The 695255-nt window shown below is 30.8% G+C and carries 614 protein-coding genes, 14 tRNA genes, 3 rRNA genes, 1 other RNA gene, 3 pseudogenes and 2 riboswitches (1 of these 637 running past the window's edge); of the genes and pseudogenes, 268 read left to right on the forward strand and 367 right to left on the reverse strand.

Annotation, left to right across the window (positions count from 1 at the left end; translation table 11 throughout):
* The 4 genes from DTL3_RS06225 to DTL3_RS06240 all read right to left on the reverse strand — a co-directional run.
* On the reverse strand, positions 1-523 hold the beginning of the coding sequence (locus DTL3_RS06225) for an ABC transporter permease (RefSeq protein ID WP_045088657.1). Its footprint begins 539 nt before the window's first position; 523 of the gene's 1062 nt are visible here — the first part of the coding sequence; its start codon is at positions 521-523; its stop codon lies off the left edge, out of view.
* Between the two features lie 109 nt (positions 524-632).
* Complete coding sequence (locus DTL3_RS06230) at positions 633-2153, reverse strand: ABC transporter ATP-binding protein (RefSeq protein WP_045088658.1); 1521 nt, start codon at positions 2151-2153, stop codon at positions 633-635.
* Positions 2154-2373: 220 nt separating this feature from the next.
* A complete protein-coding gene (locus DTL3_RS06235; RefSeq protein WP_045087977.1) occupies positions 2374-3474 on the reverse strand; it encodes a BMP family lipoprotein in 1101 nt (366 codons plus the stop codon).
* Between the two features lie 110 nt (positions 3475-3584).
* Positions 3585-5549, reverse strand: a complete 1965-nt coding sequence (locus DTL3_RS06240) for a hypothetical protein (protein ID WP_045087978.1) — start codon at positions 5547-5549, stop codon at positions 3585-3587.
* Between the two features lie 426 nt (positions 5550-5975).
* Between DTL3_RS06240 and DTL3_RS06245 the strand changes: the two genes are divergently transcribed.
* Positions 5976-7028, forward strand: coding sequence for a YncE family protein (locus DTL3_RS06245; RefSeq protein WP_045087979.1), 1053 nt, complete (start codon positions 5976-5978; stop codon positions 7026-7028).
* Here the strand turns inward: DTL3_RS06245 and DTL3_RS06250 are convergent.
* Positions 7009-8034, reverse strand: coding sequence for a polysaccharide pyruvyl transferase family protein (locus DTL3_RS06250; protein ID WP_052670410.1), 1026 nt, complete (start codon positions 8032-8034; stop codon positions 7009-7011). The genes DTL3_RS06245 and DTL3_RS06250 overlap by 20 nt on opposite strands.
* Positions 8035-8141: 107 nt before the next feature.
* Here DTL3_RS06250 and flgB point away from each other — a divergent pair, with 107 nt between their 5' ends.
* From flgB to DTL3_RS06295, 9 genes are all read left to right on the forward strand, one after another.
* Complete coding sequence (gene flgB, locus DTL3_RS06255; protein WP_045087980.1) at positions 8142-8543, forward strand: flagellar basal body rod protein FlgB; 402 nt, start codon at positions 8142-8144, stop codon at positions 8541-8543.
* Entirely contained in the window at positions 8543-8962 is a 420-nt protein-coding gene (gene flgC / locus DTL3_RS06260) for a flagellar basal body rod protein FlgC (RefSeq protein ID WP_045087981.1), read from the forward strand. The genes flgB and flgC overlap by 1 nt, the downstream gene beginning before the upstream one ends.
* 13 nt (positions 8963-8975) lie before the next feature.
* Complete coding sequence (gene fliE, locus DTL3_RS06265) at positions 8976-9275, forward strand: flagellar hook-basal body complex protein FliE (RefSeq protein ID WP_045087982.1); 300 nt, start codon at positions 8976-8978, stop codon at positions 9273-9275.
* 182 nt (positions 9276-9457) lie between these two features.
* Positions 9458-10330, forward strand: coding sequence for an HDOD domain-containing protein (locus DTL3_RS06270; RefSeq protein WP_052670411.1), 873 nt, complete (start codon positions 9458-9460; stop codon positions 10328-10330).
* A gap of 12 nt (positions 10331-10342) precedes the next feature.
* A complete protein-coding gene (gene rbfA, locus DTL3_RS06275; RefSeq protein WP_045087983.1) occupies positions 10343-10702 on the forward strand; it encodes a 30S ribosome-binding factor RbfA in 360 nt (119 codons plus the stop codon).
* Entirely contained in the window at positions 10699-11616 is a 918-nt protein-coding gene (gene truB, locus DTL3_RS06280; protein ID WP_045087984.1) for a tRNA pseudouridine(55) synthase TruB, read from the forward strand. Before rbfA ends, truB begins: the two co-directional genes overlap by 4 nt.
* 2 nt (positions 11617-11618) lie before the next feature.
* Positions 11619-12530 (forward strand): riboflavin biosynthesis protein RibF, encoded by a 912-nt coding sequence (ribF, locus tag DTL3_RS06285; RefSeq protein ID WP_045087985.1) that lies wholly within the window; start codon positions 11619-11621, stop codon positions 12528-12530.
* A 595-nt stretch (positions 12531-13125) separates the two neighbouring features.
* On the forward strand, positions 13126-14115 hold the full coding sequence (locus DTL3_RS06290) for a D-alanine--D-alanine ligase family protein (RefSeq protein WP_045087986.1): 990 nt from the start codon (positions 13126-13128) through the stop codon (positions 14113-14115).
* A 44-nt stretch (positions 14116-14159) separates the two neighbouring features.
* Positions 14160-14234, forward strand: a tRNA-Val gene (locus DTL3_RS06295).
* 5 nt (positions 14235-14239) lie between these two features.
* On the opposite strand, the gene DTL3_RS06300 is transcribed toward DTL3_RS06295, so the two are convergent.
* The 9 genes from DTL3_RS06300 to DTL3_RS06340 all read right to left on the reverse strand — a co-directional run bounded on the left by DTL3_RS06300 (position 14240) and on the right by DTL3_RS06340 (position 23735).
* Positions 14240-15109 (reverse strand): deoxyribonuclease IV, encoded by an 870-nt coding sequence (locus DTL3_RS06300; protein WP_045087987.1) that lies wholly within the window; start codon positions 15107-15109, stop codon positions 14240-14242.
* 14 nt (positions 15110-15123) lie between these two features.
* Positions 15124-16476 carry a GlmL-related ornithine degradation protein gene (locus DTL3_RS06305; RefSeq protein WP_045087988.1) on the reverse strand — a complete coding sequence of 451 codons (1353 nt, stop codon included), beginning with the start codon at positions 16474-16476 and terminating at the stop codon, positions 15124-15126.
* A complete protein-coding gene (aspC, locus tag DTL3_RS06310) occupies positions 16466-17602 on the reverse strand; it encodes an aspartate aminotransferase (protein ID WP_231853956.1) in 1137 nt (378 codons plus the stop codon). The genes DTL3_RS06305 and aspC overlap by 11 nt, the downstream gene beginning before the upstream one ends.
* Before the next feature lie 43 nt (positions 17603-17645).
* The gene (gene rlmD / locus DTL3_RS06315; RefSeq protein WP_045087990.1) at positions 17646-19007 is read right to left on the reverse strand and encodes a 23S rRNA (uracil(1939)-C(5))-methyltransferase RlmD; all 1362 of its coding nucleotides are present in this window, start codon (positions 19005-19007) and stop codon (positions 17646-17648) included.
* A 35-nt stretch (positions 19008-19042) separates the two neighbouring features.
* Positions 19043-20692, reverse strand: coding sequence for an arginine--tRNA ligase (gene argS / locus DTL3_RS06320; RefSeq protein WP_045087991.1), 1650 nt, complete (start codon positions 20690-20692; stop codon positions 19043-19045).
* Between the two features lie 18 nt (positions 20693-20710).
* On the reverse strand, positions 20711-21385 hold the full coding sequence (locus DTL3_RS06325) for an amino acid ABC transporter permease (protein ID WP_171820598.1): 675 nt from the start codon (positions 21383-21385) through the stop codon (positions 20711-20713).
* Positions 21382-22158, reverse strand: coding sequence for an amino acid ABC transporter ATP-binding protein (locus DTL3_RS06330; RefSeq protein WP_045088662.1), 777 nt, complete (start codon positions 22156-22158; stop codon positions 21382-21384). Before DTL3_RS06330 ends, DTL3_RS06325 begins: the two co-directional genes overlap by 4 nt.
* Before the next feature lie 7 nt (positions 22159-22165).
* A complete protein-coding gene (locus DTL3_RS06335; RefSeq protein ID WP_045087992.1) occupies positions 22166-22837 on the reverse strand; it encodes an amino acid ABC transporter permease in 672 nt (223 codons plus the stop codon).
* Between the two features lie 166 nt (positions 22838-23003).
* Positions 23004-23735 carry a basic amino acid ABC transporter substrate-binding protein gene (locus tag DTL3_RS06340; protein ID WP_045087993.1) on the reverse strand — a complete coding sequence of 244 codons (732 nt, stop codon included), beginning with the start codon at positions 23733-23735 and terminating at the stop codon, positions 23004-23006.
* Between the two features lie 670 nt (positions 23736-24405).
* Here DTL3_RS06340 and DTL3_RS06345 point away from each other — a divergent pair.
* From DTL3_RS06345 to DTL3_RS06365, 5 genes are all read left to right on the forward strand, one after another.
* Complete coding sequence (locus DTL3_RS06345; protein ID WP_045087994.1) at positions 24406-24792, forward strand: YbaB/EbfC family nucleoid-associated protein; 387 nt, start codon at positions 24406-24408, stop codon at positions 24790-24792.
* A 103-nt stretch (positions 24793-24895) separates the two neighbouring features.
* Entirely contained in the window at positions 24896-25900 is a 1005-nt protein-coding gene (gene gap, locus DTL3_RS06350) for a type I glyceraldehyde-3-phosphate dehydrogenase (RefSeq protein WP_045087995.1), read from the forward strand.
* Between the two features lie 94 nt (positions 25901-25994).
* Positions 25995-27194 (forward strand): phosphoglycerate kinase, encoded by a 1200-nt coding sequence (locus tag DTL3_RS06355; protein ID WP_045087996.1) that lies wholly within the window; start codon positions 25995-25997, stop codon positions 27192-27194.
* A 35-nt stretch (positions 27195-27229) separates the two neighbouring features.
* Positions 27230-27961 (forward strand): triose-phosphate isomerase, encoded by a 732-nt coding sequence (gene tpiA / locus DTL3_RS06360; protein ID WP_045087997.1) that lies wholly within the window; start codon positions 27230-27232, stop codon positions 27959-27961.
* A 193-nt stretch (positions 27962-28154) separates the two neighbouring features.
* Positions 28155-29009, forward strand: coding sequence for a GNAT family N-acetyltransferase (locus DTL3_RS06365; protein WP_045087998.1), 855 nt, complete (start codon positions 28155-28157; stop codon positions 29007-29009).
* 5 nt (positions 29010-29014) lie between these two features.
* Here DTL3_RS06365 and DTL3_RS06370 read toward each other — a convergent pair whose 3' ends face one another.
* A complete protein-coding gene (locus DTL3_RS06370) occupies positions 29015-29335 on the reverse strand; it encodes a hypothetical protein (protein WP_045087999.1) in 321 nt (106 codons plus the stop codon).
* Between the two features lie 437 nt (positions 29336-29772).
* Here DTL3_RS06370 and DTL3_RS06375 point away from each other — a divergent pair, with 437 nt between their 5' ends.
* From DTL3_RS06375 to DTL3_RS06400, 6 genes are all read left to right on the forward strand, one after another.
* Entirely contained in the window at positions 29773-31053 is a 1281-nt protein-coding gene (locus DTL3_RS06375; protein WP_045088000.1) for a hypothetical protein, read from the forward strand.
* 18 nt (positions 31054-31071) lie between these two features.
* Complete coding sequence (locus DTL3_RS06380; RefSeq protein WP_269446377.1) at positions 31072-31545, forward strand: QueT transporter family protein; 474 nt, start codon at positions 31072-31074, stop codon at positions 31543-31545.
* 54 nt (positions 31546-31599) lie between these two features.
* Complete coding sequence (locus tag DTL3_RS06385; protein ID WP_084217220.1) at positions 31600-32988, forward strand: pyruvate carboxylase subunit B; 1389 nt, start codon at positions 31600-31602, stop codon at positions 32986-32988.
* A 178-nt stretch (positions 32989-33166) separates the two neighbouring features.
* Positions 33167-34372 (forward strand): sugar ABC transporter substrate-binding protein, encoded by a 1206-nt coding sequence (locus DTL3_RS06390; protein WP_045088001.1) that lies wholly within the window; start codon positions 33167-33169, stop codon positions 34370-34372.
* A gap of 215 nt (positions 34373-34587) precedes the next feature.
* Entirely contained in the window at positions 34588-36339 is a 1752-nt protein-coding gene (locus DTL3_RS06395; RefSeq protein WP_045088002.1) for an ABC transporter permease subunit, read from the forward strand.
* A complete protein-coding gene (locus tag DTL3_RS06400; protein ID WP_045088003.1) occupies positions 36339-38951 on the forward strand; it encodes a sugar ABC transporter permease in 2613 nt (870 codons plus the stop codon). Before DTL3_RS06395 ends, DTL3_RS06400 begins: the two co-directional genes overlap by 1 nt.
* Positions 38952-39023: 72 nt before the next feature.
* Here DTL3_RS06400 and DTL3_RS06405 read toward each other — a convergent pair whose 3' ends face one another.
* The 3 genes from DTL3_RS06405 to DTL3_RS06415 form a co-directional block, all read right to left on the reverse strand.
* Complete coding sequence (locus tag DTL3_RS06405) at positions 39024-40685, reverse strand: nucleoside kinase (RefSeq protein WP_052670412.1); 1662 nt, start codon at positions 40683-40685, stop codon at positions 39024-39026.
* A 46-nt stretch (positions 40686-40731) separates the two neighbouring features.
* Positions 40732-40806 (reverse strand) — tRNA-Gly (locus DTL3_RS06410).
* Positions 40807-40842: 36 nt separating this feature from the next.
* Positions 40843-40919, reverse strand: a tRNA-Thr gene (locus tag DTL3_RS06415).
* A 223-nt stretch (positions 40920-41142) separates the two neighbouring features.
* On the opposite strand from DTL3_RS06415, the gene DTL3_RS06420 reads away from it, so the two are divergent.
* The gene (locus DTL3_RS06420; protein WP_045088004.1) at positions 41143-41568 is read left to right on the forward strand and encodes a hypothetical protein; all 426 of its coding nucleotides are present in this window, start codon (positions 41143-41145) and stop codon (positions 41566-41568) included.
* Between the two features lie 108 nt (positions 41569-41676).
* Here DTL3_RS06420 and polX read toward each other — a convergent pair whose 3' ends face one another.
* The 4 genes from polX to DTL3_RS06440 form a co-directional block, all read right to left on the reverse strand.
* Positions 41677-43395: a DNA polymerase/3'-5' exonuclease PolX gene (gene polX / locus DTL3_RS06425; protein ID WP_045088005.1), complete on the reverse strand. Its 1719-nt coding sequence runs from the start codon at positions 43393-43395 to the stop codon at positions 41677-41679.
* Between the two features lie 18 nt (positions 43396-43413).
* Entirely contained in the window at positions 43414-43683 is a 270-nt protein-coding gene (locus DTL3_RS06430) for an acylphosphatase (RefSeq protein WP_045088006.1), read from the reverse strand.
* A gap of 28 nt (positions 43684-43711) precedes the next feature.
* Positions 43712-45160 (reverse strand): IMP dehydrogenase, encoded by a 1449-nt coding sequence (gene guaB, locus DTL3_RS06435; protein WP_045088007.1) that lies wholly within the window; start codon positions 45158-45160, stop codon positions 43712-43714.
* 72 nt (positions 45161-45232) lie between these two features.
* Positions 45233-45308: transfer RNA gene (locus tag DTL3_RS06440), tRNA-Ala, on the reverse strand.
* A 306-nt stretch (positions 45309-45614) separates the two neighbouring features.
* On the opposite strand from DTL3_RS06440, the gene asnS reads away from it, so the two are divergent.
* The 13 genes from asnS (at position 45615) to DTL3_RS06505 (ending at position 61939) form a co-directional block, all read left to right on the forward strand.
* The gene (asnS, locus tag DTL3_RS06445; RefSeq protein ID WP_045088008.1) at positions 45615-46919 is read left to right on the forward strand and encodes an asparagine--tRNA ligase; all 1305 of its coding nucleotides are present in this window, start codon (positions 45615-45617) and stop codon (positions 46917-46919) included.
* Between the two features lie 21 nt (positions 46920-46940).
* Positions 46941-47996 (forward strand): Holliday junction branch migration DNA helicase RuvB, encoded by a 1056-nt coding sequence (gene ruvB / locus DTL3_RS06450; RefSeq protein WP_045088009.1) that lies wholly within the window; start codon positions 46941-46943, stop codon positions 47994-47996.
* Positions 47989-48690, forward strand: a complete 702-nt coding sequence (locus tag DTL3_RS06455) for a YggS family pyridoxal phosphate-dependent enzyme (protein ID WP_045088010.1) — start codon at positions 47989-47991, stop codon at positions 48688-48690. The genes ruvB and DTL3_RS06455 overlap by 8 nt, the downstream gene beginning before the upstream one ends.
* Before the next feature lie 38 nt (positions 48691-48728).
* The gene (locus tag DTL3_RS06460) at positions 48729-49025 is read left to right on the forward strand and encodes a YggT family protein (protein ID WP_045088011.1); all 297 of its coding nucleotides are present in this window, start codon (positions 48729-48731) and stop codon (positions 49023-49025) included.
* A 6-nt stretch (positions 49026-49031) separates the two neighbouring features.
* A complete protein-coding gene (locus DTL3_RS06465) occupies positions 49032-49853 on the forward strand; it encodes an NAD(+)/NADH kinase (protein WP_045088012.1) in 822 nt (273 codons plus the stop codon).
* Positions 49854-49898: 45 nt separating this feature from the next.
* Positions 49899-50651, forward strand: coding sequence for a phosphate signaling complex PhoU family protein (locus tag DTL3_RS06470; protein ID WP_045088013.1), 753 nt, complete (start codon positions 49899-49901; stop codon positions 50649-50651).
* Positions 50652-54098 carry a YjgP/YjgQ family permease gene (locus tag DTL3_RS06475; protein ID WP_052670413.1) on the forward strand — a complete coding sequence of 1149 codons (3447 nt, stop codon included), beginning with the start codon at positions 50652-50654 and terminating at the stop codon, positions 54096-54098. It begins immediately after the preceding gene.
* A gap of 71 nt (positions 54099-54169) precedes the next feature.
* A complete protein-coding gene (locus DTL3_RS06480) occupies positions 54170-54844 on the forward strand; it encodes a uracil-DNA glycosylase (RefSeq protein ID WP_052670414.1) in 675 nt (224 codons plus the stop codon).
* A complete protein-coding gene (gene smc / locus DTL3_RS06485) occupies positions 54845-58369 on the forward strand; it encodes a chromosome segregation protein SMC (RefSeq protein ID WP_045088014.1) in 3525 nt (1174 codons plus the stop codon).
* Positions 58366-58827, forward strand: a complete 462-nt coding sequence (locus DTL3_RS06490; protein ID WP_052670415.1) for a methylated-DNA--[protein]-cysteine S-methyltransferase — start codon at positions 58366-58368, stop codon at positions 58825-58827. Before smc ends, DTL3_RS06490 begins: the two co-directional genes overlap by 4 nt.
* A gap of 7 nt (positions 58828-58834) precedes the next feature.
* Positions 58835-60142: a nicotinate phosphoribosyltransferase gene (locus tag DTL3_RS06495; protein ID WP_045088015.1), complete on the forward strand. Its 1308-nt coding sequence runs from the start codon at positions 58835-58837 to the stop codon at positions 60140-60142.
* A 185-nt stretch (positions 60143-60327) separates the two neighbouring features.
* A complete protein-coding gene (locus DTL3_RS06500) occupies positions 60328-60951 on the forward strand; it encodes a hypothetical protein (RefSeq protein ID WP_045088016.1) in 624 nt (207 codons plus the stop codon).
* Positions 60952-60985: 34 nt separating this feature from the next.
* Positions 60986-61939 carry an enolase C-terminal domain-like protein gene (locus tag DTL3_RS06505; RefSeq protein ID WP_045088017.1) on the forward strand — a complete coding sequence of 318 codons (954 nt, stop codon included), beginning with the start codon at positions 60986-60988 and terminating at the stop codon, positions 61937-61939.
* A gap of 55 nt (positions 61940-61994) precedes the next feature.
* Here DTL3_RS06505 and dnaK read toward each other — a convergent pair whose 3' ends face one another.
* Positions 61995-63797: a molecular chaperone DnaK gene (gene dnaK, locus DTL3_RS06510; protein WP_045088018.1), complete on the reverse strand. Its 1803-nt coding sequence runs from the start codon at positions 63795-63797 to the stop codon at positions 61995-61997.
* A gap of 248 nt (positions 63798-64045) precedes the next feature.
* On the reverse strand, positions 64046-64588 hold the full coding sequence (locus DTL3_RS06515; protein ID WP_045088019.1) for a 5-formyltetrahydrofolate cyclo-ligase: 543 nt from the start codon (positions 64586-64588) through the stop codon (positions 64046-64048).
* A 148-nt stretch (positions 64589-64736) separates the two neighbouring features.
* Between DTL3_RS06515 and lnt the strand changes: the two genes are divergently transcribed.
* Positions 64737-66212 carry an apolipoprotein N-acyltransferase gene (lnt, locus tag DTL3_RS06520; RefSeq protein WP_045088020.1) on the forward strand — a complete coding sequence of 492 codons (1476 nt, stop codon included), beginning with the start codon at positions 64737-64739 and terminating at the stop codon, positions 66210-66212.
* A 401-nt stretch (positions 66213-66613) separates the two neighbouring features.
* A complete protein-coding gene (locus tag DTL3_RS06525; protein ID WP_045088021.1) occupies positions 66614-67102 on the forward strand; it encodes a Dps family protein in 489 nt (162 codons plus the stop codon).
* A 45-nt stretch (positions 67103-67147) separates the two neighbouring features.
* Here DTL3_RS06525 and xylB read toward each other — a convergent pair whose 3' ends face one another.
* The 28 genes and pseudogenes from xylB to DTL3_RS06665 form a co-directional block, all read right to left on the reverse strand.
* Complete coding sequence (xylB, locus tag DTL3_RS06530; RefSeq protein ID WP_045088022.1) at positions 67148-68623, reverse strand: xylulokinase; 1476 nt, start codon at positions 68621-68623, stop codon at positions 67148-67150.
* A 35-nt stretch (positions 68624-68658) separates the two neighbouring features.
* On the reverse strand, positions 68659-69855 hold the full coding sequence (locus DTL3_RS06535; protein WP_045088023.1) for an ROK family transcriptional regulator: 1197 nt from the start codon (positions 69853-69855) through the stop codon (positions 68659-68661).
* A 34-nt stretch (positions 69856-69889) separates the two neighbouring features.
* Positions 69890-71203, reverse strand: coding sequence for a xylose isomerase (xylA, locus tag DTL3_RS06540; protein ID WP_045088024.1), 1314 nt, complete (start codon positions 71201-71203; stop codon positions 69890-69892).
* A gap of 70 nt (positions 71204-71273) precedes the next feature.
* A complete protein-coding gene (locus DTL3_RS06545; RefSeq protein WP_045088025.1) occupies positions 71274-72407 on the reverse strand; it encodes a sugar ABC transporter permease in 1134 nt (377 codons plus the stop codon).
* Complete coding sequence (locus tag DTL3_RS06550; RefSeq protein WP_045088026.1) at positions 72404-73942, reverse strand: sugar ABC transporter ATP-binding protein; 1539 nt, start codon at positions 73940-73942, stop codon at positions 72404-72406. Before DTL3_RS06550 ends, DTL3_RS06545 begins: the two co-directional genes overlap by 4 nt.
* A 118-nt stretch (positions 73943-74060) precedes the next feature.
* Positions 74061-75092, reverse strand: a complete 1032-nt coding sequence (xylF, locus tag DTL3_RS06555) for a D-xylose ABC transporter substrate-binding protein (RefSeq protein WP_045088027.1) — start codon at positions 75090-75092, stop codon at positions 74061-74063.
* Positions 75093-75499: 407 nt separating this feature from the next.
* A complete protein-coding gene (gene xylA / locus DTL3_RS06560; RefSeq protein WP_045088028.1) occupies positions 75500-76813 on the reverse strand; it encodes a xylose isomerase in 1314 nt (437 codons plus the stop codon).
* Positions 76814-76860: 47 nt separating this feature from the next.
* Positions 76861-77409, reverse strand: coding sequence for a methyl-accepting chemotaxis protein (locus DTL3_RS09830; protein WP_331709056.1), 549 nt, complete (start codon positions 77407-77409; stop codon positions 76861-76863).
* Entirely contained in the window at positions 77294-78700 is a 1407-nt protein-coding gene (locus tag DTL3_RS09735) for a methyl-accepting chemotaxis protein (protein ID WP_052670416.1), read from the reverse strand. Before DTL3_RS09735 ends, DTL3_RS09830 begins: the two co-directional genes overlap by 116 nt.
* A gap of 254 nt (positions 78701-78954) precedes the next feature.
* Positions 78955-81282 carry a glycoside hydrolase family 3 N-terminal domain-containing protein gene (locus DTL3_RS06575; protein ID WP_045088029.1) on the reverse strand — a complete coding sequence of 776 codons (2328 nt, stop codon included), beginning with the start codon at positions 81280-81282 and terminating at the stop codon, positions 78955-78957.
* A gap of 44 nt (positions 81283-81326) precedes the next feature.
* Positions 81327-82379, reverse strand: coding sequence for a GDSL-type esterase/lipase family protein (locus DTL3_RS06580; protein WP_052670417.1), 1053 nt, complete (start codon positions 82377-82379; stop codon positions 81327-81329).
* Between the two features lie 349 nt (positions 82380-82728).
* Positions 82729-83526 (reverse strand): polysaccharide deacetylase family protein, encoded by a 798-nt coding sequence (locus DTL3_RS06585; protein WP_045088030.1) that lies wholly within the window; start codon positions 83524-83526, stop codon positions 82729-82731.
* 84 nt (positions 83527-83610) lie between these two features.
* On the reverse strand, positions 83611-85683 hold the full coding sequence (locus tag DTL3_RS06590; RefSeq protein ID WP_045088031.1) for an alpha-glucuronidase family glycosyl hydrolase: 2073 nt from the start codon (positions 85681-85683) through the stop codon (positions 83611-83613).
* A 13-nt stretch (positions 85684-85696) separates the two neighbouring features.
* Positions 85697-86551 (reverse strand): SDR family oxidoreductase, encoded by an 855-nt coding sequence (locus DTL3_RS06595; protein WP_045088670.1) that lies wholly within the window; start codon positions 86549-86551, stop codon positions 85697-85699.
* On the reverse strand, positions 86548-87624 hold the full coding sequence (uxuA, locus tag DTL3_RS06600; RefSeq protein WP_045088032.1) for a mannonate dehydratase: 1077 nt from the start codon (positions 87622-87624) through the stop codon (positions 86548-86550). Before uxuA ends, DTL3_RS06595 begins: the two co-directional genes overlap by 4 nt.
* A gap of 126 nt (positions 87625-87750) precedes the next feature.
* Positions 87751-90879 carry an endo-1,4-beta-xylanase gene (locus DTL3_RS06605; protein ID WP_045088033.1) on the reverse strand — a complete coding sequence of 1043 codons (3129 nt, stop codon included), beginning with the start codon at positions 90877-90879 and terminating at the stop codon, positions 87751-87753.
* Positions 90880-90954: 75 nt separating this feature from the next.
* A complete protein-coding gene (locus DTL3_RS06610; protein ID WP_045088034.1) occupies positions 90955-92928 on the reverse strand; it encodes an ABC transporter substrate-binding protein in 1974 nt (657 codons plus the stop codon).
* 81 nt (positions 92929-93009) lie between these two features.
* Positions 93010-94035: an ABC transporter ATP-binding protein gene (locus tag DTL3_RS06615; protein WP_045088035.1), complete on the reverse strand. Its 1026-nt coding sequence runs from the start codon at positions 94033-94035 to the stop codon at positions 93010-93012.
* Complete coding sequence (locus DTL3_RS06620; protein WP_045088036.1) at positions 94025-95023, reverse strand: ABC transporter ATP-binding protein; 999 nt, start codon at positions 95021-95023, stop codon at positions 94025-94027. Before DTL3_RS06620 ends, DTL3_RS06615 begins: the two co-directional genes overlap by 11 nt.
* A gap of 21 nt (positions 95024-95044) precedes the next feature.
* Entirely contained in the window at positions 95045-96163 is a 1119-nt protein-coding gene (locus tag DTL3_RS06625) for an ABC transporter permease (protein WP_197539513.1), read from the reverse strand.
* Between the two features lie 16 nt (positions 96164-96179).
* Positions 96180-97165: pseudogene (locus DTL3_RS06630) on the reverse strand (ABC transporter permease).
* A 328-nt stretch (positions 97166-97493) separates the two neighbouring features.
* On the reverse strand, positions 97494-99419 hold the full coding sequence (locus DTL3_RS06635) for a right-handed parallel beta-helix repeat-containing protein (protein ID WP_045088037.1): 1926 nt from the start codon (positions 99417-99419) through the stop codon (positions 97494-97496).
* A 139-nt stretch (positions 99420-99558) separates the two neighbouring features.
* A complete protein-coding gene (locus DTL3_RS06640; RefSeq protein WP_045088038.1) occupies positions 99559-100521 on the reverse strand; it encodes an ABC transporter ATP-binding protein in 963 nt (320 codons plus the stop codon).
* Positions 100514-101515: an ABC transporter ATP-binding protein gene (locus DTL3_RS06645; RefSeq protein ID WP_045088039.1), complete on the reverse strand. Its 1002-nt coding sequence runs from the start codon at positions 101513-101515 to the stop codon at positions 100514-100516. Before DTL3_RS06645 ends, DTL3_RS06640 begins: the two co-directional genes overlap by 8 nt.
* A gap of 5 nt (positions 101516-101520) precedes the next feature.
* The gene (locus tag DTL3_RS06650) at positions 101521-102384 is read right to left on the reverse strand and encodes an ABC transporter permease (protein ID WP_045088040.1); all 864 of its coding nucleotides are present in this window, start codon (positions 102382-102384) and stop codon (positions 101521-101523) included.
* 7 nt (positions 102385-102391) lie between these two features.
* Positions 102392-103399, reverse strand: a complete 1008-nt coding sequence (locus DTL3_RS06655) for an ABC transporter permease (protein ID WP_045088041.1) — start codon at positions 103397-103399, stop codon at positions 102392-102394.
* A 61-nt stretch (positions 103400-103460) separates the two neighbouring features.
* Complete coding sequence (locus DTL3_RS06660; RefSeq protein WP_045088042.1) at positions 103461-105344, reverse strand: ABC transporter substrate-binding protein; 1884 nt, start codon at positions 105342-105344, stop codon at positions 103461-103463.
* Positions 105345-105405: 61 nt separating this feature from the next.
* Positions 105406-107580, reverse strand: a complete 2175-nt coding sequence (locus DTL3_RS06665; protein ID WP_045088043.1) for a glycoside hydrolase family 3 C-terminal domain-containing protein — start codon at positions 107578-107580, stop codon at positions 105406-105408.
* An 831-nt stretch (positions 107581-108411) separates the two neighbouring features.
* Here DTL3_RS06665 and hutH point away from each other — a divergent pair.
* The 4 genes from hutH to hutI are packed head-to-tail and all read left to right on the forward strand — an operon-like array spanning position 108412 to position 114205.
* Positions 108412-109938 carry a histidine ammonia-lyase gene (hutH, locus tag DTL3_RS06670; protein WP_045088044.1) on the forward strand — a complete coding sequence of 509 codons (1527 nt, stop codon included), beginning with the start codon at positions 108412-108414 and terminating at the stop codon, positions 109936-109938.
* A 28-nt stretch (positions 109939-109966) separates the two neighbouring features.
* On the forward strand, positions 109967-112000 hold the full coding sequence (locus DTL3_RS06675) for a urocanate hydratase (RefSeq protein ID WP_045088045.1): 2034 nt from the start codon (positions 109967-109969) through the stop codon (positions 111998-112000).
* Positions 112001-112028: 28 nt separating this feature from the next.
* Positions 112029-112928 (forward strand): glutamate formimidoyltransferase, encoded by a 900-nt coding sequence (ftcD, locus tag DTL3_RS06680; protein WP_045088046.1) that lies wholly within the window; start codon positions 112029-112031, stop codon positions 112926-112928.
* 2 nt (positions 112929-112930) lie between these two features.
* Entirely contained in the window at positions 112931-114205 is a 1275-nt protein-coding gene (hutI, locus tag DTL3_RS06685) for an imidazolonepropionase (RefSeq protein WP_045088047.1), read from the forward strand.
* Positions 114206-114216: 11 nt separating this feature from the next.
* Here hutI and DTL3_RS06690 read toward each other — a convergent pair whose 3' ends face one another.
* Entirely contained in the window at positions 114217-115215 is a 999-nt protein-coding gene (locus DTL3_RS06690) for a DUF5700 domain-containing putative Zn-dependent protease (protein WP_045088048.1), read from the reverse strand.
* Positions 115216-115726: 511 nt separating this feature from the next.
* Between DTL3_RS06690 and DTL3_RS06695 the strand changes: the two genes are divergently transcribed.
* From DTL3_RS06695 to DTL3_RS06710, 4 genes are all read left to right on the forward strand, one after another.
* Positions 115727-116845 (forward strand): DUF3798 domain-containing protein, encoded by a 1119-nt coding sequence (locus DTL3_RS06695; RefSeq protein WP_045088049.1) that lies wholly within the window; start codon positions 115727-115729, stop codon positions 116843-116845.
* A gap of 70 nt (positions 116846-116915) precedes the next feature.
* On the forward strand, positions 116916-118514 hold the full coding sequence (locus tag DTL3_RS06700; protein WP_045088050.1) for a sugar ABC transporter ATP-binding protein: 1599 nt from the start codon (positions 116916-116918) through the stop codon (positions 118512-118514).
* Positions 118504-119544, forward strand: a complete 1041-nt coding sequence (locus tag DTL3_RS06705; protein WP_045088051.1) for an ABC transporter permease subunit — start codon at positions 118504-118506, stop codon at positions 119542-119544. The genes DTL3_RS06700 and DTL3_RS06705 overlap by 11 nt, the downstream gene beginning before the upstream one ends.
* Positions 119545-120624 (forward strand): ABC transporter permease subunit, encoded by a 1080-nt coding sequence (locus tag DTL3_RS06710; RefSeq protein WP_045088052.1) that lies wholly within the window; start codon positions 119545-119547, stop codon positions 120622-120624.
* A gap of 289 nt (positions 120625-120913) precedes the next feature.
* On the opposite strand, the gene DTL3_RS06715 is transcribed toward DTL3_RS06710, so the two are convergent.
* The 11 genes from DTL3_RS06715 to aroF all read right to left on the reverse strand — a co-directional run bounded on the left by DTL3_RS06715 (position 120914) and on the right by aroF (position 131530).
* Positions 120914-121687, reverse strand: coding sequence for a glucose 1-dehydrogenase (locus tag DTL3_RS06715; protein ID WP_045088053.1), 774 nt, complete (start codon positions 121685-121687; stop codon positions 120914-120916).
* A 38-nt stretch (positions 121688-121725) separates the two neighbouring features.
* Positions 121726-122472: an undecaprenyl-diphosphate phosphatase gene (locus tag DTL3_RS06720; RefSeq protein WP_045088054.1), complete on the reverse strand. Its 747-nt coding sequence runs from the start codon at positions 122470-122472 to the stop codon at positions 121726-121728.
* 63 nt (positions 122473-122535) lie between these two features.
* Positions 122536-123072, reverse strand: a complete 537-nt coding sequence (locus tag DTL3_RS06725) for a sugar O-acetyltransferase (RefSeq protein ID WP_045088672.1) — start codon at positions 123070-123072, stop codon at positions 122536-122538.
* A gap of 111 nt (positions 123073-123183) precedes the next feature.
* On the reverse strand, positions 123184-123810 hold the full coding sequence (locus tag DTL3_RS06730; protein WP_144403495.1) for a hypothetical protein: 627 nt from the start codon (positions 123808-123810) through the stop codon (positions 123184-123186).
* 230 nt (positions 123811-124040) lie between these two features.
* Positions 124041-124484, reverse strand: coding sequence for a type II 3-dehydroquinate dehydratase (aroQ, locus tag DTL3_RS06735; RefSeq protein ID WP_045088055.1), 444 nt, complete (start codon positions 124482-124484; stop codon positions 124041-124043).
* 58 nt (positions 124485-124542) lie between these two features.
* On the reverse strand, positions 124543-126036 hold the full coding sequence (aroB, locus tag DTL3_RS06740) for a bifunctional shikimate kinase AroK/3-dehydroquinate synthase AroB (protein ID WP_045088056.1): 1494 nt from the start codon (positions 126034-126036) through the stop codon (positions 124543-124545).
* A 78-nt stretch (positions 126037-126114) separates the two neighbouring features.
* On the reverse strand, positions 126115-127242 hold the full coding sequence (gene aroC, locus DTL3_RS06745) for a chorismate synthase (protein WP_045088057.1): 1128 nt from the start codon (positions 127240-127242) through the stop codon (positions 126115-126117).
* A gap of 260 nt (positions 127243-127502) precedes the next feature.
* Positions 127503-128285 carry a shikimate dehydrogenase family protein gene (locus DTL3_RS06750; RefSeq protein WP_045088058.1) on the reverse strand — a complete coding sequence of 261 codons (783 nt, stop codon included), beginning with the start codon at positions 128283-128285 and terminating at the stop codon, positions 127503-127505.
* A 13-nt stretch (positions 128286-128298) separates the two neighbouring features.
* Complete coding sequence (gene aroA, locus DTL3_RS06755) at positions 128299-129588, reverse strand: 3-phosphoshikimate 1-carboxyvinyltransferase (protein WP_045088059.1); 1290 nt, start codon at positions 129586-129588, stop codon at positions 128299-128301.
* A gap of 22 nt (positions 129589-129610) precedes the next feature.
* Positions 129611-130474, reverse strand: coding sequence for a prephenate dehydrogenase (locus DTL3_RS06760; protein ID WP_052670420.1), 864 nt, complete (start codon positions 130472-130474; stop codon positions 129611-129613).
* A gap of 36 nt (positions 130475-130510) precedes the next feature.
* Positions 130511-131530, reverse strand: coding sequence for a 3-deoxy-7-phosphoheptulonate synthase (aroF, locus tag DTL3_RS06765; RefSeq protein WP_045088060.1), 1020 nt, complete (start codon positions 131528-131530; stop codon positions 130511-130513).
* A gap of 449 nt (positions 131531-131979) precedes the next feature.
* Between aroF and DTL3_RS06770 the strand changes: the two genes are divergently transcribed.
* The 11 genes from DTL3_RS06770 to gcvPB all read left to right on the forward strand — a co-directional run bounded on the left by DTL3_RS06770 (position 131980) and on the right by gcvPB (position 142141).
* Positions 131980-132648 carry a zinc metallopeptidase gene (locus DTL3_RS06770; RefSeq protein ID WP_045088061.1) on the forward strand — a complete coding sequence of 223 codons (669 nt, stop codon included), beginning with the start codon at positions 131980-131982 and terminating at the stop codon, positions 132646-132648.
* Positions 132649-132908: 260 nt separating this feature from the next.
* A complete protein-coding gene (gene rlmN / locus DTL3_RS06775) occupies positions 132909-133943 on the forward strand; it encodes a dual-specificity RNA methyltransferase RlmN (RefSeq protein ID WP_045088675.1) in 1035 nt (344 codons plus the stop codon).
* Between the two features lie 11 nt (positions 133944-133954).
* Positions 133955-134455, forward strand: coding sequence for a PASTA domain-containing protein (locus DTL3_RS06780; protein WP_045088062.1), 501 nt, complete (start codon positions 133955-133957; stop codon positions 134453-134455).
* A complete protein-coding gene (gene rsgA / locus DTL3_RS06785) occupies positions 134455-135339 on the forward strand; it encodes a ribosome small subunit-dependent GTPase A (RefSeq protein ID WP_045088063.1) in 885 nt (294 codons plus the stop codon). Before DTL3_RS06780 ends, rsgA begins: the two co-directional genes overlap by 1 nt.
* Before the next feature lie 33 nt (positions 135340-135372).
* The gene (gene rpe / locus DTL3_RS06790; RefSeq protein WP_231853972.1) at positions 135373-136038 is read left to right on the forward strand and encodes a ribulose-phosphate 3-epimerase; all 666 of its coding nucleotides are present in this window, start codon (positions 135373-135375) and stop codon (positions 136036-136038) included.
* Complete coding sequence (gene rdgB, locus DTL3_RS06795; protein ID WP_052670421.1) at positions 136031-136642, forward strand: RdgB/HAM1 family non-canonical purine NTP pyrophosphatase; 612 nt, start codon at positions 136031-136033, stop codon at positions 136640-136642. Before rpe ends, rdgB begins: the two co-directional genes overlap by 8 nt.
* A 126-nt stretch (positions 136643-136768) precedes the next feature.
* Entirely contained in the window at positions 136769-137041 is a 273-nt protein-coding gene (locus DTL3_RS06800) for an HU family DNA-binding protein (protein ID WP_045088065.1), read from the forward strand.
* Between the two features lie 70 nt (positions 137042-137111).
* Positions 137112-137774, forward strand: coding sequence for a metallophosphoesterase family protein (locus DTL3_RS06805; protein WP_045088066.1), 663 nt, complete (start codon positions 137112-137114; stop codon positions 137772-137774).
* 192 nt (positions 137775-137966) lie between these two features.
* Positions 137967-139295: a glycine cleavage system aminomethyltransferase GcvT gene (gene gcvT / locus DTL3_RS06810; protein WP_084217226.1), complete on the forward strand. Its 1329-nt coding sequence runs from the start codon at positions 137967-137969 to the stop codon at positions 139293-139295.
* A 42-nt stretch (positions 139296-139337) separates the two neighbouring features.
* On the forward strand, positions 139338-140684 hold the full coding sequence (gene gcvPA / locus DTL3_RS06815; RefSeq protein ID WP_045088067.1) for an aminomethyl-transferring glycine dehydrogenase subunit GcvPA: 1347 nt from the start codon (positions 139338-139340) through the stop codon (positions 140682-140684).
* Complete coding sequence (gene gcvPB, locus DTL3_RS06820) at positions 140681-142141, forward strand: aminomethyl-transferring glycine dehydrogenase subunit GcvPB (protein ID WP_045088068.1); 1461 nt, start codon at positions 140681-140683, stop codon at positions 142139-142141. The genes gcvPA and gcvPB overlap by 4 nt, the downstream gene beginning before the upstream one ends.
* Here the strand turns inward: gcvPB and DTL3_RS06825 are convergent.
* Positions 142138-142593: a Fur family transcriptional regulator gene (locus DTL3_RS06825; protein WP_045088069.1), complete on the reverse strand. Its 456-nt coding sequence runs from the start codon at positions 142591-142593 to the stop codon at positions 142138-142140. The genes gcvPB and DTL3_RS06825 overlap by 4 nt on opposite strands.
* 266 nt (positions 142594-142859) lie before the next feature.
* On the opposite strand from DTL3_RS06825, the gene pfkA reads away from it, so the two are divergent.
* The 6 genes from pfkA to DTL3_RS06855 all read left to right on the forward strand — a co-directional run bounded on the left by pfkA (position 142860) and on the right by DTL3_RS06855 (position 149589).
* On the forward strand, positions 142860-143819 hold the full coding sequence (gene pfkA, locus DTL3_RS06830; RefSeq protein ID WP_045088678.1) for a 6-phosphofructokinase: 960 nt from the start codon (positions 142860-142862) through the stop codon (positions 143817-143819).
* Positions 143820-143862: 43 nt separating this feature from the next.
* The gene (gene pyk / locus DTL3_RS06835; protein ID WP_045088070.1) at positions 143863-145299 is read left to right on the forward strand and encodes a pyruvate kinase; all 1437 of its coding nucleotides are present in this window, start codon (positions 143863-143865) and stop codon (positions 145297-145299) included.
* A gap of 32 nt (positions 145300-145331) precedes the next feature.
* On the forward strand, positions 145332-146732 hold the full coding sequence (hslU, locus tag DTL3_RS06840) for an ATP-dependent protease ATPase subunit HslU (protein WP_045088679.1): 1401 nt from the start codon (positions 145332-145334) through the stop codon (positions 146730-146732).
* 202 nt (positions 146733-146934) lie between these two features.
* Entirely contained in the window at positions 146935-147360 is a 426-nt protein-coding gene (locus DTL3_RS06845) for an NAD(P)-binding protein (RefSeq protein WP_045088071.1), read from the forward strand.
* The gene (locus tag DTL3_RS06850; RefSeq protein ID WP_045088072.1) at positions 147353-148027 is read left to right on the forward strand and encodes a potassium channel family protein; all 675 of its coding nucleotides are present in this window, start codon (positions 147353-147355) and stop codon (positions 148025-148027) included. The genes DTL3_RS06845 and DTL3_RS06850 overlap by 8 nt, the downstream gene beginning before the upstream one ends.
* An 11-nt stretch (positions 148028-148038) precedes the next feature.
* A complete protein-coding gene (locus DTL3_RS06855) occupies positions 148039-149589 on the forward strand; it encodes a TrkH family potassium uptake protein (protein ID WP_052670422.1) in 1551 nt (516 codons plus the stop codon).
* A gap of 329 nt (positions 149590-149918) precedes the next feature.
* Here DTL3_RS06855 and DTL3_RS06860 read toward each other — a convergent pair whose 3' ends face one another.
* From DTL3_RS06860 to DTL3_RS06900, 9 genes are all read right to left on the reverse strand, one after another.
* On the reverse strand, positions 149919-150749 hold the full coding sequence (locus DTL3_RS06860; RefSeq protein WP_045088073.1) for a carbohydrate ABC transporter permease: 831 nt from the start codon (positions 150747-150749) through the stop codon (positions 149919-149921).
* Complete coding sequence (locus DTL3_RS06865) at positions 150749-151672, reverse strand: carbohydrate ABC transporter permease (protein ID WP_045088074.1); 924 nt, start codon at positions 151670-151672, stop codon at positions 150749-150751. Before DTL3_RS06865 ends, DTL3_RS06860 begins: the two co-directional genes overlap by 1 nt.
* Positions 151673-151749: 77 nt before the next feature.
* Positions 151750-152997 (reverse strand): ABC transporter substrate-binding protein, encoded by a 1248-nt coding sequence (locus DTL3_RS06870; protein WP_045088075.1) that lies wholly within the window; start codon positions 152995-152997, stop codon positions 151750-151752.
* 107 nt (positions 152998-153104) lie between these two features.
* Positions 153105-154241 (reverse strand): ROK family transcriptional regulator, encoded by a 1137-nt coding sequence (locus DTL3_RS06875; RefSeq protein ID WP_045088076.1) that lies wholly within the window; start codon positions 154239-154241, stop codon positions 153105-153107.
* Between the two features lie 306 nt (positions 154242-154547).
* The gene (gene phoU, locus DTL3_RS06880) at positions 154548-155231 is read right to left on the reverse strand and encodes a phosphate signaling complex protein PhoU (RefSeq protein WP_045088077.1); all 684 of its coding nucleotides are present in this window, start codon (positions 155229-155231) and stop codon (positions 154548-154550) included.
* 53 nt (positions 155232-155284) lie between these two features.
* On the reverse strand, positions 155285-156061 hold the full coding sequence (gene pstB / locus DTL3_RS06885) for a phosphate ABC transporter ATP-binding protein PstB (protein ID WP_045088078.1): 777 nt from the start codon (positions 156059-156061) through the stop codon (positions 155285-155287).
* Positions 156054-156893, reverse strand: a complete 840-nt coding sequence (gene pstA / locus DTL3_RS06890) for a phosphate ABC transporter permease PstA (protein ID WP_045088079.1) — start codon at positions 156891-156893, stop codon at positions 156054-156056. Before pstA ends, pstB begins: the two co-directional genes overlap by 8 nt.
* Positions 156890-157756, reverse strand: coding sequence for a PstC family ABC transporter permease (locus tag DTL3_RS06895; RefSeq protein ID WP_045088080.1), 867 nt, complete (start codon positions 157754-157756; stop codon positions 156890-156892). The genes pstA and DTL3_RS06895 overlap by 4 nt, the downstream gene beginning before the upstream one ends.
* 66 nt (positions 157757-157822) lie before the next feature.
* On the reverse strand, positions 157823-158647 hold the full coding sequence (locus DTL3_RS06900) for a phosphate ABC transporter substrate-binding protein PstS family protein (RefSeq protein WP_045088081.1): 825 nt from the start codon (positions 158645-158647) through the stop codon (positions 157823-157825).
* Between the two features lie 473 nt (positions 158648-159120).
* Here DTL3_RS06900 and DTL3_RS06905 point away from each other — a divergent pair, with 473 nt between their 5' ends.
* Genes DTL3_RS06905 through DTL3_RS06915 form a run of 3 tightly spaced genes read left to right on the forward strand, consistent with a single transcriptional unit; the run spans position 159121 to position 161926 of the window.
* Positions 159121-161256, forward strand: coding sequence for a RelA/SpoT family protein (locus DTL3_RS06905; protein ID WP_045088082.1), 2136 nt, complete (start codon positions 159121-159123; stop codon positions 161254-161256).
* A 4-nt stretch (positions 161257-161260) separates the two neighbouring features.
* Positions 161261-161713 (forward strand): D-aminoacyl-tRNA deacylase, encoded by a 453-nt coding sequence (dtd, locus tag DTL3_RS06910; protein ID WP_045088083.1) that lies wholly within the window; start codon positions 161261-161263, stop codon positions 161711-161713.
* A 15-nt stretch (positions 161714-161728) separates the two neighbouring features.
* Complete coding sequence (locus DTL3_RS06915; protein WP_045088084.1) at positions 161729-161926, forward strand: hypothetical protein; 198 nt, start codon at positions 161729-161731, stop codon at positions 161924-161926.
* Here the strand turns inward: DTL3_RS06915 and DTL3_RS06920 are convergent.
* Entirely contained in the window at positions 161913-163001 is a 1089-nt protein-coding gene (locus DTL3_RS06920) for a YfbR-like 5'-deoxynucleotidase (RefSeq protein WP_052670423.1), read from the reverse strand. The two genes, DTL3_RS06915 and DTL3_RS06920, sit on opposite strands and share 14 nt — an antisense overlap.
* Before the next feature lie 133 nt (positions 163002-163134).
* Here DTL3_RS06920 and dxr point away from each other — a divergent pair, with 133 nt between their 5' ends.
* A complete protein-coding gene (gene dxr / locus DTL3_RS06925) occupies positions 163135-164289 on the forward strand; it encodes a 1-deoxy-D-xylulose-5-phosphate reductoisomerase (RefSeq protein WP_045088086.1) in 1155 nt (384 codons plus the stop codon).
* Between the two features lie 67 nt (positions 164290-164356).
* Here dxr and DTL3_RS06930 read toward each other — a convergent pair whose 3' ends face one another.
* The 4 genes from DTL3_RS06930 to DTL3_RS06945 form a co-directional block, all read right to left on the reverse strand.
* Positions 164357-165328 (reverse strand): sensor histidine kinase, encoded by a 972-nt coding sequence (locus DTL3_RS06930; RefSeq protein ID WP_045088087.1) that lies wholly within the window; start codon positions 165326-165328, stop codon positions 164357-164359.
* Positions 165321-166031 carry a response regulator transcription factor gene (locus DTL3_RS06935; protein WP_045088088.1) on the reverse strand — a complete coding sequence of 237 codons (711 nt, stop codon included), beginning with the start codon at positions 166029-166031 and terminating at the stop codon, positions 165321-165323. The genes DTL3_RS06930 and DTL3_RS06935 overlap by 8 nt, the downstream gene beginning before the upstream one ends.
* A gap of 24 nt (positions 166032-166055) precedes the next feature.
* Positions 166056-166718 (reverse strand): phosphate signaling complex protein PhoU, encoded by a 663-nt coding sequence (gene phoU / locus DTL3_RS06940; protein WP_045088089.1) that lies wholly within the window; start codon positions 166716-166718, stop codon positions 166056-166058.
* Positions 166719-166872: 154 nt separating this feature from the next.
* On the reverse strand, positions 166873-167697 hold the full coding sequence (locus DTL3_RS06945) for a phosphate ABC transporter substrate-binding protein PstS family protein (RefSeq protein ID WP_045088090.1): 825 nt from the start codon (positions 167695-167697) through the stop codon (positions 166873-166875).
* Between the two features lie 290 nt (positions 167698-167987).
* Between DTL3_RS06945 and DTL3_RS06950 the strand changes: the two genes are divergently transcribed.
* From DTL3_RS06950 to purD, 23 genes are all read left to right on the forward strand, one after another.
* Complete coding sequence (locus tag DTL3_RS06950; RefSeq protein ID WP_052670424.1) at positions 167988-169511, forward strand: M50 family metallopeptidase; 1524 nt, start codon at positions 167988-167990, stop codon at positions 169509-169511.
* Positions 169512-169524: 13 nt separating this feature from the next.
* The gene (gene ispG / locus DTL3_RS06955) at positions 169525-170565 is read left to right on the forward strand and encodes a flavodoxin-dependent (E)-4-hydroxy-3-methylbut-2-enyl-diphosphate synthase (protein WP_045088091.1); all 1041 of its coding nucleotides are present in this window, start codon (positions 169525-169527) and stop codon (positions 170563-170565) included.
* Between the two features lie 33 nt (positions 170566-170598).
* Positions 170599-171072, forward strand: a complete 474-nt coding sequence (locus DTL3_RS06960; RefSeq protein WP_045088092.1) for a YaaR family protein — start codon at positions 170599-170601, stop codon at positions 171070-171072.
* 31 nt (positions 171073-171103) lie between these two features.
* Positions 171104-172135, forward strand: a complete 1032-nt coding sequence (locus DTL3_RS06965; protein WP_052670425.1) for a hypothetical protein — start codon at positions 171104-171106, stop codon at positions 172133-172135.
* A 26-nt stretch (positions 172136-172161) separates the two neighbouring features.
* Positions 172162-173061, forward strand: a complete 900-nt coding sequence (locus DTL3_RS06970) for a PSP1 domain-containing protein (protein WP_045088093.1) — start codon at positions 172162-172164, stop codon at positions 173059-173061.
* Positions 173042-173194: a hypothetical protein gene (locus DTL3_RS09835; protein WP_231854082.1), complete on the forward strand. Its 153-nt coding sequence runs from the start codon at positions 173042-173044 to the stop codon at positions 173192-173194. The genes DTL3_RS06970 and DTL3_RS09835 overlap by 20 nt, the downstream gene beginning before the upstream one ends.
* A complete protein-coding gene (locus DTL3_RS09480) occupies positions 173136-173282 on the forward strand; it encodes a DUF2905 domain-containing protein (RefSeq protein WP_231854070.1) in 147 nt (48 codons plus the stop codon). The genes DTL3_RS09835 and DTL3_RS09480 overlap by 59 nt, the downstream gene beginning before the upstream one ends.
* 50 nt (positions 173283-173332) lie before the next feature.
* Positions 173333-175228, forward strand: coding sequence for a transketolase (locus DTL3_RS06975; RefSeq protein ID WP_144403497.1), 1896 nt, complete (start codon positions 173333-173335; stop codon positions 175226-175228).
* Positions 175225-176019: a ribonuclease III gene (gene rnc, locus DTL3_RS06980; protein WP_052670426.1), complete on the forward strand. Its 795-nt coding sequence runs from the start codon at positions 175225-175227 to the stop codon at positions 176017-176019. The genes DTL3_RS06975 and rnc overlap by 4 nt, the downstream gene beginning before the upstream one ends.
* 94 nt (positions 176020-176113) lie before the next feature.
* Positions 176114-176839, forward strand: coding sequence for a radical SAM protein (locus DTL3_RS06985; RefSeq protein ID WP_231853990.1), 726 nt, complete (start codon positions 176114-176116; stop codon positions 176837-176839).
* Positions 176840-177112: 273 nt separating this feature from the next.
* On the forward strand, positions 177113-177808 hold the full coding sequence (locus tag DTL3_RS06990; RefSeq protein ID WP_231853992.1) for a radical SAM protein: 696 nt from the start codon (positions 177113-177115) through the stop codon (positions 177806-177808).
* Between the two features lie 21 nt (positions 177809-177829).
* The gene (locus DTL3_RS06995) at positions 177830-179467 is read left to right on the forward strand and encodes a sigma-54 interaction domain-containing protein (RefSeq protein WP_052670427.1); all 1638 of its coding nucleotides are present in this window, start codon (positions 177830-177832) and stop codon (positions 179465-179467) included.
* A 29-nt stretch (positions 179468-179496) separates the two neighbouring features.
* Positions 179497-179943 carry a flagellar export protein FliJ gene (gene fliJ / locus DTL3_RS07000; RefSeq protein WP_045088098.1) on the forward strand — a complete coding sequence of 149 codons (447 nt, stop codon included), beginning with the start codon at positions 179497-179499 and terminating at the stop codon, positions 179941-179943.
* Positions 179944-180038: 95 nt separating this feature from the next.
* Positions 180039-180140: riboswitch (purine riboswitch) on the forward strand.
* Between the two features lie 95 nt (positions 180141-180235).
* On the forward strand, positions 180236-180652 hold the full coding sequence (locus DTL3_RS07005; RefSeq protein ID WP_045088099.1) for a 5-(carboxyamino)imidazole ribonucleotide mutase: 417 nt from the start codon (positions 180236-180238) through the stop codon (positions 180650-180652).
* Positions 180652-181368 carry a phosphoribosylaminoimidazolesuccinocarboxamide synthase gene (gene purC, locus DTL3_RS07010; protein WP_045088100.1) on the forward strand — a complete coding sequence of 239 codons (717 nt, stop codon included), beginning with the start codon at positions 180652-180654 and terminating at the stop codon, positions 181366-181368. The genes DTL3_RS07005 and purC overlap by 1 nt, the downstream gene beginning before the upstream one ends.
* Positions 181365-181637, forward strand: a complete 273-nt coding sequence (gene purS / locus DTL3_RS07015) for a phosphoribosylformylglycinamidine synthase subunit PurS (protein WP_045088101.1) — start codon at positions 181365-181367, stop codon at positions 181635-181637. Before purC ends, purS begins: the two co-directional genes overlap by 4 nt.
* Before the next feature lie 6 nt (positions 181638-181643).
* A complete protein-coding gene (gene purQ / locus DTL3_RS07020; RefSeq protein ID WP_052670428.1) occupies positions 181644-182312 on the forward strand; it encodes a phosphoribosylformylglycinamidine synthase I in 669 nt (222 codons plus the stop codon).
* Positions 182305-184500 carry a phosphoribosylformylglycinamidine synthase subunit PurL gene (gene purL / locus DTL3_RS07025; RefSeq protein ID WP_045088102.1) on the forward strand — a complete coding sequence of 732 codons (2196 nt, stop codon included), beginning with the start codon at positions 182305-182307 and terminating at the stop codon, positions 184498-184500. The genes purQ and purL overlap by 8 nt, the downstream gene beginning before the upstream one ends.
* Positions 184494-185858 (forward strand): amidophosphoribosyltransferase, encoded by a 1365-nt coding sequence (purF, locus tag DTL3_RS07030; protein WP_045088103.1) that lies wholly within the window; start codon positions 184494-184496, stop codon positions 185856-185858. The genes purL and purF overlap by 7 nt, the downstream gene beginning before the upstream one ends.
* A 22-nt stretch (positions 185859-185880) precedes the next feature.
* A complete protein-coding gene (purM, locus tag DTL3_RS07035; protein WP_045088104.1) occupies positions 185881-186858 on the forward strand; it encodes a phosphoribosylformylglycinamidine cyclo-ligase in 978 nt (325 codons plus the stop codon).
* A 51-nt stretch (positions 186859-186909) separates the two neighbouring features.
* The gene (gene purN / locus DTL3_RS07040) at positions 186910-187479 is read left to right on the forward strand and encodes a phosphoribosylglycinamide formyltransferase (RefSeq protein ID WP_045088105.1); all 570 of its coding nucleotides are present in this window, start codon (positions 186910-186912) and stop codon (positions 187477-187479) included.
* 51 nt (positions 187480-187530) lie between these two features.
* Positions 187531-189057, forward strand: a complete 1527-nt coding sequence (purH, locus tag DTL3_RS07045; RefSeq protein ID WP_045088106.1) for a bifunctional phosphoribosylaminoimidazolecarboxamide formyltransferase/IMP cyclohydrolase — start codon at positions 187531-187533, stop codon at positions 189055-189057.
* A gap of 40 nt (positions 189058-189097) precedes the next feature.
* Positions 189098-190336: a phosphoribosylamine--glycine ligase gene (gene purD / locus DTL3_RS07050; protein ID WP_045088107.1), complete on the forward strand. Its 1239-nt coding sequence runs from the start codon at positions 189098-189100 to the stop codon at positions 190334-190336.
* Between the two features lie 21 nt (positions 190337-190357).
* On the opposite strand, the gene DTL3_RS07055 is transcribed toward purD, so the two are convergent.
* Positions 190358-190702: a hypothetical protein gene (locus DTL3_RS07055; RefSeq protein ID WP_045088108.1), complete on the reverse strand. Its 345-nt coding sequence runs from the start codon at positions 190700-190702 to the stop codon at positions 190358-190360.
* 210 nt (positions 190703-190912) lie between these two features.
* Between DTL3_RS07055 and DTL3_RS07060 the strand changes: the two genes are divergently transcribed.
* From DTL3_RS07060 to DTL3_RS07090, 7 genes are all read left to right on the forward strand, one after another.
* A complete protein-coding gene (locus DTL3_RS07060; protein WP_045088109.1) occupies positions 190913-191959 on the forward strand; it encodes an L-threonylcarbamoyladenylate synthase in 1047 nt (348 codons plus the stop codon).
* Positions 191960-191971: 12 nt separating this feature from the next.
* A complete protein-coding gene (locus DTL3_RS07065; protein ID WP_045088110.1) occupies positions 191972-192736 on the forward strand; it encodes a type III pantothenate kinase in 765 nt (254 codons plus the stop codon).
* Between the two features lie 102 nt (positions 192737-192838).
* Positions 192839-194185: a B12-binding domain-containing radical SAM protein gene (locus DTL3_RS07070; RefSeq protein WP_045088111.1), complete on the forward strand. Its 1347-nt coding sequence runs from the start codon at positions 192839-192841 to the stop codon at positions 194183-194185.
* A gap of 118 nt (positions 194186-194303) precedes the next feature.
* Complete coding sequence (locus DTL3_RS07075) at positions 194304-194558, forward strand: type II toxin-antitoxin system Phd/YefM family antitoxin (RefSeq protein ID WP_045088112.1); 255 nt, start codon at positions 194304-194306, stop codon at positions 194556-194558.
* Positions 194559-194576: 18 nt separating this feature from the next.
* Positions 194577-195680 (forward strand): ABC transporter ATP-binding protein, encoded by a 1104-nt coding sequence (locus tag DTL3_RS07080; RefSeq protein ID WP_045088113.1) that lies wholly within the window; start codon positions 194577-194579, stop codon positions 195678-195680.
* Positions 195681-195770: 90 nt separating this feature from the next.
* Positions 195771-196574, forward strand: coding sequence for a CRISPR-associated endoribonuclease Cas6 (gene cas6, locus DTL3_RS07085; RefSeq protein ID WP_045088114.1), 804 nt, complete (start codon positions 195771-195773; stop codon positions 196572-196574).
* 26 nt (positions 196575-196600) lie between these two features.
* Positions 196601-197824, forward strand: coding sequence for a 6-phosphofructokinase (locus tag DTL3_RS07090; protein WP_144403498.1), 1224 nt, complete (start codon positions 196601-196603; stop codon positions 197822-197824).
* 70 nt (positions 197825-197894) lie between these two features.
* On the opposite strand, the gene DTL3_RS07095 is transcribed toward DTL3_RS07090, so the two are convergent.
* Complete coding sequence (locus DTL3_RS07095) at positions 197895-199223, reverse strand: D-alanyl-D-alanine carboxypeptidase/D-alanyl-D-alanine-endopeptidase (protein WP_045088116.1); 1329 nt, start codon at positions 199221-199223, stop codon at positions 197895-197897.
* Positions 199213-199842, reverse strand: coding sequence for a TetR/AcrR family transcriptional regulator (locus DTL3_RS07100; protein ID WP_045088117.1), 630 nt, complete (start codon positions 199840-199842; stop codon positions 199213-199215). Before DTL3_RS07100 ends, DTL3_RS07095 begins: the two co-directional genes overlap by 11 nt.
* A 1223-nt stretch (positions 199843-201065) precedes the next feature.
* On the opposite strand from DTL3_RS07100, the gene DTL3_RS07105 reads away from it, so the two are divergent.
* The 3 genes from DTL3_RS07105 (at position 201066) to DTL3_RS07115 (ending at position 205224) form a co-directional block, all read left to right on the forward strand.
* Positions 201066-202238, forward strand: a complete 1173-nt coding sequence (locus DTL3_RS07105; protein ID WP_045088118.1) for a MalY/PatB family protein — start codon at positions 201066-201068, stop codon at positions 202236-202238.
* A gap of 264 nt (positions 202239-202502) precedes the next feature.
* Positions 202503-204167 (forward strand): formate--tetrahydrofolate ligase, encoded by a 1665-nt coding sequence (locus tag DTL3_RS07110; RefSeq protein ID WP_045088119.1) that lies wholly within the window; start codon positions 202503-202505, stop codon positions 204165-204167.
* 247 nt (positions 204168-204414) lie between these two features.
* Complete coding sequence (locus DTL3_RS07115) at positions 204415-205224, forward strand: bifunctional 5,10-methylenetetrahydrofolate dehydrogenase/5,10-methenyltetrahydrofolate cyclohydrolase (protein ID WP_045088120.1); 810 nt, start codon at positions 204415-204417, stop codon at positions 205222-205224.
* 75 nt (positions 205225-205299) lie between these two features.
* On the opposite strand, the gene DTL3_RS07120 is transcribed toward DTL3_RS07115, so the two are convergent.
* Genes DTL3_RS07120 through DTL3_RS07135 form a run of 4 tightly spaced genes read right to left on the reverse strand, consistent with a single transcriptional unit; the run spans position 205300 to position 211569 of the window.
* Positions 205300-206196, reverse strand: coding sequence for a tyrosine-type recombinase/integrase (locus tag DTL3_RS07120; protein ID WP_045088121.1), 897 nt, complete (start codon positions 206194-206196; stop codon positions 205300-205302).
* A gap of 50 nt (positions 206197-206246) precedes the next feature.
* Positions 206247-207995, reverse strand: a complete 1749-nt coding sequence (locus DTL3_RS07125; protein WP_045088122.1) for a phospho-sugar mutase — start codon at positions 207993-207995, stop codon at positions 206247-206249.
* Between the two features lie 59 nt (positions 207996-208054).
* Positions 208055-210196 (reverse strand): glycogen debranching protein GlgX, encoded by a 2142-nt coding sequence (glgX, locus tag DTL3_RS07130; RefSeq protein WP_045088123.1) that lies wholly within the window; start codon positions 210194-210196, stop codon positions 208055-208057.
* A 50-nt stretch (positions 210197-210246) separates the two neighbouring features.
* Positions 210247-211569, reverse strand: coding sequence for an NCS2 family permease (locus DTL3_RS07135; RefSeq protein WP_045088124.1), 1323 nt, complete (start codon positions 211567-211569; stop codon positions 210247-210249).
* A 215-nt stretch (positions 211570-211784) separates the two neighbouring features.
* On the opposite strand from DTL3_RS07135, the gene DTL3_RS07140 reads away from it, so the two are divergent.
* From DTL3_RS07140 to DTL3_RS07150, 3 genes are all read left to right on the forward strand, one after another.
* Positions 211785-212123, forward strand: coding sequence for a hypothetical protein (locus tag DTL3_RS07140; RefSeq protein WP_045088125.1), 339 nt, complete (start codon positions 211785-211787; stop codon positions 212121-212123).
* Entirely contained in the window at positions 212104-212604 is a 501-nt protein-coding gene (locus DTL3_RS07145; protein WP_045088126.1) for a hypothetical protein, read from the forward strand. The genes DTL3_RS07140 and DTL3_RS07145 overlap by 20 nt, the downstream gene beginning before the upstream one ends.
* A 373-nt stretch (positions 212605-212977) precedes the next feature.
* Positions 212978-214066 (forward strand): hypothetical protein, encoded by a 1089-nt coding sequence (locus DTL3_RS07150; protein WP_045088127.1) that lies wholly within the window; start codon positions 212978-212980, stop codon positions 214064-214066.
* A gap of 120 nt (positions 214067-214186) precedes the next feature.
* Here the strand turns inward: DTL3_RS07150 and eno are convergent, their stop codons facing one another.
* From eno to DTL3_RS07205, 11 genes are all read right to left on the reverse strand, one after another.
* The gene (gene eno / locus DTL3_RS07155; protein ID WP_045088128.1) at positions 214187-215491 is read right to left on the reverse strand and encodes a phosphopyruvate hydratase; all 1305 of its coding nucleotides are present in this window, start codon (positions 215489-215491) and stop codon (positions 214187-214189) included.
* A gap of 56 nt (positions 215492-215547) precedes the next feature.
* A complete protein-coding gene (pyrH, locus tag DTL3_RS07160; RefSeq protein ID WP_045088129.1) occupies positions 215548-216258 on the reverse strand; it encodes a UMP kinase in 711 nt (236 codons plus the stop codon).
* Between the two features lie 97 nt (positions 216259-216355).
* Entirely contained in the window at positions 216356-216949 is a 594-nt protein-coding gene (gene tsf, locus DTL3_RS07165) for a translation elongation factor Ts (protein WP_045088130.1), read from the reverse strand.
* 396 nt (positions 216950-217345) lie between these two features.
* Entirely contained in the window at positions 217346-217831 is a 486-nt protein-coding gene (gene coaD, locus DTL3_RS07170) for a pantetheine-phosphate adenylyltransferase (RefSeq protein ID WP_045088131.1), read from the reverse strand.
* 20 nt (positions 217832-217851) lie between these two features.
* Positions 217852-218943, reverse strand: a complete 1092-nt coding sequence (gene mnmA, locus DTL3_RS07175) for a tRNA 2-thiouridine(34) synthase MnmA (protein ID WP_231853999.1) — start codon at positions 218941-218943, stop codon at positions 217852-217854.
* Entirely contained in the window at positions 218933-219406 is a 474-nt protein-coding gene (locus tag DTL3_RS07180) for an RrF2 family transcriptional regulator (RefSeq protein WP_045088132.1), read from the reverse strand. Before DTL3_RS07180 ends, mnmA begins: the two co-directional genes overlap by 11 nt.
* Before the next feature lie 44 nt (positions 219407-219450).
* Positions 219451-221232 (reverse strand): 3D domain-containing protein, encoded by a 1782-nt coding sequence (locus DTL3_RS07185; RefSeq protein WP_144403499.1) that lies wholly within the window; start codon positions 221230-221232, stop codon positions 219451-219453.
* 14 nt (positions 221233-221246) lie between these two features.
* Positions 221247-221915 (reverse strand): DUF2225 domain-containing protein, encoded by a 669-nt coding sequence (locus tag DTL3_RS07190; protein ID WP_045088134.1) that lies wholly within the window; start codon positions 221913-221915, stop codon positions 221247-221249.
* Positions 221916-221918: 3 nt separating this feature from the next.
* Positions 221919-222830, reverse strand: a complete 912-nt coding sequence (gene ftsY, locus DTL3_RS07195) for a signal recognition particle-docking protein FtsY (protein ID WP_084217233.1) — start codon at positions 222828-222830, stop codon at positions 221919-221921.
* Positions 222831-223103: 273 nt separating this feature from the next.
* The gene (locus DTL3_RS07200; RefSeq protein ID WP_045088135.1) at positions 223104-224384 is read right to left on the reverse strand and encodes an alpha-amylase family glycosyl hydrolase; all 1281 of its coding nucleotides are present in this window, start codon (positions 224382-224384) and stop codon (positions 223104-223106) included.
* 231 nt (positions 224385-224615) lie between these two features.
* Positions 224616-225335: a WecB/TagA/CpsF family glycosyltransferase gene (locus DTL3_RS07205; RefSeq protein ID WP_052670429.1), complete on the reverse strand. Its 720-nt coding sequence runs from the start codon at positions 225333-225335 to the stop codon at positions 224616-224618.
* Between the two features lie 303 nt (positions 225336-225638).
* Between DTL3_RS07205 and DTL3_RS07210 the strand changes: the two genes are divergently transcribed.
* The 3 genes from DTL3_RS07210 (at position 225639) to DTL3_RS07220 (ending at position 227236) form a co-directional block, all read left to right on the forward strand.
* On the forward strand, positions 225639-227018 hold the full coding sequence (locus tag DTL3_RS07210) for a trigger factor (RefSeq protein WP_045088136.1): 1380 nt from the start codon (positions 225639-225641) through the stop codon (positions 227016-227018).
* A gap of 43 nt (positions 227019-227061) precedes the next feature.
* Positions 227062-227138, forward strand: a tRNA-Asp gene (locus tag DTL3_RS07215).
* Positions 227139-227159: 21 nt separating this feature from the next.
* Positions 227160-227236 (forward strand) — tRNA-Cys (locus DTL3_RS07220).
* Positions 227237-227446: 210 nt separating this feature from the next.
* On the opposite strand, the gene proB is transcribed toward DTL3_RS07220, so the two are convergent.
* From proB to argJ, 11 genes are all read right to left on the reverse strand, one after another.
* Positions 227447-228565: a glutamate 5-kinase gene (gene proB / locus DTL3_RS07225; RefSeq protein WP_197539516.1), complete on the reverse strand. Its 1119-nt coding sequence runs from the start codon at positions 228563-228565 to the stop codon at positions 227447-227449.
* A gap of 19 nt (positions 228566-228584) precedes the next feature.
* Positions 228585-229586 (reverse strand): isocitrate/isopropylmalate dehydrogenase family protein, encoded by a 1002-nt coding sequence (locus tag DTL3_RS07230; protein ID WP_045088137.1) that lies wholly within the window; start codon positions 229584-229586, stop codon positions 228585-228587.
* A gap of 32 nt (positions 229587-229618) precedes the next feature.
* Positions 229619-230128, reverse strand: coding sequence for a 3-isopropylmalate dehydratase small subunit (locus DTL3_RS07235; protein WP_045088138.1), 510 nt, complete (start codon positions 230126-230128; stop codon positions 229619-229621).
* Positions 230129-230167: 39 nt separating this feature from the next.
* A complete protein-coding gene (locus DTL3_RS07240; protein ID WP_045088139.1) occupies positions 230168-231427 on the reverse strand; it encodes a 3-isopropylmalate dehydratase large subunit in 1260 nt (419 codons plus the stop codon).
* Complete coding sequence (gene nifV / locus DTL3_RS07245) at positions 231414-232583, reverse strand: homocitrate synthase (RefSeq protein WP_231854000.1); 1170 nt, start codon at positions 232581-232583, stop codon at positions 231414-231416. The genes DTL3_RS07240 and nifV overlap by 14 nt, the downstream gene beginning before the upstream one ends.
* A 109-nt stretch (positions 232584-232692) precedes the next feature.
* Complete coding sequence (gene argC, locus DTL3_RS07250; RefSeq protein WP_045088140.1) at positions 232693-233736, reverse strand: N-acetyl-gamma-glutamyl-phosphate reductase; 1044 nt, start codon at positions 233734-233736, stop codon at positions 232693-232695.
* Positions 233733-235055: an argininosuccinate lyase gene (gene argH, locus DTL3_RS07255; RefSeq protein WP_045088141.1), complete on the reverse strand. Its 1323-nt coding sequence runs from the start codon at positions 235053-235055 to the stop codon at positions 233733-233735. The genes argC and argH overlap by 4 nt, the downstream gene beginning before the upstream one ends.
* Before the next feature lie 321 nt (positions 235056-235376).
* On the reverse strand, positions 235377-236630 hold the full coding sequence (locus DTL3_RS07260) for an argininosuccinate synthase (protein ID WP_045088690.1): 1254 nt from the start codon (positions 236628-236630) through the stop codon (positions 235377-235379).
* Between the two features lie 305 nt (positions 236631-236935).
* A complete protein-coding gene (locus DTL3_RS07265) occupies positions 236936-238120 on the reverse strand; it encodes an acetylornithine transaminase (protein WP_045088142.1) in 1185 nt (394 codons plus the stop codon).
* Positions 238107-239003: an acetylglutamate kinase gene (gene argB, locus DTL3_RS07270; RefSeq protein ID WP_045088143.1), complete on the reverse strand. Its 897-nt coding sequence runs from the start codon at positions 239001-239003 to the stop codon at positions 238107-238109. Before argB ends, DTL3_RS07265 begins: the two co-directional genes overlap by 14 nt.
* Positions 239000-240223 (reverse strand): bifunctional glutamate N-acetyltransferase/amino-acid acetyltransferase ArgJ, encoded by a 1224-nt coding sequence (argJ, locus tag DTL3_RS07275; protein ID WP_045088144.1) that lies wholly within the window; start codon positions 240221-240223, stop codon positions 239000-239002. The genes argB and argJ overlap by 4 nt, the downstream gene beginning before the upstream one ends.
* Positions 240224-240828: 605 nt before the next feature.
* On the opposite strand from argJ, the gene pheA reads away from it, so the two are divergent.
* The 12 genes from pheA to DTL3_RS09880 all read left to right on the forward strand — a co-directional run bounded on the left by pheA (position 240829) and on the right by DTL3_RS09880 (position 254490).
* Entirely contained in the window at positions 240829-241716 is an 888-nt protein-coding gene (pheA, locus tag DTL3_RS07280; RefSeq protein WP_052670430.1) for a prephenate dehydratase, read from the forward strand.
* Positions 241717-242156: 440 nt separating this feature from the next.
* The gene (ilvD, locus tag DTL3_RS07285; protein ID WP_045088145.1) at positions 242157-243812 is read left to right on the forward strand and encodes a dihydroxy-acid dehydratase; all 1656 of its coding nucleotides are present in this window, start codon (positions 242157-242159) and stop codon (positions 243810-243812) included.
* An 18-nt stretch (positions 243813-243830) separates the two neighbouring features.
* Positions 243831-245525, forward strand: a complete 1695-nt coding sequence (gene ilvB / locus DTL3_RS07290; protein ID WP_045088146.1) for a biosynthetic-type acetolactate synthase large subunit — start codon at positions 243831-243833, stop codon at positions 245523-245525.
* Between the two features lie 11 nt (positions 245526-245536).
* A complete protein-coding gene (ilvN, locus tag DTL3_RS07295) occupies positions 245537-246043 on the forward strand; it encodes an acetolactate synthase small subunit (RefSeq protein ID WP_045088147.1) in 507 nt (168 codons plus the stop codon).
* A 46-nt stretch (positions 246044-246089) separates the two neighbouring features.
* Complete coding sequence (ilvC, locus tag DTL3_RS07300) at positions 246090-247082, forward strand: ketol-acid reductoisomerase (RefSeq protein WP_062198236.1); 993 nt, start codon at positions 246090-246092, stop codon at positions 247080-247082.
* A gap of 14 nt (positions 247083-247096) precedes the next feature.
* On the forward strand, positions 247097-248632 hold the full coding sequence (locus DTL3_RS07305; RefSeq protein WP_045088148.1) for a 2-isopropylmalate synthase: 1536 nt from the start codon (positions 247097-247099) through the stop codon (positions 248630-248632).
* Positions 248633-248643: 11 nt separating this feature from the next.
* A complete protein-coding gene (gene leuC, locus DTL3_RS07310) occupies positions 248644-249906 on the forward strand; it encodes a 3-isopropylmalate dehydratase large subunit (protein WP_045088149.1) in 1263 nt (420 codons plus the stop codon).
* Positions 249906-250397: a 3-isopropylmalate dehydratase small subunit gene (leuD, locus tag DTL3_RS07315; protein ID WP_045088150.1), complete on the forward strand. Its 492-nt coding sequence runs from the start codon at positions 249906-249908 to the stop codon at positions 250395-250397. Before leuC ends, leuD begins: the two co-directional genes overlap by 1 nt.
* Position 250398: 1 nt before the next feature.
* On the forward strand, positions 250399-251448 hold the full coding sequence (locus DTL3_RS07320) for a 3-isopropylmalate dehydrogenase (protein ID WP_045088692.1): 1050 nt from the start codon (positions 250399-250401) through the stop codon (positions 251446-251448).
* Positions 251445-253049: a citramalate synthase gene (gene cimA / locus DTL3_RS07325; protein ID WP_231854002.1), complete on the forward strand. Its 1605-nt coding sequence runs from the start codon at positions 251445-251447 to the stop codon at positions 253047-253049. Before DTL3_RS07320 ends, cimA begins: the two co-directional genes overlap by 4 nt.
* Before the next feature lie 29 nt (positions 253050-253078).
* On the forward strand, positions 253079-254266 hold the full coding sequence (locus DTL3_RS07330; RefSeq protein WP_045088151.1) for an aminotransferase-like domain-containing protein: 1188 nt from the start codon (positions 253079-253081) through the stop codon (positions 254264-254266).
* A 92-nt stretch (positions 254267-254358) separates the two neighbouring features.
* Complete coding sequence (locus tag DTL3_RS09880; RefSeq protein ID WP_269446379.1) at positions 254359-254490, forward strand: hypothetical protein; 132 nt, start codon at positions 254359-254361, stop codon at positions 254488-254490.
* 354 nt (positions 254491-254844) lie between these two features.
* Here the strand turns inward: DTL3_RS09880 and DTL3_RS07340 are convergent, their stop codons facing one another.
* The gene (locus DTL3_RS07340) at positions 254845-256140 is read right to left on the reverse strand and encodes a Glu/Leu/Phe/Val family dehydrogenase (protein WP_045088153.1); all 1296 of its coding nucleotides are present in this window, start codon (positions 256138-256140) and stop codon (positions 254845-254847) included.
* A gap of 461 nt (positions 256141-256601) precedes the next feature.
* Between DTL3_RS07340 and DTL3_RS07345 the strand changes: the two genes are divergently transcribed.
* From DTL3_RS07345 to DTL3_RS07355, 3 genes are read left to right on the forward strand one after another with little or no spacing between them, the layout of a single operon-like run.
* Positions 256602-257162 carry an RNA polymerase sigma factor gene (locus tag DTL3_RS07345; RefSeq protein WP_045088154.1) on the forward strand — a complete coding sequence of 187 codons (561 nt, stop codon included), beginning with the start codon at positions 256602-256604 and terminating at the stop codon, positions 257160-257162.
* On the forward strand, positions 257159-257347 hold the full coding sequence (locus tag DTL3_RS07350) for a hypothetical protein (protein ID WP_045088155.1): 189 nt from the start codon (positions 257159-257161) through the stop codon (positions 257345-257347). Before DTL3_RS07345 ends, DTL3_RS07350 begins: the two co-directional genes overlap by 4 nt.
* 5 nt (positions 257348-257352) lie before the next feature.
* Positions 257353-257799: a SoxR reducing system RseC family protein gene (locus tag DTL3_RS07355; RefSeq protein WP_045088156.1), complete on the forward strand. Its 447-nt coding sequence runs from the start codon at positions 257353-257355 to the stop codon at positions 257797-257799.
* A gap of 56 nt (positions 257800-257855) precedes the next feature.
* Here the strand turns inward: DTL3_RS07355 and DTL3_RS07360 are convergent, their stop codons facing one another.
* From DTL3_RS07360 to DTL3_RS07395, 9 genes and pseudogenes are all read right to left on the reverse strand, one after another.
* Positions 257856-259034: an ABC transporter ATP-binding protein gene (locus DTL3_RS07360; RefSeq protein ID WP_144403500.1), complete on the reverse strand. Its 1179-nt coding sequence runs from the start codon at positions 259032-259034 to the stop codon at positions 257856-257858.
* Positions 259034-260050 carry an ABC transporter ATP-binding protein gene (locus DTL3_RS07365; protein ID WP_045088158.1) on the reverse strand — a complete coding sequence of 339 codons (1017 nt, stop codon included), beginning with the start codon at positions 260048-260050 and terminating at the stop codon, positions 259034-259036. The genes DTL3_RS07360 and DTL3_RS07365 overlap by 1 nt, the downstream gene beginning before the upstream one ends.
* Before the next feature lie 19 nt (positions 260051-260069).
* Positions 260070-260813, reverse strand: a pseudogene (locus DTL3_RS09965) (ABC transporter permease); the annotation flags it as partial.
* A 471-nt stretch (positions 260814-261284) separates the two neighbouring features.
* A pseudogene (locus DTL3_RS09970) lies at positions 261285-261398 on the reverse strand (ABC transporter permease); the annotation flags it as partial.
* Between the two features lie 11 nt (positions 261399-261409).
* Positions 261410-262447: an ABC transporter permease gene (locus DTL3_RS07375; RefSeq protein ID WP_045088160.1), complete on the reverse strand. Its 1038-nt coding sequence runs from the start codon at positions 262445-262447 to the stop codon at positions 261410-261412.
* Positions 262448-262596: 149 nt separating this feature from the next.
* Positions 262597-264444, reverse strand: coding sequence for an ABC transporter substrate-binding protein (locus DTL3_RS07380; protein ID WP_045088161.1), 1848 nt, complete (start codon positions 264442-264444; stop codon positions 262597-262599).
* A gap of 341 nt (positions 264445-264785) precedes the next feature.
* Positions 264786-266219 carry an NAD(P)(+) transhydrogenase (Re/Si-specific) subunit beta gene (locus tag DTL3_RS07385; protein WP_045088162.1) on the reverse strand — a complete coding sequence of 478 codons (1434 nt, stop codon included), beginning with the start codon at positions 266217-266219 and terminating at the stop codon, positions 264786-264788.
* A gap of 28 nt (positions 266220-266247) precedes the next feature.
* Positions 266248-266526, reverse strand: a complete 279-nt coding sequence (locus DTL3_RS07390; protein ID WP_045088163.1) for an NAD(P) transhydrogenase subunit alpha part 2 — start codon at positions 266524-266526, stop codon at positions 266248-266250.
* A 15-nt stretch (positions 266527-266541) separates the two neighbouring features.
* A complete protein-coding gene (locus tag DTL3_RS07395; RefSeq protein WP_045088694.1) occupies positions 266542-267708 on the reverse strand; it encodes an NAD(P) transhydrogenase subunit alpha in 1167 nt (388 codons plus the stop codon).
* A gap of 438 nt (positions 267709-268146) precedes the next feature.
* On the opposite strand from DTL3_RS07395, the gene DTL3_RS07400 reads away from it, so the two are divergent.
* Positions 268147-268221, forward strand: a tRNA-Val gene (locus DTL3_RS07400).
* A 46-nt stretch (positions 268222-268267) separates the two neighbouring features.
* On the opposite strand, the gene DTL3_RS07405 is transcribed toward DTL3_RS07400, so the two are convergent.
* The 24 genes from DTL3_RS07405 to DTL3_RS07520 all read right to left on the reverse strand — a co-directional run bounded on the left by DTL3_RS07405 (position 268268) and on the right by DTL3_RS07520 (position 296831).
* Entirely contained in the window at positions 268268-268954 is a 687-nt protein-coding gene (locus tag DTL3_RS07405; protein ID WP_045088164.1) for a hypothetical protein, read from the reverse strand.
* Between the two features lie 231 nt (positions 268955-269185).
* On the reverse strand, positions 269186-270334 hold the full coding sequence (gene anmK, locus DTL3_RS07410; RefSeq protein WP_045088165.1) for an anhydro-N-acetylmuramic acid kinase AnmK: 1149 nt from the start codon (positions 270332-270334) through the stop codon (positions 269186-269188).
* 61 nt (positions 270335-270395) lie between these two features.
* A complete protein-coding gene (locus DTL3_RS07415; RefSeq protein WP_052670431.1) occupies positions 270396-271406 on the reverse strand; it encodes a serine hydrolase domain-containing protein in 1011 nt (336 codons plus the stop codon).
* Positions 271407-271438: 32 nt separating this feature from the next.
* Positions 271439-273121, reverse strand: coding sequence for a glycoside hydrolase family 84 protein (locus DTL3_RS07420; protein ID WP_052670432.1), 1683 nt, complete (start codon positions 273119-273121; stop codon positions 271439-271441).
* 256 nt (positions 273122-273377) lie between these two features.
* Positions 273378-274445 (reverse strand): mandelate racemase/muconate lactonizing enzyme family protein, encoded by a 1068-nt coding sequence (locus DTL3_RS07425; RefSeq protein WP_045088166.1) that lies wholly within the window; start codon positions 274443-274445, stop codon positions 273378-273380.
* Positions 274442-275866, reverse strand: a complete 1425-nt coding sequence (locus DTL3_RS07430; protein WP_045088167.1) for an NlpC/P60 family protein — start codon at positions 275864-275866, stop codon at positions 274442-274444. The genes DTL3_RS07425 and DTL3_RS07430 overlap by 4 nt, the downstream gene beginning before the upstream one ends.
* 37 nt (positions 275867-275903) lie before the next feature.
* Complete coding sequence (lysA, locus tag DTL3_RS07435) at positions 275904-277232, reverse strand: diaminopimelate decarboxylase (RefSeq protein WP_045088168.1); 1329 nt, start codon at positions 277230-277232, stop codon at positions 275904-275906.
* A 115-nt stretch (positions 277233-277347) separates the two neighbouring features.
* The gene (locus DTL3_RS07440) at positions 277348-277731 is read right to left on the reverse strand and encodes an oligopeptide/dipeptide ABC transporter ATP-binding protein (protein WP_045088169.1); all 384 of its coding nucleotides are present in this window, start codon (positions 277729-277731) and stop codon (positions 277348-277350) included.
* Positions 277706-277888 (reverse strand): hypothetical protein, encoded by a 183-nt coding sequence (locus DTL3_RS07445; RefSeq protein WP_045088170.1) that lies wholly within the window; start codon positions 277886-277888, stop codon positions 277706-277708. Before DTL3_RS07445 ends, DTL3_RS07440 begins: the two co-directional genes overlap by 26 nt.
* A 42-nt stretch (positions 277889-277930) precedes the next feature.
* Positions 277931-279349: an FAD-binding oxidoreductase gene (locus DTL3_RS07450; protein ID WP_045088171.1), complete on the reverse strand. Its 1419-nt coding sequence runs from the start codon at positions 279347-279349 to the stop codon at positions 277931-277933.
* Positions 279346-280344: an electron transfer flavoprotein subunit alpha/FixB family protein gene (locus DTL3_RS07455; RefSeq protein WP_045088172.1), complete on the reverse strand. Its 999-nt coding sequence runs from the start codon at positions 280342-280344 to the stop codon at positions 279346-279348. The genes DTL3_RS07450 and DTL3_RS07455 overlap by 4 nt, the downstream gene beginning before the upstream one ends.
* Positions 280344-281132, reverse strand: coding sequence for an electron transfer flavoprotein subunit beta/FixA family protein (locus DTL3_RS07460; protein WP_045088173.1), 789 nt, complete (start codon positions 281130-281132; stop codon positions 280344-280346). Before DTL3_RS07460 ends, DTL3_RS07455 begins: the two co-directional genes overlap by 1 nt.
* A gap of 367 nt (positions 281133-281499) precedes the next feature.
* The gene (locus DTL3_RS07465; protein WP_045088174.1) at positions 281500-282924 is read right to left on the reverse strand and encodes a phosphohexomutase domain-containing protein; all 1425 of its coding nucleotides are present in this window, start codon (positions 282922-282924) and stop codon (positions 281500-281502) included.
* A gap of 33 nt (positions 282925-282957) precedes the next feature.
* A complete protein-coding gene (locus DTL3_RS07470; RefSeq protein WP_045088175.1) occupies positions 282958-283815 on the reverse strand; it encodes a carbohydrate ABC transporter permease in 858 nt (285 codons plus the stop codon).
* 20 nt (positions 283816-283835) lie between these two features.
* On the reverse strand, positions 283836-284738 hold the full coding sequence (locus tag DTL3_RS07475) for a carbohydrate ABC transporter permease (RefSeq protein WP_045088176.1): 903 nt from the start codon (positions 284736-284738) through the stop codon (positions 283836-283838).
* Between the two features lie 65 nt (positions 284739-284803).
* Positions 284804-286084: an ABC transporter substrate-binding protein gene (locus DTL3_RS07480; RefSeq protein WP_052670433.1), complete on the reverse strand. Its 1281-nt coding sequence runs from the start codon at positions 286082-286084 to the stop codon at positions 284804-284806.
* Positions 286085-286789: 705 nt separating this feature from the next.
* On the reverse strand, positions 286790-287662 hold the full coding sequence (locus DTL3_RS07485; protein ID WP_045088177.1) for a PHP domain-containing protein: 873 nt from the start codon (positions 287660-287662) through the stop codon (positions 286790-286792).
* A 215-nt stretch (positions 287663-287877) separates the two neighbouring features.
* The gene (locus tag DTL3_RS07490; protein ID WP_045088178.1) at positions 287878-288846 is read right to left on the reverse strand and encodes an ABC transporter permease; all 969 of its coding nucleotides are present in this window, start codon (positions 288844-288846) and stop codon (positions 287878-287880) included.
* Positions 288847-288939: 93 nt separating this feature from the next.
* Positions 288940-290688: an ABC transporter substrate-binding protein gene (locus tag DTL3_RS07495; RefSeq protein WP_045088179.1), complete on the reverse strand. Its 1749-nt coding sequence runs from the start codon at positions 290686-290688 to the stop codon at positions 288940-288942.
* Positions 290689-290869: 181 nt separating this feature from the next.
* Positions 290870-291850, reverse strand: coding sequence for an ABC transporter ATP-binding protein (locus DTL3_RS07500; RefSeq protein WP_084217239.1), 981 nt, complete (start codon positions 291848-291850; stop codon positions 290870-290872).
* Positions 291837-292835 (reverse strand): ABC transporter ATP-binding protein, encoded by a 999-nt coding sequence (locus DTL3_RS07505; protein WP_045088181.1) that lies wholly within the window; start codon positions 292833-292835, stop codon positions 291837-291839. The genes DTL3_RS07500 and DTL3_RS07505 overlap by 14 nt, the downstream gene beginning before the upstream one ends.
* On the reverse strand, positions 292832-293917 hold the full coding sequence (locus tag DTL3_RS07510; protein ID WP_197539521.1) for an ABC transporter permease: 1086 nt from the start codon (positions 293915-293917) through the stop codon (positions 292832-292834). The genes DTL3_RS07505 and DTL3_RS07510 overlap by 4 nt, the downstream gene beginning before the upstream one ends.
* Positions 293918-293954: 37 nt before the next feature.
* Positions 293955-294923, reverse strand: coding sequence for an ABC transporter permease (locus DTL3_RS07515; RefSeq protein WP_045088182.1), 969 nt, complete (start codon positions 294921-294923; stop codon positions 293955-293957).
* A gap of 168 nt (positions 294924-295091) precedes the next feature.
* On the reverse strand, positions 295092-296831 hold the full coding sequence (locus tag DTL3_RS07520; RefSeq protein WP_045088183.1) for an ABC transporter substrate-binding protein: 1740 nt from the start codon (positions 296829-296831) through the stop codon (positions 295092-295094).
* A 320-nt stretch (positions 296832-297151) separates the two neighbouring features.
* Between DTL3_RS07520 and DTL3_RS07525 the strand changes: the two genes are divergently transcribed.
* From DTL3_RS07525 to mnmG, 8 genes are all read left to right on the forward strand, one after another.
* Positions 297152-298303: an exo-beta-N-acetylmuramidase NamZ family protein gene (locus tag DTL3_RS07525; protein ID WP_045088184.1), complete on the forward strand. Its 1152-nt coding sequence runs from the start codon at positions 297152-297154 to the stop codon at positions 298301-298303.
* Positions 298291-299826, forward strand: coding sequence for a beta-N-acetylhexosaminidase (nagZ, locus tag DTL3_RS07530; protein WP_045088185.1), 1536 nt, complete (start codon positions 298291-298293; stop codon positions 299824-299826). The genes DTL3_RS07525 and nagZ overlap by 13 nt, the downstream gene beginning before the upstream one ends.
* The gene (murQ, locus tag DTL3_RS07535) at positions 299819-300715 is read left to right on the forward strand and encodes an N-acetylmuramic acid 6-phosphate etherase (protein WP_045088186.1); all 897 of its coding nucleotides are present in this window, start codon (positions 299819-299821) and stop codon (positions 300713-300715) included. Before nagZ ends, murQ begins: the two co-directional genes overlap by 8 nt.
* Positions 300716-300722: 7 nt before the next feature.
* Positions 300723-301448 (forward strand): GntR family transcriptional regulator, encoded by a 726-nt coding sequence (locus DTL3_RS07540; RefSeq protein WP_045088187.1) that lies wholly within the window; start codon positions 300723-300725, stop codon positions 301446-301448.
* Between the two features lie 11 nt (positions 301449-301459).
* Positions 301460-302302: a BadF/BadG/BcrA/BcrD ATPase family protein gene (locus DTL3_RS07545; RefSeq protein ID WP_231854003.1), complete on the forward strand. Its 843-nt coding sequence runs from the start codon at positions 301460-301462 to the stop codon at positions 302300-302302.
* 12 nt (positions 302303-302314) lie between these two features.
* Complete coding sequence (locus DTL3_RS07550; RefSeq protein WP_045088188.1) at positions 302315-303238, forward strand: SIS domain-containing protein; 924 nt, start codon at positions 302315-302317, stop codon at positions 303236-303238.
* A 12-nt stretch (positions 303239-303250) separates the two neighbouring features.
* Positions 303251-304336 (forward strand): N-acetylglucosamine-6-phosphate deacetylase, encoded by a 1086-nt coding sequence (nagA, locus tag DTL3_RS07555; RefSeq protein ID WP_045088189.1) that lies wholly within the window; start codon positions 303251-303253, stop codon positions 304334-304336.
* Positions 304337-304458: 122 nt separating this feature from the next.
* Positions 304459-306336, forward strand: coding sequence for a tRNA uridine-5-carboxymethylaminomethyl(34) synthesis enzyme MnmG (gene mnmG, locus DTL3_RS07560; protein ID WP_144403502.1), 1878 nt, complete (start codon positions 304459-304461; stop codon positions 306334-306336).
* Between the two features lie 49 nt (positions 306337-306385).
* Here the strand turns inward: mnmG and DTL3_RS07565 are convergent, their stop codons facing one another.
* The 6 genes from DTL3_RS07565 to DTL3_RS07590 form a co-directional block, all read right to left on the reverse strand.
* On the reverse strand, positions 306386-307540 hold the full coding sequence (locus tag DTL3_RS07565) for a hypothetical protein (RefSeq protein ID WP_045088190.1): 1155 nt from the start codon (positions 307538-307540) through the stop codon (positions 306386-306388).
* A 157-nt stretch (positions 307541-307697) separates the two neighbouring features.
* The gene (locus DTL3_RS07570; protein ID WP_045088191.1) at positions 307698-308879 is read right to left on the reverse strand and encodes a glycine C-acetyltransferase; all 1182 of its coding nucleotides are present in this window, start codon (positions 308877-308879) and stop codon (positions 307698-307700) included.
* Positions 308880-309323: 444 nt separating this feature from the next.
* Positions 309324-310367 (reverse strand): L-threonine 3-dehydrogenase, encoded by a 1044-nt coding sequence (tdh, locus tag DTL3_RS07575; protein WP_045088192.1) that lies wholly within the window; start codon positions 310365-310367, stop codon positions 309324-309326.
* Positions 310368-310536: 169 nt separating this feature from the next.
* A complete protein-coding gene (locus tag DTL3_RS07580; protein ID WP_045088701.1) occupies positions 310537-311694 on the reverse strand; it encodes an amidohydrolase in 1158 nt (385 codons plus the stop codon).
* A 25-nt stretch (positions 311695-311719) separates the two neighbouring features.
* Positions 311720-311971 (reverse strand): hypothetical protein, encoded by a 252-nt coding sequence (locus DTL3_RS09645; RefSeq protein WP_045088193.1) that lies wholly within the window; start codon positions 311969-311971, stop codon positions 311720-311722.
* Between the two features lie 182 nt (positions 311972-312153).
* Complete coding sequence (locus tag DTL3_RS07590; protein WP_045088194.1) at positions 312154-313440, reverse strand: ArsB/NhaD family transporter; 1287 nt, start codon at positions 313438-313440, stop codon at positions 312154-312156.
* A gap of 127 nt (positions 313441-313567) precedes the next feature.
* On the opposite strand from DTL3_RS07590, the gene DTL3_RS07595 reads away from it, so the two are divergent.
* The 6 genes from DTL3_RS07595 (at position 313568) to DTL3_RS07620 (ending at position 318029) form a co-directional block, all read left to right on the forward strand.
* Complete coding sequence (locus DTL3_RS07595) at positions 313568-314260, forward strand: CPBP family intramembrane glutamic endopeptidase (RefSeq protein ID WP_052670435.1); 693 nt, start codon at positions 313568-313570, stop codon at positions 314258-314260.
* Between the two features lie 155 nt (positions 314261-314415).
* The gene (locus DTL3_RS07600; RefSeq protein ID WP_084217241.1) at positions 314416-314859 is read left to right on the forward strand and encodes an Hsp20/alpha crystallin family protein; all 444 of its coding nucleotides are present in this window, start codon (positions 314416-314418) and stop codon (positions 314857-314859) included.
* A gap of 226 nt (positions 314860-315085) precedes the next feature.
* On the forward strand, positions 315086-316168 hold the full coding sequence (locus tag DTL3_RS07605) for a tetratricopeptide repeat protein (RefSeq protein ID WP_045088196.1): 1083 nt from the start codon (positions 315086-315088) through the stop codon (positions 316166-316168).
* Between the two features lie 80 nt (positions 316169-316248).
* Positions 316249-316635, forward strand: a complete 387-nt coding sequence (locus DTL3_RS09975; RefSeq protein WP_171820600.1) for a prepilin peptidase — start codon at positions 316249-316251, stop codon at positions 316633-316635.
* On the forward strand, positions 316625-317401 hold the full coding sequence (locus tag DTL3_RS07615; RefSeq protein WP_052670436.1) for a YdcF family protein: 777 nt from the start codon (positions 316625-316627) through the stop codon (positions 317399-317401). Before DTL3_RS09975 ends, DTL3_RS07615 begins: the two co-directional genes overlap by 11 nt.
* Positions 317402-317429: 28 nt before the next feature.
* A complete protein-coding gene (locus DTL3_RS07620) occupies positions 317430-318029 on the forward strand; it encodes an isochorismatase family protein (protein ID WP_045088198.1) in 600 nt (199 codons plus the stop codon).
* A 36-nt stretch (positions 318030-318065) separates the two neighbouring features.
* Here the strand turns inward: DTL3_RS07620 and DTL3_RS07625 are convergent.
* Positions 318066-318141, reverse strand: a tRNA-Pro gene (locus DTL3_RS07625).
* A 78-nt stretch (positions 318142-318219) separates the two neighbouring features.
* On the opposite strand from DTL3_RS07625, the gene DTL3_RS07630 reads away from it, so the two are divergent.
* Positions 318220-319164 (forward strand): tRNA dihydrouridine synthase, encoded by a 945-nt coding sequence (locus DTL3_RS07630; RefSeq protein WP_045088199.1) that lies wholly within the window; start codon positions 318220-318222, stop codon positions 319162-319164.
* On the opposite strand, the gene DTL3_RS07635 is transcribed toward DTL3_RS07630, so the two are convergent.
* The 8 genes from DTL3_RS07635 to DTL3_RS07670 all read right to left on the reverse strand — a co-directional run bounded on the left by DTL3_RS07635 (position 319132) and on the right by DTL3_RS07670 (position 325370).
* Positions 319132-319515 (reverse strand): flagellar protein FlaG, encoded by a 384-nt coding sequence (locus tag DTL3_RS07635; protein WP_052670437.1) that lies wholly within the window; start codon positions 319513-319515, stop codon positions 319132-319134. The two genes, DTL3_RS07630 and DTL3_RS07635, sit on opposite strands and share 33 nt — an antisense overlap.
* Positions 319516-319600: 85 nt before the next feature.
* The gene (queA, locus tag DTL3_RS07640; RefSeq protein ID WP_045088200.1) at positions 319601-320629 is read right to left on the reverse strand and encodes a tRNA preQ1(34) S-adenosylmethionine ribosyltransferase-isomerase QueA; all 1029 of its coding nucleotides are present in this window, start codon (positions 320627-320629) and stop codon (positions 319601-319603) included.
* Positions 320622-321620 (reverse strand): hypothetical protein, encoded by a 999-nt coding sequence (locus tag DTL3_RS07645; protein WP_045088201.1) that lies wholly within the window; start codon positions 321618-321620, stop codon positions 320622-320624. Before DTL3_RS07645 ends, queA begins: the two co-directional genes overlap by 8 nt.
* A 2-nt stretch (positions 321621-321622) precedes the next feature.
* Positions 321623-322099 (reverse strand): tRNA (adenosine(37)-N6)-threonylcarbamoyltransferase complex ATPase subunit type 1 TsaE, encoded by a 477-nt coding sequence (gene tsaE / locus DTL3_RS07650; RefSeq protein WP_052670438.1) that lies wholly within the window; start codon positions 322097-322099, stop codon positions 321623-321625.
* Between the two features lie 99 nt (positions 322100-322198).
* On the reverse strand, positions 322199-323377 hold the full coding sequence (locus DTL3_RS07655; protein WP_045088202.1) for a cation:proton antiporter: 1179 nt from the start codon (positions 323375-323377) through the stop codon (positions 322199-322201).
* 10 nt (positions 323378-323387) lie between these two features.
* Complete coding sequence (locus tag DTL3_RS07660; protein WP_045088203.1) at positions 323388-323735, reverse strand: hypothetical protein; 348 nt, start codon at positions 323733-323735, stop codon at positions 323388-323390.
* Positions 323736-323739: 4 nt separating this feature from the next.
* Positions 323740-324405, reverse strand: a complete 666-nt coding sequence (locus DTL3_RS07665; protein WP_045088706.1) for an endonuclease III domain-containing protein — start codon at positions 324403-324405, stop codon at positions 323740-323742.
* Entirely contained in the window at positions 324402-325370 is a 969-nt protein-coding gene (locus DTL3_RS07670) for a 2-hydroxyacid dehydrogenase (RefSeq protein WP_045088204.1), read from the reverse strand. Before DTL3_RS07670 ends, DTL3_RS07665 begins: the two co-directional genes overlap by 4 nt.
* Before the next feature lie 651 nt (positions 325371-326021).
* On the opposite strand from DTL3_RS07670, the gene lepA reads away from it, so the two are divergent.
* Complete coding sequence (lepA, locus tag DTL3_RS07675) at positions 326022-327842, forward strand: translation elongation factor 4 (RefSeq protein ID WP_045088205.1); 1821 nt, start codon at positions 326022-326024, stop codon at positions 327840-327842.
* Positions 327843-327872: 30 nt separating this feature from the next.
* Here the strand turns inward: lepA and uvrB are convergent, their stop codons facing one another.
* The 6 genes from uvrB to ffs form a co-directional block, all read right to left on the reverse strand.
* Positions 327873-329849: an excinuclease ABC subunit UvrB gene (gene uvrB / locus DTL3_RS07680; protein WP_045088206.1), complete on the reverse strand. Its 1977-nt coding sequence runs from the start codon at positions 329847-329849 to the stop codon at positions 327873-327875.
* 18 nt (positions 329850-329867) lie between these two features.
* The gene (locus DTL3_RS07685) at positions 329868-331079 is read right to left on the reverse strand and encodes a hypothetical protein (RefSeq protein WP_045088207.1); all 1212 of its coding nucleotides are present in this window, start codon (positions 331077-331079) and stop codon (positions 329868-329870) included.
* Between the two features lie 18 nt (positions 331080-331097).
* Positions 331098-331904 carry an ATP-binding cassette domain-containing protein gene (locus DTL3_RS07690; RefSeq protein ID WP_045088208.1) on the reverse strand — a complete coding sequence of 269 codons (807 nt, stop codon included), beginning with the start codon at positions 331902-331904 and terminating at the stop codon, positions 331098-331100.
* The gene (locus tag DTL3_RS07695) at positions 331895-332647 is read right to left on the reverse strand and encodes an energy-coupling factor ABC transporter ATP-binding protein (RefSeq protein WP_045088209.1); all 753 of its coding nucleotides are present in this window, start codon (positions 332645-332647) and stop codon (positions 331895-331897) included. The genes DTL3_RS07690 and DTL3_RS07695 overlap by 10 nt, the downstream gene beginning before the upstream one ends.
* 1 nt (position 332648) lies before the next feature.
* Positions 332649-333266: a class I SAM-dependent methyltransferase gene (locus DTL3_RS07700; protein ID WP_045088707.1), complete on the reverse strand. Its 618-nt coding sequence runs from the start codon at positions 333264-333266 to the stop codon at positions 332649-332651.
* 163 nt (positions 333267-333429) lie between these two features.
* An RNA gene (ffs, locus tag DTL3_RS09360) (signal recognition particle sRNA small type) lies at positions 333430-333529 on the reverse strand.
* A 398-nt stretch (positions 333530-333927) separates the two neighbouring features.
* Between ffs and DTL3_RS07705 the strand changes: the two genes are divergently transcribed.
* On the forward strand, positions 333928-334437 hold the full coding sequence (locus DTL3_RS07705) for a nitroreductase family protein (RefSeq protein WP_045088210.1): 510 nt from the start codon (positions 333928-333930) through the stop codon (positions 334435-334437).
* 53 nt (positions 334438-334490) lie between these two features.
* Here DTL3_RS07705 and DTL3_RS07710 read toward each other — a convergent pair whose 3' ends face one another.
* The 6 genes from DTL3_RS07710 to DTL3_RS07735 form a co-directional block, all read right to left on the reverse strand.
* A complete protein-coding gene (locus DTL3_RS07710) occupies positions 334491-335309 on the reverse strand; it encodes an aldo/keto reductase (protein ID WP_045088708.1) in 819 nt (272 codons plus the stop codon).
* A gap of 293 nt (positions 335310-335602) precedes the next feature.
* Positions 335603-336163: a thymidine kinase gene (locus DTL3_RS07715; RefSeq protein ID WP_045088211.1), complete on the reverse strand. Its 561-nt coding sequence runs from the start codon at positions 336161-336163 to the stop codon at positions 335603-335605.
* Positions 336164-336222: 59 nt separating this feature from the next.
* Entirely contained in the window at positions 336223-336915 is a 693-nt protein-coding gene (locus tag DTL3_RS07720; RefSeq protein WP_045088212.1) for a hypothetical protein, read from the reverse strand.
* A gap of 91 nt (positions 336916-337006) precedes the next feature.
* A complete protein-coding gene (locus tag DTL3_RS07725) occupies positions 337007-338053 on the reverse strand; it encodes a dipeptidase (RefSeq protein ID WP_045088213.1) in 1047 nt (348 codons plus the stop codon).
* A gap of 109 nt (positions 338054-338162) precedes the next feature.
* A complete protein-coding gene (fliS, locus tag DTL3_RS07730) occupies positions 338163-338597 on the reverse strand; it encodes a flagellar export chaperone FliS (protein WP_045088214.1) in 435 nt (144 codons plus the stop codon).
* 19 nt (positions 338598-338616) lie between these two features.
* Positions 338617-339219 (reverse strand): hypothetical protein, encoded by a 603-nt coding sequence (locus tag DTL3_RS07735; protein ID WP_045088215.1) that lies wholly within the window; start codon positions 339217-339219, stop codon positions 338617-338619.
* Between the two features lie 388 nt (positions 339220-339607).
* On the opposite strand from DTL3_RS07735, the gene DTL3_RS07740 reads away from it, so the two are divergent.
* From DTL3_RS07740 to DTL3_RS07780, 9 genes are all read left to right on the forward strand, one after another.
* Positions 339608-340846, forward strand: a complete 1239-nt coding sequence (locus tag DTL3_RS07740) for an aminopeptidase P family protein (RefSeq protein WP_045088216.1) — start codon at positions 339608-339610, stop codon at positions 340844-340846.
* Positions 340847-340848: 2 nt separating this feature from the next.
* Positions 340849-341331: a crossover junction endodeoxyribonuclease RuvC gene (gene ruvC, locus DTL3_RS07745; protein WP_045088217.1), complete on the forward strand. Its 483-nt coding sequence runs from the start codon at positions 340849-340851 to the stop codon at positions 341329-341331.
* Complete coding sequence (locus DTL3_RS07750; RefSeq protein ID WP_045088218.1) at positions 341328-345470, forward strand: PolC-type DNA polymerase III; 4143 nt, start codon at positions 341328-341330, stop codon at positions 345468-345470. The genes ruvC and DTL3_RS07750 overlap by 4 nt, the downstream gene beginning before the upstream one ends.
* Positions 345471-345475: 5 nt before the next feature.
* Positions 345476-346543 (forward strand): hypothetical protein, encoded by a 1068-nt coding sequence (locus DTL3_RS07755; RefSeq protein ID WP_045088219.1) that lies wholly within the window; start codon positions 345476-345478, stop codon positions 346541-346543.
* Between the two features lie 124 nt (positions 346544-346667).
* Positions 346668-347276 (forward strand): serine O-acetyltransferase EpsC, encoded by a 609-nt coding sequence (gene epsC / locus DTL3_RS07760; protein ID WP_045088220.1) that lies wholly within the window; start codon positions 346668-346670, stop codon positions 347274-347276.
* A 35-nt stretch (positions 347277-347311) separates the two neighbouring features.
* Positions 347312-348202 carry a cysteine synthase A gene (cysK, locus tag DTL3_RS07765; protein ID WP_045088221.1) on the forward strand — a complete coding sequence of 297 codons (891 nt, stop codon included), beginning with the start codon at positions 347312-347314 and terminating at the stop codon, positions 348200-348202.
* Positions 348203-348279: 77 nt separating this feature from the next.
* Positions 348280-349509, forward strand: coding sequence for an ATP-dependent Clp protease ATP-binding subunit ClpX (gene clpX / locus DTL3_RS07770; RefSeq protein ID WP_045088222.1), 1230 nt, complete (start codon positions 348280-348282; stop codon positions 349507-349509).
* Position 349510: 1 nt separating this feature from the next.
* Complete coding sequence (gene tsaD, locus DTL3_RS07775; protein ID WP_084217249.1) at positions 349511-350509, forward strand: tRNA (adenosine(37)-N6)-threonylcarbamoyltransferase complex transferase subunit TsaD; 999 nt, start codon at positions 349511-349513, stop codon at positions 350507-350509.
* Between the two features lie 88 nt (positions 350510-350597).
* Positions 350598-350688, forward strand: a tRNA-Ser gene (locus DTL3_RS07780).
* A gap of 54 nt (positions 350689-350742) precedes the next feature.
* On the opposite strand, the gene DTL3_RS07785 is transcribed toward DTL3_RS07780, so the two are convergent.
* The 14 genes from DTL3_RS07785 to DTL3_RS07850 all read right to left on the reverse strand — a co-directional run bounded on the left by DTL3_RS07785 (position 350743) and on the right by DTL3_RS07850 (position 364473).
* Positions 350743-351840 carry a Glu/Leu/Phe/Val family dehydrogenase gene (locus DTL3_RS07785; RefSeq protein WP_045088224.1) on the reverse strand — a complete coding sequence of 366 codons (1098 nt, stop codon included), beginning with the start codon at positions 351838-351840 and terminating at the stop codon, positions 350743-350745.
* A 319-nt stretch (positions 351841-352159) separates the two neighbouring features.
* Positions 352160-352702, reverse strand: a complete 543-nt coding sequence (locus DTL3_RS07790; protein ID WP_045088225.1) for a 2-oxoacid:acceptor oxidoreductase family protein — start codon at positions 352700-352702, stop codon at positions 352160-352162.
* A gap of 44 nt (positions 352703-352746) precedes the next feature.
* Positions 352747-353493 carry a thiamine pyrophosphate-dependent enzyme gene (locus DTL3_RS07795; RefSeq protein WP_045088226.1) on the reverse strand — a complete coding sequence of 249 codons (747 nt, stop codon included), beginning with the start codon at positions 353491-353493 and terminating at the stop codon, positions 352747-352749.
* Positions 353494-353514: 21 nt separating this feature from the next.
* Positions 353515-354570, reverse strand: coding sequence for a 3-methyl-2-oxobutanoate dehydrogenase subunit VorB (gene vorB, locus DTL3_RS07800; protein ID WP_045088227.1), 1056 nt, complete (start codon positions 354568-354570; stop codon positions 353515-353517).
* Positions 354571-354583: 13 nt separating this feature from the next.
* On the reverse strand, positions 354584-354817 hold the full coding sequence (locus DTL3_RS07805) for a 4Fe-4S dicluster domain-containing protein (RefSeq protein ID WP_045088228.1): 234 nt from the start codon (positions 354815-354817) through the stop codon (positions 354584-354586).
* Between the two features lie 70 nt (positions 354818-354887).
* The gene (locus tag DTL3_RS07810) at positions 354888-355562 is read right to left on the reverse strand and encodes a nucleotide-binding protein (RefSeq protein ID WP_045088229.1); all 675 of its coding nucleotides are present in this window, start codon (positions 355560-355562) and stop codon (positions 354888-354890) included.
* A gap of 35 nt (positions 355563-355597) precedes the next feature.
* Complete coding sequence (gene buk / locus DTL3_RS07815; RefSeq protein ID WP_045088230.1) at positions 355598-356662, reverse strand: butyrate kinase; 1065 nt, start codon at positions 356660-356662, stop codon at positions 355598-355600.
* A 15-nt stretch (positions 356663-356677) separates the two neighbouring features.
* Positions 356678-357574, reverse strand: coding sequence for a bifunctional enoyl-CoA hydratase/phosphate acetyltransferase (locus DTL3_RS07820; protein WP_045088709.1), 897 nt, complete (start codon positions 357572-357574; stop codon positions 356678-356680).
* Complete coding sequence (gene buk / locus DTL3_RS07825) at positions 357574-358662, reverse strand: butyrate kinase (protein ID WP_045088231.1); 1089 nt, start codon at positions 358660-358662, stop codon at positions 357574-357576. Before buk (DTL3_RS07825) ends, DTL3_RS07820 begins: the two co-directional genes overlap by 1 nt.
* A 575-nt stretch (positions 358663-359237) precedes the next feature.
* Complete coding sequence (locus DTL3_RS07830; protein WP_052670439.1) at positions 359238-360449, reverse strand: glycoside hydrolase family 13 protein; 1212 nt, start codon at positions 360447-360449, stop codon at positions 359238-359240.
* A 6-nt stretch (positions 360450-360455) separates the two neighbouring features.
* Complete coding sequence (locus tag DTL3_RS07835; protein ID WP_045088232.1) at positions 360456-361286, reverse strand: carbohydrate ABC transporter permease; 831 nt, start codon at positions 361284-361286, stop codon at positions 360456-360458.
* Positions 361276-362052 (reverse strand): carbohydrate ABC transporter permease, encoded by a 777-nt coding sequence (locus DTL3_RS07840; protein ID WP_231854005.1) that lies wholly within the window; start codon positions 362050-362052, stop codon positions 361276-361278. The genes DTL3_RS07835 and DTL3_RS07840 overlap by 11 nt, the downstream gene beginning before the upstream one ends.
* A 139-nt stretch (positions 362053-362191) precedes the next feature.
* Positions 362192-363427: an ABC transporter substrate-binding protein gene (locus tag DTL3_RS07845; RefSeq protein WP_045088234.1), complete on the reverse strand. Its 1236-nt coding sequence runs from the start codon at positions 363425-363427 to the stop codon at positions 362192-362194.
* A 41-nt stretch (positions 363428-363468) separates the two neighbouring features.
* Positions 363469-364473 carry a LacI family DNA-binding transcriptional regulator gene (locus DTL3_RS07850; protein WP_045088235.1) on the reverse strand — a complete coding sequence of 335 codons (1005 nt, stop codon included), beginning with the start codon at positions 364471-364473 and terminating at the stop codon, positions 363469-363471.
* Positions 364474-364728: 255 nt separating this feature from the next.
* Here DTL3_RS07850 and glyA point away from each other — a divergent pair, with 255 nt between their 5' ends.
* Complete coding sequence (gene glyA, locus DTL3_RS07855) at positions 364729-366000, forward strand: serine hydroxymethyltransferase (RefSeq protein WP_045088236.1); 1272 nt, start codon at positions 364729-364731, stop codon at positions 365998-366000.
* A 9-nt stretch (positions 366001-366009) separates the two neighbouring features.
* Here the strand turns inward: glyA and DTL3_RS07860 are convergent, their stop codons facing one another.
* From DTL3_RS07860 to mreB, 3 genes are all read right to left on the reverse strand, one after another.
* Positions 366010-367713 carry a penicillin-binding transpeptidase domain-containing protein gene (locus DTL3_RS07860; RefSeq protein ID WP_045088237.1) on the reverse strand — a complete coding sequence of 568 codons (1704 nt, stop codon included), beginning with the start codon at positions 367711-367713 and terminating at the stop codon, positions 366010-366012.
* A gap of 419 nt (positions 367714-368132) precedes the next feature.
* On the reverse strand, positions 368133-368813 hold the full coding sequence (locus DTL3_RS07870; RefSeq protein ID WP_144403505.1) for a hypothetical protein: 681 nt from the start codon (positions 368811-368813) through the stop codon (positions 368133-368135).
* Positions 368814-368823: 10 nt separating this feature from the next.
* Positions 368824-369831 (reverse strand): rod shape-determining protein, encoded by a 1008-nt coding sequence (gene mreB / locus DTL3_RS07875; RefSeq protein WP_144403506.1) that lies wholly within the window; start codon positions 369829-369831, stop codon positions 368824-368826.
* Positions 369832-370079: 248 nt separating this feature from the next.
* Here mreB and DTL3_RS07880 point away from each other — a divergent pair, with 248 nt between their 5' ends.
* Genes DTL3_RS07880 through speE (DTL3_RS07890) form a run of 3 tightly spaced genes read left to right on the forward strand, consistent with a single transcriptional unit; the run spans position 370080 to position 371895 of the window.
* Positions 370080-370616, forward strand: a complete 537-nt coding sequence (locus tag DTL3_RS07880) for a helix-turn-helix domain-containing protein (RefSeq protein WP_045088240.1) — start codon at positions 370080-370082, stop codon at positions 370614-370616.
* A gap of 14 nt (positions 370617-370630) precedes the next feature.
* Positions 370631-371029, forward strand: a complete 399-nt coding sequence (speD, locus tag DTL3_RS07885; RefSeq protein WP_045088241.1) for an adenosylmethionine decarboxylase — start codon at positions 370631-370633, stop codon at positions 371027-371029.
* Positions 371029-371895: a polyamine aminopropyltransferase gene (gene speE, locus DTL3_RS07890; protein WP_045088242.1), complete on the forward strand. Its 867-nt coding sequence runs from the start codon at positions 371029-371031 to the stop codon at positions 371893-371895. Before speD ends, speE (DTL3_RS07890) begins: the two co-directional genes overlap by 1 nt.
* A 35-nt stretch (positions 371896-371930) precedes the next feature.
* Here the strand turns inward: speE (DTL3_RS07890) and DTL3_RS07895 are convergent, their stop codons facing one another.
* The 3 genes from DTL3_RS07895 to dnaX are packed head-to-tail and all read right to left on the reverse strand — an operon-like array spanning position 371931 to position 375183.
* Positions 371931-372947, reverse strand: a complete 1017-nt coding sequence (locus DTL3_RS07895) for an SPL family radical SAM protein (RefSeq protein WP_052670440.1) — start codon at positions 372945-372947, stop codon at positions 371931-371933.
* Complete coding sequence (locus DTL3_RS07900; protein WP_045088243.1) at positions 372916-373749, reverse strand: 5'-methylthioadenosine/S-adenosylhomocysteine nucleosidase family protein; 834 nt, start codon at positions 373747-373749, stop codon at positions 372916-372918. Before DTL3_RS07900 ends, DTL3_RS07895 begins: the two co-directional genes overlap by 32 nt.
* A 12-nt stretch (positions 373750-373761) precedes the next feature.
* Positions 373762-375183, reverse strand: coding sequence for a DNA polymerase III subunit gamma/tau (dnaX, locus tag DTL3_RS07905; protein WP_045088244.1), 1422 nt, complete (start codon positions 375181-375183; stop codon positions 373762-373764).
* Positions 375184-375440: 257 nt separating this feature from the next.
* On the opposite strand from dnaX, the gene speE (DTL3_RS07910) reads away from it, so the two are divergent.
* The gene (gene speE / locus DTL3_RS07910; protein WP_231854006.1) at positions 375441-376304 is read left to right on the forward strand and encodes a polyamine aminopropyltransferase; all 864 of its coding nucleotides are present in this window, start codon (positions 375441-375443) and stop codon (positions 376302-376304) included.
* Between the two features lie 27 nt (positions 376305-376331).
* On the opposite strand, the gene DTL3_RS07915 is transcribed toward speE (DTL3_RS07910), so the two are convergent.
* The 24 genes from DTL3_RS07915 to DTL3_RS08030 all read right to left on the reverse strand — a co-directional run bounded on the left by DTL3_RS07915 (position 376332) and on the right by DTL3_RS08030 (position 399028).
* A complete protein-coding gene (locus DTL3_RS07915) occupies positions 376332-376949 on the reverse strand; it encodes an IMPACT family protein (protein ID WP_045088246.1) in 618 nt (205 codons plus the stop codon).
* A gap of 102 nt (positions 376950-377051) precedes the next feature.
* Complete coding sequence (locus tag DTL3_RS07920) at positions 377052-378227, reverse strand: ABC transporter permease (RefSeq protein WP_045088247.1); 1176 nt, start codon at positions 378225-378227, stop codon at positions 377052-377054.
* A gap of 507 nt (positions 378228-378734) precedes the next feature.
* Positions 378735-380090, reverse strand: coding sequence for a tRNA uridine-5-carboxymethylaminomethyl(34) synthesis GTPase MnmE (mnmE, locus tag DTL3_RS07925; protein WP_045088248.1), 1356 nt, complete (start codon positions 380088-380090; stop codon positions 378735-378737).
* 15 nt (positions 380091-380105) lie between these two features.
* Positions 380106-383030: a transcription-repair coupling factor gene (gene mfd / locus DTL3_RS07930; protein WP_045088249.1), complete on the reverse strand. Its 2925-nt coding sequence runs from the start codon at positions 383028-383030 to the stop codon at positions 380106-380108.
* Between the two features lie 451 nt (positions 383031-383481).
* The gene (locus DTL3_RS07935; protein ID WP_045088250.1) at positions 383482-383862 is read right to left on the reverse strand and encodes a hypothetical protein; all 381 of its coding nucleotides are present in this window, start codon (positions 383860-383862) and stop codon (positions 383482-383484) included.
* Complete coding sequence (locus DTL3_RS07940) at positions 383841-384338, reverse strand: hypothetical protein (protein WP_045088251.1); 498 nt, start codon at positions 384336-384338, stop codon at positions 383841-383843. Before DTL3_RS07940 ends, DTL3_RS07935 begins: the two co-directional genes overlap by 22 nt.
* Before the next feature lie 18 nt (positions 384339-384356).
* Entirely contained in the window at positions 384357-384662 is a 306-nt protein-coding gene (locus DTL3_RS07945) for a hypothetical protein (protein WP_045088252.1), read from the reverse strand.
* A 20-nt stretch (positions 384663-384682) separates the two neighbouring features.
* On the reverse strand, positions 384683-385372 hold the full coding sequence (locus tag DTL3_RS07950) for a FliA/WhiG family RNA polymerase sigma factor (RefSeq protein ID WP_045088253.1): 690 nt from the start codon (positions 385370-385372) through the stop codon (positions 384683-384685).
* Between the two features lie 13 nt (positions 385373-385385).
* Entirely contained in the window at positions 385386-385871 is a 486-nt protein-coding gene (cheD, locus tag DTL3_RS07955) for a chemoreceptor glutamine deamidase/glutamate methylesterase CheD (RefSeq protein WP_045088254.1), read from the reverse strand.
* Positions 385872-386495: a CheY-P phosphatase CheC gene (cheC, locus tag DTL3_RS07960; RefSeq protein WP_045088255.1), complete on the reverse strand. Its 624-nt coding sequence runs from the start codon at positions 386493-386495 to the stop codon at positions 385872-385874.
* Positions 386496-386552: 57 nt separating this feature from the next.
* On the reverse strand, positions 386553-387257 hold the full coding sequence (locus DTL3_RS07965) for a flagellar brake protein (protein ID WP_045088256.1): 705 nt from the start codon (positions 387255-387257) through the stop codon (positions 386553-386555).
* A 23-nt stretch (positions 387258-387280) separates the two neighbouring features.
* Entirely contained in the window at positions 387281-388138 is an 858-nt protein-coding gene (locus DTL3_RS07970; protein WP_045088257.1) for a P-loop NTPase, read from the reverse strand.
* The gene (locus DTL3_RS07975; RefSeq protein WP_084217251.1) at positions 388135-388662 is read right to left on the reverse strand and encodes a flagellar biosynthesis protein FlhF; all 528 of its coding nucleotides are present in this window, start codon (positions 388660-388662) and stop codon (positions 388135-388137) included. Before DTL3_RS07975 ends, DTL3_RS07970 begins: the two co-directional genes overlap by 4 nt.
* A gap of 6 nt (positions 388663-388668) precedes the next feature.
* Positions 388669-389478, reverse strand: a complete 810-nt coding sequence (locus DTL3_RS07980) for a hypothetical protein (RefSeq protein ID WP_045088259.1) — start codon at positions 389476-389478, stop codon at positions 388669-388671.
* A gap of 12 nt (positions 389479-389490) precedes the next feature.
* Positions 389491-391578: a flagellar biosynthesis protein FlhA gene (gene flhA / locus DTL3_RS07985; RefSeq protein WP_045088260.1), complete on the reverse strand. Its 2088-nt coding sequence runs from the start codon at positions 391576-391578 to the stop codon at positions 389491-389493.
* Positions 391579-391604: 26 nt separating this feature from the next.
* Positions 391605-392696, reverse strand: coding sequence for a flagellar biosynthesis protein FlhB (gene flhB / locus DTL3_RS07990; protein WP_052670526.1), 1092 nt, complete (start codon positions 392694-392696; stop codon positions 391605-391607).
* Positions 392660-393406 carry a flagellar biosynthetic protein FliR gene (gene fliR, locus DTL3_RS07995; protein ID WP_171820601.1) on the reverse strand — a complete coding sequence of 249 codons (747 nt, stop codon included), beginning with the start codon at positions 393404-393406 and terminating at the stop codon, positions 392660-392662. The genes flhB and fliR overlap by 37 nt, the downstream gene beginning before the upstream one ends.
* A 27-nt stretch (positions 393407-393433) precedes the next feature.
* Entirely contained in the window at positions 393434-393700 is a 267-nt protein-coding gene (gene fliQ, locus DTL3_RS08000; RefSeq protein ID WP_045088262.1) for a flagellar biosynthesis protein FliQ, read from the reverse strand.
* Between the two features lie 7 nt (positions 393701-393707).
* Positions 393708-394499, reverse strand: coding sequence for a flagellar type III secretion system pore protein FliP (fliP, locus tag DTL3_RS08005; protein WP_144403507.1), 792 nt, complete (start codon positions 394497-394499; stop codon positions 393708-393710).
* Positions 394474-394854, reverse strand: coding sequence for a FliO/MopB family protein (locus tag DTL3_RS08010; protein WP_045088263.1), 381 nt, complete (start codon positions 394852-394854; stop codon positions 394474-394476). The genes fliP and DTL3_RS08010 overlap by 26 nt, the downstream gene beginning before the upstream one ends.
* Positions 394855-394860: 6 nt before the next feature.
* Entirely contained in the window at positions 394861-395220 is a 360-nt protein-coding gene (gene cheY, locus DTL3_RS08015) for a chemotaxis protein CheY (RefSeq protein ID WP_045088264.1), read from the reverse strand.
* 45 nt (positions 395221-395265) lie between these two features.
* Positions 395266-395700: a chemotaxis protein CheW gene (locus DTL3_RS08020; protein WP_045088265.1), complete on the reverse strand. Its 435-nt coding sequence runs from the start codon at positions 395698-395700 to the stop codon at positions 395266-395268.
* Between the two features lie 33 nt (positions 395701-395733).
* A complete protein-coding gene (locus tag DTL3_RS08025) occupies positions 395734-397737 on the reverse strand; it encodes a chemotaxis protein CheA (protein WP_045088715.1) in 2004 nt (667 codons plus the stop codon).
* A gap of 28 nt (positions 397738-397765) precedes the next feature.
* A complete protein-coding gene (locus DTL3_RS08030) occupies positions 397766-399028 on the reverse strand; it encodes a CinA family nicotinamide mononucleotide deamidase-related protein (protein ID WP_045088266.1) in 1263 nt (420 codons plus the stop codon).
* A gap of 178 nt (positions 399029-399206) precedes the next feature.
* On the opposite strand from DTL3_RS08030, the gene nth reads away from it, so the two are divergent.
* A complete protein-coding gene (gene nth, locus DTL3_RS08035; RefSeq protein ID WP_144403509.1) occupies positions 399207-399842 on the forward strand; it encodes an endonuclease III in 636 nt (211 codons plus the stop codon).
* Between the two features lie 29 nt (positions 399843-399871).
* On the opposite strand, the gene DTL3_RS08040 is transcribed toward nth, so the two are convergent.
* From DTL3_RS08040 to DTL3_RS08135, 20 genes are all read right to left on the reverse strand, one after another.
* Entirely contained in the window at positions 399872-400306 is a 435-nt protein-coding gene (locus tag DTL3_RS08040; protein ID WP_045088267.1) for a hypothetical protein, read from the reverse strand.
* Positions 400307-400372: 66 nt separating this feature from the next.
* Complete coding sequence (locus DTL3_RS08045; protein ID WP_045088268.1) at positions 400373-401371, reverse strand: NAD(P)H-dependent glycerol-3-phosphate dehydrogenase; 999 nt, start codon at positions 401369-401371, stop codon at positions 400373-400375.
* Positions 401371-402318 carry a tRNA (guanosine(46)-N7)-methyltransferase TrmB gene (trmB, locus tag DTL3_RS08050; protein ID WP_045088269.1) on the reverse strand — a complete coding sequence of 316 codons (948 nt, stop codon included), beginning with the start codon at positions 402316-402318 and terminating at the stop codon, positions 401371-401373. Before trmB ends, DTL3_RS08045 begins: the two co-directional genes overlap by 1 nt.
* 70 nt (positions 402319-402388) lie before the next feature.
* Positions 402389-402706, reverse strand: coding sequence for a 30S ribosomal protein S20 (gene rpsT / locus DTL3_RS08055; protein ID WP_045088270.1), 318 nt, complete (start codon positions 402704-402706; stop codon positions 402389-402391).
* Between the two features lie 317 nt (positions 402707-403023).
* Positions 403024-404232, reverse strand: a complete 1209-nt coding sequence (metK, locus tag DTL3_RS08060; RefSeq protein ID WP_045088271.1) for a methionine adenosyltransferase — start codon at positions 404230-404232, stop codon at positions 403024-403026.
* A gap of 326 nt (positions 404233-404558) precedes the next feature.
* Complete coding sequence (locus DTL3_RS08065) at positions 404559-405548, reverse strand: M23 family metallopeptidase (RefSeq protein ID WP_045088272.1); 990 nt, start codon at positions 405546-405548, stop codon at positions 404559-404561.
* Between the two features lie 96 nt (positions 405549-405644).
* Positions 405645-405890 (reverse strand): RNA chaperone Hfq, encoded by a 246-nt coding sequence (gene hfq, locus DTL3_RS08070; protein ID WP_045088273.1) that lies wholly within the window; start codon positions 405888-405890, stop codon positions 405645-405647.
* A gap of 11 nt (positions 405891-405901) precedes the next feature.
* A complete protein-coding gene (gene miaA, locus DTL3_RS08075; RefSeq protein WP_045088274.1) occupies positions 405902-406831 on the reverse strand; it encodes a tRNA (adenosine(37)-N6)-dimethylallyltransferase MiaA in 930 nt (309 codons plus the stop codon).
* A complete protein-coding gene (locus tag DTL3_RS08080; protein WP_052670441.1) occupies positions 406828-407607 on the reverse strand; it encodes a class I SAM-dependent methyltransferase in 780 nt (259 codons plus the stop codon). The genes miaA and DTL3_RS08080 overlap by 4 nt, the downstream gene beginning before the upstream one ends.
* Positions 407564-407803, reverse strand: a complete 240-nt coding sequence (locus DTL3_RS08085) for a hypothetical protein (RefSeq protein ID WP_144403510.1) — start codon at positions 407801-407803, stop codon at positions 407564-407566. Before DTL3_RS08085 ends, DTL3_RS08080 begins: the two co-directional genes overlap by 44 nt.
* A gap of 123 nt (positions 407804-407926) precedes the next feature.
* Positions 407927-410158 carry a carbohydrate ABC transporter permease gene (locus DTL3_RS09740; protein ID WP_197539524.1) on the reverse strand — a complete coding sequence of 744 codons (2232 nt, stop codon included), beginning with the start codon at positions 410156-410158 and terminating at the stop codon, positions 407927-407929.
* 14 nt (positions 410159-410172) lie between these two features.
* Positions 410173-411447, reverse strand: coding sequence for a carbohydrate ABC transporter permease (locus DTL3_RS08095; protein WP_045088719.1), 1275 nt, complete (start codon positions 411445-411447; stop codon positions 410173-410175).
* Positions 411448-411593: 146 nt separating this feature from the next.
* Positions 411594-412940 (reverse strand): FliI/YscN family ATPase, encoded by a 1347-nt coding sequence (locus tag DTL3_RS08100; protein WP_045088276.1) that lies wholly within the window; start codon positions 412938-412940, stop codon positions 411594-411596.
* Positions 412921-413625 (reverse strand): HrpE/YscL family type III secretion apparatus protein, encoded by a 705-nt coding sequence (locus DTL3_RS08105; protein WP_052670442.1) that lies wholly within the window; start codon positions 413623-413625, stop codon positions 412921-412923. Before DTL3_RS08105 ends, DTL3_RS08100 begins: the two co-directional genes overlap by 20 nt.
* A complete protein-coding gene (gene fliG, locus DTL3_RS08110; RefSeq protein ID WP_045088277.1) occupies positions 413618-414631 on the reverse strand; it encodes a flagellar motor switch protein FliG in 1014 nt (337 codons plus the stop codon). Before fliG ends, DTL3_RS08105 begins: the two co-directional genes overlap by 8 nt.
* Positions 414632-414674: 43 nt before the next feature.
* Positions 414675-416225 (reverse strand): flagellar basal-body MS-ring/collar protein FliF, encoded by a 1551-nt coding sequence (gene fliF / locus DTL3_RS08115; protein WP_045088278.1) that lies wholly within the window; start codon positions 416223-416225, stop codon positions 414675-414677.
* A 12-nt stretch (positions 416226-416237) separates the two neighbouring features.
* Complete coding sequence (locus tag DTL3_RS08120; protein ID WP_231854008.1) at positions 416238-417164, reverse strand: lytic transglycosylase domain-containing protein; 927 nt, start codon at positions 417162-417164, stop codon at positions 416238-416240.
* Positions 417165-417300: 136 nt separating this feature from the next.
* Complete coding sequence (locus DTL3_RS08125) at positions 417301-418128, reverse strand: purine-nucleoside phosphorylase (RefSeq protein ID WP_045088279.1); 828 nt, start codon at positions 418126-418128, stop codon at positions 417301-417303.
* A gap of 14 nt (positions 418129-418142) precedes the next feature.
* Positions 418143-418655, reverse strand: coding sequence for a hypoxanthine phosphoribosyltransferase (gene hpt, locus DTL3_RS08130; protein ID WP_045088280.1), 513 nt, complete (start codon positions 418653-418655; stop codon positions 418143-418145).
* A 27-nt stretch (positions 418656-418682) separates the two neighbouring features.
* A complete protein-coding gene (locus tag DTL3_RS08135; RefSeq protein ID WP_045088281.1) occupies positions 418683-419420 on the reverse strand; it encodes a biotin--[acetyl-CoA-carboxylase] ligase in 738 nt (245 codons plus the stop codon).
* A gap of 349 nt (positions 419421-419769) precedes the next feature.
* On the opposite strand from DTL3_RS08135, the gene DTL3_RS08140 reads away from it, so the two are divergent.
* The 10 genes from DTL3_RS08140 to DTL3_RS08185 all read left to right on the forward strand — a co-directional run bounded on the left by DTL3_RS08140 (position 419770) and on the right by DTL3_RS08185 (position 430749).
* The gene (locus DTL3_RS08140; protein ID WP_052670444.1) at positions 419770-420873 is read left to right on the forward strand and encodes an FtsW/RodA/SpoVE family cell cycle protein; all 1104 of its coding nucleotides are present in this window, start codon (positions 419770-419772) and stop codon (positions 420871-420873) included.
* Between the two features lie 5 nt (positions 420874-420878).
* On the forward strand, positions 420879-421787 hold the full coding sequence (locus DTL3_RS08145; protein WP_052670445.1) for a hypothetical protein: 909 nt from the start codon (positions 420879-420881) through the stop codon (positions 421785-421787).
* A 4-nt stretch (positions 421788-421791) separates the two neighbouring features.
* On the forward strand, positions 421792-422259 hold the full coding sequence (locus DTL3_RS08150) for a 23S rRNA (pseudouridine(1915)-N(3))-methyltransferase RlmH (RefSeq protein WP_045088282.1): 468 nt from the start codon (positions 421792-421794) through the stop codon (positions 422257-422259).
* 53 nt (positions 422260-422312) lie between these two features.
* Complete coding sequence (locus DTL3_RS08155) at positions 422313-423572, forward strand: adenylosuccinate synthase (RefSeq protein ID WP_045088724.1); 1260 nt, start codon at positions 422313-422315, stop codon at positions 423570-423572.
* A 102-nt stretch (positions 423573-423674) separates the two neighbouring features.
* Positions 423675-425147, forward strand: coding sequence for a bifunctional ADP-dependent NAD(P)H-hydrate dehydratase/NAD(P)H-hydrate epimerase (locus DTL3_RS08160; protein ID WP_045088283.1), 1473 nt, complete (start codon positions 423675-423677; stop codon positions 425145-425147).
* A gap of 100 nt (positions 425148-425247) precedes the next feature.
* Entirely contained in the window at positions 425248-425874 is a 627-nt protein-coding gene (locus tag DTL3_RS08165; protein ID WP_269446394.1) for a thiamine diphosphokinase, read from the forward strand.
* Positions 425875-426058: 184 nt separating this feature from the next.
* Positions 426059-426670, forward strand: coding sequence for a ribosome biogenesis GTP-binding protein YihA/YsxC (yihA, locus tag DTL3_RS08170; protein WP_045088285.1), 612 nt, complete (start codon positions 426059-426061; stop codon positions 426668-426670).
* Positions 426671-426709: 39 nt separating this feature from the next.
* Positions 426710-428539 (forward strand): hypothetical protein, encoded by a 1830-nt coding sequence (locus DTL3_RS08175; protein ID WP_045088286.1) that lies wholly within the window; start codon positions 426710-426712, stop codon positions 428537-428539.
* A gap of 231 nt (positions 428540-428770) precedes the next feature.
* Positions 428771-429529 (forward strand): SIR2 family NAD-dependent protein deacylase, encoded by a 759-nt coding sequence (locus DTL3_RS08180; protein ID WP_045088287.1) that lies wholly within the window; start codon positions 428771-428773, stop codon positions 429527-429529.
* Positions 429530-429648: 119 nt separating this feature from the next.
* Entirely contained in the window at positions 429649-430749 is a 1101-nt protein-coding gene (locus tag DTL3_RS08185) for a BMP family lipoprotein (RefSeq protein ID WP_045088288.1), read from the forward strand.
* Between the two features lie 83 nt (positions 430750-430832).
* Here DTL3_RS08185 and DTL3_RS08190 read toward each other — a convergent pair whose 3' ends face one another.
* From DTL3_RS08190 to DTL3_RS08200, 3 genes are all read right to left on the reverse strand, one after another.
* Positions 430833-432146: an MFS transporter gene (locus tag DTL3_RS08190; protein ID WP_052670447.1), complete on the reverse strand. Its 1314-nt coding sequence runs from the start codon at positions 432144-432146 to the stop codon at positions 430833-430835.
* A gap of 248 nt (positions 432147-432394) precedes the next feature.
* The gene (locus tag DTL3_RS08195; RefSeq protein ID WP_045088289.1) at positions 432395-433477 is read right to left on the reverse strand and encodes a hypothetical protein; all 1083 of its coding nucleotides are present in this window, start codon (positions 433475-433477) and stop codon (positions 432395-432397) included.
* A 60-nt stretch (positions 433478-433537) separates the two neighbouring features.
* Complete coding sequence (locus DTL3_RS08200) at positions 433538-434818, reverse strand: MFS transporter (RefSeq protein WP_052670448.1); 1281 nt, start codon at positions 434816-434818, stop codon at positions 433538-433540.
* A gap of 417 nt (positions 434819-435235) precedes the next feature.
* On the opposite strand from DTL3_RS08200, the gene DTL3_RS08205 reads away from it, so the two are divergent.
* Positions 435236-435727, forward strand: coding sequence for a hypothetical protein (locus tag DTL3_RS08205; RefSeq protein WP_045088290.1), 492 nt, complete (start codon positions 435236-435238; stop codon positions 435725-435727).
* Between the two features lie 91 nt (positions 435728-435818).
* Here DTL3_RS08205 and DTL3_RS08210 read toward each other — a convergent pair whose 3' ends face one another.
* The 4 genes from DTL3_RS08210 to DTL3_RS08225 all read right to left on the reverse strand — a co-directional run bounded on the left by DTL3_RS08210 (position 435819) and on the right by DTL3_RS08225 (position 441093).
* Positions 435819-436466 carry a protein-L-isoaspartate(D-aspartate) O-methyltransferase gene (locus tag DTL3_RS08210; RefSeq protein WP_045088291.1) on the reverse strand — a complete coding sequence of 216 codons (648 nt, stop codon included), beginning with the start codon at positions 436464-436466 and terminating at the stop codon, positions 435819-435821.
* Positions 436466-438706 carry a bifunctional dihydroorotate dehydrogenase B NAD binding subunit/NADPH-dependent glutamate synthase gene (locus DTL3_RS08215; RefSeq protein ID WP_045088292.1) on the reverse strand — a complete coding sequence of 747 codons (2241 nt, stop codon included), beginning with the start codon at positions 438704-438706 and terminating at the stop codon, positions 436466-436468. Before DTL3_RS08215 ends, DTL3_RS08210 begins: the two co-directional genes overlap by 1 nt.
* A 28-nt stretch (positions 438707-438734) precedes the next feature.
* Positions 438735-439619, reverse strand: coding sequence for a DUF4438 domain-containing protein (locus DTL3_RS08220; protein WP_171820603.1), 885 nt, complete (start codon positions 439617-439619; stop codon positions 438735-438737).
* A 232-nt stretch (positions 439620-439851) separates the two neighbouring features.
* Complete coding sequence (locus tag DTL3_RS08225; protein ID WP_045088728.1) at positions 439852-441093, reverse strand: metal-dependent hydrolase family protein; 1242 nt, start codon at positions 441091-441093, stop codon at positions 439852-439854.
* Positions 441094-441857: 764 nt separating this feature from the next.
* Here DTL3_RS08225 and DTL3_RS08230 point away from each other — a divergent pair.
* On the forward strand, positions 441858-442478 hold the full coding sequence (locus tag DTL3_RS08230; protein WP_197539526.1) for a class I SAM-dependent methyltransferase: 621 nt from the start codon (positions 441858-441860) through the stop codon (positions 442476-442478).
* 936 nt (positions 442479-443414) lie between these two features.
* Here the strand turns inward: DTL3_RS08230 and DTL3_RS08235 are convergent.
* The 6 genes from DTL3_RS08235 to DTL3_RS08260 form a co-directional block, all read right to left on the reverse strand.
* Positions 443415-447002 (reverse strand): Eco57I restriction-modification methylase domain-containing protein, encoded by a 3588-nt coding sequence (locus DTL3_RS08235; protein WP_045088294.1) that lies wholly within the window; start codon positions 447000-447002, stop codon positions 443415-443417.
* Positions 446992-450657, reverse strand: coding sequence for a helicase-related protein (locus DTL3_RS08240; RefSeq protein WP_045088295.1), 3666 nt, complete (start codon positions 450655-450657; stop codon positions 446992-446994). The genes DTL3_RS08235 and DTL3_RS08240 overlap by 11 nt, the downstream gene beginning before the upstream one ends.
* 186 nt (positions 450658-450843) lie before the next feature.
* Complete coding sequence (gene mcrC / locus DTL3_RS08245) at positions 450844-451878, reverse strand: 5-methylcytosine-specific restriction endonuclease system specificity protein McrC (protein ID WP_045088296.1); 1035 nt, start codon at positions 451876-451878, stop codon at positions 450844-450846.
* Positions 451878-453527: an AAA family ATPase gene (locus DTL3_RS08250; RefSeq protein ID WP_045088729.1), complete on the reverse strand. Its 1650-nt coding sequence runs from the start codon at positions 453525-453527 to the stop codon at positions 451878-451880. Before DTL3_RS08250 ends, mcrC begins: the two co-directional genes overlap by 1 nt.
* A 69-nt stretch (positions 453528-453596) precedes the next feature.
* Positions 453597-455162, reverse strand: coding sequence for a dynamin family protein (locus DTL3_RS08255; protein ID WP_045088297.1), 1566 nt, complete (start codon positions 455160-455162; stop codon positions 453597-453599).
* Between the two features lie 125 nt (positions 455163-455287).
* A tRNA-Ile gene (locus tag DTL3_RS08260) sits at positions 455288-455364 on the reverse strand.
* An 81-nt stretch (positions 455365-455445) separates the two neighbouring features.
* On the opposite strand from DTL3_RS08260, the gene DTL3_RS09650 reads away from it, so the two are divergent.
* Positions 455446-455619: a hypothetical protein gene (locus tag DTL3_RS09650; protein WP_171820604.1), complete on the forward strand. Its 174-nt coding sequence runs from the start codon at positions 455446-455448 to the stop codon at positions 455617-455619.
* Positions 455620-455899: 280 nt separating this feature from the next.
* On the opposite strand, the gene DTL3_RS09655 is transcribed toward DTL3_RS09650, so the two are convergent.
* Together DTL3_RS09655 and DTL3_RS08265 are read right to left on the reverse strand one after the other, a co-directional pair.
* Positions 455900-456115, reverse strand: coding sequence for a hypothetical protein (locus tag DTL3_RS09655; RefSeq protein ID WP_171820605.1), 216 nt, complete (start codon positions 456113-456115; stop codon positions 455900-455902).
* An 88-nt stretch (positions 456116-456203) separates the two neighbouring features.
* The gene (locus DTL3_RS08265) at positions 456204-456440 is read right to left on the reverse strand and encodes a hypothetical protein (RefSeq protein WP_045088298.1); all 237 of its coding nucleotides are present in this window, start codon (positions 456438-456440) and stop codon (positions 456204-456206) included.
* Positions 456441-456598: 158 nt separating this feature from the next.
* Here DTL3_RS08265 and DTL3_RS08270 point away from each other — a divergent pair, with 158 nt between their 5' ends.
* Positions 456599-457111, forward strand: a complete 513-nt coding sequence (locus DTL3_RS08270; protein WP_045088299.1) for a helix-turn-helix domain-containing protein — start codon at positions 456599-456601, stop codon at positions 457109-457111.
* A gap of 62 nt (positions 457112-457173) precedes the next feature.
* On the opposite strand, the gene DTL3_RS09660 is transcribed toward DTL3_RS08270, so the two are convergent.
* Complete coding sequence (locus DTL3_RS09660) at positions 457174-457620, reverse strand: hypothetical protein (protein ID WP_171820606.1); 447 nt, start codon at positions 457618-457620, stop codon at positions 457174-457176.
* 293 nt (positions 457621-457913) lie between these two features.
* Here DTL3_RS09660 and DTL3_RS09555 point away from each other — a divergent pair, with 293 nt between their 5' ends.
* The 4 genes from DTL3_RS09555 to dnaN all read left to right on the forward strand — a co-directional run bounded on the left by DTL3_RS09555 (position 457914) and on the right by dnaN (position 461231).
* Positions 457914-458078, forward strand: coding sequence for a hypothetical protein (locus DTL3_RS09555; RefSeq protein ID WP_171820607.1), 165 nt, complete (start codon positions 457914-457916; stop codon positions 458076-458078).
* Positions 458079-458180: 102 nt separating this feature from the next.
* On the forward strand, positions 458181-459269 hold the full coding sequence (locus tag DTL3_RS08280) for a ComEC/Rec2 family competence protein (protein WP_052670449.1): 1089 nt from the start codon (positions 458181-458183) through the stop codon (positions 459267-459269).
* 9 nt (positions 459270-459278) lie between these two features.
* Positions 459279-459503, forward strand: coding sequence for a DUF3006 domain-containing protein (locus tag DTL3_RS08285; RefSeq protein ID WP_407919241.1), 225 nt, complete (start codon positions 459279-459281; stop codon positions 459501-459503).
* A gap of 744 nt (positions 459504-460247) precedes the next feature.
* Positions 460248-461231, forward strand: a complete 984-nt coding sequence (gene dnaN, locus DTL3_RS08290) for a DNA polymerase III subunit beta (RefSeq protein ID WP_084217265.1) — start codon at positions 460248-460250, stop codon at positions 461229-461231.
* 119 nt (positions 461232-461350) lie between these two features.
* Here dnaN and DTL3_RS08295 read toward each other — a convergent pair whose 3' ends face one another.
* From DTL3_RS08295 to DTL3_RS08315, 5 genes are all read right to left on the reverse strand, one after another.
* Positions 461351-462034 carry a BsaWI family type II restriction enzyme gene (locus DTL3_RS08295; RefSeq protein WP_231854010.1) on the reverse strand — a complete coding sequence of 228 codons (684 nt, stop codon included), beginning with the start codon at positions 462032-462034 and terminating at the stop codon, positions 461351-461353.
* A 20-nt stretch (positions 462035-462054) separates the two neighbouring features.
* Complete coding sequence (locus DTL3_RS08300; RefSeq protein WP_045088304.1) at positions 462055-463413, reverse strand: DNA methyltransferase; 1359 nt, start codon at positions 463411-463413, stop codon at positions 462055-462057.
* A gap of 136 nt (positions 463414-463549) precedes the next feature.
* A complete protein-coding gene (locus DTL3_RS08305) occupies positions 463550-463795 on the reverse strand; it encodes an HU family DNA-binding protein (protein WP_045088305.1) in 246 nt (81 codons plus the stop codon).
* Between the two features lie 9 nt (positions 463796-463804).
* Entirely contained in the window at positions 463805-465214 is a 1410-nt protein-coding gene (locus tag DTL3_RS08310; protein ID WP_045088306.1) for a 3'-5' exonuclease, read from the reverse strand.
* 9 nt (positions 465215-465223) lie between these two features.
* Positions 465224-465478 carry a UvrD-helicase domain-containing protein gene (locus tag DTL3_RS08315; RefSeq protein ID WP_045088307.1) on the reverse strand — a complete coding sequence of 85 codons (255 nt, stop codon included), beginning with the start codon at positions 465476-465478 and terminating at the stop codon, positions 465224-465226.
* Positions 465479-465653: 175 nt separating this feature from the next.
* On the opposite strand from DTL3_RS08315, the gene DTL3_RS08320 reads away from it, so the two are divergent.
* Positions 465654-466220, forward strand: coding sequence for an AAA family ATPase (locus DTL3_RS08320; protein WP_045088308.1), 567 nt, complete (start codon positions 465654-465656; stop codon positions 466218-466220).
* Here the strand turns inward: DTL3_RS08320 and DTL3_RS09665 are convergent.
* On the reverse strand, positions 466213-466374 hold the full coding sequence (locus DTL3_RS09665) for a hypothetical protein (protein ID WP_171820609.1): 162 nt from the start codon (positions 466372-466374) through the stop codon (positions 466213-466215). The two genes, DTL3_RS08320 and DTL3_RS09665, sit on opposite strands and share 8 nt — an antisense overlap.
* Before the next feature lie 106 nt (positions 466375-466480).
* Between DTL3_RS09665 and DTL3_RS09670 the strand changes: the two genes are divergently transcribed.
* The 3 genes from DTL3_RS09670 to DTL3_RS08330 all read left to right on the forward strand — a co-directional run bounded on the left by DTL3_RS09670 (position 466481) and on the right by DTL3_RS08330 (position 469680).
* Entirely contained in the window at positions 466481-466633 is a 153-nt protein-coding gene (locus DTL3_RS09670; RefSeq protein ID WP_171820610.1) for a hypothetical protein, read from the forward strand.
* Positions 466634-466706: 73 nt separating this feature from the next.
* Positions 466707-468386 carry a hydantoinase/oxoprolinase family protein gene (locus DTL3_RS08325; RefSeq protein WP_045088309.1) on the forward strand — a complete coding sequence of 560 codons (1680 nt, stop codon included), beginning with the start codon at positions 466707-466709 and terminating at the stop codon, positions 468384-468386.
* Positions 468373-469680, forward strand: a complete 1308-nt coding sequence (locus tag DTL3_RS08330; RefSeq protein ID WP_045088310.1) for a histone deacetylase family protein — start codon at positions 468373-468375, stop codon at positions 469678-469680. Before DTL3_RS08325 ends, DTL3_RS08330 begins: the two co-directional genes overlap by 14 nt.
* A 49-nt stretch (positions 469681-469729) precedes the next feature.
* Here DTL3_RS08330 and DTL3_RS08335 read toward each other — a convergent pair whose 3' ends face one another.
* Positions 469730-471103, reverse strand: coding sequence for an MATE family efflux transporter (locus DTL3_RS08335; protein WP_045088311.1), 1374 nt, complete (start codon positions 471101-471103; stop codon positions 469730-469732).
* A gap of 574 nt (positions 471104-471677) precedes the next feature.
* A complete protein-coding gene (locus tag DTL3_RS08340; RefSeq protein ID WP_052670450.1) occupies positions 471678-474560 on the reverse strand; it encodes a PolC-type DNA polymerase III in 2883 nt (960 codons plus the stop codon).
* A 343-nt stretch (positions 474561-474903) separates the two neighbouring features.
* Between DTL3_RS08340 and DTL3_RS08345 the strand changes: the two genes are divergently transcribed.
* The 3 genes from DTL3_RS08345 to DTL3_RS08355 are packed head-to-tail and all read left to right on the forward strand — an operon-like array spanning position 474904 to position 479724.
* Positions 474904-475965 (forward strand): metallophosphoesterase family protein, encoded by a 1062-nt coding sequence (locus DTL3_RS08345; protein ID WP_045088312.1) that lies wholly within the window; start codon positions 474904-474906, stop codon positions 475963-475965.
* The gene (locus tag DTL3_RS08350) at positions 475965-478295 is read left to right on the forward strand and encodes an ATP-binding protein (RefSeq protein WP_045088313.1); all 2331 of its coding nucleotides are present in this window, start codon (positions 475965-475967) and stop codon (positions 478293-478295) included. The genes DTL3_RS08345 and DTL3_RS08350 overlap by 1 nt, the downstream gene beginning before the upstream one ends.
* A gap of 43 nt (positions 478296-478338) precedes the next feature.
* The gene (locus DTL3_RS08355) at positions 478339-479724 is read left to right on the forward strand and encodes a tryptophanase (protein WP_045088314.1); all 1386 of its coding nucleotides are present in this window, start codon (positions 478339-478341) and stop codon (positions 479722-479724) included.
* 58 nt (positions 479725-479782) lie between these two features.
* On the opposite strand, the gene DTL3_RS08360 is transcribed toward DTL3_RS08355, so the two are convergent.
* A complete protein-coding gene (locus DTL3_RS08360; protein ID WP_045088315.1) occupies positions 479783-480241 on the reverse strand; it encodes a hypothetical protein in 459 nt (152 codons plus the stop codon).
* A 72-nt stretch (positions 480242-480313) separates the two neighbouring features.
* Positions 480314-480907, reverse strand: coding sequence for a hypothetical protein (locus tag DTL3_RS08365; protein ID WP_045088316.1), 594 nt, complete (start codon positions 480905-480907; stop codon positions 480314-480316).
* Positions 480908-481691: 784 nt separating this feature from the next.
* Between DTL3_RS08365 and DTL3_RS08370 the strand changes: the two genes are divergently transcribed.
* The 6 genes from DTL3_RS08370 to hpf all read left to right on the forward strand — a co-directional run bounded on the left by DTL3_RS08370 (position 481692) and on the right by hpf (position 489336).
* Complete coding sequence (locus tag DTL3_RS08370; RefSeq protein WP_045088317.1) at positions 481692-482666, forward strand: NAD-dependent epimerase/dehydratase family protein; 975 nt, start codon at positions 481692-481694, stop codon at positions 482664-482666.
* A 333-nt stretch (positions 482667-482999) separates the two neighbouring features.
* The gene (locus DTL3_RS08375) at positions 483000-483416 is read left to right on the forward strand and encodes an OsmC family protein (protein ID WP_045088318.1); all 417 of its coding nucleotides are present in this window, start codon (positions 483000-483002) and stop codon (positions 483414-483416) included.
* A 90-nt stretch (positions 483417-483506) separates the two neighbouring features.
* On the forward strand, positions 483507-484310 hold the full coding sequence (locus DTL3_RS08380) for an Mrp/NBP35 family ATP-binding protein (protein ID WP_045088319.1): 804 nt from the start codon (positions 483507-483509) through the stop codon (positions 484308-484310).
* A gap of 40 nt (positions 484311-484350) precedes the next feature.
* Entirely contained in the window at positions 484351-486348 is a 1998-nt protein-coding gene (locus tag DTL3_RS08385; protein ID WP_045088320.1) for an alpha-amylase family glycosyl hydrolase, read from the forward strand.
* Between the two features lie 17 nt (positions 486349-486365).
* Entirely contained in the window at positions 486366-488660 is a 2295-nt protein-coding gene (gene priA, locus DTL3_RS08390; RefSeq protein WP_045088321.1) for a replication restart helicase PriA, read from the forward strand.
* 85 nt (positions 488661-488745) lie between these two features.
* Entirely contained in the window at positions 488746-489336 is a 591-nt protein-coding gene (hpf, locus tag DTL3_RS08395; RefSeq protein ID WP_045088322.1) for a ribosome hibernation-promoting factor, HPF/YfiA family, read from the forward strand.
* Between the two features lie 46 nt (positions 489337-489382).
* Here the strand turns inward: hpf and DTL3_RS08400 are convergent, their stop codons facing one another.
* Entirely contained in the window at positions 489383-489625 is a 243-nt protein-coding gene (locus DTL3_RS08400; RefSeq protein ID WP_045088323.1) for a glutaredoxin family protein, read from the reverse strand.
* 196 nt (positions 489626-489821) lie between these two features.
* Here DTL3_RS08400 and DTL3_RS08405 point away from each other — a divergent pair, with 196 nt between their 5' ends.
* A complete protein-coding gene (locus DTL3_RS08405; RefSeq protein WP_231854011.1) occupies positions 489822-490805 on the forward strand; it encodes an alpha/beta hydrolase in 984 nt (327 codons plus the stop codon).
* Positions 490806-490812: 7 nt separating this feature from the next.
* Here the strand turns inward: DTL3_RS08405 and DTL3_RS08410 are convergent, their stop codons facing one another.
* The 11 genes from DTL3_RS08410 to amrA all read right to left on the reverse strand — a co-directional run bounded on the left by DTL3_RS08410 (position 490813) and on the right by amrA (position 500118).
* Positions 490813-491337, reverse strand: coding sequence for a hypothetical protein (locus tag DTL3_RS08410; RefSeq protein ID WP_045088324.1), 525 nt, complete (start codon positions 491335-491337; stop codon positions 490813-490815).
* Between the two features lie 28 nt (positions 491338-491365).
* Positions 491366-492613 carry a hypothetical protein gene (locus tag DTL3_RS08415; RefSeq protein WP_045088325.1) on the reverse strand — a complete coding sequence of 416 codons (1248 nt, stop codon included), beginning with the start codon at positions 492611-492613 and terminating at the stop codon, positions 491366-491368.
* A 19-nt stretch (positions 492614-492632) separates the two neighbouring features.
* Positions 492633-493856 carry an adenosylhomocysteinase gene (locus DTL3_RS08420; protein ID WP_045088326.1) on the reverse strand — a complete coding sequence of 408 codons (1224 nt, stop codon included), beginning with the start codon at positions 493854-493856 and terminating at the stop codon, positions 492633-492635.
* A gap of 351 nt (positions 493857-494207) precedes the next feature.
* A complete protein-coding gene (locus DTL3_RS08425; RefSeq protein WP_045088327.1) occupies positions 494208-495437 on the reverse strand; it encodes a hypothetical protein in 1230 nt (409 codons plus the stop codon).
* Positions 495430-496101, reverse strand: coding sequence for a RadC family protein (gene radC, locus DTL3_RS08430; RefSeq protein ID WP_045088328.1), 672 nt, complete (start codon positions 496099-496101; stop codon positions 495430-495432). Before radC ends, DTL3_RS08425 begins: the two co-directional genes overlap by 8 nt.
* Before the next feature lie 13 nt (positions 496102-496114).
* Positions 496115-496690: a Maf family nucleotide pyrophosphatase gene (locus DTL3_RS08435; protein WP_052670451.1), complete on the reverse strand. Its 576-nt coding sequence runs from the start codon at positions 496688-496690 to the stop codon at positions 496115-496117.
* Positions 496671-497189, reverse strand: a complete 519-nt coding sequence (locus DTL3_RS08440) for a Gx transporter family protein (RefSeq protein ID WP_045088329.1) — start codon at positions 497187-497189, stop codon at positions 496671-496673. The genes DTL3_RS08435 and DTL3_RS08440 overlap by 20 nt, the downstream gene beginning before the upstream one ends.
* Positions 497183-497560 carry a NusG domain II-containing protein gene (locus DTL3_RS08445; protein WP_045088330.1) on the reverse strand — a complete coding sequence of 126 codons (378 nt, stop codon included), beginning with the start codon at positions 497558-497560 and terminating at the stop codon, positions 497183-497185. Before DTL3_RS08445 ends, DTL3_RS08440 begins: the two co-directional genes overlap by 7 nt.
* Positions 497560-498600 carry an FAD:protein FMN transferase gene (locus DTL3_RS08450; RefSeq protein ID WP_045088331.1) on the reverse strand — a complete coding sequence of 347 codons (1041 nt, stop codon included), beginning with the start codon at positions 498598-498600 and terminating at the stop codon, positions 497560-497562. The genes DTL3_RS08445 and DTL3_RS08450 overlap by 1 nt, the downstream gene beginning before the upstream one ends.
* A complete protein-coding gene (amrS, locus tag DTL3_RS08455; RefSeq protein ID WP_045088332.1) occupies positions 498573-499574 on the reverse strand; it encodes an AmmeMemoRadiSam system radical SAM enzyme in 1002 nt (333 codons plus the stop codon). The genes DTL3_RS08450 and amrS overlap by 28 nt, the downstream gene beginning before the upstream one ends.
* Positions 499575-499596: 22 nt before the next feature.
* Positions 499597-500118 carry an AmmeMemoRadiSam system protein A gene (amrA, locus tag DTL3_RS08460; RefSeq protein ID WP_045088333.1) on the reverse strand — a complete coding sequence of 174 codons (522 nt, stop codon included), beginning with the start codon at positions 500116-500118 and terminating at the stop codon, positions 499597-499599.
* A 184-nt stretch (positions 500119-500302) separates the two neighbouring features.
* On the opposite strand from amrA, the gene DTL3_RS08465 reads away from it, so the two are divergent.
* The 15 genes from DTL3_RS08465 to rrf all read left to right on the forward strand — a co-directional run bounded on the left by DTL3_RS08465 (position 500303) and on the right by rrf (position 520437).
* Entirely contained in the window at positions 500303-501754 is a 1452-nt protein-coding gene (locus tag DTL3_RS08465; RefSeq protein ID WP_052670452.1) for an MFS transporter, read from the forward strand.
* Positions 501755-501978: 224 nt separating this feature from the next.
* A complete protein-coding gene (locus DTL3_RS08470; protein ID WP_045088334.1) occupies positions 501979-504609 on the forward strand; it encodes a valine--tRNA ligase in 2631 nt (876 codons plus the stop codon).
* Positions 504610-505929: a bifunctional folylpolyglutamate synthase/dihydrofolate synthase gene (locus tag DTL3_RS08475; RefSeq protein ID WP_045088335.1), complete on the forward strand. Its 1320-nt coding sequence runs from the start codon at positions 504610-504612 to the stop codon at positions 505927-505929. It begins immediately after the preceding gene.
* A gap of 16 nt (positions 505930-505945) precedes the next feature.
* Entirely contained in the window at positions 505946-506515 is a 570-nt protein-coding gene (ruvA, locus tag DTL3_RS08480; protein WP_045088336.1) for a Holliday junction branch migration protein RuvA, read from the forward strand.
* A gap of 27 nt (positions 506516-506542) precedes the next feature.
* The gene (glmU, locus tag DTL3_RS08485) at positions 506543-507901 is read left to right on the forward strand and encodes a bifunctional UDP-N-acetylglucosamine diphosphorylase/glucosamine-1-phosphate N-acetyltransferase GlmU (protein WP_045088337.1); all 1359 of its coding nucleotides are present in this window, start codon (positions 506543-506545) and stop codon (positions 507899-507901) included.
* A 2-nt stretch (positions 507902-507903) separates the two neighbouring features.
* Positions 507904-508854 carry a ribose-phosphate pyrophosphokinase gene (locus DTL3_RS08490; protein WP_045088338.1) on the forward strand — a complete coding sequence of 317 codons (951 nt, stop codon included), beginning with the start codon at positions 507904-507906 and terminating at the stop codon, positions 508852-508854.
* Positions 508855-508985: 131 nt separating this feature from the next.
* Positions 508986-509666: a 50S ribosomal protein L25 gene (locus tag DTL3_RS08495; RefSeq protein ID WP_045088339.1), complete on the forward strand. Its 681-nt coding sequence runs from the start codon at positions 508986-508988 to the stop codon at positions 509664-509666.
* Positions 509667-509669: 3 nt separating this feature from the next.
* Positions 509670-510260, forward strand: a complete 591-nt coding sequence (gene pth / locus DTL3_RS08500; protein ID WP_045088340.1) for an aminoacyl-tRNA hydrolase — start codon at positions 509670-509672, stop codon at positions 510258-510260.
* Between the two features lie 15 nt (positions 510261-510275).
* Positions 510276-511691 (forward strand): Rne/Rng family ribonuclease, encoded by a 1416-nt coding sequence (locus tag DTL3_RS08505; protein WP_052670454.1) that lies wholly within the window; start codon positions 510276-510278, stop codon positions 511689-511691.
* Positions 511692-511804: 113 nt separating this feature from the next.
* Complete coding sequence (locus DTL3_RS08510) at positions 511805-513061, forward strand: hypothetical protein (protein WP_045088341.1); 1257 nt, start codon at positions 511805-511807, stop codon at positions 513059-513061.
* Between the two features lie 207 nt (positions 513062-513268).
* Complete coding sequence (locus DTL3_RS08515) at positions 513269-514351, forward strand: AAA family ATPase (protein WP_144403514.1); 1083 nt, start codon at positions 513269-513271, stop codon at positions 514349-514351.
* A 1-nt stretch (position 514352) separates the two neighbouring features.
* Positions 514353-515537: a vWA domain-containing protein gene (locus tag DTL3_RS08520; protein WP_045088342.1), complete on the forward strand. Its 1185-nt coding sequence runs from the start codon at positions 514353-514355 to the stop codon at positions 515535-515537.
* Between the two features lie 180 nt (positions 515538-515717).
* A 16S ribosomal RNA gene (locus tag DTL3_RS08525) occupies positions 515718-517229 on the forward strand.
* A gap of 127 nt (positions 517230-517356) precedes the next feature.
* Positions 517357-520282, forward strand: a 23S ribosomal RNA gene (locus DTL3_RS08530).
* A gap of 42 nt (positions 520283-520324) precedes the next feature.
* Positions 520325-520437 (forward strand): 5S ribosomal RNA (gene rrf / locus DTL3_RS08535).
* The 16S, 23S and 5S rRNA genes sit together here, the layout of an rRNA operon.
* A gap of 129 nt (positions 520438-520566) precedes the next feature.
* Here the strand turns inward: rrf and DTL3_RS08540 are convergent.
* The 10 genes from DTL3_RS08540 to DTL3_RS08585 form a co-directional block, all read right to left on the reverse strand.
* Complete coding sequence (locus DTL3_RS08540) at positions 520567-520956, reverse strand: MerR family transcriptional regulator (RefSeq protein WP_045088343.1); 390 nt, start codon at positions 520954-520956, stop codon at positions 520567-520569.
* 31 nt (positions 520957-520987) lie between these two features.
* Positions 520988-521968 (reverse strand): aldo/keto reductase, encoded by a 981-nt coding sequence (locus DTL3_RS08545; protein ID WP_045088344.1) that lies wholly within the window; start codon positions 521966-521968, stop codon positions 520988-520990.
* A gap of 185 nt (positions 521969-522153) precedes the next feature.
* A complete protein-coding gene (locus DTL3_RS08550; protein ID WP_045088345.1) occupies positions 522154-523002 on the reverse strand; it encodes an aldo/keto reductase in 849 nt (282 codons plus the stop codon).
* Between the two features lie 447 nt (positions 523003-523449).
* A complete protein-coding gene (locus tag DTL3_RS08555) occupies positions 523450-524583 on the reverse strand; it encodes an aldo/keto reductase (protein ID WP_045088346.1) in 1134 nt (377 codons plus the stop codon).
* 153 nt (positions 524584-524736) lie between these two features.
* Entirely contained in the window at positions 524737-525225 is a 489-nt protein-coding gene (locus DTL3_RS08560; protein WP_052670455.1) for a flavodoxin, read from the reverse strand.
* Positions 525226-525263: 38 nt separating this feature from the next.
* Complete coding sequence (locus DTL3_RS08565; protein ID WP_045088348.1) at positions 525264-525836, reverse strand: ECF transporter S component; 573 nt, start codon at positions 525834-525836, stop codon at positions 525264-525266.
* A gap of 38 nt (positions 525837-525874) precedes the next feature.
* Positions 525875-527041, reverse strand: a complete 1167-nt coding sequence (locus DTL3_RS08570) for an iron-containing alcohol dehydrogenase (RefSeq protein ID WP_045088349.1) — start codon at positions 527039-527041, stop codon at positions 525875-525877.
* Positions 527042-527220: 179 nt separating this feature from the next.
* A complete protein-coding gene (locus DTL3_RS08575) occupies positions 527221-527619 on the reverse strand; it encodes a (R)-mandelonitrile lyase (protein ID WP_045088350.1) in 399 nt (132 codons plus the stop codon).
* Between the two features lie 236 nt (positions 527620-527855).
* The gene (gene nusA, locus DTL3_RS08580; RefSeq protein WP_045088351.1) at positions 527856-528881 is read right to left on the reverse strand and encodes a transcription termination factor NusA; all 1026 of its coding nucleotides are present in this window, start codon (positions 528879-528881) and stop codon (positions 527856-527858) included.
* A gap of 26 nt (positions 528882-528907) precedes the next feature.
* Positions 528908-529381, reverse strand: a complete 474-nt coding sequence (locus DTL3_RS08585) for a ribosome maturation factor RimP (RefSeq protein WP_052670458.1) — start codon at positions 529379-529381, stop codon at positions 528908-528910.
* Positions 529382-529830: 449 nt separating this feature from the next.
* Between DTL3_RS08585 and DTL3_RS08590 the strand changes: the two genes are divergently transcribed.
* The 6 genes from DTL3_RS08590 (at position 529831) to DTL3_RS08610 (ending at position 533670) form a co-directional block, all read left to right on the forward strand.
* The gene (locus DTL3_RS08590) at positions 529831-530595 is read left to right on the forward strand and encodes a TIGR00266 family protein (protein ID WP_045088352.1); all 765 of its coding nucleotides are present in this window, start codon (positions 529831-529833) and stop codon (positions 530593-530595) included.
* A gap of 15 nt (positions 530596-530610) precedes the next feature.
* Complete coding sequence (locus DTL3_RS08595) at positions 530611-531267, forward strand: class I SAM-dependent methyltransferase (RefSeq protein WP_045088353.1); 657 nt, start codon at positions 530611-530613, stop codon at positions 531265-531267.
* A gap of 449 nt (positions 531268-531716) precedes the next feature.
* The gene (locus DTL3_RS08600) at positions 531717-532094 is read left to right on the forward strand and encodes a hypothetical protein (RefSeq protein WP_144403515.1); all 378 of its coding nucleotides are present in this window, start codon (positions 531717-531719) and stop codon (positions 532092-532094) included.
* A 120-nt stretch (positions 532095-532214) separates the two neighbouring features.
* Positions 532215-532343 carry a hypothetical protein gene (locus DTL3_RS09885; protein WP_269446380.1) on the forward strand — a complete coding sequence of 43 codons (129 nt, stop codon included), beginning with the start codon at positions 532215-532217 and terminating at the stop codon, positions 532341-532343.
* Between the two features lie 40 nt (positions 532344-532383).
* Positions 532384-532761 carry a helix-turn-helix domain-containing protein gene (locus tag DTL3_RS08605; protein ID WP_052670461.1) on the forward strand — a complete coding sequence of 126 codons (378 nt, stop codon included), beginning with the start codon at positions 532384-532386 and terminating at the stop codon, positions 532759-532761.
* 36 nt (positions 532762-532797) lie between these two features.
* On the forward strand, positions 532798-533670 hold the full coding sequence (locus tag DTL3_RS08610) for a KaiC domain-containing protein (protein WP_045088354.1): 873 nt from the start codon (positions 532798-532800) through the stop codon (positions 533668-533670).
* Positions 533671-533723: 53 nt separating this feature from the next.
* On the opposite strand, the gene DTL3_RS08615 is transcribed toward DTL3_RS08610, so the two are convergent.
* From DTL3_RS08615 to DTL3_RS08665, 11 genes are all read right to left on the reverse strand, one after another.
* Positions 533724-535235 carry a DUF4127 family protein gene (locus DTL3_RS08615; RefSeq protein ID WP_045088355.1) on the reverse strand — a complete coding sequence of 504 codons (1512 nt, stop codon included), beginning with the start codon at positions 535233-535235 and terminating at the stop codon, positions 533724-533726.
* 4 nt (positions 535236-535239) lie between these two features.
* Complete coding sequence (locus DTL3_RS08620; RefSeq protein ID WP_197539529.1) at positions 535240-535998, reverse strand: AAC(3) family N-acetyltransferase; 759 nt, start codon at positions 535996-535998, stop codon at positions 535240-535242.
* A 58-nt stretch (positions 535999-536056) separates the two neighbouring features.
* On the reverse strand, positions 536057-537124 hold the full coding sequence (locus DTL3_RS08625) for a DUF4855 domain-containing protein (RefSeq protein WP_045088357.1): 1068 nt from the start codon (positions 537122-537124) through the stop codon (positions 536057-536059).
* Positions 537125-537217: 93 nt separating this feature from the next.
* Positions 537218-539434, reverse strand: a complete 2217-nt coding sequence (locus DTL3_RS08630) for a DUF6259 domain-containing protein (RefSeq protein ID WP_045088358.1) — start codon at positions 539432-539434, stop codon at positions 537218-537220.
* Positions 539435-539527: 93 nt separating this feature from the next.
* Entirely contained in the window at positions 539528-540364 is an 837-nt protein-coding gene (locus DTL3_RS08635; protein ID WP_045088359.1) for a carbohydrate ABC transporter permease, read from the reverse strand.
* Entirely contained in the window at positions 540361-541242 is an 882-nt protein-coding gene (locus DTL3_RS08640) for a carbohydrate ABC transporter permease (RefSeq protein ID WP_045088360.1), read from the reverse strand. The genes DTL3_RS08635 and DTL3_RS08640 overlap by 4 nt, the downstream gene beginning before the upstream one ends.
* An 85-nt stretch (positions 541243-541327) precedes the next feature.
* A complete protein-coding gene (locus tag DTL3_RS08645) occupies positions 541328-542587 on the reverse strand; it encodes an ABC transporter substrate-binding protein (RefSeq protein ID WP_045088361.1) in 1260 nt (419 codons plus the stop codon).
* Positions 542588-542864: 277 nt separating this feature from the next.
* Positions 542865-543722 (reverse strand): MurR/RpiR family transcriptional regulator, encoded by an 858-nt coding sequence (locus tag DTL3_RS08650; protein ID WP_045088362.1) that lies wholly within the window; start codon positions 543720-543722, stop codon positions 542865-542867.
* 1 nt (position 543723) lies between these two features.
* Positions 543724-545235, reverse strand: a complete 1512-nt coding sequence (locus DTL3_RS08655) for a putative N-acetylmannosamine-6-phosphate 2-epimerase (protein WP_052670462.1) — start codon at positions 545233-545235, stop codon at positions 543724-543726.
* Between the two features lie 281 nt (positions 545236-545516).
* The gene (msrA, locus tag DTL3_RS08660; protein ID WP_084217269.1) at positions 545517-546092 is read right to left on the reverse strand and encodes a peptide-methionine (S)-S-oxide reductase MsrA; all 576 of its coding nucleotides are present in this window, start codon (positions 546090-546092) and stop codon (positions 545517-545519) included.
* Positions 546093-546133: 41 nt separating this feature from the next.
* Positions 546134-546958 carry a M55 family metallopeptidase gene (locus tag DTL3_RS08665; protein WP_197539530.1) on the reverse strand — a complete coding sequence of 275 codons (825 nt, stop codon included), beginning with the start codon at positions 546956-546958 and terminating at the stop codon, positions 546134-546136.
* Between the two features lie 163 nt (positions 546959-547121).
* Here DTL3_RS08665 and DTL3_RS08670 point away from each other — a divergent pair, with 163 nt between their 5' ends.
* The 9 genes from DTL3_RS08670 to thrB all read left to right on the forward strand — a co-directional run bounded on the left by DTL3_RS08670 (position 547122) and on the right by thrB (position 555706).
* A complete protein-coding gene (locus DTL3_RS08670; RefSeq protein ID WP_045088363.1) occupies positions 547122-547499 on the forward strand; it encodes a Fur family transcriptional regulator in 378 nt (125 codons plus the stop codon).
* Positions 547496-548401 carry a metal ABC transporter substrate-binding protein gene (locus DTL3_RS08675; protein WP_045088364.1) on the forward strand — a complete coding sequence of 302 codons (906 nt, stop codon included), beginning with the start codon at positions 547496-547498 and terminating at the stop codon, positions 548399-548401. The genes DTL3_RS08670 and DTL3_RS08675 overlap by 4 nt, the downstream gene beginning before the upstream one ends.
* On the forward strand, positions 548391-549149 hold the full coding sequence (locus DTL3_RS08680) for a metal ABC transporter ATP-binding protein (RefSeq protein WP_045088365.1): 759 nt from the start codon (positions 548391-548393) through the stop codon (positions 549147-549149). Before DTL3_RS08675 ends, DTL3_RS08680 begins: the two co-directional genes overlap by 11 nt.
* Positions 549133-549957, forward strand: a complete 825-nt coding sequence (locus DTL3_RS08685; RefSeq protein ID WP_045088366.1) for a metal ABC transporter permease — start codon at positions 549133-549135, stop codon at positions 549955-549957. The genes DTL3_RS08680 and DTL3_RS08685 overlap by 17 nt, the downstream gene beginning before the upstream one ends.
* 188 nt (positions 549958-550145) lie before the next feature.
* Positions 550146-550952 carry an HAD-IIA family hydrolase gene (locus DTL3_RS08690; RefSeq protein WP_045088367.1) on the forward strand — a complete coding sequence of 269 codons (807 nt, stop codon included), beginning with the start codon at positions 550146-550148 and terminating at the stop codon, positions 550950-550952.
* A gap of 29 nt (positions 550953-550981) precedes the next feature.
* Complete coding sequence (locus DTL3_RS08695; RefSeq protein ID WP_045088368.1) at positions 550982-551539, forward strand: hypothetical protein; 558 nt, start codon at positions 550982-550984, stop codon at positions 551537-551539.
* Complete coding sequence (locus DTL3_RS08700) at positions 551532-553871, forward strand: homocysteine S-methyltransferase family protein (RefSeq protein WP_045088369.1); 2340 nt, start codon at positions 551532-551534, stop codon at positions 553869-553871. Before DTL3_RS08695 ends, DTL3_RS08700 begins: the two co-directional genes overlap by 8 nt.
* Positions 553861-554760 (forward strand): aldo/keto reductase, encoded by a 900-nt coding sequence (locus DTL3_RS08705; RefSeq protein ID WP_197539565.1) that lies wholly within the window; start codon positions 553861-553863, stop codon positions 554758-554760. Before DTL3_RS08700 ends, DTL3_RS08705 begins: the two co-directional genes overlap by 11 nt.
* A 49-nt stretch (positions 554761-554809) precedes the next feature.
* Positions 554810-555706, forward strand: coding sequence for a homoserine kinase (gene thrB / locus DTL3_RS08710; RefSeq protein WP_045088371.1), 897 nt, complete (start codon positions 554810-554812; stop codon positions 555704-555706).
* 47 nt (positions 555707-555753) lie between these two features.
* Here thrB and DTL3_RS08715 read toward each other — a convergent pair whose 3' ends face one another.
* Positions 555754-556485, reverse strand: coding sequence for a sulfite exporter TauE/SafE family protein (locus DTL3_RS08715; protein ID WP_045088372.1), 732 nt, complete (start codon positions 556483-556485; stop codon positions 555754-555756).
* A 250-nt stretch (positions 556486-556735) separates the two neighbouring features.
* Here DTL3_RS08715 and ligA point away from each other — a divergent pair, with 250 nt between their 5' ends.
* Genes ligA through DTL3_RS08730 form a run of 3 tightly spaced genes read left to right on the forward strand, consistent with a single transcriptional unit; the run spans position 556736 to position 560776 of the window.
* The gene (gene ligA, locus DTL3_RS08720; RefSeq protein WP_045088373.1) at positions 556736-558730 is read left to right on the forward strand and encodes an NAD-dependent DNA ligase LigA; all 1995 of its coding nucleotides are present in this window, start codon (positions 556736-556738) and stop codon (positions 558728-558730) included.
* 17 nt (positions 558731-558747) lie between these two features.
* Complete coding sequence (locus DTL3_RS08725; protein ID WP_045088374.1) at positions 558748-559611, forward strand: DegV family protein; 864 nt, start codon at positions 558748-558750, stop codon at positions 559609-559611.
* A 46-nt stretch (positions 559612-559657) separates the two neighbouring features.
* Positions 559658-560776 (forward strand): hypothetical protein, encoded by a 1119-nt coding sequence (locus tag DTL3_RS08730; RefSeq protein ID WP_052670464.1) that lies wholly within the window; start codon positions 559658-559660, stop codon positions 560774-560776.
* 30 nt (positions 560777-560806) lie between these two features.
* Here DTL3_RS08730 and DTL3_RS08735 read toward each other — a convergent pair whose 3' ends face one another.
* Together DTL3_RS08735 and DTL3_RS08740 are read right to left on the reverse strand one after the other, a co-directional pair.
* A complete protein-coding gene (locus DTL3_RS08735) occupies positions 560807-561823 on the reverse strand; it encodes a 6-phosphofructokinase (RefSeq protein WP_045088375.1) in 1017 nt (338 codons plus the stop codon).
* An 89-nt stretch (positions 561824-561912) separates the two neighbouring features.
* Positions 561913-563895, reverse strand: a complete 1983-nt coding sequence (locus DTL3_RS08740; RefSeq protein WP_045088376.1) for a sodium-translocating pyrophosphatase — start codon at positions 563893-563895, stop codon at positions 561913-561915.
* A 219-nt stretch (positions 563896-564114) separates the two neighbouring features.
* Between DTL3_RS08740 and DTL3_RS08745 the strand changes: the two genes are divergently transcribed.
* The 10 genes from DTL3_RS08745 to rpmB all read left to right on the forward strand — a co-directional run bounded on the left by DTL3_RS08745 (position 564115) and on the right by rpmB (position 571199).
* Positions 564115-564435, forward strand: coding sequence for a hypothetical protein (locus DTL3_RS08745; RefSeq protein ID WP_045088377.1), 321 nt, complete (start codon positions 564115-564117; stop codon positions 564433-564435).
* A gap of 31 nt (positions 564436-564466) precedes the next feature.
* Positions 564467-564793, forward strand: a complete 327-nt coding sequence (gene zapA, locus DTL3_RS08750) for a cell division protein ZapA (RefSeq protein ID WP_045088378.1) — start codon at positions 564467-564469, stop codon at positions 564791-564793.
* On the forward strand, positions 564790-565605 hold the full coding sequence (gene murI / locus DTL3_RS08755; protein WP_045088379.1) for a glutamate racemase: 816 nt from the start codon (positions 564790-564792) through the stop codon (positions 565603-565605). The genes zapA and murI overlap by 4 nt, the downstream gene beginning before the upstream one ends.
* Before the next feature lie 22 nt (positions 565606-565627).
* A complete protein-coding gene (rapZ, locus tag DTL3_RS08760; RefSeq protein ID WP_045088380.1) occupies positions 565628-566485 on the forward strand; it encodes an RNase adapter RapZ in 858 nt (285 codons plus the stop codon).
* Between the two features lie 40 nt (positions 566486-566525).
* Positions 566526-567461: a gluconeogenesis factor YvcK family protein gene (locus DTL3_RS08765; protein WP_045088381.1), complete on the forward strand. Its 936-nt coding sequence runs from the start codon at positions 566526-566528 to the stop codon at positions 567459-567461.
* Positions 567449-568384, forward strand: coding sequence for a DNA-binding protein WhiA (gene whiA, locus DTL3_RS08770; protein WP_052670466.1), 936 nt, complete (start codon positions 567449-567451; stop codon positions 568382-568384). Before DTL3_RS08765 ends, whiA begins: the two co-directional genes overlap by 13 nt.
* Before the next feature lie 34 nt (positions 568385-568418).
* Complete coding sequence (gene nrdR, locus DTL3_RS08775) at positions 568419-568871, forward strand: transcriptional regulator NrdR (RefSeq protein WP_045088382.1); 453 nt, start codon at positions 568419-568421, stop codon at positions 568869-568871.
* Between the two features lie 15 nt (positions 568872-568886).
* Complete coding sequence (greA, locus tag DTL3_RS08780) at positions 568887-569366, forward strand: transcription elongation factor GreA (protein WP_045088383.1); 480 nt, start codon at positions 568887-568889, stop codon at positions 569364-569366.
* Between the two features lie 33 nt (positions 569367-569399).
* Positions 569400-570911, forward strand: coding sequence for a lysine--tRNA ligase (gene lysS / locus DTL3_RS08785; protein ID WP_045088384.1), 1512 nt, complete (start codon positions 569400-569402; stop codon positions 570909-570911).
* Between the two features lie 93 nt (positions 570912-571004).
* Positions 571005-571199, forward strand: a complete 195-nt coding sequence (gene rpmB, locus DTL3_RS08790) for a 50S ribosomal protein L28 (protein WP_045088385.1) — start codon at positions 571005-571007, stop codon at positions 571197-571199.
* 65 nt (positions 571200-571264) lie between these two features.
* Here the strand turns inward: rpmB and DTL3_RS08795 are convergent.
* The 8 genes from DTL3_RS08795 to DTL3_RS08830 all read right to left on the reverse strand — a co-directional run bounded on the left by DTL3_RS08795 (position 571265) and on the right by DTL3_RS08830 (position 578633).
* Positions 571265-571341, reverse strand: a tRNA-Arg gene (locus tag DTL3_RS08795).
* Positions 571342-571354: 13 nt separating this feature from the next.
* Positions 571355-571444 (reverse strand) — tRNA-Ser (locus DTL3_RS08800).
* A gap of 60 nt (positions 571445-571504) precedes the next feature.
* Positions 571505-573211 carry a diguanylate cyclase gene (locus DTL3_RS08805; protein ID WP_045088386.1) on the reverse strand — a complete coding sequence of 569 codons (1707 nt, stop codon included), beginning with the start codon at positions 573209-573211 and terminating at the stop codon, positions 571505-571507.
* Positions 573212-573245: 34 nt separating this feature from the next.
* A complete protein-coding gene (locus tag DTL3_RS08810) occupies positions 573246-574274 on the reverse strand; it encodes an AfsR/SARP family transcriptional regulator (protein ID WP_045088387.1) in 1029 nt (342 codons plus the stop codon).
* A 41-nt stretch (positions 574275-574315) separates the two neighbouring features.
* Positions 574316-575281 carry a hypothetical protein gene (locus DTL3_RS08815; RefSeq protein ID WP_045088388.1) on the reverse strand — a complete coding sequence of 322 codons (966 nt, stop codon included), beginning with the start codon at positions 575279-575281 and terminating at the stop codon, positions 574316-574318.
* A complete protein-coding gene (locus tag DTL3_RS08820) occupies positions 575278-576447 on the reverse strand; it encodes a type II secretion system protein GspD (protein WP_045088389.1) in 1170 nt (389 codons plus the stop codon). The genes DTL3_RS08815 and DTL3_RS08820 overlap by 4 nt, the downstream gene beginning before the upstream one ends.
* A 54-nt stretch (positions 576448-576501) precedes the next feature.
* Positions 576502-578007: a COG1470 family protein gene (locus DTL3_RS08825; protein ID WP_045088390.1), complete on the reverse strand. Its 1506-nt coding sequence runs from the start codon at positions 578005-578007 to the stop codon at positions 576502-576504.
* Between the two features lie 170 nt (positions 578008-578177).
* Positions 578178-578633, reverse strand: a complete 456-nt coding sequence (locus DTL3_RS08830) for a hypothetical protein (protein ID WP_045088391.1) — start codon at positions 578631-578633, stop codon at positions 578178-578180.
* Between the two features lie 116 nt (positions 578634-578749).
* On the opposite strand from DTL3_RS08830, the gene DTL3_RS08835 reads away from it, so the two are divergent.
* Complete coding sequence (locus DTL3_RS08835) at positions 578750-579961, forward strand: IS256 family transposase (RefSeq protein WP_045088392.1); 1212 nt, start codon at positions 578750-578752, stop codon at positions 579959-579961.
* 497 nt (positions 579962-580458) lie between these two features.
* Here the strand turns inward: DTL3_RS08835 and DTL3_RS08840 are convergent, their stop codons facing one another.
* Together DTL3_RS08840 and DTL3_RS08845 are read right to left on the reverse strand one after the other, a co-directional pair.
* Positions 580459-580962 (reverse strand): hypothetical protein, encoded by a 504-nt coding sequence (locus DTL3_RS08840; protein ID WP_045088393.1) that lies wholly within the window; start codon positions 580960-580962, stop codon positions 580459-580461.
* Positions 580963-581224: 262 nt separating this feature from the next.
* Positions 581225-582448 (reverse strand): hypothetical protein, encoded by a 1224-nt coding sequence (locus tag DTL3_RS08845; protein WP_045088394.1) that lies wholly within the window; start codon positions 582446-582448, stop codon positions 581225-581227.
* 206 nt (positions 582449-582654) lie between these two features.
* Between DTL3_RS08845 and DTL3_RS08850 the strand changes: the two genes are divergently transcribed.
* The 7 genes from DTL3_RS08850 to miaB all read left to right on the forward strand — a co-directional run bounded on the left by DTL3_RS08850 (position 582655) and on the right by miaB (position 587858).
* The gene (locus tag DTL3_RS08850) at positions 582655-583128 is read left to right on the forward strand and encodes a hypothetical protein (RefSeq protein ID WP_045088395.1); all 474 of its coding nucleotides are present in this window, start codon (positions 582655-582657) and stop codon (positions 583126-583128) included.
* Between the two features lie 154 nt (positions 583129-583282).
* Complete coding sequence (locus DTL3_RS08855) at positions 583283-583834, forward strand: YceD family protein (protein WP_052670469.1); 552 nt, start codon at positions 583283-583285, stop codon at positions 583832-583834.
* A gap of 76 nt (positions 583835-583910) precedes the next feature.
* Positions 583911-584093 (forward strand): 50S ribosomal protein L32, encoded by a 183-nt coding sequence (gene rpmF, locus DTL3_RS08860; RefSeq protein ID WP_045088396.1) that lies wholly within the window; start codon positions 583911-583913, stop codon positions 584091-584093.
* Between the two features lie 3 nt (positions 584094-584096).
* The gene (plsX, locus tag DTL3_RS08865; protein WP_084217277.1) at positions 584097-585077 is read left to right on the forward strand and encodes a phosphate acyltransferase PlsX; all 981 of its coding nucleotides are present in this window, start codon (positions 584097-584099) and stop codon (positions 585075-585077) included.
* A 32-nt stretch (positions 585078-585109) separates the two neighbouring features.
* Positions 585110-585463: a ribosome silencing factor gene (rsfS, locus tag DTL3_RS08870; RefSeq protein WP_052670471.1), complete on the forward strand. Its 354-nt coding sequence runs from the start codon at positions 585110-585112 to the stop codon at positions 585461-585463.
* 135 nt (positions 585464-585598) lie between these two features.
* Complete coding sequence (gene rpsB, locus DTL3_RS08875) at positions 585599-586444, forward strand: 30S ribosomal protein S2 (protein WP_045088397.1); 846 nt, start codon at positions 585599-585601, stop codon at positions 586442-586444.
* Between the two features lie 88 nt (positions 586445-586532).
* Positions 586533-587858 (forward strand): tRNA (N6-isopentenyl adenosine(37)-C2)-methylthiotransferase MiaB, encoded by a 1326-nt coding sequence (miaB, locus tag DTL3_RS08880; RefSeq protein ID WP_045088398.1) that lies wholly within the window; start codon positions 586533-586535, stop codon positions 587856-587858.
* 250 nt (positions 587859-588108) lie between these two features.
* Here the strand turns inward: miaB and DTL3_RS08885 are convergent, their stop codons facing one another.
* From DTL3_RS08885 to DTL3_RS08895, 3 genes are read right to left on the reverse strand one after another with little or no spacing between them, the layout of a single operon-like run.
* A complete protein-coding gene (locus tag DTL3_RS08885) occupies positions 588109-590112 on the reverse strand; it encodes an ABC transporter ATP-binding protein (protein ID WP_045088399.1) in 2004 nt (667 codons plus the stop codon).
* Positions 590109-591839, reverse strand: a complete 1731-nt coding sequence (locus DTL3_RS08890) for an ABC transporter ATP-binding protein (protein WP_045088400.1) — start codon at positions 591837-591839, stop codon at positions 590109-590111. Before DTL3_RS08890 ends, DTL3_RS08885 begins: the two co-directional genes overlap by 4 nt.
* Positions 591840-591843: 4 nt before the next feature.
* Complete coding sequence (locus DTL3_RS08895) at positions 591844-592353, reverse strand: MarR family winged helix-turn-helix transcriptional regulator (protein ID WP_045088401.1); 510 nt, start codon at positions 592351-592353, stop codon at positions 591844-591846.
* A gap of 537 nt (positions 592354-592890) precedes the next feature.
* On the opposite strand from DTL3_RS08895, the gene DTL3_RS08900 reads away from it, so the two are divergent.
* The 6 genes from DTL3_RS08900 (at position 592891) to DTL3_RS08925 (ending at position 601173) form a co-directional block, all read left to right on the forward strand.
* On the forward strand, positions 592891-595542 hold the full coding sequence (locus DTL3_RS08900) for an O-antigen ligase family protein (protein WP_045088402.1): 2652 nt from the start codon (positions 592891-592893) through the stop codon (positions 595540-595542).
* Positions 595539-595790, forward strand: coding sequence for a hypothetical protein (locus DTL3_RS08905; RefSeq protein ID WP_045088403.1), 252 nt, complete (start codon positions 595539-595541; stop codon positions 595788-595790). Before DTL3_RS08900 ends, DTL3_RS08905 begins: the two co-directional genes overlap by 4 nt.
* A gap of 14 nt (positions 595791-595804) precedes the next feature.
* The gene (recG, locus tag DTL3_RS08910) at positions 595805-598150 is read left to right on the forward strand and encodes an ATP-dependent DNA helicase RecG (protein WP_045088404.1); all 2346 of its coding nucleotides are present in this window, start codon (positions 595805-595807) and stop codon (positions 598148-598150) included.
* A gap of 21 nt (positions 598151-598171) precedes the next feature.
* A complete protein-coding gene (lgt, locus tag DTL3_RS08915; protein ID WP_045088405.1) occupies positions 598172-599074 on the forward strand; it encodes a prolipoprotein diacylglyceryl transferase in 903 nt (300 codons plus the stop codon).
* An 89-nt stretch (positions 599075-599163) separates the two neighbouring features.
* Positions 599164-599922: a hypothetical protein gene (locus DTL3_RS08920; protein WP_231854012.1), complete on the forward strand. Its 759-nt coding sequence runs from the start codon at positions 599164-599166 to the stop codon at positions 599920-599922.
* A gap of 48 nt (positions 599923-599970) precedes the next feature.
* Entirely contained in the window at positions 599971-601173 is a 1203-nt protein-coding gene (locus DTL3_RS08925; protein ID WP_045088407.1) for an alkaline phosphatase, read from the forward strand.
* Positions 601174-601385: 212 nt separating this feature from the next.
* Here the strand turns inward: DTL3_RS08925 and rsmD are convergent, their stop codons facing one another.
* From rsmD to thiI, 8 genes are all read right to left on the reverse strand, one after another.
* Positions 601386-601943 carry a 16S rRNA (guanine(966)-N(2))-methyltransferase RsmD gene (gene rsmD, locus DTL3_RS08930; protein ID WP_045088408.1) on the reverse strand — a complete coding sequence of 186 codons (558 nt, stop codon included), beginning with the start codon at positions 601941-601943 and terminating at the stop codon, positions 601386-601388.
* Positions 601944-602006: 63 nt separating this feature from the next.
* Positions 602007-602082 (reverse strand) — tRNA-Gly (locus DTL3_RS08935).
* A gap of 32 nt (positions 602083-602114) precedes the next feature.
* Positions 602115-603278, reverse strand: coding sequence for a tetratricopeptide repeat protein (locus tag DTL3_RS08940; RefSeq protein WP_045088409.1), 1164 nt, complete (start codon positions 603276-603278; stop codon positions 602115-602117).
* 58 nt (positions 603279-603336) lie between these two features.
* Complete coding sequence (locus DTL3_RS08945; protein WP_045088410.1) at positions 603337-605730, reverse strand: lipase family alpha/beta hydrolase; 2394 nt, start codon at positions 605728-605730, stop codon at positions 603337-603339.
* A gap of 5 nt (positions 605731-605735) precedes the next feature.
* Positions 605736-606602 carry a polyprenyl synthetase family protein gene (locus DTL3_RS08950; protein WP_052670473.1) on the reverse strand — a complete coding sequence of 289 codons (867 nt, stop codon included), beginning with the start codon at positions 606600-606602 and terminating at the stop codon, positions 605736-605738.
* A 46-nt stretch (positions 606603-606648) separates the two neighbouring features.
* Positions 606649-607185 carry a bifunctional nuclease family protein gene (locus DTL3_RS08955; protein WP_045088411.1) on the reverse strand — a complete coding sequence of 179 codons (537 nt, stop codon included), beginning with the start codon at positions 607183-607185 and terminating at the stop codon, positions 606649-606651.
* 74 nt (positions 607186-607259) lie between these two features.
* On the reverse strand, positions 607260-608024 hold the full coding sequence (locus tag DTL3_RS08960) for a lysophospholipid acyltransferase family protein (protein ID WP_045088412.1): 765 nt from the start codon (positions 608022-608024) through the stop codon (positions 607260-607262).
* A complete protein-coding gene (gene thiI / locus DTL3_RS08965; protein WP_052670475.1) occupies positions 608021-609250 on the reverse strand; it encodes a tRNA uracil 4-sulfurtransferase ThiI in 1230 nt (409 codons plus the stop codon). The genes DTL3_RS08960 and thiI overlap by 4 nt, the downstream gene beginning before the upstream one ends.
* Positions 609251-609766: 516 nt before the next feature.
* On the opposite strand from thiI, the gene DTL3_RS08970 reads away from it, so the two are divergent.
* The 14 genes from DTL3_RS08970 (at position 609767) to DTL3_RS09035 (ending at position 624326) form a co-directional block, all read left to right on the forward strand.
* Positions 609767-610348, forward strand: a complete 582-nt coding sequence (locus tag DTL3_RS08970; RefSeq protein WP_045088413.1) for a TetR/AcrR family transcriptional regulator — start codon at positions 609767-609769, stop codon at positions 610346-610348.
* A gap of 79 nt (positions 610349-610427) precedes the next feature.
* Positions 610428-611873, forward strand: coding sequence for a radical SAM/SPASM domain-containing protein (locus DTL3_RS08975; protein ID WP_045088414.1), 1446 nt, complete (start codon positions 610428-610430; stop codon positions 611871-611873).
* 224 nt (positions 611874-612097) lie between these two features.
* Entirely contained in the window at positions 612098-613408 is a 1311-nt protein-coding gene (mtaB, locus tag DTL3_RS08980; protein WP_045088415.1) for a tRNA (N(6)-L-threonylcarbamoyladenosine(37)-C(2))-methylthiotransferase MtaB, read from the forward strand.
* Positions 613398-614219 carry an aminotransferase class IV gene (locus tag DTL3_RS08985; protein WP_045088416.1) on the forward strand — a complete coding sequence of 274 codons (822 nt, stop codon included), beginning with the start codon at positions 613398-613400 and terminating at the stop codon, positions 614217-614219. Before mtaB ends, DTL3_RS08985 begins: the two co-directional genes overlap by 11 nt.
* Positions 614220-614251: 32 nt before the next feature.
* Entirely contained in the window at positions 614252-614539 is a 288-nt protein-coding gene (locus DTL3_RS08990; protein ID WP_045088417.1) for a DciA family protein, read from the forward strand.
* Between the two features lie 24 nt (positions 614540-614563).
* On the forward strand, positions 614564-616495 hold the full coding sequence (locus DTL3_RS08995; RefSeq protein WP_045088418.1) for a DNA gyrase/topoisomerase IV subunit B: 1932 nt from the start codon (positions 614564-614566) through the stop codon (positions 616493-616495).
* 83 nt (positions 616496-616578) lie between these two features.
* Entirely contained in the window at positions 616579-616992 is a 414-nt protein-coding gene (locus DTL3_RS09000; RefSeq protein WP_171820612.1) for a hypothetical protein, read from the forward strand.
* A gap of 1 nt (position 616993) precedes the next feature.
* Positions 616994-618304: a cell division protein FtsA gene (locus tag DTL3_RS09005; RefSeq protein ID WP_045088420.1), complete on the forward strand. Its 1311-nt coding sequence runs from the start codon at positions 616994-616996 to the stop codon at positions 618302-618304.
* Complete coding sequence (ftsZ, locus tag DTL3_RS09010) at positions 618294-619418, forward strand: cell division protein FtsZ (protein ID WP_045088421.1); 1125 nt, start codon at positions 618294-618296, stop codon at positions 619416-619418. Before DTL3_RS09005 ends, ftsZ begins: the two co-directional genes overlap by 11 nt.
* Before the next feature lie 19 nt (positions 619419-619437).
* Complete coding sequence (locus tag DTL3_RS09015; protein ID WP_045088422.1) at positions 619438-620544, forward strand: ATPase, T2SS/T4P/T4SS family; 1107 nt, start codon at positions 619438-619440, stop codon at positions 620542-620544.
* 36 nt (positions 620545-620580) lie between these two features.
* Positions 620581-621792 carry a hypothetical protein gene (locus DTL3_RS09020; RefSeq protein ID WP_045088423.1) on the forward strand — a complete coding sequence of 404 codons (1212 nt, stop codon included), beginning with the start codon at positions 620581-620583 and terminating at the stop codon, positions 621790-621792.
* 23 nt (positions 621793-621815) lie between these two features.
* The gene (locus DTL3_RS09025) at positions 621816-622712 is read left to right on the forward strand and encodes a DUF5685 family protein (RefSeq protein WP_045088424.1); all 897 of its coding nucleotides are present in this window, start codon (positions 621816-621818) and stop codon (positions 622710-622712) included.
* Positions 622713-622881: 169 nt separating this feature from the next.
* Complete coding sequence (locus tag DTL3_RS09030; RefSeq protein WP_045088425.1) at positions 622882-623373, forward strand: hypothetical protein; 492 nt, start codon at positions 622882-622884, stop codon at positions 623371-623373.
* Positions 623370-624326 (forward strand): P1 family peptidase, encoded by a 957-nt coding sequence (locus DTL3_RS09035; RefSeq protein ID WP_045088426.1) that lies wholly within the window; start codon positions 623370-623372, stop codon positions 624324-624326. The genes DTL3_RS09030 and DTL3_RS09035 overlap by 4 nt, the downstream gene beginning before the upstream one ends.
* 7 nt (positions 624327-624333) lie before the next feature.
* Here the strand turns inward: DTL3_RS09035 and DTL3_RS09040 are convergent, their stop codons facing one another.
* From DTL3_RS09040 to aspS, 15 genes are all read right to left on the reverse strand, one after another.
* Positions 624334-624534: a heavy-metal-associated domain-containing protein gene (locus DTL3_RS09040; RefSeq protein WP_045088427.1), complete on the reverse strand. Its 201-nt coding sequence runs from the start codon at positions 624532-624534 to the stop codon at positions 624334-624336.
* Positions 624535-624536: 2 nt separating this feature from the next.
* Positions 624537-626771 carry a heavy metal translocating P-type ATPase gene (locus DTL3_RS09045; RefSeq protein WP_045088428.1) on the reverse strand — a complete coding sequence of 745 codons (2235 nt, stop codon included), beginning with the start codon at positions 626769-626771 and terminating at the stop codon, positions 624537-624539.
* An 18-nt stretch (positions 626772-626789) separates the two neighbouring features.
* Positions 626790-627062 (reverse strand): metal-sensing transcriptional repressor, encoded by a 273-nt coding sequence (locus DTL3_RS09050; RefSeq protein WP_045088429.1) that lies wholly within the window; start codon positions 627060-627062, stop codon positions 626790-626792.
* 230 nt (positions 627063-627292) lie between these two features.
* Positions 627293-628996, reverse strand: coding sequence for a fibronectin type III domain-containing protein (locus DTL3_RS09055; protein WP_045088430.1), 1704 nt, complete (start codon positions 628994-628996; stop codon positions 627293-627295).
* A gap of 2 nt (positions 628997-628998) precedes the next feature.
* Positions 628999-629802, reverse strand: coding sequence for a 16S rRNA (adenine(1518)-N(6)/adenine(1519)-N(6))-dimethyltransferase RsmA (gene rsmA / locus DTL3_RS09060; RefSeq protein ID WP_045088431.1), 804 nt, complete (start codon positions 629800-629802; stop codon positions 628999-629001).
* Between the two features lie 49 nt (positions 629803-629851).
* The gene (locus tag DTL3_RS09065; RefSeq protein WP_045088432.1) at positions 629852-632359 is read right to left on the reverse strand and encodes a polysaccharide biosynthesis/export family protein; all 2508 of its coding nucleotides are present in this window, start codon (positions 632357-632359) and stop codon (positions 629852-629854) included.
* Positions 632360-632528: 169 nt separating this feature from the next.
* The gene (locus DTL3_RS09070) at positions 632529-632984 is read right to left on the reverse strand and encodes a tetratricopeptide repeat protein (RefSeq protein ID WP_045088433.1); all 456 of its coding nucleotides are present in this window, start codon (positions 632982-632984) and stop codon (positions 632529-632531) included.
* The gene (locus DTL3_RS09075) at positions 632977-634800 is read right to left on the reverse strand and encodes a hypothetical protein (RefSeq protein ID WP_144403518.1); all 1824 of its coding nucleotides are present in this window, start codon (positions 634798-634800) and stop codon (positions 632977-632979) included. The genes DTL3_RS09070 and DTL3_RS09075 overlap by 8 nt, the downstream gene beginning before the upstream one ends.
* A gap of 6 nt (positions 634801-634806) precedes the next feature.
* On the reverse strand, positions 634807-635418 hold the full coding sequence (gene plsY, locus DTL3_RS09080; protein WP_045088435.1) for a glycerol-3-phosphate 1-O-acyltransferase PlsY: 612 nt from the start codon (positions 635416-635418) through the stop codon (positions 634807-634809).
* A gap of 58 nt (positions 635419-635476) precedes the next feature.
* Complete coding sequence (locus tag DTL3_RS09085) at positions 635477-636103, reverse strand: hypothetical protein (RefSeq protein ID WP_144403519.1); 627 nt, start codon at positions 636101-636103, stop codon at positions 635477-635479.
* A gap of 405 nt (positions 636104-636508) precedes the next feature.
* Complete coding sequence (gene der, locus DTL3_RS09090; RefSeq protein ID WP_407919247.1) at positions 636509-637903, reverse strand: ribosome biogenesis GTPase Der; 1395 nt, start codon at positions 637901-637903, stop codon at positions 636509-636511.
* Positions 637904-638052: 149 nt separating this feature from the next.
* Positions 638053-639642, reverse strand: a complete 1590-nt coding sequence (locus DTL3_RS09095; RefSeq protein WP_045088437.1) for a S1 RNA-binding domain-containing protein — start codon at positions 639640-639642, stop codon at positions 638053-638055.
* A gap of 46 nt (positions 639643-639688) precedes the next feature.
* Complete coding sequence (gene ispH, locus DTL3_RS09100; RefSeq protein ID WP_045088438.1) at positions 639689-640528, reverse strand: 4-hydroxy-3-methylbut-2-enyl diphosphate reductase; 840 nt, start codon at positions 640526-640528, stop codon at positions 639689-639691.
* Entirely contained in the window at positions 640509-641198 is a 690-nt protein-coding gene (gene cmk, locus DTL3_RS09105) for a (d)CMP kinase (protein WP_045088439.1), read from the reverse strand. Before cmk ends, ispH begins: the two co-directional genes overlap by 20 nt.
* 21 nt (positions 641199-641219) lie before the next feature.
* A complete protein-coding gene (gene aspS, locus DTL3_RS09110) occupies positions 641220-643007 on the reverse strand; it encodes an aspartate--tRNA ligase (RefSeq protein WP_045088440.1) in 1788 nt (595 codons plus the stop codon).
* A 102-nt stretch (positions 643008-643109) separates the two neighbouring features.
* Here aspS and DTL3_RS09115 point away from each other — a divergent pair, with 102 nt between their 5' ends.
* Positions 643110-644114, forward strand: coding sequence for an S-layer homology domain-containing protein (locus DTL3_RS09115; RefSeq protein WP_045088441.1), 1005 nt, complete (start codon positions 643110-643112; stop codon positions 644112-644114).
* A gap of 60 nt (positions 644115-644174) precedes the next feature.
* Here the strand turns inward: DTL3_RS09115 and DTL3_RS09120 are convergent, their stop codons facing one another.
* The 4 genes from DTL3_RS09120 to DTL3_RS09135 all read right to left on the reverse strand — a co-directional run bounded on the left by DTL3_RS09120 (position 644175) and on the right by DTL3_RS09135 (position 650879).
* A complete protein-coding gene (locus DTL3_RS09120; protein ID WP_045088442.1) occupies positions 644175-644828 on the reverse strand; it encodes a TIGR00153 family protein in 654 nt (217 codons plus the stop codon).
* A 31-nt stretch (positions 644829-644859) separates the two neighbouring features.
* Positions 644860-647619 carry an isoleucine--tRNA ligase gene (gene ileS, locus DTL3_RS09125; protein ID WP_045088443.1) on the reverse strand — a complete coding sequence of 920 codons (2760 nt, stop codon included), beginning with the start codon at positions 647617-647619 and terminating at the stop codon, positions 644860-644862.
* A 20-nt stretch (positions 647620-647639) separates the two neighbouring features.
* Positions 647640-647999: a response regulator gene (locus DTL3_RS09130; protein ID WP_045088444.1), complete on the reverse strand. Its 360-nt coding sequence runs from the start codon at positions 647997-647999 to the stop codon at positions 647640-647642.
* Between the two features lie 111 nt (positions 648000-648110).
* The gene (locus DTL3_RS09135; RefSeq protein WP_084217285.1) at positions 648111-650879 is read right to left on the reverse strand and encodes an ATP-binding protein; all 2769 of its coding nucleotides are present in this window, start codon (positions 650877-650879) and stop codon (positions 648111-648113) included.
* A 281-nt stretch (positions 650880-651160) separates the two neighbouring features.
* Between DTL3_RS09135 and DTL3_RS09140 the strand changes: the two genes are divergently transcribed.
* On the forward strand, positions 651161-653626 hold the full coding sequence (locus DTL3_RS09140) for an ATP-dependent Clp protease ATP-binding subunit (protein WP_045088445.1): 2466 nt from the start codon (positions 651161-651163) through the stop codon (positions 653624-653626).
* Between the two features lie 20 nt (positions 653627-653646).
* Here the strand turns inward: DTL3_RS09140 and rd are convergent, their stop codons facing one another.
* The 3 genes from rd to DTL3_RS09150 are packed head-to-tail and all read right to left on the reverse strand — an operon-like array spanning position 653647 to position 654725.
* Positions 653647-653811 (reverse strand): rubredoxin, encoded by a 165-nt coding sequence (rd, locus tag DTL3_RS09365; protein ID WP_062198239.1) that lies wholly within the window; start codon positions 653809-653811, stop codon positions 653647-653649.
* 34 nt (positions 653812-653845) lie between these two features.
* Positions 653846-654199 (reverse strand): class II SORL domain-containing protein, encoded by a 354-nt coding sequence (locus tag DTL3_RS09145; RefSeq protein ID WP_045088446.1) that lies wholly within the window; start codon positions 654197-654199, stop codon positions 653846-653848.
* 16 nt (positions 654200-654215) lie between these two features.
* Complete coding sequence (locus tag DTL3_RS09150) at positions 654216-654725, reverse strand: rubrerythrin family protein (RefSeq protein WP_171820613.1); 510 nt, start codon at positions 654723-654725, stop codon at positions 654216-654218.
* 453 nt (positions 654726-655178) lie between these two features.
* Between DTL3_RS09150 and DTL3_RS09155 the strand changes: the two genes are divergently transcribed.
* Both DTL3_RS09155 and DTL3_RS09160 read left to right on the forward strand, forming a co-directional pair.
* Entirely contained in the window at positions 655179-655523 is a 345-nt protein-coding gene (locus tag DTL3_RS09155; protein ID WP_045088448.1) for a hypothetical protein, read from the forward strand.
* A gap of 447 nt (positions 655524-655970) precedes the next feature.
* Positions 655971-656525 (forward strand): HD domain-containing protein, encoded by a 555-nt coding sequence (locus DTL3_RS09160; RefSeq protein ID WP_045088449.1) that lies wholly within the window; start codon positions 655971-655973, stop codon positions 656523-656525.
* Here the strand turns inward: DTL3_RS09160 and DTL3_RS09165 are convergent.
* Positions 656522-656776 carry a hypothetical protein gene (locus tag DTL3_RS09165; RefSeq protein WP_045088450.1) on the reverse strand — a complete coding sequence of 85 codons (255 nt, stop codon included), beginning with the start codon at positions 656774-656776 and terminating at the stop codon, positions 656522-656524. The genes DTL3_RS09160 and DTL3_RS09165 overlap by 4 nt on opposite strands.
* Positions 656777-657047: 271 nt before the next feature.
* Here DTL3_RS09165 and DTL3_RS09495 point away from each other — a divergent pair, with 271 nt between their 5' ends.
* On the forward strand, positions 657048-657500 hold the full coding sequence (locus DTL3_RS09495) for a 2'-5' RNA ligase family protein (protein ID WP_269446395.1): 453 nt from the start codon (positions 657048-657050) through the stop codon (positions 657498-657500).
* Between the two features lie 6 nt (positions 657501-657506).
* Here the strand turns inward: DTL3_RS09495 and DTL3_RS09175 are convergent, their stop codons facing one another.
* From DTL3_RS09175 to DTL3_RS09190, 4 genes are all read right to left on the reverse strand, one after another.
* Complete coding sequence (locus tag DTL3_RS09175; RefSeq protein WP_045088452.1) at positions 657507-658343, reverse strand: DUF368 domain-containing protein; 837 nt, start codon at positions 658341-658343, stop codon at positions 657507-657509.
* Between the two features lie 93 nt (positions 658344-658436).
* The gene (locus DTL3_RS09180) at positions 658437-659270 is read right to left on the reverse strand and encodes a PHP domain-containing protein (protein ID WP_045088453.1); all 834 of its coding nucleotides are present in this window, start codon (positions 659268-659270) and stop codon (positions 658437-658439) included.
* 32 nt (positions 659271-659302) lie between these two features.
* On the reverse strand, positions 659303-659581 hold the full coding sequence (locus DTL3_RS09185) for a hypothetical protein (protein ID WP_045088454.1): 279 nt from the start codon (positions 659579-659581) through the stop codon (positions 659303-659305).
* 498 nt (positions 659582-660079) lie between these two features.
* Positions 660080-661027 carry an ROK family protein gene (locus DTL3_RS09190; RefSeq protein ID WP_045088455.1) on the reverse strand — a complete coding sequence of 316 codons (948 nt, stop codon included), beginning with the start codon at positions 661025-661027 and terminating at the stop codon, positions 660080-660082.
* 183 nt (positions 661028-661210) lie between these two features.
* On the opposite strand from DTL3_RS09190, the gene ispD reads away from it, so the two are divergent.
* Positions 661211-661894 carry a 2-C-methyl-D-erythritol 4-phosphate cytidylyltransferase gene (gene ispD / locus DTL3_RS09195; protein ID WP_045088456.1) on the forward strand — a complete coding sequence of 228 codons (684 nt, stop codon included), beginning with the start codon at positions 661211-661213 and terminating at the stop codon, positions 661892-661894.
* A 4-nt stretch (positions 661895-661898) separates the two neighbouring features.
* On the opposite strand, the gene DTL3_RS09200 is transcribed toward ispD, so the two are convergent.
* From DTL3_RS09200 to metG, 20 genes are all read right to left on the reverse strand, one after another.
* A complete protein-coding gene (locus tag DTL3_RS09200; protein ID WP_052670482.1) occupies positions 661899-663014 on the reverse strand; it encodes an amidohydrolase in 1116 nt (371 codons plus the stop codon).
* Complete coding sequence (locus tag DTL3_RS09205; RefSeq protein WP_045088457.1) at positions 663011-664150, reverse strand: aspartate aminotransferase family protein; 1140 nt, start codon at positions 664148-664150, stop codon at positions 663011-663013. Before DTL3_RS09205 ends, DTL3_RS09200 begins: the two co-directional genes overlap by 4 nt.
* Complete coding sequence (locus DTL3_RS09210; RefSeq protein ID WP_045088458.1) at positions 664147-665346, reverse strand: aspartate kinase; 1200 nt, start codon at positions 665344-665346, stop codon at positions 664147-664149. The genes DTL3_RS09205 and DTL3_RS09210 overlap by 4 nt, the downstream gene beginning before the upstream one ends.
* Before the next feature lie 61 nt (positions 665347-665407).
* Positions 665408-666112 carry a 2,3,4,5-tetrahydropyridine-2,6-dicarboxylate N-acetyltransferase gene (gene dapD, locus DTL3_RS09215; protein WP_045088459.1) on the reverse strand — a complete coding sequence of 235 codons (705 nt, stop codon included), beginning with the start codon at positions 666110-666112 and terminating at the stop codon, positions 665408-665410.
* Positions 666113-666129: 17 nt separating this feature from the next.
* The gene (locus tag DTL3_RS09220) at positions 666130-666777 is read right to left on the reverse strand and encodes a 4-hydroxy-tetrahydrodipicolinate reductase (RefSeq protein ID WP_045088460.1); all 648 of its coding nucleotides are present in this window, start codon (positions 666775-666777) and stop codon (positions 666130-666132) included.
* Positions 666774-667652, reverse strand: a complete 879-nt coding sequence (gene dapA, locus DTL3_RS09225) for a 4-hydroxy-tetrahydrodipicolinate synthase (RefSeq protein ID WP_045088461.1) — start codon at positions 667650-667652, stop codon at positions 666774-666776. The genes DTL3_RS09220 and dapA overlap by 4 nt, the downstream gene beginning before the upstream one ends.
* Before the next feature lie 17 nt (positions 667653-667669).
* A complete protein-coding gene (locus DTL3_RS09230; protein WP_045088462.1) occupies positions 667670-668929 on the reverse strand; it encodes a diaminopimelate decarboxylase in 1260 nt (419 codons plus the stop codon).
* A gap of 22 nt (positions 668930-668951) precedes the next feature.
* Positions 668952-669929, reverse strand: a complete 978-nt coding sequence (locus DTL3_RS09235; protein ID WP_045088463.1) for an aspartate-semialdehyde dehydrogenase — start codon at positions 669927-669929, stop codon at positions 668952-668954.
* A 68-nt stretch (positions 669930-669997) separates the two neighbouring features.
* A riboswitch (Lysine riboswitch) is annotated at positions 669998-670177 on the reverse strand.
* A gap of 105 nt (positions 670178-670282) precedes the next feature.
* Entirely contained in the window at positions 670283-672595 is a 2313-nt protein-coding gene (locus tag DTL3_RS09240) for a BamA/TamA family outer membrane protein (RefSeq protein WP_045088464.1), read from the reverse strand.
* Between the two features lie 74 nt (positions 672596-672669).
* Complete coding sequence (gene thyX, locus DTL3_RS09245) at positions 672670-673371, reverse strand: FAD-dependent thymidylate synthase (RefSeq protein WP_045088465.1); 702 nt, start codon at positions 673369-673371, stop codon at positions 672670-672672.
* A complete protein-coding gene (locus DTL3_RS09250; RefSeq protein WP_045088466.1) occupies positions 673358-674509 on the reverse strand; it encodes a tetratricopeptide repeat protein in 1152 nt (383 codons plus the stop codon). The genes thyX and DTL3_RS09250 overlap by 14 nt, the downstream gene beginning before the upstream one ends.
* Entirely contained in the window at positions 674509-675903 is a 1395-nt protein-coding gene (locus DTL3_RS09255; protein ID WP_052670483.1) for a DUF342 domain-containing protein, read from the reverse strand. Before DTL3_RS09255 ends, DTL3_RS09250 begins: the two co-directional genes overlap by 1 nt.
* Positions 675904-675916: 13 nt before the next feature.
* Complete coding sequence (locus tag DTL3_RS09260; RefSeq protein WP_052670485.1) at positions 675917-676735, reverse strand: epoxyqueuosine reductase QueH; 819 nt, start codon at positions 676733-676735, stop codon at positions 675917-675919.
* Entirely contained in the window at positions 676732-677244 is a 513-nt protein-coding gene (locus tag DTL3_RS09265) for a ComEA family DNA-binding protein (protein ID WP_045088467.1), read from the reverse strand. Before DTL3_RS09265 ends, DTL3_RS09260 begins: the two co-directional genes overlap by 4 nt.
* 6 nt (positions 677245-677250) lie before the next feature.
* On the reverse strand, positions 677251-678000 hold the full coding sequence (locus tag DTL3_RS09270; RefSeq protein WP_045088468.1) for a hypothetical protein: 750 nt from the start codon (positions 677998-678000) through the stop codon (positions 677251-677253).
* Between the two features lie 2 nt (positions 678001-678002).
* A complete protein-coding gene (locus tag DTL3_RS09275; RefSeq protein ID WP_045088469.1) occupies positions 678003-678995 on the reverse strand; it encodes a dehydroquinate synthase/iron-containing alcohol dehydrogenase family protein in 993 nt (330 codons plus the stop codon).
* Between the two features lie 17 nt (positions 678996-679012).
* The gene (gene rpiB, locus DTL3_RS09280; RefSeq protein WP_045088470.1) at positions 679013-679456 is read right to left on the reverse strand and encodes a ribose 5-phosphate isomerase B; all 444 of its coding nucleotides are present in this window, start codon (positions 679454-679456) and stop codon (positions 679013-679015) included.
* 19 nt (positions 679457-679475) lie between these two features.
* Positions 679476-680093: a transcriptional repressor LexA gene (lexA, locus tag DTL3_RS09285; RefSeq protein WP_045088471.1), complete on the reverse strand. Its 618-nt coding sequence runs from the start codon at positions 680091-680093 to the stop codon at positions 679476-679478.
* Positions 680094-680115: 22 nt separating this feature from the next.
* Positions 680116-682548 (reverse strand): DNA gyrase subunit A, encoded by a 2433-nt coding sequence (gene gyrA, locus DTL3_RS09290; RefSeq protein WP_045088472.1) that lies wholly within the window; start codon positions 682546-682548, stop codon positions 680116-680118.
* A gap of 16 nt (positions 682549-682564) precedes the next feature.
* Positions 682565-684526 (reverse strand): methionine--tRNA ligase, encoded by a 1962-nt coding sequence (metG, locus tag DTL3_RS09295; RefSeq protein WP_045088473.1) that lies wholly within the window; start codon positions 684524-684526, stop codon positions 682565-682567.
* Between the two features lie 577 nt (positions 684527-685103).
* Between metG and DTL3_RS09300 the strand changes: the two genes are divergently transcribed.
* Complete coding sequence (locus DTL3_RS09300) at positions 685104-685730, forward strand: hypothetical protein (protein ID WP_144403520.1); 627 nt, start codon at positions 685104-685106, stop codon at positions 685728-685730.
* A 20-nt stretch (positions 685731-685750) separates the two neighbouring features.
* Positions 685751-687493 (forward strand): proline--tRNA ligase, encoded by a 1743-nt coding sequence (locus DTL3_RS09305; protein ID WP_045088474.1) that lies wholly within the window; start codon positions 685751-685753, stop codon positions 687491-687493.
* Positions 687494-687576: 83 nt separating this feature from the next.
* On the opposite strand, the gene DTL3_RS09310 is transcribed toward DTL3_RS09305, so the two are convergent.
* Positions 687577-687653 (reverse strand) — tRNA-Ile (locus tag DTL3_RS09310).
* Between the two features lie 83 nt (positions 687654-687736).
* On the opposite strand from DTL3_RS09310, the gene DTL3_RS09675 reads away from it, so the two are divergent.
* Positions 687737-687910: a hypothetical protein gene (locus DTL3_RS09675; protein WP_171820614.1), complete on the forward strand. Its 174-nt coding sequence runs from the start codon at positions 687737-687739 to the stop codon at positions 687908-687910.
* Between the two features lie 277 nt (positions 687911-688187).
* Positions 688188-689768 (forward strand): bifunctional aspartate carbamoyltransferase catalytic subunit/aspartate carbamoyltransferase regulatory subunit, encoded by a 1581-nt coding sequence (locus DTL3_RS09315; RefSeq protein ID WP_045088475.1) that lies wholly within the window; start codon positions 688188-688190, stop codon positions 689766-689768.
* Positions 689769-689887: 119 nt separating this feature from the next.
* On the opposite strand, the gene murB is transcribed toward DTL3_RS09315, so the two are convergent.
* Genes murB through DTL3_RS09330 form a run of 3 tightly spaced genes read right to left on the reverse strand, consistent with a single transcriptional unit; the run spans position 689888 to position 692419 of the window.
* Positions 689888-690811, reverse strand: a complete 924-nt coding sequence (gene murB, locus DTL3_RS09320; RefSeq protein WP_052670490.1) for a UDP-N-acetylmuramate dehydrogenase — start codon at positions 690809-690811, stop codon at positions 689888-689890.
* A gap of 14 nt (positions 690812-690825) precedes the next feature.
* On the reverse strand, positions 690826-691773 hold the full coding sequence (locus tag DTL3_RS09325) for a sulfotransferase (RefSeq protein WP_045088476.1): 948 nt from the start codon (positions 691771-691773) through the stop codon (positions 690826-690828).
* Positions 691774-691828: 55 nt separating this feature from the next.
* The gene (locus tag DTL3_RS09330; protein ID WP_052670492.1) at positions 691829-692419 is read right to left on the reverse strand and encodes an HAD family hydrolase; all 591 of its coding nucleotides are present in this window, start codon (positions 692417-692419) and stop codon (positions 691829-691831) included.
* Between the two features lie 360 nt (positions 692420-692779).
* Between DTL3_RS09330 and upp the strand changes: the two genes are divergently transcribed.
* Both upp and murJ read left to right on the forward strand, forming a co-directional pair.
* Positions 692780-693409, forward strand: a complete 630-nt coding sequence (gene upp, locus DTL3_RS09335) for a uracil phosphoribosyltransferase (protein ID WP_045088478.1) — start codon at positions 692780-692782, stop codon at positions 693407-693409.
* Between the two features lie 34 nt (positions 693410-693443).
* Positions 693444-694937 carry a murein biosynthesis integral membrane protein MurJ gene (murJ, locus tag DTL3_RS09340; protein WP_045088479.1) on the forward strand — a complete coding sequence of 498 codons (1494 nt, stop codon included), beginning with the start codon at positions 693444-693446 and terminating at the stop codon, positions 694935-694937.
* Positions 694938-695255 lie beyond the last annotated feature (318 nt).

The following is a 695255-nucleotide window of genomic DNA, read 5'->3' on the forward strand; positions in this document are numbered from 1 at the left end:
GAGGTAATTGAGCGCTTTTTGCAATTTCAGGAGATTTAGGAATTCCAATTCCTACTGTATAGGGTCCAGAAACCAAATAATTAGTGAGGTGGTAGGCTATCCAGTTAAGCATGATGGTTGTGATAACCTCATGAGCTCCAGTTTGAGCCTTAAGCCAGCCTGCAATAGATGCCCAAAAGGCACCACCAAGCATACCTGCAAGAATGGTCAAAGGTATAGCTATTACGGGAGGTACATTCCCCATATTTAGACCAACTAGCATCGCAAAAATACCGCCCATTGCCATTTGACCCTCAGCACCTATATTAAAAACTCCTGCCCTAAATCCAAATCCTACTGCCAAACCTGTCAATAGCAAACTTGTCATTTTTGTTATGTTATCAGCCCAAGCAATACGGCTTCCAAAAGCTCCTTTTAACATAACGCCATAAGCTTTTATAGGATTTTGGCCAATAAATAAGATAATTATTGCCGCAATTAGTAAAGAAACCAACACTGCTAAGGCAGGAACTAAAAAAGACATCCATTTATTTTTTACATTTGCTACTTCCGTCTTTGAAGCCACTTATTAACGCCCCCTATTCTAGGTATGTTGTTTTCTCCTACCTTATTTATCATTTACAATTTACTTGTTATTTTTTTGTTTCCAATACTTTTATTTCTTCTAATTTTTTTCCAGCCATCATTAAGCCCATTTCTTCAATTGTTAATTCTCCATTTTCAAATTCACCCATCGATCTACCTTCATACATTACAAGAATTCTATCAGATAAAGATAATATTTCTTCTAATTCCATTGAAATCAATAAAATTGTGGCATTTTGTTGACGTAAATTAATGAGTGACTTATGTACATACTCTATGGCACCAACATCTAATCCCCTTGTGGGTTGAGAAACAATTATAAATTTAGGAGAGAATCCAATTTCTCTTGCTAAGATAACTTTTTGTTGATTTCCTCCAGATAGATTGCCGGCTAATATATCAATATCAGGAGGTCTTACGTCAAATTGTTTTACAAGACTGTGAGAATATTTTCTAATTTCATTAAAATCAAGGAAGCCTCTCTTTGCAAAAGGTTCTTTATAATGTTGACTTAATATTAGATTAAAATAAACAGGAAAATCGGCGATTAGTCCTCTTTTTTGTCTATCTTCAGGGATGTGGCTTATTCCAAGTTCTCTTAACTCCCTTACAGACAAATTACTAATTTCTCTTTCTTCAAACAGATAACTTCCTTTTTCTATTTTTCTTAGACCAGACAAAGCTTCAGCTAATTCTGTCTGTCCGTTACCAGCAACTCCTGCAATACCTAAAATTTCTCCTTCCCTTATTTCAAACGAAATACCTTTAACTGCATCTAATTTTCTGTTATCCTTTACCCAAATATTTTCAATTTTTATGGAAGTTTTTCCTGGAGTAAATGTTGGTCTTTCTATACTTAAAACTACGTTTCTTCCTACCATCATATTCGCGAGCTCTTTTTCATTTGTTAAAGATGTTTTTACAGTACCAGTTACTTTTCCTAGTCGCATAACAGTAATAGTGTCGCTTATTTCAAGTACTTCTTTTAATTTATGACTAATGAAAATTATCGTTTTACCGTCATTTTTTAGAGCTCTTAAAATATCAAAGAATTCTTCAGTTTCTTGAGGAGTTAATACGGCAGTTGGTTCATCTAGTATTAAAATATCTGCTCCTCTATAAAGTGTTTTAATTATTTCGACCCTTTGTTGCATTCCAACAGGAATATCTTCAATCTTAGCGTCTATATCGACTTTTAAGCCGTATCTTTCAGATAATTCTTTGACTTTTTTTTGTGCAAATTTTAAATCAAATAAAATCCCTTTTTTCGGTTCTTGCCCCAAAACTACATTCTCTGCAACCGTTAAATTATCTACAAGCATAAAATGCTGGTGAACCATACCTATCCCTGCATCAATAGCATCTGAGGGGCCCTTAAAATCCATCTTTTTACCAAAAACATAAATTTCTCCACCAGTAGGTTTATACAAGCCGTATAATTGGTTCATTAATGTTGATTTACCTGCACCATTTTCACCTATTAAAGCGTGTATTTCACCTTTTTTTACGGCAAAAGTCACATTATCATTTGCAATTACTCGCGGAAATACTTTTGTAATATTCTTCATATAAACAGCGTATTCACCTATATTTTCACTGATATTGCTTTCTGACACAAGTGCAACCTCCCTTCTGAGGATATTTTTAAATCAAAAGTAATTCAATTGTGTGGCCCAAGGATATGGATAGTAACATTTAAAAAAAGAATTCTTTAAAAGTAAAATATATAACTATAGGAAGAAAGCGGGAGAACCCGCTTTCTTCGATTAAAATTTAATTAGATTGAAATTAAAACGGGAATTCAATATAGCTTACATCAATAGTTGAGAGTTCTGCTTCTGTTGAAGGAATATTGATTTTTCCTTCTTTAGCAAGTTTTTGTAAATAGGCTAGTTCTGCTAATATCTCGTTTGAAACTAATCCTTTTGTATATTTCATTTGAGAAATACCAACACCATCATCTGCTATACCCATTAGTTTATGTCCAGATTGAAAATATCTTGGTGATTGAGCATTGCTTATACCTTCAAAAGTTGCTATATCAATTTTCTTTGTTATACTCAATAAAACGTATCCAGGTGCCATATAATCTTGGTCAACGTCAACACCTATTGCAAAATAACCTTTTCCCATTTCAAAATATTTGTCTATAACTTGTTCTAATGGGGCATTAGCAGGTAAATTATAGAAGGACATTCCTGTTTCCTTTGCAGCATCAATTACACCATTCCCTGTTGCTCCGGCACATGCAAAAACTATATCCGCTCCGCTTCCATATTGTGAAAGTGTCATTTGTTTACCCTTTGCAGGCTCTTCAAAAGTTCCAGTGTATCCAACTATTACTTTGACGTTTGCATCATGTAATTGATTGTATGCCTCTACTCCTGCTCTATATCCTATTTCATATCTTCTAACAGGTGGTAGGTCTTGACCTCCAACAAAGCCTATGATGCCTGATTTAGTTACAGAAGCAGCAACGTATCCTCCAAGAAAACCTGCTTCTTGTTCACTGAAAGAATAAAGGGCTAAGTTCTTTGGAATAACCTGATCAGGTGAAGGATCGATATCTATACCGATGAAAAAAACGTCAGGATATTGTGTTGCTAAGTTATATAACGCATCTCCCATCATAAAACCTACTCCAATTACTACGTCTCCTTCTTTAGCAGCCCTAGTTAAGTTTGGTATATAGTCAGTCTGTTCTTTGGATACAAGGATATCTTTTTCAATATTGGGAAGCTCTTTTTCTGCTTTTAATATTCCTTCCCATGCTCCATCATTAAATGATTTATCTCCTAGTCCACCAACGTCAGTAACCATTACAACCTTTAAAGCAAAACTACTAACTACAAATAAAGTTATTAGCACAAAAGATAAGAACTTTTTCATACTTGAATACCTCCTCTTTTAATAGAATTTTTAAATTTTTAAACAAGATAATACAAAATACCGTAATACTTTTCATTAATTAGTTGATAAAATTATAGATAACTATAGAATTAATTACTGTTACTTTGCAAAGTTCTTTTTTTACTGATTAAAAAACTGATAAGCATTAATGTGGATATTGCAAACATAATAAAAACAAATATATAATTTATAGAAATATTTTGAGACATTAAATTAGGATAACCACTTTGACTTAATACCTCTAAAGTAGCTGGTTTAAATAAGCTAATAAAACTTGAGATGTACATTAATAATATAGAAATATACTTCATGATATTTTTGTTAAAGATAACAAACATAGAAATAGCAAGAAAAAACATAGTAATAATCTTAGTTCCAAAAGTAGTATTAGTAGATTTTAATTTGATTTTATCAACTTTATCTACATCGTAAAAGGTTGAAATTTGTGTCATTAAAGGATCTGTTAAATCGGTTTTGCTTAATGAGGATGTTACGGTATTCTTAACAGATTCTTCAAATTCAACATCTGAATATTGAATTATATTTTGAGTCGTTTTTTCTAGATGTTTTAATTCTTTATTAATTTGTTTTTGTTGTCTTTTGGAGAAGTTAACAAGATTATTTATTTCTTTAGCAAAATTTGAGGGTATACTTATGTAGTTTTGTTGGTTATTAATCTTTAAACCTTCTTTGTAAGTTTGAACCTTAACATTTTGTTTATCAGCTTGAATTTGAGTTAATATGTTGGAATTAACCAAACTCTTTAAAAAATCGCTAAAAGTTGATCTATAAAATGAATTTATCTTTGTATATTCACTTCCTAAAAGGGAAACTAATTTTTCAGAAGACCTGTATAGAGGTGAATGTGAATATGCGGCAACATCGTTTAAAAGCTGATTTTCGAAAATAGAGTCATGAAAACTTTGATTTTCTTTCATTAAAAGATCTTGAGAATAGTATAAGGGGGTAAAAAATATTAAAAGAGTAAGTATAAAAATTGTTATACTGCATACTTTTTGAACAAATTTTATCTTTTTTCCAAAACTTTTGAAAACCATAATAAATAAGAATAAGAATACAAATGGTATTATGAAACTTCCGTAGGCAAAAGAAGTAATTACGTCTTTAATCGGATTATAGAATATTAAGATATATGCAAATTCATATAAATAAACACCTAAAACTGAAATCCACCAGTATTTTTTAAAGAAATAGAAAGTAAATAAAATAATTATTCCATATACAATAAATCTAATAAATTCGGTATGTGTTTTTCTTTTTCCAAACTCAACAAAAATTTCAGAAACTTGATTTATTTGTTTTTCAGTTTCTTTTAGTAAAGGAGAGATATAATTGTACGACAAGTTATCAATAGCGATCTGAAGCTGTCTACCACTAAGGTTCGAATCGACTAATTTTTTTATTCCATTCTCCAAACTTTCTTTATTTTCTGAGATTATTTTATTTATCGTTTCGTCTGGTTCTCCAAAAAAAGTGTACAGACTCAAATCATCAATTTTGGCATTTGACTCAAATCTTGTTATGTCGGTATAGGGAGATTCGTCAACGATTCCTAATGAGTAAATTATAACGTTTCCAAAATAAGTTAGAGCATCGTTTTCTAATTCTTTTTTATAATTTTGTACAGTTGTAAAATAGGCTGGTAGTGACCTAATTGTTTCTTGAGTGATTGTGTCACCTGAAAGATCTGATTGGACGTAGGCTAAAAAACCGATAAAAGCTAATTTTTCCTCGATGCTATCAAAGTTTTGTTCAGTAATTGTATATATCTGAGAAAGATAAGTTTGAACGTTTGTAGGTCTATCTACGTATTCAGCACTGCCGATCATTTGTGTTCTATAAAATCTATAAAGACCTAAATTGTACAACTCGTTAAAAAAAAGTTCGAATTCCTTTCCCTCTATCACCTCTCCTTTTTCTTCTTCATAAGTTTTTATTAGAGAAACGTAGATATCTTTAACGACTTCTATTTCAATACTAAAAACGGTAAAAGAGAGCAAAATCAATAGAAAAGTAACGACGAATTTTTTCATGTTTTTCCTCCACTATGTAATTTTTGTAAGTAAGGTAAGGATTCAATTATAATAATTTTTTATTTATAAGCGTAAAATGCTTTCTTAATTTATTATATCATTTTTTAATTCTTAATTCAAATATATAAATAGCCATTAATAAGTAAAAAAGAAGCTTATTTGTTACTAATTTAATTTAAATTTGGTTTATCTCATTTTATGATAAAATATAAGCGTCTATGTTTATTAGTATTAGTTGGAATAGACTTTTCTTACAATATATAATAGGTATTAAGACATTGTTATACCTTTATAAAGTGGTTTTAGGATAGTTTTTATTCACCAGTTAAAGATACAAATAGTTATGAAAAGATATTAAAACAACTGTTAGAAACTTTTTCAACATTATTTTTAAAAAAGCAGATCTTATTCAAATATCAAAAACAAATGACAAAGGGGAGACTAAAAATACATAAAAGACTATATGTTATTTTTTATTTTTTAATTATCGTAACTTCAATAATTGTGGCTGAAGATGTTTTTTTGGAGATATCAAACTTTGATATAGGAAAGAGAGCATTTCACATTGATTTAGGAAGAAATTATGCTATCGTTGCAGATTATGATGGTAAAGTAAGTTTTATAGACGTTTTTACTTTAGAAAAAACAGAATTTACTGATTCAGTTATTCCTATGGGAGGAGTTTATGATGGAGAATTCTTTTATGTTATAGATAATTATAAAAGAGAAGTTTTAAAAATAAAAGGAAATACTATAGTCAGAAAATTACTTCTAGAAGCCAAACCTGTTAACATTAAATTAATAAACAACGATTTGTATGTAGTGACTACTGATCCATATAAGTTTTATTTAATAGACAGAAATATGTTTATAAAAAAGTCAGTTGAATTACCTGTTCATAGTCCATTAATAAGAAATGTAGGAACTCAAGTGTTTATTCCACTATTTGAAAATTATAAAAACAATGTCCGATTAACCGAACTTTTATTTATGATACCTAATCAAAATAGCTATATAATTAATTATAATAATATTACTTATCCAATAGATCTAGTTGGTTATCAAGGAATCATTTATTTTGTTACTTATTTTGAGGGTAATTTATATAAAAATGAGTTCAAAAATCAACCTAAGGTGGCTCAATTCGGAAAGTATACTACTGAAATAGAATTATACAGAAATTACATTGTAGGAAGTTCTTTAATGGGTGGAGTTTATTATTATGATCTTACATCAAATCAAACTACCGTAGTATTGGATGAAATTCCTATAAGTGACATTGCGGTATCTCCAGACAATGAATATTTATATGCAGTTTCTCATATTGAAAATAAGTTATATGTGATAAAAGATAAGGAAGTTTATCAGGAACTAGATACCAAAAAATATCCTATAGATGTTGAAGCACCAGATAATAATATTGTGTTAGTACTTTGCACCGATTCTGAGGAATTAATGGTTATAAGACGTTTTGAATAAGTTTCTTGGTGTCAAAAACTGTTTTTTCAATCTTTTCTTTGTATATTGATGAAAGATTTTTAAAGTCGTATTTTGAATAAACACAATCATAATAACAAAAAGGTATCTCGAAAGTATTCTTATAAAAAAACGAATAATCATCCTTAATATTTTTTATTACTCTACGATTTTTAACGTTATTAAAAGTTATCGTTCTGGCTTCAAAGAAAATACCGGCTAACGAGCTATGTAATCTATCTGAAATTACTATTTTTGATTGAGAAATTTCTTCTGTTATCTTTTGTGGATCCTGAATAGGTAGATCAGCTTTTATTTTGGTTTTTGTTCTGATCTTTTCAACCAAATCATAATTTTTAATTACATCTTGATTTGCGTTTATAGCAAGTGTCGAAAGTGTATAATTACTGAACGTTGATAAAAAATCTGTCAAAAGATCTAAGTCGTGATCTTCTTTTAAGCAAATAGATATTTTGTTGGTTTTTTTGTAATCCATATCAAAAAAAACGTATGGACCAAGATCAACCCCAAGATTGATATTATTATTATATTTTTTTGCGAATTCGTAAGAAGTCCTATCTCTAAGGATTCCGTATAGATTTGGGTAATTGAGGATTTTCTTTAATTTTTTTAAACCTCTATTTTTTTTGAACGAGCCGAATCCTTGGGATAAAAGCAATATTTTTTTATTTTCTTTGGCTGCTATGTTTGCAATGTAAGAATAGTAAAAAAGGCTTCTATAAGAAGTCTCTGACTGAAATAAATTTCCACCACCATAAATTATCAAATCTGAGCTTTTAATAGATTTTTTTAGTTCATAAAAGTTAAATCTGGGGACAACCTGAATATTAAAGTAATGATTACTTTTAAATTCTATTTCATTTTCTAACGGTAAGATAATTGTGCCATCAAATTTTAATTCATTTAATATTTTTAAAAAGCTATTAAGTAAAAGGTCGTCACCATAATTTCCATACCCATAATAACCAATTAACAATATTTTTTTCATATTATAAACTCCTTAACTTATTATATTTAGGAAAAATAAATTATTATATAGAATAATATATCAGAGATGGAACACTTAAAATCAATTTTGTGAAAGGATGTTATAGAATGTTTGATGATATTAATTTTAACCTTATTCCCAAAACTCTAAATGCCTTGTCATTAAGACACACAGTGATTTCACAGAATATATCCAATTATAACACTCCTGGTTATAAAAGAAAGTACGTAGATTTTGAAAGTGAATTACAAAAATGCATTAGCGAAAACAACGTTCTTAATTTAAAGACAAACAATACTAAACATATTAATAATACATCATCTTTAGAAATAATTCAAGCTACTATAAAAGAAGATGATTCTAAATCTTTAAGAGACGATGATAATAACGTTGATCCCGATAAAGAATTCGTTTCTATGATTGAAAATACTTTCAAATACAACACCCTGTCTAGAATGATGACTTATGCAATTCAACGATACGATACTGCTATAAGAGGTGGAAAATAATGGATGGTTTATTTCAGGTATTTGATATCGCATCAACTGGTATGGCAGCAGAGAGATTCAGATTGAATGTAATTTCTCAAAATTTAGCAAATTCTGATGCAACTAGAACCGAAGAAGGTGGTCCATATAGAAGAAAAGCAGTTGTTTTTCAAGAAGCAGTAAATAAGAGTTTAAAAGGCGGAGAAGAGTTTGCGGGGGTTAAGATTGTGTCAATAGAAGATGATCCATCTCCTTTTAGACTGGTTTATGATCCCACTCATCCTGATGCGAATGAGGAAGGTTATGTTAGTTATCCAAATGTTAATGTGTTGAGGGAAATGGTCGATATGATTTCTGCACAAAGGGCTTACGAAATGAACGCAGCAGTTGTAAATTCTGCCAAAAGTATGTACAATGCGGCGTTAAATATTGGTAGATAGGAGGTTAAAAATTATGGTTGATGGAATTAATAATATAAAAGGTATAGGAACTGAAAATATTAATATTGAAAAGCAGAAACAAGAAACCAAGAAATTAGATTTTTCTGAAATGTTAAAAGAGGCTGTTGAAGAAGTGAATTCCTTACAAAAAAATGCTGATAAGGTAGCTGCAGATTATGCTTCGGGCAACATTACAGACATATCTCAAGTAGTTATATCTGCGGAAAAAGCGTCTCTTTCCTTAAAACTTACTGTGGAAGTAACAAATAGGATAGTTGAAGCCTATAAGGAAATAATGCGAATGCAGATATAATTACAATATTCCATTATTACCACAATAAATGTTTAAAAAAATTAGAATATATGTAAATAATAAATGGGTTAAAGGACCCAATTTTCTCTATTATATAATTTGATAAACAATTTTTATAAAATGTTTAATAAAATTTGTTATAATTTTATCAAATATAACAAACCTTATCGAAAGGAATAAACGTGAAGGAAAATAATTTAAGAGAGATAACCAATAAAATTAAAGAGTTACCGACGCCTGATTTTTTAGTACAAAATATTATTTCGATATCTTCAGATAATGAGTCAGATATGAAAGAACTAGTAAATTCTATATCTCAATCACCAACTTTAACGGCAAAAATATTAAGACTCGCCAATTCTGCATATTATTCTTTACCAAAAAGAATAACTAGGCTGACTCAGGCAGTTAATTTGTTAGGTTTAAAGACAGTCAGAAATTTAGCTTTAAGTATTTTTACGGTAGAAAACTTTTTTGATAAAGAGTATCCTTTTTTTAACACCTACAATTTTTGGCAGCATCTTATAACTACAGGAATAGCTTCAGAACTGTTAGCAAAATATCTTAATTTTCCTGAAAAAGAAGAGTCTTTTATGTGTGGTATTTTACATGATTTAGGAAAAATAGTGATGGCTCATATTATGCCAGAAGTGTTTGAAATGGTTATCAAGGTAGCTCAGCATGAAAAAATTTCTTTTTTTGAATCTGAAAATCTTTTGTCGACAATTGGACACCAACAACTTGGAAAAATATTATTTGAAAATTGGAATATGTCTGATATTGTTTTGGATGTGGTTTCACTTCACAATCAACCTTTAAATTTAGAGAATGAAACAAACAAGAAGATTTTATATATTGTACATTTAGCAGACTCAACCATTAATCTTCTTTTTTATGGGTTTTCTGGATGTTATAATATACCTGTTGTTGAATCAGAGGTTTGGAATTTTCTGGGGATTAATTATTCAATGTACGAGAGTTACTTTGAGGATCTAAAAAAAACTATAGAAAGATCTAAAGAACTTATTTACATGAATCAAATACTTAATAGTTAGGAGGCTAGCGAAATGGCAAATTATAAGAAAGAAATGCTTGAATCGGAAATGAAGAAGATTATTACAAGAGGTTTTTCTGAACTTAAAGATCCTCGAATTAAAGATAAAATGATAAATATTAATTTTGTACGGTTGTCTGGAGATAAGTCTTATTTAGACGTTTATGTTTCTTCTTTAGATGAGGATGTTGATACGATAATTGATGTTTTAAATAATGCTAAAGGTATGTTTAGAACATTAATTGCAAAGAATATTGATATATATAAGGCCCCAGAGATTCGATTTCACAAAGATGAGGGCATTGAAGCTAGCATTAGAATTAATCAACTGTTAGAAACCCTAAAAGAAAAACGTTCAGAGGATGATGAATGAAAAGCGGAATAATAGTAATTAACAAACCAAAAGGTATTACTTCTCATAAAGTTGTTGAAAAGTTGAGAACTATTTTAAAAACAAAAAAAGTTGGTCATGCAGGAACACTTGATCCCTTTGCTACAGGTGTACTTGTAATAGGAGTTAATAAAGGTACAAAGGTACTTGAATTTTTTCTAAATGATAAAAAAAGATATTATGTAAAGGCCAAATTAGGAATTATTACCGAAACGTTTGATCTTGATGGTGAAATTAAAGAACAGAACGAAGTTACAAAAGAGCAAATAGAAAGTGTAAAAGATGTTGTTTTTTCATTTGTGGGAGAGTATCTACAAGTTCCACCTGCTTACTCGGCCAAAAAATATAAAGGGAAACATTTATATGAATATGCTAGAGAAGGTAAAATAATCAATTTACCTCCCAAGCTTGTACATATATATAATATTACTAATTTTAAACAAGAAGACATAGAGTTTAGTTTTGAAGTAGAAGTGAGCTCAGGAACTTATATAAGATCTTTGATAATGGATATTGGATATAAAGTTGGATGTGGAGCGGTAACTATAGAATTATGTAGAAGAAAAAGTGGAATTTTTACCTTAGATCATTCAATAAATTTAGAAGATGCATCATATAACAAAATCATACCTATAGATAATTGTATCAATTTTCCATATGTAGTAGTAAATCATGGAGATAAAGTTTTAAAAGGACATCAAATATATAAATCAAATATATTAGAATACTCAGAATTTGAAAAAGGAGAATATGTTAAAATATACAATGAGCAAAAGGAGTTTATTGGAATAGGAATAACTGAAAGAAGTTCGAAATTTTTAGCTACACTTTTAAAGATGCCAGAAAGAGATGATCGAATAGTAAAGATATACAAAAATATATACGAGGTGACTTGAAATTGTATGCTATAACAATCGGGGTATTTGATGGAGTTCATAAAGGCCATCAATACATTTTGAATAATACTTTAGAATTAGCTCAAAGTTTAAATCTTGAACCTTTAGTGTTAATGTTTAGATATCCCGCTGAGAAAATTTTAGGAACTACTTTTGATGGATTAATTTTACCTAGCTGGAGAAGGAAAGAAATTTGTGAAAATCTAGGATTCGAAGTTATTGTGAAAGATATGGAGGAAGTTTGGGATGTTTCGCATGAAGAATACATTAATAATTTGATTGACATGGGTGTGAAGGCCATAGTATGTGGAGAAGATTTTACCTTTGGTAAAGATGCCTTGGGAGATGTGAATTATCTACAGTCAGTAAGTATATCTAATGGATTAAAAATAAAAATATTGAAAGATTTTAAGGAAGATAGTACCAGAATAAGTTCTTCATTGATTAAAAAAGAACTTAAAAACGGGAACATAAAAGTTGCCAATGAAATGTTAAATAGGCCTTGGACTTTAGAAGGTCCTGTTTACGAGGACAAACATGTGGGTTTTAAACTAGGTTTTCCTACTGCGAACATCAATATTCTCTACAAAGAACAAATTATTTTTCCAAAGTTTGGTGTTTATTTAGTAAGAGGTAAAATCCAGGGAAGGAAAGGCAGTTTGTGGGGGTTAATGAATGTAGGCATTAGACCGACAATTCATGAGCCTAATAAAGAACCGAAAGTTGAGGTATATTTTCTTGATTTTTTTGGTAATTTGTATAATGAGTATATTATCTTGGAAGTTTTAGATTTCTTAAGAGAAGAGAAAAAATTTGAAGATAAAAATCAACTTGTAGAAGCTATGGCAAGAGATGAAGACAAAGCCAGAGAGATAATTGTAAAGAGGTATGGAAATATAAAAAGCATTTTATAATTATAAGTAAATTGACTATTAGGAATAGAGTAAGCAAAATAAAATATTTAAATTGATATTTCAAAATATATAAGCATAGTAAACACTTAAGTTAGGGACTTTAACAATAAATATTTTCTAAATAATAAGCATTTGAATTTATAACGGGTCCAGGGCGTAGCCCTTTCCCCTCTTTAGTACAAGTACCAAAATAGTTAAAGAAATAAATATTTTCTAAATAATAAGCATTTGAATTTATAACGGGTCCAGGGCGTAGCCCTTTCCCCTCTTTGGTACAAGTACCAAAATAGTTAAAGAAATAAATATTTTCTAAATAATAAGCATTTGAATTTATAACGGGTCCAGAGCGTAGCCCTTTCCCCTCTTTGGTACAAGTACCAAAATAGTTAAAGAAATAAATATTTTCTAAATAATAAGCATTTGAATTTATAACGGGTCCAGGGCGTAGCCCTTTCCCCTCTTTAGTACAAGTACCAAAATAGTTAAAGAAATAAATATTTTCTAAAAGTAATCAATTCTAAAACATATATATAATAAGAATTTTTAGATTTCTTTAGTAAGTAAAAGAACATTTTAGTTTTAAGGAGGATTTTTTTTGAAAGTAGCTATTGTTACAGATGAACCAAGGTACAAATATTTTCCTAATATAGAAAGTTTAAAAGAGGACGAACAAAAAAAAGTCACAGTAAATAATTTAAGAGAAGCTTTATCTAATGATTTCGAGTGTCTGCAGCTTATTTTTGATGAAAATATACTTTATAATTTAAAGCGGCAAGACATAGAACTAGTTTTTAATTTGTGTAATGGCATACGAGGTGAAGCCAAACTATCACAGTTTCCTGCCATTTTAGAATTTGCTAATATTCCGTATACTGGGTCTTCACCAGAAGGGCATTTGTTAGCTGGAAATAAAATATATTCTAATATTATGCTTGAAAAAGAAGGTGTACCTGTTCCAAAATATGAAAAAATATATAATATAAAAGATCTAAATTATATTAAGTTAAAATATCCCATTTTAATTAAACCAAAAGATGAAGGTTCTAGTAGAGGAATTCACGATGATAATCTAGTGTTTGATAAAGAGGAATTGAAATCGAAGGTCGAGAGGCTGTTGAAAAAATATACTTCTCCCCTTATTGCAAGTGAGTTTATTGATGGAAGAGAATTTACTGTTGGTGTTTTGGGTAATGGTTCTACAATAAAAATACTACCAATACTTGAAATTGATTTTTCGAATTTACCGGAAAATATAAATAGATTTTATAGCTTTGAGGTAAAATTTAAATATGCGAATATGACTGAATATCATATACCTCCAGAAATCGATGAAAAGGCTAAGATTAATATCGAAAATACTGCAATTAATGCTTACAATGCGTTATGTATTCGTGATTACGCTCGAATAGATATTAGAGTAAAAGATGGAGTTGCTTATGTTTTAGATGTAAATTCTTTACCAGGTTTAAGAAAAGGATATAGTGATTTAACAAAAATGGCTGAGGCAGAAGGTTTGAAATATAAGGATCTAATCAGATTAATTGTTCAAAATGCTCTAAAGAGGTATAATCTTCTTGACAAGTGACAAATAAAATAATATAATCTAGTTATAAATGAAAAGCATAGAAAGGGCGCTTAGCTCAGAGGGAGAGCGTCTGCTTCACGCGCAGAAGGTCGTAGGTTCAAGTCCTACAGCGCCCACCAATTCCTTATTCCTCTAGTTTTCCAATCTTTTTAAGAATATTTTTAATTACTTGAATATCTTCAGCATGTTCTTTGTCGTCTCCTGGAGTTTCTAACAATAATGGCAGATTACAAATTTCATCAAAAGAAAGGAAAGTCTCAAATCCTTTAATTCCTATATAACCTTTTCCAATGAATTCATGTCGGTCTTTTCCTGCCCCTAAATCATATTTTGAATCATTCAAATGAATCATTTTTAGTTTTTCTAGACCCATATTTTTCTCAATGTCATCAAGTAATTTTAGGACGCCTGCTTTTGATCGTATATCATAATTTGAATCAAAACCATGACATGTATCGAAAGTTATACCTAGCCTATTTTTAAACCGTGAAGCATTTATAATCGATCCCAAATGTTTCATGCTATATCCGATGTTTCCGCCTTTTTTTGCAACATTTTCTAGTAAAATGGTTACTTGTGTGTCTTTTATCTTCGAAAAAATAATATCCAATGCTTCAACTATTCTGTTGATTCCAAACTCTTCTCCAACACCCAAATGGCTGCCAGGATGAAAATTATAAAAGAATATACCCAGCTTATTAGTTGCTTTTATTTCTTCAATCATAGTATCAATTGATTTTTCCCAAATATCCTCTTTTGGAGACGCTAAATTAATCAGATAACTTGAATGTACAAGAACACTTTCAAAACGTATGTTAAATTTTTTCATATTGAGTTTAAATTCATCAACTTCTTGATCGGTAGGTTGTTTCATACTCCATGTCCTAGGAGAATGAGTAAATATTTGAAAAGTGTTTCCACCAATGTTTACGGTGTCTTGGGGAACTTTTTTAAATCCTTTAGATATCTTCATATGAGCACCAAGTTCAATCACACTATCACTCCTCTTTATATGAATTCAACATCATTTCTTAATAGGCTTAATGCTTCATCTTTATAATATTTTCCAATTATACCAATGTTTGCAAATATGTAATTTTTATCATATGCAAATTTTACTTCTTTGGATGGAATAAGTAAATCTTCAGAGAATTTATGGGTTAAAAAACTTTCCATGATTTTTTTTCGATATTTCGAACGAGATAAGATACCTCCTGTTCCAAATAATACTTTAATAGCTGTTAAATCCTTACCTTGGGCTATTTTTTGTCGACCTAATGGGGTATAAACATAATTGATTTTACCTGCATGCCTCTTGATAGCAGTTAAAAGACAATATTTTGCTAAAAAAGCGCTAAATTCTTCTTCTAAATTGTTTTTAGGAAAAGGCGTGAGATTTTTCAATAATTCATCATAATTGCTAAAAAGATTTTTGATATTTTCTTTTCCAATCAAGTCTATAACATGTGGAGCATTTAGATATATGCCCAAATCACCATCAACAGTTCTTTTTGTTTTAGGTTCGGGTGAGACTAAGATTTTTTGTATTTCGGGTGATCCATCGGTTACCGATACAATATCTGTAGTAGCTCCACCAATATCAATTGTCAGAACGTCGTCATATAAAGTGCTTAATAGCTCTGTAGTATGTACAACTGCAGCAGGAGTTGGAATTATTTCTTCATCAACTATCTCGTAAACTTTTCCCATACCTGGGGCATTTATTATATGTTTAGAGAAAACTTCTTGAATAATTTTTCGTGCAGGTTCCACATTTAATTGATCGACTTTAGGATACACATTTTCAGTTATTATTATTTTTTTGTTTTGCTCGTCAAAAATCTCTTTTATATCATCTTGAATAGCACAATTTCCTGCGTAAACAACCGGAGATTTAAGGGGTAGAGAGGCTAGAAGTTTTGCGTTTTCAATAACAATGTCTTCTTCTCCATAATCAACTCCCCCCGAAAGAATAATTAATTTAGGATTGATATTTTTTATTCGAGTTAATTGACTGTCTCTCAATCTTCCTGCAGTTACATATTTTATAATAGCTCCGGCACCTAAGGAGGCTTCTTGAGCAGCTTTTACGGTCATATCATAAACTAGCCCATGAACAGTAACTGTAAGACCCCCTGCAGCGGAAGATGTAGCTAAAAATTTATTCCATTGAATTTTTTCTCCTAACTTTTTGGAAATAATATCTAAAGCTTTTTCTATCCCGATAGTTACATCACCTTCGGGTATAGTAGTTTTGTATTCACTTTGAACTAATATAGACAAGTCACTACCTATAGTTTGAAAGGCAGTTAGAACAGTTGTAGTGCTACCAATTTCTGCAACAAGTAAATCAATTTTCATTGAATACATGTCTCCTATCTCTAAAAAAAGTTTTTAGAATTTTTGTTGCTTCGACTAATTCATTAAAAGAAGCTGCAAATGAAAGTCTAATAAATCCATCAGCATAAAAAGCAGATCCTGGAACAACGGCTAATCCATATTCCAACAATTTTTCACAAAATTCTATGTCATTTAAACCAAATTCAGAAATGTTAATAAAATAGTAAAATGCTCCCTGAGGTTTGACAAATTTCAAGTTTAATTTCTTAAATTCTTCAAAGAGGTAATCTCTCCTTTTTTTAAATTCTTCTACCATAAATGAATTATCAACACTTAAAGCTTTTAATGCTGCATATTGAGAAGGAGTATTAACATTTGAAGTAGAATGCGATTGAATTTTTGCCATTTGGCTAATAATTTCTTCAGGTGCTAAAGCATATCCAACTCTCCAACCGGTCATCGACCATGCTTTAGAAAAACTGTTTACAACAATTAATTGTTCTTTAATTGCGTCAAAAGAAGTCATGGAAGTGTATGAATGGTCATACAATAAACAATCGTAAACTTCATCACTGATAATTAGTAAATTATGAGTAATTGATAAAGATACAATAAATTCTAAAAGAGATTTTGGATATACAATACCTGTTGGATTATTAGGGGAGTTAATTATAATCGCTTTTGTTTTATTTGTTATGGCTTTTTCTATGTCTTCTCTTAATGGCAAAAAATTATTTTCTTCATAACATTTTATATGAATAGGTATGCCTTCAAGCATTCTAATTTGAGAATCATAGCTTACCCAAGAAGGATCAAAGATGATAATTTCATCACCAGGATTGATGATAGAAAATAAAGCATTGAAAATTGCCTGTTTTCCTCCATTGGTTACTATTACATTATTTTCATTATAATTAGCTAAATATCTATTGTTTACGTATTGCGAAATTTTTCTTCTAAGTTCTAATATCCCTCTATTATCTGTGTACTTAGTTTTACCACTTTTCATAGCTAAATATGCAGCTTCTATGATTGAATCTGGTGTCCTAATATCTGGTTCCCCAGCAGTTAGTCTTATTACTTTTTCTCCTTTGCTTTGTAACTCCATAGCTCGTGAATTTAATTCCATGGTTTTTGATAATTCCAAAGATACAATTCTCCCGGAAAGATACAACTTTTCTCCACCTCTCTCAATATTTTTTCTCCAAAATAACCACATTTTCTATATGATAAGTGTTTGGGAACATATCAAACGGTTGAACAGACATTAAATTAAAGTCTTTTTTAAGAAAAATACTTAAATCTCTTGCTAATGTAGATGGATCGCATGAAACGTAAATAACAGCCTTATTTGTAATATTTGAAATCAAATCAATTTCTTTCTTATATAATCCATTTCGTGGGGGATCTACTATAACAAAATCAAATTTTTTAGTTTTATTCTTAACAAGAAAGTCCTTCACAAGTCCTTGAGTAAATTTTATATTTTTTATAGAATTAATATTAGCATTTGAAAAAGAAGCTTTTACAGAAACTTTTGAGCTTTCAACCGATTCAACAAATTTGAATAAAGGTGCATAGTATACTGAGAAAAGACCTACTCCACTGTAAAGGTCTAAAAGAGTATCAGACCTATTGGAGTTATTTTTAAAATAATCTAAAATATACCTCAAAATTTTTTTTGTAACATTGTAGTTATTCTGGAAAAAAGAGGTTGGAGGAATTTGAAATTTAAAGCCATCAAATTCTTCTTCAATTACACCTTCTCCTAAAAGCGTTCTATAAGGTCCTCTTAAAATAATTTTATCAGAACTGTTCATTACATGAATTAATGAATTTATATGGTAATGTTTTTGAAAATATTCTTTAATTTCATTTTCAGCAGGTAAGTATTCAGTATGAGTAACGATTATAGCCATAAGCTGATTAGTGTAGAATGCTTTTCGTAGCACTAAATGTTTTAAAATTCCTGTTCTGTTTTTTTTATTGTATACTGATAAGCCTAATTTCTCAGCTAAACTTCGTATACCGTTTTTAATGTTATCAAACTCTTTGGGAGAAATAGGACAAGAAAAGATATTGAGCACATTGTTCGAACGTTTTTCTTTTAAACCAAGCTTCAAAACTTGGTTATTTTCAAAAGTATATTCCATTCTATTTCTATACTCCCAAATTATATCACTTTTTATGGTGTTTTTGACAAAAGAATCATCTATTTTACCTATTCTCGATAATTGTTCCTTTACAATATTTGTTTTTGCCTCCAATTGATACTCATATTTACAATCTAACCACTGACAACCTCCACATGCTGGATAATGTTTACAAGATGAAGGTATCCTATAATTAGAAGCAGTAATAATCTCAACTGGTTTAGCGAAAACTAGATTTTTGGTGATCTTAGATGGAATGACCTTTAAGAAATCTCCTGGATAAGAGTTTTCTATTAAATAAATTTTTCCTTCATATCTAGCCATTCCATAACCACCATAAACAAGTTTTTCTACAACTAAATTAACCTCTTCTTGACCTTTTAAATCATTATTTTGCATTATTACACCTCAAATCTTTTTTAGCTAATACACGTTCACATGCTTTCTGGAGCACTAACACCTAAAATAGAAAGCCCTCTATTTAAAACAATTTTTGTCGCTTCACAAAGATTAAGCCTAGCTTGCATTAGATCATAGTTATCTGCATTAAGTACAGATAGAGAGTTATAAAAATGATGGAATCTCGAAGATACTTTTTCTAAATACTGTGTTAATAGATTGGGCTTAAATTGTAAAGAGGCATTTACTAAGGAATTAGGAAATAAAGCTAATTCTCTCAATAAGGCTTTTTCCTCATATTTATCTAGATTACTTAATCCCAAAAATCTTTCATATTTTATTCCTCTTTTTTCAGCTTCTTTAAAAATACTACATATCCTAGCGTGTGCATATTGCACATAGAAAACCGGATTTTCATTAGATTTTTTGATTGCTAAATCTACATCAAAATTCAAGGTTGTATCCGGATCTACCATAGCAAAAAAATACCTTACAGCATCTTTTCCAACTTTGTTGATGAGCTCGTCAAGGGTATAAAACTCACCTCTTCTTGTGGACATTCTGATTAGTTCATCATCTTTTTTAATATTAACAAATTGATGAAGTATAATCTTTAAGAAATCTTCAGGAAGTCCTAATGCTTTAATAGACGCCATCATTCTAGGTATATGGCCATGATGATCTGAACCTAAAATATCAATAACTTGGTCAAAACCTCGTAAATATTTATAATAATGATAGGCAATATCATCGCAAAAGTATGTTGGCATGTTGTCATTTGACCGAATTAATACTTTATCATTTTCTTCTATAAGGTCTGAAACTTTAAACCATAACGCACCATCTTTTTCATAAACAAAACCTTTGGATTTTAGTTGATTTAAAGTTGAGTTTACTATATTGTTTTTGAACAAAAGTTTTTCACTAAATACGATATCGAAATATATATCAAGTTGTTTTAAAGTGTAAAGCATCTTATTAAGCATATCTTCTACAGCTTCTTCCATGAATAAGTTTTCAATCTCGCTGTTCCATTTGTCTTTATACAGATCACCGTACTTGTTTATAAGGGTTCTAGCAGTTTCAATTAAATATTCACCTACATATCCATCTTCAGGTATTTCATAATGAGAACCTAATAACTCATTATATCGAACCCATAATGATCTTGCTAAAAGTTTGATTTGTCTTCCTGCATCATTCAGATACATTTCTTTCTGAACAATATGTCCAGTTTGCTCATATATATTTCCAATTACATCTCCCATTACAGCTTGTCTTCCATGAGCTATGGTTAGTGGTCCTGTTGGATTAACACTGGCGAATTCAAATTGAATAATTTTTCCTTTACCTATATCAATTTTACCGTAGTTTCTTGGGTGACTTATTATATGAGAACATATTCTCTGATAAACTGAAGGAGAAAGAAACAAATTTAAAAAACCATTAACATTTTCTACCTTTGTAAAAAAGTTATTCTTAGAGAGTTTTTCGGAGAGTTCTTGAGAAATAACTTTAGGATTCTTTTTAAACTTTTTAGCTAGTAAAAAAGAGATATTTGAAGAAAAGTCTCCTAGGTCATCTTGAGGAGGAATTTCAACAACATATTCTTCAGAAAAATTAGCTAATCCTAATTCTTTAAGAGCGTTATCAATTTGCTCTTTTATTAAAGAAATAATTTCCATTATTTTTACCTCCAATTCTTATTCTCTTGCTTGAGATAAAGTGCCTGGTATTTTTAGTTTATTTTCAATATATCTAAAAATCTCACTAAAAACAGTAACCAATAGAAAGTAAATAATTCCAGCAAAAAGATAAACCTTGAAAAATTCAAAGTTACGACTAGCAACGAACTTTGCTTGAGCCATTATTTCAGGTGCTCCTACAATGTAGGAAAGCGAGGAGTATTTTAATAAATAAATAAACTCATTAGTCCAAGAAGGAATAAATCTACGAATGGCTTGAGGTAAAATGACAAATCGAATAGATTGCCATTTTGTCATTCCAATCGAAAGTGCTGCTTGCATTTGTCCTGAACTAATTGATTGAATAGCACCCCGTAAATATTCAGCTTGATATGCAGATGAGTTTAAGAAAAAAGAGATTATAGATGCTGTTAGTGGTGATAATCTAATACCTATGACAGGCAAACTATAATATAAAATAAATAGTTGAACTAGCAGAGGAGTACCTCTAATTATTTCTATATAACAATTACTAATAGTATATAAAACCTTATTTCCATACATTTTAGATAAAGAAAGGAATATAGCTATAAAAAAGCCAATTATTACAGATGACATTGTTAAAAATAATGTGATCCATAATCCATCCAACATATATTTCCAGGAACTTTGAACAATTTCAATAAAAGTCATTGATTTTCTTCCTTCCCGTACAATTTTGTTAATTTATTTAAAAACTCTTTTGTCCTTTCTTTTTTAGGGTTGTTAAACATTTCTAAAGGAGAACCCTGTTCAACAATTACCCCACCTTCCATAAAAATAATTTCATCTGCGACAGCTCTAGCAAAACCCAACTCGTGGGTTACACAAAGCATAGTCATTCCACTTTTTGCCAATTCTATCATTACCCCTAAAACCTCACCTATTAATTCTGGGTCTAATGCAGAAGTGGGTTCATCAAACAACATTAATTTTGGATTCATAGCCAAAGCTCGAGCTATTGCAACTCTTTGTTTCTGACCTCCGGAAAGTTGTGCTGGATAGAGTTCAATTTTATTTTTTAAACCAACTCGTTCTAGCTCTTTTAATGCAATATCTGTGGCCTCATCTTTATTTATTTTCTTAACTTTGATCAAACCTAACTTAACATTATCGAGTACATTAAGATGTTCAAATAAATTGAAATGTTGAAATACAAAGCCGATTTCTTGTCTTATTTTATGAACATTTTTTGCAGAAGTTATATCTTTATTTTCTAGATATATTTTTCCCGAATCAACTTCTACTAATCTATTAATACACATTAACAAAGTACTTTTACCAGTGCCACTTGGACCAATAATAACCTTGGTTTCTCCTTTGTTAACATTAAAAGAAATGCCTTTCAAGACTTCATTTCCGTTAAAGCTTTTATGTACATTCTCTACTCTTAATATTACTTGATTAGAATTATTTTTGCTAATCATATTCAAATTACACTCTCCTTACTTCATATCCAGGAATTTCAAGTTTTTTCTCAACATAACCTAGTCCTTTACTCAATGAAAATGTTAGTACAAAATAAATCAACCCACATATTAGGTATATAAGTAAAGGTTTGTTTGTAACAGCTATTATGTAAGTACCTTGTCTTAATAATTCAATAACTCCAAGTGCATAAGCTAAAGATGTATCCTTTAAAACTACGGCAGCTTCGTTAGTCCATCCAGATAAAGATATTCGAAAAGCCTGAGGAAAAATAACATTAAAAAAAGTTTGAAATTTTGTCATTCCTAAGGAGTATGCTGCATCGACTTGTCCTTTAGGTAGTGAAGAAATAGCTCCTCTAAATATCTGAGATTGATAAGCAGAGCTTCTTAACCCCAGCCCAACAATAGAAGCGAACAATGGATTAAGTCTTATTCCTATTAGAGGAAGACCATAAAATATTAAAAATAAAATAACTAATTCAGGAAGACTTCGCAATAATCTTTCGTAAAATAGAAAAAAGGCACGAACAAACTTGTTCCCATAAAGCTGACCTAAAGCAACTATAATAGATACAACAAATCCTAGAACTATGCTAAAAAAAGCTAGTTCTAGAGTAACTAAAGTTCCTTTTAAAAGATGTGGTAGAGAATCAATAATAATTTTTAAATTTTCCAATGTACATCCCTTTCCTGTAATTTTGAATATTATATAAAATAGATAGGAAGTATATATACTACAGTTGAGGGGGCAAAGCCCCCTCATTAATATTTAGATTAAGTTATAGTTTTAATTTAACTTCAATGGCTATAAAGATATTTAATTAATTAAAGGCTATAAGAAACTATTTAAAATACTTTTCAATAAGTTCGTCGAGCTTTCCGTTTTTTTGTAACTCTTGAATACCACTATTTAAAAGATTTAATAATTCTTTGTTTCCTTTCTTGACAGCCATTCCGTAACTTTCCTCAGTTTTTATGATTCCAACAATTTTAACAGGATCTGTTTTAGTAAATCTTTCAGAAACAGGATTATCTAGAACTATAGCATCAATATTTTTATTTACTAGGTCTCTAACCGCAAAATTAAATGTGTCGTATCTAGTAATGTTTTTCTTTGGTATGATATTTTTATCTGAAAGATGTTCAGTAACCCAGAGATCTCCGGTAGTGCCAGTTTGGACTCCTATTTTGTGGTTTCCAAATAGAACAGTAATATCAAAATCCGAATCTTTTCTTACTAAGATGCTTTGATCGCCACTATAATAAGGAATTGTAAAGTCAACAACCTTTTGCCTATCTTCAGTAATAGTCATTCCTGCAGCAATTATATCAATATTGCCTGTTGTCAAAGATGGGATTAAAGAGTCAAAACTGATATCGATAACTTCAACATTGAACCCTTTTAATTTTCCTATTTCTCTAATCAAATCAATATCAAAGCCTACAAACTGTCCGTTTTCTACATATTCAAAAGGTGGAAAAGAAGCTTCTGTCCCAACTTTATAAGTAACCCCAAAAACAAAAAGTAGCGGTGTTAAAACTGCTATGAAAAACAAAAAAGCTCTTTTAAACATTCAAATCCCTCCCTTTCTATGATGATAAAAAGAATAGAATTATATTAAAGAATATTAATAAAAAAATTTAATGAATAAAGAGTTGTAAATTTAAACAACGACAATTTTAGTCTATGTTTTTTACATTTTATTATAACATATTTTATTATATGATTACTAAAATAATTAATTTTTATTATTGCATTCACATATTTTTTTCATAAAAATGATTCCTTTTATTTAAAAAAACAGTGTGATATAATTTAATAAAATATGAGAAGTAACAAAAAATCACTAATTAGTTCTAATTATTCACTTATAATAGATTACATTTTATGTCAGAAATTTTATTTCAATGAATAATTCAAAAAAATGGTTATATGTTTGTTGAATCCATAACTGTTTTGGCAAAGAGACATCTACTTTTTAACTATTATCAAACCCAGTTGAAATTGATTATTTTTTGGTCTTTAGAAACAAATATTTTCTAAATAATAAGCATTTGATTTATAAAGGGTCTAGGGCGAAGCCCTCCCCCCTCCTTGGTACAAGTACCGAAATAGTTAAAAAAATTAAGATATGCTCTTTAGAAATGAGGAGGTATTTTGTAAAAAATCAACTAAAACATATATAATAAGGATTTTGGAATTTCTGAAGACAGCAAAATTGATTATTTTAGAGGAGGATTTGCATGGCAAAAAAAATGAAAAGTTTAGGTGGAAGATCTTTATCAAAAAAAACTTCTAACGCAAACAATATGAACGCGCTACTTCAAGAGGCTCAGAAAGCTCAATTACAAATGCAAAAAGAAATAGAAGAGATGGAAAATTCCCTAAAAGATTTAGAGGTTGAGGCTACAGCTGGAGGTGGCGTTGTAAAGATAATTGCTACCTGTGACTTAAGGATAAAAGACATTATTATTTCTGAAGAATTAGAAGAGGAAGATTTTGATACGATAAAGGATTTAATAATTGCCGCTACAAATGAAGTAGTTCAAAAAGCGATTCAATTAAAAGAGGAGAAAACAAACGAAATTTCAGAAAAGTATTTAGGCCAACTACCTGATTTAGGATTCTAAAAAAATTTTAACTTTATATTTTCAAAAAAGTATAAATAAAATTGTATAATATACTTAGAGAAAAAAATAACAAGCAAGCATATTACTAGGAGGTGTATTATTTATGGCAGTTAAAGTAGGAATAAATGGTTTTGGAAGAATAGGTAGGTTAGTATTTAGACAAATGGTTGAAAACCCAATGTTTGAAGTAGTTGCAATTAACGATTTAACAGATGCAAAAACATTAGCTACGCTTCTTAAATATGATTCTGTTCATGGGAAATTTAAGGGAAATGTTGAATTGGATGAAAATGGATTTAAAGTAAATGGAAAAGAAGTACAAGTGTTTGCTGAAAAGGATCCAAATAACCTTCCATGGAAAGATTTAGGAGTAGAGTTAGTTATAGAATCTACAGGTGTTTTTGTAAATAAAGAAAAAGCTTCTGCGCACTTAAAAGCTGGAGCAAAGAAAGTAATAATTACAGCTCCTGCAAAAGGCGAAGTAGACGCTACGATTGTAATGGGTGTTAATGACGATATTTTAACCCCAGACATGGAAGTTATTTCTAATGCATCTTGTACAACAAATTCTATTGCTCCTGTAATTAAAGTCTTAAATGATCATCTTAAAATTAAAAGAGGACTACTGACTACAGTTCACTCATATACTAATGACCAACGAGTTTTAGATTTACCACATAAAGATTTGAGAAGGGCTAGGGCAGCAGCACTAAATATAATTCCTACAACCACAGGTGCGGCAAAAGCAGTAGGTATTGTTATACCCGAGTTAAAAGGAAAATTAGATGGAATTGCTTTAAGAGTTCCTACGCCTGATGGATCTATCTCTGATTTAACCGCAGAAGTGGAAAAATCTACAACTGTTGAAGAAATTAACGAATTAATGAAGAAAGCAACAGAAGGTAAATTAAAAGGTATTCTTGGCTACAATGATGAACCAATAGTATCTTCAGATATCGTTGGTTCCGTATATGCAGGTATTTTCGATGCTACATTAACTAATGTAATAGATGGTAATTTTATTAAGATATGTTCATGGTATGATAACGAAAATGGATACTCTGCAATGGTTGTTAAATTAGCAGAAAAGTTAGTTAAGATGTTATAAAAGATAGAATTACGAAAAGGGGATTAAGCTCCCCTTTTTGTTTAAGTTTGGATTATTCACTTGATCAATAAACATACTTTAGGGGGTGCAATAAATGAACAAGCTAACTATAAAAGACGTTGATTTAAAAAATAAAAAGGTTATAATGAGAGTAGATTTTAATGTACCAATAAAAAATGGAATGATAACTGACGATACAAGGATTAAAGCGGCTTTACCTACAATTAAATATGCGGTAGATGAAGGCGCCAAAGTTATTTTACTTTCTCACTTAGGAAGACCAGATGGCGAAAAAGATCCACAGTATTCTTTAAAACCGGTCGCAGAAAGGCTTAAAGAATTAATTAATGTTCCTGTATATTTTGTTGATGAGACACGTGGAGAAAAAGTGGAACGAGCAGTTTCTCAACTGAAAAATGGAGAGATTCTTGTAATAGAAAATACACGTTTTGAAAAAGGAGAAACAAAAAATGATCCTGATTTAGCAAAATATTGGGCCGGTCTTGCAGATATTCATGTAAACGACGCATTTGGTACAGCTCATAGAGCACATGCTTCTAATGTGGGTATAGCAAAATATATACCTAGTGTCGCAGGGTTTTTAATGGAGAAGGAAATCAAATTTTTAAGTGCAGCGAATGAAAATCCACAAAAACCATATGTTGTGGTATTAGGTGGTGCCAAAGTTTCAGATAAGATAGATGTCATAAACAATCTTTTAAATAAGGCGGACAGGATTTTGATTGGTGGAGCAATGATGTTTACATTTCTTAAAGCATTAGGAAAAAAGGTTGGTTCATCAAAAGTTGAGGAAGATAAACTAGATGTGGCTAAAACAATTTTAGAAAATGCCAAGGCAAAAAAGGTAGAGATTGTATTACCAATAGATACAGTCGCTGCACAAAAAATTGAAGCTGGAGCTGAAAAGAAAATATTTAAAATTAATGAAGGAATTCCTGAAGGATGGATGGGTTTAGATATTGGACCTGAAACCATTAGGTTATTTAGTGAAAAATTGTCAGATGCAAAAACGGTATTTTGGAATGGACCAATGGGAGTATTTGAAATTGATGATTTTGCTGAAGGAACTAAAAAAATTGCCGAAGCAATAGTAAATGTTACCAAAAAAGGTTGTATAAGCATAGTTGGTGGAGGAGATTCTGCAGCTGCAGCAGAAAAGTTTAGTTTAGCGGAAGAATTTTCTCATGTATCAACTGGTGGTGGAGCTTCACTAGAATTTCTTGAAGGAAAAGAACTTCCAGGAATTGCTTCAATATCTGTAAAAAAAAACTAAATAAAAGAAGATTTATTTTAGCTGGAAACTGGAAAATGAATAAAACCAATACTCAAGCAGCACAATTTACTTCAAAATTGATCGGAACAATCGGTAATAAAAGTAAATTTGATGTTATTCTTTGTCCTCCGTATACTGCTTTAGAAAAAGTTTCTGATATTGTAAGTGGTTCAAAAATTAAAGTTGGCGCTCAAAATGTTTTTTATGAGGATAAAGGTGCGTTTACCGGTGAAATTTCTACTGATATGTTATTAGATTTAAACGTTCAATACGTAATTATAGGTCATTCAGAGAGAAGACATCTTTTTGGTGAAAGTGATGAACTTATCAACAAAAAGTTAAAAAAGGTTCTTAAAACTGAACTAGTACCTATTTTATGTATTGGAGAAAAACTTGAAGAACGAGAAAAAGGTCTCACCTTCAATGTTGTTGAAAGACAGATCAAAGAAGCTTTTTTTGGGTTAACTTACGAAGAAGTTTCACGCATTGTTCTAGCATATGAACCAGTTTGGGCGATTGGTACGGGTAAGGTTGCATCTCCTGAACAAGCTCAAGAGGTACATGAATTCATCAGAACTTTGCTTAAAGATCTATTTGATGAAAGTTTAGCGGAAAGCATGACTATTTTGTATGGTGGAAGTATTAAGGCTAATAACTTTTTGGGTCTTTTCTTAAAGTCAGACATTGATGGTGGATTAGTTGGAGGAGCTTCTTTGAGTGAGGAATTTATTGAGTTAACAAGAGTTATGGAACAAATAATTGAATAAATAAAATCAACCGCGTTAACGCGGTTGATTTTATTTTTAAAGATTTATTTAAGTTTAGTGTGTTATTATAATAATAAATAAAATAAAACTTTTTATATTCATTTAAAATAGATAGTATAATTATTAAATAATATAATTAAACGATTTTTCCAGTTTTTTCAGATATAAATTATTTGAAAAAAGGAGGAACTATATGTATGAATTTAAACCATTAAATGAAGTGTCTATTTCTATCTTGGTTAATCTGGTAAATGAAGTTTTTAAAGATTATGTGGTTCCCGTTAGATGGACTTATGATAGTTTTACTATGGACATAAAAGAAAACTCCATTTCTTTAGGGGATTCTTTTTTAGTTTTCAGTGATGAAAAACCGGTTGGATTTTGCGTTATTTCTATAAGAAATAGGATAGGGAGAATTGATTCTATAGGCGTCTTGGAAGAATTTAGAGGAAAAGGTCTAGCTTCCCAAATGCTTTTTAGAGTTGTAGAAAACCTAAAATGGAAGGATATTGATACTATAATATTAGAAGTTGTAGAATTAGATAAAAGATCGGTAAGGTTCTATGAAAAGCATGGATTCAGATTAAAGAGAAACCTATATTCTTACCTTAAAAGGAAAAATCAAAGAGCACAAAATTCTTTTTCTTTTATATATGAATCTACAACATCAGATAATATTTATGATTTAGCTCAAGTTGCAAAATTAAAATTTAAAAGAGATCCCAATTGGCAGAGAGACCCAATGACATTAAAGCTTAGTGACAATAGGTACATATATGAGGTAATACTAAATGAAGAAGGAAATAGGATAGGATATATTGTTTGGGGTTTAAATGAAGATAATGTTTTTATTGTAGATATTGCTCCAATAGATGACAGTAGCAATTTTTTTGATATTGTAAGAGATGCAACCTCAAAATTATTTCAAATAAAAGATGAAATAATTGTAATTTCAGTTCCAGAAGATGATCCCTTAAATAGTGCGTTGATAGATAATAAATATATCCCCTTTATTAAGCAATTAGAAATGGAAAGAAAATTACATTAATATATTTAAAAAACAAATTCTACAACCTCATGAATTTCAGCTAAATCGTTCATTTCTACATAGAAATAAGATTTAAAGTTATATATTTTTTCTACATTCAACTTATACGTTTTATCATTTTTATGTAAAATAAAATCAATAGAATTATCGTTTTCAATAATATCATATGATGTCGATTCAAACGACTCGTCTGATTTATTTATAAAAACGAAAAATAAAAATTTATCTTTTCCTTTATAAGCTATTTCTGAAAATAGAGAAGGTACCTGATTATTAAATTGTTTATGTAGAGCTTTTAAAATTAGCTTATCCTTTAATGAAATCATGGCTGTCACCTACTTATAGATTTAAAGATGTTTAAATATTCGAACAATAATGTTAATATTTCCTTGAATTATTATAACATATCGACTCATTATGAGTCAAATTTTTATGATTTTTTATTTTAATTATATTTTGTAATAATAAAATTAAAAAATTGAATTAATACATTGATAGTAAAAATCTATTACATAGTAATAAAAATTTTAAGGTCTTTAGAAATGAATATTTTCTAAAAGTAAGCATTTGAATTTATAACTGATCCAGGGTGGAGGCCTCGTCCTGCCTTCTGTACAAGTACAGAAAAAGTCAAAAGAATTAAGAATTAGTAAGGATTAGAATTGAGAAGGTATTTTGTAAAAAAAATCAACTCTAAAACATATATAATAAGGATTTTGGAATTTCTAAAGTGAGTAAATAAAATTTTTTTAGGAGGTTTAATATGAAAAAAAGTATTATTTTGGTGGTTGTATGTGTTTTGTGTGCTGCAACATTTTTTTCTGAGAGTATAGCTTACTTGTCTTCTAATGAACATGAGATTTATGAATCATACTTTTTAGAATATAACGAAGTGATGGGAGAATATTATAACGTATTACTTGAAATTATTCAAACTAATCCACAGTATGAATCATACTTTTATAAACCCTTAGATATTATAACTGTAGCCTCAGCTTTAATGAATTATAAAGCTTTAGAAAAATATTTAAATGAAAATGGAGTATTACTTGATTACGAAAGAATAGTAAATGAAAGCAATGATCTTTTCAATAAATATATGTCAGATGACAGTTTAAAAGAACCTTTCTTACGTTTTTTTGGAACCGAAAGCATTTTTAAAGGTTTTATTAGTAGTATTGTGTATAGAGATGAAGTTGTTAAATCAATAAACAGTTTTTTTACAGATACATATGGAGAAAACATGTCTGAAGTACTTTCTGAGTGGTATGAAGAGTATTTATCTAATTTCGACTTTGTTGTTTCATATGAGCCATTAATCCCCGCATATGAGATTTTTAAAGCTCAATCATTACAAGAATTTGAAGCAATAGAAGAAAAATATAGAAGTATAGTCCTTAGAGAAACTAATATACCAGAAGAATGGTATATTTCATATGTATATCTAGTTGAAAATATACTTTCTGTTCAATATTCAAAGTTAGAAGATTTGCAAAAATATATGGAAATTGCAGGCAATTACCCACAATTATTGGAATATTCAAATGATGAATTATCGAATCAACTATCTTATTACTCACAAATATCCGAAACAGACGAAGCTACTGACTTAAGAGTCGAAGCAACCCAAAAAGTCAATCTTTTACAAGAATATATCTATCTAGCAGGAAATTATGGTACTTACAACGAAGAAAAAATAAAAAATGAATATGAACAAATAAATATGCAAATCGAAGAAATGTATTTGGCCTACGAAAATTCATTAGTTAATCTGAAAAAAATTAATCCGGAATCCATAGAAATAAATTATAAACTTTATGAAATAAAACCACAAGATCCTAATGTTTCATATGATTACTTTGAATTACTTTATTTATCTTTAATAGAGTATTATAAAAACTCAGGTGATTTAGATAGTATAAAAGAAAATTTAAACGTTTTAAAGGGTATTTTTAGTAATCTTATTGAAAACGAAAATTTAGAGAAAGAAAAATCAGATGGTTCTTTAAAGATTATTAATGAGATTAATAATCTTCTAAAATGATTCTATGTTTATTAATAGTTGGAGGCGAAAAAAATATCTAAAAGGATAGTTAGAGCTGCTTTGATATCCGCATTGTACGTGGTTTTATGTCTTGTTTTTCAGCCAATTAGTTTCGGACCTATACAAGTTAGAATTGCAGAAGCTTTCACTTTATTACCCTATTTAGATCCTGCTTTTATTCCTGGATTATATGTGGGAGCGCTACTTGCAAATATAATTGGAGGGTTAGGAGCTTGGGACATATGGTTGGGTAGCCTTTTTACTTTGATAGCAGCTATAATTACGTGGAAAATGCCAAATAAATATTTGACACCTCTTCCTCCTATATTTATTAATGCATTTGGAGTTTCTTTATATGTGGCGCCACTGTATAATTTTCCATATTTGTTATCAGTAATATGGATTGCAATTGGAGAAGCTATAGCTACTTTTGCAATTGGGTTACCTATTTTAAGATTATTTGAAAAAAATATTTATAAAAATGATAATTAAAGCTTATCTATTTATTAATATAAATATTTATATGACAGCTAGAGGTGAATATATTTGAAAAAAAAACCTTTTATAGTTGATACAACATTAAGAGATGGTCAGCAATCTTTGATAGCGACAAGATTAAAATTAGAAGACTTTAAAGATCAATTGGAAGATTTTGATAAAGTAGGTTTTTATTCAATGGAAGTTTGGGGTGGAGCGACATATGATTCTTGTATTAGATATCTAGATGAAGACCCATGGGAAAGATTAAAGATAATAAAAAACAAACTTCAAAATACTCAGATACAAATGCTTTTAAGAGGACAGAATTTAGTTGGATATAAAAATTATGCAGATGATGTTGTAGAGCTGTTTATAAATAAAGTTGCAGATTATGGAATGGATATAATAAGAGTTTTTGATGCGTTGAACGATATCAGAAATTTAGATAAATCTATAGAAGTCGCTAAAAAAAGAAAAATACATGTTCAAGGAGCAATTTGTTATACTGTAAGTCCAGTTCATACATTGGATTTTTATTTAAATTACGCTAAAGAATTAATTGATAGAGGCGTAGATTCTATAGTAATTAAAGATATGGCAGGACTTCTTACTCCAAAAGTATCTTATAACCTAGTTAAAGAACTAAAACAGAGGTTTAATATATCTATTAATATTCATTCACATGCTACTACTGGGCTTGCCTCCATGACTTATTATGCGGCAATAGAGGCAGGGGCGGATATAATAGATTTAGCTCTTAGTCCTTTTGCTAATGGTACGTCAGAACCTGCTGTTGAGCCTTTTCAGCACGCTTTTGATTTAGATTTAAATTGGAAACAAATAATACTGCTTGTAGATTATTTATGGACAGTAAGAGAAAAGTATAAAGAATTTGACGTTAAGATGAATTCTATAGATGCAAAGATATTAGATGCGCAAATTCCAGGAGGTATGTTGTCAAACCTTATGTCACAATTGAAGTCTCAAAAAGCAGAAAACAAAATACAAGAAGTATTAAAAGAAGTACCAATTGTTAGAAAAGATCTAGGCTATCCACCTCTTGTTACACCTACTAGCCAAATAGTAGGTGTTCAAGCAACTTTAAATGTTTTGACTGGAAAAAGGTATTCTATGATAACCAATGAGGTGAAAAATTATTTAAGAGGTTTTTATGGAAAACCACCGGCTCCTGTTAATCAAGAGTTATATGAAAAAGCTTTGGGTACTATTAAACCTATAGATTACAGGCCAGCAGATGAGATTCCTCCAGAGTTAGACAGAGCGAAAAAAGAAATTGGATTGTTAGCTAATACTGATGAAGATTTGTTAACCTATGTTTTATTTAGAGAGGTAGGAAGACAATTTTTAATTAAGAAATATGAAAAAAATCTAAAAGTAGACTTTAACATAGTTAATTCGTTCAAGAACGAAGACGTAGTCATATATCCAATATAATCGATCAGAAGAATTATTTTTGAGATTTTCGTCTCTAATTACTTTTAATCTCTTCTAAATCCTAATAAACAGTTATAATCGCTGTTTATAACAATATGAAAATATTTCCAATTTTGCTATAATATATTTAGTAAAACGTTTCCATTCGGGATACTAAATTTGAAGAGGAGGTATGAAAATGAAAAAAGGGTTAATTTTATCCTTGATTTTGGTATTAGGAATCACGTTTGTATTTTCCGCAACACTAACTGTATGGTGTTCTGAAAAGCAAGTTGACTTTATCAACAGGATTGGTCAGGAATTTACTAGAGATACTGGAGTTAACGTTGTAGTACAAATGGTAACATTTGGTGATATTAAATCTAAATTCCTTACAGCTGCACAAGCCGGAGAAGGACCTGATATAATAGTAGGTGCACATGATTGGGTAGGAGAACTTGTAATAAACGGTTTGCTAGAACCAATTCCATTTTCAGCTATCGAGTTGGATAAATTTGCAGAATCTGCTATCCAAGGATTCACTTACCAAGGAAAATTGTATGGTGTTCCTTATGCAACTGAGGCTGTTGCATTGTTTTATAATCGAGATTATGTTAGTGATGACGAAGTACCAACAAATATCTCTGATTTAAAAGAACTAGCTAAAGAATTTACTACTAGTGAAACATTAGGATTTGCAGTTACTGCAAATGATTTTTATCATGTTTACGGTTTCTTTACAGGATTTGGCGGTTACGTTTTTGGTTATGACCCAAAAACTGGTTATAATGTCTCTGATATTGGATTAAACAATGAAGGATCTATTAAGGCTGGAAATCTTCTAAAGAGCTTTTTTGATGAAGGTATTATGCCACAAGGTATAAATTATAATATTATGGATTCTATGTTCATGGATGGATTAGCTGCAATGATTATAAATGGTCCTTGGGCAGTAAAAGCTTATCTTGATGCTGGTATAGATTTTGGCGTTATTCCTTTAACAAAATTAGAAGTTGAACCAGGTAAAACAATGAAACCTTTTGTAGGAGTTCAAGGGTTGATGATTAATTCTAGATCTGCTAATAAGGCGTTTGCAATGGAGTTTGTTATTAATTATCTTGCTACATCTGAAGGAATATATGAATTTTACATTGCAGATCCTAGATTGCCTTCAAGACAAGATGTTACTCAAATTATTGACGAACAAGGTGGACCTGTTCCTACTGAAATAGTTGCAGCATTTACAGAAAGTGCAGCTGGTGGAGAACCAATGCCGAACATTCCTGAAATGGCTGGGGTATGGCAACCAATGGCTGATGCTTTAAACAATATTATAAATGGAACTCAAACACCTGAAGCTGCGCTTAATGATGCCGTTTCAAAGATAAAAGCGAGCATTAAATAATAAAAAGACATGTCTTCAAATTATGTGATAAAACTGATTATGAAGAGTATAATTGTTATTCAATTTAATGAGATGAAATATTAAGAAAAAAGAGGGAGGGAACTCCTCTCCTTCTTTTTTTTGCAAAAATGGTCCATTTTTTAGTATAATTAGTATAATATATATTTTTTAGTTTATATCTGTAGAAAAAGAAGCCTTTTAGGAGGGAACATGAAATGAAAGTCTTCAAAAATATTTTAATATGGCTTTTTATTGGTGTTTTGAATGCTCTTTTGCTTTGGGCGATAATTCTTTTATTTACGCTTGCTAATTATGGTTTAGGAATTGTTATATCTGTTTTTCTTGTTATTACAGATTGGGCAATATTTTCTTCTAAAGCTTATCCATATAGGTATACCTTACCAGCTTTGTTCTTTTTATTTATACTAACCATTTATCCCATTTATTATACTATTGATACAGCATTTACTAATTATGGGACTGGTCATTTATTTACTAGAACAAATGCAATAGATACACTACTAACAGATTCCAGTTATTATTACGAACCAAGCGATCCTAAGACTCTGGATTTTAAAGTGTTTGTTAGATATGATGAGCAATATAAACCTACAGAAGATTTTATTTTATTGTTATACGATCAAGAAGATATGTATTTAGCAGAAAAACCATTGATAAGGCAATGGGACTCAAAAAATAATTTAATATATGCTGAAAGTGAAATGTTTAAGGTACAGAACGATATGGTTATTAAAGAAGGAGCCACTTATGAAATTATTAGGCCATCTGGAAGTTTATCGACCGCTGGTGGTGATTCTATAATAGCTATTGAAAAGGGAGATATTAGGTATACTTACTTTTATTCACCATTAGATTCTACCACTTCTTCAAATTCATCTTTTTATAATTCTGTTTTGCGTCAAAATTATTTAAAATCCCTAGTTTTAAAGTATGAAAACAAAAATTTTAAACTTTCTAGTTCTTATGTTTTTAGAAAGTTTTCAGAGGCATATAGGGTATATGAAACGATGGTTAAAGTAATAATAGATGGAGAAAGAGAAATATACAAAACTGTGGTAGTAAATACATTAACAAATAAAGAATTGATAGAAAAAGATGCAGCATTTTGGGATTATAACGAAAATGGAAATTTATATAGATTGATTGGTTATAAGGATTATGTTGGGTTGAATAATTTTTCGAAGATAATTAAGGATCCAAGAATTTCTGGACCATTTTTTAAAATATTTGGTTGGACATTTGCTTATGCGGCTTTAAGTGTTTTATTTACGTTTATAATAGGATTAGCTTTTGCATTAATATTAAACGATAATAGATTGAAAGGTAGAATATTATATAGAACCTTGCTTATAATACCATGGGCCATTCCAGCATTTATATCCGTGTTAGTGTGGAGAAATGGTTTTTTTAATGAAACTTATGGTGTTATTAATCGATTTGTTCTTGCGAACTTTGGAATTAATCCTGTTAAATGGTTAAATGATCCTTTTTGGGCTAAAGTCGCTGTATTAATAGTTAATACTTGGCTAGGTTTTCCATATATGATGACTATTACCTTGGGCTCTTTACAGAGTATACCTGAGGATCTGTATGAGGCTGCAGTTATTGATGGAGCATCAAGATGGAAGCAATTTATAAAAATAACCTTTCCTTTGTTAATGGTTTCTGTTGCTCCTTTGTTGGTCATGAGTTTTGCATTTAATTTTAACAATTTTACAAACATATATCTACTTACAGGTGGAGGACCTGCAATGGCCGGTACAAATACACCTGCAGGATCTACAGATATTTTAATATCTTACGTGTATAAACTTGCCTTTGAAGGTTCTCATGGTCAAGACTTTGGATTTGCTTCCGCAATTTCAATTTTAATATTTGGTATTATAGCTATATTTAGTTATTTTAATTTCAAGTTTTCTGGTTCATTTGAAGAGGTGAGCAGATAATGGCCATGATTGAAAAAAAGAACTATTGGTTAAGACATCTAATTTTAATTATTTGTGTTGTAATAATATTGTTTCCTCTAGTTTGGTTAATATCCACATCAATTAGAAGAGATAATGCTGCTTTCTCTCCTAAGTTGTTTTCTAGTAGAATTACACTGAATAATTATAAAGATCTAATAATTCAGAAACAAAATATTCCAGAATTAGTAAATGAATTAACTTCTATAAGTTCGTATATAGGAGACTATAGCAATATTACTATTGAAGAAGCAAAAAAGAAATCAAATAAATTATTAAAGGATTTAGATGCCTACTTTTTAGACACAAATAAAAACTTAGATAGTATAGAGCATCTGTATGGACAAATTTTTTCTCTTTATGAGTCTCAGTATAAAGACCAATTTTATCAAAATATTAATACTATAAGGGTAGAAGATTATAAGAAATTTGAGCAAGAATTTACAAATTTAGTTACTCTTGCAGAAGAGTTGGGAATTAAGGTACAATATTCCAACTTACAAGAATTGATAAAGCAATATTTTTCTCAGAGGGAATCAATAATTTCTACTCTCAGAAATAGCAATTTAAATAAAAATGAAGAATATTATGTAGATACTCTCAATATGCTTTTACAAATACCGCTTAATACTGCTGTATGGAGAGTAAAAACTTACAGAAAATGGGTTAACGAAGAACCAGCAGTAGAACCAATTGCTGAAGAAATATTATCATTAGGAAATATGTGGAAAGATATAGAAACTGAAATGAATCAGTTAATAGAAAGTATTAATGTTCAAGTAAATTATTTGTTTGGAGAAGCCCTTCAAAAAATCTCTGAAACAGAAAGCAAAGTGAATACATTAGATACACATAGTTCTCAAATTGTATCCCAACAAGATACCTTAAAACAAAATAACAAGAAAATATATACAAGATTGGTTGCAATTTCAGATGTCTATATTATGGAGAGAGATAGAATAAAATCCTCTTTTTCTATTTTAGAAAAACATAATCTTGAAAATATTCAAGGTAAAGAACCTGTATTTGGGGAAGATCTGTTGTTTTATGAAACAGTAAAAAAGTTTTCAACCATTATTCCTGATGTATATGATAACTTAAAAACTATAGATGAATTTATTCAAAATGGTTTTGTAGATACTTTATATTTTTACAGTGAAGTCTACAGATTTTTAAATGACAATTTTACCAAAATATATGAGATAAAAGATACTACTGCAATCTCTCCGGTATATAAAGCTATTAAATCATCAACTATTAAAATGTCTGTGTCTCTAGATGAATTACTCCCATTATCCCAAGAGTATAGTAGAAATACAAAAGAATTAGCTAATTTAGGGATTGAGTTATTCAATTTACGAGAGGAAAAGACAATTCTAGAATCTCAATTATCTGAACTCAAAAAAGAATACGAAGAATTGGCTATTAACATCTCAAAAATAGAGTCTTTACCTCAAATATTAGTTTTATTAGAGGCTTCATCTTGCGAAATCACTGATAATTTTGAAGCCACTAATTATTCAACATTAATGCAATCAAAATATTATCCATATTATATACCAGAAAGAAATAGATATGTAGTTATGAATTGGTACAATAGTTTAGTCGAATCAAAGAATAAATTTGATTCTGGTAAAGAAAAGTTAAAAGCGCTTCAAAATAGCTTGCAAACAAACATCGATATATATAAGAATAATTTAGAACATTATCTATCTATAAATTATGGAGGAAACATAGCAACAATAACTCCATTAGCAGAAATGCAAAACTATTACAATACACAATATGGAGTTGCTTCTGCAGACATTTCAAGAGCCGGAAGAATAGTGAGTGATTTATCTGATAAAACTTCTTATAGTGAATTGAAGAAGATGCTAAGAAATGTAGATAAAGATTTATATTTATTGCAACAAGATTGGTCTATTAAAATAAGGAAGCCTTTCATGAGATGGTTACTCAATTCTATCGTTGTTGCTGGAATAGTCTCTGTTTTAACAGTTTTTATGACCTCGGTTGCAGCATACCCATTTTCTAGAATGAGATTTGTAGGTAGAGAACAAGGTTTATATTTCTTACTTATAATTCAAATGTTCCCAGGTGTCATGTTCATGATTGCAATATACGGTATATTAAAGTTCATGGGAGATAGTTTTGGCGTTTTAGGTCTAGACACTATTATGGGATTAATTTTTGCATATATGGGTGGAGTTGCCTATAATATGTGGTTATTTAAGGGATATTATGATACGATACCCGATTCTTTAGAAGAGTCTGCTATGATTGATGGAGCGACTAGATTTCAAACATTTTGGAGAATAGTTATTCCTTTGTCATTACCAGTAATTGCCGTAGTCTTAATTTTGACATTTATGAATACCTTCAACGAGTTTGTAATAGCGAGAATAATTTTACAAAGTGAGTCTAACTATACTTATGCTGTAGGTCTTCAAACTTTTTCAACCGGACCTTATGAAACTGAGTGGGGGCTATTTACAGCAGCGTCACTACTTGGTGCGGTTCCTATGGTAATTTTATTTTTATCAATGCAAAAGTGGATTATAGGCGGTTTGACTCAAGGTTCTGTAAAAGGTTAATTCTAATAAAATTAGGTAATATAATAAAAAATATATCGGTTCGTAAAGAACCGATATATTTTAATTGTGAGCTTAATATTTAAATGTACTATTACCTATAAATTCTCTAATAATTGAAGTACGAGGAATTTCTTCCATTTCAGTTATGGGAAGAAAATAATCAAGGAATCTCAAAAGTCTTTTAGCTTCTGTATATTCGTCAACAGTGTTATCAATATTAAGTAATAAAGGTTCAGCAAACATCTTTAGAACAGCCAGTTCATAAACAAGATGCGAATTGAACATTATATCAGCTTCTTCTTGAAAAGGAAAAATGTTTCGTTGTTCTCCTTTAACAACAGCTGGCCACATTTTAAGAGTGCTTTCGGCAGTATAACCTCTGGAATGATTGTCTCTAACCAATCTTCTAATTAATCTAGTATCAGTGGTAGGAATTCTATTCATACTATCCAAATTCATTTGAGTTAAAGAACTTATATATATTTTAAATTTAGTTTCTCGAGGTATAGACGAAGTTAAAACTTCATTTAATCCATGAATTCCTTCAATAATTATGGGCTGATCTTTTTCTATTTTCAAGGGTTTAGGATACCATGTTCTTCTTCCACTAGTAAAGTCAAATTTTGGCATCATTACTTCTTTTCCAGCTATTAAATCATTCATAGTTTTATTAAACAAATCTAAATCTAAAGCATTTATTGATTCAAAATCATAATTTCCAAATTCATCCCTAGGTGTTTTATCTCTTTCTAAAAAAAAGTCATCTAAAGAGATAGAAATGGGTCTCAACCCATGTACTTTTAAATGTAGCGCGATTCTTTTTGCGCTTGTAGTTTTACCTGAAGAAGATGGACCAGCAATGGTTATAAGACGAATTTTCTTTCTTTTAACTATCTCATCAGCAATCTCAGCATACTTTTTTTCATGTAGTGCTTCTGAAATCCTGATTAATTCTCTAACCTTTTCTGAACCTTGGGAAATCAATAAATTCAATTCGCCGACGGTTTCTATTTCCATAATATTCAACCAGTTTTTGTATTCTTCAAAAGTAAAAAATAATTTGGGAGAATGCTGATAATTTGGAATTTCTTCAGGTTGATTTGCTGTTGGATGAAGTATCACAAATCCATTTTCTACCTTATGCAATTTAAACTTTTGTAAATATCCTGTGGAATAAGGTAAATAACCATAAAAATAATTAAAATATTTGTCAACGTAATAAATATTAACGGTACTTTTTTTGCGGTATTTAAAAAGAAGCGCTTTATCTTCATCACCATTATTTGAAAACATTTCTATAGCATCAAATTTATCAACAGTTTTCTTAACAAACACATAATCTTTTTCAACAATTTCTTTCATTTTATTCTCAATGAGTTGCAAATATTCTTCAGTAGGTATACCGCTTTTAAGTTCACAATATATAGCATCGTTTAGAGTATTATTAACATAAAGCTTATCATCAGGATTAATTTCTTTCAAGGCAATATAAAAAACGAAAAATAAACCTCTTCTATATATTCTTACTCCATCGTTAGTTGTTATGTCACAAAATTGAATGAAACCATCCTTTTCAATTTTTTCAAAAAGTTCTTTTATGTCGTTGTTGAATTTAACATACAAGACTTTCTTATTCTTTTCTTTTTCGTATTGTTTAGCAAGATCAATGAATCTAAATTCTTTAGGAACCTCATATATTTCTCCAGTTTCAGTATCTTGTAAGGTGTAATACATTTTTACAACTCCTTTAACGATAAAAACCCGGCATTTCCCGGGTTCATGGAGCGGATAATGGGATTCGAACCCACGACCCCTTGCTTGGCAAGCAAGTGCTCTACCGCTGAGCTATATCCGCAAACGATGCATAGAAATATAGTATAATCATAACAATTGGAGCAGGCGATGGGGCTCGAACCCATGACCTCCGCCTTACCAAGGCGGCGCTCTACCTGCTGTAGCTACGCCTGCATTTATTCGTATAAATTATACTATATTTAATCGATATCGTCAAGTCATTCTTTAGATTGACTTTTTTTATATAATTTGTTAGAATTAATATACAAATATTTAAAAAAATATGACAAATAATTCATTTTCACAAGATAATATTATATCAGTAACTTATAGTTCGATTCTTTTATTTTGTCAAGCTTCATATAAATTAATCTAGATAGGCGAAGGAGGGGTTATTATGAAAAAAACTGTTGGTGCTATAGCGCTTATATTAATTCTAAGCATTTCTATGTTTTCAGCAGTGGGAGTAGGGTTTAAAGTTGGAGAACCATCGGGATTATACTTGAGAACCTATACTGGAGCAAATAGTTTTGTTGGGGTTACTGCAGCTTGGTCATTCCATCATGATTATTTTCTTGTTAATGCAGATTATAACATGGTGTATCCAAGGCTTTTGGCGGATTTTGATTTTAGTTACGGCGCAGGTGTAGCGATTGGTATGGGAAATGAAATCAATTTTGGTGTAAGATTTCCTTTAGCGCTTAACTACAGATTCCCAGACGTACCTATAATTGTATTTTTAGAAGTTGCTCCTGGTTTTAAATTTTCTCCTGCAACTGATTTCGATTTGAGTGGTGGGTTAGGTTTTTCCTATATGTTTTAAATTATAGTATAAGATAAATAAAATTTAAATAACAATTATTTCTAATGTAGTTTAAGGTTAGTTTTCAAAAAATTTATAGAAAAATGTCACTTCTTACGAAGTGACATTTTATTGTTTTAGGTCTTTTAAAAACTTTGAAATACTTTCAATATCAAGAGTATTTATTACATCTTTAGCTTCAAGCCATCCTTTTTTTGCGATTCCTATTCCATAAGTTATATGGCTCAATCCTTCAATATTGTGTGCATCTGGGCATATTGCGAAAATTACATTTTTTTCTTTAGCATACTTTATATATCTCCAATCTAAATCAAGTCTATATGGATTTGAATTGATTTCAATTATTTTTCCGTGTGATGATGCTATCTCAATTATTTTTTCCATATCAATATCGTAACCGTTACGTGCAAGAAGCAAACGACCAGTAGGATGTCCGAGAATTGTAGTGTATTTGTTTGTTAATGCTTTTATTATTCTCTCTGTCATTTCTTGTTTATTCAAATTAAAATTTGAATGAACAGAGGCTATAACAAAATCAAACTTTTCTAATATTTCATCTTCAAAATCAAGAGATCCGTCTGGTAGAATATCAGATTCTATTCCTTTAAAAATTCTAAAATCATTATAAATTTGGTTTAAATTATCAATTTCTTTCCACTGTTCGAATAATTGTTCTTCATTAAGGCCATTTGCATAATACGCTGATTTACTATGATCTGAAACACCAAGATATGAATATCCTAGGTTTCTGGTCGCCTCAACTAATTCTTTTAGAGAGTTGGTACCATCACTATAACGTGTATGTACATGTAAAATACCCTTAAGGTCGCTGTTGTCAACTAAATTAGGTATAGTTCCTTTTTCAGCTGCTTCAATTTCTCCCATATTTTCCCTTAATTCGGGTGGAATAAACGAGAGACCTAAATTAAAGAAAATTTCTTCTTCGTTTAGGCATTTTATGAGTTCTTCTCCCTTGAAAATACCATATTCATTCATTTTTATTCCCATTTTTTTTGCTCTATGTCTCATAGCTGTATTATGCTCTTTACTTCCAGTAAAATGATGTAAGGCATATGGGAATTGGTACTCTTTTATTACTCTAAGGTCAACTCCTATACCATCTTCTAAAATAACGCTACTTTTTGTATCACCTTTTTCAACAATCTCCTTAACTTTTGGATATTTTATAAAAGTATCAATGACAGTGTTTGGAGAATTTGAGGCAGATAAAATATCTATATCTTTCACTATTTCTTTTTTTCTTCTTAGGCTTCCAGCTATTTCAGTTTTTTTGGCAACATTTGCAGCATCTAGATATTCTTTATAATCTACAGCTTGTGAATACGCTTCTGAATATAAAAAATGGCTGCTGAATTGTTTTATGAATTGTATACCTTTTAAAATGTTATTCTGCATCTTTTTTCCAAATCCTGGAAGATCTAAAAGCCTGTTTTCCAAGCATGCATACTCTAATTCTCTTACCGAGGTAATATTTAATTGTTCGTATATTGTTCTAATTCTTTTTGGGCCTAAACCTGGAATTTTAAGCATATCTATTAATCCTTCAGGAATAGATGCTTTTAGATCTTCATAATACTTTAATTTTCCAGTTAGAACTAATTCAGTAATCTTTTTATTAAGAGCTTCACCGATTCCTTTTATATCTTTTAATCTGTCTTCTTTTACTATAGTTTCAATGTCTTCGTCTAAAAGTTCTATTATTCTAGCTGCATTATAATAAGCTCTAGATTTAAAAGGATTTTCTCCTTTAAGTTCTAGCAATAATCCAATCTCGTTTAAGATTTTAACAATTTCTTTTTTTTCCATATAGATTCCTTCTAAACATTAATATTCTACGTGAAATTCACCATACTCTCCAATAGGGAGATCTTCTTCTTCAATGTATCTAACTATACTAAATCCATTACCTCTTAAGATGAGTGATTTTAACAAATCAACTTTATCCTCTTCACCCTGGACAACAACTTCTACTCTACCGTCACTCAAATTCTTAACATATCCTTCAAGTTTTAATCTTTGGGCGTTGACTTTTATAAAATATCTTAATCCAACACCTTGTACCCTACCACTTAAAAGCCATTTTTTACTTATCATAATGAGATACCTTTAATATTTTAACTGTTTAGGAGAAGAAATAGTTAGGTGCTTCACGGGTTATCTGTACATCATGAGGATGATTTTCTATAACACTGGCATTTGTGATTTTTATAAATTCAGCTCTTCTTTTTAACGCCTCAATATTTTCAGCTCCAATATAACCCATTCCTGCTTTAACACCACCAATTAATTGAACTATTACATCCTTTACCTCCCCTTTATATGGAACCATTGCTTCTACTCCTTCAGGGACTAATTTTTCATTGGGCACATTTTCCTGAAAATATCTATCTTTACTTCCTTTTTCCATTGCGGCAAGAGAACCCATTCCTCTATATGATTTGAATTTTCTGCCTTGATAAATGATAGTTTCTCCAGGAGCTTCTTCAGTACCCGCAAAAATATTACCCATCATTACTGTAGAAGCACCAGCTGCAAGAGCCTTAACTATATCTCCTGAAAATCTGATTCCACCATCAGCAATTATAGGGACATTGTATTTATTTGCAACTTCAGACACTTTCATAATAGCAGAAAGTTGAGGGACACCAACGCCTGAAATTACTCTTGTAGTACAAATAGAACCTGGACCAATTCCAACCTTAAGAGCATCTGCTCCGCATTCGATTAAATCTTTTGCTGCTTGAGCAGTTGCAATGTTTCCAGCAATAACAGGGAGTTCAGGGAATCTTTCTTTTATTGCTTTAAGCATTTGCATAATATTTTTTGAATGTCCATGAGCAGAATCTAAAACTACAAAATCTACACCAGCTTTTACCAGTTCTTCTGTTCTGACTAAGCCATCAGAAACCCCAACAGCAGCTCCAACCACAAGTCTACCTTTATCGTCACGAGTTGCATTAGGATTTTCGATTACTGAAATTATGTCTTTGATAGTAATTAATCCAATTATTTTGCGTTCTCCATCAATAATTGGAAGTTTTTCGATTTTATTATGATGTAAAATTTCCCTTGCTTCTTCCAATGTTATATGAGGACCAGCCACTATTAAATGCTCAAAGGGAGTCATGAGGTCTTTAGCTTTATTATTTGAATTTCTTTCAAACCGTATGTCTCTGTTAGTAAGAATTCCAAGAAGAGTTAAATCTTTATCAACAACCGGTAATCCTCCAATGCCATATTCTTTCATAATGTTTTCTGCTTCTTTAATAGTTGTATTTGGTCCAATAGTAATAGGGTCATAAATTATACCATTTTCTGTCCTTTTAACTTTTGACACTTCATAGGCTTGCTGTTCAATTGATAAGTTTTTATGTATAACCCCAACAGCACCTTCTCTAGCCATAGCCTTTGCCATTTTATATTCAGTTACTGTATCCATTGCAGCGGATAAAAAAGGGATTTTAAGAAAAATGTTTTTAACTAATCTTGAAGTAGTATCAATTTGAGATGGCAAAACGGAACTTTCTTGAGGTAATAATAAAACGTCATCAAAGGTAAGGTATTCTTCCATTGCTTTACCTCCTAATTTTAAAAATTATAATTGATAGTTAACTATAAAAAAAGAGGGAATTACTCCCTCGATTGGTGGAGTCGATGGGACTTGAACCCACGACCTCTACCGTGCCATGGTAGCGCGCTCCCAACTGCGCCACGACCCCATTCTTGATTTAGAATTAATTTAATTATATCATAAAAACAGATGATTTTTCAAGTATATATAAGGTATCAAATTATTCTTTACGATTATTATTAAATGTTCTGTGTGATATAATTATAATTGTATTGATAGATTAACAGACAAACCTATTATTCTTTTCGATACCGAAGGAGATACATGGAGCCCTTCTCTCTTTTGATAAAAAACTCCAAAAAACTCGATAAGGGATCTATTTTAAGAATATAAAACTATTATAAAGGTGCGTTTTAATTTCAAAAACTATATAAAATATATGCGGAGGTGTTTCATGAATACAAACTGGGTTTATATAAAAGACTTAAAAAACCATGTAGATGAATTGGTAGAGTTTAGAGGTTGGGTTTGGAATAAAAGAAGCAGTGGTAAAATAGCTTTTTTACAGTTGAGAGATGGAACAGGTTTTATTCAAGGAGTAGCAGAAAAAAAGGATTTTGATGACGAAACATTCGAAAAAATACGGAAAATAAAAATGGAAACCAGTGTAATATTAAGAGGAATAGTGAAAAAAGATGAAAGGTCTCCATTTGACGTAGAATTGAGTATAAAATATATAGAAATTGTTCATGAACCTGAGGAAGACTATCCAATTTCTAAAAAAGAGCATGGTATCGATTTTTTGATGGAAAATAGGCATCTTTGGATACGCTCGAGACGGCAATTTCATATATTAAAGATAAGAAATGAAGTAATAAAAGCCATTCGAGATTTCTTTAATGAGAATGATTTTGTCTTGATTGACACTCCGATATTTACGGGATCAATTGGGGAATCTGCTGGTAACACTTTTCAATTAGACTATTTTGATTATGGAAAGGTTTATTTAGCTCAAACTGGGCAGCTTTATTTAGAAGCTGCTGCCATGGCTTTTGGAAAGGTTTTTAATTTGGGTCCAACATTTAGAGCTGAGAAATCAAAAACAAGAAGGCATTTAATAGAATTTTGGATGAATGAAGCAGAAGTTGCTTTTTATAGGCACGAAGATAATATTAAACTACAAGAAAGTTTAGTAAATTTTATTGTTAATAGAGTCTTAGCAAATTGTGAAGAAGATTTGATTGAAATTGGAAGGGATGTAGATAAACTGCAAAAAGTATCTCTACCATTTGATAGAATAACTTATAGGGAAGCTGTAACATTTTTAAATAAAAAGGGTTTTGATATTAAATTTGGAGATGATTTTGGTGCAGATGAAGAAACGGTAATCGCTTCACAATTTGAAAAACCAGTTTTTGTCGAAAAGTATCCACGAAAAATTAAGGCATTTTATATGCAACCGTCTGATGAAGATCCAGAAGTTGTGATGTGTGATGATTTACTAGCGCCTGAGGGTTATGGAGAAATTATTGGTGGTTCAGAAAGAATTTGGGATGAAAAATTGTTAATTGAACGATTGAAAGAGTGTAATTTACCTGTTGAAGAATATAAATGGTATATTGATTTAAGAAAATATGGGAGTGTTCCGCACAGTGGATTTGGTTTAGGAGTGGAAAGAACAATTGCTTGGATATGTGGTTTAGAACATATTAGAGAAGCGATTCCATTTGCAAGAACACTTTACAGGGTATATCCATAATGAAGTGAAGGAGTACTAAATATGTTAGAAAGAAACGAAGAATTGGATAAGAGGTTTTTAGATCCTAATGCGAATAGTGAAGATATAGGATCTAAAAATCTAAGACCCAAATATTTAAATGAATTTATCGGTCAAGACAACATTAAGAAAAAATTGTCAGTTACTATTGAAGCAGCAAAGATTAGAGATGATCAAGTTGATCATATAGTGTTGGCAGGTCCGCCAGGTTTAGGAAAAACTACATTAGCACATATTATTGCAAATGAAATAGGTTCTAATTTACATATTACAAGCGGACCCGTTATTGAAAGAGCTGGAGATCTTGCTGCCATGCTTACTAATTTAGAAAAGGGAGATATTTTGTTTATTGACGAAATTCATAGGTTAAATAGATCTATAGAAGAAATATTGTATTCTGCTATGGAGGATTTTCAATTAGATATAGTGATTGGAAAAGGTCCATCTGCTAGATCTATTAGAATAGATTTACAACCATTTACTTTAATTGGTGCTACTACTAGATTGGGTTTAATAGCACCTCCATTAAGAAGTAGGTTTGGAATAGTTTTAGAAATGGATTTCTATCCTCCGAAGGATTTACAGTTGATCATACAAAGGAGTGCTGTTATCCTAAATATAGAAATTACGGAAGATGCTGCATTTCTTTTAGCTCAAAGAGCTAGAGGAACTCCTAGAATAGCGAATAGACTTTTAAAAAGAATTAGAGACTATGTTCAGGTTCAAAATAAAAATTTAATTGAGGTTGAAGATGTAATAAATGCTATGAAATTGTTTGAAATGGATGAAGATGGTTTAGATAAAATGGATAGGAAGATTCTTAAAACTATTATTGAAAATTATGAAGGTGGACCAGTTGGCATAAATGCTTTAGCTTCTTCTCTTGGGATCGAACCAGATTCAATTAGCGAAGTATATGAACCTTATCTTTTGCAATCGGGTTTTATTATAAGAACGCCTAGGGGAAGGGTCGCAACAAAGAAATCTTACAAAAAGTTTAATCTCAATAAAAAGTTATCAGATAAGGATCTCAGCTTGTGGAGTGAAATAGATGAATAACTATTTAATAGATAACTTGTATAGCTTAAAAAATGAAATAAGAGAAATTGCTGTAAAGTGTGGCAGAGATTATGAGAGTATAAATATTGTTGCTGTTTCAAAGAACTTTTCTTCAGAACACATAAGAACATTGTATGAATGTGGCCAAAAGAGTTTTGGAGAAAATAGAGCTCAAGAAATGATAGATAAATATAATGAATTAAAGGAACTTGATATTGATTGGCATTTTATAGGTAGAATTCAAACAAATAAGATAAAGTATATAGTTCAATTAGCGGACTACATACATTCTGTTTGGAGATTAAAGGAGATTGATGAGATTCAAAAGAGGGCCGAATCACTTAATAAGATTCAAAAAATCTTTCTTGAAGTGAATGTGTCAGGTGAAGAAACTAAAGCTGGTCTGAAACCATCTGAAGTTGATGACTTAATAGCTAATATTGTAAAAACTGATACTTATCAAAATATTGAAATAATAGGTTTAATGACTATGGCGCCTTATACAGATGATGAAACTGTTATAAGAAGATCATTTTCTGATCTCAGAAAAATAAGGGATAAATTACAATCAAGTTATAAAACTATTAAAGAACTTTCAATGGGGATGTCCAATGATTATAAGATCGCTATCGAAGAGGGCGCTACATATCTAAGGATAGGTACAAGAATATTTGGTGAACGGCCTTATAAATAGTATATTTATTAAATATATTGAAGAAAAGGAGAGAACAAATGTTTATACTAGGAAATCTTTTTATTGCCATAGGATACGTACTTAGAATAGTTATTATTTTCTTCGAATTTTGTATTATAGTATCTTCTTTATTGAGTTTCTTTATGCCTTATTATAATAAGTTCCGGGGTTTTGTAGATTCTGTATCAAATATAATATTAAATCCCATTAGAAGATTTATTCCTACAATATTAGGAAGTTTTGATTTTTCTCCCATGATTGGTTTATTACTGTTAATATTTTTAGACAGGTTTCTTATTCAGAGTTTGTTAGATTTAGGTTTAAGATTGGGTTGATAAAATATGAAAGTTATAATTTTTTATAATCCTTTAAAATTATTTAAAAAGCAATTAGATGAGATTATTGCATTATTTGAAAAGGAAAATATAAGAGTCACTGGCTGTTTTCCTGCTCAATCAAAAATTACTGAAGAAATGGCTAGTCAGAGTGACTATTTTGTTGTTTTTGGAGGAGATGGGACAGTTTTGAAAGTTGCTGAAAAAGCAGCTATTTTCTCTAAGCCTATTATATGCCTTAATACAGGTAATTTGGGTTTTTTGAGTGCCTATTCAGGTGATGAGATCAAAGAATTAATAAATGATATAAAAAATGGAAATTTACATTTTTCCAAAAGATATCTGTTAGAATGCTCAATAGGAAATAAAACATATTTTGTATTAAATGACGTGGTATTGATTAAAAGCCAACCGCTGGGTACAATTGACATAGAAATAAAAATAGATGGTTCTATGTTGTACTCATTTTTAGCTGATGGGGTAATCATTTCTACCTCAACTGGTTCTACTGCTTACGCGTTATCTGCTGGTGGTCCTATTATTAATCCAAACCTAAATGTAATAGAGATAGTACCTTTGGCTGCTCATGCTTTGAACGTAAAACCATTAATTATCGAACCAACACATAAAATAGAAGTGTTTTTGAAGACTCTTTCTCATGATTTTGCTTATGTTACAGGAGATGGAGATGTGCTATATCAGATAAAAACCAACGAGTCATTCGTTGTAACAGGAAGCGAGAAATATATTAAATTAGCTCAAAAAAATAATGGATATTTTTTTGATGCATTAAAACAGAAATTAGGGTTTGGAAGAAGGTTTGAATGATTTCTGAAACTGCATATTAATTTATTAAGGCAGGAGGAAGGCCTTATGAAAGACGAAGATACTTATAAACAAGTAAATAAGATAGGTTTAAATGAATTGGTAAGATATCTAAATAACGTTTTACGTATGGGAAGAATAGTACAAGGTATGTTATATAAATTTAGCGACACTTATTTAGAGAGAAACATTGAATTGTCCAAACAAATCGTAGAACAAGATGACAGACTTGATTTGATGGAGGCAGAGCTTAGCTATGTTGGTATGCATTTATTGTCTTCTTTTAATTTTACAGGTATTTATTTAAAAGCTTGCTTTATGAGCTTGAATTTAGTTCATATTTTTGAGAATGTAGGAGACTTATTTGAAAAAAATGCAAAAATTAACATAGACATTTTGAATAATCCTTATGTTATCAATTCTGCTAATTTTGAAGATGCAATCAATGTTACAACAGATAATTTTACTAATACATTATCGATGTTATCTGATTTTGTTAACATTGAGGAGAAAAGGCTAAGAACAAAAGAAGTTCTAGATATTTTTTTTAAAAAAGGGAAAAGTGTTTGCATGTTTCACGGAGAGGTATATTCACTAATAAAAGCTTATAAATCTTATCTTTATAAATCAAAAGAGTCTGTAAAAGTTATATCATTACATTTAGAAATACTAAATAATATCTTAATATTTTCTGACTTAACAACAAATATAGCAGAAAATATTATATGGGCGTTGACAGGAGATTTTTATAAATGCAGGAACAATGACTTAGAGCTTTTTTATTGTTTAGGAGAAGAATAAATGAGAAAACTCTTTAAATATGTTTCTAAAGAGTTTATTCCTCCTTTCTTTATGGGAGTGGCAGCATTTATAGTGTTTGTTAGCGTTGAATTGTTATATCAACTATCTGAAATAATTGTCAGAAATCACGTTGGATTTTCTAAGCTACTTATTTTAATATGGTATCATTTACCATACTTTATTTCTATGGGAATACCAGTAGGTGTTTTGTTCGGCGTTTTTTGGGCTATTTCAAAACTATCTGCAGCTAATGAAATTATTGCATTTCAAACTTTAGGTATTCCAACAAAAAAATTTGCAATTCCATTTTTAGTATGGGCGGTCATTTTTTGTTTTTTTACATTCATTCTTTTTGATACTATAGTTCCAAATTCTAATTTTAAGGCTAAAGAAGCTATGGCGTTATATGTTTATCAAAGACCAGAAGCTCAAATTGAAGAAAATCAATTTGTTGATGTTGGAGATGGTAGATATCTTTTTGTAAGGCAAATTGATAGAAATACAGGTATTTTGTATGATGTTCTTTTGTACGAAGTTAATAGGGATTCTACCGTTGTTTTCCATGCTCAAAAAGCTGAAAAAGGCTTAAATGGATGGTATATGGAAAACGGAAGGATGTTTAAAACAAATAAAGATGGTTTTCTAGACCTTGATATCGTATTTCAACAAATTGAATTAGATATACAACAGGATGTTGAAGAATTTTTGAATCTCTCAAAAGGTGCAAATGAGATGACTTCAAAAGAACTCAGAGAAAAAATCAAAACATTTTCTAGGTTGGGTTTGGACGTTTCAGGGCTGATAGTTTCTTATCAGTCAAAATTTGCTAACTCTTTAGCTCCTTTTGTTATCTGTATTTTAGGTATTGCATTATCTTTATTTTTAAATTTGACTAGTAAGTCATGGAGCGTTATTACAACTTTTATTCTGGTAGTTGTATATCAAGGGTCGGGGGCTTGGTTAACTGCATTGGGAAAAGAAAAAATAATTGATCCTTTACTCAGTGCTTGGATACCAAATATAATATTTGGAATAATTGGTATATTTTTGTTTCTAATCTTAGACACAAGATTTTCATACAAACTTTTAGAACCCTTAAAGAGGATTTTGCCTTTATTGTTTGTTATTTTTATTGGTAAAACAATTTTTTCTGCCCCTGTAAATATTACCTGTGATTCTTTTTATTTAAAAGATAATTTATTAATTTTAGAAAATGGGGTATTAGTTGAATATGAGGGTTCTAACATTGTTTCAGATAGAGCTGAGGGAGAGTTAAACGATGATGGAACAATTAAGACAGCTACTTTCTTTGGAGATGTTAAATATTTATATAACAGTGATATTTCTATAGAAGCCTCTGAAATAACGGTAAATTTCGAAAAAAATTCAGTACTTTTTTTAAACTCTTATACTATTCAAAAGTATAAAGGTGAAAATGATATAAACGTTAGAATATGGTCAGAAAAAATAGAAAAACCAGTTGATGAAAATGTAATCCATGCAAGAGATACAAAACTAACCACTTGTGAAGATTGTATAACATATTATTTATCTGCAAAAAAAGTTGATATTTATCCTGGGTATTTTCTCATTGCTAGAGATGTAGTGCTTAGTTTTTTTGGTGTTCCAACTTTATATCTACCTTTTTATTTTCAAAGTTTATCTGAAGATGAGGAAGTGCCTTTTTCTTTGACTTTTGCTTATGGTAATAATAAGATTTCTATTGAAACCAAAATTAATTATAAATTTGAAAATTCATCTAGTTTCCATTTGTCTAATAATATTATTAATGAATTAAATACAGGTGAAGTTTATCAGGATACTTTTTTTAGATATGGATTTCCATTATTTGAAGGTAGGATGTTTATTTTTTCTGAAATCATTTCTTCCACTAACAAGCCTGATAACTTGGGTATTTATTATGAATTTTTTGAGAAATCAAAGTTGGAATTAAAAATTGAACCTACAATTAACAACAAATATTTTTCTTTGAATATACCTAAATTAAAAACTAATTTTGGTGATTTAAAAAATATTCAGTCGCATATTTATTGGGATTCAGAAGGTTTTAAAGATATTCTATTTTTGAATTTAGAAACACAAGCTTTTCAGAAAAGATATGGTAAGTCGTTGATCTCATTGTCCAAAATAAAGCTTAATTCAAAGTCTTATGGAGATTTAACTGATCTTACTTTTGAAGAAATATGGAATACTCGAAAAGATCGAATTGAATTAGCTGGAAAGTATAATTTTTATACAGGCTTTACTAATATGTACGGAAATTTTGATTATACTTTTTCAAGTCAAGGTACTGAAACAGTTCAGAATAGGTTACTTTCAAATAATACATTTTCATATAAAGATACTTTATATGAGTATAAAAAAGATGATTTTAAATTAAAGTTTAATATGGATAGTAAAATTCGATTCAATTATGGAAAAGATTTTGTGCCAGACCAAAAATATTCAGAGGGTAAAACATTATTTGACTATTCTTTAAAACCAGGTATAGACATAAATTTGGGTATTTTTGATGTTGGAAATTCTCTTGAATATATAAAGGTTTTGGAAAACTCTTATTCTCCAAGTACTACTGATGAAATCAATTACCTTGATTACTTGGGTTATAATTTGTCTTTTTTTGAAAACAATTTATTTCATTCTGCAAGATTAACCCGAACATATGATCTGATGGATCCTGAAGATTTATTTGACTTAAAGGGGTTAAAATTGGAGACAAATAATAAAATAAAAGTAGTAGATTCTGAAAATATTATACAGACAAAAACTGATTTTAACATAGAAGATGATAATAATATATTCCCCGAAGTAACCAGTGTAAAAATAACAAATAATTTTTCTAACTATATTCATAGAACTGAATTTGATTATAAACATGAAGAAGATTTAAAAATAGAATATTTTAAGAATAGAGAAACATTTAAATATAACAGGAATCTATTACAATTAGACTATAATTTGTATTTAGGTGAGACAAAATTTTATAAAATCATACCTGAAATATATAGTTATTATGTTTTTTATAATAATGGTAATAAAATTTTTGGTAATTTCAACATCAAAAATGAGTATAATTTATACGAATTACGTTTTAATTTTTTAGAGAAGAATTCAAAATATTCGTTTGGTATTGATTCTAGTTATTTTGTCTCCGATTATTTAAAAACAGGATTTGAAGTTATGAATTGGGATAAAAGTGAGTTTGCTAACATTTCTTTTAATTATGATATTAAAGATAAATACTTAAACTTTACAGAATTTGAGATTCAAAAAAAGATAGTTTGTTGGACTTTCAACTTTAAGGCTGTTTTTTCAATTTTACCTCAACCTCAAATTGAATTTTTTGCCTTAACATTTTTTATTAATTATTTGCCAAGTAAAAATGTTAGCTTTAGTGATAGCGGAGTTAATGTAGGATTAATGTAAGATATTAAAAATATTAAGATAATATAAAGTAATATTTGTGGAATTCAGTTATTAAATAGGGAGAGATTATAATGCTATTATATGGGAACATTGAAAAACAAGAAAAAATGAAAATGATCGCAAAAAATATAGAATTATGTGAAAAATGTCCTCTACATTTAACAAGAAAAAACACAGTACCTGGTTCTGGAAACGTAGATTCTCCTATTATGTTTGTGGGAGAAGGCCCAGGCGCAGATGAAGATGCTTTAGGAGAGCCTTTTGTTGGAAGAGCAGGTCAATTGCTTGAAAAAATGTTGAAAGAACTTGCAAAGTTAGAAAGAAAAGATGTTTTCATTACTAATATTGTAAAATGTAGACCTCCTCAGAATAGAATGCCAACTAAAGAAGAGATTAAAGAATGTCAATCTTATTTAGATGCACAAATTTTAGTAATTAAACCCAAGATAATTGTAACACTTGGGAGTACTCCTTTGAATTATTTTACAGGATTAAATAAAATGACTGAATCAAGAGGTCATTTTTATGATTGGCATGGAAATATTAAAATTTTTGCCACTTTTCATCCAAGTTATTTATTAAGAAATCAAAGTAATGCCAAAGGTTCCCCACGATGGTTTGCTTCCCTTGATATGACATTAGTGGGCTTTATGTATAGAGCTTTTATTCAAGGAAAAAGTACCGAAGAAGTTGTCAAGATTATTGAAGAAAAAGTTAAAAGTTTGGAGCCCTCTGGGGGGATTTAGTTGAGACTTCTTTCTCTAGAGATAGAAGGATTTAAGAGCTTTGGAAGAAGGACAGTTTTTAATCTAGATAAGAATATTATTGCAATAATTGGTCCGAATGGTTCTGGAAAGTCGAACATAGTAGATGCTATTAGATGGCTTTTAGGTGAGCAATCACAAAAGCAAATGCGTATATCCGAGAAAACTGATATACTTTTTTCTGGTAGCAATAACTTAAATTCATCTAACGAAGCTAGAGTATCATTGATATTAGTAAATGATGATAATAAAACTGTAAAAATATCAAAGACTCTAGAAAGAAATTCATATAACAAGTATTATGTTGATTCTAAACAGGTAACATTAAAAGAATTACAAAGTGTGTTTGATACTGGAATAGGGAAAAACTTTTATTCTATCATTGGTCAGGGGCAAATTGGCGAAATAGTTAATGCATCTCCAGAAGATATTCGAAATATTGTACTTGATGCTTCAAATATCGCCAATTATCTCGAGAAAAAAGAAAATTCTCTTAGACTTTTAGAGAAGGCAAATGTTAATTTGGAAAGGATAAATGACGTACTTTTCATAGTAGATAAGAGATTGAAATCTTTATCTATAAGAGCAGGAAGAGCCAAAAAATATTTAGAATATGTTGAAGAGATAAAAAAGATAGGAAAGGTTTATTTTGGGGTATCTAAAGTAAAGTTTATGAATCAAATTAAAACATACGAAGATAAATTAAATGACAATTCTGAAAAGATAAAGGAACTATTAAGTCAGTTGTTTGAGATAGAAAGGAAATATCGAAGTCTTAAGGATGAAATTGAAAGTGTTGACAAACAACTATCAACGAGTGGAGATTTAGTAGAAAATTATCGTCAAAGATTGCAATTAATTGAAAAAGAAAAATTAAGTTTGTCCGATAAATTAAATAGTCTAAATTCTCAATTGTTAAATAAAAAATGGGAAAACAAATCTCTAGAAGAAAAGATTGTAGATCTTGAAGAAAAACTATCTACATTAAATGAACAGGTAAATAAATATAGAATTGAGAAAGAAGAAAAGGAAAAGTTATATAATTTAAGACTAGAAGAGAGGGAACAATCTTTAAAAATATTACAACAGAGAGAAGATAGATTAAAAGAACTAGAAAAAAATCTTTTGAATATTGAACCTATAATTAAAGAATTAACAAATAATATTGAGAAAAATAGAATTCAATTTACAAATAATAACAATAAAATCAGTTTATTATACGAACAAAAAAACTCTTTGGAATTATCATCTACTGAAATAAAAGAAAAGCTACAAGATCTTGAACGTGAATTAAGCAAAACTGAAAATTTTGAATCAAAACTAGAAGAATCCACAAAAAACGAAACTTTAGATTTGAAGGAAACTGAAGATAGATATAATCTAATTCATTCAGAAATTATAAAAATGCAGGAGAAAGAACGAGAAAAAAATTTTAATTACATAAATCTAAAAAGACAAATTAATGAGTATGAAGGTTATTCGGAGGTTACTAAAGAATTTTTTAAAAAGTTTGGAACTGATTCAAATGTTGTAGATGTTGTAGCTAATTTGATTAAAACAGATGAAAAGTATGAAGAGGCGGTTTCTACAATTGCAGGAGCAAGATTACAAAATGTTGTAATAAAAAACTCCGGGAAGGCAAAGGAATATTTAGAATATTTAAAGCAAAACACAAATGGGAAAATTACTTTTTTGCCTATGGATTTATTAAGAACTCGAGTGTCCTTAAAGAAATCTTTTTTGAACGAACCTGGAGTTATTGACTTTGTGCTAGATATTGTAACTTTTGACGATAGTTATAGAACAGTTATGGAATACGTATTTTCTAATGCCTTATTGGTGGATAATCTTGATACTGCAATAAGGATTTCAAAGATGAACTATAATGGAAATATTGTTACATTAAGTGGAGAATTAGTCTCAGGATATGGTGCAATAACTGGTGGAAAATCAAAATATGATTATTCTTCTTTTCTTCTGAAGAGAAAAAGAGAGATGCATGAACTGGAAGAGGAATTAGAGAAGATTAGAGAAGAAATAAACAAAAAATCAAATGTTTTAAATGCTTTAGGAGAAGAAGTTAAAGTAAAGCAAGAAAGATTAGAAAATTTAAGAGATAAGTTAAGAAATCTCTATGCGACTAAGAATATTCATTTGAGTGAATATAAAAGAATGAAAGAGGAAGAAGAGAAGATCAATGTACAGATTAAACAAGTTCAAGAAAAACTATTAAAATGTGAAGAAGAAAACACCTATTATACCAATAGTATGCAAGATTTTAAGATAAAATTAGAAGAATATCAACATCAACAATCTTCATTAAAAGAAGAAAAGAATGCTATCGTAAAACATATTGATAGTTTAAAAGAAGAACTATCTTCAAAAGATAAGAAAATAGTTGAGTATAAAATTGAATTAGAAGCGGCGATAGAAAAATATGAATATTTTAGAAAGGAATATAACGAACTTTCCGAAGACTTAATTAAAACTAAAAGAAGTATGGAAGAATTAGCTCAAGAAACGAGTAAAATAAATCAAGAAATAAATAAAATAAATGATACGTTTGAAAGTTTAGAAAATGATAATAAATTTTTAAATGATGAAATTTCAAGGTTATTTGATATTATGAAAGCTAGTAGAAGTGGTAAACACGATAAATCCAAATCACTAGAAAAATATGAAAATCAAAGGAATGAGCTAAAAGAATCTGTTAATAAGATTCGTGAGGAAAATCAAAAGTTAGAATATGAAATCAAAGATGTAAATAACAATATTAAGTTTTTAGTAGAGAAAGCTAAAAATTTAGGCATACAAGAAGAAGATTTTGAGTTGAAAGATTTACCAGAAAATGATATTAAAGCTTTAGAAAATAGGCTAATAGATTTAGAAGATTCACTAAAAAAACTAGGGTCTGTAGATTTAACGGTACTGGATGAATATGAAGATGTACAAAAAGAATATGAAGAGAATAAGAAAAACAAAGATGATATTTTGAGTTCAATAAATTCTTTGAAAAGTTCTATAAAAAAGTTAGATGAAGAAGCAGAAAGTCAATTTAGTGTTTTCTTTCAGCAGTTAAACAGTGAATTTGGTTCTTTTATATCTAAACTTTTTCCTAATGGATATGGTGAACTTAATCTTTTAGGAGAAGGAAAAACATTTGAAAAAGGGATTCAAATATCTGTAAAAAAGGCTGGAAGAAATTTCCAGAAACTCTCTCTTTTTTCAGGAGGGGAAAAAGCCTTAATAGCAATAGCATTTTTATTTGCATTGATTAATTTAAATCCAAGTCCCTTTTATATTTTAGATGAGATAGATGCTCCATTAGATGATATTAATACTGCAAAAGTAGCAGATTTAATATTAGAAAACTCCCAAAAATCACAATTTTTAATTATTACTCACAATAAACTCATGATGGAAATTGCAGAAATTTTTTATGGCATCACGATGAAAGATGGTGTAACTTATGTTGTACCAGTTGATTTTAAGGAGTTAGAAAGATGAAAACAATACTATCAACCGATCCAGGAGATATAGTTATACATATTGAAGGTGAAAAAATAGTTAAAATTGAATTTGCAAAGATAAAGACTTCTCAAATATATGATGATAAATCGAAAAAATTTTATGATATCATTTATAGTTTTCTTTTTGGAAAATTAGAAAGAGTTCCTATCACGTGTTTTGATATGCCTGGAAAAACACATTTTGCAAAAAAGGTATATAATTATCTTTATATGACTGAAAAAGGTACAGTTATCTCCTACAAAGAATTAGCTCAAAAAGTCGGAAATGAAAAGGCTTACAGAGTAGTAGGTAATTTAATGAAGAATAATCCACTTCCCATAATTATACCTTGTCACAGAGTAATAAAAAGTAATGGAGAACTAGGGAATTTTACTCCAGGAATAGAATGGAAAGAATATCTCTTAAATTTAGAAAAATATTCAATTAGAAGGTGATTATTGAATGAGTGAAGAAGGTAACAAAAAAAGGTTGCATCCAAATCTGTTCAAAGTACCAATAGATAAAGTTAGAATGGGGTATTATAGTGATAAATACTTTACAAGGTATGTTGAGGTTTTAAAGAAAGATAAGAAAAATGTGACGGTAACTTATCAATTTTTTCCTAGGGGAGATTGTATAGTAGTTGGACTAGACGAGGCTCTTGCTATTTTAAGATTTGGTACAGGTTACTATAAAGATGAAGAAAGGGCTAAAGACTTATTCAATGAGATTTTAAAATTAGAGAAATCCATACAAGATGCTTCAACTAGAATGGACAAAGATGAGTTATTACAACTTACTTCTAAAAAATGGGATATAAGAATGATTTTAAATAATTTGTGGGTAGACAAATGGAATGAAATTGAGGTAAGAGCTCTCTATGATGGTGACGAAGCCAAAGACATGGAACCAGTTTTTGTAATTGAAGGTAACCCAGCATACTTTGGTTATTTAGAAACTATTTTATTAGGTGTGATGGCTCGTGCTTCAAGTACAGCCACATCTGTCAAGAAAGTTGTCAAAGCTGCAAGAGGAAAACCTGTAATATTTTTTAGTGCTAGATTTGACCATTTTTGGGTTCAAACAACAGACGGTTATGCTGCTTTAAAAGCGGGTGCTTTTGGTGTATCAACCGATGCTAATGCTGATTATTGGGGGGTCGAATCATTAGGAACAATACCTCATGCTTTAATTGCCGCTTATGATGGAGATACAACTTCTGCGACTATTGCTTTTGATAAGCATATAGATGGACATGTGAATAGAATTGTTTTAGTTGATTGGAATAATGATGTCATAGGAACCTCTATTGATGTTGCAAGAAAGTTTTATAAGTACTTTTATGGGCAAGAACCAAATATTCAAGCTGGAGACTTAGCTAAAGTTATAGGAGAAGGTAAAAATAAAATTTGGGCAGTGAGATTTGATACTTCTGGAAATCTTAGGGATAAATCAGTTGTTCCAAAAGATAGATCCTCATTGGGTGTAAATCCAGAGATAGTGTGGCGTGCAAGAAGAAAATTTGATCAATTAGGAATGGAAGACTTAAAAATTATGGTTTCTGGAGGGTTTGATGCAGAAAAGATAGACCTTTTTGAAACTCTAGATGTAGCCGCTGATTTGTATGGAGTTGGGTCTAAATTGTTGAGGGAAAAATTGGATTTTACTGCCGATGTAGTGGAAGTCAATGGTCGAGAATGTGCAAAGGTAGGAAGGAAAAAAGGAGACTACTCAAGATTATCGAAAGTTGAGAAAAAGTATTGGGAATAAATTAAATTATTGTAGGAAAATGTCATGTTGAAAGAAATGAATTGATATGAAAAATAAGATATATTTAGTATATAAGCATTATTCTCTAAAATGTTCAAAATAAATGGTAGAAATCTTGAGAATGAGATAAGTCAGATAAACACACTATAAGAAATTAATTATTACGAAAATAATGGAGGTAGTCTATGTTCCCTTTAACAGTTTTCATTAGTCATTTTGTATCAGACTTTGCTTTTACAAATGTTTATTCCCCTAAATTTTTTGATATCAATAATTATTATAAACATTTAATATGGGTTGTTCTAGTATTTCTGGCTTTTAATTTTGATATGCTTAAAGGTTGGGGATTGTTAATTGTATTATTTAGCATAGTTATTCATATACTTATTGATATATTTAGAATAAATAGACAAAGAACTGATTTAGTTTTTGAAGTGTCTTCTTTGGTTGTTTTTTTATTTATTTCTTATCTTTTTAGATCCTTTTTTAAAAGTTCATTTATTTCGGAGGTATTTCAGTTTTATATTGTAGGTATGGTTGTATCAACAAGTTTTGGTAGTTATTTATTTAGAACCTTTAATGTTTTAGAAAGGCAGCAAAAAGATACAGTTGGAGCTTCTGAGAGATTAGCTATTTATATTTTTGCATTAGCTAATAATTATTTGTGGGTTGTTATTGCAATTGCTGCTGGATTGGCTTATAAACTTATTTTTGATAAAAAAAAGAATATCAAAGAATTATTTTTTTCACCGATATATGGATTAATTTCTTCTATATTGTGGAATTATCTGATGGTAACATTGTTTTAAAAGGATGGTTTAAATAATTAGGAGTGATTTTATCATGCAGACTAGAGAAAGAGACGTATATTATTGGCAAGAAAGAACTTTATTAAAGAATTTAGATACTGAATGGATAGAACATGTACTTTTTAAGATAGTTGATAAAGATAATATAGAAGGTATAGGTGCAGCTACTCCTGATATATATTTTGGTCAGACTTTTAAATCAACAATGGCAATCCTTGAAGAATTAAGAGAGTTTATTGAAAATGTTCCAGAGATAGAAAATATACAGACTATAGAAAATATAATTGACAAATTAATTAAAAATGAAAATACAGCAAAAACATCAATAATGTTGACAATTTGTGATTACATCAATAATAAGTATAATTTAGATATATCCAAACTTCTCTTTTCTTTTGATAAAGATAAATATCAAGAAAATATTTTTAGGATTTTTTGGAAAAAAAATTTGAATCTTCATGAAGTCTATAACACTTATTCTACAAACCATCAAGAACTTAAGTTAGAATTTTTAGAAAAACCTTCCATGAAAGATTTAAATGAGATTTCAAAAATTTTCCAAGGTAAACATGTATGGTTAGATTTCAGGGGTTTATTAGACTTTTATGAATTAACCAAAGCTTTGGAAATTTTAAAACCTCTTAAAATAGTTGCACTTGAGCAACCTCTTGCTAAAGGCAGGGAGAAGAAGGTTGAATTGATAGAATCGCAATATCCAATATTTTGGGATGAATCAATTGTAACACTAGAAGATTTACTAAGACTTCATGATTTTTCTAACGGGATAGTATTAAGTTTAACGAAAGTCGGGGGATTGATTAATGTAAAAAAAATTCTTGATTTAGCTGAAATATATAATCTTATTACAGTTATTTCTTCGGGCATTGAGCATCCAATTAACACTAGTTGGTCAAATAAGATAAAAGGCTCTTTTGATATTGTAGACCTGACTTTTGATTATTATATAACTGATCAAGACAACATATAAATAATTAGTTGAAAAATAAAAAGAGACAGCTTTGTGCTGTCTCTTTTAAAATAAATTAATTATCTTCTTCAGAATCTGTAGATGATGTTCCTGTTGTTGCTCCAGGGTCTTGATTGGGATAAATATGCTGACCTATCTTAATTATTTCCTGCTGCAATTCATCCATTAATATCTTAATTTTACCGATATTATCTTCTTCAATTGCTTGTTTTAGCTCATTATTTTTTGATTCGATGGTATTTTTGAGATCTTCAGGGATTTTATCACCATGTTCACGTAAAGTCTTTTCAGTTTGATAAACTAGTTCGTCAGCTTGATTCTTAAGTTCAATCTCTTCTCTAATTTTTTTATCTTGTTGTTCATATGCTTGAGCGTCTTTAATCATCTTTTCAATTTGATCTCTACTAAGCTTCTGCCTACCAGTGACAACCATTGATTGTTGTTTTTGGGTTCCTAAATCCTTAGCTGATACACTTACTATGCCATTTGTGTCAATATCAAAAGTTACTTCTATTTGTGGAACACCTCTTGGCGCAGGTGGAATTCCTGTAAGTTTAAAACTTCCCAGGAAAAAGTTATCTCTTGCAAGAGGTCTTTCTCCTTGATAAACTCTAATTTCAACTTCAGTTTGCCCGTCAACGGCAGTTGTAAAGACTTTTGATTTTTTTATAGGTATTTTGGTATTTCTGGGAATAATTACTTCCATCAATCCACCCTTGACCTCAACTCCTAGAGACAAAGGAGTAACATCTACTAATACCAAGTCTCTATCAGTATCTCCAACCATAATGGAAGCCTGAACAGCAGCACCAACTGCAACAGCCTCATCTGGATTAACATTCTTTGAAGGTTCCTTCCCAAAATAAGTGGAAACGAGTCTTTGAACGTATGGAATCCTGGTAGAACCACCAACGAGTAAAACAGCATCGATATCTTGTGGTGTAAGTTTTGCGTCTTTCATGGCATTTTCTATGGGCGTTCTTGTAGATTCTACTAAATCTCTAATTAATTCTTCAAATTTTGCTCTTGTCAATTTTTTCTCTAAATGAACAGGTTGTCCATCAACAACTGTTATGAAAGGTAGATTAATGTCAGTTTCCAATTTAGAAGACAATTCGATTTTCGCATTTTCTGCTGCTTCTTTCAATCTCTGCATAGCTTGTTTATCGTTTCTTAAATTGATTTTATAATCTTTGTTAAATTCATCAACTAACCAATCAATAATTCTTTGGTCAAAGTCGTCACCACCAAGATGGTTTAAACCAGAAGTTGCTATAACTTCTATGATGTCGTCTCCAATGTCTAAAATAGAAACGTCGAAAGTTCCTCCACCTAAATCGTAAACTACTATACGTTTTTCTTCTTCTGATCTATCCAATCCAAACGCAATTGCTGCAGCTGTAGGCTCATTTATTATTCTCAAAACTTCCAATCCTGCAATTTCCCCTGCTTCTTTAGTAGCTTGCCTTTGAGCATCATTAAAGTATGCAGGTACAGTAATTACTGCCTTCTTAATTTTGCCACCTAGATATTCCTCTGCATCTTTAACAAGTTTTTTTAAAATAAAAGCACTTATTTGTTGTGGAGTATAAACTTTATCATCAATTTTAATGGTATAATCACTGCCCATATATCTTTTAATTGATCTGACTGTTCTTTCAGCATTCAAAATTACTTGTCTTTTAGCAGGTTCTCCCACCAAAATTTGACCATCTTTTGTAAATGAAACAATTGAAGGTGTCGTTCTTTTACCCTCTGCATTTGGAATAACTTCAGGATTCCCATCAGGTTTAACCCAGGCAATAGCTGAATTAGTGGTTCCCAGATCGATTCCTACTACGAATTCTTTATTGCTCATTTTAATACCTCCTTTGAAATGACTTATTCAACTTATTTTTTGTATATATAAGGCATTATTTATCTATAACCCTTTACTTATATTATACTTTAAAAGAAAGAAATTTTCAAGTGTAAAAGTCAAAAGGGATATACATGCCAAACCACCTTTATATAAGCATTGCATATATTCTAAATATAATCTTAATAATAACGTATATCACTCTTAATGCAAGAGTGAAAAAATTGATTTCCTAATTTATTATTTTCTTATTGTATAATTCTTTTTTCTGTTATTACTATATCAACTTTAATATCGTTTTCGTTTTCCTCAAAATAATTAACAAGTTGAAAGTCGAAAATGATCCCAATAAGTAATGTTTTTTTGTTTTCTATAAAGTAATTATCGTAATATCCTCCTCCATATCCAATTCTATATTTTCTTAAATCATACGCAATTGCGGGAATAATGTATATATCTATTTGAGATGAAAAGTCGTTATTTATAGGTTCTGGAATTTTGTATTTGTTAGCTTTTAACAAATCTAAAGAATGTAATCTTGACATAAACATCTTCTTTCCGATTAACTTAGGTAAATACACTTCTTTTGATTCTTTTAATAATTTTTCAATTAAGGGTAAAGTATTAACCTCGTTTTTTATAGGATAATATAAAGCAATAGATTTATAATCGAGATCTTGCAATATTAGCAATACTTTCTTGATTATTTCTTTTGAATATTGTTCGTAAAATTGTGGCTTTAAATTTATTCTTTTTTTTAAAATCTCTCTGCGAATTTCTTCTTTTGTCATTTTTATCTCCTTCTGTAAAATATGAAAATTAAAAATCAACTTAATAGTTTATTATTGATTTTTTCACAACTCATTGATTTTATGATATGATAATATTATTATATTAATATTTATTATATTAACTTATTTAATTAGATGGAGGTTATACATGCAATATTTTTTTACTTTAATTTCTGGGATATTAACAGGTTTAGCGATGCCTGGGAATCTTTTTTCTTTTATTATCTGGTTTTCGTTAGTCTTTTTTCTTCGAAATATGGTCAATTCAAAGAATTATTATCAAAGATTTCTTCATACTATTATTTTTTCGGCTTCAATGTTAGTGACAACACTTTGGTGGTTATTTCCCACTTTAACCAAAAATATACCTCAAGTTTTGCAAAACTATCCATCATTTTTAGGATTCTTAGGATTTGTAGGAATGATCATTTTACTTATTCTTCCCTATCTAATAATTTGGCTTTTAGCTGAACTTTTTCATAGAAAAAACAGGACATACAATTTATTGTATCTTTCTTTATTTTATTCTCTTGCTTTTACTAGTGCTGAGATATTAAGGGAGTTTGGAGATTTAGCATTTACTGGAGGAAATTTGGCTTATGCTCTATACGACCACACCGGGTTAATTCAACTAGTATCAATAATAGGTCCTATGGGTATTACTTTTATTATTGTTTTTGTTAACTCATTGATAGCTTTTGATAAAACAAGAAATCGTAGTATTAATATGCTTATTATTTTCTCTTTTATTTACTTATTAAATTTTAGTATAGTTAGATTTTTACCTGATATTAATTATACTAATAATTCAATAAAAATTGGAGCAATACAGACTAATATACCTCAAGAAATTAAATATTCTTCTGATATTTACAAAAATTATTCAGTTTTTTCAAAAAATATATCTGATTTTCAAAGTAAAGATGTTGATTTGATAGTATTTCCCGAATCGTCGTTTCTAGAAGATATTTCTAATTCTGATGTATTAGATTATATGAAAATGGATATTCAAAATTCGTCCAAACCCGTCATTATAGGTTATCCACGTTTTGATGGAGAAAATTATTTTAACTCTGTATGGTTTTATAATGAATATGGTACTGTAATTAATGTTTATGATAAAATTAAATTAACGCCTTTTGCGGAATTTTTGCCTTATGAAGCTTTTTTTAATAATTTTCAGATGTTTAAATTGTTAAGGTATTATAGTCCTGGGGAAAAATTCAATATTTTTGAAATAGATAGTAAAAAATTTGGCGTTCAAATATGTTTTGAAACATATTTTCCTGAAATTTCTGCTTCTCAGGTTAAAAAAGGTGCGGGGTTTTTAATAGCAGTTACTAATGATGGATGGTTTAATTCAAAAACGGCACTTTTGCAGCATTATACTCAAGGAATTTTTAGAGCACTTGAAACAAGAAGAGATTTTGTGCAGATATCTAACACAGGTTTGACAGGATCAATTGATCGATATGGTAGAATAACTAATGTTTTTAAAGATCGACAAGAGAATAATGGCATTCTTTACGTTAATTACAATGATTCTTTTACTATATATTCGCAGATTTCAGCTTTATTAAAAGTTATCATTTTGATTTTAGCTTTATTGATTGCAATTTTTTAGAGAGTATAAAAAATTTATAAATTTAATATTATTATATTCAATTAGATTAGCGTTATCTATCACGAAAGTACAGGTAACACTAATTTTATATAATAAGAATAAATGAAATAGCAAATAATGAAACCAAAACATTACATTTTGTTATAAAATTTAGTTATTAATTTACAATCTTTTGTTATAATCAATTTGAATAAAGATTTGAGTTGTATTAACGTATTAGGTTATTATGGAATAAAGTAAACGAATCCTTTGGTACAAGTACCGGATAGTTAAAAAATTAAGAATTAGTGAGGATTAGAACTGAGGAGTATTTTGTAAAAATAATTGAATATTAAACATATATATAATGCAGATTTTACAATTTCTGAGGACAGCAAAAAAATCATAAGGAGGGATTTATTATGAATAAAGCTGGAAAAATTGAAGTAAACATATATTTGGATGAGAAAGCAAGAGAAACGATTTCTAGAGAATTAAACTTATATTTATCAAATTTACAAGTATTTTATGCAAAATTGCATAATTTACATTGGAATGTAGAAGGTAGGAATTTTTTTAAGGTTCACGAAAAATTAGAAGAGTATTATGACTATGTATCTGACCATATTGATGAAATTGCTGAAAGAATCCTTACTTTAGGATATAGGCCATTAGTGAAATTAAGTGATTATGCTCAAAATGCGACGTTAAAAGAAATTGACAGTAAAAGGTATGATGTGGAAGAATCATTAAATATTGTTTTGAAAGACTTTTCAGAATTAATAGGACAACTTAGAAATATAATCAAGCTTGTTCAAGAGTATGGAGATGAAGGAACTGCAGATATATTAATAGGTTCTCTCAAGGAATTTGAGAAAGACTCATGGATGCTTAGAGCTACATTATCTTAAAAATTTAAACAACAAAAAGCGGCAGAAGCCGCTTTTTTAATTTAATTATAAATTTAAAAATTTTGCCATTTGTATATAATTCTGTTTTAATGAAAAATACAATTTTTTGTATATCTCATAAAGTTCATCGTATATCTCAAACAAGTTATCGTCAGGTTCTATTATTTCTTTTATTTTAACCCAATTTAAGACATGTTCTAGATTTTGTCCATTTCCTAATGCAGCAAGCATAGAAGCTCCATAAGCTCCCCCTTCATCTATTTGAGGTATCTTTATGGGCATTTTAAAATTTGCTGCGACTAATTTAATCCATGTTTTATTTTTAGCTCCTCCACCTACTATTCTCATATCTTTGATTTCTGTCTTTTCTTTTATAAGTTCAAATGAGTCCCTTAATCCAAAAGTAATGCCTTCCATTGTGGCCCTTAGTATATCATTTTCATTATTTATCGAAGATATCCCGAAAATTACTCCGCGAGCGTTGGGGTCCCTATGTGGAGTTCTCTCTCCATTAAGATAAGGAAGAAATATTATTCCATTTGATCCAGGTTTAGAATTGTTTATTCTTTCTTCTATTTCATCCCAGCTTGAATGCGGGAAAAAGTGGTCTCTTACCCAATTTAATGTGTTGGCAGCAGATAGCATCACACCCATATAATAATATTTATTTTCAAGTACATGGTTGAAATAATGTATTTTCCCTTCTAAATCTGGTTTTTTGTTTTCAGTTATTGTTAGAACAGTTCCTGATGTTCCAATACTTACCATGGATTCACCTTTTTTGGAAATGCCTATTCCAAATGCAGCAGCAGCGTTATCTGCTCCACCCGAAACTATTTTACAGTTGTTCCACCCTAACTGACTTTTTAATTCGTTTCTTAGTTCTCCTCTGTCGTCGTAAGATAAATAAATATCAGGCATTATACTAATATCAATTTCAAATTTTTCAAATACTTCACTATCCCATGTATTCTTATTAACATTAAAACAAGCGGTTCCAGATGCGTCAGAATAATCTATTCCTAAATTTCCTGTTAATTTGTAGATTATATAATCTTTTGGAAGCAATATTTTTTTTATCTTGTTAAAATTAGCTCGTTCATTTTCTTTTATCCATAGAATCTTTGGAAAAGTAAAACCTTCAAGAAACGGATTTCCCATTTTTTCAATTACTTTTGTTTCTCCCCCCATAATTTCAGTTGCTTTTTTACATTGTTGAGTAGTTCTTTGGTCACACCACAAAATGGCTGGTCTAATAACTTGAAAATTTTTATCTAAACAAACTAAACTATGCATTTGGCCTGAAAAACCAATAGCAGATATAGTATGTTTTAGAGAAACATTTCTTAATATTTCAAGAACACCTTCCCACCACAAATTGGGGTCTTGTTCTGCCCAACCAGGCTTTGGGATGTCCATCTTTAAAGGCCAAGAATAAGTATCTAAAAGTCGTCCATTCTCATCAACTACTAATCCTTTAATCGAAGTTGTTCCCACATCGATTCCTAGGTATTTTTCCATGACAAATCACCTCAAACAACTATACTGTTTTTTCGTTATTTAACTATTTTTTCAGAAAAATCGTCCATAACTCTTAAATTTGCACCTGTTAGACAAGCTGTTTCTATATCAAAAACTGGTTTACAAGTCTTTGTGAAAGATTTTAAGGCGGGTTTTAAAGCCCTCTGTTTGATTAAGTTTTCTATTTCAATTAAGTATTCATTTGGAAACAAAGAACCATACCCTCCAAAAAGTACAAATTCCGGATTCAATATATTTATAAGATTTACTGCTCCTACAGATAAATAATACAACATTTGTTGTACAATTTCATAAGAATTATTTTCTCTTCTTTGTGATTTATCCAGCAAGTTTTTAAATTTTTCTTCGTAAGTATCTCCTTCAAGTTTTCCATTACTATATTCATATATTTTTGAAATTGTATCTATAGAAGCATAAGTTTCCCAACAGCCTTGGTTATTACAAAAACATTTTTCGCCATCAACATGAATACTCATATGTCCAAATTCCCCAGCAGTATAGTTAGGGCCTAAATATATTTGTCCATCAATTAATAAAGCTCCACCAATACCTTGAGATATGAATATGTAAACACCATTGTTTAGATTTTTTATGCTTTTATTAAAATATAATTCCGCCTGTAACGCCAGCTTTGCCTCATTTGCGATGAAAATCGACTTGTCCCAGTTAGGTAGGTTTCTGAGAAAAGCTTTTTTGAAATTAATGTTATTCCAGTTAAAATGAGGTACGTATTCTATAATCAAATTGTCTCTGTCTACCATTCCTGGAAAAGAAAATGAAATTCCAGCAATATTTTGTTCTTTATTTTCGCTATATATATGCTCAACAATGGATGAGACTTTTTCAAGAAAAGAAGCAAAACTTTTGGGTGTTTCAAATTTACTTATCTTTTCTATCTGGTTATTTAGATAACCCATTCCAACAATAGTGCTTTCTACTCCAACTTTTACAATTATCGACATAACAGCCTCTTTCACTGGCTCTAACTTTATAGGTTTTCTGCCAGGTCCTTGCGAGGACTTTCTTTCTCCTTCTTTAACGAGATTCTTGTCCATTAGATCAAACACAATCTTCGTGACAGTGCTTTTATCTAAACCTGTAAGTTTAGTAATTTCATTTCTTGATATTTGTGGAGAATATCGAATTAAATTAAAGACCATTAATTTGTTTGAATAGCCCATTCTTTCAGCATTTATTTTCTTTAGCTTCAAAATTTAAGTCCTCCTTAAATCAATTTATTAATCATTAAAAAATATATTGATTGATAATATTTTCCAAGTATTCTTGTCTGCCAGATTTAGGTAAAGAAACTTTCTTGTCAATAACATAGTCTTCAAGTTCTTTTAAATTTGTTGTGCCTTCAACTATCTTTTTACCTATTCCTTCTTTGAAACTATTATATCGTTTTTCAATAAAATCTTCCAGTACTTTATCTTCTATTATTTTATGAGCTATTTTTAGACCTAAAGCAAATGCGTCCATTCCTGCAATGTGAGCATAAAATAAATCTATATCTTCGTAAGACGGTCTTCTCACATGAGCATCAAAGTTTAACCCTCCAGGTGCAATACCTCCATTTTTAAGTATTTCGTACATCGCAAAAACATTTTCATACACATTGGTGGGGAATTGATCTGTATCCCATCCAAGTAATAAATCTCCCATATTCGCATCTATGCTTCCTAGGAGATTGTTAATTCTTGCATATCTTAATTCATGCTGGAATGTATGTCCTGCCAGTGTTGCGTGATTTGCTTCAATGTTGAATTTAAAATACTTATCTAAGTTATACTTTTGTAGAAATGCATAGGAATTAGCCACGTCAAAATCATATTGATGTTTTGTAGGTTCTTTTGGTTTTGGTTCTATTAAAAACTGACCTGTGAATCCTATTTCTTTAGCGTATTCTACCGCCATATGCATGAATTTAGCTAAATTGTTTAACTCTAATTCCATGTTTGTATTAAGAAGTGTTTCATATCCTTCTCTTCCACCCCAAAATACATAGTTTTCTCCATTTAATTCTTTGGTAATTTCAAGAGCTTTTTTGACTTGAGCAGATGCGTACGCATAAACATCTGCATCACAAGTTGTAGCTGCTCCTTGCATGAATCTGGGATGAGCAAACAAGTTAGCAGTTCCCCAAAGTAACTTGATACCACTTTCTTTCATTTTTCCTTTAATATGCTCAACAACTTTATCAAGCAATTTGTTAGTCTCTCTGAGAGTTTCTTGTTCATCAACTAAATCTCTATCGTGAAAACAAAAATATTTTACACCAAGTTTACTCATAAATTCGAAAGCGGCATCAGCTCTAGCCAGGGCTTTGTCTAAAGGATCAGTATATTTATTCCATGCTCTTTGAGCACTTTCAACACCAAACATATCTCTTCCTTCTGCGGTAAAGGTGTGCCAGTAAGCAACAGAAAATCTGAGATGATCCTGCATAGACTTTCCCCCAATTATTTCTTTGGGATTGTAATAATGGAAAGCCAATTGCTCTCTAGACTCTTTTCCAACGTATTCAATTTGTTTTATTCCTTTGAAATATTCACTCATTTTGTACCCTCCATCAAATAATTAGTTAAAAAATTTGTATGTAGAACGTTATGGTAAAAAATTAATAGTTTTAGGCTTCTCTTTTTTTGCTTATCACATCGAACCACACAGCAAACAGGAGAACTAAACCTTTAATTATAGATTGCCAAAAAACTTCAACGTTTAATAAGCTCATGCCATTATCTAAACTTGTCATAACTATAGCTCCTACAACCGCTCCGAAGGTAGTTCCAATACCTCCCATTAAACTTGCTCCTCCTATGACGCAAGCGGCGATTGTATCCAATTCGGCACCTTCTCCAGCTGAAACAGCTGCAGCATTTAATCTTGATGTTAAAAAAACGCCTCCTAATGATGCAAGAAGACCATTAATCATAAAAACAATAAGAGTAATCTTTTTTATATTTATTCCCGAAAGTATAGCAGCTTTGCTGTTTCCTCCTATAGCATAAATATATCGACCAAAAACTGTATTTTGTGTGATGTATGCAAACAAAAGTAAGATTATAATCATTATTAAAAGAGGGAATGGAAGTCCATTATAAGAATTGAAAATAATGACAAATAAATTTATGAGAATTATGTATAGAGCAACTTTCACAAACTCAAATCGGGTAGAAGATGAATCAATATTGTAAGACTTCTTTTTTTTCCATGATCGAAATTCTGAGATTATAATCATTATCGATGCAATAATTCCCAATAGAATACCAAATGAATTTGAAAGATAACCTTTTCCTAAAAAAGTAAAAAAATGGCTCATAGGTCCTATAGTAATACCTTTCGTTATCCCCATTAAAATGCCTCTAAAAATAAGCATTCCTCCTAAAGTTACAATAAAAGAAGGTACTCCTTTGTAAGCTATCCAATATCCATTCCATAAACCTAACAATAACCCTATCCCAAGAGTAATAATCATTGATAAAACTGGATTAATACCTTTCCAAACATCAAGAATAGCTAATATACCTCCTGAAAGTCCAACTATAGATCCAACAGAGAGATCTATTTCACCTAGAATGATGACCATAACCATGCCTATAGCTAATAGAGAAATAAAAACTGATTGTCTAAATAAATTGGAGATATTTCGAGCAGATAAAAATGATCCCTTTGTCATTATAGTAAATATAAGCCATATTACAAGAAGAGCGATAATCATCATATATGATCTTAAATCAACTTTCTTTTTGTTAGTCTTCATTCACCTTTACCTCCCCTAATTCCTGTAGCTAAGTACATAATATCTTCTTGATTTGTATCATGATTGTAATTTTCAATTTCACCCATAAATTTACCTTCGTGTAGAACTATTATTCTGTCAGCCATTCCAATAACTTCTGGTAATTCTGAAGAAATCATTATTATAGAAATTCCTTGTTTTGTTAATTTGTTCATAAGTGAATATATTTCTTGTTTTGCTCCTACGTCTATACCTCGAGTAGGTTCATCCATTATCAATATTTTTGGAATGGAAACTAAATTTCGTCCAATTAAAGTTTTCTGTTGATTTCCACCACTTAACGTTGAAATTTTTACTTCTGGAGACTGAGTTTTTATGTTTAATTCTTTAATTATTTCCAAAGCTTTTAAAGTTTCACTTTCTTTGTTAATATGAAAAAAAGTGGCAAATTTTTTTATAAAAGCAATTGTAATGTTTTCTCTAACAGTTAAGTTAGAAATTATTCCAGCACCTTTTCTATCTTCAGATAAATAGGCTATGCCAAGCTCTAACGCTTCTTGTGGAGAATTAATGTTAACTTTCTCAGAGTTTAAAAAAACTTTCCCTTCTTTTTTACCTTGATAAAAACCGATGATACTGCTCATTAATTCAGTTCGTCCTGCTCCTACTAAGCCCGAAAAACCTAGAATCTCACCATACCTCAAATTAAAACTAACATTGTCAACTACCTTTTTTGTGGGATTATACTCTTCAAATACCGTAAAATTTTTTACTTCAAAGATTATTTTTTCAGGAGAAATTTTTCTTTTTGGAAACATTTGACTTATTTCTCGACCTACCATCATTTTTATTAGATCATTTTTTGTGACTTCATTAATCAATTTAGTCCCTATTAGTTTTCCATCTCGGAGGATACTAACCCTATCTGCAACTTCAAATATTTCATCTAATTTATGAGAAATATATATACAAGTGACCCCTTCTTTTTTTAACTCCTTTAATAGTGCTAATAAGTTATTTGTTTCACTTTCTGTTAATGAAGCTGTAGGTTCGTCTAAAATGAGGATATTTGCTTTTTTAACTAATGCTTTAGCTATTTCAATTAACTGTTGTTTTCCAACACCTAGATGTTTTATCTTTGTGAAAATATTTAGGTCATCTAACTTTAATTTTTTTAAGAGAATTTGTGATTCCTCATACATAGAATTCCAATCGATAACAAGTCCTTTAACTTTTTGTGATCCCATATATATATTTTCTATTATGCTTAATTCTTCAAAAAGAGTTAATTCCTGATGAATAACTGCAATACCTGCTTCCTCAGCATCTTTTGGATTTTTAAATTCAATTTTTTTATCTTTGAGATAAATATCTCCTTCATAGCTACCATATGGATATATACCACCTAGTATACTTATCAGAGTAGATTTTCCTGCACCGTTTTCTCCACAAATAGCGTGTATTTCATTCTTCTCTATATCCATTGTAATATTATCCAAAGCTTTGACTCCAGGAAAGTATTTTGAAACATTTTTTATCCTTAATAAAGTAGGCATTAATTTCACCTCTTATATCAAAACTAAAATAGTGAGTAAAAGGGTTTTATATAAAATGGTTAGGGATTGTCCCTAACCATTATTAAACATTTTTATTTTTCCTAAAATGAACTAAGAATTAATTAATTTTAGGCCATTGAGATTTTGGAACATTTTTATATACCTCTTCTAACGAATGAAATCCATCTTTTATTACTGTGTCAACAATATTATTTATATCTACAGGTATTGGTTCCAGATAAAAAGTTGGTACTTCTTTAAATCCATTATCTGCTTTTCCATTTGTAATGATATGTACATCTTTTGCAATAGATACTGCCATAATTGCAGCTTGGGTAGCAATATCTTTTATAGGTTTGTAAACTGTCACAGTTTGTGTGCCTTCAACTATTCTCTGACAAGCAACTAAATCTGCGTCTTGACCTGATACCAAGACTTTTCCAGCTAATCCTTGTTCTTTTAATGCCTCGATTGCCCCTCCAGCAGTACTATCATTTGAAGCTACAATAGCATCAATTTGATTTTTTGTTGCGGTCAGAGCATTTTCTATGATATTCATAGCCTCCTGTGCAGACCAGTTTTTAGCCCATTGATCTCCCACAATTTTTATATCTCCTCTATCTATGTAAGGTTGAAGTACATTCATTTGACCTTGTCTAACAAGGTGAGCATTGTTGTCGGTCGGAGAACCGCCTAATAAGAAATAGTTACCTTTTGGTTTTCTTTCAACGAGATATTTTGCTTGATATTCACCAATTTTTATGGGGTCAAAAGTGATGAAATAATCCAAGTCACAGTCCATAAGTAATCTATCATATGCAATGACTGGAACCCCATTGGCATGGGCTTCCTTAACAACACTACCCATAATGTTTCCATCGTGAGCAATTATTACTAATACATCAACTCCCTGAGTAATCATATTTTCAACTTGTGAAATTTGTAAAAGATCGTCATTGTTGGAAGACTGTACTATCACTTTTGCACCAAACTTTTCTGCAGTATTTACAAAGATGTCTCGATCTTTCTGCCATCTTTCTAGTTGTAATTCACACATAGAAAGACCAATCAATATTTCATCTTTTGCTGCGAAAATAGTTGCACTAAATAATACTAAAGATATCAAAAAAAACGTTAAAACTTTTTTCATACTAGTTCCCTCCTCTTGTTAAGATATAGTTTTTAATGTAATTTAAAAGAGTAAATAAAAATTAAATTTGTTTAACATAAATAAAAATAAGTTTGAGAAATCAACTAAAACCTGTTAAAAAATATCTTAGAATATATCTTGACTAAACCATACCATACAGACTCTATCAACTAGTGTTAAGCATTTTAATATTAAATAGTTTTATTATTAATACTTCTTAGTTGAAGATTTTTATATGCAGAACGTACCAGTCTTAAAATTGGAAGAGGTTTCAATTTTCTTCTAAATAAATTATATGTAAATTAACTTTTTAAGTCAACCATTAATTTATCCAATCAACTAATATTAGTAACGATTAAAAACATTTACTTTCATTTAGGATGAAAAATCTTAATATTTATTAATCATTAAAAAATATATTGATTGATAATATTTTCCAAGTATTCTTGTCTGCCAGATTTAGGTAAAGAAACTTTCTTGTCAATAACATAGTCTTCAAGTTCTTTTAAATTTGTTGTGCCTTCAACTATCTTTTTACCTATTCCTTCTTTGAAACTATTATATCGTTTTTCAATAAAATCTTCCAGTACTTTATCTTCTATTATTTTATGAGCTATTTTTAGACCTAAAGCAAATGCGTCCATTCCTGCAATGTGAGCATAAAATAAATCTATATCTTCGTAAGACGGTCTTCTTACGTGAGCATCAAAGTTTAACCCTCCAGGTGCAATACCTCCATTTTTAAGTATTTCATACATGGCTAAAACATTTTCATACACATTGGTGGGGAATTGATCTGTATCCCATCCAAGTAATAAATCTCCCATATTCGCATCTATGCTTCCTAGGAGATTGTTAATTCTTGCATATCTTAATTCATGCTGGAATGTATGTCCTGCCAGTGTTGCGTGATTTGCTTCAATGTTGAATTTAAAATACTTATCTAAGTTATACTTTTGTAGAAATGCATAGGAATTAGCCACGTCAAAATCATATTGATGTTTTGTAGGTTCTTTTGGTTTTGGTTCTATTAAAAACTGACCTGTGAATCCTATTTCTTTAGCGTATTCTACCGCCATATGCATGAATTTAGCTAAATTGTTTAACTCTAATTCCATGTTTGTATTAAGAAGTGTTTCATATCCTTCTCTTCCACCCCAAAATACATAGTTTTCTCCATTTAATTCTTTGGTAATTTCAAGAGCTTTTTTGACTTGAGCAGATGCGTACGCATAAACATCTGCATCACAAGTTGTAGCTGCTCCTTGCATGAATCTGGGATGAGCAAACAAGTTAGCAGTTCCCCAAAGTAACTTGATACCACTTTCTTTCATTTTTCCTTTAATATGCTCAACAACTTTATCAAGCAATTTGTTAGTCTCTCTGAGAGTTTCTTGTTCATCAACTAAATCTCTATCGTGAAAACAAAAATATTTTACACCAAGTTTACTCATAAATTCAAAAGCAGCATCAGCTCTAGCTAAAGCTTTATCTAAAGGATCAGTGTACTTATTCCATTCTCTGTGAGCACTTTCCACGCCAAACATATCTCTACCTTCTGCAGTGAAAGTATGCCAGTAAGCAACAGAAAATCTTAGATGGTCCTCCATCGACTTTCCACCAATTATCTCTTTAGGATTGTAATAATGAAAAGCTAATTGTTCTTTAGAACCTTTTCCAACGTATTCAATTTGTTTTATTCCTTTGAAATATTCACTCATTTTGTATCCTCCTGTTAATTATGTTTTTATTTTAGAGTTTTTAATAATTATATTTTAAATCTCTTAACTAAAGCCTCTAGTTCAGATGATAATTCACTCAACTCTTTTGCACTTTCGTTTATCTCTACTGATTGATTTAGTTGTCTGTCTATTACTTTTCTTGAGTTTTCTAGTTGTTCACTTATCTCTGAGACTGCCCTGGCTACCCTTTCTATCGCTGAACTCATCTCTTGTGCACTTGCACTTTGTTCTTCTGCACTTGCTGTCATGTTTTCTATCCCTTGATTCATCTTTTCTATTCTTTCTCTTATGTTATTGAAACTCTCTAGTACATTGTCCATTTTTTTGTTCACTTCTTCTATCGTTTCTACTACTTTGTTTGTTGAGTCGTTTACTTTCTTTGTTCCTTGCGTTATGTTTGTTAGTATCTGACTTATTTCGTCTGTCGCGTTTCTTGACTCTTCGGCTAACTTTCTTATTTCATCTGCTACTACTGCAAATCCTCTTCCAGCTTCTCCTGCCCTTGCCGCTTCTATCGCTGCATTTAAGGCTAGTAGATTCGTTTGTTCCGTTATCGAGTTTATCGTTTCTACTATGCTTTGTACATCTTTTGCGATTCGTTGCTAGTTGGGTTACTTCTTCTTGGCTTTCTTTTGTCCTTTCTACTGCTTCTTTTACTATTTCACTTATGCTTAGTATTGTTTGACTTCCTTCTTGGGCTGCTTTGTTTGTGTTTTCTGCTTCTTCACTTAATCTTTGGGCATCTCGCGATACTCCTTGCGCCGCTCTTGCTACTTCATCTACTCCTGAGGTTACTTCTTCTACATTTCCTGCTGTCTCTTCTGCATATGTCTGTATCGTATCCATTTGTCTTTTTAGTTCTTCTGAGTTTTCTCTGCTTTCTTGGGAGGTCTTGGTTAGATTGACTGAGGATTCTTGTACTTTGCCTGAAGCTTGTCTTATCGATCCCATTGAATTTCTTAGTTCTTTACTCATCTCTGATAGAGCTAACGCCATTTGTCCTATTTCATCTTTGCTTTTTACTTGAAAGTCTACTGTTAAGTCTCCTTCTTTGAATTGGTTTATCTTGTTTCTTAGTTCAAGTAATGGTTTGGTTATACTGCGTATTAGATATATGACCATTATTATTGCAACTACAAAGGCTATTACTGTTAATATTATTGTTAGTAGGATGGAGTTGTTGTTCTTTTCTATTAGTTGTGGCCCTAATGTATCTTGTTGTTCTTTTAATTGAGCCCTTTGGTCTTCTAATAGGTTTAGTATTTCTACCCTTAATTGTTCCATTTCTTGGATTATTGGGTCTTGAGATTCGATTGCCTCTACTATTTGATCAAATACGTTTCTAAATTCTGACACAGTGCTTTGAATATTCGTAAACATTTTTTCTAATTCTTCTGAAACTAGTCCATACTCCATAATGGACAATTGTGAAACCAAGTTATTAAAAGCATCTAAGACACTGTTTTTATCCCCAGCTGATTCTGAAACAAAATAGGTTGTAGTAAAAGAGTTAATATTTTCTAATATTTCCAGTGCGCTATCGCAATAAAAAACAATGGTTGAAATATTGTTTTCTTTAGCTTTAGTTTTGAAATCCGAAATTATCTTTTTCAAATTATTTGAGAGGTTAATAAAATCTTGATTTATAAGAGTGTTTTTTAAGTTATTCAGCTCTATAATTTGGTTAAAGTATTTTTCGTAATTCTCAATATAAGTATGTAGATTCGTTAAAGAAGTTGATTCTTTTGTATAGTCCAAGGACATATTTTTAATATTATTAATATTCCTTAATATTAATTCCTTGTCCTGGTCATCGTAACTAACAACAAAATCTTTTAAACTTACAGAAGCTTCAAAAAAGTTCATCTCAATTTCCGAAATTATACCGGTTTCATCTGATAAAAATTTGTAATTTTCTAACCCATTGTTAGAGTTTATTAAAGAGAATATATTAAAAATTATAGAAATGCCAAAAAGAACTAAAATAACCGATACAATTAAAGAAATTTTTTTCTGATAGTATTTTGAGCCAAAAAGTATCCCCCCTTCAAATATCTTCGTTTATAAACTATATTTATAAAATTCTTGCAAATATTTGATTTATTGTTTTGAAACAAGATTTAAAAACAAATCTTAGTAAAAAACTTTTTATTTGTTTCATCTACAAAAATATTGTCTTGAATAAAAAAGTTACCCTTCAATCTTATGTCTTCGGAAGATGATCCAATTAATACTTTAAAATCACCTCTTTCAACAACAAATTTCATGTTTTCATCATAAAAAGCTAATACTTCGATAGGTAATTCAAAAGTAATTTTCTTGGTTTCATTTGGTTTTAAGTTAATTCTCTTAAATCCTTTTAATTCTTTGACTGGTCTAGTTACACTTGCCACTTCATCATTTATGTATAATTGAACTACTTCTTCTCCTTCAAATTGTCCGATATTTTTTACTTCACAACTTATAAAAACATTTGTTTCTTCGACTGTTATTTCTAAGTTGGAATATTCAAATGTTGTGTAACTCAAGCCGTAGCCGAATGGATATAGGGGTTTAGTAGGATAATCTACATAATCGCCCCACCAATGACTTCTTCCACCAGATGGTTTATGATTATAAAAAACAGGGATTTGTCCAGCATGATAAGGAAAAGATATAGGTAATTTCCCACCAGGTATTCGGTTACCAATTATTATGTCAGCAATAGCGTTGCCTCCTTCTTCACCCGGTAACCAGGCTTCTAAAATGGCAGAAACATGTTTATCAGCCCATTCTAATGAATAGGGTCTTCCAGTTACCAAAACAAGGATTATAGGTGTGTTGGTTTTTTTAATTTCTCGAAGAAGCTCGAGTTGAACACCTGGAAGTTTTAACGTTGAACTGTCCCGAGATTCTCCGGTTGTACAATCTTTGGTTAGACCAGATTTATCCCCAAGAACTAGAATTGCTACGTCAGAACTTTTAGCTAAGTTTACTGCTTCAGTAAAATAACTTTTATCTTTATCGTTAATTTCACAACCTTTGGAGTAAGAGACTTCTATTCCCAGAGGGATTAATTTTTCTTTTAATGCTTCATATATTGTAGTGATAGGTAATTCACTCTCTGAAAATTCTATGCCTTTCATTGCAGAGGTGCCAAAAGCGTCTTGTTCTAAAGTTTCTAAGTGTGTAAGATAAGTATAGTCCCCAGTTAAATTTCTAGCACTATTGGCATTCGGACCAATAACAGCAACTTTTTTGATTGGGTGATTATCTCTAATTAGAGGCAATATTCCATCATTCTTTAATAAAACGAGTGACTTTACCGCAATTTCATAAGCTAATTTTCTGTCTTCTGCAAGATCAAGATTTTCAGGGACTTTTTCTAGATCAACAAAAGGATTTTCAAACAATCCCATTTCAAATTTTAATCTAAGAATATTTTTAACAGCGTCGTCAACAAAAGTAATTGGTAACTTTCCTGATTCAACTGCCTTTTTTAAAGGTTCTTTATAACAATCAAAAGTCGGAAGTTCTACATCTATTCCTGCTGTTAAAGCTTTTATTGCAGCTTGTTCTTTATCTGAAGCAACTTTATGATAATCCATTATTGAATTAATTGCAAAATAGTCTGATACAACTATTCCGTCGAAATTCCATTCATCTCTAAGAACGTTTCTCAACAATTTTTTAGAAGCGCCACAGGGAATTCCATCAAGTTCATGATATGCATTCATTACGGATTTTGCTTTACCTTCTTTAATAGCTGCTTCAAAAGGTAGTAAGAATATTTCCCTTAGTTCTCTTTCTCCAATATGAGCTGGGGCCCAATTCATTCCTCCTTCAGAAACGCCATATCCAACAAAATGCTTTAAGGTTGCTACAACCCCATTTTTTATGTTATCTGATTGTAAACCTTTCACGTAGGAAACCCCCATAGATAAAACTAAATAAGGATCTTCCCCGAAAGTTTCTTCAGTTCTTCCCCATCTTGGATCTCTTGTTACATCAACCACAGGGGATAATCCTTGATGAATTCCTAAGGTTTTCATTTGATCTCTTATTCTTGAGGTCATTTGCTCACAAAGTTCTGGTTGCCAAGTACTAGCAATACCGATCATTTGAGGAAAAATTGTAGCTCCTTTTGTCATATATCCGCTTAAGCATTCTTCGTGAATAAAAGCAGGTATTCCTAATCTTGTTTTATTAACCAAAAATTTTTGAATTTCATTCACTAATTTGGCAGTTTGTTTTGGAGAAAAACCTGTTGCACCTCCAGGTCTTGTGATTTGTCCTATTCCAAAATTCAAAAGTTTTGAGGCTTTTTGAGTAGAAAACTCTCCATTTTCTAATATTTCGTAACTCCAATACGAGCCTAATTGTGCGATTTTTTCATCTAATGTCATTTGATTTAAAAGATCTTTTACCCTTTCTTCTATAGGCTGATTATGGTCTTTATAAATTTTCAATGTGATCCCCTCCAATTACATTTTTAGTTTTACTTAACCTAAAATTAATTACAAAGTCCCAAAAGCCATTCGAGATCTACACTATCAGATAGCTTTTGTCCTCCTTTTTTGCTTAAATGAAGATTGTCTCCTTTATCGTATTCATAATATAGTCGTTTAGGATCTTTAGGATCTCTAAGAATTTTATCAAAATCTATGTAACCATCAGGTTCGCTAGAGTTTCGTATCCATTCGTTAATTGTATTTCTTTTCTTTTCTTCGGTTTTTGTCCAACAAGATTGGTAGTTGTAAAAAGGGGTAATGGTTCCCAAGATTATTTTGGTACTGTGGTTATGTGCTTGTTCAATCAGTACTTTAAGACCATCAATTATATTTTGAGAACTAATTTTTTCTGAAAGAGGGGCTGTACCAGTTAGTGGATGAACGATATCGTTAGTTCCTTCTAACACTATTACCAAATCAACTTTGTTGTTATTTTCAAAGACATCTTTTTCAAACCTTTTTATACCAGCATCTCCGAAGAAATAGTTTGGTTCTGAATCAAAGAGCAATCTATTTCCACTTATTCCATAATTAATTAAAGAAACTTTTGCAGGATATTTGGAGTAGAGGTTTTGAGCTAAGGGTGCAGCCCATTTAGAATCATGAGTTATCGAATCTCCGAACGTTACTATTGTTTTTACATCTTCTTTTGTGTTAACTTCAATTTGGAAGATGCCATATAAATATACACTTTCAAGGTCAGATAAAAGTTGTGTCTTAAATTGGTTTTGTGTACTTTCTGATAGTTCGAATATAGAAGTAATAGGTTGATCTTTGAAAAAAAATGTTCCACTTAAGGTAGAAGGTAAATTGCTTGAAGATATTTCTACAATAATAAATTCCCCTTCATTAACTTTAAATTCAACCACATCACTATAAATACTTTCTTGAGGATTTAAAATAAGATCTTGTTTATTATTAAAGAATACAGGTACAAATGAATAAGACACAGAATTAGATGCATTTCTGGATTTAGATATATTTACACGTTCGAAGTGAATTGGTTCTTTTCCATGTAAATTAGAAAATAAAATTCTAATTTGGTCACCGTTCACATTATTTTTAGTAAATACCCGTTGGATTCTAGTTTTTGAATGGGTATTGTTTAATTCAAACCTTAATGGTAGGTACCCCCAACTATTTATCCATTGACTAATAATAACGACTCTCCTTTCAATATAATGTATATATAAAAAGTTTTTATGAAAAACAAATATAATTTAAGTAAAAAAACCCTATTATTCAAATTTTCCTATCTACTTAGTTTATATTATATAATTTTTTAAAAAACAAAACAAATATAAGTTTATCTAATAAACTAAAGATTAGAAGGATTACAAACATTTATATCCTTTTACAATCTATTTTGTTAGTTTTCTAAAATATTCTGCATTTAAAAATACTTTATAGATAAGTGTATTCACCACTATTTATTTTTGTTGGATTTCCGTCTACTCCTATCCATAAATCCAGAGCAGAAGGATTGAATATTATATGTTGATTAGAACTAAATTTTAGATTTTTCAAAGCATTTATGTAATCAATAATTTCAATATTTGTTGCATACCATATTTCGTCTTTATTCCCGATAGTTTTACAAAATTCTTCAATCAAATCCCAATTATTATTTCGTTCGAATTCAAAACTATGCCCCCATACATACAAAAGAAGCATTCTACCGTTAGGGTCTAGCTCGACAAAGTCAGTTGTTCTTTCTAGCAGATGATCATCATGGTGACAAGTTGGATGCCAAGTTAGAAAATTTTCAGGGAGAGTGTAGTTTCTATGAGAATTTACTGTTCTTGAGTATTCAATATCAAGATACGGAAGCATTTTAACTAGTTCCTCATTATAATCTCCATATGGATAAGACATGCCTCGTACTGGAAAATTAACTAGAGATTCTAGGTTTTCTTTGTCTCCTTTTATTTCTTCTATGATTGTTTCTTTGGTTAATGTTGTCAAAAATAGGTGATTTAAAGTGTGTATAGAAACTTCATGTCCTTGGAAAAGATTATTAATTTCAGAAGCATTAAGAAAAGGATATGTATCGAACTTTCCTGAATTCAAGTGGAAAGTTCCTTTAATTCCATATTTGTTGAAAATTTTTACTAATTTTCTATCATATATTTGGCCGTCATCATAACTCATCGTAACAGCTTTTCTTTTTCCTTCAGGATAATAACTAAATGATATTTTCATGTTTTAGGACTCCTTTGCTTTTTTAAGTAATTATTTTTATTATTTCCGTACATTTATTGTTGGTTTATTAAAAGAAAAGTTATGTTAAGGATAGATTTTTCTGCATTTTTCATCATAGATCATAGTCTTTCTATAAAAGTAAGTATTGATAACATCTCTCCATTCTTTTGCATGTTCTTTTTGCTCCAAAAGCCTGGACAAAACATCTTGATATCGTTTATTGTCTATTAGTCCCTCAAGTTCAATCCATTGATTGATTAATTCTTGAACATCTTCTACACCTTCAAAATGTGTATCATAAATATGTTGAATGAGTGTTTTATTATTTTTTAACTTATAAATGTAAGAAACATGGTGGAAGAAAAGTAGTAGTTCTTCTGGACAACTTTCTAAATGTTCAAACATTTCAAAGTTTGGTTGTTGATATAATCTGGTAAAACCTGTGCCAGACTTTAAAGTTCTATCTACACCAATGCCAAAATGATTAGCTCTGTGATACGTTCCCCACCTTGAATATTCATAACCATCTACATTAGGTCCATAATGATGTCCTGGATTTACCATCCAACCTATTCCTAAAGGAGAAGTATATTTTTCGTATATTGTCCAAGAATTTTGCAACATGTTTGATAAATTTTCAAGAAGTTTTGAATTATTTCCAAAAGTACACTTTATCCATTCATCTGTAATTTGTGAACTTTTAAGTTCTGGGTTCCACGTTAGGCGACCGTACCCATAAAGATTTGCTTGAGCTAAAGTATGACCTGTCCAATTGGTATCATCCCCCACATTAGAAACTCCTGCTATTCCAAATTTTTTTGAATTGAATGGAACACCTGATATAATTTCCGATACGGAAGTCCCTTCTCCAAAAAGATAGGTATCAAAATCCAAGACTTCTTTCCATTGTGGTACCAAATAACATAGATGTTTTTGTTGCCCAGTGTATTCCTGGGTGATTTGAAGTTCGAGGATTTGATTAGTTTTTTTGAGGCCACCAAAAAGTGGATTTACTGGTTCTCTAACTTGAAAATCCATAGGTCCATTTTTTATTTGAATAATTACGTTGTCCAAAAATTGACCATCTAACGGTATGAAAGTTTCATAAGCTGCTTTAGCTCTATCAGTATTTTGGTCCCTCCAATCTTGGTAACAATTGTAGACGAAAGCTCTCCAAATTATAAGTCCATTATGTGGAGCAAGTGCTTCTGCAAGCATATTAGCCCCGTCTGCATGGTTTCTATTGTATGAATATGGTCCGGGTTGATCCTCTGAATCAGCTTTGACAAGAAAGCCTCCAAACTCAGGAATGTGATCATAAATAAAGTTAGCTCTCTTTTTCCACCATTCATTCACTTCTTTATTTAGAGGATCCGCTGTTTTTAAACCGCCTATCATTATTGGGCTAGCAAAATTCACACTCAAAAACACTTTTATGCCGTATCTTTTGAAAATTTCATACAAAGTTTCTACTATATAAATCTTGTCATCTATTAGTCGAGCCTCTTCCTTTCCAACATTTACATTATTTAGAGATATTGCATTTATTCCAACGGATGAAAGTAATCTTGCATAATCTCTAATCCTATCAAGGTTGTCCACCAATTCATAGTTTCTGTAGAAAATGGATTTTCCAGCGTATCCTCTTTCTATGTTTCCGTTTAAATTATCCCAATGATTGATCATTCTTAAAGGGGTTTTAGGATTTTCTAAAACATATAAGTCATCAAGGAGTTTCTTTTCTTGTAATGTTCTAATTAAATAAAAAGTTCCATATAGTAATCCATTATCAGATTTAGAGGTTACTATTATAAATTTTTTGTCGTGACTATTCACAGTCTTGATTAAAAATCCTTCTTCATCTATAGCTATAATTTCCTCATCTTTTAAAAATGAATCGACCAAATTGTTTTTTCCAATTTTAGATATAGTTATAAATTTATTGGAGTTGGTATAGTTGTTGATAAGAGGACTTATACCCAATATTTTATTTATAGAATAATAGATTTCATCTTTTATGGAGTCTATTATATAACTGTTTTCATTAATTACTATATTCTTTAAATATTTAGCATATTCATTCAATAATGATTGATCTTTAATATGTTCATAGTTTAACCAGCATTGGTAATCTATTTCATTGGAAAAAGGTTTCATTTAATCCCTCCTTTTACACACCAGAATAAGCCATAAAACCACCATCAATTGGTATAACAGTACCGGTTACAAAACCAGAAGCATTTTCATCACATAGCCAAAGAACCGTACCTAAAAGATCTTCTGGGACACCTAGTCTTCCTAGAGGCGTGTGATCGATTATTTTTTTGTATCGTTCAGTAGGAGTTCCATCATTGTGAATAAGTAGGTTTTTATTTTGTTCTGTTAGAAAAAATCCAGGAGCGATTGCATTAACTCTAATACCAACTTTTGCAAAATGTACTGCTAACCAATAGGTGAAGTTGCTAACAGCAGCTTTTGCAGCACTGTAGGCGGGAACTTTCGTCATAGGAGAAAATGCACTCATGGAAGAAACATTTACTATGGTTGAATTTTCGTGTTTAACCATTTCTTCTAAAAATACTTGAGAAACTATAAATGTGCCTAAAAAATTGAGATTAAAAACAAATTCAAATCCGTCTACTTCTAGATCAAAAAAAGTAATTAACTCTTTATTTTCTTGTTGAAGATCAGATAACTCAAAAATTTCTTTTGTAGTTGTTCCTTTTGGATGGTTTCCACCGGCTCCATTTATTAAAATATCGCATTTACCGTATTTTTCTATTACTTTTTCTTTTGCTGATTTTACTTCTTCCTTATTAAGTACGTCACATTTTATTGCTAAAGCATCTCCCCCTTCTTTCAATATTTCGTCTGTGACGGTTCTAGCTTTATCTAAAGAAATATCTAGTATAGCTATTTTTACACCTTCTTTAGCTAATCCTTTTGCTATGGTCCCACACAATATTCCTCCACCACCTGTTATTACGGCAACTTTCTCTTTCAAATTTGATTTCATGATAATCATCCTCTCTTGTTTTTTTCTAATGATTCCCAAATACCGTATAAATAACTGACTCCTAATGCTCTATCAAACAAACCATAACCTGGTCTTGACTTCTCATTCCATATGAGTCTGCCGTGATCAGGTCTTAAATATCCTTTAAAATCTGTTTCATGCAAAGCTTTCATTATTTCAAAAATATCTAATGAACCTTCTTTTGAGAAATGAGAAACTTCGTGAAATTTTTTGTAATCGGTGATTTTTATGTTTCTAACATGTACAAAACTGATCTTGCCTAGTTTTCCAAATTGCCTTATTATATCAGGCACATTATTTTCTAAATTTGCTCCTAACGAACCACTACAGATTGCTAGAGTATTAGAAGGACTATCGACTACGTTTATAATCTTTTCAAGATGTTCCTTTGAACTAACTATCCTTGGTAATCCGAAAATAGGCCAGGGTGGATCATCAGGATGTATAGCTATCTTAATACCAACCTTTTCACATACAGGAATAATACTTTTGAGAAAATATTCTAGATTAAGAAAAAGTTTTTCTTCATCGATGTCTGAAAAAGCTTCGAAAAGTTGTTGAAGGTTTTTTAATTTTTCTGGTTCCCATCCAGGTAATGAGAAGCCTTTTGCACCGCTATTAACTTCTTGAATTAGTTGTTGAGGAGAGATATTCGTTATTTTTTCATGATCATAAGCCATTGAGTAAGAGCCATCCGGTAGTTGGTGGTATAAGTCAGTTCTTACCCAATCAAAAATAGGCATAAAGTTGTAGCATATTACCTTAATTCCAGCCTTGCTTAAATTTTCAATAGTCTTAATATAATTTTCAATGTAGTAATCCCTTGAAGGAAGTCCTGCTTTTATGTCTTCATGAACATTCACACTTTCAATTACTTCTAGCTTTAAGCCTTCGATATTTGTTTGGTTTTTAAGTTTTTCAATCTTTTCTATAGGCCATACTTCTCCAACGGGGATTTCATTCAATGTGCCAGCAATTCCAGATATTATTGGTATCTGTTTTATTTGAGATAGCGTTACACTGTCATCTTTTACACCAAACCATCTGAGTATAAAATTCACGTGTTTTCCTCCTGTTTTTGTAGTTAGTAGCTAAGAAACGGCCTGCATTCTAGTTAACAAAATGTAGGTTATCTAATGCAGGCCAGAATATGAATCAGTAAAAATAAGTAGAAATACTATTTACTTCTATTTCTCGAGTTTAATGTTTCCAAAGTTTACTGTACTTTGATAGTTGTTACCGGTTGGATCATTCCAAGTGAGTATTCCTGCTCTTCTGCCAGATGCACTTGCATCGTTTACTTGAACGTCAAATCCTATCACTTCTCCGCCAGATGGTGCAATTGTCTTCCAAGAAATAGCGGCTTCAATTATGTATCCACCATCTATTTCTTTGGTTGCTGTTTTGAAGTTTACTGCAGAGGCACCTGTACCAAAGGATTGTTCATTAACAAAGTTAACTCTATATTGTGCATCGTCTAATTCGTAGAATCCTGTTTTGTTGTTATTTTCATCGATGAAAATTTCCACAGAATCTTGTTCCCAAGGATCTGAATGATCTTTGTTTAAAACCGGATCAGATACTGTAGCAAGAACGTAAAGTGCTTTTTCATCCCATAAGACTTTGAAATCTGCTTTAGCGTTTTGAAGGCTTCCAGAAACAACTGTTTGGGTTGAATAGGTTTCTGCTATTTTCCAAATATCATCTATTTCCCCGTCAATAATTGGAGTTCCGTATTTTGCAGTTCCCACAGCAGCTGCTTCTAAAACAAGAGTGCCATAATTTGCTGTAATTTCTTTTTGTTGGTTTGTAGTGTCACTCCAACTGTATATTTTGTTTCCATCTATTATTGCTATATCAAAACCTATTGATGAATCTTTTTCAAATTTTTGAGGGAGAATAATCGAGCATTCAAAATTATATTTTTTATATCCAGGGCTGACAAAATGATTAATTTCGATTTCATCTGGTTTATTTGTTTCGACTGTCCAATCAGTTCTAATAATTGCCCAAACATCGTCATCTTGTAAGTAAGGAGTCTTGGCGTTGTTAGGATCAATGAAAATTGCTATTCCATCTTGTGGATCCTTCGTTTCATCTTGCACATCTCCGTAAATGAATAGTGTATTTTCGTTCCATATCACTCTAGCGTTTAATCTTTCCTTTCCTTGTTCATCGAAGATTTGTATAGGTATTGAAAACAAATAAGAATCATCCAACATTCCAAAAGGTATCGCAGTGCCTTGAGCTATGGAACTTTTTTTTGGGAGAATGGGCAATACTGTTGGTTCTACTATTCCCCAATAGGAATATTTTGCTTGATAGTCTTTGTCAAATAGTAATGGCCAATCATTTCTGTTCTGATTTTTCCATGAATAATCATCTTTTAGGCCCCAGAAAGTTACGCTCGTTATAACGTCATCATACTTTTTTAACAGTGTAAATAGTTCTTTGTACACATATCCTTGTTCCACAAGAGATTCATAAGGAGGAGCATCATAGTTAGAAGATTGATCTTTATAAATGCTCATATCTAATTCAGTTATATGAATTTCTATACCTGGAATTGAACTAAATAACTCGATAGCTTCTTCAACCTGACGTAAATCTGTTCCCACTCCTATATGCATTTGCATGCCAATACCATCAATAGGAATTCCTCTTGCTTTGAAATCAGAAACGAGGTTGTAAATAAAATCTCTCTTTTTTGGTTCATAAGTATTGTAGTCATTATAAAATAATTTTGCATTAGGATCTGCTTCATGTGCAAACTTGAAAGCATATTCAATATATTCAGGTCCGATAATGTCATACCATAATGTTCTTCTTAATCCATCGGGTTGATTTGGATCAATTGCTTCATTGACTACATCCCAAGCTTGAATTTTCCCAGAAAAATGGCCAACAACATCTTTTATATATTTTTCCATGCGTTTAAGAAGAACTTCTCTTGAGACTAAGTTTCCATTAGTATCTTTGAAAAACCAATCTGGTGTCTGATTGTGCCATAGTAATGTATGACCTCTTACGTCAAAATTTTTCGATTGAGCAAAACTAATATACTCATCGGCAACAGAAAACTTATAGCTATTTAGATCAACCAAAAGACTTTCTGGTTTCATTTCGTTTTCTGCGGTAATACTATTAAAATGTTTTTCAACCATTTTCATTTCAAGCGGATTAGAGAGTACTTTGTAAGGAACAGCAACACCTATTTTAAAGTTGTCACCATAAATTTCATATAAATCGGGTATTTCCCATTCTGGTTCAAACAAAGGAATAGTCTTATCAATTAGTACAAAATCATCAAGATAAAATGCTAATGTATTATTTGGTGATTCAACATAAAAGAGCATTTCTTTAATTGTTTCTCCAGACTTTACAGTATAGGATCCTCCAATTTGCGTCCATTTATTAGAAGGTATAGTTCTTTGCCAGACGATTGTATCATAGTGAGATTGATCATCCGAAGCATATTTTCTTTGCATAGTTAAAGTTACTTGCTGATCTTGTCCGGTTTCTTGGTAAACCCAGACTTCAATTTCGTAACTTTTGCCCGGTATTAGCATGTCTTTAAGATCGATCTGAGCTCCGTGCCAGTTACTTTGTCTTTCAGTTACATATAATGAGTATTTTCCACTGTGCGCTATTTTATCAGTTGAAGTTATAGAAACGGGATCTCCTCTAGATTGCCAGTTTTCAATTCCTTTTTCAAATGTTGATTTCAATATAATATCTGTCCTTGGGACTTTGTTAACTCCGAGAACTTTAAAATCATCTAAGTAATATGTAAAATCTGCTTTTAAAGGAGTTATTATTATCAAAGAGAAATTATTAACTGGTTCTTTGAGATCGAATTTGAAGGTTCCTGTTATTTCTTTCCAAAAATTAGGAACTACAACCTTTTCAGATATGTTTACAAAACGTTCCCCCGTTGCATCATTTATACAAGCAACAATCCTAAAGAGTTGTGGAGAATTGGAGGTTTGATAGACGGGAGCATAAACAGTGAATTCAGTTCCATCAAATATTTTCCAATCATTTGTGAAATCTATCTCAGGACCTTCCCAACCAGCTTTTCTGTTTTCTATCTTTAATGAGTAGTTACCTTCAAACGTGAAGTCTTGAGATACATTGAGTAAAATATTTTCTCCTCTTGGATTAATTTTTACGTCAGAATTTTCAAAATCAATAAGAAATTCATAATCTAATGGGGAGATAACTTTATCTCCGGTTTGGACGGATAAACCAGTAGAAAAACCAATTGTCAGTAGTCCTAAACCAATTAACAACAAAGGAATTATTGCATTTTTCATTTTATTACCTCCTTACATAATAGTAAATTGCATAGTATTTCCCCAACCTTTAAAATAAGGTTGGGGAAAACAATATCACTGAATAAAGAATTGCATAGGCATAGCGTTCAAAGGTGATCTTAAAATATCATCCGTTACAAGTTCTTTAGGAACATTCTTAAAATTATTTTTTACTATTGCTGGCGCTATGTCTTCTCCTACAGTTCCTATCATCCATATGTTTTCACTATGAATCTTTGTCACTTCTTTCATAAGTTCTTTTATTTCTTCATCATCTGTTGTTACTTGGATTTGTAACCATAGATCTACCAAATCAATGACCGCCTCTGGAGGCACAATGGCATCTTCTGGAATTTTGTCTCCACTCATATAAGCTTTAATCCAAGTTGTCCAACCTATGTACCAGGATTCAGAAATATTTGAAGCACCTGGAATCAAATTATATGGTTCAGCTAAGGGTTGAGCAGCCCTATCCATTTGCCATACTTGCCCGTCAAATTCATGGGCGTCCTTTCTAGAGTCGAAAAGATCTCTGTTAATTGTGTCTACTTCAATTTGAATACCCAGATCGTTTTTCCAGTATTCGCGTATTATGGTCCAAATATCCGTGTGTGGCTGTCCAGCTACTTGTACAGAGAATTGTAAAGGTTTTCCATCTGGTCTGAGTCTGTTTTGCTTTTTTGAATCCCATTTGAGTTCCATTTCATCAAGAAGTTCGTTAGCTCGTTTTGGATCGTATTCTGCATATGCTCTTTCCCATTCAGGGTCATAATAAGCTGAACCGCTGACTAAAGAAGCTTGTCGAGGTTTAGCCAATCCAGAAAAAATAATTTCGTTGATTTCTTCTCTGTTTATTCCTAGAGATAATGCTTGTCTGAATCTTACATCACTAAATATTTCTTGTAATACAGGATCTTCATGGTCAAAAGTGTTCAACATTAATTGACTAGCAGAACCATTAGCGGCAATCCAATTGTAGATTTGGTAATCAGCTTTATCAGCATTCATTGCTAGTAATGTGTAGTTACCTGCACCTGCTCCTAAGGTCCCAATATGCCTAAATTGCATATCGATTTCTCCAGCAATCGCTTTTAACATAATTATTTCATCATCCATAACATATTCATGACGAACAGTGTCGATATATGGTAATTGGTTGCCTTCTATGTCAACAGCGAAGTAATATGGATTTCGTTCAAGAATATAATAAGAACCTGTTGGATCGGTTACAGGAACCCATGTAAACAAACTTGGTCGTTCTAGATTTCGTACAGGATCATCTTTGTCATTGAAAACATCTACCCACGTGAAGTACATTTTTTCTTTTTCTTTATCGATTATTTTTTGAATTTCCTCCATAGGTGTATAATCTGGGTGGAATTGTTTTAAGTAATGTTTTGGGGCTCCTACAAAACCTTGACTGTAAGCAACTTGGAGCAAAAACAATCCATATGGTTCAGCAAACTCGAATTTAACTGTATAATCGTCTATCTTTTCTATTTTTGCCCTTTTACCTCCTACAATGTACCAAGCTGGTTTGGAAGCAGTCAGTTCATCATTTCCAACTATGTCGTTTGCCCAAAAAATTAAGTCATCCGCTGAATATGGATGTCCATCAGACCATTTCATTCCTTCTCTTAGATGGAAAATGTAAATTTTTCCGTCATCTGAAACATCCCAACTTTTTGCTACACCAGGTAAAAATTTTCCTCCTTCAGAGTCCCAATATACTAAATGGGGTTCATTTATTTTATAAACGCCCCATTGATCTGAAGGACCTTTCCAAACCCTTCTCCATGTACCGCCGAATTTTCCTACTTCATCTTCAGGAACAATTACCAGAGGTTCTTTTGGAAGCCTTTCCTCAATTGGTGGGAGCTCTCCCTTTTTTACTTTTTCAGCAAGAACAGGCGATTCTTTGAATTGAGTGATTTTATTGCCTGTAGCTTTGTAATATTCTTCAGGTGTTCCATATGCGTCCCATCCAAACAGTGTTCCTAGAAAGAGGAAAACCAACAATAAATAAATTACCACTTTCTTACTTTTCATAATACCACCTCCCGTGAAATTGAAACAATCTTAAAATATTTTAAATGTGATTATTCGTTTAGAATATATAATATATATATCTTATACTAGTGTAATTCCATTGAGCTTTAGCTCAGATGAACGATGACAAGCAACTAAATGTTCGCTTTCAACTGAACTATAAATATTCAATTTAGGGTATTCTTTTTTACATATATTTATAGCATAGGGGCATCTTGGATGAAAATAGCATCCTTCCGGAGGATTTGCAGGATCTGGAACTTCTCCTTCTAAAGGTTTTAGTTGATCGGCTCTTATATTTGGATCAGGTTTGGGTACGGCTTCTAGTAATTTTTCTGTATATGGATGCTTAGGTTGTTGAAAAAGTGTTTCAGTATCCGCTATTTCAACAATTTTTCCTAAATACATAACTGCAACTCTATCACTTATGTGTTGAACAACACTTAGGTCATGAGAAATAAATAGATAAGTAAGATTTAATTGTTCTTGAAGATCCATTAAGAGATTTAAAATTTGAGATCTAATGGAAACATCTAAAGCTGCAACTGGTTCATCACAAACAACAAGTTTTGGTTTCAATGCCAATGCTCTTGCAATGACTATTCTTTGCCTTTGACCGCCACTAAAGGCATGAGGATACCTAATCAAATATTCCCTTCTTAAACCGACCATATCCATTAATTCTTCAACTATTGATTCAAGTTCTTTTCCTTTAGCAATTTTATTAACAAATAAAGGTTCTCCAATTATATCTTTAACTTTCATTCGAGGATTTAAAGATGTAAACGGATTTTGAAAGATCATTTGAATATTTTTTCTTAGATTTTTTAACTGGTTTTTCGGTAATTTTGCAATGTTGACAAATTCATCATTAAGATTCATGAAAATATCTCCTTCATCGGGATTTAGAGCACGCAAAATAGTTTTGGCTATTGTTGTTTTTCCACATCCTGATTCTCCAACTAATCCTAATGTCTCGCCTTCATTTATATAAAAACTAACATCATCAACAGCTTTTACATAACCGGAAATTTTTCCGAATACACCCCTTTTAATTGGAAAATATTTTTTTAAATTAGTAACTTCTAAAATTTTTTTATCTTTCATCGTTGGTACCTCCATAAAGGAAACATTTTACTTTATGATTTTCACTAATTTCAACAACTTTAGGTTGTTGCACATCACATAGCCCTTCCATGAATTTATTACATCTAGTATGAAATCTACAACCTTTAGGTAAATTGTACGGATCAGGAACAACTCCGGAAATCGTTTCTAATCTAGTCTTTCTAACTCCATATTTAGGAATAGAATCTAAAAGAGCTTTAGTATATGGGTGAAGTGGATTTTTGAACATTTCAAATACATCGGCTTCTTCGACAATATGTCCTAGATACATGACCGCAATTTTATCTGCCATCTGAGAAATAACAGCCAGATCATGAGTGATAAAAATGATGGAGCTATGAAATTCTTTTTGAAGTTCTTTTATTAGATACAAAATTTGTGCCTGTATTGTAACATCTAAAGCAGTTGTTGGTTCGTCGGCTATAAGTATCTTAGGATTACATAATAAAGCCATGGCAATCATACTTCGTTGTAGCATTCCTCCTGATAGCTCAAAAGGATAAGCATCTATTATTTTTTTTGGATCAGGAATCTTCACTTTCTCTAACATCTCTAAGGCTTTTTCTTTGGCTAATTTTTCTGATATATTTTTATGCAAGGTAATTGCTTCTACCATATGTTCTCCGATAGTGTAAACGGGAGAAAATGAAGCAGCCGGTTCTTGAAAAATCATAGAAATTTCGTTACCTCGTATTTGTCTTATTTCTTCACCTTTCGAATTTAATTCTAAAATGTTTATTATTTTCTTGCCATTGTAAAATAAGACTTTTCCGTTACATTTAGCATTTCTTGGTAGAATTTGAAGTATAGATAAAGCAGTCACACTTTTACCACATCCGGACTCTCCAATAAGACCTAATATTTCATTACTTTTTAATGTAAAATTTATATTATCTAATACTTTAATTGATCCTTCAGTTAATTCAAATGATGTTTCAAGATTTATTACTTCTAAAACATTCTCCATATTAATCCTCCTAAAACTAATTTAGATCTTGTATGGGTCTGCAGCATCTCTTAATCCATCACCAACGAAATTAAAGCAAAGAACGGTAATTATTACAAACATTGCCGGTAGCATTAGCCAAGGTTGTAAAGCTACGGTTCTAACATTTTGTGCTTCTTGCAATAAGACGCCCCAGCTTATTGCTGGTGATTGTAATCCTAATCCTAAAAAACTCAAACCAGTTTCTCCAAGAATCATCCCTGGAATAGAAAGGGTTATTGAAACTATCATATGACTGGTAAGAGAAGGTAACATATGTCTAAAAATAACTCTAGTTTGACGTGCTCCTGCCAATTGAGCAGCCACTACGAAATCTTCATTTTTAAGAATAATAAATTTACTTCTAATAACTCTTGCTAAATCTGTCCATCCAACTAAAGAGAGAATAACGGTTATTGCAAAATATCTTTGAAGTTGAGTCATATATCTCGGGAGAGCTGCCGCAAGTGCCATCCATAAAGGAATTGTAGGAATACTTTTAATAATCTCAATTATTCTTTGAATAACAAAATCGACTGACCCTCCATAATATCCTGAAATTCCTCCGAGTACCGTTCCTATCAATAAACTTATCAATACTCCAACTAAACCTATGGTAGTTGAAATTCTTGTCCCAAAGATTATTCTAGATAAGACATCTCTTCCCATTCGATCAGTTCCAAATGGGAAAAAAACTCCATCTTCTACTCCAACAAAATGAATGTTTGATTCCCATATTCCCCACAATTTATAGGGATCACCTTCTATAAAAAATTTTAAAGGATATATTTTTGATTCATCAGTAGTATAAATTCTTTGAAGAGTTTTAGGATCTCTAGTCATTTTATAACCATAAACATAAGGTTGAACAAGTTTTCCTTCTCTTATTATACGGATTCTTTGTGGAGGAGCATATACATATGCAGAATTCAGTTTGTTAGGATTATACGGAGCAAAAAATTCACAAAAAATTCCTAAAGCATATAAAATTATTAGAATTATCATTCCTATAATTGCTAATTTGTTTTTCTTAAAACGCCACCATATAAGTTTTGCTTCTGAAGCATAATAAATTTTTTCTGCTTTCTCGTCCATTCTTTTATTTAATGAATTATTTTGCATATACAAATTCACCTCGTTATTCAAGTCTAGCTCTTGGGTCAGCCCACGCAAGTAATATATCCGAGACTACTGTCCCAATTACAGTAAATATGCTTAAAATTAGAACCAAACTACCTGCTAAATACATGTCTTGAGCTTTTAGAGAATCTAAAAGAAGGGTTCCAACTGTTGGGAGATTTAGTACAATTCCTGTAACAACAACACCGGATATGATTCCGGGAATTGTCCACCCTGCAGTACTTAAAAAAGGTATCATAGCGACTCTTAAAGGATACTTCCAATAAACCTTCTTTTCGGGAACCCCTCTTGCTTTTGCAGCTGTGACATAAGGTTTATCTATTTCATCAAGTAGATTTCCTCTTAATACTCTGATAAGTCCGGCCATACTATCAGTTCCAGCAACTATGATTGGGATCCACAAATGTTGAAGAAGATTCAAAAATTTTCTTAAACTCCAAGAAGATAAAGCATATTCTGGAGAAAACAATCCGCCTAAGCTTACATTAAAAGCAGAAAACGCTATCCACATCAACACTAAAGCTAGAAGAAAGTTAGGTATAGATACTCCTAAATATCCTACAACAGTAAAAGCATAATCGCCAATTGAATATTGATGTGTTCCAGAATAGACTCCTAATAAAAATCCGAAAGTCCAAGCGAAAACTGTTGAAAGAGTAGATATAAGTACTGTCCACCACAATCGAGCTCCTAATAGATCACTAACAGGTTTTTGATAAAGCATTGAATACCCTAAGTCACCTTTTAGAAGGTTTCCTAACCACATAAAAAATCTAATAACAACAGGCTTGTCTAAACCATATCGAGCTCTTAAAAGTTCTAAAGTTGCTTGATCAATTGTTTCACCACTTTGTTTTAAAGACATTTCATAAGAAGTTATAAAATCGCCTGGGGGTAATTCAATTATTACGAAAGATATAAGACAGATGATAAACAATAAAGGTATAGCAAAAAAAGCAATCTTTTTGTAATGTATTTAATCAAAAGTACCATCTCCAGATTCGGTATTTCATAATAAGAAAATAACTTTCTCTCAATTGGTAAAAAAATTAAATTTATTTTTATAATAATCAAATATAAATATATCAATTTTTACATTAGAAATCAAACTTTAGTTTTTCTAATCAACTAAGTTTAAACTTAAATAAGGAATTTATTTTTATTTATTGGCATTTTTCTAGCATTTTGAAAAGATAGTCTTTTTATACATTTATTATTTAGTGGATTTAATAAACCATTATTGCTTTATAGTTTTCGATTGAATTTTGATAGCGATGCCCCCCATTGGGGGCATCCATTATATAGTAAAAAATTACATTTTTCCCCACACTTTGATGTAATTTTCACCTTTTCTTAAACTCATAATAGGGCCTATTGGATTTTTTTCGTTTTTTTGTTTGTCAAAAAAATCTGTATCTAATATTAGATTTTTTCCATCCGGACTATCAAATTCAGCATCAACGATACGAACTCTCTCTAAGGTTGATGTTGAATGTATTCTTCCAAATAAATTTTCGAAAATATCTGGTAATTTACAAGAAAGGTAAACTTCTTCTCCTTTGTCGATAATCGAGAGCTTTGGATCAAAATCTTTTTCTACCAAGTTGCATTTTTCTCTTTCAAAAGGTAGTGCTCCATTAAAGTATGCATTGTTATCAATATAAACTGGTTGTTCTACGGATGCAAATATTTCTAAATCACCATTTTTTTCATTGACTTTTTCAATGTATTCTTCTAAAGAAGATGTGTAATTATTATAATGAGAAGTTCCGGTATCTTCTAATCCTTTCCTTCCTGCAAATATATTGTTATAGAATCTATCATCTCCTCCATACACACATGCGTAGCCAGCAACTTTTGTGCTATGAGGTAAATGATACGGGGTAAAACGATTCAGCACTTTTCTGTGTTGCATCTTACCGCCTATTAGATTATTAATATAAGCACCACCTTGTGCCATGTTGTCTATTGAGTATTCGGAAGCTAAGATATTATGATCAATAACGTATGGACCGTGACTAACTTCTACAAATAAATCACGATTATTTTGATAAAATAAGTTTTTGCTAACTCTTGTACCTTGTGCTTGCCAATCTAACCACAATCCCAAAGAACAGTTATGAATACGATTATGATAAATTTGTACATCTATTGCAGCATGTAATTTAATTCCTGCGATTTCATGTCCATAAAATTCACGTTTTATACCCACGTTATATATATGATTATTGTAAATTTGACTAAAAACACATCCCAAATGACCTACAATAGCATTTTGACCACAATCATATATTGTATTATTTCGAATAACGTGAGAACCAATGCTTTCTTTACTCCATCCTTTATGTTCGGCTGAAAAAACTGACTCTAACTGATATTGGTAGCCAGGTTTATCTTTTCGAATAGAACGATAAAGATGTCCAGTGGAAGCTTCTTTACCTATACTTATAGCACTGCACTTTGCATCATGAATAATATTGTATTCAATGATCCAACCTTTACTCCAATTAGCACCAATCAATCCTGGTTGATCAGCTGTTGGGGGTGCCCAAGGAGTAGCTGCGTGCGCCATTTCAAAGCCTTTTACAGTGATGTAATCAATACCTGTATCAGTTGGATAGAAACAAGATCTACGTACATTGATTTCAACTAATTCTTCATTTGGATTAGCTCCATGAAAATTTGCATAAATAAGGGTATTTTCGTTATCAACTTCAGCAAACCAAACATATTTTGTCTGTTCTGGATTCAAAACAGGAACCTTTTTTTGTGTCCAATGGTCTATTACTTCTGTTTTTACAGTCGGATTAATTAACTCTTCATAGCTACCAACCTCATAAAAAGACATTCCATTTAAGTATACATCTCCTAAATGTTTAGTTTCTTCGACTGTAACTAGCCAATCTCCAAATATCTCTTCATTGTAAGGATTAAAATCGCCAAAAAAAGAGTTAGGTAGTTTACATTTCCAAATATTACCTTCAACATGTTGCCAGCTTTGAATATGTTCAGATCCTTTGATTACTACTTTTTCACCATCAGCTGCTTGATATATGATTCTTCTTTTATTGCTTAATCCTTTATTTTTAGGTTTGACCCATTCACGATATATTCCTTCATGGACGATTACAATATCGCCAGGCATTGCAATAGATGCCGCTTTGTTTATTGTTAAAAAAGGACTTTGTAGTGTTCCTATATTTTGATCTGAACCAGTTTTAGCTACGTGATATTCCATTTTTTAATGTCTCCTTTTTATAGATTATTTAACTAAAAGTAATTCTGTAGTCTTAAAGATTATTTTTGTTAAAAAATTTATTAACACTGGAAATTCATGTTTTAAAAACAATTAAACAATCTTATTTGATTCTTCTCACTCACTCATACAACCAACAACGAACCATTCTATTCTCAGCTTGTAATTCTGGAGGCATATTATCCTTACACTTATCCATAACGTACGGACATCTACCTGCAAACTTACAACCTTTTCTCATATACTCTTCAGTCTCTAGTTCTTTTATACTTATTCTTTCAGTCCATTTCTTATTTGGATCAGCTTCCGGAATTGACTCTTTCAACATCTGTGTGTATGGATGTTTAGGATTCATCAACACTTGTTCTACATCACCCATTTCTATGATATTACCTCTAAACATTATTCCTATCCTATCGCTTACATAATACGCTGTTGCTAAATCATGCGTTATATACAACACGCTCACATGTCTGTTATCTCTTAACTCTTTAAACAAATTCACTATTGACATCCTTAACGATGCATCTACCATCGAAACAGGTTCATCAGCTATTAACAACGATGGCCTTGTTATCAAAGCTCTTGCTATTGATATCCTCTGTAATTGTCCTCCTGAAAATTCGTTTGGATATCTTCCCTTTACTTCACTTATATCTAATCCCACTGCTTCTAGCGCTTCTTCTACCATCTTATCTTTCTTACTCATACCGTAATGTTTCTGTGTATCGTACAAATAACTGTCTACTTTCCTTAACGGATTGAATGTTTCAAACGGATTTTGAAATATTGATTGTACCTCTTTCATGAACCCTTTCTTTTCTTTCCATTTCTTTAAATTTGCTACATCTTTCCCTTTGTAATATACATTACCTTCACTTGGTTCTAGAAACCCTAACAACATCTTTGAAACTGTTGATTTACCGCAACCACTTTCTCCTGCTAATGTGAAAATTTCATTCTTTTTAACGTGAAAGTTCACATCATCTACCGCTACCAATTTACTCCTTGCAAACCCACCACCTACTACAAAGATTTTCTGTAACTTTTCTGTCCTTATGAGTTCTTCTGTTGAGTTAGTCATTTTGTATCCGCTCCTTTGAATTCAAAAAACAAGACACCTTGTGTGATGGTTTTGTTTCTACTAATGCTGGTCTTTCATTCTTACATATGTCCATTACATACGGACACCTTGGATGAAACGGACATCCTTGCGGTAAATTTGCTAGTGAGGGTGGTGAACCTGGTGCACTCACCTTGTAACTTTTGTCTCCCATCTTTGGAAGTGATCCTATCAAAAACTTTGTGTATGGATGTAGTGGGTTTTCAAATAATTCTTCTGTATCTGCTTCTTCTACAAACACACCTGCATACATTATCAACATCCTATCTGCTATGTTTGCATGTACTGCCATATCGTGAGTTACTAATATTATTGTATTTTTCTGTAAGCTTTGTATATCCTTGAGAAGTTGTATTACTGCCCTTTGAGCTACTACATCTAACGCTGTTGTTGGTTCGTCTGCTAATATTATTCTCGGATTTAATATTGTTGCTAACGCTATTGTTACCCTTTGTCTCATACCCCCAGATAATTGGTGAGGATACGATTTTAACACCCTCATTGGTAGGCCTAACGCATTCAAGTGTTTTCTTAAAGGTTCTTCAAAATCTTTTTGATCATCCTTTATCTTTTTATGTGCTGTTACAAAATCTTTGAACGATTCTTTAACTCGAATTATTGGATTTAATGCACTCATCGATCCTTGAGGTATATAGGAGATATATTCCCACCTTAACTTTCTGTATTCTTCTTGGCTCAGTTTCGTTATATCAACATATTTGCCATTGACTAGATAGTATATCGTTCCACCTACTATCCTCAGTGGTGGTTCTGCCAATCCACATACTGTTTTTAGAAAAGTGCTTTTTCCACATCCGCTTTCTCCTGCAACCCCATATATTTTGTCCTCTTCTATGTCTATACTCACATCGTTTACAGCTTTAACTTCTTTCTTTTCTGTTGGTGTTTCAAATATATAGTATGATTTTAAATTTTCTGTTTTTAGTATATTCAACAATTTCACTCCTTTGCCTTACCAATTCTTTGTATTCTAGTTCGTGGATCAAGATATTCACTCAAACTTGTAGAAAGTAAATATAACGCTACAAACAGGAATACAGAGATAATTACCGGAGTTAGTATCCACCACCAGTATCCTAGTAGTATTGATTGATAGTTAACCGCCCAATGTATCATGGTACCTATTGTTGGTATTTCTGTGTTTGATAGTCCTAGTATGGCTAGGGTTACTTCCATACCCGTTGCCCATATCATGTTGTTAATTAACGTTGCAAATATTATCGGGATTATGAATGGAAAGTATTCTTTTACTACTAGATTGAATGTCTTTGTCCCTGATAGTATAGCTGTGTATGTGAATTCCCTTTCTCTTAGACTGAGTATTTGTGACCTTATTACCCTCGCATCCCATGCCCATCCAAATAGACTCAATATGATTCCTAACGTTACCATGTTTAAATTTTCTCTAATAACAGATGCTATTAATATAAGTATTGGTAACAGAGGCATAACTACAAAACTGTCATTAATCGACATTAATACAGTATCTACAGTCCCTCCTTTGTATCCAGAAACTAGTCCAACTATTATTGCAATAACCCTTGATATACCCGATGCTATTAACGCTATTGTCAACGAGTTTCTTATCGCAAAGGTAGACTGCCAAAATAAGTCTTGACCTTGGGATGTTGTTCCAAATATATGTGGCCAGCTAGGTGGTCTATCTCTAGGTACAACATTCCATCTTAATGGATCGTATGGTGAGAAGAACGAAAGTATCGACATGAATGCAAGTACACATATTACTATAAACGCAAATTTGAATCTTCCATCTTTCATAAGTTCTTTGAAAGCTTCCAACATTATCACCTCATCTATATCTTATTCTAGGATCAAATAGTGGATATATGAGATCAACTAACAACGTAGCACCAGCAATACCTATAACTGAGAGTGAAGTGACTCCCATTATTAGGTTGTAGTCTCCTGAGTTGATTGCTCCATATAGTAGTGTTCCTAATCCTGGATATGAGAATACTATCTCTGTTATAAGTGCCCCTCCAAATATTTGTCCAAGCGATAAGGCTAGACCAGTTATTTGAGGCAATAACCCATTTTTGATTACATATTTAAAGGCTATTGTTGATTCTTTTAATCCTCCAGCTTTTGCATACATAACGTAATCTTCAGCAACTATATTTGAGACTATGAGTTTCATTGTCATGAAATTTGCAGCTATACCTAAAATGACTAGTGACATAGCTGGTAAGAATGAATGAATTAAAAGATCAGATATAAATGCCCAGTTGAATCCTATACGTCTTCCCACAGAGTATCCTCCTGCTGAAGGAAATATTGGGATTAGATATGCAAATAGTATTAAAAGTAGTAACGAAAATATGTAATATGGGATAGGTCTTAAAACCATAGATATGTTGTCTAATGTTTTAGCCCATGCTTTGTTTTTGAAGTATCCTGCAAGTCCTCCAAGTATGTTACCTATAATCCAAGATATGATAGTTGTTGTTATTAGTAATCCTGCAGTCCAAGGTAGAGAAATCATTATTAAATCCATTACAGGTGTAGGAAATTGGAATAGTGAAGGACCAAAATCACCTTTTATTAGTCTTCCCCAAAACGCAAAGTATTGTTGGAACATACCTCCTTCTAGTCCATATAGTTCTGTGAGGGATTGTCGTAATGCATCTACTGCCGCAGGGTCCATGAAGGCGCCTTGAGACGTTATTTGACTTATTACTTGCTGTACAGGATCTACAGGAGTGAGTCTAGGTACAAAGAATACTATGGTTATACCTACAAATACAACTACTAAGAATTGTACTATTCTAGGAAGTAAGTATCGTTTGATGAATAGCAAGTATTACACCTCCGTTTTGATAATAAGCCCCCCGAAGGGGGCCGTTGAGATTAATTACTTATTATTTCCTTCCTGTTGGTTCTAAGTATGGGAGCATGTATTTCAAGTTTGGCCAATGATGATAAGGTTGAGTATAAGGATTTTCGGCGCCAGGATAATTGGTCCAGTAGTATTCATCCCATCCAACAACACCAGGGTATCCAAATGTTGGTATTGTAGGCATTTCTTCAATTAGTAACTTTAAGCCTTCCATACCAAGCTCGAGATTTCTAGGATCATTCCAATCAATTTTTTCCATATTCTCAACTATTTTATCTAACTTTGGATTGGTCCATCTTGAAGTAGGACCATTTTGTACAGCGTATTCACCAATAGGTTTATAAACCCTTGAATGGAAAGGACTTAAAACTCTGTCCAAATCCGGATGACCTCCCCAAGGTTCAGGTGCTGGCCAATTAGTTGATACCTCATAGTTTCCAAAGAAAGTTATATCTTGTATTGATTCACTTGTAACTACATTAACATCAATGCCGAAGTTTCTCCATTGCTGTGCAGCAGCCAAACCATTTCTATTTGAAGGATGAGAAGGAGATGGATGATTAATTATAGTAATCTTCCAAGGAGTACCATCTGGTAGTAACCATTTACCGTTTTTATCTCTCTTGAACCCATTTCTGATTAATAATTGTTCAGCTACGTCTGGTGCATATTTCCACCACCCAGGTCCAAACATTTCTTTAAGTTCATTGATATCATTTGGTACAGTGTATCCTCTTTCTCTTGCGTATTGAGCAGCCCTAAGTGTTGCAGAAGGATCGTATGGTTTAAAAGGTTGTCCGTTAACTTCTATATCTAACGTGAAGTTTTTTAACCATTCTTCCATGGGCTCATAATAAACTTTTAAATAATAAGGAGTTGGAGGTAAGTGTAGCACTCCCATTGGGGCAGCTCCATCAAAAGCTATCCCTATGTAATCAACTATATCTATTGCCAAAGTTAAAGCCCACCTGACATCTTTTATGTTATAGGGATAAACTTCATTATTTAAAGTCAGTCCTGTAATACAAGGATCAACATTAACTATCCATGGATATTCTATTCTGTATGCCCTTGTATATGGGTTCCTTTGTGTAAGTGCTCTAAAAGCTTCAATTGTTAGATCTGTCATATCTAAATTGTGATTTGCTTGAGCGATTACTTTATTTGAAGTTTCTCCATAATAATAGAAAAGGACATATTTAGGTTTTGGCTCTCCATACAACATTCCTGTTGGTGTTCTTTCCCAATCTTCTCTCTTTTCATACAACGTCCAATAACCGGCTTGATCATAATCTTTTAGTACATATGGACCGCTGCTAATTGGAGGATTGAAATCAAAGGTAATAGGATCATCGACCTTTTCAAAAACATGTTTTGGGAAAGGTCTCCATCCTCCCCATCTATCAATGAAATTCGCATGAAACCGTGCGTTGGGTTCCTTTAATTCAAAGACAACAGTGTAATTATCTGTTTTGTAGACTTTTTTTACATTCAAATTGAACGTATCATGGCTACCCATAGCTGTATATTTCATAGCTGTTTCAATTCCATATACAATGTCATCAGCGGTAATTTCTACTCCATCACTCCAATAGCAACCCTTTCTTAATTTTATTGTCATTTGTGTAAAATCTTTGTTATATATTGGCTCTTCTGATGCTAAAGCGTTTATTACTTCTCCTGTAGTAGGGTCAACTATCCATAAAGGTTCTAAAATTAATTGTTGAATGCCTCTATCAGGATTACGCCACGCAGACGTAAAAACGTTAAAATTACCCGGAGACCCGGCTCTTCCTGATAATACATCGACAATCAATGTCTCTTCTCTTGGAATTCCAGCAACTTGGGAAAGTCCTGTTATAAAGAGTAATAAAGCCAATACAATTATACATGCACTTTTTTTCATTTTTTCACACCTCCTGCTTTGTTTTCTTACTTCTTTCCTTACTTTTAAAAAACATACAACTTTAATACTCAACTTCTAATACTTTTTCACCTTTCACATTTAAAACTACTGATAAGACTTCTTTTCCTGTTAGAATTTTGCTTCTTTCATCTGGTTGTTGACCACCTACATATATCTTGAATTCTCCTGGTTCTAATACACACCTCCCCTCTTCATTTATTAGCGATAACTGCCTAGGAGTTATTGTAAATTCTATACTTTTACTTTCTTGTGGTTCAAGATATATCCGTTTAAATCCTTTGAGTTCATATTTGGGTACTTTTACACTACTTTTTATATCTTTTATGTAAAGTTGTACTACTTCTTCTCCTGCTATGTTGCTTATATTTTTTACAGTTATTTTTACTTCAACTTCTTTTAATTCTTCTATATCTACAACTTGTGGATCTAATTTTAAGCCACTGTATTCAAAGTTTGAATAGCTTAATCCGTAACCAAATGGATAGAGTGGTTCTTCTTGCATGTATCTGTACGTTCTTCCTTTCATTGAGTAATCGGTAAATGGGGGTAATTGATCTACTGATTTTACAAAGGTTATCGGTAATCTTCCAGCTGGATTGTATTTTCCAAAGATTACATCAGCTAACGCTGTGCCTCCTTCTTCTCCTGGATACCAGCATTCTACTATTGCTGGTATGTTTTCTTGTGCCCAGTTTATTGTTATAGGGCTTCCGTTGAATAACGCTAAGATAATTGGTTTTCCTGTTTTGTGTATCTCTTTTAGTAATTGTTCTTGCATTCCTGGTAAGTCAAGGTTTGGTCTGTCTCCTTTGTAATCAGTGTTTAAATATGCTGCTCCTTCTTCTCCTTCTATCCTTGGAGATATTCCCAAACACATTATTACTACATCTGATCTTTCTGCATATGATACGGCTTCTGAAAATCCGTGAGTTGCTGGAGTTCCCCAGTAATTGTCTCTTGTTGATACAAGGTCACATCCTTGTGAATAGTATACTTTTACATCTTCTCCTACAGCATTTCTTATTCCTTCTAAAGCAGTTACGTATTTTGAAGGAGTACCATTGTAATTTCCTAACAACACGTCTATATTGTCTGCATTTGGTCCTATAACAGCTATTGTTTTTATCTTGTCTTTGTCCAAAGGAAGAAGGTTATCTTCATTTTTTAATAACACTATCGTTTTATGTGCCATTTCTAAGGCTAATTCTCTATGTTCTTCACAATCATTCTTTTCAAAAGGAATTGATGCGTATTTCACTTCTTCATCCGGGTCAAACATGCCTAGCTTAAATCTTGTTTTGAGTAGCCTTCTTACCGCTGTATTTATTTCTTCTTCTGTTATTAATCCTTTTTCTACAGCTTTTTTTAAACTTTCATACGTTCTTCCACAGTTTAGATCACATCCTCGTTTTACTGCGATTGCTGCTGCTTCTTCTGCTGTTTCAACAAATTTATGATACTCATATATGTCTTGTATTGCACCACAATCTGATACTACATGTCCTTCAAACTTCCATTCTTTTCTTAATATATCTTCTAAAAGCATTTTACTGGCACATGCCGGTTCACCATTAACACTGTTGTATGCACCCATTACTGCTTCTACTTTGCCTTCTTTTACCGCATCTTTGAATGCAGGTAGATAGGTTTCCCTTAAATCTTTCAGGCTTACTTTTGCGTTGAATTGATGTCTCAACATTTCCGGTCCACTATGAACAGCATAATGTTTGGCACATGCTGCAGTTTTTAAATATTTAGGATCGTCACCTTGCATACCTTTTATAAACGCTGCACCAAGTCTGCCAGTTAAATGTGGGTCTTCTCCATACGTTTCTTGGCCTCGTCCCCACCTGGGATCTCTGAATATGTTTATGTTAGGACTCCAGAACGTTAAACCTTTAAAAATAGTTCTATCGTTCTTTCTAATAAACTCATGATACTTTGCTCTTGCTTCATCTGATATAACTGAGGCTACTTGAAACACCATTTCTTGATCAAAAGATGCCCCTATCCCTATGGCTTGTGGAAAAACAGTTGCAATTCCCGCCCTTCCTATCCCATGTAAAGCTTCATTCCACCAGTTGTATGCCGGAACGTCTAATCTTTCAATAGCCTTAGAGCTATAAATCATTTGTGATATTTTCTCTTCCAGAGTCATTTTATTCAATAAGTCTTCTACTCTTTCATCGATAGGTTTGTTGTAATCTTTGTACATTTTTAACCTCCGTTCTTATTTTTAGTACATTTTCTTAAGACATTAAGTTAGAGGAAGACGAAAAAAACAAAAATTTGGAACAAATTAAAAATTACTGAGAAAAAGTTTTTAGCTATAAATTTATGTACTAATATTGTTAAAGCCCATCCCCCTGAAAGACTACCAAATATTTAAGATACGAAGTAATAATATTAAGAAATAAAATTAAAAAATTTAGAATAACTTTTTGTATAACTTTGTATTAGATAGTTAATAGATAGTAAGTTTATATAATCAACTAATATTAATAAAAAAGAAAAATTATTTTGAAGAAATAAAAGTAAAGATACTACATTTCAGAATTAAAATATAGGTGAACAAATGAATTTTGCAATATAAAAAGATTATCTAAAAAATGAAGTACGCGTTTTAATCTAAATATATAGTTCGAAAAAAGTTTTAAAGAAAGTAAATAGAAAAATATGAAATATAATTTGATCATTTTTAAAAATGAAAATTGCTGTTAAGTTAAAATTTAAAGTAAAATGCAATTTATTGTAAATAAATTATATGTAAATTAACTTTTTAAGTCAACCATTAATTTATCCAATCAACTAATATTAGACCTAATTAATAACATTTATTTTCGATTAAGATGAATTTTCTTATTTTTTTAAAATTTTTGCAAACTTTTTAATAAATACATTTTCAGATTATAATTGTTTTTTGCTTTTAATTGCGTTTTATTGCTTTAAATCAATTCTAATTTGAAATATAACGAAGTAAGAAAAAAATTTCATAGTGCTATAATTCAAGTGATATTAGGAAACCGGCTCAATTGGAGGTATAAAATTGAATAAAATTTATATTGATGGAGAGCATTTAAGTTTAGAAAATATAGTAGATGTAGCGAGAAATTATTTTGAAGTGGATATTGACAATTCAGTATTGCCAAAAATAGAAAACTCGAGAAATCTTGTGGATAAATTTGTCGAAGAAGAAAGAGTGATTTATGGAATAACTACAGGTTTTGGAGACTTATGCAAAGTGGTAATTTCAAAAGATAAGTCTGAAACTTTACAAAAAAATTTAATAAGAAGCCATGCATGTGGAATAGGAAAGCCTTTAGATATAGAAATAGTAAGAGCAATAATGTTGCTCAGAGTTAATTCATTGGTAAAAGGCTACTCTGGAATAAGACTCTCCACTTTGAATACCCTTGTTGAAATGATAAACAAGCAAGTTCATCCTGTAATTCCACAAAAAGGTTCTTTAGGTGCAAGTGGCGATCTGGCGCCTCTAGCTCATATGGCTTTGGTAATGATAGGTGAAGGAGAGGCTTTTTATAAAGGTCAAAGATTACCAGGAAACGAAGCGATGAAATTAGCAAACATTCCTATTGTGAATTTAAAATCAAAAGAAGGGTTAGCTTTAATTAATGGAACACAAGTAATGACAGGAATTGGAGCGTTAGTGCTGTATGACAGTATTCAATTAATGAAAATGGCAGATATAATTTCAGCGTTAACTTTTGAAGCCTTAAATGGTATTATTGATGCATTTGATGAAAAAGTTCAAAATCTCAGACCTCATAAAGGGCAGATTGACACTGCAATAAATCTAAGAAAAATAATAGAAGGCAGCAAAATGGTCTCTTCAGAAGGTGAAATAAGGGTTCAAGATGCATATTCGTTAAGATGCATTCCTCAGGTACATGGTGCTTCAAAAGATGCTGTAAACTATGTTCGTAATGTATTAACTACTGAAATAAATTCTGTGACAGATAATCCTTTAATTTTTTACGATGAGGGAAAAACTATTTCCGCTGGGAATTTTCATGGGCAACCTGTGGCATTGGTTATGGATTTTTTATCTATTGCTTTATCAGAAATTGCTGATATCTCTGAAAGAAGAATTGAAAGATTGGTTAATCCTACCTTGAGTGGTTTACCTCCGTTTTTGATAGAAAATAGCGGGTTAAATTCTGGATTAATGCTAGTACAATATTCTGCAGCTTCTTTAGTATCTGAAAATAAAGTACTATCGCATCCTGCAAGCGTAGACTCTATTCCTTCCTCTGCAAATCAAGAAGACCATGTTTCAATGGGAACCATAGCTGCAAGAAAAGCTAAAGTAATTTTAAATAATGTACAAAAAGTTTTGGCTATGGAGATGCTTTGTGCATGTCAAGCTATAGATTTAAGGGGAAATAAAGGGTTGGGAAAAGGGACACGCATAATTTATGATATAGTTAGAACACAAGTTCCGACAATAAAAGAAGACAAAGTTATGTATGAAGAAATTAACAAGTGTGAAAACTTATTAAAATTGGGGATTATTTTAGATGAGGTAGAAAAAAGAATAGGGAAGTTGTGTTAACGAAGTTTAAAAGAAAGGTGGGACAGATATGGTAAATAATTTTGAAATATCTAATGCGATGATTATTAAGTTAGAAAATGAATTACCTCCAATGCCAAAATTTGTAGAAGGAATTAGACGTGCACCTAAAAGACCTTTAAATTTATCAAAAAATGAGATAGAGCTTGCACTTTCAAATGCGTTAAGATACATACCTGAAAGTTTGCATGAAAAACTAGCTCCAGAATTTTTAGAAGAACTCTTTAATAGAGGTCGAATTTATGGGTACAGGTATCGGCCTGAAGGAAACATAAAAGCAAAACCTATAGAAGAATATCAAGGAAAATGTATAGAAGGAAAAGCCTTTCAAGTTATGATTGATAATAACTTGGATTTTGATGTTGCGTTATACCCGTATGAATTAGTAACTTATGGAGAAACTGGGCAAGTTTGTCAAAACTGGATGCAATATAGATTGATAAAAAAGTATTTAGAAGTTTTAACTGAAGAGCAAACATTGGTTGTAATGTCAGGGCATCCATTGGGACTTTTCAGATCTTCAAAAAATAGTCCCAGAGTGGTAATTACAAATGCTCTCATGGTGGGTATGTATGATGATCAAGAGCATTGGATTAAAGCTCAAGCTTTGGGTGTAGCAAATTATGGACAAATGACTGCTGGTGGATGGATGTATATTGGATCACAAGGTATCGTACATGGAACTTACAATACCTTGTTGAATGCAGGAAGATTAAAATTAGGAATTCCACAAGACGGAGATTTACAAGGACATTTATTTGTTAGTTCTGGATTAGGAGGAATGAGTGCGGCTCAAGCCAAGGCAATTGAGATAGCAAATGGAGTTGGAATTATTGCAGAAGTTGATCTTTCTAGAATAAAAACAAGACTAGAACAAGGTTGGCTAAAAACTTACAGTGATGATTTAGATGAAATTTTTAAGATCGCTAACGATTATCTACAAAGAAAAGAAACAATTTCAATAGGATATTATGGAAATATCGTTGATTTACTAGAATACATAGTTGCTCACAATATAAAAGTAGATTTATTGTCTGATCAAACCTCTTGTCATGCTGTTTATGAAGGTGGTTATTGCCCTCAAGGCTTAACTCATGAAGAAAAGAACATACTTTTAGAAACGGATAAAGAAAAGTTTGTAGAAAAGGTGAATAAATCTTTAAGAAGACATTTTGAACTTATTAAGATCCTAGTAGAAAGAGGTACATATTTTTTTGATTATGGTAATAGTTTTATGAAAGCAGTGTTTGATGCGGGAGTTAAAGAAATTGCCAAGAATGGTAGAGACGAAAGTGAAGGATTTATTTTTCCGTCTTATGTTGAAGATATTATAGGGCCATTACTTTTTGACTATGGATATGGACCTTTTAGATGGGTATGTTTAAGTGGAAAAAGAGAGGATCTATTAAAAACAGATAAAGCTGCGATGGAATGTATAGATCCTAACAGAAGAGGTCAAGATAGAGATAATTATATATGGATTAAAAATGCAGATAAGCATAATTTAGTTGTAGGAACTCAAGCAAGAATCCTTTACCAAGACGCATTAGGTAGAGTGAAAATTGCGCTCAAATTCAATGATATGGTGAGAAATGGAGAAGTTGGACCTATAATGTTGGGTAGAGACCATCACGACGCAGGAGGTGCTGATTCTCCTTTTAGAGAAACTGCAAATATAAAAGATGGAAGTAACATTATGGCTGACATGGCAACACAATGTTTTGCTGGAAATGCTGCACGAGGCATGAGTTTGGTTACACTTCATAATGGTGGTGGTGTTGGAATAGGTAAAGCAATAAATGGAGGATTTGGATTAGTATTAGATGGAAGCGAAAGAATAGATGAGATTATAAAAAGTGCAATACCCTGGGACGTTATGATAGGGGTTGCAAGAAGATCGTGGGCTAGGAACGAGCCGTCTATAGAAACATGCATAGAATACAATAAAGAGTATAAGCATTCAGATCATATTACCCTTCCATATATAGCAAATCAAGATATGGTTAAAAATTTAGTAGAAGAGTATTATAAAAAGTTTAATTAAACAAGCTACAAAGGAGAGAAAATAGTAGATGAATAAAATAATTGAATGTATACCAAATTTCAGTGAAGGCCGAGATAAAGAAAAGCTAGAGAAAATTCTCGATGAAATTAGAAAACAAGAAGGAGTAAAACTATTAGATTATTCAATGGACAAAGATCATAATAGAAGTGTCGTAACTTTTGTTGGAGATCTAGAAAGTGTTATTGAAGCAGCGTTTAATAGTTGTAAAAAGGCGACAGAGCTAATAGATTTAAGAAATCACAAAGGTGAACACCCAAGAATGGGGGCGACAGACGTAATTCCGTTAGTACCAATAAAAAACGTTACAATGCAAGAATGCATAGAGTATTCACAAAAACTAGCAAAAAGAATTGGAGAAGAATTAAATATCCCGGTATTTTTATATGAAAAATCAGCAAATTCTCCGCAAAGAGAAGATCTTTCAAACATTAGAAAGGGTGAGTTTGAAGGAATGTTTGAAAAATTAAAACAAGAAGAGTGGAAGCCAGATTTCGGCCCTCAGATTCCGCACGAGACTGCTGGAGTTACAGCAGTGGGTGCTCGAATGCCTTTAATAGCTTTTAATGTTAACCTTGGAACTAATGATATTGAAATTGCAAAAAAGATAGCAAAAGCTGTTAGAGGTAAAAGTGGTGGATTTAAATATTGCAAAGCACTAAGTTTTGAATTGAAAGAAAGAAATATAGTTCAAGTTTCTATGAACATGGTTGATTATACAAAAACTCCTTTGTACAGAGTTTTTCAAGTTATAGAAAACGAGGCTAATAGGTATGGAGTTAATGTAATAGGAAGTGAAATCGTGGGATTGGTTCCAATGAATGCACTAGCTGACGTAGCGGAATATTTTCTCAAGATTGAAAATTTCAGCTATGATCAGATATTAGAAAATAGGATATATGGTGATTAAAAATGCAGTATAAAAAAGCGACGATAGTAATAGAAAATATTTCAAATTTAGTAACTTTAAAAGGTCCTAATAGAGCAAGGAGAAGCGATGAAATGTCAGAGGTTGGATTGATTAAGGATGGGATCGTTGCTGTCGAAGATGACAAAATCATTTTTGTGGGTCAAGATCATTTACCTCAAAATATTAGAATAACCTCAGAGACAATAACTATTGATGCCTCTAATAAATTGGTAACGCCAGGTCTAATAGACTCTCATACTCATTTAGTGTACGGAGGATCCCGGGAGCATGAAATTTATAATAAACTTAAAGGAACAAAATACTTAGACATTATGCAAGCAGGTGGAGGAATTTATTATACAGTTGAAATGACCAAAAAAGCCTCGTTTAAAGAGTTGTATAAAAAGGCTGAAAGAAGTTTAAATAGAATGATGGAATTTGGCGTTACCACTGTTGAAGCAAAAAGTGGATATGGTTTAGATGATTTTGAAACGGAATTAAAACAATTAAAGGTAATTAAAGAGTTGAATGATAATCATCCGGTAGATATTGTGGCTACATTTTTAGCCGCTCATGCCATTCCTGAAAGGTACAAAAATAATAGTGACACTTTTGTTGAAATTATTATAACTGAAATGATTCCATATGTATCTGAAAAGGGATTAGCTAAATTTTGTGATGTTTTCTGTGAAGAGGGTGTATTTTCTGTTGAGCAAAGTAGGAAGATTCTTACAGCTGCAAAAGACTGGGGTCTAATACCAAAGATTCATGTTGATGAATTAGAACCTTTGGGTGGAGCAGAGCTAGCTGCAGAGATTGGCTGTATATCTGCAGACCATCTAGTTGGAGCTAGCGAAAAAGGTTTAAAAATGATGGCTGAAAAGGGAGTTATTGCAACATTGCTGCCAACGACAACATTTTTCCTACAGAGTGAGAAGTATGCAGATGCAAGAAAGATGATCGAGTATGGTATCCCGGTAGCTCTTTCTACGGATTACAATCCTGGAAGTTCTCCAACGGAAAATTTACAATTAGTTATGAGTTTTGGTGTCATCAAATTAAAGATGTCACCTCAAGAAATTATTTCATCTGTCACGATAAATGCGGCAGCAAGTTTAGGATTGGAAAATAAGATAGGAAGTTTAGAAGAAGGGAAAAATGCAGATATAGTTATATTTGATGTACCCAATCTAGAATATTTAATTTATCATTTTGGAGTTAATCATACAGATACCGTAATAAAAAATGGTGTTGTAGTATATTCAAACAATCAATAATCACTAATTTTTTAAGAATTGTAAATAGAAATCAATCTTTCTATGAGATTTTCATCAAAGGCATATATTCCATTTTCTAATTCGTAAGCTTGATTAAATTTTAAAATGAATTCCAAGGGTTTCCCAACGCATCTTTTTAACTCTTCGATGCCAAAATCTCTTTCAATTGTTTTAGCCATTTTGTATCCTAAAGGATGAATAATTTGATTTTGCATAATAAATTCATAGAGATTTATAGAATCATCTTCATTTATTATTTTTCTTTGCATTTTATCATTGAAATCACTTATATATTTTGCTGTATTTTCTAGTATCTCTGTAATCAAACCTTTGTCAGTCCAACCGAACTCTTCATAAATAGCCCATAAACTTTCGAAGCTACACATATCAGCTATTCCTTCATTCTCTAATGCCCATAAAGTAAGTGTCACATCATTGAAAGCGTTTTTAGAGTATTCTGAAAGGTTTAGATAGTCTTTTAAATAATGATGCATTTCATGAGCAAGTAAAGCAGTAAGTTGAACTTCATTTAATTTTTTTGCAAATGGTAAGTCTAAAAGAACTATATTTTCTTCTACACAAGCGTTGTACATGAATATATAGTAATAAAAATTTAATTCAATATTACCTTCAATTTTTGGCAAATATCTAAGAGCCCTGTTGATATATGTTTTTTTGTCAATGAAATGCATTATTTCTTCTGTATAATTTAGTAGTTTGTCTACATTGCTAATAGCCCAGATTACTGGTTCGATTATATTTTTTCTCAAAGTATCTTTCTCAACACAACCTTCTGAATTTAAATTTAGAATATATGCTTCATAGAAAAGATCAATCCATTCTTCTTTTTTCGTAAGGCCAATGTTTTGTCCAAATAAGTTTAATAATTTTTCATAGGATTTTGTATCAAAAAGCCATTTAATATCTGCTTTCTTAAGTATAGTATTTGATTGAAATACTTTAATAAAATCATTAATTCCTTCTATGTTGTGTTTTAGGATTATGTTCACTAATACTCCTCCTCTAGGATTTTTATTTAGAACATCATATTTACTTGTTTTATCAGCGCTAAAATCATAGTTTTTAGTAAAATATTGATTTTAATTATACCATAGAAAAGAAAGAAATATTAGTTTTTTTATAATAAAAGTTTCATAGAACTTGCTTTTAGTTACCTTGTCTTATTATTTTATTAACTTTAGCATTAATAAATTATGCAATTGTAAGTTATTATTAATGAACATATAAGTTAAAACTAGTAATATTAGCTTAGCAAATTAGTGATTTGCTGTAAACTAAAAAAGATAATAAAAAGCTTAATGTAAAAATTATTTTGTATATATGTTATAATATTTAAAATTATCAAAAATAAATGGTGCAAAATATTTTATAACTCTAAAATAATTAACTATTTTGTTATCATTAAATTTTGTGTTAATAGGTTTTTGGGGTTTTTAATCCATATTATTAACAGAGTATTTATAATGTGGATTAAATATTATAAGGGAGGTGTTTCAAAGTATGAAGAAAGTCTTAGTTTTGTTAATGTTGTCTGCTTTATTTGTTTCGCTAGCATATGCTTCTTTAGGATTTAAAATTGGAATTGTAACGGGTACAGTGTCTCAAGGTGAAGATGAATACCGAGGAGCAGAAAATGTAATAAAGAAGTATGGTTCTGATATAGTACATGTTATTTATCCAGACAACTTTATGCAGGAACAAGAAACTACTATTGCTAGGATAGTTGAGCTAGCCTATGATTCTTCAGTTAAAGCTATAGTAGTTTGTCAAGCAGTTCCAGGTACAGTTGCTGCAATTAGAAAAGTAAAAGAATTTAGGCCCGACATAGTTTTTATAGCAGGTACTCCTCATGAAGATCCTCCAATTGTAGAAAGAACAGCGGATGTTTCTTTTAATACTGATGATGAAAGAAGAGGAATAACAATAATAGATCTAGCTTATAAAATGGGAGCTAAAACGTTTATACATTATTCATTCCCAAGGCATTTAAGTATGGAGTTGATAGCGCGTAGAAAGGATTTAATGGAAAAGAGATGTAAAGAACTTGGAATACAATTTGTTTCAGTTTCTGCACCAGATCCAATGGGAGAGCAAGGAATAACAGGTTCTCAACAATTTATCTTGGAGGATGTTCCAAGGCAGCTTGCTAAATATGGAAAAAACACAGCTTTCTTCTCAACAAATTGTGCAATGCAGGAGCCATTAATTACAGCTATTCTAAAGCACGGAGGTTTATTTCCAGAACAATGTTGCCCATCGCCAACTCATGGTTATCCTGGTGCGTTAGGTATAGCCATTCCAGAAGATAAAAAAGGAGACTTCAACTATATATTAAAGGCAATAAATGAAAAAATAGTTGAAGGAGGTGGAGCAGGTAGATTCGCTACTTGGCCTGTACCTACTAATATGCTTTTTGTTGAAGCAGGAGTAGAAATTGCCATAAAACTAGTAAATGGAGAAATTAAATCTTCTGATATGAATGCAATAAAGGCTATATTCGACGAAGTTGCTTCCCAGAAAGTTAAGGGCGTTGGAACAACATTTAACAGATTTTCAGATAAGGGAAACTTTTATTTAGTTATTGCAGATTCAGTTATATTTGGGGTTACTGAGTTTTAATTAACTACTAGTATGATTTATAAAAGGATGTCGGCTGTTTGCCGACATCCTTTTGGTAGGAGGAATCATTATGGAAAAGATCCTTGACATGAGAAACATATGTAAATCTTACTATGGCAACCAGGTCCTAACAAACGTTAATCTAGATTTGTTTCCTGGAGAAATTCATAGTCTAGTTGGGGAAAATGGTTCAGGTAAATCTACTTTGATGAACATTCTTTTTGGAATGCCTGTTATTCAAAATACTGGTGGCTTTGAAGGAGAAATTATTTTTGAAGGGAAACCAGTGATTATAGACTCTCCCAGGAAGGCTATGGAACTAGGCATAGGCATGGTACACCAAGAATTCATGCTTTTGCCGGGATTCACAATAACAGAAAATATTAAACTAAACAGAGAGATCACTAAAAAAAATTTTTTAAGCAAGATTTTTGGAAAGTCACTTGAAACTTTAGATATTCCAAGTATGAGAAAAGATGCCAGAAAAGCTTTGGATTCGGTTGGAATGACTACTCTTGATGAATGGATTCCTGTGGCTGGACTACCCGTAGCTTACAAACAGTTTGTGGAAATAGCAAGAGAAATAGATAAAAAAAATCTGAAAATTTTAGTTTTAGATGAACCTACAGCAGTCTTATCAGAATCTGAAGTGAAAGGCTTTTTAGATGTGATTCGTGTCTTATCAGAAGAAGGAATAGCGATTTTATTTATAACTCATAGACTTTCTGAGGTGTTGGAAGTTTCAGATCGAATAACAATTTTGCGAGATGGAGTTGTGGTAGATCATGGCTCCGTTTCTTCTTTTAATGCTATTACGATTGCAGAAAAAATGGTAGGTCGAAAAGTAGAAAAGTTAGAATTGCCAAAAAGGGAAAAAGAGCTTGATGAGAATGACATCATAATGTCAATAAAACAACTTCATGTCTCAATGCCAGGAGAAATGGTTAAAGGATTTAATATTGATATCATAAGGGGAGAAATATTGGGTATAGGGGGCTTAGCAGGGCAAGGCAAACTTGGAATAGCTAATGGTATTGCTGGTTTATTTCCAGCAAATGGTTTGGTTTATTTTGAGAACGAGCCATTTCAATTAAACAATCCAAGTTTTGCTCTAAATAAAGGCATCGTATATCTTTCTGAAGACAGACGAGGTGTTGGATTGTTACTGGATGAATCTGTAGAGATTAATATAACAGCAACTGCTATCCATGCCTACAAAGAATTTATGAAATGGTTTATATTTTTGAAGATATACGATAAAAAGGCGATAAGACAGCATGCAATAAATATGATTAAAGAACTCGATATACGTTGCAAGAGTCCTTCACAACCAGTAAGAAGATTAAGTGGAGGCAACCAACAAAAAGTTTGTCTGGCAAGAGCATTTACTTTGAAGCCTAAAATTCTTTTTGTTTCCGAACCGACACGTGGGATAGACGTTGGCGCAAAAAAGTTAGTCTTAGATTACCTTGTTAAGATGAATAGAGAAAGTGGAATAACAATTGTCATGACCTCAAGCGAGTTGGCAGAATTAAGAAGTATATGTGATCGTATTGCAATAGTCTCTGAGGGAAAGCTTTCGGCTATTCTAAAACCAACTGATTCAGACGCAGAGTTTGGTATGGCAATGGCTGGAAAATTCCAGGAGGTGATAATGGGTGAACGATAGGACTGCACTTCTTAAAAAAATAGATATTCCAACGTTAATAATAGTATTGTTTTTAGTAGGGTTGTTTGTACTAGCATTCATTACGGGCGTTGCTGTACCTCCTCTGATTGGAGATTCTCTTAGAAGGATAGGTATGAATGGTGTATTGGTGTTAGCGATGGTACCTACTATAAGATCTGGAATAGGCCCAAATTTTGGGTTACCTATAGGAATAATTTGTGGATTATTGGGAGCACTAATTAGTATGCAGTTGGGACTTTTTGGATTTTTAGGTTTTTGGGTTGCTATTTTACTTGCTGTCGTATTTTGTTTACCTCTTGGTTTAGGGTACTCTTGGATTTTAGAAAAAGTTCGTGGACAAGAAATGATGGTTGGAACATATTTAGGATATTCAATAGTTGCTTTTATGAGTATTATGTGGCTTATATTGCCATTTTCGAGCCCTGATATGGTTTGGGCTATTGGTGGAAAAGGATTAAGATATACATTAACATTGAATGAGTACTTTGGTAGCGTATTAAATGATTTTATGAAAATAAAAATAGGTTCTTTTGAGATACCAACAGGACTACTTCTTTTTTTTGCTGGAACATGTTTGTTAGTTTATTTGTTTTTTAAGACACGTATTGGTTTAGCAATTGATTTAACGGGTCAAAATGAAAGATATGCAGTGAGTTCAGGAGTTGATATAAAAAAAGCACGTCGAATTTCCGTAATTTTTTCAACAGTTTTGGGGGGAATTGGAATAATAATTTATGCCCAAAGTTATGGTTTTTTGCAGTTGTATAGAGCTCCGTTATATATGGCATTTCCTGCAGTAGCTTGTATTTTAATTGGAGGAGCTTCATTAACTAGAGCCACTATCACAAACGTTATAGTAGGAACAACTATTTTTCAAACTTTGCTAACCATAGCTCTTCCGGTTTTAAGTCAGGTAGCTCGAGGAGATATAACAGAGGTGTTAAGGATGATTATAAGTAATGGAATGATATTATACGCTCTTTCCAGGGCTTCAAAGGAGGCCTCTTAAATGTCAAAGATTAAGAATATACTTCTTTCAAATATTGTTCCAATAGTGTTTGTTGTTTTATGTATTTCAGCCATAATAATTGCGGACATACCGATTAATTTCTTGTTGGTTGAAATTATTACTCGAATTACTAGGAATTCATTTTTAGTTCTTTCTTTACTCATTCCTGTAGTAGCAGGTTTAGGACTAAATTTTGGGATTGTACTTGGAGCTATGGCGGGACAAGCTGCGATGTTTTTTGCTATAGATTGGGGTATGAAGGGCATACCAGGGATATTAATTTCTAGCATTTTAGCTTCTGGTATAGCAATTATTTTAGGATATTTAAGTGGACTCCTTTTGAATAGAGCTAAAGGAAAGGAAATGATTACTTCTATGATATTGGGATTCTTTGCCAATGGAGTGTATCAATTATTCTTTTTATTTTTTATTGGTTCAATAATTCCTTTCTCAACTAAAACGATGTTATTACCTGATGGTGTAGGATTAAGAAACACTGTTGATTTATGGGGATCATTAGAAGGAGTTTTGAATAATCTATGGGTTATCAGAATCGGACAATATGGTATGATTAGGATTTTTATTGTTCCGTTAATTATCATTGCGATTCTTTGCCTTTTTATATTTTTTCTTTTTAAAACCAAACTTGGACAAGATATGCGAGCAGTTGGACAGGATATGTATGCTTCTGAAGTTTCCGGGATAAGTGTTGATAAGGTTAGAATAATTGCTATCATATTATCTACAGTTCTTGCAGCTATTGGTCAAATAATATACCTTCAAGATATTGGAACGATAAATACGTATAACAGTCATGAGCAAGTAGGATTGTTTTCAATTGCGGCACTTTTAGTAGGTGGCGCTACAACCCGAAAAGCATCTATCTGGAATGCAATTATTGGCGTGATATTATTTCACACATTGTTTATTGTGGCGCCTAGTGCAGGAAATAAACTCTTTGGGCAGCCACAGATTGGAGAATATTTTAGAGAATTTATCGCTTATGCAGTTATTGCATTTGCACTAGCAATGCATGGATTGGAAACCAAAAAAAGCTTGGAGATAAAAGCAGCAAAGTAGGATTATTTAAAAATAATTTAACTTTAATTTAATATTAGACACTTGACATTTAAAAAAAGTTATGTCATAATAATGATGGAGTGAGGAATAGTACTCCAAGAATTTAGTAACAAGTAGTATGATTTTTAGTTCTTGTTGATTTTCTGCAGTGTGGTGGTAAAGAAGCAACAAGTAGTTGAGGAAGGTGCTTTGTGGTAAGTTTCGAGTTTTGTGAAGTACCGGGTTCCTGTACGTAGATTGAAAAGGTTTGTTTTTAACGTACAGGAACCCGTATTTATTTGTGGATAGTTCACTCCGCATATATCATTTTAATAGTCATACCTCCATCAACAATATAATTAACACCTGTAATAAATCCTGCTTTTTCATTATCCGCTAAAAATAAGCAAAGATTAGCAATATCAAGAGGATTTCCCACTCTTCCTGCAGGATGTTGAGAATGATCGATTTCTCGAAGTATTGGTTCAGTTTTTTGACTTTTTTTCTTCCAATTTGAAGTTTCTATCCATCCGGGACTTATACTTACAACTCTTATGCCAAATTGTGCTAAGCTTATGGCTAGTGAGTGTGTTAAAGCTACAACTCCGCCTTTTGATGCCGAATAAGGTTCTGTATCAGGTTCAGACTGAAAAGCTCTTGTACTAGCTATATTGATAATAATTCCTCCGTTTTCTTTCATGTTTTCTGCACAATATTTTGAACATAGGTAAGGTCCCGAAAGATTAACTTGAATTACTCTGTTCCACTCTTCAAACGTTCTGTTAAAAATACTTTTAGTCGAACTGATAGCAGCATTATTAACGAGAATGTCTATCTTTCCATGTACCTTTATTGTTTGATCAACCATCTTTTTTACGGAATTTTCATCAGCTACGTCTGTGTTAATAAATAGAGCTTCAAAGCCTTTTTCTTTAAGTAGTTTTTCTCTTTCTAGTCCTGCTTCTTCATCTATTTCTGCGATAACAACTTTTATACCATTTTGACAAAATAATTCACATATAGCTGCGCCAATTCCTTGACCACTACCTGTCACAATAGCCGCTTTTCCTTGTAGATTATTCATATTTCCACCCCTTTGTTGATTGTTATAAATCTACAGATTCACAGAATAAATATAGCGAGAAAGCCGATTATAAAACAATAAATAGAAAAATATTTTAATTTGCCAGCTATTACAGTTTTTTTGACTAACAACAACCCTATTAAACCAAACCCAAAGGCTGCTATTGAACCAAGAATCATACTTGGATTAAAAGAAACTTTTGTAATTTCAAAAATTCCTGCGCCAAAAGTTACCGGAAGGCTCATTAAGAAGGAATATTTTACAGCATCTTCTCTTTTCATTTTCATTAAAAGCGCAGCAAATATAGTTGAACCACTTCTTGATAATCCAGGGAATATGGCAATTGCTTGCATAATTCCTATTACTAGAGCGTCAAGATAAGTTATTTGTTGTATATTTTTTTCACCATTGAAGTAATCAGAGGAAAAAAGTAAAAAACCTGTTATTAATAAAAAAATTCCAACTAAAGATAAGGATGAAAATGCTGATTCAACAGTCGATTCAAGTGTAAAACCTATGATTGCGGCAGGAATAGATGAAATAATTAATTTCAATATTAGAGAAAGTGACTCCTTTTCCCACTTAAAAAGCCCTTTGATTAATTGTAATACCTCTTGCCAAACGAAAATTAATACAGCAAAAAACGTAGCTAAATGAAGTAAAGCAAAGTATGGTACATTTGTATCAATGTTCATAAAATGGGAAAATATAACTAAATGTCCAGAACTCGAAACAGGAAGAAATTCTGTGAGACCTTGAACAACTCCAAGAATTATATTTTTCATTTTTACCCCCTATTTTATAGATTTCAGACTGATTAGTGGTTGAAATATAATTTTGAATTCTATCTATTTAATTTCTTTAATTATTCTACATGGATTTCCAACAGCAACAACGTTTTCAGGAATATTTTTAGTAACTATACTTCCGGCTCCTATGACAGAATTATCCCCAATTGTAACGCCAGGTCCTATAATTGCACCCCCTCCAATCCAGACATTATTTCCAATAGTTATGGGGAAGGCGAGTTCTAGGAAGTTTTTTCTGCTAGTAGGATCAGTAGAATGAGTAGCAGAGTATATTTGTACATTTGGACCAATTTGTACATAATCTCCGATTATAACTTTGTTACAATCAAGAATGATCCCACCAAAGTTCATAAAAAAATAATTCCCTACAGATATATTATAGCCGTAGTCGCAATGGAAAGAAGGTTCTATAAATATATTTTCTCCGATTTTTCCAAATAGTTCTTTCAATATATTTTTTCTATCAGCAAGTTCATCTGGATGAGAATTATTAAATTTCCACACTAATCGACGTGCTCTTTGTCTGTCGTTAACAAGTTGAGGATCTGAAGCTGTGTAAAATTCCCCGGCTAACATTTTTTCTTTTTCAGTCACTTTATTATTCCTCCTATATTTTGAGAATTGTATAGGCAAATAAATTTGTTTGGCTTTATGAGTTAATGATCTTGCTATTTACTTATCATTTTATCATTTTCCTGCAAGAAGACTCCCACTTCTGTAAGCGTGGGATGAATTGAAGTTATAAAACACACTAAATCCTTTCCTAAACATATAGGGCTTAACTAAATCTGTTTTAACTGGCTTAGACATTTCCATTAGCTTAATATATTTACCTTTGTTCTGTACACCTTGAACTGAATATTTTTTGCTCTCAAAGATAACGATATCTTTAGGCTGATAAGCGTATCTTTGCTTACGAATATTTCTTCTGCCTTTTGATTTTTTAGCTCCACGATACTTATGAAGATTTTCTTCATTTAAGTTTTTGTTCCGTGTCCTTCTACCACAGAAAAGCTCTTGTCCTGTTTTAATAGACTTATCTCTTATATCAACATATTTTGCATCATAGAACTTTTCGAGTGAACGATTGTTTCTCCTAATTTGCTCAAAATAGATAGGTTCTATTCTCTGTTGATTAATTCCACCTGCTATGCAAAATGCATCGTTATAATGTGTCTTTTCCAAACCAAGACTTACTCTTTTGGATTTTGTAATATAACCGTAAGTGTAGTCACACATCAGCGCATTGACCAATTTCCATCTTATAGTAGACATAAATGTTGCGTCCTTTAATGGTTTTTGAACAGGCTTCATTCCATACAATTTACCTCCATCAAGGTAAGTCAGGCCGAAGCCTGTAGGTCCACATCGCCAATGTTATAGCAGGTTTAATGGTAACAGCACTTCTCCTACCCCTCAGAGATGTTTAACCATTACCCTCAGAGCATGGGACTTGTGGAGCATCCCACGGTGACTATATATTCTGCTATAACTAATCATTAGCAAAAGCTAATGACATAGGCTAATCAACCGAGCTTGCATTTCTACAAGACCCCGCCTCTATAGGCGGTGGGTGGTTGACTAATATAGTTCAATGCTAAAATATATCCATCAAAACCAAATCCTGAAATTACTCCATTGCAGCATGCTGCAGTAACAGACCTATGACGAAAATCTTCTCTTGCTAAAATGTTAGTAAGATGAACTTCAATTTTTGGAACAGTTGCTATTTCAAGTGCATCTCTGATAGCATATGAATAATGGGTGTAGGCGCCAGGATTTATGATCAATGCTTTGTAATCTAATCTTTGAATTCTATCAATTATTTCGCCTTCTGAATTGGAATGAAAGATCTCTATCGCTAGTTTATTTTCTTCTGCGAAATTATAGATTTTTTTCTCAAGTTCATCATAGCTTTCAGTACCATATATATCTTTTGGCCTTTTTCCGAGCATGTTTATATTAGGTCCATTAATTATTAAAATCATTTTTCTCTCCTCTTTTTAGAAATCTTCATTTTCAAATTACTTATCCTTTAGAAAACGGTTAAAAAAGTGTATTAACTAACTCATGATAGTCAATCTCTTTAATTATAACTTCACCTGGTTCCTTTAAGAGGGGAAGTTTAATGATATTAGATCCTTCCATTTTCTTGTCGTTACTCAAATAATTCATCAATGCATTTTTTTCAACTTTTATATTTTTAATACTACTGGGAAGAAGTACATCTAGAATGCTAATGATATCATATAATGTCCTATCGTCAATGTGTTTTTTATTTTTTGAGTACATTAATTCTTGATACAACCCCCATCCAACTGACAAGCCATGAGCAATACCTGTTACTGCTTCAAAAGCGTGCCCAAGACTATGTCCTAAATTTAGGTAACTTCTTAAACCAGTATCTTTAAAATCTTGTTGAACAATCCTCAACTTCTCTTCGACAGATCTTTTTATAAACCAAGTTAATGTATCTAAATTTCGATTTAGTAAATCATACAAATGATCTTTAAAAAAAGTATAAAACTCTCCACCTGAGATAAGAGAGATTTTAAAACCTTCTATGAGTCCTTCTCTGAATCTTATATCGTCAAGGGATAAAGTTGTTATAGGATCTATAATGACTTCATTTGGTAAATTTATTGTGCCAATAACATTTTTGTATTTTTTGAAATCTATACCATTTTTTCCACCAATAGCAGCGTCAATTTGTCCTAATAGAGTAGTAGGATAGAAAATGAAATTCATTCCTCTTTTATAAGTCGAACCCACAAAACCTGTAAAATCAGTTATAGTTCCTCCACCAACTCCACAAAGTAGATCCTTTCGTGTGACATTGTTTTCAAGTAAATACTCCCATGCTTTTGTGACATAAACTATATCTTTAACTTCTTCTCCATTTGGGAAAACGAGTTTTTTGTTAGTGAAAAATTCTCCGTATAAACTATCAACTTTTTCACTTGTAAATACTATAGCATTTTTTGGTATGTTTTTTAAACTGCCTGCCTCTATATGGATTTTTTGAAATGAGGAATCAATACATAAATTTTTTTTATAATCAACCTTTTGAAGAATTATAGCAACTGCTTCCCATTCATTTAAGTAAGTAATGTCAACTGATTCAAACAATTCATATAAATTTATTCTTTCATCGTAGATGGTAAATATATTGTCGATATTATTAGACAAAAGGGGTCTGTTATCTGTTGATACTCTCTTTTTTAATTCTTGTGGAGATACTTTTAGGTAAATTGTTGTCTCTTTTTTTAACAATTCTCTATTATCTGGTCTTAAGACTATTCCTCCACCCGTAGCAACAACGACAGAGTCAGGTTGCTTTACTAAAGATTTAAGAAGGGAGCTTTCTAGATCTCTAAAATACGATTCTCCATTTTTTTCAAATATTTCTTTAATTGTTTTATTTTCTCTTGCTTCTATTTCTTCATCCATATCCAAATATGGAATTGATAAAACTTTAGAAATCATTTTAGCCAAAGTGCTTTTTCCAGAGCCCATCATTCCAACTAAAAAAATTTTCATTTATATTGTATGTAAATTCTTTGTATTTTTCAGAAGGATAAAGAATTTACACGCAGACCTCCTTTCAAAATTGGTAAGTTAATTGTTTTTGGAATATTTTGAAAAATATCTTTCTTTAATTAATTCGATATTATCATTTCCGAAACCATCTATAATTTCTTCCATTAAGATTAAGGCTAATGTGCATTCAGTAATAACTGTAGCAGCTGGAAGAATAACGGAATCAGATCTTATGTATGGAGCTTTTACGTTTTCCTTAGTTTCAAGATTAATAGAATCTAAAGGTTTAGCTAAAGTAGAAATTGGTTTAAAATACGTAGTAACTATGATATTTTCTCCGTTAGTAATTCCTGCCTCTATTCCTCCTGCATGATTTGAGGTTCTATTTATTTTACCATTCTGAAGGATGAATGGATCGTGATATTGATTTCCTGGTAAGCTTACATCTTCAAGACCGATAAAAACACCTTTAACAGATGGAATAGACATAAAATATTTTCCAATTTTGGAATCTACTCTGTTAAGAACATTTGCGTAACTTCCAAGTCCTGGTTGAACATTTATAGCAAAAGTTTTTATGCTTCCCCCTAAGGTAGTATCTTGTTTCAAAGCTTTTTCATTTATTTCTTCTATCATTCTTTCTGAAACGTCATCAAAAGGACATTGAACAGGAGATGCATCTCTTTTTTGTATATAAAAATCAAAATTTCTTTGTATCTCCTCAAACATTGAATTTTCAACACAAATGCTTCCGATTGAACTGACAAAACTCATTATTTCAATGCTAAAATGATCTAAAAATTGTTCTGCAATGCTTCCTAATGCAGTAAGAACACATGTCCAACGTGCACTATTTCTTTCAGTATATATGTTTAAATCTGTGAGTCTATATTTACTCCAGCCAGTATAGTCTCCGTGTCCTGGCCTTGGGACATGTCTTTGGTCATTAGTGTTTATTGGATTTCTCGCTTTGTTTTCTATTTCTATAACTACAGGTGCGCCAGTAGTGACTCCGTTCCATGTTCCTGCAATTACTTGGACTTGATCGGTTTCTATTTTCATTCTTTCTCCACGTCCGTATCCTAACTGGCGTCTTCTAAGATTATCATTTATTTTTTGTTCGTCAATTTTTAGACCTGCAGGAATTTCTTCAATCAATCCGATCATTTTTGTTCCATGGGAATCTCCGGCTATCTTTATTTCCATTAAACAACCTCCTCAACAAATTTAACTATATTCTCTTTAGAAATTCCAAAATTCTTATTATATATGTTGTAGGTTTTTAGAGAAGCATTTATTTGTGCTGCAGTAGAGATTTAACCTAAACCTAATCGAGTTTAAAAACTGATTTTGAAAATTTGTTAATTGCTTATCTTTAGCAAATTAGGTTCTTATATCTATTATCTATATGAAAGAACCTCACTAGGGAAGCATAACAAAGATATATATATATATATATATATATACTAATTAAATTTACTATTTACAAAAGTTTCATAAAATTTAACTTCATCGTATACGCCCCAAATTTTTAGATTTTCTACAGCTTGGTAGTACCAGAAGGTTTTTCCGTCTATTAATTTAATACCGTTTTTCAAAGCTTGTTTTTGAAGTGCGGTTGAATTGTAGACTATGTCGTAAATTAAACTAAGATTTGAAAGCTCTTCACTTGAAAAGTTGAAAGATTCACCAAACATACCAATTGAAGTTGCATTGATGAAAGTTTTAGAACTTTTCATAACCTCCTTTAAGTTCTCAAAAGATTCTACGGTGATGTCTATTTTTGTTGTAAAAAAATCTTTTAATTTGAAAGCTTTTTCAATTGTTCTGTTTACTAAGATTAAATGTTTTATGCCTAATTTGTAAAGTCCATATATAATTGCTTTACTTGCTCCACCTGCTCCAACTAAAAGAATAGGTAGCTTTAAGTCGGTATCTAACAACGAATTATAAAAACCTTTCCAATCAGTATTGTAACCTTTATTTTGATATATACAATTAACAGCATTGATTTCACGTGCGTCTTCTACTGGAGATATAAATTTAATAATGTCTTCTTTAAAAGGAACGGTAACATTGAGTCCATCATAGGACTCAAGATATTCAGTAACTTTTGTATCAAATTTTCTAGGCTCGATGACTATATCATCGTATTTTGCATTTATGCTTGATAGCTTAAAATATTGATTAAATATCTTTTTAGACAGACTTTCTTTTTCTGGGTACTGTAGTAACCCAAATCTTCTCATTTTTTCTCCTTCCTTATCTTAATGTATTAAGGGTGTCCAAAAATCGAGGATACGAAATATTTACACAATCAAAATCATTTATGTTTATGGGGTTTTCTGCTATTAAGCCAGCTATGGCTAAAGACATCGCAATCCTATGATCATTATAACTTTCACAAGTACAATTTCCTTTTATTTTTTGTTTTCCACTAATTTCAAATCCATCTTCTCTTTCAAAAATTTCTATCCCCATTTTTGTGAATTCGTTAACTATTGCTTTTATTCTATCGGTTTCCTTGTATCTAAGCTCGTTTGCATCTTTTATCAGGGTTTTCCCATCAGCTTGGGATGCTGCTACAGCGAGGATAGGTATTTCATCTATCAAGGTAGGAATTATATCTCCTTTTATCTCAACACCCTTTAAATTACTGCTTTTTACTAATAAATCACAGACTGGTTCATTGTTTAGGTATCTTAAATTAAGAGTTGTGATTTCTGCACCCATCATTTTTAATATCTTAATGGCACCAGATCTAGTAGGATTAATTCCAACATCTTTTATGAGTAGAGTTGAATTTTCCATTATTAATGCTGCAACTATAAAGAAAGAAGCAGAAGAAATATCGCTAGGTACAAACACTTCTTTTCCCTTTAAATCATCGCCACCATTTATAGTTACAGTAGTACCTTTTTCTTCAATGTTTGCACCAAAATATTTTAACATTCTTTCAGTATGATCTCTTGATTTGTATGGTTCTGTAATTTGTGAGGTTCCTTTGGCATACAATGCATTTAATAGGATAGCAGATTTAACTTGTGCGCTAGCTACAGGAGTTGAGTAAAATATTGGGAAAATATCGTCGGTTCCTAAAATAGTTATAGGTGCATAATTACCTTGCTTTCTTCCAAAAAAAAGACCTCCCATCTTACTTAAAGGATCGATTACGCGTTTCATAGGTCTCTTTTTGAGTGAATCATCTCCGGTGAGAACGCTATAGAAGTTTTGAGCAGCTAAAACTCCCATTATTAAACGCATAGTAGTTCCAGAATTTTTTGCGTCAAGGATGTCTTCTGGTTCTTGAAAACTATGTAATCCATTTCCTTCAATAACTACTTCTTTTGCATTCGTTAACTCTATATTAGCCCCAATAGCTTTTAAAATATTCAGTGTGGCTAATGTATCTTCTGAACGTAAGAAGTTGGTGATTTTAGTTGTACCGTGTGCCAGTGAGCCTATGATAAGCGCACGATGAGATATAGATTTATCACCGGGAATAGCTACTTCACCGTTGATGCTTTTTAAAGGTTTGATCTCTGTTTTCATTTTTCTCTCCTTATCTGATAATCTATTCAATCAATCTATCTATGGAGGATCTAAATTTAGATATATTCTCAAGCTCAATTAATAGTTCATCGTATAAGCCATTTTCTAATTTTATCTTAAATTCTTCAATTCCTTCTTCAAACTTATCTAAGGCATTTATAATGTTATCTTTGTTTAATTTAAAAATAGAAAGCCACATGTTAGGATCACTTTTGGCGATTCTGGTAGTATCTTTAAATCCACTTCCTACGAGTTTTATATAGTCGGAATTGTTTTCTTGAAAGATTTGTAGAGTTTTTACTAGATAGAAGGCAACCACTTGAGGTAAATGGCTTGTTACTGAGACAATCTTATCATGAGTTTTTGCATCCATCTCGATAATATGTGTTCCAATTTTTTCAATCAAATTTTTAAAATTTTCAAAATAAATTGAAGAACAGTACTTGGACTTTATTAATATATATGGTTTGCCCTTGAAAAGGTCTTTTTGTGCATAGAGGGGTCCGGATTTCTCTAAACCAGCCATAGGATGGCCTCCTATGAAGTTGATATTTGAATTTTCAAACGATTCCACAGTTTTTATTATCTCATATTTTGTACTTCCTACATCTGTTATTAGAGTATTTTTGTTGAGGCGTGGGATTATGTTATTTAACAAATTGATTATATCTTCAACAGGTGTGGCTAAAATAATTAAATCATAAAATAACACGTCATCGAGATTAGTTTTTTTATCAATGGCGCCTATTTTTAAGGCCTCATTTAGATTTTTATCACTTTTATCGTATCCATATATTAATTTTACTTCTTTTGTTTCTTTAAGGGCTAACGTAAGAGAACATCCAATTAAGCCACAACCAATTAGTAACACATTTTTAAAAGGCATTTTATATCCTCCAATTAAAGATTTATTTAGATAGTATTAATTAATTATTTTGTGTTCAACCTCTGCTAGTGCCCTTATTTGTTTCATTAGATCGCTAAAGTGTTGTAAATTTAGAGATTGCTCTCCATCAGATAAAGCGTTTTGTGGATTAGGGTGCACTTCAACAATTAGTCCATCTGCTCCTGCGGCGATAGCAGCCTTTGAAAGAGGAATTATGTATCTCCAATTACCACAGGCATGACTAGGATCTACAATAATTGGCAAGTGACTGTATCTTTTTATTACAGGAATGGCACTAATATCTAAGGTATTGCGAGTTTCATCAGTAAAAGTTCTTATTCCTCTTTCACATAAAATAACTTGATAGTTTCCTTCGGACATTATATATTCTGCAGCCATTAAAAATTCTTTGTAAGTAGCGGACAATCCTCGTTTTAACAAAACCGGTTTGTTTGTTCTTCCAACTTCTTTTAAAAGTGAAAAGTTTTGCATATTTCGTGCGCCTATTTGTAATACATCAGCATATTTAGCTACCAATTCAACTTCTTTGGTGTCCATAACCTCTGTGACAATTTTTAGATCGAGTTCTTCTCCTACTTCTTTTAATATTTTTAGGCCATCTTCTTTTAATCCTTGAAATGAGTATGGAGATGTTCTTGGCTTATAAGCTCCGCCTCTTAAGAAATGAATACCTTCTTGTTTTAGAGATTTAGCAGTTTGAAATACTTGTTCCCGACTTTCTACAGCACACGGTCCAGCTATCACTAAGAAATGATCTTTTCCTATTTTTATCCCCCCTATATCAAAATATGAAGGTTCAGGTCTAAAAGTTCTGCTTGCCAATTTAAAAGGTTGAGTGATTTCTACAACCCTTTCTACACCCGGAAAAGTTCCAATGTTATGTAATATATAGTCTCTGTCTCCCTCTCCAACTACTCCGATAATAGTGTGTTTATCTCCAGTATCAGGATGAGCTTTAAATCCAACTTCTTTAACTTTTTGAATTACTCTTTTAATATCTTCTTCTGAAGCATTTTCTTCCATTAAAATGATCATATGAAACACCTCCCAAAAGAATTTGTATATAAAAAAAGGGTGCCTACTATAAAGTAGACACCCACTTTGGAATCCTTGTTGTTACGAGGAACGACACAACAAAGGCACCAAAACGGGTGTCTTTCTAAACCAATAATAATATTCATTTATTGATAATATATAGGTTTTGTAGTCTTTTTTAGAAATCATATTTAATTCTCCTATATTATTAAAATCTTAAATTGCATATATTGTACCAATAAAAAAAATATTTGTCAATAATATTTTTAAATACTTTATTAATATTAAATTATACATCATTGTAAAATTAAATAAATAAATAAATGTTAAAATCACTGTGAAATTTATATAATTTAAGTGTTTGATAAACATTTATAATATAGTTGTCTTCGTAAAACAATGTTGAGAACCAGTTATGAAAAGTATTGAATATTTTGGAGGTGAAGATTATGTATTCTACTATTTGGTTACTTATACCGCCGTTGTTGCTTGCATTATATGCACAGATTAAAGTAAGTAGTACTTTTAATAAGTATTCAAGAGTAAAATCTTCAGTTGGAGAACCTGGTTATCTTTTTGCAAGAAGGTTACTTGACTCGGTTGGATTATATGATGTAAGAATTGAAAGAACAAGAGGAATGTTAACTGATCATTATGATCCAACTCAAAAAATCTTAAGGCTTTCTGATGCCACATATAATAGTTCATCTGTAGCTGCATTAGGAGTTGTCGCACATGAAGCGGGACATGCTATTCAACATGCTAAAGGTTATAAACCATTAATTTTAAGGAATCTTAGTGTTCCGTTAGCAAGTTTTGGTTCAAATCTTTCCTGGATTATTTTTTTCATTGGATTGATTTTTTCTGCACCATTTTTGATTAATGCAGGTATTTTCCTATTCATTTTTGTTGTTTTATTTTCTATTATTACTTTACCTGTTGAATTTAATGCAAGTAAAAGGGCAATCAAATTGTTACCAGTTATGGGAATGTCCAAAAGTGAAGTAGCCGCTGCTCAAAAGGTATTAACTGCAGCTGCATTAACTTATGTTGCATCAGCATTAATGGCTATAGCTCAACTATTGAGAATGATAGTATTAGCTGGAGATAGAAGATAGTATAAAATGTTTAGTATTTTAAATTTCATCCAAGTTATAGTATAATCATATAATCCCTAGTTAAAGTAATTTGTGTGTAGTAAACTAGGGATTATTATTTATATAAATCTTATAATACAAAAAATTTTAGTAATTTGTATTTATATTTGAAATATAGTATAATTATGTACATAAGCCCATTATAATGTTAGTATTATATAATTTACTAATTTTTATTAATAGAATAAAAAAAGAAGCGTAAGCGAGGAAAAGATATGATTATGAAGAACATTTTAGATTTTGACTATGAAGGACTACAAAAATATTTGACAGAAAATTATCAAATAGAAAAGTATAGAACCGATCAAATTTGTGATTGGATATATAAAAAACGTATTTTTAATTTTGATAATATGACTAATTTGTCTAAAGAGATAAGAAAGATATTGAATGAAAATATGTTAATATTATTGCCTAACATCGTACAAAAGCAAATATCTAAAATTGATGGAACTACTAAATATCTTTTTGAATTAGCCGATGGAAATCTAATCGAATCAGTTTTGATCTATTATCCTTCTAGGACGATTGCATGTATTTCCACCCAAGTAGGTTGTCCTTTAAAATGTGCATTTTGTTCTACTGGAAAAAGTGGTTTTGTCAGGAATTTATCAGTAGGAGAGATAGTTGGACAATTGTTAGCTATAGAAAAAGATAATAATATAGATATAAATAATTTGGTATATATGGGAATGGGAGAACCGCTTTTGAATTTTGAAAATGTTATACAAAGCGTGAATATTTTCAACGACCCAAAAATGAAAAAGTTGGGTGCTAGGCATATAACTATTTCTACTGCAGGAATTCCACATAAGATTGAAGAACTTGCTAATTTAAATAAAGAAATTAGATTATCTGTTTCGTTACATGCGACTACCAATTCACAGAGAGATAAAATTATGCCCATTAACCATGCATATCCAATAGAAGAAGTAATTCAATCTTGTAGAATATATCAACATAAGACAAATAAAAGAGTGACGTTTGAATACATATTAATTAAAGGTTTTAATGATTCTCCAGAAGACGCACTAAGATTGGTAGATATTTTTAAAGATATGAAGGTTATGGTTAATCTTATTCCGATAAATGCCAATCCATCGGGTTTTGAAAAACCATCAAAAAGATTTATTGATCAATTTTTAGATGTTCTTTTGAAAAAAGGTATAGATGCGGTAGTAAGAGCTGAAAAAGGTAGCGATATTTCTGCTGCATGTGGACAACTCAGACTAAGAAAATTAAAGGATATTTCATAAGAAGGGAAAATATGGACAAAGCAAAAAAAATAGTAAAAAATATCTTTTTTTTATTTTTGGGATTGATTACTGCAGCTATTTTCGCATTCTTTTTTTTATCTATCTTTGTTAATAGTTCATCTGTTGTTGAGATTCCCTATTTGGTTGGAGAAGATAAAAATGTTGCTTTAGCATCTTTAAAAGAATTAAATCTAATCCCAAATTTAATTGGAAATGGCGATAAGGTTTTATATACAGATCCATCTGCTGGTACTAAGGTTAAAGAAGGACATCATGTTATTGTTCAGCTAAGAAATCTTGAACCTATGAAAGTACCAGATTTAATTGGGCTTCCGCTTCAGGTTGGTGAACAATTTTTATTAGAATATAAAATTGCTTATGAAAAACGATATGTCATCACATATTCTTCTGAAGAAAATGAAGTTGTTCTTGATATGTTTCCGGAACCTGGTAAATCTTATTCTGAAGAAAAACTTATTTTGTATGTTGGTAAATATGGAGGAAATAATTGATGAACTGGAGAAAAGGAATAGTTATAAGATTTCATTCTAATACTCTTACAGTTCGAGATCTAGAAACCAACATAAATATAGAATGTTATTTACCTGGCAAATTTAAGCTTCAAAAAATTCGTCCAATTGTTGGAGACTATGTTGAATATGTTGTCGAAAAAAATCATGAGTTTGGAGTGATAAAAAATATTTTACCAAGAAAAAATGAGCTATATAGACCAAAAGTTGCCAATGTTGATCAAGTTATTTTGGTGACTTCTTTAAAAGAACCCAAAGTTGATTACATAATTGTAGACAAGTTTTTGGTTCTTGTTGAAAAAGAACAATTAGATGTTGTTATAATATTGAATAAAATTGATTTATTAACTTCTTCTGAAGAAAAAAAAGACATGCAAGACTTTTTAAATATTTACAATCCTCTTTATCCTGTTATTCCTACTTCTAAGATTACAAAGGACAATATTCAATTAATAAAAGAAGTATTAAAAGATAGGGTTTCAACTTTGGCTGGATTGTCAGGAGTAGGAAAAACAAGTTTACTTAATATGTTGGATCCTGATTTAAAACTTAGAGAAGGTGACATTTCTCCAAAGCTCGGAAGGGGAAGGCATACAACAACTTTTGCTCAATTATTACCTTTAAAATTTGGAGGATTTGTTGTAGATACACCTGGGTTTGCAGATCTTACATTATTAGGGATAGACAAAGATGAAATAAAATTATATTTTCCTGAATTTTTGCCTTATCAATCATATTGTTCCTTTTCTAACTGCTCTCATGTTTATGAGCCAGAATGTGCTGTGAAAGAAGCTGTTGAAGAAGGTAAAATATCCTATATACGATATAATAATTATTGTGTAATTTATAAAGAAATGGAACAATAAATATTTTTTTGATATTTCTCACGAATAATCGAGGTGATTTTTTTGCCCAAAATATATCCATCAATTTTAGCAGCAAACTTTATTACGTTAGGCACCGAAATAGACAAAGTATTAAAAAACGCCGATGGTATTCATCTTGACATAATGGATGGAGTATTTGTTCCTAATATATCTTTCGGTTTTCCCATTATAGAATCAATTAGAAAATATACGGACGCTTATTTAGATGCTCATTTGATGATAGTTGAACCTGATAGATATTTAGAAAAATTTGCTATGTATGTAAATAGTATTACTGTTCACTATGAAACTGTGATACATTTACACAGGACAGTAACTTGGATTAAAAAGTTAGGGTGTGATGCAGGAGTTTCACTTAACCCCCACACTCCAATTTTTATGCTGGAAGAAATTTTACCTTTTTTGGATAAAGTTCTTATTATGTCTGTAAATCCTGGTTTCACTGGGCAACAATTTATTGAATCGACATTTGAAAAAGTTAAAAAGCTACGTCAATTGGCTAATAAGATTAATCCTAAACTTGATATAATGGTTGATGGTGGAGTAAATAAAGATAATATAGGGAAACTTGCTTTAGCTGGTGCTACTACTTTTATAATCGGAGCAAGTATTTTTCATAAAGAAGATCCATATGTAGAGATAAAAGAATTAAAAGAGGCGGCGAAAAGTATTGATTGATATATATTTAGGTACATCTAATAAAGAAAAGATAAAAGAAGTCGATAAAATCCTAGAAAAATTAAATATTAAACATAAAGTGAAACTTAGAAGCATATTTGATAAAATTGAAAGTAAAAGTATATATATTGAGGAGAATGGAGAAACATTTTTAGAAAATTCGGTAATAAAAGCCTGGAAATATGGTAAAGTAATAAATAAATGTGTGATAACCGATGATTCAGGTTTGAACATTGTAGCACTTGACAATTTTCCTGGTGTTCATTCTTCAAGGTTTATGTCAAATTCGCCTTATGAGGTAAGAATGAAAGCAATTTTGGCCATGATGAAAGACCTAGAAGATAGGAGAGCTTATTTTGCTTGTGCTGCAACGTATTATGACATAGAAAATAATATTTTAGTTTCAATAGAAGAGAGAGTTTATGGTACAATAGCTTATGAGATTAGAGGAAGTAATGGTTTTGGTTATGATCCTTTTTTTATACCTGACGGATACAATCAAACTTTTGGTGAGCTTCCTCCAGAAGTTAAAAACGAGATAAGCCATAGAGCAAAAGCTTTTAGCAGATTATTCAATCATCTTTTAGAGAGTTCATTGATATAATTCATTCAAGTAATTTGAGAAAATTTAGGTTATATATAGATTTTTTGAAAAATATATGATATAATTGCGTTGAAGTTGGCAGCTAAGAGGTTTTAATGATTTTCATCTTTGAAAGGGGGAATGCATGTGAACAAAAAAGAGTTAGTAGATGCTTTAGCAAAGAAGGCTTCTATTACTAAGAAGGATGCAGAAGCTTTTTTAGATGCTTTTGTTGATGTAGTATCTGAAACATTAAGTAAAGGGGAAGAAGTTAAGTTAGTTGGTTTTGGAACATTTAAAGTTCAAGAAAGAGCTGCAAGGAAGGGAGTCAATCCTCAAACTGGTAAACCACTTAAAATTCCAGCTAAGAAAGTACCTAAATTCGTACCTGGTAAAGAATTGAAAGAATTAGTAAAATGATAGAGATTAAGGAATAGGGCAGTCAACTGCCCTATTTTTTTATTAAAAAGCTTAAAAAGGTGATACTTAGATGGTATGGGTAATTTCAGATATTCATGGAATGTATGATCAATTAGTAATGTTATTAAGAAAAATTGATCTTAACGATCAGGTTATATTTTTAGGTGACTACATAGATAGGGGACCGGATTCTAAGAAGGTTCTTGATTTACTAATAGCATTAAAACAGGATCGGAATTATATATTTTTAATGGGCAATCATGAAGATATGATGTTAGATTATTTTGATAAAACGAACAAATATATGGAGGGTATTTGGTTTTACAACGGTTCCTCTTCTACTCTAAAAAGTTTTAATTATAATGTAGGAAAAGAATATCTAGATTTTATTAGGGACCTTTTATTATACTACGAATTGGAAATAAAGGGTCAGAAATATCTTTATGTTCATGCTGGTGTTAAACCAGGGAAATCACTTAATCACCAAGATAAACACGATTTATTATGGATCCGAGATGAATTTCTTTTAATAAAAGAACAATATTATGATTATACGATAATTCATGGTCATACACCCACACAATTTATTAATGGTGAAGATAAAATATTTATTAAAAAAGGAATAAATAATAAGATAATTAGTGTTGATATAGATACAGGATGTGTTTATGGCGGAAAATTAACTGCTTTTGGGATATCTGAAGATAATAAATATATAATTTATCAAGTTTAGATTAATCAGATAAATGTCTATAAACTCTCGTAAACTTATTTAAATTCTTTTTATAGTTAATTAGACTTTTTTTGAAATTAATAAAAAATGATATAATTTTAACGAATGATAAAATAATTATACTTTAATGTTAAACGAAGAATTATTTGAAACAGTTAGTAAACTAATCGATATTACTGAGGTGTTAGAGGAATGTTAAAGAAATTAAGAGAATACGTTGAATATATGAGAACACAATTTATCAAGCAAATATTAGAAGGTGAAGGTATACAGGTGCTTTTGAAATCTTCTTCTGGAATAGGCCAAGAATATTTTGGTTCAGGAGTTATGTATGATATTTATGTTTCAGAAGAAGAGTATGAAATTGCTAATTCGATTGTCGAAAAATTTGAGAAGGGAGGAATTATTTTGGATGAATTAAAGAAGACCCCACTGTATGAAAAACATAAAGAATTAGGGGCTAAGATGGGAGAGTTTGCAGGGTGGGAACTTCCTCTTTGGTACACATCTATAATTGATGAGCATAAAGCAGTTAGAGAAAATGTTGGTATTTTTGATGTCTCTCATATGGGTGAGCTTTTTGTAGAAGGAAGAGAAGCAGAATCTTGCTTAAATTATCTCATAACAAACAATGTTAGTAAATTGGAGGTTGGCGATATCCTATATTCTCCCATGTGTAACGAGCAAGGCGGTATAATTGATGATCTGCTTGTATATAGAATTTCAACAGATTCATTTATGCTTGTAGTTAATGCATCTAATACAGATAAAGATTTCAATTGGGTTGTGAACAATTCAAAAACCTTTGATGTTGAAGTTTCAAATAAAAGCCATGAATATAGTTTGATATCTTTTCAAGGGCCAAAAGTTCAAGAGCAGCTTCAGAAATATTTAAAAGAAATTGATTTAGAAAAATTTAATTATTTTACTTTCAAAGAAATAGAATTAGAGGGAGAAAATGTGCTCATTTCTAGAACAGGTTACACTGGAGAGGATGGATTTGAAATATATCTATCTCCAAAAATTGTTGTTAAAGTTTGGGATAATCTGATAAATTTGACAAGAGAAGTCGATGGGAAACCTTGTGGTTTAGGGAGCAGAGATACTTTAAGATTCGAAGCTAAATTACTTCTTTATGGAAATGATATTGATGAAACTACTACACCTTTAGAAGCAAATATTAAATGGACCATAGATTTTAGTAAGGATTTTATTGGAAAAGGGGCTTTGCTTAGTCAGATGGAAGAAGGAATAAAAAGAAAACTTGTAGGAATAGAAATATTTGATAAAATGCCTGTAAGGCACGGAAATGAAATATATAATAATAATGATGAAAATATTGGATACGTTACAAGTGGATTAAAATCTCCTACTTTAAATAAAAATTTAGCTTTAGGTTACGTAAGTATACCATATTCTTCCATAGGAAGTAAATTAACAATAATTAACAGAAATAAGCGCTTATCTGCCCAAGTTGTTAAAACACCTTTTTATAGAGGAAGTGTCAAAAGCAACAAATAACAAGAAAAATATAATTGAATTTTTGAAGAGGTGACAGAAAACATGAGTGATTTTCCTTATTTGCCACATACTGAAAGAGATATTGATGAAATGATGAATTATTTAAATATTAAAGACATTAATGAGTTATATCAAGATGTTCCTCAACTTTTTAACAAAGATCTTAATCTTCCTTCTTCTTTAAGCGAGTTAGAAGTAAAAGAAAAATTATTTGATTTATCTGATTTCAATAAAAATATACAAGAATTCGGTATTTTTAGGGGTGCAGGCGTATATAATCATTATATTCCAACAGTTGTTTATTCGATAGCTTCTAATCGTAATTTTTTAACTGCTTATACACCGTATCAAGCTGAAGTTTCACAAGGTACTTTGCAAATACTCTTTGAATATCAAACTTTGATTTGTGAGCTCACCGGAATGGAAGTCGCAAACTCTTCAATGTATGATGGAGCTTCTGCTTTAGCTGAAGCAATTTTAATGGCTAAAAGAATAAATGGAAGAAACAAGGTTCTAATTTCAGATTTGATACATCCGGAATATTATGAGGTGACGAAAACCTATATTGAAGCTCAAGATATAGAATTAATAGAAATAATACATAATCATCAAACAGCGCAAATTGATATTCAAGATTTAAAAAACAAGATATCAAAAGAAGTTAGTTGTGTGGTAGTTTCTTACCCTAATTTTTTTGGAGTTATAGAAGATTTACAAGAAATAAGAGAAAATGTTCCTGAAGATATTATATTAATTGTTTCAACTTATCCAATTTCTCTTGGACTATTAGAATCTCCTGGATGTTTTGGGGTAGATATAGTTGTTGGAGAAGGACAATCTTTAGGGAATTTACCTTCGTTTGGTGGACCTGGTTTGGGTTTTTTTGCTTCAAAAGAAAAATATATAAGAAAAATGCCCGGAAGAATAATTGGCGAAACAGTTGATAAAGACGGAAAAAGAGGATTTGTAATGGTTCTTCAAACTAGGGAGCAACACATAAGAAGAGAAAGATCAACTTCTAATATATGCTCTAATCAAGCGCATAATGCTCTTTTAGCTTCAATATATTTAAACGTTATGGGAGAAAAAGGGTTAAAAGAAGTTGCTCTCCAATGTTATCATAAGGCCCATTATTTAGCTAATAAATTATTAGAAACGGATAAATTTGAAATGGTATATCAAGGTCCTTTTTTTAATGAGTTTGTGATGAAATCAAAAATAGATCCTGTTTATATGAACAAGAAACTCATAGAACAACGCTATTTTGGTCCATTACCTTTAAAAAAATTCTTCCCACAAAAAGGAGATCAAATATTATTTAGCGTTACTGAATTAAATAAGAAAAGAGATATCGACTTTTTATGTTCATTTTTGGAGGGATTATCATGAAATTAATTTTTGAGAAATCTTCGAAAGGAAGAACTGCTTATACACTTCCTAAATTAGATGTACCTGAGTCAAATATTGATATTCCAACTCATTTAATTAGAAAAACACATCTTAATTTTCCTGAGGTTTATGAAACAGAAGTGGTGAGACATTATAATGAATTAGCTAGTTTAAACTATTCTGTAGACAGGGGCTTTTATCCATTGGGTTCTTGTACTATGAAATATAATCCAGTATTAAACGAAGAAGCAGCTTCGCTTGAAGGGTTTAAAATGTTGCATCCTTATCAAGAAGAAGAAACCATTCAAGGTGCATTGGAGCTTATGTATGAATTACAAAATTTTCTTGTGGAAATAACTGGCATGGATAATATAACTTTGCAACCTGCTGCTGGAGCACATGGAGAACTGACTGGAATGCTCATTATTAGAAAATATTTGCATGATAACAACTTTAATCACAAAAATGAAGTAATTGTACCTGATTCTGCTCACGGTACTAACCCAGCTTCTGCTGCAATGGCTGGATTTAAGGTCATAGAAGTTAAATCTAATTCTGAAGGAAGAGTTGATCTAAAAAATCTAAAAGAATTGGTTAATGAAAATACTGCAGCGATAATGTTGACTAACCCTAACACTTTAGGAATATTTGAAAAAGATATTTTAGAAATTTCTCAAATTGCTCATCAAAATAATGCATTATTATATTATGATGGGGCAAATTTAAATGCCATTATGGGAAAAAGCAGACCAGGAGATAACGGATTTGATGTAGTTCATTTGAATCTACACAAGACATTTTCTACTCCTCATGGAATGGGAGGACCAGGAAGTGGTCCTGTTGCTGTTAAATCATATTTAAAAGCATATCTTCCAAAACCCATTGTATCAAGAAGAGAAAATGGTATGTATTTCTTTGATTATAATATTCCAAAGAGTATTGGGAGGGTTAGAAGTTTTTATGGAAACTTTTTGGTATTAGTGAAGGCATATACTTATATTCTTTCTATGGGAAAAGAAGGACTTAAAAAAGCTAGTGAATTAGCTACTCTTAATGCTAATTATTTAAAGGAAAAATTATCAAAATCGTTTGAAATAGCTTATTCAAGCCTATGTAAACATGAATTTGTGTTAAAAGGGACTATGCTTAAAAATTATGGTGTAAACACTTTAGATTTTGTAAAAAGGCTATTAGATTATGGTATACATCCCCCTACAATATATTTTCCTTTAATTGTTGATGAAGCTATGATGATAGAACCTACTGAAACTGAAAGTAAAGAAACATTAGATTTTGTAATAGATGTATATGAAAAAGTATTAGATGAAGCTATAAATTCTCCAGAAGTTTTAAAAGAAGCACCACATAGTACTCCTGTAAAAAGACTTGATGAAGTTAAAGCTAATAAAGAATTAAAAGTTAGATATATAAATAATGAAGAACAAGGCTTAGATTAATCCGAGCCTTGTTCTTCATTTTTACAGTTTTCACATATTCCATATAAGTTTAACTCAAAATTGTCGACGTCATATTTTGTATAATGCGAAATAAGATTGTTTATTAGAAGCTGTAGATTCTCATGATCAGTTTCAAAAATGTTCAGATCAGTCACATTTCCACATTCGTTACATATAAAATGAATATGTGGTATAACATTGGGATCATAGTGACTTTTATTACCAACTTTAATTTCTTTTACCAATCCTGTGCTTTCAAATAGTTTAACAATGTTATATATTGAGGTAAAAGAGATTCTTTCACCGTTTTTTAAAAGTCTTTGATGAATTTCTTCAATCGACGGATGATCATCTGAGTTAAAAAGTTCACATGCTATTTTTATTCTATTAGGAGTTAGTTTAATTTTTTTGTTTTTTAGTAATTTAACTATTTCATCTTGATCTAATTTCATTTTTACCACCTATTTAAAAAGTCTATGAACGTAAAGACGCTTATAAGATATTATATCATACTTTAGTTGGTAAGTATTATGATTTTATAAGGTTCTTAACAGTACTTTCATATTATTAGTGATATAATTAAAAAGTATTTTGATTCGTTGAATTTAATCCTAAAATCAAAATAGTTGCATCAAACTACCAAACATCAAAAATGAAAAGATATATATAATTTTTGAATTAATATTTGATAATTTTTAGGAGGGATAAAGTGGCTACCATAAAAAAAATAGGAATACTAACAAGTGGTGGGGATGCCCCTGGAATGAATGCTGTTATTAGATCTGTAACAAGATGTGCAGTCACTGAAGGAATCGAAGTTTATGGATTTTTACGTGGATTTGCTGGTATTTTAGATAAAGATTATAAAAAACTCTCCTATTCAGATGTTGGAGGAATAATGGAGAGAGGTGGCACTATTTTAAGAACATCAAGAGTACCTGAGTTTAAACTACCAGAAGTTAGAAAAGTTGCAGGTGATATCTTAAAAGAGCTGGGTATAGATGCACTTGTTATAATAGGTGGAGAAGGCAGCTTAACAGGCGGAAATCTTTTAGCTCAAGAGCAAGGTATCCCATTCATTGGAATTCCTGGGTCTATAGATAATGATATAGCTCATACTGATATGAGTATAGGTGTAGATACATGTTTAAATACGGTGGTTGATGCTATGCAAAAATTAAAGGATACTGCTTCTTCTCATGAAAGGGCCTTTATAGTAGAAGTTATGGGAAGAACCTCAGGATATATTGCTTTAATGTCAGGTTTAGCTATAGGTGCTGAAGCCATAATAATCCCAGAAGTGCCTGTTGATTATGATTCTTTGGCAGAAAAAATGTGGTCTGAAAGAAAAAGAGGTAAAATTAATTCTATAGTGGTTGTTGCAGAAGGTTCTGCCAGCGCATATACAGTTGCAAGACATCTGGAAAATAGAATTGGTTTTGAAACCAGAATAACAATATTAGGTCATATTCAAAGAGGAGGTTCGCCAACAGCTTTTGATAGAATATTAGCTTCGAGAATGGGCTATGAAGCTGTAAAATCTCTTTTAGATGGCAACTTTAATGTAATGATAGGGTTAAGCAGAAATGATTTAGCGAGGATTTCAATTGATCAAGTGCTTTCTGAAAAAAAATCAATAGATATGAATATTGTAAAGCTAGCGGGGATTCTATCATAGAGCTACGAATCATTTTTAAAAAGTTTTAGGGGGAAATATTATCATGAATGAAAATATAAAAAATAAAAAAACACGTGTTGTTTGTACTATTGGACCTTCAACAGACGACGAAGATATTTTGAGAAAGTTAGTAGAAAATGGGATGAATGTTGCTAGACTCAACACCTCCCATGATACAATGTCTCAACATGAAAAAAGGGTAGAGACATTGGTAAAAATTCGAAAAGAGATGAATATACCTCTTGCAATACTGCTAGATTTAGAAGGTCCTAAAATAAGAACTGGAAATTTTGAGACAGATGAAGTAAGTTTAGTAGAGGGGCAGATTTTTATTCTTACCTCTCAAGAGATTATAGGAAATAATGAAAGAGTTAGCATTAATTACAAGGAGCTTCCAAAAGATGTAAAAAAAGGTGATGTAATACTAATAGATGATGGAAAAATAAAATTAGAAGTCATTAAAACTGATGGCAAAGAAATAACAACTAATGTAATTGTTGGGGGAATTATTACCCATCACAGAGGTATTAATGTACCAGGTGTAGATATTAACCTTCCTCCTTTAACGCAGAAAGATAAAGAATTTCTTACCAAAGCAGTTGATTGGAATATTGAATATGTTGCCCAATCTTTTGTAAGGAAACCAGATGATATAATAAAAACTAAGAGAATTTTGACGGAAATTGGAATTCCTGATTTACCCGTTATTGCAAAAATAGAAACTCTTCAAGCTATTGATAATTTAGAAGCAATAATTGAAGAGGCAGACGGGGTTATGGTTGCAAGAGGAGACTTAGGGGTGGAAGTTGCGGTAGAAAAAATTCCTTTACTACAAAAAAGAATAATAGAAATAGCTAATACAATGGCAAAACCCGTAATTACTGCGACACAAATGTTGGAAAGTATGATCAACAATCCATTTCCAACACGAGCAGAAGCCACAGACATTGCAAACGCAATATTAGACGGAACTGATGCTGTAATGTTGTCTGGTGAAACTGCTGTTGGGAAATATCCTGTACAAGCTGTTAAAGTTATGAGTAGTATTGCTTGTGAAACAGAAAAATATCTTGATGATTATTCTTATAAATTTGATTATTCAACATATGGTGGTGGAGATCAAGATACAAATGCGATTTCTCAGTCTGCAATAAAAGTAGCTGAACAATTAGGAATAAAAGTAATAGTTGCAACAACTTATAGTGGATACACTGCCAGAGCACTATCTCGATTTAGAAGAAATATTAAAATTATAGCAGCATCCCCAAGATATAAAACATATAATAGGTTGGCTTTAGTATGGGGAGTTACTCCTGTAATAATGCATAAATTTGTTGATACGGATAATATGTTAGAAAACGTTTCTAATATAGTTAAATCATTGGACTTAGTTTCACCAGGAGAAAGTATTATTGTCACTGCAGGCATTCCTTATGGTTTTTCAAGTAAAACCAATTTTCTTAAAATTCATGAAATATAAACGAGTAATTTGAGGTGATTTTAGTGAAATTTATTATTGAAAATGAGTTAACTCCAAAAAAAATTGTGTCAGAATTAGATAAATACATAGTTGGTCAAACCGAAGCTAAAAAACTAGTTGCTATAGCTTTAAGAAACAGGATTAGGAGATTATCGTTAGATGAAGAAATTAGAAAGGACGTCATTCCCAAAAATATATTGATGATAGGTCCCACGGGCGTTGGTAAAACCGAAATTGCAAGAAGATTGGCCGAGATTGCTAACGCACCATTTGTGAAAGTTGAAGCAACACGATTCACTGAGGTAGGATATGTAGGAAAAAATGTTGAAAGTATGATACGAGAATTAGTAGATAATTCTATAAACATGGTAAAAAAAGAGATGATGGAAGAAGTTAAAGAAAAGGCACAAAGGGCTGTTGAAGAAAGAATTGTAGAAGCTCTTGTTCCATCTAAAAAGAAAAAAACTCAAACATCTTTTACTGATATGTTTCAAGTGTTCACTCAACCAAATCAATATGAACAAGATAAAAATATTCGGGAAGAAGACGAAGCGATATTAAAGAAAAGAAAAGAAGTTTTAGAAAAACTACGTAATAAAGAATTAGAAGATGTAGAAATTGAAATAGAATTGGAAGAGCAGGCAAGCCCGTTATTTTTGGGAATGGGTCCTGAATTTGAAGATATGGGAATGCAATTTGGAGAGATGTTTGAGAGTTTAATGCCTAAAAAAAAGAAAAAGAGACGGATGAAAGTTTCTGAGGCTAGAAGAGTTTTAGAACCAATTGAAGCAGAACAATTCATAGATCAAGATAGACTTTATCAAGAAGGATTAGACAGAGCACAAAATCAAGGAATAGTATTTATTGATGAAATTGATAAGGTTGTTTCAAAAGGTTCATCTTCTGGTCCGGATGTATCTAGAGAAGGTGTACAAAGAGACCTGCTACCTATTGTAGAAGGAACAACTGTTTTGACAAAATACGGCTCTATCAAAACTGATTACATATTATTTATAGCTGCGGGTGCGTTTAGTGATTCTAAACCATCAGATTTGATCCCTGAGCTGCAGGGAAGATTCCCCATTCGTGCAGAGCTTTCTTCTTTAACCAAAGAAGATTTTGTTAGAATTTTAACTCAGCCGAAAAATGCGCTTTTAATACAATATCAGTTCCTGCTCAAAGCAGATGGAGTAGTTGTTGAATTTACTGACGATGGAATTGATAGAATGGCAGATATAGCTTATGAAGTTAACGAAAAAGTTGAAAACATAGGAGCTAGAAGACTGTATACTATTGTAGAAAAAGTTCTTGAGGAAATATCTTATGAAGCTCCCGCATCTGGAGAATGGGAAGTTAGAGTTGATAAAAATTATGTTGATTTAAGGTTAGGAGATATTGTCCTTAACGAAGACTTACGCGAGTTTATATTATAATTTATTGATTTTTTATTTGAAAAAATAGGAATAATTTGAAAAAATAGAAATACACATTTCTTGAAATACAACATTATAAATTTAGAAGGGACAACAAATTCCCTTCTATTTTTGTGGTAAATATTGACTACTTTTATATTTTTATTATAGACATTTTCCTTAATATTTTGTTATAAAAAATAAAATTTGGAAGTGAGGAAGAATGGCTAATAGAGTAAAGGTTATTATCATAATTGGTTGCGGTCGGATGGGTTCAGAGTTAGCGCTTAAATTATGCAAAGATCATAACGTTATTGTAATAGATAAAGATGAAAAATCTTTTGAAAGGTTAACTAAAAATAATTTTGTAGGTTTTACGAAAATACTAGATACAAATGATATGGCTGCATTAATGGACTTAAATTTAGAAACTGCAGATATGGTATACATAGTAACCCCGGATGATAATTTAAATTTTATGTTGTCATATGGGATAAAAAAAATTAATGATAAAATCAATCTAGTATCAAGAGTTAATGATCCTGAAAAAAAGGCTATTTTTACAAAAGCTAATCTAGACTTCTTTTGTCCAATTGAAGATTCTGTTAACAACCTAGTTAAAGATTTGGAGAGGAATCAATATGAATAGGACATTTTATATAATAGAGGGTTCAGGGTTAGCTTATTCGCTAGCCAAAAAGTTATTGTTATTAGGTAATAAAGTATTCTATGTGAGTAATAAAAAATCTAATTTAGAAATATTAGATGGTTTAAAGGTCAATTTTCCATCTTTAGAGCTTATTAATCAAGATCCTACAGACATCAACTGGATAGAGAATTTAGATTTAGATAGAAAAGTAGAAGCAATGATAATTATATCTGAGGATGATGCCTTTAATTTTGTTGTATCTTGGTTATTAAAACAATTTTTTGAAGAGATAAAGATAATTGCTTTAGTCAATTCACCAGAAGATGAGATTGTGTTTCAATCTATTAAAGTTGAAACTATAGTTCCAATTAAATGGATGGAGAAACTGATTGAATCATCTTTAATTTATGAGGATGTTACAGAATTTTTTAATCCTTATGTTGACAAACTGTCAGTTTTAGAAATTACAATTGATCCTGGAGACAAAGCTGATAGTAAAAAGTTAAAAGAGGTCAAATTACCCCAAAATGCTATCATAGGGGTCTTGATAAGGAAAAATGGTGAAATTATGGTACCAAACGGAGAAACCTCTATTCTTTTGGGTGATAGATTAATAGTGTTAGCACTTAAAGATAAAGTTGATGAAGTGGTAAATGCTTTAAAATAGAAGGTGAAAATGTGTCTTCATATCGTGAATTTCTTATCTTAAGATATAAAGCAATTTTTAGAAACGTAGGAAACATAACTATAGGCTTGTCTCTATTAATACTAGCAATTTCTTTTTTTGCCCTCATAAATGATGGAAATAAGTTATTTTTCTCTTTTTTTATTCCAGCAATCTTAACATTTTTAACTGGATTATTCTTTAGAATAATAAGTAGAGGAGAAAGAAAGAAAGAATTAAGTATACATGATGCTACTGTTACCGTCTTTTTAGTTTGGAGTCTTGCAATATTTTTATCTTCTCTTCCTTTCATTTTTGCAAATTATTTAAATTTTACTCAAGCTATTTTTGAATCTACAAGCGGATGGACCGGTACAGGTCTTTCAATGTTTTTAGATGTTGAAATATTACCTAAATCTATTTTATTGTGGAGATCAGTTACTCAATATGTAGGTGGTGCTGGTTTTGCAATTATTACTGTAATTATAGCAGGATCTGTAGGTGCAGGAATTTATCAAGCTGAAGGGCGAAGCGATAATTTGGTTCCAAATTTAAGGGAGTCTGCAAAAATTATATTGAGAATATATATTATTTGGGCAATTATAGGAACAATTTTATTAATGACAATAGGTAAGCTACCTTTTTTTGATTCATTTAATCACACACTAACTGCTTTGGCAACAGGTGGATTTTCAACAAAGAATTTAAGTATAGGTGCTTATAATAGTTTAAGTGTAGAAATAATTATTATGATACTAATGATAATGGGAGCAACAGGATTTGGAATTCATTATGCTGCGATTTTAATGGTTAAAAATTTTTTTAGATATAGAAAAGAATTGAAAAAAGGAGTACTCACCAAACTCGAATTTAAAGAAAAAATAAGATCTGAACCTTTTCTAAAAAATCCTGAACCCAGACTAATGTTTGTTATACTATTAATATTTTCAACCCTACTTTTTTTGTTTTCTCTTTTACAAATGTATGGCATAAAAGAAGGGATAATCAACTCAATATTTCAAAGTATTTCTTCACTAACGGGAACCGGTTTTTCAACCGTATCATTTATTAATTGGAATTCTTTTGGCTTGCTTATCCTTACATTGTTAATGATTTTTGGCGGTATGATGGATTCCACCTCTAGTGGTTTGAAGTTATACCGTATTTATATAGCTTTTGAACTAGTACTTAATCAAATTAAATCTTTTTTCAAACCTAGTGGAACAACTTTTTATTTGGAAGTTTACAAGGGAATTTCACGTAAAAAGATAGATGTTGATGCTATTAAAAATGTGATAGTTGTGTTTACTGCATATTTTGTAACTTATTTTGTAGGGGTATTCGTTCTGCTAGGCTATGGATATTCTCTACCTAATGTCTTGTTTGAATTGGCTTCAACTGTTTCAAATGTTGGATTATCTGTTGGAATAACAGGCCCTCAAGCCCCACTAGGAGTTTTGTGGACTGAAATAATTGTAATGTATCTAGGAAGATTAGAATTTTTTGTAATTATTAATTCATGCATAAAAATTATTCGAGATTTAAGAGAGGTAACAACATTTTAGTTTATTATATAATACTTGAACGACTAATTAGTTTTCATATAAAAAACTAATTTTAGAAAATTATGTTTACGTACACTTATATCAACCAATATAAGTTAGACATGATCGATTTTTTCTAATTTATAAAAAATATATTAAACACATAAAGTTTGTAGAAGATTTATTTATATAAAAACTTTTGAAATAAAATTATGTTTTCTTTAGTAAAATTAATCATTGTTCACAAAGTCTATAAATTCGTTAGTTAAAATTATTTTTTCATTTCATTGACTTATAGAATCATTTAATTAAAATTTTCGTATATTATCAATTCATAAGTGCTATCGACATTATCCTTTAACTGATCCAGCAAGTAGACCTCTAACAAAATATCTACCTAGGAGTATGTAGACTATCAAAGTAGGAAGTGCAGCTAATAATGCTCCTGCCATTTGTACATTCCATTCGACCACTTGGCTTCCTGCTAAATTAACTAGAGCTACAGTAATAGGTTGTTTAGTAGGATCACTTGTAACTGTTACTGCAAATAAGAATTCATTCCAAATATTAGTGAATTGCCAGATTATAACAACGACAAAACCTGGCATTGAAATTGGAAGAAGAATTTTTGTATATGATTGCCATATATTTGCACCATCTACGGAAGCAGCTTCTATTAGTTCATCTGGTATTTCTTCGTAGTAATTTTTAAACATTAAGGTGGTAATTGGAATTCCATATATAACATGAGCAATTATCAATGCAGGAATAGTACCATACAATCCAGTTTTTTGGAAGAATTGTATAAGAGGGAATAAGACACTTTGATAAGGTATGAACATTCCAAACAATAATAATGCAAAAATTAAATTTGAATATTTAAATTTTAGTTTGGATAATGCAAAACCATTTATTGACCCAATCATTGCCGAAATTAGTGTTGCAGGAATTGTAAGATATAAACTATTTTTAAGATTTGGACTTAGTCTAGCGAAAGCCACTTTAAAACCATCTAAAGATATTTTCTTTGGTAAATTCCACATTGTGGCAATAGATACTTCTTCAAATGGTTTAAAAGAAGTACTTATTGTTACATAGAATGGAATAATATAAAATATTGTAAAAATAATTAAAATGATATAATATACAATTGTTGAAGTTTTACTCGTTCTTTCAGCCATTATTTTGACCCCCTAAAAGAATAGTAAAGATAAGGAATTATTACTACCGCAACCATAACTAACATTATTATTGCTATTGCTGAAGCAATGGCATATCTGTTAGACCTAAACATTTGTTCAAACATATAAATAGCAGGCATATCTGTAACATTATTTGGACCACTTCCTGTCATTGCATATATTAAGTCAAATATCTTCAATGACATGTGTCCTATAACTATCATTGCACTCAAAGTAATAGGTCTTAACATAGGCATTTTTATTCTCCAAAAGACTTGAGTTCCTGTTGCTCCATCGACTTGAGATGCCTCGATCAATTCTTCAGGAATTGCTCTTAACCCTGCTAAATACATTGCCATGACGTAACCAGACATTTGCCAAACAGCAGCAATTATAACCGGGATAAGGGCTAAATTAAACTTACCAATTGATTGGGTGCTTGTATACCACATCCATTGGAATTTTGATAAGCCGATTTTTTGAAGTAAAAGATTAATACCCTGAGGATCTGAAGGAAGATTTCCAGGTGCAAATATCCAACCCCAAACAGTTCCTGTAACCACATAGGAAATCGCCATTGGAAATAAAAATAGATTTTGGAAAAAATTAGAACCTTTTAACTTTTTATCAATTATATTAGCAAGAAATAGTCCAAGTATTACACATCCTGCGAGAAAAAATAATGTAAAAAATAAAGTATTCCACATATCAGTTTGAAATCTAGGATCTTGGAAAAGTCTTTGATAATTTCTTAATCCTACAAAATTATACTCGCCCTTAACTAAAGCAGAAAAACTATTCCAATTTGAGGTAGAAGTCCTTATAGTTAGAAATATGAAATAATAAACAAATATGCCAATAAAAATTAATGATGGTAGAATTATAAAAAATCCTGCTCTGGATTTCTTTTTTTGAACAGACATTATATCACCTCTTCACAGATTTTTAAAAAGACCCGGTTCACATGAACCGAGTCTTTTACTAATTTCTTTGAGCAAGATTAATCTGTTAATAAACCTACATCTTCAGCTGCCCAAAGAATCATTTGTTTCGCCTGAGTAATATTTTTTGTAGTAACAAGAGCATTCACTGCGTCGTTAAAGGAAGTTACAAATGCTTCTGGTGCAGCAGAACCATGTACTATTGAAGGGCTAATCGCTAATGTTCTGAAGTCTTCAGCAGTTTCTATTAGATAGGGATCATCTCCAGGATTTGCATCAACTCTGCCTGGAATAGAACCTTTTATAGGATTAAATATTTCTTGTGCTCTTGGAGAGGCTAAATATTCTAAGAAAATAAGTGCATTATTTCTGTGAGGTGCATTTTTAGGTAATCCAAATGTATCTGATATTAAAACAAATACTGCTTGAGTCCCAGGAAGTTCAAACCAACCAAAGTCTTCGCCAGGGGTCCATCCTAATTCTTTAAAATAACCTTCTGCCCAGTCTCCCATTAAATTGAAAACTGCTTTGTTATCATACAAAAGTCTTGCGGCTTCTTGCCATGCTAAGGCAGCGTGATCAACATTAACATAGTTCATGAGTTGAACCATTTTCTGAAGTGCACTATCAAGTCTATTGTCGTTAAAAGATAATTCTCCATTAAATAGTGCATTGTAATTTGCAGCACCAAATTCTGCAACCATTAGATTTTCTACAATTTGACCAGCTTCCCATTTTTCTTTATCACCCATTGCTAAAGGAATGTATCCAGAAGCTTTTGCCTTATCTAATGCAGCTATAAATTCTTGCCATGTTTCAGGTTCTTTTGTTAAACCAATCTCGTTAAACAATTTCTTGTTGTAGAAAATAACATTGCTTCTATGAATAGTTAATGGAATTGAATATACTTCCCCTTCATAACTAACTATGTCTATTAAACCACTTGGAAATTTATCGTATGCACCCCAAAGTTTGAGGTAATCAGTTAAAGGTTCCATCAGTCCTGGAATAACATACGTGTCTGTTAATTCCCAACCTGCGTGTACTTGGAATGTATCAGGAGGGTTGCCTCCCAGCATTCTTGTTTTCAATACAGCTTTTGCATTGGTACCTGCACCACCAGCTACAGTTGCGTTGATGACTTTAATGTTTGGATATAACTGTTCAAAATCTGCAATCGTTGCTAATAATGCAGCTTCTTCACCTCCACCGGTCCACCAACTGAAAATTTCTATTTCTCCACTTTGAGCAAATACAGTCATCAAAGTTAGAAAACTTAATAAAATTAATACAAACCACTTTTTCATACTTTCTTACCTCCTTTTTAGAATGTTTATTAGTTACTTTCCGCACAGATGAAAAAAAGAACAAATGTAGATATATACATATTAAGAAAAGTATTCTATTGAAAAATTTAACTATTTAATAGAAATTGATAGGGAGAAGATACTATTTGCTCAATAGCAATGGAAGCGGCACCAGCCAAAATTGCACTTTCCTTTTTTGAAGCGACTAAAATCTTTGGAGATTCTAAAGAAAAACTATATTCTTCAACAATTCGTTTTATTTCTCTAATTAGATGATATCCTCCATTTAGTATTCTTCCACCAATTATTACAGCTTCTGGACTAATCGTATTAACTAAATTTACAATACCAATAGCAAAAGCCTGATTTATTTCACAAAGTGTTTCATAAATATCTGCATTATTTTTAGAAAGTTTGAGTAATTCTTCAATAGGAAGTTTATATTTTTCAGTTAGTTTATAAAGACCTCCTTCATTTTCTAATTGAATAAAATCCCTAGAAAATAGAGTATGACCAATTTCACCAGCTGAATTAAAAGCTCCTCTGTATAATTGTCCATTGATAATTATTCCTGCACCAATTCCTGCATCTCCAACAACAAATACATAATTTTGATAATTTTTTCCATGTCCAAACCATTTTTCACCAAGTGCAGCACCATTTGCGTCATTTTCTAGCCATACAGGTATTTTATAGTGTTTTTCGATTTGTTTACATAAAGGATAATTTTTCAATAGTGGAAAAGGATGAACGGATTCTAGTACCTTTTTATCACTATCAATTATTCCAGGCATTACAACCCCTATACCTTTTATTCTATCAACATCAAATTTAAAATTTGAAATTGTTTCATCCACAATATAATATATATTTTCTAAAATATCGTTGGGTTTTGCATAAGAATTAATTTCTTTTTCTGAAAAAGATATATTCTTTCCATTAAGATTATAAACCCCTGTCCGTACAATATTTACTCCAAATTCAATTCCAACAACATAAAAAGCGTCTTCATTAATTTTTATCAATTTTCTTTTTCTACCTACTTTACCGTCTATAGTGCCAACTTCTTCTATTAAGTTTACTTCTAAAAACTCATTAATTATATTTGTAATAGTTGCTCGTGTGAGGCCAGTAATGTTTGCAAGCTCAGTTCGTGTTGTGGTCCCTAGTGAATTTAATATTTCTATTACCATTGTTCTATTTTGTTCTTTAACAAGTTCTAAATTATAAGTATTATTTGGCATTAATATCTACCCTCTATTATTTGTCTTTCAAACTTTTTAACCATTCCTTTCTATAAAATTAAAATATATTTTATAAAGAAAGTCAAATTCTCTTACAGTGAATTAAAGGTGAATAAATCCTTTAGGCGTTAAATATTAGTGAAAAAGTAAAAAAATCATAGTTTTTTAATTTATTTAACAAATAAAAAAAATAAAATAATTGAATACGAAACCAACAATACTTGAACGACTATTTCGTTTATCATAAACAAAATACCTATAACAAATTGAAAAAACTAATCTTATAACTATAATTCTTATATATTGTTATTTGTTTTCTTGTTCCTCTCTAACTATATTGATAATTTCCTTTCCTATTTCTATGTATACAAGTTCTTCGCATAAATTAGTTGCATGGTCTGCAATTCTTTCAATGTCTCTAGCTAATAAGATATAAGGAACGACTAGTTCTTGACTGAAATCCGGATCAGATAGTCTATTTATAGCTTTTTTTCTAACTTCAATTTCTAACTCGTCTACAATGTCATCTTTCTTCCAGATTTTTATTGCGGAATCTACATCACGTTCTTCAAAAGCCTTATAAGCTCCTTTTATCATCTCAATAGCAACTTTTAACATTTGATTAATTTCTTTTGCTTCTAATATTTCATATATATCAAAATTTTGATATTGCTGTGTTTTTTCAGCAATATTACATGATAAATCGCCTATTCTTTCTAAATCGTTGGATAGTTTTATCATAGTAATTGCATACCTTAAATCTTTTCCCATAGGTCTGAATCTGGCAAGAATTTGATAAACAGATTCTTCAATTTGGCGGTTCATTTCGTCAATTTCTTCATCTGAATCAAGAATCATTTGGGCTAAAACTAAATCTTTATTTTTTAATGAAGAGATTGAGTCTTCAAGCATCTTTAATACGTCAGATAATAATTTGGATAATGTTCCTCGTAATAGAGTTAGTTCAGTTTCAAACCTTGTAAAATCCATTATTCCACCTTCTTTTTTATCATAATTTATTAAATTTTTTCAAACAATCAATATTAGCTAATTCTTCCATTCAAGTAATCTTCTGTAAGCTGTTTCTTAGGATTTCTTACCATATTTCTAGTTGGCCCCCATTCAATTAATTCGCCTTGATACATGAAATACATATAATCAGATATTCTTGTAGCTTGTGCTAAATTGTGAGTAACTATTATTATAGAATAATCTTCTGATAAATGTTCAATTAAATTTTCTATTTTTTGTGTAGCAATGGGATCTAATGCTGAAGTAGGTTCATCTAATAATAAAATTTCTGGATCTACAGCTAATGCCCTCGCAATACAAAGTCTTTGCTGTTGACCTCCAGATAAGTTTCTCGCTGGTTTGTTTAATTCATCTTTTACCTCATCCCACAAGGCAGCTCTTTTTAAAGCTAACCTTACAATTTCATCTATCCTTCTTTTATCTTTTAAACCATGTATTTTCAAACCGAAAGCAACATTTTCATATATTGACATTGGAAATGGAACAGGTTTTTGAAATACCATACCTATTTTTTTTCTTAGCATAGTAATGTCAATATCTTTGTCATAGATGTTTTTCCCGTCATAAATAATTTCTCCTGATGCCCTATAATCAGGAATTTCATCATTGATTCTGTTAATACTTCTAAGTAATGTGGTTTTTCCACAACCAGAAGGTCCTATGATAGCGCTAATTTTATTTTTAAACATGTCCATGTTAATATTTTTTAATATTTGTTTTTGGTCGTACCATCCATTAAAGTTTATTATTTTTAATATTGTTTTTTCTGTTGTAATTTGTTCAAACATTTTTTTCCTCCTTCCTTATTTGAAATGCAATTAAATAAATTATTAAGATCAGAATCAATAAAAATGAAGATGTTGCTTTTGCCATCCATTGAGCTTCAACTCCATATGACATTGTTATAAAATAAATATGTGTTGGTAGAGTCATAACAGGGTCTAATAAGGAAGTTGGAAGTTTTGTCGAGTAAAAAACAGCACCTGTTAATAAGACTGGGGCAGTTTCACCTATTACTCTACCTGAACCAATTAATATAGCTGTGATTATTCTTTTCTTCCCCGCTGGTATTAAAATTTTAAAAATAGTTTCAGTTTTTTTTGCTCCTAAGGCGAATGCAGATTCTCTTAATTCTCTAGGCAGTGCTACCAATGCTTCTCTTACTGAAGATGCAATAACTGGTAATGTCATAATAGACAACGTTAAACTTCCACTTAATATTGATGTTCCAAATCCTAAAGTGATTGAAAATAAAGTTAAACCGAATAATCCATAAACTATTGATGGAACACCTGAAAGAGAGGTTACAGCGATATCTATTATTTTACCAATTAATGATTTTGAGCCATATTCAGAAAGAAAAACACCGGTCAATAATCCTAATGGAATGGATATAAGTAAGATGAGGGCAATCATTATTAAGCTTCCCAATATGGCAGGTCCAATTCCCCCTTGCGTCATGGCTTTTTTTGGGTATTCAAAGAAAAAAGACGGTTTAAAAAATCTAGCGCCATCAATTATAACTATTGAGATTATTAATATTATTGAAAAAAAAGTTATATAACTAATTGTTCTAAATATTAAAGAGACTAGAGAGTCTACAGATTGTTTTTTCTTCATTTTGTTTTACCCCCTATAACTGTTTTTGAAATTAAAGTAAGAATAAAAGAAATTGTTAATAAGATTAGACCTGCAGTGAATAAAGCTGAATAATGTAAACTTCCAACAGATACTTCTCCCATTTCACTAGCTATGGCAGCAGTTAAAGGTCTGACTGGATCAAAGATTGATTTAGGTATAATAGCGGCACCACCAGCTACCATTAACACAACTATTGTTTCCCCAATTATTCTATTAACAGTTAAAATGATTGAATTTAGAATTCCAGACGATGCATCTTTAGTAACTATTTTAAATCCAGCTGTGAATTTACTAGCACCTAGGGCTAAAGCGCTTTCTTTTAAGCTTTGATCTACAGAAGACAGGGATTCTTCCATTAATGAAGCTGCATAAGGTAATGATAATATTGTTAAACCAATTGATGCGGTAAGCAAATTGCCAGGAGACCATGCTCCTAACTTCATTACTATTGGTGAAACGTAAAAAAATAAAAATGTACCAATAATAACAGATGGTATTCCAGATAACAAATCAATTGTAGATTTTATTATTTTTCTTTCAAATGTGTTTGCGTAATTGTATAAGAAGAAAGAAATAATATAACCAAGAGGCAGGACAAATAGCGATGATAAACCGGTTAATATTAGTGATCCTATTATCATAGCTAGCATTCCAAATTCTGGTGGGTCATATGTAGGATACCAGTAAATACTAAAAAATATTTCTTTACCGACCTGCGTTAATGCAGGAATAGATTCTTTAATAATGAAAACGAACAAACCAACTACAACCAATATTCCAACAAAAGCGAATAAAAAGATGACAGTTTTATTAACCCCGTCTTTAACATCTCTCCAATTCATTTTTAACACTCCTTGGCTTGAGATTTATTATTAATTTAATGATGTACGTGTTATTGATTAACATAATCAATAACCATAAGCAGCTATATATCCGGCTTCCTCTAAAAGGTCTTGTCCCCTTTGCGATAGAGCAAAGGTTATATACTCTTTTATGGGTCCAGAACTTGGATATCCATGGGTGGCGTCTAAAAACATGAATAAAGGTCTAGAAATTGGATAAGAGCCGTTCAGAATGTTGATTTTATTTGGGATAATTCCGTTAACAGATAGAATTTTAACATCACCAGTTACATAGCCTACCCCCATGTAAGCAATAGCATATTTACTGGTGGCTATTGCTTGAATTTCCGCACTTGTAGACTCAAGCATTAGTACGTTTGGAGACATTCTTTGTCCTTTTAGAACTTTCTCAACAAATGTTTCATAAGTTCCAGAAGCGCTGTTTCTAGAGTAAGCTACTATTCTTTGATTAGGCAAATTCGGATTTATTTGATTCCATCTAGTAATTTTACCGGTATAAATTCCTGCAAGTTGTTCAATTGAAATATCATTTATTCCGAGTTCAGGACTTACGATTATTGCCAAACCATCATATCCAATTACAATTGGAATAAAATACTTTTCTTCTTTATGCATTTGTTTTATTTCTGAATCTTTCAACCATCTACTGGAATTAGCAATATCAGTTGTTCCACTGAATAAAGCAGTAATTCCTGTAGAAGATCCTGCACCTTCTACAGTTATATGTAATTCAGGAGATATTTTGTTTAATTCTTCTACCCACAGTTGTACAATTGGAAAAATAGTGTTTGATCCTTTAATAACTAATGTTTGAGAAAATGAAAGCAAAATACTAGTTACAATAAAAATAATTAAGAAAATTTTTTTCATCTTTCTAACCTCCTCGTATAATAGTACTACCCACTTTAGAAATTCTAAAATCTGCACTACATAAGTTTCGTATTTGTTTTTTATACAAAATACCTTCCAACTTCTAATCCTCACTAATTCTTAATTTTTGACTTTTTTGGTACTTGTACCGAAGGAGGGGAAGGGCTCCTCGCTGGACCTGTTATAAATTCAAATGCTTACTTTTAGAAAATATTCATTTCTATCGTCACTATAATAGTATCGCTTTTTTATAAATTATGATATTTATATCTTAATAAGATGGTGTAGAAATTTTTCATCTTTATTATTTAACCATAAAATTATAAAATAGTAAATAAAGAAAGTTTAACATCTCTAAAAAGTCTTATTATTTAGGCTTTTGAGAATAATAATTATATTATGATTATGATATAATATATATAAGAATGAAATATATAATTTGATTTGTTTGTAACCTAAAAGAGGTGTCTTAAATGTTAGTAGAACCGAAGACATACGAAAAGGAAATAGAAAGATGTTTGAATCGAAAACTTTCTAAAAAGGAACGAGATAAATTAAAGGATGCTTATGAATTTGCCGAAAAGGCTCATGAAGGCCAGAAAAGAGATTCTGGAGAGATTTTTTTTGAGCATCCTAAGGCCGTAGGTTTGATTTTAGCTGAATTGAAGATGGATATCGATACTATAGTAGCTGGACTTCTACATGATGTTGTTGAGGATTGTGGTATTCAGATCGAAGAAATAAATAATAAGTTTGGTGTGGGTGTTGCTAGAATTGTTTCTGGTGTCACAAAAATTAGCAATTTAAAACTTAATGAAAAGTTGAACGAAACAGATACTAAGTCTTTAGAAAAAATAGAGACGATTAGAAAAATGCTTTTTGCTATGTCGGAAGATGTTCGTGTCATAATAGTGAAACTTGCAGATAGGCTGCATAATATGAGAACTTTGGAGTATGTTGATAGAAATAAACAAGTAACTAAATCTGAAGAAACTTTAAAAATATATGCCCCTATTGCCCATCGACTTGGTATGTTCAAAATAAAAGAGGAGCTTGAAGATCTCTCTTTTAAGTATTTATATCCTGATAAATACTTTAGTTTGAAAAGTAAAGTAGAAGAGAAAATTAAGTTCAGTGAGGATAGACTAAATGAATATGCAGAAATTATTAAAAAAGAATTATATAAACATAAGATAAAAGCTGTTGTTGAAGGAAGGACAAAACATCTTTATAGTATATGGCAAAAAATGATAAGAAAAGGAAAGACTCTTGATGAAATTTATGATTATATAGCTTTAAGGATAATTACAGAAGATACTAGCAGTTGTTATGCAACATTAGGTATCATTCATTCTATTTGGTCTCCTATTCCAGGCAGAATTAAAGATTATATAGCTACTCCAAAATTTAATGGTTATAAGTCTTTACACACCACAATAATTACTCATAGAGGTGAACCTCTAGAAATTCAAATTAGGGACTGGGAAATGCATGAAGAAGCGGAATATGGTTTGGCTGCACATTGGATTTACAAAGAAGGAGTTAGTCCTGAAAAATTGAAGTTTTTAAAAAATCTTATGGAATTACATAAAGATATTGCACAAAATGCTTTTGAAATGAAAGATATAGAAACTGATTTACTTTTCCAGGAAATATTTGTTTTTACTCCAAAAGGTGAGATTATTCATTTGCCAAAAGATTCAACACCTATCGATTTTGCATATGCAGTTCATACTGAGATTGGGAATCATTTTGCCGGTGCGAAAGTTAATGGCAAGCTAGTTCCAATATCTTACAAGCTTCAAACAGCTGATATAGTTGAAATTTTAATCAATCGTAATTTTCAAGGTCCAAGCATAGATTGGCTTAAGTATGCAAATTCTCCAAGGACCAAAGCCAAAATCAAAAAATTTTATAGACAAAAAAACGAACAAGAACTTCTTGAAAGAGGAAAAGATAAATTTAGAGAGATTTCTAAAAAAGTAAATATATCTATGGATGAAATGATCGAGACCCTCAAAAATGCAGGGTTTTATATTAAATATAGTATAAAAAGTGAAGATGAATTATTTATAAAACTTGCTTTAGAAGAGATAAGTTCTATTACAATTAAAAATATGTTTACTCCAAGTAAGTCAGAGGATAAAAGTAAGAAAGTTGAGAAAAAGGCACCTAAAAGTAGCAGTATATCACTTTTAATAGATGGAGAAGAAGGTGTAGAAAGCTATTTTGCTAAATGTTGTATGCCTGTTCCGGGAGATGATATTGTTGGTGTCATTAGTAGAAGAGGCATAGGTATTCATAGAACAGATTGTAAAAATATAGAAGAATTAAGTGAATCTAAAAAAGTGTCTGTTCAGTGGAATGAAATTGGCAGAAACGATTTTTCTGCTATGCTCAAGATTGAGGTAGAAGATAAAGATATTATTAATAATATAAGAAATATAATTAATAATGAAGGTGCTCATATTGAAAAGTTCGAGATGCACAGAGATGGAAATTTCTTCACTCTAAAAATATATTTGTTGGTTCATAATTTAAAGCATCTTGAATTAATTAATACTAAATTGAAAAATGCAAATGGGATATATTCTGTAAGGAGGGTGTAATTTTTTGCGCGCTGTTGTTCAAAGAGTTAAACAATCGTCAGTTATTGTAGATGATGAAATTGTAGCAGAGATTGGAAAAGGCTTATTAGTCCTCTTGGGTATAAGTAAAGATGATGGTATTAATGATATTAAATGGCTTGCTGATAAGATTGTTCATCTTCGTATTTTCGAAGATGAACTAGGAAAAATGAATAAATCTGTTCTTGAGGTTGGAGGAGAGTTGTTGGTTGTTTCTCAATTTACTCTTTATGGAGATTGTAGGAAGGGACGAAGGCCTTCTTTTAGTGAATCGGCCACTCCTGATATTGCTCAATCGTTGTATAATAATTTTCTTTCATTTTTGACAGAAAATTATAATATTAATGTAAAAAATGGTATTTTTCAAGCCCAGATGATAGTTAATATTGTTAATGATGGTCCGGTTACTTTACTTTTAGATTCAAAAAAACAATTTTAGAGGAGGGTTTATTTAATGAAAGAAAAAGTAGTTACAGTTTTTGTATATAAAGAAGACCCGTTTGAAGCACATATTTCCGTTGAAGGTGCTGAATGTGGAGTAAATGAAAAAAATGTACGTAAAATATTTTTTGGCTATGAAAAACCAGCCAGGGGAGTAGTTGTAAAATTTAAACTTCCTAATGGCGAAAAAAAATTTGTTAAAGGTGAATAGAAGAACTATCTTCTATCTCTTTTAGAATTTCTGAAACGTCTAGCGGTGAAATATCGTTTATTTCTTCTTTCAATTTTTTGAACGAATTTACAAAATATGAATTTTGATTTCCAGTGCTTATTTCCAAATAGCATTCTATTAATGCAGCAAGTAAATCTGCTGTTCTTACAAATTTACCGTAATTATCATTGAAAGGATAATATATATATTTTTCAAACTTCAAAGTTTTTTCTCTCAAAATTGATTTGCTATTGTACCATTCTTGAACAAATTCTTTTTCTATTTCGCTAATAATTTCTTCTAAACCTTCAACTTTTCTTTTTGTTGGGCTAATAACGTCTCCAGTAAATGCCTCTGGAAGGTCATGTAGTATTGCGCAAGCCATTATTTCATAAATTTCATTTTTATCTAAATTAACTGATAAAGCCAATATGTAGGCTATGAGAAAGACAAGAAAAGAGTGAGAAGAAACTGAACTTTTTATGTTTCTATGATTTTTATTCCAACGGATCATAGTTACAAGTCTACATGATATTTTTAGTAATTCATCTGCAAGCTCTTCAATCATTTCTTTATCTTTGACGTTTATCTTTTGAATCTTTTTTTCATTTTTTAATCTTGGTTCTTCATAATATTCTGGAAATACCCTTTCATTGATTAATGCTTCTTTTTTTGATGCAAGTAAATTAATTAAACGAATAATATTTTGAGTTTCTTCATCAAACTCGTATTTTACTAATAACTTTTCACTTAAATTAATATCTAGAGTATTTTCTAATTCTTTATAAGTTTGGTCTATTGTTTTTTCCCAAATATCTTTTCCTTTTTTTTCTATTTGATTTTTTGTTTCTAACGAAATATCAGATAAAATTATTTTTGGTATAGCTTCATAAATTTTATTGTGTAAAATATTTACCACCTTTGTTTTATCTTCATCAGAAAAAATAAATAATGATAGAAGCAATGTATTATATATGTTGTCGGATTCGGTGAATCTAATAATTGCAGGAGTATTATTCCAGCGAAAAACTGTGAACAAGTTCGCACTTTCAATTAGAAAATTACCATAACTCATAATTAACACCTCATATTATTTAAAATGTTAACATTTTAATTGTATCACAGATTAATTATAATTTTTTAGTTTTTGGTATAATTATTTTGCATTTAATCAATACTATATGAGAAAATATGAAAGGAGTATATAATTGAAAACATTATTTATAGCCGGTATCTCAGGTTCTATAGGAGAACAAGCTCTAGAAGTGTTAAATACGGAATGGTTTAAAGAGAACGTAAAATTAATTGGAGGAAGTGTTTATTCAAATTGGAACAAATTAAAAATAGATATAGATAAATATAAATTAAAAGCAGTTGCCATTGTTAATGCTCAACAAAATTTGCCAAATGATTATAATGATTGTAAAATTTTTCAGGGAGAAGATTCTGTTGAAAAGGCTATTCAATACTGTGATTCGGATATTTCTTTGATAGCCACTTCAGGGTTTTCTGGTTTGAAACATACTATCTCTGCGATCAATTTTTCTGAAAGAATTTGTTTGGCTAATAAAGAGTCTATAGTCTGTGGAGGAAATTATGTTTTGAATTTAGCTAAGAAGTTTAAAAAATTAATTATCCCTGTTGACAGTGAACATAGTGCTATTTATCAATTATTATTGGGTGAGGTTACGATACCTGAAAAAATTATTTTAACTGCAAGCGGTGGATCGGTACGTGATATTCCGATAGATAGCCTTGAGAATGTTACACCAAAAGAAGTATTAAATCATCCTGTTTGGTCTATGGGAGCAAGAATAACAGTTGATTCTGCAACTATGGTTAATAAAGGGCTTGAAGTTTTCGAGGCATACCATCTATTTGGTGTTAAAAATATTGATGTATTGATTAATAGGGATAGTCATGTTCATTCGATAGTTCAATTTAGTGATGGAGTTTTCAAAATGCACTTTGGTCTTCCAAATATGAAGGTTCCTATTGCTTTCTCTATTTCATATCCTGAAAGAAAATTTAATTTTAATAAGCCTTTATTATCCAATACAAAAATTGAATTTCAAAAGGTTGATTATAATAGATACCCATCTCTTCAATTGGCTTTTAATATTTTAGGTAATCCAATCTTACAAAACGCATTTAATGCGGCAGACGAAGTTGCCGTAGAAAGTTTTTTGAGTGGGGGAATAAAGTTTACTGATATTTATTACATTATATATAAAACCATTAACAAAATTCAACAAGAGTTTTCAAATTCAACTGGAAGAGAATTTATTTCTTTAGAGGAAATATTAGAAGTGGATAAAATTAGTAGAACAATTGCAAAACAATTTATTTTACAAAGCAGATAGTTTATGATACCTATTGTATAATACTTGAACGACTTGTATTTTTTCATCTATACACCAAAAAATTTCTCTATTCATCCTTAAACATTATTCTAAACGTTGTTCCTACCATCCATTTTGATTCACATTCGATTCTATAATTTGATAAGTTACAAAGATACTTAACAACGGCTAATCCTAAACCGGAGCCTTTTGCATATTTAATTGCTTCTGGGCTTCTATAAAACCTTTCAAAAATGCGTGGAATTTCTTCTTGTCTTATCCCAATCCCTTCATCTTTAACTTCTATCATCTGTTCGTCAAATTGTATATATATTTTTGAGTTATTGAATGAATATTTTATAGCATTTGATATCAAATTTTTTAATATAGTATACAGAACAAACTTATCTCCTTCTTTTATTTCTAAACAGCTTCTAAAGTCCAGTTCAATTTCCTTTTCTTTTATTTTATCCTCCAAATCTTTTAAAACTTCTTTGTATAAATTATTTATATAGATTATTTCTTTTTTCAACACATAATCACCAAACTCAGCTATTGATAATAGAGTTAATTTAGAAATAATGTCTTCAATTTTGTCCAAAGATTCTTGTATTTTATTTATCTGCGGGATGAATTCCTCATTTTTCATGAAATCATGTAATAGTTGTACATTTCCCTTAGCTACTGTTAAAGGTGTCCTTAATTCATGAGATACAGAAGAAACAAAATCTTCCTTAACTTTTTTTAGTAATTCAAATTGTGTTTTATCCCGAAATAATAAAAGTTTATATTCATTTTTATATATTATTTTACAAAATTTGCTAAACCCCTTAATAAAATAGATTATATCTTCTGTATCATAATCTTTTTCAGATAAGATACATTCTGTTAATTGGTCTATTTTATTGAAACTAATACAACTTAGCAAGTCCTTATTCTCAGTAATGCCCCAATCTTTTGCTTTTAAATTAGCTTTTGATATGGAGGTTTTGTTTGAAAGTAGTACTATTCCATCATCTAAAGTATCAAAAATATTGAATATTACACTGTCATTATTCATTATTATCTTCTTCTTTATTTGGCACAAACATAGCCTCTGCATTTTTATTAAATTTGTAACCAATATTTCTTATTGTTTTAATCCACTCTTTCCCGATTTTTGATCTTAACATACTTATATGTACATCAATAACTCTATCAGTAATATATTCATCACCAAACCATATTTCATCAATTATTTGATCTCTAGAAAATATTTTATCAGGATTTCTAGATAATAAACTCAATATCTCAAATTCTTTAGCTGTTAATTCTATAGGTTCATTTTTATAGATTACAGTATAACTGTCATGATATATTTCCAAAGATCCAAATACCAATTTGTCATTTTCTTCCTTTTTAATTCGTTTTAATAGGGCTCGAACCCTTGCAGTTACTTCGCGAGGATTAAAGGGCTTTGTTATATAGTCGTCTGCCCCAGATTCTATTCCTAAAATTATTTCTCTATCTGCATTTAATGCTGATATTATTATAATTCCTAAGTCTTTATTTGAGGAGCGTATCTTTGGAATTTCGTCTACAGCATTTCCATCCGGAAGCATAAGATCTAATAACAAAATATCTATATTTTTTTCTTGATGTAGGATATTTCTCAAACTTGTTAAGGATTCCGCCTCAACTATTTCAAAATTTTCGATTTTAAGATATGTTTTTAATATTTCACGTATATCTTTATCATCTTCGACTATCAAAATAGTGTACAATGATTTGACCTCCTTTTCCGTTAGTTAGAGAAAATATTTAATTGTTTTTCCTTTTTCTATATATACTATTTCTTCACATAGATTTGTAGCATGATCTGCAATTCTTTCTATATCACGAGCAAGTAATATATAGGGTATTATTAAATCTCGATTAAAATTTGGGTCTTTAATTTTGTTTGTTACATTTTTTCTAACCTGTTGTTCTAAAAAATCTACCTCATCGTCTTTTTTCCATATTTTTATTGCTTCTTCAACATTTTTTTCTGCAAAAGCTTTATATGCTCCTTTAATCATATCTAAAGAAATCCCAAACATTTTTTTTAATTCTTTATTTGTTAAAATCTCCTTAATTTCAATGCTTTCACATGTTTTAGTTTTTTCTGCAATATTACAAGATAAATCTCCGATTCTTTCAAGATTATTTGCAAACTTAATTATAGAAACCATATATCTTAAATCTTTACCTGTAGGCCTAAATTTTGACACTATCTGATATACGCTTTCTTCAATAATATGATTAAGTTCATCAATATTATAGTCGCTTTCCAGGACCTGTTGAGCTAAATTGATGTTTTTGTCTTCTAATGATTTTAATGAATCTTCAAAGGATCTTAAAACAATTGTAAGAAGCTTAGATATTTGACTATTGAGCAAGGTAATTTCATATTCAAAATGTGTATAGCTCATTTTTAAACCTTCTTTTCCCTATCTAGATAATTTAAAGTTCAACTAATTTTACCATTTATGTTTGTTTTTTGTCTTAAAAAATTTCAGCCTTATGTAAACAAGGCTGAAATTAAGTAGTTGAGAATATTTAATGTTATCAAGTTTAATGTATTAATTAAAAACCATAAGCAGCAACATAACCTGCTTCTTCTACAAGTTCTTGCCCTCTCTTTGAAAGTCCAAAAGATATATATTGTTTTACAGGACCTTTTTGGGGATAACCATTTGTAGCATCTATGAACATATAAAGTGGTCTTGAAATTGGATAAATGGAGTTTAAAATGTTAAGTTTAGTTGGCATTATTCCTTCGACACTAAGCACTTTTACATCATTTGTAACATATCCAATACCTGTGTATGCGATCGCATATTTATTTCTTGAGACCGCATTTATTTCTGCCTGTGAGGATTCAAGCATTTGAATATTTGGCGACATTTTTTCTCCTTTGAGGACATTTTCAGAAAAGGTTTCAAAAGTTCCAGATGCTGTATTTCGTGAATAAGCTACAATTCTTTGGTTTGGTAAGTTTGGATTGAGCTGGTTCCATTGTGATATTTTTCCAGTATATATATCTGCTAGTTCTTGTATGGTTATACTATCTAACGGTAGTTCTTTATTTACAATAATTGCTATTCCATCGTATGCTAAAACAATTGGAATGAAATATTTTTCTTCTTTAGCCATTTGAGTTATTTCCTCTTTTTTTAACCATCTACTAGAATTAGCTATGTCTGCAGTCCCATTAAACAAAGATGCAATTCCTGTTGAAGAGCCTGCTCCTTCTAAAGTAATTATTAAATCAGGATATAACGTTTTAATTTCTTCAATCCACAACTGGGAAACTGGGAAAATAGTGTTTGATCCTTTTATGACCAAAGTATCAGAAAAAGCCAATGCGATAATACTCAATATAAATCCTACAATAAGCAATTTTTTCATCTTTGTTCCCTCCTTCAATGATTTTCAATTTGATTATATCAATCATTTTTTTAGTGAATATCAAGAGTTATTAAGAAATATTAAGCATCATACTATTCTTATAAATTGTTTTTATCAACTAATACTTTTTATTAATTTGATTAGTTGTATATTAAACACATAAATTACTTAGAATAAAGGTATTTATGATATAATTTTACACAAAGCACATATAATTTTTTTATGGAGATTTTTATGATAAATTATGTAGAAGCTATATACAGAATACAAAAAATTATTGGAGGTTAAATATGACAGTATTCTTGTCGATAATATGGTTTTTAATTGTTATTTCAGTTATAGTTATTGTTCATGAGTTTGGTCATTTTCTATTTGCAAAATTGTTCAAAACAAAAGTTGAAGAGTTTGCTATAGGATTTGGTCCAGCTATCTTCAAAATCGCTGGTAAAGAGACTTTATTTCGCTTCAATTGTATCCCTTTGGGAGGATATGTTAGATTAGGTGGAGAAGAAATTTTTGATGAAGAAGATAAAAAAGACGATCCTTCATTGTTTTACAATAAAAAACCGTGGCAAAAACTACTTATAACTGCAGCAGGTCCAATTTTTTCTTTCTTACTTGGATATTTTATTTTTATAGGAATTGCTGGATTGTATGGTTTTCCTCAAGTTGTTATTGGAGACGTAAATCCAGGAAGTCCCGCAGAAATTGCAGGATTAATGCCAGGGGATATTATTAGAAAAGTTAATGGTAAATATGTTTTTAATCAAGGAATTTTGAGTATGGAAATAACTTCAGGTGATCCATTAGAATTAACTGTTATCAGAAACAACGAAAAAATAGTCACTAATGTGGTTCCTGTTCTTGTAGGAGAAAGGGCAGTTTTTATGTTGAACAATGTTGCCAATTTGGAACAACTCCATATACAAGAAGAAGAAATTCTATCTATCAATGGAGAGAGAGATATTTTTTCTGTAATGAAGCTTATGGAAGTTGGTGATCCCATTGAAATAGAATTAAAAGGCGGACAGATTTTAAAAGGTAATTTGACCTATTTTTCATATACCCCACCTACCTATATAATTGGTATAACCTATACTTATTTTTCTAATGAAATCAAACAAGATTTAGAGTACTTTAAAAAAGGAGATAAAATAGTAAGCATAAATGGTGTATTGATTGAAAAACCAGTAGATTTGGAAAAATTTATAACTAGTATTCAATTGAATTCAGACGAACTTATTTTTAGTGTAACAGAAAATTTTATTGATAATGCTTATAGACCCATCTTTAATGATATTTTACACGTTGAAATTGAAAGAAACAACGAACTTATAGAAATTCAAATTTCTAAAGCTGATTTCTTAAATGATATATCTAAACCTGGTGCTTTAGTTTCAGCATATCCTAATTGGAAACCAAAAGGCGTTGACTTTTTATCTGTTCCAATTCATTGGGCTAATTATTTAATTAAGCTTACATTCCAATCTTTAGGTCAATTATTTACGGGACAACTTAGCAGCGATGACGTTATGGGTGTTGTTGGATTAACAGTAGTAATAGGCGAAGCCGCTAAATTTGGTCTAGAAGCTATTTTGGAATTAATGGCATTAATAACGATAAGCTTAGGCGCGTTTAATCTTATTCCTATCCCAGGGTTAGATGGAGGAAGAATTATATTTTCAATTTATGAAATGATTGCTAGAAAGCCGGTTAGTCCAAAGGTTGAAGCAATTATAAATACAATAGGATTTTTGTTTTTAATTCTCTTAATTGTTTTTGTAACTTATAATGACATAGTAAGATTTTTTTAAAAGGTGAGAAAAAATGTTTTCAGAAAGAGTAGTGAATGTAGGGAATGTGATTATAGGTGGGAATCATCCTATAGTTATTCAAAGTATGACTAATACTGATACTAAAAATTTTGAAGGAACTTTGCGTCAAATAAATGATTTGGCAGATGCTGGAGCTAAAATTGTTAGAGTATCAGTAAGAGATATGGAAGATATTTCATCATTTTCCAAGATAGTGACCTATTCAAAAGTTCCTGTAGTTGCAGATATTCATTTCGATTATAGACTTGCTATAGAAGCAATAAAAGCTGGGGCTGCTAAGATCAGAATTAATCCTGGAAATATAGGTTCTGAAGAGAAAATAAAAAAAATAGTGGAAGTTGCAAAGGAATACAAAGTTCCTATTAGAATTGGATCAAATTCTGGATCCATAGGTAAAGAATTTAGAAATCTACCTAGATATCAGGCCTTAGCCGAAAGTGTATTAAAAGATGTTAGATTATTGGAAAAAGAGGGTTTCTATGATATAGTGATATCTATGAAGTCTGTAGAAGTTAAAGAAAATTTTCTAGCTAATAAATATCTTTCTGAAATGGTTCCGTATCCTTTTCATATTGGTATTACTGAGGCTGGAGTTTTTGAGGATGCTGCAATATTATCTTCTGTTGGTATAGGTTCTTTACTTATCAATGGAATAGGTGATACTATTAGAGTTTCTATAAGTGGGAACCCACTAAAAGAAATTGAGATTGCAAAAAGTCTTTTGGTATTGTTAGGATTTGAAAATGGTATTAGAGTTGTTGCATGTCCTACATGTGCTAGAACTGAAATAAATGTTGAACGTCTGGCTTATGATGTAAAATCTTGGATAGAAGGAAAAACTGTAAACAGATCTATTACTATTTCAGTGATGGGGTGTATTGTAAATGGACCTGGTGAAGCTAAACATTCTGATCTAGCTATTGTTGGAACAAAGAATTCTTCTGCAGCAGTTTTTTTGAAGGGGAAATTATACGGAACATTTAAAAATTGTGAATTGAAAGATGTTTTATTGAAATTAATAGATACTATTTAAATTCGTTTGTCTAATTTTTTAAGGAGACATTTTATGGAAATTAATCCTTTAGATAATAGAAAAAAAAGTGAAAAAGAAGTAAAACGTAAAAAAGGTAAATCATCAAATGCTCAGAAGCTTGATTCTTCTGAAAAAAAACAAGTAGTAGGATTTTTTGACGTACTTGTGGATACAGAAAATCAAGTATCTGAAAAAGAATTGAAATTATTAATTGATGATATACTTGAAAAAGGGAATAGATTTGTTAAATCACCTACTCTTTCTAATCTAAGAGATTATAAGGAAGCTATAAAAAGTTTTTTAAAGAGATTAGAAAAATCTTGGTATATAATAAAAAGTGAGGTTGATTTTCAAAATTCTATCCCAAAGTTACATATAGTTGCAGAAGTAGTAGACGAAAAAATGAAAGAGTTGACCGATGTATTATTAAAAAAAGAAAAAAGTACTCTTATTTACGCTTCTACTATTGAACAAATCAATGGTTTAATCCTTGATTTGTATAAATAGATTTTTTAATATAATTTTAGAGGTGTAGCTATTGTCTGACATATATTATAATAAATCTTTAGAAATCATTTTGAGGGCTAAAGATAAACTTAAAGGTTCTTCTATTTGTTTTGTATCAGAAAATATTTTTGTATCTCAGATCTTTTTAAAAGAGCTTTTAAAAAGCATTCCTCATTTAAACAAATTAGATATTTTGTATATTAAACCAGAAAGTGGAAATATTAAAATAGATAAAATAAGGGAAATTGAAGATTTTATTTTATATAAGCCGAATTATTCAGAAGAAAGAATTATTGTGATTGAAGAAATTGATAAATTAACTCAAGAAGCTGCTAATGCAGCCTTAAAAATATTCGAGGAACCTCCATATTATTCAATTATTTTTACTACTACAACCAAGTGGAATTATTTATTACCGACAATTAAAAGTAGATTGATTAGATTTGATATACCGTTTATTAGTTCGGTTGTTGATGAAGTAAACAAAAAATTTGAAGATCTTTTTTTTATCCTTGATTTTTTTAAATATAAAGATATGGATGTGTTTTTTTACCTCAATAGCGAACAAAATAATGCAGATGAAATCAACAAAGAAATTTCTAAAATATCCAATTTTGATGAAAATAATTTAGGTGACATTATTAATATTATGAAAATTCCTATAAGTTATCCGGAAAACAAAATAAAGGTTTCTTTCACCTATTTTAAAATGTGGGATATTATTATTAAAATATCTGAAAAAGACTTTTTCGTTTTTTTGAAAAAAATAGCAACGATTAAAAGCGATATTGAAACTTATCCATTTTTAAAATATATTAGTTATCTAGGTACGGTATTAATAAGAGACTTGCTAGTTTCTCAGCTTTCCTCAAAGTGGAAATTCTTTTGGAATAAGCCTTTAGTATATCTATTTGGGTTTAACAACATTGAAGCAAACTATGAAGAATCAGTATTAACTTTAGATTATTTGAATAACATAATGAGTTCAAAGGTATCTAATTTTAATTTTGAAATGGAAATTATTAATCATTTTTTAAGAATTAAAAGATGTTTTATAATCTAAAAATATTAATAATGGGAGTGACATAAATGATAGATTTAGAAGCTCAAGTTTATGGAGTAGAGGTAGAAAGATTAGGAGATATTTATTATTGTACTTCATTGGGCTTAGAGAACATAGCTATAATGGATTATGTATTAGTTCAGACAGAAAATGGAATTGAGGTAGGTAAGATAATATTAGGACCAAAAATGATGAAGTTTGAGGAACTTGGTTATGAACCAAAAGCAATACTTCGAAAATTAAACGAGGAAGATAAAAATGTATGGCTTCAAAATGAAGAAAAAGCTAAAGAAGTTACAGAGTACGCATCTCAAGTAGCTAAAGAGTTAGGACTTAAAATGAGAATTCTCGAATCTCGTTTTACTTTTGATGGAACAAAATTAATAATCTTTTTTGGAGCAGATATAAGGGTAGACTTTAGGGAACTTGTTAAAATATTAGCAAAAAAGTATAAAGTTAGGATAGAACTAAAGCAAGTAGGGATTAGAGACGAGGTAAAAAAAATTGGTTCTTTAGGTTTATGTGGACAGGAAGCATGTTGCTGTAGATTCCTTAGAGATTTTTCTTCTATAAAAATGGAGCTTGCTAAAACTCAACAAATGATGATTAATACTGCAAAAATTTCTGGAAGATGTGGAAAATTAATTTGTTGCTTAAAATACGAAAATGAATTTTATCAAGAAGTACTGAAAAATGTTCCGAATGAAAACTCAATTATTGAATATGAAGGTGGACCTGCAAAGGTTGTAACCGTTAATGTTTTTCTTAAAGAAGTAACTTTACAGGTGATCGAGGAAAATCAGCCTATATTAATTAAAGTTCCTTTTTCATACTTTAATAATTATTCGTTAAAAAAGATTTCTGACGAAGCTGATAATGATGAGTTATATGATGAGAATATTTTCAATGATGATGATTTTAATTAATGGTGAAAGCAGTGAGAAAAGTTGGTTGTTTTTTAATAATAACTGGTATTTTATTGATAATAATAGGTGTCTTCTTGACAACAAAAATAAAGCTTGGGAAATTGCCAGGAGACATTATAATAAAGAAAGATAATTTTGTTATTTATATACCAATCACTACCATGTTGATAATCAGTTGTATTATAAGTTTTATTTTATATCTAATAAATAAATTTTGTTAATTTTCTTTTATGCTGTTGAATTAATGTAAATGAAAGGGAGGTTTTTATTGATGAAAAAAAGTTTAATCGAATTAAAAGACTTAGCTAGAATAGCCAGAGGGGATATACTAAAAATGACAACTGTTGCTGATTCCGGGCATCCTGGTGGTTCGATGTCGTCAATTGATATGTATCTTTCCGTATTAAATAGAGCAAATCTTTTTCCTGACAATCCTTATGATCCGGATAGGGATAGAATTATTGTAAGTCATGGACATACTTCGCCGGGTTATTATGTGGCTTTGGCAAGAATGGGTTTTGTGAATATTGAAGACGTAATTACTGGATTTAGGCATGTTGGAAGTGTTTACGAAGGACATGTTACACGAGGTATACCGGGTGTAGAGTGGTCTACAGGTAATTTAGGCCAAGGTTTATCAGCAGGAGTAGGTATGGCATTAGCTGCCAAATTAACTAATAAAAATTACAAAGTTTATGTTTTTTCTAGTGACGGTGAAAGCGCGAAAGGTCAAATTGCTGAAGCAAGGAGGACAGCTAGAAAAGAAAATCTTAATAACCTTATAGTATTGCTTGATTATAATGATATTCAAATCTCTGGAAGAGCAAGAGATATTTTATATGTAAATATAGCCGCTGAATATCGCGCTGCAGGATGGAATGTAATAGAAATTGATGGTCATGATTTAAAACAGATTAATGATGCCTTGGAAATTGCAGAAAATCAAAAGATAGGACCGTCTGTTATAGTTGCTAAGACCATAATTGGTAAAGGAGTTTCTTTTATGGAGAATACTCCCTCATACCACGGAAAAGCTTTATCTTTAGAAGAACTAGATAAGGCTTTGAAAGAGTTAGGTTTGGAAAATGATGTTCATAAATATATTGAAAAAAGAAAGCAATTATCTCTGAAAAGAGAAGAAAATAACTATCCTAATATTGAATTAGATGTTGAAGTTGGAGAAGGAAAAAATTATAAAAAAGGTGAAAAAGTTGCAAACAGAAATGCTTTTGGAAACGCAATAGCAGATCTTGCAGTTTTAAATAAAGATAAATTTCCGGTTGTTGCAGTTGATTGTGATCTAAAACCTTCTGTTAAACTAGAAAAGTTTGAAAAAGTTAATCCTGACGGTTATATTCAAATAGGTATAGAAGAACACAACGCTGCTACTATTGCCGGGGCTTTATCTATTAGTGGAGTATTAACTTTTTTTGCAGATTTCGGAGTTTTCGGATTAGATGAGGTATTTAATCAACAAAGGTTAAACGATATCAATCGTACTAATCTAAAAACTGTTGTAACTCATTGTGGGACAGATGTTGGAGAAGATGGTAAAACTCACCATGAAATTAATTATATCGGTATTGTACGAAATTATTATCATACCAAATTAATTGTTCCTTGCGATGCAAATCAAACAGATAAAGTAGTTCGATATGCTGCAAAAACCCCAGGTAATATTATAATAGCAGTTGGTAGATCTAATTTACCTGTTTTATTAGATGAAGAGGGTGAGGTTTTTTATGATGAAAATTACGAATTTAGATATGGAGAAGTTGATCTACTAAGAAAAGGTGAAGAATTAACTATTCTGACTTATGGAAGTTTTACTCACATAGCTGTTGAAGCTTCGGATATTCTAAGAAAAGATGGTATAAAAATATCCGTTATTGGTGTTCCTTCTCCTCTATGTTTTGATATAAAATCATTTAGAAAATATATTGAAGGAAAAATTGTTTTAACGTTAGAAGATCATAATGTTAATAGTGGATTAGCAAACGAACTCTCTAGAGCTATGATCGAAAATTCTATATATCCCAAATCTTTTCAACCATTAGGTTTAAAAGATTATGCACCATCTGGTACCAATAAAGATATATTAAAATTGTCTGGGCTTGATGTTGATTCTTTAATTATAAAAATAAAAGATCTTATTGTTAAAAAATGAGTTCTCAAGAAGGTGTTTATATCCAGTTGTTAGTTCAAGAAGAGAAAAATGTTTTGAATGCCATCAGTTTTTTAAAGTTGCCAGGATGTATTGGCAAAGATACTTTATTTGTTGCTCTAGTTCACAAATCTTATGCCTATGAGAATAGTGGTGAAAATAGAAAATTAATTTCTAATGAACGTTTAGAATTTTTGGGTGATGCAGTTTTAGAACTAGTAATTTCTGAATTTTTATTTAATAATTATGATTTGACGGAAGGAGAAATGTCAAAAGCAAGAGCCGTCATTGGGAGTGAAACTATTCTATCTAAAGTAGCTCAAAATATTGGGTTAAACAATTTTTTATTCTTAGGAAAGGGTGAAGAAATGCAAGGGGGTAGAAAAAAAAGCTCAATATTATCGGATGCTTTAGAAGCGTTGTTTGCAGCTATTTATTTATGTTGTGGTTATGAAAAGGTAAAAGAATACATTATAAATAATATGAAAGAATATATAGAAGACGCGGTTGAAGGCAATCTTTTCTTGGATTATAAGACAAAATTGCAAGAAATTACCCAAGATTATGCAAAAAAATTACCAGAATATATATTATTGAATGTTTCAGGCCCACCACATTCTCGAAAATATAAGGTTGCAGTGAAATTGGAAGATAAAATTCTCGGCATTGGAGAGGGTTTTTCAAAGAAATTTGCTGAACAATTAGCGGCCAAGGCTGCGTGTGAAAAGATTATAGAAGATAAAAAAGAGGGCAAAGAAAGGAACTTCAAAAATGGGCAATCAAAGAAAGATTGAATTTGTGAAACTTAGAAAAACTTCGTCAATATCTTTGACTGGTTCCTATTGCTCCTTTAATTGCAATCATTGCAATGGACATTACCTTAAAAGTATGTCAAAATTTCCTGAAATGCATTCTTTGATAAATCAAGGTATAAAATCATTTTTGATTAGTGGTGGATTACTGAACGACGGCGAGATTCCTTTAAGATACTTTCAAGACAATTTATACACATTAAAAAAAACTTATGATCTTAAGTATAATTTTCATACTGGATATATTGATTATGAAGATATTTCTTATTTAAAGAAAATAGCTGATGTAGTTTCTTATGATTTAATTGGAGATAAAGAAACTATGATTAATGTTTATGGTCATGATTTTTTTGATAGAAGTTGGGATACATTTTTCAAATTGTTAGAAAAAGGTCTTATTGTTAAACCACATATTATTATTGGTTTGAATATGGGACAAATCTCACACGAATATAAAGTAATTGAAAGATTATCTATTTTGAATATAAAAAATAGTAACACCAATAAAGTAAACGAGCTTATTTTTTTAGTATTTATTCCAACGAAAGGAACTAAATTTTGTAACGAACAACCACCAAGTGTCGAAGAAGTTAAATCTTTTTTGGCCTATGTTAAAAACAAATTACCAAATAATAAGTTAACTCTTGGTTGTATGCATCCAGGAGGAAATTATAGGGTAAACTTACAAGAAAATTTGCTGGAGATTGTAGACAAAATAGTGCAACCCGTAAATAATGTTGTTAAAATAGCTAAAGATATGGATTTTAATATTGAATATTCATATGAATGTTGTGCATTTTGAAAAAAGAGGTGTTGTAAGATAGTAGATTTTGTTCCTTCTTATATAAATCAATATAGAACAGGTGAACTTCATAAAAAGAGGGATCAATTATTCAAAAAGCTTGAATGCTGTGATTTATGTCCTAGAGAATGTAGAGTTAATAGAAATAAACATGTCGGAAGTTGTAGAGTTGGAAATACTATAAAAGTTTCTGAATATGTTTTATATCCTGGGGAAGAACCTGTTTTACAAGGAAAAAATGGAGCAGGGGCTGTTTTTTTTAGTAATTGCACGATGCGATGTGTCTATTGTCAAAATTTTCAATTTAGTCAACTGGGAAAAGGCAGAGAAATGTCATCAAAAGAATTGGGAGAAGTTTTTCTGGATTTACAATTTAATAAAGATGCTTCAAATTTAGATTTGGTTACAGCCACACCTTATTTGCCATTTATTTTTGAGGCATTAATATACGCAATTGAAAGGGGATTTAATCTTCCAATAATATGGAATACTTCATCATACGAAAAGATTGAAACTTTAACTTTTTTGGAAGGTATAGTTGATATTTATTTACCAGATATAAGATATACAAGTAATATTGTTGGTAAAAAATATTCAGGTGTAAATGATTATTGGTCCAAAGCACGGCTAGCTGTAAAAGAAATGTATCGACAAATTGGAGATACATTTCTTTTGAAAGAAGATAAAGATACAATAGAACTGAAAAGAGGTATAATTATTAGATTATTAGTTCTTCCAAATTATTTAAACCAAGCAAAAGAAGCCCTTAAATTTATTAAATATGAAATTTCTGAAAATGTTCATATTAGTTTAATGGATCAATATGTCCCTGTTTATAAGGCAAAACAATATGAAAAAATATCTCGTTATTTATCTAAATCTGAATATATTGAAGTTATAAATTATATGAACAATCTTGGTTTTAAAAATGGTTGGATACAAACTCATTTGTTAGATAAAAGTTACTAATTAATTGTTGGGGTGATATCAATGACAGAAGTAGAATTGATGAAGTCTATTTTAGACCAGTTACAGGAAGGCATCATGATTATGGATGAAAGAGAAACGATAATATATATCAATGATGCTGCCTGTAGAATTTTCGAAGTAGATAAAGAAGAAATTTTAGGACAGAGTGTAGTTGAAACCGTTCCTAATACAAGACTCCATATAGTCTTGAGAACAGGTGAACCAGAGTATGATAAATTGCAAAATTTGGGTAATAAAGTTATATTAACTTCTAGAATGCCAATAAAGAACAGTAAAAATGAGACTATTGCAGTAGCCGCAGTTTTTAGAGATATAACTACTATACAAAAGTTGGCAGAAGAAATAACTAATTTAAGAGAAATGGAAGCTTTGTTGACTTCCATAATTGATTCTACTTCAGATGCTATATCGGTTGCTGATGAAGAAGGAAGAGTTACAATGGTTAATAGAGCTTATACAAAGATTACCGGATTAACTCCAAGAGAAGTTATAGGAAAACCTGCTACTGTAGATCTAGCAGAAGGAGAAAGCTTACATATTTTATGTGCAAAAGAGAAAAAACCTATTTTTAATGTTCGGAAAAGATTAGCTACGAATAAAAAAGAGGTTGTTGCCAGTGTTACTCCAATATTTGTAAAAAATGAATTTAAGGGTAGTGTTGCAGTAATTCATGACATTTCTGAAATTCAAAGATTAATTAATGAATTAGAAGCAACCAAAAGAATGCTTAAAAAACAAAGTGCCAGATATACTTTTCATGATATAGTTGCTCATTCTGATTCTATGAAAAATGTAATTACCCAGGCAACAAAGGTAGCTTCTGTGGATGTTGATATTCTTTTAGTTGGTGAATTTGGAGTTGGAAAAGAAGTATTGGCACAAGCAATACATAATGCTAGTCAAAGAAAAAACGAACCTTATTTAAGGTTAAACCTATCATTACTTTCTAAAGAGAGACAACATGAATACCTATTCGGAGAAAATAGTTATTTGCTTAAAGGTGAAAAAGGAACCGTTTTTTTGGAAAATGTTCATGCTATGGATTTAGAAGTTCAAGATAAATTTCTTAAATTTTTGATTGAAAGAACTATAGAAAATGATTCTTATAGTTGTAGTTCAGGTGTCAGATTAATTTTTGCCACTACAGAAGATTTAAAAATGTTAGTTGGTTTGGGGAAGTTTTCTAAAGAACTGTATTATAAAATTTCAGTAGTTACTATAGAAGTTCCAGCTCTTAGAGAAAGAAAAGAAGACATACCAGAACTTGCAAAACAATTACTACATGGTTTAAATCAGAAATATGGGAGAATAGTGTATGGTTTTACTGATGATGCTATTGAGAAGTTAATTAATTATTCATGGCCAGGTAACATAAGAGAGCTAGAAAATGTTTTGGATAGAGCTATGCTTACATTAGGTGAAGATGACGTGGTTATCACTTCAGCACATATTCCTGATCTACTTGAGTCAAATGAAAATATTAAAGGTTCTTTAAAAGAAATGACCGAAGAATACGAAAAAAAGATTATTTTAGAGCTTTTAGAAGTTTGTCATGGAAATAAAACTGAGGTTGCAAGAAGATTAGGCTTGACTGTTCGTAATTTATATTACAAACTTGATAGATATGGTATTAAATGAATAGATAATATAGATAGGGGACTAAAAATATGGGGTTCAAATACAGATTGGGTAGATTACAAAACTTAAAAGAAAAGTTTGAAGATTCTGCGAGACTCGAACTTGGGAAAAAAGTTGAAGAAAGAAAAAAAGTTGAAGAAGACATAAGAGATTTAAATAAAAAAATAGAAAGCTTTTCTCTTGAATTTAGAAATGAAATTAAGGGAACTGTTTCAGTGACCAAATTGACTAACATGATAGAATATAAAAAATATCTTAATGATCAGTTAAACAGTCTTTTTAAAAAATTAAACGAGAAAATAAAAGAAGAAGAAGAGGCTTTAGAGAATTATCTACAAGCAAAAAGAGAAAAAGATATATTGCAGAAACTCAAAGATAAAAGATTAGAGGATTACAGAATAGAAGAGAAAAGGCAAGAAATAAAAGATTTAGATGAAGTTGCTAGGATTAATTATATAATAAATAATGAAAAATAAGCAATTTATATATGAAATTTAATATTATCATTATATTAACAATAATAAACCCTTTTCCTGTTAAAATAATATTATAAAACATATAAAACAAGTGAATATTATTTTGGACCTCTTTCTGTATAATGCTGATAATATGGTTCAGCAGTCTCTACCAAACAACCGTAAACTGTTTGGCTACAGTAAGGGGGGTAAACTGATTAAAATCCTACCTCTCTTCTGTAAACATTTTGTATAGAAAGGTAGGATTTTTTCTTTTTATTTCAAAAGTCAAAAGAGATGAAAGGAGATTTGTATGGCTAAAAAAGTTTTAATAATTTCAGGTAGTAAATCAGACGATATTTTTGTGAATCAAGCTATAGATCTTTTTGAAGAATGGGAAATAAATCATGAATATGTTGTATTAAGTGCTCATAGAAACTTAAAGGAACTAGTTAATTTCATAGAAAACCTAGATAATGATCAATATTGTGCGATAATAACTGTTGCTGGCCTTTCCGCCGCCTTACCAGGTGTAGTTGCCTCATTAACAAATCTGCCCGTCATTGGTGTGCCAATAAATGTTGGCCCTTTAAATGGTGTGGACGCTCTCTTATCAATGATCCAAATGCCAACAGGTGTACCTGTAGCTACGATGGGTATTGGAAATTTGGGAGTAAAAAATGCAGCTTATTTTGTCAAAAGATTGATTGAAATGGAAGGTGAAAAATAATGGTAAATAATTACGAACTTGAATTATTATACGAAGGTAAAGCAAAAAAGGTTTATAAATACAATAACTATAAACTTCTTATTGAGTTTAAAGATGATGTTACTGCATTTAACGGATTGAAAAAAAACAATATAATTAACAAAGGTAAAATAAATAAACAAATTTCTTCACATTTCTTTGAATTATTAAACAAAAAAGGAATCAACACTCATTTTGTAAGAGACTATGACGATAAGTCTTTTATAGCTAAATGGACTAACTTAATTCCATTAGAAGTTATAGTAAGAAATTATGCAGCTGGAAGTTTTTGCAAAAGATATGGGGTAAAAAAAGGTTATAAATTTGAATTTCCTTTGGTTGAATTCTCACTAAAAAATGACGAATTAGGAGATCCAATGATTACAAGCGAAGCTATTTTACTTTTAAAGTTGACTTCTGAAGAAATATTAAACGAAATTATTTCTATTTCTAAGAAAGTTAATGAAATTCTTTCTAGATATTTGGCTGAAGTAGGAATTATATTGGTTGATTTTAAACTAGAATTTGGTCTATCTAAAGAAGATAATCAGTTGTTGTTGATTGATGAAATATCACCCGATACTTGTAGATTTTGGGATGCTCATACTATGGAATCTTTTGACAAAGATGTTTATAGAGAAGATAAAGGAGACTTAATTACTGCATACACTGAAATTTTAGGGAGGTTAAAGATATGAAAAAAGACACGCCAAATAAAGAATTTGTTTTTGAGATAAAAATTAAGCTCAGAGATGGTATATTAGATCCACAAGGAAATGTAACTTATAAGATTCTTAAGAAGTTAAATTATCCAATCGAGCAAGTAAATTTTGATAAAAGTATAAGATTAACAATTCAAGAGAGTGATTTTCAAAAAGCCAATACAATTGCAGAAGAGATAGCTTCTAACATATTAGTAAATCCGGTTTTAGAGTATTATCAAATCTCCCAAATACAAGAGGAGTGATTTTTAGTGAAAATAATAAAAACAGCAGTATTAGTTTTCCCGGGAACTAGTGGAGAAAGAGATGCCCATTTTGCACTACAGCGGAACAACTTTTCAGTTGATTATTTATGGCATGATTTTGACCAATCCTTAGAATACGATTTAATTTTTTTGCCAGGAGGTTCTTCTTTTGGAGATTATTTAAGGCCTGGTGCTTTTGCAAAATATTCTAATGTAATAAAAAGCATTGAAAAATACGTTTTACAAAATCGAGGTTTAGTGGTTGGGATAGGAAATGGCTTTCAGATATTAACAGAGGTTGGTTTATTGCCAGGAGGTTTAGCTTTAAATGAATCTAATACTTTTATTTGTAAAGATGTCTTGGTTGAAGCTATAAATCTCGAAACTCCATTTTCTAATTCAATAAATCCTGACAATAATACATTTAGATTTTCGATTGCTAGCAGATATGGTAGATATGTGGTTAATAATAATGAAATTGATGAAAATCAAATTATTTTTAAGTTTCTTCATAATCCTAATGGATCTAGTGAGAATATTGCCGGTATTGTTAATAAAGATATGAACGTATTTGGGACTATGCTTCATATAGAAAGATCTTGTCATCCGTTTTTAGGTTATGATGAATTTAATCCAATTTTTGAATCTATTAGGAGGTATTTAACTCGTGAATAACTCGGTGAATATTCAACAATTAGCCTTAAATTTAGGACTCTCAATATTAGAATATAATTTAATTGTCGATAAATTAGGAAGAGAACCAAACGAATTTGAAACCTATCTTTTTTCTGCTCAATGGTCTGAACATTGTGGTTACAAGCATTCAAAATATTATTTAAAAAAATTAAACAGTAGTTTTGAAAGTGAAAATGCAGGCTATGTTGAAATTGGTGACAATGCTATAGTATTTAAGGTTGAAAGTCATAATCATCCAAGTGCAGTAGAGCCATATCAAGGAGCTGCAACAGGTATTGGGGGAATTGTAAGAGATATTTTAGCTATGGGAGCAAGACCAGTTGCTTTACTTAATTCTTTAAAATTTGGAGATCTTAAAGAATCCAAAGTCAAAAAGATATTTAATGGCGTTGTTTCTGGAATTAGTGGTTATGGAAATACTATAGGGATTCCAACTGTTGCTGGTGAAATATCGTTTCATGAAACTTACAATAATAATCCTTTAGCTAACGTTATGTGTATCGGAGTTTCTAAAAAAGACGAGTTAATGTCATCTCATGCTGATGGTCCTGATAGGTTAATGGCCTATGTTGGTTCTAAAACTGGTCCTGATGGTGTTCATGGTGCTTCTTTTGCTTCTAAGGAATTTGGAAAGGAAGAATCGCCAGAAAGACCTTCTGTACAAGTTGGAGACCCATTTGCAGAAAAAAACTTGATCGAAGCTTCTTTGGAAATAATGAAAATTAAAGGTGTAGAGGCATGTCAAGATATGGGAGCTGCGGGCATCTTAAGTTCTACTTCAGAAATGGCTTATAAAGGTAAATTGGGGTGTGAATTATATTTAGACAAAGTTCCAATTCGACAAAATGATATAAAACCCTGGGAAATAATGCTTTCTGAGTCACAAGAAAGAATGCTTTTTCTAATTGAAAAAGGTTGTGAGGAACAAATAAAAAAAATCTGTGATAAATACATGCTTGAATTTGCAATAATAGGAAAAACAATTCAAACGTCATTATACAGAGTATTTGAAAAAGAACAAGGAAAAATTCTTGCAGAATTAGATATAGATGTGTTGGTTAATGCCCCTGAGTTTTATAAAAATAACGTAGTACCCACATCTTTTTATATAAATAGGGGAAGAAAAATACCATCAATAGAAGAAAGTGCAGATTCTATTTTAAAAAGAATTTTAGCTCATCCAACTTTTGGAAGTAAGAGATGGGTTTATGAACAATTTGATTATCAAGTAGGCACAAATACTTTGATAATTCCAGGCTATGCAGATTCTTCTGCTATATGGTTAAAAGGTACTCAAAATGCAATAGCTCTTACCATTGATAGCAATGAGATTTATACATATTTAGATCCATATGAAGGAACCAAAAATGTTGTTTACGAAGCAGCGAGAAATTTAATTTCTATTGGAGCGAAACCTTTAGCAATTACTGATAATTTAAATTTTGGAAATCCAGAAGAGAATGAAATTTCTTGGCAATTTGAACAAACTATTGAAGGCCTAATTAGTGCAAGCAGAGAATTAAACACACCGGTTGTAAGCGGAAATGTTAGTTTTTATAATTCATATAAAGATAAATCAATATATCCAACGCCTATTATTGGTATGGTAGGAGAAATCGAAGATATTACTAAAATTATCAATAAAAAGTTCAAAGAAACAAACGATGAAATATATCTAATTGGAAAACAGCAGATAAATTTAGAAAAAATAGGAGGTAGTCTTTTTTTATACATATTAAAAGATTTTATTGGCGGAGAAATAGATACTGTGGATCCTTTAAGTGAATTACAACTACATAAATTCATTCTTGAGCTAATTGATAAACGCTTAGTAAAAAGTGTACATGATGTTTCAAAAGGTGGATTATTGTTTTCAATTGTTGAAACTTGTATTTGTAGTAATTTGGGATTTGAAGGCAATGTAGGGTCAACTATCGAGGAGTTATTTGGTGAGAATCAGGGTATGTTTATCGTATCCATTTCACCCACTGATAGTTCGAAGTTGGAAGAATTTGCTACGACTAAAAAAATTGAATTTAAAAAGCTCGGAAAAGTTGTAAGTAAAGAAAAAGGGATAGATATTGGAACACATAAATTTGATTTAGAGGAATTAAATAATATATATTTTAATAGCATTCCAAACATTTTGGAGGATAATAGATGTTAAAAGAAAATTGTGGATTATTCGCTGTATATTCAAAAGACCCATCTTATAACATAACTTCATATATTATTGAAGGTCTAATCGCTTTACAACATAGAGGACAAGAATCAGCTGGTATAGCTGTATCTGATGGAGAAAAGATTCAAACATACAAAGGAATGGGTATAGTAAACGAAGTATTTACAAAAGAAGTAGTTAAAAAAATGGAAGGTTTTTTTGGGATTGGACATGTTAGATATTCCACAAATGGTTTTTCAAATTATACAAACGCTGAACCATTAACTGTTAAATATAAGGGAGAATATTTTAGTGTAGCCCATAACGGGCAAATAGGAAATAGTGATTATTTAAGGAATCAATTTGAGGAAAAAGGAACGATTTTTATTACAACTTCAGACACAGAATTAATCCCTCATCTGTTGGTTACCAATTTAAATGGTTTACCTTCGAGTTGGAATACTGAAGAAATAACTAAATTAATTGATGAAAATATTTCACCTTCTTATTCTTTGCTTTTGTTGTTTAAAAATAAAATTGTTGCATTTAGAGATAGATTTGGCTATAGGCCATTAGCTATTTGCGAAACAAAGAATGGTATATATATAGCCTCAGAAGATAGCGCATTCAAGTTTTTTAATTTAAATGGAGCAAAGATAAGAGAAATAGAACCCGGAGAAATGGTACAAATAGATTCAAATGGAATTAAAAGTTTTATAGTAAACAAAAATAAAGACTATAAATACTGTTTTTTTGAACATATCTATTTTGCAAGGCCCGATTCTAATATTTTTGGAGATAACGTTCATTTAATGAGGGAACAGCTAGGAGAATTAGTAGCAAAAGAACATCCTGTCATGGCAGACATAGTTGTTCCCGTTATGGATAGTGGTTTTTCAGCAGCTTTAGGATATTCTAAGGCCTCGGGAATTCCTATGGAACTAGGTTTAATGAGAAATAAATATATTGGAAGAACATTTATAGACCCTGATGTTAAGGATAGAAAATTAAGTGTAAAAAGAAAGCTTTCACCAGTAAATGCTGTTATTGAAAATAAAAAGATTGTTTTGATTGATGATTCAATGGTTAGGGGAACGACAATGAAACATATAGTTAAGATGTTGAAGGAAAATGGTGCTAAGGAAGTACACATTAGAATAGCTTCTCCTATGGTAGTTAATTCATGTTTTTGGGGAATTGACATTCCCGATAAGTCTGAGATAATTGGTGCTAATAGAACAAAAACTGATATAAAAATACTTTTAGATGCTGATTCTTTAGAGTTTATATCTTTAGAATTTCTCTTAAACTATTTGGGGAAAAAAGGCAAAAACTATTGTTTTCATTGTTTTCAAGTAACATAAATTTCTATAATGGAGGAATAAAATGTTATACAAAGATTCTGGAGTTGACATAAATAAGGCGAATGAAAGCATATCCTCAATAAAGAATATTATAGGAGATAATATTGGCGCATACGCAGGTTTATTTTCATTAAAAGAAATATTATTAGAATATAATGATCCAATATTAGTTGCTAGCACTGATGGAATTGGTACAAAACTCCAGTTACTTAGAGATTATAAAATGTGGAATACAGCTGCAGTAGACCTCGTAGCTATGAATTTAAATGATTTAGTATGTATGACTGCAAAACCATTATTTTTCTTAGATTATTATGCTACATCTTCATTAAATAAAGAAGAATTTGTAAGTTTTATAAAACATTTAAATGAAACGCTGAATGAATTTGATTGCAAATTATTGGGCGGAGAAACTGCAGAATTACCAGGTGTTTTCTACAATAACAATGAGGATGTTGCAGGTTTTGCGGTAGGGATAGCAGAAAAGAATAGGATCTTCGATTATTCAAAGATAGAAGTTGGAGATAAAATAATTGGATTAACTTCTTCAGGGGTTCATTCGAATGGGTTTTCACTTGTAAGAAAATTGTTGAGTGAAAAAAAGATTAAGGTCACTGATGATTTATTGAATCCTACTAAATTATATGTTAATCAAACCTTACAAATAATAGATCTCATCAAAGGTGCTGCACACATTACCGGTGGAGGCTTAATTGATAACTTACCGAGAATAATACCTAATGGTTTGTGTGCTTGTTTAGAATTTAATTGGAAAATCCCAAAAGTTTTTGAAGATATTTTGAATGCCGGTGTAGACATTAAAGAAATGTTTCATGTCTTTAATATGGGTATAGGGATGGTATATATAGTTTCAAAAGATAATTTAAAAATTGTGTCGGATATATTAAACAAAGAGTTTTCAGAAGAAGTCCAAGTTATTGGAGAAGTTTTAGCGGCAGAAAAAAATAATATTGATAAAAAAATATTAATTAAAATATAGAAGTTTTTCAGGAAATAATTAAAATAAAAAAATTGAGGAGTATGTTTCTGAATGAAAGAGATTATTATATTAGCTTCTGGGAACGGATCTAACTTTGAATCTATTTGTGTTTATTTTTCCAAATCGAAATCCATACGAGTTAAACAATTAATTACTGATAATAAAGATGCTTTTGTTATTCAAAGAGCCAAAAAATTAAACGTAGATTATAAGATTATAGACTATCATTGTTTTAATAATAAAAGCGAATATAATCATACTCTTTTTGAACATTTAAAATCGTTCAACTTCGATTTAATAGTTCTGGCTGGATATATGCGTATTTTACCCGATTACATAGTAAATTATTATAAAGGTAAAATAATAAATATACACCCTTCTTTACTTCCAAATTATAAGGGAATTAATGCCATTGCTAGGGCTTTTGAAAACAAAGAAAAATATACTGGTATTACTATTCATTACGTTGATGAGGGTGTAGATACTGGAAAGATTATATTTCAAAAGAAAGTTAGAATAAAGAAGAGCGATACTATCGAATCGTTAGAGAAAAGAATTCACAAAATTGAACACAAAACATATCCTAAAATCATTAAGAGAGTTTTAGCAAAAAATAATTAATGTTTATATACAGATATTTTAAATATAAAAAGTGAAAGGAGTGTAAGTTAATTGTTAAAAAGAGCTTTAATTAGTACATTCAAAAAAGATAAAGTTGTAGGTATTGCCAAAAGTTTAGAAGAACTTGGCTTAGAGATTATTTCAACTGGGGGAACAGCTAGTAAATTAATTGAAAATGGGATAAAAGTTACATCTGTGGAAGAAGTAACAAATTTTCCAGAAATATTAGGAGGTAGAGTTAAAACTTTAAACCCACTTATACATGGAGCCATTTTAGCCAGAAGGGATAACAAAGAAGATATGAAAACATTGGAAAGTTTTAAAATCGAACCAATAGATTTAGTTTATGTTAATTTATACCCCTTTCTTGAGGTAACTCAGAAACCTGAAATAACGTTAGAGGAAATTGTAGAGTATATTGATATAGGTGGCCCCACTATGATTAGGGCTGCAGCAAAAAACTATAAACATGTGTTTGTACTTGTAGATGACGCTGATGCTGAAGAATTAATCAAAAAATTAAAAAATCAAGAAGAAATAACTTTAGATTATCGTTTGTATCTAGCATTAAAAGCCTTTCAACTAACAGCTTTTTATGATTCCTGTATTTGTAGATATTTAGAAGATGTTGTTCCTCAAACACAAGATGTGTTTGGAAAATATATTACTCTTCCTTTAGAACAATTGCAAGAAATGAGATATGGAGAAAATCCTCATCAAAAAGCATCTTTTTATCAGGATCCAGTTAAAAAAGGCAGTATGACAACTTTTAAACAATTAAATGGAAAAGAACTATCTTATAATAACTTAAGAGATGCACAAGCAGCTTGGAGAGCTGTGAATGAATATGAAGAAATAGCTTGTTGTGCTGTAAAACATAATACTCCTTGCGGAATCGCTCTTGGAAATAGCATTGTTGAATCATATAAAAAAGCTTATGAGTGTGATCCCGTATCAATATTTGGAGGTATAGTTGCTTTTAATAGAAAAGTTGATGTTCAAACTGCAAATTTATTGAAAGAAATTTTTATTGAGATAGTAATGGCACCAGATTTTGATGATGAGGCATTAAAAATATTACAAAAAAAGAAAAATTTACGAATTTTAAAAATGATAACTAAACCTTTAGACAAATATGAATATATCTCTGTAGACGGTGGAATGTTAGTTCAAGAAATAGATAGAGGATTTATTAATGATTTTAGAGTTGTTACAGAAGCTCAAGTCCCTGAAGATTTAAAAGAAGAGCTTTTTTTTGCATGGAGAGCAGTGAAACATGTTAAATCTAATGCCATTGTTGTCTCTAAAAACAAGGCAACTACTGGAATAGGAGCAGGTCAAACAAATAGAATATGGGCTGCTATTGATGCATTAGAAAGAAGTAAAGGTAAAGGTGCGGATGTTTTAGCTTCTGACGCTTTTTTTCCATTTAGCGATGTTGTAGAAAAAGCTGCAGAATTTGGAATAAAGGCTATTATTCAGCCTGGTGGTTCAATTAGGGATAATGAGTCAATTGAGGCATGTAATAAGTATGGTATTGCAATGGTGTTTACAGACATGAGACATTTTAAGCATTAATAAATGAAGCTAATAGTTCTTTAGGAGGTTTGTAATTATTATGAAGGTACTAATTGTTGGAAAAGGCGGACGTGAACATGCCCTTGCATGGAAATTTGCACAAAGTGATTTAGTTGAACAAGTATTTGTTGCACCCGGAAATGAAGGAATTTCTTTAGAAAAGAAGTGTATATTAGTAAATGCTATTACTATAGAGCAAATATTCAATTTTGCTAAAGATGAAAAAATTGATTTGACTTTTGTCGGATCAGAAGATTATCTAGCAAATGGAATAGTAGATAAGTTCCAAGAAGCTAACTTAACAATTATTGGACCTGAAAAAAAGTCAGCTCGTCTAGAAAGTAGTAAAATTTTTTCAAAACAGTTTATGAAAAGAAATAATATTCAAACAGCTAATTTTGAGATCTATGAAAATTCAAATGAAGCAATTAATTATGCAAAAACGATTAATTATCCAGTAGTTATAAAAGCTGATGGTTTAGCCTCTGGAAAAGGTGTATTTATATGTAACCATTTCAATGAAGCTTGTGATGCTGTAAAAAGTCTGATGGAAGAGTCTAAATTTCTTGAAGCAGGAAAAAAAATCGTGATAGAAGATTATTTAAACGGGTTTGAAGCATCTTTATTTTTAGTTTTAGATGGAAACAACTATAAAATATTAACTTATTCAAAAGATCATAAAAAATTACTAAACGGAGATAAAGGGCCTAATACAGGCGGGTTAGGTGCTATAACTCCGCATCCAGATATCAATGAAAGAATGAAGAAATTAATCAATGAAAAAATTATTATACCGACAGTTGAAGGTTTAAGGAAGGAAGATTTATTTTATAAAGGAATTCTATATATTGGTTTGCTTATTGAAAATGGAGAACCCTATGTATTGGAGTATAATGTAAGGTTAGGTGATCCTGAAGCTCAATCCATATTATACCTTTTGAAAAGTGATTTAGTAGACTTATGTAAAGGTATAATTGAAACAAAAATTATTAATTCTGAAATAGAATGGCACAATGGATATTCTTTATGTTTAGTTCTTTGTAGCAAAGGCTATCCTTTGTCCTACAAAAAAGGTGAAAAAATTACATTTCAATCCAATATCAATTCGAAAATATTTTTTTCAGGAGTAAAAAAAGAAGGAATGGATCTTTTAACAGACGGAGGAAGAGTATTAAGTATAGTAAATAGATCAGAAACATTAGAAAAAGTAAGAGAAGTAATCTATGAAGATGCCCAAAAGATCGATTTTGAATCAAAATATTACAGATCTGATTTATAATATTTGACTAAAGAAGGAAGTTTAACCACTTTTATTTATATTATGTCTTCTCATTCCTTCTTCAACTTTTAAATAACCATTTTTCATGGCTTTTTTGCTTTTTTGTATTTGTAACTGATTAACCTTTAGTTTATTTATTTGATCTATTATTAAATCATGTCTAGCAGAATCCTTTTTTAAAATACTGTTGACAACCTCTAAAACCCTAGGATCTGTTTTATAGTATTCCAATTGTTTTAATAGCAAGTACCTTTCTTCTAGCGATTTTGAAAATCCTTCAAAATCGCTATTTTTTAATGAATTATCCAAATTATTTTCTATGTTTCCTATTTCTGATAAAAGAAACTCAATTTTTTCTTCACTCATCTTTAATTCTCCTTTTTATTGAATTAAGATAATTATATCAAAAGAACTCATAAATTTCTATGTCGTTATTAACAATTATATCTAATTATAGTAGATTATAGATGAATATAGTCATTTATTTTACTTTTACTCCTTTTTTTTGTATAATATTAGTAGTAAAGATATTTTTTACTATATAAAAATCTTACAAAATTGAGAGGATGATATTTAATGAAAACTTTAGAAACGATTATACTAGAAATAGATCCTTTTAATATTGAGGAAGAAAAAATAAAAGAAGCTGCTAAGGCAATTTGCGAGAATAAAACAGTTGTTTTTCCTACCGAAACTGTATATGGATTGGGTGCCAATGGGCTTTCAGAGCAAGCAGTAAAAAAAATATTTATTGCAAAAGGAAGGCCTTTTGACAATCCTTTAATTCTACATATTGCAAATATAAAATCATTTTTAGAGTATGCATATGTTTCTTATTCTTTATTAGAAAAGATTGAAAAATTAATTCCTGGACCAGTTACTTTTGTACTGAAAAAAAAGAAAATAGTACCCGACATCGTTACCGCTGGAAAAGACACAGTCGCAATTAGAATGCCTGCTCATCCAATTGCGTCAAAACTAATTGAATATTCTGGTGTCCCTATTGCAGCACCCAGTGCAAATATTTCTGGGAAACCTAGTGCTACTTTGGCAGAACATGTTATACAGGATATGAAAGATAAAGTAGATTATATTATTGTTGGAGGAAAAGTTGAATTTGGAATTGAATCTACAGTTATAGATTTAACTACCGGGGAAAAACCAGTTTTACTTAGACCCGGTCCTATTCCTCCACAAAAGATTGCAGAAATTTTTGGTGATATAGAAATTCCAGACTTTGCATACGGACATGTAGAAGCAGATTATATTAAGGCCCCAGGTATGAAGTATAGACATTATTCTCCTGATACACCCGTTGTTTTAATAGAACATCAAGTCAATGAAAAAATGATTTATAAAGTAATAGAAGAATATAAAAAATATTCTAATCCTATAATTCTTTGTTTACGCGAACATTGTAATTTTTATAAAGAAAATAATATGAATTGTGATATCATCGGCAGTGAAGATAATTATTATGAGTTTGCAATAAAATTATTTGAGATGTTGCGTAAGTATGATGGACAGTCAGAGATCATTATAGTAGAAGGTATTGAGGATAAAGGAATAGGAATTGCCGTTATGAATAGATTGAGGAAGGCTGCTCATAAAATAATTCAGTAAGGAGAGACTTTCATGGAGCTTTTATTGGACATAGGAAATTCATACACTACAGTAGGTTTTCATGAAAATGGGAATTTCACTTTATGGAGATTAGGACCTAGTAGCTTTGATTCTGAAGACGTTTTGTTTTCGAATTTGATAACGCTTAGTACTTACGCAAATTTAAACCTATTAGGGATTTCAAAACTTGGTATATCTTCGGTGGTTCCTAAAAATAATTTTATTGTGTCCCAATTTTCTCGTAAATTTCTTAAAATTGAACCAATTTTTGTAAGTTCTGATAAAAAGATTAATAATATTGCCTATCTAGTTGACTATCCTAAACAAGTCGGTGCAGATAGGATATCAAATGTTATTGCTTCAAAAAAAGATTATGGCGATAACGTGATAGCAATTGATTTTGGTACTGCTATTACAGTTGACGTTCTAGAGAGTGGAAATTTTGTCGGAGGAGCAATAGTTCCAGGATTTAATACTGCTATAAATTCTTTATTTTCTAAAACAGCTAATCTTCCTCAAGTTGAAATAGCATTGCTAGATTACAACATAGGAAAAAATACTATTGATAATATACAGATTGGAACAATAAAAACCATATTATTTGGTTTAGATAGATTAATCAAAGAAATTAAAAATGAAAGAAAGAAAAATTTTTATGTGGTCACAACTGGTGGAGATGCAAAATTTATATCAAACAAATTTTTAAATTATGATAAATATGACCCCTATCTTACTTTAAAAGGAATTTTATATTTTTTAGAAGAAATTAATGTATAAATTTTGATAGTAATTTTTATTTAAAAAGCAAATTCTATATTAAACTTTATATTAGAAATAGTATATTTAAAGAGTTTATTTATTGTCTAAGGAGGAGTTTGCTTGAATTTTTTAGTAGTAAATCCATGGATATATGATTCCGCCGCATATGACTTTTGGTTGAAACCATTAGGTTTGCTATACAATGCTGAAATTTTAAAGTTACTAGGACATAACGTTATTTTTTTAGATTTATTAAATAGGTATGACATAGATTTAGTAAAGTTCAAGATACCAAAAAGTAAGAAATATGGTACGGGTAAATTTTATAATGAAATAGTTGATAAGCCCCCGATATTAAAAAAAGTTCCTAGAGCGTTTAAAAGATATGGAATCCCCTTAAAAATAGTAAGAAATAAACTAGAGGCTATAAAAAGTGATCATAAGATTGATGCAATTTTGGTTGGTGTAACGTTAACTTATTGGTATTATGGAGGATTAAAAACAATAGAATTGTTGAGAGAATATTTTCCTTCAGTTCCAATCTTTTTGGGTGGAATATATTCCTCGATATATCCGAAACATGCCCAAGAAACTTTTTCTAAATATGGTGTGGATGTATTTTCTGGAACAGGTATTAAACCATTGGAACAAGTACTTCAAAAACTTGGCTTATCCACAGATGCTTTAGATAATTTTAATTGGTTTGAAGAGATCGACTTGAGTTATGATTTTTATGATTCAGATCTTTCTTATGTAGTGCTAATTAGTTCGATTGGTTGTACCTTTAATTGCTCTTATTGTATTACCCCTAATATGTGGAAGTTTCAAAGTCGAACTATCCCTGCAATTTTAAACAATATAAGTTATATATTAAAAAAAAGACCAAATATTCAAGATATTGTTTTTTTTGATGATGCATTCTTATTAAGAAAAGATATTTATGATCTATTGAAAGAATTGTCTAAATTTAAGGTAAGATATCATCTTCCTAACGGTATACATGCAAGAAGGGTTACTCCCGAGATTGCTTCATTATTGAAGAAGGCTAATTTCAAAACCATTAAACTTGGATATGAGAGTCATGATTTTAATGTACAAAAAGAAACAGGGTTTAAAGTAACTAATGCTGATCTTGCTAGAGCTGTAGCAAATTTAAAAAAACAAGGGTTTACTAAGGATGAAATTTCTGCATATATACTTCTTAATCTTCCTGAACAAAGCAAAACGGATGTAATAGAAGCCATAGATTTTTGTTATGAATTAGAAATTAGTATAAATCTAAATGAATTTACCCCTATACCTGGAACACAAGAATATTTAAAATTAGTGGCTGAAGGGTATATAGAAAAAGATACTGATCCTCTTATTCTAAACAATACTTACTTACCATATTTGTTTGATTTTGGCCTATCAATCGAAGAAATAAAAGAAATTAAACAATATGCTCAATTAAAATATCAACATTAGTTCTAATTATTCATATTTAATTCGATTTAACACCATTTATTGAAGAATTACTTTAATTTACTCAGGTTGACAAAATAATAAAAAATGACTATAATTATAGTCAAGGGGTGTTGAAAAAATGAATCTAAGCGATGCTGAATTTTATAGTATTGCTGAAGCAAAAGCAAAGTTTTCTAAAGTTATTGATGATTCAAAAGACCACGATATTATCATCACAAAAAATGGTATACCAATCAGTGTGGTAATTAATTATGATAAATTTGTAAAGATAATGGAATTTGTTGAAGAAATAAAAGATCTATCTCTTTTTGATGTAGAAGATTTTGATAAATTTAAAGATATACAGAAATTTTTTAAAGATTTTGACTATTAAAGTTGGAGGTGCATTTAAGTGGCAGAAGTTCAATTAGAAAAAGTTAACAAGATATTCCCTAATGGGTTTCATGCAGTAAAAGACGCCGATTTTGTTATTCAAGATAAAGAGTTTTTGGTTTTGTTAGGACCATCAGGTTGTGGAAAAACAACTACACTTAGAATGATAGCAGGATTGGAAGACATAACAAGTGGAGTTGTAAAAATTGATGGAAAAGTAGTCAATGATGTAGAACCAAAAGATAGAGATATAGCCATGGTTTTTCAGAATTATGCTTTATATCCTCATATGACTGTATATGATAATATGGCTTTCGGTTTAAAATTAAGAAAAACTCCCAAAAATGAGATAGAAAAAAGAGTAAGAGAAGCAGCAAAAATTTTGGGGATTGAACACTTATTAGATAGAAAACCAAAGCAGCTTTCTGGAGGTCAAAGGCAAAGGGTTGCAGTAGGAAGAGCGATTGTTAGAAATCCTAAAGTATTCTTATTTGATGAGCCTCTTTCAAACCTAGACGCAAAATTAAGGGTTCAAATGAGATCTGAATTAAAGAAGTTGCACCAAAGATTAGAAGCTACCATTGCTTATGTTACACACGACCAAGTTGAAGCTATGACTATGGCAGATAAAATAGTTATTATGCATGAAGGAATTATTCAGCAAGTGGGAGATCCTTTTGATGTATACGATCATCCTGCAAATCTTTTTGTTGCTGGATTTATCGGTACACCACCTATGAATTTCCTACCTGCTCGTGTTGTTAAGCAGAATGGTTTTTGGCTAAAAGGCGATGGATTTTCTATTAAAGTTCCAGATGATAAAGCGCATCTTTTAGAGAATTATGTTGATAAAGATGTTGTTTTTGGAGTAAGACCTGAAGACTTAACTGAGAAGTCTCAAAGTAAGGTTGCTGACGAAACTAATACAATTATCACTACAGTTGATGTTGTTGAACCATTAGGAAGTGAAACTTTGTTACATGTTACTGTAGGTTCTAATCAATTTATAACAGCAAAAGTAAGTCCACAAACTAGAGCAAAAGTAGGAGAAAAATTTAATATTGTAATAGATTTAGAAATGATACATGTTTTTGATAAAGAAACTGAAAAAGCTATTTTTTAATCATTTTTTTGTAACTTCCCATCGTACAAGCGATGGGAAGTATGTTTATATACAGATTATAATTCAATAAAAGTTGGGGGGATTTTATTGGTGATAGAACTGGTGTTAGGCTCATTGGATGGTAAAGATGTTAACTTGCCTGTTCATTACAACAGGCCTCTTCAAGGACTTTTTTATAGTTTGATGTCTGAATCTATGCCATATTATCACGATAAAGGAACAAAATCTGATGATAAAAAGCTAAAACTTTTCACTTACTCTAGAATTTATCCTCATAACTCATTTAAAGTATACAATAAAAGAATGCAGTTTGAAGGAACGTTCAGTATTTTTTTTGCTTCACCTATGGACGAATTAGTCGAAGCTGTTTTAAAAAGTTTAGATGATCAAAAGATTTTAAGAATCGAAAAAAACTATTTTACTTTGTTAAAGTATGAAAAAATTATAAGCGAGGTAAAAAGTGAGGAATTATTGGTAAAAACATTGTCTCCAATAACAGCTTATTCTACTATTCTTTTGCCCAATGGTAGCAGGTATACACATTATTTTTCTCCTTACTCAAGCGATTTCAAAAAACTTGTAGAAGACAATCTAAAAAGAAAGGCTAAAGCTTTAAAAATAGAAGCTAACAGTAGTAACTTTTCTATAGAACCATATGGTATTACTGAAAAGAACGAGAAGTTATTATTTTACAAAGATATTATTATCAAAGGATGGACTGGATATTTTATTTTAAGAGGTGATGCTTCTTTAATCCAGCTTGCTCTTAATTCTGGATTAGGCGCAAAAAATGCTCAAGGATTTGGTATGGTTTTTCCTGTTAAACACAAAGTAAAAAACAGAGAACTAGAATACACTGATAATCAAAAACATAAAAATGAATTTATACCTTAAACTTTAACATGGTGGGGGTGGATTTTTTGAAAAGTAAGAATATCCTTTACGCTCAATCGGGAGGAGTTACAAGTGTTATAAACGCAAGTGCTTATGGGCTCATTTCGAAAGCTCTAAAATCTGAAGAAATAAATAAAATATATGCTGGAATTTATGGCATTTCTGGTATTCTAGAAGGAAATTTATTAGATATAAAAGAAGAACCAATTGAAAAGATTCATGCGTTAAGCTACACACCTTCAAGTGCTTTTGGTTCATGTAGACGCAGATTAAAGGATGATGATAATGAAGGTTTTAATAGATTATTTCAAATATTTGATGAGTATAACGTAGGTTATTTCTTTTATAACGGCGGAAACGATTCTATGGATACAGCACACAAAATTGACCAATATGCCATAAAAATAGGTTATGATTTAAAAGTAATTGGAATTCCTAAAACTATTGACAACGATCTATACGGAACAGATCATTCACCAGGATACGGTTCTGCAGCTAAATACCTTGCAATATCTATGCTTGAGTCTAGCATAGATACAAGGAGCATGTCAAAAGACTCTACCAAAATATTCATAATGGAAACAATGGGACGACACGCTGGTTGGCTGGCAGCATCTACTTCTTTAGCAAAATTAAATGCAGATTTTGGTCCACATATAATTCTCCTTCCTGAACGAATATTTGATGAAGACAACTTTGTTAATAAAGTTAAATATGAAGTTGAGAAGAATGGATACTGCACCATTGCGGTATCAGAAGGGATAAGATATAAAAGTGGTTCTTTTGTATCAGATATGGGATATACAGACAGCTTTGGAAACAGACAATTAGGAGATGCAGGAAGGGTAGTAGCTAATATTATATTAACAAGGTTGGGTTTAAAAGTACACGTTGCAGTGCCAGATTACCTACAAAGAAGTTCAGGTCATATTGTAAGCAAAACTGATCGTGAGGAAGCTATAAAAGTTGGTGAAGTAGCTTTAGATTTGGCTTTAAGTGGTATTTCAGGATTTATGGTTACTATTAATAGAGTCTCTAACGAACCATATCAAGTTCAATATGGGAAAGTTCCTTTATTTGAGGTAGCAAATAATACTAAGTATATGCCTGAGGAATTTATTGCAGATGATGGGTATGGTGTTAATGATAAATTTATTAAATATGCTAAACCATTGATTTTTGGTGAAAGTTACCCAGATTATAAAGACGGTATTCCTGATTACGTTTATTTTCCTTTAAATGAAAAATAAAAAGATAAGATAATAATAAATGACTCAGATTATATAATCTGAGTCATTTATTATATTCAATCTCAATTACTTAAAGAGCACTATAAATCATATTTATAATAGTATTTTCAAATTCTTTTACACTTTGTCTAGATGAAGAAAAATTATTTTCAATAAGAGTGAGTAAATATAAATTGCCTTTTTTTGTTCTAATAATCGCTGATATAGCAGAATCATAGTATAAAGTGCCAGTTTTTGCATATATTTCAAAATTGAATCTGTTGTTAATAGTACTTTCTTCATTAGGTGCAGCTAGCCAATCGAGTAAACTTGAACTATAATTTTTATATAGATACAACACTGCGTCATTTATCATTTTAGGTGAAAGAAGATTGTACTTTGATAAACCGCAACCATCCTTTAGTACATATTGACTAGGTTTATATCCTAAAATTTCATCAATTTTTTGTTTAAAATATTTTTCAGAATCGGATATTGTTCCTTTTCCATATATTGCTCCTAGATTTCTAAATAGTTGTTCAGCTATTTGATTGTCACTAGTTTCCAACATAGTTTTAATTATTTCTTTTAATGGAACGGAATAATGTGTATAAATTGAAGAAGCGCTGAAGGGAACCACATCATACTCTATAGCCCCTAAAAATGAAACTCCCAATTCCTGCAAATAAACAGTGGTTAGAAAATTCAAATAATCTTTTATTTCACCATTAGTTTTGTATTTTAAAGATTCATGACTACTCATCCAAATGTTAATCGAAGCTATTTGGGGTTGAGGATCATCCCACATCCAGCCTCTGCCAAATCCTTCTTCTGTCAAAAAAGAGTAATCAAATACAATATTTCCATATAATTTTGTAATTCCTTGATCTACGGTAGCTTTTTTTAATATATACTTGTATTCATCAGAAGATAACACAGGATTTCCAAAACCTTTTATATAAATATTTCCGTTATAATTAGATGTAATTGGCGAAGATCTAAATACTTGAGTTTCGAATCGATAATTAGTCCCTAGAGATTCTAAAGAAATTAATGCGGTAATTATTTTTGATAATGAAGCTGGTGTAAATAGTTTGTCTTCATTAAAAGATAGTAAGACTTGGTTTGATGAAAGATTTCTTAATTCCATTCCAACAAATCCTTCAAAGGAATTAAGCAGATTAAGTATCGAATCCATAGTATTTTCAAAGCTTGGTTGTTGTACAGTTGGATATTCAATTGGAGTTTGATAAACTTTAGAAGGATCAATAACTTCGATTCTATCTAAATAATCAGATGATTCTCCGTCTCTAGAAAGTGGTGTTCTACTTGAAAGTGGTACACCAAAAGAAATAGAAATAAATATTAGAAGAATAAAAAAGATCAATAAAGCTTGAGAAATAATTTTGTTATTTTTCACCTAAATTAGCATCTCCTTTTACAATGATAATCTTTTCAATTGGTTTAAGAGCGTTTTCAATTAATTTTCTATAATTTGTTACAACTTCTTTAAAGTTTCGATTTTTTAATAAAAATCCCATACCTTTGGTAACGGAAATTAAGAATTCCAAAATATATATTGCATCAATATCATTTCTAACTTCATTTTGTTTTTGAAATTCGATTATTTTATTTACAATCACCTGCCCATATGTTTGATAAAAATAGTTATTCACAAATGTGGAAATTCTTTTATTAGTAAAAAAATCATCAATAGGATATTCTTTTAAGATTGATTCAATATCAAAGTTTAAATTAGAAATGTATTCTAATATCTCATCAAAATTTTTTAACTCATCCACATATTTTTTAAAGGATATATATAGCTCATCTAAAATAGATTTAATTAGGAAAATTATAAAATCTTCCTTTTTACCATATTTTTCATACACAGTAGATTTACTTAGTCCTGCTGATTTAATTACTTTTTCATAATTAAATCGAGAGATTCCTTTATTTAATAATTCCACTTTTGCTATATCAATTAGTACTTGGATCTTAGAAGAAGTAGTTTTTCGAGTTTTATTTTTTTTAGACATAAACCACCTTAACTATAAATCAATTTATATTATAAAAATAGTATATACATATACATTTATCTTGTGCTTTTATAGTCATTTTAATAGTTTATAAATTGTATTTATTGTATAAATAACTTTGTATTTTATCATATAATATACATTATATAATATTAAAAGGGGAGTTTTTATTTCAAGTGACATTTTATCACATAAATATCAAGTTTGTTTTTATAGCATAATCTTAAAAGATACCTCTTTGTAGAATCGCTTATTTTATGTTTTATTAATAAAGGATATGATTTTATATTCAGAAGAAAAAAGAACGCCTTAAAAACGATTTAAAAGAGAACCATTGATTTTAGGAATATAAAAAAGCAAAAAGTAGAGTGTTTTTACCTTTTGTCGGAAAACTTAGGTTTTCCGACACTAATTTTATATTTTATAAGATTGTTCTTATAGATTGATTAATTGCTAAACCCTCATTAACAAAAGGATATAGAAAAAAATAAGATCTCACACGTAAATAAATATTAATATAAACATAAAAATAGCTCTTCAAAAGTTTGTACAGCGTATATACATTATAAAGTTGCAAATAAAACACCTATTTACATAACAATAAATCAATATGTTTATAACATAAACTTGCACATTGTAAATGCATTAAATACCTATAAGTATATTTTAAATATTATTGATTGAACTCTACTCTTAAATCTCTAAGAACTTTATCTGCCAAAAAGTCAAATAGTTAAATAGTACATTAACTGTTATCACAGTATTTTAAAATTCATCTGAACATAAAATTTTGGTCTGGAGCCATTAAACTTTTTCTCACTAATTAGGATAGGGCTTCTCTAATTTACTAAGAAATATAAGTCAGGTTTGGCGTAATTCTCATCATAAATTGAAAGTAAGTCGATTATATATGTTGTTAATTAGTATTTATTATACCGCATTTTCAAATATTTTCATAAATATTTTTTTGGAATTTTTCGTTCTTATAATTATATATACTGTATATGTAATGATATTTTTTAAAAATAATCTGCAATATGTTTATACTTTATATTTATATAATTAGTAAATAATGTATATACTAATCTGAAATTTATAGAATTTTATACATTTTATATATATTGATAATATTGATTAAAGTTAAAATTAAACGATGTATTATTAAATTTTATGGTAAAATAGTTATATAATAAACTGAATAATAATACTAAAGGAGATCTAAAATGGCATATGATTTTGATGAAATAATTGACAGAAGAAATACTGAATCTGAGAAATGGTGTAATCTTCTTAATATTTATGGAAGAAACGATATAATACCAATGTGGGTTGCAGATATGGATTTCAAATCACCACCTGAAGTTATTGATGTTTTAGAAGATAGGGTTAAGCATGGTGTCTTTGGATATCCTATGTTAAAAGATGAGTATATTGAACCTTTTATTAAATGGGTATTCAAGAAGCACACTTGGAAAATCGATAAAAACTGGGTAATAATGAACAGTTGTGTTGTAGATTCACTTAAAACTGCTGTATTAACTTTTTCAAGACCTGGAGATAGTATTGTAATTCAACCACCAGTTTATCGTCCATTTTTTAATTTAGTTACTTCTAATGGAAGAACTCTTTTAACCAATCCTTTGAAAATTGAAAATGGAAGATATAAAATTGATTTTAACGATCTTGAGAAAAAACTGTCAGAAAAAAGAACAAAATTACTTCTATTTTGTAGTCCTCATAATCCAGTTGGTAGAGTTTGGGAAGAAAACGAACTTAGAATGTTAGGAGAATTGTGTTTAAAATATGATGTTTTGATACTTTCAGATGAAATTCATAGTGACATCATCTATAACAATAAACACTTGCCAATTGCCTCACTTTCAAAAGAACTTCAAGATTCAACTTTATCTTTTTATGCTCCAAGTAAAACATTTAATTTAGCTGGGCTTAGAACTTCATTTGTTGTGATTCCTAATGAAAGAATAAGGACAGAATATGAAACTGTTTTATCTAGTATTTCAAGTATGAGCATTAATATATTTGGGTTATTAGCTGCTTCAGCTGCTTATCAATATGGTGAAAAATGGCTCGATGAATTGATTGATTATTTGAAAGGAAATATTGATTATGTGATCGAATTTTTTAAACATAAACTTCCGAAGGTGACAATAAATCCTCCAGAAGGAACTTTCTTACTTTGGCTAGATTTTAGAAGATATGGAAGCGAATCTTTTGTAAAAAATATTTTAATTAATGAAGCACATGTTGGATTAGAAGAAGGAAGTATTTTTGGGCAAGAAGGCCAAGGATTTTTTAGAATGAATATAGGTTGTCCAAGAAAAATTTTAGTCAAAGCTTGTGACAACATTTATAATGCTTTTAAAAGTTTAATATAAATATCAACTTATTTATCTTTAAGATTTTTTAAAACCCTTATCCAAAACATATTTTAAAAATAGAATTTTGAATTTATAATGGGTCTAGGGTGGAGCCCACTTCCTTTTTTCTTGGTACAAGTACGAAAAATGTAAAAAATTAAGAGTCGGCAAAAATTAGAAGTGGGGAGGTATTTTGTAAAAAATCAAACCTAAAAAATATATATAATGACGTTTTTAGGATTTCTGAAGATATTACTAAATCATAATAGGGAGGTTGGTCAAATGTTGACAGATATAGAAATTGCTCGTTCAGCGAAAATGAGAAAGATCGTCAGCATAGCAAATGAATTAGACATTCCAGAAGAATATTATAATCTTCATGGAAAATATATTGCAAAGGTATCTCATCAATATTTAAATGAGTTAGATTTTAAAAAAGATGGGAAACTAATAATGGTTACAGCTATTACCCCTACACCTGCAGGAGAAGGAAAAACAACTACTAGCATAGGCCTTTCAATGGCAATAAATAAACTACAGAAAAATTCGATAGTTACATTAAGAGAACCTTCTTTAGGACCAGTTATGGGAATTAAGGGAGGAGCTGCAGGTGGAGGCTACGCTCAAGTTCTGCCCATGGAAGATATTAATCTTCATTTTACTGGAGATATTCATGCTGTTACAACTGCTCATAATCTTATTTCAGCTATAGTTGATACATATATAAAATATGATAAGTTAAACATAGATTCTACTAGGGTACTATGGCCTAGAGCTATGGATATGAATGATAGATCTTTAAGAGACATAGTTGTGGGTTTAGGAGGAAAGAATAACGGCTATCCTCGAGAGGATAGTTTTGTCATAACTACTGCTTCAGAAATAATGGCTATTTTATGTTTATCAAAAGACCTAGAAGATCTTAAAGAACGGCTTTCAAGAATTGTTGTTGCAAGAAATAAGGAAGGAGACCCAATTACAGTTAAGGATTTAGAAATATCAGGTGCGCTTGCGGTTCTACTAAAAGACGCGATTAACCCAAACCTTGTTCAAACGATAGAAAATACACCTGCATTCGTTCACGGCGGTCCTTTTGCTAATATTGCACATGGTACAAATGCAATTACGTCAACTAAACTAGCGTTAAAGCTTTCTGATTATGTTGTAACAGAGAGCGGGTTTGGTTCTGATTTAGGTGCTGAAAAATTTTATGATTTTGTATGCCCTACTTTTGGATTACATCCTTCAGCAACTGTTCTAGTTGCTACTATAAGAGCTTTAAAGTACCATGGAGGGCAAAGTAAATCTGCTCTTTCTATTCCTGATTTAGATAGTCTTAAAAAAGGTCTTCCCAATTTACAAGTTCATATAGAAAATTTGAAAAAATTTAATTTACCAGTAATAGTAGCTATTAATAAGTTTGAAACTGATTCACAAGAAGAAATTAAATTGGTTCTTGATTTTGTTAAAGATTTAGGAGTCGAATGTAGTGTAAATGAATCTTACGAAAAAGGTTCTGAAGGAGCCGTCGATTTAGCAGAAAAAGTAATAAAATCATGTGAAAAAGATTCAGAATTAAAAACAATATACAACTTTGAAGACGAATTAGAAATAAAAATTGATAAATTGGTTAAAAATATATATAGAGCTGGAAGAGTTGAGTATACTAGTGAAGCAATTCAATCCATGAAATTTTTGAAAAAGTATGGGTACGATAAGCTTCCAATAATAATGGCTAAAACGCAATATTCCATATCTGACGATCCACACAAACTTGGATTTCCAAAAGATTATACTTTTACTATAAGAGATTTTGAGTTATCAGCTGGAGCCGGTTTTATTGTTGGATTAGCTGGAGACATGCTTAGAATGCCAGGATTGTCAAAGGTTCCAAATGCAGTTAATATTGATATAGATAAAAATGGAAATATAATAGGACTTTATTAATTTAATGTTTACTAATGACTTTAGAAATGAGAATTTCTAAGAGTTAGCATTTGAATTTATAACAAGTCCAGATCAAGCCCTCTACGTTCCTAGAGTTCAAGTACCAAAAAAGTTTAAAAATTCAAAATTAGTGCGGATTAGAACTGAGGAGGTCTTTTGTTAAAAATTGAATTCTAAAACATATATATAATAAGGATTTTGGAATTTCTAAAGACTGTATAATGTCTATCAATAGGAGGATCTAAGTATGTATATTGATGTTAAAAATATATTACATGAGTTAAATGAAGAAATAGAGTTACTCAAGAGTAAAGTTAGTCATGAACCTAAGTTAATAAGTTTAGTAGTTGAACCAGATCCTTCAACTTTATCATATTTAAAAACTCAAAAAAAAACCACTAAGAAATATGGAGTAAATTTAGAAATAATTGAGAGTCATAATTTAGAAGAAGACTTAAATTACTATAACGAAGATAAATCAGTTGATGGTATATTTGTTTCAAGACCTTTACCAAAAAGATATTCGGAATTAGATATAGCAAGAAATATTAATCCTAAAAAAGATGTTGAAGGAGTTAGTTTCTTTAACATAGGATCTATGTATTATGAAGAAGAGTTGTTTGTGCCATGTACAGCCGAAGCAGTTGTAAAAATAATTGAGGAGAACACAAAGATTCAAGGTAAAAATGTGGTGGTTGTTGGACGAAGTACTACTGTTGGTAAACCAGTAGCCATATTGCTACTAAAAAGAGGAAGAGATGCTACCGTCACAGTTGCCCATTCAAAAACCATAGATCTAAACGAAATAACCCAAAAAGCTGATATTCTAGTAGTTGCCATTGGAAGAGCTAATTATATAAAGCAAAACTTTGTTAAAGAAGGAGCAACAATAATAGATGTTGGAATTAATGTTGTAGATGGAAAAATAGTTGGAGATGTGTCAAGTGAGGTAGTAGAAAAGTGTGAAGTCACCCCAGTACCAGGAGGAGTAGGAAGTGTTACTTCCCTAATATTGATAAGAAATGTGTTTAGAGCTGCCATAAATAATAGTATTTAAATACAATATTAATTAGGTAGAGGGCTAATAAACTACTATTTGCCCTCTGCCTAATTTTCTATGATTCGTAAGAAATTATATTTCATCCAGTAAAGAACTGTGATTATCAGCTCGAACATATATTCCAGTTGTGGAAATTGTTGTGTGACCAAGAATATATCTAACTTCTTCTATATTTTTGCCCGAATTTAAAAGTCTTTTAGCACAAGTGTGTCTTAAAGCATGAGGTGTTGCATTAATATAGTTAATATTCATTTTTTTATCTGTGATTAATTTTTCTATTTTTTTATTAGCTTTTATAACATAATTTTTGAATCTTCTCTCCATGGTCCGAGAAGTAAAAGGAAAATCTTCCTTATTTGAAAAAAGATATTCTTTTCCGTTTGCAAATTTCACAAGTTCTTCAGCATATTCTTTGGAGATTTTGAGAATTCTTTGCTTATTACCTTTTCCATAAATAATTAATTCAGCATAATTTTTATTAAAGATTATATCATCTACTCTAAGATGCAAAGCTTCTGAAATTCTAAGACCTACAGTTGCGAGCAAATTAAAAAAGATTTTATCAAATTCATTATCAATAACAGAAAACAAAATTTCTAATTGTTCCTCTGTTAATCCCTTAGGAATTTCACTTGGTACACTCGCATTTGCATCTTTCCAATACCTATTACCTGATATTTCTCCGTTCTCATAGAGATAATTCAAAAAAGATCTTAAAACTACGATTCTTAACTTTATAGTTCTTTGAGATAAATTTGATATATGTTCTAAATATTTTAAAAAACAAGTCCTTGTAAGTCCGTATTTTAATACAAATTTTTTGTATTTATTTAATATTTTTCTATATTCATAGATTGTTGAATCTGCTCTACGTTTAATAAACTTTAGATAAGATAAAAATTCGTCGATATATTCATCAATTTCATTTTCTTGGATATTATTAAGTTTATCTAAACTTGAATCTTTCATCATAAGTCCCCCATTTAATTCACTTCGTACAATATAAAATATTTAATGAATTATATAATTTTTGAAATGATATCATCTATAGTCTTTTTTATTAGATTTTTCTTCATTTCACATTGTTTTTTTTCTTTATCAAATGCATAAACATAAATCTTTAATTTTGGTTCTGTACCAGATGGTCTAATAGCATACCACGAACCATCATTGAACCAAAATCTAAGTACATCAGACTTAGGTAGATCTACAATATCTTCAATTTTAGAGATATTATTATCATCAGTAAAGTAATAAATTTTTTTCTCTAAATAATCGGCATATTTTTGCAATTTTAACTCAGATATATTTTTAGGGAACTCATTTCTAAAATGTTTCATTATTCTCTTAATTCGTTCCTGACCTGAAATGCCTTCTAAAATTAAAGAATAATTGTTTTCTAGTTCATATCCAAATTCCTGATAAATATTCTCTAATACATCTAGTAAATTTTTATTCAAACTTTTGTAGTAAGCATTCATCTCAGTAATTAACATGGAAGAAATTACTCCATCTTTGTCTCGAACAAAATTTCCCATAACATATCCTATACTTTCTTCAAAACCAAATAAAAATTCATATATTCCTTCTTCTTCCAATTCATTTTCTTTACCACATATATTTTTAAAACCAGTTAATGTTTCAAAAACAGTTAATCCATATTTTTGAGCAATTCTACTTGCCAAATCTCCTGTAACTATAGACTTAATAATAACATGATTGTTTTTTAGCGTTCCCTTCTCTTTCATACTTTCTAAAATATAATTAACTAAAAGTGCTCCTGTGATATTTCCTGAGAGCATAATATATTTATTGTTGTTATCTAAAACTTCCATCGAAACTCTGTCACAATCAGGATCCGTAGCCAGTAGAAGTTCTGCATTTTTTTCTGCACCTAGTCTTTTAGCTAATTCAAAGGCTACTTCATACTCAGGGTTTGGATTGGCTACACTCTTAAAATCAGGATCAGGATGTTCTTGTTCTTTAACAACAAATACATTTTTAAATCCTCTATCTTTAAGAACGCGTCTTACAAAATAATTACCTGTTCCATTTAGTGGTGTATAGACTAAACATATACTTTTATCTATTTCTTTGTCCCTCAAAGCTAGACCTTTAACTCGTCTAATATATTCTTCATCTACTTCTTTAGAAATATATTGAAGTAAACCTTTATTTAGGGCTTCATCTTCACTTATTTTTTTAATTTTTTCAAAGTCATAGCCTATCTGTTCAATTTTTTTGACTATTCCATTGGCAATATCATCTTGAATTTGTGAACCTTTATCCCAATAAACTTTATAACCATTATATTCTTTTGGATTATGACTAGCAGTAATTACAATTCCTGCAGTTGTTTTTAGAAATCTTACAGCAAATGATAAAACAGGTGTGGGTCTAATATCTTCAAATAAATAAGCTTTTATACCATTTGCTGCTAAAATTAAAGCAGATAGTTTAGCAAATTCCTTAGACATATGTCTCACATCGTAGGCAATAGCTACGCCCATTTTGCATCTTTCTATACCATAATCTTTTATATAATCTGCTAAGGCTTGTGTAGTTCTGCCTACAGTGTACACATTCATCATATTACTGCCTATACCTATCTTTCCTCTCAATCCTGCAGTTCCAAATTCAAGATCTTTATAAAATCGCTCTTTAATCTCATCTATATTATTTTTTATAGCTTCCAGTTCACTCTTTGCAATTTCATCAATATATGGACTTGATAACCAAGTTTTATAAACTGCTAAATAGTCTCTCAATTGCAATATTCCTCCTTAGAATATCATTATGATGTTAAATAAAATACATCTAAATAAAATTATTTACCTATAAGAACTATAGAACTTTTTGATTGCACCAAATAAGAATCTTCTAAAACTGGGTCAGGTTTATCAAGAAAATCATTCGGAAAATCTTGTGAAGTATCTATAACTCTATACCATTTTTTATTACTAGGCAATATAGGGAGCTTGAAAGTTAAATCATTTATCCAACTATTTAAAGCTACATAAATATCATTATCTCCTTGCTCACAACCTGTGATAACATCTTCTCCACTAATCATAAAGGCAAGACTATGAGAAAAATAACTAAAATCCGGTTGGAAAGGATTGATACCGTGCCAAGTAATATCCGCCATTCCATTTCCAGAGATGTCTCTTCCAGTGAAAAATCTATCTCTTCTCAATGCGCAATGATGTTTCCTGAATTCAATAAGTTTCTTTACAAAAACAAAAATATCTTGAAATTTTTCCTTTCTTTTCCAATCAACCCACGAAATGTAATTATCTTGACAATAGGCGTTATTATTGCCATATTGAGTTCTACAAAACTCATCACCCATTAAAATCATAGGAATACCTTGAGATACCATTAAAATAGTAAAAAAGTTTTTGATTTGCTTTTTCCTTAAGTGTATAATGTTAGGATCTTCAGTTTCTCCCTCAAATCCATAATTATAACTGTAATTTTCGTTAACCCCATCAAGATTATTTTCTCCGTTTGCCTCATTATGTTTTGAGTTATAGGATACTAGATCCCACATAGTAAAACCATCATGAGAGGTTATCAGATTTACACTGTGATAAGGTTTTCTTCCTCTCTTTTCAAAAAGGTCAGGACTTCCAGCAATTCGTGTTGCAAGATCCGCAACAGTTCCTTGGTCACCCCTAACAAATCTTCTTACTGTATCGCGATATTTTCCGTTCCATTCAGCCCATCCTGTTGGAAAATTGCCAACATAATAGCCACCTGCTGCATCCCAGCCTTCAGCGATTAATTTAGTTCCTGCTAGCAAAGGATCGTCAGCTATATCTTTTAACAATGAAAGATCCCCTATCCAATTTCCTTTTGAATCTCTTCCTAAAATAGAAGCTAAATCAAATCTAAAACCATCCACATGCATTTCAGAGACCCAGAACCTTAAACTTTCGATTATCATTTCTTTAACAACATAGTGGCTAGAATTAATGGTATTACCAGTACCAGAAAAATTTTCATAATATCGTTTGTTATCTTTTAACATATAATAGACATCATTTTCTAAACCTTTAAAGTTGAGGGTTGGGCCTAATTCATTTCCTTCTGCAGTATGATTATATACAACATCTAAAATAACCTCCATACCATTTTTATGAAGTTCCTTAACTAGATCTTGAAATTGAATTACTTCTTCTCCAATTTTCAAACCATACCGATAGTTACTAGTCACTGAAAAAAAGCTTATTGGATTATAACCCCAGACATTTTTAAGTTTTTCACCTGTTATAGGATTTATATTACTATTATCTTTCATGCTAAAAGCGAATATAGGCATTAATTCAATAGCATTTACACCGAGTTCTTTCAAATAATTGATTTTATCTATTATTCCATAAAAGGTTCCCCTATGATTAACTTGAGAATTAGGATTTATGGTAAATAATCTTACGTGCATTTCATAGATAATTAAATCGTTTAAAGAATGTCTGGGATGCTCATCATCTCCCCAATTATAGTTACTAGTATCCCAAATTACAGTCTTGCAATTAGAACTAGCAGAATCTATTAAAGAAAAACTGAGGTCTAGTTGAGGATTATTTTTTTCGTATCCATAAATCGAGACATCTAAAGGATCAAATTCTCCTGATAAGACTTTAGCATATGGATCCAATAAAAGTTTGTTGCGATTAAATCTAAATCCTTTATAAGGTTCATATGGTCCATCTACTCTCCATCCATATGTAAATCCCGGTCCAATTCCTTCAATAAAAACATGCCATATATCTCCCGTGCGATTAACTTTCTTATCCAAAATATAGCTAAACGAAGGTTTATCCTCGAAATAATGATCATATAATTCAATTATAACAGACGAACCATTTCTAGTATAGACCCCAAAATTTACTCCTTTTTGATTTATAGTAGCGCCTAATATAGGCTTACCTTTTGAAACTTTGAATTTAGTGGATTTATTTTCCATTATAATGCACCTACTCAAAATAATTATGTAAAATATTAAAAATCACTTATTTATAACCATATAAAATATAGAATAAATAAGACGCATAATAAATAAACCATCCAATGAACTTCTTTTCCTTTTCCAGTAAATAGTTTCAATATTGGATAGGTTATAAAACCAAGTGCTATACCATTTGATACTGAATAAGTTAAAGGCATAGTAATCATTGCTATAAATGCTGGAATTACTTCGGTAAAATCATCCCATTGAATTTTTAGAATATTCGATAACATCATTACTCCTACAATAATTAAAGCAGGTGCAGTAGCAGCAGAGGGAACAGTAGCAATAATAGGCCTGAAAAATAAAGATAGAAAAAATAAAATTGATACAACTACTCCAGTTAGACCTGTTCTTCCTCCAGCAGAAACACCTGAAGCAGATTCTACATAAGTTGTAACAGTGCTAGTTCCAAAAAGGGCTCCTCCAGTAGTTGCTATGGCATCTGCAAGCATAGCTTTGTCTGCTTTTGGAAGCGTTCCGTCTTCTTTTAAATAACCTGCCTGTTGACTAACACCAATTAAAGTACCTGCAGTATCAAAAATGTCTACGAATAAAAAAGAAATCATTACACCAATCATTTCGAAGCTGAATGCAGAATGTAAATCAAGTTTAAATAAAACAGTAGACCAGTCAGACATTTTAGGAAGGGCGATAATACCTTCAGGAATAGGCGTTACACCGTTAAATAAACCAAGAATTGTTGATATGATAATACCCAACAAAAGAGCACCTTTGATTTTAAGAGAAAATAAAATTGCAGTGATAATCAATCCTAAAATCGCAATTAGAGAAGGACCTGAAAATAATTGTCCCATAGTTACTAAGGTAGAAGGATCGGCAACTACAATTTTGGCATTTTGTAAACCAATAAACGCTATAAATAAACCAATACCAGCACTAATTGCCGTTTTTAAAGACATTGGAATTGAATTAACCAAGGTTTTTCTTATTGGAGTTAAACTTAATATAATAAAGATAATACCCTCAATAAAGACTAAACCTAGTGCCGTTTTCCAGCTAACTCCCATTCCAATAACAACAGAATAAGCAAAAAAAGCATTTAGTCCCATGCCAGGAGCTAAAGCAAATGGGTAGTTTGTTAGAAAAGCCATCGATAACGTTCCTAAAATAGACGAAACAATTGTGGCAATAAAAACTCCATTATATGGCATACCTGTTTCGCTCAGTATAGCGGGATTAACAAAAATAATATAAGACATTGTGATAAATGTAGTAATACCTGCCAAAATTTCCGTTTTAACATTAGTTTGGTTTTCTTCTAATTTAAACAGCCTTTCAAAGATGCTTTTTTCTTTATTAGCGCTCATGTAATTCCTCCTTTTAGATTAAAATTAGATAGAATTGATTAATTTTGAAATTAATACAATAACTATTCTATATTTTATCATCTTTTTTGTTTTTTAGTATGATAAAAAAAACTATCGTTCAAGTATTATTCAAATATTAGAGAATATATTTCTTTAAAAATGTATGTTATAATTAAATTAATAATTTCAAAAACAAAGAACAAAGGAGGTTCTCTATGTTTAATTTTTTCAAAAAAAAGGTTCAAAAAAATAATTCAGAACAACGAAATATTTTCTATGAAGAAAAAAATGCACTTATAGTATATTTTAAATGCAATAAATGTGGAGAAACTTTTAAAAGCTATCTTAGAAAAGGATATGATATTATCAATGATTATGACAATGATGGTTTTATAGTAGATAAAGAATATATTGGTTCTAAATGTCCTACTCGTATACATTTGCATGCCTCTTTCGATCGAAATTACAATTTACTTAATTATACATTAGATAACGGAAAGATTATAACCAAAGAAGAATGGGAGAATGAAAAAAATGAATCAAAAAAAAGATAAAAATATTAATGTATTTGAGTATAGACCGGTTAGACCTTTTCTTCAAATACCCGAAAAAGTTTTAATGTATATTTTGCAATTAACACCCTCTTCATTTGCAAAAGTATACTTGTATTTATACAACATAAGTTACGGTATGGGTCATGATTACACAATCACTCATACTAGTGTTAGAGAAATAGCTTCAAATTTAAATATTAGTATTGGAAGAACACAAAACGCCATTACATACTTTAAGAAAATTGGCGCTATAGAAAAAATTGAATCTCGTGCTGTTATAGGTACTAAATTTAGGGTAAATGTTCCTGAATATTCATCAAACAGTGGTAATTGGTTCTTTACTACACCTGATAAGGTAAGATATTTAATGATGAAAGAAAAATTATTGACTTCGGAAAAAATAGTAACTTCCAAAATTAAAAGATATAAATCAGTTAAAAAGTCTTTAGATCAACAACTTTTTGATGAATTTAAGGAGTAATGTCACCACCCACCTCTTAAACTCTGACGAATTTTGAAGTGGGAGCTTCTAAAAAGCACTAGTTGATTAGGCTAAATGCTTAGAGTATTATCTTATCCACGAATGTATAGAAACCTCAGGATGTACAACCAAGTCTCATGCTCTGCCGGTAGTGAACAAACAGTTCTATGGGTAAGAACAATTGTTGCTACCATGAAACCGTGAATAGTGGATATTTTGATTTAAGTAAGTTAGAAGGTACTATAATTCATAGAAATGTCAGTTATAAGAAATTGACATTGATTAGTAAAGTCAAAACACTTTTATTTGAAAGGAGTGAGTAGCACATTCATCTCCACCCTATAAAGGATGGAGTATCCTGTGCTTAAAATGGATGAATCAGCCAACTATCAATTTAGTAATAGATAAATCAAACCAAAATATGGTATTGCCATTTTTATCTAAGGAAACCTCTATAGATAAAATGCTAACAAATGTTGGAGAAATAATATATATAAAAAATGGTATGGCTATAATAGAATATGATGATTCATTTCTATTTTTAAAATATGATGAAAGGCTTCCCCTTCATGAAGGTTCTAAAGTTAAACTAAATTTCACTGATAATTTAAAAAATGCAAAAACAAATATTCAGATGAAGCTTCTTGGCGAATTTTTCAAAAATGAAATCAACATAAATATAAAATTTCTTCAAAATAGTAATTGTAATATTATAAGAATATATGATAGAAACATAACCAACACGCAAAAATTAAGGCTTGTAAATTGGCTGAATGATTTCTTATCTGAATTCGATAAAAAATGTAATGATCTTATGTTTGATAAATTTCAGAAGGATGATATAAATTCGTGTGGACTATTTGTAAAAAAAGTTTTAGAAAAATTAATCAATTCAATATATTTAAATTCTTTTACTTTTCCCTCACCTACTGAAATAGCAAAAAAAATTACTAATTACATTAAATTTTTTCTCTTTAATGAACAAGATTATACATCTGAAAATAATTCTTTTAAAAAATTTATAGAAGATGAAACGCAAGATATTCAAGAAGGAATAATTAGACAGAAAAAAATAAACATTAATAAAGAAAAAATATCTTTTGAAAATATCAAAATTGATAAAAATATAGACTCATACCTTAAAATAAAAAATCTAGTAAATCAAGAACAACATACGGTTATTTTTACTATAATATTTAACCTTCCTATATATTTACATATTGATCAAGACTACAATCAAGATTCATATAAAAAAAACAATGAACATGTATATAAATTCTCAATCGTTTTACTAACTAAAAAATTTGGCGTTGTTGAAAGTAATATCAACTTAATAAATAATACTATCTATATTACTTTTGAACTAGAGAAAAACAAAGAATACTTTTTATCTAAGATACCTGATTTAAAACAAAGTTTATTAGAAAATAAATTTAATATTGAAAATATTAATGTTTTATGATAATTTATTATTAATATGATAAATAACAATTATCGTTCAAGTATTAGCTTAATAATTTACCTACCATATAAAATTTATAAAAAAGTCGGCTAATTTATGCCGACTTTTTTACTGAGAAAATTATTTATTTTTTATAGAATAAAATGCCTTCAAACCTCTAAATTCTCCAACCTCTCCAAGATTTTCTTCAATCCTTAATAATCGGTTATATTTCGCAATTCTATCAGTTCTTGATAAAGAACCAGTTTTGATGAAACCAGCGTTAGTTCCAACTGAAAAATCTGCAATAAATGTATCTTCTGATTCTCCTGACCTATGAGAAACAACTGCGGTCATTCCATTTTTATATGCTAACTCGATAGCGTCTAAAGTTTCAGTAACAGTTCCAATTTGATTTAACTTAATTAGAATAGAATTTGTTGCATTAACTTCAATACCCTTCTGTAATCTTTTTACATTAGTTACATATAAATCATCACCGACTACTTGTATTTTGTTTCTTACCTTTGCTGTAAAGTTAGAATAAGTATCCCAATCTTCTTGGTCAAATGGATCTTCTATAGATTTTATAGGATATTTATTGATTAAATTGATATAATATTCAGAAAGTTCATTTCCACTCATTTCTTTTCCATCTATAGAATACTTTTTGGTTTCTTCATTATAAAACTCAGAAGCAGCAGCATCTAAAGCAATAAACACTTGTTCCCCAGGCTTATATCCGGCAAGTTGAATTGCTTTAATTATGTATTCAATAGCTTCTTCGTTTGAATTAAGATTAGGTGCAAATCCACCTTCATCACCCACGGATGTAATATGACCTTCTTTTTTCAATAACTTTTTTAAATGTTGAAATATTTCAGCTCCTGCTCTAAGTGCATCTTTAAAATTAGAAAAACCAGCAGGCATAATCATGAACTCTTGAATATCTAAGTTATTATCTGCATGCTCTCCACCATTAATTATATTCATCATAGGAACGGGCAGTACCTTAGCATTCACACCCCCTATATATTTATAGAGAGGTATACCTAAAGATTTCGCAGCCGCTCGAGCTACAGCCATTGAAACTGCTAAAATTGCATTTGCCCCTAGATTTTGTTTATTTTCTGTTCCATCCAATTCTAACATTGTTTTGTCAACTTTCACTTGATCAAAAGCATTAAGTCCAACAACTTCCTCAGCTATAATTTCATTAACATTTTTTACTGCTTTGGTTACTCCTTTTCCAAGAAAATAATTGGGATCTCCATCTCTTAATTCTAAAGCTTCAAATTTTCCTGTAGACGCACCTGACGGAACAATGGCTGATGCTTTTGTTCCACTTGACAAAAGAACCATCGCTTCAACCGTTGGATTGCCTCTTGAATCCAAAACTTCTCTAGCTTGAACAGCGAATATTTCGTTATAATAACCACCGAACAATAAAAACACCTCCTGTTTGAAAATAAAAATAAAAAATAATTTTATTCAATAAATATTTAATCTTCTGGATAAACAAGAGTACCTATTTCTTCACCTTTCACCGCTTTTAATAAGCTTCCTTTATCAAAAAAATTGATAATTATTATAGGAAGTTTATTTCTTTGACAAATAGAAAAAGCCTCTGTATCCATTACTTTTATATCTTGACTTATAGCATCACTAAAAGAAATTTTATCAATTTTATATGAATCAGGAAATTCTTTAGGGTCTTTGTTATATATACCATTTACCTTCGTAGCTTTAATTAAAATTTCTGCATCCATTTCAACCGCTCTAAGAGCAGCAGCAGTATCAGTAGTAAAAAGCGGGTTCGAGGTACCTCCAGCAAAAATGACAATATATTCTTGTTCAAAATAGAAATCAACCAAATCATATTTAAATGGCATAACAGAAGGTAAATTAACAGTGTTTGAAAAAACAATACTTTTAAAACCATTTTTATCCAGAAAATGTTTTAAATAAATAGAATTCATAACGGTACCCAGCATGCCTAACTGATCAGCCATCTTTGTTTTAAATCCTTCAAGTTCAAGTTCTTTACCTCTAAAAACATTACCTGCACCTATGACAATACCTATTTTGACATTTAAATCGTAAACCTTTTTTAATTCACTAACTAAATAATTAGAAAAATTTGTGTCAAATCCTTTTTTTCCTTCACCGGATAGAGCTTCTCCACTCAATTTTAACAATATTTTTTTATACATAGATTAGACAAGCTCCTTTCAACAATAGTTTATACACAAAAAGGTGTGTATTAAAAAATCAAAAAGAGTGGAAATTCCGCTCTTTTTGATTTTGATCTTATTCACCCACAGCAAATCTAGCAAATTTTGCTATAGTAATATTTTCTCCAACTTTTGCAACTAATTCAGTAATTAAATCTTTGATTTTTTCCCCTTCTCCAAAAACATATTCTTGTTCTAATAAACATTGTTCTTGAAAAAATTTCTCTAATTTATTTTCAATTATTTTTTCTCTAACATTTTCTGGTTTATTTGAATCTTTAAGTTCCTCAGCATATATTTCTTTTTCTTTATTTATCACTTCTTCTGGTACTTCTTCTCTTGAAATCCATTGAGGGTTCATTGAAGCGATTTGGAAACAAATTTTCTTAGCTAATTCATGAAACTCATCTGTTCTCGCAACAAAATCTGTTTCACATCCCAAAAGGAGCAATACACCTATCTTTTCATTATGGTGGATATAAGAATATACTATACCTTCTTTAGTGGCCCTATCTGCTTTTTTTGCAGCTTTTATTGCACCTCTTTTTCTTAATATCTCTACTGCCTTATCAACATCTCCATCAGCCTCTTCTAAGGCACTTTTACAATCTAGCATTCCTGCTCCAGTAGTACTTCTTAATATTTTAATTTTTTCAATAGATACTTCCATTAACTCAACCTCCTATTTATATTTATTTTTACTGTCTTCAAAAATTCTAAAATCCTCATTATATGTATGTTTCAGATTTAATCATTTATACAAACTATCTCCTTAATTCTAATACTCACTAAATCGTAATTTCATTAACCTTTTAGGTACTTGTAGCAAGAGAAGGAGAAGGATTACAACCTGAACCCATTATAAATTCTTTAAAATATATCTAATATATAACTCTGATTCTGCTTGTTTGCTTTTTCTTTCACTAATTAAGTTTACTTTCATGCTTAAATGTTAATAAATATCTTTTATAGAGCATTCATTTATATATTTATAACATAAATTTTTACTTATTTATTCTAACACAACAAATATTAATTTGCAATAAAAAACTGACTCAGTATATTGTTATTTTAGTAATTTTTCTTTTAATCTATCTTCTACGAACTTGGATACCCATTTACTAACATCACCACCATATTGGGCAATTTCTTTAATCATCGAAGACGATATAAAAGAATATTTAGTATCAGCCATTAAAAAAAATACTTCTAACTGAGGTAATAAAGATTTGTTTGCATGTGCCATCTGTAATTCATATTCAAAATCGCTTACTGCTCTGAGACCTCTTATTAAGTTATAAATTCTGTGGTTTTTTAAGTAATCAACTAATAAACCATCATATACATCTACAACAACATTTTGCATATGCTCAAAATCTCTCTTCACCATTTCTACACGCTCTGAAAGGGAAAAAAGATATTTTTTCTGAGGGTTGTTCATAACAATAACATAAATTTTATCAAATCTATCTCCAACTCTCTCTACAATATTGACATGTCCATTAGTAATAGGATCAAAACTTCCAGGATAAGCTGCATCTTGTTTTGGCATTATTATATCCCCAATCTATATTAATCAGTTATTATTCCAGAAGCTAATATCACTCCGTCTTCATCATAAATAGTTGCAAACTGACCTGGTGTTACTGCAAAAATTGGTTCTTTAAAATTAACTTTAATAACATCATCTGCAATCTTTGTAACAGTTGCAGGTTTTTCTTCACTTTTTTTTCGTACTCTACACAATCCATCAATAGTTTTAAAATCGATTAAAAAATTAACCTTAGTAGCAATAAGTTCATGTGAATATAATTTTTCTGTTGGTGCCATTACTAAAATATTTTTCTCTGGAATAATTTTGTATACATGAAGCTTAATCGGTGGAGATTTATAATATCTTATACCGGATCGTTGCCCTATCGTATAATTTAAATATCCATCATGAATGCCTATTTCATTGCCCTCTAAATCTAAAACCTTTCCTTCCTGAACATTAATCCCATTTTCTCTTAAAAATCTTCTGTAATCATTATCTGGAATAAAACAAAGTTCTTGACTATCCTTTTTGTTAGCTACACTTAGATCTAATTTTTGAGCCATTTGTCTGATTTCAGACTTATACATTTTCCCTAAGGGGAAAAGTAGATAAGGAACTACATCTTTCTTTATATACGATAGAAAATACGATTGATCTTTATAATTATCTACACCTTTCTTTAATACTTCAGAACTATATTTTCTTGAATATTCTCTAATTATATAATGTCCACTAGATATGTAATTTGCACCTATTTTCTTGCATATATCTATAGCTTTTCCAAATTTAAAATATCTATTACATAAAATACAAGGATTAGGAGTTTTACCAAATTTATATGTCTCTATAAAGTAATCGATTATTTTTTCTTTAAACTCATCCTTTATATCAACTATTTGAAAATCATCTAATTTTAATTTTTCGGCAACTTTGATTGCATCTGTTGTATCTGAAGGACTACAACATACTTTTTGTTTTTCAGGATATAAGGAAAACAAAATGTCATTTACAGTTTTAAAATGAAGACCATACACTTTATAATTTTGGGATTTTAATAAATAAGCAGCTATTGAACTATCAACTCCGCCACTCATTAGAATAACTACCTTTTTTATATCAGCTGTCAATCTCTACTTTACTCTCCTTGTCTAAAGTTTTTGCTCTTTCTAAATTTGCTACAGCAGTGCCATAATCTATAATATCCTGTAATGTCAATTTATCCAATTCCAAAATCATCGCATTATGTACTCTTTTCCACACAAACTCTACTGCACAGTTTATTTCTAATTTACATTCACCTGTAATGCAATCATAAGATTGTAATGGATTGTCAAGTACCTTCACTATTTCACTCAATTTGAGATTTTTTGGGTCTTTAGCTAAAACATAACCTCCATATTTTCCTCTTATTGATTTTAATATGCCCGCTTCTCTTAACTCACTAAATATTTTTTCAAGAAAATCTTTGGGAATATTTTGTCTTTCAGACAATTCAGAAATAGTTACACGTTCTTTTCCTTCATCTTTAGTTAGCACTGCCAATTCAAATAAAGCTCTTAATGCATAGCTACTTTTAACTGTAAGAGCCATTTTAAACTCACCTCATTTTTAAACATCTAAATTCTTAACCTTGATTATGATTGTGAATTAACAACATACACTGTTAATTTTTCTTCTGTTTTATTTGCTAATCGAACATCATTAACATAAATATCTATTTTGTTACCAACTATTTGTGAACCAGTATCTTGAACAATAAAATATCCATTGTTTGGCAAAGAGGATAATTCCGGAATATATACAACAGTTCCTAAAGGCAACACCTTAGGATCTGCAGCAATTGTTTGATAAGAAATTGGTTTATCACCAGATCTTGTTAATCTGAAAGTTGGAGAATACACTATTTTATCATCCCATTCAGTATAATATGTGGCTTTGAAATCTCCTATTTTCTTATAAAATAATCTTAAAGGATCTTTTGGTTCACCATTTTTCCATAACTCAATATTAACTATTTCACCATTTTTAGCTGTTCCCAGTGCTTTTGAGTTTTCAACCCAAGAATTTTGTGAGACATATAAAGTTCTAATATTACTCGTGACGGTGATAATACCATTTCCATGATCGATTTTTAAATAATAATTATTGTTAGCTAGTTTTCCAAGCTCAATTACTCTTCCAGGTAGTATAGAATAAATTTGTTCATCTTGAGCCAGAACACCTATACCACTTGATACCCCATTAACGTTTCTTTCACCAAATCTAATCACTATTCTATCATAATTCGAAGGACGGGTCTTTTCAAACGGCCAATTTATTAGTTCTTCAATATTACCAACAGGTATTTTAAGCTCTTGTCCAACTCTTATATTAGTTGATTGCAAATTATTTGCTTGCATAATAATTTGGACACCTTTATTTCCTAAGCTAAAGGCATTAGAAATACTTATTAGTGTATCTCCTGATTTTACTACATATTTAATTTCGTTAGATGAGCCTAGCAATTGAGTTACTTCCTTTTCTCCAAGAGTATAATATAACTCATTTATTTTAGAATTAATATCCTGTATTTGACCTAAATAAATTTCACTTAACGAATTTGGAGGTTGAATAATCGTTTTTTGTAACTCATTATTTAGGTTTTTAATTTGGTTTTCCAAATTTACAACGATATCTTCTAAAGATTTAATTTTTAATATATTTTCCGATTGATTTTGATAATATAATTTAGAAACTGCTTCCTCTGTTTTATAATCAACAATACTTTCAACATAACCTTCAAGATCGGCTTCTGTAATTTGCTTTTCTATCAATTCTTTTATGTTTCCGTTTTGAAGAAAATAAAACTCGGAATCTTGAAAACTTTTCTCCAAATAATTAACTTTTTCATTTAATTCATTAATATTATCAAAAATTAGCTTTTGGTCCATTTTTGGAATATTAACCAAAAGATTTTCTAATTCAGCAATTTGATTTTCTAGATTAATTATTCTCGCTTCTAACCCAGAAGTTTCATTAGTATTATTTGAATTCATTAAATTCAAATTAGAAGCACTTTCAAGTTTTTGTACCCTAAGATCTAAATCTAATAATTTATCGATATCTTCATAACTTCTTCCCTCATACAAATAATCTTCTAGCGTAACTATTCTTTTTTCTATATAATTATATTGATCTTTTACACTTTTTACCATATCATAATCATAACTATAGTTCATTGAATTTTGATAAATTTTGTCGGATAAACTGTTAACTTGACTTTCCATTTGGGTTAATCGATATTCTATTGCATATAATTGATTTTTAATAGCCTCCAATTCACTGTTAGGCAAAGTGGAAGTAGCTTGTTGTGGTTGAAAAAAAGAACATCCTGATAAGAGTAAAACAATTACTACACTCAAAGTCAATAGAATCATTTTCTGGAAACTCTTCACCTTAGCTCACCCCTCAGATTTTTTGCTGCCTTTAAATAAGGATTTGAGGAATTTTTATAATCTTTTAATAAGTAGTCTAAATATCGAGCAGCCTCTTTTTTACGATTAAAACGATAATTAATATATCCTAAATAAAATAAAGCAAAAATAAAATCATCTTCTTTAGAGAAATTTTGATATTCTTTCTCTAATAATTTTTCACAATAATATAAAATCCCCAATTCTTTTTCTTCATCATTTTTTTCGCGATAATACCAGCTTAATTTTATCATAATTTTTATTACTTCAAGCGTTTGGCCTAAAATAGAATATATCTCTGTAGCAATAAAAAGTTGGTCTCTATAAAATTCATCGGATTTTTCAAATGAATTATCAACTTCAGAGTTATAAATCGTTTTAATATATTCAAGAAATTGAGTTATTTTTATAAAATTATCATTTTTATTTACATAATCTACAATATTCTGCTTATCTTTTTCTTGAAAGGTAAATAAACAGTTTGGACAGGTAATTAAACTATACAGCGAAACATTTATCTCTCTATATTCAGGTTTTAAATCAAGGTCATAAGAGCTTACTTTTATAGACGTTGACGAAACTTTATCATAAGTAAATTCATTACCACAAATTGGACATTGAACAAAATCTTTTATAAAATCATCCATAATCTATTCCTCTATTCCTAGCAAAGCATTGCAATATTTAACAGGATCAAAAATTTGTAAATCGTCTTCTTTTTCTCCTAATCCAACTAATTTTATAGGTATATTAAGTTCATGATTAATTGCAAATGCTATACCTCCTTTAGCTGTGCCATCAAGTTTTGTTATTGCAACTCCAGTAATATCTATTGCTTCTTTAAAAGCCTTTGCTTGAATAATCCCATTTTGCCCAGTGGTACCGTCAAGTACCAATAATATTTCTTGCGGTGCGCCCTCTATTTCTCTTTGAACAACTCTTTTTATCTTTTTTAATTCGTCCATTAAATTGCTTTTAGTATGAAGCCTCCCGGCAGTATCAATGATAATGACGTCTTTGCTCTTTGCTTTAGCATGGCTAATTGCATCAAAAACTACTGCAGCAGGGTCTGAACCTTTTTGATGAGCAATAACGGTTGCATTTAATCTATTTCCCCATTCTTTCAGTTGTTCTATTGCAGCAGCGCGAAACGTATCTGCAGCTGCTAATACTACGTCTTTACCATAATTCATATATATTTTAGCTAATTTAGCAGCAGTTGTGGTTTTTCCACTTCCATTAACCCCAACTAATAAAACTACCAAGGGAGCGTTTGAGGTGTCTAAAATTAGTGGACTAGTACTCAAATGGCTGACCATTATATCTCTTAATATAAGTAAAGGATCTTCTTGATCTGTTATTTTATTGTGATATTTATCTTTTAATTCTTCTAAAATTTTTTCTACCACATCAACACCCATATCAGACATTATGAGAATTTCTTCAAGTTCTTCTAATGTATCTTCATCTAAAGTTCTTCCAGAAAAAATAGTCTTGATGTTATGAAATAGAGTTTTTCTTGTTTTAGTAAGTCCTTTCATAAATTTATCTAAGACACTCAATTCTTACATCCTCCTTATACTTTCATTTTACTGTCTTTACAAATTCTAAATCGGTATTATATATATGTTTTGCATTCATTTATTTACAAAATATCTATCAACTTCTAATCCTTACCAATTCTTAATTTCTTTAATCTTTTAATACTTGTACCGAGAAAAAAGGGGAAGGACTACGCCCTGGATCCATTATAAATTCGAAATTCCATTTTTAGAAAATCTTCATTGTTAAAGTCCTACTTTCAACTCTTAGGACTATTCTTAGGAATATTAAAATTATTTTAATTTAAAGATAAGGGGTAACTTTCTAATTTTGAATATTTTTTCAATCTTTACTATTTCATTAGTCAATAGATCAGAAGCATATAACGTAAAATCAACTGGAATTTCACCAAATCTGTCTTCCAAATTCAAAATTGCTAAATATTCGCTACTTTCGCCCTTCCATTTTAGTTCAATTATCCCTTTTGCTAACTCTCGCGCTGAAAATAAATCACACTGTGATTTAATTTCTTTTGAAAGCTTAATAACCTTTTTAAAATAATTAAGGAATTCATAATCTCCTTTATTCCATTTGATAGGATCTTTATCAAAAAGGCTTGGAAGTTTATCTAACATTAATTCCTGCCCAGCATATACAAGCGTAGCTCCAGGAAGCAATGAATAAAACATTGTCCAATTCTTTATTTTATTTTTTCCATTTAATAGAAAAGAAATTCTTGGATTGTCATGATTTTCTAAAAATCTCATCTTAACTGAGTTATTCGGTAACATGGTTTTTTGTAAATAAATTTGATTTAAAAAATAATCTAACCCTTTTTCTCCTCTAAAAAAAGAGTGTAGATACTCATAACCATCATAATCATAGGTTAAATCAAAAACATCATATAACTCAGCATCACAAGATACTTCAAATCCCCTATTTCTTAAACTATTCAAAAAATTAAGATCTAAACTTTCAGCAAGCCATATTAATTCTTTTTTTTGAGATATATATTCTTTAGCTCTTCTCCAGAAATCCAAGGGTATTAATGAAGCTACATCGCATCGAAAACCATCAACTCCAAGTTCTACCCACATTTCAAGAACACTTATTAAATATTCCCATAATTCCTTGTTGTTAAAATCTAAATCATATACATCATTCCACTCACTAACTTTCCTCGTAAAATTTCCTTTTTCATCCTTTAAAAACCATTCTGGATGTTTTTCAATCAAATATGAATCCATGGAAGTATGATTAAATACAATATCTATCATTATTTTCAGATCAATAGAATGAGCTTTATCTATTAGTTTTTTGAAAAAATCTTTATTTCCATATTCTAAAGATATCTCTTCATAATTTTTAATAGAATAAGGACTTCCATGTGTGCCCTTTCTTCCAACTTTACCCACCGGATAAAAAGGCATTAACCAAACAATATCAACTCCTAAGGCTTTTATCCTTTCTAGATCATTATATACATCATTAAAAGTTCCAGCATTTGCAAAATTTCTTGTAAACACTTCATAAATCACACAATTTTTTAACCATTTGGGTGTGTCTTTTGCCATGAAAAAATCCTCCTTCATTTTTTAATCGATTACAGCTGAAGTAGTTGCATATAATAATATAATATAAAAATTATAAATAGCAACCTTCAACAAAATGAATTATTTTTGCTACTGAATAATTATACCATTGATTATATCAAATCTGCTAGTATTTTCTTTTTTACAAAATTATTTATATATTGAATCTATTTTCAAAAAAATCAATTGAGCTTCTAAAAAGTTATAAGAAATTTAATCTTTATTTTGGAACATTCTCAGATAAAATTTAACTAAATCTGGAATCTTTTTTATTCTTCGTGGTTCTTTTATCATTCTATATAACCATTCTAATCCTAGCTTTTGATAGAATTGAGGAGCTCTCTTTACTTCTCCAGCAAGAACATCAAAACTACCCCCCACGCCCATTAGTAACTTTGCATTAATAGATTCTATATTTCTCTTTATAAAAATTTCTTGCTTTGGAATACCCATTCCTACAAAAACAAGATCTGCTTTTTTATTATTAATATCTTCCACAATTTCTGATTCCATGTTCCAATCAAAATATCCATGATGATAACCTACTATTGCTGTTCCGAATTTATTTACAATATTTTCAGAGGCTTTCTTTACAGCTTCTTCTGTTGATCCTAAAAGATATACCTTATAATTTTGTTTTGTAGATAAACGCAACAAAAATTCCATCGTATCATAACCTGGGCATCTTTCCGTTTCAATACCTTTTTTCTTTAATAATTTGACTATCCCTACCCCATCTGGAATAGAAAAGGATGCCTCTTTTAAGGCTACAGAATACTCATTTCCTTTTATATATTCCATGTACATTAAAGCATTTAAAGTTACAATCCATAATTTATCTTCTAAAAATAATTTTTCTGCTATAAAATTATATATTTCTTTTTTTTCCCCACATAGAATAGTTAAACTATTCAATAAATATTCTATTGGCAAAATATTCACCTCATAAATATCTTTTTAATTGCTAGAAAACAATTTTTGGTTTACTATTCTTTTCAGAAAATATTTTAACATAATTACTAATAAATAAAGAATCTTTTTGTTAAATATTTCAAGTTTGCTTTTCTAAATAATAAAAAAGAAATAATTTAACATTTTACAGATGAAAAATAAAATTTGACCTAAAATTAACCAAATTCATTTACTTAAATTGTATAATACTTGAAGGTTGATTTTATAAAAATTGAATTAAATTAATTAGAAATAATTTTTAATCCTAGAAGGAGGAAATTAAACATGGAAAAAAGCCTAATATACCAAGATAAAAACGTTAAGAAATATTTAGTGAAGTTTGATAAAGAAGAAATTGATAAATTAGAAAATCGTATTGCAAAGTATATTAATAGCAATTATACTTTTGAAGGATTTAGAAAAGGTAAAGTTCCAAAAGATATCGTCAAATTACGTTTAGGTAATGAATTTCAAGAAATGCTTTTAGAAGAGGCAGAACATGAATTGGAACATAAAATATCTGAAGAAGAAAAGATTTTATTTCCAATTATCATAGAATCGAGTTCAATAGATAATGACATCATTGAGTTTGAAATAATTTTACATACATACCCAAATATAATTTCAACAAACTTTGAGGATATGGTTGTTAAAGTACCAGACTCAAAAGGTATCGTAGAAGAATACATAAATCAAAGATTAAATGAACTTTTGGAAAGCAATGTTATCTTAGAACCAAAAAATGGACCAATTGAATATGGTGATTTTGTTAGATTAGAATATTATGTTATAGATAGCCAAGGCAATATAATTGAAGAAAAAAATGAACTTGAAGTTGTTGTAAGAGAGCAAGATCCTAGGCCATTAATTAAAGCTCTTATTGGCAAATCTAATGGTGATGAATTTGAAGTAGAAATTCCTCAAAATGAAACCGAGAATGAAGAAAATAAAGAAACATTAATTACAAAAGCTAAAGTTGTCCAAATTTATTCGAGAAAAATGCCAGAACTAAACGACAATTTTGTAAAAGAACTTAATATTGAGGTGGAAACACTTTCTGATTTAAAAGAAAAGATTAGAAAAGAAGGGGAAGAGGCTGTTAAAGATTGGCAAGAACAATTTATCATCAACTATATTTTATCAGAAATACCCAATTATGTTGAAATAGAGATATCGCCAGAAACATTAAATTATTACGTTGAATCATCCATCAATGACCTAAAAACTAAAGGAAATTATGAAAGTCAATTAGAGAAATTTAATAATGACGAAAACAAACTCATCGAAGATATAAAGAATAGCGCATTAAAATGGATAAAAGAAATAATTGTTATAGAAAATATTGCTAATGAGAATAACATTACGGTCACTGAGGAAGAACTTAATCAAGCAATCAAAAATTTTGGTAGTATGTATGGACTTTCGTATGCAAGAGCATTAGAAATTGTTAATTCTAATCATCAAATTTTAGAAGAACTAGCATGGAATGAATTACGAATCAAAGTTGCTAAGTTTATTAAGGAAATGGTTAAGATTGAAGAAATTGAAGACACCGAAAAATCTAATGAAGATAAAGAAGCCGACGAACTAATTAATCAAGATCAGGAAAATCAGATATCAGAAGAAACTAATGAACAAAATATGAAAGACTCTACTCAGGAGTAGACAAAAACCTTTTTTTTTGGTAGAATATACATGTCAGTAAAGTGGGGACGTGGTGAAGCTGGTTATCATGCCGGTCTGTCACACCGGTGGCCGCGGGTTCGAGTCCCGTCGTCCCCGCCAGTATTATATATATATAACAATGGCAACGTAGCCAAGGGGCCTAAGGCGGCGGTCTGCAAAATCGCTATTCGAGGGTTCAAATCCCTCCGTTGCCTCCATATTTATAAATTAATTTCACCTTGAATTTCAAAGAGTTCAAGAAAATGTTAAAAGCGGGTAATAATAATTACCCGCTTTTCTTTCCTAACAATAAGTTTATATGTAAATATAATTAAAATACTGAATAAGCATAGAAACTTCGCTAAAGAAATAATTCTTCTTTTGATTTTTAAAACCTGTAGTTTTTCTTCATTGAATATTCTAACAATTTAAAATTCTTTTTCTATTACCATATTATCTCTATGAATTATCTCTTCAGGTCCAAATTTTTCGTTAAATAAATGTATTTCTTCTGTTTTTTTACCAATTATCAATTTTATTTCTTCAGATGAGTAATTAACTAAACCTTTGCCAATATTTTCTCTTTTTTCATTAAGAATTCTAACCAAATCTCCAGCAATAAAAACACCTTTTACTTCATTAATTCCAACAGCAAGAAGACTTTTACCACTTAAAAGAGCCTTTTGTGCACCTTCATCTACTATTACTTCACCTTTTGGTTTTAAACTGAAGTTTATCCATCTTTTCCTCTTACTTAATTTTTTTCCTTTTGGAATAAACGTTGTTCCAATATTAAACATGTTAGATTCTATACTATCTATAACTCGAATAATTACATCTTTCTCATAGCTTGGGGCAATAACCATGGGGATCCCCGCACTCAACGAGATTTTAGCAGCTTTTATCTTTGAATTCATCCCACCAGTCCCTAACTTTCCAGCTTTTCCATTTGCCAAGTTTTCAATTTCTAAATTGACTTCCTCCACAACTCTAATTATTGAATTAGGATCGTTTAAATTCTTTAATAAACCTGATACATCAGAAAGTATAATAAGCAAATCAGCTTCAATTAAACTTGCTACTTGAGCAGATAAAACATCATTATCGCCAAATTTAATTTCTAAAGTAGCTGTAGTGTCGTTTTCATTTATGATTGGAATTATATTAAACTTTAAAAGCTGATTAATAGTGTTATAAGCATTAAGATATCGTCTCCTATTAGCAAAGTCTTCTCCTGTTATTAATATTTGAGCACATTTTAAATTATTTTCATTAAAATGCTTATTATAGGTAGATATCAAAAGGCCTTGACCTATAGCAGCGCATGCCTGTTTTTCAATTAGTAAACTTGGTTTCTTTTTATAGCCTAATTCTGCCATACCAGCAGCAATTGCCCCGGAAGAAACAATAACGATATCTTTACCAACTTTTTTTAACGTACTAACTTGTTCGACTATGTTTCTGATTTTGTCTTCATCTATTCCATTTTCATTGCTTAAAGAACTACTTCCAACTTTTATTACAATTTCAGAGATATTTTCATTCAAATAGATCACCAACCATTTTTCATAGATCTAACATACTGATAATTTTATTTTTTAATGACTCAGTAGTACCTTTTCCTTTTAGATCTGGTGTGAGAATATTTTTATCTTCTACAGCTTTTTCAATTGCAAATTCCAACTTTTTTGCAAGTTGATACTCTTCCAAATATTCCAAAAGCATAACGGATGAACGTAATAAGGCAATAGGATTAGCAATTCCTTTACCCGCAATATCTGGAGCTGAACCATGAACTGCTTCGAATACTGCTATCTCATCCCCAATATTTGCCCCAGGGGCTAATCCCAAGCCTCCTATAAGTCCAGCGGCAAGATCAGATAAAATGTCTCCATATAAATTTGGACAAACTATCACATCATACTTTTCTGGATTTAAAACAAGTTGCATACTCATATTATCAACTATTTTTTCTTCATATTCTACTTCTGGGTAGTTATTCGAAATATTTCGGATAGATTGTAAAAATAATCCGTCAGTTAATTTTTGAATGTTTGCTTTATGGACAGCTGTTACTTTTTTTCTATCGTGCCTCCGAGCATAATCAAAAGCATATTTTGCTATTTTTTCGCTCGCAGCCCTAGTAATAACTCTTACAGCGCAAGAAGTAGACTCATCAATTGAATATTCAATTCCTTTATAAAGACATTCTGTATTTTCTCTAATTATCACTAAATCAATTTTTTCAAATTTATTATTGATTCCAGGTAAACTTTTAACTGGTCTAAGGTTGGCGTACAAATTTAATTTTTCTCTTAGAGTAACGTTTACACTTCGAAATCCTTCTCCTACCGGTGTTGTAATAGGACCTTTTAAAGCAACTTTGTTTCTCTTTATAGATTCTAAAACAACCTCTGGCAAAGGTGTCCCATATTTCTTTATAGCTTTAGCACCTGCGTCAACCATTTCCCAAGATATTGGTGCTTTTAGTTTATCAAAAACTTCTATAACAACTTGCGTTATTTCTGGACCAATTCCATCACCAGGTATCAACGTTACCTTATGCATTAAATCACCTACTTATTTTAATTAAAAATTTTTTAATCAATCTTTCTGAATTCTAAAGAACCATATTTTTTATAGAAGTTCACAAGTCCACCTGAATTTAAAATTTCTAACATCTCATTAGAAAGAGGGTGTATCTCTAAAATCTTATTTTTTGTAATGTTTTCTACAATTCCTTTTTGTAAATCCACTTTTATGTAATCACCTTCTTCGATATTATCGGTTGAAACTTCTATAACAGGTAAACCTATATTTATAGCATTTCTAAAAAAAATACGAGCAAATGATTTAGCTAAAACCGCACCAATTCCTGCTTGCTTTATCACTAGAGGAGCTTGTTCTCTAGAGGAACCACATCCAAAGTTTTCTCCTGCTACAATAAAATCTCCTTTTTTAATTTCATAATAAAAATTAGGCCTTAAATCCTCCATTAAATGAACTGCCAATTCATTCATATCTATTGTGGCAAATTTATATTTTCCAGATATTATATAATCAGTATTTACATTGTCTCCAAACTTATGTGCATGCCCTGTCAACTGCATAACAGCTAAACCTCCTTTGAATCTATTTAGTTATTTTAGTCATAAGTATTTTCTAGGATCTGTAATTTTTCCCTCAATACAAGATGCCGCAACTGTTGCGGGTGAAGCAAGGTAAATGAAAGCTTTATTATTCCCCATTCGTCCTTTAAAATTTCTATTAGCTGTTGAAATAACATTTTCTCCATCTGACGGGACACCATTATGTGTTCCAACACAAGGTCCACATCCTGGAGCAACAATAGTCGCACCTGCTTTGATCAAAGTTTGAATGACACCTTCGTCTATTGCTTCAAGAAGTATTTTTCTAGATGCCGGAGCTACTATTAGTCGAACTTGCGAACCAATCTTCTTACCTTTTAGTATTTTCGCAGCTATTCTCAAGTCTTCAAGTCTACCGTTTGTACAAGTTCCTAGTAAGCCTTGCTGAATTGGAATACCTTCTACCTCGCTAATAGAACTTACATTGTCAACAGTATGTGGTTTAGCGACTTGAGGCTCCAAATAACTAACATCAAAATTATAAATTTTTTCATATTTGGCTCCATCATCTGATTGGTATGTTTTAAACTCCTTATATGTACGGTTTTTTAGCCATTCTAAAACTTTATCGTCAGCTTTCATTAATCCAACTTTTGCTCCCATTTCTACAGCCATATTAGATAGAGTAAATCTTGCGTCAACTGACAACTCATCTATGACATTTCCTTCAAACTCAATTGCTTTATATGTTGCACCATTAGCAGTCAATTCCTTAATAATATACAAAATAATATCTTTTGAGTAAACACCAAAAGGTAAATCACCATTTATAAATATTTTGATAGTCTCTGGGACTTTAAACCATAGTTTACCACTTGCCATAGCTATCGCCAAATCAGTTGAACCTACACCAGTAGAAAAACAGTTAATTGCCCCATATGTACAAGTATGTGAATCTGCACCAATTACAATTTGACCTGGAAGAGCATGACCTTGTTCTGGCACAAGTTGATGACAAATACCGTCTCCTATATCATAAAAAAATATGTTATTTTGATTTCTAAAGTTTCTCATTAACTTATGCAATGCGGATACTTTTTCTGAAGGACTAGGTGAGTTGTGATCAATAACCATTGCAATTCTTTTTGAATCAAAAACAGAGTTAGCTCCTACTTCCTCAAAAGTCTTGATTGCCAATGGGGAAGTACCATCTTGTCCCATCATAAAATCAACGTCAACTATTACTAACTCTCCTGCTTCTACGTCTCTTTTCAAGTGATCACTAAAAATTTTCTCAGAAATTGTTTTAGCTTTTGGCATTATTCCCTTTTTCCTCCTTCATTTCTTTATATAAATACATTAGTTCTTTATCAAACAAAGATCTTTTTAATTGTACGGAAAGAGCTCTAACTTTCTCTAACATTTTTTCACTTTCTTCAGCTGTTAGCTCAATTCCATACTCTTTAAACTTGGCTATGATTGCATGTTTTCCGGAATGTTTTCCAATTAAAATTTGTCTTTGTAGGCCAACTTCTTCAGGACTAAAAGATTCATATGTATTAGAATCTTTTAAGACTCCATCAGTGTGTATTCCAGATTCATGAGTAAACACATTGTGACCTACGATGGCTTTTGATAACGGAAGCGGCCTTCCAGAAGCAGAAGAAACATACTCACAAATTTCTCTTAGCATCTCTGTTTTTATGCCCAAATCTAATTTATATATATACTTTAATGCCATAATAACTTCTTCTAATGCCGCATTACCTGCCCTTTCACCTAAACCATTAACCGTCACTCCTGCATATTTTGCACCAGCTTTAATACCCGCTAATGTATTTGCTGTAGCCATACCAAAATCATCGTGTGTATGTGTTTCAACATCTATTCCAACTTCTTCTATAATTATTTTTATTCGTTCATAAATAGAAAAAGGATCTTCCATCCCTACCGTATCACAATATCTTAACCTATCTGCACCTGCTTCCTTTGCTTCTTTAGCAAATTTTAGTAGAAATTTCATATCACTTCTTGAAGCATCTTCTGCATTAACCGATACATACAATTTGGATTTTTTAGCATATTGTGTTGCCTTAACCATGCTTTGTAAAACCCATTCTCTATCTTTCTTTAATTTATGTTTAATATGAATATCTGAAGTAGATATAGAAATAGCAACCGCATCAACACCACAGTCAAGCGATTCATCGATATCACTTATAACTGCTCTATTCCATCCCATAACGCTTACTCCAAGGTCCAGACTGCATATCTTTTTTATAGCTTCTTTTTCATCTCCACCCATTGTTGGTATTCCAGCTTCAATTTGGTAAACGCCTAGTTCAGCTAACATTTTTGCAATCTGAACTTTCTCTTCATTAGCAAAAACTACCCCGGCAGTTTGTTCTCCATCTCTTAAAGTGGTATCAACTATAAAAACGTTTTTCATAATTAACGGTACACCTTTTTCAATCATCTAGAGTGTACCCACCCTCCTTTTTGTAAAAAATGAACAACATAAAATTTTTTCTATTATATATTAAAGCGCTAAAATTATCAAGTAGAAGGTAAACACTTTTGTAATATTAAGGATAAACAGGAACAATCTCCAAAGCAGTATTTTCTGGAATACCTAATAAAATATTCATATTTTGTACAGCTTGGCCACTAGCTCCCTTAACCAAATTATCTATAGCAGACATTATTATTAAAGTATTAGTTTTTTTATCAAATTCAAAACCTATCTCGCAAAAATTCGAACCGTAAACATCTTTGGTTGAAGGATATAATCCAGGTTTAAGAATTCTAATAAATTGCTCTTCTTTGTAGTAATTTTTATATATAATGTATAATTCTTCAATTGTTATATTTATATCACATTTACAATAAATAGTACTTAATATTCCTCTAGTCATAGGTACAAGATGAGGCGTAAAAACTATATTGACACTACCTTCTTGCATTTTTGATAATTCCTGCTCCATTTCTGGAACGTGCCTATGCTTTGCTACATTATAAGGTTTCAAATTCTCATTACATTCTGAAAATAGGTTTCCGTATTTTGGTTCATGTCCTGAACCAGAGACACCAGATTTTGAGTCAATAATTATTGTATTATCTTTTATAAGTTTGTTCTTCATTACCGGCATTAATCCTAATAAAACACTTGTTGGATAACATCCCGGATTTCCAACTATTTGCGCATATTGTATCTTATCTCGATATATTTCAGGTAATCCATAAATTCTGTTGAATTTTTCATATAATGTAACTTCTTCTTTTGGGAAATACCATTGCTTATAGATTTCATAATCGTCAAACCTAAAAGACGATCCTAAATCAATTATTTTCTTTTGAGAGCCAGTGATCATTTTTGCCAATTTAAACGCATACTCAGAAGGCAAAGTATTAAATATTAAGTCGCATAATCCTACGGCCTTTTCTAAATTTAATTTTTCAAGAGGTATTTTACAAAAATTTTCTAAACTGGGGTACACATCTGAAATTGTATTTTCATCAAAACTCCTGGAAGTTAAATACACAATATTCACATATGGATGTTTTGATAGTAAACGAATTAGTTCTAAACCTGTATATCCAGTTGCACCAAGAATTCCTACATTCATCATATTTCCTCCCATTTTGCAGACCCTATAGTTTTTCTATTTTTTAAAATATTCTCAAGATCTAAAATTTCGTATACATCCTCGTTTATTAAATTGCTGAATTTCTTGAATTCTTCTAAACTTAATTTTTCTAAAGGACTATTTTTCTCAATTGCATACCTAACAATTTTTCCAACAACTTCATGAGCATCTCTAAATGGCAATCCTTTTTTTACAAGATAATCTGCAAGATCTGTAGCATTCATATATCCACTTTTTGTTGCCTTTTCCATATTTTTATTTTTTATCTTCATGCTTTTTATCATACCAATAAATATTTTCAAACATCCTTTAAGAGTATCGATTGTATCAAACATAGGTTCTTTATCTTCTTGCATATCTTTATTGTATGCAAGAGGTAATCCTTTCATAACGGTAAGTAAAGTTATTAAGTTTCCATATACTCGTCCGGTTTTTCCCCTAATCAGCTCTGCGGAATCAGGGTTTTTCTTTTGGGGCATAATACTACTTCCAGTTGAATAATTTTCATCAAGCTCAATGAAGTTAAATTCCTGTGTTGACCATAGTATGATCTCTTCACAAAATCTACTTAAATGCATCATTATTAATGAAGAAGATGAGAGAAATTCAATTATAAAGTCTCTATCACTGACAGCATCAATACTGTTATTAGAAATTTCCTTGAAACCTAGTAAAGAAGCAACATATGTACGATCTATGTCAAAAGATGTACCTGCCAAGGCACCAGATCCCAAAGGCATAACGTCTATTCTCTTATATAAATCATTCAGTCTAGATATATCTCTATCAAACATTTCTACATAAGCTAATAAATGATGAGAAAAGGTAATGGGTTGCGCTCTTTGCAAATGCGTATAACCTGGAAATAGTGTATTTCTATATTTCTCAGATAAATCATTTAAAACATCGTTGACTTCTTCTAAAAGGCCGATTATTTCTTTAACTTCTTTTTTTAAATATAACCTTTCATCAGTAGCTATGAGATCATTTCTACTTCTTCCTGTATGCAATTTTTTCGCTGTACTTCCTATCTTTTCAAATAAAAGTTCTTCAATTAGAGTATGAACATCTTCTATATCTGGAATATTTTCAAATTTAATTTTCTTAATTTCTTCCAATCCTGTTTTTATAATATTGAATTCTTGATCGTTTAATACGCCTGCTTTGTTTAAACCAGCCGCATGAGCTATTGAAACATCTACTTCATAAGGTAAAAGCCTTATATCGACTGATATAGAAGAATTAAAAATCTCCATTTCCGGATTTGTTCCTTTATCAAACCTACCTCCCCAAAGCTTCATCTTACTCCTCCTAAACATTTTAGTTTATTTCATTCAGAAATTCTAAAATCTGTACTATATATAAGTTTTTGATTTGGTTATTTTTGCAAAATACCTCCCTACTTCTAATCCTCGCTAACTCGTAATTTCTTTGATTTTTTGTTACTTGTACCCAAGCAAGGGAAAAAGCTTTGCCCTGACCCAATTTTATATTCAAAACATCATTCTTAAAAAATAATCTTTTCTAAAGTCGCTAATTTTAGTGTGTATGAACGAATTGAAAAATACGATAATTTACCTTCACATATTCTATAATTAATTTTTTATTAATTAATTAGACACTTAAGTAATAGATTCTTTCTCTTCTTTTTTGTTAATTATTTTATCTTTATTTATTTTAAGTAATTGATAGGCTCTCATTTTTAATGGGAGACCAAACAAATTGATAAATCCTTCTGCATCTTTCTGATCGTACACTGAATCTTTTCCAAAAGTAGCTAATTCTTCATTATACAATGAATAAGGAGATTCAATTCCAGAAGTAATGATATTACCTTTGTACAATTTTAATTTTACTTTTCCAGTTACTACACTTTGAGTTTCTTCAACAAAAGCATCTAAAGCTTCTCTTAATTGTGAAAACCACAATCCATTATAAACTAAATCGGCATATTTTTGTGCAACAATATCTTTAAATCTAGCTGTTTCTTTATCAATAACCAACGATTCAAGCTCTTTATGAGCATAATATAAAATTGTTCCTCCTGGAGTTTCGTAGACACCACGTGATTTCATTCCTACTAGTCTATTTTCTACTATATCTGCAATTCCTATACCGTTTCTGGCTCCAATCGTATTAATTTCTTCTATAAGTTCTACTGGATCAAATTCCTTATCATTCACTTTTACCGGAATTCCCTTCTTGAATTCAATTGTAATATATTCAGGACAATCAGGGGCTTTTTCTGGAGGAACAACCATTTCAAAAAGAGTATCTTTTGGTTCATTTTTTGGATCTTCTAGATCTCCTCCTTCATGACTGATATGCCACAAATTTTTATCAACACTGTAAATTTTTTCTTTAGAAACACTTATAGGTATCCCTTTTTTTATTGCATATTCAATTTCTTCTTCCCTTGACTTAATATTCCAAACTCTCCATGGAGCAATAATTTTAATTGTTGGATCCAAAGCTTTTATAGATACTTCAAATCTTACTTGATCATTTCCTTTTCCTGTACAACCATGCGCTATATATTTCGCATTCTCCTTATGAGCAATTTCAACTAACTTCTTTGCTATCAAAGGTCTTGCAAAAGATGTTCCTAATAAATATTTACCCTCATAAATTGCTCCTGATTTTAATGTAGGATATATATAATTAACAACAAACTCTTCTTTCACATCTTCCAAATATACCTTGCTTGCTCCACTTTTTATAGCTTTCTCTTTTATCATTTGTGTTTCTGAACCCTGCCCAACATCTATGCATGCTGCAATAACTTCACATTTATAATTCTCCTTTAGCCAAGGTACAATAATTGAAGTATCTAATCCTCCCGAATAAGCTAAAATTACCTTTTCTCCTTCTAATATCATTTATATTCCTCCTTTATTAAATTATTAATACCACTTTAGAAATTCCAAAACTTGTACTTTATATAAATTTCGTTTTTGATTTTTTTACAAAATACTTTCCTACTTTTAATCCTCACTAACTCTTAATTTCTTTAAATTTTTCGCTACTTATAGCTAGCAATGCAGAAAGGACTCCTCACTAAACCCATTAAAATTTTAAAATCCAATTTTTAGAAAATCTACATTTCTAAAATCATAATAAATTATTAAAACTTTCTTTAATAACATGCATCTTAAACACATAAAATTACATTTTATTTTTTTCAATAGACTTCTTGAAAAGTCTCATCTAAAATATCAACTGCCACTGAGATATCTTTTTTTGTTACAATGAGAGGAGGAACAAACCTTAATATATTGTTGCTAACGGCATTTATAAGAAGTCCCTTTTCTAGCGCAACTTGAACAACGTTATATGCTTTATCCACATTCAATTCACAACCTATCATTAAACCTTTACCTTTAATTTTTTCAATACAATGGTACTTTTCTTTTAGTCTCAAAAGTTCGGATTTAAAATAATTTCCCTGTATTTGTACGTTTTCTAAAAACGAATCTTCTGAAACTATGTTCATTACTGTTTTCCCCACTGCACAAGCTAACGGATTACCTCCAAAAGTTGATGCATGATCCCCAGGAGAAAAGACATTAGCCTTTTTATTGGCCACTACTGCTCCAATCGGAAACCCTCCTCCTAACCCTTTAGCTAACGTCATAATGTCAGGCTCAACACCATAATGTTCGTATGCAAAAAGTTTTCCAGTTCTTGCTATACCAGTCTGAACTTCATCAAAAATCAAAAGGATATCGTACTCATCACACAACTTTCTCACTTCTGTTAAATATGTTTGGTCTGCTTCATTGATTCCACCTTCCCCCTGAATTACCTCTAAAATTATTGCACAAGTAGAATCGTTGATTGCATTTTTTAAATCATCAATATCGTTATAATTAACATACTTAAATCCTCCAACTAAAGGTTTAAAATATTTTTGATATTTTTCCTGACCTGTTGCAGTAAGCGCTCCATATGTTCTACCATGAAATGAATTGTGCGCAGCAATAACTTCATTCCTTTTTTCTCCATATTTAAGATAACTATACTTTCTAGATAATTTCAATGCTCCTTCATTTGCTTCAGCACCACTATTACAAAAAAACACACAATCTCCAAATGATTTTTCACACAAGATATTTGCTAAATCAATTTGATTTTCATTCCAATATAGATTAGAACAGTGCATTAATTTATTTGCTTGACTAACAATTGTTGAAACGATTTTTGGATGAGCATGACCTAAGCAATTTACTGCAATACCTGCAACAAAATCAAGATATTCTTTTCCTTCATTATCAAATACTTTAATTCCCTCGCCTTTTACTAATTCAATAGGATTTCTTGAATAAGTATTCATCAGATATTTACTACTCTCATTAATTTTCTTCATAACTATTCTCCTTTACAATCATTGTCCCAATACCTTCTTTGGTAAATATCTCCAAAATTAATGAATGGGGTATCCTTCCATCAATTATGTGGGCACTTTCTACCCCTTCTTCAATAGCCTTGACACAACATTTCAATTTGGGTATCATCCCCTCGGTAATAAAATGTGAATTTAAAAGTTCTTTTGATTCTTGATAGTTAATTTTTGAAATAATACTTCTCTCATCATTTCTATCTTTTAAAACACCTGAAACATCTGTTAATAAAACAAACTTTTCTGCTTTCAATATAGATGCAATCTTGCCAGCTGCCGTATCAGCGTTTACATTATAGGTGTTTCCATCCCTTCCAATGGCACATGGAGCAATTACTGGAATGTATCCATTTTCTAAAATCATCATAAGAAAATCTTTGTTAATGTCAATAATTTCCCCCACATAGCCAATATCTCCATTCGATATATCTTTCTCAGCGATTAATAAGTTTGCATCTTTACCACTTAACCCAACAGCATTTCCTCCATGTTTATTTATCAAAGAAGTTATTTCTTTATTTATTTTTCCTACTAAGACCATTTCTACAATTTCCATTGTTTCTCTATCAGTTACCCTTAATCCATTAACAAAATTTGATTCGATATTTACCCTTTTCAACATTTTATTAATTTCTGGCCCCCCACCATGAACAACAACAGGATGTAAACCAACATATTTCATTAATACTATATCTTGCATTATTAAGGTTTTAATTTGTTCATTCTCCATAGCCTTACCTCCATACTTAATGACAACTATTTTTCCAGAAAAATGTTTAATATATGGTAAGGCTTCAACTAAAACATTTGCTTTTTCAATTTCATCATTATACATACGTCCAAAATTCATGTTCTATATCCTCCATTAATCTTGACATAATCATAGGTTAAATCGCATCCCCAAGCAACTGCATTACTTTTTCCCTCATTCAAATCCAAAATTATTGTAATATCCTTACAACTTAATATATCCTTTGCTTTTTCTTCGTTAAAGAAAATATAGCTTCCGTTTTTACAAACTTGCACCTCCCCTTTTAAACTTTTAAACCATATATCAACTTTGCTTTGATCAAATTCTGCACCAGAATAACCTGCTGCTGCCATAATTCTTCCCCAATTAGCATCTTGACCAAATATCGCTGTTTTCACTAAATTTGAACTAGTAATTGATCTAGCAATTAAATTAGCACTTTTTTGAGATATGGCATTTATTACTTGAACCTCTAAGAATTTAGTTGCTCCTTCGCCATCCATTGCTATCATTTTTGCTAAATTTCTATTTACCTCATCTACAGCACTTTGAAAAATATCAAATGTTGCAGTGTCTGTGAGTATTTCTTCATTCTTTGCTTCGCCATTTGCTAAAATTATTGCAGTATCGTTGGTGCTTGTATCTCTATCTACCGAAATCATATTATAAGTTTTACTAACAGATTCTTTCAAAGAAGTACATAAAGCTGATTTTGAAATATTTGCATCAGTTAGTATAAATGAAAGCATTGTAGCCATATTGGGATGTATCATTCCTGAACCTTTTGCAACACCCATCAAAGTTATTATTGATTCACCAATCTGTATTTTTTTTGAATATATTTTAGGAAAAGTATCGGTAGTCATTATTGAATTCGCAAAATCAAATATATCAGAACTATTATTTAGATTTTGGTAAATTTCTTCAATTCCATGTAAGATTTTTTCTAATGGCAAAGGAACTCCTATTACACCTGTTGAACAAATTAACACATTATTAAAATCAATATTTAATAATGATGCAACCTTTTCCACTATTTTCACTGCATGCATATATCCTTCCTCACCCGTACATGCATTAGCGTTTCCACTATTTACGATTACTGCTTGAGCTTCATTGTTTATAATATTATTCATACTCAAAAGAACAGGTGCGGCTTTAACTTTATTTGTAGTGAAAACTGCAGCAGCATTTGCTTTAGATTCAGAATAAATTAATCCCAAATCTTTTTTTGCTTTCTTTACGCCACAATGAATTCCGTGGATTTTAAATCCTAAAGGTAAAGAAACAGAATCATCAATAACTTTAGTTTTTTCCATATTCGTAAATGCCTCCCTTTTTTTGATTAATCTTTAATATCATCTATAACTTTATTACTTAGATAATGGTTTTAATCTTTAAAAAATGCTTATAAAACACCAGCCTCAACTAAAAATACTTTCCCTTTAAACAATTGAATGTTTTGTACAGAAGGATAAGAGAAAACAAAGTTCTATACAAATAAAAAAACGGCCACATCTATAAAGATGCAGCCGCATGGATTACTAAAAGGAATTGTCCTTTTAATTAGTGAGTAAGCACCAAGCTCCGGTGCTTACAATCCACCGGCTGTCTTGGCGCCTCCTATTATTATTTAAATTAGTTAATTGGAAAAAAATATTTTTGCATAAAAAGACCTTTAATAAATTAATAAAAATTTCGTTCATGTAAAGGAAAAACTCCTTTGTTGTAAAATTGAATTTATTATATCAAATAAAAAAATATTTGTCAAATGAAAAATTAAATTAATTTTAATTAATTTTATCAAATCTATCCTAATAATTATTTTTGTAAAATAAATAAAATATATAATATACTTTGAATATGATAATTAATTATAGTATAATCACAAAAAATAATCACAAAAAAGGGGATATGAGAAATTGTGAGTAAAAATAATTCTATTAAGTGCTCATATTTAGGTCCTGCAGGCACATACAGTGAAATAGCTGCAAAAAAGTTTTTTGGAGAGAATAACGTATTTATAGCAAAAAATACCATTGCCGATGTATTTGATAGTGTTACAACTGCCGAAGCCGATTATGGAGTAGTCCCCATTGAAAATTCTATTGAAGGATCAGTAAATATGACTATGGATCTTCTTTTCGAAATACCAAATATACGAGTTGTAGGGGAATGTGTTATTCCTATACGCCATTTTCTTTTATCTTATGAAAAAATCGAATTGGATAAAATACGAACATTATGCTCGCATCAACAAGCTATAGGTCAATGTAGTAAATTTATTAGAAGTTATTTAAAAGATCCTGAAATAATATTTACTGCAAGTACATCTAATGCATGCCATATAATCAAAAGTATTCCAAACAGCGCTGCCATTGCCTCTGAGAATGTAATTCAAATTTATAACTTATATACAATAGCAAAAGATATTCAAGATTCTTTAGTTAACGCTACCAGATTCTTCATAATCTCTAAGATAAATAATAATAATAATAATAATAATAATAATAATATATATAATTTTGATGATTACTATAGTTTTGAGTCCTACAAAACATCTATAATTTGTTGTCCTAAATTTAATAAAGCAGGCGTTTTATATTCTATATTAAAAAACTTTACAAGAAAAAATATTAATTTAACTAGAATAGAATCTCGACCAACAAAAAAACAACTGGGAGAATACTCTTTTTACATAGATTTTGAGGGGTCTATTGCAGATAATAAAGTTAAAAGAGCATTAATAAAAATAGAACAAATGAGCTCTTTTTTTAAAATATTGGGAAGTTATAAAAAATGGATTGAATAACATTGTTAATATGTACTATATAAGATAATTTAATTTATATATTAATCTCCTAACTTTCTTCAAGATTTTGCTTTCATCAAAACAATTTACTCGCAACTTTATGGTAACATTTTTGTTAATAGAGTAAATATTAGTTTACTTATTTATGAATTTTTTATCCAATTCCTCATAGCATAATATTTATACACCTATTAAGCTTAATCATGATTTTTTGTATAAATCTTTGCAAAATTAAAGATTTTGTTGTATAATCACAAATAATTACAATTAATCTCGAATAGTTACCAATAATTTGCCATAATGAAAAATTTTTCAACATTGTCTTAACTATGAAGAATTTTACATTATTTTTGTTTATATTTATTTAATTTCTATTTTATTTGAAATGAATTCTACCGGGGTTTTTTCTATTTATTTTTCTAAATATGGGAGGTGTAAAGTTGAATAGTGATCAAATCAAAAAAGGGGTTGAAAAGGCTCCTCATAGGTCCTTATTATATGCCTTAGGACTAACAAAAAACGATCTGAACAAGCCGATAATAGGAATAGCTCATGCATCAAACGACATTATTCCGGGACATAAACACTTAAATGAATTGTGCGAATTTGTTAAAAAAGGTGTTTCTTCTGCAGGTGGCATTCCACTTGCATTTTCGACTATTGGAATATGTGATGGTATAGCTATGGGACATATCGGAATGAAGTATTCTCTTCCTAGCAGGGACTTAATAGCTGATTCTATCGAATCTGTTGTTAGAGCTTATCAATTCGATGGGCTTGTTTTAATTCCTAATTGTGACAAAATAGTCCCGGGGATGTTGATGGCCGCATTAAGATTAAATCTTCCAACAATTATTATTAGCGGAGGGCCAATGCTTGCAGGAAATTACCAAGGTAAAAAGATTGATTTACATGATATGTTTGAAGCAGTAGGATTAATAAAGGCCAATAAAATCTCTTTGGAAGAATTAGAAGAGTTGGAAAAGTCTGCCTGTCCAGGATATGGTTCGTGTGCTGGCATGTTCACTGCAAATTCCATGAACTGTATTACTGAGGCTTTAGGAATATCTCTACCTGGAAACGGAACTATTCCAGCGGTTTTTTCTGAAAGAAGAAGACTAGCTACAGAAAGTGGAGAAATAATTGTGGAACTTGTAAATAAAAACATTAAAATTTCAGATATTATTTCAAAAGAATCTTTTGAAAATGCTTTAACTTTAGACATGGCTCTAGGTTGTTCAACCAATACAGCTTTACATTTACCTGCTATTGCTCATGAAGCAGGGATAGATTTCAACTTAGACGTAATCAATGAAGTTAGTGAAAGAACTCCACATCTTTGCAGTTTAACTCCTGCTGGAATTAATCATATTGAGGATCTCTACTTTGCAGGGGGCATACCAGCTGTAATGAAAGAATTATCTAAAAATGATTTACTTCATTTAGAGTGTTTAACAGTTACCGGTAAGACACTCAAAGAAACTATTGATTCTGTAAAATACGTGAATCATGATGTAATAAGACCCATTCAAAATCCATATCATAAAGATGGAGGAATAGCTGTCTTAAAGGGAAATATTGCTCCTCAAGGAGCTGTTGTAAAACAAATAGCAGTAGCAGATGAAATGCTAATTCATAAAGGTCCTGCTAAAGTTTTTAAGAAAGAAGAAGAGGCTATTAAAGCTATATTCGAAGGAAAAATCAAAGAAGGAGACGTCATCGTTATTTTATACGAAGGTCCAAAGGGGGGACCAGGTATGAGAGAAATGCTTGCGGCTACTTCAGCTTTAGCTGGAATGGGATTAGATAAAAGTGTAGCCTTGATAACAGACGGAAGATTTTCTGGAGCTACCAGAGGAGCAGCTATTGGTCATGTTTCTCCAGAAGCAGCTGCTGGTGGCCCGATAGGGATAGTAAGAGACGGAGACATTATATGCATAAACATTCCAGAGAAAACTCTTAATTTGGAAATTTCATCAGAAGAATTAGAAGAAAGAATTACAAAGTTTCATCCAACTAATCCAATTGTTGACGGTTATCTAGGACGATATAGTAAAATGGTTCAACCTTCAGATAAGGGAGCTTTTTTAATGTAAATAAGTGGAGGTGTTCTTATGGCTAAACTCTCAGGAGCTAGGATTCTAATTGAATCTTTATTGAGAGAAGATGTTGATATCATATTTGGCTACCCTGGAGGAAAAGTAATTCCTCTATATGATGAGTTGTATGATGCTCCGATTAAACATGTGTTAGTTAGACATGAACAAGCAGCTGTTCACGCAGCTGATGGATATTCCAGAAGCACCGGAAAGGTAGGAGTATGTATAGCTACTTCCGGCCCAGGAGCTACGAATTTAGTTACTGGACTCGCTAATGCCTATATGGATTCAGTTCCAGTTATTGCCTTTACTGGACAAGCTCCTACACATTTAATTGGAACCGATTCATTCCAAGAAATAGACATTAGAGGAATAACTCTTCCTATCACTAAACATAATTATATGGTATCTAGTATAAAAGATTTAGCAAAAGTAATAAAGGAAGCCTTTTATATAGCAAGAACAGGGAGACCAGGCCCCGTACTCATTGATTTACCTGTTGACATTATAAAATCACAATATGACTATAACTATCCAGATAAAGTTAGTTTACCTGGATACCAGCCAACTTATGAAGGAAATTATATGCAAATAAAAACTGCTGCTGAATTTATCAATAATGCTCGTCGACCGTTAATTTTTGCTGGGGGTGGAGTATTAAGTTCAAATGCTTCTAATGAATTAGTTACCCTAGCTAAGAAAGGAAGAATTCCTGTAACTAATTCTTTAATGGGTCTTGGTTCATTCCCATTAACTGATGAGTTTTCTTTAGGAATGGTCGGAATGCATGGTACAAAATATGCAAATTTTGCCATTTCCGAATGCGATTTACTCATTGCCATTGGAGTTCGCTTTGACGATAGGGTAACAGGTAGAGTAGATAAATTTGCACCCAATGCAACAATAATTCACATTGATATTGATCCTGCTGAAATTAACAAAAATATCAAAGTTGATATCCCCATAGTCGGAGATGCAAAAAATATTTTGAATAAATTAATTCCTTTTATAAAAACTGAAGAAAGAACGGAATGGTTAAATACAATTCAAGAGTGGAAAAAAGAATTTCCTTTATCTTATAATCATGGAGAGTCAAATATTAAACCGCAATTCATTCTAGAAAAATTAAACGAAATAGTAAAGAAAAATTCAATAATTGTAACGGATGTAGGACAGCATCAAATGTGGGCTGCTCAATATCTAACTTTTTTAAAGCCCCGATCCTTCATATCTTCTGGTGGCTTGGGAACTATGGGATTTGGTCTACCTGCCAGTATAGGAGCTCAGTTAGGAAATCCTGATTTACCAGTTATCTGTATATCAGGAGATGGCGGTTTTCAAATGAATATACAAGAATTAGCAACTATTAGCAACAACAATCTTCCTATTAAAATTATAATTTTCAACAATGGTACATTAGGAATGGTAAGACAATGGCAAGAACTTTTCTTTAATGAAAGGTATTCACATACTTTAATCCACAACCCCGATTTCGTAAAAATAGCTCAAGCATACGATATTAAAGCAATCAAAATAAATCAAAAAAAAGATGTTGAAAAAGCTATCAAAGAAGCACTAAATTTTCCTGGACCAATGTTACTTGACTTCGCTATTCCTCAAGATGAGAATGTATTTCCTATGGTACCTGAAGGAGCGTCTTTGGAGGAAATGTTAGATTATAAAAATGTTCTTAAAGAAACAGAAATTTGAGGTGATTGAGGATGAAACATATACTATCCGTAACTGTTTCTAATCAACCTGCTGTACTTGCTAGAATTTCCGGACTTTTTAGTCGAAGAAACTTTAATATTCTAAGTTTAAATGTTGGAGAAACTGAAAAACCAGAATTTTCAAGAATGACCATAGTAGTTGAAGGAGATGATCGAACACTTGAGCAAGTTAAAAAGCAACTATATAAATTAATCGACGTTATAAAAGTTACTGAATTAAATCAATCTAATATGGTTGAAAGAGATATGGCGTTAATTAAGGTAAACTGTAATAAAAATATGCGTACACAATTAATTCAAGTCGTAAATGTATTTAGAGGAAAAATAGTGGATCTATCCCCAGAAACTGTAACAATTGAAGTTACAGGTGACGAAAGTAAGATAAATGCACTAATAGAGTTATTAAAAGATTTTGGAATAAAAGAAGTAGTACGTACAGGTATAGTAGCTTTAGATAGAGAACTATCGTCTTCGAGTACTACTAAAGTAAAAAATTAACTTATATGTTCTTATAAAAAAATTACATAAAAAGGAGAGGATAAGAATGTTAGCAATTTTTTATGAAAAAGATGCAGATTTAAGTATTTTAAAAGATAAAACAATTGCTGTACTAGGATATGGAAGTCAAGGTCATGCTCAAGCACAAAATCTTAAAGATAGCGGTTTAAAAGTTATTATTGGCCTAAAAAAAGACAGCAAAAGTAAAATCATTGCGCAAAAAGATGGTTTTGAAGTATATGAAACATCAGAAGCAGTCAAACGGGCAGATATTATTCAAATACTTATTCCCGATGAAGTACAAAGTGAGGTTTACAAAAAAGATATAGAACCCAATCTTAAAGAGGGTGATTCAATTGGCTTTTCGCATGGATTCAATATTCATTTTGGACAAATAGTCCCTCCAACAAATGTAGACGTTTTTATGGTAGCTCCAAAAGGCCCTGGGCATTTAGTTAGAAGAATGTATGTTGAAAATAAGGGTGTTCCCGGATTATTAGCTGTAGAACAAGATTTTAGTGGAAAAGCTAAAGAAATAGGATTAGCCTATGCTAAAGGTATTGGATGTACGAGAGCAGGTGTAATTAAAACGACCTTTAAGGAAGAAACTGAAACTGATTTATTTGGAGAACAGGCAGTATTATGTGGAGGTTTAACTTCACTAATAAAAGCAGGTTTTGAAACCTTAGTGGAAGCAGGTTATCAACCAGAAATAGCTTATTTTGAATGTTTGAATGAAATGAAATTAATTGTTGATTTAATTTACGAAGGTGGACTTAAAAAGATGAGATATTCAATAAGTGATACAGCACAATATGGTGATTTGACAGTAGGACCAAAAGTAATAGATGATAATGTTAAAAAAACAATGAAAGAAGTATTAAAAAACATTCAAAATGGGAATTTTGCAAGAGATTGGATATTAGAAAATCATGCAAATAGGCCTGTATTTAACTCTTTAACAAAAAAAGACAATGAATCTCTTTTAGAACAAGTTGGAGATAAATTACGAGCTATGATGCCTTGGATTGAAAAATAGGAGTGTGATATCTCTTGAGAAAAATAAAGGTTTTTGATACAACATTAAGAGATGGGGAACAATCCCCTGGTGTAAACTTGACTAAAGAAGAAAAATTAGCTATTGCTGAACAACTATCCATGCTTAAAGTAGATGTAATTGAAGCTGGGTTTCCTATATCCTCACAGGGAGATTTCGAAAGTGTTAAAACAATAGCAGAAAAAATTAGGGATGTCGAAATTGCAGCTTTAGCACGTGCAAATTATAAAGATATAGATTGTGCGTGGGAAGCAATTCAAGATGCAGAAAATCCAAGAATTCACGTATTTATTGCTACATCTCCAATTCATATGAAATATAAACTCAATATGACACCGAATCAAGTAATTGAAAGAGCTGTTGATGCAGTTAAATATGCTTCAAAATACACTCAAAACATAGAATTTTCTGCTGAAGACGCTTCAAGAAGCGATTTAGAATTTTTATATCTGATTTTTGAAAAAGTCATCCAAGCTGGTGCCACCGTAATTAATGTTCCAGATACTGTGGGATATGCTATCCCCCAAGAATTTGGTACTTTTATTAAAAAAATCAAAGAAAATACAAAAGGAATAGATAAAGTAGAACTCAGTGTACACTGTCATAATGATCTTGGAATGGCAACTGCAAACACTGTTGCTGCAGTAATAAATGGTGCGGATCAAGTTGAAGTAGCAGTAAATGGTATTGGAGAAAGAGCTGGAAATAGTGCATTAGAAGAAGTTATAATGACTTTTGTCACTAGAAAGGACTTCTTTAAAGACATCATTGTAACTCAAGATACTAGTCAAATTATTAAATTGAGCACTATGGTATCTAATTTTACTGGAATGCCTGTACAACCAAATAAAGCTATTGTAGGTAAGAACGCTTTTGCTCATGAATCAGGAATTCATCAAGATGGACTCATTAAAGAAAGAACAACTTATGAAATTATGGATGCTAAAAGTATAGGTCTAAAAAATAATTCGCTAGTTCTTGGAAAACATTCTGGAAGACATGCTTTTAAAGAATACTTAAATGCTTCGGGATATAAAGTCGACGAGGATACTTTTGAAAAATTGTTTAACAAATTTAAGAATCTTGCAGACAAAAAAAAGAATTTATCAAACGCCGATATAGACGCTTTGATTAGCGATGAAATATATAAAGTTGAAGATTATTATGTTCTAGATTATGTATCTGTTAATACAGGAAATACAGTATTGCCTACCGCAACAATAAAAATTAAAGTTGGAGATCAGGTTATTCAAAAAGCAGCTTGTAGTGGTGACGGACCAATAGATGCTATTTTCAAGACAATCAATGAGGTTGTTGACATCCCAAGCATTTCATTAGTATCTTATAAAATCGAGGCTATTACTGAGGGAACTGATGCTCTTGGTGAAGCCATAGTGAAACTTAAAATTGAGGATGAGATATATACCGGAAGATCAGTCGAATCAGACGTTACTTATGCTAGTAGTTTAGCATATATAAACGCATTAAATAAATATATTTCAAAAAAACAAAAAAAGGTTAGAAATGTTTAGGAAAGAGAGGAATAAAAATGACAATTGTAGAAAAAATTTTAGCCTCACATTCTAATAAAAGTAAACTCAACCCTGGTGAGATAGTTAACGCTAAAGTTGACTTAATATTGGGAAATGATGTTACAGCGCCTGTTGCCATTAACGAATTTAGAAAAATTGGAATTAATAAAGTCTTTGATATAGATAAAATAGCGCTTGTTCCAGACCACTTTACTCCAAATAAAGATATTAAGTCTGCTGAAAATTCTCTTCTTATAAGAAATTTTGCAAAAGAGATGCAAATAACTAATTACTTTGAAGTTGGGAGAGTTGGAATTGAACATTGTTTACTTCCTGAAAAAGGGTTGGTAGCTCCAGGTGAAATTATAATTGGTGCCGACTCTCACACCTGTACTTATGGAGCATTAAACGCCTTAGCTACGGGTGTGGGAAGTACCGACATTGCTGCTGCTATGGCAACAGGATTTTTATGGTTTAGAGTTCCTGAAACAATTAAAATAATATACAAAGGAAAATTAAAACCATGGGTTAGTGGAAAAGACTTGATATTATATACTATTGGACAAATTGGTGTTGATGGTGCTCTATATAAGTCTATAGAATTTAGCGGTGAAACTATTAAAAATCTATCTATAGATTCAAGAATGACAATGGCAAATATGGCAATTGAAGCAGGAGCTAAATGTGGTTTATTTGAATATGACGACAAAACTAAAGAATATTTAGAGGCACGAGTCACTCGAGATTATTCACCTATAGCAAGTGATAAAGATTCAATTTATGACAAGATTCTTGAATTTGATGTTTCAAATATAGAACCTCAAATTGCATTTCCTCATCTTCCTGAAAATACAAGACCTGTACAAGAAGCCAAAAATATTAAAATTGATCAAGCAGTTATAGGATCATGTACAAATGGAAGAATTGAAGATTTAAGAATCGCAGCACAGATATTCAAAGATCATAAAGTACATCCAGATGTAAGATGTATTATTTTTCCAGGAACACAAGAAATTTATATAAATGCACTAAAAGAAGGCCTTATAGAAATTTTCATAAATGCTGGCGCTGCGGTAAGTACTCCAACCTGTGGACCATGTCTAGGTGGTCACATGGGAGTTTTAGCAAAAGGAGAAAAAGCTATTTCCACTACAAATAGAAACTTTGTTGGAAGAATGGGACACCCTCAAAGTGAAGTGTACTTATCAAATCCAGCCGTCGCAGCCGCCTCTGCTATTAAAGGTTATATTGCTCATCCTGAGGAGGTCTTATAATGAAATTAAAAGGAAAAGTTTTTAAATATGGAGACAATGTTGATACAGATGTCATCATACCTGCACGATATTTAAATAATCCAGATCCTGCTGTTTTAGCTCAACATTGTATGGAAGATATCGATAAAAATTTTGTTAAAGAAGTAAAAAATGGTGACATAATTGTAGCAGGCAAAAATTTTGGTTCAGGAAGTTCAAGAGAACATGCTCCACTTGCTATAAAAGCTGCTGGGATATCGTGCGTTATTGCAGAGAGTTTTGCAAGAATTTTTTATAGAAATGCTATAAATATTGGTTTACCAATTTTAATATCTAAAGAAGCTTCACAAAATATTAAAAATGGTTCTATAGTTGAAATAGATTTATCTACAGGTCTCATAAGAGATCTTAACTCCAATAAAGAATACAAAGCTGAGCCATATCCAGCATTTTTACAGGAAATAATAGAAGCTGGAGGTCTAATTGAAAAAATTAAAAGGGAGGTTAATTAATTTGCCATCAATTGCAGTAATACCCGGAGACGGAATTGGACCAGAAGTCGTTAATGAAGGGCTTAAAATATTTAATTATTTCAATAATGAATACAATTTAAACTTTAAATTTGAAGAATTCAATTTGGGAGCAAAAAGATACTTAAAGAACGGGGAATTAATTCCAGAATCTATCTTAAAAAAATTGGAAACATTTGATGCCATATATCTTGGAGCAGTTGGAGATCCTCAAGTACCAGCTGGAATTTTAGAACATGGAATACTTTTGAAACTTCGATTCCATTTTGATCAATATGTCAATCTTAGACCAATTAAATTATTAAATAATCGTTTTTCCCCCTTAAAAAATAAAGGAGTAGAAGAAATTAATTTTACGGTTGTTCGTGAAAATACAGAAGGACTTTATGCAGGAATTGGAGGATTCCTAAAAAAAGGAACTGCTGATGAAGTTGCTATACAAGAAATGGTTTCTACAAGAAAAGGGGTAGAAAGAATTATTAGATACGCATTTGAATATGCAAATAAAACAAATGGGAAAGTTACTTTATGTGACAAGAGTAATGTTTTAACTTATTCTCATAATCTTTGGTTAAGAGTATTCGAAGAAGTAAAAACCGAATATCCAAATATTAAAACAGACCATTATTACGTTGATGCTATAACCATGAAAATGGTTAGAAATCCAGAACTATTTGATGTCATCGTAACTTGTAATATGTTTGGAGACATTATTACCGATTTAGGAGCAGAGCTACAAGGAGGTATGGGATTAGCTGCATCTGCAAACATAAACCCTGACACAGTATCTATGTTCGAACCAATTCATGGTTCTGCACCAGATATTGCTGGTAAAGGAATTGCTAATCCTATAGCGGCTATTTTAGCTGTTTCTATGATGCTTGAATATTTCCATAGAGATGATTTATCTGAAAAAATTGAAAATGCAATAAAAATCATTATTGAAGAAAATAAATTAACGCCTGATATGGGAGGAAAACTCACAACACAAGAAGTTGGGGATGAGATATTAAAAGTTTTAAAAAGAGGGTGATTCATATTTTTGAACCTATACTTTTTGATACAACACTAAGAGATGGGAGTCAAAGCGAAGGAGTTTCATTTTCAATTGGTGATAAAATTAAAATTGCTCAAAGATTAGACGATTACGGAATTCACTATATTGAAGGTGGATGGCCCGGATCTAATCCAAAAGACGAAGAATTTTTTGTAAAAGCTCAAAATTTAAATTTAAAAAACACTGAACTAGTAGCCTTCAGCTCTACAAAAAAGATTGGAATTAATGTTGAAAACGATGTCAACATTAATAAACTTATTACTGCTGGGGTAAAAACTGTAACAATATTTGCAAAAAGCTGGGACTTTCACGTGATTGAAGCTTTAAATATCTCTTGTGAAGAAAATTTAAAACTTATTGAAGACACAATAAAATATTTAAAATATAACGGAATGAATGTTTTTTTTGATGCAGAACATTTTTTTGATGGGTTCAATCATAATGCAAAGTATGCAATGAAAACTCTTCAGGTTGCTCAAGATTCTGGTGCATCTACAATTATACTATGTGACACTAATGGAGGACAAATTCCCTCAAGAGTTCGAGAAATAATTAAAACCGTTAAAAAAGAGATTAATGTTCCATTAGGAATACACGCCCACAACGATTCCGGTTTAGCTGTAGCAAATAGTTTAGTTGCTCTTGAAGAAGGTGTAGAACAAATTCAAGGGACCATCGGTGGGTTAGGAGAAAGGTGTGGAAATACCGATCTTTCAATCCTTATTCCCATTTTAAAGTTCAAATATAATTTACCATTAACTTCTATAAAAATCGATAAAACAACCTCTATTTATAATTTTGTTATGGAAATTGCAAACTTAACTCCAGAAAATAGGAAACCTTTTGTTGGAAGAAGTGCCTTTACACACAAAGGGGGTGTTCATGTTAGTGCAATCATTAAAAATCCACTTACTTATGAACATATACCTCCAGAAGCCGTTGGAAACGAAAGAAGGATACTAGTATCAGAATTGTCTGGAAAAAGTAATTTAAAATCTAAAATAGAAGAATTAGGTTTTGATGCTTCTAAATTTTCCGAAAGCCAAATTAAAAGTTTGACCTCAAAAATAAAAGAATATGAACATCAAGGATACCAATTTGAAGGTGCGGACGCCTCTTTAAAATTGCTAATTATGCGGGAATTTTATGATTATGTTCCAGATTTTCAAGTTGAAAATTTCAAGATTCTTAGCTACAATTTTGGCGAGGAAACAAGCACTGAAGCAGTGATTAAATTAAAAGTTAAGGACAAAGTAGTACATGCGGTTTCTGAAGGAGATGGACCCGTAAATGCTTTGGACTACGCATTAAGAAAAGCATTAGAAGATTTCTTCCCTATTTTAAAAGATATAAAACTTATAGATTATAAAGTACGTGTTTTGGATAGTTCTTCAGGTACCGCTTCAAAAGTACGTGTACTAATTGAAACTAAAGATTCTGAAAGAACTTGGACAACTGTTGGCGTTTCATCAAATATTATTGAAGCAAGTTGGGATGCCTTAATTGATAGTATTGAATATGGTTTATATATTAACAATTGTTCCGAAACAAAAAGTTATTCTAACATTAAAATGTAGATAAAATTAGCTAAGAAGGGCGGATTAAGATGGTAGAAAATATTTTTGCTGATCGAATGAATAATGTCCCTAAATCGTTCATTCGTGAAATTCTTAAGGTAATAGACGATCCAGAAATTATTTCATTTGCTGGAGGATTACCAAATAAAGAACTATTCCCTATTGATGAAATTAGGAATGCATCTAATTATCAATTTGAATTTTACGGAAGTGAAGTCTTGCAATACAGCACGACGGAGGGATATCTTCCTTTAAGAGAGTTTATTGCAGAAAGGTATAACAAAAATAAAGGATTAAATATTTCTGCTGATAATGTATTAATCACCCATGGTTCTCAGCAAGCACTTGATCTTATTGGAAAAGTTTTTCTTAATGATAACGACCCAGTAGCAATAGAAGAACCTGGTTATCTTGGGGCGATCCAATGCTTATCGGTTTTTTCCAAAAAATTTGTTCCTATAACTCTTGACGAGGATGGTCTAAATTGCAACGAACTAAGAACTGCTTGTGAACAATTCTCACCCAAAATAATTTACACCGTACCTAATTTTCAGAATCCAACAGGTATTTCTTACTCTATTGAAAAAAGAGAAACAATTGTTAATATATTGAAAAAACATCGTACCTTTATAATTGAAGATGATCCTTATGGAGAGTTAAGATATGAAGGAAAAGAAGCAGACTCCTTTGGAAAATTATTACCAAATCAAACAATACTTCTTGGTTCATTCTCGAAAATTATTGCTCCGGGATTTAGAATCGGATGGTTAATTGCACCTGATAATATAATGGATAAATTAGTAATTGCCAAACAAGCAGCTGATCTACACTCAAATTATGTTGGTCAAAGAATAATATATCAATATTTGAAAGACACAGATCTAGATAAACACATTTCTGATATAAAGAAAACTTACAACTCCCAAAGAGTGGCAATGATTGAAAGCATTGAAAAATTTTTCCCAAAATCTGTGAAATACACAAAACCTGTAGGCGGTATGTTTTTATGGGTTACTTTACCCAATAATATTGCTGCTACCGAGCTATTAAATCATTCTATAAAACAAAAGGTAGCTTTTGTCCCTGGTGATCCTTTTTATGTAGGAAAATCTAATGTAAATACCCTAAGATTAAATTATTCTTGCTCAGATGAAAAAACTATTAAAGAAGGAATTAAAAGACTATCTGTTTGTATAAAACAATTAACTACAATTTAGATACTGTTCAATTACGCTTATTTACTTTTTTTGTGTAGACATCTTTTAATCCCAGAAAAAATATAATAACTCCAAATATGATTCCTAAGGTTATGTTTCTTAAACTGGATATTAAATACCCAAACGAAAGAGCATTCAGAATCCATGAAATCAATAAAAATATGTCTATACCGTACAGACTTTTTAAAGTAGCAAAAATTGCTGAAAAATTCATTGAAACATAAAAAATAGATGGATTAAATGAATTTAAATAACTAAAAAATGAAAAAATTATAGATATTAACAACAAAACATTACTAAGCTTATTATAATGCTTTTTTATATAACAAAATATTAGCATAAGAACAAGGAAAACTGTTGAAAAAATCCAATAAGAAAGGTTAACAAAAAAATATCCGATAACGATATTTACAAAACAAAAAATTAATAAGGATGTCACTTTTTTCACCTCTTTTTCCTAAAAAACTATCTTATGAATTATATCAAAAATTACTAATTAATTAAATCAAATTATCCCTTTCTTTTTTATGAAGAAAGGGATAATTTGATATCAACTGTACTTTAGTACTTTATCCTTATCAGGGGTAAATACCTCTCAATTTAGTAGCAGTCGCAACTCTATCTATAGCCTTAATATATGCAGCTGTTCTCATATCAATCTCATATTTTTCCATTGTTTTAATAACATCGTAAAAAGCGCTAGTCATCTTCTTATGTAGGGCTTTTCTGACATCTTCTAATTCCCAAAAATCCCACTGCATACCCTGCAGCCATTCAAAATATGAAACAGTGACTCCACCAGAATTAGCTAGAAAATCAGGAACTATAAAAACATTTTTGGATAATAAAATTTCATCAGCTTCAGGAGTTAAAGGACCATTTGCACCTTCTACTATTAATTTTGCTTGAATATCTTTACTGTTATCAATTGTAATTGCGTTTTCCATAGCACAAGGAGAAAGTATATCTACATTCAACATTAGTAATTCTTCATTTGATATTTCTTTATATCCTTCTTCGTTAACTTCTAATAATAATTTTTTTCTATTTTTTGTTCTTTCCATTAAAGCTCTAATTTCAGCAGCTGTAAATCCATGTTCTTTATATAATCCACCACTAACATCTGAAATAGCAATTAACCTCATCTTGGATTCCTCAGTTAATGTCAAAGCTAGATTAGAACCAACATTTCCAAAACCTTGAATAGCAACTGTAATTTCTTCATCTTTCTTATTTAATTTACCTTTATCTCTTAAATAATTCACTGCTTCTTGCAGACAAATATTAATACCCCTTCCAGTGGCTTCTGTTCGTCCAACCGACCCACCTATTTCCACTGGCTTACCAGTAACAATTCCTAAAGAAGTATGCCCTTTACTCATCGAATAGGTATCCATATACCATGACATTACTTGTCCATCTGTATTTACATCAGGAGCAGGAATGTCAATTTCTTCTCCTAAAATTACTTGTATTTCATAAAAAAATCTTCTTGACAATCTCTCAAGTTCTGAAAATGATAACTGACTAGGCTCGACAGTAACTCCACCTTTAGCCCCACCATAAGGAATATTTACAACTGCCGATTTCCAAGTCATCCAAAAAGCTAAAGCCTTTACCTCATCTAACGTAACATTTTGATGATATCTGATTCCCCCTTTGGCGGGTCCCAAAGTCATATTGTGTTGAACCCTATATCCTGTAAAAACCTTAGTAGTTCCATCATCCATACGCACTGGGAAATTGACAATTAACTCCCTTTTAGGTTTTACTAAAACTTCTCTAAGATTTGGATCTAAACCCATAATACTAGCAGCTCTGTCAAATTGCTTAACTGCATTGTCAAACATACTTACTCTTTTTTCTTCCTGCATACTACTACCTCCCTTTTAAAAACCTATTTTATCCACTTTAGAAATTCTAAAACCTACATTTTATAAGTGTTTTTGAATTGAATTTTTTCAAAAACATCCTCACAGTTCTACAGCTCACTAATTCTTAATTTTTTAAATTTTTTGGTACTTGTACCAAAAAAGTGGGAGGGTTCCACCCTGAACCCATTATAAATTCAAAAACCTATTATTGATTACATAAAAATATAATATAAATTCTATTTATATTTTGACTTATAATTTATTTAGATATAAAACTCCAACTCTAAATTTAAAAAAACGAAATAATTCGTTTGTTTTATTTCTAACTGCTACTATTTTATCATTTTTAAACAAAGATTTATTATAATTTTCAATATTTAATTTATTTTTTTGACGAGATTTTTTAATCAAAAAACTATGCTATAATTATTTTAGATCTCATTAATGTGGAGTTGATTATTTTGAACGACGAAAAATTTATTGAAGCTTTAAAAAATAAAGATCAAAAAGCTTTTAAAATCTTATATGATGAATATGCACCAAAAATTTATGGTATATTGAAAAATTACGTAAGGCCTAATGAAATAGAAGATGCTCTTCAAGAGGTTTTTTTAAGAATAATTCGTGGAATTAATAATTTTGAAGGACGTTCAAAATTATCTACCTGGATCTATAGAATAGCTGTAAATGTTGGAAAAAATTATTCTAGGAGTTATAGTAAAGAAGTTGAAAAACCTATGGATTTAGATAGTGATGAACCAGAAAATTTTAGCGTACAACCTATTTCTGAAACAAACGTTAAAAAAGAAGCTTTCAACGACATTAATTATCAAATTATCTTAAATATAATGGAACAACTTGATAAAGACGAAAGGTTACTTATTAAATTACGTGACATAGATGGCTTAAGCTACAATGAAATTGCCGAAATAACTGATCTTCCTCTAGGCACCGTAAAAAGTAAACTTCATTATGCAAGAAAAAAACTTAAAAAACTAATTGAGGAGGCGAATTTAATATGAATGAAAAAAATGAACAGATGTGGCTTGATTATCTTGATGGTCTATTGAAAGAAAATCAAGTAAATGACTATTGCAAAAAATTAGCTAATCTATATTATAGATTAATTAACTGTTATTTTTCATGTGAATCTAATACAGTAGAAAAGGTAAAACATAAACTAGTTTCACAAAAATATGGAAGGTGAATATTGTGAAAGAAATAATGGATGTTATAGATATAGATGATGAATATATTTACTTAAAAACTTTAAGGACAGAGGCGTGTAATAGTTGTTCAGTAAGAAGCGGATGTTATATATTAGGTGGTTCTAATGAACTCAAGTTAAAAGCTAAGAGAATAGAAAATATTGACTTTCAAATTGGTGACAAAGTTATCGTGGAGTTACCAAATGTTCCAGTTGTCAAATTGTCTTTCTTAGCATATGGACTACCTTTAATAACTTTTTTAACCATAGTTATAATTCTATATTTATTAAATTTTTCTGACTTAATGTCTTTTTTAATAGGTTTAGCCGGAACATGCATAACTTATTTATTTGTAAAATTTTATGATAATAAAAAGATACAAAATAAGTATCTTCCCACAATTATTGAAAAATATGACAAAAATCAAAATATAAATAATACTATTTTATAAAAATACTCTGGCAACGATTATAGCCAGAGTATTTTTATAATTAAATAAAACAATAATTAAATTTTAAATTGACCAGGAAAAAAACATGAAACATAATGATTTTCTTCAACTTCATTCAATGGTGGTTCTTCTTTTGAACAAACTTCTTTTGCAATAGGACATCGAGGATGAAATCTACAACCTTTTGGAGGATTTAATGGACTAGGAACATCTCCTTCCAAAACCACTCTTTTCTTCTTAACTTCCGGATCAGGAATAGGTATAGCAGACATTAAAGACACAGTATACGGATGTAATGGATTATCAAAAAGATCCTTCTTAGTTGATAATTCCGCGATTTTCCCTAAATACATTACTGCAATTTTGTCGCTAATATGCTTAACAACAGCCAAGTCATGAGCTATAAATACAAAAGTTAAGCCATATTCTTTCTTTAAATCAACCAATAAATTTATAATTTGTGATTGGATAGACACATCTAATGCAGAAACTGCTTCATCTGAAATTATTAGTTTAGGATTAACTGCAAGGGCTCGAGCAATACCGATTCTTTGTCTTTGACCACCCGAAAACTGATGTGGATAACGATAAATATAATCTTTAGATAAACCCACAATTTCCATTAAATGTGCAACTCGATCACGTATTTCATTGTTTGAACCCATTTTGTTCACTTTCATTCCTTCACCAATAATTTCAATAATTCTAAGTCTAGGATTCAATGAAGAATAGGGATCTTGAAAAATTACTTGGGCATTTTTTCTAAAATATCTTCTTTTTTCAGTAAGATTATTCAACAAATTTTGCCTTATACCAGTTGCTCCCTGCTTAAAATAAATATCGGCATACTTTCTATCGATTTCTTTATCAAGATGATTTATCACTTCTTCACTAGAACCAAACTTTTTTTGCATTTTATCAAATCTTTCTACATACATCTTATTTATGTATCGTTTTGCTTCATTATTGCTCATAAACCAAGGAGTTGTATCTTCTTCTCCTAAAATAATTCTTCCAAAAGTAGGTTCATATAGTCTTAAAATAGTCATCCCTGTTGTGCTTTTCCCACAGCCAGATTCTCCAACCAAGCCTAGAGTCTCACCTTCATGAACTTTGAATGAAATATCATCAACAGCTTGAACCTGAGCAACTATTTTCTTGAAAATACCGGCCCTGACAGGAAAGTATTTCTTCAAGTGTTCTACTTCTAAAATTACTTTCTCATTTTTGGACATCATCTTTCACCTTCTTTTACCTTATGCATCTCTCTCAACATCCTGTCAATATGCCAACATCTAGAAAAATGATTAGCCTCTATTTCTTCTAAATTAGGGTTCTCTTCAATACATTTTTTATCAGCAAAAAAACATCTGTTAGAAAATTTACACCCTTTAGGAAAATTTAAAGGATTTGGTACAACTCCTGGTATTGATAACAATCGTTCTTCGTCTCTATCAATACGTGGAATTGAATTCATAAGACCCCAAGTATAAGGATGTCTAGGTTTCTTAAATATAGTAATAATGTCTGCACTTTCTACAACCTCTCCTCCATACATAACGATAGCTCTATCTGCCATTTCAGCGACAACTCCAAGATCATGTGTAATAAAAATTATTGACATCTGAAATTCTTTTTGTAATTCTTTCATTAATTCTAATATTTGAGCCTGTATTGTAACATCTAAAGCTGTCGTAGGTTCATCTGCAATCAAAATCGAAGGATTGCAGGATAATGCCATAGCAATCATAGCCCTTTGCCTCATTCCACCAGATAATTCATGTGGATATTGATCAATTCTTCTTTCAGGTTCCGGTATTCCAACTTTTGTAAGCAATTCAATAGCACGTTTTCTTGCCTCTTGTTTACCCATATTTAGATGCAATTCTAAGGATTCAACTATTTGATCTCCAATGGTAAAAACTGGATTCAAGGCAGTCATTGGTTCTTGAAATATCATTGAAATTTCTTTACCTCTAATCTTTCTTAATTGATTGTCAGATAAAGCTAAAACATCTATATCTTTATAATGAATTTTACCCTCATCAATCCAGCCATTTTCATCTAATAATCTAATTGTACTTAAAGCGGTAACAGTTTTTCCCGATCCAGATTCTCCAACTATTGCGAGAGTCTCGCCAGAAAATAATTCAAAATTTACTCCATTAACAGCTTTAATTATTCCATCTTCAGTTTTAAAATGAACATGCAGATTTTCAACTTTAAGTAAGGGTTTCTTATTATTGTTCAAAACTTATCCTCCCTTCACGTTAGTGTCTCATTCTAGGATCAAAGATATCTCGTAGGGCGTCACCTAAAAGGTTCCAACCAATAACAAAAAGTATCATAGCTATACCCGGATACAATATAGTAAACCAATATTGAGTCGGATTAGTTCCTCCTATTATCCAATCTCTCGAATATGATAAAATCGATCCCCAGTCTGCATATCCTTGAGGCGCTCCTAAACCCAAAAAACTCAAGGCAGCTGCTGTAATAACCATAGAACCAATCCTCATAGTAGCATTTATCAACACTGGAAAAATTGTATTAGGTAAAATGTGCTTAACTATTACAAAAAAATCACTAACTCCTAAGGCTTTTGCCGCCATAACGTATTGTTCGTTTTTTGCTTGAAGTATATTACCTCTTATAAGTCTTGCAGTAACCATCCATCCAAATACAATAAGAGCTATCATCATATTTTTTACACCTAAGCCTAATATAGTTGTCAATACCATTGCAGCTAACATAAAAGGGATTGACATAAATATATCAGTTATTCTCATTAATACTTCTTCTAACCATCCTCCAAAATATGCGGCAACAGATCCAATAAAGAGACCAATAGCAGTAGAAATAGCTACAACAATTAGACCAATTTCAAAAGCTGTTCTAGTTCCCCAAATAACACCATAAAAAATATCCTTTTGATTAACTATCCCAAAAGGATGCTCTCGTGAAGGCGGAATAGGGGTTCTAGTGGTTGTAACATTAGGCATGATGAAAGGATCAAAATTTATAGATTTTTTAAAATATTTGTTAAACTCATCAACTAAATCATTTGCATACTTGATAAATTTATCATTATCATCCATTATTTCTAGGTTTTTTATCATGTTTGAATAATTAATTGAATCTTTATATTTTTTTTCTGATTTTACAAACTCTTGTTTTAATTGTTTTATAACTTTATTAGTTTCCTCATCAAATTTATTATAATATTGCTCATTTAAAATATAAATGTCTGTTAATTCTTTTATATAAGCTTTTAACTCTTCATCAGTTACTTCTTTTTTTTGATAACTTTTGATCATATCCATCAACGCAGATAGTTCAATATAGTCATCCTCTGCAAATGAATAGGTATCATCCCAAAAATTCTTTAATTCAAGAATTATAAGATCTTTATTATCTTCAGAATAATTATCTAAAAGATCCTGAGCCTTTTCTAAATTCCTATTATGAGGCACTTTGGGAGGTGCTATTAAAGGAGCGAAAATAGCTATTATTATAAAAAATATTAATATAGTAACTCCTATCACAGCAGAGGGATTAGTAAAAAAACGTTTTATAGTTCTCTTAAATTCTTCACTCACAATTTGTCACCTCACCCTAGCCTGATTCTTGGATCAATTATGGCATATGAAATATCTATTATCAAATTCCCTATTATTAACAATAGAGAAGTGAATAAAAGCACTCCCATTATAGAAGCATAATCAAGTTGCTGAGCAGCAGTAGCTGCAAATGAACCTAAACCTGTTCTTACAAAAACCATTTCTACTATAACAACTCCTGTCAATAGGCCTATAACCATTTGTCCCGCAGTAGTTACTACAGGAATTAATGCATTCTTTCTAGCGTGTTTGTTAATAACAACTTTCTCAGAAAGACCTTTAGAACGAGCAGTTCTTACATAATCCTTTCTTAATACCTCTAACATGGAAGATCTTGTTATCCTAAGTAAATTAGCCCACCAAAGCCAAGATATTGCAATAACTGGGCCAATGATATGTCTAAGAGCATCCCAAAATATATCTATTCTTCCGTTTAGTAAAGCATCAATTGTTAATAAATTAGTATAATTATGAAATGAAGGACTTTTAACAATTTGATCTGCCCAAATACTTAAATTTCCAGGTGGAAACCAACCAAGCCCAATATAAAATATTAATAATACAAGAATAGCCCAAACAAAATCAGGAAGGGACCAACCAATTAGAGCAAATATTCTAATAAATTGATCAATAAAAGAATTATGATGAACAGCTGCTGTAACCCCTAACCATATTCCAACTCCTATAATAGGAAATAAGGCGTATAAAGCTAATTCTACAGTAAATGGAAATCTGTGAATTAATGCATTTAAAACAGGTTCTTTTCCTACAACTGACCAACCAAGATCTCCTTTAAATAAACTTTTAAGCCATTTGCCATACCTAATTGGAAGAGGATCAGTTAATCCATACTGTTGCATTAAAATCTGTATATCTCTTTCTGACATTTTTGCATAAGTGTTAGGATCAACATAGGTTGATAACAGTTTTAGAGGGCCAAGCAATTGAGACATTGAAAACACAATCAATGTAACCCCTAAAATTATTAATGGCAATAGTAAAAGTCTTCTGATAATATACGTCGTCAAAACTTAACACCTCCGATATTCTAATGAATCATATAAATATCTATCATACTTAAAAAGTATTTACCTAAAAAGAGAGGGGAAATTCCCCTCTCCATAAAGTTACTACTGAAACATTCCAAATAATTGCATTAAAATATTATTCAAAATATTTATTTAGAATATATATAATAATAATCTCCTGGCCAAATTGGGTTGTACACATATCCTTTTAACCAATCTCTATGAACTCGTATAGCCAATGGTTGATACAACGGCAATGTTAAAGCATAATCAATAACAAACTTCTGAATATCTATATACATTTGCTCTCTCTTAACAGGATCCGTTTCTAAAGATGCATCTTCTATCATTTTATTCAAAGATTTTCCACCAAATTCTGGTATTGGTTGTGTTGCAAATTCTTCAAACTTTGTACCATAATAATGTCCATAATCACCTTGACTGTGATAATAAGTGAAAATAAAGTTATGAGGATCAGGAAAATCTGCTAGCCAACCAATAATATACACAGGAAGAATCATATTTTCTCTTGCATCTAAGTATGTTGGCCACTGAACTCCTCTAACTTCTACCTGAAATTTAGGATTAATCTTTGCTAAATTATCTCTTAAAATTTCTGCTGCAACTCTTCTTTCTTCGTTTCCAATATTATAGAGAACATCCATCTTAAATCCCTGCTGCCATAATCTTCCTCTAAAAGCTCTTCTAAAATAATTTTCGGCCTTCTCAAGATCTAAAGTATATTTTGGAAGAGTACCATCAAATCCTAAAAATCCTTCTGGTAATGCAGTAGGAACATGAATACCTAACCCTTTTAGTATCTCTTTAATCATACCTTCATAATCAAAGGCATAGGCAAAGCCTAATCTAACATTTACATCTTCAAAGAAGTTAGTAGGTATACCATTACCATCTAATTGTCCGCTACCAATATATGGAGATTCTGACTTTATTTCCCAGTTAAATCCCATAGATGTTATTTGAACCGTTGGAAGACCTTCTAGCACTTCAACACCTTGCATAGATTTAACTACATCTAAATATTGTACTGGACAGTCAATTATATCTGCATCTCCTTTTTCAAGCATAGCTCTTCTTGTAGACCATTCATCTATTCCTTGAATAACTACTGTCTTAACAGGTGCTGGACCCTTCCAATATCCATCAAATCTTTCTAGAACAATTCTTTGCTGGGCATGATCCCATTCAACAAGTTTATATGGCCCGCTTCCCATAGCATGATCAAACAATGGTGATTGTTCTTTTGTCCAGCCGTGATATTTCCACCAACCTTCTGCTTTGCCATCCCATAATCCTAATTGTACGGAATATTCTTTATCTAGTATTGCACCCCAACCTCCACCACTAGCAATAATATTAAGGAAAGGCGCATATGGTCTCACCAAATGAATATGAACTTCGTCTCCAACAACCTCTATCGAAGGATCTACTACCTCATGATAAAAGTTAATAAGAGCAGTTTCATATTCCTTTGAAATCGGATTCATATTACTGTCAAATATTTTATCCCAAGAAACTCCTATATATTCTTCCACGAGATCCCTAACAGAAACTGCTCCAAATATTGGTTCTATTATCATCCACATTGGCCCAGCTGCTGGATCATATAAAATTCCTCTTTCAAAAGTGTACTCGACATCTTCTGGGGTTAGATCATTTCCGTTTTGAAACTTTACACCTTTTCTAATTGGAAATACGTAAGTTGTTCCATCATCTCTGAGATAACCATTTTCTACACTTGGAACAACTGTTGAAATCATAGGAACAAAGTCAGTCATGCTTCCACCATCATAAGCTATAAGGTTATCATATACATTAAAAATAACCTCTGCGCTCGCTGTATCATAAGCATGATGTATATCTAATGTGTCTGGTTCCGATAAAGTTGCATCAAAAATCATATCGGGATTCTTTACTTGTGAAAAAGCAAAAACTGACAATAACCCTATTAACAAAATAAAAACAGACTTTTTCATGCCAATACCTCCCTTACAAGTTGAAAAATACAAAATTTTTTCACTTAACTAAATTCACCGGATGTTTGAATTATATCATATTTGTCTGTAATATTCAAGTAATACATTTTATAATTTTAAATCACTTTCAAACAAACGATTTGAAGATATTATATATATAATATGCATGATTTAATCAAGATAAAAGTTAATTCTTTTCATTTTTTTAGTTACATAGTTACTAAAATTGTTATAAGAAAATATTATGTAAATATGAAAAATATTTCAGAAGTATAAAATTATGAATTTTTTTTCATATAAATGTTATTTCAATAAGCTGTGATTTTCTAAAAAACGTTATTTCAGAAACTATTAATAATTATTTTGAGAGAATCTTTGGCATCTCCTAATAATAAAATTACATGTTCATCATTATAAAGAGGATTTTCAACTCCTGCATAACCAGGCTTAGTATCTTTATTACAAATAAATATGTTTTTTGCTTTTTTTACTTCTAAAATAGGCATGCCGTAAATAGGTGTTCCTTCTGCTGTATTTGCCGCAGGATTGATAACATCGTTTGCACCGACTACTATTACTAAATCAGTTTTCGACAATTTAGCGTTTGATTCGTCTAACTCTAATAATTTATCATAAGGAATTCCTACTTCAGCCAATAGTACATTCATGTGACCAGGCATTCTTCCAGCAACTGGATGAATTGCAAAGTTTACTTCCTTACCGACTGAAACAAATTTATCATATAATTCTTTTATTATATATTGAGCCTGGGCTAGGGCCATTCCATATCCTGGTACTATCATTACGCTCTGAGCTTCTTCTAATATTTGACTAATTAAGGATTTTATGATTTTAATTTGCTCGTCATCAGATTCAGATATGTTAAAAGATTTGCTTTTTTTAATAGCAACTTCTTTATTTGCATAGCCTTTTTCAATTATTTTATCAGAATTCAAAGCTATTGTCCTTCCTGTTATTACATCTCTTAAACTCCTATTCATTGCATTACACATAATTTGAGTTAATATTAATCCAGAAGCGCCTACTATTGCTCCAACAACTACAAGAAGAGGATCATATAGGGCAAAACCCGCTACTGAGGCTGCTAATCCTGAAAAAGAGTTAAGTAATGAAATAGTAATAGGCATATCGGCTCCGCCTACTCGAATAGAAAAAGCCACTCCATAAAAAATTGATACTAAAAAAATCATTATTGAAAAAGTAAAATAAACTACTCTAGAAATGTTTGGTAGAGAAACAACTATAATGGAAAAAATGATAAAACATATAGAAATAGTATTTAATAAGGTATGAGCTTTAAAAACTATTGGTTGTTGTTTCATTTTTCCACTAAGCTTTGCAACCGCAATTAAACTTCCACTGAAAGTAATTGCTCCTATCGTTAAAGCTAAACTAGATGATAATCTGCTGACTAAATTCATATCACCATAATTATTGAAAAGAATAATCAATGCGACAATAGCTGAAGAAGCGCCTCCTAAACCGTTTAATAAAGCAACCATTTGAGGCATTTGAACCATAGTTACTTTTATTGCTAAAATAGCTCCTATTATTCCTCCTAGTATTAAAGCTATCCATAATAAAGATACATTTAAAATATTATTATAGGCCAACGTTAATATAATGGCGCAAAGCATCGAGATAGAGCCAATTAAGTTACCTAAAACAGCTGTTTTGGGTGAACTCAGCAATTTAATACCGAAAAGTACTCCTAAAGTTAAAATTAAGCCAACAACAGTATAAATTGTGATCATACTTTCTCAAATCAGCTCCCCTCAAAAGTTATTTGTCTTTCTTAAACATTTTAAGCATTTTATGAGTAACCATGAAACCACCAACAATATTTATAGTTGCTAGTACGATAGCTATAAAACCTAAAATTTTATAACCAGTATTCACAGCTGCAGCAGTTGCAACCAGAGAACCCAAAACAGTGACACCTGATAGAGCATTCATTCCAGACATTAAAGGTGTGTGTAACAAACTTGGGACGTCACTTATAAGTTTATAACCAATAAACATAGATATTACAAACAAAATTAGTAAAAATATGATATTCATTTGGCAATTACCTCCCTACCTTTTATAAATCCCCATAGCTTCTAATGCCCCTGCATGAACTATTTTATTGCCATTGGTGACAATAGTTGCTGATATAATCTCATCATCACTGTTAACATTTATTTTTGAATCTTGAGTTATATAACTCAAGAAATTGTAAATGTTTTTTGAAAACAACCAAGTTGAACTCAATGGAAGCATACCAGGAATATTTTTCGTGCCAATAATTGTTATTACATTCTTTTGAACTATTTTACCAGGCTCGGTTAATTCACAATTTCCCCCTTGATCAATTGATATATCAACGATTACTGAACCACTCTTTAAAGCTTTCACCATGTCTTGTGTAATTAATATTGGAGCAACTCTACCAGGAACAAGAGCTGATAAAATAATAATATCAAAAGTTGATATATGCTCTTTAATTATACTTCTTTCTTTATTTAACCACTCATCTGGTAAGTTGTTTGCATAACCACCACTTCCAACTGCTATTTCTTCGGGTATACCAACATCAATTATTTTTGCTCCTATACTTTGAGCTTGCTCTCTTGCATCAGCTCGAATATCTATTGCATAAACTGCAGCTCCTAATCTTTTCGCAGTGGCCAAAGCTTGTAAGCCTGCGACACCTGTACCAATTACCAAAACATTTGATGGTTTAATTGTTCCCACAGCTGTAGTTATTAATGGAATAAATTTTGGTAAATAATTTGCAGCCATAAGAAATCCTTTATATCCTGCAACTGTACTCATGGATGTTAAAGCATCCATTTGTTGAGCCTTTGAAATTCTAGGAATACTATCTAAAGTAAAACTCACAACACCTTTTTCAGCAAGTTTTTTTATAGTCTCATGATTTTGCGGAGAAGCAGGATGAAGAAAAGTAATTAAATACTGACCATTTTTCATCATATCTACTTCATGCTTACCTACTTCTTCATTAAATAATGGTTCTTTAACTTTTAAAATAATATCTGAACGTTGATATATTTCCTCAACATCTTTTACTATTTCTGCACCAACTTGCTTATAATCATTGTCTTCAATATGTGATCCTTTTCCTGCATTAGATTGAATAAATACCTTTGCTCCTTGCTCAACCATTTTTGCAACTGTTTCAGGTATTGCAGCAACTCTATTTTCACCTTCCATAATTTCTTTGGGTATTCCAATAGTCATATTTTTAAATTTCAAACTTACCACCTCCCTGAATGTTAATATTACTCAATTTATAAATTCTCAAACATTAATTTAGAACTTTGTTTGGTTCCTTATAGCAAAAGAATGAAGAATTTTGCTCAAAACGTAATTTATACATAGATTTTCAGAACTAATTTTTCTGCTTTCTATTCGAAACTTGATTAACAGTAAATTAATAAAATGATTATGTGAAACCCATAAAGGTTTACATTACTATTTTACACTGTTTTTATCAATTTTCAGAACTTGATAAAAATTCTTTCATACAAACTAGAACTGATTAGATGATTTTATTACTGATTATAGATGATTTTCACAATTATGAAAAAAATTTCATAGTTAGTGTAACTAATAAACATATATATCATATTGACACATTGCAGAATATATGTTATACTTAATTTGGTAATTAGAAACGGGTGCGTAGCTCAGTGGGAGAGCGCTTCCTTGACGCGGAAGAGGCCGTAGGTTCAATCCCTACCGCACCCACCATTCATCAATTAAAAAACAGGAGGTTCAAAAACGAACCTCCTGTTTTTTAATTATTAATTATCCGATAGATTTTATCGCGATATTTTTCGTTCACTTTTATATAATCCTCTTCTTTAAATATCAGTTTTTCCTTATCATTTGGAGCATTTCTTGCTACAGCACTAACTAAGGCTGATACAGACTTTTTACTTTTTAACTGAAGATCGTTGATAATAGCCTCCGTTTTTATCTTTCCTTTTTCAGTTATTAATCTTAAGAAATCTTTAGTCAAGGGTGTCAAATTATTTATAAAACTGACTAATTCTTCATCTCTCCATTGCTTTTTTGATCGATCCTTTAATAAACTTTTTAATACAGAGATTCTTTTTATCAAATTGTCAGATAAAAAATAAAATAAGGTTTGTGCATCAATTTCAACTTCATCCAATAGTTCTATCAACGAATCGAAAGTATCACTATCAATATCAAGTTTTATTTTATCCTCTCCATATTGTAAAACGTTACTTTCATACACTAAATTAAATCTATCAAAATAACTCTTTATTAATTTTGAAAATAGAAACTTACGTAAACTATAATTTTCTATAGATTTAAGATATTGATTAATGTAGTAAAAATCATCTTTATTTTCAATTCTACTGAAAATAAGTTCTTCAAGCTTCTCTTGATTATCTTTCTTTAGTAAATTTGTCCCCATAAACTCTACTAACATTTTTAGTTCATCACTGAACATAGCGTTTCGTCAATTTGTTGACAGTCCTCCCTTCTTGTAAAATAGAAGATTTAAGAATTATAGTTTTTTATGCATATTATTAGTTTGATAAATAAAAGCAATTATTTGTATTTATTTCACTCTTTAATATAATTTATATTCAATTGAGACTACTATAAGTATATTTTAACAGAAAATATTCTATTTACAACTCAAATCAAAAGTAACCAATAAAATTATAAATCTTGTCACTTAAGGTGTTATATCCCCTAGTATTACACTATACTTTGCCCCGGTTATTTGAGGAACGTTATTACAACGCCTTTTAAAAGTTTGATAAGCAAGAATAGCAAACGCAACAGCTTCTTTAGCGTCACTAGAATATCCTAATTGTTCTAGGATCATAACAACTACATTTTCTCCTAAAAGCATTTTTACATAAGATTTTATCATCAGAATCAATGTTGGATTATAGCTACCTCCACCTGAAATAATAATCTGATCTATTTTATTTCTAATAAATCTCTGATATGCATCAACAATAGTAAATGCAGTAAAATTTGTAACAGTAGCTATGATATCTTCATTGGACAAATGTAATTCTTTCCCTATATTGACAATTTTCCTTGCATAATTTAACCCGAAAGCCTCTCTTCCCGTAGTTTTAGGGGCTTTTTTACTTATAAATGGATGTTTTTTTAATTCATTAAGTAGTTCTGTCGATACTGTTCCTTTTATTGCCATTTCTCCATCTTTATCAAAAGTTTTCTCCCCATTAGTTAAAATTTGAATAACTCCGTCAATTAACATATTACCAGGCCCAGTATCAGTTCCTTGAATATCTTCTATTTTTCCGTTTTTTGGAATATAAGTATAATTTCCAATACCTCCTATATTTTGCAAAACTCTATTATACTGATTGCTTTTAAATAATATATAGTCTACATATGGCACTAGGGGAGCTCCTTGGCCACCTGCTGCTATATCTCTTGCACGAAAATTACTTATGGTTGTAATCCCTGTACGCTGTGCAATTACCCCAGCTTCTCCTATTTGAAGACTTGAGACGTAATCATTTTCAACATCATGATAAATAGTCTGACCATGTGAACCAATTAACTCTATATTACTTAGTTTTATATTTGTTAAAGAAGCTATTTTTTCTACACTTTTAGCAAATAGCTCTCCAAGTTCAAAATTCAATCGACATATTTTATCAACACTTCCTGTTTTTGGATCACAACATTCTAATATTTTATTTCTAGTTAAATTATCATAAGGTGTATTTATAAAATTAATAACTTTTACGTCGAAATCGTTAGAACTTATTTCACTGATATCTATTAAAGCAGTGTCGATTCCATCAAGAGATGTACCGGACATTAATCCAACAACATACATATTTATAATCTCCTTATTAAAAAGTTGAAAAAATTATTTGATTAACTCCAAATTATTAATTTTAGGCAAATACAATATTATTTATCTTATTTCTTATTACATTCAATTCAGGTTTTTTAAGGTATCTATCATAAAAGACAGCATTTGTTAAAAATATAGAAAACATGCCATCTTTTCTAATCCAGATAGACGTTCCTGTAAAACCATTGTGGCCAAATCCCGAACTATCCAGTGAATATTGGCAACCAGCAACTGGTGGAGCCATCCAAGCTATATGAGTTATATTTTCACCTCTTTTTACAATCGTTGTTGTAAATAAATCAAAAGTTTTCTCAGAAACAATTTTACCACTGAGTAAGTTATAAATAAAAATTCTTAAATCATCTACATTTGAAAATAGACCTGCATTACCACTTACTCCTCCAAGGTAATAGGCTAATTCATCATCAGGATCACCTTTAAGTCTTTTTCCGTCTCTTATAGAAGTGGCGACTGCTCTCTCTTTATCTATAGGATTATAACAAGTATTTTTCATACCTAAATCTATAAAAACTTTTTCTATATAATCTTTAAAATTCACTTGAGTAACTACTTCAACTATCTTCATTAAAGTAATAAAATTTAAGCAAGAGTATTCATAGCATTTATTTGGGCCTTTTTGAGGTTGTATTTCTATAAGTTTTTCAAAAAGTTCTTTGTTTTTATATTCCTTCCAAAGAGTTGAATAAGAAGGCATTAATGAAGTATGAGTTAGTAATTCAAAGATTGTTATTTCTCCTTTTTGCCCTGAAACATTTAAATAATTTCCTATTTTATCTTTTAAATGCAATTGACCGCTATCAATAAGTTTCATAACAGCAGTAGCTGTGGCAACAACTTTAGTAACACTAGCTAAATCAAAAATATCGTTCTCGGTTAATTTCTCAATCCCATCCTTTGTACCAAAAAAATCTCTGTATAAAATATTTTCTTCATCCCCAATTAAAAGAGAAGCTGCTGTATATACGTTATTTAAACCAGATACTATTATTTCATCTAATATTTTGATATCTAAACCTTTCAAATCATTCACCTTTCTTTAACAAAATTATATGATAAAATTATTTATATTTCTTTAATAAATATATCTAAAATATCATCACATACAGAAATATTTTCATATTCTTTGATTCTTATTTCACCTTCCCTTTTTATAAGATCTTTTTCTGATTCAGGAGAGGTAATTAGCTTTATCACTATCCTTGAAAGTTCTGAGAGTTTAGCAACCCATGGCTTAATATCTTCATAAAACCCCTTAAAACCAATTTTACTTAACTCTTCATCAAGATTTGATAATTCTTCTAGATAACTTACAAGTTCTTTGCTAGCATTTAAAGAATCTTCTTTATAATTTTTTAACAGCCTTTTTAATTTGAAAGATGTTCCTTCAAATAAGCGTGATTTAAGAAAATTTTCACTGAATAATTCTAACTCTCTCGAAAAATTTTCGCCCGCGATGTTAAATATTGCTTTCTCCCACGAAGTCCAAGGATTATAAGATTCAGAATTCCAAAGATAATCAGATATAGTCTGCAAAGCAATCATTGAAGCATAAGCCTGATTCATTGGATTAGCTATAACTCCTTCTATCGATTTGTAAAGATCAACTTCTCTGTTCGTTAATGGCCCCAAAAATAATTTTCCTTCATCCGCATCATTAACCGGATAATTATCCCACAATACTAACTTATGTCCAAACTGACTTGAAATCTCATTTGCATTTTTTATAGAAACTCTTTTAGACCAAACTCCATTTCCAGTCCAAATTACTACTATTTCAGAGTGTAAATTTTCTTTTAGAGTTCTTCTATAAGGGGAATCTTCTTTTTGCCAATATTCAGTAGGACAAAAATACAATTTTGCTTTAGAATCCTTCTTCTTTAAAAAATCATACAATTTGTTTGCTATGTATGTCTGGGCCAAACCATAATTATTATTAAACTTTCTAACATCTTCTTCGTATTCTAATTTATGAGGTATATCATCAAACAAAATTGCTACATTTGTAACTCCCCGCCTCAATACTTCATCATACTTATTGCATAACAATGAAAATTCCGTTTCATCGCTAAACTTCATACTTAAACCAGGACTAATACAAAATACAAAATCTACATAATTTTTCTTTGCCTCTTCTATCAAATCATATATTTTTTTCTTTTCTTCAAATGGATATGGTTCCCTCCATTTTTCTCTATGGTATGGATCATCCTTTGGAGCATACCAATATGCATTCATTTTATTTTTTCTACAAAATCTTATTATGTCTTTTCTATTTTCATTACTCCAGGGTTTACCATAAAAACCTTCTATAATCCCTCTTATATTAAAAGAAGAAAAATCAATAATTTCAACTATTGGAAGTATTTTATTTTTGCTATCAATCAATTGTTTTAGGGTCTGCGATGCATAAAAAAATCCTCGTTTTGTGGAAGAGCCTATACTAATTTCCTTTTTATCTTCATGAATTTTCAACAGATACCCTTCTTCGCTTAAATCTTCTAAACTTAATTCAAAATCGTTTTTATTTAAAAAGTCTTCGAGTTCCTTCACTGAAGAAGAAATGATTCCTTTAACTGTTAAATCTGCCTTTTCAGGTTTATCTACTAGAACAAAACAATCATTAGAAAAAAAATCTTCAAAATCATTACAACAGATTTTTATTTTAGAACCATTATATTCTATGTTTTTTCCTTCGTAAAATATTTTCTTTGGCAATGGATTTAAATTTTTTAACACACATTCCATTATTAAAATCCTCCTTTAATCCAGTTTGTATTTTTAAATTATCTCAGAAATCCCAAAATCCTTATTATATATATGTTTTAGAATTGATTTTTTTACAAAATACCTCCTCACTTCTAATCCCCACTAATTCTGATTTTTTTAACTATTCGGTACTTGTACCAAGTCAGGGGGAGGGCTCCGCCCTTGACCCGTTATAAATTCAGATGTTTACTCTTAGAAAATCTTTTTTTCTAAAACCCCTATACAGTTTATATTTTTAAATTCTCTCAGAAATACCAAGACCTGGAGTGATTGGCATATGAATCATCCCTAAATCATAAGCAATCCCATCAGGAATAAAATCAGATTCAAAAAATAAAGGTGAATCCAGATCTGCCTTTGTGATATTTTTAAAAGCAGCTGCAAAATGAGAAGCTGCTGTTACGGAAATCTTTGATTCGATCATACAACCTATCATACATTCAATACCTGCAGCTTCAGCAATTTTATTTATTTTAATCGCATTATATATACCTCCACATTTCATTAGTTTAATATTAATCATATCTGCAGCATTAAGTCTAATAATATTCAATGCATCATGTACGTTAAAAACACTTTCATCTGCGACAATTGGCAATGATAGACAATTTCTTAAATATTTTAACCCTTCAATATTCCAATTTATCACAGGTTGTTCTAATAGTTCTATATCATATTTCTCCAATTTTTTCATAAGAGATAAAGCTTCTTTGATGTTCCATCCCTGGTTAGCATCTAATCTAATCTTAATGTCGGTTCCAATGTTTTCTCTAATCATTTTTACCCTTTGAAAATCTTTGTTAGGATCAACCCCAACTTTTATTTTCAATATCTTGAACCCTTTCTTAACCGCTTCTTTTGCATCATTTACCATCTTCTCTGGCTCGTTTAGACTTATAGTAATATCTGTCTCAAATGAATTTTTATAACCACCTAGGAGCTTATATAAGGGAACATTATAATATTTACCTAAAATATCAAATAAAGCAACATCAACTCCAGCTTTAGCACTTTCATTTCCATATATAGCTTTTAAAATTTTTTCTTCAACTCTTTCTATATCTCTAGGATCTTCACCAATTATAACCGGTTTTATATAATTATTGATAGCACTCATAATGCTTTCTTGAGTTTCGCCTGTAACCCTTGGTTCAAAAGCCGATTCTCCAATTCCAATCAATAAATTATCAGTATGAATTTCAACATAAACGTTTTTTACTTCATTCAATGGACCAGCTGCGGTTATAAAAGGACTTGTTAACTTTAAATTTAACGGTTTAACTTTAATATCAACTATTCTCAAATGAACTTCACTCCTTTAAAAGTTATAGCTGAGCTTAATGATTCAAGATAAGTTAAATTAGAATTCATGGAGTAGAACAATAAATCCATAACAAATGTTTCGTGAATATCATATATCTTAAAAACTCCATTTTCATTTTTTCTTCTAAAATCAGATTCTTGATGAATTACATAATATTTATCTTTTAGTTTTCCCAAATACATAATGACATGACCTTTCATAAAAAGAAGATCTACAGCTAATAATTTATCTAAAATGGTTTTTCTTTCAGAAATGTAAGAGCTAAATGAAAAGCTACTAGGAAAAACCATTGTTCGTTGGTATTTAGAATCTCTCGGAAGATATAAGCCAAAAGTCTTAAATATATCCATTATAAATCGTGAGCAATCCCTGTTATCATTGCTTCCACCCCAACCATATCTTTCTCCAAGCATTTTAAAAGCTTGTTTAATTATATTTTCTCTGGTAAAAGCTAAAAAATCTCTCTTAACTTCCTTAGAACCTGAAAGAGGATAAACTGCAAAACCATCTTCACATTTATAACTTTTATCTACACTCCTATCAAAAAGAATCTTAAGAGGATAGCACCCTTCAGGAAAACAATAACCTAATTTACTATAAAATTGTTGAGTTTCAATCTCAGTCGCTAAAATAATTTTATCGCCCATTTGAAACTTTAACTTACTAAAATGTGCAAGGTCTTCTGTTTCTACTTTGCTTTCAGTTACCACTAAGAATGAATCAGATGAAAGATAATTTATAAACGTTTCTCTTGAGACTGTTATAAAATCATCTACTTTTATCCACCCAGAGTAAAAATAGCTTTGAACAAAATACCATCTTGAATCAAAAGATTTTTGATAAACTAAAATAGGTTCTCCTGGAGAAAGAGTTGTTAGAGCTAACAGATCTTGAAATGGAAAGTTAGGAGAGTTAGATATTTTTTTAGCAATAGGTAACGATTTTACAGAACATTTTTTAGTTGTAAATCCAAAACTTATTTGAATATAAGCTGGTAATTTTTTCTTGTAATTCTCAAAATTTGAAAGGTATTTGTATAGACTTTCTATATTTAATGTACTAATTTTACGTCCCCAACTTGTATAAAGATCTTTAGTGGAGAGTTCCATAAGATTTTGTAAAGTATTAATCTTTTCCATTTCTTTTACAAACAAATCCTTTTCGACTTTTCTCTCTTTCTCTAAAAAGTATGAGGAATTAAAATTAAAATAATAATTTTCTAATTGATGTTCTTGCATTCTGCTTGCAATTTTATGATTTAAATTACCTATTTCTACTGGCTCCATTAAAACACTGGATGCCTCTTCTAATCTATCTATCCAAAATGTAGGATCAAACACTGCTTTATTATCAACATTTAAAATAGAGTAAATACTATTACATATTGAATCCTCGTTCATTTTGTTTTACTCCTTTGTAAATACAGATCTTTTCGAACTAATCAAAAATGTGCCAATCATTCTTAGTAATATCTCTTGATAGTAAATCATCATAAGTTTCTCTTCGTGTAATCAGTTTATTTTTTCCGTTATTAACCAATACAATAGCAGGTCTGAGAAATCCATTATAGTTACTTGACATAGAATAAGTATAATCACCAGTAAAAGGAATTGCTAATAAATCACCTATGGACAATCTTGGAAGGAATATTTCGTCTATTAAAATATCCCCTGATTCACATGCGCGTCCTGCTATTGTAACTTTTTCAAAATCTTCAGTTTCTTTCATTTTATTTGCCACATAAGCTTGATACTTTGCGTTGTATAACGATGGTCTTATATTATCAGCCATACCGCCATCTACTATAGCATACTTTTTACTTGCACTCTTTTTGATCGCACCTACTGTATATAAAGTAGTACCCGCTGTTGAAATTATTGATCTTCCTGGCTCTATACTTATTTTTGGTTTAGGATAATTGTGTTTTTTTGATATAACTTCTACTTGGTTGACAATCTTATTAATTACATCAAAAATATCCATTGATTGCTCGTTTGAAGAGTGTGCAACACCGAATCCTCCACCAATGTCAATCTCACCCAATATGATATTTTCTTTCTTCCTAAGACTTACCAACAACTCAAACAAAGTTTCTATAAGATTTACATAATACATAGGTTCGCTTATTTGAGAACCAATATGTGCATGAATTCCACATAATTCAAGTCCATTAAAGCTTTTAATTTTTTTTACTATACTATCTAAATTTTCTAAATGAATGCCAAATTTAGAATCAACTTGTCCTGTTGATATATATTTATGAGTATTAGGATTAATCCCAGGAACAATTCTTAATAAAATACGTGTCTTTTTTCCAAATCTTTTTGAAATTCTATTTATTTTATACAATTCCTCTTCATTGTCAACTATAATTGTAGATACATCATTTTTTATTGCCATTTCAATTTCTTCATTGAACTTGTTATTTCCATTAAAATAAATCTTTTCAACTGGAAAATTATTTTTAAGTGCAATATATAGCTCTCCACCAGAAACAACCTCTATGCCTATTTTTTCCTCGTTGATAATTTTACACAATTCCGAATTTAAAAAGGATTTAGAAGCATATGCTATAAAAAATGATTCAGATCCGCTTTTGAAAAAAGCTTCCTTAAATTTATTAATATTGTTTTTTATTTCAATTTCATCTAATACTAGAAGAGGCGTGCCATAATTTTTTGCTAAATCAAAACAACTTACTCCACTAATTTTCAAAATTCCTTGTTCGTCAATACTCATATTTTCTGGTAAATCTTGTAGATGCATTTTTGATTTATCCCCCTTTTAAAATAAAGATAATCATTTAAAAACTCTGTAAATAGTCTTTTACATGAAAGCATATGTCGAAGCTTTCCTTCAAAGTATAAGAATACTCATAATTTTAATTCTCATATAAAAAACATCTTATTTTTCTTTCATTAATTTCAAAATATGGTGGGATAATATTCTTACACTTTTCCATTGAATAATTACACCTAGGCTCAAATGGACATCCTTTTGGTGGGGTTATTAAATTTGGAACTTCGCCTGTATTTCCAAGCTTCTCAGAAACTAATCTATCAGGATCTGGTGCCGCCTTTCTAAGAAGTTGTGTATGTGGATGGAGCGGTTCTAAAACTACATCATCAGTTGAACCTACTTCTAAAAACATTCCTGCATACATAACTGCAATCCTATCTGAAATATATCTTGCTGCAGCTAAATCATGCGTCACATGTAAATATGTAGTGTTAAAATCGTCACGAATTTTTAACATAAGTTTCATAAATGAATCCACGAGCTGAATAGTTTGTACCTCCTGAAAAAAATGGATTGAAATTCTGGGAAAATGGTCCTGTCACATCCATGATCATTGATAAAGTACTTGCTAATGAGAAAACATATAATACCATTACACACAGAAGTAATACATTTCTTTTCACCATACATCCCTCCTATGAATTTGTTTGAAAAATCTTTTGTTTTTAAAACAACTTACCAGGATTCATAATATTGTTTGGGTCTAATATCTTCTTTATCTCTTTCATTCTAGTATACTCTTTTTCTTTTGTTTGTTTAAGTAACTCTTTTTTTATGAATCCTATCCCATGCTCCCCACTTATTGCGCCTCCCATTTTCGCTGCTTTTATGGCTATCTTTCCTAATATCTCTTCCGATAACTCTTTCCATTCTTCTGGCGATACTTTTGATGGTTTTAATGGTGCTGGATGTAGGTTACCGTCTCCCGCATGACCTGCTACAGGTATATCTACTTTGTATTCTTTTGATACTTCGTTGATGTACGCCATTATTTCTGGTATCTTTGATGTCGGTACTACTACATCTCCTGTCGGTACATAGGGATCTATTGCTTTCAAACTTTCTAACCAGTTCCTTCTCATTCGCCATATTTTTTCTGAATTCGTCCTGTTATCTGCTATGAATACATCTTTCGCTCCGTTCTTTTGTAATGTTAATCCACTTTTTTCATATATATCTTCTATTTCTCGCAGGTTGTTCCCTTCATATTGAATTATTAAATACGACTCTACTTCATCTTGATACGGCAATTTCATTCCTGTGTACTTTGATGTATACTTTATTGATTCTTTGTCTATGAACTCTATCGCTGAGGGTAAGACTTTCGTTTCTCTCATTAATGGCGCTACATTTTCTATAGCCTTTTCTATACTTTCAAACGGTACTAGTAAATCTACTACTTTCCCAGGTTGGGGAATGAGGTTTACATATATCTTTGTGAAGATACCTAATGTCCCTTCAGATCCTATGAATAAGTGCAGAAGATTGTATCCGCTTGAGTCTTTCCTTCTTTTTCCTCCATATTCTATTATTTCTCCATCTGGCATCACTACCTCTAAGCCTAATATGTGATGCCCTGTATTCCCATATTTTATTACTTTACTTCCTCCTGCGTTTGTCGCTACGTTTCCTCCTATGAAACTCGTCTCTACACTCATAGGGTAACCGGCGTAATATAATCCTTTTTCTGATACTATTCGGCACAGATCGTTGGTTACTACTCCTGGTTCTACTACCGCTACTAGGTTTTTTGCGTCTATTTCTATTATCTTGTTCAACCTTTCAAGGGAGATGACTATCCCTCCATATATTGGTATGTTCGCTCCCGCTAATCCACTTCCTGCTCCTCGTGGCGTGATTGGAATGTTTTCTTCGTTGCATAGTTTTACTATTTCTGAAATTTGTTCTTTTGTTTCTGGTTTTATTACTAATTCAGGCATATGGGCGTAGTATTCTCCACCAGATTCGTCGTTTGAATAGCTTTTTAGATTTTCTTCGTCTTGATATATTAGAAGGTTTTCATTCTTTAATATCTTTTTTATCTTTTCAACTATTTTTGATGTCACTTTATTGTATTCTTTCATTTTTTATCACCTTGTTTTAGCTCTTTTAAAAGTAGCGGTACTATTTCTGTGGCATCGCCTACTATCCCTAAGTCTGATACTTTGAATATCGGTGCTTCTGGGTCTTTGTTTATAGAAATTATGTATTTTGATGTCGACATCCCTGCTATGTGTTGTACTGCGCCTGATATGCCTACTGCTATGTATAGTTTTGGACTGACTGTCTTTCCTGATAGTCCTATTTGGTGTGAGTAATCTATCCAGCCCATATCAACTACCGCTCGTGTCGCTCCTACTGCCCCGTTTAATCTTTCTGCTATTTCTTTTAGATATTTGAAGTTTTCTTGTTTTCTTATCCCTTTTCCTCCTGCTATTATTACGTCTGATTGTTGAAGCGGTTGTTCTATGCTTTCATCTCTTTTGTAGTTTATCCATTCGTATCTGCTTTGGTACATTTCTTCATTAAACTCTTTTTTTATTATTTCTCCTGTTCTGCTTTCGTCTTTTGGTAATGGTAGTTTGGATTTGGGCCTTACTGTCGCCATTTGTGGATTTGTCATTGTTTTTATCTTCGCCATTACATTTCCGCCTATTGCAGGCCTTATTTGTATCAGTCTCCTTGTTTCTTCTTCTATTTCAAAGTCTGTACAATCAGCTGTTAATCCTGTCTTTAAACTCGCTGCTAGACAGGGCATCAGTGTCCTTCCTTTGGTTGTGGCTGATGCTAGTATTATTTCTGGCTTCATTTCTTCTACCATCTGTTGGAGTATATTTGTGTACGTATCTGGATAGAAATGTTCTAGTTTGTCGTTTTCTACATAGTAGACTTTGTCCGCTCCGTAGTGTATCAGACTTTCTATGTCTTTTATTTTGTTTGTGAGTACTATACTTGTTAATTCAACTTTTAATCTTTCTGATAATCCTTTTCCCCAAGCTAATAGTTCATATGACACTGGGTTTATACTTCCATCTTCTATTTCTGCTATCGTCCATACTCCTGTGTGTGTTTGTTTCATTAAATCACACCTTTTTCTTTTATGAAGTTTTTTATCTTTGATACAGCTTCTTGTGGTGTTTTTATTGTTATCTTTTCTCCTTGCCTTGATATCTTTGGATAGAATACTTTTACTACCCTTGTAGGTGATCCTTTTAATCCTATCTTGTCTTCTTCTATCTTTAATTCTTCATTGGTTATTGTGTGTATTTTACTTTTCTTTGCCCTTAGTTTGTTTTCTAGATTTGGTAGTCTGGGGTCGTTTATTTCTTTTACTACAGTTATTAATGAGGGTAATGTCGTTTGTATGACTTCGTTTCCACCTTCTATGGCTCTTTGTACTTTTATGGCGGATTTAGTTATTTCTATTATCTTGTTTACATAGGTTAATACTGGTATCCCAAGTAACGTGGCAACCATTGGTCCTACTTGTCCTGTTTCTCCATCTGTCGCCCTTTCTCCAGCAAAGATTAGATCAAATTCTTTTCCTTTCAAAAACTGTGATAGTGTGTATGCTGTAGCACGTGTATCTGCGCCTGCATATCTCCTGTCTGTTAGTAATACCCCTTCATCGCATCCCATTGAGATCGCTTCTTTTATGGCATATTCTGCGGATAAAGGGCCCATCGATATTACTGTGATTTTTGTGCCGGTTTCCTTTTCTTTTATCCTTACAGCTTCTTCTACCGCATACATGTCTAACGGGTTCATCTCAGATTCTAATTCACTTCTTATCATCGTCCCTGTCTTTTCATCTATCTTGACATTGTCTGTTGATGGCACTTGTTTTACTAATACCACTATGTTCATTCATTAACGCTCCTTTGCCTGTGTAATGTTGAACTTCGTACTCCAAATAATCTATAATACATAATTTTTTAAGCTCGTTATTTAGATAGCTATATTTGGTAAGTAAATATATTATTTATAAAAGCTTTATAGTAATAACAATGTTATTATTTTTCAAATTATCTCATAATGTTTTTATTAAAAGCAAATTGGAAAAATAAAGAAATATGTGAATAAAGAAGTCTAATTTCCTATAATAAGAGAAGAATAATTAATACCAAGATTTTTAAATTAGATATATTGTTATTACCTATATCCAATTACTTTATTATTTAAGATATGAAATGTATTAAAAGAAGCAAATAATAAAGTGTATGGTGTACAATTTTTATTTTCCTATAATCTTTTTAATATAAGTATGCATCGATGATATTACTGATAATGCTTCTTTCTTTGAAGGCATTTCTGTAGAAAGTCTTAAAAGAGGTTCGGTGCCCGAAAATCTAAATACTGCCCATCCATCATTTTGAAAATATATTTTAACTCCATCCAAGTAGCTAATTTTATCAACTATGAATTTAAAAGATGGGAGTTTTTTTTCATGAAATAGTATTTTTGTTAAAATTGATTTATCCTCATGAGTTAGAGGAATATTAAATTCTTCGTAATATAAGGTTCCAAATTTCAAATGTAATTCTTTTCTCAAATCTCCTATCAACTTATTTGTATTACAAATCATCTCAATAATATAACATGATGTCACTGTTGCATCCTTTCCTTTTAAATGTCCCCTAATCGCAACTCCGCCACTACTTTCTCCTCCCATAAGAGCTTTAGTTTCTTCCATTTTTTGACTTATATGTTTAAAACCAACCGGAACTTCGTGACAATCTTGCCCATAATAATTTGCTATCCTGTCTAACAAATGAGTTGTAGTTATATTTCTGACAATTCCCCCATCCAGTTTTTTATATTCTAAAAAGTAGTAATACAAAAGACATAATATTTCGTTTGGATGAATGAACTCTCCCTTTTCATCTATTATTCCTAACCTATCTCCATCCCCATCAGTCCCTAATCCTAAATCATATCCTTTTTCAGGAACTAAATTCATTAGTGTTTTCAAAGTTAAAAAACTAGGGGAAGGGATTCTCCCCCCAAAAAGCGGATCATGTCTAGCGTTTATAAGTTCAACTTGACACCGCAATATATTGAAAACTGTATTTAAAGTTATCGTTGAAGCACCGAACATTGGATCAAAAAGAATTTTCAATCTTTTCTTTTTAATAGAATCTAGATCAATTTTAGAAATAACATTATCTATGTAATTATTAAATGGATCAATAAATTTGATTAATCCATTTTTAATTCCTTTTTCAAAAGGGAATATTTTTATTTGTTCTTTCCTTAAAAATTTTATCTTTTCTTCAATTTTCTGTGTTACATTTTCATTAGCATCTCGACCTTCGTAAGTAATTATCTTAACTCCATTATAATCATATGGATTATGACTAGCTGTAACAGCTGCTCCATAATAAGTTTGATATTGATTTACAGCATGCATAACCATCGGTGTAGGAACATATTGCTCAATAAAATATACATTAATATTATTCCCTGCGAGAACTTCAGCTATCCAGCAAGCTGCTTTATCTGACAAAAACCTCCTATCAAAACCTATAACAATACCAAATTTATCAACTTTTTCCTCTATAATCAAATCTGATAAACCTTGGGCCAAACATATCACATTTTCCTTTATAAAATCTTCCCCAATTATTGCTCTCCAACCACCTGTCCCAAACTTAATCATATTTTTTCCTTCCTTTAAATTGCCTTAGTAAATTTATTCTTTACCACCTGTATATACATTAGAACCCCCTATAAAATATTTAGTTAATGACAGAAATAAAATTAGCATTGGTACACTAGCAATAACTGCAGCTGCCATAAGTGCTCCCTCATTGGTGAATTTTTCCTCTGCAAATTGAACTATATATAGAGGAATAGTTTTCATTTTTGGCGATTGAATAACAAGAAGTGGCCATAGCAAACTATCCCATTGAGATCTAAAAGTTAAAATTGCTAAAGTAGCTATAGGAGGTAGACTGTTTGGTAAAACTACTCTAAAAAATATCCCTATTTCTGAAGCACCATCTATTCTTGCAGCATCTAATAGTTCATCTGGAAAAGTGAGTAAAAATTGTCTCATTAAAAACACGCCAAATGCACTCATCAGGAAAGGTACTATCAATGCCCAATAGGTATCTTGCCATCCAAAATTTGTTACAATTAGGTAAAGTGGAATCATTATCGCTTCAAATGGAATCATCATTGTACTCAATATCATCATTAATATGAAATTTCTTCCTTTGAATCGAAACTTTGCTAACCCATATCCAGTAATTGAACATAATAATATTGTACCTAAAGAAGTAACACTTGCTACTAAAAAAGAATTCAGTATATTTCTTACAAAAATAAAGCTTCCATCGTTTCCTCTTAATGCCTGCCAGTAATTCTCTATGTATAAAGTCTTGGGTATCCAAGGATAAGGTATAGACATTATATCTTTTGCGGGCATGAAAGAAGCAGTAAACATAAAAATAAGAGGAACTAAGACTATGATGGCAAAAACTATAAGAAATATCCAAATTAATATATCAGCTACAGTTGAAAATAAAAAACTTTTTTGTTTTGACATAATATCACCTCAATTTATCCTTAATACTCTACTTCTTCTGATTTTGACACTCTAAACTGAACTATTGTTAATGTTAATATAATAACAAATAAAATGATACTCATAGCACTTGCACGTCCTATTTGATGATCCCTGATTGCTGTATTATAAATATTTAGAGTAATTACGTCAATTGGTTTCAAAGGAGCACCCGACTGCGTAAAAAGATATTGTGTACTAAATGTCTTTAAGCACTGTGTCATTGCCATTATTGAAACTAATAGTGTAGTTGGTTTTATAAGTGGCAGGGTAATACGAGTAAACACTTGCCATCTATTAGCTCCGTCTATTCTTGCGGCTTCATTAATTGATTGAGGAATACTTGCAATTCCTGTAACAAAAATTACTGTAAAATATCCTATATATTTCCAAAAATATACTATTATAGTAGACAATCTAAGCATTCCAGAACTTGTCAACCATTTATAATCTCTTCCTGAAGTATTAAGTATAAAATTAAGAAACTGGTTTGCTAAACCTCTTGGATCAAACATTAATAACCAAATTGTTGCAGCGACAACAGAGGACAAAAGGGCTGGTGAATAATAAGACATTTGAAAAAACTTTTGAAATCTTTTCCTTGAGGAAATAAATACTGCGAGAATCAAACTTACAACAACCAATGGAATAAATGTCCCTGCGGTAAAGATAGCTGTAGCCTTTACAGAATTCCAAAATGATTCTGAATGTAGTAAATATTTGTAATTTCCTAAGCCTATAAACTTGGGTTTGGAAAGCGACAGCAAATCTTTTTTGTAAAAACTTGTTATAAAAGCATTAATAATTGGATAAAAACTAAAAACTGCAAAAAAAATGATAGCTGGTATCGTAAAAATAAAACCCCATAGAGACTTTTTTCTTTCTATTCCTGCTTTCTTCTTCATAAATATCTCACTCCTTAAAAAGTAGGCGAGCATCTGCTCGCCTACATACGCATTCACAAATAATTTTAGTCCTCTTTTAATAATTCATTAGCTTTCTTTTTAAGAGTGGCCAAAGCTTGTTCTGGTGTGGTATTTGTTAGCATCACAGATTCTATTGCTTCCTTTAACAATTGTTCTAGTTGAGGGCCTTTTGGATGCAAAGGAACTGGATGAGATTTTGCCAAATCTGACATAAAAACATTAGCATATGGGTAATTTTTAAATACATCAGAATCTAGCAAAGTTTTCTTAGGCTGTATTAAACCAACCTTTAATAAATAATCCTCTGGATGGGTTAACATAAAATTAATAAACTTCCAGGCATATTCTTGTTTTTCTTTAGAACTTTCTGCATTTACCATATAATAATGACCATAATAATTACATCTTACATCATTTACAGCGTTTTCAAAAACTGGAAAAGGAACAACCATCCATTCTCCACTTTCATAAAATTCGGGATTTTGCGCTTTAATTCTATCTATCTGGTATAATCCTGACATACACATTGTTACAGAATTATTATCTCTATTAAAATCATTCCTTGCAGGTTGATAAGTTGGAGATCCTAAGTTCTTTCCCTGTGGCCCCCAATCTTTCATAAATTGAAGTGCTTTTAACCATGCTCCATCATTTATTATTGCAGTTTTTCCATCTTCACTTAGTAAACTTCCACCCAATTGTTCAACAAGCGGTAACCATTCAGTGAAATAATAAGGATATCTAAAATCAAACCCTCTTCTCAATATTATTTCTCCATCTCTAATGACTAACTTCTCGCTAATTCTCATAACATCTTCCCAAGTTTTTGGATAATCTTTTTCTGGATCCAAACCAACTTCCCTAAAATATTTTTTATTAAGATACATACACCAATTGGTAACTTCTAATGGTAATCCATACACTTTATCATTATAAATAACTGGATCCATAGTTCCTTCAATATATAGAGAAAGTAAATCGTCATAGCTTTTTAATCCTAGGGCTTTTAAATCAACAGGTGCTACTCTTTCATTAACGACATATGGATAAGCGTCTTGTATCTCCATGTTAAAAATATCAGGGCCTTTTCTTGCAGAAAATGCTGTTAACACAACTTCTCTAATTTTTGAAGAAGGATAAGTAACTCTTGTAATTTTTACTTCAGGATACATCTTTTGAAATTCTGCTATATATGCCTCCTCTAAAGGAGTCCTGTTTGGGTCTTCATGTGTCCAAAAAATTAATTCAACTGTTTTTCCAAAAAGTCCAACAATCATACACATAAAAATAATAATAAATATTGTAACTTTCTTGTCTTTTAACATAATACTTAACACCTCCTCATAAAATAAAGAATTTACTCACTTTGAGAATCCCAAAATCCTTATTATACCTATGTTTTGGATTTAATTATTTTTTCAAAATACCTCACTACTTCTAACCTTCACTAACTCATAATTTCTTTAACCTTTTTGGTACTTGTACCGATGAAGGAAGGAGGGTTTTGCACTGAACTCATTATAAATTCAATTATTAAAAAATCTACTTTCTAAAGTCCCTAAAATATTAACATAATCATTTGATTTCAGTTCTTAGAAACTGAATAGTGACTAGAAGAACATAAAATAGTTTTACAATTATGGATAAAAGATTGAATAGAAAATTTATCATTTTGGTAAGAAGTTCTATCTTAGAAAAATAAACAATAGTTATTTTAATAGAAGAAAATCATCTTTGAGAATAAAATTAATTAATACCACTATTAATTTTCAATTAATTATTAAAACATAATGCAAACGTTTTCATACATTGTTATAAATTATAGGCATAAATTACAGAAAGTTACTAAGTTGCATATAATATTACCTTATCTTTTCTATACTATCATAAAACTTTACTATTTTCAAATCTAATAAACGACGATATTTACATCTAATTCGTTGTAATCTCCAACATTTGTTATTAAATTCATTATTTGGTTATTTTTTATATTTAACAAATAAAAAGCTTTCTTAATAATCTGAATTTATTTAAGAAGGTATTATGTACTGGCTCCAGGCTTTTCTGCCCTTATAATCCATACATTCTATTCTTATCCAATTATCTCTTTCGCTAAATTTATAACTTGCGCTGGTAAGGTATTTACCTCGTTTTTTTACTACACGCTTTTCATTATAAAAATCGTCGCTCATAAAAGAAATTCGAACAACTGGAGATGTTTCTACAAAAATTTCATTATCTTCTAAAATGATCTGGCGTATTATAGGACCTTGACTAGCATAGAAATTTCCATTTTTTATATTTTGAATAATATTTGTTCTATCTAAATTAGGACTGTTAACCATAATATAACCTCCAAATAAATCTTCTGAATACTGATGAGTATCATCTACTGCAAAAATAAGTTTAATAAGACCTTTTGAAGCTACCGTATCAATATATTCAACCGAACTTCCTCTATTGGATTTGGTTTCTGAAATTGTGTTAAATATTTCAATACCATGGTAATCATGCAATTTGAGTGCATCTTCATGTGTTAATAAAGACCATGAAGGATGAGCTAAAATAGCTAACCCTTTTCTTTGAGTTATCATGTCTATTAAATCTTGCGCAGTTAAACCTTCTTGATATTCTATATTTCCTTCAAAACCTATTCCAACTATATGAAAAGCTCTTCTTGATACATAATCATTAACGTCTAACTCTATTCCACTTAAAACTAAAAAATCATTGTGTTGCTCTGATTTAGAAGCTCTTCTATGATCTGTTATCGAAATAAAATCATAATGTTCATTTTTGTAAATGAGTACTGCTTCATCAGGAGTTAATAAACCATCAGACAAATGTGTGTGCGTATGAAGATTTCCTTTGTACCATTTGTTTTCTTCGTTAAATAGCTTCACTAAATATCCTCCTTATAAGAAAGTAGTTATACGAGATATAATTTTCTATAAAGTAATATTAAAAAACGTAGGCATTTAATTTGCCTACAATATTTTATCATCTATTGCCATTTATAAAACCAATCTTAACTTACAAATATATTCATTTTTTTATACGAACTGTTATATGTGTTCATTGTTTAATTAATATTAGACTTTTTCCGATATAAAATAGGTTAACTTATTCTAATTCTTGGATCAAGTATCGCAAGTGCTATGTCTGCAAGCAGATTCCCTATTTGAGTCATAAAAGCTATGAACATCAAAAAAGTCATTACTAAGTATTGATCATGATTTAATAATGCATTATAAAAAAAAGGACCCATTGTTGGTAAATTTAATACTATCGATGTAATTATTGTTCCGCTAAATATCTCCGGCAACTGCATACCAGCTATGCTTACCAAAGGATTAATTGCATTTTTTATTACATGGCGTCTAACTACCTGGTCTTCTAAACCTCGGGCTTTTAAAGAAGTTACAAACGGAGCATTAATAACGTCAAGCATGTTACCCCTCATTACTCTCATTAAACCTGCAAGTCCTGAAAATCCTATTACTACTATAGGTAACCAAATATGTTTTAGTAAATCTAACAATTTTGCCCAACTCCATGGAGCTCCCATATATTCAGCGGAAAATAAACCTCCTAATGATGTTGCTCCCATTTGTAAAGCCAACCACATAAAAACTAAAGCAAGAAAGAAAACTGGTACTGAAATTCCTAAAAATCCTATAAAGGTAAGAATGTAATCTCCAGCAGTATATTGATGAAATGATGTATAAATTCCAGCAGGAATTGCTATAATCCATTGAAATATAATAGTTAAAATTGCAATCGAAACTGTCCAACCCATTCTTTCCCAGATTAATTCTCCTACAGGTCTTTTATATGCAAATGAATATCCAAAATCTCCTCTTGTAATTATACCTTTTATCCACATAAAATATCTTTGCACAGGTGGTTTATCAAGTCCTAAAGATTTTTGTAATTCAATCACCTGCTCTGGAGATACGCGAGGATTATTAAGATATTGTGTAGCAAAATCTCCAGGTTGAAGTTCAGTAATTATAAAACATATTACAGAAATTAAAAACATCATTGGAATCATAATGAGTAATCTTCTGATTATGAATGTTGTCATCTTTAATTCCTCCAATGTAAAAAAATATCTTTCTACTTTCTACCTATAATTTGAATATTATCAACAAAGAGAGGGAAAAATCCCTCTCTTCTATTAATTAATATTATTTTTAAATATTGTTTCGTTAGAATAGACAATAACACCTTCATCATTCAAAAAATAATTTGCTATATTTGATTGTTTTGCTGATAATTCCATACCTTTGCAAACAAATATAAAAGGAACATAATAAGCATAGAGAGCTTGCCAATCATCATAATAAATCTTTCTTAATATTTGATCCATAGTAATCTGTGCTTTTTCAAAATCTTCATAAATTCTCAATTCCCATTCCAGCATTTCTTCAAATACAGCCTCACCTGTCTCCTTTTTCATAGTTGAAAGGTGATTGTAATACAAATGATTTCCTGGCTGCCATATGGCTTTTCTTAATTGAGGATCTGGTTGATTACCAAATGCACCTAAGGCTGCTTCAAAATCTCCTGATTGTGTAATTTGAGAGACTAAGGTTGGATCAAGTATTTGTAAATAAACTTTAACCCCTATGTCTTCTAGATCCTGAGAATATATGTAAGCAATATCCTGAAATTCTTGAGCACTTGATGCAGTTAAAACAAATTCGAACCTTTTTCCGTTAGGCAATTCTCTCCAACCGTCACCATCTCGATCTTTTATACCTACTGAGTCGAGCATTTGTCCGGCCATTTCTAAATCGTACTTTCTCCTTATATTTTCTATGTTTGGATTGTAAAAAGACTTATTACTAGGAAGAACTGGTGTTCCACCATAAACTGCTAGTGTATTGTATACTTCTTCAATTATTCTGTCTCTATTTAAAGCATATTCCATCGCAAATCTAAACCTTTCATTCCTGAATACTTCTTTAAGCTCGGGATCTTTGGCATCAAAATTAAAAGTTACATGAACAGGACTTGGTGTTGGTTTTATTGGTTGCCCTTTAAAAACTTGTATCTTTCCTTTAGATAATTCCTCTTGTTTTAAATACGGATAATCTTTCGGGGACACAGACATGTAATCAATTTTACCGGCCAAAAATTGTGCATTGGCAACCTCATCATCTTGAATTATTAAATAAACTAATTCATCAACGTAAGGAAGTTTATTTCCCCATTTATCAACTTTCCAATAGTAAGGATTTTTTTCTAAAACTACTTTTTGCTCAGTTACATATTCTTTTAATATAAATGGACCAGTTCCTGCAAATTCGTTGGGTGGGGTATTTGTTAGCCATAAACGGTTAACAGATCCCATATCGTTTTTGTCTATTTTTGACTCTAGTTTGTGTTGTGGATATATATATGCATGGCTTAACACATTAAAAAATGCACCATAAGGTTCTGGTAGAAAGGCTTTTACAGTTCTCTCATCTACTTTTTCCCATCTAACAAGTTCACCACCAATTGTAAATCTAGCAATTTCATTTCCTTCTGCAAATCTATTCATTATATAATATTTCATTGAAAAAATTACGTCATCTGCAGTAAACGGGTGACCATCACTCCACTTAATATCCCTTAAATGGAAAATTACCTCTTTACCGTCTTCAGATGTTTCCCAAGATTCAGCTAAAGCCGGCTCAATTACATTTGTGATTGGATTAAGATCAACAAGTCCTCTTAAAAATTGACCTGCTATTGTATAAGCTACATTATCCAATGTACCATAATAGTTAAATGATTGAGGTGCACTTGCAATTCTTATCGCAATAGTACCTCCAAACTTAGGTTTTTCAGGTGTAAACATTTCATTAACTACAAAATTTACTGCAAATATACTAAAAGACAGAACAACCACAACTAACAAAGTAAAAAACTTTTTCATACCTAAGAGCCTCCCTTTCATTTTATAAGAAACACTTGTTACAATTTAAATGAAACAAAAGATAAATAAAACTATTTTTTGATGAAATAATTATATTAATAACAAAATATTTATTTCATATTATTTTACTTTTCATAAAAATTCTTCTTTAACCTATTTGAAATAATTTTTAATATGTTATCTATTCATATAAGTGGCATGCTATTTTATGTTCTTTTCCAATTAATTTAGGTTTTATCTTATCACAAACGTCCATTTTATATGGACATCTAGGGTGAAATGGGCATCCAAGGGGCGGATTTATAGGACTAGGCGGCTCTCCTGTAACTGAAACTTTGCCCAATTTTCTATTTGTTGGATCCCAACTTGGCATAGAACTCATTAAAACTTTTGTGTAAGGATGCATAGGATTTTCAAATAATTCTTCAGCAGGTGCTTCTTCTATAGCATTTCCCAAATAAATAACCACAATTCTATCACTTACATGATGAATTAGATCTAAATTATGTGATATGAAAAGGTATGAAATTTTAAACTCATTTTGAATTTCTTTCAATATTTCTATTATTTGATTTTGAACTGAGACATCCAGAGCAGAAGTAGGTTCATCACATATAATTAATCTGGGTCTTAATGTTAAAGCTCTTGCAATCGCTATTCGTTGTCTTTGACCACCACTAAATTCATGTGGATACCTAGTAGTATAGGTAGCACTCAAACCAACTCTTTCTAATAACTCATTAACATAATCATCTTCTTCTTTTTTATTTTTGAAAACTCTATGTATTTGAAGGGGCTCTTTGATTATTTCACCAACCGTTAGCCTAGGATCTAATGAATCATAAGGATTTTGAAAAATCATTTGAATATTTTTTCTAAAAATACCTCTTATCGATTTATCAAGTTTATGTGATATATCAAACTCATTTCCTTTCTCATCATAAAAATATAGTGAACCTTCAGTTGGATCGTATATTTTTGTAATTATTCTCCCCAAAGTTGTTTTCCCACATCCTGATTCTCCAACAACTCCTATACTCTCGAAATCATTGATTTCAATATCTATATTTTCTAGCGCTTTAACATAACCAGTTACTTTTAAAAAAACTCCCCCTCTAATTGGAAAATATTTTTTTATATTATTAGCCTTAATTATTTTCAAGTTGATTACCTCCATTTCCATACAACCAACAGGATACTAAGTGTTCGTTTCCTAATTCATTTTCCTTTGGTTCTTCTTCTTTACAAATGTCTTTAACAAAATTACAACGAGGATTAAATCGACATCCTTTAGGAAAATTTTGTGGGCTAGGAACGGTTCCTGGAATAAATGGTAAGGTTTTTGATTTATACTCCCTTCTTATTTTTGATTCCATTAATCCCTGAGTATATGGATGCAACGGTTTATTAAATATTTCCTCTGTAGTTCCTTTCTCAACAATTTTACCAGCATACATAACATGAACTCTATCAGCGATTTCTGATATTACGCCTAAATCATGAGTGATGAAAATTATTGAATTTCCAAATTCATCTTGAATTGATTTCATTAAATTGAGAACTTGAGCTTGAACAGTTACATCCAGGGCAGTTGTAGGTTCATCAGCAATCAATATTTTGGGGTTTGTAAGAAGATTTAAAGCAATCATAGTTCTTTGAAGCATTCCTCCACTCATTTCATGAGGATATTGATCGTATCTTTTTTCTGGTTCTGGAATTCCAACTCTTCTCATCATATCTATACTTTTATATCTACTTTCACTTTTGGTTAATTTTAAATGTGTTTTACAGACTTCATGCATTTGTTCTCCAATTGTGTACAGTGGATCAAATGAAGACATAGGCTCTTGAAAAATCATTCCAATTTCTTTTCCTCGAACCTTTTTAAATTCTTCTTCTTCAATTTCCAAAATGTTTTTCTTATCATATAATATTTTTCCTGAAAGAATTGTAGATTTAGGATTTAGCAATTTCATTATTGCTAAATTAGTAACTGTCTTTCCACAGCCTGATTCCCCTACCAATCCTAAAGTTTCCTTTTCTTTTAACACAAAACTAATATTGTCAACAGCTTTAGATATACCTTCAAAAGTTTTAAAATATATTTTTAAATTGTTTACTTCTAAAATATTTTCTATATTTTTCATGCTCTTTCACCTACTTTATATGGATCAGCAACATCTCTAAGAGATTCTCCCACAAAATTAAAAGAGAGAACTGCAAGAACAATAAAAACACCTGGTATTAACAGCCAAGGGTAAGAAGAAAGAGCAGAAAGCGATTGTGCTTGGCCAAGCAATAAACCCCAGCTAGTCATTGGCTCTTTAATACCTAGTCCCAAAAAGCTCATAGAACTTTCTCCCAAAATCATTCCAGGAATTGACAGTGTAGAAACAACAATTAAATATGACATAGTATTTGGAATAAGATGTTTAATAATTATCCTAAAACCTGAAGCACCCATTGTTTTAGATGCAATTACAAATTCTTTCTCTCGCAGGCTTAGAACCATTCCCCTAACTACTCTTGCTACACCCATCCAACCTATAAAAGATAAAACCATTACAATAGCAAAGTATACCATTGTGCTTGGCCATTGAGGAGGAATAATCATAGCCAAAGCTAACCAAAGTGGTATTTGTGGAAAAGAACGAAGTAATTCCGTTAATCTTTGTATAACTACATCTATCCATCCCCCAAAGTATCCTGAAATTGCTCCCATTATGGCTCCAATAATAACACTTATGAATGTACCTACAAGTCCAATTGTCATAGATACTCTAGAACCATAAATAATTCGCGATAACAAATCTCTACCAAACTTATCAGTACCAAATAAACATAACAAAGCATCTGAATCTTTTGGAATCCCAAATAAATGTACATCACTTTCAAATACGCCCCATAATTTATAAGTATCACCATGTACAAATAATTTTATTGGAACTATTTTAGTTGTATCTTCTACATAAGTTAATTGAAGAGTAACTGGATGTCTTTCCCTTTTTAATGGATGTATATATGGACCTATAAATTTACCATCATTAATCCACCTAACTTTACTTGGAGGAGCATAAGTATAATTTCTATTAGAAGTCATATAACTATAAGGCGCTATAAATTCTGAAAAAATTACAGTAATATACAATAAAATTAATATTATTAACCCAACTACACCTAATTTATTTTTAAAGAAAGCATTCACCATTCTTTTGGTTTGTTCTTTCACACAAAGTCGCCTCCTAACTTTTCCGATATAAAATAGGTTAACTTATTCTAATTCTTGGATCAAGTATCGCAAGTGCTATGTCTGCAAGCAGATTCCCTATTTGAGTCATAAAAGCTATGAACATCAAAAAAGTCATTACTAAGTATTGATCATGATTTAATAATGCATTATAAAAAAAAGGACCCATTGTTGGTAAATTTAATACTATCGATGTAATTATTGTTCCGCTAAATATCTCCGGCAACTGCATACCAGCTATGCTTACCAAAGGATTAATTGCATTTTTTATTACATGGCGTCTAACTACCTGGTCTTCTAAACCTCGGGCTTTTAAAGAAGTTACAAACGGAGCATTAATAACGTCAAGCATGTTACCCCTCATTACTCTCATTAAACCTGCAAGTCCTGAAAATCCTATTACTACTATAGGTAACCAAATATGTTTTAGTAAATCTAACAATTTTGCCCAACTCCATGGAGCTCCAATAAATTCAACAGAAAATAAACCTCCCACAGAAGTTACTCCCATTTGTAAAGCCAACCACATAAAAACTAAAGCAAGAAAGAAAACTGGTACTGAAATTCCTAAAAATCCTATAAAGGTAAGAATATAATCACTAACAGAATATTGATGAAGCGATGTATAAATTCCAGCAGGAATTGCTATAATCCATTGAAATATAATAGTTAAAAGCGCAATCGAAACTGTCCAACCCATTCTTTCCCAGATTAATTCTCCTACAGGTCTTTTATATGCAAATGAATATCCAAAATCTCCTCTTGTAACTATACCTTTTATCCACATAAAATATCTTTGCACAGGTGGTTTATCAAGTCCTAACATTTCATTAAGTCTTACTAAATGCTCAGGTGAAATATTTGGATTTTCCATAAATTGAGAAGCAAAGCTACCAGGTTGCAATTCAGTAATAATAAAACATAACACAGAAATCAAGAACATCATTGGAATCATAATTAAAACTCTTCTTGTAATGAATGACCACATTTTAACTTCCTCCGATTCAAGAAATTAATATATAACATTTATTATAAGTGGAGTTTCATACAATGATAAAAATACTATTACAAAAAGGGATTTTTAATTAGCTTATATGTACGAAACTCCAAACAATATATTGGAAATATGTTCAGAAAACTATCTTACTAAAATTTATTATTTCACAAAAATAGTTTGATAACTATAAACTACGGGACCATTTCCATTTAATTGATATACATTACCAATTCTTTTATTCCAACCCCATATATCCATAGGTTTACATACAAATATATAAGGAACTTTATCCGCATATATTTCTTGCCATCTGTCGTAATATTTCTTTCTTTCTTGTGGATCCATTGTAGTTTGACCTTTTTCAAAGAGTTCATAAACTTCTAACTCCCAATCTAACATATTTTCAAAGACAGGTTTCCCGGTTTTTGGATCTTTAGTCGATATATGATTGTAATATAATGGACCACTAGGCTGCCATATCTCTTTTCTCAATTGAGGATCAGGCTGATTCCCAAAAGCATACATTGACATTTCAAAATTACCTGCTAACAAAGTTTCCATTATAACAGAAGTATCTAAAAACTGTAAATGAAGTTTTATCCCAATCTTTTTTACATCCTCTGAAAAAATATAGGCTATTTCTTGAGCTTGTTGAGCTGTAGTTGTCAAAAATACTACTTCAAAATTTTTACCACTTGGTAAATTCCTTATTCCATCTTTATCTGTATCTTTTAATCCTAGTTTATCTAATAATTCTGAAGCCTTATCGAGATCATAAGGTCTTCTAATCTCTTCGATTTTTGGGTTATAAAAGAAATTTGAAGGTAAAGTTGGTGTTCCACCATAAACAGCTAATGTATTGTAAACTTCCTCTATGATTCTATCTCTATCTAATGCATATTCTATCGCTCTTCTAAAATCATCTTCTCTAAATAGTTTCCGTAATTCGGGATCTTTTGCATCTAAATTGAAGGTAATATGAAAAGGACTAGGTGTAGGATTAACAGGTTCTGCAGCAAAAATAGTAAACGGAGCACCGGATAATTCCTTACTTTTTAAGGTTGGATAATCTTTTGGATCTAACACTGCAAAATCTACTTCTCCTGTCATAAATTTCGCCATAGTTACTTCTGCATCAGGAATAACTATAAAATTTATCCTCTCAATATATGGTAAACGATTTCCCCATTTATCAACTTTCCAATAATTAGGATTTTTCTTGAGTACAACTTTTTGATCAGTAACATATTGTTCAATCATAAATGGCCCTGTACCTACTATTTGATTTACTGGGGTGTTAGTGGTCCAGATGAAATTTACAGAACTCAAATCATTCTTATCAATTAAAGGTTCGAGTACATGTTCAGGAAATATTTTTACGTGAGAAAGTGTCATAAGGAATGGTCCGAAGGGTTCGGGGAGTATAGCTTTAACAGTCATATCATCAATTTTTTCCCATTTAACTAATTCTCCGCCGATTGTTAATCTAGGAATGGCGTTGTTAATTGCCTTTTCATTCATTGCAAAATATTTCAATGTAAACATGACATCATCTGCACTAAATGGATGTCCATCACTCCATTTAACATCTCTTAAATGAAAAATTACTTCTTTACCGTCTTCAGATATATCCCACGATTCCGCTAATGCTGGTTCTGGCTGTTGATAAACTGCTTGTAAATCAATCAAAGGATTTAAAACATGCACCATTACACTAAACGCAGGCGTAAAAAAAGTTCCATAAAGATTAAAAGAATCTGGCGCTCCACTTAAAGCCAAATTCACTTCTCCACCCATTTTTGGCTTTTCTGGAGTTAGCCAATCCGCTACTACAAAATCTTCAGCAAACATGATAAATGCAAGTATCATAACAAACAATAGCATAAAAAACTTTTTCATTTCTTAAAACCTCCTTTACATAATTAAAAAATACTTAAAAATTCCACACAAGTAAAATTAATAATCTGATATAATAATAATAAAAACATTACATATGTGATAAAGTTATTACATTATGAATAATCTTATAAGTTTATTTTTCTTATTATCCCATAATTTTTATATGATTGCAAATCCAAAAAAACGACTTTTTCTAATTTATTCAATAATAATTTAGTATATTCGTATGAAAAGACCTACTATCAATAAAAATCAATTTGACATATTGTTATTACTTAATGTACAATAATAATAAATAGAAAAAGGTGATGATTATTATTATGATATTTCAAGGAATTGATGTAATAGAAAATAATAGTTTTAACAAGCTTCAAAATAAAAAAATTGCACTAATAACCAACTATTCTTTTGTAAATAAGAAGATGGATGATGGAATTGATTTAATGTTCAAAAATCAAGTTAATGTTGTTAAAATATTTACCCCCGAACATGGATTATATGGCTTACCTGATGGAGAAGAATTTGATGACCAAATTCATCCTATTTACAAAATACCAATTATTAGCTTATATGGAAAAAATAAGAAACCAACGGCTGAACAGCTAAAAGACATTGATGTACTTGTTTATGATATTCAAGATGTTGGATTAAGATTCTACACCTTCATATATACTTTGGCTTATTCTTTAATTGCAGCAAGTGAAAACTATAAGAAATTTATAGTTCTAGATAGAATAAATCCCCTAGGAAGAGTAGTTTTTGGACCAAGAATTAAAAAAGAATTTTCCACATTTGTCGGTAATTATGAACTTCCTTTGAGATATGGTCTCACTCCTGGGGAACTTGCAAGATATTACAAAAAATATCTTAAGTTGGATGTCGACTTAGAAGTTGTTAAAATAGAAGGATGGAAAGGTGAAACTTTTGACAAACTAAAGTTAAAATGGAATATTCCTTCTCCTGCTCTACCTACCTTTGAAAGCACTCTTGCATATACTGGAATGTGTTTAATTGAAGGAACAAATCTAAGCGAAGGTAGAGGAACACCAAAACCTTTTTGTTTTGTAGGTGCGCCATGGGTAAACGAAAACGAATTGTATGATTTCTTATGTAAAAAATTCTCTGATTTGATTTTAAGAAAAAGACACTTTATACCAAATTTTTCTAAATTTCAAGGTCAACTCTGTAATGGAATAGAATTTTTTTCAGAGACAAAAGATAATTTTGTAATAGTAGCGATCGAGATGATTAGATATCTAGCTCAGAAAGAAGATTTTGAATTCAGAAAATATTTAGATAGAGAAAATCATCTTCAAAGAGATCACATTGAAAATTTACTGGGGGTAGAAAAAAAAGTTTTTTTTGAAAACGATCTTTCATACTTAGAAGATTGGAACAATAGTGCTCAAGAATTTATTAATTTTTGTGATGATATTTTATTATATGGAGGAATAAACCTATGGACTATCTAGAAAAAACATTGGGAAAATTATTTTTAATAGGCATACATGGTACTAGTTTAAACAAAGAAAACATGGAAGCATTAAACGTTATTAAACCTGGAGCAATCATCTTCTTTTCAAGAAACATACAAGACAAGTATCAATTAAGTAAATTTATTGATGATATAAAAAATTTTCTTAATTATGAACCTCTTTTTGCCATCGATCAAGAGGGTGGAATGGTGACTCGTTTAGATAAAGGTTTTTCTATTGCTCCAAGCCCTATGGCAATTGCTGCTACATGTAATAGTGAAAATGCGTATATAGTATCCAATATTCTAGCCAAGGAAATGTTATCAGTCGGAATTGATTGGGATTATGCTCCTGTAGTTGATATAAATAACAATCCTTTAAATTCCGCAATTGGTATTAGAAGCTTTTCAGATAATAAAAACATTGTAGTTGAATTTGCATCTAAATTTGTTGAGGGTTTACATGATGGTGGCGTTATTTCATGTTTAAAACATTTTCCTGGAATAGGAAATGTAAATATCGATCCACACATAGATCTCCCCCTATCTAATTTAAGTAAAGAAGACTTAACAATGAACGAATTATACCCGTTTTTAAAAATAAAATCTCCATCTTGGATGCCTACCCACGTTTTTTTGCCAAAGATACAAAGTAAAAAAGAACCAGTAACACTTTCTAAAGAAATTCTCACCGATTTTATTAGAAAAGAATTAGACTTTAAAGAAGTTCTTGTTGCTGATGATTTGCAAATGGGGGGTGTTAACAACTTCTACAATATAGAAGACGCCACAATCAAAGCTATAAATGCTGGTATGGACATAGTAACTATATGTCATTCTTTTGAAGAACAAGTAAAAGCCAAAGAAGCAGTTATTTATGAATATAATAACAATAGAAATTTTAAAAGGAAAGTTTTGGAAGCTTTAGAAAGAATAAACAAATTGTATGATTTTTCCCGTAATATAAAGAAAAAAGTTAATTCCAAAATTACTCTTGAAGAAATTGGGGGCAAAAGACACAACGATATTATGCAAGACGTTTGTGATCGCTCTATAACCTCTACTGTCGAAGAGCAATTCTCACCAATTAAAGAAATCGATAATATTTTTTACTTTTTAAAAAATAAAAACAAGGTTGGGGTTGAAGATAAAGAGAATAAAAACTTATGGTTAATAAATCAAATTTCATCGGATTTTAATATTAATCCCATAGATGTTAATCAATTTCCAAAAGAGAAAATTATCGACTTTTCAAAAAATAAAATTAATATAATTTTTACTGAAAATGCTTATTTAAATCAAGAGATATCAGATCTAATTGTTAAAATGTCTAATTCCTCTAACGAAACATATTTAGTAGCCCTAAGAAATCCGTATGATGCTTTTTTACCTACAATAAAGTATGGATTATGTTCATATGGCTATCAAATTAATTCACAACAATCGTTGTATAAAATTTTAAAAGGTGAAATAAATCCGCTTGGAAAACTACCTATTGATCGGAGGCTTAAATATGCTTGATTATTTAGAAACTGAAAAAAGTAATCAAAAAACAACCAACTTAGATGAACTAAATATATATGATATTTTAAGGGTAATTAATCAAGAAGATGCTACTGTTCCGTTAGCTATTACCGAAAATTTATCAAAAATTGTTTCAATCGTTGATATATGTATTTCCACCATCAAAAAAAATGGAAGAATCATATATGTTGGCGCTGGAACAAGCGGTCGGGTAGCTGTTATAGATGCTGTTGAAACAGTTCCTACTTTTGATGTAGAACCTGGAACATTCTTACCAATAATAGCTGGAGGAGAAAAAGCTTTTTTCAGTGCAACAGAAAATGTAGAAGATTACGAAGAAGGTGGAATGAACGATCTGGAAAAAAACAATATAAAAGAACAAGACTATGTAATAGGTATAACTGCAAGTGGTAGAACTCCATATGTAAAAGGTGCTTTACTAAAAGCTAGAGAAAAAGGTTGTAAAACTGCATTGATTTGTAATGTAAAAGATCCTGAACTTCAAGATTATTGCGATATTGTTATATCTTTAAGAACAGGCCCTGAAGTAATTACTGGAAGTACTAGAATGAAAGCGGGTTCCGCTCAAAAAATGGTTTTGAATATGATAAGCACAACAACTATGATAAAATTAGGTAAGACGTATAAAAACTATATGGTCGATGTTAAAGTTATGAATAAGAAGTTAGAAGAAAGAGCAATAAGAATTATTTCTGAAATTACTGGTTTGGATAGAAATACAAGTAGAAATTATTTATTAAAGGCTAATATGAAACCAAAATTAGCCATTTTAATGATTTTGTCTGGTAAAGATAAAACATCTTGCGAAAATGTACTTAAAGAAACAAATATACTTAATGAAGCTTTGAAAAAACTTGGGGGGTGAGGGAATCATGGAAAAAGTACCAATACCACTTTATTATCAACTGTATTTAGAACTCAAAAATAAACTAATCGAGGAATATAAAAAAGGAGAAAAATTCTTAACTGAACTAGAGATTTGCGAGAAATATGGTGTTTCTAGACCAACTGTAAGAAAAGCCTTAGATGAATTGGAAAGAGAAGGATTAATTGAAAGGAAAAGAGGACAAGGTACTTTTTATACAGGTATTAAACAAGAAGAAGAATTAAGTAAATTAACAGGCTTTACTGAAGAAGCTATGAAACAAGGCCATAAAACTTACTCATTAGTTCTAGAGAATAAGTTAGTAGAAATTCCTACAGACTTAATAAAAGAATTCGGACTTCCAAAAAAAGCTAGAGTAGTCTTATTGAAAAGGGTAAGATACTTAGACAACGAACCATATGCTCTTGAAACAGCTTATCTAAACCCTGGTGCAGATATAAGGGTTTTAAATATAATTGAAAAAGATATGGGAAAAGAATCCTTATACCAAATTTTAACCAGCGAATATGGAATACGGTTTTCAAAAGCAATCGAGACTCTTGAAGTTACTAGACTAACAAAAGAAGAATCAAAATATCTTTCTCAAAAAGAAGGAGAACCTGCAGCTCTCAGAACACGTTACACTTATACAGACACCAATCAATGCATTGAATATGTAATTTCAATCTATCGGGGCGATAAATATAAATTTAGAGTGGTGAGACAAGTTTGAGATTTCTGGGAATGGATGGAGGAGGAACGCATATTGCAGTTTCTCTAGTTGATGAAAATGAAAACCTCAAAATGAAATTTGAAATTAACACTGGAGTGAATCTTACCTCCGTTAACCAAAAAAGATTACAAGAGATTTTTAAAGAAATTTATTCAAAAACAGGTAAGGTTAGAGGGATTGTTGTTAGTTTTTCAGGTGCTGGAACTCAAAGTAGAAAAATAAAGTTACAAAGTATTATAAAAGAAATTTTTTGTAGTAATAATGTCACAGTATATAATGATGGAGAATCAATTCTATTTTCTATATACACTGGGTCAAATTCCGCATTAACAATAGCTGGAACTGGTACTATAGTAATGGGAATAACCTCAGAAAAGCAAATAATAAGAAGTGGAGGATGGGGCCATCTTTTTGATGATATTGGTGGCGGCTTTTGGATCTCCACAAGGATCATTCAAGAAGCTTTCAGATATCGAGATGGTTTAAGAGAATACGATCCAATTTTTGATAATCTTAAATTGTTTTATGGTTATAACACAATTGAAGATCTGACAAGTTTACAAGCAATGGAAGATTTCAAAACAATTATTTCCTCTTTTACAAAAGTCGCTTTAAATGAGCCCACACCTTTGGTTAAAATAATAGTTGAAGAAGGAATACAAGATCTTACTTTTAGGTGTAAAATAGTATTAGACAAACTTGAAATTAAAGAATTATACATGCATGGTGGATTGTTCAATTCTCCATATTATAATTCCCTTTTTAGACAATATCTGCATTCATATTCTTTATTTCCTTTGGAAATAGATGTTAGCCACCAAATGGCCTTACTGGCTAAAAAATTATATTATTAAAGGAGTGATTACGTGTCATATACATTAGATGAAATTATAAGAATACCGGGGATGTTAGAAAATTTAAAGAACGTAAAGTTTAATTTTTTAAAAGATACAAATTATTTATTTGTAGGTTGCGGTTCGTCTTATAATTTGGGTTTTATAACAAAAACATTATTAAATTTGAATGGTTATAAAGCAGATGTTGTAACAAGTGGACATGTGATGTTATTTAACAAAGTCCCAAAAAGTGATATAGCAATTTTAATCACAAGGACAGGAGAAACTACAGAAACAGTAAAAGCTGCTCAAATTATAAAAAACGCAGGAATTAAAACTATTGGAATCACTTGTACAAAAAATTCTACAATTAGCAAGATATGTGATGATAGTATCATATTAGACTTTGCTGAAGAAAAAAGTGTTGTCATGACAGGATCTTTCGTACTTATTCTAGCAATGTTTGTAAATGGTATTAAATATCATGATTTTTCTGAAGAAAGTCAAAAGGTGCTAGATTTATCAGATAAAATTATTAACACGATAAATTTAGGTAAATATGAACATTTTGTTTTCCTTGGTTATGATGAAAATTTAGGTGTCTCAAAAGAGGGAGCTTTAAAATTACAAGAAATGGCTTTACAATATGTTGAATACCATGAACCTCTTGAATATAGACATGGACCAATATCAAGACTAACAGAAAAAACACTCGTTGTTATTAACTCAAAAGATACAGCTGAGGAAAAGAAATTAATAAAAGATATCAAAAAATTAGGTGCCACCACATTAGAAATTTCTTTCGAAGGAGATATCAGTGTTCCAAATCTAAATGGTTTTGAAGTTCCTCTCAGATTAATACCCATTCAATATTTAGGTTATAAAAAAGCTATACAGATGGGATATAACCCAGATACACCAAAAAATTTATCCAAATCTGTAAAGCTAGAATAGGAGGTTCAAATAATGAAATTGGAACGAGTTTTAATAGTCGACCCTATAAAAGGCGAATTCACAGGAGATATAGAAATTAACAATAAAATAATTTCTAAAGTTACCCTAAAAGGCTATAATGACTATAAATATATTGTAATGCCTGGATTTGTCGATGTTCATACTCATGGACAAAAAGGTATTAATGTTATGAATGCCTCAAACAAAGATTTTAAAATATGGGCTGAAAACAATTTTGCTTATGGTGTTACCTCTTTTTTCCCATCGACAGTTTCTGCTTCGAAAGAACAAATTTTAAATGTCTTAATGAATTCAAAAGATGTAGGACTATCTATAGAAGGAATTCATCTGGAAGGTCCATTTATAAATCTTGAAAAAAAAGGTGCACAAAACCCTGAATATATTAGAAATCCAACTATTCAAGAGATTGAAGAAATAATCAATGAACAAGTTAAATTAATAACTATGGCTCCCGAAATTGATAACTTTTATGATGTAATTGATTATTTAAAAGAAAAAAGAGTAGTAATATCATTAGGTCATTCTAGTGGAGGATTTGAACATTTTAAACGTGCTTTTCAATCAGGAGTTAACAGAATTACTCACTTTTCTAACGCATTAACTCCTCTACATCATAGAAATATAGGAGGAACAGGGTCGGCTCTTTATCTCGATTTCTATCTAGAAATGATTTGTGACGGTATACATCTGAGCCCTGAATTTGTAGATTTGACTTATAAAATCAAAGGTCCTGACAAAATAATCTTAATTACTGATTCTTTTGAAGGAGCTGCTCTAGAAGATGGATATTATACATTAGGAGGACTAGAAGTTACTGTAAGAGATAGAAAAGCTTTCTTAGCAGATGGAACAATAGCCAGTAGCACTCTTGTTTTTAATGAAGGAGTCAAAAATTTCAAAAGCTTTACAAATTGCTCTCTTCAAGAACTAGCCAAAGTGTCTTCATATAATGCACTTAGGAATCTTTATATATTTAATAAAGGAAGAATTGAAACAGGATATATAGCTAATCTTGTAGTTTTAAATAATAATTTAGATTTGGTTCAAACAATATTCGAGGGCAAAAGAGTATATTAAAATTATTACAACTTATTAATTTGATTTCAATGATCAAAGATATATGTTATAATTGTTAATGATGAAAATAGGGGGAGGCTGACCGAGCCTCCCACTTGTTTTGTTAATTGGAGGTGTCTCTGTTGATAAAAACTGATAATTACTTTGATGTAATTGTTGTAGGAGCTGGTCATGCTGGTATTGAGGCTTCTTTAGCTTCTTCTAAAATGGGGATGAATACATTAATTCTAAACATAAACTTAGATACCGTTGGTTGGACACCATGTAATCCCGCTATTGGTGGACCAGCTAAAGGTATAGTCACTCGTGAAATTGATGCTTTAGGTGGTGAACAAGCAAAAGTAGCTGATGATACGGTAATTAATATTCGCATGTTAAATACAAGTAAAGGCATAGCAGTAAGAGCCTTAAGGGCACAGGTTGACAAGTATGAATATTCAAGAAATATGAAAGAGATTTTAGAAAATACCAAAAATTTAGTCTTAAGGCATGGAATCGTAAAAAGAATATTAGTAGATGATAAGAAAATCGTTGGTGTAGAAACTGAGTTAGGCATGAAATACTTTGCTAAAACTGTAGTTCTTACTACAGGTACCTTTTTAAGAGGTAAGATTTTCATTGGCAGAGAATCGTTTGAGGCAGGAAGGATAGGTGAATTACCAGCTAACTCTTTAACTTTATCCTTAATTGAAAATGGTTTGAAAGTTGGAAGATTTAAAACTGATACTCCTCCTAGAGTCAGAAGTGATTCAATTGACTTTACGAAATTTGAAGTTCAAAATACTGCCGATGAACCTCTGGCTTTTTCGTACTGGAAAGAACCTAAATTACTTTCAAAAGAATATCCTTGTTATCTTGGTAGAACCAATACTAAAACTCATGAAATTATTATGAAATACATTGATTACTCTCCATGGTACGGAAAAATAAAATTACTATCTGGTAAAGGTCCACGATATTGTCCTTCCATTGAAGATAAGGTAATGAAATTTCACAAGGATTCTCATCAATTTTTCTTAGAACCTGAATCACGGTATTCAAAAGAGATTTATTTAAATGGTTTGAGTACAAGTTTACCTTTTGAGGCTCAATTAGAAATGTTAAGAACTATTCCTGGTCTTGAAAATGCAATAATTGTTAGACCTGCTTATGCTATAGAATATGACTTCGTTTTTCCTAATCAATTGAAACAAAATCTAGAAACAAAAGAAATCGAAGGATTGTTTCTAGCTGGACAAATAAATGGAACTAGTGGTTATGAAGAAGCAGCAGGTCAAGGACTCATGGCAGGGATAAATGCTGCGTTAAAAGTTAGAAATGAAGAGCCTTTTGTCTTAGATCGATCCGAGGCTTATTTAGGAGTATTAATTGATGATTTGATAACAAAAGGTGTTGATGAACCTTATAGACTTCTTACATCACGCGCAGAATATAGATTATTATTAAGACACGATAATGCTCATCTAAGATTATACAAATATGGTTATAAATTTGGTTTGCTTAATCGAGAACAATATGAAAAGGTATCAAAACTTGAAATGCACATAGAAAATCATATTTCAAGATTAAATAAGGTTAATGTTAATCCAGGAGAAGTTAATAATATTTTACTTCAAAAAGGATCTTCAAAAATAAGTAATAGTGTTAAGTTTGGGGATTTATTAAGAAGAACGGAGATCACTTATAACGATATTAAACATTTAGACCCTGAAGAAATAGTTGAAAAAGAAGAGATAGAACAAGTCGATATATTTTTTAAGTACGAAGGCTATTTTAAAAGAATGAACGAAGAAATTGCTAGGATGAAACAACTAGAAAAAGAGATAATTCCTAAAGACATCAACTATGATGAAATACCAAATTTGGCATTTGAAGCTAAGGAAAAACTAAAACAAATAAAGCCAGAAACGCTTGGACAAATGTCCAGAATCCCTGGAATCAATCCTGCAGATTTAATTAACCTAAACATCTATTTAAAACAGAAACACAAGTCAAATTAAAATAACTGCCTGTTTTATGCAGGCAGTTATTTTTATAAATCAAAAATTACTATTTTATAGAATATTTTAAAACAAAAGCATCTCTCATATCATCGGCACCTAAATCAGGTGATTCGGAAAATCCACCAAGATATAGATTCCCGTTTTTATCTATATCTATTGAGAAAGCAACATCATCTCCGTACCCACCGATAATTCTTTCGCTAAGTAAATTCCCATTTACATCATACTCTAAAATAATAATATCTTTATCTTGATAATCTTTATTTGGATTTGTAACATAGCCTGTTACAAAAATATTTCCATTTGGAGCTACAGCTAATGAATATCCGTGGTCACCTTCCACATCTCCATAGGATCTTTCCCATACAATATTGCCATTGTAGTCGACTTTTACAACATATATATCTGACCATTTTGTTTTCCAAGAACCTTCATACCCAACAGCAACATATCCACCTGGAACTTCTTTAACGTCAAAGCCTCTCGCATATTCTCTTGGAGAAAATACTTTAGTCCAAATCTCTTCTCCGTTTTTATCAACTTTAGTTAAATAAAATTTCGTTAAATTATCGAAAATTTGAACTACTGTACCAGCAATAATGAAATTACCATCAGTTGTTTGTTCAATACTTAACGGCTTAGTATCAGAACCCGGAACAAAGTAAGGTAACCATTTTTGATAAACGACATTTCCTGATTTATCCAGTTTTGCAATAATACCTCTCATATTCAATGTGTCTGGATCTGAACCATAACCAATAACTATGAATCCATCATTTACTTCAATGTAATCTGAACCTTTATCTTGTCCTAGTTTGGTTAAATTCTTACTAAATTTGTTTTTTCCAATTTTATTAAAGTATATATCAAAATCGCTACCATAAGAACCTGATGTACCAATAATTACTAAATCACCATCTGAAGCCACACCACCACTGTTCACCCAATCATTATAAATTCCACCTAGTGAATTTTCATAAACCAAATTTCCTTGTAGATCAAACTTTAAAATGAGCATATCTTCATTAATGCCCTTTTCATCGGTGTATCCAAAAGCATATACACCATCTTCAACAGCAGAAACTTTGAATATTTCTTGAGCGCCTGGAAGCGAATAAACCCTTCCCCAATCTAATGTGACAGAAGCCATGGAAATGATAGAAACAGCTAAGAGCAACACTAACAATATTTTGGTCTTCACCACAATCCCTCCTATCTTTTATAATTTTTAAAAATATTAATTACTTACAATTATAATTAATATTACACGCTATTTTAAAGTTAATTAAAATTCAAATTCTAAATAATTATAACATAAATAAACAAAAAAATACAACATATTATTTAAAAATAATAACTTAGATAATATTAAGATTTTTTCCTATTTTTTCAAATATAGAAAGTGCGAAATCCAAATCTTCTTTCGAATGAGCGGCACTTATCATTACTCTTATTCTTGCTTTCCCCCGTGGAACAGTAGGAAATACTATAGCTGATGCAAAAATTCCTTCTTCATATAGTTGAGCGCTAAAATCCCAAGTCTTTTTCTCATCATATATCATAACAGGTGTAATAGGTGTTTCTGTTTTTCCAATATCATAACCAATCTTTCTAATCTTATCTTGAAAATAATGTGTATTATTCCATAATTTAATAACTAACTCTTCCGAACGTGATAGTATTCTAGTTGCCTCTAGCGCAGCAGCTGTTTCTGAAGGTGATAAAGAACTTGAAAATAAGAAAGGCCTAGCCTTCTGTTTTAGATAATCAATTAATACTTTTTTACCAGCAATAAAACCTCCAACCACTCCAAATGCCTTTGAAAGAGTTCCTATTTCAATATCTATCTCTTCGGTTAAATTAAAATGATCCGCAACTCCTCGCCCGTTCTCACCAAGTACTCCTTCACCATGAGCATCATCAACCATAACTAAAGCTTCATATTTTTTTGCTAAATTAACAATTCCTGGAAGCGGTGCAATATCTCCATCCATACTGAATACTCCATCAGTTATTATTAATTTCCTCCTAAAATTCTCATGAGATGCGCTTATCAACTGTTGTTCTAAAGAGTGTAAATTTTTGTGTTCCCAAATATATCTTTTGGCTTTTGATAGTCTAATACCATCTATAATACTAGCATGATTTAATTCATCAGAAAAAATAGCATCATTCTCATTAGTAATCATTGGAATAACTGCTTGATTAGCATTAAAACCTGATTGAACAACTAGAGTAGCTTCTACTTTTTTAAACTCTGCAAGTGTTTGTTCTAATTCTTTATGTATTGCCATTGTTCCAGCAATTGATCTAACTGCTCCTGGACCAACTCCCCATCGTTGAATTGCTTTGATAGCAGCATCTTTTATTCTTTGGTCATTTGCTAAACCCAAATAATTATTAGAGCACAGATTTAACACTTTTTTACCATCTACAACTAGCCAAGGTCCTTGGGGACTTTCAAGAGTCCTAATATTAACAAGTAAACCCGAATCTTTTAATTCTTTCATTTCTTTTTCTAGTTGAAGATAAAAATCCATGATAACCACTCCTTTTGAATAAATAAATACTTGTTACTCACTTACTTTAGAAATTCTAAAATCTCCATTATATATATATCTTTTATATTTATTTATTTTTACAAAAAACCTCCTCAATTTTAATCCACACTGATTCTGAATTTATTTAACTTTTTCAGTACTTGTACAGAAGGAGGAAGGACTCCACCCTTGATCGATTATAAATTGAAAATTTCATTTTTTGAAAATCTTCATTTCTAAAGTCCATAATAAATGCTACATTTAATTACCTAAAATATATATTTAATAAATGTTCTAGAAATTTTTTCAAAATAACATCCCGCTATGATCTTTACAAATTATAAATTTCTTTAACTTCAGTATTATAACCAAATATAAAGTAAGGGTTCTTGCCTGAACCCACTATAAATTAAAACAAAACTTTTCATTTATAAAATTATTTAGTTAATAATCTGATACGTTTAAAACAATTTTGCCGCTTTCCCCACTTTCCATCAATTCAAAAGCCTTTTCAAAATCATACAAATGAAAATTGTGAGTTACAATTTTACTTAAATCTAATTTTTTGTACTTCAGCCAGGAAGATGCTAAATACCAAGTATCAAACATTTTCCTTCCAGTTATTGTATGAATAGTTATGTTTTTGAATACTGCGGCATTCATTTCAAAATTGATTTTATCTTCAGAAAAGACTCCTAAAATTGAAGCTATCCCTGTATTTTTTAGAGAAAGAATTCCATCGTTTAAAGCACTTTCGTTTCCAGACATCTCCAAAAAAACATCTGCACCTAATCCATTGGTAAGTTCCATCATTTTTTCAACAACAGAGGTCTTTAATGGATTAATTACCAAATCAGCCCCTACATCCTTTGCCATTTTGGACCTATACTCAGATATTTCGCTTACAACAATAAAGGATGCTCCTGATATCTTGGATACTGCTAATGCCATTAAACCAATTGGTCCAGCTCCAGCGATCAACACAACACTTCCTCTCAAATCTGCAGCAGTTGTGGTAAATATTGCATTGCCTAAGGGTTCCATAACAGATGCGTACTCCAAGGGAATACTTTCATCTATCTTCAACAAAACAACATCTGGAAGAACAATGAATTCGGAAAAAACTCCGTTCGTATCAACACCTAAAATCTTAAGATTTTGACAGACATGCATGTTTCCATTTCTACAATGATAACAATAACCACAGGGGATATGACTATCCCCTACAACTAAATCACCGGGTTGAACATTTTTTACCTCTTTTCCTATCTCAACAACTTTTCCAACAAATTCATGCCCATCTATTTGAGGTAATGATTTTATTCGATTTTTAGCCCAATTATCCCATCTGTAAATGTGAATATCAGTTCCACATATAGATACCTTTAAAACTTTTATTTTAACATCATGAGAAGATTTTAATTCTGGTTCATCAACATCGATTAACGAAAAACCTTTTTTAGGTGCATCTTTTACTATAGCTTTCATTTTCTTCACTCTCCTAATCTTTCTAAATTATTATATCTATTTCAAGTTTAACGCATTATGAAATTTTTTTCAAATATTAGGAGAGCTATTGATACCTAAAAACTAGCAATAAGAAGTAAATAAAGCAAAATAAATAGTAATAAATGAAAAAATGATCGTATACTTTTTATCATCTCTCATAGACAATTTCGCCATTAATTATTGTCTTGATTACATAACTCCTAAAATCAAATGGATGTTCACTCCAAATAACTAAATCAGCATCTTTACCAACATCTATACTTCCCACCTTATTATATATTTTCAATATTTTAGCTGGATTAATAGTAAGCATTTTTATCAAATCTTCCTCTTTTGCACCATATCTCAATGCTGTTGCTGCCTGAATTGATGCATGTTCTAGAGGTATAACAGAATGATCACAAGTTAATGAAGCTAAAATACCTTTTTCATTTATTATTGAAATTGATTGATAGGTTCTATTTTTAGTTTCTAGTTTGGTTCTAAAACCTAGTAGCGGACCTAATACGAGAGGTATATTTTTATTTTTTATGTAATCTGCAATCATATAAGCTTCTGTACCATGTTCTATCACTAACTCAAATCCGAATTCTTCAGAAAGTCTGACTGCAGTAAGAATATCATCTTTTCTATGAGCGTGAATGCGTGCAGTTATTTCTCCTTTTAATACTTTTTCTCCAATTTCATACTTAATATTAATATCGGTAAAATTTGTTTCGTCTTTTTTTGATAATTCCTTTTTCTCAATATAATTTTGAACTTGAAAAAAATACTCTCTAATTATCGCAGCATTCCCTAATCTTGTAGATGGAGTTCTATTTAAAGTACCATAAGTTCTTTTTGGATTTTCACCCAGAGCCATTTTAAGACCGGCTGGCTCCTTTATGATTGATTCATCAGTAATTTGAGAATTTAGTTTAATAATAGCGCTTTGACCGCCGATAGGGTTAGCACTACCAGGAACAATCATTACTGTAGTTACTCCTCCTGATAAAGCTCTTTTAATCGCAATATCATCAGGATAATAAGCATCTATAGCTCTGACATGTGGAGTTACTGGATCTGTAGCTTCATTTCCATCTTGATAATAATTGCCTACACCTTCTTCAAATAATCCAATATGTGAATGGGGATCTATAAATCCAGGAAAAACATATTTCCCAGTTATGTCAATTTCATCCACATTTTTTTCTTCTATTCGTTCAGATATTCCAACTATTTTTTTATCCTCAATTAAAATATCTCCAACAAACGGTTTTCTGGAAACAGGATATATTGTTCCATGTTTTAAAAGAAACTTTTTCATTTTTAAGCACAAGATACTCCATCCTCTATAGGGTGGAGATCAACGTGCATTCCCTCCTTTCAAATATAAATGTTTTAACTTTGCTAATCAATGTCAATTTCTTATAACCGGAACTTCTATGAATTACAGTACCTTCTAACTTTCTTAAATCAAAATATCCACTTAAATATCTACCAAATATAAAACTTTCTTGTCCTTTGAATATTACCTTGTCAAACAATCTGAATCCTTTTACCAAATATGGAGCCTGATTTAATTTCTTTTTACCACCTTTCAAGATATTCGCTTTGTGTATCTGCCTATTGTGCTTCCTCACCTGTTTGTGGATAACGTAACGCTCTAAGCACTTAGCCTAATCAACTAAAGCTTTTACAAGCTCCCACTTCAAAACTTCGTCAGAATTTAAGTGGTAGATGGTTAACGATATCTCCTCCGTAAACTGATTTCTATATCTTGTGATTAAAAAACAACGACTCTTAAATACACAATAGAAACTATAATATTCACAATCAATATTAGAAATCCATACTTAAATAATTCAGTAAATGATATTTTTTTACCTGTTGATTTAAACATAAGATTTAGGGCTATCATATTTGGTAGGGAAGCTATGGGGGTAGCAATTCCTCCTAAACATGTTCCAAGCGATAAAGCATACCAAACAGGATTTAGGTTAGAGAACACAAGCGGATTTAAAGTTGGTAAATAACTAACTAAAGGAATAAATGCTGCAGTAATAGCAATATTATTCATAAATGCCGAGGTAAATGCAGATATCAATAGAACAGTAATGCTAAGCAATATTAGAGATTCACCGCTTACATTAAATAATAACTGAGCCATATAACTTATGGCGCCTGTTTCAATTAAAGCACCAACAATAACAAAAAGAGCAAAAATAAACAAAATAATATCCCATTCTATTTTAGATAAAATTTCCTCTACTTCCTTTGGACTAATTAAAAGCAAAGAAACAAACCCTGCAGCCAAAGCAACTGTTGAACTTTCAATGTTAAGTTCGTGGTGAAAAATAAAAGCTATTACTACTATTATGAATAAGATAATGGCTACAGACAACTTTTTTTTGTCTTTTGAAGAATCATTACTAAAATTTTTTAACTTTGACCTGTCCAATTTGATTGAAAAATCACTTTTAAAAAAAAGAAGAATTAATAAATTTGATATTACTAAACTTATAATAGCAATAGGGTACATAACTCCGGAAAACTCTGAAAACGAAAACATGGTAGCTGAAGAAATCATTATATTAGGTGGCTGCCCCATCATAGTTGCCATACCACCTATTTGAGATGCAAAAATTACCCCAAGTGTAAATGGCATATGATTTACATTTAAAAATTCTGTAATTGAAAGTGTGATGGGAATAAAAATCAAAATAGTTGCAATAACTTCAATGTACCCAGCGATTATTGCAACAAAAATTGTAAGACCCCAGAACAATGCATAAATGTTACTCCCGAACAATTTCAAAATCAATGCAGCAAACGATTCAAACAATCCAGTTTTTTTTAACACATCTACAAACAACATAATACCTACTAGAAAAAGAAGTGTGTTAAAATCTACATAATTTCTAATAGCTAGCATCGGATGAGAAAAAGTTCCTATTATTAAAAGAAAAACTGCTCCTAACATGGAAATCAAAGTCTTATCAATTTTCTGAGATAAGATTCCAATTACAACAATAACAAATACGATCAACGAAATTATCGCACTTAAACCCATCAATATCACCTCTTTTTTGATTAAAATACAATAAATATTGTATCATTAAAATATTGAAGTACAAATAGTTATTTTGTGTATCTTTTAATAAAGAGTTACTTATTTACTATTATAAGAGGAGATAAACATGTCTTATCTAAAACTGATTTTATTTATTGTATTATACTATGCTTCAATACTTATTATTGGTAAATTGGTCTCTACACAAGGAAAACTAAATATATATAAATCCAACATTTTGATTGGAATATTCAGTATTATAATCTCACTAATATTGATATATTTCTCTGACATTGATTTCAAAGAAGCTGGATTCAAAATTGGAAATATAAAAAACGGTCTAATAATGATAGGAATTTCATTTTTAATAATCCTTATATCAATTTACAGCATGAGAAAAATGAATTATTCTGATCTCGCAAAAATTCCATACACCAGTTTTAAGAAAAATAAATTGCTTTTATTTTATATGTGGGTTTTAGTTGGTCCTATAGAAGAAATATTTTATAGAGGTTTTGTTCAAGGGAACTTGGAAAAATTAATTTTTGGCTCTATTTTTACAATAAGATATTCAACTTTAATTTCGATGCTAATTTTTATACTTGCTCATTTGAATAACGTTTTTTTTGGCAAAGAAAATATAAAGCAATTTCTTAATCTCTTGCCTGGTAGAGTAATTATGTCATTTATTCTTAGCTATACATTTCAAATAAGTGGAAGCATCTTGTATCCAATAATAATTCACAATTTTACAGACGGAATGACTATTAGTTACCTTATTTATTTAAAACAAAAATTCATAAATAATTATCAGTCATAGTTTACAATTGCTAAAATATTAATTTACTTTTATATTTATATAAGTTATTTAACCTTTAAATAAATTATTATAATGGTTTATCCATTTTTCTTGTTACCCTTGATTTTTTATTTTTTTTATAGTATAATAAAAATGGATGAAAAATACAGGGGGTGATGAATATGCTACCAAGAAGAAGAGAAGAACGCGATGATTGGTTAATTCCAAGAGATTTTTTTGAAAGAGAACTTGAAGATTTTTTCAGAACATTTTCATTAGGGTACGATGCCTTTTCTAAAGGCGTAATGGATGTATACGAAACAGACGATGATTTTATTATTGAATGTGACTTACCAGGACTCGACAAAAAAGATATTAGATTAGACCTGGAAAACGATACCCTAAGAATTACCGCCGAAAAGAAAGTATCTGATGAATCGAAAAAAGGGCGATTTTTCAGGCAAGAAAGATATTATGGAAGAATTGAAAGAACCGTTAGATTACCAGATTATGTAGACAAAAATAAAATTCAAGCAAAATATGAAGATGGGGTTCTTAAAATTACAGTTCCCAAAAAGGAAAGTGCTAGAGGCGAAACAAAAAAGATTCCTATCGAATAATCATTTTAGCAAAAGAGCAGGCAATTGCCTGCTCTTTTTCGTTTTTTTTGGTATTATCCTTCTTTAATACAATTTATTCATACATAAACGCGTGTAATTAGGATATTTCTCCTTTTTTTGAAAACTAATAATATGCTATAATCTAAGTTGATTATTAGTAATTATTAATGTTGTTTTTATAAACAGCCATTTACACAAATGCAATAACAAGAGGGAGGAGATTAATATGCAGAAGCTTGTCAGAATCGCCTTTGATGATAATATTATCGACATTACAGATTTAACCCCTTTTCCTTTTCTACTATGTGAATTTTTATATGAAGGCGATTTCGAGCTAATGAAACAAGATTTAAAGTCTAACTCAAAATTTATACAAGAAGCAAATAAGATTGAGGAACTTATAAAATTCTTGCCAGCATTAACTTCTAATTTTGTAGTTTCCCCTTTCATTCTCAGCGAGTTTTTATCTTATCTTGAAGAATTTAAGATCAGTTTTTCAGACTTAGCTCATATATCTTTAAATGGAATATTTGATACTGTATTATTAGAGTGCGAAAATAGAAATTACAAAGTTGCTGAAGATTTGATAGATTTTATTTTAAAAATTGATCCGGGTTTTGCTCCAGCATATGAACTTATGGGATCTATATACATAGAAAAAGGGAATTTAGAGGAAGGAAAACTATATTTAGAAAACGCTTTAAAAATAGATCCTTGGAATGTTGCAGCACTTTCAGAACTAGGTCAATTATATTTTAACCAAGGTAATTTTGAAAAAGCCGCTGAGATGTGGAAAAAAGAACTAGAACTTTCTCCAAACAATTATGTTACTTATTTTATGATTACTAATGCATATATTCAAAATCAAGATTACACAAAAGCAGCCAAAATTTTAGAAAAATTTTTAAATCGATTTCCAAAGAGTATACTTGGAAAGTATCAGTTATCTTCAATATACAAATGCTTAGGTAGATTTATAGAAGCAGAAGGCTTACAAGAAGATATTCTTAGATCAACTCCAGAATATTCAAGCGATATAGAGGTATGGGTAAAAATTATGTTCGAAAATGGAAAATATCAGGATGTTCAAACTTTTTTGGAAAAATTTATTTCTGAAAATCCACAAAGTGAACATTTCAAATTGCTTTTGATTGTTCCATATATAAAATATGGAGAACTAAACAAAGCAAAAGAGATTTATAAACAAATGCAAGAAAAATACAAATGGTATATCTATGGTCTAAAAGAGATGTTGAAGGTGAATTTTACACCTGATGAAATTAAAAGTATCGAAAAGGTGCTTCAATAACTAATAGATATTTAAAATTTGTTTTAGTTACAGTTATTGCTTTTTTCATAAACTATCTTTCGATTAATTTCTATTTAAACTTGAAAATAATTATTTTTTTAAATAGTCTTCTATTAATAGGAATTATTGATTATTTTACTTTTTTGATTCCTGATACTTGTCTAATTATTTTAATTATATTGATAATTTTTAACTTTAATTATTATAATTTGTTTTACTCATTTTTATTATTTATAATTTCTTACAGTTATTGGAAAAAAGATAAAATGGGTTTTGGTGATGTGAAATTATTGTCAATTCTTTCTCTCCTTTTAGGTAAAAGTATATTCTCAATAATTATTTGTTCTTTATTTATTGTAATTTTGGTTAATCTAATAAAAAAAACTGATAAAATCCCTTTAGGTTTCTATTTATCTTTTAGTACTATAGCATTATTTTTTTTGGGGGTACTACAAATTGATTTATGATTTTTTTGTATCTTTTATTCAAATACCAGGTTTATTTATTTCTATTCTTTTTATATTTATAATTATTAGTTTGTTTCGTACTAAAAAAGTTTCTATTCCATTATTTTTAATCACAGTTCTTTTATACATCTTTTCTTGCGGATGGTTTGCAAGATTATTTGTTTCACCTTTAGAAAATAACTATTTACCTCCATCATCTCCAAGTTCAACCTTTCAAGTTGATGACAATGCTGTAATTGTTATACTTGGAGGTGGAATAATTCCAAATACACCAAAAAACTTTAAAGGAGAATTATCAGATAGCGCCTTTAAAAGGGTAATAGAAGGGTATTTAATACATAAACGAACTCAACTTCCTATTATTGTCACAGGTGGAAAACTTCAAGGAACCCAAACGCCAGAAGCAGAAGTTATGAAAGAAGAATTGCAGAAATTAGGTGTATGTAATGAAGATATTTATGTAGAACCTTATGCAAAAAACACCAAACAAAACGCTCAATATGTAAAAGAAATTGTTGAGAATGAAGGTTTCAAAACTATCATATTAGTTACTAGTGCAGTACATATGACAAGATCATTAAATTATTTCAATAAATATTTGAACGATAAAAAAATATGCCCAATTCCAACTGGCTATTTAATCTCACTCGATAAAATAAAAATGTATGATTTTTTACCACAAATCGAATTCCTAAAGGCAAATGCGTCTGCTTTGCATGAATATCTTGGAATAATAAAGATGAGAATTTTTGAAAATTCACCATAAATCTACAAAATTAGGAGGATTTACCAGTATGTACAAAAAAGGTGACCTTACAAAATTATTTAATGCTTTCGAAAATATCAAATTATCTCCTCAGAATACTGCAATAATTTGTGTCGACTGTCAAAATGGATTTACTGAAAGATGTCCTAATGAACTCCCTGTCGAGGGTACTAATGAACTGTGGATTAAGGAAATAAACGAATTTTTACATATTGCAAAAAGTAAAGGTTATAAAATATTTGCAAGTATAGACGATCATCCGGAAAACCATATCTCTTTTAAAATATGGCCACCACATTGCGTACAAGGAAGCTATGGTCATGATTTATTCATATCTACTTACGATATAATCATTAGAAAAGGCTTTAATCATGATGCTGACAGTTATTCAGCCTTTTATTCAGATATTGATAATAAAATTGAATCAGAATTAGATTCATTATTAAAGAAGGATGGGATTAAGAACTTGATTGTTTTAGGACTAGCTGGAGATGTATGTGTTATTTCAACCATACAGGATGCTATAAAGAGGGAATACAGAGTCTTTCCTATTGAAAGATATATTAAATCAGTTAATAAAAAAGGAATTCGAGAAATTATAGTGGATAAATTCGGGAAAGTAATCTAATGAAAAAAGGGGCTATTTCACAGCCCCTTCTTTTTTTGGTCGGAGCGACTGGATTTGAACCAGCGACCTTCAACACCCCATGCTGACGCGCTACCAACTGCGCTACGCTCCGTTTGTCCACAAAAATTATACCACATATTTATATTTACGTCAAATTTTTATAGTAAACTTGAATTTCGAGGTGAGAATTATGGAAGATAAATTAATTCTAGCTCCTATGGCTGATTATACAGATTACCCATTTAGAGAAACATGCAGAAAATTTGGTGCCAAATATACTTTCACTGAGATGATTTCAGTTGATTCCATTGTAATGAATAATCAAAAGATTCACTTAATGCTTCCTCAAAAAGGTGAAAAAAACATAGGAATTCAACTTTTTGGTAATGATCCTATAAAATTTATGGAAGCTGCAAAAATAGTTGAGAATCTAGCAAGTTGGATAGACATAAACGCTGCTTGTCCCGTTAATAAAGTTATAAAAAAAGGTGCTGGCGCTGCTTTGCTTGATACACCAGAGTTATTAGCCGAAATTATTTATTCACTTAAAAATTCAGTAAATGTACCTGTGGGTGTAAAAATGAGATTGGGATTCAATAAAATAAATATCGAAGAAAATGCAACCTTAGCAGAATCTGCTGGTGCAGATTATATTATAATTCATGGGCGAACAAGGAATCAATTCTATTCAGGCAAAACGGATAAATCTATCTTCAAAAAAATTAAAAAGATTGTTAAAATACCAGTTGGAGCTAGTGGAGATGTGTTTACTCTAAAAGATTATGAAGAATATATTAATAATTATTGTGCAGACTTTGTTTTAGTAGCTAGAGGTGCAATAGGTAACCCTTGGATTTTTTTGAAAAGAAATTATATACCTTCTCTTGAAGAACGAATTAAGACTTGTTTAGAACATTTACAACTTTCTATTGAATTTTACAAAAATGAAGTTTATGCTGTAAAAAAATTCAGAAAAATATTGATAAAATACTTTACGGGAATAGCAGGAGTAACAGAAATAAAAAGAAAGATCTTTACCACAATCTCTTACAAAGAGGTAGAAGATCTTTTATATACCAACCTTCTCAACATAAATATTTCTTTAAGCTCTTTCATCAAAAAGAATTCCTTCTAGTTCGTTCAAAGCCCTAGCAAGTTTTAGGGATACTTCAGGAGGAATTTGCCTAATGATCCTTTCGGTTTCACGTTCAATTATTTTAATAATCAAAATGTCTAAATCTCTATCAATTTCAAAATGCGCCTCACCTTTAAAAATTTGTGACAATTTTTCTAATCTTTGTTCTATAATTTTTGAAATTTGATCTAATTCTTCTGAAGAAACTGTTGCTTCTCTAGTTTGTTCGTCCAAATTTTCAACCATCGGATCTTTCGGATAACCTAATAATAGGTCCCTGTTTTTATTAATAATAAAATCTATGTTTTCATTTTTTAAATTAAAACTTCCCCCTACGTTTGGAATTTCCATAGCCATCTCCCCTCCAACTATGAAGATATCAAATCTATAATTTTTATCGACTATATTTTAATAAACTTTAATATTTATTATTTAATCAAATGATAAACATAGCATCTCCAAAAGAAAAAAAACGATATCTTTTTTCAATCGCAACTTTATAAGCGTTCATTATATAATCATAACCTGCAAAAGCTGAAACTAAAAAAAGTAAAGAAGATTTTGGTAAATGAAAATTTGTTATCAATGAATCAACAATTCTAAATTCAAAAGGAGGATAAATATACAGTTTTGTTTTACCAACTAACTTATCAGGTTCTAAAGCTATAGATTCTAGAGTCCTTACTACTGTAGTTCCTACAGCAATAACTTTCTTTCCTTTAGCCTTTGTTCTAGCAATTTTCTCTAATACATCTTTGGAAACGCTATAATATTCTTCATGTATATTATATTGCCTTATATCGTTTTCTTTTACTGGCCTGAAAGTTCCCAAACCTACATGTAAAGTAATTTCTGCTATATTTACTCCATTTTTTCCTTGCAATTCTTCTAATAAATCTTGAGTAAAATGTAATCCGGCTGTCGGTGCAGCTACAGCACCTTCATATTTTGCGTACTCGGTTTGATATTGATTTGGATCATCTAAATGTTTTTTTATGTATGGAGGTAATGGAATCTGACCGATTTTATAAATTTTAGAATAGAAATTAGAATCTTTAAATTCTAAAATCCTTGTTCCATCTTCTAGATGTTCTAATACTTCACATACTATATTGTCTGGAAATAGAAGTATATTCCCTTTCTTGATTTTAGAACCAGGTTTTACAAGGGCTTTCCATATGTTTTGACTACCATTTCTTTCTAACAAAAGAACCTCTACATTAGCTCCAGTTTCTTTTTTACCTAATAATCTTGCTGGTATAACTTTTGTATTATTTATTACCAAAAGATCTCCAGGTTGCAAATAATTTTTAATATCTTTAAATATTTTGTGGTCTATGCTTCTTTTTGCTCTATCTAAAACCATTAACCTACACATATCCCTTGGTTCAACTGGTTCCTGAGCAATTAATTCTTCAGGTAATTGATAATCATATTTCTCTAGATTGAAAATATTTTCACTCATCTATAAACCTCCGCAAATCTAATAGTTTATTTTCATCGAACTCATATTCTTCAAATTTATCATCAGAAATCATGTAATAATCTAATTTATTACTTAAGTAAACAATTAGTTTATCAGCTGGTGACTCAAAATAAACGCGCTTTTTTTGAGATAATTTGCTTAATACATCTCGATCTTCTTGATCTCTCAAAATATATTCAATATTTCTATCAAAAACTATGAAACAGGGAAAAAATGTTGTATCAACCGTATATAAATTGTCTAACAAATTTAATAAAATATCTATCTTATTTATGTTATTATGCCTTATAACATTGCTTCCATCAACAACAACACCTTTTGTTTTTTTTGAGTTCAAAAGTTTATAGTGATAAAATGAAATGTTTTTTAATTGAATCTCAATTAATTGTTTTTCATAAGGGCTTAAGGCTTGAACAATATCAAATATATTATTGAAAAGTGAAATAGAAGTCTCTAAAGGATCTATACTCAAAATTTCATCTAATAAATTTTGTACAAAGGGTGTTTTTGTATCTAAAGGTATATAAGTCATCAAAGAATATAAATCAATATAATCTCTAAAATTTAATCTTTTTAAAATTACTTTTGGGTCATAAAATTCAACCCCATATTTATTCAGTTTTTTATTATACCCTCCTGGAGGATACTTTTTTGGAAACATTAAAAACTTTAAGTTATCAGTAGTTTCTTCATCTAATTTGTAATATTTTCTAAGATCATCAAACCTATTATCTTTAGGTTTCTCTAAAATATGCAGAACTAGAAATTGAAAGTCATTTATATGTTTTCTTGAAATTTTCATTTCTGCATCATTTCCCAACACTCTATATATCCAAAACATTTTTCTTTCATTTAATTCACGTGGAGTTAAAATAATTTTGTTTGCTTTTTCGATTAATTTTCTCGTTTTCAAACTATGTTTTTTATAATCGCTTTCAGAAATTACATTAATTATTCTTTGCAACGACACTGCTAAACCACCCTAAATTTTTTAGTTATTTCTTGCTCAAACAACTGGTACCGTGGTCCTTTTCCCTCAATAGTTATATCACGAAAATTAATATCTTCATTATATGACAAATATATATTTAAACTTTCATCAGGAGTTAAATAACCTAACTTATCTGCCCATTCTATTATATATACTCCTGTGAGGTCAGAAAAAATGTCTAAATATTCAATCTCGCTTACATCATTAAGTCTGTAAAGATCTATGTGATAGACAGTTGGTTTAGTATCATATACTTTTATTAAAGAAAAAGTAGGACTAGTAACTACAATCTCTTTATTAGCTAAACCATTTATTATTAATGATGCAATAGTAGTTTTTCCAGTGCCTAAATCTCCAAAGAGCAATATTTTAGCACCAGGAAATAAATTTTCAGATATGAACTTTCCCATTTTAGTTAACTCTTCAAGACTAACTTTCTGATAATAAACTATACTCAATTCTCCTCTCTTTCATATTATCGGAAACCAATATTTTGAGATATTCTCTTTTTTGATTAACCATTTTTACGGAAGGATTTATAAAAATATATATCATATCTACTCGCTTTGGATTTCTCCTGCTTTTACCAAAGCAAATTTGGCTAGTGGAGGACCTATCAGTTCATAAATAATTACTGCTGCCAAAATAACGGTTCTTATCTCATCTCCATAAGGAGCTGGTAAAATTCTTTGAGCAACCATTGATAATCCTATTGCAACCCCAGCTTGGGGCAAAAGCGCAAAACCTAAATAATTTCTTACTGTTTTTGGACTTTTAGCTGCAGCTGCACCCAAATATCCTCCCAACATTTTTCCTACTGCTCTAAGTACTACATATGCAATTCCAATTAATCCAACTGATTTTAAAATTGATAAATTTAGCTCAACTCCTGATATTGTGAAAAACAGTACTAATAAAGGAGGAGTAAAATGTTCGATAACAGTAAAAACCCGTTTATTGTGAGGCAAAATATTTGTTAATGTAGTTCCTAACATCATACAAGATAATAAGGATGAAAAATTAAATTGTATAGATAAGCCCGTTGTTAAGAAAATAAATGCAATAATTACGGACAATAATTCATCTTCACCCTTCACTTTTTTTGATATCCACGCGAGTATAAAACCCATAAAAAACCCTAAAGCTAATGCACCAATGATTTCAAAAATAGGTGAGAGAATTAATGAAGCCAGCGATACAGATTCAACGCCCTCTAATAATATTTTTGCGATCGCTGAAGCAATTCCAAAGATCATAATACAAACAGCATCGTCCATTGCAACAACTGGCAACAATGTATCAACCAATGGGCCTTTAGCATTGTATTGCTTAACAACCATTAAAGTAGCTGCAGGAGCAGTTGCTGAACCTATTGCCCCCAATACTATACTTAAGTGCACAGGTTGTCTAAAAATGAAAATCATACCTAGGGTTACGCATAGAGTAGCCCCTATAGCCTCCAAAAAGGTTATTAAAACCACACCTTTTCCGATTTTTTTTAAATGTTCTATATTTAATTCACTTCCAATACTATAAGCAATAAAAGCCAATGCTGCCTCGGATATAATAGAAAAACTTCCAACAACATCTCTTGGAATAATGCCTAAGACAGAAGGCCCTATCAACAAACCACCTAGTAAATATCCTGTAACATTAGGCAGTTTGAGCAACCTAATTACTTTTGCCATAACTAATCCAGTCAATAAAATAACTGAGACATAAAATAGCATATGCATAGTTGTTTGATCAACTCCCCTGTATATTCAAACTTTCAAAATGATTTACCGGTATAGTAAACATTACCCCTACGTTTTCTCCGTTAATTTCGCTAGACACTTTTCTAACACATTCCATAGCTAGAGGTACTTTTTCATCTGGCAGTACTATAAAAATAGTTTTATTAAAAGGTCTATTCTCTCCTAAGATTGTCCTTAAAGATCCGAATAATAAAGAATTAGGGTAAAAATCCACCAATGTCTTTGCCATGCCAGAGCTATCAATAATTGTACCGGTAACAATGTTATTATTACTTAATTCGAGTAATAAATCATTTAATTTCTCTATCCTATTTAAAACAATGACAAGCATCTGCATAAAATTACCTCCCAAACCCTTTTATATAAAAATTACATTGTTTCTGTAAAAAACATTCTGTACAAATAGGTTTATTTTTACACAGTTCCTTTGAATGTTTAACAATAAGGGCGTGAAATTCATTATATAGTTTTTCATCTTGTTCTAACATATTTTCGAAAAAATTTTGTATTTCATCGTAATTATCAGATAATTCAAATCCCAATCTATTAAAAAATCTTTTCGTATACGAATCTACAACAAAAACTGGATAATTAAAAGCATACAATAAAATTGAGTCTGCTGTTTCCTTACCTATTCCTTTAATATTTAACAGTTCTCTACGAAGCTCCGTATAACTTTTCTCCCTAATATTTGAATATTCAAAATCATATGCTTTTAACCATTCCAAAAAATTTTTAATTCTTTCACTTTTTAGGTTATAAAAACCAGATGATTTAATTATTTTAGCTAATTCATTTTTCTCTAATTCATATAATTTGTTTGGATTCATTAGATTATTTTGTTTGATATTATGGATAGACTTTTCAACATTCTTCCAGGTTGTATTTTGAGTTAATATAGCTCCTATAGTAACTTCAAACCAATTGTCTGCAGGCCACCAATGTTGGGGACCATAAAAGTGGTACAATTTTTCATATATTAATAACAGCTTTTCTTTTTTTGTCAATTTTTCTCCCAAACCAGATGGTCTGGTTTCTCTCCATTCAATGATTGAATAACATCTTTTGCAACCATTAATGACATTTTACTACGTGTCTCATAACTTGCACTTCCAATATGTGGAGTTAAGATAACATTGTTCAATTTGAACAAATCCTCGCAAATTATTGGCTCATTTTCATAAACGTCAAGAGCAGCTCCAGCAATTTCGTTATTTTTAAGTTTTTGGCATAATGCCTTCTCATCTATTACAGGACCTCTTGCTGTATTAATTAAATATGCAGTTTTCTTTATAAGAGATAACCTTTTATTATCTATTAAATGATAAGTTTCCTTTGTTAATGGAACATGTAAACTAATAAAATCCGATTTTGTTAAAACTTCTTCTAACGATAAATAAGTGGCGTGTAAACTTTTTTCAATTTCTGGTGCAACTTTATGTCTTTGATAGTAATATACTTTCATGTTAAAACCTATCGCTCTTCTTGCAACTGCTTGTCCAATATTTCCAAAACCAATAATTCCTAGAATTTTACCGTAAACATCATTACCTAAAAAGAGTTCAGGTTTCCAACCTTCAAATTTTCCTGACCTAGTAAAAGCATCTGATTCCACTATTCTTCTAGATATGGCTAACATCAAAGCCCAGGCTAAATCAGCAGTAGTTTCTGTTAAAACCCCGGGTGTATTAGTTACATATATACCTAATTCTTTTGCCTTTTCAAAATCAATATTGTTATATCCAACAGCGTAATTGGCAACAATTTTCAACCTATCCTTCCCACTTTCCAATACATCTTTGTCAATAGTATCTGCTAACATTGTAATTAAGGCATCAAAATTAGAAGCAGCTTTTATCAATTCATCTTTAGTTAACAATCTATCGTACGGATTAATAATAACCTCAAATTTTTCTTTCAATAAATTTAAACCCATATCAGGTATTTTATATGTCACAAAAACTTTTGCCATTTAGTGTCCTCCCTTATAATAAAAAATACTCACTTTAAAAATCCCAAAATCTTTATTATATATATGTCTTAGAATTGATTCTTTTTACAAAATACCTCCTCAGTTCTAATCCTTACTAATTCAATTTTTTAACTTTTTTCGGTACTTGTACCGTAGGAAGGAGGAGGGCTTCACCCTGGACCAGTTATTAATTCATAATTCTATTTTTAGAAAATTTTCATTTCTAAAGTCCTTAAATCAGAAAAGATGATTAATATACTGTTCGATAATTCTTAAAACAAAAATTAATTTCAATCAATAAAGTTTTTCGAGAATTTTTTAACTTTTTTGTATTTATCATAGAAGCGATACTACAAATCTTTGAAAAAAACCTCATTAATTCATAAATCGAAAACTCACAAAATACTAATGTAAAATATTTTTTAAATAAAGAACCATGCAGGTATTTGATATAATGTATTATAACAAATATTTTTTATATAATTATTTTATATATTACATTTTAATTTCTTTCTATTTTTATTTTTCTATATATATTGATTGCCCGTTCAGGGTAATTACGCACTCATGTTATTTGTGATATAATTTTTATAACTATAACTTTGTGATAACAAGCATTGTTTTGATAATTAATTGGAGGTGTATTTATTCTTGTATGACCCAAATTTTATTAGAAATGTTGCCATAATTGCACATATAGACCATGGAAAAACTACTCTTATGGATAGAATTTTAGAGCTAACTCATTCTATTGATGAAAGAAATATGAGAGAGCAATTTTTGGATTCGATGGATTTAGAAAGAGAAAAAGGAATTACTATAAAATCCCACCCAGTAAAGGTTTTTTACACATCAAAAAAAGGACAAGATTATGAATTAAATATATTAGATACCCCTGGACATATTGATTTTACTTATGAAGTTTCTAGAAGCTTAGCCGCTTGTGAAGGAGCAATATTGTTAGTAGACGCCACACAAGGAGTGCAAGCTCAAACGGTAACTAATACATATTTAGCTTTGGAAAATGATTTAGAGATTATTGGTGCAATTAATAAGATTGATCTTCCAAGTGCGAATGTTGAAGAAACATTGCTAGAAATAAATGACTTAGTTGGTATTGATTCTGATTCAATAGTAAAAATTAGTGCTAAAACAGGTGAAGGCGTATCTGAACTTTTAGAATTAATAATTGAAAAAGTTCCACCCCCAACATTAAAGGGCTCTATAAATGACAAATTAAAAGCTCTCGTGTTTGATGCAAAATACGATAAATATAGAGGAATCATTGTCTATACCAGAGTATTTGCTGGAACAGTAAAAAAAGAAGATAATATATTGTTCATGGCAAGTGGTAAATCTTACGAAGTAAGTGAAGTTGGTGTATTTCACCCGGAAATGGTTGAAATAGACAATTTATCTGCAGGAGAAATAGGATACATAATAGCAGGAATCAAAGAAATTCAGGAAGCAAAAGTAGGTGACACGATCACAAATGCTCAAGATCCTACTGATAAACCTTTACCTGGATATAAAGAAGTTAAACCTATGGTTTATGCTGGACTTTATCCTGGCTTACCAGAATACTATGAGGACTTAAGAAAAGCCCTTGAAAAATTAAAATTAAACGATGCTTCACTTGTTTTTTTACCTGAGAATTCTCCCGCACTTGGCTATGGTTTTAGGGTAGGATTTTTAGGCCTTTTACATATGGAAATTGTTAAAGAAAGAATTCAAAGGGAGTTTGATCTTGCAGTTATTCTCACAGTTCCAAGCGTTATTTACAATGCTAAATTAAAAAATGGTGAAGTGATTCAAATAACTAATCCTTCGCAATTTCCTGACCAAGAATATATTGAGTCTGTATATGAACCATATTGTAAACTTGATATAATAACTCCTCCTGAATTTATGGGTGACTTAATAAACTTAGCTCAAGTTGAAAAGCGTGGTGAATTTTTATATGTTTCAAATGCTGGGAAGAACAGAGTTGTGCTTCATTTTGAGATTCCGTTAGCAGAAATAATTTTTGATTTTTTTGATAAAATGAAAGCATTAAGTAAAGGATATGCTTCAATGGATTATGAATTAATTGGTTATAGAGAATCAAAATTGGTAAAAATAGAAATTTATATAAATAAAGAAAAAGTCGATGCCTTGTCTTATATTGTACATGAATCAAAGGCATACGAAATTGCAAGAAAATTAGTTGACAAACTTAAAGATTTAATACCTAGACACCAATTTGAAATTCCTATTCAAGCATATTGCAAAGGTAAAATTATTGCAAGATCAACAATAAAAGCCTTAAGAAAAGATGTACTTCAAAAATGTTATGGTGGAGATGTTACAAGAAAGATGAAACTTTTAGAAAAACAAAAAGAAGGCAAAAAACGTATGAGAGAAATTGGAGAAGTAAGCATCCCACAAGAAGCTTTTTTGGCATTGCTTAAAATTGATGAAGACAATAATTAAAAAAAGGTGCTCATGGATCGAGCACCTTTTTTAACTTTGTTGAATATTATACTTTCTTGTTATTCTTTTTATTTCATCCCTATATCTTGCAGCATCTTCATATCTCAGTTCCGAAGCAGCTTCATACATCTTTTCCTCTAAAAGAGCTAAATAGTCCTGAGGAGAAATGTTTTCTTCCACAGCAAAGATGAAGTCATCTTCTTTAATTTCTGATTCTTTAAATGGAGCAAAAATGTCTTCAGGCAATTTTTTTATTATACTTTTTGGAGTAATATTATTATCTTGATTATATTTCATTTGAATTTTTCTTCTTCTATTTGTCTCAGAAATAGCAGTTTTCATTGCTTCTGTTATTCTATCAGCATACAATAGAACCTTTCCATTTATGTTACGTGCAGCCCTTCCAATTGTTTGAATAAGTGTAGTCTCAGAACGTAAAAAACCTTCTCTATCCGCATCCATTACTGCAACTAACGAAACCTCGGGTAAATCTAACCCTTCTCTCAATAAATTAACTCCTACAACCACATCTATTTCGCCGTTTCTTAATTTTTTAACTACCTCGGCTCTTTCTATAGTATCTAACTCAGAATGAAGATATAATGACTTTATACCTAACAAATTTAGATGGTCAGATAAAATTTCTGCATCCTTTTTAGTTAAAACGACAGCAAGAGCCCTCTCCCCTTTTTCTACTACATTATTAACTTCGGAAATAAAATCATCAACTTGACCCTCAGTTGGTTTTACAACAACTTCAGGATCAATCAAACCAGTTGGTCTAATGATTTGTTCAACAACTTGCTCTGATATCTCCATTTCAAACGGTCCTGGAGTTGCTGAAACAAAAATAATTTGATTGGTTTTATCTAAAAACTCATCAAAGCGCAATGGACGATTATCTAAAGCTGCAGGTAATCTAAAACCATAATCTACTAAATTCTTTTTTCTAGCATAATCTCCTCGAAACATAGCTCGTAATTGAGGAACTGCTATATGAGATTCATCTATAAAAGTTACAAAATCATCATCAAAATAATCTAAAAGAGTCCATGGAGAATCCCCAGGCTGTCTTCCATCAAAAAATCTTGAATAATTTTCTATTCCTTTACAATAACCCAAAGTCTGGAGAAATTCAATATCTTGCCTGGTTCGTTGTTCTATTCTTTGAGCCTCAAGAAGCTTTCCTTCCCTCTTAAAATAATCTATCTGTTTAATCAACTCTTTTTCAATCTCACTTATTGCTGATAAAATTTTTTCATCACTAGTTACAAATTCTTTTGCAGGGTATATCACAATTTTGTCGAATTCCTCGATAATTGTTCTATTAAAAACGTCAAAAGCCTCAATACGTTCAACTTCATCGTCAAAAAAAGTAATCCTTATGCCAAAGTCTTCGTAAGGTGGAAAAATCTCTAAAAATTCACCTTTCCATCTAAAAGTTCCGCCAATAAAATCTTTCTCTTGACGTGTGTATTGCATTTTTCCTAACTTTAATAAAATGTTTCTTCGAGGATAACTTTCTCCCACTCTCAAATATAAGTTGATATTAGAAAAATCATCGGGATTCCCAGAAGCATATATAGCTGATACACTAGAAACTACTATTACATCTCTCCGAGTTAAAACAGATTTCAAGGTTGAGAGACGCATTTTTACTAATACATCATTAATATCAGCATTTTTTTCTATGTAGATATCTCTTGAAGGTATGTAAGCCTCTGGCTGATAATAATCGTAGTAACTCACAAAAAATTCAACCTTATTTTCAGGAAAAAACTCTTTAAATTCGTTATATAACTGAACTGCTAATATTTTATTTGGAGACAAAACTAGAGTCGGTCTGTTTATTTTAGCAATAACGTTTGCCATAGTGAATGTCTTTCCTGAGCCCGTAACGCCCAAAAGAGTTTGAAATCTATAACTTTTTTCTATCCCTTGAACCAAATCATCAATTGCTTTCGGTTGGTCTCCCTGAGGATCATATTCAGAAAGTAGTTTAAACATGTCAATACCTCCTAAACTCTAAAATCTTAAGGAAATCCCCAAGTCGATAACGATATTGTTCCCTAAATCTATTTCATGTTCTTTGGGTAAAAGAATATTGTAGCCAAATCTGCAAGTCAATCCTACGCTTTTATTTATATAATGAGAATAACCAATTTTTGGTGTTAACTTGAAATATCCATAGGAATTTCCTTCTTTTGTATTTACACTCTTTAAACCAATAGATGCTCCCAATAAAATGTTTGAATCCATCTCTGCTAGATAGTTCAAATATCCTAAATTAAAATCAATATCTAAAGAGAAAAAATTATTATCAAATAAGAATTGAAAATCAGTACCAATATACAAATGTTCGTAATTATCAATTCCTATCTCAAAACCAAATCCATTCCTTTGAAGACTCTCATTTAAATAATATAGGTTAAAAACATTTCTAACAGAAGATAAGAAGGGATTTTCAATAACATAAACATTTTCATTCTTATAATCGAAACTTCTGGGTTTTTCCAATATTTTTAATTTACTCTCAGCTTCCCAAACTTCGTCAGTTATAAGTTTTCCTCCAAATTCGTCGTATGGTTTTCCATTGATTTCAGTAGAGTTAACAAATTCAAACATCATACCTTTGTGTATCCCTATATTTCTTCCCCCATCAATGAAAATATACTTGTCTTCAATTCGTAAAATATTAGCTTTCAATCTAAAAAGATTGTTTAAAGACTTTACAACATAAGCAGTTAGATTATTGATAGCATTTCTTCTTGCATAAAAATAAGCCTCTACATCGCTTTGATTTCTTCCAAGGTAAGATGTACCTTGAGAAGAAATTATTTGAAAATAGAAATTTTCTCCAGTAGACACTTTTATAACTTCACATTTAACTATAATATTATATTCCCACCATGCTTGATCAGGCATAGTTTCTTTGCTTGGAAAGTTTTCAAGTATTTTTAAATAAACCAGAAAATCTACATCTACAGCACTGTTATAATCTTTTCCTAAAATATCACTTATATTCTTTAAAAAAATATCGTCACGAGTCATTACCTTATATTTGCCTTGTTGCACCATTTTTGTTTTTATGTTGTATTCTAACAAAGAAGATATTTCGGAATCTCCTTCTGAATAGATCAGAAAACTCCTTCTTAAATCAAGTTCAGTATTTGAACGAGAAAATCCAAAGGAAAATATAATTATTAAAGGCAAAATTAATAGAATACACTTCTTCAACACAAATACCTCCAGTTTCTATAAATTGGATATCTTCTCTGCTAGCTCTTTTTGTCCCTTTTTTAAAGCGCATTTATAAAGTTGAAGCTTTTCATCCAATATTATACCAGCATCAAATAATAATTGTTCATCCATCTGAATAAAATCATCAAACTCACCCTTAAACAATTCGCGACCTTCTTTTAATAACAGAACCTTTGGTTTAAAATTGGAAAATTCATTTATCCAATGAGTAGAGACAATTATTGTTTTACCTAAATCTTGTAAATTCCTAATTAAAGAAAATATAGATTGTTTGGTGTTAAAGTCGAGTCCTACAGTAGGTTCATCAAAAATTATATAATCAGGATTGTATGAAAGAATAGAAATAATGGCAACTTTTCTCATCTCTCCGCCAGATAATTCAAAAGGATTTTTATCTAGATAATCTATTGGAAGATTAACTAAATCTAAATAATATTTTATTTGCTCGTCTGTTAATTCGATCCCAAAATTGTTCGGACCAAATAAAATTTCTTCTTTTACGGTCGGTAAAAAAAATTGGGATTCTGCATATTGAAAGACTATCCCTATCTTTTTCCTTACGTCCTTAATATTAACTTTCCTGTTTTTTGTTGACATTCCTTCTACTTTTACATCCCCTTTTTGAGGTAAAAGTAATCCATTTATTAAACTAATAAGGGTAGTTTTACCAGATCCAGTATGACCTACTATTAGCCATATATCACCTTTGTTTATTTCCAAATTAATTTCAAATAAGGCCTCTTTTTCAAAAGGGGTATTCAATCCATATGTATATGAAACATTCTCTAGTTTTATTGACATAATTCATCAACCAACTTCTGAAATCTAAAGTGCAATTCTTTCTCGAGCTTAGTTTTAAAAGGCAATTCTACATCGATTATATTTTTTGAATAAAATTCATCTTTTAATCCATCAAAGATTATTTCACCCTTATCCAAAGCTATAATCCTATTTACTTCTTCTAAATCGGATGGTTGGTGAGAGGCTATTATTATTGTCTCTCCCATCTTTATTAATTTTTTTATCACATTATAAATTTCGTTCCTACCCTTAGGATCAAGCATTGAAGTGGGCTCGTCCATTAAAATCACCTCTGGCTCCATAACTAGAATCGAAGCAATTGCAAGCCTTTGCTTTTGTCCCCCAGAAAGAGTGTTTGGATCAGCATGTTCCAGACCCTTTAAATTTACTATCGATAAAGCCCAATTTATTCTATCAATCATTTCTTCGCGGGGTACTCCAATGTTTTCTAAACCAAATGCCACGTCCTCTTCAACAGTAACTCCTATAATTTGATTTTCAGGATTCTGAAAAATATATCCTATTTTGATCCTATTTTTCTCATCTAGCGTTTTATCTTTAAAATAAACGTTTCCAGAATAAGGTTGCAATATTCCAGACATAACTTTAAGTAAAGTTGACTTTCCACTTCCATTATATCCAACTAACCCTATGAATTCACCTTTTTCTATTTCAAGATTCACATTTTTTAAGACTTCAACGTTCCCATATTTAAAGGATAGATTTTCACAACCAAAAAACATGTTATCCCCTCTTCATAGAAAGATATACTCTAAAACCTCCAGACTTTGTAACTTGAATTACATTCCCAAAAACTTCTTTCATATAATTTTCTAAACTACTTCCACCTTTATTATGGTATGCAACTATATAAAATTTCCCACCTGAAACCAAGAAATTCTTTGCTTGCTTAACTAACTCATGTAACACTGCTTTACCTGCCACAATTGGTGGATTGCAAACAATGACATCAAAAAGTTCTCCTTCCCACGGTTCAAATAAATGTCCTTGTTTTACTATAGCTTGAGCATTATTATCTTTTGCATTTATTTTTGAATATTCTACTGCTCTAGAATTAATGTCACTCATGAAAAGAGTAATATTCGGATACTCTTTTTTCAAAGTTATTCCTATAACTCCATATCCACAACCAATATCTAATACTTTTTCATTTGTTAATTTGACATTTTCGATGAGTAAAATAGATGCTCTATCAATTCTTTTCTTTCCATATACACCAGAAGGAGCTTTAAACTTATACTGATGTGCATTCTTTAATTTTAAAATGTGTTCCTTAACACGCAAATCTGATGTCGGATTTTCACTATAATAATGTTCAAACTGCGAAGTAGAAGCTTTAATTGCAGATGTGCCTTTATTTTCTAATAAATCTATATTAACTTTGGCTATAACTTCTTCAACATTAAGATGAGCTATATCTTCAGGACCATAAATTTGAACATCTTCGTATATTTCCTTATTTTTTTTACGAGTCGCCATTACTTTTACCTCCTCAATCACTAAAGATGGCTGGGTTACTCTGCCGCACCTGAGAATCACCGCTTATGGCTGCTCCCTTCCGGGCCTGACCAGTTTCACGGGTTCCCATTGCGCAGGACCCAGCCACATGTATATTGACATATTCATTATAGCATTTTTTTCATTAAAATTCAACTTCTTAATATTGAATCATAAGTAAACACATTTTATTAAATAAATGGTAAAATTAAACTAATCATATATTTTTAGAAAATTTAGAAATGAACTGTCACAAAGTATATTGTATCTTGTTTATATAGGGTAATGGTACGGAGTCCTTTCCCTACACAAAGGGTATCTTACACCCATTTGAAATGTGGATTTTCAAAATATAATGTTTTGAATTAATGTGTTGTAAGTGTATAACCTAATTCTATTGGCTTAATTTCAGAATAATTTAAAGCAAATCAGAAATAGTTAAGATTATGTTTTAGTTTTTAAAATTCCTAAAGCAAGTAAAAACTTTTTGTGGGAGGTCTTTTTTATGGAAATCTTAAAAGAAATTTTAAATCGAAGAAGTATAAGAAAATTTCAGGACAAACAAGTTGAGGATGATGTAATAAAGAAAATTTTACACGCGGCTATGCAGGCTCCTTCTGCAAATAACGAGCAACCTTGGGAATTCATAGTTGTAAAGAATAAAGACACATTGCTAAAGATGACAGAAATTCATCCTTATGCTAAAATGCTAAAAGAGGCAGCAATAGCCATCATAGTTTGTGGAGACTTAAAAAAAGAAATATCAAAGGGTAGATGGGTACAAGATTGTAGCGCAGCTACTGAAAACCTTTTGCTTGAAGTTGTACATCAGGGTTTGGGAGCAGTATGGGTAGGGGTACATCCTAATAAAGAAAGAGAAGAACCCTTGAAAAGGTTATTCAATTTACCTGATAATATTATACCTTTGTGCATAATTCCAATAGGATATCCAGCTGAAGAAAAAGAATATGAAAATAGGTTCAAGGAAGAAAGAATTCACTTTGAAAAGTGGTAAAAGGCACTTAGCCTTTTTACCACTTTTTATATTTACAATATTTACTTTTTAAACTAAAAATCGTCTGGGTCAGCTCCATACCTTTTGTTTTGATCTAAACCATCTATTATTTTCATATCTATCTCACTTAACTCGAAATCAAAAATATTTGCATTTTCTTTGATTCTTTCTTTATGCACTGACTTTGGTATAGTTACTACTTCATGTTGCAAATCCCAACGGAGCACAATTTGTGCAGGTGTTTTATTATACTTTTTAGCAATATTAACAATTTCAGGAATATCATTAATTCTTCCCCTCATTAAAGGACTCCAAGCCTCAACCTGAATTTTATTAATCTTACAAAAATTTAGTAGATCTTTCTGTACCAAATGAGGGTGAAACTCAATCTGATTGACCATAGGTACTATTTCACACTTATCCATGATATTTTGTAAATGATGGATTAAGAAATTGCTTACCCCTATCGCTCGAACCTTACCATCCCTATATAATTTTTCCAAGGCTTTCCAAGTTTCTATATATTTTCCACTTACTGGCCAATGAATTAAATACAAGTCTAAATAATCTATATTCAATCTTTTTAGAGAATTGTTAAAACTTTTCAGAGTATTTTCATATCCTTGATTTGTATTCCATACCTTAGATGTTATAAAAATTTCATTTCGAGGAATTCCGCTTTTTTTAATAGCCTTACCTATTTCTTCTTCATTATCATACATTTCAGCAGTATCAATTAATCTATAACCTATACTTAACGCAAATTGTACACCTTCAATTAATTCTTTTCCTGAAGCCTTGTAAGTTCCATAACCAAGCCAAGGCATACGTATTTTGTTAGACAATTCTGTAGTATCATTGATGCTTGAAATTTTCATATGTATAGACCTCCTTATCAATTAACTTTTAACTTTTTTAAACTTTTAGGTACTTGTAAGCTAGGAAAGGGGAGAGGGCTCCGTCCTGAACCTATTATAAATTAAAATTACATTTTTAAAAAATTTTCATTTTTATAGGCGATTCATTAACTTTACTTCTAAATAATAATGTTTTTCTTTCTTTTTATGATTATAACGTAGGCTTAAAAATAGTTCAACAATAAACCTATAATTCTAAAAATCTTATATTTAGAAAAGCAAAGAAAAATATCTCATTATATACAAGTTCATTCATTTTTTTGCTTTAATTTTAGATAACAATCTCTACACACAGCAATATATTTATCAAAACCTCCTATATCTATCTCATCACCATTTCCAACAAACTTGTATGTCAACGTTCCTCTGTATTCTCCACATTCATGACAAACTGCCTTCTTTTTTATTATATTGTCTGCATGAGCCATAAGAAGAGCCGTAACAATAAATGGATTAGCCTTAAAACTTAAATCTAATCCCGCACAATAAACATCTATTCCAGATTCTATCATTTGAAGAACTACTTCTCTTAAAGTTTCATCTAAAAATTGAACTTCATCAATAAAAACTGCGTTTTCATTTCCTTGGAGATAAGTTAAAATTTCTTTTGGTTTAGTTATTGCTATAGCATCAACCGCCGATTTTGAATGAGAAACTATTTGAGTATTATTATATCTATAATCTATCTTAGGTTTGAAAACTTTTATTTTTTTCTTTCCCAAAGTATATATTTCAATAAAAGAAATTAATTCGGAAGTTTTTCCTGAATACATAGGTCCTACTATAACAACTAAGCTGCCTGAATTCATAAATATCTTTCACTTCCTTGAAAAATAATTGTATTAACTTTAAAATTACTAACAAGATACTAAAAGAAATCTTTTATCAAAGGTACAACCTCTTTAATAGCTTCTTTCCATAAAACTTCTATTCCATAGTCCTTTAATATATTTACGGAAGGAGTTCGAAAAATATAATAATCTTTATAATTGAAATTACCAAACGTTATAAAATACATCATGTATACTAACAGCGCTTTCAGATAATAAAAATCATATAAAAAGCTAAAGTTTTTTAAAAAAGTATGATATACATCCTTTAAATGGATATCGTCAATCCCGTAACTCTTATATAATTCTTCTTCAAATATTCTAACAAAACCTGCTGGGATTCTCTGAGGGAAAAAATTCTTATCCAATTTAGCAACTGATATATTCCATTCTTTCTTCAATAAAGCAGCATCTATTATAGTTTCAATTTTGGTATGTGACTTGTTAGTGGTTCTTTCCAAGGTTGTTATTCTTGGATGTATTTTTTTATCTAGATAATTATGTAGATAAAATCCCAATGCATACTCTTTGCTTTCTTGTTTAAGTTTCATAATTAAATTAGTTGAATCTATTTCATGTAATGTATCTGCAATTATTTTATATTTCGGATCAGATTTTTCGTAATAAAAAATATCTGGTCCCATTAGACCTAAATTATACATCTTAACATTTTTTAAATTTGCCGGAAGAATCTTATGTCCAAAAATAATGTGAGTTAAATAACCAGGCATTTTATTCTCCTACCCCATTAAATTAAAATAATATGTATATTTACATTAATTTTATCACATATTAACCTGAATCAATATTAAAAAATGAAAATTATTTGTTAAAAACTTTCTTATAAACCCTCAAAAAATTATCTCCCAAAACTTTTTTTATATCTTCTTTACGATATCCTCTTTCTAAAAGTGCTTCTACAAGCAATGGGATATTTGATTGATTTTCCAAAATCTCAAAAGAATTTGATAAACGATTTTCTGTAACTATAGGTGGATCATATTTTTTTAAGTGTCCGCAAAAGTCAAATCCTAAGCCAACATATTCAATTCCTACTAGATTGACTATGTAGTCAATGTTGTTTACCAAATCATTAACGTCGGCTTTTTCTGGTGTAGAGGAAGCAAATTTGTTTAAAGCATTTATACCAATTACACCTTCAGTCCTAGCTATAGCTTTAATTTGTTCATCCGTCAAATTTCTTTCTATGTTAACAATACTTCTGCAATTTGAATGTGAAGCAATAATAGGTTTGGTGGTTAATTTAATAACATCCCAGAATCCTTTATCGTTGAGATGACTAACATCTATAATCATATTCATTTTTTGCGACTTTTTAACTAATTCAACCCCAAAATCTGATAATCCGTTCAAATATCTGTTAGTGTCAGGTTCAGAAAATCTACTTCCATCGCCTGCATAATTTCTCCTACTCCAAGTAAGTCCTACAAATCGAACACCCAATTCATAAAAAATCTCTAGTAAATATAAATCGTTATACAAAGGTTCTACACCCTCAAACGATAAAAATACCCCAATTTTATCTTCTTTTTTTGCCTTATATACATCATCATAAGTTTTACAGAAAATAAAATTATCTTTTGATTCAGAAATCTCTTGGTAAAAAGAACTAATCTGATCTAAAGATTCTCTTAATGATAACTCTGGTATCAAACAGTTTTCAATAAATATAGAAGATACTACACAGGTTAAGCCACCTTTTTTAAAATTCTCCAAATGGTCGCTTTCCATTACCTTACAAAATCCTAATTTTCGTTGACGAGATAAATCCATCAATAAATCAAAATGACCGTCTATTACAATACTTTCGTTAAGAATTTCATTTGTTATATCACTAAAATAATTCATTAAGATAATCTCCTTCATCTTATTATTTTAAATATAGATTAACCTGTAATATAAAAAACATTCGCCTCTTAAAGACGAATGTTTCAAACACTCTACATGCCAATTTATCTTAATATTTAATATCAAATTTAGGGTCTAATGAAGTTGCATTTAATTGTCTTGCGGTTTGAACATCTTGTTTAACAACTTCTCTCCAAGTTTCATAAAGATCTTTGATTAAAGATTTAACTTCAGTTAAAGTATCTATATCCTTTTTTAAATTCGCCTGAATTAATTGTTCGTAAATATAGTTGTATAACAACCTAAGGTTTTTAGCAACTTCTCCCCCTTTTTCAATATTTAAAGAAACATTTAATTCTAAAATAATTTCTTCAACCCTAATAATTTCATGATTTGCTTCGATCAAGTTATTCTTTTCAATAGCTTTTACTGCTTTTTCAAGTCTTTCAATTGAATTTTTGTACAGCAATTCAACAAGTTTAGTAGGACTTGCGGTCTTTACACTATTCTCAAAATAAACATTTGAATTTTGAAAATTGTTCATTAGATAACCCCCTTAAACGTTACTGTAATGTATTATAAGCTTTATCAAGTAAATTTTCAAATATGTCTAAAACCTTATTAAACTCTGAGCCTATAATATCGGAAAGTTCAAAAAAATCCTCATTTCTCTGGGCATCAATTAGCTTTGAGATAATGTTTTGTATTGTTTCAAGATCTGTAGATTCATAGAAATTAATTCCTGTATAGATTTTCGTTTGCTCAACAATATCCAACAAAGCCTGCATACCTTCAGCAATACTATTTAGTAAATTATGACCTTCCGGAGTATTTAACAAAATTTCTTGAGATACATTTTCTAAATTGTCTCTAACTTTTTTAATGTATTCAAATGATTGCTGTATTAGAGTCAGCAAAACAGAGTCTCTTGAACTAAACTCTAATTCAATTTCCTCTCCACCTTCAAAAAAAGCATCTTTGATTTCATCATAATAGGCTAAAGGAATCTCTTTTTCATTAATCTTAATTTTTGTCAAAACACCTTGCGTGATATTTATATAATCTTTCACCATTTCCTCAAAATTACTGTACTTATCAAAATCAACTTTAGAATCTTCGTTTATCAACCCGCTAATTTTAATTCTAACCTTTTCTTCATCTAACACATTCTTCACTTCCTTTGCAATTTAAAATAATTTTAATTAAAAGAATCTCTAAGCCATTTATTTATCGGATAAAAAAATTCTTTCTTTAGCATAATATAATTTTTTAACTTTTGCTATAAGTTATTAGATGATATAATAAAGTTATAGGAAAATAATTAAAATTAAATTAAATCAACTCACGACTCTTAATTCTATAACTAAAAATTTCGACTTAAAGACGCTTTAGAAATTTCGGTTAAAATACTGAATAAGTTAAAGAAATAGACAATCGTCGAGCAACAGAATTGTGGAATTATTTTTACAAAAAGTTGAAATTAAAAACATTGATAAAGGTTTGGTATTAAAATCTCTAAAGTGCTTAATATAACTTAATTTAGGAGGAAAATATATGTCTGTTGTTAAATCAAGAAGAGAAAGTCTAATAAATTCTTTAGAAGACAATTCTATAGCTATTTTTTATTCTTCTAAAAGTCCCATTAAAAGTGGGGATGAACGTTATCCTTTCTCTCCAAATAGAAATTATCTTTATTTTACCAATCTTGCAATCGAACATTCTTTCTTAGTTATATATAAAACTGATGATGAAATCTTTGAAAAATTGTTTATTGAAAGAAACGACCCTGTATTAGCAAGATGGATAGGAGAAAAGCCTAGCAAAGAATTCTGCTTCGAAAAATCAAATATAGACATTAAAAATATTAATTATATGGACGATTTTTTTGGCTTTTTGGGAAGTACTCTTAGCAAATATTGTATTGACAGTGTATACCTTTATCTAAAAAACATTGATTGGGAAAATAACGCTACGGAAAAAAAATTAGCAAGAGAAGTAACCAAACATTTCCCCTACATAAAAATCAAAGATATATCAAAAATAGTAAATAATTTTAGAGTTAAAAAAGATGAAACTGAAATTGAAAATATAAAAAAAGCTATTGCAATAACTAAAGAGGCTATAATGTTTTTAATAAAAAATGCCAAACCAGGAATGTATGAATATGAATTAGAAGCCTACTTTGATTTTATATTAAGAAAAAATGGGGTAACTGATTTTGCTTTTAAACCTATAATCGCCTCCGGAATAAATTCCACTATTTTACATTATTCTTCTAATAACAGCAAAACTAATCCTGGAGATGTTGTGTTATTGGATGTTGGTGCACAATATAATTATTATAGTGCTGATATTTCAAGAACATTTCCTATTTCTGGTAAATTTACAGAAAGGCAAAATGCCATTTATCAAATCGTTTTAAATACGATGAAAAAAGTTCAAAGTGAAGCCAAACCTGGAATAACTCTTTTTGAGTTAAATGAAGTTGCAAAAAAGGCCTTAGCTGAAGGATGCAAAGAAATTAAGCTAATTAACTCAGATGAAGAATTATCTAAATATTATTTTCATTCAATATCTCACTTTTTAGGGCTAGATACTCATGATGTTGGAGGGAAAAAAATCAAACTTGAACCGGGTATGGTAATTACCAATGAACCCGGACTTTATATTCCTGAAGAAAAGATTGGTATAAGAATCGAAGATGATTTATTAATAACTGAAAAAGGATGCGAAAACTTATCTGTAGACATCCCTCGAGAATTATTTGACATTGAAAACATCTGGAGAGCTTAGAAATGGTGATATTAGGAATTGATCCGGGATACGGAAAAATTGGATATGGTATCATTGAGAAACTTGGAAACAATTATAATACCATAGATTATGGAGTAATCTATACTAATAAAGATTTACAATTATCAAGTAGACTTCTACAAATTAAAGAAGAACTTAATAATTTAATTAAACATTATAAACCTGATGAAGCAGCTGTTGAGGAGTTATTCTTTTTTAAAAACGTAGCGACTGCGATTCAAGTAGGTGAAGCTAGAGGAGTAATATTACTAACCCTTGAAGAAGAAAACATTCCTATATATGAATATACACCATACCAAATTAAACAAGCAGTTACTGGTTATGGACACGCGGAAAAAGGTCAGATTCAAAGAGCTTTAAAATTGATCTTAAAATTAGAAAAAAATCCAACTCCCGATGATGCTGCAGATGCCTTAGCAGCAGCTTTTTGTCACGCTAACTTTAGGAGGAATTTGTTAAAATGAAATATTTGAATGATTTTTTTATGGAATATTTAGGTTTTATTCCTTTCAAGATAGAAGGAAACATTAGTTTCCTAAACAACTATGTTGAAGTTATCTTAAATAAACCTTTAACTGATATTTCAGAAGAAGAATTATCCTTCTTTTTAAAAAGGCTTTTAAAAAAAGATGTCTCGATAAATTTCTTAAGCAACAATAGTCCTGATTTTATTGTAAAAAATTGGGAACAAATTATTCATTCTCATCCACTAAGGGATTATTTACGCTTTCTGACGCCAACTATCAATGAAGAACGTTTAATTTTTAAAACACCATACCCTATGGTTAAAGCAAGAATAACTAACTTTCAAAATGAATTTGAAGAGTTGTTATACAAGCATTTGGGTAAAAAATTATCATATGATATTTTGATAGATGAAACATTAAAACCTAATTTAAATATTCCCATGAGCAGTTATGAAGCAGTAACACTTTCTCATTCTACTAGTGTAAATTCAGAAGATTTGGAAATCATCTTAGGAAAAGAGTTTAAAAAAATACCTATGCCTTTAAATATACTTCCTATGAACGAAGGGACATCTGTAGTTGTCAGTGGAAAAATTTTTTATATCGAACACAATGAAAGAGGTCCAATCACCTCAATATATATTTCAGATAAAAAAAGTTCAGCTGTGATAAAAGCATTTTCTGAAACTGCAATAACCCTATTTAAAAATCTTGCTTTAAATGATGTTTTACTTTTAGAAGGAACGATTTTTTACGACAATTATATAAAGGAATTTGCAATTAAGCCTATAAACCTCATTAAATTAAAATCTGATCCTTTTGAAAGGAAAGATACTTATCCACAAAAAAGGGTTGAACTTCATCTACATTCAAAATTAAGTTCGATGGAAGGCCTGCTTGATATAGATGAAATAGTTAATACTGCAAAAAAATGGGGTCATAAAGCTATTGCAATTACAGATGTTGGTGTTGTTCAAAGCATCCCAGAATTTTATGATAAAGCAGTTGCAAAAGGTATCAAACCAATATTCGGAATGGAAGCCTTTGTTGTAGATGAATTTATCAACATAGTTACACTATTAAAAGAAGATAAAAATATTGAAGAGGCTGAATATGTTGTTTTTGACCTAGAAACCACTGGTTTAGAACCTGCATTAAATGAAATTATTGAAATTGGTGCTGTAAAATTAAAAGATATGAAGATTGTTTCAAAATTTCATAGATTAGTAAAACCAAAAAAACCTGTTTCACAATTTACAACTAACCTTACTGGTATAACAAACGAAATGCTTGAAAAAGAAAATCCTATAGAAGTTGTGTTACCAGAGTTTTTAAGTTTTATTGAAGATGCAATTTTAGTAGCTCATAATGCTGACTTTGATTATAGATTTTTAAGAGAATGGGTTGCAAAAGTATATAATGAACATTTTGAGCAAACATATATCGATACATTAGCCTTATCAAAATCTTTATTAAATTTAAAAGGGTATTCCTTAGATAAAGTCGTTGATGAATTAAATTTGGGTAATTTTGAACATCATAGAGCTCATGAAGACGCTAACGTAACAGCTTTAGTTTTCATTAAACTTATTGAAATGGCAAAAAACAAAAATATAAAAAAGCTTTCTGAACTTGAAAAATTGAAAAAATTTATAGATTATAGAAGAATCAGACCCACGCAAATGACTATTTTAGTCAAAAATAAAACAGGTTTAAAAAATTTGTATAAACTCATCTCCAATTCCCATGTGAAATACTTCTATAGAGTTCCTCGAATTTTAAAAAGTGAACTCTCAAAGATGAGGAACGGTCTATTAATTGGAAGTAGTGGTGAAGAAGGAGAAATTATAGATGCTTATTTAAGGGGAGCTTCTCATGACGAAATAATTGAGATTGCTAAATTTTATGATTATTTAGAAATTATGCCTATTAATTCACTTGAAATAAGCTCTAAAATATCTAATAAAGAAATTATAAAAATGTATAAATCTATATATAATTTAGGTAAAGAATTAAATATGCCTGTTGTTATGGTTTCTAATGCACACTATCTTGATAAAGAAGACGTTGTCTTTTTAAACACACTAAAATTCGCAGAAAAAAGAAAACCTACAAATTCGCTCAAATACTTAAGAACAACAGATGAAATGATTGAAGAGGCAATGAAAATATTTGAAGACAAAGAAATAGCAGAAAATGTTGTTATTAATAATCCAAATAACATTGCTGATCAAATTGATTTAATTCAACCACTAAGTAAGAAATTAAATCCACCAACTATTGAAAATGCTGAAGAAGAAGTAAAAGAAACGGCATTAAAAAATGCACATGAAATATACGGAAATCCGTTGCCAAAAATTGTTGAAGATAGATTAAACAAAGAATTAAATTCTATAATTAAACACGGTTATGCAGTCTTATATCTTATAGCCCAAAGAATAGTAAATAAATCAATTGAAGATGGATATTTAGTTGGTTCACGCGGTTCTGTAGGATCTTCATTTGTAGCAACTTTACTTGGAATAACAGAAATAAATCCTTTACCTCCTCATTACGTATGTCCTAACTGTAAAAAAAGTGAATTCATCGAAAAAGGAAATTACGGTTCAGGATACGATCTTCCAAGAAAAAAGTGTGAAGTATGTGGAACAGAAATGACAAAAAATGGACAGAACATTCCTTTTGAAACTTTTATGGGTTTTGAAGGAGATAAGATACCTGATATAGACTTAAATTTCTCAGGAGACTATCAATCAAAAGCACATAAGTACATTGAACAAATGTTTGGAGAAGATCATGTGTATAGAGCCGGAACTATATCTACTATTGCTGAGAGAACCGCCTATGAATTTTCTAGAAAATATTGTGAAAATGTCGGTATCCTAAAAAATTCGGAAATTCAAAGAATAGCAAGTGCCATAACTGGCGTAAAGAGAACTACCGGACAACATCCTGGTGGTTTAATGATTGTTCCAAAAGAACTAGAAATATATGATTTCACCCCCATACAATTTCCTGCAAATGATTCAAAATCTGGGGTTCAAACTACACATTTTGATTATCATGTTATACATGACGATCTAGTTAAATTAGATGCATTAGGACATGATGACCCAACGTTTCTTAAAATGTTAAAAGACCTAACTGGTATTGATCCGATGAAAATTCCAATGGATGATAAAAAAACTCTTAGCATTTTCTCTTCTACTAAAGAATTAAATATAGATTTAAAAAATGAACTGGGTACTACAGTTGGAACCTTAGGAATACCGGAATTTGGAACTACTTTTGTAAGAAGAATGCTCGAAGACACTAGACCAAAAAGTTTTGCTGAATTGGTAAGAATTTCTGGACTCTCTCATGGAACAGATGTATGGTCAGGTATAGCAAAAACTTGGATCGACACAAAAGAAGCTACTTTGGAGGAAGTTATTTCATGTAGGGATGACATCATGAACTATTTACTCTTGAAAGGAGCACCTCCAAAAGAGGCTTTTTCAATTATGGAAAAAGTTCGAAAAGGAAAAGGAATTAATGAAAGTGAAGAAGAATTAATGAGAAACTTAGGTGTTCCTGAGTGGTTTATTACATCATGCAAAAAAATCAAGTATCTTTTTCCTAAAGCTCATGCAGCAGCTTATGTAAGCATGGCTTTTAGAATAGCTTGGTATAAAGTCTATTATCCATTAGCGTTTTATGCAACTTATTTTACAATCAAAGGTGATGAATTTAATCTAAAAGTAATTTTTTCGGGTAAGGAAGCTATTAAAAAAAGAATTTATGAACTACGTATGTCAGATTTAGATGTAAAAAAGAAGAGTGAAATGACGAACTTAGAATTAGTGCTAGAAATGATGTTAAGAGGTTTTTCCTTTAAAATGGTTGACCTATATAAATCTGAATCTAAAGAATTTTTGATTGTTGATAATTCTCTTTTAGTACCATTCACAAAAATACCCAACCTTGGAGAAAAGGCAGCAGAAAAAATTATTCGTTCAAGAAGTGAAGAATTTAAATCAATAGAAGATTTTGTTTCAAAAACTGGATGTAACAAGACCAATGTTCAAACCTTAAAAGAACTCGGCGTTCTCAGAGATTTGCCAGAAACAAACCAGATTTCTTTGTTTGGAGGATAAATTAAGTGGAAGGATGGCTTACTTTTTTTGAATTTAAAAAAATTACTAATTTTCTTGATGCTTTTTGTGGAACTGTTGAACCTTCCTTTAGAAATGCTTATTTTTATTATGACAATTCTCTAAGAATTTTTGCTACGGACGGCTGTGCTGAGCTTTATCTAAATGTTACCAAAGAATTTCTACCCTTCGAGGGAGTTGCAATTGTTCCTGTACAGTACCTAAAAGGTATAATTAAAGGTACAAAACTGAATGACGACTCTTTGGTTAAAATTTCTGTCGAAGATAATGAAATATTCTTTGAACTGGAAGGTATGAAATTAAATAGTAAAATTGAGAAATTAGGAGAGGATGAGATTAAGGATTTAAACAAAAATTTCACCCTTTTAAACAGAAACAAATTGGTTTTTTTTATTGATAGTATGGATTTTGTTTCTGCTTCCGCCAGTGAAGGAGACGTGATAGACCTATTTACTGTGGAAAACAATATCTTTTTTGGCTATATATGTAATTTCTATAAATTAAATGCTTTATTTGCTCCTTCAAAAATCGATTTTCACAAAGAAATACCTTTTATTTCTGCTAGGCATATAGTAAAATCTTTAAATCTTTTGAAAAAAAATGTTATTTTGGATTTTGGTATCGATAAGAACCATATAATATTACATACTTCAGGGGTGTTTATTAGAATATGTTCTTCTCAACCTGATTTTAAAAAAGACATTATCATTCAAAAAGATAATTTTGAAGAAAAAGAAATAAATACCCGAGAATTAAAGAATGCTTTAGGAAAACTCTATGTTACTTTCACTGAAAGTAACATAGCTTATCTAGTATTAAAAGAAAATAATAGTTTTATTTATAAAGAAGAAAAAAATTCAAAGATTTCATTCAAATTACCTTATTCTTTTAAAAATCAGTATATAATACCTATACATATTAGAAAGTTAAGATCAATATTATCCAGAATGTCTGAAAACTTAAAAATAGCTTTAAATGATAAAGAGATGATATTAATCGATGGAAAACAAAATAAGATAGCTAGTTTCTTAGTACAAGAGTATAAAAAAGCTTAGGAATCAAAAATTAACATTTATTAAAATAATTAATGTTAATTTGAAAAGAATAAGGAGTATAATTCTTTTAGTTAAAGTTGATAAATTTTGTTAGGATTAATTTCATTCGGGGAGTGTGAGGAGGATGAAGGTAATTAACTTTTTCAAAGATTTTATAAAAATCTTCAAAGATCTATCAGAAGATTTAGACATGTATATCGAAAAGGACCCCACAGCAAAGAATAAATGGAAGGTCTTTTTTACTTCTGTATCTTTCCATGGGTTGATGGCTTATAGATTCGCTAATTTCTTTTATAGATATAAAATATACCCTATTTCATATATTATTTATGTTTTAAGTAAAATAATTCATTCTATGGATATTCATCCAGCAGCTTTTATAGAGCCAGGAATAGTGATTGATCACGGATTTGGAGTTGTTATTGGTGAAACTGCAAGTGTAGGGAGAGGAACTTTAATTTATCAGGGAGTAACGCTTGGTTCTAAAAAAGTAACTTCTGGAAAAAGACACCCTATTGTAGGCAAAAATGTAATGATAGGTGCAGGAGCTAAAATACTTGGTCATATTTATATTGGTGATGATTCAGTAATAGGTGCCAACGCTGTCGTTTTAATGGACGTTCCACCTAAATCATTAGTAGTAGGGGTCCCTGGGAAAATTAAAAAATTGAATTGCCCATCCTCAAACTATTATGATTTAAATAATACGATTAATTCAGATTATATCCTTTAATCTATAAATATCAAATAAGTTAGGGGGAAATTCTATTGATTTATACTTCTATTGGTAACACTCCTATGATTACTTTATCTCGATTAATTGAACCAGGAAGAGTGTTTGTTAAGCTTGAAAAAAACAATCCTGCAGGTAGTATAAAAGACAGACCTGCTTTTTTTATGATTAAGCACGCCGAAATAAACAATGAACTCAACGAAACTCAAAATATAATCGTCGAACCAACTAGTGGAAATACTGGAATAGCCCTAGCAGCGATTGGAAAAAGCAAAGGGTATAGGGTAATATTAACTATGCCTGAAAGTATGAGCGAAGAAAGAAAAAAAATATTAAAAATATTAGGCGCAGAACTAATTTTAACCCCTGCTGAACAAGGAATGAAGGGCGCTATAAGTAAGGCAATAGAAATAGTTGAAAAAACAAAGGGTTTCATGCCAAATCAATTTGCAAATCCCGCAAATCCATATTCACACGAAGTCACTACAGGACCTGAAATAATCAAACAAATGGATTATTCTATGGATGTTTTTGTATCTGGCGTTGGAACAGGAGGGACCATTACAGGCGTTGCAAAAGCATTGAAAAAAACCTTCTCAGATTGTGTACGAATAGTAGCTGTTGAACCAGCTAATTCATCTGTCTTATCTGGAGGAAATCCAGGACCACATATGATTCAAGGCATTGGAGCTGGATTTATACCCGATAATTTGAATATGGATTTAATAGATGAAGTTATGCAAATTACTGATGAAGAAGCTATCAATATGACAAGAGAATTATCAAAACTTGAAGGATTGTTTGTTGGAATATCTTCAGGAGCAAATATTGCAGCAGCACTAAAATTAGCTACTAGGTTTGGAAAAGGAAGACGAATAGTGACAATAGCCCCTGACAGTGGGGATAAATACATGAGTTTGTTATAAACTAGTTAACATAAATATGGTAGAATTCGAATGAATATATTTTAGAAGTAATTTGTTAAATTTGGGAGGAATATTCAATGGCTGAGAAACATTGTTCTTTCTGCGGTAAACCTTACAGTCAAACAGGCGCTTTAGTAGCAGGACCGAATGGGATATATATATGCGACGAATGTATTGACCTTTTTAGTGAACTCGTAGAAGAAAACAAATCAAAAACGACTGAAAACAAAAAAGAAGCTATAAAATCTACTTTAACACCAAAACAACTAAAAAATTATTTAGATAATTATGTGATTGGCCAAGAAAAAGCCAAAAAGATCATTTCCGTGGCTGTTTATAATCATTATAAGAGAATTTTTTCTGCTAATGATATAGACGATGTAGAAATAGACAAATCTAATGTTCTATTAATTGGTCCTACAGGGACTGGAAAAACGTTAATAGCTCAAACTTTAGCCAAAGTCTTAGATGTTCCTTTTGCTATTGCAGATGCTACTACTTTAACAGAAGCAGGATACGTAGGTGAAGATGTAGAAAACGTTATATTAAGACTTCTACAAGCTGCAGATTATGACGTTCAAAAAGCCCAGAAAGGTATTATTTATATAGACGAGATAGATAAGATTGCAAGAAAGTCTCCAAACCCTTCTATTACTCGAGATGTATCTGGTGAAGGTGTACAACAGGGACTTTTAAAAATAGTTGAAGGAACAATCGCAAATGTACCTCCACAAGGAGGTAGAAAACATCCATATCAGGAATTTATACAAATCGATACCTCTAAAATTCTTTTTATTGCCGGAGGAGCATTTGATGGTTTAACTGATATAATTAAACATAGGATAAAAGATTCTTCCTTAGGTTTTGGTGCAGATATAAAAAGCAACAAGGAACAAAGAGTAGGAGAACTTTTGGATAATATTATCCAAGATGATCTAATTAGATATGGTTTAATACCTGAATTTGTTGGAAGGTTTCCTGTTATTGCAACTCTCAATGACTTAAGTGTTGAGGATTTAATAAAAATAGCAACTGAACCTAAAAACGCTTTGTTAAAGCAATATAAAAAGATGTTAGAATTAGAAGGAATTGAATTAGAAGTCACACCTGAAGCTCTAAATTTAATAGCTAAAGAAGCTTTGAAAAGAGGTACAGGTGCTAGAGCCTTAAAAACAATTTTTGAAGAAGTTATGATTGATATAATGTATGAAGCACCCGAGATGAAAAATAAAATAAACAAAATAATAATTGATGATAATGCTATAATTCATAAAAAGCCTGTTTTTAAAAGAAAGGAGACTGCATAAAATAGAACAAGAACCAATTATTTTTGCTATAGAAACATCATGTGATGAAACAGCAGTTGCCATACTGCAAGGGGCAAATAATTTACTTTCAAATATAGTGGTTTCGCAAATTGATATTCATAAAGTTTTTGGTGGTGTAGTACCTGAAGTTGCTGCTAGAAAACATGTTGAATTTTTATATAAGCTAACTCAATTAGCTTTTGAACAATCTAGGATAGCTCCACATCAAATTAACGCAGTAGCAGTATCTTATGGACCTGGCTTGATTGGTTCCCTATTAGTTGGAACAAGTTTTGCCAAGGGAATGTCACTATCCTTTAATACACCTTTTATAGGTGTAAATCATCTGATAGGACACATATATGCTAATTTTCTTGATTTTCCTGATTTAAAGCCGCCTTTTCTGACACTGTTGGTTTCTGGTGGCCATACCATGCTTCTATTGACAAAAGATTACCTAGAGTTTGAAATTATTGGTCAAACAAGAGATGATGCGGCAGGAGAGGCATTTGATAAAGTAGCACGAATCCTCGGCCTTGGATATCCCGGTGGACCTATAATAGAAGAAACAGCTAAAAATGGAAAACATATTTACGATTTCCCAAAACCTTTGCTTAACGAAGGATACGATTTTTCATTTTCTGGACTAAAAACTTCGGTGTTATACTTTGTTAATGAACATCCAGAGGCTAGAATAGAAGACATAGCAGCATCTTTTCAAGAAGCTATTACTGATACTTTAGTTCACAAGGTAACAAAATATGCTTTAGAAAACAATATACATGATATAGTAATAGCCGGAGGAGTAGCCTCTAATTCAGTATTGAGAACAAAGCTAGACAAATTCAAAAATAAAATAAACATATATTATCCTCGTTTAATATTTTGCACGGACAACGCTGCAATGATAGCAAGAGCAGCTTATGAAAAATATAAACGAGGTTTAATTAATAGTTTAGATTTAGATGTGTCCCCAAATTTAGGTTTATCAGAAATATAAACTAAGTTATGAAAACTTGACCTTATCAGTTGAATATGATATAATATTCTCTAGCAATCTAAGAATGTCAATAAAGAAATAATATTAAGGAGAGGTGGCCGAGCGGCTGAAGGCGCACGCCTGGAGAGCGTGTGACGGTTAAAAGCTGTCCGTGGGTTCAAATCCCACCCTCTCCGCCAGAAGAAGTAAATTTCAAAAGAGTCTAGATTCACAATCTAGACTCTTTTTTATGCCTATTTTCTTCTTGTATATACGTTATGTTCGTTTTTCAAAAAAGATGTGTGTATCTCTTTTATTGCGGCAATTCGTTCTTCTGCCATTCTGTTAGCTGCTTTAGCGGTAGTTATCTTGTCTCTCTTAGCAATTTCAAATACTAAACCAATTTGATTATACAAATTTCCTGCTTTAGACAAAGCTCTTTCTCTATTATAACCACTTAACTCATCTGCAACATTTATTGCTCCACCTGCATTAACTATAAAATCTGGTGCATAAATGATTCCTCTCTCCTCTAGCATTTGTCCGTGCCTCTCTATATCTTCCAACTGGTTATTAGCGCTTCCACATATTGCTTTGACTTTTAATTTGGGTATAGTATTATCATTTAATATACCGCCTAGTGCACAGGGACAAAATATATCAGCTTCTACTTCATATATTTGATCCACATCTACTCTTTCTGCGCCAAATTCATCTACAAATTTTTGTATAGCTTCTTCTAAAATATCAGTTACAATTAGTCTCGCACCTTCTTCTTTTAAATATTTACATAGATAATAAGCAACGTTTCCGCATCCTTGAATAGCTATTGTTTTATCTTTCAAAGATTCTTCACCAAATGCCTCTTTTGCAGTCCTTAACATTGATTTATATACTCCATAAGCTGTTACAGGACTGGGATTTCCAGAAGAGCCATAACTTTCTGAAATTCCGACCACATAGTTGGTTTCTTGATACACAATATCCAAATCTTCGGTTTTTGTACCAACATCTTCTGCAGTAATATACCTTCCATTTAAACTTTCTACAAATCTTCCAAAAGCCCTAAATAAAGCTTCTGATTTATCTTTCCTTGGATCACCTATTATTACAGATTTTCCTCCACCTAAATTTATACCTGCAGCGGCATTTTTGTATGTCATTCCTTTTGCTAATCTCATTACATCTCGCAAAGCCTCTTCTTCTGATTTATAATCCCACATTCTACAACCACCAAGGGCTGGACCAAGAGTTGTGTCATGTATTACTATAATACTTTTTAACCCGGAAGTTTTGTCATAACAATAAACAATTTGTTCATAATCACCGTTTTCCATTCTATCAAAGATCATAATATCCCTCCTATATAGCTTAAAGTACTAATTTTAGAAATTCTAAAATCTGCATTATTTATAAATTTCGTATTTGATTTTTTTACAAAATACCTCCCAACTTCTAATACTCCCTAAATAGCAATTTTTTAACTCTCAGCACTTGTACCGAGAAAATGGGAGGAGTGCTACGTCAAGAACTCATTGTAAATTCAATATTCCATTTTTTAGAAAATCTTCATTTCTAAATCCCTATTTGCAAAAAAAATCTTTATAAATAGTATTTTAATACAAACAGAACTTTTTTCATCTATTTACTATTATAAAACAACTGATATAATTATTTTACTACTTCTTTCATGCCAGCCTTTATCGCTTCTAAATTTATATTAATCATTTCATTCTTCTTTCCTGTTAATCTTTCTTGTAAGGCTTTTTCAACTGATTTAAAGGAAACCGCTTTTGTAGCTTTTAAGTAGGCCCCTAACATTACCATATTTGAAACCTTAATATTTCCCAATTCGTCCGCTATACTATTAGCTGGGATTTTTATTATTTTAATATCTTCTCTATGAGGTCTTTTATCAATAACTGAAGAATTAATAATAAGTATCCCGTTTTCTTTTAAGGTCTTCTCAAATTTTATCATTGATGGAAGATTAAAAGCAACAACTTCACTTGGCTCATCCACAACAGGAGAAGCTATATAATCATCAGAAATTATTATTGTGCAATTCGCAGTTCCTCCTCTCATTTCAGGTCCAAAAGAAGGAAGCCAAGTAGTAAACTTGCCATCAAACATTGCTGCCATTGATAGTATTTGACCAAAAAGCATAACTCCTTGACCTCCAAAACCTGCTGCTATCACACTGTGATACGCCATTTTAAACACCTCCAAGGCTTCTATTTTCCTTCGATTCAATTTACTTATCCAACCTTATCAATAAATACACCAATAGGAAATTCTTTTACCATATTTTCCTCAAGCCATTCCATAGATTCTATGGGGGTTAGTCCCCAATTAGTAGGACAAGTAGATAAGACTTCAACTATTCCATATCCAATCCCTTTTAATTGAGCAATAAAAGCTTTTTTTATCTGTTTCTTTGTTCTTATAACATCTTGTGGAGTACTTACCTTCGTCCTAGACAAAAATGCCACACCCCTAATTTCTTTCAGTATTTCAGACACTCTCAAAGGATAACCTTCGTTTTTTTCGTTTCTTCCATAGGGAGTAGTTGTAGTCTTCATTCCTAATAACGTTGTAGGAGCCATTTGCCCACCCGTCATTCCGTATATAGCGTTATTTATAAAAATGGTTGTGATTTTCTCTCCACGATTAGCCGCATGAATTATTTCTGCAGTTCCTATTGCCGCTAAATCACCATCTCCTTGATAAGTAAAAACTACATTTTCAGGTCTAGCTCGTTTAATACCTGTAGCAACAGCAGGCGCTCTTCCGTGAGCGGCTATAGTTCCGTCTAACTCAAAAAAATCATTCGCAAAAACAGAACATCCAACTGGAGCTACCATAATTGTAATGCCTTGTATGTTAAGTTCATCAATCACCTCTGCTATTATTCTATGAACAAGTCCATGGTGACAACCCGGGCAATATGAGAATTCCTTACCGCTTAAGGATTGAGGAGCTTTGAAGCGTTCAGTGTAAATCATGACTTTTCACCTTCTTATCAGTTAAATAAGTTCCATAAGTTTGGCATAAATTTCGCCAGGAGTAGGAATAATTCCTGCCATTCTTCCATAATATTCCACAGGCTTCCTACCTTCAACAGCAAGCTTTACATCCTCTACAAATTGTCCTGCACTCATTTCAACACAAAAAAAGAAACTAGCCTGGTCTATCCATCTTGCTAATTGAATATAAGGAAAGGGCCATAAACTTATAGGCCTGAATACACCTACTTTAATCCCTTTTTCTCTTGCTTGCTTAACAACAGACTTAACAATTCTTCCCATCGTACCATATGCTACAATAACAACTTCTGCATCATCAAGTTGATATTCCTCATATAATATTTCATTGTTAATAACCTCTTTGTATTTAGCCTGAATGGACATATTCTTTTGTTCTAAACTAACGGGATCCAAGTCAAAAGATGAAACTCTGTGAGCTTTTCGACTCATAGCAGTACCATTAAGCGCCCAATTAGAATGATTGGGTAAAGTATCAAGGTCAACAAATTCTGGAAATCTTACAGGTTCCATCATTTGGCCTAACAGACCATCTGTTAACAATAAAGTTGGATTTCTATATCTATCAGCTACATTGAAAGCATGCATAGTAAGTTCTACCGCTTCTTGAAGAGACTCTGGACTATAAACTATTAATCTGTAATCTCCATGTCCGCCACCTTTTGTTGCTTGAAAGTAATCAGATTGAGCTGGTTGAATATCCCCTAAACCTGGCCCACCTCTAACTACGTTTACAAAAACACAGGGAAGTTCAGCTCCTGCTATATATGAAATACCTTCTTGCATTAATGAGAAACCCGGTGAAGAAGTTGAAGTCATAACCCTTTTTCCTGTAATTGCAGCTCCATAAACCATATTGACAACAGCAACTTCGCTTTCACCTTGTAAAAATACGCCTTCAACTTCTGGCATCCTCTTTGCCATATACTCAGTTAATTCACTTTGGGGCGTAATTGGATATCCAAAATAAAGCCTACAACCAGCTCTAATAGCTGCTTCTGCAATTGCTTCGGCACCTCTAACTAGCACCTTTTCCAATGAAATCAACCCCTTAACTCTTAATTTTCTCTAATACTTTAATACCTATACAAACATCAGGGCACATTTGATAACAAAATCCACAACCAATACAATTTTCTATTTTTGAAACTTTTGCATAATGGTACCCCTTTTCATTATAGTTTCTTGAGAATTCTAAAACTTGCTTTGGACAAAACTCTATGCATAGTCCGCAACCTTTACATCTATTTTCATCTATATTCACTATATACCTCTGTTCAATCATTCTTTTAACCTCCAATCTTACAATTTTATTCACATATTAGATTCAAAATTGAAAAATTTATTTTTGAACTTCAATAATCACCTTCAAAAAAAAGTTTTATAGGTAATTTTTCGAACCTTGTTATAAAATTTTCTGAAATTATTTTTGAGATTGCAGTAAATAAAACAGGAACTCCAGTGTCTTTTGAAACACTTTCTAGAATTCTCTCTCCCTCTTCAATTATTGAATTAGTAGTTTCTTCCTTAAGATGTGTATTACATATCAAAAAATCGATTTTCGTCCGTGTTTTTTTCTCAATTTGAAACATACACTTTTTAATATTATTTTTATCCTGCGTATATGGTCTCCTTGTGTTAACAACAAAATAAACAACTTTTTTTGAATTGTCTAAAAAATTTTTTAATGATCCAAGAACGGTAGCTCCTTTTTCATCTCCACCTACATCTAAAACAGTTTTATAATTCGGATTGACTAGATAACCTCCTACCTCTGCAGGTACTATGGGAAGGTCGACATAAATATATTTTTCTGGCGGAGTAATAACAAAAAGATTCATACTTTTTAGCTCTTCTATTTTATCTCTAACCCTAAAGTATGGAGTTACAACATCTAAATCTACTATAGCAACATTTGGATTTTTCTCCTTCAATTTAATTGCAATATTAATAGCTATTTCAGTCTTTCCAGAACCTCCCATACCTATGAAAATGTGGGATTGATAATCATAAAGAATTTGATCCAGCATTTTCTTTTATCTCCTTAAACCATTATTAAAGGCTATTAATAATCTACAGCCTCTTCTTGCCCTCTTAATACCCTTAAAGCAGCATTTGCCAAAGCTTCTTCCTCTTCTTCCCCTGGAAACACATAAATTGGAGCAATAAAAGCTACTTTTTCTTTTATCCAAGGAATCAAAAATTCATTCTCATTTGCTAAACCACCTGTCAACCCTATTGCATCTACTTCAAAATTCAAAACAGCTGACATTTTTCCTATCCATTTTATAATTTGGTGAGCCATAGCTGAATATATTTTTTTGGCATATTCATCTCCATTTTTAATTTTTTCCACAACTTCTTTGGCATTATTAGTTCCTAGATAAGAAACAAGACCGCCTCTTCCTTTTATTAATTTTCTGATATCTGATTCCGGATATACATAATAACAAAGATCTATGAAACCGGTTAACGGTAAAGTTCCAGAACGTTCAGGAGTAAAAGGTCCTTCCCCTTCTAAAGCGTTATTTACATCTACTACCCTGCCTTTTTTGTGAGCGCCAATAGAAATTCCACCTCCAAGATGAACAATAACCAAATTTAACATTTTGTAATCTTTTCCAATCTTTTGACTGATTTTTCTTGCAATAGCTTTTTGATTTAATGCATGAAAAATGGACTTTCTTTTAAAATCTGGATGCCCGGAAATTCTTGCAATATCTTCCAATTCATCTACAACTACAGGATCAGCAATTAATGCTTGAACACCAATTTTTTCTGCAATACGATACGCTATTAATGCTCCCAAATTAGATTCATGCTCTCCATATTTTGCTGTTCTTAATTCATCTAACATTTTTTCGTTTATTTTAAATATTCCGCTTGGAACAGGTCTTAATAATCCACCTCTTCCAACAACCGCAGAAATACTGTTTAAATTAATATTTTCTTTTTCAAGAAATTCTAAAATAGTATCTTTTCTCATTTCGTACTGATCAACAACATTTCTAAATCTTTTAAGATCAGAAATATCATGAGGAATTACTTCTTTCAATACCTCTTTCTCATCTTCATAAACTGCAATCTTTGTTGAAGTAGAACCAGGATTTATAACTAGTATTTTAAACATAATATTCACTCACCTTTAGGACAATAAAATTGATAATGCTATTGAATTTAACTTTGTTTCACTCGAATCAGCCCTAGAAGTAAGTATTACAGGCTTTTTACCCCCAACAACAGAACAAGCCAATTTTGCCCCAGAAAAATATACCAAAGCTTTATATAAAATATTACCTGCCTCTATATCTGGCACAATTAATATGTCAGCATCGCCTGCAACACTACTTACTAATCCTTTATGTTCAGCTGCCTTTTTAGAAATTGCATTATCAAGCGCAAAAGGACCATCTATTGAACAACCTTTTATTTGACCTCTTCTGTTCATTTGAGTTAATACTGCTGCTTCCATTGTTACTGGCATTTTAGGATTAACCTGCTCTAATGCACCCAATATAGCAACTTTAGGTTCCTTATTTTCCAATATGTGTGCAACAGCTACAGCATTATTTATTGTATCTATCTTTTGCTCAAGTGTTGGGGAAATTACCATTCCTGCGTCTGACAGAATTATAAGTTTAGGATAATTTTGAATTTCAAAAATACAAACTAAATTCATTGTTTTTCCACTCTTTAATCCATATTCTTCTTTTAAATAGGTTGATAAAATCTCAGCTGTTGTTATTCTACCTTTCATTGGAAGATTTGCTTCACCTCTTGCTACACTTTCAATAGCCCCAACAACTGATTCATAATCGTTTTTAGTGTTTCTGATTTCTACTTTACTCAGATCTAATTGATTTTCCTGAGTTATTTGTAGGATTTTATCCTTATTTCCAAACAAAATAAAATCACATAACTCTAACTCTATAGCTTGATGAACAGCTTTTAATACTTCAGAATCCTCTGCTGCTGCTACCGAAACAACTTTTTTATCCTTATACTTTCTTATCATTTCAAAAATTTGATCGATTTTTTTTATCACGTTACTTTCTCTCCTTTCCAAACCAAAAATTCTTCTAACTGGTACAGCACTCTTAATGCACCATAAGCTAATCCCTCTAGTTCATAAGATCCTGGATAAAGCATAACTATACCAAGTTTTGCTATTTTATTTTTAACTAATCTAACAAAACATTCATTATTTATAATTTCACCTGTTAGCAGTACTGCATCTATATCTCCTCCTAACACAGCTGCCATCGCCCCAATCTCTTTAGCTATTTGATATGCCATTGCCTCTACAATCAATTTAGCGTTTTTATCTGTTATTCCTTTTTCAACAGCCTCATCCAGTTCTGATGTACCCAAATAAGCAAGTAAGCCACCATTTTCTATAAATCTTTTTTTTATTTCATTTTCGCTATACTCATTCATATGTTTAAAAATCCAAGTTGTTAAATCAACTAGAGGTAAATCTCCTGTTGTATGAAGGCCGAAAGGTCCTTCGTCAAAAGGATATGTAACATCTATCATTAAACCTTTTCTATGTGCACCTATTGATATATGTTTATCTAAATGTGCAATCACAAAATTACAATCCCAATAATCTTTTTTTAACTTGTTTGATGCATATCGTGCTACTGTTTTCATATTGAGAGCATTGTATCTGCTAATTCTTTCTAATTGAGGTACACCCGCAATTCTGGCCTCTGGAACAAACTCGTCAACAGAGAGAGGATCCGTCATAAAAACTGGGGGTTTTTTATTACTAGTTTCTGAAAGATCAAAAGCTATAAGAGCGCCTAGATTTGCAGGATGTTCTATTGGCGATTTTGTTCTTAAATAATCGACTATAGTTTCATTTACAATATAAGTACCGCTGGGCATTGGTGATAATACACCACCTCTTGCAGCTATAGCATCTAATTCGTTAATTGAAATGCATAATTGATTTAATGAATGTATAACCTGTTTTTTGCGATAATTAAATTGGTCTATAATACTCTCATATGTTAATAAAATTGTTTTATCGTGCGTAATGATTTTTTCAAGAAGCTTGTTTTCGCCTTCAAATAGTGCTATTTTAGTAACATTCCAATCTGGATAAATAACTAATATTTTTTTCATATATGCACCTCCTAAACATATTACACCTTTGGTACTTGTACCGATGCTGGGGAGAGAGCTTCGCCATGGACCTGTTATAAATTCAAATGCTTACTTTTAGAAAATATTCATTTCTAAGTCCTTAATATTACACAAATCTACACCTTATAAATTTTAAATACATACTCATAGGTCATTTTCACAAAGTAAAAAAATTAATAAAAGTTTGTGAATTTTAATTCTTTTGTAATTTTTTCTTATCATTTTAATTATAATTAAATATATCTAAATTGTCAAAGTCATTTATTAGCAATTTGAGGAGATTATGGGCAATTACACACGTTTAAAATCAGTATGAAATAAATTTCATGAAATTTATTTCATACATTTTTTAACTGCTTGATTTAACTTCTTTCTAATAATATTTCGGATTATTCAAAATATCTATCAAACTTTTTAAAATTTTTTGTATCATTTCACAAAGTGACTTTGTTATATTTTAAACATAATATAAAAAGAGCTTGAAAAATTATTCTTCAAGCTCTTAGATTAATAATATACAGATTTCACTAAAAAATTATATTAGATATTACTAGTTATATTTTTTGAATTGATGAAGTGTAATTTTTAAAATCAATCTTTACAATAAACGAATTTTTATCATCTTCTATCAAATATGCTAATTGTTTATCATCGCACTCTAAAAATTCGAAATTTTCTATATCCCCTAAACTTTGTCTAAAATCACATAATTCTTTTACATAATTATAAATAGACATATTCCAACTCTCTTTATTCCAATTAAACGTTCTTCTACAGTCGGGGTCTCTTCCTCCAAACATTCCAATTTCATCACCATAATAGATAACTGGAATTCCAGGAAAAGTAAATTGAAGTGTAAATGCAATTTTGATTTTTTTATCGTTTCTAAGAACGCCCCTGATTCGACTGGTATCATGACTTCCTAACATATTCCAGCATTTATTTAATCTGAGATTTTCCTTATATTTTAGCTGTTTTACAAATGTTTTAGTATCTATTATACCTTTAAGTAAGGTGATCACATTATCCCGAAAAATATAATCCATTGCTCCATCAAACGGGTATTTTTTGAGTAATTCATAAGGTACATCCCAATATTCTCCCACTACAATTATATCTTGGTTTATTCTTTTAGCTTCATTAATTAATTCCGAACAAAAACCAGGTTCAATACACCATGGCATGTCAAATCTCCAACCATCAATTCCTTTAGAAGTCCAAAAATTTACTACCTGTTTTAAATAATTTAATAGATCTTTACTATCATGATTTAATTTTGGTAAATAGTAAATTCCCGCATCTTCGTAATTTGGATGAGGGAATCTTTTTATTGGAAAACCATAGATGTTATACCAATTCCAATATTGTGACTTTTCACCATTAATTTCACAGTCTTTAAAAGCCCAAAAATGGTCCCCTGTATGATTAAAAACTCCATCTAGAAATAATTTAATTTCATTATCGTGTAAAGATTTTAATAGATCCTCAAAATCATACATATTACCAAAGTTTGGGTCAATTTTCATATAATCTTGAGTATCATACTTATGGGGAGATGGAGCTAAAAAAATGGGTGTCAAATAGATGCAATTGACGCCTAATTTTTTCAAATACGGAATTCTATTTTTAATTCCATTCAAGTTACCCCCAAAATGGTCTCTTCTTGTGGGTTTTTCACCCCAATTTTTATATTGTTTGAGATTATTGTTGACTTTATTAAATCGATCAGGAAAAATTTGATAAATTATCATATTATCGTTGTTCAACTCTCTTCACTCCTTTAAACCCGAAGTTGATATTCCCTCTATGAAATATTTTTGAGCTATAATAAAAACAATAAATGAAGGTAAAATAGCAAAAATAGTGGCAGCAGATAATAATTCCCATCTAACACCATATCGCCCTTGAAAGTACGACAAACCTACTTGTATAGTCCTCATTTTTTGAGAATCTGTTATTATTAACGGCCATAGAAAATCATTCCAAGCAAACAAAAACGAAAATAAGATGTTTGTTACCAATACAGGTTTTGATAGTGGTAAAACTATTTGAAAAAATAATCTAAACAAGCCACAGCCTTCCAATCTGGCTGATTCTTCTATACTACTTGGTATCGACAGGAAAAATTGACGAAAAAGAAATATAGCAAAAACACTTGCTGCTCGTGGAACAATCAAAGCTGCGTAGGTATCGTACCATCCTAGATTTTTTATTGTCAGAAAATTAGGAATCATTTTAACAGAATCAGGTATCATCATTGTGATTAAAAAAATTAAAAATAAGGCATCTTTAAACTTAAATTTGATCTTTGCAAATGCATAACCAGCCATCGCTGAAAAGAGAGTCTGACAAATAACTATACCTAAAGACATAATTGTACTATTGATAATGTATCTTGCAAAAGGAACAGAATTCCACGCTTCAATATAATTCTTATAATAAAAATGCGTAGGAATTAACAATGGAGCGGAAAAAATCTTTCCTGGAGGCTTTAAAGAGGTGGTAACGAGCCATAAAAAAGGCATTATAGAGATGAAGGCACCAATTACAAGAAAAATATATATGAATACGTTTTTTACAGAAAAAGATTTCTTATTCAACATTCTTAACCCCTCCACCTGTATATTTCCATTGAACTATCGATAATAAGAAAAGAATAACAAAAATTATTAACGCAACCACAGAAGCATATCCTAAATTGAAATATTTAAAGGCATGCCTATATAGCAAAAATCCCAATACATCAGTCGCTCCTATTGGACCTCCATTAGTCATAGTATATATCAAATCAAAAACTTGAAATGCTTCAATAAAACCTGTGATTATTAAAAACAAAGACGAAGGCAAAAGAAGAGGTAATTTTATATATCTGAAGGCATTCCAACTATTTGCTCCATCAACTTCTGCGGCTTCTAAATAACTTTTTGGAATATCTTGTAAAGCTGCCAAATATATTACCATGCAAAAACCTATCCTCTTCCAAATTCCAACGATAGAAACAGAAAAAAGAGCCCATGAAGTACTATTTAGCCATTGAGGTCCATTAATATTAAAGAAGCCTAATATATTATTTATCACTCCATTATAGGGATCAAATAAATACTTCCAAGTAATCCCTGATGCAACACTGGGTGTCACAACTGGAATAAAGTAAAGTAATCTAAATAAAGACTTTCCTTTAAGGTCCTTATTCAATGCTAATGCAACTAATAAACCAATAAACATTGAAATAAATGTAACTAATAAAGAGTATATTAAAGTTACTATTATCGAGTTTCTCAATTCTGGATCCTTAAAAGCCATAATGTAATTGTTAAATCCTACAAATACTTTACTTTGACTAAACCCATTCCAATCAAAAAAACTCAAAAAAAACGAATAAAACGCAGGAAACAAATTAAAAACAAAAATAATTATAATTGAAGGTAATAAAAAAATTAGCAAAGAGATTCGGTTTCCCTTGAAAAAGTGGTGGGCTTGTGACCCACCAATTTTTTTTGACATCCAATCACTTCTTTCCCAACAATAAATCTACTTGTGAAGCAGCTTCATTGAGCATTTTTTCCGGAGTTCCTTTTTTGTATACTGCACTTATAATAGCTTTTGAAACTATATCAGAAACTTGAGAATATTCTTTGATAGGAGGTCTAGCATGTGCATATTGCTGTACTTCTATAAATGGTAATAACAATCTATTTGTATTTTTTATATAAGCATTATAACCTTCATTTGTTGCCACAGATTTTTTTACTGGAATAAAACCAGTAGCTTTATCCCAATCTATCTGAACTTCTGTACTAGTAAACCATTTTATAAATTCCCAGCAAGCATCTTCTTTTTCTTTAGTAGTTTTAAAAACAAATATCTGTTCTCCACCCATGTTAGTAGCTGGGACTCCATTTTCAGGATAAGGAAAGACAGCACTACCTAATTCAAAATCTACCTGAGCAGGGAAAAATTGTGTCATCCAAGAACCATCCATAACCATAGCGGCTTCTCCACGACCAAATAGTCCCCAAGGAGCTATTGGAGATATTTTATAAGTATTAGTTAAATCAACCCAAAATTGTAGTGCTTGAACTCCAGCTTCTGAGTTGAAAGAAGATTTTCGATAATTAGAATCAGAATCCAAAAATTCTCCCCCAGCTTGCCAAAGAAAAATTTGCCACTGCCAAGTTGTCCCCTCTCCTCCGTCTAAATATAACTCGTAACCAAAATTCCCTGTTTTTTCTTTAATTATTTTCCCATACTCAATGAGTTCATCCCAGGTTTTTGGAGGCTGTTCTGGATCTAGACCTGCTTTTTTAAATAGCTCTTTATTCCAAAACAAACCTAGATTACTAGAACTTACTGGTAAACTAAATAACTTATCTTCAATTTTTCCATAAACTAGTGTGTTTTCATAAAAATCATTTAAATCATAGTTTTCTTTTTTTACATATGGCATTAAATCAATTACTTTTCCAGTATCAAGTATTAAAGGCATCCCAATTATGTCGGAAATTGCAAGTTCTGGTGTTTGTCCCGATAGTACTGAAAGTTGAATCTTTGTTAGCAAATCCGATCCTGGTATAAAAACTGGTTGTACTTCAATGTTAGGATGAGAAGTATTAAATTCTTGTATCAAAGATTCTAGTTTTTTCCCGTTTTCTCCATCCCAATAGTGCCAAAAAACTAACTCTGTTTTAGCGAACATAAACACACTTAAAACTACTATAACTAGACATAAAAAAACTTTTTTCATCTACTTTTTCCTCCTTTTAATTTTTATGTATCTTGCTTCCCTTAAGCTGATGTCCTTCTAATTACCAAAGGATCAAACTTTATGGACTTTCTTGAAGTTAAGGAATATTTTTCATTAATTTTATCCAGAAGGATATTGGTAGCTAGTTGACTCATTTCTTCTATTGGTTGTTTAATGGTTGTTAGCCCTATATTTTCTGTCCAAGGCTGTCCATCAACTCCAACTATGAATATATCTTTCCCAACTTCCAAATTAAGGTTATTAGCTGCCAAAATTAATCCATAACCAAATAAATCTGTAGTTGCGAAAAATCCAACAGGAAATTTTTGAACTTTTTTTAATATCGACATAGCTTCATTTAATGCATAATGCAAATTTAATTCACTATGAAATATTCTTTTTGATGAAATTGAGATATTGTTTTTTATTAATACCTCTTCAAAACCTTTAAACCTCTTTTTAAACACATCTGAGGTAAAAACAGTATCTGGTTCTATAAAAGTCATAACGTATAAATTGTCTGTTTTTTCAAGGAGGATATTCGCTGCAATTCTTCCAATTTGATTGTTATCTATATACACGCAATCATAATTATTAGATTCCATGTCTATCAAAACAACTGGTTTTTCTGTAGGTACAATCCCATCTTTAAATAGTTTCTTAACAGGAAGCGAAGACATTAGAATTCCATCTGAATGGTATAAAATTGAGCTTTTTTCCATAAACTTTTTTAATCTATATTCAGAAAGTAAGGGGAATATAGAGCTTTCATAATTATTTTCTATTAACACACAATCTACCGAATTAATTAACCTATCATAAAAATCGGTTCTTATCATAGGAACTACTATAGAAATAGAATTAGTTTTTCCTGAGACGAGCCCTCTTGCATAAGTATTGGGAACATATCCTAGAGTTTCAATAGCTTTAAGAACTTTTTGCACATTCTCCTTAGAAACATTTTTTTCTCCATTAATTACTCTTGAAACGGTTCCAACTGATACATTAGCCTCTTTTGCTACATCTTTAATGGTAATTCTTGACATAATTGACCTCCTTATTAAAACGTTTCATCGCTCAATTCATTATATCTTTTCTTAATTTTATAGTCAAGCATGAATATTCCTAAATAATAGTCATTATCTTGAAATAAGTTTATTTAGAGTTAAATAAATTTAAATTTCTTTATTTTTGTGCATTTTCTTTAACTTTTTTTAATATTCATACATATTTTTGTGTTAGAATAAATATATTATTATAATCTATTTTCTATAAGACATACATTTAAGAGGTGATTTTTAATGTGGGAAGAAGTAAAAAATATCGATCCAGATGTTTATAACATACTGATTAAAGAACTTAAAAGACAAGAATATGGCTTAGAGCTAATAGCCTCTGAGAATTATGTTTCAAAGGCTGTTTTACAAACTATGGGAAGTATCTTTACTAATAAATATGCTGAAGGATATCCTAGAAAAAGATATTATGGGGGATGCGAATTTGTAGATGAATTAGAAACTTTAGCTATTAATCGAGCAAAAGAGCTTTTCCATGCACAATATGCTAATGTTCAACCGCATTCAGGATCACAAGCAAACATGGCTGTCTACTTTTCTCTTATGAAACCAGGTGACACGTTGATGGGAATGTCTCTAAATCATGGAGGACATTTAACTCATGGGGCCCCTGTAAATTTTTCTGGTGTTTTATACAATGTAGTTACTTATGGTGTAGATGAAGAAACTGAGACAATTAATTACGATGAAGTTGAAAAAATTGCGATTTCTTCAAAACCAAAGGTAATAGTCGCAGGAGGAAGTGCATATTCACGTATTATTGACTTTAAAAGATTTAGAGAAATCGCTGATAAAGTTGGTGCATATCTAGTTGTAGATATGGCCCATTTTGCAGGATTAGTTGCTGCTGGAATTCATCCTAATCCCGTAGAATACGCTCACGCTGTAACTTCTACAACGCATAAAACACTTAGGGGGCCTAGAGGTGGACTAATATTAACTAATGATAAAGATATTTCAAAAGAAATAAATAAAGCAATTTTTCCCGGTATGCAAGGAGGACCTTTGGAGCATATAATAGCAGCAAAAGCTGTAGCGTTTAAGGAAGCAATGAGTGAAGATTTTAAACTATATCAAACTCAGATTGTAAAAAACGCTAAAAAATTAAGCAATGAGCTTTCGAAAAAAGGCATGAAGATTGTTTCTGGTGGAACTGATACACATTTATTTTTGATTGATTTATCAAACCTAAACATTACCGGTAAAGCTTTAGAAAAAGCGTTAGGAGAATGCAATATAACAGTAAATAAAAACACTGTTCCAAAAGAAAAACGTCCTCCCTTTGTAACTAGCGGAATAAGAATTGGTACTCCTGCTGTAACTACCAGAGGAATGAAAGAAAAAGAAATGTCAATAATAGCAGATCTTATAGTAAAAGTAACTATGAATATAAAAGACGAAGATGGTAATCTTGACAAAGATTTGATTGACGAAGTAAAAAGTGAGGTACTATCGCTCTGCCAAGATTATCCTATGTATGTAGATCTATTAAAATAATCAACTTATTTAGTAGTAATTTATAATTAAGTCATCTAGAATTTTACGTGCAACTGGGGCTGCTGTGTCTGACCCCATACCCCCATATTCAATAAAGACAACTATTGAATAATGGGGATTATTTGCTGGCAAAAAACCTGCAAACCATGAATGAGAGTGTTTCTCTCTATCAACTTGTGCAGTTCCTGTTTTTCCTGCTACAGTAATTGGAAAATCTTTAAAAGCAGGAAAAGCAGTACCTTGTTCGTAAGTTGGTCCCTCAAAAGTAGTAACTTCAATCATTCCTTGATAGATATATTTTAAATAATCATTGTTCAATTCATATTTATCTATCAAAATAGGTTCATATTTATTTATAATATTTCCTAAAAAATCTTCTTCTTTCATAAATAAATTAAATTTATAATAAGTGCCTCGTGTAGCTAAAATGTTGTACATCCTTAAAATTTGTATTGGTGTCATAGTAGTTGCACTCTGACCTATATACACTCTAAGAGTTTCTCCAGGGTACCATACCTCTCCCAAATTATCAAGCTTCCACTTTCTTCCAGGAAAATTACCTCTTTTTTCAAAAGGAATATCTATTGAAGTGGGTTCAACTAATTTAAATTTATCCGCATACCCTTCTAAATAATCGATACCTAAGTTTTCACCCAACCAATAGTAGTAACTATTAACAGAAGCTCTTATTGACTTGATCAAATTAGTCTCTCCATGACCCTGGGGGTTCCAATCTTCAAGTTGATCAATAATTACGCCATTAGCATTTTTTAAATAATAGATTCCTGTTGAATTAATTGTTGCATATGGTGATACTCCTGCTTCTAACGCACTATAAGCTATAAAAGGTTTGATTATAGAGCCTGGCGGGTAGCATGATGAAACAGCACGGTTAACTAATATTTTATTTTTATCATTTAAAATCTTTTTATATTCTAAACTGTTCATACCTTCTGAAAACATATTAGGATCGGGTGAAGGATAACTGACAAATACTAATATCTCGCCAGTATTCGGATCTGAAATAAGAATCACACCATTATGATTAGAATCTTTCATATAGTTATAAGCCTTAATTTGTAAGTCCAAATCTAAACTCAAAACAATATTGTTTCCAGGAATTGAATGAGTTTTTTCAACTAATTGTGTACTGCCTTTACTCGAAGACATTATTAACATATTATATCCATAATTTCCTCGTAATTTTTCATCATAGACCATTTCTAAACCTGTTCTAGGATAGCCTTCATTGTCTACATATCCTAAAACATGATATAACGATTCATGAGCATATTTTCTTAAGTATTTTTCCTGTACCACTAGGTTCGAATCAAGATTAGCTATTTTTAAGGCTTGCACAGAGTTTATATTCAAAATAACTTTCTTTTGAAAATTCAATTTATCTATTACAGTATTGGGATTATCTACTGAATCTTTTAAAATCGAGTATAATTTTTTCTCGGTATCTTCTTTTAAAATACCCCCCAAATTGGAAATTTGATAAATTTTTTCATTCCAAGCCAATAATTTACCATTTCTATCATAAATTTTGCCTCTTTCTGGTTGTTCAACTAAAATTCGTGTACTTATATCTTGTACTTTTAAGGTGTACTGTTCCCAATCTACTACTTGAAGTTGAAAAGAACGTAAGAACATTAAACAGAAAGAAATCAGAAATAGTAAAAATAATAATTTAACTCTTTTCTCTTTCATTTATCATCAACCTCATGTTTACAAAATAAGCAATTGTCATTATTATCAATCCAATTATAGACGAAGAAAAAGATTTAGTTATTAAGCTTAAATAGAAAGAAAGAATACTAAAAATAAATATATCTTTAAAATAATTCATTTTAAAATCTTGAAGAAGTAAAATTAATAATAAAAAAATAGAAAAAAAGATAATGGATATAAAATTTAATTCGAATCGTGAACTAAAATAGAGGATTGTATATAAAAAGGTAAAGTATAGAGGGAATAAATTTGTTTTTTCAAATTCAATAGTATAAACAGCAAAAATAGGGAAAATAAAACACAGAGTTTCTCCGAGCCATCTATCAAACGATGCGGTAAATAAGGCTAAAAGCAAATAAATAATGAACTTCATAAATTCATCTCTCTCTTATACTAAATTAATATGGAAAAATATATACAAGATAGCTTTGATTTCTAAAGGGCTTAAAAAGATAAAATTCACCATATTTTGAAACTAGATCTCCAATTAGAAAAGTGTTTTTACTACTTTCTTCACTTATATAAAAAGGTAAATCTAAAAGAAGCTTTAAATTATCTTGACTCAAAATATAATTATCGGGTATCTCAACAAGTAAATCTCCATGATTCTCTTTTATTAAAACGTCCAAATTCTCTACTCTTCCAAATAATATTTGATTTCCCCAACCAATTTTTCTAACTAAAATATTGTTTGAATAAACTTTTTCTACAAATCCTAACAAAATACCCTCTTCATTCACTACCAAGTAATTTTCGTCAATGTTATTATCTCTAGTTAGCACTGTAAAATTCCTATTTGTTTCTCTTAAAATTATTCCATAGTATATGCCAATACCTTTATCTTCAACGTTTTTATCTTCAACTATAAAAAAAGGATTCCTTTGAACTGATTGTAAAACACTGTTTAATATTTCTTCACTCACACTTCTTGATTCTATTTTTGAATAAAGGCGTGAAAACAAATAATTACCTGGAAACATTATAATTTCCACTATGTTTGAAGAAGCATTTATAAATAGATTAAAAAAAATTGTAATAAAGATTAATAACGTTAAAAATAACAAACCTGCATGTCTCATTTTATAGCTTTCAAAGCGTTCTTAAAATATTTATTTTATCTATAACTAATCCTGCACCTCTTGCAACACAGGTTATTGGATCATCCGCCACAATTACCCTAATAAATGTTTCCTTTTCAATAAGTTCTTTCATGCCTTTTATCATGGCACCTCCACCTGCAAGAAATATACCTTTATTTACTATATCATATAATAACTCTGGAGGAGTCTCTTCTATAGCTGATTTAATATTTTCAATTATCTTTCCAACAGAATTTTTAATTGCCTGTCTAACTTCATAACCAGAAACCTGAATAGTTTTTGGTAAACCAGATAATACATCTAGTCCCACTATTTCCATGCTCAACTTATTATTCTCGTCACTATCATATACATTACCTATTTCCATTTTTATCCTTTCGGCTGTTTTTTCGCCGATAACTATGTTATATCTTGTTTTTATATAATCCATTATTTCTTGATCCATTTGATCTCCTGCTACTCGTAGTGATTTAGATAATACGATATTTCCAAGAGAAATAACTGCTATTTCTGTTGTCCCTCCACCAATATCTACAATCATATTACCAGATGGTTCTTCCACATCTAATCCTGCGCCAATAGCTGTCGCCATAGCTTCTTCTATTAAAAAAGCCTTACTTGCACCTGCATCTAAAGCAGCCTCTCTCAAAGCACTTTTTTCAACCTCGGTTGCCCCTGTCGGAACTCCAACAACAACAACTGGCTTTAGGATAACAAAGTTACCAACTGCTGCATTAATATAATATTTTAACATAGCAACTGCCACGTTGTAGTCAGCTATCACGCCTTCCTTTAAAGGTCTAATGGCAAAAATATTAGCAGGTGTTTTTCCAATCATCTTTTTAGCTTCGATACCAACACAGATTATCTCGCCATTATCCCGATTAAGAGCAATAACGGAGGGTTCATTTAAAATAACTCCTTTTCCTTTCATATATACAATTGTATTGGCTGTTCCTAGGTCTATGCCAAGGTAACTCCTCATATAAGATTTCATATTCTAAAAAATCCTCCTTAGGTCTTATTGTAATTTTTATTTAATCAGGAAAAAGATAAAAAATTATTTTTTATATCTATATTAGTATAACACAGAAAAAATATATTTGAGATTTTAGCAACATAAATTTAAATAAATGTGATTGACAAAAACATAGAAAAAGTTTATAATATTAAACAGATAGTTTAATATATAATATTTTTAAAAAATGAAATTTGTATAGGAACACCGCATTTGGAGGTATTTTTATGAAAATCGGTGAAAAAATAAAAAGTTTAAGGATTATGAGAAATATGACTCAAGAAGAATTAGCTGTAAGATCAGATTTAACAAAGGGTTTTATTTCTCAAGTTGAAAGAGACTTAACTTCCCCGACTATAGAAAGTTTAGAAATGATTTTAAGGGCTCTTGGAACAGATTTAAAGGAATTCTTTTCAAATCTAGAAAACAAAGAAAAAGTTGTTTATACAAAAGAGGATAGAATTCCTATATATGATACTCCTGAAGGTGTTTATGAAGAACTCTTGTTAACAGCTAGCGATCCAAAAAATATTGAACCTTCTTTTATTATACTTGATCCAAACAAAGCAACGGAAATTGAAAAGCCTCATGAAGGAGTAGAATTCGGGTTTGTTATTGAAGGTACAATTGAGCTTCATTTAAACAAAGAAACATATATAATAGATACTGGAGAATGTTTCTTTTTTACACCAAATAAGAAACACTACATAAAAAATAAAAGTAAAAATCAAAAAGCAAAATTTATTTGGATAGAAATATTTTAAAGGAGGAGTGAGAGATGGCAAAATTTTTAGGTAGGCATTTAATAGCTGAGCTATATGATTGTGACGAAGAAATACTAAACAACGTTACTGAAATTGAATACCAAATGACTAAAGCAGCTATTGAATGTGGGGCAACAATTGTAACATCCACCTTTCACCGTTTTTTACCTCATGGAGTGAGCGGTGCAATAATAATTTCGGAATCCCATCTAGCTATTCATACTTGGCCTGAATATAAATATGCCTCGTTGGATATCTATACATGTGGAGATTCCGTTGATCCCTGGGTAGCTTTTAATTATTTAAAAGATGCTTTTAAATCTGGTAGGCAAGAAGTAATTGAAAATAAACGTGGCATGTTCGAAACTATTGGAGTTCCAAATGATTCATTACATAAAGTTGAGGTGAAATAATGTCAGAAAAGGTTTATCCCCCTTTCATTTTTAATGAGTTTGATAGAATAAACAAATTTGGTTTATTTATGGATGTTGAAAAGGTCATTTATTCTGGGGTCACTAAATTTCAGAGAATTGATATCTTCGAAACTAAGGCATTCGGAAAAGTATTCACGCTAGATGGAGTAACGATGACCAGGGATTCAGATGAGTTCGTATATCATGAGATGATCTCTCACGTTCCTCTATTTCTCCACGAAAATCCTAAAAAAGTGCTTGTAATAGGTGGAGGGGACGGTGGAACAGTTAGAGAAGTTTTAAAACACCCTTCTATAGAAAAAGTTATTATGTGTGAATTGGACGAAGAGGTTGTGGAAGCAACCAAAAAATATTTACCTAATTTGTCCTATGAACTTAATAACCCTAAAGTTCATCTTGTATTTGAAGATGGTAGTAAATTCATAAAAAACTTTAATAATGAATTTGATGTAATTATAATTGATTCAACTGATCCCACTGAAGGTGGAGGAGGCGCTCTTTATACAGAAAGTTTTTACCAGGATTGTTTTAAAGCACTCACGGAAAATGGTGTCTTTACCGCTCAAACGGAAGATCCTTTCTTAAAGAAAGAGTGGATGGTCAGAGCCTATAAAAGTATTAGCTCAGTATTCAACGTTGCTAAACTATACTTAGGGTTTGTTCCTCAATATCCCCCAGGCACATGGTCATGGACATTTGCATCAAAAAATATAGACCCAATAAAAGATTTTAATCCAGAAAAAGTTAGGAACTTTGATAAAGAATTAAAGTACTATAATGAGGAGATGCATGTAGCTTCTTTTGCATTACCTAATTTTGTAAAAAAGATGATAAAAGATATATAAAAAACTTCGCTTATTTTAGCGAAGTTTTTTATTATTTATTTTATATATATCTTATCCCTGTTAAAGTACCTTTCGAGAAATAAGACTACGTAGTTTAACATTTCCTCCTTAAGATCTTTCGGATAAGAAGCAACACCTTCAACAGTTTCGTAAGGAAAGAATGAAATGGGAGAATTAGAAAAACTTTTCATCCTTCTTAAATAGTTTATAGGTATTCTAAAGACTCCTACGGTTATGGAATTGATTAAATTTATATCTATTTTTGTTACTAAGTACTCCAAAAATTCTTTGTAAATAATTTTCCAAGGCTTCCCGGTGTATATTAGTGGATCTAACGCTAAATTTATTTTCCAATCTCTTTTCAACAGTTGAGATATAGCGTTTAGTCTAGCTTCCAATGAGGGCGTTTTCTTTTCATACTGAACAATAATGTCAGAAGGAGCCAAGCTCCAAGATAATATCAAATTATCTAAAGATTTATATTTTATAAACTTCTTCCACAGAACACTCTTCGTTCTTATTTCCACGGTAATTTTAGGATTCTTCTCAACAAAATTATACCATTCATTTAAAAACGGATAAATTTCATCAAAAATTAGAATATCAGAATCATACGAAATGCTGAGATATAACTTGTTTTTTGTATTAAGTAATCTAGCAATTTCATTAAAATAATCATTCAAATTTACAAAAAAAACTATATTGGAAGATAAATTCATACCTTTTAGATAACAATAATCACAATCAAACAAACAATTTAATATGAAATTGGTGTAGTAAAAGTGTTCTTCTTCAAAATTATGGCATAGTCTAGAACCTTTATAAAAAAATCCTTCTTTTTTTTCTCCTACAATCAAAGAAGGTGATAATTTTTGTAGATATGGATTTTGATTTTTTCTTGAAAATACCTCGTTATAATTCTCTATTCTTACTATCTTACTTCTTGGAAATCTATCAATAATGTATTGAGTTATTGGAAAATCGAACACAGAATTTTCAATATATATATGAGAAAATGAATTAGCTATATAGTTGGTGTTTGATTTGATCAAAAATTACATTCCTTTCTTTTGAATTTTCAGGCTTAATTATTAAGTAATCTTTTAAGAAAGCTGGTTCACAACGGTTGTGAGATTTATAAAAGCAATAGGCATTTTTTAATTGTTCTTGTTGAGAAAACGTCAATTTTAAAGAATTTGATACTTCCTCTATCAGTTCAAGATCTTCTCTTTGAAAAAAAGGAGGATTGTTTTTTAGAAAAGATTCGGTTACATCAACAAAATTAATTATTGTTTCTATTTTGTTTTTTACTAAATTTTTTACAAATCCTCTGGAGATTCTTTCATTACTTTTTTCGTAAACCAGATCAGACACAATCTTAAGAACATAAATTTGGTGAGTATACAAAAACTTTGAAGCCATTTTAAAAGCAGCTGAAGCCTCCATGTCCACGAGATCTTCTAAAAAATCATATTGTTCATCCAGGTTATTTATAGTTTGTATGGATGCCTCATATAATCCGTAATCAATCAAAATATCTGTAAAGAAACTTTTTCGCATTTCATAGTCTAGTACTTTATTACATAAAATAAGTTCACCTACAACATATTCTTTTTGTAATGCCCCACAAATACCAAAATTTATAAAAATATCCGTCGAATTAAAATCAATATCTAAATCACTTAAAATAAAAGCTGTAGCACCAGCGGCATTTACCTTTCCTATACCAGAAATTATGAGCCTTACATCGTTAGAAATAAAAATTTCAAAAGGTTTATCATGTATTTTTTTTAATCTATACTTCTTAATTATTTCTTCTGCTTCTGCCCTTAAAGCACATAGGATATTAATCATTCATAACAAATCCTAGAATAATCTTTTCTCTTGATAAGTTGGAGCCTTTTCGGATAAATTAAAAGTTTCGTTTTCTTTTCCTGAAAACAGGAGTGAAACTTCATAAGATTCATTTATTAAAAGGGATATATTAACCTTTAATTCGTCAATATACTTCTTTAATATTTCATATTCTAATAACTCATTCTCAGAAAAATTAAAGATTATCCTATTATTTCTAATCTCAATTTTTGAAGCTAACAAAGAATAATAAATAGCTAAATTTGTTTTTTTGCTTCGTGGATCTCTAAAAAAGTTCATTATTTTTACTATAATCGGATTATTAAAATACTCTGTATTAAAATCAGTATCGTTCTTATTTATTTCCTTGATTGTACCACCTTCAGGTACATCTTTAAAAGAAGAGTTAAGAGTTGTAGATTTTAGACCTCTAGTAATGAATCCAAGAACTTCAACATCAAATGTTAATCTTTTATTTTCGCTATACTTTAAATCTTTAAGAATAACATTGAATTCTTTCATCATCTCAATATCAAAAAACGGATCTTCTTTTTCTTTAATCCTATCAAATATGTATTCTATTGATTCTTCTAATAATATTTCAGGATCTTTTCCTTGTTTAAACAATTCCTCAGATTGAGATAAAAAACCATCTATATTTGAATCAGACACATTATTTATGAATTTGCTTACAAAACTTTCATCAAATAACCCTAATATATCCATAACATCCTCTAAGAATACTTTGTCATCGCCAAACTTTTCAACTTGTTCAAACATGGATATTGCATCTCTCATACTTCCTTTTGCTTTTTTAGCAATTATTTCTAAGGCTTTTTCATCGTATTTAATTCCTTCTAAATCAGCTATTTTTTTCAAACCTAGCAATATATCTTTCATTGATAAATTTTTAAAGTTGATTATCTGAGCTCGCGAAATAATTGTATCAGGAACTTTCTCTAAATTTGTTGTAGCCAAAACAAAAATAACATGGGCGGGAGGCTCTTCTAAAGTCTTTAACAATGCATTAAACGCTTCTCTAGTCAACATATGAAACTCATCTATTATGTATACTTTATAATTGCCATATACTGGCAGATAATTTGTTGAATCACGTATATTTCTAATTTCATCAATACCCCTATTAGAAGCAGCATCTAATTCAATTACATCTATAAAACTATTCTTGTTAATTGAAACACAATTTTCACATTCATTGCATGGATTAAAATCTAATGGATTTTTACAATTCAAAGCTTTAGCTAAAATTCTAGCTGTTGTCGTTTTCCCTGTACCTCGTGGCCCTGAAAAAATGTATGCATGAGAAATTTCACCTTTTTTAAGGGCATTATAAAAATACTTAACAACATGAGGCTGACCAATTATATCTTCAAAATTTCTAGGCCTATATTTTCTATACAAATTACTATTCATAAATCTACCTCCAAAAATTGAAACATTCATACAATAATTTTTTTGAAAAAATTTAGAAGATCCCTTTTATAGTATAACACATTAAGCTTATTATTGAGGTTCTTGAAACATGATTTTAAATTAGTTCCACTGAAAAGAAATAAAAAAAGTTTATAATATTAAACAAATAGTTTAATATTTCTATCTTCTAATTGAATAGAATTAAATTGTTTTATCTATGTAATTTCACAATTATTATATTCGAGGTGAAAACTATGTTGGAAAAGGTTTATCCTCCTTTCATTTTTAATGAGTTCGATAGAAAAAACAAATTTGGTTTATTTATGGATGTTGAAAAGGTCATTTATTCTGGGGTCACTAAATTTCAGAGAATTGATATCTTCGAAACTAAGGCGTTCGGAAAAGTATTCACACTAGACGGCGTTCCTATGACCTGCGAATTAGATGAATTTGTATATCATGAGATGATCTCTCACGTTCCTCTATTTCTCCACGAAAATCCTAAAAAAGTACTCGTAATAGGTGGAGGGGACGGTGGAACAGTTAGAGAAGTTTTAAAACACCCTTCTATAGAAAAAGTTATTATGTGTGAATTGGACGAAGAGGTTGTGGAAGCAACCAAAAAATATTTACCTAATTTGTCCTATGAACTTAATAACCCAAAAGTTCATCTTGTATTTGAAGATGGTAGTAAATTCATAAAAAACTTTAATAATGAATTTGATGTAATTATAATTGATTCAACTGATCCCACTGAAGGTGGAGGAGGCGCTCTTTATACAGAAAGTTTTTACCAGGATTGTTTTAAAGCACTCACGGAAAATGGTGTCTTCACTGCTCAAACGGAAGAGCCATTTATAGAAAAAGAGTGGATGATCAGAGCCTATAAACGTATTAGCTCAGTATTCAACGTTGCTAAACTATACTTGGGGTTTGTCCCAGAATATACACCAGGAACATGGTCATGGACATTTGCATCAAAAAATATAGACCCAATAAAAGATTTTAATCCAGAAAAAGTTAGGAACTTTGATAAAGAATTAAAGTACTATAATGAGGAGATGCATGTAGCTTCTTTTGCATTACCTAATTTTGTAAAAAAGATGATAAAAGATATATAAAAAACTTCGCTTATTTTAGCGAAGTTTTTATAATTCTCTTTCTGATGTCCCAATAAAAGTTATTTCTTGAGAATTGTTTTCAATAATTGGTAATACCCTTTCTTTAATGCTTTCAATTATTTCTATCCTGAAAAAAACATCTTCCAAGAACTCCTGAAATAACAAGTAAATACCTGATTCTTGTGAAATTAAGCGTAAAATCTGAGAATAATTTGAATAGCTACATCTGACTTCAAAAATAAAGGTGGTTTCAAATTTAGTTAATCTAGAATTTTTGACTACTTCTTCAGCACAAGAAGAGTATGCATCAATTAATCCTCTTATGCCTAATTTAACACCACCAAAATATCTTGTAACAACAATTGCAACATTGAATAAATTATATTTTTCTATTATGCCATATATAGGTTTTCCAGCAGTTCCTGAAGGTTCTCCATTATCTGAATAATGAAAAAATTCTTGATTCCCGTCTCCAACTTTATACGCCCAACAATTGTGAGTTGCATTGTTATATTTTTGAGTTATATATTTTATATAATTTTGAGCTTCTTCTATTGTATTAACTTTTTGTGCATTCCCTATAAAAATAGATCGTTCTATATTAATAGAAATTTCTTTTGAATCTTTTATTGATAGATATTTCATTTTTATCCTCTTAATTTTTCTTTCATTACGCAACTTAAAATAATCAGTCTATATGCACTGACCTTTTGCCCTTATCTAAGTCAAACATTATTCTTAGGTGTATCATGTTTCTTGAGTGACCCTCATTAGAAATATAGCTAAATAGAAACAAAAAATACCAAAAATGGTTAGAATAACTATTTCTTTATATATATCACTAAGTCCATAACCTAATACAGTAAGTTTCCGCCAAGCATCTAAGGAATACTTAACAGGAAAAATATAAGAAAACTTTTCCAGAAAACCTCCTTTAGGTACAGGAATTAATACGTTTCCAAATACAAACATTAACCCAATAACTGCAGTAACAAGAAAAGATGCAGCTTTCGAGCTTTTTAAAAAAGAAGAAAGTACCAAACCAAAAGATGTAAAAGTAAATACAGATACAAATATCAACAGGAATAAATGCCAGCTTATGGCCTGTGATTGTACACCAAAAAGTCTGAACATTCCCCAAGAAAATAATCCCATCACAAATCCAACTAGTAAATATGCTATTAACTTCGAAAAAGCAAAAACTCTTATTGATAGACCATTTGAGATATATAAATCAAGTAATTTTGATTCCCTGGCTTGACCAACAGAATATGAAATACCAATCATCGATGAGATGAGGATCGTAACCACAGCTACAATTGGAGCAAACATGTCATTAATTCCAAAATCATTAGATTCAGATTCAAAGAGCATTTTTTCCTTCGCATTTGGTATTAACATTTTAATCTCTGGTTTTGGTCTTGTTTCATCAATTCCTATTCCTCCACTCAGTAAAAAATCGGTGGTAGATCCAACCTTTATTTCTGGAATACCTGCCAATTCATCAAATACTGCTTTAAAGGCGGTATAAATCATTAGACTATTTTGAATGTTATGTGGATTAGGAACAATATACAAAGAAGTTTGAAGTTTGTTCACCAAATCATTAGTAAATCCTTTTGGAATTATAATTATAGAGTCATAATTACCTAACTCAATTAATCTGTTGAATTCACTTTCATTACTGATTTCAACAGTATTTTCAAAATTTAAAAACTGTTTGATTAAAAGAAATGTAAAATTACCTAAAAAACTTTTATCTTGATTATAGATAACTAAATTAAAATTTTGAGAAATATTTTTTGGATAAAAGGAGGAACCAAAAAAAGCTAATATTACAGGAACAATTATACTTAAAATCAACACTGCTCTGCTTCTTAAAATCTTTTTAATTTCATATTTGACCATTTTTAAAGATTTCATTTTTTCCTCCTACTAATATAAAAATTACTGTCTTCAAAATTCTAAAATCTGTATTATATATATGTTTTAGAATCGATTTTTTTTACAAAATATTGTGATACTTCAAATCTTTATACTAACGCTGAACTTCTTTAAACTTTTTGGTACTAGTACCAGCGAGGGATGAGGGCTTCGCCCTAGACCCGTTATAAATTCAAAAACAGTAATTAATAATTACAACTTTTCGGTACTTGTACCAGCGAGGGATGAGGGCTTTGCCCTAGACCCGCTATGAATTCAAAAACAGTAATTAATAATTACAACTTTACGGTACTTGTACCAAAGGAGGGGTAAGGGCTTCGCCCTAGACCCGTTATAAATTCAAATGCTTGCTTTTAGAAAATCTTCATTTTTAAAATAGCTGCTATAATGATGCCTTCTTTAAAAATTTACAAATTTAGTGAAAAGTGCAAAGATTATAGTGATATTATAAATTATATCAGGTATTTATTGATTGATATAATATTTTTATTTTCCAACGCAAAAATTTGAAAATATTGTATTAAGTAGTTCTTCCGTATAATTTTCGCCAGTCAGTTCATAAATTTTTTCTAGAGCTTTCCTAACATCAATCATTACCACATCGTTTGAAAATCCCATATTTAAAGAGTTAAGTGCATTTAACAAGTATTTTCTTGATGATTCTAGCGAGTTTTTTTGCCTCATATTTGTAAGGGTTGGTTCTTCAATATTTATTTTTTCAAAATATATCTCATATATTTTATCTTCTAACGATTTAATTTCTTTATTTTTTGCTGAAATAGTGACTATATCAAACTTTTGGTCAAATAGTTTGGTGGGACAATTGCTCAATTTGAAATGTTCAGAATCAGATTTATTTAAAACTATAATAACAGATTTATTATTCAATTCTTTTATCCTACTGAAGATCATTTCATCTTCATAATCATAAGGAGTTGTACCATCGAGAATAAATAAAATCAAATTTGATTCTTCCATAGCATTTAAAGTTTTTTCTATTCCAATTTTCTCTATTTTATCTTCAGTAGGTCTAATTCCTGCGGTATCAATAAGTTTCAATAGTATTCCATTGATATTCAAGCTTTCTTCAATAGTGTCTCGTGTAGTACCTGGGATTTCAGTAACTATAGCTCTATCTTTTTTTAATAATGCATTTAATAGAGTGCTTTTCCCTGAATTAGGTTTACCAACGATAGCGGTTTTCACACCTTCAACTGCAATAATTCCATTATCCGCTTCTTTTAAGATTTTATCAACTGTTTTTAAAATATCTGATATTTTTTCTTTTAAATTCAATGAATCAATCTCAACTTCATCGGGGTAATCTAATTCTACCTCAATTTCGGCTGCGATATTAATCATTTCATGTTTAAGCTCTTGGATAGTTTCAGAAAGCCGATTTTTTTTCAATAATTTCAACGAGGCGTCTAAAGAAAATGGTGTCTCTGCCTTGATTAAGCTGTTAATAGCCTCTGCTTTAATTAAATCTATTTTCCCATTTAATACTGCCCTTTTTGAAAATTCTCCCGGTAATGCTTGACGTGCCCCTAATTTGATTATAGTTTTTAAAATATTGTATGTTACTAATTTTCCTCCATGACAGAATATTTCTAACATATCTTCTCCAGTATATGAATTGGGTTTGCTATGATAAACCCATGTCACCTCATCAACTGGACTATCTTCATCATACATCCATCCATAATACATTTTTTTTGACTCATATTTATGCTTTTTTAAACAATTACGTATTATTTTATCTACGTCTCCTCCAGAAACTCTTACAGCTCCTATAGCTCCCATCCCTATCGGAGTTGAAATTGCAACAATTGTATCGTACATTAATCAATTCACCTCTTAAGAAAATATATTTTCCATATATTCTATATCATCTTTTGGACCATAAGCTATCAATTCTTGACTATTAGGATAATAAAAGGCTCTTCGAGAATATTTATTAAATTTATCTATAGAAGGTTTAACATCATCCGAAAATTTGAATGTAATAAAAGAATCTCCAATTTCTATTTCCTTTATTCCTTCCATGTTTGCTTTTACTCTAATTATTGCATATTTAAACAATCTTTCGACTTCTTGTGGAAGTTTTCCATAACGATCTCTGACCTCTTTTTTTATGTCTTCTACTTCTTCTGGTGTTCTTGAAACAGCAATTCGTCTATATATCCTCATTCGTTCTATAGAATTTGGTACATACTCTTCTGGAATGACTATAGAACCTTTTATTCCTTTTATTTCTGTGTAGCTCAATGGTCTAGTATGTTCTTCAATTTCTTTTATCCCATATTCAACAAGTGCCTTATTTAACATTTCTTTATATAAATGTAACCCAACACTATTAATATGACCCTTTTGTTCTATGCCCAAAAGATCACCATAACCTCTTATTTCCATGTCTCTCAAGGATAATTTCAATCCACTACCCGGTTCATTATACTGCTTTATAGCTTCTAATCTCTTCTTCGCCTCTGGAGTAAGCTCTTTTTTGTATAAAAAGTATGCAAAGGCTCTTTTATTAGATCTACCTACTCTACCCTTTAACTGATATAATTGTGCTATACCATATCTTTCCGCATCATCTACAATTAGAGTATTTGCATTAGGTATATCTATCCCGTTTTCTAATATAGTTGTTGAAAATAATAAATCTATTTTACCCGCATAAAAATCGTTCATTGTTTTTATAAAATCATTTTTATGAGAGTTTCCATGAACTAATCCTATCTTCACTTCAGGAATAAGGTTTTGCAATTTTTTATAAATGTTTTCAAGTTCTTGAATTCTGTTATGTATGTAAATAATCTGTCCGCCTCTAGCTTTTTCTCTTAGAACAGCTGTACGAACCAATTTGTCTGAGTATTTACCAACAAATGTTTGAATTGGTAACCTACCCAAAGGAGGAGTAGAAATTGTTGAAATCTCTCTTAGGCCACTAATAGACATATATAGTGTTCTTGGAATTGGGGTCGCACTCATCATCAAAAAATTAATGCCTTCACCTAATTTTTTAAATTTCTCTTTCTGCATCACTCCAAACCTTTGTTCTTCATCTATAATTACTAACCCCAATCTTCTAATCTGTAGCAAATCAGACAATAATGCGTGTGTCCCAATTATTATATCTATCTCGCCATTCTTTATTTTTTCAAAAATTATTTCTTTTTCTTTAGAAGTTTTATGTCTAGTTAACAATTCTATTTTGACACCAAAAGGTTCCATTCTCTCTTTAAAGCTCTCATAATGTTGAGAGGCAAGTATAGTAGTTGGAGCCAACAACAATACCTGATAATTTGATACAACTGTTCTAAAGGCTGCTCTCATTGCTACCTCGGTTTTTCCAAATCCAGAATCTCCTGCCAACAATCTATCCATAGGTTTTGGGCTTTCTAAATCTTCTAGTATTTCTCTAATACTTCTTTCTTGATCAGGAGTTTCAATATACGGAAAACTTTCTCTAAACTTATCTTCCAATTCTTTATCACCAAATAATTGAATTCCTTGTTGATTTTCTCTCAACACATATATTTGAAGTAATTCCTTAATTTTCTTTCTTATTTCTTCATTGACTTTTTTCTTTGTTGCTTTCCATTTTTTCCCATTCAAAGAAGATATAGTTACTGTAGTTGAGTCTCCTATATATTTTGAAAGTTTATCTAATCTTCCTACTGGAACATAAACTTTAGCATTATTTGCATATTCTAAGGTAATGTACTCTCTTAAGCCTAAGTTAGTTTCAACTTTATTTACTCCGAGATATATGCCTACTCCATAATCTTCATGAACAACTAAATCTCCCTCTTTAAGATCTTCCCAATCTAATAGTGGAATGAAATCGATTCTATTATCTTCTTTTTTAGACTTTTTAAAATACACCTTTTCTAATTTTAAATCTATTTCTTTATATTCTATTTTATTTAAAATCTCCAGAGTATGTCCAGAATAAGCTTTGTATATCCTTTTCTTCAGATCATTGTCACACATTTCTAAATTTTCTCTTTCTTTTTCAACAAAAGACTTTATAACTTCTTGCTTATTCACAATATAAATATCACAATCTCTATTTAAATAACTTAAAATGGTATTTTTATCTTTATAAAAAATACCAGGAATTGAATTAAAAATATCTATAGAAATATCAAATTCATTGGTATCAGAGAAAAATCTCATAATTCTCTCTTGAAAAATATCTATATTATTATTAAACTTTTGAATTTCTGAACCAGGCACAATTTCAAATTCTTCTAATTTATTAATAGACCTTTGAGAAAAAGTGTCAAATAAGGTGATCCTATCTATCTGGGTGTCAAATAGTTCAATTCGTATGGGTTCTTCATATATTGGAATAAATATGTCTCTTACAAAACCTCTTTTTGCATACTCCCCTGGGGAATTTACTTCCTCAGTTAATAAGTAACCAAATTTATATAATTCATCTGTAAATAAGTCTAAATCATCATTAACCTTATATTTTTTTATTAAAAAATCTTTCATAGGAATAGTAAATCGACATAAAGAACTTAAAGTTGTTAAAATTGAAATTTGTTCTTTTTTTATCAAGGAATATAGTACCTTAATTCTTTGAGCTTTAATATTAGGCGATACATCCAAATTCTCAAAAGGGAATATATCAAAATCGGGATAAAACATAAAATAGTCTTCATATTCATCAAACCAATTATAATAATTGTCTGGAATAATTATTATATGTTGCTTATTTTCCTTTTTTAATGATTTTAAAAAACTTAGCAATTCGTTTGATACCACTTTTTAAATACCTCCTAAATCGTGGAACAATACTCTCTGTAGAAATTCTAAAATCTTCATTATATAGATTTCATATTTGATTTTTTTTAAAAATATTGACTTATTTAATCTTTTTAGTACCTGTACTGAGGAATGGAGAGGGCTTCGCCCTGTTACCCATTAAAAATCCAATTTTTAGCTTAAAGTATTGACTTCTTTAATCTTCTTAGTACTTGCACCAAGAAAAGTGAGAGGGCTTCGCCCTGTTACCCATTAAAAATTCCGTTTTTAAAAAATATTGACTTATTTAATCTTTTTAGTACCTGTACTGAGGAATGGAGAGGGCTTCGCCCTGTTACCCATTAAAAATCCAATTTTTAGCTTAAAGTATTGACTTGTTAGCTAATTTTTATATTCACAACTAGACTTAGTGCTTTTCATAAAAATAATCATTTCATTCTTTTTTATACTTCTAATAATTTATTTCATGTATTTTAATTTCTATCATTTTTGTCGTATTTATTAAAGGACTTACTTTTATTTTCTCAATGCAAACAAGTAAAGAGGCATTAACCATCCTTTTGCTATTTATATTTATATCAAACAAAATAGAATTTTCTGTTATGTTTCTTTTAACATTTTGAGTAATTAAAGAACATAGGTCGTAATGACCAAAAAAAATCTCCTTTGTTAAAGGAGTGATTTCTTGTATTTTAGGAATATTCCCAGTTTCAATCCTATTTATAATAAATTTTGATTCATCCATATTTAAATGATCTAAACATATTTCATTTATTTTTATTTTGATACTTGCATCTACAACTTCTAAATTTAATCTTCTCTCTTCGAGCATATATAAATCAACGCCTCTTTTAATCTCCCGAAAGGTTCGAATATATCGTATTTATCAATAATATACTTTATTCTTTTTAAAATATTAGAATCAACAACCTTTGAGGCATAAAATTTTAAGCTTTTATTGTCATGCAGAGGTATTACGCCCTCGTTTTCTTTGATTTCAAAACTTCTACTTAAACTAAGCTCACTAATATATACTAAAATCTTATCTGTAACGACATAATTTAAAAGATCATTATCATCGACAAATACAATATCAACATCATAAGGTTTGAAAAGATCTTCATTTCTTAATATTTCATAGGCTAAATAATTTTTTATATTATCTCCATATATTATTTTCTGAATTTCTGAAGGTGTAACTGGTTCGGTATATTTAAAAGATACGGGAATTCCATTTTCATTGATAATTAGCAATCCACCAGCATATTTTTCATCATCCGATTTATAAAGAGAGAAATAAGCAATCATATCTTCACCTTTATTTATTTAAAGTCTTAAATCCAAAATCTTGCCTCTGTAATCATCTATTTTAAAATTAGATTCGCTATAAGTCTCTTCCTCAACTTGACCTTGATAGTAAGCCGTTCTACCTAGTAAATCATTATCAAGACTCTTTTTTTCTGTTCTATCTTTATTTTTAACTTTACGATGCAAATTTTGAGCATATTCAGCTGCTTGCTTAACTAAAAGAATATTTTTTGCTGAATCATGCGCTTGAGTTACAGCTTGTACATTTTCAGCCACATTTACTGATTTTGTTAACATAATTTGTATTTCATGAGTTGAAGGCATAATCTTTGCCCCCTTGAATTCTACTCATCAACCATCTTCTTAAGTTTAATAAGAATTTGGCTGTGTACCTGAGAAATTCTTGATTCACTGAGATCTAAAATTTCTCCTATTTCTCTAAAAGTTAAATTATTATCGTAATACAAAGACAAAATTAATTGTTCTCTCTGAGACAATTTCTCAATGCAGTCCTTTAACTTATCTTTAAATATTTCTTTATATGCAATGACTTCCGGATCATTACTATCATCTTCTTCTATAGACCAATTGACTTCTTCACTATCAAAAAAATAACTATCCAACTGGAGTATTTGCCTTTTTGATATCGAAAACTTAATTTTATCGACATCATTTTCTTCGATATTTAATCTCTCTGCTATTAGTTTATCGTCCAAATATTCTTCTTCGCCAACTTCATATACTAAATCTTCATATTTTTTAATAAGAGATCTGGTTTCTTTCGGAAGCCAATCAATTTTACGTAAATAATCAAGCATCGAACCTTTTATCCTTTTCATTGCAAAAGTGTTGAATGAAGCCCCTTTTTCTGGATCATATTTTCTATATGATTGCAACAGGCCTATTATTCCTTCTTGGATGAGATCGTCTAATTCAACATTTTTTGGAAGTGTACTTTTTAAATTTAGGGCAATATACTTTATTTTAGGTAAGTAATCTAAAACTAATTGTTCTTCATCAATATTATACTTCATTATTAATTTCTCCTTAAATAACAACTATCTCGACCTTTTCTCCTCCGCCAACTTTTCTAATACGTAATTCTCCGCTTGCAATATGAAATTCAACACTTCTAGCTCTTGAACCTCCTGTGTCTTCTGCTACTAACTTTATCCCTAAATTCTTTAAAATTTTTTTAACAGCCTCCACATTTTTAGCCCCAATTTCAAAGGTCTTATTTGTATTTTTAAACATTGATGCCCCACCTGCTATTTTCGCCTCTAAATTCTTGATATCTCCTCCTATTTTTATTATCTCATCTACAACTGCTGTTATACCTGTATCGGCATATTTGCCAGGCCTATCTTTATCTCTCCTACTATCAGGTAGCATAACGTGTACAAGTCCTCCAATCCCCTTAACTTTATCTCTAATACAAACTGCAACACAGGATCCAAGGCCTAAAGTTATTAATATACCAGGATTTTTATCTACGAGATATTCACCAATTCCTACAATCTTTTTATTCTCCATCTAAAATTTCATCCCCAAACTTTCCAAGATCTTTTGAGTATTTTTTTCATCAGAGATATATATCAAATAACCTTTAACTTTATCTTCAAGCTCTTCTAATAAAATATCTGTCTGAATGAGTATTACATAATCTCCACCGTTTGTAATTATCAATGAAACTTCAGAAACAATAGCAGATAGCATATCAACAACAACCTTTGGGGGCATAGAATGAATATTTATACCGGTAAAATTAGATAAAGCTATGATATAAGAACTACACATTATATTTGCAATTTCTCCGATTGCAGAACTAGTTAATTCATCCATATTGGTTAAATCATCAGGTCTAGGAAGCATTAATAGTTCTATTAGTGATTTAGTTTCTTCTGCCCCTAACAAAAACAGTAAAGCCCCTTCTATTTCTCCTTCTATTTCTACCATTGCCCCAGAGGTTACTTCTTCAGGATCAGTAAATTTTTTCCATAACTCCGAAACTGGTATAATCTCAGCACTAGGGACAGTTATTTTAATTGTTTTCCCCAACATCAAAGAAATAGATGTGGCAGCATTTCCTGCTCCAATATTTCCCAACTCTTTTAAAACATCTAACTTTTGATCGTCTATATTATCAAAAACGGACACGTTATCCCCCCTTATTTCTTATTTTGTAATCAAAATTAACTACATATATATGAATACTTATGAATTATTATTTTTTACATTCCCAATTTCCCACTTAAAAACAAACCTAACCAATTCTTTTTCTAAATTACCTGTAATGCCTATAAATTTAATTCCATAGATGTTATCTTCAAATTGCGTTTGTCCTATTTCCCTAACTACCTCTGCCTCAATATTTTCCAAAACAACTTCATCTTTTAATTTCATGTTGATTAATATCTTATCACCAATTGAAAGTTGCTTTTTAGTTACTATAGCAGCTCCTCCAGCACTAAAATCCTTTGTTACAAAACGGTATTTCTCGTTTTGTTCCAAATTTTCATTATTTTTCAAATTAAATTCTCTTTTTATAGAAAAAAATCCCTCTTCACATAAAGGTATTCTAACATAATTTCTTCTTTGAACTCTATATATCTCGTCAGGTACAGTAATTATCAAAAAGCGTACACTAGATTCCTTTCCTATACCATAGACTAAACTATTGAATAAATAAAGATTATTTTTTGAATAAGCCTTAACAGATAAAGTAACTTCTCTAGGGATTTTTATATATGCACCCTTATGAATAGGCATTCCAATTTTAGCTAAGTTTAAATCAATGTTATATTCATATAATATGCTTTTGTATATTCCCTTGAAACCTTTTTCTTTTATTTCTATATCCAAAGGCATATTAGTAAACAAAACATTTTTAGCTAGAACCTTTTCTATAAATTCACTCATTTACCTCTCTCCATAGTTAAGAATTAATGCTCCAAACCAAAAAGTCTTTTTATTCTATTTGCAAAACTTTCTTCTTTTCCTGAATTATTTAAATTTAAAATATCTTCAACAATTTTTTTCATATCTTTTGAAAATTTACTGTCTTTTTTCAAAATAACAATAGGAGTTTGAGCCTTTACACTTAAGGGAACATTTGGATCATAAGATAGTTCATAAAAACTGTTTATATCTTTATTTAAAAATTTTTTCACTGTATTTTCTAATGCATATTTGATATTATCTAATTCTTCCTTATTTTTTGTCATATTTAAAACTATCTCAATTTCTGAACCTACCCCTAAATATGACAACGCTTTTAACAAAGAATAAGCATTTACGACTGCTGTCGGCTCAGGAGCGGTCACTATAAAAATTTTATCAGAATTTAAGTAGAAGTTGTTAAGTTTTTCAGAATATCCAGCACCTACATCTATAATAAGATAATCAATTTCTCTTGTAACGCTTAAAAATTCGTTTAGTATAGACCCATCAAAATTATTCTGAAATATTTTCCAATCTGTATAATCGAATCCTGTACTAACTATCTTTACTCCATATCTTGTTTCTTGTATACATTCTTTAAAAGTCACTATCCCCTTCATATAATCAGAAAGAGTATGTTTTATTGAACTTCCTAAAAGTATAGAGGCATTTGCAAAACCTGCATCTGAGTCGAAAACAAGAACCCTTTTATCATATGAAGCTAATAATGCAGCTATATTAACGGAAAAAATAGATTTTCCTACCCCACCTTTACCGCTTACCACCGATATTATTTTGGTATCATTACTAGCAAATTCTTCCCTCAATCTACTCGCCTGATCATTAAATAAGTAGCTCATTCAAATACCTCCCGCATAGCTTTACTTACAAACCATTCCTTATCTGGAAACTTTAAATCTTCAGGAACCCTTTGACCATCAGTTATTCCAATCAAAGGTAAATTAGAATACTCTAAAAATGAGAACAATTGGCCATAAGAAGTTACTTCATCGATCTTTGTAAATATTAAACAATTCGGTTGAATAATAGAAAAGCTATCATAGATATTTATCATCTCTTGCGGGTTAGAGTTGGCAGAAACTAACATAATTTTGTAGTCAGGTCGTATAGAATCAATAAATACCTTTAATTCTCCCATTTGTAGATTGTTTTTATGGCTTCTACCAGCGGTGTCTATTAAAATTGTATCATAATTCAACAAAGATTCAATTGTAATTTTCAATTCTTGAGGAGTATAACAGATAGATAAAGGCACATCCAAAATATCTGCATATATCTTTAATTGATCTGTAGCGGCAATTCTGTAGGTATCTATTGTTACAAAAGCTATTCTTGATTGTTCTTTAATAAGTTTTGCAGCAATTTTGGCTTAAGTCGTGGTTTTTCCTACACCAGTGGGACCTGTAAAAACAATTTTCCCTTTTAAATCTTTAAAATTGGCTTGTTTAATACAATCTGTTATTTTTCGTTCAAATCTTATTTTTAAATTTTCATCATTTCTCCAATTTTCATTAAAAGTGATATCTTCAATTTCAGAAATAATACTATCTATAAAGGTTTTAGAATAAGAATTTTTATACAGTTCTTCTTTAAATTCTTGAAGATAAATATTACTTCTTTCTAATTTCTTATTTAACTTGTCTACTGATCTTTTCAATTCACTTAATTTAAATTCGTCTGCTTTATTGATTTCGAGATTGTTTATTAAACCAGTACTATTAGCGCTGTTATAAATAGCTTCTTTTTTTTGACTATAAAATTCCTCGGCACCTTTATCCATTTTAGAAGAGAGTTTTCTATTTTCTTCTATTAACTTAAGCAGCTCAATATTTTCATCAGGTTGAGAATTTCTATTTTCTTCTTTTGAGTAACCTTTTAAATCAAAAGATTTATCTTTTTGTGTTAACTCCTTCCTATTATTGGAAATGATATCTTTCAATGAATATGTACCTATATTATCATTTTTTTTCTCATTTTTTTGATACTCATTTGCTTTTTTAGGACGCTGTTCACTTTCGCTAAGTACCGTTACTTCTAAGTACTTCTCACCACCTATTCCAAAAAAACCGCCTTTTTTAACTTTTCTAGTGTCCAAAATATAAGCATCTTCTCCAAATTCTTCTCTAATTTTATTCATAGCTTCTGAAATTGTTTTTACCGTATATTTTTTAATTAGCATCTATATTCCCCCTCAAACTTCCACTATTTCTTCTACACTTAAAGAAGTCTCGTGAGGTACCTCTTCATAGGCAATTATACTAATGTTTTGAATATACTTTAGTATAAACCTTGAAAAAGGATACCTAATACTTTTAGAACATATTATGACAGGATTATATCCCTTCATCATCATATTTTCTAAAGCTTTCGCAATTTTTCCGACTAAAACATTTGAATATTCTGGATCAAGAACCAATACCCTATCAGAATTTCTCGCTACTATAGAGTTTGAAATCTTTTTTTCAACATTCGGATCAAGAGCTACTACATGTAGTTGACCATCATCTGACTTTATACTTTCAACAATCTGTCTTCCTAAAGATATTCTTACCTCTTCAATTAATTTCTCAATATTATTTCCATATTTGTCTACAGATTCAATAAGACTTTCAAAAATCAAAGGCAAATTTCTTACCGAGATTTTCTCATACAACAGCCCATTTATTACATTCTTAAGTTCATGCATTTTTAACATCGTTGGTATTAGGGTATCTACTAAGGACGCATAATTTACCCTTAACCCATCAACCATAATTTCTAATTCTTTTATTCCAACTATCTCATGGGCATACTTCTTTATAGTCTCAGATAGATGTGTTGCAAAAACGCTTGGGGCATCAACTGTTGTGTAACCCTTTTCTACAGCTTCATCTTTTAAACGTTCGTCAATCCAATAAGCGGTTAATCCAAAAGATGGCTCCTTAGTTTTAATCCCAGGAAGTTCTTCTGAAGCCATTCCTGAATTAATAGCCAATAACCTTTCGGGAATTAATTCAAATCTCCCAACTTCTACGCCTTTTAACTTTATTACATATTCATTTGAACTTAACAGAACACTATCTCTAATTCTTATGGGAGGAACTATTATACCTAACTCATAAGCCAATTGTTTTCTAACTACAGTTATCCGGTCTAATAAATCTCCTCCTTGATTTGGATCCGCCAAAGGTATTAGACCATATCCAATATCTACCTCAATAGTATCTCCTTGAATAATCTCCGAAACTTCCTCTGGTGTAGTTAAAGGTGGAGAAAGAGGAACAGTTTTTTGAGGATATTTTGTTTCAACAGTTCCCGCTTGACCGACTGTCTGATATTCTAAATGAGTTTTTTGTACTTTTCGTGTCGAATACCCCAAATAAAGAAGACTTCCTCCTAATACTAAGGAAGGGAAAATCGGTAAAGGAGTAAAAAGCCCTAAAAAAAGAATAAGCGATCCAGTAATACTTAACACTTTATAATCACTTGTAAGTTGTTCTAATAAGTCTTTACCAAAATTATCTTTTGATGCAGTTCTTGAAACTATCATGCCCGCAGAAGTTGAGATTAATAGTGCAGGAATCTGGGCGACTAGCCCGTCTCCTATAGTTAATAATGCAAATAATTCTGCGGCTTCACCAAAATCTAGTCCTTGTTGTAATACACCTATTAGAATTCCACCAACTATATCAATTAAAGTTATAATGAGGCCTGCTATTGCATCTCCTCTAACAAATTTACTAGCACCATCCATTGCTCCATAAAAATCTGCTTCTCTCCTTATATCTTCTCTTCTCTGTCTAGCTTCTTCTTCGCTAATCAAACCTGCAGAAAGATCTGCATCTATGCTCATCTGTTTTCCTGGCATAGCGTCTAATGTAAAACGAGCTGCTACCTCTGCAATTCGCTCTGTACCTTTAGTAATCACAAGAAATTGTATGATTACTAAGACTAAAAAGATTATTAATCCTACTATATAGTTCCCTCCAACCACAAAATCACCAAACGCCTTTACCACTTTTCCTTCAAAGTTTTTTCCTTCTAAAAGAATCAATCTTGTCGAAGATACATTTAAAGCCAATCTGAAAAGGGTAGTGATGAGCAAAAGTGAAGGAAAAATAGATATATCTAAAGCTCTTTTAATATACAATGTTGATAACAATATTACTATTGATAATGCTATATTAAAAAACTGTAGAAAATCTAGCAAAAAAGGAGGAATAGGAATTACCATTAAAATAACTATTCCGACTATTAATATTGAAATAATGATATCTATACCTTTAAAATTTACATTCATTTTGACCCCTCTAAAATAAATTATTGCTATCCAGATATTTTATAAACATATGCCAAAACCTCTGCAACAACTGTATATAATTCTTCAGGAATTTCTTCATTTATATCAACTTCTTCATATAACTTTCTAGCTAAAGAAGGTCTTTGTATTATTGGTATACCATTTTTAAATGCTATATCTCTTATTTTAAAAGCTATTTCATCAACACCTTTAGCTACTACTATGGGAGCGTCCATAGTTTCAACATCATACTGCAAAGCCACAGCATAGTGAGTTGGATTAGTCACAACAACGTCTGCTTCAGGAACCTTCTGCATCATCCTTGTCATTAACATTCTTCTCATTATTTCTCTCTGTCTTTGTTTAATTTCTGGATTACCTTCAATTTCTTTCATTTCTTGTTTTATCTCATACTTAGACATTTTTAAATCCTGTATATACGCATATCTTTGATACCAAAAATCAAATAAACTTAAAATTAATAACGCTAATCCTAATTGAAATAATATGTTTATTATCATATCGAAAATAATTTTGAAAGAAGCTCCAACTTCTTGATCTGATAGCGATAAAAATGTATCCCAATTACCCTTAATTATATTGTATGTAAGAAAACCTACCACAAAAAGTTTGAGAATCGCCTTTAATAACTCTACTACTGATCTCATAGAAAATAGTCTTTTAAAACCGTTAATTGGATTAATACGACTTAAATCAAATTTTAAAGATTTTGACGTAAAAAGAAACTTAGTTTGAATCATACCCAAAATAGAAGAAACTATAACTGAAACACCAAAAAACAAAATTAATTTTATATATAAGTTAATATGCGATTTAATTTCATAAGCGAGTAATTCTGGACCTTCAAATTCTATATTTAAAGCAAAGTAATCATGAAATAACTGTCCTATATCTGATAATAAAGGATTAAATATAAACATAAGCAACATTGACATTGCTAATAAACTCATAGCCATATTAAACTCGTTAGAGACAGGTATATTTCCTTCTTCTCTTGCTTTTTCTAACCGTCTAGGAGTAGGTTGTTCTGTTTTTTCTGGATCTGCAAACAATTGAAGATCTATCTTGACAAAAGAATCATCGATTTTTTTATCCACTCTATTAATTGAAAAAACAAAGTTGTAAATTGATCTTCCCAAATCATGATCACCCCTAAGAATAATAAAAATCCAACTAATATTTCTATGGGTATACCTACCATAAATACATTCACTTGAGGAATTAATCTTGAAACTATCCCAAGTGCAACTTTTATTAATATCATAAATGCTATAACAGGCATTGATAATTTCACACCTATTATAATAACATCAAAAAGTTTTTGAGAAAACAAACTATAATTTTCAAAATTTAAATTAAAAATTACTGGTATTTTATTAAAAGAATCAATGACTAATGTATATAGTATTAAGGGGCCCTTTATTATAAAAAAAAATAAAACACTAAAAAGAAACGAAAATTCTGATAATATTGAAATTTCATCATTAGATAAAGGATCAAAAACATTAGCTACTGAAAAACCCATTTGCATTCCAATTATTTCACCGGCAAACTGAACAGCATAAAAGATAATATTTGTAATTAGCCCTATAGTGATTCCAATTAAAAAATTCAAAACCATATAATAAACCACAGTACCTATTGAAGAATTTACAGGCAAAGTTTCACTTACACTAGGTAAAATTAAATAAGATATAAATAGGGTAATAAAAACCTTCATATGTACTGGTAAAAATTGTGAACTAAAAAGAGGTATGAAAAGCACTATCCCTATTAATCGAAAAAATATAAAAAAATAAATCCACATACTATACGAAAGCGTCTCTAAAATCAACTAAATCATCCCTAAATAATAAGTAAATAAGTTAAAAGTAAAATCAGCCAAGTTTTGCATAATCCATGAAAATAGTAATATCAAGACAAGAAATGTTATTATAATTTTAGGAGCAAACGTCAATGTTTGCTCATGTAATTGGGTAACAGCCTGAAAAATACTGATAATTAGCCCAACAGCTACACTTATTAATAAAATAGGCGAGATAACTTTTAAAAAAACCCATATCCCTTCTTCAAAAATCTCAATAAGAACTTCTTCCGTCATATTATTATCATCCTCCCGTAAAACTTTTAACCAGACCACTAATTAATAGATCCCATCCATTAACCATAACAAAAATCATGATTTTAAATGGAAGAGAGATTAGTACAGGGGGAATCATAATCATACCCATTGAAAGTAAGATACTTGCAACAACCATATCGATAATAATGAAAGGTAAATAGATTAATATACTCATTTTGAATGCTATTTCAAGCTCGCTTATCGCAAACGCTGGTACCAAAATGTTAAATGGAGTCTCTTCAATATTCGATATACTTACATTCATAGCAGAAGATAACATATATATATCATCTTCGTTTTTATGGGCAACAATTTGAGAAATCATAAATGTTTTAAACTCTCCCATAGTAATTTCTATAGCCTCTTTATATCCGATAGTTCCTTCATTATAGGGTAAAATTGCTTTTTGATAAACCCCATTAAATACAGGAAACATAATCATAATTGTCAAAAACAAAGCTAATGCTAATAAAACTTGGTTTGGTGGGGATTGCCTTGTTCCCAAAGCTTGTCTAACAAAACCTAAAACGATAACTATTCTAGTAAAAGAAGTAAAAAGCATCAAAAAACCTGGTGCTAACGATAAAACCGTTACTATAAGTAAAATAGTAAGTGTTGGTGTTAAAATATTAGTACCATCGTTATTATTATTAATTTGAATATCAATTAAAGGAGGATTAGATATTTGTTGAGAGAAAGTCAAAGACCCAATAACTACAAATAATCCCAAAACAACTAATATTTTGATAATTCTACTTTTCTTTTTTACTTTCTTCATCTGTTTTATCTCGCTTTAAAAACTTTGTAAAAGTATTTATAAATTTAGGAGATTCTCCAATAATCTCAAATACTTCGTCTTCATCTACTTTTCTTAATACCTCGCTAGAATTTGAACTTATTAATACCAAATAATATTCATTAAAAACCCTCAGTAGTCCGATATATAGATTTCTATCAATATAATATTTTTTAATGAGAGCTACTTCTTTATTTTTTGGACCTTTTTTTATTGATTTATTTAGAAAGTAATACAATAAAAATAAAATAACTATAAATAATATTATTACAAAAAACCAAATTGTAACATCTAAAGTACTACTGCTAGCGGTCATTGTAGAATAATCTGTAGACATTTGCTATTACTCCAATTTTTGTAAAGCTTCTATAACCCTAGATGGCTGAAAAGGTTTTACAATAAAATCTTTTGCACCTGCCTGAATAGCTTCTATTACCATAGCTTGTTGCCCCATAGCACTACATACTATTATTTTTGCGCTTGGATCTATTTGCTTAATTTCTTTTATTGCCTGTATGCCATCTTTAACAGGCATAGTTATATCCATAGTTACAAAATCCGGATGTAATTCTTTGTACTTATCTACTGCTTCTTGTCCATTTGCTGCTTCTCCAACAACTTCATAATTAGCTTTAGTCAAGATATCCCTCAACATCATTCTCATAAAAGCTGCATCATCTACAATTAGAACTTTTTTGCCCATTCAAGCACCTCCTGAAGTTGACTACTATTATTTTTTTAAAAATTGCTATTTTAAATCTTTGTGTAATTCTTTTTCTAATATACCTATTAAATCAATATATACTATCAACCGATTATCGATTTTGATAATTCCTTTAACATTCTCTGAATAAACATCTTTTTTAGACTGTATCTTTTCCAATTTAGCAGGATCAATAGTTAATACATTTTCTACCTCATCGACCAACATACCAATTTCTTCATCATTAATTCTCAAGACTAAAATATTTTCATACTTATGATCTTCCGAAAGCTTTATTTCTAAAATCTTTGCCAAATCAATAATTGGTACAATTCTACCTCTCAGATTAATTAAACCTTCAATAAAATATTTTGCGTTAGGTACTTGAGTAATATCTGTCATATCTACAACGCTTTCGATATTTTCTATAGAAATTGCATACTCTTGTTCTAAAATCTTGAAAGAAAGTACATCTTCCATTCCGTTTCTCCCCTTTATTTAAAGTCTAAAATACTACATTAATGAAGCAGCATCCAATATTAAAGCTATTCTTCCGTCCCCTAAAATAGCTCCTCCGCTAAACTCTTTTACGTCACTTAATAGAGAACCTAACGATTTAATTACTATATCATCTTGTCCTAAAAGTTTATCAACCACTACTCCATATTTCTTGTTACCTATTCTAACTATAACAATATTTTCTTTTAAAGAAACTTGACTTAGTCCATATCCAAACAAATCCCTTAATCTTACTACAGGAATAATTTCGCCTCTTAAAAGAAAAACTTCTCTATCCTCTACTATCTTTAATTCACCGTCTTCAAGTCTCTGGGTAGTGTCGATATTTGCAATGGGTATTGCATAGACATCGTCATTGACAGTAACCAATAAAGCTTCTATAATAGCTAGGGTTAAAGGTAATCTAATTGTTATCTTAGTACCTTTATCTTTTTTTGTTTCTAAAGAAACTGTACCTTTAAGGTTTTCTACGGTAGCCTTAACTACATCCATTCCAATTCCTCTACCAGAAACCTCTGTAGAAACAGTTTTGGTTGAAAAACCGGGAAGAAAAACCAAATTAAAAATTTCTTCGTCACTTAATTTTGAAGTTTCTGAAGAACTAATCAATCCTCTCTCTACAGCTTTTCTCAAAATCTCTTCCTTATTCATACCTTTTCCGTCATCTTCAACTTCGATTATAACACCATTCCCTTCATGTCTTGCAGATAAGATTAGAGTACCAACTTCAGGTTTTCCCTTGGCAATTCTTTCGTGAGGCTTTTCAATCCCATGATCTAAAGAATTTCTTATTAAATGTACTAAAGGATCCCCAATTTCATCTGCAACCGTACGATCTAATTCCGTATCTTCTCCACGAATGATAAAATTTACCTTCTTCCCTAACTCTTGAGATAAATCTCTAACCAATCTCGGAAAACGGTTAAATACAAAAGATACAGGAACCATTCTTAATTTCATTACAATATTTTGCAAATCCAAAGTTATTCTTGAAAGCTGAGACAAACTCTCATCAACCTCTTTCAAATTATACTTACTTAAGGTTTCAACAATTCTACTTCTTGCGATTACCAATTCTGCCATTAAATTCATCAATTCATCTAATTTATTAATATCAACCCTAATCGTTTTTAGTAATTTAACCTCTTTTTCGTTATTCTCCTGAATATCATCCTGATGTTTATCTTTCTCTAAAACAGCTTCTTCCATAGAATTTATAGAAAATTCATCAACATACACAGATTGCACTTCTGCAATCTTGTTAATAGCTTCGGCTATTTCTCCTACGCTTTTTGAAGTTATTATACCAAATACTAATTCCCTATCAAAATTTTCTTTTTCAATCTCTTCAACACTTGGAAATGTATATACAATTTCACAATCGAGTTCCTCTAATCTATGATAAATAGAATAAGCTCGAGCTTGTTTTAATTGCACATTTTCCAATAAAAGAACCTTAAGAAAATAAAAATTAAGACCTTTCTCCTGAGCTTTTTGATATACATGTTTTAACACATTCATAGTATCTTCACTAATATTAAGGTAATAATCTTTGATATCACCATTTTGAGAGGGACCATGCTTTTTTGTTATCGCATTATTATCAGCCTTTTTTGTTTTAAAATCTTCCAAGTAATTATCTAAATCAACCTCTAATTTCTTTATTTCCGGTATTTCACCCTTTCCTCCAGATGCAATATTGTTTAAACTTTCTTCAATAACATCTGCACATTTAAAAAAGAGGTTCATCATATCATGATTTAATTCAATCTTATTATTTCTTAGGAGATCAAGGATACTTTCTAGTTTGTGAGAAAACTGAGCTAAAATATCAAACTCCATGGTACCTGCCATACCTTTTAAAGTATGTATAATTCTAAATATACTATTAATTATTTCCTGATTTTCTTTATCTTTCTCAAGTTCTAACAGAAGATCATTTAACTGTTGAATATTTTCTTTTGCTTCTTCTAAAAACACTGTCAAATAGACATCCATATCTGGCAAAATTATCCCCTCCTCAACTTTAATAACTTAGATAATTACTTAAGTTTCCCCATTCTTTTATAGACTTATCTGCTTGATTGCGGACAACCTTTAACGCACTCCATAAAGCATAATACGAAGCCCTTTTTCTTATATCTTCCCTGTTACCATCAAAAACTTTTTTAATAGAAAACAATCTACCTTGAAAAGACATCCCAAAATGAACCGTTCCTACAGGTTTTTCGTTTGTTCCTCCTTCTGGTCCAGCTATACCACTTACAGAAATGCATAAATCAGTTCCTGTAAGGTCATACAATCCTTTAGCCATTTCCAAGACAGTTTCTGTACTAACTGCACCAAATTTTTCTAACGTATGTTCCTTAACCTTTAATATTTTTTGTTTCAACTCATTTGAATAAGTGACAACAGAACCTAAAAAAACCTGCGATACCCCAGGTACGGAAACAAAAATATCAGAAATCATTCCTCCAGTACACGATTCTGCAAAAGAAATCTTACAATTCTGTTTTAACAATTCTTGAAAGAGTGTAACTTCCAAACTATTTAATCCTATATAATTATCAGGAAATTCCTTTACTATCGCTTCATATACATTATCGAATTCCTCTTTATTGTCGAATCTTAATCTAATACTGGGACCTATGTATTCCTCTATTTTTGTAGAATAATCAATATTATTCACATATTTCGAAATGTTTTCCATAAATTCTGCTTCAGTTAATCCATAAAAATATAAGGTATATTCGTACTTTTTAATAGACGAACCATCTTTTAATTCAGGTAAAATAAAATGATCGAACATATATGAGGCTTCTCTAAAAGGTCCAGGCAATAGATAAATAACTTTTTTATCTAACTCAATTTTTTGTCCTGGAGCGCTCCCTCTTAAATTTGGGATTACTTTTGCGCCCTCAATAACATAAGCTTGTTTTTTTAATATATCAAGTGATTTGGAAACTTTTTTGTTGTAATACTGTTCAATATATTTGTATACTGCTTCATCAAATATAATATCTAAGTTTAATACTTCAGCTACTGCTCGTACTGTCAAATCATCTTTTGTAGGACCTAGTCCTCCTGTCAAGATAATTATATCACTAATATTCAATGAATCATCTATAGAATTTTTAATTAGCTCTAGATCATCCTTTACCTCAATAATTTTTAGTGTTTCTATACCAACTTCTTTCAATTTTTGAACAATATAATTAGCGTTTCTATCAATTATAATGCCTTCAGTAAGTTCACTACCTGTAGCAATTATCGAAGCCTTTTTATACAACAATTACCACCTCTGTTTTTTGCCACGACTTTTATAAACTCTTAAATGTATTTTATCATATTTTCATCTAATATTTATCTATTAATATTAACTATGATAATATATAATAAGTTGTCTATAAAATAACAAATAACATATAATATAATTAAGCATATTTTAGAGGGGGTTAAACCTAATAATGAGTAGGAATATAATTGAAGAAGCACATAAAATAATCTATTTCTTTCCTAGATACCATCAAGAAAAAGATCCTTTTAAAATTCTGATAGAAACAATATTATCTCAAAGAACAAAAGATGAAAACACTGAAAAGGCAACTAAATCATTATTTTCAAAGTACAAAAATGTTTATGAACTTTCAAAAGCCCGTCCAGAAGATCTATATGACTTGATAAAACCTTCGGGTATGTATAAACAAAAAAGTAAAAGGATAGTTGAAATCTCAAAAATAATTGTTAAAGACTACGATGGAAAAGTTCCTGATAATCTTGAAGAACTTTTAAAACTACCTGGTGTAGGCAGAAAAACTGCAAATATTGTATTATACGTAGGCTTTGGTAAAAATGCATTAGCGGTCGACACACACGTTCACAGGATATCAAATAGACTTGGTTGGGTAAAAACAAAAAAACCTGAGCAAACCGAAGACGAACTGAAAAAAATAATCCCACCTGAGCTTTGGGGACCTTTAAACGGCGCAATGGTTAATTTTGGTCAAAAGATATGTAAGCCAATCTCTCCAAATTGTCATGAATGCTTTTTAAATGATGTATGTCCTTCAGCATATCAATTTTTGAAAACAAATAAAAAGTAAAAAAGTCTCTCAAACCGAGAGACTTTTTGTTAAGGGATAATAAAATTATTTTTGTTTTTCTTTGGATTTTCACCCTTCAAACTTTCAAGTTGCTTTAACAGTTCTGGTGAAGCAACGCTTATATTACTTTTATCTTCTTCTTCTAAGAATTGACGCAATTTTTCTTGAAAATCCGCATATTGCCTTTTAAAATAATCAACATCATTATCAACCCAGTTAATGATTCCCTTGGTAATACTTTCAATCTTCTCTTCGTCAATTTCTTCCTTTTCGTCGCTTAATTGATTAAGTAGTACAAATTCTTCTTTAACTGCCTCTTTAACTTTATCTTCGTCTAATAAATTGTTTTTCCTTAATATTCTCAAAGCAACATCTGTTCGAAATTTAAGATCTTCTAAAGACATTTCTAAACTATCTAATCGTGCCATTAATACTTGTAAAAGTTGATCTAATGAAATTTGCATTAAAAAGCCTCCTATAATTAATTACTGTTTTCTCAAATATAAGCTACAAATAATACACTATTAACTTTAATAGAAAAATTCTGATTTTAAATCCCGCGTCATTAAATCATATATAGCTTTTTTTGGTTCCAGTTCCTCGTATAAAGCTTCATAAATCTTAAACGCAATAGGCATTTCAATATTTTTAGCTCTAGCATCGTTATAAACAGCTTTCGCAGTGTATACACCCTCAGCTACCATCGACATTTCTTTGATTATTTCACCTAGATTTTTACCTGTTGATAGCTTTTCTCCAACATATCTATTTCTGCTATGTAAACTAGTACAAGTCACCACTAAATCACCAACTCCAGCTAAACCCATAAACGTCTCTTTCTTACCTCCATAATGTCTACCATATCTATTTATTTCAACGATTGCTCTAGTAATAAGTGCGGCTTTAGTGTTATCCCATTTTCCAAAACCATCTATAACCCCTGCGCCTATCGCATAGATATTCTTGACTGCACCACTAATTTCAACTCCAATTAAATCTTCATTAGAGTATACTCTAAATGTTTTACTGCTAAATATTTTTTGAATATACTCGTTCATTCGTCTCTTTTTACTTGCTACAACAACGCTAGTAGGTACTCCTCTTGAAACTTCTTCGGCATGACTTGGACCACTCAATGTACAATAATTGAAATCTCCAATAATCTCTTTAAAAATATATTGTGGAAGTTTTAATGAGCTAATTTCCATTCCTTTCGAAAGATTAACAAATATCGTTTTACGTTTTAGTTTGGATTTATCTATGCTATTTAATACCGCTCTTATATACTGAACAGGAATAGCTATCACAGCAATATCTGCATGCTCTAAGCTTCTATTTATATCGGGTTCTGTTATAATGCTATGAGGTATTCTAACTCCTGGTAAATAACGTAAATTTTCGCCTTCATCAATAAGGGACAGTACTTCTTTACTTCTATCCCAAATTTTCACCTGATGACCATTATTTAATAACATAAGAGATATTGCTGTACCCCAACTTCCACCACCTAAGACAGTAACTTTAACCATTATTCTTCTAACTCCTCAGCTATTTTGTTTACAGCTTCTTTAACGGCCGGAGTCCTATAAGCTTTTGCTATATCATCTAATTTAACTAACCAATTATTATTACCTTTTGAAACCTCAATAAAAAAAGATTGAAAAAAACCGTTATCGTTACTAAAAATTTTCAAAAGATAGTTACTCTCTGGATTGCTACAATTATTATATACATCACTTACAAAGAAAACTGTATCTGCATGTTTGTATTTATAATTTTTCAAAGACTTTAACTTCGATAAATTAATTGATTTTATTTTCTTATGTGACAATATATTTTCTCCCTCTATTAATCTTCGAATTGGTTTTTTACTTTTTTTTCTAGAAATCAACAAAAATTTAGATCTTCCCTCAGTTTCCCATTTTGCTTCATATCTGGTTTTTATAGGCATTTCAAAGTTGGTTTTTAAGGGACTAACATCAAAGCAACCATTGCGCATGAATCCATTTTTAACTTCTTGAGCATACCATTGAACATCAGTTGTTAATAACACTTCTCCATTAGGTTCTAAAACAGATGATAAAGTATCGATAAAATCCCCTGTAAAAAGCCTTTTTTTTGAATGTTTTTTCTTAGGCCAAGGACATGGAAAATTGACAATTACCTTATAAATTGAATCATCTGAGAAAAATTCTCGAACAGCAAACCTTGCATCTTCTAAAATTATCCTAATATTACCCAAATTAGAGGTAAAAATCTTCTTTTGAATTTTATAACAAGAAATTAATGATGTTTCAATCCCAATATAATTAAATTCTGGATATTTTTTTGCTAAACCAACTAAAAATTCTCCTCCACCAAACCCGATTTCTACAATAAGCTTTTTATTGTTACAAAAAATTTTAGACCAGTCAATTGGGAAAAAATTAATTTCTTTAGTATATATTTGATATTTTCCTAAAAAAGAATAATCCAACTTACTCCTCTCTCTTAATAAAGGGAAGTCCCCATTTACGTCTCAATGTGATAAGGTGAAAATAGTATAATTAATTAGCGACTTCTGTCTCTGCTGTATTCTCGCTAACTGGCTTTGTTTCACCCAAATATTGTTTAACCTTTCGATGTAATTGTGATTTCTTTCTAGCTGCATAATTTTTATGAACAACTCCCTTTGATTGGGCTGTATCAATAATTTTAAATGCTTTATCCAATAGTTGTGCAACTTTTTCTTTTTCTACATTTGCTTTGATACTTTTATCTATCTCTTTTTGTATTTCTTTAATTCTCTTCATATATCCTCTATTCTTAATCCTTCTTTTTTCAGATTGTTTAACTCTTTTTTCCGCAGATTTTGAGTTTGGCACTTAATTCTACCTCCTTATTATTTTGAAAAACTCACTTTATAAATTCAGATTCTATTTTTATAAAATCTTTATTTCTTTATCTTTTTCGGTACTTGTACCAGGGAGGGGTGAGGGCTCCGCCCTGGACCCGTTATAAATTCAATGCTTACTTCTAGAAAATATTCATTTCTAAATTCTCTAATTTTGAATACTCTTTTTATAAATTCAGATTCTATTTTTATAAAATCTTTATTTCTTTATCTTTTTATCTCTTTCGGTACTTGTATCAGCGAGGGGTGAGGGCTCCGCCCTGGACCCATTATAAATAATAGAATTATTTATAACCCTAGAGCACTTCTCAATTCTTTAACTTTATCTAACTTCTCCCATGGAAATTCAAAGTCGTCTCTTCCAAAATGTCCATATGCAGCTGTTTTTTTATAAAAAGGTTGAAGTAGGTTTAAATTTTCGATAATAGCAGCAGGCCTAAAATCGAATATTTCTCGAACTACTTTATAAATTTTCTCTTCATCTACTTTTGCTGTTCCTCTTGTATCTATATTTATAGAAACTGGTTGAGCGACACCTATAGCATAAGACAACTGAATTAAGACTTCCTCAGCAGCACCACTAGCAACTAAATTTTTTGCCACATATCTAGCCATATAAGTTGCAGATCTATCAACCTTTGTAGGATCTTTTCCAGAAAAAGCACCTCCACCATGAGGAGCCCAACCTCCATAGGTATCAACTATTATTTTTCTTCCTGTTAAACCTGTATCTGCCTGAGGTCCTCCGATAACAAATCTTCCGGTAGGATTGATTAATATCTTGGTATCTTTTGTAATAAGTTCTTGAGGAATAACAGGTTCAATCACATATTTCTTAATTCCCTCTTCTAGTTCTTGCCGTGTAACATCGGGTGCATGTTGTGCAGATATTAAAATTGTATCTATTGCAACAGGTTTAAAATTCTCGTCATATGCAACTGTAACTTGTGTTTTTCCATCTGGCCTTAAAAATTCTACTACCTTTGACTTCCTTACTTCAGATAACCTTCGTGCGAGTCTATGAGCTAAGACAATAGGCATTGGCATATAAACATCTGTTTCGTTTGTTGCATATCCAAACATAATTCCTTGGTCTCCAGCTCCAATGCGATCATACGGATCTATCTTATCTTTTTTGGTTTTTGATTCAAAAGATTTATCTACTCCCATAGCAATATCTGGAGATTGTTCTTCTATTGCAGTTACTACTGCACATGTTTCACCATCAAAACCAAACTTAGCCCTGTTGTAACCTATCTCAAGAACCGTATTCCTTGCAACTGTAGGTACATCTACATAAGCGCTTGTCCTAATCTCACCAGTCACTACAACTAAACCTCTAGTAACAAGGGTTTCAACAGCAGACCGTACATTTATTCTATTATCTTTAGGTTCTTTTTCTAACAATGTATCAAGTATTGCATCAGAAATTTGATCACAGATTTTGTCTGGATGTCCTTCTGTTACGCTTTCACTTGTAAAGAGCATTTTCTTCATTATTCGTCCTCCTATTATCTTATCTTCTTACCAACATTAGAAATTCTAAAATCTGAAATAGATATATTTTTCATATTTGATTTTTTACATAATACCTTTTCAATCCTAATCTTTACTGACTCTTAATTTCTTTAACTTTTCGGTACTTGCACCAAAGAATGGGAAAAACTATGACCTAGAACCATCATAAATTTAAAATCCCATTTTTATTAAACAAGTTGATTTGAAATTCGACAATAAACAAAAATCCGACTCTAATTATATCAAAAAAAAATGATTCGTCAACCATTAAAGAGAAACATTAGATTAACTTTTTGAAATTCTTATTAATATGGTTTTACAAACTTTATATTATATGTTTTCTCATTTCCCCAAAAATCTTCTAAAACTATTTTACCTCTCAAATCTCCAGAAGTATTATGTGAAAATGCAGAAAAATCATTAACAACTATTGGAGTCATGTTGTAATCAGAATACATTTTAATCCAGTAAACAGATGCTGTAGAAGCGTAAGCATAAATAATATCGGCGTTATATACCTCATCTTCTTTTAACTTACTAAAATCGACTTTATAAGTTAAGATATCATTTATGTATAGGGATACCTTTTTTGGAACTATAGTTGAGTTATCTCCCAACTTTTCTCTAACTCTAACATCAATTTTAGGATAAACACCTGCATATTCTACTATATTTTCCTGATTATCAGAAATATCAAAATACTTATTATTAGAACGAATTTGTATAAGCTCTAATTGTTTTGATCTTGTCTCTTGATACTCTAAAAATTCTAAAGCATCATAAATGATTTGCCCCTCAGAAGTCTCTTCTAGCACTTCAAAATGTAAATGAGGGGCTGTCGCTTCTCCGGTAGCCCCTGAGTTTGCTATAATTTCGTTGGCTTTTATTGGTATTTCTCCTGTGGGAAATACTATTTCAATTCTTTGATTACCAAATTCTTCGCTAACAAGATCCACATATCTGGAAATTTTGTCAGAAAAACTTTGAAGATGAGCATAACCAGTTATTAAACCTGTATCTTCATGCATTATAAAAACAGCGTTTCCATATAGATTATCATTTATCCATACTTTATACAGGTATCCGTCTCCACCAGAATAAACCGGAAGTCCTGTCCTTCCAAAAGTTGAAAAATCTATACCCAAATGAAAATGGGAAACTGGCCCTGTATTCCTATATTCACCAAATGCTGCAGTAATGTAAGAATTTTTAATTGGTAGTTGAAAAAGTTGTGCATATAAAGATAATGAAACAACCACCAAAATAAAAAAGATAGAAATATATTTCTTTATCAAACTTAATCCCTCCAAATTTTTCTTTTATAATATATTAGATAAAATCAAAAAAAGACTATAAAAATAAACACAAAATAAGTAAAAAACTAGATAATACTACTCGTTAGTGCCTGTTGGAGTGTCTTGAAATAACTTGATGTATTTAGAAGGGACCATCATTTTTACAGCATGCTTATAAACTAGTGATTGCTCGCCGCTTTTCTCTAAAAGAATAGTATAATCGTCAAAAGATCTAACTATACCGCTGGTTTGAAATCCCCCTTCTAAATATACTTTAACTTCTATCTTATTGATACGTAAAATATTCAAAAATCTATCCTGCAAGTTAAATTTTTCAGCCACTTTTATCACCCCTATTTTTGTTGTTTTATTTTAAGAATAATTTCTCTTATAGCATAATCTTCAGAAATTTCACTCAAATTTAACCACAATGCGTCTTCAAATCTTCTAAAATAAATTATCTGTCTTCTAGCATAGTTCCTGGTATTTACCTTTATTTTATGTACCATTGTATCATAATCTAATTCACCTTCTAAATATTTTATCACTTCTTTATATCCAATTGTATTTAGTGAATTTAAATTTTTTGAAAACCCTGCTTCTAGTATTTTTTTGACTTCTTCAATAAGTCCCTCTTCAAGCATTTTCTCAACTCTCAAATTAATTCTTTCATGTAATTCTTTTCTATCTCTATCTAAAACAATTATTTCATAGTCATATTTTGGTCGCTCAGGTCCTTCATACTTTATTAATTCTCCCATTCTTTTCCCTGTAACAATGTATATCTCAATAGCTCTTATCGTTCTCTTAATATCGTTTGGATGTATTCTTAAAGCACTTTCAGGGTCTATATCAGTTAAAATTTTTCTAAGTACTCCTGGATTTTCATTTTCTAGTTTTCGAAGATGAGTTCTTACACCATAATCAGATTTAACGTTTAAAAAACCCTTTTGAAGAGCATCTATATATAGACCAGTTCCTCCCACTAGTATTGGAATTCTATTATTCATAATTATCTCATTAATTGTTTTTTCTGCGACCAGTTTATAATCATAAGCAGTAAAATGTTGGTCTAATTCAACAAATCCAAACAAATGATGTTTTACCAATTTCATTGCTTGTTCATCAGGAAACGATGTCCCAATTTTTAAATCTTTATAAACCTGTCTTGAATCTAAACAAACTATTTCACCGTTTAATTGCTGGGCTACTTTTATTGAAATTTCTGTTTTTCCAACAGCTGTAGGTCCCGTAATTATTAAAACCTTATCTTTGTTGTTCATTTCTTTTCAATCACTCCAAAAATAACACCACTTTTTTTGCTCCCTATTTTCAAATCAAATTGAAACTCATCCCAAATAGAGTCATAAATACGAGCCTTAACTACTACTCTTTTTTTGGAAATTCTAATCATATTCTCTAAATCAATTTTGTCTATCTTATCATAATTTGCGAACTTTCTTAGAGGATTAATAGAATTTGATTTTAATTGAGGATTTTCAAACATTGGATCACAATACACAATATCATAGCAATTGTCATCTTGCTTCTTTATAAATTCTTTGTAATTTTCATGATATATTTTGATTTTTTTAGAAGATTCTTTCAGCCATAATTCATCAAATTGATATGCATTTATACTCTCTTTTACAACTAAATATATTGGAAATGAAGCCTCAATACCTATTATTTCTCTACAAAAATAACCTAGTAGAAGAGCATCACTGCCAAGTCCTAATGTCAAATCCAAAACTACATCATTTGCATCAGGTTTCACCGATTCTATCAAATAATCATTCCCATTTTTTAAATAATTATTAAGTCGTATTTTCGAAACAGAAGGATGGAAAAACAATCTTCCATCCTTCCACTTACAATCTACTGTTAAATTTTTATTTACAACAAAATAACTGTCAATGTTTTTCAAATAATTCTTTAAATTTTTTCTTTCGTAATAGATCCCGTTATATTTTGTAGCTAGTTCCATAGCCTTATGAACCTGTTTCTCACAAGGGTCATGGGATGTTGTGAATATCCATTTGATAAAATCCTCCATCATTAAGCAGTACTCCTTTTTTCTTCAATTCATCCTCTAAAGAGGAGATAATTTGTTCTCTTTCTTCAATCTTTTTTTGTAACTCAATTTTTTTTGAAGCTAAACTTTCATATTCATTTTTTAAAGAATGATAATACATAACTAATCTCATTATTTGGTAAACCATGAAAAAAATAATAAATATTAAGGCAAGCAACACAAAAGTCCTCCACAAATAGGAAAAAAAATTATTATTATTCTTATGAAAAATATTTTTTTTAGTTTTTTTACCTTCTAAATCAATGAAAGGCACGTTTTACACATCCCATTAAAGTAAACTTGCTTACCCTTTCAGTCCAGTTCTTGATATTCCCTCCACAAAATACTGTTGTAAAAACAAGAACAATATGACTACTGGAATCATAGAAAATGTAGAAGCAGCCATAAGCAGATTGTAAATCTCACCCGCATCAGTCCTGAAATTTTGTAAACCCACAGCAAGGGTTCTCATTTCAGGGCTTTTTGTTACAATTAAAACCCATAGAAAAGCATTCCAACTACCAACAAACTTTAACAATCCACCTGTTAAAATTGCGGGTTTACTTAAAGGTACCATTACGGTCCATAAAAACCTCCAACTACTTGAACCGTCTATCTTAGCTGCATCCCATAAATCATTTGGAATTGTCATAAACTGTTGTCTAATTAAAAAAATAGCAAACACACTAATAACCCACGGAACTATCAATGCATAATAACTGTCTATCCATGAGAATTTGCTAATAGTTATATAGTTAGGTACTAATAGCACTTCACCAGGAACCATCATAGTAGCTAAAAATATAGTAAAAATGGCATTTTTTCCCCAAAAGTTTAATTTTGCAAAAGCAAAAGCGGCCATTGAAGCAAAAATAACCTCTAACAATGTAGTTACTAAAGCTACAAAGATAGTGTTTATATAATATCTAGAAAAGGGAGCAGAATTCCATGCATCAACATAATTTTGAAATACATTTGCTAATCTTTGAGTAAAACTAAAACCAACTTTACTATATGGCTCTTCATCGACTAACCAAACTGAAGGTACATTGTTTGTATATATTTCAATCCTGGAATTGTCTTTAAACAAGATTTTATCTATAAAAGAAGGAGCTTGATCAATCTTAACTTTTGATGTTGAATCAATGTAAAATACATCAAATTCTTTAATAATTTTATCATATTCTGTCCTCTTTTTCAAAATACTTTCAAACTCTGCTTGTTTATTTACCACATTTTGTATAAGAAAATTATATTCACCTTGAGAAAGAACACTTTTCGCATTTTCAAGAGTAACTCCTCTGTTTACTAGGGTCCTTAATATATTAACCCAAGTTTGTACTTCGGTAGGTTCTTGTGCTAAACTGCGTTCAACTTCACTGACAAACATTCTTTCAAAATATGACACAACTTCTTTGTTCAAAGAATTAATATTTTTAGGGCTCGCAAGATCTCTCACTATTACTTTAAAATATTCTGGAAAATTCATATTTTCCAAATCGTTTATGAGATTATTATATTTATCTTGCTTAGTCGGAACTTGAAAGGAAATATAAACTTTGTCAAGTGTTTTATCCTGTATTTGGCGATACTCGTTTTGAAAATAAACATAAAAAATCAAGGAATTAACTTCTTCAATCAGAGGATTATAGATGTTACGTTGAATTAAAGTGTTTGTGTTGCGTAGAATATCATCCTCAAATGTGTCTACTTTTGATAAAAAGTTTACAAGTAATTCCACAATTTCTTCTACTTCTTGCTGTTTTACCAGCCTCAATTCTGGTTTATATTGACTTAATTGTTGATTTATCGAGTTAGCCTCTTCTCTAATATTTGTAAGATAATCAATAAATATTTGTTTGGAACTTTCTATTTTTTCTATTTCTATAGCATCCATTGCAGGGGTAACCCTAAAATAAGGAAGAAGATTTATGTTTCTTTCTAAAGTTAAGTTGATAAAATCAGTTATTTTCGTTAGAGTTTGCTGAACCCTTCTTATAGTCAACGTTTGCCTGTAATAACCATCTGATTTTGAAAAGAGACTGTAATAGATAGTTTCAAAATTCTCTAACGTATAAGCCTCTTTAGACAATATACTTTTAAGATCATCTCTTAATTCAAGATTTTTTATATATTCAAAAATGTTTGATAATAATGTTTCTACATCAGAACTCTCAGAATAATTAATATTTCTAAGCAATATTTCAAACTGGCCTCTTCTAACATAATCACCTTCAATATTATAAACTAACCTATATGGATTATGCTTTTCTTCGACCGCTAACGTTCTAAACTCCTCTAAACTCAAACCCCGTCTGATATCATACGACGAAGGGGCAACTTGTAAATTTAACGTCCATTCTTTTTTAAAATTTTTTGTAGACCACGTAGGTGGCCATTCATTAATTTCGCTTGGCGCTTTTAATGAAGTAACAATCATCCAAGCAAAGGGTAATAACATCATAATAGCTCCCGCAGATAAAAGGAGATATACAACCAATTTCCACATTGTCTTTAAAAAATTGCTATAGTTCAAGAAGGTTACCTCCTTCAGGAATCATAATATATCTTTTTTTTGCTTGCACGCATTTGAAAAAATGTGAAAACTAATGTAATTCCAAACAATACATACGCAGCTGCGCTTGCTTCTCCCATTCTTTGCTGATTATAAAATTTATCGTATATATAATAAACCAAAGTCATACCACTATTATTGTACGGTCCTGGCATACCTACATATAGAATAAAAATTTCATCAAAAACCTTAAAAGCCCCTATCATTGCTACAATAATTATAAAAAATGTTGTTGGAGAAAGAAGAGGCAATGTAATGAATCTAAACTTCTGAAAAGGAGACGCGCCATCAACTTCAGCAGCTTCATAATAACTTTGATCAATGTTTTGTAATCCCGATAAAAAGATAATTGAATAATAACCTACCATCTTCCAAATAGAAATAATAGCGACAGTTGGAATGGTATAGGCCTGATCTTTTAACCAACTTACTTTAGAAAACCCTAACTGAATCAAAAAGTAATTTATTAATCCATTATCATTAAAAAGCCATTGCCATACTAAAGAGACTGCAACCACGCTGGTTACAAAAGGAATGAAATAAATAGTACGGAAGAATGCCTTACCGCGTACCTTTTGATTCAGCAACAGTGCAACAATTAAAGCTAAAAATATTGTAATAGGTGTTGACAATAAAACATAATATGTAGTATTCCATATAGCCTTTATAAATAGTGATTGTTGTTTAGCTAACAATAAAAAGCTAATAATCTCGGGCACTCCAAACCAATAAAAAAAGGCATAAAAAGCAACAAATAAAAGAAGCTTTAAAAACGTTTTATTTGATTTTTGGGTTACGAAATCTGATACTATCAAGAAAGTATAGATGATCAATTGAATTATTGAAATAACTATACTTAAGTAATTAACAGAATTTGCCAAAAATAAAGCTATTATTCCCAAACAACTCATTATTATTACAAGGTTTTTTTGATATCTTTTTTCTATTTTTTTATAATCAAAAATAAGATGCATAAAAAAAATAAAACTCATAACTAAAAGAAGAGTATTAAAAAAGGCGGAGTTAAATGAAATAGAAATAGGTTTATCTAGCTTAAATAGTTTTATGTAGTTTTCAAATCCAATAAATATCGGATTATCCTGGTTTTGAAAGTCCCACTTAAAAAAACTTAGATAAAATGAATATATAATTGGCCAAAACACAAAAAGTCCTAATACTACAAACGAAGGTAATAAATACAAATAAGCAGATACACTCTCTTTTAATTTCCTATACTTAACAGGTTTCAAAAATTTCCTACCAAGTAATCGTATTATCATTAACAACACAATTATTAACCCAACGTATAATAAAATAGTAATCTCTGCATTCATATACATATTATTCCTCCAATTTAAAAACGTAACAAAATTAGTAAATATTTACAATACGTTGATTAATTTTGATCTACCATCTTCTTACACCTATTTTGTATGTCAATCAACATCGCTAAAGTTTCTTTGTAATCAGTTTTTTCATAAATATCTTGTCTTAAAAAATTGTTAATATTTTCTATCTCAGCTAAGGCAACATCCACCTTTGGGTTAGATCCCTTTTTATATGCCCCAACTTCGATTAGATCCTTTGAGTCTATGTAACTAGCGTAAATATCCTTGATAAATTTAGAGGCTTCCAAATGTTCCTTATCAGCAACTTCAGTCATCAGCCTGCTTACACTTGCTAAAATATCAATTGGTGGATAATGTGAAGAATCAGCAAGTTTTCTAGAAAGTACTATATGCCCATCAACTATGCTTCTAACTGAATCCCCAATAGGATCGTTCATATCATCAGCTTCAACTAAAACCGTATAGATTGCAGTCATACTTCCATCTACAGAATTGCCTGCCCTTTCCAATATTTTAGGCATATTTGCAAATACACTGGGTGTATAACCTCGTGTAGTCGGAGGTTCTCCAATAGAAAGGCCTATTTCTCTTTGTGCCATAGCCCATCTAGTAATAGAATCGACCATCATTAAAACATCATAGCCCAAATCCCTAAAATATTCAGCAATTGTAGTTGCAGTATATAAAGCTTTAACACGTAATAAAGCAGGAGAATCAGAAGTAGAAACAACTAATATCGATCTTTTAAGCCCTTCTTCACCCAAATCTTTTTCGATAAACTCCCTGACTTCCCTTCCACGTTCGCCTATTAATCCTATGACGTTTATATCAGCTGAGGTATTTCTGGCAATCATTCCAAGAAGTGTACTTTTACCTACACCACTTCCAGCCATAATTCCTATTCTTTGACCTTTTCCTAACGTTAAAAAACCATCAATTGCCCTTACTCCTACAGATAATGGTTCTTTAATTCGTTTTCTAACTAACGGATTTGGTGCAGAAGAATATATACTTTTATTTTCATAATGCTTTATTTTGTTTCCATCTATTGGTCTTCCTATTCCATCCAATACATGCCCTAAAAGATCTGTACCCACTTTAATAGTAATCTTATCTTCAACTTTTTCAACGGGAGCACCTACATATAACCCTCCAACATCTTCTAAAGGCATCAGCAAAACTTTGTTATCAGAAAAACCAACAGTTTCTGCCAAAACTGTTGTTCCATCTCTTAATTTAATCTTACAAAGATCACCAATTGCTGAATTTGGACCAGTTGATTCGATAGTAACCCCTATAATTCTGCTTACCTTTCCTAATTGAGCAAACAAAGGGCGACTTTCAATCTTTTTTTCAAAACTCTTTAAAGAATTTTCAAAAGTTACCTTCTTCATTTAAAGCCACTTCCAATATATTTAATAAATCTTTTATAAAAGTTTGTGGGCTAAGATCAAAAATGCCTTGATTTGTATCTAAGAATATTTGATTATCACTTAATGACGCATCTTCTACAATCTGAAAACTATTTCCAAAAACCTTAATAATTATTGATAGAAACTCTTTATTAAAGCTAGGACTTACTTTTAGTGTAGCATCTTTAAACATATACAATTTGCTTTGTAAATCATTAAATACCTTTTCTATCCAATCAGGAAACGTAACGGTCTCTTCAAAATATTTCCCTACAACAATTTTAATTACTTCTTCACAAAAAATCCGTGCTTGATTCGATAGCTCATTCACATATATGTTATATTCATTGGCGATTCTTCTCATTTCTTCATTAACTTTTTTAAGATCTTCTTCTAAAATCTTTCGCTTTTTATTAGAACTTTCAATCTGTTCTTGCATAATTTTTTGTGCATCTAACTTAGCTTTTTCAAGAATTTTTGCTGCTTCATTTCTTGCTGATTCAATAATTTTTTCGCTATCTTTATGAGCCTTTTTAATAATTTCTGATTTTAACAATTCTTCCTGTTTTTTTATATCTCCAACTTTATCAACTTGAGTATTTTCAGTTTCTATTTCAAAAGTTTTATCCAAAACAACATATTTGTTGTTGATAATCCTTTTATTCAATTAACTCTTCACCCGCCCCGCCTCTAATAATGATTTCTCCACTTTCTTCAAGCTTTCTTATTATATTAACAATTCTTTGTTGAGCCTCATCAACATCTCTAACTCTTACAGGTCCCATATAATCCAATTCTTCCTGAACAATCTGAGCAGCTCTCTTAGACATATTTCTGAAAATAATATCTTTTACTTCTTCAGAAGCACCTTTCAACGCAAGAGTTAAATCCTTACTATCAACTTCACGCAATACTCTTTGAATAGATCTGTCATCTAACTTGGTGATATCCTCAAATACAAACATTCTTCTTCTTATCTCATCAGACAATCTTGGATCTCTTTCTGACAACTTTTCAAAAATTTTATTACTCATAGCTCTATCAATATTGTTCATAATTTCTGCAGAAATATCGATTCCTCCAACCTGAGAAAAAGATTGAACGGTGAAAGCAGATAATCTATCTTTTAATTTATTTTCAATCTCCTTGACGATATCCGGATTTGATGAATCCATGGTAGATATCCTTTTTATTACGTCAACCTGTAAATATTCAGGAAGCTCTGCGATTACCTTAGCAGCAACTTGAGGTGGAAGGTAGCAAAGAATTAAAGCCACAGTCTGAGGGTGTTCATCTTGTAAAACGTTTACTAACTGGGCAACGTCAACTTTTCTAAGGAAATCAAAAGGTTTGACTTGTAAATTTGAAACAAGCCTATCTATAATATCTATTGCTCTTTCAGGACCAAATGTTGTTTCTAGAAGTTTTTTTGCATATTCAACGCCACCAGTACTCAAATAGTCTTTCGCTTTTGCGTACTCATAAAACTCCGATAAAATAGCTTTTTGAGTTTCTTCATCTATTTTTTCCAAATTAGCTATCTCCAAAGTCAATTCTTCTACTTCTGCATCATCTAATTTTTTAAGTACTTTACTAGCTTTCTCAGGTCCTAAAAGAACTAACATTATCGCAGCCTTTTTTACACCATTCAAACCTTTTCCTCTTTCAGCCATGTTAAATTCTCCTCAAAAATTAATTTCCAGCTTATCTAATGGACTACTGACTTCTAAGCCATATCTTAATAATATCTGCAACTTCTTCCGGTTTAGAATCAACAAGTTCTCCAATTTCTTTTATCATTTGTTGCTCTGGAGTCAATTCAGCAGGTACTCTACCGGTTTCTTTCATTACCTCTTCTGCCTGTAACTCTAGTTGCTTCTTCCTTTCTTCAATCAATTTTGCAGCTTTCCTGGATTTTACAATCCTATTAACAATAATAACTAATACTACTAAAACTATCAAAGATATTATTAAAATAGTAATGTTTGCAATTCTTTTCCTCTTTTGTAGCAGCTCATTTTCAATTTGAGCTCTTAGAATCTCACTTTCCCTATTAAAAGGTACGTCTAGAATAGATATATTAGCTTCAGGTGTACCTGAAGCTGTTGAAACACTTTTTCTTATTTGAGCTTTCAAATCTTCAGAATTTTCTATTCCTATACTAGAAAAATCAATGAAAACTGTAAAACTTTTATTAGAAATCTGACCTTGTTTGTCTTCAACAGTTTTTCTATATATTTCATTCACGTCATAATTTGTAATGATGTCTGATTTACTATAATAGTCTCCAGAATCTTGAGGTGTTTGATAAGTATAGGGTGGAATATTTGAATCAACGCCAGGAACACCACTTACAGTAGAACGATTCCCACTTTGCTCAGTACGGGTTTGTTGACTTAAAATAATGCCCTCTTCTTCTACAACAGGTTCCACCTTTCGTTCTTCCTGCTCAATTTTTTCCCAATTAAGATCTATCTCTGAAACAACGACTACATTTCCCAAGCCAAAAACTGATTGTAAACTACTTTCAAGTTTTTTAGAATAATAGTTTTCTACTTCGGTTTTTAATTTAAACTTTGAATTAGCACTTTCAATTCCCTCACCAATCATAACTTGAGAGCTAAGATCTCTAGAATAATTATCTACAACTTTCACGTTTTGAGGTTTTAAACCCTGAACTGAACCAGAAACTAGATTAATAATAGCCTTAACCTGATCAGAAGTTATTGTTACTCCTGGATTTAATATTAAAAGAATAGATGCAGAAGGCTCAGGATTATCGCCAACTTGGTAATAAGTTCTCGGTGGAATAACCAAATGAACTCGAGCAGCTTTAATACCCTGCAGAGAAGAAATACTTTTAGTGAGCTCACCTTCTAAAGCAATTTGATAATTAACTTGTTTATCATAGCTAGTTGCTCCAAAACCTTGCTCTCGTAAAAGTTCGTACCCCTGAACGTTAAAACCTATAATACCTTGGGAGGCCAATTTCATTCGTAATTCAGCAACATTCTGATCTGCAACATATATATTACCCGCACTATCTACCTTATATATAATTTCCATTTCTTCGAGTTTTTGAATAATATTTCCTGAACTTGCTTGATCCAGTCCACCTATCAAAAATGTGTATTTTTTCTTTGATGCGATCATTGAAAAAACAATTATCAAAACAATAACAGCCACAATAGAAACTATATAAATTATTTTTCTTTCTTTTTCTTGTTTATTCCACCATTCCTTAATTTTAACTAGAAATTGCTCCATAGTATACTCCCTCTATCTTATTCTAAATCCAACATTTATACTTTTATCAAAAATCTCATAACCCACAAATAAATCTAAGTTTGAAATAGTATAATATCCGGAAAGGAGTAGCTTATCAGTACTTAAAGAGATTCTTGTAGCAAAGTTTTTTGTCAACTGATGTTTGTATATTATCTGTGGATTATCAAACACAGTCAAAATAAAATTTTGCCAAGGAAATCCTATTCTAAAAATCAAGTTACTAGGTAATGGGTCCCCTGAAAACCCAAAGGCAAAATAGGTCCTTGGCGCATAAAGTAAAGAATAATCAAAACCAAAATCTAAAAAATTAGTGTTTGAATCAATTAATTGATTTGTATTTATACCTAATGATACATCTCCATATAGTTCAAGTTTACGATAAGCAATACCTCCTGCCAAATCAGTGGTTAAAACACGATTCTTATCAAAATAAATACCGCCTTTTAAAAAATAAGGAGAATATATTTTGGTATTTTTATAAGATTCTTGAGCCTTTTTTACTTTTTGATAATAGGCTTCTCCACCAGGCGAAATAACCCCAGCCATAACAGCTGTAGGTCCGTCATGGTAAGCTACCAATTGCAATTTTTCATCATTAAACAACCTTCTAAGATATCCATGATACTCTAAAGCACCTTTTAAGTTATCATATGGATCAAATAAGTTGTAAACATAAACATCTGTTGCAGTAGTATTTTTTAATTGCAACAATCCCATAGCTTGTGATGAAGAAATTGCATGAGTGTAATAACTAGACTCTACTGCCATCTGTCCACCAATCAAAGACCTTGGTTGTGACCAAACAGACTCAAGCAGTTTATTTGAATCCATTAGAGGGTATTTATAAACAGTATATATTTCAAACCCCATTTCTCCTAGGTGGTTTGCATTATATTCAAAATGCGTACCTGGCTTCATAAATAAATAATCATACATATCATAAAAAGAAAAGATATGCACAAACAATATTAAAAAAAGGATTGTTGAGAAAATCTTTTTCAAGATAAACACCCTCTAATAAAAATTGAAGGAAATAAATAAACCCCTGTAAAAATCACAAAGATTTTATTACTTCCATGATAATATCTGCAATTTTTCCTCCAGTTTCTTCTGCAACCCTTAATACTTCTTCTGCACTAACTTCTTGTAGTTGTTCTGGTACAGCTTTATCAGTAATTGCGGAAATACCCAAGAGTTTTATCCCTGCATGTCTAGCAACAATAGCCTCTGGAACAGTTGACATCCCTACTAAATCTGCACCAAAGTTTCTCATCATCCTCATTTCAGCGGGTGTCTCAAATGTTGGACCACTTAATCCCAAGTAAACTCCTGAATAAATTGGAATGTTCAATTTTTTTGCGGCTTTAAATGCTTCATTAACTAAGGACTTTGTATATACTTCTGTCATATCTGGAAATCTCGGACCCCATTCATCATAATTCGGACCCATTAATGGATTGTCTCCAAAGAAGTTAATCTGATCAGTTATTATGCAAGGTATGCCCACTTGAAAATCAGGGTTAAGAGTGCCCGCAGCGTTAGTAACTATCAAATATTCAATCCCCATTTCCTGCATTACTCTAATTGGAAATGTAACCTCTTTCATAGAATATCCTTCATAATAATGAAATCTTCCGTTCATTAACATAACTGTTTTATTCTGTAATTCTCCAATTAAGAGTTCACCTTTATGTCCAGGAGCAGTTGAACGAGGAAAATTTGGAATCTCAGAATACGGAATAGAAATCGCATTTTTTAAGTTATCTGCAATTTTGCCTAAACCCGAACCTAAGATAATAGCAATATTTGGTTTCTTATCTATTTTATCTCGAATATACTTAGCAGCTTCTCGAACCTTTCTTACATATTCTTCAATGTTCATCTCTTTCTACCTCCTCAGATAATATAGCCAATATATGGAAGATTTCTATATTTTTCTTCATAATCCAAACCATAACCAACAACAAATTTATCTTCAATAGAAAAACCTGGAAATTTAACATCAATACCATGTTCATGCGCTTTTTTTACAACAATGGAAGTAACTTCGATTGAAAGCGGATTCTGCCTCTGAAGATATTTAATAATATATTTCAAAGTATTTCCGGTGTCTATAATATCTTCTACAATCAAAACATGTTTATTTTCTAAAGGCTCATCCAACCAACTTTTTACTTTAACTACACCAGTAGTAATCTCTCCAGAATAACTAGAAACTTGAATAAAGTTATAAATTACATCTAAATCTATATTTTTAACTAAATCACTAAAATAATTTACAGAACCTTTCAAAACACAAACAGCAATAATTTCATCTGTTTTATCTTTATAATAATCTGTGATATTTTTTCCAATTTCTCTAACCTTTTTCTGAATCTTATCTTCTTCAATTAGTACATGAATTGCCATTACTAACCTCCTCTAGTGCTTTATTTATTAAATTATAACACTAATTTCCCCGGAATTGTATTCTTTTATTTCGCCTTTATCATCTAGAATTTTTAGATAATCTGATTTAATATCTACTAACTCTCCAATCACAATTTTACCAGACAACGTTTTTAATCTAATTTTATCACCTTTTTTAATATTTAAATTATTAATCCAAATTTTCGTTAAGTTTGAAATAGTTTTAGGCTTAAAATATTTTAAATAATATGAATGATAAGCAATATGATTTATTTCCCTAAGGATTTTATTTAGAGTAGCTTCCTTTCCAATTAATTGTTTTAAAGAAACAGCAGAAGATGATAAATCTTCAGTAAGATCATTATTTACATTCATACCGACACCAACAATAACACAACTTGGTTTATCTCCACTGTAGATACTTTCTCCTAAAATACCACAGATTTTTTTCTCATCTACTAAGATATCATTTGGCCATTTAATAATTGCTTCGAGATTGTATCTTCTTTTTAACAAATCTACTACAGCTAAAGAATACATTCTAACATAATAATAAGGAATCAAAGGTCTCTTACGAGGTTTAAATAAGACAGAAAACCATAATCCTCCAAAAGGTGCATACCATTTATCCTTCTTTCTACCGTATGCTTCAGTCTGTTCAAGCGCCCATACAACTGTTTCGGAAGGAAATTTTTGCCAATTGTCTTTTAAAAATTTATTAGTAGAAGGAACCTTATCTAAAACAATAATATTATCACCTATCATTATTCAAAAACCTCCAAAGATCGTTTAATTTAAATTATTTACCTTAAAAGAACATCAATGTCTGAATACTATTGAATTATGTCTTAGAAATTATTTGTATAACTGCTCAGAAACTGACTTAATCTAATTTTACCACATCTTTTAGAAATTCAAAATTATAGCTTTATTATGATATAATAATAATGTTTAACTCCTATTTAAATATAGGTTTATTTTTCTTTATATACATTGATTTTCAAACATATTCAATTAAATTATAAAAATATATTATATTTTATTTTTATCAATTTTCTTTTTTCTTTTAAACAAATATAGATAATACTATTGAATTGGAGGTCACACCTAATTTATGGCATTTTTTAAAACTGCCTTATTCGAAGGAAAAAATGAAAGAATCAAAGGCATTGAATTCTTTTTGATTATAAGTTACATTTGTTTGCTGATTATTGGATACTTTGCCATAAAAAGTGCTGTTTTAAATAGTTCTTTAGAAGGAATAGAAAAACAACAACTAATGTGGATGATAATTGGAATTAGTGGTTTTTTTCTGACAATTTTCATTCCTGAAAGATTAATAAAAATAACCGCACCAATATTATTTTATTTTTCATTCTTTTTGCTAATATTAGTACTTTTCATGCCTCCAATTAGTGGTTCTAGAAGATGGATTAGAGTTGGACCTGTTGGATTTCAACCATCTGAACTGTTCAAATTATTTTTACTCATATATTTCAGTTATATTTTATCAGAAAAAGACCTAAAAACTTTTTATTTTGCCTCTTTTATTACACTAATCTCCAGTGTTTTGTTGTACAAAGAACCAGATTTTAGTACTACAGTTATAGTACTTACTACATGGTTTGTTCTTGTTTTCATCTCTGGAAAATTTGAAAAATTGTGGCAATATACATTAGGACTTGGTATAATAAGCGCACCAATAATCTTCATGAATATGAAAGAATATCAAAAAGGTAGAATTCTTGGATTTCTATTTCCCGAACAATACACATTAACATATTTTTATAATACAGATCAAGCAATAAAAGCCATTGGATCAGGTGGATGGTTTGGTAAAGGTTACATGAATGGATACATGAACCTAAGTGGTTCAGTTCCTGAAAGTGAAACTGACTTTATACTATCGGTTATTGGAGAAGAATTTGGGTTTATAGGGATATCTTTTATAATATTATTGTATGCCATAATAATTTGGAGACTTTACGTTGGCTATAAAAAAAGCAACGATCTTTTTTGGAAATACTATTATGTAGGATCCTCTTTTCTCATCTTTTTTCATGTTTTTCAGAATATAGGAATGAATTTAGGATTGCTACCCGTTACTGGAATCCCTTTGCCTTTAATTTCGTATGGTGGAACCTCTATTTTAACTTTTTCGTTAATCTTGGGTTTAGCTACAAAAGGATTAATGATTGAAAAGCAAATAACGGGGTGATTTTATTGAAGCTGATAGAAACTTTACCAAACATTAGTGAAGGAAGAAACAGTGAATTAATAAGGCAAATCAAAAACCTAGCTGATAACTTTGATAAGGTATGGTTTATTTCCTGTAAAAGTGACGAATATTTTAACAGAAGTTTTATCAGCATCGTTGGAGACATATCAGAAATTGATAGTTTCCTTTATGAAACTGTAAAAATATGCATAGAAAAAATTGATTTAACCAAACATTCCGGGCATCATCCCAGAATTGGTGCTGTAGACGTAGTTCCTATTGTACCTCTAATAGGGGTAAATTTTGAAGAAGCCAACTATTTAGTAGAAAAACTTTCACAAAAAATTTCTAATGATTTTAATTTACCAGTATACCTTTACGAAAAATCTGCACGTTATAAAGAAAGACAAAACATAAATAACATAAGAAAAGGTGAATTTGAATTTCTAGAAAAAAAGATGAAACTACCCGAATGGAAACCAGATTATGGTCCATCAAAACCTCATCCTACTGCGGGAGCAACAATAATTGGAGTAAGAGACTTTTTAATAACTCTTGATTTTCATATTAACACAACAGATAGATGGTTAGCTGAACAGATACAACAAGAATTATCATTATACGCACCAGTTAACGTTTTTTTAATAAGAAAACAAAATGGTAAATTTTCAATTAGTATCAACGCAAAAGAAGGAGAAATTTCAATTTATTTACTCTACAACCAAGTTCAAAAAGTAATACAACACTTTGGTTGTGAAATAGAAAGGGTTTCACTTCCAACTCCTATAACTGGAAAAATCTTTTTAAATTCTTTTAAAACACTAATTGGAAACCTAGATGGAGAGCTATTTACCATAGAAGAAAAATTATTATTGAATAGTCAACCATGTAAATCTAAAAACCCAAAAGAATAAAGAAATGACAAGAATAATACTAGTAGGACCTCTAAAAACTAACTATATAATAAATGGTACTAAACAATATTTAAAATGGATCGGTAAATATGAAAAGGTTCAACTCATTCAACTTCCATTATCTGGAGATTTAAACAAAATACCCGAAAAAGACTATAAAGATAAAGATTTCGAGAAGATCCAAAAATACCTACCTGATTCATATAATATTGTCTTAGACGAAAATGGAGATAGCTTAACCTCTGTAGAATTTGCAAATCTATATGACAATATAAAAAGCACTTGTGGGAGAAAGTATATCAATTTTATAATCGGTGGACCTTTAGGTCATTCTCAAAAAATTTTTGAATATTCAAACAAAACACTATCTCTATCAAAACTAACTTTTACTCACGAATTTGCGACATTAATCTTATTAGAACAGCTCTTTAGAATTAACAAAATACTAAATAACGAAAGATATCACTATTAACGAAAGGAGGAGTGCACACTTAAACTTAAAATATCGACTGTGTGCTAAAAAATATGGAAAAGATGGCTATTGTTGGTGCTCAATGGGGAGATGAAGGAAAAGGGAAGGTTGTCAACTACTTTTCTGATAATTATGAGTGGATCGTACGATTTTCTGGGGGAGCAAACGCAGGACATACAATCTACTATCAGAATAAAAAATATGTCAATCATATGCTACCCTCAATAAAGCCTAATTCTGACGCAAAAGGTTTTTTAGGTGCTGGAATGGTATTAGATCTAGATAAACTTGTTGACGAGCTTAATATCCTAGAAAATGATTTTCCGGGTATTTCCTCCCGATTTTATATAGATCTAGAAACATTTCTAGTTCTCCCATGGCACAAAGAAGAAGATGAAATTATAGAATCAATGAGAAGAAACCCAATAGGAACAACAAAAAGAGGGATAGGCCCAGCATATACTGACAAAGTATCAAGAGAAGGTATAAAACTATATTATTTATTTGATGAAAAATTACTTGAAGACAGACTAGAAAATATATATTACTTAAAACAAAATTACTATGGAAACAAACTAAAAAGCACCAAAGAAGAAGTTTTTAATTATTTAATCAATGCCAGAAGAAAACTAGAAAAACTCAACGTTAATTATGCTAGTGCAATAGAAATGGGAAAAGTTTTTAGAAGTACATCTGTATTATTTGAGGGTGCACAAGGAGTTTTATTAGACCTCGATTTTGGAACCTATCCGTTTGTGACTTCCTCCTCATGTATGGCTCATGGAGTTTCATCAGTTGGATTCTCTACCTTTGAGCTTGATAATGTTTATGGAGTGTTAAAAGCATATACCACCCGAGTAGGAGAAGGTCCATTCCCAACCGAGATCTTTGGCGATGAAGCTGAAGTTCTAAGACAAAAAGGTGGAGAATACGGAGCAACCACAGGAAGACCTCGAAGAATAGGTTGGCTTGACTTACCAGCATTAAGATACGCCAAAATTAGATCTGGATTGACTGGTTTAGTAATTACAAAAGCAGACGTTCTTAATGGAATTGAAAAAATAAAGGTGTGTACTAAATATTCAATAAAAGAAGAAATCAAAGATATTCCGTCTTCCTCTTATGATTTTTTTGTTGCAAAACCTATTTACGAAGAACTTGATGGCTGGTCAGATACTAATGATATTAATTTTCTAAAATTTATATCTTTTATTGAAGAAAAAACTGAAATCGATATTGACTACATCTCATATGGTCCAAAAACTGAAGAAATGTGTACTAAAAATAGTCTTATCTTAAACATAAACAAATAATGTACTAATAAACCAATGCTAAAATAAATACAAAGCATCGTATCAAAATCCTCAATCATACAATTCATGCTTGTTAAAATTTTTAAATAGAGAGGGATAAAAATGAAAGTAATTACTTCTTCAGAAGCAAAAAAATTAGATGAAGCGACTATATTGAAAGGAATATCTGAAGAAACACTCATGGAACAAGCCGCATTTGCTGTAGCTGATGTAGCTGAAACATTTTATCCATTTTCCATTTTAACCGTAGTTGGAAAAGGTAACAATGGTGGAGACGGAATTGCTGCTGCAAGAATTCTAAAAAATCGGGGATACAATGTTGAACTTTTAATTGTAGGAGATCCTTCCGAAGGAAGTGAAGGCTTTAAAAAACAACTAGAAATAGCAAACAAGTATGACATAACAACCTATAAATATGGAGAAGAACCCATTGATTATCTATATTATGATCTTATCCTTGATGGACTAATAGGTCTAGGACTAAAAGGAACAATTAAAGGACAAATGAAAGAAGTAATAGAAAAAATTAATGAATCAAGTGCAAAAATTATATCAATTGACATTCCTTCAGGAATAGATTCTGACACAGGAGAAATAAAAGGGGTTGCAGTAAAAGCAGATCAAACAGTTACCTTTGGAGCTCTAAAATTTGGACATCTGCTAAATCCTGGAAAAGAATATTGCGGTCAAATAAAAGTTGCACCACTTTCCTTTGATATTCAATATCTAAATAGTTTAAACAGAGATTTAATTGACAAAAAAATTTGCAGTACATTACTTCCTAAAAGACCCGAAGATTCGCATAAATATACATTTGGAACGGTTTTAATACTAGCTGGTAGCTCCAAATATCCTGGTGCCCCTATTCTAAGCGCAATAGGTGCACAAAGAAGTGGAGCAGGTTTAGTGAAATTAATAACACCTGGTGACTCCTCTCAAATTTTATCTATTGAACCTTCTATTATCTACAGATCGCTTAAAAAAGATTATTTTGAAGAAAAAGATATATCAACTGTTAGACCAGATATTGAAAAAGCTAACGTTATACTTATGGGACCAGGCATGACCGAAAAAGCTATTGATTTTGTTTTAAAAGTAATAGAAAATTATCTAGACTCAAAGCTTATTTTACTAGATGCAGATGCTATAGTCACTCTAAGAGAAAATGTAAAACTAAATAAAAATTGTGTAATAACACCACACGTAGGCGAGTTCCAAAAGATATATAAAAATCTAAAGAATGATATATTTTCATTAGAAGACGTTGCAAAAAAAATAAACACCAATATAGTTTTTAAATCATCAACTACTATAATTACAGATGGAGTCAAAACTTTTTTTAATGTTGAAGGAAACACAAGCATGGCAAAAGGCGGTTCTGGTGACCTATTATCAGGAGTAATAGCGTCATTCATGGCTCAAGGATTAACCCCTCTAGAGGCCTCTATCCTCGGAACATATATCGTATACAAAACTGCCCGAGACTTATCAATCGACCATACAAGTTACTATGTAACACCCATTCTTATAGCTAACAATATGTACAAAACATTTGCAGAAATAAAAAAATTATAAATATAGCATCACCGCTAAAAATTAATCTAAATAAAGACGCCCTTAAAGGGCGTCTTTTAAAAATAACTGCTAACAGGAGGCGAGAACAATAGTCTATATAATATCAGGCGCTGAAAGAAGAAGTTCTTTAGATTTTTACAAAAAAGAAATCCATAAAGCATCATTAACAATAGCATGTGACTCTGGAATAGAAATATATAGAGAGTTGAATATCCCTCCAAATTATCTGATAGGAGATCTGGACTCAGCAAATCCAAAAGACATACAATGGGCTCATGAAAACAAAACAACAATTATAACTTATCCAAGAGAAAAAGATGAAATTGATACTGAATTAGCCTTAATGTATGTAAAAGAAAAAAACGAAAAAGATGTAGTCATCTCATGCGTATTTGGAAACAGAATAGATCAAGAAATTGCATCTATATACCTTTTAGCAGAATACATCGAACTAAATCCAGTAATACTTGAAGAAAATGTAAAAGTTGGAATTGTTAATAAAGAAAAAATTGAAGAAGCAATACCAGGTGAAACATGGTCTATAATAAGAATAGGAGAACCTGTTGAAGGATTAACTTTAGAAGGATTTAAATATCCCCTAACTAATGAAAATATTAATAATTTCAAGTCTTTAGGAATAAGCAATCAAGCAATCCAAAATCAAGTAAAAATTACAGTAAATAAAGGAAAAGTTATATATATTAGGTGGATTAATTTACAATGGTAAATTTTCAACAGTAAGATAAAAATTCTATGCATGATCAATAGCCAACTACCTTGTTATTAGAATAAAAAATGAAAATATAGTATAATAAACCCAAAGAGATAGTATATTTTTTCTCAAAAATAAATTACTAAATAAACACTCTAACCTTAATAGAAAGCAAGAAATAACAGTTAGGAGGAAAGACATGAGAATCACCAATGCTAAATTAATAAAAACAGTATATGAAGCTAAAGACCTTCCACCCTTAGATAAAAAGGAAATTGCATTCGCAGGAAGATCAAACGTTGGAAAATCTAGCTTTTTAAATACAGTATTAGGAATAAATGCTGCAAAAGTTAGCTCATCTCCAGGTAAAACTCGTTCTATCAATTATTATTTAGTAAACGACATATACTACTTTGTAGACCTACCTGGATATGGTTTTGCAAAGGTTTCAAAACAGGAAAAAGAACGATGGAGCATACTACTTGAAGCATATTTCAATCAAAGGCTAAATCTAAATATGGTATTCTTACTATTAGATCATAGACATTTACCTCAAGATTTAGATTATGTAATGATTGAATGGCTTAGAGATTTAGGAATACCTTTCATTATTATTTTAACAAAAGTTGACAAACTAAAAACATCCGAAAGAAAAAGAATGCTCGAACAAATAAAAAAAAGCCTGTCTGTCTACGGCGATTATATATATATACCTTTCTCATCAAAAACAAAAGAAGGACTAAAAGAAGTTTTAGACCTTTTTTCAAAAATTTTTGGAGAAAGCTCATATAATTCAGATATTGTCAATTGAGGGTTAATCAATATATATCCAAAGTGGAGGCGTATAATTATGCTTTTTGAGAGAACAAAAATTATTCCGGGTGAAGTATCATACACAAACATCGCTCAAATATTAAACTCCAAATATTTACGAGAATTGATAATCGAGCTAATTAACGATGCAGAAGAATCTCATAGCAGCTTTCAGAGCTTTTTTCAATTATTTTTAAAAAACCCAGAAAAAACAGACATTGCTGAAAAGTACGATATTGAACAAATTGTTCAACTACTATTAGCTATCTCAGCTAATACTCTAGAAAGTCTAGATGCATCTTCTTATTTTAGTTTTCCAAAACTTGTACCGTACCGACAAATTCTAACGTTGTTTATTGAAAACACATTTAATCTGTGGAGATCTAAGCATAGATTCATGATAAAAAAAGACCCATTCAGTGAAAATCCAAAAACTAGAATTCATAAACAAATAACTCTAGTAAAAAATAATTACGACTTAAAAAGTTTAGTACTAGAAACATACAGACAAATACTCATCAATGTTTCAGATAAAAGAACTAAAATATTAAGGCAACTACCAAGTGGTGCACAAGCCAATTTTATATTAGACAAAATTGACTTTGAACCACAAGCCAAGATTCACAACGCTGATTTCATATACAATATGTACTTTGTTTGGAGTATTATATTAGAACCTCCTGTAATCTTCTATACTCGTTCAAACAAACGAAGTGGACTATTCAAGGTAGTAGACAAACCCATTCTACATAAAGTTGATATTAAAAACACTGACGAATGGTTAGTATTTCCTATTTATGTCCATACCAAACTTATATATGTTGTAGTTCATAAAGAATACTTTGCCTTAGCTGCAGGACTCGCAAACTTATTTGAATTTGCTAATTTTGGAACATTAAATTCCGATAAGCCTGACGGAATATATATTTTCGGTATTGACAAAAGTTTCTTTGAAAACGAAAAAGATTTTAACGGAATAATCTACCATGAAGATGACGGAACATATGTAGGACTAGTAGGAAATGACCCTTCCGTTGACTATTTTGGTTACATGAAAAAAATGATTTTAACTATACATAACTTGCTTGTAATAGACGAAGGTAGACTTCCCATACACGGAGCACTCGCAGAAGTAAAACTAAGAGATAAAACTTCATATAACATAATGCTTGTTGGAGATAGTGGCGCGGGAAAATCAGAAACAATTGAAGCATTAAACAGAATTAGAGAACAAGTTTCAGAAGTTAACATCATTATAGATGATATGGGTTCCCTAGATATTTTAGAAGACGGTACTGTTGTTGCATATGGAACTGAAACAGGTGCATTTGTAAGACTCGATGATCTACAACCTGGATATGCATACTCAACTATGGATAGGAGCATATTTATGAACCCACATGAAACAAACGCAAGAGTAATTGTTCCTTATTCAAACTATGAGGAAATAATAAAACCAACTAAAATAGACTTTTTCTTTTATGCAAACAATTACGAACCTGTTGACGAAAATCATGAAGTAATTGAATTTTTTGAAGACATAGATAAAGCATTGAAAGTATTTTCAAGTGGAACAAGAATTGCTAAAGGAACCACATCAGAAAAGGGACTAACCCACAGTTACTTTGCAAATCCTTTTGGGGCAGTACAAAGAAAGGACAAACACGAAAAAATTGCTAGAAAATACATGGAAGCTATGATGGAAAATGGCGTCAAAGTTGGGACATTACGAACTCAACTAGGAATTAACGGCTTTGAAGAAGAAGGACCTATGATTGCAGCGAAAACTCTTCTAAACTATTTAAAAACTAATAATCAAAATAATAAGGACTTTAGAAATGAAGATTTTCTAAAAGTAAGTCTTTGAATTTATAACGGGTCTAGGGCGGAGCCCTCTCCCCTCGGTACAAGTACCAAAAAGTTGCAATTGTAAATTATCGTTTTTGAATTTATAACGGTAACAGGGCGGAGCCCTCTCCCCTCGGTACAAGTACCAAAAAGTTGCAATTGCAAATTATCGTTTTTGAATTTATAACGGTAACAGGGCGGAGCCCTCTCCCCCTTTGGTACAAGTAGTAAAACATAGAGGTGACAACAAATGACAGATTTAGCCAAAAAATGTGCAGAACTAATTTACAGATCGAAAAATATAGCTGTATTAAGTGGAGCAGGTATGTCAACAAATTCTGGCATACCTGACTTCCGAGGACCTAATGGAATATACACAAGAGCAAACATACAAAATCCCGAAAGCATATTTGATATAGATTACTTCTACGAAGACCCTTCTTTATTCTACAAATTTCACAAAACCTTTCTAGAAATGATTCAACAAGCAGAACCAACTTTCACGCATAAATTTCTAGTTCAAATAGAAGAGGAAAACAAACTTTCAGGCATAATAACCCAAAATATAGACTCATTACACCAAAAAGCCGGTTCAAAAAAAGTATACGAAATACACGGAGGATGTTGGGACAATTACTGTTTAAAATGTGGAAAACATTACACACAGGCAGACTTAAGCAAAAAAATGCAGCAAGAAAGCATACCAAAATGTGATAAATGTGGAGGAATTATAAAACCTGACATCGTCTTTTTTGGTGAACCTGTAAAATATCTAGGTGTTTCAGAAAAAATAATGACACGTTCAGACTTAGTACTTGTCCTTGGCTCATCATTAACTGTTATGCCAGCTGCTTTTTTACCTTCGCTCACCAAAGGAAAAATAGTTGTAGTAACAAAAGGGACTGTCTCAACTTCATACTTACCTCAAGATAAGGGTGCATTTATAGTAAATGAAGATCTAGATACATTTTTCATAGAAGTTGCTGAAGAATACGAAAAAATGAAATAACAAATAACAAGTAAAATTCATACAATATATTCTTATAGAAGCTAGAGCCAAAAAAGTAAGATGACTTACAGGGTTGTCTTACAGATTGCAATTATAATTACTAGAAGGAGGCAAGTAACATGAAAAAGTTAATCAGTATGGTGTTAACTGTTGTCATGCTACTCTCAGTTTCTTTTGCATTCAAAGCAACTATGGTAACTGACGTAGGAGGAATCGGTGACAAATCCTTTAACGACGGAACATGGCAAGGTGTCTTAAGAGCAAGAGACGAACTTGGTATAGAAATTGAGGTACTCGTTTCAAAAGAACAAACAGATTACCTTCCAAATTTAACCAGTGCAGCAAATAACTCTGATGTTGTCATTGCTGTTGGATTTATGATGACAGACGTTCTCTTTAATGTAGCTCCTCAATTCCCTGATATAAAATTTATAGGAATAGACATAGAACCTTCTCCTGGACAAATCATACCATCCAACGTTGCTTGCTACGTCTTTAACGAACACGAAGCAAGCTTTGCAGCAGGATATCTCGCTGCATCAACCACAAAAACTGGAAAAGTTGGATTTGTTGGTGGTGTTGCAGTACCTGCAGTAACTAAATTTGAGGCTGGTTATCTTGCAGGCGTTAAAGTATACAACGAAATTCATAATGATAATGTCCAAGTCCTATCTGGATATGCAAACACATTCAATGATCCCGCTTTAGGAAAGAACATGGCATTAACTCAAATGGAACAAGGTGCAGATATTATATTCCATGCAGCAGGTCCAACAGGAAATGGAGTAATTAGCGCAGCTCATGAAAAAGGAGCCTCACTCTTAGGTTTACCATCAAACGCCCCTTTAGAAAAAATAATTGACAAATATTATGAAGTAGGAAAAAATTATTTTGCAATAGGTGTAGATGTTGATCAAGATCATATGGCTCCAGGATATGTTTTAACCTCTGCAATGAAAAGAGTCGATACCGCAGCGTTTGAAGGAATAAGAAGCGCACTTTCCGCAAGAACATTCTCTTCAGGATTACAAAGATTAGGCTTAAAAGACGATGGAGCAAGTATTACTCCAATGAAATACACAAGAAGCATGGTTCCTTTAAGATTTTTTGCTGAAATCGAATATCTAAATTATCTAATAAAACAAGGTGAATTAGAAGTACCTTCAGAACCAAGCAAAATAGGAGCCTTTGAAGTACCCAAAATCACTTTTCCATTTTAATATCTAATTATTCATATTTAAAATTATTCCCTGCTTAAGCAGGGAATTTTTACTTTAATTTTATAAAATTATAAAATCTTATTCTAAGAAGAAGTCTCATTATCTAAATCTTGAACGTCTGAATCATTGAAATCTACAAAAAAAGAGATAATAAAGGCAACAAGCATTAAAACGGCAGGAAAGAAAGACACCATAAAACGAGATGCAATATCTGGATGAGTCCCTGGATTATTTGCATCAACAAACCCAAATATCGCCGCAATTAATAGCAAAACCAAGCTTTTTGCTAATCCTGATAAATGGACAATAAATTGAAGGGCACTAAAATACATACCTTCTCTTCTAAGGTTCGAAACCTTCGAATCAATATCTATGACTTTAGAAAAGACAAGATCTATGTTAATAATGACACCAGCTAATACAACTCCAGTAAAAATTCCAGCCACCATAGACACAATTAATGTGTGCACAAAAAGAAACGGAACAAGTGATATTCCGAGGAAAATCAATGAAACCCTCCAAGTTTTCAACGATCCAAACTTGTTAATTAGCCATGTCCATAAAAACATAGCAGGAATTGCCGAAACAAAAACCGCGGCAGTTAAAAATGCTGCATTCCCTTCACTTAGTTCTAATGCATATTTTACAAAATAAGGGATACTGAGCAATAAAAGAGCGGACGAAGCTTGAAAAAAGAAGTTAGAGAAACCCACCGCCCAAAAATTTTTATTCTTTCCCACTGCTTTTAGAGTTTCTTTTAAAGAGGGGATCTGACTCTCCGTATATTCAGGTCTTTCATGGGAAGAAAAAGTAGCAATTGCGTAAAAAAACATTCCTATTAATACCATGAAAGTGGCGGTTATTGTATAACCGTATGTTTGAATCATTATAGGAGCTAGCGTTACTCCAATTATCATACCAACAATTTGAAAAGCTTGTCTTAAAGCATTAACATGCGTGCGAGATTTTTCCTCAATAAATAATTCTGGAAATAGGGCATAATAATTAACATCTATAATAGTTCTTAAGGTCTCTGTAAGAATAGAAAAAAATGCAAAATAAATAATCAGGGAAGTAGTGTTTTGAACAAGTTTATGTGGAGAAAACAACATAATGTAAGATAAACAAAACAAAGGCATTCCTACGATCATCCAAGGTTTTCGTCTTCCTATTTTTGTTCGGGTACGATCGGAAAGATATCCAAAAAGAGGATCATTAACAGCATCCCATATGGTAGCAAAAAGTGTAATTAATGAAATCTTAGCTAAAGGTATTCCCAACTCAATATTGTAAAAAAACACTAAAAAAGTATCTATCATGCGGCCTGGAATCATCGTACCAAGCATTCCTAAAGCATACAGAAGAGGGCGTGTTTTACGATAAGACTTTTCATTCATAATCTTCTCGCCTCACTTTTTTACCCATATTTTATATCACATTAACTTTTTCCTTCTTTCAAAAAAACCTTCAATTTCTTTATTTTTATGGATATTTGGAAATCTCGAGAAGATGAGTTGAAAAAGATACTTTCATTTTTATTGTTTTAAAACTAAAATTCATATTATATAAATTTATTTACCTCAAAATAAGCGCCTTTTTTATGCTTAATATGAAAAATTCTATATCCAGCAAAATTAAAAAAAATCTAAACGTGAAACAGATATTCCATTGTACCACTACCTTTAGTTTCTTTTCCTTTCCATTTTCCATCTGCTTCAAGTACATAATTAGCTATATACTCATTAGTTGGACCTATATTACCTCCCCATGAAAGATGAGTTTTCTTTTTTACAATAAAATCAAAAGGTTCACCAACAACTCTCCACTTCACAGGTATTTCCGTATTAATTGTTTCATCATGTACATATTCTATTTCTTCGATTTTAAACTCATCGCGCAAAAAATGGTACCATTTTCCTTCCATTAAGGCAGCTCCTTCCCCAGCTTCTATTATCCCCTCTTTTCCCATTGTAATAGGATGATGGAAAAGATGAAGGGTACCCTCTGGAAATTGCAAATTCAACCATCTCCAACAATGAATATTGTATCCAGAAAATATACCAAGACTGTGTTCAACAATACCCCGACCATCTTTTATTTCAATTTCTTTTCCTTGAACTTCTATTTTTCCAGTTACCTTAATAGCAAAGATATCGTATGCCTTTTGAGCAATAGAAGGAGTTAGTGCCATCTTACCGTTAAAGTATGTAATCACGCCATCTTCTAATGGATCATATTTAAGATGGCCAGAAATGTTATTTTTTCTATCAACGAAATACAGGGAATATCCTGTAGAAATTTCGCCATCAAATATCATTTCAAATTCATCGACATGTACTTCCTGATGAAAGTTGTGTTTCGACGTCTGGAAAATAGCTTTAGAAAATTTTTTCTCCCATCTTCCAGATGTAAATTTCGTTGAAATGAAAAAAGAATCTAAAAATGAAAAACGAAGCTGAGGAGAATTGACCCAGAACAGTCTAAAAACACTGTCTATAGGCATCATACCATTTTCAGAATTAAACATTAAATAAATCATACCTTCTTCCATTGGTCCACCGGTTTCTTCAAAATCTGGGACAACACAACGATTGAAACGTTCGATAGAATTAACAAATTTTTCTATCTCTTCTTTATCTACCTTTTTCATTTTCGACAACAATCTTGCATTCCTTAAAAGAAAACCTAACCTTGGTTTGGGAGAAGCCTCTTCACTTGAATTCAACATATTAATCTCCTCCTCTTGAAATATGTTATTTCTCAAATTAGGATTTTTAAAAATCCTGATTCATTTCAACGATTCTTCGCTAAACTTCACTTCTTTGTGATTTTTTCTTTCAAGAACGATAGCTAAATAGTAAGTGAAAATTGCGCCAATAACAAAAAGTATTAAATTTACTACAAAAGGTAACCCACGCCATTTCTCAGAAAGAAGTCCCGCTATCCATCCAAAAGGCGAAGTTAATCCGATCATGATCACATGTAAGATTGCCATAATCCTTGCTCGCTCTTTTGGATCAACAGTAATAACTGTAAGTGAGTCTGTAAGAGGATTAATAAGAGATAAACTGAGCGCTTCTAATAACGTACTGATAACTAAAATTGCATACCCTTTGAAAGGAGTGCTAATTAACAATAATTGGCTAACTACAAAGGTTCCAAATCCTGTTAAAAGTGGATACTTAAACCGTTCAACATTAATTTTTGGAACCACAATGAAAAAAAGAACTAAAACGGTTGCAGATCGCAAAAGATGAAACAACGACACATTTTGAACAGGAATACCTACTTTTTCTGTAATAAAAAGTGGCCAAAATGTATTATTTATCATATTAACTATACTCATAACCAACAATATTCCAAAAGCTAACAACGTTTCAGGAGAATTTTTAATAATTTTGAATACATCGCCGTATTGCTTCAACAAAGAAAATACACTTTCATCTTTTGTTTCTTCTATTCTTCGTTGACCTTGTTTAGTTTCATGTGAAAATATATACAAAATAACAAATTTTAGCGTCATCATAACAAAAGCGATTAAATACAAAATCCTTACAGCAGGTACAACACTAAACTTTCCCACAAATACTCCTGCAATAGGTGCAAAAAAAGCGGCTATTAATCCTGAAATATGCACCCAAGAATAAATATGTACTAACTTTTCTTCTTGTGCATCCTCAACCATTAAACACATCCAAGAATTAGCAGTTACCCTATGAACACTATTGATTATAGCAGCTATTAAAAAATACGTAAAGTTTTTTGCAAAAGCCCAAATTAAACACGGAACACTCCAGGCTATAATATCAAATATAAAAGTTGTTTTCCTTCTGCCTAGTTTATCAGTAATCGCTCCACTCAACAAGGCAAATAAAATCTGAAAAACCAATCCTATACTCGTTATAATACCAATCTGCACATCTCCTAGACCTAACGAATGCATGTATATCGAAGCATATGGCAAATATAAATTATACGGTATACCCCATAAAGGCTCAGTTAGTACACAAACTTTTGGATTACCTTTTAAATTTATTAAGGTATCAACCATAGGATGACGTTTTTTCAATATTAAAGCTCTCCTGTATTTTTATAATAAAAAAAACAATTATTTAGATTATATCTAAATTTATTACAAATATCAAGTTGAAAGCAAGTAAACAACATGCTATTAATATATACATTGAATTAAAATAATTACCTATTCAAAGAATATCGTAAACAAATAATAAATAGTTTATAAAAACAATCTAAATCTTAATATTATTAACATAATATTCTAAATACTGTAACTCAAAGTTATTTATAAATAAATAAATATATTACATAATAGAATATACCTATAAATATTTTTCTCTTTTAATTTATGCCTTTAATTTCATAAAACAGATTATAAAAAGACGTATGGCAATAGAAAAGATCAGCTCTCAGTATTTAGTTCTAAAAAGCTTTGAAGTACCAAAAAAACTTGGGAGGTGAATCGTAAATGAAAAAGTATCTATCTGTTTTTATTATCACAATGATTTTGTGTATGGCAGGACTTGTTTTTGGACAATTAACAGCAGACTGGAATCCTGGAAATACACTAACAGTTAATGCAGAAGGCGAACCTTGGGCAACTGTAGATCTCAGTACTACAGCAGTTACGTTAACTTATTCAACAACTATAACAGAGGGTTCTGTAGTAGGTACTGTAGATGGACAACCCTTTACCTTAACCATTGATACCAATGTTAGCTACGTGATTACAGCAGAATTTACTGCTGATACAACCTATTTCTCCGGCAAAACTGTAAAACTTATGTTCGGTGAAGTAGATCTCCTTACATCACCAAATTCAATCACAGGTGAACCTACTCAAGACGCATCAGATGTACATACTCTTACTGTCGCACCAGTAAATGTTTCTGATCTCAAATATTTTAGAGGTCAAGTAGAAATCGGAACCATTACCTTCACTGTTGCAGAACAGCAATAATATCACATCTTTCTACAAATAAAATTGTGTAAATTCCCCTTCAAGGATCTTATTTGTTCTTGAAGGGGGTTGGTCTAAACAACATTACATTCTATCCACTCCAGCCATACTCGCCAACAAGTGGAACAAAAGTACATCCTCCTGCAAATTCCTTTTTCATACTTAAATCTTCCATTTTAGTAACTATCAATAAAGTTTGATAATGTCTTGACCCTACTGGAATAACCATTCTTCCGCCAACTTTTAATTGATTAAATAATGGTTCAGGAACGTCAGGTGCCCCTGCAGAAACAATAATTTTATCAAAACTAATATCCTCTTCTGGCCATCCTTTTGTTCCGTCTCCAACATAAATTTTTATATTCTTATAATCCAAGTCTTCGAGTATTTCTTTAGCCCTTTTAGCTAAAGTTTCACTCCTTTCTATCGAATACACAAATTTGACTATTTCAGCTAATAATGCTGTTTGATAACCAGACCCTGTACCAATTTCCAAAACAACATCATTTTCATCTAAATTCAAATGTTGCAACATTAAAGCAATCATATACGGTTGAGAAATAGTCTGCCCCTCCCCGATGGGTAAAGGACAATCTTCATATGCGTACTCTTTAACATTCTCAGGCACAAAAAGATGCCTCTCCACTTTTAGAAAAGCATCCAAAACCTTCCTATCAGTTATCCCTCTTAGTTCAAGCTGTTCATGAACCATTCTCTTACGTGCTAGCTCAAAATCCATTAACTCTTTCTCTCCTTGATTCTAGAGAATACATATTCATCAATAGCTTTAGCAGCCTTCTTACCAGCCCCCATCGCTTCTATAACAGTAGCGGCACCTGTAACTATATCTCCACCTGCATAAACCCCTTCTACAGAGGTTGCTCCAGTTTCTGGATCTGCTTTTATATAACCCCATTTATTCAACTCAAGTTCAGTGAAATTGTCTAACAAAACCCTGTTTGCTTCTTGTCCAATCGCTACTATAAACATGTCACAGGTAATGGTAAAGTTACTATCTTTAACTGGAACAGGTCTTCTTCTACCAGAAGCATCAGGTTCTCCAAGTTCCATCTTTTGGCAAACAACACCCACCAAATTACCCCTATCATCTCCAATACATTCAACAGGGTTAGTGAGCCACATAAACTCAATTCCTTCCTCAACTGCATTTTCATACTCTTCTCTTCTAGCTGGCATCTCATTTTCTGTCCTACGATAAACAACCGTAACTTTGTCTGTACCTAACCTCAAAGCAGAACGAGAAGCATCCATAGCAACGTTACCTCCACCAACGACAACTACATTCTTCCCCATTTTTACAGGCGTATCATAATATGGGAATTCATAAGCTTTCATCAAATTAACCCTAGTTAAAAACTCACTAGATGAATAAACACCGTTTAGATTCTCTCCCGGGATGTTTAAAAACTTAGGAGTTCCAGCTCCTGTAGCAATATAAATTGCATCATATTCCTTTCTCAATTCGTCTATTGTTACAGTCTTTCCTACAACAACATCCGTTTGAATTTCTACCCCCAAGGATTTAACATATTCAATCTCTTCATATACAATCCTTTTTGGAAGCCTAAATTCAGGAATTCCATACATCAAAACTCCGCCAGGTTTGTGCAAAGCTTCAAATATCTTAACGTAATATCCCATCTTTGCCAAATCAGCAGCCACTGTCAAACCAGAAGGACCAGAACCTACAACAGCAACTTTACCTTTAATTTCACTGTTTGAAAGTTCTTCTCTTACCTCTTGCCTTTTTTGAACCATATCCCAATCTCCAACAAACCTCTCAAGTCTGCCGATAGCAACTGGTTCAAACACCTTAGATTTACCCAGTGTACATACCCCTTCACATTGATTTTCTTGTGGACACACTCTTCCACATATTGAAGGAAGATTATTGTAAGATTTTAAAATTTCAGCTGACCTTGAAAGATCACCCTCTAATAACGCACGGATAAAGCCAGGAATATCTACACCTACAGGACATCCTTCGATACATGGGGCATTCTTACACTGCAAACACCTTTCTGCCTCCATAAGCGCTTCCTCTAAACAGTAACCAAATGAAACCTCTTGAAAGTTTCTTCTTCTTTCTTCTGGAGGTTGTTTTCGAACAGGCACCTTATTTTTCAAAATATTCTTAGGTTTCTTTTTCTTGATTTCTTGCAGAGCCCTTTTCTCTTCCTCTTTATATTGCCCCAACCTATTTAACAGTTCATCCCAGTTAACTAACTCTCCATCGAACTCAGGCCCGTCTACACAAGCAAATTTAACGCTACCGGCTATAGTAACCCTACATCCTCCACACATTCCTGTCCCATCAACCATTATAGGGTTCAAAGACACTGTTATCGGATAACCTAATTCCTGAGCCGTTAAAGTAGCATATTTCATCATAATTACAGGACCAATAGCCCAAGCTCTATCTACCTTTTCACCTTCTTGAGCTAACAATTTCATAGCATCGGTTACTAATCCCTTCATTCCTTTAGAACCATCATCAGTGGTAATAATTACCCTATCAGCAATTTGACGAAATTCATCTTCTAAAATCAATAAATTTGAGGTTCTAGCTCCCAAAATAGCAATAACCTTGTTTCCAGCTTGTTTTAAAGCCTTTAAAATTGGGTAAATTGGGGCAATACCAATTCCACCACCTATCAGCAAAACTGTCCCATAATAATCTATTTCTGAAGGCTTTCCCAGAGGTCCTACTACATGAGCATAGCTCTGTCCCTTTTCTAATTCAGCCATTTTTTTGGTACTTTTACCCACAACCTGGAAAATAAGCCTGATTTTACTACCTTTTGTATCTGCTATTGTCAAAGGTATTCTTTCTCCATCTTCCTCCCCCATAACAATAACAAATTGTCCTGGTTTGGCATTCTCTACAATCTTAGGTGCCTCAACCCAAACACTAAAAGTATCCTTAGCTATTTGAATCTTGTCTGAAATTTCAAACATATTAACCTCCATTTGAAATTTATAATTTTTACTTCTCTTCAAATCTACCAATCTTAAGTATTTTTGCTATATTAGCATCTTGTGAAATAATAGGCTTTAAGATTCCTTTAGCACATGTCATTAAAATCGTAACTCCTGGTCCATGCCCTGCTAGCTTACAATCACTGTGTATAATCACACCAATTGAAGCGGCACCTTTTCTATAACATCTACCGTAGGAATTGTCATGGTCTTGAATATATACCAAATCCCCAAACCTTAACCCAGTCAAGCCATACTCTTTTAAAGCATCATAATCAGCCGTCATAATATCATAATCCCCAGTTCCCATAGTTGTAGAACCTATCCCTGATCCCATTAAAAAAGGAGGAACAACCGCAACAACAGGAACATGTAATTCTCCATTCTTTTCAACCACATTCATCTTTTCTAAGAGATTTGGATCTAAATTATACACATGTACATCCGGATAATCTAATAATTTCAAACCTTGACCAAACCCTTTAATTAAAAACTTATCGTCAAGAGTTAATTTATCCAAAACGTCTTCAGAAAAATCAATAAGAATATGTTCTGCACCACCATGATGCCCAGTAACAACCCCTTTTGCCCCTTTAGCATCCCCTGTAACAACCTTTGCTTCATTTCCAACACAGGCATAAAAATGATAACCTCTATTTTGTGGTGAATTTCTGTCTTTCTGATCTAACAACGTAGAAACACCAGGCTCAACATGATCAACTTCCCAACCAAAAGCAGAGTCGCCAACCCTAACGTTGTATGTAATACCACCAGTTCCTGGTACCATAAAAGGCTCTCCATCATGAGAAACAGAATGCCTACCAGTATGTTCAGGATTAGAAACAGTACCTTGTACAGAAATCATGACCAGTCTATCTCTATTTGTCCTCACTCAAACATCCTCCTCTAAACATATAATTAAATTAATCTTTTCTTTATCTTAATGATACCATTTATAACAAATTTAAAAAAGAATTTTTTAATAATAAACGTAAGTAATTTAAGAATTATAATAAAAATCTGAAAATCCTATATAGGACTTTCAGAAAAAGAAACAATAAAAAAGAGATATTAAGAGAAAGAATAATCAACATAATAAACATACAAAACAAACGCAAGGAATATTACAAAAAATTTTTAACAAATTCTCCTTCTTTCATAATAACCTGCATCTTTTCAACATCAATATTGTGTATATCTTCCAAAGGATTATCAGAAAGAACCAGTAAATCTGCAAACTTTCCTTCTTCAAGAGTTCCAGTTATATTATCTATTTTAAGCATTTCTGCTCCATTTTTAGTTGCAGCCAATATAGCCTCCATCTCTGTTAAACCTGCTTTATTAAGCGTATATATTTCAGTAATGGCATATCTTCCATAAGGGGTTAAGCTACTACAAAAAGAATCAGACCCTACAGTGATTCTAATACCTTTTTTATTAGCATTTTGTAGATTGTCAATAATACGATTTAACTCTTTTTCCGCAACAGTTTGTCCCGGATACTTATCAAGAATTGGCCTGTAAGGAGGTTCATACACGCTAAACCATTCATAAAAAAATTGCAAGGTAGGGCAAAATGAAATATCTTTTTCTTTCATTATTTCAAGGCATTCTTCATTTAATTCTTGCCCATGAATGATGGCAGATACCCCTGCCTTACAAGAATTCAACGCCCCTTCATAACCTTCAGCATGTGACCACACTGGAAGAACTACCATATTTGCTTCATCAACAACTGCTTGAATCTCTTCCATTGTATAGTGAAGATCAGCTTTTGCATCAAGACGCCATATTCCTCCACCCGTAGACCAAATTTTAATTGCATCAGGACCTTCACGAAGTCTCCTTCTTACAGCCTTTCGAAGATCCCAAGGTCCATCTACCCTCTCAGCCCAAGGATGAGAAGCATCATTATATTCTAAAGGCAACTTGTGAGAATCTCCATGTCCAGATGTCCTACAAAATCCAAGACCAGTTGCAACTATTCGAGGACCAGGAATAATACCAGCTTCAATCATGTTTCTAAGATGAATTCCAAATCTTGAAATTTCTCCCACAGAAGTTAAACCGTGCTCTAAGGCTTCACGAGCTTGAGCAACTGCAACAATCGTTTTTTGAGTAACTGGTTCAAGCACCCAATCTGAATCATTATCAGTTAGGTTCCCGCTAAAATGAAGATGACTATCAATTAAACCAGGCATAATAGTCTTACCAGTAATATCTATTCTCTCATAATCTCCTTCAAACTCCTTCATTTTACCAGCATACTTAACTTTTTTATCTTCAACAAGTACCAAAGAATTACTAACTGGATCTTTTCCAGTACCGTCTATCAACAAACCACCCACAAAAGCAAACTTCTTAATTTTTCTCACTCCCATTATTTCTTATTTTCAGAACAATTAACATTAGTCCCATTATACTCTATTACAAATTCTTTGTCAATTTCATTTTATAACCACTAAATGATATAATTTTGGCGTATCGACCACATAAAAGACTGAATTAAAAGAGAATTACACAAAAAGAACGTTACCTCTCTCATTAGCCACAAAATTTTATAATACAGGGATTTTAGAAATGAAGATTTTTCTAAAGATAGCATTTTGAATTTATAACGGGTCTAGGGCAGAGCCCGCTCCCTCCTTACAAGTACCGACTTAGAAATGAAGATTTTTATCAAGATAGCATTTTGAATTTATAACGGGTCTAGGGCGGAGCCCTCTCCCTCCTTTGGTACAAGTACCGACTTAGAAATAAAGATTTTTATCAAGATAGCATTTGGAATTAATAACGGGTCTCGGCCGGAGGCCGCTCCATCCGTTGGTACAAGTACGAACTTAGAAATAAAGATTATTTAAAGATAGCATTTTGAATATATAACGGGTCTAGGGCGGAGCCCTCTCCCTCCTTTGGTACAAGTACCAACTTAGAAATGAAAATTTTTCTAAAGATAGCATTTTGAATTTATAACGGGTCAAGGGCGGAGCCCTCTCCCTCCTTTGGTACAAGTACCAAAAAAATTAAAAAAAGTATTTTGTAAAAAATTTAATTCTAAAACATATATATAATTAATAAGGGTTTAGAATTTCTAAACTGAGTGCATATAATACAATTGGAGGTCACTACTTTGGACAGCAAAAAATTTGACTTATGGGCAGAAGAATACGATAAAAGTGTTCAAATAAGTAGCGATAATAACGAATTCCCCTTTGCTGGATACAATAATCTTCTAAACACAATCTACAATATAATTCACAAAAAAGAAAAGGCAAGCGTATTAGATATAGGCTTTGGCACAGGAACGCTAATAAAAAAACTTTATGATGAAGGCTATGAAATATATGGTGTTGACTTTTCTAAAAAAATGATAGAAATAGCAAAAGACAAAATGCCTTTAGCCAAACTATATCAATATGATTTTTCTAAAGGACTTCCTCAAGAAATTGAGAACAACAAATTTGACTATATAATAAGTACATATGCAATGCACCACTTAGAAGACAATTACAAAGTGCAGTTTATTAATAAACTGAAAGAACTACTTTCCAAAGAAGGAGAAATTATTATAGGCGATATAGCCTTTAAAACAAGAACATTATTAGAAAAATGTAAAAAAGACTACTCTAAATATTGGGATGACGAAGAAACATACATCATTTTTGATGAAATCAAAGAATTTTTCCATCAAGATAATATTCACTTCATACCAATTTCTCACTGTGCGGGAATTTTGCACCTTAAAAAATGAACTAATAATTTGTGATTAAAGATTTAATTAAGCAGTTAGAAATAAAATATAATATAATAAATCTAACTAGCAATCAAAATACAGTCACAACGTATCTAACAGCTATTTTAAAAAAATGTAGAATTTTTTAACAAATAAATAGCATAAGTCACGCAAAAATCTACTTTTGAGCTTATAATTTTTTCATTAACAAATCCTGCACTATGAATTTATTTTATATAATCATACCAATTACTTAAATTTAAAATTTCTTTTTGACCCTCTTTAAATATTGTAAATTTTTTTCTTTGAGACTTTCAGAAATAAACTTATTTTCAAAATCCCTACCTTTTAAAATAAGAAAGGAATATTTTAACCTTCCTAGTTTGAAAGAATAACCTATTATGAAACAGATTAAATCAGTGAGAAAGCCACTCAGAAGATTTTTGAATAGTGAAATGAGTCTTCACTTTTCTGCACTTAGTTTGAAAGTTATTTTAGTTTTTATATTTTTTGTTTGTTGTGTGTTAATTTTCTCATTATTTATTACGGAAAATAAGGATGTAAGCTATGCTGGACATCTATAACAAGATATCTTAAATACCTTTGATGGTTATGAAATCCTTTACTTTTATATCCTCAAGCTTCATATATTTTCTACAGAATCATCAAACCAGTTATTAGAAACTTGTACATTGAATCTATAAGACCTCTAATATTTGCGATTGATCAGACAAAAAATCTTTGTAAATCAGGAAATGCAATGTTTCTAGTTCAATGTCATTTAGTAGGTTCACTAACCAATATGTTTTTGGATTAGAAACCACAGCTTTACCTATATAATCAACTTTCTGTAAATAATAAGATTTTTAACTAAATATTAATTTTACAAACTACAGCTTAAATCGCTTATGGATTACCACTCATCCCTAAGATTGGAGATAACTTATTTCGTCTTTAAGTACTTCCTTCCTCAATAATTTTTACCCAATCATGAGATTTTATTTTTTTGATCAATCCATCAATTTTTTCGTCTTTGCTTATTTTTTCATAAGTTTCGATTATTGCTTTGAGATTCTCTTTTTCTAAATTTTGTAGTTCTATTTTTTCGTCTGTAGTTAGCTGTTCTTCGAATTGATTTTTCCAATAAAGTTCAGACCATCTGTCATAATTTATAGGCTTTAAATATTTATAAACTTCATTAAGTAGTCGTTCTTTTGGTTGAGGATATAATCCTTCTTCTGCAAATTTTTCTTTGAAATATAGTTCATAAACAAGAGAGTCAGCAATTTGCCTATCAAAAAAATTTATTATATTCTTAAATTCTGTCCTTCTTTCTTCTATTGCATTTAGAAAAAGAAGATAATCAACGATGGCTTCATAGATTTTAGGATTTTTTGAAAAACGTACTGGCACTTTTTCTATATATTGTTTTGTATGTCTGAATCCACTAGATAAGAATTGTGATATAGAAGAAAAAGTAAATTCAATTAATCTTGAGTTTAGAATCAAGACTAAAGATTTTGACATATTGCTCATCAAATAAGCACTATTTAACAAATAAAATACCCCCAAACTATCCCAATAATACAAAGATTCTACAGAAATCTCTTGCCAAACAACTTTGGGTTTTTCAAATTCAGGATAATAATCACAAGCCCTTAATTCCCACCAATAATCTCCTTGATCATCTCTTTTTAACAAACCTTTTCCACTAGTTTTTAAATTTTTAAATTTACTTAAATGCGAATATATAGATGGATAATTATTTTTAAAAATTTCTTCCGCTTCATCTATAGGCAGCATTTGCCCATTTGATAGCTTTTTTGTCAAACCTTTAGGTATCGCAATAATCCATTTTTTATCCCACTCTAAATAATATCTTCCAATATTAGCCCCCCTAAGTACTGGCTTTATCAACTCAGAGCTCTTTGAATCTTCCTCTATCAAGTTTTTCTTTATTTCATCATTTATAATAAATGCATCATTAAACCCGGTTGTAATTCCACGATAAATTAATATCTCTAAACTCTTTAAAGGTTTTCCTACTTTTTCTACCCATTTTTCAATTTCTTCAGCATCTTTATTAACAAAATTCCAGATATTATCTTTCAGGTTATCTTGTTTAACGTAATATCCTCCTTTTTCTATCTCATCTATACTTAAAGCATGATTATAAAAAATAAGATTTTCTTTATTTGGTTTGGCTTTTCTAATGATATAGACTAACGTATCAACATTGGCACCCATAAAAACTTTAACTCCATTAAAGTCTATGATTTTTTTAATTTCACAATTTTCTTTCAAAAATTTTCTTATCTTTTCCCCATATTTTGTTCTAAGCCATTTATTAGTAATAATAAAAGAATGATAACCATCTTTTCTTACTAATTGGAGGCTTCTTAAAACAAAAAATAATGAAATATCAAAAGTATTATCAAAAGGAACAAATATTTTTGACAATATATACTTATAATCTACGCCTTTAGTAATATTATTTATCTCTTCCTGTCTTATATACGGAGGATTACCTATTACGACATCAAACCCTGCTTTTTTTAAAAAAACCTCTGGAAATTCAAATATCCAATGAAAAGTTTTTATCTCTTTTAATTTTTGTGGTGTTACCTTATATTCTTTAGCAAATATTTCATCAAGTTTTTGATTAAACAAATTAGTTATTTCTCTTAATAGATTATTTAAAGGGATTGCATACTCTGAGTTTAAAGAAACTATAAGTATGGTGGTTAATTTTTCTTTTACTTTAAGAACATTTTTAAAATCTTCTAAATTAATTTTATCTTTTGATAATATTTTATTCAAATTCTTAATTTCTTGTATTAGATTTCCATTAATAGACAAGAATTTAGTAGTTTTTTCTAAATAATCTTGCAAATCTGACATCAATTCAATTTCTTCAGAAATATATTTTCTCTGGCTTTCTTGCAAATTAATATCAAATAATACAAGCTGTGGGTTACCTTTTTTTTTCTCTTCTTTATTAAAATCTACATAACCAATGAGTGAATTTCCTTCTCGTAAATTAAAATGAACATTAGGAAATCGAATAAAAATTCCATTCTCTTTTTCTATCCTAAAATGTTTTGCAAGAGTTAAAAACATTCTTGCTTTTGCAACTTTAATTGCAGTTGGATTTATATCAACACCATAAATATTTTTTGAAAGAATTATGAAAAATTTAACTAAAAGTTTAAATTTATCCTCTCCTTGAATTTCTAACAAGTTTATAGTTATTATTTTGCCTTTTTCGTCTGTAGATACAATGTTAAGTCCTTTCTTAATATTAAGATCTTTCGCTTTATTCCATATCTTTTCGTATATATTAACCAATACGTTTATCGCACTTTCAAGAAAGTGTCCTGAACCAACCGCAGGATCAAGTATTTTTATTTCTTTTAGATGTTCAAACAATTCCACTAAAACTTCTTCATCTCCAGAATCTACAATATCGTCTATCGATTTATAATTTGTATTAAATTTTTCTTTCATTTGATCGACAAGAAATTGTTCGATAGAGTTTTTACATATATAAGAAGTTATTTCCTCAGGGGTATAATAAGCACCTTGTTTTTTTCTTTCCTCACCAGTAATTAGCTTTTCATATATTGCACCAAGAACAAATTCATCAATATTTCCTTCTGTCCAATCTCTACTTTCAAAAAGATTTAATAGAGGAATATCAAAACTAATTTTTTTAGGGTCTTGACTTATTAGTTTATCTGTCAGTTCATTTTTATAAAAGCATTCGTCTGGAATAGATACTGCTTCGCTATATTCTTCTCCATTTAAAAAAGCAGCAGGTCCGATAACAACTATTTTCCCAATATTCTGGTCTTCAATATATTGTTTGCTTTCTTCGTTACTCATTTTGTCAAAGAGATAATTGAGAAAATCATAATAATTTTTAAATTCGTTAAAAAGTTTTTTTTGAGTCAGTTCGTTAAATTTAGTGATAAAATATTTTGCATCCTTGTTGAAAAAACCTCTTTCCTGTAAATACCAAAGTGTGAGCATTTGCATCATGAAGTTATCGACAAATTCTTTTCTCTTTTCTTCTTCTGATATTCCCAAAACATTTTTGAGCAAAAATTCTCTAGAATTTTTGTATAGTATATAAAACTCTTCTATCACATCAGTCCTATCGAACAGATCATTAAAACTATCTTCACTAGGTTCTTTTATTGAATTTTTAAGCTTCTTTAAAAACAAGTTATTAATTTTGTTAATTGTTTTAAGAATGTATTTGTTTTTTCTGAAATCCTTTATAAGTAGTAGCTCTTCATAAATTATGATTCCTATTCGGGGAGTATATCCACCAGCAGACGTTTTATACTGAGTTTTAAAGTAAGCAAACTTGCTTTTGTTTTTCACTTCAGCAAATAAAAATCCTTCAAATAAGGCAATGTGCTCATCACAATACTCTGGTACCACGTATAGAGCATAAGTTTTACCATCTATGAGTATTTCTTTCGTTTGGTATTTATCGAGTTCTTTTTGTATAGTTTCTTTTAATTTAGATTTCATAAAACCACCCCAAATGATTTACTGTGATTTTTAATGATTCAACTTCTGTTAATCCTTGGTTCTTGAAAAAACTGTAAAGATTTTCTACGGTACTTTTATAATCTTTTATAATTATTGTATCTTTATTCACTTCAATAAACTCATTTTCAGCAAGAATTTTTTTGATTTCTTTTGTATATAAATAATAAGGAATATTTTTAAGAGTATTCATAACCACATAAAACTCACTTTCAATGTCTTTTGCCTTTTCCCTTTCAACGAGTAAAGCATTAAATAAATTGTTAAGAAAACCTTTTTGTTCTTGGTTAGAACTTTTATTCAATATTTCTGTGATCTTTTCTGTTTCTTCTTTCATAGATTTTAAATTTTCTATTGCTTTGTCAATTTTTTGTGATTGAACTTTTCTGTGCGTTAACAAATTGATGAATTCAAGAGGCGTTTTATATTCTATTTTCCCATTTTCTGATATACACATAACTTTTTTCATTATTTTATATTTTCCTCGATAAAACTCGTATATACTCACAACTTTATTATTTCCTTCTATATAGGAATAATAAGGGCCATCATTCATTTTCGAAACTTCAATGAAGTCTTGTTCTTTATAGGCAAAGTCATATTGTATAAGATTTAATAGTTTATATTCGTCAATTTGTTCTTTTGGCATACCTTCTGGAATAAATTCTTTGAAGTCCTGAGATATACCATATTCTTCAAGTTCGGATACTGTTTTACTAGAAATATCTTTTATACGCTCGCCAAATGTTTCTATACTTATTTCTTCATCAGGAGATAATATTTTTACATCTTTTCCCACAACCAATGTAATATCTTGAATTTTTTGTTTAAGTTTTTGAAGAACACCAACAATTACCTCTATTTCATCAGAAGGAACATAATTAATAACATCAATATCTTTCTCGTTACCTATTCTATTCACTCTACCTACTCTCTGAACAATAGTCATTGGATTCCAAGGTAAGTCATAGTTTACAACCGCATTAGCATCCTGAAGATTTACACCTTCACTTAAAGCATCGGTGGAAATAAGAATTTCAATCTCACCGTATTTTTTAACTTCTTCCCATCCATCATTAGCTCGAGGGGAAAATCTCTTCATATAATTAATTTTTGTAGCAATATCAGTATCTCCAGTTACAAGAGCCACTTTAATTTTGTCTTTATCCTTTAGCCACGAATGAAGGTCTAATTCTTGCTCTATCCAGTCTATTAAATTGGTATAAATATAATAAGCAGTATCTTTGTATTGTGTAAAAATTAAGATTTTCTTTCGATTTAACGAAGGTATATTCTCTAACTCTAGAGATTTAAAGAAAGGATTAGCAATCATTTGTTTTAGAGATTCTAATTTAGGTTCATTTTTATATGAATAAATAGGTATTTTTGTTATATCTTCGCTTTCTTTCGGAACGTATCCCACAGTCTTATATTGACCTTTGGTGTTTAATTCCTTTAATTTATCCAGCTCGTTGAAGATGCAATCCATTAACTTTAGATCGTTCCATAAATTTCGTAAAACCTTTCCTAATCCAAGCTGTAATAATTCTATTTCTGAATATTGTTTCCCAGGAATTTCCTCTTCTTTAGCATATTCTAAAAGCAATTTTTCCACTCTATCAAACCATGTTTCTTCTCTTTCTTCTTCTATGCTATATTCTTCTTCGATTTCGTCTAGTTCTTTATCAATCCTTGCTTTTTCAACGGCCTTTTTGATCAAGTTTACCAATTCTTTTTTAGTAGAGAAAATCTCTTTAGAATTAAAACATTCATAGATTATCTTTTCTTTTTCGTAGAGCCTTCTAAGTGTGGTTTCAAAAGAATATATTCCACTTTCCAATCTTTTTCCCAGTATAAGTTTAAATAAATCAGCAACCTCTATTAACCTTTTTATAGATTCTTCTCCTTCTACGGCCTCTTCTTCAAAAACAACAAATCTTGTCCCATATAGTTTTGTGTGTTCGAACAATATTTTATCTAAATTGTTACTTACAGTCTCGATGAAAGTTTTATATTCTTTTGTATAAAATGAATAATAATTTAGAGTGTATGGTTTGGGATCATGAAATGTAATATTTTTATCATCAATTTTAAGGTCTTGAAGTTGTTCCGTGATATATTTTCTTGTTCTTAGTATCATGATCTCATCAAGAACATTTTGTTTAATTTCTGTAGCTATTTTTTTCAATTCCTTTTTAATATCATCGCCGTTTTCTTTTTGCAGCCTTCTTTTTAGGTTTTTGTATTCTTTCATTAAGTTATTTATTGGTATTCCTTTTACATAAAAAGGTGTAAAAGCGTCATCTGTAAATATTCGAATCAAATTATATATGTCATTTATAGAGTTATTTAGAGGCGTTGCTGTGAGAAGCAAAAATTTATTAGCAAAGCCATCTTCTTTTTTTTGTAGTTTTCTGGCGTTTTTCCATCTGTTTGTGCTACTATTTCTATACTTGTGTGCTTCATCAATTACATAAAAATCATATTCTTTTGCAATCTTTTTTAATTCTTCTTCTGTCAAATTTTGGAATATTCCTAAAGATAAAAAAGCCAAATTTCCTAAATGTTTTTGTTCTTGAGGATTATGTATTGAGTAAACTTTGAAATTATGTTCTTCTTTTTTTACTTCAGTAATTTTGTCTGTCAAGAAATAGGACGATTTAATAAGTAACTCTTCCCATTGACTAATTATAGAAGGCGGCAAAATTAACATTATTGAAGAGGTTTTACCTTTAGGTACCCAATTTGGGTGTCTCCCTTCTAGCAATTCTTCAATAATTGCTGCAGCGATGAAACTTTTCCCCAGTCCTACTGAATCAGCAAGGATAACTCCGTTATAAAAATTTATTTTTTCAATAGCATTTACCACACCTACCAATTGAAATTCCATAAGAACATCTTTCTTATATAAGTTTAAAACTCTTCCATCAAACCATTTATATACAAGATATTTGAATAATGTTTGAGGGTCTACCATCTTTCCAATTTTTGGATAAGGGCTGTTTGGTAATACTCCTGATAAATCAATAACTTTAAGTAAGTCTTCTCTAAATTCAATCGATTCCTCCCAAAGGGAATCAAACCAATTGTTAAGATAATTAACTTCATCTCGTGAAGTTAACAATACATTTAATTCTTTATTCCTAGTAATTCCTACAGAAGTAAAATTAGAAGAACCAACTGCAGCCAAACCTGATGAACCATAAGGTTCTTTTGGATTTGTAAGAAATAAATACAATTTTGCATGCAATCTTGATTTGTCATAAAGTTTTACTTTTATTATGTTATTAGACACAAAATCCCTTAATGTCTTCAATTGAGACACTTCTTCATCACTAAGCTGCTCGCTCTGCAAATCTTCTATCATCCTTTGTTTGAAAATTTCACGTAAGTTATATCCCTCTACTAGTTCTTCTTTTGTAGGGTAAGTTGTTTCATTTCCCATTACAATTTTTAGAAAAGGCCTATTTTCATAATCCTTTGGAAAGTCGTCCTTCACTAAATTAAATCCACTTAAGAAAAAATATCCAATGGCAAATTTAGCTTCTTTAGACTTTTTTAGCTGATCTTTTATAACTCTAACTAGCTCTCTCCCTTGACTATTATCTATTATATTAGGAGCAATTTCTCTGTTCATATTTCTATATCCTTTCTTAAGTATTAGTTAATAGACTTAACAAAAGTTGTCATCTTTATTATTATACACTTTTTTATCATTATAACCAATCCATTTCTTGCTCCTCCAATAACATTTCAAACAAACTTATAAACTTAATATTTAAAACAGTTATGATTTCTCAACGTTATATGTTCGCAAGATTTTCTAAAGTTTTAATTCCTCGACTATTTCATTTAATTGTTTTTCTATATCGGAGAAATCTGTATTTAAATCTAAAGTCTTGACGCTTATTCGATTACCTCCAATGATGTAATCTTTATTTAAATCAATACTTTCATCAGTTTTGGCATACAATAATAGGGCACTTACGTTTCCTGAATTTGTTTTATCTACATTTTTTACGTAAGTGAAAATTTGATACATATTATGTGAATGAATTGTCTTGGTATTGTATAACCTATTTATTTGCATAGTTTTAGAATAGTATTTTGTATCAATAATTAAAATTTTATTTTTACTTGTAAGTGTGATATCAGTTTTCATCTGAGGTAAAAATTCTGTGTCACCATTATCTGTGTGCCACTTGATAATGGTGGAACTGGGATAAAGTTCTGGATAATGTTTACGGTAATAATTGAGTACAAATTTCTCAAAAAGTCTGCTCATGCGCTGATCGTCTAAATATTTTGCCAACTTTTTGGTTCCTTTTTCTTCTGTCATCAGTAATCCATTGATAATTAAATAACAGATGTTCAGTAGCATTTCGTATGTTGCATTGTTTCTGTGATAAGTTAAACGTGACCACTGTATTTTGTAAGGATCTATTTCATCTATTCTGTTAAAGTAAGGAATCAGTATTTTTAAAGATTGCTTTTGTTTTGTTTCAACATCAGGATTTCGAATCAACAAGTTCATGGTTGTTTTTAAAATCTGATTCAGATAAGTGTTTTCTGTAAACTCATCATAGACACAAACCATTTTTGAGCGTAACATTGTTTGCTGTTTAATAGAAGAAGAGACATCAATTTTTCCTCTTAGAAAACTTGTCTCTTCATTTCTAATTTCATAATCCTTTATAATGCCTTTTTTAACTTGTTCAGCAACCCCTAAAGCCAAAATCGCAGCAAATAAATCTGCCGTATTTTCAAACTTTTCATCTTTAAGTTTTTCATATGATTCTTTTTTCAAGACTTCAAAAGCATAACACAACATGTAGTAAATATTTTGAATCTTAATCATTATTTAATTACACCTTTTAATTCTTTTATCCAATCATTTAATTTATCTTGATTATCGTACCAATATTCTTTTAAAAGGGGTATTATTTCATATTCAACGATATTTTCTAACCATTCATTTGGTACAGATCCGCCATTAGGACAAAAGTAGCTATGACCAATTTGAAATCCTTCTCCTAATGAATCATCCCTACTGATTTCTTTATTTAGATCCTTGATTGTATTAATGAGAGCTTTAAATTTAGGATTGCTGTTTTTTTCTATAACATTAGTTTCAAACTTTTCTGATTCGAAAGCAGGTTTAAGATCAAAAAATGAAAATCTTCTTCTTAATGCGTAATCAATTATTGCAATGCTTCTGTCTGCTGTATTCATCGTTCCTATTATATACAAATTTTCAGGAACGGTAAATAATTCATCCGTATAAAGTAATTTAATCTCTTCTCCTCTTTTATCTTTTTCTATGAGCATAAGTAATTCTCCAAAAATCTTGCTTATATTACCTCTATTTATTTCATCGATTATGAAAAAGTATTTTCTGTTAGGATCGTTACTAGCTTTTTTACAGAATTCATAAAAAGGTCCTGTTTTAAGTTCAAAACCGTCTTCTTTTGGGCGATAGCCTAAGATAAAATCTTCGTAACTGTAGCTTTGATGAAATTGAATCATTGTTACTCTTTCAGTATCCCTTTCTCCAATAATAGAATAAGCAAGTCTTTTTGCAACGAAAGTTTTCCCAACACCTGGTGGACCTTGTAAAATGAGATTTTTTTTCATTGTTAATAAATTTACAAGAGTATTGTATTGCTTTTCATTCATAAAAACTTCTTCAAGAAAGTCTTCTTTTGTATATTTTTCATATTTACTTTCTTTATATTTTTCGTCATGTTCTTGTACAGTTTTTTTCAAGGCTAATTCTTCGTCCTTATTTATGTTTGTTTTCTTTTTTTTATTTTTCCACAATTTCAATGCTTCATATGACAACTCTGGAAAACTGTGATGAGGATTATCAGGATTTTTAAACATTTCTTTGCATACATCTATTATATCTAAGTAAATATTTCCATTAGGGGGATTCTTCAAGTTTGAAATATTTAAGATATTATCACGATAAAGCGAATCTTCTTTTAATAAATATTCTCTGTTTGGCTCGTCAAGGTTTAAATATGAATATGGTCTGATCCAATATAGTACAATAGTTATGTTCCATTTTATGCCATATTGTGCGCTTACCTTGTCAAAATTTCTAATGAAGGTTATTTTATTTATTTCAGAAGGATTATCAGCGTAGTTAATAGCGGCTTCAAATAAATCCCAAAGGTTAGAAATGTCATCTTCTTTTCTTTGACTTTTCTTTGGGAAAAATCTTGTGAATATAGGGGGTACAAAAGTAACGCCCTCGAATTCAGAAGGAACAATCTCATCAATTTCAAAAATTTCTTTGATATTTTTTAAAATAGTTATACGGTTATTCATTTTAATTTGTCTGTTAAAAGCTGAAAAAACGGTAAAAGGACAAATGTCATCAAAAAGTTCTCCATTTTCCATAAAAGGATTTTTTAAATTAGATTTATCAAAAACTTTATCAATCAATTTTATAAGATTTGTTCTGTCATTTTTATATTCTAACAATTTATCAGCAAACTTCATATAAAAATTTGTCCATTCAAAAGACGGAGTCTTCGCATTTTCAGAAATTTTAATCACCTTCCTCAATTTTTATAATTTTATTGCCTGCTCGATGTTTTCTAATTGCTTCATATAACTGTCTAGTGTTCTTTTTATTTCTTGATATTTTTCTAAGTTATCTATCTTATTTTGAATGTCTTCATGGCTTTCTAACATTTTTGTCTTTGTTTTTGTGTTCATGTCTTTTAAAAAATTGTCGATCAAAACATTCAACAAGTTTTTAATTTTTTCTTCTTGGAGCGAAATTTCTTCTTCAATTGATTTTGTGATTGATCTTGTTAAGTAGATTCTATTAAACAAGGTTTTGTTTTTAAATTTAATAGATTTAAACGCATCATCCAATACTTTATGCAATTCTCTTTGAATCAAGCGTTCAAAGTCTTCAAAATATCTTTCTATGTCTGTTTGCAGTTGTATCTTTAAATAAGGTTCATCTTTTACTTTTTGAGCGATTTCTTCTTTAGAAAACATTTTTTCAATTCTTTTGTTTTGTTCCTTTAAAATATCATTGAGGTTCCTGTTTACTATGTCTTTAAACATATCGTTAGTGTCTTTTCTGAATTGTATTAATTCTGCTTCAACTAAATCTTTCACTTTGCTTTGAGTTTTATACAAACTTATAACTTTATCTTTCAATGTTTTCATTTTCATAGAATAATAACTTATAATAGAATCTCTGATAGTAATTTCTATGTTTTCTTTTAAAAACATGTAATTGTCTTCTAGAAACATATTGAGTGTTTCATAATATTTTCTATAATCTTCAATTGTATTTATTTCTTTTTCTAAGATACTTTCATTGTTGGTTATAGAATCACGAAGTTTGTTGATTATCGTTTTTAACTTCATGCTTTTCTTTTCATGGCTTCCGATTTCTTTAAAAATATATTCTCTAACTTCTTCAAACCCACTTCCTTCTTGAGATTCCATTTCTAAAGCCGCAGATGTTACAAAAATCTTGGGATCTTTAATTCCAATCTCATTACATTTAGCAATTAATTCTTTCTTTGATGTTTGGATTTCTTCTTCTTTTGCTCTGTCTTTTTGTTGGAGAATAAAGATAATGTCTTTTTTGAATTGATGAACAATTTTTTTGATCAATTCCCAATCACTTTTTGTATATATGTTTTTTGCTTCAAAGACAAACATAACTAAATTGCAGTTTTCTAAGAAGTCATATGTAATTTTTTCGTGTTTTTCCATAATAGAATCTGTTCCAGGTGTATCTATTATTTCTATTCCTTCTAAAGATTCAATATCTTTGTAGATTATTACTACATCGTTTTCTATTTCAGGCTCTTTATTACCTTTTCTTGCTATTGTAATTTTGGAAGTCTCTACTGCAGCACCTGATTTAAATATCTCTTCTTCACCTATTTTGACTCCTAGTAAGGCATTCAAAAAGCTACTTTTACCAGATTTTACTTTTCCAATTGCTACAAAATTAAAAGGAGTTTCAAACTCTTTTTTTATTTCAGCAATTTTATCACTGTCCAAAATAGGGTTTTTATAAACTAGATCAAGATACTCATTTAATATCTTATTTAGCTGGGCTTCTTCTTTCTTAAATTTATTACTTACTAACGGAGTTTTCATTTCGCACCCCCATTTATTGTTACTTCACTTGCTTTTAATATATTATAGCCCAATTGAAAAAAATATGCAAAAATAGTAAAATATAGATAGTAAAAAATAAAAGCCGAAGAAACTTCGGCTTTTATTGGTGGGCTCGGGTGGATTCGAACCACCGACCACCCGGTTATGAGCCGGAAGCTCTAACCAACTGAGCTACGAGCCCTAATACGTACATAATTATAACATCAATTAATTATTTTGTCAATACTTTTTATAATAATACAAAAATAGAGGAGAATGTAAAATGAGTGAAGGGTTAAAATTACAGAACTCACAAGAAGATCCAATTAAAATATTGATTGATAAATATCCTAAAATCATAATAATAAAGGCAGTTTTTAATCTTCTAGACACACAAGAAAACATCAATTTAGAAAATTTAGAAAATGAAATAATTAGATTACTTACAAAAAAATAAATGGACCTTTTAAGGCCCATTTATTTTTTATAATTTTTAACTACCCACTTTAGAAATGACAAAAAATTTAGGATAAAAAAGTGTAAAAGAAGTAAATAAAAAGAAAAAGTATCAAAATAAATGGTTAGAATCAAAAAAGTTCTTTGAAAATTACAAAAAAGATGAAGAAAAGGTAAAAATTAAAAGAAGAAGATAATTTTGACAGAAAAACAGGAATAAAAACGATACAGTTAATGAATAACTGTCTATTTGAAAGAATTAAATTAAATGAGAGTATCAATTACAAGCAAGCTGTTTCATACATTAATGTTTTAGGTGAACCAAGCAAATCGTCTCTACCCATATTATGAGCTAAGAAAGCTGAAGCAATAAGATAAAGGTTAGAAAGATTACACTCAACTTCAACAGCATTGATAAATCTCAAAGAAGTAGAATTAGTCATATCAGCCAACAAATTAAAACCATGAAGATTCAAAAGATCGATGGTCTTATGCAACAAAGGAAAAGCATAATTCTTATCGTGATGGCTAGCAGGAGAAACTAAGGTAAAAACAGGTACATTAAAAAAAGAAAGCGTATGAGCTTTAAAAATAAATCAATTCTCTAGTATTAAACCCTTTAACCTTTTGAACGAACAAAGCTTTAAGGATAGACTGATTAGAATAACCGAGTCTACTGCGCTTATGGTTAAAATTAGGGACAACAGACCAATCGATAACATTTATTAAATCGAGAAGATATTTAGATTCAGAATGTACATTAAGATATTGATCATAAACGAAATCGAAATAAAGTTGAGAAGCATTAGAGTAGTAAGACATTTGTAAAACCTCCTTACGATTTAGTGAATTAATAATGTCAAAGAGATTATATCGTAAGGAGGTAAATGCCAACAACAGGAAGGATTAAACATACGTTAAATTGTTCGTTTTAGAGTTTCTAAAGTGAGTATTGAGTTATGAAAGGAGGTGCACGCGATATGGATCAAATAAAAATCGGAAAATTCATAGCATCCTGTCGAAAGGAGCAGGGCATGACTCAGGCGGCTCTTGCAGAGAAGCTCGGAATCAGTGACCAGGCAGTATCGAAGTGGGAGAGTGGGAAGTCGATGCCTGATTTGGATAAAATTTCGGAGCTCTGTGGTTACCTTGGTATTGATGTAAATGAACTCCTGTCTGGTGAGAAGCTTACTATGGAGCAATATAAAGAACACGCTGAACGAAATCTAATAGAAACATTAAGCAGCAGCTCTTTTACTCTCAAGGAGAAAATTGAATTTTATAAAAAGAAATGGCTGAAAGAGCATATCGCATTTATGGTGATGCTCGCAGTTATAATTGTAGCTATGCTGGTTGCAGGAGTTATTATGAAAAATTCTGTGATTATTGCTATTGCGGTTGTTCTTTTTCCGGTGTTTCACGCGATAAGATATAACAGCATGATGATATACGTTGAGCGAAGTGTCTATGATGCAAGAGGAAATCAGCAATAAATAAGAGAGTAAGCTACCCCATAAACAAATTTGCCTATCAAGGGCAGCTTGCTCTTATTCTTCTATATCGACGCTGACGCCGGACTTGAATTCGACAGTGAACTTATTTTCGTAGACTTTGATGTTCTTGATGAGCTTTCTGACCAGTGCCACGTCGAACTCCGTGATATCGGTGTCCTGTCCGGCGATGAAGTCCTGTAGCTTCTTGATCTTGTGCATGGTTCCTTCCCTGCGGTGGCTGTCTTGTTCTGATTGTTCTTTCTGTTTTTGGAGTTGAGGAAGATCTCGTCAGCGATGTCATCGTAATCCTGCTTGTTGTTGGCCTTCTTTATAAGCTCCTGCTGGAGCTCCTCAAGCCTTGCCTGAATATCGTCTGGGGAGAGCGTATCGGTGATAACGATCGTCTTAGAAACGTTCTCCTGAAGATGGTACAGGAAGTCCTGTCTGCTTCGAAGGATCTGGTTAAATGCTTTGATGGTGACGCCTTCAAGAACGGTTTCGTTTACCATGCGGTTGGTACAGTTTATCTTTGCGGATGTAGGTTCCAAGAGGATGGAAGCCTAGAATTTTTAAATTATAGGAAAATCCTAAATGTAGTGTTTCTAGATTTAATTTCCAAATTATCTGAATACGTGGTAAAATAAAATTAATATTCAAATTTGGAATTGGGGTGCTTACTATAGAAAAGTAGAATATCACTTTTTTAGTAAGAACTATGATGGCAGGGCCTACAGCAATTTTTTCATATTTATTTGTACGACTTTTTGTGGTGAATTTTATTTCTTTTACATATCTAATATTCATGGATATATTGTTTACTTCAATAATACTTACACTAATTTCAATAGTAGTAGTATTCTATATAATCATTCCTCAAAAATCATTAGAAACGGCAATTACTTTTTCATCTATTGTTGCTATTTATAATTTACTTTATGTAGACAAATCAGATATATCTCGGCATTAAGAAATGACTGTGCTGCTAGCAAGATATTAAGTATATTGATATGCTTAGGCTTTATTATTTGGATGGGTGTAAAAACGGATAAAGTAGAAAGGAGAGATAAGAGTGAGGACTAAGAACATTTTTAGACATACCTTCATACTATTGATTTTTTTATTATCATTATCACTAATTTTAACAGGGTTTACAACTAGTACAACACAAACACCTGCACCTGAAAGTTTAGAAGTATATTATATTGATGTAGGACAGGGGGATAGCATATTTATAATATCTCCCACGGGAAAGACTATTTTAATTGATGGTGGTGAAAAGGATAGTGGTGTCACCGACTTTTTGGAATCAAAAAAGATAAAAACAATAGATGTAGTTATAGCTACCCATCCTCATTCAGATCATATTGGTGGACTTGTGGATGTAATTAAGAATTATGATGTTAAGTCGGTGTATATGCCAAAAGCAACTCACACAACTAAGATATTTGAAAACTTGATATTAGCTATTAAAGAAAAAGGATTAAAAATCAACCCTGTTTATGAAGGGGTTACTCTTCCTTTTGAAGATATTAATGCAGTTTTTGTAGCTCCCGAGAAAGATATTATAAATGATAACTTAAATGAATACAGTGCGGTATTGAAATTAACATATAAAGATACTTCCTTTTTATTTACGGGTGACGCAGAAAGTGGTTCTGAACAAAGGATGTTGTTTAGCAAACAAAATATTAAAGCTGATGTATTGAAAGCTGGTCATCATGGTTCTAAATATTCTACTTCTACAACATTTTTAGATGAGGTAAATCCTAAATATGTGATAATTAGTTGTGGCGCAGGTAATAAATATGGTTATCCCCATGATGAAACTATAAAGAAATTAACAGATAGAAAAATAAAAACATATAGAACCGATGAAGACGGTACTATCCATGCCATTTCAGATGGAAAGACTATAAAATTTGAAACTATCAAATCAGATAAAAAAACCGATGTTACTGTTAATAGTACTAAAACAACAACTACTGTAGGTAATAATACTAAATCAGAAGATAAAAAAGAAGAGGTTGTTTATATAACAAAGTCAGGTAAGAAATACCATAGAGCTGGTTGTAGATACTTGAAAAGTAGTCAAATAAAAATTAGTAAAGAAGAAGCTATAAAAAAAGGTTATACTCCTTGTTCAATATGTAATCCATAAAAGAGTGAGGTGACAATATTGAAACTAATAGTTGATAGATTTGAAGGTAATTATGCAGTATGTGAAAAAGAAGATGGAACTATAATGAATTTAGGGAAGGATAGATTACCCAAGGGGGTAAAAGAAGGAGATGTTTTAATACTAGAAGGAAAAAGTATTGTTATAGATAACAATGCTACACTGGAAAGAAAAAAATATATTGAAGAATTAATGAAAGATATGTGGGATGAGTAATATCTAATAAAGGACATGGGGAGGCACTGCCGGAGCTGTTGGGGAGCTTTAGGAACTGGTCTTGCTACTGCTCGCAGTAATAAACTTCTTAGAGAAAAAAATTTAAATCAGTTAAGTGAAGAGGATCTAGACTATATTTTACAAAACGACATAGATCTCAACACAATAACTAAGATATGTTGAAGCAAAATCAAAACAGCGTATTTGGGAACAAAAGAAATAATACAACAAATTAATACGTGGCTTATCCTAAACAACCTCTTAACTGAGGTTGTTTTTTTATTGATTTTGGTATACAAATGTTATCAGTGGGTAAAATAATATATGATTTATATATTCAAAATTGATAATTTGTAATTCGATGTATGTGGTGGGGAAAAATTTACCACCTCATATTTGTATAAACCGATAAGTGGTAAAAAATTACCCACCATAAAAACAGATTTAATTCTTTGTTTAGTTATTGGTGGTAAAAAATTTACCACTTGATTATTATATATATACATAAGTGGGGAAAAATTTACCACCTATATTATCTTGTACAGCACCAAAGTTTAAATCCCAGGAAAGTATAATATATATAGAGTGACACAACACATTATTTTTAAGGGGAGATAAATTAATGGAGATTAACACACGAGAATTTAAAAAGAGTATAGAACTAACCAATTCAGCGGTAGCTAAAAAACTACCAACCCTGTTTTTAAAGGTGTTAAATTAGTTGCAGAACAGAATAAGTAGCATATATATGCTACTGATTTACAGCAAGCGTTTCATAAAGTTATTACTATAAACGCTTTATTTCCAGAACAGTTTGCGACAGTTATTGATCAGAGGATATTATTAGAAGTAGTTTCGAATATAAACGACGAAACTATTAAACTATCTTACAATAATAACGTGCTAGTTATTTCTGGAGATAGAATGGAGTTTAAGTTGCCTACTATGGAGTTGAAAGAGTTCCCAGTTATAAACTTTAGTATAGTAGGTAACGATTTTTCGTTAGACAAAAACGAATTACTTAAATGTATTGATAAAGTTATGTTTTGTGCTTTAAAAGATGCAGAATATTTAACTATGAGATTTAATGCAGTATATTGGGAATTTGAACCTAACAAACTGTGTTTGGTAGCTTCAGATTCGTTTAGGTTAGCGTTAGCTACAATGAATACAAATACAAATGTATTTACTACGTTTTTATTATCTTTAAAAAGTATGGAAGAACTTAAATCAGTTTTATCGTCGTGTACTACTAAAACAGTTGCAATAACTGAAATTAGTTCACAAATATTGTTTAAGTTCCCTGAAGACGATATTGAAATAGTGTTCAATGTACTAGAACAATCGTTCCCAGAGTACGAACAAATTGTGCCAGACTCGTTTAATACTTTTGTTGTCGCTAATACAGAAGCATTATTATCAGCTATAAAACGTGTATCAATAGCGTCTAACAAAGATAATAGCATATCGTGTACATTTAGTAATAACAATCTGAATATATATGCTAGTTCTCCTGATATAGGTGAAGCTCAAGAAAATATGGGAATTAAATTATCTGGTCAAGATCTCAATGTGTTATACACCCCGAAATATCTTAAAGAAGCTTTAGAAAAAATAGAAACTGTAGAAACAGAGATGAAAATTGTAGGCGATTCTGAACCAGCGGTATTAAAACCACTTAATGACAATACTTATTTTTATGTAATAATGCCACAAAGAAAAGTGTGAACTAAATAATCTATATATCAAAAATAATAAATCCTCCCTACACAAAGTAGAGAGGATTTGCTTTAGCTGCTTACCAACAACATGAATAAAGGAGATAGGGGGGCTACAAATGAGGTGCTTCAATCGTTATCGTAAGCTTCATTTTTTAATAGTTGTTTCAAATCATCTATAAAATGCTCAAAAAGTTTGACTTTGTTGCTTTCTTCTATTTTATCTTTAGTCAGAACATAGCTACCATCCAGATCTACTTCTACAATTGCCCTACCTTTTTTTGCTGGCTTTTTAGATGTTAATACACCATCTTCATCGGGTGTTATGAAAAAAACCTTGATGTGTTTTGTTAATTTGTCTTGTAAGAGTTTAAGTTTCCAGTAACCTGTCTGTGCGATTCTTTCTCGTAAAGTCACTTTGATTGAAATAACAGCTAAAACTTTACAATTTCGAGGATTGTAAATAACGACATCAACATCCGGTAAATGTAACCCAAATTTCCCGTAGTCAATAGCTAAATTTCGTTTTACCTGACTTAACTCTTTAGATAGTTTTGTACTTCTTTCTAGTCTGTTACCATTAACAACTTTAAGACCCATTTTTTCAACTTCATCTGTGATAATATATTGAACTAACCTTTCCAGATTTTTTCCTTTAAACGCTCTCCAACTCTGTTCATGGTCTCCTTTAGGTGTCTTATTGTTTTGCCAGTCTGCCTTGTGAATCTCTTTTGCTTCTTCCAACAGTTCTGAGATATGTTTGTATGCTTCTGTTCCAAACTGTTGTTTCTTTTCTAGATACAACTTTTCCAAATCCTTGAAGTTCACAATTTTCACTCCTTTAAGCCAACGACAATGTATTCTATAGGATAAGCCTCAGAGTTTGCTTCGTGGTTATTGGCAAATCTACCTGTTTTTTCATCACGTCTTTGTGGAAGAATTTTAGATGGGATTTCTCTTTTTATAAGTCTATCGAATTTAAAACCAGAGTATTGTAAACTCTCAGCGAAAACTTCGGCGTTTAGTATATCAACACCCTTTAATTTTGTATTACCAATGACATAGCAGCATCTACCACCTTGTTTTAAAATTCTATAACTCTCGTCGAAAACCTCTTCCATATCAATGAAAAACGCTTCTATTTCTTTTGCTATTTTCTTGCTTTTTTTAGACATTTTACTAACTATATCCTTAGCAATTAAACTTCTTAATCTTTTATTTTCGTATTTTTTGTAAGATGTGCCTATAAATTCCTTTTTGTATTCTGTTAAATCATCTGCTAAATCAAGCCATATAGTTGATAATTGATGTAAGTCTGCATATTCATAACTGGTTACATAGGGGCTCGAAGTTATAACTAAATCCGCGGTTTCATCAGATACAGGTTGATTTCTAGCATCTCCAACCTCAATTTTCAAGTATTGATTTAGGTTCTCTCTTACTTTAGTAGGAACGACTTTATAAAATGCTTCATTCCCTTTCTGCATTTTTCTTAACTGTCTTTGCAAAGCGTCGTAAGGTTTAGCTGCATTTTTCTTGAGATCTCTCGTTGGCTTCGTGCTTCCTTGAAGCCATATAGAACAATTCTTTAGTACATGACTGAAAGCAACAAGGAAGAAGTTTCTGATAGTCTCATCTTCTTCATTATAAATAACTCTTAATATTATGCCCAACTCATTTTTGTTTTCTTCAGTAAACCAATAGTTTATTCTATCAATGTGTTTTTGGGGTATTAACGGTTCAATTTTGTCATCAAACAATATGGCTTGTGATTCTTTTAAAAATTTCAATCTATTCAATAATTGCTCAATTTTTTTATTAAGATATTTTGGATCTATAGGTGTAGATTTAACTTTTGTAATGAGATAAGCAATTTTATTAATATCAGTTCCTGAAACCTTAAATCCTCTCGAAATTGCGGTAACAATGGTAGTTCCACATCCCATAAACGGATCGTTTATATGAGCTTCTTCCTGAGAAATATAATCATCAATTAACTTCTCAACAAGTTGTGGAATAAATTTAGCAGGATATCGATGGTAATTATGTGTCCATTTGCCAGTATCTGATGGTTTGCATTCCGCAAACGACCAATCTTTATCAATTTTTTTTGTTTTAAATAGATTGATAATTTCTTCTGGTGATTTCGTTGTACTTGTCGTTGCGTCGTCGACAACCTTTTCCATCGCCATTTTTTATATTACCTTCCTTCACAATTAATAAGTTGTCCTTCCATAATAAGACAATAAACGAAAGGAACCCTTCAGCTTTTAGCCCAATAGTTGTTTACCCACGTTGATTTAACTTTTCTTTAACATATCCACTAGCTTAGAACTTTAACGTTCGTTTAGCTGGAATATGTATTTCTTCTAAAGTTTGTGGGTTAACACCTTTTTGGGGTTTAAACTCAACGGGTTTAAATGTTCCGAAATTTCTTAATGATACGAGATTACTTTTTACATCTTCTTCAATAACTGTTTCAGAGTATACTGCTACTATTTGTTCAATTAACTTTTTTGGTGTCCCTGTTTTTTTTTCGATAAAACTTCTACAAACTCGTTTTTGTTCATCCATTTGACCTCCTCAGTTGTTTTTGATATATTGTTTAATAAAATCGTATGACGACATACGATTATTAGGTACAACAGTAGGGTTATTAATTTTGATCTTGTTATCTACAGTTGTTATTTTTACATTATTTTTATTTTTTATATTACTTGTTTTACTATGTTTTTGTTTAAGAAAATGATACTTTGCTAATTCAACTTCGTTTATTTCTTCTACAACGTTTCTGCGTTTAAAATTTGTTGTATTATCTATAATCTGATATTCTTTACTTCTTAGTTTTTCAAGATCTTCGTTTAATTCTAATTTATGTTTACTTCTAGTAGCAGCTACGTATAACAAGTTTATTTCTTCTAATGTTTGTCCTGCTATATAATCTCCTTCAGTTTCAGATATAACTTTATTTAAATATCCTATTTCAGCAAAATCGTTATGCAACTTCACTTGATCGTATTCCATTCCTTTAGCTTTATGAACTGTCGATAAGATAATCTCTGCATTTTCTTTTGGTATATCAGGAAGTTTATGTATTTCGTGTAAATATTTAGGTATATCGTCTTTATATTTATCTACTATATTAACTGCAGCTGATAACTCTCTATCACCCGAAGTGTTCAAAAACGTTTCAAGTTCATACCAGTCTCTAAACATTTTTAATTGCGGATTTTTAACTAGTTGTGGTTCATCATTGTATAATGCATATACATCTCGAATAAGCGAAAAATTATAACTATTTTTACCTCCTTCAAACGCTATTTTAGTACCTTTACTCATAAACTGAATTAATATATCAAATATACCTGCATTACTTCTGCAAAGGTAAGCATACGGATATTTTGTTATTTTATCTATATTTTGCTGTTTATTCAACCCAAAAATTTGTGGAGTTCTATATCCTATAGACAACACTTTTTTAGCCAATTCGGCTGTTTCTGGTCCAAACCTAAACGAATTAGTTAACGCATAGTTTTTAAACCCATCAAACTGGTTTAATGCATCAATAGACAATCTAAACCCGTATATTTGTTGATAACTATCACCAACTAACATAAGTTTAGCGTCTTGATTCTGAATGACATCTATAATAGCGCCATTAAGATCTTGTGCTTCATCTACAAATATATAATCATAATCTAATTTTGGTTTACTTAGTTGAAATAGTTTCATATACAAATCGTGTGATACACCGACATGGTTATTAACATTTTTTTGTAGTTTAAATAATCTATTTAAATCTGCTGGCATATCTTTCCCAAAATGCGACCAACTTTTAAATAGTGTCGATAGAGGCATATCGTCAATTCGCATATACTCTGAATGTAAATAGAAATTAAATACATTTAATAGTGTAGTAGCGTATATTATATTGAGTTCGTTACGTCTAAGTCCAAGATCTGTTATTACGTCATTAACCCTATACGTATCCACTAATTTGTTTCAATACTTATATCCAACATACCTATATGCTAACGCATGAAACGTTTTAGGTAGAAAGTTTTTACGCTTAGCAGCTATAGGTTGAATTCCGCGTTCAATACTTTTATTAAACGCTAAATATAATATAGTTTTGTTTTCGTCTATACTTTCTACTTTTTTAAGTATGGTAGTGGTTTTCCCAGAACCTGCGACCGCTTTTACCATCATTCTATCTTCATCAGAGTCTATAATAGTTTTTTGCTCGTCTGTAAGCATAAAAACTCCTCTTTCCTTGTTTCTATTGTACCATACTTTTTACAAAATTCAAAGGATAAAATTCAGTTTAGCATTGAAAAATTGTGCTTTTATATTTATATCGTTAGTAAATAGTAAAAAATGCTACAATTTGTAATGAGAGAGTGCAAACTTTTGGTAAAGGAGAAACAAAACGATGAGAACAGAATTATTCGAAAGTATACATATCAAAAATTTTAGAAGTATTGATGATTGTCAATTAAACGAATTAGGTAAGATTAACTTTTTGTTAGGAGAAAACAGTGTAGGTAAGACAAGTATATTAGAAGCAATTATTATGCATGCAAATAAGTTTAATATAGCAAGCATATTACGCACTTTATCTGTTTCAAGATATGTTCAACGAAAAGAGTGTAATCAAAATATTAGTGAGTTGTTTAATTCTAAAAGGAAAGAAAATATCGAAGTGGTAGCTGTTTTAGGGGAAGACAAAATTATTACAACGTTTGAACCAGATCTGTTAGAGAAATCAAAAGATAAATTGGAAGTTAATAACGAAGTGAATCAGGAAGAAGAACCTATTAAACAAAATAAGTTTATTGTACCCGATGTTCTTGATTGTCTTTCTGAATTTTCAAGTGATAATTATTATTTGGTAATAAAAAGTATGCAACGGACATTTTCTGAAATTAAGAATATTTCAGTTAAAAAACAAATAATGGGACATCTGAAATCGTTGATTCTGTTAATCACTCTCAGTTAGATATACGACTTCTCGGGCAAGGTGCTGTACAGGTTTTCAATGTTTTGATAAACCTTACAGTGTATACTAACAGTGTTTTACGTTTCCATTCCTCATAGGTAGGATAAGAACAAGGGTCTCCATTTGGATTTGCATCTTTTACTGAAGTTTCCATTCCTCATAGGTAGGATAAGAACCCGTAGGGTCATTATTAATACTATAACATAAAAATAAGGTGATGTCAAGCTTTTCTATTAAATTCAGGTAAAAATGAATTCAAAATGTTAATTAATCATTCTTGTGATGAAAAGAACAAGTCTGTCGATCCCCTAGGTTTTTTAGCTTATTGGGGGTCGACAGATTTTTTTGGTATAATTGATATAGTTAGAAAAATGTTTTCTGCATATTTCTTTATTTTAAACTTAGAAATTTGACCTGCTGGCGACTTCGTTTGTTATTCCAAATTCTGCTTTTAACTACAAAACGATAAAGGAGGTTTTTAATTAATTGATTGTTGGTTTAGATATGGGAGGAACTAATATTGACGCAGTTTTGATTGATAACGGTAAGATTATAAATAGCGTAAAAAATCCAACTGATAGAAATGATTTATTTCAATCAATATGGACAACATTAACTGAACTTCTTCAAGATTTTGACACTTCAAAAATTCAACGAATTAACTTAAGTACTACTGTCTGTACTAACGCTATTGTTGAAAACACAACCTCTCCGGTTGGATTGATAATTCAATCAGGACCAGGTTTGCCGCATGATTTTTTGGCTTTTGGAGATGAAAATGTTTTTATAAGTGGATACATTGACCATAGAGGAACAGAGGTAGAACCTTGGAAAAAAGAAGAAATTGATAATGCTGTTAGAATATTTAGGAAAAAAAACTTAGATTGTTGTGCTGTTGTGACTAAATTTTCGCCTCGTAATCCAAAACATGAAACAGATATTCAAGATATATTAGAAAAAGAAGGTTTTTCAACAGTTACAATGGGACATACAGTTTCTGGAAAACTAAATTTCCCTCGAAGAGTTGCAACCTCATTCTTAAATTCTGCAGTATTTAAGACTTTTGAAGAATTTTCTTCTAACATTAAAAAATCTTTAGAACAGGAAAACATAAAAGCTCCAGTATATATACTAAAAGCAGATGGAGGAACAATGAACATCAAGTCAGCAAAAGAAAAGCCAGTTGAAACAATACTGTCAGGTCCTGCAGCTAGTTGTACGGGAATCAACGCATTATTAGAAACAAATCAAGATGCGATATTGTTAGATGTAGGAGGAACTACAACAGATATATTTTTTCTAGCTGATGGAATTCCACTTTTTGAGCCACTAGGAATAAAAATTGAGAATTACAATACTTTAGTAAGGTCTATATACAGTGTTTCTATTGGTCTTGGTGGAGATAGTAGTATATCTGTAAATGATGGTAAGCTAAAAATAGGTCCAAGACGAGAGGGCCCGGCATATAGTTATGGTGGTCCTAAGCCTACACCAACCGATGCTATGATTGTTCTTGGAATTATCCAAGGAGACAAACAAAAGGCAATAGAAGCGATGGAAACTCTCGGCAAAAAACTTAATTTATCTTCAATTGATGCTGCAAAACTAGTTCTAGAAACAATGGCAGAAATGATTAAAGTCAAAGTAGATGAATTATTAACAGAGATAAACTCAAAACCTGTTTATACTATTAAAGAATTACTTTATGGGAAAAAAATCGAGCCAAAGGTTATAAACATTATTGGAGCGCCTGCAAAGGCTTTAGCTCCAACATTAGAAAAAAAGTTTAATTTGCCATGTTATTATCCAAAAAACTATGCAGTAGCAAATGCAATAGGGGCAGCTCTTGCAAAACCAACTACCGAGATAAACATGCTTGTAGATACCGCAAAAGGGATAATGACTGTACCAGAACTAGAAATTTATCAAAATGTTGATAGAAAGTTCTCATTAGAGTTGGCAAGAAAAAAGGCCATAGAACTACTCAAAGAATCAGCAAGATCCTTAGGGGCAAAAGAAGATGAAATAGAAGCAGAGATAGTTGAAGAGAGTTGCTTTAATATGGTTCGTGGGTTTTATACAAGCGGTCAGAATATTCGTATTAAAGCACAAATAAAGCCCGGACTGATTTACAATTTAAGAGGTGATAATATTGATCAAGGCTAAAAACAAACTAGGACTTGTCTTTTTTCCTGCATTTGACTGGGCAATAAGTCCGACTCATCCAGAAAGAGAAGAAAGGTTATTGTATACTCAAGATCAAATATTTGAAGAAGGAATTCAAGACATAGAAGGTATAACCTTTTATAACCCTATAGTTGCAGAAGAAAAAGATGTTCAAAGAGTACATTTTTGTGTTCCAAACGTTAAATCAAGAGTTACTCAATCACATTTAATATCTGCAGGAGGGGCAATAGTTTCTTTAAAAAAAGTTTTAGAAAAAGAGGTTGATAAATCTTTTGCACTTGTTCGTCCTCCAGGACATCACGCCCAGAGAGTCGTTTATGGAGATAGAGGATTTTGTATAATAAACATCGAGGCAGTAATGCTTGAAAGAATCAGACAAGAATTTGGCAACTTAAGAGTAGCTATTGTCGATACGGACTGTCACCATGGAGACGGAACTCAAGACATTTATTGGAACGATAAAGACACACTTTTTATTTCATTTCACCAGGACGGTAGAACTTTGTTCCCGGGTACTGGATTTGTTGATGAGTTTGGTGGTCCTGGAGCTTATGGGTATAATATAAACATTCCTTTGCCTCCAGGAACAGGTGAAGAAGGCTTTTTATACGTTCTTGAAAATGTTGTTATGCCAATTTTAGAGGAGTATAAGCCTGATATAATAGTTAATTCTGCTGGACAAGATAATCACTATACTGATCCCATAACAAACATGAATTTTACAGCACAAGGATACGCAAAACTCAATGATAGGTTAAATCCAGATATTGCTGTGCTTGAAGGCGGTTATTCTATAGAAGGTGCGCTTCCGTACATCAACCTAGGAATTATTTTAGCGATGGCTGGAATTGATTATTCCAACGTTAGAGAACCAGATTATGATGCACACGAATTAAAACAGCCAGAAAAGATTACAAACTATATCAAGGGTCTTTCTGAACTAGTTTATCAGAGATGGAAAAATAAAGAAGATCTTTGGTTAAACGACTTCAAAGGTATGGAAAAGGTTGAAAGAACCAGAAGAATATATTATGACACAGATGGCATACTAGAGCAGCAAACACAGACATTCAAAATATGTAAGAAATGTTCTGGAGTTAATACGATTAGATCTAGAAGTGATACAGGTTACAATGTTTTTGCAATTACCATACCAAGGGATGCTTGTTCAGATTGTATCGACGAAGGCTATAAAATGTATAAAAATGCTTCAAACGAGTTCACAAATGTTTATTTACAAGATAGAGTGAATGATGAATATTTAGCAAAATAAAAAGATAAAACGGGAGAAAACCGAATCTCCCGTTTTTTATTTATATTTTTTAACATTCTTCATAAGCCTCATTTAAGGAGCTTTTAGGGAAACTCTTTAAAACTATAGCAAGCCAAATAAATAAAATAACACCTTTTAAAATACTGCTAATACAAATGCTCCACCAAACTCCGTTTAATCCCAAAACAGTAGAAGATAATATTAACGCTCCAGGAATACGCAAGGCATTAAGTATTATTCCAACAAGTGATGGTGGAAGTGTTTTGCCTAAACCATTGAAAGCTCCTTGAGTAGCTATTTCCACAACCATAAAGAATTGTGAAAGGCTCAGAATTTTTAGATAGTTAATACCAATTTCAATAGCTTCTCTATCAGTAGGTATAAATATTTTTATTATTGGCTCTGGAACAAAGAAGAACAAGAAAGTGGCTATGAGTCCAATGATTCCTACGATCATTAATCCTTTCTTGTATCCCTCTCTTATTCTGTCCCATTTTCCGGCTCCATAATTTTGACCTACAAAAGTAGAAATAGCAGTTGAAAAACCACCAGCTGTCATCCAAGAAATGGATTCAATTTGAGATCCAACATTTTGTACAGCTATAGCTTGATATCCCCATTGGGCAATTATTCTGGCTAGAAACATCGATATAGTGGCAAATATTACGTTCTGTATAGACACAGGAACGCCTAATTTTACTATACTTTTTAAGTATTCTTTTTTTGGTAGCTTAAATATATTTAACCCACTAAAAAGAGAAGTTAGTTTTCTACATTCAAAAATAAACAAAAATGTAACAGTAGCTTGTGCAATAACAGTTGCCCATGCCGCACCTTTAATACCCATGTATGGGAAAGGTCCTATTCCCAAAATCATCAAGGGATCAAGAACCATATTAACTATCAAACCTACTACGTTTACTTTAAACGGTGTAACACTATCTCCTACACCGTTGAAAACACCAGATAAAACTGGGTTTATGAAATAAAAAATTAATCCTATAGAAATGATAACCAAATAATCAAGAGCCATTTGAACAACTTCTTGGTCATCTATTCTAAAAAAGCCTATCATACTATTTCTGAATATTATTAAAATAGCAGTATACACTAAGGCAATAATAATATCCAATTGAATCGAATGACGAACGTATTCTCTTGCAGCGTGGATATCATCCTTTCCTAGCGACTGAGCAACTCCAACCTCTACTGCTATCTTAGACAAAATAAAAAGAGCCGAACCAATCCAAGTAAAAAATCCAACTGTGCCCGAAGCAGCGACTGCGTTACTTCCTATTCTTCCTAACCAAATCATGTCCATCATTGTATAAGTCATTTGTACAAACGAAGTAGCCATTATTGGTAAGGCTAATTTTACCAATGCTTTTGTTATAGGACCGTTGGTTAGATAATTGTTCTTCATAGACATCCCTCCCTTCTTCGACTAGTTTTTTGACAGAAAATAATAAAAAATATAATAAGGCTTGCTATACCTAAATATTAATAATAAGAAATTTTTAGGATTGCTTACTGCTGAGCGGCAAAATTGGTAAGAAAAAAATAGAGGTTTAATTATTACCCCTTCGACCCTTTATATGGTAAATTAAATCTAAAAAGGTAGAGAAGCGAAATTTTACGCATCTCTACTAAAACTCTAAAAATATAAACAAAGAAAACAATTTCCCAACAGTATTATTTTAATAGATAAATATTGATTTTTATTTACCACTTTAAAAAAATTATGTAATTTTATTTATCTAATGTGTCTTAAAAATTCAGACAGGTGTATTAAATTTTAAGACAGAACTGTATGAAAAATTCATACAGAATCGTATCAATTTTTGACACGAACCTGTATGAAAAAATAGGACATTATATAATACTATATAATAATACTAAATATATTATTTCAAAAAATATACTTTTAAATAAAAATTCACAAAAACTTAAATTAATTTGCGGATATTACTTATGAGAGAGAAAAAATATGTTGATTTTTATATAATTTTTTGTTGTTGTCTTTGCCTAATTATTTTATTTGCCTTTTTATTTCCTATGTTTTTCATTTTAGTTAGCGGGATTCTAAGGTAGTCACCCTCTATTTTGAACACATGAGCTTCACTTTTATCTTTATCTGGTCCTAGAAAATCGTACCCTCTTTTTCTCATTTCATACACAGTTTTAAGCGTTGAATAGACGTTAGATTGTTCATAGTTATGCTGGAATTCATTTTTTGAAAGTATTTTTATTAATTTAAGAGTTAACTCTTCGCTCATTACAATACCTATATCGAAACATTTTGCTCTAACGGTAAAATAAACACTGTAAAACTCTAGAGGATAATATAGCTTATAATACGCTATTTTATAAGCCATGATCATGTAGGCAACGGCGTGAGCCTTTGGAAAGAGATAATGTATCTTTCTGAGAGAATCAAGATACCATTCTGGCGCATTAGAATCTTTAATCGCACTGATCTCTTCATCAGTTAAATCTTTGCCTTTTCTCACTTTTTCCATTATTCGAAACGATAATTTTGAATCGACCCCATAATATTCGAGCATGATTAAGATATCATCTCGACAACTGACGATTTGATTAATATCAGCCGTATTTTTTAAAACAATTTCACGAGCATTGTTAAACCATATGTTGGTTCCATGGGCTAATGAGTTTGTCCTGCATAGATCGTAAAAGGTCTTTGGCCTAGTTTCAATAAGCATCTTGTGAGAAAATGGTGTCCAAACTTCAGGCACACCCAAAGTTCCGATTTCAGTTTCTATCTCAGAAAGATCTACTCCCAACTCCTTTGTCGAAGAAAAAAGTGAAAGTACCCGCTCATCATCCATAGGTATATCGTTATAATCAAATCCGGTTAAATCTTTCAACATTTTCAAAAAAGTTGGCCCATCATGGGATAAAACATCGATCTTTAGTAAATCATTTTCTAATGCCTTAAAGTCATAATGTGTTGTAATAATACCTATTTCTGGAGAGTTGGCAGAGTATTGGTAAGGAGTAAAATCGTGAACATCGTATTCTCTTGGAATGATGATCATCGCAGATGGATGTTGACCTGTATTTAGCTTAGTTCCTTTTATCTTTTCTGATATATAGACAGAATGAGCATAGTTCACATTTCTAACTTCTTTGTTTTTGTAGTACTTATTAACCATTTTCATTGCATTGTATCTTGAAATCGTACTTATAGTCCCTGCTTTGTAACAGTAATCCCTTCCAAATCTTTTTTCTAGATATCGTTGTATATCGTTAAAAATATCTGCAGAAAAGTTCACATCTATATCAGGTATCTTTTCGCCTGAGTATCCCATAAACACTTCAAATCTTATGTTATGGCCATCAGAGGATAGAATCTTACCACATCTTGGGCAAGACTTTTTTTCTAGGTCAAAGCCACATAAATTTAGGTTTTCACTGAATTCAACGTATCCACAATGTTTACAAAAATAATGGGGAGCAAGAGGATTAACTTCTGTTATGCCTAAAAGAAACGCTATCAAAGAAGACCCAACTGATCCACGAGAACCTATTGGGTATCCAAATCTTAGAGATTCTTTAACCATCTCAGTTGATATTAGAAATATTACTGCATATCCATTGTTGATTATATTATTTAGTTCTTTTTCCATTCTTTCAATAATTTGGGGGTGAAGCTCTTTTCCGTATATCTTTCTTGCATTTTCGTAAGCATATTTTCGTAAATTTTCATCAGCAGACTCGAATTTAGGTACCTTTAACTTAAGATCAAATGGAACTACTTCTTCTATACTTTCTGCAATTTTGCTAGTGTTTTTTACTGTTATTTCTTTTGCAATTCCTATCTTTTTGAATATCTTATACGCTTCGTCGTACATCTCTTGGGTGTTTCTGAAATAGTTGACGTTATTTGTTTGCTTTCTTGGTTTACTTTTGGTTGAAGTTCCGAGTATCATAACGTTTAGATAATCTTGTTCTCCTTTTCTTAGATAACGAACATCGCCAGACATGACAACGATCTTATTCAATTTTTTTGAGAGATTGTAAATAGTTTTGGAGTAATCAACTAATTTTGAAGTTTCTATATTTGAATCTATATAACAGTCTAAGGGAAAGAGTTCTATGTAGTCATAGAAAGAGATTAACTCAGATAATCTATCTTCTGACGAACCTTTTAGATAATAATACAGTAAAAAACTATCCAGTGAAGAACCTAATAACAAACCATCTCTGTGTTTTATGAGGTCAGTTAAGGTTATGACTGCTTTTTTGTTTACAACGTTCATGTGGGATATAGTTATTATTTTATATAGATTTTTTAGGCCTTTTTGATTTTTTACGAGTACGTTCACATTTTTCATGATACCTTTTGACTCATCAAAAACGTTTAATTCGCAACCAAATATTGGTTTTATATTTTTTTGTTTAGCATATTGATAAAAGGCCGGGATTATATGCACATTTTCGTTATCAGTAATAGCTACAGCACGATGACCATAAATTAAGGCAGTATCTACAAGTTCTTTCATATCCAAAATTGAGCTTTTTGAACTCATCTTTGAGTGAGCATGCAGTTCAACCCTTTTATTTACCGCTAAATCACAGGTTTCAATCGGAACAGCTTTTTTTACTTGAAATACGTTGATATAATAAGAGGCCATAACTGAATCATATTCTAAAATACCTTCGAAGCGAAACCATTCTCCTTTTTTTATTTTATCCTGAGTTTGGCATAAGAAAGAACATTCATAATCTGATATATACACATAAAACGAATCTTTATTTTCTTCAACACGAAAAACCTTTCCTTTAACGCTAATTTCCTTATTTACAAAGTTAATTTCATTTCCTACCAACTTTGAAAGTTTTTCAAAAAAGTACATAAAATTCCCCCTTATTATACGTATGTATAACATTATACAAAAAATTCCTAAAAAAGTCTAGCAGTTTTTTAAAATTTTACACAAGAATATTTTTAAAGACTTATGTTTTTTCAAATCTTCTTTGAATCTACTCAAGAAATATAGTAAAATATAATCGAATAGATAAATTATGATCGTTCTTTGAAATTTTGTAGAGGCAACTTATATGGATGTCTAAATTGATAATATTCGTAATTGCCCTATAAAAATCATATTAATAACAGGTTGCTGGGCGGTAGCCCTCCTTTTTTCTCTTTAAGTGCCTTTGGCTATTATCTTAGTTATTAAGGGGTGAGTTATCGGAATGAAAATTCTTCACACTGCTGATGTTCATCTATGTGATTATGAAGATGAACGATGGAAAAGTTTGGAACACATAATAGATATAGGAAAAAGCGAAAATATAGACCTTTTTGTAATAAGTGGAGATCTTTTTGACGAAGATGTAAAATCAGAGGTATTGAGGTCAAAGATTCGCGGGCTTTTTTCAAACAACGAATTCATAACAGTTATTATCCCAGGTAATCATGATAGCAAATCATTTTCAGAAGATTTGTATTTTGGTGAAGACGTGGTAATATTAACTGATTTAAACAAGCCATATGAGTATAATGACGTATGCGTTTGGGGGTTTCCTTTTGAGCCTATATCAGGAGAAGAGTTCTTTAGAAAAATAAAATCGATTTCTTCTAAATTAGATACTGCCAAAACAAATATCTTACTATTTCATGGGGAATTGGTTGACACGTTTTACTCACCAAGCGATTTTGGAGATGAAGGTGAAGTAAGATACATGCCTGCTAAACTATCTTACTTTAAAAACCTGGGCTTTGACTATATACTTTCAGGTCATTTTCACTCAAAATTTGATTTATATGAATTTGAAGATAATAAATACTTTGTTTATCCAGGTTCACCGGTTTCTATAACCAAAAAAGAAACGGGCCAGAGAAAGGTAAACCTTTTTGAGATAGGCAACGCTCCTTCTGAATACTTACTTGATACTCCTCACTTTATTGAATTACAAATAAAGATAAATCCATTTGAAAAAATGAATCCTATAGAACATATAAAAAAAGAACTACAGAAAGTTCATCCTCAAGCTAAGGTAATACTGAAAGTTACTGGATATATAAATAGCAAACTAATTGGAATTACTGAAAAAGAGTTAGCTAATCAACTCAAAGATGCTTTAAACGATAAGGTTATCGAAAGGCATTTTGAGGTAAGAGACATAAGTCGTGTCCTTGAAGATGAGCTTTTTAAATCTTTCTTAAAAAAACTTCAAGAAAAAAACTACTCACAAGAAAAGAAAAACGAACTTATAGATCTTACTATTAAAGCAATGATGGAGGTTGTAAAATAATGAAACTTAAAGAGTTTTCAATAATTCGATATGGTCCGTTAGAAAACTTGAATAAGATTAAACTTAATGATTTTAACCTAATTTGGGGAAAAAACGAATGTGGGAAAACCCTCACAATTGATGGGCTTGTTAAATTGTTATTCAATAAAACCGGAAAAGACTTTGAAAACTTAGAAAGAGTACAAGAAGTACCAGAAGGGTATGTTGTTTTAGTAGATGAAAAGGGTAATGAATACAAGATACCTGAAAAAGGAGATTTGCCTAAAATATCGGGATTATCAGCCACAGAATGTAACAACATCTTTATTGTTAGAAACAGTAATTTATCAGTTGCACACGACTTGAGTAAAGAAAGTATGTTCTATGAAAGTATAACTGACAAGTTAACTGGTTTAGAAACCGAAAGAATTGCTAAAATTAGTGAAAAAATTAAGGAGATAGCAAGATTAACTGATAAGTCTCTTGAATTTCAAGACGTTAAGGACGAAAAATTAAAAACAAGGATTAATGAAGCAAACAAACTAATAGAAGAGATTGATCAGCTTATACAGGAAGTAAAAGAAAAGGGATTAGACGAGCTTGAAGAAAAAAAAGTAGAATTAAAAGAACAACTGGAAACAATCGAAGAAGAGATAAAAAAGTTAGAAGCATTAAGAAAACGTGAAAAATATGAAAAAGGCGATGAAGCTCTAACTATTCTTAAAAAATTAATGGATGAAATTAAAGAATTAGATGTTTACAACGAAAATGATGCAAAACTTTGGAATGATTTAGAAAAAGAGCTTGATATGTATAGCTCTCAAAAACAAAAGAAAGAGAAAGAACTTGAAGTGAAAGTCAAAGAGCTTGAAAAAGCAGATGAAAAATATAAAGAGCTATCTGAAGAGTTTAAAAGCTATGAAGAAAAAAAGAAAAAGATTGATGAAGAGATAAAGCCTGAGATGAGCCGATTTAATTCTTCTAGGGATGTTAATAAATTAGAAAAGAAAAACAAAGTTTTTACTGTATCTATGATTATTTCTATCGTTATTTTGGCTATTTCGGTAGTGGGGATTGTTTTTAACAAATCTCTTCTGTTTTATGTATTAACTGCTGTTTCATCTATAGCAGTAGCAGCTTTTGGGGGATTAAAATATAAAGTTATAAAAGATCAAGACCAAGTAATTAACAAATTTGAAGAGTTTAAAGCTAAATTGCAAACCCTTGGACTAATGGCAGACACGCTTGGAGAAATATATGAAAACATTAAAAATTATGAAGTTTGGTATGAAACAAAATTAAAAGAATTTAACCGAGCATTTTTAGATAAAGAAAAGATAAAATTACAGATCAATGATCTTAAAAATAAAGAAATTGCGGAAATTGAACAACATATAAAAAATATACAAGAAAAAATCGAAAAACTAAAAGAAAAATCAAAAGAGACTTCCTTAGAATCTTACAATGAAAAACTGAAATTAAAAAATGAGATTAAAAATACTATTGGAAAGCAAGAAACTATTTTAAAAAGTCATTTTGGTTATGTGGGTAAAAGTTTGGAAGAAGCTATCCCTTACTGGGAAAATGAGATAAAAAAACTTGAAATATACAAAGATAACTTTCCTGAAGATAAATTTAGTGAAGATCTATTAACTAACTTAAAATATAATGAGAATAAGTATAAAAATGAGTATGAAGAAGTTCACAATAATACGAAACTAATCCAAAAAATGTTTGAAGATATAGAGGGAAGGGTAAATAAAATCTTACTTCCAGATGAACACCTTTTTTGTGAAACTTCTACAGATTTAGAGGCAATTAAAAAATTGCTTTCTGATTTCGTCAACACACATGAAAACAACAGAAATAATGCTTTAGTGGTTTTATCAATATTTGAAGAACTGGAGAGGGAAGAAAAAGGAAAGATTTCTAGCCTTTTCGGACAAAACAGTCTAGTAACAAAGTATTTCAAAGAAATAACAGATGGACTTTATGATGAAGTCACATTTGACAGTAATGAAAATAAGATTAAGGTAAGAAGAAAGGATAAAGTAGTGCTAGATGCCTATCAACTTTCAGGAGGGGCATATGATCAATTATACTTCTCAATTCGTTTAGCTTTAGGAAGAACTTTATTGAAAGATAGATTTGGATTTTTCATTATGGACGACCCGTTTGTAAAATCAGATTTTGAAAGGTTAAACAGACAAATGAACTTATTAAAAAAGATAGCGAATTCTGGCTGGCAAATAATCTATTTTAGCTCAAAAGATGAGATAAAAGATCTTCTCAAAGAAGAAATTGCTAACAAAACAATAAACTACGTTGAGCTTTCTCCTCTTTTTTCCTAGGGTGTAGTAACTTTCTTCAAAATATTTAAAGGGGGAACTAAATATGGGAAAAGTCTCTAAACCCGAACCATTCAAGATTAAAATGGTTGAACCTATCAAATTAATTTCAAGACAAGAACGAGAAGAAGCTCTAAAAAGGGCAGGCTACAACGTATTTGCCCTACGAGCCGATGAAGTTTATATCGATCTATTAACCGATAGCGGAACAGGCGCAATGAGTGACAATCAATGGGCGGGTATAATGTTGGGAGATGAGTCTTACGCAGGTAGTAAGAACTATTATAATTTGATAGACACTTGTAAAGAAATCTTTAATTATGAATATTTTATCCCAACTCATCAAGGTAGAGGCGCTGAAAAGGTTTTATTTCCTTTGTTGATATCTAAACCTGGTCAATATGTACTGAGCAATATGCATTTTGATACAACAAAAGCACATGTTGAATTAGCTAACGCAAGAGCAGTAGATTTGGTAATACAAGAAGCCTTTGATACCTCTTCTTTTCATCCCTTTAAAGGAAACATTGATATTGAAAAGCTGGAAAAGTTCATTAGAGAAAAAGGTAGCGAAAATATAGCCTTTATTGTAATAACTGTTACTTGCAACAGTGCAGGCGGGCAGCCTGTTTCGATGCAGAATATTAGAGAAACAAGTCAGTTAGCAAAAAAATATGGAATTCATGTGTTTTTAGATGCTGCACGTTATGCAGAAAACGCTTATTTTATAAAATATCGAGAAAAAGGTTATGCAGATAAATCAATCAAAGATATAGTTCAAGAGATGTTTAGTTATGCTGATGGATTTACAATGAGTGCAAAAAAAGACGCCATAGTAAACATGGGAGGATTAATAGGAATAAAAGATGATGAAGAACTGTATAATCAAGCTAGGGCTAATTTAGTACCTTTAGAAGGGTTTCCAACATATGGAGGGTTATCTGGAAGAGATATCGAAGCTATGGCAAGAGGCTTAAAAGAAGGTATAGAATTAGATTATCTTGAGTATAGGATAGGACAGGTTGAATATCTTGGCAACAAATTAAGAGCCGCTGATATTCCTATACAATATCCTGTTGGAGGACACGCTGTTTTCGTTGATGCTAAGAAAATGCTCCCACATATTCCATATTACCAGTTTCCTGCTCAGGCACTTGCTAATGCACTTTATTTAGAATCGGGAGTTAGAGCAGTAGAAATAGGATCTTTAATGTTGGGAAGAGATCCTGATACTGGCGAGCAATTAGAATCTCCCCTTGAACTATTAAGGCTAACTATTCCTCGCAGAGTTTATACAAATAACCATATGGACTACGTTGCAGAATCTTTAATTGAGGTAAACAAGATAGCCCATACACTAAAAGGACTAGAATTTGTTTATGAACCTAAGATTTTAAGGCATTTTACAGCAAAACTAAAACCTATAGAATAATAATTCAAAAAGCGGTAGAGATCCTCTACCGCTTTGTAATTTAATAACTATAATTATTCTATTTTACTGGGATCCAATTTGCCCAATCGTTTAACCATTTTGTAAGGTCAAACATTGTTTGATTTGCATCAACAAGGAACTTCTTCATCTCTTCTGTTAACTTTTCTTTTTTATCTTCTTTTAACCATTCAACAGTTATGATTTTACCGGTTGATCTTTCTCCTGGTTTTGTTGGAGCAGGAATTGTTCTGCCTTCTTTTAACATTTGTTCGAGCTGTTGATATTTCTGAAGCTCCAACTCAGTTACAAGATTAATCTTTACAGAAACATCAGAACCCGACCATAACGTGTCTGCTTTTTTCAAAGTTAATGCGTCTCCAGTAAGTTCAAAACTATCATAAGCTTCTAGTCTATATACTTTAAAAGAACTATCTGAAACTAAAATGAATTTGTCGGCAAATATAAACGACGTAAGTAGCAACAATGAAATAATTATAAGCGATAACTTTTTTTTCATTATATCCTCTCCCTTCCTATTTTTGTAAGACTAAAAGCTGGGATTTCTCCCAGCCAATTTGTCTATGCTTTTTTATTTAATTATTTCGGAAAAATCAATTTCTACTTTGTATCCAGTTCTCGCTTCTATTATTTTTTCAATTTCATCTTCTCTACCTATTAATGGATTATCCACTTCTAATGAAGCTGCAGGTGCTGGGAAAGTATATCTTACTGCGAACCAAATACCTTCATCATTTGAAACATCTTCTAAAAAATTTCCAAACATTAGGTCATCTTCGTCCTTAGAAACATCATAAAAAGTGCCGTCCAACTCATAATCAAATTCACCTAAACCAAATGGTTGTGCCATATTTAAAATTGTTAACATAACATCAATATTTTCCAACTCAAAAGTAGTTTCTTCTATTGTTTCATCTGGATCACCATCTTCATTTAATGCTATAGCATCATAACCATTTTTATCATCATTTACAGATATTTTAACATAAAAAAAACTGTCGAATTCCTGATATACCTCATCACCATCTGGATCCGTATAAGTAGAAATGAGCCAAATACCTTCTGGTTCCTTAGATACTCCACCTAATGGGCCTCCGTCACCTGCGCAACCAAACAACAATAAAACAGCTAATCCCAAAACGATAAAAAAGCTTGCCTTTTTCATAATTTTCCCTCCTTGCCTAAGTATTTTTTGCTTACTTTAAAAACTCCAAAATTGTTACTTATAATCTTCATTTATTTATACTTTTTGGTACTTGTTCTGAAGAAAGGGAAGGGCTTCGCCCTGGTACCCTTTTAAATTCAAAAAGCTTTTTTACAAAATTTTCATTTATTTATACTTTTTGGTACTTGTTCTGAAGAAAGGGGAGGGCTTCGCCCTGTTACCCTTTTAAATTCAAAAAGCCTTTTTACAAAATTTTCATTTATTTATACTTTTTGGTACTTGTACTAAAGGAAGGGCTTCTCCCTGGTACCCTTTTCAATTCAAAAAGCTTTTTTACAAAATTTTCATTTCTTTATACTTTTTGGTACTTGTACTAAAGGAAGGGCTTCTCCCTGGTACCCTTTTAGATGTTCTAAAAATAAGTTATTTATTATTTAGTTTAAATAGTAAAAAAGAATCTAAAAGCTAACTTATTGCATTAATAATTATATCATATTGTTAATGAAAAATAAATGAAAAGATCAATGAGTTGATGAACATAGTATATTTTTAACAAAAGATTTAAAACTAAATGAATATATTAGTGATTATAGATAAAAATTTAATGAATATCAATGTTATAATATTAACAATATAATAAATTAAAAAGGTAATTTTTCAGAAATTTGATGTATTCCCCTATTATTTTAACAGGAACCATTAAACTGAAAATTAGGTTTGAGACGCCCATGTAGGTCGTCTCTACATTTGAAAAATTTATCAATAATAAAGGAGGAATTTTTCTATGATTCTTATAACTGGTGGGACGGGACATTTAGGTAATGTACTTGTCAAACAATTTATAAATTTAGGAGAAAAACCTGTTGTTTACACTCACCCTTCTGACACATGTAAAAGCTTAAACAATGTGGATGTCGAAATTGTTAAAGCTGATATTAGAGACAAAAATGTTTTAGAAAAATATATAAAAGAATCTGAAGCTGTTTTTCATTTGGCTGCAGTTATTTCAATCTTGCCCTGGAAGAGTAAAGCAATAGAAGACGTTAATGTAGGTGGAACAAAAAATGTTGCCGATTTGTGCATGAAGTATAATAAAAAGTTGATTTATGTGAGTTCTGTTCATGCGTTTTCTGAAAAAGAAGAGGGTGATGTTATTGATGAAAAAACCCCTATTTTGCCCGAATTAACTACAGGTGCATACGGAAAATCAAAGGCTAAAGCAGCATTGTTGATAATGAATTACGCAAAAGCTGGTTTGAACGTTATCACAATATGTCCCACAGGAATTATAGGTCCTTTTGATTATAAACCATCGGAAATGGGAAATATGTTTCTCTCTTATCTCAAAGGCGAGTTGAATACTATAATAGAAGGTGCCTTCGATTTTGTAGATGTTAGAGATGTGTCTGATGGGATAATTAAGGCATATGAAAAAGGCAATAAAGGAGAATTTTATATTTTAGGAAATGAAAATATAGAGGTATTTGAACTAATAAACATGGTTAATACAATAAAAAATAAAGATTTTAAGCCTAAGATTTTAGGAAAAAATACTGCGTATTTTGTGTCGATTTTGCTTCTTTTAAAAAATCTTATTTCTAAAGAAAAACTTCTATTAACCCCTTATTCTGTTCATACATTGCAAACAAACACGTTATTTTCACATGAAAAGGCTGCAAGAGAGTTAGGATATAATCCTAGGCCTTTAGAAGAAACTGTAAAAGATACTGTAACCTGGTTGGAAAATAATTTAATGTAGGTTATTAGTCAATTTTTTTCTTCATGGTATAATTATATGAGTAAATAAGAAAAATTGTAATTGGTTTTACAATATTTCGAATCATTGAGACGCCCGTATAGGTCGTCTCTACAGTTGGTAATAATTGAAATTGTAAAATGCATCTGAGACGCCCGTATAGGTCGTCTCTACAGTTGATAATAATTGAAAATGTAAAATGTATCTGAGACGCCCGTATAGGTCGTCTCTACAGTTGGTAATAATTGAAATTGTAAAATGCATCTGAGACGCCCGTATAGGTCGTCTCTACGATTGATAATAATTGAAAAATGTTGAGGAAGGGTGATATTTACTATGACAGAATTTTTAGTTAAAAATTTGCATGGAAGCCATTTTTATATGAAAACTCCTTCTGGACATGATGTCCATATAGATGCTGGTGTAGATAATAATGGTTATGATTCTGCTCCTAGACCTATGGAATACTTAATTGCTGGTTTGGCAGGATGTACAGGGATGGATGTTGTAAGTATCCTTAAAAAGATGAGGGTTGACTTTGAAGAATTTAATCTGAGAGTTTTAACTGAAAGAAATGAAGATCATCCTAAAAAGTACAATAAAATCCATGTTATTTACGAATTTAAAGGTGATAATTTGCCAATAGATAAATTAGAAAGAGCGGCCAAGTTATCCCAAGAAAAATATTGTGGAGCTATTGCTTCTTTTAGAGGTTCAGTAGATATTACATATGAAGTTAAAATAGTTGATTAGCATAATGATTAAAATTGAAAATGCATTTGAGACGCCCGTGTAGGTCGTCTCTACAAATTTCATTCACACCATCATTTAAGGAGGTTCATAATGTCAAACATTCAAGAAGTAAAGGAAAAAGTAAACAAAAAACTAGAAGATATTGAAAACGTTATCCTTGTAATGAGTGGTAAAGGCGGGGTTGGTAAAACAACTGTTGCGGTCAATTTGGCTGTTTCTTTGGCACTTTTAGGAAAAAAAGTTGGATTATTAGATGTTGATTTACACGGTCCTGATGTGGTAAGAATGCTTGGAGGAGAAGAATATCCTTTAACTCAAGTTGGAGACGAAATAGTTCCGCCAGAAGTTCATGGAATCAGGGTAATTTCTATATCTCAATTTTTGAATGAAGGAAATGTTGCAGTTATTTGGAGAGGTCCTTTAAAAACCGGTGCAATACTTCAGTTTATAGGTGATGTTGCTTGGGGAAATTTGGATTATTTGGTTGTAGATGCACCTCCAGGCACAGGAGATGAACCATTAACCGTAATTCAAAATATTTCTAAGCTTCGTGGGGCATTATTAGTTACTTCTCCATCTGTTGTTTCTCAAGATGATGTTGAAAGAGCTATTGATTTTGTTAAGAAAATGAACGTTGATATTTTAGGTATTGTTGAGAACATGTCTTACTTTATTTGTCCTAATTGTAAAAGCAAGCATTTTATTTTTGGTGAGGGAGGAGGAAAAAGTCTTTCTGAAAGATTTAATTTAGATCTTCTCGCTCAAATTCCTTTAGACTCATCAATTAGAGAAAATATGGATAAAGGCAGACCGGTTGCTTATTTTGGTTTACCAGAAATATCTGATGCATATATGAACCTAGCGCAAAAACTAATTGAAAAGATAGAGCAATAGTTTAAGATTATTTATAATTATAATAAGGAGTGAATTTTCGATGAATAAGTATTCTTTCATCTTTTTATTGTTCATATTGCTTTCTTTAGGCTCTGTATTTGCGATTAATTCCTCTTTTTTACTTTCAAAGGATGCTTCTTCTGTGTATTTGGTTGCAAGTTTTAATAATTTTGAACCAGTTGAAATGGAGAGGGGTTTTGGAGAGTTATGGCGTTATTCTATTGATTTAGAACCTGGCGAATATCTATACAAGTATATTATTGATGGCGAAGAAATCCTTGATTTTCAAAACTCTAACATCACAGTCTTTAATGGAGAAGTTTTCAATGTTAGGGTTGTTAAAGAACCTTACAGTTTTCCAAAAACAGGTGACGGTAGGGTAAAAGAAATATATTTTAGAAATGAGAGAAGATACATTAATCCAGTTAAACCTGGTGAAATATATTTAGCTATTGAATTTGAAAAAAATGATATTGAAGATGTTAACTTACAATCAAACGCCAAATTGGTAAGTAAAGAGGTTATAGAATCAGGAAATAACGTCATTTATAGGTTTCATGTCTTTACTGAGGCTCCCGTGTTGAAGTACAGGTTTGCCATCGATGATTCGCAAGAGATTATTTATGGTTATAATGGCACAGAGAATTTCTTTGAGTTTGATTTTTCAAAACCAATAATTCCTTATTTTGATACGCCTGAATGGGCTAAAGGAAGGGTGTATTATCAAATCTTTCCTGATAGATTTAGAAATGGAGATCCACATAATGATCCAAAAGGAACTTACAATTGGTATGGTCCACATAATCAAAGTTCATTGGGGTCTAGTTTTTATGGCGGTGATCTTCAAGGGGTAATAGATTCTGTTGACTATTTAGAGTATTTAGGTGTCGAGGCTATTTATTTTAATCCTATTTTTGAGGCTCTTAGTACACATAAATACGATACTAAGAATTATTTAAAGATAGATCCGTCTTTTGGAGATGAAGAGATTTTCTTGGATATGCTAGACATTCTTCATGAATATGATATGAAGGTAATTTTAGACGGCGTTTTTAATCATACAGGAACAGAATTTTTTGCGATGCAAGAAAATTTTGCTAAGCAAGAAGAATCAAGATATTTAGATTGGTATTATATAAAATCATTTCCTATAAGAAAGTCAACTTCAAGTTATGAGGGCTGGCATGGATATGCAGATCTTCCACAGCTAAATAACAATAATCCTAAGGTTAAGGCATATATAAACCATGTTATTGGTAAATGGATGAGTCTTGGAATTGATGGTTGGAGACTGGATGCGGTTGATCAACTACCTGTTAGTTATTGGGCATCTCTTTATGAGAACTTCAAAAATATAGATGAAAATACATTCATCGTAGGTGAATTCTGGCGTGACGCAACTTCTTATTTTGAAGATCCAGCCTTTGATTCTGTAATGAATTATATCTTTAGAGATGCAGTTATTTCATATGCAAGAGGAGGAAGTGCTAATAATTTTGTTAAAACAACTAACGCTTATTTAGATAAATATCCTCCACAAGTCTTGCATAGTCTATGGAATTTACTAGGTTCTCATGATACTGAAAGAATCTTAACTGCGTTGGATGAAAATGTGGATAAAATGAAATTAGCAGCTGTTCTTCATATTACTTTTATTGGTTCTCCTCTTATCTATTATGGAGACGAAATAGGAATGACCGGAACTACAGATCCGTTTTGTAGAGTACCCTTTTACTGGGACGAAGATATGTGGAATATGAATATTTTTGATTTATATCAAGCGTTAATTCAATTAAGAAAAGATAGTTTGGCAATTAGGCAAGGTGATTATAATGTTTTATATTCAAAAGGAAATGTTCTTATATATGAAAGAAGCTATAAGTCAGAAAAGGTTATTGTTGCATTGAATTCAAAAAATGCCTCAGTTAATGTAAATTATAAATTAGATGGGGAATATGTAGATTATTTTTCAAAAGAAAAGGTTAATGTGATTGAATCGATTCCTGCAAACGGTTTTTATATTTTATTTAGTGAGTAGTATTTGGAGGTTTTTTAATGTATTATTATGATGTTGTTCCCTTAGGTCAAAGACTGTTCAAACCATACACTTATAAGTATGAACAAAAGCTTGAAGTCGGGCAAAGGGTTGTTATTGATTTGAGAGGTAAATTTGTTCAAGGGTTAGTTTACAGAGAATCAAATACACCTGAGATTTTAAAAATAAAAGATATTGAATTTCCTTTAGATGAAAAAAGTTATCTGAACAATTCACATATTAAACTATTAGAAAGGGTGTGTAATTATTTTCTTGCACCAATGGGGGAAATTGCTAAACTGTTCTTTCCGCCTGCTTCTTCTGATGTTTATAAATTAAAAATTGTACCTTTGAATGAGCTTGCACCTTTTGAAAAACCTATATTTTATAAGGATTTTTTAAGTTTGTACAAGGATAATTCTACTGCTAACAAGAAATTGAAAGAATTATTGTCGACAAATGTAGTAAAATTAGATCTTCATAAAAGGAGTATTCGAGAAAATAAAGATTATTTTGTTAGTCTTAGTATGGATCTATCGGAAATATGGAATTTTAATCTATCAAAAGGCGCTCGAAATGTCATAAATTATTTATCCATAAACGGCGAAACACTTGAAAGCGAGCTTTATGAAAAAGGTATTATTAATAGAGGTACGACAGTTTTGAAAACTTTACATAAAAAAGGTATAATTAATATAACAGAGGATTTTTTAATAAACAGTGATGAAGAAAAAGTAGACTTAACTGATGAACAAAAAACTGCTGTTGATTTTATCAGGACGCATGACGATAAACCTCATTTGTTGTATGGTGTAACTGGGAGTGGTAAAACTGAAGTTTTTTTTGAGGTCGGAGAAAGTGTTTTAGAAAAAGGCGGTAAACTTTTAATATTAGTCCCAGAAATATCTCTAACTTCTGAAATAATGAGTAGATTGAAAAAAAGATTTTCTAAATATAAGGCAGCTTTTTATCATTCCTCATTAACTAGTTCAGAACGAGTTGATACTTGGTATAAAGCAGTTGAGGGAGAAATAGATATAGTTATAGGGACAAGAAGTGCTGTCTGGATACCAATTAAAGACTTAAAAATGATTATAATAGATGAAGAACACGATCAATCATTTTATCAAATTGAAAATGTTACTTACGATGCAATCGAGGTAGCCCTATTTAGAAAAGAATTAGAAAACATCCAGTTAATCTTGTCTTCTGCCACACCAAGAGTTGTAGATATAAAAAAAGCAAAAGATGATGAAATGTATTTGGAAACTATTTCTTCACGGTATTTTAGTGAAATGCCTGATGTTGAAATAATTGATATGAAAAAAGAGGAAAAGTACAATTGGATTTTTAGCAAAAAGGTTATTTCTAGTATAAAAAATGTTGTAGCAAAGAACAAGAAAGTAATTGTTTTCACACCAACAAGAGGATATGCTAACTATATCGTATGTAGTGAATGCGGATACATATTTAAATGTGAAAATTGTGATGTTTCATTGACATTTCATAAAAAAGAGAGAAAATTAGTCTGCCATTATTGTGGAAATGAGCAACCCTTGTCTAACTTTTGTCCTAGATGTGGTGGCTTTAAACTTCAAAGTAGAGGATATGGTACAGAAAGGGTTTTAACTGAATTAACCAAATTATTCCCTTCTGAACCTATAGTTAGAGTTGATAGAACAGTTATTAAAAGTTTTGAAGATTTAAAAAACACCTTTTCTTTTATGAAAGAACCGGGGCGAAAGATAATTGTCGGAACCAAGATGATAACAAAGGGTTTGGATATTAAAGATCTTGATTTAGTTGTTATATTAGATTCTGATAGATACACCCATCTTCCTGATTATAATGCAAAAGAAAGTACAGCTTCATTAATAATGCAAGTAGCAGGTAGATCTGGAAGAAAAGAAAAAGGAAAGGTTTTAATTCAAACTTTTGATTCTGACAATGAAATTTATCAGGCTGCTATTAACCATGATTATACATTGATTGCAGAAAAAGAACTTGAACAACGTAGTATTTATAAATATCCTCCATTTACTAAATTATTTTTAATTATGATTAATAATAACAAGATGGATAAGGTTAAATCAATAAGTCAGGATATTATAAACGAATTAGAAAAAGTTATTGAAAAACAACAGGTAGAGTTATTAGGTCCAGTAACTCCTATTATTTCTAAATTAAGAGGTAATTATAGGCTTCAGATTATTTTAAAGGTATATCAACACGATACGAACTTTTTATTACCTATAGTTGAAAAGTTTGATAAGGATATTAAGGTATATTTTAATCCCCCCACAACTATATTGTAAAAAAATTCATGACCTTCGTACATTTTGTTTCATAGTATACACGAAGTTGAGTTTGATAATATTCAAGCCTATGGAGGTGGTAGTGATGGAATACAAAGTTTTTACAAAATCTGTAGAACTTAGTGAGGCCAACAAGAATTATCTCGCTAAACGAATGTCAAAGCCCGATCATTTATTAAAAAAACAGAAAGATTTAGTCTCGCCGGCTGATGTAAGAATCACTAAAGAAAGGGGAATATATAAAGTAGAAATTACCACTCACGTTAAAGCGTTAAGTAAAATTATTAAGGTTGAGGAAAGAAGTAACGACTTATACGAAGCTATAGATAAAGTTACAGATGCATTGGAAAGAAAAATTCGAGAAATTAAAACAAGGTTGCACCCGAAAAATCTAAGCGATAAAGGAATTCCTGTTAATCCAAAAGAAGCTGTTTTAACTAGAACTGATAATTTAGATTATGAAGATGAAGATGAATTTTCTGAAAAACCTGTCGCACCAAAGATTGCTAGAGTCAAGCACCATGATTTAACAATAATGAATGTTGAAGAAGCAATTCTTCAAATGCAACTTTTAGGACATTCTTTCTTTGTTTTTAGAGATTCTACTAATGATGCTGTTTCTGTGTTATATGAAAGAAAAGATGGTAACTTGGGCCTTCTTGTTTTCAACGAATAAATTATAAGATAAAATCAAAAAAGAGATGTGCGCAAGCACATCTCTTTTAATTAATTCCTAATAATTTATCGATTCTTTTTTTGTCAAATCCTATGACGTACTCATTTCCAATTTGAATTACAGGTACTCCCATTTGGTGAGTCTTTCTAACAAGCTCTTCAGCGGCTTTTTGATCTTTTGATACATCTATTTCTTTGAAGTTAACTCCTTTTTCATTTAAATAAGCTTTTGCTTTTCTGCACCAAGGACATGTTGGAGTCGTATAGATAATAACCTTTACATCATTCATAAAATTGACCTCCTCAAAATTTTTAAGTACCCCTATGGGGTATGTTTAATTATATAATAACAGTATTTTGTAATAGTGATTTTAATAAAAAGTAAATTTATTGTTGTAAGATTTAGACTGGATATTGAAAATTTGAATTAAAGCAATTCGTCTTTAAGTTATTTTACTAAAGTAACTAATATTATCATAAAATGAGGTGGTAAAAACGAGTTATATATTTGACTATCCAAAAATCCCTGTAAATTATAGTCTAAAAAAAGAAAAAGATTATTTAGTTTTTACTTTTGATACTGTTTATAAAGATCCTGTATGTAAAGAAAATGAAACTCAAATAGTACACATGTTTGTACCAGAAGGAAAAATAAAAGGTGATATCGTCTTTTTACACGGTATCGGTCCTAATAATATTCCTTATCTTGAATGGTACGGAAGATATTTTAGTAAAATTGGTTATAGAACGAGCGTTGTTATTTTTCCATATCATTTAGAAAGGGCACCAAAAGGTCTTCAGGATGGAGATCCTTTTTATTCTTCTGAGCCTGATGAATGTGTGGTACTTTTCCATAATGCGGTAAAAGATGTTAGAAGAACTATTGATCTGTTGGAATCTTTTGATGATTATTCTGAAGATAATTTGTATTTGATGGGTGTTTCTTTTGGAGGAATAATTGGAACTATGGCATTGGCACTTGATAAACGTATTAAAAAAGGTATTTTGATGATAACAGGTGGAAATTGGCGATGGATAAACTTTTATTCTCCATTTACTCAAAAAGTTAGGGATGCATATGCCACACAGAAAAATGCTTATGGATGTGATTCTGAAGAATATTGTATAAAATTTAGAGAAAATGCTTTTGACTTTGTAAAAGATAATATTAATTCAATTGATGATATATTTCAAAAGACACCCATTCCTTGTTATCATTATGATCCTATATCATATGCAAAATTTGTTAATCAACCTGTTCTTTTTATCAAAGGTACATTTGATAAAATAATACCTCACCGAGCTACAAATGAATTAATAAAACTATTACCAAACAAAAAAGTGAAATATATTTTAGCAGGTCACAAGTCTAGTTATCTTTGGAAGAGTGTTGTAGGAAGATGGGTAATATCTTTCATTGAACAGGGCAAATTAAAAGAGGCAGAGAAAAAATTACAAAAAACTATGTAATCAGCATCTAGGCTGAAAGGTCTAATTCTAAACCTAGGAAAAATTCAGCGTTAAGCGATGAGGCGTTGTTTCTTAAAAGTTCTAATGTCTGAAGTTTTTGTAGTAATTTTGTTATTTTTTCAGGGTCAGTTTCTTGCATTATTTGCATTTTAATTTTTTCTATTTCTTTTTCAACGTTTTGTTGTATTTTATTTTCTATCTCTTGTTCATTTTCTGGAATAGGTAATTCGTTTTCTTGAGGTTTAGAAATTACATTTTCTTTTTTATACAAAATAACAGCCTTAGACTTTCCAGCTACTGCTGCTAAAAACCCTCCTCTTTTTTGAAAATGAAGATCTATATCTGTATAGATTACTACTCCTCCGTTTTTAATTGCCTGGGATTTAAATTGATTAATGTTCCCTGCTTCATGAGCTGCGACCCTTAATATGCTCAATGAAGCGGGAACACTATTTGATAATCCTGGTTCTCCAGGATCTAATTTATATCCTATATACGGATTGTAAACGTCAGGATTTACAGCGTTTACCATCTTTATCACCCAAGATTTAATAATTAGTTCAATTTAAGGTTGTTTTTACAGTCATTCTTATTTTTACTTCATCTGTAATCTCAAAGCTCATATCAATCTTACCTGTTTGAGAATAATCCTTAAGACCTCTATAACCACCGTCCATCGTCATCTGGTCTATCTCTATATTAGGTGAGGTAGCTGATATTTGCACTACTCTTATTTTATCAGAAAAGTTTTTAATAGTGATTAAAAAATCTATCATTCTAGAATCCGAGGTCTTAACCTCTACATCAGATAATTTTTCAATCTTATACTGAACGTCCCAACTTTCCCCTAGATCTATTTTAACCATGTCTCCAACGGGTGTATCAAAGATGTTTGATTTTTTTGTTGGAAAATTCTTATCGTTATACTGTTCATATATCCATACTTCACCATATGGTAAGTCTATTCCTAACCCATTGTATGTTGTGTTTTCTATGTATCTTACAAGTCTCGTTTTAGTAAAATCTTGTAGGTTAGTGTATAAATTGAAGGTTATAACGTTTCTATCTTCGTATGAAAGTACTCTGTTTTCTGATATACTGAAATTCATAGTATCGCTAACAAATTTAATGCTACCTAGATTTATAGTATAAGTTTGGGTTAATATAGCTTCTTCAACTACAGATTGAAAATCCGTTGTACGATCGGATCCAAGAGCTAATGCCTTTGTATTTCCTACATAATCACGAGTTGATAGATTTAAATATTCGTTGACTAGATATAGATTCGTTGTTCCCACTGCTTTACCTTCAATCTCAACATTCTTTTTAAAGGTCCCATCTTTTTTCATTTCGTAAACGGTTTTCCAAGTACCTGAGGTTTTTAGGGCTATGATTGATGTTTTACTGTTCTTAGGTTTTTCTAGGACTACTTTTACAGTAGCAGCAGTAATTTTATCTTTGTTCTTTTCGTTAGTTATACACCAATGGTTAATCTGAGAGTTATAAAATAATATATCGTTAGTTCCATCAATTTTGAAGATGTTTTCATCTATTTGTTGTATAAGTTTATTTTTATAGTCTTCTAAAGAGACTATTTTAAAACTAAATTGCTGGTAGTTTTTTTCTAAACGCCAGGTATTTGCTCCACTAACCCATAGAACTTCAAATCCACTAGGTACTTGAAATGTTGTTTGATCAGTTGGTACATAATATAATTGTGCGTCTCTGAAAAGGAAGGTGTATGTTTGAGTAAAAGTAATTATTCCTAATACAACAAAAATCATTGAAATTAATATTTTCTTATTCATATTTTACACCTCTAATTTTTTATTTCCAATCGTTTAAATAATCTTTCTGCTCTTGAGTTAATTCATCAATTGTTACTCCAATAGTGTCGAGCTTAATTCGCGCTATCTTTTGGTCAATTTCATATGGAACAGGTTCTACATTTATTTTCATATGTTCATGATTTTCTTTTATGTATTTAGCGCCTTCTAATTGTAAACTAAAGGATAAATCCATTATTTCTACAGGATGACCATCTGCATTAACTAGATTGACTAATCTTCCTTTGCCTAATAAGTATACTTTTTTCCCATTCGGAAGTATATATTCTTCGACGCCTTCTCTGACTTCACGCTTTGAAAGAGCTATCTCTTCTAGATCTTTTACTTTTACTTCTACATCGAAATGTCCAGCGTTAGATAGAACAGCTCCATCCTTCATTTTTAAGAAATGTTCTTTGGTTATAACGTTTATATCTCCCGTTACTGTAACAAAAAAGTCTCCATATCTTGCAGCATCATTCATTTTCATCACAGAAAAACCATCCATTATAGCTTCGATTGCCTTGATGGGGTCTACTTCTGTTACTATAACATTTGCCCCTAATCCTTTGGCTCTCATAGCTACCCCTTTACCACACCATCCATATCCTGCTACAACCACTGTTTTTCCTGCTACAGAAAGGTTTGTAGATCTGATAATTCCATCCCAAGTCGATTGTCCCGTTCCATATCTGTTATCAAATAGATATTTCATGTATGAATCGTTTATGAGAATTACAGGAACAGGTAATTTGTTTTGTCTATATAATGATTTATATCGTTTAACACCTGTTGTAGTCTCTTCACATATACCCCATAAATTTTTAACTTTTTCAGGATATTTGTTCATCAGCGTTATTCCTAAATCTGCACCGTCATCTAATATAATGTTTGGATTAGATTCCAAAATTTTTTCTATATTTTTCCAATATATATCTTGATCAAGTGTTCTCTGAGCATGTACATTAAGCCCATATTCTTTTAATGCTTCAACAACATCGTCTTGTGTTGATAAAGGATTGCTTCCGGTTATAGAAACGTTTGCACCTAATTCATGTAATACTATGCCTAAATAAGCAGTTTTTGCTTCTAAATGAATACTTATCGCAACATTAACATCTTTAAATGGCTGTTCGTCTTTGTAAAGTTCTTTTAAATAGTTAAGAACATTCATGTGATTCTTAACCCATTCTATTTTTCTTCTTCCACTCTCAACTTTTGCCATTTTGAGCCTCCTGTAAATGATTATCTTTATTTCTAATTCGGTACTTGTACCAAGGTGGGAAAGGGCTTCGCCCTAGACCCGTTATAAATTCAAAAACATTAATAAACAATTGATTTCGGTACTTGTACCAAGGTGGGAAAGGGCTCCGCCCTAGACCCGTTATAAATTCAAAAATATTAATAAACAATTGCTTTCGGTACTTGTACCGAGGAGTGGGAAAGGGCTCCGCCCTAGACCCATTATAAATTCAAAAACATTAATAAACAATTGATTTTGGTACTTGTACCGAGGAGTGGGAAAGGGCTCCGCCCTAGACCCATTATAAATTCAATATGCTATTATGCAAATTTTTTAAGAGTATAAAAATTGACAGATTCTCCAGCCAAATATTAATCTTAATGCCTCAAAAAAAGGTAAATCCAAATAAAATGTAAATGATTTTCCAAACTGTCTACCCATTTCTGTAAATAGTGTGCTTAAATTTTCAAAATATGTTGGACCTTTTAAGCTTACTTTTATTGCATTTTTTGGAATAGAGAACAGGTTGAAAACAGGTTTGCCTTTTGGTTCTATAGAAGGAATGAGGGCAATAGGTATTTTATCGAAGGTATATTGTATTTTTTTACAGAGACTATTAAAATTACGTGAGTCATTATCGTTATAATATTTGTAGAACAAAACCTCATATAATTCTGAATCGTCGTTAGAATAGGTTTTAGGTTTGCCAATATCAAACAACACTCTCTCATATAACATACAATACAAAGGAACTTCAACAACTTGAGAAGTCGATAACATCCTTACACACTTCTCACATGCAGTATCTCCATCTCTTAACATAACCGCCGTTGAGCTTGCTTTTTCAGTATCTTCCATCAATATTGCAATGTAATAGTTTAGTAGATTGAGTGTTTTTTTAGCTTTACCTTCAAGATAGGATTTTGACATAAAGGAAAGGCCTTTTTGTATATCTTTATCATAAAGACTTAAAGCAATGTTTATATAAGAATAATTTAATATTTTGTTGGCTGCTTCAATAAATTTATAACATTGAGCATAGTTTCTTTCTCTAAGAAAGAAAAGACTCATGGTTAAATAGCTTAATCCATTTTTTGGATATTTCTCTATTAAATCACTAAGGTAATTAAAAGAATCTTCATCTTTTCTAATTATTTTTAGAAAACCTAAATTAACCTGAGAATCATAATTATTGTAGTTGATAAGAAACATTTTTTCAGCTTTCTGGTAATCACTACGTAAAAGATGCATCAATCCAAACTGATTATTGTATTCTTGAATGCTTTTGTTTGCTAATCTTAACTCGAAAAAATAAGCAAGCTTTTGGTTTGATAAATCAATATCGTTAATCATTAGGTCAAACCAATTATTAAGATTATTTATTGAAACATTTAATTTTTCGATTTCGTAGTCGGGTTTGTATACTACTTTGACTTTTTCCTTTTTTTCTTCTTTTTCTGTTATCTTAATTCCTTTTTTTTCAAGCTCTTTTTCTAATTCTTTTTTTACTTGATATATTTTTTTTAACTTATCTTCTTGTTTATCGTTTTGTTTTTCATTCATTGATTTCTACCCTCCTACCCATCGAAAAACTATAATATTCATTTTTTCCTATTATAACATGGTCGTTCATTGGAATACCTATTATTTTTCCGGATTCAGCAATTGTTTTTGTAATTTCGACATCGTTTATACTAGGGGTTGAATCTCCAGAAGGATGATTATGAACTATAATAAGAGAGATTGAATTGTGTATTATTGCTTCTCTAAAAATATCTCGTGGATGTACCATCGACATATTTGCTGTTCCATTACTAATATTTTTTATGGTAATAATGTTTAATTTTGAATCTAAAAATATTGCCCTTACTGTTTCGCTTTTTAAATGAATCATATCTTGACATATATTATATGCTTCATAGGGAGAGGTAATTTTATCTTGTTTTTCTCTTAATTTTTGTAGATGGAATCTTTTCCCTATTTCAAGGGCAGCTTTTAAGTTGATAGCGCTAACCCTTCCAACTCCTTTTTTACTTGATAGTTCTTTAAGAGAAGCCTGTTCTAGGGTAGGAAGTGTTTTATATTCGTCTAGCAATAATTGAGTGGCCTCAAAAACATTTATTCCTTTTACTCCATGCCTTATAATCAGTGCGATTAACTCAGCATCAGTTAGACTTGAAGGGCCATATTTCTCAAGCTTTTCTCTAGGCAATAGTTCCTCATCCATCTTTTTCTCCTTTTTATTGAACTGTAGATATGAACTTGTTAATTTCTCTGAATAATTTTGCAACGGGTAGTCCCATTATGTTGTAGTAATCTCCTTCAATTTTTTTAACAAATACTGCGGCAAAATCTTGTATTGCATAGGCACCCGCCTTATCATACGGAGAATAATTTGTTATGTAATAGTCAATAAGTTTATCTTCTAATTCGTAAAAGGTAACATGCGAAACTTCAGAAAATGACGTTGCCTTTTCTTTTGTTCTTAAGGTCACACCAGTATAAACTTGGTGGGTGCACCCAGATAAGGTTTTTAAAATTTTAAAAGCTTCATCATAATCTTTAGGTTTTCCAAAAATAGTATTGCCTAAAGCTACTATAGTATCAGCTGTAATTAATAGTTCTTCATGAAATAGAGGAATATCATGGCTCTTGTTTAGAGATATTTCTTTTACCATTTCTTGTGGGTTATTTGAAGTACTTTTTTCATTATTGTTTGATACTCTAATTGAAAAATCTTTTACTATCAATTTTAGTAGTTGCTGTCTTCTGGGAGAAGACGAACCTAATACTATTTTAATTCTTGAATTGATCAAATTTTACACTCCTTAATATTGCGCTAACTATTGTGGAATTGATAAAAGCTGTGATGACACCAAAAAATAGCATATAGGGATAGTACCATATTATTCCTTTTGATTTTACAATAAATATGCCTGCTATTAGTGTTTGAACTGTATTACTGAAAAAAGCTCCTATTTCACTTATTCCTAGTACACTAGCTTTTTTCATTAGTTTGAAAGAGATCGACATAGTAAGGGCACTCGCAACTGCACCACCTAACCCCATCCAAAACATTGGTGATAAAAATCGACCACTTAAAATAGAACCTAACAATGTTTTTAGTAGGGCTATGTATAATGTATTGGTTAACCCAACATCTGTTACTACAGAAAGGAGTAACGGAAAATTAGAAAATCCCCAACGTGCTCCTGGAATAGCTACCGGAAGTGGTAAAAAACTTTCGACATAATAAACAGCAGACGCTAGGGCGGTTAAGATAGCAATGTATGATATTTTTTTTGTTTTCACCATGTGTATAAATCGACTCCTGCTTTGTTTTGATTTCCAGTAGGTTTAACAACTACTTTATTAGGTATGCAAATAATGGGTTGGTTTGGTGTGCTTACCCAGCCAGTAGTTTCACAAATTTTATCTGGACAAGTAGCCTCATTAACCCTAACAGCATTATTAAAATATTCAACATTCATCAAGAACTCTTCGTCTTCGTTGTATATACTGTAAGTGCCTTCTTTACGAATTTCTAATATTATTTTACCTTTTAAATAAACTTGAGCTCCGTCTACCAGTCCTGCTGAACGAAAAAAAGTTATAGACATAAAAAAAAAGATTATAATAAAAATAATAATCAAAATGAAAATGTCACTCTTTTTTGCAAACTTCATTATTTAATTTTCTCCCTAAAATAATCAAATCCACTTGTTTCTGTACTTTCACCTGTAGGAGAAATTACAAGAGCTTGAATACCAAAATCAGTAAAATGCTCTAGTGCAGGATTATCATATCCTAAAACAAAAAGAGCGGTTGAAAAGACATCAGCAATCATCACATTTTCTGATATAACTGTTACACTTACCGCACCTGTTGCAGGATAACCTGTCTGTGGATCTATTATGTGGTGGTATTTTATCCCGTCTGAAATGAAATATCTTTCATAATTACCAGAAGTAGCAACTCCACCATTTGTAAGATAAATTGTATCTATTGATGTAAAGTATTCGTCTGAAAAAGGATCCCTTATACCTATAACCCAAGCAAGCTCTTTAAACTTTGGACCTATAATACCTATATCTCCACCAGCATCAATAAACCCTGTTGCTTTTGGATCTACTTCTCTAATTCTTTGAATAACCAAATCAACGGCATATCCTTTAGCTATTGCTCCTAGATCCACTTCTACTCCTTCTTTTAAAAGAGAAACTTGCATATTATCTTTGTCAATATCAATAAATCTATAATCTACATAACTCAATGCTTCATTAATTTCTTCCTGAGTAGGTACTCGTTTTGTAGAAAACTCATCATCAAATCCCCAAAGTTTAATTAATGGTCTAACGGTTGGATCAAAAGCTCCACCAGTCAAAGCAGCATAATTATATGCAGATTGAAACAAAAATAATGCTTCTTCATCTACTGTTACTGTTCCATTTTGGTTTAAAATAGATACTAGACTGTCCTGCACATTGGGACTATATTTATTATGAATCCTTAAAAACTCTTTTTCTGCAATATTAATTAAAACATCAGAAGACACTTTATCTCCTGCTAAATTAACCCTAATTACCGTTCCTAAAGACGGAAAAATTTTTTCACTGTAAACCGGAGTAGGCTTAGAAAAAATAAGTAAAGATAGCAGAACAACTCCAACCGCTATTGCTGCAATATATATGTATAGTCTTATACTTCGACCACTTTTCTTCCGCAATTTTCGCACTCTCCTTTTGGGTTTAAACCTTTTATATCAATATTATATCCATTTCTCGAGATAAGAAGAACGCCACAATCCGGACAATATGTGCTTTCATATTCTGGTTTCCTGACGTTTCCAAGATAAACAAAATTAAGATATTCCTTAGCTAATTTATATGCCTCTTCCAAAAAAGAAAGGTTCGTAGCTGGTTTATCAAACTTATATGAGGGATGATATCTAGATAAATGAAGGGGTATGTCTTTTGATAAGCTTGACAACCAAATAAATTCTTTTTCTAGCATATCTAAATCATCATTTATCGTAGGAACAATCAACGTTGTTACCTCGACATGTAAATTACTTTCTATCGATAGTTGTATGGTTCGTTTAACTGGTTCTAAGCTACCTTTTAAATATTTCCTATATATCTTATCATCAAAACATTTTAAATCAACGTTTAAAGCATCAATATATTGTAACATTAATTTTAAAGCTTCTTCGTTGATATAGCCATTTGTTACCAAAACGTTGTAATTTTCAGGATCCGCATATTTAATTGCTCTTGCTGAATCTAACACAAACTCGAACCATACTATTGGTTCAGAGTATGTATAAGCTACTCCATGAACATTTTCATAATTTTCGAGTATAGCAGGTAATGCTTTAGGAAATACCTTTCTTAGATTTGTAGGTTTTTCTTGAGATATATCGTAGTTCTGACAAAAAGGGCATTGTAAATTGCATCCCCATGTTCCTAAAGAGAGTATTTTTTCTCCCGGATGAAAATGATAAAGGGGCTTTTTCTCCATCGGATCTAATCCCATGCTGGTTGTATCAGCATAATTTAGAGAATACATTTCACCACCGATATTTTGTCTAACCCCGCAAATCCCCTTTTTATTTGGATATAATATACACTCGTGCGGGCATAAAGTACATTTTAATATATCGTCTTTGTACACTTCATAAAACAACGAGTTTATTTTCATTAATTATTCACCTCTAAATACTTTAATAATACCTTTCTACAGTAAATCTATATATTTCAACCGGTTCATCTTTATATATACCGGCTTTCATTTTAGCAATTCTTAACTGTTCCTCAACAGTATCTACTCCCTCAATATCTGGTAGCAAAACCCCTTTTTTGTATCCACTTTTTACAACTACGCCATAAACCTTGGGATTAAGATCTTTTGTATCTTCAACCTTTTCTAAATCTGATAATATATCAACTGAAATAACCAAATCTTCTAGCTCTGATGGACTAACTGGAGGAAATCTAGGATCCCTAGTGGCGGCAGCAATAGCATTTTCTTGTATTTCTTCAATAAGATTTTTATATATAGGAAATATTGTTCCTATACAACCTCTTAATTGTCCATCTTTTTTGTGAATGCTAACAAAACAACCTCTCTTTTTAGCAAATATTTCTTTTGGAAGTGTGTCATCAAATTTTATTCTTTTTTTATCTTTAACATAATTTTCTATTACTTTTTGAGCCCAAATTACATAAGGATGACTTTTATCCATTTGTATAAGATGCTCCTTTCTTACAAAACAAACTTTTTGAAAACTATATTTTAAAATATAACAATTATTAAATGATATATTAAACTTTATTTTTCATTTGTGAATTATAATATGGAATGAGTATGAATTTATTAGTTTAACAAACTTTTATAAAATACTGACGGTATAAGGAGATTTAGTTGATATGGCAAAGTACAACAAAACAATGATCCTTTCAATCATGGAAGCATCTAGCTATAATGCTTTCTATATAGCTACTCAGGGCTTTATATTTACAACTCTTGCTCTATATTTTAACGCTTCGCCTTTGTATATATCAATAATGACCTCTTTTCCAATTATAGCACAAATGTTTCAAATTTTTACTCCAAAAGTAAATAATATGATTGGTTCAAGGAAAAAAGGGATGGTCGTAAACGCTTTTGTATCGAGGAGTTTGTTCCTTGTTCTTCCAATATTAATTTTTCTTGATGTGAGATCTAATAATTCTTTATTATTAATTATTTTACTTTTTTCTTTTTTTGGTACGTTTGTGGGTAATACGTGGACTGCTTTGATGAAAGAAGTTGTTCCTTTTGACTTAAGAGGAAAATATTTTGGTATCAGAAATATTTTTTCTTCAATCGCAGGTATGGTTATGTTATTTTTGTACACAAAATTACTAGAACTTCCTAATCTAAAAACTGGTCTTCTATTTGTGACTATCCTAATGTCTTTTTTTGCAATCCTTTCAGCCTTTTTATTATCAAAGCATGAATTTCCTCAGAATAATGGAGAAGAAAAATTTTTAAAAATTAATCTAGCTCAACCTTTTAAAGACAAAAATTTCAGAAATTATTTAATATTTATCTTTTTTTGGAATTTTGCTATAGAATTTTCTAAACCCTATTTTTCTTACTTTGAAGTTGCTATATTAAACGTTGACTATAATTATTTGGCAGCGATGAGTATTCTTAACAGTGTTGTGGCAATACTTCTTTATTTAGTTTATGGAGCTCTTGCAGACGCCTTTGGAAGCAAAAATGTATTGACTTTAGGTATTTTTTTATCTACTTTTAGCCCTTTAATGTACTTCCTTATGACCCCAAGTAATTATAGAAGTATTTTATTCTTAAACGCTATTTTTTCTGCTTTTGCGTGGTCTGCAATTAACTTATCTATATTCAATTTATTGTTAGAATTAACTAAAGATCCTTCTGAGAATTATATTGCAGCAAATTCTCTTATGGGAGGAATGGCTGCAATATCAGCCTCACTTATTGGAGGTTCAGTTGCAAACGTTCTTAAAGACACTCAAATTAATTTTTTAGGTGATACCTATCACGGTATCCAAATAATTTTTATTATAGGGTTTGTTTTGAGAATTATTTCTGTTACAATATTGAGTGAGGTAGAGGCAATTCAAAAACCTATGAGATATAAAGGGGTTTTTTCAACAGAAGGCACCCTATCTAGAAGCAGGGAAACTGATATGCCTTTCGTTGAATTTTTTCAAAAAAGGAAACCACCTTTAAAAGACAAGCAATATACGCAAGAACAACCGGAAAATGACGAAAACAAAGAACCTCAAAAATCTGAAGAATCAAATAAACAAAGTAGCCCTACTACAGATGAAGAACAATTGAAACAAGAGTGAAGTATAATATTATGGACAAATTAATTTATACTCATATATCTATTATTCAATAATAAAAAGGTTATGATACAAAACCTTAGTTGTATTTTGTTTTGAATAAATAAAAAGCTATTGTATTTTTTTAATGTAAGTGAGTGGGTACAGGGCAAAGCCCTCTCTAATCCCTCTACAACTAATATTTATAATCAAATAAAAATACACTCTTTTTAATTAGGAGGATTCATATAATGGACATAGGAACTAGATATGAACCACATACTTTAGAAAATAAATGGTATAAAACGTGGGAGGAAAACCATGCTTTTGAGCCAAAAAAGGATGGAAATGGAAAGTTTAGTATAGTAATCCCCCCACCCAATATAACCGGAAAATTGCATATGGGACATGCATTAAATATAGTGCTTCAAGATATTGTTGTTCGCTACAATAGAATGAAAGGGGTAAAGACTTTATGGGTTCCTGGCGAAGATCATGCTGGAATCGCTACTCAACATGTTGTTGAACAGTATTTATTAAAAGAAGAGGGTAAGAGGAAAGAAGACTTTGATAGGGATGAATTTATTGAAATAGTTTGGGATTGGGCTAATAAATATCGAAACCATATCAGAGATCAAATTAGAACTTTAGGTGCTTCAGTAGATTGGAGTAGAGAAAGATTTACATTAGATGAAGGCTTAAACAAGTCAGTAAGAAACGCTTTTGTTTCTTTATATAATGATGGCTTAATATATAGGGGAAAGTACATAGTAAACTGGTGTCCTTCGTGTGGGACCGTTCTTGCTGATGATGAAGTTGAGCATCATGAAGATAAAGGTAAGCTATGGTATATTAAATATCCACTTGAAGGAGAAGATGGTTTTGTTGTAGTAGCTACTACTAGACCGGAAACTATGCTTGGAGATACAGCTTTAGCGGTGAATCCATCAGATGATAGATATAAGGATATTATTGGTAAGACTGCAATTTTACCGTTAGTTGGAAGAAAATTACCCATAATTGCAGATCCTTTTGTTGATCCAAAATTTGGAACTGGCGTTGTTAAAGTTACTCCAGCTCATGACCCTAATGATTATCAGATGTGGGCAAGACATAACTTAGATATGATTCAAGTTATAGATGAACACGCTAAGATAAATGAAAACGGTGGAAAATATAAAGGATTAGATAGATATGAAGCTAGGAAAAGAATTATTCAAGATTTAAAAAATGAAGAATTTTTAGTAAAAGAAGAAAATTACATACATGCGGTTGGCCATTGTTATAGATGTAATGATATTGTAGAACCTCTTCTTTTAGACCAATGGTTTGTAAAAACAAAACCATTAGCTCAAAAAGCTATTGAGGTTGTTGAAAACGATAATATTAAATTTTATCCTGAAAGATGGAAGAAAACTTATCTTAACTGGATGTATGAAATTAGAGACTGGTGTATTTCCCGACAACTATGGTGGGGTCACAGAATCCCAGTCTGGTATTGCCAAGATTGTGGCCATATAAATGTATCTGTTGAGGATATAGAGCACTGTGGAAATTGTGGCTCAAAAAATATTAAACAAGATGAAGACGTTCTAGATACGTGGTTTTCATCAGCCCTTTGGCCTTTTTCAACACTTGGCTGGCCAGATGAAACAGAAGATCTTGCTACTTTTTATCCTACCGATTTGTTGGTAACTGGATTCGATATAATATTTTTTTGGGTTGCTAGAATGGTAATGTTTGGAGTAAAATTTATGGGGGATGTCCCTTTTCACGACGTCTATATTCATCAACTTGTTAGAGATAAATATGGAAGGAAAATGTCTAAATCTCTAGGCAATGGGATTGACCCTACAGAAATGGTTGCCCAATATGGCACAGATCCTGTAAGGTTCACTCTTGCTATTTTAGCAGCTCAAGGTAGAGATTTAAAATTGGACATCAGATTTTTTGATTCTTATAGGAAGTTTGCTAACAAGATTTGGAACGCTGCTAGATTTGTTTTACTAAATATTGATGATTATAGTAAACTTGAGTTAAATGAAGGCGATTTGAAGATTGAGGATAAATGGATTTTAACAAGATTGAATAGTACTATTGAAGAAGTAGAAAAGTATATTGATGATTATTTGTTTGATCAAGCAGCAAAACTTTTATATGAGTTTTTTTGGAATGAATTATGTGATTGGTATATAGAAGCTTCTAAGAATCGATTGAAATTGGAAGGAAAAGAAAAATTAATCGTTCAAAACGTTCTAGTTAAGGTTTTTGATAGTTCTTTACGTTTGTTACATCCTTTTATGCCCTACATAACAGAAGAGTTATGGCAAAAGCTTCCTATTGATAAGGATTCAGAATTATTGATAACTGCAAAATGGCCCATTAGCGACAAGAATTTAAATTTTGAAAAAGAAACTCAAGATTTTATAAAAATAATGGACTTAGTGCGAGAAATTAGAAATGTTAAGGCTGAGATGAATATTCCTCAAGTTCAAGAAGTTACTTTAAATTACAAGGTTATGAAATCTTTGGAAGATTGGTTTGAAGTCAATAAAGAATTAATTTCAAATCTTGGATTTGTGAGAAACATTATTCAAATAGAGAAAAAACCCGAAAGTTCAGCTACCGTTTATGTTGACGAAAATATGGAAATTTACATGCCTTTGGGAGATCTGATTGATATAGAAGCTGAAAGACAAAGAATTTCCAAGAAATTAGAAAAGATTAAAAAAGATATTGAATTATACGAAAAAAAGTTGTCTAATAAAAATTTTGTAGAAAAAGCAGATCCGGAAGTTGTTAGTGAAACTAATGAGAAATTAGAAGAGAGTAAAAAACAGTACGAAAAATTATATCATTTGATGAAGGAGATTAATTAAATGGAATTTGCTAATTTAATAGATAACCTTTATGAAAGAGGATCTGCAAATTTTGCAATTAAGTTAGGATTGTCTAGAATTGAAGAGTTAGTTCAAAGAATAGGAAACCCACAAAATAAATTTAAAATTATTCATATTACAGGAACAAATGGAAAAGGCAGTGTTACTAAGGCTGTTTCTGATATTTTTATTGGTCAAGGTATGAAGGTCGGAACTTATATATCACCACATCTTGTTTCAATAACTGAAAGAATCAAGGTAAATAGTACAAATATATCAGAAAATGAGTTTGTCCAAACATATATTGAAATCGAAGATGCAATAAAAGCCATGGATAATAAGGGTGTTGATTTTTCTCCATCTTTTTTTGAAATTATGACTGCTTTAGCTTTTAAATTTTTTGAAAAAGAGAAGGTAGATTTAGCCGTATTAGAGGTAGGGCTGGGGGGAAGATTAGATGCTACAAATGTTGTAAATTCTGATGTATCTGTTATTACATCTATTGCTATAGACCATACTAAGACGTTGGGTGATTCTTTGGAAAAAATTGCCTATGAAAAAGCAGGCATTTTAAAAAAAGACAACTTTTTAATTTTGGGCAATATAGATCATGCCCCAAAGAAGGTTATCTTAGATAAGGCTGAAGAAGTAGGAGTAAAAAAGATATTTGAATACAACAAGGATTTTCGTTACGAGAATCCTAGATTTCATATCAACGAAAATATGTTAAATTATAAGGGATTAAAATTAGATCTCAACGACCTACAATTTAAAGCTAATGGTACTTTTCAGATGCAAAATGTAACTATTTCTTTAGCAGCTGCCGAAGCATTTGCTGAAAAATATGGAATAAATCTATCTGTAGACAAACTTAGAGACTCTATGAAAAACTTTTTTTGGGAAGGACGTTTTGATTACACAGAAATAAACGGAAAAAAACTCATTTTAGATGGGGCACATAATGTAGCTGCAGCAGAGCAACTGAAAAATAGTGTTGAGGTTTATTGTTCCAACGATAAGAAGACTGCGATGATAGGCATTTTGAATGACAAAGATTATATTAATATTGCAAAAATAATATCACCAATCTTTGATAAAATTATTATTACTTCTGTTCCAACATCTAGAGGAAAAGACCCAGCAGCAGTATTTGAGGAATTTAAAAAATGGAATAATAATGTTGAATTCATTCCAGATACTTCTGAAGCTTTTATGAAACTCTTTTCAGAAAAAAGCGATGTCTATTTTGTTACGGGTTCTTTGTATTTGGTTGGGAAGATTAAAGAATATCTTTCTACCAATTTGATTTTTTCAAAATAAGAAAAGGTAGGTTCTCATGATAAGAAAGATTAAGGCGATAATTGAAGATATTGAAGATGAAATTATACTTATAAGGATAGGGGATATAGTACTGGAAGCCTATCCATCTTTTAAGGTGTTACAAAATCACAACGTTGGCGATAAAGTGGATTTTTATGTATGTTTAGAAACAAATGAGTGGAACACATCAATGTATATATTTGAAGATAAGTTTGAAAGAGATGTTTTTGAAGCTTTGAAAAAAGTGTCTAAAATGGGGCCAAGAACATCTTCTAAGATTTTAAAAAAAGTCAGTGCTGAAATGCTTGTTGGTATGATCAATGCACAAGATATTAATGGACTTTCTGGATTACCAGGTGTGGGTAAAAAAACTGCAGAACGTATGATAGCTGAACTATCGGAAGCTTTTAACAATTTTGCACAATTTTCAACTGATTTATCTTCAACCAAAAATGTTAGAGATGCCCTTGAAGCTTTAGAAACATTGGGGTTTCAAAGGTATGAAGTTATGAAGATAATTAACGAATTAGACTTGAAAAATATGTCAACAGAAGATATAATTAAGAATTGTTTGGCAAAGTTGTGAATTTACTTATAAAGGTAGGGAAAGAAAGTGAGAGTTTTGATATTGGCAGCTGGTCAAGGAAAAAGAATGAATTCAAAAATTCCAAAAGTAGCTCACAAAATTCTCGATAAACCCATGGTTAATTGGGTGATTGAAGTGGCTCAAAAGGTTTCAGATGAAATTGCTATCGTATTGGGAACTGGTTTTGACATAGTTAAGCAATTGATTGATACTAACATAACTATATATGAACAAAAAGAACGATTGGGTACTGCACATGCTGTTATGTGTGCAAAAGATTTTTTGAAAAATGGGGATAATGTTTTAGTATTATATGGCGATGTACCTTTTATATCGTATAATACTTTAAATTTACTATACAATACTCACTTAGAACATAATAATGATGCCACTGTATTATCGGTTGTTCTAGATGATCCAACTGGTTATGGAAGAATCATAAAAGATTCAAAAAATCGTTTGATTAAAATAGTAGAGGATAAAGATGCTTCTGTTAATGAAAAAAATATAAAAGAAGTGAATACAGGAATAGCTATTTTCAAATCTGATAAATTGAAAGATTCTTTGAATAAGATTTCTCCCCAAAATGCACAAGGGGAATACTATTTAACTGATGTATTTTTATTTTTTGATAAAACTGAGGTTATTCAATTAGAAAATAATGTAGAAGTGCTTGGTATAAACGATAGAATTCAGCTTTTTGAAGTAGAAAGAAAGATAAGAATGGAAATAATGAAAAAGTTGATGTTAAATGGTGTTACCATTGTTGATCCTTATTCAACATATATATCCCCTGATGTAGAAATTGGTATGGATACTATAATTCAGCCTCAAACATTCATATACGGGAAAACAAAAATTGGTGAAAATTGTGACATTGGACCGTTAACTAGAATAAAAGACTGTATTATTGGAAATAATGTCAAAATATTGCGTTCAGAATGTGAGTTAAGTGAAATAAAAGACAATGTTAAAATAGGACCATTCTCTCGATTAAGAGAAGGAACATTCCTAGAAGAAAATGTTAAAGTTGGTAATTTTGTTGAGACAAAAAAAACTCATATATCTTCAAACAGTAAAGCTCAACATTTAACATATTTGGGAGATACTTATGTAGGTAAGAATGTAAATATTGGTGCAGGTACTATTACTTGCAACTATGATGGAAAAAATAAGTATCAAACTTATATTGACGATTATGCATTCATCGGTAGCAATACTTCTTTAGTTGCTCCTGTAAAAGTTGGTAAAAATTCATTGATAGGAGCAGGTTCTGTAATAACAAAGGATGTTCCTGAAGATTCATTGGCTTTAGGTAGGGCGCAACAGATTAATAAGCTTAATTGGGTAAAGGAAAAAAAGGAAAATAATTCGAAGGGAGAATAAAAATGTCAACAAATGAACAGCAATTCAAGATCTTTGCGGGTAATTCTAATCCTCCTTTAGCCAAGAAGATTGGTGAATATATGGGTACAAGGCTTGGCGACTGTGAGGTTTCAACCTTTGCAGACGGAGAAATTAATGTGCGGATAAATGAAACTGTAAGAGGTTTTGATGTTTATGTTATCCAATCCTTTTCTCCACCCGTAAACAACCATATCATGGAATTGCTTATTATGATTGATGCGTTAAAGAGAGCCTCAGCCGGTTCAATTTCTGTAATAATTCCTTACTATGGTTATGCTAGACAAGATAGAAAAGCTAGAGGTAGAGATCCAATAACTGCTAAACTAGTTGCTAATTTAATTACTGTTGCAGGTGCAACGAGGGTCGTTACGATTGATTTACACGCTGAGCAAATTCAAGGCTTTTTTGATATCCCTGTAGACAATCTTTGGAGCTATCCAATATTCACTAAATATTTTTTAGAAGAAATTAAAATTCCTTCAAGTAACACAGTTGTAGTCTCCCCTGATGTAGGTGGAGTTAAAAGAGCTAGAAAATTTGCAGAAAAACTTGGTTGCCCTTTAGCTATTTTAGATAAAAGAAGACCTAAAGATAACGTAGCAGAAATTATAAACCTTATTGGCGATGTTAAAGATGCAAATTGTATACTATTTGATGATATAATAGATACAGGCGGTTCTCTCCTGGCTGCATCAGAAGCATTAAATAAAGCTGGAGCAAAAAGCATAATTGCTTGTGCAACGCATGGAGTATTTTCTCAAAACGCCGTTGAAAATTTACAAAATTCAAGAATTGATAAAATTATCGTTACAGACACAATATATCATAAGCAATTGCCAGATAAATTTATTGAATTACCTTGTTCTTCTTTGCTAGGTGAAGCAATAGTGCGAATAAGGAAAAATTTATCTGTTAGTATACTATTTAGATGAATATTTTTGAATTTAAACATGGGTTAAGGGTAGTAACCTTAACTTGATACAAGATAACAAATTTAATTAAACTCTTATCATTTTAGAATTTATATAATAACTTTAAATTAGGTAATTTAGGAGGTTAAGATATGGCACATGCTTATACTTTAGAGGTACTTGAAAGAGATCCAAAATTAAAAGCCAACAAACACAGAAAGGAAAATCTAGTTCCGGCAGTAGTATATGGTCCTTCTATGAAAGAAAATAAGTGTATAAATATACGAACAAATGACGTAGAAAGACTTATTGAAAAGGCTACAGCTACTACATTAATTGAGTTAAATATAACTGGTGAAAGTTCTAATGAAAAACTTACTGTTTTCATTAAAACTATACAGAGACATAAAGTAACTGATAAGCCTATCCATCTAGATTTTTATTGTCCACAAGAAGGAAGAAAAATGAATATTAATATTCCTATTTCCTACTTAGGTGAACCAGCAGGAGTTGAACAAGGAGGTACGCTTAATATCTATTTACACGAAATTCCAGTAGAAATTTTACCTTCTGACATTATAGAAAGTCTTGAATTAGACATCTCAGATTTACAAATTGGAGATAACATCACTATCGAAGATATCAAAAAACTTCTTCCAGAAAGCGCTGAGATTCTTTTAGATGATGAAGAAGTTTTAGCAGGAGTCATTGAACCTAGAGAAATAGTAGAAGAAGAAGAGGTTGTGGAGGAAGAGGTTGAAGAAGGTGAAGCTCCAACAGAACCTGAAGTAATCAAAGAAAAAGCACCTACAGAAGCAAAGGAAGAAGAATAATCAATGAAGAATTTAGTAATAGGTTTGGGAAACCCAGGCCCGCGTTATGTTTTTACAAAGCATAACGTGGGTTTTTTAGCTTTAGATAGATATAAAGAGAAGAAAGAAAAATTTTATGATATTAAAAATATTTCCGGAAGAAATTTTGAAGGATTTAGTATCAACGGGAATTTATTTATTAAACCTCTTACTTATATGAATTTAAGTGGAGAGGTTTTACCTGCTGTATTTAAAAAGTATGGTAAAATTGAAGAAAATTTAATTGTTATTTATGATGATATTTGGCTCAACTTTGGTGAAATAAGAATAAGAAAAAATGGTTCTGATGGTGGACACAAAGGAATGAAATCACTAATCTCGGTGTTAAAAAGCACTGAATTTCCTAGAATTAGGATCGGTATTAATAAAAATTATGTTCATGGAAGTGGTGATTTAGCTAATTATGTTCTAGCTCCTTTTACAGAGGAAGAATTGTATGAACTGTATATTGTACTTGATGTAGTATGCCAAGCCATAGATTATATATTAGATGGTAAAATAGAAGAGGCAATGAATAAATTTAATGGAAAGAATTTTTTAGAAAATGGACAGTGAAAAGGAGTTCTATCAATGAATGAAGAAAAAATCATGGTTTTTAGTAAAATACTTGAAGAAATTAGAATAGCTATTTTAGAGAACAATAAGTTAACCGAAATTTTTTTCGAAGATTTTGAGACAGACACTAATACAGGTAAAATATTTGTAGGTAAAATTGAAAATGTAGTACCGGGTCTTGAAGCATTTTTTGTCAATATCGGAACGGGGAAAAATGGTTTTTTACGATTTAGAGATACTATTGGGAAAGCAGAAAAATATAAAGTTGGGGACAAAGTTATGGTCCAGGTAAAAAAAGATGGTAGCAGTCGTAAAGGTCCTCAATTATCTATGCATATAAGTATTCCAGGTAAATATTTAGTATATTTACCTTATTCAAACGATAATATAGGAATATCTAGAAAAATCACTCGTCAATACGAACGCCAAAGACTCAGGGATATTTCAAAGAAGATATTAAACAAGGGCGAAGGAATTATTTTTAGAACAAATTCTGAAGGAATGGAAGAGACTGAATTAGCACATGAATTAGATAATCTAAGAAATATATTTAAAAATATACTCGAAAAATATGAATCGTCAAATAAGCCTCAAATTTTGTTTGAAGAAACTGATTTTATGGAATATATATTAAGGGAAAGATTAGATTCAAATACAAAAAAAATCATTGTTGATAACAAACAAATTTATAGAAAATTAAGAAAACTTTTGAAAAATTTTAAATTTAAACCTTTACTAGAGTTAGTTAAAGGTGATTCGTTTAAAGAATATGGTATATATAATCAAATGAACGAGATCTTTAACAAGAAAGTCGATCTGGAAAATGGTGGAATTATAACCATTGATAGGGCAGAAGCTTTAACTGTTATCGATGTAGACTCGGCAAGTAACCTTGAAGGTAAAAATGTTGAAGAGACTTCTTATATAACAAATATAGAGGCCGCAAAGGAGATAGTTAGACAACTAAGATTGAGAAACATTGGAGGTATGATAATAGTAGATTTCATCGACATGAAAGATCCCTTGCATCGAAAAGAGGTCATCGAAGTAATAAAAGAGGAGGCTCAAAAAGATAAATCTAAATTAACTGTTGTAGGATTTACAAATTTAGGACTTTTAGAGCTGATTCGTAAACGTACTACACCTGCTTTAGACTCAGTCGTTTATTTTTCTTGCCCAGTTTGTCATGGAACAGGAAAGATAGTATCTCCATCTATAGTTTTTGGAAAATTACTAAAAGAGATTGAAACTTCTATAAAAGAGATAAAGAAGGATCAAATAAAAGCTATAGAAATTAATGCTTTTCATAATTTATCAGGATATTTAACTTCTTCACTCAAAGAAGACATGGAAAAGAAGTTAAATTTAAAGGTTGACTTTTTATTTAATTGGCATGATCCTAACTCATATAGCATTAAATATAAGGTATAATTTGAATCATACATCTGTGCTATCAATTAAGTACTTTAGAAATAAAGAATTTTCTAAAGATAGCATTTTGAAGTTATAATGGGTACGTGTTACAAATTATTAGGAGGAAATACATGAAAAGAAAAATCCCGTTTTATATTATAGTTGCTGGTCTGGGATTAACTTTTATTGTTAGTACAATTCTTTTATTTTCAAAAGAAGACATATCTATAGCTTATTTAACCACAAATTCCGAACATGAAAAAATCCCTTTCTTAGAATATATAACATCAGAAGAAAAGGCAAAATTGACAGAGAATGTTGGAGATTTTTACTTCCATCAAATTGATGAAAAGAATACAATCTTTAAAAAGATTAAAAAGATAGGTAGTAATCAATTTGTTCTGTTAGTAGAAATCAAAGACCAATACTATGTTTATTTTATTAACGATAATGGAGAAATTAAAAACAAAGTATTTATCGATAGCGGGAACGTTAAACTTAACGATCTAGTCATTAACAACGATAATTTTACTTTTGTGGGACAAAAAAATGGAAAACCCTATGTGTTAAATACCTCAAAAAGTGGTTCGATGAATTGGTCTAATATATTAAACTATCAAGGAATATTCAATACTATTAAAAGTACCTCAAATGGATATTTAGTCGCCGGACAAATCTCAGTAAATAACAATGTACAAGCTTATCTTTCTTTATTAAATCAAAAAGGAGATAGAATTTGGGAAAATACATTCGGAAGAGAAAATGAAGAAAAAATAGTCGATGTTATCGTTAATTCAAACAATATCATTGCTGTTGGTACTTCAAACTCAAATATTGAAAAACAATATAATCTGTTGTTTTTAGAATATAGTAAAGAAGGCTCTCTAATATTTTACGATGAATACGGTAATACCGTATATAACGAGTATCCCAAATCTGTAGCAAGTGACAATCAAGGAAACATATATATAGGAGGATATGCTTCTTCCTTAAATGAAAAAGAATGGAAAAGTTTCTTTATGAAGGTATCAAATTCAATCAAAAATAATAACCTTTTAGATGTCGAATTTTTTGAAATCTTATCTATAAAGCCATTATCAAGAATTGAAGAACTAAAAGTTGTTGATAATACAGTTGTTATTGCTGGGGTATGTGTAGAACAATGGCCTAATTACGATGTGTTTCTTGAAGTCACTAACTTAAATGGTATTGTACTTGAACAAAAAATATACGGTAGAGAAGATCAGGAATTAGTATATTCTTTTGAAATCTCAGATGAAGGGGAGATTATCGGTGTTGGTCAGATAAATAACTCAGAAAATGAAATCTATCCATTATTATTCAAAACAGATTCAAATTATAGAATTCCAGGTTTAGAAAAACCTTGATTGAATATTTAAGTGAGCTATTATTTCAAGTTAAAAATTAAACTTTGAAGTTATAATGGGTTTAGGGCGAAGCCCTCTTCCCCAACGTACAAGTTACCAAAAACTTTAAGCCCTATTTTGTAAAAATCCATTCTAAAACATCTATATAATGAGAATTTCGTAAATTCTAAAGTGAGTAAGTAGAGAAAAAATAGGAGGTAGTTATTATTGAAACCATCTACTGTAAAATATCTTTCAAAAAAAATAATGGAAGCCGGTGAAATTCCATTAATTTGGGGACATTTTGGCGTTGGAAAAACAGATATAGCTCGAGAAATAGCCTCAGAAACTGGCAGAGAATTAATAATATTAATAATTTCTCAAATGGAACCAGGAGATTTAATAGGTTTACCCGCTCGTGGATCTGATAGGACAGTTTTTTTAAAACCTGATTGGTGGCCAGATGAAGACAACGTATTAATAATGATAGATGAAGTTAACCGTGCACATAGATCCATTCGAAATGCTATTATGCAGCTTCTTATTGATAAAAGAATTCATAATCATGTTCTTCCTGAAGGTGCCTGGATTATGGGAGCTGCTAATCCTCCTGATGAAGAATATGACCAAGTTGATTTGATAACAGATCCTGCATTTATGTCAAGATTTTTCCATTTAGAACTTTCTCCTGATGTTGATGATTGGGTTGAGTGGTCTACTAGCAATAATGTATCACCTGAAATCGTTTCTTTCATTAAAGAATATCCTGAATACCTTTCTTCTGATACAATTGTATCTATGAGATTAAATCTTAGACCTAGTCCAAGAAGCTGGTATAAATTAGCTAATGTTTTATCTTTGATGTCGGAAGAAGACATTAAAAACTACGGTTATGTTGTATCCGCAGCAATAGTTGGTTCTGAAGCTGCTAGAACTTTTCTATCATTTCTTGAAAATAAAGTTCAACTACCTGATCCAAAGGAATTATTGTATGAAGGAAAAAATCTAGATAAGATTTCAAAACTTTCAAATGAAGAGAAAATTACACTTATATTTAGAATTAACAATTTTTTCGAATCACTTCAAGAAGAGGATATGATTGCTATTTTGAATGATCAAGATCAAAAAACAATCGCTGATAATTTAAAAAAACTGAGCGATTTAGTACCAAAAGATGCTCTATTTTCTGTATTGAGATTTCTAAATGAAATGATTGAAAAAAACAAGGGGTTAAAAAGAGCTTTTTACGACAAATTACTTGAAGAAATTGCTATAACCCTTGGTGATTCATCTTGGATGGAAGGCATTTAAAATGGAAGATATACTTCAAAAAGCGTGGATTGAATTAGAGAAAGAAAGTTTATTTTTTTCTTATCTAAGAATGAATTTTGATAATGTTCCTACAAAAGCTGTTAGAACCATCAAAGTTTCAATAACTTCTCAAGCTAAGTTCAGAATTATGTACAATCCTAAACGGTTGCAAAATCTTGGGCTAACATTAATAAAAGGCCTTTTAAAACATGAAATTTACCATATTATTCACGGTCATATTTTTATTAAACCAAAAAACAAAAGGGAAAAAGGAATATGGGATTTAGCAATGGATGCTGCAATAAATCAATATATTAGAGAACTTGACGCTTTCGCAGAACCATTAGATGTAATGGTAGCTGAAGGTCATGCCCCGGATAATGAATTCTTTTTTGTAACTGCTCCTATGAATTTATTAAATAAAACAGCTGAAGAATATTATAAGTATATCTTAGATTTTTTAGAAGAAAAAAAGATGGTTGACTTAGAAGAAATAATTGAGAAGAGGGAACAAAATACTGACTCTCATGATTTTTCTTCAGAAATTCCGGAAGAAATGGCTTTTGATATAGTAAGCGAATTTGTAACTCAAGCATACGATAAATCAAAAGAAAATCTTCCAGATGGGGTCGAAATGGCTGTTTCTTTGATGGTAAAAAAACCGTATTTAAATTGGAAAACCCTATTGAGAAGATTTTTTGGTAGTTCTATTGTTGTAGAGAAATATAGAAGTTTGCTAAAACCAAATAGAAGATATGAAGATCAACCTGGATGGGTCACAGAATTAGGACCTAATGTTGCTATAATACTGGATACATCTGGATCGATTATAGAAGAAGAATACAATTCTTTTTTTAATGAAATAGAATCTATCACAAAAAATCTTGGTGGAAAAGTTACCTTAGTTCAAGCAGACAGTCAAATTCAAAACGTTATGACATATCACAAAGGAAAATGGGAAGAAATTATTTTGAAAGGGAAAGGTTCAACAGACTTACAACCAGCTGTAGATTATGTTGAAGAAAATATAAGGCCAGAAGGCATTATCGTATTTACAGATGGATGGTTAGAAGTCCCAAATGTTCAAAGACGCGTGCTTTTTGTATTATCTAAAAAGTATAACCCTGATTTTTTTACTCAAGCTACTGAATATTATGGGAAAAACAACGTTGTTATCTTAAATTAACCTTTTGCCTTCTTATTTAATGTTGACAAATTATCTTAATTGTGATACCATATAATACGTCAAAGAAATAATTATTGAAAAAATATATAAACTATAATTAATGTGGTAAGGCCGCATATTAGATTTTTGCGGAAAAAAAGTAGAGATCATTGAAAAGTAGATAGAGGGAAAAGAAGAGTTAGGATGAAGGGTTTGATCCTGGCTCAGGGTTAACGCTGGCGGCGTGCCTAACACATGCAAGTCGAACGGTTCTAAGCGCGAGCTTAGGATAGTGGCGAACGGGTGAGTAAAAGGTAGGAATCTACCCCTTGGACGGAGATAGCTACTGGAAACGGTAGGTAAACTTCGATAAGCCCGAGAGGGGAAAGTGGTGAGACAGCCGAGGGATGAGCCTACTCTCCATCAGGTAGTTGGTGAGATAAAAGCTTACCAAGCCGATGACGGATAACCGGTGTGAGAGCATGAACGGTCACAAGGGCACTGAGAGACGGGCCCTACTCCTACGGGAGGCAGCAGTGGGGAATCTTGGACAATGGGCGAAAGCCTGATCCAGCGACGCCGCGTGGAGGAAGAAGTCCTTCGGGATGTAAACTTCTGAACTAGCCGAATAAAAGGCCTGTGGACACACAGGAGAAGAAAGTAGGCTAGGAAAAGTCCCGGCTAACTACGTGCCAGCAGCCGCGGTAAGACGTAGGGGGCAAGCGTTACCCGGAATTACTGGGCGTAAAGGGGGCGTAGGCGGTAAAAGAAGTCATCTGTGAAAACCTATTGCTCAACGATAGGCTAGCGGATGAAACTGAATTACTTGAGGGCACCAGAGGTAGACGGAATTACCCGAGTAGGGGTGAAATCCGCAGATACGGGTAGGAACGCCGGTGGAGAAGTCGGTCTACTGGGGTGCACCAGACGCTGAGGCCCGAAAGCTAGGGGAGCAAACCGGATTAGATACCCGGGTAGTCCTAGCCGTAAACGATGCTCACTAGGTGTAGGGAGTGATAAACTCTCTGTGCTGAAGCGAACGCGCTAAGTGAGCCGCCTGGGGAGTACGTCCGCAAGGATGAAACTCAAAGGAATTGACGGGGGTCCGCACAAGCGGTGGAGCATGTGGTTTAATTCGATGGTAACCGAAGAACCTTACCAGGGATTGACATGTAACTGAAGGTAGAGAAATCTACTGGCCTGCTGCAAAGCGGGAGGTTACACAGGTGGTGCACGGCCGTCGTCAGCTCGTGCCGTGAGGTGTTGGGTTAAGTCCCGCAACGAGCGCAACCCCTACGATTAGTTACTAACGCGGAAAGGCGAGGACTCTAATCGGACTGCCGCCGACGAGGCGGAGGAAGGAGGGGATGACGTCAGGTAAGCGTGCCCCTTATACTCTGGGCGACACACGTGCTACAATGGAGGGGACAAAGGGAAGCGAAGCCGAGAGGTGGAGCGGATCCTAAAAAAACTCTCCGAAATACGGATTGTAGGCTGCAACCCGCCTACATGAAGTCGGAATCGCTAGTAATCGCAGGTCAGCCAAACTGCGGTGAATACGTTCCCGGGCCTTGTACACACCGCCCGTCACGCCACCCGAGTTGGGAACACCTGAAGGCAGTACGGGAGGTACTGTTGAAGGTGGGCTTGGCGAGGGGGGCGAAGTCGTAACAAGGTAGGTGTACCGGAAGGTGCGCCTGGATCACCTCCTTTCTAAGGAGATATATACACAAATAAAAATAATTTTTGTTTAACTCCCTCTATCTACTTTTGAGTGATTTATCTTTGTTCATTAAAACGCAGAATAAAAACGATTGTTCATTGACAAGTGCATAGGTTAGTCCAAAGTAATAAGGGCATACGGTGGATGCCTAGCCAGCTAGAGGCGAAGAAGGACGTGGCCAGCTGCGAAAAGCTGCGGGGAGCTGCAAGCGAGCAAAGATCCGCAGATATCCGAATGGGGAAACCTGCCGAAAGGCATCCTGAAAAGGAAGCGAAACTGGGGAAGGGAAACATCTTAGTACCCAGGCGAAAAGAAATCAAACGAGATTCCCTAAGTAGTGGCGAGCGAAAGGGGAAGAGCCCAAACACATACGATGGAAAAGCGGACAGGCGTTGTCGTATGTGGGTAGAGGGATCCAGCTACCCGACTGTCCGATAGGGGGCTGAGGAAATAAGGTAAGTGGAAAGGATTGGGAAATCCTACCGAAGAGGGTGAAAGTCCCGTACACGTAAACTTATGACACAGCTGCTGGAATCCCAAGTAGCGTGGGACACGAGAAATCCCGCGTGAATCCGGGTGGACCTCCATCCAAGGCTAAATACTCTAGCAGAGCGATAGAGGATAAGTACCGTGAGGGAAAGGTGAAAAGCACCCCGGGAGGGGAGTGAAAGAGAACCTGAAACCGTATGCCTACAGGAAGCGGGAGCGGAAGTGACCGCGTTCCTTTTGATTAATGAGCCTGCGAGTTATGTTTAATGGCGAGGTTAAGCCGGAGAAGGTGAAGCCGCAGGGAAACCGAGTATGAATAGTGCGAAAGTCATTAGACATAGACCCGAAGCCAGGTGAGCTACCCATGCGCAGGGTGAAGCTTGGGTAAAACCAAGTGGAGGCCCGAACTGGTGGATAGTGAAAAATTCTCAGATGACGTGTGGGTAGGAGTGAAAAGCTAAACGAACCTGGAGATAGCTGGTTCTCCCCGAAACGTGTGTAGGCACGGCCTCTGTAGAAGAAAGTTAAGGAGGTAGAGCACTGGATGGCGTAGGGGGGTGACCTCTGAAACCAACCAAACTCCGAATGCCTTAACTGGATGACAGGGAGAAAGACTGTGGGGTATAAGCTTCATGGTCGAGAGGGAAAAAGCCCAGACCGACAGCTAAGGTTCCGAAGAAGTGGCTAAGTGGGAAAGGAAGTGGACCTCTTGAGACAGTCGGGAGGTTGGCTTAGAAGCAGCCAACCTTTAAAGAGTGCGTAACAGCTCACCGATAGAAGGGGACTGCGCCGAAAATGAAACGGAGCTAAAGCCACACACCGAAGCTACGGTATAACCGAAAGGTTATAGGTAGGGGAGCGTTGTGCGATAGGGAGAAGGGTGATTGAGAAGTCATCTGGACGAAGCACAAGAGAGAATGCAGGCATGAGTAACGAGATGGGAGTGAGAATCTCCCACCCCTAAAGTCTAAGGGTACCTGGGGAAGGGTCGTCCGCCCAGGGTAAGCCGGGACCTAAGGTGAACTCGAAAGAGGTAACCGATGGACAACGGGTAAAGAATCCCGTGCCTGTATATAACGAGTTACAAGGGGTGACACAGGAGGTGAAGCTGCCGAGATTAAGTTGCAAGTCTTCCAAGCGACGATGCCTGAGAAGCCGGTAGGGAAAACCGCCGGTGGAGGAGGAGTCGTGATGGGGAGGCCGTAAGGCCAACGGTGGCTAATCAAACTGTCGAGAAAAGCCTCGTGTAGCGTATGAGTTATATACAGCCCGTTCTGCAAACCGACACAGGTAGACTGGCTTAGAAGGCTAAGGGGAGCGGAATAACCTTCGTTAAGGAACTAGGCAAAAAGGCCCCGTAACTTCGGGAGAAGGGGTGGACTGTGCTGGTGGAAACGCTGGTACAGAGCCGCAGTGACAAGTCCCTAGCGACTGTTTACCAAAAACACAGGTCTCTGCGAACACGGAAGTGGACGTATAGGGACTGACGCCTGCCCAGTGCCGGAAGGTTAAGGGGAGGGGTGAAAGCTCCGAACTGAAGCCCCGGTAAACGGCGGCCGTAACTATAACGGTCCTAAGGTAGCGAAATTCCTTGTCGGGTAAGTTCCGACCTGCATGAATGGCGTAACGACTGGGGAGCTGTCTTAACGAAGGATCCGGTGAAATTACAGTCTCGGTGAAGATGCCGAGGACCCGCAGCTAGACGGAAAGACCCCGTGGAGTTTTACTGTAACCTGACATTGTAATCTATCGCTGTATGTACAGGATAGGCGGGAGGCTGAGAACCCTGGTCGCCAGGCTAGGGGGAGCCGGCAGTGGGATACCGCCCTTACAGTGGTGGGTTACTAACGGAGTAAAGTGAAGAGCTTGATCCGGACAGTGTTAGGCGGGCAGTTTAACTGGGGCGGTTGCCTCCTAAAAGGTAACGGAGGTGCTCGAAGGTAGGCTCAAGTGGGTTGGTAATCCACTGAAGAGTGCAAAGGCAAAAGCCTGCCTGACTGAGAGACTGACAGGTCGAACAGGAGGGAAACCTGGACTTAGTGACCCGGCGGTTCTGAGAGGAAGGGCCGTCGATCAACGGATAAAAGTTACCCCGGGGATAACAGGCTAATCACGCCCGAGAGTTCACATCGACGGCGTGGATTGGCACCTCGATGTCGGCTCATCGCAACCTGGGGCTGAAGTCGGTCCCAAGGGTTGGGCTGTTCGCCCATTAAAGCGGTACGTGAGCTGGGTTCAGAACGTCGTAAGACAGTTCGGTCCCTATCTGCTGCGGGCGCAGGAAGCTTGAAGGGGGTTGCTCCTAGTACGAGAGGACCGGAGTGAGTATGTCACTGGTGAATCAGCTGTCATGCAAGTGGCAAAAGCTGAGTAGCCAACACATATAACCGATAACCGCTGAAAGCATCTAAGCGGGAAACGGGCCCTAAGAAGAGGCTTCCCACTCTTGAAAAAGAGGTAAGGGCAGTTCGAGAAGAGGACATAGATAGGCCGCAAGTGTAAGTGTCGAGAGGCATTGAGCTGAGCGGTACTAATAGCCCGAGGCTTTGGACGGAACCTATGCACTTATGAGTGAACAAAAATGAAAAGAATAATGGGGGGTGAAGATAACGGTACGGGACACACCCAGCTCCATTCCGAACCTGACGGTTAAGCCGTATCGTGCCGATGGTAGTACGGTAAAACGTGCGAGAGTAGGTATTGCCCCCCTTTCAATTTTAGATATGCGATGTTGAACGTAACTTTTTTCATACCATATTTCCCCATATGTCCCACCCCTTTAAATAGAAATACCGCGTTTTCATAACGCGGTATTTTTTTTTGATATTTCGTTCGTTTTTATGAAAAAAGCATATCTCTTAGTGTTTCTTCTCTTTTTAATATTTTTTCTTCATATTTTGCTATTTTAAAATCTAACCTTTCTAGCGTTTTTTGCATATTTTGAATTTTTTTGTTAAGTATTTCCCGCTCTTTCACCAATAATTCTTTTCTTTCTTCAATTGTATCATCACCTTGCTGAAATAATTGAACATATTTTATAAGTGTTTTAATAGGAAGCCCAGCATTTTTCATACATAATATGAATTCTATCCAATTACAATCTTCTTCTGTGTATTCTCGTATTCCACTACTATTACGATTCACAGGAGGAATTAAACCTATTTTTTCATAATATCTAAGAGTGTCAGAAGAAATATTAAATTTTTCGCTAACTTCAGAAATTTTCATAGTTATCATCTCCATATCTTATCTTTTAAGATTAAATAGGACCAACAATTGGATGTGGTACATAGGGTTCTTCTAAGTATGTAATTTCATCAGGAGTTAATTTAACTGCTATAGCTCCTACAGCATCTTCTAAATGAGTTATTTTGGTAGCTCCAACAATAGGTGCGTTCACTGGACCTTTGTGTAATAACCACGCTAATGAAATTTGTGCTCTTGAAACTCCATGTTTATTTGCAAGTTCTGCTACTCTATCTACAATAGCTTTGTCAGCATCTTTAGTTGAGTCATATTTTGATTTAGCAACTTCATCAGTTTGAAGGCGATAAGTAGTTTCAGACCAATCTCTTGCCAATCTGCCTGCTGCTAAAGGGCTATATGGAGTAAGACCAATTTTTTGATCTTTACATAAAGGAATTAATTCTCTTTCATCCTCTCTATATATAAGGTTGTAATGGTTTTGCATGGAAACAAATTTTGTCCATCCGTGTTTTTCTGCTGTATATAATGCTTTTTGGAATTGCCATGCATACATAGCAGAGGCACCTATATATCTAGCCTTTCCTGCTTTTACAACATCGTTTAATGCATCCATTGTTTCTTCTATTGGAGTATTATAATCCCATCGATGAATAATGTATAGATCAACATAATCTGTACCAAGCCTTTTTAAACTATTATCAATCTCATTCATAATAACCTTTCGTGAAAGCCCAGCTCCATTAGGTCCATCTCGCATTCTTGAAAATACCTTTGTGGCAATGACAATTTCATCACGTTTTGCATAGTCTTTTAAAGCTTTTCCAAGAATTTCTTCGCTTCTTCCAAGAGAATATACGTTTGCTGTGTCAAAAAAGTTGATACCTAATTCAAGGGCTCTTTTGATAATTGGTCTACTATTTTCTTCATTTAGAACCCATTTGTGCGTCCATATTTCCGAATCACCAAAGCTCATACAACCAAGACAAATTCTTGAAACTTCTAATCCTGAGTTACCAAGTTTAACGTATTCCATTGTAATTCCTCCTCGTATGTACTTCTATTTTTATTTTCTTCTTTTTAATCTGATTTTTATCTATGTTTTAAAACTTATTTTTCAAACAAAACTTTTCTTCTCTATTTGTTATTAACTATGTGTTTGTTTGCTGTATTTGGTACCTAGACAAAAGGGGAAGATTTCACACTGTTACCCTAAAATTATTATTTTTGTTTTGCCAGACTTATTAAATATTCAACAGCTTGAGGATCATAATGACTGAAGAAGAGACTTTTACCTTCGTCAAGAGCAGTAATTGCGTTCATATCTTCATCACTAAGAACAAAATCGAACACATTAAAATTTTCGATCATGCGCTCTTTATGTGTTGTTTTTGGAATCACAACTACATCATTTTGAATAAGAAAACGTAGAATAACTTGAGCAATCGACTTACCGTATTTTTCTCCAATAGATTTGAGGATTGAATTAGTAAAAATACCTTTGCGACCTTCTGCAAATGGTGCCCAAGATTCATGTTGTACTCCATATTTTTTCATAATTTCCTGTGCAAGTTTTTGCTGATGAAAAGGATGTGTTTCTATCTGGTTTACAGCAGGTGTCACTTCTTGAAAGTGACATAAATCAATCAAACGGTCGGGATAGAAGTTACTAACGCCAATAGCACGAACCTTTCCGTCTTTATAAGCCTCTGTCATAGCTCGATAAGCGCCATAATAATCATTGAATGGTTGATGAATCAATAATAGATCGATATAGTCTGTTTTTAATTTTTTTAACGACTCAAAAATAGATGCTTTGGCTTTTTCGTAACCAGCGTTCGAGATCCAAATTTTAGTGGTTATAAACAGTTCTGAACGTGGAATCCCTGATTTTTCAATTGCATTACCAACAGCTTCTTCATTATGGTAAGACTGTGCGGTATCAATATGGCGGTATCCTACTGAAATGGCATCGAGTACACACCTCTCACATTCTTTTGGATCTATTTGATAAACACCATACCCGAGTATAGGCATTTCAACACCATTATTTAAAGTTACTTTTTGCATATTTAATCCCTCCTAATCAAAATAATTTTACCCACTTTAGAAATTCTAAAACACAGATTCTATAAATGTTTTGAATTTTAGTTTCTCCAAAAATACCTCCCCACTTCTAATTCTCACTAATTCTTATTTTTTTAACTTTTTCGGTATTTGTACCGAAGGAAGGAAAGAGAGCTGCGCCCTAGACCCGTTATAAATTCAAAAACAATAATAAAAAATTCTTTTGGTACTTGTACCAAAGGAGAGGGAGAGGCTCCGCCCTTGACCCGTTATAAATTCAAAAACAATAATAAAAAATTCTTTTGGTATTTGTACCAAAGGAGGGGGAGAGGGCTCCGCCCTAGACCCATTTTAAATTCAAAATTCCATTTTTAGAAAATTCTCATTTCTAAAGTCACTAAAAATAATTTTTTAGTTTATGAAAAATGATTAATCTAACGTATCTATTTTTCATCGACCAATTTTTTTTGCAAAATTTGCTAATATTTCAGAAATGTTGATTTGCTGAGGGCACACGCTTTCGCAGCTTTTACAACTGATACAAGCGCTTGGACGTTTTTCAGGAGGAAGAGCCATCAGCGCAGTTGGAGTATCAAAACCATCTTTTGTAAAAGAATATTCGTTATATAACTCAATTAGATATGGGATATCTAATTCTTGTGGACACTGTTCTATGCAGTAACGACACTTAGTACATGGAACCCCATTTATTCCGATTATTTCCTTTGAAATATTCAAAAGTGTTGCTAATTCTTCTTCGTTAAGCGGTCTATTTTTTTCAAAAATTTTTATGTTTTCTTCTAATTGTTGTAAGTTTGACATTCCTGAAAGCACCATATTAACTTCTGGGATTGATTGAAGAAAACGAAATGCCCAGGCAACGACAGACTCATTAGGACGCAACTTTTTTAGTTTTTCAGTGTGATCTTTTGATAAGCTTACAAGCTCTCCTCCACGTAAAGGTTCCATCACCCAGATAGGGATTGAATACTCTTTAAACAATTCAACTTTAGATTTTGCATCCTGAAAAAACCAATCAAAGTAATTAAGCTGTATTTGAGCAAATTCCATACTATCTCCATATGATTCTAAAAAACGTTTTACTGTAGAATAACTGCCATGAGTGGAAAAACCAAGATGATGAATTCTCCCCTCATTTTTTTGTTTCATAAGATACTTAAAAACACCATACTTTTCATCTAAATAAGCATCTATATTCATCTCACATACATTATGAAATAAATAAAAATCAAAATATTCTACATTACATTTTTTTAACTGTGTTTCGAAAATCTCTTCAACTTTTGTCATATTTGACAAATCGTAACCAGGAAATTTAGTGGCTAGGTAGTATCTTTCTCTAGGGTATTGACTTAAGATTTTACCCATTATAATTTCTGAATTTCCATCATGGTATCCCCATGCAGTATCAAAGTAATTTATTCCTTTTGAAATTGCATAATCAATCATTTCTAGAGTTTTCTTTTCATCAATCCTGCTATAATTTCCATTAATAATAGGTAGACGCATTGCACCAAAACCAAGGGCCGACAACTTTTTGTCTTTAAATTCTTTGTAGATCATCTTTTCCTCCTTTTTCATAATTATAAATTCAGAAACTTAATAAACTATTATTTTATTTGAACTTTTGATACTTTGTACTAACACAGAGGGCTTCCCCTTAGTCTCAATATAAAATCAATAATAAGTATAATTTTATATCAATCTGGGTGCAGTTTATTGGATATTTTCTTCTAACCATTTTTTGATTTTGGAATCAAGATCCAAACCACCAGAATAGTGAATAGCTAGTCCACTACCAACTCTTGCATTAGGAACAAGTTTAGTTATATCAGATACACTTCTGCCTAATCCACCACCTCCGTGACTGCAGAATGGCAAGATAGTTTTTCCAGAAAAATCATATTCTTCAAGAAAAGAAACAATAGGCATGGGGATTGTTCCCCACCAATTTGGATAGCCAAGTATAATAATATTGTATTCCTCCATATTTTCTACATGTGTAACAAGTTTAGGCCTTACTCGATCTTTTTGTTCTCTTTTTGCTTCTTTTAGAACTGTCTGGTAGTTACTAGAATAAGGTTTAGCACATTTTATCTCAAAAAGGTCTCCTTTAATTTGAGCTTGAATTTTTTGAGCTATTATTTTGGTGTTTCCATCCCAAGAAAAATATGCAATCAAAATCTTTTTATTTTCTTCTTCCACAATTTTCACCTTCCTGTCTTTTTATACAATTACAGGCTTTAATTTTCTGAACCTTCCACCTCAGATTTAACTTTTTTGGAAAATTGAATCATTTTGGTTCGGTCAAGTATTACCATAATAGAAGGAATAAGGACTAGCTGCAGGATAATTCCAGGTATAGCATTTAAAAATGCTCCCGCTATAAACATCTTCCATGTAAAAATGTTTCCTCTTATTCCTAAAATTACCATCATAACGAGACCCCAAACTATTCTTCCAGATATCATAGCACCTATCATAGAACGATAAACAGAAGCTACAGATTTTTTATTAGATCTTTGGTATAAAAATCCAATCACTACTCCATAAGTAGCAAGTTCAAACGCCATAGCAATAGCCGTTGGAAACATAGGAGGCATCCCAAAAATAACCGAACGAAGAGGTGGCAGAATAAAGCCTATAAATAATCCATATTTCCATCCGCAAATTAATCCACACAAAAGAACAGGGATATGCATAGGAAGTAACATAGTACCTATTTGTTGAATCTGACCTGTTAAAAATGGTAAAATAAGTCCTAAAGCAATAAACACAGCAGATAAATTAAAATTTATAAGTTCTTTTCTTTTCACGTTAATATCTCCTAGCTTGGATTTTATTTAAATTATAATTACAAACACATTTTAAAGATTTCCTCAATATCTTTTTGTCCTAAGGGCTTAAAGCCTTTTATAATTTTGCCTCCACATGCTCTTTTTGCCATAAAAGAAAAATCTTCTTCTTGGATTCCTATTTTGGAAAAGGTGCTTTCTAATCCCAATGTATCAAAGAAGAACTCAGACAACATATCAATACTTTTTCTTGCAACAGTCATAGGTTCGATTTTGGGATCAATACCAAAAACATTCGTCCCAAATTGATAATATTTTCCTACAGTGTTTTCATCTAAACAGTATTCTAACCATCTAGGAGTCAGAATAGCAAGACCAAGTCCATGAGTGATATCATAAATTGCTGACAATTCATGTTCCATCGAATGACAACTCCATTCATGTTGCTTTCCGCCATCTATAAACCCATTGATAGCCCACGAAGAGGTCCACATCAGATTTGCTCTAGCCTCATAATTATCTGGTTCTTTTAAAGCAATAGGGGCATATTTAATAACTGTTCTCATAAGACCCTCCATAACAGTGTCTAGCATGTATAAGTCAGGTTCTGGAGTAAAATAAACCTCTATTATATGTGACATTATATCTACTGAACCACAGGCTGTGTGATAAGAATTTACTGTAAAAGTATTAGTAGGATCTAAAAAGGAAACCTTTGGGAACAACCTAGGTGAAGAACGGCCTATTTTTTCCTTTGTTTCAGGATTACTTATCACGCCTCCATCATTCATTTCTGAACCGGTAGCTGCAAGTGTTGGAATAGTAATCACAGGAAGCGCCTTTTCTATTGGAGCACATTTACTGAAGAAATCCCAGGGATCGAAGTCTACGCAAGCTCCTGCAGCCATGTACTTTGTTGCATCTAATACTGAGCCTCCCCCAACAGCCAAAAGAACGTCTATTTTCATATCTTTACATATTTGTGCCCCTTTTCTTACAGAATCGATTCTTGGATTTGGCTGGATTCCTGAAAGTTCATACAATTCTAATCCTGATTTTTTAATTTCATTAACAACTTTATCATACAGTCCTATCTTTTTTATTGATCCTCCTCCGTAGGTTAGAAGCACTCTTTTTCCATATTTACTTAATTCTTCACCAAGATGACAAAGTTGATCTTTTCCAAAATATACTTTAACTGGATTGTGATAAATAAAATGGTTCATTTTTTATTCTCCTTTTGTTTTAAATTTTTATCTTTTAAAGTAATATTTAATAATTGATAAGCATTTTGTGTCTTTTCATGGCCTATTTCAAGTTCAAGAACAGATATTATTACCCATTAACTGATCTTCAGTTAGTCCAGCATTTAAACCCATTAAATAATGAGACATTAGTTGTTAATCTACCCCATCCATACTGCTGCTTGAGATTCATAAACACCTGAAAGTGCTATATGTGACATTGAACTTGTAGGTGTTGCACCATGCCAATGTTTAACACCAGCAGGAAACCAAACAACATCACCTTCTCTAACCTCTTCGATTGGCTCACCCCATTGTTGTACCCACCCAACTCCTTTAGTTATAATCAATCTCTGCCCGATAGGATGGGTATGCCAAGCCGTTCTGGCTCCAGGCTGAAATTTGACTAAACTTCCACTATAAGGGAATAGATTATTCTCTGGAAAAAGATTTTCAACAATAACATCTCTAGTAAACCATTTCTCAGGACCCTTAAATGGTTCTTGTGAACCATTTCGAATTATTGTTATGAAATTATCTTGTTCTTCGCATCTTTTCATGATTTTCATCCCCTTTAAATAAATTTTTCACTCTTGTTAATTTAATCATACACCATAGAGTTAACTCCATGTCAAGTGCTTTTTATTTTTATTTTATTTTTCTAGTTAAATTAAGCATTATTTTTTAACATTTTTTTAATTATATAATATGGAGTTAACTCTAAGTCAAGTATAAAAAAATTGCCGTGTGATATTTTTAATTCACACGGCAACTTCATGGCTATATATTTTATTTTTTAACTTAAGGGGTGAATATCAATTTTCCATCCAGTAATTTTTGCTGCGAGACGTGCTGTTTGACCACCTTTTCCGACTGCCAAAGAAAATTGATTCTCTGGAACATATACGTAAGCGGTTCTTTCTTCTTCATTTAATGTGATATTTTTAACTTCAGCAGGGGCTAATGCATTTTTGATAAAAATCTTTGGATCATCGGAATATTCAATTATATCAACTTTTTCATTCTTAATTTCTTTTAATAATTCATTTATTCGAAATCCTTTTTCTCCTATACACGCACCAACTGCATCAACGTTTGGAACAGTGCTTGTTACAGCAACTTTGGTTCTTATCCCTGGTTCTCTACTTATCTTAACGATCTTAACAATTCCTTCATCAATTTCCGGAACAATGCTTGTTAAAAGTTCACAGATAAATTCTGGAGCGGTTCGAGAAACCATTATTCTTGGCCCTTTGGATGTACTTTGAATATCTTTTATATATACTTTAATTAAATCTCCTTTATTAAATGTTTCTCCAGGAATCATCTCTTTATCAGGAAGTTTAGTTTCAAGTTTCCCGATTCTAATATCCACATAGCTGTCTGTAACTCTTACTACCTCAGCTGTTGATATCTTATTTTTTAAAGGCAAATATCTTTCAAACAATTTTTTCTTTTCGACCTCTTTTAGATTTTGAAGAATAACTTGTTTGGCAGTTTGAGCCGCTATCCTGTTAAAATCTTTCTTCAGATTGACCTTTTTTCTTATAACCCCTCCAACTTCAACTTTCGGATCTATCTTTTTCGCTTCTTCTAAAGAAATTTCTTCTTTGGGATTCTCGACAACTTCAACAACATTCCATACTTGGTAAACATTTAATCTTGTAAGATTTTTATCTATATCTATTTCGACATTTTTGGCTCCATAGTTTTTTTTGTATGCGCTTTTGATCGATTTAGCTATAATATCAATTAGATAATCGCGACTAATCCCTTTTTCTTTCTCTAAAGAATCTATAGCCTCTAGTAAATTTAAATTCACCTAATCCACCTCCTAAAAACTTTTATTCAAAAATCAATCTCTAAATTAGCTTTTTCAACGTTATTTAGAGGAATTTCAATTATTTTTTGCGATTCTTTTTCTATTACTTTCAATGTTTCATCATTAACGTCATTAATATATCCTACTATCGTTATTACTTTAGCCTCATCCCCTTTTAGGGTGAATTTTGCAAGTTTTCCTTTAAACCTAATATAATCGTCTCTATCTCTTAATTTTCTATTAAGTCCTGGAGAGCTAACCACTAAATCATAACTGCTGTCAAAAACATTTAATTCGTCTAACCACGGTTCTATAGCCCTAGAAAATCTTTCACAATCACCTATTGAAACATAATCACTTAGATTATCAATAATTATTTCGACAGTCTTATTTTTTCGAGTCCCTCTTATTGATATATCAAAGATCTCTAGTCCCATTTTTACAGCGACTTCATTTGATTTTTCCCAAATTAACTGTCTTATCTCTTCGTTGGAAAGCATGTTAAACCCTCCTTGTTTATGTCACTCTCTTTCTAGCAATTTTTAATCTTGAAAAAGGCCTAGTACATTTCAATTTAATCTTCTCATATTTAAAATTATAAAGCTACTAGATTCTAATCACAAACTTAGTAGCTTTAGTTATAAAAAATCTCGAGGGCAGGAGCCCTCGGCATTTATCCTCATGTTTAATTTACTAGATGAATCCTCATTATTATTATAACACAAATTATAAAAAAATCAATAAGATTTAGTTAAAAAAGTAGTTGTTTTAAATATTCTCGTCTTTTAATGTTTTCCTGTTTTTTATAAAATTTGTGTATTTAATTTTTTTAATATATAATATAAGTCAAAAATAGAAGATTTTCTAATACTTTTATGAAAAATATATTTATAAAAATTTTAACGTATCAAACGTATTAATCATATTTGTAAAGGGGGCGTAATAAAAAATGGCCGATATAATCGACTACAAAATTTATGGAGACGATATGCAATTAGTTGAAATTGAATTAGATCCTCAAGAAGGAGTTAGAGCAGAAGTTGGTGCTTTAATGTATATGGATAATGATATTGTAATGCAAACCAAAGCTGAAGGAGGAATATTCAAAGGTTTTAAAAGAGCAATTGTTGGTGAAAGCTTTTTCATAACTAATTTTGTTAACTCGGGTTCAGGAAAGAGTAGAGTAGCTTTTTCTGCTCCTTACCCTGGAAAAATAATTCCAGTCAATTTGATTGACTTTAATAGCAAATTTATCTGTCAAAAGAATAGTTATCTGTGTTCTGCAAATGGCATTGAAATCACAATCCAGTTTGTAAAGAAATTCGGAGCAGGCTTATTTGGTGGTGAAGGATTTATTCTCCAAAGATTAGAGGGCAATGGAATGGCTTTTATTCATGCTGGAGGAACTATTGTAGAAAAATTTTTGGAACCTGGTGAATCATTGAGAGTGGATACTGGCTGTGTAGTCGGATTTTCTACAACAGTTGATTATGATATTAAGTTTGTGGGTGGCTTTAAGAACGCACTTTTTGGTGGTGAAGGAATTTTCTTGGTTCAATTAACTGGTCCAGGAAAAGTCTATCTTCAAAGTTTGCCTTTTTCTAGACTCGCAGATAGAGTACTTCAAGCAGCTCATTTCACAAGTAAAGATGAATCTAGAAATATAAGTAGAGGATTCATAGGTGGCTTATTTAATGATGATAAAAGATTTTAAGTAGAGGCGAAAGAAATGGAAAATAAAAATCTCATTAATGGTGCATGGGATTGGAATAACATAAATGAGGATCGTTGGGTAACTCCTGCTCCTGTGGTATACCCCCTTTCCACCCGTTGGAAAAAGGAAAATAAAAACAAGATTTTAGATCTTGGCTGTGGCCTTGGAAGGAACTCATTATATTTCTATGAACAAGGGTTTAACGTTACTGCTGTAGATGGATCACTAAGCGCAATCGAGAAGTTTGAAGCGATTTGCAAACAAAAAGATTACAAAATTGACGTAAGATTATGTGATATGCACTCTTTGTCCTTTGAAAATTCTACTTTTGACGCAGTATTTTCATTCCATGTCATATATCACACAGATTCTAAGGGTATTAAGAAGGTTATCTCAGAAATTGAGCGCGTCCTTAAACCCACAGGAGAATTATTTGTGACTCTAAATTCTAAAAACAACACCTCTTACTTAAAAAATATAAATTACAAAATCGATGAAAATACGATCATTAAACAAGATGGAATAGAAAAAGGCATTCCTCATTATTTTGTAAACGAAGAAGAGGCAAAAATGCTTCTTTCTAATTTTGAGATTCAAAAGTTGCTTTATGTAGAAGATATAAAAAACGACGGATCAAGAAGTTGCCACTACTATATACTTGCTAGAAAATAAATAGTAATCTATTTTTAATTAGTTTTTATACAATTTCCTCTAAAGTAATTATTTGTTAATAGCATTAGAATTCTTTGATAAAAATTTTTTGACTGTTAACTAGATTTAAAAAAGAAAATAAAAAATTAATAACAGTCACACATTTTTTGTATTCAATGATAAAATATCAATTGGAAAGATAGTCAATTACCCACCGCCCCTAGAGGCGGAGGCTTGTAGAAATACAAGCTCGGTTGATTAGCCTATGTCATTAGTTTTTGCTAATGATTAGTTATAGCAGAATATATAGTCACCGTGGGATGCTCCACAAGTCCCATGCTCTGAGGGTAATGGTTAAACATCTCTGAGGGGTAGGAGAAGTGCTGTTACCATTAAACCTGCTATAACATTGGCGATGTGGACCTACAGGCTTCGGCCTGACTTACCTTGATGGAGGTAAATTGTATGGAATGAAGCCTGTTCAAAAACCATTAAAGGACGCAACATTTATGTCTACTATAAGATGGAAATTGGTCAATGCGCTGATGTGTGACTACACTTACGGTTATATTACAAAATCCAAAAGAGTAAGTCTTGGTTTGGAAAAGACACATTATAACGATGCATTTTGCATAGCAGGTGGAATTAATCAACAGAGAATAGAACCTATCTATTTTGAGCAAATTAGGAGAAACAATCGTTCACTCGAAAAGTTCTATGATGCAAAATATGTTGATATAAGAGATAAGTCTATTAAAACAGGACAAGAGCTTTTCTGTGGTAGAAGGACACGGAACAAAAACTTAAATGAAGAAAATCTTCATAAGTATCGTGGAGCTAAAAAATGAAAAGGCAAAAGAAATATTCGGAAGCAAAGGTACGCTTATCAGCCTAAAGATATTGTTACCTTTGAGAGCAAAAAATATTCAGTTCAAGGTGTACAGAACAAAGGTGAATATATTAAGCTAATGGAAATGTCTAAGCCAGTTAAAACAGATTTAGTTAAGCACTATATGTTTAGGAAAGGATTTAGTATGTTTTATAACTGCAATTCATCACCCACTTACAGAAGTGGGAATCTTCTTGCAGGAAAATGATAAAAACACCAACCAGTAGCCTTCAAAGGAGGGTGAGGGTATGGTTAAGGAAGAAGAAATAATCAACATTAGTCCAGAAGAAAAGGTTCAAAAGGTATTTTTAAAAGCTATTGAATTAGTTGGTGGGCTAAAACAGTTATGTGAATATAGATCCTTAACTTGGTTACCAGCTTTAGCAAGAGCTGCTTTTGCTGTAGTTTTAAAAGAAGAATACCATAAAACTGACGAAGAAATTGCAAAAGAACTTGGAATTACAAAACAAACAGTTAGGAATATTTTACAAGCTGATCCTGAATACGCCAAGGAAAGAATTAGTAAATTAAAGGATTTTATGGAAGAAGAAGGAAAGAACCTCAAAGGTCACACTGCAGGGTCGATAATTAAACTAGCCTATAGCATGCTTGAAAAAAATGAGTAACCCCTATTATATTGTAAGATAGGGGGTGAAAAAGCAATGGATGAACTTGAATTTGAAAAGCCAAAGGTTGTATTTGAAGGAATAAGTCAAATCTCAGATGCATTAAAAGAAGCTCCGAAAATAGAAGGATTAGCCACTGGAGTTGAAGGGTTGGATGACCTTTTCTTTACTACAGAGATAATTAATAAAAAGGTAGTAAAGAAATCCTTAGGAGGAATACCTTCTTTTAGCGTATTTAACATAACTGGTTCTTCTGATACTGGCAAATCATTGTTAGTTGAGCAATTTGCAGTTAAGCAAGCTGAAAATGGAAGAAATGTAATATTTGTAACAGCAGAAACTCCTGCTGCATTTGTTGCAGTTTCTCTTAGTGAAAGAACAAGGGCTATGGGGATTGAATTTTCAGAAATTGAGAATAATATAATATTAATTGATGCTGCTTCTTATAGTTTATTACGTGAAAATATTCCTAATCTTTTGGCAACTCTTGAATATGTAATAAAAAAATATAGCGCTACCATTACAATAATTGATTCGGTAACTGGTTTTTATGAAAATAAAGAAATGTTGGCAAGAACAGTTATAAGAAGAATTTACAATTTTCTAAAAAAACATCGTCAAACTGCTCTCTTAGTTTCTCAAAAAAGATCCGGTCATGAAGATTTAACTTCTGAAGCTGCAGGAGGTTATGCAGTTGGACATATCGTAGATGGAACAATGGTTCTAGCGAAAGAATTGATAATGTCACAATATGCGGCAAAAATATATGAAAAACCTATTGGAGAGGTAGTTAGATTGTTTAGAATAGATGGTTGCAGACTTTGTGCTCATGATACCAAAACTCACTTTCTTGAAATCACAGATACAGGTATTTTAAAAATTGGAAAAACCTTAACATCAAATGAATAAAGGGAGGATATTATTCCTCCCTTTTATTATTTTTCAGATTTCACATCTTAAATTTAGGATAATATTATTCCCACTTCAAAACTACGATGCCATGGAAAAAATACCTTCATTTCCCAATTTTTACGTAAAGCTTTTTCTACTGCATTTTTGTAAGGTAACAATTTTGAACAAGTATATTCTTCTGCCCACTTTTCTGCAGGCATAAGCGTCCAAACATTGCATCCTTTAGTTACGCAATCTTTTCGTAACTGTTGCCTAATGTCAGCTTGGTATCCCCAATGTTCTATAAAAAAGATAGCTTGTAATTTTAAAAGTTCTTCCATATCTAATTTTAGATACCCTTTTTCACCAAAATATTGAATAATTGAATGTATAATTACTGTTCCAAGGGTATTACTCACTGTATTCCATCCTGCATAATTCATTCTTTTCCAATCTAAGGATTCTTTTAATAGTTTTTCTACTAATCTCTTATCCGCTCCATTTCCATACCTTATATCTGCAATTCCTACAATTCTATTTTCTTTCAAAATTTGCATTAAAATCTTTTCATACTCTTCTTCATTAACTTTTACTTCATCCTGATAAATAACTTCGTATTTGCTATAATCGATTGTGTTATTAAGTAGAAGCAGTATTTCACCATTTGATTTAATTTGTGCACCTGCAGCTTTAATATGATTTTCCACACTTTCTTTTAAAGGATAACCTTCATATGGAGGAATTAAATTTATTGATTCTGGATGTACATAAAATAATTCAAAAGAAGGAGCGTATTGAAATTTTGAGCACAAAAATCTACTTAAAAGGGTAAGAGAAGTTTCATCTGCTCCAGGATGAACTGAAATTTTTTCTTCTAAGCCTAATTTTTTTACAAAATTCCTATGCTGCTGCGCTTCATATACAGAAAGGCTACCAGCAGAATTATCATCCAAGGTTAAATTTAAAAAGTCTATTATCTCTTCATTCACCAGTTCTATGACTTCTCGTATAATATTATAATTTCTTTCCCTTCGCCAAAAGAAATCTTCAATCATCCACTTAGGGATATGTTGATATCTTTCTTCATTTTCACTTAAAAACTCAGGAAGAATATCTTTATAAGATAAATTCTCTATATTATTTGATTCTAAATATCTAGCAAATTCTTTCGACATATCGCTTAATGTTTCACCATAATATTCCCAATAATCGGGTTCTTCATCTGCAGAATTATATATTGGAATCCTTGTTACTGTAGTTGAAAGATATATTTCTACTTTCCTATCTTTTAAAATAGAAAAAATTTTCAATCTGTCTCGTATAGTTTCCGAACGGATTAAATTTATTCGTGAGGGAATCAATCCTCCATGAATTAGAGTATCTAAAGAGATAATCAGACTATCTCCTGTTTTGACATTTTCTAAAAGCCAATTTTCTAAAGCATCAGTATCAGCAGGCACTTTTTTAGAACCTAATAGTTCTCTGGGGGGAGTTAATATGTCTAACCCGGCAATTTTTGTGAACATTAAAAAGTATTCTCTGGTGCAAAATCTTTCATCTAATGGCAAATAAACTATCCTCATATATCTAACTCTCCTTTATAAGATATTCTGGATTTTGTATTAATTTTTTGTACAACCATTCAATCATCGGCATTGATTTTATTAATCTAATCACCGAATTACCACACCTTGTTTGAGTTAATATATGTAAATTTTCAAGAGGCTCTTCTATTTTTTGAAAGTATCTTGGTGTTCCCCATCTATGAAGATATAGTTTTCTTTTTAGTATATTTCCACTATGATCTATAATAGTGCACTCTGCCTTTTCTTTCTGTAAATGATAAGACACATTTGCTAGTTCTTCAGCTGAATGAATAGTCGTGTTAGAATCCATTGTTACCCCTAGCAACAAAATGTAGCCTCCAATTTCAGCTATTTTTATGTAGGGTGAATCTTTTCCACAAGGCGTCAATGAATCTTCATGACCTTTAATCAAATAATCTACTAAAGGACCTATCCCTGCAACAGAATGAGTAGGATGCAAACTTCTTTTAGCATCAGGTAATTTCATAAACTCAGAAGGAATTCTACCAGTCCAACAAGGAGATTTTTTCACATCAAAAACTGGAGGATTAGTTGGACCATCACTTGGTTTACCTGTAAGTGTTGGAACAAAAACATTTCCGCTTATTCCCACGGAAGCCAATAAAGCCTCAATAACAGTTTGTGTCCCACCTTCTACGTAACCAAAACTTGATAATGAACTATGTACCAAAAGTGTATCTCCCTTTCTAATTCCAATACTCTCAAAAGTATTTAATAGATCCAAAATATTTATTTTCAACATCAATTACTCCTTGTACTAAGAAAATAATATAATTATAAACTCCAACTATATAAATTTAGATTATATTTTTTATCTTGTATCTTTTATGTACAAAATCAACTATATCTTGATAAAATTCAAATTCAATCGGATCTTTTAACATTTCTCCAATCTTTCCTCCAACAAACCACGCACATGCTGCATCCATATAACCATACTTAACACCACCATTTAAATATTCTCTAAATCTTTTATGACGTTCTTGGGATACTTTAATCGGTTCATTTAAATTAAGGAAATATTCCATCTCTATACCTGCATTTCTTTTTTTTGCGGCTTCGGCAGCTTCTTCGACTCCTTTTATTTTTTCGTAAAACATATAATTAGGTTGTAAAAAAGCTGCATCAAAATAATAGTTTTGATAATCATCAAGTAAATGAACATTATAACTCGCCCAAAAAGGTATCCAAAATAATTTTTTCTTATATGATACATTTATATATCTATGAATCTCTTTTAATAACCAATGATCATCTACATTCCAACCTCTATAAACGGTTTCAAATGGCCAATAAAATCCTAATAAATTTAGATTATCAATTGCTTCTTTCTTCCATTGAGCCATAAAAGTTTCTACAAACCATTTACATGCAATATATCTATCTTCTGTTGCATGTGTTAAATTTTGCCCTAATACAGAAAAATTCAGATTCTCACCATTAATCATTCCAAATTTACATTGATTTACCCCAGGGTAAGGTAACATAACAACTAGGTTCCTTTTTCTTTCTGGTTTTCCTATTATCTTTGATAATTCTTCAATAGTTGTGGATATTGTATTTGCTCCACAAATTAAACTATCAATTGCAGTCAGCCATGCTTCTTTATTACCTGGATTTGGACATGGTACTGCATAAAAATCCCCTTCTCCACTCATTGTGGTTCCAATATTTATATCAGCACCCAAGGAAAAATGCTGCACATTTGGAAATAGTACAAAAGAATCAAATAGCCATTCTTTAGGTTCAAAATTGTTACCTATTGAAGACAAATAAGGATAATAATCAATCTCTTCATAACTGCTACCAATTAGCATTAAATGTCTTAAAAATCCAATTTTTTCTAAATCTTGTGCAAGATACATTTGAATTACCTCCAAAAATGTATTTTTAAATTCAAAAAATACCTTGTTATCAAAAGTTTGTAATGATACTAAAAATCAAAATATACATTCATTTTATTCATAGAATTCTATATGTATCAAAGCTAACTCATAGTTAGGAATTACTATTTCTATGTATTTCTTATCACTTTCTTCTTTTGGTATCCAAACCAATTCAATTGGATAATTAGGCTCATTTAAATAATTACAAGTTACTATTTTTACCTTTGAAGGGTCACAATAAAATTTAACTTTTCCTTCTTTTTTCATAGCTGCATTTGCAATTGTTATAAGATTTGAACTATCGTTTAAATAATATAATTTTGCTAAAATACCATTATCATTTACTTCAATTCCTACTGTATCTTTAAATATACCTTGTCCATACAAATTCAACCACACATTTTTTAGATCTATTACTTTTTTTAAATACTCGTATTGTTCTGGATCATTTTTAAATGTGTTATCTTCTTCAAGATCATAAATCCAAAAATATGATCCTAAGATAAAAGCTTTATTTATCATTTCTCTAGATACTTGCGCAATATGTACTGGACGCATAGATAAATTTTTTCTTGGGTAAACCATATCGACTAAAATCTGTTCTGGAAAAGTATATTTATAAAGTTCTGGATAAGCTCCACAATGATAATAGAAAAAAGTGGATATAAGTTGAGCTGAGATATATTCACCATGAATATCAGTTACTCCTTCATACAAAAATAAAATAGGATCATTGCCTTTTTCATTTTGAAATGTATGTAAACAATCTAATATTAAATTTCTATATCCTTTATTCCAATCAGCAATATGATGGTTATGTTTCTCATTATAACAAAATTGTGGTTTAGCCATTCCAAGTTGATCAAAATAGATGCCATCTGCTCCAATAATATTCACAAGGTAATCCACAACATTTATTAAATATTCTTCCCATTTATCAGCATTACTACACATTACGCTGAAAGTTATTGACTCGTCGCCATAACTTGTGGTTTCAATTTCTCCTTTTTTATTTATTACAGAGCATTCTTCAATAAGTTCTTTTTTATCTTCATATTTAATATTACATAGTTGACTGTTTATATAAAATGTTACATGACCTCCTAAATTTCTTATAAATCTGACTGCTTGTTTGAGATCCTCCTCTGTTCCTAAATCTGGATCTGGGGTGTATTGTGGAAAACCATTATCAAATCCATCTTTGTGCCAACCCGATATTAAAATGTGATCTACCCCCATTTTAATAGCTTGTTTATATATTTTTGGAATGTCTTTAAACTTATGGACAATATCACCATTTTGATATTTAAAATCATAATGTGCAACTAAGGCTGTGCTACGCTTAAACCATTCTGGAATTGATAATTTTACACTTTTACAAGAATTTCTCCATTTTCTATAACTATCTGAAGCCCAATGCCAATCTCCATCATGTATCGCCAAACCATAACTAGGAGATTTCCAAATATCGCCTTTTTTTATTTGAGGGTATTTTATTATTGAAAATCCCATGCCAGGTCTTTTTTTACCCAAAGTTTCCGCTCTTAGACTTCCAATCATAAACTTATCATCGTAACATGAAAGATATAACCCTCCCTCACTATCAAAATAGTCAAGCCACATCATTGATAACGGCCCTGAATAATCACATTGTCTATAAAAAAAATCATCAGAATCTTTTTGAGTTTCTATCCCATCTATTGAGTAAAGATATTTATATTCTTGCCATTTCCATCCAATAGTACTTGACCCTTTTTCATAAGCTTCAATTGGATTATTTATCTTTTCTCCAGCATTAAAAGGAAACACTAAAACGTCATCTTCCCAACTTTTTCCAAGATAAATCCCAGATAGGATCGGAAAAATTACTTCTTCTATTAGATAATTCGTTTCATTGTTCTTTACTTCTATGTTCCAAATAGTTTCACAACTATCTGGTTTGATTGTTACAGAATAAATTACAGATATATAACTAAGATGATCTTCTATCCAAAAACTATTGTAATCAATCAAAATACGCTTAATACCATTGTTTGTTTCTTGAATAGAAATTTTAGGCATAAGAGTATTATGTTTCATAACATTCTTACGATTTGGAGGTTGTACCAACACATTACTTCCATTCTTAGTTTTTAATTTTATAGAAAAAGGCATATTTCTTAGAGGATTCCAATTTTTTAGCAAATTATCACTATTTTTCATGTTGACAAGTTCTAATAGTTCGCCACTTAAACCATCAAATGTCATACTTAAGAATTGATTCCCAAATTTAATCTTTGATTTAGGCATTTAATCAATAACCTCCATAAAAGTATTTTTTATAATTAGCAAAAGACTGTAAATAATGTTTTTTTAAAATCAATAAAATAAATGAATTATATTTCAACCTTTTAAGGCCCCTTGATAGCCTTCTATAAAATATCTTTGAGTGAAAAAGAAAAATATTAATATAGGAATAACTGCTATTATTAAACTAGCACAAATATGTCTATAATTTTGAGCAAACATATTGTTAAGATAAGCAATCCCAACCTGGATAGGATATTTATTTGGATCTTTTAAAACAATTAATGGCCATAAAAACGAATTCCAATATGCCACAAAAGAAAATATAGCTAAAGCTCCTGCTGCTGGTTTGACTAATGGAAAAGCAATTTTGCTCCAAATTTGGAATTCATTACAACCATCTATTTTCGCAGAATCTTCTAATTCGCGTGGAATCGATAGGTAATTTTGTCTCATTAGAAAAATCCCAAAACTGCTAACAGCTGTCGGTAATACCACTGATATATAGGAATTAAACAAATTTAGGTGCAAAATAGTAATAAAGTTCACAATTAAAGTACTTTGCATAGGAACCATCATAGGTAATATAATCAGGAAAAAAATTAAATTTCTACCTTTAAATTCAAGTCTTGCTAATGGGTAGGCAGCCATCGAAGATAAAACTACATTAAAAAGTACTCCTAATATAGTAATTATCATTGAATTAATAAAATATTTAAATATAGGTAGTTCGGTTAAAACATATTTGTATGACTCGAAGCTAATCGGCTTGGGTATCCATTCTGGAGGCCATTTAAATACATCCGTTGCAGTTTTTAAAGAAGTAGATAACGCCCACAAAAAAGGAAATAGGAAAAAAAATACTAATAAAATTAAAATTATATATTTTATCGTTAATGATATGATTCTTTTTTTTCTTAATGAACTTTTCATTTTTCTTTTTCGCCTCCTAAGCCAAATATTTTAAAATTCAAAAATGTTAAACATATTAAAAAAATTGAAAGCACAATTGCTAACGCTGCAGATTTTCCAAATTCTAGTTTGTTAAAAGCTAAGTCATATAATTCAAACATCAACGTAGTGGTTTGTGACTTTCCTTCAGTTAACAATAAAATCTCCTCAAAGACTTGAAGTGCAGACATAGAAGATAAAATAAAACATAAAAGCATAGTGGGTTTAAGTAAAGGAACGGTTATCTTCGTAAACTTTTTAAAACTATTTGCCCCATCTAGAGAAGCTGCCTCATATAGTTCAGAAGGAATATTTTGCAAACCCGCTAAATAAATAATCATATAATAACCAAGACCACGCCAAAAAGTTACGAACATACACGAAAACAACGCCATATTTTTATCCAAAAGCCACATTATTGGCTCTTTTATTAGATGTAAAGACATTAAAAAATAATTCAAAATTCCATCTACATCAAAAATCCATCTCCAAGCTATACTTACAATAACACTACCGGTAATTACTGGAACATAAAATAGGGTCCTAAATATTTTTATACCTGGAACTTGTTGATTTACCAAAACCGCAAGTCCCATAGAAGCAAATTGAATGAAAGGAACCACTATTAAATACTTTAAAGTATTTAATAAAGACACATAAAAATATTTGTAATTAAAAAGCCAGCGATAATTTTTTAATCCAACCCAATTTATTTCACTTGTAAGCATATTGTAGTCTGCAAACGATAATATAGTTCCTTTAATAATTGGATAGTAACTAAAAACACCTAGCAAAATTATTGGTACCAATAAAAAAGCAATAATTACAATTAATTGTTGCTTTTTTCGAGTTAATCTCATTAAGACACCTCCTGATCATGGCACGATATTCAAATTTATAAAGTGATAGGTGAGATTAACACCTATCACTTTAATTTTTTTAATTTCATTCAGCCAATAGCTTATTACATTCTTTTTCTGCTAAGGAAAGAGCTTCTTGGGCAGTATATTCACCTTTTATACCAGCTTGCCAATATTCATCTAATATTCTTTTGAATTCAGAGTATTTAGATGCACCTATGATTTTTCCAATCGCAGTTGAATCTTCTGCATACATCATTAACTTACTACTATTACTCATCATCTGTGCTTTAATATTTAAATCTTCTTCTGCTCTTTCGACAAACCAAAGATCAGTTTCCAAAGTGATCTTTGTTGAAGGAACTATAGTTGCCAATTTTGAAAATTCTATTTGCCAGTATGGAGAAGTTAACCATAACCCAAATTTTACAGCTTCTTCTTTATTTTTTGCATTGTAAGGAACTGCTAAGTTCATTGGATCTAAACGAGTAACCCCACTTTTTTTCCTAGGACTTGGAGCTATATCACTCACTGCATAAATACTTGGACTATTAATTTGAATATGTTTAATCATAGTTGAAGCTGGAAACATAGCCAATTCACCTGCAGAATATTTTTGAGTTCCTGTCTGCCAATCACCTATTATAAAATCTGGTGGAAAAAGTCCTTCTTTAAAAGCTTGTTGCATCGATTCTAACTTTTTAACAGCTTCTGGAGTATTAAAAGTTGCTTTTTTCCCATCAGGACTTACAAGCTGTATACCTTCATCTGATAAGTTGTTAATTCCTCCAGGATTAGGTTGAATTCCATAAGCTCCAGTTTTTTCCTTTATTATTCTTGAATATTCTATTGCTTCTTCCCAAGTTTCTGGCGGTTTATTTGGATCTAACCCCGCTTTTTCGAAAAGCTGTTTATTATAAATCATCACTCCAGATGGACCTACGTACCAAGTAATTGCATATGCCTTGTTATCTATTACAGTTCCTTTCCACAACCCTTCCCAGTAAAGGAACTTGTCTTCTTTTGTTACGTACTCATCTAAAGGTTGTAGAGCATTTTTAGCTACGTAATCTAAGACATATTGAGCATTCAAATTAACCAAATCTGGTGCTTTTCCTGAAGCTATAGCTGCTACCAACTTCTGCTGAATTGAACCCATTGGAACATCCACCCAATCAATTTCAATACCAGGATTTGCTGCTTCAAAGCTATTTATAACTTCATTAATGTAATCCGAAAATGTTGATAAAGACAACGTCCAAAATTCGACTGTAACAGTTTTTGCGGCGAAAGATATCGTACAAACAGTTAAAATCAAGAATAATACCGTAACAAACTTTTTCATGTTTTTTAACCTCCTCTTAATTTTTAGCCCAAATTGGCCATAAATTGGACCTTCTTTAAAGTATCTTTTTATTTATTTATTTATTTATTTAATTTGATGAGTAATTATTTTTTAAGGCTAAAAAAATTATTTTTCTATCAGTTATTTTTATCTAAAAAATAGATCTTGTTGATAAATTATTACTATAGAAAGTTGTAATAATCATAAACTTTTTCTGAATAATTTATTCATAGTATTTTTTAATTAAAATTGACAAAACCTCATGACTTACTTCTCCTCAATACAATTTATTTACAACTGCACTTGCAGTTTCTTTTCCAACTTTAATGGCCTTTTCATATTCTGTTGAATATAAGAGGCCTGACAGTAACTCAACAGCGAACACTTGAACTAAAATAGATCTTCCAGCACTTGTCTTAACAGGGTTTTCACCTGAGTATATTTCTAATACAACATCGGCATATTTTGTTATAGGAGAGTTTACATGTTCTGTTAGGCAAATAGTAGTTGCCCCATGCTTTTTTGCTATAGCTAGAGAGTCAACAGTATCTTTTGTTGAACCACTTTGACTTATTCCAAATGCTAAATCTCCTAAACCTAAAGTCGCTGCAGAAATAGCTTGCATGTGTGGATCTTCAATTGAATAAGCTGGAAACCCTAATCTTGTTAATTTATACTGAAGAATTTTACCAACAGCAGAAGAAGAACCTACTCCGTAAATTTCTATTTTTTTGGCAGACCTAATAAAATTCACTGCTTGTAAAAAATTATTCATATCAATTATTGCATCAGTATTTTCTATTGACTGTAAAAAGCCAAGTTTTGTCTTTCTTAAAATTTCTTGAGGGGTATCGTCTTTTGATATAGTTACATCTTTTTCTTCTTCTAAAATATCATCTTCTTCACCATTATCTAAAACAAGGTTGAGTTTAAAGTCTTGAAAGGATTCAAACCCTATTTTTTTGACATATCTAACGATAGTTGCTTCACTAACTCCAGAATTTGAGGCGAGTTCACTTATAGTCATTCTTGTTATGTCACTTTTTTTACTGTTTAGTATATATTCTGCAATCTTCTTTTCTGACTTTGTAAAACTATGCATTCTCGAATTTATCAATGCTTCTATCTTCGACATTTCAGATCTCTCCTTTATGTAGAGATAGCAATGCGGCTCCTCTTGCTCCAGCAAATTCTCCTAGATCACTGTAGTTTATAAAATCGGCATTTTTTTCATTACTGATCTGTTTAAAACTATTTTTTATATTTTCCAAAAATTCATCTCCATAATTTGGCAAAACTCCTCCTAAATAACATTTATCAAAATCAAGTGTGGCTTTTAAGGTATCAATAAACCAAGCCATTACTTTGGAGTATTCTCTTATTTTCTTGTACACTTCTTTTCCTTCTTTTCCATATATATTTTCTTTTAAATATCTTCCAGAAAGAATTGTTTCAACACATCCAACCTTTCCACAAGAACATTCTTTGGTATTTCCAGGATAAATAATGTGTCCTATTTCTCCACCTCCACCTTTTGCACCTCTTACTATTCTTCCGTCATTTATAATTCCTCCCCCAATCCCAGTTCCAACTGTTATCATGAGCATATTATCTTCATCTGTTATAAAATGTTGAAAGTATGAAGCACAATTTGCGTCATTATCAACTATAGGTCTTATATTAAATTCTTTTTCTACAATATCTGCTAAACCTACGCCTTTCCAATCTGGAATTAATCCGGTGGAAAAACCTACTACTCCGGTTTTGAAATCAATCCTTCCTCCACTTGCTACTCCTAGAAAATGAGTTTCTTCTGTTTTAAGTTTCTTGATTAAAGAAAGCATATTTGAAATAACTTCTTTTCCTGTAGAAGCAGTTCGAACTTTATCACTGTCTTTAATTATTCCAAATCTATCTACCAATACTCCTCTTGTCCACGTTCCTCCTATATCAATCCCAACCGCTAATAATTCATCGTCTTGAAAATCTGCAAGGTATTCCTTAAATCTTTGAGTTATTATCTGAGGCCTTGTAATCGCTGTTCCTACTGTCACAGCATATGCTCCATTTAATATAGCTTTTCTAGCTTCTAAAGGAGTTGAAAGGTTTCCTTCAGCGATAACAGGAATATCAGTTATTTTAATAATCTCACGAATTAATTCATAATCAGGGCAAGGCCTATTTATAGAATAGTCTGTGTATCCAGAAAGGGTTGTCGCAATATAATCTGGTTTTAATGGAATAATATTTTTTACGTCGTCTATATCCGCAATATCTGCAATTATTCCAATGTTGGGATATTTACTCTTTAGATAGTTAAAAAGTTCTGGCAGTGGTTCTGGCCTTTCTCTTCTTGTACAATCTAATGCAATAAAATCTGCTTTTGCTTGTACTAATTCATCTATATCCTTCTTTGTGGTCGTAATGAAAGCTCCCTTTAAATTTCTGTTTTTTGTAATACCAATGATTGGAATGCTAACTACATTTTTTACTTCCTTAACAACATCAGGATAAAGACTTCTAATTGCGTCTGCCCCTCCCATTTGTGCTGCAATTGACATTTTTACCATTGTCTCTTTCCCAAATAATGGTTCTCCTTCTTCAGCTTGGCATGAGACTATAAATGCATTCTTTTTCAACGTTTTCACAGATTTTCCTCCATTTCTTGAAATTTATTTTCACGAATTATTTTTTATTTCGAAAATGATTTTCATTATCATTATATATTTCTTTTAATGAAATTTCAAATCAGAAAAACGTAGCATTTACTTCTTATTCAACTTTATTCGTAAATAATTAACTTTGTCCGCTGTTATTGAATAAATTTGAAAATATTAATCTTAATTGTAACTAAATTAATATTATTTTCTAAATAAAAAAGTCTGGCTTTCGTATAATAAGCCAGACTTTTTTAAATTTGTTATATAAACTAAATGATGACTTTAATATAATCTTTGTTAAAAACATTTCTTCTAAAATGACAATAAGGTTCTTTCTTTGTCTTATCATAGTAACTTTGATGGTAGTTTTCGGCTTTATAAAATTTAGAGGCTTTTGTAACTTTAGTTACAACATTTATACCTTTTTCAATCAATTCTTTAATAATTTTTTCCGCTATAGATTTTTGTTCTTCATTTAGGTAAAAAATTTCACTTCTGTATTGGTCTCCAATATCTGGACCTTGCCCACCTATTTGAGTTGGGTCATGAATTTCAAAGAAATATCTTACTAATTCTTCATACCCAACAATATTTGGATCATATATTACTAAAACTGATTCTGCATGCCCTGTCTTTCCCGTACATACCTGCTGGTATGTAGGATTCTCAACAAATCCACCAGTGTAACCACAAATTACATCTATAACGCCAACAACTTTTCTAAACATGTACTCTACACCCCAAAAACATCCTGCAGCAAATATAGCTTCTTGTTTTGAAAGAGAAGCGGTACTATCAAATTCTCCTGTTTTAGCCTGGGCTAACTTATTAAGTTGCTCATCCATGCTTTTTCCCTCTTTCTTGAAAATTTATTTTCTATAAAAATCTAAATTTTAACACTGCAAATATATGTAATTGCTAACAAGGCTTCAAATATCATTTTGTATTCATCACTCAGCAATTTAACTTTTCGACCATCTATTCTTTCAATCAATGGCATTGATTCTACCATATCAGCCTTTGAAGTATCAGATAATTCTACAATCATTTCTATTGGTTTGTCAAATTTAAAAATCTCAAAATACTCTTTAGCTTTACTGAGCATCAATTTTGTAGTAGAACTTATTTCTTCCAAGAGAATTTTCATCGGTTTAAATTGGGCAGCATATCTTCCGAGAGACTTCTTAGTTTCAATATAATATATCTTATTGAAATATGGTGCAAGTTGCATTTTAAGCTTATCGTCTCCAACAACCATAGCTAGAGGAACATCAAAAACACCACCATAAGCTGCGTTTATTAGAGTCTCACTCATCTTTTTTCCATTAATCCAAATATTATGTATACAAGAGCTTGAATAGGTATGATCCATTGTAGAATAGATTTCTCCCACTCCAGAATGATATCCAAAGAAAATCATCCTATCAAAAGATTCATCTATTCCAGACATCATATAATATTTTCTAATCCCTCCGCTTATTAACTTGACATTAGGATAATCATTAGTTATTTCCCACGGAATATTGTTTCCTTTATCATGTGAATCAGAAATTACAACTTCATGATCTCGTAATTGTTCAAAAAGTGTCTTTAACTGTATAACTGCATATTTTTGCTTGTAATCTTTATTGTCTTTTGTAACATCATCCCACTGACTGATTCCTCCTAAACCCTCAAAATCAAAAGAAACGTATATTTTAATAATACTCACCTCTTTTCATTAATTAAAGCAAAACATTTAATATAATTATAACAATTATATCATAAAAGAAGTATTGACTATATTTAAAAATAGTTATATAATATTTGCAACTCATTTGCAAAAGCGAACAACTTGCAATTTAAAACAAAAGATTTTGGGAGTGATTATTAGAATGAGAAGCACAAAAGCTAGAAGAGATATTCTAAATATTTTCCAAAATGAGGATGTCCCTTTAAGTGCTGATTATATTTATGAGTTGCTAAATGGAGAATATGATAAGTCGACTATATATAGAAACTTAAAAAACTTTGAAAAGAATGGAAAGTTAAGGTCTATAGTTTTTTCTGATAAAATTACTTATTTTTATAAAGGGTCTGGTCACTTTCATTTTATTTATTGTGTTAGGTGTAAAAAATTCGAACGATTTAATCTCTGTTATTCAGAAACTATAAGCAAATTCATAACAGATACTTTGGGGTATGAGGTTCTTGGTCACACACTTTATTTTGAAGGAATCTGTAAAAATTGTCAGGAGGAGATGAAAAAATGAAAAAAAAGTTAATTTTTAGCATTTTTGTGTTATTTGCATTTCTGTCATTTTCTTTAAATGTATCGACTTCAATAATGCCCTATTATTTGATAGTTAAGGAAATTATAGGAGACCTTGGGACTGTAAACCTAGTAATCCCTGCTGGGAATAGTCCTCATACTTACTCTCTCACTCCACAAAATCTAAAGAGTTTATATAACTCTGATTTATTAATTCTCAACGGCTTAAACTTAGAGATCTTTATTTCAAAACTAACAGAAAATTTAAAACAAGATAATATCAAGATTATTTATGCCTCTGACTATGTACCTGAAAAAGAATTAATTATAAGCATGCACCATCACGAAGGCGAGGATATTCTCAATAGTAACCATGAAAGCGAGGAATTGTACAATCCACATATATGGTTAGATCCATATCTAGTATATACATATATTATTCCCGGATTAGTTGAAGATCTCTCAAAATTAGATCCCGAAAATAGTTTTTTTTATTCACAAAATGGTGATTATCTTACAAACAGAATGGTCAAACTTGATAATTATTTAAACGAGAAATCAAAACAAGTACATGGGGATATTTTTGTGGTACATAATTCATTTGATTATTTTGCAAAAAAGTATAATATTAAAATTGCTGCAGTTGTGGAGTCAACACCAGGTGTTCCTCCTACACCTAAAGAAATAATAGAATTAAGCGAAATCGCAAAAAATAAAAACGTAAAAGCCATTTTCAATGAACCTCAATTGAGCGATAAAGCTGCAAACACTATTGCAAAAAACCTTAATTTAAATATTGGATTACTTGACCCAATTGGTAGTAAAGAACAAATAATTGATATCGATTCTTTATATTTATACAATATGTTCGAAATTATAAGGAGAACAGCATATGAAAAATGAACCTGTTATCTCTGCTAATAATTTAAATTACTCGGTGAACAACAATCAGATCTTGACAAATATTTTTTTTGACATATATAAAGGGGATTTCGTTGGAATAATTGGGCCAAACGGTGCAGGAAAATCAACCTTGGTAAAAATTATTACTGGTGAAATAGAAAAATATTCGGGCGAAGTCTCAATAAAAGGTAAAATAGGTTATGTTCCACAAGTTGAAGAAATTATTTCAACTTTTCCTATGAAAGTATATGAGTTAGTCTTATTAGGACTATATAAAGAAGTTGGACCCATAAAACGTTTCAAGAAATACCATTACCAAAAGGTAAAAGAGGTTCTTCAGTTACTAAGTATAGAAGAGTTGTATGATAGACAAATAGGAAAGTTATCGGGTGGTGAATACAGAAGAGTAATGATTGCAAGAGCCCTAGTATCAGATCCCGACATACTAATACTTGATGAACCGGAGGCTAATATCGATAAACCTGGTCAAGAGCTATTATTAAATATTCTGAAAAAATTAAAAGAAGAAAAAAATATGACAATAATTTTAGTAAGTCACGACCTTAATATGATATTTAAAGAAACAACTAGAATTCTTTGTTTAAATAAAACTCTTCATTGTCATAAAAATACCCGGGATATAAACATGAAGGATTTAAAAGAATTATACTCTGAAGACTTTGAATTGTTTGCACATTTAAACGGAACTATGAAAGCGGTGGTCGATAAACATGATGGAAATACTTAAATACCCTTTTTTAAGAAATGGCTTAATAGGAGCAATACTAGCTGGTTTAGGAAGTTCTTTACTATCGAATTTTATCGTTCTAAAAAAAATGGAGTTTATAGGAGAAGGAGCTGCACATGTTGCATTTGGTGCAATAGCCTTCGCTTTATTCTTTAATCTAAATATGAATGTTATCTCATTAATTGTTGCAATTGTTTTTGCAGTAGCTATTCATATACTTGGTAAAAAAGAGAAAGTTCAAGAAAACAGCGTTATTGGTATGCTTTTAACTCTATCAATGGCAGTTGGAATCATATTATTATCTTTCAAAAAGGGATATGTACCGGAAATTGATAGTTTTCTATTTGGCGATGTATTGATGATTAATAATGAAGATCTAAAGTTACTATTTATCTTTGATTTAATAATAATTTTTTATATTATATTTTTTAATAAGGAACTTAAATATTACGCTTACAATCAGAAGTTAAGCCAAATATTTGGTGTGCCAGTAGATTTTATTAATTTATCCTTTTTAATTATTACTTCTATTACAATTGTTATTTCTGCTAAAATAATAGGTATAATATTAATAACTTCTTTGCTAATTACCCCAGGAGTAATAGGAAAGTTATTTGCTAAAAGTATCAATCAAATGATTTTAATATCATTAATAATCGGTTTTGTATCTTCTGTACTCGGATTCATAGCCTCTTATTATTTTGATATCCCCTCTGGTCCAACTATTGTTGTCACCTTATTTGTTTTATTCATAATTTCTTATATAATAAAAAGAGTTTACTTATTAAAAAATAAAGAATCAGTATAGAATAACTTGAGCTTTTTTGAATTTATAACGGGTCTAGGGCGAAGCCCTCACCCTTTCTTTGATACAAGTACCAAATTAGAAATTGGGAGCTAACAACTTCAAACACGCAACATTAAAAATCAGTTAAATTCCGCATTTTAGAATTTCTAAAGTGACTATAAATAACATATTTTTTAGGAGGATGCAACTTGAAGATCAATGAAGAAGCTATAAAAAGGCTTAAAAATGTTGAGTTATTTGTATTAGATATTGATGGTACGTTCTATGTCAGTAAACAGCTTGTTGATGGTGCTCAAAAATTTTCTAATCTTTTAAAAACTCAGGGTAAAAAGCTTGTTTTTCTAACAAATAATTCAAATAAATCTAAGCAAGAATATATTGAAGAATTTGAATCTATTGGATATCCCATCTCAGAAAAAGAAATATATACAGCAGGTATTGCAACAGCCGAATACATTAAAAAACAGTTTGGCTCTAAGAAAATTTATTTGGTTGGAACACCTTCAATTATTCAAGAGTATAAAAGATATAATCATGAGATTGTAGAAGATTCTCCTGAAATGGTTGTAGTTACATTTGATAAAACACTAACATACGAAAAACTTGCAAAAGCCTCTGTTTTTATAAGTAGAGGTGCTTTATTTATCGCGACCAATCCAGATTTAAATTGCCCAACCATAGATGGACCTATTCCAGATACCGGTGCAATAGCGAGCACTATCTCACAGGCTTGTAACAAAAAACCTGATCTAGTATTTGGAAAACCTGATCCAAGAATATTAGAAATGGTTATAAATGACTATGGATTAACGCCAGAAAAAACATGTATGGTAGGAGACAGATTGTACACCGATATTTTAATTGGAATACATGCAAACACTTTAACTACTTTAGTCCTAACAGGAGAAGCAAAATTAACAGATTTAGATAATACTCCTATAAAACCTGATATAATAGCAAAAAATCTGGGTGAGTTAGCAGATTTAATAATTTAGGTTACAAAGAAAATTTTGGAGGATTAAAAATGCCTGATGTGTATATTCCTGAGGCCTTTGAAATAATGCCTCAAAAAAGGTTTTATCTACTCAGAGCTGGTTTTAAAGGTACAACGCATAGTATTAATGATAAATTGAAGGAAGAAATCAACAATGTATACCTATATGGTTTAGAATTATCCAAACCAAAAGTTGTTTTTAATACTCTGCCTGTAGATATTCTAGCCAATAGCTTGATACCCCATTCTTTTAAAGGTGTAAAGCTAATAACTTTTTTTGCTTCAACATTAGGTAAAGATATAGATAATTTTATATCAAATTCAAATACGTTAATTTCTACACTTTTAGATGCCTGGGCATCTGAGGCGATAGAAGCATTAAATAGTACTTTTGACGAAAAATTAAGGAAACAATTCGGACAGGGTACTAGAAGATTTTCTCCAGGCTATGATGATATAGATATACGAAAAAATTATGACATAGTGAAAAACCTATTAAAAACAGATATAGTAACAGTTAACCAAAATACAGGTATTATTACTCCAAGAAAAAGCACAATTTGTATGATTGGGTGGTATAGTGGATAGAAAAAATTTTTTAGAAACTTTAAAAAAGAAAATTTTGTTACTAGATGGTGGATACGGAAGTGAATTTATCAAAAGAGGATACTCTAATATTCCAGCTGAATTATTGAATATAATGCATCCTGAAGTTGTGTATCAACTTCATAATGAATACATTGAAGCTGGAGCAGATATTATTTTAACCAATACATTCAGCGCTAATAGAAAAAAGTTAAAAGAGCTTAAATTGGAAGATGACTTTCTACGTATTAATTCAAAAGCTGTTGAGATTGCAAAAAATGCTGCAAAAGATAAAGTTTTAGTATTTGGGGATATATCTTCTTTGGGAGAATTTCCAAAACCTCTAGGAACTCTTGAAATGAAAGACACAATTGAAGAGTTCTATCAGCAAGCAAAAATTTTGTATAACGCAGGCGTAGATGGGTTTATAGTAGAAACCATAAGTGATATAAAAGAGCTTAAGGCTGCTATATGGGGAATAAGAAAAGTTAGCTCAGAATTACCTTTGATAGCTCACATGACTTTTGAAAAAAACGGGTCTTCTATAACGGGAACTTCTGTTGAGATCTTTGCAAATGTTGTTAATGATCTAGATATCGATGTTATTGGAATCAATTGCACCTTAGGCCCAGATGAATTAATTGATGTTTTTCAAAAGTTGTCTTTTTCTACAAACAAACCTCTAAGTGTTGAACCAAATGCTGGTAAACCTATTTATGACGGAAAAACTATTGAATATAGAATGACACCAGAAGTATTTGGAATGTATGTTGAAGATTATGTAGAATTAGGAGCAAACATTATAGGAGGATGTTGCGGTACAACACCTTTACACATAAAAGTCATAAAAAACATGATAAAGAATAGAAAAACAAAAAAAATATACAAAGACATTCCCATAATGTACTCATCACGTACAATATTAAAGAAATATCATCCTTTCACTGTAATAGGAGAAAAAATAAATCCTGCAGGAAACAATTCTTTTCAAAAAGAAATAGAAGAATTCAATTTTGAGGAAATAATTAAAAGAGCAAATAGCCAAAAGTCTGCTGGAGCAGATGCTTTAGACTTAAACATTGGGATTGAAAAAATCTTAAATACCGAACACATAAAACACATAATCTTGGAATTAGACAAATACTCTTCTTTGCCTCTTTCTCTTGACATACAGAACGTTGATTTTCTTGAAACTGCTTTAATAGAATATCCCGGTAGACCAATAATAAACTCAGCTAGATTGACAAAAAAAGATCTCGATAAAAAACTTGAATTTATTAAAAAGTACGGTGGCTTGCTAATAATACTTGCAATGGGGAAAGATATTCCTGAATCTGCAGAAGAAAGGTTTCAATTAATACAAACTAAATGGAAAGAACTTGAAAAACTTGGATTTAGTAAAAAGCAATTTATTGTTGATCCATTAGTTTTATCAGTTGCAGCAAACTACAATCCAAACATCACTTTAGACACTATTAAACTTCTTTCTTCACACAATTTTAACACAATAATTGGACTTTCTAATTTAAGCTTTGGACTCCCCAACAGAAGTCAAATTAATGCGGCATTTTTGTCAAGAGCTATATACAATGGTTTAAACTCTGCAATCATGAATCCTGAAGATTCACTGCTTATGAACATTCTTAAAGGAAATCAATTATTAGATGGAAATCTAGTAATAGAAAATAAAATAGAAAATAGAGATAAATTAGTAGAAAATATTTTACAAGGAAACCAAGAAAACCTCAAAACAATAATACAAAAAGAGTTAGAAGAGAAAGAACCTTTAGAAATTAGTCAGAATATCTTAGCAAAGGCTATGGAACAAATAGGTGATCTATATTCTGAAGGAAAAATTTACTTGCCAGAATTATTATTAGCCTCTGATACTGTGAAACCTATTTTTGACTACATAAACCAATTCATTGGCGAGTCAGAAACAAAAAAGGCAAAGGTAGTTATTGCAACTGTAGAAGGTGACATACATGATATTGGCAAAAATATTGTCGCCACAGTGTTAAGAAGCTCAAACTTTGAAGTTATCGATTTAGGAAAGGACGTTGAAACACAAAAAATTGTTGAAGCTGTACGTAAAGAAAAACCTCAAATACTAGGTTTATCGGCTATGATGACAACTACGATAGGAAAGATTGAAGAAGTAGTAAACGAGGTTAGAAAATTGAGTTTCCCTGTCAAAATTATTGCAGGTGGGGCTTCAATGAACAAACAATTAGCAAATAACTTTGGATGTGATGCATATGCAAAAGATGCTAGTGAAGGTTTAAAAATTTGTAAAAGATGGATAGAGGAGATAAATTATGGAGATGACAATTAGTGTTTCAAAAAGTGGATTAAAATTTTCCCGTATTGTACAAGGTATGATGAGATTAAATCAATGGAATTTTACAAAAACAGAATTAGAAGAATTTGTTCAAAAATGTATTAATTTGGGTGTAACTACGTTTGACCATGCAGATATATATGGAAATCACACTTGTGAGGCCATTTTTGGAAATATATTAAAAGATAATCCTTCACTCAGAAACAAAATTCAGATAGTAACAAAATGTGGAATTATGTTAAAAAACGAGAAATTTCCTAGACGTGTTGCACATTATAACACGAGAAAAGAACATATATTAGAATCTGTAGATCAATCTTTAAAAAATTTTAATACTAATTATATCGACCTTTTGCTTATCCATAGACCCGATCCTTTCATGAATCCAGAAGAGATTGCAGAAGCTTTTTATCAATTAAGCAAAGCTGGAAAGGTGTTATATTTTGGAGTTTCAAACTTCACTATTCAGCAATTTAAAACCTTACAATCAAAAATGAACTTAAACCTAGTTACAAATCAAATTGAAATATCCCCATACAATTTAGAACATTTCCAAAACGATAATATATACTTTTTGATGGAAAAAAATATTAACCCAATGGCTTGGTCACCTCTAGCTGGAGGAAAACTCTTTAATATAAACGATGATAAAGGTAAGAGAATAACTAACGCCTTAAAAGAAGTTGCCAAAGATTTTAATACTGAATCATTAGATACTATAGTTTATGCATGGTTGCTGAACCATCCAGTGGGTATAATTCCTATCTCAGGTAGTGGAAAAATTCAAAGGCTTAAAAATGCTGTTGATGCGTTAGAAATTAAAATGGATCCTGAACAATGGTATATAATTTATGAAGCGGCTTTAGGACAAAGAGTACCCTAATTATTAAGGAGATACTATTTTTATTAGCGTATATTTAGGAGGTTTTAACTTGTTTAAAATAAGAATTCCAGCTACTTCAGCGAATTTAGGTCCTGGATTTGACTGTTTTGGGCTTGCCCTAAAAATCTATAACACTTTTACTTTTGAAACAATCCCTAGTTATTTTGAATTTATTGTACAATTCAAAGGAAAAGAGATCCCAATAAATCAAGAAGATAATCTAGTATATGAAGCTATGAAGAAAACTTTTGAGATGTTTAACAAAGATATTCCAGGCATAAGAATAACAGAAGAAATAAACATACCTTTTTCGCGAGGGTTAGGAAGCAGTGCTACTGCAATACTTGCAGGCATTCTAGCAAGTAATAAAATTCTAGATAATCCTATGAATAACGAAGAAATTCTCGACCTTGCATACAAAATAGAAGGACACTCTGACAATATAGTCCCTGCTTTAAATGGAGGATTTAATATAACAATTATTGAAAACAATAAAATTATTTTTAAAAAGATTAGCGTTGATGAATCACTAAAAATTATTGTTGTAATTCCCGAAATAAAAATAAAAACAAAAGAAGCAAGAAAGATACTTCCAACTGAGATTACACGTGAAGATGCTATATTTAATCTTAGTAGGGCATCATTACTAACTGCATCCCTAATTACGATGGATTACTCTTATCTTTCACTTGCTTTTCAAGATAGATTACATCAAAATTATAGAGCAAAGTTAATTCCTGGTTTTTATGATGTTGTTAATAGCGCATATAAAGAAGGCTCACTTGGCGTTGCTCTTAGCGGCTCAGGATCGTCAATAATAGCTTTTTCAAATTCAAACGAAGAGAACATCGCTCAATCAATGATTAATACTTTTTCAAGCTTTAACGTAAATAGCTCTTATATAATAACTACTGCTGATAATAATGGAACAATAATAATTGATTGAGCTTTAGTCATTTAACAATATTGATTCCAAGAATACAAACATAGTACTTAAAATGCATTAATCAAATCTCTTATACTAGAAAAACAAACTCCTATTCCAACAGCTAATAAAAGGATTTTTGATGGAAGCTTTTTTGTTAGATAAGCTGCTAATGGAGCAGCGAGTACACCACCTATAATTAACCCTAATATTATTTTAAAATTAAAATTAGTTAAAAAAAAGAAAAAAGTTACAGACTGAGCTATAGTAACAAAAAATTCTGTTAAATTGACAGAACCGATTGTGGTACTCGGCGTATGACCATTTGAAACCAATGTTGAAGTAACAATAGGTCCCCAGCCTCCTCCACCTATTGCATCAAGTAAACCTCCAAAAAAAGCCAAAGGTCTTAATTTTAATCTTTCATTCTCTTTTTTAGGCTTAGTAAAAAACATATAAATGATCTTTATTCCAACAATCAACAAGTAAACTGAAACGATTGGCTTAATAATATTTAATGGAAGATTTGATAACAAAAAAGCTCCGATTATTCCACCTATAATTCCTGGTAGTAATAATTTCTTAACTTTTTCTTTGTCTACATTGCCAAATTTCCAGTGAGCAAGTCCAGAAACCCCTGTCGTAAAAACCTCAGATATATGAACGCTTGCACTAGCCAAAGCAGGATGAATCCCCAAAGCCAGGAGTAATGTATTGCATGAAATTCCATACAGCATCCCCAGTGCCCCATCAATTAGTTGAGCTAAAAAACCTACAATAGCAAATAGTAATATTTCCATGGTTCATCCTCCTTCCATTACTAAGTATCTTTTTGAAATACAATATTTGCAAAAATAGATATAAAGTTATAAATTAGTTATCTTTATCATTATACTAAATAAATTACACAAATTGCAAATAAACACTAACCCATATGATATAATTAAGAAGATATCTGTTATATGTGAATTTTCTTTACATTGTTTATCAAGTGTACATTAATTCATACTTTTAATTATATAATTAAAATGTTTAGAAGGAGGCTTTACCTTGCCTGTTCCTGAAGATGTTAAAGAACGATACGAAAAACTCAAATCAGAAATTGAAGAACATAATTATCGTTATTACGTATTAGCAAATCCCATAATTTCAGATGAAGAATATGACAAGCTTTTTAAAGAACTTCTTGAATTAGAAAAAAAGTACCCTGAACTAAAGGCTCCTGATTCTCCTACTCAACGCATTGGTGGCATAGTATTAGATGAATTTAAAAAAGTACCACATTCAGTTCCCATGCTTTCTCTTGATAATACATACAATGAAGTTGATATATTAGAATTTCATGAAAGGGTTTTAAGAAACTTAAACAGATCTCAAATTGATTATATGAGTGAATTAAAAATAGATGGTGTCTCTGTGGCACTTAGATACTCAAATGGAATATTAAACCAAGGAATAACAAGAGGAGATGGCATTACAGGCGAAGACATTACTGAAAATATCAAAACTATTTTGAGCATACCTTTAAGATTGAAAAAACAAGTTGATATAGAAGTCAGAGGAGAAATATTCATGCCAACAAGAGAATTTGCCAGAATAAATGCTGAACGTGAAAAAAACGGCCTTCAAGTTTTTGCAAATCCCCGAAATGCAACTGCTGGAACTTTAAAACTTCTTGATAGCAAGGAAGTTGCTAAAAGAAAATTAGATTCTTTTATGTATTACATAATATATCCTGAAAATTATAATCTTAAGACTCAAGAAGAGGCCTTAAAATATTTAAAAGAGTTGGGATTTAAGACCAATCCCCATAGCAGAAAACAAGAAAATATCTCAGGAGTTATTGAATACTGGAAAGAATGGACAAAAAAAAGAAGAGAATTAGAGTACGACGTAGATGGAATAGTAGTTAAAGTCAATGAATTTGAATTGCAAAGAGCACTTGGAGAAACCGTGAGATCTCCTCGCTGGGCTATAGCTTTAAAATTCCCTTCAGAACAAAAAGAAACCAAGTTAATAAAAATTCACTTTCAAGTAGGAAGTACAGGAATCATAACACCTGTTGCAGAATTTAACCCCATTCATCTTGAAGGAACCACAGTCAAAAGAGCTAGTCTACATAACTTTGAATACATAAAAGAAAGAGATATAAGAGAAGGAGATTATGTTCTTGTAGAAAAAGCGGGAGGAATTATACCTCAAGTTATAGGACCAGTAATAGAAAAACGAACAGGTGATGAAAAAGAAATTGTCCCTCCAGAAAAATGCCCTGTATGTGGTGGAAAAGTTGGGAAAATAAAGAGTGATGAGGTTGCCATAAGATGCCTCAACCCTTCTTGCCCAGAAAAATTGGTTAGAGTACTTGAAAACTTTGTTTCAAGAGACGCTATGAACATTCAAGGTCTTGGAAAAAAACTGCTAAAACGTATGGTAGATGCAGGATTATTAAAAGATATTGCAGATATATATTACTTAGATGAAAATAAGATCAGAAGTTTAGGAAAAGGAATTGGAGATAAAACAATTAAAAATGTGCTAACTCAAATTGAACATTCTAAAAATAGAGAACTATACAGACTAATCAATGCATTAGGAATTCCTAATGTTGGAACCAAGACCTCGAAAGATTTAGCGAAACATTTTAAAACTTTAGAAAATCTTATGAATGCTAATTTTGATGAACTATTAGAGGTTGAAGGCATTGGTGAAGATACAGCACAAGCTATTATTAATTTCTTCTCTCAAAATGAAGTAAAATTGATAATCCAAAAATTAAAAGACGCTGGCGTTAATTTTGGATACCAAGAAAAAGAAAAAAAAGGACCTCTCAGTGGGTTACTAGTTTGTCAGACTGGGGCATTATCTAGAATGACTAGACAAGAATTTGCTGAATATGTTGAATCAAAAGGTGGAACATTTACTGATAATCTAACAAGAAAGACAAATATACTTGTAGTCGGAGAAAATCCGGGTTCAAAACTAGATAAGGCTAGACAGTATGGAATAACTATTTTGAGTGAAGAAGAGTTTTTTGAAAAATATTAAAAAGGAGGAATCAACTATTGATAGGATTAATATGTGATTCGGCAACCGATACCCCTACAGAAATACTTAAAAAGGATTTTGTGAAAATGGTACCTTTAAAGGTTATAATTAATGGCAAAGAATACAAAGATGGTTTGGAAATAACTCAAAAAGAAGTCATAGAAGCGATGGAGCATTCAATTCCTCAAACATCTTTACCTAGTCGAGAAGATATTTTTGATGCTTATAAATCACTTATTGAAAGAGGATATAATGAAATCTTTGTAATAACTGTGCCAGAGAAATTAAGTGGCACTTTTGGATTATTTTATTCAACTGCCAATGAAATAAAAAAAATACATCCAAATATAACGATAGAAGTTGTAGATTCAAATAGTGGTTCTCTAGGAGCAGCTATGATAGTAAGTAAAGTAGCTGAATACATTGAAGAAGGAAAAAGTTTTGATTACATAAGAGAACAATTAGATTCACTAATAAATGGAAAATCAAAAGTATTTTTTGTTGTACCTACCTTGAAATATCTAAAAGCAGGAGGACGAATAGGAAAAGTATCCGGCACGTTGGGAGAGATACTAAATGTTAAACCGATTATTTCTATCAATGAAGAAGAAGAGTTTCATGAAGTAGGAAGGGCAAGAGGAATGAACAAAGCAATCGATAAGATGATTGATTCTTTTCTTCAATGGGTTGGAGAAAAGAAACTTGAATTTTTGGCAGTCGCAAAATCTGGAGAAAAAAGAGAAACTCAGCATTACTTTGATTACATCATGTCAAAATTAGAACACCTTAATCCAAAGAAAATTTTTACAGGAGAAATCTCATCTGTAGCCTTGGTTCATCTAGGTGATGGATTGGTTGGTGTTGGGGGCTTATTAAAATAGACTATAATTTATTTTGATACCCACTTTTCATAAGGTTGTGGTTATTATGAAAAACTCAAAAATAATTGTTTTAACAACTATTTTTATGCTTTTTTTATCTTCAATGATATTTTCAACAATTGCCATTAATGAAAAAACACTTATACAATCAATAGTAGAGGGTAAAGATTTTACAAATATCACTCCATATCCAATATCACTCTCAGAAGGATTGGAAATCTATCCTTTTTTTATAACTTATTCAAATGACATCGTCTGGTTGCTCTCAGGATTATATCAAACTAATTGGTCTGATCTTGAAAGAGGCGTATATCTTTCTGATTCTCTTCCCTACGTTACAGGATTTATGGGAGGTTATGACGCCGACACGCTTAAAGTTGTTTCAGGAGCATATTTTTTTAACCCTTATCTTACAGAAGAAGAATTTTTGAGACAAAAAGATACTTCTTTTGATAGAAATTCAGATAGATATCGTTCAAAAACTGGTTATTCAGAACCTTCAAAAGCCCTTTTTATTCATAGAGTAGAACTTATATTGTTTGAAAAACTGAGATTATCGTTAAATGAATTAAAATTAGTAGGTGGAAAATATCCAGACTTATCTGATGCCAATCCATTTGGTATTTTTCATAACACACTAGGAGAAGGTTACTCAAACAGTATGCTTGGTATAGACTTTTCGCTAATACCTATAAAAGGTTGGCAATTATATGGTCAACTCGCAGTAGATGATTTTCTAGTACCAGAAACTGAATCTGGAGCGGAAGATTACAAACCTACAGCTCTAGCTTGGGGATTAGGGACAAGGTTCGTGAAAAAATTTGATAAACTTTATATTTCTCCAAAATTTGAATATTATAAAATATATACTTGGATGTACAATCAATGGTTGCCTTATCTCAGGTATACCGCTAAATATAATTCTCGTGAAATTCCTATAGGTTTTGATTATGGTAACGATATGGAAGGCTTTCTTGTTGGTATAGATATATTCAGCAATAATGTTAAATATAAATTTATAATTGAAAGATATCTAAAAGGAGAAATTGATCTAGAAACTCCTTATGACGATGAACGCAAGAAAGAAAAAGAAAATTGGTCAGGACCATATGGCAATACTATACCCTTCTTTTCAATTTCTTTCTCCTTTGAAATTGAAATTTAGCGGTGCGAATACACCGCTAAATTATTTTTCTTAAAAAAATAATTCTGCCATTTTGTATATCTCTATATCAACCTCTTTATTTTTTAAGATTTCTTTATTGTAAGGAGTCTCTACGACATCAAATCCTTTTAAACCTAAAGCAATGTTGGTTTTTCCCTTTTTCACAGCCTCTATTGCACTAAATCCAAACTTAAATGCAAGATATCTATCAAAAGATGTAGGAGTTCCAGCCCTTTGTAAATAATCTAAATTTACGGTCCTACATTCAATATTTTCAAAATTTTCATTTATATATTCTGCAACTAGTTCAGAAGGTCTCATGTAGCTCCTTATTTTTGGATCTTTTACAATGTTTTTTATTTCTTCGGGTAATTTTACCTTTTCTTCAACAACTACCAATGAAAATCTTCTACCTATGTCGTATCTTCTTTTGATATTGTCAATTAACTGAGTAGGTACAAATTCTACCTCTGGAGTTATGATATAATCTGCTCCGCCAACCATACCTCCTATAATAGCTAACCAACCAGATTCATCACCGCCAACTTCAACTACAATAACCCTATGACCAGCACTTGCTGTAGAATGAAGTCTGTCTAAAGCATCACTTACAGTTTGCAGGGCAGTCAAATAACCTATACTTAAATCGGTCCAATTTAGGTCATTATCAATTGTAGCCGGAATAATAACTGATGGAATCCCTTCATCTGCTAATTTCAAAGCTATATTAGTTCCTGTATGACCCGTCAACAAAATCAAAGATGTTATTTGATACTTTGAAAAATTATCTTTAAGTTTCTTGAGATCATCAGGATTAGCAGTAGGATCATACTTAGAAGAACCTAAAACAAATCCTCCCTCGGGCAATCTTCCAGAAACGTGTTCTTTAGCCAATATACTCATTTTGTCTTCAACCAATCCCATAAATCCATCGTATACTCCTACAATTTCCACATCTTCATGAGCGCCTTTTACTATTAACGCCCTTATCACTGCATTAAGACCGGGACAATCCCCACCCACATTCAAAACACCTATTCTTTTCACCACTTATCACCTCTTTCGATTTTTAGCGTTTACATAAATTAATAATAAAATAAGCCATATATGTTCACATAATTAACTTCTGAAAAAATTCAACTTAAAAATACTTCTAGAATCGGAATTATTACTATTGAAACAATTGACATAAGTTTTATCAAAATATTTATAGATGGCCCTGCAGTGTCTTTTAAAGGATCCCCAACAGTATCTCCAACTATTGAAGCCTTATGAGATAAAGAACCTTTTCCCCCTAACTCTCCACTCTCAATTGTTTTTTTCGCATTATCCCAAGCCCCACCAGAATTAGCCATAAAAATAGCCAGCATCACACCACAAACTGTGGCACCAGCTAACATTCCAGCAACCGCTTCTTTTCCTAATAATAAATAAGTAAGTATAGGAGCGATAATAGCTATGAGAGAAGGTAAAACCATATGTTTTAATGCTCCACTAGTAGCTATTTTAACACACTTTCCATAATTCGGTTCTGCTTTTCCGTCTATTAATCCAACAATCTCTTTAAACTGTCTTCTTACCTCTTCTACCATCAAATTTGCAGCCTTACCAACAGCTTTCAAAACTAGAGACGAAAAAAGGAAAGGAAGCATAGCTCCAGCTAATAATGCCACAAAAACATTTGCATGGTTTAAATCAACTACTGATATATTAACTTCTTGAGTGTAGGATGCAAAAAGAGCCAAAGCAGTTAATGCAGCTGATCCTATTGCAAACCCTTTTCCTATAGCCGCGGTAGTATTCCCTACTGTATCCAATTTATCTGTAATCTCTCTGACATGAGGATCCAACTTAGCCATTTGGGCAATACCGCCAGCATTATCGGCAATAGGCCCATATGCATCAATTGAAAGAGTAATTCCTAATGTTGAAAGCATTCCGAGAGCAGCAATTGCAATTCCATATAATCCATACAATTTAAAAGATAAAACAATACTTATGCCAATAAAAAGAACCGGAAGTAGCGTCGATTCCATACCTAATGCTAAACCATTAATAATTAAAGGTGCAGGCCCTGACGGAGCGCTTTTAGCAAGATCATCTATAGGTTTTTTAGAAGTATAATATTCTGTTACCGCCCCAATAAGAATACCCACCATCATTCCTAAAATAGCAATCAAAGCGGGTTTAAAAGATCCCAAAATTATTTTAGAAAGAACAATAACCGCTATTGCTTGAAAAAAAGAGGTTATATACGTTCCAAAATCTAGCGCTTTTTGAGGTTCTACATTATCCGATTTCTTAATAAACAAATTAACCAAAATAATACCTAGTATAGAAAGTAAAAGACCAGAAGAAGCTACAAAAAAAGGAAATATTGCTCCTTTAATAGAATAATCAATGCCTCCTAAAACTGAGGCAGAAAAAATAGCTCCAACATATGATTCATATAAATCCGCACCCATACCCGCAACATCACCGACATTATCCCCAACATTATCCGCTATAACTGCTGGATTTCTAGGATCATCTTCAGGAATATTTGCTTCGACTTTACCAACCAAATCTGCGCCAATATCCGCGGCTTTTGTAAAAATACCCCCTCCCACCCTTGCAAACAAAGCAGCGAATGAAGCCCCCATCGCATAACCACTCATAATCTCAACATTACCATCAAAAAGAAAAAAAACGCCGCCTAATCCTATTAATCCGAGTGATACTACGGTCATACCCATAACTGCGCCACCATTAAAAGAAATAGTCAATGCGTCTTTCAAGCTTTTAGTTGCCCCATAAGTAGTCCTTGAATTTGCCCTTGTAGAAATAGACAGCCCAAAATAACCCGCCAATGCTGAAAATATAGAACCCATTAAAAAAGAAATTGCCATTGAATGTGAGCTGATTTTCCATAAAAATACCGCTAACAAGGCAAGTACAATAAAAAGAATTCTATATTCTGCAATTATAAAAGATTTTGCGCCAACTTGGATAGCTTTAGATAACTTTTGCATTTTTTCGTCGCCTGGAGATTTCTCTAAGACATTAAAAACTAGAAAGATTGTGAAAATAAGGCCTATTCCCCCACTAATCACGGAAATTAATCTTGTCACTGCGCCCATAAATCTCCCTCCCATGAGTATTATTTCGATTTTGAATATTATAACATAATAGTCTTATTATGCTATAATATGTAATGAAGTTTAAAGCAAATAAATTTGCTTGAAAGTTTGCTATCTTTCAATATATTTTCATTTACTTATGTTATAATAAAAAGCATAAAGTATTTAAATAAATACTTTATTTAATACAAATTAATAAATAAAAAGGGGGAAAACAGAATGGAAATCTTGAGGGATTTAGAAAACATGTTGGAAACCTTGGCAGATAGGTACAACGAGCTAAAAAAAGAAAGAAATACCCTTAAGTCTCAATATGACGAATTATTTAATGAATACGAAAAACTAAACAGCGAAAAAGAAGAGTTAAGCAGACAGTTAGAAGAAATTAAAAGGAAAAACGAAGAAGTTGAAAATTATTTAAATCAACTAAAAACAACTCTAATCTCGCGTGTTGGAGAGGATTTCTTAAATCCAAATTATGATAGTTCTTTTGAAACTAATAATCCTGTTCAAGGTGAAAATTCTAATGGTTCATATTGATTTATAGATCTTTTTTGAAGGATTGATTGTAATGAAAAATTATAGAAGTGTCGAAGTTAATATTTTAGGTAAAAACTACAGGTACAAAGTAAATGAACCTGAAGAAGTTATCAATAAAATTTTAGAAGAAATTAAATCTGAAGTTGAAGATTATTCTAGAAAAATAGGTTCAGATAAAATTGATTACATTTTGTTATTAATGTTACTTAATGAAAAGTTAAATACAATTAAAACTAGGCAAGAAATAAAAGATTTGATTGCTAAATTTAGTAAATCCTTAAATACAACGCTAAATCCATTCATTGAAACACCTGAAAATAACGATGAAAATAAATCAGTGAGCTGGGATGAAAAATGAAGATCGGTTTTTTTGATTCGGGTATTGGTGGACTAACTGTTTTAAAAAAGGTTATTAATAATTTTGGAAATCATCAATACATTTATTTAGGAGATAGTGTAAATGTTCCTTACGGTTCTAAACCTATTTCTTTTCTTATTTCTAATTTAGAAAAGATTCTATCTTTTTTTGATTCTTTAGATGTTGATATTCTCATATCTGCTTGTAATACCACAGATTCTATAATCAAAAAAACTAACTTTAATCTAGAAAACTATAATTTTACCTATATAAGTTTGATAGAAAATGCAGTTGAAAAAGTAGAAAAAAACGATTCTGTGCTACTTTTAGCTACTGAAAATACAGTTAAATTAGGGGTATATAAAGAATTATTAACTAAAAAAGGCCTATCAAAATACGAAGAAAAGGCGTGTCCGCTTTTTGTTCCATTAATTGAAGAAGGTTATTGGTATGGTCAAATGGCTGATTCCGTATTAAGATACTATTTGAGAGATTACAAATCCAAATATAAAAAAGTGATTCTTGGATGTACTCATTATCCAATATTAGAAAAGCAAATAAAAAAATATACAAATTCATTAATTTTAGACCCTGCTGATAGCATTGTTGATTTTCTAGAAAAAGAAGTTCAATTAAGCAAAAATAGAGGAAATATAAAAGTTACTTATTATATCACAGGAAATGTTGACAAATTTGAAACCCTTTCGAAAGCATTCATGTTTGATGTTTATTATAAACCCACTTTCAAAAAGATCAATTTGTCCAAAAAAAGACAATATAGCGAAAAAAGTCTTATTAATACCAAACAATAATTCTAAAAAAGGATGATTAATTGTGAAGAATAACCCAGTAGTGTACTTAATAACAGGGTTATCAGGAGCTGGAAAATCTACATTATTAAGAGCTTTAGAAGATGAGCAATATTTTACTGTAGACAATGTTCCTCCTAACTTAATAGAACATTTTTTAAATATTCTATGCACGAGTAATGTAAAAAAACTTGCAATTGTGAGTGATATAAGGTGGAAGGACCCTGAGAGTTTGTATGATGTGTTTAATAACGTAGAAAAATTAGCAAAGTGTAATATGGAAATTCATAAAGTTTTTTTAAAAGCCGATAAACCTACAATAATTGATAGATATAAAAAATCCAGAAGAATACATCCACTTGAAAAATCCTTAGAAATAGCTATTGATGAGGAAATAAAAGTAATGAGTGGTATAGAAAAAATATGTGATATCGTTATAGACACGACATCAATAGAACCTACTGAGTTAAAAAAGAATTTTTTTCAAATTATTAATGAAAATCTGAGAAAATTAAGATTAAATATTATAAGTTTTGGATTTAAAGAAGGAGTTCCCTCTATTGCAGATTATTTAATCGATGTTCGATACCTTCCAAACCCTTTTTATTTTCCTGAAATGTATCAATTAACTGGATTAGACGAAAAAGTAATTACTTTTTTAGAACAATTCCCAGAAACGTCTGAAACAATCAACAAATTAGTTGATTTTGCTAAATTTATTCAAGATAAATACTCAGAAAGTGGACGTTTTGAAGCTTATTTTTGTATAGGATGTACAGGAGGACAACACAGGTCTGTTTATGTTGCTCAAAAGTTATACGACCTATTAAAAGCTGATGGTAGAGAAGTATCAATTACACATAGAGATTTAGAAAAAAAATAAATAATCTATAATATAAAAATCATCTTTGCTGGTGAGAAGTATGAAAAACATTGTTACAATTGGTGGAGGAACGGGGCTTAGTCAAATTTTAAGAGGTTTAAAATGGTATAAAGATATCGATGTAACTTCTATAGTAACTGTAACTGATGATGGAGGTAGTTCTGGTGCAATTAGAAACGACTTTGAAATACCTCCACCTGGTGATATTAGAAATAATATTTTGGCATTGGCAGAAAAAGAATCTTTGTTGACTAAATTACTTGATTATAGATTTAATGAAGGATTCTTAAAAAATCATAATCTTGGTAACATAATTTTGTTAGCATTAACTCGAATGAATAATAACAATTTTCCTCTTGCTATAAAAACTTTGTCAGAAGCACTAAAAATTAAAGGAAGAGTGTACCCTTCTTCTTTAGATTTGATAAGGTTAGCCGCAGAATTTGAAGATGGAGAAATTTCATTTGGAGAAACTTGCATAGTGTCCAAAAATAAAAGAATAAAACGAATATGGCTTGATGGAAATGCTGAAGCATTTGAAGAAAGTGTCTTAGCTATAAAAAACGCTGATTTGATAGTTTTGGGTCCGGGAAGTCTATATACTAGTATCATTCCAAATATATTGGTTGATGGTATTAGAAATGCCATCAATACAAATCATAATAAAAAGGTTTACGTAGCAAATATTATGACTCAACCAGGAGAAACTACTGGTTACACCTTAAAGGATCATGTTAATGAAATAGAAAATTATCTTGGGCAAAGATTGGATTATATAATTGCGAATAGTTCTAATTTACCCATACAAGTTATAGATAGATACAAGGAAATGGGTGCAACCCAAGTTTTAATAGATATTGATGGTGATCAAAGGCTGATCAAATCTGATTTGGTATATATAATAAATCAAGAAAGACCTATTGTTAGGCACGATCCAAAAAAAATTTCTGAGTTGATTGTAAAATGTATAAATTGAGTTCATTTTCCGAAAAAGTTAAACTTTCTTTAGTTAACTCCAAAATTCTATTTCCAGAAGCGGAGTTTTTTGGTTTTTTTGTAGGTAGAGGAGAAAGTTTCGAATATCATAACGAAAAGTTAATAAAGATAAAAGCTACGTCAATGAATAGTTTAAAAAGATTGTATAAAATTACAAAGATTTTTTATCCTGAAAAAATTGAATACAAATCCTATAACGATAAAAGATTAGACTTAGGAAGCACAGGAATAGTTTATCTAAACAAAGAACTTATAGAAAAAAGCTTAAAAGATTTTTGTTTCTCATTTGAAAAAGATAAATTTCCACCCTTTTTGAAAAAAGATCCTCTTATTTTTGGTTCTTTTTTGAAGGGGTTGTTTCTTTCTTGTGGTTCAATTTCCGTAAAAAACTCATACCATATGGAATTCAACTTACAAAAAATCAATAAAAGCTTTCTTAACGATATAGCTAAAACTTTTAGAGACCTTGTTGGGGTAAAAGCTAATCTTTTGATTAAAGATGAAAAGGCAAAAATATATATCAAAGCAAGAGAAGATATTTTAAATATATTGGAATTACTAGGAGCTAAAGAGGCAGTTTCTGAATTATACAAGCTAATAGGTGTAAGAAACATAAGAGGCAACGTTACTAGAACCGTAAACTTAATCTCAGCTAATGCAGAAAAAACTGTAAAAAGTTCCTTGAAACAGATCAACGATATACTGACAATAGATAAAACAATCGGTCTTGAGAGTTTACCCGACGATCTTAAACAAGTAGCATTTTATCGTTTAAATAACCGTGAAGCTAGCTTAAGTACGATTGCTGAAGCACTTGGAATTAAAAAATCCACACTATATCATAAGTTCAATAAAATTTCTAAGATTGCTAATTCTTTAGATAGCGCTGGGGAAAATGATTGATTTTATAAAAAGACTCGAATAAGGCGGTGCGATTGTGAGATGCCCCTTTTGTGGTTTTGAAGAGACAAAGGTTCTTGATTCAAGACCAGTTGGAAAAGGTTCTTCTATAAGAAGAAGAAGAGAATGCCTTCGATGCGAAGGCAGATTTACTACATATGAAAGATATGAACAAAATAACATAAGAATAATCAAAAAAGACGGCAGACGCGAATTATATAACAGACAAAAACTAATGCTAGGTATTGTAAAAGCTTGTGAAAAAACTCCTGTAACAACTGAGCAAATAGAAGAAATCGTTGACAATATTGAAGAACAACTAAGAAAAAGTGGTAAGTCTGAAATTTCTTCGTCTGAAATAGGAGATAAAGTTATGGAACAACTAAAACAAATTGATCAAGTAGCATATGTTAGATTTGCTTCTGTTTATAGAGAATTTCGCGATCTTGATGGATTTTTAAACGCTATTAAAGAATTAAAGGATAACTGAGGGAGGAAATCAAAAGTGGCCGAAGAAGTGTACAAACTTACCCGCGAAGGGTATGAGAAACTCAAGAAAGAAAGAGATGAGTTAAAAAAGAAGCTAATGGGAGAAATTGCTGAAAGAATAAAAGAAGCAAGAGAACTTGGAGATTTGTCAGAAAATAGTGAATATGAAGAAGCTAAAAATGAACAAGGAAAAATAGACTCAAGAATAAAAGAGATAGAGTATATTCTAGATCATGCTGAAGTAATTGAAAACAATGGAAATTCAGATAATTCAAAAGTTGATTTAGGAAAACGTGTCAAAATCAAAGATTATCGTTTAAATCAAGATCAAGAATTTATCTTAGTTACTGCTCAAGAAGCTAACCTTTCAGAAAAGAAAATTAGTGTCGATTCACCTATAGGAAGAGCAATTTTAGGTCGTAAAAAAGGAGACATCATAAAAATTAAAACCGCGAAAGGTGACTATAAAAAGATTGAAATAAAAGACATTTTTTAATATGAAGAACTCAAGCAATATAGGAGGCAAATAATGGACTTAAGAAAACAAAGATTAAACCAAATAACAGAACTAAGAGAAAAGGGGTTTGAACCATATAAATATAAATTTACCAAAGATTACAATTCTCAACAGATAAAAGAATTATTTGAAAGTAGGATTAAACCCGAACAACTTTTAGAAAATGAAATCTTTAATTATGCCGGGAGAATAATGACTATAAGAAAACATGGTAAATCTGCTTTTGCTGATCTAAAAGATGACTTTGGGCGAATACAGGCATACATTAGATTAGATCAAGTTGGTGAAAAAAGTTACGATTTTTTCAAAAAATATATTGATACCGGTGATTGGATAGGCATTAAATGTTACCCTTTCAAAACAAAGACTGGAGAATTAACACTATTAGCATTAGAATTAGAACTATTATCAAAAGCTGTAAGACCTCTTCCTGAAAAATGGCATGGCTTAAAGGACAAAGAAATTAGATACAGACAACGATATGTTGATATGATTGCTAATGACGATGTAATAGATACATTCAGAACCCGATTCTTAATTATAAAGTACATAAGAGATTTTTTAAATGAAAGAGGATTCTTAGAAGTAGAAACACCCGTCCTTCAGACAGTAATGGGTGGAGCTAATGCAAGACCATTCATCACACATTTAAATGTTTATGACATAGATATGTATTTAAGAATAGCTACTGAACTACACTTGAAACGAATGGTTGTTGGAGGAATGGAAAAAATTTATGAAATTGGTAAAATTTTCAGAAATGAGGGAGTTTCCAACAAACATAATCCAGAGTTTACTACTATAGAACTTTATCAAGCTTATGCAGATTATAACGATATAATGAATCTAACAGAGGAATTACTATGTCATGTTACAAATAAAATCCATGGAACATCAAAGATAATCTATCAAGGACAAGAGTTAGACTTTAAACCTCCGTTCAAAAGAGTTAAAATGTGTGATTTTATCAAAGATAATCTTGGCATCGATATACTTGAATCCACTGATGAAGAGCTAAAAAACTTTTTGAAAGAAAAAGGCCAAGCTGTAGAAATAGAAGATAGATACCACTATATTGATAAAATATGGGATTTAGTCGAAGACAAATTGATACAACCAACATTTGTAATAGATTATCCTATAGAAATCTCACCCTTAGCGAAAAGGAAAAGAGATGATCCTAGACTCACGGAAAGATTTGAGCTAATAATAAATGGTAAAGAGATAGCAAATGCCTTCTCAGAACTTAATGATCCTCAAGATCAATTTGAAAGATTTAAAAATCAGATGAAACTAAAAGAATTGGGTGATGAAGAAGCTCAAATGATGGATCTTGATTTTATAAGAGCTTTAGAATATGGACTTCCCCCTACTGGTGGATTAGGAATAGGTATTGATAGATTTTGCATGCTTTTAACAGATACACCAACAATAAGAGACATTATTCCATTTCCAATTGTAAAGCCAATGTCGTTTGAAGACGAAGAAGCCATGTTAGAAGAAGACATCAATGAAGAACAATAAGTGTTTGTAGGCAGTATATTATTGTTAACAATTCTCTATAATCTTTATATTCTCAAAAGTTTTTAAAGGCAATAGTTAAGGGAGGAATTAATCGTGGCAAGAAAATGTGAAATATGTGGAAAAGAGCCTAAATCAGGAAATACCGTTGCTAAATCAAAAGTTATTACAAAAAGAACATGGGCACCAAATTTGCAAAAGATAAGAATTATCACTTCAGATGGTTCTGTCAAAAGAAAATACGTATGTACAAGATGCTTAAAATCAGGAAAAGTGCAAAAAGCTGTATAAAATTCAAAACATCGGCCATAATTGGCCGATGTTTTTATATGCATAAATATTGATATAGAAAATAGTGGCGTGCCTGGCCGGATTTGAACCGGCAACCTCCGGATCCGCAGTCCAACGCTCTATCCAATTGAGCTACAGGCACATACAATAAACAATGGCGGAGAGGGAGGGATTCGAACCCTCGGTAGAGTTACCTCTACACTTGCTTAGCAGGCAAGCACCTTCGGCCACTCGGTCACCTCTCCGTAGTTGGATTATTCTATTATCTTGATTAATTATAACATTAATAATATACTCTGTCAAGATTACGTGCTTTTATCTTTGCTTTTCTTCATCTCATACATCTTATTATCTGCTGCTTTTATAAGATCTTCTATATCTAAGTCTTTTTCAAAATCATTGTATTCACATATACCATAGCTTAAATCTATCCTCATATCTTCATCAATTTTTATATTATTAAGAGCTTCTTTGATCCTATTTACGATCTTTTCGGCATCTTGCTTTCTTGCACTTGGTAACCCTAATACGAACTCATCTCCACCAACCCTTATTAAAATATCACTATCTCTAATAGAATTTCTAATTATATCGGCAATTTTTCTCAAAACAAAATCCCCTGCATCATGACCAAAATTATCATTAATCGTTTTTAAATTATCAACATCTATAAAAATTACACTCAAGGGTTCTTTTTTTAATTTAGCAATTTCTAATGATTTTTCTAAAGCTAAAAACCCTGCTCTTCTATTATATGCATCAGTTAAATCATCTATAGTCGCATATTTTCTAAGGAGTTCTTCAAACTTTTTCCTTTGAGTTATATCGGTTATTATTAGAATTATCTCTTCTGCCTCTCCATCATATGATAACCCAGTAACGAAGGCATAGACATATTCATTGTTTTTATTTATTAGTTTACATTCAAAAGAAACTGTTCCTTCCTTTTTATTCTTTAATTCATTTATCTTTTCTTCAAATAAAGACATATGATCTTTATCAACAATATTTTTAATAGAATCAATATTTTCTGGCATATTTAAAGAAGTATAAAAAAATGTATTAGCTAATTTGAATTTATAATTACTATCAATAACGACTAGACCTTGATCCATGTTATCTATAATTTTCTGCAAATAATTTTTGCCTTCTGCGATCTCTTTAAACTTTTCTTCACATTCTTTTACTAAAGTATATATACCTATCATAAAGTTGGGAAGCCCTAATCTATCTCTTTCAATAACAACCCCTCTAGAAAAGAAATATTTATAATCTTCTTTTACATCTTTTATCCTATAAAACGATGAGAATGTCTCTGATCTTTCAAAAAAATGTTCTTTAATATTATAAATTATTTTTTCTTGGTCTTCTTCATGAATATGTTCCATAATCTTTTCAAAACTTCCTTTAAATGGATCTACTTGATATCCTAATAGAATTTTATACATCTCGTCATAAACTATCTTACCTGTTAAAATATCCCATTGCCAAATACCAATCCCCGATTTTTGAATTGCTTTTTCAGCAATTGTTCGATCTCTTTTTAAATTTTCTATCTCTTTTTGATATTGAACATACTCGCTCAAATCCCTACCTATCAAAATAAAATAAAGAATTTCATTTTGAAAAAAATTTTTTAACTTAAATTCAAAAGGAATTTTATCTCCATTTTTCGCCAAAAACTGATCTTTAAAAATCCAAAGCTTATTTATATTTTTTTTGTTAAAAAAGTATTCTAATAAGTTCTTGGTTTTATCTTGGAAAAACTCAAAAACAAATTTTTTGTCTAATTCCTCCTTTGAGTACCCATAACTTGTCACTATATTATTAACAAACACTATCTTTCCTTCGTTATTAATAATAAATATCAACTCATTTAATTCATCTAAAAGTAAAATTGAACTTTTATCAAACCCTCTAATCTCATCTTTATAAAAGCAATTGTTATTTTTTTCTAGTTCAGATAAAAGAAAATCCCTTTCGCCCTTTGAAAGCCTAGTATCTTCATCCATAAATAACTATCTCCCCCATTTCAAAAATAAGTCATTACTCGACATTGATTATTGAAAATTCAATCTTTTCTTCATTAAAAAAATCTGATACTTTTTTAACCACTACTTCCCTACTTTCTTTTACATCCTTTATACCTCTAAATATAATTTTCAATTCATCTCCACCAAAATAAATTACATCTTCTCTTCTAATTTGCTCACAAAACTTATCTAAAATACTTTTATCTACTTTCTTTTTTAATTTTAGTTCTATCATTACATAATCCTTATCTCTTTTAAGTCTTTCTAAATCCAAAATAATATTAAATAGATCAAGGGAAAGAACATTTCCATTTCTTTCTATATTTGGGGTTTCTAAAGTACTATAATTAACATTCTTCTGAGAAACGGGGTACTCATTATATCCAAAGAATTCTTTGTATTGATTAAATAAGCTAATTGCCTTATCTTTTTCATGATTATTTTCATAAAATCTTATCAAACTAAGCCATGCATCTTCTCGCTGTGAATAATAAAAAGCCTTTTGTAGGTAATATTGGGCATCAATTTTGTCCTTTAATTGTTCGTATAAATAACCTATTTCAAGCAAAACATCAATGTACAGCCTCTTGAAATATTCCTTCTGATCCCTTACCCATTCATCGTATACATTTTCATCAAATAAATCACCCTTATAAAGAGAAGATGCCTTTAAAAGTAAAAATAATCTTCTATTAATCTCTTTTTCTTTAAAAGCTTCGTCATATAATTTAAGAAATTCTTCAAAATCAATGTAAATATCCTTCATTGAAAATAAGCAATAATCTTCCTTAATTCCTAGTTCTTCGCTACTAATATCCAGTTGTTTTCTTATGTAATACAAGGTCGTATTTAGGTTTAATCTTGCGCTTTCGTCATCAAAGCCAGGCCAAAAAATATCGTATATATCTAAAAGAGGAACCTTCTTATTTTTATTTAATAACAAAAACTTAAAAAGCTCCATAGCTTTCCTTGACTTGAAGCTTTCAATTTTTTTATCTTCTTTATAAATAGCGAATTCACCAAATGTAAATACTTTTAACATTTTTTTTTTTCACCTAATCATTTAATTATTTCATTGTCTACTTAAAAATCAATTGATACACTTGTAAAAAAAGAACCTTGATTTGATATAAAATTATATCCAAAAAGCATATTATAATTTATATTCTCATAATTTCCATTCAAACCAAAATTAAAATCAAAATCATATTTTTTCTCAAAATAAGATAGACCAAAGCCTAGTATAAAATTACTTTTTAATTTTTCATTCAATAACTCAAAAGAATCAAAATGTTTATACGTTACTACACTAAAATCTCCATAAAAATCCATACTATTATCGGAAAAGGCAAACGGTACAAAATTAGCAATAAATTCAAATGAATCTATATGAGTTTTATCATTTAAAAATATATAAAAAGCATCGTTTTGAGCATAAATACCTAATTTCAAACCTTTAATGATTCCACCAAAATAAAAACCTAATTGCTCCCTATTAAAAATATTTCTAGTTCCAACAAATACCATATCATTTAACTCTAATTCTATCTCAGGAGAAAAATCTTTATTGAAGTTAGCAAAATCCATATAAGAGCCTTTAATTGTGACTCTATTTTCCTTAGAAGGTTCTTCTTTGCTTCCTACAAATTCTAACTTGTCAATATCATTAACGTTTACATATATATCAAGCATTTTTTCTGCATCATCAACATTATACATTACAGAAGCTATATAATTTTTTTGTCCTTTTAATAAATCAAAAGTATCTTCAAAATATAAATTTGTGCTTTTAATAACTATCTTTGTTCTTACAACATTCCCTAAATTATTTAAAGGCGTTATTGTAAAAGATAAATCTACTACCCCGCTTGATTCAAAATTTAATGAATATCCATGAATAACTGCAATACTTCCCAAAACACTTTCAGATCTACTATCTCCGTTGAGCATAGAATATATAGCATAGTTATACATCTGAGAACTTTGACTAAAAATAATCAAAGAAAAAAACAGTATACTAATTACAATCAAAAAGATATTTTTCTTCATTTTATACCATCCCCTTGATCAAAAAGAGACGAGGTTAAAAAAATCATCAATCGTTTATTTTGATCTCGTTTTTCATTGTCTCCAAATAAAAATCTCAAAAAAGGTAAATCTTTTAAAAAACTAGTTCCACCTTTTTTAGAATAAAGCTGACTCATGTCTAAATCAGCTACTAATAAGACCTCTGAAGGAAATACATTTACTTTAGTCTCTAATCGCGATTCAGAAATAATATAAGAATCTCTTTTAATATCCATAATATTTGAAGATTTTGTTTTAAAAGTTATTTGCAAAATGTCGTTTAAATATTTAGGAGTCATTTCTATTTCAATGCCATCTTCCAATGTTCTAAACTCTGTCCTGTACGACGAAACAAATAATATAGTATCTATACTTTTCAAATACAAAGTAGCTTTTTCACCTGGCAAAACTTTCACACTCTGCTTAGTAATTAAATTAGCAGTTTCTGCTTTTTCGTACATCTCTATTTCGGCCTCAAAAAGATCCTGAATTGAAAAACCTATATTAGGATATGAATAATAAAAATTATTTTTTATACCGTCTTGATTAATTTTAAAAACATTGCCTTTTATCGTCTCTGAAGAGCTTTCATTTGTCTCAAGAATATAGATTGTCAATTCAATGTAAGGTTCATTTTTGTCTAATTGCAGAACTAAATCTTCAATATAGCTTATTTTATCTCTTGGTGCATATACGACAAGTTCATTACTTTCTTTGTTTGCTTTTATATATTGCTGCAAAGTATCTGGAACTAACGAGATGAATTTTTCGGTTGTGATGTATTTTAAAGGAAAAATTTTAACCTCTGCTAAATTCAAAAAATTATGACTTTTTGGATCAGCGAGGCCAACAAAATACACACTTTCATCAATCTTTTTGTAAGAATATCCCCCAGGTAATAAAAGTAAATCTAAGACTGTTTCTAATTCGACGTCATAAAATTCTGCGGTAACTAATCCAGTTACATATTGATCAGTAAGTATAATAACTCCTGTTTGTAAAGAAATTTCGTTTAATGCTTCTATCAAATCGGTGTTATAAAAAACAGCTGTAACAATTGGTGAAGAAATTTCTTGAGATAGAGTCAAAACTGAAATTAATAAAATAAAAATCAATACCAATACGATTTTAAATTTGTTATTTTTCATAATGTCCCCCCTTTTTAAGGTTCTTTTAAATATTTACAATAATCCGATAACTAATCACTTTGAATTAAAAAATGTTCCTTCGAAGGTTTTTAGCTTATTTTCTTTGTTATATATTGTCAATATATAACTATAGTCCTGTGATATATCTAAATCTGGTACTTCACCTAAAAGCAAAACCTCTTTTTCAGGCACTACCCATTCCTCACTAGAAGGTACTAAATCATAAACACCTATACTTACACCTTTTGAATTTATAATACTTAACGAACCTTTAGGTATTAAATATCCACTTCCAATATTTTTTACAACGGCACTGAATATTCCAATACCTTCCACAACCTCATAATTAGTACTTACCAATTCAACATCATATTCAACTTTTCCAATTATTAATTCAATATTGACTTCTTTTTGAGTTAAAAGATTTTCTAATTCATCATAAACATTCAAAACGATTTTCCCGTAGTATCCACCTTCTTGGGCATCTTTTGGTACACTTATTGACATAATTGCCCTTGCTGGTCTTTGAGGATATACAACCATCGTTTCTGTGGATCTTGAAGTTAACCAAGAAATCAAAGAGTATTTTTTGTCTAATCCAGGAAAATCTTTTGCACCTATTTTAACTGTAACATTTTTATTTGATAAATTTTGAAAACCTACTACAAACGATTTAACAGCACCAGGATAAAGAGTAAAGCTAAATTCATTTTGATCTAAAACTAAAGCTAGTTCTTCAAGCGGGGCAAACGAAAACCCTTCTGCTGGAACTGTTATATTAAAAGTAAAAACCTTTTGTCTATCAGAATAATTTACGAAGAGATTCAATTTGTAATCACCAGGAGAAAGTAAATATTTTGGTGTTCCATAGAACATTACTTTATTACCTTTTAAAATCCTTTGAGCGGACAAATTATTTCTTTCCATATATTGAATCTTTAACGGGAACCTTTCAATAATTTTTCCTTTTTGATCCCTTAAAACTGCTTCTATTGATACAATCAGATCAAAACTTGAGTCATTAAGAATTGAGGTTACAACGGTAGGTCGTCGCTCTTCGTTAGGAACAACTTCAAGATCATCTATACGTATTTGTGTAATTGTTATACCTTCAACATGTATTGTCAATCTGATAGCATATCTAATAATTATTCCTAACTGCCCGCTTGTTTCGACCCTTGGGGTAAACATTAAAATAAAATTATACGTACCAAAAGGAGCATTCATGGGAATATTTATTTTTACCTCGGTAGCAGTTGTTGTGCCTGCTGGTACTGTTACCAGATTATCATATTGAATCCAACTCGAATATAAAAAAGAATCAGGATCAACTTCTTCATAATTGAAATTTCCAGAAAAATCTTGCACCAATTGAAAAAGCGCAATACTGACTTGTTGTGTAGTATTTCCAGGTAGTATGTAGAAGGTTTCAGTTATCGTTTCACCAGGTCTGACATATTTTTCAACAGATAAAGGAGTCACACTAATTTGAGAGAAAGAAATCAAAAAAAACAAAACAGAAAAAATAATAATTAAAAACACATTTTTCGTAGTAGACACAAACATCCTCCTTTCCCATAATAAAACCCAAAATCGAAGGAACTAAAAACTAGTAAGATCTAATTATATAACAAAATAAGAAAAATAAAAATTTGCCCCTTCAAGTTAATTTTAACACTTTTGGGGGCAAATTCTTAACTTTTTATTATTATTTATTTTTATACAAATTTTTATATTGAACTAATTGTAAAAACAACATCAGCAATGTGGGTGTTTGCAGGAACGGTTCCATAACTTAAATAATCATTAATATACGCAGTAGCATTGAAATACGCAGTAGCATTGAAACTTACTTCTCCTGGTTGTCCAAAACCACTTACAGATTTATCTATTGTTACACTAATTAAGTTTGCCCAATTTGAATATGATTGAACTGGTAATAGAGAGTAATCCACATCATAATTAACATTCGCTTCAGCCAATAATGCAACCGTATCTTCAACTGTACTTTCTGGATCAGCAGGATCAAAAACTAAATTAAAAGCTCCATCAACTTCTTCATTCACTGTAATTCTTACAAAAGCCGGAACCTCTAAATAAACAGGAACAGTTTCTGTATCTGCTACTGCTAACACTGATACTGCTAAAACCAATAATACTGACAATATTCCTAAAATTCTTTTCATACCTTGTTACGATTAAGTCTATATAATGGTGTAAAAAGAAAAATAAGTTGAGCCAAAGCTCATGCCTCGGTTAGAATATAGTTACGACACAAATACCAAACCGAGGAGGATGAACCATGGCTCAGTTTAATATTACTATAACCGAGGAACTTTTGCACGGATTATTTTTATCAAATGGCAGGGATGAAGCATTTTCTAAATTATTGGAAGAAATCTTCAACCAGGTTCTCTTAGCCCAATCTACAGAACAAATAGGAGCAGAACCTTATGAGCGTACAGAAACAAGAACCGCCTACCGCAATGGATTTCGAGAAAGACAATTGACTACTCGAGTGGGCACACTCACTTTGCGGGTACCGAGGCATCGCAATGGCCAGTTCTCTACAGAACTATTTTCCCGTTATCAACGCAGTGAACAAGCACTGGTGCTGGCAATGATGGAGATGGTCATAAATGGCGTTTCTACCCGAAAAGTAGAGCAAATTACCGAAGAACTATGCGGCAAGAAATTTTCTAAATCAGCTGTCTCCACTCTTTGCAAGAAGCTTGATCCCATAGTGGAGGCATTTAGAACACGACCTTTAAAGTGCCATTATCCCTTTCTCACGGTGGATGCCATCTATGTAAAGGTTAGAGAAAATGGTCGTGTACAGTCAAGAGGTTTGTTGATTGCCGTAGCCGTAAACGAGGAAGGCTATCGTGAAATCATTGGATTTCAATTAGCTAACAGCGAATCAGAAAGCAGTTGGGGAGAGTTCTTTTCTTCCCTTAAAGACCGGGGACTAAAAAATGTCGATCTTGTTACCTCCGATGACCACAAAGGATTGGTTAATGCTGTTAGAAGGCACTTTCAGGGAGCTAGTTGGCAGCGCTGCCAAACTCATTTTTCCAGGAACATGCTGGACCATACACCCAAAGCATTGCAGCCTGAAGTTAAGGAAGAACTACGCCGGCTTTATGAAGCTGTTGATCTTGAGAGCGCTCGCAAAATCCGGGATCAGATCATCGAAACTTATGAAGCCAAGGCACCGAAAATGACAGGCCTTCTAGACGAGGCATTTGATGACATAACTGCAGTGCTTGCACTACCTCTAAAGTATAGAAAAAGGCTTCGTACTACCAATGGTGTCGAGAGGCTTAACCAGGAAATTCGCCGTCGAGAACGAGTGATTAGGATCTTCCCTAATGAGGCATCTGTCATACGTCTCATGGGCGCTCTATTGATGGAACAGGATGAAAAGTGGCAGACGGGGCGTAAATACTTTGATATGCAGCTGTATTACCAAACCCATAAGGAGAAGAATCCAAACCCCATCACTGCTGCATAAAACACGCATTTATTCCACGTTCTGTTGACAACGAGCCTCTCATGGCATGTTTATAGGCATCACGGGCATCACCCCTTACTTTAATGGGGGTCAGGCCTTGGTGAGAAGGTGATGCCCGGCTAGCTAGCCTAACATGCCATGTACTCATTGTCAACAGCTTTCGCGGCATAAACGCTTATGATTATTGACTTATTAAGGTACTATATTGTAACCGAGGTAATTTACACACTATTTTGGACTTGACTCCTTGTTACCCCCTAATAAATATTATATTATTTAAGATTTTTATATCTTTAACAACATTATATTTTTAGAACTAAAAATTCAATAATTATCAATAAAAATTCAATCAAAATTATGTTACAGTTTCACGTATTATTATAAAACTCACTTCACTCAATTATATTGGCTTTTTTATTACATGCTTTTCATAAGTTCATAAATATCTATTTAATTTTAAAATCCCACAACATCAACAAAAAATGTCATCGGATACATCACAAGGTTTCTATCTTAGACACTATTATTTCGATATTTCCAATCTGTCCTTCAAATTGAGGCAGCTTACTACTTACAAATTCAGACATATCCATTTCGAAAATTAATTTGTATTTCTCTATTCCTTTGTTTCTTTCCGCAAAAAGACGTTCTTTAGCACTGACTATCAACTGATTTGATAGGTCTGTTATATAAGAACCGTAAGTTTCCTCAACAAGCATCTTAATTTCTTCATTCAGATCGTTTTTTAATTTAAATTCTAATACTAATAAATAATCAATATTTGCATAGACATCAAATAAAATACTATCCTGAAAGATTATATAGCCTTCTGATAAATTGATCTCAAAGGACATTTGATCTTTACTCAAATTCGTAATCTTTATAAACTCTGGAACACTTAAATATACAGATATTGTTTGGCTGTCAGAAACCTGTGCATATGAAATAGTGATTCCTAATATTAAAAAAAATAAAGCAGTAATTATTTTATACAACTTCACGCCTTTTATCCCCCATATATATTGCTCATTATAATTGAAATAAACAATATTCTTTCTTATTATATCTTTATTATAAAAATAAGAATAAATATTATTATAAAAATAATAAAACAATATTTTTGTAAATTTTCGAAGTGAAGAGTATCAAAAATACATGCTTTTTGAATTTATAAAATTAAGATCTGAGAGGATCCTCCCTTGCTCTCAACAACATTATCAAAGGGCCTTAGTATAGATGTAGGAAGTTAACTCGAATCTGATATTAGGAAGAAGAAAGGGTAATATAAACATTCCCTATTCGAACATCGTTATCTACAGTAAAAACTCCGTCTTGAAAAAGGATCAAAATTTGTTCTTTCTTTTGATTCCATAAATCAGCAAAGTTTGCTTTTAATTCAATATCAAAAGAATATTCGCCATTACTAACAGGAATTGTTTGATCATTTATCAAAAATATGTAATTGTGTAATAAATTGTATTCATTAAATATTTCCAGTTTCAAATTAATATTAAATGATGGGATACTAGAAGTTATAGTTACAGGTACAACAGAAGTATAACCATTTTCTGGATTTGCAGGATTAAAAATCAAGTGAAAACTTCCATCAACAACAACATTTATCGAAGGTCCTGTTATAAGATAATAAACAGGAATAGCAACATAAAAATAATAACCACCTTCCATCGGAATTGAAACAACTGCATCTGCAACATGTAAACCTTCTTGTGGACAACCTGCATCAAAATACATTTTTTGTAATTTAGCCGCGTAATTATTATAATGATTGCCAATATTTGTACCAACTTGTACAGAGAAATTTATAGAACTGCCTGAAAAATAAGGGCTTTGAGTCCCTGTCAACTTCAATTCGTCAGTTAAAAATTCAAATTCTTGATTAACTGGTTGCAAATGTACTCTAAGATTTAAGGGAGGTAAATTGTTTGAAGAAAATATAACATTAGAAAATTCTTCTTTCCACCATATAGAATTAGTTTCACCTTCATACAACGGTGTAAAATCAAATACAATTTTATTCTCAGTCATACTATATTCTATATCATAATTTGGAACAACATATACAATATTATAATATGCAATATTACTACCATTCGATTTAAGCATAACTTGTCCAATATTTATTCTTTGACCTTCAAGCAGAAAGATTTTTTGAAAATTGGCTTCCCACAAGGCACGCTTTTGTAAATCAAGCCTAATTAAAAATGCATTGTTTTCATAGTATCCATTAAGCGTTAAATAATTATTACCCATATTTTCTTCATAACAAAACAAATTATAATTACTATTAAAAGACAGTTCAGAAGATAGACCGGATTGTGCACCGGTTAGTCTAATTATTCGAACATCATTATCAACATTGTTTTGGTCAAATATAAATTCGATATCTCCTAAATATCCTGAATAATTTGTTGAAAATGAAGTTAAAGTAAAAAATATAAATAATGTAATATAAAGTAATTTCTTCATACTATTTTAACTCCTTCTTTCTTTTTAAAACCTTATTATTAAATATTATACCTTATTTCAAGAATTTATATAAATTTTATCAATAAAAATTCAATAAAAATTATAAATACCTCTTAAAATCATTACTATAAATTAACAATAAATTTGACTTTTTCATTTTATCATGATATAATTTTATTGAAAATTTATTAAGGTAGGGAAATTTTATGAAAAAGATAAATTTTGTAACATTATTTATAATTTCTTTGTTTTTAATAAGTAGTTTATCTTTTTCGCAGACACAAGACAATGTCTCAATACCTGTGTTTGTAAGTATACCAAGTTATGCAAGTATTGAAGTAGATACAAATAGGATGGATTATGAATTAGACTTATCATCCCCTCAGAATATGGAAAAAGATATCAATGTAAGAATAATTGCTAACACCCCTTATCAGGTAGATGTTGGATTTGTTGCTAGTGTGGAAAATACAACACTTTCTGAATTTTTAAATGAGTGTTTTACTTATCAAATAGATTCAAAAGAACCAACCTTAGGTGTAATTGAAAGATCTATATCCGTAGGGTTTAATTTCAAAGATACATTACAAAATAATTCTGAACTAGAAGAAGAATTAATGAAAAATGGAGAATTTAATGATAAAGTTGGTAATTTCATATTCACTGTATTCGCTATTTAAAATTCCAGCAAAATAAAATCAAATACTATTTATATAAAAGGCAGAATAAGTCTGCCTTTTTTTATTTACAGTAACAATATTAATAAAATTTAACATATTATTCTTTTCCAGTAAACTTTTATCAAGTAAAATATTCTTCGCAGAGGTGAGAAATATGTTTAACGAGGAGCTTAAAAGTAGTCAACTAGTTGTTGAATATGAAAAGTTTGAAAAGATTATTGAAAGAAGAATAATTATTAGAAATTGGAAAGAAATTGAGCTACCCGCTGAGAATTCAAAAATTTTATCCCCCATTGAAGTTTTTTTTATACTTGAAAAGCGAGATAACCAAGTTTATGCTAGCGGAAAAGTAGAAACGTTGTTACAACTACATTGTTCTAGATGTTTGAAACCAATAGAATATTGGGTCGATGAAAATTTCGATTCTATATATATTGATAGAAGGTATGAAAAATTTCTTTCTAAATCAGAACAATTAAAGTCACTAGAAAACACCATTTATTATGATAATTCCATAATTGATTTGACAAATAGAGTAATTGAAGCTATAATATTAGCAGTACCAGAAATTCCTTTATGTAAAGAAGACTGTAAAGGATTATGTCAAATTTGTGGAGTTGATTTAAATGAAAATCCAAATCACTCTTGTGAAACTGATGAAATTGATCCTAGACTGTTGCCATTAAAAAAATTACTGGAAAAGTAGTGCTTTTTAAAGAGCGTTTTTAAAAGATACTTGCAATTAATAATTTGTAATTTCAAATCTAAAGGAGGAACTATTCATGGCTGTACCAAAACAAAAACCATCTCGAAGTAGAACCCATTCAAGAAAGGCAAAGCTTTATGCAGCTTACAAAATTAATGTTGTTAAATGCCAAAAATGTGGTGAGCCTAAGTTACCACATAGAGTCTGTTTGAATTGTGGCTATTATGGAGACAAACAAATATTAGAAATAGGTGAATAATTGATGTCTGTGATAAAAATAGGGGTAGACGCCTACGGTGGGGATAATGCGCCCGAAGCTGTGATTGAGGGCGCGTTGTTTGCGTTAAAAAACAATTATTTATCTCGCGATGAATTAGTTATCATTGGCAATGATTTGTCAAATGATTTTTTAGAATCATTAAAAGGTGTTGAGGTTGTACCCGCAAAAAATCTTGTAACTAACGACACAAAACCTACAGACGTTCTAAAGCTTGAAGAATCATCTATGTATATTGGTTGTAAATATTTAAAAGAAAAAAAGTTAGACGCTTTTGTGAGCGCCGGTAATACGGGAGCATTATTGGCTAGCGGCACTTTTATTGCGGGACGATTAGAAGGAATAAAAAGACCTGCTTTAGTTTTAGCTCTCCCTTCAAAATCTAATAAACCTAAAATATTAGTAGACGCAGGCGCAAATGCTGAGGTAAAATCAGAACATTTTTATGACTTTGCAAGAGAAGGAATCGCGTATGCAAAATTTTTAGATATTGAAAAACCTCGCGTTGCTATCTTAAATATCGGTTCAGAAGAAGAAAAAGGTAGTACATTAATAAAAGACGCCTATAATCTTTTAAAAGGTTTTTCTAACTTAAATTTTGTTGGATTTGTTGAAGCTAGAGAGATATTTGACGATACTTGCGATGTTATTGTTACAGATGGTTTTACAGGAAATAATGTCTTAAAAACCATAGAAGGAACCGCTTATTTTATTCTTCATGAATTAAAAACCGCTATTAAAAGCGGTGGATTATTTACAAAATTAGGAGCTTTATTTTTAAAGGGCTCATTAAAATCCTTGATTAATAAGATTGATTATAGGAGCTATGGTGGCACTTTTTTCTTGGGTATAAACGGAATACTTGTAAAAGCTCATGGTTCTTCTGACGCTGAAGCAATTTCTAACGCCATATTTGTTGCTACCAAAGCCGCTAAATTTGATTTACTTTCAAAAATAGAACTGTGAGTTTATAAATTTACAGTGGAGGTGTTAACTGTTTGTTAAAATCTGAGGTGTTTGAATCTGTTAAAGAAATTGTCGAACTGTTAGATGAAAAAGAAGGAATGGATATTTCCGTAATTGATATGGAAAACTCTGAAATTATGGTTGATTACTTTATTATAGTATCTGGAAATTCCGACACTCATATGGCTGCTTTGAGAGATGAAGTAGTTAGATATTTAAAAGATGAAAATATTCCCATTCTTTCGTATGATAAAAGTAGTGGATATGATTGGATGATAGTCGACGCCGGTACGTTTATTGTACATATTTTTTCCCAAGAAGGAAGAAGTTTTTACGATCTAGAAAGTTTATGGGGAGAACAAAAAAAGATTGAAAATATTATTTAAATTCTTCTTTATATAATAAACACTCACAGTTTTCGTTCCTCACCTCGGTGCCCGAAGGTTTTAAAAGGGTCGGTGTAAGGAAGGAGAAAGCTGGAGGTTTAAAAAACCAAATCAAAGTAGATGGAGGTGTTTTTTTTGTCAGTTGTTAGCATGAAACAGTTGTTGGAATCTGGTGCTCATTTTGGTCATAGAACCAGAAGATGGAATCCTAAGATGCAACCTTATATATTCGCAGAAAGAAAAGGAATTCATATCATCGATCTTCAAAAAACCTTAAAAGGTATTGACGAAGCATACGATTTCCTAAAAGAAGCTGTAATGGAAAGAAAAAGAGTATTGTTTGTAGGAACAAAAAAGCAAGCCCAACAAATTGTTGCAGATGAAGCAAGAAGATGTGGAGAGTTTTACGTAAACAATAGATGGCTTGGAGGTCTATTAACTAATTTTAAAACTATTAAAAGAAGAATAGACAAGTTAGAAGAATTAACTGAATATGTAGAAAGTGATGAATTTTTAAGACTCCCTAAGAAAGAGCAAGCAAACATTAGAAGAAATTTAGAAAAGTTAGAAAAAAACCTCGGTGGTTTAAGAGGAATGAGCAAATTACCAGGGGTTATTTTTATTGTCGATCCTAAGAAAGAAGAGATAGCGGTCAGAGAAGCTAATATGCTTAATATTCCTATAATTGCAATGGTTGATACAAACTGCGATCCTGACGTTATTGATTATGTAATACCTGCTAATGACGATGCAATAAGGGCTATTATGTTAATTACTTCTAAAATGGCAGATGCTGTAATTGAGTCAAAAGAAGGAAGAATAGACACACAAGAAGAAACCGAGACAGAAGAAACTTCAGAAGTCCTTGATGAACATATCGTTGAAAAGTTAAAAGCAGAAGAAAAATACGAAAAGTTTATTGAAGAAATAGAAGAAGAGGAAGAAATAGAAATTCCTGATGAAGACGAAGATAGATTTTAATTTTATCAAAAAATCTAACCACATATAATTTAATTAGCAATTATATATGATCGGGGGATAATCTCCCGATTTTTTTGGAGTGATTTGAATGAAGTTTTTCATACGAACCTTTGGTTGCCAGATGAACTTAAATGAAAGTGAAATTATGGCGGGACTCTTAATTAATGATGGCTTTGAGTGGACAGAAAATCCAGATGAAGCAGATATTATAATAATAAATAGTTGTTCTGTACGAGAAAAAGCTGAAAATAAAATGTATGGAGCTATAGGAGGATATGGAAAATTAAAAGAGAAAAATAAAAATTTGATAATAGGAATAGGTGGATGTTCAGCAGAAAAAGAACGAGATGCTCTTCTTGATAGATTTAAAAAAATCGATTTTGTATTTGGAACAAGAAATGTAATAGACATTAGTAATTTAGTAAAACGTGCAATGAAGGGAGAGAGATTTGCAGATTTTAGTGACAAGTTGAACGAAGTTAATTATTCTATTCCAAAAAGACCTTTTAGTAAGCATCACGCATGGATAACCATAATATATGGGTGTAACAAATATTGCACGTATTGTATAGTACCTTACACACGTGGATTTGAAAAAAGTAGACCAATAGATGACATAATTAACGAAGTAGAAGAATATAACAAAAATGGATTTAAGGAAATTACATTTTTGGGTCAAAACGTTGATTCCTATGGAAAAGATTTTGGAGATAAAAAACCGAAATTAGACCTACTAATTCAAAAATCAGCACAATTTGATTCAATAAAAAGAATATGGTTTATGACATCTTATCCCTCAGATATCACCGACTCCTTAATTGATACTATAGCAAAAGAAAAAAAGGCTGCAAAATATATCCACTTACCCGTTCAATCTGGTAGCAACAGAATATTAAAATCAATGAACAGAAGATATACAAAAGAACAATTCATTGATTTAGTGTATAAGATACAAAAAGAGATTCCGGAAGTAACAATTAGCAGCGATATAATAACTGGTTTTCCTTCAGAAACAGAAAAAGACTTTGAGGAAACCGTGGATTTAATTAAAAAATGTAGATTTGAACGAATAAACATTGCAGAATACTCTCCGAGAGAAGGTACAGTTGCACATAAGTATTTTGAGGATAATGTGCCAAAACATATAAAAAATAAAAGATTGCAATATATAATGAACCTTCAGAAAAAAATAAATTTAGAAGAAAACGAAAAATATCTTGGAAAGACTTTGTCAATAATTCAAGAGGGAAAAGCAGGGAAAAACAACACATATATGGGTAGAACAATTAATAATAAGCTGATTATATTTCAAAGTCAAGAAAAATTGAATGGATCATTTTTGAAAGTAAAGGTAAACAAAGTATCTCCAGGTCCTTTATATGGCGAAATTATAGAAATTATAAATAATATATAAAAATAAAGATTTTTATCAAGATAGCATCTTTAATTTATAATGGGTCTAGGGCAAAGCTCTCACTCATTCCCTGGTACAAGTACCAAATTAGAAATAAAGATTTTTAGCAAAAAGACATTTTGTAAAAATCAAATACAAAATTTATATATCATGCGGATTTTGGAATTTTTTAAGTGAGTAAGATATAAATAGATATTAAATAGATATAAAAATTGGGAGACCTAGGTCTCCCAATTTTTTATAAATAGTTTTAGCTTATTATTTGAATATCATCTGAAGAAGACTTAATTTCTAAGTCTGTTCCAATAAATTGACTCATATAAAGATCATAGTAAAATCCTTTTTTTGCCATAAGTTCTTTGTGATTACCTTGTTCAACAACTCTTCCGTGATTCATTACTACTATTATATCAGCATTTCTTATTGTAGATAACCTATGAGCAATGACAAAACTAGTTCGCCCTTCCATTAGATTATTCATAGCTTCTTGTATCAATACTTCGGTTCTTGTATCTACTGAACTAGTTGCTTCGTCTAAAATTAGGAGTGGGGGATTAGCGAGAAACGCCCTTGCTATAGTAATCAATTGTCGCTGACCTTGAGATAAATTAGTAGCATCTTCGTCAATTATTGTATCATATCCTTTTGGCAACGTTCTTATAAAATAATCAACATAAGCAGCCTGTGCAGCTTTTACGATTTCTTCATCAGTTGCTCCTTCTTTACCATAAGCAATATTATCTTTTATAGTTCCTCTAAACAACCAGGCATCTTGAAGTACCATACCAAAATTCTTTCTCAAGTCAGCTCTTCTCATCTGTCTGATGTCTACACCATCCAAGGTTATTCTACCTGCATCTACATCGTAAAACCTCATGAGCAAATTAACCAACGTAGTTTTTCCTGCACCTGTAGGACCTACTATGGCTACAGACTGACCTGGTTTCGCTTCAAGGTTCAAATTTTCAATTAGAGGTTTTTGAGGTTCATAACTAAAGTAGACGTTTTCAAATTTTACATGACCTTCAACTTTATCTAAAACTACAGGATTTTCAGGATCAGGGATTTCTTCTTCTTCATCAAGTAATTCAAACACTCTTTCTGCTGATGCAACAGTAGATTGTAATACATTGATAATACTAGATGTTTGAACAATAGGCATAGTAAATTGTCTTGAATATTGAATAAATGCCTGAATATCTCCTAAAGTCATAACCCCATTAGCAACACGCAATCCGCCTACAACGCTTACTATAACATAATTAAGATTGTTAATTAATCCAATAAATGGTCTTATCAAACTTGAAACAAATTGAGCCTTAAATGTTGCTTCACGTAATCTCTCATTTTCTTCATCAAACTCTTTTTGCATATCCCAGTGTTTATTAAAAGCCTTAATGACATTAAATCCTGTGTAGGATTCTTCAACATGTCCATTCAATTCACCAGTACTATCCCACTGAATCTCAAATTGCTTTTGAGAATGTTTAATAACAAACATTGTAACCAATAACGCCAACGGAATCACAGTTAAAGTTATTAGCGTTAAAAGAGGGCTAATTGTAAGCATCATGATAAGAACACCAATTACCGTGACAACTGCTGTTATTAATTGCACAAGTGTTTGCTGTAAAGTATGCCCAATGTTATCTATATCGTTAGTTACCCTGCTTAAAAGATCACCATGTGGATGACTATCATAAAATTTTAAAGGAAGACGAGCTAATTTTTCATCAACTTCCTTTCTAAGATTATAGACTGTTTTTTGCGCCACACCAGCCATTAAATATTGTTGAAGCCAGTTAAAAAATGCAGATAAGGCATATACACCTAATAATGTTAATAGAATAGTTGCTAATCTACTAAAATTAACGCCTTGACCTGGCACAATATTCATAGGTCCAAGCATCTGGGCTATTTGATCCCTTCCGGAAAATTTCAAAAATTCAATAGCTTGATCTTTGGTCATGTTAGGAGGCATCATTTTCCCAATAATTCCTTCAAAAAGAACGTTTGTAGCCTTTCCTAACATCTTTGGAGCGATGATCATAAAAATTGTGCTTACTACTGCAAATACTATTACAATAATAAGAGGAATTAATTGTGGTTTTAGGTAACCTAATAATCTTTTTAAGGAACCCATAAAGTTCCTTGGCTTTTCAATAGGAGCACCAACACCGCCTCTTCCGCCCCCGAATCCTTGTCGAATGGGCTTCTTTTTTTGATCATTTTTTTGTTCATTTGCTTGACTCATACTGCCTCCTCCTTCGGAATCTGCGAGTAAACAATTTCTTGATAAACTTCGCAACTCTTTAACAATTCTTGATGAGTCCCTATGCCCGCAATAGTGCCTTTATCACTTAATACTACAATCTGATCAGCTGTAAGAACCGTACTAACCTTTTGAGCAACAATAATAACGGTCGCATCTTTTGTTTCATCCTTCAACGCTTCTCGAACCTTCGCTTCAGTTTTGTTATCCAATGCTGAAAAACTGTCATCAAAGATATAAATTGTTGGCCTTTTTACAATTGCACGGGCAATACACAAACGTTGTCTCTGTCCACCCGAAAAATTAGTTCCTCCTTGATCAACTGGTGCCTTTAGTTTTTCTGGTAATCTACTTACAAAATTTTTTGCTTGAGCAATTTCAAGAGCATGCCACATCTCTTCCTCAGTTGCATCCTTTTTACCAAATCGTAAATTGCTTTCGATTGTTCCACTAAATAAATAAGATTTTTGAGGAACCAATCCAATCATATCTCGAACCAATTCAAGCGGCATTTCTCTAATGTCTACACCATCAATTTCTATTTTTCCTTCAGTTACATCATAAAATCTTGGAATTAAATGTACCAAAGTACTTTTTCCACTCCCAGTACTACCTACTATAGCTGTTGTTTGACCAGGTAAAGCTGTAAAAGATATTTTAGATAGAACTGGTGCCTCTGCATCAGCATATTGAAAAGAAACATCTTTAAAGGCAAGTACTCCTTTTCTCTCTGATGGAATTTTTGGACTTTTCGGTTCTTTAACAGAGGGTTCAGTATGTAATATTTCGTTTATACGCTCTGCAGATGCTTCTGCTCTTGGAAGCATTATAAACATAGTCATAGCCATCATAATTGAAATCAAAATCTCCATTACATAAGTTAAAAAGGCTGTTAAATTTCCAATAGGCATTGCACCACTATCTATACGAATTCCACCAAACCACGTTATAGCTAAAGAAGTTACGTTCATAGCAAGCATTATTAATGGAATTCCTAAAGCCATTATTCTGTTAACTTTTAATGCTGTTTGAGTCAGATCTTTATTGGCTTTATCAAACCTACGGGCTTCATAATCATCCTTAACAAAAGCTCTAATAACCCTAATTCCCATTAATTTTTCCCGAAGTACCTGATTAACTTTATCAACTTTTTTCTGTAAGGTCTTAAAAAGAGGTACAGTTTTTCTCATAATGAAAAATACAATTAATGCAATTACTGGTACTACAATTATAATTGAAGAAGAAAGTACAACGTCTTGACGAATTGCCATTATTATTCCACCAATAGACATTATCGGAGCCATGATCATTATATTTAGCAAGGTCAAAACAAACATTTGAACTTGATGAACATCATTGGTGTTTCTTGTAACCAGTGAAGCTGTCCCAAATCTATCAAAATCTTGCTTAGAAAAACTTAATACTTTATAGTACAACTCTCTACGCAAATCTCTAGAATATGAGGTAACAACTTTTGAACTAAAATAAGAGGCAAGAATTGCCGCTCCTGCAAGCAAAAGTGTCGCTAAAAGCATAATTCCACCTGTGTGTATAATATATTGAATGTCACCTTTTGCTATACCTTCATTAATAATCTTTGCATTCAAATTAGGTAAAAATAAATTTGACACTGCTTGCACAATTAGTAATAATATTGCAAATATAATCTCTTTGTAATATGGTTTTAAATATTTAACTAAATGCTTCACGGTTTCAACTCCTTTCTGTTTTTTCTAAATTATTTAGTATATTTGTTGAAACTTGACTAAGACACTTTTTAAAAATACATAAGTCTTCATAACTTATTCCCTCAAACTCCAAATTAATAATATCTATAAATGTTTCTCTTAGATTTTTTAGTAGTTTTTGTCCCTCGTCAGATAAAAAAATCCTCAGGGTACGTTTGTCTTTGCTATCTTTCTTACGTTCTATCAGCCCTTTCTTTTCTAAATTTCTTAAAATTTTAGAGACAGTCGGAGTAGCGACATACATTTGATCAGCTATGCTTTTTTGATTCGTCCCAGGGTTAAGGCCTACATACCACAAACAAAAAGCTTGACCAGGAAAAAGAAAAATATGTTTTTGAGTTAACAATACAAAATTCAATTGATTATGCAATTTTATTGTTTGAAATAATTCCTTACTAACATCCCATTTAACTTTTTTTAAGTCGCTTTGATCATTAACTGAATTATTTTCTTGTGTATAAAACTTATGATTCATTTTAAACCTCCAAGTAAAATCCTTATTAGGGGGGTACACCCCAAACCTATTATAAAATCAAAATGTAATAACAACCCACAAAAGGAAGGCTACATTCTCTTAAGCCTTATACATTTAAAATGACATTTGAAGATTATTTAGTTACTCTTACATAATGTATAGTACGATATATTATTGTAAGATAATATTAAAAAATAGTTAGCAAGCTAACTATTTACTATTTTAAACTATATATTTTAAAATGTCAAATATTAACTAAAAATATTTATTTTTTTAAAATATACTCTTTAAAAATTGAAGTTCAATAATTATTTGATATAATATATAAGTCTGAAAATAAGGATTATGTTGTGACTAAAGACTTCTAACCTGAATATCAAAGAAATAGGTTTCAAGATTCAAAAAGAGTAATTACTAACGTCAAGTTGTTCAAAAATTGGTATTTTGAATTTGTAATGGGTCCAGGGTGGAGCCTTCTAATAAGGATTTTAGAGCTTCTAAAGACAGTAAATAACAAATTTATAGGGAGGATATAAATTGAAAGCAAATTCAAAAGGAAAAAGTGTTTTGCCCACCGACATTATTATAATGTTGCTTTTGTTTCTCCTAATCCCTTTTTTAATGATCCCAAAGTTTGTTCATGAATACTCAACTCAAAAACATTTTGTTTTTTCTGTTTTCTTGTTTATTATTTTAGTATATTATCTGTTCAAATATTTATCAAAACCTTTGGAAATAAAATTTTCATCTGCACATATTTTTTTACTCCTTTTTGGAGTTTCGGGTTTTGCATCATTAATTTCTGTTGCTATAGAAAATAGGTATTATTTAAGTACTTCAGCAGGAACTGCTTTTTACTTAGCATTAATAATACTTTTTTCATACCTGGTTTCTTCTAGATTTGGAGGAAACTTCAAATTTATAGAAACAGGTCTTTTCGTGTTCATGATAACCGGAACAATCATTGCTTTTGATGGAATTTTAAACAAATTTCTAGGCTTTGATTTATTCTTTGGAAAATATGGAGACCCTTCTCAAAGAATAACTTTGCGCACTACTATTGGAAATCCAAATTTTGTATCTGATTATTTAGCTCAATTATTACCAATTTCTATCTATTTTACTTTAAGAAAAGATACAAAAATTTATACAAGAATTTTCTCTTTAATAAATGTATTTATTATGCTCTGGGTAATTTTACTAGCCCAAACTCGTTCTATATATCTTTCAACATTTGTGGGATTGGCATTTTCTGCTATTAGTTTTTTAGTAGCTAAAAAGAAAGAGTCTTTAAAATCTTATATAAAAACAAAACAATTTAAAATTTGGGCATTATTGGTTTTAAGCGTTATCTTATTTTTGTTTATAATGTTCAATTTCGAAACACCTTTTAATAAAGGCGGGGAAGTAATTGCAACAGAACGATTTGCATCTTTGACTTCTGTTTCTTCATGGGATGAGAGGATGCTATCTTGGCTTTCTGCAGTTAAACAATTTAATGACAAAAATCATAGAAACCATTTGTTTATCGGTAGCGGAATTAATACATATTCTGTTTATTCTCTTCACTATCTTGGACAAGTTCAAAACGAGAATCCTGAAAGATTTTTATATGCTTGGAATAATTTCAAAAGAGCTCACAATGATTATCTTCAAGTTTTAGGAGAAACAGGTTTATTTGGTTTTCTTTCAATAACAATGATGATTTTAAGTTTAGTATTTATTTATTTTAAAGTATTAAAACAAGAACAAGATGATGATAATAAAAATTTACTTTTTCCTTTGTTTGGTTGGTCTGCTGTAGTAATGATTATACATGCTTTTACAGAATTTGCATTCCATCTTCAACCAAATATAACATTAAGCGTTTTTATTTTATCAGTTGCTGTATCAGAGCAATTTAATCCTAAAATTAAATCTATAAAGATAAAAAAAAGTTTTGTTTTTTTTATTATAATGCTGATTGTAGCCTTTGTATCATGCTATTTTAAATTTAATGAATCATTATCTGAGGCTTATTATGTCATAGGAAATTCTCACTACAATGCTATGCTATCTTTTAAAAATGCATATGAAAATCAACTTCCTAACGTAATAGCACAACTTGAATCACAAAAAAAGAGTTTACAAAATCAATTACTTGACTATTCATTTAATTCCCCTGAATTTAATCGAATCACCCAAAATATTGCTCAAATTGAATCTGAGATAACAAAATATCAAGAACTCAAATCTAAATATAAAGAAAGTTTAGCTCTTAGTTATGATCAATCTTTCAATTACTTTCTAAAATCTTTGAGTAGTAACAAAAATTTTGGAAAATCGGCATTTTACATGGCTCAATTATTTTCATCTGATGTACGATTGAATAATTTAAAATATGAAGATCTTCCTAAAGTTTTTAGTTCAGAATCTAATGAATATCAGTTTATGATTTCTGAATTCAATGGTGCTCTAGATTTAATGCCTTTCCCTGATGAAATTTTACGAGATACAGTTGAGCCTGTCTATAATACTGTTACCCAAATTGACAATAATTCAAAGACATTGATCCTAAGAATTCAAAGCTTATACGACTCAATAAACCAGTTAGAGTATGCTTTTACTTCTTTTAATGAAAAAAATGCCTACAGACTTATAGGAAGGATGTATTACAATATTGTAGTCCTATATGAACAACTAAAAGAAACCCTTACAATTGATTCGCAAATACTATCAAACATTGAGAACCTTCAATTAGAAGCATACAATAATTTTCACTATTGGATACAAAAGGCAATATATATACTTCCTGGAGGATGGAATAGATTTCCTGAGTGGGAAAATATCTATTCTGAATATATTCTTCTTACTGCAAGGTGTCTAGAAATATATCCCGAAGATGAAGTCGTTGATAAAATTATTTATATTACTCAAAAAGATGGAAGTGCAAATTATTATATGGCAAAAAAAACACGTGGAATTCCAGATAATTCCCTAAAAGTTTTATCGGAAGTATATCTAGCCTTAACAAATAATGATAATAAGCTTAGGTTAGCACGAGCTGTTGTTGAACATTATCAAAACGTCTATCAATATTATCAACAGTTAAAGAGCGATCAAACAAAGGTTTATTTGCAGTATCAACAAAGAATAGATAACTTCTTAAATGAATATGATTTTTTCAAAAGAAGAAGTGAATTTTTATGAATAAGGTAATGGTTTTTTTGTTATTTCTATCATTGAGTTGGTTTTTAATTGTATTTTCTATTTTCTTAAAAATTAAATCATATGGTGAAAGCCTGGAAGGCGATTTAAAAGGTTTTTATATTGGCAATTCTTCTTTAGTAAAAATAAAGCCCTATATTGAAAATGGACAAGTAAAGGAAATAATTCTTAATGGTTATAAAATGTATAAAAAAGATGGTAAAATATTGATAGAAAAGATTAAAGATTAAAAGGGAGTTTAGAAATGATTGAAGAAATTATTGATTCTTTTGAATATATTATTATTCTAAAAGAAAAAAATATAAAAACTTGGGAAGATATCTTCCCAAGTTTTTATAGGATTGCAAAAAATAATATAAAAGAGATTAAAGAACACGGTTTACTTGATGACATAAAAAAGTTATTAACTTATGCAAAAGCACTTGAGAAATTTGATGAAACTAATCGCAACAAAATATTCGATAACTTAAAACAATATATTGTTTCACTAAAAGAAAAGTTTTTAGTTGACGAAATAATTGTTCCCCCTGAAAAAAAGCTTAGTCTATTTACTGATATAAAGTATGTGAAAAATGTTGGGCCAAAAAGAGCAGCCTTGTTAAACAAAATGGGAATTGAATGCCTTAATGATTTTTTTTACTTTCCTCCTCGTGACTACGAAGATAGAAGAAAAGTTACTAAAATTTTTAATGCTAAAGATGGAGAAAAAGTAGTTATTATTGGAAAAATTGTAAATTATGAAGAAGTTAAAATTAATAAAGACTTGACAATCTTAAACTACTCTGTAGAGGATGATACAGGAATTATTAGAATAACTTTTTTCAACCAAATTTATATCAAAAATTACTTATCTAAAGGTACTATAGCAGCTTTCTATGGAAAAATTGAATATACTTATGGCGTAAAACAAATGAAATCTCCTGATTTTCAGGTATTAAACACACAAGATGATTTTCAAAAAGAAATATTGCCTGTTTATCCTCTAACCGCAGGATTAACGCAAAACATTATCAGAAATATTTCAAGAGAGGTAGTCAATCAAACTTTTTTTCTAGAAGAGTTTCTACCAAATGATTTTATAGAAGAATTTAATTTATTAACTTTAAAGAAACGTCTAAAAGGTTTACACTTTCCTTTAAGTTTTTATCATAAGAATAGGGCTCTTTATTCGTTAAAATATGAAGAGGCTATACTCTTTGAATTAGCTATAATTTATGTAAAGCTTAAATTGAAAGAAAATAAAAAAACAGAAGGCAAACAAATTAAGGGTGAATTATCTAACAAATTTATTGATATGCTTAATTTTGAACTAACTGATGCCCAAAAAAGATGCTATGAAGAGATTAAAAATGATTTAACCTCATACTATCCTATGAATAGGCTTCTACAAGGAGATGTAGGTTCTGGTAAAACTGTTGTTTCTGAATTAGCTGTAATTGATGTATGCGAAGCAGGTTATCAATCTGCCATTATGGTACCGACTTCTGTTTTAGCCAAACAACAATTTAACAGAATATCTAAAGACTTTGAACCATTAGGCTTGAAAACTGAGTTATTAATTGGTGAAACCAAAGAAAATGATAAAATAGCGATTAAAGAGAGATTAAAGAATGGAGAAATCGACGTAATCATTGGTACTCACGCAATCATACAAGAAGACGTAGAATTTAAAAAGCTGGGATTTGTTGTTATAGACGAACAACAAAGATTTGGAGTTAATCAAAGACTTCAGTTAATAAAAAAAGGAAATCAACCTGATATTCTAGTTATGACCGCTACACCAATTCCCAGAACTTTAGCAATGACCTTCTATGGAGACATGGATGTCAGTGTTTTAGACGAAATGCCAAAAGGGAGAAAGCCTATTAAAACATTTTTAGTGCCAGATTCAAAAATGAATAGTGTCTATAGATTTGTAAAGCAAGAACTTGATCAAAATAATCAAATTTTCTTTATTTATCCACTAGTTGAAGAATCTGAAACCTTGGACTTAAAGAATGCCACTGAGATGTATGAAAAATTAGCACATGTTTTTAATGATTATAAAGTTGGACTATTACATGGTAAACTTCCTTCGTCAGAAAAAAATGAAATTATGGACAAATTTATGAAAAAAGAATACAATATTCTTGTAGCTACTTCCGTAGTAGAAGTTGGAATCGACGTTCCTGATGCGACAGTTATGGTGATAGAGCATCCTGATAGATTTGGCTTATCACAACTTCATCAATTACGTGGAAGAGTAGGGAGAGGGAAAAAACAATCTTATTGTTTTTTAATAATTGATAAAAAAATAAATAGAGAAACAAGGCAAAAATTATCTGCCTTTTCTAAAACGAATGACGGTTTTAAAGTGGCTGAAATAGATTTACAATGGCGAGGTCCTGGTAAATTCTTTGGAGTAGAACAACATGGTATTCCTGAATTTAAATTTTTAGATCTGATAGAAGACTTTTCAATAATAAGTCAATCAAGGAAAAAAGTTGAACAGTTCTTAGTGAATCCAGATGACCTTAAGAATTTAGAAAGATTAAAAAGTGAGTTGAAAATTCGATACGGTAACTCTATAGAATTAATACATGTTTTATAATAATTAAAATAAGGTGATTTTATGAAAAAAGATAAAACTTTTCTATATGTTCTTTGGATAGCACTAACAGCTTTTTTCGTAATTTCTTTTATAATTTTACCTAAAAGCTTTTCAGGAGAATGGTATTTCGATTCTGTTCTTATTAAAATTGGGTTTATTGAAATAAGATGGTATGGATTACTTATTGCTGTTGGGATTCTTTTAGCAACATTTATAGCCGAGAATGAAGCTAAAAGAGAAAAGGTAAGTGAAGATGATTTTTTCAGTGTTCTTGCATTAGGGATAATATTTGGAATAATTGGAGCAAGAATATACTATGTAATTTTCAACTTTTCATATTTTTCACATAATTTGATAGACATTTTTAAAACATGGGAAGGTGGACTAGCGATACATGGTGCAATTTTAGCAGCTTTTTTGGTTGCCTTTTTATATAGTCATTTCAAAAAAAACTGCACCTTTACATTTCTTCAGGGCTTAGATATTTTCACATTTGTTCTTCCTTTGGCTCAATCTATTGGTAGATGGGGAAATTTTTTTAATCATGAAGCTTATGGACGACCTACAAATCTTCCTTGGAAAATGTACATTGCCCCTGAACATAGAGTACCAGGCTATCAAAATTTTGAATTCTTTCATCCAACATTTTTGTATGAATCATTTTGGGATCTAATTGTTTTTCTGATCCTTTTTTATTTCATCAGAAACAAAAGACAAAATTATGGAGAGGTTACTGCTTTATATCTTATACTTTATTCTGTAGGTCGTATCCCAATAGAACTTTTAAGAACGGACAGTTTATATTTAGGAAAATTTAGAGTCGCAGTTTTAATTAGCATTTTGTTAATTATAGTTGGAGTGTTAATGTTTGTTTTTTTGAGAAAAGGATCAATAAAAAAAGACAAAAATAACTCTATAGCTTAATATTTAGAAAGAGTGAAAAAATAAAGGTGAATACTTTTAAATTCAATAAATTATATTTCTTTTTATGTTTATCAATTGCGATATTCTTCTTGCTATGTCCAATTACTTACACAATAGAAGTTAGTCATGGACAAATTAAGATTTTTTCAACAGGATATACAACTATTTTGTATTTTGATGAAATAACTTCTAATTTTGATTTTGATAGATTCTTTTTCTACAAAAACATTGCTTTCAATGATATAGAAATCTTGAATATTATTAATAGCTCTATAAAAATACAACAAGGCGAAAATTTGATTCAAAAACAAAAAAGTAATTCATCTGCAATGGTGTTTTACAAAGATGCTAATAATTTATTCAACTTTGAAAACTATCATTACAACAAAAAATGGCTTGAGGGTAATATCAAAGATGTTAGTACTTTTTTAAACAACATTGATTCAATGAAAGATGATCAATATATCCTATATCTAGGCAGTAATAGATCATTTCAGATTCTACCAAACGTGTATATTGTTAATTCTATCAAAGATTTAGCTCACGAACTATCACATTATTATTTTGGATATCAAGTTAAAGCTGATACTGATAGCTATTGGCATGAATTATTATGTGAGGTAAATTCAATGCTTTTCCTTAGATCTATTTCTAAATATCGGTATTTAAACGATTTAGAACTTAAAACTATTGGTTTTTATTATGAACCTTATGGTAAAAAAGTAATTGAGTTTCTTGAACATTTTAACTATGACCAAGAAAAGATCTTCCAACTAGAAAGATATATATTAAATAATTATAAGTCACTTGATGATGATGAATTTAAAAATATAATAAAGATGTTCTAATTTAACGGATTCCATATTCATTATCTAAAAAATATAGGAGAGATATCGTTGAAAAAGGGTATAAACATATTTGTTTTTCTTTTGATTGCTGTTTTTTCGTTTTCATATAAATATATTTTTCTTTTTGTTGCTGATGGAATGGGACTTCCTCATTTACAAATTACTCGCATGTATAAGCAAAGCTTAATTAATAGTGATCTGAATGTTTTCAATCTACCATACTTTTCAATTATTGAAACTTCGTCTTTAAACGGGGTTACTGATTCTGCTGCTGCTATTACCGCTATTCTATCGGGTGAAAAAACTTATAACAATAGAATTAATAAGAGCTCTTCTGGAACAACTTTATCACCTATTACCTACGAACTTAAAGAAAGAGGCTACAAGATCGGAGTTATATCAACTAATACGCTTGTTGACGCAACACCAGCAGGCGCTTATGCTTTTGTTGATGAAAGAACTAGTAGAAATGAAATAGTAAAATATCTTTTAGAAAGTAATTTTGATTTGTTTATTGGTGGTGGAAAGGCTTATTTTAATCAACAAGAGGCTGAAAAGCATGGGTATATATACTCTGATACTTTAAAAAAAGGTCCATATACAGAAAAAGAATTAATTGCTTTGTATTATGGGAACTTTCCTTTTTTAACTGATAATGAGAGTAGGGTACCTTTATCAGATACCTTATCCTATGCGATAAACAAGTTTGGAAATGAAAATTTCTTTATTCTTATAGAAGGTGGGCGAATAGATCATGCTGCACATGCTCATGATACTTTTTCACTAATTAAAGAAATAATTGATTTTGATGATTCTATCAAAATAGCTTTAGATTTTTTAAAACAATATCCTGATGATACTTTAATTATTGTAACTTCGGACCATGCAACTGGTGGATTAACATTAGGAGATGGTTTTTTATCTCTCAATAAAATTAGGGATTATGGCTTCTCATATGAAAAATTTGTAGATATTTTGAATAGTACTGATAACTATGAAGTTTTTTCTAATAAGCTAAATTTAAGTATTGATTTGAAAGATTACTTCTATATATCTAAAAATTCTTCAAAAACTCTTACATATCAATCTGATGTTGTAAAATTTTACTACGATCATCTTAATACACAGGCAGGTATCAATTGGAGTAGCTTTGGACATACTATTGACTACGTGCCTCTTTTTTCTAATATAGCTTGTGATGTATATTTCATAAATAATAATGAAATTTTTTCTATTTTTGAGATTTTTTGAGTTAAATTATTCTAATTTACTATAAACATAATTAGATGAAATTATTTGCCCTACAACGGACTTTGAGAAAAATTTTTCATGATGTATAATGTAGTTACAGAACACTTTTGTAGGTTACCCTCCCTCCTGGAGTGTTCTGTCCCCGGAAGAATTCATTTTCAAATTTTGGCCCGTATAGAAAGATTACGGGCCTTTTTTATTTTTAGATATTATTATTCTTCTTGCTTTCTTTGAAGTATTAGTAACTCAGTATCGCTATAATCCCTGATTTCATTTAGAATTAAGTGTTTTAAATCGACGTTATAACGTTCATTTTTGGACTTTTCAATAATTATATATCCGTTTTTTTTTAAAATAGAATAATTTTTATCTAACAACTTTAAAAGTTCATCTATATATCCTAAATCAAAGGGAGGATCCGCAAAAATAAAATCAAATTGTTGAGAGTCTAATTTAGAAAAAACCTTTCTGTAATCACTTTTTATAACTTTTATGGCTTCTAAAACCCCCAATGTTTTAGCGTTTTTTAAAATACAATTTATTGATTTTGAAGATATGTCTACTAGAACACTTTTTATTGCCCCGTTACTTAAAGCTTCAAAAGAAAATACTCCACTTCCAGCAAATAACTCTAAAAGGTTAGCTCCGCTAAAATCAAATATATTCATTACTGCTTGTCTTAGAATGGAGGTTGTATATCGCGTTTTTGGATCATTTACCGCTTCTATGCGTCTATTTTTGAACTTACCTGTTTCTATTTTCAAATTCATATAAACCACCTTTAATATGAAAAAAGGAGCCTCTAACTACGCCCCTTTTTTTTTAGAAAATAATGGAGCGGATGACGGGATTCGAACCCGCGACACTCAGCTTGGGAAGCTGATGCTCTTCCGACTGAGCTACATCCGCAATTATACTTTATATATTATAACAAAATAAAGTTAAAAATCAATATTTTGATTTTTTAACTTTTCATAATTAGTTTCATTGAATAAAAGAGTGAAAAACTCTTCTAAATTTTTATCATCTTGTTTAATTTGACTTTTTTTTAGGTTATCTTTTATACTCGTCACTTCTTGAAAAGTATATTTTTTTAATGGTAACTGCTTTTCTTTTGTATTAATTATCATATTATACTTTCTACTTGTCTCTTGATCAGGCTTAATATATCCTTTAACTGAACGATAATCTTGCTCTATCTTCGGTGCATTCTCTCTCTCCATTTCTATTAATTTTGTATCAACATCTATATTTTTTTCCTTATTCAAATCCAACAAAAGTCCTTCTATATCCTTAACTTCTGACGTTGTTAGTACCCCTTTTAAAGTTTCTTCTATCTCTTTTTGAAGCCTATCAACATCACTTATACCTTTCATTTCTTCTTGCTTAGTTGTAGTAGAATTGTCAATCGGTATCTCAGAATCTAACTTTATGTTTAACAATTCAAGCAAATATTTGGATCCACTTAATATTTTTTGAACGGTTTCTTCTTCAAATTCGTCTAGAGTTTTAATTTTAAGATCAACTGGATGAATTTCTGTTGGTTCTTCAGTCAAATCTACTGTAACAGTTTGTCCCTTTTTATTTGGTACAAATGGTTTATTATATTTTCTTAACCAATAAAAGGTTAAAATTGCTGTCAAACAAGTAACTGAAAAAACAATAATTCCAACAGTTATGAACAGAGAAAAACTTGAGCTTTCTTCGCTTGTATCAACAATTGAATCTACCTGCTCATGATTTATCGGAGTTTTCACAATAGAAACATCGGATTTATCCTTCTCCATATCTATTGTTTCTATAATTTCTAAAATTTGATCAACATAGATATTACCTCTGAAATTATCTAAATATATACGTGCAGTACTATAATCTTTATTTTGAAAAGCAGAAAGACCTAAATACATTTTAACTTCAGGGATTTCACTTTCTAATTCAGGAGAGAGCTCCAAGGCTTTTTGAAAACTAAATTGAGCCATTTCATAATTTCCGTTTCTATAATATTTTAAACCGTTGAAATAGTAATCATAAGCTATTTCATAGTTTTGAGCCTGTGCACAAGTTACTATTAACAAAATTGCACATAAGGTTATAATGTTTTTCATTGCATTCTCCTTATCTTTTAAACTAAATAAATTAAAAATATCTCGTTGTTAGAATATTTTACAGAGTATATTTATATATATCATATCCAAGATTATCATTCTCAAATACTACCCAAACTTCCAGATCATTTTTAATTACAAAATCTTTTATATTTAGGCTTAATCTTTGATAAAACCCTGGAAATATATTATCTTTTAAGTTAAAGTAAGTAATATGATTATTTCCATAAACATACAAATTATCCTGGTATATTTGAACACCTAGTCTTCCAATATCTTCCTTTCCTATTACCTGTACTTCATTAGTTAATGAATCAACAAATAATAGTTTGTAATCAGAAGTAAGAACAAATAAAGTTGAGTTATTTTTATCAAAATCAACTATTTTTCCAAGGCTTACATTTATAGATTTTTGGATTTCGGTTAAACTAAAGAATTCAGTTAATTTATTGTCATTTATTTTATATATTTTGTCCTCAAAAACTGCATATACATCTTTTCCCTTACTTTTTAATTTTATAAAATTTACGTTACTCAAGACTTCTTTTCCATTCAAGTAGATTTTACTACTATCAATGGTATATTCTATATTCAAGAAACCATACTCTGGAATATAATATATTTCGTCTCCAACAGCTGGAATTTCATCTAATAACTTGCTTATTTTATAATCTTTATCAATAGTGTATACACCATTTGATGTTGTTAAATAATAAACATTATCGTATAGTAAACCTCCTAACACACGATCATTTAGAATTTTTTTGAGCTTATTGTTGTAAACCCCTGTAGAAGATTCAAACAGTATATTATCCTCTATTGATACTATTTTAATTCTTTCTTCTTTTAGAGTTCCTATTTTAACGGGACTCTTTAAAATTTGAGTTTCTCTGTATGAAGAAGGTAATTTGAATTTAGTTACGTTTTTTATTTCATTTTTTATCTCTTGAGTCGGAGTTTTTGTTTGTTCAAGTTCATATTGGTATTCTATAAAATCGTCATCTTCAAAAGGCTTTACTGTTAATGTTGTTAAAGACTCATTTAAAAAATCTTTTACCTTATTTAGAACATCTTTGTCAAGATAAATGTCGTAAAAATTTTTGTCAACCGTAAAAAACTCATCTGCACCTTTTAAATATGCACTTTCTAAGCTTACCACTCCATCCGCGGATCCATCAATAAATTCGGGATAAATTTGTGAAATAACTTTATTGGTAATATCTTCTTCAATATTTGAGTTAGTTCCGCCTATTACCAAATATCTAATGTCAGATCTTCTTTCAAAACTATTAGCTGTATTTAAAAAAGATGAACTTGGGGTAATATCATAATAATATGAATTTATCAGATCTAAATAGAATGCATTCTCAGCCATAATAATTGATATTGTAGCTTTCTCTACACCTAATAATTTGCTAAGTAAATTTAAATCTTTACCCCATATTAAGTTAAAAAAAAGTGGATTTGCAAGGTTTGTTCCTTTATTAGGAGTAGAAATAAGCACCAAATTCTTCACATTTTTAATATTCGGATCAGATTCTAATGCATATCTGACAATCAAACCTCCAATCCCGTGAGCTATGATATCGAATTTCCTGTTGGGAAATCTTTTTAACTCTTGTGCAAATTTTTTACTTTCATATTCTATATAACTATTAATTCCTGTTCTATCTACAAAAGAGTCGAAAGAATCTACATAATTTTTACTTCTTGTAGAAGTTAATGGATAATCGTATCTCCATATAGTTCTGGTTGGAAATAATGAAGACCAAATTGAGTAATCATAAATTTTGTCGGATACATTAACTAATTTGCCTAAGAAATTAAGATCACTTCCAGGTACTAAAATTATATCTGGTTCAATTGTTGGAGAAGATTCTTTCATTATTCTCAAACCATAAGAAGCTTCCACAGGACTATCTAGTACTAATCCAACGTATTTAATTTTAGAAAGTTGAAAGGTATCCGCTTCAATGAAATATTGATTTGCTGTTTCAACAATTCTGGCTCCGGTAAAATCCGATATGATAAAAGATTCTTCATTAGTGGCATATACTAAAGAATAATGAACAAAATTATCTCCATAATACATTTCTGATGGAATTTTATATCTAACTGTTACGGGTAAGAGAGAGGATTCTTTTGAATCATCCGAGAATTCTATTCTATAAATTTCTCCATAAAAATTCCTGTAAGATTTTAGTTCTATATATTCTTGAGAATCTTTAGAAAGAGGGGTTATCAATAAACTTTTTTTTGAAGAATATGCAGACTGAGGTATTGTTATTTCAATATTCTTCTTTGTTTTAGTTTTATCGATAGAAAATAGGTATAAGCTTTTATTTAAAAAATAATAAATCGAAAAAGCGGTCAATAAAATCAGTGCCAATAAGAAAAATTTATTCAGTGTTTTCATATTTGTAAGGGATGAAAACGGTTTTTGATTTTTCAAAAGATCTACCTACTTTCTACAATATTTCGTATTTCTATAAGATTTCTAACCATATCTGAATAGTTCAATGTTAAAAGATTTTCGATTACTCTACTATAATAATTATCGGCTACTATTTTTACTTCTTTAGAACTCATCTTATTTAAAAGAGTCTTTTTATTTACATCTTTATGAGTGTCTTTTCCTAACTCTTTCTCTGATTTCAATAGGTCTTTTAAATCATCAAATATTTGAAAAGAAATTCCAAAATCTATACCTATTTCGTGCATTTTTTCACCCAGTTTATATTCTCCAGCCAAAAAAAATGGTAAAGAAAAAGATAACCCGAATATTGCACCCGTTTTATTGGCGTACATATTTATAATCTCACTAGTTTCAACTTCTAAGTTATCCTTTTCATAAATAAGATCTCTCATCTCTCCTTCAAACATCTTTAAAGTATCTTCTATGAAATATCTGAGTGCAACTAACTTATTTTCCAACTCTATGTCTTTTAGATCCATGATTATTTTTAATGGTAACGTAAATCCATAATCTCCCGCAAGTATAGCTTTATACTCACCAAATCTGAGATGATTAGTAAGAACTCCTCTTCTAAAGTTAGCATCATCTAAAGCCGGTAAATCATCGTGTATCAATGAAGAAGAGTGTAATATTTCAACAGCAATTCCGGCATTTATTAAATTTTCTGATGAAATATCTTCACTTTTCCCAAAATTATAAATAAACCACGGTCTTAACCTTTTGCCTCCATTTTTCACACTGTAACTAAGTGCTTCTTTTATATTTTCTTCAATTTGAATCTCTTCAAAAAAACAAATAATATGTTTATCAAATTCATTTTTGAAATCATCTAAACTTATACTATTCATTATTAGAACTCCTCGTATTTTATTATTTTAAATCTATTATGATTTTCTATACGTCATCATCATCATCATTTTCTCTTTCCTCAAATATGCGCCTTAACTCATCAATATCAAAATTTTCTATCTCTTTTCTAAAATCCTTTTTTTCTTCCCCATTTTCTTCTAAGTTAAAATCATAGAATAGCGAAGAATCTATAGCATGATCACGAACAATATTATCATCGATATAAATTGGTATATTTTCTTTTAAGGCTATTATGATACAATCTGAAGGTCTTGCATCAATTTTTATTTCTTTTGAATTAACGTCTTTTAGAACAAGCTTTGCATAAAAAATATCTCTTTTAAACCTATCAATCATTACTTTCAAAGGTTTTGCACCTAACTTTTGGATAACACTTAGAATCAGGTCATGGGTTAAAGGCCTCTCAAACTCTTCTTTTCTTAATATTAACGCCAACACACCTGCTTCACATGGCCCTATCCAAATGGGAACAACCATATTTGTATCTTCTACCCTTAAAAAAACTAGTGGTGAATTGCTAATCTTGTCTATACCCATTGACACATTACTAATTTCCTTCATAATCTACGCCTCCAAATCTTTTCTAACTTTCAGCTGGTTTTCTACAAAAATTCAAAAAATATTATAAGAGATTACTAACTCGCTTTAGTTAAGGAATTTTGAGCTATTTGTCTGCTGATTACATTTTGCACATGAGCTCTCAACTCCGCCTCACTTGAAAAGGTCTTTGGCTCAATGACATTATGAATGTATAATTTTACCTTTCCGGGTTTGATTAAAATACTACCCTTTTTGTTCATTCCAATAGTACCATCTATAGTAACAGGTAAAATTTTAATATTATATCTATAAGGGACTAAAAGAGAACCTTTCTTAAACTCATTAACTTTTCCATCTATACTCCGCGTACCTTCTGGAAATATTGTAATTACATCTCCAGTTTGAGTAATTCTAGCAAAATTTTTTAATGCTATAGCTCCACTTGTTGGGCTATCTCTGTCAATAAGTATTGAACCAAGTTTTTTTATAAATGTTCCAAGAAGTGGGACTTTCAAAAGCTCTTTTTTTGCAATAAATCCACTTGGATAAATGTAGCCTAAAATCAAAGGAATATCGAAAATACTTTGATGATTTGCCACAATTACATATGGCCCTTTGTCAGGGATATTCTCTTTACCGAAAACAGTTACTTCACTCCACAAATAGTGAAATGCCGCTCTTCCAAACCAAGAAACAACTTTTCTTACATATTCCCGTGATGCTTCTTCTCCCTTTCTCTTTTCTAATATTTTAGCCTTTATTAAGACATAACTTCCATATATTATAACCACTCCAACAAAACCAAAAAATAACCATATAGCAAAAAATGTTCCTTTAATTGCAGTCCAAATCTTTTTCATAGAATCCCACCTTTCACCATCTTAAAGACATCAATTTCCTCTATTTTTCCATCTCTTATCTCATATTTTTTAGATTCATTTATAACCTCATCTTCTAACACACTAACTTCAGGTAGGTAAGACTCAATTTGTTTAATCTTTCTCAATTGAGCTTTTGTAGCAGGATTTTGAGGTACAAAAACACTGCATGAATCTTCGTATGGAAGTATGGATGTCTCATACAGACCAAATTTTTTTGATATTTCAATAGTTTCATTTTTTGTTGATCCTATAAGCGGCCTAAAAATAACTTTTTGTGTACTTTCAGAAATTGTTAATATATTTTCAACCGTTTGAGAAGCAACTTGACCTAAGCTTTCTCCTGTAATTAAGACTTTTGTTCCAGTAAGATTCGATATTTTATCAGCAATTCTCATCATAGATCTTCTTTGAAGGACTACTGAAAATTGATTCTCCTCCAAATCTTTGAATAACATTTGAATTTTAGTTAAAGGTACAACATAAAGATGAAAAGGAAACGGTGTATATTCAGATATAATTGAACTAATTTTAATTATTTTATCTAACGATTTTGGACCTGTAAAAGGTGGACTGTAAAAATTAACCCCATTAATAACCATGCCTCTTCTTAACATAAGTAAAGCAGCAACGGGACTGTCTATTCCTCCTGACAGAAGAACTGTTCCTGTAGAAGAAACACCTACTGGTAATCCACTTGGTCCCCTAACTCGTTCTTTAAATAAATATACCCCTTCCGGTCTTATATCTATTTCGATATTAATATCGGGTTGTGTTAAATCAACTGTTAAACTTGGAATATTAGATAATACATATTCCCCAATTCTAGCTGCAATTTCTGGACTTATCATTGGAAAAGATTTATCTGCTCTATTTACAGAAACCCTAAAAGACTTGCAAGAATCAAAATCATTGTTAAGTGCTTCTATAACTAGCTTATAAGCTTCTTCTTCCATTTTTTCAAAATCTTTATCTATTTTCTTGGCAACCGAATAAGAACTAATACCAAATATTTTACCTAAATTATCTAAATCTCTATTATTAAAAGTCTTTTTTGGAAATAAATATATTCTGTTACCTAATATTTTACATGAGAAGAGGTCTTTGAATTTACTTTCTATATTATTCTTTAATTGTTTCATAAAAAGCATTTTATTTCCACTTTTTAACCCAATTTCATCTACTCTAACTATTACAATATTATTCAAAATATTTCCTCCTCAAAATTAACATTTTTACTCATTTTAGAAATTCAAAATTCCATTTGCTGAAAATCTTTATTTTTAATTTGGTACTTGTACCAAGGAATGAGTGAGGGCTCCGCCCTAAAACCCATTAAAATTCAAAACTCTATCTTGATAAGAATCTTTATTTCTATTTTCTTTTATCTACAAATAACAAATTACATTCAATTAATTATATCATAAGTAAGTGCGATTGAATATACCTTTGCATCGATTAAATAGAGAGTATTATAGAGATATATAAATTTATTAATTATTTTTTTAATTGAATGTTGCTTATTAGTTAAATTCTGAATAATAATGAACGAAATATAATATTTGAATATATATCTTTTTTTAATTGCTTTAGTAACAGATTTTTACATCCTAAATTTATTGAACGTTATATAAGCCGATAATTTTTATCGTATTTGAAAAATAAATAATAATGGTGTATAATAATAGATGACTGAACGGTCAGTCATAAAATGAGGTGGTAACATGGCTAATTATATGGACTCTGTAGATAAAATTGAAAAGAAAAAATATATATCTGAAAAGACCTTAGAATTAATTAGTAAAAAAGGTTTAGCTAATTTTACTATGGAAGATGTTGCAGTGGCTTGCAATGTTTCAAAAGGATCTTTATACAATTATTTTAAAAACAAAAATGCATTAATAGTTGCAGCTTTTACTGCTCTAATGGAAAAAATGTTACATTTTTTCGAAGAAAAAACATCTGATTCTACTTCTGATTGTTTGGAAAAAAGTGCTGATATTTATACCCAAATTTACTCAGAAATTTTGTCAAGTTTTCCCTCAAGTGATTTATTACGATTGCTAGAAATACTTTTAAATTCAACTCATGATCCATCTATGATGCAATCTTTGACAAAAACTTTTAAAGACTATTATAATAAAATTCTAAGCAACTTTGAAAAAATATTCAAATCTAAATCAAGTGCCTTAATGCTTCAGGCAATGTTTGATGGCTTAGTAATTTATAAGGCCTTTGGTGTAGAGATTTCAGATGAAGAAATACAAGAAAATGTTAGAAAAATTGTTCTTTGCCTTGCTAAATAATTCTTTTTATTTGTTAATTATTATCAATTGGTGTTTTCGGGTGAATAATTAATATTCAAAAAATTCGGAGGTGTGTAAAATGGCGGTTATTGATTCTATGAAAAATATGATGTTAAGACAAAGCTCCAAAATAGTGTCAAATGTTGTCAGAAAAGCAGACATAGATCAGCTTGCTACCCTTTTTTGGACATTATCTAAGTTAGCTAAAGAACCCGCAAAAAGCGGTCTAAGAAAGTTAGCAGAAGGAGCAGAAAATCATGATCCTATGTTGATGAATTGGTCGGAGCTTTTCAAAAAATCCGAACCAAAAGTCGTAGAAAAAATAATAAGCAATTTAATTATTAATGAATTTGCAATAGGTGAAAAAGTCAGACAAGATTTAATGCATGAGCATCAAACGGTCTTACCTAAGCTAGGGGTTATTTCTCCAACTTATGCTTGTAATTTGAGATGTGTTGGCTGTTATGCAGCACTTTACGGTCATAAATACATGCTTTCTAAAGAGGAAATATTTGATGTTATTAAACAATTTAACGATCTTGGAATTTATTTCTTTATAATAACCGGTGGAGAACCGTTTGTTTATCCATATCTTTTCGACGTACTAGAACATTTTAAAGATTCTTACTTCTTAATTTACACAAATGGTACTCTTGTAACAGAAGAAAATGCAAAAAAGATGGCTGAACTCGGTAATTCAACGCTTGCTATTTCAATTGAGGGATTCGAAGAAATGACAGATTGGAGAAGAGGAAAAGGCGTTTTTGATAAAATAAAAAATGCCTGGGAAATACTAACAAAATACAAATTAATTTATGGTGCTTCTGTGACAGCAACTCGCAAAAATCACGATGTTATCATGAGTGATGAGTTTTGGGACTTTTTAAGAGAAAACAACGTTAGTTATACATGGGTATTCCAATTCATGCCTGTCGGTGCTGATGCATCAATGGATTTAGTTCCTACGCCAGAGCAAAGATATGAAAGATTCTATAAAACAGAGGAATTAAGACTAAGCGGTAAATTTGCATTTGTTGCGGATTTTTGGAACCACGGATTTCTAACAAATGGTTGTTTAGCATCTGGGGCAAAATATCTACACGTAAATGCCAAAGGTTATGTAGAACCATGTGTATTCCAACAATTTGCAGTTGATAATATCAGAGAAAAGAGTATTTTAGAAATTCTAAAATCTCCTTTCTTTGAAGCATACAAAAGAACTATTCCATATTCTGACAACCTTTTCAGACCTTGTCCAATAATAGATAATCCAAAAGTATTTAGAGCTATGATTAAGAAATATAATGCTATTCCTCAACATCCTGGTAGCGAGAGAACCATAAATGAACTAGCTCCTGAATTAGATCAACTTGCAGATGAATGGAAAAAATACGCAGACAAATTATGGTATGAGGAAGGATATTCGGAAAGATATCCGTCAAAAAGAGGTGTTTATAACTACGAAACAAGAATGAGGCGTTATGCAGAGAATGAGGAAAAATTGGCTATAGATAAACGAGCATAATATACTAATGTAAAACTACATTAAATATCTTTAAAATAACGGGTTTTCATGACCCGTTATTTTAATTTTTTGGTTAATAATTATTAGTTTTATTATGGTATAATATTAAAAGCAAAATATAATCTTATCTATCTTAGAAACGAATTTCTTTGCTGATATTTATTTTTTATTTTTATTTCCCAAATAATTCATCTATTGCTTTACCAAATGGAGGAATTTATGTAATGAAAGAAAGAATATCTTTGATAACATTCGGCTGCAAAATGAATCAAGCCGAATCTCAATATATATCTGAAAAATTGTCTAAAGAGTTTGACATTATTTTTGAAGAAAAGAATGGTAAATCAGATGCTTATATACTCAACACCTGTTCAGTAACTTCTGAAGCTGAAAGAAAAGTACGTCAAACTATTAGAAGGATAAGAAAATCAAATAAAAATGCAAAAATCATAGCTATAGGTTGTTACGCAAACTCTGATCCTTTAGAATTACGTTCAATTGGAGCAAATTTGGTACTGGGTAACCTAGAAAAAAAAGATATTGAACTATATTTTGATAAAGAAGGCGTTTATTCAGAAAAATTTTTCTGGCTACAAAACGATACTAAAATTTTGGTTCCTGAAGAATCGTATGGAAATAGGACAAGGTTTTTCTTACCTATTGAAGAAGGTTGTATAAATGGATGTGCTTTTTGCAAGATAAGGCTACTTCGTGGAACTAAAATAATTAGTTTATCAAAAAAAGATATCATTAATAAAATACAAAATTTGATCAACAAAGGATATAAGGAAATTGTATTAACAGGAACAAATTTAACTTGTTACGGCCTAGATAACTCTGAGTCTTTCGAAGATTTATTAAAAACGATTGGAGATACTTTCAAGGATGAGAATATCAGGATAAGATTAACATCATTGTATCCAAATGATGTATCTGATAATTTAGCATATATATTAACCAATTATTCTATTTTTGAAAAACATCTACATCTATCTATTCAACATTTTTCAGATCGTATTTTGAATTTGATGGGTAGAAACTATAAGAGAAAAGACATTCTTAATTCTATTGAAAAACTGAGAAAATTAGATTCAAAATTTTCAATCACTTGTGATTTAATAGTTGGTTTTCCTAGTGAAAATGAAGAAGATTTAAAAATTTTGTTTGATTCAGTTAAAGATCTTAAAATCCTAAAAGTTCATGGTTTTAGATTTTCTGCTAGAGAAGGAACTCCTGCTTTTAAAATGGATAACCAAATCTCTGGTAGTGATAAGAAAGATCGGATGATTGAACTTACAAAAAATGCCCAATTTTCAAGAAAAGAGTATTTATCTCAGTTGGTTTCTTCTGAACATACAGTTCTTATAGAAGATGTAAAAAATGGTTATCTGTTGGGATATGACGAGTATTATATCCCTCATAAAATATATCTTAAAAATGGTAATTGTGAATCCGATTTTAGAGGCATTTTTTTAAAATCTAAGATTATTTCTATCTCTGAAGGAAGTGAAGGGGTGATATCAAATGTTTTATAATGGAAACGAATGGGTTGAATATCCTCTTGTTAGCGCAGACGATGAAGGTTTTGTTAGCGGTTACTCTGTTTATGAGGTTATTAGGACATATTATGGTATACCTTATCGTTTAAGAAGTCATTATGATAGACTTAAAAAATCCGCTAATTTTATGGGGTTTGACGTTCCATCACTTGAAAAGATAAAATTGGTTTTGGAACAAGCCGAGAAAATTCATAATTATAATGAATATAGATTTAAAATCTTTGTAACCCCTTTCACTTCGAATTATGACACTTTTTACTGTTTTGTAGAAGAACTGGAAGAAGACATTGATATAATTGAAGAAGGGGTAGTCGTTAATATAGCTAGAGAAAGAAAACCACATTTTTCTATTATTCCATATTATGTAAAAACTCCATTAAACAATTCAGTTAAATATATCCATAAAAAATATGATTATTATTATGAATCAATCATCTTAAATGAATTTGGTTACGTAGCTGAATGTACTTTTTCAAACATTTTTTATGTAAGTAGTGGTGTATTAATTACACCACATTTATCAACTGGTATACTTGCTGGTATAACTAGACACAGTGTGTTAGAGTTAGCAAGAGAATTATCAATGGAAATAGAAGAAAAACCTAATGTTGAGGTGTGGGAGCTACTATCTGCTGATGAAATATTTCTCAGTCATACCTCAAGAGGTATTGTCCCAGTGAGAAGAATTTTCCCTCACTTTACATTTACCGTTCCAGGTGTAGTTACCGAAGCTTTAATTGCTAATTGGAAGGATTTTATAACTAAGACTCTAGATGAATTTGAATAATTTTAAAATTCTTCGGGAGAAGTAGTCTGAAAATGGAAGAAAAATTTGAAGAGGTTTTAAAAAAATTATCTTTCAAAAACCCTTCACTAAAAAAAATATATGTTATATCAAAATTACGAGACGAATCTTATAATTTTCTACCTGAAAATTTAATTCAGGAAGTTAAAGTTGTTAATTATTCAATAAATGAACGTGCATTATTATTGTCTTGTTCCAATAATTTTGTTAAACAAGAAATAGTATTTAGAGAAAATGAAATCTTAAAAAAAATTAATCAAATTTTTGGTTCAGATGAAATAAAAAAAATAAAACTTGTCTAATCGAAACAATTTGGAGGTGCTTTAATGATCGAAAAAGAAAAAGATTATTCCGCTGAACAGATAAAAGTTTTAAAAGGACTCGAGGCTGTTAGATTAAGACCCGGAATGTACATAGGTTCAACTGGTAAAGCTGGACTAAATCATTTAGTCTACGAAATAATCGATAATTCAATAGACGAACATATAAATGGTTATTGTAATTTAATAAGAGTTACAATAAATGAAGATAATTCTATTGAAGTTGAAGATAATGGTAGAGGAATACCTGTTGGTATGCATCCTATCGAAAAGAAAAATACCTTAGAACTAGTGATGACCTCTCTTCATGCTGGAGGTAAGTTTGATAAAAAGGCTTATAAAGTGAGCGGAGGTCTACATGGTGTTGGCGCATCTGTAGTTAATGCCTTATCTGAATATTTTGAAGTAAAGGTTTATAGAGATGGAAAAATCTATTATCAAAGATATTCAAGAGGTATTCCTCAAACAGAAGTTTTAGAATTAGGAGAAACGGATAGAACTGGAACTTATGTAAAATTTTTGCCTGATAAGGAGATTTTTGATGATGGAGACGTGGTTGTTGAATCAAGACTAATAGAGAATAGGTTAAGAGAAATTGCCTTTCTAAATCCTAATCTAAAAATCATTTTTGAAGATAAAAAAAGAGATTATAAAGAAGAGTTTCATTTTGAGGGTGGATTAGAAGAATTTATAAATTATGTTCTAAAAAAGAGAAAGAAAGAGCCTGTTGCTCAACCTATTTATTTAGCTGGATCTTATTCTTATAAAAAAGATGAACCTGATATTCAGGTTGAAATAGAGCTTGTTTATACACAATCTGAAGATAGTGAAATAATATCTTTTGTCAATAATATTAAAACTATTGATGGAGGAGAACACGAATCTGGTTTTAAACAAGCTTTAACACGTTTATCAAATGAGTTTGCTAGAAAGTACGGCATTTTAAAAGAAAATGATGAAAATTTTAGTGGTGACGATGTCAGAGAAGGCTTAATAACCATCATGCATGTAAAAATGGCTGAACCAGTATTTGAAGGACAAACCAAAGGAAGACTTGGTTCAAAAGTTGCACGTGAAGCCGTCAATCAAATTACAAGCGAAAAATTATCTCTTTATTACGATGCCAATCCAAAGGAAGCAAAAAAAATCCTCGAACGAATTAACTTTGCATTTAAAAAGAGAATTGCTGCAAAAAAAGCACGAGAAAACATAAAAAGAAAAACTATTTTTGAGAGTACAACACTCCCAGGAAAATTGGCTGACTGTACCTCCAAAAATCTTGAAGAATCCGAGCTTTTTATAGTTGAAGGAGACTCTGCTGGTGGAAACGCAAAACAGGCAAGAGATAGGTATTACCAAGCTATACTACCATTAAGGGGTAAAATTCTTAACGTGGAAAAAGCGGATTTGTTAAAACTTTTAAAGAACGAACAAATTACAAATATTATTACTGCTCTAGGTACGGGTATTGGTGATGAATTTGATATATCAAAGTTAAGATACGGGAAAATAATCATAATGACAGATGCTGATGTTGACGGTGCTCACATTCGCACTTTAATATTAACCTTTTTTTATAGATATATGAGGCCCCTTATTGAAGAAGGTCACGTGTACATAGCTCAACCGCCTTTATATAGATTTGAGGTAGGAAATGAACATTTTTACTTATACAATGAGGCAGAACTTGAAAATCTCAAACAAACGTACGCAAACAAAAAGTGGAAGATCCAAAGATATAAAGGATTAGGAGAAATGAATCCGGATCAACTTAGAGAAACTACAATGGACAAAAATTCAAGAAAACTTGTTAAAATAACTATTCAAGACCTAGAATCATCTAATGAAATTATCGAAATACTTATGGGAGATGATCCAGCCATAAGGAGAGAATTTATCGAAAATAATGCATATAAGGTGAAAGAGTTAGATGTATAATGAAGGCGAAAAAGATAATATTATTAGTCTTTTATTTGTCTTTTTTAGCATTAGTGTATTTTCATTTATTTAATAGATTTTTTGTGTATAATAATAAGGTAATAAGTCAACCACTTAAAATTAACGTTGATAAGAGTGTATATTATATTTCTTTTAATAACAGATATTTCTATTATGACATCTTTGATGACATTACTTTTATTAGCGATATTGAGTATCCAAAGTTTATAAAAGTAGAATTTAGTAATGATGAAGAGTTAAGAAAAAAAGAAACTGATTTTATAAAAAAGATTTTTTGGATTCCACAAATTGATAGCATTAATTTTCCTAAAAAAGAAATCTTTTGTTATAATAATATTATATTAAATTACTATAATTTGGAAGATATTACCATTTATTTAAAAGGTTATAATGTTAATTTTTTTCAAGATTTAAATGGTGGTGAATATGTTTTGATGGGGCAATCTATTTTTAATGTACACGATCGGGGGTTTTAATATGGCCAAAAATTATTTAATAGGTATAGATATCGGTAGTTTTTTATTAAAAGGAATGCTTTTTGAAGTTGATGAAGAAGGATATATAAGACCTATTGTCAACGCTGCTTTGCCAGTAGAAGGAATTATAAACGGAGAGATTCAAGATATGGAATCTCTTAGGCGAACTTTAGTTACTCTTATAGAGTATCTTAAACAAAGTTCTGAAAGAAAACTTAAAAATGTTGAAATAATTGTTGGATACTCGACTAATAATTTAAACATTACTCAAGAAAACTTTACCGTTGAATTTAGTAAAAGAACAGAGATAAGGGAGAAAGAATTACAAAATATTAAAAAAAATATCACTAAAAAGTATATCGATGAAGGAAAAATCATCTTAGATTCTTCGTTTGTAAAGTTCATGATAGATAATAAAACAGTAAAAAATCCAGTTTCATTTTATGCTGAAAGTTCTTTGACAACTTCTTTAAATATCGTCTGGGTTGATGAAAATTCTTTCTCTTTACTTATAAACGTTTTGAAGGATGTTGTTCCTTCTTCTCAAATTCCTCTTTATGACTCAACTTTATCTGCTAGTTATGCGACTACAACTCCTAATGATAGAAATGTCGGAATAACAGTAATAGATTTAGGATATAATTCATCAAGAACCATCATTTTCAAGGATGGTATACCTAAATTATTTTATTCTTTTCCCTATGGAATTAAATATATATTAAAAGATATTTCAAATGTCCTAAAAGTTTCTGAAAAAGAAGCTCACAGGTTGTTAACAGAGGAAGGTGCTTGTCTAAGAGATACGAGGACTATTAAAAAAGTGGAATTCCAACCTATAACAGGCACTGGATATTCTTATACATCTCTTGGACTTTTAAATAAAATAATATACGCTCGAGTTAGAGAAATAATTAGTAGATTAAATGGCGAATTATCAAGAATTAGCTACGAAAAAACTTATGAAATAGGTGCTTTGCAAGGAGGTATTGTGTTAACTGGAGGAGGTTCAAAAATCAGAAATATCGATCAAACTATTAGAGAACTTATGGGTGAAAATTACAGAAAAAGCTCTTTAGTATCTCTTGATTACTTTAGGGATGTGCCCGAAGAGATTAAAAAAGATTCTACTTATCTCTCAGTATTTGGCATCGTTGAAAGATATCGTCTTGACTTGATTGAAGAAAGTTTTTATGAAAGATCAAGAGAATCTATTTCTTCCGAATCTTCACAAAAACCCAAAGCATCTACTAAAGGGAATACTTTTAAAACATTTATCAAAAAGATAACTGGGGGTGACGAGGATGCCGTTTGAAATTGAAGAAATTGACAGGCAAAAAAAACTTTTCACAAAAAAAACTACATATAAAATAAAAGTATTTGGCGTAGGTGGAGCAGGTAACAATGCAATTCAAAGAATGGTTAAAAAAGGAATTAGAGATGTAGAGTTGATCTCTGCAAATACGGATGTACAAGTATTAGAAAATATCGATTCTCCTATCAAAATTCAGTTAGGAAAAGAATTAACTAGAGGATTAGGTGCTGGTGGAGATCCGGAAATTGGGAGGAAAGCTGCTTTGGAAAGTATTGAAGAAATAAGAGACATTCTACAAGATACCGACCTTTTATTTATTACAGCGGGCTTAGGTGGCGGAACGGGAACCGGTGCAGTTCCTGTTATAGCTGAACTAGCTACTCAATTAGGTATTTTAACTGTAGCTATAGTAACTACACCTTTTCATTTTGAAGGCTCAACTAAAGAAAGAATCGCTTTAAAAGGATTTCATGAAACGAAACGTTATGTAGACAGTTTAATTAAAATTTCTAATGATAAACTTATAGACAATGATGAAGACATACCTATTGATAAGGCTTTCGAAAAAGCCGATGAAATATTGCTTCAAGCAATAACAGGTATCTCTGACTTAATTACTAAACCAGGTATGATTAATCTTGATTTTGCCGACGTTGCTTCAGTACTAAAAATAAAAGGTTCTGCAATGTTGGGAATTGGTCTTGGAAAAGGAGAAAAAAGAGCAGAAGAAGCTATAAGAAATGCATTAAATAGTAAAATATTAGAAGATCCAGTAAGAAATGCTACCGCAGCACTTGTAAATATATCTGGTAAAAATCCTACTACTCAAGATGTAAGAATAATTAATGAAATACTTCGCTCATATGCAGTCGATGATGCAAAACTTAAAATGGGAATTACTATAGATGATAAACTACCAGATGATTTAATAAAAGTCACTATTATTGCATCTGGATACGATAAACTTCCTGGAGAAGAGAATTATATTGATTTATATGAACAGCCTGCACTTTATAGACATTTTGGTAGAGGAATTGTAGAGGAAGAGATAGAAAAATTAAATAGATACATAAAAGACCATGCAGAAGAATCAATTGCTGAAAAAACCGAATAATTAAGTCAAGAGATTAATTATGAAAAAAAATGATTTCGATATATACAATCTATACCATAGAAACGAAAATAGTTTTATGGTTGAAGAAGACATTGTAGGCAAATTTTTTCATAACTATAATGATGAAAACATCACTGATTTTCACTTTGAACCTAATAACAACGATGTAGGGGTTAGAACAAGATATTGTGGCAATTTGGTAGATTTAAGCCCTATGAGTCATTATGAGTATGATGTGTTCTTAAATAAATTGTTGATTAATTGCGGATTTGACATAATTAAAGACTTCAAAAATATTGATGGTTCTTTTAATTTTAATAACATTAATTTTAGAGTATCTTTTGTTAAATCCTCTCTTGGTATAAGTTGTGTTTTAAGAAAACTAAAAAATATAAACGATATTAAGGTTGATCTAGAACCATCAATAAAATCCAATATTGAAAAGCTGATAAGTGAAAAATCAAAAGTCCTTATTTTTTCTGGACCGACTGGTTCGGGAAAAACTACTACCATGCATTATGTTGTCAATAAATTCAAAAATAACAGAAAGGTCCATAGTATAGAAAATCCTATAGAATATATTAATCCTGATATCGTACAAATATCTTCTAAAGATGAAAGTGACAAAATTAATATCTTAAAATACATACTAAGACAAGATCCTGACGTTATTGTTGTGGGTGAAATCAGAGAAAATAATTTTGCAAAACTCTTGTTTGACTCTGCAGTTACTGGACACTTAGTTTTTTCAACTATTCATACAAAGAATGTTTTTTTGATTCTTCAGCGATTAAAAATGCTCGGTGTAGAATTAAAAAATCTATCAGAAAGTATAGATCTTTTGCTGAATCAACGTCTAATACCCAAAAAATGTGAGCATTGTAATGGAAAAGGGTGTAATACCTGTTACTTCACTGGTAAAAGGGGATATGTAACCGTATTCGAAGCTCTTATAGTAACAGATAACTTAAAAAGAGATATTTCTATAAATAAAAGTATCTCTTTCATAAAAGAAAAATATAAACAAACTGAAAGTTACATAGATCCTTCAATAAGGCTCAGAGAATTACTAGATAATAGTTTAATCAGTGAAGATCAATACTATACAAATCTACATTCATTTTAAGGATAGACAAAATATTGTCAGGAGAAGATAATTAAGTTGACTTATTTTTCTAGGAGTCCAGAAGAATGGAAAAAATATGACGAAGAAAAAAAAAGAAAGAGAGAAGAAAAAAACAAACCAAAGAAAATGGTTGAAAGATTTTCTTTATTCATTATTATAGCTATATCTGCTATTGCTATTTTTTTTAGTATATTTGGCCCAAAATTTTCTAGATTTATGTTTCCACATAGTATAACCAAAAAAGGAATAAATCTAAGTTTACAGACTCAAGATAATTTCTATTACCCTGAGCCCTTAGACATAAAAATATATGTTCAAAACACTAAAAATAAGAGTGATTATATAAAAATCGAAAATTTTTATTTTCGAATAATTAGAAAGTCGGATTCTAAAGTTATTCATGATTTCTCATCTCCACAGACTATTGAAACTCAAATTCAATCTCTTCAAACCTTGTTACTTTTTGATTTACTAAAAGAAGCTGAAATAAAGCAATTACTTGATGGAGAATATCAAGTGACTGCTTCTTTTTTATTCAATGGGGATAATGTAAGTCTTACTCGTGATTTTTATTATAATCAAAAACTAATATTGAATGTATATACAAATGAGATGTTTTATCTTACAAACGAATTCCCCGTATTCTCAATAGAAGTAGCAAATAGAACTGATACAACAATAACCAGTGAACTTTCTGGCAATATAAAAATCAATGACAAGAAAAAAGAGGTATTTAATCAGAGTTTCTATTTCGGACCGCTAAACTTAAAAACTTTAGAAAGTACAAGTTTTAAACTACCTTTAAACAAAACCTTTGAACAGGGAATATATAACTCAGTGTTCGAATTTGAAAGTATTAATCAAAATTACTATTCTCCTCTTGTCGTAGTTGATAAAATAGAAAATGATACAAAAGATCTTTCTTTAATCTTTTATACACCACTTTTTACTTCTAGAGGAGACTCATTGCATTTTGAGGCGAATCTTAAAAACTCTAAGAAAAAACCTATGCCACTTGAAGTCAATCAGATAAAATTCAGACTTTATTATGAAAATCAACTGATTTTCAATTACGAAAATAATGACAGAACTAGAATATACATATCAGAATTAGGTACAACACAAGTATTCGACTTGTCAGAGGTGAGAAATATAACACTTGATCGAAGTGGCAATTATTTGATTGATTTTAGTATAGTTATAGGAAACGACGTTCTTTCAAAGCAGCAAAATATAAGTGTGTATTAAAAACAGAGAGGCTTAGAATAATAATGTATGGATATCTATCAATCTATTTTCATCCAACAGATGAAGAAAAGAAAACTTATCTTTATTATTATTGTGGACTATGTCATTCATTAAAAGAGCAATTTGGAATAATCTATAGACCACTTATAATAAAAGAAATTGTTTTTTTCATGATGCTTAAAAATCCTATAATTTCTATTGAAGAGTTTAAATGTCCTTTTGTAACTTTTAAAACCAGATATAAACCTGAAGAAATTGATTTTATAGAACCATATTCTTATTTAAATATTTTGATTATTTATGGCAAAATAATAGACTACAAGAGCGAAAATATCCCTGTCCCTCAAAAACTCATTAATACTGTAAGGGGAAAATTGTTGTCTTATTTTGATGAGACTTTTTTAGAAACTTTTGAAAGTTACATAAATCTTCAACAAGAAGTCGAGAATTTAAATGTTGATTTAGATGATTATGCAAACCCTTCAATAAAAATAATGAAATGCTTATTTCAAAAATTTTTTCCAGCTGGTTATCCGGAATCATTGCCTATTGTTACAGGATATTTAATATATATGTTAGATAGTATCTATGATTTTGATAGAGACATCAAGAGAAATAAATTCAATGCTATAGCACAAGCTTTTAAGGTTAATAATATTATACATCTAGAAGAAAATCAAAAGGCAAGATTACTTTTCACTTATGATTTATGTGCCAAGGAATTGATGGATAAAATTGATGAGCTAGCAAATTATAACAACCATTTATGTACAAAAATAGCATCTTTTTCATTAATTTATCATAGAAATATAATCAATCAAATATTGAACGGGGGAAAGTATAATGAACGAACAACAAATTATTCGAGATTACATAAACCAAGGCGATTTCAAAAACCTGTTTTTAAATTACCAAAATAATCAAGAATTTAAAAATGATATTGATAAATTTAGAGCTGGATATTATAGAAGAAACACCTCCAGTTGTGGTGAATGTCTTCAATGTCTAGGTGCCACAGTGTGTGTAGACACTATGTGCGAATGTTTTGGTGGAGACTTTTGCCGATGGTTTTAAGCAGATTCCTCAAAAATGACTATAAATAAAATAAATCCTGTTGTCAAAACTTCTTTTCTTATCATTATTTTTTATCTTTTGTTCATTATCTCAAGAACTTTCAGAATTGCTCCTAGCATCATCAGTATGCTAATGCCTTTTGGAATACTTTTTTTAAAGAAGGGATACTCAGTAATTTATTCTGTTGTACTTATTATCTTAATCAATATAAGCGGATTTGTAGTTGAAAGTATAGGTATTTTTTTACTTTTTATGGTACCTGTTTTGATATATAATACTTTCCAAAAAAAAGTTGTCAGACATTCACTTATTACTATTTTTTCTGTAACCTCTTTTTTTATAATGTACTATTTCTTTGGATATTTGCTGCATGACTTCTTTTTAAGAAATAATTTAACTTGGCTATTGCTTTTATTGTATATTGTTTTTGCCAATTTATATGGATTTTTGCTTAATAGGTTAAAAAAAGAAATTGAAAATTTTGTAAAAAAGGAAGAATACAAATGAACAATACTATAACTGCTGTTCCTGGTATTAAGGTTGGTCACTATACTGATTTACAAGCTATTACTGGTTGTACAGTCATTCTGGTTGAAGATGGTGCTGTAGCAGGTGTTTGTGTAAGTGGTTCAGCACCCGGAACAAGAGAAACTGATTTGTTAAAAACTGGAAACTTAGTTCAGCAAGTTCATGCTATACTTTTAACTGGAGGAAGCGCCTTTGGTCTTGACGCAGCAGCGGGAGTAATGCAATTCCTTGAGGAGAAGAATATTGGTTTTCAAACAGATACAATCACCGTACCTATTGTTCCTTCAGCTGTTATATATGACTTAGATATAGGGAATCCACATATTCGCCCTAATAAAGAAGCAGGATACATTGCATCAAGCAATGCAACTACTCAAGAAGTTATACAAGGTAGTGTAGGAGCTGGAACTGGTGCTATGGTTGGTAAGGGTGCAGGCAAAAATTATTCTATGAAAAGTGGCGTTGGAAGTTCATTGATAGATTTAGGAAAAGGAATTCTAGTTGGAGCTCTTAGTGTTGTTAATGCCACAGGAGATATATACGAAAATGGAGAAATTATTGCTGGAGCAATTGATGAAAACAACAAATTTCTAGACATATATAATCTTATGAAAAAGAGAATGTTTAGGGCGAACCCAGGAGAAAATACTACTTTATCAGTAGTTGCAACAAATGCACGTTTGACAAAAGAATGGGCCAATAAAATTGCACAAGTTGCCAATGATGGATTTGCTCGAACTATAAAACCTGTCCATTCATTATTTGATGGTGACACAGTATTTTGTATATCAACAGGAAATGTTGAAGTTGACTTTTTTGACATATCATTGATCTCCCAAGTAGCAGCAGAAGCAATCGAAAAATCCATCATTAATGCCGTTAAACACGCCCAAAAAATCGATGGCCATCTTACTTATTCTGACTTATTTTAGTACTTACTTAACTCAACTTTGCGGTATAACCAACTTCTTCCAATAATTCAATAATTTCCTCGGGAGCCCCTTCCGTCTCAACTTCGACTTTCTTACTACTTAAATCTACCTTATAATTGGTTACTATATCAGAAGATTTAAGTTGTTTTTCTATAATTGTTTTGCAATGATTGCACGACATATCTGGAACATCGAATACATATCTCATATTTATCCCTCTTTCACTTTTAATTTTTTTTCAATAGTACTAGAATTTAAAATAACATTAATCGAACTCAGAAACATGGCTATTTCTGATAAAACCGGATGCATAAGGCCCATCATAGCCAGAGGAATCATTATTACATTATAAAAAAAAGCCCAGAAAAGGTTCTGTTTAATCTTTTGAAAAGTAATTTTTGAAATCTCAATTGCATCTATTATCTTAGATATTTCCCCTTGAATAATTATTATATCTGCACTTTCTATGGCTAGATCTGTACCTGTACCAATAGCTATTCCAATTTCTGATGATTTTAATGCTGCAGCATCATTTATTCCATCACCTATCATACAAACCTTTTTTCCTTCAATTTGATATTTTCTAACTATATTAACTTTTTCACTAGGACTAACATTTGCCCAAAACTCGTCTACTCCCACTTTTTCTGCTACAGCCTTTGCAGTAATTTCATTATCTCCAGTTACAATAACAGGCTTAATATTCATATTTTTTAGCTTATTTATAGTATCAATAGCTCCAGATCTTATTTTATCAGCAATTCTTATATAACCCCTTAATTCATCATTGACCAAAACCTCTACTACTGTCTCTCCCCTTTTCATAAAATCGATATACTTTTCAGACTTTTTTGGTTTTCCAATAAAATACAAGTCTTTTTTATATCTTGCATAAATTCCTAGTCCTGCCTTTTCTTCGATTTCATCTAATTTTAGATCAGATATCATGTCAGTTTTTAATTCGTCTTTAACATACTTAATAATTGCATTAGCTAAAGGATGAGTTGAATTTTCTTCAATTTTTGCCACAACTTGTAGGATTTGATTATCCAAATTATGCCAAACAACACTAGGATGACCTTCTGTGATAGTACCTGTTTTATCAAACAACACAACATCAATATTTTTTGCCATTTGTACCGATTCACCGTTTTTTATTATTAATCCTCTTTTTGCAGCGGAACTACTAGCAGACAGAAGTGCCATAGGCGTTGCTAAACCCAAAGCACAAGGACACGCAATTACCAAAGTAGCAACAAAAGTAAATAAAGCCGTAGAAAATGGTCCTGCATCTACAAGAACCCAAGGTAAGATATTTGATACTTTTAGCAAAAAAGGCTGAAATGCTTCATAATTAATAAACCATAATATACTGCTCAATACAGCCATCGAAAAAACTATAGGAATAAAATAAATGGTAATTCTATCTGCAAAGGCTTGAATAGGAACTTTTGAGGATTGTGCTTCTTCTATCAATTTTATCATCTGATTAATAAACAAATCTTCTCCAACCCTTGAAACTTCTACTTTAATAACCCCCGATTCAACTATTGTACCACTAATTACATATTCGCCCACCGTTTTATATACAGGTAAAGGTTCACCAGTTACCATAGATTCATCAATAGTCGCTTTCCCTTCAACTATGATTCCATCAAGCGGAACTTTTTCTCCAGTTCTCATTACTATTATATCTCCTATTTTTATTGTTTCTACGGGCAACTCTATTATTTCACCATCCATCAACACATTAGCCTTTTCCACTCTCAAAGCTAATAAGGCTTGAATATCTTTTGAAGCATTATACTTCATCTTTGATTCAATATACTTTCCAAGAAGATTTAAGGTGATTAACATAGCAGAAATGCTACCAAAGGACTGAACGTTCAAACCAAATATTAATAAAATGGTTGTCATCCATGAAGATAGAGCTCCTATTGTAACCAAAGTATCCATGTTAGTATGCAAATGAGACAAGGCTATCCATGCGCTTTTTAAAGTTTTTCTACCTGGATAAAAGATCACAATTCCACCGCAAAATAGCTCAATAAAAGTCATATGAGGAATATGAATGCCACTCATGTGAATTATCATAATTATCATCAGCGGTATTGTAACAATTAATGATACCATTAAGTCTTTTTTTGCTTCTTTAAATCTTTTTTCTATTAAATTTACGGTAGGCATTTCTCTAGAGACTTTATAACCTATGCTTTCTACCGCTTTTTCTATGTCTTCAATTGTAACCTTATCATTGGCGATTACGATTGCCTTTTCAGTTGCCAGATTCACTGAAACATACTTAACTCCATCTATTTTTTTTATTGCCCTTTCAACATTTCTAACACAAGATGCACACGTCATTCCTTGTACACTAAAGCTAATCTCTTTTTCTTGCGATAAGGATAGAGAATTATTTATGGACGTTTCAGTTGATGACTTCATATTAAGACACCTCTGTATTTAATATGTTTTGTTTAAATATCTAATAACTTCTTCTAATTCTTCTAATTTAATATTAATCTCTTGCTGATTTTGGGAAGTTATTGCTTCTTTTAAACACGTTTCAATATGTTTCTTCAAAATATCTACATGGGCATTTTTTAACAACGATATCGTTGCTAATAGTTGTTTTGATATATCTATGCAATATCGTTCTTCTTCTACCATCTTAATAGTTGCTTCAAGCTGACCTTTCGCTGTTTTTAATTTATTTAATGCTTTTTCATGTTTCAATTTTTTTCCCCCTCTACCGCTATTGTAACTGATACTATAATCAAACCCTTTCGCTATTTTTCTTTGTATTTTCTAGATCCTATTTTTGATTTTTAGATTACTACCCCCCTACCCAGGGGTAGTAATATTATAATCAAGATATTTTTCATTAATATTAAATAATAATTAAAAAAGCCCGCTTTTAGCGGACTTTTTATTAATAGAATTTATTGTATAATTATTTTTTGCTATTACTCTACTCTAGAAATACTTAATTTTACCTGCTTAACTCCATTTTCTTTAGAAGTACCTAATATCTCGTTTATTGCAACTAATAACTTATTTTCTATTTCTTTTTCTATTCCGGTTTTCTTAAACTGATCTACTGAATAAGTAGAAAATATCACTCTGAGAGTATCGAACACTTTTGAAAATGATTTTTCAACTTTCGCTTGCATATCTTGATTTGGTACAACAAGAGAGAACTCTGTAACGTAAACACGATTGTTTAAATTTATGCGAATTGGATATTCTCCTTTAATAATTTCAACATTGATATCCATAGGTTTTTCTACATACACAATTTCTGGTTTTTCTGAGCCATAAAATTTAATGTCCGTATAACCAAGAAATTTTGGATTATTAGGGTTTTCTTTAATAGAATAGACACTTACTTTATCGTCAGTAAACCTTAAATATAAGTAACCATTTGCCATTTTTATACCATTTGCACCTTTGAGATCAAGTTTTGACTTTATTACTGGGTTTTCAGGATTAGAAATATCAGCTATGTCTATACCTTCATCTTGCCTTAAAATGTATAGGTATCCATTATTTTGGATAACATCAGTAACATTACCTGTGGTCTGAACATTAGCAATCTCCTTAGGATTGTTAGGATCTCCAACCTCATAAATAGTAACTCCATATCTTCCGCTTGGAGAGTATAGATATACTTTTTCTGTAGCTTTCTCTTTTGTTGTAAACATAATCTGAGAGGTAGATTCTCCTCCCTTACCATCTTTTGCAACTACTCTTAAAGTATAGCTTTTTCCAGGTTCCAATGAATTATATTCATAAAAATAGTTAGAAACATTACTTGCAATTAACTTTTCTTCTTGGCCTTCTTCTTTTAAATATATATCAAAAGTTAGTATATCTCCATCTAAATCCTCAGTCTGCCAAACAAAATAAACCTTTTCACCTTCTATCAGTTGATTCTCAGTTGGAGATAACAGAGTGGGTTGTGTTGGCGGAACATTTTTCTGAAATACATAAGGATTTGAAAATCCAAAAACTTTATTATCTTTTACTACTGCAAATTTAAGATCTAATCCATCTTCAGGAACAGACCCTAACAAAACAACATTTTGAAGGGCAGTTTTAAATGGCTCATATATTCCTGCAGCGTTCTTTTTATAGATTAAGTATTGATCATAACCTGTTGGAAGAGTAATGTATAAATCATTGCCTTCCCATTTGTATTCAATAGTATATTTAATAGGATTTCTACTTAATTTTATATTATCTAATGACATATCATCTTTAATAAAAAATGCGGGGTCTGTATAGTAGTAATAAGCTATATTGTTATCATCTACTGCTAAAACGTTTAATTCATAGGAACCTTCTTCAACTTTTAACTCAATAGGTGTACCAACAGGGAAAACCGATTCATATGTATTTAATCCATTCAACTCCACTTTTATTTTACTGTAAGGTTCTGTTAAATTACTTTCCTTATTTATTGAATAATTAATAGTTAATTTATATTTTCTACCTAAAAGCATTACAGAAATAATTATAATTGCTGCTACGACTATAATTGCAACTATCGTAGAAATTATGATTATCCGTTCTTTATTATTTCTAGGCTTTTGTTCTTTACTTCCTTCTATAAGTTGTTCATATTCCATTTTGCTTTCTTTCTTTTCTTGACCACCTTGGTCAGCCATATCTATCCCTCCAACAGTTTATACATTCTAATATACGTTTCTATTGGAATTTCTTCTGGTCTCACTAACTCATTAAGTCCTAATTCTTTTAATATTGATTCAGGATTATTAATTACATTTTTTAAGTTATTTTTCAATGTTTTTCTTCTACTAGAAAAACATTGATGTATGAATTTCATAAATTTATCTGGATCTATTTCTTCAATATATTTGTATTTCGGGGTCAATTTTAAAACTACAGAATCAACTTTTGGTATAGGAACAAAATTTGCTTTGGATACATTCATTATTTTTTCAATATCACAGTAAATTTGAACAAAAATACTCAACGGACTGTACGATTTTCCAGATTTGGCTACCATTCTCTCACCAAATTCCTTTTGAAACATCATTACAGCATAATGAAATTTAGGAGATTCTTTAAGTATTTTTTCCAGAATAGGTGAAGAAATGTAATATGGAATATTAGCAATATATTTTAAGTTTTTATAATCTTTAAACATAGATAAATCTACTTTCAAAAAATCCATATTAAACATTTCTATATTATCGTAATTTTTCAACCTTTCTGTTAACAGTGGTTTAAATCTTTCGTCAATCTCAAAACTGATAACCCTTTTTGCTCTCTTGGCAATTTCTTCTGTAAGTATCCCTATTCCGCTTCCTATCTCAATAACCGTATCGTCTTCAGTAACCATGCTTTTACATACTATTTCTTCTGCAATTTTTGGAACAGAAAGAAAGTTCTGACCTAAACTTTTCTTTAATTTTATATTATACTTTTTTAACCATTCTGACGTAGTCAACTAAATTATCACCTTCAACCCAAATTGTGTATAAACACAACTCATGTTCTTAAAACAATCCTTTAACATTTTCAAAAACATCTACTCCTGTATCAACAAAACCCATAAAAAATTGAACGGTAGTCATAACTTCAACAATATTTGTTATCGCATTTTTAGGTACATATATTATATCTTTTGGTTTAATTTCTGGATTCATTGATGTTTTTATAGGTGCTGCCTTTATTATACCAGATAAATCAAGCGTAATTGGTGGATTTTCTGGACCATCTTTAAACAAATATACTGTTGATGGTTGAGCTGATTTGGTAGTATTTCCAGCTTTAAGTATGGCATCTAAGACCGTCATACCTGAATTATATGTAACCAAACCTGGCCTTGTTACTTCTCCAAAAACATATACTACTTGTTCTTCTGATGGTGGAACATACACAATCGAACCGGGTTTGACTAATACGTTTCTCAGGTTGTCAATATTGCCTAGATTTACCACAATTTCTTCGTTTTCCTCTGTATAAATTATTGCATTTTCTTGATTTTTCCAATCAATTTTAGAACTTGAAAGAATCTCAACCAAACTGATAGGAATATCCGTTCTAATACTCTTAGGATCAACATTACCTAAAACGGCTATATATGAACCCTCTAAATCTGGTTGAATTATAACATAAGAACCTTTTGGAACTTCTTTTGTTAAATTATTTAATATATCTGTAGAATCAAGGCTTTCTATTAGTTTTCCGTTTTTATATATTTGTATTACTCCTTTATCTACAGGAGTAAATCCATTAACAGAAGAAAATACATCTATTATTCGAACTATATTGTCTGTAATTACTTTCGTTTCCCCGCTTTTGTAGACTATAACCTCATTTGAAGACTTTTTGTAAATTTCTATAAATACCTTGCCTTCTAATGGAATAGATTTTAAAGCATTATAATCAGAGGCATCTACATTTCCTGCCTTATTAGCAATTTGATACCTTATCTCATAAGCATCACTAAGATTGAAAGGTAATAATAGTTCATATAGTGAATCTCCTAATGAATAATCAACACTTCCCGAAATATCTCCGAATATATAAGCAATTCTTTCCATAGAATTAGCTATTATAGTTGATCCCGGTTGAACAAAAATATCTTTTAAGCTGCTTAAGTCTTTAGTATCGACCTTTATAACTTTAGCTGTACCAAGAGTATCTATCATTACTAATTCACCAGAGAAATCATTTGTAAATCCATGTCCTAACCCTAAAACTTTGTCTAGAGTTATATTCTCGTTTGGTAAAAAACTTATTTTACCTGTTTGATTAAATGCACCTGTTAAATATACATAATTTTTCTTTGTCTTGATGCTAATAAAATCTCCATTTTTAATCTGTGCATCTAAATTACTTTTAATATCATTAATTTTTACTTCTTCAACGAATTCTTCATTAATACCTACCTTTAATAACAAAGTTCTTACATTCATGTTTTCATGTTTCTCAAAGTCTACCTGTTTTGATACCTCATCTGAGTTCAGATAAACATAGCTCAAAAATTTATTTATTATAACAGTATCACCAGGAAGTAGTTTAAATTCTTTTCCGTTTGTAATTTCATTTAACGATAAACTAAATACTTGTGAGTCCCTAACAACATTTATTGTATCATTGACCTGATTTAAAGGTATATTTATGTTCGCAGCAGAATTTAATAATGCAATAGCTGATTTTATTCCCATTCCTTCAAAATAGTCCAAAGAGGCAGTTCCAAAATCCGAAAATACAAGTACTTTATTAGCATGATTTAATGGAACAATAATGGTATCCCCAGGTTCTAAAAAGAAGTCCTCTGATTTAAGAATATTTTCAAAATTAACCTCCTTAATTTGAGAATCTCTAATAACAATAATCTTCGATGATATCTTATTAACTGATACGTTCATTGTTGAAATAACTGATTTTAAACTCATCCCGTCATAATAATCTATAGAGGAAGTTCCAAAGTCTGAAAATATGGTAATCTTATTTGTATAATCATATGGAAATAAAACAAAAGAACCTGATTGAATATATGGATCTTCTCCTTTGTTACCACTTTTAAGCCATTCAATATTGACTTTTTGCTCTTTTCCATCTGGTGTTTTTATTATTGCAAATGAAGACTTATTTGTATCTTGAAAACCGCCTACTTGACCAATTAGATCTGACAGTCTTATTTTTTCGCTTTTTATATCAATTACTCCGTTGATTTTCGTGTTTCCTATGACAGTTACAGGAAAAGGTGCGTATTTTACCACTCCAATTGTGACCTTGTTAGCTTTTATATAACTCTGCATCTTGGTTGAAACCTCTTGTTCCAGCTGATCCAAGGTTTTTCCCTCAGCTTTTAACCTTCCTAGAGGAGGAACGGTTATTTCACCTTCTGGACCTACGATTAATTCAGAAATTGAGTATTCTGGATAACCTAAAACCCAAACTCCTAATGTATCTCCTATCCTAACGTTATACGAAAAGGAAATCAACGACAACACAACAAACAACGTGAATAATAAAAATTTCTGTTTACTCATTTTTTCCTCCTCCATAATTAAATTTTAGTCATTTGAGATATCCTAAAACTTAAATTCCATCAAAGCGTAAAATTCCTAACATTTTGGTATATATCTACCTAATTAGAGAAAGCTACGCTATTAATCCTCTCAAAATCAAAAACCTATTTTTTATCTTATTAATCAATTTTTATAATCCAACCATCTTCTCTATCAGATTTATTTCTTGAGAGTCATAACCCATAATTTTTATGCTATCTAAATACTTTTTTGCTAACTGTTTATTGTTTGTTTTCAAAGCGGATTTGCTTTTTAGAAGCAAAACATGATACCTCATTTGTTCTGACTCTGGTTCTTTTATTGTTATCAATTCATCATAGTTGTTGGATTCATACAGACTCTCTGCTAAATAAAGATATGTTTCATCCAAGGATAATCCTTTTTCTATGCCTAATTTGAAATATTTTGATGCATTTTTATAATCACTATTAAGTAATAAACATACCCCTAAATTATGATAAAAAATAGGTTCTTCTGGCATGATTTCAATCGCCCTTAAATAATAATTTAAAGCCTTTTCATACTGACCTGTCTCTATTAGGTCATTTCCACTTTTATTGATATAAAAAGCCTCATTTTTATTCATTATCTATCCCCTCAGTATAATAGAAAAGTGTATCAACCAATAAATTGTCTTCTAGTAATAAAGTAATTGTTGTTGAATTAATACCCGAAACTATAGGTGGAAATAAGGAATATTCAAAATAATCAACTACTTTATATGAGAAATTTAGATATTCATTCAGGTAACTTTCATATTCATCGTTTATTATCGCTCCCCCGCTTAGATATGCAAGATTCTCTATGTCTTTATTTATGCTTTTTTCATCGGTTAAATAATATAGTGAGCTACTTGAAAGTATGAAAGGTATACTTTTTTCAGGAGTCAATTTAAAAGTTATTTCTCCATGGGTTATTATATTGGAATCTGTGTTGATTTGGGGAATATGTATTTCAAATAATTCGTTTATATCATAATAATAAACATCAGGAATTATATAACTCCTGATATATTGAAATGGTACTCTTGCACCCATATCCATTACTAATATATTCTTGGACAAAAACTCCATTTTTTCACCTGATACATCTATGACATTTAACTTAGCTGTAACTTTTCTATCGCTTTCATTGTAATTCAAACCATATAAATTTAGGAGATATAGGTCATACTTTCCTTGTGAATTTAGCCTTTGCATAGTAACTTCGTTGTCTTTATAATCTGTTATGATCATTACTCCACTTTTAATCTTAACTCGTCCTTTAAATTCATCAAACTCGTCATCTTTGGTGTATTCACTTATTTTCATTAATTCTACCTCAGATTCGTGGCTATTATTCAAAATCTCTAACCCATCTTCTATCGAAGATAGCATTAGTTTGTTCCAAGGTAAACACGATATAGATAAGTACGTTTTAGAAGGTAATTTAATTATCTCTACAACTTCATTTTTTAATATATCAAGATGAAAAATAGATGAACTTGAATATTCTAGTAAATACAAGCTATTTCTCCAAAGGACTCCATCAGTAAATATATATGAATCGTCAAACTTTTTTTGCTGAAGTATCTGTCCTTTAAATCCAATAACTTTTATTTCGTTGTTATAAGGATCATACCCTATAATTCTCCCTGCATTATCAATTGCATAAATTATAAATGGAAACCCTTCAATTAAAGCTTTAATCTGATTTTCCTGTTCAGAAGTCGTATAGGTACTTTCTTTTGTTAGAACTTCATCGATCTCCTTTTTTTCTTTTCTTATTATAGGAGAATAACTTTCAAAATAATATATTCCTTTATTTGAACCTAGATACAACCTATTCAAATTTTTATCTGAGTTAATAGAATAATAATTAATCGTTTTATCTAAATTAATCCATTTTTCATTAGTAGTATCTGTTTTGTATATTAAATGATTTTGACAATCTAAGATATAAAGGTTTGAATTTAATATCTCAACATCAACCGGATTATAAAACTTTTCGAACGAATTTTTAACCCCAAAAAATCCATGCAAATTGGAAAAGGTTGGGGTTGCATAATTCGATATAGAAAAATTTCTCATATTTTCTATGAAATTTTTTAAAGTTTTCGCCTCCTCGTTGACTGTAGAAAACAAAAGTGCATTTTCCAAGTCTTGAAGAGCTCTATCAATCATGCCTAATTGTAAATCTAACTTGGCAGCATAATACCATAACCTTGGAATATCAGTTATGTATATTTCTCCAGCCATTGCTTCGTTTAATTTTATTCTAGCTTCATATTTATTTCCTTCAAAAAGCAAATTCAAACTTTCTTTGAAAAGTTTTCTTGATTCTAATTCACTTTTTAATAGTTCCTGAGAAAAACCCATTACTAATGCAGATAAAACTAAAATAATTGTCAATAATCTCTTCACATTAAATCATTCACTTTTCATATGTCCTTTCTTTATCAAGGAAAGAAAATCGGTTTTATTTTCCGTTCCTTCAATTAACCTTTTGATATTAGTTCTATGTTTATATGCACTAAATACAAATAGTATAAGAAAAGTAATGCCAGCTTTTACATCTATGAAAAAACCCATAATAGCTGAAATAAGCATTCCTAGTAGAGAAGCTAAAGATACATATTTGGTGGCTAATTCTACAGGAAACCATACTATCAGAAATATTATACCCAATAAAGGTCTTAAAGCGAAATATCCTCCTAATGTCGAAGAAACACCTTTTCCACCTTTAAATTTTAAAAATATGGAGTAATTGTGCCCTAAAACAGCAAAAATTAAACATAGATAAGGAATCCATGAATTAATTCCAAAAATCATCCTTGCAACGAATACCGGAACAAACGATTTCAAAAAATCCAAAGAAATACAAATAGCTCCATACTTAGGGCCTAAAGCTCTTAATACATTTGTCCCTCCTACATTTCCACTACCAACTTTTCTTATATCAACTCCTTTTAACCAAGGTACTATAAAACTAAAAGGCAAAGATCCACACAAATAACTTATTATCAAAAAAAATATTTTCATGGATTCCCTCCCTCTACCCTTTGTTTAAATGTACTTATCTTCAACATTCTGAAATTTATCATTTTCCTGCAAGAAGACTCCCACTTCTGTAAGTGGGTGATGAATTGCAGTTATAAAACACACTAAATCCTTTCCTAAACATATAGGGCTTAACTAAATCTGTTTTAACTGGCTTAGACATTTCCATTAGCTTAATATATTTACCTTTGTTCTGTACACCTTGAACTGAATATTTTTTGCTCTCAAAGATAACGATATCTTTAGGCTGATAAGCGTATCTTTGCTTACGAATATTTCTTCTGCCTTTTGATTTTTTAGCTCCACGATACTTATGAAGATTTTCTTCATTTAAGTTTTTGTTCCGTGTCCTTCTACCACAGAAAAGCTCTTGTCCTGTTTTAATAGACTTATCTCTTATATCAACATATTTTGCATCATAGAACTTTTCGAGTGAACGATTGTTTCTCCTAATTTGCTCAAAATAGATAGGTTCTATTCTCTGTTGATTAATTCCACCTGCTATGCAAAATGCATCGTTATAATGTGTCTTTTCCAAACCAAGACTTACTCTTTTGGATTTTGTAATATAACCGTAAGTGTAGTCACACATCAGCGCATTGACCAATTTCCATCTTATAGTAGACATAAATGTTGCGTCCTTTAATGGTTTTTGAACAGGCTTCATTCCATACAATTTACCTCCATCAAGGTAAGTCAGGCCGAAGCCTGTAGGTCCACATCGCCAATGTTATAGCAGGTTTAATGGTAACAGCACTTCTCCTACCCCTCAGAGATGTTTAACCATTACCCTCAGAGCATGGGACTTGTGGAGCATCCCACGGTGACTATATATTCTGCTATAACTAATCATTAGCAAAAGCTAATGACATAGGCTAATCAACCGAGCTTGTATTTCTACAAGCCCCCGCCTCTAGGGGCGGTGGGTAATTGACCAATATCTAAAACATCATTCTATTAAGAATTTCTCCTCAAAACTACCTAAAAATGACTGTGTTTTTTGATGTTTTCAACATTTATATCTAAAGTTAGGATATTCAATTTATTCTACATAATTAACCTCTAGCAATATTTACTTTTTTGACGATTGTATTTTACCTTTTATATCTGATTTTTTTCTCGAAGGTTTTGACTCTTTAAATTTCAAAAATATTGGAGAACCTATAAAAGGATCTACATAATTTCTTATCATATTTCTTAATCCTTGCTGATAATACTTTGGTACATCATTTGGTAAATTTGTATAAAATACAAACACAGGTGGTCTTATCCCAACTTGTGCAGCGTAATAAAATTTAATTCTTTTACCTTTTTTTATAGGGGGAGGTGATGCCATAATATATCTCTCTAAAGCTGCGTTTAATAGACTTGTTTGTATTCTTTTGTTCCTTGATCTATTAGCTTCCTCAATTGAGGCTATAAGCTCATCTATACCCCATTTTTTTGCTGCGGACGTAAACACTATCGGACTATAATTTACAAAAAAGAATTCTTTATCAATGCTAGAAAGAAATTCTTCTTTTTTTTGTTGTTTGTTTTTTACTAAATCCCATTTATTAAAAACAATAACGCTAGCTTTACCCCTATCTTCTGCTAATCCTATAATACTTTTATCTTGTCTGGTTATTCCTTCAAGTGCATCCACAACCAAAACAACCACATCTGATCGTTCTATAGCTCTTATCGATCTTGAAATAGAAAACATTTCTATGCTACCGTATGAAACAGTACTTTTTTTTCTTAAACCAGCAGTATCTATAAAACTAAATTTTTGGCCTTCTATTTCAACTTCATAATCTATGGAATCTCTTGTAGTACCTGGAATTTCTGATACTAAAGCTCTTTCTATACCAATTATAGAATTAAATAATGAGGATTTCCCTACATTTGGTCTACCAACAATCGCAACTTTTATTATTTCTTCTGATGTTTGTTCAGCATCTTCAATAAATGAAGTAAGTTCGTGTTTTACTAAAAAATTCACTATTTCATCTAAAAGTTCGGTAATATTTCGATTATGTTCTGCAGATACCGGAATAATATCACCAAACCCTAAAGAATATAATTCAGGTTTTACTTCAATTTCAAATTTGTCATAGTTCTCAGCCTTATTTGCAACTAAAATAACTTTATTACTATATCTTTTTAAATTATCTGCTATATAGAAATCTTCTGATGTTAGACCATTTCGACCATCAACTACAAAGAGTATCAAAGCAGCCTCTTCCCTACTTTGAAAAATAAGTGATTTTTGTTTTTCTTCTATATAACTTTGAGCATTTTCAAAAATACCACATGTATCAATAACCGTAAAGGATACACCATCCCATTCAGTTTCACCATATACAAAATCTCTAGTTACCCCTGGCAAATCATGAACAATAGATTTTTTTTCACCAATAATTCTGTTAAACAAAGTGGATTTTCCAACATTAGCCTTACCTACTATTAATACTTTTGGTTTAATCACGTCTTTACACCTCATCACATACTTTTATCTATTCTTTTAATTCAAAGAATATAGATTTCATTTAAATACTAAGTATTTTTTCTTTTAAAGTACCTTAAAAATCTAGATATTTTTATAAATTAGAAGTTTATAAATTTTATAAAACACTATTTTTCTAAATCTTTTAATATATCTTCTGCTTCTTTTCCTTCAAAATTTTCGAGATTTACAGCACTGACAACCATGTTTCCTCTCTTATTTTCATTTTCAAGGTTGATTTCTAAAACCTTAACTTCAACTTCTTCACCAATTTCAAATATCTCTCTAACGTTTTTTGAATCAAACGATGCTTTGCTTGATGGAAGATAAGCTTCAACGTTATGTTTATCAACGAGAACAATAGCACCTTTGTCTACAAATTTAGCAATTTTTCCCTTTACTATATCGCCTGGCTGGACTTCTCTAATTACTTTTTTCCAAGGATTTTCTAACGCTTTTCTTATAGATAATCTCATTTTTCTATTATCTTTATCAACACTTAATATTTTAACCTTGACATTGCTACCTTCTTTCAGATAGTTGCTTATATTATCAATAAAATTCCATGAAAGCTCAGAAACATGCAAAAATCCAGTTACTCCTTCCTCTAACTTGATTATAGCCCCATTTTCTAAGATTTTTTCTACAGTTCCTTTAACAACTATTCCCTCATTATATTTTTCCTCAATATTTTCCCATGGATCTCCCATTGCCAGCTTGTAACTTAAATTCATCTTTCTGTTTTCTTTATCTATATCTAACACTTTAACTTTAACTACATCTCCAACCTTTACGACATCTTCAATTCTTCCACGACGTCCCCAAAAAATTTGCGATTCATGAACTAACCCTTCTATTCCTTCTTCAATTTCTACAGTAAATCCAAACGGAAATATTTTTGTAACAGTCCCATTTACAACACTATCAATAGGGTATTTAACCTCTATTGTTTCCCAAGGATCATCTTTCAACTGTTTAATTGAAAGATTAATTTTTTTGTCTTTTTCATCAATATCAACTATTATAGCCTTTATTTTTTTCCCAATTTTTAAAAATTCTTTTAGATCCATTCTACTGTTCCAACTTACCTCATTTTTAGGTAAAAATGCTGTAACATAATCAGACAACCTTACAAAGGCACCAAAATCTTTTACTTCTTCAACTATACCTTCAACTAACATCCCTTTCTTGTAATTACCAAAAAAAACTTCTATTTTCTCTTCAATATAATCTTTTCTTGATACGACTATATTTCTTCCTTTTTTTGATATTACTTTTACACCAACTTCTTCAGAAGGCATATCTTCATATATTTTCAACAAAGAAAGAGAACCAGGAAGAAAAGCCTTTACAACTCCTTCTATTAAAACAGTATAACCGTTTTTAACCCTCTCTTTAAAAACAGCTTTGTAATTTTCTCCCTCTTTTATGTCATTGAACAATTTTTGCCAAACAGCTTTCTTTTCGGATGCCAAATGCAAACCTTCAGCATCATTAACTTTGGTAATCTTAATGGTTATTAAGTCGCCAATTTTGTAGTCTCTTTTGGATCTAAGTAGTTCGTCTTGGGTTACAAAAACATCTCCTGGAGAACCTTCCAATGCTACCCATATGCCATCGTTATCTATTTCAAAAACTTTTCCTTCAAAAATTCTCCCTTTCTTCAATTCAATTATTTCAAGATCTTCCATTAACTCTTCAAAACTCTGCTTTTCCATCTTAATATCCTCCTTGCATTCAGATTTTCCCAACATCTATCGTAAATTATAAACTTTTTAAGTAATTTACAACTCTTTCTAACTCAACTATAGGGGTTGAGGAACCAGTTACAATACCTATAACATCAGATGGATATATTTCAATTTGTTCAAGTTCCTCATATCTTTCTATATAAAAAGTCCTTTTACAACGCTCTTTTGCTAAATTATACAACTTTTTGGTATTGGAACTTTGTTTTCCCCCTATTACTAACATTAGATCACATTTTTTTGATAATTCTAACGTTTCTTTTTCTCTTATTAGAGTCTCGGTGCATATGGTATTTTTAACAAGAATTTCTTTAAATGAGTTTATCTTTATGGTATCAGCTATAAAATCTTTAAAACTGTCTTCTCCCATAGTTGTTTGTGAAACAATTAGCACTTTTTTAAATGTAATATTTAGTGGTTTTTCCGTTATTAAAAGGCTCTTTTCATCAACATTTCCTTTTAGTCCTCTAACCTCTGGATGATCTGCTTTTCCAAACAATATAGAATAATAGCCTTCTTTCTGTTTTTGCCTTACTAAACTGACAAGATTTTTTACTATAGGACAAGTCATATCTATCACTTTCAAAAAATTATTTTCTAGGACAATTTTTTCTTTTTCTGTTATTCCATGAGCCCTTATAACAATTATTTTAGAATTTGCATCTTGAGGAATTTCTTCAAGGCTGTTTATTACTTTTGCTCGAAGTTCTTTTAGTTCATTCATTACTTCATTATTATGAACCAATTCTCCATATATATAAACTTCTTTATATTGTTCTAAAATTGTCTTTACCTCTTGAATTGCCCTCGACACCCCAAAGCAAAAGCCAATTCTCTTAGCTACAAGTATTTCCATATAAACCTTTCTCCTTCAAAATATTAACTATTTCTTGAATAACATCTTCTATAGTTTTATTAGTAGTATCAATAATAATAGCATCTTCTGCAGGCCGCAAAGGAGAAATATTTCTTGTTGAATCAGCTTTATCTCTTTCTTCTATTTCCTTTAAAATATCTTGATATGATACATTTTCTCCTCTTTCTTTCAATTCTTTCCATCTTCTTCTAGCTCTCTCTTCCAAGGAAGCTGTTAAAAAAATTTTTATATCACTATTAGGTAATACTTCAGTGCCAATATCTCTTCCATCTACTACAACACTGTTTTTTTTCGATATTTCTTTTATCAGATGGTTCACTTTTTCTCTGACAGCAGCATTTTTTGAGTAAATGGAGGCGAGCATCCCTGACTTTGCATTTTTTATCTTGTCTGAAACATCTTCCCCATTTAAATAATATTTGTTATTTTTAATTACAATTTCTATATCATCTATCTTATTCATGATAGTTTTAGAATCTTCAGGATTGATCTGTTGGTTATCTAAATAATAACCTATAATTCTGTATAATGCTCCACTATTTAAATAGAAGATTCCTAAAAGATCTGCAATCTTTTGAGCAATGGTAGATTTTCCTGAACCTGCAGGTCCATCAATAGCAATCTTTATAGTATGATTCTTACAAGCCATTTTTATCCCAACTATTCATATTTATTCTTCCTTGTTGGTTAATTCATTCAATAAAATTAGGTTCAACTCATCTAGTTGTTTTTTTGAAACAGGAGAAGGTGCACCTGTCATCGGATCTGAACCAGAAGCTGTCTTTGGAAAGGCAATCACTTCTTTTATTGAATCTTCTCCAACAAGAACACTAACTAATCTATCCATCCCTACTGCAATTCCGCCATGGGGAGGTGCGCCATACTTAAATGCCTCTATTAAAAAACCAAACTTTTCTTCGATTTCATTTTCAGACAATCCCAAAACTTCAAATACTTCTTTTTGAATGGTTCTGTCGTGAATTCTAATACTACCGCTTGCTATTTCATATCCATTAATAACTAAATCATAAGACTGAGACTTTATTTTTAGAGGATCGATATCTTTAAATTTTTTAAAATCTTCTAGATTAGGCATTGTAAATGGATGATGCTCAGCCATAATTCTTTGTTCCTCTTCACTCCAAGAAAACATTGGAAAATCGATTACCCACAAAAAATCAAAACCTGATTTTTTCTCAAATTCTTGTTTTATTATTTTATTTCTTAATTGACCTAATATTTGATTAACTTTGCTATTCTCTCCTAGTATCATTAACATAACACTATTCTTTTTAATTATATCATTTTCTATTAGTTTTCTTATTTCTCTTTCTGCTATCTTTTTAATGTTTGATCTAATATCTCCAGAGTTAGTAAGAGATATCCATATCATTCCAGAACTTCCTAAGCTTTTTACATATTCAACAAGTTCGTCAAACTTGCTTCTTGCAAAGTTTTCTGCTTTTTCTGGTATAATGAAACCTTTTAATACAGAACCATTTGCTAATTCTTCTTTTATAAACTTAGCTTCAGTTTCTTCAAAGTAATTACTCAATTCAATAAACTCCATGCCATATCTGGTATCAGGTTTATCTGACCCGTACTTATTCATTACATCGTCATATGTATATCTTCTAAAAGGAACTACTATTTTCTCATTTATAGTTTTTTGAAAAATGTCTTTTATCAATTGTTCAGTCACATTAAATATATCTTCTCTTTTAATAAAAGAAGCTTCTATATCAATTTGTGTAAATTCAGGCTGCCTATCTGCCCTAAAATCCTCGTCTCTAAAGCAACGCGCAATTTGAAAATATCTATCAAACCCTGCTACCATAAGCAACTGTTTAAATAGTTGTGGCGATTGAGGCAAGGCATAAAATGTTCCAGGTTTTAATCTTGAAGGAACTAAAAAATCTCTTGCACCTTCTGGTGTTGATTTGGTAAGATAAGGGGTTTCTATCTCTAGAAAATTTTGTGATGATAGATAATCTCTCGTTGCTTTCATAACTTGATGCCTTATAATGAGATTTTTCTGCATCTTTTCTTTTCTTAAGTCTAAATATCTATATTTCAACCTAAGATTTTCTGAAACATCTTCGTCCTTATTGATATATATAGGCGGTACTTCAGATTCAGATATAATTTCTAATTGAGTCGCTAGAACTTCTATTTCACCTGTCTTCATACCTAAATTAATATCTTTTTCAGGTCTTGTTCTTACCACTCCTGTGATTGAAACTACAAATTCGTTTTTTAATTCTAATGATCTCTCATATACTTCTTTGTTATCATTAGGGTCAAAAACAACCTGTGTTTTACCATATCTATCTCTCACAAGAACAAATATTAATCCACCTAAATTTCTTATTCTATCAACCCATCCATTTAGTACTACTTTTTTACCAGTATCTTCTTTTGTAAGTTGTCCACAAGTGTGTGTTCTTTGTTGAAACAAAAATAACACCTCCTCTAATTATTCATTTTATTTTACCATTTTTTGTGGTAAAATAAAACTAGTAAATTACTAATAACATTATAAAAACCAGGAGGTGTTGCTGTGAAAAAGGTAGGGATTTTGTTTTTCGTGATTATTTTAACAGTAGGAGTATTCTCACAGACTTTTAAGGATGTACCCATTAACCATTGGGCTTATGACGCAGTAGAAAGGCTTTCAAAAATTGGCATTATTGAGGGATATCCCGATGGTACCTTTAAAGGTTTAGAAAACATGAACAGATATCAGCTTACGGTAGCTCTTTCAAGAACTATAGACTATATAAATCAGTCGGTAGTTTCTCCATTGGCTCAAAATTTATCTAACTTGGAGAAAAAGGTAAATTCATTGTCTGTTCCTCAAGGGGTTTCTAGTGCAGAATTACAACAGATTCAAAGTAGGTTAGATTCTATTTCAAGTAACGTATCGAATCTTCAAAGCTCAGTTACTAGGTTAGACAATTCTGTTAAAGAGCTTCAAAATTCTTATGAATTACTAGGTTACACTACAACTAAGATAACTGAATTAGAAAGAAAAATTGATAATTTGACGGTTCCTACTTCCACTGTTAGCAAGAGTGATATTGACTCCCTAAACACAAAAGTTTCTCAATTACAAACTAGTGTAACTAGTTTGAATAGTAACTATCAAAATCTCTCTTTAACAACTTCTCAACTCCAAGAAGAGGTTAAAAAAGTTTCAGAGGTTCAAAATTCTCTTGCAAAAACAAACCAAGAAGTAGAGAAATTAAACGCTTTAGTTAGCAACCTTAACACAAAAATAAATACTAAAGCTGATGCAACTGATGTAGCTCAACTCAAAACTGATACCCAACAATTAAATACAAAAGTCAACGCTAATGCTCAAAATATATCAAAATTAGACTCTCAAGTTCAAGCCGTACAAAAGAACGTTTCTGATTTAACTCAAGAAGTTAGTAATGTAAGAAAAGTCGCAGAAAGCGCTGGAAAAGGTGGAGGAATAAACTTTGTGGATATTATTATAGCCGTTGTAGTATCTACTGGTATTTCGTTCCTTCTCAATAGCCTAATGGGAAGCGGAAGTTAATATTGAGTTAATATTTTTTAAAATAATAAAATATGCCGCGAGTAATACTTGCGGCATATTTTATTTAACTTTTCTTTTTAAAACAATCACTGACACTCTATCAGAAGCATCTTCTGCTCTATCAGCTATATCTCCTATCTGAGAAAATATGTCTCTTAATTCAAGCTTTTCTGCTAATTCTAAATTGCCCATAGAAAATAACTTCTTAATCATACTTTTTTCTAAAACATCTTCTTTATGTTCGAATTCCTCGACTTTTAATATATCTTCGTTCGTCTTTTCTATGTTTAAAAACAAAGATTCTATAGAACTTTTTAAGTGTTTATAAGTTTCCCTAACATATTGATTTTGCTTTAATATATCCTCTTTGAACTCTTCTGGAATTTTAGGCCTTTGAAAATCAAGACTCTCAGATACACTTTGAATCTTATTCATAACTTTATCTACACTTTCTATTAAAGCTAATAGCTCCCCTCTCAAATTAGGCAAAAATGCGCCTTCATACATAACACTTATTGATTTTCTTCGCAAGATATCTGCTTGATTTTCAAGTAAAGATACTTTTTGAACCTTCTCCATCATTTCTTCATATTGGTTAGTTAAATATAACTCGAGAACCTCTTGAAATACATCTAATCCTTCTTGAATTTTATCCAAATGTTTAAAAACAAGATCTTTAACCTTTTCTTCTTTTTTACCCACAAAAAGTCTCATAACTCACCCCCAGTTTAAACCGAAGAAAACCTCAGTATTCTTCAGCCCTTAAAACTTTGGCACACCTTGGACAAACGTCCGGATACTTTTCGTCTTTTCCAGTTTGAGGATCTATCTTCCAACATCTTTCACATTTTTTACCGATGGCTTGAACTATTTTTATTTTGGCTTTCTTCCCATCAAAACCCTCATCAACAGAACCTATCTCACATTGAGATACAATAAAAATATCTGCCAAAAAACTTTCATCAAAATCTGTTAAGAATTTCTTTAAGTCCTGGTCATGAATATCTAAAATAACCTTTGCATCTAGTGAGTTCCCTATAAGTTTTTCTTTTCTTTTCTCTTCTAGGGCTTTAAGTACATCTTCTCTAAGAGATAATATAACCTCCCACTTTTCTTCTAATTTAGGTTCTAAATATTTTTCATTATATTCAGGCCATTGCTCAACAAAAACTGTTTTATATTTTTTCTCACTAGTTGGAAGATAATCATAAACTTCTTCTGCAGTAAATGAAATAATTGGTGCCATCATTTTAGTAAGAGCAATTAGCGCTTCATACAGGACTGTTTGTGCGGACCTTCTTAATTTAGATTTTTTACCTTCTACATAAATTCTGTCCTTAATTATATCTAAATAAATGGAGCTCATATCAATAGTACAAAAGTTATTAATCAAATAATGTACTTTATAAAATTCATAATTATCGTATGCAGCAGTAACATCCTTAATAAGTTTGTGTAGTTTTAACATTGCCCATTTATCAATTTCGTACATCTCTTCATATTCAACACAATCTTTTTGGGGATCAAAGTCATAAATATTACCTAATAAAAATCTTAAGGTATTCCTTAATTTTCTATATATTTCAACTTGTTGCTGTAATATATTATCTGAAATCTTTATATCCATAGTATAATCTGATGAAGCAACCCATAATCTTAATATATCTGCACCATATTTATCTATTACATCCCTTGGATTAATAACATTACCAAGTGATTTAGACATTTTACGTCCATCCTCATCTTTAATAAATCCATGAGTTAAAACTGCTTTATATGGGGCCTTACCGTGTTTTGCTACCGACAAAAAAATCGAACTTTGAAACCAACCTCTGTGTTGGTCGCTTCCTTCAAGATATAAATCAGCAGGAAATTTTTTCAATTCCTCTCTTGTATTCACAACTGCTTCAAAAGATGAGCCAGAATCTATCCATACATCTAATATATCTTCTTGTTTAGAAAAAATAGAACCGCCACATTTTGGGCAGACAAAATTCTTAGGCAATAAATCTTTTATGTCTTTTTCAAACCAAGCATTACTTCCATAATTTCTAACTATATCAATAACACTGTCTAAGGTTTCTACACTTAAAATTAAATCGCCACATTGTTCACATCTAACAGCAGGAATCGGTATACCCCAAGCTCTTTGCCTTGAAATCACCCAATCTGGCCTTTCCTTAACCATTGAAGTGATTCTATTTTCTCCCCATTTTGGTATCCAATTAACCTGTTTAATTTGTTCTAATACTTTTTCTCTATAATTATTTTTCTCTAAATCGATAAACCACTGTTCTGTAGCTCTAAAAATAATAGGATTTTTACATCTCCAACAATGTGGATAAGAATGAACCATCTTACCAGAAGCTAAAAGAAAGTTAGATTCTTTTAAGTCACTTATTATGACCTCATTTGCATCCCATATTTTCAATCCTGCATATTTGCCAGCTTCCTTCGTAAAGTAACCTCTATCATCTACAGGAGAAATTATTGGGAGATTATATTTTAAACCTGTTTTATAGTCATCAACTCCATGTCCTGGTGCTGTATGTACGCAACCGGTACCTTCATCCAAAGTTACATAATCTGCTAGAACAATTAAACTATCTCTATTCATAAAGGGATGAACGGCCTTTTTTCCTTCTAACTTTTGACCTTTGAACGTTTCTATTATGTTATATTGTTGTATATGTGTTTGTTCTAATGTTTTAGTAATTAATTCTTTAGCTAATATCCAATATTCTCCATCAACTTTAACTTTTGCATACTCAAAATCAGGATGCACCGCAATAGCAACATTGGCTGGTAAAGTCCAAGGCGTGGTAGTCCATATTACTATATATGTATCCTTCTCTTCTTTCATCGGAAATTTTACATATATAGAATCAGATTTATGATCATGATATTCTACTTCTGCTTCTGCTAAAGCAGTTTCACATTCCGTACACCAATATATAGGTTTTTTCCCTCTATAAACATTTCCTGTTTCTACCAAACTTTTAAGAACTTCTAAAACTTTCGCCTCATACTCAGGTTTCAAAGTCAAATATGGATCTTCCCAAAAACCTATAACACCAAGTCTTTTAAAGCTTTCTTTTTGAATATCAACATATTTCATTGCAAATTCTTCACATATTTTTCTTATTTCTAATTTATCTAGTTCCTTAGCTTTGTCACCTAACTTTGTTGTCACACTATGTTCTATTGGAAGACCATGAGTATCCCAACCAGGAACATATGGAGAATTATATCCTCGTAGAGTTTTATATTTTATTACAATATCCTTTAAAACTTTGTTTAAGGCAGTTCCTAAATGTATATCACCATTTGCATAAGGTGGTCCATCATGCAATATATATTTTTCGGCATCCTTTCTATTTTCCATTAAGTAATTAGCTACATCTATATCTTCCCATTTTTCCAGAATAGTTGGTTCCAATGATTTTAAATTGGCCTTCATCTTAAAATCTGTTTTAGGAAGGTTTATTGTATCTTTATAATTCAAAATGTGCACCTCCAAATTTTTTATTTGATTTTTATTAAGTTTTTTATTGTGTCTATTAATTCTGTTAAATCCATAGACTTAACTACATATGCATCTGCAGCCCATGAAGCCATTTCACTTTTATAATGTGAATAAGCCGTAAGAAATATGATTTTTTTATTAGAATACTTCTTTCTAATTTCTGCCGCTAACTCTAAACCGTTGACATCAGGCATCTCTATATCTGTACAAATAATTTCTATATCTTTATTATTATCTAGTATTTCTAATGCCTTTTTAGCATTTGGCGCACAAAAAACTTCATATCCAGCGTCTTCCAATTCTTCTTTTATTAAAGTCCTTATATTTTCTTCATCATCTACAACTAATATCTTTGACAATTTTATCCCTCCACTTTTTTCTTTTCTTTATTCTCCAAAAATTCTTTAAAATTATATAGTAATCAAAATACTAAAGTATTTATGTGTTTTTTATAACTTTGGTTAACATTATTAATTGCTATGGACCAAAGGTATCTCAAACCTAAAAGAAGTACCTGTTTCATCAGATTTTACTAAAAATATTTTACCTTTATGTTCTTCTTCAATGATCTTTTTACATATTGCTAATCCTAATCCTGTACCGTCACTCTTAGTAGTGAAAAAAGGTGTGAATAATTTATCTTTGACCTCAGCTGAAATTGGTGCTCCATTATTCGATATTTCAAAAAAAGCTTTCCCATCTTCTTTACCAACTTTAATATCAATTTTACCATTCTCATCAACAACTTCTATTGAATTTTTAATAAGATTTATAAGAACTTGTTTTATCTTGTCTCTATCAGCCTTAACAAAGACCCTCTCATTCAACCACTCAATATTTAACATAATATCTTTTTGTTTGATAAAATCTTCGTACATAAGTAATACTTCTCTAATAATTTCTATCAAATCAATTTCTTCAACCTGCATTAACTTAACTCCACGAGTATATTCAAGGATTTCATTTACAATATTTTCTAGACGATACAACTCTTCACCTATTATTTTAGTATACTTTTGAACGTATTCATTATCTCCTGCTTTTTTATTAAGCCTGTTTAAAAAACCTCCTATAACTGTAAGCGGATTCCTAATTTCATGGGCAATCTTTGCCGCCATCTCGCCCATCGTAGCCAATTTCTCTCTTTTTTCCATTTCTTTTTGTAAATTATATAGTTCAGTTACATCATCAAAAACTATAATAATCCCTTCAACTACACCTAATTCCTCATTTCTTAAAGGCGAAAATTGAATATCAAAAGTTCTTTCTTCATTAGATAAATAAAGCTTGTAATTTTGAAGTTTCAAGTAGTTTCTTGAATGATACACTTTTTGTATTATTTCTATTATATCATCTCCAAAAACACTTACTAAATCAGCAATAGAAGTTCCCATAACGTTTTCTCTAGGTCTTGAAAAAATATTTTCTGCCTTTTTATTCCATTCAGTAATTTTTCCTCCACGATCCACAACTATTATAGCGACTGGTAAATTCTGTAAAATATTATCTTTAAAACGTCTATAATAATCCATTAAATCTTTTTGCTCTTCTAATCTCTTTGTTTTTTGGCTTAGCTCCTGATAATTTTCAATCATTTCAATAGCTAAACCAACATTATCTTTAAATAACTTAACAATTTCAATATCCATTGTGGTAACAGGCTTTCTTGTAATTTTATTGTCTACTATAATAACACCTTTGGTTTCCAACATACCTGTAATGGGAAAAATTAGAAATTCCTCTGTTCTTACAATATCATAAATGTCTTCTAGATCCTCCCATTTTATCTCTAACATTTGAGGAACAACATGAATCACTTGTTTTTTCTCAACAACTCTTTCTAAAATAGGATGGCCTTTATATGCTAAAACTTTATTTTGGACTGTCAATGTAAGTTTATTATTGCTAGGAAGTCTTATACCTTCTTCTTTTAGATATTGCGTTAGACTTCCATATTTTATAGCCCTTATATTAGCCTCTTTCCATACCTCATTGGCGTCTTGATCTTCATCTGGACCAACCCATAACTTTGGAATCAACAAACCCCGAACACTATCTTTTTCTAAATAAAGAGCCCTATTGAATTTTAATCCTCTGCCAGATGTTAAACCTAATAACATTATTTTTATTGCCAGATTTTTATCGTAAACAGACCTTACTGCTTGAGATATTTTATCTAAGCTATTCATTCTATCAAGATATTCTTTTTGCATCTCTATAAGTTTTTCATGACTTTCTTTTAAACTAGTAAGTTTACTAACCTCATCTTGAAGTTTTCTGTATAGCTTTATTCTATGAAAAGAAAAAGCCAACCTTTTTGCGGAATCGTTTAATACACTAAAATCAGTTTCATCAAAATTTTTATATGTTCTATAATCAAAACCTTCTTCTCTGTTGTAAGCACTTAATACACCATAAATTTCATTATTTTGCTCAACTATAGCATGAATTGAAGATTTCAAATCTATATCAAAAGCCAAAGGATAATTTTCAAAATTCTCTCTTCCAATCAAAAAAAAACTACTTTTTTCCTTTATCGTTCTGCCTTCCAATGAATTCTCAACATCTAGTGTTTTAAATCTTACTTTGCTATCTTCTAAACCTGTAAAACAATTCAACACTAATTTATTATCTTCATATTTCCAATATGCAAGGCACTCTGCATGCAAAGAATTTTTTATTAAATGTAACACATTATTAATTAAAACATTTTCTTCGGTGATCTCTTCCAAAACGTTTGTTAATTGTACCATCAAAGATATTTTTTCTTTTAATTCTTGAATCTTTAAGGTTTCCAAAACCAAATCAATGAGTATCGAAAAATAATATAGTTCTTCTTTTAATAGCTGCTCATCGGTAGGATCCTCGAAAAAACCTACCGCACCAATCAACTTGTCGTTTAAAACAATGGGGTATAAATAAAGAGACACTTCTTCGATCTCAGCATCACTGGTATCAATATTTTTTGATGTTATCTTCAAAAAAACCTTTTGGCCAGAAATAAGCTGTTTTTTTAATTCGTCTTCATTTGATAAATGAATCCTAATCTGACTAATATTCGAAACAGTAGAAGCTAAAGATCTTAAAATTTCTCTCTTTGCTTCATAAATAAATACCAAATTCTCTTTTCTTAATTTGTATTTTAAACGACTTGATATTTCTTCAAAAGTAGACTTTAATAGTTTTCTTGGGTCTTCTTTTGATATAATATTTAAAAGATTATCCATCACATCTATCATGCCTCCCAAATCCTAAAATCTAAAAAATACAAGGGTATTTCACCCTTTAAACATTTCGAATTGACTTCAAAATCTTACCAAATATCTATAATAAATTATACCACTTTATCTGCCAGAAAACTATAACTAGTATAGGAAAACTATCACTAGTATAGTATGAAAATTCAAGATTAACTTGACAAAATAAAATAAAAATATTATAATTAAAATGAATTAGCAGTTGAAGGTTTCGAGTGATAAACCAAAACATTAATTTTATATTAACATGGAGGTGAACAATAATGAGATTTAACCCTAACGATTTTACAGAAAAATCTTTAAAAGCCATTCAAGAAGCACAAAATACACTAGCTTATAGTGGTGGAAATATTTTAAAACCAGAACACCTATTGTTAGCAATTTTAAATATGAATGATGAAAGCGTATTACAAGCATTTGAAGGAAAAGATGTTAATCTCTTAAAACAACGATTAGAAGAAGCTATTTCTAGAGAAATGGGAATATATTATTCTTTTCCTTTTGCGGGGCAACAAGGAATATATATATCAAATAATTTAGGAACTGCTTTTCAAATAGCAAAAACAGAGGCTAGTAAACTAGGTCTTAATAAAATCCCTTTATTAGCTTTATTACTTGGAATATTACTTGAAGGATCTTCATATGCATCTAAGTTATTAGCCTCGTTTACAAATGAGGGTAAAATAAGAGAATTACTCAATGAACTTGTAGAAATGGGGGATGAAGAATTGGGAGAAGGTATAGGAGATCCTTTAAAAAAATATACAATTGATTTAACCAAAGAAGCAAAAAAGGGCAAGCTAACCCCAGTAATAGGTAGAGAAAAAGAAATAAGAAGAGTGATTGAAATTCTATCAAGAAAATCCAAAAACAATCCTGTTTTAGTTGGAGATGCTGGAGTAGGAAAAACAGCTGTTGTTGAAGGTTTAGCTCAATTAATAGTGAATGAAAATGCACCTGATTACTTAAAAAACAAAGTAATACTTCAATTAGATATGGCCGCATTATTAGCAGGAACCAAATTTAGGGGAGAATTCGAGGAAAGGTTAAAAGCTGTAATTGATAGTGTGAAAAAAAACAGTGATCAAATTATCTTATTTATTGATGAATTGCACAATATTATTGGTGCCGGCGTTGCTGAAGGAACAGCTATGGATGCAGCAAATATCCTAAAACCCTCACTAGCAAGAGGTGAAATTAAAGTTATTGGGGCAACAACTTACGATGAATATAGAAAATACATTGAAAAAGACAAAGCATTAGCCAGAAGATTCCAACCTGTATATGTACAAGAACCATCTGTTGAAGATACCATCGAAATACTTAAAGGTATAAAAGAGTCATATGAAAAGCATCACGGGGTTAAAATACTGGATGAAGCATTGGTTGCTGCGGCTAAACTTTCAAATAGATACATAACAGATAGATATCTGCCTGATAAGGCTATTGACTTGATTGATGAAGCATGTGCAAGAGTGAAATTAAGAAGCTCAGGAAAACCTGAAAAAATTTTAGAATTAGAAAGGAAAATGTCTAGATTAGAAGACGAAATTAATCAGCTAACTCTAGAAGAAAAGTATGAAGAAGCGTCAAAGAAAAAAGCAGAATATTTTGACGTACAAAAAGAATTAGAAAATCTTAAAAAAATAGAGAAAAATCTAAAAGGAGAAATGGACAATATAGTTGACGAAGATACTATTTCAGCTATAGTTCAAGAATGGACGGGAATCCCAGTAACAAGAATGGTGGAGGACGAAAAAAGAAAACTTGCTAATCTTGAAAACGAAATACACAAAAGGCTTGTTGATCAAGAAGAAGCTGTTAAGATTGTTGCACAACACATAAAAAAGGCAAGGGCTGGACTAAAAGATCCGAGAAGGCCTATAGGTTCTTTTCTATTTCTTGGTCCTACCGGAGTTGGAAAAACGGAACTTGCAAAGTCTTTAGCAGAAATCTTGTTTGGAACTGAAGATGCATTAATTAGATTTGATATGAGTGAATATATGGAAAAATTCAATGTTTCAAGATTAATAGGTGCAGCACCTGGATATGTAGGATATGAGGAAGGCGGGCAATTAACTGAAGCAGTTAGAAGAAGACCTTTTTCTGTAATACTATTGGATGAAATTGAAAAAGCTCATCCTGACGTATACAACATTCTTTTACAAATATTAGATGATGGAAGATTAACTGACTCACAGGGAAGAACTATAAACTTTAGTAATACCATTATAATCATGACTTCCAATATTGGCTCTGACAAAATAAGCAAAACAAAAAAGAGTGTTGGATTCATAGAAGACGAGAATTTAGAGGAAAGTTATGAAACAATTAAACAAGAAGTTATGTCTCAAGTAAAAACCGTCTTTAGATCCGAATTCATAAACAGATTAGATGATATCATTGTATTCAAGCCATTAAGTATGGAACATATAAAAGATATAGTCAATATAATGATTAATAGATTAGAAGAAAGGTTAAAAGAGAAGAAAATACGCATTCAAATAACCGAATCTGCAAAAGATGTGTTAGCAAAAGAAGGATTTGACCCTATTTATGGTGCAAGACCTTTAAGAAGAGTTATCGAAAGAAAAATCGAATCTCCTCTTGCAAATATGATTATTGAAGATGAAATATCTGAAGGAGATTTAGTAATTGTAGACTCAAAAGATGGAGAAACATTAGAGATAAGAAAAGCTGCAGGAGAAATACTTAAAAAACGGGACTAAAAGTCCCGTTTTTTTAATATCTAATCTTCATAAGGTTCAAAATCTTCTTTTGGCGCCCCACAAATAGGACATGTCCAATCGTCGGGCAAATCTTCAAAAAGTATACCTGGCTTTATTCCAAAATCAGGATCTCCATAGGATGGATCATATATATAACCACAGATTGTGCATCTATATTTCTCCATAATTTTCTCCCCTTTTAATTTTGATTATGTACCTCTAAAACACTTCAACCCTTTTTGTATTCTCCCACAACCCATGAATATTACAATAAGAAAGGGCTATTAAAGTACCTGTTTTGGGTAATTTAATTTTAGTTTTAACATGTGGTTCAGCCAAGGTTGGGCCAAATATATACCTACCAATATGAACAGTATTAGGATCATTATCATAATGAACGAATAAATCTAACCATACAATGTGATGTTCAACAGTATTTGGATGCTTTATTTCTTTACCTACTTGAATTTCAACTTCAAACTCTTCATTGGCTTTCACTTTTTCTATACAATCTATTGTAGGAACATGTTTTTCATTTTTAAAATCTTGTATTTTAATAACTTCTCCTAACATACTGAACCCCCCTTTTTTAAAATTCTGAAAATTTGCTTTTTGGGGCCCCACAAATTGGGCATCTATCGGGAGCTTCTCCTTCTACAGTATATCCACAAACATCACAAATATAAATTTTCCCTTTTTCAATATCTTTTTCTTCTTTAGTTGCTTCTTTAGCTTGTTTATACCATTCTTCATGAATTTTTTCTGCTTCAAGAGCAAAATGTGTAGTTCTAACAGCTTCATTTTCATTTTGAAATTTTGCTGCGTTGTTGTACACTGGATACATTTCCTGAACTTCAAAATTTTCTCCTTCAATAGATTGTTGCAAATTATCTTGTATAGAACCCAAATGTCCCAATGCTTTAAAGTGATTCCTTGCATGAACATACTCTGCATAAGCGATAGCTCTCCACATCCGAGCTAAATTTTTTAACCCTTTTTCTTCTGCATCATCTGCAAAAATAAGATACTTCATATGTGCTTTGGATTCACCACAAAAAGCATCTTCTAAGAATTGTCTCGTCATCTCTCTTTTAACCATAATTAATCATCCTCCTTTAATATAACTTGATAATGTCAGAAATTTCAAAATTCTTATTATATATGTTTTAGAATTGATTTTTTACAAAATACCTCATTAGTTTTAATACTCACTAATTCTTAATTTCTTTAACTTTTTTGGTACTTGTACCGAGGAAAGAAAGAAGGCTCCGCCCTGAACCCATTATAAATTCAATTCATTTCTAAAGGCCCAATATAACTCGATTTAGAAATTGTTAGCTTAATTACCAAATTTTATTTGTAAATCTATCTTAAATAAATACATTTTCTCCACCTATTTACAAGTATATAATAAAGCTATTTATATTATTACAAACTATTAAAAATTATATCATAAAATAATTGAAAAGGCGAAGAAACTGATGTTAATAATTGAAAAAAATGATATAATTTAAAATAGCTTTGATTTATACGATGAGAGGAGGCTTATTTAGTGCAAAATAAAGGAGAAAAAGACCTTAAAAATTTGGAATCAGAGCAAATATCTATTCAATTTAATGAAAAATTAGAATCTTTTAAAAGAGAATTAGAACAATGTAAGAATTCACTTGAAAATTTGGAACAGAATACATTAAAACTAAATAGTAATTTAAACAAACTCGCAAAATATTGCAAAACTTTATTTTGGCTTCTTTTAGGTTTGATTGGTTGTGGAATTGTCTTTTTAACAATAACGCCTCCTGTTGTAATAGGGCTTTGGATAATTTTTGCTACCTTCATTATAATTATAGCAATTTTTTATTATTTAATAAAGCTGACTTTTAAAAAATTTGATTAAATAGGTCCTTTATAAAAAAATTTTCAAAAAATGTCTTGAATTTATAACGAGTTGAGGGCGAAGCCCTTACCCCTACATCGGTACAAGTATGAAAAAAAGTCAATAAAATTCAAAATTAATATAGATTGGAATTGTGAAGTTATTTGGGTAAATAATTCAAATTTAAAACATAAATATACATATTTTAAAAATATCTAAAGACGGTATTGATTGAATAGGGTCTTTAGAAATGAATATCTTCAAAAGTATGCATTTGAATTTATAACGGGTCCAGTGCAGAGCCCTCTTCCTTTCCTCGGTACAAGTACGAAAAAAGTTAAAGAAATTAGGAATTAGTAAGGATTAGAACTAATGAGGCCTTTTATAAAAATCAATTCTAAAACATATATAATAAGAATTTTGGAATTTCTAAAGTGAGTATTTGGTTGAATATAGGGAGGGATATAGTTGAATAAAGAAGACGCTCTAATACTTCTTAAACAATACATAAAAACAGATACTCTTATATCTCATTGTTTAGCTGTAGGAGCAATAATGAAAGAATTAGCTTATAAACTAAATAAAGAACCAGAAAAATGGGAAATAACAGGTATATTACATGATCTAGATTACGAAATGACTAAAAACAATCCGGATATTCATGCACTAAAAACTGTTGAAATTCTTGATGATATGGTAGATCAAGACATAAAAGATGCTATTTTAGCACATAATGAAAAAAAGACACTCCAGAAAGATATAGAAATAGCTTTATATAGTGCTGATCAACTTTCCGGCTTAATAACTGCGGCAGCGTTAGTTAGGCCTAATAAAGATATAAGCGGCTTGTCGGTTAAATCTTTAAAGAAAAAATATAAAGATAAAGCTTTTGCACGAAGTGTTGAAAGAGATAAGATTAATGAAATTACGAAACTAGGTATTTCATTAGATGATTTTTTTGAATTGGCTATAAAAGGAATGGCAACAATAGAAAATGAATTAAACTTAAACAGCAAGTCTTAATAGCTGCTTTCATCCTTTTCATCATCTTTTGAAACTTTATTAAGTTCATTAAGTTTTTCTAATCTAAGGTTTACCAAAGTAAAAAAAGAAACACTCACTACACCAAAAGTGGTGAAAATCCAAATAATTAGAATCATCCAAAAATATTTTTCTACAAAAAAGTAGAACAGAGTAATAATTAATGCAGAGATGGCAAAATAATATATTAAAAAATAAATTATCCTTTTTAATTCTTTGGTTATTTTTTTCATGTCTAAAGAAATGTACCTCCTAAAACAGCTGTATTTATATTCTATTTCTCATTTTTTTAAAAAAGCTTCAAGTGCAATTCTGAGTAACTACAGTTTTCATTTTTTAATATACCTACTTCTCTATAGCAAAAAAGAATAATGTAAAGGCAGGTGACGTTTTATACAAGCTTTATTAAGTATCTTACCTCAACCTCATTATGACAAAATTTATAAGATATGGGATGATCTTGAAACAAAATTTGGAATAAAATGGGTAAAAAACAACATTTCTATTCCTCACTTAACTTGGAATGTTGCAGAAAATTATAATATTGAAAATTTCACTGAAGTAATTAAAACTTCTATAAAAACTCTAAATTCAATAACCATAAAAACTCAAGGTTTGGGGCTATTCACTGGAGATAAGATTACTTTATATCTTCCTATAAAACCCACAAAAGAGTTATTAGAATTTCATTTGTTTTTATGGAATCTAGTAAATGTAAATAACACAAAACTAAACAAATATTATTCAACTACAAATTGGATTCCTCATATTACCCTTGCTGTTGAAGATATAAATAAAGAAAATGTTGGAACTGTGGTCAGTTATCTTTCAAAGAAAAAATTAAAACTTCAAATAAAACTAGAATCGGTCTCTGTTGTTCGCAGAGATATTGGAAAAGAGATTGAGATTGAAAACACCTACGGAATACCAAGAAAATCTAAAAAAAAGTCTGTATAATGTAGATTAATTAGTAGTAGCCTTTCTACCGAACCACTCTATCAATAATGAACTAACTATCCCTATAATAACATAAATTACAAATATAAACCAATTATTGACATTTAAAATAGGTGCTCTTAATCCACCGATCATCAAACCTATAAGACACATCATAGTATATATATAATATTTATCAAGTAACCACTTTAAAAGTTTGCTCATAAAAGCTAATCCAACTACAGCACCTAAAATAAATACCAATATAACTGAAAATCTAAACTCATTAACAGCATTCACAATATACGAATATTGATTCATCATTAACAGGACAAAAGCACCAGACATTCCCGGCATAACCATAGCTGACATTGCACACACTCCTGAAAAGAAAATTATCGGCAAGCTATGATCCATTATCAAAAATTGTGCTCCAGAAATGTAAAATGCAATTGAAAAACCTATAATTAAAGAAAAAACATTAATCAAAGGAGATGAGTTGTTCTTTATTTCTTTTTTCTTTTTTAAGAGATCTGTAAATAAGAATATTATTCCTCCAATAATTAACCCTGCAAAAAAAGAAAAAATTGCATTTGGAAAGTGTGTCATAAGATAATCAATAAAACCTAAGGAGGATAATAATCCTATAGCTACTCCTATATACAAAAAAAGTAAAAATTTAAATTCATCACTATTGAACAACTTTTTAAAATTAAATAAATTCGAAAAAAAGTAAGACCATGAATTAACAAACTTTCCATATATTCCAAGCATTAAAGCAATTGTAGCTCCCGAAACTCCAGGAATAGAGTCTGCGACACCCATAAATATGCCATGTACTATTGTAATTAGTTGTTTAGTCATATCTCCTCCTATAAAAAACCCCGCGTAATGCGGGATAAGTTGGGGATTTTATTGGGGGTTATTGATTTCAAAAGGAATTTTACATGAAAAAACTTAATGCTTCCTTAAAATTTTCAAAAAAGGTAATATTTCATGTTCAACGACTTCTAATCCCAACTCAATACCCATCTTATTTTCACCATGAAAATCAGAACCTGCAGTAATTATTAAATCATATTTTCTTGCCAATCTTTTATACTCTTCTATCATCTTTTTTGTATGGTGAGGATAAAATACTTCAATTCCGGCTAAACCAGCATCTTTAAGTAATTTTACAAGCTTTTCTAATTCTTGTTCTTCTAATTGAGTTTGATAAGGATGAGCTAAAACAACAATACCACCGGCTTGAGTAATTAATTCTATTGCTTCGGTATATGGTAATCTTTTTTTATCTATATAAACACTTGCCCCTCTTTTAAGATATCTTTCAAAAGCTTCTTGTGTATTTTTAACATATCCCTTTTTAACCATTAAACTTGCAAAATGTGGCCTACCTATTAAATCCCCACCTGCTTCCTCTAACAATTCTTCCTCAGTTATATCAAACCCCAATTTCTGCATTTTTTGAATCATCATTAAATTTCTTTCTTCTCTAAACTCTTGTAAAGTTTTGAGAGATTGATTCAATTTTTCATTTTCTATGTCAAACGCATATCCTAATAAATGTAAGGTAGTAGGAAATTCAGCGCTTATTTCAACCCCTGGTACAAAAATTAAATTATTCAATAATCTATTTTCTAAAAAATTAATATCTTTAATACCATCTAGCGTGTCATGATCAGTAATAGAAAAAACTTGTATTTTTTTATCCACAGCCATATTGATTAATTCTTCAGGACTATTAGTTCCATCGGAACCAGTAGAATGAACATGTAAATCAATTCTCAATTTATTACCTCCACTAAATTGACTTGGAAAATTTAATCTTGTGATTTCTTCCAAATGATATGATTTCTTTTGTCATCGTATATACCTTCTAAATCCTCCGGTAAATCAATATCATCTATGTGTTTCGCAATTGCTTCTCTAATTAGATCTTCTGGCAAGGATGTAATTATCCACAAATCACTTAGATAGATAAAATTATTTTCCCTAATAGGTGATTTGTAAATAGCACTTTCAATTGCCTTGGCGAAAACTTCTAAGGGCACTTCTTTTACAAAACCTTTACCAGACTCTTCTCCATATATATTATTCATCTATTTTAAGCACATGATACTCCATCCTCTATAGGTTGGAGATCAATGTGCCATTCCCTCCTTTCAAATAAAAATGTATTAACAAGTTTGTATATCCTTCTTATAAAGCTAACTCTACTGTCTTCACAAATTCTAAAATCCTTACTATATGTATATTTAAGTTTTAATTATTTTAACAAAATGCCTCTTCACTTCTGATCCTTACTAATTCTTAATTTTCTAACTTCTCAGTTACTTCTACCAAAGGAGGTAGGAGGGCTTCGCCCTAGACCCACCATTATAAATTCAAACGATTACTTTTAGAAAATCTTCTTTTTCTAAAATCCTTAAAACCAACTCACCCATTTTTGACATTATAAAGCTTTCTTTTTTTGAATCTCTCATCCTTTTACCTTTTCTCTATGCAGAATATTGCAATATAACAGCTATTTATTTGCTATTTACATCGATCTAATTTAAAAAATAAATAGTAATTATAAATGTATTTTTAAACTATAGTTATATAACTCTCCCACCATACAAAGCAGCAGAAGCTGCTCCCAATATACCTGCATCTTCAACCAAAAGTGATTGCTCTATTGAATATGTGTTAGCAAAACTGGTCATCACGAATTTATTCACGGTTTGTTTTAAAGGAATAAATAAAGCATCACCAGCTTTACTCATTCCACCACCAATAATTATTTTCTCTGGATTAAAGGCATGAATATAATTTCCAATAGCTTGAGCTAATGCATCTATAGCAAAATTAACTACCACTTTTGCTAGGGGATCATTCTGTTTATAAGCGTCAAAAACATGTTTGGATTCAATTTTTTCTTTACTACCCGCCAAATTTAGAACCAAACTATTAGGATATCTTTCAAGTAAATTTCTGGCCTCCCTTGCAATCGATTTGGCAGAAGCAATAGCTTCTACACAGCCTCTGTTTCCACAACCGCATTGAGGTCCGTTAGGAATTACAACCATATGTCCTAATTCAGGTGCCAACCCATTTTTACCGGTTAAAAACAAACCGTTACATACAACGCCTGAACCTATTCCAGTACCTAACGTTAAAGCTATGAAATCGGTTAACCCTTTTGCCTTTCCAAAATACCACTCTCCAAGAGCAAAAGCATTAGCATCGTTTTCAACGAAAACTTCTACACCCGTATTTTGTTTAATATTTTCACCCAATTCAAAATCATGCCATTCAGGAAAATTAGGAGAAAACCTTACTATTCCTTTACCTCTATCAATAGAACCCGGTGATCCAATTCCAATAGATTGAACTTTGACACCTTTCATCAATTCTAAAGCAACTAAAGTAATATTTTCTATAACTTTCTTATTACCCTTTTCTACCTCGGTGGGATGAGATGTTTTTTTTATTATTCCTTTTTCAGAGTCAACTAAACCTGCTTTTATTTCCGTGCCTCCTAAATCAATGCCTACTACTAACAAATTCATCACTCCTTGGATTATTCTTTTCTAGAACTTTTTCTGTCCACTTTATTATACCAAAATGATAAAATTAATTAAGTATAAAAAACTAATTTATTGATATTTTTAAATAAAATTTACATTAACACTTTAATATAGATAATTAGAATAATTTATATTAGAAGTTTCTAAAGGAGGATATATATGGTTTGTGCTATAATTGTTGCTGGTGGTGAAGGAAAAAGAGCTGGTTATAATGTTCCTAAACAATTTCAAAAAATAAACGGGAAATCAGTTTTAAGACTGACTGCAGAAAAAATTCAGAATTCGCCTGAAATTGATAAATTCATTGTTATTTCTCACAAAAATTATTGTGAAGAAACCCAACATGAAGTACAAGATCTTAACAAATTTATTTCTGTTGTAATAGGTGGTAATAGTAGACAACAAAGTGTGTATAATGGTCTAAAATTTTTGAGAGAATTAAAATATAAAATATCATACGTCGCTATACATGATGCAGTACGACCTTTTGTAAACATCAACAAAATCTCTGAATGTGTCAAGATGGCTAAAGAAAAAGGGGCAGCTATCCTTGCTGAAAAAGCAACATATACAATGTCTAAAGTTCAAAATATGAACATCAAATCTGTCTTAAATAGAGACGAAATCTATTTGCACAATACCCCTCAAGTATTTGACTTTTTAAAGCTTTTATTTGCTTATTCACAAGTTGAAAATATGTTAGATTCTTTTACTGATGATGCTTCTATTTATCACTATTGTGGATTTAATATCTATATTGTTGAGGATGACAAAAATAATATAAAACTTACCACAAAAGAGGATTTTTTATTGGCTGAATATTTGTTAAAATTAGGTTATTAATAATTTACATTTCTAAAAAAGTTTTAAAAAGTTTTATTCCTAAATCAATACTATCATCGTCCGGTAAAAATTTTGGGCTGTGAAGTCCAAATTTTTTACCTTTTGATGTTCCTAACCAACACATTAATGAAGGATATTTTTTTGATATAAACCCAAAGTCTTCTGCTGTCATTTTCATTCCACAGTCAACAACATCGAACTTTTGAGAAAGGACTGTAACATAATTATCATATAGCTCTTTATCATTTTCTACTTCAACATAAAATGAACCTCTATCCAGTTTATAACTGACCTTAGTTATCAACAAAATTCCTTCTAATATATTTTTTAGTGTCTGAAAGTACTCTAAATTAATTTCTGAACTGACGCTTCTCACACTTCCTTCTAGCTTGGCTTCATCAGGTACTATATTAATTGCCCTTCCAGCACTTACTTTTCCAATTCCAAAAATAAAGGGAATCATTGGATCTCTTGGAATCTTATCTAAACAATCTAAAAATAATCTAAGTGCATTTAGGGCGTTTTTTGAATATTGAGGAAAAGCAAGATGAGATGCCTCACCTTCAAAAGTAACAATTATTTCCATAGACGAAGCAAACATAACACCACGTGTTGTAGCAACTGTACCAAAAGGATATTCATCAGTCACATGTAAAGCAAATGCTTTTTTAATATTATACCTATCCAGAAATTTACTTTCAATGATTTTTTCTGCTCCCCCTTTTGACTCTTCTGCTGGCTGGAACAGGAAAATTATATTCTTTTTTATCCGGTTTTTTACAACATCTAAAAGCAATCCATACAGTATGGATGTATGAACATCATGACCACAAGCATGCATATATTCGTTTTTTGACTTAAATTTAATATCTGTTTGTTCTTTTATGTTCAATGCATCTATATCTGCACGAAAAAGTATATATTCATCATTATTCTCTCCATAACTATATTCAACGACTAATCCGGTGGATAATGGTTTATAAATTTTTAAATCAACTTGATAAAATCGAGCAATTTCATCTATGCTTGATTCTAATAGTTGAGTTGTTTTAATTTCTTCAAAGGCTAATTCAGGATAGCTATGAAGGGCGTGCCTTAATTCATAAGGAGTAGGAATCACTTTAAAAGTACCTCCAATTTATCAATCATCTCATCAATTTCCTCATATTCAATGTTCAACGCTGGCAGAAGCCTTATTACTTTCCCTTTGACAACATTCAGTAACAAACCCAAATCCAATGCTTCGTTTATTATATTAGGCATAGATTCTTTTAATTCAATACCTAACATCAACCCTTTTCCTCTTATTTCCTTTATTCTTGAAATTTTTTTATTTTTTAGACCCTTAATGATGTATTCTCCTTTTTTTGCTACATCTTCCAATAAACTTGGAAGCTTTTCTAATATGTATCTCGCACCAGCTGTTGCAACGGGATTGGGTGAAAATGTTGATCCATGTTCGCCCTTTTCAAAGGCTTGAGATATATTTTCTAAAAAAATAGTTGCTCCTAAAGGTAGACCTCCCCCTAAAGATTTTGCGACAGTTATAATGTCAGGAGATAAACTATAATGCTGGTAAGCAAATATCTTTCCGGTTCTGCCCAGCCCTGACTGTATTTCATCACATACTAAGATGAAATTGTACCTTTCTTTATATCGCTCAATAGCCCTTGCAAACTCTAACTTAATTGGAATAACTCCACCAGATCCAAGTATAGGCTCAACAAAAACTGCCAAAGTTTCTTCACCAAAAGAATCAAAAAAATTACTTAAATCATCTATATCATTAAATTTTAACTCAACAGTATTTGGTATTAAAGGTTCAAAAGGTTCTCGTAAATTTTTAAAGCCGTTTATAGATAAAGAGCCTAGTGTCCTTCCATGAAATGCATTTTCAAAATATATGATTTTATTTCTTTTTGGAGTAGCCCGTTTTTTGATTGCTTTTAATGCAGCTTCTGTCGCTTCAGTACCAGAATTTGTAAAATACACACTACCATTTTTTTCCGTAAATTTCACTAACTGTTGCGAAACTATCAAAGTATCCTCATCTAAAAAAAAATTAGAAACATGCATATATCTTTCCAATTTTGATTTAATGGTTTCTAACAAACCTGGATTGGAGTGCCCCAAACTCATAACTCCAATTCCAGCAAATGTATCTAAATACTTCTGACCTTTCTTATCAAAAATATAAACTCCCTTTGCCCTCTCTATTTCAATAGGAAATGTATCATACATTTTTAAAAAAGTCATAAATTAAACTCCTTTGCCAATATATTAACTGCCCTATTTTTATATTCGGTTGGAACTAAGCATGAAATTTTAATTTCAGATGTTGTTACTAAGGTTATAGGAATATTTTCCATAGCCTTAAAAAATCTGGAAGCAACTCCCCTTGCTTTTCTCATTCCAACTCCAACAATAGATATTTTAACAAGGCCATTCTTATAATTTATCTTTGTTCCATCAACATTTTTTAAAAAACCATTAAATACTTTATCTACATTTTCCAAACCACTTTCAACGATACTAAACGACACGTTAACTTTGTCATGATCATTTATCATAGAAATCATATCAATATTAAGATTATTCTCAGCAGCAACTTCAAAAACCTTATTGACTAATAAAAAATCTGTTGGAAGATTTAAAATAGTAACTTGAATTTGATTGTCATCTGCACTTAATCCAGTAACAGTAGGTTCCTCTAAATAATTTTCATAAGCACTCACGACGTAACTTCCCTCCTCATCACTAAAAGATGATGCACAATAAATTGTAACATTATATTTTTTTGCAATTTCAACAGATCTTGGATGTAAGACTTTTGCACCTAATGCAGCCATTTCCAACATTTCATCATGCGTTACATACTTTAACTTCTTCGCTTGAGGATACAGTTTAGGATCAACTGTATAAATGCCTGGAAAATTGCTATAAATTTCGCAAGGCGCTTTTAAATACGCTGCTAAAGCAACTGCAGATGTGTCTGATCCACCTCTTCCTAAAGTTGTTAAGTCTCCTTCTTCTGTGATCCCTTGAAAACCTGTAACAACAAGCACATCATATTTTTCTAAACTCTGATAAATATATTCTCTATTAACATTTTTTATCTGTGCTTCTGTAAAATCAGACGTTGTTATTATTTTTAATTGAAAAGCATTTACAGATCTAGCATTAATCCCCATCTCATTTAAAACCATAGCTAATAATGAGGCGCTTATCTGTTCTCCTGTTGTTAATAACATGTCTAGTTCTCTAGGTTCTGGCCTTTGGACAATTTCGTTAGCTAATTTAATTAAGCGATTTGTCGTGTCTCCCATCGCCGAAACTACAGCCAGCACCTTAAAACCTTTTAAAACTTTTGATTGAATTTTTTTTGCAACATTTTTCATACGTTCGGCATCTGAAACTGAGCTCCCACCATACTTTTGAACAACAATATTCATTTTTTATTTCACCCCGGTTGGTTTAATTAAGTAAAACAAAAAATTCTTAAAATACTAACTTTTAATTTTCTAATTTTCTTAACTCATCAATTAATTGAGTTTTAGATTTTGTTTTCTCATCAACATGTTTAACAAATTTAGCTGGAACGCCGGCAACTACTGAAAAAGGCTCGACATCTGATAATACCACAGAACCGGCAGCAACAATTGAACCTTTACCAATTCTAATTCCTTCAAGGATAACCGCATTAGCACCTATCATTACGTTATCTTCGATGACAACAGGTTGGGCACTAGGAGGTTCTATCACACCAGCAACTATTGCCCCAGCTCCTATATGACAATTTCTACCTATTTCTGCTCTTCCTCCAATGACTGCATTCATATCAATCATTGTATTTTCACCTATCTGAGCCCCTATATTTATTATTGCTCCCATCATGATAACACATCCTGAACCTATTTCTACCATATCTCTAATGACTGCTCCTGGTTCTATTCTCGCATTATATTTTGAAAGGTCGGCTAAGGGAATTGCAGAATTTTTTCTATCCATTTCAATCTTATATTTCTCAATATAATCTTTATTTTCTCCATACAATTTTTTGAACTCTTTCTCATCACAAAACAAAATGCCAAATTTGTCGTTACCAAAAAAATCTAAGTTTGAAAAATCTATAAAGTTTAATTTTCCACTAAGATATACCTTTATAGGTGTCATCTTTTTTGAATTAGCTATATAATTAATTATTTCCTGACTATTCATTTAATTTTACTCCTTTCTTAATTTTCAAACATCACATCTTCAAAAATGTAAAAACCATTTTCTTTATTTAAAATAAAATTAGCCGATTTATAAACACCGTCAGCAAACGCCCTTCTAGATAATGCTCTATGAGAAATGGTCAATACTTCTCCTAAATTTGCTAAATACAATATATGATCACCTGGTACATTTCCTAATCTTAACGAACTTATTGGAACTTCTTTTTCAAGGCATTCTTTTATCATTTTAGCTGTCCCGGAGGGTTTATCTTTTTTGAATCGATGATGAGCTTCTACTATTTCTATGTCCCATCCGTCAATATATTCTTTCAAAAGATCTACAACTTTTAAAAATAATTGTATTCCTATTGAAAAGTTATAGCTTTGAACAATTGGAATCTCTTGTGATAATAGTTTAAGACTTTGCAATTGCTCTTCACTCAATCCTGTTGTTCCGATAATTAAAGGAACTTTAAAATTTTTAACAAACTCAATTGTTTTTTCTAATACCTCTGGAAGAGAAAAATCAATGATTAATTCAGGGGTCTGTGAAAAATACTCTCCATCTTTATCATATCCCCAAACAAATTCGTGCCCTTTTTCCTCAAATAACAATTTGACTTCATTTCCCATTCTACCTTTATAACCAACTATCCCAAACTTCATATCAATCCCAACCTCTCCATCTCTTTTTTTACAAGAGTTTGAGTTTCTAAAGTTCCAGAAACTAAGGGTAATCTAAGTATATTTTTACATAACCCTAAAAGAGAAACAGCATATTTAATTGGTATAGGGTTGACCTCTCTGAATAAAAGTTTGTTAAAGAATGTATAATTGTTATTAATTCTTCTTGCGTTGGGCAAATCATTCACCAAAAGCAAATGTGTCAACTCTACTATAGCTTTTGGTGCAACATTTGACGTAACAGAAATAACTCCGTCTCCTCCCAAAGCCATAATAGGTAACACTTGATCATCATTCCCCGAGAATACACTAAAAGTGTCTGGCTTTATTGAAAATAATTCAACGATTTGAGAAATATTGCTGCTGGCTTCTTTTATTCCAATTACATTATTAGCAATATGATGAATTTCTATTGCAGTTTCTGGATTTACATTTATTCCTGTTCTAGATGGAACATTATATATTATTATAGGTAAAGAAGTTCTTTCAGCTATGTATTTATAATACTCTACAAGTCCTTTTTGAGTGCTTTTATTGTAATAGGGAGTTACAATCAGAACACCATCAGCACCAGCTTTTTCTGCCATTTTATTGTATTTTAATACATGCTTTACATTATTAGTTCCTGTTCCAATTATTACAGGAATCTTTCCATCAACAATTTCTAACACAATATCAACTATTTTCTCTCTTTCATCATCCTCAATAGCTGGAGCTTCTCCAGTCGTACCTAAAACAATTAAACTGTCAATATTATTGGTTAATTGAAATTTAACAAATTTTTTCAAAGATTCGTAATCAACTTCCTCATTTTCATCAAAAGGAGTTATCATAGCTGTTCCAACACCTTTAAACATTAAAAATCACTCCTTATTTAATTTAAATTATCTTTCTTTTCACATGATAATGTAGCAAAATAATCATCTAATGTTTCAGCTCTTCTAATTAATTCATATGATTGATCATTTGTAAATAAATACTCAGCAGATCTCAATTTACCATTATAATTAAATCCCATTGCATGACCATGCGCACCTACGTCATGAAAAATTAATATATCTCCAACTTCTAATTTCGGTAAAAGTCGATCTTCCGCTAACTTATCATTATTTTCACATAATGAACCAACTACATCATACAGTTCTGCTTCCGTTATATTTAAAGGCTTGTTTAAGACAGTAATATGATGATATGCCCTATACATAGCAGGTCTCAATAAGTTTGCAGAGTTTGCATCTATTCCTGCATATTTTTTATAGGAATTCTTAATATGCAATACACGTGTAACCAAATAACCATTTGGACCAGTTATATATCTTCCGTGTTCCATATATATTTTTGGAGGATTTATCCCGTTTTTTAAAATAATTTTTTCATATAATTTTTTTATTTCACTAGATACATAGTAGATATCTAATTCTTTTTCATCAGGTTTATATGGTATCCCAAAGCCGCCGCCTAAATCCACAAAATCAAAGTTAATACCTAAATTTGTATGAATTTCTAACACCAAATTAAACATTATTTCAGCAACTTTAATATGATTATGAGGATTTAGTTCATTTGAAACAGCCATTATATGGAGCCCAAATTTTTTTGCTCCATATTTTTGAAGAACCTCAAAACCTCTTATTAGATCCTTTTTTGGAACACCAAATTTAGATTCTTTTAAATTCCCTATAATATAATTTCCAAAATCTCCACCAGGATTGTATCTAATAGAAACTAATTCAGGTATATGTAAATGCTCTTTTAGAATATCAATATGTCCAATATCATCAAGATTCAATGTTGCGCCTAAAGATAAAGCTTTTTCATATTCTTCCAAGGGTGTATCGTTAGATGTAAATAATATTTCATCTCCCTTAAACCCCGCCTTTTCAGCTAAAATCAGCTCTGCCATTGAACTACAATCTACTCCACATCCTTCTTCTTTGACTATACTTAAAATACGAGGATTTGGAGTAGCTTTGATGGCAAAAAATTCTTTGAATTCAGCCCATGAAAAGGCATCTTGTAATGTTTTAATTCTCTCCCTTATCCCATTTTCATAATATAGATAAAAAGGTGTTTTTGTATTATTTGCGAATTCTTTAATTTTTTGTTCGCTAAACGGAATTATTTTCTTCAACACGTACACCACCTAAAAATGTATTTTATATAGAGTTTAATTCTTTGTGTTTCAACAAAATCCTTATAGCATTTGTTGCAGCTCCAACCCTTATATTGTCAGCAATCACCCACATCAAAAAAGTTTTTTCTTCAGGTTTCCTAAGCCTTGATACGTAGGTATAATCTGTTCCAGCTACTTCTATAGGACTAATATATTCCTCACTATATTTTACATTAGGAGTTTTTTCTATTAATTCTATCAACTCGTTAACTGAAGCATCTTTTTCCGTTCTAAAAAATATCGATTCTGAGTGTCCATACAATACTGGAACCCTTACCGTTGTAGGATAAATTTTTATTTTCTTATCGTCAAATATTTTTTTTGTTTCTTCTATCATCTTTTCCTCTTCTTTAGTAAATCCGCTTTCTAGTATATCCCCAATAATAGGTATAACATTGTTATTAATCATTTTTGGGAAATGTTTAATCTCCGTATTTCCTTGTTGCTGATTTATCAATTCCATCAAACCTTTATTACCAGCACCAGATACAGCTTGATAGGTAGAAACAACTATTTCTTTTATTATTAATGATCTATAAATATTATTTAATGCTAGTACCATTTGTATCGTAGAACAATTTGGATTTGCTATGATCCCTTTATATCCCTTTAGAATATCTCCATTTATTTCTGGAACTACAAGTGGAATATTTTCTTTCATCCTAAAAAATGAAGAATTATCTATCACAACATTACCTGCTTTCTCAGCAATTGAAGCAAATTTTTCAGAAACACTACCGCCAGCAGAAAATAATATATAATCATATTTTTCTTTCATTTTTTCTTCTTCTAATTTTTCTACAATATAATGCTTAGAACCAACTTTTATTTTCTGTCCTTTTGACCTTTCTGAAGCAAATAATCTTAGTTCCTGAATTTCGTTGATCAAGTTATACTCTTCGAAAAGTCTCAAAAACATCCGCCCAACTTCTCCTGTTGCTCCTACCACTGCCACTTTCAAGGTATTCACCTCCATAAAATCAAAATATAAAACCTCTCAACATGGAGAGGTTTTATATAAAAAATTTATATTTTAGCGGCTCTCCACGTTGGGACAAAACGTGACAGTTATGTAGGTATTCCCTACATACCCAGGGGTTATAAAAGTTGAGGCTACTTTTATACCCCTTCGGCAACCTCGCCTTTCGCTTCTTTTCCGCCTCATCAATAAGAGAAGCTACTAATCTTGGTTGCGCCTCCGCTCTTAATTAATTAACTTTTCCTAAGAATAACATAATCACATGACAAGTTTATTAGTGTATCATTACATTTTGTTGTCAATTATATATTAAAATTTTTATAATTAAATATTTTTTAAAACACTTGACCTAAACCTATCCAGAAATTACCTTCTAAATTTTTGTCCCATCCATAACCAAAACTTAATTGCCCGAACAATGGAACTGTTATTTTTAAACCTCCACCAAATGACCAAATTGGTTGAGAAAAAATAGTTGAAATATCACCGGTCGCATTCCCTAAATCAAAAAAACCAAATAGATCCAATGGTATGTCTCCTCTAGCAAGTTCATACACCAATTCTGTATTCAATAGTAATAATGCGGCGTCTCCATCTTTTTCATAAAATGGATAAGTTCTTACTGAATTAAATCCTCCAACCCAAAAGTCCGGATATAAATCTTTTTCATCTACTACTGTTGATAGTCTTAATCGGGAACCTAGAGTAAATTTATAATAACTTTTAAATAATTTGCCTTCTAGGTTGACACCTATATAATTGTCATCAATATTATTTATCTCAAAACCCATAATATCATTTACCTTAAAATAATATCCATTATATGGTCTATAAGGACTATCAATAGTATCGTAAATATATCCTATAGAACTATCTAGGGTATTTAAAGATTTAATTGTTTCTGAAGAAGTAGAAGTATCTGTGGCATCTTCAGTTGTTTCTTCAAATTTGTAATGATTAAACGAAAATGAACTTGTTAAATATGAAAAATCATATATTTGGTATCTTGGACTTATTCCAAATTGTAGTTCACTAGTTATTTTTTTGTCTTTTAACAGATATGAGGTTTCGTCTGGATTAATTGTATATTTAATATTTGTTCCTAGATTTAAATTGCTCCCTAAAAGTTTAATAATATCAAAATCAAATTCAAAAACGTATTGTTTACTTAATGGTACCATAGTTGTTTTTAAATCAAAGGTTTCACCATATCCAAAGGGATTTGCCCATTGTACTTCTAATGAACCACTAAATCCTTTATACCATTTGTCTTCTTCTTTTTTTGGAGGTGACCATTGAATTCCGCCTATTAACTTTCCTAATTTTTCTTTTTCAATAGGCGTAATCTTAAAACCTATTATATTTTCATCTTGTTGATATGGAACAATTTCTACATTTTCAAAAAAACCGGTTCCCACAAATGAGATATAGGTATCCTGAAGTTTTTTCTGATTAACGGGTTCTCCAGGTTTAATTTTTACCAGGGAATCGACTATATATTTTTGAGTCTTTGCATCTTCTTTTTGAATTACTTCTACATCTCCAACCTTTGCTTCCTTTATTTCAAACACTAATTTTTGTTCCTCAGCTTTATATTCGGGTATTATAGCTGTATATAAGTATCCCTCTTTGATGTATAACTGTTGAACAGCATCATATGCATATAAAAGATCTAGATTATAGGCGTAGGTTATTGGACTTACATACTTTGTTACTTGCTCATTTAACCTAAATAGAGGTATACTCTCATTTCCAATAAATTCTATCTCTTCTATAAAAACGGGTTCTTTATCAATTAACCTTCTTAAACTTCCGTTGAGAACTAGTATCAATTCTCCACCTTTGTTTTCTTCAATATCCACCATCTCAAATGACAAATTTACATCATCTGCAAAAAGAGGAATTTGTGTTAAAGAAACATATATATTTTGTATCTTTTGAATGCTAGGATATGTTTCTTTAGCGCTGGGTCTAAATAAGAAAAATTTCTTGTTCCAATCTTTTTTAAAATCAAAATTGATTCTTTTTTTAATCTGTTCTTTATCTAATTGAGCTAACTCTCCTTTCAGTTCTAAATCCCAAAGACTATATTCCTTTATTAGAAAAACTAACGTATTTGCTTCATAACTTTTTTTGTTAACTTCTATAGGTTCTAGTCTAACTCCTTGGTCATCAATTTTTAGGTTTGTCGAAATTTCAACAAATTGATATCCATTTTGAACATATAAATCTTGTATTTTTTTCATTGAAGTTTGTAATTCATTGAAGTTAATAGGAATACCTTCTTTCACAGTTACTACCGACTGGATCGTTTTCTTGTCAATTAATTTGTCTCCCAAATACTCAATCACTATTTTTTCAGGTGACGGATTAGGTGTAAAATATAAAGAAAGTGTCCCTGTTTCTTCATTCAAATTATATGAAACCGTGGAAAAATATCCTATATTTAATATTTCCTGTAAAGCCAATTTAATATCTACTTCACTAGTTAAAGAACCAATTTTTATCCCATAGTTTGACAAAATTCTTTCTATTTCAGCAGATGCATAAGAAACATCTGTATTATAAGTAATGTCTGTTAAAAAAGTGATAGAAAAAACAAATCCTGTAATTAATAACACAACAACAAGTCCTATTGATTTCTTCACAAATATACCTCCTATTGCCTAATATTGTTATTGATCATGTAATATAAAGAATGTACTTAATAAAAAGGATGCTGTTATTTTTCTAACACATCACCCTGATAAACATATTTAATATACGCTTCATAAGTCCAAGGGCATATTTTTTGAAAAAAATGAGCTAAAGCTATAGCGTATTGCTGTATCTCCCATTGAGCGTGAGAAGAAGCTCGCATATCCAAGAAATGCATTAATGCTCTGGCATTTGTAGTAAGGTAAAATTCCGTATATTCTCCTACTGGTAAAATAATTCTTGCCAATTCTTTGGCTACACCCAAGTTAATAAGTTTTTCATAAGATTCATAAGTTTTCAAATAAGCCTCTTCAATAATCTCGATCATCTGTTTTTTCAGACCCTCATCTTCAACAACTACGCTTTTTTGTTTATCTTCAATATCTTGTATTCTAATATTGGAAGGTATATAGAATTCATCAACATTTTTTGAGGTATATCGTCTACTTATTTCATTAGGAGACATCCCTATTCTATGTCTGAACCATTGTCTAACAACAAAAATAGGCGCTTTTACATGAAAAGTAAAGGTAATATGTTCAAAAGGTGATGTATGCCCGTTTTTCATTAAATAAGCTATAAGATTTTTGTCTCTTTCATCTGTAGAAATATCTTTCCCATGAGATACTCTTGCAGCTCTAACAGCGGATCTATCTCCTCCCATATAGTCAACAATCTCTACAAACCCTTTATCCAAAACTTTCAATATATTCTCACTGTTTTTCATCTTCTACCTCTGTCTCCTCTTCTGAAAATTTGTATAAGATATACACAATGACAGCTAAAATTAAAAATAAAGGTATATAAGAAATCAAAAAAAGCCTTTGTTCAAGTTTGTTATTGATCTTCAATAATATATTTGCTACCTGCTCATTGTTAGGATCTAAAATTATAGCTTTCGTAAGATATATCCTGGATAATTCTATATTATTTTTCATATCATGTTGATACAATAAAATTCCTAACTTAGCTAAAGAATCTACATTCTTAGGATCATAAGTTAAAGAAAATTCATAATTTCTTTTCTTCTGGGTATATGTATCAGAAATGTCTCCTAATAGTTCATAACTTTTAGAAAGTATATTTTTTTTATCTGAATTTTGAATTAACGATTCTACAATATTTCTTGCTCTTTCTTTTTCATTTAAATAATTAAACGAAAAAGCTAAAATTAGCGATATTGACTCATTCTTCTTTGGTTCTTTCTCGTATCTAGGAGCCAACTGTACTATCTTTTCATATTTGGATAGCTCGAATGCTTGACAAATTAATAATTCTAAAATATTAATGTTGTTTGAGTAAGAATTAAACGTTTTTTCAACTTTAGAGAAAATAGATTCTTTTTCATTTACATCTACTAAATCCCATTTTACTAATGATTCATAATAAACACAAAAAGGATTGTCTCCTTTACTTTGTGTTATTATATCAAGAGAACTTAAAATATTCTTAGATAATTCTAAATCTTTGGTATTTTTGTATTCATCATACAAAAAAATAACTCTAACTGCATTAATAGTAACTGAATTCGGATATTTTTTTAGAGCAGATTCTATTTTATTAATTGTATCTTTTTCGTTGCCCTTTTGATATCCTGAAAGGATATCAAATATTAATGAATCATCCGGTTTTATATTTAAATTTGTATATGTTCTTGATTGGTCTGCAGCAGTTTTATACTGGACATTTCCTTCTTCATAATATTTTAAGTACATTCCTAAAACATTTAAAGCAAGATCATTTGATACAATTAGTTGATCTATATCAAGAATATATATAAATTCATCTAAAACACCTGAAAATAAAATCAAAGAAAGACTTACTAAAATAGTACTACATACTAGTTTTTTTGAGATATGATTCATTATTTTCCACCCTGCTTATATGTCTCAGCTTTATAACCTCTTAAAATAATCTCCTCATCTTCTAATTGGAATATAACCTTCGTGAGGGGTTTTGTAGGAACGAACTTCTTTTTATGAATAATTACTTCAACTCCTGGATATGCTATATCTCTTGCGATAATAAAAGCTTCACCTTTTGAATCTTGTATTTTCGTCTTTATTTCTCTAATTCTTTCCTGCATTCTTTCGATATCATCAAGAAGTACTTTAAAAGTATTTAAGGATTTCTTGTAATATTCTAACCTTTGTTCATCTAATTTGTCCATATCTTTTAACTTTCTTAAACCTGTCAAAATAGAACTAATCTTTTTAAGATTTTCTGTATCTAATGTTAATTGACTTTCTAGATTTAACAGTTCTTGATTTAATTCTGGGGGGATTCCAACTTCACAAATAGTTCTAACATGCATAACACTACCTAAGATATCTGATTCAATCAGTTTAGTAGCTAGGACACTTCCACCTGCTATTCGGCCATTTTTACCTTCGACAACTACATTTTTACCTGCTTTTATTGTTGAATTTAAAATAGAAGTAGAAACAATCAGTGTATCTTCTACTTCAATATATGAATTCTCAATATAATTACATTTTAGGTTCTTGGCTTTAACAATACCTTTTCCTGCACCTTTAATGCCAAAGACATAAGCATCTCCTTGGCAGATAACATTAGCAGATTCAACAACCCCTTTTATTTCTAAGTAATCCTTTGCTTCTACAACAAAACCCGCCTTCACATCACCATTTATATATAATTTTCCTGGAAATCTTATATTTCCAGTCGAATAATCTATATTCCCAGTAATTTTATGCTCATCGAGTACATCAATGTATATTTCTCCACTTCTGTCTTGATTAGTTACAAACTTCCCATCAATATTAGATATTATCTTATTATCGTTTAAGTAAACATTTTTTCCAAGTTTTAATTTTAATTCTTTGCCTAAAAATCCTTCTACTATTTCTCCTTTGACATTTTTTCCATCTTTGCCCCTTTTAGGAGGAATAATTTCTGCTAACTCATCACCTCTATTGACAATTATTAGCTTACTAACTTCTTTCATATCTATCTTCGAGGTATCAATATCGTTAATTTCTTTTTCAATTGTTTCTCTAAAAATGATTTTCGCATCTTCTCCAACTTGTGGAGGAGTTCCATAAGCTATTGTATAATCTTTATCGTATTTTGGGTTTGAGACAATTTGTTGCATAACTTCGTTAATTATACCATGAACGACTCCCTTTTCTTTTAAAAACTCTTCAATCTCATTTATAGTTGGGGGACGACCATCATTTATTAATTTTAATGAAGCTACCATAGCATCTTCTGATATTTTAATCTCATATTTAGCCACAATACTGGCCTCCTCACCAAATTATAATTTTAGTTTTCCAATTGCCTATCTTATACCTACCACTTTCTGATAAACCAAAATCATTTGCGATTTCTTTTTTTATCAGTACAATTTGTGGTTTTAAATACTTTAAGGAATTTATTCCATCAATTAGTAAAAACTCGTAAGGAACATCTTCTGGTACTCTTAGAAGATCTGTCTTATAATAATTAAATAACTTATTTGCATACTCTTCTCCAACTATTTTTTTTAACTTTTTAAAATTATCTCTTTTCGATTCCTCTTCATATTTTTTAGATTCAGATAAAGAAAAAACACATCCACAATAATCTTGCCTGTAAATATTATAAGTTTTGCATATTTTTGAAGATTCTTTTATTCCATTGTTGGATCTAAAATTCAGATATTTAAACTTTATGTTTTGATCTTCATATTCATGTTCTAGTTCTTTCGATATATTTAAAATATCCTCATGAGATTTTCTAGGAGAGGCTAATAAGGAAGAACTATAAATCGTAAACCCAAGTTCTTTAGCCATGAAAATAGTACTATTTAATCTCAGCCTAATACATTCAAGACATCTATTTCTTTTGTTGTATTCGTTTCCTTTTATTCTATTGTAGTATACAGATGGTTCATATTTTCCTTGGATAAGTTTAAAATGCCAAACCCTTTGAAGTTTCTTAACTTCATCGAACCTTTTTATATATTCCTCTTCAGGAAAAATATTGGGGTTATAGAAGTAAACTACCGGTTCATACCCTTGCTCATCAAGTCTTTTATAAGAAACTGTCAAATCAGGCGCACAACAAACATGAAGAAAAAGTGTCAAAATGTTACCTTCCCTTCTATTTTTTTTAAAGTGCTACTAGAAATTCCCAATTTTTTTAATTCTTCAAGAGTCTCTATCTTTTTTAGTAATCTATAATCAATTATTTTTTGAGCATTAACCTTTCCTATTCCTGGTAACCCTATCAGTTGTTCAAAAGAAGCGGTATTAATATTTATTGTTTTATCTTTAACTTCGTAGACACTTTTTGAAAGATATATGTAGTCTTTAATATTTAAAAAAGTTTTTTCTCCAATCCCAGGTACATTTTTTATATCTTCAACTGAAGAAAAACCATATGTATCTCTATACTTAACAATTGCATTTGCCTTTGAAGGACCTATATAGGGCAATTTAATCAAATCTTCTACGCTTGCTGTTAATAGATCAATTTTTAAGGGTTCTAAAATGGAATTATCGTTTATGTTTGAAAACGATTCTTTATAATTGATAAACCCGATTAAAAATATTATGGAAATGATAATTAATGGAAAGAATAATTTCTTTTTCACTAACCCTCACTCATTTTCTACCCCTGTAAAATATATCCCTTTTCGAAAACGATCTTTGATGCCTAATCCAGTTAACTCAAAAACCTTTTGTTCATCCATATTTTTCATATATTCGTCAGATTCTTTAGCAGTTTCAAATAATCCCACGACAATAGACCAATAATCAGCGTTACTTGGAGACAGTTTCCCGTTGTAAACAACGGCAGGTATACCTGCCTCCCTCAACGCCATAGTTGGAAAAATTGCTAGGGCTGGAGAATAAAAAAGATAAATTTGAATTGTATAAAGATATTGTTCATCATTAGCATTTATATCATAATCTTCACGATATAAATAGTATTTATTTTGATTTTTAAAAATAAAATAATTGATACCATTTTCTAAAGCATACAGAGCTTCTTCAAAAGCTTTCTTTTCGCTATCAAAAATTTTCACTGCTCCGACATTACTTGATTTTAAAAGAGTAGCAGAATTATCAAGAAGAAGCTGATAATTCAGATTTTGGATGTTATAATTAACCTTAGCTTTTGTTTTTCCAACCTGAATTTCTGGCAAAATAAGTTCATTCTCATAAGAATATTCGGGTTCCAAAATTTGAGATGAGAGATAATCAGAACCTAGGTCTTTTATTTGAAGATCCAGTAAATTCATTTCATTTTTTAAATAGATGGTATACACCGTTAAAATGAAAGTTATTAAAGGTAAGACAAAAACAAGAATTAATATCAAACTGAACCCACTAGATTTCTTTTTCAATTCTAAGCACTCCTTACAAAGACCTTAAATTCAGGTAGTAACTCCTCTAATTCTGTATAGTTTATGTAATAGTTTATGAATCCATCATCTGTCAACAAGATTTCGTTTATGGGTATGCTAAATTTCTTCGCTTTTAAACTCTTAAAAGGCAAATTTGAAAAACCCAAAGAACTTTTTATATCGCTGACTAAATGTTCAAAATTATTTCCACTTAAATATCCAAGTTTGCAACTCAGATAAGATAAAAAAATAAAAGATAAACACTCGCTTTCAACAAAAAAATTATTCATTTTAAAATCTGGTTCTATTATAAATTTACTCAATCTTGTACCTGGAAAACCTAGATCATTTGAATACAGAGATAAAACATTTTTTATCGCTATGTATAAATATTCTTCTAAATCTAATTTAATAAAGTTTTTGGAATATCTTAATGACAATTCTGCAAATTTTTTATCAAACAATAATCCAACCAAATATCCAAAGATAAATTGTTTTTTCATTGCTGTTTTATCCAAAAACTTACAAAAATATGGATCAACATATACTAAATCTGGATAACCAGATACTTTTAAATAGTTTTTTGTATAGTTCATATCTAGATTAAACTCTCCAGATACTGGTAAATAAATCATGGAGGATAATGTGGTAGGAACCGCTATGAGATTAGCTTTTGGAAAATCTAACGTATTGTATGTAAAACCAACCATATCTATTAAAGACCCACCACCTACCACAATTATGTTACTATAATCACCATTAGTAATCAATTTACATAATTCAACATATCGGTCAAAATATTTAGCCTCAGGTCCTCCTTTAATGAAAACAATATTGTTATTATTGTAATTAAAATATTTCTTTAAAGAAGAATCTATAATTAACAATGAACCATACTTTGAAACATATTTAGATAAAAATTCTTCATAATAATTCATATATATATTAATATTAATATCCTTTTCTATACCTTTTGAAAAACTAATACTTTTCATTGTCTTCTTCCTTTTTATTAATTTTGTTCCTCAATATTTGATATTTTGTCTATTCTTCTTTGATGCCTTTCACCTTCAAATTCTGTAGACAAAAATGTATCAACTGTCCATTTTGCAAGGTCATATCCCATTAATCTTCCAGCAAGTACAAGTACATTCGCATTGTTATGCTTTCGTGCCAATTCTGCCATTGATGGATACAAACACAAAGCACCTCGAATGCCTTTTATTTTATTAACTGAGATTGACATTCCAATGCCAGTTCCACATAAACCTATCCCATATTCTACTTTTCTATTAGCAACCATTTCACCTAACATCTTAGCATAATCTGGATAATCAACGCTTTCTTTAGAATAGGTCCCTAAATCTATTACATCGATATTCTTTTCTTTAAGATAGTTTACCAACTCTTCTTTCATTTCGAAAGCAGCATGATCAGATGCAATTGCTATTTTCATATTTTCCTCCCAACCTTATTTACACCAATCTTATTAATCCAACCATTTTTCCTTGAATCTCTAATCTATCAATTGAAACTCTTATTTCTTGTAAAGACTTATTTTCAGGAATCAAAAGCACTTCATCCTCGTTAATTTTTTTCATCCTTTTTAATGTAGCCTCTGATTTGTCAATTAAAGCAACAATTATATCTCCATCTTCTGCATAATCTTGTTTTCGAACTATTACATAGTCACCACTTTTAATATGCGCTTCAATCATAGAATTACCTTCAACCCTTAAAGAAAAATATTCAAAATTTTTAGGAAAAAAGTTGCTAGGAATAGGAATAAAATCAGTAACCTTTTCTATAGCCTCTATAGCATTACCAGCAGCTATCTTTCCTGAAACTGGGATGAGATTCTCTGTAGCCAACACAGTCCCACATTTAGGAGTAAGTCTTATCCCTCTAGAAACGCCCTCTCTTTCTAAATATCCTTTTTTTTCAAGGATTATCAAATGTTTATGTGCCGCTCTAGGACTTTTAAATTCGAAATGTCTCATTATATCTCTAATACTTGGGGCAAAACCATTTTCTTTCATGTATAAAATAATATAATCCAAAACTTGTAATTGCCTTTTTGTCAAATCTTCCATAAGGTCATTCCTCTCCTTATTATTAATCATCTTTAACTTCTATTGCATCAACCACTGCATCATCTTTATCCAAGCGAACAACTATAACACCTTGAGTTATTCTATTTAATACTGTAATATTATCTACGTTTACTCTAATAGCTTTTCCTTTTTCAGTAAATATTAATACATCCTCACCATCTTCTACGGACATTGCAGCAACTATATTCCCTATTTTTGAAATATCTCTAACTGTTTTTAAACCTATTCCGCCTCTGTTTTGTGGTCTATAAGAACTAAATTCAACCCTTTTTCCATAGCCTCTTTCAGTAATAATAAGTAATTTTTTATTATTATCAACTAAAACTACATCCACAACTTCATCATCTTTTTTTAATTTAATAGCATTAACACCCATAGCATCTCTTCCCATTCTTCTTACCTGAGACGAATTAAAGTTTAGGGCCATTCCTTTTTTTGTTACAACCAATAAATTTTTATCTTCTCCATCTAAGACTATAGCATCAACAACTGTATCATTCTCTACTATATTAATGGCTCGAATACCCGAACTTCTAGCGTTCATAAATTCCCTCAACGATGTCCTTTTTACCTTACCTAGTTTAGTAAATATTAAAATATCTTTATCATAATCTCCATCCAAAGAAATAGGGATTAATGTCTTAACTTTCTCACCCTCAGATAATCCTATGTAATTTGCAATATGTTCTCCTTTAGAATTCTTTGAACCCATTTCAACTTCATAAGTATTGATTTGATAAGCTTTACCTGCGGAAGAAATAAGCATTAACTTAGATAATCTGTTTGTGAAAACTAATTCTTTAACATTATCGTTTTCGGATATTTTTAACCCTTTTGCACCCTTTCCACCTCTACCTTGAACCTTGTATTCATTTGCAGGTATTGCTTTAATATATCCCCACTTTGTTAAAACTATTATTATATTTTCGTCTCGTATTAAATCTACCTCATCAGCCAATTCACCTTTGTGAAGTACTATTTCGGTCCTTCTTTCATCCCCAAATTTTTTCGCCACTTCGTCAAGTTCTTCCTTGATTATATTCATCAACTTTTCTTTATCTTGAAGAACATCGGAGGCATTTTTAATTTGGGCATACAAATCATTTAATTCTTTAACAAGATTGTCTGTCTCAAGTCTTGATAAACTAATAAGCTTCATATCCGCAATGGCTTTTGCTTGTTCTTCACTAACTCCAATTGTATCTTGTAAGTTTTTTAAAGCATCCTGAGGGTTTAACGAATTTCGAATAATTTCGATTACAGTATCAATTCCTTGAACAGCTTTTATAAGGCCTTCTACAATGTGCGCTCTTTTTTTGGCTTTTTCTAAATCAAAATTTGTTCTTCTTGTAACAATTTCAATTCTATGATCAATAAAAGCTTGCATTAACTCCTTAAGATTCATTAATGAAGGTTTACCTTTGTTAATTACATTCATCTGCGCATAAAAATAACTTTGCAGATTAGTATGCTTAAAAAGGTCGTTAATTAATCTTTTAATGTTAGCATCTCTTTTTAATTCGATAACTAACCTTGTACCTTCCTTGTCACTTTCGTCTCTAACATCTCTTATTCCTGGATCCTTTTTCTCATCTTTCTTCTTTACTGCAAACTTTACAATTTGTTCTATTACATCGCTTTTTGAGACTCCATAAGGTATCTCTTCAAAGACGATTGATGTTCCGTTTTCTTTTTCTTCTATTTTATATTTTCCGCGAATAGTTATTTTTCCTTTTCCTGTTTCATATAACTCTTCCAAATTTTCTCCATCAACAATGACTCCACCTGTTGGAAAATCTGGACCTTTTATATGTTTTAACAGATCTTTAATTTCAACTTCCGGATTGTCTATCAATACCTTCAATGCATCAACAAGCTCTTTTAAATTATGAGGAGGTATATTGGTAGTCATTCCAACAGCTATACCACTTGAGCCATTCATTAAAAGATTAGGCACCCTAGTTGGAAGAACTATTGGTTCTTGTAAACTACCATCAAAATTGTCTCTGAAATCTACAGTATTTTTATCTATGTCAAGTAACATGTATTCTCCTAATTCTTGCATACGAGCCTCAGTGTAACGCATTGCAGCGGCAGGATCACCATCAACAGATCCAAAATTACCTTGACCTTCAACTAGAGGATACCTCATAGAAAATGGTTGAGCCATTCTTACCAAGGCATCATATATTGCAGCATCTCCATGTGGATGATATTTACCCATAACTTCTCCAACAATACGAGCACATTTTTTGAAAGATGAATTGTGTCTCAGAGACAATTCACTCATTGAATATAAAATTCTTCTTTGAACAGGCTTTAAACCATCCCTCACATCGGGAATAGCCCTGCTAACAATTACACTTAAAGAGTATAATAAATAAGAATTTTTTAATTCTTCATTTAAATCTTTTTCAAAAATTTTGTATTCCATTTATTTAATGCCTCCATTATGAAATCTTAGCTCCAGGTTCTACATCTTTATCTACAGTTAATATGCTTAAATTTCCTTTATCATCTTTTGCAGCTAAAAGCATTCCTTCAGATAATTCGCCCATAAGTTTAGCTGGTTTTAAATTAGATAATACTATAATTTTTTTGTTAAGCAAACTTTCAGGAGAATAGAATGCCTTAATTCCAGCAATTATTTGCTTTTGCCCTAAAGGTCCAAGATCAACAATTAATTTTATCAATTTATTTGATTTTTCAATATTTTCTGCCTTAATAACTTCTCCCACTCTTAAATCTATTTTTTTAAATTCTTCTATTTCAACAAAATCAATTACATTATTTAATTCATTTTTCTCTTTTTCAACCAACTCTTCTTCCTCCTTTTTTTCTTCAAGAACTGTCTTCGTTTTTATTACCTTTTCCCAACTTTCCACATCAATTCTTTCAAAAATAGGATTTCCCTTTTCTATTTTTCTTCCAGGTTCTAATAATCCTATTTTTAGATTTTCAAATTTCAGATAAGATAAATCATACCCATATTTTTTTAAGATGATCTCAGATGTTTCAGGCATTATAGGATAAATCAGTATACCGATAATTCTTATAGACTCTAATAAATTGTACAATACAGTTCCTAACCTCTTTCTTTTACTTTGTTCTTTTGCTAAAAGCCAGGGTTCAGTCAAATCTATATATTTGTTAGAAAATCGAACTACTTCCCAAAGAGTTTCTAAAGCTTGCGTAAATTGATAAGAGTTCATATAACTCAAAAACTGCTCTTTTTTATTTTCTACCAACTCAAAGAGTTCTTCATCTATTTTATCTTTTTCTTCATGCTCTGGAATATAGCTATCAAAATATTTTTCAACCATAGTTAGTGTCCTATAGATTAAATTGCTCAAGTCATTAACTAAATCCGCATTATATCGCACAATTAAATTGTCCTCAGAAAAATCTCCATCTCTTCCAAAATTTATATCTTTTAGTAAATAATATCTTATTACATCTTTTCCATAAACATTTATTAATATTCTAGGATCAATTGCATTACCTAAAGATTTGGAAATTTTTTGACCATTAATAGTTAACCATCCGTGGGCGAAAATCTTATTTGGCAAAGGAAGCCCTACAGACATAAGCATTGCTGGCCATATTATTGAATGAAATCTATTTATTTCTTTGGCTATCAAATGCAAATCAGCTGGCCAATATTTTTTAAACTTATCTTCATCATCGATATATCCAATAGCACTAACATAATTTATTAATGCATCTACCCAAACGTATACAACATGTTTAGGATCATTAAGCAAAGGAACTCCCCAATCAAAAGTAGTACGGGTTATACTTAAATCTTTTAAACCCCTTTTTAAAATTTGCATCATTTCATTACGTCTAAATGCAGGTTCAACAAACTCGGGATGTTCTTCATAATATTTAATAAGGGGTTGGTTATACTTTGATAACTTAAAAAAATAATTTTCTTCTTCAACCCATTTTAATTCTCTTTTACAGTCAGGACACAATTTTTCTCCGTCTTCATTTATTACTTCATCAGCGTTCCAAAAAGCTTCATCATGAATGCAATACCAACCTTCATATTTTCCCTTATAAACGTCTCCATTATCTATCATTTTTTGTACAAAAAATTGTACTGTCTTTACGTGATAGTCATCAGTTGTTCTAACAAAATGTGTGTAACTTATATTCATATCATCCCATAGTGTTTTGAATTTAGCTGATAGTTCATCCACATATTTTTGAGGTGAAATATTTTTTTCTTTAGCCGCTTGTAATACTTTTTGACCGTGCTCATCAGTACCTGTTAAGAAAAACACATCGTATCCCATCATCCTTTTAAAACGAGCAATAACATCTGCAACAATAGTTGTATAAGCAGATCCTATGTGAGGTTCACTGTTAACGTAGTATATAGGTGTTGTAACATAAAACTTAGACAACAAGGCCACCTCCGACATTTATACCTTATATTATTATATTTTATACCTTTTATTATTATGAGTATTAACAATAAAAAATAGGGCTTTTATTAGTAAAATCAGCCTAATTAATTATACCACAAATATAGTCTCTAAATATTTTTATATTATTATACCTTTTATTTTTAAATTATGACAGATTGTTTCATTTTTAAGAAATAATAATTATTAAAATCTAGATTATAAACCCAGTATGATATAATATAATCAGAACTTTTTAATTCTTTGTTAAAGCATAATTTCACTATCTATTTAAAAAAGATAATCAATGTCAATTACACACCGCCCCTAGAGGCGGGGGCTTGTAGAAATACAAGCTCGGTTGATTAGCCTATGTCATTAGTTTTTGCTAATGATTAGTTATAGCAGAATATATAGTCACCGTGGGATGCTCCACAAGTCCCATGCTCTGAGGGTAATGGTTAAACATCTCTGAGGGGTAGGAGAAGTGCTGTTACCATTAAACCTGCTATAACATTGGCGATGTGGACCTACAGGCTTCGGCCTGACTTACCTTGATGGAGGTAAATTGTATGGAATGAAGCCTGTTCAAAAACCATTAAAGGACGCAACATTTATGTCTACTATAAGATGGAAATTGGTCAATGCGCTGATGTGTGACTACACTTACGGTTATATTACAAAATCCAAAAGAGTAAGTCTTGGTTTGGAAAAGACACATTATAACGATGCATTTTGCATAGCAGGTGGAATTAATCAACAGAGAATAGAACCTATCTATTTTGAGCAAATTAGGAGAAACAATCGTTCACTCGAAAAGTTCTATGATGCAAAATATGTTGATATAAGAGATAAGTCTATTAAAACAGGACAAGAGCTTTTCTGTGGTAGAAGGACACGGAACAAAAACTTAAATGAAGAAAATCTTCATAAGTATCGTGGAGCTAAAAAATCAAAAGGCAGAAGAAATATTCGTAAGCAAAGATACGCTTATCAGCCTAAAGATATTGTTACCTTTGAGAGCAAAAAATATTCAGTTCAAGGTGTACAGAACAAAGGTGAATATATTAAGCTAATGGAAATGTCTAAGCCAGTTAAAACAGATTTAGTTAAGCTCTATATGTTTAGGAAAGGATTTAGTATGTTTTATAACTGCAATTCATCACCCACTTACAGAAGTGGGAGTCTTCTTGCAGGAAAATAATAAAAAGTGGAGGGATATCATTGCGCTTTTCAAAACTATATGCACCAACATTGAAAGAAACTCCTGCCGATTCAGATATCAAAAGTTATGAACTATTAATTCGCGGAGGTTTTATTAGGAAAATATCTTCGGGGGTATACAGTTATCTTCCTCTTGGATGGCGTGTGATAAAAAAGATAGAAAAAATTGTCCGAGAAGAAATGGAAAAAATTGGTTCTCAAGAACTCATGCTTCCAATTATACATCCTTCTGAACTTTGGAAAATGACCGGAAGATGGGATGATTATGGGCCTGAACTAATGAAGTTAAAAGATAGACATGACAGAGAGTTCACGTTAGGTCCTACACATGAAGAAATAGTCACCTTTCTTATGAAAGATGAATTAAGATCATATAAGCAACTTCCACTTAGTGTTTTCCAAATAGCAACTAAATTTAGAGATGAAATAAGACCAAGGTTTGGAGTTTTAAGGGCTAGAGAATTTATTATGAAAGATGCATATACATTTCATCCTGACTATGAGTCTCTTCATAAAACTTACTTACAATTTTATGAGGCTTATGAAAACATTATTAAACGTATGGGAGTAAAGTATGCAATTGTCGAAGCAGATACAGGGGCAATTGGAGGAAATTACTCACATGAATTTCATGTTTTAGCCAAAAACGGTGAAGGTAGAATATTCTATTGTGAAAAATGTGGGTACGCAGCTAGTGATGAAAAAGCTATTTCTGATGAGAAATTTATTGCAAGCATTGATGAACCAAAAAAACAGTTGACAAAAGTAGACACTGGAGAACTAAAAACGATTGAAGAAATTGCAAATTTTTTAAATCTTCCAAAAAATAGATTGATCAAATCTATGCTTTTAAAGTCGAAAAATGGTTGGGTAATGGCGTTAATACGTGGCGATTATGAAATCAATCTTTCTAAACTTCGCTCTCTAATTAAGGATCAAACCCTTGATTTTGCACAACCTGAAGAAGTCTATGAAAAATTTGGAGTTAATACAGGATATATCGGTCCTATAAATGTACCTAAAGACGTTAAAATAGTCGCAGATTTCAGTGTAAAATCGGTAGTCAACGGTGTAATTGGTGCTATGGAAGAAAATAAACATTACATAAATGCAACACCAGATGAAGATTTTAAAGTTGATATATTTTCTGATATTAGATTTGTAAAAGCAGGTGAGAAATGTCCTCATTGTGAAGGTTATTTAAAAGAAGCTAGAGGTATAGAAGTTGGACAAGTTTTCGAACTTGGCGATAAATACTCTTCAAAAATGAAAGCATATTTTACAGATGAGGAAGGAAACCAAAAACCTTTTATTATGGGATGTTATGGTTGGGGAGTCTCAAGAACACTTGGAGCAATAGTGGAACAATTAAATGACGAACATGGTATGCTTTGGCCTAGAAGTATTGCACCTTTTGAAGTAGCAATAATACCTGTTTCTTCAAGTAACAAAAAAATGTTTGAGTTTTCAGATCAAATTTATAATTTTTTATCTAAAAAAGGTATTGAAGTTCTAATAGATGATAGAGAAGTCTCTGCAGGAGTTAAATTTAAGGATATAGACCTGATTGGTATACCCCTTAAAATTATTATAGGAAAGTCCTATGAAGATGGTTATATAGAATTAAAACTCAGATACGAAGAACAAAGTAAACTAATAGATGCTTCAAATCTGGAATCTATATATAATGAGGTAATACAAAAACTTGATGAATATAATCCAGTAAAAGCACTAAAAATATAAGCACTTATAAATTGACAAAATCATGAAAAAATAGTAAAATATAGATAGTAAAAAATAAAAGCCGAAGCTTCTTCGGCTTTTATTGGTGGGCTCGGGTGGATTCGAACCACCGACCACCCGGTTATGAGCCGGAAGCTCTAACCAACTGAGCTACGAGCCCTTATACGTACATAATTATAACATTAATTGATTATTTTGTCAATACTTTTTAGAATAATAACAACAAATAGAGGAGAATGTAAAATGAGTGAAGGGTTAAAAATACACAATTCACAAGAAGATCCAATTAAAATATTGACCGATAAATATCCCAAAATCATTATAATAAAAGCAGTTTTTAATCTTCTAGACACTCAAGAAAACGTCAATTTAGAAAATTTGGAAAATGAAATAATTAGACTACTTTCAAAAAAATAAATGGGCCCTTTAAGGCTCATTTATTTTTTATAATTTTTAACGGATAATATAGAAAAATTGATTTTCAAACGCAATGTTTTGAATTTATAATTCGCTTAGGGCAAAGCCCTTCCCCTTTCTTCGGTACAAGTACAAAAATTTAAAGAAATTAAGAGTTCGTTGGGAGTAGAATGAGGGAGTTATTTTGTAATAAAACAAATACGAAACTTATATATAATAGTTCACATTTTAGAATTTCTAAAGTGAGTAAATATTTTTGCAATAGGGAGGGAAAATTTTGAAAAACGATTTTCTTGGTAGAAGTTTAAATGTGATGAGTGATTTTACTATTGAAGAGGAGATGTTTTTGTATCATCAAACAAATAGATTAAAGAAAAAATGGAAAAATAAAGAAGACTGTTCTGAATTTGAAATCAAACTTCCATCAGTTGGTATTTATATAGTATTTACTGAACCGAGTACTAGAACAAAAGAATCGTTTATAAATGCAGCAAAATTCCATAAAAATGCTAAAACAAACATTTTTGAATCTGAGCATTCTTCATTTAATAAAAGTGAAAGCTATATCGATACATTCAACATGCTAACTGGGTATTCAGATCATTCAATCTTTGTCGTAAGAACAAAACTAGAAGGAACTTGTAAACTTTTAGATGAAAAAGTTTCTGATTATGCTTTTAGACATTCTTTAAACAAGCCTTCTTTTATCAATGCTGGAGACGGAAAGCATGAACATCCCACCCAAGAAATATTAGACGAATACACTTTTTTAGAACAATTAAATTTTGATAATTCGTATATACACATTGCGCTTGTGGGAGATTTACTCCATGGAAGAACCGTTCACTCAAAAGTATCTGGATTAAGGATATTTAAGAATGTTCTAGTAGACTTAATTGCGCCAGAAGAATTACAAATGCCTAGACATTATGTAAACGCTATGAAAGAAAATAAATTTGAAGTTAGAATATTTGATTCAATTGAAAATTATCTTAAACAAGAACAGATCGCACCGATTTGGTATTTTACTAGGCTTCAACTAGAAAGAATGGGTGAAGACATACTTGAAAAAGAACCTTTACTGCGAAAAAGTGTCACTTTTAGAAAAGACTTCCTTAACCTTCTACCAGAAAAAGTTAAATTTTATCATCCTTTACCAAGACATAAAATCTACCCTACAATCCCTACATTTCTAGACCCTTTACCTTTAAATGGTTGGGAAAATCAAGCTATAAATGGCTATTGGACAAGAATTATTTTGCTATCAATGTTTGGTGGAGCTATATCTGCCCCATTTGATACCTCAATAAAAAATGTAGAAATAAATGAACAAGATTTTATCGTCCCTGCCCCTATAATAGATGGGACAAAGGGCATTACAAAAGATGGAAAAAGAGGGATTAAACCAATAGAAAATGGGACTGTAATAGATCATATAGCAAAAGGCAAAAATCCCGATAAAATATATGAAACAATTGTAAAAATAAGGAAAATACTCAAACTATACGTTTTAGATAGTGCAGATGGACTCTTTAAATCAGCAGATGGAAATTTCAAGGGGTATATAAGTTTACCGGATGTGTATCTTTCTCAAAAAGATATTAAGAAATTATCTGCTATCTCTCCTAATACGACCGTAAACATAATAAAAAATAGTAGAGTGTGTGAAAAATATAGGATTTCACTTCCACCTCGAATATATAATTTTGAAGAATTAAGATGTAAAAATGAAAATTGCATAACAAACCCTGTAAATGGAGAGAATGTTCAAGTGTCATTCATAAGAAACAAGAATAATGAATTAATATGTGAATATTGTGAAACACCACATACCTTTGAAGAAATTTGGAACGTATAAGACAATAAAATACAGCTTCATATAGCTAAACTCAAAATTGAGTTTATTGTCTGTTTAAACAACCAAAAATATATTTAAAAACTTAATTTATCTTAACTAATAAAAGTAAAAATATCTAGTTATTTCCAAATTTCTGGTTCTACTGTTAAATCCACTTGATATTTTTCTTTTATTGTTTTTTTTACATAATCAATCAAAGCCATAACCTGATTAAAAGTAGCATTGCCTTTATTAATAATAAATCCTGCATGCTTAGATGAAATTTGTGCATCGCCTATAGAGTAACCTTTCAAGCCAAGACTTTCTATAGCAGTTCCTACGTAAAAATCAGGTTTTGGCCTTTTAAATATACTCCCGGCGCAAGGCATTTCTATTGGCTGTTTATTCAACCTTTTACTCGAAAATTCTTCTATTTTTCTCTTTATTTCGTAAACATTACCTTTGTTAAACACTTGCTTTGAAGATAATAGAATAAGAGGAGAATCTTGAAAAATACTTTTTCTGTAAGAAAATTCTAATTCTTCATTCCTGAATTTTTTTACTTTCATATCTGATAAATCAAACACCTCTGCTTCTAATACTATATTTTTAATTTCTCCATCATAAGCACCCGCATTCATATATAAAGCACCACCAACTGTTCCAGGAATTCCACAGGCAAATTCTAAGCCGCTATATCCTCTTTCAGAAACTAGATAAGAAAGACTAGCAAGATAAACCCCACATTCTGTTTCAACTAGCAATTTTTGCCTATCACTTAAAAATTCTTCTTTTATTCCTGTAAGATACTTTGTAGATAACACAACAAAGTCTACATCATAATCTGTAACAATTAAATTAGTGCCTCCCCCAATAATTTTAAATGGTATATTATTTCTTTTCAGTAAGATTAACGTTTCAACAAATACGTTTTTGGTTTTAGGAAAAAACATATAAGGGGTTTTTCCCCCTATTCTAAAACTTGTATGATTCTTCAAATATTCATCTTTTCTTATTTCACAACCTAGAATGTACAATTCTTTACATATGCCTTCCAAATCCATACAATTTTTCTCCCTTATGCAAATTCTTTTTCATAATCCGTGCTTAATTTATCCAACCATTCAGGCTCTTTTCCATAACCAAATCTTTCCATCAATTTGCCACAATGTCTCTGAATATCTTGAGCCATTTTTTTATCCCATTTCTTCCAGTGGGGGATCTTATATTTATCTGCACTAGAATTTAGTTTTTTGCTAAGCAATTGGGGCTTAAATTGATACCTTTTACTAAAACCATCTGGAAATTTACTACAATATTCTAGAAAATCTATAAAAAAATCATTTTTTCTATCGCTTAAGAAAAGATCCTCGTATCGATATACCCGAAAATTTTTTCTGTTTTCCATTGTATCAAGAACAAAAGTGTTTAATTTGTTATAATACCAAGCATACCTCTCGATCTTTGACATCTTTTTCCATTTATCTGAATACGGATCATCTTTAAAATGATAGGGTCTCATACTCATTTCTAAAAATGCAAAATCTACTGTTTTATATAAAAGATAAACTGGTGAACTAATTGCTGATCTGACCCAAGTTCTAGGATCTCTAATAATAAAAACAATCTTACTATTAGGAAACACTTTTTCAAGAAGATCCACAACACCATGTAAATGATTGCTGGACTCAACATAAATACTTTCTTTTGTCTCTTCCAATATTTGTTTTCTTAAACCTTTTATATATTCTTGTGCTTTTTCATCAGAAATTTTCCCCAAACGCCTATAAGTGCTCAGCTTACACATCGATTTGGAAGGTAAAAATTGTCCTATAGTCATTTGATATAATCCAAATCGTTTTATATCTTGACCCCATTTTTTCATATCTTTAAAGAAAACATTAGCAGGTTCATGTACAGAATAACAATCCTCTATCATTTGATTTAAACTTTTTGCCAAAAATTGAGTTCCAGTTCTTCCAGTTGAAGTAATAAAAACACAATGTTTTTCAAAAATCGATTCCATAAAACTCACCACCTAATAATATAATTTCAACTTATATAATTGATTTGTTTCATTATTATAGACCATCTAATTGTTTATATAATTCTTCAGAATTCAAATACAAGATACCTTTTATTCCTACTTCTTCAGCAGCTTTAACATTTTCTAATGAATCATCTATAAAAATAGTTTGCTCAGGAATTAGGTTATAATTTTCTATTAAAAGATTGTATATTTCTTTCTCTGGTTTCAATAATTTTACCTGATATGAAATCACCATTCCGTCAAATAGCTCAAAAAAAGAATAATGCGTTCTTATATAATTGAAGGCATGTTCATGAAAGTTAGAAAGAACATACAAATTCTTTCCTTTAGATTTTAAACGATAAAGAAAAGATATATTTTCTTCAATAGGTGTTAAATATTTGTGCCAATTTACAAGAAGTAACATAAGTTCGCTCTTTAAATCCGGATTATTGTTTAACCAGATTCTACACGCATCGTTATAACTAATTGTACCTCTATCTAAATCCGCCCATATTTTTGTTTTGAATACATCTTTAATTATCTTTTTCTTTATTAACTCTTCTTCGAATAAATCATCCAAAATCTCTTTTGGATCAAATCGAAAAAGCACATTTCCTAAGTCGAAAACTATATTTTTCACGATTACCCTCCCTCGACATTTTTTGATGGTTTAATTAACTAAATAGTTGTACCTTGATCTACTTTTTAATTTTTTCTATTCTTTAACTGTATTATTTAAATCAGTGCTGATATCATTATACTAATATACCGATTTTCTTGTTTCAAAGTATTGCTACTAGTTGATATAATCTATATTAATGAATTTAATTTATGATATGGCAATGCACTTTTTTGTTGTGAAGTTCATCTCTTTTAAAAATTATAACATATTAATATTAACTGAATCAAAGTTAAACTTAAGAAAAATGGTAGTCTAATCATGGTACAATAATTAAGATTAAATTTTTACAAAATCTATTTTGGAGGTGTGGTATTATAAATGAACAATCTTCACATCGTAGATCATCCTTTAATAAAGCATAAACTCTCCATAATGAGAAACAAAGATACCGGTCCAAAAGAGTTTAGAGAACTTCTAAATGAAATCACATTACTTTTAACTTATGAAGCATCCAGAAATCTTCCTACTATAGAAGTCGAAGTGGAAACCCCATTAACCATCACCAAAGGTGAGATGGTAGAAGACAAAAAAATAACCATTGTACCAATTCTTCGAGCCGGTCTTGGAATGCTTGATGGAGTCCTTTCCTTGGTTCCAAATGCTAGTGTGGGTTTTTTAGGTGTTTTTAGAGACCCTGATACTTTAATGCCTATTGAATATTATGTGAAGTTTCCCCCTTTAACAGAAGACCACCAGATAATAATTGTTGATCCAATGTTAGCTACTGGTCGTTCAATGAGTCATGCCATAAAACAAGTCAAAAAACACGGAGGAAAACATATAATTCTTATGTGTTTAATCGCTGCCCCGGAAGGAGTAAGTGTTGTAATACAAGATCATCCCGATGTAGAAATATATACTGCTGCACTAGATGAGAAATTAAATGACAAGGCTTATATTATTCCTGGATTAGGTGATGCAGGAGATAGATTATATAGAACAAAATAGCTTAAAAATAGTACGCTTCTTGGGAGGTTTATAGATGTCAAAATTATTAGAGCACACTTTTTTGTTTTCTTTAGCTACCTTAATTAGTAGAATCCTCGGATTGGTCAGAGATGCGTCTTTTGCTCATTACTTTGGTATAAGTGCTCAATATGATGCCTATTCCATTGCCATTCTTTTCCCTTTTTTTCTTAGAAAAATTTTCGCAGATGGCGCTTTGTCCTCTGCATTTGTTCCATTATTTAACAGAAAAGATGGTAAAGATGCCCAGAAATTTTTTAGTACAACTTTTTGGTCAATACTAATTGTCACTTCTTTGCTTTACATACCTGTTGGTATATTCTCTGATAAAATTGTGTTAATATTAGGAACAGGGTTGCCACCTTCTATCTTGGATTTGACATCATTCTTGCTGAAAATATCTTATCCATATATAATTTTTATTTCTTTATGGGCTGTAATAACAGGTGTTTTAAATTCTAAAGACATTTATTTTGGCCCTGCCGTCGCCCCTGCTTTATCAAATATTGTGAGCATTATTTTTATAGTAACGTCTTCCTACTTTATTCCACAGATATTAGGTCCTACTATCGGCTTTACGATAGGTGGTGTTGTTGAATTTTTACTCGTTTTTTTCATATTAAAAAAAATACGCTTTCCAATAACTTTCGATTTCAACGTTCAAGATTTAAAACCTATTCTAAAATTATTTGGTCCTGCATTATTGGGAGTAGCAGTTGGAACTTTAAACACTCTAATTGACACCAATATTGCCACCTGGACAGGAACAGGTGGCGTATCAACTATAGAATATGCACTAAGAATTTATCAGTTACCTTTAGGTATTTTTGCAGTTAGTGTTGCAAATGCCCTACTACCCAAACTTTCTTATTCATCTAGTATGAAAAATGATAATGAGTTTCAGCAAACCCTAGAGAATAGTATTGAACTAATGCTATTTTTTATAATCCCTGCAACGTTTGGTTTGATATTTTTAAATAAAGAAATAATTGCACTTATATATCAGCATGGAAATTTTACTTATCAAGACACCTTAATTACTTCAAAAACCCTTTTGTGTTATTCACTTGGATTACCGTTCTACGCTTTACATACTATCTTTATCAGAAAATATCATTCACAATTAAATACAAAATATCCTTCAATAGTCGCAGTGATTATGCTTTTAATAAATGCCTTCTTGGACATTATACTAGCCAAAAAAATAGGTGTCCCAGGCATAGCTTTGGCTACCTCTATCTCAGGATTTTTCGGAATGTTATTAACAGGATTCTCTACATTTAAATCCTTAAAAATAGAAAATTGGATTGAAATTATTAAAATATTCGGTGCGAGCTTAATCATGGCATTTTTTATTATAATTTTTAAAACCTTTTTTTATTCAAGGTTATGGACAATACTTATAGTTACATTTGGGGCTTTAATTTACGTTATAACTTCATATTTACTTGGTTACAGAAAGTTATCTACCGCTATTAATTTGATCTTTAAAAGAAAAAATCGAAAATAATTTTATAAAGTTAAACCATTTTTCATTACTTAAAATTCTTTTTTAATAATTTAATCGAAAATATACTAAATTTTATTATTATTTCTCTGGTGTATACAATCGTCCAACTCTAAAAACCACTAATTAAAACAAAATCTTAACATTTCTACTTTCGAAATTCATCTTCTAAACCTTTTAACCATGGGATATATAAAAAATAATATATAGATAACCTGCTTGAAAAACGGAAAATCATATTTTTAATCAAAAATTTTCTTGATTAAGCTCTCCCTATATGATAAGCTATATATGGGCTTATTTCTAAGGGGTGAAAATTGA

The sequence above is a fragment of the Defluviitoga tunisiensis genome, from assembly GCF_000953715.1.
Classification (GTDB): domain Bacteria; phylum Thermotogota; class Thermotogae; order Petrotogales; family Petrotogaceae; genus Defluviitoga; species Defluviitoga tunisiensis.

Excerpts from the sequence above, each read along its gene's own strand:
- lysA (WP_045088168.1), bottom strand. The coding sequence starts at position 277,232 with ATGCATCTACAAGATTTACCAGAAAATATGAGTATTGACGAACAAGGA.
- recG (WP_045088404.1), top strand. The coding sequence starts at position 595,805 with ATGATTGAAGAAATTATTGATTCTTTTGAATATATTATTATTCTAAAA.
- murJ (WP_045088479.1), top strand. The coding sequence starts at position 693,444 with ATGTCAAAATTATTAGAGCACACTTTTTTGTTTTCTTTAGCTACCTTA.
- DTL3_RS07065 (WP_045088110.1), top strand. The coding sequence starts at position 191,972 with ATGGAGCTTTTATTGGACATAGGAAATTCATACACTACAGTAGGTTTT.
- DTL3_RS09250 (WP_045088466.1), bottom strand. The coding sequence starts at position 674,509 with ATGAATCATATCTCAAAAAAACTAGTATGTAGTACTATTTTAGTAAGT.
- argH (WP_045088141.1), bottom strand. The coding sequence starts at position 235,055 with ATGAAGCTTTGGGGAGGTAGGTTTGATAAAGGAACAAATCCGGAAATG.
- DTL3_RS08970 (WP_045088413.1), top strand. The coding sequence starts at position 609,767 with ATGGCTAATTATATGGACTCTGTAGATAAAATTGAAAAGAAAAAATAT.
- DTL3_RS08835 (WP_045088392.1), top strand. The coding sequence starts at position 578,750 with ATGGCTCAGTTTAATATTACTATAACCGAGGAACTTTTGCACGGATTA.
- DTL3_RS07440 (WP_045088169.1), bottom strand. The coding sequence starts at position 277,731 with ATGAAACTTATGTTAAAAATTCGTGACGATTTTAACACTACATATTTA.
- DTL3_RS08955 (WP_045088411.1), bottom strand. The coding sequence starts at position 607,185 with ATGAAGGAAATTAGTAATGTGTCAATGGGTATAGACAAGATTAGCAAT.
- DTL3_RS08645 (WP_045088361.1), bottom strand. The coding sequence starts at position 542,587 with ATGAAAAAGTTTGTTACGGTATTATTCTTGATTTTAACTGTTTGTACG.
- DTL3_RS09885 (WP_269446380.1), top strand. The coding sequence starts at position 532,215 with ATGGAAATGTCTAAGCCAGTTAAAACAGATTTAGTTAAGCACTATATG.
- murI (WP_045088379.1), top strand. The coding sequence starts at position 564,790 with ATGAAGATCGGTTTTTTTGATTCGGGTATTGGTGGACTAACTGTTTTA.
- uvrB (WP_045088206.1), bottom strand. The coding sequence starts at position 329,849 with ATGTTTAAACTACTTTCTGAATATGATCCTCAGGGAGACCAACCGAAA.
- DTL3_RS09085 (WP_144403519.1), bottom strand. The coding sequence starts at position 636,103 with ATGAAGCCTGTTCAAAAACCATTAAAGGACGCAACATTTATGTCTACT.
- DTL3_RS06235 (WP_045087977.1), bottom strand. The coding sequence starts at position 3,474 with ATGAAAAAGTTCTTATCTTTTGTGCTAATAACTTTATTTGTAGTTAGT.
- pth (WP_045088340.1), top strand. The coding sequence starts at position 509,670 with ATGAAGAATTTAGTAATAGGTTTGGGAAACCCAGGCCCGCGTTATGTT.
- DTL3_RS08340 (WP_052670450.1), bottom strand. The coding sequence starts at position 474,560 with ATGTACTTTTTTGAAAAACTTTCAAAGTTGGTAGGAAATGAAATTAAC.
- DTL3_RS06720 (WP_045088054.1), bottom strand. The coding sequence starts at position 122,472 with ATGAAAAATATAATTCTTGGAGTTGTTCAAGGTCTCACAGAATTTCTT.
- DTL3_RS08570 (WP_045088349.1), bottom strand. The coding sequence starts at position 527,041 with ATGAACCATTTTATTTATCACAATCCAGTTAAAGTATATTTTGGAAAA.
- rlmN (WP_045088675.1), top strand. The coding sequence starts at position 132,909 with ATGAAGAACATTTTAGATTTTGACTATGAAGGACTACAAAAATATTTG.
- DTL3_RS08650 (WP_045088362.1), bottom strand. The coding sequence starts at position 543,722 with ATGTCGAAGATAGAAGCATTGATAAATTCGAGAATGCATAGTTTTACA.
- DTL3_RS07470 (WP_045088175.1), bottom strand. The coding sequence starts at position 283,815 with ATGTCAAAACAAAAAAGTTTTTTATTTTCAACTGTAGCTGATATATTA.
- DTL3_RS06970 (WP_045088093.1), top strand. The coding sequence starts at position 172,162 with ATGATAGATTTAGAAGCTCAAGTTTATGGAGTAGAGGTAGAAAGATTA.
- thyX (WP_045088465.1), bottom strand. The coding sequence starts at position 673,371 with ATGAAAAACAGTGAGAATATATTGAAAGTTTTGGATAAAGGGTTTGTA.
- DTL3_RS06525 (WP_045088021.1), top strand. The coding sequence starts at position 66,614 with ATGAATAAAGCTGGAAAAATTGAAGTAAACATATATTTGGATGAGAAA.
- DTL3_RS07005 (WP_045088099.1), top strand. The coding sequence starts at position 180,236 with ATGGCTAAAAAAGTTTTAATAATTTCAGGTAGTAAATCAGACGATATT.
- xylF (WP_045088027.1), bottom strand. The coding sequence starts at position 75,092 with ATGAAAAAAGTTTTAACGTTTTTTTTGATATCTTTAGTATTATTTAGT.
- DTL3_RS08315 (WP_045088307.1), bottom strand. The coding sequence starts at position 465,478 with ATGCTTACAGACGAGCAAAAAACTATTATAGACTCTGATGAAGATAGA.
- DTL3_RS09555 (WP_171820607.1), top strand. The coding sequence starts at position 457,914 with ATGGATATATTGTTTACTTCAATAATACTTACACTAATTTCAATAGTA.
- DTL3_RS08375 (WP_045088318.1), top strand. The coding sequence starts at position 483,000 with ATGACAGAATTTTTAGTTAAAAATTTGCATGGAAGCCATTTTTATATG.
- DTL3_RS08475 (WP_045088335.1), top strand. The coding sequence starts at position 504,610 with ATGGAATTTGCTAATTTAATAGATAACCTTTATGAAAGAGGATCTGCA.
- lysS (WP_045088384.1), top strand. The coding sequence starts at position 569,400 with ATGGACTTAAGAAAACAAAGATTAAACCAAATAACAGAACTAAGAGAA.
- purF (WP_045088103.1), top strand. The coding sequence starts at position 184,494 with ATGTTAAAAGAAAATTGTGGATTATTCGCTGTATATTCAAAAGACCCA.
- DTL3_RS08715 (WP_045088372.1), bottom strand. The coding sequence starts at position 556,485 with ATGGAAATATTACTATTTGCTATTGTAGGTTTTTTAGCTCAACTAATT.
- DTL3_RS06865 (WP_045088074.1), bottom strand. The coding sequence starts at position 151,672 with ATGTCTGTTCAAAAAAAGAAATCCAGAGCAGGATTTTTTATAATTCTA.
- DTL3_RS07810 (WP_045088229.1), bottom strand. The coding sequence starts at position 355,562 with ATGCTGGATCAAATTCTTTATGATTATCAATCCCACATTTTCATAGGT.
- DTL3_RS08615 (WP_045088355.1), bottom strand. The coding sequence starts at position 535,235 with ATGAGGATAGTTTATTTGCCATTAGATGAAAGATTTTGCACCAGAGAA.
- flhA (WP_045088260.1), bottom strand. The coding sequence starts at position 391,578 with ATGAATGTAAATTTTAAAGGTATAGATATCATTATTTCAATATTAATA.
- DTL3_RS07460 (WP_045088173.1), bottom strand. The coding sequence starts at position 281,132 with ATGAACATAGTGGTATTAGTAAAACAAGTGCCATCAACAGACAATGTC.
- ftsZ (WP_045088421.1), top strand. The coding sequence starts at position 618,294 with ATGCCGTTTGAAATTGAAGAAATTGACAGGCAAAAAAAACTTTTCACA.
- DTL3_RS08160 (WP_045088283.1), top strand. The coding sequence starts at position 423,675 with ATGAAAGTAATTACTTCTTCAGAAGCAAAAAAATTAGATGAAGCGACT.
- DTL3_RS07240 (WP_045088139.1), bottom strand. The coding sequence starts at position 231,427 with ATGCCAAAAGCTAAAACAATTTCTGAGAAAATTTTTAGTGATCACTTG.
- speD (WP_045088241.1), top strand. The coding sequence starts at position 370,631 with ATGGCAAAATTTTTAGGTAGGCATTTAATAGCTGAGCTATATGATTGT.
- ftcD (WP_045088046.1), top strand. The coding sequence starts at position 112,029 with ATGAATAAAATAATTGAATGTATACCAAATTTCAGTGAAGGCCGAGAT.
- epsC (WP_045088220.1), top strand. The coding sequence starts at position 346,668 with ATGAAGGTAATTAACTTTTTCAAAGATTTTATAAAAATCTTCAAAGAT.
- DTL3_RS06900 (WP_045088081.1), bottom strand. The coding sequence starts at position 158,647 with ATGAAAAAAATTTTCTTAATTATTTTTATTGTAACTAGTATTTTGCTT.
- DTL3_RS06420 (WP_045088004.1), top strand. The coding sequence starts at position 41,143 with ATGAAAAAAACTGTTGGTGCTATAGCGCTTATATTAATTCTAAGCATT.
- DTL3_RS07450 (WP_045088171.1), bottom strand. The coding sequence starts at position 279,349 with ATGAAAGAATACAATAAAGTGACATCAAAAATAGTTGAAAAGATAAAA.
- DTL3_RS08740 (WP_045088376.1), bottom strand. The coding sequence starts at position 563,895 with ATGGGCGCAGTGACAAGATTAATTTCCGTGATTAGTGGGGGAATAGGC.
- phoU (WP_045088077.1), bottom strand. The coding sequence starts at position 155,231 with ATGGATTTTACAAGGTTTGAAACTGAACTAACTCTATTACGAGGAACA.
- DTL3_RS07605 (WP_045088196.1), top strand. The coding sequence starts at position 315,086 with ATGCAGAAGCTTGTCAGAATCGCCTTTGATGATAATATTATCGACATT.
- purM (WP_045088104.1), top strand. The coding sequence starts at position 185,881 with ATGTTATACAAAGATTCTGGAGTTGACATAAATAAGGCGAATGAAAGC.
- xylA (WP_045088024.1), bottom strand. The coding sequence starts at position 71,203 with ATGAGTGAATATTTCAAAGGAATAAAACAAATTGAATACGTTGGAAAA.
- DTL3_RS07850 (WP_045088235.1), bottom strand. The coding sequence starts at position 364,473 with ATGTCAAGAATTACCATTAAAGATGTAGCAAAAGAGGCTAATGTATCA.
- DTL3_RS06400 (WP_045088003.1), top strand. The coding sequence starts at position 36,339 with ATGGCCATGATTGAAAAAAAGAACTATTGGTTAAGACATCTAATTTTA.
- hpf (WP_045088322.1), top strand. The coding sequence starts at position 488,746 with ATGGAATACAAAGTTTTTACAAAATCTGTAGAACTTAGTGAGGCCAAC.
- DTL3_RS08990 (WP_045088417.1), top strand. The coding sequence starts at position 614,252 with ATGGAAGAAAAATTTGAAGAGGTTTTAAAAAAATTATCTTTCAAAAAC.
- tpiA (WP_045087997.1), top strand. The coding sequence starts at position 27,230 with ATGAATAAAACCAATACTCAAGCAGCACAATTTACTTCAAAATTGATC.
- DTL3_RS08995 (WP_045088418.1), top strand. The coding sequence starts at position 614,564 with ATGATCGAAAAAGAAAAAGATTATTCCGCTGAACAGATAAAAGTTTTA.
- DTL3_RS09300 (WP_144403520.1), top strand. The coding sequence starts at position 685,104 with ATGAAGCCTGTTCAAAAACCATTAAAGGACGCAACATTTATGTCTACT.
- DTL3_RS08195 (WP_045088289.1), bottom strand. The coding sequence starts at position 433,477 with ATGTTGAATTCAAGTGAAGAGGCTTCTCCCAAACCAAGGTTAGGTTTT.
- DTL3_RS08420 (WP_045088326.1), bottom strand. The coding sequence starts at position 493,856 with ATGGCAAAAGTTGAGAGTGGAAGAAGAAAAATAGAATGGGTTAAGAAT.
- DTL3_RS08120 (WP_231854008.1), bottom strand. The coding sequence starts at position 417,164 with ATGAAGCCAGGTACGCATTTTGAATATAATGCAAACCACCTAGGAGAA.
- DTL3_RS08985 (WP_045088416.1), top strand. The coding sequence starts at position 613,398 with ATGTTTTATAATGGAAACGAATGGGTTGAATATCCTCTTGTTAGCGCA.
- DTL3_RS07970 (WP_045088257.1), bottom strand. The coding sequence starts at position 388,138 with ATGAGCTACTTATTTAATGATCAGGCGAGTAGATTGAGGGAAGAATTT.
- rsmD (WP_045088408.1), bottom strand. The coding sequence starts at position 601,943 with ATGAATTTGAAAATAGAAACAGGTAAGTTCAAAAATAGACGCATAGAA.
- DTL3_RS07580 (WP_045088701.1), bottom strand. The coding sequence starts at position 311,694 with ATGAAAAAGTTTCTTTTAAAACATGGAACAATATATCCTGTTTCCAGA.
- DTL3_RS07935 (WP_045088250.1), bottom strand. The coding sequence starts at position 383,862 with ATGCTCGAAGAGAGAAGATTAAATTTAGAAGTTGTAGATGCAAGTATC.
- purD (WP_045088107.1), top strand. The coding sequence starts at position 189,098 with ATGAAGGTACTAATTGTTGGAAAAGGCGGACGTGAACATGCCCTTGCA.
- DTL3_RS06505 (WP_045088017.1), top strand. The coding sequence starts at position 60,986 with ATGCAGACTAGAGAAAGAGACGTATATTATTGGCAAGAAAGAACTTTA.
- ispH (WP_045088438.1), bottom strand. The coding sequence starts at position 640,528 with ATGGAAATACTTGTAGCTAAGAGAATTGGCTTTTGCTTTGGGGTGTCG.
- DTL3_RS08210 (WP_045088291.1), bottom strand. The coding sequence starts at position 436,466 with ATGGATTTTGAGCTAGCACGTAAGAGAATGGTTCATGAACAGCTTGAA.
- DTL3_RS08805 (WP_045088386.1), bottom strand. The coding sequence starts at position 573,211 with ATGGATGAAGATACTAGGCTTTCAAAGGGCGAAAGGGATTTTCTTTTA.
- DTL3_RS09145 (WP_045088446.1), bottom strand. The coding sequence starts at position 654,199 with ATGTTAGGAGAAGTTATTAAAATACAAGATTTTAAAAATGAAAAACAT.
- aroA (WP_045088059.1), bottom strand. The coding sequence starts at position 129,588 with ATGAAAACAGAGATCAAACCTTTAAAAAGCATCAACGGTGAAGTAGCT.
- DTL3_RS07060 (WP_045088109.1), top strand. The coding sequence starts at position 190,913 with ATGAAAACTTTAGAAACGATTATACTAGAAATAGATCCTTTTAATATT.
- ruvC (WP_045088217.1), top strand. The coding sequence starts at position 340,849 with ATGGTGATATTAGGAATTGATCCGGGATACGGAAAAATTGGATATGGT.
- DTL3_RS07660 (WP_045088203.1), bottom strand. The coding sequence starts at position 323,735 with ATGCAGATGCTTGTCATTGTTTTAAATAGGATAGAGAAATTAAATGAT.
- DTL3_RS06710 (WP_045088052.1), top strand. The coding sequence starts at position 119,545 with ATGTCAAAGATTAAGAATATACTTCTTTCAAATATTGTTCCAATAGTG.
- DTL3_RS07690 (WP_045088208.1), bottom strand. The coding sequence starts at position 331,904 with ATGTCAATAAAACTAGAGAATGTTTCATATACATATGGATTGAATACC.
- clpX (WP_045088222.1), top strand. The coding sequence starts at position 348,280 with ATGGCTGAGAAACATTGTTCTTTCTGCGGTAAACCTTACAGTCAAACA.
- DTL3_RS08365 (WP_045088316.1), bottom strand. The coding sequence starts at position 480,907 with ATGAAAAAGGCAAGCTTTTTTATCGTTTTGGGATTAGCTGTTTTATTG.
- DTL3_RS08270 (WP_045088299.1), top strand. The coding sequence starts at position 456,599 with ATGGATCAAATAAAAATCGGAAAATTCATAGCATCCTGTCGAAAGGAG.
- DTL3_RS08845 (WP_045088394.1), bottom strand. The coding sequence starts at position 582,448 with ATGAAGAAATTACTTTATATTACATTATTTATATTTTTTACTTTAACT.
- DTL3_RS08950 (WP_052670473.1), bottom strand. The coding sequence starts at position 606,602 with ATGAATAGTATAAGTTTAGATGATTTCAAAAATGAATTTGATAAACAT.
- DTL3_RS06905 (WP_045088082.1), top strand. The coding sequence starts at position 159,121 with ATGTTAGTAGAACCGAAGACATACGAAAAGGAAATAGAAAGATGTTTG.
- priA (WP_045088321.1), top strand. The coding sequence starts at position 486,366 with ATGTATTATTATGATGTTGTTCCCTTAGGTCAAAGACTGTTCAAACCA.
- DTL3_RS08250 (WP_045088729.1), bottom strand. The coding sequence starts at position 453,527 with ATGAAGTTTGCTGATAAATTGTTAGAATATAAAAATGACAGAACAAAT.
- DTL3_RS07100 (WP_045088117.1), bottom strand. The coding sequence starts at position 199,842 with ATGTCTAAAAAAAATAAAACTCGAAAAACTACTTCTTCTAAGATCCAA.
- DTL3_RS07870 (WP_144403505.1), bottom strand. The coding sequence starts at position 368,813 with ATGAGACATGCAGGTTTGTTATTTTTAACGTTATTAATCTTTATTACA.
- metK (WP_045088271.1), bottom strand. The coding sequence starts at position 404,232 with ATGAAGAAAATGCTCTTTACAAGTGAAAGCGTAACAGAAGGACATCCA.
- tdh (WP_045088192.1), bottom strand. The coding sequence starts at position 310,367 with ATGAAAGCTATAGTAAAAGATGCACCTAAAAAAGGTTTTTCGTTAATC.
- radC (WP_045088328.1), bottom strand. The coding sequence starts at position 496,101 with ATGGATGAGGAACTATTGCCTAGAGAAAAGCTTGAGAAATATGGCCCT.
- DTL3_RS06480 (WP_052670414.1), top strand. The coding sequence starts at position 54,170 with ATGCTATTATATGGGAACATTGAAAAACAAGAAAAAATGAAAATGATC.
- DTL3_RS07150 (WP_045088127.1), top strand. The coding sequence starts at position 212,978 with ATGAATCAGCCAACTATCAATTTAGTAATAGATAAATCAAACCAAAAT.
- DTL3_RS08135 (WP_045088281.1), bottom strand. The coding sequence starts at position 419,420 with ATGATAGGTGATAATATTATTGTTTTAGATAAGGTTCCTTCTACTAAT.
- DTL3_RS09065 (WP_045088432.1), bottom strand. The coding sequence starts at position 632,359 with ATGAGTAAACAGAAATTTTTATTATTCACGTTGTTTGTTGTGTTGTCG.
- DTL3_RS08240 (WP_045088295.1), bottom strand. The coding sequence starts at position 450,657 with ATGAACAGAGAAATTGCTCCTAATATAATAGATAATAGTCAAGGGAGA.
- DTL3_RS08595 (WP_045088353.1), top strand. The coding sequence starts at position 530,611 with ATGGAAAATAAAAATCTCATTAATGGTGCATGGGATTGGAATAACATA.
- purC (WP_045088100.1), top strand. The coding sequence starts at position 180,652 with ATGGTAAATAATTACGAACTTGAATTATTATACGAAGGTAAAGCAAAA.
- DTL3_RS09880 (WP_269446379.1), top strand. The coding sequence starts at position 254,359 with ATGTTTCTTAAACTGGATATTAAATACCCAAACGAAAGAGCATTCAGA.
- DTL3_RS07600 (WP_084217241.1), top strand. The coding sequence starts at position 314,416 with ATGAATATGCTACCAAGAAGAAGAGAAGAACGCGATGATTGGTTAATT.
- DTL3_RS08180 (WP_045088287.1), top strand. The coding sequence starts at position 428,771 with ATGACAGATTTAGCCAAAAAATGTGCAGAACTAATTTACAGATCGAAA.
- DTL3_RS07190 (WP_045088134.1), bottom strand. The coding sequence starts at position 221,915 with ATGGATGATTTTATAAAAGATTTTGTTCAATGTCCAATTTGTGGTAAT.
- DTL3_RS07845 (WP_045088234.1), bottom strand. The coding sequence starts at position 363,427 with ATGAAAAAAGTTTTTTTATGTCTAGTTATAGTAGTTTTAAGTGTGTTT.
- DTL3_RS08850 (WP_045088395.1), top strand. The coding sequence starts at position 582,655 with ATGAAAAAGATAAATTTTGTAACATTATTTATAATTTCTTTGTTTTTA.
- DTL3_RS07805 (WP_045088228.1), bottom strand. The coding sequence starts at position 354,817 with ATGATTGAACAGAGGTATATAGTGAATATAGATGAAAATAGATGTAAA.
- DTL3_RS08335 (WP_045088311.1), bottom strand. The coding sequence starts at position 471,103 with ATGAAGAACAATTATCTAACCAACGGTCCTATAACAAAAGCATTGGTA.
- gcvT (WP_084217226.1), top strand. The coding sequence starts at position 137,967 with ATGTTAAAGAAATTAAGAGAATACGTTGAATATATGAGAACACAATTT.
- DTL3_RS08025 (WP_045088715.1), bottom strand. The coding sequence starts at position 397,737 with ATGGATGTCTATTTGACAGTGTTTTTAGAAGAAGCAAAAGAAAATATT.
- whiA (WP_052670466.1), top strand. The coding sequence starts at position 567,449 with ATGTATAAATTGAGTTCATTTTCCGAAAAAGTTAAACTTTCTTTAGTT.
- DTL3_RS06515 (WP_045088019.1), bottom strand. The coding sequence starts at position 64,588 with ATGACAAAAGAAGAAATTCGCAGAGAGATTTTAAAAAAAAGAATAAAT.
- DTL3_RS07465 (WP_045088174.1), bottom strand. The coding sequence starts at position 282,924 with ATGATTAAGTTTGGGACAGGTGGTTGGAGAGCAATAATTGGGGAAGAT.
- DTL3_RS06825 (WP_045088069.1), bottom strand. The coding sequence starts at position 142,593 with ATGAAATTAGATCAAGATGAAATAGTTAAATTACTAAAAAACAAAAAA.
- DTL3_RS07120 (WP_045088121.1), bottom strand. The coding sequence starts at position 206,196 with ATGAAAGATTCAAGTTTAGATAAACTTAATAATATCCAAGAAAATGAA.
- DTL3_RS09165 (WP_045088450.1), bottom strand. The coding sequence starts at position 656,776 with ATGAAAAAAATAACCAAAGAATTAAAAAGGATAATTTATTTTTTAATA.
- DTL3_RS08895 (WP_045088401.1), bottom strand. The coding sequence starts at position 592,353 with ATGAATCATAAGTTTTATACACAAGAAAATAATTCAGTTAATGATCAA.
- DTL3_RS07545 (WP_231854003.1), top strand. The coding sequence starts at position 301,460 with ATGGATGGAGGAGGAACGCATATTGCAGTTTCTCTAGTTGATGAAAAT.
- coaD (WP_045088131.1), bottom strand. The coding sequence starts at position 217,831 with ATGCCAAAACAAGATGCAGCTTATCCTGGAAGTTTTGATCCTATTACT.
- DTL3_RS07620 (WP_045088198.1), top strand. The coding sequence starts at position 317,430 with ATGTACAAAAAAGGTGACCTTACAAAATTATTTAATGCTTTCGAAAAT.
- DTL3_RS08885 (WP_045088399.1), bottom strand. The coding sequence starts at position 590,112 with ATGAGTCAAGCAAATGAACAAAAAAATGATCAAAAAAAGAAGCCCATT.
- DTL3_RS07540 (WP_045088187.1), top strand. The coding sequence starts at position 300,723 with ATGGAAAAAGTACCAATACCACTTTATTATCAACTGTATTTAGAACTC.
- gcvPA (WP_045088067.1), top strand. The coding sequence starts at position 139,338 with ATGAGTGATTTTCCTTATTTGCCACATACTGAAAGAGATATTGATGAA.
- DTL3_RS06895 (WP_045088080.1), bottom strand. The coding sequence starts at position 157,756 with ATGAATTGGAGAGATGTTAAAGACGGGGTTAATAAAACTGTCATCTTT.
- DTL3_RS06430 (WP_045088006.1), bottom strand. The coding sequence starts at position 43,683 with ATGATAAGTAAAAAATGGCTTTTAAGTGGTAGGGTACAAGGTGTTGGA.
- msrA (WP_084217269.1), bottom strand. The coding sequence starts at position 546,092 with ATGGATGAGCAACTTAATAAGTTAGCCCAGGCTAAAACAGGAGAATTT.
- DTL3_RS06405 (WP_052670412.1), bottom strand. The coding sequence starts at position 40,685 with ATGTATTACACCTTACAAGATACTGAAACTGGAGAAATATATGAGGTT.
- DTL3_RS08235 (WP_045088294.1), bottom strand. The coding sequence starts at position 447,002 with ATGAAATCTAAATTAAAAGAAACTATACAAAAAGAACTCGATAAATAC.
- DTL3_RS08510 (WP_045088341.1), top strand. The coding sequence starts at position 511,805 with ATGAAAAGAAAAATCCCGTTTTATATTATAGTTGCTGGTCTGGGATTA.
- DTL3_RS06780 (WP_045088062.1), top strand. The coding sequence starts at position 133,955 with ATGGACAAAGCAAAAAAAATAGTAAAAAATATCTTTTTTTTATTTTTG.
- mcrC (WP_045088296.1), bottom strand. The coding sequence starts at position 451,878 with ATGATTAAGATTCAAAATATTTACTACATGTTGTGTTATGCTTTTGAA.
- tsf (WP_045088130.1), bottom strand. The coding sequence starts at position 216,949 with ATGGAAGTATCTATTGAAAAAATTAAAATATTAAGAAGTACTACTGGA.
- DTL3_RS06725 (WP_045088672.1), bottom strand. The coding sequence starts at position 123,072 with ATGTTAGCCGGGGAATTTTACACAGCTTCAGATCCTCAACTTGTTAAC.
- DTL3_RS07420 (WP_052670432.1), bottom strand. The coding sequence starts at position 273,121 with ATGGAATGTGTGTTAAAAAATTTAAATCCATTGCCAAAGAAAATATTT.
- DTL3_RS07595 (WP_052670435.1), top strand. The coding sequence starts at position 313,568 with ATGTCTTATCTAAAACTGATTTTATTTATTGTATTATACTATGCTTCA.
- amrS (WP_045088332.1), bottom strand. The coding sequence starts at position 499,574 with ATGAAAATAAACTCGTTGTTTTATGAAGTGTACAAAGACGATATATTA.
- DTL3_RS06460 (WP_045088011.1), top strand. The coding sequence starts at position 48,729 with ATGTTTATACTAGGAAATCTTTTTATTGCCATAGGATACGTACTTAGA.
- DTL3_RS07630 (WP_045088199.1), top strand. The coding sequence starts at position 318,220 with ATGGAAGATAAATTAATTCTAGCTCCTATGGCTGATTATACAGATTAC.
- DTL3_RS08730 (WP_052670464.1), top strand. The coding sequence starts at position 559,658 with ATGAAAAACTCAAAAATAATTGTTTTAACAACTATTTTTATGCTTTTT.
- DTL3_RS07795 (WP_045088226.1), bottom strand. The coding sequence starts at position 353,493 with ATGATTTACACTGAACGCTTCAAAGCTCCTCAATCCTTAAGCGGTAAG.
- DTL3_RS08830 (WP_045088391.1), bottom strand. The coding sequence starts at position 578,633 with ATGAAAAGAATTTTAGGAATATTGTCAGTATTATTGGTTTTAGCAGTA.
- DTL3_RS08140 (WP_052670444.1), top strand. The coding sequence starts at position 419,770 with ATGGCATTTTTTAAAACTGCCTTATTCGAAGGAAAAAATGAAAGAATC.
- rsgA (WP_045088063.1), top strand. The coding sequence starts at position 134,455 with ATGAACTGGAGAAAAGGAATAGTTATAAGATTTCATTCTAATACTCTT.
- DTL3_RS08380 (WP_045088319.1), top strand. The coding sequence starts at position 483,507 with ATGTCAAACATTCAAGAAGTAAAGGAAAAAGTAAACAAAAAACTAGAA.
- DTL3_RS08080 (WP_052670441.1), bottom strand. The coding sequence starts at position 407,607 with ATGATGGAGGATTTTATCAAATGGATATTCACAACATCCCATGACCCT.
- lgt (WP_045088405.1), top strand. The coding sequence starts at position 598,172 with ATGAAAAAAGATAAAACTTTTCTATATGTTCTTTGGATAGCACTAACA.
- DTL3_RS08410 (WP_045088324.1), bottom strand. The coding sequence starts at position 491,337 with ATGGTAAACGCTGTAAATCCTGACGTTTACAATCCGTATATAGGATAT.
- DTL3_RS06750 (WP_045088058.1), bottom strand. The coding sequence starts at position 128,285 with ATGAGAAGATTTGGGTTACTACAGTACCCAGAAAAAGAAAGTCTGTCT.
- DTL3_RS06640 (WP_045088038.1), bottom strand. The coding sequence starts at position 100,521 with ATGACTAACTCAACAGAAGAACTCATAAGGACAGAAAAGTTACAGAAA.
- DTL3_RS08855 (WP_052670469.1), top strand. The coding sequence starts at position 583,283 with ATGTTTAACGAGGAGCTTAAAAGTAGTCAACTAGTTGTTGAATATGAA.
- DTL3_RS09735 (WP_052670416.1), bottom strand. The coding sequence starts at position 78,700 with ATGAACTTTTTTGAAGCTTCTGTAAGTTTAAAAGATTTTGTTGTTAGT.
- DTL3_RS06325 (WP_171820598.1), bottom strand. The coding sequence starts at position 21,385 with ATGACTTTTATTGAAATTGTTCAAAGTTCCTGGAAATATATGTTGGAT.
- phoU (WP_045088089.1), bottom strand. The coding sequence starts at position 166,718 with ATGAGCTATACACATTTTGAATATGAAATTACCTTGCTCAATAGTCAA.
- DTL3_RS08495 (WP_045088339.1), top strand. The coding sequence starts at position 508,986 with ATGGCACATGCTTATACTTTAGAGGTACTTGAAAGAGATCCAAAATTA.
- DTL3_RS07115 (WP_045088120.1), top strand. The coding sequence starts at position 204,415 with ATGTATATTGATGTTAAAAATATATTACATGAGTTAAATGAAGAAATA.
- DTL3_RS07950 (WP_045088253.1), bottom strand. The coding sequence starts at position 385,372 with ATGAAGTATAATATTGATGAAGAACAATTAGTTTTAGATTACTTACCT.
- DTL3_RS06950 (WP_052670424.1), top strand. The coding sequence starts at position 167,988 with ATGACAGTATTCTTGTCGATAATATGGTTTTTAATTGTTATTTCAGTT.
- DTL3_RS07200 (WP_045088135.1), bottom strand. The coding sequence starts at position 224,384 with ATGGCAAAAGACACACCCAAATGGTTAAAAAATTGTGTGATTTATGAA.
- DTL3_RS07140 (WP_045088125.1), top strand. The coding sequence starts at position 211,785 with ATGTTTAATTTTTTCAAAAAAAAGGTTCAAAAAAATAATTCAGAACAA.
- DTL3_RS06805 (WP_045088066.1), top strand. The coding sequence starts at position 137,112 with ATGGTATGGGTAATTTCAGATATTCATGGAATGTATGATCAATTAGTA.
- nagA (WP_045088189.1), top strand. The coding sequence starts at position 303,251 with ATGAAATTGGAACGAGTTTTAATAGTCGACCCTATAAAAGGCGAATTC.
- DTL3_RS06250 (WP_052670410.1), bottom strand. The coding sequence starts at position 8,034 with ATGAAAAAAATATTGTTAATTGGTTATTATGGGTATGGAAATTATGGT.
- DTL3_RS07230 (WP_045088137.1), bottom strand. The coding sequence starts at position 229,586 with ATGCATAAGGTAACGTTGATACCTGGTGATGGAATTGGTCCAGAAATA.
- DTL3_RS09675 (WP_171820614.1), top strand. The coding sequence starts at position 687,737 with ATGAGTGAAGGGTTAAAAATACACAATTCACAAGAAGATCCAATTAAA.
- cheD (WP_045088254.1), bottom strand. The coding sequence starts at position 385,871 with ATGGAGAATAAAAAGATTGTAGGAATTGGTGAATATCTCGTAGATAAA.
- DTL3_RS08040 (WP_045088267.1), bottom strand. The coding sequence starts at position 400,306 with ATGCAAATTTCATTAGATCAACTTTTACAAGTATTAATGGCACGATTA.
- leuD (WP_045088150.1), top strand. The coding sequence starts at position 249,906 with ATGAAATTAAAAGGAAAAGTTTTTAAATATGGAGACAATGTTGATACA.
- DTL3_RS07900 (WP_045088243.1), bottom strand. The coding sequence starts at position 373,749 with ATGATTAATATCCTATGTGCTTTAAGGGCAGAAGCAGAAGAAATAATT.
- pstB (WP_045088078.1), bottom strand. The coding sequence starts at position 156,061 with ATGTTTGAACAAATTACAACAGAAAAAACAATATTAAAAATAATAAAC.
- DTL3_RS06465 (WP_045088012.1), top strand. The coding sequence starts at position 49,032 with ATGAAAGTTATAATTTTTTATAATCCTTTAAAATTATTTAAAAAGCAA.
- DTL3_RS08190 (WP_052670447.1), bottom strand. The coding sequence starts at position 432,146 with ATGAATGAAAAGTCTTATCGTAAAACACGCCCTCTTCTGTATGCTTTA.
- buk (WP_045088230.1), bottom strand. The coding sequence starts at position 356,662 with ATGTTTAAAATACTAGTTATAAATCCTGGTTCTACTTCAACAAAGATT.
- DTL3_RS08155 (WP_045088724.1), top strand. The coding sequence starts at position 422,313 with ATGGAAAAGATGGCTATTGTTGGTGCTCAATGGGGAGATGAAGGAAAA.
- DTL3_RS09150 (WP_171820613.1), bottom strand. The coding sequence starts at position 654,725 with ATGGTTAAAAGAGAGATGACGAGACAATTCTTAGAAGATGCTTTTTGT.
- DTL3_RS08360 (WP_045088315.1), bottom strand. The coding sequence starts at position 480,241 with ATGAAAAAAAAGTTATCGCTTATAATTATTTCATTGTTGCTACTTACG.
- DTL3_RS09665 (WP_171820609.1), bottom strand. The coding sequence starts at position 466,374 with ATGGAAACTTCAGTAAAAGATGCAAATCCAAATGGAGACCCTTGTTCT.
- lexA (WP_045088471.1), bottom strand. The coding sequence starts at position 680,093 with ATGGAAGATTTGACAAAAAGGCAATTACAAGTTTTGGATTATATTATT.
- aroC (WP_045088057.1), bottom strand. The coding sequence starts at position 127,242 with ATGGAAATAAAGATAGCCGGAGATTCCCATGGAACAAAAATGATCGGA.
- DTL3_RS06985 (WP_231853990.1), top strand. The coding sequence starts at position 176,114 with ATGTCAAAATTTCCTGAAATGCATTCTTTGATAAATCAAGGTATAAAA.
- DTL3_RS08185 (WP_045088288.1), top strand. The coding sequence starts at position 429,649 with ATGAAAAAGTTAATCAGTATGGTGTTAACTGTTGTCATGCTACTCTCA.
- fliQ (WP_045088262.1), bottom strand. The coding sequence starts at position 393,700 with ATGACGGAAGAAGTTCTTATTGAGATTTTTGAAGAAGGGATATGGGTT.
- DTL3_RS08350 (WP_045088313.1), top strand. The coding sequence starts at position 475,965 with ATGAAACTTAAAGAGTTTTCAATAATTCGATATGGTCCGTTAGAAAAC.
- DTL3_RS09120 (WP_045088442.1), bottom strand. The coding sequence starts at position 644,828 with ATGAGACTTTTTGTGGGTAAAAAAGAAGAAAAGGTTAAAGATCTTGTT.
- fliF (WP_045088278.1), bottom strand. The coding sequence starts at position 416,225 with ATGGAGCAATTTCTAGTTAAAATTAAGGAATGGTGGAATAAACAAGAA.
- DTL3_RS08815 (WP_045088388.1), bottom strand. The coding sequence starts at position 575,281 with ATGAAGAAAAATATCTTTTTGATTGTAATTAGTATACTGTTTTTTTCT.
- DTL3_RS07670 (WP_045088204.1), bottom strand. The coding sequence starts at position 325,370 with ATGGCAAAAGTTTTTGTGACATATAAAATACCTGATATGGGTTTAAAT.
- DTL3_RS07740 (WP_045088216.1), top strand. The coding sequence starts at position 339,608 with ATGTCTGTTGTTAAATCAAGAAGAGAAAGTCTAATAAATTCTTTAGAA.
- DTL3_RS06230 (WP_045088658.1), bottom strand. The coding sequence starts at position 2,153 with ATGAAGAATATTACAAAAGTATTTCCGCGAGTAATTGCAAATGATAAT.
- DTL3_RS06920 (WP_052670423.1), bottom strand. The coding sequence starts at position 163,001 with ATGAGTTATGGTAATTTTCTAATTGAAAGTGCGAACTTGTTCACAGTT.
- DTL3_RS09205 (WP_045088457.1), bottom strand. The coding sequence starts at position 664,150 with ATGACTTTTTTAAAAATGTATGATACATTTCCTATTGAAATAGAGAGG.
- argC (WP_045088140.1), bottom strand. The coding sequence starts at position 233,736 with ATGATGAATGTAGGAATTCTTGGTGCAACTGGATATACAGGTTTAGAA.
- DTL3_RS06365 (WP_045087998.1), top strand. The coding sequence starts at position 28,155 with ATGTATGAATTTAAACCATTAAATGAAGTGTCTATTTCTATCTTGGTT.
- DTL3_RS06500 (WP_045088016.1), top strand. The coding sequence starts at position 60,328 with ATGTTCCCTTTAACAGTTTTCATTAGTCATTTTGTATCAGACTTTGCT.
- upp (WP_045088478.1), top strand. The coding sequence starts at position 692,780 with ATGAACAATCTTCACATCGTAGATCATCCTTTAATAAAGCATAAACTC.
- DTL3_RS09015 (WP_045088422.1), top strand. The coding sequence starts at position 619,438 with ATGAAAAAAAATGATTTCGATATATACAATCTATACCATAGAAACGAA.
- speE (WP_045088242.1), top strand. The coding sequence starts at position 371,029 with ATGTCAGAAAAGGTTTATCCCCCTTTCATTTTTAATGAGTTTGATAGA.
- fliE (WP_045087982.1), top strand. The coding sequence starts at position 8,976 with ATGGTTGATGGAATTAATAATATAAAAGGTATAGGAACTGAAAATATT.
- DTL3_RS07390 (WP_045088163.1), bottom strand. The coding sequence starts at position 266,526 with ATGAATATCATATTTTTACTAATTTTGTTTGTAATATCTATGTTTATT.
- aroB (WP_045088056.1), bottom strand. The coding sequence starts at position 126,036 with ATGAAAATTTTTTTAGTTGGAATGATGGGCTCTGGAAAAAGCACTTTG.
- dapA (WP_045088461.1), bottom strand. The coding sequence starts at position 667,652 with ATGTTTAAAGGTGTTGGAACAGCTATGATAACTCCTTTTGATGAAAAT.
- DTL3_RS06605 (WP_045088033.1), bottom strand. The coding sequence starts at position 90,879 with ATGAAAAATGCAATAATTCCTTTGTTGTTAATTGGTTTAGGACTACTG.
- zapA (WP_045088378.1), top strand. The coding sequence starts at position 564,467 with ATGAAAAATTATAGAAGTGTCGAAGTTAATATTTTAGGTAAAAACTAC.
- DTL3_RS08415 (WP_045088325.1), bottom strand. The coding sequence starts at position 492,613 with ATGAATAAGAAAATATTAATTTCAATGATTTTTGTTGTATTAGGAATA.
- DTL3_RS07185 (WP_144403499.1), bottom strand. The coding sequence starts at position 221,232 with ATGATTCTATTGACTTTGAGTGTAGTAATTGTTTTACTCTTATCAGGA.
- guaB (WP_045088007.1), bottom strand. The coding sequence starts at position 45,160 with ATGGAAGAATACCTTACCTTTGATGACGTTTTATTATTACCTCAAGAA.
- DTL3_RS06495 (WP_045088015.1), top strand. The coding sequence starts at position 58,835 with ATGAGTGAAGAAGGTAACAAAAAAAGGTTGCATCCAAATCTGTTCAAA.
- DTL3_RS08705 (WP_197539565.1), top strand. The coding sequence starts at position 553,861 with ATGACAATTAGTGTTTCAAAAAGTGGATTAAAATTTTCCCGTATTGTA.
- DTL3_RS07720 (WP_045088212.1), bottom strand. The coding sequence starts at position 336,915 with ATGCCTGGTTATTTAACTCACATTATTTTTGGACATAAGATTCTTCCG.
- DTL3_RS06700 (WP_045088050.1), top strand. The coding sequence starts at position 116,916 with ATGGAAAAGATCCTTGACATGAGAAACATATGTAAATCTTACTATGGC.
- mtaB (WP_045088415.1), top strand. The coding sequence starts at position 612,098 with ATGAAAGAAAGAATATCTTTGATAACATTCGGCTGCAAAATGAATCAA.
- pyk (WP_045088070.1), top strand. The coding sequence starts at position 143,863 with ATGAATGAAAATATAAAAAATAAAAAAACACGTGTTGTTTGTACTATT.
- DTL3_RS08975 (WP_045088414.1), top strand. The coding sequence starts at position 610,428 with ATGGCGGTTATTGATTCTATGAAAAATATGATGTTAAGACAAAGCTCC.
- DTL3_RS07590 (WP_045088194.1), bottom strand. The coding sequence starts at position 313,440 with ATGGGTTTAAGTGCGATAATTTCGTTGATCGTATTTGTTATTGTTGTA.
- cmk (WP_045088439.1), bottom strand. The coding sequence starts at position 641,198 with ATGGCTTGTAAGAATCATACTATAAAGATTGCTATTGATGGACCTGCA.
- flgB (WP_045087980.1), top strand. The coding sequence starts at position 8,142 with ATGTTTGATGATATTAATTTTAACCTTATTCCCAAAACTCTAAATGCC.
- DTL3_RS07945 (WP_045088252.1), bottom strand. The coding sequence starts at position 384,662 with ATGCCTTCAACTCATGAAATACAAATTATGTTAACAAAATCAGTAAAT.
- DTL3_RS06625 (WP_197539513.1), bottom strand. The coding sequence starts at position 96,163 with ATGCAAAATAATTCATTAAATAAAAGAATGGACGAGAAAGCAGAAAAA.
- DTL3_RS08905 (WP_045088403.1), top strand. The coding sequence starts at position 595,539 with ATGAATAAGGTAATGGTTTTTTTGTTATTTCTATCATTGAGTTGGTTT.
- DTL3_RS08590 (WP_045088352.1), top strand. The coding sequence starts at position 529,831 with ATGGCCGATATAATCGACTACAAAATTTATGGAGACGATATGCAATTA.
- DTL3_RS06610 (WP_045088034.1), bottom strand. The coding sequence starts at position 92,928 with ATGAAAAGTAAGAAAGTGGTAATTTATTTATTGTTGGTTTTCCTCTTT.
- glyA (WP_045088236.1), top strand. The coding sequence starts at position 364,729 with ATGTGGGAAGAAGTAAAAAATATCGATCCAGATGTTTATAACATACTG.
- DTL3_RS09835 (WP_231854082.1), top strand. The coding sequence starts at position 173,042 with ATGATGATGATTTTAATTAATGGTGAAAGCAGTGAGAAAAGTTGGTTG.
- DTL3_RS08425 (WP_045088327.1), bottom strand. The coding sequence starts at position 495,437 with ATGAATGAAAAACAAAACGATAAACAAGAAGATAAGTTAAAAAAAATA.
- gap (WP_045087995.1), top strand. The coding sequence starts at position 24,896 with ATGGCAGTTAAAGTAGGAATAAATGGTTTTGGAAGAATAGGTAGGTTA.
- DTL3_RS07520 (WP_045088183.1), bottom strand. The coding sequence starts at position 296,831 with ATGAAAAAGTTTTTTATGCTATTGTTTGTTATGATACTTGCATTTATC.
- DTL3_RS06695 (WP_045088049.1), top strand. The coding sequence starts at position 115,727 with ATGAAGAAAGTCTTAGTTTTGTTAATGTTGTCTGCTTTATTTGTTTCG.
- DTL3_RS08445 (WP_045088330.1), bottom strand. The coding sequence starts at position 497,560 with ATGAAGTTTGCAAAAAAGAGTGACATTTTCATTTTGATTATTATTTTT.
- DTL3_RS08465 (WP_052670452.1), top strand. The coding sequence starts at position 500,303 with ATGGCAAAGTACAACAAAACAATGATCCTTTCAATCATGGAAGCATCT.
- DTL3_RS08255 (WP_045088297.1), bottom strand. The coding sequence starts at position 455,162 with ATGAAAACTCCGTTAGTAAGTAATAAATTTAAGAAAGAAGAAGCCCAG.
- DTL3_RS09275 (WP_045088469.1), bottom strand. The coding sequence starts at position 678,995 with ATGAAAAGTATTAGTTTTTCAAAAGGTATAGAAAAGGATATTAATATT.
- DTL3_RS07480 (WP_052670433.1), bottom strand. The coding sequence starts at position 286,084 with ATGTTAAAAGACAAGAAAGTTACAATATTTATTATTATTTTTATGTGT.
- lnt (WP_045088020.1), top strand. The coding sequence starts at position 64,737 with ATGCAATATTTTTTTACTTTAATTTCTGGGATATTAACAGGTTTAGCG.
- DTL3_RS08635 (WP_045088359.1), bottom strand. The coding sequence starts at position 540,364 with ATGAAAAGTTCATTAAGAAAAAAAAGAATCATATCATTAACGATAAAA.
- DTL3_RS07180 (WP_045088132.1), bottom strand. The coding sequence starts at position 219,406 with ATGGCTCTTACAGTTAAAAGTAGCTATGCATTAAGAGCTTTATTTGAA.
- DTL3_RS08305 (WP_045088305.1), bottom strand. The coding sequence starts at position 463,795 with ATGGATGAACAAAAACGAGTTTGTAGAAGTTTTATCGAAAAAAAAACA.
- ilvN (WP_045088147.1), top strand. The coding sequence starts at position 245,537 with ATGAAACATATACTATCCGTAACTGTTTCTAATCAACCTGCTGTACTT.
- DTL3_RS06590 (WP_045088031.1), bottom strand. The coding sequence starts at position 85,683 with ATGAAACCTTTTTCCAATGAAATAGATTACCAATGCTGGTTAAACTAT.
- murQ (WP_045088186.1), top strand. The coding sequence starts at position 299,819 with ATGCTTGATTATTTAGAAACTGAAAAAAGTAATCAAAAAACAACCAAC.
- DTL3_RS07340 (WP_045088153.1), bottom strand. The coding sequence starts at position 256,140 with ATGCAGGAAGAAAAAAGAGTAAGTATGTTTGACAATGCAGTTAAGCAA.
- DTL3_RS07635 (WP_052670437.1), bottom strand. The coding sequence starts at position 319,515 with ATGGAAATTCCAAACGTAGGGGGAAGTTTTAATTTAAAAAATGAAAAC.
- DTL3_RS07395 (WP_045088694.1), bottom strand. The coding sequence starts at position 267,708 with ATGACTATTGGAATACCCAAAGAAATTATGGAAGGTGAAAATAGAGTT.
- DTL3_RS08600 (WP_144403515.1), top strand. The coding sequence starts at position 531,717 with ATGAAGCCTGTTCAAAAACCATTAAAGGACGCAACATTTATGTCTACT.
- DTL3_RS08045 (WP_045088268.1), bottom strand. The coding sequence starts at position 401,371 with ATGGTTAAAGTTACTGTCTTAGGTGGTGGAAGTTGGGGTACAGCAATA.
- DTL3_RS07725 (WP_045088213.1), bottom strand. The coding sequence starts at position 338,053 with ATGAATTATTTTAGTGATATAACAAATGAAATTCTTAACGAAAGTATT.
- DTL3_RS09040 (WP_045088427.1), bottom strand. The coding sequence starts at position 624,534 with ATGAGATATGTATTCGATGTTCCAGATATGTCGTGCAATCATTGCAAA.
- xylA (WP_045088028.1), bottom strand. The coding sequence starts at position 76,813 with ATGAGTGAATATTTCAAAGGAATAAAACAAATTGAATACGTTGGAAAA.
- ispG (WP_045088091.1), top strand. The coding sequence starts at position 169,525 with ATGTTTTCAGAAAGAGTAGTGAATGTAGGGAATGTGATTATAGGTGGG.
- dnaK (WP_045088018.1), bottom strand. The coding sequence starts at position 63,797 with ATGAGCAATAAAGAATTCGTAGTAGGAATCGATCTGGGAACCACTAAT.
- DTL3_RS09025 (WP_045088424.1), top strand. The coding sequence starts at position 621,816 with ATGTATGGATATCTATCAATCTATTTTCATCCAACAGATGAAGAAAAG.
- rpmF (WP_045088396.1), top strand. The coding sequence starts at position 583,911 with ATGGCTGTACCAAAACAAAAACCATCTCGAAGTAGAACCCATTCAAGA.
- DTL3_RS08300 (WP_045088304.1), bottom strand. The coding sequence starts at position 463,413 with ATGGCGATGGAAAAGGTTGTCGACGACGCAACGACAAGTACAACGAAA.
- DTL3_RS06870 (WP_045088075.1), bottom strand. The coding sequence starts at position 152,997 with ATGAAAAAGTGGTTTGTATTAATTTTATTAAGTTTTCTAACTTTGATG.
- DTL3_RS06930 (WP_045088087.1), bottom strand. The coding sequence starts at position 165,328 with ATGAATAATGACAGTGTAATATTCAATATTTTTGATACTTTAGATGAT.
- DTL3_RS06355 (WP_045087996.1), top strand. The coding sequence starts at position 25,995 with ATGAACAAGCTAACTATAAAAGACGTTGATTTAAAAAATAAAAAGGTT.
- pyrH (WP_045088129.1), bottom strand. The coding sequence starts at position 216,258 with ATGTATAAAAAAATATTGTTAAAATTGAGTGGAGAAGCTCTATCCGGT.
- DTL3_RS07055 (WP_045088108.1), bottom strand. The coding sequence starts at position 190,702 with ATGAGTGAAGAAAAAATTGAGTTTCTTTTATCAGAAATAGGAAACATA.
- miaA (WP_045088274.1), bottom strand. The coding sequence starts at position 406,831 with ATGAACAACAAAGATAAGGTTTTAATAATTACGGGACCTACAGCTGTT.
- DTL3_RS08630 (WP_045088358.1), bottom strand. The coding sequence starts at position 539,434 with ATGCCTAAATCAAAGATTAAATTTGGGAATCAATTCTTAAGTATGACA.
- argB (WP_045088143.1), bottom strand. The coding sequence starts at position 239,003 with ATGAATTTTGGACGTATGTATAATGATGAAATTGAAAAAGCAAATGTT.
- DTL3_RS08685 (WP_045088366.1), top strand. The coding sequence starts at position 549,133 with ATGATGGAAATACTTAAATACCCTTTTTTAAGAAATGGCTTAATAGGA.
- DTL3_RS09210 (WP_045088458.1), bottom strand. The coding sequence starts at position 665,346 with ATGAATATTGTTGTTCAAAAGTATGGTGGGAGCTCAGTTTCAGATGCC.
- DTL3_RS06960 (WP_045088092.1), top strand. The coding sequence starts at position 170,599 with ATGGAAATTAATCCTTTAGATAATAGAAAAAAAAGTGAAAAAGAAGTA.
- DTL3_RS08150 (WP_045088282.1), top strand. The coding sequence starts at position 421,792 with ATGACAAGAATAATACTAGTAGGACCTCTAAAAACTAACTATATAATA.
- flgC (WP_045087981.1), top strand. The coding sequence starts at position 8,543 with ATGGATGGTTTATTTCAGGTATTTGATATCGCATCAACTGGTATGGCA.
- glgX (WP_045088123.1), bottom strand. The coding sequence starts at position 210,196 with ATGGAAAATAAATCCACTAAATTCAAAGTTTCAAAAGGTAAGCCTATA.
- plsY (WP_045088435.1), bottom strand. The coding sequence starts at position 635,418 with ATGAAAATATTTTTTTTGATAATAAGTTATTTGTGTGGATCTTTGCCT.
- DTL3_RS07835 (WP_045088232.1), bottom strand. The coding sequence starts at position 361,286 with ATGTTGAATAAGAAATCTTTTTCTGTAAAAAACGTATTCATATATATT.
- DTL3_RS08670 (WP_045088363.1), top strand. The coding sequence starts at position 547,122 with ATGAGAAGCACAAAAGCTAGAAGAGATATTCTAAATATTTTCCAAAAT.
- DTL3_RS09660 (WP_171820606.1), bottom strand. The coding sequence starts at position 457,620 with ATGGTAAACGAAACCGTTCTTGAAGGCGTCACCATCAAAGCATTTAAC.
- DTL3_RS07505 (WP_045088181.1), bottom strand. The coding sequence starts at position 292,835 with ATGAAAAATATAGAAAATATTTTAGAAGTAAACAATTTAAAAATATAT.
- DTL3_RS07490 (WP_045088178.1), bottom strand. The coding sequence starts at position 288,846 with ATGACAACATTCATAATCAGAAGATTACTCATTATGATTCCAATGATG.
- fliG (WP_045088277.1), bottom strand. The coding sequence starts at position 414,631 with ATGGCTGAAAGAGGAAAAGGTTTGAATGGTGTAAAAAAGGCTGCGATA.
- DTL3_RS07405 (WP_045088164.1), bottom strand. The coding sequence starts at position 268,954 with ATGTTCAGTGATGAACTAAAAATGTTAGTAGAGTTTATGGGGACAAAT.
- DTL3_RS06770 (WP_045088061.1), top strand. The coding sequence starts at position 131,980 with ATGTATTCTACTATTTGGTTACTTATACCGCCGTTGTTGCTTGCATTA.
- rnc (WP_052670426.1), top strand. The coding sequence starts at position 175,225 with ATGAGTTCTCAAGAAGGTGTTTATATCCAGTTGTTAGTTCAAGAAGAG.
- DTL3_RS09175 (WP_045088452.1), bottom strand. The coding sequence starts at position 658,343 with ATGACTAAACAACTAATTACAATAGTACATGGCATATTTATGGGTGTC.
- DTL3_RS07105 (WP_045088118.1), top strand. The coding sequence starts at position 201,066 with ATGGCATATGATTTTGATGAAATAATTGACAGAAGAAATACTGAATCT.
- nifV (WP_231854000.1), bottom strand. The coding sequence starts at position 232,583 with ATGATTGAAAAAGGTGTACCGTTAATTATGAAAAACGTTTTTATAGTT.
- DTL3_RS07695 (WP_045088209.1), bottom strand. The coding sequence starts at position 332,647 with ATGTTTTTTGGTTGTGAAAATCTATCCTTTAAATATGGGAACGTTGAA.
- DTL3_RS06330 (WP_045088662.1), bottom strand. The coding sequence starts at position 22,158 with ATGATTAGCAAAAATAATTCTAATCAAGTAATATTAAGAGTAGAGAAT.
- DTL3_RS08820 (WP_045088389.1), bottom strand. The coding sequence starts at position 576,447 with ATGAAAAATAACAAATTTAAAATCGTATTGGTATTGATTTTTATTTTA.
- DTL3_RS07570 (WP_045088191.1), bottom strand. The coding sequence starts at position 308,879 with ATGGATTTTTATCTTCAACTAGAAAAAGAAATGAAAGAATTAAAAGAT.
- DTL3_RS06915 (WP_045088084.1), top strand. The coding sequence starts at position 161,729 with ATGAAAGAAAAAGTAGTTACAGTTTTTGTATATAAAGAAGACCCGTTT.
- DTL3_RS06665 (WP_045088043.1), bottom strand. The coding sequence starts at position 107,580 with ATGTACAAAGATTACAACAAACCTATCGATGAAAGAGTAGAAGACTTA.
- dapD (WP_045088459.1), bottom strand. The coding sequence starts at position 666,112 with ATGAATAGTCAGGAAATAATTAATTATATAGCTAATTCAAAAAAGATG.
- DTL3_RS06245 (WP_045087979.1), top strand. The coding sequence starts at position 5,976 with ATGACAAAGGGGAGACTAAAAATACATAAAAGACTATATGTTATTTTT.
- buk (WP_045088231.1), bottom strand. The coding sequence starts at position 358,662 with ATGAAAAAAATATTAGTTATTTATCCAGATTGGAATGTTACTAAAATA.
- DTL3_RS07790 (WP_045088225.1), bottom strand. The coding sequence starts at position 352,702 with ATGGCGTATCACAGTGTGATAGCAGCAGGTTTTGGAGGTCAAGGAGTT.
- miaB (WP_045088398.1), top strand. The coding sequence starts at position 586,533 with ATGAAGTTTTTCATACGAACCTTTGGTTGCCAGATGAACTTAAATGAA.
- DTL3_RS06730 (WP_144403495.1), bottom strand. The coding sequence starts at position 123,810 with ATGAAGCCTGTTCAAAAACCATTAAAGGACGCAACATTTATGTCTACT.
- DTL3_RS09070 (WP_045088433.1), bottom strand. The coding sequence starts at position 632,984 with ATGAATAAAAATGAGGCTTTTTATATCAATAAAAGTGGAAATGACCTA.
- fliJ (WP_045088098.1), top strand. The coding sequence starts at position 179,497 with ATGGGGTTCAAATACAGATTGGGTAGATTACAAAACTTAAAAGAAAAG.
- DTL3_RS07860 (WP_045088237.1), bottom strand. The coding sequence starts at position 367,713 with ATGAAAGAGAAAAGAGTTAAATTATTATTTTTACTATTTCTGATTTCT.
- fliP (WP_144403507.1), bottom strand. The coding sequence starts at position 394,499 with ATGAAGAAAGTAAAAAAGAAAAGTAGAATTATCAAAATATTAGTTGTT.
- DTL3_RS07330 (WP_045088151.1), top strand. The coding sequence starts at position 253,079 with ATGGTAGAAAATATTTTTGCTGATCGAATGAATAATGTCCCTAAATCG.
- DTL3_RS06490 (WP_052670415.1), top strand. The coding sequence starts at position 58,366 with ATGAAAACAATACTATCAACCGATCCAGGAGATATAGTTATACATATT.
- DTL3_RS08675 (WP_045088364.1), top strand. The coding sequence starts at position 547,496 with ATGAAAAAAAAGTTAATTTTTAGCATTTTTGTGTTATTTGCATTTCTG.
- DTL3_RS06975 (WP_144403497.1), top strand. The coding sequence starts at position 173,333 with ATGAAAAAAAGTTTAATCGAATTAAAAGACTTAGCTAGAATAGCCAGA.
- DTL3_RS06615 (WP_045088035.1), bottom strand. The coding sequence starts at position 94,035 with ATGAAAGATAAAAAAATTTTAGAAGTTACTAATTTAAAAAAATATTTT.
- DTL3_RS08520 (WP_045088342.1), top strand. The coding sequence starts at position 514,353 with ATGGAAGATATACTTCAAAAAGCGTGGATTGAATTAGAGAAAGAAAGT.
- hpt (WP_045088280.1), bottom strand. The coding sequence starts at position 418,655 with ATGGCAATTCATGTACTAATTGAAGAAGATAAGATTCAGAAAAAGGTT.
- DTL3_RS07515 (WP_045088182.1), bottom strand. The coding sequence starts at position 294,923 with ATGTGGTCATTCATTACAAGAAGAGTTTTAATTATGATTCCAATGATG.
- DTL3_RS07705 (WP_045088210.1), top strand. The coding sequence starts at position 333,928 with ATGGAAATCTTAAAAGAAATTTTAAATCGAAGAAGTATAAGAAAATTT.
- DTL3_RS08585 (WP_052670458.1), bottom strand. The coding sequence starts at position 529,381 with ATGCTTTCCAACGAAGAGATAAGACAGTTAATTTGGGAAAAATCAAAT.
- DTL3_RS07785 (WP_045088224.1), bottom strand. The coding sequence starts at position 351,840 with ATGATCTTTGATAGAATGGAAAACGGTGATTATGAACAAATTGTTTAT.
- DTL3_RS06845 (WP_045088071.1), top strand. The coding sequence starts at position 146,935 with ATGGCTAATAGAGTAAAGGTTATTATCATAATTGGTTGCGGTCGGATG.
- DTL3_RS09220 (WP_045088460.1), bottom strand. The coding sequence starts at position 666,777 with ATGAAGTTTGGGATAGTTGGTTATAAAGGTAGAATGGGAAATGAAGTC.
- DTL3_RS08215 (WP_045088292.1), bottom strand. The coding sequence starts at position 438,706 with ATGTTTGAAATTTCAGACAAGATTCAAATAGCTAAGGATACTTTTAGT.
- DTL3_RS07380 (WP_045088161.1), bottom strand. The coding sequence starts at position 264,444 with ATGAAAAAGTCTGTTTTTATTTTGTTAATAGGGTTATTGTCAGTTTTT.
- DTL3_RS07265 (WP_045088142.1), bottom strand. The coding sequence starts at position 238,120 with ATGAAGAAAATTAATGAGAGTAGTAAATATCTGATGAATACTTATTCA.
- DTL3_RS07385 (WP_045088162.1), bottom strand. The coding sequence starts at position 266,219 with ATGATCACAATTTATACTGTTGTTGGCTTAATTTTAACTTTAGGAGTA.
- queA (WP_045088200.1), bottom strand. The coding sequence starts at position 320,629 with ATGAGTGAAAATATTTTCAATCTAGAGAAATATGATTATCAATTACCT.
- DTL3_RS06990 (WP_231853992.1), top strand. The coding sequence starts at position 177,113 with ATGCGATGTGTCTATTGTCAAAATTTTCAATTTAGTCAACTGGGAAAA.
- DTL3_RS08550 (WP_045088345.1), bottom strand. The coding sequence starts at position 523,002 with ATGCAAAAAGTAACTTTAAATAATGGTGTTGAAATGCCTATACTCGGG.
- ilvB (WP_045088146.1), top strand. The coding sequence starts at position 243,831 with ATGGCTAAACTCTCAGGAGCTAGGATTCTAATTGAATCTTTATTGAGA.
- DTL3_RS06715 (WP_045088053.1), bottom strand. The coding sequence starts at position 121,687 with ATGAATAATCTACAAGGAAAAGCGGCTATTGTGACAGGTAGTGGTCAA.
- DTL3_RS07475 (WP_045088176.1), bottom strand. The coding sequence starts at position 284,738 with ATGAAGAAGAAAGCAGGAATAGAAAGAAAAAAGTCTCTATGGGGTTTT.
- DTL3_RS08370 (WP_045088317.1), top strand. The coding sequence starts at position 481,692 with ATGATTCTTATAACTGGTGGGACGGGACATTTAGGTAATGTACTTGTC.
- DTL3_RS07360 (WP_144403500.1), bottom strand. The coding sequence starts at position 259,034 with ATGTCCAAAAATGAGAAAGTAATTTTAGAAGTAGAACACTTGAAGAAA.
- DTL3_RS06675 (WP_045088045.1), top strand. The coding sequence starts at position 109,967 with ATGGTAAATAATTTTGAAATATCTAATGCGATGATTATTAAGTTAGAA.
- yihA (WP_045088285.1), top strand. The coding sequence starts at position 426,059 with ATGAGAATCACCAATGCTAAATTAATAAAAACAGTATATGAAGCTAAA.
- ilvC (WP_062198236.1), top strand. The coding sequence starts at position 246,090 with ATGTTAGCAATTTTTTATGAAAAAGATGCAGATTTAAGTATTTTAAAA.
- DTL3_RS06585 (WP_045088030.1), bottom strand. The coding sequence starts at position 83,526 with ATGAAAATATCATTTAGTTATTATCCTGAAGGAAAAAGAAAAGCTGTT.
- DTL3_RS08555 (WP_045088346.1), bottom strand. The coding sequence starts at position 524,583 with ATGATCTACAAAGAATTTAAAGACAAAAAGTTGTCGGCCCTTGGTTTT.
- DTL3_RS08505 (WP_052670454.1), top strand. The coding sequence starts at position 510,276 with ATGAATGAAGAAAAAATCATGGTTTTTAGTAAAATACTTGAAGAAATT.
- DTL3_RS08125 (WP_045088279.1), bottom strand. The coding sequence starts at position 418,128 with ATGAACATTGAAGAATATGTAAGAAAGGTTCGAGAAGCTGCTAAGTAT.
- DTL3_RS06470 (WP_045088013.1), top strand. The coding sequence starts at position 49,899 with ATGAAAGACGAAGATACTTATAAACAAGTAAATAAGATAGGTTTAAAT.
- DTL3_RS08540 (WP_045088343.1), bottom strand. The coding sequence starts at position 520,956 with ATGAAAATTTCTGAAGTTAGCGAAAAATTTAATATTTCTTCTGACACT.
- DTL3_RS07350 (WP_045088155.1), top strand. The coding sequence starts at position 257,159 with ATGAATGAAAAAAATGAACAGATGTGGCTTGATTATCTTGATGGTCTA.
- aroQ (WP_045088055.1), bottom strand. The coding sequence starts at position 124,484 with ATGATTTTAATAATTAATGGACCTAATATAAACATGCTCGGAAAAAGG.
- DTL3_RS06340 (WP_045087993.1), bottom strand. The coding sequence starts at position 23,735 with ATGTTTAAAAGAGCTTTTTTGTTTTTCATAGCAGTTTTAACACCGCTA.
- ruvB (WP_045088009.1), top strand. The coding sequence starts at position 46,941 with ATGTTAGAAAGAAACGAAGAATTGGATAAGAGGTTTTTAGATCCTAAT.
- pstA (WP_045088079.1), bottom strand. The coding sequence starts at position 156,893 with ATGAAGAAAAAACAATCTGTAGACTCTCTAGTCTCTTTAATATTTAGA.
- amrA (WP_045088333.1), bottom strand. The coding sequence starts at position 500,118 with ATGGATAAAAGTCATCCTTATGTAATTTGGGCTCAAAAAGTAATAGAA.
- DTL3_RS08765 (WP_045088381.1), top strand. The coding sequence starts at position 566,526 with ATGAAAAACATTGTTACAATTGGTGGAGGAACGGGGCTTAGTCAAATT.
- rpiB (WP_045088470.1), bottom strand. The coding sequence starts at position 679,456 with ATGAAAATAGCAATTGCATCTGATCATGCTGCTTTCGAAATGAAAGAA.
- DTL3_RS08695 (WP_045088368.1), top strand. The coding sequence starts at position 550,982 with ATGCCTGATGTGTATATTCCTGAGGCCTTTGAAATAATGCCTCAAAAA.
- DTL3_RS07235 (WP_045088138.1), bottom strand. The coding sequence starts at position 230,128 with ATGCAGTTGACAGGGCATGCACATAAGTTTGGAGACAATGTAAATACT.
- DTL3_RS06995 (WP_052670427.1), top strand. The coding sequence starts at position 177,830 with ATGACAGAAGTAGAATTGATGAAGTCTATTTTAGACCAGTTACAGGAA.
- DTL3_RS07655 (WP_045088202.1), bottom strand. The coding sequence starts at position 323,377 with ATGCATATGCTATTTTATGTCTCAGTTATTTTATTGACTGGATTAGTT.
- DTL3_RS07455 (WP_045088172.1), bottom strand. The coding sequence starts at position 280,344 with ATGAAACAAACACACACAGGAGTATGGACGATAGCAGAAATAGAAGAT.
- DTL3_RS08020 (WP_045088265.1), bottom strand. The coding sequence starts at position 395,700 with ATGGAAGATGTACTTTCTTTCAAGATTTTAGAACAAGAGTATGCAATT.
- DTL3_RS06635 (WP_045088037.1), bottom strand. The coding sequence starts at position 99,419 with ATGGAATATCACGTAGCTAAAACTGGTTCAGATCAAAATATAGGAACA.
- DTL3_RS07980 (WP_045088259.1), bottom strand. The coding sequence starts at position 389,478 with ATGCTAATTAAAAAATATACGGTAAAAACAATTTCAGAAGCTATGAAT.
- DTL3_RS07075 (WP_045088112.1), top strand. The coding sequence starts at position 194,304 with ATGAATCTAAGCGATGCTGAATTTTATAGTATTGCTGAAGCAAAAGCA.
- DTL3_RS07940 (WP_045088251.1), bottom strand. The coding sequence starts at position 384,338 with ATGATTGCTTATTTCTCTCTTTATAAATCGGATGATGAAAAATATGCT.
- DTL3_RS07110 (WP_045088119.1), top strand. The coding sequence starts at position 202,503 with ATGTTGACAGATATAGAAATTGCTCGTTCAGCGAAAATGAGAAAGATC.
- DTL3_RS06240 (WP_045087978.1), bottom strand. The coding sequence starts at position 5,549 with ATGAAAAAATTCGTCGTTACTTTTCTATTGATTTTGCTCTCTTTTACC.
- DTL3_RS07145 (WP_045088126.1), top strand. The coding sequence starts at position 212,104 with ATGAATCAAAAAAAAGATAAAAATATTAATGTATTTGAGTATAGACCG.
- dnaX (WP_045088244.1), bottom strand. The coding sequence starts at position 375,183 with ATGAATAGTAATTTGTATAGAAAATATAGGCCTAGAAATTTTGAAGAT.
- DTL3_RS09045 (WP_045088428.1), bottom strand. The coding sequence starts at position 626,771 with ATGAAGTCATCAACTGAAACGTCCATAAATAATTCTCTATCCTTATCG.
- DTL3_RS06595 (WP_045088670.1), bottom strand. The coding sequence starts at position 86,551 with ATGATTATCATGAAATCAAATTTGAAAGAGAAAGTTGCCGTAATAACA.
- DTL3_RS07750 (WP_045088218.1), top strand. The coding sequence starts at position 341,328 with ATGAAATATTTGAATGATTTTTTTATGGAATATTTAGGTTTTATTCCT.
- DTL3_RS08400 (WP_045088323.1), bottom strand. The coding sequence starts at position 489,625 with ATGAATGATGTAAAGGTTATTATCTATACGACTCCAACATGTCCTTGG.
- DTL3_RS08385 (WP_045088320.1), top strand. The coding sequence starts at position 484,351 with ATGAATAAGTATTCTTTCATCTTTTTATTGTTCATATTGCTTTCTTTA.
- DTL3_RS08610 (WP_045088354.1), top strand. The coding sequence starts at position 532,798 with ATGGATGAACTTGAATTTGAAAAGCCAAAGGTTGTATTTGAAGGAATA.
- DTL3_RS08320 (WP_045088308.1), top strand. The coding sequence starts at position 465,654 with ATGAGAACAGAATTATTCGAAAGTATACATATCAAAAATTTTAGAAGT.
- DTL3_RS07135 (WP_045088124.1), bottom strand. The coding sequence starts at position 211,569 with ATGAGCGCTAATAAAGAAAAAAGCATCTTTGAAAGGCTGTTTAAATTA.
- DTL3_RS09005 (WP_045088420.1), top strand. The coding sequence starts at position 616,994 with ATGGCCAAAAATTATTTAATAGGTATAGATATCGGTAGTTTTTTATTA.
- DTL3_RS07880 (WP_045088240.1), top strand. The coding sequence starts at position 370,080 with ATGAAAATCGGTGAAAAAATAAAAAGTTTAAGGATTATGAGAAATATG.
- xylB (WP_045088022.1), bottom strand. The coding sequence starts at position 68,623 with ATGGAAAAATACCTAGGAATCGATGTGGGAACAACTTCGATTAAAGGA.
- DTL3_RS08490 (WP_045088338.1), top strand. The coding sequence starts at position 507,904 with ATGTCAACAAATGAACAGCAATTCAAGATCTTTGCGGGTAATTCTAAT.
- DTL3_RS08960 (WP_045088412.1), bottom strand. The coding sequence starts at position 608,024 with ATGAAAAAGATTTGGACTGCAATTAAAGGAACATTTTTTGCTATATGG.
- DTL3_RS09030 (WP_045088425.1), top strand. The coding sequence starts at position 622,882 with ATGACTATAAATAAAATAAATCCTGTTGTCAAAACTTCTTTTCTTATC.
- DTL3_RS06945 (WP_045088090.1), bottom strand. The coding sequence starts at position 167,697 with ATGAAAAAATTGCTTATTGTAGGATTTATATTGAGTATTATCGCATTG.
- DTL3_RS09140 (WP_045088445.1), top strand. The coding sequence starts at position 651,161 with ATGAGATTTAACCCTAACGATTTTACAGAAAAATCTTTAAAAGCCATT.
- DTL3_RS09035 (WP_045088426.1), top strand. The coding sequence starts at position 623,370 with ATGAACAATACTATAACTGCTGTTCCTGGTATTAAGGTTGGTCACTAT.
- DTL3_RS07915 (WP_045088246.1), bottom strand. The coding sequence starts at position 376,949 with ATGAAATATCTATCAATAAAAGATTCAAAAGAAATTTCTATTAATATA.
- nth (WP_144403509.1), top strand. The coding sequence starts at position 399,207 with ATGAGTAGGAATATAATTGAAGAAGCACATAAAATAATCTATTTCTTT.
- DTL3_RS08810 (WP_045088387.1), bottom strand. The coding sequence starts at position 574,274 with ATGTTAAAAGTATTTACATTTGGTGAATTCGCTATTTATAAAGAAGAT.
- purS (WP_045088101.1), top strand. The coding sequence starts at position 181,365 with ATGAAAAAAGACACGCCAAATAAAGAATTTGTTTTTGAGATAAAAATT.
- DTL3_RS07430 (WP_045088167.1), bottom strand. The coding sequence starts at position 275,866 with ATGAACGAGGATTCAATATGTAATAGTATTTACTCTATTTTAAATGTT.
- DTL3_RS07965 (WP_045088256.1), bottom strand. The coding sequence starts at position 387,257 with ATGAGTGAATTTATAGAAAAGGTTCTAGCTAAAAATGTTTTGTTTACT.
- DTL3_RS07920 (WP_045088247.1), bottom strand. The coding sequence starts at position 378,227 with ATGAAATCTTTAAAAATGGTCAAATATGAAATTAAAAAGATTTTAAGA.
- DTL3_RS07495 (WP_045088179.1), bottom strand. The coding sequence starts at position 290,688 with ATGAAAAAGTTTTTTACTTTGTTAGTTGTGGTTGTTCTGTCTTTTAGT.
- argJ (WP_045088144.1), bottom strand. The coding sequence starts at position 240,223 with ATGGAAAAAACTAAAGTTATTGATGATTCTGTTTCTTTACCTTTAGGA.
- DTL3_RS06390 (WP_045088001.1), top strand. The coding sequence starts at position 33,167 with ATGAAAAAAGGGTTAATTTTATCCTTGATTTTGGTATTAGGAATCACG.
- DTL3_RS06375 (WP_045088000.1), top strand. The coding sequence starts at position 29,773 with ATGAAAAAAAGTATTATTTTGGTGGTTGTATGTGTTTTGTGTGCTGCA.
- DTL3_RS09095 (WP_045088437.1), bottom strand. The coding sequence starts at position 639,642 with ATGGAAAAGCAGAGTTTTGAAGAGTTAATGGAAGATCTTGAAATAATT.
- DTL3_RS06370 (WP_045087999.1), bottom strand. The coding sequence starts at position 29,335 with ATGATTTCATTAAAGGATAAGCTAATTTTAAAAGCTCTACATAAACAA.
- DTL3_RS06875 (WP_045088076.1), bottom strand. The coding sequence starts at position 154,241 with ATGCCAAATAATACTTATAATTTAGAACTTGTTAAAGAACAAAATAGA.
- DTL3_RS06305 (WP_045087988.1), bottom strand. The coding sequence starts at position 16,476 with ATGAAAATTGATTTACTTGTTGCAGAAATTGGTAGCACTACAACTGTT.
- DTL3_RS08745 (WP_045088377.1), top strand. The coding sequence starts at position 564,115 with ATGGAAATCTTGAGGGATTTAGAAAACATGTTGGAAACCTTGGCAGAT.
- ispD (WP_045088456.1), top strand. The coding sequence starts at position 661,211 with ATGGTTTGTGCTATAATTGTTGCTGGTGGTGAAGGAAAAAGAGCTGGT.
- DTL3_RS08265 (WP_045088298.1), bottom strand. The coding sequence starts at position 456,440 with ATGTCTTACTACTCTAATGCTTCTCAACTTTATTTCGATTTCGTTTAT.
- nagZ (WP_045088185.1), top strand. The coding sequence starts at position 298,291 with ATGGACTATCTAGAAAAAACATTGGGAAAATTATTTTTAATAGGCATA.
- hutI (WP_045088047.1), top strand. The coding sequence starts at position 112,931 with ATGCAGTATAAAAAAGCGACGATAGTAATAGAAAATATTTCAAATTTA.
- DTL3_RS06455 (WP_045088010.1), top strand. The coding sequence starts at position 47,989 with ATGAATAACTATTTAATAGATAACTTGTATAGCTTAAAAAATGAAATA.
- cheY (WP_045088264.1), bottom strand. The coding sequence starts at position 395,220 with ATGGGCAAAAAAGTTCTAATTGTAGATGATGCAGCTTTTATGAGAATG.
- mnmE (WP_045088248.1), bottom strand. The coding sequence starts at position 380,090 with ATGTACGATACAATTGTTGCAATTTCAACTCCGATAGGGATGGGAGCT.
- DTL3_RS08605 (WP_052670461.1), top strand. The coding sequence starts at position 532,384 with ATGGTTAAGGAAGAAGAAATAATCAACATTAGTCCAGAAGAAAAGGTT.
- DTL3_RS09055 (WP_045088430.1), bottom strand. The coding sequence starts at position 628,996 with ATGGCTGACCAAGGTGGTCAAGAAAAGAAAGAAAGCAAAATGGAATAT.
- rlmD (WP_045087990.1), bottom strand. The coding sequence starts at position 19,007 with ATGCAAAATAATGATTTAAAAGGTCAAGAAGAGGTTAATTTAGTTGTA.
- DTL3_RS09325 (WP_045088476.1), bottom strand. The coding sequence starts at position 691,773 with ATGGAATCGATTTTTGAAAAACATTGTGTTTTTATTACTTCAACTGGA.
- DTL3_RS06345 (WP_045087994.1), top strand. The coding sequence starts at position 24,406 with ATGGCAAAAAAAATGAAAAGTTTAGGTGGAAGATCTTTATCAAAAAAA.
- gcvPB (WP_045088068.1), top strand. The coding sequence starts at position 140,681 with ATGAAATTAATTTTTGAGAAATCTTCGAAAGGAAGAACTGCTTATACA.
- DTL3_RS06395 (WP_045088002.1), top strand. The coding sequence starts at position 34,588 with ATGAAAGTCTTCAAAAATATTTTAATATGGCTTTTTATTGGTGTTTTG.
- DTL3_RS08205 (WP_045088290.1), top strand. The coding sequence starts at position 435,236 with ATGAAAAAGTATCTATCTGTTTTTATTATCACAATGATTTTGTGTATG.
- aroF (WP_045088060.1), bottom strand. The coding sequence starts at position 131,530 with ATGATCATTTTAATGGAAGAAAATGCTTCAGAAGAAGATATTAAAAGA.
- murB (WP_052670490.1), bottom strand. The coding sequence starts at position 690,811 with ATGGATTTGGAAGGCATATGTAAAGAATTGTACATTCTAGGTTGTGAA.
- DTL3_RS09670 (WP_171820610.1), top strand. The coding sequence starts at position 466,481 with ATGTTAATTAATCATTCTTGTGATGAAAAGAACAAGTCTGTCGATCCC.
- DTL3_RS08940 (WP_045088409.1), bottom strand. The coding sequence starts at position 603,278 with ATGAAAAACATTATAACCTTATGTGCAATTTTGTTAATAGTAACTTGT.
- gyrA (WP_045088472.1), bottom strand. The coding sequence starts at position 682,548 with ATGGAATACAAAATTTTTGAAAAAGATTTAAATGAAGAATTAAAAAAT.
- DTL3_RS06650 (WP_045088040.1), bottom strand. The coding sequence starts at position 102,384 with ATGTTGGAAGCTTTCAAAGAACTTATGAAAGATGGAAGATTCAAATTT.
- DTL3_RS08355 (WP_045088314.1), top strand. The coding sequence starts at position 478,339 with ATGGGAAAAGTCTCTAAACCCGAACCATTCAAGATTAAAATGGTTGAA.
- DTL3_RS06550 (WP_045088026.1), bottom strand. The coding sequence starts at position 73,942 with ATGCCTACTTTATTAAGGATAAAAAATGTTTCAAAATACTTTCCTGGA.
- DTL3_RS06660 (WP_045088042.1), bottom strand. The coding sequence starts at position 105,344 with ATGAAAAAAAGTGCATGTATAATTGTATTGGCTTTATTACTCTTTATA.
- plsX (WP_084217277.1), top strand. The coding sequence starts at position 584,097 with ATGTCTGTGATAAAAATAGGGGTAGACGCCTACGGTGGGGATAATGCG.
- DTL3_RS08100 (WP_045088276.1), bottom strand. The coding sequence starts at position 412,940 with ATGAAGAAGGTAACTTTTGAAAATTCTTTAAAGAGTTTTGAAAAAAAG.
- DTL3_RS09135 (WP_084217285.1), bottom strand. The coding sequence starts at position 650,879 with ATGATAGATGTGATGGATAATCTTTTAAATATTATATCAAAAGAAGAC.
- DTL3_RS06475 (WP_052670413.1), top strand. The coding sequence starts at position 50,652 with ATGAGAAAACTCTTTAAATATGTTTCTAAAGAGTTTATTCCTCCTTTC.
- DTL3_RS07715 (WP_045088211.1), bottom strand. The coding sequence starts at position 336,163 with ATGAATTCAGGCAGCTTAGTTGTTATAGTAGGACCTATGTATTCAGGA.
- DTL3_RS08680 (WP_045088365.1), top strand. The coding sequence starts at position 548,391 with ATGAAAAATGAACCTGTTATCTCTGCTAATAATTTAAATTACTCGGTG.
- DTL3_RS06620 (WP_045088036.1), bottom strand. The coding sequence starts at position 95,023 with ATGGAGAATGTTTTAGAAGTAATAAATCTTGAAACATCATTTGAATTA.
- DTL3_RS09185 (WP_045088454.1), bottom strand. The coding sequence starts at position 659,581 with ATGAATAATATATATGGAGAAGAGTCTGGTAAAGGTTTTGTAAAAGAA.
- rd (WP_062198239.1), bottom strand. The coding sequence starts at position 653,811 with ATGGAGAAATATAGATGCACAATCTGTGGTTATATATATGATCCATCC.
- DTL3_RS08575 (WP_045088350.1), bottom strand. The coding sequence starts at position 527,619 with ATGAAAAGATGCGAAGAACAAGATAATTTCATAACAATAATTCGAAAT.
- purN (WP_045088105.1), top strand. The coding sequence starts at position 186,910 with ATGAAAGAGATTATTATATTAGCTTCTGGGAACGGATCTAACTTTGAA.
- anmK (WP_045088165.1), bottom strand. The coding sequence starts at position 270,334 with ATGTATGTTGTTGGATTAATGTCCGGTACATCTCTTGATGGAATCGAC.
- DTL3_RS08640 (WP_045088360.1), bottom strand. The coding sequence starts at position 541,242 with ATGAGATTAACTCGAAAAAAGCAACAATTAATTGTAATTATTGCTTTT.
- DTL3_RS06850 (WP_045088072.1), top strand. The coding sequence starts at position 147,353 with ATGAATAGGACATTTTATATAATAGAGGGTTCAGGGTTAGCTTATTCG.
- fliR (WP_171820601.1), bottom strand. The coding sequence starts at position 393,406 with ATGTGGATTTATTTTTTTATATTTTTTCGATTAATAGGGATAGTGCTT.
- DTL3_RS09650 (WP_171820604.1), top strand. The coding sequence starts at position 455,446 with ATGAGTGAAGGGTTAAAATTACAGAACTCACAAGAAGATCCAATTAAA.
- rbfA (WP_045087983.1), top strand. The coding sequence starts at position 10,343 with ATGGCAAATTATAAGAAAGAAATGCTTGAATCGGAAATGAAGAAGATT.
- DTL3_RS07525 (WP_045088184.1), top strand. The coding sequence starts at position 297,152 with ATGATATTTCAAGGAATTGATGTAATAGAAAATAATAGTTTTAACAAG.
- fliS (WP_045088214.1), bottom strand. The coding sequence starts at position 338,597 with ATGAACAATTTTCAAAATTCAAATGTTTATTTTGAGAATAGTGTAAAG.
- DTL3_RS08440 (WP_045088329.1), bottom strand. The coding sequence starts at position 497,189 with ATGGTGAAAACAAAAAAAATATCATACATTGCTATCTTAACCGCCCTA.
- DTL3_RS08175 (WP_045088286.1), top strand. The coding sequence starts at position 426,710 with ATGCTTTTTGAGAGAACAAAAATTATTCCGGGTGAAGTATCATACACA.
- DTL3_RS08545 (WP_045088344.1), bottom strand. The coding sequence starts at position 521,968 with ATGGAATACGTTAAACTTGGTAACTCAGGATTAGAAGTTTCAAGAATT.
- DTL3_RS06760 (WP_052670420.1), bottom strand. The coding sequence starts at position 130,474 with ATGCCTTTTAAAAATGTGTTACTAATTGGTTGTGGCTTAATTGGATGT.
- DTL3_RS06545 (WP_045088025.1), bottom strand. The coding sequence starts at position 72,407 with ATGAAGACTAACAAAAAGAAAGTTGATTTAAGATCATATATGATGATT.
- DTL3_RS07210 (WP_045088136.1), top strand. The coding sequence starts at position 225,639 with ATGGAAAAAAGCCTAATATACCAAGATAAAAACGTTAAGAAATATTTA.
- ruvA (WP_045088336.1), top strand. The coding sequence starts at position 505,946 with ATGATAAGAAAGATTAAGGCGATAATTGAAGATATTGAAGATGAAATT.
- mreB (WP_144403506.1), bottom strand. The coding sequence starts at position 369,831 with ATGAAATCTTATATGAGGAGTTACCTTGGCATAGACCTAGGAACAGCC.
- DTL3_RS08625 (WP_045088357.1), bottom strand. The coding sequence starts at position 537,124 with ATGTATCTTGCACAAGATTTAGAAAAAATTGGATTTTTAAGACATTTA.
- DTL3_RS08010 (WP_045088263.1), bottom strand. The coding sequence starts at position 394,854 with ATGTCTACAGATTATTCTACAATGACCGCTAGCAGTAGTACTTTAGAT.
- asnS (WP_045088008.1), top strand. The coding sequence starts at position 45,615 with ATGAATACAAACTGGGTTTATATAAAAGACTTAAAAAACCATGTAGAT.
- DTL3_RS08345 (WP_045088312.1), top strand. The coding sequence starts at position 474,904 with ATGAAAATTCTTCACACTGCTGATGTTCATCTATGTGATTATGAAGAT.
- polX (WP_045088005.1), bottom strand. The coding sequence starts at position 43,395 with ATGGAAAAAAAAGAAATTGTTAAAATCTTAAACGAGATTGGATTATTG.
- DTL3_RS06860 (WP_045088073.1), bottom strand. The coding sequence starts at position 150,749 with ATGGCTGAAAGAACGAGTAAAACTTCAACAATTGTATATTATATCATT.
- truB (WP_045087984.1), top strand. The coding sequence starts at position 10,699 with ATGAAAAGCGGAATAATAGTAATTAACAAACCAAAAGGTATTACTTCT.
- argS (WP_045087991.1), bottom strand. The coding sequence starts at position 20,692 with ATGGAAATTATTTCTTTAATAAAAGAGCAAATTGATAACGCTCTTAAA.